Origin of the sequence: Nonomuraea muscovyensis (assembly GCF_014207745.1) — a bacterium.
Classification (GTDB): Bacteria; Actinomycetota; Actinomycetes; order Streptosporangiales; family Streptosporangiaceae; genus Nonomuraea; species Nonomuraea muscovyensis.
This window is the reverse complement of sequence record NZ_JACHJB010000002.1, coordinates 1-904638: the sequence shown is the minus strand read 5'-3', so window position 1 is coordinate 904638 and position 904638 is coordinate 1. Positions and strand designations below refer to the sequence as shown.

867 protein-coding genes, 23 pseudogenes and 1 riboswitch (1 of these 891 only partly in view) are annotated in these 904638 nt (G+C 71.4%); of the genes and pseudogenes, 414 read left to right on the top strand and 476 right to left on the bottom strand.

What is annotated here, in order from left to right; translation table 11 throughout:
- Window positions 1-612 carry the 5' end (the start) of an FAD-dependent monooxygenase gene (locus FHU36_RS20760; RefSeq protein ID WP_185085600.1) on the bottom strand. 1014 nt of this gene lie to the left of the window's left edge, so only the first 612 of its 1626 coding nucleotides appear in the window; the start codon lies at window positions 610-612; the stop codon falls past the left edge of the window.
- A gap of 83 nt (window positions 613-695) precedes the next feature.
- Window positions 696-1304: a TetR/AcrR family transcriptional regulator gene (locus FHU36_RS20755; RefSeq protein WP_185085599.1), complete on the bottom strand. Its 609-nt coding sequence runs from the start codon at window positions 1302-1304 to the stop codon at window positions 696-698.
- Between the two features lie 94 nt (window positions 1305-1398).
- Between FHU36_RS20755 and FHU36_RS20750 the strand changes: the two genes are divergently transcribed.
- On the top strand, window positions 1399-1767 hold the full coding sequence (locus tag FHU36_RS20750) for a DoxX family protein (RefSeq protein WP_185085598.1): 369 nt from the start codon (window positions 1399-1401) through the stop codon (window positions 1765-1767).
- Between the two features lie 223 nt (window positions 1768-1990).
- Here the strand turns inward: FHU36_RS20750 and FHU36_RS20745 are convergent, their stop codons facing one another.
- On the bottom strand, window positions 1991-3100 hold the full coding sequence (locus FHU36_RS20745) for an IS630 family transposase (RefSeq protein WP_185085597.1): 1110 nt from the start codon (window positions 3098-3100) through the stop codon (window positions 1991-1993).
- A 177-nt stretch (window positions 3101-3277) separates the two neighbouring features.
- Here FHU36_RS20745 and FHU36_RS43630 point away from each other — a divergent pair, with 177 nt between their 5' ends.
- Window positions 3278-3925: a recombinase family protein gene (locus FHU36_RS43630; RefSeq protein ID WP_221496479.1), complete on the top strand. Its 648-nt coding sequence runs from the start codon at window positions 3278-3280 to the stop codon at window positions 3923-3925.
- A 1625-nt stretch (window positions 3926-5550) separates the two neighbouring features.
- Here the strand turns inward: FHU36_RS43630 and FHU36_RS46865 are convergent.
- A pseudogene (locus tag FHU36_RS46865) lies at window positions 5551-6058 on the bottom strand (BTAD domain-containing putative transcriptional regulator).
- A gap of 492 nt (window positions 6059-6550) precedes the next feature.
- Here FHU36_RS46865 and FHU36_RS46860 point away from each other — a divergent pair.
- Window positions 6551-7090 (top strand): annotated as a pseudogene (locus tag FHU36_RS46860) (DUF998 domain-containing protein); the annotation flags it as partial.
- A gap of 51 nt (window positions 7091-7141) precedes the next feature.
- On the opposite strand, the gene FHU36_RS43625 reads toward FHU36_RS46860, so the two are convergent.
- The 3 genes from FHU36_RS43625 to FHU36_RS20720 all read right to left on the bottom strand — a co-directional run bounded on the left by FHU36_RS43625 (window position 7142) and on the right by FHU36_RS20720 (window position 14853).
- Window positions 7142-10285 (bottom strand): NACHT domain-containing protein, encoded by a 3144-nt coding sequence (locus FHU36_RS43625; RefSeq protein WP_221496478.1) that lies wholly within the window; start codon window positions 10283-10285, stop codon window positions 7142-7144.
- Between the two features lie 417 nt (window positions 10286-10702).
- A complete protein-coding gene (locus FHU36_RS20725; protein WP_185085595.1) occupies window positions 10703-13477 on the bottom strand; it encodes an ATP-binding protein in 2775 nt (924 codons plus the stop codon).
- A gap of 65 nt (window positions 13478-13542) precedes the next feature.
- On the bottom strand, window positions 13543-14853 hold the full coding sequence (locus FHU36_RS20720; protein ID WP_185085594.1) for an FAD-binding oxidoreductase: 1311 nt from the start codon (window positions 14851-14853) through the stop codon (window positions 13543-13545).
- Window positions 14854-15347: 494 nt separating this feature from the next.
- Between FHU36_RS20720 and FHU36_RS20715 the strand changes: the two genes are divergently transcribed.
- Window positions 15348-15974, top strand: coding sequence for an SDR family NAD(P)-dependent oxidoreductase (locus tag FHU36_RS20715; RefSeq protein ID WP_246502517.1), 627 nt, complete (start codon window positions 15348-15350; stop codon window positions 15972-15974).
- Window positions 15975-16407: 433 nt separating this feature from the next.
- Here FHU36_RS20715 and FHU36_RS20710 read toward each other — a convergent pair whose 3' ends face one another.
- Window positions 16408-16761, bottom strand: a complete 354-nt coding sequence (locus tag FHU36_RS20710; protein ID WP_185085593.1) for a DoxX family protein — start codon at window positions 16759-16761, stop codon at window positions 16408-16410.
- Window positions 16762-16893: 132 nt separating this feature from the next.
- Here FHU36_RS20710 and FHU36_RS20705 point away from each other — a divergent pair, with 132 nt between their 5' ends.
- From FHU36_RS20705 to FHU36_RS20680, 6 genes are all read left to right on the top strand, one after another.
- Window positions 16894-17484, top strand: coding sequence for a TetR/AcrR family transcriptional regulator (locus FHU36_RS20705; protein ID WP_185085592.1), 591 nt, complete (start codon window positions 16894-16896; stop codon window positions 17482-17484).
- Between the two features lie 115 nt (window positions 17485-17599).
- Window positions 17600-17755: a hypothetical protein gene (locus tag FHU36_RS20700; RefSeq protein WP_185085591.1), complete on the top strand. Its 156-nt coding sequence runs from the start codon at window positions 17600-17602 to the stop codon at window positions 17753-17755.
- A gap of 399 nt (window positions 17756-18154) precedes the next feature.
- Window positions 18155-19006 (top strand): SDR family NAD(P)-dependent oxidoreductase, encoded by an 852-nt coding sequence (locus tag FHU36_RS20695; protein ID WP_185085590.1) that lies wholly within the window; start codon window positions 18155-18157, stop codon window positions 19004-19006.
- Window positions 19007-19058: 52 nt separating this feature from the next.
- Window positions 19059-20258 (top strand): NAD(P)/FAD-dependent oxidoreductase, encoded by a 1200-nt coding sequence (locus tag FHU36_RS20690; protein ID WP_185085589.1) that lies wholly within the window; start codon window positions 19059-19061, stop codon window positions 20256-20258.
- Between the two features lie 80 nt (window positions 20259-20338).
- Window positions 20339-20659 carry a sigma factor gene (locus FHU36_RS20685; RefSeq protein WP_312891958.1) on the top strand — a complete coding sequence of 107 codons (321 nt, stop codon included), beginning with the start codon at window positions 20339-20341 and terminating at the stop codon, window positions 20657-20659.
- 282 nt (window positions 20660-20941) lie between these two features.
- Entirely contained in the window at window positions 20942-21469 is a 528-nt protein-coding gene (locus tag FHU36_RS20680; RefSeq protein WP_185085588.1) for a site-specific integrase, read from the top strand.
- 24 nt (window positions 21470-21493) lie between these two features.
- Here the strand turns inward: FHU36_RS20680 and FHU36_RS20675 are convergent, their stop codons facing one another.
- Complete coding sequence (locus FHU36_RS20675) at window positions 21494-22150, bottom strand: hypothetical protein (RefSeq protein ID WP_185085587.1); 657 nt, start codon at window positions 22148-22150, stop codon at window positions 21494-21496.
- Between the two features lie 568 nt (window positions 22151-22718).
- The gene (locus FHU36_RS20670) at window positions 22719-23261 is read right to left on the bottom strand and encodes a Tn3 family transposase (RefSeq protein WP_221496477.1); all 543 of its coding nucleotides are present in this window, start codon (window positions 23259-23261) and stop codon (window positions 22719-22721) included.
- Window positions 23262-23672: 411 nt separating this feature from the next.
- Here FHU36_RS20670 and FHU36_RS20665 point away from each other — a divergent pair, with 411 nt between their 5' ends.
- Window positions 23673-24497, top strand: coding sequence for an alpha/beta fold hydrolase (locus FHU36_RS20665; protein WP_185085586.1), 825 nt, complete (start codon window positions 23673-23675; stop codon window positions 24495-24497).
- 26 nt (window positions 24498-24523) lie between these two features.
- Window positions 24524-24994 (top strand): GbsR/MarR family transcriptional regulator, encoded by a 471-nt coding sequence (locus FHU36_RS20660; RefSeq protein WP_312891719.1) that lies wholly within the window; start codon window positions 24524-24526, stop codon window positions 24992-24994.
- 32 nt (window positions 24995-25026) lie between these two features.
- On the opposite strand, the gene lysA is transcribed toward FHU36_RS20660, so the two are convergent.
- Complete coding sequence (gene lysA / locus FHU36_RS20655) at window positions 25027-26262, bottom strand: diaminopimelate decarboxylase (protein WP_246502516.1); 1236 nt, start codon at window positions 26260-26262, stop codon at window positions 25027-25029.
- A 122-nt stretch (window positions 26263-26384) separates the two neighbouring features.
- On the opposite strand from lysA, the gene FHU36_RS20650 reads away from it, so the two are divergent.
- The 5 genes from FHU36_RS20650 to FHU36_RS20630 are packed head-to-tail and all read left to right on the top strand — an operon-like array spanning window position 26385 to window position 31196.
- Window positions 26385-27251: an ABC transporter substrate-binding protein gene (locus FHU36_RS20650; protein WP_185085583.1), complete on the top strand. Its 867-nt coding sequence runs from the start codon at window positions 26385-26387 to the stop codon at window positions 27249-27251.
- Window positions 27248-28078 carry an amino acid ABC transporter permease gene (locus tag FHU36_RS20645; protein ID WP_185085582.1) on the top strand — a complete coding sequence of 277 codons (831 nt, stop codon included), beginning with the start codon at window positions 27248-27250 and terminating at the stop codon, window positions 28076-28078. Before FHU36_RS20650 ends, FHU36_RS20645 begins: the two co-directional genes overlap by 4 nt.
- 1 nt (window position 28079) lies before the next feature.
- Entirely contained in the window at window positions 28080-28832 is a 753-nt protein-coding gene (locus FHU36_RS20640; protein ID WP_185087483.1) for an amino acid ABC transporter ATP-binding protein, read from the top strand.
- Between the two features lie 34 nt (window positions 28833-28866).
- Entirely contained in the window at window positions 28867-30447 is a 1581-nt protein-coding gene (locus FHU36_RS20635) for an N-acyl-D-amino-acid deacylase family protein (RefSeq protein ID WP_185087482.1), read from the top strand.
- Window positions 30444-31196 (top strand): serine hydrolase, encoded by a 753-nt coding sequence (locus FHU36_RS20630; protein WP_185085581.1) that lies wholly within the window; start codon window positions 30444-30446, stop codon window positions 31194-31196. The genes FHU36_RS20635 and FHU36_RS20630 overlap by 4 nt, the downstream gene beginning before the upstream one ends.
- Here FHU36_RS20630 and FHU36_RS20625 read toward each other — a convergent pair.
- The gene (locus tag FHU36_RS20625) at window positions 31165-32088 is read right to left on the bottom strand and encodes a LysR family transcriptional regulator (protein WP_185085580.1); all 924 of its coding nucleotides are present in this window, start codon (window positions 32086-32088) and stop codon (window positions 31165-31167) included. The two genes, FHU36_RS20630 and FHU36_RS20625, sit on opposite strands and share 32 nt — an antisense overlap.
- 489 nt (window positions 32089-32577) lie before the next feature.
- On the opposite strand from FHU36_RS20625, the gene FHU36_RS20620 reads away from it, so the two are divergent.
- The 7 genes from FHU36_RS20620 to FHU36_RS20590 all read left to right on the top strand — a co-directional run bounded on the left by FHU36_RS20620 (window position 32578) and on the right by FHU36_RS20590 (window position 38290).
- Window positions 32578-33441, top strand: coding sequence for an SDR family oxidoreductase (locus FHU36_RS20620; protein ID WP_185085579.1), 864 nt, complete (start codon window positions 32578-32580; stop codon window positions 33439-33441).
- Between the two features lie 6 nt (window positions 33442-33447).
- A complete protein-coding gene (locus FHU36_RS20615; protein WP_185085578.1) occupies window positions 33448-34134 on the top strand; it encodes a DUF998 domain-containing protein in 687 nt (228 codons plus the stop codon).
- 456 nt (window positions 34135-34590) lie between these two features.
- The gene (locus FHU36_RS20610) at window positions 34591-34719 is read left to right on the top strand and encodes a lasso RiPP family leader peptide-containing protein (protein WP_185085577.1); all 129 of its coding nucleotides are present in this window, start codon (window positions 34591-34593) and stop codon (window positions 34717-34719) included.
- Between the two features lie 66 nt (window positions 34720-34785).
- A complete protein-coding gene (locus tag FHU36_RS20605; RefSeq protein ID WP_185085576.1) occupies window positions 34786-35700 on the top strand; it encodes an IS982 family transposase in 915 nt (304 codons plus the stop codon).
- A gap of 84 nt (window positions 35701-35784) precedes the next feature.
- Entirely contained in the window at window positions 35785-37599 is a 1815-nt protein-coding gene (locus FHU36_RS20600) for an asparagine synthase-related protein (protein WP_185085575.1), read from the top strand.
- Window positions 37596-37871: a lasso peptide biosynthesis PqqD family chaperone gene (locus tag FHU36_RS20595; protein ID WP_185085574.1), complete on the top strand. Its 276-nt coding sequence runs from the start codon at window positions 37596-37598 to the stop codon at window positions 37869-37871. Before FHU36_RS20600 ends, FHU36_RS20595 begins: the two co-directional genes overlap by 4 nt.
- Window positions 37868-38290, top strand: coding sequence for a lasso peptide biosynthesis B2 protein (locus FHU36_RS20590; protein ID WP_185085573.1), 423 nt, complete (start codon window positions 37868-37870; stop codon window positions 38288-38290). The genes FHU36_RS20595 and FHU36_RS20590 overlap by 4 nt, the downstream gene beginning before the upstream one ends.
- 96 nt (window positions 38291-38386) lie before the next feature.
- Here FHU36_RS20590 and FHU36_RS20585 read toward each other — a convergent pair whose 3' ends face one another.
- The 3 genes from FHU36_RS20585 to FHU36_RS20575 all read right to left on the bottom strand — a co-directional run bounded on the left by FHU36_RS20585 (window position 38387) and on the right by FHU36_RS20575 (window position 41009).
- A complete protein-coding gene (locus FHU36_RS20585) occupies window positions 38387-38854 on the bottom strand; it encodes an NAD(P)H-binding protein (protein ID WP_185085572.1) in 468 nt (155 codons plus the stop codon).
- A gap of 386 nt (window positions 38855-39240) precedes the next feature.
- A complete protein-coding gene (locus FHU36_RS20580) occupies window positions 39241-39873 on the bottom strand; it encodes a response regulator (protein ID WP_185085571.1) in 633 nt (210 codons plus the stop codon).
- Window positions 39870-41009, bottom strand: coding sequence for a sensor histidine kinase (locus tag FHU36_RS20575; RefSeq protein ID WP_185085570.1), 1140 nt, complete (start codon window positions 41007-41009; stop codon window positions 39870-39872). The genes FHU36_RS20580 and FHU36_RS20575 overlap by 4 nt, the downstream gene beginning before the upstream one ends.
- Before the next feature lie 112 nt (window positions 41010-41121).
- Between FHU36_RS20575 and lgt the strand changes: the two genes are divergently transcribed.
- Both lgt and FHU36_RS20565 read left to right on the top strand, forming a co-directional pair.
- Window positions 41122-41952 (top strand): prolipoprotein diacylglyceryl transferase, encoded by an 831-nt coding sequence (gene lgt / locus FHU36_RS20570; protein WP_185085569.1) that lies wholly within the window; start codon window positions 41122-41124, stop codon window positions 41950-41952.
- On the top strand, window positions 41945-42559 hold the full coding sequence (locus FHU36_RS20565) for a hypothetical protein (RefSeq protein ID WP_185085568.1): 615 nt from the start codon (window positions 41945-41947) through the stop codon (window positions 42557-42559). Before lgt ends, FHU36_RS20565 begins: the two co-directional genes overlap by 8 nt.
- 179 nt (window positions 42560-42738) lie before the next feature.
- On the opposite strand, the gene FHU36_RS20560 is transcribed toward FHU36_RS20565, so the two are convergent.
- Entirely contained in the window at window positions 42739-45546 is a 2808-nt protein-coding gene (locus FHU36_RS20560; RefSeq protein ID WP_185085567.1) for an ATP-binding protein, read from the bottom strand.
- A gap of 180 nt (window positions 45547-45726) precedes the next feature.
- Between FHU36_RS20560 and FHU36_RS20555 the strand changes: the two genes are divergently transcribed.
- The 3 genes from FHU36_RS20555 (at window position 45727) to FHU36_RS20545 (ending at window position 47376) form a co-directional block, all read left to right on the top strand.
- Entirely contained in the window at window positions 45727-46083 is a 357-nt protein-coding gene (locus FHU36_RS20555) for a VOC family protein (protein ID WP_185085566.1), read from the top strand.
- Between the two features lie 93 nt (window positions 46084-46176).
- Complete coding sequence (locus tag FHU36_RS20550) at window positions 46177-46785, top strand: VOC family protein (RefSeq protein ID WP_185085565.1); 609 nt, start codon at window positions 46177-46179, stop codon at window positions 46783-46785.
- 138 nt (window positions 46786-46923) lie between these two features.
- Window positions 46924-47376 (top strand): iron chaperone, encoded by a 453-nt coding sequence (locus tag FHU36_RS20545; protein ID WP_185085564.1) that lies wholly within the window; start codon window positions 46924-46926, stop codon window positions 47374-47376.
- Here FHU36_RS20545 and FHU36_RS20540 read toward each other — a convergent pair.
- The gene (locus FHU36_RS20540; protein ID WP_185085563.1) at window positions 47357-47833 is read right to left on the bottom strand and encodes a hypothetical protein; all 477 of its coding nucleotides are present in this window, start codon (window positions 47831-47833) and stop codon (window positions 47357-47359) included. The two genes, FHU36_RS20545 and FHU36_RS20540, sit on opposite strands and share 20 nt — an antisense overlap.
- A 198-nt stretch (window positions 47834-48031) precedes the next feature.
- Here FHU36_RS20540 and FHU36_RS20535 point away from each other — a divergent pair, with 198 nt between their 5' ends.
- On the top strand, window positions 48032-48634 hold the full coding sequence (locus FHU36_RS20535) for a TetR/AcrR family transcriptional regulator (RefSeq protein WP_185085562.1): 603 nt from the start codon (window positions 48032-48034) through the stop codon (window positions 48632-48634).
- A 117-nt stretch (window positions 48635-48751) separates the two neighbouring features.
- On the opposite strand, the gene FHU36_RS20530 is transcribed toward FHU36_RS20535, so the two are convergent.
- Complete coding sequence (locus tag FHU36_RS20530; RefSeq protein WP_185085561.1) at window positions 48752-49396, bottom strand: dihydrofolate reductase family protein; 645 nt, start codon at window positions 49394-49396, stop codon at window positions 48752-48754.
- A gap of 184 nt (window positions 49397-49580) precedes the next feature.
- Between FHU36_RS20530 and FHU36_RS20525 the strand changes: the two genes are divergently transcribed.
- The 3 genes from FHU36_RS20525 to FHU36_RS20515 are packed head-to-tail and all read left to right on the top strand — an operon-like array spanning window position 49581 to window position 51537.
- Window positions 49581-49949 carry a YciI family protein gene (locus FHU36_RS20525; RefSeq protein WP_185085560.1) on the top strand — a complete coding sequence of 123 codons (369 nt, stop codon included), beginning with the start codon at window positions 49581-49583 and terminating at the stop codon, window positions 49947-49949.
- An 8-nt stretch (window positions 49950-49957) separates the two neighbouring features.
- On the top strand, window positions 49958-50296 hold the full coding sequence (locus tag FHU36_RS20520) for a YciI family protein (protein ID WP_312891717.1): 339 nt from the start codon (window positions 49958-49960) through the stop codon (window positions 50294-50296).
- A complete protein-coding gene (locus FHU36_RS20515; RefSeq protein WP_185085559.1) occupies window positions 50293-51537 on the top strand; it encodes an RNA polymerase sigma factor in 1245 nt (414 codons plus the stop codon). Before FHU36_RS20520 ends, FHU36_RS20515 begins: the two co-directional genes overlap by 4 nt.
- A gap of 241 nt (window positions 51538-51778) precedes the next feature.
- Here FHU36_RS20515 and FHU36_RS20510 read toward each other — a convergent pair whose 3' ends face one another.
- On the bottom strand, window positions 51779-52480 hold the full coding sequence (locus FHU36_RS20510) for a TetR/AcrR family transcriptional regulator (RefSeq protein ID WP_185085558.1): 702 nt from the start codon (window positions 52478-52480) through the stop codon (window positions 51779-51781).
- A gap of 109 nt (window positions 52481-52589) precedes the next feature.
- Here FHU36_RS20510 and FHU36_RS20505 point away from each other — a divergent pair, with 109 nt between their 5' ends.
- Genes FHU36_RS20505 through FHU36_RS20475 form a run of 7 tightly spaced genes read left to right on the top strand, consistent with a single transcriptional unit; the run spans window position 52590 to window position 60718 of the window.
- On the top strand, window positions 52590-54221 hold the full coding sequence (locus tag FHU36_RS20505; RefSeq protein ID WP_185085557.1) for an amidohydrolase: 1632 nt from the start codon (window positions 52590-52592) through the stop codon (window positions 54219-54221).
- Window positions 54222-54246: 25 nt separating this feature from the next.
- Window positions 54247-55854 (top strand): ABC transporter substrate-binding protein, encoded by a 1608-nt coding sequence (locus tag FHU36_RS20500; protein ID WP_185085556.1) that lies wholly within the window; start codon window positions 54247-54249, stop codon window positions 55852-55854.
- Complete coding sequence (locus tag FHU36_RS20495; RefSeq protein ID WP_312891715.1) at window positions 55824-56798, top strand: ABC transporter permease; 975 nt, start codon at window positions 55824-55826, stop codon at window positions 56796-56798. The genes FHU36_RS20500 and FHU36_RS20495 overlap by 31 nt, the downstream gene beginning before the upstream one ends.
- Window positions 56798-57649, top strand: a complete 852-nt coding sequence (locus FHU36_RS20490; RefSeq protein ID WP_185085555.1) for an ABC transporter permease — start codon at window positions 56798-56800, stop codon at window positions 57647-57649. Before FHU36_RS20495 ends, FHU36_RS20490 begins: the two co-directional genes overlap by 1 nt.
- 2 nt (window positions 57650-57651) lie before the next feature.
- Window positions 57652-58578, top strand: a complete 927-nt coding sequence (locus FHU36_RS20485; RefSeq protein ID WP_185085554.1) for an ABC transporter ATP-binding protein — start codon at window positions 57652-57654, stop codon at window positions 58576-58578.
- Window positions 58575-59318, top strand: coding sequence for an ABC transporter ATP-binding protein (locus tag FHU36_RS20480; RefSeq protein ID WP_185085553.1), 744 nt, complete (start codon window positions 58575-58577; stop codon window positions 59316-59318). Before FHU36_RS20485 ends, FHU36_RS20480 begins: the two co-directional genes overlap by 4 nt.
- A 14-nt stretch (window positions 59319-59332) precedes the next feature.
- Entirely contained in the window at window positions 59333-60718 is a 1386-nt protein-coding gene (locus tag FHU36_RS20475) for an amidase (protein WP_185085552.1), read from the top strand.
- A 126-nt stretch (window positions 60719-60844) separates the two neighbouring features.
- On the opposite strand, the gene FHU36_RS20470 is transcribed toward FHU36_RS20475, so the two are convergent.
- Entirely contained in the window at window positions 60845-61333 is a 489-nt protein-coding gene (locus tag FHU36_RS20470) for a MarR family winged helix-turn-helix transcriptional regulator (RefSeq protein ID WP_185085551.1), read from the bottom strand.
- A gap of 146 nt (window positions 61334-61479) precedes the next feature.
- Here FHU36_RS20470 and FHU36_RS20465 point away from each other — a divergent pair, with 146 nt between their 5' ends.
- Together FHU36_RS20465 and FHU36_RS20460 are read left to right on the top strand one after the other, a co-directional pair.
- Entirely contained in the window at window positions 61480-62409 is a 930-nt protein-coding gene (locus FHU36_RS20465; RefSeq protein WP_185085550.1) for an NADP-dependent oxidoreductase, read from the top strand.
- Window positions 62410-62473: 64 nt separating this feature from the next.
- Complete coding sequence (locus FHU36_RS20460; RefSeq protein ID WP_185085549.1) at window positions 62474-63430, top strand: alpha/beta hydrolase; 957 nt, start codon at window positions 62474-62476, stop codon at window positions 63428-63430.
- 138 nt (window positions 63431-63568) lie between these two features.
- On the opposite strand, the gene FHU36_RS44640 is transcribed toward FHU36_RS20460, so the two are convergent.
- Window positions 63569-63748, bottom strand: a complete 180-nt coding sequence (locus FHU36_RS44640) for a CGNR zinc finger domain-containing protein (RefSeq protein ID WP_246502515.1) — start codon at window positions 63746-63748, stop codon at window positions 63569-63571.
- Here FHU36_RS44640 and FHU36_RS44635 point away from each other — a divergent pair.
- Window positions 63711-64196, top strand: a complete 486-nt coding sequence (locus FHU36_RS44635) for a RidA family protein (protein ID WP_246502514.1) — start codon at window positions 63711-63713, stop codon at window positions 64194-64196. The two genes, FHU36_RS44640 and FHU36_RS44635, sit on opposite strands and share 38 nt — an antisense overlap.
- 40 nt (window positions 64197-64236) lie before the next feature.
- On the opposite strand, the gene FHU36_RS20445 is transcribed toward FHU36_RS44635, so the two are convergent.
- The gene (locus tag FHU36_RS20445; protein ID WP_185085548.1) at window positions 64237-65268 is read right to left on the bottom strand and encodes a hypothetical protein; all 1032 of its coding nucleotides are present in this window, start codon (window positions 65266-65268) and stop codon (window positions 64237-64239) included.
- A 185-nt stretch (window positions 65269-65453) separates the two neighbouring features.
- A complete protein-coding gene (locus tag FHU36_RS20440; RefSeq protein WP_185085547.1) occupies window positions 65454-66302 on the bottom strand; it encodes a hypothetical protein in 849 nt (282 codons plus the stop codon).
- A gap of 205 nt (window positions 66303-66507) precedes the next feature.
- On the opposite strand from FHU36_RS20440, the gene FHU36_RS20435 reads away from it, so the two are divergent.
- Window positions 66508-67005 (top strand): GbsR/MarR family transcriptional regulator, encoded by a 498-nt coding sequence (locus tag FHU36_RS20435; RefSeq protein ID WP_185085546.1) that lies wholly within the window; start codon window positions 66508-66510, stop codon window positions 67003-67005.
- Here the strand turns inward: FHU36_RS20435 and FHU36_RS20430 are convergent, their stop codons facing one another.
- Both FHU36_RS20430 and FHU36_RS20425 read right to left on the bottom strand, forming a co-directional pair.
- Window positions 67006-68595 (bottom strand): ABC transporter permease, encoded by a 1590-nt coding sequence (locus FHU36_RS20430; protein WP_185085545.1) that lies wholly within the window; start codon window positions 68593-68595, stop codon window positions 67006-67008.
- Window positions 68592-69515, bottom strand: coding sequence for an ABC transporter ATP-binding protein (locus tag FHU36_RS20425; protein ID WP_185085544.1), 924 nt, complete (start codon window positions 69513-69515; stop codon window positions 68592-68594). The genes FHU36_RS20430 and FHU36_RS20425 overlap by 4 nt, the downstream gene beginning before the upstream one ends.
- 242 nt (window positions 69516-69757) lie before the next feature.
- Here FHU36_RS20425 and FHU36_RS20420 point away from each other — a divergent pair, with 242 nt between their 5' ends.
- From FHU36_RS20420 to FHU36_RS20405, 4 genes are all read left to right on the top strand, one after another.
- A complete protein-coding gene (locus FHU36_RS20420; RefSeq protein ID WP_185085543.1) occupies window positions 69758-70669 on the top strand; it encodes an alpha/beta fold hydrolase in 912 nt (303 codons plus the stop codon).
- Window positions 70670-70681: 12 nt separating this feature from the next.
- A complete protein-coding gene (locus FHU36_RS20415; protein WP_185085542.1) occupies window positions 70682-71515 on the top strand; it encodes a MerR family transcriptional regulator in 834 nt (277 codons plus the stop codon).
- Between the two features lie 78 nt (window positions 71516-71593).
- Window positions 71594-72121, top strand: a complete 528-nt coding sequence (locus tag FHU36_RS20410) for a SigE family RNA polymerase sigma factor (protein ID WP_185085541.1) — start codon at window positions 71594-71596, stop codon at window positions 72119-72121.
- On the top strand, window positions 72118-73323 hold the full coding sequence (locus FHU36_RS20405; RefSeq protein WP_185085540.1) for a TolB-like translocation protein: 1206 nt from the start codon (window positions 72118-72120) through the stop codon (window positions 73321-73323). The genes FHU36_RS20410 and FHU36_RS20405 overlap by 4 nt, the downstream gene beginning before the upstream one ends.
- Before the next feature lie 13 nt (window positions 73324-73336).
- Here FHU36_RS20405 and FHU36_RS20400 read toward each other — a convergent pair whose 3' ends face one another.
- Window positions 73337-75001: an alpha/beta fold hydrolase gene (locus FHU36_RS20400; RefSeq protein WP_185085539.1), complete on the bottom strand. Its 1665-nt coding sequence runs from the start codon at window positions 74999-75001 to the stop codon at window positions 73337-73339.
- Between the two features lie 86 nt (window positions 75002-75087).
- On the bottom strand, window positions 75088-75645 hold the full coding sequence (locus FHU36_RS20395) for a TetR/AcrR family transcriptional regulator (protein ID WP_185085538.1): 558 nt from the start codon (window positions 75643-75645) through the stop codon (window positions 75088-75090).
- A 202-nt stretch (window positions 75646-75847) separates the two neighbouring features.
- Between FHU36_RS20395 and FHU36_RS20390 the strand changes: the two genes are divergently transcribed.
- Both FHU36_RS20390 and FHU36_RS20385 read left to right on the top strand, forming a co-directional pair.
- Window positions 75848-76837 (top strand): TerC/Alx family metal homeostasis membrane protein, encoded by a 990-nt coding sequence (locus FHU36_RS20390; RefSeq protein ID WP_185085537.1) that lies wholly within the window; start codon window positions 75848-75850, stop codon window positions 76835-76837.
- A 132-nt stretch (window positions 76838-76969) separates the two neighbouring features.
- Window positions 76970-78352 (top strand): pyridoxal phosphate-dependent decarboxylase family protein, encoded by a 1383-nt coding sequence (locus FHU36_RS20385; RefSeq protein ID WP_185085536.1) that lies wholly within the window; start codon window positions 76970-76972, stop codon window positions 78350-78352.
- A 450-nt stretch (window positions 78353-78802) separates the two neighbouring features.
- Here the strand turns inward: FHU36_RS20385 and FHU36_RS20380 are convergent, their stop codons facing one another.
- Together FHU36_RS20380 and FHU36_RS20375 are read right to left on the bottom strand one after the other, a co-directional pair.
- Window positions 78803-79282, bottom strand: a complete 480-nt coding sequence (locus FHU36_RS20380) for a Clp protease N-terminal domain-containing protein (protein ID WP_185085535.1) — start codon at window positions 79280-79282, stop codon at window positions 78803-78805.
- On the bottom strand, window positions 79279-79515 hold the full coding sequence (locus FHU36_RS20375) for a hypothetical protein (RefSeq protein ID WP_185085534.1): 237 nt from the start codon (window positions 79513-79515) through the stop codon (window positions 79279-79281). Before FHU36_RS20375 ends, FHU36_RS20380 begins: the two co-directional genes overlap by 4 nt.
- A 124-nt stretch (window positions 79516-79639) precedes the next feature.
- On the opposite strand from FHU36_RS20375, the gene FHU36_RS20370 reads away from it, so the two are divergent.
- Entirely contained in the window at window positions 79640-80749 is a 1110-nt protein-coding gene (locus FHU36_RS20370) for an NAD(P)/FAD-dependent oxidoreductase (RefSeq protein WP_185085533.1), read from the top strand.
- On the opposite strand, the gene FHU36_RS20365 is transcribed toward FHU36_RS20370, so the two are convergent.
- On the bottom strand, window positions 80681-81202 hold the full coding sequence (locus tag FHU36_RS20365; protein ID WP_185085532.1) for a MarR family winged helix-turn-helix transcriptional regulator: 522 nt from the start codon (window positions 81200-81202) through the stop codon (window positions 80681-80683). The two genes, FHU36_RS20370 and FHU36_RS20365, sit on opposite strands and share 69 nt — an antisense overlap.
- Window positions 81203-81260: 58 nt before the next feature.
- Here FHU36_RS20365 and FHU36_RS20360 point away from each other — a divergent pair, with 58 nt between their 5' ends.
- The gene (locus FHU36_RS20360) at window positions 81261-82175 is read left to right on the top strand and encodes an LLM class flavin-dependent oxidoreductase (RefSeq protein WP_185085531.1); all 915 of its coding nucleotides are present in this window, start codon (window positions 81261-81263) and stop codon (window positions 82173-82175) included.
- Between the two features lie 117 nt (window positions 82176-82292).
- On the opposite strand, the pseudogene FHU36_RS20355 reads toward FHU36_RS20360, so the two are convergent.
- Together FHU36_RS20355 and FHU36_RS20350 are read right to left on the bottom strand one after the other, a co-directional pair.
- Window positions 82293-82568 (bottom strand): annotated as a pseudogene (locus tag FHU36_RS20355) (zinc ribbon domain-containing protein); the annotation flags it as partial.
- 281 nt (window positions 82569-82849) lie between these two features.
- Window positions 82850-84127, bottom strand: coding sequence for a hypothetical protein (locus tag FHU36_RS20350; protein ID WP_185085529.1), 1278 nt, complete (start codon window positions 84125-84127; stop codon window positions 82850-82852).
- A gap of 236 nt (window positions 84128-84363) precedes the next feature.
- On the opposite strand from FHU36_RS20350, the gene FHU36_RS46855 reads away from it, so the two are divergent.
- The 3 genes from FHU36_RS46855 to FHU36_RS20335 all read left to right on the top strand — a co-directional run bounded on the left by FHU36_RS46855 (window position 84364) and on the right by FHU36_RS20335 (window position 88021).
- Window positions 84364-84963 (top strand): recombinase family protein, encoded by a 600-nt coding sequence (locus FHU36_RS46855; RefSeq protein WP_376774171.1) that lies wholly within the window; start codon window positions 84364-84366, stop codon window positions 84961-84963.
- A 62-nt stretch (window positions 84964-85025) separates the two neighbouring features.
- Window positions 85026-87302: a HelD family protein gene (locus FHU36_RS20340; protein ID WP_185085528.1), complete on the top strand. Its 2277-nt coding sequence runs from the start codon at window positions 85026-85028 to the stop codon at window positions 87300-87302.
- A gap of 86 nt (window positions 87303-87388) precedes the next feature.
- On the top strand, window positions 87389-88021 hold the full coding sequence (locus FHU36_RS20335) for a TetR/AcrR family transcriptional regulator (protein WP_185085527.1): 633 nt from the start codon (window positions 87389-87391) through the stop codon (window positions 88019-88021).
- Window positions 88022-88036: 15 nt separating this feature from the next.
- On the opposite strand, the gene FHU36_RS20330 is transcribed toward FHU36_RS20335, so the two are convergent.
- A complete protein-coding gene (locus FHU36_RS20330) occupies window positions 88037-88504 on the bottom strand; it encodes a MarR family winged helix-turn-helix transcriptional regulator (protein WP_185085526.1) in 468 nt (155 codons plus the stop codon).
- Window positions 88505-88602: 98 nt separating this feature from the next.
- Here FHU36_RS20330 and FHU36_RS20325 point away from each other — a divergent pair, with 98 nt between their 5' ends.
- The 6 genes from FHU36_RS20325 (at window position 88603) to FHU36_RS20300 (ending at window position 97462) form a co-directional block, all read left to right on the top strand.
- Window positions 88603-91854 (top strand): efflux RND transporter permease subunit, encoded by a 3252-nt coding sequence (locus FHU36_RS20325; protein WP_185085525.1) that lies wholly within the window; start codon window positions 88603-88605, stop codon window positions 91852-91854.
- Window positions 91855-92557: 703 nt separating this feature from the next.
- Window positions 92558-94087, top strand: coding sequence for an alpha-N-arabinofuranosidase (locus FHU36_RS20320; protein WP_185085524.1), 1530 nt, complete (start codon window positions 92558-92560; stop codon window positions 94085-94087).
- Between the two features lie 192 nt (window positions 94088-94279).
- Window positions 94280-95272, top strand: coding sequence for a LacI family DNA-binding transcriptional regulator (locus FHU36_RS20315; protein ID WP_185085523.1), 993 nt, complete (start codon window positions 94280-94282; stop codon window positions 95270-95272).
- A gap of 221 nt (window positions 95273-95493) precedes the next feature.
- Window positions 95494-95802, top strand: a complete 309-nt coding sequence (locus tag FHU36_RS20310; RefSeq protein WP_221496474.1) for a hypothetical protein — start codon at window positions 95494-95496, stop codon at window positions 95800-95802.
- A 134-nt stretch (window positions 95803-95936) separates the two neighbouring features.
- Window positions 95937-96824 (top strand): glycosyltransferase family 2 protein, encoded by an 888-nt coding sequence (locus FHU36_RS20305; protein WP_185085522.1) that lies wholly within the window; start codon window positions 95937-95939, stop codon window positions 96822-96824.
- Between the two features lie 215 nt (window positions 96825-97039).
- The gene (locus FHU36_RS20300) at window positions 97040-97462 is read left to right on the top strand and encodes a hypothetical protein (protein WP_185085521.1); all 423 of its coding nucleotides are present in this window, start codon (window positions 97040-97042) and stop codon (window positions 97460-97462) included.
- 123 nt (window positions 97463-97585) lie between these two features.
- On the opposite strand, the gene FHU36_RS20295 is transcribed toward FHU36_RS20300, so the two are convergent.
- Window positions 97586-98146, bottom strand: coding sequence for a GNAT family N-acetyltransferase (locus tag FHU36_RS20295; RefSeq protein ID WP_185085520.1), 561 nt, complete (start codon window positions 98144-98146; stop codon window positions 97586-97588).
- A gap of 161 nt (window positions 98147-98307) precedes the next feature.
- On the opposite strand from FHU36_RS20295, the gene FHU36_RS20290 reads away from it, so the two are divergent.
- A complete protein-coding gene (locus tag FHU36_RS20290; RefSeq protein WP_185085519.1) occupies window positions 98308-101196 on the top strand; it encodes an AfsR/SARP family transcriptional regulator in 2889 nt (962 codons plus the stop codon).
- A gap of 3 nt (window positions 101197-101199) precedes the next feature.
- Here FHU36_RS20290 and FHU36_RS20285 read toward each other — a convergent pair whose 3' ends face one another.
- The 3 genes from FHU36_RS20285 to FHU36_RS20275 form a co-directional block, all read right to left on the bottom strand.
- A complete protein-coding gene (locus FHU36_RS20285; protein ID WP_185085518.1) occupies window positions 101200-101946 on the bottom strand; it encodes a PIG-L deacetylase family protein in 747 nt (248 codons plus the stop codon).
- Window positions 101943-103265, bottom strand: coding sequence for an MFS transporter (locus FHU36_RS20280; RefSeq protein ID WP_185085517.1), 1323 nt, complete (start codon window positions 103263-103265; stop codon window positions 101943-101945). Before FHU36_RS20280 ends, FHU36_RS20285 begins: the two co-directional genes overlap by 4 nt.
- 202 nt (window positions 103266-103467) lie before the next feature.
- The gene (locus tag FHU36_RS20275; RefSeq protein WP_185085516.1) at window positions 103468-104265 is read right to left on the bottom strand and encodes a carbon-nitrogen hydrolase family protein; all 798 of its coding nucleotides are present in this window, start codon (window positions 104263-104265) and stop codon (window positions 103468-103470) included.
- A 224-nt stretch (window positions 104266-104489) separates the two neighbouring features.
- On the opposite strand from FHU36_RS20275, the gene FHU36_RS20270 reads away from it, so the two are divergent.
- From FHU36_RS20270 to FHU36_RS43620, 3 genes are all read left to right on the top strand, one after another.
- Window positions 104490-104843, top strand: coding sequence for a MerR family transcriptional regulator (locus FHU36_RS20270; protein ID WP_246502513.1), 354 nt, complete (start codon window positions 104490-104492; stop codon window positions 104841-104843).
- Window positions 104844-104921: 78 nt separating this feature from the next.
- Window positions 104922-106352, top strand: a complete 1431-nt coding sequence (gene purB / locus FHU36_RS20265; protein ID WP_185085515.1) for an adenylosuccinate lyase — start codon at window positions 104922-104924, stop codon at window positions 106350-106352.
- A gap of 54 nt (window positions 106353-106406) precedes the next feature.
- Window positions 106407-107231 carry a GNAT family N-acetyltransferase gene (locus FHU36_RS43620; protein WP_221496471.1) on the top strand — a complete coding sequence of 275 codons (825 nt, stop codon included), beginning with the start codon at window positions 106407-106409 and terminating at the stop codon, window positions 107229-107231.
- Between the two features lie 63 nt (window positions 107232-107294).
- Here the strand turns inward: FHU36_RS43620 and FHU36_RS20255 are convergent, their stop codons facing one another.
- A complete protein-coding gene (locus FHU36_RS20255; RefSeq protein ID WP_246502512.1) occupies window positions 107295-108125 on the bottom strand; it encodes a TetR/AcrR family transcriptional regulator in 831 nt (276 codons plus the stop codon).
- A 159-nt stretch (window positions 108126-108284) separates the two neighbouring features.
- On the opposite strand from FHU36_RS20255, the gene FHU36_RS20250 reads away from it, so the two are divergent.
- Window positions 108285-109121 carry a CPBP family intramembrane glutamic endopeptidase gene (locus FHU36_RS20250; protein ID WP_185085513.1) on the top strand — a complete coding sequence of 279 codons (837 nt, stop codon included), beginning with the start codon at window positions 108285-108287 and terminating at the stop codon, window positions 109119-109121.
- A gap of 40 nt (window positions 109122-109161) precedes the next feature.
- The gene (locus tag FHU36_RS20245) at window positions 109162-110196 is read left to right on the top strand and encodes a DUF4037 domain-containing protein (RefSeq protein ID WP_185085512.1); all 1035 of its coding nucleotides are present in this window, start codon (window positions 109162-109164) and stop codon (window positions 110194-110196) included.
- Between the two features lie 7 nt (window positions 110197-110203).
- Here the strand turns inward: FHU36_RS20245 and FHU36_RS20240 are convergent, their stop codons facing one another.
- The 6 genes from FHU36_RS20240 to FHU36_RS20215 form a co-directional block, all read right to left on the bottom strand.
- The gene (locus FHU36_RS20240; protein ID WP_185085511.1) at window positions 110204-111004 is read right to left on the bottom strand and encodes an SRPBCC family protein; all 801 of its coding nucleotides are present in this window, start codon (window positions 111002-111004) and stop codon (window positions 110204-110206) included.
- Window positions 110997-111416 carry an ArsR/SmtB family transcription factor gene (locus FHU36_RS20235; RefSeq protein WP_185085510.1) on the bottom strand — a complete coding sequence of 140 codons (420 nt, stop codon included), beginning with the start codon at window positions 111414-111416 and terminating at the stop codon, window positions 110997-110999. The genes FHU36_RS20240 and FHU36_RS20235 overlap by 8 nt, the downstream gene beginning before the upstream one ends.
- 107 nt (window positions 111417-111523) lie before the next feature.
- The gene (locus tag FHU36_RS20230) at window positions 111524-113233 is read right to left on the bottom strand and encodes an ABC transporter family substrate-binding protein (RefSeq protein ID WP_185085509.1); all 1710 of its coding nucleotides are present in this window, start codon (window positions 113231-113233) and stop codon (window positions 111524-111526) included.
- Window positions 113230-115299 (bottom strand): ABC transporter ATP-binding protein, encoded by a 2070-nt coding sequence (locus tag FHU36_RS20225; protein ID WP_185085508.1) that lies wholly within the window; start codon window positions 115297-115299, stop codon window positions 113230-113232. Before FHU36_RS20225 ends, FHU36_RS20230 begins: the two co-directional genes overlap by 4 nt.
- Window positions 115296-116135 carry an ABC transporter permease gene (locus tag FHU36_RS20220; RefSeq protein WP_185085507.1) on the bottom strand — a complete coding sequence of 280 codons (840 nt, stop codon included), beginning with the start codon at window positions 116133-116135 and terminating at the stop codon, window positions 115296-115298. Before FHU36_RS20220 ends, FHU36_RS20225 begins: the two co-directional genes overlap by 4 nt.
- A complete protein-coding gene (locus tag FHU36_RS20215; RefSeq protein WP_185085506.1) occupies window positions 116136-117113 on the bottom strand; it encodes an ABC transporter permease in 978 nt (325 codons plus the stop codon).
- Window positions 117114-117544: 431 nt separating this feature from the next.
- Here FHU36_RS20215 and FHU36_RS20210 point away from each other — a divergent pair, with 431 nt between their 5' ends.
- Entirely contained in the window at window positions 117545-117934 is a 390-nt protein-coding gene (locus FHU36_RS20210) for an alpha/beta fold hydrolase (protein WP_185085505.1), read from the top strand.
- 151 nt (window positions 117935-118085) lie between these two features.
- Window positions 118086-121116: pseudogene (locus FHU36_RS20205) on the top strand (Tn3 family transposase).
- Between the two features lie 16 nt (window positions 121117-121132).
- Here FHU36_RS20205 and FHU36_RS20200 read toward each other — a convergent pair.
- Window positions 121133-121501, bottom strand: a complete 369-nt coding sequence (locus FHU36_RS20200) for a hypothetical protein (protein WP_185085504.1) — start codon at window positions 121499-121501, stop codon at window positions 121133-121135.
- Between the two features lie 447 nt (window positions 121502-121948).
- The gene (locus FHU36_RS20195) at window positions 121949-122254 is read right to left on the bottom strand and encodes a DUF1330 domain-containing protein (protein WP_185085503.1); all 306 of its coding nucleotides are present in this window, start codon (window positions 122252-122254) and stop codon (window positions 121949-121951) included.
- A 188-nt stretch (window positions 122255-122442) separates the two neighbouring features.
- On the opposite strand from FHU36_RS20195, the gene FHU36_RS20190 reads away from it, so the two are divergent.
- On the top strand, window positions 122443-123345 hold the full coding sequence (locus tag FHU36_RS20190; protein ID WP_185085502.1) for a LysR family transcriptional regulator: 903 nt from the start codon (window positions 122443-122445) through the stop codon (window positions 123343-123345).
- A gap of 536 nt (window positions 123346-123881) precedes the next feature.
- On the top strand, window positions 123882-124133 hold the full coding sequence (locus FHU36_RS20185) for a hypothetical protein (RefSeq protein ID WP_185085501.1): 252 nt from the start codon (window positions 123882-123884) through the stop codon (window positions 124131-124133).
- Between the two features lie 81 nt (window positions 124134-124214).
- Here the strand turns inward: FHU36_RS20185 and FHU36_RS20180 are convergent, their stop codons facing one another.
- On the bottom strand, window positions 124215-124871 hold the full coding sequence (locus FHU36_RS20180; protein WP_185087476.1) for a recombinase family protein: 657 nt from the start codon (window positions 124869-124871) through the stop codon (window positions 124215-124217).
- A 395-nt stretch (window positions 124872-125266) separates the two neighbouring features.
- The gene (locus FHU36_RS20175) at window positions 125267-125434 is read right to left on the bottom strand and encodes a hypothetical protein (RefSeq protein WP_221496470.1); all 168 of its coding nucleotides are present in this window, start codon (window positions 125432-125434) and stop codon (window positions 125267-125269) included.
- Between the two features lie 73 nt (window positions 125435-125507).
- Here FHU36_RS20175 and FHU36_RS20170 point away from each other — a divergent pair, with 73 nt between their 5' ends.
- Window positions 125508-125768, top strand: coding sequence for a helix-turn-helix domain-containing protein (locus tag FHU36_RS20170; protein WP_185085500.1), 261 nt, complete (start codon window positions 125508-125510; stop codon window positions 125766-125768).
- Entirely contained in the window at window positions 125765-127273 is a 1509-nt protein-coding gene (locus FHU36_RS20165) for a site-specific integrase (protein WP_185085499.1), read from the top strand. Before FHU36_RS20170 ends, FHU36_RS20165 begins: the two co-directional genes overlap by 4 nt.
- 72 nt (window positions 127274-127345) lie before the next feature.
- Here the strand turns inward: FHU36_RS20165 and FHU36_RS20160 are convergent, their stop codons facing one another.
- Window positions 127346-128089: a DUF6461 domain-containing protein gene (locus FHU36_RS20160; protein ID WP_185085498.1), complete on the bottom strand. Its 744-nt coding sequence runs from the start codon at window positions 128087-128089 to the stop codon at window positions 127346-127348.
- 184 nt (window positions 128090-128273) lie between these two features.
- On the opposite strand from FHU36_RS20160, the gene FHU36_RS20155 reads away from it, so the two are divergent.
- Window positions 128274-128984: a tyrosine-type recombinase/integrase gene (locus FHU36_RS20155; protein ID WP_246502510.1), complete on the top strand. Its 711-nt coding sequence runs from the start codon at window positions 128274-128276 to the stop codon at window positions 128982-128984.
- A 63-nt stretch (window positions 128985-129047) separates the two neighbouring features.
- Window positions 129048-129569: an alpha/beta fold hydrolase gene (locus FHU36_RS20150; RefSeq protein WP_185085497.1), complete on the top strand. Its 522-nt coding sequence runs from the start codon at window positions 129048-129050 to the stop codon at window positions 129567-129569.
- Between the two features lie 47 nt (window positions 129570-129616).
- Here FHU36_RS20150 and FHU36_RS20145 read toward each other — a convergent pair whose 3' ends face one another.
- Complete coding sequence (locus tag FHU36_RS20145) at window positions 129617-130378, bottom strand: MerR family transcriptional regulator (RefSeq protein WP_185085496.1); 762 nt, start codon at window positions 130376-130378, stop codon at window positions 129617-129619.
- A gap of 78 nt (window positions 130379-130456) precedes the next feature.
- Here FHU36_RS20145 and FHU36_RS20140 point away from each other — a divergent pair, with 78 nt between their 5' ends.
- Both FHU36_RS20140 and FHU36_RS20135 read left to right on the top strand, forming a co-directional pair.
- Complete coding sequence (locus tag FHU36_RS20140; protein ID WP_185085495.1) at window positions 130457-131278, top strand: MerR family transcriptional regulator; 822 nt, start codon at window positions 130457-130459, stop codon at window positions 131276-131278.
- Window positions 131275-131787, top strand: coding sequence for a hypothetical protein (locus tag FHU36_RS20135; protein ID WP_185085494.1), 513 nt, complete (start codon window positions 131275-131277; stop codon window positions 131785-131787). Before FHU36_RS20140 ends, FHU36_RS20135 begins: the two co-directional genes overlap by 4 nt.
- 394 nt (window positions 131788-132181) lie before the next feature.
- Here the strand turns inward: FHU36_RS20135 and FHU36_RS20125 are convergent, their stop codons facing one another.
- Window positions 132182-132865, bottom strand: a complete 684-nt coding sequence (locus FHU36_RS20125) for a GbsR/MarR family transcriptional regulator (protein WP_185085493.1) — start codon at window positions 132863-132865, stop codon at window positions 132182-132184.
- A gap of 146 nt (window positions 132866-133011) precedes the next feature.
- On the opposite strand from FHU36_RS20125, the gene FHU36_RS20120 reads away from it, so the two are divergent.
- From FHU36_RS20120 to FHU36_RS20090, 7 genes are all read left to right on the top strand, one after another.
- Window positions 133012-134073 (top strand): cytochrome P450, encoded by a 1062-nt coding sequence (locus FHU36_RS20120; RefSeq protein ID WP_185085492.1) that lies wholly within the window; start codon window positions 133012-133014, stop codon window positions 134071-134073.
- A 5-nt stretch (window positions 134074-134078) separates the two neighbouring features.
- Window positions 134079-135023 (top strand): ATP-binding cassette domain-containing protein, encoded by a 945-nt coding sequence (locus FHU36_RS20115; protein WP_185085491.1) that lies wholly within the window; start codon window positions 134079-134081, stop codon window positions 135021-135023.
- A complete protein-coding gene (locus FHU36_RS20110) occupies window positions 135020-135778 on the top strand; it encodes an ABC transporter permease (protein WP_185085490.1) in 759 nt (252 codons plus the stop codon). The genes FHU36_RS20115 and FHU36_RS20110 overlap by 4 nt, the downstream gene beginning before the upstream one ends.
- A complete protein-coding gene (locus FHU36_RS20105; protein ID WP_221496469.1) occupies window positions 135718-136761 on the top strand; it encodes a hypothetical protein in 1044 nt (347 codons plus the stop codon). The genes FHU36_RS20110 and FHU36_RS20105 overlap by 61 nt, the downstream gene beginning before the upstream one ends.
- Window positions 136762-137391: 630 nt before the next feature.
- Window positions 137392-137661, top strand: coding sequence for a helix-turn-helix domain-containing protein (locus tag FHU36_RS20100; RefSeq protein ID WP_185085489.1), 270 nt, complete (start codon window positions 137392-137394; stop codon window positions 137659-137661).
- Between the two features lie 235 nt (window positions 137662-137896).
- Complete coding sequence (locus FHU36_RS20095; RefSeq protein ID WP_185085488.1) at window positions 137897-138472, top strand: TetR/AcrR family transcriptional regulator; 576 nt, start codon at window positions 137897-137899, stop codon at window positions 138470-138472.
- Complete coding sequence (locus tag FHU36_RS20090; protein WP_185085487.1) at window positions 138469-139011, top strand: hypothetical protein; 543 nt, start codon at window positions 138469-138471, stop codon at window positions 139009-139011. Before FHU36_RS20095 ends, FHU36_RS20090 begins: the two co-directional genes overlap by 4 nt.
- A 178-nt stretch (window positions 139012-139189) precedes the next feature.
- Here the strand turns inward: FHU36_RS20090 and FHU36_RS20085 are convergent, their stop codons facing one another.
- A complete protein-coding gene (locus FHU36_RS20085) occupies window positions 139190-139798 on the bottom strand; it encodes a TetR/AcrR family transcriptional regulator (RefSeq protein ID WP_185085486.1) in 609 nt (202 codons plus the stop codon).
- Between the two features lie 79 nt (window positions 139799-139877).
- Here FHU36_RS20085 and FHU36_RS20080 point away from each other — a divergent pair, with 79 nt between their 5' ends.
- The 3 genes from FHU36_RS20080 (at window position 139878) to FHU36_RS20070 (ending at window position 141757) form a co-directional block, all read left to right on the top strand.
- Window positions 139878-140858 (top strand): alpha/beta hydrolase, encoded by a 981-nt coding sequence (locus FHU36_RS20080; RefSeq protein WP_185085485.1) that lies wholly within the window; start codon window positions 139878-139880, stop codon window positions 140856-140858.
- A 125-nt stretch (window positions 140859-140983) separates the two neighbouring features.
- Window positions 140984-141175 carry an NAD(P)-binding domain-containing protein gene (locus FHU36_RS46435; RefSeq protein ID WP_312891710.1) on the top strand — a complete coding sequence of 64 codons (192 nt, stop codon included), beginning with the start codon at window positions 140984-140986 and terminating at the stop codon, window positions 141173-141175.
- A 270-nt stretch (window positions 141176-141445) separates the two neighbouring features.
- A complete protein-coding gene (locus FHU36_RS20070) occupies window positions 141446-141757 on the top strand; it encodes a hypothetical protein (RefSeq protein ID WP_185085484.1) in 312 nt (103 codons plus the stop codon).
- 10 nt (window positions 141758-141767) lie between these two features.
- On the opposite strand, the gene FHU36_RS20065 is transcribed toward FHU36_RS20070, so the two are convergent.
- The 7 genes and pseudogenes from FHU36_RS20065 to FHU36_RS20035 all read right to left on the bottom strand — a co-directional run bounded on the left by FHU36_RS20065 (window position 141768) and on the right by FHU36_RS20035 (window position 149924).
- Window positions 141768-142748 (bottom strand): tyrosine-type recombinase/integrase, encoded by a 981-nt coding sequence (locus FHU36_RS20065; protein WP_221496468.1) that lies wholly within the window; start codon window positions 142746-142748, stop codon window positions 141768-141770.
- A 199-nt stretch (window positions 142749-142947) separates the two neighbouring features.
- Complete coding sequence (locus FHU36_RS20060) at window positions 142948-143604, bottom strand: response regulator (protein ID WP_185085483.1); 657 nt, start codon at window positions 143602-143604, stop codon at window positions 142948-142950.
- Window positions 143601-144674: a sensor histidine kinase gene (locus FHU36_RS20055; protein ID WP_185085482.1), complete on the bottom strand. Its 1074-nt coding sequence runs from the start codon at window positions 144672-144674 to the stop codon at window positions 143601-143603. Before FHU36_RS20055 ends, FHU36_RS20060 begins: the two co-directional genes overlap by 4 nt.
- 1 nt (window position 144675) lies before the next feature.
- Entirely contained in the window at window positions 144676-146091 is a 1416-nt protein-coding gene (locus FHU36_RS20050; protein ID WP_185085481.1) for an alpha/beta fold hydrolase, read from the bottom strand.
- A 283-nt stretch (window positions 146092-146374) separates the two neighbouring features.
- Window positions 146375-147226 carry a Tn3 family transposase gene (locus tag FHU36_RS47085; protein ID WP_246502713.1) on the bottom strand — a complete coding sequence of 284 codons (852 nt, stop codon included), beginning with the start codon at window positions 147224-147226 and terminating at the stop codon, window positions 146375-146377.
- 1290 nt (window positions 147227-148516) lie between these two features.
- Window positions 148517-148952, bottom strand: a pseudogene (locus tag FHU36_RS20040) (DUF4158 domain-containing protein); the annotation flags it as partial.
- Between the two features lie 204 nt (window positions 148953-149156).
- Window positions 149157-149924 (bottom strand): TetR/AcrR family transcriptional regulator, encoded by a 768-nt coding sequence (locus FHU36_RS20035; protein WP_312891709.1) that lies wholly within the window; start codon window positions 149922-149924, stop codon window positions 149157-149159.
- An 85-nt stretch (window positions 149925-150009) separates the two neighbouring features.
- On the opposite strand from FHU36_RS20035, the gene FHU36_RS20030 reads away from it, so the two are divergent.
- Window positions 150010-151515 (top strand): MDR family MFS transporter, encoded by a 1506-nt coding sequence (locus FHU36_RS20030; protein ID WP_312891708.1) that lies wholly within the window; start codon window positions 150010-150012, stop codon window positions 151513-151515.
- A gap of 53 nt (window positions 151516-151568) precedes the next feature.
- Window positions 151569-152921, top strand: coding sequence for an SDR family oxidoreductase (locus FHU36_RS46430; RefSeq protein WP_312891707.1), 1353 nt, complete (start codon window positions 151569-151571; stop codon window positions 152919-152921).
- A 305-nt stretch (window positions 152922-153226) separates the two neighbouring features.
- Here the strand turns inward: FHU36_RS46430 and FHU36_RS20015 are convergent, their stop codons facing one another.
- Window positions 153227-155428, bottom strand: a complete 2202-nt coding sequence (locus FHU36_RS20015; RefSeq protein WP_312891706.1) for an ATP-binding protein — start codon at window positions 155426-155428, stop codon at window positions 153227-153229.
- Window positions 155429-155567: 139 nt separating this feature from the next.
- On the opposite strand from FHU36_RS20015, the gene FHU36_RS20010 reads away from it, so the two are divergent.
- Window positions 155568-156446, top strand: coding sequence for an alpha/beta fold hydrolase (locus FHU36_RS20010; protein WP_185087471.1), 879 nt, complete (start codon window positions 155568-155570; stop codon window positions 156444-156446).
- 64 nt (window positions 156447-156510) lie between these two features.
- Here the strand turns inward: FHU36_RS20010 and FHU36_RS20005 are convergent, their stop codons facing one another.
- From FHU36_RS20005 to FHU36_RS19995, 3 genes are all read right to left on the bottom strand, one after another.
- Window positions 156511-157602, bottom strand: coding sequence for a tyrosine-type recombinase/integrase (locus FHU36_RS20005; protein ID WP_185085478.1), 1092 nt, complete (start codon window positions 157600-157602; stop codon window positions 156511-156513).
- Between the two features lie 88 nt (window positions 157603-157690).
- Window positions 157691-159187, bottom strand: coding sequence for a UDP-N-acetylglucosamine 1-carboxyvinyltransferase (locus FHU36_RS20000; protein ID WP_221496467.1), 1497 nt, complete (start codon window positions 159185-159187; stop codon window positions 157691-157693).
- A 49-nt stretch (window positions 159188-159236) separates the two neighbouring features.
- Window positions 159237-160940, bottom strand: a complete 1704-nt coding sequence (locus FHU36_RS19995) for an enoyl-CoA hydratase-related protein (protein ID WP_185085475.1) — start codon at window positions 160938-160940, stop codon at window positions 159237-159239.
- Between the two features lie 241 nt (window positions 160941-161181).
- Between FHU36_RS19995 and FHU36_RS19990 the strand changes: the two genes are divergently transcribed.
- The 3 genes from FHU36_RS19990 (at window position 161182) to FHU36_RS19980 (ending at window position 162574) form a co-directional block, all read left to right on the top strand.
- Window positions 161182-161751, top strand: a complete 570-nt coding sequence (locus tag FHU36_RS19990) for a hypothetical protein (RefSeq protein WP_185085473.1) — start codon at window positions 161182-161184, stop codon at window positions 161749-161751.
- Between the two features lie 236 nt (window positions 161752-161987).
- Window positions 161988-162329: a DUF6247 family protein gene (locus tag FHU36_RS19985; protein WP_185085472.1), complete on the top strand. Its 342-nt coding sequence runs from the start codon at window positions 161988-161990 to the stop codon at window positions 162327-162329.
- The gene (locus FHU36_RS19980) at window positions 162326-162574 is read left to right on the top strand and encodes a hypothetical protein (RefSeq protein WP_185085470.1); all 249 of its coding nucleotides are present in this window, start codon (window positions 162326-162328) and stop codon (window positions 162572-162574) included. Before FHU36_RS19985 ends, FHU36_RS19980 begins: the two co-directional genes overlap by 4 nt.
- A gap of 58 nt (window positions 162575-162632) precedes the next feature.
- On the opposite strand, the gene FHU36_RS19975 is transcribed toward FHU36_RS19980, so the two are convergent.
- Window positions 162633-163388, bottom strand: coding sequence for a hypothetical protein (locus FHU36_RS19975; RefSeq protein WP_312891705.1), 756 nt, complete (start codon window positions 163386-163388; stop codon window positions 162633-162635).
- A 1608-nt stretch (window positions 163389-164996) separates the two neighbouring features.
- Between FHU36_RS19975 and FHU36_RS43615 the strand changes: the two genes are divergently transcribed.
- From FHU36_RS43615 to FHU36_RS19935, 8 genes are read left to right on the top strand one after another with little or no spacing between them, the layout of a single operon-like run.
- Complete coding sequence (locus tag FHU36_RS43615; protein WP_312891957.1) at window positions 164997-166595, top strand: thioesterase domain-containing protein; 1599 nt, start codon at window positions 164997-164999, stop codon at window positions 166593-166595.
- Window positions 166592-171742 carry a non-ribosomal peptide synthetase gene (locus FHU36_RS45745; RefSeq protein WP_312891704.1) on the top strand — a complete coding sequence of 1717 codons (5151 nt, stop codon included), beginning with the start codon at window positions 166592-166594 and terminating at the stop codon, window positions 171740-171742. The genes FHU36_RS43615 and FHU36_RS45745 overlap by 4 nt, the downstream gene beginning before the upstream one ends.
- Window positions 171739-177381, top strand: a complete 5643-nt coding sequence (locus FHU36_RS19960) for a type I polyketide synthase (protein WP_185085467.1) — start codon at window positions 171739-171741, stop codon at window positions 177379-177381. The genes FHU36_RS45745 and FHU36_RS19960 overlap by 4 nt, the downstream gene beginning before the upstream one ends.
- A 1-nt stretch (window position 177382) precedes the next feature.
- Window positions 177383-177574, top strand: coding sequence for an MbtH family protein (locus FHU36_RS19955; RefSeq protein ID WP_185085465.1), 192 nt, complete (start codon window positions 177383-177385; stop codon window positions 177572-177574).
- Between the two features lie 14 nt (window positions 177575-177588).
- Window positions 177589-180738, top strand: coding sequence for a non-ribosomal peptide synthetase (locus tag FHU36_RS19950; RefSeq protein WP_185085460.1), 3150 nt, complete (start codon window positions 177589-177591; stop codon window positions 180736-180738).
- Window positions 180735-187280: a non-ribosomal peptide synthetase gene (locus tag FHU36_RS19945; RefSeq protein ID WP_185085459.1), complete on the top strand. Its 6546-nt coding sequence runs from the start codon at window positions 180735-180737 to the stop codon at window positions 187278-187280. Before FHU36_RS19950 ends, FHU36_RS19945 begins: the two co-directional genes overlap by 4 nt.
- Entirely contained in the window at window positions 187277-191191 is a 3915-nt protein-coding gene (locus FHU36_RS19940; protein WP_185085458.1) for a non-ribosomal peptide synthetase, read from the top strand. The genes FHU36_RS19945 and FHU36_RS19940 overlap by 4 nt, the downstream gene beginning before the upstream one ends.
- Window positions 191192-191240: 49 nt before the next feature.
- Window positions 191241-192473 carry an MFS transporter gene (locus FHU36_RS19935; protein WP_185085457.1) on the top strand — a complete coding sequence of 411 codons (1233 nt, stop codon included), beginning with the start codon at window positions 191241-191243 and terminating at the stop codon, window positions 192471-192473.
- Between the two features lie 67 nt (window positions 192474-192540).
- Here the strand turns inward: FHU36_RS19935 and FHU36_RS19930 are convergent, their stop codons facing one another.
- Window positions 192541-193581 carry an LLM class flavin-dependent oxidoreductase gene (locus FHU36_RS19930; RefSeq protein WP_185085456.1) on the bottom strand — a complete coding sequence of 347 codons (1041 nt, stop codon included), beginning with the start codon at window positions 193579-193581 and terminating at the stop codon, window positions 192541-192543.
- A 163-nt stretch (window positions 193582-193744) separates the two neighbouring features.
- On the opposite strand from FHU36_RS19930, the gene FHU36_RS19925 reads away from it, so the two are divergent.
- Entirely contained in the window at window positions 193745-195448 is a 1704-nt protein-coding gene (locus FHU36_RS19925) for an asparagine synthase-related protein (protein WP_185085455.1), read from the top strand.
- A 407-nt stretch (window positions 195449-195855) separates the two neighbouring features.
- Here the strand turns inward: FHU36_RS19925 and FHU36_RS19920 are convergent, their stop codons facing one another.
- Complete coding sequence (locus FHU36_RS19920) at window positions 195856-196110, bottom strand: hypothetical protein (RefSeq protein ID WP_185085454.1); 255 nt, start codon at window positions 196108-196110, stop codon at window positions 195856-195858.
- A 395-nt stretch (window positions 196111-196505) separates the two neighbouring features.
- Here FHU36_RS19920 and FHU36_RS19915 point away from each other — a divergent pair, with 395 nt between their 5' ends.
- Window positions 196506-196742: a hypothetical protein gene (locus tag FHU36_RS19915; protein WP_185085453.1), complete on the top strand. Its 237-nt coding sequence runs from the start codon at window positions 196506-196508 to the stop codon at window positions 196740-196742.
- 55 nt (window positions 196743-196797) lie between these two features.
- Here the strand turns inward: FHU36_RS19915 and FHU36_RS19910 are convergent, their stop codons facing one another.
- The 5 genes from FHU36_RS19910 to FHU36_RS19890 all read right to left on the bottom strand — a co-directional run bounded on the left by FHU36_RS19910 (window position 196798) and on the right by FHU36_RS19890 (window position 199062).
- Complete coding sequence (locus tag FHU36_RS19910; RefSeq protein WP_185085452.1) at window positions 196798-197175, bottom strand: nuclear transport factor 2 family protein; 378 nt, start codon at window positions 197173-197175, stop codon at window positions 196798-196800.
- Window positions 197176-197267: 92 nt separating this feature from the next.
- Complete coding sequence (locus FHU36_RS19905; RefSeq protein WP_185085451.1) at window positions 197268-197573, bottom strand: DUF952 domain-containing protein; 306 nt, start codon at window positions 197571-197573, stop codon at window positions 197268-197270.
- Window positions 197570-198124: a GNAT family N-acetyltransferase gene (locus FHU36_RS19900; protein ID WP_185085449.1), complete on the bottom strand. Its 555-nt coding sequence runs from the start codon at window positions 198122-198124 to the stop codon at window positions 197570-197572. The genes FHU36_RS19905 and FHU36_RS19900 overlap by 4 nt, the downstream gene beginning before the upstream one ends.
- 21 nt (window positions 198125-198145) lie before the next feature.
- A complete protein-coding gene (locus FHU36_RS19895) occupies window positions 198146-198742 on the bottom strand; it encodes a TetR/AcrR family transcriptional regulator (RefSeq protein WP_185085448.1) in 597 nt (198 codons plus the stop codon).
- Complete coding sequence (locus FHU36_RS19890) at window positions 198739-199062, bottom strand: DMT family transporter (RefSeq protein WP_185085447.1); 324 nt, start codon at window positions 199060-199062, stop codon at window positions 198739-198741. Before FHU36_RS19890 ends, FHU36_RS19895 begins: the two co-directional genes overlap by 4 nt.
- A gap of 128 nt (window positions 199063-199190) precedes the next feature.
- On the opposite strand from FHU36_RS19890, the gene FHU36_RS19885 reads away from it, so the two are divergent.
- The 4 genes from FHU36_RS19885 (at window position 199191) to FHU36_RS19870 (ending at window position 202411) form a co-directional block, all read left to right on the top strand.
- Entirely contained in the window at window positions 199191-200120 is a 930-nt protein-coding gene (locus tag FHU36_RS19885) for a radical SAM protein (RefSeq protein WP_246502509.1), read from the top strand.
- A gap of 131 nt (window positions 200121-200251) precedes the next feature.
- Window positions 200252-200980 carry a phytanoyl-CoA dioxygenase family protein gene (locus FHU36_RS19880; RefSeq protein ID WP_221496464.1) on the top strand — a complete coding sequence of 243 codons (729 nt, stop codon included), beginning with the start codon at window positions 200252-200254 and terminating at the stop codon, window positions 200978-200980.
- Between the two features lie 110 nt (window positions 200981-201090).
- Window positions 201091-201888, top strand: coding sequence for a class I SAM-dependent methyltransferase (locus tag FHU36_RS45740; protein ID WP_185085446.1), 798 nt, complete (start codon window positions 201091-201093; stop codon window positions 201886-201888).
- A gap of 28 nt (window positions 201889-201916) precedes the next feature.
- Window positions 201917-202411, top strand: coding sequence for a GNAT family N-acetyltransferase (locus FHU36_RS19870; protein ID WP_185087468.1), 495 nt, complete (start codon window positions 201917-201919; stop codon window positions 202409-202411).
- Window positions 202412-202582: 171 nt separating this feature from the next.
- Here the strand turns inward: FHU36_RS19870 and FHU36_RS46850 are convergent.
- Window positions 202583-202729: pseudogene (locus FHU36_RS46850) on the bottom strand (recombinase family protein); the annotation flags it as partial.
- 108 nt (window positions 202730-202837) lie between these two features.
- Between FHU36_RS46850 and FHU36_RS19860 the strand changes: the two are divergent.
- Window positions 202838-203083: a hypothetical protein gene (locus tag FHU36_RS19860; RefSeq protein WP_185085444.1), complete on the top strand. Its 246-nt coding sequence runs from the start codon at window positions 202838-202840 to the stop codon at window positions 203081-203083.
- A gap of 402 nt (window positions 203084-203485) precedes the next feature.
- On the opposite strand, the gene FHU36_RS19855 is transcribed toward FHU36_RS19860, so the two are convergent.
- The 19 genes and pseudogenes from FHU36_RS19855 to recD2 all read right to left on the bottom strand — a co-directional run bounded on the left by FHU36_RS19855 (window position 203486) and on the right by recD2 (window position 222962).
- Window positions 203486-206641, bottom strand: coding sequence for an NACHT and WD40 repeat domain-containing protein (locus FHU36_RS19855; protein ID WP_185085443.1), 3156 nt, complete (start codon window positions 206639-206641; stop codon window positions 203486-203488).
- Between the two features lie 33 nt (window positions 206642-206674).
- Window positions 206675-206881 (bottom strand): hypothetical protein, encoded by a 207-nt coding sequence (locus tag FHU36_RS19850; RefSeq protein ID WP_185085442.1) that lies wholly within the window; start codon window positions 206879-206881, stop codon window positions 206675-206677.
- Window positions 206882-207019: 138 nt separating this feature from the next.
- Window positions 207020-207406: a recombinase family protein gene (locus tag FHU36_RS19845; protein WP_246502508.1), complete on the bottom strand. Its 387-nt coding sequence runs from the start codon at window positions 207404-207406 to the stop codon at window positions 207020-207022.
- Between the two features lie 109 nt (window positions 207407-207515).
- Window positions 207516-208832 (bottom strand): MFS transporter, encoded by a 1317-nt coding sequence (locus FHU36_RS19840; RefSeq protein WP_221496463.1) that lies wholly within the window; start codon window positions 208830-208832, stop codon window positions 207516-207518.
- Window positions 208829-209941 carry a MerR family transcriptional regulator gene (locus tag FHU36_RS19835; RefSeq protein WP_312891703.1) on the bottom strand — a complete coding sequence of 371 codons (1113 nt, stop codon included), beginning with the start codon at window positions 209939-209941 and terminating at the stop codon, window positions 208829-208831. Before FHU36_RS19835 ends, FHU36_RS19840 begins: the two co-directional genes overlap by 4 nt.
- A gap of 128 nt (window positions 209942-210069) precedes the next feature.
- Window positions 210070-210504: a Tn3 family transposase gene (locus tag FHU36_RS19830; protein ID WP_281394314.1), complete on the bottom strand. Its 435-nt coding sequence runs from the start codon at window positions 210502-210504 to the stop codon at window positions 210070-210072.
- 52 nt (window positions 210505-210556) lie between these two features.
- Window positions 210557-210772, bottom strand: a pseudogene (locus tag FHU36_RS46425) (hypothetical protein); the annotation flags it as partial.
- A gap of 336 nt (window positions 210773-211108) precedes the next feature.
- The gene (locus tag FHU36_RS19825; protein WP_185085439.1) at window positions 211109-212353 is read right to left on the bottom strand and encodes an NAD(P)/FAD-dependent oxidoreductase; all 1245 of its coding nucleotides are present in this window, start codon (window positions 212351-212353) and stop codon (window positions 211109-211111) included.
- 135 nt (window positions 212354-212488) lie between these two features.
- The gene (locus FHU36_RS19820) at window positions 212489-213145 is read right to left on the bottom strand and encodes a peroxiredoxin (RefSeq protein WP_185085438.1); all 657 of its coding nucleotides are present in this window, start codon (window positions 213143-213145) and stop codon (window positions 212489-212491) included.
- 22 nt (window positions 213146-213167) lie between these two features.
- Window positions 213168-214550: an MBL fold metallo-hydrolase gene (locus FHU36_RS19815; RefSeq protein WP_185085437.1), complete on the bottom strand. Its 1383-nt coding sequence runs from the start codon at window positions 214548-214550 to the stop codon at window positions 213168-213170.
- 95 nt (window positions 214551-214645) lie between these two features.
- On the bottom strand, window positions 214646-215077 hold the full coding sequence (locus FHU36_RS19810) for an OsmC family protein (RefSeq protein ID WP_185085436.1): 432 nt from the start codon (window positions 215075-215077) through the stop codon (window positions 214646-214648).
- Between the two features lie 116 nt (window positions 215078-215193).
- The gene (gene trxA / locus FHU36_RS19805) at window positions 215194-215559 is read right to left on the bottom strand and encodes a thioredoxin (RefSeq protein WP_221496462.1); all 366 of its coding nucleotides are present in this window, start codon (window positions 215557-215559) and stop codon (window positions 215194-215196) included.
- A 33-nt stretch (window positions 215560-215592) separates the two neighbouring features.
- The gene (locus FHU36_RS19800) at window positions 215593-216483 is read right to left on the bottom strand and encodes a sulfite exporter TauE/SafE family protein (RefSeq protein WP_185085435.1); all 891 of its coding nucleotides are present in this window, start codon (window positions 216481-216483) and stop codon (window positions 215593-215595) included.
- 18 nt (window positions 216484-216501) lie between these two features.
- The gene (locus FHU36_RS19795; RefSeq protein WP_185087465.1) at window positions 216502-217089 is read right to left on the bottom strand and encodes a rhodanese-like domain-containing protein; all 588 of its coding nucleotides are present in this window, start codon (window positions 217087-217089) and stop codon (window positions 216502-216504) included.
- A gap of 529 nt (window positions 217090-217618) precedes the next feature.
- Complete coding sequence (locus tag FHU36_RS19790) at window positions 217619-217882, bottom strand: metal-sensitive transcriptional regulator (RefSeq protein WP_376774148.1); 264 nt, start codon at window positions 217880-217882, stop codon at window positions 217619-217621.
- Window positions 217883-218398: 516 nt separating this feature from the next.
- The gene (locus FHU36_RS19785; protein ID WP_185085433.1) at window positions 218399-218983 is read right to left on the bottom strand and encodes a DinB family protein; all 585 of its coding nucleotides are present in this window, start codon (window positions 218981-218983) and stop codon (window positions 218399-218401) included.
- Between the two features lie 14 nt (window positions 218984-218997).
- Complete coding sequence (locus FHU36_RS19780) at window positions 218998-219171, bottom strand: hypothetical protein (RefSeq protein WP_185085432.1); 174 nt, start codon at window positions 219169-219171, stop codon at window positions 218998-219000.
- Window positions 219172-219399: 228 nt separating this feature from the next.
- The gene (locus FHU36_RS19775; protein WP_246502507.1) at window positions 219400-220590 is read right to left on the bottom strand and encodes a L,D-transpeptidase; all 1191 of its coding nucleotides are present in this window, start codon (window positions 220588-220590) and stop codon (window positions 219400-219402) included.
- Window positions 220591-220748: 158 nt separating this feature from the next.
- The gene (gene recD2 / locus FHU36_RS19770) at window positions 220749-222962 is read right to left on the bottom strand and encodes an SF1B family DNA helicase RecD2 (RefSeq protein ID WP_185085431.1); all 2214 of its coding nucleotides are present in this window, start codon (window positions 222960-222962) and stop codon (window positions 220749-220751) included.
- Window positions 222963-223092: 130 nt separating this feature from the next.
- On the opposite strand from recD2, the gene FHU36_RS19765 reads away from it, so the two are divergent.
- Window positions 223093-224481: a serine hydrolase domain-containing protein gene (locus tag FHU36_RS19765; protein ID WP_185085430.1), complete on the top strand. Its 1389-nt coding sequence runs from the start codon at window positions 223093-223095 to the stop codon at window positions 224479-224481.
- Window positions 224482-224604: 123 nt separating this feature from the next.
- Here FHU36_RS19765 and FHU36_RS19760 read toward each other — a convergent pair whose 3' ends face one another.
- Window positions 224605-225516, bottom strand: a complete 912-nt coding sequence (locus FHU36_RS19760; RefSeq protein WP_185085429.1) for a LysR family transcriptional regulator — start codon at window positions 225514-225516, stop codon at window positions 224605-224607.
- Between the two features lie 71 nt (window positions 225517-225587).
- Here FHU36_RS19760 and FHU36_RS19755 point away from each other — a divergent pair, with 71 nt between their 5' ends.
- A complete protein-coding gene (locus tag FHU36_RS19755; RefSeq protein ID WP_246502506.1) occupies window positions 225588-226307 on the top strand; it encodes a CTP synthase C-terminal region-related (seleno)protein in 720 nt (239 codons plus the stop codon).
- Here FHU36_RS19755 and FHU36_RS19750 read toward each other — a convergent pair.
- Entirely contained in the window at window positions 226294-227310 is a 1017-nt protein-coding gene (locus FHU36_RS19750; RefSeq protein ID WP_185085427.1) for an aldo/keto reductase, read from the bottom strand. The two genes, FHU36_RS19755 and FHU36_RS19750, sit on opposite strands and share 14 nt — an antisense overlap.
- A gap of 228 nt (window positions 227311-227538) precedes the next feature.
- On the opposite strand from FHU36_RS19750, the gene FHU36_RS19745 reads away from it, so the two are divergent.
- The 3 genes from FHU36_RS19745 to FHU36_RS46420 all read left to right on the top strand — a co-directional run bounded on the left by FHU36_RS19745 (window position 227539) and on the right by FHU36_RS46420 (window position 231237).
- On the top strand, window positions 227539-228114 hold the full coding sequence (locus FHU36_RS19745) for a TetR/AcrR family transcriptional regulator (protein ID WP_221496461.1): 576 nt from the start codon (window positions 227539-227541) through the stop codon (window positions 228112-228114).
- 116 nt (window positions 228115-228230) lie between these two features.
- Entirely contained in the window at window positions 228231-228908 is a 678-nt protein-coding gene (locus FHU36_RS19740) for an ABC transporter ATP-binding protein (RefSeq protein ID WP_221496460.1), read from the top strand.
- Window positions 228901-231237: an ABC transporter permease gene (locus FHU36_RS46420; RefSeq protein ID WP_185085425.1), complete on the top strand. Its 2337-nt coding sequence runs from the start codon at window positions 228901-228903 to the stop codon at window positions 231235-231237. The genes FHU36_RS19740 and FHU36_RS46420 overlap by 8 nt, the downstream gene beginning before the upstream one ends.
- Here the strand turns inward: FHU36_RS46420 and FHU36_RS19730 are convergent.
- Window positions 231228-232250, bottom strand: a complete 1023-nt coding sequence (locus FHU36_RS19730; protein WP_185085424.1) for a helix-turn-helix transcriptional regulator — start codon at window positions 232248-232250, stop codon at window positions 231228-231230. The two genes, FHU36_RS46420 and FHU36_RS19730, sit on opposite strands and share 10 nt — an antisense overlap.
- Before the next feature lie 144 nt (window positions 232251-232394).
- Here FHU36_RS19730 and FHU36_RS19725 point away from each other — a divergent pair, with 144 nt between their 5' ends.
- Window positions 232395-233126, top strand: a complete 732-nt coding sequence (locus FHU36_RS19725) for an SDR family oxidoreductase (RefSeq protein WP_185085423.1) — start codon at window positions 232395-232397, stop codon at window positions 233124-233126.
- A gap of 18 nt (window positions 233127-233144) precedes the next feature.
- On the opposite strand, the gene FHU36_RS46415 is transcribed toward FHU36_RS19725, so the two are convergent.
- Window positions 233145-233603, bottom strand: a complete 459-nt coding sequence (locus FHU36_RS46415; RefSeq protein WP_185085422.1) for an Lrp/AsnC family transcriptional regulator — start codon at window positions 233601-233603, stop codon at window positions 233145-233147.
- Between the two features lie 108 nt (window positions 233604-233711).
- Between FHU36_RS46415 and FHU36_RS19715 the strand changes: the two genes are divergently transcribed.
- Window positions 233712-234926, top strand: coding sequence for a M20/M25/M40 family metallo-hydrolase (locus FHU36_RS19715; RefSeq protein ID WP_185085421.1), 1215 nt, complete (start codon window positions 233712-233714; stop codon window positions 234924-234926).
- A 137-nt stretch (window positions 234927-235063) separates the two neighbouring features.
- Window positions 235064-235861 (top strand): class I SAM-dependent methyltransferase, encoded by a 798-nt coding sequence (locus FHU36_RS19710; protein WP_185085420.1) that lies wholly within the window; start codon window positions 235064-235066, stop codon window positions 235859-235861.
- A gap of 27 nt (window positions 235862-235888) precedes the next feature.
- Here the strand turns inward: FHU36_RS19710 and FHU36_RS19705 are convergent, their stop codons facing one another.
- Complete coding sequence (locus tag FHU36_RS19705; protein WP_185085419.1) at window positions 235889-237097, bottom strand: helix-turn-helix domain-containing protein; 1209 nt, start codon at window positions 237095-237097, stop codon at window positions 235889-235891.
- 132 nt (window positions 237098-237229) lie between these two features.
- Here FHU36_RS19705 and clpX point away from each other — a divergent pair, with 132 nt between their 5' ends.
- The gene (gene clpX, locus FHU36_RS19700; protein WP_185085418.1) at window positions 237230-238486 is read left to right on the top strand and encodes an ATP-dependent Clp protease ATP-binding subunit ClpX; all 1257 of its coding nucleotides are present in this window, start codon (window positions 237230-237232) and stop codon (window positions 238484-238486) included.
- Between the two features lie 54 nt (window positions 238487-238540).
- Here the strand turns inward: clpX and FHU36_RS19695 are convergent, their stop codons facing one another.
- Entirely contained in the window at window positions 238541-239221 is a 681-nt protein-coding gene (locus FHU36_RS19695; RefSeq protein WP_312891699.1) for a methyltransferase, read from the bottom strand.
- 164 nt (window positions 239222-239385) lie between these two features.
- Between FHU36_RS19695 and FHU36_RS19690 the strand changes: the two genes are divergently transcribed.
- Genes FHU36_RS19690 through FHU36_RS19680 form a run of 4 tightly spaced genes read left to right on the top strand, consistent with a single transcriptional unit; the run spans window position 239386 to window position 242891 of the window.
- Entirely contained in the window at window positions 239386-240009 is a 624-nt protein-coding gene (locus tag FHU36_RS19690) for a hypothetical protein (protein ID WP_185085417.1), read from the top strand.
- A 37-nt stretch (window positions 240010-240046) separates the two neighbouring features.
- Window positions 240047-240544 (top strand): site-specific integrase, encoded by a 498-nt coding sequence (locus tag FHU36_RS43605; protein ID WP_221496458.1) that lies wholly within the window; start codon window positions 240047-240049, stop codon window positions 240542-240544.
- Window positions 240475-241068, top strand: coding sequence for a tyrosine-type recombinase/integrase (locus FHU36_RS43600; protein WP_221496457.1), 594 nt, complete (start codon window positions 240475-240477; stop codon window positions 241066-241068). Before FHU36_RS43605 ends, FHU36_RS43600 begins: the two co-directional genes overlap by 70 nt.
- Window positions 241068-242891, top strand: coding sequence for a tyrosine-type recombinase/integrase (locus FHU36_RS19680; RefSeq protein ID WP_185085416.1), 1824 nt, complete (start codon window positions 241068-241070; stop codon window positions 242889-242891). Before FHU36_RS43600 ends, FHU36_RS19680 begins: the two co-directional genes overlap by 1 nt.
- A gap of 66 nt (window positions 242892-242957) precedes the next feature.
- Here FHU36_RS19680 and FHU36_RS19675 read toward each other — a convergent pair whose 3' ends face one another.
- Together FHU36_RS19675 and FHU36_RS19670 are read right to left on the bottom strand one after the other, a co-directional pair.
- A complete protein-coding gene (locus FHU36_RS19675; RefSeq protein WP_221496456.1) occupies window positions 242958-243506 on the bottom strand; it encodes a hypothetical protein in 549 nt (182 codons plus the stop codon).
- 13 nt (window positions 243507-243519) lie between these two features.
- Entirely contained in the window at window positions 243520-243816 is a 297-nt protein-coding gene (locus tag FHU36_RS19670; RefSeq protein ID WP_221496455.1) for a hypothetical protein, read from the bottom strand.
- Between the two features lie 90 nt (window positions 243817-243906).
- Between FHU36_RS19670 and FHU36_RS19665 the strand changes: the two genes are divergently transcribed.
- The 3 genes from FHU36_RS19665 (at window position 243907) to FHU36_RS19655 (ending at window position 246374) form a co-directional block, all read left to right on the top strand.
- Complete coding sequence (locus FHU36_RS19665; protein WP_185085414.1) at window positions 243907-244977, top strand: Mu transposase domain-containing protein; 1071 nt, start codon at window positions 243907-243909, stop codon at window positions 244975-244977.
- A gap of 2 nt (window positions 244978-244979) precedes the next feature.
- Complete coding sequence (gene istB, locus FHU36_RS19660) at window positions 244980-245777, top strand: IS21-like element helper ATPase IstB (protein WP_185085413.1); 798 nt, start codon at window positions 244980-244982, stop codon at window positions 245775-245777.
- Window positions 245778-246200: 423 nt separating this feature from the next.
- On the top strand, window positions 246201-246374 hold the full coding sequence (locus FHU36_RS19655) for an endonuclease/exonuclease/phosphatase family protein (RefSeq protein WP_185085412.1): 174 nt from the start codon (window positions 246201-246203) through the stop codon (window positions 246372-246374).
- 50 nt (window positions 246375-246424) lie between these two features.
- Here FHU36_RS19655 and FHU36_RS19650 read toward each other — a convergent pair whose 3' ends face one another.
- From FHU36_RS19650 to FHU36_RS19635, 4 genes are all read right to left on the bottom strand, one after another.
- Entirely contained in the window at window positions 246425-246853 is a 429-nt protein-coding gene (locus FHU36_RS19650; RefSeq protein WP_185085411.1) for a hypothetical protein, read from the bottom strand.
- A 426-nt stretch (window positions 246854-247279) separates the two neighbouring features.
- Window positions 247280-247765 carry a phospholipase A2 gene (locus FHU36_RS19645; RefSeq protein ID WP_185085410.1) on the bottom strand — a complete coding sequence of 162 codons (486 nt, stop codon included), beginning with the start codon at window positions 247763-247765 and terminating at the stop codon, window positions 247280-247282.
- 407 nt (window positions 247766-248172) lie between these two features.
- Window positions 248173-248598 carry a hypothetical protein gene (locus FHU36_RS19640; protein ID WP_246502505.1) on the bottom strand — a complete coding sequence of 142 codons (426 nt, stop codon included), beginning with the start codon at window positions 248596-248598 and terminating at the stop codon, window positions 248173-248175.
- 250 nt (window positions 248599-248848) lie between these two features.
- Entirely contained in the window at window positions 248849-250006 is a 1158-nt protein-coding gene (locus FHU36_RS19635) for a sensor histidine kinase (protein ID WP_185085409.1), read from the bottom strand.
- Window positions 250007-250161: 155 nt separating this feature from the next.
- Here FHU36_RS19635 and FHU36_RS19630 point away from each other — a divergent pair, with 155 nt between their 5' ends.
- Entirely contained in the window at window positions 250162-251085 is a 924-nt protein-coding gene (locus FHU36_RS19630) for a site-specific integrase (protein ID WP_185085408.1), read from the top strand.
- Window positions 251086-251111: 26 nt separating this feature from the next.
- Here the strand turns inward: FHU36_RS19630 and FHU36_RS19625 are convergent, their stop codons facing one another.
- The 3 genes from FHU36_RS19625 to FHU36_RS19615 form a co-directional block, all read right to left on the bottom strand.
- On the bottom strand, window positions 251112-252308 hold the full coding sequence (locus FHU36_RS19625) for a Cmx/CmrA family chloramphenicol efflux MFS transporter (RefSeq protein ID WP_185085407.1): 1197 nt from the start codon (window positions 252306-252308) through the stop codon (window positions 251112-251114).
- A complete protein-coding gene (locus FHU36_RS19620) occupies window positions 252305-252553 on the bottom strand; it encodes a thioredoxin family protein (protein ID WP_185085406.1) in 249 nt (82 codons plus the stop codon). Before FHU36_RS19620 ends, FHU36_RS19625 begins: the two co-directional genes overlap by 4 nt.
- A 98-nt stretch (window positions 252554-252651) precedes the next feature.
- Window positions 252652-253629 carry an NAD(P)/FAD-dependent oxidoreductase gene (locus FHU36_RS19615; RefSeq protein WP_246502504.1) on the bottom strand — a complete coding sequence of 326 codons (978 nt, stop codon included), beginning with the start codon at window positions 253627-253629 and terminating at the stop codon, window positions 252652-252654.
- 93 nt (window positions 253630-253722) lie between these two features.
- Here FHU36_RS19615 and FHU36_RS19610 point away from each other — a divergent pair, with 93 nt between their 5' ends.
- On the top strand, window positions 253723-254352 hold the full coding sequence (locus tag FHU36_RS19610; protein ID WP_185085405.1) for a helix-turn-helix domain-containing protein: 630 nt from the start codon (window positions 253723-253725) through the stop codon (window positions 254350-254352).
- Window positions 254353-254583: 231 nt separating this feature from the next.
- The gene (locus FHU36_RS19605; protein ID WP_185085404.1) at window positions 254584-254841 is read left to right on the top strand and encodes a hypothetical protein; all 258 of its coding nucleotides are present in this window, start codon (window positions 254584-254586) and stop codon (window positions 254839-254841) included.
- Window positions 254842-254848: 7 nt separating this feature from the next.
- Here the strand turns inward: FHU36_RS19605 and FHU36_RS19600 are convergent, their stop codons facing one another.
- Window positions 254849-255934 (bottom strand): winged helix DNA-binding domain-containing protein, encoded by a 1086-nt coding sequence (locus FHU36_RS19600; protein ID WP_312891697.1) that lies wholly within the window; start codon window positions 255932-255934, stop codon window positions 254849-254851.
- A 175-nt stretch (window positions 255935-256109) separates the two neighbouring features.
- On the opposite strand from FHU36_RS19600, the gene FHU36_RS19595 reads away from it, so the two are divergent.
- Window positions 256110-256751, top strand: a complete 642-nt coding sequence (locus FHU36_RS19595) for a LysE family translocator (RefSeq protein WP_185085403.1) — start codon at window positions 256110-256112, stop codon at window positions 256749-256751.
- A gap of 30 nt (window positions 256752-256781) precedes the next feature.
- On the opposite strand, the gene FHU36_RS19590 is transcribed toward FHU36_RS19595, so the two are convergent.
- The 5 genes from FHU36_RS19590 to FHU36_RS19570 form a co-directional block, all read right to left on the bottom strand.
- A complete protein-coding gene (locus tag FHU36_RS19590) occupies window positions 256782-257129 on the bottom strand; it encodes a hypothetical protein (protein ID WP_221496454.1) in 348 nt (115 codons plus the stop codon).
- Between the two features lie 73 nt (window positions 257130-257202).
- Complete coding sequence (locus FHU36_RS19585; protein ID WP_221496705.1) at window positions 257203-257517, bottom strand: dihydrofolate reductase family protein; 315 nt, start codon at window positions 257515-257517, stop codon at window positions 257203-257205.
- Between the two features lie 132 nt (window positions 257518-257649).
- The gene (locus FHU36_RS19580) at window positions 257650-258444 is read right to left on the bottom strand and encodes an AAA family ATPase (protein WP_221496453.1); all 795 of its coding nucleotides are present in this window, start codon (window positions 258442-258444) and stop codon (window positions 257650-257652) included.
- A 278-nt stretch (window positions 258445-258722) separates the two neighbouring features.
- Window positions 258723-260366, bottom strand: coding sequence for a TnsB C-terminal domain-containing protein (locus FHU36_RS19575; RefSeq protein WP_185085402.1), 1644 nt, complete (start codon window positions 260364-260366; stop codon window positions 258723-258725).
- A 123-nt stretch (window positions 260367-260489) separates the two neighbouring features.
- Window positions 260490-261083, bottom strand: coding sequence for a class I SAM-dependent methyltransferase (locus tag FHU36_RS19570; RefSeq protein WP_185085401.1), 594 nt, complete (start codon window positions 261081-261083; stop codon window positions 260490-260492).
- 163 nt (window positions 261084-261246) lie between these two features.
- Between FHU36_RS19570 and FHU36_RS19565 the strand changes: the two genes are divergently transcribed.
- Window positions 261247-261606, top strand: coding sequence for an SdpI family protein (locus FHU36_RS19565; RefSeq protein ID WP_185085400.1), 360 nt, complete (start codon window positions 261247-261249; stop codon window positions 261604-261606).
- Between the two features lie 113 nt (window positions 261607-261719).
- On the opposite strand, the gene FHU36_RS19560 is transcribed toward FHU36_RS19565, so the two are convergent.
- The 5 genes and pseudogenes from FHU36_RS19560 to FHU36_RS19545 form a co-directional block, all read right to left on the bottom strand.
- Window positions 261720-262925 carry a calcium:cation antiporter gene (locus FHU36_RS19560; RefSeq protein WP_221496452.1) on the bottom strand — a complete coding sequence of 402 codons (1206 nt, stop codon included), beginning with the start codon at window positions 262923-262925 and terminating at the stop codon, window positions 261720-261722.
- Between the two features lie 291 nt (window positions 262926-263216).
- Complete coding sequence (locus FHU36_RS19555; protein WP_246502695.1) at window positions 263217-263879, bottom strand: potassium channel family protein; 663 nt, start codon at window positions 263877-263879, stop codon at window positions 263217-263219.
- A 34-nt stretch (window positions 263880-263913) separates the two neighbouring features.
- A pseudogene (locus FHU36_RS47080) lies at window positions 263914-264150 on the bottom strand (cation:proton antiporter regulatory subunit); the annotation flags it as partial.
- A complete protein-coding gene (locus FHU36_RS19550; protein WP_246502503.1) occupies window positions 264057-265763 on the bottom strand; it encodes a potassium/proton antiporter in 1707 nt (568 codons plus the stop codon). The pseudogene FHU36_RS47080 and the gene FHU36_RS19550, both read right to left, overlap by 94 nt.
- A gap of 42 nt (window positions 265764-265805) precedes the next feature.
- Window positions 265806-266426 (bottom strand): SPFH domain-containing protein, encoded by a 621-nt coding sequence (locus FHU36_RS19545; RefSeq protein WP_185085398.1) that lies wholly within the window; start codon window positions 266424-266426, stop codon window positions 265806-265808.
- 248 nt (window positions 266427-266674) lie between these two features.
- Here FHU36_RS19545 and FHU36_RS19540 point away from each other — a divergent pair, with 248 nt between their 5' ends.
- The 5 genes from FHU36_RS19540 (at window position 266675) to FHU36_RS19520 (ending at window position 271334) form a co-directional block, all read left to right on the top strand.
- Window positions 266675-267733, top strand: a complete 1059-nt coding sequence (locus FHU36_RS19540; protein WP_185085397.1) for a HAMP domain-containing sensor histidine kinase — start codon at window positions 266675-266677, stop codon at window positions 267731-267733.
- Window positions 267734-267736: 3 nt separating this feature from the next.
- Window positions 267737-268399: a response regulator gene (locus FHU36_RS19535; protein ID WP_185085396.1), complete on the top strand. Its 663-nt coding sequence runs from the start codon at window positions 267737-267739 to the stop codon at window positions 268397-268399.
- Between the two features lie 85 nt (window positions 268400-268484).
- Window positions 268485-269774 carry an ArsB/NhaD family transporter gene (locus tag FHU36_RS19530; protein ID WP_185085395.1) on the top strand — a complete coding sequence of 430 codons (1290 nt, stop codon included), beginning with the start codon at window positions 268485-268487 and terminating at the stop codon, window positions 269772-269774.
- Window positions 269775-269866: 92 nt separating this feature from the next.
- Window positions 269867-270835, top strand: a complete 969-nt coding sequence (locus tag FHU36_RS19525; RefSeq protein WP_246502502.1) for an alpha/beta fold hydrolase — start codon at window positions 269867-269869, stop codon at window positions 270833-270835.
- Window positions 270836-270965: 130 nt separating this feature from the next.
- The gene (locus FHU36_RS19520; RefSeq protein ID WP_185085394.1) at window positions 270966-271334 is read left to right on the top strand and encodes a hypothetical protein; all 369 of its coding nucleotides are present in this window, start codon (window positions 270966-270968) and stop codon (window positions 271332-271334) included.
- A 97-nt stretch (window positions 271335-271431) separates the two neighbouring features.
- On the opposite strand, the gene FHU36_RS19515 is transcribed toward FHU36_RS19520, so the two are convergent.
- Window positions 271432-272592: a cation:proton antiporter gene (locus tag FHU36_RS19515; RefSeq protein WP_185085393.1), complete on the bottom strand. Its 1161-nt coding sequence runs from the start codon at window positions 272590-272592 to the stop codon at window positions 271432-271434.
- A gap of 7 nt (window positions 272593-272599) precedes the next feature.
- Window positions 272600-273094, bottom strand: a complete 495-nt coding sequence (locus FHU36_RS19510) for a cation:proton antiporter regulatory subunit (protein WP_221496451.1) — start codon at window positions 273092-273094, stop codon at window positions 272600-272602.
- Window positions 273095-273253: 159 nt separating this feature from the next.
- On the opposite strand from FHU36_RS19510, the gene FHU36_RS19505 reads away from it, so the two are divergent.
- A complete protein-coding gene (locus tag FHU36_RS19505) occupies window positions 273254-274276 on the top strand; it encodes a tyrosine-type recombinase/integrase (protein WP_312891696.1) in 1023 nt (340 codons plus the stop codon).
- Between the two features lie 237 nt (window positions 274277-274513).
- On the opposite strand, the gene FHU36_RS19500 is transcribed toward FHU36_RS19505, so the two are convergent.
- From FHU36_RS19500 to FHU36_RS19485, 4 genes are all read right to left on the bottom strand, one after another.
- Window positions 274514-274882, bottom strand: a complete 369-nt coding sequence (locus tag FHU36_RS19500; protein WP_185085392.1) for a dihydrofolate reductase family protein — start codon at window positions 274880-274882, stop codon at window positions 274514-274516.
- Between the two features lie 114 nt (window positions 274883-274996).
- Window positions 274997-275641, bottom strand: a complete 645-nt coding sequence (locus FHU36_RS19495) for a response regulator (protein WP_185085391.1) — start codon at window positions 275639-275641, stop codon at window positions 274997-274999.
- Window positions 275632-276753 (bottom strand): sensor histidine kinase, encoded by a 1122-nt coding sequence (locus FHU36_RS19490; protein WP_185085390.1) that lies wholly within the window; start codon window positions 276751-276753, stop codon window positions 275632-275634. The genes FHU36_RS19495 and FHU36_RS19490 overlap by 10 nt, the downstream gene beginning before the upstream one ends.
- On the bottom strand, window positions 276737-277354 hold the full coding sequence (locus tag FHU36_RS19485) for a DedA family protein (RefSeq protein ID WP_221496450.1): 618 nt from the start codon (window positions 277352-277354) through the stop codon (window positions 276737-276739). The genes FHU36_RS19490 and FHU36_RS19485 overlap by 17 nt, the downstream gene beginning before the upstream one ends.
- A gap of 102 nt (window positions 277355-277456) precedes the next feature.
- Here FHU36_RS19485 and FHU36_RS19480 point away from each other — a divergent pair, with 102 nt between their 5' ends.
- The 7 genes from FHU36_RS19480 (at window position 277457) to FHU36_RS19450 (ending at window position 285040) form a co-directional block, all read left to right on the top strand.
- The gene (locus FHU36_RS19480) at window positions 277457-280201 is read left to right on the top strand and encodes an SCO1167/SCO6262 family helicase (RefSeq protein WP_312891695.1); all 2745 of its coding nucleotides are present in this window, start codon (window positions 277457-277459) and stop codon (window positions 280199-280201) included.
- On the top strand, window positions 280198-281355 hold the full coding sequence (locus tag FHU36_RS19475; protein ID WP_185085389.1) for an SWIM zinc finger family protein: 1158 nt from the start codon (window positions 280198-280200) through the stop codon (window positions 281353-281355). Before FHU36_RS19480 ends, FHU36_RS19475 begins: the two co-directional genes overlap by 4 nt.
- A gap of 38 nt (window positions 281356-281393) precedes the next feature.
- Window positions 281394-281861: a group II truncated hemoglobin gene (locus tag FHU36_RS19470; protein WP_185085388.1), complete on the top strand. Its 468-nt coding sequence runs from the start codon at window positions 281394-281396 to the stop codon at window positions 281859-281861.
- A 40-nt stretch (window positions 281862-281901) separates the two neighbouring features.
- Window positions 281902-283023: a low temperature requirement protein A gene (locus tag FHU36_RS19465; RefSeq protein WP_185085387.1), complete on the top strand. Its 1122-nt coding sequence runs from the start codon at window positions 281902-281904 to the stop codon at window positions 283021-283023.
- Window positions 283020-283352: a nuclear transport factor 2 family protein gene (locus FHU36_RS19460; protein ID WP_185085386.1), complete on the top strand. Its 333-nt coding sequence runs from the start codon at window positions 283020-283022 to the stop codon at window positions 283350-283352. The genes FHU36_RS19465 and FHU36_RS19460 overlap by 4 nt, the downstream gene beginning before the upstream one ends.
- Window positions 283353-283705: 353 nt before the next feature.
- Window positions 283706-284578, top strand: coding sequence for a putative protein N(5)-glutamine methyltransferase (locus tag FHU36_RS19455; RefSeq protein WP_185085385.1), 873 nt, complete (start codon window positions 283706-283708; stop codon window positions 284576-284578).
- Window positions 284579-284704: 126 nt separating this feature from the next.
- Window positions 284705-285040, top strand: a complete 336-nt coding sequence (locus tag FHU36_RS19450) for an ArsR/SmtB family transcription factor (RefSeq protein ID WP_185085384.1) — start codon at window positions 284705-284707, stop codon at window positions 285038-285040.
- A 46-nt stretch (window positions 285041-285086) separates the two neighbouring features.
- Here FHU36_RS19450 and FHU36_RS19445 read toward each other — a convergent pair whose 3' ends face one another.
- The gene (locus FHU36_RS19445) at window positions 285087-286268 is read right to left on the bottom strand and encodes an RNA-guided endonuclease InsQ/TnpB family protein (RefSeq protein ID WP_185085383.1); all 1182 of its coding nucleotides are present in this window, start codon (window positions 286266-286268) and stop codon (window positions 285087-285089) included.
- Between the two features lie 176 nt (window positions 286269-286444).
- Between FHU36_RS19445 and FHU36_RS19440 the strand changes: the two genes are divergently transcribed.
- Window positions 286445-286972 (top strand): GNAT family N-acetyltransferase, encoded by a 528-nt coding sequence (locus tag FHU36_RS19440; RefSeq protein ID WP_185085382.1) that lies wholly within the window; start codon window positions 286445-286447, stop codon window positions 286970-286972.
- Between the two features lie 78 nt (window positions 286973-287050).
- On the opposite strand, the gene FHU36_RS44590 is transcribed toward FHU36_RS19440, so the two are convergent.
- Complete coding sequence (locus FHU36_RS44590) at window positions 287051-287581, bottom strand: aldo/keto reductase (RefSeq protein ID WP_246502501.1); 531 nt, start codon at window positions 287579-287581, stop codon at window positions 287051-287053.
- Between the two features lie 43 nt (window positions 287582-287624).
- Between FHU36_RS44590 and FHU36_RS19430 the strand changes: the two are divergent.
- Window positions 287625-288887: pseudogene (locus tag FHU36_RS19430) on the top strand (acyltransferase family protein); the annotation flags it as partial.
- A 123-nt stretch (window positions 288888-289010) separates the two neighbouring features.
- Here FHU36_RS19430 and FHU36_RS19425 read toward each other — a convergent pair.
- From FHU36_RS19425 to FHU36_RS19390, 7 genes are all read right to left on the bottom strand, one after another.
- Window positions 289011-289631 carry an SRPBCC family protein gene (locus FHU36_RS19425; RefSeq protein ID WP_185085381.1) on the bottom strand — a complete coding sequence of 207 codons (621 nt, stop codon included), beginning with the start codon at window positions 289629-289631 and terminating at the stop codon, window positions 289011-289013.
- 398 nt (window positions 289632-290029) lie between these two features.
- Window positions 290030-291499, bottom strand: coding sequence for an apolipoprotein N-acyltransferase (gene lnt, locus FHU36_RS19415; protein ID WP_185085379.1), 1470 nt, complete (start codon window positions 291497-291499; stop codon window positions 290030-290032).
- A 65-nt stretch (window positions 291500-291564) separates the two neighbouring features.
- Window positions 291565-292302: a TetR/AcrR family transcriptional regulator gene (locus tag FHU36_RS19410; RefSeq protein WP_185085378.1), complete on the bottom strand. Its 738-nt coding sequence runs from the start codon at window positions 292300-292302 to the stop codon at window positions 291565-291567.
- 516 nt (window positions 292303-292818) lie between these two features.
- Window positions 292819-293346 (bottom strand): DinB family protein, encoded by a 528-nt coding sequence (locus FHU36_RS19405; protein WP_185085377.1) that lies wholly within the window; start codon window positions 293344-293346, stop codon window positions 292819-292821.
- A gap of 114 nt (window positions 293347-293460) precedes the next feature.
- The gene (locus tag FHU36_RS19400; protein WP_185085376.1) at window positions 293461-293904 is read right to left on the bottom strand and encodes a DUF6294 family protein; all 444 of its coding nucleotides are present in this window, start codon (window positions 293902-293904) and stop codon (window positions 293461-293463) included.
- Between the two features lie 127 nt (window positions 293905-294031).
- Window positions 294032-294577 (bottom strand): hypothetical protein, encoded by a 546-nt coding sequence (locus FHU36_RS19395; protein ID WP_185085375.1) that lies wholly within the window; start codon window positions 294575-294577, stop codon window positions 294032-294034.
- A 311-nt stretch (window positions 294578-294888) separates the two neighbouring features.
- The gene (locus FHU36_RS19390) at window positions 294889-295515 is read right to left on the bottom strand and encodes a hypothetical protein (RefSeq protein WP_185085374.1); all 627 of its coding nucleotides are present in this window, start codon (window positions 295513-295515) and stop codon (window positions 294889-294891) included.
- Window positions 295516-295818: 303 nt separating this feature from the next.
- Between FHU36_RS19390 and FHU36_RS19385 the strand changes: the two genes are divergently transcribed.
- Window positions 295819-297681 (top strand): sensor histidine kinase, encoded by a 1863-nt coding sequence (locus tag FHU36_RS19385; protein ID WP_221496449.1) that lies wholly within the window; start codon window positions 295819-295821, stop codon window positions 297679-297681.
- Complete coding sequence (locus tag FHU36_RS19380; RefSeq protein ID WP_185085372.1) at window positions 297678-298361, top strand: response regulator; 684 nt, start codon at window positions 297678-297680, stop codon at window positions 298359-298361. The genes FHU36_RS19385 and FHU36_RS19380 overlap by 4 nt, the downstream gene beginning before the upstream one ends.
- Window positions 298362-298582: 221 nt before the next feature.
- Here the strand turns inward: FHU36_RS19380 and FHU36_RS19375 are convergent, their stop codons facing one another.
- Window positions 298583-299497: an IS982 family transposase gene (locus FHU36_RS19375; protein ID WP_185085371.1), complete on the bottom strand. Its 915-nt coding sequence runs from the start codon at window positions 299495-299497 to the stop codon at window positions 298583-298585.
- Between the two features lie 118 nt (window positions 299498-299615).
- On the opposite strand from FHU36_RS19375, the gene FHU36_RS19370 reads away from it, so the two are divergent.
- Window positions 299616-299999: a hypothetical protein gene (locus FHU36_RS19370; RefSeq protein WP_185085370.1), complete on the top strand. Its 384-nt coding sequence runs from the start codon at window positions 299616-299618 to the stop codon at window positions 299997-299999.
- A 254-nt stretch (window positions 300000-300253) separates the two neighbouring features.
- Here the strand turns inward: FHU36_RS19370 and FHU36_RS46410 are convergent.
- A pseudogene (locus FHU36_RS46410) lies at window positions 300254-300687 on the bottom strand (phosphotransferase); the annotation flags it as partial.
- 116 nt (window positions 300688-300803) lie between these two features.
- On the opposite strand from FHU36_RS46410, the gene FHU36_RS19360 reads away from it, so the two are divergent.
- Window positions 300804-301298, top strand: a complete 495-nt coding sequence (locus tag FHU36_RS19360) for a hypothetical protein (protein WP_185085369.1) — start codon at window positions 300804-300806, stop codon at window positions 301296-301298.
- A 176-nt stretch (window positions 301299-301474) separates the two neighbouring features.
- Here the strand turns inward: FHU36_RS19360 and FHU36_RS19355 are convergent, their stop codons facing one another.
- Together FHU36_RS19355 and FHU36_RS46405 are read right to left on the bottom strand one after the other, a co-directional pair.
- On the bottom strand, window positions 301475-301993 hold the full coding sequence (locus FHU36_RS19355) for an RNA-guided endonuclease InsQ/TnpB family protein (RefSeq protein ID WP_312891956.1): 519 nt from the start codon (window positions 301991-301993) through the stop codon (window positions 301475-301477).
- Window positions 301945-302448: a transposase gene (locus FHU36_RS46405; RefSeq protein WP_312891691.1), complete on the bottom strand. Its 504-nt coding sequence runs from the start codon at window positions 302446-302448 to the stop codon at window positions 301945-301947. The genes FHU36_RS19355 and FHU36_RS46405 overlap by 49 nt, the downstream gene beginning before the upstream one ends.
- Window positions 302449-302555: 107 nt before the next feature.
- Here FHU36_RS46405 and FHU36_RS43595 point away from each other — a divergent pair, with 107 nt between their 5' ends.
- On the top strand, window positions 302556-302816 hold the full coding sequence (locus tag FHU36_RS43595) for a P-loop NTPase family protein (protein ID WP_221496448.1): 261 nt from the start codon (window positions 302556-302558) through the stop codon (window positions 302814-302816).
- The gene (locus FHU36_RS43590) at window positions 302813-303202 is read left to right on the top strand and encodes a hypothetical protein (protein WP_221496447.1); all 390 of its coding nucleotides are present in this window, start codon (window positions 302813-302815) and stop codon (window positions 303200-303202) included. The genes FHU36_RS43595 and FHU36_RS43590 overlap by 4 nt, the downstream gene beginning before the upstream one ends.
- A gap of 95 nt (window positions 303203-303297) precedes the next feature.
- Here FHU36_RS43590 and FHU36_RS19345 read toward each other — a convergent pair whose 3' ends face one another.
- Window positions 303298-304137, bottom strand: coding sequence for a hypothetical protein (locus FHU36_RS19345; protein ID WP_185085368.1), 840 nt, complete (start codon window positions 304135-304137; stop codon window positions 303298-303300).
- 717 nt (window positions 304138-304854) lie between these two features.
- On the opposite strand from FHU36_RS19345, the gene FHU36_RS19340 reads away from it, so the two are divergent.
- The gene (locus FHU36_RS19340) at window positions 304855-306294 is read left to right on the top strand and encodes a membrane dipeptidase (RefSeq protein WP_246502500.1); all 1440 of its coding nucleotides are present in this window, start codon (window positions 304855-304857) and stop codon (window positions 306292-306294) included.
- 547 nt (window positions 306295-306841) lie between these two features.
- On the opposite strand, the gene FHU36_RS19335 is transcribed toward FHU36_RS19340, so the two are convergent.
- From FHU36_RS19335 to FHU36_RS19310, 6 genes are read right to left on the bottom strand one after another with little or no spacing between them, the layout of a single operon-like run.
- The gene (locus FHU36_RS19335) at window positions 306842-307504 is read right to left on the bottom strand and encodes a GntR family transcriptional regulator (protein WP_185085366.1); all 663 of its coding nucleotides are present in this window, start codon (window positions 307502-307504) and stop codon (window positions 306842-306844) included.
- Window positions 307505-307537: 33 nt separating this feature from the next.
- On the bottom strand, window positions 307538-308428 hold the full coding sequence (locus FHU36_RS19330) for a polysaccharide deacetylase family protein (RefSeq protein ID WP_185085365.1): 891 nt from the start codon (window positions 308426-308428) through the stop codon (window positions 307538-307540).
- The gene (locus FHU36_RS19325; RefSeq protein ID WP_185085364.1) at window positions 308406-309125 is read right to left on the bottom strand and encodes a fumarylacetoacetate hydrolase family protein; all 720 of its coding nucleotides are present in this window, start codon (window positions 309123-309125) and stop codon (window positions 308406-308408) included. The genes FHU36_RS19330 and FHU36_RS19325 overlap by 23 nt, the downstream gene beginning before the upstream one ends.
- Complete coding sequence (locus FHU36_RS19320) at window positions 309122-310378, bottom strand: MFS transporter (protein WP_185085363.1); 1257 nt, start codon at window positions 310376-310378, stop codon at window positions 309122-309124. The genes FHU36_RS19325 and FHU36_RS19320 overlap by 4 nt, the downstream gene beginning before the upstream one ends.
- The gene (locus FHU36_RS19315) at window positions 310375-311796 is read right to left on the bottom strand and encodes an amidohydrolase family protein (protein ID WP_221496446.1); all 1422 of its coding nucleotides are present in this window, start codon (window positions 311794-311796) and stop codon (window positions 310375-310377) included. Before FHU36_RS19315 ends, FHU36_RS19320 begins: the two co-directional genes overlap by 4 nt.
- 2 nt (window positions 311797-311798) lie before the next feature.
- Window positions 311799-312548 (bottom strand): sulfite exporter TauE/SafE family protein, encoded by a 750-nt coding sequence (locus tag FHU36_RS19310; RefSeq protein ID WP_185085361.1) that lies wholly within the window; start codon window positions 312546-312548, stop codon window positions 311799-311801.
- A gap of 843 nt (window positions 312549-313391) precedes the next feature.
- Between FHU36_RS19310 and FHU36_RS19305 the strand changes: the two genes are divergently transcribed.
- Both FHU36_RS19305 and FHU36_RS19300 read left to right on the top strand, forming a co-directional pair.
- Window positions 313392-314195, top strand: a complete 804-nt coding sequence (locus tag FHU36_RS19305; RefSeq protein WP_246502499.1) for an ArsR/SmtB family transcription factor — start codon at window positions 313392-313394, stop codon at window positions 314193-314195.
- Window positions 314196-314392: 197 nt separating this feature from the next.
- A complete protein-coding gene (locus FHU36_RS19300) occupies window positions 314393-315337 on the top strand; it encodes a GNAT family N-acetyltransferase (protein ID WP_185085360.1) in 945 nt (314 codons plus the stop codon).
- Between the two features lie 101 nt (window positions 315338-315438).
- Here FHU36_RS19300 and FHU36_RS19295 read toward each other — a convergent pair whose 3' ends face one another.
- Window positions 315439-317277: an AMP-binding protein gene (locus tag FHU36_RS19295; RefSeq protein ID WP_185085359.1), complete on the bottom strand. Its 1839-nt coding sequence runs from the start codon at window positions 317275-317277 to the stop codon at window positions 315439-315441.
- Between the two features lie 392 nt (window positions 317278-317669).
- Here FHU36_RS19295 and FHU36_RS19290 point away from each other — a divergent pair, with 392 nt between their 5' ends.
- Genes FHU36_RS19290 through FHU36_RS19275 form a run of 4 tightly spaced genes read left to right on the top strand, consistent with a single transcriptional unit; the run spans window position 317670 to window position 323752 of the window.
- Entirely contained in the window at window positions 317670-319082 is a 1413-nt protein-coding gene (locus FHU36_RS19290; RefSeq protein WP_185085358.1) for an asparagine synthase-related protein, read from the top strand.
- 1 nt (window position 319083) lies between these two features.
- A complete protein-coding gene (locus tag FHU36_RS19285) occupies window positions 319084-320970 on the top strand; it encodes a S9 family peptidase (RefSeq protein ID WP_185085357.1) in 1887 nt (628 codons plus the stop codon).
- A complete protein-coding gene (locus FHU36_RS19280) occupies window positions 320967-322406 on the top strand; it encodes an asparagine synthase-related protein (protein ID WP_185085356.1) in 1440 nt (479 codons plus the stop codon). The genes FHU36_RS19285 and FHU36_RS19280 overlap by 4 nt, the downstream gene beginning before the upstream one ends.
- Before the next feature lie 11 nt (window positions 322407-322417).
- Window positions 322418-323752, top strand: a complete 1335-nt coding sequence (locus FHU36_RS19275) for a hypothetical protein (protein ID WP_185085355.1) — start codon at window positions 322418-322420, stop codon at window positions 323750-323752.
- Here FHU36_RS19275 and FHU36_RS19270 read toward each other — a convergent pair.
- A complete protein-coding gene (locus tag FHU36_RS19270) occupies window positions 323724-325580 on the bottom strand; it encodes a TfuA-like protein (protein WP_185085354.1) in 1857 nt (618 codons plus the stop codon). The two genes, FHU36_RS19275 and FHU36_RS19270, sit on opposite strands and share 29 nt — an antisense overlap.
- A complete protein-coding gene (locus tag FHU36_RS19265; protein ID WP_185085353.1) occupies window positions 325568-326809 on the bottom strand; it encodes a YcaO-like family protein in 1242 nt (413 codons plus the stop codon). The genes FHU36_RS19270 and FHU36_RS19265 overlap by 13 nt, the downstream gene beginning before the upstream one ends.
- A 170-nt stretch (window positions 326810-326979) precedes the next feature.
- Between FHU36_RS19265 and speB the strand changes: the two genes are divergently transcribed.
- Complete coding sequence (speB, locus tag FHU36_RS19260) at window positions 326980-327819, top strand: agmatinase (RefSeq protein ID WP_185085352.1); 840 nt, start codon at window positions 326980-326982, stop codon at window positions 327817-327819.
- On the opposite strand, the gene FHU36_RS46400 is transcribed toward speB, so the two are convergent.
- The 11 genes from FHU36_RS46400 to FHU36_RS19205 all read right to left on the bottom strand — a co-directional run bounded on the left by FHU36_RS46400 (window position 327816) and on the right by FHU36_RS19205 (window position 339239).
- Window positions 327816-329633 carry an ABC transporter ATP-binding protein gene (locus FHU36_RS46400; RefSeq protein ID WP_185085351.1) on the bottom strand — a complete coding sequence of 606 codons (1818 nt, stop codon included), beginning with the start codon at window positions 329631-329633 and terminating at the stop codon, window positions 327816-327818. The genes speB and FHU36_RS46400 overlap by 4 nt on opposite strands.
- On the bottom strand, window positions 329630-330598 hold the full coding sequence (locus FHU36_RS19250; protein WP_185085350.1) for a phytanoyl-CoA dioxygenase family protein: 969 nt from the start codon (window positions 330596-330598) through the stop codon (window positions 329630-329632). Before FHU36_RS19250 ends, FHU36_RS46400 begins: the two co-directional genes overlap by 4 nt.
- 36 nt (window positions 330599-330634) lie before the next feature.
- The gene (locus FHU36_RS19245) at window positions 330635-331156 is read right to left on the bottom strand and encodes a GNAT family N-acetyltransferase (protein ID WP_185085349.1); all 522 of its coding nucleotides are present in this window, start codon (window positions 331154-331156) and stop codon (window positions 330635-330637) included.
- Between the two features lie 47 nt (window positions 331157-331203).
- Window positions 331204-332067 (bottom strand): phytanoyl-CoA dioxygenase family protein, encoded by an 864-nt coding sequence (locus tag FHU36_RS19240; protein ID WP_185085348.1) that lies wholly within the window; start codon window positions 332065-332067, stop codon window positions 331204-331206.
- Window positions 332068-332143: 76 nt separating this feature from the next.
- Window positions 332144-332962, bottom strand: coding sequence for a PIG-L deacetylase family protein (locus tag FHU36_RS19235; protein WP_185085347.1), 819 nt, complete (start codon window positions 332960-332962; stop codon window positions 332144-332146).
- Complete coding sequence (locus FHU36_RS19230) at window positions 332959-334137, bottom strand: glycosyltransferase family 4 protein (protein ID WP_185085346.1); 1179 nt, start codon at window positions 334135-334137, stop codon at window positions 332959-332961. The genes FHU36_RS19235 and FHU36_RS19230 overlap by 4 nt, the downstream gene beginning before the upstream one ends.
- 8 nt (window positions 334138-334145) lie before the next feature.
- Window positions 334146-335384 carry an acyl-CoA dehydrogenase family protein gene (locus FHU36_RS46395; RefSeq protein WP_185085345.1) on the bottom strand — a complete coding sequence of 413 codons (1239 nt, stop codon included), beginning with the start codon at window positions 335382-335384 and terminating at the stop codon, window positions 334146-334148.
- A complete protein-coding gene (locus FHU36_RS19220; protein ID WP_312891955.1) occupies window positions 335381-335671 on the bottom strand; it encodes an acyl carrier protein in 291 nt (96 codons plus the stop codon). The genes FHU36_RS46395 and FHU36_RS19220 overlap by 4 nt, the downstream gene beginning before the upstream one ends.
- A gap of 15 nt (window positions 335672-335686) precedes the next feature.
- On the bottom strand, window positions 335687-336586 hold the full coding sequence (locus FHU36_RS19215; RefSeq protein WP_185085344.1) for a transglutaminase-like domain-containing protein: 900 nt from the start codon (window positions 336584-336586) through the stop codon (window positions 335687-335689).
- Window positions 336583-338280: a condensation domain-containing protein gene (locus tag FHU36_RS19210; RefSeq protein WP_185085343.1), complete on the bottom strand. Its 1698-nt coding sequence runs from the start codon at window positions 338278-338280 to the stop codon at window positions 336583-336585. Before FHU36_RS19210 ends, FHU36_RS19215 begins: the two co-directional genes overlap by 4 nt.
- Complete coding sequence (locus FHU36_RS19205) at window positions 338268-339239, bottom strand: ParB/RepB/Spo0J family partition protein (protein WP_221496444.1); 972 nt, start codon at window positions 339237-339239, stop codon at window positions 338268-338270. The genes FHU36_RS19210 and FHU36_RS19205 overlap by 13 nt, the downstream gene beginning before the upstream one ends.
- A gap of 305 nt (window positions 339240-339544) precedes the next feature.
- On the opposite strand from FHU36_RS19205, the gene FHU36_RS19200 reads away from it, so the two are divergent.
- The 3 genes from FHU36_RS19200 to FHU36_RS19190 all read left to right on the top strand — a co-directional run bounded on the left by FHU36_RS19200 (window position 339545) and on the right by FHU36_RS19190 (window position 344056).
- On the top strand, window positions 339545-341086 hold the full coding sequence (locus FHU36_RS19200; RefSeq protein ID WP_185085341.1) for an FAD-dependent oxidoreductase: 1542 nt from the start codon (window positions 339545-339547) through the stop codon (window positions 341084-341086).
- 75 nt (window positions 341087-341161) lie between these two features.
- Window positions 341162-342427, top strand: coding sequence for an aminotransferase class III-fold pyridoxal phosphate-dependent enzyme (locus FHU36_RS19195; protein ID WP_185085340.1), 1266 nt, complete (start codon window positions 341162-341164; stop codon window positions 342425-342427).
- Between the two features lie 48 nt (window positions 342428-342475).
- Window positions 342476-344056 carry a bis-aminopropyl spermidine synthase family protein gene (locus tag FHU36_RS19190; RefSeq protein ID WP_312891689.1) on the top strand — a complete coding sequence of 527 codons (1581 nt, stop codon included), beginning with the start codon at window positions 342476-342478 and terminating at the stop codon, window positions 344054-344056.
- On the opposite strand, the gene FHU36_RS19185 is transcribed toward FHU36_RS19190, so the two are convergent.
- The 7 genes from FHU36_RS19185 to FHU36_RS19155 form a co-directional block, all read right to left on the bottom strand.
- Window positions 344007-344999, bottom strand: coding sequence for an acyl-CoA desaturase (locus tag FHU36_RS19185; RefSeq protein WP_185085339.1), 993 nt, complete (start codon window positions 344997-344999; stop codon window positions 344007-344009). The genes FHU36_RS19190 and FHU36_RS19185 overlap by 50 nt on opposite strands.
- 4 nt (window positions 345000-345003) lie before the next feature.
- Complete coding sequence (locus FHU36_RS19180) at window positions 345004-345327, bottom strand: STAS domain-containing protein (RefSeq protein WP_185085338.1); 324 nt, start codon at window positions 345325-345327, stop codon at window positions 345004-345006.
- Between the two features lie 154 nt (window positions 345328-345481).
- Window positions 345482-346054 carry a DUF5994 family protein gene (locus FHU36_RS19175; protein ID WP_185085337.1) on the bottom strand — a complete coding sequence of 191 codons (573 nt, stop codon included), beginning with the start codon at window positions 346052-346054 and terminating at the stop codon, window positions 345482-345484.
- A 266-nt stretch (window positions 346055-346320) separates the two neighbouring features.
- On the bottom strand, window positions 346321-346752 hold the full coding sequence (locus FHU36_RS19170) for a tautomerase family protein (protein WP_185085336.1): 432 nt from the start codon (window positions 346750-346752) through the stop codon (window positions 346321-346323).
- Between the two features lie 64 nt (window positions 346753-346816).
- A complete protein-coding gene (locus tag FHU36_RS19165; protein WP_185085335.1) occupies window positions 346817-347629 on the bottom strand; it encodes a class-II aminoacyl-tRNA synthetase family protein in 813 nt (270 codons plus the stop codon).
- Window positions 347626-348288: a class I SAM-dependent methyltransferase gene (locus tag FHU36_RS19160; protein ID WP_185085334.1), complete on the bottom strand. Its 663-nt coding sequence runs from the start codon at window positions 348286-348288 to the stop codon at window positions 347626-347628. The genes FHU36_RS19165 and FHU36_RS19160 overlap by 4 nt, the downstream gene beginning before the upstream one ends.
- Before the next feature lie 111 nt (window positions 348289-348399).
- Window positions 348400-349659, bottom strand: a complete 1260-nt coding sequence (locus FHU36_RS19155) for an NAD(P)/FAD-dependent oxidoreductase (RefSeq protein WP_185085333.1) — start codon at window positions 349657-349659, stop codon at window positions 348400-348402.
- 156 nt (window positions 349660-349815) lie between these two features.
- On the opposite strand from FHU36_RS19155, the gene FHU36_RS19150 reads away from it, so the two are divergent.
- A complete protein-coding gene (locus tag FHU36_RS19150) occupies window positions 349816-349998 on the top strand; it encodes a helix-turn-helix domain-containing protein (protein ID WP_185085332.1) in 183 nt (60 codons plus the stop codon).
- 64 nt (window positions 349999-350062) lie between these two features.
- Here the strand turns inward: FHU36_RS19150 and rox (FHU36_RS19145) are convergent, their stop codons facing one another.
- From rox (FHU36_RS19145) to FHU36_RS19125, 5 genes are all read right to left on the bottom strand, one after another.
- Complete coding sequence (gene rox / locus FHU36_RS19145) at window positions 350063-351487, bottom strand: rifampin monooxygenase (RefSeq protein ID WP_312891954.1); 1425 nt, start codon at window positions 351485-351487, stop codon at window positions 350063-350065.
- A 469-nt stretch (window positions 351488-351956) separates the two neighbouring features.
- The gene (locus tag FHU36_RS19140; RefSeq protein WP_185085330.1) at window positions 351957-352430 is read right to left on the bottom strand and encodes a flavin reductase family protein; all 474 of its coding nucleotides are present in this window, start codon (window positions 352428-352430) and stop codon (window positions 351957-351959) included.
- The gene (locus tag FHU36_RS19135; protein ID WP_185085329.1) at window positions 352427-353650 is read right to left on the bottom strand and encodes a styrene monooxygenase/indole monooxygenase family protein; all 1224 of its coding nucleotides are present in this window, start codon (window positions 353648-353650) and stop codon (window positions 352427-352429) included. Before FHU36_RS19135 ends, FHU36_RS19140 begins: the two co-directional genes overlap by 4 nt.
- A 108-nt stretch (window positions 353651-353758) precedes the next feature.
- Window positions 353759-354733 (bottom strand): AraC family transcriptional regulator, encoded by a 975-nt coding sequence (locus tag FHU36_RS19130; RefSeq protein WP_246502497.1) that lies wholly within the window; start codon window positions 354731-354733, stop codon window positions 353759-353761.
- Between the two features lie 208 nt (window positions 354734-354941).
- Entirely contained in the window at window positions 354942-356543 is a 1602-nt protein-coding gene (locus FHU36_RS19125; protein ID WP_185085327.1) for a PucR family transcriptional regulator, read from the bottom strand.
- A gap of 221 nt (window positions 356544-356764) precedes the next feature.
- Here FHU36_RS19125 and FHU36_RS19120 point away from each other — a divergent pair, with 221 nt between their 5' ends.
- On the top strand, window positions 356765-357526 hold the full coding sequence (locus FHU36_RS19120) for a class I SAM-dependent methyltransferase (protein ID WP_185085326.1): 762 nt from the start codon (window positions 356765-356767) through the stop codon (window positions 357524-357526).
- 79 nt (window positions 357527-357605) lie between these two features.
- Window positions 357606-358286 (top strand): alpha/beta fold hydrolase, encoded by a 681-nt coding sequence (locus tag FHU36_RS19115; protein ID WP_185085325.1) that lies wholly within the window; start codon window positions 357606-357608, stop codon window positions 358284-358286.
- A 22-nt stretch (window positions 358287-358308) separates the two neighbouring features.
- Here the strand turns inward: FHU36_RS19115 and FHU36_RS19110 are convergent, their stop codons facing one another.
- From FHU36_RS19110 to FHU36_RS19095, 4 genes are all read right to left on the bottom strand, one after another.
- Window positions 358309-358746: a hypothetical protein gene (locus tag FHU36_RS19110; protein WP_185085324.1), complete on the bottom strand. Its 438-nt coding sequence runs from the start codon at window positions 358744-358746 to the stop codon at window positions 358309-358311.
- A complete protein-coding gene (locus FHU36_RS43585; protein ID WP_221497040.1) occupies window positions 358743-358994 on the bottom strand; it encodes a cupredoxin domain-containing protein in 252 nt (83 codons plus the stop codon). Before FHU36_RS43585 ends, FHU36_RS19110 begins: the two co-directional genes overlap by 4 nt.
- Before the next feature lie 155 nt (window positions 358995-359149).
- Window positions 359150-359671, bottom strand: coding sequence for a pyridoxamine 5'-phosphate oxidase family protein (locus FHU36_RS19100; RefSeq protein WP_185085323.1), 522 nt, complete (start codon window positions 359669-359671; stop codon window positions 359150-359152).
- Window positions 359668-360345 (bottom strand): DUF899 domain-containing protein, encoded by a 678-nt coding sequence (locus FHU36_RS19095; RefSeq protein ID WP_185085322.1) that lies wholly within the window; start codon window positions 360343-360345, stop codon window positions 359668-359670. Before FHU36_RS19095 ends, FHU36_RS19100 begins: the two co-directional genes overlap by 4 nt.
- 100 nt (window positions 360346-360445) lie before the next feature.
- Here FHU36_RS19095 and FHU36_RS19090 point away from each other — a divergent pair, with 100 nt between their 5' ends.
- Window positions 360446-360904: a winged helix-turn-helix transcriptional regulator gene (locus FHU36_RS19090; protein ID WP_185085321.1), complete on the top strand. Its 459-nt coding sequence runs from the start codon at window positions 360446-360448 to the stop codon at window positions 360902-360904.
- A gap of 52 nt (window positions 360905-360956) precedes the next feature.
- Here the strand turns inward: FHU36_RS19090 and FHU36_RS19085 are convergent, their stop codons facing one another.
- Together FHU36_RS19085 and FHU36_RS19080 are read right to left on the bottom strand one after the other, a co-directional pair.
- Window positions 360957-361904, bottom strand: coding sequence for a VOC family protein (locus tag FHU36_RS19085; protein ID WP_185085320.1), 948 nt, complete (start codon window positions 361902-361904; stop codon window positions 360957-360959).
- On the bottom strand, window positions 361901-362611 hold the full coding sequence (locus FHU36_RS19080; protein ID WP_185085319.1) for a TetR/AcrR family transcriptional regulator: 711 nt from the start codon (window positions 362609-362611) through the stop codon (window positions 361901-361903). The genes FHU36_RS19085 and FHU36_RS19080 overlap by 4 nt, the downstream gene beginning before the upstream one ends.
- 121 nt (window positions 362612-362732) lie before the next feature.
- On the opposite strand from FHU36_RS19080, the gene FHU36_RS19075 reads away from it, so the two are divergent.
- From FHU36_RS19075 to FHU36_RS19055, 5 genes are all read left to right on the top strand, one after another.
- Window positions 362733-363497, top strand: a complete 765-nt coding sequence (locus FHU36_RS19075; protein WP_185085318.1) for a PIG-L family deacetylase — start codon at window positions 362733-362735, stop codon at window positions 363495-363497.
- A 64-nt stretch (window positions 363498-363561) separates the two neighbouring features.
- Complete coding sequence (locus tag FHU36_RS19070; protein WP_185085317.1) at window positions 363562-363831, top strand: metal-sensitive transcriptional regulator; 270 nt, start codon at window positions 363562-363564, stop codon at window positions 363829-363831.
- A gap of 79 nt (window positions 363832-363910) precedes the next feature.
- On the top strand, window positions 363911-365245 hold the full coding sequence (locus FHU36_RS19065; RefSeq protein ID WP_185085316.1) for an MBL fold metallo-hydrolase: 1335 nt from the start codon (window positions 363911-363913) through the stop codon (window positions 365243-365245).
- A 44-nt stretch (window positions 365246-365289) separates the two neighbouring features.
- A complete protein-coding gene (locus FHU36_RS19060) occupies window positions 365290-365868 on the top strand; it encodes a rhodanese-like domain-containing protein (protein WP_185085315.1) in 579 nt (192 codons plus the stop codon).
- A gap of 43 nt (window positions 365869-365911) precedes the next feature.
- A complete protein-coding gene (locus FHU36_RS19055; protein ID WP_185085314.1) occupies window positions 365912-366793 on the top strand; it encodes a sulfite exporter TauE/SafE family protein in 882 nt (293 codons plus the stop codon).
- A gap of 25 nt (window positions 366794-366818) precedes the next feature.
- Here the strand turns inward: FHU36_RS19055 and FHU36_RS19050 are convergent, their stop codons facing one another.
- Window positions 366819-367913 carry a serine hydrolase domain-containing protein gene (locus FHU36_RS19050; RefSeq protein WP_185085313.1) on the bottom strand — a complete coding sequence of 365 codons (1095 nt, stop codon included), beginning with the start codon at window positions 367911-367913 and terminating at the stop codon, window positions 366819-366821.
- 69 nt (window positions 367914-367982) lie between these two features.
- Entirely contained in the window at window positions 367983-368207 is a 225-nt protein-coding gene (locus FHU36_RS19045) for a hypothetical protein (protein WP_221496443.1), read from the bottom strand.
- A gap of 517 nt (window positions 368208-368724) precedes the next feature.
- Here FHU36_RS19045 and FHU36_RS47040 point away from each other — a divergent pair.
- From FHU36_RS47040 to FHU36_RS19020, 5 genes and pseudogenes are all read left to right on the top strand, one after another.
- Window positions 368725-369576 (top strand): annotated as a pseudogene (locus tag FHU36_RS47040) (Tn3 family transposase); the annotation flags it as partial.
- Window positions 369577-369932: 356 nt separating this feature from the next.
- A complete protein-coding gene (locus FHU36_RS19035; RefSeq protein WP_185085312.1) occupies window positions 369933-370994 on the top strand; it encodes a TerC family protein in 1062 nt (353 codons plus the stop codon).
- A 59-nt stretch (window positions 370995-371053) separates the two neighbouring features.
- On the top strand, window positions 371054-371647 hold the full coding sequence (locus FHU36_RS19030; RefSeq protein WP_185085311.1) for a hypothetical protein: 594 nt from the start codon (window positions 371054-371056) through the stop codon (window positions 371645-371647).
- Window positions 371644-372729, top strand: a complete 1086-nt coding sequence (locus FHU36_RS19025) for a baeRF3 domain-containing protein (protein WP_185085310.1) — start codon at window positions 371644-371646, stop codon at window positions 372727-372729. The genes FHU36_RS19030 and FHU36_RS19025 overlap by 4 nt, the downstream gene beginning before the upstream one ends.
- Window positions 372730-372797: 68 nt before the next feature.
- Complete coding sequence (locus FHU36_RS19020) at window positions 372798-373136, top strand: helix-turn-helix transcriptional regulator (RefSeq protein WP_185085309.1); 339 nt, start codon at window positions 372798-372800, stop codon at window positions 373134-373136.
- 435 nt (window positions 373137-373571) lie between these two features.
- Here the strand turns inward: FHU36_RS19020 and FHU36_RS19015 are convergent, their stop codons facing one another.
- Complete coding sequence (locus FHU36_RS19015; protein WP_185085308.1) at window positions 373572-373934, bottom strand: YciI family protein; 363 nt, start codon at window positions 373932-373934, stop codon at window positions 373572-373574.
- Window positions 373935-374028: 94 nt separating this feature from the next.
- Window positions 374029-374778, bottom strand: coding sequence for an SDR family oxidoreductase (locus FHU36_RS19010; RefSeq protein WP_185085307.1), 750 nt, complete (start codon window positions 374776-374778; stop codon window positions 374029-374031).
- A 136-nt stretch (window positions 374779-374914) separates the two neighbouring features.
- Between FHU36_RS19010 and FHU36_RS19005 the strand changes: the two genes are divergently transcribed.
- Window positions 374915-375952 carry a helix-turn-helix domain-containing protein gene (locus FHU36_RS19005; protein ID WP_221496442.1) on the top strand — a complete coding sequence of 346 codons (1038 nt, stop codon included), beginning with the start codon at window positions 374915-374917 and terminating at the stop codon, window positions 375950-375952.
- 863 nt (window positions 375953-376815) lie between these two features.
- Here FHU36_RS19005 and FHU36_RS19000 read toward each other — a convergent pair.
- Together FHU36_RS19000 and FHU36_RS45705 are read right to left on the bottom strand one after the other, a co-directional pair.
- Window positions 376816-377664 (bottom strand): MerR family transcriptional regulator, encoded by an 849-nt coding sequence (locus FHU36_RS19000; RefSeq protein WP_185085305.1) that lies wholly within the window; start codon window positions 377662-377664, stop codon window positions 376816-376818.
- Window positions 377665-377697: 33 nt separating this feature from the next.
- Complete coding sequence (locus FHU36_RS45705; RefSeq protein ID WP_281394311.1) at window positions 377698-379062, bottom strand: aminotransferase-like domain-containing protein; 1365 nt, start codon at window positions 379060-379062, stop codon at window positions 377698-377700.
- A 69-nt stretch (window positions 379063-379131) separates the two neighbouring features.
- Here FHU36_RS45705 and FHU36_RS18990 point away from each other — a divergent pair, with 69 nt between their 5' ends.
- A complete protein-coding gene (locus tag FHU36_RS18990) occupies window positions 379132-380061 on the top strand; it encodes a branched-chain amino acid transaminase (RefSeq protein WP_185085303.1) in 930 nt (309 codons plus the stop codon).
- A gap of 22 nt (window positions 380062-380083) precedes the next feature.
- Here the strand turns inward: FHU36_RS18990 and FHU36_RS18985 are convergent, their stop codons facing one another.
- The gene (locus FHU36_RS18985; RefSeq protein WP_185085302.1) at window positions 380084-381022 is read right to left on the bottom strand and encodes a LysR family transcriptional regulator; all 939 of its coding nucleotides are present in this window, start codon (window positions 381020-381022) and stop codon (window positions 380084-380086) included.
- 88 nt (window positions 381023-381110) lie between these two features.
- Between FHU36_RS18985 and FHU36_RS18980 the strand changes: the two genes are divergently transcribed.
- From FHU36_RS18980 to FHU36_RS18970, 3 genes are read left to right on the top strand one after another with little or no spacing between them, the layout of a single operon-like run.
- On the top strand, window positions 381111-382034 hold the full coding sequence (locus FHU36_RS18980; protein WP_185085301.1) for a zinc-binding dehydrogenase: 924 nt from the start codon (window positions 381111-381113) through the stop codon (window positions 382032-382034).
- Window positions 382031-383023, top strand: coding sequence for an alpha/beta hydrolase family protein (locus FHU36_RS18975; RefSeq protein ID WP_185085300.1), 993 nt, complete (start codon window positions 382031-382033; stop codon window positions 383021-383023). Before FHU36_RS18980 ends, FHU36_RS18975 begins: the two co-directional genes overlap by 4 nt.
- Window positions 383020-383766 (top strand): SDR family NAD(P)-dependent oxidoreductase, encoded by a 747-nt coding sequence (locus tag FHU36_RS18970; RefSeq protein WP_185085299.1) that lies wholly within the window; start codon window positions 383020-383022, stop codon window positions 383764-383766. Before FHU36_RS18975 ends, FHU36_RS18970 begins: the two co-directional genes overlap by 4 nt.
- Window positions 383767-383906: 140 nt before the next feature.
- Here the strand turns inward: FHU36_RS18970 and FHU36_RS18965 are convergent, their stop codons facing one another.
- Window positions 383907-385337 carry an FAD/NAD(P)-binding protein gene (locus tag FHU36_RS18965; protein WP_185085298.1) on the bottom strand — a complete coding sequence of 477 codons (1431 nt, stop codon included), beginning with the start codon at window positions 385335-385337 and terminating at the stop codon, window positions 383907-383909.
- 197 nt (window positions 385338-385534) lie between these two features.
- Between FHU36_RS18965 and FHU36_RS18960 the strand changes: the two genes are divergently transcribed.
- Window positions 385535-386611, top strand: a complete 1077-nt coding sequence (locus FHU36_RS18960) for a helix-turn-helix transcriptional regulator (RefSeq protein ID WP_185085297.1) — start codon at window positions 385535-385537, stop codon at window positions 386609-386611.
- 123 nt (window positions 386612-386734) lie between these two features.
- Here the strand turns inward: FHU36_RS18960 and FHU36_RS18955 are convergent, their stop codons facing one another.
- From FHU36_RS18955 to FHU36_RS18940, 5 genes and pseudogenes are all read right to left on the bottom strand, one after another.
- The gene (locus tag FHU36_RS18955) at window positions 386735-387355 is read right to left on the bottom strand and encodes a shikimate kinase (RefSeq protein WP_221496440.1); all 621 of its coding nucleotides are present in this window, start codon (window positions 387353-387355) and stop codon (window positions 386735-386737) included.
- 254 nt (window positions 387356-387609) lie between these two features.
- A pseudogene (locus FHU36_RS46845) lies at window positions 387610-387741 on the bottom strand (transposase); the annotation flags it as partial.
- A gap of 135 nt (window positions 387742-387876) precedes the next feature.
- A complete protein-coding gene (locus FHU36_RS18950) occupies window positions 387877-389109 on the bottom strand; it encodes an RNA polymerase sigma factor (RefSeq protein WP_185085295.1) in 1233 nt (410 codons plus the stop codon).
- A complete protein-coding gene (locus FHU36_RS18945) occupies window positions 389106-389429 on the bottom strand; it encodes a YciI family protein (protein ID WP_185085294.1) in 324 nt (107 codons plus the stop codon). The genes FHU36_RS18950 and FHU36_RS18945 overlap by 4 nt, the downstream gene beginning before the upstream one ends.
- A gap of 52 nt (window positions 389430-389481) precedes the next feature.
- Window positions 389482-390090, bottom strand: a complete 609-nt coding sequence (locus FHU36_RS18940) for a dihydrofolate reductase family protein (protein WP_185085293.1) — start codon at window positions 390088-390090, stop codon at window positions 389482-389484.
- Here FHU36_RS18940 and FHU36_RS18935 point away from each other — a divergent pair.
- Window positions 390074-390484 (top strand): hypothetical protein, encoded by a 411-nt coding sequence (locus tag FHU36_RS18935; protein ID WP_185085292.1) that lies wholly within the window; start codon window positions 390074-390076, stop codon window positions 390482-390484. The genes FHU36_RS18940 and FHU36_RS18935 overlap by 17 nt on opposite strands.
- 74 nt (window positions 390485-390558) lie before the next feature.
- On the opposite strand, the gene FHU36_RS18930 is transcribed toward FHU36_RS18935, so the two are convergent.
- Window positions 390559-390903 carry a VOC family protein gene (locus FHU36_RS18930; RefSeq protein WP_185085291.1) on the bottom strand — a complete coding sequence of 115 codons (345 nt, stop codon included), beginning with the start codon at window positions 390901-390903 and terminating at the stop codon, window positions 390559-390561.
- Window position 390904: 1 nt separating this feature from the next.
- Window positions 390905-391072: a ribbon-helix-helix domain-containing protein gene (locus FHU36_RS18925; protein ID WP_185085290.1), complete on the bottom strand. Its 168-nt coding sequence runs from the start codon at window positions 391070-391072 to the stop codon at window positions 390905-390907.
- A gap of 77 nt (window positions 391073-391149) precedes the next feature.
- Here FHU36_RS18925 and FHU36_RS18920 point away from each other — a divergent pair, with 77 nt between their 5' ends.
- Window positions 391150-392706 carry an MFS transporter gene (locus FHU36_RS18920; protein ID WP_185085289.1) on the top strand — a complete coding sequence of 519 codons (1557 nt, stop codon included), beginning with the start codon at window positions 391150-391152 and terminating at the stop codon, window positions 392704-392706.
- Between the two features lie 84 nt (window positions 392707-392790).
- On the opposite strand, the gene FHU36_RS18915 is transcribed toward FHU36_RS18920, so the two are convergent.
- On the bottom strand, window positions 392791-394122 hold the full coding sequence (locus FHU36_RS18915; RefSeq protein ID WP_185085288.1) for a coiled-coil domain-containing protein: 1332 nt from the start codon (window positions 394120-394122) through the stop codon (window positions 392791-392793).
- Window positions 394123-394579: 457 nt separating this feature from the next.
- On the opposite strand from FHU36_RS18915, the gene FHU36_RS18910 reads away from it, so the two are divergent.
- Together FHU36_RS18910 and FHU36_RS18905 are read left to right on the top strand one after the other, a co-directional pair.
- Entirely contained in the window at window positions 394580-395326 is a 747-nt protein-coding gene (locus FHU36_RS18910; RefSeq protein WP_221496439.1) for a TnsA-like heteromeric transposase endonuclease subunit, read from the top strand.
- 154 nt (window positions 395327-395480) lie between these two features.
- Window positions 395481-395945 (top strand): hypothetical protein, encoded by a 465-nt coding sequence (locus FHU36_RS18905; protein WP_185085287.1) that lies wholly within the window; start codon window positions 395481-395483, stop codon window positions 395943-395945.
- A gap of 281 nt (window positions 395946-396226) precedes the next feature.
- On the opposite strand, the gene FHU36_RS18900 is transcribed toward FHU36_RS18905, so the two are convergent.
- Genes FHU36_RS18900 through FHU36_RS18890 form a run of 3 tightly spaced genes read right to left on the bottom strand, consistent with a single transcriptional unit; the run spans window position 396227 to window position 398386 of the window.
- Window positions 396227-396532: a hypothetical protein gene (locus FHU36_RS18900; protein WP_221496438.1), complete on the bottom strand. Its 306-nt coding sequence runs from the start codon at window positions 396530-396532 to the stop codon at window positions 396227-396229.
- Complete coding sequence (locus tag FHU36_RS18895; protein ID WP_185085286.1) at window positions 396511-397635, bottom strand: FAD-dependent monooxygenase; 1125 nt, start codon at window positions 397633-397635, stop codon at window positions 396511-396513. Before FHU36_RS18895 ends, FHU36_RS18900 begins: the two co-directional genes overlap by 22 nt.
- Before the next feature lie 19 nt (window positions 397636-397654).
- Entirely contained in the window at window positions 397655-398386 is a 732-nt protein-coding gene (locus tag FHU36_RS18890; protein ID WP_246502495.1) for a siderophore-interacting protein, read from the bottom strand.
- A gap of 218 nt (window positions 398387-398604) precedes the next feature.
- Between FHU36_RS18890 and FHU36_RS18885 the strand changes: the two genes are divergently transcribed.
- Window positions 398605-399324, top strand: coding sequence for a TetR/AcrR family transcriptional regulator (locus FHU36_RS18885; RefSeq protein ID WP_185085284.1), 720 nt, complete (start codon window positions 398605-398607; stop codon window positions 399322-399324).
- Window positions 399325-399628: 304 nt separating this feature from the next.
- Here the strand turns inward: FHU36_RS18885 and FHU36_RS18880 are convergent, their stop codons facing one another.
- The gene (locus FHU36_RS18880) at window positions 399629-400225 is read right to left on the bottom strand and encodes a helix-turn-helix domain-containing protein (RefSeq protein WP_185085283.1); all 597 of its coding nucleotides are present in this window, start codon (window positions 400223-400225) and stop codon (window positions 399629-399631) included.
- 169 nt (window positions 400226-400394) lie between these two features.
- On the opposite strand from FHU36_RS18880, the gene FHU36_RS18875 reads away from it, so the two are divergent.
- Together FHU36_RS18875 and FHU36_RS18870 are read left to right on the top strand one after the other, a co-directional pair.
- Window positions 400395-401030, top strand: a complete 636-nt coding sequence (locus FHU36_RS18875) for a class I SAM-dependent methyltransferase (RefSeq protein ID WP_185085282.1) — start codon at window positions 400395-400397, stop codon at window positions 401028-401030.
- 72 nt (window positions 401031-401102) lie between these two features.
- A complete protein-coding gene (locus FHU36_RS18870; protein WP_185085281.1) occupies window positions 401103-402695 on the top strand; it encodes an MFS transporter in 1593 nt (530 codons plus the stop codon).
- Between the two features lie 437 nt (window positions 402696-403132).
- Here FHU36_RS18870 and FHU36_RS18865 read toward each other — a convergent pair whose 3' ends face one another.
- Together FHU36_RS18865 and FHU36_RS18860 are read right to left on the bottom strand one after the other, a co-directional pair.
- Window positions 403133-404710: a helix-turn-helix domain-containing protein gene (locus tag FHU36_RS18865; protein ID WP_185085280.1), complete on the bottom strand. Its 1578-nt coding sequence runs from the start codon at window positions 404708-404710 to the stop codon at window positions 403133-403135.
- Window positions 404707-405762: an S-methyl thiohydantoin desulfurase family protein gene (locus tag FHU36_RS18860; protein ID WP_185085279.1), complete on the bottom strand. Its 1056-nt coding sequence runs from the start codon at window positions 405760-405762 to the stop codon at window positions 404707-404709. Before FHU36_RS18860 ends, FHU36_RS18865 begins: the two co-directional genes overlap by 4 nt.
- 147 nt (window positions 405763-405909) lie before the next feature.
- Here FHU36_RS18860 and FHU36_RS18855 point away from each other — a divergent pair, with 147 nt between their 5' ends.
- From FHU36_RS18855 to FHU36_RS18830, 6 genes are all read left to right on the top strand, one after another.
- Window positions 405910-407244 carry a purine-cytosine permease family protein gene (locus FHU36_RS18855; RefSeq protein WP_185085278.1) on the top strand — a complete coding sequence of 445 codons (1335 nt, stop codon included), beginning with the start codon at window positions 405910-405912 and terminating at the stop codon, window positions 407242-407244.
- A gap of 10 nt (window positions 407245-407254) precedes the next feature.
- Window positions 407255-408808 (top strand): hydantoinase/oxoprolinase N-terminal domain-containing protein, encoded by a 1554-nt coding sequence (locus FHU36_RS18850; protein WP_185085277.1) that lies wholly within the window; start codon window positions 407255-407257, stop codon window positions 408806-408808.
- Window positions 408809-408810: 2 nt separating this feature from the next.
- A complete protein-coding gene (locus tag FHU36_RS18845; RefSeq protein ID WP_185085276.1) occupies window positions 408811-409884 on the top strand; it encodes an S-methyl thiohydantoin desulfurase family protein in 1074 nt (357 codons plus the stop codon).
- 8 nt (window positions 409885-409892) lie between these two features.
- Entirely contained in the window at window positions 409893-410309 is a 417-nt protein-coding gene (locus FHU36_RS18840; protein WP_185085275.1) for an OsmC family protein, read from the top strand.
- Window positions 410306-411460: a PLP-dependent cysteine synthase family protein gene (locus FHU36_RS18835; RefSeq protein ID WP_185085274.1), complete on the top strand. Its 1155-nt coding sequence runs from the start codon at window positions 410306-410308 to the stop codon at window positions 411458-411460. The genes FHU36_RS18840 and FHU36_RS18835 overlap by 4 nt, the downstream gene beginning before the upstream one ends.
- A gap of 356 nt (window positions 411461-411816) precedes the next feature.
- Window positions 411817-412356, top strand: a complete 540-nt coding sequence (locus tag FHU36_RS18830) for an RDD family protein (RefSeq protein WP_185085273.1) — start codon at window positions 411817-411819, stop codon at window positions 412354-412356.
- Window positions 412357-412637: 281 nt separating this feature from the next.
- Here the strand turns inward: FHU36_RS18830 and FHU36_RS18825 are convergent, their stop codons facing one another.
- On the bottom strand, window positions 412638-413345 hold the full coding sequence (locus FHU36_RS18825; protein WP_185085272.1) for a poly-gamma-glutamate hydrolase family protein: 708 nt from the start codon (window positions 413343-413345) through the stop codon (window positions 412638-412640).
- 219 nt (window positions 413346-413564) lie between these two features.
- On the opposite strand from FHU36_RS18825, the gene FHU36_RS18820 reads away from it, so the two are divergent.
- On the top strand, window positions 413565-413777 hold the full coding sequence (locus FHU36_RS18820) for a hypothetical protein (protein WP_185087766.1): 213 nt from the start codon (window positions 413565-413567) through the stop codon (window positions 413775-413777).
- Between the two features lie 32 nt (window positions 413778-413809).
- On the opposite strand, the gene FHU36_RS18815 is transcribed toward FHU36_RS18820, so the two are convergent.
- The 4 genes from FHU36_RS18815 to FHU36_RS18800 all read right to left on the bottom strand — a co-directional run bounded on the left by FHU36_RS18815 (window position 413810) and on the right by FHU36_RS18800 (window position 416933).
- Window positions 413810-415066 (bottom strand): SMI1/KNR4 family protein, encoded by a 1257-nt coding sequence (locus tag FHU36_RS18815; protein WP_185085271.1) that lies wholly within the window; start codon window positions 415064-415066, stop codon window positions 413810-413812.
- A gap of 117 nt (window positions 415067-415183) precedes the next feature.
- Entirely contained in the window at window positions 415184-415846 is a 663-nt protein-coding gene (locus FHU36_RS46390; RefSeq protein WP_185085270.1) for a CPBP family intramembrane glutamic endopeptidase, read from the bottom strand.
- A complete protein-coding gene (locus FHU36_RS18805) occupies window positions 415843-416550 on the bottom strand; it encodes an RDD family protein (protein ID WP_185085269.1) in 708 nt (235 codons plus the stop codon). The genes FHU36_RS46390 and FHU36_RS18805 overlap by 4 nt, the downstream gene beginning before the upstream one ends.
- Window positions 416547-416933: a PadR family transcriptional regulator gene (locus FHU36_RS18800; protein ID WP_185085268.1), complete on the bottom strand. Its 387-nt coding sequence runs from the start codon at window positions 416931-416933 to the stop codon at window positions 416547-416549. The genes FHU36_RS18805 and FHU36_RS18800 overlap by 4 nt, the downstream gene beginning before the upstream one ends.
- Before the next feature lie 385 nt (window positions 416934-417318).
- Between FHU36_RS18800 and FHU36_RS18795 the strand changes: the two genes are divergently transcribed.
- Window positions 417319-418374: a BUD32 family EKC/KEOPS complex subunit gene (locus FHU36_RS18795; protein ID WP_246502494.1), complete on the top strand. Its 1056-nt coding sequence runs from the start codon at window positions 417319-417321 to the stop codon at window positions 418372-418374.
- A gap of 62 nt (window positions 418375-418436) precedes the next feature.
- On the opposite strand, the gene FHU36_RS44550 is transcribed toward FHU36_RS18795, so the two are convergent.
- The 4 genes from FHU36_RS44550 to FHU36_RS43575 all read right to left on the bottom strand — a co-directional run bounded on the left by FHU36_RS44550 (window position 418437) and on the right by FHU36_RS43575 (window position 420911).
- On the bottom strand, window positions 418437-418850 hold the full coding sequence (locus FHU36_RS44550) for a hypothetical protein (RefSeq protein ID WP_246502493.1): 414 nt from the start codon (window positions 418848-418850) through the stop codon (window positions 418437-418439).
- A 207-nt stretch (window positions 418851-419057) separates the two neighbouring features.
- The gene (locus FHU36_RS18785) at window positions 419058-419744 is read right to left on the bottom strand and encodes a hypothetical protein (RefSeq protein WP_185085266.1); all 687 of its coding nucleotides are present in this window, start codon (window positions 419742-419744) and stop codon (window positions 419058-419060) included.
- Window positions 419744-420253, bottom strand: coding sequence for a SigE family RNA polymerase sigma factor (locus FHU36_RS18780; protein WP_185085265.1), 510 nt, complete (start codon window positions 420251-420253; stop codon window positions 419744-419746). The genes FHU36_RS18785 and FHU36_RS18780 overlap by 1 nt, the downstream gene beginning before the upstream one ends.
- A 310-nt stretch (window positions 420254-420563) precedes the next feature.
- Window positions 420564-420911 carry a WD40 repeat domain-containing protein gene (locus tag FHU36_RS43575; protein WP_221496436.1) on the bottom strand — a complete coding sequence of 116 codons (348 nt, stop codon included), beginning with the start codon at window positions 420909-420911 and terminating at the stop codon, window positions 420564-420566.
- A 122-nt stretch (window positions 420912-421033) separates the two neighbouring features.
- Between FHU36_RS43575 and FHU36_RS43570 the strand changes: the two genes are divergently transcribed.
- The 4 genes and pseudogenes from FHU36_RS43570 (at window position 421034) to FHU36_RS18765 (ending at window position 422764) form a co-directional block, all read left to right on the top strand.
- Window positions 421034-421183 (top strand): lantibiotic dehydratase, encoded by a 150-nt coding sequence (locus tag FHU36_RS43570; protein WP_221496435.1) that lies wholly within the window; start codon window positions 421034-421036, stop codon window positions 421181-421183.
- A pseudogene (locus FHU36_RS46840) lies at window positions 421171-421798 on the top strand (lantibiotic dehydratase); the annotation flags it as partial. The gene FHU36_RS43570 and the pseudogene FHU36_RS46840, both read left to right, overlap by 13 nt.
- 70 nt (window positions 421799-421868) lie before the next feature.
- Window positions 421869-422393: a lantibiotic dehydratase gene (locus tag FHU36_RS45695; RefSeq protein ID WP_281394384.1), complete on the top strand. Its 525-nt coding sequence runs from the start codon at window positions 421869-421871 to the stop codon at window positions 422391-422393.
- A 20-nt stretch (window positions 422394-422413) separates the two neighbouring features.
- Window positions 422414-422764 (top strand): hypothetical protein, encoded by a 351-nt coding sequence (locus tag FHU36_RS18765; protein ID WP_185085263.1) that lies wholly within the window; start codon window positions 422414-422416, stop codon window positions 422762-422764.
- Window positions 422765-422914: 150 nt separating this feature from the next.
- Here the strand turns inward: FHU36_RS18765 and FHU36_RS18760 are convergent, their stop codons facing one another.
- The 7 genes and pseudogenes from FHU36_RS18760 to FHU36_RS18730 all read right to left on the bottom strand — a co-directional run bounded on the left by FHU36_RS18760 (window position 422915) and on the right by FHU36_RS18730 (window position 427211).
- A complete protein-coding gene (locus FHU36_RS18760; protein ID WP_185085262.1) occupies window positions 422915-423262 on the bottom strand; it encodes a hypothetical protein in 348 nt (115 codons plus the stop codon).
- A gap of 88 nt (window positions 423263-423350) precedes the next feature.
- On the bottom strand, window positions 423351-423770 hold the full coding sequence (locus tag FHU36_RS18755; RefSeq protein WP_185085261.1) for a DUF3291 domain-containing protein: 420 nt from the start codon (window positions 423768-423770) through the stop codon (window positions 423351-423353).
- 616 nt (window positions 423771-424386) lie between these two features.
- Window positions 424387-424632, bottom strand: a complete 246-nt coding sequence (locus FHU36_RS18750; RefSeq protein WP_185085260.1) for a hypothetical protein — start codon at window positions 424630-424632, stop codon at window positions 424387-424389.
- 8 nt (window positions 424633-424640) lie between these two features.
- Window positions 424641-424892, bottom strand: a pseudogene (locus tag FHU36_RS18745) (DUF4158 domain-containing protein); the annotation flags it as partial.
- A gap of 1392 nt (window positions 424893-426284) precedes the next feature.
- The gene (locus FHU36_RS18740) at window positions 426285-426479 is read right to left on the bottom strand and encodes a recombinase family protein (protein WP_185085258.1); all 195 of its coding nucleotides are present in this window, start codon (window positions 426477-426479) and stop codon (window positions 426285-426287) included.
- 178 nt (window positions 426480-426657) lie between these two features.
- Window positions 426658-426927: pseudogene (locus FHU36_RS18735) on the bottom strand (Tn3 family transposase); the annotation flags it as partial.
- Window positions 426928-427046: 119 nt separating this feature from the next.
- Window positions 427047-427211, bottom strand: coding sequence for a hypothetical protein (locus FHU36_RS18730; protein WP_185085257.1), 165 nt, complete (start codon window positions 427209-427211; stop codon window positions 427047-427049).
- Window positions 427212-427354: 143 nt separating this feature from the next.
- Here FHU36_RS18730 and FHU36_RS18725 point away from each other — a divergent pair, with 143 nt between their 5' ends.
- The 5 genes from FHU36_RS18725 to FHU36_RS18705 all read left to right on the top strand — a co-directional run bounded on the left by FHU36_RS18725 (window position 427355) and on the right by FHU36_RS18705 (window position 435091).
- Window positions 427355-427606, top strand: a complete 252-nt coding sequence (locus tag FHU36_RS18725; protein WP_185085256.1) for a hypothetical protein — start codon at window positions 427355-427357, stop codon at window positions 427604-427606.
- A gap of 35 nt (window positions 427607-427641) precedes the next feature.
- On the top strand, window positions 427642-428319 hold the full coding sequence (locus FHU36_RS18720; protein ID WP_185085255.1) for a hypothetical protein: 678 nt from the start codon (window positions 427642-427644) through the stop codon (window positions 428317-428319).
- Between the two features lie 406 nt (window positions 428320-428725).
- Window positions 428726-429757, top strand: coding sequence for an Acg family FMN-binding oxidoreductase (locus tag FHU36_RS18715; RefSeq protein ID WP_312891682.1), 1032 nt, complete (start codon window positions 428726-428728; stop codon window positions 429755-429757).
- A 42-nt stretch (window positions 429758-429799) separates the two neighbouring features.
- Window positions 429800-430981, top strand: coding sequence for a TIGR04053 family radical SAM/SPASM domain-containing protein (locus tag FHU36_RS18710; protein ID WP_185085254.1), 1182 nt, complete (start codon window positions 429800-429802; stop codon window positions 430979-430981).
- Window positions 430982-431254: 273 nt separating this feature from the next.
- On the top strand, window positions 431255-435091 hold the full coding sequence (locus tag FHU36_RS18705; RefSeq protein ID WP_246502491.1) for a DUF8744 domain-containing protein: 3837 nt from the start codon (window positions 431255-431257) through the stop codon (window positions 435089-435091).
- 89 nt (window positions 435092-435180) lie between these two features.
- On the opposite strand, the gene FHU36_RS18700 is transcribed toward FHU36_RS18705, so the two are convergent.
- Together FHU36_RS18700 and cysK are read right to left on the bottom strand one after the other, a co-directional pair.
- Window positions 435181-435930: a DUF2249 domain-containing protein gene (locus FHU36_RS18700; RefSeq protein WP_185085253.1), complete on the bottom strand. Its 750-nt coding sequence runs from the start codon at window positions 435928-435930 to the stop codon at window positions 435181-435183.
- A gap of 25 nt (window positions 435931-435955) precedes the next feature.
- Window positions 435956-437401, bottom strand: coding sequence for a cysteine synthase A (gene cysK, locus FHU36_RS45690; protein WP_185085252.1), 1446 nt, complete (start codon window positions 437399-437401; stop codon window positions 435956-435958).
- A 417-nt stretch (window positions 437402-437818) separates the two neighbouring features.
- On the opposite strand from cysK, the gene FHU36_RS18690 reads away from it, so the two are divergent.
- Complete coding sequence (locus FHU36_RS18690; protein ID WP_185085251.1) at window positions 437819-438706, top strand: MBL fold metallo-hydrolase; 888 nt, start codon at window positions 437819-437821, stop codon at window positions 438704-438706.
- A gap of 101 nt (window positions 438707-438807) precedes the next feature.
- On the opposite strand, the gene FHU36_RS18685 is transcribed toward FHU36_RS18690, so the two are convergent.
- From FHU36_RS18685 to FHU36_RS18675, 3 genes are read right to left on the bottom strand one after another with little or no spacing between them, the layout of a single operon-like run.
- Window positions 438808-440523 carry an ABC transporter ATP-binding protein gene (locus FHU36_RS18685; protein ID WP_185085250.1) on the bottom strand — a complete coding sequence of 572 codons (1716 nt, stop codon included), beginning with the start codon at window positions 440521-440523 and terminating at the stop codon, window positions 438808-438810.
- On the bottom strand, window positions 440520-442289 hold the full coding sequence (locus tag FHU36_RS18680; RefSeq protein WP_185085249.1) for an ABC transporter ATP-binding protein: 1770 nt from the start codon (window positions 442287-442289) through the stop codon (window positions 440520-440522). Before FHU36_RS18680 ends, FHU36_RS18685 begins: the two co-directional genes overlap by 4 nt.
- A gap of 26 nt (window positions 442290-442315) precedes the next feature.
- Window positions 442316-443659 (bottom strand): MFS transporter, encoded by a 1344-nt coding sequence (locus FHU36_RS18675; RefSeq protein ID WP_312891680.1) that lies wholly within the window; start codon window positions 443657-443659, stop codon window positions 442316-442318.
- 195 nt (window positions 443660-443854) lie between these two features.
- Here FHU36_RS18675 and FHU36_RS18670 point away from each other — a divergent pair, with 195 nt between their 5' ends.
- On the top strand, window positions 443855-444535 hold the full coding sequence (locus tag FHU36_RS18670; protein WP_185085248.1) for a TetR/AcrR family transcriptional regulator: 681 nt from the start codon (window positions 443855-443857) through the stop codon (window positions 444533-444535).
- A gap of 202 nt (window positions 444536-444737) precedes the next feature.
- Here the strand turns inward: FHU36_RS18670 and FHU36_RS18665 are convergent, their stop codons facing one another.
- The 3 genes from FHU36_RS18665 to FHU36_RS18655 form a co-directional block, all read right to left on the bottom strand.
- Window positions 444738-444896, bottom strand: a complete 159-nt coding sequence (locus FHU36_RS18665; protein ID WP_185085247.1) for a hypothetical protein — start codon at window positions 444894-444896, stop codon at window positions 444738-444740.
- A gap of 33 nt (window positions 444897-444929) precedes the next feature.
- A complete protein-coding gene (locus FHU36_RS18660; RefSeq protein ID WP_185085246.1) occupies window positions 444930-445853 on the bottom strand; it encodes an endonuclease/exonuclease/phosphatase family protein in 924 nt (307 codons plus the stop codon).
- A gap of 246 nt (window positions 445854-446099) precedes the next feature.
- The gene (locus FHU36_RS18655) at window positions 446100-447326 is read right to left on the bottom strand and encodes an MFS transporter (RefSeq protein WP_185085245.1); all 1227 of its coding nucleotides are present in this window, start codon (window positions 447324-447326) and stop codon (window positions 446100-446102) included.
- 72 nt (window positions 447327-447398) lie between these two features.
- Here FHU36_RS18655 and FHU36_RS18650 point away from each other — a divergent pair, with 72 nt between their 5' ends.
- Complete coding sequence (locus FHU36_RS18650) at window positions 447399-448241, top strand: LysR family transcriptional regulator (RefSeq protein ID WP_185085244.1); 843 nt, start codon at window positions 447399-447401, stop codon at window positions 448239-448241.
- Window positions 448242-448325: 84 nt separating this feature from the next.
- Here the strand turns inward: FHU36_RS18650 and FHU36_RS18645 are convergent, their stop codons facing one another.
- Complete coding sequence (locus FHU36_RS18645) at window positions 448326-449306, bottom strand: aldo/keto reductase (protein WP_185085243.1); 981 nt, start codon at window positions 449304-449306, stop codon at window positions 448326-448328.
- The gene (locus tag FHU36_RS18640) at window positions 449294-450220 is read right to left on the bottom strand and encodes an EamA family transporter (RefSeq protein WP_185085242.1); all 927 of its coding nucleotides are present in this window, start codon (window positions 450218-450220) and stop codon (window positions 449294-449296) included. The genes FHU36_RS18645 and FHU36_RS18640 overlap by 13 nt, the downstream gene beginning before the upstream one ends.
- Window positions 450221-450254: 34 nt before the next feature.
- On the opposite strand from FHU36_RS18640, the gene FHU36_RS18635 reads away from it, so the two are divergent.
- On the top strand, window positions 450255-450737 hold the full coding sequence (locus FHU36_RS18635; protein ID WP_185085241.1) for an Lrp/AsnC family transcriptional regulator: 483 nt from the start codon (window positions 450255-450257) through the stop codon (window positions 450735-450737).
- A gap of 143 nt (window positions 450738-450880) precedes the next feature.
- Here the strand turns inward: FHU36_RS18635 and FHU36_RS18630 are convergent, their stop codons facing one another.
- A complete protein-coding gene (locus FHU36_RS18630; RefSeq protein ID WP_185085240.1) occupies window positions 450881-451306 on the bottom strand; it encodes a hypothetical protein in 426 nt (141 codons plus the stop codon).
- A gap of 150 nt (window positions 451307-451456) precedes the next feature.
- Between FHU36_RS18630 and FHU36_RS18625 the strand changes: the two genes are divergently transcribed.
- Genes FHU36_RS18625 through FHU36_RS18615 form a run of 3 tightly spaced genes read left to right on the top strand, consistent with a single transcriptional unit; the run spans window position 451457 to window position 453829 of the window.
- Window positions 451457-452092, top strand: coding sequence for a DUF998 domain-containing protein (locus FHU36_RS18625; protein WP_185085239.1), 636 nt, complete (start codon window positions 451457-451459; stop codon window positions 452090-452092).
- Window positions 452093-452138: 46 nt separating this feature from the next.
- Window positions 452139-452510 (top strand): YciI family protein, encoded by a 372-nt coding sequence (locus FHU36_RS18620; protein WP_185085238.1) that lies wholly within the window; start codon window positions 452139-452141, stop codon window positions 452508-452510.
- Between the two features lie 56 nt (window positions 452511-452566).
- Window positions 452567-453829 (top strand): RNA polymerase sigma factor, encoded by a 1263-nt coding sequence (locus FHU36_RS18615; protein WP_185085237.1) that lies wholly within the window; start codon window positions 452567-452569, stop codon window positions 453827-453829.
- Window positions 453830-453972: 143 nt separating this feature from the next.
- Here FHU36_RS18615 and FHU36_RS18610 read toward each other — a convergent pair whose 3' ends face one another.
- Entirely contained in the window at window positions 453973-454362 is a 390-nt protein-coding gene (locus FHU36_RS18610; RefSeq protein ID WP_185085236.1) for a PPOX class F420-dependent oxidoreductase, read from the bottom strand.
- Between the two features lie 17 nt (window positions 454363-454379).
- Here FHU36_RS18610 and FHU36_RS45685 point away from each other — a divergent pair, with 17 nt between their 5' ends.
- Window positions 454380-454505, top strand: a complete 126-nt coding sequence (locus FHU36_RS45685) for a hypothetical protein (RefSeq protein ID WP_281394306.1) — start codon at window positions 454380-454382, stop codon at window positions 454503-454505.
- 62 nt (window positions 454506-454567) lie between these two features.
- Here the strand turns inward: FHU36_RS45685 and FHU36_RS18605 are convergent, their stop codons facing one another.
- The gene (locus FHU36_RS18605; RefSeq protein WP_185085235.1) at window positions 454568-455149 is read right to left on the bottom strand and encodes a hypothetical protein; all 582 of its coding nucleotides are present in this window, start codon (window positions 455147-455149) and stop codon (window positions 454568-454570) included.
- A gap of 222 nt (window positions 455150-455371) precedes the next feature.
- Between FHU36_RS18605 and FHU36_RS18600 the strand changes: the two genes are divergently transcribed.
- From FHU36_RS18600 to FHU36_RS18585, 4 genes are all read left to right on the top strand, one after another.
- Window positions 455372-456022, top strand: a complete 651-nt coding sequence (locus FHU36_RS18600; RefSeq protein WP_185085234.1) for a TetR/AcrR family transcriptional regulator — start codon at window positions 455372-455374, stop codon at window positions 456020-456022.
- A gap of 392 nt (window positions 456023-456414) precedes the next feature.
- Window positions 456415-456633: a ferredoxin gene (locus FHU36_RS18595; RefSeq protein WP_185085233.1), complete on the top strand. Its 219-nt coding sequence runs from the start codon at window positions 456415-456417 to the stop codon at window positions 456631-456633.
- Entirely contained in the window at window positions 456630-458033 is a 1404-nt protein-coding gene (locus FHU36_RS18590; protein ID WP_185085232.1) for an NAD(P)/FAD-dependent oxidoreductase, read from the top strand. The genes FHU36_RS18595 and FHU36_RS18590 overlap by 4 nt, the downstream gene beginning before the upstream one ends.
- Window positions 458034-458091: 58 nt before the next feature.
- Window positions 458092-459372, top strand: a complete 1281-nt coding sequence (locus tag FHU36_RS18585; RefSeq protein ID WP_185085231.1) for a cytochrome P450 — start codon at window positions 458092-458094, stop codon at window positions 459370-459372.
- Window positions 459373-459578: 206 nt separating this feature from the next.
- On the opposite strand, the gene FHU36_RS18580 is transcribed toward FHU36_RS18585, so the two are convergent.
- Window positions 459579-459941 carry a nuclear transport factor 2 family protein gene (locus tag FHU36_RS18580; protein WP_185087443.1) on the bottom strand — a complete coding sequence of 121 codons (363 nt, stop codon included), beginning with the start codon at window positions 459939-459941 and terminating at the stop codon, window positions 459579-459581.
- 214 nt (window positions 459942-460155) lie between these two features.
- Between FHU36_RS18580 and FHU36_RS18575 the strand changes: the two genes are divergently transcribed.
- Both FHU36_RS18575 and FHU36_RS18570 read left to right on the top strand, forming a co-directional pair.
- Window positions 460156-461766: an ISL3 family transposase gene (locus tag FHU36_RS18575; RefSeq protein ID WP_185085230.1), complete on the top strand. Its 1611-nt coding sequence runs from the start codon at window positions 460156-460158 to the stop codon at window positions 461764-461766.
- Between the two features lie 22 nt (window positions 461767-461788).
- Complete coding sequence (locus FHU36_RS18570) at window positions 461789-462319, top strand: hypothetical protein (RefSeq protein ID WP_221496431.1); 531 nt, start codon at window positions 461789-461791, stop codon at window positions 462317-462319.
- Window positions 462320-462338: 19 nt separating this feature from the next.
- Here FHU36_RS18570 and FHU36_RS18565 read toward each other — a convergent pair.
- The 3 genes and pseudogenes from FHU36_RS18565 to FHU36_RS18555 all read right to left on the bottom strand — a co-directional run bounded on the left by FHU36_RS18565 (window position 462339) and on the right by FHU36_RS18555 (window position 466822).
- Window positions 462339-463351: pseudogene (locus FHU36_RS18565) on the bottom strand (IS5 family transposase).
- A 67-nt stretch (window positions 463352-463418) separates the two neighbouring features.
- Window positions 463419-465740, bottom strand: a complete 2322-nt coding sequence (locus FHU36_RS18560) for a tyrosine-type recombinase/integrase (RefSeq protein WP_221496430.1) — start codon at window positions 465738-465740, stop codon at window positions 463419-463421.
- On the bottom strand, window positions 465737-466822 hold the full coding sequence (locus FHU36_RS18555) for a tyrosine-type recombinase/integrase (RefSeq protein ID WP_221496429.1): 1086 nt from the start codon (window positions 466820-466822) through the stop codon (window positions 465737-465739). Before FHU36_RS18555 ends, FHU36_RS18560 begins: the two co-directional genes overlap by 4 nt.
- Before the next feature lie 682 nt (window positions 466823-467504).
- On the opposite strand from FHU36_RS18555, the gene FHU36_RS18550 reads away from it, so the two are divergent.
- The 4 genes from FHU36_RS18550 to FHU36_RS18535 all read left to right on the top strand — a co-directional run bounded on the left by FHU36_RS18550 (window position 467505) and on the right by FHU36_RS18535 (window position 473886).
- Window positions 467505-470726, top strand: coding sequence for a bifunctional cytochrome P450/NADPH--P450 reductase (locus FHU36_RS18550; protein ID WP_185085228.1), 3222 nt, complete (start codon window positions 467505-467507; stop codon window positions 470724-470726).
- A gap of 89 nt (window positions 470727-470815) precedes the next feature.
- Window positions 470816-471865: a zinc-binding dehydrogenase gene (locus tag FHU36_RS18545; RefSeq protein WP_185085227.1), complete on the top strand. Its 1050-nt coding sequence runs from the start codon at window positions 470816-470818 to the stop codon at window positions 471863-471865.
- An 86-nt stretch (window positions 471866-471951) separates the two neighbouring features.
- Window positions 471952-472908, top strand: coding sequence for a sensor histidine kinase (locus FHU36_RS18540; protein WP_185085226.1), 957 nt, complete (start codon window positions 471952-471954; stop codon window positions 472906-472908).
- 264 nt (window positions 472909-473172) lie between these two features.
- A complete protein-coding gene (locus FHU36_RS18535) occupies window positions 473173-473886 on the top strand; it encodes a site-specific integrase (RefSeq protein WP_185085225.1) in 714 nt (237 codons plus the stop codon).
- Between the two features lie 62 nt (window positions 473887-473948).
- Here the strand turns inward: FHU36_RS18535 and FHU36_RS18530 are convergent, their stop codons facing one another.
- The 3 genes from FHU36_RS18530 to FHU36_RS18520 all read right to left on the bottom strand — a co-directional run bounded on the left by FHU36_RS18530 (window position 473949) and on the right by FHU36_RS18520 (window position 477862).
- Window positions 473949-475040: an IS630 family transposase gene (locus FHU36_RS18530; protein ID WP_312891679.1), complete on the bottom strand. Its 1092-nt coding sequence runs from the start codon at window positions 475038-475040 to the stop codon at window positions 473949-473951.
- Window positions 475041-475323: 283 nt separating this feature from the next.
- Complete coding sequence (locus FHU36_RS18525) at window positions 475324-476298, bottom strand: hypothetical protein (RefSeq protein ID WP_185085224.1); 975 nt, start codon at window positions 476296-476298, stop codon at window positions 475324-475326.
- Window positions 476299-476632: 334 nt separating this feature from the next.
- Window positions 476633-477862, bottom strand: coding sequence for an IS110 family RNA-guided transposase (locus tag FHU36_RS18520; RefSeq protein ID WP_185085223.1), 1230 nt, complete (start codon window positions 477860-477862; stop codon window positions 476633-476635).
- 398 nt (window positions 477863-478260) lie between these two features.
- Here FHU36_RS18520 and FHU36_RS18515 point away from each other — a divergent pair, with 398 nt between their 5' ends.
- On the top strand, window positions 478261-478935 hold the full coding sequence (locus FHU36_RS18515; protein WP_185085222.1) for a hypothetical protein: 675 nt from the start codon (window positions 478261-478263) through the stop codon (window positions 478933-478935).
- 118 nt (window positions 478936-479053) lie between these two features.
- Here FHU36_RS18515 and FHU36_RS18510 read toward each other — a convergent pair whose 3' ends face one another.
- The 3 genes from FHU36_RS18510 to FHU36_RS18500 form a co-directional block, all read right to left on the bottom strand.
- Complete coding sequence (locus tag FHU36_RS18510; RefSeq protein WP_185085221.1) at window positions 479054-479386, bottom strand: hypothetical protein; 333 nt, start codon at window positions 479384-479386, stop codon at window positions 479054-479056.
- Between the two features lie 142 nt (window positions 479387-479528).
- Window positions 479529-479948 (bottom strand): hypothetical protein, encoded by a 420-nt coding sequence (locus FHU36_RS18505; protein WP_185085220.1) that lies wholly within the window; start codon window positions 479946-479948, stop codon window positions 479529-479531.
- 163 nt (window positions 479949-480111) lie between these two features.
- Window positions 480112-480765 carry a hypothetical protein gene (locus FHU36_RS18500; protein ID WP_185085219.1) on the bottom strand — a complete coding sequence of 218 codons (654 nt, stop codon included), beginning with the start codon at window positions 480763-480765 and terminating at the stop codon, window positions 480112-480114.
- 247 nt (window positions 480766-481012) lie between these two features.
- On the opposite strand from FHU36_RS18500, the gene FHU36_RS18495 reads away from it, so the two are divergent.
- From FHU36_RS18495 to FHU36_RS18455, 9 genes are all read left to right on the top strand, one after another.
- Complete coding sequence (locus FHU36_RS18495; RefSeq protein WP_185085218.1) at window positions 481013-481945, top strand: hypothetical protein; 933 nt, start codon at window positions 481013-481015, stop codon at window positions 481943-481945.
- Window positions 481942-482907: a tyrosine-type recombinase/integrase gene (locus FHU36_RS18490; RefSeq protein ID WP_185085217.1), complete on the top strand. Its 966-nt coding sequence runs from the start codon at window positions 481942-481944 to the stop codon at window positions 482905-482907. The genes FHU36_RS18495 and FHU36_RS18490 overlap by 4 nt, the downstream gene beginning before the upstream one ends.
- A 29-nt stretch (window positions 482908-482936) precedes the next feature.
- Window positions 482937-483548, top strand: coding sequence for a hypothetical protein (locus tag FHU36_RS18485; protein WP_185085216.1), 612 nt, complete (start codon window positions 482937-482939; stop codon window positions 483546-483548).
- Between the two features lie 108 nt (window positions 483549-483656).
- Complete coding sequence (locus FHU36_RS18480; protein ID WP_312891678.1) at window positions 483657-485261, top strand: Mu transposase C-terminal domain-containing protein; 1605 nt, start codon at window positions 483657-483659, stop codon at window positions 485259-485261.
- 6 nt (window positions 485262-485267) lie between these two features.
- Complete coding sequence (locus FHU36_RS18475) at window positions 485268-486032, top strand: AAA family ATPase (protein ID WP_185085215.1); 765 nt, start codon at window positions 485268-485270, stop codon at window positions 486030-486032.
- Window positions 486029-487591 (top strand): hypothetical protein, encoded by a 1563-nt coding sequence (locus FHU36_RS18470; RefSeq protein WP_185085214.1) that lies wholly within the window; start codon window positions 486029-486031, stop codon window positions 487589-487591. Before FHU36_RS18475 ends, FHU36_RS18470 begins: the two co-directional genes overlap by 4 nt.
- A complete protein-coding gene (locus tag FHU36_RS18465; RefSeq protein WP_185085213.1) occupies window positions 487569-488339 on the top strand; it encodes a hypothetical protein in 771 nt (256 codons plus the stop codon). The genes FHU36_RS18470 and FHU36_RS18465 overlap by 23 nt, the downstream gene beginning before the upstream one ends.
- Window positions 488336-488758: a hypothetical protein gene (locus FHU36_RS18460; RefSeq protein ID WP_185085212.1), complete on the top strand. Its 423-nt coding sequence runs from the start codon at window positions 488336-488338 to the stop codon at window positions 488756-488758. Before FHU36_RS18465 ends, FHU36_RS18460 begins: the two co-directional genes overlap by 4 nt.
- Complete coding sequence (locus tag FHU36_RS18455; RefSeq protein ID WP_185085211.1) at window positions 488755-489261, top strand: hypothetical protein; 507 nt, start codon at window positions 488755-488757, stop codon at window positions 489259-489261. Before FHU36_RS18460 ends, FHU36_RS18455 begins: the two co-directional genes overlap by 4 nt.
- A gap of 8 nt (window positions 489262-489269) precedes the next feature.
- On the opposite strand, the pseudogene FHU36_RS18450 reads toward FHU36_RS18455, so the two are convergent.
- Window positions 489270-490282: pseudogene (locus FHU36_RS18450) on the bottom strand (IS5 family transposase).
- Between the two features lie 332 nt (window positions 490283-490614).
- Here FHU36_RS18450 and FHU36_RS18445 point away from each other — a divergent pair.
- On the top strand, window positions 490615-491079 hold the full coding sequence (locus FHU36_RS18445) for a hypothetical protein (RefSeq protein ID WP_185085210.1): 465 nt from the start codon (window positions 490615-490617) through the stop codon (window positions 491077-491079).
- A 135-nt stretch (window positions 491080-491214) separates the two neighbouring features.
- Here FHU36_RS18445 and FHU36_RS18440 read toward each other — a convergent pair whose 3' ends face one another.
- The 3 genes from FHU36_RS18440 to FHU36_RS18430 all read right to left on the bottom strand — a co-directional run bounded on the left by FHU36_RS18440 (window position 491215) and on the right by FHU36_RS18430 (window position 494653).
- Entirely contained in the window at window positions 491215-491706 is a 492-nt protein-coding gene (locus tag FHU36_RS18440; protein WP_185085209.1) for a hypothetical protein, read from the bottom strand.
- A 740-nt stretch (window positions 491707-492446) separates the two neighbouring features.
- Entirely contained in the window at window positions 492447-493907 is a 1461-nt protein-coding gene (locus tag FHU36_RS18435) for an FAD-dependent monooxygenase (protein ID WP_221496428.1), read from the bottom strand.
- A 164-nt stretch (window positions 493908-494071) separates the two neighbouring features.
- Window positions 494072-494653, bottom strand: coding sequence for a TetR/AcrR family transcriptional regulator (locus FHU36_RS18430; RefSeq protein ID WP_185085207.1), 582 nt, complete (start codon window positions 494651-494653; stop codon window positions 494072-494074).
- On the opposite strand from FHU36_RS18430, the pseudogene FHU36_RS46835 reads away from it, so the two are divergent.
- The 3 genes and pseudogenes from FHU36_RS46835 to FHU36_RS18420 form a co-directional block, all read left to right on the top strand.
- Window positions 494538-494993 (top strand): annotated as a pseudogene (locus tag FHU36_RS46835) (SDR family NAD(P)-dependent oxidoreductase); the annotation flags it as partial. The gene FHU36_RS18430 and the pseudogene FHU36_RS46835 sit on opposite strands and share 116 nt — an antisense overlap.
- Window positions 494994-495013: 20 nt before the next feature.
- Window positions 495014-495568, top strand: coding sequence for an SDR family NAD(P)-dependent oxidoreductase (locus FHU36_RS44535; RefSeq protein WP_312891952.1), 555 nt, complete (start codon window positions 495014-495016; stop codon window positions 495566-495568).
- Between the two features lie 348 nt (window positions 495569-495916).
- Window positions 495917-496057, top strand: a complete 141-nt coding sequence (locus FHU36_RS18420; protein WP_185085206.1) for a hypothetical protein — start codon at window positions 495917-495919, stop codon at window positions 496055-496057.
- A 43-nt stretch (window positions 496058-496100) separates the two neighbouring features.
- Here FHU36_RS18420 and FHU36_RS18415 read toward each other — a convergent pair whose 3' ends face one another.
- Window positions 496101-497264: a tyrosine-type recombinase/integrase gene (locus FHU36_RS18415; protein WP_185085205.1), complete on the bottom strand. Its 1164-nt coding sequence runs from the start codon at window positions 497262-497264 to the stop codon at window positions 496101-496103.
- 270 nt (window positions 497265-497534) lie between these two features.
- Here FHU36_RS18415 and FHU36_RS18410 point away from each other — a divergent pair, with 270 nt between their 5' ends.
- Entirely contained in the window at window positions 497535-497792 is a 258-nt protein-coding gene (locus FHU36_RS18410) for a hypothetical protein (RefSeq protein ID WP_185085204.1), read from the top strand.
- A complete protein-coding gene (locus tag FHU36_RS18405; RefSeq protein WP_185085203.1) occupies window positions 497789-498100 on the top strand; it encodes a type II toxin-antitoxin system PemK/MazF family toxin in 312 nt (103 codons plus the stop codon). The genes FHU36_RS18410 and FHU36_RS18405 overlap by 4 nt, the downstream gene beginning before the upstream one ends.
- A gap of 731 nt (window positions 498101-498831) precedes the next feature.
- Here FHU36_RS18405 and FHU36_RS18400 read toward each other — a convergent pair.
- The 3 genes from FHU36_RS18400 to FHU36_RS18390 form a co-directional block, all read right to left on the bottom strand.
- Complete coding sequence (locus FHU36_RS18400) at window positions 498832-499098, bottom strand: helix-turn-helix domain-containing protein (RefSeq protein WP_246502662.1); 267 nt, start codon at window positions 499096-499098, stop codon at window positions 498832-498834.
- 661 nt (window positions 499099-499759) lie between these two features.
- Complete coding sequence (locus FHU36_RS18395; protein WP_185085201.1) at window positions 499760-500101, bottom strand: hypothetical protein; 342 nt, start codon at window positions 500099-500101, stop codon at window positions 499760-499762.
- 55 nt (window positions 500102-500156) lie between these two features.
- On the bottom strand, window positions 500157-500450 hold the full coding sequence (locus tag FHU36_RS18390) for a hypothetical protein (protein WP_185085200.1): 294 nt from the start codon (window positions 500448-500450) through the stop codon (window positions 500157-500159).
- Window positions 500451-500815: 365 nt separating this feature from the next.
- Between FHU36_RS18390 and FHU36_RS18385 the strand changes: the two genes are divergently transcribed.
- Window positions 500816-501778 carry a hypothetical protein gene (locus FHU36_RS18385; protein WP_185085199.1) on the top strand — a complete coding sequence of 321 codons (963 nt, stop codon included), beginning with the start codon at window positions 500816-500818 and terminating at the stop codon, window positions 501776-501778.
- Window positions 501779-501963: 185 nt separating this feature from the next.
- Window positions 501964-503169, top strand: a complete 1206-nt coding sequence (locus tag FHU36_RS18380) for an erythromycin esterase family protein (protein WP_185085198.1) — start codon at window positions 501964-501966, stop codon at window positions 503167-503169.
- Between the two features lie 257 nt (window positions 503170-503426).
- Here the strand turns inward: FHU36_RS18380 and FHU36_RS18375 are convergent, their stop codons facing one another.
- The 5 genes from FHU36_RS18375 to FHU36_RS18355 all read right to left on the bottom strand — a co-directional run bounded on the left by FHU36_RS18375 (window position 503427) and on the right by FHU36_RS18355 (window position 509378).
- Window positions 503427-504665, bottom strand: a complete 1239-nt coding sequence (locus tag FHU36_RS18375) for a serine hydrolase domain-containing protein (protein WP_185085197.1) — start codon at window positions 504663-504665, stop codon at window positions 503427-503429.
- A 265-nt stretch (window positions 504666-504930) separates the two neighbouring features.
- The gene (locus FHU36_RS18370; protein WP_185085196.1) at window positions 504931-505278 is read right to left on the bottom strand and encodes a PadR family transcriptional regulator; all 348 of its coding nucleotides are present in this window, start codon (window positions 505276-505278) and stop codon (window positions 504931-504933) included.
- Window positions 505279-505726: 448 nt separating this feature from the next.
- Window positions 505727-507301 (bottom strand): alkaline phosphatase D family protein, encoded by a 1575-nt coding sequence (locus FHU36_RS18365; protein ID WP_185085195.1) that lies wholly within the window; start codon window positions 507299-507301, stop codon window positions 505727-505729.
- 491 nt (window positions 507302-507792) lie between these two features.
- On the bottom strand, window positions 507793-508632 hold the full coding sequence (locus FHU36_RS18360; protein ID WP_185085194.1) for a cytochrome c biogenesis CcdA family protein: 840 nt from the start codon (window positions 508630-508632) through the stop codon (window positions 507793-507795).
- A complete protein-coding gene (locus FHU36_RS18355) occupies window positions 508629-509378 on the bottom strand; it encodes a DsbA family protein (RefSeq protein ID WP_185085193.1) in 750 nt (249 codons plus the stop codon). The genes FHU36_RS18360 and FHU36_RS18355 overlap by 4 nt, the downstream gene beginning before the upstream one ends.
- A gap of 513 nt (window positions 509379-509891) precedes the next feature.
- On the opposite strand from FHU36_RS18355, the gene FHU36_RS18350 reads away from it, so the two are divergent.
- A complete protein-coding gene (locus FHU36_RS18350; protein WP_185085192.1) occupies window positions 509892-510704 on the top strand; it encodes a cytochrome P450 in 813 nt (270 codons plus the stop codon).
- Here FHU36_RS18350 and FHU36_RS18345 read toward each other — a convergent pair.
- Entirely contained in the window at window positions 510686-511231 is a 546-nt protein-coding gene (locus FHU36_RS18345) for a hypothetical protein (protein WP_185085191.1), read from the bottom strand. The two genes, FHU36_RS18350 and FHU36_RS18345, sit on opposite strands and share 19 nt — an antisense overlap.
- Window positions 511232-511447: 216 nt before the next feature.
- Here FHU36_RS18345 and FHU36_RS18340 point away from each other — a divergent pair, with 216 nt between their 5' ends.
- Complete coding sequence (locus FHU36_RS18340; RefSeq protein WP_185085190.1) at window positions 511448-511825, top strand: DUF6578 domain-containing protein; 378 nt, start codon at window positions 511448-511450, stop codon at window positions 511823-511825.
- A 38-nt stretch (window positions 511826-511863) separates the two neighbouring features.
- Here FHU36_RS18340 and FHU36_RS44530 read toward each other — a convergent pair whose 3' ends face one another.
- The 3 genes from FHU36_RS44530 to FHU36_RS18330 are packed head-to-tail and all read right to left on the bottom strand — an operon-like array spanning window position 511864 to window position 513510.
- Entirely contained in the window at window positions 511864-512184 is a 321-nt protein-coding gene (locus FHU36_RS44530) for an MFS transporter (protein WP_312891676.1), read from the bottom strand.
- A gap of 26 nt (window positions 512185-512210) precedes the next feature.
- Window positions 512211-512339, bottom strand: a complete 129-nt coding sequence (locus tag FHU36_RS45680) for a hypothetical protein (RefSeq protein WP_281394303.1) — start codon at window positions 512337-512339, stop codon at window positions 512211-512213.
- Between the two features lie 22 nt (window positions 512340-512361).
- Window positions 512362-513510, bottom strand: coding sequence for a serine hydrolase domain-containing protein (locus FHU36_RS18330; protein WP_221496426.1), 1149 nt, complete (start codon window positions 513508-513510; stop codon window positions 512362-512364).
- Window positions 513511-514305: 795 nt separating this feature from the next.
- Here FHU36_RS18330 and rox (FHU36_RS18325) point away from each other — a divergent pair.
- Window positions 514306-515742 (top strand): rifampin monooxygenase, encoded by a 1437-nt coding sequence (gene rox, locus FHU36_RS18325; protein WP_185085189.1) that lies wholly within the window; start codon window positions 514306-514308, stop codon window positions 515740-515742.
- 187 nt (window positions 515743-515929) lie between these two features.
- Here the strand turns inward: rox (FHU36_RS18325) and FHU36_RS18320 are convergent, their stop codons facing one another.
- The 3 genes from FHU36_RS18320 to groL all read right to left on the bottom strand — a co-directional run bounded on the left by FHU36_RS18320 (window position 515930) and on the right by groL (window position 519499).
- Complete coding sequence (locus tag FHU36_RS18320; protein WP_185085188.1) at window positions 515930-516331, bottom strand: aldo-keto reductase family protein; 402 nt, start codon at window positions 516329-516331, stop codon at window positions 515930-515932.
- A 321-nt stretch (window positions 516332-516652) separates the two neighbouring features.
- Window positions 516653-517705 (bottom strand): glycoside hydrolase family 113 protein, encoded by a 1053-nt coding sequence (locus FHU36_RS18315; protein ID WP_185085187.1) that lies wholly within the window; start codon window positions 517703-517705, stop codon window positions 516653-516655.
- A gap of 171 nt (window positions 517706-517876) precedes the next feature.
- Window positions 517877-519499, bottom strand: coding sequence for a chaperonin GroEL (gene groL, locus FHU36_RS18310; RefSeq protein WP_185085186.1), 1623 nt, complete (start codon window positions 519497-519499; stop codon window positions 517877-517879).
- Between the two features lie 213 nt (window positions 519500-519712).
- Between groL and FHU36_RS18305 the strand changes: the two genes are divergently transcribed.
- Window positions 519713-520327 carry a TetR/AcrR family transcriptional regulator gene (locus FHU36_RS18305; RefSeq protein WP_185085185.1) on the top strand — a complete coding sequence of 205 codons (615 nt, stop codon included), beginning with the start codon at window positions 519713-519715 and terminating at the stop codon, window positions 520325-520327.
- Window positions 520328-520579: 252 nt separating this feature from the next.
- On the opposite strand, the gene FHU36_RS18300 is transcribed toward FHU36_RS18305, so the two are convergent.
- The 4 genes and pseudogenes from FHU36_RS18300 to FHU36_RS46385 all read right to left on the bottom strand — a co-directional run bounded on the left by FHU36_RS18300 (window position 520580) and on the right by FHU36_RS46385 (window position 522868).
- Complete coding sequence (locus FHU36_RS18300; protein WP_221496425.1) at window positions 520580-520945, bottom strand: pyridoxamine 5'-phosphate oxidase family protein; 366 nt, start codon at window positions 520943-520945, stop codon at window positions 520580-520582.
- Window positions 520946-521086: 141 nt separating this feature from the next.
- Window positions 521087-521257, bottom strand: a pseudogene (locus FHU36_RS18295) (SRPBCC domain-containing protein); the annotation flags it as partial.
- Between the two features lie 138 nt (window positions 521258-521395).
- Window positions 521396-522331, bottom strand: a complete 936-nt coding sequence (gene sigJ / locus FHU36_RS18290) for an RNA polymerase sigma factor SigJ (protein ID WP_185085184.1) — start codon at window positions 522329-522331, stop codon at window positions 521396-521398.
- A 69-nt stretch (window positions 522332-522400) separates the two neighbouring features.
- Window positions 522401-522868 carry an SDR family oxidoreductase gene (locus FHU36_RS46385; protein WP_185085183.1) on the bottom strand — a complete coding sequence of 156 codons (468 nt, stop codon included), beginning with the start codon at window positions 522866-522868 and terminating at the stop codon, window positions 522401-522403.
- Between FHU36_RS46385 and FHU36_RS18280 the strand changes: the two genes are divergently transcribed.
- The 6 genes from FHU36_RS18280 (at window position 522774) to FHU36_RS18255 (ending at window position 530894) form a co-directional block, all read left to right on the top strand.
- Window positions 522774-523163, top strand: a complete 390-nt coding sequence (locus FHU36_RS18280; RefSeq protein ID WP_312891675.1) for a substrate-binding domain-containing protein — start codon at window positions 522774-522776, stop codon at window positions 523161-523163. The two genes, FHU36_RS46385 and FHU36_RS18280, sit on opposite strands and share 95 nt — an antisense overlap.
- A 342-nt stretch (window positions 523164-523505) precedes the next feature.
- Complete coding sequence (locus FHU36_RS18275) at window positions 523506-524762, top strand: glycosyltransferase (RefSeq protein WP_221496424.1); 1257 nt, start codon at window positions 523506-523508, stop codon at window positions 524760-524762.
- Between the two features lie 170 nt (window positions 524763-524932).
- Entirely contained in the window at window positions 524933-527080 is a 2148-nt protein-coding gene (helR, locus tag FHU36_RS18270; protein WP_185085180.1) for an RNA polymerase recycling motor ATPase HelR, read from the top strand.
- Between the two features lie 43 nt (window positions 527081-527123).
- Entirely contained in the window at window positions 527124-528464 is a 1341-nt protein-coding gene (locus FHU36_RS18265; RefSeq protein WP_185085179.1) for an FAD-binding oxidoreductase, read from the top strand.
- 274 nt (window positions 528465-528738) lie between these two features.
- Complete coding sequence (locus FHU36_RS18260) at window positions 528739-529914, top strand: NAD(P)/FAD-dependent oxidoreductase (RefSeq protein WP_221496423.1); 1176 nt, start codon at window positions 528739-528741, stop codon at window positions 529912-529914.
- A complete protein-coding gene (locus tag FHU36_RS18255; RefSeq protein WP_221496422.1) occupies window positions 529911-530894 on the top strand; it encodes an RNA polymerase sigma-70 factor in 984 nt (327 codons plus the stop codon). The genes FHU36_RS18260 and FHU36_RS18255 overlap by 4 nt, the downstream gene beginning before the upstream one ends.
- 71 nt (window positions 530895-530965) lie before the next feature.
- On the opposite strand, the gene FHU36_RS18250 is transcribed toward FHU36_RS18255, so the two are convergent.
- On the bottom strand, window positions 530966-531421 hold the full coding sequence (locus tag FHU36_RS18250) for a hypothetical protein (protein WP_185085178.1): 456 nt from the start codon (window positions 531419-531421) through the stop codon (window positions 530966-530968).
- A 160-nt stretch (window positions 531422-531581) separates the two neighbouring features.
- Between FHU36_RS18250 and qcrB the strand changes: the two genes are divergently transcribed.
- Both qcrB and FHU36_RS18240 read left to right on the top strand, forming a co-directional pair.
- Window positions 531582-533189 (top strand): cytochrome bc1 complex cytochrome b subunit, encoded by a 1608-nt coding sequence (qcrB, locus tag FHU36_RS18245; protein WP_185085177.1) that lies wholly within the window; start codon window positions 531582-531584, stop codon window positions 533187-533189.
- A 20-nt stretch (window positions 533190-533209) separates the two neighbouring features.
- On the top strand, window positions 533210-534019 hold the full coding sequence (locus tag FHU36_RS18240; RefSeq protein ID WP_246502490.1) for an SDR family oxidoreductase: 810 nt from the start codon (window positions 533210-533212) through the stop codon (window positions 534017-534019).
- Window positions 534020-534059: 40 nt separating this feature from the next.
- On the opposite strand, the gene FHU36_RS18235 is transcribed toward FHU36_RS18240, so the two are convergent.
- Genes FHU36_RS18235 through FHU36_RS18220 form a run of 4 tightly spaced genes read right to left on the bottom strand, consistent with a single transcriptional unit; the run spans window position 534060 to window position 540347 of the window.
- Window positions 534060-535016: a hypothetical protein gene (locus FHU36_RS18235; protein WP_185085176.1), complete on the bottom strand. Its 957-nt coding sequence runs from the start codon at window positions 535014-535016 to the stop codon at window positions 534060-534062.
- Window positions 535013-537436, bottom strand: a complete 2424-nt coding sequence (locus FHU36_RS18230) for an AAA family ATPase (protein ID WP_185085175.1) — start codon at window positions 537434-537436, stop codon at window positions 535013-535015. Before FHU36_RS18230 ends, FHU36_RS18235 begins: the two co-directional genes overlap by 4 nt.
- The gene (locus tag FHU36_RS18225) at window positions 537436-538575 is read right to left on the bottom strand and encodes an exonuclease SbcCD subunit D (RefSeq protein ID WP_185085174.1); all 1140 of its coding nucleotides are present in this window, start codon (window positions 538573-538575) and stop codon (window positions 537436-537438) included. Before FHU36_RS18225 ends, FHU36_RS18230 begins: the two co-directional genes overlap by 1 nt.
- Before the next feature lie 14 nt (window positions 538576-538589).
- Entirely contained in the window at window positions 538590-540347 is a 1758-nt protein-coding gene (locus FHU36_RS18220) for an ATP-binding protein (RefSeq protein ID WP_312891674.1), read from the bottom strand.
- 372 nt (window positions 540348-540719) lie between these two features.
- On the opposite strand from FHU36_RS18220, the gene FHU36_RS18215 reads away from it, so the two are divergent.
- On the top strand, window positions 540720-540890 hold the full coding sequence (locus FHU36_RS18215; RefSeq protein ID WP_185085173.1) for a hypothetical protein: 171 nt from the start codon (window positions 540720-540722) through the stop codon (window positions 540888-540890).
- Between the two features lie 121 nt (window positions 540891-541011).
- Here FHU36_RS18215 and FHU36_RS18210 read toward each other — a convergent pair whose 3' ends face one another.
- The 12 genes from FHU36_RS18210 to wrbA form a co-directional block, all read right to left on the bottom strand.
- On the bottom strand, window positions 541012-541785 hold the full coding sequence (locus FHU36_RS18210; RefSeq protein WP_312891673.1) for a SigB/SigF/SigG family RNA polymerase sigma factor: 774 nt from the start codon (window positions 541783-541785) through the stop codon (window positions 541012-541014).
- Window positions 541786-542011: 226 nt separating this feature from the next.
- Window positions 542012-545155 carry a BTAD domain-containing putative transcriptional regulator gene (locus tag FHU36_RS18205; protein ID WP_185085171.1) on the bottom strand — a complete coding sequence of 1048 codons (3144 nt, stop codon included), beginning with the start codon at window positions 545153-545155 and terminating at the stop codon, window positions 542012-542014.
- Between the two features lie 473 nt (window positions 545156-545628).
- A complete protein-coding gene (locus FHU36_RS18200; protein WP_185085170.1) occupies window positions 545629-545994 on the bottom strand; it encodes a DUF2809 domain-containing protein in 366 nt (121 codons plus the stop codon).
- An 809-nt stretch (window positions 545995-546803) separates the two neighbouring features.
- A complete protein-coding gene (locus FHU36_RS18195) occupies window positions 546804-547604 on the bottom strand; it encodes an urease accessory protein UreD (RefSeq protein WP_185085169.1) in 801 nt (266 codons plus the stop codon).
- Window positions 547601-548302, bottom strand: coding sequence for an urease accessory protein UreG (gene ureG, locus FHU36_RS18190; protein ID WP_185085168.1), 702 nt, complete (start codon window positions 548300-548302; stop codon window positions 547601-547603). The genes FHU36_RS18195 and ureG overlap by 4 nt, the downstream gene beginning before the upstream one ends.
- 72 nt (window positions 548303-548374) lie before the next feature.
- The gene (locus tag FHU36_RS18185; protein ID WP_185085167.1) at window positions 548375-549049 is read right to left on the bottom strand and encodes an urease accessory protein UreF; all 675 of its coding nucleotides are present in this window, start codon (window positions 549047-549049) and stop codon (window positions 548375-548377) included.
- 64 nt (window positions 549050-549113) lie between these two features.
- A complete protein-coding gene (locus FHU36_RS18180; RefSeq protein WP_185085166.1) occupies window positions 549114-550910 on the bottom strand; it encodes an urease subunit alpha in 1797 nt (598 codons plus the stop codon).
- Window positions 550903-551547 (bottom strand): urease subunit gamma, encoded by a 645-nt coding sequence (locus tag FHU36_RS18175; protein WP_185085165.1) that lies wholly within the window; start codon window positions 551545-551547, stop codon window positions 550903-550905. Before FHU36_RS18175 ends, FHU36_RS18180 begins: the two co-directional genes overlap by 8 nt.
- Window positions 551548-551917: 370 nt before the next feature.
- Complete coding sequence (locus FHU36_RS18170) at window positions 551918-552295, bottom strand: hypothetical protein (protein WP_185085164.1); 378 nt, start codon at window positions 552293-552295, stop codon at window positions 551918-551920.
- The gene (locus FHU36_RS18165; RefSeq protein WP_185085163.1) at window positions 552253-552489 is read right to left on the bottom strand and encodes a hypothetical protein; all 237 of its coding nucleotides are present in this window, start codon (window positions 552487-552489) and stop codon (window positions 552253-552255) included. Before FHU36_RS18165 ends, FHU36_RS18170 begins: the two co-directional genes overlap by 43 nt.
- A 177-nt stretch (window positions 552490-552666) precedes the next feature.
- Window positions 552667-554091, bottom strand: coding sequence for an MFS transporter (locus tag FHU36_RS18160; RefSeq protein ID WP_185085162.1), 1425 nt, complete (start codon window positions 554089-554091; stop codon window positions 552667-552669).
- Window positions 554092-554099: 8 nt separating this feature from the next.
- Window positions 554100-554783 (bottom strand): NAD(P)H:quinone oxidoreductase, encoded by a 684-nt coding sequence (wrbA, locus tag FHU36_RS18155; protein WP_185085161.1) that lies wholly within the window; start codon window positions 554781-554783, stop codon window positions 554100-554102.
- Between the two features lie 77 nt (window positions 554784-554860).
- On the opposite strand from wrbA, the gene FHU36_RS18150 reads away from it, so the two are divergent.
- A complete protein-coding gene (locus FHU36_RS18150; RefSeq protein ID WP_246502489.1) occupies window positions 554861-555382 on the top strand; it encodes a MarR family winged helix-turn-helix transcriptional regulator in 522 nt (173 codons plus the stop codon).
- 488 nt (window positions 555383-555870) lie between these two features.
- On the opposite strand, the gene FHU36_RS47075 is transcribed toward FHU36_RS18150, so the two are convergent.
- The gene (locus tag FHU36_RS47075; protein WP_512699249.1) at window positions 555871-556026 is read right to left on the bottom strand and encodes an alpha-amylase inhibitor; all 156 of its coding nucleotides are present in this window, start codon (window positions 556024-556026) and stop codon (window positions 555871-555873) included.
- On the opposite strand from FHU36_RS47075, the gene FHU36_RS18145 reads away from it, so the two are divergent.
- The 5 genes from FHU36_RS18145 (at window position 555980) to FHU36_RS18125 (ending at window position 559090) form a co-directional block, all read left to right on the top strand.
- The gene (locus FHU36_RS18145) at window positions 555980-556258 is read left to right on the top strand and encodes a hypothetical protein (RefSeq protein ID WP_185085160.1); all 279 of its coding nucleotides are present in this window, start codon (window positions 555980-555982) and stop codon (window positions 556256-556258) included. The genes FHU36_RS47075 and FHU36_RS18145 overlap by 47 nt on opposite strands.
- 243 nt (window positions 556259-556501) lie before the next feature.
- Window positions 556502-557338, top strand: a complete 837-nt coding sequence (locus FHU36_RS18140; RefSeq protein ID WP_185085159.1) for an SDR family oxidoreductase — start codon at window positions 556502-556504, stop codon at window positions 557336-557338.
- A 164-nt stretch (window positions 557339-557502) separates the two neighbouring features.
- Window positions 557503-558192 (top strand): AfsR/SARP family transcriptional regulator, encoded by a 690-nt coding sequence (locus FHU36_RS18135; RefSeq protein WP_185085158.1) that lies wholly within the window; start codon window positions 557503-557505, stop codon window positions 558190-558192.
- A gap of 30 nt (window positions 558193-558222) precedes the next feature.
- Window positions 558223-558648, top strand: coding sequence for an imine reductase family protein (locus tag FHU36_RS18130; protein WP_376774170.1), 426 nt, complete (start codon window positions 558223-558225; stop codon window positions 558646-558648).
- A gap of 325 nt (window positions 558649-558973) precedes the next feature.
- A complete protein-coding gene (locus FHU36_RS18125) occupies window positions 558974-559090 on the top strand; it encodes a sigma factor (RefSeq protein ID WP_221496684.1) in 117 nt (38 codons plus the stop codon).
- Between the two features lie 126 nt (window positions 559091-559216).
- Here FHU36_RS18125 and FHU36_RS18120 read toward each other — a convergent pair whose 3' ends face one another.
- On the bottom strand, window positions 559217-560215 hold the full coding sequence (locus FHU36_RS18120; protein ID WP_185085156.1) for a helix-turn-helix transcriptional regulator: 999 nt from the start codon (window positions 560213-560215) through the stop codon (window positions 559217-559219).
- Window positions 560216-560275: 60 nt separating this feature from the next.
- Here FHU36_RS18120 and FHU36_RS18115 point away from each other — a divergent pair, with 60 nt between their 5' ends.
- From FHU36_RS18115 to FHU36_RS18105, 3 genes are read left to right on the top strand one after another with little or no spacing between them, the layout of a single operon-like run.
- Window positions 560276-560863, top strand: a complete 588-nt coding sequence (locus FHU36_RS18115; protein WP_185085155.1) for a DinB family protein — start codon at window positions 560276-560278, stop codon at window positions 560861-560863.
- A complete protein-coding gene (locus FHU36_RS18110) occupies window positions 560860-561321 on the top strand; it encodes a VOC family protein (protein ID WP_185085154.1) in 462 nt (153 codons plus the stop codon). Before FHU36_RS18115 ends, FHU36_RS18110 begins: the two co-directional genes overlap by 4 nt.
- A 55-nt stretch (window positions 561322-561376) precedes the next feature.
- The gene (locus FHU36_RS18105) at window positions 561377-561685 is read left to right on the top strand and encodes a hypothetical protein (protein ID WP_185085153.1); all 309 of its coding nucleotides are present in this window, start codon (window positions 561377-561379) and stop codon (window positions 561683-561685) included.
- Window positions 561686-561780: 95 nt separating this feature from the next.
- Here FHU36_RS18105 and FHU36_RS18100 read toward each other — a convergent pair whose 3' ends face one another.
- From FHU36_RS18100 to FHU36_RS18075, 6 genes are all read right to left on the bottom strand, one after another.
- Window positions 561781-562236: an SAM-dependent methyltransferase gene (locus FHU36_RS18100; RefSeq protein ID WP_312891671.1), complete on the bottom strand. Its 456-nt coding sequence runs from the start codon at window positions 562234-562236 to the stop codon at window positions 561781-561783.
- 87 nt (window positions 562237-562323) lie between these two features.
- Window positions 562324-562695: a DoxX family protein gene (locus FHU36_RS18095; RefSeq protein ID WP_185085151.1), complete on the bottom strand. Its 372-nt coding sequence runs from the start codon at window positions 562693-562695 to the stop codon at window positions 562324-562326.
- Window positions 562696-562726: 31 nt separating this feature from the next.
- Window positions 562727-563524, bottom strand: a complete 798-nt coding sequence (locus FHU36_RS18090; protein WP_185085150.1) for an ABC transporter permease — start codon at window positions 563522-563524, stop codon at window positions 562727-562729.
- Entirely contained in the window at window positions 563521-564291 is a 771-nt protein-coding gene (locus FHU36_RS18085; RefSeq protein ID WP_185085149.1) for an ABC transporter permease, read from the bottom strand. The genes FHU36_RS18090 and FHU36_RS18085 overlap by 4 nt, the downstream gene beginning before the upstream one ends.
- Entirely contained in the window at window positions 564281-565198 is a 918-nt protein-coding gene (locus FHU36_RS18080; protein ID WP_185085148.1) for an ABC transporter ATP-binding protein, read from the bottom strand. Before FHU36_RS18080 ends, FHU36_RS18085 begins: the two co-directional genes overlap by 11 nt.
- Window positions 565199-565253: 55 nt before the next feature.
- Window positions 565254-565544 carry an antibiotic biosynthesis monooxygenase gene (locus tag FHU36_RS18075; RefSeq protein WP_185085147.1) on the bottom strand — a complete coding sequence of 97 codons (291 nt, stop codon included), beginning with the start codon at window positions 565542-565544 and terminating at the stop codon, window positions 565254-565256.
- Between the two features lie 59 nt (window positions 565545-565603).
- Here FHU36_RS18075 and FHU36_RS18070 point away from each other — a divergent pair, with 59 nt between their 5' ends.
- The 3 genes from FHU36_RS18070 (at window position 565604) to FHU36_RS18060 (ending at window position 567069) form a co-directional block, all read left to right on the top strand.
- On the top strand, window positions 565604-566236 hold the full coding sequence (locus tag FHU36_RS18070) for a TetR/AcrR family transcriptional regulator (protein WP_185085146.1): 633 nt from the start codon (window positions 565604-565606) through the stop codon (window positions 566234-566236).
- 68 nt (window positions 566237-566304) lie between these two features.
- Window positions 566305-566808 (top strand): transposase, encoded by a 504-nt coding sequence (locus tag FHU36_RS18065; RefSeq protein ID WP_281394300.1) that lies wholly within the window; start codon window positions 566305-566307, stop codon window positions 566806-566808.
- A 90-nt stretch (window positions 566809-566898) separates the two neighbouring features.
- Window positions 566899-567069 (top strand): hypothetical protein, encoded by a 171-nt coding sequence (locus FHU36_RS18060; protein ID WP_185085144.1) that lies wholly within the window; start codon window positions 566899-566901, stop codon window positions 567067-567069.
- Window positions 567070-567166: 97 nt separating this feature from the next.
- Here the strand turns inward: FHU36_RS18060 and FHU36_RS18055 are convergent, their stop codons facing one another.
- Window positions 567167-567748 carry a hypothetical protein gene (locus tag FHU36_RS18055; RefSeq protein ID WP_185085143.1) on the bottom strand — a complete coding sequence of 194 codons (582 nt, stop codon included), beginning with the start codon at window positions 567746-567748 and terminating at the stop codon, window positions 567167-567169.
- 349 nt (window positions 567749-568097) lie between these two features.
- On the opposite strand from FHU36_RS18055, the gene FHU36_RS18050 reads away from it, so the two are divergent.
- Together FHU36_RS18050 and FHU36_RS18045 are read left to right on the top strand one after the other, a co-directional pair.
- Window positions 568098-569345, top strand: coding sequence for a sensor histidine kinase (locus FHU36_RS18050; RefSeq protein ID WP_185085142.1), 1248 nt, complete (start codon window positions 568098-568100; stop codon window positions 569343-569345).
- On the top strand, window positions 569342-570040 hold the full coding sequence (locus tag FHU36_RS18045) for a response regulator (protein ID WP_185085141.1): 699 nt from the start codon (window positions 569342-569344) through the stop codon (window positions 570038-570040). Before FHU36_RS18050 ends, FHU36_RS18045 begins: the two co-directional genes overlap by 4 nt.
- Window positions 570041-570085: 45 nt before the next feature.
- Here the strand turns inward: FHU36_RS18045 and FHU36_RS18040 are convergent, their stop codons facing one another.
- Together FHU36_RS18040 and FHU36_RS45675 are read right to left on the bottom strand one after the other, a co-directional pair.
- On the bottom strand, window positions 570086-570409 hold the full coding sequence (locus FHU36_RS18040; RefSeq protein WP_185085140.1) for a hypothetical protein: 324 nt from the start codon (window positions 570407-570409) through the stop codon (window positions 570086-570088).
- 203 nt (window positions 570410-570612) lie between these two features.
- On the bottom strand, window positions 570613-570747 hold the full coding sequence (locus FHU36_RS45675) for a hypothetical protein (protein ID WP_281394299.1): 135 nt from the start codon (window positions 570745-570747) through the stop codon (window positions 570613-570615).
- Window positions 570748-571355: 608 nt separating this feature from the next.
- Here FHU36_RS45675 and FHU36_RS18030 point away from each other — a divergent pair.
- Window positions 571356-572705: an alpha/beta fold hydrolase gene (locus FHU36_RS18030; protein ID WP_246502488.1), complete on the top strand. Its 1350-nt coding sequence runs from the start codon at window positions 571356-571358 to the stop codon at window positions 572703-572705.
- 161 nt (window positions 572706-572866) lie between these two features.
- Here the strand turns inward: FHU36_RS18030 and FHU36_RS18025 are convergent, their stop codons facing one another.
- The 6 genes from FHU36_RS18025 to FHU36_RS18000 all read right to left on the bottom strand — a co-directional run bounded on the left by FHU36_RS18025 (window position 572867) and on the right by FHU36_RS18000 (window position 580875).
- Window positions 572867-573709, bottom strand: a complete 843-nt coding sequence (locus FHU36_RS18025) for a DMT family transporter (protein ID WP_185085138.1) — start codon at window positions 573707-573709, stop codon at window positions 572867-572869.
- 270 nt (window positions 573710-573979) lie between these two features.
- Window positions 573980-574591, bottom strand: coding sequence for a glycerol-3-phosphate responsive antiterminator (locus tag FHU36_RS18020; RefSeq protein WP_221496419.1), 612 nt, complete (start codon window positions 574589-574591; stop codon window positions 573980-573982).
- A gap of 9 nt (window positions 574592-574600) precedes the next feature.
- On the bottom strand, window positions 574601-576154 hold the full coding sequence (locus tag FHU36_RS18015) for an FAD-binding oxidoreductase (protein ID WP_185085137.1): 1554 nt from the start codon (window positions 576152-576154) through the stop codon (window positions 574601-574603).
- A complete protein-coding gene (locus FHU36_RS46380; protein WP_185085136.1) occupies window positions 576151-577824 on the bottom strand; it encodes a glycerol-3-phosphate dehydrogenase/oxidase in 1674 nt (557 codons plus the stop codon). Before FHU36_RS46380 ends, FHU36_RS18015 begins: the two co-directional genes overlap by 4 nt.
- Window positions 577821-579410, bottom strand: coding sequence for an FGGY family carbohydrate kinase (locus FHU36_RS18005; RefSeq protein WP_185085135.1), 1590 nt, complete (start codon window positions 579408-579410; stop codon window positions 577821-577823). The genes FHU36_RS46380 and FHU36_RS18005 overlap by 4 nt, the downstream gene beginning before the upstream one ends.
- A gap of 31 nt (window positions 579411-579441) precedes the next feature.
- Entirely contained in the window at window positions 579442-580875 is a 1434-nt protein-coding gene (locus FHU36_RS18000; protein WP_185085134.1) for an MFS transporter, read from the bottom strand.
- Between the two features lie 361 nt (window positions 580876-581236).
- Here FHU36_RS18000 and FHU36_RS17995 point away from each other — a divergent pair, with 361 nt between their 5' ends.
- Together FHU36_RS17995 and FHU36_RS17990 are read left to right on the top strand one after the other, a co-directional pair.
- A complete protein-coding gene (locus FHU36_RS17995; protein ID WP_185085133.1) occupies window positions 581237-581962 on the top strand; it encodes an SDR family oxidoreductase in 726 nt (241 codons plus the stop codon).
- Window positions 581963-582062: 100 nt separating this feature from the next.
- A complete protein-coding gene (locus FHU36_RS17990; RefSeq protein ID WP_185085132.1) occupies window positions 582063-583001 on the top strand; it encodes an RNA polymerase sigma-70 factor in 939 nt (312 codons plus the stop codon).
- Between the two features lie 122 nt (window positions 583002-583123).
- Here FHU36_RS17990 and FHU36_RS17985 read toward each other — a convergent pair whose 3' ends face one another.
- The 3 genes from FHU36_RS17985 to FHU36_RS17975 form a co-directional block, all read right to left on the bottom strand.
- Window positions 583124-583567: an antitoxin YezG family protein gene (locus FHU36_RS17985; protein ID WP_185085131.1), complete on the bottom strand. Its 444-nt coding sequence runs from the start codon at window positions 583565-583567 to the stop codon at window positions 583124-583126.
- 152 nt (window positions 583568-583719) lie between these two features.
- Window positions 583720-584193: a carboxymuconolactone decarboxylase family protein gene (locus tag FHU36_RS17980; protein WP_185085130.1), complete on the bottom strand. Its 474-nt coding sequence runs from the start codon at window positions 584191-584193 to the stop codon at window positions 583720-583722.
- A gap of 128 nt (window positions 584194-584321) precedes the next feature.
- Window positions 584322-584729 (bottom strand): RidA family protein, encoded by a 408-nt coding sequence (locus FHU36_RS17975; protein ID WP_185085129.1) that lies wholly within the window; start codon window positions 584727-584729, stop codon window positions 584322-584324.
- Between the two features lie 76 nt (window positions 584730-584805).
- Between FHU36_RS17975 and FHU36_RS17970 the strand changes: the two genes are divergently transcribed.
- Window positions 584806-585456, top strand: a complete 651-nt coding sequence (locus tag FHU36_RS17970) for a TetR/AcrR family transcriptional regulator (protein ID WP_185085128.1) — start codon at window positions 584806-584808, stop codon at window positions 585454-585456.
- Window positions 585457-585494: 38 nt separating this feature from the next.
- Here the strand turns inward: FHU36_RS17970 and FHU36_RS17965 are convergent, their stop codons facing one another.
- The 3 genes from FHU36_RS17965 to FHU36_RS17955 all read right to left on the bottom strand — a co-directional run bounded on the left by FHU36_RS17965 (window position 585495) and on the right by FHU36_RS17955 (window position 588494).
- On the bottom strand, window positions 585495-586256 hold the full coding sequence (locus FHU36_RS17965; protein WP_185085127.1) for a hypothetical protein: 762 nt from the start codon (window positions 586254-586256) through the stop codon (window positions 585495-585497).
- Window positions 586257-586364: 108 nt separating this feature from the next.
- Window positions 586365-586979, bottom strand: coding sequence for a histidine phosphatase family protein (locus tag FHU36_RS17960; protein WP_185085126.1), 615 nt, complete (start codon window positions 586977-586979; stop codon window positions 586365-586367).
- A 255-nt stretch (window positions 586980-587234) separates the two neighbouring features.
- On the bottom strand, window positions 587235-588494 hold the full coding sequence (locus FHU36_RS17955) for a PEP/pyruvate-binding domain-containing protein (RefSeq protein WP_185085125.1): 1260 nt from the start codon (window positions 588492-588494) through the stop codon (window positions 587235-587237).
- Between the two features lie 59 nt (window positions 588495-588553).
- Between FHU36_RS17955 and FHU36_RS17950 the strand changes: the two genes are divergently transcribed.
- The 5 genes from FHU36_RS17950 (at window position 588554) to FHU36_RS17930 (ending at window position 592112) form a co-directional block, all read left to right on the top strand.
- Window positions 588554-588949, top strand: a complete 396-nt coding sequence (locus tag FHU36_RS17950) for a DNA-binding protein (RefSeq protein WP_185085124.1) — start codon at window positions 588554-588556, stop codon at window positions 588947-588949.
- A complete protein-coding gene (locus FHU36_RS17945) occupies window positions 588946-589581 on the top strand; it encodes a transcriptional regulator (protein ID WP_185085123.1) in 636 nt (211 codons plus the stop codon). The genes FHU36_RS17950 and FHU36_RS17945 overlap by 4 nt, the downstream gene beginning before the upstream one ends.
- A gap of 373 nt (window positions 589582-589954) precedes the next feature.
- Complete coding sequence (locus tag FHU36_RS17940) at window positions 589955-590536, top strand: RNA polymerase sigma factor (protein WP_312891670.1); 582 nt, start codon at window positions 589955-589957, stop codon at window positions 590534-590536.
- Between the two features lie 49 nt (window positions 590537-590585).
- Complete coding sequence (locus FHU36_RS17935; protein ID WP_185085122.1) at window positions 590586-591053, top strand: peroxiredoxin family protein; 468 nt, start codon at window positions 590586-590588, stop codon at window positions 591051-591053.
- Between the two features lie 321 nt (window positions 591054-591374).
- Window positions 591375-592112, top strand: coding sequence for a phosphotransferase family protein (locus FHU36_RS17930; protein ID WP_185085121.1), 738 nt, complete (start codon window positions 591375-591377; stop codon window positions 592110-592112).
- Between the two features lie 281 nt (window positions 592113-592393).
- Here FHU36_RS17930 and FHU36_RS17925 read toward each other — a convergent pair whose 3' ends face one another.
- Window positions 592394-592897: a F0F1 ATP synthase subunit B gene (locus FHU36_RS17925; protein WP_312891669.1), complete on the bottom strand. Its 504-nt coding sequence runs from the start codon at window positions 592895-592897 to the stop codon at window positions 592394-592396.
- Window positions 592898-593584: 687 nt separating this feature from the next.
- Here FHU36_RS17925 and bla point away from each other — a divergent pair.
- Window positions 593585-594553, top strand: coding sequence for a class A beta-lactamase (bla, locus tag FHU36_RS17920; protein ID WP_185085120.1), 969 nt, complete (start codon window positions 593585-593587; stop codon window positions 594551-594553).
- Window positions 594554-594784: 231 nt separating this feature from the next.
- On the opposite strand, the gene FHU36_RS17915 is transcribed toward bla, so the two are convergent.
- From FHU36_RS17915 to FHU36_RS17885, 7 genes are all read right to left on the bottom strand, one after another.
- Window positions 594785-594958, bottom strand: a complete 174-nt coding sequence (locus tag FHU36_RS17915; protein ID WP_185085119.1) for a hypothetical protein — start codon at window positions 594956-594958, stop codon at window positions 594785-594787.
- Window positions 594959-594992: 34 nt separating this feature from the next.
- Window positions 594993-597833: a S8 family serine peptidase gene (locus FHU36_RS17910; RefSeq protein ID WP_185085118.1), complete on the bottom strand. Its 2841-nt coding sequence runs from the start codon at window positions 597831-597833 to the stop codon at window positions 594993-594995.
- A gap of 87 nt (window positions 597834-597920) precedes the next feature.
- Complete coding sequence (locus tag FHU36_RS17905; RefSeq protein WP_185085117.1) at window positions 597921-598802, bottom strand: hypothetical protein; 882 nt, start codon at window positions 598800-598802, stop codon at window positions 597921-597923.
- Window positions 598803-598899: 97 nt separating this feature from the next.
- Complete coding sequence (locus tag FHU36_RS17900) at window positions 598900-599958, bottom strand: CU044_5270 family protein (RefSeq protein WP_185085116.1); 1059 nt, start codon at window positions 599956-599958, stop codon at window positions 598900-598902.
- On the bottom strand, window positions 599958-600542 hold the full coding sequence (locus FHU36_RS17895; protein ID WP_246502487.1) for an RNA polymerase sigma factor: 585 nt from the start codon (window positions 600540-600542) through the stop codon (window positions 599958-599960). The genes FHU36_RS17900 and FHU36_RS17895 overlap by 1 nt, the downstream gene beginning before the upstream one ends.
- Before the next feature lie 320 nt (window positions 600543-600862).
- Window positions 600863-601168: a hypothetical protein gene (locus tag FHU36_RS17890; RefSeq protein WP_185085115.1), complete on the bottom strand. Its 306-nt coding sequence runs from the start codon at window positions 601166-601168 to the stop codon at window positions 600863-600865.
- Window positions 601169-601533: 365 nt separating this feature from the next.
- The gene (locus tag FHU36_RS17885) at window positions 601534-601902 is read right to left on the bottom strand and encodes a VOC family protein (RefSeq protein WP_185085114.1); all 369 of its coding nucleotides are present in this window, start codon (window positions 601900-601902) and stop codon (window positions 601534-601536) included.
- 96 nt (window positions 601903-601998) lie between these two features.
- Here FHU36_RS17885 and FHU36_RS17880 point away from each other — a divergent pair, with 96 nt between their 5' ends.
- The 6 genes from FHU36_RS17880 (at window position 601999) to FHU36_RS46830 (ending at window position 606550) form a co-directional block, all read left to right on the top strand.
- A complete protein-coding gene (locus tag FHU36_RS17880; protein ID WP_221496416.1) occupies window positions 601999-602463 on the top strand; it encodes a MarR family winged helix-turn-helix transcriptional regulator in 465 nt (154 codons plus the stop codon).
- Between the two features lie 907 nt (window positions 602464-603370).
- The gene (locus FHU36_RS17875; RefSeq protein WP_185085113.1) at window positions 603371-604186 is read left to right on the top strand and encodes an oxidoreductase; all 816 of its coding nucleotides are present in this window, start codon (window positions 603371-603373) and stop codon (window positions 604184-604186) included.
- A 74-nt stretch (window positions 604187-604260) separates the two neighbouring features.
- The gene (locus tag FHU36_RS17870; RefSeq protein ID WP_221496415.1) at window positions 604261-604443 is read left to right on the top strand and encodes a hypothetical protein; all 183 of its coding nucleotides are present in this window, start codon (window positions 604261-604263) and stop codon (window positions 604441-604443) included.
- Window positions 604444-604520: 77 nt separating this feature from the next.
- Window positions 604521-605534 (top strand): NADP-dependent oxidoreductase, encoded by a 1014-nt coding sequence (locus tag FHU36_RS17865; protein WP_185085112.1) that lies wholly within the window; start codon window positions 604521-604523, stop codon window positions 605532-605534.
- 128 nt (window positions 605535-605662) lie between these two features.
- Window positions 605663-606253 (top strand): TetR/AcrR family transcriptional regulator, encoded by a 591-nt coding sequence (locus tag FHU36_RS17860; protein ID WP_185085111.1) that lies wholly within the window; start codon window positions 605663-605665, stop codon window positions 606251-606253.
- Window positions 606254-606409: 156 nt separating this feature from the next.
- The gene (locus FHU36_RS46830; RefSeq protein WP_376774169.1) at window positions 606410-606550 is read left to right on the top strand and encodes a DUF6192 family protein; all 141 of its coding nucleotides are present in this window, start codon (window positions 606410-606412) and stop codon (window positions 606548-606550) included.
- A gap of 410 nt (window positions 606551-606960) precedes the next feature.
- Here the strand turns inward: FHU36_RS46830 and FHU36_RS46375 are convergent, their stop codons facing one another.
- Together FHU36_RS46375 and FHU36_RS17850 are read right to left on the bottom strand one after the other, a co-directional pair.
- Window positions 606961-607149 carry a Tn3 family transposase gene (locus FHU36_RS46375; protein WP_376774168.1) on the bottom strand — a complete coding sequence of 63 codons (189 nt, stop codon included), beginning with the start codon at window positions 607147-607149 and terminating at the stop codon, window positions 606961-606963.
- Window positions 607150-607178: 29 nt separating this feature from the next.
- Entirely contained in the window at window positions 607179-607373 is a 195-nt protein-coding gene (locus FHU36_RS17850; RefSeq protein WP_281394377.1) for a helix-turn-helix domain-containing protein, read from the bottom strand.
- 97 nt (window positions 607374-607470) lie between these two features.
- On the opposite strand from FHU36_RS17850, the gene map reads away from it, so the two are divergent.
- Window positions 607471-608238, top strand: a complete 768-nt coding sequence (gene map / locus FHU36_RS17845) for a type I methionyl aminopeptidase (RefSeq protein WP_185085109.1) — start codon at window positions 607471-607473, stop codon at window positions 608236-608238.
- 420 nt (window positions 608239-608658) lie between these two features.
- Here the strand turns inward: map and FHU36_RS44510 are convergent, their stop codons facing one another.
- The 3 genes and pseudogenes from FHU36_RS44510 to rsgA all read right to left on the bottom strand — a co-directional run bounded on the left by FHU36_RS44510 (window position 608659) and on the right by rsgA (window position 611114).
- A complete protein-coding gene (locus FHU36_RS44510) occupies window positions 608659-609171 on the bottom strand; it encodes a GNAT family N-acetyltransferase (protein WP_246502651.1) in 513 nt (170 codons plus the stop codon).
- Between the two features lie 228 nt (window positions 609172-609399).
- Window positions 609400-610035 (bottom strand): annotated as a pseudogene (locus FHU36_RS44505) (class I SAM-dependent methyltransferase); the annotation flags it as partial.
- Complete coding sequence (gene rsgA, locus FHU36_RS17830; protein WP_185085107.1) at window positions 610032-611114, bottom strand: ribosome small subunit-dependent GTPase A; 1083 nt, start codon at window positions 611112-611114, stop codon at window positions 610032-610034. The gene rsgA and the pseudogene FHU36_RS44505, both read right to left, overlap by 4 nt.
- A 1009-nt stretch (window positions 611115-612123) precedes the next feature.
- On the opposite strand from rsgA, the gene FHU36_RS45665 reads away from it, so the two are divergent.
- Window positions 612124-615402: an AfsR/SARP family transcriptional regulator gene (locus FHU36_RS45665; RefSeq protein ID WP_312891668.1), complete on the top strand. Its 3279-nt coding sequence runs from the start codon at window positions 612124-612126 to the stop codon at window positions 615400-615402.
- Between the two features lie 12 nt (window positions 615403-615414).
- On the opposite strand, the gene FHU36_RS17820 is transcribed toward FHU36_RS45665, so the two are convergent.
- The 3 genes and pseudogenes from FHU36_RS17820 to FHU36_RS17815 all read right to left on the bottom strand — a co-directional run bounded on the left by FHU36_RS17820 (window position 615415) and on the right by FHU36_RS17815 (window position 617494).
- Entirely contained in the window at window positions 615415-615981 is a 567-nt protein-coding gene (locus tag FHU36_RS17820; RefSeq protein ID WP_185085106.1) for a dihydrofolate reductase family protein, read from the bottom strand.
- A 233-nt stretch (window positions 615982-616214) separates the two neighbouring features.
- Window positions 616215-616343, bottom strand: a pseudogene (locus FHU36_RS46825) (hypothetical protein); the annotation flags it as partial.
- Window positions 616344-616651: 308 nt separating this feature from the next.
- Window positions 616652-617494, bottom strand: a complete 843-nt coding sequence (locus FHU36_RS17815) for an NmrA family NAD(P)-binding protein (protein WP_185085105.1) — start codon at window positions 617492-617494, stop codon at window positions 616652-616654.
- 64 nt (window positions 617495-617558) lie between these two features.
- On the opposite strand from FHU36_RS17815, the gene FHU36_RS17810 reads away from it, so the two are divergent.
- Window positions 617559-617894, top strand: a complete 336-nt coding sequence (locus tag FHU36_RS17810; RefSeq protein WP_185085104.1) for a winged helix-turn-helix transcriptional regulator — start codon at window positions 617559-617561, stop codon at window positions 617892-617894.
- A gap of 414 nt (window positions 617895-618308) precedes the next feature.
- On the opposite strand, the gene FHU36_RS17805 is transcribed toward FHU36_RS17810, so the two are convergent.
- Complete coding sequence (locus tag FHU36_RS17805) at window positions 618309-619178, bottom strand: GNAT family N-acetyltransferase (RefSeq protein ID WP_185085103.1); 870 nt, start codon at window positions 619176-619178, stop codon at window positions 618309-618311.
- A 202-nt stretch (window positions 619179-619380) separates the two neighbouring features.
- Window positions 619381-620253: a TetR/AcrR family transcriptional regulator gene (locus FHU36_RS17800; protein WP_185085102.1), complete on the bottom strand. Its 873-nt coding sequence runs from the start codon at window positions 620251-620253 to the stop codon at window positions 619381-619383.
- Between FHU36_RS17800 and FHU36_RS17795 the strand changes: the two genes are divergently transcribed.
- Window positions 620227-620685 carry a hypothetical protein gene (locus FHU36_RS17795; protein ID WP_185085101.1) on the top strand — a complete coding sequence of 153 codons (459 nt, stop codon included), beginning with the start codon at window positions 620227-620229 and terminating at the stop codon, window positions 620683-620685. The two genes, FHU36_RS17800 and FHU36_RS17795, sit on opposite strands and share 27 nt — an antisense overlap.
- A 71-nt stretch (window positions 620686-620756) precedes the next feature.
- On the opposite strand, the gene FHU36_RS17790 is transcribed toward FHU36_RS17795, so the two are convergent.
- The 4 genes from FHU36_RS17790 to FHU36_RS17775 are packed head-to-tail and all read right to left on the bottom strand — an operon-like array spanning window position 620757 to window position 623112.
- Window positions 620757-621197, bottom strand: coding sequence for a PaaI family thioesterase (locus FHU36_RS17790; RefSeq protein WP_185085100.1), 441 nt, complete (start codon window positions 621195-621197; stop codon window positions 620757-620759).
- Window positions 621198-621228: 31 nt separating this feature from the next.
- Window positions 621229-621906 (bottom strand): HXXEE domain-containing protein, encoded by a 678-nt coding sequence (locus FHU36_RS17785; protein WP_185085099.1) that lies wholly within the window; start codon window positions 621904-621906, stop codon window positions 621229-621231.
- Entirely contained in the window at window positions 621903-622559 is a 657-nt protein-coding gene (locus tag FHU36_RS17780) for a TetR/AcrR family transcriptional regulator (protein WP_185085098.1), read from the bottom strand. Before FHU36_RS17780 ends, FHU36_RS17785 begins: the two co-directional genes overlap by 4 nt.
- A 25-nt stretch (window positions 622560-622584) precedes the next feature.
- Window positions 622585-623112: an MmyB family transcriptional regulator gene (locus FHU36_RS17775; RefSeq protein WP_185085097.1), complete on the bottom strand. Its 528-nt coding sequence runs from the start codon at window positions 623110-623112 to the stop codon at window positions 622585-622587.
- A 240-nt stretch (window positions 623113-623352) separates the two neighbouring features.
- Here FHU36_RS17775 and FHU36_RS46370 point away from each other — a divergent pair, with 240 nt between their 5' ends.
- Entirely contained in the window at window positions 623353-624444 is a 1092-nt protein-coding gene (locus FHU36_RS46370; protein ID WP_185085096.1) for a pentapeptide repeat-containing protein, read from the top strand.
- A 306-nt stretch (window positions 624445-624750) separates the two neighbouring features.
- On the opposite strand, the gene FHU36_RS17765 is transcribed toward FHU36_RS46370, so the two are convergent.
- Together FHU36_RS17765 and FHU36_RS17760 are read right to left on the bottom strand one after the other, a co-directional pair.
- On the bottom strand, window positions 624751-624993 hold the full coding sequence (locus FHU36_RS17765) for a hypothetical protein (protein ID WP_185085095.1): 243 nt from the start codon (window positions 624991-624993) through the stop codon (window positions 624751-624753).
- Window positions 624990-625232: a TetR/AcrR family transcriptional regulator gene (locus tag FHU36_RS17760; RefSeq protein WP_221496414.1), complete on the bottom strand. Its 243-nt coding sequence runs from the start codon at window positions 625230-625232 to the stop codon at window positions 624990-624992. The genes FHU36_RS17765 and FHU36_RS17760 overlap by 4 nt, the downstream gene beginning before the upstream one ends.
- Before the next feature lie 305 nt (window positions 625233-625537).
- Here FHU36_RS17760 and FHU36_RS17755 point away from each other — a divergent pair, with 305 nt between their 5' ends.
- Window positions 625538-626221, top strand: coding sequence for a hypothetical protein (locus FHU36_RS17755; protein ID WP_185085094.1), 684 nt, complete (start codon window positions 625538-625540; stop codon window positions 626219-626221).
- Window positions 626218-627024 carry a CPBP family intramembrane glutamic endopeptidase gene (locus FHU36_RS46365; protein ID WP_185085093.1) on the top strand — a complete coding sequence of 269 codons (807 nt, stop codon included), beginning with the start codon at window positions 626218-626220 and terminating at the stop codon, window positions 627022-627024. Before FHU36_RS17755 ends, FHU36_RS46365 begins: the two co-directional genes overlap by 4 nt.
- Window positions 627025-627658: 634 nt before the next feature.
- On the opposite strand, the gene FHU36_RS17745 is transcribed toward FHU36_RS46365, so the two are convergent.
- From FHU36_RS17745 to FHU36_RS46360, 8 genes are all read right to left on the bottom strand, one after another.
- Entirely contained in the window at window positions 627659-628246 is a 588-nt protein-coding gene (locus FHU36_RS17745) for a TetR/AcrR family transcriptional regulator (RefSeq protein ID WP_185085092.1), read from the bottom strand.
- 485 nt (window positions 628247-628731) lie between these two features.
- The gene (locus FHU36_RS17740) at window positions 628732-629976 is read right to left on the bottom strand and encodes an alpha/beta fold hydrolase (RefSeq protein ID WP_185085091.1); all 1245 of its coding nucleotides are present in this window, start codon (window positions 629974-629976) and stop codon (window positions 628732-628734) included.
- A gap of 210 nt (window positions 629977-630186) precedes the next feature.
- Window positions 630187-631374 (bottom strand): FAD-dependent monooxygenase, encoded by a 1188-nt coding sequence (locus FHU36_RS17735; protein WP_185085090.1) that lies wholly within the window; start codon window positions 631372-631374, stop codon window positions 630187-630189.
- 97 nt (window positions 631375-631471) lie between these two features.
- On the bottom strand, window positions 631472-631891 hold the full coding sequence (locus FHU36_RS17730) for a hypothetical protein (RefSeq protein ID WP_185085089.1): 420 nt from the start codon (window positions 631889-631891) through the stop codon (window positions 631472-631474).
- A gap of 128 nt (window positions 631892-632019) precedes the next feature.
- A complete protein-coding gene (locus FHU36_RS17725) occupies window positions 632020-632193 on the bottom strand; it encodes a hypothetical protein (protein ID WP_185085088.1) in 174 nt (57 codons plus the stop codon).
- Window positions 632194-632233: 40 nt separating this feature from the next.
- The gene (locus FHU36_RS17720; RefSeq protein ID WP_185085087.1) at window positions 632234-632431 is read right to left on the bottom strand and encodes a hypothetical protein; all 198 of its coding nucleotides are present in this window, start codon (window positions 632429-632431) and stop codon (window positions 632234-632236) included.
- 141 nt (window positions 632432-632572) lie between these two features.
- A complete protein-coding gene (locus tag FHU36_RS17715) occupies window positions 632573-633466 on the bottom strand; it encodes an NAD(P)-dependent oxidoreductase (RefSeq protein WP_185085086.1) in 894 nt (297 codons plus the stop codon).
- Window positions 633467-633571: 105 nt separating this feature from the next.
- Entirely contained in the window at window positions 633572-633904 is a 333-nt protein-coding gene (locus FHU36_RS46360; protein WP_185085085.1) for a nuclear transport factor 2 family protein, read from the bottom strand.
- Between the two features lie 127 nt (window positions 633905-634031).
- Between FHU36_RS46360 and FHU36_RS17705 the strand changes: the two genes are divergently transcribed.
- Entirely contained in the window at window positions 634032-634742 is a 711-nt protein-coding gene (locus FHU36_RS17705; RefSeq protein WP_312891667.1) for a TetR/AcrR family transcriptional regulator, read from the top strand.
- Between the two features lie 205 nt (window positions 634743-634947).
- Here FHU36_RS17705 and FHU36_RS17700 read toward each other — a convergent pair whose 3' ends face one another.
- The 3 genes from FHU36_RS17700 to FHU36_RS43530 all read right to left on the bottom strand — a co-directional run bounded on the left by FHU36_RS17700 (window position 634948) and on the right by FHU36_RS43530 (window position 637201).
- On the bottom strand, window positions 634948-636108 hold the full coding sequence (locus FHU36_RS17700) for a glycerophosphodiester phosphodiesterase (RefSeq protein WP_312891666.1): 1161 nt from the start codon (window positions 636106-636108) through the stop codon (window positions 634948-634950).
- Between the two features lie 121 nt (window positions 636109-636229).
- On the bottom strand, window positions 636230-636970 hold the full coding sequence (locus tag FHU36_RS43535) for a phospholipase D-like domain-containing protein (protein ID WP_221496413.1): 741 nt from the start codon (window positions 636968-636970) through the stop codon (window positions 636230-636232).
- Window positions 636971-636991: 21 nt separating this feature from the next.
- The gene (locus FHU36_RS43530) at window positions 636992-637201 is read right to left on the bottom strand and encodes a hypothetical protein (RefSeq protein WP_221496412.1); all 210 of its coding nucleotides are present in this window, start codon (window positions 637199-637201) and stop codon (window positions 636992-636994) included.
- A gap of 519 nt (window positions 637202-637720) precedes the next feature.
- On the opposite strand from FHU36_RS43530, the gene FHU36_RS17690 reads away from it, so the two are divergent.
- From FHU36_RS17690 to FHU36_RS17680, 3 genes are read left to right on the top strand one after another with little or no spacing between them, the layout of a single operon-like run.
- Window positions 637721-639652, top strand: coding sequence for a fumarylacetoacetate hydrolase family protein (locus tag FHU36_RS17690; RefSeq protein ID WP_185085084.1), 1932 nt, complete (start codon window positions 637721-637723; stop codon window positions 639650-639652).
- Window positions 639649-640266, top strand: coding sequence for a DUF2867 domain-containing protein (locus FHU36_RS17685; protein ID WP_185085083.1), 618 nt, complete (start codon window positions 639649-639651; stop codon window positions 640264-640266). Before FHU36_RS17690 ends, FHU36_RS17685 begins: the two co-directional genes overlap by 4 nt.
- Window positions 640263-640718 (top strand): hypothetical protein, encoded by a 456-nt coding sequence (locus tag FHU36_RS17680; RefSeq protein ID WP_185085082.1) that lies wholly within the window; start codon window positions 640263-640265, stop codon window positions 640716-640718. Before FHU36_RS17685 ends, FHU36_RS17680 begins: the two co-directional genes overlap by 4 nt.
- A gap of 75 nt (window positions 640719-640793) precedes the next feature.
- Here FHU36_RS17680 and FHU36_RS17675 read toward each other — a convergent pair whose 3' ends face one another.
- Complete coding sequence (locus FHU36_RS17675; RefSeq protein ID WP_185085081.1) at window positions 640794-641207, bottom strand: MarR family winged helix-turn-helix transcriptional regulator; 414 nt, start codon at window positions 641205-641207, stop codon at window positions 640794-640796.
- 65 nt (window positions 641208-641272) lie between these two features.
- Between FHU36_RS17675 and FHU36_RS17670 the strand changes: the two genes are divergently transcribed.
- The 8 genes from FHU36_RS17670 to FHU36_RS17635 all read left to right on the top strand — a co-directional run bounded on the left by FHU36_RS17670 (window position 641273) and on the right by FHU36_RS17635 (window position 649508).
- Window positions 641273-641560 (top strand): DUF1330 domain-containing protein, encoded by a 288-nt coding sequence (locus FHU36_RS17670; RefSeq protein ID WP_185085080.1) that lies wholly within the window; start codon window positions 641273-641275, stop codon window positions 641558-641560.
- Between the two features lie 579 nt (window positions 641561-642139).
- Entirely contained in the window at window positions 642140-643018 is an 879-nt protein-coding gene (locus FHU36_RS17665) for a helix-turn-helix transcriptional regulator (protein WP_185085079.1), read from the top strand.
- Between the two features lie 177 nt (window positions 643019-643195).
- Window positions 643196-644038, top strand: coding sequence for an SDR family NAD(P)-dependent oxidoreductase (locus tag FHU36_RS17660; protein WP_185085078.1), 843 nt, complete (start codon window positions 643196-643198; stop codon window positions 644036-644038).
- 101 nt (window positions 644039-644139) lie between these two features.
- Entirely contained in the window at window positions 644140-644919 is a 780-nt protein-coding gene (locus tag FHU36_RS17655) for an SDR family oxidoreductase (protein WP_185085077.1), read from the top strand.
- A gap of 96 nt (window positions 644920-645015) precedes the next feature.
- Window positions 645016-646392, top strand: a complete 1377-nt coding sequence (locus tag FHU36_RS17650; RefSeq protein ID WP_185085076.1) for an amidohydrolase family protein — start codon at window positions 645016-645018, stop codon at window positions 646390-646392.
- Window positions 646393-646503: 111 nt separating this feature from the next.
- Window positions 646504-646824 (top strand): Atu4866 domain-containing protein, encoded by a 321-nt coding sequence (locus FHU36_RS17645; protein WP_221496411.1) that lies wholly within the window; start codon window positions 646504-646506, stop codon window positions 646822-646824.
- A 71-nt stretch (window positions 646825-646895) separates the two neighbouring features.
- On the top strand, window positions 646896-648545 hold the full coding sequence (locus FHU36_RS17640) for a Na+/H+ antiporter (protein WP_185085075.1): 1650 nt from the start codon (window positions 646896-646898) through the stop codon (window positions 648543-648545).
- 144 nt (window positions 648546-648689) lie between these two features.
- On the top strand, window positions 648690-649508 hold the full coding sequence (locus FHU36_RS17635; protein WP_185085074.1) for a helix-turn-helix domain-containing protein: 819 nt from the start codon (window positions 648690-648692) through the stop codon (window positions 649506-649508).
- A 92-nt stretch (window positions 649509-649600) separates the two neighbouring features.
- Here the strand turns inward: FHU36_RS17635 and FHU36_RS17630 are convergent, their stop codons facing one another.
- Window positions 649601-650359, bottom strand: a complete 759-nt coding sequence (locus tag FHU36_RS17630) for a class I SAM-dependent methyltransferase (protein WP_221496410.1) — start codon at window positions 650357-650359, stop codon at window positions 649601-649603.
- Between the two features lie 115 nt (window positions 650360-650474).
- The gene (locus FHU36_RS17625) at window positions 650475-651092 is read right to left on the bottom strand and encodes a hypothetical protein (RefSeq protein ID WP_185085073.1); all 618 of its coding nucleotides are present in this window, start codon (window positions 651090-651092) and stop codon (window positions 650475-650477) included.
- A 354-nt stretch (window positions 651093-651446) separates the two neighbouring features.
- On the opposite strand from FHU36_RS17625, the gene FHU36_RS17620 reads away from it, so the two are divergent.
- Both FHU36_RS17620 and FHU36_RS17615 read left to right on the top strand, forming a co-directional pair.
- Window positions 651447-652661 carry a hypothetical protein gene (locus tag FHU36_RS17620; RefSeq protein WP_185085072.1) on the top strand — a complete coding sequence of 405 codons (1215 nt, stop codon included), beginning with the start codon at window positions 651447-651449 and terminating at the stop codon, window positions 652659-652661.
- 131 nt (window positions 652662-652792) lie between these two features.
- Window positions 652793-653527: a dienelactone hydrolase family protein gene (locus tag FHU36_RS17615; protein ID WP_185085071.1), complete on the top strand. Its 735-nt coding sequence runs from the start codon at window positions 652793-652795 to the stop codon at window positions 653525-653527.
- A 67-nt stretch (window positions 653528-653594) separates the two neighbouring features.
- On the opposite strand, the gene FHU36_RS17610 is transcribed toward FHU36_RS17615, so the two are convergent.
- From FHU36_RS17610 to FHU36_RS17595, 4 genes are all read right to left on the bottom strand, one after another.
- Window positions 653595-654857, bottom strand: coding sequence for a Gfo/Idh/MocA family protein (locus tag FHU36_RS17610; protein ID WP_185085070.1), 1263 nt, complete (start codon window positions 654855-654857; stop codon window positions 653595-653597).
- An 82-nt stretch (window positions 654858-654939) separates the two neighbouring features.
- The gene (locus tag FHU36_RS17605; RefSeq protein ID WP_185085069.1) at window positions 654940-656268 is read right to left on the bottom strand and encodes an ABC transporter substrate-binding protein; all 1329 of its coding nucleotides are present in this window, start codon (window positions 656266-656268) and stop codon (window positions 654940-654942) included.
- A gap of 3 nt (window positions 656269-656271) precedes the next feature.
- Window positions 656272-657135 (bottom strand): carbohydrate ABC transporter permease, encoded by an 864-nt coding sequence (locus FHU36_RS17600; protein WP_185085068.1) that lies wholly within the window; start codon window positions 657133-657135, stop codon window positions 656272-656274.
- Between the two features lie 10 nt (window positions 657136-657145).
- Complete coding sequence (locus FHU36_RS17595) at window positions 657146-658063, bottom strand: carbohydrate ABC transporter permease (protein WP_185085067.1); 918 nt, start codon at window positions 658061-658063, stop codon at window positions 657146-657148.
- Between the two features lie 212 nt (window positions 658064-658275).
- Between FHU36_RS17595 and FHU36_RS17590 the strand changes: the two genes are divergently transcribed.
- Both FHU36_RS17590 and FHU36_RS17585 read left to right on the top strand, forming a co-directional pair.
- Window positions 658276-659193, top strand: a complete 918-nt coding sequence (locus FHU36_RS17590; protein WP_185085066.1) for a carbohydrate kinase family protein — start codon at window positions 658276-658278, stop codon at window positions 659191-659193.
- Window positions 659190-660494: an alpha-glucosidase/alpha-galactosidase gene (locus tag FHU36_RS17585; RefSeq protein WP_185085065.1), complete on the top strand. Its 1305-nt coding sequence runs from the start codon at window positions 659190-659192 to the stop codon at window positions 660492-660494. Before FHU36_RS17590 ends, FHU36_RS17585 begins: the two co-directional genes overlap by 4 nt.
- 22 nt (window positions 660495-660516) lie before the next feature.
- On the opposite strand, the gene FHU36_RS17580 is transcribed toward FHU36_RS17585, so the two are convergent.
- From FHU36_RS17580 to FHU36_RS17570, 3 genes are all read right to left on the bottom strand, one after another.
- Window positions 660517-661311, bottom strand: coding sequence for a DeoR/GlpR family DNA-binding transcription regulator (locus tag FHU36_RS17580; protein WP_185085064.1), 795 nt, complete (start codon window positions 661309-661311; stop codon window positions 660517-660519).
- Entirely contained in the window at window positions 661308-662606 is a 1299-nt protein-coding gene (gene melA / locus FHU36_RS17575; protein WP_185085063.1) for an alpha-galactosidase, read from the bottom strand. The genes FHU36_RS17580 and melA overlap by 4 nt, the downstream gene beginning before the upstream one ends.
- Window positions 662607-662673: 67 nt before the next feature.
- Window positions 662674-663171, bottom strand: coding sequence for a YcxB family protein (locus FHU36_RS17570; protein ID WP_185085062.1), 498 nt, complete (start codon window positions 663169-663171; stop codon window positions 662674-662676).
- Window positions 663172-663325: 154 nt separating this feature from the next.
- On the opposite strand from FHU36_RS17570, the gene FHU36_RS17565 reads away from it, so the two are divergent.
- Both FHU36_RS17565 and FHU36_RS17560 read left to right on the top strand, forming a co-directional pair.
- Window positions 663326-664264: a hypothetical protein gene (locus FHU36_RS17565; RefSeq protein WP_185085061.1), complete on the top strand. Its 939-nt coding sequence runs from the start codon at window positions 663326-663328 to the stop codon at window positions 664262-664264.
- Window positions 664265-664456: 192 nt separating this feature from the next.
- Window positions 664457-665278 carry an NAD(P)H-binding protein gene (locus FHU36_RS17560; RefSeq protein WP_185085060.1) on the top strand — a complete coding sequence of 274 codons (822 nt, stop codon included), beginning with the start codon at window positions 664457-664459 and terminating at the stop codon, window positions 665276-665278.
- 26 nt (window positions 665279-665304) lie between these two features.
- On the opposite strand, the gene FHU36_RS46355 is transcribed toward FHU36_RS17560, so the two are convergent.
- The 6 genes from FHU36_RS46355 to FHU36_RS17530 form a co-directional block, all read right to left on the bottom strand.
- Window positions 665305-666180, bottom strand: a complete 876-nt coding sequence (locus FHU36_RS46355; protein WP_221496409.1) for a carbohydrate ABC transporter permease — start codon at window positions 666178-666180, stop codon at window positions 665305-665307.
- Complete coding sequence (locus tag FHU36_RS17550; RefSeq protein ID WP_185085059.1) at window positions 666177-667124, bottom strand: carbohydrate ABC transporter permease; 948 nt, start codon at window positions 667122-667124, stop codon at window positions 666177-666179. Before FHU36_RS17550 ends, FHU36_RS46355 begins: the two co-directional genes overlap by 4 nt.
- A 64-nt stretch (window positions 667125-667188) precedes the next feature.
- Complete coding sequence (locus tag FHU36_RS17545; protein ID WP_221496408.1) at window positions 667189-668508, bottom strand: ABC transporter substrate-binding protein; 1320 nt, start codon at window positions 668506-668508, stop codon at window positions 667189-667191.
- A 62-nt stretch (window positions 668509-668570) separates the two neighbouring features.
- On the bottom strand, window positions 668571-670667 hold the full coding sequence (locus FHU36_RS17540; RefSeq protein WP_185085057.1) for an alpha-galactosidase: 2097 nt from the start codon (window positions 670665-670667) through the stop codon (window positions 668571-668573).
- A 136-nt stretch (window positions 670668-670803) separates the two neighbouring features.
- The gene (locus FHU36_RS17535; RefSeq protein WP_221496407.1) at window positions 670804-671841 is read right to left on the bottom strand and encodes a LacI family DNA-binding transcriptional regulator; all 1038 of its coding nucleotides are present in this window, start codon (window positions 671839-671841) and stop codon (window positions 670804-670806) included.
- 78 nt (window positions 671842-671919) lie between these two features.
- The gene (locus FHU36_RS17530) at window positions 671920-672570 is read right to left on the bottom strand and encodes a TetR/AcrR family transcriptional regulator (protein WP_185085056.1); all 651 of its coding nucleotides are present in this window, start codon (window positions 672568-672570) and stop codon (window positions 671920-671922) included.
- A gap of 60 nt (window positions 672571-672630) precedes the next feature.
- Here FHU36_RS17530 and FHU36_RS17525 point away from each other — a divergent pair, with 60 nt between their 5' ends.
- Window positions 672631-673095 carry a VOC family protein gene (locus tag FHU36_RS17525; RefSeq protein ID WP_185085055.1) on the top strand — a complete coding sequence of 155 codons (465 nt, stop codon included), beginning with the start codon at window positions 672631-672633 and terminating at the stop codon, window positions 673093-673095.
- Between the two features lie 121 nt (window positions 673096-673216).
- Window positions 673217-673447 carry an RICIN domain-containing protein gene (locus FHU36_RS17520; protein WP_185085054.1) on the top strand — a complete coding sequence of 77 codons (231 nt, stop codon included), beginning with the start codon at window positions 673217-673219 and terminating at the stop codon, window positions 673445-673447.
- A 73-nt stretch (window positions 673448-673520) separates the two neighbouring features.
- Here FHU36_RS17520 and FHU36_RS17515 read toward each other — a convergent pair whose 3' ends face one another.
- Window positions 673521-674297, bottom strand: coding sequence for an SDR family oxidoreductase (locus FHU36_RS17515; RefSeq protein ID WP_185085053.1), 777 nt, complete (start codon window positions 674295-674297; stop codon window positions 673521-673523).
- Window positions 674298-674499: 202 nt separating this feature from the next.
- On the opposite strand from FHU36_RS17515, the gene FHU36_RS17510 reads away from it, so the two are divergent.
- Entirely contained in the window at window positions 674500-675360 is an 861-nt protein-coding gene (locus FHU36_RS17510; protein ID WP_185085052.1) for a helix-turn-helix domain-containing protein, read from the top strand.
- Between the two features lie 195 nt (window positions 675361-675555).
- Here FHU36_RS17510 and FHU36_RS17505 read toward each other — a convergent pair whose 3' ends face one another.
- From FHU36_RS17505 to FHU36_RS17495, 3 genes are all read right to left on the bottom strand, one after another.
- Window positions 675556-676077: a snapalysin family zinc-dependent metalloprotease gene (locus tag FHU36_RS17505; protein ID WP_185085051.1), complete on the bottom strand. Its 522-nt coding sequence runs from the start codon at window positions 676075-676077 to the stop codon at window positions 675556-675558.
- 117 nt (window positions 676078-676194) lie between these two features.
- Window positions 676195-678936, bottom strand: coding sequence for an ATP-binding protein (locus FHU36_RS46350; protein WP_312891665.1), 2742 nt, complete (start codon window positions 678934-678936; stop codon window positions 676195-676197).
- Window positions 678937-678959: 23 nt separating this feature from the next.
- Window positions 678960-680792 (bottom strand): multicopper oxidase family protein, encoded by a 1833-nt coding sequence (locus tag FHU36_RS17495; protein WP_185085050.1) that lies wholly within the window; start codon window positions 680790-680792, stop codon window positions 678960-678962.
- Window positions 680793-680937: 145 nt separating this feature from the next.
- On the opposite strand from FHU36_RS17495, the gene FHU36_RS17490 reads away from it, so the two are divergent.
- The 6 genes from FHU36_RS17490 to FHU36_RS17465 all read left to right on the top strand — a co-directional run bounded on the left by FHU36_RS17490 (window position 680938) and on the right by FHU36_RS17465 (window position 686587).
- A complete protein-coding gene (locus FHU36_RS17490; protein ID WP_185085049.1) occupies window positions 680938-682284 on the top strand; it encodes an MFS transporter in 1347 nt (448 codons plus the stop codon).
- Window positions 682284-683627 (top strand): carotenoid oxygenase family protein, encoded by a 1344-nt coding sequence (locus FHU36_RS17485; RefSeq protein WP_185085048.1) that lies wholly within the window; start codon window positions 682284-682286, stop codon window positions 683625-683627. The genes FHU36_RS17490 and FHU36_RS17485 overlap by 1 nt, the downstream gene beginning before the upstream one ends.
- Window positions 683627-684100, top strand: coding sequence for an SRPBCC family protein (locus FHU36_RS17480; RefSeq protein WP_185085047.1), 474 nt, complete (start codon window positions 683627-683629; stop codon window positions 684098-684100). Before FHU36_RS17485 ends, FHU36_RS17480 begins: the two co-directional genes overlap by 1 nt.
- A 75-nt stretch (window positions 684101-684175) precedes the next feature.
- Entirely contained in the window at window positions 684176-684355 is a 180-nt protein-coding gene (locus FHU36_RS17475) for a hypothetical protein (protein ID WP_185085046.1), read from the top strand.
- A gap of 197 nt (window positions 684356-684552) precedes the next feature.
- A complete protein-coding gene (locus FHU36_RS17470; protein WP_185085045.1) occupies window positions 684553-685893 on the top strand; it encodes a right-handed parallel beta-helix repeat-containing protein in 1341 nt (446 codons plus the stop codon).
- A 415-nt stretch (window positions 685894-686308) separates the two neighbouring features.
- The gene (locus FHU36_RS17465; RefSeq protein ID WP_185085044.1) at window positions 686309-686587 is read left to right on the top strand and encodes a hypothetical protein; all 279 of its coding nucleotides are present in this window, start codon (window positions 686309-686311) and stop codon (window positions 686585-686587) included.
- A 411-nt stretch (window positions 686588-686998) separates the two neighbouring features.
- Here the strand turns inward: FHU36_RS17465 and FHU36_RS17460 are convergent, their stop codons facing one another.
- Complete coding sequence (locus FHU36_RS17460) at window positions 686999-687715, bottom strand: hypothetical protein (RefSeq protein ID WP_221496406.1); 717 nt, start codon at window positions 687713-687715, stop codon at window positions 686999-687001.
- Between the two features lie 78 nt (window positions 687716-687793).
- Between FHU36_RS17460 and FHU36_RS45640 the strand changes: the two genes are divergently transcribed.
- Window positions 687794-688345, top strand: coding sequence for a histidine kinase dimerization/phospho-acceptor domain-containing protein (locus FHU36_RS45640; RefSeq protein WP_221496405.1), 552 nt, complete (start codon window positions 687794-687796; stop codon window positions 688343-688345).
- Between the two features lie 367 nt (window positions 688346-688712).
- Here the strand turns inward: FHU36_RS45640 and FHU36_RS17450 are convergent, their stop codons facing one another.
- Window positions 688713-689282, bottom strand: coding sequence for a helix-turn-helix domain-containing protein (locus FHU36_RS17450; RefSeq protein WP_185085042.1), 570 nt, complete (start codon window positions 689280-689282; stop codon window positions 688713-688715).
- Between the two features lie 66 nt (window positions 689283-689348).
- Between FHU36_RS17450 and FHU36_RS17445 the strand changes: the two genes are divergently transcribed.
- Window positions 689349-690338, top strand: a complete 990-nt coding sequence (locus FHU36_RS17445; RefSeq protein ID WP_312891951.1) for an alpha/beta fold hydrolase — start codon at window positions 689349-689351, stop codon at window positions 690336-690338.
- Between the two features lie 130 nt (window positions 690339-690468).
- On the opposite strand, the gene FHU36_RS17440 is transcribed toward FHU36_RS17445, so the two are convergent.
- From FHU36_RS17440 to FHU36_RS17400, 9 genes are all read right to left on the bottom strand, one after another.
- The gene (locus tag FHU36_RS17440) at window positions 690469-691119 is read right to left on the bottom strand and encodes a DUF1707 SHOCT-like domain-containing protein (RefSeq protein WP_185085041.1); all 651 of its coding nucleotides are present in this window, start codon (window positions 691117-691119) and stop codon (window positions 690469-690471) included.
- Window positions 691120-691592: 473 nt separating this feature from the next.
- A complete protein-coding gene (locus tag FHU36_RS17435) occupies window positions 691593-693485 on the bottom strand; it encodes a CocE/NonD family hydrolase (RefSeq protein ID WP_221496402.1) in 1893 nt (630 codons plus the stop codon).
- A gap of 245 nt (window positions 693486-693730) precedes the next feature.
- A complete protein-coding gene (locus FHU36_RS17430) occupies window positions 693731-694939 on the bottom strand; it encodes a cytochrome P450 (protein WP_185085039.1) in 1209 nt (402 codons plus the stop codon).
- Between the two features lie 462 nt (window positions 694940-695401).
- Complete coding sequence (locus tag FHU36_RS17425) at window positions 695402-696163, bottom strand: ABC transporter permease (protein ID WP_185085038.1); 762 nt, start codon at window positions 696161-696163, stop codon at window positions 695402-695404.
- The gene (locus tag FHU36_RS17420; RefSeq protein WP_185085037.1) at window positions 696160-696981 is read right to left on the bottom strand and encodes an ABC transporter ATP-binding protein; all 822 of its coding nucleotides are present in this window, start codon (window positions 696979-696981) and stop codon (window positions 696160-696162) included. Before FHU36_RS17420 ends, FHU36_RS17425 begins: the two co-directional genes overlap by 4 nt.
- Complete coding sequence (locus tag FHU36_RS17415; protein ID WP_185085036.1) at window positions 696981-697394, bottom strand: DUF1048 domain-containing protein; 414 nt, start codon at window positions 697392-697394, stop codon at window positions 696981-696983. Before FHU36_RS17415 ends, FHU36_RS17420 begins: the two co-directional genes overlap by 1 nt.
- 2 nt (window positions 697395-697396) lie before the next feature.
- On the bottom strand, window positions 697397-697726 hold the full coding sequence (locus FHU36_RS17410) for a PadR family transcriptional regulator (RefSeq protein WP_185085035.1): 330 nt from the start codon (window positions 697724-697726) through the stop codon (window positions 697397-697399).
- A 217-nt stretch (window positions 697727-697943) separates the two neighbouring features.
- Complete coding sequence (locus FHU36_RS17405) at window positions 697944-698351, bottom strand: hypothetical protein (protein WP_185085034.1); 408 nt, start codon at window positions 698349-698351, stop codon at window positions 697944-697946.
- A 473-nt stretch (window positions 698352-698824) separates the two neighbouring features.
- Window positions 698825-699595 carry a class I SAM-dependent methyltransferase gene (locus tag FHU36_RS17400; protein ID WP_312891664.1) on the bottom strand — a complete coding sequence of 257 codons (771 nt, stop codon included), beginning with the start codon at window positions 699593-699595 and terminating at the stop codon, window positions 698825-698827.
- Between FHU36_RS17400 and FHU36_RS17395 the strand changes: the two genes are divergently transcribed.
- On the top strand, window positions 699533-700072 hold the full coding sequence (locus FHU36_RS17395) for a cupin domain-containing protein (protein WP_312891663.1): 540 nt from the start codon (window positions 699533-699535) through the stop codon (window positions 700070-700072). The two genes, FHU36_RS17400 and FHU36_RS17395, sit on opposite strands and share 63 nt — an antisense overlap.
- Before the next feature lie 94 nt (window positions 700073-700166).
- On the opposite strand, the gene FHU36_RS17390 is transcribed toward FHU36_RS17395, so the two are convergent.
- Window positions 700167-701450, bottom strand: a complete 1284-nt coding sequence (locus tag FHU36_RS17390) for a serine hydrolase domain-containing protein (protein ID WP_246502486.1) — start codon at window positions 701448-701450, stop codon at window positions 700167-700169.
- A 121-nt stretch (window positions 701451-701571) separates the two neighbouring features.
- Here FHU36_RS17390 and FHU36_RS17385 point away from each other — a divergent pair, with 121 nt between their 5' ends.
- Complete coding sequence (locus tag FHU36_RS17385; protein WP_221496401.1) at window positions 701572-702072, top strand: MarR family winged helix-turn-helix transcriptional regulator; 501 nt, start codon at window positions 701572-701574, stop codon at window positions 702070-702072.
- Between the two features lie 60 nt (window positions 702073-702132).
- On the opposite strand, the gene FHU36_RS17380 is transcribed toward FHU36_RS17385, so the two are convergent.
- A complete protein-coding gene (locus tag FHU36_RS17380; RefSeq protein ID WP_185085033.1) occupies window positions 702133-703275 on the bottom strand; it encodes a serine hydrolase domain-containing protein in 1143 nt (380 codons plus the stop codon).
- Window positions 703276-703505: 230 nt separating this feature from the next.
- Between FHU36_RS17380 and FHU36_RS17375 the strand changes: the two genes are divergently transcribed.
- Window positions 703506-704045 carry a PadR family transcriptional regulator gene (locus FHU36_RS17375; RefSeq protein WP_185085032.1) on the top strand — a complete coding sequence of 180 codons (540 nt, stop codon included), beginning with the start codon at window positions 703506-703508 and terminating at the stop codon, window positions 704043-704045.
- Window positions 704046-704376: 331 nt separating this feature from the next.
- On the opposite strand, the gene FHU36_RS17370 is transcribed toward FHU36_RS17375, so the two are convergent.
- From FHU36_RS17370 to FHU36_RS17355, 4 genes are all read right to left on the bottom strand, one after another.
- A complete protein-coding gene (locus tag FHU36_RS17370; protein WP_185085031.1) occupies window positions 704377-706731 on the bottom strand; it encodes an ATP-binding protein in 2355 nt (784 codons plus the stop codon).
- Window positions 706732-707323: 592 nt separating this feature from the next.
- Complete coding sequence (locus FHU36_RS17365) at window positions 707324-708052, bottom strand: MerR family transcriptional regulator (protein ID WP_221496400.1); 729 nt, start codon at window positions 708050-708052, stop codon at window positions 707324-707326.
- 23 nt (window positions 708053-708075) lie between these two features.
- On the bottom strand, window positions 708076-709500 hold the full coding sequence (locus tag FHU36_RS17360) for a serine hydrolase domain-containing protein (RefSeq protein ID WP_221496399.1): 1425 nt from the start codon (window positions 709498-709500) through the stop codon (window positions 708076-708078).
- 1195 nt (window positions 709501-710695) lie between these two features.
- Entirely contained in the window at window positions 710696-711586 is an 891-nt protein-coding gene (locus FHU36_RS17355; protein WP_185085029.1) for a glycoside hydrolase family 16 protein, read from the bottom strand.
- A 504-nt stretch (window positions 711587-712090) separates the two neighbouring features.
- Between FHU36_RS17355 and FHU36_RS17350 the strand changes: the two genes are divergently transcribed.
- The 5 genes from FHU36_RS17350 (at window position 712091) to FHU36_RS17330 (ending at window position 716680) form a co-directional block, all read left to right on the top strand.
- Window positions 712091-712438 (top strand): DoxX family protein, encoded by a 348-nt coding sequence (locus FHU36_RS17350; RefSeq protein ID WP_185085028.1) that lies wholly within the window; start codon window positions 712091-712093, stop codon window positions 712436-712438.
- A 186-nt stretch (window positions 712439-712624) separates the two neighbouring features.
- Window positions 712625-713125 carry a GNAT family N-acetyltransferase gene (locus FHU36_RS17345; RefSeq protein WP_185085027.1) on the top strand — a complete coding sequence of 167 codons (501 nt, stop codon included), beginning with the start codon at window positions 712625-712627 and terminating at the stop codon, window positions 713123-713125.
- 153 nt (window positions 713126-713278) lie between these two features.
- Entirely contained in the window at window positions 713279-713905 is a 627-nt protein-coding gene (locus tag FHU36_RS17340; RefSeq protein ID WP_185085026.1) for a TetR/AcrR family transcriptional regulator, read from the top strand.
- Between the two features lie 71 nt (window positions 713906-713976).
- Window positions 713977-715347 (top strand): phenylacetate--CoA ligase family protein, encoded by a 1371-nt coding sequence (locus FHU36_RS17335; RefSeq protein WP_185085025.1) that lies wholly within the window; start codon window positions 713977-713979, stop codon window positions 715345-715347.
- Between the two features lie 343 nt (window positions 715348-715690).
- On the top strand, window positions 715691-716680 hold the full coding sequence (locus tag FHU36_RS17330) for a BtrH N-terminal domain-containing protein (protein WP_185085024.1): 990 nt from the start codon (window positions 715691-715693) through the stop codon (window positions 716678-716680).
- Between the two features lie 102 nt (window positions 716681-716782).
- Here FHU36_RS17330 and FHU36_RS17325 read toward each other — a convergent pair whose 3' ends face one another.
- From FHU36_RS17325 to FHU36_RS17305, 5 genes are read right to left on the bottom strand one after another with little or no spacing between them, the layout of a single operon-like run.
- The gene (locus tag FHU36_RS17325; RefSeq protein WP_185085023.1) at window positions 716783-717052 is read right to left on the bottom strand and encodes a hypothetical protein; all 270 of its coding nucleotides are present in this window, start codon (window positions 717050-717052) and stop codon (window positions 716783-716785) included.
- 46 nt (window positions 717053-717098) lie between these two features.
- On the bottom strand, window positions 717099-717341 hold the full coding sequence (locus FHU36_RS17320; RefSeq protein ID WP_185085022.1) for a hypothetical protein: 243 nt from the start codon (window positions 717339-717341) through the stop codon (window positions 717099-717101).
- 31 nt (window positions 717342-717372) lie between these two features.
- Window positions 717373-719583: a hypothetical protein gene (locus FHU36_RS17315; protein ID WP_312891661.1), complete on the bottom strand. Its 2211-nt coding sequence runs from the start codon at window positions 719581-719583 to the stop codon at window positions 717373-717375.
- 20 nt (window positions 719584-719603) lie between these two features.
- Window positions 719604-721238 carry a peroxidase family protein gene (locus FHU36_RS17310; RefSeq protein ID WP_185085021.1) on the bottom strand — a complete coding sequence of 545 codons (1635 nt, stop codon included), beginning with the start codon at window positions 721236-721238 and terminating at the stop codon, window positions 719604-719606.
- Window positions 721235-722542 carry a cytochrome P450 gene (locus FHU36_RS17305; protein WP_185085020.1) on the bottom strand — a complete coding sequence of 436 codons (1308 nt, stop codon included), beginning with the start codon at window positions 722540-722542 and terminating at the stop codon, window positions 721235-721237. The genes FHU36_RS17310 and FHU36_RS17305 overlap by 4 nt, the downstream gene beginning before the upstream one ends.
- A gap of 206 nt (window positions 722543-722748) precedes the next feature.
- Between FHU36_RS17305 and FHU36_RS17300 the strand changes: the two genes are divergently transcribed.
- The gene (locus FHU36_RS17300; RefSeq protein ID WP_312891659.1) at window positions 722749-723705 is read left to right on the top strand and encodes an acyl-CoA desaturase; all 957 of its coding nucleotides are present in this window, start codon (window positions 722749-722751) and stop codon (window positions 723703-723705) included.
- Between the two features lie 127 nt (window positions 723706-723832).
- Here the strand turns inward: FHU36_RS17300 and FHU36_RS17295 are convergent, their stop codons facing one another.
- Window positions 723833-724720, bottom strand: a complete 888-nt coding sequence (locus FHU36_RS17295) for a diacylglycerol/lipid kinase family protein (protein ID WP_185085018.1) — start codon at window positions 724718-724720, stop codon at window positions 723833-723835.
- Between the two features lie 340 nt (window positions 724721-725060).
- Window positions 725061-725648, bottom strand: coding sequence for a TetR/AcrR family transcriptional regulator (locus FHU36_RS17290; protein ID WP_185085017.1), 588 nt, complete (start codon window positions 725646-725648; stop codon window positions 725061-725063).
- Window positions 725649-725877: 229 nt separating this feature from the next.
- Here FHU36_RS17290 and FHU36_RS17285 point away from each other — a divergent pair, with 229 nt between their 5' ends.
- A complete protein-coding gene (locus FHU36_RS17285) occupies window positions 725878-726192 on the top strand; it encodes a hypothetical protein (protein WP_185085016.1) in 315 nt (104 codons plus the stop codon).
- Between the two features lie 89 nt (window positions 726193-726281).
- On the opposite strand, the gene FHU36_RS17280 is transcribed toward FHU36_RS17285, so the two are convergent.
- Window positions 726282-728003: a S8 family peptidase gene (locus FHU36_RS17280; protein WP_312891658.1), complete on the bottom strand. Its 1722-nt coding sequence runs from the start codon at window positions 728001-728003 to the stop codon at window positions 726282-726284.
- A 130-nt stretch (window positions 728004-728133) separates the two neighbouring features.
- Here FHU36_RS17280 and rraA point away from each other — a divergent pair, with 130 nt between their 5' ends.
- The gene (gene rraA, locus FHU36_RS17275; protein ID WP_185085015.1) at window positions 728134-728604 is read left to right on the top strand and encodes a ribonuclease E activity regulator RraA; all 471 of its coding nucleotides are present in this window, start codon (window positions 728134-728136) and stop codon (window positions 728602-728604) included.
- Between the two features lie 95 nt (window positions 728605-728699).
- Here the strand turns inward: rraA and FHU36_RS17270 are convergent, their stop codons facing one another.
- On the bottom strand, window positions 728700-729788 hold the full coding sequence (locus tag FHU36_RS17270; protein ID WP_312891656.1) for an acyltransferase family protein: 1089 nt from the start codon (window positions 729786-729788) through the stop codon (window positions 728700-728702).
- Window positions 729785-730108 (bottom strand): TetR family transcriptional regulator, encoded by a 324-nt coding sequence (locus FHU36_RS17265; protein ID WP_185085014.1) that lies wholly within the window; start codon window positions 730106-730108, stop codon window positions 729785-729787. The genes FHU36_RS17270 and FHU36_RS17265 overlap by 4 nt, the downstream gene beginning before the upstream one ends.
- 176 nt (window positions 730109-730284) lie before the next feature.
- On the opposite strand from FHU36_RS17265, the gene FHU36_RS17260 reads away from it, so the two are divergent.
- From FHU36_RS17260 to FHU36_RS17245, 4 genes are all read left to right on the top strand, one after another.
- A complete protein-coding gene (locus FHU36_RS17260) occupies window positions 730285-730755 on the top strand; it encodes a VOC family protein (RefSeq protein ID WP_185085013.1) in 471 nt (156 codons plus the stop codon).
- 77 nt (window positions 730756-730832) lie between these two features.
- Window positions 730833-731174, top strand: coding sequence for a DUF5713 family protein (locus FHU36_RS17255; protein WP_185085012.1), 342 nt, complete (start codon window positions 730833-730835; stop codon window positions 731172-731174).
- Window positions 731175-731235: 61 nt separating this feature from the next.
- Window positions 731236-732213: a phosphotransferase family protein gene (locus FHU36_RS17250; RefSeq protein WP_185085011.1), complete on the top strand. Its 978-nt coding sequence runs from the start codon at window positions 731236-731238 to the stop codon at window positions 732211-732213.
- Between the two features lie 111 nt (window positions 732214-732324).
- Window positions 732325-732906, top strand: a complete 582-nt coding sequence (locus FHU36_RS17245) for a hypothetical protein (protein WP_185085010.1) — start codon at window positions 732325-732327, stop codon at window positions 732904-732906.
- A gap of 67 nt (window positions 732907-732973) precedes the next feature.
- On the opposite strand, the gene FHU36_RS17240 is transcribed toward FHU36_RS17245, so the two are convergent.
- Window positions 732974-733216, bottom strand: a complete 243-nt coding sequence (locus FHU36_RS17240; RefSeq protein ID WP_185085009.1) for a hypothetical protein — start codon at window positions 733214-733216, stop codon at window positions 732974-732976.
- A gap of 115 nt (window positions 733217-733331) precedes the next feature.
- Between FHU36_RS17240 and argG the strand changes: the two genes are divergently transcribed.
- Window positions 733332-734780 carry an argininosuccinate synthase gene (argG, locus tag FHU36_RS17235; RefSeq protein WP_185085008.1) on the top strand — a complete coding sequence of 483 codons (1449 nt, stop codon included), beginning with the start codon at window positions 733332-733334 and terminating at the stop codon, window positions 734778-734780.
- A gap of 111 nt (window positions 734781-734891) precedes the next feature.
- Here the strand turns inward: argG and FHU36_RS17230 are convergent, their stop codons facing one another.
- Together FHU36_RS17230 and FHU36_RS17225 are read right to left on the bottom strand one after the other, a co-directional pair.
- Window positions 734892-735746 (bottom strand): amidohydrolase family protein, encoded by an 855-nt coding sequence (locus FHU36_RS17230; RefSeq protein ID WP_185085007.1) that lies wholly within the window; start codon window positions 735744-735746, stop codon window positions 734892-734894.
- A gap of 209 nt (window positions 735747-735955) precedes the next feature.
- Window positions 735956-737761: an aldehyde ferredoxin oxidoreductase C-terminal domain-containing protein gene (locus FHU36_RS17225; RefSeq protein ID WP_185085006.1), complete on the bottom strand. Its 1806-nt coding sequence runs from the start codon at window positions 737759-737761 to the stop codon at window positions 735956-735958.
- 528 nt (window positions 737762-738289) lie between these two features.
- On the opposite strand from FHU36_RS17225, the gene FHU36_RS17220 reads away from it, so the two are divergent.
- Complete coding sequence (locus FHU36_RS17220) at window positions 738290-738895, top strand: dihydrofolate reductase family protein (RefSeq protein ID WP_185085005.1); 606 nt, start codon at window positions 738290-738292, stop codon at window positions 738893-738895.
- Between the two features lie 106 nt (window positions 738896-739001).
- On the opposite strand, the gene FHU36_RS17215 is transcribed toward FHU36_RS17220, so the two are convergent.
- Both FHU36_RS17215 and FHU36_RS17210 read right to left on the bottom strand, forming a co-directional pair.
- Window positions 739002-739514 carry a hypothetical protein gene (locus FHU36_RS17215; protein ID WP_221496396.1) on the bottom strand — a complete coding sequence of 171 codons (513 nt, stop codon included), beginning with the start codon at window positions 739512-739514 and terminating at the stop codon, window positions 739002-739004.
- A gap of 137 nt (window positions 739515-739651) precedes the next feature.
- Window positions 739652-740140: a hypothetical protein gene (locus FHU36_RS17210; protein WP_185085004.1), complete on the bottom strand. Its 489-nt coding sequence runs from the start codon at window positions 740138-740140 to the stop codon at window positions 739652-739654.
- Window positions 740141-740401: 261 nt separating this feature from the next.
- Here FHU36_RS17210 and FHU36_RS17205 point away from each other — a divergent pair, with 261 nt between their 5' ends.
- On the top strand, window positions 740402-742522 hold the full coding sequence (locus FHU36_RS17205; protein ID WP_312891655.1) for a TerD family protein: 2121 nt from the start codon (window positions 740402-740404) through the stop codon (window positions 742520-742522).
- 200 nt (window positions 742523-742722) lie between these two features.
- Here FHU36_RS17205 and FHU36_RS17200 read toward each other — a convergent pair whose 3' ends face one another.
- From FHU36_RS17200 to FHU36_RS17175, 6 genes are read right to left on the bottom strand one after another with little or no spacing between them, the layout of a single operon-like run.
- The gene (locus tag FHU36_RS17200; RefSeq protein ID WP_312891654.1) at window positions 742723-743700 is read right to left on the bottom strand and encodes a M24 family metallopeptidase; all 978 of its coding nucleotides are present in this window, start codon (window positions 743698-743700) and stop codon (window positions 742723-742725) included.
- Window positions 743697-744602, bottom strand: coding sequence for an oligopeptide/dipeptide ABC transporter ATP-binding protein (locus FHU36_RS17195; RefSeq protein ID WP_185085002.1), 906 nt, complete (start codon window positions 744600-744602; stop codon window positions 743697-743699). The genes FHU36_RS17200 and FHU36_RS17195 overlap by 4 nt, the downstream gene beginning before the upstream one ends.
- The gene (locus FHU36_RS17190) at window positions 744599-745387 is read right to left on the bottom strand and encodes an ABC transporter ATP-binding protein (protein WP_185085001.1); all 789 of its coding nucleotides are present in this window, start codon (window positions 745385-745387) and stop codon (window positions 744599-744601) included. The genes FHU36_RS17195 and FHU36_RS17190 overlap by 4 nt, the downstream gene beginning before the upstream one ends.
- Window positions 745384-746259, bottom strand: a complete 876-nt coding sequence (locus tag FHU36_RS17185) for an ABC transporter permease (protein ID WP_185085000.1) — start codon at window positions 746257-746259, stop codon at window positions 745384-745386. Before FHU36_RS17185 ends, FHU36_RS17190 begins: the two co-directional genes overlap by 4 nt.
- On the bottom strand, window positions 746256-747353 hold the full coding sequence (locus FHU36_RS46345) for an ABC transporter permease (RefSeq protein WP_312891653.1): 1098 nt from the start codon (window positions 747351-747353) through the stop codon (window positions 746256-746258). The genes FHU36_RS17185 and FHU36_RS46345 overlap by 4 nt, the downstream gene beginning before the upstream one ends.
- Window positions 747354-747413: 60 nt before the next feature.
- Window positions 747414-748988 (bottom strand): ABC transporter substrate-binding protein, encoded by a 1575-nt coding sequence (locus tag FHU36_RS17175; protein ID WP_185084999.1) that lies wholly within the window; start codon window positions 748986-748988, stop codon window positions 747414-747416.
- A gap of 108 nt (window positions 748989-749096) precedes the next feature.
- Between FHU36_RS17175 and FHU36_RS17170 the strand changes: the two genes are divergently transcribed.
- Window positions 749097-749732 (top strand): Lrp/AsnC family transcriptional regulator, encoded by a 636-nt coding sequence (locus FHU36_RS17170; RefSeq protein ID WP_185084998.1) that lies wholly within the window; start codon window positions 749097-749099, stop codon window positions 749730-749732.
- A 40-nt stretch (window positions 749733-749772) separates the two neighbouring features.
- Here FHU36_RS17170 and FHU36_RS17165 read toward each other — a convergent pair whose 3' ends face one another.
- From FHU36_RS17165 to nhaA, 3 genes are all read right to left on the bottom strand, one after another.
- Window positions 749773-750111 (bottom strand): avidin-fold protein, encoded by a 339-nt coding sequence (locus FHU36_RS17165; protein ID WP_312891652.1) that lies wholly within the window; start codon window positions 750109-750111, stop codon window positions 749773-749775.
- A gap of 180 nt (window positions 750112-750291) precedes the next feature.
- A complete protein-coding gene (locus FHU36_RS17160) occupies window positions 750292-750855 on the bottom strand; it encodes a dihydrofolate reductase family protein (RefSeq protein ID WP_185084997.1) in 564 nt (187 codons plus the stop codon).
- An 85-nt stretch (window positions 750856-750940) separates the two neighbouring features.
- Complete coding sequence (nhaA, locus tag FHU36_RS17155; protein ID WP_185084996.1) at window positions 750941-752740, bottom strand: Na+/H+ antiporter NhaA; 1800 nt, start codon at window positions 752738-752740, stop codon at window positions 750941-750943.
- Between the two features lie 161 nt (window positions 752741-752901).
- On the opposite strand from nhaA, the gene FHU36_RS17150 reads away from it, so the two are divergent.
- Window positions 752902-753696, top strand: coding sequence for an SDR family NAD(P)-dependent oxidoreductase (locus FHU36_RS17150; RefSeq protein WP_185084995.1), 795 nt, complete (start codon window positions 752902-752904; stop codon window positions 753694-753696).
- Window positions 753697-754099: 403 nt separating this feature from the next.
- On the opposite strand, the gene FHU36_RS17145 is transcribed toward FHU36_RS17150, so the two are convergent.
- The gene (locus FHU36_RS17145; RefSeq protein ID WP_312891651.1) at window positions 754100-754414 is read right to left on the bottom strand and encodes an FAD-dependent oxidoreductase; all 315 of its coding nucleotides are present in this window, start codon (window positions 754412-754414) and stop codon (window positions 754100-754102) included.
- An 83-nt stretch (window positions 754415-754497) separates the two neighbouring features.
- Here FHU36_RS17145 and FHU36_RS17140 point away from each other — a divergent pair, with 83 nt between their 5' ends.
- A complete protein-coding gene (locus tag FHU36_RS17140) occupies window positions 754498-755190 on the top strand; it encodes a TetR/AcrR family transcriptional regulator (RefSeq protein ID WP_185084994.1) in 693 nt (230 codons plus the stop codon).
- A gap of 465 nt (window positions 755191-755655) precedes the next feature.
- Here the strand turns inward: FHU36_RS17140 and FHU36_RS45630 are convergent, their stop codons facing one another.
- Window positions 755656-755778 carry a hypothetical protein gene (locus FHU36_RS45630; protein WP_281394294.1) on the bottom strand — a complete coding sequence of 41 codons (123 nt, stop codon included), beginning with the start codon at window positions 755776-755778 and terminating at the stop codon, window positions 755656-755658.
- A gap of 115 nt (window positions 755779-755893) precedes the next feature.
- Window positions 755894-756427, bottom strand: coding sequence for a nucleotidyltransferase domain-containing protein (locus tag FHU36_RS17135; RefSeq protein WP_185084993.1), 534 nt, complete (start codon window positions 756425-756427; stop codon window positions 755894-755896).
- A 102-nt stretch (window positions 756428-756529) separates the two neighbouring features.
- Between FHU36_RS17135 and FHU36_RS17130 the strand changes: the two genes are divergently transcribed.
- Window positions 756530-756784, top strand: a complete 255-nt coding sequence (locus FHU36_RS17130; protein WP_185084992.1) for a hypothetical protein — start codon at window positions 756530-756532, stop codon at window positions 756782-756784.
- 15 nt (window positions 756785-756799) lie between these two features.
- Here the strand turns inward: FHU36_RS17130 and FHU36_RS17125 are convergent, their stop codons facing one another.
- Entirely contained in the window at window positions 756800-757378 is a 579-nt protein-coding gene (locus FHU36_RS17125; RefSeq protein WP_185084991.1) for a TetR/AcrR family transcriptional regulator, read from the bottom strand.
- An 84-nt stretch (window positions 757379-757462) separates the two neighbouring features.
- Here FHU36_RS17125 and FHU36_RS43520 point away from each other — a divergent pair, with 84 nt between their 5' ends.
- On the top strand, window positions 757463-757696 hold the full coding sequence (locus tag FHU36_RS43520) for a DUF4267 domain-containing protein (RefSeq protein WP_221496394.1): 234 nt from the start codon (window positions 757463-757465) through the stop codon (window positions 757694-757696).
- Complete coding sequence (locus FHU36_RS43515; RefSeq protein ID WP_376774147.1) at window positions 757677-757805, top strand: DUF4267 domain-containing protein; 129 nt, start codon at window positions 757677-757679, stop codon at window positions 757803-757805. The genes FHU36_RS43520 and FHU36_RS43515 overlap by 20 nt, the downstream gene beginning before the upstream one ends.
- Window positions 757806-757994: 189 nt before the next feature.
- On the opposite strand, the gene FHU36_RS17115 is transcribed toward FHU36_RS43515, so the two are convergent.
- A complete protein-coding gene (locus FHU36_RS17115; protein ID WP_185084990.1) occupies window positions 757995-758231 on the bottom strand; it encodes a hypothetical protein in 237 nt (78 codons plus the stop codon).
- A gap of 254 nt (window positions 758232-758485) precedes the next feature.
- Between FHU36_RS17115 and FHU36_RS17110 the strand changes: the two genes are divergently transcribed.
- Entirely contained in the window at window positions 758486-759130 is a 645-nt protein-coding gene (locus FHU36_RS17110) for a class I SAM-dependent methyltransferase (RefSeq protein WP_185084989.1), read from the top strand.
- 14 nt (window positions 759131-759144) lie between these two features.
- Here FHU36_RS17110 and FHU36_RS17105 read toward each other — a convergent pair whose 3' ends face one another.
- The 6 genes from FHU36_RS17105 to FHU36_RS17080 form a co-directional block, all read right to left on the bottom strand.
- On the bottom strand, window positions 759145-759447 hold the full coding sequence (locus FHU36_RS17105; RefSeq protein ID WP_185084988.1) for a DUF6204 family protein: 303 nt from the start codon (window positions 759445-759447) through the stop codon (window positions 759145-759147).
- Complete coding sequence (locus FHU36_RS17100) at window positions 759435-760088, bottom strand: TetR/AcrR family transcriptional regulator (protein WP_185084987.1); 654 nt, start codon at window positions 760086-760088, stop codon at window positions 759435-759437. The genes FHU36_RS17105 and FHU36_RS17100 overlap by 13 nt, the downstream gene beginning before the upstream one ends.
- Window positions 760089-760309: 221 nt before the next feature.
- The gene (locus FHU36_RS17095) at window positions 760310-761782 is read right to left on the bottom strand and encodes an SDR family oxidoreductase (RefSeq protein ID WP_185084986.1); all 1473 of its coding nucleotides are present in this window, start codon (window positions 761780-761782) and stop codon (window positions 760310-760312) included.
- Window positions 761783-761938: 156 nt separating this feature from the next.
- Complete coding sequence (locus FHU36_RS17090; RefSeq protein WP_185084985.1) at window positions 761939-764248, bottom strand: xanthine dehydrogenase family protein molybdopterin-binding subunit; 2310 nt, start codon at window positions 764246-764248, stop codon at window positions 761939-761941.
- A 55-nt stretch (window positions 764249-764303) separates the two neighbouring features.
- Complete coding sequence (locus FHU36_RS17085) at window positions 764304-765299, bottom strand: FAD binding domain-containing protein (RefSeq protein ID WP_185084984.1); 996 nt, start codon at window positions 765297-765299, stop codon at window positions 764304-764306.
- Entirely contained in the window at window positions 765296-765820 is a 525-nt protein-coding gene (locus FHU36_RS17080) for a (2Fe-2S)-binding protein (protein WP_185084983.1), read from the bottom strand. Before FHU36_RS17080 ends, FHU36_RS17085 begins: the two co-directional genes overlap by 4 nt.
- A 140-nt stretch (window positions 765821-765960) precedes the next feature.
- Between FHU36_RS17080 and FHU36_RS17075 the strand changes: the two genes are divergently transcribed.
- A complete protein-coding gene (locus FHU36_RS17075; protein WP_185084982.1) occupies window positions 765961-766626 on the top strand; it encodes a TetR/AcrR family transcriptional regulator in 666 nt (221 codons plus the stop codon).
- 202 nt (window positions 766627-766828) lie between these two features.
- Window positions 766829-767590, top strand: coding sequence for an SDR family NAD(P)-dependent oxidoreductase (locus tag FHU36_RS17070; RefSeq protein ID WP_185084981.1), 762 nt, complete (start codon window positions 766829-766831; stop codon window positions 767588-767590).
- A 22-nt stretch (window positions 767591-767612) separates the two neighbouring features.
- Here the strand turns inward: FHU36_RS17070 and FHU36_RS17065 are convergent, their stop codons facing one another.
- Entirely contained in the window at window positions 767613-768083 is a 471-nt protein-coding gene (locus tag FHU36_RS17065; protein ID WP_185084980.1) for a pyridoxamine 5'-phosphate oxidase family protein, read from the bottom strand.
- 201 nt (window positions 768084-768284) lie between these two features.
- On the opposite strand from FHU36_RS17065, the gene FHU36_RS17060 reads away from it, so the two are divergent.
- Window positions 768285-769169, top strand: a complete 885-nt coding sequence (locus FHU36_RS17060) for a bile acid:sodium symporter family protein (protein WP_185084979.1) — start codon at window positions 768285-768287, stop codon at window positions 769167-769169.
- A 160-nt stretch (window positions 769170-769329) separates the two neighbouring features.
- Here FHU36_RS17060 and FHU36_RS17055 read toward each other — a convergent pair whose 3' ends face one another.
- Together FHU36_RS17055 and FHU36_RS17050 are read right to left on the bottom strand one after the other, a co-directional pair.
- A complete protein-coding gene (locus FHU36_RS17055) occupies window positions 769330-769929 on the bottom strand; it encodes a dihydrofolate reductase family protein (RefSeq protein ID WP_185084978.1) in 600 nt (199 codons plus the stop codon).
- A complete protein-coding gene (locus FHU36_RS17050; RefSeq protein ID WP_185084977.1) occupies window positions 769926-770783 on the bottom strand; it encodes a metalloregulator ArsR/SmtB family transcription factor in 858 nt (285 codons plus the stop codon). Before FHU36_RS17050 ends, FHU36_RS17055 begins: the two co-directional genes overlap by 4 nt.
- A gap of 184 nt (window positions 770784-770967) precedes the next feature.
- Between FHU36_RS17050 and FHU36_RS17045 the strand changes: the two genes are divergently transcribed.
- The gene (locus tag FHU36_RS17045; RefSeq protein WP_185084976.1) at window positions 770968-771798 is read left to right on the top strand and encodes an alpha/beta fold hydrolase; all 831 of its coding nucleotides are present in this window, start codon (window positions 770968-770970) and stop codon (window positions 771796-771798) included.
- 77 nt (window positions 771799-771875) lie between these two features.
- On the opposite strand, the gene FHU36_RS17040 is transcribed toward FHU36_RS17045, so the two are convergent.
- Window positions 771876-772925 carry an aldo/keto reductase gene (locus FHU36_RS17040; protein ID WP_185084975.1) on the bottom strand — a complete coding sequence of 350 codons (1050 nt, stop codon included), beginning with the start codon at window positions 772923-772925 and terminating at the stop codon, window positions 771876-771878.
- Between the two features lie 93 nt (window positions 772926-773018).
- Between FHU36_RS17040 and FHU36_RS17035 the strand changes: the two genes are divergently transcribed.
- A complete protein-coding gene (locus FHU36_RS17035) occupies window positions 773019-773459 on the top strand; it encodes a MerR family transcriptional regulator (RefSeq protein ID WP_185084974.1) in 441 nt (146 codons plus the stop codon).
- A 473-nt stretch (window positions 773460-773932) separates the two neighbouring features.
- Here the strand turns inward: FHU36_RS17035 and FHU36_RS17030 are convergent, their stop codons facing one another.
- Window positions 773933-774211, bottom strand: coding sequence for a hypothetical protein (locus FHU36_RS17030; protein WP_185084973.1), 279 nt, complete (start codon window positions 774209-774211; stop codon window positions 773933-773935).
- A 106-nt stretch (window positions 774212-774317) separates the two neighbouring features.
- A complete protein-coding gene (locus FHU36_RS17025) occupies window positions 774318-774530 on the bottom strand; it encodes a hypothetical protein (RefSeq protein WP_185084972.1) in 213 nt (70 codons plus the stop codon).
- Between the two features lie 122 nt (window positions 774531-774652).
- Here FHU36_RS17025 and FHU36_RS17020 point away from each other — a divergent pair.
- A pseudogene (locus tag FHU36_RS17020) lies at window positions 774653-775665 on the top strand (IS5 family transposase).
- 82 nt (window positions 775666-775747) lie between these two features.
- Here FHU36_RS17020 and FHU36_RS17015 read toward each other — a convergent pair.
- Window positions 775748-776719 (bottom strand): helix-turn-helix transcriptional regulator, encoded by a 972-nt coding sequence (locus FHU36_RS17015; protein WP_185084971.1) that lies wholly within the window; start codon window positions 776717-776719, stop codon window positions 775748-775750.
- A gap of 193 nt (window positions 776720-776912) precedes the next feature.
- Between FHU36_RS17015 and FHU36_RS17010 the strand changes: the two genes are divergently transcribed.
- Window positions 776913-777152: a hypothetical protein gene (locus FHU36_RS17010; protein WP_185084970.1), complete on the top strand. Its 240-nt coding sequence runs from the start codon at window positions 776913-776915 to the stop codon at window positions 777150-777152.
- A gap of 41 nt (window positions 777153-777193) precedes the next feature.
- Here the strand turns inward: FHU36_RS17010 and FHU36_RS17005 are convergent, their stop codons facing one another.
- Window positions 777194-777955: a TSUP family transporter gene (locus tag FHU36_RS17005; protein ID WP_185084969.1), complete on the bottom strand. Its 762-nt coding sequence runs from the start codon at window positions 777953-777955 to the stop codon at window positions 777194-777196.
- Between the two features lie 133 nt (window positions 777956-778088).
- Here FHU36_RS17005 and FHU36_RS17000 point away from each other — a divergent pair, with 133 nt between their 5' ends.
- Entirely contained in the window at window positions 778089-779207 is a 1119-nt protein-coding gene (locus FHU36_RS17000; RefSeq protein ID WP_246502482.1) for an epoxide hydrolase family protein, read from the top strand.
- Between the two features lie 66 nt (window positions 779208-779273).
- Complete coding sequence (locus FHU36_RS16995) at window positions 779274-779852, top strand: TetR-like C-terminal domain-containing protein (protein ID WP_185084967.1); 579 nt, start codon at window positions 779274-779276, stop codon at window positions 779850-779852.
- Between the two features lie 108 nt (window positions 779853-779960).
- Here the strand turns inward: FHU36_RS16995 and FHU36_RS16990 are convergent, their stop codons facing one another.
- The 3 genes from FHU36_RS16990 to FHU36_RS16980 are packed head-to-tail and all read right to left on the bottom strand — an operon-like array spanning window position 779961 to window position 782768.
- Entirely contained in the window at window positions 779961-780716 is a 756-nt protein-coding gene (locus FHU36_RS16990) for an ATP-binding cassette domain-containing protein (RefSeq protein WP_185084966.1), read from the bottom strand.
- The gene (locus FHU36_RS16985) at window positions 780713-781765 is read right to left on the bottom strand and encodes an ABC transporter permease (RefSeq protein WP_312891648.1); all 1053 of its coding nucleotides are present in this window, start codon (window positions 781763-781765) and stop codon (window positions 780713-780715) included. Before FHU36_RS16985 ends, FHU36_RS16990 begins: the two co-directional genes overlap by 4 nt.
- A gap of 19 nt (window positions 781766-781784) precedes the next feature.
- Window positions 781785-782768 (bottom strand): sugar ABC transporter substrate-binding protein, encoded by a 984-nt coding sequence (locus FHU36_RS16980; protein WP_185084965.1) that lies wholly within the window; start codon window positions 782766-782768, stop codon window positions 781785-781787.
- 133 nt (window positions 782769-782901) lie between these two features.
- On the opposite strand from FHU36_RS16980, the gene FHU36_RS16975 reads away from it, so the two are divergent.
- Window positions 782902-783534 (top strand): TetR/AcrR family transcriptional regulator, encoded by a 633-nt coding sequence (locus FHU36_RS16975; protein ID WP_246502481.1) that lies wholly within the window; start codon window positions 782902-782904, stop codon window positions 783532-783534.
- Window positions 783535-783567: 33 nt separating this feature from the next.
- Here the strand turns inward: FHU36_RS16975 and FHU36_RS16970 are convergent, their stop codons facing one another.
- Together FHU36_RS16970 and FHU36_RS16965 are read right to left on the bottom strand one after the other, a co-directional pair.
- A complete protein-coding gene (locus FHU36_RS16970; RefSeq protein ID WP_185084964.1) occupies window positions 783568-784515 on the bottom strand; it encodes an HpcH/HpaI aldolase/citrate lyase family protein in 948 nt (315 codons plus the stop codon).
- Window positions 784512-785699: a CaiB/BaiF CoA transferase family protein gene (locus FHU36_RS16965; RefSeq protein ID WP_185084963.1), complete on the bottom strand. Its 1188-nt coding sequence runs from the start codon at window positions 785697-785699 to the stop codon at window positions 784512-784514. Before FHU36_RS16965 ends, FHU36_RS16970 begins: the two co-directional genes overlap by 4 nt.
- Window positions 785700-785766: 67 nt before the next feature.
- Here FHU36_RS16965 and FHU36_RS16960 point away from each other — a divergent pair, with 67 nt between their 5' ends.
- Window positions 785767-786420 (top strand): GntR family transcriptional regulator, encoded by a 654-nt coding sequence (locus tag FHU36_RS16960; protein WP_246502480.1) that lies wholly within the window; start codon window positions 785767-785769, stop codon window positions 786418-786420.
- A gap of 100 nt (window positions 786421-786520) precedes the next feature.
- On the opposite strand, the gene FHU36_RS16955 is transcribed toward FHU36_RS16960, so the two are convergent.
- A complete protein-coding gene (locus tag FHU36_RS16955; protein WP_246502479.1) occupies window positions 786521-787300 on the bottom strand; it encodes an inositol monophosphatase family protein in 780 nt (259 codons plus the stop codon).
- A gap of 155 nt (window positions 787301-787455) precedes the next feature.
- Here FHU36_RS16955 and FHU36_RS16950 point away from each other — a divergent pair, with 155 nt between their 5' ends.
- Complete coding sequence (locus FHU36_RS16950) at window positions 787456-788196, top strand: GntR family transcriptional regulator (protein ID WP_185084961.1); 741 nt, start codon at window positions 787456-787458, stop codon at window positions 788194-788196.
- 74 nt (window positions 788197-788270) lie between these two features.
- On the opposite strand, the gene menD is transcribed toward FHU36_RS16950, so the two are convergent.
- Window positions 788271-789926, bottom strand: a complete 1656-nt coding sequence (gene menD, locus FHU36_RS16945; protein WP_185084960.1) for a 2-succinyl-5-enolpyruvyl-6-hydroxy-3-cyclohexene-1-carboxylic-acid synthase — start codon at window positions 789924-789926, stop codon at window positions 788271-788273.
- Window positions 789927-790057: 131 nt separating this feature from the next.
- Here menD and FHU36_RS16940 point away from each other — a divergent pair, with 131 nt between their 5' ends.
- The 3 genes from FHU36_RS16940 to FHU36_RS16930 all read left to right on the top strand — a co-directional run bounded on the left by FHU36_RS16940 (window position 790058) and on the right by FHU36_RS16930 (window position 793186).
- On the top strand, window positions 790058-791206 hold the full coding sequence (locus FHU36_RS16940) for an AMP-binding protein (protein WP_185084959.1): 1149 nt from the start codon (window positions 790058-790060) through the stop codon (window positions 791204-791206).
- A gap of 44 nt (window positions 791207-791250) precedes the next feature.
- Window positions 791251-791631 (top strand): hypothetical protein, encoded by a 381-nt coding sequence (locus tag FHU36_RS16935; protein ID WP_185084958.1) that lies wholly within the window; start codon window positions 791251-791253, stop codon window positions 791629-791631.
- A gap of 166 nt (window positions 791632-791797) precedes the next feature.
- On the top strand, window positions 791798-793186 hold the full coding sequence (locus FHU36_RS16930; RefSeq protein WP_246502478.1) for an RNA polymerase sigma factor: 1389 nt from the start codon (window positions 791798-791800) through the stop codon (window positions 793184-793186).
- Between the two features lie 231 nt (window positions 793187-793417).
- Here the strand turns inward: FHU36_RS16930 and FHU36_RS16925 are convergent, their stop codons facing one another.
- Window positions 793418-793816: a hypothetical protein gene (locus tag FHU36_RS16925; RefSeq protein ID WP_185084957.1), complete on the bottom strand. Its 399-nt coding sequence runs from the start codon at window positions 793814-793816 to the stop codon at window positions 793418-793420.
- Window positions 793817-793928: 112 nt separating this feature from the next.
- On the opposite strand from FHU36_RS16925, the gene FHU36_RS16920 reads away from it, so the two are divergent.
- Together FHU36_RS16920 and FHU36_RS16915 are read left to right on the top strand one after the other, a co-directional pair.
- Entirely contained in the window at window positions 793929-794489 is a 561-nt protein-coding gene (locus FHU36_RS16920; protein ID WP_185084956.1) for a TetR/AcrR family transcriptional regulator C-terminal domain-containing protein, read from the top strand.
- Between the two features lie 197 nt (window positions 794490-794686).
- A complete protein-coding gene (locus FHU36_RS16915; protein WP_185084955.1) occupies window positions 794687-794878 on the top strand; it encodes a DUF5999 family protein in 192 nt (63 codons plus the stop codon).
- Between the two features lie 208 nt (window positions 794879-795086).
- Here FHU36_RS16915 and FHU36_RS16910 read toward each other — a convergent pair whose 3' ends face one another.
- Window positions 795087-795683, bottom strand: a complete 597-nt coding sequence (locus tag FHU36_RS16910) for an alpha/beta hydrolase family protein (protein WP_185084954.1) — start codon at window positions 795681-795683, stop codon at window positions 795087-795089.
- 82 nt (window positions 795684-795765) lie between these two features.
- Here FHU36_RS16910 and FHU36_RS16905 point away from each other — a divergent pair, with 82 nt between their 5' ends.
- The gene (locus tag FHU36_RS16905; protein WP_185084953.1) at window positions 795766-796107 is read left to right on the top strand and encodes a hypothetical protein; all 342 of its coding nucleotides are present in this window, start codon (window positions 795766-795768) and stop codon (window positions 796105-796107) included.
- Here FHU36_RS16905 and FHU36_RS16900 read toward each other — a convergent pair.
- The 4 genes from FHU36_RS16900 to FHU36_RS16885 all read right to left on the bottom strand — a co-directional run bounded on the left by FHU36_RS16900 (window position 796067) and on the right by FHU36_RS16885 (window position 797913).
- Window positions 796067-796645, bottom strand: a complete 579-nt coding sequence (locus tag FHU36_RS16900; protein ID WP_185084952.1) for a hypothetical protein — start codon at window positions 796643-796645, stop codon at window positions 796067-796069. The two genes, FHU36_RS16905 and FHU36_RS16900, sit on opposite strands and share 41 nt — an antisense overlap.
- A 35-nt stretch (window positions 796646-796680) precedes the next feature.
- Window positions 796681-797010 (bottom strand): hypothetical protein, encoded by a 330-nt coding sequence (locus tag FHU36_RS16895; RefSeq protein ID WP_185084951.1) that lies wholly within the window; start codon window positions 797008-797010, stop codon window positions 796681-796683.
- Window positions 796908-797192, bottom strand: coding sequence for a helix-turn-helix domain-containing protein (locus tag FHU36_RS46820; protein WP_376774167.1), 285 nt, complete (start codon window positions 797190-797192; stop codon window positions 796908-796910). Before FHU36_RS46820 ends, FHU36_RS16895 begins: the two co-directional genes overlap by 103 nt.
- A gap of 280 nt (window positions 797193-797472) precedes the next feature.
- Window positions 797473-797913 carry a DoxX family protein gene (locus FHU36_RS16885; RefSeq protein WP_185084950.1) on the bottom strand — a complete coding sequence of 147 codons (441 nt, stop codon included), beginning with the start codon at window positions 797911-797913 and terminating at the stop codon, window positions 797473-797475.
- A gap of 689 nt (window positions 797914-798602) precedes the next feature.
- Here FHU36_RS16885 and FHU36_RS16880 point away from each other — a divergent pair.
- A complete protein-coding gene (locus FHU36_RS16880) occupies window positions 798603-798926 on the top strand; it encodes a hypothetical protein (protein ID WP_185084949.1) in 324 nt (107 codons plus the stop codon).
- Between the two features lie 622 nt (window positions 798927-799548).
- Here the strand turns inward: FHU36_RS16880 and FHU36_RS16875 are convergent.
- Window positions 799549-800331, bottom strand: a complete 783-nt coding sequence (locus tag FHU36_RS16875; protein ID WP_185084948.1) for an MBL fold metallo-hydrolase — start codon at window positions 800329-800331, stop codon at window positions 799549-799551.
- Between the two features lie 89 nt (window positions 800332-800420).
- On the opposite strand from FHU36_RS16875, the gene FHU36_RS16870 reads away from it, so the two are divergent.
- Entirely contained in the window at window positions 800421-801023 is a 603-nt protein-coding gene (locus FHU36_RS16870) for a CGNR zinc finger domain-containing protein (protein ID WP_221496392.1), read from the top strand.
- An 18-nt stretch (window positions 801024-801041) separates the two neighbouring features.
- Here FHU36_RS16870 and FHU36_RS16865 read toward each other — a convergent pair whose 3' ends face one another.
- On the bottom strand, window positions 801042-801383 hold the full coding sequence (locus FHU36_RS16865) for a hypothetical protein (protein WP_185084946.1): 342 nt from the start codon (window positions 801381-801383) through the stop codon (window positions 801042-801044).
- 157 nt (window positions 801384-801540) lie between these two features.
- Here FHU36_RS16865 and FHU36_RS16860 point away from each other — a divergent pair, with 157 nt between their 5' ends.
- The 3 genes from FHU36_RS16860 to FHU36_RS16850 are packed head-to-tail and all read left to right on the top strand — an operon-like array spanning window position 801541 to window position 802828.
- A complete protein-coding gene (locus FHU36_RS16860) occupies window positions 801541-801900 on the top strand; it encodes an ArsR/SmtB family transcription factor (RefSeq protein ID WP_185084945.1) in 360 nt (119 codons plus the stop codon).
- On the top strand, window positions 801897-802370 hold the full coding sequence (locus FHU36_RS16855; protein ID WP_185084944.1) for an SRPBCC family protein: 474 nt from the start codon (window positions 801897-801899) through the stop codon (window positions 802368-802370). Before FHU36_RS16860 ends, FHU36_RS16855 begins: the two co-directional genes overlap by 4 nt.
- Window positions 802367-802828, top strand: a complete 462-nt coding sequence (locus FHU36_RS16850; protein WP_185084943.1) for a DUF6069 family protein — start codon at window positions 802367-802369, stop codon at window positions 802826-802828. Before FHU36_RS16855 ends, FHU36_RS16850 begins: the two co-directional genes overlap by 4 nt.
- Window positions 802829-802852: 24 nt before the next feature.
- Here FHU36_RS16850 and FHU36_RS16845 read toward each other — a convergent pair whose 3' ends face one another.
- Window positions 802853-803131, bottom strand: coding sequence for a hypothetical protein (locus FHU36_RS16845; RefSeq protein WP_185084942.1), 279 nt, complete (start codon window positions 803129-803131; stop codon window positions 802853-802855).
- A 256-nt stretch (window positions 803132-803387) separates the two neighbouring features.
- Here FHU36_RS16845 and FHU36_RS16840 point away from each other — a divergent pair, with 256 nt between their 5' ends.
- Window positions 803388-803597 carry a hypothetical protein gene (locus FHU36_RS16840; protein WP_185084941.1) on the top strand — a complete coding sequence of 70 codons (210 nt, stop codon included), beginning with the start codon at window positions 803388-803390 and terminating at the stop codon, window positions 803595-803597.
- A gap of 175 nt (window positions 803598-803772) precedes the next feature.
- Here the strand turns inward: FHU36_RS16840 and FHU36_RS16835 are convergent, their stop codons facing one another.
- Window positions 803773-804582 (bottom strand): tetratricopeptide repeat protein, encoded by an 810-nt coding sequence (locus FHU36_RS16835; protein WP_185084940.1) that lies wholly within the window; start codon window positions 804580-804582, stop codon window positions 803773-803775.
- A 166-nt stretch (window positions 804583-804748) separates the two neighbouring features.
- Here FHU36_RS16835 and FHU36_RS16830 point away from each other — a divergent pair, with 166 nt between their 5' ends.
- Window positions 804749-806203, top strand: coding sequence for a serine hydrolase domain-containing protein (locus FHU36_RS16830; protein WP_185084939.1), 1455 nt, complete (start codon window positions 804749-804751; stop codon window positions 806201-806203).
- 2 nt (window positions 806204-806205) lie between these two features.
- Here FHU36_RS16830 and gcvP read toward each other — a convergent pair whose 3' ends face one another.
- The 12 genes from gcvP to FHU36_RS44455 form a co-directional block, all read right to left on the bottom strand.
- A complete protein-coding gene (gcvP, locus tag FHU36_RS16825) occupies window positions 806206-809088 on the bottom strand; it encodes an aminomethyl-transferring glycine dehydrogenase (RefSeq protein ID WP_185084938.1) in 2883 nt (960 codons plus the stop codon).
- Between the two features lie 154 nt (window positions 809089-809242).
- A riboswitch (glycine riboswitch) is annotated at window positions 809243-809338 on the bottom strand.
- Between the two features lie 23 nt (window positions 809339-809361).
- The gene (locus FHU36_RS16820; RefSeq protein WP_185084937.1) at window positions 809362-809982 is read right to left on the bottom strand and encodes a MerR family transcriptional regulator; all 621 of its coding nucleotides are present in this window, start codon (window positions 809980-809982) and stop codon (window positions 809362-809364) included.
- A 148-nt stretch (window positions 809983-810130) separates the two neighbouring features.
- Complete coding sequence (locus tag FHU36_RS16815; protein ID WP_090771501.1) at window positions 810131-810601, bottom strand: bifunctional nuclease family protein; 471 nt, start codon at window positions 810599-810601, stop codon at window positions 810131-810133.
- A 190-nt stretch (window positions 810602-810791) separates the two neighbouring features.
- Window positions 810792-811427, bottom strand: coding sequence for a transcriptional regulator FtsR (gene ftsR / locus FHU36_RS16810; protein ID WP_246502477.1), 636 nt, complete (start codon window positions 811425-811427; stop codon window positions 810792-810794).
- A gap of 23 nt (window positions 811428-811450) precedes the next feature.
- The gene (locus FHU36_RS16805; RefSeq protein ID WP_185084935.1) at window positions 811451-811963 is read right to left on the bottom strand and encodes a double zinc ribbon and FHA domain-containing protein; all 513 of its coding nucleotides are present in this window, start codon (window positions 811961-811963) and stop codon (window positions 811451-811453) included.
- A 281-nt stretch (window positions 811964-812244) separates the two neighbouring features.
- Window positions 812245-814749: a mannose-1-phosphate guanyltransferase gene (locus tag FHU36_RS16800; protein ID WP_185084934.1), complete on the bottom strand. Its 2505-nt coding sequence runs from the start codon at window positions 814747-814749 to the stop codon at window positions 812245-812247.
- Window positions 814750-814753: 4 nt separating this feature from the next.
- Window positions 814754-815335, bottom strand: a complete 582-nt coding sequence (gene clsA, locus FHU36_RS16795) for a cardiolipin synthase ClsA (RefSeq protein WP_185084933.1) — start codon at window positions 815333-815335, stop codon at window positions 814754-814756.
- 190 nt (window positions 815336-815525) lie between these two features.
- Window positions 815526-816326, bottom strand: coding sequence for a GNAT family N-acetyltransferase (locus FHU36_RS46340; protein WP_185084932.1), 801 nt, complete (start codon window positions 816324-816326; stop codon window positions 815526-815528).
- A complete protein-coding gene (locus tag FHU36_RS16785; RefSeq protein WP_185084931.1) occupies window positions 816316-816909 on the bottom strand; it encodes a phosphoribosylanthranilate isomerase in 594 nt (197 codons plus the stop codon). Before FHU36_RS16785 ends, FHU36_RS46340 begins: the two co-directional genes overlap by 11 nt.
- Before the next feature lie 10 nt (window positions 816910-816919).
- The gene (locus FHU36_RS16780; protein ID WP_246502476.1) at window positions 816920-817414 is read right to left on the bottom strand and encodes a hypothetical protein; all 495 of its coding nucleotides are present in this window, start codon (window positions 817412-817414) and stop codon (window positions 816920-816922) included.
- 144 nt (window positions 817415-817558) lie between these two features.
- Entirely contained in the window at window positions 817559-818245 is a 687-nt protein-coding gene (locus tag FHU36_RS16775; RefSeq protein WP_185084930.1) for a response regulator, read from the bottom strand.
- On the bottom strand, window positions 818242-820203 hold the full coding sequence (locus FHU36_RS44455) for a sensor histidine kinase (RefSeq protein ID WP_246502475.1): 1962 nt from the start codon (window positions 820201-820203) through the stop codon (window positions 818242-818244). The genes FHU36_RS16775 and FHU36_RS44455 overlap by 4 nt, the downstream gene beginning before the upstream one ends.
- A gap of 129 nt (window positions 820204-820332) precedes the next feature.
- Here FHU36_RS44455 and FHU36_RS16765 point away from each other — a divergent pair, with 129 nt between their 5' ends.
- Entirely contained in the window at window positions 820333-820941 is a 609-nt protein-coding gene (locus FHU36_RS16765) for a class I SAM-dependent methyltransferase (protein WP_185084929.1), read from the top strand.
- A gap of 34 nt (window positions 820942-820975) precedes the next feature.
- Here the strand turns inward: FHU36_RS16765 and FHU36_RS16760 are convergent.
- From FHU36_RS16760 to FHU36_RS16750, 3 genes and pseudogenes are all read right to left on the bottom strand, one after another.
- Window positions 820976-822168, bottom strand: a pseudogene (locus FHU36_RS16760) (RNA-guided endonuclease InsQ/TnpB family protein); the annotation flags it as partial.
- Between the two features lie 497 nt (window positions 822169-822665).
- On the bottom strand, window positions 822666-823610 hold the full coding sequence (locus FHU36_RS16755; protein WP_185084928.1) for an alpha/beta hydrolase: 945 nt from the start codon (window positions 823608-823610) through the stop codon (window positions 822666-822668).
- Window positions 823611-823643: 33 nt separating this feature from the next.
- Window positions 823644-824330 carry a gamma-glutamyl-gamma-aminobutyrate hydrolase family protein gene (locus tag FHU36_RS16750; RefSeq protein ID WP_185084927.1) on the bottom strand — a complete coding sequence of 229 codons (687 nt, stop codon included), beginning with the start codon at window positions 824328-824330 and terminating at the stop codon, window positions 823644-823646.
- Window positions 824331-824519: 189 nt separating this feature from the next.
- On the opposite strand from FHU36_RS16750, the gene FHU36_RS16745 reads away from it, so the two are divergent.
- The gene (locus FHU36_RS16745) at window positions 824520-825347 is read left to right on the top strand and encodes a GNAT family N-acetyltransferase (RefSeq protein WP_185084926.1); all 828 of its coding nucleotides are present in this window, start codon (window positions 824520-824522) and stop codon (window positions 825345-825347) included.
- A gap of 314 nt (window positions 825348-825661) precedes the next feature.
- Window positions 825662-826729, top strand: a complete 1068-nt coding sequence (locus tag FHU36_RS16740; protein ID WP_312891647.1) for a globin domain-containing protein — start codon at window positions 825662-825664, stop codon at window positions 826727-826729.
- On the opposite strand, the gene FHU36_RS16735 is transcribed toward FHU36_RS16740, so the two are convergent.
- A complete protein-coding gene (locus tag FHU36_RS16735) occupies window positions 826726-827520 on the bottom strand; it encodes a helix-turn-helix domain-containing protein (RefSeq protein ID WP_185084924.1) in 795 nt (264 codons plus the stop codon). The genes FHU36_RS16740 and FHU36_RS16735 overlap by 4 nt on opposite strands.
- Before the next feature lie 165 nt (window positions 827521-827685).
- Between FHU36_RS16735 and FHU36_RS16730 the strand changes: the two genes are divergently transcribed.
- Entirely contained in the window at window positions 827686-828468 is a 783-nt protein-coding gene (locus tag FHU36_RS16730) for an SDR family NAD(P)-dependent oxidoreductase (RefSeq protein WP_312891646.1), read from the top strand.
- A gap of 146 nt (window positions 828469-828614) precedes the next feature.
- Here FHU36_RS16730 and FHU36_RS16725 read toward each other — a convergent pair whose 3' ends face one another.
- On the bottom strand, window positions 828615-829826 hold the full coding sequence (locus FHU36_RS16725) for a S1 family peptidase (RefSeq protein ID WP_185084922.1): 1212 nt from the start codon (window positions 829824-829826) through the stop codon (window positions 828615-828617).
- 138 nt (window positions 829827-829964) lie between these two features.
- Between FHU36_RS16725 and FHU36_RS16720 the strand changes: the two genes are divergently transcribed.
- The 3 genes from FHU36_RS16720 (at window position 829965) to FHU36_RS16710 (ending at window position 832319) form a co-directional block, all read left to right on the top strand.
- Window positions 829965-830708 (top strand): AfsR/SARP family transcriptional regulator, encoded by a 744-nt coding sequence (locus tag FHU36_RS16720; RefSeq protein WP_185084921.1) that lies wholly within the window; start codon window positions 829965-829967, stop codon window positions 830706-830708.
- Between the two features lie 219 nt (window positions 830709-830927).
- On the top strand, window positions 830928-832007 hold the full coding sequence (locus tag FHU36_RS16715; protein WP_185084920.1) for a WD40/YVTN/BNR-like repeat-containing protein: 1080 nt from the start codon (window positions 830928-830930) through the stop codon (window positions 832005-832007).
- A 3-nt stretch (window positions 832008-832010) separates the two neighbouring features.
- Complete coding sequence (locus FHU36_RS16710; protein ID WP_185084919.1) at window positions 832011-832319, top strand: ubiquitin family protein; 309 nt, start codon at window positions 832011-832013, stop codon at window positions 832317-832319.
- Window positions 832320-832377: 58 nt separating this feature from the next.
- Here FHU36_RS16710 and thyX read toward each other — a convergent pair whose 3' ends face one another.
- The 4 genes from thyX to FHU36_RS16690 form a co-directional block, all read right to left on the bottom strand.
- Window positions 832378-833160: an FAD-dependent thymidylate synthase gene (gene thyX / locus FHU36_RS16705; RefSeq protein WP_185084918.1), complete on the bottom strand. Its 783-nt coding sequence runs from the start codon at window positions 833158-833160 to the stop codon at window positions 832378-832380.
- Between the two features lie 153 nt (window positions 833161-833313).
- Window positions 833314-834459, bottom strand: a complete 1146-nt coding sequence (locus tag FHU36_RS16700) for an amidohydrolase family protein (RefSeq protein ID WP_185084917.1) — start codon at window positions 834457-834459, stop codon at window positions 833314-833316.
- Between the two features lie 144 nt (window positions 834460-834603).
- Window positions 834604-835428: a GDSL-type esterase/lipase family protein gene (locus tag FHU36_RS16695; protein WP_185084916.1), complete on the bottom strand. Its 825-nt coding sequence runs from the start codon at window positions 835426-835428 to the stop codon at window positions 834604-834606.
- A 286-nt stretch (window positions 835429-835714) separates the two neighbouring features.
- Complete coding sequence (locus tag FHU36_RS16690) at window positions 835715-837874, bottom strand: anthranilate synthase component I (RefSeq protein WP_221496391.1); 2160 nt, start codon at window positions 837872-837874, stop codon at window positions 835715-835717.
- A gap of 219 nt (window positions 837875-838093) precedes the next feature.
- On the opposite strand from FHU36_RS16690, the gene FHU36_RS16685 reads away from it, so the two are divergent.
- Entirely contained in the window at window positions 838094-839542 is a 1449-nt protein-coding gene (locus FHU36_RS16685; protein ID WP_185084914.1) for a glycosyltransferase family 39 protein, read from the top strand.
- A gap of 3 nt (window positions 839543-839545) precedes the next feature.
- Here the strand turns inward: FHU36_RS16685 and FHU36_RS16680 are convergent, their stop codons facing one another.
- The gene (locus FHU36_RS16680; RefSeq protein ID WP_221496390.1) at window positions 839546-839788 is read right to left on the bottom strand and encodes a DUF6289 family protein; all 243 of its coding nucleotides are present in this window, start codon (window positions 839786-839788) and stop codon (window positions 839546-839548) included.
- Window positions 839789-839895: 107 nt separating this feature from the next.
- Between FHU36_RS16680 and FHU36_RS16675 the strand changes: the two genes are divergently transcribed.
- The 4 genes from FHU36_RS16675 to mctP all read left to right on the top strand — a co-directional run bounded on the left by FHU36_RS16675 (window position 839896) and on the right by mctP (window position 844374).
- Window positions 839896-841494 carry a CocE/NonD family hydrolase gene (locus FHU36_RS16675; RefSeq protein WP_185084913.1) on the top strand — a complete coding sequence of 533 codons (1599 nt, stop codon included), beginning with the start codon at window positions 839896-839898 and terminating at the stop codon, window positions 841492-841494.
- Entirely contained in the window at window positions 841476-842420 is a 945-nt protein-coding gene (locus FHU36_RS16670) for a helix-turn-helix transcriptional regulator (protein WP_185084912.1), read from the top strand. The genes FHU36_RS16675 and FHU36_RS16670 overlap by 19 nt, the downstream gene beginning before the upstream one ends.
- 137 nt (window positions 842421-842557) lie before the next feature.
- Window positions 842558-842767, top strand: a complete 210-nt coding sequence (locus tag FHU36_RS16665) for a DUF3311 domain-containing protein (RefSeq protein ID WP_185084911.1) — start codon at window positions 842558-842560, stop codon at window positions 842765-842767.
- Window positions 842764-844374, top strand: a complete 1611-nt coding sequence (gene mctP, locus FHU36_RS16660; protein ID WP_185084910.1) for a monocarboxylate uptake permease MctP — start codon at window positions 842764-842766, stop codon at window positions 844372-844374. The genes FHU36_RS16665 and mctP overlap by 4 nt, the downstream gene beginning before the upstream one ends.
- Before the next feature lie 179 nt (window positions 844375-844553).
- On the opposite strand, the gene FHU36_RS16655 is transcribed toward mctP, so the two are convergent.
- A complete protein-coding gene (locus FHU36_RS16655; RefSeq protein ID WP_185084909.1) occupies window positions 844554-845561 on the bottom strand; it encodes a DUF6114 domain-containing protein in 1008 nt (335 codons plus the stop codon).
- Window positions 845562-845686: 125 nt separating this feature from the next.
- Window positions 845687-846304, bottom strand: coding sequence for a DUF6230 family protein (locus FHU36_RS16650; RefSeq protein ID WP_185084908.1), 618 nt, complete (start codon window positions 846302-846304; stop codon window positions 845687-845689).
- Window positions 846305-846627: 323 nt separating this feature from the next.
- Between FHU36_RS16650 and FHU36_RS16645 the strand changes: the two genes are divergently transcribed.
- The 10 genes from FHU36_RS16645 to FHU36_RS16600 all read left to right on the top strand — a co-directional run bounded on the left by FHU36_RS16645 (window position 846628) and on the right by FHU36_RS16600 (window position 864914).
- Window positions 846628-854361, top strand: coding sequence for a type I polyketide synthase (locus FHU36_RS16645; protein WP_185084907.1), 7734 nt, complete (start codon window positions 846628-846630; stop codon window positions 854359-854361).
- A 37-nt stretch (window positions 854362-854398) separates the two neighbouring features.
- On the top strand, window positions 854399-855418 hold the full coding sequence (locus FHU36_RS16640) for a 3-oxoacyl-ACP synthase III family protein (protein ID WP_185084906.1): 1020 nt from the start codon (window positions 854399-854401) through the stop codon (window positions 855416-855418).
- Window positions 855419-855422: 4 nt separating this feature from the next.
- On the top strand, window positions 855423-857222 hold the full coding sequence (locus tag FHU36_RS16635; RefSeq protein ID WP_185084905.1) for an AMP-binding protein: 1800 nt from the start codon (window positions 855423-855425) through the stop codon (window positions 857220-857222).
- Window positions 857219-858262, top strand: a complete 1044-nt coding sequence (locus FHU36_RS16630) for an NAD-dependent epimerase/dehydratase family protein (RefSeq protein WP_185084904.1) — start codon at window positions 857219-857221, stop codon at window positions 858260-858262. Before FHU36_RS16635 ends, FHU36_RS16630 begins: the two co-directional genes overlap by 4 nt.
- Window positions 858259-859257 (top strand): alpha/beta fold hydrolase, encoded by a 999-nt coding sequence (locus FHU36_RS16625; RefSeq protein ID WP_221496389.1) that lies wholly within the window; start codon window positions 858259-858261, stop codon window positions 859255-859257. The genes FHU36_RS16630 and FHU36_RS16625 overlap by 4 nt, the downstream gene beginning before the upstream one ends.
- Window positions 859241-859927, top strand: a complete 687-nt coding sequence (locus FHU36_RS16620) for a class I SAM-dependent methyltransferase (RefSeq protein ID WP_221496388.1) — start codon at window positions 859241-859243, stop codon at window positions 859925-859927. The genes FHU36_RS16625 and FHU36_RS16620 overlap by 17 nt, the downstream gene beginning before the upstream one ends.
- Window positions 859928-859993: 66 nt before the next feature.
- Window positions 859994-860941: a hypothetical protein gene (locus FHU36_RS16615; RefSeq protein WP_246502473.1), complete on the top strand. Its 948-nt coding sequence runs from the start codon at window positions 859994-859996 to the stop codon at window positions 860939-860941.
- Window positions 860938-862038: a hypothetical protein gene (locus FHU36_RS16610; protein WP_185084903.1), complete on the top strand. Its 1101-nt coding sequence runs from the start codon at window positions 860938-860940 to the stop codon at window positions 862036-862038. The genes FHU36_RS16615 and FHU36_RS16610 overlap by 4 nt, the downstream gene beginning before the upstream one ends.
- 96 nt (window positions 862039-862134) lie before the next feature.
- Entirely contained in the window at window positions 862135-863562 is a 1428-nt protein-coding gene (locus FHU36_RS16605) for a hypothetical protein (protein WP_185084902.1), read from the top strand.
- On the top strand, window positions 863559-864914 hold the full coding sequence (locus FHU36_RS16600) for an AAA family ATPase (protein WP_312891645.1): 1356 nt from the start codon (window positions 863559-863561) through the stop codon (window positions 864912-864914). The genes FHU36_RS16605 and FHU36_RS16600 overlap by 4 nt, the downstream gene beginning before the upstream one ends.
- A gap of 98 nt (window positions 864915-865012) precedes the next feature.
- Here the strand turns inward: FHU36_RS16600 and FHU36_RS44450 are convergent, their stop codons facing one another.
- Window positions 865013-865708, bottom strand: coding sequence for a GNAT family N-acetyltransferase (locus FHU36_RS44450; RefSeq protein ID WP_246502472.1), 696 nt, complete (start codon window positions 865706-865708; stop codon window positions 865013-865015).
- Window positions 865709-865780: 72 nt separating this feature from the next.
- On the opposite strand from FHU36_RS44450, the gene FHU36_RS44445 reads away from it, so the two are divergent.
- The 3 genes from FHU36_RS44445 (at window position 865781) to FHU36_RS16580 (ending at window position 867348) form a co-directional block, all read left to right on the top strand.
- Window positions 865781-866101 (top strand): STAS domain-containing protein, encoded by a 321-nt coding sequence (locus tag FHU36_RS44445; protein WP_185084901.1) that lies wholly within the window; start codon window positions 865781-865783, stop codon window positions 866099-866101.
- Window positions 866102-866233: 132 nt separating this feature from the next.
- Complete coding sequence (locus FHU36_RS16585) at window positions 866234-866779, top strand: TetR/AcrR family transcriptional regulator (RefSeq protein WP_185084900.1); 546 nt, start codon at window positions 866234-866236, stop codon at window positions 866777-866779.
- A 65-nt stretch (window positions 866780-866844) separates the two neighbouring features.
- Window positions 866845-867348, top strand: a complete 504-nt coding sequence (locus FHU36_RS16580) for an ATP-binding protein (RefSeq protein WP_185084899.1) — start codon at window positions 866845-866847, stop codon at window positions 867346-867348.
- Here FHU36_RS16580 and FHU36_RS16575 read toward each other — a convergent pair.
- Window positions 867332-867529, bottom strand: coding sequence for a hypothetical protein (locus FHU36_RS16575; RefSeq protein WP_185084898.1), 198 nt, complete (start codon window positions 867527-867529; stop codon window positions 867332-867334). The genes FHU36_RS16580 and FHU36_RS16575 overlap by 17 nt on opposite strands.
- A 57-nt stretch (window positions 867530-867586) precedes the next feature.
- Entirely contained in the window at window positions 867587-868537 is a 951-nt protein-coding gene (locus FHU36_RS16570) for a Ppx/GppA family phosphatase (protein WP_185084897.1), read from the bottom strand.
- Window positions 868538-868689: 152 nt separating this feature from the next.
- Here FHU36_RS16570 and FHU36_RS16565 point away from each other — a divergent pair, with 152 nt between their 5' ends.
- Both FHU36_RS16565 and FHU36_RS16560 read left to right on the top strand, forming a co-directional pair.
- Window positions 868690-869562 carry a formylglycine-generating enzyme family protein gene (locus tag FHU36_RS16565; protein ID WP_512699248.1) on the top strand — a complete coding sequence of 291 codons (873 nt, stop codon included), beginning with the start codon at window positions 868690-868692 and terminating at the stop codon, window positions 869560-869562.
- A gap of 4 nt (window positions 869563-869566) precedes the next feature.
- Complete coding sequence (locus tag FHU36_RS16560; RefSeq protein ID WP_185084895.1) at window positions 869567-870724, top strand: UDP-N-acetylglucosamine--N-acetylmuramyl-(pentapeptide) pyrophosphoryl-undecaprenol N-acetylglucosamine transferase; 1158 nt, start codon at window positions 869567-869569, stop codon at window positions 870722-870724.
- On the opposite strand, the gene FHU36_RS16555 is transcribed toward FHU36_RS16560, so the two are convergent.
- Window positions 870709-871620 carry a hypothetical protein gene (locus tag FHU36_RS16555; protein WP_312891644.1) on the bottom strand — a complete coding sequence of 304 codons (912 nt, stop codon included), beginning with the start codon at window positions 871618-871620 and terminating at the stop codon, window positions 870709-870711. The genes FHU36_RS16560 and FHU36_RS16555 overlap by 16 nt on opposite strands.
- 169 nt (window positions 871621-871789) lie before the next feature.
- Window positions 871790-873223 carry a hypothetical protein gene (locus tag FHU36_RS16550; protein ID WP_246502471.1) on the bottom strand — a complete coding sequence of 478 codons (1434 nt, stop codon included), beginning with the start codon at window positions 873221-873223 and terminating at the stop codon, window positions 871790-871792.
- 151 nt (window positions 873224-873374) lie between these two features.
- Here FHU36_RS16550 and FHU36_RS16545 point away from each other — a divergent pair, with 151 nt between their 5' ends.
- Together FHU36_RS16545 and FHU36_RS16540 are read left to right on the top strand one after the other, a co-directional pair.
- Window positions 873375-874031, top strand: coding sequence for a response regulator transcription factor (locus tag FHU36_RS16545; protein ID WP_185084894.1), 657 nt, complete (start codon window positions 873375-873377; stop codon window positions 874029-874031).
- Entirely contained in the window at window positions 874028-875197 is a 1170-nt protein-coding gene (locus FHU36_RS16540; RefSeq protein ID WP_185084893.1) for a sensor histidine kinase, read from the top strand. Before FHU36_RS16545 ends, FHU36_RS16540 begins: the two co-directional genes overlap by 4 nt.
- Before the next feature lie 42 nt (window positions 875198-875239).
- On the opposite strand, the gene FHU36_RS16535 is transcribed toward FHU36_RS16540, so the two are convergent.
- The 3 genes from FHU36_RS16535 to FHU36_RS16525 form a co-directional block, all read right to left on the bottom strand.
- Window positions 875240-875977: an MBL fold metallo-hydrolase gene (locus FHU36_RS16535; protein ID WP_185084892.1), complete on the bottom strand. Its 738-nt coding sequence runs from the start codon at window positions 875975-875977 to the stop codon at window positions 875240-875242.
- 188 nt (window positions 875978-876165) lie between these two features.
- Window positions 876166-879414, bottom strand: coding sequence for an NACHT domain-containing protein (locus tag FHU36_RS16530; protein ID WP_185084891.1), 3249 nt, complete (start codon window positions 879412-879414; stop codon window positions 876166-876168).
- 34 nt (window positions 879415-879448) lie between these two features.
- Window positions 879449-881305 carry a propionyl-CoA synthetase gene (locus tag FHU36_RS16525; protein WP_185084890.1) on the bottom strand — a complete coding sequence of 619 codons (1857 nt, stop codon included), beginning with the start codon at window positions 881303-881305 and terminating at the stop codon, window positions 879449-879451.
- A gap of 107 nt (window positions 881306-881412) precedes the next feature.
- Here FHU36_RS16525 and FHU36_RS16520 point away from each other — a divergent pair, with 107 nt between their 5' ends.
- Window positions 881413-882048, top strand: coding sequence for a nucleotidyltransferase domain-containing protein (locus tag FHU36_RS16520; RefSeq protein WP_185084889.1), 636 nt, complete (start codon window positions 881413-881415; stop codon window positions 882046-882048).
- Window positions 882049-882142: 94 nt separating this feature from the next.
- Here FHU36_RS16520 and FHU36_RS16515 read toward each other — a convergent pair whose 3' ends face one another.
- The 3 genes from FHU36_RS16515 to FHU36_RS16505 all read right to left on the bottom strand — a co-directional run bounded on the left by FHU36_RS16515 (window position 882143) and on the right by FHU36_RS16505 (window position 885324).
- Window positions 882143-883045 (bottom strand): cytochrome c oxidase assembly protein, encoded by a 903-nt coding sequence (locus FHU36_RS16515; protein WP_185084888.1) that lies wholly within the window; start codon window positions 883043-883045, stop codon window positions 882143-882145.
- Complete coding sequence (locus tag FHU36_RS16510; protein WP_221496386.1) at window positions 883042-883569, bottom strand: DUF2243 domain-containing protein; 528 nt, start codon at window positions 883567-883569, stop codon at window positions 883042-883044. Before FHU36_RS16510 ends, FHU36_RS16515 begins: the two co-directional genes overlap by 4 nt.
- Window positions 883570-883785: 216 nt before the next feature.
- On the bottom strand, window positions 883786-885324 hold the full coding sequence (locus FHU36_RS16505; protein WP_185084887.1) for a hypothetical protein: 1539 nt from the start codon (window positions 885322-885324) through the stop codon (window positions 883786-883788).
- Window positions 885325-885571: 247 nt separating this feature from the next.
- On the opposite strand from FHU36_RS16505, the gene FHU36_RS16500 reads away from it, so the two are divergent.
- Window positions 885572-886726 (top strand): hypothetical protein, encoded by a 1155-nt coding sequence (locus tag FHU36_RS16500; protein ID WP_185084886.1) that lies wholly within the window; start codon window positions 885572-885574, stop codon window positions 886724-886726.
- Between the two features lie 52 nt (window positions 886727-886778).
- Window positions 886779-887312, top strand: a complete 534-nt coding sequence (locus FHU36_RS16495; protein ID WP_185084885.1) for a hypothetical protein — start codon at window positions 886779-886781, stop codon at window positions 887310-887312.
- Between the two features lie 60 nt (window positions 887313-887372).
- On the opposite strand, the gene FHU36_RS16490 is transcribed toward FHU36_RS16495, so the two are convergent.
- Window positions 887373-888167: a class I SAM-dependent methyltransferase gene (locus FHU36_RS16490; RefSeq protein ID WP_185084884.1), complete on the bottom strand. Its 795-nt coding sequence runs from the start codon at window positions 888165-888167 to the stop codon at window positions 887373-887375.
- A gap of 165 nt (window positions 888168-888332) precedes the next feature.
- Here FHU36_RS16490 and FHU36_RS16485 point away from each other — a divergent pair, with 165 nt between their 5' ends.
- Entirely contained in the window at window positions 888333-888797 is a 465-nt protein-coding gene (locus FHU36_RS16485; protein ID WP_246502470.1) for an MmcQ/YjbR family DNA-binding protein, read from the top strand.
- On the opposite strand, the gene FHU36_RS16480 is transcribed toward FHU36_RS16485, so the two are convergent.
- The gene (locus FHU36_RS16480; protein WP_185084883.1) at window positions 888794-889714 is read right to left on the bottom strand and encodes a serine hydrolase; all 921 of its coding nucleotides are present in this window, start codon (window positions 889712-889714) and stop codon (window positions 888794-888796) included. The two genes, FHU36_RS16485 and FHU36_RS16480, sit on opposite strands and share 4 nt — an antisense overlap.
- Before the next feature lie 87 nt (window positions 889715-889801).
- On the opposite strand from FHU36_RS16480, the gene FHU36_RS16475 reads away from it, so the two are divergent.
- From FHU36_RS16475 to FHU36_RS16435, 9 genes are all read left to right on the top strand, one after another.
- Window positions 889802-890563, top strand: a complete 762-nt coding sequence (locus FHU36_RS16475; RefSeq protein ID WP_185084882.1) for a DeoR/GlpR family DNA-binding transcription regulator — start codon at window positions 889802-889804, stop codon at window positions 890561-890563.
- Window positions 890560-891651: a 1-phosphofructokinase gene (gene pfkB, locus FHU36_RS16470; RefSeq protein ID WP_185084881.1), complete on the top strand. Its 1092-nt coding sequence runs from the start codon at window positions 890560-890562 to the stop codon at window positions 891649-891651. Before FHU36_RS16475 ends, pfkB begins: the two co-directional genes overlap by 4 nt.
- A gap of 12 nt (window positions 891652-891663) precedes the next feature.
- On the top strand, window positions 891664-892875 hold the full coding sequence (gene mtlA, locus FHU36_RS16465; RefSeq protein ID WP_185084880.1) for a mannitol-specific PTS transporter subunit IIC: 1212 nt from the start codon (window positions 891664-891666) through the stop codon (window positions 892873-892875).
- Between the two features lie 5 nt (window positions 892876-892880).
- Window positions 892881-893189 carry a PTS sugar transporter subunit IIBC family protein gene (locus tag FHU36_RS16460; RefSeq protein ID WP_185087393.1) on the top strand — a complete coding sequence of 103 codons (309 nt, stop codon included), beginning with the start codon at window positions 892881-892883 and terminating at the stop codon, window positions 893187-893189.
- Complete coding sequence (locus FHU36_RS16455; RefSeq protein WP_312891643.1) at window positions 893182-893637, top strand: PTS mannitol transporter subunit IIA; 456 nt, start codon at window positions 893182-893184, stop codon at window positions 893635-893637. The genes FHU36_RS16460 and FHU36_RS16455 overlap by 8 nt, the downstream gene beginning before the upstream one ends.
- Window positions 893634-894638: a zinc-dependent dehydrogenase gene (locus tag FHU36_RS16450; protein WP_185084879.1), complete on the top strand. Its 1005-nt coding sequence runs from the start codon at window positions 893634-893636 to the stop codon at window positions 894636-894638. The genes FHU36_RS16455 and FHU36_RS16450 overlap by 4 nt, the downstream gene beginning before the upstream one ends.
- Before the next feature lie 12 nt (window positions 894639-894650).
- Window positions 894651-894938 carry an HPr family phosphocarrier protein gene (locus FHU36_RS16445; protein WP_312891642.1) on the top strand — a complete coding sequence of 96 codons (288 nt, stop codon included), beginning with the start codon at window positions 894651-894653 and terminating at the stop codon, window positions 894936-894938.
- Window positions 894931-896538: a phosphoenolpyruvate--protein phosphotransferase gene (gene ptsP, locus FHU36_RS16440; protein WP_185084878.1), complete on the top strand. Its 1608-nt coding sequence runs from the start codon at window positions 894931-894933 to the stop codon at window positions 896536-896538. Before FHU36_RS16445 ends, ptsP begins: the two co-directional genes overlap by 8 nt.
- A gap of 248 nt (window positions 896539-896786) precedes the next feature.
- Window positions 896787-897542: a dienelactone hydrolase family protein gene (locus FHU36_RS16435; protein WP_185084877.1), complete on the top strand. Its 756-nt coding sequence runs from the start codon at window positions 896787-896789 to the stop codon at window positions 897540-897542.
- 2 nt (window positions 897543-897544) lie between these two features.
- On the opposite strand, the gene FHU36_RS16430 is transcribed toward FHU36_RS16435, so the two are convergent.
- Window positions 897545-898480: an NADP-dependent oxidoreductase gene (locus tag FHU36_RS16430; RefSeq protein ID WP_185084876.1), complete on the bottom strand. Its 936-nt coding sequence runs from the start codon at window positions 898478-898480 to the stop codon at window positions 897545-897547.
- 114 nt (window positions 898481-898594) lie between these two features.
- Here FHU36_RS16430 and FHU36_RS16425 point away from each other — a divergent pair, with 114 nt between their 5' ends.
- Window positions 898595-899059 carry a winged helix-turn-helix transcriptional regulator gene (locus tag FHU36_RS16425; RefSeq protein WP_185084875.1) on the top strand — a complete coding sequence of 155 codons (465 nt, stop codon included), beginning with the start codon at window positions 898595-898597 and terminating at the stop codon, window positions 899057-899059.
- Window positions 899060-899179: 120 nt separating this feature from the next.
- Here FHU36_RS16425 and FHU36_RS16420 read toward each other — a convergent pair whose 3' ends face one another.
- Window positions 899180-900217, bottom strand: coding sequence for a hypothetical protein (locus FHU36_RS16420; RefSeq protein WP_185084874.1), 1038 nt, complete (start codon window positions 900215-900217; stop codon window positions 899180-899182).
- Between the two features lie 61 nt (window positions 900218-900278).
- Here FHU36_RS16420 and FHU36_RS16415 point away from each other — a divergent pair, with 61 nt between their 5' ends.
- Window positions 900279-900752, top strand: a complete 474-nt coding sequence (locus FHU36_RS16415; protein WP_221496385.1) for a MarR family winged helix-turn-helix transcriptional regulator — start codon at window positions 900279-900281, stop codon at window positions 900750-900752.
- Window positions 900753-901349: 597 nt separating this feature from the next.
- On the opposite strand, the gene FHU36_RS16410 is transcribed toward FHU36_RS16415, so the two are convergent.
- The 5 genes from FHU36_RS16410 to FHU36_RS16390 all read right to left on the bottom strand — a co-directional run bounded on the left by FHU36_RS16410 (window position 901350) and on the right by FHU36_RS16390 (window position 904503).
- Window positions 901350-901784, bottom strand: a complete 435-nt coding sequence (locus FHU36_RS16410) for an ABC transporter permease (protein ID WP_312891641.1) — start codon at window positions 901782-901784, stop codon at window positions 901350-901352.
- A gap of 97 nt (window positions 901785-901881) precedes the next feature.
- Window positions 901882-902484 carry an ATP-binding cassette domain-containing protein gene (locus FHU36_RS16405; RefSeq protein WP_246502469.1) on the bottom strand — a complete coding sequence of 201 codons (603 nt, stop codon included), beginning with the start codon at window positions 902482-902484 and terminating at the stop codon, window positions 901882-901884.
- Between the two features lie 165 nt (window positions 902485-902649).
- Window positions 902650-903303: a GPP34 family phosphoprotein gene (locus FHU36_RS16400; RefSeq protein WP_185084873.1), complete on the bottom strand. Its 654-nt coding sequence runs from the start codon at window positions 903301-903303 to the stop codon at window positions 902650-902652.
- Entirely contained in the window at window positions 903278-903547 is a 270-nt protein-coding gene (locus FHU36_RS16395) for a type II toxin-antitoxin system antitoxin (RefSeq protein WP_376774146.1), read from the bottom strand. The genes FHU36_RS16400 and FHU36_RS16395 overlap by 26 nt, the downstream gene beginning before the upstream one ends.
- A gap of 5 nt (window positions 903548-903552) precedes the next feature.
- Window positions 903553-904503, bottom strand: a complete 951-nt coding sequence (locus FHU36_RS16390) for an SPFH domain-containing protein (protein ID WP_185084872.1) — start codon at window positions 904501-904503, stop codon at window positions 903553-903555.
- Between the last annotated feature and the right edge of the window lie 135 nt (window positions 904504-904638).

Sequence of the window (904638 nt, the reverse complement as noted above, 5' to 3'; positions counted from 1 at the left end):
GAAGTAGACATGGAAGCGGTCCCGGGTGAGCGGCCAGTCCACGGCGACGTCGCCCAGGATGAACCCCCGCTTCAGGTCGGCTCTCTCCCGGGTGATGCCCGCCGTCTCGCGCACGGTGCTGTGGGCGCCGTCGGCGCCGATCAGCCACCCGGTTTCGCACCGTTGGCTGCGGCCATCCCCGTGCTGGAGTTCCACGGTGACGCCGTGCTCGCCAGCCTGCTGCCCGACCAGGCGGGTGTCCCATTCGATGGTGACTCCGAGCTCCTCGGCGCGCTCGCGCAACAGCGTGACCGTCTGCCACTGCGGGATGCACAGGTCCAGCGGGAACGGGGAGTCCACGGCCGTCACGTCCATCTCGGCCAGTGTTGTGGTGCCTTGGTAGAAGTTCAGCGTGTGCAGCGGGACGCCTCGTTCGATGGCGGCTTGGGCCAGCCCGAGATCGTCCAGCATCTCCAGCGATCTCGCCACGATCGACACCGCTCGACTCTCCCGGTGGTCCGCGCGCCCGGCGTCGATGATCCGTGGGATCACACCCCGCCGTGCCAGGTCGATGGCCAGCACCAGGCCGGTCGGCCCCGCGCCGACGATGAGAACGTCCGCTTTCGTAGTCACAAACCCACCCTCATAGAACGAATGATCGTTCTTTTTAGAAGAGCACGGCTGAGCCCTGACCGTCAAGAGCGAATGTTCGTTCGCTATCGGGCGGCTTGAGCCGGCGCCGACATCAGGGCTCGCATGCCGTTCCTGAAGGCCGCCGAATCCGCGTGGCCGTACACTGCGCGGCGCACCAGGAACCCGTCGACCAGAGCCATCAGGACATCGGCCACGTCCTCGGCAGAGACGTCGGCGGGAAGCAACCCGCGCTGCTGATGCCGCGCCACGAGGCCGCCGACCACGCCGCGGGCCTCCGCCATGACCTCCTTCAGTTTCGTGCGCAGCGACGGCGATCGCAGCGCCTCCGACCAGACCTGCACCAGCAGTTGGGCCGACTCCTGCGATCCGGACAGCGGAGGGCGCTCGACCCCCAGCACGAGATCGACGATGTTGTCCAGATCCGGCGGCCGCGCGCCGTCGTCCGCCTCGAACGCCGACGCGACCTCGGCCAGAGCCTCGGCGGCGGTCGCCGCGATGATGTCGTCCTTGCTCTTGAAGTAGCGGTAGACGGCCCCGGCCGACAGCTCGGCCTCGGTCAGCACGTCCTGCATGGACGTGGCATGGAAGCCGTTGCGGATGAAGCAGTGCCGGGCGGCGTCCAGGATCTGGCGGCGGCGGGCTTCGAGGTGCTCCTTGGGCATGCGTGCCATGGGATCACAACGTAGAACGAACATTCGTACTTGACAAGTTTACTGCCTCCCTCTTAAAAAAGGAATGTTCGTTCTTTCTGCGAAAGGTCGTACCATGGCGTTTGTCGCCAACACACTGAGCACTCTGGTCGCTCTCATCTTCCTGCTCGCCGGCGCCCAGAAGGTCCTGCTGCGGGATCCCGTGACGGCCAACCTGCTCAGGCTCGGCGTCGGCCCGACGATGACCCGCTCGATCGGCGCCCTGGAGGTCGCCGGCGCGCTCGGGCTCGCAGCCGGCATCTGGTTCAAACCGCTCGCCATCACGGCCGCGACCGGTCTCACACTGCTGCTGCTCGGCGCGGTGGGATTCCACCTCCGTGCCCGCGACTTCACGCACCGGCGCCACCGCTCCCACGCTGTAGCGCCCGTGGTGCTGGCCGTGGTCACCGGAACAACCATGGCCTTGTTGCTCGCGACTTCCTGAGCCAAGAGCGCGGTGACAGCACCGGTTCATCGCTTGGGGTCGCATGGAACCACCCGCCGCCGAATCCGCCGACGGCCAACCCGGTCCCTACTGCGACGCCATCGTCTACAAGCCGGCGCGCATCAGCTGGGCGGGCCAGGCGGTGAAGCCGCAGCATGAAGGGCGAGCGCAGGGCCTGTCCGGCAGCGTTTCCCGTGATCAAAGAAGATCCCCGGGCGTTCATCTAGTGTCCTGAGTCGGAAATACGTCGACAGTACGAGGCGAGAGCGTCAAGGATCTCTTCAGCGGTCTTCGTCCAGACGAAGGGCTTGGGATGCTCGTTCCAGGAGGCGATCCAGGCGCGGATGTCCTTTTCCAGCGCGTGCACCGTCTTGTGGACTCCGCGTCGTATCTGCTTGGTCGTCAACTCGGCGAACCAGCGTTCCACCAGGTTCAGCCAGGACGAGCCGGTCGGGGTGAAGTGAAGATGGAAACGCGGGTGCGCCAGCAGCCACTTCTTGATGGCGGCCGTCTTGTGGGTGGCGTAGTTGTCGCAGATCAGGTGGACATCGAGCCCGGCCGGGACCTCCTTGTCCACCTTGATCAGAAACTTCTTGAACTCCACCGCGCGGTGCCTGCGGTGTAAGGATCCGATCACCTTGCCCGAGGCCACATCCAACGCCGCGAACAGCGTGGTGGTCCCGGCCCGGACATAGTCGTGGCTGGCCCGCTCGGGTACGCCCGGCATCATGGGCAGCACGGGCTGGGCGCGATCCAAAGCCTGGATCTGGGACTTCTCGTCCACGCACAGCACCAGCGCCCGCTCCGGCGGATCCAGGTACAGGCCGACCACGTCATGAACCTTGTCGACGAAGAACGGGTCGGTGGACAGCTTGAACGTCTCCGAGCGATGCGGTTGCAGGCCGAAGGCCCGCCAGACCCGGGACACCGTCGACTGCGACAGGCCGACCTGCTGGGCCATCGACCGCGTCGACCAGTGCGTGGCGTTCTTGGGCTTGCTCTCCAGGGTCCGTGCGATCAGCTCCGCCACCTGCTCATCGCCCACCGTACGCGGCCGACCCGGACGCGGCTCGTCCGACAAGCCGCCAAGCCGGTCGGCCAGGAAGCGCCGACGCCACTTCGAGACCGTCTCCCGCGACACCCCGACCTGGTCCGCGACCACCTTGGTGGAGACCGGGAAACCGTCCTCGCCGACAGTCTCACACGCCAGGATTAGCCTGGCCCGCAGCGCCAGGTCCTGGGCACCCTTGCGCCGCCGCACCCACCGCTCAAGCTCGGCCCGCTCCCCAGCGGTCAGATCAAGAGGCTCAAGCTTCGGTCCCGGACGCGTCACAGAAGAACACTAGACGAATTTCCGACTCAGGACACTAGCGACCCGTCTGATGAACACCGGCCGGAGCACGTCCGGACGAGGCCCCACGCCTCGTCAAAAGCGTTCATCTTGCCGTTCATTTTGGCTAGTGGTCAGCTACCTCTCGCGGCCCGTTTGATGAACGGATGGCGCTCCTCGATGGCGCTCATCGGCCTGGTCCGTGTCAGCACCGACAAGCAGAACACCCAACGGCAGCACGACGCCCTCGACCCCATCTGCTGGAAGGTCTTCGAGGAGAAGATCAGCGGCAAGCTCGCCACCGACGACCGGCCCGCGCTGCTGAACGCGCTGTCCAACATCCGCGACGGCGACCTGCTGACCTTCCAGGAGGTCGACCGGCTCGGCCGCAACCTTCTGGAAGGACTGATCGTCCTCAACGACCTGTCCCAGCGAGGCGTCGGCGTCAAGGTCCTGGAGGGCATCGCGGCCGGTGAGCACACCGAACGCTCCCTCATCCTCGATCTCGCGCTCGCCCTGGCCGAAGACCGTCACCCCGACAAGCCCGGGTCGCACGAGCGGGCCGCTCAACGGCCGTCGTGGTCTCCGATGTGCTGGGGCCGCGGGGAAGCGCCGAGGTCGGCCAGCCGTACGGCCAGCGCTTTCCTGGTCGCGGCCGCCATGGGGTCATCCAGGGAGGCGGTGAGCGTCATGGCCCGGCCAAGCGCGCGGACGGCCGCGATGTCCTGCCCCGCGGCACGGCGGGAATCGCACAGGAGGCGGAGGGCGTGGATCTCCTCCATGGGCGCGCGCATCTTCTCCAGCAGGTCAAGCGCCTGCTCGGCGTAGCTCGCGGCGACTCGGTGGTCGGCTGCGGCGAGGGCGAGCCCGGCCAGGGCGAGCAGGATGCGTCCCTGCGCGCGTCGATGCCCGCAGCCTTCCGCCGAGTGCCCTGCCCTTGCGGTAGAGGATCTACGCGCGCAGGCGCCTGGCGCCGTGTCCGACGCTCAGCGCGAGCGACTCCTCCAGCAGCGTGGCGGCGGCGTCGACCTGGCCGCATTCCAGCTTCAGGTGGGCCAACCCCATGAGCACGTACGCGACGTCCACGGGGGTGCCGGTGCGTCGGAGGAGCTCCAGTGCCCGCTCGCCGCACGCGGCCGCATCCGCGTGGCGGCCCTCGAGCCTGTCCAGCAGCGCCAGATCGCGCACGGCCAGGGCCAGGCCGTACTCATGGCCGATCTCCTCGAACAGCGCGCACGCCGCATCCAGCTCGCGGCGCACCTCGCCGTTGGAGTCGGTGCCGAGCAGGAGCTCGGCCGTCGAGACGTGGATGGCCGCGACGCCTCGCTTGTCTCCGGCCCGTCGCGCGACCGCCGGCGCCGTCTCGTGGGTCTCCCTCCAGTCGTCTCTGTAGGCGCGCAGCTTGTAGAAGCTGGCAGCCTTGCGCGCCAGGTCCCAGCAGAGGCTGGTGAGGCCGGCCTCGCCGGTCTGCCGTACGGCGGAGCGGACGGCGGCGCGCTCGCTGTCGAACCAGGCCAGAGGGTCGGCCAGCAGTTGCTCGGTCAGTGGGCCGGGCAGCGGCCTGCTGGGCGTGTCCCCGCGCAGGTGCGGCTGGCCGCCGCCGAACTCCCGGTAGGCGGCCTGTTCCACCAGGTACAGCAGCGAGGCGACCATGCGGGACAGCGCCGTGACCTGGTCCTGGGGGGCGGGCAGCTCGCGGGCGAAGAGCCTGACGAGGTCGTGCAGGCGGTAGCGGGCGAAGAGCCTGACGAGGTCGTGCAGGCGGTAGCGGGCGAAGAGCCTGACGAGGTCGTGCAGGCGGTAGCGGGCGAAGGGCCCGAGGCCCGTCACTTCGACCAGCTGGGCGTCGGCGAGCTCGTCGAACAGGTCCTGGGCCACGGGCTCGCGCACATCGAGCAGCGCAGCGCCGACCCACGTGGGGCAGTCGGGGGAGTCGAGAACCGCCAGCGCGCGGAGCAGCCGCTTGGCGTCCTCACCGAGACCCGCGGGGCTGAGGGAGAGCGGGGCACGCACACCCGCGTCGCCGTGCTGGAGCCAGCCCGGCTCGCCGGGAAGCAGCGGCCGTACCTGGCTCTCGGCGTGGACCTCGTCGAGCACCACCAGCATCCTGCGGCCCGCCAGCAGGGTGCGATAGACCTCGGCGCGCTCGCCCAGGCCGTCGGGGATGGCGGGACCCGGCAGGCCGAGGGCGCGCAGGAAGCGTTCGAGCACCTGGGCGGGGGAGGGGCGGCGGTCGGCGCCGGCGTGCAGGTCGGCGAAGAGCCGCCCGTCGGGGAAGGAGCCGCCGATGCCGTGGGCGACATGGACGGCCAGAGCCGTCTTGCCGATCCCCGCTCTGCCGACGACGGCGACCACGGGCACGGCCGAGCCTGCCCTGCCGTCGCCTGCCAGAGCACGGCCGATCCGTGTCACCTCGTCGAGGCGACCGGTGAAGTCGGAGGTGTCGCCGGGCATCATGTCCGGCACCGGCCTGGCCCGCGGCAGCAGGCCGATTCGCGAGCGCTTGGGGCCCTGCGTGGCCGCGGCCGCCTCGGCATGCGTCGGACCCTGCCCGCGGCGGCTGCTTCCGAGCAGCAGAGATGTGTGCACGGCTGCCAGTTCGGGAGAGGGATCGGCGCCGAGCTCGTCGCCAGCGTCCTGCGTGCCTCCTCGAACGCGGCCAATGCCTCCGCCTGGCGGCCCGCTGCCGACAGCGCGCGCATGAGGTGGACGCGCAGCCACTCGCGCAGCGGATGAAGGGTCCTCGACCGCGCCGAGGCGCGTCTCCTCCAGCCGCGCCGACTGTGCGTAAGCGAACGGCGCGCCGCCCACGTCCGCCAGCGCGGGGCCCCGCCACAACACCAACGCCTCGTCCAGAGTGGCCGCCGCCCGCATGTGCTGTCCTTCACGCAGCAGACGGTGCCCCAGCCTGGCGAGGCACTGGAAGCGGTGGGCGTCGACCTGCTCGGGCGCGGCGGCCATGCGGTACCCGCCCGGGTGAGAGATCACCAGACCGGGGCCGAGCAGGGAACGCAGCCTGGCCACGCGCGACTGCAGGGCGTTGGCGGCTCCGACGGGCACTTCCGTGCCGTACAGGCCGTCGATGAGATGTCCGGCGGGCACCACGGTGCCGGCGTCGAGGAGGAGCAGGGCGGCCAGCGCCCGCACGCCTGGCCCGCCGACGGCCACGACGCGCTCGCCGTCGGCCCAGGCCTGCACGGGACCGAGAATGCCGAACCTCACCTCGAGATTGTGGCCCACGGTGCTGAGCTGTCAGCTTCCCGTGCTGGGACCGTCAGGCGCCCGCGCGAAGCTGCGGGTGATCGACACCTCACAAGGAGGCTTGATGCGTGAGATCGTGACAGGTCGGCGCCTGCCGACAGGCTGTGCCACGGGATCGCCTGGTGCCTGGCCCTTACCCTGTTCCGACGGCGGGCCGGGACGGGTCGCCGGCCACGGGCAGGGGGCGACGTCGTGACGGCCACGAGCGCGAAGGCGCCCGCTGCGGCCGGGGCCACGGCCCTGCTGGCGTGCGGGGTCCTCGCCGGACCGTTGTTCGTCGTCTCGGTGGTGGTGCAGTTCGCGACCCGAGACGGCATCGATCCTCGGCGGCACCCGCTGAGCCTGCTCAGTCTGGGGGATCTGGGCTGGATCCAGATCGCCACGTTCGTGTTCACCGGACTGCTGGTGCTGGCGTCCGCGGCAGGGCTGCGCCGAGTGCTGACGTCGGGTCATGGGCGCGCGTGGGGTCCCATCCTGCTGGGCCTGTACGGGGCGGCACTGGTGTGGGGCGGCGTCTTCGTCGCCGACCCGACCGATGGCTTCCCTCCTGGGACGCCGGAGGGCCAGGCGACCGATCTGACCTGGCACGGGATGCTGCACGCGTTCGCTACGGCGGTGGCGACACCGACCGTGATCGCGGCGTGCCTGGTGTTCGCGCGCCGCTTCGCCGCGTCGGGCAGGCGGGGGTGGGCGCTGGCCGGCGTGGCGATCGTGGTGGCCGACGTGGGGCTGACGGTGACCGCGTTCACGGCGGGCGGCTTCCGGCTCATGTTCGCGGGGGGCTCAGCGGGGGAGGCGGGAAGCGGGCCAGGCGTCGCCGCGGTCGGGCGACTTCGGGCGGGCGCGGTGCGCCATGCGGTTCCAGAAGACGCGCAGCTCCCGGTGGTGGAGCTCCTGCCAGGGTGCGGGCCTTCCGGCCAGGGTGGCCTGCTGGGTGCAGAAGCTCTCGTTGAACTCGGCGTGCCGCAGGATGTCGCCCTGCGGCGGGTACGGACAGAGCCGGAACGGGCAGCCGTCGAGGCAGTTGGAGCCGGGATGGGCGGTCTCGGCAGCACCGATGGTGCGGTCCAGGTCGAGCGGCTCGCGGTCCGTGGTGATGCACGGCGGCAGGTCGGAACGGTCGGAGCGGGCCAGGCGCTCCTCGATCTGCGACTGCTGGTTGCCGCGCTCAGCCAGGTTGAGCAGGAGCAGGACGTCCGCTACCAGTCGCTGGGCGCGCGGGTGCAGGGTGCTCCACCCGACCGACTCCATGATCCACCGGTCCTGCCCGTACTGGCTGGCGCGTGACCTGCTGTATGAGCCGACCTGCGCGGCGACGCCGCTCTCGTCGATCCAGCAGTACTCGGCGGGCCGGCGGGTGGACAGCGCGAGCACGCACAGGTCCGCGGCCTCCTTGACGAAGGGATGGACGCCACTCGGCCCCTGGCGTGGCTGGTCCGCGCGGTGGCTGGCGGCGATTTCGACCCAGTACCGCACGAGTTCCTGCGGATCCGAGCCGCGTCCTCGGTATTCGAGTGGTTCCTCGGGATCGTTCGGGAGCGAGCACAGCGTGAGCGCCTGGATGAGCGTCAGGTGGGTGAACCAGTAGCGTGAGTGCTTCAGCGTCCACTCCGTCTTCTCAATCAGCCGGTCGCGCCCGTAACGCGCGGCCGAGTAGGGGTCCCGTTGGTTGGCCGCGTACTTGAAGCCCTGGGCCAGGGCGATTTCCAGGGAGATCAGCGGCCGGCCGTCGTCGAGGTTCTCGATCACCTGGATCCACCGGTCGAGGTTGGCTTCGGCCCGGTTGATCGTTTCGTCCCCATGACCATCCTCGTCGCCGTCGTAGGTGCTGTCGTCCGACGGTCGCGACGAGCGGTACAGCATGGGGGCGAGCCAGGCGCACATCGCTCGTTCCCGCCTGCTCTGCTCGTCGGGTTCGGCCAGGGCGCCGATCCCGTCGAGCACGTGGGCGAACTCCTTGTCCAGCACGGCGAAGGCTTCCCCGCCGCCCGTACCGATGAGCTGGGCCGCCGTCTGCGTGATCGCGTGGTCGCGTTCCCGCCGCATGCTGTCGTACAGCCACCAGAACACCTCTTGAGGTGCGGAGGCCCCCTTCGCGCCCGGACGGCGGCTGACCGCGATGCGCGTCGCGGTCCGCGCGGCCCTGACGAAGCGGGACTTCGCCTCGGTCACGGCCCGGTCGAACTGGCCGGCGTCCTTCTTCAGCGGGCGCCAGTGCCCGGCGAACCGCCGCATGAGCGCCGCCGGGTCGGGTGATCGCGTGCCGCTGTCGATCTCCAGCGCGGCGCTGAAGATGTCGAGGATGTTCGCCAGGCTCCGGGCGTTGTCCAGGTCCGCCTTCCGCATGAGCAGTTCCACCGTCTCTCGGGCGAATCTCTCGTGCGCCGTGCCGGCGCCCGTGGCGGCGCGCACGGCGCGCGAGTGGAAGACGAGGGCCATCAGGAACTCCCTGCCCGGGTCGTAGTACGCCTCCTGCCGGTACTCCTCGTCCTTGAGCGCGGCGTCGAGGAAACGTGATCCGAGGTAGGCCTGGATGAGGCTGTGCCTGAAACGCACCCGGTCCTCGTGGGCCTCCACGACTCCGAGCTCCGCTCCCAGGGTGGCGGCCATGCCCAGGTTCTCGTGCAGCTCGGAGTGCCCGGCCTGGTCGAGCCGCAGGCACAGTTCCTGCCACAGCGTCTGGTGCGGGGGCACGCCCGGCTGCGGCGTCTTCGAGCCCGCCGAGTCGAACGGGTACGGCGAGGTCGCGCCGGCGAGGTCGCCGAACCTGACCTCCAGCCGGTTCTGCTTCAGCCCGATGCAGGCCAGCGCGGACAGGACGTCGATCGTCGCCGCGCGGCACCGCTCGTCCAGCGCGTAGTCCTCGTGGTCGTATCCCAGGACCAGGGCTTCGCGCCAGCCCTCCATCAGGCGGCGGCGCAGTTCGGCGCGGTCCACGCCCGCGGAGTCCATCCCTCTCCAGCCGCGCCTGATGAGCAGTTCCTCGGGGAACGCCTGCCAGAGGCGGTTCACCCTGGTGAGCCGCTCGATGACCTGCAGGTACAGGGGTGCTTCCACCACGTCGGCGAACTGCACGAGCTGGTACAGCCGTTGCACGTCCTGGGCCGGAAGCCGGCCGTCGCCGCGACCGGGCTCGGGGGAGCACAGGTACTCCAGAGCCGGGCCCTCGCCCAGCGGCTCCAGTTCGACGATGGTCGCCTCCATGCCGCGTAGCGGGTCGTGCGGGCGGGAGGTGATCAGCAGGGGGAGGTCCTCGTCGATGACGCGGCGGATCGCCCGCCGTAGCATGGAGTCGCGGTCGAGCAGGGTCTCCTGCTCCCGCGTGCGGCCGCTGGTCAGCGCCTCCTCCAGCCCGTCGCCCAGCACGACGATCCGGTTCTCGGCGCGCAGCTGCCGCCACACCCGGTCCGCCTCACCGGCGGACTTGATGTCGTTGTCCACCAGTTCCTCGAAGCGTCTGCGTGCCATCGTCTGGATGCTGACGCCGGGGGCGGCGTCGCGCAGGCGCAGGACGACGGGGATCATGCCGCGCTCGGCCAGGATTTCCACGATCTTGACGAGTACGGCCGTCTTGCCGGAGCCGATGGGGCCGATCAGGATCTGGGGGCGCCGGATCCTGCGGGTACGCAGGTTGGCGATCAGCACGTCGCACAGTTGGTCGCGGCCCACCACGTCGCCGAGGATGCTGCCGACCGTCGGGACCAGCAGTCGAGGGTCCGCGCGGGCGCGCTGCCGGTAGACGCGGGTGACCCGTTCGTACGACACCGTGAGGAAGACCGCGTAGAGCAGGGCAGCGTAGAGGATGGTGGTGGCCAGGCCGATCACGGCGGTGCAGTAGATGCTGTAGCCGTCTCCGCAGACCCTGCTCGTGTGAGCGGCCAGCTGGGCGCCGACGTCCGAGAAGCGGGTGAACTTGCTCAGTACCATGAACAGGGAGAATGTGATCCACAGCGTGAGGATCGCTCCGGCGACGCGAACGGCTGTCCGTTTCGACCACAAAGGGCCGTGCGGCCGGTTCCTGCCGAGGGCCGGAAGGCGGATGTGCGACTCCCGGTGCGTGGCGAGGTTGTGACGCCACCGCCGGCCGGCCCACCGTCTGCCACGGTGGTACGTCATCGCGAGATAGCGGCTCGGTCGAGATGTCATGGGCGAACTCCCTTCGCCCGGTGCTCCGCCCCGAGCCCTGCACAGGCTGTCCGGGCCCTCTCTCCGCCTCACCACTTCCCGTGGTCACTGCGGGATAGCGGTGCTGCCGTGATGCATACCGGTTTTTCGGTGCTCCTTTACCTCCGTCTCGGCTCCATCTGCTTTCGGCTGCCTCGGCTTCGGCCGGATGGCCGTGTCTCAGACGTGTGGCGGCGCGTGGTGGCGTGTGGTGGCCACGTCGCGGACGTCGGATCGGGACAAGGAGCGTCCGCGCTCGAACCAGTGGTCGAAGGCATCGGCGGGCAGGGCGGCCCGGACCTGGGCGGCCTGGCGGCGGGCGTCCACGGGGTCCATCTCCTCGGGAGAGAAACCGATCCGGGAGCCGTGTTCGGTGGCGGCGCCCAGGAGCAGGGCTCCTGTGGTGGGATCGCCGGTCAGGGCGAACGCGGCGGCCAGGAAGTGGACGCATACGAGCCAAGAGGTCACGTCGCCCTCGTCGTCCAGGCTGGTCAGCATGGCGACGCCCTGTTTCAGGGTGCGGTGGTGAGCGCCCAGCTCCAGGTCGATCTTCATGATCATCCAGTCCACCGAGGTGCGGACGAACCCGTGACCGCACTCGTGGGCGACCGCGGCGGCTTCGGTGAGCCGCTGCCGTGCCGTGCCGGCCCGGCCCTCCGCGCGCAGCAGCATGCCCAGGACCATGAGCGCCTCGGCCTCCAGCCACCGCGCGCCCGCGCTCCTGGCCCGGGTGAGTGCCGTGCGGGAACGCTCCAAGGTGTCCGGGGCACCGCCGAGCGCGTCGAACAGGGCGCCGTGGATGAGCGCCTGGACCTCCACGTGCGTGTCGCCGGAGGTCGCGCCCGCTTCGGCTGCCCGGCACGCGGCCTCGGTGGCGGCGCCGAAGTCTCCTGCGAGGTAGCACAGTCCGGATCTGGCCAGGTGGACCGGTCCGAGGAGTTCGGCTCCGGCGTCGTGGCCGAGCTCCAGAGCGGCGGCGATCCAGCTCAGCCCTTCGGCGACGACGCCGTGCCGGTACCAGACCCAGTGGAGCAGGCCGATGAGGCGGAGCATGTAGTCACCGTCGCCCTGCTGGGCCGCGGAGGAGAGGGCCAGCCGGTGCTCGGGCTGCTGGGCGTGCAGCCGTGCGAGGTAGCTGCCGGCCCGGTGTCCGCGCAGGTGCGGGGCGGCCGCCTCGGCCTCGGAGAGCACCCAGGCGCGGTGCGCCGCGCCGGCTCGGGCGTCGGCATGGCCGCGCGCGAACAGCTTGATGGTCTCCAGCAGCCGGTAGCGGCGCGGGTCGGTGCCCGCCTCCGCGCTCACCAGCGATTTGCGCACCAGAGCGTTGAGCTCGGCGTAGACCGGCCTGTCGCACACGGCGGCGGCGGCCTGCAGGTCGAAGGAAGAGGCGAACACGCCGAGCCGGTGGAACACCTCTCGCTCGGCCGGGGTGAGCATGGTGTGGCTCCAGGAGACGGTCCGCCAGAGTGTCTGGTGGCGACCCGGGTCGGCGCTGTTGTGAAGGACGGTGAACCGGTCGTCGAGCCCGCTGACGATCTGTTCGAGGGAGAGCACGCGGCACTGGGCGGCGGCGAGCTCGATCGCGAGCGGCAGGCCGTCGAGGTCGTGGCACAGGCGCCGGATCAGCCGGTCCTGCGAAGCGTCCGGAGTCCAGTCCGGGACGTTGGTCGCGGCGCGGGCCAGGAACAGCTCGTGTCCTTGCTCGGCGGGCAGCGGCCGGACCTCGTACACGACCTCGCCGGGCAGGCCCAGCGGCTCGCGGCTGGTGGCGAGGACGCGCACGCCCGGCGTCCTGGCGAGCAGGGTTCGCGCGGCCTCCCTGACGGCCTCCAGCAGGTGCTCTCCGTTGTCCAGAACCAGCAGAACGTCACGGTCGCCGAGGACGTCGGCGACCCGGTCGCAGGTGGCGGCACCCAGGACGCCGAGCACGCCCGCCAGCGCGGCGGGCAGCAACGTGGGGTCTTCGAGCTCGGCCAGCTCGATCAGCCAGGGACCGTCGGCGTGGTTTCGCCGACGGGCGCTCTCCAGCGCCAGACGGGTCTTGCCGACGCCGCCCGGGCCGGTGAGCGTGACGAGGCGGTGCTCGGCCAGCAGCGCGTCGATCCGTGCGGGCTCGCCGGGCCGGCCGACGAAGCGTGACAGGGGGTTGGGCAGGTTGCCGCTGCGCGGCCGGGTGTCCGGGCGGGGTGCGATCTGCTCGTGCTGGGCGAGGATCGCGGTTTCCAACCGGCGCAGCGACGGGCCTGGGTCCAGGCCGAGCTCGCGGCCGAGGGTTTCGCGCACCTGGCGGAGCGCCGCCAACGCGTCGGCCTGTCTACCGCTGCGGTAGAGGGCGAGGGCGAGCAGTTCCCAGGCCCGCTCGCTGAAGGGGTGGGTGCGGGTGTGCTTGTCCAGATCTCCCACCAGGGCGGCGTGGTCGCCGAGCGCGAGCCTGGCCTCGTACAGGTTCTCGGTGGCGGCCTGCCGCAGCGCCTCCATGCGGGCCCGCTCGGCCGACGGGAAGCCCGCGTCCGGGAAGTCCGCGTACGCCTCCCCTCGCCAGAGGGCGAGGGCCTCGGTCAGCAGGCGAGCCGCCACTTCGTGCCTGCGCTCGCGCAGAGCCTGTTCGGCCTGCCTTGCCAGGTCCGTGAAGGTCTCGGCGTCCACCCGCACCCGGTCGGCGCGCAGCCGGTAGCCGTTGCCCTCGGTGATCAGGACCTGGGCCGGCGCTCCGGCGGGCCGTCGGGGTTCCAGGGCCCGGCGGAGCGTCGAGACGTACGCGTGCAATGTCCCAAGTGAGACGTTGGTGTCGTGTTCCCATACGTCGTGCAGGATGCGGTCCGCGGAGACGGCGCTGCCGCGGGCGGCTACCAGCACGGCGAGCACGGCCCGCTGACGGGGGCCGCCCAGCGGCACGGGCCGACCGGCCACCGTCGCGGCCATCGGCCCGAGCACGGCGATGCTGACCTCGGCCATCCCACCCCTGTCCTTGCGGCGCGGTGCGCGCCGCAAGGATGGTAGCCGACGGGCTCGGGAGTTCGTCAGCGCAGGAGCCTGGCGGGGTCCCAGGTCTTCTTGATCTCGGCGAGCCGCGCCGCGGTCTCGGGGGTGGTGGCCACCGGGGCCTCGCCGCGCATGGTGGGCAGTCCGGCCCCGCGCGTCCAGAGTGCCATGGTCGTGAACAGGCGGGACCCGGAAGGGGCGCCCGGCGCGTCGACCACGAACAGGGTGTATGCGGCGTCCCGCACGCTGAGCGCGTTGTCGTGGCGGGGAGTACGGGCGAGCGCGCCGCCCAGCCTGCGCAGTTCCACGAGGATCGGAGCGTCGGCCACCTGGGCGCCGGCGGCTGTCAGCAGGGCGTCGATGGCCTCGTCCGGCAGGGCGGGCAGCAGGTCGCCGCGGTCCCAGGCGGGCATGGGCCCGGCGGGGTCGTTGTGGATCGCGCCGAACTCGGTCAGCGGCAGCTCGCCCACGGTGTCGAGGATGGGGTCGGCGGCTGCGCGCAGGGGCGCCAGCAGCCTGGCTCCCTCGGCCGGGTCGCCCGGGTAGGCGTACCGGAGGGCCACGACGAACCGTCCCCTGAGCGGCTCGGGCAGGTGCGGCAGGTCGGGGAGCCGTTGCAGCGCGAGCGAGCCGCACGCCTCGTCGGGCAGCCGGTCGTCGTTCCAGTCCCGGAAGGCCCGGAGCACATCGGCGGCCTGCTGCCCGGGGAAGAAGACGGTCCCGCCGTACAAGGTGGAGACGGGGAAGAGACCGATCTCCACAGCGGTGACGACGCCGAACCCGCCTCCGCCGCCGCGCAGCGCCCAGAACAGCTCCTTGTGGGTGTCGGCGTCCACCCGCCGGTGGACCCCGTCGGCGGTCACCAGCTCCAGGGCGTGCACATGGTCGGCGGCGAACCCGAAGGCGCGGCCCAGCGGACTGAGCCCGCCGCCGAGCAGGTAGCCCGTGACTCCGACGGACGGCGCCGCCCCGGCCGGCGGCATCAGCGCGAACGGGGCGCATGCCTGCACCACCTCGGCCCACCGGTTGCCCGCGCCGACGCGGACGGTACGCGCCTGAGGATCGACGGAGATCTCCTTGAGGCGGGAGGTGTTGATCACCAGGGCTCCGTCCATGCCGCCGGGGACCGCGCCGTGCCCGGTGGAGGTGACGGCGACGGTGAAGCCCTTCTCGGCGGCGAACCGCACCGCTGCGGCCACATCATGCCGGTCCAGCGCGCCGACGACGAGCGCGGGCCGCGCGTTCACGGTCGTGTTGAACGTGAACGTCTCGGCGTCGAATCCGGGGTCTCCGGGGGCGAGCACCGGGCCCGCGATCAGATCTTGCAGCTGCTCGACTGTCTGACTCATGTGACCATGTGTGACAGAGGGCGCTTGGAATCGGCTTCGAAACAGCTTGGAGAGGCGGCGGGCGCCTGGGCGCAGAGCTCGGTCGGGCAGGTGTGAGGGGACAGGGGTTCCGCAACCCGCGCTTACCCGTACCGGATTCACCACCGACGCCACCGAGACCATACCCGCGGCGCTCGGGATGGACGGGCGGGCCCGCGCCCCGCAGCTCGAGAGGATCCCGAGCAAGGCCCAACAGCGGGACGCGGCGACCGAGCATCTCGTAGGCGACGGTGAACAGCAGGTTGCGATGGACGACGAACACCCCGGTGGCGCGGTCCGTCTGGTCGCGGCCCTTACGCATTGCCGGCCCTCCACGCTGATCTCGACGGTGCCTGCACACAAGACGCCGGTTGGTGACAACCGCCGCTGGTGGCCTACATCACACCTCGGCGGTGTCACAGGAATCGGGTCGGCGCCGTCACATGGCCGGAAGTACAACGACGCCAGGAGAGAACATGACCTCAGTATTGATCACTGGAGCGAACAAGGGCCTGGGCTACGAGACGGCGCGTAGGCTCGGGGAGCTGGGTTGGAGGGTCTTCCTCGGCTCACGCGACGAGAGCCGGGGAAGGGCCGCCGCGCAGAAGCTGGCCGCCGACGGCGCGCACGTCATCATGGTCCCCTTGGACGTGACCTCGGAGGAGTCGGTGGCCGGGGCCGTGCGGCTGGTCCGGGAGCACACCGACCGGATGGACGTGCTGATCAACAACGCCGGCACGCCGGGCGGCGGTGTCAACCCGGCGGACGCGACGGCCAAGGACATCCACGCCGTCTACGACACCAATGTGTACGGGCCGGTCCGGGTCACGCACGCGTTCCTGCCGCTGTTGCAGGCGGCCGATAACCCGCGGGTGGTGATGGTCACCGGCGCCGGGGGGTCTATCGCGGTCGTGACTGACCCCGGGCAAGCCGTCTCGACGATGTACGAACTCGCCTACACCTCGTCGAAGGCGGCACTGAACATGATCACCGTCCGATACGCCCAGGCGCTGCCGGCCATCAAGTTCAACGCCGTGACCCCCGGCGAGGTCGCCAACGGCAGGTTCACCGCCACCGACATGAACATCCACACGGCGAGCTGACGGTCACCGAGGGCAGTGATCCGATCATCGAGCTCGCGACGCTCGCCTCTGACGGGCCGACCGGGATCTTCATCGATCGCCTCGGCCCCATCGCCTGGTAAGACATCCCACAGCGGAGAGACAGATGAGCGAAGACGCTGGCCAAGTCGGACCTGGAGCTGGGCGTGGAGACCTTGGTGGAGGCGCTGGCCCGGCAGGCGAACCCGTTCCCGGACGCGTCGCCGGTGCAGGTCCGCCACCCGCTGACGGCCGAGGAGCGAAACCGGGCAGCGTGGGTCGCGCGAGGTGATTCGGGTGCAGGAGCGCGGCCAGGGCCAGCAGGACGGACTGGCAGTCGGGATGTGGGGTCCGACGACACAGCCGCTGGGAATGTGAGGCGACGCGTCGATCGTCCTGCCGCGGCTGGCCAGGTGAGAGAGCCTGTCTCCACGGATCATGACCAGTGGTAGCCCAGGTTCACGGCTAGTGCGGCCACCGCAGTGGCGAAGAATCCGGCCCAGTTCGCGAGCTTACGAGAACCCACTCGCAGGTGCGCAAGGAGTGCGCCGATGAAGTAGAGCACGAGGCCGGCAGCGGCGAGTGTCCCCAGCATCGGCACGGCGAACCCGCCCAGCAGCCCCAAGGAGCCCGCCGCCAGCAACATGCCCAACACCGGTACCCACGACCGTGGCAGGCCCTTCATGTCCGCCTGAGCCTTGGGAAATTCGTGTCCGATCAGGTAGACGACGGCGGCGCTGCCGTTCAATACCGAGGCGAAGACGGTGATCGTGACATAAGCGGCGAACATGAGCAGCCCTTCTCGATCTCAGCGGTGTTCGTGAGCAAGCCAGCACGGCACGGGCCGTGCCGTTGAGGTCAGCATGGTGGAACGGATTCGCACGTGTCAACACGGCACGTGCCGTTCCAGTAGGGTGACGGCATGACCGACCGCCGCGCCACTCGTACCGATGCCCGGACCGAAACGATCATGCGGACCACGCTGGATCTGGCCCGAGAGGTCGGCTACGCCAAGCTCAGCATCGAGGCGGTCGCGGCCCGGGCCGGCGTCGGCAAACACACTGTCTACCGCCGCTGGCCCTCCCGGGGCCTGCTGTTCCTCGACGCGGTCCTCAGCCTGAACACCGCAGGCCTGGACCACCCCGACACCGGCGACATCGTGGCCGATCTACGCGAGGTGATGACCAGGGCCGCCGACCTGCTAAGCCGGCCACCCTGGGGCCCGCTGTACCAGGACCTCATCGGCGAAGCTCAGCACGATCCCGAGGTCGCCGCCGCACTCAACCGGCGGTTCATCGAGCCACAGACCGCCAACACCCTGGCTCGCCTCAGGGCCGCCAAGGACCAGGGTCAACTCGCTCCCGACTTCGACCTGGACCTGGCGTTCGAGATCCTGTCGGGCCCCTTGTACTACCGGCTGCTGATCACACAGCAGCCGTTGACCCACGCCTACATCGACCGCGTGCTCCATGCACTCTTCGCCGGGCTGAGCCCCAGACCGCAAACGCGATAGCGAACGGTCGACCAACTGGCCCGCACCAGCACACGCCGACGAAATCCCAGATCAGATGCGGTTGGCGGATCATCGTACCCTTTCTTGACGGCACCCCTGATTCGGCAGCAACGGAGTGATCGCCGAAAACGAGCCCGAGGAGCAGGAGAAGGCGATCAAGTTCTCCTCTGCGGGGCGCTCGGATCGGGGACCGTCTCTCGACGCCCCCAGCCTGATCCCGATCTTCCATTCGACCATGACCCCGTACGGCGAGATCCAGACTGCGCCCTGACCACCGCCTGGATCTGACCGACCTGCCGACAAAGGCGACGGTGGGCAGCAGGTTGCGGTGGGCCTCGGTCGCCTCGGTGACGCAGTCCGTCCGGTCACCACCAGCCCTCGGCTCGGCTGTGCCCGTCGTTGCGTCCCTGCGCTCGTTCCTCCCGCCTGTTCACTCTCAACTCCTGCTCCACGCACAAGACGCCGGCCCGCGCCACTGTGTGACACCCCACGCTCGGTGGCGTACATCACATGACCGCACTGTCACAGAACCCGGGTCGCCGGCGCCTCATGGTCGTCAGGACGCCGCGCGAACGATCCGCGCGGTACGCGACTCCACGAGTGATCGCCTTGGCGCCGTCGCATGGCGACCGCCGCGCGACCGCCACCGCGGAAAGAACGGAAGGACATCATGAGCAAGGTCTGGTTCGTCACCGGTTCGTCTCGCGGTCTGGGCCGCAACTTCGTCGAGGCCGCCCTGTCACGCGGCGACAAGGTGGCCGCGACCGCCCGGAACGCCGCGAGCCTTGACGAGCTGGTCGCCGCCTACGGCGAGGCGGTGCTCCCGCTGGAGCTGGACGTGACCGACAGGGCCGCCGTGTTCGAGAGCGTGCAGCGGGCCGGACAGCACTTCGGCCGGCTCGACGTCGTCGTGAACAACGCCGGCTACGCGCAGGTCGGCGCGATCGAGGAGCTGACCGAGCAGCAGTTGCGCGACCAGCTGGAGACCAACGTGTTCGGCGCGGTGTGGGTGATCCAGGCCGCGCTGCCCCGCCTGCGCGAGCAGGGTGCAGGGCACGTCATCCAGCTGTCCTCGGCGGCCGGGCTCATGGCGTTCGCGCTCAGCGGCGCCTACAGCGCCTCCAAGTGGGCCCTGGAAGCCCTGAACGAATCCCTCGCCCAGGAGGTCGCCGGCTTCGGCATCAAGGTGACCGTCATCGAGCCCGGCGGCTTCGCCACCAGGTCCGGTAAGAACCCCGATCCCCTCGACAACGGCCACATGGCCGAGGCCGACCCGATCTACGACGGCCTTCGCCGCCGTCTCGCCGGGTTCGCGGGCAAGCAGCCCGCCGGCGACCCGGCCGCCGCGGCCCAGGCACTCCTCAAGATCGTCGACTCCGACGACCCGCCCCTGCGGGTGCTGTTCGGGCAGGGCTTCTACCCGATGCTCCAGCAGGTCTACGCCGACCGGCTCAAGACCTGGGCCGACTGGCAGGACCTTTCGGCGGAGGCTCACGGCAACCTCGATCAAGAGAATCGGTGACCCAGGGCCGAGTCGGACTCACCGAGAGCAAGCGAACCGACAGGAGCAACACATGAAGCATCGCATCGTCGTCCTCGGCGCCGGCTATGCCGGGGCCTACGTGGCCGGGAACGTGGCCCGCCGGCTGTCCCCGGCGGACACCGAGATCACCGTGGTCAACGCCGAGCCGGACTTCGTCGAGCGGCTGCGGATGCACCAGCTCGCGGCCGGCCAGGAGATCGAGGCTCGAAAGCTGGCTGACGTCTTCGCGGGCACGGGGATACGGCTGCGCCTCGCCCGTGTCACCGCCGTCGACCCCGAGCGCCAGGTCGTCGCCGTGGCCGACGCCGACGGCGGTGGCGAACTCGGCTACGACACGCTTGTCTACGCGCTCGGCAGCCACGTCGCCGACTGCGGCGTCCCCGGCGTGGCCGAGCACGCCTTCCACGTCACCGCCCGGCCCGCGGCGCTGCGCCTGCGCGAGCGCCTGGACAGCCTGGACAGGCGTGGCGAAGGCGGGAGGGTGCTGGTCGTCGGCGACGGGTTGACCGGCATCGAGACCGCCACCGAATTCGCCGAATCCCGGCCCGGCCTGTCGGTCACGCTGGTCGCCCGCGGCGAACTGGGCGCCAGGCTCTCCGCCGGAGCCCGCAGCCACCTGCGCCGGGCCTGCGACCGGCTGGGCATCACCGTCCTGGAGCACACCAGCGTCCAAGCCGTCGAAGCGACGCGGGTGCTGTGCACCGACGGCACCGCCCTAGCGTCCGACGCAACCGTGTGGACGGCCGGGTTCGCGATCAACCCCATCGCCGCCGCCGGCGGGCTGGAGGTCACAGAGAACGGCCAGATCGTCGTCGATGGCACCATGCGCTCGGTCTCGCACCCGAACGTCTACGCCGTCGGCGACAGCGCCTACGCCATCGGCGACAACGGCCGGCCACTGCCGATGTCCTGCGCTTCGGCCGGCTCCACCGGCCGGCAGGCCACAGACGCGATCGTGGGACGCCTGACCGGCCGCAAGATTACCAAGAGCAAGCTGGACTACCCGGGCAACCACATCAGCCTCGGACGGCGGGACGGGATCCTGCAGATGGTCGACGACAGAGCGCAAGCAAAGCCACAGTACGTGGGCGGCCGGAAGGCCGCGCGGATCAAGTCGGGCATCCTCCAGATCTCGCTGTGGGGCATCTCGCACCCGACCTTCGGCATGCCCAGGCGCAAGCACCGCCTGGCCGCCGCGCCGGACGCGACCGCCGAGAAGGCGGTCGCGTAGCCGCCTCATAGGGTGGTCCGCGTGGACGGCACCGCCACTGATCGCTTCGACACCAGCCGGTTCGAGGCCGGCGGAACCGGCTGGCCTCGCTGGCGTACCGGCTGCTGGGCTCCGCCGCCGACGCCGAAGACGCCGTGCAGGACGCGTTCCTGCACGGGCACGCCGCCGACCGGCAGCGGATCAAGGTGCCGGAACCATGGCCGACCAAGATCGTCACCAACCTGTGCCTCGACCGGCTCCGCTCGGCACAAGCCCACCCGCGAACGCACCGTCGGAGCCTGGCTGCCCGAATCGCTCCTCGACGGCGACCCGATGCTCAGCCCCGCCGACACTTTCGAGCAGCGCTGACTCTTATGGAGCGCCTGTCGCCCCTCGATCGGGGCCATGCGAATGCTGCGTGACCACGACGAACCGGTCGACACAGCGGTGGTACGTGATCATCTTGCTACTTTGCACGATGGGTCACGGATAGGAGTCCGGAGCCTAAACGCCGGGGCCTGCCAGCCCCTGTTCCGGAAGGGATCCCTTCGATAGCCGGCTCGCCCTCCTCGTCCAGGCCGCCGAACCTGACCGCGTCCAGCACGCACCACAGGTTCGTCGCCAGGTCCTTGCCCACCGGGGTGGAAAGCCCATGCCGGTCACGGTGGCTGCGCGCACCCATCGACGTGGAGGAGGGGCGACCCATGTCCGTCGTGGCGTCCCCCGCACAGCCCGACCCGACCCCTCTCCCCGGCACGGCCGGCTCGACGACCGCCGCAGCCACCGAGCGCTTCCTGGAGTCCCGCACCGCGGCCACCACCCGCGCCGGCTACGCCGAGACCCTCACCGCGATCACCGGCCCAGACGATCCCGTCGCCGCGCTGACCCCCGAGCAGTACGCCGCGGTGATGGACCGCTGGAAGGCCGCGGCCGCCGCCACCTGGAACCGGCACCTGTCCGCCCCTGGTCTCCTTCACCACCTGGGCCCAACGCCAGGAACTGCTGGCCACCAACCCCGCCCGGCGCTGCGCGAACGAGTCCTGTGGAGGCTCCGGTACGACACCGCCGCCCGTGCCGAGGAAATCCTCACCCTCAACGTCGAGGGCCTCGGCCTGGAGTTCCGCCGCGCCCGAGTCACCAGCAAGGGGGCGCGGAACTGGCGACCTCGCGTAATCAAGTGTCGCGTGTTCACGCGCTCTGGAGCTGTAAAAGTCACATGGCGTAGTGGCTGACAGATGGGCGAGGGCCACTGGACGTCAGGCCGGACGGCGTCTGCTTCCTTCCGGTGTGAACGTGAAGGTGTCTTTGAACGCTCCGCTCCCGGAGCGGACGGCCAAGAGGACGGGTTCGTCGTAGACGGGGTGCCAGGTCGTTTCGGTTGGCCGCGAGGTCCCGTTCCAGAGATGGAAGAAGATGATCGGTTCCGTCGCCCGTGCGGTCAGGTAGGCGAGCGTCTTGCCGTAGAAGGGGTTGGTGCCGCCGAGAAGAACGGAAGGCGGGCCGAACTCCTCACGCACTTCGGTGAGTGTGCGGTCGTGAGCAGCCCAAGCGATAAGCTCCCTGCGCAGGGACCCATGTTCTTCGAGTGTCAGGGTCCTGTCGGCCTGTAGCCACCCGCGATCACGGGCGAGTTCGGTATAGATCGAGGCGACGCCGTCGTCGCGGAGGTCAGGCAGGACGCGGTTGAGCGCTCCGGTCACGCCGAGAGAGTTGAAGGCACCTCGCGATTGCAGGGTCCGCAATGCCTGCCCCCATTCCTTTTCCTGGTGTTCCGCGTAGGCCAGGTGATCGAGCAGGAGGCGCAGGGCGATCTCGCCGCCGAACGAGCCGGGTCGGCGAAGCGCCTGGTTGAGCCGGTCTTTGAGGTAAGCGCGAATCTCGGTCGAAGTGCGGGGCCCGCGAGAGGTCGTCATGATGCACATTCTGTGTCACATGTATCACTTCGCTGTTCCTCCTGTAGGGGATGCATCCTCCGATCTCGCGAAAACTACGACGATCTCGCGGCGGTGGATCAGCCCATGGTGACGCAGGGCAGTTGGGTCAGCGACGGCGGCGTGGTGCTCGAGGCCGCCTTCGCCGACTCGCTTGATGTGGGAGTCGGTGACTCGGTGGGCCTGGGCGGTAGGTCGTTCAAGGTCGTCGGCGTCGCGGTCACCGCCGCCATGCCGCCCTATCCCGGGGCGTCCTGCATCGTCTCCGCCGGCTGCATCAACGGCGCCATCCCCGACGGCCGGGACCTGCCGGCGGGGTTGCTGCACGATCCCGGGCTGGTCTGGCTCACCCAGGCGGATGTGCGGAGCCTCGCCTCGGACCGAGGCCCCCTGTCCTATGTGATGAACCTGAAGCTGGCCGACCCGGACGAAGCGCAGGCATTCGTCGACCGGACCGGCGGCGATCATGGCGGGGCCATGCCGGTGCAGACCTGGCAGAGCATCCTCGCCGACGCCACCGACCTGGCCGAAGACTCCAAGATCCTGCTGCTCATCGGTGCCTGGCTGCTCGGCCTGCTCGCCGTGGAGCCTCCCGCTGGGAGTCCTCGTCCCCACCGGTCGCTTTCGGCATCTCATGAGGGGGATCAGTCCAGGGCGCGGCGAACAACACTCGTGGCTCCAGATCCAACCGGGTGTTGGGGGTGTCGTCCGGCGGGGTGAGGTTGAGGGTCCAGTTCCCGAATCGGCGGACGGTGTGGGTGATGTAGGGGGAAACGGTCGCCAGGTCGTCCAGGTCGACAGGCTGGCCCTCGGCGGCGATCTCGTTGGCGGAGCCGGTGATGTCCAGGGCTGTTGAGTACATGACGCAGTTGGCGAGCAACTCGTTGAACTTGATGACCTTCTCCTGGTGGTCGGGGTCGCTCTGGCCGATGAGCCTGCCGCCGAACATCAGCCAATCGGCGAAACCGTGGAAGGCCTCGTTCCGGTTGGTGACCTGGGTGATCTGCTCTCGCGACTGCGGCTCGGACAGATAGCGCAGCAGCGTAATGGTGCGGATCGCCCGGCCGAGCTCGCTGTGCGCCCTGCGGATCATCGCCACCGGCTCCGACAGGGAGATCCAGCGGTGATCACCAAGGCTGCGCCCTGGCCTGCGGCGTGCCGGGGACGGCGATGACTGCGTGGCCGCGCGTACCTGCCGGTAAGGGACGTCTGTCCCTTGACCGAGATCTCCGTTCGTCGGGGATCGGGTGCGGACGGAGTGGGAGCCGGACGAGCTGATCGACGCTAGGACGCTGGTGGAGGTCGAGCCGGCCCTGTTTGCCAGGTACGCCTGGCGTGGTCGGACGATCGCGGCAGATCATGCACCGGCTCGGGCCGATGCTGTGCCCCCGGCTGGACGAGCTGCCGGCCCAGCCGGGGCTGCTGGCACGGCAGATTGGCACGTTCGCTGTGAAGCAGTTGATCGCTGTCGTGCCGTGGCGCATGTGTTCGCTATATTTAGTACATGGTGAATCTGCCGTCTGTGCTGTCGCTCCAGGGGTGCGACCTACGCTACGCCGACAGCGGCGGCGACGGCGTGCCGCTGGTGTTCTCGCACGGTGCCGGAGCCGATCACGTGATGTTCGACGGCCAGCGCGAGTACTTCCGTGCCCGCGGGTATCGGGTCGTGACGTGGGACATGCGCGGCCATGGCCTGTCCCGCCCGGCCGGTGCCCGGTTCACCGCCGAGCGGGCGATCGCGGACCTGCGCGCGCTGATCGACCACCTTGCGCTGGACCGGCCGGTGCTCGTGGGGCAGTCACTCGGCGGCAACCTCGGCCAGGCGATCGTCCGACGGCACCCGGACCTGGCACGGGCGCTGATCGTCATCGGTGCGACGTGGAACACCCCGCCGTTGTCGTGGAAGGAGCGGCTGCTGCTGAAGGCGGCCGCACCGAGCTTGTCGATGATCCCGGCCAAGGACCTTCCGCGTCTGATGGCCGAGGCCTCCGCGGTGAGCGAGGCCGCGCGGGCCGATGCCCGGCGGGCCTTCTCCCGGCTGTCGAAGAAGGAGTTCGTCCAGGTGTGGCGGGCAACGGTCGAGTTCCTCACGCCGGATCCCGGCTATCGCACGCCGGTGCCGCTGTGCCTGATCCGAGGCGAGCAGGACCGTACCGGCAACATCGCCACCGCCATGCCCGCATGGGCCAAGGCCGAAGGCGTCGAGGAGGTCGTCATCCCCGGTGCCGGACACATCGCCAACCAGGACGACCCCCAGGCGGTGAACGAGGCGATCGAGGAGTTCCTGCGCACGGTCTCGGCCCCGAAGCGGGCACGGCGGTGTGCGTGACCAGGCGGGGCGCCTTCATCACGTCGGTGGGCGACCTGCTGGCCTCATGGAACCTGCCACACGCCACCGGCCGCGTCTACGGGCTGCTCCTGATCCGCGAAGAGCCGGTCTCTCTCGATGCGATCGCGGCCGAACTCGAGCTGAGCAAGGGAGCGGTGAGCACGGCCGTACGGCAGCTGGACTCCTGGGGGCTGGCCCGGGTGATCCCGCAGCCCGGCAGCCGCAGGCTCCTCATCGAAGCCACCGCGGGGATCGAGTCGCTGCTGGAGGCCAGCCATGCGCGGGCCAGAATCCTGATCGCCGCCCTGCGCGACGGCGAAGACCTGGTGAACCCCGGCCCTGCCCAGGACCGGCTGCACGACGTGATCGCCCTTTTCGCCGGCTATGTCGACGTCGGAAGCCAGATGCTCAGCAGCTGCCGCAGGCAGGGTCGCGGGTCCGGTCCGCGCGAGGCCCGGCCCGCAGGCGGAGCCGGCGAGCAGTCGTCGCACCCGTGAGAGCCGGGCGGACACGGCGCACCGGCACCCCCTTACAGGTAGAGCCGCAGCAGGTCCTCCTCGCTCTCGCGGCGGACGATCGCCCGGGCCGCGCCGTCCCGCACCGCCACGACCGGGGGCCGGGGCACGTGGTTGTAGTTGCTGGCCATGGAACGCTGGTAGGCACCCGACACCGGTACGGCGAGCAGGTCGCCAGGCCGGACGTCACCGGGCAGTGGGAGGTCCCTGACCAGCACGTCGCCGCTCTCGCAGTGCTTGCCGACCACGGTGAACGGGCTGGGCGGGGCGTCGGAGGCGCGGTTGGCCAGCGAGGCGGTGTAAGCGGCGCCGTACATGCCGGGGCGGGGGTTGTCGCTCATGCCGCCGTTCACGCTCACGAACCGGCCCTTGATCGTGCCGATCTCGTAGAGCGCCACCGTGGACGGTCCCGCGATGGACCTGCCCGGCTCGACGGCCAGGCGCAGGCCCGCCGTCTCCTTCCTGAGCACCGCGAGCAGCTCGGCCGGGGTCGGCGGGGTGGGGTCGTCCGGCGTGTAGCCGATGCCGAGGCCGCCGCCCAGGTCGAGCCTGGTGACGCCGACGGCCGCGGCGAACTCGGCCGTCCTGGCGGCGGCGGTGCCGAAGGCGTCCAGCTCGAAGATCTGCGAGCCGATGTGGGAGTGCAGGCCGTACAGCTCCAGCGAGGGCTCGGCGGTCACCCGCTCCACCGCGAGCGCGGCGGCGCCGGCGCTGAGCGAGAAGCCGAACTTGGAGTCCTCGCCGCCGGTGGCGATGAAGGCGTGGGTGTGCGGGTCGACGCCCGGTGTCACCCTGATCATCACCCGCTGCCGGACCCCCAGAGAGGCGGCGATCGCGGCGAGCCTGGAGATCTCGGTGAAGGAGTCGACGACCACGCAGCCGATGCCCCACGCCACGGCGCGGCGCAGCTCGGCGGGCGACTTGTTGTTGCCGTGGAAGACGACCCGCTCGGGCGGCATCCCGCCGGCCATGGCCACGGCGAGTTCGCCGCCCGTGCAGACGTCGAGGGACAGGCCGAGCCGGTCGAGCCAGCGCACCACCTCGGGGCAGAGGAAGGCCTTGCCGCCGTAGTGGACGTCGCCGTCGGGAAGCGCGTCCAGCCACGCCCGCGCGCGGGCGGTGAAGTCGGCCTCGTCCAGCACGTAGGCGGGCGTGCCGTACACCCGGGCCAGTTCGACCGCGCCGATACCGCCGAGATGCAGCTCCCCGCCGTGCCATGTGGCGGTCTGGGGCCAGATGTCCAAGCTCATGAGGCGCGAGCGTAAGCAACCTCGACGCCTCACTGAGCCGAGCGTCGATGAATTCGTTGGTGAGGGTCGCATGCCTTCACGAGGCTTGGTGGCGCCTGATCGCCTGGCCACCATGAGGTGCCATGCGAAAACACCTGGTCATCGCCCTGGCGGCGATCTGCGCACTGGGCGCGGGATGTGGGAGGTCCACCTCGGGTACGGCGGCGCCCACGCCGCCCTCCTCGACCGGCAAGAGCGCCAAGGACCTCGTCCCCGAAACCGTACGGAAGTCGGGTGAGCTGCGGATGGCGACCTCGGAGGGCTACCCGCCGATGGAGATGTACAAGCCGGGCACCCAGGAGATGACCGGCGTCGACGCCGACCTGGCCACCGCCATCGGGGCGCGGCTCGGGCTGCGGACCCGCATCATCAACGCCTCCTTCGACGGCCTCATCCCGGGGCTGCAGGGCGGCAGGTGGGACATCGCCATGGCCGCGCTCAGCGACCTGGAGCAGCGCCGCAAGGCCGTCGACTTCGTCGACTACTTCAACGCCGGCGGCTCGATCATGGTCAAGAAGGGCAACCCCGAGGGCATCAAGACCCTCGCCGACCTGTGCGGCAAGAAGGTCGTCCTGGCCAAGGGCAGTTCCAACCTGGAGATCGGCAAGCGCCAGGACGACAGGTGCGCGCAGAAGATGGAGATCATGCAGAGCGAGGACGCGCCGACCGGCCTGCTCACCATCGACTCCGGCCGCACCGTCGCCACGATCGTCGACTCGCCCGTGGCCGCCATGTACGCCAAGGAGACCGGCAAGTACGACGTCCTGCCCGAGCAGTACGACGCCGGACCGTGGGGCATCGCGATCGACAAGAAACAGACCGGCCTGCGCGACGCCGTCGCCAAGGCACTGCAGGAGCTGATCGACAACGGCGAGTACGGCAAGATCCTGGAGAAGTACGGCACGACGGCGAACGCCGTGGCCAAGGTCACGATCAACACCGGCGCATGACGGAGCTCCCGATCGAGGCGGTGAAGCCGCCCAGACCAGGACGGCTCGTCGCGGCGGCGCTCGCGGCGCTGGCCATGGCGTGGCTGGTCTACACCGTCATCGTCAACCCCAACCTGCACTGGGACGTGATAGCCGCGTTCCTGCTGGACGGCCGCATCCTCGGCGGCCTGTGGATCACGATCGCGCTCACCGCGCTGTCCATGGTCATCGGCGTCGGCCTGGGCGTGGTCGCCGCCGTCATGCAGCTGTCGGACAGCCCCGTGCTGCGCGGCGCGGCGGGCCTGTACACCTGGTTCTTCCGCGGCACGCCGCTGCTGGTGCAGCTCATCTTCTGGTTCAACATCGGCCTGGTCTTCCCCGAGATCGGGATCGGCATCCCGTTCGGCGGGCCCATGTTCCTCCAGTTGCCGGCCAACGAGCTGATCACGCCGTTCACGGCGGCGTTGCTGGGGCTGACCATCAACGAGGGCGCCTACATGGCCGAGATCGTCCGCGCCGGCATCCGCTCGGTCGATCCCGGCCAGCGGGAGGCGGCCGAGTCGCTCGGCATGACGCACCGGCGGATCCTGCGCAGGGTCGTGCTGCCCCAGGCGATGCGGGTGATCATCCCTCCGACCGGCAACCAGTTCATCTCGATGCTGAAGACCACCTCGATGGTCTCGGTCATCGCCGGCGCCGAGTTGCTGACCGTCTCCCAGCGCATCTACCTGGACAACTTCGAGGTGATCGCGCTGCTGGTGGTCGCTTCCGCGTGGTACCTGCTGCTCACCAGCGTGGCCACCGTCGGCCAGCGCTTCCTGGAGAGGAGGTTCAGCCGTGGCCACTAGCATGGTGAAGATCGAGTCGGTCAGGAAGCGCTTCGGGCAGCATGAGGTGCTGAAGGGCGTCAGTCTCGACGTGCCGGCCGGCGCGGTGGCCTGCGTGGTGGGTCCCTCCGGCTCCGGCAAGTCGACGCTGCTGCGCTGCGTCAACAGGCTGGAGACGATCGACGCGGGCCGGGTGTGGGTGGACGGCGCGCTCATGGGCTTCACCGAGAAGGGCGGCAGGCTGCACCTGCTGCGGCCCGAGGAGCTGTGCCGTCAGCGCCAGGAGATCGGCATGGTCTTCCAGCGCTTCCACCTGTTCCCGCACATGACCGCGCTGGAGAACGTCATGGAGGGCCCGTGCACGGTCAAGCGCGTCCCGAAGGCGGCGGCCGCCTCGCGGGCGATGGCGCTGCTCGACAGGGTGGGCCTGGCCGACAGGGCCGGGTCCTACCCCCGGCAGTTGTCGGGCGGCCAGCAGCAGCGGGTCGCGATCGCGCGCAGCCTGGCCATGGACCCCAAGCTCATGCTGTTCGACGAGCCGACCAGCGCGCTCGACCCCGAGCTGGTGCAGGAGGTGCTGCAGGTCATGCGCGACCTGGCGGCCAGCGGGATGACGATGATCGTGGTCACCCACGAGATGGGCTTCGCCAGAGAGGCGGGCGACCACCTGGTGTTCATCGACGACGGCGTGATCGTGGAGGAGGGCCCGCCCCGCGAGGTGCTGTCCCAGCCGCGTCACGAGCGCACCCGGGCCTTCCTCGGGCAGGTCCTGTGAACGGCTCGCTCCTCATGAAGGGTTCGGCTCCGTGATGCTCGACGTGCTGATCAGCGGCGGTCTCGTCGCCGACGGAACGGGCGCGCCGCTGCGCCGTGCCGACGTCGGCGTCAGCGGTGGCCGCCTCGTCCTGCTGCCCGGGGGCGGCCCCGCCGACAGCGGGGGAGCGCGGGTGATCGACGCCACCGGGCTGGTGGTCGCCCCCGGTTTCATCGACGTCCACACCCACTCCGACGCGGTCACCCTGCTGGGCGAGGCGGGCAGGGAACTGGCCGCCGCCCCCGTACGCATGGGCGTCACCGTGGAGATCTGCGGCAACTGCGGGTCGAGCCTGTTTCCCGCGCTGCCCGAGCGCGTGCCGGCGCTGCGCCGGTCGAGCAGGGCCGGCTTCGGCGGCGACATCCCGATATTTCTGGACTATGGGGCGTTCGTGGAGGAGCACGAGCGGGCCCCGAGGTCGAACCATCTGACCTCCCTCGTCGGCCACGGCACCCTCAGGGCGGGCGTGCTCGGCTACGAGGACCGCCCGGCCACCCCCGCCGAGCTCGACACCATGTGCGCGCTGCTGGACGACGCGCTGGCCGCCGGGGCGGCCGGGCTGTCCACGGGGCTCATCTACACCCCCGGCACCTACGGCGACACCGCCGAGGTGATCGCGCTGGCCCGCGTCGCGGCGAGGTACGGCAAGCCGTACGTGACGCACCTGAGGGACGAGATGTCCCGCGTCGAGGAGGCGCTGGAGGAGGCCGTCGAGATCGCCCGCGGGAGCGGGGCCGCGCTGCACGTCAGCCACCACAAGACCGCGGGAAGGCACGCCTGGGGCAGGACCCGGCGGACGCTCCCGCGCATCGCCGAGCTGCGGGCCCAGGGCATGGACGTCACCTGCGACGTCTACCCCTACACCGAGGGCAGCACGTCGCTGTCGGCGATGTTCCCCCCGTGGGCCAACGACGGCGGCACCGAGGCGCTGCTCGACCGGCTTCGCGATCCCGGCCGGCGCGACCGGATGCGCAGGGCGATCGAGGAGGGCGTGCCCGGCTGGGAGAACACGGTCGGCAACGGCGGATGGGATCGCATCTCGGTCGCCTGCGCCGCCAACCATCCCGAGGTCGAGGGCCGCACGATCGCCGAGCTGGGCGGTGACCCCGTGGACACGGCCGCCGAGCTGCTCCTCGCCGAAGACGGCGAGGTGACGATCATCAGCCACTCGATGCGTGAGGACGACGTCCAGCGGGTCCTGGCCAGCGAGTTCGCCATGATCGGCTCGGACGGCGTGCCCAAGCCGGGCCATCCACACCCCCGCCTGGCCGGCACCTTCCCCAGGGTGCTCGGCCGATACTCCCGCGACAAGGGCCTGTTCCCGCTGGAGGTCGCCGTCCACAAGATGACCGGCATGGCGGCAGACCGGTTCGGGCTGGCCGGCAGAGGCGTCGTGCGCGACGGCGCGCACGCCGACCTGGTGCTGCTCGACCCCGAGACGGTGGCCGACGGCGCCACCTACGCCGACCCGCTGCTGCCCCCCTCCGGCATCCAGGCCGTCGTCGTGGCGGGACGGCTCGCCGTGGAAGGCGGCACGCTCACCGAAGACAGGCCAGGAAGGATTGTCGGGCGGTGAACGACATCACACTCGCCGTCGCGACGCGGGATCTGGTGACGGGGGAGTTCCACGGCGTCAACGAGGACGCCGCGCTGCCGCTGGCCAGCGTCGGCAAGCTGCTCCTGCTGGCCGAGGTGGCGATGAGCATCGAAGGCGGCATCCTCCACCCCGACACGCGCGTGACGCTGCACGAGGACGACTACTGCGGCGGCTCGGGGCTGCTGCCGTCGCTGTCCGGGCGCAGCTGGACGGTCGGCGACCTGGCCGTGCTGACCGCCGCGATCAGCGACAACACCGCCACGAACGCACTGCTGCGCAGGGTCGGCGTGGACCGGGTCAACGCGGCGGCCGCGGCCCTCGGGCTGTCGAGAACCAGGCTGCTCGACCGCATCAGGGAGCCGCGCGGCCCCGAGGACCCGCCGACGTTCGCGATCGGCACCGCTGCCGAGCTCTGCGGGCTGGCCGCCCTCGTCGCGGGTCCGGGCGGCTGGCAGGTGCTCATGCGCGGCTGGATGCGGCAGAACACCGACCACAGTCTCGTCCCCGCCCTGGTCAGGCACGATCCCGAGGGCGGCTGGCTGGCCAACAAGACCGGCACCGACGAGGGCGTCAGGTCCGACGTCGGCATCATGGACGGGCGGATGGCCTACGCCGTCCTCGCTCACGGCCCCTCGGGCGGCGAGCACGAGCTGGCCTCCGCCGTACGGCAGGCGGGGCTGGACATCGCCGCCCGCCTCAGCGCAGCGAGGGCTCCATCGAGTTCCTGAGCTGGGCCGAGGCCGTGCGCAGGTAGGCCAGGAAGGACCGGGCGGCCGGGTTCGGGTTGGTCGGCCGCCGGGCCACGCCGATCCTGCGGAACAGGTTCGGCGTGGCCAGGCGGCAGGTGTGCAGTCCCGTCGCGCCCTGCAGGCCGAGGCTCGGCACCAGCGCGACGCCGAGTCCGGCTCGCACCAGGCCGATCGTCACCTCGTAGTGGTCGCTGCGGCAGCGGATCCGCGGTGAGAAGCCTTCCAGCGCGCTGGCCCGTTCGAGGATCGACACCGGGTGCTCGGCGCCGAACGTGGTGATCCACGGCTCGTCGGCCAGGTCCGCCAGCCGTACCCTGGGCCGCTGGGCGGCGGGGTGGCCGGTCGGCAGGACCAGGAGTTGTGGTTCGTCGAACAGGTGGACCACCTCCACCCCTTCGGGGCCCTGCCGCGGGTCGAGGGCGTGCTCGAAGATCACCAGCACGTCGAGCGCCCCGCGCTCCAGATCGGGCAGCAGCTCGTACGGCTGGCCCTCCACCAGGTCGAGCGCCACCTTGGGATACCTGGAGGCGAACCGCGACAGCGCCAGCGGCAGCAGCCGGTATCCGGCAGAGGCGAAGAAGCCGATGCGCAGCTCACCGGCGTCCACCCTGGCCTGGGCGAGCAGGTCCTTCTCCGCCGCCTCGATGATGTCGACGACCTCCTGCGCCCGGATGGCGAGGCGGCGTCCCGCCTCGGTCAGCCGCAGGCTCTGCGCGTTGCGCTCGACCAGGCCGACCCCCGCCTCCTGCTCCAGGCGGGACAGCTGGTGGGACACGGCGGACGGCGACAGCTTCAACACCCTTGCCGCACCGGCGATGCTGCCCGTCCTGAACACCTCAAGCAGGACACGCAGCCGGTTACTACTCAACACGTGACCAAGCGTATGAGCCTGATCACCGAACCGCACCATGCGGACACCGTTCGCACCATCGCCTCGGCACCGGCCGGCACAGGTGGGGCGACGGCCACCGCACCAGGCCGAGGAACGCGCCGGGGTCTGCGGGTCTCACTTCCCCGGCCGCCGGCACGAGCGCGATCATGGACGCGCCCGGTGCCGAGGAGGACATCGGTACCGGGGCCGGTGCTCTGGACCGGGCGACATCGTGCCGACACCTCCACCCTGCCGGCCTGCTCCGGGCACCCCTCGGTCGCCTCACTGGCCCGCCATGCCCGAGTCTCCGGCGAAGCACTCGCACCGCCGGCAACCGGGACGTGACCCAGCCCCCCGCAGGCGCTGAGGAACGGCGCGGAAGAGCGATGCCGGATGAAGGCCACCACGCGCAGCGTCGTGCGGTGGTAGCGGCGCCGGCTTCCGGCGGGGCTTGACTTAAACATTGGTTTAAGTCCGAGCATGGTCGACATGACTGATCTGAACGAGCACAAGAAGATCCTGGTGACCGGCGCGACCGGCAACGTGGGCAGACAGCTGGTCGCCATGCTGCTCGAGGCGGGCATCACGCCGCGCGCGCTGGCCAGGGACCCGCATCGAGCCGGCTTGCCGGACAGCGTGGAAGTGGTGCGCGGCGACCTGACCGACCCCGTCTCCCTGGGGGCCGCGCTGGAGGGTGTCGACTCGGTGTTCCTGCTGTGGCCCTTCTTCACGGCGGACGGAGCGCAGCCCGTCGTGGACGCGATCGGCAAGCACGCGCGCCACGTCGTCTACCTTTCCGCCTCCTCCGTGCGCGACGACCGCGAGCCCGCGGACAACGGGGTCTGGGGCGAGGTGGAGCGACTGATCGAAGGCGCCGGAGTGCGATGGACGTTCCTACGGGCCGGAGGCTTCGCCGCCAACACCCTGGGCTGGGCCGGCGAGATCCGCGACACGGGCGTGGTGCGGGCGCCGTACGCGGGCGCGGCCAGGTCGCTGATCCACGAGGCCGACATCGCCGCCGTGGCGGCGCTGGCGCTGACCGAGGACGGACACGACGGCCGGCGGTACGTGCTCACCGGCCCCGACGTGGTCACCCAGGCCGAGCAGGTGCGCATCATCGGCGAGGCGATCGGGCGGAGCCTGCGCTTCGACGAGCAGACGCCCGAGGAGGCCCGCGAGCAGATGATCGCCGCCTGGGGAGACCCCGCCTTCGTGGATCAGGCGCTCGGTCACTGGGCCCGCATCACCGAGGAGCCGGAGCCGGTCACCTCGACCGTGCGGGAGCTGACCGGCAGGCCGGGCCGTCCGTTCCGCGCATGGGCGAGCGACCACGCAGACGACTTCCGGAGCTGACCGGCCATGAGACTGACCACCAAAGTCCTCCTGCTCTGTGGCGCGATCGGCCCGGCGGTCTTCGCCGCCGTGTACGTCATCGCCGGGGCCACCCGTCCCGGCTACAGCACCTGGCACCACACCATCAGCACGCTCAGCCTGGGCGATCAGGGATGGATACAGATCGGCAGCTTCATGCTCTACGGGGTGCTCACGCTGGGCTTCGCGCTAGGCCTCAGGCGCGCTCTGCGGAGCGGTCCCGGATCGGTGTGGGGGCCCATCCTGTTCGTGGTCGTGGGCTTCGGACTCATCGTCATCGGCCCGTTCGTGACGGACCCGGTCCTGGGCTACCCGGCGGCGACGCCTGCCGTACCGAGTCTGGACGGGAACATCCACAACCTCACGAGTCTGATCGTCTTCGTCGCCTTCCCCGTCGCCTGTTTCGTGCTGGCGCGGCGCTTCGCGCACGACAGGTGGCGCGGCTGGTTTCCCTACTCGCTCGTCACCGGGATCCTTGCCATCGCGTTCTTCATGCTCTTCTTCGCCAGCGTCTCGGACGGAGGGAACTCTCCAGCGGGGCTGCTCGAGCGGATACCCACCATCATCCTCGGCATCTGGCAGGCCCTGCTCGCGCTCCGGCTCCTGAACCAGGTCGGCGAAAGAAGCCAGTTCTGGGCGGCCAGGACCGTGTCGGAGGGGAACAGGTCGCTATGAGCACGAGCCAGAGGTAACACGCTCTTGCTCCGGCAGCCCTCGCGCCGGTCGAGGCGTCATCAAGGTGATCAAGACCCACGTGATGTGCGCGTCGGCTTGCTGTTCGAGCCGTTCCTGGTCGCGGACACTACGCCGGGCGGAACCGGTGCGCTTCGCCGCGGCGCCGGCGGCCGGTGTCAGCGCGGCCTCCAGGTTGCTCGACGCCGTCACGGACGCGATCAAGGTCCACGGCGGGCGGCGGCGAGACCCGGCGTGGCCGACCGATCCCGTACGCGCGAAGCGGCTCGTGGGCGTGCTTCCGGACGGGCTCGCCCTGACTGGGCGCCTGGCCTTCCGCCGCGGTGCCGAGCCTGTCCGAGTGCGTCCGAGTGCGTCCCAACCTCTGTTGGACAGCGGGAGCGTGGGTCTTCACTGACGGTGACGCGGCGATCCGCCGCACGGACGAAAGGACCTGTCATGATCGACAACGAGCGCAACGAGCCGTACGAGCCCCCGCAGATGCTCGAGATCGGCGAGTTCGGGCAGCTCACCCGCGGCTACGGCATGCTCAACATGGACCACGCCTACTACTTCAAGCTGTGGTGAGGCCACTAGATGATTGATGCAAAGGCGTAGCTGCGGAGATAGGGCGAGGGTGCCCATCCTCGATGTGTGACGAAAGAGTTAGACACCCTCGCAACCGCACTGTACGTGCAGATCGACGATGCGTTGAAGGCCCAGCCGCACCTGGCACCGTGGCGGCCGAAGATCGGCATCGCGCCCACGCTGAGTGACGCCGAGCTGGTCGCCCTGGCGGTGCTGTCAGCGCTGCTGGGCTTCACCTCCGAACGCCGCTGGCTGCGTCACGCCCGTGCCGAGCTGAGCGGGATGTTCCCGTACATCCCAGGCCAGTCCGGCTACAACCGGCGGCTGCGGCAGGCGTCCGGGCTGGTCACACACATGACCAGGATGCTGGCCTCCGACACCTCACTCTGGAGCGACGATGTCTGGGTTGTCGACTCCACCCCTGTGGAATGCGGCCGCTCCCGCGATACCACCCAGCGTTCCGAGCTTGCCGGATGGGCCGAGTACGGCTACTGCGCCAGTCACTCACGGTACTTCTGGGGGTTACGGCTGCACTTGCTGTGCACCCTGGGCGGGCTGCCCGTACTGTTCGCGCTGAGCGGTGCCAAAGCCGACGAGCGCGAGGTGCTGCTGGGCATGCTGGAGGCCGCCCCTGACGTGGTGGCCGCCCATCCACGGCAGACGCTCATCGCTGACCGGCAGTACTACGGCCGAGCCTTCGAACAAGAACTCACCGAACGTGATCTGCGCCTGCTGCGTCCGGCCCGCCGGGGCGAGCCGGAACGGGCCGGCGCGCACCTGTTCAAGCCGTTACGCCAGACCATCGAGTCGATCAACCAGACCTTCAAGAGCCAGCTCGACCTGGAACGTCACGGAGGACGTACGCCGGCCGGCGTCATCATCCGCGTACTGGCCCGCATCCTCGCGCTGACGACAGCGATCTGGCACAACGACAAGACCGGTCAGCCGATCAAGCGATCCCTGACCGCCTACGACCACTAACCGTAACCAGACCCCTTGGCATCAATCATCTAGCCGGGCCGCAAATGGACCTGATCTACTACTGCTACTGAGACGAGGGATCCGGTGCGCAAGCTGAGCGGCGAGGAGTTCGCGGTGCTGCCCGACAGCGCCGCCGGCGAAGCTCTCGCTGAGGCGCTGCACGGCGCGGTGGTGCTGAGCTACGCGTCCGGCCGTCCCTGTCTGCTGGCCGCCTCGCCCGGCGAGATCGTCCACGCGGAGGCGGGCCACGCGCGGCTGGCGGTGATCGGCACGTGCCCGGTCACCGCCGGCCGACTCCGGCGGATGGCGGCGCGACTCGGGTGCCTGGCGGACGCTGACGCGGTGGCCGCGGCGCTGCCCGGCAGTTTCCATCTGGTCGCCGTCGTGGGCGGGCAGGTCCGGGTGCAGGGCACCGCTTCGGGCATGCGGCGGGTGTACTACGCGCGGGCCGGCGGGGCGGTGGTCGCGTCCGGTCGGGCGGCGGTGCCGGCCGCGCTGACGCGGGCGGCGGTGGACGAGCAGGCTCTGGCGGTGCGGTTGCTGATGATCGTTCCGCCGGCGCTGGCCGAGCCGCTGTGGGAAGGCGTCGCCATGGTGCCGCCCGGTGAGGCGGCCCACATCGACGCGGAAGGGGTGCGGCTGCGCGCCTGGTGGCGGGCACCGGAGCCGGAGGTACCACTGCAGGAGGGCGCTCTCGTGGTGAGGGCGGCCCTTGAGGAGGCCGTGGCCGCCCGGATCGGCGAGGGTGCGGTGGTGGCCAGCGACCTGTCCGGCGGGCTGGATTCCACGCCGGTCAGCTTCCTCGCCGCCGCGGCGGCCGGGGAGCGGTCGGCGAAGCTGATCACGTTCGTGCTGGCCATCGATGATCCCGAGCATGACGACCCGGAGTGGGCGGCCCGGGCGCGGGCGTACCTCCCGGGCGAGCACGGGGTGGCCCGGTCCGGTGACGTGCCCAAGTGGTTCGCCGGTGCGGCCGAGGCCGTTCCCGGGCTGGACGAGCCGACGAGGTGGCTGCGCGCACTGGCCCGCGAGCTGGCGAGTTCGGCGCTGCTGGCTGGGCGAGGAGCGGCCGTGCGCCTAACCGGGCATGGCGGTGACGAGGTCACCCTGCTGCCCGACTGCTACTTGCACGACCTGGCCCATCGCCACCCGGCGGCGCTCTGGCCCCACCTGCGCGAGCAGCGGTCCAGAGCCCGGTGGCCGCTGTGGGCGTGCGCCCGCGCGCTGGCCGACCGGCGTCCCTATGCCGCCTGGCTGGCGGATCAGGCGGAGACGCTCAGCGCGCCGCTGTCCCGCTTCCGGCCGGACTTCGGATGGGAGCAACCGCTACGCATGCCTGACTGGACGACCGAGGCCGCGACGGACGCGGTCCGCCGGCAGCTCGTCACGTGCTCGGCCGAGCCGTACTCCCTCCTGCGCGCCCAGCACCAGAGCCTGTCGAGCGTCCGTTCCATCGCCGCCTCCGTCGACGGCGTGCGGATCCTGACGGGCCGCGTGGGCGCCCCCGTGCACGCCCCCTATCTGGACGACCACGTCGTCGCCGCCTGCCTGGCCGTACGGCTGGACCAGCGGGCGATGCCCGGCGCCTACAAGCCGCTCACCCGGGCCGCGATGCGCCCGGTCATGCCGGCCGAATGTCTGGAACGCACCACCAAGGGCGAATTCTCGGCCGACATCTACCAGGGGCTGCGCCGCCACCGCGACCAGCTCCTGACCCTGCTCGACGGTTCGCTGCTGGTGGAGCGCGGCCTGGCCGACGCCGCCGCCCTGCGCCGGGCCTGCGTGCGCACCCCGGCCGAGGGCGGGCCGGGCGTGCTGGCACTCGACGTCTTCATCGCCGCCGAGAACTGGCTACGAGCCCTTCTCGCCTACCCCGCCCAGGAGGAGTCGTGCGCGTGAGTCTTCGCCCCGGCGTCACTCTCACCCCCATCGACGAGGTTGCCGTGCTCCTGGACGAGCGCACCGGCCGCTACCGCCAGCTGAACGCCACCGCCGCGCTCGTCCTGCGCAGCCTGCTGGCGGGACACGGCCCGGATGAGGCCGCCCGCGACCTCGTCCGGACCCACCCTGGCGCGACGCCCACCGCCGAGGCGGACATCGCCGCGCTCGTCGCGCAGTTGCGCGCTGCGAACCTGATCGTCGAGACCGCCGACCGGGAGCAGCCGCGATGAGCGTGTCCATGGTGCCCGCCGACCGGCCCGGCCTGCCCTGGCGCCGCCGCCTGCCGGCGCTGGCCGCCGTGGCCGCCGCGCACCTGATCGCCCGCCTGCCGCCGGCCCGCATCCGCGCGGTGCTCACGTTCGCCCGCCGCGGCGCCGCGCCCGCCGCCGCCGAGCAGGCCAGAGCGGCACGGGACGCGGTGATCGCGGTCAGCCTGTCGTGCGCGGGGGAAGGCTGCCTGCCCCGCTCCATCGCCGCCGCCCTGCTGTGCCGGTTGCGCGGATCCTGGCCCACCTGGTGCGCGGGCATACGGGTCCACCCGTTCGGTGCCCATGCCTGGATCGAGGCCGACGGCCACCCCGTCGACGAGCCGCCCCACCACTACCAGGTCACGATCGTCATCGCCCCGGACAGAGAGCTTCGAGGATGAGGGTGGATGGTGCGGATGCCTTCCGCCTCGTCGGTGGCCCTACCGGTGTAGAAGGCGTTCATGGGCATCGCGCCCAGGCCGAAAGCCTGTTGTGCTTCATTGGGTATTCCGATCGTTGTGCGTCGAGGCGTGCATGTGGGGGATGGGGAGCGACGGTGCGCTGGCGCACGTGCCCGGACGGCATCGAGGTCGTCGCGCACGCGAGACCCGGGCGATCTGGTCGCGGGCGATGACGCCGGGGGAGCGCCGGGTGTCTGCCTGCAAGAAGACGAGCCGACGCTCATCAGGGCCGTTCATGTCGAACCAGCCCGGAGCCGGCGGTGACGGCGGTCCGTGAGTCAGCACGATGGCATCGACACCGGCCACGGCTACGGGCAGCGTGCCGGGCTGCGCGACGTCGGCGACGGCGATCTGCGCCTCTGCGGGGAGCCGGCCTCTGGCCCTCGCGGCGTCACGCACCAGCGCACGGGTGGTATGCCCGCGCGCGATCGACTCGGCCACGACGAGGCGTCGGATGCCGCCCGCCGCACCGACCACCAGCACGGTCCTGAGCGCGGTTGCCATGAATCCTTCGCAAGTCGTGACGGCTTCGCTGGGATCCAGCCTGCGGGAAGGGCGCGCGAGGCGGCAGGCCGCGCTGTGCCGGGGAGCGCCCGTTCGGGGGAGTGACAGGGCCCCAGACGTCTCCCGCGCGGGTCATCGGTGCCGCCACACTAGACGGCATGGCACGTGAGCACGCCGGCGGCGGCACCGAGCCGCGCGTCGGCGATCACCGAGGACACGACGGACGCGCCACCGGGGAGCACGCTGAGTCGACCGGCGGGAAGACCGGCGTCGCAGAGTGCCCTGGCGAGCAGGAGATCGCCGTTGATCCAAGGCTCGGCGTGAGTCGCGCGAGCTCGATCCGGTACGGCTGCGCGGCCGGCTCACGCTGATCTCAGCTGAGGCAGCTAACCACCCAGCCGGATGATGCCGCGGGAAGCGGCGACCGTCACCGCGGCGGTGCGGTCGTCCACGCCGAGCTTGGCGAAGATGTGCAGCAGGTGGGTCTTGACCGTGGCCTCGCTGATGCACAGGTGGGCGGCGATGGCCTTGTTGCTCATCCCCTGGGCGACCGCGCCGAGGACCTCGATCTCCCGACCGCTGAGGGCATCAGGAGCATCGGCACGCGCCCACGACAACACTCGGGTCGCGATCACCGGCGACAGGGCGCTCTCCCCTCGCGCCGCCGCCCGGATCGCGTCGAACAACTGCTCACGGCCGGCGTCCTTGAGCAAGTAGCCGATGGCTCCCGCGTCGATGGCACGTGAGATGTCGCCATCGGTGTCGTAGGTGGTCAAGACGATCACCTTGGCGGCCGGGTCATGTTCGCGGATCCGGCTGATCGCCGTCGCGCCGTCGATCTCGGGCAGCTGCAGGTCCATCAGGGTGACGTCGGGCCGCAAGTCGCGCGCCAGCCGCACCGCATCCGCGCCGGAGACCGCTTCGCCGACCACCTCCAGGTCGTCCTGGGTGCCGAGCATCGCCCGTATGCCGTCGCGGACCACCGGGTGGTCGTCGGCGATCAGGACCCGGACGGTCATCGCGCCCCGCTCAAAGCCGCCGCTGGGAGGCTGGCCACCACGGTGGCGCCCGCACCCGGGGCACTTTCCAGCAGCAGCGTGCCGCCGAGCTGCTCCATCCTCTCCCGCATGATCGAAAGGCCGTGTCCGAAGGCGGCCCGCCCGGGATCGAAACCGTCGCCATCGTCGTGGACATCGAGCACGAGCAGGTCCTCCATATACGACAGGGTCAGCGTTACCCGCTTGGCGCGGGCATGGCGGCGAACGTTGGCGACCGCCTCCTGCGCCACGCGCAGCAGCTCTGCCTGGGCCTGAGCTTCGAGCGGCCGGAGCTTGCCGGTGATCACGGTGTGCGCGTCGATGCCGGTCTCATCCGACAGCCGGCCGGACAGCCGCCGCAGGGCCTCCGGCAGGCCGCACTCGTCGAGTTGGCCGGGTCGCAGCGCTCTCACCACCCGGCGGCTTTCGGCCAAATTCTCCCGTGCCGCCCGCAGCGCCTGAGTCAGGTGCTTGTTGTCCGGCAGGGTCGCCTGGGCCGCCTCCAGCAACATCACCACGCTGGCGAACCCCTGGGTCAGGCTGTCGTGGATGTCGCGGGCCAGCCGCTGCCGCTCGGCCGCCACGCCCGCCTGCCGTTCGGCCGCCGCCCGCGCCTCCTGCGCGGCCTGCAGCCGGTCGAGGAGCCGCTTGCGCTCGGCGCTCTGCCGGGACACCGAGCTGATGTATCCGACCGCGGTCGCCCCACTGATCGCGATCAGCGGGGCGACGACGATCTCGGCCCAGGTGATTGACCCGGTCGCGTGGAAACGATGCCACAGCCAGCCCCCGGCGCACGACACCACCGCGACCAGTCCGACCCGCACGGCGTCCATGCAGTACGGCACGAGCACGCTCAGCGCGACCACCAGGAAGGAGGAGTCGATGGCGAACAGCCCCAGCCAGAGCAACCCGCCGCCGAGCACGTATGGCGCGGGCACGTCATCCGGGGGCGGCGTGCGCAGCACGAACCACACCGCATACCAAGCGGCCAGCCCGGCCACCAGCACCACCGGGAGCACCTGGCCCGCCTCCGTCAGAGGTCCGGCCGAGGTCAGCACGAGCCATGAGGCGAAGAAGGCGTGCTGCCACCGGCGCCGCGACCGCTCCCAGGACTCCACACCGCCGACGATAATCAACCACCCGTCCGTTCGGCATCAACCAGTCGACTGATCACGCAATCGGCATTCCGCTCGATGCGGGCGCCGCCGTACCGGAACCAGACTCGACGGGGTGACCGCCATCCCCAGCCCGACCCAAGCCGTCTGGCACCTCGGCCCACTCCCGATCCGCGCCTACTCCCTGCTGATGTTGCTCGCCGTCCTCGTCGGCATCTGGGTGACCCGGCACCGCTGGGTCGCTCGCGGCGGCGAGCCCGGCGCGGTCGGGGACATCGCCACCTGGGCCGTGCCGTTCGGCCTGGTCGGTGCCCGGCTCTACCACGTGGCCACCGACTGGCAGCAGTACTTCGGCCCCGGCAAGGACCCGCTGCGCGCGTTCGCGATCTGGGAGGGCGGGATCAGCGTCTGGGGCGCCGTCGCGGGCGGCGCGGTGGGCGCGTGGCTGGCCTGCCGCCGGCGCGGCATCGCGCTGCGCGACTTCGCCGACGCCGTCGCGCCCGGGATCGCGCTCGGACAGGCGATCGCCCGCTGGGGCAACTGGTTCAATCAGGAGCTGTACGGCAGGCCGACAACCCTGCCCTGGGCGCTGGAGATCGACCCCGCCCATCGGCCACCCGGCATGGAATCCACTGCCACCTACCATCCGGCTTTCCTCTACGAGTCGCTGTGGAACCTGGGCGTGGCGGGGTTCGTCGTCTGGGCCGAGCGGCGGTTCCGGCTCGACCGTGGCCGGACATTCGCGCTCTATGCCGCCGCCTACACCGCCGGTCGCGCCTGGATCGAGTGGCTCCGCATCGACCCCACCCACCACATCCTCGGTCTGCGCCTCAACGACTGGACCGCACTGCTCACCTTCACGGCTGCGGTCACATACCTGACCGCCACGCGAAAGGCCGCTCCAGCGGATCGGCCAGGCGGCGGGCTTCCTCATGGACATGCGTGACGGGACGAAGCGTCACATGGGGGTGGTCAGCCAGCCCGCCGGCTGTCGTCTCCAGGGGGGAGAAGAACGGCTGGTGGCGCAGATGTCGGCGTCGATCCCCATCCGGGGCCAGAGTGAGGTTTGCGTCGTGGTCGAGAGAAGCAACCACGGCAGTGATCGGGTCGAGTCGCTCGATGGCGTCAAGGGTGACGACGCCGCCGAAGCAGCAGGCGGCGCTCCTGCGCCCGGTCGAAGAGGGAGGCGCGACCTCGAGGGTGCTGCCTTCCCTCGTTCTGCCCTGCTCGTCAAGGTCGAGCTGGAAGCACGCCAGTTCTTCTGCGGCGAACCCGCATGGGCGCGGCAGATCTTCGCTGAGCAGGTTGATGGGCTGACCCGGCGGCATGCCCGTCGCACCATCGCGCAGCGCAGCCTGCTCACCTCGATCGCGATCGCACTGGCCGGCGAGCCGGTGCTCGCCTGTCCGCCCTGGTTGGTATTCCGGTTGAAGCGGCAGATGTTCGGCTGCTGCTCGTCACCCAGCGCGGCCGGCGCCACAGGCAGAGATCACGATCAAGAAGGACCGGCTGTTCCACCCCGGTTTGATCCACTGGCAACCACTACGCGATGAACCCGCAAGATAGCTCACCGCTACCTTGCGGCTCGCCTAAGCCATGGGAGTCCCTGGCCAGTAGCCGGGTCGAACAGGGCGTCATGTGCGTTGAGGGGAGGGGTGGACCACAGCACTTCGGTACGGCTCTCCCGCTGGCCGCCCTGGTCGAGTTTGATCTGGCGGATCCTCCTTGGCGACTATCGCTCTGAAGTCCTCGGGGCAGGTGCCATCGGGGCGAGGCCGAGGCCGGCGAGCGCTGCCATGCCGCGCACGGCATGGTCGCCGCCGGCGAGCACCATGGTCCGTGCGGACTGGTAGCGGCAGCCGGCGGCGTCGAACGCATCTGCCGTGGCGAGCAGCGCCTCCTGGTCGCCGGCGAGCAGTGCTCCGGCACGCTCCACGATGGCACCGGCGACCGGGTTGCCGGCCACGATGGTCCGGGCCTCGGCCAGCCGGTCGCGAGCGTCGGGGCTCCCGGCGAGCACGGTGGCTTCCGCGCGTAGCGCCACGTACCAGTGGAGCCAGATCCAGGTGACCCATTTCCACACCTCGCCGGGCTCGGAAGCCATCCGCTCCAGCGCTTCCGCTGCCTGCCCGTGGTGGAGCAGAAGCATCGCGTCGAAGACCGCCCCGTAGCCGTAGGTATGTTCCGGTGGAGTGCCGAACTGGCCCAGGACCGTCCCCCATTCGCGCCGGGCGTCGTGATCGTCGCGGAGACTGTGGATCATCAACACTGCCGCCACCGCCGGGCCGAGGGCTGACCTGGCAGGGCTGCCGGCCCGCCGCCACGCGTCGAGGAACCGGACGCTGCCGGTGAGCACCTGGTCGACGTCGCCCGCCAACGCGTCGGCGACCAGCAGCCAGCTCATCGCGCGGTGGCCGACCTCGGCCAGCAACGGATGATCTGCGAGTTGCCGTGCCCACCGGCGGGCCCCTGGTAGATCGCCGGTGCCGAGGCTGGCCTCGGCGGCCTCACCGAGCGCCTCGATCAGCTCGTGGGTAGCGGCGGGCGTATTCGGTGTGGACGACAGCAGCATGATCCGGCGCCGGGCCGTGGCGGCGGCGGCGAACGTGTCACCCGCCCAGCTCAGGGCGCCGGTCAGCACATCGAGCGCGGCGGATTCGGCGAGTGGATCACCCGCACGATGGGTCAGTTCGACAGCCCGTTCGGCGCGCGCGATCGTCTCTGCTACAGAGTTGTCGGGTTGGCCCTGGACGGCACCGACCGCGTCGTTGAGCGCCCGCCCGGCCTCGGCCAACGCCACCGTGGCCTGTGCTGCCGGATCCTCGCCAGCCAGTTCCCGCGCCTGGGCGATGAGCGCGACCGTCTCCTCCGATGGCAGCTTACGCGCGAACTTGCCCAGGAACCGGTACGCGTTGGTGGCGATGGTCGCCAAGTCACAGGCGGCGCCGGCGGTGTCCCCGGCACGGTGGGCGGCTTCCGCGGCCGCGCGGTGGAGGCGGTACATGTCATCACCGTGCATCCGGCAGCCGGCCACGGCCGCAGCATGCCGGAGCATCGACGCGGCGGTGGCGGGATCGTCGGCGAGCGCGGCGGCCTGCTCGAAACGCCCCTGGGACTCGCCGACCAGGTGACGGGTGAAAGTCAGCTCCGCCAGGCACCGGGCGAGGCGGCAGGCATCCGCGCGCTGCTCCGCCTTGTCGGCCGCCCAGGCCAGGGCGGCGCGGAGGTCGTCCGCGACCGCGTCGAACCGGGCCCGCCAGTCCGCTCCCACCACCGCCAGGTCGGCGGCCTTGGCCAGGCACCAGCGAAGGTGCCGGGATCGGGTCTCGACCAGCTCATCTGCCTCGGCGAGCCGCTCCGTCCCGTACTGGCGGATGGTCTCCAGCGCCCGGTACTTCGTACCGCCCGGGGATGCCGTCACCACCAGCAGGCTCTGTTCGGCGAGCCGGGCCAGGCCGTCGGCGACCATGCCTTCCTCGCCCCCGGCCACCTCCGCCGCCGCAGCAGCGGTGAACGGCGCCACGAACACCGACACCCGGCGCAGCAGCGCCCGGTCGGCCGGCTCCAGCAGGGCGTGGCTCCAGTCCAGCGCCGCCCGCACCGAACGGTGCCGATCTTCGGCACGGGAGCCGCCGGTGAGCATCCGGAGCGGGTGGGACAGGGCGGCGGTGATGCCATCGAGCCCCAGGGTGGGATACCGGGCGGCGGCCAGCTCGATCGCCAGCGCCATTCCATCCAGCCGCTCACAGATCGAGGCGATCTGGTCGCGCAGCGGAGGATCCAGCGGCCAGCCGACCGCCGCCGCCCGTTCCATGAACAACGCGACAGCGTCCGCCTCACCGTCGACGGCCAGTGACAGCGGCGGGACCGGATACACCCGCTCGAACGGCACCATCAGCCGGGCCCGGCTGGTCGCCAGCACCGTCACTCGAGGGCACGCCGCGAGCAGCCGCTCGAGAAACAGCGCCACCCCGTCCACCACTTGCTCGCAGTTGTCCAGCACCAGCAAGGCATGACGGTCGGCCAGCGCGGCGACCACCGACTCGGTCATGCCACGCCCCGGCTGCTCACCGAGGCCGAGCGCACCGGCGACCGCGGCCGCGACCATACGCGGGTCGGTAACCGGCACCAGATCGACGAACCATACCCCGTCGGCGTACGCATCGGCCGCGTCCGCGGCCACCATCAACGCGAGCCGGGTCTTGCCCACTCCACCGGGGCCGACCGCGGTCACCTGCCTGTGAGCCTTGATCATCTCGGTCAGCTCGGCCCGCTCGCTCACCCGGCCGATGAACGAGGTCAGCGGGGCCGGCAGAACCGGTGCCGGGTGAGACGGACCGGCGCCGGCCGGCTCGGGCGCACGCTGGGCGAGCGCCCGCCGATCCGGCACCTCCAGCTTGCGCAGCAGCGAGGAGACGTGACTCTCCACGGTACGCACCGAGATGAACAACCGCGCGCCGATCTCGGCATTGCTGAGATGCTGCCCGACCAGCTCCAGCACCTCGGCCTCCCGAGGCGAAATATCCACTGTCGCTACCACTGTCCCAGTCTCCCGCAAAGCGCTCCGTGCCCCATCCGCAGTGGCCACCGTGCGGCCATCCGTGTCATCGATCCGTGTTCTCGATCCGTGGTCGCCACGGATGTGGACCGGCCGGGCCGGAAGCGAAGCTGTGACTACACACACGGCGGGTCGATGTGACCCACGACTGCAGGAGTGACCATGACCGGCTCTGCCACCCGGGGGATCAAGACCGTGCTGCACCCCGTGTCCGACCTGGCGAAGGCCAAGGCGGTGTACGCCGCCCTGCTCGGTATCCCGCCGCAGACCGACTCGCCCTACTACGTCGGCTTCGAGGCCGAGGGCCAGAACATCGGGCTGGTGCCGGGCGGTGGGCCGCAGGGCATGACCTCGCCGGTGGCCTACTGGCACGTGACGGACATCGAGGCGAAGCTGGCCGAGTTGACCGCCGCGGGGGCCACCGTGAAGGAGGCCGCGCACGAGGTCGGCGGCGGACGCGTGGTGGCCACCGTCACCGATCCCGACGGCAACGTCCTGGGGCTCCTGCAGGACCGGTGAGCGCGCCGACCTGACCCGCCACATTCCCCGCCCTATCCGCCGTGTGGCGGCCGCCGACAAGACGACAGACCCCCCTCGCTCAAAGGACTTGCCATGACCTCCTTCGCATCCGTCATTCTGGAAGTTCCCGACCCCGCGGCCGCGGACGCCTTCTACCAGGCCTTCGGCCTTGGAGCCGTCGTGAACGTGCGCGCCTCTGATGCGCCGGCGACCGGCTTTCGCGGGTTCGCGCTGTCGCTCGTGGTGTCCCAGCCGGGCAACGTCGACGCCTTCGTCGACGCCGCCCTGGACGCCGGCGCCACGACGCTGAAGCCGGCCACGAAGGGGTTCTGGGGCTACGGCGGCGTCGTACGCACCCCGGACGGGACGATCTGCAAGATCGCGACCTCGAACAAGAAGGACACCGGCCCGGCCGCCCGGCATCTGGACCAGGTCGCGCTCCTGCTGGGAGTGGCGGACGTCAAGGCGAGCAGGCGGTTCTACGCCGACCGCGGCCTGGCCGTGGCCAAGAGCTTCGGCGGCAAGTACGTCGAGTTCGAGACGTCGTCGGCCGTCACGCTGGCGCTCTACCCGCGCCGCGCCCTCGCCAAGGACACCGGCGTCTCCCAGGAGGGCGCCGGATCACACCGGATCGTCCTCGGCGGTGGGGCCGGATCCTTCACCGACCTCGACGGGTTCGTCTGGGAGGCCGCGTCCGTCTGAAGCGCGGCGGCCGCTGGCCGGTCTCGACGCCTCGGCCAGACACACCCTCCTGGGCAGGATCCGGAGGCTTCGCCGTCCGGTGACACGGACCCGAGCAAGACACCCGTACATCAACATCCGCTAGGGGAGAACTCTGCCATGAGCAGCACCGAAAGCAGCACGTACGAGGGATTCACGGCCGAGGAGCGGGCCGCGATGAAGGAGCACGCCCAGGACCAGAAGAAGGCGGCGCGCCGCGGCTCACGCGCGGACAAGGCGGCGGAGGCGGCGCGGGACGTGCTCGCGAAGATCGCCGAGATGCGGGACTCGGACCGGATCATGGCCGAGCGCGTCCATGCCGTCATCACGGCCACCGCTCCGGCCCTGGCGCCCAGGCTCTGGTACGGGATGCCTGCCTACACGCTGGACGGCAAGATCGTCTGCCACTTCCAGAGCGCGGCGAAGTTCAAGACACGCTACGCGACGCTCGGGTTCAGCGATCAGGCGAATCTGGACGAGGGCGCGATGTGGCCGGCCGCGTTCGCGCTGACCGAGGTGACGCCCGAGGTGGAGGCGCGGATCAGCGCGCTGGTCAAGCAGGCGGTGAGCTGAGGCACGCCCGGTCCGCCCTTCTCCACAGCGCGACAGCGGCGAGACCGGGAATACACGGAAGGACCTGCAGCCAGCCCAGCAGCGGCGCGAGGCCGACATCACCTGAGGTGTCCTGGACGGTCAGTCCGGCGATCGCGATGCAGATCGCGATCGCGAGCAGTCCGGTCGCCAGCCAGGGAGCCCCGCGCATACCGGCTCGGACCGCCCAGATCGTGCCGAGCCAGCCGAGGAGTCCCAGCACCCCGACCGTGGACAGAATCGCCAGATACGCAGCGACAGCGGCGTCGATCGCACCGGGCTCGTAGGCCGGATAGCTCGCTTTGATGTGGTCTGCCAGGACGGTCGTAGTGGATTGGTCGATGAACGGAAAGAGGCCAACGATCGCGGTGAGCCCCGCCCCGATGTACATCATCGCCAGCGGGGTCCGGTTGCGCGATCTCTGCTTCAACGTCGTCATGCGCATGAGTCCTTCCACGTGAGGGGGTCGGCGACAGCTGCGACGGTGCGTGCCCGGGCGGGTCGAGCTCGTCCACATGCCGCACCCATTGAGACAGTCACTGTCTCTAGGAAGCGACTCTAATATTCTGATTTCAGACAGTCAATGTCATGTGACAGTCACAGGCTTCAGCGTTCGACTTCCTGCTACCCTGATCGCATGAGCGGGCTTCGCGAGCGCCGGCGGCTCAAGGCCATGCGCGCCATCCAGGAACACGCCCTCGATCTGTTCGACGAGAGAGGGTTCGCCGCGGTCACGATCGAGGAGATCGCGGCCGCGGCCGAGGTGTCGCCGTCGTCGGTGTACCGCTACTTCGGCACGAAGGAAGGGATCGTGGTCGCCGACGAGTTCGACAGGATGAGCCCGGAGGCACTCAAGGACTTCCTGGACCCCGGCGATCCCATCGGCAGCCTGCTCAGAGCCGTCCGCGCCTACGAATCCGCACCGGAGGACACATCCGGTTCCGAGAAGAGCCCGTGGCGCAGGGTCCGCTACTTCTTCGCCGAGCCATCGGTCCGCGTGGCCGTCTGCGCCAATCTCGACCGCGCAAGCGGGCGGATCGCACCGCTGATCGCGGCGACCGGCGAGCTGACCGAAACGCAGGCTCGCGTGATCGCGAACGCCCTCGTCTTCGGCTACTTCGCCGCACTTGAGCAGTGGTATCTCGACGGCGGCAACCGCCCTATCGCCGACTACGTCGAGGAGGGCATGCGTCCACTCCGCAGCATCTGGCCGTCCTCCGACCACGAACCTCCCGCATAACAGCCGCACGGGCTCAGGCATCGCGCCCGACTCCCACAGATGACCTGCCCGTGCCGGGGTCGGCGGGCAGGTACGCGCTCACCGCGACAGGGGCGTGCGATCGTGCGGGGTCGGTGGTCATCGTCTCCAGAACAGCAGGTGGGTGACTCCGCTGGGGCTCGGTACTGTCTCAAGGTGGAAGCGGTCGAGCAGGTCGGTGTGGCTCTCCCACAACCGTTCGCCTCGCCCGAGGTCGACGGGCGCGACGGCGATGTGCATCGTGTCGACCAGGTCGGCCTCGATGAACGCGCGGACCGTGGCGACTCCGCCGCCGAGGCGCACGTCCCGGCCGCCGGCGGCCTGCTTCGCGCGTGCCAGCGCCTCGGCCGGTGTCGCGTCGAGGAAGTGGAAGGTGGTGTCGGCCAGGGTGAAGGACGGGCGTTCGTGGTGGGTGAGCACGAAGACCGGTGTGTGGAACGGCGGGGTGTCTCCCCACCATCCCTGCCACTCGTGGTTCTCCCAAGGGCCACGCTGGGGGCCGAACTTGTTACGCCCCATGATCTCCGCTCCTATGTTGCGGGTGTGGTCGCGGGTCAGGTAGTCGTCCAGGCCGCGAGTGCCGCCGGAGTCGGTGCGGTTCACCCAGCTGGCGGTGGCGCCCGCCCAGGACCACAAGGGGGTGGGGTCTGCGTGGCCGAAGGGCCGGTCCAGGCTCTGCCCCTCACCGGCACCGAACCCGTCCTGCGACACGTTGAAACAGTGCACCCTCAACAGCTGCGACATGCATCCTCCTCCGGGAGCTGACAGGCGACTTCTGGCGGAACGCCCAGGCCGGGCGCCCCTTCGGGGAGGTAGTCGGAACTATGGGGAGATTCTTGCGGTCCGGACCGCAAGAAGGCGGCCTCGGCGTCGACTCCATGGTGAGCGGCGCCCCGGAAGGGCCGCCCCGACCGTCGAAGGAGACGACATGAAATTCTTGTTGATCATGCACACCAACCCGCGGATCTGGGATGCGCTGACCGAGGAGGAGCGCAACGAGGTGATGCAGGGCCACGGCGCGTTCATGGAGACCATCAAGAAGTCCGGGGAGACGATCAGCACCACCGCGCTGGCCGACCCGTCGCAGCGCGCTGTGGTCAAGGTCCGGGGCGGCGTCCCGGCGGTGACGGACGGGCCCTACCTTGAGGCCAAGGAGTACCTCGGCGGCTACTACCTGGTGGAGTGCGACAGCAGGGAGCGTGCCCTGGAGCTGGCCGCGCTCATTCCGGACGCCGGCGTCGAGGGCCTGGGCATCGAGGTGCGGCCGGTGGTCTACGCAGGCACGGCGGACGACTGAGCAACGCGGTGAGGTTCCTGCTGAATCTCTACCTGAACGTGGCGGACCTACCGGGGGAGGGGCTCGACCATGAGGAGTTCCTGGCCGCGGCCGGGCAGGCAGGGGAACTGATCAGTGCCCACGCGTTCGCCGATCCTTCCATCAGCGCCGTCATCAGGGTCAGGGGCGGCATGGTGACGGTGACCGAGGGCCCGTACCTGCGGACCTCGGAACATGTCGCCGGCCAGTACGTGGTCGACTGCGAGAGCCGGGAGCGCGCCGTGGAACTGGCCGGCCTGATACCGAGCGGTCAGGCCGGCGGCGTGGAGGTGCGGCCGCTGATGGACTCGGCCGGGATGGAGATGTGAGCGCGTCCGAACGCCTCGGGGACCTGCTGCGCGAACTGGCGCCGCAGGTCCTCGGCGTGCTCCTGCACCGGTACGGTGGGTTCGAGGAGTGCGAGGACGCGGTGCAGGAGGCGTTGCTCGCGGCCGCGATGCAGTGGCCCACCCAGGGCGTCCCGGAAAGCCCGCGGTCCTGGCTGGTGACCGTCGCCTCCCGCCGCCTGATCGACCAGGTACGCAGCGAGCAGGCCCGCCGCCGCCGGGAGGCCACCGCGGCGGTGCGGGCGGCGCCGGACGCCGGCTTCGCGCCGGCCCCCGGCGACGAAAGCCCGGGCGACCACGACGACACCCTCACGCTGCTGTTCCTGTGCTGCCACCCGGCGCTGACGCCCGCCTCTCAGGTGGCGCTCACGCTGCGCGCCGTCGCCGGCCTCACCACCGCCGAGGTGGCGCGGGCATTCCTCATGCCGGAGGCCACCATGGCGCCGCGGATCAGCCGCGCCAAGCAACGGATCAAAGCCGTCGGCGCCTCGTTCGAGATGCCGAGGGCCCAGGAGTGGGCCAGACGGCTGGACGCCGTCCTGCACGTGCTCTACCTGATCTTCAACGAGGGCTACACCGCCAGCTCCGGACCCGACCTGCACCGCGGCGAGCTCACCACAGAGGCGATCCGGCTCACCCGCATGGTGCACCGGTCCCTGGCGGATGACGGTGAAGTCGCCGGGCTGTTGTCGCTGATGCTGCTGACCGACGCCCGCCGCGCGGCCCGTACCGGCCCGGACGGCGCCCTGGTGCCACTGGCCGAGCAGGACCGGAACCGGTGGGACGCCGCCATGATCGAAGAGGGCACCGCGCTGGTCACCGACGCCATGTCCGCCTCACCCCTCGGTCCTTACCAGCTCCAGGCGGCAATCGCCGCGCTGCACGTCCAGGCGCCACGAGCCGGGGACACCGACTGGGAACAGATCCGCATCCTGTACGGAATCCTCACACGGATCGCGCCGAACCCGATGGTCACGCTCAATCACGCCGTCGCGGTCGCGATGACCCGCGGGCCCCGGGCCGGGCTCGAACTGCTGGAAAGCCTGGACGGCGACCCCCGGATCGCCCGTCACCACCGCCTCTACGCCGTGCGCGCCCACCTGCAGGAGCTGGCCGGCGAGTACGCTGCCGCGCGAGAGAACTACCGGCTGGCGGCCCGGCGCACCACGAGCCTTCCCGAGCAGCGCTACCTGCGGGAAAGGGCAGGCAAGCTGGACCGATGACAGCCGGAGAGGGCGCACGGCAGGAGCCCACACTCTGTACGGCCTGGTCCCGTACATACCCTGCTCCTACTCCTGCCCCGCCACCGTGAAGTTCGCCGACCGCCTCCACGAGGTCATCCGCACCGAAAGATCCGCTGTGGGACCTGCTCCGCGAGGGCGATCGCTGCACCGTCGACGGCAACATCATCCACGTCGGCCGCGCGGATGCCGGCGACCACCCAAACACGATCAACTCGGCGGGTCAGTTCTCTGCCGGCCCCACGTCGGCGCGCGCCGCGGCCCGGGCTTCGATCGCGGCGATGAGCGCCTCCACCTGGACGGCGTAGACGGGCGCCGGGCTCACGTCGGCGAGCTCCGTGCTGAGGCGGGTGATCCGGGGAAAGCGCTCGGGGTCGACCGTGCGGTACTCCCGCCGCCATGACGACTCGTCGCCCGCCCTGACGTCGGGGGCGAACAGCACATAGGCGGCGGCCTGGCCGACGTGCGCCAGGAGGGCGTCGGCGACGGCCCGGTAGTACAGCGCCGCGTCGGCGCCGTCGAGCCCCGCCTCGGTGACCGCGCCCAGGATGAGCTCGACCAGCCTGAACTCGTTGATCCGCCTGGTCGTGCGGCTGGCGGTGATGGAGGCGACGGCCGGATACTTGAGCCCGACCCGCAGCGACCCGTCGGCCAGCGCCCGCAGCCGGTCCTTCCAGCCGAGCCCGTCGGGAACGCTCTCGAGGACCTCACCGTAGACCCGGTCGGCCACCGACAGCAGCAGCTCGTCCTTGTCGCGGAAGTGCCGGTAGATGGCCGTGGGGTCGGCGCCCAGCTCCTCTCCGAGGCGGCGCACGGTGAACGCGTCGCCGCTGCCCCTGGCGGCGATCCGCAGGCTGGCCTCGATGATGGCCTCGCGGCTGAGCTGGCTGCCCGAGCGTCTGGTCCTCACAGGTGTCTTCGCCATGATCGCACCAGTGTATCGGTTGGGTCTCCGGATAGCGCAACGGTGTTGACATCTATGTTGCGCTCGCGTTCACTCCTCCCCAACACTGCGTGAGCGGAAGGTGCGGGGCATGATGGAAACGATCTTCGTGGGGCGGGTCTTCACCGGCACGACCGCCGCCCCGATCGAGGCGGCGGTCGCGGTCGGTGGCGGGCGCGTGCTGCGGGTGGGCGACCGGGCGGAGGTCCTGGCCGCGGCCGGCTCCGGCACCGACGTGGTGGACCTCGCCGGCGGGCTGCTCATGGCGGGCTTCCAGGATGCCCACGTGCACCCCGCTTTCGGCGGCGGCCAGATGCTCCGCTGCGACCTGTCGGCCGAGCACGATGTCGAGGGCTACCTGCGGGTGATCGCCGCCTACGCCGCGGCGCACCCGGACAAGGCGTGGATCCACGGTGGCGGCTGGTCGATGGAGGTGTTCCCCGGCGGCACGCCGACCAGGCAGCTGCTCGACACGGTGGTGCCCGACCGGCCCGTGCTGCTGACCAACCGCGACGGCCACGGCGCCTGGGCCAACAGCCTGGCCCTGCGCGTGGCCGGTCTCGACAGGGACACGCCCGACCCCGTGGACGGCCGGATCGAGCGCGAGCCGGACGGCACCCCGCAGGGCACCCTCCACGAGGGTGCCATGACCCTGGTCAGCGAGCACGTGCCGGTGGCGACCGCCGAGGAGGCCTACGCCGGTCTGCTGGCGGGCCAGTCCCACCTGTTCTCGATGGGCGTGACGGCATGGCAGGACGCCATGATCGGCGCCTTTCCCGGCCATCCCGACAACTACCAGGTGTACCTGCGCGCCGCCCGCGAGGAAACGCTGCGGGCCCGCGTCGTCGGCGCGCTGTGGTGGGACCGCGAGCGCGGCCTGGAGCAGATCCCCGAGCTGGTGGAGCGGCGCGAGAACGGGCGGGTCGGCCGCTTCGACGCCACCAGCGTCAAGATCATGCAGGACGGCGTCGCGGAGAACTTCACCGCCGCGATGCTGGAGCCCTACCTCGACGGCTGCGGCTGCGCGACCACCAACAGCGGCATCAGCTTCGTCGACCCCGGCCTGCTGCGCGAGGCGGTCCGCAAGCTGGACGCGCTCGGCTTCCAGATCCACTTCCACGCCCTCGGCGACCGCGCGGTCAGGGAGGCGCTCGACGCCCTCGCCGAAGCACGCGCGGCCAACGGCGCCAACGACAACCGTCACCATCTCGCGCACCTGCAGGTCGTCCACCCCACCGACATCCCCAGGTTCGCCGAGCTCGGCGCCGCCGCGAACATCCAGCCGCTCTGGGCGGCCCACGAACCCCAGATGGACGAGCTCACCATCCCGTTCCTCGGAGCCGCGCGAGCGGCCCTGCAGTACCCCTTCGGCGACCTGCTGCGCGCCGGAGCCCGGCTGGTCGCCGGCAGCGACTGGTCGGTGAGCAGCCCGAACCCGCTGTGGGGGGTGCACGTCGCGGTGAACAGGACCGTGCCCGAGGGCGAACCCGACGAGCCGTTCCTGCCCGAGCAGGCGCTCACCCTGGCGCAAGCGCTCACCGCCTACACGGCGGGCAGCGCCTGGATCAACCATCTCGACGACGTCACCGGCACGGTCGAGGCAGGCAAAGACGCAGACCTGGTGGTGCTGGACCGCGATCCCTTCGCCGGGCCGCCCGAGGAGATCGGCGCCACCCGTGTCGTCAGGACCTACGTCCAAGGCCGGCTCGTCCACCAGACCTGACACCCCCCCGCGAAAGGCGTGACTCATGAGCAGACGACGCTGGGCGGCACTGACCGTCCTCACCCTCACCGTGACGGCAGCCGCGTGCGGCGGAGGAGGCGGGAACGCGGCCCCCTCTCCCGGCAGGACCCTCAGCTCCGGCACCCCCTTGCCCAAGGGCGACATCGACGCCTTCACCTGGGTGTCCTATGCCGAGCCCCCGACCCTGGACTACGTCCACGCCTTCGACTATCCGCAGAACATGGTGCTGTCCAACGTCTGCGAGAGCCTCATGCGCTGGACGCCGGAGCTGAAGGAGGAGCCAGGCCTGGCGGAGAAGTACGAGCAGCGCGACCCCAAGACGCTCGTCTACACCATCCGCAAGGGTGTGAAGTTCCACAGCGGCGCCGAGATGACCGCCGACGACGTCGTGGCCAGCCTCAACCGGCACCTGGACGAGAAGGTCGGCTCCTACTGGATCTCCACCTTCCGCAACGTCGAGTCGATCACCAAGACCGGACCGATGGAGGTGACGGTCACGTTCAAGCAGCCCGACGCGCTGTTCAACCTGGAGATGGGCGCCTCTCCCGGTACGGTGGCCAGCGCCGCCTCGCTCCAGGCCAAGGGCAAGGCGTTCGGCACCGCCGACGGCGGCCTCGACTGCACGGGCCCGTTCAAGCTCGGCACCTGGACCAAGGGGCAGTCGATCCGACTGGACCGTTTCGACGGCTACTGGGGTGACCGGGCCAGGTCCGGCAAGGTCACCTTCACCTTCGTGCCCGACGCGGCGGCCAGGACCAACGCCCTGGTGACCGGCGAGGCCGACGGGAGCTGGATGGTCCCGGCCGCCTCCGTCGCCCGGCTGCGGTCCTCGGGTGCCGGCACCGTCCACGGCGGCCCCAACCTGACCACCGCGAACCTGATCGTCTCCGACCTCAAGAACGGGACGCTCGCCGATGTCAGGGTACGGCGGGCACTGTCGCTGGCCATCGACCGGCAGGGCCTGGCCAAAGCGGCCTTCGGCGACTACAGCAGCCCCTCGCTCGTACCGGGGCCGACCGAGTCCTGGCGCAACGTCGGGGCGGCCAAGCCGCCCGCGCCGGCCGTCACGCGTGACGTGGAAGCGGCCAAGAAGCTCGTCGCCGAGGCCGGGGCGCAGGGCAAGAAGATCGTGATCGCCACCACCAACACGGGACCCGAGATGTCGGTGATCTCCAACGCCGTGCAGGCGGCGGCCCAGGAGATCGGCCTGGCCGCCGAGGTGCGCACCATCGCCCCCGACGCCTACACCGCGCTGTTCTCCGACCCCGAGGCGCGCAAGGGCATCGACCTGTTCCCCACGTTCTGGTACCTGTCGGCGACCGACCCGCTGGAGCTGTACGGGCTGTTCCAGACCGGGCAGTTCGAGAACTACGGCGGATTCTCCGACCCCGCCTACGACAAGCTCGTCGCGGCGGCCGAAGTGGAGTTCGACCGGGTCAAGCGAGCTCAGCTGACGGCCGAGCTCCAGGCGACCGTGGCCACGCAGCTGCCCTGGATCCCGCTGGCGGACCTCGACAACGTGATGTTCATCGGCAAGCGCGTCACGGGCGCGCCCACCAGCATCTCCTACCTCTACTACCCGTGGGCCGCGGACATCGGCGCGGCTGGATGATGGCGCGCTTCCTGCTGCGCCGCCTGGGGGGGATGGTCGCGATCCTGGGAGCGGCCTCCTTCCTGGTGTTCGGCGCCCTCCAGCTCGCCCCGGGCGACCCGGCCAGCTTCCTGCTCAGCGGCCGCTCGGCCACACCGGAGGCCATCGCCGCCGTCCGCGCGCAGTACCGGTTCGACGACCCGGCCCCGGTGCAGTACCTGCACTGGATCGGCGGCGTGCTCACCGGCGATTTCGGCCGCTCGGTGCAGTTCCGCACCGACGTCGGAGGGCTGATCGCCGCCCGCGTGCCCGTCACGCTGACCCTCATCGGCATGGCCTTCGTGCTCACGATGGTGCTCGGCCTGGCGTTCGGCGTGTGGAGCGCGACCAGGCCCGGCGTGGTCGACAAGGCCGTGCTCGTGGGCAGCTCGGTCGCGGTCGCCACCCCGTCGTTCGTGCTGGGGTTCGTGCTCATCGCGGTGTTCTCGGTGAACCTCGGCTGGTTCCCGTCCATCGGCGCGGGCCAGGGCCTGGCCGACCGCCTGCACCATCTCACCCTGCCCGCCGTCGCGCTGGCCCTCACCTTCGCGGGGGTGCTGGCCCGGGTGTCGCGCTCGGCGATGCTGGAACAGCTGGGCCAGGAGTACGTCACGGTCGCCCGCGGGCGCGGCGTGCCCGAGCGGACGATCGTGCGCCGGCACGTGCTGCGCGGCGCCATGACCGTGACCCTCACCTACGGCGGCCTGCTGGTGCCCGGCCTGCTGGTCTCGACTGTGCTGGTGGAGACCACCTTCGGGGTCAACGGCCTGGGCCAGCTGCTGCAGTACTCGGTGACGGTCAAGGACTTCCCCGTCGTGCAGGCGCTGACCCTGCTGACCGTGGCGGTGTTCGTGGTCGCCAACCTCGCGGTGGACCTGCTGGCACCGCTGGCCGACCCCCGCGTGCGTCTGGGAGCGAGGGACTGATGGAACAACTCGTCATCAGACCGGGCCTGCGCGGCCGTACCGGCCGGCTCAAAGGCGGCGGCCTGCGGACGGCGGCGCTGGTGGTGATCGCGCTGCTGGTCCTGGCCGCCGTGTTCGCGCCGCTGGTGGCCCCCGCCGACCCCGACGCGGTGGACCTGTCGGCGGTGCTGGCCGGACCGAGCGCCGACCACCTGCTCGGGGCCGACGCCTCCGGCCGTGACCTGCTCTCCAGGATGATCTACGGGGCCAGGACCGGCCTGCTCGGCCCGCTCGGCGTCGTGGCCCTGTCCACGGTTCTCGGTGTCGTGATCGGGCTGGCCGCCGCCTGGCACGGCGGCTGGGTGGACACCGCGCTGTCGCGCTCGATGGAGCTGGTCTTCGCCTTCCCCGGCCTGCTGCTGGCCATGCTGGTCGTCGCGATGTACGGCCCCGGCCAGGTGGGGCCGGTCATCACCCTGGCCGTCGCCTACACCCCGTTCGTGGGCCGCATGGTGCGCGGAATGGCGCGAGGGGAGATGGGCCGGCCGTACATCGCCGCCTACCGGGCACTGGGATTCGGCGGTCTGACCATCTGCCTGCGTCACCTGCTGCCGAACATCGCCCCGGTGATCCTCGCGCAGTCCACGGTCAACTTCGGCTACGCGCTGCTCGACCTGGCCGGGCTCGCCTTCCTCGGCCTGGGCGTGCAGCCGCCGGCCGCCGACTGGGGAGCCATGATCAACGAGGGGCAGTCGGCGGTCCTGCAGGGCGCGCTCGGCCCGATCCTCGTCCCCGGCCTGGCCATCGTGCTGAGCGTGATCGCCTTCAACATCGTCGGCGAGAGCCTCGCCGACCGCGTCTCCAGGAGGTGACCATGCTGGAGATCGACGATCTTTCGGTACGGCTGCCGCGCACCGCCCGCCCGGCGATCGACGGCCTCTCGCTCACCGTGGCGGAGAACGAGACCGTCGGCCTGGTCGGCGAGTCGGGATCCGGCAAGTCCCTGACCGCGCGGGCCGTCCTCGGCCTGCTGCCGAAGGGCGCGCTGACCTCGGGCGAGATCCGCATGGACGGCGCCGACGTGCTCGCCCTGTCTCCGGCAGAGCTGCGCCGGCACCGGACCCACGCGGCCGCGATGATCTACCAGGACCCGCGCGCGGCGATCAGCCCGTTCCGGCGGATCGGCGACTTCCTCGCCGAGATCCTCCGGGAGGAGACCGGCGCCAGGGCGGCCCGCGCCCGAGCCGTCGAACTGCTCGGCCTGGTCGGCCTGCCGGACCCCGAACGGCACGTGCGCCAGCATCCGCACGAGCTGTCCGGGGGCATGCTCCAGCGGGTGGTGATCGCGGCGGCCCTGGCGGGAGAGCCCCGGCTGCTGCTGGCCGACGAGCCGACCACCGCCCTGGACGTGACCACCCAGGCCGAGATCATCAGGTTGCTGCGCGACCTGCGCGCCAGGACGCGGACCGGGATGCTGTTCATCACCCACGACCTCGAACTGGCCGCGATGATCTGCGACCGCGTCTACGTCATGTACGCGGGCCGGGTCATGGAGACCGGGCCGACGCGGCGGCTGTTCGCCGGGCCGCGTCACCCCTACACCACGGGCCTGCTGGCCGCCACCCCGCGGGTCGGCGACCTGGGCACGCTGCCGCCGCCGATCCCGGGACGCCCGCCCGACCTGCTGTCGGCCGTGCCGGGCTGCCCGTTCGCCCCGCGCTGCCCGCACGCCATGGACTCCTGTACGGCTGCCGCCCCGCTCCTGGTGGACGGGGTGGCCTGTGTGAAGGCGGAAGCGTGAGCATCGACCTTGAGGTGCGCGGCCTGCGCAAACGGTACGGCGCGTGGACCGCGGTGGACGACGTCGGCTTCGACCTGGCGGCGGGCGGCTCGCTCGGCCTGGTGGGCGAGTCCGGCTCGGGCAAGACCACGACGGCCAGGCTGCTGCTCGGCCTGGAGCGGCCCGACGCGGGCAGCGTGCTGGTGGCGGGCAGGCCGCTGGCGACGCTCGGTCGCAAGGACAGGGCCAGGCTGATCCAGATCGTCTTCCAGGATCCGCTCGGCTCGCTCGACCCGCGCCTTGCCGTACAGGAGTCGCTGGCGGAGGTGCTGCGACTGCACTTTCCCGGCGAGCCGACCGCGGCGCGCGTGGCCGAGTTGCTCGACCAGGTCGGTCTCGGCCCGCGCGAGGCGCGAGCGCTGCCCAGGGAGCTGTCGGGCGGGCAGCGGCAGCGCGTCGCCATCGCCAGAGCGCTGGCCGTGCGGCCCAGGGTGCTGGTGCTCGACGAGGCCGCGGCCGCGCTGGACGTCTCGGTCCAGGCGCAGATCCTCGGCCTGCTGGCCGAGATCCGCGCGGCCGGCGGCGTCTCCTACCTGTTCATCACCCACGACCTGGCCGTGGTCGGCTGTGTCACCGACCACGTGGCCGTCATGCGGCGCGGCCGGATCGTCGAGTCGGGGCCGACGACGCGGGTGCTGACCGCGCCCGAGCACGAGTACACGCGGCTCCTGCTGAGTTCCGTCCCGCGGCCCGCTTTCTAAGGAGATGCGCACAGATGCTGTGTTACCTGTCGGCCACCGAGGCCCACGCCCTCATGTCCAGGCGCGAGCTGTCGCCCGTGGAACTGCTGACCGCCGTCATCGACCGGGCGGAGGTGACGGAACCGCGGATCAACGCCTTCACCGAGCGCCTGTACGAGTCGGCCATGGAGCAGGCCAAGGCCGCCGAGGCCGCCTACCTGAACGGCACCGCCAGGCCGCTGGAGGGGATCCCGGTGGCGATCAAGGAGGAACAACCCATCGAGGGCCGCACCCATGAGGAGGGTTCGCTCCTGCTGCAGGGCGTGATCGCCGAGGTGACCCACCCGGTGGTCACCCGGATCACGCAGGCGGGCGGCATCGTCCACGCCCGCACGACGACGCCCGAGTTCAGCTGCGCCGGGTTCACCCACAGCAGGTTGTGGGGCGTCACGCGTAACCCGTGGAACCTCGACTACTCGCCCGGAGGCTCGTCGGGCGGCTCCGGCGCCTCGCTGGCCGCGGGCACCTCGCTGCTGGCCACCGGTTCCGACATCGGCGGTTCCATCCGCATCCCGGCCTCGTTCTGCGGAGTGGTCGGGTTCAAGCCGCCCTTCGGGCGGGTGCCCGCGCTGCCGCCGTTCAACCTCGACCAGTACTGCCACGACGGGCCCATGGCCCGCACCGTCGCCGACGTCGCCCTGCTGCAGAACGTGATCGCCGGTCCGCACCCCTGGGACGTGGCCTCCATCCGGCCGAAGCTGGAGCTGCCGCCCCTCACCGGCGACGTGCGCGGCATGCGGATCGCGCTGTCCATGACACTGGGCGACTATCTGGTGGAGCCGGATGTGGTGGCGGGCACGCTGGCGGCCGCCGAGGCGCTGCGGGCGGCAGGGGCGATCGTGGAGGAGGTCGAGCTGCCCTGGACCAGGGCGCAGATCATGGCCGCCGCCGACGCCCACTTCGCGGGCATCTTCGGCGCCGGGATCCGCGAGCTGGCCATCGAGCACGCGGACCTGCTGTCGGACTACACGCGGCGGTTCGCCGACACCGAGCCCGAGCTCAGCTTCTACCAGGGCATGGAGCTGGAGGGCCTGATCTACCGGCCGCTCGGTGAGCTGCTGGAACGCTTCGACGCGCTGCTCTGCCCGACCACGGCGGTGCCGGCCTTTCCGGCCGAGCACGACGGCGGCCCGCTGCCGATCAAGGGCGAGCCCGGCGACTACATGCTCGGGGTGATGACGATCCCCTTCAACATCGCCAGCCGCTGTCCGGTCCTGTCCGTCCCCTCGGGGCTGGCCGCCGGCGGCGTGCCCACCGGCGTGCAGATCGTCGGCCGCACCTACGACGACGTGACGGTCTTCCAGGTCGCCGCGTGCCTGGAAGCGGCTCTTCCCGGGATCGGACGGCCCGCCGTCCCGTGAGGCCCGGTGCCCGGCTCAGCCGGTGGTGGGCACGAACTCGGGCTGGCCGAGCACACGCAGCCGGCTGCCGCCGGGCCGGCGCCTGGCGACCGCGCAGGTCCTCGACGTTCTTTGGGCCGGTGGGACTCACTTGCGGGGTTTGCGGGGGGCGGCGGAGCGGGGCGGCTCGGCGCGCATGTGGTCGCGCACGCGGGTCATGATGTCGCCGAGGTCGTGCAGGTCCTCGTCAGTGAGGGGGTTGAACAGCAGGCGGCGCACGACCTCGATGTGGCCGGGCAGGACCCGCCCGACGAGGGCGAGGCCGCCCTCGGTGATGGTCACCAGTGTGGCGCGCTCGTCATCGGGGCTGGGGCCGCGCGTGACGAGGCCGGCCTTCTCCAGCAGGCCGGCCTGGTAGGTCAGGCCGCTGCGGCTGTAGACGACGCCGTCGGCCAGCTCGGTCATGGTCAGCTGCCTGGCGTCGGCGAGGTGGGCCAGGAGCTGGAACTGCACGTAACTCAGGTCGCCTTCCGCCCGCAACTGCTGCTCGACGGCGTGCTGGAGCAGGCTGACGGCCTCCATGAGCGCGAAGTAGGTGCCGAGCTGCGCGGGATGGAGGGCGTCGGCGTCAGACATCCGGTCATTCTATCTGTTTCAAATTCAAAACACGCCTCGACAGCATGGTGATGGATGTCACACCCTTCCCGGGATTGCTTTGAACTCGAAGCAGGTTATGGTCGTCAAATCGCTTCGAATTCGGAGCAACGACGCCAGGAGAGATCATGAAGGCAGTGCGATACCACCGCTACGGCGACAGCGACGTCCTGACCTACGAGGAGGCCGACCGACCCGTCCCCGGCGCGGGGCAGGTGCTGGTGAGGGTGGCCGGCACCTCGTTCAACCCGGTCGACGCGGCGATCCGCGCCGGGTACCTGCAGCAGGTGTTCCCGCTGGTCCTCCCGCACGTGCCCGGCATCGACGTCGCCGGCACCGTCACCGAGCTCGGCCCGGACGTCTCCGGCTGGAACACCGGAGACGCGGTCGTGGCCTTCCTGCCGATCCACGCGCCCGGCGCCGCCGCCGAATTCGTGCTCGCCCCGTCCGAGGCGCTGGCCGCCGCTCCGCGGACGGTCGATCTGGCCGATGCCGCCGCCCTCCCCGCGACCGCCCTGACGGCTTGGCAGGCGCTGTTCGAGCACGCCGAGCTCGAAGCCGGGCAGACCATCCTGATCAACGGCGCCGGCGGCGCGGTCGGCGGGTACGCCGTCCAGCTCGCCAAGCGGGCCGGAGCCGCCGTCACCGCGACCGCGAGCGCGCGCAGCGCCGACCGGGTCCGCGCGTACGGGGCCGACCGGATCATCGACTACACCGTCACCCCCGTCACCCAGGCCGCCGGCGGCCGGTTCGACGTCGTGCTCAACCTGGTGACCACCTCGGCGGACGAGACCGCCGCCCTGGTCGGCCTCGTCAGCGACGGCGGGGTCCTGGTCAGCACCACCACCCCCGCTAGCGAGGACACCGCGCGCGGTGTCCGGACGGAGCGGGTGTTCACCCGCAGCGACGCCGCCCAGCTCGCCGAGCTCGTCGCCCGCGTCGACGCCGGCGAACTGCGGATCGACGTCGCCGACCGGCGCCCCCTGACCGACCTCGCCGACGTTCACGACCTGGCCGTCACCGGTCGGCTCGCCGGAAAGACCGTCATCACCGTCTGACCCGCCCTCACCCTGACCTCGGGACCTCCGCTCACCCCCGACACCTCCACGAAGGAGCATCGTCATGACCATCTCTCTTGATCCGCAGGTTGCCGAGGCGCTCGCCCCGATCGCCGCGGCGATGGCCGGCAGCACGCCCCCGCCGGTCGGGGACGTCGCCGGCCGCCGCGCCGCGCTCGAAGGGCTCATCGCCCATGCCGACGCCGCCCAGCCGAGGCCTGCCGACGTCACGATCACCGACCACCACCTGCTCACCTCCGACGGCTCGAAGATCCTGCTGCGCTGGTACACCAAGCAGGGCGCGCCCAGCGATCCCGGACCGGCGGCCGTCTACTTCCACGGCGGCGGCATGATCCTCGGCCACGTCGGCCTGTTCGACGGCTCGATCTCCCGTTATGTCTCCGCCAGCGGCACCCCGATCCTCTCGGTGGACTACCGGCTCGCTCCCGAGCACCCCCACCCGACCCCGGTCGAGGACGCCTACGCCGGCCTCGTATGGCTGCACGAACACGCCGCCGCCCTCGGCGTCGACCCGGCCCGCATCGCCGTCCTCGGCGACAGCGCCGGCGGTGGGATCGCCGCGGCGGTCTCGATCCTGGCGCGAGACCGGCAAGGCCCCGCGATCGCCCAGCAGATCCTGATCATGCCGATGCTCGACGACCGCACCCTCACCCCCGACCCGCACCTGGCGCCGTACGCGCTGTGGTCCTGGGACGACAACCGCACCGGCTGGGGCGCGCTGCTCGGCGACGCCATCGCCGGCCCCGACGTGCCGGCCCACGCCGCACCCGCTCGGGTGGCCGATCCGGCCGGACTGCCCCCGGCCTACATCGAGGTCGGCCAACTGGACATCTTCCGCGACGAGGACCTCACCTACGCCCTGCGGCTCGGCCAGGCCGGTGTCCCGGTCGAGTTCCACCTTCACCCGGGCGTGCCGCACGAGTTCGAGGGCATCGCTTTCACCTCCGACGTGGCCAAGCGTGTCATGGCCGACCGGATCCGGGTCCTCTCCTCGCTCTGACGGCATGCGCCGGTGCCGACGGCACGCCGCAATACTGCTGTCGGACTTCGCCGGCATCGCCCTGCGCCGCATGGCGCGGGTCGCCGCCGAGGCCCCGTCGCATGGGATATGCCAGAGTTCGCCGTGCTTGAGGCTGCGTCACGGGTCTGTGGCCTGCCGGGCGCGGAGAGCCCGCAGCCTGTGACGGTTGCCACACCTCTCCATCGCGCACCAGCGCCGGGCGCCGGGGCGGGACGTGTCGACGGACACCAGCGGGCAGTCGTCGCTCGCGCACTCGCGGATGCGCGCGGCGAGCGGCCCGGACAGCAGCTCGATCATCTCCCGCGTCAGCGTCGACAGCGCCTGCGTTGCCCGCACCGGCGGCGCCCACCCCGCGCTCGTGGCGTCGGCGGCCAGCTCGGGGATCAGCCCACTCGGCCAGGTCGGCAGGGTCGTGGAGGGTCTCGAATACCGCATATTGGCCCTCGCCGCCCGTGTGGGCGAAGTCGAGGCAGACGGCGCCGGCGGAAAGGTCGTCGGTCCCACGGTCGGGGAGCAGGCCAGGCAGGCGTTCCGCGATCTCACGACCATCCTGGTGAGCGAGGGTGCGAGCCTGGCGAACATCGTGCACTGGCGCATCGCCGTGGTGGACGGCCACACCTTCGACGAGGGTGTGGCCGCCTTCCAGGAGGTGTGGAACCGGGCCGGCCCGCCGCCGGCCATCACGGTCCACGTCGTGGCCGGCTTGAGCCCCGGGTTCCTCGTCGAGATTGACGCCGTCGTGTGACGACCCGGGCCGACACCTTGGGGATACGGGTGCGGATCGGTCAGCGGAAGTCGGAGATGCGCAGCACCGCCAGCATGTCCGTCGCCCGGGAGCCGGTGGAGAAGGATGCCTCCGCGCCGACCCAGCCGCGGAAGGCTCCCGTGTCGTCGATGATCTGCATGAGCGGTTTGACGTGGGAGTTGCCGGTGTAGCAGAACTCACCGCGCTCCATCGCCAGGCAGGTGCACCAGTGCCAGAGGGTGTCGCGGCGGTCGGACTTGGAGATCATCGTGAGGTAGTACTGGATGGAGCTGATGTCGGGGCGCGTTCCGCCGCCGTACTTGGGGCAGCCGCCCGACTTCTGGCACGCGCCCCGCGAGGACGGCTGCAGGTAGGTCAGGCACGAGGTGGTGGCGGCGCAGGCACGGAAGGCGGAGTGGCCGAACGGCTGATTGCCGGAGGTGACGAGCTTGCCGCTCGCCCAGCTCGTCAGATCCTGCCTGAGCGAGCCGGGGAACGCCTTCACCGAGCTCATCGCGCGCCGGGTGCTGATCGCGGCGTTGCTGCCGTAGCCGTACCCGTGCGTGGCCAGCGTGCTGTGCTTGAGGTCCAGGCGGGCCAGCCTGCCGTCAGGCGAGGGCCGCACGTACCACTGCTCCGTCCACGTCTGGGCGATCTTCCACCGGATGGTGAGCACGTCGCCCGCGAGGGTGTACGTCCCGGCGCGGCTCTCCTCGGGGGCGCCGGTGAAGCCCCCGGCGGTGAGCACCTCGCAGGCGCGGGGCCTCGATGCGGCACCGCCCGCCTTGGTGGTGCAGCTCGGGTCGGGGACGGTGCCGGTGCGCTGCCTGGCCTTGGGATGACGCTGCCACCACAGGTACAGGGCGGCTCTCACCGTGCCGTCCGCGGCGAAGCGGTAGCTGCCCAGGCGTACCCAGTTCTGCTGGGAGGCGGCCTTCAGATGACCCTGTGAGATGACATAGGTGGTCTTGCCGCCCGGCAGCGACGCGGCGGAGGCCGCGGCGGTGGCAGGCCGGGCGGGCAGGATGGCGATGGCGAGCAGGAAGGAGAGGATTGCGGCTGCAGTACGCAAGAAGAGACTCCGGAAGGCTTGCAGGCTTGGCCGATCGTCAATGGGCCACCGTATTCGCTCCGGACCGGACATGTCTCCGGAACCGCAGCCATGTGCAGGCGGACTCGACACCTGTTCGCGAATTCCCGCCTGGGCAGGCCGGCTCCTCGAACCATGACAGACCTCCAGGCGGGGCGAAGGGCGCACTACGAGCCCACCGGCTTGAGGAATCCGTCGAGGACCACCAGGCCCTTCCCGTAGGTCGCGTCGACCTCGCGCTGGAGCTCCGGCGTGACCACCCAGACCCCGATGTCGACCCGCCCCGCCTGCACGTCCACCGAGGCCGAGTGGACGCCCTTGATCTCCTTGGAGGCCCTCTCCTGGACCGCTCGGAGCTCCGCCTCGGTGTGCCGGGCTCGGCTCAGGCACAGCGCGCCGCCCCAGACCTCGCGGATCGCGGCCTCGTGGGCGGTCGCGTCGCCGGTGAACCGCAGGTTCAGCACGAGCCGCTCCGGGTCGTTGGCGTATCGCTCGACCGATCGGGGGTCGTCGGGGTCGTAGCCCTCGATCTCGTCGAGGTAGCTCTGGTCCAGCCAACTGCCCGCGTACCCGGGAAGCCGCTCGGCTCTGCCGATCGCGGCCTCCATCGCCTCATGGGTGGCCTTCGCCGGAGCGACCGGGCGCCAGCCGCCGGGGGGCGCCGGGCACGGAGTGGCGAAGTCGGATCGGCCGACCGGGGCGTCGCGCCGCTCGGCGGGGCGCGGCGGCTCGGTGAGCGTCAGCCTCGCCCCGTCCCAGGTGCCCACGACGTGGTACTCGCCCCAGCGCACGCCGTTCCGGGCGGAGTGCTTGACCGTGTTCCAGTCCCACCCGACGATGTCCGGGCCGCCGCACTGGGGCGGCAGGGAGGTGGCGACGTTGGCGCAGAGCTGGGGGCCGTGCCGCGAGTCGGACAGTACGGTCCCGTCGGCCTCGTACCGAGTCGGGGGAGCGGGCGGGGACGTCCCGCAGGCGGCGAGCGTCACGAGCACGGTGGTGAGCCAGATGACTCTCATGCACCTGAAACGGATGGGGGCTGCGAGGGGTTCACGGTCCGGCTTCCGGATGAGCATCGGAGGCGGCCGTCACGCGCGGCTCGCGGTTGGCATGCGGATACGTGCCGGGTCGCGCAGCGGCCTTTTCTTGATTCACGAAATTTCCCAACTATCGGGACTGGGTAAACTCACTCCGACCGGGCGGAGGCGACGCGGAGAGGCGTGGATGGCGGAGACACCCGACACCGGCGGCGATCGGGAGACCGCGGCCGCGCAGTTCCTGGAGCGCTTCGCCATGATCATGTCCGAGTCCGGCTATCCCCGGATGGCGGCCCGCGTGTTCGCTGCGGTCCTGGTCTCCGAGGAGGGCAGGCGCACCGCCGCCGAGCTCGCCGGACAACTGCGGGTCGGCCCTCCGGCGATCTCCGGGGCGGTGAAGTACCTGATGCGCGTCGGGATGATCACCCGCGAGCGGGATCCGGGTCAGCGCCGCGACCACTACCGCGTCGACCAGTCCGCCTGGTACAAGGCGGCCCTGTCGAGCGATGAGGTGTACCGCCGCTTCGAGGAAGGCGCGCACGACGGGCTGGCGGTGTTCAGCCCCGACACGCCGGCCGGCGCGCGGCTGGCGGAGATCGAGCGCTTCTTCGCCTTCCTGCGCAGCGAGGTTCCGAAGCTGATGCACAAGTGGCAGGAGCTGAACGCGGTGTCGGAGGACGGCTGATCACGTCAGGTCGCGCCGGCGCAGGCCGACGATGCCGAGCGCGGTCAGAGCGGCCGCCACGGCGGTCAGCACCGCCAGCGGAGCCGTCGACGTCTGCCCGAGCACGACCCAGGGCACGTGCACGAACGGGATGATGGTCAGCAGCGTCTCGTCGACCTGGCCGAGCGTGCCGAACACGTCGAGCAGGATGAACGCCGTCCAGACTCCCCAACTGGCCGACGCGAGGCGGGGCAGCAGGCCGGCCAGGGCCGCCGCGATCCCGGTCATCGCCCACACCGCCGGCAGGTAGGCCAGGGCTGCCCCGAGCACCTGCGGGAGCCTGCCGAGGTCGCCGGCGCTCAGGCCGTACCCGAGTCCGGTGGCCGCGCCGAGCGCGGCCAGGACGACCGCGGGACCCGCGGCGGCGATGACCAGGTGGCTGAGCGCCCAGCGGGCGCGGCTCACGGGGGTCACGAGCACGAGGTCCGCGCGCCCGGCCGACTCCTCCGACCGCAGCCGCAGCGCCGACACGATGCCGTACGCCGCGACGATCCAGGCCAGCATGGACAGCAGGTAGTTGAGGAAGAAGTCGGCGGGCCCGGCGTGCTCGCCGCCCACCTTGGCGATCATGTCCATGATCTGGGGAGCATCGATCTGGCCTTCCAGGCCGCCGGAGACCGCGCCGCCGAGGGCGAGGCCGCCCACGGCGAAGCCCGCGGACCACGCCACGAGCTGGCCGCGGTGCAGCCGCCAGGCCAGGGCGAGCGGGCTGCGCAGGCCGGGCCCCGCCGTGGCGGGGCCGAGCCGTGGCGGCAGCAGGCCGGCGGCGAGGTCGCGGCGGGCCGACAGCAGGTGGGCAGCGGTGGCCAGCAGGGCGACGAGGGCGAGCAGCGGCGCCAGCACCCACCAGCGTTCGCCCGCGAAGGGCCGCAGGTGCAGCGTCCAGCCCAGCGGCGACAGCCATGACAGCCCATGCGCCCCGCCCGCGTCGCCGACCGCGCGGACCAGGAAGCAGACGACGAAGACGGCCAGGCCGAGCCCTCTGGCGGCGACGGCGCTCTCGGTCACCTGCGCGACCACGGCGCCGACCGCGGCGAACGTCCAGCCCGCGGCGGCCAGCGAGAGACCGAGGGCGATCGAACCCGTCGCGGGCAGCCCGCCGCTCATCAGCGCCGCCGACATCAGGAGGGCGATCAGCAGGTCGGCGGCGAGCACCACCCCCAGCGCCGCGGCCAGAGGCGCGTGCCTGCCGACCACACCGGCGCCGAGGAGTTCGCGGCGGCCCGACTCCTCCTCCACGCGGGTGTGCCGGATGACGAGCAGCATGCTCACCAAGCCCAGCAGCATCGCGCCGGAGGAGCCCACGGTCCACGCGGTCAGCCCGCCGACGCTCGCGTCGAAGACGGGGCCGCGGGTGGCCAGCTGCGTGGGATTGTCCATCGCCCCCCGGGCCACCGACCGCAGGGACTCGGCGGTCGGGTACAGCGCGGCGGTGCTGCCGGCGATGCTCATCGGGAAGACGGCGGCCGCCAGACCCCAGACGGGCAGGATCAGCCGGTCGCGGCGGACGATGAGGCGGGCGATCGTGCCCGCTCCGGTCAGCGCGCTCATCGGGCCTCCTCGCTCTGCCGCTCGTGCCGGTCCGGCCGCGCCGTGCGGTAGTGGCGCATGAAGAGGTCCTCGAGCGTGGGAGGGGCGGCGGTCACGTTGCGCAGACCCATGGCGGCCAGGGCGCCGAAAAATTCGTCGAGGTGCGCGGGCTCGACCTGGCAGCTCACCCGATTGCCCTCGACGCGCAGGTCGTGGATGCCGGGCAGGCCGGTGAGGCCGTCCGGCTCGTGGGCCAGTTCGGCTGTGACCGAGGTGCGGGTGAGGTGGCGGAGCTCGACCAGGGTGCCGGTCTCGACGACCCTGCCGCCGCGGATGATGCTCACCCGGTCGCACAGGGCCTCCACCTCGGACAGGATGTGGCTCGACAGCAGCACGGTGCGGCCGCGCGCCTTCTCCTCGGCCACGCTGTCCCTGAACACCGCCTCCATCAGCGGGTCCAGACCGGAGGTCGGCTCGTCGAGGATGAGCAGCTCCACATCCGAGGCGAGCGCCGCGACCAGGGCGACCTTCTGCCGGTTGCCCTTGGAGTAGGCGCGGCCCTTCTTGCGAGGATCGAGCTCGAACCGTTCGAGCAGGCTCGACCTGCGCTGCGCGTCGATCCCGCCGCGAAGCCGTCCCAGCAGGTCGATCACCTCGCCGCCGGACAGGTCGGGCCACAGGGTCACGTCGCCGGGCACGTAGGCCAGGCGGCGGTGCAGGTCGGTGGCGTCGGTCCAGGGGTCGCCGCCCAGGAGGCTCGCCGTGCCGGAGTCGGCGCGGATCAGGCCGAGCAGGATGCGGATGGTCGTGGACTTCCCGGCGCCGTTCGGGCCCAGGAAGCCGTGCACCTCTCCGGTGCCGACGGTTAAGTCGAGACCGTCGAGCGCACGTGTCCGGCCGAACGTCTTGACCAGGCCGGACACGGAGATCGCGTTCGTCATGAGCCTCAAACTACACTGATTTCACGAAATTCATGAAGTATCAGAATCTCATGCCCAGGAGGGGCGGCAGGAATGCGGGACCAAGGGGCCGTATTCCGGATCGCGTCCAGGTACTCGGCGGGCTCGTACGACGGTCGAAGCGGGCGGTGCGGAGGCAGGGGGTCGGTGGCCGCGGGTCTGCGGAGGTCATGTCGCCGCGACGGTTTGACCTGACGCAGGGGCAACCTCTCAGCATGGAGGACATGACCACGAAATCCCGTGCGATCGAGGACGCCGGACCGCGCGAGCCGTACGGCGACCACGACGGCGACAGGCAGCGGGCCGAGAGAGGCGACAGGACGATGCGGCACTTCACCATCCACCACGACGGTGTCACGATCCCGGTCTCTCGCGGCGGCCGGGGACGACCGCTGGTCCTGTGCCCCGGGCTGAACTCGACACAGGCCGGCCTGCGCGAGCTGACCGAGCTGCTGCGGCGCGACCACGACGTGGTGACCTTCGACCTCAGGGGCCACGGCCTCGCCTCGGCCGCCGACCGGTACTCCTTCGAGGCGTTCCTCAGCGATCTCGTCGCCGTGCTGGCGGAGCTGGGACGCCTCGACCTGCCCGCGGCGCCCGTGCTGGTGGGCTACTCGCTGGGCGCGGACCTGGCCGTGCACTATGCCTCCGAGCATCCTGACACCGTCGCCGAGCTCGTTCTCATCGACGGGGCGAACCCGGTGCCCGAACCGTTCATCACCGCGGCCGACCTGCCGGAGTTCCGCGCGATGTGGGAGGAGCTGGCGACGCGGAACGAGGCCGAGCGGGGCACCGCGCGTCAGGTGTTGCTGACCGCCCAGGAGATTCTCGATCTGAACCTCGAGATCGATGTGGTTCGGTCCGGAATCCTCGACCGGTACAGGAAGATCGACCGGCCCATCATCATGATCATGTCGACCTCGATGGCCGGTGACAGCGGCGAAGGGCGTGCGCCCGGACGCAATCAGAACTGGCGTGCCGGCGTCGAGCGGCTCGTCCGCGAGCAGCCACGCGTCTCCACGTCCTGGCTCGACACCGACCACCGGCTGGTCTTCACCCACGCCCCGGAAATCGCTCAGATCATCCGGGGCGCACACGGCCCAGCCGACCAGGCCGACCACTTGAACACACCCTAGGAGACCGGTTCGATGCTGACCATCGGCGAGCTGGCGTCGTACGCGGGAGTGACGGTGCGCGCGGTGAGGCACTATCACGCCAAGGGACTGCTGCCGGAGCCGGAGCGGGACCACTGCGGCTACCGGAGATACGACGCCGGCGCCGTGGTCGAGCTGATCAGGATCCGAACCCTCGCCGAGGCCGGGGTCCCGCTGGCGCGGGTGGGAGAGCTGCTCCAGGCCGGCGAGGAGGAGTTCGCCGCGGCGGTCGCGGACATCGACAGGCGGCTGCGGGCGGAGATCCGGGAGCGGCAGCGGCACCGGGAGCGGATCGCCCGGCTCGCCTCCGGCGACAACCTGGCTCTGCCCCCGGAGGTGGCCGAGCTGCTCGACCGGCTTCGGGCGCTCGGGGTCGACCAGCGGATCGTCGAGGTCGAACGCGACGGCTGGATCCTGGTGGCCGCGCACGCACCTGAGCGAGTCCCGGAGTGGACGGCGCGCAAGGGCGAGCAGCTCGCCGACGCGGCGCTCATCGACTTCTATCTCACCCTGAGCCAGGCTCTCGGCTGGACCGCCGACGACCCACGGCTGGTCGAGCTGGCCGACAGGATGGCCGCCTACATCACGCGCACGGCCGACGAACGGGGCGAGGACTACCTCGACGACGCCGACATCGAGCCACCGTTCGTCACGCTGATGGACACACTGGCGTTCGACACCGCGCCGCCGGCCCGCCGGCTGATCGAACTGCTGAAGGAGCGAGGCTGGACCGGCTGGACCAGGCTCGAGCGCGTGGACCCGACACGGGATACGGCCGCAACACGGCAGGACGACACGGCGGCGCAGCGTTCCCGGCGTCGGCGGTGACGGCGGGTGGGGTTCTCCTGGGCTCCGCCCAACCTTTCGGCTCCTCGCCGGCGTCGGTAACGGGCGAGAGGAGTCACGTTGGATCGCAATGAAAGCTTCCGCGAGTTCGTCGCCGCGCATCAACAGTCGCTGATGCGCACGGCGTACCTGCTCGCGGGGGACGCGCACCGTGCCGAGGACCTGCTGCAGGCCGTCCTGCTCAAGGTGCTCGGCCGCTGGAGCAGGCTCTCGCGCATCGACAACCCGGAGGCGTACGCGCGCAAGGCGTTGCTGAACCAGCACATCTCGTGGCGGCGGCGGCTGCGGGGCGGCGCCGAGCTGCCGAGCGCCGCACCGCCCGAGCGGAGCTACTCGAGCGAGGACGCCACGGTGGTACGGCTCGTCATGCGCCAGGCGCTCATGCGGCTGCCGCCGCGGCAGCGGGCGGTGATCGTGTTGCGTTTCTACGAGGACCGCACCGAACGCGAGACCGCCGAGCTGCTCAACTGCTCGATCGGGACGGTGAAGAGCCAGGCCCATCACGCGCTGGCCCGCTTACGGGTCCTCGCGCCCGAGCTGGCGCCGAGGTTCACCGCACTGGACGACATTCAGGAGGCACACCGATGACGTGGCTGAAGGAGACGTTGCACGAGGTGGCCGACGACGCCCCTCGCGTGGACCTGGCCGAGCGCACCATCGTGATCCACGAGCGCAGGCGGCGGACGGTCGTCTCGCTCGCCGCGGCTGCCCTGGTGGTCGTCACCGGGCTCGGCGCGACGGCCGCCGTACGATTGCTGCCGGCCGAGCCGGACCCCGCCACCGCCCCCGGGACGGTCACCGATCTCCCGGCTCGCGGGGTGGGCCCGCTGAGCCACGCCTACCGGACGTTCTGCCGGCCGGACAAGGGCGAGGCCCCGGAGGGCTGCAGGGAGGGCGGCTGGCGGGTGGTCACCCGGTCCGGCCGGACGTACCACGTGGCGCAGGCGCTACCCAGCCTGAACGCCTACCGGGGTACGGGTCTGCGGGACAGCCCCCTGGCCATCAGCCAGGACGGTCGCAAGATCGCCTACTACGGCGCCCGGGAGAGCACGTTCGTGGTCCACGACCTGGCCTCAGGCAAACGGCGGGCGGCGCCGAACAAGATCCCGCAGGCGTGGCTGGGCAGCGTCTCCCACCTGCTGCTGTCCGCGGACGGCCGTTTCCTGGCCTTCACCAAGAACCCGGAGCTGAAGGACCCGGCCATGCTCGTCGACATGCGCGAGCGCATGGTCCGCTCGCTGCCGAACGGCTGGAACCCCATCGGCCTCTCGCCCGACGGCGAGACGATCACGCTGGCGCGGTACGCGCCCAGCGCGCGGCTGCGGACGATGTCGAGACTGTGGACGGCCTCCACGGCGGGCAACGCCACCAGCGTGAAGCTGCCCCGGAACTACCTGTTCAGCCCGCTCGCCCCCGACGGGGAGAGCGTCGTGGCGGTGCCGGTCGAGGAAGCCTGCACCCGCGGGGGTGATCTCGTCCGCCTCGACGCGCGGACCGGCAAGGTACTGCGGAAGATCGCGGTACGCGGTCTGCCCGGGGCCGGCCACCACATCTCGTTGCGCACCTGGCGCACCGCCGACGAGGTGACGGCCCTGGTCATGCCCGCCACCTGCCCGCCGGTGCCCGCACGGGTGGACGCGCCGGGGCCCGAGGAGCGGAACGACCCGCCGTACCGGACGATGACGGCCTACGCCGTCGATGTCAGGACCGGCCAGGCACGCAAGGTCGCCACCTACACCGCGCAGGACTTCTTCGGGATCGTCCTCCCCGGCCCTCCCGGGGCGTTCTGATCCGGCGGCGGCGTCATCCGCTGATCAGGTGGGCGACCTCGGCCGGATGGGTGAGCTGCGGGTGGTGCCCGGCCCCGGCGATCTCCGCCACCGGGTGGCCGACGTCCACCACCAGGGGGTCGGCCGAGCCGGTGATGATCTCGACGGGGACCTGCACCCGGTCCAGCAGCGCCCGCGACCGCCCGCGGTCGGCGAACGCCGCGCGCAACGCCGTGATCACCCGGCCGGCCACCCCGGGACGGCGCAGGTCGGCTGCGGCGCTCGCCACCTCCGGCCCCTCCGGAAGGTGCAGCGTCCCGGCCAGGCGGGCGGCGGACATGCGGCGCAGCATCGGTACGGCCAGGCGCGAGCGGTTCAGCCACGGACCCGGGGCCTGCAGGAACGCCGGGGAGACGAGGACCAGCCGGCTGACGCGTTCCGGATGCTCGACGGCGAAGCGGAGGGCGGGCCCGCAGGCCAGCGAGTGCGCGACCAGCACCGGGCGGGTCCGCACGGGGCCCAGCAGGTCGGCCAGCCAGGCGTCCACCGGCCGGTCGGTGGCGGCCGAGCGGCCCAGGCCGGGCAGGTCGGGGGCCAGGACCGGACCGGGGAGGTGCGGGGTGACAGGCGCCCACAGGTCGGCGTTCATGGGCAGCCCGTGCAGCAGGACGTGGGCCGGGTGGTGCCGTTCTCCGGCCACCCAGGTCCGGCTGCCCGCCACGGCGCGGAAGCCGTACGGTCGCAGCCAGGCTGACGCGGCGCCGAACCGGGAGGCCACCAGGTCGTCGGCCCAGGCGCGCAGGGCGTCGACGGCCGGGGGCATCTCCAGTCCGGCGGTCGCGGCGAAGGCGCGGGCGGCCTCCGTCGGGTAGCGGTCGGCCGACAGGAACGACAGCGTCTCGGGGTCCGCGCCGGTGATCCTGCGGGGCAGGCGCCGGACCAGGCCGACGGGAACGGTACGGCGGGGCGCCCGCACGCCCAGGTGCGCGGCGATCGTGCCGATCAGCTCGGGCAGGAGGGGAGTGGTGTCGTCGAGCACCCAGTAGTGCTCGCCCTCGGGCGAGGCGGGGATCTCGGCGAGGAAGCGGGCGACGTAGTCGAGCGTGACGATCGGCAGGAAGACGTCGGGGCCGCCGGGGAGAGCGGGCAGCCGCCCGTTCCACAGGTCGTCGACCATGGCGGCCAGGCCGATGTACTGGCCCGGCCCGATCACGGTGCTGGGGTTGGCGACGGTCAGCGGGACCTCCAGTTCGCGGGCCCGGGCCCGCACCGCCTGGTCGCCCTCGATCTTCGACGCCTCGTAGGCTCCCAGCGCGGCGTAGTCGGGCTCGGAGCCGGCCCCGCTCACCCGGTAGCCGCTGATGTGCACGAGCCGCCGCAGCCGGGGCAGCGTGGCGGCCCATTCGAGCACGTGGAGCGCCCCTGTCACGTTCGTCGCCCGCGCCTCCGGCACGCCGAGGCCGAACGCGAAGCGGGCGGCGGTGTTGTAGACGTCGCGCGCCTCGGGCAGTCCCGAGAGGGGGCGGGTGATGTCGGCGGTGACGACGGTCAGGCCGCCGGTGTCGACGCCCTCGGAGGTCAGCCAGGGGGTGAGTGTGTCGTTGCGTACGGCCGCCGCGACCCGCTGCCCGCGGGCGAGCAGCTCGGCGACCAGGGAACGGCCGATGAAACCGGTCGCGCCGAAGACGATCGCGTCCATGAGGCTCCTAAAATAGATCGGTCTACATATTTTCTGGTGCGCAAAAGGCCCGCCGGTTGCGGCGGGCCCGTGTTCCGTGTCCCGGGTCAGCGCAGCAGGGCCGCGATCTGGCGGGCCACCCTGTTCAGCGGCTCCCTGCTGCGGTGCGTCCTGGCCAGCAGGAGGGCGCCCTCGACGAGGGCGAGGATCGTCATCGCGAGGTCGTCGGCATCCGGCCGGTCCGCCAGTCGCGTGCGCAGGGCCGCCTCCCACCCGGTGTAGACCTCCGAGCAGGCCTTCTGCAGCGGATCGCTGGTGGCGGCCATCTCCAGCGCCACCGTGGCCACCGGACAGCCCTTGCGCCAGCCCGACTCCTCCAGCCGGTCGCCCAGGTGGCGCAGCACGCCCTCGACGAACTCCGTCGTGGACCCGCCGGAGCCGGCCAGGTCCTCCATGGCGGCCCCGATCGCCTGGCCGGCCCGCCGTACGGACTCGCCGACCAGCTGGTCCTTGCCGTCGGGGAAGTGGAAGTAGAGCGAGCCGCGCGGCGCGCCGCTGGCGGCGATCACCTGGTTGAGCCCGGCGCCGAGGTAGCCTCCGGTCTCGATCAGCTCCTGCGTCGCGTCGAGCAGCCGGTCCCGCGTCTCGGTGCCTTTCTGTCCCATGGCTCACAAAGTAGACCGATCTACATATTCTTTCAAGCCGGGTGGAGTATCCGTCCGGTTTCGCCTACCCTGGGGCGAGCGAGGGGAGTACTTCCCAAGTGCCGATCCGGTCAGTACGGGCGCACCGATGCGCCCCCGGGCGGCCGCCCATGACCCCGGGCGAAGGAGACCTCGAACGGCTGCGTACGTTCGAGGAGGTTTCATGCCCCTGGGGACAGTTCTGGCTGCGTCCGGTCCGGACACCGTCGCATCGACCGGTCTGTGGACGGTCACCGTCGCCGCCCTGCTCCTGCTGCTGGCGATCGACATCGTGCTGACCCGGCGCCCGCACGAGGTGCACATGCGCGAGGCCGTGGCCTGGTCGGTGTTCTACCTGGTGCTGCCGCTCGCGTTCGGCGCCTACCTGTGGAGCGCGTTCGGCACCACCGTGGCGGTGGAGTTCTTCACCGGATACGTGGTGGAGAAGTCGCTGTCGGTGGACAACCTGTTCGTGTTCATGCTGCTGCTGACGGCGTTCGCGGTGCCGGCCGAGCTGGCACAGCGGGTCCTGCTGTACGGGATCATCGGGGCGCTCGTGCTCCGGGTGGTGTTCATCGCGCTGGGGGCGGCGGCGCTGCAGAGCGGGACGTGGGCGTTCCTGCTGTTCGGTGCCATCCTCGTCGTGACCGCGGCCAAGGTGCTCAGGGAGGCGGTCAAGGGCGGCGAGCAGGAGGTCGACATCGACTCCATGCGCAGCGTCCGGCTGCTGCGCCGCTTCGTCCCGGTGACCGGCGACTACCGCGGCTTCCGGGTGGTGGTGCGAGAGGGCGGCCGCCTGGCCGTCACGCCGCTGGCGCCGGCCGTCGTGGCGGTGTTCGCCACCGACATCGTCTTCGCCGTCGACTCGGTGCCCGCCGTGTACGGGGTGACCGAGGACCCGTTCCTCGTCTTCGCCACCAACGCCTTCGCGCTGCTGGGCCTGCGCGCGCTGTACTTCGTGCTGAAGGGCGCACTGACCAAGCTGCGGCACCTCAACCACGGGCTGGCCGTCATCCTGGCGTTCATCGGGGTCAAGCTGATCCTGCACTGGGCGCACGGCCTGTGGGCGTGGGTGCCGGAGATCCCCACGCTCGCCTCGCTCGGCGTCATCGTCGCGGTCCTGGCCACCGTCACGCTCACCAGCCTGCGGCCCGAGCGCCGGGCGGTGCGGTGAGTTCCGTGCGGTGAGTTCCGGCCGCTCGTGCCGCCGGAGCGGGTGCCCCCGCCCGCCGGAGCGGGCGCGGGCGTCCCGGCGTACTGTCGTGCCCATCCGCGCCGCACGTGCCGGAGGAGAACGGAGAACGCCGTGTTCAGGGGACTTGCCGCCGACCGTGACGAGTTGCCCGGCCTGCTGGAGCACGTCCAGGCGCACGCCGCGGCCCTGCTCAAGGCCGTCGGCGAGCGCGAGGTCGTCCCGCCGCCGCCGTCCCCGCTCCCCGCGCCCGCCGCGCTGCCTGCAGGCGGAGCGGGGGCGCGCGCGGCGCTGGAGGAGTTCGCCCGGCGCTGGGAACCCCGGCTGTCGAGCAGCGCGGGCCCCCGCTACCTCGGGTTCGTGACGGGCGGCGTGACCCCGGCGGCGCTGGTCGGCGACTGGCTGACCGGCGCCTGGGACCAGAACTCCAACTCCTCCCTCGACGGCGCGGGACAGGAGCTCGAACGCGAGACGCTCGGCTGGCTGCGCGAGCTGTTCGGGCTGTCCGTCGAGCACCACGGGACGTTCGTCAGCGGCGCGACCATGTCCAACACAGTCGGCCTGGCCGTCGCCCGCGAATGGCTGGGGGAGCGGCTCGGCGTCTCACCGGCCGAGGACGGGACGGGCCCGCTGGGGCGGGTGCGGGTGCTGTCCGGCAGCCCGCACTCCAGCGTGGCCAAGGCGCTGTCCATGCTCGGGCTCGGCCGGCGGGCACTGGTGAGGGTGCCGCTGCTGCCCGGCCGGGAGGCGGTGGACCCGGCCGCGCTGGAGGCGGCGCTGCGGGAGGCGGACGGGCCGTGCGTCGTGGTGGCCAACGCCGGCACCGTGAACACCGTCGACTTCGACGACCTGAAGGCCATCGCCGCGCTGCGCGAACGGTACGGCTTCTGGCTGCACGTGGACGCGGCGTTCGGCGCCTTCGCCGCCCTGTCGCCGGAGCACGCCCACCTGGTCGCCGGGCTCGACCTGGCCGACTCCCTCTGCGTCGACCTGCACAAGTGGCTGAACGTGCCCTACGACAGCGCCGTGCAGTTCACCCGCCGCCGTGACCTGCAGGCGGCCGTCTTCCAGAACTCGGCCGCCTACCTCGGCCCACTCGGCGACACTCCCGACACGGTCCATCTCACTCCGGAGAACTCCCACCGCCTGCGCGCCCTCGCCGCCTGGTTCACGCTGTACGCGTACGGGCGTGACGGCCACCGCGAGATCGTCGAACGCTGCGTCGCCTGCGCCCGCGCGCTCGGCGAGGCCATCGAGGAGCTGCCCGGCCTGCGCCTGCTCGCGCCGGTGCGGCTGAACGTCGTCTGCTTCACCCTCGCCGGCGACCCCACGGCCGACCGTCTCGCGGAGCTGGCCGGCCGGCTGTCACGCGAGGTGTTCGTCACGCCCACCGTGTACGACGGGGTGCCCGCGCTGCGCGCGGCGTTCAGCAACTGGCGCACGACCGACGCCGACGTGCGCAGGATCGTCACGGCCCTGCGTGACGCGCCGCGCTGAGGCGCCGGGCGACGGTGGGGCGACGGCCGTGTGCCGCCCGGCCCACCGCGACAGCCGGTCAGCCGATCCGGGTCATCAGCGAGTCGTAGCCGCCACCGGTGCCGCCCGCTCACCGTCCGGTGCCCACCAGCCGGTCCAGTGCCTTGAGCCGCTCGTCGGGGTACGCGGTGTTGTGCCCGTATGACGGCGGCGCGCCGGGAAAGGAACCGGTCGTCGCGGACTTTTCTCTCAGGCGTGGACCCAGGCGGGTGTCCAGGCCCCTCGCTGCCGGCGACGATACCGGGCATCCAGACGCGCCGGCCCCGCCAGGTCCGGCAGCCGGAACGCGTCCCGGACGGCTCGACGGCGCGGGTGCTGACGGCGTGGACGGTCACGACGCGGACGGTCACTACGCGGACGGTGGCCGCCGCGGCCACCGTCGTCTGGGACCTGCCCGGCCGGGCCGTCCGGTCACGCGCCTTCGGAGGCGATGAGGTGCCGTACGCGCACGGTCAGGTCGCCGCGGTCGACGCCGGCCAGGGCGAGCGCCCGCGGCACGGTGCCGGCCTCGGCCTGCAGGATGCCGAGCAGGAGGTGCGCCGGCCGCAGGTCCTTCTTGCGGAACGCCCTCGCCATCCGCTCCAGCGCCAGCTTGGACGACGCCGCGAGCTGGGTCGGGGGCTTGGCGGCCGGGCTCGGGCGGGGCAGGTCGAAGGCGCCGGCGGACACCCCGGCCGCGCTCAGGCTGTGCTCGAACTCCCGGTCCAGCGCCGCGCGGACCGCCTGCCGGTCGAGCCCGGCAGAGGAGAGGAGCTCTCCGGTGGCGGGCTCGACCTCGGCGGCGATCGCCAGCAGCAGATGGTGCGCTTCGATCGCCGCCGACCCGTCCTCGTGAGCCTCGCGGGACCCCCGATCGATGATCCTTTGAAGGTATCTGTCGAAGCTGGTCATTCGTCGCGTCTCCTCAGCTTGACCCCTGCGGCGATGAGCCGCTTGGCGTGTTTCTTGTGGACTGCCTGGCGGGTGACTCCGAGCGCCTCGGCGACCTGGGGCCAGGTCCAGCCGTCGCGCATCGCCTGCTCGACGGCGGCGTCCTCGATCTGGTCGGCCAGGCGTCGCAACGCCGCCACGGCCGCGAGCGCGTCAGCGGGATCTTGGGGAGCGGAAATATCAACACCGGCCATACAAGCAACCTTAGTTGACTACTTGGGGCCCAGTCAACCTCGGTTGCTCAAGGGCGCCCGGGTTGCAGTTCGGGATGCGAACTAATATGGTTCGTATCCCGAACAAGTTTGGAGAGTGAGCATCATGGGTCCCACGGTCGCGATCATCGGTGGCGGGTACGGCGGCGCCGCCGCCGCCAAGGCGCTGGACCAGGACACGGACGTCGTTCTCGTCGAGCCCAAGGACGCCTTCGTACAGAACGCCGTGTCGCTGCGCGCGCTGGCCCGGCCGGACTGGGCGGACAATCTGTTCTTCCCCTACGACCGGCTGCTCGAGCGCGGCCGGGTCGTCCGCGAGCGCGCGGTATCGGTCGACTCGGCCGGCGTCGTCCTGGCCTCCGGCGAACGGGTCGAGGCCGACTATCTCGTGCTGGCCACCGGATCCGGTTACCCCTTCCCGTTCAAGTTCGACACCGACCTGTCGAGCGAGGCGCGGGACCGGCTGCTGGCCACACACCTCGAACTGGCGGGCGCCGCCCGGGTGCTGATCGTCGGCGCGGGGCCGGTCGGCCTGGAGCTGTCCGGCGAGATCAAAGCGGTCTGGCCGGGCAAGCACGTCACCGTGGTGGACCCGGTCGCGGAGCTGCTGCCCGGCTTCCAGCCCGAGCTGCGCGAAGATCTGCGCCGCCAGCTCGACGCGCTCGGCGTGGACGTGCGGCTCGGCACCACGCTCGGGGCGCGGCCGCCGACCGAGCCCGGCCGGGCCGGGTCGTTCACCGTTCCGGCCACCGGCGGGGAGATCTCCGCCGACATCTGGTTCCGCGCCCACGGCGTCAGCGTCGACACCGGTTACCTCGATGCCGACCTGGCCTCCGCGCGCACGCCGGAAGGGCGTATCCGGGTCTCCGAGACGCTCAACGTCGAGGGCCACCTTCACATCTACGCGATCGGCGACATCACCGACGTCGCGGAGGCCAAAATGGCCGGGAACGCCATGCAGCACGCCGAGATCGTGGCCGCGAACATCATCGCCCACGCGCGCGGCGAGCAGCCCACCGCCGTCTACCGGCCGTCGGCCGTGCCCTTCGTGCTGCTCCCGCTCGGGCCCGAGGGCGGGGTGGGCCAGCTCCCGTCCCCGGACGGACCCATCGTCCTGCCCCCGCAGGCGGTGGCGGAGTACAAGGGCTCAGACCTGTTCACCAGCCGGTTCGCCGCACTCTTCGGCGTCGCCGGCGGCGTGCCCGTGGACGCCTGACCCGGCCGAGTCCAGGAAGATCATCGGTACGGTGTTGTCCCGCACCACCCGGCTGAGCAACTCGGCGAGCGCGGCGCGGTCGGCGCCGTCGAGACCTGACGGAAGCTCGTCGATCCGCTCGCAGGTCCCGGTGTAGAACACCTCGGCCAGCTCGGCGCCCCGTTCGGTGAGCGTGACCCGCACCGCGCGCCCGTCCGTCGGGTCCGGCTCGCGTCGTACCAGGCCGCGCTGGGCGGTACGGTCCACCAGCTCGGTGAGGCTGGACTTGGCCAGCCGCAGCATCTCGCCGAGCTCGCGCATCCGGTACGGCCGCCCCATCAGCACGCAGAGCAGCTGCCCCTGCTGGGGAGTCAGCCCGTACTCGCGGGCCGCCTCGGCGTAGACGGCGTTGACCAGGAAGGATGACCGCACCAGCGCGGTCACGATCCCCAGGTGCTCCTCGGTCTTGCCCATCCGACCAGCCTACCAGGCATGGTTCGCCGTACGAACTACTCAGGAAACGGAGAGCGACATGACAATGCCGGAACGGAAGACCTGGTTCGGCGCCGGGCTCTCGACCGCGGTCGGCGCGGCGCGGGAGACCCTTCGCCACGCGGCCCAGGCGGACCGCGACGGGCTGGACCTGTTCACGGTCTCCGACCATCCCTACGTCGGCGGCCGGTTGGACGCCTACTCCATCGTGGGGACGGCGCTCGGTGGCACCGCGCGGATCGCGGGGCTGGTGAACGTCACCAACCTCCCGAGCCGTCCCGCGCCGATGCTGGCGCGGACGATCACCTCGTTGTCGGCCCTGTCGGGCGGCCGCGTCGTGCTGGGGCTCGGCGCGGGCGGCCTGTGGGACGAGATCGCCAGGCTGGGCGTGCCCCGCCTCGGGCCGGGCGCGGCGGTCCGGGCACTGGGCGAGGCCATCACCCTGGTGCGGGCGCTGTGCGGCGGCGGTGACCCCGTGACCTTCGACGGCGAGTTCTACCAGGTCACCGGCCTTGAACCGGCGCCCATCCCGGCCCCGCCCGTGTGGACCGGCTCGGTCGGGCCGAAGTCGCTGGAGGTCACCGGCAGGCTGGCCGACGGCTGGATCCCCGGCCACGCCGCCGACTGGCTGAGCCCCCGCTACCGGACCTCGCGCCCCGTCATCGACCAGGCGGCCGCCGACGCCGGCCGCGACCCCCGGGAGATCGCCACGATCTACAACCTGCCCGGCGTCATCACCTCCGCCCCGCTCGCCGCGCCCCGCGACCGCGACGGCCGCTGGATCGGTGGCTCCGTCGAGCAGTGGGCCGAGGAGCTGACGGCCGCGGTGCTCGACCACGGCGCGTCCGGCTTCGTCCACTTCCCGGCCGACGACGCGACCGCCGACATCGCGATCGGACGCTGGGCGCGGGAGATCGTCCCCGCGGTCCGCGAGGCCGTCGCGGACCGGTCTTGACCTCCTCCCCCCTTGACGGGAGGGGATTCCCACCGTCGCCGGTTGGCTTCATGCTTCACCGCGGTCGCCCGCCCAAGAGGACTCTCGTTGAGGTCTCACACCAGCTCCACAGGCGTTTCAGCTCTCCGCCAGCCCGGCGGCGAGCACGTTGCGTGCCGCGTTGACGTCCCGGTCGTGCACCTGGCCGCAGTCGCAGGTCCATGCGCGGACGTTCAGCGGCATCTCGGCTCGCATGGTTCCGCAGGCCGAGCACAGCTTGGAGGAGGGGAACCAGCGGTCCACCGCCACCAGCGTGCGGCCGTACCAGGCCGCCTTGTACTCCAGCATCGAGTGGAACTCCCGCCAGGCCGTACCCGAGACGGCGCGGGCCAGCGAACGGTTCTTGACCCGGTTGTGCATGTCGACGCCCAGGACCACCTCTTGCCGACTCTGGGAGGGGTGAACAAGCGCGCTGAGGTGGGGGCATGCTGGTCATCGTGTTCCGGCTCCTGCTCGGTGTGGGGCTCGTCGGCCGTCGCCGGCGCGGCAGGAGCGGTCAGATCGCCGGGTAGCCCCGGTGCGTTACTGCACCGGGGCCCCTCGGAACCGTGCGTGCCACTCGTCGCGGCACATCTCTGGGTGGTCGCCGCGGCCGTCGGTGAGCAGGCTGTAGCAAGCACAGATGCCCAGCTGGTTCACCCGCCCTGGTTATTGTTGGAGCCGCGGGAGAACGGGTTGAGGGCGGTCATGTCCCGGGCGGCGGACAGGTGTGTGGAGAAGTTCGGGTCCAGCCAGCCCAGGACCAGGATGATTGCCCACGCCGAGGCGACGATCGAGGCGCCGGCGTCGTAGGGCGCTGGCAGGGTCAGGCCCAGCCGGTGGGTGATGAACAGCGCGGTTAACGGCAAGGCCGCGATGACCAGGGTCCGGGTGCCGTCCAGGACACGAGCGTGCCAGGCCCTGCGTACGGTCTCCGGAGTGGTCTCCCGGACCGGGAGCTTGTCGTATTCGCCGGTCAGGACCGTGCGGAGTAGGTCACAGATCCGGGCCCGGAAGTCCTCATGGCTGGTCGTGGACGGCAGGGCGATCCACAACTGGAGATCGGTGATCGCGTGGGACGCCTCGACCGCGCGGGCGCGGACGACCGCTCGTGTCAGTTGGGTGCCGCCGAGCGCTGCCGCGGGCATCCCAGTGCGAAGCACGGACGCCGTCTTGCCCAACGCGGCCAGGATCTCCCGCCGCGCCTCGGGGGCCAGCTGCCCCCGCCGGCCGGGCTCAAGATGGGTGAGGATCATGGTCAGCTGCTCGAACAGCACCTCGGTCGGAGGAGTGCGCCCCCCACGGTCGGCCAGCCAGTTCACCGCCATCACCGGCAGCGTCGCGATCAGGATCGTCACGGCGAACGTGCCGATGCCCTGGACCGCGGACATCCACCATTCCTGCTTCAGATCCACGACCCACGCCGGGCCATCGGCGTACCGGACATACAGCGCCGCCGGGAAGCAGCCAACGGCCACGGCGGTGATCAGTGCGTCAGTCAGGCCGCCAAGGAACCGGCCACCGTCGCGTCTTTTCTCCCCCCACACCACGACCGGGATGAACAACCCGATGGCGACGACCATCCTGACGAGGTCCCACCAGTCAGTCCAGAAGAGCCCTATCAAGACAGCGAGACCACCGAAGCACATCGCCAGCAACCCCACCCCTGCCAGGACAGCCTCAATGTTCCCTCGGTGCACCGACCGGCGAGCAGCACAGACCGCCACCATCCGGTACCGGCTCCGCAACCACGCCGTCTCGACTGCCGGATCCAGCCCCCGCGCGAACAGCGGCCACGTACCGTTCAAACGCTTGGCCTTGGCGAACACCGCCACCAAATTGACGTCCGGCTCAGCCACCTGCCCGGCCGGCTGCTCCTCCTCGGCTGCGGGCACGATGGCCTCGCTAACGGTCATCTCGGCTTCCCCGGACATGGAGACCACACCCTCACAGATGCACGATCACAGCGGATAGGCTCCCCGAACTGGGCCCTGGTCCTCGGCAGAGCCGCGCACACCTCGACGGTACAAATCAGAACCCCGCCAGCACATGGTCGAGACCGGATCGTGTCGGCCTTCCGCTCCGAACGTGCCTCCAGCCGCCGGGTACGTCCGGTCCAGTGGCCGCACCGCCGGAGTGTCGGGATTAGACGGTTTCCCGACAGGCTCCTATCGATAGAACGGGGCTCCCCACCGTTCGCGCCCTGTACCGCCCCGCATTCGGCAAGATCGCCGCCAAGGCCCACCCTGGCGACACCCTCACCGTGTCGGAGCTGTTCCGGCTCTGCCGCGACCTGGTCGACATCCACTCCGTCCGCAACTGGTGCCAGGCCCGCGGCGTCGTCCTGCGCGTCCTGTCCGGCCCGCTGTCCAACTTCCACGACCCGGCCGCCGCCCGCGACATGCCAGAGGATCAGGTCCGTGCCGAGCTTTGTCATCGTGACGTTCTCGGCCCGAAGCAGGCGGCTGATCTCCTGCACCAGATCCATCCCATGAAGCGCTGTCGGTACGCGTTTGACGCGGCCGTCCTCCACGAGCAGCAGTCCGTTCGTTCCGGTGCGGCCCGGAGTCGTCTGGGTGGGGGAGGACCAGCTGTACGGCGCCGGCGCGTTGCTCGGGCTGGCCACCTCCGGCGGCATCGGCTGGCTGGTACGCGGGCACGGCGTGACCATCGACCGCCTGCGCGCGGTCGAGATGGTGCTGGCCGACGGGACGCGAGAAAGGAGGCAAAGGGCGCGGAGCGTCTTGCTCGGAACACGCCGACGGGATAAGATCATCAGCTCGACATGCGAAGTCAGCTACTACAACTCTCCCGTTAGGAGTATAGCAGCCGATGGCAAATCGTCAAGACGTACGCGCCGAGGCCCTTGACAGCGAGCAGCGTACTGTCTCAGCGCTGTACGCCAGGCTCGACCTCGCCCGGGCACGCGCCGAGGCCGCCCTGCGCGCCGCGCACGGGAGCGGCGGCGAGCTGGGCACCCGGCAGGCCCGGGTCGAACGCGAGGTGACCGCGGCCGAGCAGGCCCGCCGGCTGGCCCGGCTGCACGCCGTCGAACGCGGCCTGTGCTTCGGCCGCACCGACGACACGAGCGGCCGCACCACCTACGTCGGCCGGATCGGGCTGCGTGACGACGAGCACGAGTCGGTGCTCGTCGACTGGCGCGCCCCCGCCGCGCGCCCCTTCTACGTGGCCACGGCCGGCGCGCCCGATGGGCTGCTGCGCCGCCGCCACCTGCACCTGAAGGAGCGCAGGGTCATCGCGCTGGACGACGAGGTGTTCGATCTGGACCGGATGGACGAGGGCGACCGCCGTACCCTCGTCGGGGAGGCGGCGCTGCTGGCCGCGCTGCGGCGCGGCCGCACCGGGCGGATGGGCGACGTGGTGGCCACCATCCAGACCGAGCAGGACCGGGTGATCCGTTCCTCGCTGCAGGGGGCGCTGGTCGTACAGGGCGGGCCGGGCACCGGCAAGACGGTCGCCGCGCTGCACCGCGCCGCCTTCCTCCTCTACACCCACCGCGACACCCTGGAACGGCGTGGCGTGCTCGTGATCGGGCCGAACGCGATGTTCCTGCGCTACATCGGTCACGTGCTGCCGGCGCTGGGGGAGACCCAGGTGGTGATGGCGACGCTCGGGGAGCTGTTCCCGGGCGTGCGCGCCACGGCGGTGGACGGGCCGCGCGCCGCGCAGGTGAAGGGCGACGCCCGGATGGCCGACGTCGTCGCCGCCGCGGTGCGCGAACGGCAGCGGCTGCCCGAGGGCGACCTGCTCGTGGCGGCCGACGGTCTGACGATGCGGGTGCCACACGAGGTGTGCGCGCGGCTGCGCGAGCGGGCACGGGCCGTACGGCTGCCGCACAACATGGCGCGCAAACTGTTCGTGACCGAGTTGCTGAAGGACCTGGCGCGGGCCGAGGCGCGCGCCGTCGAGGAGTCGCTGCGCCTGGCCGAGCTCGAACTCGAGGACCCGGAGCTGGCCGGGCCCCTCGACCTGGAGGACGACCTCGACGAGGTGGACCTCGAACTGGCGAGCCGGCGGCTGTGGTCGCTGGAGCCGGTCCGGCGTGCCGTCGACGAGCTGTGGCCGGAGCTGACCCCCCAGCGGCTCGTCGGTGAGCTGCTGTCGTCCCCCGCCACGCTGCGCGCGGTCGCTCCCGACGGGCTCGACTGGGCCGCACTGGTCCGCCCGGCGGGCGCGCCGTGGACGGTGGGCGACGTCCCGCTGCTGGACGAGGCGGCCGAGCTGCTCGGCGAGGACGACTCCGCCCGGCGCGCCGCGGCCCGCGAGAGCGAGGCGGAGGAGGAGCAGGAGCGCTACGCGCGGGAGGTGCTGGTGACGACCGGCCTGCAGGAGGAGGGCGTCTTCCAGCGGGCCGACGTGCTGGCCGAGCGGCACGCCGACCCCGGCGACGGGCTGAGCACCGCGGAACGCGCGGCGGCCGACCGCACGTGGGCCTACGGGCACGTGATCGTGGACGAGGCGCAGGAACTGTCGGCGATGGCCTGGCGGATGGTCATGCGCCGGGTCCCGGCCAAGTCGCTGACGGTGGTGGGCGACATCGCGCAGACCGGCTCGGCGGCGGGCGCCCGGTCGTGGGCGCAGGTGCTGGACCCCCACCTGGCGGGCCGCTGGCGGGAGGAACGGCTGCTGGTCAACTACCGCACGCCGGCGGAGATCATGCGGGTGGCGGCCGACGTGCTGCGCGCGGTCGCCCCCGGCCAGGAGCCGCCGGAGTCCGTACGCGAGGAGGGCACGCCGCCGCGGGCCGTGCGCGGCGGCGTCGAGCGGCTGCCCGACCTGGTGGCGGAGGAGTCGGCAGCCGTCGCAGACGGCCGGGTGGGGGTGATCGCCTCCGGTGCGCGGCACCGGCAGGTGGCGGCGCTGTTCCCGGCCGACGACCTGGAGGCGCCGGTGGTGGCGCTGACGGTGACGCAGGCCAAGGGGCTGGAGTTCGACGCGGTGGTGGTGGTGGACCCGGCGGGCATCCTGGCCGGCTCGCCGATGGGCGGGCAGGACCTGTATGTGGCGATCACGCGGGCGACCAGGCGGCTGGCCGTGCTGCACGATGGCGACCTGCCGCAGGTCCTGTCGGCGCTCGCCCGGGAGTAGCATGCCTGTCTCCCGGGTGCTCCAGGGCGCAGGGGTCCCCGGGTCTCTCCCGGGGTCTTGAGGGGTCTTCAGGGTGAGGGGGCGGCATGGCGCGGGCGGGGCTGACGGCGGGCCGGCTGACGCGGGCGGCGGCGGATCTGGCCGACGAGGTCGGCTTCGAGAACGTGACGGTGTCGGCGCTGGCGCGCCGGTTCGGGGTCAAGGACGCGAGCCTGTACTCCCACGTCAAGAACCTCAACGAGCTGCGCACCAGGGTCGCGCTGCAGGCCGCGCGCGAGTTCGCCGACCGCACCGGCCCGGTGCTCGCCGGGCGGGCGGGCAAGGAGGCGCTGGTCGCCTTCGCCCGTGCCTACCGCGCCTTCGCCCGCGAGCACCCGGGCCGCTACGCCGCCACCCAGATCCAGCTCGACCCGGACGTGGTGGCGGCCCTGTGCGCCGATCCCCGCGACCCGGCTCCGGCCGACGACCTGCGCAGGGGCCGGGAGATGATCGAGCTGACGTACGCGATGCTGAGCGGCTACCGCCTGGAGGAGCCGGACCTGACCGACGCGGTGCGGCTGCTGCGCGGCACCTTCCACGGCTACGCCAGCCTGGAGGCCATCGGCGGGTTCGGCCACCCCCGCGACGTCGGCGCGTCCTGGGAACGGGCGATCGACGCCCTGCACGTCGCGCTGGAACACTGGCCCGCCGCGCCGGACCGTACCGAATCTACTTTGTAAAGGCGCTCGGCCGGGTCACGTGTGGGAGGCGTCGGGGGAGTGGAGCTCCTCGGCGACCTCGCGCAGGCGGCGGGTGACGTGGTCGAGGGCGCGCAGGGTGTCGAGGTCGAGGTGCTCCATGATCCGGCGGAAGTGCTGGAGGCCCGCGTCGTTGATCTCCTCGATGAGCCGGGTGCCGGCGGGGGTCAGCTCGACGCGGCGGACGCGGCGGTCGTTGGGGTCCTCGTGCCGGCTGACCAGGCCGTGCGAGACGAGGCGGTCGACGATGCCGGTGACCGTGCCCAGGCCGACGCCGAGGTCGTGGGCGAGGTCCTGGCCCGACACGGACCCCTTGAGCGACAGCAGCAGGACCACCTTGAGCTGCCGCATCGTCAGGTTGGAGGTGAACAGCGGTGACCGCAGATGGGCGAAGGCCCGCCCCAGTCCGCGCTGGGCCTCGGTCACTCGTCGGATCAGGTCTTCGCGCTCGTCGATCACACTCACCTCTCGTCGCCTGAGAATCTTATCAGGAAGGTCGGGTTGTCCTAAATATTCGTTAAAGGCGAAGTGTTAGGCTGAGGCGAATTCTCGGAGGGGACCTCATGACCGCATTAGCCCGGTTGAGCCTTGCCAACCGCAGTCTTGTCATCCTGGTGGCGCTCGTGCTCAGCGCGTTCGGCGCGTTCACGATCCCGCAGCTGAAACAGCAGTTGCTGCCCTCGCTGGCCTTCCCCGGCGCGTTCGTCGTGGCCTCCTACCCGGGCGCCTCCCCGGAGATCGTGGAGGACCAGGTCACCAAGCCGCTGGAGGACGCGTTCCAGGGGCTCGCCGGCATGGAGGGGATGACGTCCACCTCGAAGGAGGGCCTGGCGCAGATCCAGGTCGCCTTCGCGTTCGGCACGGACGTCGAGTCGTCGCTGAACAAGATGCAGCAGGCGCTGACCCGCGTCCCGCTGCCCGACGGCGTGGAGCCGCAGGTCGCCGCGGGCAACACCGACGACATCCCCGTGATGGTGCTGGCCGTCGGCGACGGCGGCGACCCGCGGGCGATGGCCGACAAGCTGCGCCAGATCATGCTGCCGGAGTTGCAGGGCGTCGAGGGCGTGCGCGAGGCGACGGTCACGGGCACCCGCGACGAGGTCGTGACGATCACGCCGGACCTCGGGAAGATGGTCAAGGCGGGTGTGTCGCCCACGCAGATCCCCGACGTGCTGCGGGCCAACGGCACGCCGGTGCCGGCGGGCGCGCTGACCGACGACGGCAAGTCGCTGACCGTGCAGGTCGGCACGCGCGTCGACACGGTCGCCAAGCTGAAGGACCTCTACCTGACGCCCGCCCAGCCCCAGGCCCAGCCTCAGGCCCAGGGCCAGCCGCAGGGACGGCAGCAGCCGCCCGGCCAGGCGCAGGGCGGCCAGCCGCCGACCGGTCAGGCGCCGGCCACCGCGCCGAAGCCCGTCCAGCTCGGTGACGTCGCCACGGTCGAGCGCGGCCTGGCCGAGGCCACGTCCATCACCCGTACCGACGGCAAGACCAGCCTCGGCGTGTCGGTGACGATGGAGCCCGACGGCAACGCCGTGACGATCTCGCACGCCGTGCGCGAGAAGCTGCCCGACCTGACCAGAGCGCTCGGCGACTCCTCCGACACGGCGATCGAGGTCGTCTTCGACCAGGCCCCGTACGTGGAGGAGTCGATCGAGAACCTCACCACCGAGGGCCTGCTGGGGCTGGCGTTCGCGGTGCTGGTCATCCTGGTGTTCCTGCTGTCGGTGCGCTCGACCATCGTGACCGCCGTGTCGATCCCGCTGTCGGTCGTCATCGCGCTGATCGCGCTGTGGGCGGGCGACTACTCGCTGAACATGCTGACCCTCGGCGCCATGACGATCGCCGTCGGCCGGGTGGTCGACGACTCGATCGTGGTGCTGGAGAACATCAAACGCCACCTCGGCTACGGCGAGGCCAAGCTGACGGCGATCCTGTCGGCCGTGCGCGAGGTGTCGGGCGCCGTGACGGCCTCGACGTTGACGACCGTGGCGGTGTTCGCGCCGATCGCCGTGGTCGGCGGCATGGTGGGCGAGCTGTTCGGGCCCTTCGCCATCACGGTGGCGGTGGCCCTGCTGGCGTCGCTGGTGGTGTCGCTGACCGTGGTGCCGGTGCTGGCGTACTGGTTCCTGAAGGCGCCGGACCTTACGCCGGAGCAGGCGCGCGCCCAGCGCGAGCAGGCCGAGGCCAAGGAGCTGCGCAGCCCCCTGCAGCGCGCCTACCTGCCGGTGCTGCGCTTCGCCACCCGCTTCAAGGTGGTCACGCTGGTGATCGGCCTGGTGGTGTTCGCCGGGACGATGGGCCTGGCCGGCCGCCTGGAGACGAACTTCCTCGACTCCTCCGGCCAGGACACGGTCTCGGTCAACCAGCGCATGCCGGCCGGCACCGACCTGGCCACGACCGACGCGGCGGCCAAGAAGGTCGAGGACGTGCTGGCCGGCATGGACGACGTCGAGTCCTACCAGGTGACCGTCGGCGGCGGCAACGCGCTGCAGGGCGGTTTCGGTGGCGGCGGCGGCGCGGACCGGGCCTCCTACTCGGTGACGATCAAGGAGGGTGCCGACACGCCGCGGGTGGAGCAGGCGCTGCGCGAGCGGCTGGACGGCCTGTCCGGCGTCGGCGAGGTACGCGTCGGCGCGGCCGGCGGCGGAGGCGGGTTCTCCTCCGACTCCGTCGAGGTGGTCGTGCAGGCCCCCGACGCCACGTCGCTGCAGGCTGCCGCCGACGCGGTCAAGGGCGAGATGGGCCAGGTGTCCGGGCTGCGCGACGTGACCTCCAACCTGGAGGCGAGCGCGCCCCGTATCGAGGTGCGCGTCGACCGGGAGAAGGCGGCGGCCAAGGGCCTGACCGAGGCGCAGGTCGGCCAGTCGGTGGCGCAGGCCTTCCGCGGCGCGCCGCTCGGCCAGCTCACCCTGGACGGGCGCGCCAGCGACCTGGTGATGCGGATCGGCGACGCGCCTGCGGACGTGGAGGAGATCGAGGACCTGCGGCTGCAGACCGCGACGGGCCTGGTGAAGCTGTCGTCGGTGGCCGACGTCGACGAGGTGGCGGGGCCGACGCAGGTGACGCGCGTCGACGGCGCCCGCTCCGCCACGGTGACGGCCAAGGTCACCGCCAGCGACCTGGGCAGCGTCACCCAGACGCTGACGCAGCGCCTCGACGGGCTGGAGCTGTCGGCAGGCGCCAGCTACACGATCGGCGGCGCGTCGGCCGACCAGCAGGAGGCGTTCGCCGACCTGGGCCTGGCCATGCTGGCGGCCATCGCCATCGTCTTCATGATCATGGTGGCGACGTTCCGCAGCTTCGTGCAGCCGCTGATCCTGCTGGTGTCGATCCCGTTCGCGGCCACGGGCGCGGTCGGGCTGCTGCTGGCGACGGGCACGGCCATGGGCGTGCCGGCGCTGATCGGCATGCTGATGCTCATCGGCATCGTGGTGACCAACGCGATCGTGCTGATCGACCTCATCAACCAGTACCGCGACCAGGGCATGGGCATCGTGGAGGCGGTGATCGAGGGGGGCCGGCGCAGGCTGCGGCCCATCCTGATGACCGCGATCGCCACGATCTGCGCTCTGACACCGATGGCGCTGGGCGTGACGGGGTCGGGCGGGTTCATCTCGCAGCCGCTGGCCATCGTGGTCATCGGCGGCCTGATCACCTCGACCCTGCTGACCCTGGTCCTGGTCCCGACGCTTTACACGATGGTGGAGCGGGCCAAGGAACGCCTGCGCGGCCGCCCCGACGCCGGCGCCCAGCCCCGCCAGGACGCCGACGCGGCGGCGGGGAAGGACAAGCTCGCCGGTCAGCCGGCGTGACGGAAGGAGAAGCCCTGGCGGTCCGCCAGGGCTTCTCCCCCTGGGCCATGCCCTTGGAGTGTCTCTCTGATGAGCAGATCGCCCGCTCTGGCCGCCTCCCGGAGGTCCTCGCCGAACCCGAGTGGGCCGCTCTGCTCAACCCGGTCGACCGGCGCGGCCTGACCTCCCTGTTCTGGCTGCACGTCCGTCCCTACGGTTCGTGTGGTCCCCGCGCCCGTCCAGCCGGAGCGCAGCGCCGAGGAGCTCGTCGATCCTTACCGGGTCCCTATGCCGTCGGGCAGCCCGGCTGAGCACGCCGGCCTCACCAGGCCGACCGGCCCCGGCCCCCGCAGAGATCGGCCCGGGTGCGGAGGCCACGGGCGAGCCGGTGAGGGGTTGACAGGCTCTGATGTATCGATAAAGTTGCCTCACTTTATCGGTGCGTGTACCGATAAAGTGAGATAAGTCACTCCTCCCTGGTTGCCACCAAGCCCCAGCAGCCGGTCACCTTCCAGTCCATGGCAGAAGTTCGCAGGAGGCGCAGCGCTCCTTCATCGGTTCCCTGGGTCTGAAGGGACAGATCTGTGCGACGGCGACTGGAAAGCCGGCTCCTCGCCGCCGCCGACCCGGCGCGTGCGCGCTCGGGGCTCTGCTCCGCCACGACGTCGTCGGCTGCCTGCTGTCCGTCGTAAGAGTCATTTCATCAAGAGCAAGGTATTCGCAGATGAACCACATCGTCGTGCCCGCCATCATCAACCTCGATGTCAAGGGCCCGGTGATCAGCCGGCACGTCTACGGTCATTTCGCCGAGCATCTGGGCCGATGCATCTACGGCGGGTTCTATGTGGGCGAGGACAGCGACCTGCCGAACGCCGGTGGGATCCGGCTGGACGTGGTGGACGCGCTGCGCGCCCTGAACATCCCGAACCTGCGCTGGCCGGGCGGCTGCTTCGCCGACGAGTACCACTGGAAGGACGGCATCGGTCCGAAGGACCAGCGTCCCGTCATGGTCAACACGCACTGGGGCAACGTCGAGGAGAACAACCACTTCGGCACCCACGAGTTCATGGCCCTGTGCGAGTTGCTCGGCGCCGAGCCCTACATCAGCGGCAACGTCGGTTCGGGCACGGTCCAGGAGATGAGCGACTGGGTCGAGTACCTCACCCGCGAGGGCGACTCGCCGATGGTGCGCCTGCGCAAGGCCAACGGGCGCGACGAGCCCTGGCGGGTGCGTTTTTGGGGGCTGGGCAACGAGGCGTGGGGCTGTGGCGGCCACATGACCGCCCAGCAGTACGCCGCCGAGGCGCGCCGGTACGGCACGTACTGCCGCGACCACGGCGGCAACCGGCTGTACCGCGTCGCCGCCGGGGCGAACTCCGACGACTACGCCTGGACCGAGACGCTCATGAAGACGCTGGGCGACCTGGGATGCGCGTACCGGCCTCAGCCGTTCTACCAGGCGCTCTCGCTGCACTACTACACGATCCCGGGCACCTGGGACGACAAGGGCGACGCCACGGTGTTCGACACCGACGACTACTACCGCACGATGGTCCAGGCCGCGCGCGTCGACGAACTGCTCACCGGCCACTCCACCGTCATGGACTGCTACGACCCGGGCAGGAACGTGGGCCTGGTGCTGGACGAGTGGGGCACCTGGTGGAACGTCGAGCCGGGCACGAACCCCGGCTTCCTCTACCAGCAGAACACCCTCCGCGACGCGCTGGTGGCCGGCCTGCACTTCGACATCTTCCACCGCCACGCCGGCCGCCTGGTGATGGCCAACATCGCCCAGACGGTGAACGTGCTCCAGGCCATGATCCTCACCGACCCCGACTCCGGCGCACTCGTGCTCACGCCCACCTACCACGTGTTCGAGATGAACAAGGCACACCAGGACGCGGCCTCGCTGCGGGTCGACATCCCCTCGGGCGTCCCCGGCCGCGAGGTCGGGACGGCGACGCTCAGGACCGTGTCGGTGTCGGCGAGCCGTAAGGACGGCCGTGTGCTCGTGTCGATGTCCAACCTGGACGCGGGCGAAGCTGTCGACGTCGAGCTGGACCTGCGCGGCGGCGCCGTGACCGACGTCCACGCCCGGATCCTCACCGCCGACAGGCCGCAGGCCCACAACACCCCCGAGACGCCGGACGCGGTCGCCCCGCGCACCCATCAGCAGGTCACGGCCACGGCCGCGGGGCTGCGGGTGCACCTGCCCGCCCACTCCTTCGTCACCGTGCAAGGACGCCTCGCATGACGTCGCACGAGCACATCACCATGGACGTCGGTCCCCACGGCGGTGTCGATCTCGACGCTCCGTCCTGGCCGCTCGTCACGGCAGTGATCGCCACCGATGAGCCGCGATAGGCTTGACGCGGACGGCGGCCCAGGTCAGGCGCGGTCACGCGGATCCAACCTGACGACAGAACGTGGGGCGCGCATGGTGACCATGAGCGACGTCGCCCGGCTGGCCGGGGTGTCGAAGATGACGGTCTCCAACGTGATCAACAACCGTCCCGGGGTCAGCGACCAGGTACGCCACCGCGTGCTGGAGGCCATCCGGCAGTCCGGCTACCGCGTCAACGTCTCCGCCCGGACCCTCAAGTCCGGGCGCACCGGAGTCATCGGTCTGGCCGTGCCCGAGATCGACCGCCCCTACTTCGGCCAGCTCGCCGCCCACGTGATCGACCAGGCGAGGCAGCGCGGCTTCCACGTCGCGATCGAGCAGACCGGCGCGGCGGCGGCCGGAGAGATCGACGCGATCGCCCATTCGCGCACGCTGCACTTCGACGGTTTGATCCTCAGTGCGGTCGAGCTCGACCGCACTGAGGATCAGCGGCTTCCCGACGCCGACTATCCCATCGTGATGCTCGGCGAGCAGGACTTCGGCGGCCGCTTCGACCACGTCGCCATGCCCAACGAAGAAGGCACGAAAGCGGCGACCGCCCACCTGATCGACCGGGGCTGCCGCCGAATCGCGATCATCACCGGTAACTCCCTCGACGGCGTCAACGTGGTGACGCGCCGCTATCGGGGCTATCTCGCCGCGCTCACCGAACGGGGACTCGACGCTGATCCGGCGCTGCTGTTCACCCTCGACGCGATGACCCTCGACGAGGGGCGTGCCGCGGCCCACCGCCTGGCCGATTCCGGCCGCGAGGTCGACGGCGTGGTCGCGGTGACCGACACCGTCGCCCAGGGGGTCCTCCGCGGTCTGGCCGACCGCGGCCTCCGCGTTCCCGACGACATCCGCCTCGTCGGCTTCGATGACATTCCGGAGTCGAAGTTCATGGTGCCCTCGCTGTCCACGGTGGCACCGGACCACCGATGGATGGCCGCGAAGGCCGTCGAGCTGGTGACCAGACGCGTTCGAGCTCCCCTGCGTCAGCCCGGCGAGTACACCGCCCCCTTCGAACTCCTGCTACGTGAGTCGACTCGCTGATCCGTGTCCTCGGTCCCCATCGGCCGGCACACTACTGATCTACTTTGTAAAGGCACTGGCCGTCTTCGCGCGGCTTCTTCGCTGTGACGACGGTGTCGCAAAGTCCGGGCATCGACGCGGCGGTGGATGGCCTAGGGTGGCGTTCCTCGATGGCGAGACGTCCGACTGCTGGAGTGACCTTGCGCGACACGGGCAGAACGCAGCGCCTGAAATGGGCCCTCGTGGTCACCGTGAATCTCGTGCTGGGCTTCTTCGCCGTCATCCCGCTGTGGGCGCTGTGGTTCTTCGCCGCCAACTTCCCCCTCGCCGCGATGGGGCTCACCCGGAGAGAACCGACGGAGAACGACGGAGTGTTCCCCTGGCTGGTGATCCTCGTGCCGCTGGTGGGCGGGTTCCTGGCCGCCTGGTCGCTGACCAACCTGCTGGTGTGGCGCAGGACCGGCCAGGCCGCACGCCCCTACTGGGCTGCCAGTTCGGCGGTGGTCCTGCTGCCCACGATCGCATCCATGGTCGCCGTGTCAGTCCGGTGAGCACCCGCGCCGGCAGGGGGCCTTTCCGGCGCGTTCGGGGCGACGTTCGGCTGGTGCGACGCTAGGTTGGGCCGGTTGCGAGCAGGGAAACAGCGCGCGACCACGCCGCGTCGAGCTTCACACGTCCAGGAGACATGATGCCCAGCCCGAAGGCCACCGTCGATGTGGTGGTCCTGACCATGAACGATCGGCCCGACGCGTTCCCGCGGGCGATGGACTCCCTCCTGGACCAGCAGGACGTCGACCTGCGGGTGGTCATCGTCGGCAACGGGGTCGAGCCCGACCATGTGCCCCTCGGCGTGCGCGCCGTGACGTTGCCGGTCAACGTGGGCATCCCGCAGGGCCGTAACACCGGCGCCGACGCGCTGGCCGGCCAGGACGCGGGCGAGTTCGTCTTCTTCTTCGACAACGACGCCGTCCTGCCCGAGCGGGACACGCTCGCCCGGCTCGTCGCCGAGGCCCGCCGCCGTCCCGAGGCGGCCTACATCCAGCCGCGCATCGCCGACCCGGACACCGGCGTGACACTGCGCCGCTGGGTTCCCCGCCTGCGCGCGGGCGACGCCGGCCGGCCCGGCACGATCACCGTCATGGCGGAGGGCGTGGTCCTCGTGCGCCGCGCCGACTACGAGCGGGCCGGCGGCTGGCCCGGCCACTTCTTCCTCTTCCATGAGGGCATCGACCTGAGCTGGAGGCTGTGGGACCTGGGGCGCACCGGCTGGTACGCGCCCGGCATCGTCATCCACCACCCCGCGACCGACCCCGCCCGGCACGCCGGTTTCTACCGGCTCGTCGCCCGCAACCGCGTCTGGCTCGCCTACCGCCGCCTGCCCGCCCCGCTGATCCCCTTCTACCTGGTGGCCTGGGCGCTGCTCAGCGTCGTCCGGATCCGGTCGCGCGCCAACCTCTCCGTCTGGTTCGCCGGGCTGTGGGAGGGGCTCAAGGGCGGGCACGGGCAGCGGCGGCCGATGTCCTGGAGCACCGTGGCGCGGCTCACGCGCGCCGGCCGCCCGCCGATCGTCTGAACGCCGGCCGCCCGGCAGAGGAATGTCCACGGGCCGGGAAACCCTTCGGCAATCGCGACGGTCCACCGATCCGCGGAAGCCCGGTCGCTGGGAGCATGGCGGCCATGACGCCCTTCTCCGGACAGCCCTTCTCCGGACAGCCCTTCCCCGGACCGCCCGTCCACGGACCGCCCGTCCACGGTGAGCCGTCCGCCCGCCCGGTACGTAGAGGAGACATGAGAATCTGGTTGAGCGTGATCCTCCCCGTGCTGTTGCTGGGGTCGAGCGCCGTCCTCGCGCCGCCGGCCCAGGCCGTCGCCTCCGAGACGAAGACGCTGATCACCCTGCACCGGGAGGGCGGGTTCGCGGGCTTCGACGACCGCGTGATCGTCCACACCGACGGGTGCGTGCGGCTGAGCCGCCGTTCGGGGCCGGCCGTCGACAAGTGCCTGACCGAGCAGGAGACCGGGACGCTGCGCCGGCACCTGCGGCGACTGCGTCTCGGGCGTTCGGAGGCGCAGCCGCAGGGCGCCGACTTCATCAAATACACGATCGCCTACCGCGGGCGCCGCGTCAGCCGCTACACGCTGCCCGCCTCCTGGAGCCCGGTGGTCCGCCACCTGGAGCAGATCCTCGAGAAGTACTGGGCGCCCGACTGAGCCCGTGCTGACGGGTCGGGCCGGGTCGCGCGGCCCGCGCGCCTCGGCGTCGCCCGGCTCGGCGTCGCCCGGCTCGGCGTCGCCCGGCTCGGCGTCGCCCGGCTCGGCGTCGCCGCGTCGAGGTCAGGGGGCCTGCCGGCTCGCCCGCCACTCGGGCGCGAGCACCGACCAGACCTCCATGTCGTGCCGCGTCCCCCGGTGCACGTAGCTCTGCCGCAGCACGCCGTCCCTCGTCATTCCGAGCCGCCGGGCCACGGCGACGCTGGCGGCGTTCGCCGACGAGGCGTGCCACTCCACGCGGTGGATGCCCCGCTCCTCGACCGCCCAGTCGATGATCACCCGGGTGGCCCTGGTGACCAGCCCTCGGCCGGCGGCCGAGGGCTCCAGCCAGCAGCCCGCCTCGGCGACGCCCTGCCCGACGTCCATGGTCCGGAACAGGACCCCTCCGACCAGCTTGTCGTCCGTCCATATGCCGTAGATCCGCCCGGTGTCGGCCGCGGCCTTCGCGGCGTACGACTGGAGGAACGAGCGGCTCGACGCCAGGTCGGTGACCACGTCGGCCAGCCCGACGTACCGCCCGATGAACTCCCGCCCCCGGTCCATGTGGGCCAGGAACTCCTCGTCCCGCCACGGTTCGAGGGGCCGGAGCTCCGCGCCGTCATCGCCCAGGGATACCGCGAACATCTTTCCCCCACGGTGGTGATCAGTACATGTCGCGACGAATCGTCTCATGGGGTGGCGTTGCCCGCCGGAGGAGCCGCTGTCCATGGCTCCGGCACGGGCTATCGTCGTGCTGACGGGGCGCGCTCCTCCTGGTCACGGGCATGCTGGAGAGGGGAGGGGGCATGGCAGCCAACCGACCGCCGCCGGTCCGGGTCGAGGTGCTCGGGCCGCTGCGGCTGTCCGTCGACGGCACGCCGGTGGACGTACCAGGTCCGAAGCGGCGTGCGGTCCTCGCGCTGCTCGCGCTCGCCGAGGGCCGGATCGTGACGGTGGACCGGCTCGTGGACGCGCTGTGGCCGTCGGAGGTGCCGGAGTCGGGGCGTCAGGCCCTGCACAACCACGTGTCACGGCTGCGCGGGCACCTCGGACCGGCGGCGGACCGGCTGGCGCGGCGGCCCGACGGCTACCGGCTAGACCTGGGACGCGACGAGCTCGACGTGGCGCGGGCGCGGGCGTTGCTCGCCACGGCGCGCACGACGGCGCGGCGGGACCCGGCCGGCGCGTTCGCCCTGCTGGAGGAGGCGCACGGGCTGTGGCGGGGGCCGGTGCTGGCGGGCCTCACCGAGGTCGAGCCGATCGCCGCCGCGGTGGAGGAGTACGCGCAGTTGCACCGGGAGGTGACCGACGCGCTGGTGGCGGCCGCCGTCGACGCGGGACAGGCCGAGCGGGTGCTGAGCTGCGCGGCCGCGTCGGCGGCCGCCGATCCGCTGCGGGAGCCCGCGGTCCTGCTGCTCATGCGGGCGCTGGCGGCCACCGGGCAGGCGCCCGAGGCGCTGCGCGTCGCCCGCGGGTACCGGCGGCGGCTGGTGGACGAGACCGGCCTCGACCCGTCACCCGCCCTGGGAGAGCTCGAACACGAGATCCTCGACGGAACCGCCGCGCCGCAGCCCACCCCATCCCGAGAGCCCACCTCCCGAGAGCCCACGTCCCGAGCGCGTGCCGGGCCCGAAGCGCGCGGGGGGCCGGCGACGCGGCTGATCGGGCGCGAACAGGAGGTCGCGGACCTGCACCGGCTGCTGGCCACCGAACGGCTGGTCACGCTCGCCGGGCCGGGCGGCGTCGGCAAGACCCGGGTCGCCCTGGAGGTCGCCCGGCAGAGCGGCGCGGCGGTGCTGCCGCTCGCGCCGGTCACCGACCCCGCCGCCATCCCCCACGCGCTGGCCGCGGCCCTGAACCTGAGGGTCACGCACGGCGACGTCCTGTCCGCCTGCGTCGCCCTGCTGGGCGACCAGCCCGGCCTGCTGGTGATCGACAACTGCGAGCACCTGCTCGACGGCGTCCGCGACCTGGCAGGGGTGATCCTCTCCTGCTGCCCCCGCATCTCCGTGCTGGCCACCAGCCGCGAACCTCTGGGCCTCGCGGCCGAACACGTCTCACGGCTGGCCCCGCTCCCGCTGCCGCACTCCGGCGAGGACCCCACGCGGGTCCCGTCCGTGGCGCTCTTCCTCGACCGGGCCCGCCGGGTACGCCCCGGCCCGCCCCCGACACCGGCCGAGCTGCGCACGGTCGCCGACATCGTGCGCCGTCTCGACGGGATGCCGCTGGCCATCGAGCTCGCCGCCGGCCGGCTGTCCACGTTCTCGCTGACGGACCTGTGCGGCCGCCTCGACCGCTCGCTCGACCTGCTCGGCGGCGGCACGCCGAGCGCCGACACCCGGCACCGGACGCTGCGCGCGACGATCGAGTGGTCGTACCGGCTGCTCGACGAGGACGAACGGCGGCTGTTCCGGCACCTGTCGGTCTTCCCCGACGGCGTCGACCTCGACACCGCCGAACGGCTCGCGGCCGGCCTGGGCCTGCGGAGCGACCCCGGCAGCGCGCTGGCCCGGCTCGTCGACACCTCCATGATCGACGCCCGGTTCGAGGGCGGCACCCGCTACCGCATGCTGGAGACGCTGCGGGCGTTCGGGCTGGACCGGCTGGCGGCGGCGGGCGAGGACGAGGCCGCGGCCGAGTGCGTGCTGCGGTGGGCCGTCGAGCTGGCCGGCTGGATCAACGCCGCCATGGCCACCGAACGGGAGCCGGAGGCCGACGCCGTGCTGCGCCGCGAGCTGCCGAACCTGCGAGCCGCCTGGCGCCTGGCCCGCCGCAGGGAGGAGCCGGACGACGCCGTGGCGATGGTCGTGGCGCTGTACGAGGCGATCGCCTACCGCGACCTGGTGGAGCTCCGCGACTGGGCCGAGGAACTGGCCGGCGACCCGGCGCTGGCCGCCCACCCGGGCGCGCCCGCCGTGCTCGGAGCGGCGGCGGAGGCCGTCTACCACCGCGGCGACTACCGCCGCGCCGACCGGCTCGCCCGCGCCGGGCTGGCCAAGGCGGCCGGCGGGCCCGGTTCGTGGCACTGCCTGTCGGTGCTGTCGGTGGCCGACCTGGCCCGCGGCGCCTACGGCGACGTCGTCGAGCACTCCCTGGCCGCGGCCGACCTGGCCGGCCCGCACCGGGAGAACCTCGGCATCGCGGCCCTCGCGACGGCGTACGCGGGCGACTTCGGCCAGGCGCGCAGGCTGAACGACCGGGGACTGGCCGCCGCTGTGTCGCCCACGATGCGCTCGTGGGGCGCCTACGTCGCCGGGGAGATCGAGAACGCCGCCGGCCACAGCGAACCCGCCGAGCGGCACTACCTGCGCGCCATCGACCTGGCCCGCGTCTCGGGCGCGACCTTCCTCGTCGGCGTCGCGACCGTCGGCCTGCTCACGGTGCGCGCCACCGCCGGCCGCGTCCCCGAGGCGCTCGGCGGCTACCGCGACGTCATCGACTACTTCGCCCGCAACGGCAACTGGACCCACCTGTGGGTCACCCTGCGCAACCTCGCCGGCCTGCTGCGCCGGCTCGGCGACGACGGACCGGCGGCGCTGATCGACGCCGCGGCCGGTCAGGCTCCCGACGCTCCCGCGGTGAACCCCGCCCACGACGTCGCGCCGCGCCCGCACCCGGCGACGCCCGTTCCCGGCCGGGCCGCCGTCCTCGACGTCGCCCGGCAGGCGATCGAGCGGAACCTGTCCGGCTCATGACGGTCACCGGCGTGGATCGGGTACGGGCACCGGCCGTTCGGCGAACGACTCGTCGCCGACCCACGCCGTGAACCGGCCGACGCCCATGACCGCGATGAGCTCGCGCGTCTGGGTCTCCTGCGCCGCCAGGGCACGCACCTTGCGCGCCGCGGTACGGGCGTCCAGCACGAGGTCGACCGCCAGCCGGTGGCCTGGCGTCATGATCGGGTATCCCGGCGGGAAGATGCCGAGGCTGTCGTTGAGCGCTCCCCAGGACGAGGTCCGCCGTTCCGCGAAGGTCGCGTACAGCAGCCGTGCCCCGGGCGGGGCGGAACTTTCGAACGCCGCGGTCGTCCAGGCCGAGACGGCCTGATGGTCCGGGTGGCCGGTGATGCCGTCCGGGCCGAAGGTCAGCACGGTGTCCGGGCGGACCCGTTCGATGACGTCGCACAGCCGCGCGACCGCGGCGGGCGCCGGCGCGGCCGCGCACCCGCCGTCCCGGTAGCCGAGCCAGTGATGCTCGTCCACCCCGAGGATCTCCAGGCAGCGCGCCAGCTCCCCGGCGCGTGCGGCGGCCAGCCGGTCCGGCGGCCACTCCTCGGGGTGGGGTGTGCCGAGCTCGCCGCGGGTCGCGGTCACGCACACCACCCGCGACCCGTGGTCGCGGGCCATCGCCATCAGCCCGCCGGACAGGTACGCCTCGTCGTCCGGGTGGGCCCAGACGCCCAGGATGGTGCCCAGCTCGGCGACGTCGGACTCGGACTCGGTCATCTCTCCCGGCCCTCCTGTTCGTGTCCGGCCTGCTCGTGTCCGGCCTGCTCGTGTCCGGCCTGTTCGTGTCCGGCCTGTTCGTGTCCCGGTCTGTTCGTGTCTCGGGCGAGGAACGCGTGTACGGCCAGCCCGGCGCCGCAGCACGCGACGGCGAGCGGCCACAGCCGGCCGGCTCCGGCGGTGTCGACCACGACCCCGCCGGACAGCGCGCCGGCCGCCGCCCCGAGCTGGACCGCGGAGCTGTTCAGGGCCAGCGGCAACGGGCCCGGCTCCGCGGCCAGCGCGAGCAGCCGGTGCTGCTGCGCGGGCACGAACGCCCAGGCCGCCACGCCCCACCCGGCCATGACCGCGAGCGCCCCGGCCACCGTCGTCGCCAGGTGCGGGAGCGCCACGAAACCGGCGCCCAGCAGGCCCACCGCCGCCACGACCCCACCGCGCCCACCGGGTCCTCCGCGCTCGCCGGTCCGGCCTCCACCGCGGTCGGCCGCGGCCCCGCCCCACCAGGAGCCCACCAGGCCCCCGGCCCCGAACGCCCCGACGAACAGGCCGATCCCGGCCGGTCCGGTTGCGGGCAGGAGCAGCGGCAGATAGGTGTACATGCCGAACGAGGCGGTCATCACCAGGAACGTCACACCGAGCGCCCCGGCGAAGGCGGGGGAGCGCAGCGGGCGCAGCCGCTCGCCCACCGTCGCGCGCGCGAGCGGCCCGGCCCCGGCCCGGGTACGGAGCAGCCCGGCGACGGTGACCGCCGCGAGCACGCCGACCAGCCCGAACGCGGCACGCCACGACAGCGCCGAGGCCAGCAGCACCCCCAGCGGAGCGCCCGCCACCATGGCGGCCGACGTACCCGCCAGGACCACGCCCAGTGCCCGCCCGCGACGGCCGGCGGGCACGGCGGCGACGGCGGCCGCGCCGGCCGCGGGCACGTACACCGACGCGGCGAGCGCACCCAGCACCCGGGCGGCCAGCAGGGCGGGCAGCGCCGGGGCGGCGGCCGACAGCACGGCCAGCAGCCCGAACAGCGCCGCCGAGCCGACCAGCACCCGCCGCGGCGGCCACGACCCGAGCAGCGCGCCGAGCAGCACCGTGCCGATCGCGTACGCCAGCGCGAACACCGTCACCACCACCCCGGCGGCGCCGGTCGTGACCCCGAGGTCGGCCGCGATGTCGCCGAGTATCCCGGCGACGACGAACATGTCGGTGCCGATCGCGAACGTGCCCATCGCCAGCGCCGCCACCGGCGCCCACCCGCACCGCTCCCGTTCCGGCGCGCGGGCGGTCGGCTCCCGGACCGCCGTGCCGGCCCTGTCATCGCGCATCTCGTCCTCCGCGTTCACGCACAAGGCGATCCTCGGCGGACGGAGTCGCACGGCGCTTTCACGGCGCTGTCGCGCTGCCGCACCCCGGCCTCGCCGGGAAAGCGGGACGGCCGGACGACGACGGCGGGCGGGCGTGGCTCGGGCTCCGGCGCGGGGAGGTCCTGGTGAAGACGGGGCCCCCGGCCTCCTGCCCTTCGACGCCTTACGGTGGCCGGTCGTGGGTGAAGCCGCGCCGGGTCCGGTCGGCGCGGAAGGCGTCGAGCCGGTCGAAGTCGAGGTCGCGCACCCACAGCGGCGCCTGGGGGCCGGCGGTGAAGTAGTCGCCCGGCACGCTGGGGCAGGGGTCGGCGACGCCGGTGACACCGGCGCAGCGCTGCCCGTCGTAGGCGGCCTCGTGGTGCCAGTCGCTCACCGCCACGTACATCATGAACTCGTACGCCCGCGCGACGCTCATGTGCCGCCACAGCAGGCGAGCCGGGTCCGGGGCGGGCCACTGGGTGACCGAGAAGGCGGGCACGAGCAGCACGTCGATGGGCGCCGCCCGCCGCCGGACCAGGTCGGCGGAGTACCACAGGTCGGCGCAGATCAGCACGTGTAACCGCCGGCCGCCCAGCTCGAAGCCGTCCCCCGCGCTTCCGGGCCGCACGCCGGCGCGGTGCTCGACGCCGTACGGATGCCGCTTGCCGTACTCGGCCAGTAGCGTGCCGGCCGGGTCGACCACCGCGCCCCGGTTGACCGTCGCCGCCCCGGTCTCGTCGTAGTGGGATCCGCCGACCACGGTCGAGCCCGTGCCGGCGGCCAGAGCGCGGAGCCTGGCCAGGTAGTCGGGACGCGACAGCCGCCCGCCCACGAGTTCGGGCAGCAGGACGACGTCGTCGCGCCCGGTGCGCGGGGGCCGCGCCGCGCAGGCCGCCTCGACGGCGTCGAAGTTGGCGTGCCCGTCGGGGGACCAGTGAGAGGGGCGTACCAGCAGGATCCGCACCGCGCGTCCTTCCGTCACGTTCCCGGCTCCTGCAGGCTGCCACACGCGCCGCCGGATCGGCGCGCCGGGGTCCCGCGGCGGGGGTTTGACTTCAAGCGCTTGAGGTGACCGACAGTGGAAGGCATGACGTCACCTGGCACCGAGTCCGTCGTGAGGCGGCTGACGATCCAAGAGGTCGCGCGCCGGACCGGCCTCAGCGAGCCGACCCTGCGCGACTACGAGCAGATGGGCCGATCGCCCGGGTGGAGCGTGATCCGGGCAGCGGCCATCGCCGCTACGACGGGCAGGGAGTGGACAGGCCGGAGGCGCTGGCGTGCCTGCGTTCGGCCGGCATGCGGATCGAGGACATGCGCCGGTACCTGGAGCTACTCGGCCGCGGGCGGGAGGGGGCCGCCGAGCAGCGCGACCTGTTCCGCCGGCACGCCGAGCGGCTGTCCGGGGAGATCGAACGGAGCAACGAGCGGGCCAGGACGGTCCTCGGCCGGCGGCCCCGCCCGGCGGCCGAGACCGTCGTCGCCACGGCCGAGAGCCTCATCGCGCGGGGGCTGGTGGCCTGGTCGCGATCAGCACGGACGCCGGGCGAGGCCGACAGCTAGAAATCTACAATGTAAAGGCGCTTAGCTGGTTCGGGCTGATGCAAGATCGGCACGACCGGGTGCATAGACTTGTCCGACGTGACATCCAAGCCGCGTATCCCCGATGTTCTGGCCGCCCGTTACGCCTCCCCTGAGCTGGCCCGATTGTGGTCGCCGGAGTACAAGGTGATCGCCGAGCGGCGCCTGTGGCTGGCGGTGCTGCGGGCACAGGCCGAGCTGGGCGTGGCGGTGCCCGAGGGGGCGCCGGCCGACTACGAGAAGGTGGTCGAGCAGGTCGACCTGGAGTCGATCGCGGCCCGCGAGCGGGTCACCCGCCACGACGTGAAGGCGCGGATCGAGGAGTTCAACGCGCTGGCCGGCCACGAGCAGGTCCACAAGGGCATGACCTCGCGCGACCTGACCGAGAACGTCGAGCAACTCCAGGTGCGCGACAGCCTGCTCCTGGTGCGCGACCGGGTGGTGGCCCTGCTGGCCCGGCTCGCGGCGCTGGCCGAGGAGCACGAGGCGACGGTGGTCGCGGGCCGTTCGCACAACGTGGCGGCGCAGGCCACGACGCTGGGCAAGCGGTTCGCCACGGCGGCCGACGAGCTGCTGGTGGCATACCGGCGGCTGGAGGAGCTCATCGCCCGCTACCCGCTGCGCGGCATCAAGGGCCCGGTGGGCACCGCGCAGGACATGCTCGACCTGCTCGGCGGCGACCAGGCCAAGCTGGCCGAGCTGGAGGGCCGGGTCGCGGCGCATCTGGGGTTCGAGCGGCGGCTGACGAGCGTGGGCCAGGTCTACCCGCGCTCGCTCGACCACGAGGTGGTCTCCGCGCTGGTGCAGCTGGCGGCCGCGCCGTCGTCGCTGGCCAAGACGATCCGGCTGATGGCCGGGCACGAGCTGGTGACCGAGGGCTTCAAGGAGGGCCAGGTCGGCTCGTCGGCGATGCCGCACAAGATGAACACCCGCTCCTGCGAACGGGTCAACGGCCTGACGGTCGTGCTGCGCGGCTACGCCTCGATGGTGGGCGAGCTGGCCGGCGACCAGTGGAACGAGGGCGACGTGTCGTGCTCGGTGGTGCGCCGGGTGGCGCTGCCGGACGCGTTCTTCGCCTTCGACGGGCTGGTGGAGACGATGCTGACGGTGCTGGACGAGTTCGGCGCGTTCCCCGCGGTCATCGCGGCCGAGCTGGGGCGCTACCTGCCGTTCCTGGCGACGACCAAGATGCTCATGGCGGCCGTGCGGGCGGGCGTGGGCCGCGAGCAGGCACACGAGCTGATCAAGGAGCACGCGGTCGCGTCGGCGCTGGAGATGCGCTCGCGCGGCGCGTCGAACGAGCTGCTCGACCGGCTGGCGGCCGACGAGCGGTTCCCGCTGGACCGGGCCGCGCTGGAGGCGCTGCTGGCCGATCGGGTGTCGTTCACCGGGGCGGCGGCCGACCAGGTGCGCGCGGTGTCGGAGCAGGTCGGCGAGGTCGTGGCGGCCCATCCGGAGGCGGCAGCCTACCGGCCGGGCGCCATCCTGTGAGCGTGACCGGCGCACCGGCGGCTGGTGCGGGGGTGGTCCGGCCGGTGGTCGTCCGTGCTGCGTGAGCTGCGGTCGCCACAGGAGGTGCGGGCCGCCTGCGGCGACGACGACCTGCCCGTGTGGACGGCCCAGGGGTTGCGGGGCGGCGCGCGGGCGTGGGCGCTGGGCGACGCGGTGGTGGCCGCCGCCCGCGAGGTGTCGCGCCGCGACCGGCTGGCGGTCTGGGGCGGCCCGGCCTGCGCGGTGGAGCTGGTACGGCACGCGCTGGGCGAGGTCGGGCCGTCGTTCCGGCCGTTCGGTGAGGCGGGGTTGCTGGCCGAGGTGACGGCGAAGATCGATGGACTGGAGGTGGTGGGCGGCTTCTCCTGGATGAGCCTGCCCGCCCCGGCGAACGGCCCGACGGCGAGCGCCGCGGATGAACGAGCAGGCGACCGAGCGGATGATCGAGCAGGCGACCGGGTGGACGGGTCGGCGGGGAGGCCGGAGGGCGGCGTCGGGTGGCTGGGGCCGCACGACGAGGCGGAGGTCCGGGCGCTGCTGGCCGAGCACGCGCCCGCCTCCTACGCGGTGCCCGGCGCGCCCGGGGTGAGGCGGTGGGCGGGCCTGCGGGCGGGCGGCCGGCTCGCCGCGGTGGCGGCCGACGCGTGGAGCGCGCCGTCGGTGGGGTTCCTGGCAGGTGTCGCGACGGCCGCGCCGCTGCGCGGGCGGGGCCTGGCCGAGCGGGTGTGCCGGTGGGTGTCGTACGAGCTGGTCGCGCGGCACGGGCGGGCGGCGCTGATGGTGGACGACGACAACCCGGCCGCGATCGGGGTGTACGAGCGGCTCGGCTACCGGCGTCGCCGCGTGCTGGCGACCCACCTCGTCTCCGGCGCGGCGTAGCAGACCGCGAGCGTGTCCCGGCGGGCGCGCCGAGCTCGTGGGGGAGGTGGCCGGTCAGGATGGTCACCGGTCCGGTTCGGCGGTGGCGTGGCCGGTCGCATCCTGGCCGAGCAGGGCGCGCAGGGCCGTCACGCGCTCGCCGTCCCATACGACGTCTGGGTCGGGTTCGAGGAAGGTGCCGGCGATGCCGGCCGCTGCCAGGCCGATCAGCGGCCAGTCGGCGGCGGCGCCGGCCGCGGTGGGGTTGGCGGGCACCCGTCGCGTCAGCAGTTCGGGATCCGACAGCGCCATCAGGACCAGTCCGCGCATCGTCGCGCCGGCCAAGGTCGCGATGAGGGGGAAGCTGCCGCCGGAGTCCGGCCGCAGCCGGTAGCCCATGGCCGTGGCGATCTGTTCCCAGCCGCGCGCCACCCGGTCGACGAACCTTGCTTCGGAACGGGCCAGCGCGGCTTGGACGTCGTCGCGCAGGTGGCCGTCGGGCAGGCTCATGAACGTCGCCTGCAGCGCCAGATAGGTGCGCCACTCGGCGGAGTCGTGGATGGCCTCGAAATCGCTGCTCGCGCTCACCCGCAGCATCTCGGTGACGAGATCGTGCCTGCCTTGCGGCGAGGCCAGTTCCGCCGCCCGCCCGGCCAGCACCGAGCCGAGCAGGCGCATGGTGGCCTCCTCGGCGACCGCGGCGGCCGGAGCGGCTCCTTGTGCCAGCTCCCGCAGCAGGTCGCTGAAGAACAGGTCCTTGTACGGCCAGCGGCGGTAGACCGCCGTGCGTGACACGCCGGCCTGGTGGATGACGTCCTCGAAGCTGATGTGATCGAGGCCGACGGTCAGCCCGTTCTGGTGCACCATGGCCAGCGCGGCGTCGAGCATGCGCCGCTGCGTCTCCTGATCGCTCAACCGGGGCCGCCGCCGGCTCGGGCCGCTGGGCACAGGGGGCTCACTCGGCATGGACATCTCGCTCCCGGTTGGGTACCTTCCGACTATGAGACATGGTATCCCAAGTTCCTTTCTGGGTGTCGCTCCGGGCCGTCCTGCTCGCTCATGAGACCGTCGTGGGTGAGGGGCGCCGGAACGTCCCCTCGAAGGTCGCCGCTCGCCTTCTTCCTGCTGGTCTTTGCCCTCACCGCCCCCTTCCTGGCACTCGACGCCCTGGGCGGCTCGCAGATCCTGCCCGGCATTCCCCTGTCGGGGCTGGCCTTCGTCTGCCCGGCCATCGCCGCCGTCGTGCTGCGGTACCGAGAGAGCGGGCTCGCGGGCGTGCGAGCGCTTCTCGCGCGATCGTTCGATGGCCACCGGGTCGGGGTGAAGGCCTGGTACGTCCCCACCCTGCTGCTGTATCCCGCCGTGGTGACGGCGTCGTTCTTCCTGCTCCGCCTGACGGGGGCCGCCCTACCGGATCCGCGGTTCTCCCTGCTACTGACGCTGCTGCTCCTCCTCGGGTTCTTCGTCGGTGCCCTGTGTGAGGAGCTCGGCTGGTCCGGTTATGCCACCCAACCCTTGCAAGAACGGTGGGGAGCCCTCAAAGCCGGCCTCATCCTGGGAGCGGTCTGGGCCGTGTGGCACTGGGTGCCGCTGCTGCAGGTGCAGCGTTCCGTGTCCTGGATCGCCTGGTGGTCACTCGGCACCGTCGCCGCACGGGTGATCATGGTCTGGCTGTTCAACCACATGGGCCGCAGCGTGTTGGCGATGACGCTCTTCCACATGATGCTCAACGTCTCATGGCAGCTGTTTCCCGTGAACGGATCGCATTTCGACGTGCCGCTGGTCGCGACCCTCATGGCCGCGGTCGCCGTGGTCATCGTCTCGGCCGGAGCATTGACGTCGCCGCGGCGCGACCCGCTGCCTCGGCGTGGCCCCGCGCGGGCCGCCCGGTGGCGGGGGTGCGGAAATTGAGGTGAGCGGCGGCGGGGCGTGGTGCACAGTTGGCAGAGTGATGTCCGATTTTGTGCCTGGTATCGAGTTGTCCCGAGCTTTCTACGCCGACGCGGTGGCGCCCCTGCTGGCCGGTGTCGCGCACAGTGCCGCGTTGATCGGCCCGGGGTCTGAGGTGTTGGAGTTCGACACGGCCCGCTCCGCCGACCACGACTGGGGGCCGCGGGTGCTGGTGTTCGTGGAGCCGGGCCGGGTGGCTGCGGTGGAGGATCGGGTGGCCGCCGGGCTGCCCGTGAGGTTCGGCGGTTTCCCCACGGTGTTCGACTACCACGGCGCGGTGCGTTCCGGGGTGGTGGTGGCCGAGCTGGGGGCGTGGCTGCGCGGGCGGCTCGGCTTCGACCCGTGCCGGGGGGTGTCGTTGCTGGACTGGCTGTCGGTGCCGTGGCAGGGGTTGGCCGAGGTGACGCGGGGGGAGGTCTTCCACGACGGGCTCGGCACGCTGGAGGCGGCCCGGGCGGCGCTGCGCTGGTATCCGGACGACGTGTGGCGTTACGTGCTGGCCTGTCAGTGGCGGCGCATCGCCCAGGAGGAGCCGTTCCCCGGCCGGTGTGGCGAGGTGGGCGACGAGCTGGGATCGGCGGTGGTGGGGGCGAGGCTGGTGCGTGAGGTGATGCGGCTGGCGCTGCTGCTGCGCCGCCGCTACCCGCCGTACGCCAAGTGGCTGGGCAGCGCCCTGGCCCGGCTGCCGGGGTCGGCGGAGCTGGGGGAGTCGCTGGGCAGGGCGGTGGCGGCCCGGTCGTGGCGGGAACGTGAGGAGGCGCTGGCCGCGGCGTACGGGCGGCTGGCGGCGTTGCACAACCGGGTCGCGCTGGCCGAGCCGCTGGACGCGCGGGTGCGCGGCTTCCACGACCGGCCGTTCCGGGTGATCGGCGGTGACCGGTTCGCCGAGGCGCTGCTGGGGGCGGTGTCGGATCCGCTGGTGAAGGGGCTGCCGCTGGTGGGCTGCGTGGACCAGGTGTCGGACAGCGTGGATCTGCTGGTGGAGCCGCGGCGAGCCAGGGCGGTCACCGCGGCGGCACTGGGCCTGGACGCCTGACTTTCGATCAGGCGCCGGGCCGGGCGAGGGCGGCGAGGGCAGCGGCGAGGTCCTCGACGTGGGCGCGCCAGGCGGGCAGGGCGGCCGGGTCGCCGGTGTGGGTGACGACGAGGCGGGCGCCGTGGCCGGTGCCCTCGGCGAGCTCCCAGCGGACCGTGCCGGCGCCGGCCGCGCACTCCAGGAGCTTGCCGGGCTCGACGCGGATGACCGGGCCGGCCTCGACGCCGGACGCGGCGAACGGGGCGGGCGGGGGAGTGCCGATCGTGGCCTGGTCGCCGTGCAGGGCCTGCCACACCTCGGGGGCGGGCCGGGTGAGCTGGCGTTCGAGACGGACGGTGTCGCCGCGGACGGCGCCGCTGGACAGGCCGAGGATGGCGACGTAGTGCTCGTGCAGGGCGGCGGTGTCGCCGGGCGCGGGCGGGCGCGCACCGTCGAGCAGCCGGACCAGGGCGGTGAAGCAGGTGTGCCAGCCGGAGGCGAAGCTGGCGGCGCCGTGACGGTCGGCGAAGGTGTGGGTGAAGTCGAGCAGGGTGCCGCCGGTGGTGTCGGGGCTGAGCTTCCAGCGCAGCTGGTCCTCGCCCCAGGTGAAGGCGAACAGGTGGGGCGGGTCGTGTGCGATCACGGTGCCGTCGGGGCCGAACCCGAAGCGGACGCGGTCGCCCTCGATGCGCACCTCGGTGGGGAACCACCGGGCGAGGTGCTCGGGCTCGGTCAGGGCGCGCCAGACCTTGGCCGGCGGGTGGGTCAGGCGGCGCTGCATGTGCAGGACGTTGCGGCCGTCGGGCGTGGTGAGCAGGCGCTCATTCATGCGGGTCCTCCGTGGTGGCGGGCGTCGTTGCGGGCAGGGCGTCCGGCAGGGCGTCCGGCAGGGCGTCCGGCGGGGTGGCGGGCAGGGTGGCGGGCAGGGTGGCGGGCGGGGCGTCCGGCATGGTGTCGAGGTGCCGTTCGAGGCGGTCCAGGCCGGCGGACCACAACCGCCGGTAGGGGGCGAGCCAGGCGTCGATCTCGGCGAGCGGCTGGGGGCGCAGCTCGTACCAGCGGCGCTGGGCGTCCTTGCGCACGGTGACGAGGCCGGCCTCGCGCAGCACGCGCAGGTGCTTGGAGGTGCCCGGCTGGGTGAGACCGAGCCGTTCGGTCAGCTCGCCGACCGGGCGGGGGCGTTCGAGCAGCAGGTCGAGGATCTGCCGGCGGGCGGGTTCTGCTAGCACGTCGAAGCGCATGCCCGCAAATATACCGGACTGGTTATATGAACAAAGCCGGATGTATGGAGAAAGGGAGAACCCCCGGCCGGAGGACCGGCCGGGGGTTCGACGCGCTGGCGGGAGGGTCAGCCGGTGAAGCCGACCTGCGTCCAGTCAGGAGCCTTGTAGCCCCACGGGCCGAGGTTGGCGAGGTTCTTCTTCGTCGCCTGGATGTCGGGACGCTGGTACAGCGGGATGGTGTGCACCAGGTCCCAGATGAGCTTGTCGGCCGCGTTGGCCTTCTCGATGGCCTTGGCCGGGTCCATCTCGCCCACCGTCTCGTCGATCGCCGCGTCCAGGGCCGGGTCGCTGCCCTTGGGGAAGTTGCTCTCCGAGCCGGTCTTGTAGATCTGCGGCAGCGCGCTGATCGGCAGCGGCGTGCCGATCCAGGAGAACGGCACCAGGTCGAAGTCGCCCTTGATGATGAAGTCGGTGAAGAACTTGTCATCGGGGACCGGGCGGATGGTCAGCTTGATGCCGACCTCCTTGAGCATCGCCTGGGTGAGCTCGCCCTCGGTCTTGGCGTAGGGGACGCCGGCCGGGACGACGAAGCTCAGCGCGAACTCCTTGCCGTCCTTCTTGCGGTACTCGCCCTCCTGCTTCCAGCCGGCCGCGTCGAGGAGCTGCTTGGCCTTCTCGGGGTTGTACTTGCCGAGGTCGCCGGAGTTGTCGACGTAGCCCTTGTGGTTGTTCATGAAGACGTGGTTGCCCAGCGTCTGCAGCGGCCAGTCCATGTCCTTCAGGTCGGACTGGGTGATCACGTCACGGTTGATCGCGTAGGCGACGGCGTGCCGGACCGACTTGTCCTTGAGGAACTCGGCCTGGTTGTTGACGGTGATGTGCCGCCAGTTCGGGCTGAGCGCCTTGCGGATGTCGACGTTCGGCACCTCCTTGGCCCGCTTGAGGTCGGCGGGGCTGCCCGGCGGGATCTCCACGGCGTCGAGCTCGCCGTTGGCGAAGGCGTTCACCGACGCGGCGGGCGTCTCGATCGTCCGGAAAATGATCTTGTCGAGCTTGGCCTTCTTGCCCCACCACTTGTCGTCACGCACGACGGTGAGCGTCTTGGTCGCCTCGTCGATCTTCTCGACCTTGAACGGGCCGGCGGTGACGGGGATCTTCTGCAGGTAGTCCTTCTCGTACTTCTCCGGGTCGCCGTTGGTGGCGGCCGGGATGAGCTGCGGCGAGCGGGACAGCAGGCCCTGCCAGTCGGGGTAGTTCTTGGCGAAGGTCATGACGGCGACCTTGTCGGAGTCGCCCTTGGTGACCGACTCGATCCGGTCCCAGCCGTCGGTGGAGGCCGGCTTGTACTTCTTGTTCTTGCCGCTGTTGGCCGTCCACATGGCCTCGACGTCCTTCCACGTGATCGGCGTGCCGTCCGACCACGTGGCCTTGTCGTTGATCGTCCAGGTGACGACCTGCTTGCCCGAGGAGGTGTCCACCTTCGCGTCGGTCAGGAAGTCCGGGTTCGGGGTGAACGTGGCGTTCTCGTCGGCCACCATCATCTGCGGCAGGACCGTGTCGAGCATGACGGCGGTGTCGCGCTGGTTGCCGTCGACGTGGTTGGGGTTCCACTGGCTGGGCCACTGCCCGACCGCCAGCGTCAGCGTGCCGCCGTCCTTGACCTGGTCGTAGGGCACCGGGTTGATGCTGATGGCCGGGGTCTCCGCCATCTGCTGCTGCGCCTGCTGCGACTGCTCTGCGCTGGGCTTCTTGGCGTCGCCGCCGCCGCCACCGCAGGCCGCGACGGCCATGGCGAGGACCGCGATCCCCGCCGCCGCCCGGTATCCAACCTTCACTTTTCCTCCTGGTCTCCCGAGGCCGTGATGACCTCGATCTCCTCCGCGTAGTGGCAGGCGGCGCCATGATCGGCGGCGCTCGCGAGCCTGACAACTGAGGGCTCTTCGTCCACACAGCGCCGCCGCTCGGCCTCGCCCAGCCGGGCGAACTTGGGGCAGCGGGTGCGGAACCGGCATCCCGATGGCGGGTCGGCCGGGCTGGGCAGGTCCCCTTCGAGCAGGATCCGCCTGCGGGTGCGTTCCATCTCCGGGTCGGGGAGCGGGATCGCCGACAGCAGCGCCTGCGTGTAGGGGTGCGCGGGGCGGTCGTAGACGTTCGCCACCGCGCCGATCTCGGCGATCTTGCCGAGGTACATGACGGCGACCCGGTCGGCCAGGTGTCTGACCACGGCCAGGTCGTGCGCCACGAACAGGTAGGACAGCCCCAGCGTGTTCTTCAGCTTCTCCAGCAGGTTGATCACGCCAGCCTGGATGGACACGTCCAGCGCCGAGACCGGCTCGTCCAGGACGAGCAGCTTCGGGTCCAGGGCCAGCGCCCGGGCGATGCCGATGCGCTGGCGCTGCCCGCCGGAGAAGCGCTGGGGGTAGCGTTCGGCGTGCTCGGGCGCCAGCCCGACCAGCGTGAGCAGCTCGGTCACGCGCGCTGCCACGTCCTTGTGGCCGTGGGCGCGCAGCGGCTCGGCGATGATGTCGCCGACCGGCATGCGCGGGTCCAGCGCCGCCATCGGGTCCTGGAAGACGATCTGCAGGTCGCCGCGCAGCGACTTCCTCGCCGCCCGGTCCAGGCGGGAGCTGTCCTTGCCGAGCACGACGACGCGGCCGCTCTGCGGCGGTTCCAGCCGCATGATCTGCTGCAGCGTGGTCGTCTTGCCGCAGCCGGACTCGCCGACCAGGGCGAGGGTCTCGCCCTCGGCGATGTCGAAGCTGATGCCGTCGACCGCGTGCACGGTGCCGACGCGCCGCTTGAACACCGCGCCCTTCATCAGCGGGTAGTGCCGCACCAGGCCGTCCAGCTCCAGCACGGTGGGGCGCTGCTCGCGCGGCACCCGCACGATGTCGCTGGGCGGGATGACCGGCACGGGGAAGACGTCGGCGCCGGTCAGGCCCTTGTGCTCGATCTCGCGCGAGCGGATGCAGGCCACGTGGCGGCCGCCGCCGATCGGGGTCAGCGGTGGCTCCTCCTCGTCGCAGGAGTCGATGTGCATCGGGCAGCGCGGCGCGAACGGGCAGCCGGGCGGCAGCGCCGCCGGGGAGGGCGGGTTGCCCTCGATGGGCACCAGCGGCCCCTCCTCGCCGTCGATCCGCGGGATCGAGGCCAGCAACCCCATCGTGTACGGCATGCGCGGCCGGTAGTACAGCTCGTCCACCGGGCCCTGCTCGACCGGCCGGCCCGCGTACATGACGAGCACCCGGTCGGCCATCCCGGCGATCACTCCGAGGTCGTGGGTGATCATCACGATGCCGGCGCCGGTCTCGCGCTGCGCCGTCTTGAGCACCTCCAGCACCTGCGCCTGGATGGTGACGTCCAGGGCGGTGGTCGGCTCGTCGCAGATGAGCAGGTCGGGGTCGTTGGCGATGGCCATCGCGATCATGGCGCGCTGGCGCATGCCGCCGGAGAACTCGTGCGGGAAGGCCTTGGCCCGCACGTCCGGGTGCGGGATGCCGACCAGGTCGAGCAGCTCGACGGCCCGCCGGGCGGCCTTGTCCTTGGCCACCTTCTGGTGGACGCGGACGGCCTCGGCGACCTGGTCGCCGATGGTGTAGACGGGGGTGAACGCCGACAGCGGGTCCTGGAAGATCATGCTGATCGACTTGCCGCGGACCTTGGTGAGCTCGTCCTCCTCGACGCCGATGAGCTCGCGGCCGTGCAGCCTGACCGAGCCGCTCACCTGGGCGTCGCGTGGGAGCAGCCCCATGATGGCCAGCGAGGTGACCGACTTGCCGGAGCCGGACTCGCCGACGATGCCGAGCACCTCGCCGCGGGAGACGTCGTAGCTGACGCCCCGCACGGCCTGGATGTCGCCGGGGAAGGTGACGGTGAGGTCGCGGACCTCCAGGATGCTCATGAGTTGCTCCCCGGGTCGAGGGCGTCGCGCAGGCCGTCGCCGATGAGGTTGATGCTGAGCACGAGCAGCACGAGCAGCCCGGCGGGGAAGGCGAACAGCCACGGGTAGCCGGTGGCGTTGCGCGAGCCCTCGGCGATGAGCGTGCCGAGGGACACGTCGGGCGGCTGGATGCCGAAGCCGAAGAACGACAGCGCGGCCTCGCCGATGACGGCGGCGCTGACGTTCAGCGTCGCGTCGATGATCAGCAGGGACGACAGGTTGGGCACGATGTGCCGGAAGATGATCTTCCAGCGGGGGATGCCCATGTAGACGGCGGCCAGCACGTACTCCCGCTCGCGCAGCGACAGCGTCATGCTGCGCACCACCCGCGAGGTGATCATCCAGGTGAACGCGGCCAGCAGCACCACGAACCACAGCCACGAGGCGCCGCGCAGCCGCGGCGAGACGATCGCGATGATGAGGAAGCTGGGCAGCACGAGCAGCAGGTCCACGCCCCACATGAGGGCCTTGTCGACCCAGCCGCCGAAATATCCGGCGAACGCGCCCACCACGGCGGCCAGGCCGGTGGCGATGACCGCCACGAGCAGGCCGATGACGATGGACTTCTGCATGCCGCGCAGCGTGACCGCGTACATGTCCTGGCCGATGGTGGTGGTGCCCCACCAGTGGTCGCCCGACGGCGGCGACAGGAAGGCCAGGAAGTCCTTGTCGGTCCACTCGTAGGGGCCGAGGAAGGGGCCGATGTAGGCCAGCGCCACCAGCAGGATCAGGGCGATGGAGCCATAGCGGGCCTGCCTGTTGCGGAACAGGCGCCCGATGACGACTTTGGAGCGCATCTAGCTCACCCGCACACGAGGATCGAGGGCCGCCACCAGCATGTCGGACAGGAAGGCGGCGGTCAGGACGCAGATGGCGGTGAAGAAGGTCACCGCGGCGACGGAGTTGACGTCGTTCTGGTGGATCGCGTCGACCAGCCAGGCGCCCATGCCGTGCCAGGCGAAGATCTTCTCGGTGAAGATGGCTCCGGTGAACATCGTGCCGAAGGCGAAGGCGAAGTAGGTGGCCGAGGGGATCAGGGCCGTGCGCAGCGCGTGCTTGATCAGGGCGGTCCGGCGCCGCAGGCCCTTGGCCATCGCGGTGCGGACGAAGTCCTGGCCGAGCACGTCGAGCATCATGTTGCGCTGGATGCGGCTGTAGAACGCGACCGAGCCGAGCGTGAGCGAGATGGTCGGCAGGATCAGGTGGTTGATCCGGTTGAGGAACTGGTCCCAGCCGCTGAGGCGCGGGTTGTACTCGCCGGTGTACTCGATCAGCGTGAAACCCAGGCTGCGGTTGACGTTGTACGTCGCGATCGCGAGCAGGGTGGCCAGCAGGAACACCGGGATCGCCATGATGACGAACGAGCTGACCCCGATGAAGCGGTCGGTGAACCTGTATTGCTTGATCGCCGACAGCGCGCCCAGCCCCACCCCGATGACGAAGCCCAGGATCGTGCCGATGAACAGCAGTCGCAGGCTGACCCAGATGCGCCGGGCCATCTCGTCGTTGACCGAGCCGCCGTTCCAGGTCTTGCCGAAGTCCCCGGTGACGACGCCCGAGGCCCAGGTGGCATACCGCTGGAAGACGGGCGTCTTGTCGTTGAGGTTGTAGGCGTCGAGCGTGGCGTCGATGACGTGCTCGGCGACCGGGGGCTGGCGGCCCTCGTAGGCGGCCCGGGGGTTCATGGTGGTGGCGGCGAGCATGTAAGCCAGGCTTGCTGCGATGGCGACCAGCACCACGTTGATCGCCAACCTGCGTAGCAGGTACTTGCCCATTACCCTCCGTTCGCGTTGACGGGGGTCGGTTGTGCCGGTCGGATGGAGTGCCCCCGCAACGTAAAGGCCGTCTTACGTGCTGAAGAACACTTGACGTGAGTTGACGACCACGCCGCAGAATATCCGGCAAATCGCTACACCCAGCAATACGCGTGACATAACAGTAAGATCACCGCGTGGTAGATCATTGAGGTCATCCGTGATCTTGCCGGGTCCTCCGACCTGCGGGAACACCCTTGTCTGCGAGGCTGACCCGATCGTGGCGGAGGCGTCAATGTCACAGGATCCGCACACAATCGACGCGGGTTCGCCGCATACCTGACAGAACCCCCAGCAGGGGAGTGCCGCCCCTGTTCGCCCAGGTGGGGCGGGCGTGGTGCGCCGACGGCGAACGGGCCGCGCGGTCCCCAGGACTGCCTTACGGTCCGGCCATGACGATGATCGAGTCTCGCGGGATCGCCTACGACGAAGCCGGTCGCGCGACGGGAGCCTGCGCCGACGCGGTGGTGCTGGTGCACGCCGGTGTGGCCGACCGGCGCATGTGGGAGCACCAGTTCCGGACCCTGGCGCGTGAGCACCGGGTGATCCGCTACGACTGGCGCGGCCACGGCGAGTCGCGCGACCCCGGCCCCGAGGTGTGCCACCACGAGGATCTGCTGGCCGTGCTGGACGCGCTCCACGTCCGCCGCGCGGTGCTGGTGGGCTGCTCGATGGGCGGCGGCTACGGCGTCGAGGCGGCGCTGGCCGCCCCGGGCCGGGTGGCGGGCCTGGCGCTGATCGGGTTGCCGGTAAGACTCGTGCAACCAGGTACACCCGTTTGAGTCCTCCCAGGTCAGTGCTGGTGTTCACGGACCGTAAAGGGATCCTTCTTTGATTGTCGGACGTACGTGGTCGTGCACGGCCAGTATTGATTCGGATTCGTGGGGTTTGCGGCGGCGTGGCCGACCGCTTCGCGAGAGAGCCGGATGCCGCGTGGCGCGTGTGCTGGACGAGGACGAGCTCGTTGGGAACTGGACGCTGGTCGGGGACGAGCTGGATCAGTTGTCGGGCCGGCGTGGCGCGACGAAACTCGGGTTCGCGCTCCTGCTGCGGTTCTATGCGCTGAACGGCCGGTTCCCGACGGGCCGCGCCGAGCTTCCCGATCAGGCCGTCGGCTACGTTGCCCGGCTGGTCGACGTGCCCCGCCTCAGAGCTGGGGCTGTATGAGTGGGACGGCCGGACGATCAAGGATCACCGCAAGGACATCCGGAAGTACTTCGGGTTCCGGGAGTGCTCTCTCGCTGATTCCGACAAGGCCGCGGACTGGCTGGCGGCCGAGGTCTGTCCGAAGGAGCGGCAGGTCGACCGTGTCCGCGCCGAGTTGCTGGCGCATCTGCGCCAGGAGCGGATCGAGCCGCCGGCGCGGGACCGGATCCGCCGGATCATCGGGACGGCGCTGAGGCAGGCCGAGCAGACGCAGACCTCCCGGATCTCCAGCCGGATCCCTGCAGCGGCCATCCCGCGGTTGCTTGCCCTGATCGCCAAGAGCGCCGATCCCGGTGACGAACCCGAGGACCAGGGCGAGGACGACGGCGCGTTGTTCGGCGCCGCCGAGGCCGCTGCGGTGGACGTGTTCGCGGTGATCCGCGAGGAGCCGGGCAACGTGAGCGTGAAGACGATCGAGCGGGAGGTGTTCAAGCTGACCGCGATCGGCAAGGTCGGCTTGCCCGACGACCTGTTCGCCGACATCGCGCCGAAGGTGCTGGCGGCCAGGCGGGCCCGGGTGGCGGCCGAGGCCCCGTCGAACCTGCGCTCGCACCCGCACGACATCAAGGTGACGTTGCTGGCGGCCTACCTGTACTGCCGGTCCCGTGAGATCACCGACACCCTGGTCGACCTGCTGATCGCGACGGTGCATCGGATCAACGCCCGCGCCGACACGAAGGTCATCGGTGACTTCGTGGCGGAGCTGAAGCGGGTGTCGGGCAAGGAGAAAATCCTGTTCAAGATGGCCGCGGCCGCCCTGGAGTCGCCGGAGTCGCAAGTAGAGGACGTCATCTACCCGGCGGTGCCGGGCGGCTATAGGACGCTGGTCCAGTTGCTGCACGAGTACAGAGCGAGGGGCACCTCTTACCGACAGCACAAGCAGCGGGTGTTCAAGGCCTCCTACACCAACCACTACCGGACCGGCCTGATCCAGATCCTGGAGGTGCTGGAGTTCGGGTCGACGAACACTGTGCACACGCCGATGATGCAGGCCCTGACTTTGATCAAGCGGTACAAGGCTGAGCAGTCCAACCGGATCAAGTGCTACGCCCTCGGCGAGCACGTCCCCGTCGACGGGATCGTCCCGTCCGAGCTGGTAGAGCTGATGTACCGGGCCGACAGCACCAAGCGGCAGCGGATCCTGCGCACCGTGTACGAGTGCGGTGTCTTCCAGACACTGCGGGAGAAGCTGCGCTGCAAGGAGATCTGGGTCCACGGGGCGGACCGGTGGCGCAACCCCGATGACGACCTGCCCAAGGACTTCGAGGACAGGCGCGCGGAAAACTACTCCAAGCTCCGCAAGCCGCTGGACCCGCAGGTGTTCGTCGACCAGCTGCGCGAGGAGATGGACGCCGAGCTGTCGGCGCTGAACGACGCCCTGGGCGGCAAGGGCCTTACCTGGTTGAAGATCGCCGAACGGCGCAACGCCGGGGCGATCCACCTGACCCCGCTGGACGCCGCCCCGGAGCCGCGCAACCTGCGTCGGCTGAAGGCGGCGATCCGGGAGCGATGGGGCGTCGTCCCGCTGATGGACATGCTCACCGAAACCGCCCTGCGGACGGGATGCCTGAACGTCTTCACCTCCTCCGGAACCCAGAACCACCTCGACGCCCAGGTGCTGTTCGAACGGCTTCTGCTGCTGATCTACGCCTACGGGACGGGGACCGGGATCCGCGCGGTCGCCGCTGGCGACCATCCCCACACCGAGGACGACCTTCGGTACGCGCGCCGCCGTTTCCTGACCGTCGAGGCCTGCCGCGAGGTCGCCCGGGTGATCGCGAACGCGACCTTCGCCGTCCGGCAGGCCGCCCTGTGGGGCGAGGGCACGACCGCGGTCGCCTCGGACTCCACCCACTTCTCGGCCTTCGACCAGAACATCTTCACCGAGTGGCACTCCCGCTACCGGCGCGCCAAGCGCGGCGTGCTGATCTACTGGACGGTCGAGGTAGGTGGGTCGATGGCCGTACACAGCCAGCTCATCAGCTGTTCAGCCTCCGAGGTCCACGCGATGGTCGAGGGCGCGATGCGGCACGGCACCGACATGGAGGTCGAGCAGAACTTCGTCGACTCCCACGGCGCCAGCTTCGTCGGGTTCGGGATCACCAGGCTGCTGGACTTCGACCTGGTCGCCCGGTTCAAGCAGATCAACAAGATGAAGCTGTATGTGCCCGGCCGGGGCGAGGACTTCTCCTACCCGCTGCTCGCGCCCGCGCTGACCAGGCCGATCCGGTGGGACATCATCACCCAGAACTACGACATCATGATGAAGTACGCCACCGCGATCCGGCTGCGGACTGCCTCTACCGAGGCTCTGCTACGCCGGTTCACCTCCGAGACCACCCACCCGGCCTACGCCGCGATGCTGGAGGTCGGCCGCGCCCAGCGCACGATCTTCCTCGCCCGCTGGCTCCGCGACCGCGATCTCCAGCGGGCGACCGAATCCGGATTGAACGTGGTGGAGAGCTACAACGGCGTCAACGACTACATCAAGTTCGGCAAGCGCGGCGAACTCGCCTCCAACCGGCGCGAAGAGCAGGAGCTGGGGATGCTGTGCCTGCACATCCTCCAGTCGGCCCTCGGCCTGATCAACACCCTGATGATCCAGGACACCCTCGCGCTACCCGAGTGGGAAGACGTCCTCACCGACGCCGACCGGCGCGGCCTCACCCCGCTGTTCCACACCAACATGACGTCCTACGGCGAGATCCAGCTGCGCACGGACCGGCGCCTCGACCTCACCGACCTGCCGACCGCGTAGCGGGCCGGACCCGGAGTCAGGACCCTCTGCTCGCCCTGCACGAGCCGGTCTGATGGACGTGGTGGGCGTGGTATCCGTAGTCCCCGAGGGGGATGGTCGAATGGGGCTCTCCGCACGTCCGCAGCGCGCCGATGTCTTCCTCGTCGTCAAAGAAGTCGGCGTCATAGAAGCCTTCCTCCTCACGGTTGGCCAGGCATTCGGCGAGGATGTCGCGGGAGCCCTTCGAGGCCAGCTCGCCGATCAGGGCGTCCTTGCCCTGGCCGTCGTTCTCGAAGGAGTCGTTGAACTGGATGGTGGGCTCTACCACCCCATGCAGATTCTTGTAGGGGCCGATCCACACCCGCACCCTGGGCAGGTCGGCGCGGGTGCTGGCCCACCGCACCACGCCGTCGCCGGCTCCAGTGCGCCATCCTGGCGCAGCCAGGCGCGCCCCTGGGCTACTTCAACAACAGAAGAACCGCAGATCGAAACCCCTCGAAAGAGGTCTTGACCTGCGGTTCTTCAAACTCTGAGTAGCCCCGACGGGGCACACGGCAGATGGATGCGGGATGCGCCCCTGGCCATCGAAGCCTTGTGTTCGCTGGACCGATCTGTCGTGTGAGAAGCGGTTCGCTTCGGGCGAGGGTGAGTTTCGTCGACGAGGTCAGCGAGACAGTCCAGCTGGCCCGGACGTCGCGTCGCTTCTTCGATCCGCCCGACAGGGATCAGGCCGTCGAGGACGTCGACGACAAACTGGGACGCGGGGCATGGCTTCGAACTCGTCTCGTGAGTCGTCGTTCAGCACCGTGTGCGTATCAGGTGACGGATGCTCAGCGATGGCTGGGCTCGCCGGTCAGTCGATGCCTTCGATGATGCGGAAGTCGCGCTCGAAGCCGTCGGGGAGGGCCACCAGCGCCTTCTGGTATGCCTCGCTCTCGTATGCCGCGACGGCCTGTTCAAAGCTGTCGAACTCGATCAGAACGACGCGTTGCGTGATTCCGGCCTCGTGGGCGACGACTCGACCGCCACGGGACGGGAGGAGGGCCAGGTTGCGCCCGCCCCCAGCCTGGACAGCTAGACCGGCCAGCTTGTCGTAGGCAGTCAGCCTCTCAGGGTCGGAAATGGCGGGGTAGACACTGACCCAGTAGCCCTTAGCCATGGAAACCTCCTGCGTTCGGCCGGACACGTCCGACTTCGAATCGACACTCAGATCGATCGATCCCGGCAACGGGTACTGCGATCAGTTGAATCGTCATATGCGCAGGTTAGAGCGTGATGTGCGGTCGAGGGAAAGACCGGTACGGGATAGACTCAGAACGGATCGTTATCAATCGGCAGGGAGAGCATGTGGCGCCGGATACGGTGAGCCTGCGGTACTTCCTGGTGCTGGCGCAGGAGTTGAACTTCACCCGCGCGGCCGCACGGATCGGTATCGCACAGCCCGCACTCAGCGCCCGGATGCGCCGATTGGAGGCGGAACTCGGTACGGCCCTGCTGATCCGCAACACGCGTAGCGTCGTATTGACCACGGCCGGTGCGGCTTTGGCGGAGTCCGCGCCGCCCGCGCTGGCGGCGCTGGAGCGGGCATGGGACACCGCCCGGCGCGCGGCGGCCGGTGAACTGGGCACGCTGCGCATGGGATACAGCCTCACCGTCGGGGCCGAGACGGCACCGGCCCTGGTGGACAGGCTGATTCGCGACAACAGCGGGCTCGAGGTCGGCGCGGTCCCGATGGCGACACCGGAGATCTGCCCCGCGGTCGCCGACGGCCGCATCGATGCCGGGATCACCCGCGGTGAACAGCCGGGCCGTGGCGTGCGCCGGTTCCTGCTGCGGCGTGAGCGCGTCGGGGTCCTGCTGGCGCAGCACCATCCGCTGGCCGAACACCCGGAGATCGAGATCGCCGACGCGGCCGCGTATCCGCTGCGACTCCCGGACCGTGCGGCCAACCCCGTGATCTACGATCAGCTGTCCGCACTGTTCCGAGACACCCGGCCACACCCTCGATTCCACACGCCCGCAGTCTCTGTCGACATGTCTCTGCGCGACCTGCGCGACGGGGTCACCCTCGCCCCGGCCGGAGAAGCCGCGGTCACGGCATCACCGGCCGGTCTCACCTGGCGACCGCTGCGGGGCGCGCCCAGCCTGACGATCCACCTGGTCCTCCCACGCGAGCCGTCGCCGCTTCACCGCCGCATCCGTGCCGTCGCCAAAACCCTGGCGCGCGAGCTGCACTGGCTGCCGGACTGACGCGCAAGAGGTCAAGCGAGACGGACGCCTGCGGTGGCGAGGCCGAAGACCTTGCGCCTGGCGGACTTCGCGGTGATGACGACGGCGGTCTTGCTGAATGTCCGACACGACCTTGCTACGCTGGCGGATCAGCATCCGATGATGGCCCCGGGTCCGGTCCGAGTCGTAACCGCGGCGACGTCCTCGCCCAGCCCGAGATCTCGGCGGATACCGCGCCTTCGCCGACGCCGAACCGGACAAGCACGGGTAACCGGCGGGAACGCCCGCCGTCAACGGCGTCCATGACGTCGGTCAATGCGCAACGCCAACCACTGTTCCATTGCTCCCCGAGGCCGGCGTAGGGGTTGTGCTCCCTGATCATGCGAAGCATTCGCACCGCTGAAGACTCCATCACGATCTCCGCTCGGGGGTCGGGTCGGCTTCATGCTTCTGATATTGCTCAATATCAGAAGCCATAGAACAGAGCCAGCTTCTGATATCGCGGCACTGGGCTACGCTTAGCCCAGCGAAACCACTTCTGATATTGCGAGGGCCATGTGGGGCGGCAGCACCAAGCGGTACCCGAGGCGTTCACCACGATCCACGCCGCCTATGCCGCGGCACTCGAACGCGCCCCGCTGGATGGCGACACCCGACGCGCCTACGACTCCCGGGTGCGAACCTTCCTCGCCTGGCTCGACGCGAGCGGTCTGGACGGCGGCCCTCTCACCGACGCCCACGACCGCGACTTCGCCGTCCGCGACTACAAGACCGGGGCTGAGGAACAGCGGTACAGCCATTATCGGTGAGATTGATCTTGGTAGTCGTGGCGGCAGTCAAGGGTGACGTCGACCAGGCCTGATGGGCTTATGCGCTGCGGCCAGGACGACTTACGGGGCCTGGGCATCGATCGCCTTCGTGCCGGCTGCGCGTAGTTCGTTCAGGTCGGGGATGTGGTTGTAGAGGGTCCCCACTGATACGCCCAGGAGCTTGGCGATCGAGGTGACGGAGCGTCCAGGATCCGGCAGCAGGTCACGGGCGGCTTTGAGGAGTTCGGCGGTGACGACGGTGGGACGTCCCCCGGTACGACCTCGCGCTTTCGCAGCGGCCAGGCCCTCATGGGTGCCGGCGACGATGAGTTCGCGGATGAACTCGGCCAGGGCGGCGAAGACGTGGAAGACGAGGCGGCCGCCGGGGGTGGTGGTGTCGAGGCTCTCATGCAGGCTGGTGAAGCCGATGTCGCGTTTGCGGAGATCGCCGACCATGGTGATGAGGTCATGCAGGCTGCGACCGTAGCGGGCGAGCTCGGGCACCACGAGGGTGTCGCCAGCCGTCAAGAACGCGTGGCAGGCCTGCAGCTCCGGCCGGAGCGCGTTCTTGCCCGACTTCTTGTCGGCGAAGATCTTGCGGCAGCCAGCCGCCTGCAGGGCGTCGATCTGACGATCGAGGCTCTGGCCCCGGGTGGAAACGCGGGCGTATCCGATGCGGACCTCGGACCGGGTTGCGGGGAAGGCGGCGAGGATGTCGTCGGGCAGACCCGGGGGCATGGTCGTCACCACCAAATTCTCTCAACAAACGGTCTCGGGAGTTATTGAAGGCGGGCGGTTTTTGAAGCGAGTTTTTGAAGATCCCGTCTCAGGTCGGCGCCGAGGCAATGATCGCCCTCATAAAACGAACGTTTTTTGAAGGCCCTGGAGCGTGATCGGCAACAGTCGCTACTCCCTGGCCGGATCGCGAACTCTGGCCAGTCAGGCTGATGGCCAGCAGATCCATGCCCAGGTGCTGGTAAAGGCCGTCTAACCATCCGAAGGTAGCGCTGAGATACGCGGCGCTGGCGACAATTTCGCCAGCAGATTCAGTTGCCGGGAGCGCCCGCTGTCTGTGGGCATGTCGGGATCGGTCGACCAGGTCATCAACTGCTGCGCGCTACCCAGTCCCGTCTCTAGACACCTCCGATGCGGCTCTGCGCCGCTGGCACCACTCTGCCGATCGTAGTGGCGAGCGTGGCTCCGAGGACGCTGACGCCGACCAGGGTCAGCCAGATCGCGGCTGCCCCGGTGGACAACAACCCGGAGAGCGCGGCCGGAGCGACCGCTCCTGCGACAGTCACGGCGAGCTGGTTGAGGGCCAAGTACCGACCGCGGAGAGCGTCTGGGGCGCTCTCCGCGGCGACAGTCGACGTGATGGGGCCGCTCCTGCGCGAGCGCGGCATCGACCTGTCAGCCTCCCAGGTCCACCGCCTGGTCTCCGGCACCCCCGAACGGCTGTCCCTGCAGGTGATGTCCGCGCTCTGCGACATCCTCTCCTGCACCCCGACCGACCTGGTCACCACCACCGCCGAAAACGCTGGCGTCCGCAAGACCGCCACCGGCGACCTGCCCACGCCGCCCACCGGAGCCGAGAAGTTCCGGCCACGCCCGGCCCGCATCCTCCCTGACGCATGACCCGCACCTACGCCACCGACGAGCAATACGAACGGTGGTTCATAGCCGAGTGCTGCCGCTGCGGCCGCCGCCGCCACAAGGCAGGGCATTGGCCGGACGGATACATCTGCCGAACCTGCGCCGACCGCGCGATCCGCGTCCGGGGCACCTGTCCCGGATGCGATCAAGACCGTGCACTTCCCGGACGACGAAGCAGCGACGGTGCGGCGATCTGCACCACCTGCGCCGGCTTCTCTCAGACGTTCGCCTGCTCACGCTGCGGGTTCGAAGGCAAGCTCCTCGGCGGGCGACTCTGTGAACGCTGCACCCTCAACGACCGGCTCACCGCAGTGCTGGACGCCGGAACCGGCCGCATCCGCCCGGAGCTGAGACCTCTGTTCGACCTGCTCGCGGCGATGGAGCAGCCCGGCCGCGGGCTGGCCTGGCTGGCGATGCACAGCAACCATCCCGGGAACGCGGCGGCGCTATTGCAGCGACTCGCTCTCGGACAGATCCCGCTCACCCACGACGCTCTCCATGAGCTCCAGCCCTGGAGAACGGCCGCTCACCTCGAAGAACTCCTGATGGCCGGTGGCCCCCTGCCCGCCGTCGACAAATACATCTGCTCCTTCCAGCGCTGGCTACCTGGTCACCTGGCCAGCGTCGACAACGCCGTGCGCGTCAAGACGATCCGGCTGTTCGCGACCTGGCACGTCCTTCCCGCTCTTCGGGCCCGCGCTGAACGCAGCAACATCACGCCGAGCGTTCGCCGCAACGCGGCCGAGCAGATCACACACGCGACCACGTTCCTCACCTGGCTCCACAAGCGCGGCCGCACGCTCGGCTCCTGCCGCCAGAGCGACATCGACGCCTGGTATGCCGAGAACACCGAACATGCCCGCACCCGGCTCCGGGTCTTCCTCACCTGGGCCATGCAGAGCCGTCAGTGCCCACGATCACTATCGCTGCCCGCGATGAAGATCTCCCGCCGAGCCCCTCTGACCGAGGACGAGCGCCTGGCCGCCCTCCGGCGTCTGCTTATCGACACGCACATTCCCCAGCGCCTGCGAGCCGCTGGCATCATCGTGCTCCTCTACGCACAACCCCTTACCCGGGTCATCCAACTCACCATCGATGACCTGTTCCGCGACGGAGAAGACGTGTTCCTGCGCCTCGGGGAACCGCCCTCGCCCGTCCCCGGGTCGGTCGCGTCCTTGCTGCTGGACTACATAGCGGCTCGCGACAATATGAACACCGCCACCAACCGCGCCTCTCGCTGGCTGTTCCCCGGCCGCCGAGCGGGCCAGCCCTGCCGCCCCGACCATCTATCCGCCCTTCTCAACGAGATCGGCATTCCAGCAGCCGCCGCCCGCGGCGCTGCCATCCGGCAACAACTCCTGGAGATGCCTGCCCCGGTCGTCGCCGACGCGCTCAGCTACCACGACAAGACCACCGCCCGCCTCCTTCGAGAAGGTGGCGGAGGGTGGAACCGCTACGCCGCCGGGGAACACGGAACGTCACCATAAGCCTTACAGGAACGACAACTTACGACAGCTGAATGGGCGAGCCCACCAGTCAGTACCGGAGGCCCATGGGGGTTAAGCGGCGCCGTGATCAGGCTCAGGGCCGCTTACCGCTTTCAGCTGCTCGAGTAAAACGCCGAGGCTGGTCCCGCGCTGAGGCTCTTGTGACGGTGGCAAGTCGGCGATCGCGCCCACCAGGAGTGGTCCGTCCAGCAGGTCGGCGGTGAACGTCACGCCGGTGAGGCGCGCCGCCATCGCGAACATCCGCGCGAGGCCGTGTCCGGACAGGTCGTCGTAGCGTTGGTCCCAATCCTCATCTGAGCTCTCCTCGAGAGGCAGGCCGAACTCGCGCATGAGGCTGGCAAGCCGGTCGGTGTCGGCACCGGAGCGATGCTCGGGAGAAGTCGGGTCGAAAGCCGTGAGCACCATGCCGTCCGCGGCGTAATGAAAGTAGTCGCAGGCGTAGTCATGCCGTAGGACGGACACCACGTCGGTGCCGGCCGACAGCCGCGCCAGCGTCGGGTTGTTCGTCCCCGACCAGCCGCACGGTTCCACCGCCGCGCACCCATCGCCGGTTGCGACCACTCCGACATAACCCCCTCCGTCACCACCCTCGGTCACCGTCGTGAAGTCGGAGACCGCCAGCTCCAGGTCGGCGAAGCTCATCTGCGTGCTCGTGCGGGCGCCGAACCGGCGCAGTACCTCGGCCGGGTCGAGCCCGCGCAGCAAGGTCACGCAGTAGATCTCGCCGAGCAGGTTGCCCCGATCGCCGTACGGCGGTTGCAGCCAGCGGTACGGCGCCAGCGCATCGATTGTCATGTCGCGATCTTGGCAGGCCCTACCGACATAGTTAGGCCCCCTTCGCCCTTCCGCGCGCACCTGCTGCCCGCGAGTCCGGCTTCTTGCCGCCGACATCACGGAAAGTCACTACCACGGCCCTTGGCATCGAGAACTCGCGATAGTCGAATAGGTGATTCCACCAGTATCAGCCCCGAAGACCCACATGAAGACCGTCCTGCATCGGGCGTCGAACACCGTGAACGCCCACCTCACCGCGCTGGACCACTTCTTCTCTCAGCTCGGGCTCGGCCCCGCGATCGTCCGCCGTGACGACGCGCCCAAACTCGCGCCCCGCGCCCTGGACGCCCGCCAGCAGAAGCGGCACTTGCGCGCCGTCGAACGCCGCCCCCTCGCCCGCGACCGCGCGATCGGCCGGCTGCTGTTCTACTCCGGCGTCCGAATCGCCGAGCTCGTCGCCCTGGACGACAACGACATCCCGCTCTCGGCCCGCAAGGGCAAGGTCATCGTCCGCTCTGGCAAGGGTGAGACCTCCCGCGAGATCCCGCTGCTGGACGGCACCGCCCGCGCCTCGGTCACCGAGTGGCGCACCGAGCGCGCGTCCTGGCCCGGCGCGGCCGACAACCCCGCCCTGCTCCTCAACCGCCGCGGCGGACGCCTGTCGACCCGGGCCGTCGACCAGCTCGTCGACGAACTCGCCACCGACGCCGACATCCTCGACGACGCCGACGCCCTCGCCCTATCCGCCCACATCCTCCGGCACACCCTCGCCACCAACCTGCTGCGCGCGGGCGTCGACATCGTCGTCGTCGCCGAACTACTCGGCCACGCCCGCCTCGACACCACCCGCCGGTACACCCTGCCCACCCACGCCGACCTCGAAGACGCCGTCGGACGCCTCCCCACCGATCAATAGGGCACCGCGGATCTGGGCGAACTCAAACGGGTGTACCTGGTTGCACGACTCTTACCGATACCCATGATCGGCTCGGGCCTGCCCGGCCACCCGTGGCCCGACGAGATGCTGGCCCAGGCCCGCGAACGCGTCCACAGCTCCGTGCCGGCCGATCGGCTGGCACGCTACCGCGACGGCACCGCCCGGCACGTCGACCCCGCCGACGTGCTGGCCATGGCCCGCGCGCACACTCTGTGGCAGGTGGCGGGCCCCGACCGGGGCCGCGCCGACCTGGCCGACGAGGTGTGGGAGGCGGCGGTGGAGATGTGCCGGCTGGTGTTCCATCGCATGTGGACCGGCCCGCGCGCGACCGAACGCCATCTCGACCCGCCCGCTGCGCGGCGCCTGTCCGAGATCGCCGTGCCGGCGCTGGTGGTCAACGGGCGCTCGGACGTGCCGGGCATCCAGGCGGTCTCGGGGCTGCTGGCCGAGGGCATCGCGGGGGCGCGCCGCCTGGACCTGCCGCGCACCGGACATCTCGCGCCGCTGGAACGCCCGTCCGAGGTGACCGGGGCGCTGACCACCTTCTTGAAATCTACAATGTAAAGCCGTGGGCTCGGTGTAAAAATGATCATCACCCAACCCGAAAGGCCTCAGCGGCCGGGGGAGTCCGCGTTGGCGTCGATGGCCACCCGGAAGTAGGCCGCCAGGCCGGGCACGACCGCGTCGAAGGTGGCGGTGAAGCGCGGGTCCGTCACGTACAGCTCGCCCAGACACCGGTGGATGTCGTACGAGCAGGTGTAGAACCAGCGGCTGATGTGGCCGCGGTGCCGCTCGGCGAGGTTCATCGCCTGCTCGCCGTCGGCGGGCAGGCCCGCCTTGAACGCCGCCGCCAGCTCTTCCGTGATCGCCGCGGCCTCGGCCTTGAGCTGCAGCCAGTCGGCCTTGGTGTAGGAGGCGACGCGGCGGCGGCTCTCGGCGTACTCCCGGGTGTCGCCCCAGCGGCGTTCGACCTCGGCGTCGTGGTCCTCGGGCCGGAAGTCGCCGAACACCTCGAAGCGCTCTTCGGGGGTCAGCTCGATGTTCATGGTGCGGGCCTCCATGGCGCGTTCGACGGCGGCGATCATGTCGCGGAGCCGTTCGGACTTGATCAGGAGCAGTTCGTGCTGGCGGCGCAGGTGGGTCAGCTCGTCGCTGCGCGGCTCGTCGAGGATGACGGCGATCTCCTCCAGCGGGAAGCCGAGCTCGCGGTAGAGCAGGACCTGCTGCAGCCGCAGCAGGTCGTCGTCGGTGTAGCGGCGGTAGCCGGCCCGGGTGCGCTCGCTGGGGCTGAGCAGGCCGATCTCGTCATAGTGGTGCAGGGTGCGGACGGTGATGCCGGCCAGGCGGGACACCTGTCCCACGGAGAAGCTCATGCTGCCAGCCTGCACCCTCACGCGGCGTGAGGGTCAACGGTTGGACTCTCCCACGGGGGGAGACCCCATGCTGGAGGCATGGAGGAGGATCTGCTGCCGATCGGGCAGTTCGCCCGGCTGAGCCGGTTGAGCGTCAAGCAGTTGCGCTACTACGACGAGCTGGGGCTGTTGGTGCCGGCTTACGTGGACGCCGATTCGGGCTACCGCTACTACCGGGCCTCGCAGGCTCGGGCGGCGTTGTCGATCGGGTTGCTGCGGTCGCTGGACGTGCCGTTGGGCGTGGTCGGCGAGGTGTTGTCGGGTTCGGCCGGGGCGCTGGAGTCGGTGCGTGACGATCTGGAGGCCGAGCTGGCCAGGCGCCGCCGTACGTTGGCGTCGCTGGAGCGGGTGATGTCCCAGGGGTTGCCGTCGGCGCCGGTGCGGCTGGTGACGGAGCCGGCGCGCCCGGTGCTCGTGGTGCGCGAACGGGCGGCGGGTCCTGATGACGTCGCTCGTGCCACCTCGGCCGGGGTGGCGCGGTTGACGGCTTTGGCGTTCGGGGGCGGTGGCGGGATCGCCGCGCCGGGTCAGGGGGCGGCGGTGCAGTTCGTGGGGTTGTTCCCCACTGACCTGGACGACTCGGTGGAGGTGGCGGTCGCGTTGGTGCTCGCTCCGGGGTCGGTGCGTGGTGTGTCCGGGGACGCTTCGGTGGAGGTGTTGCCGGGGGGTGTGTTCGCGTCGGCGACGCATGTCGGCCCGTACGACCAGATCTCCCTGACCGCGCACGCGGTGCTGGCGTGGTGCGCTGAGCGGCGTCACGAGCCGCGCGGTCCGATTCGTGAGGTGTACGTGTCGGATCCGGCCGTCACCTCGCCTGACCAGCTTGTCACTCATCTCATGATCTGTCTGGAGGAACGATGACCCCTCAACTGACCACGTACGGCCCGGTGACCTGTCTGAACGTCACGGGGATGGGTGCGCCGGGCGGTGCCGAGCACGTGTCGGCGATCCGGGCGCTCTACACGGTCGCGGGTGCGATGGGTGGTCCGGCGGGGCCGATGGAAGGGCTGTGGTGGGTCGAGGACGATCGGCCGGGGCTGGAGGTGCCGCGGGAGTTGTGGCGGTGGCATCTGCTGTTGCCGCTGCCGGCGGTTCCGGAGCCGGGGGTGCTGGAGCGGGCGCGGGAGGCGACACGGCCGTCGGGGGCGGCGGTGGATCGGGTGGTGGTGCGGACGGTCACGGAGGGGGAGTGCGTGGAGGTGCTGCACGCGGGGCCGTTCAGTGAGGAGCATGTGTCGTTGAAGGTGATGGAGGAGTTCATGGCCGAGCGGGGGTTGGTGGTGAACGGGCCACATCACGAGGTGTATCTGACGGCGCTGGACGACCCGGAGCCGCGGACGTTGCTGCGCCAGCCGGTGCGGGGGGCGTAGCGACGCCTGGGTGGCCCGGTGTGGCGGGCCAACTGGTGAACGAGGGTCGGCCGCTATCGCGTGGACCGGCGCGTGGCTGGTTGCCGGCCAGCCCACGTGCCTGTCGGGGTAGGCCGTCCGGCTGATCGGTTCGCAGGACGGGGGTTCGTTCGTTCGCGTTACCCGATCCGCTGCAGGGGCTTGGCCACGCTGGAACCGGACTCCCGGCGCGCCATCCGGCGCAGGACGATCGGCGCGAGGAGCAGGCCGAGCATGGCCCAGGCCCCGAGCACCTCGATGGTTTCCAGCTGGCGCCAGGACTCGCCGATCTCGACGGGTCGAACAGGGCCTCGTGGGCGTTGAGGGGCGATTGGACGACAGCGGTGATGGCCGGGGCACAATCCCTGCGGTCTGATCACGGTGGGAGGTCGCGCCAGCGTTCGGCCGACGCCAGAGCGTCCAGGCTGATCCGCTCCAGGAACGCACCGCCCCTGGCCAGGCGGCGTCCCACGGGCGTGTCGAGCCCGAGCGTCCGCCCCGCCGCCTTCGTGATCTCCGCCGCCGCGAGCGTCTGCCGCGCGCTGATCACCGTCGAGTGGTACCAGGCGTCGTCGTCGACCACGTAGATGTCGCGCCGCCGCTGCGGATCACGCTCGCGCCTGATCAACCCCTGCTGGGTCAGGTAGCCCACCGCCATGGAGATCGAGGCAGGACTGACTTTCAGCCCGCGCGACAGCTCGGCCGCAGTGAGCCTGCCGTCCTCGCTCAGCCACAGGCCGATGAGCACGCGCGCCACCATCTTCGGCAGGCCCATCCCGACCGCCAGCTCGACGGCTCCCTCTTCCACCTCGAAGACCTTGCGGTCCTGGGGTTCGGCCTCGGGCGAACGGGCCGGGGTGCCGCGCCGTGCCCGCCGCGCCGCCGCCTGGTGCGCCCGCTCGGGGCGGTAGTCGCCGGGGCCGCCGTTGCGGCCGACCTCACGGCTGATCGTCGAGGTCGGCCGGTCCAGCCGCCTGGCGATCTCGGCGTAGGAGCGGCCTTCGGCGAGGCCGGTCGCGATGCGCTGGCGGTCCTGCCGGGTCAACCTTCCTTCTGGCATGACACCACTATTGCGTTCGGCGCCACGCAATGCAATGTTTCATTGCATTCAGCTCCAGCGTCAACGCATCAGTATTTCGGCTTTGACCTGTGCTTATGTGGATCGATTGATTGACAGAATTTCTGAAAGCAACGTAGCTTTCAATCGTGTCGAATGCGTACTATCGTGATGAGCCGGTCGCTCCGTCCCTCGACCGCGCACCCGCCTGTCCCTTCGATCCCGCCCCCTCGCTCACCGCCCTGCGCGCTGAGCAGCCGATCGCCCGCCTGGCCGCGCCCGAGGGCGCCCCCGGCGTCTGGATGATCACCGGATACGACCTGGTCCGCCAGATCCTCGCCGACCCGCGGTTCAGCTCCCGCTACGAAACCCACTACCACCCCCTGGCGGGCGGCCACCTGCCGCCCGCCCCCGTCGGCGATCTGACCGGCATGGACGCACCCCGGCACACCCGCTTCCGCAAGCTGCTGGCGGGCGCGTTCACCGTCCGCAGGATGAACCTGCTCACCGAGCGGGTCACCGAGATCACCCGTGAGCGGCTTGACGCGATGGAGCGGCAGGGGCCGCCCGCCGACCTCGTCGACGTCTTCACGCAGCCGGTTCCGGCGCTGATGATCTGTGAGCTGCTCGGCGTGCCGTACGAGGACCGCGACCGGTTCCAGGGCTCCACCCGGGCCCTGCCGGACGCCGGGACCGCTGAGGCGCAGTACGCCGCCTTCGTCGAGCTCGGCACCTACCTGCGCGAGCTCGCGCTCGCCAAGCGGGCCAAGCCGACCGACGACCTGCTCAGCGACCTGGCCACCGGCGGCGACCTGACCGACGAGGAGGAGCTGCTGCGTTACCTGTCCGTCGCCGCCACCGGTATGCGCGGCGTGCTGGAGGACGTGGAGCTCGGCGGCAGGCAGCTCAAGGCGGGCGACACGGTCGTCATCGCGATCAACGCCGCCAACAGGGACCCGGCCAGGTTCGCAGGCCCCGACGTGCTCGATCTGCGCCGCTCGGCCGCCGGGTATCTGGCCTTCGGCCACGGCGTCCATCAGTGCCTCGGTCAGCAGCTCGCCCGCATCGAGATGCGGGTCGCGTTTCCCGCGCTGCTCAGCCGCTTCCCGACGCTGCGGCTCGCCGTACCGGCTGAAGAGCTGTCGCTGCGCACCGACCCCTCGCAGGTGTACGGCGTGCACAGCCTGCCCGTCACCTGGGGTCAGGGGTGAACGCGATGCGAACCTTCGTCTCGGTGACGGGGCTGCGTAAGTCCTACGGCGCCCACCGCGTCCTGGACGGTATCGACCTCACCATCCCGCGGGGCGCCGTCTTCTCGCTGCTCGGCCCGAACGGCGCGGGCAAGACCACCGCAGTGCAGATCCTGTCCACCCTGATCAAGGCCGACGCGGGCGAGATCTGGGTCGCCGGGCACGACCTGGCCGAGGAACCCGACGAGGTGCGTGCCGCGATCGGCGTCACCGGCCAGTTCTCCGCGGTCGACAGCTTCCTCACCGGCGAGGAGAACCTGCGGCTCATGGCCGACCTGCTCCACCTCGGCCGCGCCAAGGGCCGCACACGCGTCCGCGAACTGCTGGAGCGCTTCGACCTCACCGACGCCGCGCGCAAGCCCGCGGTCACCTACTCGGGCGGCATGCGCCGCCGGCTCGACCTCGCCATGACCATGGTCGGCACGCCCAAGCTCATCTTCCTCGACGAACCGACCGCGGGCCTGGATCCGCGCAGCCGCCGCACCATGTGGCAGATCGTCAGGGACCTCGTTCAGCAGGACGGCGTGACCATCTTCCTGACCACCCAATACCTGGAGGAGGCCGACGAACTCGCCGACCGCATCGCGCTGCTCAGCCAGGGCCGGCTGGTGGCCGAGGGCACCCCTGAGGAGCTCAAGCGAATGGTCCCCGGCGGTCACATCGTCGTGCGCTTCGCCGACCCCGACGGGTACCGCAGGGCGGCCGGCCACGTCGGCGCCACCTCCAGCAACGACGCGGCGCTCACCGTCCAGATCCCCGACGCCGGCGGAGTCGGGACGCTGAGGAAGCTCCTGGAGTGGCTGGACACGCATGCCATCGACGTCGCCGAGCTGTCGGTGCACACCCCCGACCTGGACGACGTCTTCCTCACCCTGACCCAGGAGCCCTCGACCAAGGAGCCCTCCCGATGAGAGCGATCACCGACTCGGCGACGATGCTGCGGCGCCAGGTCAAACACATCTGGCGCTACCCCACGCTGATCCTCACGTTCGCGTCCGTGCCCGTGGTGTTCCTGTTGCTGTTCGTCTACGTCTTCGGCGGCACCATGGGTGCGGGCATCGGCGCCGACCGCGCCGCCTACGTCGGTTACCTCACCCCCGGCATCATGATCACGACGATCGTCGGGGCCGCGCAGGGGACCGCGATCTCGGTGGCGACCGACATGACCGAGGGCATCATCGCCAGGTTCAAGACCATGGCCATCGCCCGCGTCTCGGTGCTCACCGGGCACGTACTCGGGGCGATGGTGCAGACGTTCCTCGCGATCGCCGTGGTGACCGTGGTGGCGTTGCTGATCGGGTTCCGCCCGTCCGCCTCGGTGCTGGACTGGCTCGGTGTGGTCGGTGCGCTGGCCATGTTCACCTTCGCCATCACCTGGCTGTCGGTCGCGCTCGCCATGGTCACCAAGAACGTGGCCACGGCCAGCAACCTGCCGATGCCGCTGATGCTGCTGCCGTTCCTCGGCAGCGGTTTCGTCCCGACCGAGTCGATGCCGTCCGGTTTGCGCTGGTTCGCCGAGCACCAGCCGGCCACGCCTGTCATCGAGACGCTGCGCGCGCTGCTGGCCGGGCGTCCGGCCGGGTCCAGCTTCCTGGAGGCGGCTGCATGGAGCGCGGGCATCGCCCTGGTCGGCTATCTGTCGGCACGCAGGCTCTACAACCGGTGAGGGTAGACGTGTTCAAACGCATTCTTCCGGCGCTTGGCCTGCTGGTTCTCGCGCCGCTGGTCGGCGAGTATCTGCTGGGCAACATCGCCATCAACGCCCTACCGATGATCATCGGGCTGATTCCGCTCTATGGCGGTGGCGCGCTGCTGATCCGTGAGGTCGCCCGCCGGTGGCGGCTGGGGTGGCCGGGGATCATCCTGCTCGGGCTCGCCTATGCCGTGATCGAGGAGGGCCTGCTCACCCGTTCGCTGTTCGATCCCGACTATGTCGGGTTGCGGTTGCTCGACTATGGGTTCATTCCGGCACTGGGCATCGGCGCCTACTGGACCGTGTTCGTTCTGGCCATCCATGGGGTGTGGAGCATCGCGGTGCCGATCTCGATGGTGGAGGCGGGCTCACGCCGTCCGGACACGCCCTGGCTCGGCAAGGTCGGTCTCACCGTGTCAGCCGTCCTGTTCCTGCTGGGCGGCGCGGTGCCGATCGCCCTGGCAGGTCCGGCCGGCTACCCGTTGTCGGCCGCTCAGGTCACCTGGACGCTGATCACGGCCGTCGCCCTGATCATCGCCGCGTTCCTGTCCGTTCGATTCCGCCGCCCCCTCCTTCCGGCCACACCGGCCGGCCCGTGGACCGTCTTCGCGATCACCATCGCGGCCGGGCTGGCGTTCTGGCTCCCCACCATGGCGGGCAAGCTGCAGTCCATCGTGCCCGCGTGGATCACGGTCGGCTTCTACCTCGCGCTCTACGCCACGATGACGCTGCTCATCCTGCGCTGGTCCCGGCGCATGGGCTGGGGGCCCAGGCACAGGTTCGCCCTGGGCGCTGCCGGCCTGGTCACCTACGCCTGGCGCGGCTTCCCTCAGCCGCCGAGTTTCCCAGCGCCCGCCAATGTGGATCTCATCGGCAACGCGGTCTTCGCGCTGGCCGCCCTCGGGTTGCTCGCCTTTGTGGTGGTACGGCTCCGCGGCAGATCGTGGCGCGGCTGACGCCGAGCCTGCCGCGCTTCGGCAGGCTCGAACCCGCCCGGCTTCAGCGAGGTGTGAAGCTGCCCCAGGAACGTCTTACCCCAATCCGGGTCTCGACCTGGAATGCTGTTGGTTGGAGAACACGCGTTCCCACGCGTGCATCAGGAACGCCGGGTCATAGACGAGGGTGAACAGGTCACCGAACCGCGATCAGGGTCTTCGACCGCCCACCGGTGCAACTTGATCTGCATCCTCCGTACCTCAAGACAGGCCGAATCAGCATCCGGCCACCTCGCGGCGCCGGCATTCACCGGCGTGTCTTCGTGGATTGCACCGTTGTCCTTGACCGACACGCTGCCGCCCTTCCCCAGCCGGGCTTTCCCCCGGCTCCGAGTTTGGAGCCGGCAAGAATTCAAGAGGCGTGAGACACCGGTTCCTCGCGTATACCTTCCCGAGTCTCCTCGGGGCCGGATTCGCGGCGTGCGCGCCGGCCGTCTGGGCGACCGGCAGGCGACTACCCCTCGATCGCGCGGATCTCCGGTCCGAGGACGATGCGGCCCGCTGCGGGTGGCGTCGATTTCGCCGGGTGTCGTGAGTTCGCCCATGGCGATAGCTATACCGGTATTTCTATTGTGTCTATAGACTGAGCGCATGGTACGACCCCCGCTGACCCCCGAAGAGCGCCTGCGCGGCGAACAGCTCGGCCGGGTCCTGCGCGAGGCCCGGGGTGGGCGCAGCATCGTCGAGGTCGCCGCGGCCGCGGGCATGTCCGCCGAGACCCTCCGCAAGATCGAGACGGGCCGCATCGCGACGCCCGCCTTCTTCACCATCGCGGCCCTGTCCGACGTGCTCGGCGTCTCCCTCGACCGCCTCGCCGTCCGCACCGTCCCGGAGGTCTCCGCCCGCACGGTGCCCACCTGACTGACCGCCGGCGGAACCCCGCCGGCCCGTGCCGGGCGGATGGGCCGTTCTCTTTGCTGCTTTCCGCCGATGTGGGAGTGGGCCGGAGCCCGATGTCCGATGAAGCACCGGAAGTCGTGGGGTGGCCGGCCATGCTCCTCGCGTGCCTCGGGCGGTGAAGAGCCATCGTGTTGCTCGGTGATCGTCCCATCCCTGTTTTAGAGAGATGTCTCTAAAAAGTGGTATCGTGGCCGTCATGGGACGACCATCTCGCCACGACGCCGACCACCTGCTCGACGTCGCCGTCGCACTGGCCGCCGCGGGCGGACCCGGTGCCGTCACGGCGGTGGCGGTCGCCAGGGAGGCGGGAGCGCCGAGCGGCTCGGTCTACCACCGCTTCCCCGGCCGCTCCGCGCTGCTCGCCGCACTCTGGCTGCGCACGGTCGAGCGCTTCCAGGAAGGCTTCCTGGCCGCGCTGGAGACCATGCCCGCCACCGAGGCCGCCCCGACGGCGGCCCGGCACGTCGTCGCCTGGAGCCGGGCCCACCCGCGGGAGTGCGGTGTCCTGCTGTACGGCGCGGCGGATTTCGGCGAGCGGCACTGGCCGGCGGAGGCGCAGGAGCGGCTGGAGCGGGCCAACGGCCGCGTCGCCGGCGCCCTGCGCGCTCTGGCGGGGCGGTTGGGCCGGGACGATGTGGAGCGGATCGTCATCGCGACCGTCGACCTGCCCTACGCCGTGGTCCGCAGGCACCTGGTTTCCGGCCGCGCGATACCGGAGTCGGCCGAGAGCACGGTCGCCGACTGCGCCGTGGCCCTGCTGGAGGCGTCGTGACCCTGCCCCGCAACTGGGGTGCGAGCCCGGCTGAGGTCGCCGCGCCCTACCCTTGTGACAGGTTCGTCGGCGGGCCGTCGGAAGACTGGTTCCGCGCCGTCACGGTCGAGGCCGGCGCGGACGTCGTCTTCGCCTGGCTGTGCCAGCTCAAGGTGGCCCCGTACAGCTATGACCTGCTCGACAACGGTGGCCGTCGCAGTCCGCGCACCCGCACGGCGGGGCTCGACCGGCTGGAGCTCGGCCAGACGTTCATGACCATCTTCGACCTGGTGGACTTCACTCCTGGCCGCCAGGTGACGCTGCGGATGGCCGAGCCCCGTTTCGCCTGGCTGTTCGGCGCGCTCGTGGTCAGTTACACGGTCCGCGACCGGGAGCCGGGGACCTCGCGGCTGGTGGTCAAGATGAGGGTGCCGGTGGAGTCCGGACCGGTGCGGGTGGGAGTGATCCGTGCTCTGCTGGGGTGGGGCGACCTGTTGATGATGCGGCGTCAGCTGCGCACCCTGGGCCGGCTCGCGGCCCGTGACGCGGCCCTCGGTTAGCGTGCGGGGGGTCAGCCCGCAACAAGCCCGAACCGGCCGGTGCCTCGATCGCTCAGGTTGCTGCCCTGCTTGTCACCGTGTCGCTCGCGGCGGCGGCGAAGCCGGGGTGTGGCGGCGACCCATGCCGGCCACTGCGAGCAGGCGGTGTGATCGTCGCTCCATCGCCTGGCGTTCCCCGCTATGAATGATCGTCAGCAGGGCTGGCATGGCCTGGGGCGGCACCGGCGTCGTCGGCGAAGTGTGGCAGAACCATCTCGATCAGTGCGGCGACGTCGGCGTCGGCCATCGGCTCGCCGGTCATGCCCATCCGGTGGAGCAGGGTTCCGACGACGACGTCGATGAAGAACAGGACCCGGTTCTCCGGCTCGCCGAGCGCGTCCTGGAGTGCGAGCCGGTAGGGGTCCTGTAGCCGCGTGGACAGGATCTCGCGCAGGGCCGGGTCGCTGACGGCGTCACTGAACACGCCGGCGAACGCGTCGCCCACGCCGGGCTCGGCGATCTTCGCAGCGATCCAGTGGATGGCCGAGGACATGAGCTCGCCTCGATTGGCGCCCTCCAGCGGCACCGGGCCGAACGCGTCCAGGAGGCAGTCCACGATCAGCGCGCCCTTCGACGGCCAGCGCCGGTAGATCGTCGTCTTGGCGACGCCGGCCGCGGCGGCGATGCGCTCGACGGTGGCCCGCGCGTAGCCGAGCTCGACGACCGTGCTGAGCGTGGCGGCGAAGACCGCAGCGTTGACGCCGGTGCGCGGGCGGCCGGGTGGTCTGGCGGATGTGGTCGATGTCATGCCCCACACGATACCCGGTTGCGCTACTGTAGGTATCGAAACCTCTGGTAGCGAAACGGGTTTGAACCGAGGAGAAGGCATGAGTGAGGTCACTGCCGCGAAGCGGCCGCCGGAGCCGGACTGGCTGGCGATGACGGCCGAGGAACTGGTCGCCTATCGCGAGGCGGAGAACCGCTTTCGGGCGTCCAGCGCGGTGCGGGCGGTCACCGGGGATCCGGATCCCGGCGCCGCGATCGGTTGGCAGGAGGTGGCGCTGCCCGGCCGCGAGCTCCCGGTCCGGGTGTACCGGCCCTGTCCCGGGCGCGACGGAAGGGGCGCCGACCGGGCCGGCCTGCCGCTCGTGCTCCACGTGCACGGAGGCGGCTTCGTGGGCACGGCGGTGCAGAGCGACTGGGTCAACAGCCACCTCGCCGCCCAGCTGCCCGCGGTCGTCGTCTCGGTCGAGCACCGCCTCCTCGATGCGCGAACCCCGCTGTCGGCGGCCGTCGACGACGGCTGGGACGTGCTCCAGCACGTGGTGCGGCACGCCGCGCAGTGGGGCATCGACCCGACGCGGACCGCCGTCTTCGGCGAGAGCTGCGGCGCGTTGATCAACGCCCTGGCAGCGATCCGGGCCAGGGACGTCAGCCTGCGCCTGCGGGCGCAGGTGCTGGTCAACCCCGCTGTCGATGTGACCGGGACGATGCTTGAGCACGCCTCGGTCACCCAGCACGCCCACAGCCCGACCCTCGCCGTGCCGGTGTTGCAACTGTTCCAGCGGCTCGCCGTTCCACCGGGAACCGACCCTCGCGCGCTCTCGCCGCTGTATGCCGACAACCTGAACGGGCTGGCCCCGGCGCTCGTGGTGGTGCCGACCCACGACCCGGTGGCCGACCACGGCCGCCGTTACGCCGAACGGCTGCGAGCGGCCGGGACACCCGCGCGGCTCACCGAATACCCCGGAGCGGGGCACGCGTTCCTCAGCATGCCGGGCGTGGCACAGCAGGCCGAGGCCGCGCGGGCGGAGATCCTCGACTTCCTCCGAGGCTCCCTCGCCGCCTCGGCGCAAGCATCGGGCTGACCGGGCTGCTCACCAGGGACACCTCCGGCGACACCGGCCGGAGCCACGGCCCCGCTCCGAGACGCGCGGCGGGCTTCGGGGCGGGCTTCGGGGCGGGGCGAGGGTGCCGCGACACGTCGCCAGAGGTGTTCCTCTCCCCTCGGGGGGCGCGCACGGCCGCTGAGCTGTCCGTGCGCTACGAGGGTGTACAGGTGTGCGCCGACAACCAGGAGGTGGTGGACCGTTCCGAGGTGGTGATCATCGCCGTACGCCGCCAGGACCGGCACGAGGCGCTCGCCGGCTTGAGGGGGAGGGCGACAAGCTGGTGGTCAACGTGATGGCCGGCGTCGGCATCGACGACCTGCGCCAGACGCCGGCCACCACGCCCCGCTGGTACGGGCCATCCCCTGCCCGCCGTGCGCGAACGCCGCTCCGTCACGGTGACGGGCCCGTCGCACCCGGTGGTGGACTCGCTCTTCGAGCACCTGGGCGGGTCGCACCCGGTGGGGTCCCGGTAGTAATGGAGAAATATCCAACGAAGTTGCCTCTGACCTGCGATTATCCTGGGCCCTTATGACTAAAGTCTCGATTCGCTTACGGTGTGGACCATGAGCGACGACGACCCTCAATTCGGCTGCGGCGCGGGCGGACGGCCGTTGTGGACGGTGCGGGATCGGGACGCGGAGGTCATCCGCACGGTGCTGCGCAAGGCGGGCAGTCGGGAGTTCAGCGAGCGCCACGGCGGGTTCGTCGTCGAGGGTGGGCAGGACGGCGCGCCGTTCGCCATCGCCTGCGCCGACGACGCTGACATCGCGGTGCGGGAGCTGGCCCGTTACGAGGAGGCGCTGCGCAAGGCCGGCTACCGACTCCAGCGTGATCCCGATGATGATCAGACGCTGCTGGCGTGGCCGACCGGGTGACCTTATGAGGTCATCGTGATGGGGGCTTGAGTTCAGCGAATGCGGCGGCGCCGGGCGGGGTCTGCTTCGGCGGTGATGCGGGCGGAGGTCTCTTCGCCCAGGCGTACGTAGCGGCCGAGGCTGGCCAGGTGCTGGTGGCGGCTCTTGGCCTGCAGTTCGGGCACGGTGCGGCCGGCGCGAGGTGCTGCAGCGCCGAGTGGCGGAGCTGGTGCAGGGTCCACCCCTGGTGGTGCGGGTCGAGCTTGGCCGAGGCGGTCTTGAACAGGTATTCGGCGCGCGGGTAGGACAGTCGGCCGCGTTTGGTGACCGGGTCGATGTCGTCGGCCGCTGGCGCGCGGCGGCCGGAGGCGGGGGCGCGCCGGTCGGCCAGGAACACCGGCCCCGTGGTGCGGCCACCCAGCAGGCGGGGCAGCAGCCGGGCGGTGGGGGTGGCCCAGTGCACGTACTCGATGGCGCCGCCCTTGGAGACGACGCGAGCGCGGCGGAACTCCAGATCGAGGTCCTCGACGTTGAGGGTGAGGATTTCCTCGGCGCGGGCGGCCGTGTCGTACAGGAGCCGCCACAGGACCCGCTCGCGCAGAGCGTGCGTGGGGTCGGTGAAGAGCGCGTCCAGCCGGGTGCGCGGGATGGCGCGGTCGCCGCGGCGGGCGCTCTTGCGGCGCTCCAGCCGACGGGCGGGATTAGCGGCCAGGAGCTCCTGGCGCTGGGCCCAGGCGGTGAAGGAGCACAAGGCGGACAGGTGCCGGTTCCAGGTCGCGGCGGCTGCGGTGTGCCAGCGGTTCATGACCGCGGCGTAGTGCTCGGGGGCCAGCGCGGCGACGAGATGCTGCGGGCCGACCACGGCGGTCAGCCGGGTGAGGGTCTGGGCGTAGCCGGCGCGGGTGGTGGCCGCGGTGATGGAGTCGAGAAAGCGCTCGACGGCGGCCGCGGTCGTCGAGCCGGTGGCCGGGTCGGGCTGGCTCGGCTGGCCGGGGAAGGCCACGACGGACATGGGGCCGTCCTCCTCCGAGGCGATGTGACACATAATGTTGCCGAGTCGCGGTCGCGGCGTTGGATGCCGAGCTGGGCTGACGCGACCTGCCGGCTGTCAGTGTGACAGATAATTTGAGTCTGTGTCATACATAGCGATGAGGCATGCCCTCATCGTCGATGTTCGTCTCACGGGACAGGGGCCCGAGACCGGCGGACGGTCAAGGTGTATCGCGGGTGACGATGCCGTGTTCGTATGCGTAGATCGCTGCGTGCACGCGGGTCCGGAGGCCGAGTTTGGTGAGAATCCGGTTGACGTGGGTTTTGACCGTGCCTTCCTCGATGGTGCACGCGGCGGCGATCTCGCCATTGCTCAGTCCTCGGGCCAGGAGGCGTAGCACGTGGTGTTCGCGCGGGGTCAGTAAGTCGAGTTCGGGGGTGGCGGGGCGCGGGGACAGTTCGGCGAAGCGGCTGATCAGGCGGCCGGTGACCTGCGGGTCGATCAACCCCCTGCCCTGGTGCAGCTCATGGACCGCCGCGATGAGCACGTCGGGGTCGCTGTCCTTGAGCAGGAAGCCGGCCGCTCCTGCGCGCAGCGCGCCGAACAGGTACTCGTCGAGGTCGAACGTGGTGAGGGCGAGCACGCGGGGGGCGGATTCGGCGCCGGTGAGGCGGTCGATGGCGGCTATGCCGTCCATGCCCGGCATCCGCAGGTCCATCACCACCACGTCCGGCCGTCGCCACAGCGCCTGGTGCACCGCTTCGGCGCCGTCGGCGGCCGTCGCGATCACGTCGATGTCGGGTTCGCCGTCGAGGATGAGCTGCAGCGCCTCCCGCGCCGCGTCCTGATCGTCGGCGACCAGCACCCGGATCGTCACCACGCGTTCCCTTCCCTGGGCAGGTCGGCGCGGACCCGCCAGCCGCCCGTTTCGACCGGTCCCACCGACAGTGTGCCGTGGAGCAGGTGCACCCGTTCCCGCATGCCGCGGATGCCCTGGCCCTCTGCCTGGGACGCCGGCGCCGGGGCGCCGTTGTCGAGGACCTCAACGCGCAGGCCGTGGTCGTCCTGTCGTAGGTGGACGGTGACCTCAGTCGCGTCCGAATGGCGCACGACGTTCGTCAGTGCCTCCTGGACCACCCGGTAGGCGGTGTGGTCGACGGCCGGCGGCAGAACACCTCCCCTCCCCGAGCGGCGCAGGGTGATCGTGCGGCCGGCGGAGGTGAGCTGCCCGGCCAGCCGCTCCAGGTCGGCGGTGCCGGGCTGAAGGGCAGCCGGGTGCTCGCTGAGCGTCCGGAGTAGGTCGCGTACCTCCGTCAGGGCCGACAGCGACAGGTCCGAGATCGCTTCCAGGGCCCGGGTCGCGGAGGTGTCACCGCGTGTTCGCCGGGCCGCCGCGGCCTGCAGCCGGATCGCCGTCAGGTGGTGGCCCACGCTGTCGTGCACGTTCCTGGCCAGCCAGTTGCGCTCCTCGGCCAGGACGCGCTCCGCCTCGGCACGCTGCACGCGCAGCGTCTGGTCGGCCCGGTCCCGGTGCAGCCGCAGCGCGTAGCCGGTGGCCACGGGGGCGATAGTCATGATCACCATGTTGGTGAGCGCCAGTACCCCCGCGTTGATCACCATGCCGATGCCCGCCATCCAGCATGTGGAGACCGCCAGCACCAGAGCGGGACGCCGCGACCGGTAGTAGACAGCCGTACAGAACACGGCCATCGGGACCAGCATCCCCTCCCAGCGATGCAGCTGCGCCATTCCGGCCAGCGCGATCACCGCGGACGCCACCGCGGCGGTCAACGGGAGCACCCGCCGGATGAGCAGAGGGAGACTGATGCCGGTGCTGAAGACGATCAGAAGGGGGATGTCGGCCGGGACCGGCCCTTGCAGCGCCGTCAGCAGCGCCGCGGTGGTCGCGGCGCCGGCGACGAGCAGAACCTCCCTCAGCCAGTGCATGTCACGATGATGCCGGACCGCAGGTCGTGCCCGTGGGCGGGAGTTGCCCGGTGGTCAGGTAGCGGTGCACGTGGTCGCGGACGCAGGGGTTGCCGCTCCAGTAGAGCGCGTGACCGCCCTTGGCCGCGAGGTAACGGGCGCCGTCGAGTTGCGCGGCGATCCGGCGTCCGTACGCGGGCGCCGCCGTGTCGTCGTACGCGCCGTTGGCGATCAGGATCGGCGGCAGGCCGCGTGGGCGAATCGGATGGGGCGGGTAGGAGGTCTTCTTCGGGAGTCCGGTGCAGAGGTCGGCCATCGGCCAGGCCATGGTCCAGCCGATGCGCGGCGCGGTCTTTCTCAGCCGTGCCTCCATGGCTTTGACCTCACGGTATGCGGTCGGGAACGGGAAGTCGGCGCACATCGTGATCCTGCTGAGGTCCGGGTCGGGCGCCCCGGCGAACGGCTTGGCGAACCGGGTGGCGTCGCCCGCGTCCGCCTCGGTCAGGGACTTGGCCAACTCGGGCCACGTCGCGTCGAACGAGACAGTCGCGCGGGAGGCGATGAGGGCAGCGCTGGCCGTGGCGCCCGCTCCGGCACCGGGCGCGGGGATCGGCCGCTTGGTGGCGCGGGCCATGACCTCGTCCCACACCTTGAGCACGTCGCGGCCGTGGAGCGCGCAACTCCGGTCGGTGGCGCACCACTCGGCGAAGCGGTGCAGGTTGTCTTCCTTGACCTTCGCTCTGGCCAGGACCCATTCGTCCCACGACCGGTTGGTGTGGTCGATCGGACTGTCCAGATACATGCGGCCGACGCGGGACGGGAAGTACTCGGCGTAGGCCACACCGAGGACGCCGCCGTAGGAGTTGCCGAAGTAGTTCAGCTTCCGCTCGCCCAGCGCCACCCGGACCGCCTCCAGGTCGCGGGCCCCTTGCCAGGTGTTCAGGTTGCCCGCGAGCGGGCCGGCGGCTTCGGCGCATCCCAAGCCGAAGCGGTGGTTCTGCTTTGTGTACTGGGCGAAGGCGGCGCGGTTGGTGAACACCCACTCCCCGTTGGTGGGATTCGGCGCCGGGTTGGGGCAGCGCACCTCGGTGCTCGCCTCGAACCCGCGCGGGTCGAAGAGCACCACGTCGAACCATTGGGTCAGGTCGGCGAAGGTGCCCTTTATCTGGCGCAGGATCGAGATCTGCTGGGCGGGACCGCCCATGTTGAGGACAATCGTGCCCATCCTGGTGGCCGGGTCACGCGCGGGAAGCTTGGCGAGCCCCAGCGTGATCTGCTTCCCATTGGGGGCGGCCCAGTCGGCGGGCACGGTGATCCGGTCGCATTGCAGGCCGTCTCCGCAGTCCTGCCAGGACAGCTCGGTATCCGCCACCGCGGGCGTCGCCGCTGCTACGGGGAGCAGCATTGTGCCGAGCACGGCAATGATCGTCTTCTTCATGACCCTCAGCCTTGCCGAGAGGCATCCCGCCGGTCGTCCACCTTTCGATAGATCCTCACGCCCGCGAACCGGCGATCACCATCGAAAGGGATGGTTCACCGCCTGCGCGGCGTCGGTCAGGCGATCCGGCTTCATGCCGACGCTCCGCCACTGGAGGTTCCCTGCCCGCTCCAGGTCGAGGTCGACCGGCATCAGCCGCGCTCGGCGGACCTGGCCGCTTCATGCCCGGCGTCACCAGGAACGAGCGCACCGTCATGTTCGACGCCGAGACCATGACGGCCGCCTACGGCACGCTCCAACTCATCGTCGCGCTCACCCCAGAACGGGCCGTAAGCACGAGGGGGTGGCCCGCGCCCGGGCGCGGGCCACCCCTAGAGCCTGCGCCATCTCCCTTCATAGAGCGCGGCGCAGGGCGTGTCAGGGCGTCAGCCTCAGCTCGCGCAGTTGCGCGGGCTGGGTAGCGCTTGGCGATCTCGGTCGGGGTGTCGTCACGGACCAGGGTGACCCGGGTCAGGTCCCGCATCCTCGGGGTGAGGGCCTTGCCGACCAGGTCGAACAGCGCAAAGTTGATCAAGGTCGCGCCGTGAGTGTCGGTCGCGTGCTCGGCGATCGGAAGGTCGGTCGCGTTGCCCAGGAAGTCGTCCAGGACGAAGTGCGCCTCCCGCGCCGTCGGCACGATGATCTTCGTGCGGTAGGTCGACCACTGATCCGAGACGTGGGTGTAGGTCGACAGCACCTGACCGCCGTGGATGACCATGTTCCGGCCGGTCAGAGTCTTACCCCGGACCGGGAAACGCTGGCCGTCCGACGAGCTCATGGTGCCGCCGCCGAACACCTTGGCCAGCTCCAACTGATAGTGGCGATCGACGATGACCGTGTTGGCCTCGCGTAGCGTCTCCTCCCGCACGTACCACTCCATCGTCCAGGCCAGCACGTCATACGACACCCCACAGGCATCCGACATCCGGGCCAGGCCCAGATTCGTGGCCATCGCGATCAGCACAGCGAGGATGTTGCGCTTGGTCTCCGCCGACTTGGCCAGCTTGCGCCCGCCGGCGTGGGTGAAGCAGTCCAGAAAGCCGGTGCGGGCGTCCAGCTCGATCAGCAGCGAGGCGATCGGCGCGAACGGCAGCATCGCGGCCAGCTCGTCCCTCAGCTCCTTGGCCTCCGCTGGCACGTCCTCGGCCGACAGCGGCGGTACCACCAGATGCGCCTCCTCATCCAGCCGGACCGTGCCGGCGTCGTCCGATGAGGCGCCGGCCAGCGTCTGCTCCAGCTCCGCCAGGGCGGCGTGCAACTCCTGCTTGCCCTGCTCCAGCGCGTCGCTCGCGTTGGCGGGTTTGCCCACCAGGCGGCAGTACTCGGCTTGTTTGGGCGTCCACTGCTCGGGGGTGTACAGGTAGGTGGCCGGGTCGGCGTAGCGGCGCGAGCCGGGCACGAACACATCCCCGCTGCGCAGCCCGTCGCGCAGGCACAAGATCACGCAGAGCTCCCAGTAATGCCGGTACGCGGTGTCCTGACCGGACTTGCGGGCCTTGTCGAGGTAGTCGGCGTACTTGGCGGGCACGAAGCCGGTCGGCGCACCTGCAGGCACCTTGCGACCACTGGTCCGGTTCAGCTCCTTCAACAGGGCCACCGCCTCCATCAGCTCGCCCGTGCCCGGCCCGCCCTGGAAGTCGATCGCGGCCAGCACGATCGGGGTGAACTGACGCAGGTAGGTGTAGGAGGACTCCAGCTCCGACAGCCGGCCGTGATCCCTGGGCAGCGGCTTCCACGCATCGGAGGTGATCTCCCGCAGTCGCTGCATGCCGATCCGCTCGCGCAGCATCCCGCCCACCTCATCGTCGGGGATCGACGGGTCGGCCAGCGTGGGCAGGATCATGTCCATCAGCAGCTGCCGTGTCTCGCCCTTCTTGGCCCGCTCGATTAGCGCCTCGTCGGTCTTGGACTTCGCCCGTGACTCCCGCGCCGAGACGGCCTGGTCGAACAGGGCCACCACCTCATCGAGCTGGTCGATGACGGCTTGGGCCACGAACGCCAGCAGGATCGGGAACTTGCGCTCCTTGCGCCGCTCCAGGCCCTGGTTGGTCGAGCGGCGTGCGACCTGGGCCAGGAACCGGCGGCGCTCGTTCGGCAGCACCGACACATCCATCTGGTGGGCGTCGATCGCGCGCAGCCAGGTCAGCTTGTCGATCGCGGCCTTCACCGATGTCGCCGAGGCGTCCCTGGCCGGGGTGACCAGCCACTCCAGCCGGGTCATCCCCAGCCCCGCATCCACCAGCAGCATCCGCTCCAGGTCGGCGCGGACCTCAGCGGCCAGCAGGTGCCCCACCAGCTGCGAGGTCAGATCGGCGGCGCCCTTGCGGGCCGTGCCGACCATCTTGGCCAGAACCAGCGCGCCAGGCCGGATCACCTTGGCCGCCATCAGATACTCGCGCGCCAGGTTGAACAGCAACGTCGGCGAGTCATGCTCCATCGCCCGATCCAGCAGGAACTGTTCCAGCTCGACTGCCCGCCGGGGCGGTCTGCCACTCCAGATACTTGGCGACCTGGCCCAGATGGTCCGAGCGGGTCTGCGCTCGGTGCCCGTACAACGACAACGCCGCCGGCGACACGCCCAGCCGCTCGGCGACCCGGGCCACCGCCGCCGGCGGCGCCGAGGCCACATCGTCGGGCACGAACCCGAGCCACGGCAGCGTACAGAGCTGAACCAGCATGCCCAACTGGTCCACTGAGCGCCGCCCACGACCTGGATCGACGAACGCCACGTCAGCCGACGTCGGCGTGAAGTACCGGATCAACTCATCTGCGCTGATCTCCGGGAACGAGCGCAGCTGCTCCAACTGCTCCTCGGAGAACATCTTCTCTGACAACGCAACGCACCACCCCACGTGCCGTACCGGACAAACCGGAACGAACGTAGCGGCAGTGATCACCAACCCGCCACAGGCGATGAACCCCTCCGTCGCCGCAGGTCAGAGGCTACTTCGTTGGAAATTTCTTCATTACTACCGGGACCCCATCAGGTGCCCGAAGCCTCCGGCCCCAACCAGAGACGTCGCAGGTCAGGAGCTCGCGGCCGGAGTCTGCCGGATTCCGGTGGCGCCGGTGATGAGCGCGGCGATGGCGTCGAGGATGCGGTCGAGCCCGTGCTGGAAGCGCTTGTCGGGGGCGAGGTGGGCGGTGCGGGAGTTCAGGACCGTTCGGTTGAACAGCGGGAAGGTGCCGGATGCGACGACTTGGCGCACGTACGGCCCGATGTAGTCCCGTTTCCAGCGTTCGGGGTCCAGGCCGGTGCGGCGGGCCTCCTCCAGCCAGCCGATCTCGCGGCGGATCGCGCTGTGGATGTAGTCGTTGAGCATGTCGGCAAAGCCGGTGATGTCGTCGATGTCGAGTCCGATCCCGTCGAACGCGCCGAGCGTGAACTCGTGCACGCGCAGCAGGTTGGGGCCCAGGGTCGGCCGGCCGGCGAGCAGTGCGATGAGCCAGGGGTGGCGTAGGCCCGCGGCGCGGGTCTGCCGGGCCAGCAGCGTCAGGTCGGATCGCCAGTCACCGGAAGGGCTGTCGGGGAGCTCGATCTCCCCCATTGCCAGGTCGATCATGAGGTCGAACAGGTCGTGGCGCCGGGGGACGTAGCGGTAGAGGGACATGGCGCCGGTGCCCAGTTCGCACGCGATCCGCCGCATGGTCGTGGCCTCCACCCCCTCGGCGTCGGCGATCCGGATGGCCGTTCGGGTGATCTGCTCGCGGCTGTAGCCGGGGCGCCGTCCCGGCCCGGAGCGTTCTTGCCGCTCCGGCTGCATCCAGATGCTGGTCGGTTCCTCGTCGGCCACCTGTGCCCCTCTCCCTATTTGCGTACATGGTACCTGAATGGTTATGGTCCATTTCGAGTACGTGGTACGCGAAATGGAGGAATGCGTGGATCGATCACTTCGAACGGGCGTGATCGGCGTGATGCTGGGCATGATCACAGCCCCGCTCGACGGCATGATGCTCGGGCCCGCGCTGCCGACGATCGTGCGGGATCTCGGCGGCCTGGAGTACTTCTCCTGGGTGGCGACGGCCTACCTGATCTGCATGGCCGCCTCGACACCGATCTGGGGGAAACTCGGCGACCTGTACGGCCGCAAGGCGGTCTACATGGCCTCGATCGTGGTCTTCCTGCTGGGATCCGGGCTGTCGGGGATGGCGGCCGACATGACCCAGCTCGTCGGCTTCCGGATGGTGCAGGGGCTGGGCGCGGGAGGCCTGATGACCGGGGCTCTGGCGCTGATCGGCGAGCTGGTGCCGCCCCGGCACAGCGGCAGGCTCATGGGGCTGTTCGGGACGATGATGCCGATCGCCTTCATCGCCGGGCCGCTGCTCGGTGGCCTGTTCGCCGAGCGACTGGGCTGGCGGTGGGCGTTCTTCGTCAATCTCCCCGTCGGCGCGCTCGCCCTGCTGCTCATCGGCGCCGCCGTACGGCTGGAGCCGCGCCGGATCAGGGCGCGGATCGACTACCTGGGGGCGCTGCTGCTGACGGTGGCGCTGGTGGCGCTGAGCCTGGTCGCCAGCTGGGGCGGCACCCGGCACGCCTGGGCTTCGACCCCGATCCTCGCTCTGATCCTGATCGGGTCGGCGGCGCTGGTCGCCCTGGTGTTCGCGGAGCGGCGCGCGGCCGAACCGATCGTCCCGCTGCGGCTGTTCGCCGACCGCAACTTCACCCTCGCCCAGGTCATCCGCTTCCTGGGCGGCGTCGGCATGGTGGTCGCGGCCACCTTCCTGCCGCAGTACATGCAGCTGGTGCAGGGCGCCTCACCGACCGCCAGCGGCCTGCTGATCCTGCCCTCGATGCTGGGCATGGTCGCCGTGCTGATCGGCACCGGCCGGCTCATCAGCCGCACCGGCCGCTACCGGATCTACCCGATCCTCGGCGGCGCCACCGTGGCCGCCGGCATGCTCGTGCTGCTCTTCCTGCGGCCCGGCGCCAACCTGGCACTCGCCTGCGCTCTGACGCTGATCGGCGGCATCGGCGTGGGCCTGCTGATGCAGTCCACCACGATCATCACCCTCAACAGCGCCGAGCCGCGCGACATGGGGGCGGCCAGCGGCTCGGTCACCCTCTGGCACACCATGGGCGCCTCGCTGGGCGTGGCCGCCCTCGGCGCCCTGTACACCGCCCGGCTGCAGGACACGCTCGTCGAGCGCCTCGGCGCGGAGACCGGCACCCGGATCGCCTCCAGCCAGCTGACCCCCGACGCGCTCGCCCACCTCCCGGTCTCCGCACAGGAGGCGGTTCACCTCGCCGTCTCCAGCGGCATCCACGCCATGGCCCTCGGCGCGGCGGGGCTGGGCGTCCTCGCCTTCGCGCTGGCCTGGTTCATCCGCGAGGTCCCGTTGCGCGAGCGGGCCCCGTCCGCCGAACCCGCCGCCGCGGCCGCATGAGGCGGGCACGCCTGCCACGCAGCGTGAGAGCCCAGATCGTCAGGAGAACACCAGTGATCGACAGTCCGCAACGGCTGGCCGTCATCGTCGGCAGCGTCCGCGACGGCCGCCTCGGCCCTACCGTGGCCACCTGGTTCGCCGGCCAGGCCGCAGCCCGCCCAGACCTCGACGTCGACGTGATCGATCTGGCCGACGTGCCGATCGGGGCGGCGGCGCCGTCGATGTCCGCGCCGGAGCCGGTGCTGCGAGCCCTCGGCGAGCTGACCGCGCGGCTGGCGGCCGCCGACGCGTTCGTGGTGGTGACCCCCGAGTACAACCACAGCTATCCGGCCGCCCTGAAGAACGCCATCGACTGGCACAACCAGCAGTTCCACGCCAAGCCGGTGGCGTTCGTCTCCTACGGCGGCATCTCCGGAGGGCTGCGCGCGGTGGAGCACCTGCGTGCCGTCTTCGCCGAGCTGCACGCCGTCACCACCCGCGACACCGTCAGCTTCCACGGCGTCTGGGAGTGCTTCGACGGCAGCGGGCAGCCGAAGGACCCCGTCGGCCCGGCCGCGGCCGCCAAGACCCTCCTGGACCAGGTGACGTGGTGGGCGCGGATCCTGCGCGAGGCCAGAGCCACCACCCCTACACCGCATGAAGAGAAAGGCGTGATCATGATGGGATTGACCGGAAAGACGGCGTTGGTGACCGGCGCGAGCCGGGGCATCGGCCGCGCGATCGCCACCCGGCTGGCCCGCGAAGGCGCCCGGGTCGCCGTGCACTACGGCAGCGACCACGCGGCCGCCAAGGACACCGTCGCCACGATCGAAGCGGCCGGCGGAGTGGCCTTTTCCGTTCAGGCGAAGCTGGGCGCGCCCGGCGACGCCGAGGCCCTGTGGGCCGGCTTCGACGCCCACGCCGATGGGCTGGACATCCTGGTCAACAACGCGGGAATCCTCGGCGACCAGACCGAGATCGACGGCGTCACCCGGGAGGGTTTCGAGCACCTGTTCGCGGTCAACACCACCGCCCCGTTCTTCATCACCCAGCAAGCCGTGCCACGGCTGCGCGACAGCGGGCGGATCATCACGGTGGGCACCATGCTGACCCGGGGAGCGGCCATGCCCAGGGCGATCGACTACGCCATGTCCAAGGCCGCACTCGACGTTCTGACCACCGCCCTGGCCAAACAGCTCGGGCCGCGCGGCATCACGGTCAACATCGTGGCCCCCGGCGTCATCGACACCGACATGCACCAGGGACGCCTGGTGGGCGACGCCCTGGCCTGGCTGTCGTCGCAGACGCCCCTCGGGCGGCTGGGCACGCCGCAGGACGTGGCCGGCACCGTCGCCTTCCTGGCCTGCGACGACAGCCGCTACATCACCGGACACCGCCTCGACGTCTCAGGCGGGACGACCATTTGACGCGCTCTTCGGCGTAGACGCCGAAGATTCTGGCCTGTGCCGCTCGCACGACACTTCCGTGGCTTCCTGCTTCACCGACCTGCGCCACCGAGGTGGTCTTACCGGGTCTCCACAGGCTTTCGGACCTCTCGATCCCGTTCCCGCCCGTCCGGCGGTACCTGACGCGATCAGCGTACCGGACGCCGATCCGCCTCGGGGCGAATCGGCTTGTCCTGCCCCGCTACGCGGGCTGGTCCGCTTCACCACCGGCGTGGCTGTCGGGCCCGTCTCGCTCGCTCGCCCGCCGGACGAGCGCGATCGGCGAGTCAGCCCCTCGACGCCCTGGCCCGGTGCTCCGCGGACTGCCGCGTGCGGCCCAGAGCCGCGGCCAGGTCCGCCAGGTGGCAGGCCACCGGGCCCAGCGTCAGCACGCCACTACCCGCGCCGGCCAGCTCCCCTTCGGGGGGCAGCAGCCCGGCGTGGACGCGTTCCGCCGTCTCCCGGTCGCCGACCGCCACCGCCGCCCGGCCGACCAGGCACCACAACGCCTCCAGCAGCAGGTCACGTGGCGGGTCGGGCACCTCGCGCAGCGCCGCGGCGGCCTGGCTCCGGCGCTCCTGCGACAGCAGCGCCAGCGGCCGGACCCACGGCTCGTAGGGACCCCAGTCGACCTCTTCGCCACCGATCCACCCGCCCGACGCCCCCTCGATGCGCGCCCCCTCGACCCGCGCCCCGCACGGCCCGCAACGCTCTCCGTGCGGTTCGCCGGTCGGCTGTCGGTGCCCTTGCCCGGACCGCGGGCCCGTCCGCGCACCGGGTCGTCGATCGCGCCGCTCGTCGTCGCGGGTCCACGCCGAGGTTCGCGTCCACGCTGAGGTTCGCGGCGCGTACCGCAGTCGCAGGCACAGCAGTGCCAGCGGCGGCAGGCCCCGTTCCAGCCCCGGCATCCCGGCGCCGTCCAGCACCGTCGCGGCCTCGCGGCAGGCCGCCTCCACCTCGCTCAGCGGCGCCCGCCCGGACTCCGCCAGGCGCACCACTCGGTACCAGCGGGTGAAGACGCCCGCCAGCGGCAGCTCGTGCCGTCCCGCCAGCGCGTCCACGGCCGCCGCGTGAGCGTCGGCGGTCGCGAAGTCGGCGAGTGCGGCGCGGGCCTGCAGCCGTATCAGGTGGCCCAGCACCTCGTAGGTGATCAGGTCGTGCCGGGCCGACACGCTGACCAGTTCGGCGCCGAGGTCGTCGCGGCGGCGGGCCAGGCCCGCCCGGTCGAAGCTCTGCATGAACACGCCGTTCAGGGCGAAGGCCAGCAGGGCGGGGTCGTTCAGGTCGCGGGCGAGGGTTTGTGCCTGCCGGGCGGCCGATCGGCCGCGTGCCGTGCCGGTGCCGCGTGACTCCAGGGCGATCGTCGCCAGCAGTCGCGCCCGCGCCGCCTGGTGTCCGCCGGCCGGCAGGGCGGCCAGCGTGCGCTCGGCCGCCGCGACGACGCGTGCCGCCTGGTGGGGGTCGTCGGAGCGGGTCCAGATGGCGGGGACGTCGTAGGCGCCGATCACGCGGGCGGTCAGTTCGGCGTCGCCGAGTTCCTCGGCCGCGGTGACGGCGGCGATGCGGTGCTCGCGTGCCGCCTGCAGGCCGCCTGGGCCGGTCACCGCGAGGTTGCGCAGCAGCCCGACCGTGGATTCCAGGCGGGCGCGGGCTCCCGGCGTCACGGTGCGGTCGTAGAGGGCGGCGGCCTGCCCCCACACCCGGTTGGCCGTCTCGTCCGGGCCGGCGGCGGGGGTGAGGTGGTCGGCCTGGTGCAGGATGTCGGTCTCCAGGCGGCGCAGGTCGGGGCCCGGGTCCACCCCGAGCTGGTCGGCCAGCAGCGTGCGCGCCCGGCGGAGCACGGCCAGCGCGTCCGCCTGCCGGCCCGTCCGGTACAGGGCGAGCGCCAGCAGCCGCCAGCCTTCTTCGCGCCAGGGATGCTCGGCCACGTGCGCGTCGAGGTCGGGCACCGCTTCGGCGGCCAGGCCGAGGGTCAGCAGGGTGGCGGCGTGCCGTTCGACGGCGTGCAGCCGTAGCTCCGCCAGGCGGGAGCGCTCCGCGCGTGCCCAGCCCGCCTCGGCAAACTCGGCGTAGGCGGGTCCGCGCCACCACCGGAGTGCCTCCCGCAGCCGCGCGGCGGCATCGGCTGGGGGCAGGCTCGCGGCGGTGGTGATCGCGCGTTCGAAGCGCCAGGCGTCCACGTCGCCGGTGTCGGCGCGCAGCGCGTAGCCGGGTCCTTCGGTGACCAGCAGCCGGGCGGGGGTGCGGGGCGGGCGTGCGGGTTCGAGGGCGCGGCGCAGCGCCGCGACGAATGTCCGCAGGGCGCCGACGGCGCCCGGCGGGGGGTCGTCCCACAGGTCGTCGACCAGGCGGGAGACCGGCACGACGCGGCGGCGGGCGACGATGAGCCGGGCCAGCACGGCGCGGTGCCGTGGTCCCTTCAGCGCGAGCGGGTCGCCGGCGCCGTCCCAGGCGGTCACCGCTCCGAGCACCCCGAACGCGACTCCCACGCCGACCTCCTCGCCCTAGCTGACGTGCCGTCCACCGCGCTGTGGCTCCTTGCGGTCACGGTAGCGCGCTGACCGGATGCTCATTCACGCCCGCCAGGGTGGAGACGTTCGCCCACCCGAGGAGAAAGGCGTGGCATCCATGCCTGTTGCCATCACCGGTTTCGACTACCGGCGTGTCCCGGTCGCCGACGGCGTGTCGCTGAACGCGGCCGTCGCCGGTTCCGGCACCCCGATCGTGTTGCTGCACGGTTTCCCGCAGACGCACCTGATGTGGCGGCACGTCGCCGCCGACCTGGCGGCCGACCACACCGTCATCTGTCCTGACCTGCGCGGTTACGGCGCCAGCGACAAGCCCGCCGTCACCGGCGCCGGTACCTATGCCAAGCGGACGATGGCGGCCGACGTCGTCCGCCTGGCCCGTGCCCTGGGGCATGAGCGGTTCGCGCTGGCCGGGCACGACCGGGGAGCCCTGGTCGCCTTCCGTGCCGGGCTCGACCACCCCGGCGCGATCACTCATCTGGCCTGTCTGGACGTGCTGCCCACGCTGGACATGTGGGAGGTGATGCACGGCGTCGGCGCGGCGGTCGGCTTCCACCTGTTTCTGATGGCCCAGCCGCCGGGTCTGCCCGAGCAGTTGATCGCCGGGAACGCGGAGGCGTTCTTCGGTCATTTCCTCGACATCTGGACCCGTGATCGCGGGGCGATCCCCGCCGATGTGCGTGCCGCCTACCTGGACGCCTGCCGGGGGGCGGTGCCGTCGATCGTGGCCGACTACCGCGCCTCGGCGGGCGTCGACGTCGAGCACGACCGGGCGGACCTGGAGGCGGGCAACCGGCTGCGCATGCCGGTGACGGTGTTGCAGCAGGACTGGGGGGCCGTCCTGGGGTTCGACGCGGCAGCGCTGTGGGGGGCGTGGGCGCCGGACCTGCGGCACGCCACCGTCACCTGCGGCCACTTCATGGCCGAGGAGGCGCCGGCCGAGGTCGCCCGGGCCCTGCGGGAACTGCTCACCCGTTGAGCGGCCCGGCAGCCGGTTGGTGGCGTCGGGCCGATCCTCCCTCTGGAGCCGGTGTTGTGACCGGTCAGGGGGGCGGGGTGGGGTCACCTGCGGGGGATGCGGGAGGGGCGGTGCGCAGCAGGGGGTGGACGCGCATGGCGACCTCCAGCTCGCCCGGTAGCTCGTCGCGGTAGCGGCCCAGGGTCGACAGGTCGCTGTGGCCGAGGACGCGGCGCACGGCGTCCATGTCGACCGCGTCGGCCAGCAGGTGGGTGGCCGTGGTGTGCCGTAATCCGTGGGGAGTGACCGTGCGGCGTTGCGCGGGGTCGACGCGGGCCTGGACCCGGTCGATGACGCCCTGGACGTCGCCCCGGGCCAGCCGCCGCCCCCGCCACGACAGCAGCAGCGCCTTGTCGGGCACGGCGGCGCGGCCGCGCTCCAGGTAGGCGTCGAGCGTCTCGGCGACGGCGGCGGGCAGGGGCACGTCGCGGGTGCGGCCGCCCTTGCCGAAGATGCGCCAGTAGCGGACGCCGTCGTTGGTGAAGAAGTCTTCGACGTTGGCGCGCACCAGCTCCGAGACGCGGGGGCCGAGGGTGGTCAGCAGGAGCACGATGAGCGCGTCGCGTAGGTGCATCTGCTGGTCGCGGCGGCCCTCGGCGGGGGTGCGCTGCAGGGAGCGGGCGGCGCCGAGCAGGCCCTGGGCCTGCTCGCGGGTGAGCGCGCGCCGCTCGGGGCGCAGCCCGCCGCGTTGTCTGGCGGTGATGGTGGAGGCCGCCATGGGGTCGATCTGGACCCAGCCGGCCAGGACGGCGTGTTTGAACAGGGTGGAGATGGAGCGGCGAAAGCGTGCCTGGGACGACGGCGACTGCGTGGAGCGCGACTGCCCCGCGGGGCCGCCGGCCGGCGTTTCGGGCAGCGGGCCGGCGGGCGGGGCGGCGGGGCGGCGGCCGTCGGGTTTGCGGGCGAAGGCGAGCAGCACCGCGTCGACGTCCTCGCCCGTCAGGTCGTCGAGCACGTTTTCGGCCCCGGCCAGGGTCACGAACGTCGCCACGTCGCGCGCGTAGACCTCCGCCGTGGCCGGTGACAGCGCGCCGGTGAGCGTCTTGGCGCGCACCAGCTCCACGTAGCGGTCAGCTGCCTCCGCCACCGTCACCCGGTCGAGCTCCGCAGGCCGCACCGTCCCCCCTCGTCTCGTGACAGGAATCCGTACAAGATCCGGTGAAGACGGTAGCGGCCGGCACCGACAGAAACGCCGAGGCGCCCGGTCAGATGTCGCGGAAGGTCTCGATCCTGGCTCCGAGGGCGTTGAGCCGTTCGGCCAGGTCCTCGTAGCCGCGGTTGATGACGTACACGTTGCGCAGCACGGAGGTGCCTTCGGCGGCCATCATCGCCAGCAGCACGACCACGGCCGGGCGCAGGGCCGGCGGGCACATCATCTCGGCGCTGCGCCAGCGGGTCGGGCCCTCGACCAGCACCCGGTGCGGGTCGAGGAGCTTCACCGACGCGCCGAGCCGGGTCAGTTCGGTGAGGTAGATGGCCCGGTTGTCGTAGACCCAGTCGTGGATGAGGGTCGAGCCCTGGGCCGCCGCGGCGATGGCGGCGAAGAACGGCACGTTGTCGATGTTCAGCCCGGGGAACGGCATCGGGTGGATCTTGTCGATGGGTGAGATGAGCTTGGACGGACGCACGGTGAGGTCGACCAGCCGGGTGCGGCCGTTGGCGGCCGCGTACTCGCCGCCCCTGTCGTGGTCGAGGCCCATCTCCTCCAGGACGGCGAGCTCGATCTCCAGGAACTCGACCGGCACCCGGCAGATCGTCAGCTCCGAGGAGGTGACGACGGCGGCCGCCAGGAGGCTCATCGCCTCGACGGGGTCCTCGGAGGGGGAGTAGTCGACGTCGCAGTCGATGTCGGGGACTCCGTGCACGGTCAGCGTGGTGGTGCCGATGCCCTCGACCTTGACGCCGAGCTGTTCCAGGAAGAAGCACAGGTCCTGGACCATGTAGTTGGAGGAGGCGTTGCGGATCACCGTGACGCCGTCGTGCCGGGCGGCGGCCAGCAGGGCGTTCTCGGTCACGGTGTCGCCGCGTTCGGTCAGGACGATCGCCCGTGACGGTGACACGGCCGGGTCGACGCGGGCGTGGTAGAAGCCGCCGGTGGCGGTGATGTCGAGGCCGAAGTGCTTCAGGGCCGACATGTGCGGCTGGACGGTGCGGGTGCCGAGGTCGCAGCCGCCCGCGTAGGGGATGCGGAACTGGTCGGTGCGGTGCATCAGCGGCCCGAGGAACATGATGACGCTTCGGGTGCGGCGGGCGGCGTCGGTGTCCATCGACTCGAGTTCGAGGCGGGCCGGGGGGATGATCTCCAGGTCGTTGCCCTCGTTGATCCAGCGGGCGCGTACCCCGACGGAGGCCAGGACCTCCAGGATGCGGTACACCTCCTCGATCCTGGCCACCTTGCGCAGGATCGTCCGGCCGGAGTTGAGCAGCGACGCGCACAGCAGGGCCACGCACGCGTTCTTGGAGGTCTTGACGTCGATGCTGCCCGACAGCCGGCGGCCGCCGACGACCCGCAGGTGCATGGGGCCGGCGTAGCCGAGGGAGACGATCTCGCTGTCGAGTGCCTCACCGATGCGGGCGATCATCTCAAGACTGATGTTCTGGTTGCCGCGCTCGATGCGGTTGACCGCGCTCTGGCTGGTGGCGAGGGCGTCGGCCAGCTGGAGCTGTGTCCACCCGCGATGCTGCCGGGCGTCCCGGATCAACCGGCCGATCCTCACAAGGTAATCATCCGTCACAAGACCCGACCATATCTCACATATGAGATGCAGCGGTGATGGGCGTCCCCGACCCGCCGAGGAGTTCCCGATGAGCCGCCAGATGCTCCGGCGTGGCCTCGGGCTTGCGCTTGTGCACGAAGCCCTCCCTGGCCGCCCGGAAGGAGTGCCGGTCGTCGAACATGTCGCGGCTCATCTCCGCCAGTTCCTCCACCCGGTAGGCGTCCAGCGGTTTGCGCCGCTCGTCCTGTTCGCGTGCCGTCCGCTTGTCCGCGAGCATCCGCTCGTAGCCTGGGTCCTGGGCCAGCCGCTCGGCCTCGGCGAGCACGGCCCGTTCGAACTCCAGTCGCGGCCCGGCCAGCGCCTCGTCCGCGAGTCCGAGCATGACGGCCTCCGGCGCGCCGATCGGCAGCGCGTCGCGGGTCAGCCGCCGCGCCGCCGAGGCGCCGACCCGCCGTGGCAGCACGTACGTCCACAGTTCGGATCCGAACAGCCCCATCGTGCGGTAGTGCGGGTTGAGCACGACCCCCTCGCGGATCAGCACCCGGTCGGCGCCGAGCCCCATCATGACCCCGCCCGCTCCGGCGTTGCCGCCCAGTGACGTCACCACCAGCTGGCCGGTGCACTTGATGATCTCGCGGCACACCTGGTTGATGGCGTTGATGTTCATCCAGGCCTCCATCTCCGGGTGCCGGGCCGCCTCGATCACGTTGAGGTGGATGCCGTTGGAGAACACCTCGCCGCCGCGCACCACGAGCACCCGGGTGTCCTGCGCGGCCGCGTAGCGCAGGGCGGCGGACAGGCGCCGGCACTGGTCGGTGGACATGGCGCCGTTGTAGAAGTCGAAGCTCACCACGCCGACCCGTTCGCCCCGGTCGTAGGTGATCTCGCTGTATCCGGACACCTCGCCGGCGGCCGAGAGGTGTTCGCCGAGGACGGTGGCGGCGGGCAGCTTGAGTGCGCCGGGTTCGTCGCGCCGCAGGTGGCCCACCCACACGGTGCCGTCGCCGGTGTGCACGAGGACGGCGCCCTCGCGGCGTCCGGCCACGGTTCCGGGGGGTCCGGACAGGGCGGGGCCGCGGTAGACGTCGAACACGCGCACGGGCAGGTCGCACAGGGTGGCGCGGCCGCCGGGGGAGCCGTCGGCGGCGCGGACGCGGCGCAGCACCGCGTCGGTCGGCTCGCTCCAGGAGAACTGCCGGTCGGCGTGCCGCATGGCCGGCCGTAGCCGCCCGCGCACCTCCGGCCGGTTGTAGTCGAGCGGTGCGGGGACGAAGGAGGGGTCGGTCGCCTTGGCGGCCACTTCCAGCACCAGTTCGACGGCGGCGTCGGCGACGGGCCCGTTGTAGAGGGCGGACTTGCGGGGCGGTTCGGCCGGCATGGGGAAGGTGCGGTAGCCCCAGATGGGGCCGGCGTCCATCTCCTCGACCGCCTGCAGCGCGGTGACGCCCCATTCGGGTTCGCCGTCGAGGATGGCCCAGTCGAGGGAGGAGGGGCCGCGGTCGCCGGGCGGGCCGGGGTGGATGATGATCGTCCGCTGGGTGCGCCACAGCCGCGAGGGGACCTTCTCCTTCAGGAAGGGGCAGATCACCAGGTCGGGTTTGGCCAGTTGGGCCGCCTCCAGCATCACCTGCTCCGACAGTGCCAGCTCGATGCTGACGTCGTGTCCGGCCCGGCGCAGCTCCAGCCAGGCGCGCTGGGTGAGGCCGTTGAACGAGGAGCAGAGCAGCAAGATACGCAAGGGGGGAACTTCCTTCGGACGATCGTTCGAGCGGGGCGGGGGAGAGCCGCCGAGGTGGGACGGGGTCGCGGGTGGTCAGTCCGGTGTGGCCGGTGGGGGCTCGTCCCACCGGTCCCGGAGCATTTCGACTGTCCCATATGACCCGTACATGTCTTGATGCTGACATGTCCCGGCAATCGGTGTTGACACATCCCCGCAAAAAGTCGCCCACTACGGTGTTACTTGTCCGGTTTTGCGAGGGTTGGGGGGAAGAAAACCCTGCCCGGTCGCACGAGACCGGCCCGCGCGGCCGGCCGCTCACGCGACCGAAAACCGCCACCGACCGTACGGGCCCGCCCCCTCAGCGCGACGGGCGACAGCGCCGCGCTGCCAGGGCCACGGCGATGCCGCCTGGGCCGCCGCCGCCCTGCTGCCCCTTTCGGCCGTCTCCGCCCCGCCCACCACCTGGGGGCCCCACCACGCGCCGGGCGGCAAGGCCACCGCCGCAGGCCGCCTCCAGGCGGGCGCCCTCGACACCTCCTCCATCCCGCCCGTCGTCATCATCCGCGTCACCGGCACCCTGCGCGACCGCACCCGCGGCCCCTCGTGCGCGCTCGCCGTCTTCCGCCTCACCTACCGGGCCGGCGACGGGTCGCTGCCCTTCACGCGCAAGACCGTCCGCACCTGCTCCTCGCGCGCCGCCAAGAACTTCGCCTTCACCCGCGCCCGCGTCTTCCTCGTCGAGCTGAAGGTCTGCGCCGAGACCGGCCGCACGCCCTCGGACACCTGCCTGTACGCCGGCACCTGGAAGCAGTTGTACGCCTCCTCCTGACCTTCCTGACCGAAAAGCCCCCATGAGACCGCCCCCGGGCCGCCCGTCCGTGCCCGTCCCCGTCCCCGGCCGTGTGATCCGCACCGGCCGTCACCGAGACCCGTGCCCCCACGCCGGCGCGCCGGCGACGAACGGCGGCCCACCGCCGGGGGAGAGCCGGCGACGGCCCTTCCCCCCGGCACGGCAGGCAGTACGCTGAAACCACACCCCGCAGGCGATCGGCAGGAGGCCCCCCCGTGTCAGCTCAGCCCGCCGAGCCCCACGGCGCCGGCCACGACCCTGACGACATCCACCGCCGACTGCCCGAACACCACCGCGAGCGCTTCCTCACCGACTACCGCGCCGCCATGGTCGCGGCCGCGCACGAGACCTGGCGCTACCGCGAACTCCAGCAGGTGCTCAAACTCTGGCACCTGCGCGCCGCCCTCTACTCCCGCCCGGGCCACGACCAGCGCGCCGAGGACGCCCGCGACGGCACCGGAGGCCCGTGGCTGCCCGCCGACCGGCTGGCCACCCCCTACGCCGAGGTGACCCTCGCCGACGCCCTGGCCCGCCACGCCGGAGGTCGGCCCGGGTGAACCATCGCGTGACCTTCCACGCGAGCGGCTCGGCCCAGATCCCCGGACTGCCCGAAGCGGCCTTCGTCGCCCTCGTCGAAGCCCTCACCAAGGTGGGCGAGGACCCGTTCGGACACTCCATCGCCGGCCGGCGGGACGACCCCCACTACCGCGAGGTGACGTTCGGCGAGTACGGCCTCGCCGCCTTCTACGTCGACCGTCCCCGCCGCACCGTGGCCGTCTACGACATCATCTGGGCAGGATAGACCGGCCGGGCGTCCCCCGGACACCCGGCCGGAACCCGTCAGGATCGACAGGAAAAGGTCACCCGGGCGGGAACTGGCCGTTCTTGGCCACCGGCACGCCGAGCTGCACCGCGCCCGTGAGCGTGGCCCGCTCCGGCGGCAGCCCGCCGAGCACCGGGTTGAGATGCCGCAGGCTCAGCGTCACCGGCGCCATCGCCGGGCCGGTCACGTCGAACTTCTCCAGGTCCACCCAGCGCACCACCCGCACGACCTCCGGCGGAATGGTGTCACCGCCCTTGTGCATCGGCACGCACAACTGGCGCGCGGCCGTCACCCGCACCGTCGCGGGCGGGATCTGGTCCGTCAGCACCGGGTTGAGCTGCCTGAGGTTCAGCGCCCGGTTCATGGGCGCGTTCGGAGTGATCCCGTAGCACAGCAGGTCGATGTGCCGCACCAGCGACAGGACCTCAGCGGGCGGGGCCACGCCGTTCTTGGCCACCGGCACGCACAACTGCTCCGCCCGGCCCAGCGTGACCTCCGTACGGGGCAGGTCCTGCAGCACCGGGTTGAGGTGACTCAGCACGAGCGCCTTGCCGGACGCCGGCGTGATGACCCGGTAGCACGCCAGGTCGACGAACCTGACGAAGTCCAGCACGCCCGGCGGCGGGATCACGTTGTTCTTGGCGACCGGGACGCACAGCTGCTCCCGCGCGCCGAGGGTGACCTGCTCGGTCGGCAGGGTGCCGAGCACGGGGTTGAGGTGCCGCAGGACCAGACCGACGGCCGGCGGCTGGTACGGGTCGGTCTTGAAGCATTCGAGATCGAGGTATGACACGAATTCCTTCGGCGTGGGCGGCGCCAGAGCCGTGGCGGGCGGCGCGGCGACAAACGCCACCGCGAGAATTCCCAAAGCCATGGACAACACGCGCCGGATCACCGGCCTGACGCGCCGGGGCGCGCTGACGGGTCGGTCCATCATTCCTCCCTCGGTCGTGGATCCCCCCTGGTCACCCCCACTTTCTGCGCGTGCCGAGGCCCTGACAAGCTTAGTGTCCGCCTTTCTTCTATTTCTCGGACGGCGGCGGGCTATTCGTTCCGGCCATAATTGCGCGGCGGGGCTCCATGGTGATTTGCGCGCATTCCTGTGAGGAATACGGGCCGTGCTGTAAAGACGCCTCGGCCGCTGCCGGACACGGGGAGGCCTTCGCCGCGGCGGCCGCGGAGCCCGTCGCGAAGGAGGCGGGCCGTCGCGAGAGCCCGGCCTCGACCCGCTGGGCCGACGGGTTGCCGCCACGCCGGTGCCGAAGCGCTCACCCCGCCCGCCCGAGCCCCGCGCCCGGCCCGTCGCCAGCCCCTCGCCGGGGGTCGCGGCCCTCGCCGGACAGCGCCCTCTCGACGAAGCCGCGCCGCCGCCGTACCCGGCTCCGCCGAGTGCGGCCGGCCGGGCGAGCTCCGGGCCGGCAGGCGCCGCCATCCGGGACGGCGGCCGGTCCCGGCGTCCGCGCCGGGCCCGCTTGCGCCACCTCCACGGCCCGATCCCGCTGGGGACCGTCGTCGCGCTCCGCCCCCATGAGCCCGGTATCCGGCGAGCGGCACACCCCTGTTTTCGGGATCGAGCTCTTACCCCATGATGCGATTTTCCGCGTGCCATTCCACGGCGACGCGAACCCGAGGGCTGACACGCAATTGTCGAGGAAACGCGGAATTGTGTTATGTCGCTGCCCGGGCGGTGGCCTCCCGCGTGCCGGACCGGGCTGGACAGGCCCACCGTGCCGGGCTGTCAACAGGCCCGGAAACCTTCCCATTGCTTCTTGACTGGAACGCATTCGCATGCGTCGGGCGCCGCGTAGGCGCCCGCGGGCCGGGGCCGGCTTTGGCCGAGCGGGCGCAGTGGTCCGGATCCGCCGCCGGGCGTCCCGGAAATCGCGTGACGAGGGAACACCTGGTTGAATTCGCCGCCTCCTGTCGCATAAATCGCGGTCCACCGGCCACGCCGGCCGGCCGCCGCAGGAGCCTCATACCACCATCAACGCCCTAAACGACCATAAACCACGTATTGGACACCAAACCTCGTATCGGTCCGACCGAATCGCAGATTTAGCGCTTGCAGGGGAATGTGGCCCACTATCACCTTGACCGGAGTGAGGCAAGATCGCGTGAGCGATTGATCGCTGTCAGGGGGAAGGTTGCGGACCGCGTAAACACGTCGTTGACGCCGCCCGTAAGTAGTAGATATAAGAGACATGCCGTGCTTGACGTCACATCACATCAAATGTGATAGTCGTCCGGTCGAAATCCCATTAAGCGTTTTTAAGACATTTGTCGAGGAGCGCCGTAACATGGCGATTGAACACCTCAACAATCAGCAGCGACGAACACCCCGACCGACGACTGCCACCCCCACGCCCCGCACCGCCGACTCCCCTCGGGGAGGTGCTGGGCGATCACCGGCCAGCTGACCGCGGCGCCGCGGGGCACCCACCCCACCGCCCCGAACCGGCCCCGCACGATCTTCTGCCTGCCCTACGCCGGAGGAGGCGCCAGCGCCTACACCGGACTCCTGCGCGAGCTCGCCACCGACGCCGCGGTGACGCCGCTGCAGCTCCCCGGGCGCGAGAACCGCATCACCGAACCGCCCGCCTTCACCATCGGCGGCATCACCGACGAGATCGCCCCCGCCACCGGCGAGCCGTACGCCCTGTACGGCCACAGCATGGGCGCCCGCATCGCCTTCGAGGTCACCCGCGAACTGCGCCGCCGCGGCCTGCCGCCACCCGCGCGGCTCTACGTCGGCGGCGCCCACCCGCCGCACCGCAAGGTGCCGCTGGCGGCCACCGCCGACCTGCCCGACGAGGCGTTCATCGACCAGCTCGTCCGCCGCGCCGGCGCGCTCGTCGAGCTCAAGCACGAACCGGAGCTGCGCGAACTGCTGCTGCCCGTGCTGCGCGCCGACTTCACCTGGATCAACGACTACCGCTACGTCCCCGAGCCCCCGCTGGACGTCCCGATCGTCGCCTTCACCGGCCTGGACGACGGCGAGGTGAGCGCGGCCGACATGCTCGGCTGGGCCAGGCACACCACGGCCGGATTCGGGCTGCGCACGCTGCGCGGCGGCCACTTCTTCGTCAAGGACGTCCCGGCCGACCTGGCCCGCCTGATCGCCGCCGACCTGGCCGGACGGAGCGCCCCGCCGGACCCCGACGAGGTCCACCTGCTGGTGCGCCAGCCGCGGGCCGACGCGATCGGCGGCCAGGCGCCCGGCACGCGACAGGCCGAACCGGGGACCGACCTACAGGCCGACCTACAAGCCGACGTGCATCGCCGGACGGACGCCGCCGGCAACCGCCGGGCGGGCCTGGACGGCTGGGCCGGCATGGACGCAGTCCGACCGGGCCTGGACGGCTGGGCGAGCGTGAGCCGGGCCGGCGACCTGTCGCTGGCCGCGGCGTGCGACGCGCCGGCCGGTGTCGCCATCGCCCTGCTGGGGCCGCCCCCCAGCCCTCCGGCCGGCCCCTGGCACCCCCCACAGGGGCCCGGCACTCAGCCCGCCTCACGCCCCCACGGCTCCGGCTCCGCACCCGCCGACGGCCGCCGCGCGGGGCACATGGATCCCGCACACCCGCCCGCAGACCTGCTGGGTCCCGCCGAGCTGCTGAGCGACGCCGAGCGCGAGCAGATCGAGGACGCGGCCGAAGAGGACCGGCACTGGCTCGAACTGCGGGCGGTCACCGCCAAACGCGCCCTCGTGGCCGCGGCCGGCCGGGACGCCGCCCGGGCCTCCTTCCCCGACCTGGCCGACCCCGGCCCCTGGCACGCCCAGGACGGGCCCGGCCCGCCCCCCTCCACCCGCTGGCAGGTCCTCCACCTGCCCCTGCACACCACACGGGGAGAAGCGTTGGCAGCAGTCGCGGTGCCGTACGACACGGTACGGCTGAGACTCGACACGCAGACCGAAGACACCCACGCCCCAGACACCCAGGCCCCAGACACCAGCGCCCCAGACACCCAGGCCGAAAACGCGCCCACCGAACAGGCCGGGTGACCACGGTGACCGCGGCGACCACCGGGCCGCTCCTGCACGACCTGATCATCGCCCAGGCGCACCGCACCCCGGACGCCACGGCGGTACGGCAGTGGGAGCACACCCTCACCTACCGCGAGCTGACCACCGCCGCCGGCGCACTCGCCCACCGCCTGCGCCAGGCCGGCGCCGCCCCCGAGACGCGCATCGGCGTGTGCGCCCGCCGCACCCCCGACCTGATCGTCTCCGTGCTCGGCATCCTGATGTCCGGCGCCGCGTACGTCCCCCTGGACCCCTCCCACCCACGCGGCCGGCTGGCCACCATCATCGACGACGCCCGCATCACCACCGTCGTCACCGACACCACCGGCGACGACCTGCTCGCCGGCCTGCCCGTCCGGTCGCTCCCCCCACGCCCGCCCGCACAGGACGGCCGGAGCGACGACCCGCCGCCGCCCACCCGCCCGGGCAACGCCGCCTACACCCTCTACACCTCCGGCTCGACCGGCCGCCCCAAGGGCGTCACCGTCAGCCACGCCGCCGTCGTCGCGTTCGTCACCATGGCCGGCGAGGTGTTCGACCTGGACGCAGGCTGCCGCTCCATCGGCTTCGCCGCGCTCGGGTTCGACGTGTCCGTGCTCGACATCTTCGCCCCGCTGGCCCGAGGCGGCTCCGTCGCGTTCATCGGCGACGACGACCGCGTCGACCCCGCCCGGCTGCAGGACTTCCTCGAACACCACCACGTCACCTGGGGCACCATCCCGCCCGCGCTGCTGCCGCTGCTCGACCCCGCCCGGCTGCCCACCCTGCGCGACCTGCTCACCGCCGGCGAACCCGCCGGCCCCGAACAGGTCGCCCGCTGGACCCGCCCCGGACCACGCCGCTTCCACAACTGGTACGGCCCCACCGAGACCACCGTGTGCGTCGTCGGCACCGAACTCGACGGCACCTGGGACAGGCCGCTGCCCATCGGCCACGCCCTGCCCGGCTGCACCGCCCGCATCCTCGACGAGGACCTGCGGCCCTGCCCGCCCGGCACGCCCGGCGAGCTGTGCATCGGCGGCCCCCAACTGGCCCGCGGCTACCTCGACCGGCCCGGCCTGACCGCCGAACGGTTCGTCCCCGACCCGTGCGGAGAGCCCGGCGCGCGCCTCTACCGCACCGGCGACCAGGTCGTGCTCGACGCCGACGGCCGGATCGGCTTCCTCGGCCGGCTCGACCGGCAGGTCAAGATCCAGGGCCAGCGAGTCGAGATCGGCGAGGTCGAAGCGGTGCTGCGCACCCACCCCGCGATCCGCCAGGCCGTCGCCGACGTCGCCACCGGCCCCTCCGGGCTGAAGGAGCTGACCGCCTACCTCACCCCCGAGGACGCGCCCGTCCTGGACGGGATCCGCGACCACTGCCGCGACAACCTCCCCCCGTACATGATCCCGACCCGCGTCGTGCGGCTGCCCGTGCTGCCCATGACCGTCGCCGGAAAGGTGGACCTGGCGGCGCTGCGCCGCCAGGCGCCCCCCACCCCGCCCGGCCCGCCCGCCGGCGGGGAACCGGCGGGCGGGCCGCCGCGGACCCCCACCGAACGCGCCGTCGCCGCCGCGTGGGCCCGCGCCTTCGCCACCGCCGAACCCGGCCGCGACGACGACTTCTTCGCCGCCGGCGGCCACTCCCTGCTCGCCATGCGGCTCACCGCCCTGCTCGGCGCCGCGCTGCGCCGCCGCGTCGCCGTCGAGGACGTGCTCACCGGCCGCACGGTCGCCGGCATCGCCCGCCGCGCCGCCGACCGGCCGGCCGTGCACGACGAGCCGCCCGCCGTCGCACCCGCCGCGCTGTCGCCCATCCAGCGGCGCATGTGGTTCGTCGAACGGCTCGCGCCCGGCACCCCGGCCCACAACATCGCCATGGCGCAGCGACTCACCGGGCCGCTCGACCTGCCCGCCCTGCGCGCCGCGCTGAGCGCCGTCGCCGAACGCCACGAGGCGCTGCGCTGGCGCGTCCCCCAGGACGGCGGCGTGCCCGCCGTCACCGTCGCCCCACCCGCCGACGTCCCGCTGCCCGTCGAGGACATCACCGCCGCGCAACTCGCCGACCGGCTGCACCAGGAGGCCCGCCTGCCGGTCGACCTGGCCGGCGGGCCGCTGTGGCGGGCCCGCCTGCTGCGCCTGGCCGACGACGAGCACGTCCTGGCCGTCACCGCCCACCACATCGTCTTCGACGGCTGGTCCCAGAACGTGCTGTACCGCGACATCAGCGCCGCCTACCGTCGCGAGCGGCTGCAGGCGCTGCCCGCCTCCGCCGGTGGCTACACCGCCTGGCTCGCCGGCCGCGAGACCTCCGCCGACCTCGACTGGTGGGCCGCCGGCCTGAAGGACGCCCCCACCGTGCTCGACCTGCCGCGCGACCACCCCCGCCCGCCGGTGCAGACCTTCGACGGCGCCGCCGTCACCGCCGAGGCCGACGCCGCGCTCAGCGACGCCGTCAAACGCCTCGCCGCCCGGCTGGGCGCCACCCCGTACACGGTGATGCTCACCGCGTTCGCGCAGGTCCTGGCCCGCCTGACCGGCCGGCGTGACCTCATCGTCGGCACCCCCGTGGCCGACCGCCGCCATCCCGCGCTCGAACCGCTGGCGGGCTGCCTCGTCCACGTCCTGCCCGTACGGCTGCGCGTCGAGGACGACGCGGGGTTCGACGCGCACGTCGCCCGCTGCCAGGACACCCTGTCGGGCGCGCTCGCGCACCTCGACGTGCGGCTCGAACGGCTCGTTGACCGGCTCGCCCTCGGCCGTGACCTGTCGCGCAACCCGCTGGTGCAGGTCCTGTTCAACATGTACGACTTCGCCGAGCCGCGTCTGGACCTGCCCGGTGTGAGCGCCGAGCCGCTGCCGCCCGGGCTGCCCGGGTCGCTGTTCGACCTGACCCTGTACGTCGCCGAGCGGGACGGCCGCTACCTGCTGCAGGCCGTGTACAACCCGCGCCTGTACCGCCGGGAGCGCGTCGAGGCGCTGCTGGCCGGATACCTGCACCTGCTGTCCGGCCTGGTCACGGCTCCCGGCCTGCCGGTCGGCCAGGCGAGCCTGCGCCCACCCGCCGCCGACACCGCCGCCGACGCCACCGAAGACACCACCGTCGATGACACGGCCGGGGGTGCGGTGCTGCCCGGCGGGGACGGTCCCGGCCTCGTCGAGAGCTTCCTGCGGCGCACGGCCGCCCACCCGGACCGGCTCGCCGTCACGGGGCAGGGCGGCGACCTCAGCTACGCCGGCCTGGCCGCCCTGGCGACGGCCACGTGTGCGACCGTGACCGCCGCCCTGCGGCGCATCTGCGGCCCGGGAGGGCAGGCCGAGCCAGGAGGCAGCCCTGCCGGCGGCACCCCGGCGGGGGAGGAGACCGCGGGGCGCACCCCGCGCCAGACCGCGGAACGAACCCCGCAACCGGACCCGCAGCAGGATCCACAATCGGCCCCGCAACCGGACCCGCGGCAGGCGACGGTGGCGGTGCTGGCGGCCCGGCAGAGCGAGCTGCCCGCCCTGCTCCTCGGCGTCCTCGCCTCCGGCGCCCGCTGGGCGGTGCTCGACGCCGCGCACCCACCCGCCCGCCTGGCCGCCCAGGCCCGCGCCGCCCAGGCCCGCGCCCTCATCACCTGCCCCGGCCTCACCCCACCCCCCGAACTGGACTGGCTCCCGCAGCTACCCATCACCGCCGAAACCGCCGACACGCCCTTCCCCGCAGCGCCACCCGAACAGCGCGGCTACCTGGCCTTCACCTCCGGCACCACCGGCGACCCCAAACCCGTCCTCGCCGCCGAACACCCCCTGGCGCGCTTCCTGCACTGGTACCCCCACGCCCACCACCTGACCGGCGACGACCGGTTCGCGCTGCTGGCCGGCCTGGCCCACGACCCGCTGCTGCGCGACGCCTTCACCCCGCTGACCCTCGGCGCCCTGCTGTGCGTACCCGACCAGGACACCGTCCGCGACCCCGCCCGGCTGGCCGGCTGGCTACGGCGGCAACGCATCACCGTCGCCCACCTCACCCCCCAACTGGCCACCCTCATCGCCGCCGCCGGCCAGACACTGCCCGACCTGCGGCTCGTCCTGTTCGGCGGCGACCGGCTCACCCACGCCGACGCCGCCGCCTTCGGCCGCATCGCGCCGGGCGCCCGCCTCGTCAACACCTACGGCACCACCGAAACCCCCCAGGTGCAGGCCGCCCACCCCATCACCGCACCCGACCCCGGCAGCGGCGACCCCCTCCCGGCCGGAGCCGGCGTCGACGGCGCCGAACTGCTCATCCTCACCCCCGCCGGCCACCTCGCCGCCGTCGGCGAACTCGGCGAGATCGTCATCCGCAGCCGCCGCCTGGCCCGCGGCTACCTCGACCAGCACCTCACCCGGCAACGCTTCACCACCGAAACCGACGGCACCGGCCGCTACCGCACCGGAGACCTCGGCCGCTACGACCCCGACGGCCACACCGTCCTGGCCGGCCGCACCGACACCCAGGTCAAGATCCGCGGCTACCGCGTCGAACTCGGCGAGATCGAACACGCCCTGCTCGCCCACCCCGGCGTGCGGGCCGCCGCCGCCATCACCGCCGGCCCCGCCACCAGCTCCACCGCAGGTGGGGCCGGCGGGCCGATCATCCGCGCCTACGCCGTCCCCTCAGGCCCCGCCGTACAACCAGGAGAACTGCACCGCCACCTGCGCGCCACCCTGCCCGACCACGCCCAGCCCACCGACCTCATCCTGCTGCCCGCCCTGCCCCTGACCCCCAACGGCAAGATCGACCGCGCCGCCCTGCCCACCCCGCCGCCCCGCACCGCCACCGGCGGCGGCGACCACGAACCCGCCACCGGCACCGAACGGCTCCTGGCCGGCATCTGGCGCGAGATCCTCGGCCTGCCCAGGATCTCCGCCACCGCCAACTTCTTCGAGATCGGCGGCCACTCCCTGGCCACCGCCCAGGTCCAGGCCCGCCTGGCCACCACGCTCGGCCACGACGTACCGATCGTGGACCTGTTCCGCTTCCCGACCATCCGCACCCTGGCCGCACACCTCGACGGCGAACGCCGCCCGGCCGGGTCCGAACGCGCCGCCCGCCGGATCGCGGCGCGCAGGGCGCGCCCCACCACGCATCGGCCGAACCAGGCCAGACGGGAGAGTAAGGAATGACCGCTGCCACGCCCCACGAGGACCACCACGAACACGACGCCCCCGGGGTGGAGCCGATCGCGGTCGTCGGGCTGGCCTGCCGTCTGCCCGGCGCCCCCGACGTGCCCACCTACTGGCGCAACCTCCTCGACGGCGTCGAATCCGTCACCTTCTACACCCGCGAACAGCAAGAAGCGCTCGGCGTCCCCGACTACCTCCTCGACGACCCCACCTTCGTCCCCGCCGCGTCCATCGCCGCCGACTACGGCTCCCTCGACGCCGCCTTCTTCGGCATGTCACCCCGCGAGGCCGAACTGCGCGACCCCCAGCAGCGCATGTTCCTCGAACTGGCCAACACCGCGCTGGAGGACGCCGGCTACGACCCCTCCCGCTACGGCGGCGAGGTCGGCGTGTACGGCACCATCGGCTCCGACGAATACCAGTGGATGTACATCCGCCCCAACAAGAAGGTGTTCTCCTCCGTCGGCAACCTCGCCGTCTACACCGGCAACCACCCCGACTACCTGGCCACCCTCGTCTCCTACAAGCTCGACCTGCGCGGCCCCAGCCTCACCACCCACACCGCCTGCTCCTCCTCCCTGGTCGCCCTGCACCTGGCCGTCGAGGCGCTGCGCGCCGGCGAGTGCGACATGGCGCTGACCGGCGGCGTGTCCCTGGAGATGCCCGCCGAATGGGGCTACCAGTACCACCAGGACGGCATCTACGCCGCCGACGGGCACTGCCGCGCCTTCGACGCCGCCGCCCAGGGCACCATCTGGGGCGGAGGCGGCGGCATCGCCGTCCTCAAACGCCTGTCCGACGCCGTCGCCGACGGCGACCACATCCGCGCCGTCGTCATCGGCAACGCCATCAACAACGACGGCGCCACCAAGGTCGGCTTCTCCGCGCCCAGCTCCGAAGGACAGGCCGCCGCCGTCGCCCAGGCGCTCGGCGTCGCCCAGATCGACCCGCGCACCGTCACCTACGTCGAAGCGCACGGCACCGGCACCTCCCTCGGCGACCCCATCGAGGTGGCCGCCCTGTCCAGCGTGTTCGGCGCCGGCACCGACGAGGCCGGCTGGTGCGGCATCGGCTCGGTCAAGACGAACATCGGCCACCTCGGCCCGGCCGCCGGCATCGCCGGCTTCATCAAGACCGTCCTGGCGCTCGAACACGGCCTCCTGCCGCCCAGCCTCAACTACTCCGCGCCCAACCCGCGCATCGACTTCGGCACCAACCCCTTCCACGTCGTGTCCGGCCTCACCAAATGGGAGACCGACGGCTTCCCCCGCCGCGCCGGCGTCAGCAGCTTCGGCATCGGCGGCACCAACGCCCACGTCGTCGTCGAGCAGGCGCCGCCCACGCCGCGGCCGCCCACCGGGCCACGCCCCGCCCACCTGCTGCAGCTGTCGGCCCGCACCCCCGCCGCGCTGGAGGCCGCCGCGCGGCGGCTGGCCGACCACCTCACCGACCGCCAGATCGACGGGGAGATCGACAGCGGGATCGACGCCGGGATCAACCTCGCCGACGTCGCCCACACCCTGCGCACCGGCCGGCGGGTCTTCCCGCACCGCGCCGCCGTCGTCGCCACCGACCCCGCCGACGCCGTCGCCGCCCTCACCGACCCGCGCCGCCTGCTCACCGGCAAAGCCGGCACCCCCCGGGTGGCGTGGCTGTTCTCCGGCCAGGGCGCCCAGTACGCGGGCATGGGCGCCGGCCTGTACCGCACCGAACCGGTCTTCGCCGCCGCCGTGGACGAATGCGCCGCCCTGCTGCGCGACGAACTCGACGGCCTGGACCTGCGCACCCTGTTCTTCCCCGACGACGACGCCCGCCAAGACGCCGACGAACGGCTGCGCCAGACCGCGCTCACCCAGCCCGCCCTGTTCACCATCGAATGGGCGCTCGCCCGGCTGTGGCGCTCATGGGGCGTCGAACCGGCCGCCATGATCGGCCACAGCATCGGCGAGTACGTCGCCGCCACCGTCGCCGGCGTCTACGACCTGCCCGACGCGCTGCGCCTGGTCGCCGCCCGCGGCCGCCTCATGCAGTCGATCCCGCCCGGCTCCATGCTCGCCGTCCGGCAGGACGCCGACGAGGTGCGCGACCAGCTGCCCGACGGGCTGTCCATCGCCACCATCAACGGCCCCGGCACCTGCGTCGTGGCCGGCCCCACCGGCGTGGTGCAGGAGTACGCCACCCGGCTCACCGGCGAAGGCGTCCAGCACACCATGCTGCGCACCTCGCACGCCTTCCACTCGGCGATGATGGACCCGATCCTCGCCGAGTTCCACGACACCGTCGCCCGAGCCGCCCGCCACGCGCCCGCCCTGCCGTTCCTGTCGAACGTCACCGGCACCTGGATCACCGCCGAACAGGCGACCGACCCCGCCTACTGGACGCGGCACCTGCGCGAGACGGTCCGCTTCGGCGACTGCGTGGCCACGCTCGCCGCCGAGGGGGAGTGGCGGCTCGTCGAATGCGGGCCCGGCCGCCAGCTCGCCGGCCTGGCCCGCACCCAACTGCCCCGCACCGGCCCCGCCCCGCTGCCCAGCCTGCCCGGCCCCACCGAAGGCAGGTCGGACCTGCAGGTGCTGTACGCCGCGGCGGGCGCCCTGTGGACCGCCGGCGTCCCGCTCGACGCCGACGCGCTCGCCGAGCCGGCCCGCCGCGTGCCGCTGCCGCACTACCCGTACGAGCGGACCCGCCACTGGGTGGACACCGTCCTGGACCCGGAACTGGTCTACCCCCGCGCGCCCCGCACCGGAGCGCTGCCGCTGCCCGAGTGGTTCTCCGTCCCCGCCTGGCGTCAGGAGCCCGCCTGCGTCCCGGCGGGCGCCGCCGCCGGCCTCGCGGCCCGGCTGTCGGGGACGCGCTGCCTGCTGTTCGCCGGCCCCGCCGCCGAACCGCTGGCCGACGCCCTGCGCACGGCCGGCGCCGACGTGGTGCGCGTCGTGCCCGGCGACCACTACACCACCACCGGCACACCAACCACCGGCCCCGCTGACACGTCCCGCACCGTCACCATCCGGCCGGGGGAGCGCGACGACTACGACCGGCTCATCGCCGACACCGGCGTCCCCCAGCGCATCATCCACGCCTGGACCCTCGACGGCGCCCCCGCCACCGGCATCGGACAGACCCGCGCCGCCCAGGACCTCGGCTTCTTCAGCCTCCTCACCCTCGTCCAAGCCCTCGCCCAGGCCGAACCCGGCACCGGCGTCCACCTCGACATCCTCACCGCCGGCACCCAGCAGGTCACCGGCGCCGACCTGCACCGGCCCGAACACGCCACCGTCGCCGGCATCGCCAAGGTCGTCCCCCTGGAAGCCCGCTGGCTCACCGCCCGCCACATCGACCTCGACCCCGACCCCACCACCGACACCCTCGACGCCATCCTGGCCGAACTGGCCGCCGACCCCGCCGAACCCCCGCCCGGCGAACCCCCCTCCCCGGTCGCGCTGCGCGGCCACACCCGCTGGCTGCGCGGCTACCGCCCGCTCACCCTGCCCGCCCAGCCGGACGACGCCGGCCACCCGCCCGCCCGGCTCCGCCACCAGGGCGTCTACCTCATCACCGGCGGCCTGGGCGGCATCGGCCTCACCCTCGCCGAAGACCTCGCCCACCGCCTGCAAGCCCGGCTCGTCCTGCTCGGCCGCGCCGGACTGCCGCCCCGCGCCGACTGGGACGCCCTCGACGGCACCCCCGGCCGGCAGGGCCGCGCCGTGGCCGCCATCCGCCGCATGGAACAGGCCGGCGCCGACGTCCTGGTCCTGGCCGCCGACGTCACCGACCCCGACGCGCTGCGCCACGTCCGCGAACAAGCCCTCGACCGGTTCGGCCGCCTCGACGGCATCGTGCACGCCGCGGGACTGCCCGGCGGCGGCATGGCCGAGGTCAAGGAACGCCCCGCCGCCGAACAGGTCATGGCCCCCAAGATCGCCGGCACGCTGGCGCTGCGCGAGACGTTCGGCGACCTGCCGCTCGACTTCGTCATGCTCTGCTCCTCCGTCACCGCCGTCGCCGGCGGGTTCGGCCAGGTCGACTACTGCGCCGCCAACAACTACCTCGACGCCTACGCCCCCACCTGGCCCGGCAACGTCCTGTCCGTCAACTGGGGAGCCTGGCTCGAAGTCGGCATGGCCGCCGAGATCGCCGCCCCCGCCGCGTTCCGCGCCCTGCAACGCGGCGACCGCATCGTCCAGGTCGACCACCCCGTCCTGACCCACCGACACGAGACCACCGGACGCCACCCCTGGTACACCGGCGCCCTGTCCGCGGCCACCCACTGGCTGCTGGCCGAGCACCGCGTCGCCGGCGTCCCCGTCATGCCCGGCACCGGCTACCTGGAAAGCGCCCGCGCCGCGTTCGAGGCCGCCGTGCCCAGCCCCGGCCCCGGCCACGTGGTCGAACTGCGCGACGTCGCCTTCGTCGCCCCAATGCCCGTCCCCGACGACGCCACCGCCGAACTGCGCGTGCTGCTCACCCCCGCCGGCGACGGCATGGACTTCGAGATCGTCAGCGTCGCGGCCGGCCACACCACCCAGCACGCCAGGGGAGCCGCCGCCTGGACCGCCGCCGACCAGCACACAGACCAGCACGCAGACGCCCTCACCGACATCCGCGCCCGCTGCACCTACACCGCCGACGCCGACGACGCGAGCAGCCCGTTCGCCTCGGCGTCCGGACTCGTCACCTTCGGCCCCCGCTGGAGCAGCCTGCGCGCCGTCCACCACGGCGCCGGCGAACAACTCGCCCGCCTCGAAGCCGGCCCCGACGTCACCGCCGAACTCGACCGGCTGCCCCTGCACCCCGCACTGCTCGACGAGGCCACCGCCTACATCGCCGTCACCGGCGAGCACAGCTACCTACCGCTCGGCTACGGCCGCCTCACCCTGCACGCCCCCCTGCCGGCCCGGCTGTGGAGCCACGCCCGCCCCCGCGACACCGGAGGCGACGAGATCCTCGCCACCGACCTGACCCTCTACGACGACGCCGGCCATCGCGTCGTCACCATCTCCGACTTCGTGCTGCGCCGCATCGACAAGCAGGCCGTCACCCACACCGTCGGCGAAGCCGCCCGGCACACCGCCGCCGAACCGGCCGTCAACGAGGAGTCCGCCGCCGCCGGCAACGCCCTCGACATCGACGGCACCCGGCGCGGCATCCACCCGGCAGGCGGCGCCGACGCCTTCCGGCGGCTGCTGGCCACCCGCCTCGGCCCGCAGGTCGTCGTCAACGCCACCCCCCTGGAGGAGTTCGTCGCAGGCGTCCGCGACCTCACCCACGACACCGTCGCCGCCGAACTCGACGCCACCGCCACCGGCGACGGCGGCCCCGGCACCGGCGACGACCACGTCGCCCCCCGCAACGACCTGGAAGCCGTGCTCGCCCAGCTGTGGGGCGAGGTCCTCGGCGCCCGCCAGGTCAGCGTCGAACAGGACTTCTTCGAACTCGGCGGCAACTCACTGGTCGCCGTGCAGCTCATCGCGCTCATCCGCAAGAAGGTCGGCGTCCGGCTGCCCATGCGCAGCCTGTTCCAGGTGCCGACCGTCGCCGGCATGGCCGCACTCGTCGAAGAACTCCGCACCAGCACCGACACCACCCCCGCCAACGGCACCGCCACCATCACCCGGCTGCCCCGCACCGAAAGGGCCTGACATGCGCGACGGCCACTACAAGGTCGTGGTCAACGACGAAGACCAATACTCCATCTGGTTCGCCGACCGGCCCCTGCCACAGGGCTGGCACGACACCGGCGTCCACGGACCCAAGCAAACCTGCCTCGACCACATCGAACACGTCTGGACCGACATGCGCCCGCGCAGCCTGCGCGAGGCCATGGGGGAATAGGAGGGCAACCCCGGGTGACCGGCACATACGTCTTCCCCGCGTCGTACGCGCAGCAACGGCTGTGGTTCCTCACCCAGCTCGACCCCGACGCGCCCGCCCACCACGTCAACGCCGTGATCGACCTGCCCGACACCGATCACGAGCGCTGCACGCACGCCCTGTGGGAGATCGTCCGCCGCCATGAGACCCTGCGGACCGCCCTGACCACCGAAGACGGCACCCTCGTCCAGGTCGTCCACGCGCACCTGCCGGTCACCCTCCACCACACCGACCTCACCCACCTGCCCCCCGACCAGGCCGAACACCACTTCCACACGCTCGCCCGCGCCGACGCCCGCACCCCCTTCACCCTCGATGAGGCCCCGCTGTGGCGCGCCCGCCTCGTCCGCCTGCCGGGCCCCGCGCCGGACCGGCAGCGGCCCGTGCACCGGCTCGTCCTCATCGTCCACCACGCCGTCTTCGACGCCCGATCCGCCACGAACTTCGTCACCGAACTGCACGAACTCCACGACGCCCACACCCACGGCCGCCCGCCCCGCCTGCCCGACCTGCCCGTCCAGTACGCCGACTACGCCGACTGGCAGCGCCGCCACCTCGCCGACGGCGTCCTGGACCGGCAACTCACCTACTGGCGCGACCGCCTGAGCGGCCTGCCCGCCGACACCGGACTGCCGACCGACCGGCCCCGCCCGCCCGTACGCGGCCACGACGGCGCCGAACACCACCTCCACCTGCCCGCCGACCTCGTCGACGCCCTGGACAACCTCGCCCGCGGCCACGGCGCCACCCTGTTCATGGTGCTGCTCGCCGCGCTCAAAGCCCTCATCGCCCGCCACGCCCGCACCCACGACATCGCCGTCGGCACCCCCGTCGCCGGCCGCGACCTGCCCGAGGTCCAGCCCCTCATCGGCATGTTCATCAACACCCTCGTGCTGCGCACCGACCTGTCGGGCGACCCCGCATTCACCGACCTGCTCGCCCGGGTCCGCACCACCGTCCTGGACGCCCTCGACCACGCCGACCTCCCCTTCGACCGGCTCGTCGAGGCCCTGCAACCCGAACGCGACCCCAGCCGCACCCCGCTGCACCAGATCGGCTTCAACCTGCTGCCCATGAGCGGACGCGGCCAGTTCGCCAACGGCACCACCCAGCTCGACCTCAGCTTCGACGTCATCAGGACCGCCGACGGCGCCGGCGTCTGGATCGCCTACAGCACCGACCTGTACGACCCCGCCACCGTCGAACGCCTCGCCACCGCCTACCGGCTCATCCTCACCGCCGTCGCCGCCGACCCCGCCTCGCCCCTGTCCCGCCTGCCGCTGCTGACCCCCGAACAGCGCGACCAGCTCCTGACCACCTGGAACGACACCGCCGCCCCCTACCCCGACCGCTGCCTGCACGACCTCGTCACCGACCAGGCCGCCCGCACCCCCGACGCCGTGGCCGTCCGCACCCCCGACGGCGCCCACCTCACCTACGCCGACCTCGACACGCGCGCCCACACCCTGGCCCGCCACCTGCGCCGCCTCGGCGTACGCCCCGAATCACGCGTCGCGCTCTGCCTGCCCCGCACCCCCGACCTGATCGTCGCCCTGCTCGCCGTGCTCAAGGCCGGCGGCTGCTACGTGCCGCTCGACGCCGCCTACCCGCCCGACCGGCTCGCCTACCTGCTCGCCGACTCCGGCACCGACCTGCTCCTGACCACCTCACACCTGCTCGACCGGCTGCCGGCCGCCCGCCCACCCGAACTCCTCATCGACCACCTCGACCACGCCGCCCACCCGCCCACCACCGCAGCCGAGGGGCCGCTGCCCGAGGTCACGCCCGCCCACCTGGCCTACCTCATCTACACCTCCGGCTCCACCGGCCGCCCCAAAGGCGTCGAGGTGCCCCACTGCGGCGTCGTCAACCTCATCACCGACGTCACCCGCCGCCTCGGCGCCACCAGCGCCCTGCTGGCGACCTCCCTGTCGTTCGACATCGCCGCCCTGGAGATCTTCACCCCGCTGCTGTCCGGCGGCACCCTCCACCTCGCCCCCGACGACGCCGCCCGCACCCCCAAGGAACTGCGCCGCGCCGCCGAACACGCCGACCTGGTCCAGCTCACCCCCTCCGTCGCCGGCCTCGTCCACGCCGACCTGCCCCACGGCATCCCGCACCTCATCCTCGGCGGCGAACCCCTGCCCACCGACCTGGCCACCCGGCTGCACGAGCTCACCGCGGACCTGTGGAACTTCTACGGCCCCACCGAGACCACCATCTGGTCCACCGCCTGGCAGGTCCCACCCGCCCCGCCCACCATGCTCATCGGCACGCCGCTGGCCAACACCACCGCCCACATCGTCGACGACCACCTGCAGCCCGTCCCCGTCGGCGTGCCGGGGGAGCTGCTGCTCGGCGGCGCCGGAGTGACCCGCGGCTACCACGGCCGCCCCGCCCTGACCGCCGAACGGTTCGTCCCCGACCCGTTCGGCCCGCCCGGCGCCCGCCTCTACCGCACCGGCGACCTGGCCCGCCGCCGCACCGACGGCACCATCGAATGCCTCGGCCGCCTCGACCACCAGGTCAAGATCCGCGGTGTGCGCATCGAACCCGACGAGATCGCCGCCGTCCTGAGCGAACACCCCGCCATCCGCCACGCCGCCGTCACCGTACGTGACGACGCGCCCGGCGGCCGCGGCCTCGTCGCCTACGTCACCACCCACAACGCCGGCGGCGGCTCCGACGCGGCGGGGGAGTGGCGCGCCCACCTGCGCGCCCGCCTCCCCGAAGCGATGATCCCGGCCGCGTTCGTCCACCTCGACACCCTGCCCGTCCTGCCCAGCGGCAAGCTCGACCGCGCCGCCCTCCCCCCACCCGCCCCCGACACCGGGCACGGCGCCGGCCACATCCCGCCACGCACCCCCATCGAGGAAACCCTCGCCGCGATCTGGGCCGACCTGCTCGGCCGCCCCCGCGTCGGAGCCACCGACGACTTCTTCGCCCTCGGCGGCCACTCCCTGCTCGCCGTCCGCCTCGTCGAGCGCGTCAACGACGAACTCGGCGTCGACCTCCCGCTGCGCCTGATCTTCGACGCCACCACCGTCGAGGAGCAGGCCCTGGCCGTACTCCACCGCCAACTGACCGACGCAGACCTGCTGGACCTGCTAGAGGAGGACCGGTGACCGACGTGGACCGCGCGCGTGAACGCCTGGCCCGGCTCACCCCCGAACAGCGCGCCGCCCTCGAGGCCCGCCTCGCAGCCACCCGGCGGCAACACACCGGCCCCCAGCCCGCCCCGGCACACCCCCCTCAGAACGGAGGCCGGCACGGCCCGCCCATCCCGCGCCGCGCCGACCCCACCGCAGCCGCGCCCCTGTCGCACGCCCAGCGCCGCCTGTGGATCGTCGACCAGCTCGACCCCGGCAACCCCGCCTACACCCTGTCCTGGGCGTACGACATCGACGGCCCCCTCGACACCACCGCCCTGACCGCCGCGTTCGACACCCTGCTCGACCGCCACCCCATCCTCGGCCACATCATCACCGTCCACGACGGCGAACCCCGCCAGGAGCCCGGCCCCGTCCGCCCCGCCCTGCACCTCGACACCATGACCGCCGCCCAGGCCGACGACACCGCCGCCAACGAAGCCCGCCACCGCTTCGACCTGGCCACCGGCCCCCTCACCCGCGCCCGGCTCATCCGCCTGGCCCCCGACCGGCACCGGCTCCTGCTCACCCTCCACCACATCCTCGCCGACCGCTGGTCCATCACCCTCCTGCTCGGCGAGCTCCTCGACCTGTACGCCGGCACGCACCCGCCCCAGCCACCCGCCGACCACCGTGACTACGGCGACTACGCGGCCTGGAGCCTCCAACAGCCCCACGGCGACGACCTCGCCTACTGGCGCGACACCCTCGCCGGCCTGCCCGACGCCCTGGACCTGCCCGCCGACCGGCCCCGCCCCGCCGCCCGCACCCACCAGGGCCGCCGCCTGCTGTTCGACCTGGACGCCCCGCTCGCGAACGGGCTGCGCGACCTCGCCCGCGCCGAACGCGCCACCCCCTTCATGGCCCTGGCCGCCGCCGTACAGGCCCTCCTGGCCCGCTACACCGGCCAGACCGACATCCCCCTCGGCACCCCCATGTCGGCCCGTCCCCACGCCGGCCTCGACCGCACCGTCGGCCTGTTCCTCAACACCGTCGTCCTGCGCGGCGACCTGTCCGGCGACCCCACCTTCGCCGAACTGCTGCGCCGTACCCGCGAACGCGCCCTCGACGCCTTCGACCACGCCCGCCTGCCCTTCGAGACGCTCGTCGAGGACCTGGCGGCCGGCCGGGACCTGTCACGCAACCCGCTGTTCCAGGTCATGCTCGCCTACCAGAACACCCCGCCGCTGCCCACCGGCGCGCCCGGCCTCACCCTGCGCCGCCTGGACGTCCACCCCGGCACCGCCATGTTCGACCTGGACCTCATCGTCGAGGAACGAGCGGACGGATCGCTGCTGTGCGTCGTCGACTACGCCACCGACCTGTTCGACCACGACCGCGTCGAACGGCTCGCCGGCCACCTGCGCACCCTCCTGGCCGCCGCCGTCGCCACTCCCACCCTGCGGCTGTCCGACCTGCCGCTCATGGACCCCCGCGAACGGGACGCCACCCTCCGCCTCAGCGGCCCGCCGCCGACCGCCCACCCGGACCGCGGCGTCCACGAGCTCGTCACCGACCAGGCCGCCCGCACCCCCGACGCCCTCGCCGTCCAGTCCGCCGTCCAGTCCGGCGGCCGGCCCGGCGCACCGCGCACGGCCGGCACCGGGCTCACCTACGCCCAACTCGACGCACACGCCGACCACCTGGCCGCGCGGCTACGACGGCTCGGCGTACGCCGGGAAACCCGCGTGGGCGTCTGCCTGCCCCGCACGCCCGACCTGATCGTCGCCCTGCTCGCCGTACTCAAGGCCGGCGGCTGCTACGTGCCACTCGACCCCGACTACCCGGCCGACCGGCTCGACCACATCCTCACCGACTCCGGCGCCACCCTCGCCATCACCGTCGAAACCCTGCAGAACCGCCTCCCCACCGCCCTGCCCCGCACCCTCCTCGACGCCGCCCCAGACCCCGACACCACCCACACCGGCGACCAGACCGGCTCCACCCCGCCCCCCACCCACCCCGACCAAGCCGCCTACCTCATCTACACCTCCGGCTCCACCGGCCGCCCCAAAGGCGTCGTCGTGCCCCACCGCGGCCTGGTCAACCTGCTGTCCGACCTGCGCGACCACCCCGGCCTCACCCCCGGCGACCGCCACCTGTTCCTCACCTCCCTGTCGTTCGACATCGCCATGGCCGAGATCTTCGGCCCCCTCACCACCGGCGGCACCGTCGTCGTCGCCTCCACCGCCGACATCGCCACCGTCCACGACCTCATCCGCACCGGCGACCTGCACACCGTCCAGGCCACCCCCTCCGTCCTGGAAACGCTGCTGCCCGCCCTCGCCCACCGGGTCCCGCGCGTCATCAGCACCGGAGAAGCCCTCCCCGCCCCGCTCGCCGCCAAGCTCCTGACCACCACCGACGACCTGTGGGACCTGTACGGCCCCACCGAGACCACCATCTGGTCCACCAGGAACCACGTCACCGGCCACACCGGCGGATCCATCGGCACCCCCGTCGCCAACACCACCGCCCACGTCGTCGACCCGGCCACCCTGCAGCCCGTCCCCGTCGGCGTGCCGGGGGAGCTGCTGCTCGGCGGCGCCGGAGTGACCCGCGGCTACCACGGCCGCCCCGCCCTGACCGCCGAACGGTTCGTCCCCGACCCGTTCGGCCCGCCCGGCGCCCGCCTCTACCGCACCGGCGACCTGGCCCGCCGCCGCACCGACGGGTCGCTGGAGTACCTCGGCCGCGCCGACGACCAGGTGAAGGTACGCGGGGTGCGCATCGAACCGGGGGAGGTGGCGGCCGCCCTCGCCGAACACCCCCGCGTGCGCCGCGCCGTCGTCACCGTGCGCGACGACGCACCCGGCGGCCGCGGCCTGGTCGCCTACGTCGAGACGACCGCCTCCGACAGCCACGACGGCGACCCACCGGCGGCACTGGCGGGGGAGTGGCGGGCCCACCTGCGCGCCCGCCTCCCCGAAGCGATGATCCCGGCCGCGTTCGTGCCCGTCGCCGCCCTCCCGGTGCTGCCCAGCGGCAAACTCGACCGCGCCGCCCTGCCGCCGCCCCCGCACTCCGCCACCGCCACCCCCCACCACCGGCCGCCCCGAACCCCCGCCGAACACGCCCTCCACACCATCTGGACCGAACTCCTCGAACGCGACGACATCGGCACCGACGACGACTTCTTCACCCTCGGCGGCCACTCCCTGCTCGCCCTGCGGCTCATCACCCGCCTCAAGGACGCCTACGACGTCGCCGTGCCGCTGCGCCGCTGCTTCGAAACCCCCACCATCGCCGGCCTGGCCCCCCTCATCCCCGCCGACCCGCCCGCCGCCGCCTCGGCCATCCCGCGCATCCCCGACGGCCCCACCACCCCCACCCCCGCCCAGACCCGCCTGTGGTTCCTCGACCAGCTCGACCCCGGCAACCCCGCCTACAACATCGCCTGGGCCGAACGCCTGACCGGCCCCCTCGACACCGCCGCCCTCACCGCCGCCTTCGACGACCTCGTGGACCGGCACGACGCGCTCCGCCTCGTCATCACCGGCCACGACGGCGAACCACACCTCCAGGAAGGCCCCCACCGGCCCCGCCTCACCGTGACAGACCTCACCACCGACCCGGAAGCCGCCGCATCAGCGGGCCGCGCCGAAGCCCGGCACCGCTTCGACCTCGCCCGAGGACCGCTCGCCCGCGCCCTCCTCGTCGCCCGCGCCCCCGGCGAACACGACCTCTTCCTCACCCTCCACCACGTCATCGCCGACCGATGGACCCTGTCCATCCTCCTGCGCGACCTCATGACCCTCTACCAGGCCCGCACCACCCGCCGGCCCGCACCACCCGAGCCGCCCGTCCGCTACCGCGACTTCGCCGCCTGGCAGCACACCACCACCCACGGCCACACCGCCTCCCTCGCCTACTGGAAGGACACCCTCGCCGACCTGCCCGCCACCCTCGACCTGCCCGCCGACCGCCACCGGACCGGCCTGCCCGACCACGCCGGGCACCGCCTCACCTTCACCATCGACGCCCCCACCGTCGCCGCCGTCCACGCCTGCGCCCGCCACCACCACACCACCCCCTTCACCGTGCTGCTCGCCGCCCTCCACGCCCTCCTCGCCCGCTACACCGGCCACACCGACATCCCCATCGGCATCCCCGTCTCCGGCCGCACCCACCCCGCCGTCGAGAACGTGGCCGGCCTGTTCCTCAACACCCTCGTCCTGCGCGGCGACCTGTCCGGCGACCCCACCCTCACCGAACTGCTCCACCGCACCCACGACCGCGTCCTGGACGCCCACGACCACGCCGACCTGCCGTTCGAACTGCTCGTCCAGGAACTCGCCGAACAGCGCGACCTCACCCGCAACCCGCTCTTCCAGGTCATGTTCGCCTACCAGAACGTGCCCCCCGCGCCACCCCAGGCCGCCGGCATCCGGCTCGACACCCTCGACATCGACCCCGGCGTCACCCAGGCCGACCTGCACCTGATCATCGAAGAGGCCGGCGACCGGCTCACCGCCGTCCTGCACTACGCCACCGACCTGTTCGACCACGACCGCATGCGGCGCCTGGCCGACCACTACCGCGCCTTCCTCACCCACGCCCTCGCCGACCCCGACCGGCCCGTCACCGACGTCCCGATCCTCACCACCGCCGAACTGCGCACCATCGCCGCCGCCAACGACACCACCCGCCCCGACGACCGGCCGGCCACCCTGCCCGCCCTGCTCGCCGCGCAGGCCCGCCACACCCCCCACGCCGCCGCCCTCGGCCACGACACCCCCGACCGGCCCGGCCACCGCACCTGGCTCACCTACGCCGAACTCGCCGCCAGGACCAACCGCCTCGCCCGCCGCCTGCGCGCCCTCGGCGCCGGCCCCGGCCAGGTCGTCGGCCTCTGCCTCGACCGCGGCCCCGACCTCGTCGTCGCCGTCCACGCCGTCGTCACCGCCGGAGCCGCCTACCTCCCACTCGAACCCGACCACCCACGCGACCGGCTCGCCGCCATGACCGGTGACGCCAACGCCCGCCTCGTCATCACCACCGGCGAACTCGCCGCACACCTGCCCGCCGACCTCACCCCACTGCTGCTGGACCGCGACGCGGCCGCCATCGCCGCCGAGGACCCCGCCCCCCTCGACCCCGCCGTCCACCCCGACGACCTCGCCTACGTCATCTTCACCTCAGGCTCCACCGGCCGCCCCAAAGGCGTCGCCGTCTCCCACCGCGCCATCACCAACCGCCTGCACTGGATGCAGGACACCTTCCACCTCACCCCCCACGACCGCGTCCTGCACAAGACACCCTTCTCCTTCGACGTGTCCGTCTGGGAACTCTTCTGGCCACTGACCACCGGAGCCCAGCTCACCGTGGCCCGCCCGCACGGCCACACCGACCCCGCCTACCTCGCCGACCTCCTGCACAGCGAAGCCGTCACCACCGTCCACTTCGTCCCCTCACTCCTGGACGCCTTCCTGCACGAACCCGGCCTCACCCAGCGCCTCACCCACCTGCGCACCGCCATCTGCTCCGGCGAAGCGCTCACCCCCGACCTCGCCGACCGGTTCGCCGCCACCCTCCCGCACGCCCGCCTGCACAACCTCTACGGCCCCACCGAAGCCGCCGTCGACGTCACCTGGCACCCCTGCACCCCCGGCCAGACCACCCTCCCCATCGGGCACGCCATCACCAACACCCGCCTCGAAATCCTCGACCACCGCATGAACCGCACCCCCATCGGCACCCCCGGCACCCTGTGGATCGGCGGCGTCCAACTCGCCCGCGGCTACATCGGCCGCCCCGACCTCACCGCCGAACGCTTCACCCCCGACCCCTACGGCCCACCCGGCAGCCGCCTGTACGACACCGGCGACCTCGCCCGCCGCCGGCCCGACGGCGCCATCGAATACCTCGGCCGCACCGACCACCAAGTCAAGATCCGCGGCATCCGCGTCGAACTCGGCGACATCGAAACCGCCCTCACCACCCTGCCCGGCGTCCGCGCCGCCGCCGTCCACACCACCGCCGACAGCGCCGGCCTGCGCCTGACCGGCTACGTCGTCCCCGACCCCGGCGCCACCACCGACCCCGCCGACTGGGCGCGGCTCCTGCGCGACCGGCTGCCCGCCCACATGATCCCCACCAGCTGGGTCCACCTCGACGCGCTCCCGCTCAACCGCAGCGGCAAACTCGACCGCAACGCCCTACCCCGCCCGCACACCCCCGCCACCGCCACCCCCGCGAGCCCGCCCGGCACCCCCGCCGAACACGCCGTGGCCGACGCCTGGCGCGACATCCTCGGCCTGGCCCACATCTCCGTCCACGACAACTTCTTCGCCGTCGGCGGCGACTCCATCCGCAGCCTCAAAGTCGTCGCCCGCCTGCGCGACGCCGGCTACGCCGTACGACTCGAACAGCTCTTCCTGCACCAGACCATCGCCGAACTCGCCCAGCGGCTCACCCCCGCCGCCGACACCACCCCACCACCCACCGCCGAGCCCACACCCTTCGCCCTGCTCAACCCCGACGACCTGGCCCGAATGCTGGAAGGCGGCGCGCGATGACCCTCACCACCCCGACCGCGCACGACCTGGAAGACGCCTACCCTCTGGCAGCGCTCCAGGCAGGGATGCTCTACCACAGCGCCTACGAACCCGACGCACCCACCTACCACGACCTGACCACCATCACCCTGCGCGGCCACCTCGACCACGCCGCCCTCACCACCGCCCTCGCCGAGGTCACCGCCCGCCACCCCGTGCTGCGCACCTCCTTCGACCTGACCGGCTTCAGCGAACCCCTCCAACTCGTCCACCGCGCCGCCGCCATCCCCCTGGACGTCACCGACCTCACCACCGACCCCGACCCCCGCGACCGGCTGCACGCCTGGGCCGAACAGGAAAAGCGCCGCCCCTTCGACTGGGCGGCACCGCCCCTGGCCCGCGCCCACGTCCACCTGCTGCCCGACGACCACCACGCCTTCAGCCTGAGCTTCCACCACGCCATCCTCGACGGCTGGAGCGTCGCCGCCCTCATCACCGAACTCTTCAGCCGCTACCACGCGCACCTGCGGCACACCCCGCTGCCCACCACCCCGCCGCCGGCCGCCTTCCGCGACCTCGTCGCCGCCGAACGCGCCGCCGTCGCCTCACCCGACGCCCAGCGCTTCTGGCACGCCCAGGTCGCCGACGCCCCCGACACCCGCCTTCCCCGCCCGGCCACCCCCGACAGGCCGGGGGAGGAGCGCACCGTCGAAGTCCTGCGCCGCCCTGTCGACCCCGCGCTCCTCGAACGGCTCCAGCACACCGCCCGCCGGCTCAACGTGCCGCTGCGGACCGTCCTGCTGGCCGCCCACCTGCGCGTCCTGGCCCTCATCACCGGCGACACCGAGGTCATGACCGGCCTGGTCACCCACAGCCGCCCCGAAAGCGACGCCGGCGCGGACGTCCTCGGCCTGTTCCTCAACACCGTGCCGCTGCGCATCGACACCGGCGCGCCCACCTGGGACACCCTCATCCGCCGCGTCTTCGACGCCGAGGTCGCCCTCCTGCCGCACCGCCAGTACCCGCTGTTCGACATCCAGCGCGCCGCCGGCCGCTCACCCCTGCTCGACGTGCTGTTCGACTACCGCGACTTCCACGTCTACCAGGGCATGCCCGGCATCGACATCGTCGACCAGGACTTCTTCGAACAGACCGACCTGCCCCTCACCACCAGCTTCACCCGCTCACGCCACCACGGCGGCTTCGACCTCACCCTCACCTACGACAGCACCCAGTTCGCCGCCGCCGACCTGCGGCACGTCGAAGACCACTACCTCACCGCGCTGGGCCAGGCCGCCACCCCCGGCACCGACCCGCGCCCCACCACCGCCTACCTCACCCGCGACAGCGCCGCCATCGACCGGTGGAACGACACCGCCCGCCCCTACCCGCCCGCCACCCTCCACCAGCTCATCACCGCCCAGGCCACCCGCACGCCCGACGCGCCCGCCGTCTGCTACGACGGCACCTGGCTCACCTACGGGCAACTCGCCGAACGCGCCCACGCCCTCACCACCCGGCTGCGCGCCACCGGAACCCGAACCGGCGACGTCGTCGGCCTCTGCCTCGACCGCGGACCCGACCTGCTGCCCGCCCTGCTCGGCATCCTCGGCGCGGGCGCCGCCTACCTGCCGCTCGAACCCACCCTGCCGCCGGAACGCCTCACCTACATGCTCGACACGGCACAGGCCCGCACCGCGGTCGCCGACCCCGCCACCGCCCGCCTCCTGCCGGCCGGCACCACCGTCCACCTCACCACCGGCACCACCCAGCAGCCCGGCGGCAGCCGCGACGACGACCCACCCAGCGTCCACCCCGACGACCTCGCCTACGTCATCTTCACCTCAGGCTCCACCGGCCGCCCCAAAGGCGTCGCCGTCTCCCACCGCGCCATCACCAACCGCCTGCACTGGATGCAGGACACCTTCCACCTCACCCCCCACGACCGCGTCCTGCACAAGACACCCCTGTCCTTCGACGTGTCCGTCTGGGAACTCTTCTGGCCGCTCACCACCGGAGCCCAACTCGTCGTCGCCCCGCCCGACAGCCACAAGGACAGCGCCCACCTCGCCGCCCTCGTCGCCGACCACCACATCAGCACCCTGCACTTCGTCCCCTCGATGCTCGACCTCTTCCTGGACGAGCCCCACCTGCCCACCACCGCCCGCCGCGTCATCTGCTCCGGCGAGGCGCTGCCCCCCGACCTCGCCCGCCGCTTCCACGACCGCCTCCCCACCACCGAACTCCACAACCTCTACGGCCCCACCGAAGCCGCCGTCGACGTCACCTGGCACCCCTGCACCCCCGGCGAGACGACCATCCCCATCGGGCACGCCGTCGCCAACACCCGCCTGGAAATCCTCGACGCGGCCGGCCACCGCGTGCCCGTCGGCACGCCCGGCGAACTCTGCCTCGGCGGCGTCCAACTCGCCCGCGGCTACATCGGCCGGCCCGACCTCACCGCCGAACGCTTCGTCCCCGACCCCTACGGCCCACCCGGCGCCCGCCTCTACCGCACCGGCGACCTCGCCCGCCGCCGGCCCGACGGCGCCGTCGAATACCTCGGCCGATCAGACTTCCAGGTCAAGATCCGCGGCCAGCGCGTCGAACTCGGCGAGATCGAGACCCACCTGCTCACCCACCCCGACATCCGCGCCGCCGTCGTCACCCTGCACGACCAGCGCCTGGCCGCCTACCTCGTCCCCACCGGCGCTCAGGCACCCGACACCGCCGCCCTCACCGCCCACCTGCGCACCCACCTGCCCGACCACATGATCCCCACCGCCTGGATCACCCTCGACAACCTCCCCGTCACCCCCAACGGCAAGCTCGACCGCGCCGCCCTGCCCGCACCCGACACCGCCACCGGCCGCGCCCCCTACATCCCGCCCCGCGACCCCTTCGAAGCCCGCCTGGCCACCCTCTGGGAAGACACCCTCGGCATCGACGCCGTCGGCGTCCACGACGACTTCTTCGCCCTCGGCGGCCACTCCCTGCTCGCCCTGCGCCTCACCATGCGCCTGCGCAAAGAACTCGGCCGCACCGTCCCCCTCTCCACCGTCCTGACCGCCCCCACCATCGCCCAACTCGCCGCGGAACTCCGCCGCCCCCACGACAACGACGCCCCACCCCAACGCATCGTCCCCCTCAACCCCCGCGGCGACCGCCCCCCGCTCTTCCTCTTCCACGCCCTCGGCGGCCAGGTCTTCCGCTACCTCCCCCTCACCCGCCACCTCGGCCCCGACCAGCCCGTCTACGCCGTCCAGGCCGCCGGACTCGCCCCCGGCGAAAAACCCCACGCCACGCTCGCCGAAATGATCGACGACTACACCACCCACCTCCTCGCCACCCGCCCCCAGGGCCCCTACGTCCTCGGCGGCTACTGCATCGGCGGCAACATCGCCCTCGAAGTCGCCCGCCGCCTGCGCCACCTCGGCCACCACGTCCCCCTCGTCGTCCTGTTCTACTCCGACGCCGACGAACCCGTCCTGCGCGCCTCACTCGAAGACGACGCCGTCCTGCTCACCCACGCCCTCGCAGGCGGACGCGTCCAGGTCGACCTCGACGACCTGCACCGCATGGACCCCGAACAACGCCTCCTGGCCGTCATCGACGCCGCCGCCCGCACCGACACCCTCCAACCCGACACCGCCGACCTCAACCAGGCCCGCCGCTTCGTCGACGTCTTCCGCGCCAACGCCCACGCCGTCGGCCACTACCGCCACGCCCCCTACGACGGCGACCTCCTGCTGTTCTCACCCACCGCCGAAGACACCCCGCCCGACGACATGGGCTGGCGCACCGTCGCCACCGCAAACCTGCACATCTCGCCCATCCACGGCGAACGCTTCACCGTCATGTACGAACCCCGCGTCGCCCACGCCGCCGCCGAGCTGAGGAAGCACACCGACCATGGCCTCACCCAGCACTGAACCCAGCACCGGCCCCAGCGCCGAGCCCACACCCCGGCCCGACACCCTGATGAGGAACCACGACTTCCTCAAACTCTGGGCCGGACAGAGCCTGTCACTCGTCGGCTCCCAAGTGACCGTGCTGGCCATGCCCATCGTCGCCTTCCTCCTGCTCAACGCCTCCGTCGCCGAAATGGGCATCCTCGGCGCCCTCGCCCGCCTGCCCATGGTGCTCTTCCTCGTCGTCGGCGTCTGGGTCGACCGCATGCGCCGCCGCCCCGTCCTCATCGTCAGCGACAGCGTCCGCGCCCTCATGCTCGCCACCGTCCCCCTGTTCTTCCTCCTGGACGTCCTCACCCTGGAGTGGCTCTACGTCGTCGTCTTCGTCATGGGCGTCTTCGGCGTCCTGTTCGAGATCGCCTACCGCTCCTACCTGCCGACCCTCATCGCCCCCGAACACCTCGGCCAAGGCAACAGCCACCTCCAGCTCAGCGACTCCATCTCCAAAGCCGCCGGCCCCAGCCTCGCCGGCCTGCTCATCGCCGCCCGCTCAGCCCCCCTCGTCATCATCATCGACGTCGCCACCTACGTCGCCTCCGCGCTCGCCCTCCTCACCATCCGCAAACGCGAAGAGCCCCCCGCCCCCGACCACGGCGCCAGCATGCTCACTGCCATCCGCCACGGCCTCGCCTGGGTCATGAGCCAGCCGCTCATCCGCCCCCTGGCCATCGCCAGCGCCGTCTACTCCTTCTTCGACATCGGCATCCTGCAGACCCTCTACATCCCCTACCTCGTCGACGGCGTCGACATCCCCGCCGCCTGGGTCGGAGGAGTGCTCGCCGTCGGCGGCGTCGGCGCCGTCATCGGCGCCTGGCTGTCCATCCGCGCCATGAAACGCTTCGGCCCCGGCCCCACCATGCTGTGGTCCACCGTCGTCGGCAACGGCGCCCTCATCCTCGTCCCCCTCGCCGGCGGACCCTTCTGGCTCGCCATCACCATGCTCGTCATCTCCCAGCTCCTCGTCGGCCTGTGCACCCAGGTGTTCGTCGTCAACAACATCACCGTCCTGCAGACCGCCACCCCCCGCGAACTCACCGGCCGCGTCATCGCCACCATCTGGGCCATGGGCCTCGTCCCCGCCCCCCTCGGCGCCCTCGCCGCCGGCCTCCTCGGCGAAGCACTCGGCATGCGCCCCGTCGTCCTCGTCGCCGCCCTCATCGGCGCCCTCGTCCCCATCGCCGTCCTCGCCCTGTCACCCATCCCCAAGATGCGCACCATCCCCGAAGCCCCCCTCACCACCTGAGAACGCCAGTGGGCCCGGCCCGCGCCTCACCGCGCCGACCGGGCCCACCCACCCCGACCCCGGGGGATCAGTCCCCGTTCAACTCAGCCAACCACCCCAACTGCTCCAGCCGATCCTCCACCGTCGGCGCGTTCAACCCCACGATCAGCCGCGTCGCCCCCACCTTCCGATACGCGGCCAGCCGCTCCCGCACCCGCCCCGGCTCCCCGCACAGACACAAAGCGTCCACCAGCTCATCCGGCAACTCCTCCATCGCCGCCCCCAGCCCACCCTCGAAGTACGCCGCCTGCGCCCGCGCCGCCGCCGCGCCGAACCCCAACCTGCCGGCCAGCCGGTTGTAGAAGTTCACCCCCCGGCTGCCCATCCCACCCACATACAGGGCCAGCATCGGCCGCACCATGTCACGCGCGTAGTCGGCGTCGTCATCCACCATCGCCATCACCATCGGCGACACCTCCACCGCCGCCACCGGCCGCCCCGCCCGCGCCGCACCCGCGGCCAGCCGCACCGACATCTCCGCCACATGATCCGGCGGGAAGTGGATCGGCAGCCACCCGTCGGCCACCTCACCGGCCAACTCCACCGCCTTCGGCCCCATCGCCGCCAGGTGCACCGGCAGCGGCCGCCGCACCGGACCGACCGTCATCGTCAGCGCCTTGCCCTCACCACCCGGCAACGGCAGCACGATCTCCGGACCGTCATGCGCCACCGGCCGCCCCTCCAGCGCCGTCCGCACCACCGCCACGTAGTCCCGCAGATGCGCCAGCGGACGCTCGTACCGCCGCCCGTGCCACCCCTCGGCCACCTGCGGCCCCGACGCCCCCAACCCCAGCAGGAACCGGCCGCCCGACAACCGGTCGATCGTCGCGGCCGACATCGCCGCCGCGACCGCCGCCCGGGCCGACACCTGCAGCACCCCGCTGCCCAGCCCGATCCGCTCCGTACCCGCCGCCAGCCACGCCAGCGTCGCCGCCGGATCCACCCCGTACCCCTCCGACGCCCACACCGAGTCGAACCCCAGCCGCTCGGCCTCACGTACCAGCCGCAACTGCGCCTCGTACCCGGCCGCCACCGGCCCCAACGTCCCGATGCTGAACCCCAGCCGCACGCCAGCCTCCTCGACGCCCCGAAACAACGGATCTTGACCGACACTGTCCCGCAGAATCCACCCCCGCACCAGACCCGCCATCCGGGTCGGCCTCAGCCCCCCCGTGAAAGCAAGTCGCCCACACGACGGATACCAACCAGAGCGACAACACCTCGGGGGCGCAATGAGAGTTCTTCTGGCCGTGGCGGGCAAACCGCACCAGCGTGAGGCCGTACGGCAGGCCGTCCAGCGGGCCAAGGACTCGATCGAAGCGGCCTTCCCCGTCGCACCCGAGCGCATCCGCGCCGCCGAATGGCGAGCCTCGCACGGCGGCGTCCACCTGCTGGCCTGGACCAACGAGCCGGAATGGGAACCGCTGGTCACCCCCGGCGGCATCACCGCCGTAGCCGGGCACCGTCCAGGACAGGCACGCGAGCTGATCGGCCGAGCGGCCGCAGAGCCGGGTTGCTTCGCCGCCTTCCAGTCCGACGAGCACGGCATCAGCGCCTCGACCTCACTCGCACCCGCCGACCCCGTCTACTACGCGCAGACGGGAGAGCTCTGCGTGATCGGCAACCGCGCCCTGCTGGTACGGCTGGCGGCCTTCGGCGCAATCCGCTACGACGTGGCGGCACTGCAGTCGATCGCCCGACAGGGGTATTTCCTGTCGGAGGAAACCCCCTACGCGGGCGTCCGTTCGCTGCCGCCCGCCTCCCGGTTGGTCGCGGGGGAGCGGCTGACCATCACCACCGACCCGCTGCCCGAAGGCGAGAGCCGCACCGGATCGAAACAGGTCGCCGAAGGGATGCTGGCGGCGGTGGAGCCGCTGCTCCAAACCCCGGATCCGGTACGGCTGACGCTCACCGGCGGCAGGGACAGCCGACTGGTGGCGGCACTGCTGCATGCTTCGGGAATCCCGTTCCACGCGGTCACCTCGGGCTTCGACGACCACCCCGACGTGGTCGTGGCCCGCCAGGTGGCCGCGACGCTCGGCGTGGAGCACGAGGTGCACGCTCCACCCCAGACGCCGGACAACGAGCTGCTGGTGGCGCATCCGGCCGATCGCGTCCAGAACGTGCTGCGGGTGTGCGAGGGCATGCTGTCCGCCTACGAGAACATCACCGGCGAAGCCGCCTACAGCAGGCGCCCCTCGCTGGGCGGGCACAACGGGGAGATCCTGCGCGGCGGCTTCCTGTCCGGGATGGAGGAGGCCACGCCCGCCGCGGTGCGGCGCAGGACCCAGTCACTGTTCCTCGCGCACCACGCCCTGTTCACCGACGCGGCCAACGCTCGCGCGGAGGAGCTGGCATGGCGCTCGGACACGCCGCACGTACCGGACCACCTGTACCTGCGCTTCCGGGTGGGCCGCTGGCACGCCGCCTCGCGTGCCGCCATGCTCCGCAGGGGGACGCCCGTCCAGCCGTTCCTGGACAACCGGGTGATCGCGGCCGCGCTCGAGCTGGACCCCGAATACCGGCACTCCGAGCGCCTGGTCCACAAGCTGATCAAGATGTTCGCGCCGGCGCTGGCCGGGGTGCCGCTGGAGGGCGGGCAGTGGCGGTTCAAGTCCGAGGGTCGCTTCGCCCTGCTGAGGAGCAGGGCGCAGCGGCCGGCAGCCAAGCAGGTCAAGCCGTGGAACTGGCGTGTCGAGCCGGGGGAGGAGATCGTCAAGGAGCTGGAGCGCACCATCCTGTCCTCGGCCGGGCTCGGTGAGATCGTGCGGCTGGACAAGGTGCCCGCGCTGTTCGACGGCGGCAGGCTCACCAAGGCGCCGCTGGTCTGGCACCTGTACACGGTGGCCAGCCTGCTGGCCACCGATCTCACCGCGCCGGCCACGCGCGCACGCGAGCGGCTGCGCGTGCGAACGCAGCGTTCCCGGAGAGGGTGAAGGCGGTGGGGCGCCCGGGGGCAGGGGAGCGATGTGCCGGCTCGACGTGGGCTTGGGGTGCCGCCTGAACCTTGCCGGGCATGGTGGGGATGTGGTGCTCTTCCTCGAAGACGATCTGTTCGAGATCGTGCCGGGGGCGCCCGCCAGGATCGCGCAGACGAAGCAGGGCCCGCCCTTCGCTCGCCGGACGTAGGCCGCAAGGCCGAAGTGGTCCTTCCGAGGTGGGCCGATCCTCATCGGAGAAGTGCAGGCTCATGATCATCACCATGGGCGCCGCCAAGACTCGGCTGGGTCGGGAACCGAAGCCACCGTCGGGCCGGGCCGACGGATCCACTCTCGATACCGGACAGAATCCACCTTCTGTCCGGTATCGGATTCTCTGTCCGATATCGGGTTGTTTGTGGTGGTTAGAGGCGGTTGACGAAGCGGGTGGCGGCGCGGTGGCTCATGCCGGTTTCTCCGCGTACGAGGAAGACGGCCTCCTGGAGTTGACCCATGGCCTTGAGCTCGCGGGCCTGCTCGACCAGGTCGGCGCTGGGGGCGGGGCGGTTGCGGGGGTGCTGGGTGAGGCGGACGGCCAGGATGATCAGGTAGATGATCGCGGCCGTCACGACGGCGGTGAGCGCGATGAGGCCCGGGGTGGAGATCGCCAGGCTGTGCATGCACTGATCGTAGCCCCGCCTTGACGCGAATGTCAGAGGACGCCTGACGACCCGGTGGGCGTCAGGCGTCCTGTGCCTGGTGGTGTGCGGGTGTCCGGTCGTTCGTGGTGGGGCCGGTGAGTGCTGGTGAGCGTGGCGTGACGAGAATCACGCTGACGGTGATCGCCGGTGCCGGCGACGGCGACACGTGGTCGGGACGGCCGGTGATCGGCGTGTTCGTCCTAGCCAGGGCCACTATTCGTGATTGCTCGATAATGAACATTATGTCAAGTAACGCCGATTGTGACGCTCCGTGAGCATGACCATTCGCATGACCTTGAGTTGATTCGCTGTCCCCCGGCGCGGTCGCGGTTTAGTGTGGGAATCTGCTATCCGCGCCGCGAGAGGAGCAGCACGTGGGGACTCAATCGGTCTTGTGCTCGGTGTGCCAGGGGGTTCTGCCCGCCACGGGCCGTGAGTCGTACACGGCGCTGCGGGGGCGGCTGATCGTGACCAACGGTTACTGCGCCGGCGGGTGTGCCGAGCGGCTGGCCGAGGCCGAGCGGGCGCGTGAGATGGCGCGGCCGATGGCCCCGCAGGCGCAGGGTCCGGCTCCGGTGGCCCCGGCGCGGATGGCTCCCGTCCGCATCTGATCTCTCCGTGTGACCGCTTTTCTCCGGTAGGGCCGCTCCCCCGTGTGACGCGGGGTCAGAGGTGGCCCTCGGTGGTGTGCCAGTAGTCGCGCGTCCGCACGGCGAGGCCGTCGGCGTCGAACTGGGCGAACACGCACCCGGCGAGCGTGACGGGGGTGCCGCGCTCGTCGAGGGCGTGGACTCGGAACTCGATGGCGGCCCGGTCGCCGTCCACGAGGGGCTGCGCGAAGGTGACCCGCTGGACGGTCTCCCCCTCGAAGGACCAGCGGATGTAGTCGGCGATGGCCGCTCTCCCCCGGTGTGGCGGGCGGAACGGCATCGAGGTGTGCTCGGCGTCGGCTGTGTACAGGGTGACGATGGCGTCGGCGTCGTGGTGGGTCCAGCCGTGTTGCCAGGTGTCGGCGAAGCGTCGCGCCGCGGTCGCGGGGTCCATGGTGATCATTATGGTGGCCCCTCCCCTCCCCCGTGCCGGCCCGTACCCGCCCGTACCGGCTGGTATGGGGGTACGGGCGGTGGCGGCGGGTGTCAGCCGGCGGCGGGTTCGTAGGGGTGGACGGCGGTGACCGCCTCCAGCGGGATGGGCCCGTAGACGTGCGGGAAGCCCCCTTCGACGCGCACGTCGAGGCCGGCCGGGTCGATCTGGAGCACCAGCAGCGGCGCGGTGACGTGACCGTAGTGGGCGGCGTGGACGTCGCGTAGCTGGTCGTGGTCGCGGCTGCAGTGGATGAAGCCTTCCTGGTCCAGCGTGCGGCCGAGCGTGGAGACGCGGTAGTCGCCCGTGGCGCGGGCCGCGGCCCAGTCGTCGGCGAGGGCCAGGTGCAGGATGGTCATGGCTTCCACTCGGTTTCGAGTATGGCGTAGATGATCTCGTCGGTCCATTCGCCCTTGACGCGTTCGTTCTGGACGAGGTGGGCCTCGCGGCGCATGCCGAGTTTCTCCAGGACGCGGGCGGAGGCGGTGTTGCGGGCGTCGAGCCGGCCGACGACGCGGTGCAGGCCGAGCTCGTCGAAGCCGAGGCGCAGGAGTGTGCGGCCGGCTTCGGCGGCGTAGCCGTGGCCGTGGTGGTCGGGGTGCAGGACGTAGCCGATCTCGCCCTGGCGGTGTTCTTTGCTGGTCCAGATGAGCAGGCCGTTGCCGATCACCTGGCCGGTGTCGCGCAGGGTGATGGCGAGGTCGAGGGCGTCGCCTTCGTCGTGGAGCGCGGTGCGGGTGACCTTCTTGTCGAGGAAGGTGCGTACGGCGTCGATGTCGCGGGGTTCCCAGTAGAGGTAGCGGGCGACGTCGGGGCGTGATTCGTAGGCGTGGACGGCCGGCAGGTCGTCGGGGGTGAAGGGGCGCAGCAGCAGCCGGTCGGTGTGGAGCGGGTAGGCGGGTTTGAGCACGTGGGCAGTGTAGGGAACCCGTCATCGGGTGGGCGAGATGTTTTCCAGGGCGAGGTTGAGGAGGGTGCGGGCCTCGGCGGTGGGGCGTCGTTCGACGACGAGTTCGAGCCAGAGGGTGGACAGGGTGGTGTAGAGCAGGCGTGGGCGGGGGTCGGTGGCGGGGAGGTCGAGGGTTTCGGCGAGGAGGGTGACGCAGCCGTCGGTCCAGTGGCGGGCGATCCGGCGCAGGGCGGGGTCGCGGCCCGCGTGGACGTACAGCTCCCACAGGCCGAGCTGGCGGGTGTGGTCGGCGGCGGTGATGTGGTCGGGCAGGGTGGTGAGGCCGTGGGTGGTGATCCACGTGCGCAGGGTGGCGAGTTCGGTGTCGACGAGCTGGGCGAAGGCTTCGGCCAGGAGTTGGTCGCGTGAGGTGAAGTAGTAGGTGGTGGCGGCCAGGGGCAGGCTTGCGCGGTGGGCGACGGCGCGGTGGGTGACGGCGGCGAAACCGCCTTCGGTGAGGAGTTCGACGGCGGCGCTCAGGAGTGTGGCGCGGCGTCGTCGGCCGCGTTCCTGGGTGGGGCGGGGTGGCTCGGGTGGTGGCCCGTGGGGTTGCTCTGGGGGCGGCTGGTGGGTGGTCAATGGGTGCCTGCGAGGTTGAGGACGATGACGCCGCCGATGATGAGCAGGATGCCGCCGATCTTGAGCGGGGTGAGGGATTCGCCCATGAAGGCGGCGCCGATGAGGGCGATGGCGGCGGTGCCGGCGCCGGACCAGACGGCGTAGGCGGTGCCCATTTCCATCTGGAGTTTGAGTGCCTGGGCGAGCAGGGCGAAGGAGGTGAGGTAGCCGATGGCGACGACGGTGGTCCAGCCGAGGTGGGTGAAGCCGTTGCTGAGTTTGAGTGCGGTGGTGGCCAGGACCTCCGCGGTGATGGCGAGGGCGAGCAGTAGCCAGGCCATGGATGGCCTCCTCCGATAACTGGTACGTGCGTACCAGTTTAGTGCGGGTGGTGATGTGGGGGAAGCGCTTGAAAGGGAGTCGAATGCGTGTTCCACTGGGTGGTGTGGGTTGGGACGCGCTTTCGCTCGTGGACGCAGTAGACGACCGTCCCCTGATCGAGCGGCGGGCGGTGTGGCGCGACGGGTTCTACGAGACCCAGGCCCGCACGATGATCGAGCGGGTGCCGCGGGAGGCGGGCATCACCCAGCGGTGGGCCGTCTCCCCCTATCGCGGCTGTGCCCATGCCTGCCTGGGGTGCGGTGCCCGCGCCGGGCACCGCAAGCTGGGTCTGGACACGGGTCGTGATTTCGACACCCGGGTGGTGGTCAAGGCCAACGCGGTGGAGCGGTTGCGGGCCGAACTGGGGCGTTGGGCGGGTGAGCCGCTGGCGGTGGGGGTCACCGGTGACTGCTACCAGCGGGCCGAGGAGGTCTACCGGTTGATGCCGGGGATCATCGGCGCCCTGGGTGAGGCGGCCGTGCCGTTCACCGTCTACACCAAGAGTCCACTGGTGTTACGTGACGCCGCGCTGCTGGCGCAGGCGGGGGCGCAGGTGGCGGTGTCGATCGCGTTCGTCGACGAGCGGATCCGCCGGGCGGTGGAGCCGGGCGCGGTCGGTGCGCAGGCGCGGCTGGAGCTGGTGTCGGCGTTGGTGGAGGCGGGGGTGGCGTGCCGGGTGCTGATGTCGCCGGTGCTGCCGCTGCTGAGTGACGCCGCCGATCAGCTGGCGGCGACGGTGCGGCGGATCGCGGCCACGGGTGCGGTGGGGGTGGAGCCGGTGGTGTTGCGGTTGCCGCCGGCGACGCGGGCCTGGTATCTGGCGTGGCTGGGTGCGGCGCATCCGCCGCTGGTGGCGCGTTATGAGGAGCTCTACGACCGGGCGGGGTCGCCGTCGGCCGATTACGAGGGTCGCATCACGGGGCAGATCGAGCAGTTGTGCCGGCTGTACGGGTTGCGGTGCGGGCCGCCGGAGCCGGTGGCGCGGCGGCCGCGTTTTCCGCAGCTCGCGCTGGTCTGAGCGCAGCTCGCTGGTGTTACCGCGGGTCGCTGGTCTGAGCGCGGGTCGCGGTGGTCTGGCGTGGTTCGCGCTGGTCCGGTTGGGGTCGCGGGCCGGAAAAACGGGTGGACGGCGCTGTTAGCGTGGCGGGCGTGCAGATCATCGATGTGGATCGGTTCGTGGCCGACGGTTTCGTGAAGCTGGAGTCGGTGGTGCCGCGGGAGGTGGCCGACGAGGGCCGGGCGTTGCTGTGGAAGCGCATCGGCCTGTCCCCCGACGATCCGTCGGGGTGGCGGGAGCCGGTGGTGTGGACGGCGGACCTGACGGGTGAGGGGCCGTTCGGGCTGATGGTGCGCAGTGCGCGGCTGCGTGGTGCGCTGGACCTGGTGGCCGGTGTGGGCGGCTGGCTGCCGCGTGGTGCTATCGGCAACATCCCGGTGCGTTTTCCGCGGGTGCCGCCGGCTGATGACTGCGGGTGGCATGTCGATGCCAACACTCCCCTGCCGGGTGGCGCGTGGGGGGTGAGCGGGCGGCCGGAGACGATGCTGGTGCTGTTGCTGCTGTCGGAGGTGGGGGTGGATGACGCGCCCACCCGCATCCGGGTGGGGTCGCAGCGTGATGTGGCGGCGGCGCTGCCGGCGGGGCAGGTGCTGGATCCGTTCGTGGCGGGTCCGATCGTGGACGAGGTGAGCCGGGGGCGGTCGCTTGCGTATGCGACGGGGGTGCCGGGGGACGCTTATCTGGTGCATCCGTTCACGGTGCACGCGGCGCAGCGTCATGCGGGGTCGCGGCCGCGGTTCATGGCGCAGTTCCCGGTCTCGCTGGCGGCTGCGCTCGATGGGGGTGGGCAGACGGCGCTGGCGCGTGCGGTGCGTGGCTGAGCTGCGGGTTTCCGTGTTGTCGCAGGTGGGAAGGGCGTGCTTGGGTGGCGCTCTGCTGCGGCTCGTGGTCGCTGCGGGGGTGTGCCGGCGACTGCGGGAGGTGCGGGGGCATGGCTTTCGAGGAGTTGAAGAAGCGGCAGAGCGTGGTGTGGGGGGCGGGCCCCTACGAGCGGCTGCCTGAGCACTACCAGCCGTTGCTCGATCATCTGGCGCGGGCGGCCGAGGTGCGGCCCGGGGAGCGGGTGCTGGATGTGGGGACCGGCACGGGTGCGCTGGCGGTGCGGCTGGCGCGGGCGGGTGCCGAGGTGACGGGGGTCGATCTGGCTCCGGCGCTGGTGGACACGGCGCGGCGGCTGGCCGGTGAGGAGGGGCTGGCGGTCGGCTACGAGGTGGGTGACGCGGAGGCGTTGCCGTTCGGGGATGCGAGTTTCGACGTGGTGACGTCGAGTGTGGGGTCGATCTTCGCGCCGGATCATGAGGCGGTGGCGCGTGAGCTGGCGCGGGTGTGCCGGCCTGGTGGCCGGGTGGTGCTGGGTCACTGGAGCAGTGAGCGGGGGGTGGTGGACATGTTCCGGGTGATGGCGCCGTTCATGCCGACGCCGCCGCCTGGTGCCGGGTCTCCGTTCCGGTGGGGTGATCGGGCGTATGTGGCCGAGCGTCTTGGGGAGGCGTTCGTGTTGCGTTTCGAGGAGGGTGACGCGCCGCAGGTGTCGGAGTCGGGTGAGGAGGTGTGGGAGTTGTTCTCGACCGTGTACGGGCCGACGCGGGTGCTGGCGGAGGGGTTGGAGCCGGAGCGGCGGGCGGAGTTGCGCCGGGCGTTCGTCGACTTCTTCGAGGGTTTTCGGGGTGCGGGTGGGGTGCGTCAGTCTCGGCCGTATCTGGTGGTGGTGGGGACCCGGCGGGGGTGAGTGCGTGGGGGTTTAGCCTGGGTCGGTGATGATCCGGCAGGGTGGTGTGGGTGATGTGGGCGCGGTGCTGTCGATGTTCGACGGTGCGGTGGAGTTCCTGGTGAGTCGTGGGCGGACGGGTCAGTGGGGTGATCGGCCGTTCACGGGTGATGCGCGGCGTACGGAGCAGGTGCGGGGGTGGGCCGAGGGCGGTGGGATGCGCATCGCGGAGGTCGGGGGCGAGGCCGCGGGGTGTGTGGTGGTGGGTCCTGCGCACGCGTATGTGCCGCCGGCGGTGGAGCCTGAGCTGTATGTGCAGGCTTTGGTGATCGATCGGCGGTTCGCGGGGCGTGGGGTGGGGCGGGCGCTGCTGGACTGGGCGGCGGAGGAGGCCGGGCGGCGCGGGGTGGGGTTGGTGCGGGTGGACTGCTATGCCGGTGGTGATGGGCGGCTGGTGGGTTACTACGAGCAGTGTGGGTTCACGCGGGTGGGGCCGTTCTCGGTGGGCGAGTGGCCGGGGATGGTGTTGGAGCGGCGGCTGTAGGGGCCGCGGTGATCTCCTGGCGGCCCCTACAGGGGGGCAGACCAAGTACGGGAGAAGGGACAGTGGGCTGATGAACGGCTGGTCAGAGGGGTGTTCCTCGGATGCCGTGACCCTCCGCTTGGGTTTTATGTTCGCCGCGAGGTCGAAGTTCGACAATGGTCCGGACAGGACGTGCAGGGCGATGCCGCGGGCCTGGCACCAGTCGCGGACGGCATGGATGTCGATCAGGTCCCGGCACAGCCGGAACAGCTCCGAGACTGTCAGGACGTCTCCGGGGTGCGCGGCGGCGGCGACCTTCGCGAACGCGGGCCGCTCCAGCGTGGGGATCTTCGAAGAGGTCGCCGCTATGAACGCGTGGGCAGTGTGCTGCCTAGACTGCGGGCCGTGTCAGGTCGTCGTGGTGCGTGCACCTTGGTGGGAATGTCGGTGGGCGCAGTCCTTGGTGTGGTCGAGCTGGTATTCCTCTGCGTGGCCGGCGCGGTCCGCCTGATCCCGGCGATGCGGCCCACCTGCGACCGGATCGCGGAGCGGCTGCTGGCTCTCGAACGGGCACGGCTCGCCACGTGGCTGGGCATCGGACGGCTCCGGCCGGCGGCGGGTACGGCTTTCTCGTCGTGCGCGCCGCCGTGGGATTGGTGCCGGGTGCGGCATGGCCGCCGGACTGTTCTTTAGCGGCCTGCTCTTGTTCGGAGGGTTGTGGGACCTGCTCACCGGCGAAAGCGAGTCCGTGCCGACGACCTTCCCGGTGTGAAGGTGATCAGCTACATAGGTCACGTCAGGGGACGTGAGGCTCGTCGTCTGTCGCCGTCCTCGTAGCGGGATAGCCGATCGAGGCTACCGCCCTCGGGGTGGTGATGATGGCCGGCCTGCTTGGCCTTCCTGGCGGTGACGCCGATCGCCGGGTAGCGGCCGATCGGCTACCCCGGCTGACGGTCATGATTGTGTGCCAGGTCGTCTGCGGTGTAAGCCAAGGACTTCGATCGTTCTGGTCTCTCTGGTCGGCTGCGTCCAGCACAAACCTGCGGCTCAGGGAGTAGGACTGATGCCGAAATAAGTGGCACAAGGTCGGACAGGTCAATCCGACAGCTCCCACAACTGGATGATCTTGTTTTCTGTGACGGTGGCGAACAGGGACCCGTCGGGACTGAAAGCCGCCGCGGTGGACCACTGGCCGTGCGGGACCCGCAGGATCTCCCATACCGCCGTGCCGTCCCCGACGTCCCAGAGCCGGACGTCGGAGCCGTAACCGGCGGCGGCCAGCAGGGTGCCATCAGGGCTGAACGCAACGCGCCGGGCCTCCTCGGTCAGCGTGACGAGGGCCGCGCCGGATCCGGCGTCCCAGATGCAGGTGACGTGGGAGCCCGTGGTGGCGAGCAGGGTGCCGTCAGGGCTGAACGCCACGTCACGCGTCCCCGAAAACCGTTCGGTATCCGATGCGTGCAGCCGCAGAAGCGCTACGCCGGTCACCGAGTCCCAGATCTCCGCCTCCCACGTCCGGTCGCGTCCCCAGAAGCTGGAGGAGGCGGTGGCCAGGCGGGTTCCGTCGGGACTGAAGGCGAGGCCGGGAGGGCCGGCGAGATGCGCGATGCGCAGGAGTTCGGTGCCGTCCGTCACGTCCCAAATCCGAGTGGTGGGGGCCTCGGTGTCGCTGACGGCCAGGCGGGCGCTGTCAGGGCTGAAGGCCATCGCCTGTACGCCGCCATCGTTGCTGAGCTCCACGAGCTCGGCGCCGGTGGCGAGGTCGGCGATCCAGATCTTGCCGGTGACGGCGTCGAAGTCCCTGAGGTTCAGGCGTTCCCCGGTGAAGGCGATCAGCCGGCCGTCGGGACTGATCGCCGCCATCGGTCCTGTGTCCAGCAGGCGGGCGATCAGGCGGCTGCTGTGTCGAAAGACGCGCTCGGGGCTGCCGGTCAGGTCCGTCAGCGTGGTCGTGCCCTCGCCGGTCCAGGCCAGGCGGGTGCCGTCCGGGCCGAACGCGAGGCTGCGGACCTTCTGAGGGGTCACGATCGTACGCAACGGCACAGGGGTGACTACCCGACCGGCGCGACGGGGCACGGGCGGCCGGGGCGCGATGGCCTGCCGGGCGGCGGTAACCGGCGTCACACGCCCTGCGAGATGGTCATGGAACTCGGCGTGCCGGAACTGGTAGAGCGGCCCGACCGCGCGCAACAACCCGAGGCGGTGCGCGTCGTCCAGGAACGCCATCAACCGCCGCGGCAACCGCCCCCGCCGTGCCAGGCGGAAGGCAGCCAGCTCGTAGACCGGCCAGGCGTGGTGCTGCCCTGACACGAGCCCGTACGTCATGCCGGCCATGGCCGCGACCAGGGCCGCGACTGCTGTCTCGCCCGCGGATCCGCCCGTCGCCCAGATCAGGATCCCACCGATGATCGCGCCGAGCACCCCTCCGGCGAGCAGCCGTACGAGGTTGAGCCTGCGATCCGCGCGCCAGCTCGTGAGCGGCGTGCTGGCCTGCCCGTCCATTACCGGAATCTCGGCCCACTCGGCCACCGCGTCCGTCATGAAGACGAGCAGCATCCCCGGTCCGAACACCATCGGCCCGACGAATACCCACACCAGCGCGTCTGTGAGCGTGTCGCCCGTGACGAGATTGACCACCGCCTGCACGACGCCGCCCAGCAGCCCGGACCCGAGCGCTATCCCGCTCGCGACCGAAAAGCTGGACAGCAGCTTGTTGAGCAGTGAGAAGATCCGCCGCCCGATCCGCAGGTCGGCGTAGCCGGGCCGGTCACGCACCCAATACGTGTTGCCGGACCTTTCCCGATACATGGTGATGATTCCTAGGCCGCCGAGCAGGAACCACCAGGAGAAGGCGTCCAACGCCAGTGTGGCGAGTACCCCTCCCCATGCAACGCTCGCCACCAGCACCAAGATCATGACCTCCGGCCCCGGGGGCGGCCGGCGCATGGTCAAGGCCGCGAGCCGCCACCAGGCGAAGTCCCTGACCCCAATGCTCTTGCCGCCCAGAGATACGGCCTCGGCCTCGACGGGGGTGCGGTCGAGCAACGTGGCCAGGTAGCTGAGCCATTGGGTGACCTGTTCGTGCCGGTAGAGGCGGCTGGGCCGGAACAGGTCGGCCTCGTCTTTCTGTGCGGGAGGCCGGGCCTCGATGAGCGCCGGGACGAGCCGGTCGAACAGGTGGGCGCGCACCTCGGCCGCGGTGGCGAAACGGGCAGGGTCGAGCAGCCGGGACGGATCGACGGCCGGCCCGTAGACGGTGCGCAGCAGCCACAGCCCCAAGGGACTGGACACGGTCTCGGAGAGCGGCGTCGGCTCGTCGTCGCGCAGCCGGCCGAGCAGACGTTCCCAGCCGGGATGCGGACGAGTCCGTACGAGGATGCCGTCCAGGTAGTCGGCGGCGGCAGCGGCCGACATGGGCTCCGCCTCGACCACGGCGGCCCGGCCCAGCGCCTGCGCGGCGGCGGTGTACTCGGCGGTGCGGCTGGTGAGGACGAGCTGGGTTTCCGCGGGTAGCGCCTGGTTCAGCTCGGCCAGCGCCCCAGGTAACGAGGCGGCCGGCATCTCGTCCAGCCCGTCGAGGACCGGCACGATCTTGCCGTCGCGGAAGAGCCGTCGCGCCATGTCGGTGCCGTACGCGGGCAGCGCCGGATAGGTCTGCTCCAGCCGGTCGACCAGCCAATCCTCGAAGTACGGATACTCCTTGACATCCCAGCCGTTTATCGTCAGCAGCACCGGCACCGAGCCGTCCGGGCTCTTCAGCAACTCGCGGACGAGCTGGATCGCCAGCGTCGTCTTGCCGGCGCCGGGGCCGCCCAGCACGACCAGGCGGCGGCCTGACGTGCGGAACCGGTCGGCCAGCCCCTCGATCTGGTCACCCGATCCCGACCAGGTGATCTTCCCTCCGATGCGCGGGCCGTCGATGAAGCGCGCCTCGTCGCGCAGGTTCCACCGTACGGGCATCGGGTCCAGCCCCAGCCCCAGCACCCGGGTGGCCTCGTTGCGCCATTGGTCGTTCACCATCTGTCTGAGCTTGGCGAGCGCGGGCTCCACCGGCGTGACCTGGGCGACCTTCCTCGCGCCAAGTGCGCCGGTCACGACGACCAGGCCGAACAGGCCGGTCAGGCCCCAGGTGAGCGGCTCCCACCACCACGCGTCCACTTTGACGGTGCCGGTTGCCATGTTGCCCACCAGGCTCAGCGCGACGCCTGCAGCCGCCAGCGTGACCGGCGAAACCGTCCCACGACGCCCCATGTGCACAAGCATCGGGGCAGGAGCCCCTCTGGATCAACAGAGTCGGTAGACCCGGTTGGCCGTCGCGCCGAAGACGTCCGCGATCTCCTCGGCCGATCGGCCGGCGGGCACGTTCTGCCAAGTGGAGAGCAGCGTACGCAGGTCGGTCCAGAGCTTCTCGATCGGGAAGTTGTTGCCCCACATGCAGCGCCGGGACCCCGAACAGCGGGTGCGCGGCGTGATGCTACCGAACGCCGGCATCGAGTCCGTCGCCCGGCACCCGGAGGGCGCCGTGCTGCTGCATCACGCGTGCTTCCATGGGTCCTGCCCCTCGTCCGCGAAGACGGCCCGGAACTCCTATAGCTACGGCGAGGGGCAGAGTAGGCAGTGATCCCGCTTCTACCCGGGGTTTTCTGAGGCTCCATGGATGATGTGGTGGATGGTGGAGCGTCCGACGCTGTACTCAGTGGCCAGGTCGGCGAGGGAGACCTCGCCTTCGGCGTAGCGGCGGCGGATAGAACGGCGGGCGGGTTCGGGCAGTTTGGACTGCTTGCCCTTGAGCTTGCCGTTCTTCTTCGCGAGGGCCATCCCTTCGCGGGTGCGCTGGTGCCCGATGTTCGCTTCGAACTCGGCGACCATCGCGAGGCTCTGGAGGAACAGACGGCCGAACGGGTCGTTCCAGACGTCTTGTTCGTCGGTGGAGCAGCGCGCGTAGCCGACCCGGGCCCCATTCACGCGCTCAAGTGTTCCGGAGAGGGGGCTTCGCCGGAACGGTTCGCGGAACATCTATACGGAACACCCTGATCTGCAGGTCCGTGTCGGCTGGATGGTGTTTCGTTAGGGGGTCCCATAAGAACACCGATGGCGTTCCAAGCTGGAGCGAGGTCAACGCGGATCACGCTGAGCGGTCTGGTTCACGACGTGGTTCGGGGCTGGACATCGTGTAGGAACACAGCTCGGGAACTCGCCATGCGATCGCGGCGACGGCCATGGTAGTCAGTAGACCTCCGATGCAAATCACTGTTCGGGGCCCGAGGAGCGACGCAGTGGTCCCGTGCAGCAAGTTCGCGAGCTGCGGTCCACCGATGAGGACAACGGTGAGCGATCCTTGGATCCGGCCGCGCATGGCGTCGTCGGTAAGAGCTTGGGAGATGGCGTTGCGGAAGGTGCTGAGCACGAAGTTCGCGGCTCCGCCGAGGACGAGTGCGATCAGCGCGATCCACAACTGTGCCGCCAAGCCGAGTACGACCACAGTGATGCCCCATGCGGCAGCGGCTGCCGCCATGAGAGCGCCATGGCGGCGGGCGCGGGTGAAGGTGCCCGATAGGAGACCGACCGCGAACACCCCGGCCGGGTAGGCGGCGTAGAGCAGTCCCAGTGCCGGACCGCCGCCAGCCGGGCCACCGTAGGTGCGCTGGGCCACTTCGGGGTAAAGTGCGATCGGCATGCCGAAGACCATCGCCGAGAGGTCGACCGCCAGCACTGCCACGAGCAGTCGGCTGGCGGCCAGGTACCGGAACCCAGCCAAGATCTGAGCGATCGTCCGATGATCCCCGCGGTGCGGTTCGGCCGGAACGTTCGATGCTCGGGCCGACTCCAAGCGGGGCAACTCGGCGACAGCCCACACGACGGCCAGCAGCGCGAGCGCGTCGAACAGGTACAGGGTGCCGAGCCCGACGAGCGGGATCAGAAGGCCGGCGAGCACGGGGCCCACAATCGACCCGGCGTAGCGGACCAGCGAGCTGAGGCTGTTGGCCGCTGGGAGCAGTTCGACCGGGACGAGGCGAGGCACCACGGCACCCATCGTCGTCATGATCGATCCGAAGGTCAGTCCCTGGCAAGCCACCAGCATCATCAGGATCGGGACGGATCGGGCGTCCAGCACAGACTGAGTCCACAGGGCCGCGTAGGTCAACGCTAGGCCGCAGTGCGCGGCCAGGAGTATCGTTCGCCGGTCTCTGACGTCAGCGAGAGCGCCTGCCCACAGAGCCGACACCATCAGCGCGACGAACGACACGACGGCCGAGGCACCCACGGCCGCCGATGAACCGGTCATGGTGAACAACTGCGTCGGGATCGCGGCCAGGCTGAACGACCCGCCCACCGCGCACACCACTGACGCCACCCACAACCGCCGGAATGCATCGACCCCCAGTGGCCGACGATCGATGATGAAGCCGCGCCCTGCCTTGAGCCTAGAGGTGCGCATCATCGGCTGGAAACATTCCGGACGGCATACGCGGCGTCCAGCGGTACGACGTCGGCGACGACACAGGCGATGTTGTCGGGAGCACCTGCGGCGTACGCTTGCGCGATCAATTCGTCGAGTGCCTGCTGCGGGCCGTCCTCCTCGGTCAGCACCTGCTGCAGGGACGCGGCCGAGACGACGGCCGACAACCCGTCGGAGCACAAGAGGTAGCGGTCACCGGCAGCGGCCTGGTGAAGTGACAGGTCCGGATGCGTCCCGCCTGTGCCGGTCAGTGCTCGCACCAGCAGTGAGCGCTGCGGGTGTGAGGCCGCTTCATCGGGGGTCAGTCGTCCTTCGTCGATCAGGGACTGGACGAAGGTGTGGTCAAGGGTGATCTGGGAGAGCTCACCGTCTCGCAGGCGGTAGGCGCGGGTGTCGCCGATGTGCACTAGCGCCAGATGGGAGCCGGCCCACAGCATAGCGGTCAGGGTGGTGACGGCCTCGCCATCCGATGATGCTGCGGCGATCGTCCCGATCTCCGCGTCGGCATCGTCGACCGCGTCAGCCAGCGCGCCGAGGAGATCTTCGGCGGGCATGGCGAGAGCCTGCAGCGGTTTGAGCGCCTCGATGGCGCTCGCGCTCGCGAGGTCTCCGGCTTCACCACGGATGCCGTCGGCCACCGCCAGCAAGCGGGGGCCCGCATAGGCGGTGTCCTCGTTGCTCGTCCGCACCAGTCCTGACTCCGAGCGGGCGACGTAACGGATCCCGAGCATGGTCGCGGAATCGTCCACAGAGCTGCCTCTTCCCGTCAGGTAGTCGACGAGGAAGGTTGCCAACCGGCCGCGAGCGGCGGTCTCGGCCAGGCACTGCTCCCAGTAGCCGGCGATCTCCTCGGCCGCTGTCTCCGCAGGTAGATCACACACATGCCGGATACGGGTCAAGGGCATGCCTAAACGACGCAGCCAGGCGATCAACCGGGCTCGCTCCAACTGCTCCGGATCGTAGAACCGGTATCCCGAATCGCCATCCACGGCGGCCGGCAGCAGGAGCCCAAGTTCGTCGTAGAGCCGAAGGGCCTTCGGCGACAGCCGAGCTGCCCGAGCGAACGCTCCGATCGTCAGCAGCTCCCGCACCACTCCTCCTCGTCCCGGCCACGACGACCGGTGTCAACGATGCTGGGGCTTCACCCAAGGGGAAGGTCAACAACATCACCACCCTTCCACGCGCCTTGGCAGGACCGCTCCGAGCTCCCTGGCAATCGTTACGCGCTGACCCCGAGGTCGAGACGGCTGTCCAGGTCGAGGCGGAACCGGCCGTAGGGGTTGACGTGGGCCCAGAACAGCGGCGATAGGGCGCGCCGGTCTTCGTCGGTGAGCTTGGCCACCCAGGCCGAATCTCGTAGGACGGCTTGTAGGAGCTGGGTGTTGATGAACACCAGCGAGGACTGGAGCAGGTGGAGGGCGAGCATCGTGACTTCCGCGTGTTCGCGGTCGGCTCCGGCGATGGCTCCTTCGCGCCCGCAGAAGATCTTGTCATTGGCGCCGTTCCAGTTCTCGACGACCTGCAGGTCGCTGTTGATCTCTCGGTGGAGGCTTTCGTCGGCGAGGTAGTCGCAGGCGAAGATGGTGCGCACGACGCGGCCGAGTTCTTCCAGGGCGAGGTAGACGGGCTGCTTGGGGCCGCCGCTGCCCTTCAATAAATCGGCGCAGCAACTGTTCGGTTTCGTTGGTGCGTAGCCGGAGTGCGGTCGCGTATTTGATCATTTGATCGTAGTTGCGGGCGATGAGGTCCCAGTCGATGGCGCGTTTCTTCAGGACCTTCTCCAGCTTGGGCCAGGGTGCCTGGTTGGCTGAGGGCGCGAAGTCACCGCTAATGCCGTCAACGGGCCATCTTGCAACACATGGCCCATATCCCCGCTCGCGACCAGTACCGCAGCATCGGGTGTCGGGACTTTCCCAGTCCACCCACGTGGAAACCCTGACCGCCCAGGAATCCGAGTATGACGTTGACCGACTTATCCAGGCGCTTGCCTCGTGTTCGGCTGCCGTGACGATGCACAGCCGGCATCAGCGCCAGCTCCGTTCAGATTGGCAGTCGACTCATCACCCATCCAGCCAACCCCCAGGCCGGATTTCCGGACGGCACTCATCAGGCGACGCCCGCACCGCCAAGCGGCCGCTGCTCACTTCGGTGGTCGAGGGCGACTCGGTGTGAGGCGGGCCGCGGTCCGCCTCATCTGCGGCGTAAACGAACCAAGGGTTCAAGAGCCCGTTGAAGCAGACGATTTCTCACCTGCGGCGTCACATCCGGCCCTTGAGCATGCCGTGCCAGTAGAGCGCAGGCAGACCATAGCGTTTGAGCAGCCACATGTCCCACCGCTCCTTGAGCGTGTCGATCACAGGGACGGTGGGAGTGGGCCGCAGGTCGTAGTCGAATTCGGCGAGCAGCATCCGATCCCGGGCGGTGACGAGCGGACAGGAGGTGTACCCGTCGTAGGCGCTCACGGGAGGCCGTCCGTCCATCGCGGCCAGGAGGTTCGCCACGAGAACGGCCGCCTGTTTGCGGATCGCGGCGCCGGTCTTGGACGTCGGCAGGTTGGCCGCGTCCCCGAGAGCGAAGACGTTGGGATGACGCGGGTGGATGAGGGTGCGCCTGTCGGCCTCCACATATCCGAACGGGCTGGCGGGATCGGCGAGCGGGGAGGCCTTGACCCAGTCAGGGGCGCTCTGGGGAGGCACGGTGTGCAGCAGGTCGTACGAGAGGACCTGCTTCTCACCAGCCGCGTTGTCCTGGATGGTCAGCTGCCGCCGCGCGCCGTCGATCGCGGTCATCTCCGACTGCAGGAGCACCTCGATGCCGTACCGGCCGGCCACGCGTTCCAGCAGGGGCACCCAGGTCGGCGCCTTGAAGATCGCCGGGTCGGGGATCACGAGGACGATGCGGATGTCGCTGAGCCGGCCCTGCCTCCGCCAGTGGTCGGCGGCCAGGTAGGCGATCTTCTGAGGTGCTCCACCACACTTGAACGGCCCGGTCGGCTGGGTGAAGACCGCAGTGCCCGACCGCAGCTCCCGGATGAGGTCCCAGGTATGGGGGGCGTGCTCCGGGGCGTAGTTGCTGGACACCCCGTCACGGCCGACCGTCTCGGCCATCCCGGGTACGCCCTGCCAGTTCAGCTGGATCCCGGGTGCCATCACGAGAAAGTCGTAGCCGATCTCCCGCCCGGCGGCGGTGATGACGGTCCGCGTGCCGGGATCGACGCCGATGGCGGCGTCGCGGACCCAGTTCACTCCCTCCGGCATGACACGCGCCTCCGGCCGCCGGGTGCTCTCGAGCCGTGCCCGGCCACCACCGACCAGGGTCCACAGAGGCTGGTACCAGTGGGTGGCGGAGGGCTCCAGCACCGTCACCTGAGTGACGCCGGCACGGCGCAGGCGAGCGGCTACGGTGATGCCGGCGGTGCCGCCGCCGACGATGAGCACCCTCCTGCCGGTGCTTCCCCGTTCGGCGCTTCCGGGCGGGTGGGAGAAGGGTAGCGGAGATGACATGGAGGGAGTCTCCTTGCGGTGGGTAGGGTTCAGGGTCGGCCGCCGTCAGGGGCGAGAGATCGGGGCACCGCGCCACGGCACGCCGCGGCCGCAGCGTGATGCCCCGTTGCGTCACCCGGTGCGTCACCCGGTGCGTCACACCGCGCGGCCGGGGAGGCTGGCGAGATACCAGTCGGTCAGTTTGACCGTGCCGTCGGCCAGTCTGTTCTCCAACTCGGCCTGGGTGCGCGGCGCTCCCAGCAGCACGTCATCGCCGGGCCGCCAGTTGGCGGGACAGGAGACGCCGTCGCGGTCGGAGGTCTGCAGCGCGTCCACGAGCCGGAGGATTTCGGGGATCATCCGGCCGGCGTTCATCGGGTAGTAGAGGATCGCGCGGACGATCGACGCGGGGTCGATGACGAAGACCGCGCGGACGGCGGCCGTCGCCGAGGTGTTGGGGTGGAGCATGCCGTACGCGCGCGACACCCGCGTATCGAGGTCGGCGATGATCGGAAACGGGATCGTCACCCCGAGCTTGTCCTCGATCGCCCGGGTCCAGGCCAGGTGGCTGTGCACGGAGTCGACCGAGTTTCCGAGCAGGGCGACGTCCCGGGCGGCGAACTCGTGGGCGAGCTCGGCGAAGGCGACGAACTCGGTGGTGCAGACCGGTGTGAAATCGGCCGGATGGCTGAACAGCAGCAGCCACCGCCCGGCGTAGTCGGCGAGCCGGACCGGCCCGTGCGTGCTGTCGGCCACGAACTCCGGAGCCCGGTCGCCGATCAGCGGCAGCCTGGTCGTCTCTTCCGATGTCATCGGACTCCTCCTTTCCTGTCTCTCATGCCTGTGCGGGGGTGAAGGCGGTCCGCCAGGCGGCGTATCCACCGATGAGGTCGCTCACCTGATCGCATCCCTTGTGCTCCAGCAGGCTGACCGCGATGGCGGAACGGGCGCCGCCGGCGCAGTAGACGACGAGACCGCCATCCGGGATCTCGGCCAGCCGCGCCGGGAGCTGGGCGAGGGGAATGTTGACCGCGCCCTCGACGGCGCCGTCCGCGACCTCGCTCGCGTTGCGGACATCGAGCAGGAACGGGGGCCGCTGGGATCGGAGCGCCTCGTGCAACTCGGCGGTGGTCAGGCGGGTGGAGTGGGCGATCTCGTCGGGCGTGGCGAGGAAGGCGACCTCCGGTTCGCGCAGGTAGCCGGTGACCGTGTCGAAGCCGATCCGGGCAAGCCGGGTGACGACCTCGATTTCACGGTCCTGCGGGGCGATGACGACGATCTCGCTGCCGGGTTCGACGACCGTTCCGGACCGTTCCGCGAAGCGACCGTCCGCGGGCACGCTGATGGAGCCGCGCAGGTGGGCCAGGGCGAACTCCTGGGGGTCGCGGGCATCGAGCACCACCGCGCCGGCGGCTCGCCGGGCGAGGAACTCCTCGACCGTCAGCGGCCGGGCATGCGCGGCCACATCCAGCAGCTCGTGGTTCTTGCGGTTCAGCACGGCGTCGAAGGCGAAGTAGCCGGGCGCGGCCGGCTGTCCCTCGGTCACGATGGACAGGAACTCCTCCTCGCTCATCGGCCGGCACGCATAGTTGGTCAGCCGCTGCATGCCGATCGTCGAGGCCCGTTCGGTGGACAGGTTCTTGCCGCAGGCGGAGCCGGCGCCGTGGGCGGGGAACACCCGCACCTCGTCCGGCAGGCCCATGAGCTTGTGCTGCACGCTGTCGTACAGCATCCGCCCGAGCTGTTCGGAGGTCATGCCGAGTGAGGCGAGCAGGTCGGGCCGGCCCACGTCGCCGATGAACAGCGCGTCGCCGGTCAGCACGCCGTAGGGCACCGCGTCGCCGGCGTGTTCGTAGACCAGGACGCTGATCGACTCCGGTGTGTGGCCGGGTGTCTCCATGATCTCCAGCACGACGTCGCCAAGTTCGACCCGTTCGCCGTCGGCGAGCCTGCGGATGGGGTACTCGGCCTCGGCGACGGGGCCGTAGCCGATCCACGCGCCGGTGCGCGCGGCCAGCTCCAGGTGACCGGCGAGGAAATCGGCGTGGAAGTGGGTGTTGATCACCCCGTCGATCCGCAGCCCGTGTGCTTCGGCGTCGGCGAGGTATTCGGTCACGTCGCGTCGGGGGTCCACCACCACCGCCCGGCCTGTCGACCGATCTCCGATCATGTATGACGCCTGCGAGAGGCAGTCCAGGTAGTACTGCGCGAAGAACATGTGCTTCCTTCCCATTCGGTATACCCCACGGGGTATGTAGAGGGCGTGGTTGGGCTCGTAGGGCGGCGGCACTCCGGGTGGAGTAGCGACCGGGATCAGGCGATCTCGACCTCGACCGCCGGCGGCCGGCGCAGGGAGTTGTGCACGGTGCAGTGCTCGACGACTGCCCGCAGCGCGGCCCGGCGTGCCTCCGGCAGCGCTTCGGGCACAGCCACGCGCAGGCGTACGGCGGCGACCCTGGCGGGCCGGTCGGTCGCCATGTCGAACTCTGCGGTGACGCGCAGCTCTCGGCGCGGCACGGCGTGCCGCTCCAGGAACCGCCCGGCGTAGAACGCGACGCAGGAGGCCAGCGAGGCGACGAACAGTTCCGTCGGGGTGGCTCCCCGGTCGGTGCCGCCGCTGCCACTGGGCTGGTCGGTGAGGAGGGCGTGCCCGCGCACCTCCACGGTGTAGGCGTCCCCTCCGGCGTGCCGAACCTCGATGCGATCGCCGGTGCCTGGTTGTACCTGCTGCTCGTGAAGTGTCATCACTACCTCCTGTTCCTGAGGTATCTCGGCGACGGCCGGCGCGGCCAGGGCCGAAAGCCCCGCCGGTCGGATCCGTCCGTCTCGGATCTCGACCGTCTCGGATCCGTCCGTCTCGTTCAGCGCCGTGCGGGCTGTGCCTGCACATGGCGGCGGATCTCCGCCATGTCGAGCGTCCTGACCTGGCCGAGGAGGTCCTCCAGCGCGGCTTCGGGCAGCGCCCCTGGCTGGGAGAAGACGATGACCCCGTCACGGATCGCCATCAGGGTGGGGACAGAGGTGATGCGGAACGCCGCCGCGAGCTCCGGCTGGGCCTGCGTGTCGACCTTGCCGAAGACGATGTCGGGATTGCGGGCGGACACCCTCTCGAAGACTGGGGCGAACCGGCGACACGGACCGCACCAGGCCGCCCAGAAGTCCACGACGACGATGCCCTCAGAGGTGACCGTCTCGCTCCAGTTCTCCTTGGTCAGTTCGCTCAGCATGGCTATTCCTTTCTCGGCTCTCGGCCGATGCCGTCAGGTGCGGTTCAGTTGATCGGTGCGCGAGGCCGTTGCGCTCCGGCTGTGTCGCCTGCGCACGAGCAGGTAGGTGACCCCCGCCAAGGAAGCCAGACCACCGGCGACCAGCGCGGCCACGCCCTCCGTGGTGGGCAACAGCGAAGGCGGGACCTGCTGGATGAGCACGAAGCCGCCCATCACGAGGACGAACCAGCCGAAGCCCTTGCGGAGGCGGTCGGCGTCGATGTGCCCGGCGAGCCACCCGCCGGCCAGACCGCCGACGACCGCCGCGGCCGTGACGGACAGGGCGATCGACCAGTCGACCGGGATGGTCTGCAGGTAGCCGGCCAGCCCGGCGAACGACTTCATCGCGATCACCACCAGCGAGGTGGCGACGGCCGTGCTCATCGGCATGCCGCCGAGCAGCACCAGCGCGGGGACGACCAGGAAGCCTCCACCGGCGCCGACCAGTCCCGTGACCAGGCCGACGATGACGCCTTCACCGATGACGTGGAGGATCGGCAGGTCCTTGTGGACCGGCGCGTGCTCGGGAGTCCGTCGACCGCGGATCATCGCCACGGCGGTGGCCAGCATCATCAGCGCGAACCCCGTCAGCAGCACCGCCGTGGGCAGGTGCGGCCCGATCAGGCCGCCGCCGTAGGCTCCGGACATTCCGGCCAGGCCGAAGACCAGGCCGGTCTTCCACCTGATACGACCGGCGCGCGCGTGGCCGACGGCACTGACCATGCTGGTCACGCCGACGACGAACAGTGACATGGCGATCGCGGACTTGGCGGGGACGTCCGCGAGGTAGACGAGCAGGGGGACGGTGAGGATCGATCCTCCGCCACCGAACAGGCCCAGGGTCAGGCCGACAGCGACGGCGGCGGCCAGGGTGAGAGCGCTCATGTCGTCGTCTCGACTCCGTCAGGCCGCATTGCGTCCGGGGCGGCGGATGCAGGCGAGCGCGGCGTCCACGTCGGCGCCCGCGCCGCGGTTGTACGGCAGGCGGGCGAGCAACATGCCCATCGCGCAGGTGTCGGTCAGCCCGGCGAAGACCAAACCAGCTCCGACGAATGCGCCGACAAAGCGCGCTCCGGGAAGCCACAGATCGGCGACGATGGACGCCAGCACGATCCCGCCGGCGACCACGCGGACCTGACGCTCCAGGCTCCACCGCTGCCTGCCGCGCACCACCGGGGCACCGGAGGCGATCCAGGCGTTCATCCCGCCGGCGAGGATGACCGCGTCGGGCAGTCCCGCGTCGCAGAGCTTCTTGTGCGCCTGCGTGGCCCGGCCGCCGGACTGGCAGATCAGCAGCATCCGCCCGCCGGCGTCGGTGACGATCTGCCGCAGGTGGGTGTCGACCTGGTCGAGCGGCAGGTTGATCGCCCCGCTGATGTGCGCGGTCTCGAACTCGGCGGGGGTCCGGACATCGACGACCAGCGCGTCCGGATTGGAGGCGATCAGCGCTCGGGCCGTGGCGGTGTCGATGGTGCGGGAGTCGGTGTTCATGGCCTTCTTCTCGTTTCGCTGGGTGGAATCTCGGTCGAGCTCGGTGGGGATGCCTTCGGTCAGCAGGCCAGGGTGCGGGCCCGGGCCATGCCGAGCAGGTCGGGCCGGCTCGGCCGCCGCCCGCAGGAACCGGTGGATGTCACGCTGCGGGTCGACGAGCACCCCCTTGCCCTGGTGGATCAGCCGGTAGATCTGGTCATCGAGCTCCAAGAGAACACCTCTTCCTTATACCCCCGGGGGTATCGTCGGAGCAAAAAAGGGGACGGGAACCGTTCGCCACCTGACCACGCCTCCAAGCATGAGGCCCCGCCGACCATCGGGTACACCGCGGCGACGGCGCGGCACACAATCGCCGCACAGGTCCGACTGTGGTTCCCGACGTGCAGGCATACGCGTGACGAAACGGTCTCGCGGCACCTCACCGATGCGCCCCACCAGGCAGTCGAGCGGAGTCGAGCACCCCGACACATATATACCCCCCGGGGTATGTGCAAGGTCTGCGAAGGCGGCCCCTTCCCGGAAAGTCCGCCTAAGCGAGGGCCAGGAACAGCTTCTCCAGCTCCGCCACGCTCATCGGAGCCTCCTCATCCCGCTCTTGCGCGGCGTTACAGTGCCGTAGACCGCTGGCGACCAGCTTGAACCCGGCCCGATCGATCGCCTTGGAGACCGCGGCCAGCTGGGTCAGCACCTTGGTGCAGTCCTCGCCCGCCTCGATCATCGCGATCACGCCGGCGAGCTGACCGCGAGCCTGGCGCAGGCGCGTCACCGCGTCGCCGACCATCGCTTCACTCATCTGCATGCCACTTTATACCCCCGGGGGTACCAGAAAGCAAACGGTGGGGGCACCGTCTGCGGCCGAGGAACATCCGGATGAGTAAGGATGGCGTCGTCATCCTGTCGAGCGAGATGGAGCCGGACGAAATCCTTGATCTGCCGGATAGGAGCCTGTTGCCGAGCGCCGGCCCGGGGTGCCCGGCTCGAGCAGGGCGGGGCCGCCGAGCCGGCATCGGCCGGTGGCCGGGGCGTCGCGCCGCGCTGGCCGCCCTCGATGACTCCGCCGACCTCAGCGCCGCGGCGACCAGCGGGCGCATCTGCTCAGGCAGCACCCGCAGGTCTGGGTCGCTCGTGGCGTTACCTGCTCCCTCACGAATGAAGACTCCGGCTACGGACGGGGTTGTCAGGGAGCGGAGTCCGTCCAGCCGTGGCGTCGCAGCGCTTCGACCTTCGGTGTTGAAGTGATCTTGCTGGTGGGGGGCGGAGGTGAACCGTGGCTCCGCCCTTGGTGGGGGCCACGGTGGCGCGATTGTGGTTAGGCCTTGATGGGTGCGGCCGCCCTGGCGGCCAGTTCGATCTTCGCGCAGTAGGCTGCACGGGCTTCCTCGTCGATCTGCTTCTCGTATTCGGGGCGTACCCCGGTCCGGCCGTCGAGGCCCTCGCGCAGGATATCGGCGTGCCCGGCATGCCGGTTGGACTCGCCGAGGACATGGACCATGACGGCGAACAGGTTCGTGTTGGGATAAGGCTCCGGCCACCACGGCACGTGGCCGGGGGTGTCGAGGGGAAGCTCGCTGATCGTCGCGTCCGAGTGTTCCCACGTGCGCCGATAGAACCCGATGATCTGATCGCGGGTCTCGTCCTCGGTCGCCCACAGATCGCTGCCGTCGGAGTCCTGCCACCGGGGCAGCGGTTCCGGGGAAGGGCGGTCGAAGACCTCGCCGAAGTACCTGGCCTCGACGCTGGCCACGTGTTTGACCAGGCCGAGGAGGTTGGTCCCGGTCGCTGTCAAAGGTCGGCGGGCGTCGTATTCGGACAAGCCGTCGAGTTTCCAGAGCAGCGCCTTGCGGTCCCGCCGCAGTCTCCCGTGCAGGTTGTCTTTCGCGAAATCGTCGATCATGGGTCACGATTCTGTCAGGCTGCGCCGGTGGGCTCAGCGACGTAGGTCGCGGCTTCGACGGTCTTCCACTCCTCGTGAAGTTGCCGCCGGGTTATCCCGTGGTACCGCTCCAGCTCTTGGTGGATCCGGCGGGTCTGGCACAGCAGGTCCTCGTAGGTCACTGCGGCCGAATCCGGTGTCTCCTTCATGGCTCCCCACGGTGCCACCCCCTGTTCCACCACGCCGGTCAGATCTCGTCGTCGTCCTCGGCGGCATTCGGGTCGCGCAGGTCGCGGATGGCGCCGGGCGCGAGGTCGGGCATGGCGAAGGTGTAGGCGCCGTGGACGCCGAGGTGGGCGTGGACGACTGTCGCTTTCTCCCGTACTTGGTCTGCCCCCCTACAGGTGGGGGGGCGCGCCAGGAGGGGTGGGGCCGGTTCACGGCTCCTTGACGGCGCTGCCCTTCTTCCACTGGGTGAAGGACATCTGCCAGAAGCCCCAGCCGTTGTTCCATTCGAGTTCGCGGTTGGTGCCGGTGATGTCGACGACGTCGCCGCGCTGCATGGTGTCGTGGAACCATTTGGCCTGGTCGGGGCGGGCGTTGACGCAGCCGTGGCTGACGTTGCGTACGCCTTGGGCCCAGACGTTGTCCTTGGCGTGGACGTATTCGCCGGAGTTGGAGATGCGGACGGCGTGGTTGATCATCACGTCGTAGTAGCCGGGGTCGCCCTTTTTGCGGCCTGGGGAGATCATGCGGACGGGGTTGCCGCGTTCCATGGTGAGGTGGACGCCGGAGGTGGTGGTGTATTCGCGGGTGGTGGCCATGCCGGCGCTGATGCGCATGGTCTGGACGCGCTTGCCGTCCTTGTAGACCCACATCATCTTCTTGTTGACGTCGACCTTGCTGATGACCTTGGCGCCGATGGTGAGGGTGGTGTCGTAGTCCTCGACGCCGTAGGTGCCCTTGCCGGCTTTGACGCCGGCGAGGTCGGCGGTGAGCTTGACCTTCTGGTGGGCGGGCCAGTACTTGGCGGTGCGGTAGATGATGACGGTGTCGTTGATCCAGCGCCAGGCGCCTTGGACGGGCTTTTCGGCTTCGACCTGGAGGGTGCGTTCGACGGCGGCCTTTTCGGTGACGGGCTGGTTGAAGGTGACGATGATGGGGGCGCCGACGCCGATCTTCTCGCCCTTGATGTTGGGGGTGACGTCGGCGACCTTGAGTTCGCGTTCGGGTTTGAGGGTGGTGAACTCGCCTGCGGTGGTGGTGACGCCGGACTTGGCGGTGACCTTGTAGGCGGTGGAGGGTTTGAGGGTGCCCTTTGAGATCCATCGGGTCTTGTCGGCGTTGTAGGTGCCGGTGACCTCTTCGTCGCCGCCGTCGACGGTGACTTCGTCGAGGGTGCCTCCGGAGGCGGTGACGACGATCTTCTTGTCGGGGCTGACCTTGGTGCTGCCCTCGGCGGGGGTGATGGCGATGGTGGGTGCCTGTGGGGTGGCGGAGGTGGTGGCGTCGGGCGTGCCGGAGCCGCCCGTGACGGGGTTGCCGCCCGAGCAGGCGGCCGTGAGGGTGGCCGCGGCCAGCAGCGCGATTCCCGCTGTGGGTTTGCTCCAACGTGACGCGATGTTCAAGACAGTCCTCTCCCCCGGGGCAGCAAAGTGCTCCCAAAAAACCTTAATGCTCCTACATGTATGACGCGGATTCATTTGGGAGAGTTCGGTCACGTTTACATCACTTATCGCGGTCAATCGCAGGTCAAGTGACGTCAAGGGGTGGTAAAGGGGGCTGGTCAGCGTGGGGACAGGCGGTGGGTGAGGCCGGTGTGGCGGCGGCCGGCTCCCTTGGTGCGTACGGCCTGGGCGAGGGCGCGGCGGGAGCCGACGATGACGACGAGTCGTTTGGCGCGGGTGATGGCGGTGTAGAGGAGGTTGCGCTGCAGCATCATCCAGGCGCTGGTGGCCAGGGGGACGACGACGGCGGGGTATTCGCTGCCCTGGGAGCGGTGGATGGAGACGGCGTAGGCGTGGGCCAGCTCGTCGAGTTCGTCGAAGGCGTAGTCGACGTGTTCGTCCTCGTCGGTCAGGACGGTGAGCTTGTGTTCGTCGGGGCGGATGTCGGTGACGATGCCGACGGTGCCGTTGAACACTCCGGCGGCGCCCTTGTCGTAGTTGTTGCGCAGTTGGGTGACTTTGTCGCCGATGCGGAAGACGCGGCCGCCGTAGCGGCGTTCGGGCATTCCGTCGCGGGCGGGGGTGAGCGCTTCCTGCAGGGCGGTGTTGAGGGCGCCGGCGCCGGCGGCGCCGCGGTGCATGGGGGCCAGCACCTGGACGTCGCGGCGCGGGTCGAGGCCGAACTTTCGGGGGATGCGGCGGGCGACCACGTCGACGGTGAGGCGGGCGATGTCCTCGGGTTCCTCGCAGGGGAACAGGAAGAAGTCGTTCATGCCCTCGAAGGCGGGATGGCGGCCGGTGTTGACGCGGTGGGCGTTGACCACGACGCCGGATTCCTGTGCCTGGCGGAAGATCTGGGTCAGCCGTACGCGGGGGATGTCGTCGGCGGCGAGCAGGTCCTTGAGCACTTCACCGGCGCCGACGGAGGGAAGCTGGTCGACGTCGCCGACGAACAGCAGGTGGGCGCCGGGGGCTACGGCTTTGACGAGTTTGTTGGCCAGGAGCAGGTCGAGCATGGAGGCTTCGTCGACGACGACGAGGTCGGCGTCGAGGGGGTTGTCGCGGTCGTAGGTGGCCTCGCCGCCGGGTCGTAGCTGGAGCAGGCGGTGGACGGTGGTGGCTTCGTGGCCGGTGAGTTCGGCCAGGCGTTTGGCGGCGCGGCCGGTGGGTGCGGCGAGGGTGACGCGGGCGCGTTTGGCGCGGGCGAGGGTGACGATGGAGCGGACGGTGAAGCTCTTGCCGCAGCCGGGGCCGCCGGTGAGGACGGCGACCTTCTGGGTGAGGGCGAGGCGGACGGCCTGGCGTTGTTCGGGGGCGAGGTCGGCGCCGGTCTGGCCGCGCAGCCAGGTCTCGGCGCGTTCCCAGTCGACGTCGGCGAAGGTCTTGAGCCGGTCGTGGCCGTTGCGCAGCAGCGTCAGCAGGCCGGCGGCCAGGGAGAGTTCGGCGCGGTGGAAGGGCAGCAGGTAGACGGCGGGGACGGTGTTGTCGCCGGCCGGGATGTCCTCGCGGACGACGCCTTCTTCGGCGATGAGGTCTTCCAGGCAGGTGGCGACGAGTTCGGCGGGCACGTCGAGGATCTTGACGGCGTCGCCGACGAGGTTGGGGGCGGGCAGGTAGCAGTGGCCGTCGTCGGCGGCCTGGGACAGGGTGTAGCGCAGGCCCGCCTTGACGCGTTCGGGGCTGTCGTGGGGGATGCCGACGGCCTGGGCGATGGTGTCGGCGGTCTTGAAACCGATGCCCCACACGTCGTCGGCGAGCTTGTAGGGGGTGGTGCGGACGACGGAGACGGACGCCTCGCCGTACTGCTTGAAGATGCGCACGGCGATGGAGGTGGACACGCCGACGCCCTGCAGGAAGATCATCACCTCTTTGATGATCTTCTGTTCGTCCCAGGCGGCGGCGATCATCCTGGTCCGTTTGGGGCCGAGCCCGGGCACCTCGGCCAGCCGTTCGGGGGCCTTCTCGATCACCTCGAGGGTGTCGGTGCCGAAGTGGTCGACGATCCGCTCGGCCATCTTGGGGCCGATGCCCTTGATGAGGCCGGAGCCGAGGTAGCGGCGGATGCCCTGCACGGTGGCGGGCAGCACGGTGGTGTAGGACCACACCTCGAACTGGCGGCCGTAGCGGGGGTGGGAGGTCCAGCGGCCGGTCAGCCGCAGCGACTCGCCGACCTGGGCGCCGAGCAGCGGCCCGACCACGGTCAGCAGGTCGGAGCCGGTGCGTTCGGTGGCCACCCGGGCGATCGTGTAGCCGGTCTCCTCGTTGGCGTAGGTGATGCGCTCCAGTACGGCGTCGAGCGCCACGCCGGGGGGCTGGTCCGCGCCTTCCTTCACCGCACCGCTCACCGTCCGCCCGTCCCTTACGCCCGTCCCGGCCGCCTGTCCCGGGCCAGATTAGAGCACCGGCCGGCGAGGGCGGATCAGCGCTGATCACGGGGGTGGTCGTGACGTTAGGCTTTCGGCCATGAACACGGTCAACGGTGAGGTGGGCGGCACGCTGCAGGCGGCGCAGGGCCGGGTGGGCGAGGCGACCGGGCGGGCGCTGCTGCGCCGGCTGGCGCTCGACCAGGCGCAGGGCCGGGTGCCCTCGATCGTCGCCGCCGTCGTGCGTGACGGCCGTGTCGCCTGGTTCGGTGCGCGGGGCCTGGTGGAGGGTGAGCCGCCGAGCGCGAGGACCCAGTACCGGCTGGGCTCGATCACCAAGTCGCTGGTGGCGGCCGTGGTGATGCGGCTGCGTGACGAGGGCCGCCTGAACCTGACCGACCCGATCGGCAGGCACCTGCCGGAGGCGCCGGCGGGTGAGGTGACCGTCGCCCAGGTGTTGTCGCACACCGGCGGGCTGACCGCCGAGCCGCCGACCGGGTGGTGGGAGCGCACGCCGGGCGTGCCGGTGGCGGAGTTGATGGCGCGGCTGGACGGCGGTCACGTCAAGCACCGGCCGGGCCGCCGCTACCACTACAGCAACGTCGGCTACGCGTTGCTGGGCGAGCTGGTCGCGCGGCTGCGCGGGGTGCCGTGGTTGCAGGCGGTGCGGGAGGAGATCCTCGACCCGCTCGGCATGCGTGACACGACCGAGCGGCCGCGCGTGCCGCACGCGACGGGTTACGCGGTGCATCCGTACGCCGATGTGCTGTTGCCGGAGCCGGAGCATGACGCGGGGGCGATGGCGCCGGCCGGGCAGTTGTGGTCGAGTGCGGCCGACCTGGCGCGGTGGGCGGCGTTCTGCGCGGGCGACACCGGGGGTGTGCTGGCGGCGGAGACGGTCGCCGAGATGCGGGAGCCGGCCACGGTGGACGACGGTGACGTCTGGAGCGGTGGTTACGGGCTGGGGCTGCAGTTGCTGCGGCATGCCGGGCGTCGCCTGGCCGGGCACACCGGTTCGATGCCGGGGTTCCTGGCGACCGTGTGGGCTGATCCGGCCGAGCGGGTGGGGGTGCTGTATCTGGCGAACACCACGGCGGGGGTGAGCCGGTCGCTGCTGGTGGATCTGCTGGACATCGTGCAGGAGTACGAGCCGCGGCTGCCCGAGGAGTGGCGGCCGTCCGCAGTCGATCCTGGGTTGCTGGCCATGACGGGGTTGTGGCACTGGGGGCCGACCCCTTACACGTTGCGGCTGCTGCCCGGGGGGTGGTTGTCGCTGGCTCCGGTGGGCGGGGGTGGGCGGGCCTCACGGTTCGTGCCGCGTGATGACGGCACGTGGCTGGGGCTGGACGGTTATTACGCCGGTGAGACGTTGCGGCTGGCGGCCGACCATCTGGATCTCAACACCTTCATCTTCACGCGGGCTCCGTATGACGCTGACGCGCCGGTGCCGGGGGGCGTGGCGGGCTGGCGGACGTCCGGCGAGGGCTGAGGGATCGCGGGGCTCCTCCCCCGCGCCGACCGGACGCGCCGACCGGAACGGGCCGACCGGACGGACGGGGCGGCGAGGCAGGGTGGCCGTCCGGGCAGGTCGGTGGGAGTGGCCGTGGGGTGGTCAACCTGACAGGTCGGCCGCCAGGCGGGCGGCCGGGCCGTCAGGCAGGGCGCCGTGCAGCAGTTCCACCCGGTGCACCAGCCGCGGCGCCGACAGCGGCACTCCCCGTCCGGCCGATGCGGGAAACGCCGACGTGACCGCCGATGCGGACACCGACGAGGGGGGCAGCACCGAGGCGGGCAGCAGGGTCAGGCCGTGGCCGGCGGCCACCAGGTTGAGCACGGTGTGCACGTCGTCGCCGGTGTAGTCGAGCGCCACCCGGAACCCGTCGCCCGCCAGGTCGCGCAGCCGTCGCACCGGGCACAGGGTGGTCTGCAGCCAGCGGGCGTCGACGAGGTCGGCCAGCCGGAGCCCCACCCGGCCCGCCAGCGGGTGGTCGGCGGGCAGGGCGACGAGGAGTTCCTCCTCTGACACGCCGGTGGTGGTGATCGGGCCGGCGTCGGGCAGCCGCAACGGGTCGCTGGGGGCGGCGATGCCGTCGGCCAGCCCGATCTCGGCCTCCCCCACGGCCACCTGCCCGCTCACCTCGTCCCTGGAGCAGGTCCGCACCGTCACCTCCAGTCGCGGCTGCGCGGCGCGGGCGCGGGCCAGCCGGTGGGCGAGGCGGGTGTTGAGCGCCAGCGGCGAGGCGGCGAGGGTGAGCCGGTGGGCGGGCAGCGCGGCGGTGCGCAGCACGTCGGCGCGCGCCGCGCGCAGGCGCAGCAGCAGCGGTTCGGCGTGTTCCAGCAGCCGCGTGCCGGCCTCGGTGGGGGTGACCGGGCGGCGGTGGAGCAGGGGCAGGCCGAGGTCGGTCTCCAGGGCGGCGATCTGCTGGGAGATGGCCGACTGGGTGTAGCCGAGGTGCGCGGCGGCCGCGGAGAAGGAGCCGGTGCGGGCGACGGTGACGAAGGTGCGGAGCAGATGCGGGTCCATCAGGAATGCTTATAGCAGATGCAGGCATCATCGTTGGCGCTGAAGCGGGGGTGGGGGTGACGATGGGCGGCATGAGAATCGCTCTGGTCGGTGACCGCTCCCCCGGTGTCCGTTCGCATGTCCGTGTCCCGTCGCTGCTGGAGGCGTTGCGTGAGCGCGACGGCATCGCGCTCGACCCGTACTGGATCCCCACGCCGGAGGCGGACGGGCTGGAGCGCTTCGACGGGATCTGGATGCTGCCGGGCAGCCCGTACCTGAGCGAGGAGGGGGCGGTGGCCGCGGCGCGGACGGCGCGTGAGCACGGGATCCCGTTCCTGGGCACGTGCGGCGGGTTCCAGCACATGCTGCTGGAGTACGCGCGCGACGTGTGCGGGCTGCGGGTGGCGCACGCGGAGAACGAGCCGCAGGCGGAGGAGTTCCTGCTGACGCCGCTTGCGTGCTCGCTGGCCGGGCACGAGGGGCTGGTGCGGCTCGCGGCCGGTTCGCTGATCGGGCGGATCGTGGGGGCGGCCACGACGGTGGAGGCCTACAACTGCTCCTACGGGCTGAATCCGGCGCACAAGCGGACGTTGGAGGAGCACGGGCTGGTGTTCTCCGGGCACGCCGACGATGGGAGCGTGCGGGTGGCGGAGCTGCCGTCGCATCCGTTCTTCCTGGCCACGCTGTTCCAGCCGGAGCTGGCCGGTGACGGGCGTCGCCCGCACCCGGTGATCGCCGCGTTCGCCGCGGCCGTCGCCGAGCGGGCCGCCCGGCCGGCTGTCGGGCGGCGGGGGACGGTCAGCGGCGGGTGACGGGTGGGGCGGTGTCGCCGGGCGGCCACAGGTCGGCCTCGGCGGCGGCGATGAAGTCGCTGAGGAAGCCGGGTTCGAAGGGTGCCGCCGCCTCCAGGCGGCGCGTCGCCTCCTCGGGAAGGGTGAGGGCGGTGGCGCCCAGGTTGTCGGTGAGCTGTGCGACGTCGCGGGCGCCGACGATGGGGTGCACGGCGGTGGAGCGGGTGCGGGTCCAGGCGAGCGCGACCTGGGCGGGGGTGGCGCCCAGGTCGTCCGCCACCTCCCGTACGGTGCGGGCGACGGCGTGGTCGCGCGCGGTGAGGGAGGCCGGGTCGACGCGGGTGCGGCCGGCGGGCGGGGCGGGGTGGCCGGTGAACTTGCCGGACAGCACGCCGCGGGCCAGGGGTGCCCAGGCGGCCACGGTCATGCCGAACGCCTCGGCCATGGGCAGCAGTTCGCGTTCGATGTCGCGCTGGAGCAGGTTGTAGGGCACCTGCAGGGCGGCGAACGGTGTCCAGTCGCGCCATTCGGCCAGGGTGTTGGCGCGGGCGACCAGCCAGGCGGGGGCGTCGGAGATGCCCACGTAGAGGATCTTCCCGGCGCGGACGGCGTCGTCCAGGGCGCGCATCGTCTCCTCGATGGGGGTGTGGCGGTCCCAGATGTGCACCCAGTAGAGGTCGAGGTGGTCGGTGCGCAGGCGGCGCAGGCTGCGTTCGAGCGTCAGGGTGAGGTTCTTGCGGTGGTTGCCGGCGGCGTTCGGGTCGCGGCGGTCGCGGGAGAGGGTGTACTTGCTGGCGAGGACGAAGCGGTCGCGGTGGCCGTCGAGGAGTTCGCCGAGGATCTCCTCGCTGTCGCCGTAGGCCGAGGCGGTGTCGATGACGTTGCCTCCGGCGTCGGCGTAGGTGTCGAGCAGGGCGCGGTACTCGCGCAGGGCGCCGGGGCCGCCTCGTTCGTAGAAGGTCATGGCGCCGAAGAACAGTTCGGACACGCGCAGGCCGGTGCGGCCCAGCAGGCGGTAACGCAACAGGGCGGTCCCTTCTGGGCGGGGGTGGGTGGGGGCTCACAGCCTGCCGGGTGGTGTCGCTCGTGGGGAGACCGGGGTGAGGCTGGCCCTGGCGGGGCCAGTCTTGGCCGGCTGTGCGTGGCCGGGTGGTGGGCGGGGCGACGTCTTGGGGTGGCTGTGCGGACCAGGCCTGCGGTTGTGAACACGGCGTATGGTGCCGGATACAGTGTTCGGAATCTGGAGGGCTCGATGCCGATGGCCGCCACGGATCGCAGGGTGCGGCGCACCAGGGAGCTGCTCCGCCGCGCGTTGGTGGAGCTGATCCTGGAGAAGGGTTACGACCGGATCACCGTGCAGGACATCATCGACCGCGCGGACGTCGGCCGCTCGACCTTCTATGCGCACTACACCGACAAGGACGACCTGCTGCTCAGCAACCTGGAGGAGCTGGCGGCGACGTTCGAGGAGCACATGGAGCGCCACTTCGCCAGCCGTGCCGAGCCGAATCCGGTGCTGGCCGCGTTCCAGCACGCCGACCGGCAACGCGACCTGTACAAGGCGCTGGCCGGCAGGCGGGGCGCGGAGGTGATGAGGGCCGGGCTGCGCCGGCGGATCACGGAGGTCCTGACGCGGCGGATGCCGGAGTTCCTGCCGCACCGGGACGGCGCGGTGCCGATGGATGTGACCATGGAGTTCCTGCTGGCCTCGTTGCTCGGCCTGCTGGTGTGGTGGCTGGACAACGACGTGCCCTACACGGCCGAGGAGATGGCCGAGATGTACATGCGTCTCATCGTGCCCGGCGTGCGTGCCGTCTACGGAATGTGAACACTTCAGCCGATGTGTTCGCTACCGCACTGAACTGCGGTTTTGTCGATTGACCCGGCTGCTCCCTACCGAACATCTTGTTCTGTAACTGACTCGATGTTCCGATAGGAGGTTCGGTGCCCGTCATCGACGTACGCGAGGTCACCAAGACCTACGACACCCCGCAGGGACCGTTCACCGCGCTGCGTGGCGTGTCGCTGCGGACCGGCCCCGGCGAGTTCCTGGCCGTGGTCGGCCGGTCCGGCAGCGGCAAGTCCACCCTGATCAACATGATCACCGGGATCGACCGGCCGACCAGCGGCGAGGTGCACGTCGCCGGAGCGGCCGTGCACGAGCTGGACCAGCGGGCGCTGGCCGTCTGGCGCGGCCGCAACGTCGGGGTGGTGTTCCAGTTCTTCCAGTTGCTGCCCACGCTGACCGTGGCCGAGAACGTCATGCTGCCCATGGACTTCTGCGACACCTACCCGCGCGGCGAGCGCCGCTCCAGGGCGCTGGAACTGCTGGAGCGGGTCGGCATCGCCGAGCAGGCCGACAAGCTGCCCGCCGCGCTGTCCGGCGGCCAGCAGCAGCGCGCCGCCATCGCCCGCGCGCTGTCCAACGACCCGCCGCTGCTGGTGGCCGACGAGCCGACCGGCAACCTGGACTCGGCGACCGCGATCGCGGTGCTGGAGCTGTTCGCCGCGATCGCGGCCGGCGGCACCACCGTGGTCATGGTCACGCACGGCAGCGAGGTGGCCCCGTACATCACCTCGACCGTGGAGCTGGCCGATGGGGCGGTGCGGGCGCGTGTCTAGGCCGCTGCCGGGAAGGCTGTCTCGGCCGCGCTGGCGCAAGCTGCGGCGCGACGTGGCGCTGGCCTGGGGACGCACGGTCATGATGGTCGTGGCCATCGCGGCCGGAGTGACCGGGATCGGCGCTGTGCTCAGCGCGAACGCGATCGTCTCCCGGGAGATCGCCCGCAACTACCTCGACACCGCGCCCGCCGCGGCCACCCTGGAGCTGGACCGGGTCGACGCCGCGCTGGCCGAGCGGGTGGGCGGCCGCCCCGGCATCGCCGACGCACAAGCCAGGGCGAGTGTCACCGCCCGGATGCGGATCGGGCCGGATGCGTGGCGGACGCTGCTGCTGTTCGTGGTGCCCGACTTCGGCGACCTGCGCATCGCCGCCTTCGCCCGCGAATCCGGTGCCTGGCCGCCGCCCCCCGGCACCATGCTGATCGAACGATCCGCCCGGGACATGGTGCCGTCCGGGCCCGTCGAGGTCCGCCTGCCCGGCGGCGAGAGCCGCACCGTCGCCGTCTCCGGCACCGTGCACGACCCCGCGCTCGCGCCCGCCTGGCAGGAACGCGCCGGTTACGGCTACATCACCCCGCACACGCTCGCCGGGCTCGGCGGCAGCGCGACCATGGACGAGCTCAAGATCCGCACGACGGCCACCACCCGGGAAGGCATCGAACGGACCAGCCGCGACCTGGCGGCCTGGCTGCGCGCCCAGGGACACCAGGTGCACGAGATCCAGGTGCCGCCGCCGGGCAGGCATCCGCACGAGTCGCAGATGCAGGCGCTGATGCTGATGCTGGTCATCTTCGCCGTGCTCGGGCTCGTCCTGGCCGCGATCCTGGTGGCCACCGTGATCGGCGGCATGCTGGTGCAGCAGATCCGCCAGATCGGCGTGATGAAGGCCATCGGCGCCCGCACCGGCCAGATCGCGGGCCTGTACGCCGTTCAGGTGCTGGCGCTCGGCCTGGCCGCCGCCGCGGTCGGCATCCCGGCCGGCACGCTGGCCGGCCGCGGCTACGCCGGTGTCGTCGCCGGCCTGCTCAACCTGAACCTGCACAGCGTGGCCGTCCCGCTGTGGGTGTACGTCGTGCAGTTCGCGGCGGCCGTGCTGGTGCCGCTTCTGGTGGCGGCCGTGCCGATTCGCTGGGCCGCCCGGCTCACCGTCCGTGAGGCGATCAGCGACTACGGCGTGCGCCCGGAGACGGTCTCGGCCCGGCTGAGCGGGCTCAGCCGTACCCTGCTGATGGCCCTGCGCAACGCCTTTCGCCGCCGGGCGCGGCTCGCGCTCACTGTCGGCCTGCTGTCGGCGGGGGGCGCGCTGTTCCTGTCCGGCCTGAACGTGGCCGCCGCCTGGCAACGCACCGTCGAGGACGGCATGGCCGCCCGCCACCACGACATGGAGGTACGGCTGGCCGCCGCCGACCCCGCCCTGGTCGAGCGCATCCGCGCCACCCCCGGCGTCACCCGTGTGGAGACGTGGGGAGGCGCCCCCACCACCGCTGGGGATGTGGTCTCGACATACCCCGACGGCGGGCACGGCAGCTTCGCTTTGCGTGGGGTGCCGGGTGATTCCCGCCTGCTCGATCTGCCCGTCACCTCGGGCAGGTGGCTGCGGCCCGGCGAGGCGAACGCGGTCGTGCTGAACTCGATGGCCGCCGTCCCACTCCCGGACGCGAAACCCGGCGACACGATCACTCTCAGGCTTGACGGCCGCGCCACCACGTGGCGTGTCGTCGGCACGGTACGCGAGATCGGCTCGCCGGCCGCCGCCTACGTCACCAGGACCGCCTTCGAGCGGCATGCCGGACCCGCCCGCGACCTGCGCATCGTCACCTCCGACACCGCGGCGGTGCAGCGCGCGATCCGCGACGCGCGCATCGAGGGCGCGACCCTGACCGCCGCCGAGATGCGCGAGGCCGTCGACGGTCACATCTTCGTCCTGATCGGCGCGCTGATCGCCCTGGCCGTGCTGATGGCGATCGTCGGCGTGCTCGGCCTGGCCGCCGCCACCGGTGCCGGCGTGGTGGAGCGCACCCGCGAGTTCGCCGTCATGCGGGCCATCGGTGCCACCCCGCGCACCGTGCTGGGCATCGTGCTCGGCGAGAGCGTCTTCGTCGGTCTGCTCAGCTGGATCGCCGCCACGCTGCTCGCGTTCCTGCTGAGCTGGGCGATCGGCGATCTGCTCGGGGAGCTGGCCTTCCGCGCCCCGCTGCCGCTCACCGTCTCGCCCCTGGCCCTGGCTCTGTGGGCCCTGGCCGCGATCGCCGGCTCGGCTTTGGCTGGAGTGGTTCCCGCCGGTCGAGCCGCTCGGCTCACCATCGGCCAGGCCCTGGCCTACGTCTGAGGAGCGCCGTCGGATGAGGACGACGCGGCGGCGCCGAGCGGGCCGGCGTCGGCCGAGGCGCAGCGTGCGGCGACCTCCGCCAGCCGGCGCAGCAGTTCGGGTGGGCCTTCGACGGTGAAGTCGAGTCCGAGGGCGGCCAGGTAGGCGGCGAGCAGCAGTGGCGTGCTCGCGCCGATGTGCAGCCGGCACGTGGCGGCGTCGACGTGCTCGACGCGGGCGACCGGCGGGATGCGTTCGGCGACGACTTCGGCGGGGGCCCGTACCGTCGCGACCGTGCGGCACGGTCCCAGGACGGACGCGACGCCTTTGGTGACGTAGGAGATCGCGTCGCCGTCCGGGAGCGGCCGGGCGGTGAACACAGGGCCGGGCGGGGTGCGTGGGGTGAGCCGGTCCACGCGGAAGCTGCGCCAGCCGGTCCGGCCGACGTCCCAGGCGAGGAGGTACCAGCGGCGTCCGGTGGAGACCAGGCGGTGCGGCTCGGTGTCGCGCACGGTGAGGTTGCCGTCGTGGTCGCGGTAGTCGAAGCGCAGCCGCCGCCGGTCGCGGCAGGCTCCGGCCAGCGTGGCCAGCACGTCCGCCTCGACGGCGGGTCCGCCGCCGGGCGCCGGCAGGGTGTAGGCGGCCAGCGCCGCGAGGCGGGGGCGCAGCCGGGCGGGCAGGACCTGTTCGAGCTTGGCCAGGGCGCGCAGCGAGGTCTCCTCGATGCCTTCGACGGTGCCCGCTCCGGTGGCGGCCGTGCGCAGTCCGACGGCGACCGCGACGGCCTCGTCGTCGTCGAGCAGCAGCGGGGGCAGCCGGGCGCCGGGTCCGAGCCGGTAGCCGCCGGTCGTGCCCGTGGTGGCCGTGACCGGGTAGCCGAGGTCGCGCAGCCGTTCGATGTCGGTGCGGATCGTGCGCGTGCTGACTTTGAGGCGTTCGGCCAGTTCGGGGCCCGGCCAGTCGGTGCGTGACTGCAGCAGCGACAGCAGGCGGAGGAGCCGGCCCGCCGCGTCGCGCGTCCCTCGTGTGCTCATGGCGGCATTTTCGCGCGCGTTGCGGAAGTCCGTCTTCCGCAACGGGTGTCAGGGTGCGGTCGTACCGGAAGACGGCGGAAGAAGGGAAGCGGTGCTGTGACGACGACGGCGGGAACGACAGGTGCGGCAGCGGCGGGTTCGGGGATGAGGGCTGCGGTGGTGACGGGCGGCTCGCGCGGGATCGGGCGGGCCGTGGTGGAGCGGCTGGTGGGCGACGGTGCGACGGTCGTGTTCAGCTACACGGCCGATGAGCGGGCGGCCGAGGAGGTGGTCGCGTCCCTGGGCGGGCGGGCGACGGCCGTGCGGGCGGACGCGGCGGACGTGGAGCAGGTGGAGCGTCTGTTCGCCAGGGCTGATGAGGTGTTCGCCGCGGCGGGCGCCGGGCCGTTGTCGGCGCTGGTGAACAACGCGGGCGTCATCGCGCACGCGCCGATCGAGGAGGTGACGCCGCAGGTGTACGACCGGGTGATGGCCGTCAACGCCCGTGGCGCCTACTTCGCGCTGCGGGCCGCCGCGCGGCGGATGGCCGACGGCGGGCGGATCGTGAACATCTCGACCACGGGCACCGCCTGGCCCAGCCCGGGTGAGTCGGTGTACGCCGCGAGCAAGGCGGCGCTGGAGCAGCTCACCCGGGTCGCCTCGCGGGAGCTCGGGCGGCGTGGGATCACCGTCAACTGCGTCTCCCCCGGCGCGACCGACACCGACCTGCTGCGGGCGGGGGCGTCGCCGGAGGTGCTCGCGACCGTCGCCCACATGACGGCGCTGGGCCGGGTGGGGACGCCGGCCGACATCGCGGCGGTCGTGGCCCTGCTGCTGGGCCCGGACGCGGGCTGGTTGACGGGTCAGAACCTGTGTGCCGACGGGGGGCTCGTCTGAGGGGGCGGGCATCACTGTTCAGTCGAGCACCTTGATCTTCTTCATGGTCGGCTGGGAGATGACCCGGGCGACGCCCGGAATGCCGATGATCTTTCCGGTCTGGAACGCCTCGTAGGCGGCGTAGTCGGCGACGAGGACGCGCAGGTGGTAGTCGGGCGTGGCGAACAGGCGGCGGAACTCGACGACCTCGTCATAGGCGGCGATGGTCTTCTCCAGCTCCTCCAGGGTCTTCAGGTCGCTCACGCTGACCTCGATGGAGACGATGACCTCCAGGCCGCCGCCGAGCAGCTCGTGGTTGACGGTGGCCCGGTAGCCGCTGATGACGCCGGCCTCCTCCAGGCGCTTGACCCGGCGCAGGCACGGCGGCGGCGTGAGCCCCACGCGCCTCGCGAGCTCGACGTTGGTCAGCCGCCCATCCTGCTGGAGCTGGAACAAAATTTCTCTGTCGATCGCGTCAAGTGTGTATTCATTGCTCACTGGACGATTTTAGCGCCAGAATCGGAAACCATATGAGGAGGAAATCGACCTAGAATTTTACCAAGGTTGTTTCCGCTGCTCACGCGCGGTGCCAGAAGGGTGCAGATCTTGACGAATCGTGTCGCAGAGGTTGAGGCCTGGCTGGACGAGCGGGCCGAGGACATGGCCTGGCTGCTGGAACGTCTCGTGGCCGTCGACTCGGAGAACCCGCCCGGCCGCGCGCTCGGCCGCTGCGCCCGCGTGCTGCGCGAGGAGATGGACCGCCTCGGCCTGTCCCCCGAGATCATCGACGTCACCGGCGATCCCGGAGAGCTGGAGGAGCCGTGCGTCGTCCGGGGCAGCGCCGGCCGCGGCGACAAGCTCGTCTACTTCCACGGTCACTTCGACGTGGTGCCCGCCCAGGACCGCGCGCAGTTCACCGCCGAACGCCGCGGCGGCAGGATCATCGGCCGCGGCACGGCCGACATGAAGGGCGGCATCGTCAGCATGCTCTACGGCGCCGCGGCCGCCCGGGAACTGGGCCTGCTCGGCGACGGGCGCATCGTCGTGCACCTGGTGTGCGACGAGGAGACCGGCAGCGTCGTGGGCGCCGGGCACCTGCGCGCCGCCGGCCTGATCGACCCCGCCGCGCTGGCCATGCTCACCGCGGAGCCCAGCGGCGGCGGCATCTGGAACGCCGCCCGCGGCGCGATCTCGCTGCGCGTCGACGTCCAGGGGCGCGAGGCCCACGTCGGCCAGGCGAACCTGGGCGTCAACGCCTTCCAGCACATGCTGCACCTCGCCCGCCCCGTCGAGCGGTACGCCGCCGAGATGGCCGGTCGCCACACCGGCTTGCCGATGAGCCCCGGCGACGCTCCCGGCACCATGATCGTGGTGGGCGGCCTGTCCGGCGCCGGCTCCAACTTCAACGTCGTCCCCGGCTCGGCCTACTTCACCGTCGACGGCCGCTACAACCCCGAAGAGGACCTCGACGGCGAGCTCAAGCGCCTGGTCGGCCTCGTCGAGGACGCCGCCCGCCAGGTCGGCGCCGAGGTGTCGGTGCGCACCACCCAGGTGCAGCCCTCGGCCGGCACCGACCCCGGCCATCCCGCCGCGGCCGCGCTCGCCCGCGTCGTCGGCGAGGTCCGGGGTGGCCCGGCCCGGTTCGAGCTGTGTGCGGGCATCCTGGAGATCCGCTGGTACGCCCAGCTCGGCATCCCCGCGTTCGGTTACGGCCCCGGCCGCCTGGAGGTCTCCCACGGACCCGAGGAGTACGTCGAGGAGGCCGAGCTGCGCCGCTGCGCCGCCGTGTACGCCCTCTACGCGGGCGACATGCTGTCCTGACGCAGGGTGGTGGACGCGGCCCGGGAATCCCACGCTCGTGACACCGTGGTGCCGCTCCGAGCGTCTGGACCCCGGGCTTGCGATCCGAGCGGGATACGCAGGTGACAGCGGTGTTGCCGCACCGTCAGGATCGGATCATGTCACGCGATCTTCGGCTGCGCGCAACCTTCGACAAAGCGGCTGCCCTCTATCAAGACGCACGCCCCGACTACCCAGCCGAGCTGTATTCCGATCTGCTCGCGATCACGGGGCTCACGCCACCCGCGCGCCTGCTCGAAGTCGGCTGCGGTCCGGGGAAGGCCACGCTGCCCCTGGCGCGGACGGGCTTCCGGATCACCGCGATCGAACTCGGCACCGCCCTGGCGGCGCAGGCACGGCACCGCCTCACCGCATTCCCCGACGTTTCCGTGATCACGTCTGCATTCGAAGAGTGGAAGCCGCCGGCAGGTGCCCGCTTCGATCTCGTCTACGCGGCCACGGCCTGGAGGTGGGTGGACCCGGAGGTCAAGTACGCCAAAGCGGCGAAGCTGCTCCCCCAGGGCGGCCACTTGGCCGTGTGGAACGCCGACCACGCGTTTCCGGCGGACTTCGACCCGTTCTTCACCGACCTCCAAAAGGTCCTCGAGGAGATGGGCGAAGGCGGTGGCGGCCCGTGGCCACCGCCACCGCCCGAGGACCGGCCCGACCCCATCGCCGCCGAGTTCGATGCCTCTGGGCACTTCACGGTGGTCGGGACACGACGCTACGTGTGGGCTCTGCGCTACACGGCAGACGAATACATCGCTCTGCTCAGTACGTTCTCCGGCCACATCGCCATGAAGCCGGCCAAGAACGAACACCTCTTCCGGGAGATACGCCGCCGCCTCGCCGCGCGCCCCGACGGGCGGCTCACCCGCCACTGGTCGGTCATCCTCACGATCGGCCGACGCCTGTGAGGTGGGGAGCACACCGAAAACGCGGAGTCATTCCGGACCGATAGCGCTTCCGTCGTTCGCAACCACCTGACATTCGGCACGTCCGGCGTCGATCCCGGTGGCCGTCGCGGCGGCGTGGCAGGCGCCGAGGCCGTCGGCGCGGGCGACGATCCGGCCGCCCGCGACGCGGACGGCCACCTCCGTGCCGTCGCTGACGGCCGGCACGCCTGCGGCCGCCGCCAGGACGCCCGAGGGGTCGTGCACCACCTGCAGGCGCGGCCAGGCCGCCGGGGGGACGGCCTGGCGCAGGCAGTGGCGCAGGCCCGCGACCGCCAGCCGGGCCAGCGGCGCCAGCTCGTCCGCCTGCCCGGTGACCAGGACGGCGGTGACACGCGTGCCGGGCGGCGTCGCGCGTACGGCTTCCTCGGCGGCGGCGAGGCGGTGCAGCCCGAGGACCGCCACCACGCCGTCACCGGTGAGCAGCGCGGGCGCGCCGCGCGCCGCGTCCAGCGCGGGGGGCGGGTCCCACGCCTCGTCGGCGGGCAGGGCGGGGGTGACGGCGGTGGGTGCGTGCCAGGCGTCGTCCAGGTCGAGGTCGGCGAGCCGGCCGCAGGCGGTGACGACGTCGAACGGCTCGGCGAAGCCGGGCGCGGCGGCGGCCAACCGGCTCGCGCCGTGCAGCATGGTGAGCGCCGCCTGCGCGACCCGCACCATCCGCCCCCCTGCCGCCACGTCTCCGGGCCCGTACGAGGCGGCGGGCCCGTGCGGGGCGAGGTTTTCCAGGGCGAGGGCGAGCAGCAGCGCGTCGAGCCGGACGAGCTGGGCGAACGGGCGCCGGGTCAGTTCGTCGGAGACGATGACGGGCATCAGGTCCCTGCCGAGCCGGGCGTCGTCGTGGCGGTCGTCGGTGGCCAGCGGCAGCCGGGCGACCCAGGCGCGGGCGAACGCGGCCAGCGCGTCGCGCACGGTGCGGCCCGCCCCCGTGAACGCCTCGTCGAAACGCCCGCCGGAGGGGCTGCCGAAGGAGTCGCCGAGGAGGCCGCCGGAGGCGTCGGCGAGTTCGGCCAGGACGGCGAAGTAGAGGGCGCGCTTGCCGGGGAAGTTCGAGTAGACGGCGCCGCGGGTCAGCTCGGCGCGCTCGGCGATGCCGTCGACCCGGGCCGCGTCGAAGCCGTGCTCGGCGAACTCCTCGCGGGCGGCGGCCAGCACCCGGGCCCTGGTGCGCTGCTGCTGCTCCGCCCTGGTGAGCCGGCCCATGGTCCCCCCTCTGCGGCGTTTGCGGCGCCTGACGATCCAGGATACCGTGACAATCCAGATGTTGAGATCATCTGGCCTGGTCATCCGGTGGCGGGTGCGGGCTCGTACCGACCGTTGAGGAGACGCATCCGAGTGGCACGCACAGGCGGCGGCGACCTGCTGAGGTGCAGGTTCTGCGGCAAGGACCAGCAGCAGGTCCGCAAGCTCATCGCCGGGCCGGGCCGGATCTGCATCTGCGACGAGTGCGTGGGGCTGTGCAACGAGCTGATCGCCGAGGAGCTCGCGGCCGCCGAGCCCGCCCCGCGGCCGGTGCCCACGCCGCGCGAGATCCACGCCTTCCTCGACCAGTACGTCATCGGCCAGGACCACGCCAAGAAGGCCCTGTCGGTCGCGGTCTACAACCACTACAAGCGCATCGCCGCACCGCGCGAGGCCGGCGCGGTCGAGCTGGGCAAGTCCAACATCCTGCTGGCCGGCCCCACCGGCTCCGGCAAGACCTACCTGGCGCGGACGCTCGCCCGGCTGCTCGACGTGCCGTTCGCGATCGCCGACGCCACCGCCCTGACCGAGGCCGGCTATGTCGGCGAGGACGTCGAGAACATCCTGCTCAAGCTCATCCAGGCCGCCGACGGCGACATAGGCAAGGCCGAGACCGGCATCGTCTACATCGACGAGATCGACAAGATCGCCCGCAAGGGCGACAACCCGTCGATCACCCGTGACGTCTCCGGCGAGGGCGTCCAGCAGGCGCTGCTGAAGATCTTGGAGGGCACGGTGGCGCACGTGCCGCCGCAGGGTGGCCGCAAGCACCCCCAGCAGGACCTCCTGCAGATCGACACCACCGGCGTCCTGTTCATCGTCGGCGGCGCGTTCGCCGGTCTGGAACGGATCGTCGAGCAGCGCACCGCCCGCCGGGGCGCCGGGTTCGGCGCGACGCCGCGCACCCCGCGGGACGACGCGCTGGACGGGGTCATGCCGGGCGACCTGCTGGCCTACGGGCTCATCCCGGAGCTCGTCGGCCGCCTGCCTGTCGTGACGGCGCTCCAGCCGCTGGACCGGGCGGCGTTGGTGCGCATCCTCACCGAGCCGCGCAACGCCCTGACCAGGCAGTACCAGCGGTTGCTGGAGCTCGACGGGGTGGAGCTGGAGTTCGCCGAGGACGCCGTCGGCGCGATCGCCGACCAGGCGCTGCTGCGCCGCACCGGCGCCCGCGCCGCCCGCGCGATCCTCGAGGAGGTGCTGCTCAACGTCATGTACGAGGTGCCGAGCCGCGACGACGTGGCCCGTGTCGTGATCACCCGCGACACCGTGCTCGACAACGTCAACCCCACCCTGGTGCCACGCGGCCGGCCCGGCGACGAGCCGCACCATCGGGAGAAGACCGCATGAAGCGCCGCAGAGCGATGAGCCCCCAAAGGGTCGCCGGAGCTGCCTGAAGGGCGGTCACGTGCTGGTCAGCCGCCACAGCGACGTGACTTCCGCGGCGCGGGCCGTGTGGAGGACATCCCCGGTGTCCGTGGCCCGTGGGTGTCGCGGCCCGGTGTCGATCTTGCCCACCACACGAAGGCCCGCTGTCTCGATCAGGGTCAGCAACTGGTGGCGCGGCCTGAGTCCGAGGTGCTCGGCCAGGTCGGACAGAATGAGCCATCCTTCGCCACCTGGTCGAAGGTGAGCGGCGAGCCCGTTCAGGAAGCCGTGAAGCATGGTGCTGTCCGGATCGTAGACGCCGTGTTCGAGGGCTGAGGTCGGCCGGGCGGGAATCCAGGGTGGGTTGCAGACGATGAGGTCGGCGCGACCTTCGGGGAAGAGGCAGGGGCCCGTGACCTCGATTCGGGCAGCGAGGCCCAGCTGACGGACGTTGTCGCGGGCGCAGTCCAGCGCGCGTGGGCTGATGTCGGTGGCGGTGATGCGATCGACCCCTCGATGAGCCAGGACGGCGGCGAGTACTCCGGTCCCCGTGCCGAGGTCGAACGCGGTGCGGCCGCTGCGACGAAGTGGAGCATGGGCGACCAGGTCGATGTACTCCCCTCTGACAGGGGAGAAGACGCCGTAGTGGGGATGCACGCGAGCGTCGAGGAAGGGTATTTCAACGCCGTTGAGGCACCACTGGTGTGCCCCGATCACGCCCAGCAGCTCGTTGAGTGGCTATGTAGGTGAGGGCGGGTACCAGATGTCGGTCAGGTGAGGCTCCACCCATCTGAGCCGGAAAATGGTGTCGGTGAGTTTTGGTACCACGAATGTCCGGCTGCTGAGACGATCGGGGTGCTCCGCATAGCGAGGGGGCACCGATGGCCAACAAGGGGAAGGCCGAACTGTTCGCGGCGATCCGTCGGGACGCCCGGCTGGAAGGCATGTCGGCGCGGGCGCTGGCCCGCAAGTACGGCGTGCATCGGCGGACGGTGGCTCAGGCGCTGGCCTCGCCCTGGCCGCCGGAGCGGAAGAAGCCGCCACCGCGCCGGTCGCGGCTGGATCCCTACAAGCCGGTCATCGATGCGATGCTGCGGGCTGATCTGGACGCGCCGCGCAAGCAGCGGCACACCGTGGTCCGCATCTGGAACCGGCTGGTGGAGGAGCACCAGGCAGTGGAGGTCTCCTACCCGATGGTCCGCGATTACGTGCGGCAGCGGCGGGCGGAGATCCGGATGGAGGAAGGCCGCGGACCGGTGCCCGGCTTCATCGAGCAGTCCCACCGCCCAGGCGCCGAGGCCGAGGTGGATTTCGGCGACGTGTGGATCCGGCTGGCCGGCACGCTGACCCGCTGCTACCTGTTCTCCTTCCGCCTGTCGTGGTCGGGCAAGGCCGTTCATCGGATGTTCCTGACCTGCTCGCAGGAGGCGTTCTTTGAGGGCCACGTCCACGCTCTCACCCTGCTGGGCGGTTATGTGGGTGACATCACCTCCACGATCTCGTGAGTCAGGTCAAGATGGTCGTTCCCGTCGAGGAGCGGCCATGGTCTGGCAACCACAGCTGGTTCGGCGTGTCGACGCCGCCGGGAACCTTGAGCTGTCGCTGGGGCACGCCCTGGTGGACGGCTACTTGGCGTTCGTGGCGGCGCGCTGCCGCCCCAACACCGTGCTGGCCACCGCCTATGACCTGAAGGTCTTCTTCTCGGCGATCTCTAAGGAACCGGCTGACGTCGTAACGGCGGACATCTTCGCGTTCATCACCGCGCAGAAGGCACCGCGCCGCGGACCGAAGGTGGTCCGCCTGGAAGACGGCGAAGCGGGCTTGTCGGCGCGCACCATCAAGCGTCGGCTGTCCAGCGTCTCTGGGCTATTCGATACTTGGCGACCCGTGATGACCTGGCGATCCAGCGCAACCCGGTGCCGACTGGCCTGGCCAACCGGCGTCGTGGACAGCGGCGCGGATCGCCGCTGTTGCGCACGCCGCGCACCCTGCCGCGTGTCCTGGGGCCTGCCGAGGTCGAAGCGGTCCTTGACGCACTGAATACCAGGCGAGACCGGGCCATGGTGTTGGCCATGCTGCTCGGTGGTCTGCGCCGCTGTGAGGTCCTGGGTCTGCGGCTGGGTGACCTGTCACCGGGAGAGCGCCAGGTGTTCATCAGCGAGGGCAAGGGCGGGCACCAGCGGCTGATCCCCATCTCAGCGACGTTCTTCACCGCTGTTGGTGACTACCTGGATCAGGAGCGGCCTATCGTTGACCACGACCACCTGTTCGTCGTGCTGCGCGGCCCGACGCGTGGCCGGCCGCTGTCGGCCGACGGGTTGGATGAGATCCTCGACGGCGTCCGCAGGCGCACCGGGCTGCCCCGGCTCACCTGCCATCAGCTTCGCCATACCTGCCTGACCCGGCTGCGGGAGGCCGGGATGGCCCTGGAAGCGGTGCAGGCCCAGGCTGGACGCCGCTCGATCGAGTCCACCCGGATCTATCTCCACCTGGCCAACGCGTGGTTGGTGAAGCAGTACCTGGACGCCAGCGCCGCCATCGACGCCGACAGGACCAACCTCTGATGCCCCGGGCCACGGCCTTGCCGATCATCCGCCCCGACCTGGTGAAGTACTACCTTGCTCACCGGGCCGCGCAGGGCATGAACAACGATCACAAGGTTCGCTGGGGAGCACGCGCCCTGCTCGCCGCCGTCCCCGACCTGACGGCGTTTGACCGTCTGCCGCTGGAGCGACAGCTGGCCTTTCACCACGAGAGCCACAGGTTCGTCAGCTGGCTGGCCGTCACCGGGCACCTGCAGCCCGGAGCGGACTACCTGGTGGCCCGGCGGCCACGGCTGGGCATCGTGCTGGCCCGCACCAACCCGGAGTTGCACCTGCGGTTCATGGAGACCGCTCGCCTTCTCGGCTTTCGCGAGCCGCTGGCGATGGCCCAGTTCAATCTGCTCGCCCACCTGGTGGCCCTGGCCGGCAAGCCAGCTGATCAGCTCCGGCAGGCCGACTGGGACGAAGGACGGCGGCTGTTGCTGGAAGCCGCGCGCCGCATCCCCAACCGCGGGGTGAAGGCGCTGTCGACGTCGTTGTTCAACCTGGAGGCCACGCTCTTCCACTGCGGGCTGACCGACGACCTGCCACGTCGGCGCTCACCCAACCGTGGCGATGTCCGGGCTCGGCAATGGTCGACCGTCCCGGCCACGATGGCAGCGACGATGCACCGCTACGTGGAGCAGATCAGCGGGACCTTGCGATCGAGCACCGTGAAGAACGCCGAGCTGACTCTGCGCGAGTTCGCGCTGCTCATCACGGCCGAGGATCCAACGGTGAGCTGCGTGGCCGAGCTGCAGCGTCGACACGTCGAACGCTACAAGGGCTGGCTGCTGGAGCGACCGGCCGCGCGCGGCGGTCCGCTGCACCGGCACACGGTCCGCGATCGGCTGGGCACGCTGCGGACCTTCCTGCGGCGCCTGGATGAGTGGGATGCCGACGATCGCCCCGCTCGACAGCTGGTCTTCGACAGCGACATGCCCATCGCCGATGAGCCACTCCCGCGGTTCCTCGACGACGCCGCAGCCGCCAAGCTCCTGGCCGCCGCCAGGCAAGATCCCGACCCATTCGCGCGGCTGGCGATTGAGATCCTGGCCCGCACCGGGATGCGCCGCAGCGAGATGCTCGGTCTCACCATTGACGCCGTGGTCCAGATCGGCTCGGCCTACTGGCTACGGGTTCCGGTGGGCAAGATGCACACCGACCGCTACGTTCCCCTGCATCCCCAGCTCAAGGCGCTGCTGGACGACTGGCTGCAGCACCGGCCCGAAGGGTTGCGCTCGGACCTGCTGTTCACCGACCACGGCAGCCCAGTCAATGCCTCCCGCATCGAGGCAGCTGTCCGCAACGCCGCCGACCGCGCAGGCCTGGGCCGAGTCACCCCGCACCAGCTCCGGCACACGCTCGCCACCCAGGCGATCAACCGGGGCATGTCGCTAGAGGCCATCGCCGCGCTACTTGGGCACCGTTCTCTGTCCATGACTCGCGTCTATGCCCGCATCGCCGATCGGGCCGTCGCCGACGAGTACTTCGCGGTCACCGAGAAGGTCGAGGCCCTCTACGACGCCCCGCGCCAGCTCCCCGCCGACGCCGAGGGCAGCGAGATGGCCAAGCTCCGCCGGGAGATGCACCGCCGGATGCTCGGCAACGGCTACTGCGCCCGTCCAGTCGAGATGGACTGCCACTTCGAGTCCATCTGCGAGTCCTGCACCTTCTTCGTCACCACCATCGAGTTTCGGCCCACCCTCGAACGTCAACGCGACGACGCCGCGGCCAAGGGGCAAGTCGCCCGCGAACAGATCTTCAATGGCCTGCTCAATCGACTCGACGGACAGGCGTCGTGACCGAACGCACAGTCTGCCGGATGCTGACCGCATCATCTAATGATCAAAAGGCGGCAGGGGCCGCGACTACCGAGCGTGTTCCCTCTTTGCGCGCAGCCACGCTTCCTCGAACTCATCTCGGCTGATCTCCATCTCCACCAGCTCAGGATCGAAGCGATCCACGACAGGCGGGTTGAAGGGCCAATCGTTTGGATCGCTCTTGATCGCGGTGCCGTCGTCGACCTGTTCCACCTGACGGAGCCGGCGACCATCAGATCCGATCTCCATCAGATAGGTCGCCGGGTCCACGCCGTCGTCGCCATCCCAACGGCGCCGCAGATAGAGAACAGACCTGTCCACGAACACGCCGAAGCCGGGCAGAGCACGCTGAGCGTCACGCTTTGCCCGCAGGTCATCCAAGCCTCCGGGCATCGTGGGAGAGTCGATATCGACCTCGGCCAGATCCCATCCCTCAGCCTGGTCAACAGCCTGCGGACTGTCGATGACCTCCACTTCCGCGAACGTCTCCAAAACCTCCCGGGCCGATCTCGCATGGACCCACCACCACACCCCGCCCATGCCATAGTCATGCAGGACAAGGAAACGCTTCTTGGGCTCAGCCTCAGCATCGGTCACAGCCAACCAGCTCCTACTCCTCGGCGAACGGTTCGTCGCTCCAACGGAACCACGCCTCACCGTCCTGAACGTGGAGCAGGAACTCTGCCACTGGCCCATGAGGCGCTACCAGGCGCACCGCCCGCGTGATCTTGCCATAGATCGTTTCCCACCGCTCATAGTCCTCGTCAAGGGTGTCGAGCAGCACCATCTCCTGCTGGAACAGCGGTTCCAAATCAGGGAACGCAGGCCCGGCAACGAACCGACCGCTGAGCCACGGCCCATCCGCGTCCTCGATTGTGATTTCACCGACCAACTCGTCCTGACGCATCAAACGCCACACCTCGCCACGCGAGCTCACCGCCGCTCCCGCCCTTCCCCTGCTGCGAAGTCTTGACAACAAGACCCGCATATTAGAGGCGTGCCGGCCGGCAAGGTGCGCTATGACAACCTGCGGCCCGCGGTGGCCAAGGTGCTCGGCTTCAACCGCTCGCGGGTGGAGAACGAACGCTGGGTCATCTTCCGCTCCTTCTACGGGATCGAGCCTTTCTACTGCCGCCGAGGCAAGGAGGGCGCGCACGAAAAGGGCGGCGTGGAGGGTCAGATTGGCTACTTCCGTCGCAACCATTTGGTGCCCGTCCCTGATGTGGCCACCATCGATGAGCTCAACGCCATGATCGACCGGTGGGACGTGGAGGACGAGGTGCGGCGGATCCGCTCCCGGCCCCAGAGCATCGGTGAGCGGTTCGCGATCGAAGCCCCGTTGCTGCGGCCGCTGCCGACCGAACGGTTCGAGACGGGACGGCTGTTCACCCCGCGGGTGGACCGCTACAGCGTGATCGTGGTGCGCACCAACCGCTACTCGGTGCCCGCCCGGCTGATCGGGCAAGCGGTGCGGGTGATGCTGCACGTTTCACACCTGGTGGTCTACCACAAGGGGCAGGAGGTGGCCCGGCACGAACGGCTGATCGCCAAGGGCGGCTCGCGGCTGGAGCTGGACCACTACCTGGAGATCCTGCTGAAGAAGCCCGGCGCCCTGCCCGGCTCCACCGCGTTGGAGCAGGCGCGCCGCTCGGGCAAGTTCACCCGTGAGCACGAGGCGTGGTGGGCCGCTGCCCGCCGGGCGCACGGCGAGGCCGAGGGCACCCGCGCGCTGATCGAGGTGCTGCTGTTGCACCGCCACATGGCTCACGAGCATGTGGCGGCGGGGATCGCCGCGGCGCTGCGGGTGGGCGCGTGGACCGCGGACGCCGTCGCTTTGGAGGCCCGTAAAGTCGCCCAGCTCGACTCCGAGCCCGGCTCGCCGCCGCCCGCACGCTCGCCGGCGCTGGCCTGGCTGGATGAACCGGGGGTGGTGTCGTTGACCGAACGCCGCATGTCCGCGCTGCCACCCGACACCCGGCCGCTGCCCTCGGTGGCCATCTACGACCAGCTGCTGCGCCGACCCGCGGCAGGCAGCCCTTCGCCCTCCGGTGAGGAAGGAAGGCCCTGACCATGACTGTTCCCCGTCATCGTGGTCTGACCGAGCAGGCCGCCGACGCCGCCGTGGACCAGGCCTGCAAGATGCTGCGCCTGCCCACCATCCGACAGAGCTACGCCGAGACCGCCCAGCGGGCCACCCGCGAGCAGATGTCCTACCTGGGTTTCCTGGCCGACCTGCTGCTGGCCGAATGCGACGACCGCGCCCGCCGTCGCTCCGAACGCCGCATCAAGGCCGCGGGCTTTCCGAGGCAGAAATCGCTGCGCGAGTTCGACTTCGAGGCCAACCCCAATATCGACCCCGCGATGATCCATAGCCTGGCCACCAGCGACTGGGTCCGCAAGGGCATTCCGCTGTGTCTGATCGGCGACTCGGGCACCGGCAAGTCGCACCTGCTCATCGCGCTGGGCACCGAAGCGGCCATGGCCGGGCACCGGGTCAAGTACACCCTGGCCGCCAAACTGGTCAACGAGCTGGTCGAGGCCGCCGACGAGAAGATGCTCACCAAGACCATCGCCCGCTACAGCCGCGTCGAGCTGCTCTGCCTTGACGAACTGGGCTACATGGAGCTAGACCGGCGGGGTGCCGAACTGCTCTTCCAAGTGATCACCGAACGGGACGAGCGGGCTTCCATCGCGATCGCCTCAAATGAGTCGTTTTCGGGATGTACCAAGACATTTAGCGACCCGCGGTTGTGCGCGGCGATCGTCGATCGGCTCACCTACGGCGGCAACATCATCGAGACCGGAACCGTGTCCTACCGCTATACCCAGACCCAGGCCGTCAAGTCTGCCCAGCAGGCTCCCAGCTGACCTCCGGCGTGCTCTTCCCGATAGCCGCCAAATCCGTCGGCCGCAGGAGCAGGTCAAGGTGGAGCGCCCGCAGCGCAGCGAGGACGACCGACCTTGACCTGCGACGAGGACCGACCATCATTCCGGCGGCGGGAAGCACACGGCCAAAGGCCCCGAGCTCCGGGGCTATCTGCCGGGATCTCCAGCGCTGTATGGCCGTGGGACGGCCGTGTTGATCGGCTCGGATTGTCAGGCTGAATCCAAGGGCCCAGCAGACATACGTCAAGAAACTCGGATGCGGACTCTATTCTGACGCTATTCGCCTGCGGCGTTGGATGCGGGTTGGGGTCTACCCTTGCCGGACAGGCCACGAGCGAGGGGCATTTGCAGGGCGGCGGCCGATGACGCTGTCTGGGCTGGCGGGGGCTGCTTGACGCCTGGGACGTGGCCGGTGCGGGCGACGGCTTCCCCTACAGCGTGAGCAGGCCGTACCAGCGCATCGACTACGTCATGACCTCTCGCGACATCAAAACGACCTCGGTGGCCGTCATCGGCACCGAGGCCTCCGACCACTTCCCCATCGCGGCCAACCTCGAACTCCCCCACCCCTCGCCCTGACCGCTCGGCGCCCGCCGTCTCTCGCGACAGCGGGCGCCGAGCGGTCCGGATCAGATGACGCCGCTCTGCCCGACGCAGCTCGTGACACCCTTCCTACCGGCCAACTTCACGAAGACCCGATGCGCCATAGGCCGCGTCGCCGGGATGTCCTTGTGGCCGGTATTGCCGGTGATCACGACCGACTTGAACGCGACGTCCGGAAGGCCGCCCCGGTCCTGGACGAGGCTGACCTTGACGTTGGTGGGGCCGCCGGAGGCCGTCCAGAAGACCTTGCGGAAGCGGTGCGCACCCAACCCGTTGACATAGGTGACGGTCACCTTCAGCTTGTAGGACCCCTTCGAACAGGTCGCGACGAGGGCCAAGTCTGCCGACGTGGTCACCGACGCCGCCGGCGCGGACGCCGAGGCCGACGCAGGCGCGCCCATCATGGCCACGGCCCCCATGGCCCCGACGACGACCGCGTTACGCATGATCTTCATATGGTTCCCTCCGTTGATTTCCCGTCGAGGTGAGACCATACGGAGACGCGGTATAGCGGAGGTATGTCCCAATCAGACCACTCGGAGCGCGCTAGTGGGACGCTAGGTTTTCCACGACCAAGCAGCCGACGACCAAAGTCCGCACGGCTGCTGGCCGAACCGCACTGTGTCCAAGGGATCTGTCGCCCTGACTCAACCCTTGATCCATGCTCCTTCTCGGCGTGCACCAGAACCCGCCCGACAGAAGGAGCATCATGAAGAAGCTGCTCAAGACCGCGGTGCGATCATGTGGGCGATGGAGATCGCCTCGTCACCGGTGTTTACCTGGCCGATGTGCTCGTTGATGATCTTGCCGCCCGGGCACCGGGATGCGGGTCGGGGCCTCAATCTTTCTCACCACGGAGCTCAGTCCGCCATGTGGCCCTCCTACGTGGCTGCCCTGACCGCGCCGTAGAACGCCGCCGCGGCCACCCGGCAGGACGCCTTCTTCGTGCCGGAGAACTTCACACACACGTTGCCCATGTCGAAGAGGAACGCGTCGTCGACGGGCTTCTTGTAGGTGTTACGCCACTTGCTGGAGCTCACCAGCGCCTTGACGTTGCGGTAGCCGAAGTCGTGGCGATCGCAGGGAATCTTGAAGACGCCCTTCCAGTATTCAGAGTTTCCGATCTTCTTGGGCACCGAGCAGCCGTCGGTGTTCCAGTTGAACTTGTACTCCTTGACCTGCGGGGTGTCCTTGTTGATTTTGAACCGGGCCCACGCGTTGTAGCTGGCCTTGGTGTTCTTCGTCAGGGTCAGCGCCATCGCCAGGCGCTGCGCCTTGGTCTTGTCGAGCGCGGTCGCCTGTGCGGGAGCGGCCAGCATGGCACCCGCCGCCAGGACGGCGGCGGACAGGGCCAGTGCCTTTTTCATGGTGACTCTTTTCTCTGGGGAGGAACAGCGGGAAAAGAGTCGCAGCACCGCGTCGGGGGCGCACCAAAACATAGCGCCGCGGACCCGGGAACATACCCCGGGCATACCCGGGGCGTGTCACATCGGGCGGGTCTGGCCCGTCCACCTTGTCCCCCGCTTCGTACGGCGGGGACGTGAACGGTCTTGAACGCACCGTCTCCCTGCGCGCCACCGCAGATCGCAGTCATGGACCCGTTGACCAGCTCAGGGGGGAGATTCGTTCCTGTCCGACAACCCTGCTGCTGCTCGCGCCAGCACGAACCCGGCCAACCAGACTGGTACCAAAACTCGCCTTCAGATCATGGGCGGTCGATCACCAAGTGGAGCCAAAAGAGGCCGACGCTTGGTCCCCGAACTCACCGACGAAATCAGTTGAGGGAGACCGCCGTCGGCTCGTGGGGGGGGCCGTAGGCCTCGGTGCATGCTTGACGCACATCCGGAGCTCGGCGCAGGCCCAGGGCGTGGGTGTCATCCAGCAGGACGACCAGCCTGCCGAGGACACGTGCACGGTCGCCGCGGGCACGGCGGTGAAGACGGAAGGTCTCTTGAGCGTTGTTTCCTGATGGGAGAGGTTTGCGGTCCATGCGGCGACTCATCGCCCGCAGGAGTTGCCGTGCGTTGTGGAAGTCGCCCCGCCACAGCAACGCCGTGCCCTCGCAGGCGAGGCGGTAGGCGGTGTAGGCCTTCATGCGGTCGTCCGCGACGGTGATCCGCCTGGGCGGCGGGGAAGCGTTCTCGGAATGCCAGCGGGCGGATCGGACGGTGTGGGCTTCGGTCCAGTGGATCGTGGACACCACGTACTCCTCGTGGTCGAACGTGCAGATGACACGAAGAGCACTTCGACGAGGAACGCGGAAACTCGCCCGTGCTGCCGCACGGAAGTCAAAGAGCAGGAAGGGCTACCGCTCCCGCGTCGAAGCGCGAGAGGAGGTGTCGCCGAGAACCATGCCGAGCGTCACGATCAGCCCTTTCGAGGAGACGGCCTATGAGGGTTGCACAGCGCTCTGGAACAGGCAAACGCGGCGTCCACGTACGCCCTCGCCATCAGCCCGGCGGGGTGAGGCGGGCACTCAGCTCGAAGCCGCCCTGCGGCAGCGGCCCCGCCTCGACATGGCCGCCCGCCCGGGCCAGGCGTTCGGCCAGCCCGCGCAGCCCGCTCCCGCCGCCCGCCGGGGTCCGCGTCCCGGGGCGCGCCGTGTCGCCGCGGCCGTCGCCCGCCGGGCCCGGCTGGTGGGCCTGCGTCCGGCCGTCGTCGCGGACGGTCACCGAGTCCGGGCCGATCTCGATCTCCACGCGGGTGGCGCCGCTGTGCCGGATCACGTTCGTGACGCCCTCGCGCACCACCCAGCCCAGCAGCACCTCCCCCTCCCCTTCCGGCGCCGGGCCCGCCTGCCGCATGACGGCCTCGATGCCGGCGGTCGCCAGCGCGTCGCGGGCGCGGGCCAGCTCGCCGGCCAGATCGGCGCGGCGGTAGCCGGTGACCGCTTCGCGGACCTCGCTCAGCGCCTGCCGGCCCACCGTCTCGATGTCGCCGGCCTGGCGTTCGGCCTGCGCGGGGTCGCGCCGGGCCAGCCGCCGCACCGCCTCGGCCTTGACCACGATGACCGAGAGGGTGTGGCCCAGCAGGTCGTGCAGGTCACGGGCGAAGCGCAACCGTTCCTCGGCGACCGCCGCCTCGGCCAGCAGCCGGCGCGTCCGGCGCAGCTCGCCGATGACGGCGTACAGGTGCAGCATGCCGGCCACGACCAGGCCCATGCTGAACGTCCCCCACGAGAACGCCATGACCAGCTCGACGGAGGCGCCGCGCGCCCACACCGTCGCGGCCGTCACCACGGTCAGCGCCGCCAGGACGATCCGCACGGCCCTGCCGTACAGGGCGATCCCGCACGCCACGCCCGTCAGCGGGAACAGGTAGCGCCAGCTCCCACCGTACGAGGCCGCCATGGCCGTCACCACCACGGCCAGCGCCGCGAGCATCACCCAGGCCGGGCGGGGGCGGTGGCGGAAGGTCAGCAGGACCACGCCGGCGTACAGGGCGCAGACCACGGCCAGGCCGGCCCACGACAACCAGGCGGGCCGCATGGTGCCGTCGGCTGTCTCGGCCACGACTCCGATGCCGAGCAGGGCGAAGAGCATGAACCCGGTGGTGCCGGGCGGCCGGGGCGGCTTGCCGTCGAGCGGCGTCAGATGAGCGGGCAACACCTCCCCCACGTTAGGCCCGGCCCCGCCGCGCTGGGGCCGGTGGGAGGGGTGGGCGGGGCGGACTTGGCGGGCGGGGACGAGCGCGCCCCCGCTCCGTGAGAAGATCAACCATTATGACCGGTCTCCCAGGCGCAGGCCGCCGTGGTCTTCCAGAGGTGCGGGCGACGAGCGACCCCCTGGTCAGGGTCACCGGCATCGGGCAGGTCGCCGGGCTGCGGCCGCGCCGCCGGCCCGGCGACGGCGGCGAGGTGAGCGGCGCCGACGTCGACGTGGTCGACGCGCTGGACCCGCTCGGGCGGCGCACGGTGACCGGATGGCTGCTCGACACCCCCTCCCCCACCATGCGGCGGGGCCGCCTGCGGGTGCTGGCCTCGTTCGTGCGCTGGCTGCGCGCCGCCGAGCCGGGCCGGGCCCTGCTGGCCGTCACCGGGGCGCAGGTGGAGCGCTACTGTGCCGCGGCGCTCGGCGGTGAGCTGCCCGGTGGTCCGGGCGTGTCCGGCAAGCCGCTGGCCAACGTCACGGTGGCCAGGAGACGTGCCGCTCTGGAGGCGTTCTACGGGTACGCCTGGCGGCACGGCGCGCTGCTGGCAAGCTGCGACGCGCCGGAGGGCGTGGGGGCGCTCACCCGGGACGAGCGGCGGCTGTTGCGGCGGGGCGTGGCGTGCCTGGCCGCCGACGGCCGGGCGGCGGAGGCGGCGGCGGTCGCCCTGCTGGAGGCGACGGGGGCGTGCGTGGACGCGCTGGCGGGCCTGACCGCGCGTGACCTGTGCACGGTCGCCGACGGCGCCGGCGGCGGCAGCGCCGTCGTCGTCCTGCAGACCGGCCGTGACGACATCGCCGCCTTCCCCGTGCCCGCCCCGGCCCGCGCGCTGCTGCGGACGCTGTGCCAGGAGCGCGACGCCGACGAGCCGCTGCTTCGCCGTGACGACGGCGGGCCGGTGGACCTCGCCTGGGTCGGCGCCGCGCTCATCCGGGCCGCCCTGTCGGGAGGCGTGCCCGAGGAGCGGGCGAGCCGGTTGCATCCGCGCTTGCTGCGCGCCGCCACCCTGCGGCGCTCCGGCGACGACCCGGGCTCCTGAGCGGTTCGCGGGCTTGCGCCACGCTCTCAGGCCCGCCGACGCGACAACCTCCGATCGAGCAGGACGGGCACGGTCGTGATCGCGGCCAGACCCGCACCGAGCCACGGGATGGCGGTGATCCCCGCTCCGGCATCGAGCGCGGCGGCCGCTGCCACGGGAACGAGGCTGATGCCGAGTTGGAAGGCGGAGACGGTGGTGGCCCCGGCGAGCGTGGGCGCCTGGGACGCGATGGCGAACACGCGCCCGTAGATGGCCGGGTTCAGCACGAATCCGGCGACGCCGAGAAGCAGGACCAGAGGGACGACGGCCAGCGCGTGCCGGGCGAGTACAGCGAGCAGGGCGGAACAGGCCGCGATCCCGAGCGCCCCGGCCAGGAGCGCGTGGGTGGGCAGTTTGTCGGCGATTCTGCCCCCGATGGACAGGCCGATGAAGGCCCCGACGCCGAACAGGGTCAGGATCGCCGGAACCCAGATCTCGGGTATCCGGGTGACGCCGGTCAGGAACGGCGCCAGGTAGTTGAACGAGATCATGTAGGCGGCGGTGCTCAGCAGGGTGACGGCGTAGACCACCCACACCTGGGGCCGCCTCATCGTGCGAAGCTCGCCGCGCACGCTCGGCTGGCCGCGCACGCTCGTGGCGGGCAGCGCCACGAGCGTCAAGACGGCGCCGGCGACGGTGAGGACGGCCACGGCCCAGAAGCCACCACGCCACCCGGTGAAGTAGCTGAGCAGCGCGCCGGCCGGGCCACCGGCGATCATCGCGAGGCTGAGCCCGCTGACGACGACGCCGGAGGCGCGGGCGGTACGGTCGGGCGGGACCAGGCTGATCGCGGTGACCGCCGCGACCGCCCAGAACCCCGCGTAGGCCAGACCGCAGAGGAAGCGCGTGGCCAGGAGCACCGCGTAGCTGTCCGTGAGGATGCCGATCGCCACGCAGGCGGCGAAGGCCGCCTGGGTGGCGACGAGCGTCGTCCGCCGTGGCCAGCGCAGGGTCATGATGGCCAGGGGCGGCCCGCCGACGACGACGCCGGCGGCGAACGCCGAGATCAGCGCTCCGGCGGAGGACAGCGTGATGCGCAGGTCCTCGGCGACGGCCGGCAGGACCCCGGCGAGCAGGAACTCCGCGCTGCCCATCGCGAACAGGCTGAAGGACAGCAGGTAGACCCCCAGAGGCAGTCTGCCGCGGGTGGCCGGTGCCTTTCGGATCGTGGCCTCGGCGCTCACCGGTCCACACCGCCGTCACGCAGGATCGTGGTGTGCTTGTGGTCCAGCACGTGCTGGGGAGCCGCGCCCGGCCACGAGCCGGAGCGGTCGGCGGCCAGGCTCTCCCCGATCGGGGTGACCATCGGGCACGGACGGCACCGGGTGGCCCGGAACTGGATCAGGACGGGCCGTCTCGCCTGGTTGACGCGCTTGGCGAAGGTCTGCTCGGTGGCGCTGTCCACCGAGCCTGGAGCGTGCGCGGGCATGGGTGAGTCTCCTTTGCGGGGTGAGAGGGTGTGGTGGCGGGCCGGTGCCCGCGCGGAATCCGGCGGCGGGGGATCGCCCGCCGCCCGGTGCCGGCCGGCTACCCGCTCGCGGCGGCCGGGGCGCGGTGCTGCTCGACGGCGTGGCGGACGTCCTCGTCCACCAGGTCGGCGTTGATGGCGAAAGCGGCCGCCGCACCCATCCCGGCGGCGGTGACGACCTGGGCGCGCGGGTCGATGACGTTCCCGGCCGCCCAGACCCCCGAAACGCCGGTACGGCCCGTGCGGTCGGTGGCGATCCAGCCGGTGTCGTCCCTGGCGCAACCGAGGCGGGTCAGCAGCTCGTCGTGCGGCACCATGCGCGGGAAGAGGAAGGCGGCGGCGCGCGGGAGCACGCGACCGTCGACGAGCTCGATGCCGCGCAGCCGGCCGCTCTCGACGACGAGGTGGTCGATCTCTCCTTCGACGATGCGCAGGCCGCGCGCCTCCAGGCGCTCGCAGTCGTGCGCGCTGAGGTCGAGGGTGTGCGTGAGGAAGACCACGTCGTCGCTCCACTGGCGCAGGAGCAGGGCCTGGTGCACCGCCCCTGTATGCGTGCCGAGCACGGCGAGCGGCTGGTCGCCGACCTCGTAGCCGTGGCAGTAGGGGCAGTGCAGCACGTCCCTGCCCCACCGCTCGCGCACCCCGGGGATGTCGGGCAGCTCGTCGCGCAGGCCGGTGGCGACCAGGACACGGCGGGCGGCGAGCACCGGGCCGCCCTCCAGCCGGACGGAGAAGCCGTGCTCGATCTCCTCCACGCGGCCCCGGACGAGGCGCACGCCGTACCGGGCGATCTCGGCCCGGCCGAGCTCCAGCAGGGTGGCCGGTGGCAGGCCGTCGCGGGACAGGAATCCGTGCATGTGCGCGGCCGGGGCGTTGCGCGGCTCCCCCGCGTCGATCACGGCCACCTCGCGCCGCGCGCGCCCCAGGAGCAGGGCGGCGTTCAGTCCGGCCGCTCCGGCGCCGACCACCACCACGTCGTATCTCCCGTCGACCGCGGGCCGCGCGTCGGCGTCATGGCTGTTCATCGCCTTGATCATGACGATCACCTCCGGCCCCGATGGTGCGTCCTGCCGGGAGCCGGTGACAACTTATGTTGCCATTTCTGGAACAGCGGAGGTGGAATGGGACCCATGGAACAGCGATCCTCGATAAGCGCCACGCTGGCTCAGGTCGGCGCCCGCCTGCGGCGCGTACGCACCCAGCGCGGCGTGACCCTGGCGGCCCTGGCCGAGGCCACCGGCATTTCCAAGAGCACGCTCTCGCGGCTGGAGTCAGGCCAGCGCCGCCCCAGCCTGGAACTCCTGTTGCCGATCGCGCAGGCGCACCAGGTGCCGCTGGACGAGCTGGTCGGCGCGCCGGAGGTCGGCGACCCGCGCATCCGTTGCAAGCCCCTCGTCCGCAACGGGCGGACCGTACTCCCCCTGACCACCCAGCCGGGCCCCCTGCAGGCGTGGAAGTCGATCATCCCTGCCGAGCAGAACCGGCCGCAGCCGATCACGCACGAAGGCTACGAGTGGATGTACGTCCTGTCCGGACGCGTGCGACTCATCGTGGCCGACCACGACCTGATCATGGGACCGGGCGAGGCCGCCGAGTTCGACACCCGCCTGCCGCACTGGTTCGGGCCCGCGGGCGACACTCCCGTGGAGGTCCTCAACCTGTTCGGCCGCCAGGGCGAACGCATGCACGTGCGGACCAAGCCCCGCGCCCGGCAGGAACCGGCCTCCTCGACCACCACGGCGACCGGGCGCCAGGAATGATCAATAGTTTGCCTTCCGTGTCCCGCGGGAGATCGGACGCTCGCGCCCGGCGCTCCGGTCCGAGCGCCCCGGGCGCCGTCGCTACGCGGCGAGCCGGGCCAGGCGGCGCAGTGACAGGCGGGCCAGCGCGCCCGCGAGCGGGCGGGCCAGGGGCCACAGCGCCCGCCCGAGCGGCCCGAAGGGCAGCTCCAGTGCCTCGGCCCAGACGACGCGGCTGCCCCCGTCGCACGCTTGACGCGGAAGGCGCCCTCGCCCCGCACCAGCCGGCCCGTGTGCCGGACGCGCACCAGCCGGGGCGGCTCCCACCGGGTGATCGTCATCGTGTCGAGGAACCCGAACGGCCCGATCCCGGTGAAGGCCTCCACCCGGCCCTCGCCGGCGTTCCAGGCGCTGGTCAGCACCATCCACTCCCGGTGCCGCGGCCAGTCGGTGAGCAGGGCGAACACCCGCTCCGGCGGCGCGGCCACCCGCACGGCGGCTCCCATGTAGGCGCGGCTCACCCGTCGATCCCCCTGACCTCGTGGACGGCGGACTTGCCCGGCTCGGCGAACGCCAGCAGGGCGAGAGCCTCCGCGCGGACCTCCTCCACCTGCCCCGGAGTGAGCGGTGCGAACGGCTCCACGCTCACCACGTGCTTGTCGCGCCGCCACACGCCGCGCACGAAGCCGTCGACCAGCACGGTGCCGAGCACCTGCCCGTTGACGGTGATGACGCGCGCGCGGTGCTCGTCGGAGATGACGCGGGTGCGGTCGGCGTGGCTCAGCAGCAGGTTGTCGAACGGCGCCACCAGCCGCACCGGCGCCGGCACGTCTGCTCCGGGCCGGGGCGCGTCCGGCAGGTCGAACAGCTCCTTGCCGTTGTCGCCCTCCAGGCGGACCAGCTCGGGGCGGAGCCGTTCGACGATCTCGCGCAGCCCGGTCAGGCCCGACCACGCCTGCACGTCGGCCACCGTGGCCGGCCCGAACGCGGCCAGGTAGCGCAGCACCATCCGTTCGAGCGACGGCTCCGGGTGCGGCTCGCGGCCCAGCCACGTCTCGATGGTGGCGTACGCGGTCTGCCCGGCCCTGCCCCACACGGCCCGTGGCGTCACCTGCACCAGCGGCACCAGGCAGCGCATCACCTGCGCCAGGGTGTCGGCGCCGACCGTGGGGTAGCGCTCGGCCAGCGCGGCGCCCAGCTTCGCCGCGGTCAGCGGCCCGGCCTGCTCCAGCGTCTCGCGGCCCACCTTGACGATCTCGTCGACGTCGACCTCGCGAAGGCGCGGCCCGTGCGCGGCGGTGAGGAACTTGGTGAGCATCGGCTGCGCGAGGGGTCGCAGCGCCAGGCCGTCGGCGGCGCTGACCAGGTGGACGGTGCCGCGCATGAGCACGAGCCTGACCACGTCGCGTTCCATGAGCAGGCGGGCGAGCTCCTGCGGCTGGAAGCCGTCCAGGCGTGACCACAGCCCGAAGTACGGGGGGAAGGGCGCCTGCGCCTGCAGGCCCACGAGATGCTCGACCGCCTGCAGGGCCGGCATGGCGTGGCGGCGCAGGAGGAGCTGGCGGGCGAGCGTGGCACGGTTGAGTGCCCGGCGGCTGATCACGCCCTCACCCTAGTGGACGGCGGTGCCGCCGCCCCGCGCCCGCGTGTGGCGCTCGGCGGGCTCGGGGAGGCCCGAGGGCGCCGGGGTGACCGGGCCCGCGGCTCGGGGTCGCGGCCCCGGGTCGTGTCCTCGAAATCGCTTTGCCGCGCCGGAGAGCGGCGGTCCATGATGGGCCATGGACATCATCTCCTCGTTGCCCGCGTTCGTGGTGGCCGTCGTGCTGATCTCCGCTTCCCCGGGGCCGGCGATGGCGTTGATCCTGCGCAGGGCCGCGTTGCGCGGGTTCTCCGGTGCGGTGCCCACGGTGCTGGGGCTGGAGGCGGGCCTGTATGTGTGGGCGCTGTTCGCGGCGGCCGGGCTGGCAGCGCTGGTGGCCGCCTCCGAGGTCGCCTTCCTGGTGCTGCGCGTCGTGGGTGCGGGCTTCCTGCTCTACCTGGGGGTGCGGGCCTGGCGCTCGGCGTGGCGCGGCCACGGCGTGGAGGCGGTGCCGGTCGTCGAGGAGCCGGTGTCGGCGCGGGGCTGGTGGAAGGCGTTCGGTGAGGGGGCCGTGGTGATGCTGGCCAACCCGAAGGCCGCCGCTTTCATGATCGCGTTCTATCCGCAGTTCGTGCCGGCCGACCGGCCGTTGTTCGCCACGACGGCGGTGCTGGCCCTGCTGCAGGTGGCCATCGAGATCGTCCTGTACCTGGCACTCGCGGCGGCGGTGGGCCGTGCGGGCGCGTGGTTCCGCCGGCCGGTGATCAGGCGCAGGCTCGACGCGGTCAGTGGCACCGTCCTGGTCGCCCTCGGCCTGCGGGTGGCCGCCGAGAGCCGCTGAGCACGGCCGGGCCGTCGAACGTCATCCGGGTCAGGTGGAGCGGCCGCCCGTGAAGGGGGGCTCGCCTTCCTTGAGGGGACGGAAGCGCAGGGCCGACCAGACGTCGTCCACCGCCACCTGCCCGTTGGGGCGCAGGCCGTACTCGCCGACGATCGGCCAGAGGGTGTCGCGATTGATGTCGGACGTGTTGCCCTTGGGATAGGCCACCCAGAGCGTGCCCGGCCGGGTGAGGCCGTCGCGGTGCTCGTCGAGGAGGCTGCGGGCGGAGGCGGCGTCGGCGGCGAACAGCACGGCGACGGTCGCCTGGTCGAGGTCGTCGGTGTGCCGGGCGCCTTCGGGCAGCGGGCCGACGCGGTCGCGGTGGTCGGGGCCGGACACCCACAGTGTGCCGCCGGGCTTGACGAGGAGCTTGGCGGCGGTGGTCTTGCCGGCGGTGGTCGTGGTGGCGATGTCAGGCCCTCCCGTAGGTGGCGTAGACGATTCCGGTCGTGAGGGTGCGGCCGGCGAGCAGGGTCAGCGGGATGTGCCCGGTGCCGTCCTCGAACAGCCGCTTGCCGCCGCCCACGACGACGGGGTGGATGGTCAGGTGCAGCTCGTCCAGCAGCCCGTCGCGCAGCAGGGAGCGCACCAGGGTGGGGCTGCCGGTGATGGAGATGTTCTTGCCCGGCTGCTGCTTGAGCTCCGCCAGGCGGGCGTTGACGTCGCTGTGACGTGCCGCGGTCGCTGTCGCTGTTTCTGCCGCGCTCTTGTCGTGCTGGCTCGGCAGCTGGTTGATGGACTGGTGGGCGTTATGAAGGCCGTTGCCCGGCCCCCGAGTTCTCGGGGCCGGGCAACGGCCTTCGCGTGATGTCGTGTGGTGGCCCGCGATTTCTGGGTGGCTGTGCTTGGCGTGGGGTGGTCACATCGAGCCGATGACGAGGTTCTTGCGGGCGGTTTCGACGACTTCTTTGGTGACGGTGGACATGTTATTGATTTTCAGGACGCGTTCGATCTGGCCGACGAGGCGGACGGTGAGGCGGAAGTTGCCGCTGGTGATGCGGGTGATGGCGGCGAGGGCTTCGGTGGTGGCGTAGTCGTCGTTGTCGCCGAGGCTGAGATGGGGCCAGGATCTGGCCAGGACGAAGGCTTGTTCGTCGGCGGACATGGGCTTGTAGTGGTGGACGAACCCGACGCGGGAGTAGAGCTGGGGGTAGCGGGCGAGGCGCTTTTCGATGCCGGGCATGCCGATCAGGATGAGTCCGATGCCGGTGCGGTCGTGGTGGTCGCGCAGTTGTTCCAGTGCCCCGACTTTCAGTCTGTCGGCTTCGTCCACGATGAGAAGTTCGGCGTGGGTGCTGGTGTTGAGCCTGCCGTGTTCGTCGATGCCGCGGCCGGGGTTGAGCATGAGTTCGACGTTCCAGCCGAGCCGATCGCACAGGAAGGAGATCTCTTTGTCGAGGTTGTGCGGGGTGTTGTGGACTTTGGGGGTGTACATGACGGCGCGGGCGGCCAGGATCTGCCCGGCCGATGCCTCGCCGTTTGTGCCGACGGGGCGGGTGCCGTCGAGGTGGCCGGCGAGCTGGTCCCATTGGGAGTAGTAGCGGGCTGACTGGGTCTTGCCCACGCCCGGGGCGCCGAAGCAGAGGCCGACGTAGCGTTCGCGCCGTACGGCGTCGGCGAATTCGATGAAGAGCCGGTGCTCTTTGGTGATCACGATGGGGGTGGCGACGGGCCTGTGCCCGTTGCCGCCCGCCGGCTGGCCGGGCGGAGAGCCAGGTCCGGGAGTGGGTGCGGGCCGGTCGGTAACGTCGGGGCGATCGTGGAGGCGGCCTTGGCTGCCGTGATCGTCAGGGCGGGCCTCGGCGATCGGGCCACCCGCGGGATCGGGGGTGTCGTCGCTCGGGGCGTCGGAGGGCGTTGCTGGCTCGAGGGCTGGCTCGGGGGTGTCGTCTGCTTTCGCCACGCCGGGTGTCTATCCGGGGCTCGGGCGGCTCACTCATTCCAGTAGCGTTTGAGTGGTGGACTGTCACTGTGGGTAGTGGCGGTGCTCGTGCCGGTCAGCGGCTCGGTGTTGGGGGCGGGGCTGTCCTGGGTGATGGCGCCGTCACCATCGCCGTCACCGTTGGGTCGGGTGAGGGTTGCCCAGGTGGCCAGATCGGGGCTGGCCAGGGAGGCGGGCAGGGGTTCGCTGTGGGCGGCCAGGAGCCGGTCGACGATGGCGTCGCGGCTGGTCAGGTGGCCGCGGAGTTGTTTGCGGCGGGCGTTGCGGGCGGTGGTGATCTCTTTGAGGCTGATGGTGGTGCCTGACAGTTCGGGGCAGATCGCCCGGCACAGGAATTCTTCGGTGCCGTCGGGGAGGCGGAGGTAGACACGGATCTCGGTGATGTCGCGGGGGTCGTAGCGGATGGTGGCCTGCTCGCGAATGTAGAAGGCCAGGACGGGGTCGAGGTAGCGCAGGTTCAGGAAGTGGATTCCGTCGGTGTGGATGACGCGGGGTTTGGCGACGGTGAGCAGCAGCAGGTCGAGTTGTTCGAGCGAGTCGGGCATGCGCGGGATGAACCCGCCGGCCTCCCACCGGGCCTGTGGGGGCGTCTTGGTCTCGCTGTGGGTGCGTAGGTTGTAGACCTCGCGGATGAACCTGCCGATCGCGGCATCGAGTTCGGCCAGGGTCAGCTTGGCCTGGCTGGCGCGCTCAGGGGTGCCGCGGGGCGCGTAGCCGGGCAGGTGGGCCAGGCACATCTGGTTGATCGTCTCGATCAGCCGCTCGATTTTCCCGTGGCCGTGCGGCTGGCCCTTGAGCGAGAAGACGGGCTGGACCCTCAGATCTGCCATGACCTGTTCCAGATGGGCGGAGGTGAAGTCGGAGCCGTGGTCGAGGTGGAAGACCGACGGGATGCCGCACACGTGCCAGTCCGGTTCGACTTTGCGCCAGATCGCGTGCCGGAAGGCCAGCGCGGTGGTCAACGCCGAGGGGGCCTCGAGGTTGACGGCGTATCCGGCGATGGCGCGGGAGTGGTCGTCCTCGATGGCGGTCAGCCACGGCCGGGCCGGTTTCCCTTTGTCGTCGAGCACCCAGATGTCCAGCTCGGTGTGGTCGGCCTGCCAGATCTCGTTGGGAGCCTTGGCTTCGCGCCGGTAGACCAGGTCGTAGGTCTCGCGGTACTTCTTGGTGCCCTCAAGGCCGAGGGTGACCAGCGCGGGGTCCAGGTCGGCGACGATGCGGGCCACGGTCCGGTAGGCGGGTGACGGCCAGCCGCGCGCCTTGGCGATGCTTTCGGCCTGCCGGTGGATGGTGGCCGCGCTGGGGCGGGGCTTGCGCAACGCGAGCCCCTCGATGAACGCCACGAGCTCGTCGGGGAACCGGTGCAGCCCCTTGTCGCGGCGGCGCGGCCGGGTCAAGGCGTCCAGACCGCCTTGCCGGTAGTCGGCCAGCCACCGCTGCAACGTCCGGTAGGAGACGCCGCCCTCGTCCTGGGCGGCGGCCAGCTGCGCCAGCGGTGCTCCCTCGTGCAGGTGCGGCGCGAGCATCTCGTACCGGCTCATGGCCAGGGCACGCCCGGCAGCGTGGCCGGGCGCGCCGCCGGAGCTCCCGCTGCCCAGCTGGGCTTGTGCGTGTTGTTCGCTGGCAGTACTCACCCTGTCATCGTCCGTCCCCACAATGGGCGCCCACCACACCGGTGAAGGCCACGCTCACGCCAACCTCCGCGTGGTAGGTGGTGGAGTCGAACCGGCAAGGGCTCGAGCCGAGTCAGAGCCATGTCAGGAACGGCACGTCACCAGCAGGCGGCACGGCAACAGGGGTCCGCAGCCGGCAATCGGCCGGTCTTCGATCACCTGTAGGCCCGTCGTCTGGCCCAGAAGATGCCGGCCGCCGCGCTCAGAGCGCCGCCACCAGCGACGCCGAGGCGCCGGTGGGTGTACGTCGGCGTAGACGAACAGCCCGTCCGCGGTCAGGACACGGGTGATCTCTGCCAGGCCGGCGCGGACTCCGCGCCAGTGGCGGCAGGTCAGGGTCGCGGTGATGAGATCGAGGCTGGCGTCGGGGAACGGCAACTGCTCGGCACGGGCCCGCACCATTGCCGGACTCCCTTCGGATGGGGTGGTGCGGCGGGCGACGGTGAGCATGGCGTGGGCGGCGTCCATCCCGATCAGGCGCGCCGTGGGGAAGCGGTCGGCCGCCTTGTGGAGCAGGCGCCCCGTGCCGCAGCCGAGGTCGAGCAGGTGGCGGGGGCGGGGCAGGTGATGATGAGCGGCGGTCAGGACTGCGGCATGCACCGGATCGGCCAGGGTGGCGATCAGACTCTGGTCGTAGGTGGCCGCCCATCGCTCGAACAGCTGCGCCGAAGCCGCCATGACCCATGGTCGGCTGGGGCAGGTCGCGGGCGGGGGCGTGTTTCGGTATCGGTTCGGGTGCACCAGTCCGGCGGCCGGGTGGTGCCGGGCCGGGCTTCTTGCGGACGGGGAGCTCATTCCGCTCGCCCTTCATGGCCGGTACCTCACGGCCTACGATCACCACATGGACGTCCTGCCGCCCCTACTCGTGTTCGCAGGGCTCGCCGCGGGGATCGTCGGGTGCCTTGGCTTGGCCGGGCGGCTGCCACGCAACAACATCGCCGGGGTGCGCACTCCCACCACGATGCGCAGCGACACGGCGTTCCGAGCCAACAAGGCGGCGGGCGTGCCCCCGCTGACCGGCGGCGGTGTCGCGTTGACCGGAGCGGTGGCGGCGTGGCTCCTGCCGACCGACGAGGGCGTGCTCACGGTGGTCATCGTGGCCGCGATCGGCATGCTGGCGCTGACGATCCTTGGCGGTGTGACGGGCGTCCGTGCCGCCAAGGCCGTACCCGACCAGGAGCCGGATCCGCCCACTGGGTGAGGACTGGCGGTATGGCTACACTCCCGGGGGTGCGCTGATCCTCGCCAGTGGCGACGGCTGCGGGGCGTATTCGTTCCGGTGAACGCTTGTGGTCACCGCACAACCAAAAGGATCTAGGGGTTGGCGGCGAGGAAGAGGTAGCCGGCGCACAGGGCGAGGTGCACGCCGGCTTGCAGGAGGGTGGCGCGGCCGGGCATGACGGTGAGGATGCCGACGCCGGCGGTGAGGGCCAGGAACATGATGTGGGCGGGGCCGAGGCCGAGGAGCAGCGGTCCGTCGAGCCAGATCGAGGCGACGGCGATGGCGGGGATCGTCAGGCCGATGCTGGCCATGGCGGAGCCGAGGGCGAGGTTGAGGCTGATCTGGGTGCGGTTGCGGCGGGCGTGGCGGGCGGCGGCGAGCGTTTCGGGAAGCAGGACGAGCAGGGCGATGACGACGCCGACGAGGGAGTGCGGGAGTCCGGCGGCGGTGATGGTCTGCTCGATGGTGGTGGATTCGACTTTGGCCAGGCCGACGACGGCGACCAGGGCGGCCGTGAGCAGGATGAGGCTGGTCAGGGCGGTGCGGGTGGGCGGGGTGGCCGCGTAGGTTTCGGTGTCCGCGGCGTCGTCGGGGTCATTGTCGGTGTGGATTGCGTCGCTGATGTGGTTGCCGGTGGGGTGAGCGGGCTGGCGGGCCGGCGCCGAGCCTGGGAGCGGGGTTGGGGCTGGGGCGGTGAGGAAGTAGTCGCGGTGGCGGACGTTCTGGACAAAGACGAACAGCATGTACAGGGTCAGGGAGGCCACGGCGGCGAAGGCCAGTTGCGGGCCGGAGAATTCCGGGCCGGGGGCGCTGGTGGTGAAGGCGGGCAGGACCAGGCTGAGGGTGGCCAGGGTGATCACGGTGGCCAGGGCGGCGCCGGTGCCTTCGGGGTTGAACCGGGCGGTGCGGGTGCGCAGGGCGGTGAGCAGGAGTGACAGCCCGACGATGCCGTTACAGGTGATCATCACAGCGGCGAAGACGGTGTCGCGGGCCAGGGAGGCGGTGCTGGGTCCGCCGGAGGTCATCAAGGTGATGATGAGGCCGACCTCGATGACGGTGACGGCGACGGCGAGGATCAGTGAGCCGAAGGGTTCGCCGACGCGGTGGGCGACGACTTCGGCGTGGTGTACCGCGGCCAGCACGCAGGCGGCCAGCAGCGCCACGACCACGACCTCGGTGATGGCTGGCAGGTCGCGTTCCCACACCCCGATGAGGACCAGGACGGCCGCGATGGGGACGATCCTGGCCGCCAGGACCAGCGGGGAGCCCTTGGTCGGGGCGGCTGGCGGGGTGCTCAACAAGGGCCTCCATGGTGATGTCGGTCGCGCGTGTGAACGTATGAACGTAGTGCACCGCCGGGTGGAGCCGTACGGCCGGGCCCGTACGGGGGACCCGTTGGGTGACTTGGATCGCTTGATGACGCGATCTTGAGATCGGCCCCTCCCAGACGTGGCCGGACCGGGCGGATGGGACGTTTGGACCGAGGCGCCATCTCCAACACTCACCGATAATGATCTTGATAAGAGTTGCCGTGCCTCAGGAAGCCCAGGCCGCCGCCAGACCGCCGCGGGGCCTGGCCGGCTCGCGGGTCAGGGCAGTTCGGCGAACCGTTCAACCTGATCGGGTCGGCCGGAGACGATGATGATGTCGCCGTAGGCGAGTTCGGTGTCGGCGGTGGCGTAGGTGAACTCCTCGCCCGAGGGTTTGACCGCCACGATGGTGACGCCGTGCTTGCGGCGTAGGCCGGAGCGGCCGAGCGCGATACCGACGTAGTCCTTGGGCGGGTGGATCTTGGCCATCGCGAAGTGTTCGTCGACTTCCATGTAGTCGAGCAGTCGGCCGCTGACCAGGTGGGCGACGCGCTCGCCCATGTCGTGTTCGGGAAAGACGACGTGCTGGACGCCGATGCGTTCGAGGATCTGGCCGTGCTGCCTGCTGATCGCTTTCGCCCAGATGTCGTCGATCTCCAGCTCGACCAGGAGCGAGGAGGTGAGGATGCTGGCCTCCAGGTCGCTGCCGATGGCGCACACCACGCGGTGGAAGTCGGCTACGCCGAGCTGGCGCAGCGCGTCGAGGTCGGTGGAGTCGGCGGCGGCGACCTGGGTGATGCGCCCGGTCAGGCTCCGCACCGCCGCGGTCCGATGGTCGATGGCCAGGACCTCGGTGCCGCGCCGGGTGAGCTCCAGCGCGAGCGAGCTTCCGAACCGGCCCAGCCCGATCACCGCGACCGCGCCGCTGTTCTTGTCTACCAACGGTGACACGCTCCTCAGGTACGTCATAGCCAGGTCATAGCGGCGGCCGCGCTCGTTCGGCGCGCGGCACCTGATCGGTGAGTTCGGCCAGGCGTCGTTCCACGGCGGCGAGCCGGTCGGCCAGAGGCCGGCTGTGCAGCAGTTCGGCCAGGTGGTCGGCTTCATCTTCGTCGAGCTCTACCGTGTGCGCCGGAGTGTCGGGGTCGGCTCGGTCGTAGAACAGCAGGGTGCGCCGGCCGGTGTCGGTGACGATAACGCCGAGGTGGTCTCCCTGCCGGGTGTCGCCGTGGTGGACGGTTCCGGTGCCGGGGATGGTGGTGTGCGTGATGTCCACGGCCGGGTGTCTCCCTTCGCGCTGCTGGTGTGGCTGATGTGGCTGGTGTGCGGGTCGGGGTCGCCGTGCTCGCCGTACCAGTGGGCCAGGCGGCCTCGCCGGCCGACGGCGCGCAGGCGTCGTTCGACGCGCGTGCGGGTGGCGGAGGTGGTGACGATGAGCACGTCGTCGCCTTCCTGAAGCCGGGTGCCGGGTTCGGGGACGAGGGTGTCGCCGTCACGGACGATGAGGGTGACGATCGAGGGTGCCGGGAGCCGCAGTTCGAAGATCTCCACTCCGTGCAGGCGGGAGCCCGGTGGGATGGTGAGGGTGAGCAGGTCTGCGTTCAGGACGTCCAGCGGGGCCGATTCGATGTCCACGTCCCGGGCCTGACCGGGTTGGGTGACGCGCAGCAGCCGGGCGAAAGCCGGCAAGGTCGGTCCTTGGATGAGGGTGAAGAGGACGACCAGGACGAAGACGATGTTCAGCAGCTGCCGGCTGCCGGGCACGGCGGCCACGATGGGAAAGGTGGCCAAGACGATCGGCACGGCGCCGCGCAGGCCGGCCCAGGAGATGAACGCCTGTTCGCGCCAGCCGGTGCGGAAGCCGATCAGGCAGGCGGCTACCGAGGCGGGCCGGGCCAGCAGCAGCAGGACCAGGCCGACGATGGTGGCGGGCAGCAGCGCGGCGGGCAGTTCGCTGGGGCTGACGAGCAGGCCGAGCATGACGAACAGGCCGATCTGGGCCAGCCAGCCGATGCCTTCGGCAAACGAGCGGGTGGCCGCGCGGTGCGGCAGCACGGCGTTGCCGAGCACGATGCCGGCCAGGTAAGCGGCCAGGAAGCCGGAGGCGTTCGCGGCTCCGGCGGCGGCGAAGGCGATGACGCCCAGGCCGACGGTGGCCAGCGGGTACAGGCCGGTGGCGGGCAGGGCGACGTAGCGCAGCGCGAGGGTGCCGGCCCAGCCGATCAGCAGCCCGATCACGGCCCCGGCCACGAGCTGGTAGGTGATCTGCCCGGCGATGACGGCAGGGTCGGGCAGATCGGCGGCGGCGGTGCTGAACACCAGCACCAAGATGACGGTGGGGGCGTCGTTGAAGCCGGACTCGGCCTCCACCATGCCCGCGATGCGACGGGGCAGCGGCAGCGCGCGCAGGACGGAGAAGACAGCAGCGGCGTCGGTGGAGGAGACGATCGCGCCCAGCAGCAGGGCCAGCTGCCAGTTCATGCCCAGCAGCAGATGAGCGCCCGCGGCGGTGAGCAGGACGCTGACCGCGACGCCGACGGTGGCCAGCAGGGAGGAGGGCAGCAGGAGCCGGCGGATGTCGGCCCATCGGGTGCTCAGGCCGCCCTCGATGAGGATGACGGCCAGCGCTGAGGTGCCCAGCGTCTGCGCCAGCTGGGCGTCGTCGAAGTCGATGCCGAGGACGTCTTCGCCGAGCAGCACGCCGAGGGCGAGGAACAGCAGCAGGCCGGGCAGGCCGAGCCGGCTGGCGGTGCGCGCCGCGGCGATGCCGGCCAGCAGGACTATGCTGCCGGTCAGCAGTACCGCATACAGCTGCTGCAGGCTCATCGCGACACCTCGATGACCTCGATGACTCGGTGAACACGTCTCCTATCCACGGGGATGCTTCTCCGCCTGCCTGCCTGCCTGGGCTTGGGCCCAGGCGAGCAGCTCGCCCCTGAGCGGGACCTGGATGTCGGTGATGTCGAGGAGGGTGACCTGGACTCCCCACCGGCCGGTCATATCGCTGATCCGATCCGCCATCTCGGCGCAGCCGTGAGTGATCATGGTGGGGAGGTCGGCCAGATCTCGCTCGGCGATCTGGCGGCGCAGCACGCCCTCGGCCACGAGCACGGTGGCCGTCAGCGGCTCGTCCGTCGTCATCGCGAAGCGGACGGGATCGGTCGCGGCGGCCACCGCGGTGGCCTTGAAGCGCACACTCACCCCATCGCGGGTGACCACCTCAGGGCAGAACAGGTCCAGGCACACCAGCCGCAGCGACACCCGCACCTCCCGTTCCAAACCGGGCCACAGGAGGACAAGCCCAGGACCGCGCACCCTGACCACGCGGCCCAATCTGCACACGACCAGCCGCTCATCCTCACCGACGACCCGCACCGCCCGCGAGATGATCACGAGAAGGGGCAGGGCGCCCAGCAGTATCCATACCGCCGGCTCCACCACGGCGGGCGCCTGGAGGGCAGAGGTTGTGTGAGCGCCCAGTGCGAGCATGGGTCCTGCCTCTCTCCCCTGTCGCCTTTTGCCCGTCCCCGTGCAAGCCTCCTCATCGCCCCGGACGGGCGTCCGGCTCCCCGTGGGGCCAGTCTGGTTGGCCGACCCGCGCGGCGCCATCGGTGGCAACACCCATTCCTGGGGGTGGACACCATGTAGATTGCCGCAGCTCAGACCACCACCGTGGGGAATGTGATGGGGTGCGCCACCGATGGACAGACGGTCGTCGCGGTGGGGAGGCTGGAGGCATGACCGTGCTAGCCGGTAAGCATCCCCAGGGATCACCACGCGGATCACCACGCGCGCGCCGGGGGGCTCGTTCCCCGGCTTCGGCGCTGTTCTGGCGGCTTTTCCTGATCAACGGACTGGTCTTCGCCGCGGGGCTGACCGTGCTGGCGCTCTCGCCGGCCACGGTGTCCTCGCCGGTCCTGCTGACGGAGCTGCCGATCCTGGCGGTGGGGCTCGCGGTGATGCTCGGCGCGAACGCGGTGCTGCTGCGTACCAGCCTGGCCCCGCTCGGCGCGCTGACCGCGCTCATGGAGCGGGTCGACCTGCTGCGTTCCCGCGATCGCATCGCGCACAGCGGCAGCGGCGACCTGGGGACGCTGATCGCGACGTTCAACGCCATGCTGGACCGATTGGAGGCCGAGCGCAGCGCCAGCGCCGCTCACGCCCTGGCCGCTCAGGAGGCCGAGCGGCAGCGCATCGCGCGGGAGTTGCACGACGAGATCGGCCAAAGCCTCACCGTGGTCCTGCTCGCGCTCAAACGCACCGTGGATCGTGCGCCGCACGACCTGCGCGCGGAGCTGCACACGGTTGCCGAGACCGTCCGCGCCAGTCTGGATGAGGTCCGGCAGGTCGCCCGCCGGCTGCGGCCCGGCGTGCTGGAGGACCTGGGCCTCATCAGCGCCATGAACGCTCTGGCCAGCGACTTCTCCGGCAGCAGCGGCGTGCCGGTGACCCGGCTGCTGGATGCGCGGCTGCCGCAATTGAGCGGCGACACCGAGCTGGTGATCTACCGCATCGCGCAGGAAAGCCTGACCAACATCGCCCGGCACGCCCGCGCCTCGCACGTGGAGCTGTCGCTGCGCGCCGAGCCCGACACCGAGCCCGACACGGTGGTGCTGCGCGTCACCGACGACGGACGCGGCGGCCCGATCCACGACGGCGCCGGCATCCGCGGCATGCGCGAGCGCGCCATGCTCATTGGCGCCGACCTCACCATCGACAGGGCCCCTTCCCAGGGCACCGAGGTACGCCTGAGCGTACCCCTCGTACCCGCACCGATCGCCGAGCGACGGGAGTGACGTATGGACCAGCAGCCGACCCGGATCCTGCTCGCCGACGACCACGCGCTGGTCCGTCACGGGCTGCGGCTCATCCTGGATGCCGAACCCGACCTGAGTGTCGTGGCCGAGGCGGGCGACGGCGCTGAGGCCGTCGACCTGGCCACCCGCGCCGACACCGCCGTCGATCTGGCCATCTTGGACATTGCCATGCCACGGATGACCGGCATCCAGGCCGCCCGGGAAATCTCCCGCCGCGCGCCCGGCATCCGCCTGCTGATGCTGTCGATGTACGACAACGAGCAGTACCTGTTCGAATCGCTCAAGGCCGGCGCCTGCGGGTATGTGCTGAAGTCGGTGGCCGACCGGGACCTGCTGGAGGCCTGCCGCGCGGCCATGCGCGGGGAGCCGTTCCTCTACCCGGGAGCGATCACCGCGCTCATCCGCGACCACCTGCAACGCCACCAGCAGGGTGAGCCGGTGCCCGACACCCTTCTCACCCCACGCGAAGAGGAGATCGTCAAACTCATCGCCGAGGGCCACTCCTCCAAAGACATCGCCGACATGCTCATCATCAGCGTCAAGACCGTGGAACGGCACCGCGCCAACATCCTGGCCAAACTCGGCCTGCGCGACCGGCTGGAGCTGACCCGGCACGCCATCCGAGCGGGCCTGATCGAACCATGACCCCACCCCACGGCGACCAGGCCCCGGCAGCCAGGCCAAGACGGCCGGTACTGGCCGCGGCCCCGGCCGGCGGGGTGCAACGGTCATGACGCTCACCGCGGCCTTGGCGGTGGCGGTGTTCCTCGGCGCCTACACGCTGATCGCCACCGAGAAGATCCACCGGACGGCCGCCGCGCTCGGCGGAGCCGCCATCATGCTGGCGATCCACGCCACCGACGCCGAGGCGGCGTTCTTCTCCGAGCATTCGGGCATCGACTGGAACGTCGTCTTCCTCCTGCTCGGCATGATGATCATCGTTGGGGTGCTCAAGCAGACCGGCGTCTTCGAATACCTGGCGATCTGGGCGGCCAAACGCGCCCGCGGCCGCCCGTACCGGCTCATGGTGCTGCTGGTGTTGATCACCGCGGGTGCGTCGGCGCTGCTGGACAACGTCACCACCGTGCTGCTGATCGCGCCGGTGACGTTCCTGGTGTGCGAACGGCTCGCCCTGCCGGTCGTGCCCTACCTGATCGCCGAGGCGATGGCCTCCAACATCGGCGGTACCGCCACCCTCATCGGCGACCCGCCCAACATCATCATCGCCAGCCGCGGGGGGTTGACCTTCAACGACTTCCTCCTCCACCTGGCCCCGCTCGTGGTGGTGCTGATGGCTGTCTTCGTCGGATTGTGCCGCATCCTGTTCCGCGCTGCGTTCCGCTACGACCCCGAGCGGGCGGCGGAAATTATGGAGTTGGACGAGCGGGAGGCGATCGCCGATCGGCGGCTGCTGTGGCAGAGCCTGGCCGTGCTCACGCTGGTGATGGCCGCATTCGTGCTGCACCCGGTGCTGCACTACGAGCCGTCTGTGGTCGCGCTGCTGGGAGCCGGGGTGCTGGTCGCCGCCACCAGGGTGCGCACCCAGGACGCCATCGGCGAGGTCGAGTGGCCGACCTTGGTGTTCTTCGCCGGGCTGTTCGTCATGGTCGGCGCGCTGGTCGAGACCGGCGTCATCGGGCAGATCTCTCGCGCCGCCACCGACGCCACCCAGGGCAGGCTCGCCCTGACCAGCATGGTGCTGCTGTGGGGTTCAGCCGCGACCTCGGCCATCGTCGACAACATCCCCTACGTGGCCACCATGAGCCCCATCGTCGCCGACCTCGTCCAGGCCGGCGGCGGCCAGCAGGCACAGGTGCTGTGGTGGGCGCTGGCCCTCGGCGCCGACCTCGGCGGCAACGCCACTGCCATCGGCGCCGCGGCCAATGTCGTCGTCCTCGGCATCGCCGCCCGCAACGGCACCCCGATCAGCTTCTGGACCTTCACCCGGTACGGGCTGATCGTCACCCTCGTCACCATCGCCGTGGCCACCCCCTACCTGTGGCTGCGCTATCTCATGTGAGGCGCTTGTGGTCCGGCAGAGGGATCCGGCAGCGCAGAGAGGGGAGCGGAGTCGAGGCTGTCGGCGCTTAAGGTTTCATGTAATTCCTGATCATGGAGGACGCACCTGATGAGCACGGTGATCCAGGCATCGGAAGCGACAGACCGGGAGGACGCCGCTGGCGATGCCCGTTTGAACGCCAGGAGGCGAGCAGAATCGATCTCGCCGGCGTCAGGTCGGCCGAGTCTGAAGGGCACGTCCGCCATGGAGGAGAAATGGTGAATCTGTCGTCTGTGCTTCCGCTGCATGGTTGTGACCTGCACTACAGGGTCAGCGGCGGTGACGGCGTGCCGGTGGTGTTCTCGCACGGCGCTGGGGCTGACCATGTGATGTTCGACGCCCAAAGGGACTACCTGCGCGCCCGAGGGTGCCGGGTCGTCACCTGGGACATGCGCGGCCACGGCCGCTCTCGCCCGGCAGGTGTCCGGTTCACCGCCGAGCAGGCGATCGCGGACCTGTACGCGCTCATCCAGTACCTGGCGCTGGACCGGCCGGTCCTGGTGGGGCAGTCCCTCGGCGGCAACCTCAGCCAGGCGCTCATCCGGCGGCATCCAGACCTTGCCCGAGCGCTGATCGTCATCGGCTCGGCGTGGGACACCGCACCGCTGTCGTGGAAGGAGCGTCTGCTGGTCAAGGCGGCCACGCCCAGCCTGTCGATGATCCCCGCCAGAAGCCTTGCCAGCGTGTTGGCAGAGGCCTGCGCGCACACGCCAGACGCGCGGGCGGATGCGCGACGCGCCTTCTCCCAGCTGTCGAAGAAGGAGTTCGTGCACGTGTGGCAGGCCACCGCCGACCTGCTGGACCCCGCCCCGCACTATCGCACGCCGGTGCCGCTGTGCCTGATCCGGGGAGAGCGAGACCGCACCGGCAACATCGCCTCGGCCATGCCCCGGTGGGCCCAGGCCGAAGGCGTCGAGGAGGTCGTCATCCCCGACGCCGGCCACATCGCCAACCAAGACGCCCCGCACGCGGTCAACGCAGCGATAGACGCGTTCCTGCTGACCCTCCCGACCTCGATATAGGCACAGCGGTGAGCACGAAACCACGCAGGCGCAACAGACAGCTGCAGGCGCTAATAGGCAGAGCGAGGCCGGATCGCGGACAAGCCCCGGCAAGCGGAAGATCGTATTATCGGCTGGGTTAAGGAGCGCAATGACATTGGATCGTCCTCGGCGCGATCCCGGCAACACCGCGGTCAACGCCGACGCGATGGCGGAGCTGCATGCGCTCCTGGACGCGCTTGAGCGCATCATCGATGTGGCCACCGCCTCGGGCGAGATCCATCGCCACCACGAGGGCATGACGACCGCGGCCAGATTGCGTGCGCTTCGCCGCAACTTCTTCCCGGCCGACCAGCAGGCGCAGGCGGCTTTGGCGGCCGCCTGGTACTACCGCCTGGCCTTGGCGATCGGCGACCCCGGAAATCTCTCCCAGGCCGCCCTCGATGCGCGCCTCGACGACCTCGAACAAACCATCGCCACGTTGGCCAAACGTCGTCGACCCTGGTGGCGGATCCGGTGACCGCATGCCACGGCAGGGACTCCCCCGGTTCCTCCACGCCATCGAACTGCAGGCAGGCGAGGGGCGATGCCCTGCCCAGTGGCGACGATGTCGGTGTTCAGGCGCGTTTGGCGATCGCGGTGATCATCGGCTGGACCAAGCGGGCGGCCAGCGGCCCGAACGCGGCCAGGATCAGCACGTAAGCGGCGGCCAGCGGCCCGAGATCGGGGTGGGCACCGGCACCCACCGCCAGCCCCGCGATGACGATGTTGAACTCACCGCGCGGGATCAGCGCGATGCCCGCCCGGGCCCGGCCCGCCTGCGCGATCCCGGCCCGGCGCGCGGCGTAATAGCCGGTCAGCAGCTTGGTGACCATGCTGACCAGCGCCAGCAGCACGGCCAGCCCGGCCACCGGACCGATCTTCGTGGGGTCGGTCTGCAGGCCGAAGAAGACGAAGAACACCGCCGCGAAGAGGTCACGCAGCGGAGCCAGCAGGGCCTGAGCATCCTCCGCCAGTTCACCCGACAGGGCGATGCCGACCAGGAACGCTCCCACCGCCGCCGACACCTGCAACTGCTGTGCCACCCCGGCCACCAGCAGCGCCAGTCCGACCACCTTCAACAACAGCACTTCATTGTTGGGGCTGCGCACGAACGCCTCGATGACGCGGCCGAACCGCAGCGCCACCAGCAGCACCACACTCACGGTGGCCAGCGCGATGGCCACCGTGATCGCGCCCCCGGCGAAGCTCAACCCGGCCAGCAGCGCGGTGAGCAGCGGCAGGTAGATCGCCATTGTCAGGTCCTCGAAGACCAGCAGCGACAGCACCACCGGCGTCTCCCGGTTACCGATCCACCCCAGATCGGAGAGCACCTTGGCAGTGATGCCGGAGGAGGTGGCGTAGGTGACCCCGGCCATCGCCACCGCCGCCACCGGGCCCCAGCCCAAGAGCAGCGCGCAGATGGCGCCGGGCGCGGCGTTCAGCACCAGGTCGACGAGCCCGGCCCGGGCGTTGCTTTTCAGGCTGGTCGCCAGCTCATCGGCGTTGTATTCCAGGCCCAGGGTGAGGAGCAATAAGACGACGCCGATCTCGGCGCCGACCGCGACGAACTCCTCGCTGGTGGCCAACGGCACGATGCCGCCGGTGCCGAACGCCAGCCCGGCGATCAGATACAGCGGGATCGGCGAGATGCCCACCCGCAGCGCCAGGGCGCCGAGCAGGCCCAGACCGAGGATGATCGCGCCGAATTCCATGAACAGCAGTGCCGTGTGGTGCACCCGCGACCTACCCGCGGGCCAGGATGTCGGCGACGGCGTTGACACCCTCCGCGCTGCCCACCACGACCACCAGGTCACCGGCGGCCAGCGCGAAGTCCGGGGCCGGGCTGGTGTACACCTGCCCGGCGCGGACGATGGCCACGATCGAGGCGCCGGTGCGGGTGCGCACCCGAGCGTCGCCCATCGGCCGGCCCGCGTACGGCGAGTCGTCGCCGATCGGCAGCTTCTCGCTGACCAGCCCCGCCACCTCGCGGTGCAGATCATTCAGGCGCTGCACCACCCGCGGCGCGCCGAGCAGTTCGGCCAGCGCGTCGGCCTCCTCATCGTTGAGCTTGACCGTCTCACACGCGCGATCGGGGTCGTCCCGATCGTAGATCACCAGATCGCGGCGGCCGCTGCGGTGGGAGATCAGCCCGATGCGCCGCCCCGATCGCGTGGTGAACTCATGCCGCAACCCAATGCCGGGCAACGCCGTCTGCTCGATCTCCACCATCAGCCCCATCTACTCCAAACCAGGCAAGCCGCCTGTACCGTACCAATTCGAGCGTCGCCTGCCGATCGCGGCCCGTTCGCCCCGGCGTCGTACGCCTCGGGCTCGGCGCCATCGCCGGCATCACCGAAACTTCCGAGAACACCGTATTCCCCGAAGTACACTCCAGACGTGACTTCCGAGAATCCGGTCCACGGCGGATCACAACCCCCGGAAACAACTTCCGAGAACACGAACCAGACCGCGCCCGGGAGCCCGCCGCCACGGCGAGGCGCCCGCCCGACCGCTCTGCCGGCCGAGTTCGAGGAGCACCTCGTCACCTACGCCGCCGCCCTGGCCGAGGTACCGCTCGCCGCCGACACCAAGCGCACCTACGCCTCCCGGGTCCGCATGTACCTAGCCTGGCTGGCCGATCCCGAAGCCGGCAGACGCTTTACCGGCGATCCACTCACCGACCGCCGCGCCCGCGACTGGGCCGTGCGCGACTATCGCCACTACCTGCTGCGCGAGGCCGACCCCAAGCGCAGCGTCCGCTACAGCAACAACGCCCTGTCGGCCCTCGATGACTTCTACGTCCGCCTCGGCCTGGGCAAAGCGGACATCAACCGCGACGACCTGCCCAAGACCGCACCCAAGGCCCTCGACACGCACGCCCAGGTGCGCTGGCTGCGCGCCATCGAAGACTGGCCCCGCGCCCGCGACCGGCTGCTCGCCCTGCTGCCTTTCTACGCCGGGCTGCGCATCGGCGACGCCATCGCCCTCGACGTCGGGGACATCCGCATGTCAGCCCGCAAGGGCGTGCTGACCGTGTACGGCAAGGGCGGCAAGGTCCGCGAGGTCCCCATCCACCCCCAACTACGTAAGCCGATCATCGACTGGCTGGACGAACGCCAGTCCTGGAAGAACGCCACCACCAGCAAGGCGCTGTTCCTCAACCGTCGCGGCGGCCGACTGTCGGCCCGGGCCGCCTCCGCCGTCTTCACCGCCATCGGCGCCGCCGCCGGCCTGGAAGACGGCATCACCGCCCACATCGGCCGCCACACCTTCGTCACCCAGCTCATCCGCGGCGGCGAAGACCTCGTCACCGTCGCCGAACTCGCCGGCCACGCCCGGCTCGACACGCTGCGCGTCTACAGCCAGCCCACCGACGACGACAAGCAAGCCGCCCTGCGCCACCTCATCGTCGACCGATGACACGCTGGCGCAGATGACCACCCATTCACCAACCCCGCATCGGCCAGCGACTCCAGGCAACCCCCGCTGAGCATTATCAAAGACCAGGACGGTGCCATGCACACCGTGCCTCTACGGCCCGACGCATGGCAAGACTGACTCGGACGATTCCCTATGGCCAGCGCCTCAATCCAGCATCTACTTCTGGAGCGGAGGACTCGGGCCCGGGCAACGGCCTTCATAACGCCCACCAGTCCATCAACCAGCTGCGGAGCCAGCACGACAAGAGCGCGGCAGAAACAGCGACATTAACCGTGGCACGTCACAGACGTCGCCCTTGACGAGCGTGGAGTTCTGCCAGGTCGCGCTGTCGAGGGTGGTGGTGACGACGTACTTGGGAGTCTCGTTCATGTAGGGGGCCATGTCCTGGGCCTGCGGCTCGGGGTTCGGCCAGTACGCGGCGAACTCCTCGTAGGTGTGCCGGCCGAGCAGCATGGCGTCGGAGTCGGCCATCTGCGCGCCGACGATCTCGCCGAGCTCGTCGTTGTAGTAGGGGAAGTGCCACTTCTCGGGCGACTCGACGACGCCGTCCAGCGAGATGAACAGCCCTGCGACGATCTTGCGCATCGGTCTCTCCGTTCCTCCGGGGTGCTCTTTCGGATGGCTCCACCGTCCCACCGACAAAAAAATTTGTCAAGGCCGCCGTGCGGCAACCGGGCCGGGAACTCGAGGAACGGCCGCTCAGGACTCCAGGTAACGCAGGACGGCCAGCACGCGACGGCTGTATCCGGCCGTGTGCGACAGCTCCAGCTTGTCGAACAGCGCGTTGACGTGCTTCTCCACGGCGCTCTGCGACACGTGCAGCGCCTGCGCGATCGAGGCGTTGGTCAACCCCTGCGCCATCCGCTCCAGCACCTCGCGCTCGCGCGGGGTCAGCCGGGCCAGCGGGTCGGCGTGCGAGGTGCGGGCCAGGAGCTGGCGCACCACCTCGGGGTCGAACGCCGCTCCCCCGGCGCCCACCCGCTCCAGGGCGTCCAGGAAGTCCGCCACCTGCGCCACCCGGTCCTTCAGCAGGTAGCCGACGCCCTCGACGTCGCCGCTCATCAGTTCGGTGGCATACCTCCTCTCCACGTACTGCGACAGCACCAGCACCCGGATCGCCGGCCGGCGGCGCCGGATCTCCAGCGCCGCGCGCAACCCCTCGTCGGTGTGGGTGGGCGGCATCCGCACGTCCACCACCACGATGTCGGGCTCGTGCGCCGCCACCGCGTCCAGCAGCGCGGCGGCGTCGCCCACGGCGGCCGGGACCTCGTGGCCCTCCTCCAGCAGCAGCCGCACCAGGCCCTCGCGCAGCAGCGTGGAGTCCTCGGCCAGGATCACCCGCACGGCAGCTCCGCCACGATCGTCGTCGGCCCGCCCACGGGGCTGTCCACCTCGAACCCGCCGTCCAGCGCGGCCACCCGGCGCGCCAGCCCCGACAGGCCGCCACCGGAGGCGTTCGCGCCGCCGGCGCCGTCGTCACGCACTCTCACGACGACCATGGTGCCGCACCGGCGGACGTCGACCGTGATCAGGCCGGCCCCGGAGTGCTTGGCGGCGTTGGTGACCGCCTCGCACACCACGAAGTACGCGGCCGTCTCCACCGCCATCGGCGGCCGCTCGGGCAGCTCACAGGTGACCTGGACCGGCACGCCTGAGCGTTCGGCGACACCGGCCAGCGCCTCGCCCAGCCCCAGGGAGTCCAGGCCGCTCGGGTAGACCCGCCAGGCCACCTCGCGCAGCTCGGCCAGCGCGTGCTGCGCCTCCTCGTGGGCCGCCTCCAGCAGCTCGGGACGGCCGCGCCGCGAGCGGCCGATCAGCATCGACAGGGCGACCAGGCGCTGCTGGAGGCCGTCGTGCAGGTCGCGCTCGATCCGGCGCCGCTCGGCGTCGACCGCCGTCACGATGCCGGCCCGGCTCTCGGCCAGCTCGGCGATGCGGCGGTGCAACGCCTCGGTGGGGTCGGGGGCCAGCAGCCGGCGGGCCAGGCGCCGCTCCAGGGCGTACACGCCGGCCACGCCCGACAGGACGAGGAAGAGGGCCACGACGCCCGCCAGGACGAAGTAGGAGACGAGCGGCACCGTCGGCGTCATGCCGTCGAACGCGCCTCCGGTCAGCCACGCCCGGCCCAGCAGCGCCGCCATGCCCACGCCGTACACCAGCAGGGTCAGCACGAGCCCGCCGAGCACGCCGACGGGGACGCGCGCGGCGAGGTAGCGCAGCGCCCGCCCGCCGTCCGGCCCGTCCCCCTCCTCCAGGTCAGGGGCGAGGCGCAGCAGGGCCGGGTCGAGGTGGAGTCTGCGGGCCTCCAGCGCCGCCAGCCGCACGGCGCCCGCCGCAACGTTCGGGTTGCCGAGGAACGGCAGCGCCAGGAGCAGGTACGCCGCCTCCAGCAGGGCGGTGACCGTGCCCAGCGTCACCGCCGCCCCGACGCGGGCCCCGTCAGCGACGTGACGCATGCCGCCCCTTGCGCCGCTCGGCGAGCCGCACCCCGACGAAGACGGCGACCGCCAGCGCGACCAGGCCGAGCACCACCTTGGAGCCGACGCTCACGTAGACCTCCACGACCTCCCACTGCTCGCCCAGGGCGTAGCCGGCGAGCACGAAGGCGGTGTTCCAGATCGCGCTGCCCGCCGTCGTCAGCGCGAGGAAGGTGGCGAGGGGCATGCGCTCCACGCCGGCCGGGATCGAGATGAGGCTGCGGAACAGGGGGATCATCCGCCCGAAGAAGATGGTCATGCGGCCGTGCTTGAGGAACCACTCCTCCGTCTTCTCGATGTCGGACGGCTTGACCAGCGGCATCTTGGCGGCGATGGCCAGCACCCGGTCACGGCCGAGCAGCGCGCCGACCCAGTAGAGCGCGAGCGCGCCCACCACCGAGCCCAGCGTGGTGAACACCAGGGCCTCGACCAGGTCCATGTCGCCCCTGCTGGCGGTGAAGCCGGCGAGCGGCAGCACCACCTCGCTCGGCAGCGGGGGGAACAGGTTCTCCAGGGCGATCGCGATGCCCGCGCCCGGTGCGCCGAGGTGCTCCATGAGCCAAACCAGCCAGTCAGTCATGGCGTCAAGGCTATGGAGGATCTCGTATGCCGGTAATGAGGAGGGCATCCGGGGTCGTGCTGTGGTAAACCACACCCCCTATGTACCGTACACTGTACGGCCGTGAGCTCCGCAACGAATCTGGTCCGGCAGGCGGTCGTCTTCGAACCGGGCGATCCGCCCAGGGCCGGCCGGATGGCCTACCCCGACCCCGAGGGCGCCGGCGTTCTCTCCGTGGTCGAACAGCACGACGGCGGGCTGCGCGCCCACGAGGTGACCGCCACCCGGATCCCCGTCGCCGAGGCCGTGGCGGGCCTGGTGCGGGCGCGCCGCGACGACCAGGCCCACCCGGCTGCCCGCTTCTGGGGGGCGGTGGCGCTGGCGGCGCTGCAGCTCGTCACCCGGGGCCGCGTGGTGCCCGCGGTGACGGCCGAGGGGCACGACGCGTGGCGGGCGGGCCCGTTCGACGCGGCCGACGTGCGCCGCATCAAGGAGCTGGCCGACGCGATGCCCGCCACCGCCCGCGCCGTACCCCTCCCGGACGGCGCGGGAACGGGCGGGCCGGTGCTGGCCGACGCCGAGGGGCAGGTGCGGGCGTTCCTCGACGCGGTGGCCGACGCGATGCCGCGCTCCCCCGGCGCGGTTCGCGCCACCGGCACGACCGCGTTCGCCGCCGTCGAACCGGTGAAGGTGCCCCACCTGCGCGGCTGGGCCGACGACGTGGCCGCCGGGCTCGACTCGGAGGTCCGGCTGTCGCTGCGGTTGGAGGCCGACGACCCGGCCGCGCCGGAGTTCCGGGCCGTCGTGCAGGTGCACAGCCTGGCCGACCCGTCGCTCGTGGCGGACGCCGGTGAGCTGTGGGAGGGCGGCGAGCAGGGGTTCGGGCCGCGGGCGCGGATCGAGGTGACCATGGCCGTGCGCCGGGCCGCCCGCTCCTGGCCGGCGCTGGAACGGCTGCTCGACAGCGCGGTGCCCGACGAGCTGACGCTGTCCGACGGCGAGGTCGGGCAGCTGCTGGCCGGCGGGGCCGAGCGGCTGGCCGCGGCCGGGGTGGAGGTGCACTGGCCCCGCTCGCTGGTGCGCGGCCTGAGCGCCCGCGCGGCCGTCGGCGAGCGGGACGCCGCGCCCTCCGACCTGCCGTCGTTCTTCGGCGGACACCACCTGACGAGCTTCGACTGGCAGCTCGCCCTCGGCGGCGAGCCGCTGACCCAGGCCGAGATGGACCGGCTGGCCGAGGCGCACCGCCCCGTCGTGCGACTGCGCGACCAGTGGGTGCTCGTCGACCCCGAACTGGCGCGCAAGGCCCGCCAGCGTGACCTCAAGCCGCTGACCGGACTGCAGGCGCTCGGCGCCGCGCTCACCGGCGCCGTGGAGGTCGACGGCGAGCAGGTGCCGGTGGAGCCGAGTGCCTGGCTGCGCGAGCTGCGCGAACGGCTCACCGAGCCCGAGGACGTCCAGGCCCCCGAGGGGCTGGCCGCGACGCTGCGCGACTACCAGCTTCAGGGGCTGCGCTGGCTGGCCAGGATGACGTCGCTGGGACTCGGCGGCTGCCTGGCCGACGACATGGGCCTGGGCAAGACGATCACGCTGATCGCGCTGCACCTGCACCGCGCCGGCCAGGGTGCCGGCCAGGGTGCCGGCCCGACCCTGGTCGTCTGCCCGGCGTCGCTGCTGGGCAACTGGGAGCGGGAGATCACCAGGTTCGCGCCCGGCGTGCCGGTGCGCCGCTACCACGGCAGCGCCCGCACGCTCGCCGACGAGGGGTTCGTGCTGACGACCTACGGCACCATGCGGCTGGACGCCGCCCGGCTGGCCGAGCACCCGTGGGGACTGGTGGTCGCCGACGAGGCCCAGCACGTCAAGAACCCCACCTCCGGTACGGCCAGGGCGCTGCGCGAGATCCCGGCGGCCGCCCGCGTCGCGCTGACCGGCACCCCGGTCGAGAACAACCTGTCGGAGCTGTGGGCCGTCCTCGACTGGACGACGCCCGGGCTGCTCGGCTCGCTGGGCAGGTTCCGGACGCGGTGGGCCAAGCCGGTCGAGTCGGGCGACGGCCAGGCGGCCGAGCGGCTCGCCCGGCTGGTGGGCCCGTTCCTGCTGCGCCGCCGCAAGTCCGATCCCGGCATCGCGCCCGAGCTGCCGCCGAAGACCGAGACCGACCGGCCGGTGCCGCTGACCACCGAGCAGGCCGGCCTGTACGAGGCCGTGGTCCGCGAGATCATGACCCAGATCGAGGGCGCGCACGGCATGGCCAGGCGCGGCCTGGTCGTCAAGCTGCTGACCGGGCTCAAGCAGATCTGCAACCATCCGGCGCAGTACCTGCACGAGGCCCAGCCGCGGCTGACCGGCCGTTCGGGCAAGCTGGAGCTGCTGGACGAGCTGGTAGACACCATCGTCGCCGAGGACGGCGCGGTGCTGGTGTTCACCCAGTACGTCGCCATGGCGCGGCTGCTGGAACGGCACCTGACCGGGCGGGGCGTGGCCACGCAGCTCCTGCACGGCGGCACGCCGGTGGCCCGCCGCGAGGAGATGGTCCGGCGCTTCCAGGACGGCGGCGCTCCGGTGTTCCTGTTGTCGCTGAAGGCGGCCGGCACGGGGCTGAACCTCACCCGCGCCGACCACGTCATCCACTACGACCGCTGGTGGAACCCGGCGGTCGAGGACCAGGCCACCGACCGTGCCTACCGCATCGGGCAGACCAGGCCCGTGCAGGTGCACCGGCTGATCGCCGAGGGCACCATCGAGGACCGCATCGCCGGGATGCTCGCCGCCAAGCGCTCCCTGGCCGAGGCCGTGCTCGCCTCCGGCGAGGCGGCACTGACCGAACTGACCGACGCCGAGCTGGCCACCCTCGTGGAGCTGCGATGAAACCCGACGTGAGTGCCGCGCGGGGGTTCCCCGCCTTTCCCCGGCAGCGGGCCGGAGCACGGTTCGCCACCTCCTGGTGGGGCCGCGCCTGGATCAAGGCCATGGAGGACACCTCGCTCGACCATGTGCTGCTGCGCAAGGGCCGCGCCTACGCCAAGACCGGCCAGGTCGGCCCCATCACGGTCAGCCCCGGCCGGCTGGCCGCGGTCTCCGAGACCGGGTACGACGCCGAGTACCACACCGTGGTCCGCGTCGAGCAGCTGGGCGACGCCGACTGGGAACGCTTCCTCGACCAGGTGGCCGCCAAGGCCGGGCACATCGCCGCGCTGCTGGACGGCGACATGCCGCACGACCTGGTGCGGGCGGCGGCCGACGCGGGCGTGCCGCTGCTGCCCACGGTCGGCGACCTGGAGCCCGAGTGCTCCTGCCCCGACTGGGGTCACCCGTGCAAGCACGCGGCCGCCCTGTGCTACCAGGCGTCGTGGCTGCTCGACGACGACCCGTTCGTGCTGCTGTTGCTGCGCGGGCGCGGCCGGCCGGAGCTCGTCGAGGCGCTGCAGGGCCGGTCGCTGCCCACCTCCCCGGCCGCAGCGGCAGGGGCGGCGGGGGCACGGCAGGGCACTCCTGCCGCCGAGGCGTTCTCGCTGGGTGTGCCGCCGCTGCCGGAGCCGCCGGCGGTGGACGTGGCGTTCACGCCGCTGGAGCTCGATCCGGCGCCGGGCGTGGAGGTGGCCGCGCTGCGGGTGCTGGCCGCCTCGGCGTCCGCGCGGGCGCGCGAGCTGCTGGTCTCGGGCCGGTCGGCCGCGCTGAGCGAGTACCAGGACCGGGTCCGGCTGGCCGCCGACCACGATCTGGACCTGGGGCTGGAGGCGGCCGTACGGGCCTGGAGGTACGGTGGCGCGACGGGGCTCGACGTGCTGGAGTCGGCCTGGACGCCGCCCCGGCAGGAGCTGGCCCGCTCCCGGGCGCTGCTGGAGGCCGGCTGGGAGGGCGAGCGGCCCCCGGCGCCGGAGGCGTGGCGCAACCGCTGGACCATGGGCGAGACCCAGCTGCGCTACGGCAGGGACGGCCGGTGGTACCCGTTCGAGCGGCGCGACGGCCGGTGGTGGCCGGCGGGGCCGCCCGAGCGCGATCCCTCGGTCCTGCTGGCGTGACCTTGCGCGGCACTCCACCTAGGTGATTACATGATTACATGACCGATGAACCGGGACCCACCCTGTACGAGTGGGCGGGTGGCGCGCAGGCGCTGGAGCGTCTCACCGAGGCCTTCTACGCCCATGTGGTGAAGGACGAGCTGATCGGGCCGCTGTTCGCCCACATGGACCCGGGTCACCCCCGCTACGTCGCCATGTGGCTGAGCGAGGTGTTCGGCGGCCCCGACCGCTATACCAAGGAGCGCGGCGGCTACCCGCACATGCTGCGCCAGCATCTCGGCAGGGGCATCACCGAGCCGCAGCGGCGCCGGTGGGTCAACCTGCTCATGGACGCCGCCGACGAGGTGGGGCTGCCCGACGACCCCGAGTTCCGGGCGGCGTTCGCCGGCTACGTCGAATGGGGCACCCGGCTGGCCGTGCACAACTCCCAGCCCGGGGCCACGCCGCCGACCGAGGCGCCCGTGCCGCACTGGGGATGGGGCGTCGCCCCGCCGTACCAGCCCTGATCTGGCCTCCGAGACGACACGCGAACGAAAGTAGGGGGCGATGGCGGGCATCAGGCGGTGGCAGCCGCCGCGGTTACGGCTGTTCGAGGACGCGCACCGGCGGGTCACCTGGTTGGAGCTGGTCTACGACCTGGTGTTCGTGGTGGCCGTGGCCGAGCTGGCGGGCGTGCTGGCCGGGGGCGGGGTGACGGCGTTCATGGCGCTGTTCGTGCCGGTGTGGTGGGCGTGGGCCGGCTACGTGTTCTACGCCAACCGCTTCGACACCGACGACGTCGGTCACCGGCTGCTCGTCCTGCCGCAGCTGCTCGGCGTGGCGGTGATGGCCGCCAGTGTGGGCGCGATCGGCGAGCGGTCGGCGCTGTTCGCGCTGTCGTACGTGGTGGTGCGGCTGGTGCTGGTGGCGGCCTACCTGCGGGCGGGCCGGCACGTCCCCGAGGCGCGCGCGCTCACCTCCCGCTACGCGGCCGGGTTCGCCCTGGCCGCGCTGATCTGGCTGGCGTCCCTGGCCGTCGAGCCGCCCCAGCGCTACGCCCTGTGGGCCGTCGCGATGGCGATCGACCTGGCCACGCCGTTCCTGTCGCGCCGGCACCAGAGCGCCCTGCCGCCGCAGAGCGAGCACCTGCCCGAGCGCTTCGGCCTGTTCGTCGTCATCGTGCTCGGCGAGGTCGTCGCCGCCGTGGTCGTCGGCCTGAAGGGGCACGCGGTCACCCCGGCCGCGCTGCTCGTCGCGCTGGCGGGCATCGCCGCGGCGCTGGCCTACTGGTGGCTGTACTTCGGCCACCTCGACGAGTCGGTCGTCCTGCGCACCCGGCTGGCCGGCCAGGTGTGGGTCTACGCGCACCTGCCGCTCTCGGTGGGCCTGGTCGCCTTCGGCGTCGGCGTCGAGCACGCCATCGCCCACGCGACCGCGCCGGGCTGGGCGATCGGCGTCCCGGCCGCGGTGGTGTTCGCCGTGCTCGGCGTGCAGCACCTGTGCTCGCGCGACCGGCGGGCGGGCGCCGTCCGCCTCGTGGCCGCCGCGCTCACGCTCCTCGTCTCCGCGCTGCCCGCCTTCGTGACCCTCCTCGCCGTGCTCGTGTACGGCGCGGCACAGGTCGCCTTCGCCCTGCGCCCCGAGGTCCCCCAAGACGACCCTCAGCACGTCCCCCAGGGAGAGGCATGACCGCCGACCTGTTCGAGCGGCAGCTCGCCGCGATCGCCGGACGCGACCTCGACGCGCTGCTGGCTCAGTACCACGACGACGCCGAGGTCGTCCGCTTCGACCGCGTCGCCCGGGGCCCGGCCGAGATCAAGGACCTGTTCGCGGCCTACCTGGCCGCCGAACCGCACGTCGAGGAGATCACGTCCCTGCGGACGACCGGCGACGTCATCCTGTACAACGCCCGCATGACGGTGGCCGGCAACCGGGTCACCGCGTTCGGCACCCTGGTCGTCAGGGACGGCAGGATCTGGCGCCAGACGTCGGCGGCCCTCCCCCTCGCCGGCGCGTGAGGCCGGCCCGCACCGTCGTCCCGCCTGAGACGTCCAGGCGGTGCCCGGTCCCTCACCGAGTCCCGCGCCGCGCGCCGTCCCGTCGGCGAACGCTTCCAGGACGGGCCGGACCGCGTGCGCGACGGGACGGGCGCGCAGGTCAGGGGCGGGCACGCGGACCGGCGGCGGTGGTCCCGGGGCGCTTTGCGCCGCTCGGACCGGCTCCGATAGGGTGACGGTCCCCAGGTGGACACGACCGAGGAGGTGAGCCCCATTACCGCCATGTCAGGCCGGGTGCTCTCCTGTCGTGACCATGCCGTCGCCACGGTGTAGGCGACAGGGAGAGCGCCCGTGGGCATTCCGAAAGGCGCTCCATGTCATCCCCGACGTCATCCCCTACGCCGTCCTCTTCTCTTGACCTCGCCACCATCGTGACGAGACTCCGTGCCGCCGGCTGCGTGTTCGCCGAGGACGAGGCACGGCTGCTGCTGTCCACCGCCCGTGACCCGGGTGACCTCGACGCCATGGTCGAGCGGCGGGTCGCCGGCCTGCCGCTCGAACACGTCCTCGGCTGGGCCGAGTTCCACGACCTGCGCATCGCCGTGGACACGGGCGTCTTCGTGCCGCGCCGCCGCAGCGAGTTCCTCGCCGACCAGGCCACCGCCCTCGCCCGCGCCGCCCTCGGCGCTCGCGGGGCGGCGGGCGACGGCGCGCGGCGTCCGGTGGTGCTGGTCGACCTGTGCTGCGGCACCGGCGCGCTGGCCGCGGTGCTGGCCGCCGCCGTCGGCCGGTGCGAACTGCACGCCGTCGACATCGACCCGGCCGCGGTGCGCTGCGCCCGCCGCAACCTCGCCGCCGCCGGCGGCCACGTCCACGAGGGCGACCTGTACGAGCCGCTGCCCGATGCCTTGCGGGGCCGCGTCGACGTCCTGATCGCCAGCCCGCCGTACGTGCCCACCGAGGCGATCGGCCTGCTGCCGCCGGAGGCCCGCGAACACGAGCCGCTGGTGGCGCTCGACGGGGGCGCCGACGGGCTCGACGTCGTCCGCCGGGTCGTCGCACAGGCACCGCGCTGGCTCGCCCCCGGCGGCCACCTGCTGGTCGAGACCAGCGAACGGCAGGCGCGGCCGGCGGGCGAGGCGATCGCCCGCGCCGGGCTGACCCCCCGGATCGCCACCTCCCGCGACCTGCACGCCACGGCCGTCATCGGCACCGCCCCCACCCCGCCCGAGCCCTCCGGCGACTGACCGCGGCCCGAGCACAGGAGGGTGGGCGCGGGCGCGGTGGTCCGCGCCCACCCTTGTTCATCCCCCCGCTCGGGTGGGGTCGTGAGGCTTCCCTTTCCCATCTTCATCGTCTATCGTCGATTAACGATGAATGAAGAAGTGGGCCCTCTGCCACGGGCGGAGGCGGAAGAGTACGCGAGCTGGTTCAGGGCGCTGGCGGACGCGACGCGGATCCAGATCGTGTCGTTGCTGGCGCGGCGGCGCGAGCCGATGAGCGTGGGCGAGATCGTGGCCCTGTCCGGGGTGGGCCAGTCGACGGTCTCGCACCACCTGAAGATCCTGGCCGAGGTGCGTTTCGTGCTGATCGAGCGGCAGGGCACCTCCAACCTGTACCGGATCAACGAGGCATGTGTGAGCTGCTTCCCGACCGCTGCCGACGTGGTGATGGGCAACCCGGCGCCCGCCTCGCCGGTCTGCGAGTGAGGAGGACGTGGTGACTCCTCCGCTCCCTGAAGGGAGCGGCTTCTCGCTAAGCCGCCTGCGCAGCGTCGCGAAGGGCAAGCCCTGCCCTGAGGATGTTCTTGGCCGCGTTGACGTCGGCGTGCGCGGCATGACCGCACGCCGCGCACCGGAACGCGGCCTGGGTGACGCGGTTCTCCTTCGCGCAGTGCCCGCATCGCGAGCAGGTGCGGGAGGTGTTGCGGGGATCGACTGCGACCAGCTCTCGACCGGCGCTTTCAGCCTTGTGCGACAGGATCGTCAGGAACACCCCCCAACCCGCGTCCAGGATGCTGCGGTTGAGCCCGGCTTTCTGAGCGACGTTGCGGCCGGGGAACTCGATCGTGCCGGACGCCGCGCGGGTCATGTTGGTGATCCGCAGGTCTTCGTGCACGATCACGCCGTAGGCGCGGACCAGCGCGAGCGCGGCCTTGTGCGCGCTGTCGAGGCGTTGCCGTCGTACCTTGGCGTGCAGCGCGGCCACCCGCGCGACGGCCTCACGACGCCGCTTGGACCCGCGTTTCCTGCGGGCGAGGTCGCGTTGAGCCGCCGCGAGCCGGTCGGCGGACGCGGCCAGGCGGCGCCGGTTGTCGATGTGCTCGCCGTCGCTGGTGGTGGCCAGCGACGCAACACCCATGTCGATCCCGGCCACAGCGCCCGTCGCGGGCAGCGGCTCGGCGGGCACGTCGTCGCACGACAGCACGACGAACCAGCGGGCGCCTTCCCGCTTCACACTGATCGTCTTGACAGTGCCGGACACGCGGCGGTGCTGGTGGACCCGCACATGCCCGATGCCGAGCAGGTAGAGCCGCGTCACCGGATCATGCGGTCGGGAGTCCCACCTCGCGCCGTTCTTGACGGCAGGCCACTGCACGGTGTCGAACCAGCCCCGGCCCTTGAAACGCGGGTATCCGGCTTTCTGCCTGGCCTTCGCTCTGCGGAAGAACGCGGCGAATGCCTTGTCGAGACGGCGAAGGGTCTGCTGCTGGGAGCCTGCCGACCAGCGGCCCTGCCCGTCGGGGTCCTCCTTGCGGATCTCCTTCAGCTCCGCCGACTGGTCGCCGTAGCGGATCGTGACACCGGCCTTGCCGTAGGAGGTGCGGCGGTGCTCCAGCGCGGCGTTGTACAACTGCCGGTGGTCCTCCAGGCACTGCGTGAGCGCGGCGGACTGCTTGGCGGTGGGGCGCAGCAGGAACTTGAACGACCTGCGCATACCCACCTCCCACGTTCTGTAACGAGACGACCACGATATCGGCTGGCACTGACAAAACCGGGAAGGACATCTGTGATGCGCGGACGTGGCAGGCCAGGAGACGCTCGGGCCTTGGCGGCCCTCCCGCTCCCGGTTCCCCCGACGGCTGAAGCCGCCGGTCCTCTCGGGAGGTTCTGATGGCGAACGACGAGCCCGTGGTCGGGGCCGGCCTGGTGATCCGGCCGATGCGCGAGGCGGACGCCGCGCAGGTGCTGGCCATCTACCAGGCGGGCCTGGACACCGGTCAGGCGAGTTTCGAGACCGTCGCGCCGAGCTGGGAGGTCTTCATCGCGGGCAAGCTGCCGCACCTGCGGTACGTGGCCGCCGACGCCGGGACCGGCGAGGTCGTCGGATGGGTGGCCGCCTCGGCCGTGTCGCCCCGGCCGGTGTACGCGGGCGTCGTGGAGCACAGCGTGTACGTCCACCCGGGCTGCCAGGCGCACGGCATCGGCCGGGCCCTGATGTCGGCGTTCATCACCGCCGGCGAGGACGCCGGCGTCTGGACCATCCAGTCGGGCATCTTCCCCGAGAACACCGCCAGCCTGGCACTGCACGAGGCGCTCGGCTTCCGGATCGTCGGCACCCGCGAGCGCCTCGGCCGCCATCACGGCCGCTGGCGCGACGTGCTCATAATGGAACGCCGCAGCGCGGCGACGGGCCACTGACGCCGGCCGGTACCGACGGCGCGGCCCGGTGCTTCTTGGTGCGGCACCACCTCGGCCAGGAGACGACCGCGGCGCGGGTTACGGTTCCACGTCGCCGGCGAGCTCGCGCCCCACAACTCGGCGAGCGCGGCACCGATCCTTCGGAAAGCCGCCGAAGCCGAGGATCGGCATCTCGACGCCGTCGGGCAGGGTGACGGTTCGCATGGGACGCCCTTTGTTGGCCGGGCTGCTGTCGAGACGCCCCGGGCCGCCGCTCGCGTGCGAGATCATCCCGAACTTGGTCGGCACGACGAACTCGTTGCGGCGGCCCTTCAGGGCCTTGCCGACGAGTTCCTCGTTGGCGTACGGGCCGTAGACCTCGGCGGTGTCGAGGAAGGTGACGCCCAGCTCCAGCCCCCGGTGGATGGTGCGGACGGACTCGGCGTCGTCGCTGCCCGCGCCGGTGTAGCCGAAGGACATGCCCATCGTGCCGAGGCCGATGCGGGAGACGTCCAGGTCTGCCAGGGCGGTGTGCTTCATGATCACCTCTCGGGGATGAGTTCGATGGTGGGCGCGGGAGCCGGGATTGACGACGCCGCCGACGATGTCGGCGTGCGTCTTGCCTCGCATACGCGCCGGTCGGCTGGCGGCGGAGGGTGGGTAGGTTGATCGGATGCCGACGTCCCGGAACCCCGCCTTACCCCGTGACCCCGCGCCCACGGCCCACGCGAACCCCCGAAACGCCGCCGGTCCCGACGCCGCGCAGCCCGTCCGGCCCGGCGGTCAGTCCGACAGAAGGCCCGACGACCAAGACAGCGACCGGTGCGACGGCCGGGACGACGGCCCGAACGGCGACCGGGACGGCGGCCGGGGCGGGGCTCGGCTCGGCTGGCTGGACGCGCTGCGCGGCGTCGGGGCGCTCGCCGTGGTCGCCGAGCACCTGCCGTGGGTGCTGCCGCCGCTGCGGCCGTACTGGTTCAGCCTCGGCGTCTACGGGGTGATGGTGTTCTTCCTGGTAAGTGGCTACATCATTCCCGTGTCGCTGGAGCGGCGGGGCGACCTGCGCGCCTTCTGGATCAGCCGGGTGTTCCGGCTCTACCCCCTCTACCTGGTCGTCGCCGCGCTGGTCGTCGGCCTGTCGTGGTGGGTGCCGCTGCGGGAGGCGGTGCCGCGCGACGGCTCCTCGGTCGTGGCGCACCTGACGATGCTGCTGGACGTGGTGAACGTGGGCGGCGTCGCCGACACCATGTGGACGCTGTCCTACGAGATGGTGTTCTACCTGCTGGTCACCGCGCTGTTCGTGGGCGGGCTGCACCGGCACAGCGGGGCGGTGGCCGTGCTGTTCGGCGGGGCGTCGGTGGCGGCGGGGGTGACGCTGGCGGCGGCCCCGCTGTCCGGGACGTGGCTCGCCTACGCCTCCGCGGTGGTGTTCGCCGCGGGGCTGGCCGGGGTCGTCTCGGGCCGGTGGCGGGCGGTGGCCGCGTGCGCGCTGGGGCTGATGGCGCTGACCCTGCCCGTGCTGGGCGGCCGGATCCCGTGGCTCGGGCTGACGATCCTGGCGGTGATGTTCGCCGGCACGGCCGTTCAGCGGTGGGAGCGCGGCACGGGGACGCTCTGGCCGGTGGCGCTCACCGGCGCGCTGGTGGCGCTGGCGCCGGTGTGGGCGGTGCAGGCGGGGTGGTGGTGGGCCGAGCCCGGTGTGTGGGTCACCACGGTGGGGGCGGCCGGTCTGACGTTCGCGGGCGCGCGGGCGTTGCGCCGGCGGCGCGTGCCGAGGGCGCTGGCCTGGCTCGGGCTGATCAGCTACTCGCTCTACCTGGTGCACCACCCGCTGTTCGGTTACCTGCACGAGGCGGTGGGCGGCCTCGGCGGCAGGCCGTACGTCGTGCAGGTCGCCGTGGCGACGGCCGCCGTGGCCGCCGCCGTGCTGGTGAGCGCGGCGACGTACCGCTTCGTGGAACGGCCGGCGCGGTCGCTCGGCCGCCGCCTGGCCGGCGCGGAGGGTGCGCGGCCGGGGCGGGTCCACCTACGCGCGGGCGGGGGGGCAGGCGAGGCGCGGTCACCCCCGCGGCGGGACGTAGAAGGCGATCGTGTTCGCGACCATGGCCTTGACCTGCTCCGGCGGCGCGCCGGCCGCCTCGTGGGCGACGCCCCACGCCTCACCGCTCGCGGTCATGAACTGGCGCGCCTCCTCGCTGTGCTCCCAGGTGTGGTGGTCGACGGCCACGCCGCTCGCCAGGTACAGGCCGAGGCCGAGCACGGTCAGGTCCCAGCCGACGCCGACGGCGCCGGGACCGAACCGCGACCAGAACTCCGGCGGCACCTCGGCGGTGTGCCGCAGCTCGAAGTCGGTGGTCTCGCCCTCTCCGGGCGTGAGCCGCACTTCGACCTCCGACCTGCCGGGGCTCTCGCCCATGATCCAGGTGATCTTGAGCAGGCGGGGCGGCTCGCAGTGCAGGATCTCGCCGCCCGCGTTGTCCTGGAGCTGGTAGTGGCCGCCCGGGCGAAGGTCGCCGGTGACCGGCAGGAACCAGCGGCTGATCCGCTCGGGGTCGGTGCAGGCGTCCCACACGTCTTCCACGGCCGCGTCGTAGGTGCGGGTGATGGTGACCGTCTTGGTCTCGCCGTCCTCGCCGACCTGCCGGCCGGCGCGCTTGATGGCGTCGATGATGTCGATCATGGGTGCTCGTCTCTCTCGGGTGGTTCGGAAGGCATCGTCGTGCGGCGGCTGCGCTTGCCGCGTGCCAGCTCGGTGGCCAGCGCGTCCAGGCGTTGTTCCCAGAAGCCGCGGAAGTGGTCCAGCCAGGCGTCGATCTCGCGCAGCGGGGCCGGGTTCACGACGTACAGGCGGCGGGTGCCGTCGGCTCGTACGGTGGCGAAGCCGTTGTCGCGCAGCACCTTCAGGTGCTGGGACACGGCCGGCTGGGAGATGCCGAATTCGGCCCGGATGACGGCCGCGACCTCGCCGGAGCTGAGCTCTCCGCCGGCCAGCAGCTCGAGGATCCGGCGCCGGACCGGGTCGCCCAGGACGTCGAACGCGTGCATGGCCGCCAGTGTTTCAATATACGCTTATATAAGTCAATCTTGATTCTTGTGGCGGAGCCGCCGGACCGCGCAGGAGAGGCCCGCAGCGGCCACGACACCGGCCGCCAGGGCCGGCACCCAGTCGCCGAGCCGCACATACGGGGTGGTCTCCCGCGACAGCGGCACCTCGACCACGAACGCGCCGCGATGGTCGTGCGGCACCCAGGCCAGCCGCCTGCCGCGCGCGTCGAACGCCGCCGACGTGCCGTCGAGCTCGACCAGCACCGCCGGGCGGCCGGACTCGACCGCCCGCAGCGCCTCGAAGCTCGCCTGTTGCGCGTGCGCCCAGCTCCCGTGGAACGTGGTGAGCGAGCCCTGCGTGATCGTGACGTCCACCTCCAGCCGGGCCAGCTCGCGCCGCAGGTCGGGAAAGGTGGACTCGTAGGAGATGAGCGGGCCGACCCGGCGGCCGGCCACCTCGAACACCGCGGGGCCGTCGCCGGTGACCCGGTCCCGCTCGGCAGCCTCAGTGGCGCCCGCGACCCAGCCGAGCAGCGGGCGCAGCGGGATGTACTCGCCGAACGGGGCCAGGCGCCGCTTGACGTAGGTGTTCACGACACCACCGGCGGTGTACTGGTAGGCCGACTTCGCGATCCGGCCGGAGGGGTCGGCGGCGTCCACGTTGACCAGCAGGTCACTGCCCGCCTCCGCGGCGGCGGCGCGCAACCGGCGGTCCACGTCGGGCCGCCGGGCCGGGTCGAGCCCGACGCTGCTCTGGCCCCAGACGATGACGTCGGGTTCACGTCCGGCGAGCTCACGGGTCAGCCGCAGGTGTTCGGCGATGCGCCGTTCGGGACCGGGGACGATGCCCGGCTGCACGCCGGCCACCCGCATGACGCCCGTCACGGCCGGCTCGGGCCGCAGCGCTCCGTACCCGGCCGCGAGGACCGCCAGCGCGACGGCGGCTCCCCCGCCGGCCAGCCTGGCGCGCCGCCCGATGCCGGGCAGGACCGCGACGGCGAGTCCGGTGTTGACGGCGACCAGCACGAAACTCAGCAGCCACACCCCGCCCAGCGCGGCCAGCTGCAGCACGGCGGGCGCCCGCCACTGGGCGGCGCCGAGCAGCCCCCACGCGCCGCCCAGGTGCTTCCAGGAGCGCAGCGCCTCGGTCACCACCCACACCGAGGGCAGCACCAGCAGCGCCGTCAGCACACGCGCGAGCGTGACCCGGCGCAGCAGAGCGTGGGCGGCCAGCCCGAACGGCACCCACACCCACCCGATCACGAGGACCGCCAGCGGCGCGAAGACGCCCAGGAACGGCAGCACCCAGTGGTGCAGCGTCGTGAAGAACCCGGCGCAGGCACACCAGCTCAGCCAGGTCGCCTGGCGCCAGGAGCCGGCCCGGGCCAGCAGCACCAGCAGCGGGACGAGGCCCGCCCACGCCCACCACCAGGCATCGGCCGCCGGGAAGGCCAGTGCCAGGCAGGCCCCGATCGCCACGGCGAGCAGACGCGAGCGCCACACCGTGCCCCGCTACCCCGCCGGGCCACCTTCAAGCCGGACCGTGCGGGACAGGCTCCCGAGCCGGGTCAGCCGAGCCGGGTCTGGAAGCCGTCGAGGAGGCACTGCAGGCCGTAGTCGAAGTCCTCGTCGCGGCCCTCGGCCGGATCCTGGGCCGAGTCCTTGGCCGGGGCGGCGGAGTAGAAGGCCCGCAGGTGGGGGTAGTCCTGCACGGCCTGCTCGGCGGCCGGCATCAGGCTGCGGAGCAGCTCGCCCTCGTCCTGGCCGCTCTGGGCGAGCAGGTTGAGCCACGCGGCCTCGCTCGTCGCCATCCCGAGCACGTACGCGACCAGCGCCTTCACGGCCCGGTCGGCCTCGGCGACGCCGAGCCCGGCCGCCCCCAGGATGCCCAGCACCCGGTCGGACATCCGCATCATGTTGGGCCCCAGGTAGGCCAGCCCCACCTGGCCCACCACGGAGGCGAACCACGGATGGCGCAGCACCATCGAGCGCAGGCTCTGGCCGCACGCGGTCAGCGCCGGACGCCAGCCGCCGGGACCGGCCGCCTCGGGCACCTCCAGCTCGCCGAAGACCTCGTCCACGGCCAGCTCGATCAGCTCGTCCTTGCTGGCCACGTGCCGGTAGAGGGAGGTGGCGCCGGCGCCCAGGCGGGTGCCGAGGCTGCGCATGCTCAGGGCGTCGATGCCTTCGGCGTCGAGCAGGCGGACGGCCTCGGCGACGATCCGTTCGCGGCTCAGCGCGGGCTGCTCGCGCTCCTTGCGCGGGCGCGCCCAGACGGAGGGTACGGCGGGTGGCTTGGCCGGCATGGGAGTCTCCTTCGGTTCGCCAACACCCTTCACTGTAGCGCACACTGTACGCATTGCGGGAACGTGTTGTTCGAGCAGTGCCCGGAGAGCTCGGCCGTCATCCGGAGGAATGAGAGGGCGACGAGGGAATCGGGAGGGACGCCAAGGCCCGAGTGTGCGGTGACTGGATTCATCTGGGGTTGTCCGACAAACTTGCCGGTCAGCCGCATGGAGGTCGTTAAGGCACGTCAGGCAAGTAGACGCCAGCATGCCGAGCATGGCTGGACCGGCGCGACGGTTCCTCTGGCGCGATGGCTCCCTCGGCGGAGCCTGAGCAACGTGGCGAGCGTCAGATGCAGGCGCAGCGCCTGACCGCCCTGGACATCTGCAGCAGCGGCGATGAGTTCCTGTGGCGGGCCGAACCGGCTTGACCCTACGAGCTCGCACAGATCCGGCGAACCCCCAACGGAGGATCAAGCTCTTGGCCCGGAAAGTGCAACTGCTCTCGTCGAGATCCTTGGGCCCGAATCGCTCACCTCACTCCGAAGCGGCCCGCAACAGCCGAAGCTGACCAATCTCAGTGACGTTCTTCATCAGCTCGGAATTCACCCAGGCGACCATATGGGCGACGGTGTGCTCGGAGTCCCTTGGCCACGGGAAGGGCGGGGCTGGGGCGTCCAAGTCGGCGTCGGTGAGGCGATCCAGCACCGCCAACCAGTCCTCACGGAGGCCGCGCAACCACTCGATGGCTGTCCTTCCATCACCTGGCCAAGCGATCTCGGCCCGCTCCCGCGGTGTCCGGCCCTGAGCGTGATCGATAGTCACGCTCCACCACCAGCCGATATGCCAGCTCACCCAACCGATCGTGGGAACCGGGACGGGGTCGGGCTCGATCTCCGCCCAGTCAGGCACCCAGGTCCCCTCGTCGTCCGGACGTACAGTCCAGCAGCGGGAAGCGGGCTCCCACAGGAAGTCCGCAGGCTCCAGCCGCTCCAGGTGGTAATCGAACAGCGACCAGGTCAGGTCGAACTGCCAGCGCAGCAGCTCGCATCGGGATACATGCATTGATTGATCATGACAGAAACTGCAGCCTATTGCAAAAATGCAGTCAGCTTAAGTTTTGCAGTGGACTCCTCTCATGTAGGAAGGAGCTACGCCTTGTGAAGGAGTGTGGTGGGGTCAGCAGTGCTTGCTCAGCTGCATGCGCTTGATGAGGGGGTACAGGTTGGGGTTGAAGCGGCCGGAGGCGAACCACCGGTAGCGCTGGGTACGGCTGGGCAGGTTCTTGACGAACTTGGCTCGGTCGGTGGGGTCCTGGATGCGCGAGTTGGACAGCGCGCCGATCACCGCGCCGTTGGCGTCCTTGAGCCGCGCCCACATCAGCCACGCGTCGCCGTCGTCGCCGCTGGTGACGACCGCGTCGAAGTAGGCGGTCCCGTCGGGGTGCAGAGTCCAGGTCGCGCCCTCGAACATGGTGCAGTCCCCCGCCCGCTGCGGGTTGTTCCAGTAGAAGGTTTTCGGAGCGGCCCCGGTCTGCGCGTGCGCGCCCGCTGGGGTGGAGATGGCCAGCCCGGCGGTCAGGAGCGCCGCGGCCGCGGCGGCCATTTTGCGGTTGGTGTTCATGAGATGCCCTTCATCAAAGCGCGCTTGCGCGGTTACGGGTTGGTGGGTGGCTCAGGTCCTGGCTTCCGCCATGCCGGTAGTTCCGGAGCCGGCGGAATCCGGATGGCCCCGGATACCGGCCGGGACCTCAGAGGTTGTTGCATTTGTGGTAGGAGATGGGGACGCGAGGCGACCAGGGGTCGTCGTTCTCGCGGACCTGGACGTAGGCGTTGTACGGCTGGGCGAAGGTGCCGCCCTGGCACAGCAGGTTGCCGGTGTCGAGGTCGTAGTTGCCGCCCGGTCCCTTGCCTCCAGCGCGGGCGGTGGCGTGGCCGGACCACAGCTTCTGCTGGGTGTCGGCCTTCATGATCTGTACGGTGACCTGCGCCCCCGGGGTCAGGTAGTAACCGCGGACGCCGGCGGTGTAGTAGTCGCTCTGGTTGGTGGAGCAGCCGACGCCGTCCTGGCAGTTGGTCGGCGGGGCGTCGTGGTGCCACCGGGTCATGATGATCCAGGCCAACCGGTAGGGCGCATTGGCGTTGTCGACCCGGTTGGCGCTGCGCGAGCCGGGGACCACACACCGGTAGTGGCCGGAGTAGGCCTCGCGCCAGACGAATCCCTGGGTGCAGGCGTGCCAGACGCCGGTGGCGTTCTCCCGAGCGGTGCGGTCCCGGTCAGCCGGGGTGACACACACGTGATCGCTGGAGCGGGCGCCGCGCCAGACGTACCCACTGCGGCAGGTATCGGGCGCATAAGCCGCGCCTGCCGCCTGCATGCCGGAGGGCGCGGATTGGGCTGAGGCAGTGGTACCGCTCAGCGCTGCGAAGCCCGCAGCGGCTACGACGCATGCTCGGGCGAGCGTCCGCCCAGACAGCCCTGGCATGGTCATGCCGGGGATGGGTGCTTTCATCGCATATTTCCTTTCGTTTGGTGGATCGTTTGTGTCGGCTCACGCTCGTCTACCGCTGCACAGCACCCGGACAGGGCCACGCTCAATTGCGGCTGTTAGGAGCGCGGCTCGTACTCGTCGTCGCTCATCCGGGCGAGGGTGAGCGACCCGGCTGCGAAGCCCAGGGCGGTCAGCGCCCAGGCGGCACCGTCAAGGATCTTGGGCCCGCCGGTGACCACGATGGCCAGATGCAGCGGCTGGGAGACCACCAGCGCGGCGCCGGCCCAACCTGAGACCGCGCCCGCCCGCCACAGTGCTGCGCCGAGCAGCACGGTGCCCAAAACGTGGCCCACCACGAAGAGGATGACCGAGGCCGTCAAGGCCGGTTGTGCCGCCAGCTCGCCCAGTAGCGCGACGCTGTCCGCCGGGCTCAGCCCAGCGGTGACGGCGGCTAGGGCTGCGGCGTCCGAGACTGTGAGCGCGGCGATGCCCAGGTAGCCGGGCAGGGCCAGGATGATGGCCGCCAAGGCCAGCGCCGGAGCGCGGCACATCGCCAGGCGGGTGAGCGCGAACAACGCGGGGACCAGAGCCAGCACCGCGGCCGTGGAGAGCCAGAGCACAGTGCTCTGCGCCGCCTGGTCGGCGGCGACCGCAGCGAGCAGCGCCTGCGGGTCGTCGTTCGTACCGTACGGCAGGACGAGCCGCAGGACGGCCACGCACAGCGGCCCGATCGGCAACAGCACGGCAAGGGCATTGCGGCGCAAAACGCGGGTGTCTCGCACCTTCGGGTGGACGGAGCTTTCAGGCATGGCCAGCCTTCCAGGGGTGTCGGTGACGTACTCATGCTCCGACCAGGGCTGCTACGAGAACACGGCGTGCGCACCCCTGCGGCCGGGCAATGTTCCCGGGTGTCCTGGGGGCCTGCCCCTGTGCGCGCAATGGGGTGACCGATCATCATGGACGCCATGAAGGTGCTGGCCTGGGGCCTATGCGCAACGGCCACTGCCGAAGTGGCCGTCGGAGTGGCCGGGGCCGTTGTTGCGGACATGGGCTTTCAGGCCGCCGTCGACACGTTCATCGTGACCAACGGAGCGATCGGGCTCTCACTCGCCTTCGCAGGCGTGCTCCTCGCCTGGAAGCGCCCGCGCAACCTCGTCGGCTGGCTGATGCTGGCCGCGGCCGTCACCCAGGCGGGCACCGCGGCAGGCGCCGGCCTGTGGGCCGTCGGCATGGCATACGGCTGGCCCGAAGGTGTCCTGCGCACCCTCATCACCTTCGCCCTGTACTCCTGGCCGTGGTCGATCTCGCTGTGCCTGCCGCTGATCCTGCTGTTCTTCCCCGACGGCAGACCGCCGAGCCCGCGCTGGGCCTGGCTCGTCTACGTGACGGTCCTGACGGCCCCCCTGTTCGTGATCGAGATGGGAGCCTCGCCGAGCGGCCTGGCGCCAGGGCCGGCCGGAACCGGATACCTGACCCTGCCGTTTCATGACGATCTCCAAGTTCTGTGGACTGTGACGGAGATCCGCGGGGTCGCATTGATCCTGGCGGCTCTGGCAGGGCTCGTGGTGCGCTACCGGCGCGGCGGAGAGCAGGAGCGCCGCCAGCTCCTGTGGCTGCTGCTGGCGGTGCTGCTGGTCGCGGCGGTCATGCTGGTCTGGGGGGTCTTGGAGACGGGACCCGCGCTGATCCTTCTGGCCATCCCGCTGATCCCGATCGCGGTGGCCGTGGCGATCCTGCGCCACGGGCTGCTGGACATCCGCCTGGTCATCTCCCGCACCGTGCTCTACGGCCTGCTCACCGCGGGCGTCGTCGGCGCCTACGCACTCCTGGTCGCAGTGCTCGGAAGCGCGGGACTGGGCGACTCGGTGATTGCCACGGTGCTGATCGCCGTCGCGTTCAATCCGGTCAGGGTGTGGTTGCAACGCATCGTCGATCGGCTGCTGTACGGCGATCGGGCCGATCCGGCTCGGGCACTGTCGCGCATCGGCAACCGCCTGACCGACCCAGCCCCGGGCCTGGCCGGGGTGGTCGCGGCGCTGTGCGAGGTGTTACGCCTGCCGTTCGCCGCGCTACGGTCGGGCGAGGTGGAGCGTGCCGCCCACGGCACCGCTCCGGAACTGCTGCACACCGTGCCACTGATCTACGAGGGAGGCCGCGTGGGCGAACTGATCATCGGCCTGCGTCCCGGCGAGAACGCCGTGGCCCCGGCCGACGCACGAATTCTGGAACTGCTCGCCGTACCGCTCGCCGTAGCTGTGCACGCTACCAGCCTGTCGGCCGAACTACAGCACAACCGCGAGCGCATCGTCGTCGCCCGCGAGGACGAGCGGCGGAGGCTGCGCCGCGACCTGCACGACGGGCTCGGGCCCACCCTCACCGGCGTGGTCTACCGAGCCGACGCCGCCGGCAACGTGATCGCCGAGGACCCGGTCCGGGCAAAGGAACTGATCCTCATGCTGCGCTCGGAGCTGACGGCCGCCATCGCCGACATCAGGCGCCTGGTGTACGGCTTGCGCCCGCCGTCGCTGGACGAACTCGGGCTGGTGGGCGCACTGCGGCAGCAGGCCGAACAGATGTCGCTCACCGTCAGCATCCGCGCCTCCGAAGACCTGTCGGCCCTGCCCGCCGCGGTCGAGGTGGCCGCGTACCGCATCGTGACCGAGGCGCTCACCAACGTAGCCCGCCACGCCGGCGCCTCCAGTGCCCAGGTCGATCTCACCGTACGTGACCGTCTTCGCATAGAGGTGCGCGACAATGGCGGCAACGGTGACGGCGGTGGCTGGCGGCCCGGTGTGGGACTGCGCTCCATGCGTGAGCGGGCCGAAGAACTGGGCGGCACCTGCCGGATCGGGCCCGGGCCCAACGGCGGGTGCGTGGTGGCGCTGATCCCGCTGGCGGTGACACCATGAAAGTACGCGTCGTCCTCGCCGACGACCATCCGATCGTCCGCGACGGGCTGGCGGCGCTGCTGTCCACCCTGCCCGACATCGAAGTCGCCGGCGTCGCGGCCACCGGCAGACAGGCCGTCCGAGCGGCCGTCACGCTCGCGCCGGACGTTCTGGTGCTCGACATTCAGATGCCGGACATGACCGGCATAGAGGCGGCCGGGGAAGTAGCCGTGGCCGCCCCAGGTGTGGCGATCTTGATGCTCACCATGTTCGACGACGACGAGTCGGTGTTCTCCGCCATGCGGGCCGGAGCGAAGGGGTACGTGCTCAAGGGCGCTGACCAAGGTGAGATCGTCAGGGCGATCAACGCCGTGGCGGCCGGTGAGGTCATCTTCGGACCCGGAGTGGCGCGGCGCGTCCTCGGCTATCTTAACGCGCCACCCAAAGGTGAGCCGTTCCCCGAGCTCACGCCGCGCGAACGCGACGTGCTCGACCTGATCGCCGCTGGGCGCTCCAACGCGGCGATCGGCACGCAGCTCGCGCTCGCGCCGAAGACTATCGGCAACCACATCTCCAGCATCTTCGCCAAACTCCAGGTCGCCTCCCGGGCAGAGGCGATCGTCCTGGCGAGAGACGCAGGTTTGGGGCAGGGCACCCAGCCCCCGCCGGAGCCAGAGGCATCCGCGTTCCGGCGTCCTTAGCCAGATGGGCGCTCGACCAGCCGAGGCGATGATGTATGCGCCGCTTGCCCGTGCATCCGTCAAGTGGTGGTGGCGGCAGGTGTTCCGTTAGAGGATCCCTCAGCGGAACACCGCGCAACCAGAACAGGCCCCCAGGTCAGGGTGTTCCGTATAGGCCCTCCGCTCCCGAACGTGTCCCCAGCCGCCAACTAGATGATTGATGCCAAGGGGTCTGGTTACGGTTAGTGGTCGTAGGCGGTCAGGGATCGCTTGATCGGCTGACCGGTCTTGTCGTTGTGCCAGATCGCTGTCGTCAGCGCGAGGATGCGGGCCAGTACGCGGATGATGACGCCGGCCGGCGTACGTCCTCCGTGACGTTCCAGGTCGAGCTGGCTCTTGAAGGTCTGGTTGATCGACTCGATGGTCTGGCGTAACGGCTTGAACAGGTGCGCGCCGGCCCGTTCCGGCTCGCCCCGGCGGGCCGGACGCAGCAGGCGCAGATCACGTTCGGTGAGTTCTTGTTCGAAGGCTCGGCCGTAGTACTGCCGGTCAGCGATGAGCGTCTGCCGTGGATGGGCGGCCACCACGTCAGGGGCGGCCTCCAGCATGCCCAGCAGCACCTCGCGCTCGTCGGCTTTGGCGCCGCTCAGCGCGAACAGTACGGGCAGCCCGCCCAGGGTGCACAGCAAGTGCAGCCGTAACCCCCAGAAGTACCGTGAGTGACTGGCGCAGTAGCCGTACTCGGCCCATCCGGCAAGCTCGGAACGCTGGGCGGTATCGCGGGAGCGGCCGCATTCCACAGGGGTGGAGTCGACAACCCAGACATCGTCGCTCCAGAGTGAGGTGTCGGAGGCCAGCATCCTGGTCATGTGTGTGACCAGCCCGGACGCCTGCCGCAGCCGCCGGTTGTAGCCGGACTGGCCTGGGATGTACGGGAACATCCCGCTCAGCTCGGCACGGGCGTGACGCAGCCGGCGGCGTTCGGAGGTGAAGCCCAGCAGCGCTGACAGCACCGCCAGGGCGACCAGCTCGGCGTCACTCAGCGTGGGCGCGATGCCGATCTTCGGCCGCCACGGTGCCAGGTGCGGCTGGGCCTTCAACGCATCGTCGATCTGCACGTACAGTGCGGTTGCGAGGGTGTCTAACTCTTTCGTCACACATCGAGGATGGGCACCCTCGCCCTATCTCCGCAGCTACGCCTTTGCATCAATCATCTAGCCGCCGACCACTCAGAACCTCGATACCGCACCGAAATGGGGGTCGCACGAATATCGGTTGTACTGGCCGGGCAACTCATGGTTCAGGGGCAGCGGCGCCTCGGCCACCGTCGAGGTGGGCCTGTACCAGCCGGTGCTCACGGTGACCGGCCCGGCCACCGGCGTCGTCGGCGAGCGACTCGAATTCAACGGAACGTTCGCCGCCGACGGCATCACCTTCCCGCTCACCATTGTCACCGTCGTACGTAACGTCTCCAACCCCGATGGCACTACCTCGAAAGTCCTGGCCAAGATGACTGCCGCTGCCGACGGGTCGTTCAGTTTCGCTGACACTCCGCCGACGGCCGGCAAGCACACGTACGTCATCCAGCTGGTGGGGAACTCGACAATCGAGCCGGCGAAGACCACCCACGTGGTCGTCGTCTCCCAGCCCCCCGCGTAACCTCCCGACGGGGTGACGGCGATCCGAATCGCCGTCACCCATGTCGTCGGGCACGCCGAACCACGGAACTCAGCCCGCTTGAGTCTTCCCGCCACGACGTGCACTTCGTAGTAGTCGCCGGGCGCGTGCTCCGGTCGGATGGTCAGTTCCCGGGGCTCGTTGGGGACGGCCCGTCAGTCGGACACCGCGACGCCGGCCCTTTCGAGGGCGTCGGCCCTGGACGCCTTCTCAGAGCGCGGCGGCGCGGGCCAGGGTGCCGGCGGCGCCTGTTCGGGGGCCGGTTGGTGCAGAGCGGTCAGGAAGGCGGCCAGGGTGTCGGCAGCCTCCGCGGCGCGCGTGACGGGGGCGCGGTCGGCAGGCTCGCCCGGCACCCAGGTGGTGACGATCCAGGGTCGTGGAAACAGGGCGGAGGGCTCGCCGAGGCGTTGCGGGACGGGAACCGGCAGCGAAGGCGCGGGGCGAGGGAGGGCACCCAGGTGTGCTCCTTGCGCAGCGTCACGTCCGCGGACGGCGTCGCCCAGGGCAAACGGACGGCGAGGTCGTCGCCGAGCCGCCAGAGCTGGTTGGCCCAGCCCCGCGCGCCGAGCCTCACAGGGTAATCGGCCAGGTCGGGGCGCTGGTCGCGCAGCAGATCCCGCACCAACTCCGCGCTGATCTCGATCTCGGTATGCGCGTGATGACCGGCTATTCGTCACAGCAGTGTATTCGCGGCCGTGCCCCCCGACATAGGCCCGACATACTCAGAACATACCCACGATCTCTATCGTTTCTTCCGTCTGCATCACGCGTAGGAGGGAAGAGCGAATGTCGAAGCCAACCGCTTTACAGGGTGCGGCCAAGAGGCTGGGCATTGGCCTGGCGTTTTCCATGATCGCCACCGGCGTAGTAGCGGCCACACCACAATCGGCTGCGGCATCGCCTCCGTACTACCTCTTCGCGGTGTGGAAGAACCAGACCTGCACAAAGGGCTCCAAGATGCGGAAGTATAACGTCAACCTTTCTCCTCGACGTAAATACGACACGGTATTCGTCAAGAATGTAAAGCCGACGCCCGACAGAATGGTCAGCTACTCGCGAGAGCGATCCTTCGGCATCGCGTACGTCGAGGAACCCTGCGGCAGGCGATACCAGACTGGTAAGAACCAGTATTACTGGCAAAGCATCCACTACGGCGCCGAATCTGGAAAGGTAAGCCGTCTAATCAAGAGCACTGCGCTGTGCTACGCCGGCGGCTGCTATCCGCCAGGCCCCAAGACTTACGGAACGTGGCGGGCGGGCTGGACCCACTTCAAAATGTGACGTGTGGCGTCCTGGCGGTGGACATGACCAGGCCCGACACCCGCCCGCCCGATTCCGGCACCTGGCTCCTGGACCGGCCGGATGCCTGCGAACAGGCCTTGATCTGCCAATTGAAGCGCTCCCCACGACTGAAGTCGGGGGATTCCAGCCAGCTCGGGCTCCGTCTGCGCGGTGGCCTAGGCTACTGCCGCTTGGCGGTTCGCCTTCCGGCCCACGCGGCTGCGTGGTTTGCGCGCCCCAGCCCGCACAGCCGGTCTGGCCTGTGCGTGCTCCGCCCTCCCGGCGGTGAGGATGTTCTTGGCCGCGTTCACATCAGCATGCTCGGCATGTCCGCAAGAAGTGCACCGGAAGACCGCTTGGCTCTCGCGGGACGTCCAATCCACCACCTTGCACACGTTGCACGTCTGACTCGTGTACGCCGGGTTGACAGTAACCACGCAACTACCCGTGTAGCGGGCCTTACTGCGGGTGGCCACCTCGATGCGGTGCCAGCCCTTGTCCAGGATGGACCGGTTCAGGCCGGACTTCGCCGCCGCTCCGTTGGGCAGGAACGCCCCGGGCCGGTCGGGGTCTGGCACGGGTTTGGCTGTGGCGGTCATGTTCTTCGTCTTCAACGCCTCGAACACGATCAGATCATGGTCGCGGGTCAAGGCGTCAGCGGTTTGGGCAGCGAAGTCCTCACGACGCCTGCGGATCTCACGGTGAACGCCCCCACCCGCCTGGCGGCGCGCTTGCGCCGGTTGCTGCCCTTGGTCGTGCGGGCCAGGTCCCGCTGCAGCTTGGCGGCGTGCTCGACCTCCCGTCCGCGGGCGAACACCTGGTGGTGGAACCTGCCCTCGCTGGTGGTCACGATCTTCGCGACGCCGCGGTCCACACCGATCCAGGTGCCGGGCTTGGCGTGCCGGGCGGGTGGCTGCTCGCCGTCACCGACAAGGAAGCTGATATACCAGTGGCGGCCCTCCCGCATCACGGTGGCGTTCTTGACTGCCCCACCCAGCCGGCGGCTCCAGCGGAAACGGACCCAGCCCAACTTGGGCAGTTTCGCCCGCGCCCAGCGCCGGTTCAGCCGCTCCACAACGATCTTGCCGCCCTCGGGGAACCGGAACGCGGGGCGGCTGCGGTCCTTGGACTTCCAGCCGGAGCGAGGCATTGAGGGGTATGTCTATGGCCCTCTTCTAGCCCAGCCCCGCCGCGTCGTTTCAACGCGAGGGACGGTTCCCCTACCGGTCACAACGGTCCCGGTTATCGTGGAGCATCATGCAGATGAAGCGGGTCGCCGTCGTCGGCTCCGGCGGCAGCGGCAAGTCGCACGTGGCGGGCGAACTTGGCCGCATCCTGGCTGCGCCGGTCACCCATCTGGACGCGGTGTACTACGACGACGAGTGGAACCCGCTGCCGCAGGAGAAGTTCGAGGCCGTCCAGCGGGAACTGGTCGCCGAGCCGCGATGGATCATTGACGGCAACTACAACTCCACGCTGCAAGTGCGACTGCAGGCGCGTGCGACACCGTGGTCATGACGGACGTCCCCACCCCCGTCGCCCTGTGGGGCGTCCTGTCCCGCCAGGCCCGACACGGCGCCGGCCAGCACACCTCAGGTGTCTACAACCGCATCAACTGGCCAGTACTCCGCTACGTGGCCACCTACCGGCGGCGGATGCGCCCCCACGTACTGGTGAAGATCGCCCAGCCACGCGCGTTCCACCGCCGCGGCGCTCATACCGCCGCCGACGCTGCCTTCCTCGTCCTCGTCCTCGTCATCGTCCGGGCCGAACGCCTCGAACTCGGCGCTGTCGTCGGCCGGTCTCGTCTTGGCCTGTGTCGTTGGAAGTCATCCTCATCACGGGCTGAGGTTTTCAGTCCGCGCGCTGCCTGCTGCTGGCGCTCACGATTGACCTCATCATGACGGCCGCCCGCACGCCCGAGCCTTCGTCGGCCGGCCATCTGCCCCTGGTGGTTCCCCGTGGCAGCTGTTCTCCCTTCTGGGAGGCGAGAGCGGAGCTACCTGTAGATCTTGGTCCGCCTGGAGTCCCCGGGATAGACGACGACGAGGAACTGCTGTCGAGCGTCTCCGTCGTCGGCCAGAGCCGCTTTCGCCCCCCGCATGTGGACCCGCACCCGGTAGCGGCCGGCGCCGCGGATGGCCAGATCGGGTAGTTCGTCGACCTCGATCATGTTCCCCTCCTCGTCCTCGCCGGTGAACACCATCTCTCCGGCGGTGCTCCGATATCCGACCTCGACGACCTTCTCCCAGCCTTCGACCTCCACGGGAGGGCGTCTGGCGTACGCCTCGACGGCGACGCAAACATGCTTGTCGGTGTCAGCGGTGAGAATGGTGAGATCACCGGGTGTGGCTCCGACCACCTTGTTGGCGGACGCCTTGGCCAGAGATGACGGGTAGACGTCGTCCTGCGATCCTTCCTCCCAGATGACGAGCATGCCCAGCTCCGCCACCCACAACATCTCCCTGTCCCGCAGTACGGGGCGGGTCCGCGGCCGGTGCTCCGGGGCAGAGGCGCACCGCCGCTCGGCGGTCGTGATGACGTCGTGTTGCTGCTGCCGCAGCGCCTCATCCTTCGCCCACTGGCGCCGGTTGAGTGCCGGGCACAGATAGCCAAGCGCCTTGGTGTTCTCCTCCGTGTTGACCACGAAACCCCACGTCTCCATGACGGTGTGCATCTCCCGCGAGTCGTCACGCAGCGAGACCTGGCACAGGCGCCGGCCGATCTTGAGCAGCCTTGCGTCGGGGACGTGGGCGTAGTGGCCGTTGAAGACCAGGCGCTGCCTGTTCGCGCAGATGAACGCGGCCTCCCGCTCCCCGGGCGCGGGCTGCTTGTTCATGTACACAGACATCTTCCAGGGAGCGCACTCCTTCGACGCGGCGGAAGTGACCTTCTCCGGCCCCTGGTCGTTGGCAGTCGTGACGAGGAGGAGTATCGCGACCGCGACCGCCGTCACCGCGCGGACGGCGCGGTGCGTCCGGGCCCCGAAAGCCGGGGCGGGAGCGGCTTCCGGGCGTGGCAGCGATGACCTAGGTGATGGGAACACGCGGGATTCCGATCGGAGGGAGGAAGGAGTGCTGGTCCTCTCTATATGATCTTGTGCGCCGGTGTCCAGGGAAACGCCGTCAGCTGGCGGCGCCCGCGCGGCGCCCGAGTGCGTGCTGGAGACGGGCGGACGGCGGTATCCGATGCCCACGGTGCCACCGGAGCATCCACGGGAACCGGCTCTGGCAGACGTACGGGCCCATCTCCGGCGGCGGATACGCCGGCTGATGCGCCTCTTGGCGGCCAGGCGCCCCTGGCGGCGAGATTCGAGTCGGGCTTACGTCTTGACGGGCGAGTAACGAAGGCGGACGCTGAATCAACCGATTCGTGAGGTGCGCTCATGTTACGCGACATCACCAGGATCGTCGGGGTGGCCTTGCTGGCCACCCTGACTCTGGCGGGGCCCACCGCCACCGCTCAGACCGCCCCAGAATCTGAGGTCGGGGCGGTCGGGCAACCAGCGGGATCCGCGAACCCGGTCCGCGGCTTCGTCGACGCCCACAGCCATCTCATGGCAAACGAGGCATTCGGCGGCAGCCTCATCTGTGGCAAGCCGTTCGACCCCGACGGCATCGAGCACGCCTTGGTCGACTGCCCCGACCACCAGCCCGACGGATCGCTCGCCTGGTTCGAGAACTTCACCCGGCACGGCACCCCTGTGGGCAAGCACGACCCGGTCGGCTGGCCGACGTTCAAGGACTGGCCGGCCCACGACTCCCTCACGCACCAGCAGGGCTACTACAAGTGGCTCGAACGGGCCTGGCGTGGCGGGCTCCGGATCTTCGTCAACGACCTGGTCGCCAACCGGCAGCTCTGCGAGATCTACCCGCTCAAGCGCAACACCTGCGACGAGATGGCCACGCTCAAGCTGGAGGCGCAGCGCACCTTCGAACTCCAGGACCACATCGACGCCCAGAGCGGCGGTCCGGGCCGGGGCTGGTTCCGGGTGGTGAAGTCCACCGCCGAGGCCAGGCAGGTGATCGCGACCGGCAAGCTCGCCGTGGTCCTGGGCATCGAGACCTCCGAGCCGTTCGGCTGCCGCCAGACCTGGGGTGTCCCGCACTGCACCAAGGCGCAGATCGACCGCGGCCTGGACGAGATGTACGAGATCGGTGTCCGCAGCATGTTCGTCTGCCACAAGTACGACAACGCCCTGTGCGGCGTCCGGTTCGACTCCGGGACCACCGGAGTGATCGTCAACATCGGCAACCTCCTGGCGAGCGGCTCCTTCTGGAACGCCAAGTCGTGCACGGGACCCGAGCACGACAACACGATCGACCCGGCCGGAGTGCTGCCGCCCGAGGTGGCCAAGTGGCTGCCGCCCGGCGTCGGCCTGCCGGTCTATCCTCCGGCGCCGCACTGCAACACCAGAGGCCTGACCTCGCTGGGCGCCTACATGGTCCAGGGGATGATGAGACGCGGCATGCTCGTCGAGCTCGACCACATGAGCGTCAAGGCCGCCGCCCAGACACTCGACCTGCTGGAGAGCGTCAAGTATCCGGGCGTCATCTCCTCACACAGCTGGGCGGACCCCAGCTACTTCCGCCGTATCTACCGGCTCGGCGGCATGGTGACCGCGTACGGCTCGCCCGCCGACTCCTTCACCGCCGGCTGGCGCGCGACGAAGCCGCTGCGTGACGAGTTCGGTCACCCCGGCTACGGCTACGGCCTCGACACCAACGGCATGGGCCCGCTCCCGGGATCGCGCCAAGGCGGCGCGGTCACCTATCCGTTCACGTCGCTCGACGGTGCGGTCACGCTCGACCGTCTGCGCACCGGTGACCGGGTCTGGGACGTCAACACCGACGGCGTGGCCCACTACGGCCTGGTCCCTGACTGGATGGAGGACATGCGCGAGTACGCCGGTGACGAGTTCGCCCAGGACATGCTGGCCGGAGCCGAGGCGTATCTGAAGACGTGGGGAGGAGCCGAGGCCCGCAGGCAGACCTGACGCCTCGAGTCAGCCGTGCCGGTGCTTGTCATGACTTCCCTCCTTGCCGACCCGTCGTTCACGCGGTCTGGGAGGTTGTTCCGGCCATGGTCGTGCGGGGATTCCCGTCGTCCGCGGCGGCGTCGGTGACGCGGTCGTCCCGCAGCAGCCGGATCGTGATCTCGGCCAGGCGCCGTCCCTGGTACCTGGCCGCTTCCAGCGCCGCGGCGTCCGGGCCGTCTCCGCTCGGGCCGGTCGCGAACGATGTGCCGCAGGGGTTGCCGCCTGCGGCGTACCCGGCCGGGTCGGTGAATCCAGGCGGGACGATGAGCGCCCCCAGTGGTAGAAGACGTCGCCCAGCGACAAGAGCGTGGCCTCGCCGCCGCCGTGCCGGTTGAACGCCGAGGTGAATGCCGTCACCGGCTTGTCGGCCAGGCTCCCTGCCCGCCACAGCCCGCCGGCCTGGTCGATCGCCGCAGGGGCGTCGGCGTGCCGACGCCCCTGCGGGTTCTGGTCGATCGCGCTGTCGGGGGCCGGCGGCGAAATCGTGGGGCGGCCTGGCGACTCGTCAGGCGAGCGGTCTGTAGGCGCTCCAGGCTGCCTCGATGTGGGCCTTCGCGGTGCGCCGGGCGGCTGCCGGATCGCCCGCCCGGATCGCCGAGACGATGGCCCGGTGTTGCTCGGTGATCGCGCCGGCCCAGTGGGGATCGTCCAGATTGGCTACGGTCGTGACAGCGATCCTATCCCAGACGCGGTGCAGGGCCTCCTCCAGGAACGGATTGCCCGCCGCCGCGCCGATGGCGCGGTGCAGGGCCAGGTTGGCCTGGGCGGATGCGCGCGGATCGTGAGCTTTCACCGCGGACTCCACCTGGTCCACGGCTCGATCGAGGGCGTTGACCTCGGCGGGGGCGAGGCGGCCCTGCGCCTGCCGGCCGGCGGCGAGCTCCGCCGCCAGGGCTTCCAGGTCGGCGCGCAGCACGAACAGGTGCTCCGCCTCGCCCGGGGTGAGCGCCGCGACGGCGACGCCCCGGGCGGCGGGGACGACCAACCCGTCGGTCAGCAGCCGGCCGATGGCCTCGCGGATCGGTGTCCGGCTGACTCCGAGGTCCGCCGCCAGGACCGTTTCGGTGAGCCGCTGGCCGGGCGCGTACACACCGTCGGAGAACCTGCGACGCAGGGCCGCGTAGACCGCCTGGGCGCTGCCGGGCTGGGAGTCGGGAGTGCTCGCCATGCGATCAGTATACGTTGCATGCAAGCACCTTGATCATGGACTGCCGACGAGCGTGGCGGCCGTGGCGTGGCGGTACCAGTCGAGGATCTGCCCGCCGGTCCAGAACTCCACGTCGTGGTGGGCCCGGATGTGCGCCAGCGCCTGGTCGAAGTACTTCAGGCGATGCGGCGCACCCATGATGTACGGGTGCACGACCAGCGCCATCACCCGTGCCGACCCGGCGGAGTCGAGGTGGAGCTGATCGAACTGGTCGGTCGCGCGCTGGAGGTACTCGCGGGCCGGATGGTGCTGGATCAACATCATCGCCACGTCGTTGCACTCTTGCGTGTACGGGATGTTCACGATGGGCGACGTCCGGGTGGCCAGCTCGACGGGCTGGTCGTCGAGCACCCAGTCGCAGACGTACTCGTAGCCCTCCTCGACGAGGATGTCGGGCGTCTCCCAGGTCTCTGTCAGGCCGGGACCGAGCCAGCCGCGCGGCCGGGCGCCGGTGGCCGCCTCGATGACGCGGGTGGTGGCGCGGATGTCGGCTCGCTCGTCCTCGACCTTCTGCATGTTCTTCTGCGTGAACCCGTGGCCGACGAACTCCCAGCCGCGGTCGAGCGCCGCCCGGGTGATCTGCGGATAGTGCTCGACGGCCTGGCCGTTGACGGCCAGCGCCGCCCGCACCCCGTGGCGATCCAGCACCCGTAGCATGCGCCAGAACCCGACGCGGTTGCCGTACTCGTGCCAGGCCCAGTTGGGCACGTCGGGGGCTGGGATGCCACCCGCCGGCGGGGTGAGAACGGTCCGCGGCATGGGATCGGTGTCGGACCAGGTCTCCACGTTGACGATGACCCACACCACCATCCGGTTGCCGCCGGGCAGGGTGAGCGCGGGACGGCCCTCGATGGGGTCGTACTCAAGCCGTTCGCTGGGACGCATGGGTGTCTCCTTCGGTGATGGTCACGGTGAGGGTAGGCAGGCCGGTGATCTCGACGTGGATCCGGTCGCCGGGCCGGACGGGGGCGACACCCGCCGGTGTGCCGGTGTAGATGAGGTCGCCGGGCATCAGCCGGTACGAGCGGGACAGGTGGCTGATGATCTCGGGGACGTCCCAGATCATCAGCTTCAGCCCGGTGTGCTGCCGGAGGTCGCCGTTGACGCTCAGCCGCAGCTCACCGGACAGGGTCCAGGCGGCCTCCTCGACGGGCTGGATGAGGCCGCAGGGTGCGGAGTGGTCGAACGACTTGCCGGCCTCCCAGGGGTGGGCCATCTCACGGCAGCGGCGCTGCAGGTCCCGGCGGGTCAGGTCGATGCCCGCGGCGAACCCGAAGACGTGCCCGAGCGCGTCCTGCGGGGCGATGTCCGAACCGGGCGTGCCGATGGCGACGACAAGCTCGCCCTCGAACTGCAGGTCGGTGGTCTGGGGAGGGTAGGGAACGACCGCGCCGTCCGGCACCACCGCGTCGGCGGGCTTCTGGAAGAAGAAGGGGTCGTCGCGCTCGTCGCCCTCGCGCATCTCGCGGATGTGGTCGAGGTAGTTGCGCCCGACGCAGTAGACGCGACGGACGGGGAACCCCTCGCTCCGTCCGGCGACGGGCAGGGCGACCTGGGCTGGCGGCCAGAGCAATGTGGTCATGAGTGATCCCGTGCTGGTGTGGTGGTGGTGCTGAACAGATCAGGGCGCAGGGCGAGGGCCAGGGCGGCGCCGACGGCCGAGAAGCCGACGATCTGCACCATGGCCGCGACGGTCCAGCCGGCCGTGGCGACCAGACTGCTGAACAACAGCCCGGCGACACTCGCGGCGACGTAGACGCAGGTGACGAACATGCCGGCCGCACGGCTGACGTTCGCCGCGTCGACGGACTTGACGAGGTAGCCCGCCGCGGCGACGTACACGCCGCTGCTGGCGAACAGCCCGAACAGGAACGAGAACGTCCCCTGCCAGCCGGCCGAGCCGGGCCCCAGGAACAGCGCGCACCCGCACGCCGCGACGGCGACGTTCAGGGCCGCGAGCACGACCCTGGGGCTGAACCGGTCCACCAAGTGGCCGCCCAGCGGGGAGGCGAAAGCCGCCAGCCCGGACAGCCCGACGACGAACCCGGCGCTTCCGGAGCCGAAGCCCAGTTCCTCACGCAGGTAGCTGGCGTACAGGCCGATGAAGGCGAAGTCGGCCAGCCCGAAGAGGGTGATGACGGCGGCGAGCACGAGGGGGTTGCGTGACAGCAGCGAGGCGGCGCCGCCGATGTGCGCGGCGGCCGCCGCGGACGGCTCCGCCTCGGTGAGCAGGGGCGAGACGAGCAGCACGACGGCCACGGCGAGGATGACGCCGATGGCTCCGTAGGCCAGCATCGGCGCCCGCCAGGTGCCGTAGTCCTCCAGCAGGCTCGCACCGAACGCCGGGCCGATGACCGATCCGGCGGCGAAGGCCATGTTGACGCTGCCGATCGCCACTCCGCGGCGGGCGGGGAAGGCGCTGGAGGCCACCGTGATGATCGCGGCGAGCTGGAGCGCCTCCCCCGCGCCGGACAGCACGCGCCACAGCAGCATGTCGGCGAATCCGGCCGACGCGGCCGTCAGGGCGGTCGCGACCGAGAAGACCACGGTGCCGGCTACGATCGTCCGCTTGCGGCCGAGCAGGCGTTGCAGCCGTCCGGCGGGCAACCCGGCCAGGCCCATGCCGAGGGCGAAGACGGTGGCCTGCAGCCCCGCCGCCTCGAGGCTGAAGCCGTACTCGGCGCGGACCTCGACGAGCAGGACGGGGAAGACCATGCGATCCATGGCGTTGACGGCGTAGGCGACCAGGAGCAGGCCGAACATGGCCACGGCGGCGCGGGGGGCCAGGGTTTCGCTGCGCTGGATCGGGGGCCGGGAGGCGGGGGTGGCACTCATGGGCGGCTTCTTTCCTGTGCGATGGTCGCCGGCCCCTGGCCGGCGGGGGTGTCGGCGGCGACGGGCGGCAGGTGCCAGTCGCCGGCCGCCGCGGCCCTGCGCAGCAGCGCGTCGCGGCGGGCGATCGCCACGGTGACGGGGTCCTGCTCGCCGTCGGCGAGGGTGCGCCGTCCATGCCGTTTGAGGATGCGGCCGTCGGCGATGACCGTGTCGATGTTGTCGATCTGGCCGGTGTAGACGAGGGCCTCCACGGGGTCGCCGGAGGGCGTCAGGTTGATGTCGGTGGAGCGCAGGATCACCATGTCGGCTCGTTTGCCGGGTGTGATGGAGCCGGTGACGTCCTGCAGCCCGAGGTCATGGGCGCCGTCGAGGGTCGCGAGCCGGAGCAGCCTGCGGGGTGTCACCGTGGCCGAGCCGGTGCGGGCGGCCTCGACCGAGACGATGGCGCGCAGGTGGCCGAGGATGTCGGCGCTGGTGGGCATGGCGAGGGTGTCCAGGGACAGCGACACGCGCACACCGGCGTCGAGCAGTTCGGTCAGCAGCGGGAAGCCCATCGTCCGCATCTCGGTCATGGGGCTCAGCGACACCCGGGTGCGGGTGCGGGCGAGCGCCTGGATGTCCTGCTCGCCGGCGTGCACCGCGTGGATGATCTGCACGTCCTCTCCGAGCAGGCCGAGCTCTTCGAGTCGGGTCAGGCCGCAGCTCCGGCAGCCCTCTTCTCGCAGGCACCTGTCGCAGTGCATGGTGATCGGCAGGCCGAGGGCGCGCGCCGTCTCCCACTCCCGCTCGTAGACCTGGGGAGGGGTGCGGTACGGTCCGCGCACCGCGACGCCGAAGTCCAGGCGCCCGTCGAGCCGGGAGTCCGGCCAGCGGGTACGCAGCGCCGCCAGGTCGTCCAGGTCGTTGGTGGCGTCCGGTGGGGCGGAGTCAGGCGGGCCGTAGGAGAAGCGGCCACGCAGGCCGGAGTCGAGATGCGCCCGGATGTTGGCGTCGGCGTCCTCGGGGTCGCGGACGTTGTGGTCGAAGTTGTGCACCGAGGTGATGCCGCCGTTGACCGCCTCGGCCAGCCCCAGCCGGGCCGCCCAGTAGAAGTCCTCGACTTCGAAGTGCGGCGCGAGTGCCCGCTTGACCGTGAAGTAGTCCGTTCCCGGTCGGTCGCCGACCGTGCCGCGCAGCAGCGAGTTCCACAGGTGCCAGTGGGTGTCCACGAAGCCGGGCAGGGTGACCGTGCCGGTCCCGTCGATCACCGGTATGCCCGCGGACCCGGAGTCACGAGGCCCGCCGGGCGCGTGCGGGCGTACGCCGGCGATCCGGCCGTCACGGACGAGCACGTCGGCGCGCGGCAGGTCGCCGACGCCCGGATCCATCGATATCAGATACGTGCCCGAGACGAGCAGGTCGGTGCGTTCGGGAAGCATGGTCACCTCAGGAAGAGCGCGACGGACAGGATGAGGCCGACGACGATGATGAGCTGGCGGAGGGCGCCTGGGGACACCCTCCGGGCGAGCACCACGCCGCCGCGGCCGCCGGCGAGACCGGCGAGCGACATGACGGCGACCGGCAGCCACTGCACGGGACCGAAGGCGGCGAAGCACAGTGCGGAGACAGAGCCGACGACCAGCGACAGCGCTCCCTTGAGCGCGTTGAGTCGGTGCAGGTCCTCGGCGAGGAACGCGCCGAGGACGGCGAGCATCATGACGCCGAGCCCGGCGGCGAAGTAGCCCCCGTACACCGAGACCGCGAACTGGGCGGCGAGGAGGCCGAATCCGCCGCCCGCCGCCCTGGCCCGGGCGAGCCGTCGCGCCACCATGCCCTGTGCCGCCAGCGCCACCACGGACACCAGCACGAGGAACGGGACGACGGACGCGAAGTGCTCCGCGGGCGCGATCAGCAGGACAGCGGAGCCGCAGGCCGCGCCCCCGACGCTGGCTGCGGCCAGGCGAGGGACGCGGCCACGTACCTGGGCCAGCTCGGCACGGTAGCCGGCCAGCCCACCCGCGTAGCCCGGCAGGGTGGACAGCGCACTGGTGACGTTGGCCGTCAGGGGCGGATAGCCGAGAGCCAGCAGGGCGGGAAACGAGATCAGCGAGCCGCCGCCGGCCACCCCGTTCACCGCGCCGGCCAGGAAGCCGGCCCCGGCGAGGACGGCTAGATGCAGCAGCTCCGGCACGGTCCCTCCCTCTCTCGCCTCAGCGACATGGGAGGTAACGTATGCATTGCATGCAATGCATGTCAACAGTGCGCCGCCAACGGCTGTGAACTGCCGGCGGAGGAGCTCGCCCGCCATCCGGCGTGACAGGCTCCAGCAGCGTGCGGGCGCGCTCGCGAAACGCGAGTCGGCGTACCGGGTGGTGGAAGGACTCCCACAGGGACGCAGCCGCGGGCATGAAAGCGCCGCGGACGTCGACCGGGTCGCGCTACGCGCGACCTCGGGAGGTTCCTGACCGCGTTGCGGGAGGTCCCCGCGCGGCAGAGGCCGGCCGCCGGGCGGCATTCCTGGTATCGGGGCTGCCATCCGAGCGTGTACGGCGACCAGGTAGAGGACGTCCTTGCCCAGATAGAGGACGTCATCGACGTGGCCGACCTGCCGGGCCGTCTGGGCGGACCGCCGTGAAGCGTCCTCCCACCGATCACGCTGCGGATCCTGATGGTCGGGGGCACGCGTCCGGCCAAGCTCTCGTCGGGCGGCGTAGACGCCGTCCGCTTGTCGCTCTTGGTGAGCAGCCGGTAGAACGGGTCACCGTCCTCCTCTCTCAACAAGGTCCGCAGCTGGAAGTGCAGAAACGAGGCGCGGTCGCGGCCGAAGCGCGCGGCCTGCTCGAACACGGCCGGCGGGCGGTCCACCTCGCCGCCCAGGCTCGCCAGCCGGGCGTCCTCGACCTTGGCATCCCACTCACGCCGGGTCTCGCATGGAGGGCGGTCGAGGGCGTGGAATCCGGCGTAGAAGTCGTACATCTTCTCGTAGAACGAGTCGTGCCGACTGGGCTAGCCTAAAAAGCAGCCAAATGGCTGCATGTTGGGGGATGTGATGGACGACGTGTTCAAGGCGCTGGCCGACGCCGGTCGCAGACGCCTGCTCGACAGTCTCAACACCCGCGACGGCCAGACCCTGCGCGAGCTGTGCGGCGAGCTGGCCATGGCCCGCCAGTCGGTCAGCAAGCACCTGGCCGTCCTGGAGGCCGCCAACCTGGTCACCACGGTGAAACGGGGCCGGGAGAAGCTCCACTACCTCAACGCCGAGCCGATCAACGCCATCGCCGATCGCTGGATCCGCCGCTACGACCGCGAACGGGTCCGCGCGCTGGCCGACCTGAAGACCGCACTGGAGGAGACACCGATGGGCGAGCCCTCGTTCGTGTACACGACCTACATCAGCACCACTCCCGAACGGCTGTGGCAGGCGCTGACCGACCCCGCCTTCACCCGCCGCTACTGGGGGGCCATCTTCGCCACCGACTGGAAGCCCGGCTCGCCGATGAGCTGGGAGGTGGACGGGCTCAGGCTCGACGATCCCGCGCAGACGGTGGTGGAGGCCGAGCCGTACCGGCGGCTGTCCTACACCTGGCACGTCTTCACCCCCGCGTTCGGCGAGAAGTTCGGCCTCGACGCCGAGTGGATCGCGCGGGCGGACGCCGAGCGCCGCTCCACCGTCACCTTCGAGATCGAGGAGGCCGGCTCCTTGGTGAAGCTGACGGTCGTCCACGACGGCTTCGACCCGGGCAGCCTCGTGCTGGAGGCCGTCAGCGGCGGCTGGCCGCACATCCTGTCCAGCCTCAAGACGCTGCTCGAGACCAGTGAGCCGCTGCCGCAGCCATAGGGGGCCACCGGAAAAAGGGTTTGCGGACCAGGGTGGGGTCGGATAGACATGAGCGCCGCCCCCGAGCGAGGGGGCCCGAACGGTGGAAGGAGGGATAAGCCGATGACGTCCTCGATCACCGCGCTTGTGTCCTCCCGGGACGCCGACCACGGCTGACCCCGGAGCGGACGGGCGCCTTCACCGGAGAGTGCCTTACCGTGCGACAGAACGACCTGACCCTGCGTCCCATCACCGGACGCGACGAACTCGACCTCTTCTCCGCACTGCCGTACGTCCTCAACGACGAACTGGCGGGCGACCTCGACGCCGGCCGGCGACGGCCGGCCTGGATGTGGGTCGCCCTGCGCGGCGACCGCCTGCTGGCCAGGGCCGCCTGGTGGAGCAGGGCGGGCAGCGACACCCCGTTCCTGCTCGACGTCCTCGACCTCGACGACGGCCTTCCCGGCGCCGAGCGCGTGGACATCGGGGAGCGGCTGGTGCGTGCCGCGATGGCCGCCGTCGTCCCGGACGGCTCGCCTCCCCCCGAGTACACCCGGTACGTCCCGCCCGGCTGGCGGGAGAACGCGGTGACCCGCACGGTCGTGGAGGACCGCATGACGGTCCTGGAGCGGACCGGCGCCAAACTGCTCGTCGAACGGCTCCGCCTGGAATGGCGACCGGAGTCCCCGGTCCCCCAACCGAGCGGACGCCTGACGTTTCGGCCCGTCCACGACACCGGCGAACTCGTGTCCCTGATGACCACGGTCATGGACGGCACCCTGGACGCGCACGGGCGCGACGAGCTGACGCGCATGTCCGCCCACGAGGCCGCCACCCGCCACTACGAGGACGAGCTGGCCCGATACCGGACCCCGCGTGACTGGTGGCGGATCGCGACACTGCCCGGCGGTGAGCCGGTCGGGTTCGTCATCCCGGCCCACAACGGCTACAACCCGATCATCGCCTACATCGCCGTCCTGCCCGCCCACCGCGGCCGCGGCTACATCGACGACATCCTCGCCGAGGGCACCCGGGTCCTCGCCGAGCAGGGCGTCCCCCGCATCAGAGCCGCCACCGACGTCGGCAACACCCCGATGGCAGGGGCCTTCGCACGGGCGGGCTACGTCAACTACGGACGCGAGCTCAACATGACCTGGTCCTGACCGGGCACCGGGCGCCGCGGGGCTTCTCCCCCGCGCCGCCCGGTCGTCGGCGCCCCGACTCCTCGGGCGTGGAGACGGGCAGCGCTGATCAGGCGGGCTGATCAGGCGGGCGGCGTCTCGGCGAGGGCGTCGGACAGGTCACCGGCGGACGGGAAGCGCAGGATCCACGCGGGCGCCACCGGCCGCCCGATGCGCCGTTCCAGCTCGCCGGCCAGTTGGACCGCCAGCAGGGAGTGGCCGCCCAGTCGGAAGAAGTTGCTGTCCCGCCGGACCGGCTCGACGCCGAGGACCTCGCGGAAGGCGGCGAGCACCGCCTCCTCCACCGCGTGCGCGGTGCCGGGCCCCGGCGGCGGCCCGACGGGCGCGGCCCCGGCTGGTGCCGGGACCGGATCGGGCTTCCCGGCCTCGGCGGGCTTCCCGGGTTCGGCGGGCTCGTGCGCGCCGGTCGGGTGCGTGCCCGCGTACCGTTCGGCCAGGAGCCGTTTGCGTACCTTTCCGTTCGGCGTGAGGGGCAGTTCGGCGACGATGACGACGTCGGCCGGCACGTGGTCGCGCGGCAGCCGCCCCGCGCAGTGGTCGCGCAGCTCGGCCGGTGAGGCGGGTGCGGACAGGACGACCGCGGCGACGAGGACCCGGCCGAGCGCCGCGTGCGGAGCCCCGAACACCGCCACCTCCGCGACCGCCCGGTGCACCCGCAGCGCCGCCTCCACCGTGGCCGAGGCGATGTTCAGACCGCCCGAGACGACCACGTCGTCGGCGCGCTCCACGAAGTACACCAGCCCGTCCGCGTCCCGCCGGCACAGGTCACCGGTCGCGATCCAGCCGTCCGCCAGGTAGCGCGTCCCCGACCCGGAGCCACCCGCGGCCGGGGCGGGCGCCAGGTAGCCCAGCGCGGGACCGGTGTGCCGCAGCCACAACTCGCCCGACTCGCCGGGACCCACGTCCCGGCCCGCGCCGTCCACCAGCCGCGCCTCGGGCCCGAGCGTGCCCAGCGCCGGCGGCCGGTCCGGCGAGCATCGGTGCTGCAGCCCGGCGCCGCCCTCGGCCACCGTGTACACGTTGAAGATCTCCGCCGCCGGGAAGACCTCCGCGAGCCCCGCGACGGTCGGCTGGTCGAGCGGCGCCGACGACGACACCACGGACCGCACCCGCCCGGCCGCGCACCCCTGCCGGCGCAGCGCGGCCACCGCGAGCCGCGCCGTGGTCGGCACCAGGCTCAGCGCCGTCACCCGGTGCTCCTCGATCAGGGCGGCCAGCCGTTCGGGCGCGAACGGCTGGGTGAGCACCACGTGCACGCCGTTGACCAGGCAGCCTTTCAGCACCGACAGCGCCGCGTTCGTGCCGACGGCGACGGACGTGAGCAGCGCGTTGACCTGCGGCGGCGGCACGTCGTCGCCCCCTGGCCAGTCGTCGGTCAGCGAGGCGTGGGTGCTGAGCACGGCCTTGGCGGCGCCGGTGGTGCCCGAGGTGAGGATCACCGCGGCCGGGTCCGCACCACCGCGCGGCACCACGACGGGCGCGGGCGTGAGGGCCCCGGGCGGGGAGGCGGGCCCGGCCTCCGTCAGCTCGCCCGCACCGGACTGCCATCCGCCGAATCCCGCCACCGGCGGCCCGCCTCCCGTGACCAGTCCGGCCGCGTCCACCCCGGCGGCGGTGGAGAGCAGATGGGACGGTGGGACGGGGGCGCGCACCGGAACGGCCACGCCGCCGGCCGCCAGCACGCCCAGGAAGCAGGAGGCGAACGTCAGCCAGTCGCCGTCCTCGAACGCGAGCACCACCCGCTCGCCCGGCCGCAACCCGCGAGCGGCCAGTCCGGCCGCGATGCGCCCGGTCTCCCGGTGCCAGGTCAGGTAGTCGAGCGTGCCCGCCCCGTCGACGGTGAAGGCCGGCGCCGCCGGATGCCCGGCCGCCCGGCGGGCGAGAATGTCAGGCAACGACACCAGCGATGACACTGGCGATGACACCGGCAACGGCGGTCCCTCCCCGCGAACGGCGACCAGCGGCAGGCGAACGGCACGCCTTTCCCACCATACGCACCGCCGGCCCTCATGATCAGAGTGCTCAATGCGGAAAATGTTCATCGTTGACGCCATTACCGGCATTACTAAGACTCGTGCCGAATTCGCACCCGATTGGAGGTACGAGATGGGGCACAGCGACTTACCTCGTGACAGTTGTGGCGGTGTGCGTCGGTGCGGGGGCAATCTCCTCGTCGCCAACGCCACCCAGCCGAGCGAGTCGGCCGTCCGCCGCAACACACGGGCCGTCTCCGAGTTCTGGGCCACGTTCCGGGCGTCCCGGAAGATGCTGAACAAGAAGCGGTAATCACTCCTTGCGATCAGAACTCGGCACCTCTGGAGGGGTTTCGGACGTCCTGTCCGAGCCCCTCTACTCGCGTACGGAGGACGGCGCGCTCGACGGCGACCCGCTGCGCCTGGCCGCGCCCGCCAAGAGGTTCTCCCTGGAGCGGCTGGCCCTGCTGCTGGACGGGCTGCCGTTCGAGGCGGAGTTCCCGCCCGAGTGCCCCTGGGAGGGCGTGGTACGGCACCGCCCGCCGCTCGACCTGCCCCCGCTCGGCACCTCCGACGAGTCGGCGCTGCGCGAGGAGTTCGCCGCGGCCGTCTCGCGCAGCCTCGGCGACGCCGAGTCCGCCGTCGTCCTGCTGTCCGGCGGCATGGACTCGTGGGCCGTCTTCGTCCAGGCCTGGGAGCAGACCCGGCGCGAGGGACGGCGGCTCGGCGCGGTGGTGTGGAACCTGCGCGACCAGTTCGGCAAGGCCACCGCGAGCCTCGTCCACCGGCAGCTCCGCGCCGTCGGCATCTCCTGCGACCTGCACGTCCTGCCCGCCGAGTGGCGGGCGCTGCCCGAGCCGCGCTGGTCGCCGCTCGGCCCCCGGCACGACTACTACACGCGGCTGCACCAGGCCACCGTGGACCACGCCCACGACATCGGCGCGACTGTCGTGCTCAGCGGGCAGGGCGGCGACGAGGTGCTGGGCGCCTGGAACCACCTGTCCGCCTCCCTGGCGCGCGGGCGCCGCTGGCGGGACCTGCGCCACTACCTGGCGGCGTTCGGCCGCGGCGACTCCGTGGTGGAGGTGGCCGGTGAGGCGGCCGCGCTCGCGGCGCGGCGGCTGCCCCCGCAGACGTCCTTCCAGTTGTACGTGGCCACCGCGCTGCGCGACGTGGTCAACAGCGGACGCCCCTCGGTGCTCACCGACGTCTACCGGGACTCGGTCGCGGGCTGGGTGGAGGACTGGCTGGCGGCCAGGTTCGCGTCGTTCCAGGAGGCGGGCTGCGACTGGGCGACGGCCAGCCTGCGCGACTCCATCTTCCCGTGGGCCTACGACGCGCACCCGCTCGGCGCCCCCATCCGGCAGCGCTCGCCGTTCGTGGACGACCGGTTCGTCAGGTACGCCTTCGGGCTGCCGCCGGCCGCCCGGTTCCGCGCCGAGGGGCCGCACCCGTACCCGTGGTACAAGGCGCTGCACCTGCGGCTGCTGCCGCCCGCGCTGCGGCCGCTGCTGCCGGAGTACAAGCAGAGCTATTCCGACGCCTTCCGCCGCTACGTGCTGGACGTGCTGCCCGAGGGGCCGCTCCTGGTCGAGGAGCTGGGGCTGATCAAGCCCATGGACCGGCTCGACCTGGAACGGGTCCACCCGAGGCTGCCCATCGTGGTGCGCAACGTGGAGCGGTGGGTGGCGGGCGCGCTCGAAGCCGGCGCCGAGCCGGTGGCCGCCCGCTAACATGCGAGCCGCGGCACGCCGGTGGTTCGGCGCCGAGCCGGCCGTCCACCTCGCCCTGGCCCCCGACGGCGGGGCGGTGAGCTGGCAGAGCGAGCGCGAGCCCGGGCTGTTCGTCTGGCGGCCCGGCGAGGGCGTGCGCAGGCTTCCGCTCGGCCGCGTCCCGGTCGTGGACCACGCCTGGTGGCCGGCGGGCGGTGCCGTCCTGGCCGTCCTGGGAGGCCACCGCCCGCGGGTGGTCGTGCACGACGAGGCCACCGGCCGGACGGTGGACGTCACGCCCGAGGGGGCCGGCGACGTCCACGTCGTGGACCGCGACCAGCCGCGCCTGGGCAGCCTGCTGCTGGCCGGCGGAGGCGCGGACGGCCGCCGCGTCTGGCACCTGCTGTCCACGCGGACCGGCCCCGCGCGTCGCGTGCCCGGCCCCGGCGGGATGAGCCGCCTGTTCAGCGATCCGGACGACCGGCCGCGCGCCGCCACAGCCCGCGACGCCGACGGCACGCTCGTCGTGTACGCGGCGGACGCGCGCTCCGGGGCGGATCGGGCGGAGGGCGGGGACGCGGGCGGCTGGCGTGAGGTGTGGCGGTCACGGCCGCCCGGAGCGCTGGTCACCCATCCGATCGACGTCACGGCGGACGGGCACGGCCTCTACCTGTCCGCCCCCTGCCGTGGCGGGTTCCTCGGCGTACGGCTGCTGGACCTGCGAGACGGCACCGTGCGCACCGTGCTCGACGACGGGGAGCACGACCTCGACGTGGTCCTGCACCCGGTGACGCGCGTGCCGCAGCTCGCGCTGGTGTCCGGGGCGCGCCAGAGCCATCGCGCGCCGGACCCGGAGCTCGCCGCCGACCTGGCCGCCCTGACCGCCCGGCACCCTGGCGAGCTGCAGCTCGCCGGCCTCACCCGCGACAACGCGACCTGGCTGGTCCGGCTCGACGACGGCCGGACGCCGCCCCGGCACCTGCTGTGGGACCGCCGCACCGCAGCCGCCCACCACGTCCCGGCCGACCGGCGCGAGCACGGCCCGGCCCGCCTCGCCGCCACGGCGGGCCGGCTCCTCCAGGCGACCCTGCGGCGGCCGGACGCACGCCCCCACCTCACTCCCACGGCCACGGTGACGATCCCCGCGCGCGACGGCCTGCCGCTCGACGGCTACCTGGTGACCCCGTCCCGTGCCGTCGCCCCGCCGTACCCGACCGTGCTGCTCGTGCACGGCGGGCCGTGGTCGCGCGACACGTGGGGCCTGTCCCCCGAGGCGCAGTGGCTGGCCGAGTGCGGCTACGCGTCCCTGCGCGTCAACTTCCGCGGCTCGGAGGGGTACGGCACCCGCTTCCTGGACCTGGGCCGCGCGGACTGGGGCGGCGGGATGCACGACGACCTGGAGGACGCGCTGCGGTGGGCTGTCGCCGAAGGGCACACCGACCCCGCCCGGGTGGCCGTCATGGGCCAGTCGTACGGCGGGTACGCCGCGCTCATGGCCGCCACCGCCCGCCCGAAGGCGTTCGCGCTGGCCGTGGCCGTCTGCGCGCCGACCGACCTGGTGGCGTTCCTGCGGCACGTGAAGGAGTCGGCGCACCACGAGCGGGCCCACTTCCTGGACCGGGTCGGCGACCCGGACCGCGACGCCGACCGGCTGCGGGAGCGCTCGCCACTCGCCCACGCGGCCCGCTGCCACACGCCGGTGCTGCTGGCGCACGGCCGCGACGACCCGCTGGTCCCCTGGACGCACGCCACCACGATGGCCGCCGCGCTGGCCGAACACGGTCACCCGCACCACTGCCTCGTCCTGTCCGGCGAGGGTCACGGCATCACGCGCCCGGCCAACCGGATCAGGCTCGCCCGCGTGGTGAGCCGCCAGCTCGCGTTCCACCTCGCAGAGAGGCGCACATGACCACCCCGCAGCGCACGACCACCCCGCAGCACGCGACCGCGGGGCCCGCTCCCGCCCACGGGCCCGCCCCGTCCTTCCGCTACACCGCCGCGCCGGACCGGCTCGCGCCGTTCGTCACCAGGCCCGCCTACCAGGAGACGGGCTCCGGTCGTGCGGCGACCCCGCCCTCCACCGGCGGCACGTACTCCCTGGCCGCGCTGGGCACCTGGTTCACCTGGCCGGGGCTGAGCACCGACCTGTTCCCCGCCGCGCCGTGGGCCGGGCTCGAACGCGTCAGGCACGCCCCGCCCCGGCCGCGCGGGCACGCCCGCCCGGCCGAGCTGCGCGAGCGGCTCGAAGCCGCGGTCGAGCGGGCGATCGGCGACCGGGAACACGTCGCTGTCGCCACCTCCGGCGGTCTCGACTCCGCCGCCCTGCTCGCCGTCACCGCCCGGGTCTGCCGCCGAACCGGCCGGCGGCTGCTCGCCGTCACCATGGACATCCCCGACGACCGGGGCCGCCGCCCGAAGGTGGTGGTGGACCGGCTGCTGGAGTTCCTCGGCCTGAGCATCCCCCACCTGCGCGTGGCCGCCGCCCCCCGGCGCTGGCCGGAACCGGACTGGTGCACGCACGGCCCCCGCTTCGACGGCTTCCCCCGCTTGCACCGCGGGATGGCCGAGCTGGCCGCCGGGGCGGGCGCGCAGATCCTGCTGCACGGCAGCGGCGCCGACCAACTGCTGGAGGCGCCCGGCTACCTGGCCGCGCGGCTGCTCGGCTCGGGCTCCTTCGGCGACCTGGCCGCCTACCTGCGCGACGCCTCCGCGGGCGGCGGACCGCCCGCGCGTGAGCTGCTGGCGGCGCTGGCCGGCCGGCTCGACCGCCGGGCCTCCTCCGGGCTCTACTGGTCGACCGCCTGGCCGCGCCGGTTGCGGGAGCACGGCTCGGCCCTGCTGGCCGACGGCGTCCACGAGCGGGCGTGCGAGTGGGAGGACGACTACCGGGCCGAGGCGGCCCGGGTCGCCGCCGAGGCCGGGGCGTCGTGGGCGGAGGCGCTGATGATCCACCGCACGTTCCCGTACGACGTCGTGGTGCCGGCCACGGAGCTGCCCGAGGTGGCGCCGTTCTACGACCCGGTCTTCGCCGAGTACGCCTTCCATCTGCCGCTGACGGTCCGGTACTCGGGGGCGTACGACAACGAGTACCTGCGCAGGAAACGGCTCGTCGCCGACCTGCTGCCGGACGGCGTCGGGGCGGTGCTGCCACCGTACCGGCAGCGCGGGTCGCAGTCGTACGCCCGCTACTGGCGGCTGGCGCGGGTGGAGCCGGTCCTGGCCGTCGAGCGGGGGCTGCTGCGGCCGGACTGGCGCTCGCGGTGCCGGGACACGTTCGAGGTGGCGACGGCCAGCGCGGTGGAGCTGTGGCTGCGCGGAGCCGAGGAACGGGGGGCGACGGCGTGAGGGGCGACAGCGTGACCGGGCGCCGGCCGGCCCGAGGTGAGGGGTCCGGTGGGCTCGCGCGGGGGATCGACGTGGACGCGGTCGCGCTGTACCTGTCGCGGCCGTCGCTGGCACTCGGGGTGTACCCGGCCTCGCCCTGGGCGGACGGCACGGCGGCCGGACCGCCCGGCGGCTTCGGGGCGGACACCCCGCGCGACCCCGGCGTGGCCGATCCGCGTGATCTGGGCGAACGGCTCCAGGACGCCGTGGGCCGGGCCATCGGGGCGCACCGGACGGTGGCCGTCCTGCACGACGGGAGTGTGGGCGCGTCGGCGCTGCTGGCGGCGGCGACCGCAGCGGGCCGCGCGCTCGGTGCCGAGGTGACCGTCGTCGCCGCCGACCACCCCGGCCCCACCGGCGCGAGCGTCGCCGTGGCCACCCAGCAGGTCATCGCGGCCCTCGGCGAACGTCACCGCTTCCTGCTCGCCGAGACCACCCGCCTGCCCGGAGGTGCCGGCGGCGCCTGGAATCCGGTGGCGCCCGACCTGGCGGGTACACCGCTGGTGCGGGCGGCCGAGGCCAGGGCGGCGCGGCTGGGGGCGACGCTGCTGCTCACCGCCGAGGGCTGCGACGAGGTCCTCCAGGCCGGACCGCTGCCCGCGCCGTCCCGCCTGCGCGGTCCGCGGTCCGCCGGCAGGCAGCTCGCGGACCGGTGGCGGACCGAGGGCGCCGCGGCCGTGCTCGCGGACGCGACGTCCGTGCTGGGGCGGGGCGCGCGGGCCCGGCGGCTCCGGGCCGGCATGCAGGTGGCCCTCGCGCCGTTCGCCGCGGCCCTGGGAGACACGCCGCGCGTGCTGCCACCGCAACGCCTGGCGCACGTGGAGTCGTGGACGGCGGACTGGATCCGGCGGCTGGTGGAGTGCCTGGCGGGGTACCGGGACCCGGTCCGCGCGTACGTGCTGGCGCGCACGGCCCGCTTCGCCGGGCCGCTCCCGGCCGCCGTGGCCGCCGCCGCGGCCGTGCCGCGCAGGTCGCCGTTCCTCGACCCGGCCTTCACCGCGTGGGCCCTGCGGCTGCCGGCCGGCTCCCGGTACGACCCGCGCCTGCCCGCACCGCACCTGCGGCGCAGCGGGCTGCTGGTCGCGCTCGTCCCCCACGCCGCCCGCCACGCGCTCCCCACGACCAGCATCCCCACGGCGAGCCCCACAGCCGCCGCGGTGGCGGATCACCCGCTGTGCCGCGCCCTGGGCGTGCTGGACGGCGCCCCCGGGCCGGTGGAAGCGGTGGTGGCGGCGAGGCTGGCGGTCCTTGAGGAGTGGCTGGCCGGAGCCGGCGAGGTCAGCCGCCCAGCCCGAACCGCCGGCTGAAGGCCTCGCTCACCGGGCTGACGAGGCGGCGCCGCACGGCCCCGCCCGCGGCCGCCCGCAGCCGCATCGCCGGCGGCCACCAGGTCCGCCCGGCGGTGGGCCGCCAGAAGAACGTCACCGACGACGTGGTGCCCGGCCCCTCCACCAGGTGCCCCCAGTAAAGGGGGATGTAAAGCGCCTCGCCGGCCCGTACCGTGACCCGCAACGGCGTGGTGTGCCGCAACGGCGAATTCGGCCCGGCCGGCACGGCGGAGAAATCAATGCGGCTGAAATTGAACCGGTACGAATACCACGGATGATGATTCAGGTACCTGTGGTCCGAGGGCGGGAACAGCAGCACGTCCTTGGCCCCGCTCACCTGGCACAGCAGGGCCTGCTCGTTGCTGTGGTAGTGCAGGGCGGTCACCGTGTCCCGGCCGACGAACAACGCCAGCCCCAACTCCGGCGCCCCGGCCAGGCAGCCGGGCACCGACAGGTCCTCGGCCAGCTCCGGCAGCAGGTCGAGCAGCGGCACCTGGGCGAGATAGCAGCGCTCGGCCTCACCCTGCGAGGTGAGGATGTCGAGGTAGCGGTCCATGCGCAGCGGCGCCTGCACCCAGCTGCCGTAGTAGGAGCCGGAGGGGTAGAACTCGACGGGCACCCGTGTCCGGCCGACCTTCTCGCGGAGATAGCCGGGGTTCCAGCGCTCCAGGGCGGGCCAGCGGTCCAGCGCCCCCTCGACGAGCACCGGCCGGCGGGCCCGCTCCAGCTCACGGACGCCGCCGATGTCGTCGGCGTGCCGCCGGGGCACCTCGCCGGCCCGCAGGGCCCGCCACCCGGCCGTGCCTCCATCCGTGTCTGCGGGCGCGCCGTCAGCCGTGTCCGCAGCCGTGTCCGCAGCTATGTCCTCAGGCGTGTCCTCAGGCGGGCGCGGCGCGCTCGTCCCGGACCTGTTCCGGATCCCCGGCCTGCCGTCACCGTTCACTGCCCCGGACTCCTCTCGCCCGCGGCCGCCTCGCGCGGACCGCCCGTCGACCACTCCCCCGCCGCCCGTGCCGGGCAGGGCGTCACCGGTGGGGGCCGCCGCCGCGGCGTCGCCCACGACCAGTTGCTGCCAGTTCTCCGTCTGCTCGAACGGGAACGTCACCGGCGGCGGCCCGCCGCCCGACTCGATCCAGCGCCCCATCTCGGCCAGCAGCCGCTCGGCGTCCAGCCGCTTCTGGTCCACCGCGCCCGCCGGCAGCCACGCGCGCAGCCGGGCGAGCTGCGCGGCCGCCGCCGCGGGGTCGTCCTCGCCGGCACGCTCGAGCAGCGCCCCCCACTCCCGGTCGGGATAGAACATGCCCTTGGCCCGGGCCGCCAGCGCCGCGGCGACCTCCTCGCCGATCACCGCCTCGCGGACGGCGGCCGCCAGCGTGGCCCTGATGTTGACCATGGGCTCCGACAGCGGCCGGTAGCCGCCCTGGGTGGGGGCGTGCAGCACCGCCACCTCGTCGTCGTCGGTCAGCACGCCGAGCCGGTACTGCTCGGCCACCTCGCCCACCGGGATCATGCCGAACTCGGCCAGCTCGGCCGCGCGCAGCGCCCCCATGCTCGCCGCCCCGTACACCCTGACGCCGAGCGAGAGCGCGTACAGGATCTCCTTGTGCCAGACGGCCGGGACGCGCTCGAAGTAGCCGTCCACGATGCCGATGGCCGCCGGCCGCTCGCGGGCGGCGCGATAGACGCTGCCGAGTTCGGCGGGCGGGCGGTAGTCGGCGGCCAGGATGCGCGCGGCCTCGGCGACCGGCAGGGTGGGCCCGAGGAACACCACCGGCGGGCGCCGGGCGTCCGGGTTCACTCCTCCCATGGCCGCCACCGCAGTCCCGGCACGACCGCCTTGACGACCGGCACGCCCAGCTCCGCGATCGTCAGGTCGACGACCACGGCCGAGCCGATCCCGGCGGCCGTGAGCCGGGTGAGCAGCCAGTCGAGGTCCTCGTTGACCGTGCGGTGGTCGATGTCGGGTGCCTGCCCGTAGTCGCGCCGCGGCCGGTCCCGTACGGCGTCGCCGACGGCGCGCCGCTGTTCGGGGTCGAAGTACCAGCTCTGCCGGTCGCGGCCGATGTCGTCGCGGGAGCCCACGATCACGGTGGCCCTGGCCTGCGCGGCCTCGGTCAGCGCGCGCGACAGCGCGATGGCGCGGCGGGGGTGGCAGCCGGAGCCCTGCGTCTGCGGCAGCGGGTGGTACCAGGGCGTGTCGGTCTCCACGGCCAGGCAGTTGAAGACGGGCACCCCGATCTGCGAGGTGAGGTCCCACACCAGCACGTCGACCCCGGCGTGCCGGAAGCGCCCGAGCAGGTCGCGGCAGGAGTCGTCGGCGATCGTCTCGGGCCGCACCATCCGCGGCGCGGCGAGCAGGTCGCCGGCGTCCTGCGCGGCGACGATGGCGTCACGCTCGACGAGCTCGCACAGGGCGTGCACCGTCGCCTCCAGGAGGCTGTTGCCGGACGCCAGGCCGTTGGAGCCGTTCTGGACGGCGTGGTCGCCGGGCGCGACGGGCACCCGCCAGTCGCAGTGCACGGCCTCGTACGGCACCCAGGCCGGCCGGCCGCCGATGAGGTCCCAGCCGCGCGCCCAGCGCATGGGGCGGTCGGCCGCGTACTCGCTGCACGGGCAGCGGACCAGCGTCATCGGGTCGAGGACGGTCTCGCCGCGGGCCGCGAGCGCGCGGTGGGTGTCGTAGCGGAGGGGCAGGTGGTGGGTCTCGGCGTGCCACAGTTCGAGCGCCTCCATGACGGCCGACGCCTTGGCCGCGTCGCCGGTGACGCCCTTGCCCTGCGAGACGGTCAGGCTGCGGGAGGCGGGGCGGACGGCGCACCAGACGGGGATGCCGATCCGGTCCATGCCGGTGACGTTCGCGACGCGGGTGATGCCGGCGGCGGCCATGGCGGGCGACACCCGGGCGAGCGTCGTGGCGGGGCTCACCGCGCGGTCCGTGCCGTCGCGGTACGCCTTGCCGATCGGCTGTGCCCGTGCGGCGGCCCAGCGGCCGGATATTTCCTCGGTAGCAGAACCGGAGATGGGATTTTCCTCCATAGGGCCACTTTCCGCCGGACGGTGTTGTGCGGGTGATCTTTGATCTATGCTGCCGACCGAAAACCAAAGAGACAAGTGTGCGATTGGGGATATGAGTGCCCACGCGGACGTTTCATGACATTCCACCGTCAAGTGACGGCCGGTTCCAGGGGCGTCCGAGCGACGTGGTCGTGCTGGGCGTCCCGATCGACTCGGGTACGGGCGGGCGGCCCGGCGCGCGCTTCGGTCCCGCCGCCATCCGGGAGGCCTCCGCCCTCATCGCCGGCAACCTCTACCACGTCGGGCTGGAGACCGAGGTCTTCGAGCACCTGCGCATCGTCGACGTCGGCGACGTGCCCGTCACGCCCGGCCAGCACGACCGCAACCTCGACGCCGCCGAGAAGTGGATGCGCGAGCTCATGACCGTCACCGACCGCGTCGTCGTGCTCGGCGGCGACCACTCCGTGCTGCTGCCGGTGCTGCGCGCCGTGGCGGACAAGCACGGGCCGGTGAGCTTCGTGCACTGGGACGCCCACGCCGACACCTGGGACGGCGGTCCGGAACGCCTGCTCACCCACGCCACGGCGGTCCGCCGGGTCATCGAAGAGGGGCTCACCAACCAGGTGTTCCAGATCGGGCTGCGCGGCTACGGCCCCTCCCGCGAGACCTTCGCCTGGGCCGGCGAGAACGGCGTCGAGCACTGGACCATGATGGACGTGGACGAGACCGGCCTGACCGACATCGTCCAGCAGGTCATCTCCACCGTGACGGGCAAGGTCTACATCTCCATCGACATCGACGTGCTCGACCCCTCCTACGCGCCCGGCACCGGCACCCCCGAGCCCGGCGGGCTGACCAGCAGGGAACTGCTGGCCGGCATCCGCGACCTGGTCCGCAACACCGACGTCGTCGGCCTGGACGTCGTGGAGGTGGCGCCGCCCTACGACCACGCCGACGTCACCGCGCTGGTGGCCAACCGGTGCGTGCTGGAGTTCCTGTCGGCCACGGCCCAGCGCAAGACCACCGGCTAGGCCCCCTGGCGGGCGGCGTACTCGGCGCACAGCCGGGCGTAGCTGCCGCCGCGCGCGACCAGTTCGTCGTGGGAGCCGTGCTCGACCAGCACCCCGTCGTCCAGCACGAGCACGCGGTCGGCCGCCTGCGCGGTCTCCAGCCGGTGGGTGATGAGCAGCACCGTCCGCCTGCCGCGCTCCGCGCGCAACCGCTGGATCAGCGCCGCCTCCGCCTGCACGTCCAGCGCCGCCGTCGGCTCGTCCAGCACCCACACCGGCGCGTCGCGATAGAGCACCCGGGCCAGGGCCAGCCGCTGCCACTGGCCGCCGGACAGCTCGCGGGCCCCCGGGAACATCCGGCCCACCGGGTTGTCGGCGCCGCGCGGCAACTGCTCGACCACCCGGCTCAGCCCGCTGGCCCCCAGCGCGAAGTCGAGCCGGTCGCGGTCCAGCGGCCGGTCCGCCCGGCCGAGCCGGACCGACTCGGCCACGGTGAACTCGTAGCGGCCGTACTCCTGGTAGAGGACGCCGATCAGGTCACGCAGCCGGGCCGGGTCGAGCCCCGCCAGGTCGGCGCCGTCCACGAGGATCCGCCCGCGGGCCGGGGCCAGCAGCCCCAGCAGCAGCTTGACCAGCGTGGACTTGCCCGCCCCGTTCCGCCCCACGAGCACGGCGAACTCGCCCGGCAGCAGCGTGAACGACGCCTCCCGCAGCACCGGCGGCCCACCGGTGTAGGCGTAGCCGACGCCCTGGAACTCCACCCGCGGCGGCCCGCCCACGCCCCCGAGCCGGCTCTGCGGCCCGCCGCGCGGCTCGCCGGAGGGGCGCGGCTCGGCGGGCGGCGGCGCGCCGTAGGCCAGCGCGACGAAGTCGGTCAGGTACGCGGCGTGCTCCTCGATGTCGACCACGATGGTGAACAGGTCCACCGTGCTGCTCATCAGCGTGCTGAACGCGGTGAAGACGAGGAACAGCTCGGCCGCCGTCAACGCGCCGGAAGACGCCTGGTCCGCGGCGAGGAAGTACGCCACAACCAGGCACACGGCGCTCAGCACCCCGGCGACCAGCCCGCGGGCCACGCTGTGGCGGCTCGCCGCGATGACGGCGCGCAGCGCCCGCCGGCTGACCGCGTCGTGCATGTCCACGAACGGCGCCGCGAGTCCGTAGCTGCGCACGTCCTTGGCCAGGTCGTAGCGGACGAGCAGCTCGGTCAGATAGTCGCGGCGGCGCTCCAGCTCGGTGGTGCCCCGGCGGGCCAGGTAGATGGCCCTGGCCTCCATCCGCCGCTGCACCAGCAGCGGCACCCCCGCGAGCAGGGCCAGGCCGATGAGCCGCACGTCCAGGATGGCCAGCACGCCCACCATGCTGACCAGCGAGACGATCTGGCCGCCGAACTCGATGAGGATGCCGGCGATGGCGGCCGGCCGCCAGGTCACGCCGTCGTGCGCCCGCGCGACCGCGTCGTACCAGGAGGGGTCGTCGAAGCGCTCCAGCGGCGCGAACCCGGTGACCCGCAGCAGCCGCTGCTCGGAGGTGATGCCGACCAGCTCGGTCAGCTCCTCGCGGCGCACGGACAGCATCGCGCCCAGCGCGACGCGCAGCGCGGTCAGCACGCCCAGCACGAGGATCCACGTGGTCGCGCGGCCGTCCTGCGCGCGCGAGAACGCCTCGACGATCTCGCGCACGATCAGCAGGAGCGCCGCCGGCAGCGTGGACACGGCCGTGGACAGGAGCAGGACGAGGACCAGCAGCCGGGGCGACGCCTCGAAGCACAGCCGGATCGCCACCCTGGCCGCGCCCGCCGGGCCTCCCGCTCCGGTGCGGCCGGACGGTGTCACGTTCGGCCGGGCTCCACGTCGACGAGCCGCGACACCGGGCGCGGCAGGAGCTCGTGCCAGCTCTCCTGCCGCTCGGGCAGCAGGAAGTCCACCTGCCGCACCCGCAGCGGCACCCGCAGCCAGCGCCGGTCGTTCCAGCCGGCCGCCAGCACCTCCCAGCCGGGCACCCGCGGGTAGTGGTGCGGGCGCAGCGAGGCCAGGCAGACCGGCTCGCGCGACGACTGGTAGCGGTACTCGACGGCGCCGCGCAGGAACGGCGAGACGTTCTCGTCCACCGCCCGCGTGGCCAGCGCGTGCATCACGACCACGTCGCCCGGCCCCAGGTCCGGGGCCCGCCACCAGTCGCCCTCCCCCGGCTCGACCACGGCCTCGACGCCGCCCGAGTCGTGCACGGTCAGCGGGCGCACCCCGGGCACGGCCCGTTCCCGCAGCACGCGCAGGGTGCCGCCGTCGGCCGGGAAGGCGGTGAACGGCACCCACGCGGTGAGCACGTCCGGCGTGCCCTGGACGTAGGTGTGCTCCTGGTGCGGCGGGATCCAGAAGCCGGGATGCATCAGGCTGACCTGGCGCCGGGTGTGGTTCAGCAGCGGCTTGCCGAGTATGGCCGTCATCAGCCGGACGAGCTGCGGCGCGTGCGCCAGCTCGTGCATCAGCTCGACGCTCTGCAGGTCCTCGTACATGCGCCACCAGCGCGGGCTGCCGTCGCGGCGGTTGGCGGCCGGACGCAGGCCGCCGCCGTCACCGTCGGTGGCGGAGTCAGGAGTGGCGTCGGCGAGCCAGTCGTGGCGGCGCAGCACCGCCGCGAAGCGGGCGCGCAGCTCGGCCGGGCGCGCCTCGGGCAGCAGCCCGCGGAACAGGAGCATGCCCTGCTCGCGGAGCCGCCGCCGCAGCGCGGCCGGGTCGCCGGCGATCGGCGTGGAGTCCTCGGCGACCACTGTGACGCCGTCGTTCTGCAGGCTCATCATGCTCCCAGGCGTGTCGCGAATGGATGGCTGACCGGCTCACTCGTAGTGGTTGAACACCACCGCGTCCTGCAGCCACGCGCCGCGCGACTGCCAGAACGCCATGCCGTCCTTCCAGTCGGGGTTCACCTCAGCGCGGAACATCCGCGCCCGCCTGCTGCGGAACTCCGCGATGGCGGCCTCGACCAGGGCGGAGCCGAGGCCGTGCCGCCGCGCCTCCGGGCGGACGTACAGCTCGCGGATGGAGCCGATCCGGAAGTCGTTGACGCTCTGGGTGTGGATCTCCCCGGTCAGGAACCCGTCCAGCCCGTGCCCGGTGTCGACCACCAGGCAGAACGACAGCTCGTCGGTGAGCGCCGCGCGCAGCAGGTCCCTGGTGCCGTCGAGCGGGTCGCGGGTGAACGCCTCCACCTCCGTCACCTCGGGCCGGGCCGGCACCGCCACACCAGGTCCCCACCGGTCGTAGGAGAGCAGCGGGACGTGCTCGCCCGCGTTCAGCCCCCACAGCACGAGCACCTCTTCGATGTCCTGATCGGTGATCAGGCGGACTTCGGACGGCAAGCGACCTCCCTGGGCGGACGGACCGGGACGAGAACGGCGGGCGGTGGTCACTCCGCCTCGCCGCCGGACAGGGCGCCGACCGGGTGGCGGGCGTACTCGGCGGCCACCTCGACGGGCAGCGCCTCGACCTCGCCGCGCACCCCGGCCTCCAGCAGCACGGACGGCTCGGCGCGCAGCCACGGCGCGGCCAGCAGCAGCCACAGCATCGGGCGGGCCCTGCCGCTCGTGTTGCGGGTGCCCCGGTGCCACAGGCGCACGTCGCGGACCAGAACGTCACCCGGCCGCATCGCGACCCGCTCGGGCGGACGCGCCGCCCGGCGCTCCTCCAGGAGCTCCTCGCGGACGCACAGCGAACCGTGCCGGTAGACCTCCCGGGAGGCCAGCTCGTGGGTGCCCGGCCAGACCTCGATGCTGCCGTTGTGCTCGCCGGTGTCCACCAGCGCGATGTTGACCGCCAGCATGAACGGCGGGTGCGCGAGGCCCGGCTGCGGCCACAGCGGCTCCCAGTCGGCGTGGACCGGCTGCGGCGAGGAGCCGGGCAGGACGGTGTGCCCGTGGTAGCTGATCACGCGCGGCGCCTCCAGCGGCGCGGAGCACAGGGCGAGCACGGCCGGGTGACCGAGGAACGCCGCCACGTGCCCGTCGCTCCCGCCAGGAGGGCGGTGGCGCATGTGGCCGTCGTCGTAGGCCCTCAGCGCGTCGTGGTGCTCCACCAGCACGGGCACCTCGGCCAGCATCCGCGCGCCGACGTCGCGGGCGCGGGCGGCCAGGCCGGTGCCGGTGAGCAGCACCGCGCCGTCGGCGGCGAGCGCCCGGGACGCGGCGGGCAGCCAGGTGGCGGGGTCGGCCGAGACGTCGACGGCCGCGACGGAGGGGGCGGGCGTGTGCGGGTCGTGCGGGGCGACGTCCATGTGACCTCCGGCTACGGGCCTCCCATCAGCACCGGCTGAGACGGGCAGGATGCTATCAACGGGCTTCGCGGGCATGTCAATGATCTCCATTCGAGCCCGGGGCGGCCGCCCAGTGCCGTTCGACCGGCGTTCCGCCGCCGGCCTCGCGGGCGTGGGCGAGCAGCCGGTCGGGCCAGTCGTCGTCCCAGAGCATGGGGTGCTGCGACCGGTACGCCGCGGCGGCCGCCACCTTGCGCCGCCAGTCGCCGCCGGTCAGGGGCGAGGCCGCCGCCGGGCCCAGGCCGGCCGCCGGCACACCCGGCTCGGGGGGTTCCATGGCGTACGGCAGGTCCTCGTACCAGCGGCCCGGCGGCCCGTCGCGCAGCGCGGACGCGCAGGCGCGGGCCGTCAGCACGTGGTCCAGGTGCCCCCCGACGGCGGCGGGCGCGTGCACCTCCCCGGGCGCCAGCTCGGCGATCCAGCCACCCAGCGCGTCGGCGACGGCCCGCTGAAGCGCGAGGTCGTCCGGGTCGGGCGCCGAGAACAGGTCGTCCCCGGCGGCGCAGCGGGGCGACCCGTCGGCCCGGCGCCGGTACAGCGCCTCGGTGAAGTCGAGGTGCACGAGTTCGGCGGCGAGCGCGGCGCACGCCCGCGCGTCCTCCGCCCGGCGCAGCCGCATCCCCTCGGCGGCCGTGGCGGCCACCGCGGCGGCCACCGTGCCCGAGGCCCTCCACCAGGAGTGGTACTGCTCGGCGTACGGCGGCAGCGGGTCGCCCCCGCACCCGGCGAACACGGTCAGCACCACGACCCTGACGCCCCGCCGGGTCAGGGCGGCGATCGTCCCGCCCCACGACAGCACGGCGTCGTCCAGGTGCGCGGACACGACCAGCACCGGCGTCACGTCCACCGGGCTCACCGGGACGGCTCCGCGAGCCGTGACCACAGCAGCCGGTAGCGGCTCTCCCAGGTCAGCTCGCGCCCGCGGCGCACCGCCCGCCGTCCCAGCTCGGCCCGCAGCGGCGCCTCGCCGACGAGGCGGCCGAGCTGCCGGGCGAGGTCGCCGGGCCGCCGGTAGTCGAAGTACCGCACCGCGTCCCGCCCCACCTCGGGCACTCCGCCGCGCGCGCTGGCCAGGCACGCCAGGCCGCTGGCCAGGCCCTCGGTCAGGACGAGCGGGCTGGCGTCCTCACACAGCGACGGCACGCACAGCACGTCGGCCTGCCGGTACACCTCGCCGATGGCGTCGCGGTCCACGAACGGCGAGAACTCCACCCGGTCGCCCAGCAGCGACGCCCGGTGCTGGACCTGCCGCTCGAACCGGTCGGGAGCCGACGACGCGGACAGCTCGGCGTTGCCCACCACCCTCAGCCGGAAGCCGACGCCGGCCCGAGCCAGCTCCAAACAAGCGTTGACCAGCGCCATCGGCCCCTTCTCGGGGGCGAGCCGGCCGGTGAAGAGCACGACGGGCACGCGGCCAGCCGGCCGGCGGGCGGGGTGGAACCGGTCCGGGTCGTGCCCGTTGTGCACCACCGCGACCGCCGGGAGCGGCAGACCGGTGCCGTCGAGGAACCGCTCGGCCACGAACCGGCTCACGCACACCACCAGGTCCGCGTCGGCCACCACGCGCGCCCGCTCGGCCGGCGGGAACGACCGGAACATGTCGGCGTGCAGGTAGAGGCAGATCCGCGCCCGCGGTCGCAGCCGCCGCAGCTCCGGCACGGCGGCGACCGCGTTGTGGAGCACGACCGGACCGGCGAACCCGGCCGGCAGCGCCTCCAGCGCCGGCCGGACGAACCCGGCATAGTGGGCGCGGCGCTCGCCGCGGGCGGCGGCCGCGTCGTCCTCCCGCCGCTCCCGCTCGCCCAGCGTCTCGCCGGGGCTGTCGTAGGGCACCAGCCGCACCCCTGACGGCACGTGCTCCGGGCCACGCTCGGCGACGATCACGGTGGCGCCGCCGTGCCGGGCGTGCTCGCGGGTCAGCTCGGCGGCGACCGTGCCGAGCGAGCCGCCGCTGGCGGGCGAGAACACCTCCCCCGGCGGGAGCACGTGCACCCACGCCGGGTTCGCCGCCGCTGTCACCGGCTTCGTCACCGGGCCCATCACCGGTCCCGGGCCATCAGGGCGAGTTGCGACCCGATGGCCACCAGCCGCTCGTTGCCGATCATCAGGGGCGCCGACAACAGGTCACGCACCAGGCGGGCGACCGAGTACGGGCCGTCCTCGGAGTAACCGGCCATGCCGCACACCCGCAGGGCGGCCAGCGCGACGTCCACGGCGACCTCGGACACGGCCAGCTTGAGCGAGTTGATCCGCAGCGCGAACGCGACGGTCGGCTGGGCGGCGCCGTTCAGCACTGCCTGTGCCTCGCGGGCCGTCTCGGCGAGCTGCGCCTCCATCGCGGCCAGCCGCCAGCGCATCTCGGCCAGGTTCCCGCTCGGCCGCTGCCCGGCCTGGCCGGCCTGCCCGCTTGCCCGCTTCCTGGCGTACCGGACGGCCCGGTCGGCGGCCTCGGCGGCCAGGCCGTACCACACGGCCGACCACAGCACGTGCGACAGCGGCGTCATCACCCGCTCGACGAGGTCGCCGAACGGCAGCGGCAGGATCCGCCAGTCCTCGAACGCGGCGCGGATGCGCAGGGCGGGGCTGCACGTGCCGCGCATGCCGAGCGGGTTCCAGCCGCCCAGGACCTCCAGCCGCGTCCGCGGAGCGTCGAGGAGCACGGCGACCTGGTCGCCCGGCGGCGAGCCGGGCCCACGGCGGGCGCTGACCAGCAGGGCGTCGGCCTCGACGCCGTAGGAGACGGTGGTGGCGCTCTTGTCGAGGCGGGCGGCGGGGCCGGCCCCGGCACCCTCTGCGGCGTCATCCGCGGCACGCTCCGTGGGGCCGTCTGCGGCACCGTCTGCGGGGCCGTCGCGTTCGACCGCGCACACGCTGGTGCGCAGCGAGCCGCCGACGCCGGCCTCGCTGGTGGCCGAGGCGACGAGCAGCTGGTCGCGGACGATCCGGTCGACGGCAGCGCGCAGCTCGGGGCCCTCGTCACAGGTCAGCAGGCAGGCGAGCTGCACCTGGTGCATCGCCCACACCATGGCGCTCGCGCCGCAGCCGCGTGCCAGGTCCGCGGCCATGCGGGTGAGCGCGGGCACGTCCGCACCGAGGCCGCCGCGCTCCGCCGGGGCCGCCGCGGCGAGCAGGCCGTGCGCGCGCAGGGCGGTCAGCGCCTCCTTGGGGAAGCGGGCGTCCGTGTCGACCTCGGCCGCGTGCTCGGCCAGCACGCCCCGGGCGAGCTCCCGGCAGCTCTCGGCGGCCCGCTCCACGCGGCCGTCCCCGGCCTCGGTCACGAACGGCCCTCCCCCGACGTGAGTGACAGGAGCGCGTCCGTGATGGCCGCCAACGACCGGAACGTCTCACGGGTGAGCAGCTCGTCGGGGAACTCGACGCCGAACTCGTCCTCCACGGCCACCATGACGCCCACCATGGCCAGGGACTCCATCCCCAGCGCCCACAGGTCAGCCCCGGCGTCGGCCGACTCGATGACCCCGGGCAGCACCGACCTGCCGGCCAGCAGGAGCCGCACCCTGCGCTCCACCTGGATCCGCTCGTCACCGTGTAAGGCTCTCGCGGGCACTGTGCTCAACTGCGCTCATCCTCTCGTTCCGGTCGTCACGGTGGTGGCGAAGGAGACGCCCGCCGGGCGCCCGGCGTCCAGCCCCACCGGCCCCATCTCGCCCGAGATCCGGGCGAGGATCGCGCCGGTCGAGCGCAGCGCGGTCCACCCGGTGGGATCGAGCAGGCCCCAGCGGAGCATCGCCCCCACGATCAGCGGGTCGTGCGGCACCCACACCCCGTCGGTCTCGATCTCCGCCCAGTAGTGCAGGACGGAGAACGGCGGCGACAGGATGACGCCCTGCGCCAGCCGGACCGGCAGGCCGCGGCGGCGGCCCTCCCGCACCAGGCGGAGCGAGCCGCCCGTGCAGTCGGCGATGCCGGTCCGCCCGACGAAGTCGGGGTCGAGCCCGACCGTCATGGGCAGGCGGACGAACCTGACCCGGCCGAACTCCTCCAGCAACTCGGCGGCGCCCGGCCCCGGCGGCGGCCAGGAGGCGGGCAGCTCGAAGCGGGCCACGGCCGAGCCGCCGGGGCAGGCGGCCCATCCGTCGGGCAGCAGGACCCGCAAGTCGCACGGGCCGCCCTCGTCCGGTTCGTGCGCGCACTCGGGCACGAACTCGACCTCGGCGCGCACGACGGTCCCGGCGGGCGCGCGCAGCCCCTTCGCCCAGGACGCCGGCCCGAACGTCCACAGTGACCGCGCGCCCAGGTCCAGCGCGACGTTGAGCAGGTCGAAGTGGTCGAACCCGGACGGGCGGCCGAGCCCTTCGGCGAGCATCGCCCGAAGCACGTCAGGGCTGAGGCCGTAGTCACGTCCGGCCGAGTCCCACGGCACGTCGAAGCCGCGGGCGCCGTCCGGGACGAGCCGCAGGGCGCGCAGGGTGTCGTCCGGCACCGGGCCGTCCAGCGTGGTGTCCCTCGCCGTGTCTCTCATCCCGGCTCCCCCGTCGCGGGGTGGATGACGTACCGGTGGGGCGCCACCGCGGTCTGCCGGCCGGGCAGGGCCGCCATGCAGGCGGCGTGCGCGTCGTCGGCGGTGAGGCGCTCACGGGCCGGCCAGAGGTGGGCGGCGATCCGCGGCTTCCCGTCCTCGCCGGACTCGGTCTCCACCCGCGCGGCCCGGACGTCCAGGACCTCGCCGAGCATCCGTTCCACGGCGTCCAGGTCGGTCCAGCAGCCCTCGTGCCAGAGCCACCGGCCCTCGCGCGGGGGCGCGGCCAGACCGGTCAGCGCGCCGACCTCCTCCGGCCGGACCTCGCCGAACGCCGACTCGACGAGCAGCCGCTCGATGCCGAACAGCACGGCGCGCACCGCGTCGGGGTCCAGGTGGCGCGCGTCGGCGTGCAGGGTCAGCCGCAGCGTCTCGGGCGTGTCCTCGGCGTACAGGGCGAACGTCTCCTGCTCGACCGCCGGCTCCGGCCGGAACACGCTGTCGCGCATCGCCGCCCGCACCGCCGCCTCGTCGGCGGCCTGCGGGCGGGTGGTCCGGTGAGCGGCCAGCCGGTGGTCCGGCCGCGTCTCCTCGCGCATGTCGTTGAACACGCACGACAGGTCGAGCCGCACGCCGCGCCGCTGCTCGGCCGCCCGGGTGATCCGGCGCACCTCGCGCCTGTCGTACAGGCCGTGGCGGTAGGCGCGGACGGAGGCCGGCCAGGCCCGCGCGACGACGTCGCCGAAACCGGTCCCGCCGAGGCCGAGCGAGACGAGCACGCCCTGGATCATGCAGGCGACCGCCCGCCGTTCCGGCTCGCTGGTGCGGTTGGCGCAGATGAGCCGGACCGCGCAGGCCGGCATCCCGGTGTACGCGCCGAGCACCAGCCCCGTGGCCGCGAGCAGCACGGCGGTGCCGCTGACGTCGTACCGCAGGGCCTGGAGGTTCAGGGCGAGGTCCGCGGCGCGGGAGTGGAGCACGGCGGCGTGGTAGGCGGGCGGGCCCGGCTTCGGGGCGGTGGGGAACATGGTGCGCGGCACCGTCGCCAGGCTGGTTTCCCAGAAGTTCAGCGCGCCCGCGAGCCGCCGGCGGCCTTCGGCGGACGCCTCGTAGCGGGCCTGTTCCAGCGGCTGGCGGGCCGGAGGCGGCGGTGGCCGGTCCAGCCCCTTGGCGCGGGCCTGCGCCATCGCGGCCAGGTCCGCGACGAGGTTGCGCACGCCGCCGCCGTCGGCCGCCGTGTGCGCCACGCTCAGCAGCACGGCCAGCGGCTCCCCCGAACCGTGGAAGATCGTCGGGCGGATCGGGAGCTCGGCGGACAGGTCGAACGGCAGCCGTTCCACGACCTTCCGGCGCTCGGCGAGCTCCTCCCACAGCGACTCCGGGGCGTCCCCGAGGTCGATCAGGCACACGGGGAACTCGCCCGAGCCGGTCACCGTCTGGCTCAGCCCGCCCCCGGCGTCCTCGGCCAGGAACGTGCGCAGCGACTCGTGCCGGCCGACCAGCGCGCCCAGCTCGGCCAGCAGGTCGTCGACGGTCAGCCCCGCCGGCGCCTCCACCTCGCCGGAGGGGTTGAAGAACGCCTCGCGCGGGTCCTTGTCGGTGATGTCGAGCCACATGGACGCCTGCCCGCAGGTGGCGGGGCCGGACCCGGTGCTCTGCCCGGCGAACCGGACCGGCCGGTAGGTCACCCGTTCCACGTCCGCCCCCCGGTCTGCGTGCGCTCCGACTGCTCCCGCATCCGCTCCTGGACGTCGTGTGCGAAGTCGTTCCAGATCTCGGCGCACTGCAACGCCATGTCGGCCACGATCGGGGCCAGGTGCGTGGGCACCGCGTCCACCAGGTCCGCCCGCATGTCCTGGGCGATCATGTGGCCGTGGATCCAGCGGAGCAGGTGCCTGCCGGCCTCCGAGAGCCGCAGCGAGGGGTCGCGCTGCAGGGACCGCAGTCGCAGCAGCACGTCGGCCTCCTGGCCGGCGCGCCGGCGTCGCGCCTCGGCCGTGGCCTCCGCCGCGGTGGCCGGAGCGGCGCCGCCGATCCGTTCCGTGGTCCGGGGCGCCATGGGGTCCTCGCCGCGCCGGATCCGCTGGCGTACGGCGTGGGCGGTGCCGACCGAGACGGCGGCGTCCTGGGCGATCTTCCGCAGCGAGGCGTCCGGGTTGGCGGCGATGACGCGGGCGGCGCGCAGCCGGCCCTCCTCGGCGTTGAGCGGGCGGCGCCGGCCGTCCTTGCCGATGCGGGCGTTCAACTGGGGAGAATCCGCGGTCGAACACCGGCGCAGGCCGGCCACCGTCTTCGCCGACAGGCCCGTGACCTCGGCGATCGCCCGGTCGGACATGCCGGGACGGGATTCGAGGATGCGTAGGGCCGCCACGCGCCGGTCCTGCAGGGACAGCGGCATGCCGTGCGCGGTGTTGGCCCGGACGGCGACCAGGAAGGCCGCTTCCTCGCTGCCTTCGAAGAAGCACACGTCGATCGTCTGGCGGCCGTTGAGTATCGCCGCGCCCAGGCGGTGCATCCCGTCGATCACCCGCATGGTCTCGCGGTGGACCAGGATGGGCGGCAGCTCGGTCTCGACCTCGGCCAGCCGGCGGACGTGGTCGGCGTCGACCCCCAAGACGCGGGGGGAATCTCCCCTTTTCAGCAGCTTGATGTGCACCGCGTACACCTGACGCGGCTCATCGCTTTCGCGGTCTGACTGAACTCCCACATTACCCCCGGTATGTGAGACGGTCACCGGTGCGAGCGCGCGTCGGCGCGGACAGGGACATATGAGAGCACACAAGATCCGGATAGTCCATAACGCAGCTTTTGCCCTGTGTTGCCGATACACCATTCAATTACGTGCTATCTGTCACGCAATAGTGACAACTAGTTATGTTCCGAAGTTGACGTGATCGCCGGGTTCGTTGCTAGCCTGTGGCCATCGCCAAGAACGCTGCACCCCACGAGCGGGTGGACTCCGTGCGGAACACCTCGGCCCTTTATCGGTCGGCCGATGTGTGCGTCATCGGCAGCGGCCCCGGCGGGGCCGTCACCGCTCACCTGCTGGCCCGCAGCGGTCTGCGGGTGCTGCTGCTGGAGGAGGGCGACCGGATCGGCCCCGGCGCGACACTGGAGGCCCTCGAACCCGCCTGGGAGCCAGCCCTCGTGCGTGCCGGGCCGCACCGGCTCGTCCCGACCGGGCGCCCGTGGTCGGCGCGCGGCCTGGGCGGCGGGATGGGGCTGTTCGCCGGCATCGGCTTCCGTCTCAGGCACGTCGACTTCGACGCCCGCAAGCACGTCGCCGACGACGCCCTCGACCCCCGCTGGCCCCTCGCCTACGAGGACCTGCGCGAGCACTACGACGAGGTCGAGCACCTGATGGGCGTGGCCCGCGAGGCGGGCGCCGACCCGCTCGAACCCCGGGGCGCCCGCCCTCCGTTACCCCCGCACGCCTACAGCGTCCACGGCCGCCTGCTCGCCGCCGCCGGTCGCGACCTGGGCCTGCGGCCCTTCCCCACCCCGCTGCTCATCAACTCCGCCCCCTACCGCGGCCGGCCCGCCTGTCACGCCTGCGGCCCGTGCAACGAGCACGCCTGCCCCACCGGAGCCAAGCCGGACCTCGCCACCACGCTGCTGGACCCGGCCCGGGAGGAGGGCTCGCTCGTGGTGGCGACCGGGTGCCGGGCGCTGCGCGTGCGCGCCGCCTCCGGCGACCGGGCCGGCGCGGTCGAGTGGCTCGACCTGCGCGCGAAGGTGCGGCACGCCACCCGGGCCAGGTGCGTCGTGCTGGCCGCGAACGCCGTGCAGTCCTCCGCCCTGCTGCTGCGCTCCCCCTCCCGCTGGTCGCCGTCCGGACTGGGCAACCGCCACGGCGTCGTCGGGCGCGGCCTGTGCTTCAAGGTCAGCGGCTACGTGAGCGGCACGGTGGCCGCGCCCGGCGGCGAGGTCCACCGGACCGGCGGGCCGTTCTCGACCGTGGCCTTCTCCGACCACTACCTCGCCGACGCCTGTCCCGGCGGTCTCGGCGGCATCCTGTACGAGGCCAGCCCGGCCGAGCGGGCCTCGCGCGACGGGAGAATGCCGCTGCGCGTGCACTTTCTGGCCGCCGACCAGCCGATGTGGCGCAACCGGGTCCGCCTGTCCAAACAGAGAAACGGACTCGGCGCCAGAAAGCTAATAATGGAGTACGAAACTCACCCATTAGATAGCGCACGGCTGAATTACCTCGCAGAACAGGCCACCAAACTTCTCATTTCCGCTGAGGCCGCACAAATCACTCGCGAGGCGTCCGGATACGAACGCGGCAGCCGCCATCTGCACGGCGGCTGCCGCGCCGGAGACGATCCGCGGACCTCCGTGGTCGACGCGCACGGCCGGGTCCACGACCAGGAGAACGTCTATGTGGTGGACGGCGGGTTCTTCCCCTATCCGGGCGGGGTGAACCCGACGCTCACCATCCTCGCCAACGCCTCCCGGATCGCCCGGCGGATCGCCCGGGACCTCGCCACGGCCACCACCTGACCCGCCGCCCCACCTCGCCGCCCGACCTGTTTCCTGCCGACCCGCTTCGACCCGCTTCGACCCGAGGGAGAGCCCATGCCCCGTACAGCGCCCACCTCCACCGCCCGGCCGGCCTCCCTGGCACGGCCCGGCACCGGGCCGGCGTTCGACCGGGCGTCGGGCGCGCGGGTGTGGGACACCCAGGGACGCTGCCACGTGGACCTGTCGTCCTGCAGCGGAGCCGCGCCGCTCGGCGCCGGGTACCGGCCCGTGGTGGACGCGGTGGTCGCCGAGTTGCACCGTGGCGGCGGCATCCTGCCGGAGGCCACCTCGCCGCTGCGGCAGGAGGTGGCCGACCGGCTCGTCGAGATCTTCCCGGCGGCGCAGGCGGTCGAGTTCTTCCGGACCGGGTCGTGCGCCACGACCGCCGCCGTGCGCCTGGCCCGGGTGCACACCGGCGCCCGGACGGTGCTCACCGCCGGCTACCACGGGTGGCACGACTGGCAGGTCCAGTACCGGCCGGGCATGGGCCTGGCGGACCGTGACCCCGACACCGCCGACTTCGGCTACGACCTCACGCTGCTCGACCGGCTGGCGCGGCGGCGCGGCGACCTGGCCGCGGTGATCGTGACCCCCGAGGTGAACGCCTTCCCCGAGGAGTTCGTCCGCGAGGCTGAGCGCCTCACCCGCGCCCACGGCGGCCTGTTCATCCTCGACGAGGTCATGACCGGCTTCCGCTACGCCTGGGGCGGCTACCACGCCGCCGCCGGGGTGACCCCGGACCTGATCACGCTGAGCAAGGGCCTGGCCAACGGCGTGGCCCTGTCGGCCGTCGCCGGGAGCGCCGCGGTCATGGAGGCGGCACGCCGCACCCACCTCAGCAACACCTACCAGCGGGAGGTCACCCCGTTCGCGGCGGCCGCGGCCACCCTCGACGCGAGCGCCGGCGGGGCCGCGGTCGAGGCGATGCGGGCGGCGGGCGGGCGGCTCATGGCCGGGCTGGACGGCCTGTTCGCGCGGGCGTCCGCGGCGGCCTGGGCGCGGTCCTGGCCGACCATGTTCGACGTCGTCTTCGCCGACCCGGAGCAGGGGCGGCGCTTCTTCGCGCTGTTGCGGGAGAGCGGCTACCCGATGGAGTACGGACAGCGGTTCATGCCGTCGGCCGCGCTCACGGACGAGGACGTCGACGGTTTCCTGGAGGCGGCCGCCCGCGCCCTCCCCGCCGCGGCGGCGGGCGGCGGCCCGGGCGCAGGTCCCCGGGGCGACGGCACCGAGGCGGGCGTGCGGTACGCCGCCGACCATTTCGCCGCCACCCGCGACACCGTCGAGCGCTGGTGGGGCGCCGCCGCGTCCCCGGCATGATCGCGTAGACGTCCCCCGCCGCTCCCCCGGCCCGTTAGGGTTCTCGCTGTGGAACAGGAGCAGCAGAACGTACGCACCCTGTCGGCGACCGCCGGCCTGGACCCCAGGCGCGCCTACGAGGTGCTGTCCGCGCTGGGCGACGGCTCGTGGTGGACGCTCGCCGACCTGGTGCGGCGGACGGCCACGTCCAGGCGTTCGGTCGAGGCCGTCCTGCGCGAGCTGGGCGCGGAGCGCTCCGGCGACCGCTTCCGGGTGCGCCCCGAGGCGGTGCGCGACCTCCTGGCCGCCGGACACCGGCCGGTCGGCCCGGCCGGTCCCGTCGACCATGTGCTGCCCGGCCACGCCGAGACGGTGGAGCGGATGGCCAAGCTGATCGCGGGCGCCCCGCGCAGCAGGCACGCGCTCGACCACGTCTCCGCCACCCCCGAGACCGTCGTGCGGCGGGCGCTGCTGCTCGGTGCGCGGTTCTGGCCGTCCGGGGGGCGCGTGCTGTGCGTCGGCGACCACGATCTGACCTCGCTCGCCATCGCCTCCGTCTACCCCGGCGCCGAGGTCGCGGTGGCCGACATCGACGAGCGCATCCTCGCCTACATCGACGAGTGCGCGGCCGAGCTGGGCCTGTCCGTCCACACCCGCTGGTCCGACCTGCGCCTGGGCCTGCCGCCGTCGCTCCACGGCTACGCCGACGTGGCCGTGACCGACCCGCCCTACACCCCGGAGGGCATCGGCCTGTTCGTCGCCCGGTGCGTGGAGGGGCTCCAGGATCCCGAGCAGGGCCGGGTGCTGCTCGCGTACGGGGCCAGCGAGCGCACGCCGATGCTCGCCCTGAAGGTGCAGACCTCCCTGCACGACCTCAACATGGCCTACGAGGCCATGTATCCCGACTTCAACCGCTATTTCGGGGCGGAAGCCATCGGTTCGGCAGCCGACCTCTACGTCCTGCGCCCCACCACCAAGTCCAAGCCCGCCGTGGCCGCCCGGGTGGAGCGCTTCAGCGCCGCCATCTACACCCAGGGCCCGCAGTCGGTGGAGAGCCAGGCCGGCTCCGACGACGCGCGGCTGCGAGCCGAGGCCACCGACTTCGCCCCCGACCTGCTGGTGGGCGAGTGGCCGGCCGGCTTCCTGCCGCGCACCCCCCGGGTGCGCCTGGCCACCTGGCTCGCCAAGCCGTACGCCGCCTCGCCCGGGCGGGTGGCGATCGCCGTGCCGCCCGGCCTGGACGCGGCGCTGCCCCGCCTGCTGCTGGCGGCCCGCGCCGCCCATGTCCGCGCCTTCCCCGCCGAGCCGCCGACCGACGTGACGGGTCTCGCCGGGCTGCTGTCGCCCGTCTACGAGCTCGCCGTCCACGGTGCGGCGATCGACGCCGTACGCCGTCCGCCCGCCACGGACCCCGGACCGGCCCTGCTGCGCCGGCTCCTGGACCGGGCGCACGGCAAGCTGGTCAACACCTGGCGGGAGGCGCTGATCGCCGCCCACCCCGGGCTCACCAAGCGCCAGGCGCGCGACATCGTCCTGCGGGTTGCCCCCTGGGCGGACGGCGTCACCGCCCTCGAACTGCCGGCCCACCGCCTCACCGCGCTCACCGAGGCCGTCCCCGCCACCCTGCGCCTGGCGGCCTCGGAAGCCTGACCCGCCGCGACGGCGCATCGGTAGGCCAGTGCACGTCGGTGGCCCAGCGCAGGCGCTCGAGCATACGGATGACCGCGGCCGAGGCGTCGATCTGGCAGGGGCCGCGGCCGTGCCTGGCGCAGCCGGGTTGGCTGTGGTGGCCGTTGTGCCAGCTCTCTCCGAAGGACAGCAGGGCCAGCGGCCAGAGATCGGTGGACCGGTCGTGCCTACGGGTGGCGTGGGGCCTGTCGCCGATCATGTGGCACAGCGAGTTGACGCTCCAGGTGACGTGCTGGAGCAGGGCGACGCGGACCAGGCCGGCCCACAGGAACGCGGTCAGCCCGCCGTACAGGCTGCCGCTGAGCGCCCACCCCGCCGTGAACGGCAGGAGCAGCGAGGCGGCGCACAGGGCGGGGAAGGCGCGCGCGATGCGGACCATCGCCGGGTCGTTGAGCAGGTCGGGGGCGTAGCGGGACGCTTGGGTGGGCTGGTCGACGAACAGCCAGCCCAGGTGGGCGTGGACCAGGCCGCGCAGTTGCCCGCCGAGGTGGGTGCCGTAGCGGTAGGGCGAGTGCGGGTCGCCGGGCCGGTCGGTGAAGGCGTGGTGGCGGCGGTGGACGGCGACCCAGTCGACGACGTTGCCCTGGAAGCTCATCGATCCGGCGACGGCCAGGGCGGCGCGCAGCCACGGGCGGGCGGTGAAGGAGCGGTGGGTGAGCAGGCGGTGGAAGCCGACCGTCACCCCGAGTCCGGTCGCGACGTAGAACAGCGTCGCGAGCAGCAGGTCGGTGAGGGTGATCCCGGTCCCCCACGCCAGCCACACGCCTGCTGCCAGCGCGACGAACGGCGCGACCACGATCGTGGCCGTCAGGGCCGCCTGCCCGGCGGGGAAGGCCGGCGGCCGGGTCGCGGACGGGAACGGCGAACGTCCGTCGTAGGCCTGATCGGGCACCTGGGCGCGCATCCGGTCAGCCCACCACGGGCAGGCTGCGGTCCAGGCCGGTGATATGCAGGAGCCGGGACATGTTCGGGCGGGGCGCGGTCAGCGCGAGGAGAATGCCTTGCGCTTGGGCGCGCTGCTGGATGCCGACCAGGACGCGCAGGCCGCCGGCGTCGCAGAACGTCACCTCGGACAGGTCGACGATGAGCAGGCTCGTGCAGTGCTCCAGCGCGCTCAGCAGTTGCCCGTGCAGTTCCGGGCTGCTGAAGACGTCGATGTCGCCGGACAGGTGGACGGTGGTGGGACCCGATCGACCGGCCTCGCTGAGTGGGGAGGTGTCGATGACGGCCATGAGGTTCTCCGATCGGAGAAGCGTGGAAGAGAGACGTGCGGAAGAGACTGGATGAGGCGCCTGCCGGCCGGAGACCGGCCGGCCGTCGGGAGGGCGGCGTCAGGGCCGCTCGATCCAGCCGGCAGGCAGCGCATGGGCACACCGGCCCGGCCGGCTAGTCGCGGGGGCGAGCGCCCGCGCGATCAGCCCCGGGCCCGCCGTCGTTCTCCCATCTGGCCGAGTTGTCGGCTTCCGCCGGGCGGGCCGCAGGGGACGCCGGGAGGTGTGCGAGGGCGAGGATGTCGGCCGGGCGCAGACCGGTCGTGTCCTGGGCGGCGAGCGTGAAGGTGGCCTCGGCGGGACCGCTTGCGGTGCCCGGCTCGATGACCAGCAGGACGATCGGTTCGCCGGCCGCGGGGATCAAGGTGATCACGTGAGGGTCGGTGCTGCGGAACCAGCCCACCCTGATCTGGCGGCCCCGCGCGTGGATACGGCGCGGGATGTGGTCCCAGGCGTCGAGGTACACGCCGACTCGCAGCGTGGTCCAGCCGAGCCGCTGATCGACGGCGGCGATGAGGCCGGGCAGTTCGGCGGCGGCGTCACGGGAACGGGGCCACCACGCCCCGTCCACGGTGCCTCGCCGGTCCAGCACGCGACCGAGCCTGAGCCGGACCGGGGATTCGGCCACGGGAACCGCCTGGGCGATGACGCTCAGCGGCTTGATATGGGACAGGAGTGTCGCAGTCATGGCTGCCTGGCCTGACCGGGCCCGCGTAGGGTCCTTGAACGGTCTATCGCCGTGGGCGACGCCGACCTGAATGCCAACGCTCGAAGAGTCCTCGGTACTACTACTTTACCTCGCGATTTCCGGAAACGCGGCGCCGCGTTCCGAACCCTCCCGTTGGGCAGGCGCAGGAGCGTGGACACGAGTCCCGGCCGCAGCCCAGCGTGCCCGGCCCCCCTGAGCGTCCTCGGCCCGGTTCACGCTCCCGGCATGAACCGATCAGCGCGTGATCATCCGTGATCGGGACCGCTGAGGGATGGCGGGCCGGCCACGTCGGGGGAAGGGGCGTACTGGGCCACCCCCTCGCCGAGTGACCAGTCGATCGACTCGTTCTCGGTGAGGGTGACGAAGACGTTGCGCGGCTCGGTGCCCGCGTAGTCGTGGGCCAGTTCGGCGATCCGCCGGTACAGGGCCTGCTTCTGCGCGGGTGTGCGTCCGCGGCGCATCGTGATCGCGACGTAGACGATGCCGCTGTCACGGTGGACGCCGAGATAGTCGTCGTAGCGCAGCGTGCTGCGGGTGCCGTCGTGACCGGTCAGGACCTGGAAGCGGTCGTCGGGCGGGATGCCGATGGTCTCCACAAGGGCGTCGTGCACGGCACGGCCGAGCGCGTCGAGGCGATCGCTGTCGGCGCCCAACGCGTCGACGCGGACGAAGGGCATGTCGGCGCTCCCCACGCAGTCCACGGGCGCGCCCGACGGCCACCCCTCGGAGCCAGTGTACATACTAGTTGGTACAGGATCGGGTCAGCCCCAGGGCGTCGCGCACGTGGGTGGGCCAGCGCTCCTGGGTGGGGCCGTGGGCGTGGTGCAGGGCCAGCAGCAGGCGTTCGAGGCCGACTCCCAGGCAGGCGGTGTGCGCGGGCTCCCCGTCGGCCGTCCGGATGCCGAACGCGGCGCCGAAGTGCTCCTTGTGGTGGTTCACGGACACCACGGCCTGCCGGACCCCGTCGGCGACGTCGGCCGACAGCTCCCACTTGAGCCGGTCCGCCCGCTGGGCCGAGGCGAGCAGCCGGCCCGGCCGGCCCCAGAACGGGTCGTTCGCCGGTCGCCGCTCGGCGGGCAGTCCCAGGGCCTCCATCCAGTGTCCGAGCCGGTCGAGCCGGTCGTCCCGCCAGGCGAGGCAGTCCTCGGCCCCGCCCAGCCGGACCGTCTCGAACATGCGGAACGACCGCAGGCGTCCCCGCTCCGTCGTGGCCTCCTGGCGATGGCAGTCGGCCAGCACGCTGACCTCGGCGGGCGCGGCGAGGACGCGCCCCTCGAACAGGGGGTAGACGTGGTAGCAGGCCGCGGGCGTCAGCACCAGGTCGGTGGCCGCCCCGCCCCGGCTCACGGCGCCGAGCAGGTGGGGGAAGGAGGTGCTGTAGCCGGCCCGGTCCGCCACCGAGGCGTCGAGCACGGGCGGCGCCCGCAGGTGCAGCTCGGCCCCTCCGGCGCACAGCCGGCGCAGCGCGACGACGACGGCCGCCAGCACCTCCTCCTCAGCCGCCCCGGTGACGAGCACGCCGGGTGCGGAGGCGGCCGCCGGGTCCGGGGTCATGGGCCGCTCCGTGCCGTGCCGCAGACGACGACGGGGAACTCCGCGCCGCCCGCCTCCCCCCGGTCCAGTTCACCGGCCTCCTCGGCCGCCAGCCCGTAGAGGAACGCGGTGGCGGCGTGTAACCCGCCGTACCCGCGGCAGCGCACCGACTCGGGCCCGAACACCTCGGCGAGGAGGTCGCGCAGGCCCGCCGGGGTGAACCGCCACCGGTCGGCCATGAGGGTGTCGTCCACGGGGTCGGTCCTGCTGATGCCGGGCACCGTCACCAGCAACGTTCCGGCGGGGGCCAGGCTGCGCCGGACGTTCTCCAGCGCCGCGCGCGGGTCCCGTACGTACTGGAGGGTCTGGATCAGCAGGACGCAGCGGTAGCGCGCCGCCGGGAGCGAGCCCGGCTCGGACAGGTCGGCGACCAGCGTCGCGTCGGTGTTGCCCGGGTCGATGTCCACGACGTCGACCTCGGCGTCGTCGCCCGCGAACCGCCGCGCGTAGTCGTCGTCGCCGACCTCCAGCAGCGGCGGCCGGACCAGGTGGGCGCAGGCCGTGAGGAAGGCGTCGATGTGGCGCCGGTCCACGGGGGTCCCCCGGTCGTAGCCGAAGCAGTCGCTGAACGGCGCGGCCCTGCCCAGCACCCCCCACGAAGCCGGCTGGAGGTCGTCCATCCCGTGCTCTCCTCGCTCAAGATCCAGCAGGCGTGCGAGGAGCAGCATCGCATCCTCGGTCGGGATGCGCGACGGCTCACGGGCCGGCTGTCGGCGCGGCAGGTCGAACGGTCAGCGCAGCGGGTCGAACGCGCGCAGGGCGGCGGACTGCTTGCCGGTGGTGATCTGCTCGGCCAGCAGCCGTCCGGTGGCCGGGCCGTGGGCGAGGCCCCACATGCCGTGCCCGCCCGCCACGTAGATCCCGGGCGCCCTGGTCGCGCCGATCAGCGGGCTCCCGTCGGGGGTGACCGGCCGTGGGCCGACCCAGACGTCGGTGCGCTCCTCCCAGCGCACCCCGTCCAGCAGGGGCCGGGCGGAGCCGATGATCGCCTCCAGCCGGGCCGGGACGCGCGGGGCGTCGGGGTCGCGGAACTCCATGGTGCCCGCCACGCGCAGCGCCCCCTGGTACGGCGTGCAGGCCACGCGCACGTCCGGCAGGTAGATCGGGCCGGGAACGGGGCGGTCCACCGGCACGGTGAAGGAGTAGCCGCGGCCGGCCCGCACCGGCACGCGCACTCCCCACCGGGCGGCCAGCCGCGGCAGCCACGCGCCGGTGGCCAGCACCACCGCGTCGGCGGACAGCGGCGTGCCGTTGCGGGAGAGCACGATGACCTTCCGGTCGTCGGTGCGCACGTCGGCGACGTCCATCGCGTAGACGGTGGCGCCGCGGGCCATGACCGCCCGGCCCAGGGCGTGCACGAAGCCGCCCGGGTCGACATACCGCTGCCCGTCGATCCGCACCCCCGCCTGCAGCCGGTCGGAGGCGAGCGGGACGTATTCCGACACCTGCTCGCCGCGCAGGGTGACGTGGTCGACCCGCTGCCCGGCCCTGGCCAGCCGGCGCAGCTCGCGCAGCAGCCCCTCGGCCTGCTTGGGCGTGCGGAAGGCCGCGGTGATCGGCGCCCGGACGGTGGGCGCGTCCACGCCGTTGGCGGTGAGCACGTCGTACGCTTCGACGCTCTCGTCATTCAGGGGCAGGTTGTCCCGTACCGCGCGTGTCCACGACGACCACCGGCAGTTGGCGGCGAACCGGGCCAGGAAGGCCCACAGGCCGGGATCGACGGTGGCCGGGATGTGCAGCGGAGCGGCCGGGTTCAGCAGCGACCGCAGCCCGTAGCGCAGCACCGAGGGCTCGTTGAGCGGGATGGCCAGGCCCGGCGCGATCCACCCGGCGTTGCCCCAGGACGCGCCCGCCGCCACGCCGCCCCGGTCGATCACGTCGACCTGCACGCCGCGATCCTGCAGGAACCACGCGGTCGACAGGCCCACGATGCCCGCGCCCACCACGATCACCGATCGCGGCCAGTTGCCGATGCGCTCGGCGCCGACCATGACCAACCTCCATACGGGACGAATGCCGTTGTCGAGCTCAGCATGTCCCGGGGGCCGTCGCGCAGCGTTGTACGCGGGCGACAATCCTGCCGCCGATCTTGTGGGTCCGCTACAACGTTGCGGGCTCGCCTGTGGCGTTCGCCTCGGCCGCCCGCCATGACACCCGAGCAGGTCCGGCACGCACGCGCCCTACTCACCCAACCCGACGTGACCGTGTCCTCGATCGCCCGGCTCCTGGGCATCAGCCGCTCCACCACCTACAAGTACGTCCCCGAACTGAAGGCCGGCGGCCACTCCCTCCACATGGACCCGGCCGCCGAACTCGAAACCCTCAGCTGAACGACCGGGTCAACGGCTACTTCGCCCCTCGGCGTGTGTACGGATGACCACTGCTCAGGCGAAATCAGTCGGCGGGCTTGCCGAACCAGCGGGAGAGGTGGTCGTCCAGGTCCTGCTGATCGTCGCCGATCCAGGCGACGTGGCCGTCGGGGCGCAGCAGGACGCACGGAACATCCAGTACCGCAGTGGGATCCGCGAGGTAGTCGACCCGGTCTGACCAGCCGCCGACGGTCAGGCGTTCGGTGCGGTCCAGCAGCAGGCCGCGGCCGCGATGCAGCAGACCGTAGAGGTGGCCCTGTTTCACGTCGATGTCGCGCAGGCGGCGACCGAGCAGGTCGGGGCCTGCGCCGAAGTCGTAGCGGATGCCGATCGCGGTGATCTTCTCGATCAGATGGCGGTTCACCTCGTCGAAGTCCATGAGTTCGGTGAGCAGCCTGCGCACGGCCCGCGGGCCCGGTTCGGTGGACAGCAGTTCCATCTGGGCGCGGGTGTTGTCCAGCACGTCCTCGGCGACCGGATGACGTTCGGCCTGGTAGGTGTCCAGCAGTGTTTCCGGCGCCCAGCCGCGGATCTGTGCGGCCAGTTTCCAGCCGAGGTTGAATGCGTCCTGAACGCCCAGGTTGAGGCCCTGTCCGCCGATGGGTGGATGGATGTGCGCCGCATCGCCGGCCAGCAGCACCCGCCCGACCCGATATCGTTCGGCCAGCCGGGTGGCATCCCCGAAGCGGGACAACCAGCGCGGGGAGTGCACGCCGAAATCGGTTCCGGCGATGGTGCGCAGCCGTTGTTTGAAATCTTCGAGGGTGGGCGGCTCCGCGCGGTCGCTGACTCCCGCGGCGGGGACCACGACGCTGTAGACGCCTTCGCCGAAGGGCCGGAGCCAGAATGGCTGATGGGTCTCGTGGATCTCGGTCACCTTGGCGGTGATCTCCTCCTGCGGTACACCCACTTCCATCTCGCCCATCAGCGTCTCGGTCCGCGAGGGCTCGCCGGGGAAGCCGACGCCGAGCAGTTTGCGCACCGTACTGCGCCCGCCGTCACAGCCGATGAGATAGCGCGAACGCAGCTGTTCCCCGCCGGCCAGCTCGACGGTCACGCCCTCGTCGTCCTGCTCGAATCCGGCGACCGCACAACCGCGCCGGACCTGCGCGCCCAGTTCGATCGCATGCTCTTCGAGCAGATGCTCGATGACCGGTTGCGGGATGCCCAGCAGATAGGCGTGCGCGGAATCCAGGCCCTTGGGCGCGGGTTTGGGGATGGCGGCGAAGAAACCGCCGGCCGGACGCTGTCTTCCGTGTTCGAGAATGCGATCCAGCAGTCCGCGCATGGCCATCAGCTCGAGACTGCGAATATGCAGACCGACTATGCGGACGAACGACTTGGGCTCGGTTTCCTTCTCCAGAACGAGTACCCGCACGTCGTGCAGGCGCAGTTCGGCGGCCAGCATCGCGCCGGTCGGCCCGCACCCGGCGATGATCACGTCGAACACGAGGGGCGCGCGATCGGCGCCGGAGGCCGGCGACCGGAGCCCGGGGACGTCGCCCGCGGTGAAGTCGTGCTCGACCCCATCGTTCGACGGCGGCTCGGCGGGGAACTGCGGAGAGTGCATAGGTGTTGCCTTTCGGGAGTGCCTTGTCATCGAGGCGCTCCCGGCGACACCTACGTCAATCGCCCGACCGTGACGGGGAGGAGGAGCACCCACATCGATACAGCGTTCATGGGTCTCACCTCCTCAGGCGGTGTCACAGTCAACTGCAAGCTACAAGCCCGAGCAGCACACCGTCCAATGCTTTCCCAGCCACGTGACCACGACTCCGAACGGGCCCGTGCGGCTGCCGGGCGACTCCGTCCACCTGCTGGTCAACCCGCGGCGCGGCACGGTGCTCCAGGTCCTGGAGCACCGGCGGCACGCCTGAGGGCGGGCACGCGCAGCAGCATCCCGGACGGGGCGGGGCGGGTCATCCCGGCGACGAGGCGAACTCGCGGTAGCGGCCGGAGTGAAAGACCAGCGGTTCCCCTCCTGAGCGCTGGTAGTGCTCCACCCCGCCGACGAAGATGTGGTGGTCGCCGCCGTCGTGGACGGTCACCGTACGGCAGGTGAAGGTGGCCACGGTCCCGGCGAGGATGGGCAGCCCGGAGGGGGTCGCGAGCACGTCTATCCCGGCGAACTTGTCCCGCGCCGGCGTCGCGAACCGCCGCGACAGCTCGTCCTGGCCGGCGGCCAGGACGTTGACCGCGAAACGCCCCGCCCGCAGGAAGACCGGCGCGCTCGGAGCGCGGTCCGACAGGCACCACAGAACCAGCGGCGGATCGAGCGAGACCGAGCTGAAGGAGTTCACCGTCACTCCTGCCCGCTCCCCGCCCGGGGTCATGGTGGTGACCACGGCGACCCCGGTGGCGAACTGCCCGAGCGCCTCACGTAGCGATCTCATGCCGCGACCCGGTCGAGGTAGGCCCGCGCCTTGTCGGCGTCCAGGAACCACTCGGCGAAGTCGGTGGGGTCGTCGAAGCCGTTGACGAAGCGGGAGGCGATCTCCGGCACCTGACCGGCGGTGCCCAGGATCGCCAGGTGGTGCGGTTCGGCCGGGGTGAGCAGCGCGTTGGTCCAGCGGGTGACGTGCTGGGCCTGCGCCCAGAAGCGGTCGAAGGCCCGCCGCATCCAGGTCGCGTCGAACGGCTGCCCGCCGCGCTCCAGAATGGCCTGGAGATAGACGGCGGCGCACTTGGCGGCGTTGTTGCTGCCCTGCCCGGTGATCGGGTCGTTGAGCACCACCACATCGGCGACGCCCAGCACCGGTGCGCCTGACGGCAGGACGGCGACCGGGCGACGCACCGTGGGGCTGAAGCGCCCGGTCAGCACCCCGTTGGCGTCGGTCAGCTCGATGCCGGAGCAGCGCTCCGCCTCCCAGGGGAAGAAGGTCTCCAGGATTCGGCGGCTGCGCGCCAGGTGCTCGGCGGGGCCGTTCACCTCGCCCCAGCAGTCCATCGGCCCGCCCGGCACCCCCTCGAACACCATGATCTCGCACGGGCCGGTGTGTGTGAGAGCGGGGAAGACGAAGTACTCGCCGACCCCGGGCAGCAGGTTGAAGCAGACCGCCGGGTACTCGGGCCGGGGGGTGAGGCCGTTGACGTAGGTGACCGCCAGCGCCCGCTGCGGGGTGCTGAACATCGAGCGTGCCCCGTCCCGCTCGAACAGTGAGGCGATCTCCCCCTTCCCGGCGGCGACCAGGACCAGGTCGTACTGGGCTGCGTAGGTCTCCAGGTCCTCAGGAGTGGCGTCGTGGATGACGAGCTTGCCGCCGAGCCGTTCGACCTCGTCCAGCCAGGCCGGCACCTTCATCCGCTGGTCGACCGAGACGGCGGGAGTCGTCAGCCGGGCCGCCCAGCCGAGCGCCTTGCCGCCGGCGGGGCTCGGGACGGACAGTTCGATGCCCTCGATGGGTGGGCAGACGTCCGCCCACCGGTCCAGGCCGAGGGCGCGCTCGTGCGCCTGGGCGGTGCCGAACATGCACTGGCCTGACATCACCCGGCCGTCGCGAATCGATTCCGGGGTGCGGTTGGAGACCACGGTGACGTCGTAGCCGTTCTGCAGCAGGCCGATGGCCAGGTGCAGACCGGCCTGACCGGCGCCGACGACGAGGATTCTGCGCATGGTGTTCCTTCCGTCATGAGTGAGGTTTCAACAAAAAAATTACGGCCGACGCGGCCAGGTGATCCATCCGCTGAGCGCGGATCCCGTCCATCTGGCGCGGGATCCGCCTCAGCCCCGCCGCAGGGTCTCCGACGGGTGCCGGCCGTACTTCTGGCGATACAGCGCGGCGAAGCGGCCCTGGTGAAGAAAGCCCCAGCGAGCGGCCACGCTTGTGACGGTGCAGCGGGCCGGGTCCCCGGCGGCGAGCTCCTCATGCGCCTTGGCCAGCCGAACGTCCCTGAGCTTGGCCATCGGCGTGCGACCCACGTGGGCGCGGAACCCCTCCTGGAGCGAGCGGCCGCTGACCGCCACGGCCCGCGCGATGTCATCGGTGGTGATCGGGAGGTGCGCGTGCTGGTCGATGAACTCCAGCGCGCGGCACACCACCTTGGGAAGCGCGGGCGTCCGGGGCGCGGCCAGCCGTTCCCGGTAGTTGGAGGGCTGCATCGTGAGCAGGGAGGCGAGCAGCCCATTCTCCAGATGGGCGATGGCCAGCGGCTGCGCGGCCAGCCCGTCGTCGTACTCGGCCTCGCGGACGATCAGGTCGGCCATCCCCCGCCAGGCGCGCGCCCATCCCGCTGTCAGATCCACGCCCAGGTCGAAGACGACCGGCCGGTTGAGCGGTTCGCCCAGCAGCTGCTCCAGCGAGTGTTCGACCGCCGTGCGCTCGAACTTGACGATCAGTTGGGGGTTGCCCGCCGCCCACCGCATGTCGAGATGCCGCGTCGGAGAGGGCAGAGCGGCCGTCGCCGGGGTCGAGACGATCTCCTGGTTCCCGCACCGGACCAGGCTGCGCCCGGCCAGCGGGATCATCACCAGGAAGAAGGTATCCAGGTCACCCGGCTCGATGCGGACGTCGGCCCCGTAGTCGAGGTAACTGATCCGGACCGAGCCGAGCCGGACGGAGTTGAACCGGGCCGACAGCAAGGACGCCTCGCCGGTCAGGTCCAGCCGGTGCGGGCAGAAGACCCGGGCCACCTCGTCACGGACCTCGTCGAGGTCACTGCTGGCGAAGACGGGCCTGTTTCCGAGCAGCACTTCCATCCGACTCCCCCCACTCCGACGACCTGTCACCGGGATCATCGTGGGCGGCTGCTCGGCGATCCACGTAAAAGGACGCCCTCCGCGGGTCAGCCCGCGGTGGCTGACCCCGCGCCCGACATCCAGTCCTGGCGTTGCCGGGCGAACAGGTCATCGCCGGGTTCGGACCCCCCTTACGGGTGATCAGGTCGTCGATGCGGGGCTCACCGCGTCACTCCGCCTTCCTGCCCTGCGACGGTCCCGGGTTCTCCGGACGGACCGCCGAGTTGGAGCGGCTCGGCTCGTCGTCTCCGGCGGCGGCCAGCGTGATGATCATGGCGAGGCGCTTGCGGGCGTCGTCCAGGTCCAGTGGGGTGACCTCGCTCATCCTGCGCATCCGGTTGCGGACGGTGTTGGGGTGGACGCCCAGCCGTTCGGCGGCCACGGTGAGATCGCCCTGCGCCTCCAGCCACGCCCGCAGCGTCGCCACGTAGTGGGTGGCGTGGGCGGCGTCGTACCGGCGCAGCGCGCTCACCGGCCCGCGCGCGGGGGTCCGGCCCGTCCGTGCCGCGGCCCGCAGCCGCTGCAGCAGGATGTCGTCCCAGGATTCGTCGTAGGTGGGCGGTGCGGCGGGCGGGGCGCCCGTCTCGTGCAGCGCCAGGCACTCGTCCGCCTCCTGCCGGCTGGCCGGCAGCTCCGCCGCGTGGGCCGCCGCGCCGATCCCGGCCGCGATCCGCACCTGCGACGGCAACGCGGCCTGCAACGCGGCCACCCACTCGCGCGCCGCGGCGGCCGGCTCGCCCGGCAGGACCGTGTAGAGGGTGTTGCCCAGCAGGGTGCTGCGACCCGGCCGGGACCAGCCGAACCCGGTGGTGGCCTGCTCGACGGCCAGCAGCAGCGCGGCGTGCAGCTCGGCGCCGATGTGCGCGCGGACCGCGATGACCCGCATCGCCTTGTGGGGCAGCCCGAGCTGGCTCACCACCGTCGCGGCGTCGGCGCTGCCCTCCAGCAGCCGGATCACCAGGTCGGACTCCACCTGTCGTTCCAGGTCCGCGCTCGCCCGGGAGCGCAGCAGATGCAGCGCCACCGTGCGCGCGCCGTCCGCCAGGGCGCGGTGGCGCGCCCCGGTCAGCGGGGTGCCACAGGTCACCCACACCGACCCGAGCAGTTCGCGGCCCGCCCGCACCGCCACGGCCATCCGCCCGCTGAGGCCGTGGCGCGGGTCCGGTTCGACGAACACCGGCTCGTCCGTCGCGGCCAGCCGGGCGAACACCCCCCGGGCCTGGAACACCTCGCGCAGCCGGTCCGGAACCTGCCGCGCGAGGATGGTCTCCAGCCGCGCCGGATCGCCGGCCTGCTGGGAACGCGAGTACGCCAGCACCCGCGAGAGCCGGTCCTCGATGGTCACCGCACCGGCGACCACGTCCGCCAGGGTGTCGGCCAGCGCGAACAGATCGGTCGGGCCGCGCCCCGACTCGGTCTCCCGCCCCTCCAGCACCAGCCCGTAGACCACCCCGGCGAGCTGGCTCCACGAGACCTCGGGGTCGACCAGCAGCACGGCCACGCCGTGGCTCGCACCGGCGACGGACGCCTCCCGCTCGGCCTCGGCCCCGGCACGCACCAGGACCGCCGTGGCCCGGGCCGAGACCGCCCACCGCACCGCCTCGGTCACCGAGGCGGCTCCCACGGCCAGGAGCACGTCGCCGCAGACCCGGCTGTCGGCGGCGTCCGGCATCGCCACGCTGCGCAGCTGCGCCGAACGCGTGTCGGTCCGGCTGCACAGCCGCACCCCGTACCCGCCCAGCACGTTGACCAAGCGGTCCAACCTGACCACCGACGACCACCTCCGCTGAGAGCTAGCCGACCATAGCGCGCTCGCCGCCGCTCGACCGGGCCCACACCGCCGGAACAGAAGCGCACTAAAGCGGATAAAGAAGGCGACCTCCTGTCACCTGTCGGCCATCTTTGCCTTCCTCATACGCGGGGGTGATGGAGGGCTGGCACAGCGCTGCCTAGATTCCGAATCCCCGTAGGAATCACGTCAGGTGGCCACCGTTGAAGCACAACCGTTCGAGCCTCGCGCACCAAGCCCGCTACGCGCTGCGCAACCCCCAGAAGATCGGGCCACACCTGCGCAGGCTGGCCCGCGACACCTGGCTGCGGCTGAGCACCCGCGACCATGTCTCGTACTACCGGGCCGTCATGAAGTCCGACACCGCCCGCAGCCCGGAGGGCGCGGTCGGCTCCCACACCCACGAGCGCTGGCTGGCACTCGGGCGGATGCAGTTCGACTACCTGCGCGAGCACGGGCTGAAGCCGGAGTTCAGGATGCTGGAGATCGGCTGCGGCAACCTGCGCGCCGGGCGCCTGTTCATCGACTATCTGGACACGGGCAACTTCTACGGCCTCGACATCTCGCCGGACATCCTCGTCGCCGCGCAGGAGACGCTCGTCCAGCACGGCCTGCGCGACAAGCTGCCGCATCTGACGCCGGTGCGCGACCTGCGGTTCGCGTTCCTGCCGGACGAGCATTTCGACGTGGTGCACGCCCACAGCGTCTTCTCGCACTCGCCGCTGTCCGTCATCGAGGAGTGCTTCGCCCACGTCGGCCGGGTCATGCGGCCGGACGGGTGGTTCGACTTCACTTTCGACCGCACCGAGGGCAAGGAGCACCACGTGCTGCGGGAGGACTTCTACTACCGCACCGAGACGCTCGTGGCGCTGGCGGACCGGTACGGCCTCGACGCGAGGTTCATGGACGACTGGGAGAAGCTCCCGCACAAGCAGTCGAAGATCCGCGTCACCAGGAGAGGCTGAGCCCCCCCACATGGTACCGATCGGTTCGATGTCCTGTTAGGGTCTGTTGAACCGACCTGTTCCCTCTTGGAGGCTGACAATGGCGACCTATGTCCTCGTTCCTGGCATGTGGTTCGGCGGGTGGTGCTTCGCGGAGCTCACCGAGGCGCTGCGCGACCAGGGGCACCGGGTGTTCCCTCTGACACTGACCGGGCTGAGCGAACGCGCCCACCTGCTGAACGGCGGCGTGAACCTCGACACCCACGTCCAGGACGTGACCGGGGTGCTGGCCGCCGAGGACATCCGCGACGCGGTGCTGGTCGGCCACAGCTACGGCGGCATGGTGATCACGGGAGTCGCCGACCGGATGCCCGAACGGGCCGGCTCGCTGGTGTACCTGGACGCCGTGGTGCCGGAGGACGGCGACTCCTGCTGGAACCTCGTCACCGACGCGCAACGGCGGTGGTACCTGGACGTGGTCGACAGCGGCTACGCGGCGCGCCCCCTGCCCTTCTTCGACCCGCGCGCCACGCCTCACCCGATCGCCTCGCTGCTCCAGCCGCTCCGGCTGACGGGCGGCCTGTCGCAGGTCCGGCGCAGGGTCTACGTGTACGCAGCGGGATGGGACGGCGAGTCGCCGTTCACCGAGGTGTACCACCGGCTGCGCGAGGACCCCACCTGGACGGCCCACGCGCTGGACGGCGGCCACAACCTCATGCGCGACGCGCCGCAGGCCCTGCTGAAGATCCTGCTGGACGCCGCCGGGCCGGACCGGCCCTAGCGCCGGTCCTCAGGCGCCGATCTTAGGTGGCGGGCAGGGCGGTGGCCAGCAGGACGACGCCGAGCGAGCCGACGAGCGAGGCCACGGCCAGCGCCCGCGCGGTGCCCGCCCGGCCGGTGCCGCTGGCCCATCCGTGCAGGCCGGCCGCCAGCATCACCGCGCAGAACAGCAGCAGCTTGGCGGCCAGGACGCGCCCGTAGCCGGGCTCCAGCAGCGAGGCCCAGGTGACGCCCTTGCGCACGGCGATCGCCACGCCGGTGCCGAGCTGCACCGGCAGGAACACGGCCGCGGTGAACAGCCCGAACCTCCGCCCCACCGCGCGCAGCACCGTGGCCCGGCGTTCACCGTCGAGCAGCCGCCGGGCCAGCGGCAGCACGATGAGCGAGACCGTGAGCTGCCCGCCGACCCACAGGGCGGCGCCGAGGACGTGCAGGAAGCGGACGACCGACCACCACGTCACGGCGCCGTCACCTCGAAGATCCCGTGCGCGTCCGCCTGGGCGCGCGTCATGGCGTGGTCGACGAACGGGTAGTGCCCGGGCTCGGGGAAGACCCACTCGGTGCAGCCGCCCTGCGCGGGTGCCAGGTCGAGCACCTGGGCCCCGCCCGGCTGGTCCTCGCGCAACAGGTACAGGTTGACCTCGGCATGGGCCGCGTGCAGCCGCTCGTGCGCCACACCGCGCCCGCCCTGCCCGGTGTACGGTGGCATGCCGGCTTCCTCCCTCTGCGAGCCGGGAGCAGGCGACCCCGGTCGTGCCGCCGGTCGTCCTCGACCGGGTCATGAGCACGCTACGCTACGCCGCGCCGCCCGGGGCCGAGGGGGCGTAAGGTCCACGATCGGCGGGACCAAAGTCCCTCGTGCCGTCAGGAGAAGCGCCAGCGGGTCGCCGTCAGGCCGTCGGCGCCGTAGCCGTAGGCGCGCACGGGCGTCACCCGGTAGAAGGCGTACTCGGGCGAGCCGGGCAGCCCGTCGTCGAAGACGGCACCGTCGCGGATCTCGAACCGCCACCCGTACTTCGCCAGGAAGGCGCCGGCCACCTCCCGCAGCGGGCCCGGGTCCCGGAGCCGGGTGGCGATGCCTTCGAGCGCGAGGTCGAGGTCCGCGCCGGAGACGGCGAGGACGGTGTGCGGGTTGCCGGCGAGGTTCCTGCCCTTGCGTGAGGCCGGCCGGGTGGCGAGGCACGGCGCCCCGTCCGCCCAGACCGGCATCACCGGCATGGTGTGCGGCCTTCCGTCGGGGCGCATCGTCGACAGCCAGGCCTTCGGCGCCGCGTCCAGGCAGGCGCGCGCCTGGCTCCACGGCTTCACCGTCGTGGCGTCGGTGCTCATCGGTGTCGCGTCCGCCTCGCCGAACAGCAGCTCGGCGAGGGGTGTGGGGCCGGTCATGCCAGGTGCTCCCCTTCGTGGGAGGCCCCGTACTCGTCGTGCAGCCGCCACCAGACATAGGGGCGGGACTGCGGCCATCCCTCAGGGGAGTCCTCCCAGGTCTCCTGCCGGCCGTACGGCGCCAGGTCCAGGAAGGTCCAGCCGCTGCCGAGCCGTTCGACGCCCCGCCCCGAGGTGGTGTACGTGCGGTAGACGTCGTCGCCGTCGCGCAGGAAGACGTTGAGCGCGAAGCCGTCGCCCGCTCCCATGTCGGCGTTGAAGTCCTCGTCCAGCGCCGAGTACCACGGGACGCTCCAGCCCATGCGCCGCCGGAACGGCGTGATCTCGACCTGCGGTCCGCGGGAGACCAGCGCGAGCGAGACGTCACGGGCGTGCAGGTGGGCGAGATGCCCGATGTTGTCGGTGAACATCGAGCACCCCGAGCAGAACTCCCGGGCGCCATGCCACATGAAGGAGTACACGATGAGCTGACGGCGCCCGTCGAAGAGGTCGGGCAGACGAGCCGTCCCGTCCGGGCCGGCGAAGCGGTAGTCCCTGGCGACGCGGACCATCGGCATCCGGCGCCGTTCGGCGGCCAGGGCGTCCTGCGCGCGGGTCAGTTCCTTCTCCTTGGCCAGCAGTGCGTGGCGCGCGGCGTGCCACTCCTGCTCGGAGACGACCTGGGGTAGGGACATGCGGTTTCTCCGTCCTGAAGCTTCCCTGAGGGAAGTGACTGGTGCCCGCACCCTAACGGAATAACTTCCCTGAGGGAAGGGAGTCCGTTAGGGTGGCCCCATGCAGCGCACCCGGTTCGGCGACATGGCCTGCTCCATCGCCCGCACTCTGGACGTCATCGGCGAGCCGTGGTCACCTCTGATCCTGCGCGACGTCTACGCCGGCATCACCCGCTTCGACCAGCTCCAGCAGGACCTGGGCATCTCCAGCAAGGTGCTCACCGAACGGCTGAGATGGCTGGTCGGCAACGGCGTCCTGGAACGCCGGCAGTACTCCTCCCGGCCGCCGCGGCACGAGTACGCGCTCACCGACAAGGGCCGCGAACTGTGCGACCTGCTGCTCGTGATGGTGCGCTGGGGCGACCGGTGGACGGCCGGCGAGTCGGGGCCGCCCGTGCTCTACCGGCATCACGCCTGCGGCCGGGTCGGCCACGTCGAGCTGCACTGCTCGGAGTGCGGCGGCCCGATGCGCGCCACGGACGTCGACCTGCTGCCCGGCCCCGGGGCCACGCCGCCCTGAGACCCGCCGAGGATCAGCTCCGCCGCCGGGAGACAAGCTGCCGGAAGACGAGCTAGCGGGAGACGAGCTGCCGGAAGACGATCGCCACGCCGAGTGCGGCGGCGGCCGGCACGAAGAGGTCGCCGGCCGGGCTCTCCCACACCGGCACGTCCGCGTCGCGCAGGAGGCGCCCGGCCGCGGCCAGGTCGCGCACCGCCACCGCGTACGCGGCGAACGCCGGCAGCGCGGGCGGCCGCTCCCCCGGCAGCAGATCGGCCAGCCCGGCCGGAGTGATGAGGGTGACCTGCGCGGCGGCGAGGTCGAACGTCCGCCGCTCCCCGTCCCGGCGCGCCGGACGGCCCAGGTAGCGCTCGTAGCGCCGCTCCGCGGCGGGCAGGTCGTGCGCCGCCACGCACAGCACGCTCTCCACCAGGTCCACCGCGCCGTTGGGGTGGGCGACGCCGGCCCCGTCCCCGGCGTTCTGCGCGTAGCCGACCCGGCCCTCCGGGACGCCCGTGCCGTCGAGCTCCAGGAAGCGGACGGGCGACGTCCGTGTCCCGCCGGCGGTCTCGACCGAGCGCTGCGCGGTGTGCACGCCGCCGTGGGCGACGCCGTCGGCCCGCAGCCGTGCGGCGGTGGCGTCGATGTCGTCCGGGGTGAGCATGAGGATGTGCGCGCCCTCGAAACGGGCCAGCGCGGCGGCCAGGTCGGCGGTGGTCGCCTCGACGGCCGACCTGAACGCCGGCAGCCTGTCCGCCGGGACCTGAAGGGGCGTCACCCGGGTGTCGCCGGGGAGGCGGGTGGCGGCGCCCTCGCCGACGACGGTCAGCAGCTCGACGAAGGCGCCGGGAAAGTGGGCGTGGGTGTTCGCCGCGCCGAGCGGCTCGGGCGGCAGGCCGTCGGCCGGTGGGAGCGCCGGGCACGTCGGGGGCGGCAGTGAGAAGCCGAGCCGGGCGTACAGGTCCATCGCCGCGCCGAGGTCGCGGACGACGTGGCCGACGTGGTGCAGGGCAGTGATCATGAGGTCTCTCCGTAGGCGGCGGCGCGGAACGTGCGGGCGAGATCCTCGAAGACCTCGATCACCTGCGGGGCGGCCGCGGCGAGCCGGTCGGCGGGCGGGGGTGTGGCGGGGCCGAAGGAGCGGCGCAGCACGTCGGCGAGTCGGGCGGCCTTGTCCTCCAGCGTGAGGTCGAGATGCGGGGGCAGCAGCGGTTCGACGCCGAAGAAGCCGAACGCGATCGTCGGCAGCGGGTAGTCGAGGTCCTCGGGGCGCAGGCCGTCGCGCAGCAGGCCGTGTTCGGCCAGCACGCCGAGGTAGGCCCGCGAGGCGAGCAGCTTGCCGCTCTCCAGCGGCTCGCGCGCCGGGCTGGACAGGAACTTGCCGAGGGTCTCGGCGTCCCTGGTGAACAGGGCGCGCAGCACCGGCCGCCGCATCGCCTCCAGGAAGAACCGCGACAGGTACGCGTCGAGCGCGATCTCGGCCGGGTCGGCCCGCATCGCGGTCACCACGGCGTCGATCATCGCCGTCGCCTCCCGGGCCCCGACCGCGAAGAACACCTGCTCGCGGGTGCGCCAGTGCAGGTAGACGGTGCCCTTGCCGACCCCCGCCCGCTGGGCGATCTCGTCGATGGTGGCCCGCCGGTAACCCCAGCGCAGCAGCAGGTCCTCGGCGACGTCGAGGATGCGGTCGGCGCGCGCCTCCCGCTCGCTCGTCCGTACGTCCGCCACGGGCACTCCTTTCGTGATGACTGGTGACCGATGACCAAAGTAGCATTCTGGTCAAACGGCGTCGAGGGGCGGGCGCCTGGCTAGCATGAGCGGCCGATGATCGTTTGACGGGAGGAGCAGGATGGACTTCGGCCTGCTGGCTGTGCACGCCCATCCGGACGACGAGGCCATCTGGACGGGGGGCACCCTGGCCCGGTACGCCGACGAGGGCGCCAGGACCGCGGTGGTGACCTGCACGTGGGCGCAGGGCACCACCCGCGCCGCCGAGTTGGAGGGCTCGCTCAGCATCCTCGGCGCGGGCAGGCCGCGGCTGCTCGGCTACGCCGACGCGCGCAAGGCCGAGTCGGCCCCCGGTGCCCCGCGTTTCGTGGACGTGCCGCTCGACGAGGCGGTGGGGCGGCTGGTCGAGCACATCAGGCAGTTCCGGCCGGACGTCGTGCTCACCTACGACGGCTTCGGCTCGTACGGCCATCCCGACCACGTCCACGCCCACCGGGTGACCCTGGCCGCGGTCGAGGCGGCCGGCTACGACCAGCTCTACCCCGGCACCGGCGAACCCTGGCGGCCGCGCGCCGTCTACCTGAGTACCATCCCGCGCTCGGTCGTGACGTCGCACTGGAAGGCGGTCTTCGGGTCGCCGCCGGCCCCGGACCAGACCCTGCCGGGCGTGCCCGACGAGCAGGTCACCACCCACCTGGACGTCGGTCGGTGGGCCGAGCGCAAGTGGGCGGCCATGCTCGCCCACGAGTCGGAGGTCGAGCGGGGCGCGTCGATGACGCTGCTGACCGCGCTGCCCGAGCAGGCCCGCGCCCAGATGCTGGCGAACGAGTGGTACCGCCGCGTCGCCTACACCGGCGCCCCCACCACCACGCTCGACACCAGGTGATGGTCCACGTCCCGCGCGGATCTCGACTTGCCTTCAGGGGTACCCCCTGGGGTATCCTGGGGGCATGGAGCTGAACGAGAACATGGTGGGCGACGCGCTGACCCGGCTGAAGCGGGCCCACGGCCAGCTGGCCGGGGTGATCGCGATGATCGAGGCGGGCGAGGACTGCACGAAGGTGCTCACCCAGCTCGCCGCCGTCTCCAAGGCGCTCGACCGTGCCGGCTTCAAAATCGTCGCGACCGGGCTGCGGCACTGCCAGGACGCCCAGAATCGCGGGGACCAGCCCCCCATGAGTGCGGCAGAGCTGGAGAAGCTCTTCCTGGCGCTCGCCTGAGACCCGCGGCCACGGGCATCCGTGGCCGCAGATTTTTGACCCATTGATACCCCCCGGGGTATAGATAGGAGCAGACGGCATGGACGTCATCTCGTTCCGGACGCCCGGCCTGGGCGACCAGACCTACCTGCTGACCCACGAGGGCAAGGGGGTCCTCGTCGATCCCCAGCGCGACCTCGACCGCTTCCTGCGCGCCGCCGCGGAGCGCGACGTCGAACTGCGGTTCGTGCTGGAGACCCACCTGCACAACGACTACGTCTCCGGCGCCGAGCAGGCCGCGCTGCGCACCGGCGCCGAGCTGGTGCTGCCCGCCGCGGCGGCGGCCGCCTACCGGCACACGCCCGCCTTCCACCTGGAGGACATCGACGGCGGCGCCGGTCTGACGCTGCGGCCCGTCCACACGCCCGGCCACACCCCCGAGCACACCAGCTACCTGGTGCTCATCGACGGCGAGCCGGCCGCGCTGTTCTCCGGCGGCAGCCTGCTGGTCGCCTCGGCCGGACGGCCCGACCTGCTCGGCCCCGAGCGGGCCCGCTCCCTGGCCCGCCTCCAGCACATCTCGCTGCGCCGCCTGGCCGGGCTGCCGCCCGGTCTCGGCCTGTACCCGACCCACGGCGAGGGCTCGTTCTGCACCGCCACCGGCGCGGGCAGGCTGACCTCCACCATCGGGGCCGAATGCGCCGACAACCCGATGCTGGCCATCGACGACCCGGAGAAGTTCGCCGACACGCTGCTGGCGGCGCCCATGCCCATCCCCGCCTTCTACAGGTACATGGGTCCGGCCAACACCTTGGGCGTGCCGCCCATGCCGCCCGTTCAGGTGCCGGAACTCGACCACGCCCCGGAAGGCACGCACGTCGTCGACATCCGCCCGCGCCAGGCCCAGTCCCGCGGCATGCTGCCCGGCTCGATCGGCATCGAGCTGGACGACGACTTCGGCAGCTGGACGGGCTGGCTGCTGCCGTACGCCGAGCCGTTGACGCTGGTCGCCGAGCCCGGCCAGGACGTCGCCGAAGCCGTCACCCAGCTCGCCCAGATCGGTGTCGACACCGTCCAGGGCGTCGTCCGCGACCTCGGAGCCGACGCCACGCAACGGTACGAGCTGCTGGAACTGGACGCCTTCGTCGAGCGGCTCGCCCAGCCGGACGCCCAGCTCCTGGACGTGCGGATGCCCAATGAGCGGGAGCAGGGGCGGGTGGCGGGCGCGATCGAACGCTTCCTGGCCGACCTGTTCACCCAGGGCGTCCCCGTCGAGCTCGACCCGGAGCGGCCCGTGCTCGTCGCCTGCGGCTCCGGCCGCCGCGCGAGCATCGCCGCCGGCCTCCTCGCCCGCGAGGGCTACCGGCCGATCGTGCTCACCGGCGCCGGCGTCCCCGAGGCCGCCGCCGAGCTCCGCGCGCGCGACGCCGCCTGACCTCCCCGTTCACCACCATCAAGCCAGACCAGGAGAGAACCTTCGTGTCCCGTATCGACGCCGCCTCCGCCCGCTCGCTGATCGCGGCCAACCCCGACGTCCTCGTCGTGGACGTACGCACCTCCGCCGAGTTCGAGTCCGCCCACATCGAGGGCGCCATCAACCTGCCCCTCGACCAGGTCGACGCCCACCTGCAACGCATCGTCACCGGCGCCGGCGGCCGCATGCTGCTCATCTGCCAGTCCGGCAACCGGGCCGAACGCGCCAGGACGGCACTCGGCGACGCCGGGCTGTCCGACGTCGTGGTCCTGGACGGCGGCATGAACAGCTGGATCGCCTCCGGAGCGCCGGTCAACCGCGGCCGGGCGCGCTGGTCGCTGGAGCGACAAGTCCGGCTCGTCGCCGGCAGCATCGTGCTCACCGCAGCGGTGGCGAGCCTCTGGGCCCCGCCCGCCGTGTTCGTCGCCGGGTTCGTCGGCGCGGGCCTGACGTTCGCGGCCCTCACCGACACCTGCGCCATGGGCATGATGCTGGCCAAGCTGCCCTACAACCGAGCCGGTGGCGTGGACGTGGAGGCCGCCATCGCCCGTCTGCGCCAGGGTTCCTCGCGGGCGGGCGCGTGAACCGCGGCTGTCGTATGACTGCTACATACCCCCGGGAGTATCGATGATCGCTTTGACCCTCGCCGCCGCCGTCGTGGTCGGCATGACGCTCGGCCTGTTCGGCGGCGGAGGGTCCATCCTTACCGTGCCGGTGCTGGTCTACCTCGCCGGCGTGCCGACCAAGGCGGCCATCGCCATGTCGCTGTTCGTCGTGGCCGTCACCAGCGCGGTCAGCGCCGTCGGCCACGCCAGGGCCGGACGCATCCGCTGGCGAACCGGACTGATCTTCGGCGCGGCCGGCATGGCGGGCGCCTACGGGGGCGGGCTGATCGGCCCGTACCTGCCCGAGGCGCTGCTCATGGCGGCCTTCGCGGGCATGATGCTCGCCACCGCGGTCGCCATGATCCGCGACCGCACCACTCCGCGCGCCAGGCCCGCCCATCGCGACCTGCCCGTCCTGCACGTGATCGCCGAAGGCGTCGTCGTCGGCCTGGTGACCGGGCTCGTCGGCGCGGGCGGCGGCTTCCTGGTGGTGCCCGCGCTGGTTCTGCTCGGCGGCCTGCCCATGGGTGTCGCGGTGGGGACCTCTCTGGTCGTCATCGCCATGAAGTCCCTGGCCGGCCTGGCCGGATACCTGCACAGCGTCACGATCGACTGGTCGCTCGCGCTCCCCGTGACGGCGGCCGCCGTCGTCGGCGGGCTCATCGGCGGCGGCTTCGCCGGGCGGATCAACGCCGATCGGCTGCGCAAGGCGTTCGGCTGGTTCGTCCTGGCCATGGGCGCCTTCGTCCTCGTCCAGCAGGCACCGCCCGCGCTGCTGCACAGCGCCTGGACCGTCGCCGGGGCGGCGCTGGCGGCCGCCGTCGCTCTCGTGCTGTGGCGACGCCGGTCGATCGCCGGGAAACACCCGCTGCACGAGGACCGGTCGTCATGGTCGAAGCCGTGACCTCGGGCTCGCCGTGGCCGCACCCCTACGACACCGCCTCCAGGATGAGCGCGCGCAGGTCCTCCATCGGGTCGTCGTCGCCGGCGGTGAGGAGGTTCTTGGTGGCGGCGACCGACAGGCCCAGGGCGGGGGCGGCTCCGGCCAGGCTGCCCCCGCTGCCGCTCGCGCCGAACATGGCGCCACCCGCCTCGAGCGCGTAGCCGAGGGTGCGCGGGGCGTCGGCGCCGAACACCCAGTCCGGCCCTTGGACCGCCACCGCCGTCATCTCCGCCAGGCGTTCGGGAGAGACGAGGCGGACGCCGTCGACCTCGCCGATGAGCGCGGCGTACATCCTCGCCGCCGCGCGGGCGGTCATCGTGCCGACCGCGGGCACGTCGGCGCGCAGGACGTCGGGCCGGGAGCCCAGCACGGCGTCCGGTCGCACGCCGGGCGGCGCGACGAGGTCGAGGCGGGGAACTGCGGAGCTGATGTGCTCCAGCACCGCCGACCAGTTGCCGTCGCGCAGGACCGCGAGCCGGGGCTGCTGGTCGTCGGGCACGCCGAAGAACAGCTCCCCGGGCACCTTCAGCGGCTCGGCGACGTCCTCGGCGAGGACCTGCGCGAGGGTGCGCCCGGTGGCGCGGCGCACGGTCTCGCCGACCAGCCACCCGTACGTCCACGCGTGGTAGCCGTGGGCCGTGCCCGGCTCCCACAGCGGTTCGCTGCCGGCCACGACGGCGCACATGCGCTGCCAGTCGGTGAAGTCCTCGGCGGTGATGCCGGCGGGCAGCACGGGCACGCCGGCGGAGTGGGTCAGCGCGTGCCGCAGCGTGGTGCCGCCCTTGCCGTGCCGGGCGTACTCCGGCCACACGTCGGCGATGCGCAGGTCGTAGTCGAGCTCCCCCCGCTCGGCCAGGACGTGGACGGCGGTGGCCGTCATGCCCTTGCCGGAGGAGAAGCTGAAGAACGGCGTGTCGGGCGTGACCGGCCGGCCGGTGCCGGGGTCGGCGACGCCGGCGCAGGCGTCGACGACGAGCTCGCCGTGCAGGTAGGCGGCCACCTGCACGCCCAGCTCGCGGCCGGAGGCGACCAACTCGTCGACGGCCCGCTGCACGCGCTCCTGCAACGTGTTCGCTGTCATTAATGCTCCTAGGTAGAGTCCTAATACTCCTAGGTTAGCGTAGGCGGGCAGCGCGACCGTACAGCCCCGTCAGCGAGGTCGTGCGCCGGGCGGCGTCGAGGACGGCGTCGCGGGCCCCGCATCGCGACCACCCGGGTTGTCGGTGATGCCCATCAGCACCTCGTACAGGGCGGTGATCTGCGGCCAGTCGGTCTCCCCCGCGCTCGGCGCCTCGTCGTGGAGGGCGGGGATCGCCGCCTGGAGCTGGTACGGCCCCGGCATCCCCCGGGGCAGCGTCTCCGCGACCAGCGCCACCCCTCGGCGATGGCGCGGCGTCCCACAGGCCGCGGTCCGGTGCGGCCCGGTGCAGGCGCGGCCCCGAGGTGCTCGCGTACTCTTCGTTGAAGATCAGATAGGGGGCAACCAAGCACGGGGGAAAGGGGCAGTGGGTGCTGAGGTACTGGTCAGAGGCCGTATTTGTCGGATGATGTGTCCGGACGCTTGAGCTTGGTTGCGGTTTGGTGAACAAGGGCGTTCTGGGTGGTTGATCGCCGCTACGGTTTCGGCGTCTGGAGGCCGGGAGCGAGGCGAGGGACGCCTGGGATGACGTGGATCGAGCGCACTGCCGTCGGCGCTCGTGGTGCAGACCCACAGCGTGCAGGCGGTGCGGGCGGCGGTGGAGCAGGCGGGGCGGGTTCGCCGCCCAGCCGGCCGACATCGAGGAGGTGGCCGCCTTCCACGGGGATGCGCACGAACTGCTGGTGTACCGGTTCTTCAAGAAGGACCGACCGGCGCTGTTCGAGCTGGCGGCCAGGCTGCGGCTGAAGGCCCACCTCCAGCGATGGCCAAGCACATCGCCGGCGTCACCGCCCGGGAGCTGTCCATGGTGCGCAACCGGCACATCAGCCTGAAGAAGCTGAACGCCGCGATCGCGGACGTGGTCAACGCCTTCGCTGAGCTGGATGGTCAAGGCCTGGGGGATGGCAGCGCGGTGGACACCCACATCGATAATCTCCTGGCCGAGACCAGCATCCGGTACGGAGGATTCGGCGGGATCGCCTACCACTACATCTCCGATACCTGCGAATGCCTCCGACATCCAGCCCTCCGCCGTGCACGCCGACACCCAGGGCCAGAACTTCCCGGTCTTCGCCCTGGCGACGCTGTTCGGGTTCGACCTGGCCGCCTGTCCTCGGCCTCGCTGATGCGGCGGCTGCGGTCCAACTCCCGCAAGAACCGCGTCTACAAAGCCTTCCGGGAGGTCGGCCGCAGCGTACGTACCGTCGCCCTGCTGCGGTATCTGGTCGACCCGGCGCTCCGTGCGCGGGTCACTGCGGCGACCAACAAGGTCGAGTCCTACAACGGGTTCTCCAAGTGGCTCGGCTTCGGCGGCGTGCTGGCCGACAACGACCCCGAAGAGCAGGAGAAACTGATCAAGTTCAACACCCTGCTGGCCAACCTGGTCATCTTCCACAACGCCCTGAACATCTCCGACATCGTGCGGCAGCTCGTCGCCGAAGGCTGGCGGATCACCACCGACCAGCTCGGCCAGATCGCCCCCTACCTGCGCGCCCACATCAGCCGCTTCGGCGCCTACGCCACCGATGATCTACGCCGTCAGCCAGATCCATTCGACCCCCTCCTGAAAGAGGTCGACTTCACCGACGTCGATCTGGCCGCGTGATCGCGAGTGCCGTTGGCTGGCGGCCGTCGCCTGGTCGCCTGTGCCGTGACGGCACTCGCCCGTCGCTCTCCACCTGCCCGCCCAGAGCGTACGGTCGCAGGCGGGTGTCACTGCCAGGGTGAGCCCTCTCGATCCCGGCATACCCGACACTTGACACACGAAATGTATATCGTGAATACTGGATCGTAGTTGAGGGGGAGTACCCGACTCGTCATCGCACCGCCGTCAGTACGGGCCCAGCCCATCCGGGCCCCGGCGGTGCAGTCACCGCCTTCGCCGGTGGCCCGGGGAGACCGTCGACCGCACAGGGCGCCGCCGCGCAGCGCGCGGCGGCCGGGTCGAGGAGGTCTTCTCCGTTGTCTGTCACCTGGTGGGCCTGGGCCGCGGTGCTGCTGGCGGTGGCCGTCATGCTGGCCATCGACCTGCTGCTGCACCGCGACAACCACGTCATCGGCTTCCGTGAGGCGGTCATCTGGTCGGGCGTGTGGATCGCCGCCGGCCTGGCCTTCGGCGCGATCTTGTGGGCGTGGCAGGGCGGGCAGGTAGCCGGCACCTACTTCGCCGGCTACCTCATCGAAAAGGCGTTGTCGGTCGACAACGTGTTCGTCTTCGCGTTGATCTTCACCGCCTTCGCTGTCCCCGCCGCACTCCAGCACAAGGTGCTGTTCTGGGGGGTCATCGGCGCGCTGGCCTTCCGGCTGGTGTTCATCTTCGTCGGCGCCGAGCTGCTCGAGACGTTCTTCTGGACCGCCTACCTGTTCGGCGCGTTCCTCATCTACACCGGCTACAAGATGGCCTTCCGGCACGACCAGCAACCCCCGCTGGACCGCAACCCGGTGGTACGGCTGGTCCGCCGCGTCGTACCGACCGACCCCCGCTACCACGGCGCCCGGTTCTTCACCCGCATCGACGGCAAGCGGGTGGCCACGCTGCTGTTCGTGGTGCTGATCGCGGTGGAGGCCACCGACCTGATCTTCGCCATCGACTCGGTCGCCGCGATCCTCGCGATCACCACCAGCACCTTCATCGTCTGGACCGCCAACGCATTCGCGATCCTCGGGCTGCGCAGTCTGTACTTCTGCCTGGCCGGCCTGCTGCGCCGGTTCGTGCACCTGCACTACGGCCTGGCGCTGCTGCTGGCCTTCGCCGGCCTCAAGCTGATCCTGTCCGAGACCCCGGTCGGCAAGCTGCCCATCCCGGTCACCCTCGGGGTCATCGTCGTCACCATCGGCGTCTCCATCGGCTGGAGCCTGCTGGCCACCCGCGCCACCGCTGGAAACGGCAGCGGCGGAAACGGTAGCGGCGGTGGCACTGCCGCCACACACCCGCCTGCAGCCTCCGGCACGGACGGGCCGCAAGCCGGTGCGGACAACGCAGCGGCCGCCGACCGCGCCACCGTCGTCAACGACCCGTCCTGAACATCCGCCCACGAAACGCCCCGGGCCGAGCGCCCAGGGGCCGGAAGGAGCGCACCACGATGCGCAACCCACCCGCCACCGCCCAGCCCACCGCCGGCCTCGGTGCCCCTGTCAGCGTGTACTGCCATCAGGTCACCGGCCGCCTCCCGGGCGCCGGGCCGGTCCTGGCCGTTCTCACGGGCGGCCCCGCCGACCTGGCCGTGGCCCAGGCCGCTGCCGCCTGGGCGGCCGGCACGGGCAGCCCGGTCATCGCGGCCACCGTGGTCACCGGCACCGGCTTCAGCCTCAACCCGCTGCTGCACCAGGTCCGGGCCCGCCGCCAGGACGCCGACAGCCTGGCCGTGATCGACCGCCTCACCCCGATCCTGACCGCGGCCGGGGTGGCGTGGCTGCGCACCATCGTGGCCGTGCCCACCCGCGCCGGCCCGGCCCCGACCCCGTCGCTGGTCACGATCCGGCGCCTGGTCGACCGCTTCGCCGCAGTCGCCGTCGTCACCGCCGCGCCGCTGCACGACCCGGCCGGCCGCCTGGCACCGCTCCCCCCGCAGGCGGCCGCCATGGCAATCACCGCGGCCAGCACAGCGGCGCTCGGCACACACCGGCCGCGGCCCTCAGCCACCACCGACTGTCCAGGCACCGAGGAAGAGGCATGACCATGACCACCACCGGCATCGGCACGATCCCCGCGTCCGCCCAGATCACCGCCCTGCAACAGGTCCGCGAGTACCCCGCGATCTCCCTGCTGCTGAGCACCACCCCGGCCGCCGCGCTCACCGGCGCCGACGCGCTCTGGCTGGACGCGCTGGCCGCCGAGGCGGTGCAGCGGCTGCGCAGCGAGCTGCAGCCCGCCGCGGCCGCACCGGCGATCGGCCGCCTGCAGACGCTGATCGACCAAGCCCACCGCGGCCCCGCAGGCCATGGGCTGGCCGTGTATGCCAGCGCCGGCAGCCAGGCGCTGATCCGGCTGCCGATGGGCGTCCGCGACCGCGCCGTCGTCGGCCCCACCTTCGCCACCCGCGACCTGATCCGCGCGTTGCACCGCACCCCGCGCCACCTGGTGCTGACCCTCAACGCCGGGCACGCCCGGCTGCTGGAGGCCGCCGCCGACACCTTGCTGCCCGCCGCCACCTCGGCCTTCCCGATGTCAGCGGGCCGCCGCACCGCCACCGGCCGCGCCGACCGGCCAACCCGCGAGGCCCCCGCCGTGGATTTCTACCGCCAGGTCGACGCCGCCCTCGGCGCCTACCTGCGCCTGCACCCCGCCTCGCTGGTGCTTCTCGGCGACGAGCGCGCCACCGCCGCCTTCCGCCGTCTATCGGCCAACTGCCAGCGGCTGGCCGGCACCGTCACCGGCAACCTGGCCACCACCCTGCCGGCCGAGCTGACCGCCCGCATCCGCGCGGTGCTCGATGCCTACCTGCATCGCCGCCAAGACGACGCTCTCGCCCTGCTTCAGCAGCGCACCACGGCCGGCCGCGTCGCCTCCGGCATGCCCGCCGCCTGGCGAGCCGCCCGCACCCGGCGGCCCGAGATGCTCGCCGTCGACGACTCGTTCTACTACCCCGCCCGGTTGTCCGACGACGGCGACATCCTCACCCCCGCCGCCGACATCGCACATCCCGACGTCATCGACGAGCTCATCGAGCTCGTGCTCGCCCGGGGCGGCCGGATCGCTTTCACCACCCCGGGAGCCCTGGCCGGCCACCAGGGCGTCGCCCTCGTCACCCGCCGCTGATCACCACCGTCATGCATGTCATGTCTTCTGGTTCGCGTTACGACAGTCGTGCTTCTACCATGGAGGACATGCCGGACTGGACCTTCCTGACCAACCACGCCCACGTGCTGCTGTGCATCGCCCGCGACCCCGGTACGCGCATCCGCGACGTGGCCACCCGGGTCGGCATCACCGAACGGGCCGCGCAACGCATCCTGGCCGAGCTCACCACCGCCGGATACCTCACCGCCATCCGCGAGGGGCGGCGCAACCGCTACCAGCTCAACCCGTCCCTGCCCCTGCGCCACCCGCTGGAACGCGACCACCAGATCGGAGAGATCCTCGCGGTCTTCCACGCCACCGAAGCACCCACGCCCAACGCCAGGCCCGAAACACTGACCGCACCTACGGCGGATGCACACCGGTAATCTGCCCACGGCGGCATGTCTGCGTGGCAGCCCCCGCCCAAACTGCAGCCTCACGGACGAGGGCCGCCCTACGAATCGCGGCCCCCAGCCCCCTCCAGCCTGGTGACCGCCCCACCGCCCTGACAGCACATAACGTGACGGCGCAATCGCTGCACGTGATTTGACTTGATGTCGAGCGCCTCGTCGATCAGCAGGCAGGCCCGTGGCGGTGCACAGCATGCCCAGCCCTGTGGCACAGAAGATGGCCGAACGGCACGCCGCTCCCCCTGATGCGCCGCTTGGCCCGGGTGCGACATGCGTGTAGCGCCGGACGAGCGCGCCGAGGACCTGCGGCGCCGGCCCGCGCAGCAGGTTCTCGGACCCGGCCGTCATGACGCGCTCCCTTCCCGTCACCGGAGACGCCGGAACCGCCGCCGTTCCCCGGACACGTGCCCGCTAGGCCAGGTGGTCCGCGGGGTCGCCCTGGAAGGGACGCACCTCGACGGGCAGCGTGGTCGCCCGGGCGAGCTTTCGGCCCCACTCCAGGGCGGCGTCGAGGTCGGCCGCCCGGATGATCGACAGGCCGCCGACGTGCTCCTTGCCCTCGGTGTACGGGCCGTCGGTGACGAGCGGCTCGCCGTGGTCGTAGCGCACCACGGTGGCCGTGTCCGGCAGGTGCAGCCCTCCGCCGAACACCCACGCTCCGGCCTCCCGCAGCTCCTGGTTGAACGCCGCGACGTCCCGCATGATCGGCTCGATGACCTCGGGCGCGGGCGGGCCTCCGTCGGGCTGCTGAATGCTGAGCAGGTAGTGCTTCAACTGGATGCGCCTCCTCGGCGAACGCGGTGTGGTGCCTCTTCCCTCTCTATACGAACGACGGGCCGCCGGATCGACACCGCGCCAGGCGGCGGTCTCAGGTCTGCTTGACCGGCATCACGACCACCTCCGGCAGCCCGACGTGGGGCGGGCGGCCGACGGCGAACACGACGACCTCCGCCACGTCCTCGGCGGCGAGCGGGTCGATGCGGGTCTTCATGTCCTCGGCCCAGGCGGTGCCGAGCTCCGACCCCGACAGCAGGTCGGTGACGACCATGCCCGGCTGGACGTCGGTGACCCGGACGCCGCCGGGGGCGAGCTCCAGCCTGAGGTTCCTGGACAGGTGGCTGACGGCCGCCTTGGTCGCCGCGTACACACCCGCCCCGAACTCCGCCCTGCTCGCCGCGACCGACGAGATGTTGACCAGGTCGGCGGGCCCGCCGGCCGACGCCGCCTCGGTGAGGAACGGCAGGAACGCCCGGGTGACCCGGAGCAGGCCGGTGAGGTTCACCTCGACCTGGCGCTCCCACTCGTCGATCCGGCCGTCCGCCGCCAGGCCCGGCGTCAGGATGCCGGCCGCGTTGACCAGCAGGTCCACGCCGCCCAGCTCGTGTGCGACCGCCGCGCCGTCGATCTGACCGGCGGTGACGTCGAGGGGGACGGCCACGGCCGACCCGCCCGCGTTCTCGATCTCCTTGCGCACGGTGTCCAGCCGGTCCAGGCGGCGGGCCACCAGCGCCACCCGCGCCCCCTGCGCGGCGAGCAACCGGGCCGTGGCCGCGCCGATGCCCGACGAGGCCCCGGTCACGACGGCGCGCCGGCCGGTGAGAGGTGAGACAACAGTCATAGCGTGCTCCAGTGCTCGAAATCCGATGTGCCGGACTCGATGCTGCGCGGAGCCGTACGGGGGCAGCCAGCACCCCCGCGAAGGTGGTACCGGCAGGGTCAGGCCCGCCACGGCGGGATGTCCGATACTGGACGGCATGGACACAGGCCGCGAACTGGGCGACTTCCTGCGATCGCGCCGGGCGCGCCTGCGCCCCGAGGACGCCGGGCTGCCGACGTACGGCGAGCGGCGCCGCGTCGCCGGGCTGCGGCGCGAGGAAGTGGCGCTGCTCGCCGGCGTGAGCGTGCCGTACTACGTGCGCCTGGAGCAGGGACGGGCAGCCAACGCCTCCGACGAGATCCTCGACGCGATCGCCCGCGCGCTGGTGCTGGACGCGACCGAGCGCGCTCACCTGCGCAACCTCGCCCGCCCCCGACCGGCGGCGCGCGGGCCGGCCCCACGGGTGCGGCCGACCATCCAGCGCATGCTCGACACGGCCGGCACGCCCGCCTTCGTCCTCGGCCGCCGCGCCGAGCTGCTCGCCGCCAACCGCCTGGCCGCCGTGCTGTTCTTCGGCGGCACGGACGCCGAGCCGGACCTGCCCGCCGAAGGCCTCAACTGCGCGCGCCTGGTGTTCCTGGACCCGTCCTTCCGGGCCCTCTACCGCAACTGGGAGGACAAGGCCCGGGAGACGGTCGCGTTCGTCCGGCTCGACGCCGGCCGCCATCCGGACGACCGGCAGCTCGCCACCCTGATCGGCGAGCTGTCGATGAAGAGCCCCGACTTCCGGCGCATGTGGGCCGAGCACGACGTCAGGGAACGCTCGACCGGCAAGGTCCACCTCGACCACCCGCTGGCCGGCGAGCTGCTGCTCGACTACGAGACGCTCAGGGTCGGCGACGACCCCGACCAGGCCCTCGTCACCTACCTGGCCGAGCCGGGCTCGGCCGCCGAGCAGGCGCTGCGCTTCCTGGCGAGCTGGGCCGCCGGCAGCGCCGCCGCGGAGGGGTCAGTCCCAGGCGACGGGCAGCGCCGCGGGGCCGGAGTCCGCCCCGGCGCTCGTCCACGCGATCTCGCCCGCCGGCGTGCCGAGCCGCAGGCCGGGCAGGTGCCGGGCGAGGGCGGTGAACGCGGCGCCGGCCAGCTCCACGTCCTCCTGGGCGAAACGGGGGAACGGCTCGCCGGTCCGCCCTGACTGCGTGCGCAGCACCTCCTCCACGACGGCCGCGACCTGCTCGGAAGTGGCCGACGCCAGGGCCGCGAGCCGCCCTTCGGCCAGCAGCCGCAGCGTTCCGGCGCAGACGGCGTTGGACGCCGACAGATAGCCGGCCGACACGATCGTGGCGGCCATCGCGACCAGCTCGGCGTCGCTGAGCCGTCCGTCGTCCGCGTCGCGCACCGCGATGAGCCTGCTGAGCAGGTCGTCCGCCGGTTCCGTGCGCTTGGCGGCGACCAGGGCGGCGGCGAAGGCGCCGAGCTCCTCGTACGCCCGCGCGGCGGCGGCCAGGTCGTCCGGCGTGCCGAAGAAGAAGTCGGCGCCGCTCGCCGCGTCCACGAGGCGGCGGAAGCGATCGCGCTCGCCGATCGCCACGCCGAGGAGCTCGCCGATCACCGTGATCGACAGCGGGGCGGCGAACTCCGCTACCAGGTCGGCGGACTTCGCACCACGGGCGAGGCCGGCGGCCAGTCCGGTCGCCAGCTCCTCGACGCGCGGGCGCAGGGCGGCCAGGCTCCGGGGGCTGAACGCCCCGGACACCAGGCGGCGCAGCCGTGCGTGGGCCTCGCCGTCCTGGAACAGCGTGTCGTGACCCGGTACGGCCTCGCCGGGCGGCGTCAACCCGAACCGGCGGTCGGCCAGCACGGCCGCCACCGCGTCGTAGGAGGTGACGAGCCAGGCCGGCCGCCCGTTCGGGGTCCGCACGCGGGCGACGGGGCCGTGCTCACGAAGCCGCGCGTAGAGCGGCGGCGGCCCGAACGGGCCGGGCCGATCGAACGGCAAGTCCGGCATCTCGGGGAGAGCGGATCGGCCGGAGGGCGTGCTCGGTGAGGCAGGCGTGGTCACGAGGCGGGCGCCTTTCTGCTCGCGGTCGCCGGGCCGGGCTCCGGCCGGGAACGGGGCGCCTGGTCACGGTCCGCCCCGGTGGCGGACACGTGCTCGGAGATGCGGCGGACCGCCTGGCGGACGACCTCGGCCTGGGCCGGGGCCAGCTCGCCGAGGAACGGCTCGACGGCCGTCACGTCCCAGCCGGACGAACCCGGGAACGCGTCGCTCAGGAGGTGCTCGACGGTGAAGCCGGCGAGCGCGTCGGCCAGGGCCGCGACCCGGGGGTCGGCCGGGTCGGCGTCGGCCAGCTCGTCCAGCCGCTGGTAGAAATCGTTCCCGCGCGCCGCCAGCGCCGAGTCGGCGGTCAGTGCCGCGAACGTCGCCCACGGGGACTCCCCCGTGTGCGAGCCGCCCATGCTGTCGACCAGCACCAGCAGGTCCCGGTCCCACGCCGCCGCCCCGGACCCCGGCGCCTCCACCTGCTGGAGGTAGGCCGCCAGCTCGGCCGACACCGTGTCGTCGGGCCCGAGCGCGCCCGTCTCGGCCTTGCCGATCAGCTCGGCGAGCCGAGCCCGTTTGACGCGGATCTCCCGCTCCTGCCGGGCCAGGTCGGCGTCGATCTCGGCCAGGATCTCCGGCAGTTCCCTGCCCTGGTCGTCGGCGATGGCGTCACGGGCCTCGCCCAGGCTGAGGCCGAGCTGCACGAGCCGCCGCACGCGGGCCAGCGCGATCGCGTCGCGCATGCCGTACTCGCGGTAGCCGTTGGCCCGGCGGGCGGGCTCGGGCAGGACGCCTTGGTGGTGGTAGTGGCGCACCGTCCGGGTCGAGACTCCGAGCAGCGCGGCCAGCTCTCCTATCCGCATGGCCCCAGTTAAGACATTGACGTCGCGTCAAGGTCAAGGCATCCGGGCCCAGGCCCGCGCGAGCGCCGCCACGGCCTGGTCCGCCACGGGCGGCGGCGGGGCGAAGCTGAGGCGCAGGTGGTCGCGGTGGCGGCCGTCGGGCGAGAACAGGGAGCCGGGCGCCACCGCCACTCCCTCCTCGCGGGCCAGCGCCGCGAACCGGTCGCCGTCGGCGCCCGGCAACCGTACCCACACCGACAGGCCGCCCGCGGGCACGGCCCACGACCAGTCGGGCAGCCGGGCCGCCAGGGCGGCGGTGAAGCGGTCGCGGCGGCGCGCCAGCTCGGCCACCCACGGGCCGGCGGGGTTGTGCTCCAGCAGCTCGGCGGCCAGCCGCTGCGCGACGGCACTGGTGGCCAGGTCGGAGTCGAGCTTGACCTCGGTGATCCGGGCCAGCAGCGCCTCCGGGGCGGCCAGCCAGCCGACCCGGAGGCCGCCCCACAGGACCTTGGACAGCGAGCCCACCGTCACCGTGCCGTGGGGGTGCACCAGGGACAGCGGCTCGGGCGGCGCGGCCCCGTCGTAGACGAGGGACGCCAGGGCGCGGTCCTCGACCAGCGGCACCCCGGCGCTCCGGGCCAGCTCGGCGACGTGGCGCAGGCGGGGTACGGCGCCGGTCGGGTTGTCGACGCTGACCACGTAGACGGCGGCGGGGCGGTGGCGGGCGAATGCGGCCTCGACCGCACCGGGGTCGGCCAGGTCCACCGGCACGCTGTGCGCGCCGGCCCGGCGGAACGCCGCGAGCGCCCCGACGTACGTGGGGTCGCCGACCAGGACCCGCTCTCCCGCCCGCAGCAGCGTGCGTGCGGCCAGGTCGATGCCCTGCTGCGCCCCTCCGGTGACCAGCACGGGCCCGCCCACCGCGCCGTGGCCACCGCCGCCACCGCTGCCGTCGCCACTGTCGCCGTCGCCGTCGCCGTCGCCGTCGCCGAGCAGGGCGCGCAGGCGCGGGTCGCCCATGGCGTCGTAGCCGTGGCCGCTGGGACTGCGCAGCAGCGCCGCGGGGTCGATCGGCGGCATCGCCAGATGGGAGGCATCGGGCACGACGGAGGCCGACAGGTCGGCGGGCAGGACGGCGCCGGTGAGCAGGCCCGCCATGGACCGCGTCCGCGTCACGTAGGTCCCGCTGCCGTGGCGGCGCTCGCACAGCCCTTCCTCGCACAGCACGTTGAACGCGGTCGCCACCGTGCCCCGGCTCATGCCGACGGCCTGGGCCAGCTCACGCTCCGACGGCAGCCGGTCGCCGGGGGCGAGGGCGCCGGTCTGGGCGAGGTCGGCCAGCGCCCCTGCCAGGCGGCGGCTCGGCGGCCCCTGGTGCAGCCGGAGCCGGTCGCGGAGCAGCGTGACGAGCGCATCCATGAGGCTCATCTTAGCTTGCCACTTGGTCATCCAGTGGCATAACGTGCTGAGCCACTTGAGGAGGCGGCGATGGAGACAGGCCAGGAGACGGGCCACATCTGGATGGACGGGACGCTGGTCCCGTGGGCCGAGGCCCGCGTGCACGTGCTCTCGCACGCCCTGCACTACGGCACCGGTGTGCTGGAGGGGACGCGGGCGTTCGACACCGGCGAGGGTCCGGCGGTCTTCCGGCTGCGCGAGCATCTCGAACGCCTCCACCGCAGCGCCCGCGTCGTGGGGATGCGCGTGCCGTACGACGTGGACGAGCTGGCGGCGGCCACGCTGGAGACCGTCGCGGCCAACGGCCCCCGCGCCTGCTACATCCGCCACCTGGTGCACCGCGGCTACGGCGAGCTGGGGCTGGCCGCGCGCGCCAACCCGGTGGTGGTGTCGATCGCGACGTGGGAGTGGGAGACGCCGGCCGCGGGCGTTCGGTTGATGACCAGCTCGTGGCGGCGCAACGACCAGGCGGTCGTGCCGACGGCGGCCAAGGCCACGGGTCCCTACCTCAACTCGGTGCTGGCCAAGGCGGAGGCCGTCGAGGCCGGCTACGACGAGGCGGTGCTGCTGAACGCGGCCGGGCACGTCAGCGAGTGCACCGCCGCCAACCTCTTCGTGGTGCGCGAGGGGCGGGTCGTCACGCCCCCGGCGAGTGCCGGGGCGCTGGAGGGGATCACCCAGGACACCGTCGAGCGCCTGGCCGCCGACCTGGGGATGCCGGTGGCCAGGCACGACGTGATGCGCTCGGACCTGTACACCGCCGACGAGGTGTTCCTGTGCGGCACCGCCGCCGGGGTGGTGCCGGTGCGCTCGGTCGACGGGCGCGAGCTGACCGCGCCGGGCCCGGTGACGAGCGCGCTGGCCGCCGCCTACGAGGCGGCCGCCCACGGCCGCGACCCCCGCTACCGGCACTGGCTGACCCCGGTACGACCTCGCCTGGCAGCCGGCCTGCGCCCCTGATCCGCTGCTCAAGGAGGCCGGGTCATGGCGTGGCCGATGGGGCGGGGTGGCGCTCGGGCAGCCAATCGCGGACGGGATCGTATTCCAGCCAGCGGTTGCGCTCAGCCTCTGCCACGAACGCGCTCACCAAGGCGTCCAGCAGCGGATGACCGCCGTTGCCGCGCCAGAGCAGTGACCAGGCGTACAGGGGCGTGGGGCCGACCAGCGGGACCGAGCGGATCGCCGGGCGGGGCGGGAGGGGCACGTCCGCGGGCAGCAGACCGAAGCGCCGCGTGTCGACCGCCAGGTCGGCCAGGAAGTGGTCCAGTCCCAGGTTCGAGCCCTCGGCGCGCTCGCGGACGCCGAAGGACTCGGCGAAGCGGCGCAGGAAGTCCAGCCGGTGCAGCGCCCCTGGGGCCCACAGCACGCCGTCACGCAACTGCGCCGGCCGGATCGCCGGGGCGTTCGCCAGCGGATGATCCGCGCTGAGGATCGCATCCACCGGTTCCAGCCGTACCAGGCGATGCGTCAGCCCGCCGGGCAGCGGGGCGTGGACGCGGCCGAAGGCGGCGTCGATGTCGCCGTGCAGCAGCGCGGCGATCACCGAGGACAGGTCACGGCCGTGCCCCAGCTCCAGCCGCGGCTCGCCGGTCGCCACCTGCGCCAGCGTGCGCATGGGCGCGTACAGGTGGCCCCACACGTCGATCCGCAGCGGACGGTGCGCGTTCAGCACCGCCGCCACGGCCAGGTCCGCGGCGGCCAACGTCTGCCGGGCAGGCTCCAGGAAACGCTGCCCGGCCTCGGTGAGCCGCACCCCCTGGCCGCCGCGGTCGAGCAAGCGCCTGCCGAGCGTGGACTCCAGGCGGGCGATCCGCTTGGAAAGCGCCTGCTGCGAGATCGACAGCTCCTCGGCCGCGTGGCCGAAGTGCAGTTCTTCGGCGGCCAGCACGAACGCGCGCACCTGCGCCAGGTCGAGGTCCACGCCTGTCACCTTAGGCGACAACCGATGGTTGTCGGCCTGTCGCTCGGGTTGTTGGATGCCGCGACCCGGATGCCGGTTGCATGGCCGTATGCGTAGATTGATCCCTACGGGAGATGCCACGCGGCCGGTGGAGTTCGCCCAGGACGCCCAGCCCGTGCCCGCCCCGGGCGAGGTGCTGGTCAAGGTCGAGGCGTTCTCGCCGAATCGCGGAGAGACGTTCCTGCTGGAAACTCCGGAACCCGGACTGATGCCGGGGAAGGACGTCGCGGGCCTGGTCGTGCAGGCCGCCGCCGACGGCTCGGGACCGCCGGCCGGCACCCGGGTGGTGGGCCATCCGCCGATGGGCGGCTGGGCCGAGTACACCGCCGTGCCCACCCACTCCATCGCCGTCCTGCCCGACGAGATCAACGCCGTCCAGGCCGCTGCCCTGCCGTTGGCCGGGATCACAGCGGTCCGGCTGCTCCGCACGGCCGGCGCCGTGACGGGCAGGCGCGTGCTGCTGACCGGCGCCTCTGGCGGGGTGGGGCACTACCTGACCGAGATGGCCGCCGCGGCGGGGGCGGAGGTGACCGCGGTGACCGCGACGGCGGAGCGCGGTGCGCGCCTGCTCGAGCTGGGAGCCACGGCGATCGTGCACGACGTGGCCGACGCGGACGGGCCGTTCGACGTGGTGCTGGAGTCCACCGGTGGCAGCGCGCTCGCGGCCACGCTGGCCAGGCTGGTCCCCGGCGGCACGCTGGTCTGGTTCGGCCAGGCCAGCCGTACTCCCGCGACCGTGAACTTCTTCGACCTGCTCGCCGGGCCGGAGAACGCCGTGATCCGGCACTTCCACTACGCCGGCGCGCCGTATGGTCCCGACCTGGCCACTTTGTTACGCCTGGTGGCCGGCGGGCGGCTGCACACGGAGATCGGCCGCACCGCTGACTGGAGCCAGACCGCCGAGGTCCTGATCGAGCTGCGGGAACGCCGCATCCGCGGCAAGGCCGTGCTGACGATCGGAGCATCACGATGAGCGCCACGACGAACGCCGCGGACTTCGCCGCCGCCAACCTGTCGCGCGCGACCGGAGCCGGGCTGGACCCGCACGAGTACCAGCGTGTCACCGCCGAGCTCGCCGACCTGGACCAGTGGGGCGAGGCCTTCATGCGCACCGCGCGCGGGCACCTGGCGCGCGCCGGGCGGGCGGCCACGGCGATCTCGACAGCCGAGCACCTCCAGGTCGCGGCGCGCTGGTTCCACTTCGCCACCCTGGGGCCGAACCGTGAACGTGCGCTCGCGGCCGCCGAGGCGGACACCGCCATGGGCCGCGCGCTGGACCTGCTGGAGCCGGGGGCGCGCCGGATCGAGGGAGCGGGCTTCACCGGTTGGCTGCGCGGCCCGGCCGATGCCGCGGCCACCGTGGTCGTGGTCCCCGGGCTGGACTCCGGCAAGGAGGAATTCCACGATGTGATCGACGCCCTGCTGCGCCGGGGCCTGACCGTGTTCGCCATGGACGGGCCGGGACAGGGCGTGCTCGCAGCCACCACCACCGTCCGCGCCGACTACCACCATGTGATCGGTCAGGTCATCGACGCACTCGGCACCGAGAGCGTGGGACTCGTCGGGCTCAGCCTCGGCGGCTACTACGTCGCGGAAAGCGCCGCCCGTGAAACCCGCGTCGCGGCCGCCGTCACCGTCAGCGGTCCCTTCCGGCTGGACTGGGACGTCCTGCCGCCTCCCGTACGGGAGATCCTCATCCAACGCTCCGGCGGAGAAGAATCGGCCCGCCGCTTCGCCCGCCAGGTGGACCTGTCCGCCCTCGCCCCGCGGATCACCTGCCCGCTGCTGGTGGTGGACGGCGGCCAGGACGTCATCCCCGGCGTGACCAACGGCGAGCCGCTGGCCCGCCTGGCAGCACGCGGACAGTACCTGCACCTGCCCCACGGCGACCACCTGCTCGGCAACGCCCGCCCCGACTGGCTGGCAGCGGTTGCCGACCGGCTTTCCGGAGCACTCACATGACACGTTTCGTCGACCGGACCGCGCTGATCACCGGCGGCACCAGCGGCATGGGACTGGCCACAGCACACCGCCTCATCAGCGAAGGCGCCCACGTGATCGTCTCCGGCCGCACCCGGCAGCGCGTGGACCGGGCCGCTGCCGTGCTCGGCCCGCGCGCCCTCGGCGTGGTGGCGGACACGGCCGACCTCAACGGTCTGGACGCCCTGATGGACACGATCAAGACGCGGTACGGCAGGCTCGACATCGTCTTCGCCAACGCCGGAGTGGGCACCTTCGTACCCTTCGCCGAGATCACCGAAACCGACTTCGACCACACCGTCGACGTGAACTTCAAGGGTGTGTTCTTCACGATTCAGAAGGCGCTGCCGCTGATCGCCGACGAAGGCTCCATCGTCATCAACGCCTCCTGGACCCTGCATCGCGGCAACGGCGTCCTCACGCTGTACTCGGCCACCAAGGCGGCCGCGCACAACCTGGCCCGCACCCTGGCGGCGGAACTCGCGCCCCGGGGTATCCGCGTCAACTCCATCAGCCCCGGGTACATCGACACACCGATGTACCCGGCCGCGGCGTTGAGCGAGGCGGAGGCGGCGGCCATCACCAGCCGCGTCGTGGCGGGCCGGTTCGGCCGGCCGGAGGAGATCGCCGCAGCGGTGGCGTTCCTCGCCTCCCCCGAGGCGTCCTACATCAACGGCCAGGACCTGGTGATCGACGGCGGCCTGGTGAACGCGATCCCCGCCTGATCGTCACCCACCCCGTGGACGACGTGGGAGCGGCACCCCGGCCGACGCACTCCCCCTGCCAGGACCGGCGACGGCTGCCGGCGCACACCGGTCACGAGCAGCACCGCGCCGGACAGCACGAAGGCCACCACCCGGGCCGGTCAACCGACCCGGGTGGCGAGCACCTCCTGGGCCGTCCGGGCGGCTCGGGCGGCGACGCCGGGGATGCCGGAGGTGATGAACGGACCTCCGCCGGCGAGGTCGCCCACCACGTGCAGCCGCGGGTCGGCGGGGACCAGCCCACCGGCGGGATGGAGGGCGGCCAGCCCACCGGCGAGGAGGGAGGTGACCAGCGGCTCCGCCGCCCGGGGCACGGCCTGAGGCGGCGGGTTCACGGCGTTGACCACGACGTCCGCGTGCAGGTCGCCGCTGTCGCCCCGCACCCGGAACCCCCCGTCCACCGCCTCGATCTTGCGCACGCCGGCGGCCACGGTGAGCTGCCCCGAGTCGAACAGCCGCAGCAGGACGGCCGCGTTCACCGGCACCATGGGCGAGGCCACGCTGGTGGCCAGGCGGAAGTGCCGCCGCAGCCGGTCGCGGTCGGACTCGGGCAGCAGCCGCCACGCGTACGGGCCGACGGTGTGCGCCGTCTCCTGCAGCACGCGCCGCCCGATCCGCGGGTCGCCGGCGGCGGCCAGTTGCCGCCGCAGCCGCCGTACGGGCTCCTCGGACGCGGCCCCCATCAGCTCCGCCGCGAAGTCCGCGAAGTCCTCGCCCTCCTCCGCCAGCTCGGCACGGAGCAGCCCGGCGAGGTCGTCGAGGGTGACGCAACCGTGGGCGCGGTGCAGCGCCTCCACCCGTTCGACGGTCACGTGCCGCGGCCGGTGACCGAGGGGGCGCTGCCAGACGTGGGGCAGCAGGCCGCTGCGCGACACCAGCGCGATCCGGCCGCCATGGCCACGGGCGGCGAGCGACACGACGACGTCCACCGCGGTCAGCCCGCTGCCGATCACCGCGACGTCGCTCCCGGCCGGGACCTGGTCGAGCGTGTGCGCCAAGGGGTACGGATCGCCGACGAACCCGGGGGCGCCGCCCAGGCCGTAGTGGTCCTGGGGCGTCCCCCCGCCCACGCACAGGACCACCTGGTCGGCCGGGTGGTGGTGCCCGTCCTCGGTGAGCAGCTCCGGCCGGAGGCCGGCGCCGGTGACGGCGACGACCCGGGCGGGGACGACGCGCACCCGCCAGCCCCGCGCGCACAGCCCGGTCACGGCGGCCTCGGCGGTGTCCGCCAGGTACGCGCCGTAGAGCGCGCGGGGAACCAGCGGCTGTCCCAGCAGGTCGTCCAGATGGGCGGCGGCGCGCTCCGCGCCCAGCCAGGAGGCGTAGTGCCCGGAGTCCGCCCGGCGGATCGACATGATGGCGGGTGGCGCGTTGACCAGCACGCTGTCCAGATCCGGCCCGTACGGCCGGCCCCGCCACAGGTGCGGGGACGGCTCGAGAACGGTGACCTCGCCCGCCCCTTCCACGCTGCCGGCCAGAGCGTCCAGCAGGCCGACAGCCGCGGCGCCGGCTCCCACGATCGCGATGTGCACGATGTTCTCCCTCGTTCGGTCCAGCAGGTCCTTCCGAGACTCGCGGGCGGCGGGACCGCGCTCCATCCCCCGGTTTCGGGTGATCGGTGAGGAATGACCCCCTCAAACGAGGGGTTGGCGAGGGAGAGCGTGACGGGCAGGCTGGCCTACTCGGCCGGTTTCGTGAGGGGACGCGGATGGTTTCGGGTGAAGAGTCGATGACGCGGGCACGCCGCCACGGCGAGGTGCTGTCGGCTGTCGAACGGGCCGCCGACGCGCTGGACCTCTTCGGCCGAGCCTCGGCCGGGCTGCGGCGGCTGATGCCGTTCGACGCGGCCGTGTGGACGGCCACCGACCCGGAGACCGGCCTGGTCACCGCGCCCATGCTGGTCGAGAACATGGGCGCCGGCGAGGGCTGCGCAACCTACTGGGAGAGCGAGCTCCTGGAGGAGAACGTCGTCCCGTTCCGCGACCTCGCCCGCGCGGCCGTCCCGGTGGCAGGGCTGCGCGCGGCCACCGGCGACCTGCCCGCGCGCAGCGCCCGCTTCCGCCGCCTGCTCGGCGGCCAGGGCGTGGACGACGAGCTGCGGGCCGTGCTGCGGGCCGGCGACCGGCCGTGGGGCGTGGTGAGCCTGTTCCGCATGCGGGGGCGCACGGCGTTCGGCCCGGACGAGATCGCGTTGCTCGCCACCCTGTCCGGGCCGCTCGCCGGCCGGCTGCGCCGGTTCGCCCGCCCGTCCGGCGCGGAGCCCGAAGCAGGCGCGTCGGCCCCCGGCCTCCTGCTCTTCGACGAGCACGGCGAGGCCACGTCGATCAACGAGGAGGCGCGGCGGTATCTCGCGCTGCTGCCGGACGGGCCGGCCATGCCGTCGGCGCTGGGGCTGAGGCTGCCCATCTGGCTGATCGGCACGGCTTTGCAGGCGCGAGCCATCGCCCGGGGCCGCGACCGCGGCAGCGCCCAGGTCCGGATCCGGACGCGGGACGGCCGGTGGCTGACCTGTCGCGCCTCATGCCTGACCGGCGCCGGTGGCCGTCCGGGTCCGGTGGCCCTCGTCATCGAGCCCGCGGCCGCCGCCGACCTGGCGGTCATCGTCGCCCAGGCGTACGGACTGACGCCGCGGGAGTTCGAGATCGCCCGGCTCGTGGCACGCGGCCTGCCCACCGGCGAGATCGCCGCGGCGCTGGTCATCTCCCCGCACACCGTCCGCGGCCACCTCAAGGCCGTCTTCGGCAAGACGGGCATCTCCAGCCGTGGCGAGCTCGTCGCGCGGTTGTTCGCCGAACACCATCGATGACACCGGTGGCTCTCGCAGCGGCCCGCCGAGGCACCCACGTCGTCCACGGGACCACACCACATCACCATGACGGGCCTTCCGGCTCCCGGAGATGCCCGATGGGCCGCGGCCGCTGATGACCACCTATTCCGCAAGACCGAACACCGCGGAGACTCGCCGTGCGAGATCCTCCTCGGTGTCCCCGGAAGCCACCCTGAGCCCGTAGAGGCCCAGATGCCGGGTCTGCTCGGTGAGCCGGTCGGTGAACAGTGCGTCGCGCTGGAGCAGGTTCCGCAGCGCCCGCTGCGGGTCACCGGTCTTGGCGAGGAATCCCCATGCCGGTCCGCCGCGGCTGTCGAACACCGCCTGGCGGAACTGGGGAGTCGGCAGCAGCCACACGGCATGGCCCACTTCGGCGAGCAAGGGTTGGACGAGGCCGGGCAGCAGCCGGAATCCCTCGGCGACCACCGGCCGGTCGGCGGGGAGGGCGAGAAGGTCATCGATGATCAGCTTGAATCCTTCGCCGTGGAACCAGTGGAAGGTATCGAGCATCTCGCGCGGACTTCTGGCCACCCAGCGTTCGTCCATGTCCATGGCAGCGAACTTGCCCAGGTAAGGAGCTTGCTCCACGGACATGCGGCGGGCGTGGTCGGGCATGACCGCGTCGGTATCGTACACACGCATCCCATACCGGTCGGCGATGCGTCGGGCGATGGTGGATTTTCCGGACCCGCTGCCGCCGCCGATCCAGTAGACGTGGCGCAAGCGTTCCCTCCAAACGCTGGGGGAAGCCCGTTGGTGGTGCGGTGCGGAGTGCATTCGTCAGCTCCTGTCGAGTGCCTGCCCGGTGGGCCTTGAGGACGAACACCCCGGTACACAACCGGGGCAGGGCTTTCGGGGTGCAACCGCCGACTCGCGCCCGCGAGCCGGTGGCCGCGGCATCGCGCAGTCCGTGCAACGTCCGCGGGGCCACGGGCGAGCGTTCGTCCCGTGGCCCGCGGACCAGGATGCCGGTTCACCCAGCTACCCAGGGTGCTGGCGTTGATCCCGAACTCCCGCGCCACCGACGCGACCGTCCGCTCGCCCTCCAGCACCATCCGGACGGCTTCTTCCTTGAACTCCGGCGAGAACTGCCTACGACGCCTCGTCACGTACTTACCTCTTCCAGACTTCTGTCAGCTTATGTAGCTGACTGTCCGGAATCTGCTGGGCACCTCGATGTCAATAGTGCAGCGTTCCGTGTCGCCTTTCATCGCTGTATCAAGTGCGATCTTCAAGCGCGGGCGCTACTGCAGTTGGTCGCGGCGGCGGGTGAGGTAGGCGGTCTCGCCGGTGTTGCCGGCCAGCTCGATGGCCCGCTCGTAGGCTGCGCGTGACTGCTGACTTCGACCCAGCCGGCGCAGCAGGTCGGCGCGGGTGGCGTGGTAGGCGTGATAGCCGGCCAGCGCCTCGGCGAGGCGGTCAATGATGGCCAGTGCCACCTCCGGCCCGTCGAGCTCGGCCACGGCGATGGCCCGGTTGAGGGCGATGATCGGCGAGGGGTCGAGGCGGACGAGCTGGTCGTAGAGGGCGAGGACCTGCGACCAGTCGGTGTCACGGATGTCGCGGGCAGAGGTGTGCACGGCGTTGATCGCGGCGAGGATCTGGTAGCGACCCGGAGCCACCCCGGCAGCGGCAGCGGCCAGGCGCTCGCGCACCAGCCGATGACCTTCGGCGATCAGTTCCGCGTCCCAGGCCCCGCGGTCCTGCTCGTCGAGCGCGACCAGTTCGCCGTTCGCCGAGATCCGGGCGGTGCGGCGGGCCTCGGTGAGCAGCATCAACGCCAGCAGCCCGGCCACTTCTCCGTCCCGCGGCAGGAGCGCGCGGATCAGGCGGGTGAGCCGGATCGCCTCGGTGGTCAGGTCGTGTCGTACGGGGTCGGTGTCGGGGCCGCTGGCCAGGTAGCCCTCGTTGAAGACGAGGAACAGGACGGCCAGGACGCCGGAGACACGAGTCGGCAGATCGTCGGCGGACGGCATCCGATAGGGGATGCGAGCCGCCTTGATCTTGGCCTTCGCGCGGGTGATGCGCTGCTCCATGGTGGTCCCCTGCACCAGGAAGGCACGGGCGATCTCGGGCACGGTCAGACCGCCGACCATGCGCAGCGTCAACGCCACGCGGGCTTCCGTCGCCAGCGCCGGGTGACAGCAGATGAAGATCAGCCGGAGCCGGTCGTCATCGATGACGCCAACAGGCTCGGGCGGGTCGTCGTACGTCATCTGAGCCTCCCTGTGCTTGTCGTCGCGCTTGTTCTCACGCCGGATCCGGTCGATGGCCTTGCGGCTGGCGGTTGTGGTCAGCCAGGCGCCGGGATTGGGCGGCACGCCGTTGGCGGGCCACCGCTCCACGGCGGTCGCGAACGCCTCGGCAGCCGCCTCCTCGGCGATGTCGAGGTCACCGAAACGCCTGGTCAGGGCGGCCACCACCCGCGCCCACTCGTCGTGGTGGGCCCGGGTGATCGCCTCCTCGACGTCGCTCACAGGAACGGCCGCACCTCGACCTTCCGATCGCAGACCTTCGACGCCTCGGTGGCGAGCTTGAGCGCCACATCCAGATCGGGGGCCTCCCACACCCAGACGCCGGCGAGGTACTCCTTCGACTCCACGAAAGGCCCGTCGCTGAACACCGCCTGCTCGCCCCGGTTGTCGATGACCGTGGCCGCGTCGGTGTCCGCGAGTCCGCCCGCGAAAACCCAGTAGCCCTCGGCGATCAGTCGTTCGTTGAACGCGCTGATGGCAGGCCGCCTGTCCGTGCTGCCGGGATTGCTCTTGTCATCGATCACGGAAACCAGGTACCGCATCTGGAGATCATCTCCTGTGGTGGCAAGACAGCGTGGTTTGGAGGTGGAGACTTCAGGCCGTTGCATACCGCGGGCGCCCGGCCGGCCGGTAGACCTGGATCGTCACACCCTTCGAGTCGACCCGCGACTCGACCAGGTCGAGCGCAAGATCCGGACCGGTCTCCGGGAACAGTCTCGCGCCCTGGCCGAGGATCACCGGGATCACGATCAGAATCATCTCGTCGACCAGGTCGTTCTCCAGCAGCCACTGAGTCAGGATGCCACTGCCGTGCACCTGCAGCTCACCTCCGGGCTTGGCCTTCAGCTCACTGATGGCCGCCGAGAGGTCACCGCGGAGAACGGTCGTGTCGTCCCAGCGCGGCGTGGTGAGCGTGGTCGAGGCAACGTACTTGGGGGCCTCGTTCAAGGCCACGCCGATGGGATGTGCGCGCATCCGGTCGATTGATCCCCAGGAGCCGGCGAACAGTTCGTAGGTGCGCCGGCCGAACAGGAACGCCTCTGCGCGCTGGTAGGTCTGCGTGATGAACGTCCTGGTCTCGTCGTCGCCCTTCCCCCGGGCCCATCCGCCGCGCTCGAATCCGTTCCTGCGGTCATCCGACGCGGCGCCGTTTCCCTGCATCACTCCATCGATGGTGACCTGAGTCATGGTCGCCAGCTTCATGATCGCGGTTCCTTCGCCTTGGCGCCGCCCCTTGCGGGCGGCCTCACCCCTGCTACGAACACCACCGCGCCGATCCGACACCGCCTCCCGAACTTCTTCGAAGATTCCTGGTGCGTTCCCCGATGGCGCGGTGCGCGAGCAACACTTCACACTGGACGATGACGGCGAACGTTCCGTACAACCACTGTGCGGAATGACCTGTCTCGGTTATGTCTCCACCGACTCCGGTCAGGGCCGCGCCCAGGGTCGTGATGGATCCCTGCGTGGTCTCACCGACGGTCATGGCGGCGGCGCTCAGGTGCGGCCACGCAATGCCTACTCCGCTGCCCGCGACGAACAGCAGCACCGGCCGAAGAAGGACCGTCACGAGCGAGGCCGACGGCCGGCACTGTGACGACACCTGACAAACCGCGCTGCCGGCGACACTTCAGTCCGCAGCTACGTGGAGCACTCGGCGACAGCCACGCGTCATTTCTTGATCGGTGCCTGCAGGCTCCAGACACGCCCGTCGGGGTCACGCACCTTCATCTCCTGCGTTCCGTAGTGGGTCTCCTCGAACGGCGTGACCACTTCGAGGGACTCCTCGGCGCTGAACGCGCCCGCGTCCGCTACGCGCAACACGACCTGGACCTCTGGCTTCCGGTCCTCGGGAATCTCAGCGAGCAGGAGGTAGGGACCGTCGCCGTTGCGGAGCATCCCCGAGCCGTCTTCGGTCGCGAACTCGACGTTGTAGCCCAACGCCTGCAAGAACTTGGCCGCCTTTCCCCAGTTGTGGGTCTCGACGTAAACGCCTTCGATGCCCTCGGTGGTCATGTCAGCCTTCCTTTCGAGCTTCCTTCTCGTGAACCGCGAGATACGCGCGCAACGCCTCGGCCACCAGGGCCGAGAGCGACAGCTCGTTCTCGATGGCATGGTGCTTGACCTGCCGGATGAGGTCCACCGGCAAGTAGACGTTGAACTGCTTGACTTCCGCGCCACCCATGTTAGCAAGCTAGCATGCTAGCATCGCCGGACCAAGCCGGAGTTCGAAGAGCTGCCCGTCAAGGAAGGGGCCGAACGATGAGACGCCAATGGTGGACGCTGCTGGTGGTGTGCGCCGCGACGTTCATGTTGCTGCTCGATGTCACGATCGTCGCGGTCGCGCTGCCCGACATCCAGCGCTCACTGCACGCGAGCTTCAGCAGCCTGCAATGGACGACCGACGCTTACGCGTTGAGCCTGGCGGCACTCCTGCTCATCTCAGGCTCCCTGGCCGATCAGTACGGCAGGCGGCTGCTGTCCGTCATCGGACTGGCGATCTTCACGATGGGATCGCTGATGTGCGGCATCGCCCAGGAACAGGTGATGCTGATCGTCTCCCGCGGGGTGCAGGGAGTCGGCGGCGCGATCCTCTTCGCCACCTCCCTGGCGCTGCTCGCCGGCACGTTCCAGGGCAAACAGCGCGGCATGGCCTTCGGCGTCTGGGGTTCCGTCGCGGGTGTCGCCACCGCGCTCGGCCCGGTGCTCGGCGGTGTGATCACCAGCGGGATCAGCTGGCGCGGCATCTTTCTGGTGAACCTGCCGATCGGCATCGCCGCGATCGTCATCACGCTTCGGCTGGTGGACGAGTCCCGTCCGCCGCGCGCCTCGCGGATCGACTGGCTGGGCGTCGTGACGCTCACCGCCGGACTGTTCAGCCTGGTGTACGCCTTGATCAGGGCGAGCGACATGGGATGGGGCGAGCAGGGCGTCCTGCTCTGCTTCGGCCTCGCGGTACTGCTCCTCGCGGCGTTCGTGGTGGTCGAGTCGCGAGTGCCGGAGCCGATGTTCGACCTCTCGCTGCTGCGGACCCCGACGTTCGTCGGCGGCTCGATCGCAGCGTTCGCGATGAACGCCTCGTTGTTCGCGATGTACATCTACCTCGTGCTGTACCTGCAGAACGGTCTCGGTCACAGCGCGATGGGCACCGGTGCCCGGCTGCTGGTCAGCTCCGGCTGCACACTCGTCGCCGCCATGGCGGCAGGCCGGTTGCTGAACCGGGTGCCGACCCGGTGGCTGATCGGTCCCGGCCTGGTCACGGTGGGCATCGGCCTGTTGCTCATGACGGGCGTGACCGCAGATTCGGACTGGACCCACCTCATCCCGGGCCTCGTCGTCACCGGCATCGGCGCCGGAATGGTCAACCCACCGCTGGCGTCGACCGCGATAGGGGTCGTGCCGGTATACCGGGCCGGCATGGCCTCCGGTGTGAACCAGACCCTCCGCCAGGTCGGCATCGCCGTCGGCATCGCCCTCTACGGCTCGATCTTCACCGCATCACTGCACGATGCGCTACGGGAACGGCTCGCGAACATCCCCGCGCTCCAAGGACAGGCCGGTCAGATCGCGGACGCCATCGGCAAGGGCGCTGCCGGGCAGGCGGCTGCCGCCGCCCCACCGGAGCTTCGTGGCCAGCTGAATAGTGCGGTCCACGCCAGTTTCGCGACGTCACTGAACGACCTGCTGGCCGCCAGCGGCATCTTGGCACTCATAGGGGGCGCCTTGGCTTTCGCCCTCATCCGCAGCAAAGACTTCGTAGCAGCCCAGGCCCCTGGCCGACCAGCCCAATCCGCACCACAGAGAACCCAGGCGCCGTAATCACGGTGACCCCGCAGCGTTTCGTCGAGGGTTGCCAGGTGACCGGAGTTGCCGTGGGGGCGGCCGCAGCCCCCGTGGCATGGCTCAACGGGATCGCAGTTCCGCCGCCACCGCCCGCTCCCGCAGCTCGGCCGCCTCGGCCCGCGCCGCGTCGAGCTGGGCTCGCATGTCGTCCAGGCGGGCCCGTTCCAGCCGCAACTCCACGCGCAGTTCGTCGCACTGGCCCGCCAGCGCGTCGGCATGGGCCCGCTCGACGGCCACGGCCTCCGCCGCCTGGGCCGCCTCGCGTGAACCGGCCTCGGTGGCCTGCCGTTCGAGGACCTCCACGCGTTCGGCCAGTGCGGCGGTCTCGTGGGCCGCCCTCTCCTGCTCCTGCCTGGCCTGCGCGACCTCCGCCTCGGCGCCCTCGCGTACCTGCGCGACCTCCGCCTCGGCCGCCTCGCGCGCCTGCCGGACCTGCGCGGCGGCGTTCTCGCGGGCCTGCACGGCCTCGTTGAGCGCTACGGCCCGGTCTCGTTCGGCTTCCGCCGCCGTCCGCGCGGCGCTCTCGGCGCGGGCGACCGCCCGGTCGCGTTCCTGGGCGGCGGCCTCGGCCCTGGCCTGTGCTGCCGCCACGTCACGCTCGGCCTCCTGCCTGGCCCGGACGGCCCCCACCACCTCCTCGCGCGCCCGGTCACGCTCGCCCAGCGCCTGTTCGGCCTCCTCAACGGCCTGTACGGCCCGCTCCTCCGCCTCCCGGGTACGGGCCTCGGCCTCCTCCACTCTCGCGACGAGTTCCCGAGCCACCTGGTCCCTGGCCGCCTCCGCCTGTTCGGCCCGCCGGGCCGCGTCGTCCGCCCGGCGCTCGGCCAGCTCGGCCCGGCGCGCCGCCTCCTCGGCGTTCTGCAACGCCTGCCGCTCGGTGCTTGCGGCCTCACGCAAGGCGGCCAACGCCTGCTCGCGCGCCCGTTCGGCGTCGCTCAGCGCGTCGTCGCGCTCCGTCTGCGCCTCCTCGACCCGCGCCCGCATCTCCGCGGCCTCCCTGCGCGCGTGCTCGGCGGCCTCACGAGCCAGCCGCACCTGCTCGAACGCCTGCTCCCGCTCGGTACGCGCGATCGCCACCCTCGTGTGCGCCTCGGCCTGGACCGCGCTCAGCTTCGCCTCCACCCCGGCGGGACTCAGCTCCTCGGCCAGCGCCCGGGCGAGCGGCTCGATGGCCGCGGCCAGCCCGCTCTCCATCCGCTCGTACAACTGTTCGGCCCTGGCCAGCGCCCCTTCCAGGCCGGGGGTGGCCCGGCGCAGCTCGCGCTCCCGCTTGGCGGCCGCCTGACAGTCGCCCTCAGGGCAGTACGCCTTGGGCCGCCCTCTCCCCCGCCGCTGCTCGATCGGCGCCCCGCAGTGCTTACAGGGCGTCACCACAGCCGTCTCTTCCGTCACACCACCACGATAGCATTTCTTATTTTCCAGAAAATCAAAAACAGAAAAGACGATCCGTTGCGCCTTGACCGTCGTAGGGTAACTTGCGAGAAGGCTGAATTCCCGCAAGTTTTGGCGAAGTCCCCTGCGGCGCTCGTCATGGCGCGTAGTGACTGTTGTCCCGTCTCACAAGAGCTGGCGTGCTGTCCTGTCTCACCGAAGTTGGCGCGCGTCTCACTGAACTCGGCGCGTCTTGCCCACCTGTCTCATCAAGGTGGCGCACAGCCCACTGGTCGCGGGCTGGGTGTCTCATCGAACCTGGCGCGTGGGCGGGTTCGTCTCACTGGAGTTGGAGTGAGAAGCAGTTCGTCTCGGTAAGAGTGGCGGAATCGACGAAACTACCCTCATTCTTCGTGTTCGTTCGGTTACATTCCGTCCGAGTGTGTCGGTGTTGGGGCGATCCTGGGTGGAGGCGCCGATGACCGAGGTGCACAGTGTGCTGTCCGATGGACAGGGTTTTGAGGTGGCGTTCCTCGACGAGGACGGCGTGGACGTCACGGCCCGCTACGCTCGGCGTGGAATACGCGTTTTGAGCGTTCTCCGGCTGTCCGGACCTTCCCCTCCTATAGGGGGCCAGAAGAACTTCCCTGGCCTGTGGTGGTTTGCCACCACAGGCCAGCACGTGGGTTATGAGTCGTGGACGGAACGCGATGTCGTGATGATGCTCGACTTCGACCCACGCGTCGTTGTAGCCTCCCAGCCTTTCTGGCTGATCTGGCGGGCCGGGACGGGCAGGTTGAGGCGACATGTCCCCGACTACTTCGCCCGCACCGTTGATGGGCAAGGCGTGGTGGTGGATGTCCGCCCTGATGACCGGGTGGATGCGCCAGCTGCGGAGGCGTTCGCGACGATGGCGCAGGCGTGTCGGGAGGTGGGCTGGGAGTTCCGGCGGACTGCGTGCCCAGTGCCGACCTTACGAGCCAATGTCAGGTGGCTGGCAGGCTACCGCCACCGCCGCTGCTTCGCGGAGGACATCGCAGGCGTGCTGATGGAGGCTTTCACCGAACCGGCCCCGCTCCTGGCAACCGCACAGCGGGTGGGCGATCAGCTGGCCGTCGTTCCCGTGCTCTATCACCTGCTCTGGCGAGGCCTGTTACTGACGGATCTGGCCTCGGCGCCGCTGGCTGCCTGCAGCATCGTGTGGGCGTCCGAGGAGGAGGGATGAGTACGGCACGGCCACCGGCGTTGCAGGTCGGAGAGCGGATCCGATTCGCGGGCGTGATGCAAACCGTGGTCGGGTTGTCGGGCACGCTAGCCCAGTCACGATCATCTGGGCAAACCGCGCCGCCGATGAGCCGGCACGTCTTTGGGGTGATGGCGTGACGTCGGCCGGCCGGTTTACGATCACGGGAAACTCTGTCCACGACGATCATTTGGGGGCCGCAATGCCAGTCGGCGTTTCGCGTTCGGGGATTTTAGCGTTCCTCGGCGTTCTCGCCCTCGCGGGCGCCGTGCTAGTGGCGATCGTGGCCTTCCGCGGCACCGACGACCAGCGGTTCATCCGCTCAGCCGCAGAGACGGAGGCGTTCGCCCGCACAATGAGGGACGGCGACCGGCTCGGCCCCCGCACCGTCGGCGGGATGGACTTCGAGGAGGTCCGCCGCGAGCGCGGGGTGGTCGTTTTCCAACAGGGCGAGACTTTGCATAGCCCCTACGGCTACGCCTGGAGCCCACAGGGCGATCCAGCCCGACTCCTTGAGGACATGGAGTGGTCAGAGGATCACGTCGATCACTATTTCGAGCACCTGCAGGGCGCCTTCTACTCCTGGGATGGAAGGCGCTGACGCGCGGCTGAGCTTCGGCCACGGCCGCAATCAAAGTTCTCCGTCAGCGACACCACCGTGATGCCGCGGCCGCGCAGCTCGTTGACCGTAATCAGCACGTGTCCCGCTGGGCGGCCCTACCGGTCGGACTCGTAGAACTTCAGTGTCGCCCGCCTGAGGTAGGGCCAAGATGGTCTCCCATGCCGGTCGCGGGACGCCGCGCTTGCCCGATTCCTTTTTTCATGACCAGTTCGTCGTAGCCGCTGGCCGCCAGGGCGTCGAGTTGGAGCTGTGGGTTCTGGTCACGCGTCGAGACGCGTGCGTACGCCCAGACGGCATCTGCCACCCTCCCGGCGGTGTCCAGAAACGTAGACGGTGGCGGCGTACAGCAGCGGGTTCCGGCTCCGCCGTAGCGCGAGGGCCAGGCCGGTGAGGCCGAGGAGCACGGCCATCACCATGTATTGGGCGTCGTGGAATTTGGCCTGGGGTGGCCAGGCCGGGTTGAAGGCGTGCTGTGCCGCCGGGTCGGGGATGACCAGGTCGGCGAGCACGGCGCTGACCGCCGTGATCGCTGTGACGGCAATGATCAGGATTCGTGGGGTGGACATGAGATCGTCCAGGTGTAGGCGGGGGTGAGTGAGCGGTCGAAGAGCACGTTCGGGAGGAGAGGAAGGACCGCGTCCCGCAGAGTGGTCATCGGCGTGGAGGTCCAGTGCGCGGCGGCTCCGGCCTGGCGGGAACGGCGGACGATCAGCTGGGTGCGTGGCCTGCGGGCGCGGTCGTACGCCTGAAGCCCCGCGCGCACGCCGAGGGTGTCCACCGCGTGCGCGAGCGTGACCGCGTCCTCGAGCGCCTGGCAGGCGCCCTGCCCCAGGTTGGGGGTCATGGCGTGGGCCGCGTCACCGAGAACGGCGACGTTTCCCGAGACGTACGCGGGCAGCGTCGGCAGCTCATAGGTGTCGTGTTGCAGCATCGCCTCCTCTTGCGCGGAGTCGAGCAGCGCGGGGATGGGCTGGTGCCAGCGTGCGAAGCGTTCGCGCAGCTCATCCAGGCCGACGTCGGAGCCGGCCGGGGCGTTGGCCATCACGTAGCAGTAGATGCGGCCGTCGGGCATCGGCACGTGCCCGAACCGTTCGCCCCTGCCCCACGATTCCACGCTCCCCTCGATGGGCTGAGGTGGAGCGATGAGACGCCAGGTGGTGTAGCCGACGTAGCGCGGCCCGGGAAGGTCGGGCCAGAGGGAGCGCCGGGTCACGCTGTGCACGCCGTCGGCGCCCACCACGAGATCCGCGGTGGAGACGCCGCCGCTGTGGCGGACCGTGCCGTCGGACTGCACGTGCCGTACGTCGACGCCGGTCCGTAGCGCCTCGGGCGGCACGGCCGAGCGCAGCAGGTCGAGCAGGGCCGCCCGGTGCACGATCACCCACGGGCCGAAGCGGCGCTTGAGGTCGTCGACGTCGTTGCGGATCAGCCAGTCCCCCTGGCTGCTGCGGATGCCCGCGGGCGGGTCGGCCAGTCCACCGGCACGCAGACGGTCGCCCATGCCGAGGGCGTCCAGCGCGCGCAGGCCGTTGGGCTGGATGCTCAGCCCGGCGCCCACCTCGGTGAACTCGGCAGCGCGTTCGAGGACCTCCACCTGTAGCCCACGCTGGTGAAACGCGACGGCCGTAGCGAGCCCGCCGATGCCGCCCCCCACAATGATCACTTTCATGTGCATGTCTCCTTGACGGCTAGTGCAGGCCCCGCTTGCCGGGGGCCCAGAGCGGCTTGGTCTTGATCGAGGCCCGTGGCCAGTTGCGCTCGCGCACCAGCAGGTCGCGCACCAACTGGCAGGTTCTGGCCTCACCGGCTATGTAGGCGGCACCGGTGTTGCCGGGCAGATCGAGCTCGGCCACAGCCGCGAGCAGCGCCCGGGAAGCGCTGGCGGGGGCGCCGTGGCGATGAACGCGGCGCAGCACCGTCGCCCCGGGCATGAGCAGATCGTGCTCGGGGGTCTCGCTCTCCAGGACGCCGAACACCTCGGCCGAGGCTCCTAACACTCTGATCATCGGCCCGAAGGCGACGCTGGCGGTCTCCTCCCCGATGAATAAGTGAAAGGCCGTCTCGCGGGTGAAGAAGTCGCCCTGCGGCCACCAGAAGGTCACCCGGTCCCCGGGCCGGGCCGCCCGCGCCCACCTCAGGCCGATGCCGTCGCCCCCATACAGGTGGACGCGCAGTTCGATCGCCTTCTTGCCGGGGTCGAGGTCCCAGATCGTGTAGGTGCGCAGCGTCTCGGCCGGGCGCAGGATGCCCGACACCGACAGCGGGTCCTTCAGCTGGATCCTGATGTGCTGTCCGGGGGTGTAGGGGAAGGCGACGGGCTGGTCGGTTTCCAGCCGGATCCGGCGCATGGCGGGGGTGACCTGTTCGGCGACAGTGACGGTCGACTCCATGGCGTACTTGCCGAACAAGCGGTCGCGCATCGTGCGGACCATGTCAGGAGTCCTTACGCCGCCGGACGTGGGCGGATCTGGACATTCGCCACCACATAGCCGCAACCAGCACCATCACCGCGAAAACGATCGACCACAGACACTCCATGCGACGCTCCTTACGGGTAATAGATTTCTTAGAGCCATTAAGGAAACATAGATACCCTAAGATGTCAACGGTGATCGAGGGAACGACAAGAGGGGTGACGATGTCCTCACACACGGGCAGCCGGCGAGAGAGGCTGCGCCAGGCGACCCTGGAGGAGATCCACGCGGCCGCGCGTAAGCTGCTGGTCGAGCAGGGGTCGGCCGCGGTAACCATCAACGCGGTCGCCCGGCAGGTCGGCATGAGCGGCCCGGCCCTTTACCACTACTACGCCGGCCACGACGACCTGGTCGGCGCCGTGACCGCCGACTTCTTCCGTGAACTGGCCGCCGCGATGGAACAGGCCCGCGACGCCCACGCCGACGCGCCAACCGGCGAGCGCATACTGGCTGTCTGCCGGGCCATGCGCGCCTGGGCCATCGTCCACCCCGCCGAGTTCGGCTGGATCTTCGCCAGCCCCATCGCCCCGCCGAACCGGCGGCCGGACTCGGTGCGCCACCAGGCCGCCCTGCGTTTCGAACAGGTCCTGCTCGACCTGACCATCGAGCTGTGGCAGACGCGGCCGTTCCCGGTGCCCGACCTGGCCGGCCTGCCCGCGTCACTGCGCGAGCAACTGACCGGCTACTCTGCCACCATCGACGGACGGCTGCCGCCCGAAGCCGCCCACGTCTTCCTGACCTGCTGGATCAGGCTGTACGGGCTGCTGTGCATGGAAGTCCTGCACCAACTGGACTTCGCCTACACCGACATGGAGCCCGTCTTCGAAGAATGCCTGCGCGACCTGGCCGTCGCCCTCGGCCTGGACGACTACACGGCGGCATGACACCGACACCGGCGGACGGCCTCACTCCCGTCATGGGGCAAAACAGGGACGCGGGATTCGAGGTCGAGACGCGTGGTGGGCGCGGCGGCCGGCGGGTTGAGGTTGAGGATCCGGACTGCGGATCGTGGCGCGGCACGGGCGAGGTACTGAAGGGCGCAGCGGCGGAGCTGGTGCAGCGGTCCGACTGGCTGCGCGGGCCGAGCTTGGCTGAGGCGCTCTGGTTTGCGGAGGTTGGTGTAACCGTGGCCTCCGAACGTGACCCCAGCCTCAGAGTAAGAAGGCCCTTATCGCGTCTCTGAGCTTCCTACTCGGCCGGGCCTTGTCTCGGTGCTGCCCGGACGTGCGCGCGTTCGCCTTGTCTTCCGATGAGACTCAGGTACTCGACGGGACCGGCGCTGGTGGCCCCGAACCAGTGGGGGGTGCGCGTGTCGAACTCCGCGGCCTCCCCGGGCTTGAGGATGAGGTCGTGTTCGCCGAGCACAAGGCGGAGGGTTCCGTTGAGGACATAGACCCAGTCGTAGCCCTCGTGGGTGCGCAGGTCGGGTTCGGCGTCGTCGCTTCCGGCCGGGAGGACGAACTTGTAGGCCTGGATTCCTCCGGGCCTACGGGTCAGCGGCAGGATGAGCGAGCCGTCGCTGCAGGGGATGGGACGCAGATTGATGCGGGGGTCGCCGGTCGGCGGCGCGTCGACGAGCTCGTCGAGTGTTACCCCGTAGGCGCGGGCGAGCGGAAGCAGCTGCTCGAGCGTGGGACGCCGCAGGCCCGCCTCTAGCCGGGACAAGGTGCTGGTGGAGATGCCGGTCTCCGCCGCGAGGTCGGCGAGCGTGACGTCGCGATGCAGCCGCAGGTGTTTCAACCTCGGTCCGACAGCGTCAAGGGTGCGGTCAATGGCATCGTCCACCCCTCCATTTTGCCATTCGGCAACAACGTTTGCACGCCGGTCTTCTCCATCCGCACCATGAGAACGACCGAGGAACGCACCCGCGTGCACGATCTGTCGGCGCGGTGAGCCTGACGGAGCTGTCGGCGCGTGGCCGCGACGCGATCATCGCGAACGAGAGGGACGACCTGTGACGCACGGATTCGACAAGGACTTCTGGGAGCGGCAGTGGCAACAGGGGCGAGCTGGGGGCCCCGGATCCATGGGCGGCAACCCGCCGAACCCGTACCTCGCTCGTGAGACCAACGGCCTGACACCGGGCACGGCACTGGACGCGGGGTGCGGCGGCGGCGCCGAGGCGATCTGGCTCGCCTCCCACGGCTGGCACGTCACCGCAGCCGACATCTCGTCCGAGGCCCTTGCCCGCGCCGCCGAGCGCGCGGCGACGAGCGGGGCCCCCGAACGCTTGCGGTGGGTTGAGGCGGACCTGAGTGTCTGGAGCCCGGGCGCGCAGTTCGACCTGGTCATGACCCACTACGCCCACCCGGCGACGCCCCAACTGGAGTTCTACGACCGCATCGCCGGATGGGTGGCCCCCGGCGGCACGCTGCTCATTGTGGGACACCTGCACACCTCGGGCTCCACCGGCCACGGGCACCACCCTCCTGCCGAAGCGTCGGCCACCTCCGCGGCCATCACCGCGCGCATGGACGGCAGGGAGTGGGAGATCGTCACCGCCGAAGAGCATCTGCGCACGCTCGCCGGCCACGGGGGCCGAGCGGTCCCCCTCCACGACGTCGTCGTGCGCGCCACCCGACGCCGGTAATCACACCGTCCGACAGCGCCAGGGCCGAGCTGCTCCGGCGCCGATCCCCCTTGCCTTCCTGAAAGGAATCCCATGAGTACGAACCGGTCCTCAGACGCGGGAGCCACCGACCCGACCATCCAAGACCCACGACAACGACGTACGATCCTGGTCGGAGTCTGCATCGCGCTCATGGCGGTCATCGCCTCGGTGTCCGGGTTGAACGTCGCCCAGCCGCAGCTCGCCGTAGCGTTCGACGCCTCGCAAACCAAAGTCTTGTGGTTCATCAACATCTACACCATCACTCTGGCCGCGTTGCTCCTGCCGCTCGGCGCGATGGGCGACCGGTGGGGCCGCAGGCCGGTGCTGCTCGCAGGCCTGCTCGTCTTCGGGATAGCGAGTGCGGCGGCCGGCCTTGCCACGTCGTCCGAGATCATGCTCGCTGCGCGATTCCTGAGCGGCGTGGGCGCAGCGATGATCATGCCGGTCACCCTCGCCGTCATCACCTCGACCTTCCCGGACGAGGAGCGCTCCAAGGCGATCGGCGTGTGGACCGGCGTCGCCGGCGGTGGAGGCATCCTGGGGATGTACCTGTCGGCCGTCCTGGTCGACCTGGCGAGCTGGCGGTGGCTCTTCGTCCTGCCCGTCGTGCTCGTCGTCGTCGCCATGGTCATGGCGCTGCGATCCATCCCGAACTCGCGAGAGGCGTCAGGGCACGGGTTCGACGTCGTCGGTTCGCTGTCGTCCGTGGTCGCGGTGGTCGGGCTCGTCTTCTTCCTCCACGAGGGCCCCGAACGAGGCTGGACCGCGCCCGCGACGCTCCTGAGCCTTCTCGTCGGTCTCATCGCCGCTGTCGGATTCGTGGCATGGGAGCTGCGCCGGCAGGCTCCGCTCCTCGACGTCCGCCTGTTCCGCGAGCGAGGTCTCGCGAGCGGTTCCGTGTCGCTCGTGACGGTCTTCGGCGTGCAGGCAGGGATCTTCGTGGTCCTCTTCCCGTACTTTCAGGCGGTGCTCGGCTGGTCCGGCCTTCGCTCCACCCTGGCGCTCATGCCGATGGCGCTGCTGATGATGTTCGCCTCCGGTCTCGCCCCGCGGGTGACCGCGCGTATCGGCAGCCGCTCGACGATGGCCTCAGGGATCTTCCTGGGTGGCGCAGGGCTGGTTCTCATGGCCACTTTCGTCTCCGTCGACGGCGGCTACCTTTCGATTCTCCCCGGCATGCTCGCCATGGGACTCGGGATGGGTTTGACGATGACGCCCTCCACCGAGGCCATCACCACCGCCTTGCCGCGTGAGCGTCAAGGTGTCGCGTCCGCGCTCAACGACGTCACCCGGGAGTTCGGCACCGCGCTCGGCGTCGCGCTGCTCGGAGCGGTCCTGGCCGCCGGCTATCGCGGCGCCATCGCCTCCCGGCTCGGCGGAGTGCCTGACGACGCCGCCGACACCGCCCGTGAGGGCGTCACCAACGCCCTCACGGTCGCCGACGGGGTCGGCCCCCAGGCGCAGGCGCTGATCCGAGCAGCCCAAGAGTCCTTCGTCGACGGCTGGCAGCAGGCCATGTGGGCAGGCGCAGTAGTCATGGCGGTCCTGTTCGTCTACGTTCTCGCGCGAGGTCCGCAGCAACGGCCGCAGGGTTCCGATAGCAACAGCCGTGAAGTCCACGATGCGGTCACCGACCTGCACTGAGACGCCGAGGGGAGCGAACGCCAGCCGTTGGATGGGCGCTCCATCCAAGCCAAGGCCATCCGTTCCAGCACCCTCACCCGCATCTGCCGCGTCTTGAGCTGCCGGCCCGGCGGCCCAATCACCGTCGACCCGCCAGGTGAAGCCCGTTCCTGACGCGCCGCGCGCCGCCCTGCCCAGCTCCTCGTCGTCCTCGGCCGCGTCCGGGTCGCGCAAGCCCGCTCCCCGTCGATCTCGCGCGGATCGCCGGGGATGGCGCGCCGTAGGTCTCATCCGAGGCCTGGCGATCCCGCTGGATCTTGTGGGTCAGCTCGGGGTCGCGCCGGGCTCGGGCCGACGGGCCGCGCCGCAGGCGAGTTGCCCAGGTGTAGTAGCCCTGGCGCGACATGCCCAGCACCCGGGCCAGCAGGAGACCTCGTGATGGTCCTTCTCCGCGAGAATCAGTGTTTGAGATCGCTGGTTCGCAGCGCACGCAGCGCGAGCTGTACGGCGAGCCGGGTGTCGGCCTGGCTCAGCGAAAGGCCGAGAAGCTTCTCCACCCTGGCCATCCGCTGGGAAACGGTGTTCCGGTGGATCCCCAGCACCCGGCCGGTCTGCATCGCCGAGCAGGAGCGGTCCAGGTACGCTTCCAGCGTCGTGATCAGGTCCTTGTCCCTGTTGTCCAGCAGCGGGCGCAGGAGCTGGCCGGCGTAGTCACGAAAGGCGCTGGAGGAGTACCAGCCGAGCAGCAGCCGTGACGCGCCGAGGTCCTGCACCACCCGCACCGCCATGCTGTCGCCGGACGAGGCGGCGATGACGGCGGCCTGGCGTGCTTCGGCCAGGGTCGTGGCGATCCCACTGGCGTCCCGCTGCGGCGATCCCACTCCGGCGGCCACTGTCACGCCGCTTCTGCGGTCGCGGAAGGCTCTCAACGCCCGGGTCAGTTTCCTGGCCACCTTGTGGGCGTGATCGGCGGGTACTTCCTGCGGGCTGGTGATCCAGGTGGACCATCCGTCGGCCCGTTCGACGAGCGGGCCGGGGTAGAGCTGCGCGGCGGCCAGCTCGCGGGCCAGGGTGTCGACCGTGAAGGTGGACAGGCCCGCGCTGTGGCCCAGGCGGAAGTGCAGTCCGACGTGCCAGCCGGCGAGTTGCCAACCGGCCATGGCGGCCTGCTCGGCGACGGCGCTCGTGACGGCGCCCCCGTGTTCGAGGATCTCTGCCAGCAGAGTGCCCCGTAGCCGGGCATCGCGCTCCGCCGTGAGTTGCTCGCGTGCCAGCCAGGCGAGCAGCGGTCCGTGCGCCACCGACAGGCACAGCTCTGCTGTACCTCGCCAAAGGGCGCCGGCGTCGGCGCGTTCGACGGCGACCCACAGGGCCGCCGAGCCCGCCAGTCCGGCAACCGGGAGGACCGCGATGCTCGTGTCATCGGTCCTGAACGAGCACAGCGTGCGACTGGAGACGATGTCCGGTACGGCGGTGGCGGGCTCGTCCCCGCTCAGGATGGTCCCCTGAGCGGTGCATGCCGTCGCCGCGGCATCGAGGGTCGTGGCCAGGCAGGTCATGATGTGGTGGAGGTCTTCGCCGTGGGCGCGCAGCCGGGATGTCAGCGCGTGCAGGATGCGGCTCTGCTCCACCTGGGGCTCGTGCACGACGGTCCGCAGGTGCACCGTGAGGGGCAGGGCCGGCAGCCGGTCGGGTGCCACCAGGGTGGGGATGGCGAACTTGTCGGCCAGCCGGCGGGTCGCCGTGGCGATCTCGCTGTGGTGTCCCGTGACGACGATCGCGCACACCTTGGCGAGGTGCGCGCGGCGGAGCATGAGATCGAGCAGGTGCTCCTGATGGATGGGGCCGTCGGCGTTCCCGAACGGCAGGACGATCAGCGCGGCGGGCCGCAGGTCGGCGGTCATGACCGCCTCCGGCTCGACGATCTCGACCTCGCGGACGATGACGTCCATGCCCGCGCCGCCGCCGACGAGTCGCGCGCTGTTGAGCGCGGGGAGCGCCTGCAGGTCTCGGAACCGTACGGCATCGTCTCTCATGACCGGGTCTCCGTCTGGACCTCAGCCATGCCGTACCCGCGCAGGCCGAGGTCCAGGCGACCCGGATGGGTGCGCCGCAGCGCCTCTGGTGCGGCCAGGTGGATGACCCGGACACGCTGCTGTACGGCGAGTCGCTCCACCGAGACGGGTTCCCAGGTGCGGGCGTCGAGCACGCAGGTGATGTCGGGCGCGGTGGACACCGGCACGCCGTCGTCGAAGGCGGCGACGTACTCGTTGGCGAAGTCGATCCGCATGGAACGGTCCTCCTCGGAGGCATGGCCGAGGGAGATGACGCCGCTGATCTCGGTCGCGGACCGGGTCCTCCTGATCTCCAGCACGGTTCCGGTGAAGACCAGACGCGCCTGCGCGGCGGCCAGGAAATCGGCCCCGTCCTCCCGCCGCCGACCGGTCCACGCCCTTCCCAACGTGAGAGCACGACTGACGGAGGCGGGCACGGCGTGGCGCGCGTACTGCCCGGCCGTGCCGGCGTGCAGGCAGACCGCGGCCCAGGCGCCCATGGCCGGCAGCACCGCCCGGACGAGCCGCTCGACGGAGCGGTCCCCGGCGCTGTCCACGAGCAACACGTCCCCGCCCGCATCGGCCAGCGCCAGAGGGGAGGCCGGGACGGCGCCCATCAGCACGGTGTGGTCCAGCCGGGGATAGGCCCGGCCCATGGCGTCGCCATCGATCACCGGCAGGCCGAGCCAGCTCGCCGCGACCAGGCCGAGCAGCCCGTTGACGCCACCGATCTCCAGCGGCTGCAAGGCCTGGAACCGCACCCCCGCATGCCTTTCCAGCGCCCGTACGGCCGCCGCCAGTTCGACCCCGCTGGGTAGCCGCTCCAGCATGACGGTGGAGGAACCCACGGCGCCGACGCAGGCGACGCTCGCATCCGGCTCCAGCGCGGTCGCGGAGACGACCGGCAGCCTCCCCTTGACCTCGAGGGTGTGCCGCAGGAGCGGAGCGGCCGCCGCAACGGACCCTCCACCACCGGAGCCGAGGAACGTGCAGCCTAGTGCCAGAACTTCGACATCGGCCGCATCAAGGTGCATAGCCCTCAGCATAGGCGCAGCACAATGCACCGGCCATGGCCCGCTTCCTGGCACTTTGCCCATTGTTGTCGCCTGACCTGTGTTCTTACTGTGGGGCGACAACCACCGGGCGGTGACGCCCGTCACACCCCTCACGCGGGAGGTCTCATGACCCGCCAAGCCCCACCGGCCGCAAGCGCCGGCGACCACGACGACTACGCCCTGGAACGCGTGCCCACCGACCGTCGCTACTCGTGGTTCTCCGTCGCCACACAGCGGTTCGGCCAACTGTCAGCCCTTGCACAGTTCCTGCTCGGCGCCACGCTCGGTCTGGGCATGAGCTTCTGGGACGCCGTCCTGGCCATCACGGTCGGATCAGTCCTCCTGGAGATCGTGACGGTCTTCGTCGGGATCGCCGGGATGCGCGAAGGGCTCTCGACGTCCGTCCTGGCCCGCTGGTGCGGCTTCGGCCGCAAGGGCTCGGCCATCATCGGTCTGCTCATCACGCTCAGCCTCATCGGCTGGTTCGGCGTGCAGAACGCCGTCTTCGCGTCCGGGCTTCACTCGCTCGTCGGCACCCTGCCCGTGTGGGCGTGGGCGCTGCTCGGCGGCGCCGCCGTCACGGCCATCGTGGTCTACGGGTTCGGCTCGATGGCCTGGACGGCCTACCTGACCGTCCCCGCCTTCCTCGCGGTGGCCGCGTTCTCCATCGGATCGCAGCTCATGGAGCACGACCTCGGGGCCCTGATCTCCGCGCCGCCGCCGGGCCAACCGCTGACACTGGCGCAGGGCGCGACCATCGTCGCTGGCGGCTTCATCGTCGGGGCCGTGATGACCCCGGACATGACCCGCTACAACCGATCGGTCGCCGACGTCGTCAAGCAGACCGTCGTCGGCGTCACCCTCGGCGAGTACGTGGTCGGCCTGATCGGCGTCCTGCTCGCGCACGCCGCCCGCAGCAGCGACATCGTCATGATCATCACAACGTCCAGCGGGCTGATCGGCACCGTGGTCCTGGTCGCGTCGATCCTGAAGATCAACGACTGGAACCTGTACTCGTCGTCCCTCGGCCTCGTCAACGCCGTCGACGTGCTCTTCGGCAAGAGGCTCAGCCGAGCCGGCGTCACCCTGGCCATCGGCGCCGTCGGCTCCATCCTGTCGGCCGTCGGCATCCTGACCCACTTCGTGCCGCTCCTGACGTTCATCGGCATCCTCACCCCGCCCGTCGCCGGGATCATGATCGCTGAGTACTTCGTCGTCCGCACCTGGCGCAAGCCGCTCGCCGAGTCCGCCGCCCGCGGCGCGCTGCCCGACTCCGCACCCGACTGGGTGCCCGTCAGCCTGCTGGCCTGGGCGCTCGCGGCGCTGGTCGGCTACACCATCGAGGCCGGCATCCCGGCCGTCAACTCGCTGGCGACCGCATTCGTGGTGTACGCGGTGCTCGGCAAGGTCATCGCCACCCGCTCGAAGGCCGCGGTCGCCGCCCCCGCCCATCAGGATTGAGGTATCAGCCATGCACATCGGCATCGACGTCGGAGGAACCAACACCGACGCGGTCCTCGTGGACCGCACGCACGTCCTGGAAGCCGTCAAGAACCCGACCACGAGTGACGTGACCTCGGGCATCATCGGGGCGCTGGACGACCTCGCCGCCGGTCGGCCGTTCGACCCGCAGGACATCGACGCCGTCGCGATCGGCACCACCCACTTCACCAACGCCGTGGTTCAGGCCCGCGGGCTGGCCTCCACCGCCGCGATCCGCCTGGGGCTGCCGGCTGCGGCCGGCGTCCCGCCACTGACGGCCTGGCCGCGCAGGCTTCGCCTGGCCCTCGGCGACCACGTCTACCTCTGCAGCGGCGGCCACGAGTTCGACGGCAGGGAGATCTCTCCGCTGGACGAGGACGAGCTCAGGCGTGTGGCCGCCGACCTGGCCGCCAAGGGGGTCCGTTCCGCTGCCATCACCTCGATCTTCTCGCCGGTGAACGCCGAGGTGGAGCTTCGTGCGGCCGAGATCCTGCGTGCCGAACTGCCCGAGCTGCGCGTGTCGCTCTCCCACGAGATCGGCCGGGTGGGGCTGCTCGAACGTGAGAACGCCACCGTCATCAACGCCTCCCTGCTCCCCGTGGCCGAGCAGATCACCAACGCCTTCCTCAAGGCGCTGGACAAGGCCGGCATCGACGCGCCGCTCTACCTGTCGCAGAACGACGGGACGCTGATGGACGTCGACTACGTGCGCCGTTATCCCGTCGCGACGTTCGCAGCCGGTCCCACCAACTCCATGCGCGGCGCCGCGGTGTTGTCCGGGCTGTCCGACTGCATCGTGGTCGACGTCGGGGGCACGACGACCGACGTGGGCGCCGTGGTCGGCGGCTTCCCACGGCCGGCCACGACGGAAGTCGACATCGGCGGCGTGCGCACCAACTTCCGCATGCCGGACGTGGTGTCCATCGGCATCGGCGGGGGCAGTCGCGTGACCCTCGGCGACACGCCCGTCATCGGCCCGGAGAGCGTCGGGTTCCTCATCCACCAGGAGGCCATGGTGTTCGGCGGCTCCACGCTGACCGCCACCGACATCGCCGTCGCGGGCGGCCGTCTGCGGCTGGGAGACCCCTCCCTGGTGGCCCATCTGGACCGCGCGGACGTCAGGCGGTGCCAGCAGGCGATCGCCGAGCGGGTAGCCGTGCTCGCCGATTCCATGCGTACGTCCGCCGAGCCCATCCCCATGGTGCTCGTGGGCGGTGGCAGCGTGCTGCTGCCCGAGGAGATGCCGGGTTTCGACGCCGTGGTGCGCCCGGAGCACTTCGCCGTCGCCAACGCCATCGGCGCGGCCATCGCCCAGGTCGGTGGCGAGGTGGACAAGGTGTACTCCGGCCAGGACCTCGACCGGGAGGACATCCTGGCCGAGGCGAAGGCCGAAGCGCGCCAGAAGGCGCTGCTGGCGGGCGCTACGGCCGACAGCATCCGCATCGTCGAAGTCGACGAGCTCCCCATGGCCTACCTGCCGGGCAACGCGGTCCGCGTGCGCGTCAAGGCCGTCGGCGACCTGATCTTCGGAGGATCCCGGTGAACATGATCGAGAGCAAGGACGTGCAGGACATCGCCCGCGGGGCGGCGATCCTCGGCGCCGGCGGCGGCGGGGATCCGCACCTCGGCAGGCTGCTGGCCGAGAACATGATCGACCGCTACGGCCCCGTCACCACGGTGGCGTTGGAAGAGGTGCCCGACGACGCGTTCGTCGTCCCGGTCGCCATGATGGGGGCACCCACGGTCATCGTGGAGAAGCCGCCCTCGGGCGACGAACTCGCCAGGGCCCTGTACGCGGTCGAGGCGGTGGCGGGGCGTAAGGTCACCCACGTCGCATGCCTGGAGGCGGGGGGCCTCAACTCCATGACCCCCATCATCGCCGCGGCGACGTCGGGACTGCCGCTCATCGACGGCGACGGCATGGGCCGCGCCTTCCCCGAACTGCAGATGGTGCTCGCCACCCTCGACGGCATCGCCGCCACCCCCATGGCGATGGTGGACGAGAAGGGCAACACGGTTTCCCTGGAGACCATCGACAACCCGTGGGCCGAGCGCCTGGCTCGCTCCGCCACCGTCGACATGGGTTGTTCGGCTTCCATCGCGCTGTATCCCATGACGGGCCCGCAGGCGAGACGCGCGCTCGTCCCGAACACCCTCAGCCAGGCGCTCTGGATCGGCGGCACCATCACCAGGTGCCGCGAGGAGCACCGCGACGTCGCCCGGACACTGGCCGCGGAGCTGGACGGAGTCGTGCTGTTCACCGGCAAGGTCGCCGACGTCGTCCGGCAGACGAGCGGCGGATTCGCCCGCGGCTCGGCCCGCCTCGACGGCATCGGCGCCGACAGCAGCTCCCGGATGGTCCTGTCCTTCCAGAACGAGCATCTTGTGGCGGACATGGACGGCGAGGTGGTGGCCTCGGTGCCCGATCTCATCTGCGTCCTGGACGCGGACACCGGCGAGCCGGTCACCACCGAAGCCATGCGCTACGGCTTCCGCGTCGTCGTGCTCGCCCTGCCCTGCCATCCGCGCTGGCGCACGGCCGAGGGCCTGGCCCTCGTCGGCCCCGCCTACTTCGGTTACGACCACCCTTACGTCCCCGTCGTCCCGTCCGAAAGGTGACTGTCATCATGTCCGACTATCTTGTCCAGGTCCGCCACGCCGACGGTCTCTCGCTGAACATCACCAACGGTCGAACCAACCTGACCACCGCCTGGAACCCCGAAGACGGCTCCTGGCTGGCCACGGAGCTCTTCCTGGCCGGGCTCGGCGCCTGCATGCTGGCCACGTTGATGAGCTACGCGCAGACCAACCAGATCGACGTCACCGGCGCCGGCGTGCGGGTGACGGCAGAGAGCGCCGCCCGCCCGATGCGCATGAGCCGCATCGACATCACCTACGAGCTGCCCGGACATCTGACCGAGGCGCAGGTCCAGTCGCTCGTCCGGGCCGGCGACCGGTGCAAGGTGCACAACACCATGGAGCAGCACCCCGAGCTCGTGGTGCGAGCCGAGACCAGCACCACCCCGGCCGGCGGGAAGCCGTGACCACGACCGTCGACGTCCCGCGGGACACTGATCGCCACAGCCCCACCGGCCGCCGGTGGGCGGGCTGGGCCGTGGCCACGCTCGAAGCCGAAAGCGGCCGCACCGCCGACACCCACCTGCACCAGGTCCCGTTGCCCCCCGGCTGGGACGTCCTGCTGTACCTGAAGGACGAGTCCAGCCACCCGACCGGCAGCCTCAAGCACAGGCTGGCCCGTTCCCTGTTCCTGTACGCCGTCTGCAACGGTTGGCTCGACGAGGACACCCCGGTCATCGAGTCCTCCAGCGGCTCGACCGCGATCAGCGAGGCCTACTTCGCCCGGCTGCTCGGCCTGCCCTTCATCGCGGTCGTCCCACGCAACACCAGCGCGGAGAAGATCGCCCTCATCCAACGGCACGGCGGCACCTGCCACCTGGTCGACGACCCCACCATGGCGGACGGCGAGTCACGCCGCCTGGCCGAGCGGCTGGGCGGCCACTACATGGACCAGTTCACCTACGCGGAACGCGCCACCGACTGGCGCGGCAACAACAACATCGCCGAGTCCATCTTCACCCAGCTCCGCCACGAGCCGTACCCGGAGCCCCGCTGGATCATCGTCGGGGCCGGGACCGGCGGCACGAGCGCCACCATCGGCCGATACCTCCGCTACCGCCGCCACCCCACCCGGCTCTGCGTCGTCGACCCGGAGAACAGCGCCTACTTCCCCTCGTGGGACACGCAGGACCCGGGGTACCGGACCGGACGAGGGTCTCGTATCGAGGGCATCGGCCGGCCCGGCGTCGAGCCGAGTTTCCTGCCCAGCGTGATCGACCGGATGATCCAAGTGCCGGACGCCGCCTCGATCGCCGCGGCCGAGGTGTTCCACCGGCTCACCGGCTTCTTCGCCGGCCCGTCCACCGGCACGAACCTCTACGGTGCGCTGCGCACCGTGTGCGAGATGCGGGCGGCCGGAGAGAGCGGCAGCGTGGTCACCCTCTGGTGTGACCAGGGCGAACGCTACACCAGCTCCTGTTTCGCCCCGGCCTGGCAACGTGCCCAAGGGCTCGACGTCGCGACGTACGCCTCTCTCGTGGAAAAGGCCATGACCGAGGGCGTCTGGCCGGACGACCTACCCGCTACCCCGTCCCCACATGACCTTGGGGTGAAATGAGCGGCCAGCACGTCGGAGGCCTTCCAGAGCGTGGACGAGGGCCCTCCTCGTTGATTCACCGGACGGTGTGCACACGCTTGCCCAGCGGACCAGTTCTCCTTGGGCTGCCGGGACTTCGTCGAGGACGAGCGCTCTGAACCGCATGCGTTTCAGGTGTCCCTCCACGACGAGCGTCAGCAGGTCGCCACAGTAGGCCGAAAGGGTGTCTTGTGAGGTTCTGAGGCTCTGAGTGCGCGTGATTTGCGCGGGATTTCGGTAGCCGAGTTCACAGTCGGCGCCGGGGCGTTGTATTGCCCGCTATGGACGTGCATCGACAGAGTTATGCGGAATCAACGTGCTGGTCGAGGAGGCAACGCATGCTGAACAACTTGGGGAAGACGCAGGTCGGCCGGGCGGCGTTACGCCCCAGACTGGTGTCGGCCGGCTGGGACTATCTTGTGATCGTCGTCTGGCTGGCCCTGCTGGCTGCGGTGTTCGTCCCGTTGTATCTCGCGGGAGTACGGGTGTTCGATGGGCTCGGCATGGTGAGCAGCGATCTGCTGATCACCGTGCTGACCGTGCTGCCTACCGGAGCGTATCTGACCATCGGTGAAGCAGGGCGGCGCCAGGCTACGTGGGGCAAGCGACGAGCTGGACTTGCTGTGGTCACCGCCAGCGGGAAACGGCCCGGCGCGTTACGGATCGTGATGCGCAATGTCGTGAAGTTGCTCCCGTGGCAGTGCGGTCACATGGCGGTGTCTCGGCTGGCAGGCAACCACGAAGTAAGCGCCGCCATACTCCTTCTGGTTGCCGCGTACGCCTTGGCCGGGGCCTCTATCGCGCTGTTGCTGGTGCGCCGCGATCGGGCCGCTCTACACGACCTTGTGGTGGCCACTCGAGTCGTACCGTCGCCGTAGTCCTCCGCGCCATGTGCCATGGTGGTGACTTCACGCGCGATGAGCGGACCCTCCCAGGAAGTCCTGACAGGCCGGCCGGCCAGACGCCCTCGGTCATGGCCCTTTCCACGAGAGGGGCGTACGTCGCGACGTCGAGCCCTTGGGCACGTTGCCAGGCCGGGGCGAAACAGGAGCTGGTGTAGCGTTCGCCCTGGTCACACCAGAGGGTGACCACGCTGCCGCTCTCTCCGGCCGCCCGCATCTCGCACACGGTGCGCAGCGCGCCGTTGCGTCACCGCATGTCAGCGCAGCGCGCGAGTGACGGCTGCGACGTACCGGTAGAAGGCTCTCGTACGGTTGGCGGGATTCCCGATGCTCGCGCTGGTCAACTTCCCACCGACAACGAACTGCTCACGCTGACCCCGGCTCAGTTCGAGCTGCACGCCCATGCCTCTGCGGTTCTTGTTGGCGATGTTGCGCGGGCTGTCGCCCCTCAACGCTTCGGGCACTGTGGCCGCAACGGTGAAACCCGCCGCACGCAGCTCGGCTTTCACCTTGCCAATCAGCCGCTCGTCACGTCCGCCGACGTAGGTGGTCGGCTTCGTGCCCGATGCCCCGTGCCAAGAGACGGTGTAGTCGACCCCCTTGACGACCGCGAGCGCCCTGGGTTCGTCGAACCGGGTCGCGGTGATGTGCAGGGAGCTGTTTCCGGACCTCTTGACACCTTCGAACGAGTAGAAAGCGTTCCGGGCACCTGCGGCGTGGTCGGCCAGCTGCGTGGTGGGTGCCTCGATCGCCCCGCCGTGAATGGCGATGTGCGCCACCCTTGCCCGGCGCGGGACACGCTGGACGCGGCGGTAGGACACGCCCTCCTGTTCATGGGCTGCGAGATCGGCGTAGCTCGCGTAGACGTCACTCGCGGCGGCCGTCCCCGCCGCGACGGCATGCCCGGAAGGCACACAAGCGAACATCGCCACGCTCATGGTGATTAAGGGAATCGCCTTGTTCATGTGGGCCTTTCAACTGTCCTGTGGCCATCCTGTCAACGTCCGGCAAGTCTAATGATCACTACGCGTACCACGTCCCCGAAAGGCCGGTCTCACGGTGTGCCGCCACGATGGCCCTGTTCTGTGGAGCGCCCACACCGCGAACGCCACCGAAAAGGGCGTCGGCTGCCCCAACGGCATGGATCTCTCCGACACGGTGAAGCTGTGGGACCCGGAGCCAGGATGACTGAACACGGCCAGCTAGGAGATACCGCCGAGGCCAGCAGGCTCTGCACGGGCCTGGACCAGCGCCTCGATGGGGCGAAAACTGATCCGCTCTTCGTGGAGGTGGTGGGGCCGTATCACGACCCGCCGGAACGCGCGGTGGTGTTGTGTGTGGATGAGAAGTCGCAGATCCAGGCGCTGTCTATGACGATTTCCTGTCCAGCGGGCTGAGCGGGTCCCTCGGGCCCCGCCCAGGCACCGCGTCAGGCTGTTGGCGAAGGCGGCTCGCCGTCGGTGGTGACCCAGGCAGTCCTGACCGGCCAGTCGCGTTCGGGGCGGTGGGGGTGGACGCCGACGACGGCCAGCGGCGGCAGGTCGTCGAGTTCCGACAGCTCCCGCCATTGGTCCTGGGTCACCTCCAGGTACCGCAGTCCCTTCAGCTCGGTCACCGTGGCGAGGTCGGCGACGGGTGCCGCCGCGATGTCCAGCGCCCACAGGTTGGGCACCATACGGAGCGGAGCCAGCTCGACGGGACGCGCGCAGGCGATCGACAGCGACCGCAGCTCCCGGTTCCGGGCCGGCGTCGTCAGGTCGGCCGACTCCACATTAAGCTCCAGATACTCCACCGGACGGCCGCCGAGCGGGGTCAGGTCGGGCGAACCCGTGCTCGACAGCGCCAGCGAGCGCACTTCGGGCATCGCGTCGAGAAACGCGCAATCCTCCACCTCGGTCACCCGGACGTCCTGCACGAGCGGACCGGCCTGCCCGGCCCGCTCGCGGGAAGGCGGGCCGTCGTAGTACATGGTGTGCTCGGACAGCTGCGGTTGGTCCGCCTCGATCCACAGGCTCTCGTCGTGACGGACGTAGTCACCGCGTTCCAGCGCTTCCACCAGGCGGCGCAGGAATGTGGTCACCGAGTCGGCGACGTACGCCGGCCCCCGCGTGTAGTCGACTCCTATCGCGATGACCTGCCCGGGACGGCCGTTCGGCCCAGGATCGGTGTCCACGGCGAGCCAGTTGCCGCCGGTGTCGATCGCGAACCGGATCCAGCCCGGACGCAGCGACGACCTCCGGACCGTGTTCGGCGGCGTGGCATCGAACACCAGCTGGCGCCAGGGCTCGTAGTGCCACTCCCGCGCGATGTCGAGCCACTCGTCATCCTGGTCGCAGATCTCGGCGAGGGAGAGCCACGGGTGCCGGTCGAACAGTTGGTTCACGATGTCGCCGTCACCGTCGGCGATGCCGTACAGCGCGCGCAGGTCCGCGGGCAGCGCGACGCCGAGCTCCTCCTCCACGGCCGCGAGGTCCTCCTCGCTCGCGGGCCCGGGGAGCTCCTCCTCGTACCCGAGGATCTGCGCCATCAGCCGCCGGTAGCGGTGGAAGAGCCGCACCGCCTCGTCCGGATCACCGGCGGGAACCGCGGACTCCGGACCTTCCTGCTCGTCACCCCGATCGGGCGGTACGAACTCCTCATCTATCACGTGAAGGATCGGCGGCTTCTGCCGGGAGGATGTCGTCATGCCGCCGCAACCTAGCATCGGCCTCCGACGATACCGACATGCTGATCATCTCTGCACGTGTGCTTCCCCTTTGGCAGACTTGTCGGGACACCAACGCGCGTGTGGGCGGTCCAAGGTTCAGGCGAGGGCGTTGGCCAGGAGGGGAAGGTTGCCGATGGCATGCGCGCCGACACACAACAGCAGGTTGCGGCGGACCCAATAGAGGCCGACGAAGAGCAGCGATCCCACGGCGACCATGGTCAGCGCGGTGGCCCCGCCCGAGCCGGGCACGTGCGAACCGACGAACACCACATAGGACACGAGCGCGGCCAGCCAGGGCCGCCGGGTGAGGTCGATGACCCGCTCCATGAGGAAGCCGCGGAAGAAGAGCTCCTCGACGACGGCCGCGTTGACGATCAGGTGAATGCTCTCGGCGACCGACAGGCTCGCCACGATCCGCCCCGACGGCGACTGCTGGTCGGGGCCCGTCCCCGCGACAAGCCCGTACAAGGTGACACTGACCACCAGCGCCAGGACGGCCAGCCCGACGGTGATCAGGACGTCCCGCCCACGAGGGGCGTGCAGGCCCACCGATGACAGCGGCCGCCGCTCCACGGCCAGGACGAAGCCCAGCAGCAGCGCGGCGGCGATCCAGCGCGACACCAGGACGAGGTCGAAGTCCACCGCGCGATCGTCATCGCCCAATAACCAGGCCGCGCGCTGCACGAGCGTGGGGACGAACCACAGTGCCGCACCGACGGCCAGCGCCACGAGGGGCGGAACGCGGACGGCGGTCTTCACTTCGCCTCCCGGGCGCTCACGACCTTGATCTCGGTCAGGCGGTCGAGCACCCGCCGCCGGTCGCCCCACACGACCGGCGCCCAGTCCAGCCAGGCGAAGGGTCCCACCAGCAGGCTGAGCCGCCGCACGACACCGGCGACCGGGTGGATGCGCAGCCCGGCCTCGGTCACGACGCGTAGTTTCATGAGGCGCTTGCCCGGAGTCGTACCGGTCCGTGCCTCCAGCAGCCCCAGTCCGACGATCGACCAGAGCAGAGCGAGCGGGACACCCAGGCTGTAGAGCAGCCCGGCGTGGTCGTAGCCGGTGCCGCACTGCACTGGCGCGAGGGACACGCAGCCGTCACCGATCTTGATGTGCACGAAGGGCGGGAACGCCAGCGCGAAGCCGCTCCCCACCTCCAAGGTCCGGACGATCCCCTGAACGAGCAGCGCGATCGTGACCCCGACGAGCGGTAGGTTGTCGATCACGACCGCGGTGAGCCGCGCATCCATGGGAGCCGGCGGTGCGGACCGTAGTTCGGCGAAGGTGGCCGCCGCCTCTTCCGGGGCGCCGAGGCGGCTCAGGACCTGGGCTAACTCTCCCATCTCCGCGGCGTCGGACAAGTGCTCGCTGAGCTCCGCCTTCGCCCTGTCCCGGGCCGGGCCCGTCAGATGACGCCCGACCCTTCCCGTGTAATCGTCGATGATCTGCCGCTCGTCGGTCATTCCTGCACCTCACCAAGGGTGTCGAGTAGTTGTCGCATCCCGTCGACCAGGCCGCTCCACCCGGTACGCAGCATGGCGAGGTACGCGCGACCGTCTGGGGTGATGACGTAGTACTTGCGCGGCCTGGCACGCCCTTCCGCCTCCCAAGTCGCGAGGATGTGGCCGGAATCCTCCAGCCGGTGCAACAGCGGATAGAGCGTGCCCTCCTTGACCTCCAGGACCCCCTCGCCCGTCTGCCGCAGCACTTTCAGCAGCTCGTAGCCATATCGGCGGCGGACACTGAGGACGGACAGCACGGCCAGCTCGGTCGTGCCACGTGCGAGCTCGCGACGCAGACGGGCGATGGTCGCCGATTCCGGCGTCGCCTCGGTGTCCTCAGTCATGAGAGCATGGTATGACCCGATACCTTGCACGGCAAGGTATCGGGTCATACCAGTCTTCCCAGGTCGTGGCGATTGAAGGCATCTGGACCTGCTGAAACGCGCCCGCTCGACATTGAAGGAAGGCTGCTCGGGGCCATACGCTCCTGACCGGCGCATGGATGTGATCAGGGGTTCCATCCGCACTCGACCAGGGTCCCTCGATGGTGGTGAGCCGATCGGAGACTGGGGCGTCGGGAAGGGCGTGGCCGAGATCGCGGTCGCGGACCTCGCCGATCCAGCGGTCGTGCCGGTACTCCTGATTGATGATCGCCATGAGCAGGGTCGGTGCGACGATCTTGAGCTGGGTGGGGGCGCCGAGATACCGTCATCAGCCGGTAAGATGATCATGATGACGGACACGCGGCTGACCACCCACTGTGACGTTTCCACGGCCATGGCCCGCTACGACGACCGGGAGTTGGCCGAGCTGCTGGAGCGCGAGGCCGTGCCCCTCGGCACCGGCATCGGCGGGGCGTCCGCGCGGCTCGAGGTCGGCGGCACCTCGGTCTTCGTCAAACGCGTGCCCCTCACCGAGCCCGAACTGCGCCACCCGCACTCGACGGCCGACCTGTTCGGGCTGCCGCCCTTCTGCCAGTACGGCATCGGCTCGCCCGGCTTCGGCGCCTGGCGCGAGCTGGCCGCGCACACGATGACCACCGAGTGGGTGCTGACCGGCCGGTTCCCCGGCTTCCCGCTGCTGTATCACTGGCGGGTGCTGCCCAACGCCGAGCCCGCCCCGCTGTACGGAGAGCTGGCCGACATCGATCGGGCGGTCACGTTCTGGGAGGGCGCGCCCGGCGTGCGCCGCCGCCTTGAGGCGCTGGCAGGGGCTCCGGCGAGCCTGACGCTCTTCCTGGAGTACATTCCCCACAACCTGCACCAGTGGCTGGACGAGCGGGTACGCGCGGGCGACGCCGACCGCGCCTGCGCCCTGGCGGACCAGGGGCTGCGTGAGGCCGTGTCCTTCATGAACGCGGGCGGTCTTCTGCACTTCGACGCGCATTTCGAGAACATCCTCACCGACGGGCGCCGCTTCTACCTGACCGACTTCGGGCAGGCCGTGTCGACCCGGTTCGACCTGTCAGAGGAGGAACAGGCCTTTTATCGCCGGCACCTGACCTTTGACCGCACCTACACGCTGACGTACCTGGTGAACTGGCTGGCCGGCGCCTTCCACGGCGCCGACTGGCCGGGGCGTCGCGAACTGGTGCGGGAATGGGCGGCGGGAGAGCGGCCGACCGGCGTGCCCGGCGGGGTCGCGGCCCTGCTGTCGCGGCACAGCCCGCTGGCCACCGTGCTGAACGACTTCTACCATGAGCTGCAGAGTGAGAGCAGGAAGACGCCGTACCCGCTGGAGGAGATCCGCCAGGTGGCCGGACGGCACGCCCTGCCGCTCGATTGAAGGTCACCTACTGCTTGAGCGAGGCGCACGCCGATCGGGAAGAAGCTCTCCTCGGGTGAGACTCACTGGCCGCGACGGTCCTCCCCGACCTCCAGGCCATTGACCTGGACAACCGGCGCGCTCCCATCCTGGCCGAGGGCGGTGCCGACTCCCACCTCGGCCCGCGGCATCGAGCCTGACGGTGGCATTGCGACTTCGGCGACGCGTCCGGCCTGGCCGCAACCGAGCTCCCTGAGGAGGAGTTTCCACAGGTGACCAACGTGCCTGACAACCCTGGACAACGCGCCAGGCACGTTCGTGGGGGCCCACTTGTGGGCGGCCGGGCGCAACACGTGGGCTGCCCTCAGCCCGAACTTCGCCAGCAGGGTCCGCACCTCACCGGGCACCGTCTCGGGGACGTGCTCGGCGAAGGCGCCGAGCAGCGGCTCCCCGCCCTCGAACAGCGCCCTGGCCTGGTCCACCTCGCCGACCACCACGCCGGAACCCAGGGCGGCGTGCCCTCGTCCGGCCCGATCCGGCCAGGCAGCGCGCGCCCAGCAGCGTCGACTTGCCCGAACCCGTGATCGCTATCCGCTCGGCCCAGCCGATCTCCGAGGTTCGCCGGGCCGAGCGTGAAAGCGCCCCGCCGGACCACCGCGCCGCGCAGCGTGGCCACCGGGCCAACCCCAGGACCGTCAGGCTCGTCACCCGGATGGGATCCTCTGCAGGGTCTCCCCCCTCGCGCCGGTGACGACGAGCCTCCGCACGTCGACCCCCGAGGGATACTCCACGGCCCACAGCCCGAGCCCCGCTCCGACACTTCGTGTGAGGTTCCCTGGAAGCTTCCTCCCGTCCTTGGTGACAGCCGTCACCCCGTGAACGTCGTCCTTGGCCACACCGAACCAGACGTCCATACCGCGAAGCTTGCCCTGCGTGCGAGCGAACTCGTTGGCGGCGAGTGGAGGAAATCCGGAGCAGGAGCTACCGTTCGGCCCGCTCTCGCACAGGAGGAGCTCGTTCTTGCGGGGGGCGTTGCTCAGCCACATGACAAGCGGTGGCAGGGAGGCGATCTTTCCCCTGGGGGGATACTTCTTCTTCAGTTCCGCGAATCCCTTGTAGGCGGGTCGAGGCGTGGCTGTGACGGGCGGCTTGGCCGTGGCGGACGGCGCAGCGGGTACAGCCACGGCTACGCCGTCCCGCTGCCCCGGCCACGGGCCAACCGTCCAGGCCGCAATGACGGCCGCGACTGTCACCGCCGCCGTGATCCCGGCGACGGCCGCATGATGACGTCTGCGCATGGCGCGTCCTGCCGCAATGGCACGGTTCACGTCCACCGCGGTAGGTGGCTGCTCCTCGCGCGCCAGCGAGTCGAACACCTGCTTGACATCCATCAGCATTCCTCCGCACGTGCTAGACGGGATTCCGGTTCGCCGAGCATCGCGCGCAGAGTGGCGAGGCCGCGGGCGGTCTGGCTCTTGACGGTTCCGGTGGAGCAGCCCAGCGCGTGGGCGGTCTGCTCCACGCTCAGATCGCAATGAAAGCGCAGTACGAGGGTGGCGCGCTGGCGCGGAGGGACGGCGATGAGGGCCCGGCGGATGTCCATGGCCATGTCCTGGTCGCCGCTTTCGAGCGGCTGGTGGGATATCGCGGACGTCAGCCGTACCCGCGAAAACCAGCCCCTTCGCTGTTCGGCAAGGAAGACCCGGATCAGCATCACCCGCACGTAGGAGTCGAGGTCGTCGGCCGCCCGCGCCTGGCGCCATTTGACGTATAACCGCGTTATCGCTGTCTGTACCAGGTCGTCCGCGCGGTGCCAGTCCTGGCACAACGAGTAAGCGATCTTCCGCAACCAGGACAACCGGCCCCTCACGTAGGCGGTGTACTCCTCATCAAGGCTCATGGGACTCCCAGATAGATGGCTTCACACCAGAGGAGATGCCGCCGGCCCGGCCGCGGGTTGCATGGAACGGGCCGGCTACGGACTTTCGTCTCCGGATGCCGTTCCATCAAGATCGGCATCGAAGGCTGAGAACATTTCCGAGGACTTCGGTCACCAGACCGCACGGCCCTCGGCAACCAAGTCGTCAAACCCCGCAGTGCCGATCACACGGTTGAGCCAGTAGAGAGCACCGGGGCCTCATCCTGCGTCAACTTGATCATGAACGCTCTACCCGCCGCCCTGCCGGCAGACCCTCTGATCCGCCGGCGGCCTACTCGCACGTGTCGAAGTACTCGACCTCGTCGATGTACCCTTTCCACTCTTCGGGGCTCAACGGTCCGCGTGCCCGGCCGCAGACCGCCGTGGCGGCTGGCCAGGCATCGAGGAGACGCGCGCGCACCACGCCGTCCGGCGTGGCGCTGAACAGGGTCCGGCCATCCGCGCTGAACGCCAGGGTCGCGTTGAGCTCGAAGCCCACATCGGCATGGCCGTCGAAGATCGTCCCCAGCGGTTGCCGCGTGTCCGCGTCCCACAGCTGGATTCTGTCGCCGGTTGCGTACGTGGCGATGGTGCGTCCGTCCGGAGACCATACGAGGCTGTAGATCCCACCCCCGCCCACGGCCGGAGACCGGAAGCCGCTGGTGCCGCCGCAGTGCGGCTGCCAGAAGCCGTGCTCACGGAGGCGGAGACGGCCACCACGGTCTTGACCTGGCTCGCCACGCGTCCGGCGGGAACGCCAGCATGGCGAAGTTCACCAACCGCTACGGCGCCGAGGTACCGCTGGAACTCGTCATCGACCCCGACAAGGGGCTGGGCCTGCCTGAAGGACTTGGCCAACTGGCCGAGCCTCCCCGCCCGATGGCCCTGCGGGACCGCTCCTGCTGGAGATAGCCGGCACCGCAGCCGTCGAGCGCTGCCGGTCCGTAGCCCTGTCCGAGGAGATGATCGAACGCCTGGAAGCTTGGGGGCAATCTGCGGTCACCCCCCATATCGAACTGTGCGCGCAACTCCAAGCGGCCTCAACCCGGTGCCTGGACCGCGCAGACTTCCGTCTGCGGGTGGTCACCGTCTCCCGCGCTGCCGGTTCGATGACGGGCCGGTTCTGGCTGGCACCTGTTCCCCCACACCTGCGCCGCGTACACCAGCCTGCCCACGGTCGAGCCCGGCGCCGAGCTGGCGCAGTTGTCCTTCCACGCCGGCCGCGTCCACGCCGACCTGCTCACCCGCGCCCCACAAGTGCTGCCCCGGCTGGTCAGCGTCGGCGAGTTCCGACACCCAGACAAGAGCGTGCTGGTCGCGTCCGATCTGGCTGTCGGAGTCCGCGACGGCCGTCCCTATCTGGCCGAGGCAGCCACGGGGAAGCGTCTGGAGCTGCTCGCGCCGACCGCGCTCAACCTCGTGTGGAACAACTACACGCCGCCCCTGGCCAGGTTCCTGGCCGAGATCAGCCGCGCCCACACCGCCCAGGTGACATGGTTCGACTGGGGCGCCGCCTGGATCCTCCCGTTCCTTCCCACGCTGACCTACCGGCGGTCGATCCTGACCACCGCACGTTGGAAGGCCCCGAGCCCGGGAGCTGCCCGGCCGCGCCGCCACGTTGGACGAGTGGGCCGACCGGCCGCACGCCTGGATGAGCCGGTTCAGGGTGCCGGACCGTGTGCTCCTGGCCGAGGACGACCAGCACCTGCCGCTCGACCTACGCCAGGACATGCACCTGGATCTCCTGCGCGCCCACCTCGACGCCAGCCGTACCGGTGTCGCGGTCCTTCACGACGCGCCACCGCCGGACGCTGACGGCTGGATCGGCGGACGGGCCCACAGCCTCGTCATCCCGCTGACCGACCCGGCATGTCTCGACCGGATCACCGACGCCACGCTGTGCCACGGCTGGGCCGGTCTGCTGGCCGTCGCCCGCGCCGTAGCCGGTGACAGCCCCGCACCGGACCGGTTCGCGCCGGTCATCGACGACCTCACCGGACGGCTAGCCGCCGACCTGGATCGGCTGCCGAAGCCCGGATTCATAGAAGCCCGCGTCGGCGCGCATCTGGCGTTGGACGGCACGAACACGACCGGCTGGACCAGAGCCCTCCTGGTCACCTAACCCACGACAAGGAACCCGACGTGGACGACGAGCGCCTCCCGATCACCACCGACACGAACTGGTGGCACGCCACCGTCTCATTCCCCGACGCCGGGATAACGCCGGACGCAGCGCGGGCGCTGTCGGCCGCGCTGTCCGACCACCGCTACCACTTCCTCCGCAAGGACAGCGGCCTGCGCCTGCGCACCGAGCGGCCCGCGGCCGACCTTCTCGACCAGCTCACCGACGACCACATCGTGGCCGGACTAGAGCAGCTCGACGCCAGGCCCGGCCACAATGTCCTGGAAGCCGGAGCCGCCACCGGATGGCTGAACGGCGGTTCGGCTGGGAGCACCTGCCCGACAGCGTCCGCGACGCCGTCCGCCACCTGACCGGTTGAATCTCCCGGCGCGGAGGGAGGCGAGGACCTGACCGCCGGGTGAGGGGCTCACCCGTTCCTCCGGTAGCGAGGTGGGCCGCTCCTGAGCCCGGGGCCGCGTGCCGCTCGCGGTCCCGGGCTCCTTCATGCTCACCCCTGGGGGTCACCCCGCCTGGAGGTAGGTGCCCGCCACCACGGCGTGGACGAGCTGGCCCACCCCGAGACGGGCGGCTGCTCGGTCACCCTGGCCGTGCGCGCCATCACCGACGACTTCGGCCTGCCGCCCGACACCCCCGCCAAGCTCATGGCCGCCACCACCCGCCACCTCGCCCAGCACACCAACCCCGCCGACGCGGTCATGGCCGCAGCCCACGAACTGGGCATCGAACCGGCCGCCGCCCTCGAAACTCGCCGCCCTGGCCGGATAGGCCGCCCATGCCCCACAACGCTCGGCGCTTCCCTCATCGAGGCGGGTGGCGGCGCGGGTCACCCGGACCGGCTCGGCGAGCATCGGCCGGCGGGCGGCATGAGCGCCGCCCCGAAGATCGCACTGCGGGGCGGGCTGTGGTCGAAGGTCGTCACCCGGCGGGTGGTGAGACTCAGCTGCTCGCGGGGCCGGCCCCTCGATCCGGGTCGCGTTCCTGCGAGATGCGGCGCTGCACCTCGTCCCAGGCAAGGGGCAACTGGTCGGCGGGCACCTCCCAGAAGAGGAATGTGGAATCCCGCATCACGGCACGTTTGCGACGCATGGTCGTCTTATGCGGCTCGGTGGCGGCGTAGGCGTACACGGCGGCTTTGTCGGTCCAGGCGGATACGGTCCAGAAGGTGCGCTTGAGCAGCTCGGCCTTCAAGGAGACGCCCAGAGCACCTGGCGCTCGACAGGCCTGGCGCAGCAACCTCATGGAGGCCATCAGGAATCCTGGCACCTGGCGCAGCGATCTGACCTCCAAACGGGAGGCCATGATCAGCGCTTCAGGCGCGACAGGGGTGTCGACTTCGATCCAGGGCACGGTGGGCATGGGTGTCCTCTCAAGGGTGAGGTATGGCGAGATAACGGGGGGCAGACGTAGGCGTCCGCCCCCCGTCGGGGTGGGTCCGTGATGGTCCAGGCGGCCCTGGCTTGGCGGTGAGGGTGGCTGCGGCCCACGTTAGGGAGATCGGAAGGCCTGCGGGATGGCCCCCAGTCTTCGCCGCATGTCCCAGCGTCTCGCTCTGCGGCGTTCTCAGGTCAGCGAGCGGCTCGGCCAGCCCGGCAGGTAAGGAGGCACGTCATGGCCTCAGGCCTTCGCGGAACCCGGTCCAGCGCAGCGGCCAGGCGGCCGTGGTCGCGCGGCAACGGCTTCCAGTTGATCGCCGAGACCTCGCGGAGCTTGTCCATCCCGATGTGCTCTCGCAGGATCCCGCCTACCTGCTCATCCGAGATCCCCGGGTCGACCAGGACCGGGAGGATCACATCCATCAGCAGTTGGCGAGCTTCGCCCTTCTTGGCCCGCTCCGCCAGGGCCTCATCCCGTCTTGGCCTTGGCGTGCGACTCGCGTGCCGACACCGCCTGGTCGAACAGCGCGATGACCTCGTCCAGCTGATCGACAGCGGACTGAGCGACCAGCGCGAGCAGGATCGGGTAGCGGCGCTCCTCACGCTGTTCCAGCCCCCTGGACCGTCGAGCGGCGGCCCACCATGGCCAGGAACCGGCGCCGCTCCCGCGGCAGTATCGACAGATCCAGATGGTGTGCGTCCACCGCCCGCAGATACAGCAGCTTCTCAATTGAGACGCCGATCGCCGATGCCGTTGCCTCCACCGCCGGCGTCGTCAACCATCGCAGCCGCGGCATCCCGATCTCCGGATCATGCACCAGCAGCCGGTCCAGATCCGCTCGCATCGGCCGCGTCAGCAGGGTGCTCGACCTTCTGAGTGGTCAACGCCCCCGCGGCACGTCAGGTACTTCATCACCAGCTTCAGGTGATCACTGCGGGTCTGCGGGCGCTTCGTCGTGGCCCGCGCGTACTGCTCCAACATCCCCGGGAACACCGCCATCTGACCCGCCAACCGCACCGATGCAGCCTGCGGAACCTTCTGCAGGTCGTCGGGGATGTACCCGAGCCACGGCAACGTGCACAGTTGCACGGCCAGCCCCAAGCGCGCTTCCGGCCCCGACCCGGCGCATCCAAGAACGCGTGCTCACGCGACGTCAACGTGAAGTACTTGATCAACTCCTCGCGCCCGATGTCTAGGAACGACCGAAGACGCTCCCTGCTCATCCGACAAAAACCTCGTCGACATCAACCACCCCACGCGCCACAGATCACCCAGACTCGCGACGAACCGTAACGGAGATGATCAACAAGAACCGTGGAACGCGAGAAACCACAGGTCAGGCGTACATCCGTTGGATTTCCGCCGTTTGCGGACCTCCTCACCCCGCCCGAACCCCCCTCCTGGCCGAAGCCCGCACGAAGCACCGGCCCCGGACCCGGCCGGCCGGCCTGCGGCGTGTGATGCTGGCGGGCGGCCTGGTCGCGGCGATGGCCGCAGGAGTGATCGCCGTCCAGACGTTCAACTCCTCCGCGCCCGCAAGCGCCGCCGGGTCCTGAGGCTGGCGGCCGACGCCGCGACCGCCACCCCGTGGCCGCAACCCCGTGACGACCAGTACCTCCGCTACGAGCGGATCGCAGAGACACGCAGCGAAAACGGGGTTCCCAACGTCGGTCCGCGCCACATCACGGGCGAGGTCTGGCAGTCTGTCGACGGCTCCCGCCCAGGACTCCTCTGGCACAAGCCGTCGAAATCCAGGCCACAAGACCGCGAGTACAAGGAACTCCTGACCCGGTGCCCCCGAACGTGGCGCGGGGCGCCCTGCCTACGCCGACCTCCGAGAGTGGCCGACCGACCAGGAGCAACTCCGGCACAAGCTGGCCGAACGCGGTAACGAAATGGTCCCCAACAAGGACACAGCGACCCAGCCCTGGAACGGCGTCCTCAACATCCTCGGCAGCCCGGTCCCGCCCAAGTAGCAGGCAGCCATCATCAAGATCGCCGCGACCCTGCCGGGTATCGAGACGGAAGAGCTCAAGGACGCCACCGGCAAATCGGGCATCGCCGTGACCCGGGTGGACAGCCGAGGCCCCGGGGGCGCCATCTCCCGCGAATCGCTCATCTTCGACAAGACCTCCTACGTCCTCCTGGGCGGCCAGGAACTCGTGCCGGGGCAAGGGCGTGAACTCTGGTCCATCACCCGTCCGCAGATCAGCGCGTACTCCCGGCCTGGTCCAAGTCCTTGAAGCGGAGAGGCTGCGTCTGAGCCTGCGTCCACCGGACGACGGGCGGGCCGCGCCGGCCGCCCGCCTGCCATGATCCAGCGGCCGGGCGGCCGGCGCCGCCCCCAGCACCACCCCCGAGCGAACGCCTCGTGCGAGATCAGCGACGGGGTCGGCACCATGTCCTTGTGTTCGATGCATCATCCACGGGCCAGAGACCTCCAGTTGAGGCGATCAGGCACCGAAGCCGGACGTCACGCTTCGCTCAAGATCATTCTCAGCGCCAATGACTGTTCCCGGGTTCCTCAACCCCGAGCTTGCCGCTGATCTTCTCCTCGAACACCTTCAGGCAGATCGGGTCGAGGGCGTCGTGCTGCCGTTGGGTGTTCCGCTCGTCGGTGCTGACCCAGACCAGGCCGATAACATCAACGACGGCCCTCAAGGCCGCCGGGCGAATCGGGCGGCCCGTCAAGCGGATCCACGGGCCCCGAGAAAGAAGCCCTGGGCGTCCTGGCCATCGAAATCGTCACCCGCCCACGATCTGGACCAACATCTACCTGCGGGAACTCCTCAGATGGCGGCTGGAGGTAGCCCCCTTACCGACAGAGCTACGCCGAGCGCGGCCCACGCGGGCGTTCATCAAACGTTCGCTAGCTGAACACGCGAACGACCGTCCGTCGGTTCAACAGCCAGGGGCAGGCGGCCAGGCCCGGGGTGGTGAAGTCGACCTCTTTGAGCACCGGGTTGAAGGCTGCGGGGATGCGCGCGAGCTCGTCGGTGGCGTAGGCGCCGAACCGGGTGATGTGCGAGCGCAGGTAGGGCGAGAGGGCGGCGAGCTCGTCGGCGGTGATGGTCCAACCTTCGGCGACCAGTTGCCGGACGGCGTCCATGATGTCCAGGGCGTTGTGGAAGATGACCAGTTCTCTGAACTAGAAACCACACGGTACGCGGAGGGGAAACACGAGAACAGTTCTCAACGAAGCGGCCCGCACCGGAGAGACGCAGACCGCTCGGCTTGACCGTGTAGGATCCGCTGAAATCAGCGACGACTCGAATTCTGGTTCTCCCGGATGACCAGAACAAGGGTGACCACCGAGGTCGGTAACAGAATGAGCAGCCCTCCATTGAGCAGCAACTGGCCCGCGGCAGTGGAATTGGTGCCAGTGGATATCCAGACGGCGATGGAAGTGACCGTCATGGCCAAGCCGACGATATTGAGTGCTAAGAGCGCAAACTTTAGCTTTCGGTTTTGTCTCACGTAAGACCCTCTGCTGATGGACGATTGTAGCCGAATGGTATCTCGTTCGGGTAAGCGAAGACGTCAGCGTCCGTTCGAGCATGGTTATTATGACAGGGCTCCTGGCCGAGCGTCGGAAGGGGAGCGGCGCGGTCGGCGATGCCGGAGAAGGCGGGCATGCCGAGGTTGATGGTGGTAGCGCGGCGAGCTCGTTCGTCGAGCTGAGCGAGCTTGTCTTCGGCGCCAGCCAGGCTGACGCGAAGTCCTTCGATCTCGCCGAGCGAGCCTTCGCGTTCAGCCTCGGCGATGCGGGCTTCGAGGTTGTCGCGGATCTCGGCGATGCGGTCGCGTTGCTCGGGTGAGGCCAGTGGAGTGGGCCGCGTAGGCAACTGTGCTCATGTATGCATGGGGTGCCGAAGGCGCGTCCGCAGGTGCCGGTGGCGACCTTTCTCATCTCGAAGTGTCCGAGGAATTCTTGCCATTCCTCGTCGGTGGGGGCGCGGTATTCGTCGGTGGGGCGCAGGGCGCGGCGGCGGGAGAGGAAGGCCAGGTGGGCCTGGATGACCTCGTCGGGATAGGCGGCCTTGTAGTTCAGCGTGACGTTGATGTCCTTGTGTCCAGCGATGACCTGGGCGATGTGTGGAGGCAGCCCGATGAGAATGGCATCGGTCAAGAACAAGCGGCGAAAGTCATGCGGGGTGAAGAGCAACGGCCCGCCTGTTGCGTCGATGAGTCCGGTCTTGGCCAGGCCTGTGTTGAGCATTCTGCGGGCGACCCACTCGCCGATGGCGCGCTGCTCGCGGACGATGCTGCTGATCTCACCGGGCGCGCCGAGATTCGGTCCGAGCACGGAGCCGAGGGTGCCCACCCAGACCACCAGGGCCGGCGAGCGGGCCTTGTGGTGCGGCCGCGCGAGGTCCCGAGCAACTCGCTGGCCCCGTTTCGACAGATTGTCTGCCTGGCGGCACCTGAACAGCGACAGAATTATCTGGCCGCGCACCCCGTACCGTCAGGTCCCGACCCCGACCCCCGCGGTAGCGTCTCTGCGGCTGTCGGCGACAGCACAGCGTGGTGACTGTTGACTATCTCGGCGTGACTATCTCGGCGGCGAGCAACTCGTCGTTGGTCCCGTTCTCTACGGTCCGGTCCGCCCACCGCAGGTGGAGAACTGGTGGCGATCCGAGCCACCGTGGGTCGCCGCCCAGCCTGTGGACCGGCCGAACCGAACTCAGCGAGAGCTGGGCCTGGTGAGCCCGTGGCGCGTATGCTCCGCCTACTTCCCCGCCCCATCCCCGGCGACCGGCGGTGCCGTTGTTGACGGCCTGGAAGTGCTTTCCGGCGACGGGCATTCCGAACGGAGTTCCGGCCGGGAAACGGTCCAACAGAGGCGATCCAAGGGACTATGGTCCCTGCCGTCGCCATGGCCAGGTGCGGGACGTTCGTTACATGTCCGCTCTTACCCCTGTGCCGGGGATGTCCCGGTGACCGATACCGGCGTGATCCCGGTTCCCCCCGACCCCGGATCGCCCGCCGCCCGCACGCTTCCGTTCGCGACGCCCGGCGGCGTGAGCAGAATGGTGAACGCCGCCGCCGCGGCGCCGTCGGTGCACAACACCCAGCCGTGGCGCTTCCGCCGTGTCGATGACGCGACCATGGAACTGTACGCCGACCTCGACCGGCTGCTGGCCGTCACCGATCCGATGGGGCGCGGGCTCGGCATCAGCTGCGGGGCCGCACTGTTCAACCTGCGGCTCGCGGTCCGGATGACCGGGCACGACGCCCGCGTCACGGCGCTGCCCGACCCGGCCGCCCACCCGGACCTGCTGGCCACCGTGCACGCCACCCCGGGTGACCTGCCCGACCAGGACGAGCGGCTGATGTACGACATGATCCCGCACCGACGGACCAACCGCTTCCCGTTCGACGACCGCCGGCTCCCCGGGGACGTCTTCGCCGACCTGGTCCGGGCTGCGCACGCCGAGGGCGCCACGCTCGTCCTTATCAGGGGGCGGACGGCGCGGCGTGTGCTCGACATGATCGGTACGGCCGACGCCACGCTGGCCGCCGCGGAGTCCTACCGCGCCGAGTTGGCCTGCTGGACGGATCCGAGCCGGCGCTTCGACGGCGTGCCCGAGCACGCCTTCGGCCCTCGCCCGCGCGACGGGAGGTTGCCCCTGCGGGACTTCGGCCTGGCCGGCGTGCGGTCAAGCGCTGACTTCGAGGCGGATCCGCAGATCGCGGCCCTGTTCACGAGGGGTGACGGGCCGCTCGACTGGCTGCGTGCCGGGCAGGCGCTGCAACGGGTGCTCCTCGCTGCGACCGTGCACGGCGTGGCGGCGTCGATGTTCAGCCAGCCCCTCGACCTGCGCCCGGTGCGGCATCGCGACAACCAGGCCGGGCCGCTCGGGCACGTGCAGATGCTGGCCAGGTTCGGGTACGGCCCACCGGTCCCCCGCGTGCCCCGCCGTTCCGTGCTCGAGGTACTCGACCCGGTGGAGGTCCCACATGTATGAGGTCGCCGACGTGGTGGCCCACATCCTGCCGGGAGCCCGCGGATGACGGAGCGACCGTTGCGGCGGGTCCGGCGGGATGCCGCCCACAGCCCTTTCATCGTCATCTGGGAGGCCACCCGAGCCTGCCCGCTGGCCTGCCTGCACTGCCGCGCCGAGGCGGTGCCCGACCGGCACCCCGAGGAGCTGTCCACTGACGAGGCCGCCGAGCTGATGCGGCAGGTGGCGGGCTTCGGCCGGCCCGCACCGCTGTTCGTGATCACAGGTGGCGACCCGTTCGAGCGGCCCGACCTTTTCGAGCTGATACGGCAGGCCCGCGAGCTCGGCCTCTCCCCCGCCGTTTCGCCCTCGGGCACCCCGGCGCTCACCCCCGGCAGCCTCGCCCGGCTGCGCGAGGCGGGCGCCGCCGCGATCTCGCTCAGCCTCGACGGGGCGACAGCCGCCGGGCACGACGCCTTCCGCGGGTACGACGGCGTGTTCGCCCGCACCATGGCGGCCTGGCAGGCCGCCCGCGAGGCGGGACTCAAAGTACAGATCAACACAACAGTGACGCGCCGTAACCTCACCCGGCTGCCGGACATCGCCCGCCTCGTACGCGACCAGGGGGCACAGTTGTGGAGCGTCTTCTTCCTGGTGCCCACCGGCCGGGGCCGCGCCCTGTCCGCGCTGAGCCCCGAGGAGGCCGAGGACGTGCTGCACTTCCTGTACGACCTCGGCACCACCATCCCGGTGAAGGCCACCGAGGCCCACCATTTCCGGCGAGTGGCCATACAGCGCCTCATCCTGGCCGAGCGCGGCGCCGACCACGCCGAGACGCTGGGGCCGCTCTACCAGGACCTGCATCGGCAGGCGCAGCGCGCCGGGCTGATCGGCCAGAGCCGGGTGCGCCGCCCGCCCATCGACGTGAGCGCCGGGCGCGGCTTCGTGTTCGTCTCCCACACCGGCACCGTGCACCCCTCAGGGTTCCTGCCGTTGGGCGCCGGCAACGTACGGGATCAGCCGCTGACCGACATCTACCGGTCCGCTCCCTTGTTCGTCGCCCTGCGCGATCCTGACCGGCTGGGCGGGCGGTGCGGGGCCTGCGAGTTCCGCACCGTGTGCGGCGGCTCGCGATCGCGCGCGTACGCCTGCACCGGCGACGTGCTCGCCGAGGAGCCCTGGTGCGGCTACGAGCCGGGCAGTTTCCCCTACCAGCGCGACCTCGCCCGGCATCTCCATGTGTCCTGAGCCCCCGGTCGAGGCCACGGCGGGCCGCTGGTGATGGGCTTCCTGTCGTCGGCCATGACCGCCGGGGATACCCCGGGAAAACGGTCTCTCAGACCTGCGCAAAGGGACTTTGGGCCCTGCCGAGGGGACGGTGGGGCACGACAGCGTGGATCCATGTCCGCTGTCGCCCTGCCAGGAACGCCCCTCGTCGCGATGATCAGAACCGGCGCGAGCCCCGAGAACGGGGTGCACGGCACGACACCGTCCGCCACCGCAGCGGTGGCGTGACAGGCCATGGTGACACCGCGAATCCCCCGCGCGCCGCGACCGGATCCCTCGGCACGGCCGGAGTCGCCGCGGCGGCCGCAGCGACCAGGGCCGCCGGCGGCCTGGCGGCGGCTGCCGCTGCTGGCCGGGGCCGCCGTTGCGCTGGTCGCCGGGATCATCGGCGGGCTCGCGTTGCTGGTCGCCGAGATGCCGGCGCCCGCGTCGTTCACCGAGCAGCACGGGCCGCTGATGGTGCTCGGCTTCCTCGGCACTCTGATCGCGCTGGAACGCGCGGTGGCGCTGCGCCGCCCGTGGGGATACGCGGCGCCGGTGCTGGCCGCGGCGGGTGCCGTGGCGCTTGCCGCCGGTGCCGAGCAGACGGGGCGTTTGGCGCTGACCGCCGCCGGCGGCTGGCTGGTGGGCATCTACCTGGCGTTGCTCGGCCGCCGTCGCTCCCGTGAGACGTTTCTGCAGCTGGGCGGGGCGCTGGCGTGGCCGATAGCGGGGCTGCTGTGGCTGGCCGGCCGGCCGGTACCGGAACTGATCGTGTGGTTCGCCGCCTTCCTCCTGCTGACCATCGCCGCTGAGCGGCTCGAACTGGCCCACGTCGTGTTCCTGCGGCCTGCCGCCTGGGCAGGCCTGCTGGTCGCCGCCGCGGTGGTCAGCGCCGGAGCCGTCGTGTCGCTCCTCGCCCCGGTCGCCGGCGCGCGCGCAGCCGGGGCCGGGATGGTGGCGGTGGCCGGGTGGCTGGCCTTCCACGACGTGGCACGGCGGACCGTGCGCGGGTCCGGGCTGCCCCGGTACGCGGCGGTGTGCCTGCTGGCCGGGTATGGCTGGCTGGCGGTGGCCGGGGTGCTGTGGTCGATCACCGGGCTGGCGTCCGGGCGCTACCTGTACGACGCCGCGTTGCACGCGCTCTTCCTCGGCTTCGTCATGTCCATGGTCTTCGGCCACGCCCCGGTGATCCTGCCCGCGGTGCTGCGGGTCCGGCTGCCCTACCGGCCCGTCCTGTACGCGCCGCTGGCGGCGCTGCACGCGGCGGTGGGGCTGCGCGTGGCCGGGGATCTGGCCGCCGCCGTGATGGTGCGCACACTGGGTGGCGTGCTGGCGGCGGTCGCTCTGCTGATGTTCGCCGGATGCGCGATCACGTTGACGCGCTCCGGTCGTGCCAGAAAGGTGCCAAGAGTGGGTCCGATCGATATTCGCATGGAAGAACCCAGGGCGCCGCTCGGCGTACCACAGCCGCCGCAACGTCCACGCGCGTCGTGGCACCTGCGGGCGAACACGATCGTGGTCGGCTGGCTGGCCCTGACCGTCGCGACAGCGCTGGCGGGCGAGGTGCTGCCGGCGCCGCGCTGGCTGCTCGTCCACGTGTTCCTGCTGGGCGCGGTCAGTACCGCGATCCTCATCTGGAGCGAGCACTTCACCGTGGCGCTGCTGCGCGTCCGCACCCCGTCGCAGACCGGCAGCCTGACCAGGCTCGCCCTGCTGAACACGGGAACTCTGGCAGTGCTGCTCGGAGTCTCGGCAGGACCGTGGCAGGTGGCCGCCACCGGCGCGGCGCTGATCGTCGGGGTGGTGCTGTGGCACGCGCTCGTCCTGGTCACGCTCGTCCGGCAGGCGCTGCCCGGCCGCTTCGGCCATGTCATCGGCTGGTACGTATCCGCCGCCGGAGCCCTTGCCGTCGGCGGTGTCCTGGGTGGGCTGCTGACCACGCACGTGTGGCACGGAGCCGCGCACGAGCGGCTGCATGCCGCGCACGCCGAGGTGAACCTGTTCGGCTGGGTCGGCCTGACCGTGCTCGGCACGCTGTTCACCCTGTGGCCGACGGTTCTGCGGACTCGTATGTCAGAGGAGACTCGGCGGGCGTCGCGTGTGGGATTGCGGCTGGCCGCGCCGGGGTTGGCGGTGGCCGTGGCCGGACTGCTGGCGGGCTGGCAGTGGGTGGCGCTGGCCGGGCTGGCGGCGTACGCGGCCGGAGGGCTGGCGGCACTCGCGCCGCTGGCCGACGCGCTGCGCCGCAAACGGCCGCACACCGGCGCGGCGTGGATGCTGGGGGCGGCGATCGTCTGGTTCGAGGTGGCGTTGGCTGCCGGCCTGGTGGCGTTGGCCACCAGGCCGCCCGCCGAGGTCGCCGCCTCGCTGGATGCGCTGCTGCCGCTGGTGCTGGTCGGGTTCGTCGCCCAGGTGCTGCTGGGCTCGCTGCTGCACCTGCTGCCCGCGGTGCTCGGCGGCGGCCCCGCCCGGTTCAAGGAGAACGCGGCGCTGCTGGAACGCGGGTGGCCGGTGCGGCTGGCGGCGCTCAACCTGGGCGTGCCGCTGCTGGTCCTGCCGGTGCCGCAGCCGGTGACGTCGCTGGGCTGGGCGCTGGTTCTGGGCTCCGCCCTGGCCTTCGTGGCCCTGGCCGTCACTGCCCTGCTCCGGTCGCGCCCCGCCCACGGCCGGTCATCGGACACGGCGAGCGCGACGGCGGGTGATGGGGGTCCGGTGGCCGGCGGCGGTACGGGGCGGCGCCAGTCACTGCCCGCCGTGGCCGGGGTGGTCGTCGGCTGCCTGCTGACGGCCGCTGCGGTCGCCGTCGCCACGACCGGTGCCTCCGAACCGCCGGCGGTGACCGCGACCGGTTCCCGTACCGTCGATGTGACGCTGTCCGGGATGAGCATCCGTCCTGCCGTGATCGAGGCGCCCGTGGGCACCGTACTGACGTTGCGTGTCACCAACGCCGACGCCCAACGTCACGACCTGCGCCTGGCGACCGGCGAGCGCACCCCGATGCTCACCTCCGGGCAGAGCGCCACACTGAAGCTCAAGCCGCTGGGCGAGGCAGTGGACGGGTGGTGCACGGTGGCCGGACACCGCGCAGCGGGCATGACCATGCGCATCGCCCCGACCGGCTCGACCGCGGCGACCCGAGCCGGGTCGAGCACCGGCCACAACGGGCACGGCACACCGGCCGACGCGCAGGCAGGCGGGGGCACCCGGCTGGATCTGGCCGCTCCCATGTCACCGGGCTGGACCCCGTACGACGCGACCCTGAAGCCCGCCCCCGGCGGCACGGAGCACCACGTCGAGATCCGCGCGGACGACACCCTCGTCCAGGAGGTCGCGCCCGGAGTGCGGCAACGCGTCTGGACGTTCAACGGGACCATGCCGGGGCCGGTTCTGCGCGGCAAGGTCGGCGACGTGTTCACGGTGACGTTCGTCAACGGCGGCACGATGGGACACGGCATCGACTTCCACGCCGGAGCGAACGCGCCGGACGGCCCGATGCGCACCATCCAGCCGGGCGAACGGCTGACCTACCGCTTCCGCGCGGACTTCGCCGGGGCGTGGCTGTATCACTGCTCGACCATGCCGATGACCCAGCACATCGCCAACGGCATGTACGGGGCCGTCATCATCGACCCGCCCGACCTGCCCGAGGTCGACCGCGAATACCTCCTCATCCAGGGCGAGCTGTACCTGGGCGAGCCCGGCAGCGAGGCGCAGGTCGCCAAGATCCTGCAGGGCGACCCGGACGGCTGGATGTTCAACGGCACCGCCGCCGGCTACGACCACGCCCCCCTGGCGGCCACGGCCGGAGAGCGGGTCCGCATCTGGGCCGTGGCGGCGGGCCCCAGCTCGGGCACCGCCCTGCACGTCGTGGGCGCGCCGTTCGACACGGTCTACCAGGAAGGCGCCTACCGGCTGCGCACTCAGGACCCGGGCGGGGCGCAGGTGCTCGACCTGGCCCCCGCGCAGGGCGGCTTCGCCGAACTCGTCTTTCCGGAGCCGGGCACCTACCCGGTGGTGGACCACACCATGCGTCAGGCCGAGGCGGGCGCACACGGCCTGTTCAAGGTGAGCCCTTCGCAGGACGACTGACCGCGTACAGGCAAGTGGCCCGCCCCGTTCTCTCCGACGGGGCGGGCCACGCTCATGTGCGCGTCCCTTGCGCGCGACGTCACGGACGATCAGGGACGGCCGATGCGGACCTTCCAGACCGCCGGCCCCGCCTCGACGTAGTCCCAGGTGAACTCGCCGGGGTGCTCAGCGGCGAACTGGTAGTAGAGGGGCTTGGGATCGTGGTCGTTGACCAGTACGAACGCCGTCCCGGCAGCCAGTTCCCCGTACACGGCGAAGATCTGCTCGTGGCGCCGGGCCGGGATCAGGCGGCGGACGTCGAGTTCGACGTCGTCCCCGTCCGTGTCCCCCGTGCAGGCGCACCCGCCGCAGCAGGCGTCGCCGACCGGCTCGCCGAGGATCTCGTGCGCATCGCCCAGCAGGGACGCCAGGTCGACGCCGTGGGCGGCGAGAGCGGGCAGCAGGACGTCGTTCTCCTTCTTCAGGTGCGATTGGAACAGGGCGTTCAGCGCGGACGACGTGCTCACGATCTCGCCGGGGGTGGTCGCCGTGGCCAGGTCGGCGGCCAGCGCCCGCAGGGCGGCGTGCTCGTCCCGCATCGCGCGGACAAGGAGCTCGGTGGCGGGCAGGTCGGCCGCGGCGGCGTACAGGGTCTCCTCCTCGGCCGCGGCGTGCGGCAGCACCTCGTCGGCGCAGAACCCCGCCAGCACCGCCTGCCGGGCCGCCGGGGACATCAGCCGGTCGATCGAGCGGGCGATGGTCACGGCGTGGTCGGACATCGTCCGGCCGAGCTTGTCGTGATGGGCGCGGATTCTCGCCAGCACGGCGTTCTGGGCGCCGGGCTCCGTCTGGGTGGTCATGGAAGCGAATCTCCTCTTGTGGTTCCTACGGGGTGAACAGGGGGGTGCTGAGGTAGCGTTCGCCGGTGTCGGGGAGGACGACCACGACGAGCCGGCCCGCGTTGTCCGGGCGGGCGGCGAGGGTGGAGGCGGCGTGCAGGGCCGCGCCCGCGGAGACGCCCGCGAGAATGCCCTCGGTGCGGGCCAGCCGCCGCGCCGCCTCCCGCGCCTGCTCCACGTCCACCCGTACGACCTCGTCGTAGATTCCGGTGTCCAGGACCTCGGGCACGAAGCCGGCGCCGATGCCCTGGATCCCGTGCGGCCCCGGAGCCCTGCCCGACAGCACCGCCGACTCGGCCGGCTCCACGGCGACCACGCGCACCTGGGGCTTCCTCTCGCGCAGGAACCGGCCGACGCCGGTGATCGTGCCGCCGGTGCCGACGCCGCAGACCAGCAGGTCGATCTCGCCGCCGGTGTCCTGCCAGATCTCCTGTGCGGTGGTGCGCAGGTGGATGTCGGGGTTGGCGGGGTTGGCGAACTGCTGGGGCATGAACCAGCCGTGCTCGGCGGCCAGCCGCTCCGCCTCCGCGATCGCGCCCTTCATGCCGAGCGCGGCAGGGGTGAGGATCAGCTCGGCGCCGTAGGCGGCCAGCAGCGCCCGCCGCTCGGCACTCATGCTCTCCGGCATGGTGAGCGTGAGCCGGTACCCCTTCGAGGCCGCCACCATGGCCAGCCCGATGCCGGTGTTGCCACTGGTGGGCTCGACGATGCAGGAGCCAGGGCGCAGCAGGCCGCCATCCTCGGCGGCCTCGATCATGGCGCGGGCGATGCGGTCCTTGACGCTGCCGCCGGGGTTGGCGGACTCCAGCTTGGCGACCAGCCGTGCGGGCAGTCCGGCGCCGAAGCGGGACAGGCTCACGGCTGGGGTCGCGCCGATGAGGGACAGAACATTGGGATGGATGCCGGGCACGGGTTCTCTCCTGATGACGGTGGGAGCGACGGGGGCGTGCACGCGGGTGCCCGCGTGCACGTCGGCCAGGACGAGGGCGTGGGCGCCGATCGAGGCGTCGCCGCCGACGTGGACGCGACCGAGGATGGAGGCGCCGACGCCGACGGTGACCCGATCGCCGACGACGGGGTGGCGGGGCGCGCCTTTGGCGTCGGACCGGTGGCCGCGGCCGCCCAGCGTGACGTGGTGGTACAGCGTGACGTCGTCGCCGATGACGGCGGTCTCACCGATGACGACGCCCGCTCCGTGGTCGATGAACAGCCGCCGTCCGATGCGGGCGCCCGGGTGGATCTCGATCCCGGTGACGGTGCGGGCCAGCTGGGAGATCAGGCGGGGAACGAAGGGCACGCGGCGTTCGTGCAGCCGGTGGGCCAGGCGGTGGATCCACACCGCCCATACGCCGGGGTAGAGGAGCGCCTCCGGCTTGCGGTGACCGTGGAGGGCGGGGTCGCGGCGCACGGCCGCGCGAAGCTCTTCGAGCATGGGGGTGATGTCCGTCCGGGTCCGCAACGAGATCGGCCCCTCGGAAAAGATGGGCCATGGGGTGAGAGCGCGGTCAGGTCCCCGGACAGCGCTCGTCGAAGACACGCCGGATGTGGAAGCCGGTCATGGGGGTCGCGAAGCCGGCGACCGGCTGAGGGCCGGACGGGCGGTGAGTCCGGGGATGGGCTTTCACAACGACTCGCCGCCCGCCAGGGTGCAGGCCCGTCATGGACGCCACGGGCCGCGTGCCGGGCAGGCGGCGGATCGGGTGGCGTTCATCGGGCATGACGCCAACGGTAGGTCCGGGGCCCGATCGGCCGACACCGCCACAGGTCACCCTCACCGTGGGACTTTGGACCTTAAGCCGCCGATCGGCAGAGTCACCACCTGCGGGCAAGGCATGGCAGGATCGCGGCCATGTCCCTCAGCATTCCCCGCCTCCGGATCGGCTCGACCGAGATCATCGCCCTCGCCGATGGCGAGGGCCCGTTCTTCTCCCCCCGCGCCGAGGCCTTCCCCGAGGCCACGGCCGCTCAGTGGGCCGAGGCCGACCGCTACGACCCGGGCGCGGTCGACGCCGAGGGCCGCTGGCGGCTCCAGTTCCGCGCGTACGCGATCCGCAGCGACAAGGGCCTCACCATCGTGGACGCCGGGATCGGTCCGGCGGACAGCCCTGCCGGCTCGTGGGCGCCCGTGCCCGGTGTGCTCCCCGAGTCGCTCGCCGCCGCGGGCATCGACCCGGCCGAGGTCGACACCGTGGTGCTCACGCATCTGCACACCGACCACGTCGGATGGGCGGTCGTGACCGAGGCGGCCGTCCCCTCAGCGGGCGCCGCGGTGGACGGCAACGCTTCGACCAGCAGCGCCGTGGGCGGCGCCCCTGCGACCAGCGACCGCCGCCCCTACTTCCCGAACGCCGAATACCTGCTCCAGCGGGCCGAGTTCGAGGCCCTGGACGCGCTCAACCCGCAGCTTCGCGAGACCCTCACCGACCCGCTCGAGGCGGCCGGCCGGCTCCGGCTCCTCGACGGGGACACGCCGCTGCGCGCCGGGCGCACGGTCGCCACGCCCGGTCACACGCCCGGGCACCAGAGCGTGCTGGTCGCCGACGGGCGCGAGCTGGCGCTCGTCACCGGTGACCTCCTGGTGCACGCCCTCCAGCTGCTCCACCCCGAGCTCGCCTACTCGCACGAGATCGACCCTGAGGCGGCCAGGCACTCAAGGAAGCGCATGCTCGGCCGCGAAACCGCCACCACGCTGCACCTGGCGACACCGCATCTGACGGAGCCGTTCATCTCGGCTTGATCGCGTTCGTTCCGCCGCGCCCTGGCCCCCGCCTCTACGAGCTGATGCTCGGCGACCGGGGGCTGCGTACGGCGCTGCCGTCACCCGAGCGCACCACCGCCTCATTGACTGACGGCCGGTGTCAGGGACATGTTCCAGAAGTCGGCGTAGCGGCCTCCACGGTGCAGCAGCTCGTCGTGGGTGCCTGCCTCGACGACTCGGCCGTCGTCGAGGAAGACGATGTGGTCGGCGCGTTGGACGGTCCGGAGCCGGTGGGCGACCATCACGACCGTCCGGCCCGCCATCAGGCGTTCGATGCCCTCGTGGACGGCGGCCTCGTTGACCGGGTCCAGGGCGGAGGTCACCTCGTCCAGCAGCACGATGGGTGCGTTCTTCAGCAGTGCTCGGGCGATCGAGACGCGTTGGCGTTCACCGCCGGACAGCAGTGCGCCGCCCTCGCCGACATTGGCCGCCCATCCCCCGGGCAGTCGCTCGATCACCTCGTCCAACCGGGCGGCGGTCGCCGCGGCCCGTACCTCGGCAACGTCCGCGTCCGGCCGGCCGAGCCGTACGTTGTCCTCGATGGTGCCGTCGAAGAGGTAGACGTCCTGGAAGACGATGGCGATCTGCGCCATCAGCGCTTCGGTGGTGATGGCGCGCACGTCCACGCCGCCTATGCGCACCGCGCCCGCGGAGACGTCGTGGAAGCGGGCGAGCAATTGGAGCAGGGTGGTCTTGCCGGAACCCGATGGTCCGACAATGGCGAGTCGCCGTCCTGCGGGCACGGACAGCGTCAGGTTGTCGATCACGGTGCGGTCGTCCGGCTGGAAGGTGACGGACTCGAATCCCAGGCCGTGGTGGGCCGGTTGGAGGGGTTGACGGGGTTCGGGCAGCGGCTCGGTGCGCAGGAGCGTGTCGAGCCTGGCCAGTTCGGAACGTGCACCGCGGAGCTTTCCGCCGATCTCGGCCAGCGAGAGCAGCGGATCGGCGCAGCGGGCGGCCAGCACCAGGATCGCCAGGACCTCTGCCGCCCCGATGGCCCCGCCGAGAGCGAGGTAGGCGCCCAGGACCAGCACCCCGGTGAACATCGCCTGCACGGTGAGCGTCAGGCCCACCGTGCCAGGCAGCGCCGACAACACGGTACGGCGGCCGGCGCGCTGGAGCCCGGAAAGCGCGTCATCCAGCAGACCGAAGCGTTCGACGGTCCGGCCGCCGGCGCGCAACACCGGCTGGGCCTGGAGATACTCGATGACCCGTCCGGCGGCCTGGTGGTCGCGTTCGTGCCGCTCGGCATCCGCTGCGGCCATCGAGCGTCCGGTCCAGACCTGGATCGCCGCCACGATCGGCACGGCGACCACGGCGGCCAGCCCCATCTGCACATTGAAGGCGAGCATCACGACAACGATGGTCAGGGGTGTCACGCTGGCGGAGATGAACGGTGCCAGCAGGTGAGCGATCACGCTCATCGCTTGCAGGAGGCCGCGGCTGGCCAGGACAGACACCTCTCCGGTACGGCCTGCGCCGTACCAACCGAGGGGCAGCCGTGCGAGATGGTCGCCGAGCCGGTGATACATGCCGCGCAGGAGCGTGGTCCCGACGCGGAAGCCGGACAGATCGCTGCAGTAGCGGAGCACCGCGTAGCCGGCGATCGCGGTCCCGAAGGCGATCAGCCAGGGCCACGCGGCTGCGGGCGTGCTTCCGAACAGGGCCTGCAACACAGGGACCAGCAGGGCATAGGACAGGCCCTCGGCCACAGCCGTCACCGTCATCAGCGTCACGGTGCGGCGCACCGACCGGGCGTACTGCTGTCCCAGCACGTGCAGCAACATGCGAATCATCGGGACTCCATTCGGTGGGATTGCCAGAACGCGGCGAACTTTCCGTTGCGGGCCAGCAGGTCGGCGGGCTTGCCGCGCTCGACGATCGACCCGTTGTCCAGCATCACGACGGTGTCGGCGTCGGCGACTGTCTCCAGGCGATGGGCGATGACCAGGATCGTCCGATCACCTGCCAGCGTCGTCAGGGCGCCACGTATCGCCTGTTCGGTGTGCGGGTCGGCGAAGGCGGTGGCCTCATCCAGCACCAGCACGGGCGCGTCGGCGAGCAGCGCGCGGGCGAGCGAGATCCGCTGCGCCTCGCCACCCGACAGAGCGGCGTCCTCGCCGATCACCGACTCGTATCCGCGCGGCAGCTCGAGAATTCGATCATGAATGTTGGCCAGCCGGGCGGCGCGGATCACGTCGTCAAGGTCCGCATGCGGTACGGCCAGCGCGATGTTGTCGGCGACCGTGGTCCGGAGCAGGCGAACGTCCTGGAAGACGAAGGAGACCGTCCGGTACAACTCTTCGCTGCCGAGATCGCGAAGGTCGACGCCGCCCAGAAGGACCGAGCCATGGGTTGGGTCGAAGAAGCGCGGCAGCAGCTGGACCAGCGTGGACTTTCCGCTTCCCGACGGCCCGACGACTGCGGTGACCGTCCCCGGTTCGAGCACCAGGTCGATCCCGCGCAGCACCTCGTGATCGGTGTCGTAGCCGAATCGAACCTCCCGCAGTTCGACCCGGTGCCCCTGTGGTGCGATCGGGTGCGCGGGCTCCGGTAGCGGCCGCACGTCGAGCACGTCGCGGATTCGGCCGATGGCGCGCCGGGCGGCCTGCAGGTCGTCGAAGCCGTGGCCGAGGGCCGCCACCGGAGCGGTCAGGCCCAGCCCGAGAAGCACAAAGGGCAGCAGGTCGGTGGCGGCCAGGCCGCCGGTCGTGATCAGAGCGGTGCCGCCGATCAGCACGACCAGCAGCACGAACGGCGGCGACAGGACCAGTTGCATCCCCGCGGCGATCGGGGACAGCCCGCGCGCCCAGCGCAGAAAGGTGTCGGCGAATTCGTCGGTGGCCGTACGGAATCGTCGGTGGGCGCGCCCGCCTCCGCCGTACGCCTTGACCACCGCGATCCCCTGGACGAACTCGATGGCGGAACTCGCGATCCGTCCCATTCCCGCGTCGAAGTCCTCCTGCTCGCGCAGCCGGGTCGGGGTCATCATCAGGGGAACCAGCGCCACGGCCAGCACCACCGGGATGAGGGTGATCAGCGTGAGCCGCCAGTCGATGGTGAACAGGTAGATCAGCGACACCAGCGGCACCACGAACGCCGCGACGAGCTCGCCGGGGGCGTGGGCGATGAACGGGTGCACGGCGCTGACGTCCTCCCCCACCACCTTGGCCAGCTCGCCGGTCCGGCGCCGGGAGAACCAGCCGATCGGCACCCGCCCCAGCCGCGCGGCCAACTGCCGGCGAAACCCCAGTTGCACCCGGCCGTCGAGAAGATGTCCGACTCCGGACGACGCGGCGGTGAACACCAACCGGACGAACAGCCCGACCGAACCCGCGATCACGACGCCCCAGACATGACCGTGATCGATCGGGCCGGACGACAACAGGGCACGCCCCAACTCGACGACCGCCAGCAGCGGCGCCAGACCCGCGACAGCGCCGATCACCTGCAGGATCACCACGGCCGTGAAAGCCCCGACATGAGGGCGCAACAGCCCGGCCATGCTCGCCGGTGGTGGTGTGGACTGCTCCCCCGCCTCGGCGAGTTCGGTGACAGTCATTGCGAAACCACCTTCCTGTGGATCTTTCATCTGGTACGGCGGAGCACGGTGAGCGCGATGAGGACGGCGGCCGCCAGGAGGGCGGCGCCGAGCGTCAGGCCGAGGGCGTACCCGTCGTTGAGCGCCTGGGGGGTGACAGCCTGGCCGGTGCGGTTCTGCGCAGCGGTGCCGAGAACGGCCAGCCCGAGCGAGGCGCCGATCTGGCGGGAGCTGTTGAGCAGGCCGGATGCGGTGCCGGTTTCGTGGGGGGCGACGCCGGCGGTGGCGGTGGAGACGACCGGTCCGAGGCAGAGCCCGAAGCCGATGCTGGCGACAAGGGAGGGTCCCAGGACGTCGGTGACGAAAGCACCATCCGCGCTGATCATGCCGAACCACGCGAACCCGGCCGCGGTCAGCAGACCGCCGATGATCAGGAGGGTGCGGGGAGCCACGCGGTAGCCGAACTTGATGGCGAGCACGGAGCCGACGACGACGCCGAGGGCCAGCGGCAGGAACATGATCCCGGTCAGCGCCGGCCCGGTCCCGAGGACCTGCTGCAGATAGAGGGAGATGAAGTAGAAGGCCGACGCCATGGCCGCACCGATCAGGAGGCTGTAGGCGTTCGCGCCGGCGACCGAGCGGTTGGCGAACAGGCCGAGCCGGAGCAGCGGTTCACGAGAGGTGGTTCGCTCCACGTGGATGAACGCGGCCAGCAGCGCGACAGCGATCGCCAGGGTCGTCAGGGTGACCGGTGAGGTCCACGCATACTGATCGGTGCGGACGACGCCGAACACCAGCAGGGTCATGCCCGCCGTGGCCAGCACGGCGCCGAGCAGGTCAGGACGGCCGCCACGAGCGGTCGGCGGACCGGCGGCGACACCCCGCCAGGCGATGGCCAGCGCGATAGCGGCCATCGGCACGTTCACGAACATCACCCAGCGCCAACTGGCGTACTCGGTGAGCACTCCGCCGACAAGCACGCCGAGCGCACCCCCGGCGGCGTTCATCGCGCTCCACACACCGAAGGCCTTCACCCGAGCCTTGCCCTCGGGGAACGTCGCGACCAGCAGTGCCAGCGCGGCCGGAGCCAGCGCGGCGGCCCCGATGCCCTGCCCGGCACGGGCGGCGACAAGCTGGCCAGGGTCCTGCGCGAAGCCGCCAAGCAGCGAGGCGAGGCCGAACAGGCCGAGCCCGAGCAGCAGGACCCGCTTGCGGCCATACCGGTCGGCCGCCTTGCCACCCAGCAGGAGCAGCCCGCCGAAGGTGAGCGCGTAGGCGTGGATCACCCAGGTCAGGCCCACCTCGCTGAAACCGAGACCCGCCGCGATCTGTGGGAGCCCGACGTTCACCACCGACAGGTCCAGCGACACCATGAACTGCACCACGGCCACCGCCGCCAGAGTCAGCCCGGGCCGAACACCCGAACCGGTGGCCGGCCTTCCACCTGTCCATTCCTTGACGGTCAACCCAGCTCACTCCTCTGTGTTGCCAGTAGAGTTTCGGAACATGTTCCTAAAGTACATCGCCAAGCTGGTCCCTGGTCAACACGTCGCGCAGCGGGGTGATGGGACGGCATGATGAGACCGATGTCTCGACCAGATGCACCCAGCGGCCGTACCGGTCGCCCCCCGGTCACCTCCCGCGCGCAGATCCTGGCGGCGGCCCGCCAGATCATCGAGCGAGACGGCTGGGAGAAGCTGACCGTTCGCCGGCTGGCGACAGAGCTCGGCATCGGGACAACAACCCTGTATCACCACATACGCGACAGGGAGGACCTGCTAGTCCAACTGATCAACGAACTCGCCGAACGGACCTTGCACCTCGAACTACCCAGCGAGCCACGCGACCGCATCATCGCGGCGGCCACCGCGATACACGATTCCCTCGCCGGCGTACCATGGGCCGCAGAGATCCTCACCACAGACGGTTTTCTCGGCCGCCTCGGCCAACCGGCCCTGCGGATGGTCGAAGCCATCGTGGCCGGAGCCATCGCCCACGGATGCACGCCCGCACAAGCCGTCGACGTCTTCCGCAGCATCTGGTACTACACCGTCGGCGAGATCCTCGTACGCATCCACTCCGCCCGCCGGCGGCCTGCCGACGAGCGCGATCCCTTTTTCAGCAGCAGCCTCGACACCTCCCAGCTCCCACGTTTGGCCGCCCTCGGTGACCAATGGCCGGAGCTGGCCGCGCGAGACACCTACCCCCAGGCGATCGAGGCCTTCGTCGACGGGCTGCTCGCGCAAGCGACGTCCGCAACTCCCTGATCCCCGCCCGCGTGCCTTCGATGGGAGTCGCAGGCAACCAAGATCCTTCTCAACGCCAACGGCTGTCCGCCGGTTTCCTCACCTTCGGACTTCGCGCGCAAGCGGACGGTCGTACTCCGCGACCACCAACCCTTGATGTAGGCGAGCAGCGCATCCTCAGTAGCCTCGGAGGCGGTCTTCCCGGTGTCCTGCACGTAGGCCGTCAGCCGTTGGCGCGGCGGGTGAGCCAGCGGCAGTTCGCGGGTTCGCAGTCTCGGTCGGAATCCGCCCGGTCGATGGTCAGGCTGGACTCGTAGCCGTTGGCGAGCGCCCAGGCGACGAAGGCGGGGAAGTTGTCACGGGGCTTCGACGAGAAGACCACGCATTCCAGCGGAACATCCTCTGATGGCGGCCGTCACGGGAGCCTGACCTCGGCGAAGATCGGCCGGTGATCGGTGTGCCGCAACTCCAGCACGCGGAAGTCCCGCACCGCCATCCGCGAGTCCGCGAGCACGTGGTCGATCGTCACCCCGGGCAGTCGCCACGTTCGGCCCAGCGCCTGCGGCCAGGTCGCCGTGAATCCGCGTCCCATGACGTCGGCCGCGTCCCGATACCCCGATGCCAGCAGCTCACGCATCGGCAGGTGGTCGAGTGTGGCGTTGAAGTCCCCCGCCAGCAGCCGCAGCTGCCCCCCGCCTCGCGGCAACGCGTGGAGGCCGCCCAGCCAGCACGGTTGCCGGCCGACGCGTTTGGGCGCGCACGGGTGCACGGAGACGATCTCCACACGGTCCCCGCCGGGATGCGCCAGCCACGCCCTGGCCTGCCCGAACGCACCCACCTTGATCATCTCCCCGGCCGTCAGCGGATACCTCGCGTACACGGCGGACCCGCCGACCCCCGGCAACGGCCGCGTGACGGCGTGCGGCAACCTCTCACGCACACCCGCCTCCTCCAGCCGCCGCATGGCCTCCGGGGTGAGTTCCTGCAGCGTCAGCACGTCCGGCCGTATCTGGCCGACCAGGGCCATCAGCTGGTCCGTGTCCGCCTGGCCCACCATCAGGTTGGCCGCCAGCACCCGCAACACCGGCCCGTTCACGGCCGGATTGCCGTCGGCGAAGGCCCGGGGAACGACGGCGCTCCCCAATGCCATCACGGTCGCGATCCCCACCACCCCCGCCGCCCGCCGTCTCAGCACCCACGCCAGCGCCACGCCGACCACCGCCCCGGCCGCCGCGTACGGCGTGTACGCCACCACCGGCACCCACGGCCAGTCCGGCTCGAACCCGCTCAGCCGCACCAGCGCCCACCCGGCGAACGGGACAACGGCGATCCAGCTCATCCATGTACGCATGCCTCTGTATCGCCACGAAGCCCGATAGGCGTTCACGACCGATGCGCAGCGCTCGTAGGACGCCGAAATGACAGGCGGTGATCACCACACAGCCACCGGGACCCAGCGGCCCCTGCCGGTGGCCGCCGGCACGGCTCCCGGAGCGGGGCCGGCATGGTCGACGGCCGAAGACGTTCGACGAACGGCCCTGGCTCGTCACCGGCGCCGTTCGCCCATAGCCGTACCGGGCTGACGTCAGGGGGCCGGCGCGACGGCGTCGCAGGGCTCGAGTGCCTGCGATGAGGACGACGGAGACGGTGCGACGGCGGGTGACCGGCGCGAGAGCAGGTATCCCGTCAGTGCGGCGAGAATGCCGGCCAGGCCGGCCGCCGCGAAGCCGCCCGCCGGCACGGAGGCGTCGATCGCCACTCCCACGAGCGGGGAGCCGAGCGCGAACCCCGCGCTCAGCGCCGAGGACTGCAGGCCGGTCGCCTCGCCTCGCACACTGGCCGGCGTCAGGCGGCTCACCGCGTCGGAGACTGTGGAGAGGGTCGGTGCGGTGAGCAGACCGGCACCGATGACGGCCACACACAGCCAAGGCCAGTCATGGGCAAGTCCGGCCGGAATCGTCACCAGCCCGAGCAGACCGAGCAGCAGCCAGGTGGGCATCGGCCGGGGCAGCGTTCCGTACACCAGACCGCCCGCGACGGACGTCACCCCGAACACGGCGACGACCAAGGCCCCCCACGAGATCTGACCGGCTTCTTCGAGAGTGGCGACGATGGCCAGGTCGACGCCGGCGAGCAGCATCGTGGCGCCGAACCCCATCGTCAGAACAGCGACCATGCGCGCTCCCAGCCACTCCCGGCGCCGGGGCCGGCCCGCTGCGTCGCCGGCCGCCTCGTCCTCGGCCCGCAGCGGCGGGTTGAGCAGGGCGATCCCTGCCCCGCCGGCGACGATCGCGGCGCCCACGCCCCATGCCACCACGTCGGGGGACACCTTCGCCGCGCACAGGATCACCACCGCCGGGCCCACCATGTACGACAGCTCGCCCGCCACCGACTCCAGCGCGAACGCCGCCCGCCGCTGCCCTGCCGTCGTCATCGCGGCTATCGCCTGCCTGGTAACGGATTGGACCGGCACCATCAGCAGACCGGCGGCGAAGGAGGCGCCCAGCAAGATCACGTACGGCAGCACAGGCACGGTCAGCCAGAACACGATCTGCGGCACAACCGTGGCCAGCAGCACGGTGCGCAGGCCCCGCCGATCGATCATCCGGCCCAGCAGCGGCCCGCCCAGCGCCACACCGGCGGTGAGCGCCGCCGCCACGGCTCCCGCGGCTGCGTAGCTCATGTCGAGGGCAAGCACGACGTACATCGTCAGCGCCATCACGTCGGCCGTGATCGCGGCACGAGCGAGCAGCGAAGTGCCCAGCAGTGGCGTCATCCCCGGCACCGCGAGCACCTGTCGAAATCTGGTCACCGCTTTGACGCTAGATCGTCAGTAATGCCATAGGAAGTCGCCAATTCGTTGGACCAGGCATAATGAACGCTTATGGCACGTGATCTCGAGACCGCACTGCTGCGGTCGTTCGTCACCGCCGTGCGAGCGGGCAGCATCAGCCGTGCGGCGGCGGCGCTCGGCCACACCCAGCCCGCGCTCAGCCAGCAGTTGCGCAAGCTCGAAAGGGCCGTCGGCAGGCCGCTGCTGCACCGGGCGCCGTCCGGCGTCACGCCGACCCGGGCGGGCGAGGAGCTGCTGCCCTACGCCGAGCGCATTCTCGCGCTGTCGGCACAGGCACTCACCGAAACGGGACGCGCGCTCACCGGGCATTGCGGCGTGGGGCTCCTCGAAGATCTCGCCGTCTCCCGCCTTCCTCAGGCACTCGCCGACCTCGCGCGGCTGCACCCCGACGCCACGCTGGAGGTGCTCAGTCTTTCCAACGCGGCGATGCGGGAGGCCTACGACACGGGCCGTGTCCAGCTCGTGCTCGACGAGGTCCCAGATCTTCCCTGGCCGCCGCGCTGGACGGTGCGTCTGCCGCTGGTCTGGGCGGTCGGGCAGGGTGTCGCCGCCGACGCCGATCCGCTGCCGGTGGTGCTGTTCTCGAACACGTGCGCCTGGCGAACGTCGGTGCTGGAAACGCTGGAAGGCGCCGGGCGCCGCTGGCGGGTGGCGTTCGAGAGCAACAGTCTCGCCGGAGTGCTCGCCGCGCTCCGGGCCGGGCTCGGGGTCGCGGCGCTCCTGCCCGCCAACCTCGAGCCGGCCATGGCCTGCCACGACGCGGCCGCGTTGCCTGCTCTGCCGGACGTCGAACTCGGCCTTGCCCGCCACCCCGGCACCGAAGGTGATGCGCTCATCGACGCCGTGGAGACCGCCCTGCGGCGGATGATCTGAGCCGCACGCGGCGACCCCCGGTTTCGCGACCCCGCGGCACGCGCCGAACTCGCCGCCGGAGACTGAGCCACACCATCGCCCCGTTCAGGAGTGCCCGATGATCCGGTGTGGCCGGTAGGGGGCCTCCAGCCGGGCCGTCTCCTCTTCGCTCAGGGACACATCCACCGCCGCGATCGCGTCGTTCAGATGACCCACCTTGCTCGCCCCGACGATCGGCGCGTTCACCCCAGGCCGTCCGAGTAGCCACGCGAGCGCGAGCTGCGCCGGTGGCAGGCCTCGTTCGCCGGCGACCGCACGCACCACGTCGACGACGTCGAAATCCGCGTCCTCGTACATGCTGTCGGCCAGCCGGTCGCTGCCGGATCGGACCGTGCGCGGCCGGCTGTCGCGGTGGCGGCTCCCGGTGAGCAGTCCGCGCGCCAGCGGGCTCCACGGGATGACGCCCACCCCCTGGTCCAGGCAGAGCGGGATCATCTCTCGCTCCTCCTCTCGGTAGACCAGGTTGTAGTGGTTCTGCATCGAGACGAACCTGGTCCAGCCGGCTGTCTGAGCGGTGTGCTGCGCTTTGGCGAACTGCCAGGCGTACATGCTGGAGGCCCCGATGTAGCGTGCCTTGCCGGCCCGCACCACGTCGTGCAGAGCCTCCATGGTCTCCTCGATCGGCGTCTCGTCGTCCCAGCGGTGGATCTGGTACAGATCGACGTAGTCGGTTCCCAGCCTGGTCAGCGAGGCGTCGATGGCGGCCAGCACGTGTTTGCGTGACAGCCCTCGGTCGTTCGGGCCCGGCCCCATCGGGAAGTAGACCTTCGTGGCGAGAACGTAGTCGTCGCGGCGCGCGAAGAGCTTGCTGAGCAGCCGCCCGGTGATCTCCTCGCTCACGCCGTCGGAGTACATGTCGGCGGTGTCGAAGAACGTCACACCGGCCTCGACCGCGCGCCGTACGATCGGCTCGGCCGCGTCCTCTCGCAGCAGCCACTCCCAGGAACCTGGATCGCCGTACGTCATCATGCCCAGGCAGATCCGGGAGACCTGCAGTCCCGACGAGCCCAGCTTCATGTATCGCATTTCGTCTTACCTTCCTGCGAGAGCGTGATCTCCACCGCGGCGGGAGAAGGCCGAAGTTCTCGATGGAGCGCGACTGAGAGCACCACGAGCCCGACTCCGGCGAGCTCGGCGGGTGAGGGGAGTTGCCGGAGCGCCAGGATGCCGATCACCGTGGCCACGGCCGGAAGCAGCGCCACCAGCAACGCGTACGTGGAGCGGGCCATGCGGGCCATCGCGAGTTGATCGCACACGTACGGGATCACCGACGAACAGATCCCCACCCCGATCCCGGCGGCGAGCGTGACCGGGTCGAGCACGGCGGGAGCGGCCTGCCCAACGCCCATCGGTGTGACGAACACACAGGCGATGAGCATGGCGGCAGCCAGCCCGTCGATGCCGCTGACGCCGCGCAGACGCCGAGCCGTACGGTGGGCCAGCACGATGTAGGCGGCGAACAGCATCGCGTTGGCGAAGGCGAAGGCCAACCCCAGTGGTTCCCCGGCCAGCCGGATGTCGGTCAGCACGTAGACACCGCCGACGGCTGCCACGAGTGCCGCGAGGTTACGTGCCGTACGGGCACCGAGCGCGGCCAGCACGATGACCGGCAGAAACTCGATCGCTGCGACGGTGCCCAGGGGCACGCGGGCGATCGCCAGATAGAAACAGGCGTTCATGGCCGCGAGCACCGCGCCCGAGGCGATGACCGTACGACGCCCCTCGGCGTCGAGCCGGGCGAGAGTGCACCAGGGGCGGCGCCAGAGCGCGAAGACGAGTGCGGCGCTCCAGATCCTCAGCGCCGCGACCCCGAGCGGGGCGAGCCTGGCGAACAGGAGCACGGCGAAAGCCGGGCCGAGGTAGTGGAAGACGGCGCTTCCGATGAAGTAGGTCCATGGAGGCGCCGTGGAGAGGACGGCGCGAGGGCCGGTGGGCGGCATGTCCCCATCGTTGGCCAACCCGTAATTTAGGAGAATGGCGAATCGAAAGATCAGACCCGAGCAGGCATACGAATCCAAGGGAATGGACGCCCTCGACCTTCGTATTCTCGCCGAGCTGCAGGTCGACGCCAGAGTGAGCTTCGCCGAACTGGGCCGCCGGGTCGCCCTGTCGGCCCCAGCGGTGGCCGACAGGGTGCAGCGGCTGGAGGAGACCGGAGTGATCACCGGCTATCGCGCCGAGGTCGACCCTCGGGCCCTGGGCTTTCCGGTCACCGTGATGGTCCGGATCCGTCCGGCGATCCGGGAACTCCAACGCATCTCCAAGATCGCCCAGGAAGTTCCCCAGATCGTCGAATGCTACCGAATGACCGGTGACGACTGCTTCTACTTCACGATGCACCTGCGGGCGGTCGACGAACTCGAACCGATCCTCGACCTGTTCACCCCGTACGGTCACACGACCACGTCTCTCATCCACACTGCGCCCGTGCCACGCCGTCCCCTGCCTCTGGAGTGAGACACGGGCCCGCTGACGGACTTCGGCGCGGTCCCCCGGCGTGCCGACGGGCGGACCGGCTCCAGGGGTGCGACCGGGCAAGCGCGCGTCCACGGCGACGCCACCCCTGGGCGAGCTCACCGCTGCCCGGCCGCTCGGGAGTGTCAGATGCGGGTCATGGTGGAGGGGTAGCCGCCCCCGCCGGGGTAGACCCATTCGCCGGTGACGGTGGTGTCGTCGGCGCTGAACCTGCCCTGGTAGTACGCCGGGCTGCCCTTCGCGCCGCCCCAGATGGTCAGCGTGTCGCCGGTCAGTTCGTAGACGTAGTCGAGGGTGTCGCCGCCTGATCCGTAGAACCGCGACACCACGTCCGCGCCGGTCGGCTCGCCGAAGGGGCGCAGGTTTCCGATCACTTCCAGGCCGGTCACCGGCTGGCCGAACTGGGTGAGCTCGATGTGCTGGAGCAGGAAGAAGCGGCCGGGCATCCACTCGTAGCGCACGGTTCCCTCGGCGCCGCCGGTAACCGCCCACCTGCCGACCAGGCGGTCCAGGGATTGCAGCTCGGTGCTCGGCTGGTTGGTCTCAGACATCTCGTCCTCCTTGGTGAGTGCTTGCCGGTACCTCGAAGGCGACCTCCGGTCCTCGACACCTGTGACATGTGACTTAGTTCACAGTGCTGCCATGTCGAGATCCCCGGTCCGGCCCCGAGGTTCCGGCAGACACGCACCAAGGAGGAACTCATGGCCACCGTCGCCGTCCCCGCCGTCCGCCGCTCGTCCGACCACCTGCTGCTCGCCGGTGCCCTCGCCGGGCCGGTCTTCTTCGCCTCGGCCATCGTCCAGATGCTCACCCGCGACGGCTTCGACATCACCCGCCACCCGATCAGCCAGCTCGCCACCGGCAGCCTCGGCTGGATCCAGATCACGACGTTCGTGCTGGCGGGGCTCGGCGGTGTGGCGCTGGCCGCGGGCACCAAGCGCACGCTCACCGAGGGAGTCGGCCGGCGGGTGCTGCCGATCTTCGTCGGGATCTTCGGCGTCGGCCTGATCACCGCCGGGCTGTTCACCATGGACCCGGAGAACGGCTTCCCGGTCGGCACCCCGGACGGGCCGGTCGCCCAGATGTCCTGGCACAGCGTCGCGCATTCGGCCGCGGCCGCCGTCGCCTTCACCGCGCTGGCCGTCGCCGCCATCGTGCTGGCCGTCCGGTGCGCACGCCGGCGGGCCGTGCTGCCTGCCGTGCTGAGCGGCACCGCCGCGCTCGTCCTGCTGCTGCCCATGTCGCCGGGTCACATGAGCATCCAGATCGCCGTCAACGGGCTGGTCGCCTTCACCTGGACAACCGTCCTGGCTCTGTTCCTGCGCCGTTCCGCCTGACCCCGGGTACCGTTTGCCCAGGCACGATCGAGAACAGGATCCACCCGTGAAGTATCTGCTGCTCAGCTACACGCCGACGGCCGCCTGGGATGCCGCGACCGCTGACACCCCGTCCGAGGAGGCGATGGCCGCGTTCGCCGCGTACCAGAAGTTCGAGCGTGAACTGATCGAGACGGGTGAGTTCGTCGGCAGCGAGGGGCTCGGCCACCCGGCGGTCAGCACCACGGTCCGCCGGACGCCGGACGGCGTGGTGGCGATCGACGGGCCGTTCGCGGAGCTCAAGGAGGTCCTGGCCAGCTTCGCCGTGATCGACGTGGCCAGCCACGAGCGAGCCGTCGAGATCGTCTCACGGATCGTCGAGGTGCTGGGTGAGCCGATCGAGATCCGGCCGATCATGGGCGAGGACTTCACGGCATGACCGACCGCACCGCGCGGTGCCCGCGAGCGGAGGGCTCGCGAAAGGTGGATCCGGGTATGACCGCAGAGGTCGAGCACCTGCTGCGCGTGGAGGCGCCGCAGGTGCTCGGCGCGTTGGTGCGACGCTTCGGCCAGTTCGACATCGCCGAGGACGCGGTGCAGGAGGCGCTGCTCGCCGCGAGCCGGGCGTGGCCGGTCGACGGCGTGCCGGCGAACCCGCGTAGCTGGCTGATCCGGATCGGCTACCGGCGGATGGTCGACCTGCTCCGCTCCGATCAGGCCCGCCGAAGGCGTGAGCAGGAAGCAGGGATAGCCGAGCTGACCATGCGGGAACCGGCCCGCCAGGCGCGCCCCGCACAGGAGACCGACGACACCCTCACCCTGCTGCTGCTCTGCTGCCACCCCGCGCTGAGCGCCACCTCCCAGGTGGCGCTCACGCTACGCGCCGTGGGCGGCCTGACGACCGGTGAGATCGCGCACGCCTACGGGACGACCGAGAACACCATGGGTACGCGGATCAGCCGGGCCAAACAGCAACTGGCTCGCGCCGGCGCCCGCTTCACCCCGCCGACCGACGCCGACCGGGACAGCCGGACGGCCGCCGTGATGCAGGCGCTCTACCTGATCTTCAACGAGGGTTACACGGCCTCTGCTGGCGACCACCTCGCCCGGGTCGATCTGACCCGCGAAGCGATCCGGCTGACCCGCATGCTCCGCGAGTCCCTGCCCGGCGACGCCGAAGTGACCGGCCTGCTCGCACTGATGCTGCTCACCGAGTCACGGCGCCCCGCCCGCATCGGGGGAGACGACGAGCTGGTGCCGCTGGACGAGCAGGACCGGACGCAGTGGGATCCCGACTTGATCCGGGAGGGCACCGAGCTGATCGACAGCGTCTGGAGCGGGCACGAGGTGGGCCCGTACCAGTTGCAGGCGGCCATCGCGGCCGTGCACGCTGCGGCGCCGTCGCCGGAGCAGACGGACTGGCCGCAGATCGCGGTGCTGTACCTGTGGCTCGAACGGCTCAACCCGACCGCGCCGGTGCGGCTCAGCCGGGTGGTGGCGATCGCCAAGGCCTACGGACCGGCCCGCGGGCTGGCACTGCTCGACGACCTCAACCGGCGCCACCGGCTGGATCAGGAATCACTGACCCGGCAGCGCGAACGCGCGGTGCGCGCCCACCTTCTCCAGTTGACCGGCGACGCGGCCGGTGCGGCGACGCTGTACCGCGAGGCAGCGGCCCTGACGGACAACCAGGTCGAGCAGCGATACCTCGTCAGCAGGGCCGATCGCCTGACGGCCCGACCCGATCATGATGGGTAGTCAGGCGACGTGTTCCGGCACGGCGACGCCCGACGACCTCGGCCCACCGGACCTGGCCCGGTTACAGCATCAGCGCCGGACCCGCTACACCCCGCAATCGGACCCCCGGGAACGCGGGTCTTCAGTGAGGGGCCCACGAGCTTTCACACCGTGCGGCTCGTCCGAGCCCCGTCCCACCCCCAAGAGATGATCTTGCTGGGCGTGATCGTGATGATTTCCCGCGAGAAGTACGGCACCGGCGGCTCGTGGTCCGTCAGAGCCACCGCCGAGCCCCGGATCTCGATGCCGCGCACCACCCACGGGTCCACCGAGGCCAGGTCGTCCACGACGAACGATACGGTGCTGCCCCGCTGGATATTCCTGAACTTCTTGGACGCACCCAGCGCGTGCCCGCCGATGGTGATCGTGCCCGAGGCGGCGTCCACGAAGAACCCCACGGGGTTGTTCTGAACCTGACCGGCGGGAGAAACGGTGGCCAGACGCCCGAGGCGCTGCCCGGCCAGATAGTCGAGTTCTGCCTGCGTGAAGCTCATGCGGCCAGTATGCAACCTTGACACCGGCGTCAATCAAACGCCGGCGGCTGCTGTCGTGCCTGTTCGCGCTCGGTACGCCCATGGGCATCCGGCAGGTGGCCGCCACCGGCGGGCAAGGTGAGGGCGGGGCCGCGGCGTCGTGATCGACTGGCACGGCGACAAAGGTCGGGCCCGCATCCGCTCCCGGTTCGAGACGGTCACGCGATCATGTCCGCTGTTCGGGACCGGCTACGTCCGCGTAGCGGATGATCTGGGTCGCCAGGACCAGCACTGCGGCCAGCGCGGCGGCCGAGCCGATCAGGACCGTTGGAGCGTGTGGGCCCAGCAGCCAGAGCAGGGTGAGGGCGGTCAGCGAGGGCGCGCAGAACGCAGCCAGGTCCACCGCCAGTTGCAGCCGCTTGCGAGAGGGGCGGAGTGGATCTTCGCGGTGGTATTTCTCCCACCTGAACATGTCGATGTCGCTGGAGCCGTCGTCGACGAGGCCGACCAGGCGCGGTCCCAGCCGGCCGCGGACGTACCGCCCGATGGCGGTGATCTTGTGATCGTTGGTGACGTAGGCCCAGCCCAGCACCGTGGCGGCCAGCGGCAGCAGCAACAGCAACTCCAACTGGCCCACGGTCGTGGTGACAGTGCTGATTCCGGCGACCGCGGTGAGCGTGGCGTACAGCAACTGGCCGCGCGCCCCGATCCGCTGCCGCTCCTCCGCCTTCAGCGCGTCGTACTCGCTCAGCAGCGCCTTGACCGCGTGCTCGGGACCTCCTGCGGTCGTGTCGGTGATTGCGGGCATGGGGATCCGCCTCCCTGATCTGTCGGACTGGAGGACGCGGGGCGCGATCCCCACAGGGCTGCGCCCATAGATGATGATTCGTTCCAGTACTGACGTTATTGTCATTTATGGACAGTATCGTCAGTCATGTAATGACTTGCCAAAGCAGTAGTGAGGATTCCGTCACTCTTGACGGATCCCGCTACAGTGGAACGCGCACCACAGCCGACAGGAGAGAGACAGATGGCCGACGCCGCACCGAGCCGCCTGGACCGGCGCAAGGCGCGCACCCGCGCCGCGCTCATCCACGCGGCCCAGACCTTCATCGCCGACGGCAGGACCAACGCGGCGATCCTTGACCTCACCCAGGCCGCCGACGTCGGCATGGGCTCCTTCTACAACCATTTCTCCAGCAAGGACGAGCTCTTCCGAGCCGCCGTGGAAGACGCCCTCGACCGGCACGGCGCAGGGCTGGACGAGCTGACCCGCGACATGAACGACCCCGCCGAAGTCTTCGCCTACAGCTTCCGGCTCACCGGACGCCTGCACCGCCGCCACCCCCAGCTCAGCAAGGTCCTGCTCAACACCGGCCTCACCATCGCCACCTCCGAGCACGGCATCGCCCCACGCGTCCGACGCGACATCCAGGCCGGCATCCAGGCCGGCCGCTTCACCATCAACGACCCCGAACTCGCCTTCGTGATCGCCACAGGCACCGCCCTGTGCCTCGGCCAACTCCTGCACACCCAACCCGACCGCGACGACGCCCAGGCCACCGACCAGATCACCGAAGACCTCCTGCGCACCTTCGGCATCCCCGCCGACGAGGCCCACGAAATCTGCCAACGCCCCCTGCCCGACCTCGACCGGCTTCTCCTCAGCACCACCGTGTAGCCAGTGCCCGTCGATGGCATCAACCGGTCATGAGCGACGACACGTCGACGACCTGAACGCGCCACTGGGGGACGTGGAGGTCACCCTCGATCTCGGCGGGGAGACCGAGGCGGGCACGCCGCCCGGGTCGGCCAGAACGCTCGGCACGGAGCATGTTTTCCCTGGTCGTGGTTGTGGTGATGAAAGCCGGGGGCGAAAATCGTCCTGTGGCGGGTCGGCCGGGGCACACCTCGGCGCCGACGCCATCTGCGTGGATCGGGGTCCCCGCGACGTGACGCTCACCGGCAATGATGGGGGGCTGTCCAGCTGGGTCACCCGGCGGAAGGCCGGGTGACCGCGTAGCCGAATGACCGCTTCGATGGTCGGGCAAGCAGGACGGAGGGGGTCGGCCCATGCGTATCGTCGTGGATCTGAACCGGTGCCAGGGATACGCACAGTGCGTGTATCTGGCCCACGAGATCTTCAAGTTGAACGGTGCGGAGGCGCTTACCTACGAGCCCAACCCCGACGACGCGCGGCGCCTGCAGGTCGAGCGAGCCGCCGCGGCCTGCCCGGTCCAAGCGATCATGATCGACCGCTTGGACGGCGCGGAGCGGGGTGCGCCGTCATGACCATGTCGGCAACGCTCGCCGAGTTGGTGCGCGACTTCAAGGCCAACGGCCGGATCGTCATCGTCGGCGCCTCCCTGGCAGGCCTGCGGGCCGCCGAAGCCTTGCGTGAGGAGGGCTTCAGCGGGTCTTTGACCATCATCGGGGACGAGCCGTACGAGCCCTACGACCGTCCCCCGCTGTCCAAACAGGTGCTCAAGGGTTGGGTGCCGGCTGACCACACTCTGCTGCCCCGCTTTCGAGAACTGGACGCGCAGTGGCGGCTCGGCGTGGCCGCCACCGGGTTGGACAGGGCCACCAGGCAGGTGCGCCTGGCCGACGGCGAGCAGGTCCCGTACCACCGGTTGCTGATCGCCACGGGGACCCGCGCGCGGCAGTGGCCCAACCCGACCGAGGCCGCCCTGGAGGGGGTGTTCTCGCTGCGCTCGCGTGATGACGCCGCCCGGCTGCAACGGGCGCTGGCCGAGCGGCCATCGCGGGTGCTGGTCATCGGCGGCGGGTTCATCGGCTCGGAGGTGGCCTCCGTCTGCCGGGAACTCGACATCCCGGTGACCGTCGCCGAGCGGGGCTCCGCTCCCCTGGTGGGCGCGCTGGGCGGGGTGATCGGCGAGATCGCCGCGGAGATGCAGCGCGACCACGGCGTGGACCTGCGCTGCGGGGTCGGCGTGTCGTCGCTGGAGGGCGACACGCGCGGACATGTACGGCGTGCTCGGCTCTCGGACGGGACCACCGTCGAGGCCGACGTGGTGCTGGCCGCGCTGGGGTCGATCCGTAACGTGGAATGGTTGGAGGGCTCCGGGCTGGCAGCCGGCTTCTGGGGTGTCGGCTGCGACGCCGGGGGTCGCGCCTTCGACATCAACGGCGTGGTGACCGACACCGTCTACGTTGCGGGGGACGTGGCGCGCGCGCCCCACGTGCTGTACGAGTACCAGTTTCTCGCGATGGAGCACTGGGACAATGCCGTCTTCGGTGCCGAGGTGGCGGCCCACAACATGGTGAGCCTCGAGCCCGACTACCGCCCGCATCTGTTGCTGCCCGGCTTCTGGTCCGGTCAGTTCGGCGTCAACATCAAGTCCGTCGGCGTACCACCGTTCGGCGACGAGATCGTCTTCACACAGGGCTCCGTGAAGGAGCGCCGCTTCGTCGCAGCCTACGGTCGCCGGGGCCGCATCGTCGCCGCCGTCAGCTTCGATCACGGCAAGTGGCTGGAGTACTACGCGCGGCTGATCGAGCAATCAGCTCCGTTCCCGCCCCCGCCGCCGGGCTGGGATCGGCCGGACGTCATGAAGCCGGTCCCGGCGGAGTTCCCGGCACCGGGTGTCCCGACGGCGATACCCGACGTTGTCCTGACCGGCCACGACCCGAGCGGGCGGAGCGCCGAGTTCCGACCCCGAGGTCGCTGACGCGCCTTGCCGGATCGGCGGGCAACCCGGCCGGCACCGCAGGAAGGAGAGGAACAGCATGGGCGAGGAAACACCCTGGCAGCAGGCGCTCCGCTACGCCAACCGTGCCAATCCGTACCCCTTCTACGCCGAGCTCCGCAAGACCCCGGTGGCGCGGCAGCCGGACGGCACCTATGTCGTCAGCACCTACCGAGAGATCGTCGCGCTGCTCCACGACCCCCGGGTCAGCTCGGATGTCAGGAAGATCTCCGCGCCCGCCCCCGCCCATGCCCCAGCCGCGGGCGCGGCGGAACCGGGGGCCGAGCCGATCTCGGATGCCGTCATCAATCTGGAGCCGAACATCATCACCTGCGACCCGCCCGAACACGATCGGGATCGCCACATGATGACGCGACACTTCTTCGGCCCGCCCCACTCCCCTCGCCTGATCTCTGACCTGGAACCCGATATCCGCCACATCGTCACCGACCTCCTGGACAGGATGCGGGGCAAGACCCGGATCGACGTCGTGGACGAGTTCGCCTATCCCCTGCCGGTGACCCTGATCTGCAAGATCCTCGGCGTACCGCTGGAAGACGAACAGCGCTTCCACTCCTGGATCGAGGCGGCCCTGGACGCTTTGGATTTCGGCCCGGAGGCGGCCTCCGAGGAGACCCGGCGCCGGCGGGAGGGCGGGCGCGGGAGCGTGCAGGAGCTCGAGCGATTCATGGCCGGGCTGATCGGCCAGTACGCCGACCAGCCCGGCCCGGGCATGCTCTCGGCGATGGTGCACGACGACGGCCCGGAAGGGCGCATGTCCGAGGGCGTGCTCACCAGCAATGCCGTGCTCCTGCTCTTCGCCGGGCATGAGACCACGGTCAATCTGATCGCCCACAGCGTGCTCACCCTGCTGAGGCACCCCGAGGCGCTCGAGAAGCTACGCCGCCGGCCCGACCTGATCGTGCCCGGGGTTGAGGAGTTGCTGCGCTTCGAGTCGTCGGTCCAGTTCTGGCACACCCGCTCCGCCACCGAGGACATCGAGATCGCGGGCACCACCATCCCGAAGGGCGCGCCGATCTTCCTGGCGTACGGCTCGGCGAACCGCGACCCGGAGCGGTTCGCCAACCCTGACCAACTCGATCTCGAACGCCCCGACAACCAGCACCTTGGCTTCAGCCAGGGCATCCACTTCTGCTTCGGCGCTCCACTCGCCCGGCTCGAGGTCCAGGTCGCCGTCGGGGAGTTCGTCCGCCGCGTGGAGAATCCACGGCTCGTCGTCGACCCGCCGCCGTACCGCCACAACCAGATCTTCCGCGGACCGCGCCACGTCCTGGTCGACATCGACGGGATCCACGACTGACAGTGATGATGGAGAAGAGCGCTTCCCGCGCTCACTGGACGCGGCGTTGTGACTTCACGGGAACCGAGGAGCTCCCCGCCACCCCCGCCGGATACGCCGCCCCGCTGGGCCGAATGCGCGGCTTCGGGCAGCTCACTGTTGCTGCCATTGAAGATGTGCATGTGGCGGGCATGAGAACGCTCAGATGTTGATCGTGCCGATGGTCGTCAATCAGTCAACGTGCCCTGATGGAAGTACACACGCCAGCCCGTCTCCGTCAGTCGCCACAAGGAGCTCCGCCATGCCCGGCGCCCCTGACGGTCGGCGAAGTAGGTCAGGTGAACAATCCCCGGCGCCAGCACGACCCCGGACATCTCGCTGACCTTGACCGGCGACTCCGAAGCCACGGTTTCCGCACTCATCATCGTGAGAATCGACTCCACGTCCCACCAGCGTCCAGAGGCTCCGATCTCGGTGAACTCCGGATCCAGAAGCTCCCGAACAAGGGCTGGAGAAGCACGCACCTCCGGATCCAGAAGCCGCAATTCGCCATCTATAGCCGCTTGTACTGCCCGCTCATCCCCGTCCATCACGCAGTGGATCCTACGAACACGCATCAGTCGCGCCCAGCGAATATCCAGCCCGGGGTGATCACCAATGGTCAGGTCCGCCGCTCCTCGCCCTCGCTGTCGACGACACGTGAAAACTGGATCAGGCACACTTTCCGTGATCGGACCCGTTGAGTAGATCACGGTCCGGGTGTTCCGGCCGGTAGCCGGGCCTCTGATCACGAGCATCTGCAGTGTGTTGATCAAGGAACTGGTCGCCGTCTTGTTCCCGCACTTGGCCGGCGTGCGCGTCGACGAGGTGTTCCGGTCGGGCGCCACGGTGCGGATCCGGGCCAGGACTGACACCGTGGAGGCTGCCTGCCCGGCCTGTGACACGCTGTCGCAGCGAGTACACAGCCGCTATGAACGACGGCTGTCCGATACTGCGGTCGCGGGCCAGGAGGTGCTCATCCACCTGCGGGTTCACCGGTTCTTCTGCCGCAATTCCACGTGTGCGAAGGCGACGTTCGCCGAGCAGATCCCGGGACTGACCGTCCGATACGGCCGCCGCAGCGTTCGGGCGGCAAGGGCGTTGCAGGCCATCGCGCTGGCGCTGGGCGGTCGGGCCGGGGCTCGGCTGGCGGGTCAACTGGCGGCCTCGGTGAGCCGGATGACGCTGATCAGGCTGATTCGTGCCTTGCCCGACCCGGCACTCCAAGTCGGTCCCCGGGTGCTCGGCGTAGACGACTTCGCCCTGAGGCGGGGCCACTCCTACGGAACCATCCTGATCGATATCTCCACCAGCACCGTGGTGGACGTGCTGGCCGACCGGACAGCCGATACCCTGGCGGCCTGGCTGCGCGTGCATCCCGGAGTCGAGATCGTCTGCCGCGACCGAGCCGGCGCCTATGCCGACGGCATCGCCCGAGGCGCACCACACGCGACCCAGGTCGCCGACAGGTGGCACATCTGGCGGAACCTCGGCGAGGCCGTCGAACGCACCGTCACCCGCCACCGCCACCACCTCCAAGCCCTGATCGCCACGCCCAGCACGCGCGCTGGCACCTCGCCACTCGCGGCGTCGGCCGCCTCGCCCTGCTTACCCGCCGGCCGTCAGGACCGCATCGCCATGCGAACTCGCGAGCGGCATGCCGCCGTCCACGCCCTGCTGGAGCAAGGCCAAGGGCTGCGGGAGATCGGCCGCCTGCTGTCCCTGGGCCGCAACACCGTGCGGCGCTTCGCCCGCGCCGCCCATCCCGAAGACCTGCTCGTTCACGACGGAACGGGCCGGCGGCCCAAAAACCTGGAAGCCTACGACTCCTACCTGCGCACGCGCTGGGCCGAGGGATGCACCAACGCCGAACTCCTCTACCGGGAACTGCAGGCTCGGGGCTATCGCGGCAGCGGCACCACCGTCCGCCAGTACGTCCGCCCCTGGCGAGCGGCAACGCCTCCCGCAGCGATGCCATTGCGGCCGGTCACGGTCCGGCAAACCACCGGCTGGTTCCTGCGCAACCCTGCCAATCTCGATCTCGACGAACACCGCCAGCTTCAGACGCTCACTACCGCCTGCCCTCAGCTGGCGGCGCTTCGGCTGCGCGTGCGCGAGTTCGCCGAGATGATGATGCACCGCCACGGCCGGAACTTGGAGACCTGGATGAACACGGTCCTGGGCGACGACCTGCCCGAGCTGCACTCCTTCGTCACCGGACTACGTAGGGACCAAGACGCCGTCACCGCCGGGCTCACCCTGCCCTACAGCTCCGGGCCCGTCGAAGGCCACGTCAACCGCACCATTATGTGGAATCTGATCTGTCAAGCGGGGCCATGCGGCTTGGCGGTAGCTATCGGCTGGCCGGTCCCGTGAAGAACCTGGACAATCGGCAATCGTGATGGGGATCTCCGGCTTCGAGCCGACCTTTCTCGTCGGGCTTGAAGCCGTCCGCGAGGAACACGGACCGAACCTGGCCGCGCTTGGTGGCCGGCGTCTGACGGGGTTCGCGATCGTGCGTTTTGTCGAGGACGAGGACTGGTTCGCTGACTGTCCCGTCGTCTTGGACTTCGACGGTGTCCAGATAGAGATCTGCCACTGGAAGCTCGATGAGCTGTCGATCAGCTGGAACAGCATCGACACGACGACTGCGATCAGTGACTGGGAGTGGTTCGAGCTGACTCCGGCGTGGTCCAGCGCCGACGAACGGCTTGAACCGTTCGTCGGCCAGGAACTGCGCGAAGTTGCTCTCCTCGAGTGGCGTCCTTCGAGCTATGACCTGGCGGACGGCACCATCGCAGTGGAGTTCGTCTTCGATGCAGGCCGTTTCCACATCGCCAACGCTCTTGATGAGAACAGCATCGATCTCGGCGACGCTCATCCAGAATTCGTGCGGCACCCACTGGGCTGTGGCGCGCCGCCTGACTAGGAGCTGTTTAGAGTTCGGATCATGTGGTTGAGGTGAGGAGTCTTAACCACAGGATCAAGCCCCGGAGGTAGAGCCCGGCCTCGTAGCTTTCCGGGGCCTTGTCGTAGCGGGTCGCCAGGCCACGCCAGGCCTTGATCTTCTGGAAGCAGCGTTCGATGGTGTTGCGCTGCCGGTAGCGCTCGGGATTGAAGGCGGCAGGCCGCCCACCGGCTGAGCCCTTCTTCTTCCGGTTGGCCTGCTGGTCGCTCTTCTCCGGGATGACCGCGCCGATCCTGCGGCGGCGCAGATAGGCACGGTTAGCCTTGGAGGAATAGGCCTTGTCCGCGGCCACCGCCGTCGGGCGGGTCCGTGGCCGGCCCACCGGTCCGGCCACGCGGATCTTGTCCAGGACAGTGGTGAATCGCGGGCAGTCGCCGGCTTGGCCGGGCGTGAGCACGAAGACCAGCGGCAGCCCGGCGGCATCGACCGCGGCATGGATCTTGCTGCTCAGCCCGCCCCGGGATCGGCCGAGCGCGGCAGCCTTCGCCCGCGCCTTGCGGCGTCGCCGAACGGCGGCGCGCTCGTGCGGCGGCGACGCGCCGGCCTCGGGTGTGGCCTCGGGCGCATCACCCGCAGCACCGGCGGCTGCTCCGGCAGCGGAGCCCCCTTTTCCTCGGTCAGCGCCTGCTCCAACGCATCCAGGGTCTCCCCGGCGACCGCCAGCCCGGCCGACTCCTGATGCGCCCGCACGATCGTAGAGTCCACGCTGACCAGCTCCAGCCCGACCTGTCCACGCGATGCGGCCTCGGCGATCAATGCGTCCATCAGCCCTTGGAACACCCCGGCCTTGGCCCAGCCGTTGAAGCGGGAGTAGACCGTGGACCACGGCCCGTACCGTTCCGGCACGTCACGCCAGCCGGATCCGGTGCGAAACCGCCACAAGATCCCATTGAACTGATCACGCACCCGCCGCGGCAGCGGCCCGGTAGCCGCTACCGGCAGATGCGGCTCGATCAAAGCCCACTCGGCATCGGTCACATCGAAGCGCGCCACATCCGAGTTCTACCAGTCACGACCAGCCCAGCACCGACCCCACCAAGATCCGAATCCCAAACAGCTCCTAGGTCGGCCTCCGGTTGATCTCGATGACCGGCAGCAGGGTCGCCTGGGCCGGAGTGCTGATCTGCCGGGGCGTGGGTCCGGCGGGGGTGGGGATGTCGGCGAGCTGGCCGAGCAGCCGGTCCAAGGCAGCCTTGCCGTCGTCGACCGCGGCGCGTTCGTCGTCGGTGAGCGGGACGGCGGCGAGCATGCGCTGCAGGTTGTCCTTAGCCTCCAGCAGCAGAGCCTTGGAGGAGTCCTTCGGGGTGTAGAAGTCACACTTGGCGCAGGCCATCCAGTGTGGACACTGCTCGAAGAAGGTGTAGTTGCAGAACCCGTGGCCCAGGTCGTAGTACTGCCACGGCTCACCGGCGGCCGCGGCCCCGCTCTCGACGGCGTCCCGGTCGACCAGCACCTCGATGGTGCGGACGTTGCGTTCGAAGTATCCGGCGTCGGTGTAGGCCCGCGTCAGCGTCGTTGGGGTGATCTTGGCGTAGTACTGGGTGGACTGCGGGGAGCGGTGCCCGAGCCAGGCTTGCAGCTCGAACAGCGTCATCGGCTCCTTGGCGTTGTAGAGCTGGCTGGCGATGGTGGAGCGGGCCCGGTGGCTGGTGATGTTCCCGCGGACGTCGGCAGCCGGGACGCCGGCCTTGCGGCAGAGCATGGGGATGACGGTGTTGTTGATGTAGGAGGAGGAGATGCGGCGGGCACGGAAGGCGAACAGCAGGTTCACCTGCTCGCCGGTGCGGCGGTCGACGAAGACTGGCTGGTCGGGGCGGACGGTTTGCCAGGCATCGATGGCCTGGCCGAGGATGGGATCGACGGGCTTGGTGAATGCGGTTCCGGTCTTGTGCGGAGGAACGTCCAGGAGGCAGACCGCGTCGCGGGCCAGAACCTGGTCGGAGTCGCCAGGAATCGGGGCGTCCTGGTGCTGCCAGCGGATGCACCCGAGGCGCAGCCGGGCGATCTCGTCACTGCGCAGCCCGCTGAACAGCCACGTCACGGTGATCGCGCGGACGAGCTCGATCGGATAGAAGTGCCCTGATTTAGTCTGCGGCAGGTCGCCCTGGTGGAGGTTCAGGCCCGCCCACAACAGCTTGGCCCAGATCTCGTCAGCGATCACACGGGGGTTCGGGCCGAGCAGCGCGGTGATGCTGCGCGGGGTCGCCAGCACGCGTTGCGGGTCGAAACCGCGGGGCAGCCACTCCCATTCCTGGCAGTCGGTGAAGAACCTGCGCAGCGCGGCGAGCTGCCCCTCCTTGCTGCTGGCTGCCAGCGGCTTGCCGACACGGTCCTTCAGGCCGACGGTGCGCTGGACGTAGTCACCGACCTTCATCCGGTCGAGCGCGGCGACCCAGGCCGCGCAGGTCTGCCGGGTCCAGTCGGCCGGGTCGGCGGCGTCGGGGCGCTCGGCCTGGAGCCAGCGGCCGACTTTGAGCAGGTTGGAGCGGACGCCGCTGCGGGTGCGGGGCGTCAACGTCGAGGTGGCATGCCAGCGGTCGACCCACCGCTCCCACTCTGGTGCGCCGCCGATGGCCCGGGCCGAGTGACGGCCGGTGCCCTGCCGGGGCGGATCGCAGAACCCCAGCGCGCTCACCGCCCGCTGCAGGGCGTGCAAGGTGTTCATCTGCGAGCCTGGCAGCAGACGGTCGCGCCGCACCCGATCGAACAACTCGGTGCTCAGCTGGTCGACATGAGGGCTGCGGTTGAGCAGGAACAGCCGGCAGGCCACCATCGGCAGCAACGTGTCGTCGTCGCGGCCGAGCCGGTAACCCCACTCGTCCAGGACGGCTCGAGCCTGAGCGAGCTCGTTACTCAGACGGTCGCGTCCGAAGATCTGCCGAGCCAGGGTGAGGCGTTGGAAGCTGCCGAGGCGGTCGAAGCCGGTGAACGAGCCCAGCAGATAGGCGTGCGCCGCCAGGTAGGGGCGGACCTCGTCACCGGCCCAAGCGGGCGCGTGGCGATGAAACTCGGCCTGGTCACGGCCGAGCAGGTGGACCCATCCTTCCTCGGTCCAACCCCAGAAGGTCCGGCCCTCCTCGGCGCAGCGCAGCAGCAGGAGCGCGACGACATCCCGCATGGCGCGTCGCCGATGCTGCGTGACCGGGCCGTCCAGGCCGGCGTTGACGACCTCCAGCGGACGCAGCAGCCGTCCGATCATGATCCAGCCGGGCGCGGACCGGTCGTAATATTGCAGCCGCCGCAGGTTACGAACACCGAGTTCGGCGATGCCCTGTATCTCGTCGGCGCGAACCTCAACCGTCGTGTCGAAGCGGTGACCAGCAAGGGGTGAGCACCAGCGGGGCGCGGGAGCCTCGGCGGCCCCGGGCAGCGCGGCGGTCATCGCGACGTTCCCGTCGTCGTCGCGATCGCCGCAGGGGTGTCGAGGCCGGTGAGCATCGCGATGCGCCACGCATGGATGTGCTCCATGCCGCGGCTGAGCTTGTCGGCCAAGTCCCGGCCGGACAGGTGGATGTACTGCAGCGTGGAGTCGGTATGGCGATGCCCGGCGAACGTCGCGATCGCGTGCAACTCCCAGCCCATCCGGGCCAGGTCCGTCAGGCACAGATGCCGGGTCGTGTGAGTGGAGAACTGCGGAGCCTCGGCGGCCAGCGCGATGCGGCGTACGACCTTCGACCAGGTCCACAAACTCAACGGCTGAGCGTGATTGCGCCGCGATTCCGACAGGAACAACGGCCCGCGCGCCCTGCTGATCCTCATCCGGTGCGCCAGATACCTCGACAACAGCACACCGGTCGCCGCCGAGTACGGCACCACACGCTCCAGCCGGTTCTTCGTGGTCTCCGCCCTGATCCGCAGGGTGCGGTGCGCAGGGTCGAGGTCGTCGGTGCGCAGCAAGCACAGCTCTTCGCGCCGCAACGCGGCGTCGTAGGCCAGGGTGAGCATGACTCGGTTGCGGATGGGTTCCTCGGCCGCGACCGCCAGGACGTTCCTCCACTGCTGCTCGGTGGGGATCCACGGCAGCTTCGTCAACCGGGGCACCAGACCACGCTGATGCCCGCCCAGAGACCCGCCCCAGCGCCGGCCCGGCGTGTACCGTCCCCGGCCGACCGGGTTGGAATCCCGCAGGCCCTCCTCCATGAGGTGGTCGTAGAACAGCCTGACCGGCACGATCCGCTGCTGGATGGTGGCGTTCGACAAGCCGGAGCCCGAATCGAGCGCGACGACGTTCGCGCCCCGACGGCTGCGACGCTCGGTCAACGCCCGCACGAACACGCCGATGTGCGCCCGGCTGGCCGTCACCGGGTCGACGCCCTCGCGCTCGCACACCTGCAGGTACTCGGCCAATCCGCGCGCGTAGGCATCGATCGTCCGCGGCGCCCTTCCCAGGTCCACCCAGATCCGCAGCCACTCGGCCGCCCGCGCATGCCGGCCCAGCACCGGCCACTTCTCCTCCAGCACCACCGTGCCGCTCAAACCATCTCCCCAGTTCCGTGGTCAGGACCGAGGAGACATGATCACCTCCACGGCCAGATTCCACGTAACTTTTAAGCTGCTGAAACGCCAGATGTACGGCCGCGCCAACCCCGATCTCCTGCGCAAACGCATCCTGCTGACCGACTGACCAGGGTCCGATCACGGAAAGTGTGCCTGATCCAGAATTCGAGTGTCGTTGACACTCGCCAGAGGGCCTACCACTGACACAGGCACTCATCACTCCGCTGTCACCTCGTTGACCGTTCGGGGATGGAGATGCGCTGGTCGAGGGCGGCGCGCCAGGCACGGCAACCGCTACCTGGCCCGGGGTCCGGGGAGAGCGCTCAGCTTGAGGCCCTCGGCTACAACGTCGCGGTCGAACCCGCCGCCCGACCCGGCTCCCGCCTGCCCTGCTGGGCCTGTTGCCGTGGGCGATGAAGGTCTGGGCCGCGCTGGATGAGCGCGGCGCGGGTGCGCGCCTGTCGGCTGTGGTGCGCGTTCCGCTGTAGTGGGATCCGTCAAGAGTGACGGAATCCTCACTACTGCTTTGGCAAGTCATTGCATGAATGACGATACTGTCCATAAGTGACGAAATCATCAGATACAGCGAGCTGAGAGCGCGGGTCCGCACCGGAGCAACCACCTGCCGCAACGTGCGAAGGAGAAATTCATGACCACCACGCAGTCCGTCACCGGCCTTCGTCCCATTCGGTCCCCGCGCGGGATCCCGATCCTCGGCCACACACCCCAGATCCCCGACATCAACCCGGTCGCATACTTCGGTGAGCTGGCCGGGCAGTTCCCCGAGGGCATCTTCAGCTTGGACATCGCCGGCCAGGAGAACGTCTTCGTCTACGACCCTGGCCTGGTGACGGAGGTCTGCGACGAGACCCGGTTCGGCAAGCCGATCCTCCCGCCGCTGAGCCATGTCCGGGACTACGCCGGCGCGGGCCTGTTCACCGCCCACGACGACGAGGAGGCCTGGGGCATGGCGCACCGGATCCTCATGCCGGCCTTCAGCCAGCGGGCGATGAAGAGCTACTTCGGGCAGATGCTGGAGATCGCCCAGAACCTGGCGGGCAAGTGGGAGCGCCGACAGGGGCAGCTGGTCAAGGTGACCGACGACTACACCCGGCTGACACTGGACACCATCGCCCTGTCGGGGTTCGGTCACCGGTTCGACTCCTTCCGCGACGAGGAGCTGCACCCCTTCCTCACGGCGCTGCTGCAGGCGCTGGTGGAGTCGATGCGGCGCTCGCAGGAGCTGCCGATGATGACCAAGCTCCGCAAAGCCGACGACAGGGCGTACCGCGAGAACATCCAGCTGATGCGCGAGCTGGTCGAGACCGTGATCAAGGAGCGCCGTCAGGGGAAGAGCAGCGCCGAGGACGACCTGCTGGGCCTGATGCTGGAGGCCGTCGACCCCGAGGCCGGCAGGCCGCTGGGCGACGACAACGTCCGGGACCAGGTGCTGACGTTCCTGATCGCCGGTCATGAGACCACCAGCGGTCTGCTGTCATTCGCCACGTACTCGCTGCTGCGCAACCCGCAGGTGCTGGCCCAGGCCTACGCCGAGGTGGACCGGATGCTGCCGGGCGACACGGCCCCCGACCACGACACGATCATGAAGCTGGATGTCATCCCGCGCGTCCTGGAGGAGACCCTGCGCCTGTGGGCTCCCATCCCACAGATCATGAAGGCGCCGCTGGAGGACACGGTCATCGGCGGCCGCTACCACCTGAAGCAGGGCACGAAGACGAACCTGCTGATGTTCCCGCTGCACACCCATCCCAAGGCGTGGGAACGGCCGCTGGAGTTCGACATCGACCGGTGGCTGCCGGAGAACCGGGCCAAGCAGCACCCGCACGCCTACAAGCCGTTCGGCAACGGCCGGCGTGCCTGCATCGGCCGGCAGTTCGCGCTCACCGAGGCCCGCCTGGCTCTCGCGCTGGTGCTGCAGAAGTTCAAGTTCTCCGACATCAACGACTACAAGATGGACGTGCGGGAGGCGCTGACGCGCAAGCCGGGCGACTTCGAGGTCGTCGTCCGTCCCCGGCAGGAGCGCGAGCGAGCGGTCTTCGGCGTCTCGGACCCGCGGAGTGACCAGGCTCAGCAGGCGGCCGCGGTCAGCGGCGTCGGGGTGAACCTCACGGTCGCCTACGGCTCCAGCCTGGGCAGTTGCGAGGACCTGGCGCGCACGATCGCCGACCGCGGCGAGCGGTCCGGGTTCGGGACCACGTTGCTGAGCCTGGACGACCTGGCCGAGAACCTGCCCACCGAGGGCCTGCTCGTGGTCGTGGCCGCGAGCTACAACGGCAAGGCACCCGACAATGCCCAGCGCTTCGACGACCTGATCGCCGGCGGGCTCCCCGAGGGCTCGCTGTCGGGCGTGCGCTTCGCGTTGCTGGGCGCCGGCAACACCCAGTGGGTGGCGAGCTACCAGGCGTTCCCCAAGCGGATCGAGGCCGCCCTGCTGGCCGCCGGCGCGACTCCGGTGGTCGAGCGCGGTGCGGCGGACGCCGCCGGTGACTTCGACGGCATGGCCACCCGCTGGACGGACACCCTGTGGGCCACCCTGGCCGAGGAGTACGCCGCGAACACCTCCGACGACGGCGCGCCACGCTACCGGGTGCGACTGCTGACCGAGGCGGACGTGCGTCCCGCGATCGTCTCCGAGCAGGCCTATCCGCTGACCGTGGTCGCCAACGAGGAACTCGTCAGCGACGCGACCGGGCTGTGGGACTTCAGCATCGAGCCGCCGCGCCCCTCGGCGAAGTCCATCATCATCGAGCTGCCCGAGGGCGCCACCTACGAGACCGGCAACCACCTGGCCGTCTTCGCCAAGAACGAGCCGGCGCTCGTCGACCGCGCGCTGGCGCGGCTCGGTGTCGACCGCGACCAGGTGTTCCGGCTCGACCAGCCCGGCGGCGGCAGGACGCACCTGCCGGTGGGCACGCCCGTCACCGCGGGCCTGCTGTTCACCGAGTTCCTGGAGCTGCAGGATGTGGCCACTCGCACCCAGGTGCGCGCCCTGGCCGAGCACACCCGGTGTCCCTGGACCAAGCCGCAGCTGCAGGCCTGCACGGCCGACACCGAGGAGGCCGACGAGCGGTATCAGGAGGAGATCCTCGGTAAGCGGGTCTCGGTGCTCGACCTTCTTGAGCGCTTCCCCGCCGTCGAACTGCCGCTGGCGGCGTTCCTGGAGATGACGGGGCCCATCCGCCCCCGCTTCTACTCCATCTCCTCCTCTCCGCTGGCCAACCCGCGCCAGGTCCGGCTGACCGTCGGCCTCGTCGAAGGCACCGCGCTGTCGGGCAACGGCACGTACCGCGGCCTGTGCTCGCAGTACCTGGGACGGCTCAAGCCGGGAGACGTCTTCTACGGTTACGTGCGCGTGCCCTCCCCTCCCTTCGCGCCGCCCGCCGACCCCGCCGCGCCGCTCATCCTCATCGGCCCCGGCACCGGCGTCGCGCCGCTGCGCGGCTTCCTGGAGGAGCGCGCCTGGCAGCGGGAGAACGGCACGAAGGTGGGCCCGTCCCAGGTCTTCGTCGGCTGCCGCCACCCGGAGCACGACTGGTTCTACCGGGAGGAGATGCACGCCTGGGAGCAGGCCGGGATCGCGAAGGTGCACGCCGCCTTCTCCGCGGTGGTCGACCATCCGGCCCGGTACGTCCAGGACGCCGTCATCGCCGAGTCCGACACGGTGTGGCGGGCTCTGCAGGACGGCGCGTACGTCTACGTCTGCGGCGACGGCCGCCGCATGGCTCCCGCCGTACGGGAAGCGCTCACCGCCATCCACCGCAGCCGCACCGGCAGCGACGACGAAACCGCCCGGCAGTGGGTCGACCAGCTCGAGGCGGACGGCCGCTACCAGCAGGACGTCTTCGCCTGATCTCCGTCCAACGCGACCCGAGCCAGGTCGAACAGTCTCGGGTGCGCGGCACCAACCGCCCAACCCTTCCAAGAAAAAGTGAGATCACGATGGACACCATGCTCGCCGGACGCTTCCACCTGGACAGCGGCAAGTTCCTCGTCGAGGAGGTCGCCGTTCCCGTGCCCGGCCCGGGCGAGGTACTCATCGAGGTGAAGGCCGCCGGCGTGTGCCTGTCGGACCTCCACCTGATCGACGGAACCCTCGTCCTCCTGTACCCCAACGCCTCCGGCGCCGTCACCGTCGGCCACGAGGTCTCCGGTGTGATCCACGCCCTTGGCCCCGGCCTCAGGCGGGGCCTGCCCGTGGGCACCCGCGTCACCCTGGAGGCGGGACAGAGCTGCGACCGGTGCGCGGACTGCGCACGCCGGCGCCCCTGCACCCAGGTCCGCACCCGAGGCATCGACTACGACGGCGGCTGGGCCCAGTACGCCATAGCCCGCGAGGACACCCTCGTCCCCATCCCCGACGAGCTGCCGTTCGACCAGGCCGCGATCATCCCTGACGCTGTCTCCACCTCCTACGCCGCCGTCGTGGCCACCGCCGGGGTGCGCCCCGCGCAGGCCGTGGGCGTGTGGGGTGTGGGCGGAGTGGGGGCGCACAGCCTCCGCGTCGCCCGTCTGGTCGGAGCCGCCCCGATCATCGCCGTCGACCCGCTGCCCGGTGCCCGGGACCGCGCTCTGGCCTTCGGAGCGGACATCGCTCTCGACCCGGCCGCCGACGACTTCGCCGAGCAGGTACGTGTCGCCACGGCTGGTCGGGGCCTGGACTTCGCCTTCGACTGTGCGGGCGTGCCGGCGGTCCGCGAGCAGGCCGCCGCTGTGCTCGGCCGGCACGGCACCCTGGTCCTGGTGGGCATCACGCCCGACCCGCTCACCATCAGCGAGGGCCTGACCTTCAACTACATGGGCAAGCAGGTACGCGGCCACTACGGCGGCTTCCCCGAGTCCGTCCCCGAGCTGGTGCGCCTGGCTTCCAACGGCCGGCTCGACCTGGCTCCCTCCATCACCGACCACATCCCGCTCGCCGACGCCGCCGAGGCGATCCGCCGGCTGGAGCACAAGATCGGCGATCCGATCCGCCTCATCCTCGTTCCCTGACGGCCGAGGACGACTGGCCAAGGCCACAGAAAACACCCTGTGCGAGCCCTGACCTTTGCCGCATTCCGAAGAGAAACGAGAGCGACATGTCTCACCTCGATCTTCCCAGCGCCCGCCGGGACTCGCGCCTGGACATAACCGACCTGTACGTCTTCCGGGGAGAGCGCAGCCCCGATTCCGCCGAATCCGATCGAAAGAAGGGATCGTCTGCGATGACGCGTCTGACCGCCCGGTACGCCTGCGAGGAACCCCACTCGCTCTGTGAGGGTCGAGCCGCGGCGTCGTTCCCGATCGTCCCTGACCTGCTGAGAGAGCTGGAGCAGGAGCTTCACAAGAACCGGCAGTTCGCCTCCGACGCCTCCCACGAGATGCGTACGGCCTTCGCGGGACTGCGCGCGGAGCTGGAGGAGGCCCGCCTGTATCCCGACCAGACCGATCTCCACGACCTGCTCGCAAGGGCGCTGAGAGGCGTCGACCGGTTGGATGCGATTCTCACCGACCTGCGAGTCCTCGGCGAAATGGAGGCAGGTCCGGCCGTGGAGCCGCAGCAGGTCGACCTCGCGGAACTGGTCCGGGACGAGATCTCCCGCCGGGTCGATCGCCTCCCGGTCCAGCTCTGGCTTCAACGGGGCGTGACTGTCCAGGCAGTCCCGATCCGGATTGCCCGACTGCTCACCAACCTGCTCGACAACGCCCAACGGCACGCCCAGCGGATGATCGAGGTCCGGCTGAGCCGTGTGGGCGACAGCGCCGAGATGACGGTGGCCGACGACGGAGACGGGATCGCGGAGTCCGAGCGGGAACGGATCTTCCAACGCTTCACCCGCCTGGGCGCCGCACACCGCCTCGACCACAGAGGCACGGGCCTCGGTCTGGCGATCGCCCGCGACATTGCCCAAGCCCACATGGGCACCCTCGACGCCGGGGAGTCCGCGACCGGAGGCGCTTGCTTCGTGCTGCGGCTTCCCCTCAGCGCGACGGTCCACCTTGCGACCGCGGCAGATACCGGACTGTCTGCGGTGGCCGCCCACGCCATGCCATAAGAAACTTAATCAAGATCAAGACCGATCTCGGCTACGCCCGAGAGCGGCCATACTCTGGCGGACCACGAGTTCGGTTCCCAGCTCCACGCCCAGCTCGACCGGCTGCGCGGCCGAGGGCGCAGCATCAAGCGGACCGCTGAGGTCCTCACCGAGCTCGGCCTGCTCGACGGCCCGCCTCCCAAAGCGATCCTGGCCTGGATTGACCGGCGCACCAGCACGCTGCCCGCAGGGTTCCAGGCCGACGTCCGCGACTGGCTCACCTGGTTGCACACCGGGGATGCCCGCATCCGCCCGCGCTCGGACACCACCTTGTACGTCTACTTGGGAGCCGTCCAGCCGATCTTGGAGAGCTGGGCGACGACCCGCAAACGCCTCCGTGAGATCACGCGCAAGGACGTCCACGCCGCCGTCGAGGCGCTGCGCGGGCGCCGCCTCAGCAACACCGTCACCGCACTGAAGTCGTTGTTCCGCTTCGCCACCAAGCGTCGGCGGATCTTCACCAACCCCACGACCCAGCTTCATCCAGGAGCGCACCCCTACCCCGAGCGGCTGCCGCTGGATGAGGTGACGCTCAAGACCACCGCGAGTGCCGCCGTCACGCCGGTGCTGCGCTTGATCGTCGCCCTGGCCGCTATCCACGCCGCACGCCCTCAGGCGATCCGCCAGCTCACCCTCGACGACATTGATCTGCCCAACCGCCGGATCATCCTCGACGGCCTCGCCCGTCCCCTCGACGAATTGACCCACGACGCCCTGCGCGACTACCTCACCGAGCGCCGCCAGCGCTGGCCGCACACCGCCAACCCGCACGTCCTGCTCTCCCGACTCACCGCGGGCGGAGTCGAGCCCGTCAGCACCTACTACCTCAAACAACACCTACTTGTCCGGCACTACGTCCGGCTCGACGATCTACGCGCCGACCGTGTCCTGGAGGAGGCCCTCAGCCGCGGCCCGGACCCACTTCATCTAGTGCTGTGACCGGAAACGATCATCGGGTTGGGTAACAGGCTTCAGGCTGCGGAAGCCAGAGGCCGACCTCCCTAGCGGATGCCCTTCTCGCTTCGGATGCGGGCGCGTTCGCGGCGTTGAGCGGCCAGCACGTCGGGGTGACGGGCGTGGGCGTTGCGCCAGCGCAGGTAGGCGTGTAGGGCCCGGGTCTGGACGGTGTGATTCGGGTGGTTGGAGTTGGCCAAGGTGAACTGGCGCAGCGGTCCAAAATGAGCCTCGATCGGGTTGGCCCAGGACGCATACGTCGGGGTGAACAGCAGCCTGACCTTGTGCTTGTCCGCCCAGGCGCGGATGCGCCGGTTCTTGTGCGCCGACAGGTTGTCCATGATCACGTAGATCGGGGCGCCGTCCGGGCGGGCGGCGCGGATGGACTTCAAGGCTGACCAGGTGGGTTCGCTGCCCTTGCGCCGGTGGTTGATGCCCCACAGCAGGTCATCGCCGACGGAGTAGCAGCCGTGGAAGTACCTCACGCCGTGAGTGCGGTGATAGGTGGCCGGCAATCGGTCCGGCGCGCCGGCAGGTGCCCAGCCCGTCCCGGCGGTGGGGCGGATGCCGAGCGGGCCGAACTCGTCGAAGGCGAAGGTCCGTTCGGGCCGGCGGGTGAGGGCGTACTCGATCTGGTCGAGTTTGGTCTCGAAGTCCGGGTCGGGTGAGTCTTTCCAGGTCTTGGTGCGCTGGAAGGTGATGCCGTGGCGAATCAGCAGGGTGCGTAAGGTTTCGCGGCCGATGGTGATGGCGCGGCCGGGCAGGCGGCGCAGGTAGTCGTGGAGTTTGCGGATGGACCAGCGGGTGAAGGGCTGGCCGAGTTTGGCAGGTCGGGTGGTGGCCGTCGCCGTGACGAAGTCTTCGTCGTCAGGACTCAGTAGGCGGGGACGGCCTCCCGCCCACTGAGGGTCCAGGCAGGCCAGGCCGATCTCGTTGAAGCGGTGGATCACATCGCGCACGGTGTCCTCATCGGCCTGTACCAGCCGAGCGATGACCGGGACGGTGTTGCCGCCGGCCGAGGCCAGCAGGATCATCGCCCGCCGATAGCGCACCGTGCTCATCGTGCCGCGCCGTACGATGCGCTGCAGCTTCTGCCCTTCCGGGTCCGTGAGTCTGCGGACCTTGACCGGTTGCGTCACCTGGCCTCCCGAGCGCCGATTGAACGTGATCAGCACCCATCCAACCCGCAGGGACGCTCTACACGCCAACCCGGTGATCGTTTCCGGTCACAGCACTAGCCGTGGTCTTCGGCATTGAGGAGAGCACCGCCATCCGGTACGCCGAACAGGCACGCCGACTGTCCCTTCCAGGTGAAGTTGGCGGAAGGGACACGTGCTGACCTGTGGCACGACATCCTGGCCTGGACGGTTTCGAGTGAAGTTGTTCAGGTCTTTTTGCCAATGATGGGCTCGAACGCCCAAATTAGTTGGATCCGCCTACCGGGGCCGAGAGGCTCTGCGTGCTCGTCGCGGAACGCCTCAGCACGTACAGGTAGGAGACCATGGCGCCGCCGGCGAGCGCGGTGAGCAAGGGGACGTGCCAGAAGGGCCGGATCTCGGCCGCCACCCCCGGGTACGGCCCGATCGGCCCCAGCGGCCCCGCAACTGCGAGAACCGTCAGTCCCAGCATGTTGAACGGGGTCACCATCGCCGTAAGCACCCGCAACCGAGCGCTGCCACGGCGCGCCGCCACGCCCATGGCAACAATCGCAGCGCTCATGACCGCCATGGTGATCGCGACAGCGGGGAGTATGCTCCACGCGTCCCGTACCAGGCCCTCTGGCATGCCGCCCCAGGCCACTTCGTCCGGAGTCGCGGGACGTGTCGTGACCGAGGTGAACCAGATATCGAACGAGCACACCGCGAGGTAGGCGGCATACCAAACCGGCTGCAGGAACAGCAGGCGGGCCACGTACGGCGAGGGCGTGACCTCCAGACCGCGGGCCAGTCGCAGCACGCCCCAGATCTGTGCGATCGCCGCCGCTGCCAGGACCGCGGTGAGCGTGGGAGGGCTCCAGCCGAGGTTGAACTCCTCGGGACCGACCTCACGGCCTGTGTAGGCATCGGGTTCGAGCCACATCAGGTGGTGCGCCGGATTGGCGTCGCCCACGAGATACAGGCCGAGCAGGTAGGGCGGCGTCAGCAGGCCCGCCACGAGCAGCACGCGGGCGGTGGGCCGGGCCGCGGCCAGACGCCAGAAGGCGAGCGCCGCTAGCGTGAAGAACACGCAGGCGAACGCGATAGGTCCCGCCACCATCTCCGTGACGAGGTTCAGGAACTCGGTGTCGTCCTCGCCCGGGAGGAACACGGTCGGAACAGTGACGAACCGCATCTGCCCGTAGCCGATCAGGTAGATGCCGACGACAGCGGCTCCGAAGACTGGAGTGAGCCTGAGCAACCTATTTCCCGCCATCGCCCCATGATCGACCACCCCTCGTGAAGCAGCCATAAGGGCGGCGGGAACCGGCAGCCGAAGGCGAAATCCGACATCTCGATCCGAACACCGACACGAGCACCGACAACACGCGGACACCGACAGCTTCGTCTGCAACCGATACGTTCTCATCAACGAAGATCACGATGAGAACGACAAGAAGATCAATTGATTGATCTGAACTCTAGGAGAAACCACATCAGGAACCAACGAGTACCCGACAGTTCAATTGAAGCACCTTCAGAAGAATTGAACTTCCGAACGGCAGAGTGCTAAGACATCCGATCTGCCCAAGGCGTCAAGCTGCGGACTCCAGACGATGCGGGAAAGCTGCGAGTTCGTCGTAGTGCTTTCGCTTCTGGAGGCAGTGGTGCAGGCAGCCGAGCATTCGGTTAAAGGTGTTGCGCAGGGCGCTGGAGTGCCTGTCGCCATCGGCCCGTCGGCGGTCGTAGTGCGCCCGGGGTCCAGGTGCTCGCAGGGAGGCGAAGGCCCAGACATAGCCGGCGGCGGCCAGGCGCTGGTTCTTCACCTTGCGGTGGTGAACGACCAGGCTCTTGCCCGAGGCGCGGGTGATCGGCGCCGATCCGGCGTAGGCCTTCAGGGATCGGGCGTCGGCGAAGCGGGTGCGGTCGTCGCCGAGTTCGGCGAGTACGCGGGCGCCGGTGAGGTCGGCCAGGCCCGGGAAGCTGGTGATGATGGCGGCGTCCGGGTGCTGGCCGAAGGCCTCGCTGGTGGCCTCTGCGAGCTCGTCGGCGGCGCGGCAGGCTGCGTCCAGTTGCAGCAGGATCGCCCGGGCTTGGCGGCCGAGGGCTTCCTCGACGGCCGGGAGCTGGCGAAGGTGTTGTTCACGGAAGTGGGCCTGGAGGTTGTCGGCCCACGTCTCGATGTTGCGCTGGCGGCCGGCGGCGCGCAGGAGCGCGTGCAGGCGGCGGCTGGTGAGTTTGGCGGCTGCGGCCGGGGTGGGCGCCGCGGCGAGGACGGCGCGGGCCTCGCGCGAGGTCAGGCCGATGTTCTTGACCTGGAAGGCCTTCAGCGCGGCGGGGAAGTACTCGCGCAGCAGGGAGCGCAGCTGGTTGGCCAGCTGCTGGCGGTTCCAGACCGCGTCCTGTTGGGCACGGGCCAGCACGGCGATCGCCTGCACCAGCTCAGAGTCGTCGGGCAGCGGCCGGTGGTGTTCGGCGTCGACGCGCAGGATGTTGGCCAGGGTGAAGGCATCGGCGTGGTCGGACTTGGACCGGGCGACGGTATGAAGTTCGCGGTATCGGGCGACTGCCAGCGGGTTGATCGCGTAGACCGTGCGGCCGGTGGCGCGCAGGCACGACACCAGCAGGCCGCGGCTTGTCTCGATCGCGACCGGGATGCGGGCCTCGGAGCGATCGCCGTGCTCAGCCAGCAGTTCGATCAGCGTCCGCCATCCGTCGACGTCGTCGCCGATGCGACGCTTGGCCACCAGCTTGCCCGTCTCGTCGACCAGGGCGATGTCGTGGTGCTTCTCCGCCCAGTCGATCCCGCACGTGATCATCAACATGTCTCCTTCGTCGTGCCTTGCCCAGGTGAGCCATGCAGGGGCACGCCACGCCCTAATGAGAGAGCTCCACGGCTCGACATCCGATCAGCAGTTCGTGGCCCCAGCCGGCCACAGGCCCGCGCACTGCGTAAGGGCTCGGCGGCCCCGGTATGAGTGGGCGGTGGCTCCTGTGGCTGGCTCACGGCACGATCTTGGCGAAGCGTGTGGTGGTCGGTGGTGGCGGGTTCGGACCGAGGACACGACCCGAACCTTGCCACGTCCGGACTTACCATGCCTCCGACCGCTTGGTGTCCGGATTAACCCTGCATCTGGAGAGATGAGGAGGGACATCATGTGACGAACGGTCACCTTGCCCTCTTCTCGGGAACCGCGCCTTGCTCCTGAACATCAAATGGACCATGACCAAGCGTCTACTCCTTGTCATGCTGATGTCTATCGGGTCGATCGCCCTCGCAGCCTGTTCCTCGGCGGAAGGCCCGCCCCTGATCTCACCCTCGGACCCAGAGGTGGGGAAGCTGCGGATCACGGCCAGGCAGGCGCTGAACGGCCGTCTCGATCAGACGGTCAAAACCGCGGGCCTAACCAAGGACATCAGCCACAGCGAGCTCGATCGGTGCAGGAAGGGCAATGACGATGCCAAGAACGATGAGGACTTCTCATCCAAGTGCACGCTCAGCCTCTATCGCGCCTACGCCTGGAACGGAGACATCGAAGCCCTCCTGGACCGGTTACCCGACTGCCCAGGAACAGCCGAGCTCAGGGACTACTGGCGCGAGTTCGGAGGCAAACCAGATCCGCAGGACAGCCCGCGCATCTACGATGTCGGCGACCTGCCCGACCTCGACTGCGCTGGCTTGACGATGACCTTCACCACTCCGACTCACAGCAAGGACCCGGGGCTCGACGTCATGCCGGGTGCCAAAGTGTGGGATCCGGACGGCGGCATGTATGACCCCTACTACTGGGCGCCAGAAGGGAAACCGTGGCTCGACACCTGGCTGCGGAACCAGAAGAGATACCGATTCCTGGTCGCCATGGAGGCGTCCAAGGACTACGCACTCATCAAATCGTAATCATCACGAGATGCGGGCCTGCTCCGTGAAACCCAAGAGAGCACCGTGCGCCGAAGATGCAGAGTTATTCCGGACAGATGTGGCGTCCATCGTTCGGAACTATCTGACGTCTTGCACGTTAGACACTAGCCACTACGACGATTTCGCCCGAACGAGACAACTGCACACTCCGTACGGCGCGGTGCCGGCCGGGGATCGCCGCATTCATCGGCGCGGGCTTCTCGGCCACGCCTCGTGCGCGTTCGGCGCGGTCATCGGCGTCCTGGGCGACGTAGCGGCCCCGCTCGTCACCGAAGGCATCGACCAACTGGTGAAGCAGTTGAGCCCGGTCCTCCAGGTAGGCCAATTGCTCATCCACCGACACGAACGCGTAGCACTCTGCGTTGTTCAGGAGGCGGACCACCTCCTCGATGCAGATGTACAAGCGCGTGGTGTTCGTGGTGTCGGTCATGACTGCTGGCCCTCCTTGGCCGCCCTGTTTCGACCCGCCGGGCGAAGGGTCTGGCGGTGTTCCCCTGCCTGGAACTCGCCAGCCTTCCCCTGTTGTACGACAGGATCGTGACAGCGCTTCGCGACAAGAAGTGTCAGTAACGCTATGTGACGGGTAATCCGGTGACGGGGTCGAGTAGCTCCAACCGCTGCACGATGGTCTCGCGCACCCCTTGATCAAGCTGCGCCGCTACCCGGTGTTGCCCGTCACCGTAGAGCCACGCGCTGCCGGGCTCACTGAGCTGGATGCCGGCGTCGAGGCCGACGAGCAGGACGATCGCGGTCCGTTCCCTGTCATCGAGGTCCCCGTGTTCGTCATGGACGCGTTCCATGACGAAGTCCCCGATGTCCTCACCCGCGATGCCAGCCGCGTGGGCCTGGCGGACGAGGTGAACCGCGATCGCGGCGGCCTGCCGCCAGTTCACCTTGTGATGCCAGCAACAGTCGCGAGGGCGTTGGCGGCGTACGAGCCCGGGGGCCAGGCAGCGGATCCGGCGCACCAGCCAGACCTTCGAGCCGATCATGCACTCGGGGTCGCGGAGCTCCCTGGGAATGGGCAGCCTGGTGACCGGCACCACCTCATACACCCAGCGCCCGATCCACTCAACGGGTCTTTGCACAGGGCACCATCTCCTCTGCTGTTGAGGGGTGGACGCAGGCTGATGAAAACCCGGAGTCGGGTTGTGCTCAGTGCTGCGCTTCGCCGCCTTGATCGTCATCTGGGCCGATACCGGGGAAGTGAGGAAGCGGCCCCGCCAGATTCTGGCGTTCCGTGCTGAGGTCGATGACGGCGAGCCAGTCGTGCGCGATCCACTTCTCCAGATCGTCTGCGAGGGCGTCGAGGTCGACTGCGGCTATGCGCTGTACTCCGGGATCCGTCAGGAGGTCGTCGGACCTGATGCCTTGTGGCTCCCTGCGGAGAGCCTTCGCGTACCTGCGCAACGTGGCGATGTGGAGGCCGATCCCGCTGCGGCTGGCCCGTGCGATGGGTAGCAGGTTGTCGGTGTGCGCGGCTGCTTCGGCATCGGCTTGCAGGTCGGCCTGCCAAGACTGGCGAATCTCCGCCGCGTCCGGGCAGAGGTCGTCAGCGACCAGGCGATCCATGAAGAGCCAGGTCAGCGGCCGGTCGGCAGCGGAGCGGGTCCAGTTGGACAAGTCGGTCTCGGTGATGATGTAACCGGCCGCCTCGTACGTCCCCATGTCCAGTACGCAGATGAGTGCCTTGTCCTGGGGCACATCGTCAAGGCCGTGCGGCGGGTCGGGCAAGACGATGCTGCCCGGTAAAGCGCTGAGGTACTCCACCTGGCGAGTGTTCTGCGGCAGGTTCAGATACAGCGTCATGAGGGCTCTCCAACGCTCGTGGCACGGGGGGTGGGTGGGGCATCGGGCTATCAAGGATGCCGCACGCGGCGCGGACTCCGAGTCCACTGCCGGGCATAGCGACGACGGGCTCATGTACGCGATAACAGCCTATTATCACGTACATGAACGACCATGGCATCGCGCTGAGCAGGGGAACCCTCTTCAGCGGAAGCGCACGACTCGCGCACGTTATCCGGTACATCGATGCCGCCCGCGCGGGGTCGGCATGAGCCGGCGTTTTCATGGCGACGCTGTCACCGGCGTGAGCGACCAGGAAGCGGCCTCAGTGCTGCTGTCTGCGGCGCTGATCGAGATCCGCTACCTTTCCAGGCGTGCCCGGCGCGAGAACGAAGGGGCCTCACCGGCCGATGACCTGCAGCGCATCTGGTTCTTGTCCGACCTCTGCCACAACCTGCCAGGCGTCACCCGGCCGCCAGTCTGGCAGCCCTCCCGCAAGAACGCCCCGCTGAGCAGCCGGGAACGGGCGATGCAGGAACGGCCGATGAGCTGGACCTGGAACACCGCCGGGCCGGAGGGACGCGCCTGGATCATCGAGCAACTCGATGGCGCCGACTGCCCGTGGACCCCTCCACCTCCGCTCCCTAACGCGTCCAAAGGGCCACCCGAACTGTCGTTGCGGAAGCGGCTCGGGTTTCCCTTGCGCTGGCCCGTCCAGGCCCCCGAGGGGCGACAGCCTCTGCCAGCCGAAGCGCGCGTCCTGAAAGCCGTGGACACCGAAACCGTGTGCGCCTTGTTTGAAGAGGCCCGCCGCCTTCGATCCGTCGCCGGCAAGGACGGTTCCTGGCTGTATGCCCACCTGGACCAGCACGGCACTCACTATCTGGTCCCGGATCCACCCGGCTACTACTGGCCCGGCAACTCCAACGGCCGTGGCGGCACGATCGACTGGTGGCAATGCGCTGCCCTGCTATGCATGCAGGACGGCGAGCAGGTAGCCGGTAGCATCCGGGTACTCCCGCAGACCTTCACCCCACTGCCGTCCACCCTTTCCCGGAGCCGACAACGCCGGCTGATCCACCTCGCCCGAGCCACCGAACGCGACACCCGGGCATGGCGCCTGGACCACGAGAGCGACTGCGGCCCCCACTCCTGCGGATTCCTGCCTGAACGACCCCTGCAGGAAAGGCCTACCTCATGACGTCCTCAGCCGCCGATCGAAAGATCACCGCACTGCGCGGTGACGGCATCGCCCTCGCCGAGGCGGCCGATGAGTTCTTGTCGACTCACCGAGTCGCCAACCCCAACACCCACCGCGCCTATGCTTCGGCGATCGACCGCACCATCGCCGCGATCGGCGGCCGCGACCGGCTTCTGGCCGACGTCACCGACGCCGAGATCAGCAAGGCGCTCACCGCGCTGTGGGGCGGGTGTGCGCCGGCGACCTGGAACCGCAACCGGGCCGCGGTCGCCTCCTGGCTGTCGTGGTGCTCGAGTAAGAAGCGGTGGGCGGCGCCGTCGGTCCCGGCTGAGGCCGAACGCCGTCGGGAGAACGTTGACCACACCAAAGCGGTGGCCAGGACCAAGCTGGAGCGGCTGCTGTCGCGCCGCGACATCCCGCTGCGGGACAAGACGCTCTATCGGATGTTGTACGAGACCGCCGCCCGCGCCGCCGAGATCCTCTCCCTCGACGTCGAGGATCTCGACCTGGACAACCGCAAGGCGCCGGTGCGCTCCAAAGGCGGCGATGTCGAATGGGTCTACTGGGACGCAGGCACCGCGCGCCTGCTGCCCCGGCTGCTGCGCCTGCCCGACGGTCACTGCGATGGGGTCGTGCGTACACGGGGGCCGTTGTTCCTGGCCAACCGCAAGCCCGTCCCCGCCCGCCGTCCCGGGCCCGAGCACATCTGCCCGCACACCGGGCGGCCGCGCTTGGGGTATGACCGGGTGCGCGTCCTGATGGAGGCGCACCTCGGCCTGGACCCGCACCAGTTGCGCCATTCGGCCGCCACCCATCTGGGCGAGGCCAAGGTGCCGCTGCAGCTCATCATGGCCAAGACCCGGCACAAGAACCCGCGCACCGCGATGCGTTACACCCGGCCGGGCGGCGAAGCCGTCGCCGAGATCACCGCCGTTCTCGCTCCGCCCCGTCGCACTCACTGACCCGCAGGCACGACCGACCGGAGGTCTCCGTGGACGGCAAATGGCTCGTCAACTACTTCAGCACCCCGGCCCGCTACCCCCACAACACCGTGCGCGGGGATCAGGAGCTCGACCCGGTGCACACCAGTGACCTGATGGACGTCTGCGAGATGGTGAGCCGCCTGGTCGACCGGTTGCGCGTCGAGGAGTTCGCGCTGCGGACCGAGAACCGGACCGGCCTGGTCGTGGTGTACGGCATGGACGAACCCGAGCCGCGCCACCGGCTGCGCGCGGCGCTGGAGCAGGACGGGTTCACGATCACGGTGCGCCGCAACGAGTACGGCACCTCCCTCGAAGTACATCCGCGCGAATCTGATCTGATCATGACCAGGCTCGACCTGATCATCGACACCATCGCCGCGGTGCTGCCGGAGGCCAGGGACATCGGCGAGCTCCAGTCCGGCGTCGAGCAGCGCCTGGGCCACCCGGTGCCGCCCGGCCTGTTCCACACCACTATCACGATCTTCAACAACTCCCTGCGGGCGCATCGGCAAGGCCAGCCGTTCGGCGCGAAAGTCCCCGAAGGCATGCGGCGTCTGGTGGCCACCGCCGCGAACACTGGCGTGATCCCGCCGTTGTGCGCCGGGTCGCTCTCTGCATAGCGGGTGAGGAAGAAGACGTTCCCGAGATACACCAAACGCCGCGACTGATCGTGTTTGCCTTGCTACGTTGCGCTTAACGGCTTCCGTCTCGGCGTGTGGGAGGGCAGCGTGGCCCGGGCCGATCGCGAACAGGAGCGGGCCGCAATCGCCCGGCTGATGGCCTTGAAGAACGCTGGGCAGCTGACGACTGAGCATGTGCGGCTGGCCGCCCACGGGGTGGGACTCAGCGAGCGGACCGTGTGGCGGCGGCTGGACAAGGGGCTGTCAACGCCGTCGGAGTACCAGCTCAGCGAGACCGATCGAGAGGCCTTCGCCTGCTACGGCGGCAACATCGCCGCCGTTCATCGTGCTCGTTCCGCTTCGGTGAGCGGCGAAAGCGAAAGTCAGGTGGCGGGCGCGGCGGTGCCGGAGTTCCTCGCGTCCGGCTGGGCCGGTAGCGCGCAGGTATCGCTACGGACGCTGCAGCGCGCGTTCCGCCGCGAGCTGACTCCGGCGCAACTGGCGGCCTGGCGACACGGAGAGGCTGGCCGCCGGGCGGCTGGCGTCTATCTCACGCGCGGACCCTCGCGGCGCAACGAGGTGTGGGAGATGGACCACAAGCAGCTGCCCGTCCTGGTGCTTCCGCCGCGCGGCCCGGCGGTGTGCCCGTGGCTGACCACGGTGCTCGACGACGGCACCCGCTCGCTGATCGGCTGGGCGATCGCGTTGACCCCGCACACCGGCACCGTGCTGACCGCGATCCGGATGGCGCTGGTCTACGATGTGGCCCGCGGCCCGTACGGGGCCGTGCCGGCCGCCTACCGGATCGATCGCGGGCTGGAGTTCACCGCCACCGCGGTCCGCGACGTGTTCGCCGCCCTGTGCGTCGCCGGTCACCGGCTGCCCGCCTTTCAGCCCCACCGCAAGGGCAAGGTGGAACGCCTGCACCGCACGATCGACCAGACGCTGCTCGGCGGGCTTCCCGGCTACACCAAAGGGCCACGCGAGGCCGGCGGCCGGTTGTACGGACCGCTGGACGACCGGGCCGCCGCACGTGCCCGAGCTGCCGACGCGCAGGTCGCGCCGATGCGGATCGAACGGTTCGCCGCTCGCTTCGCCCAATGGGTGTCCTGGTACAACACCGAGCGCCCGCACCGCATGCTGGCCGGCCGCACCCCGCTGCAGGCCTGGCACGACGACCCCAGCGCGCTACAGCGGATCGACGCGGCCAGCCTGCGCCACCTGCTGCTGGCCTCCACTGAGCGCACCATCGGCAAGGCCGGGGTGCAGTTCAACAACTTCGCCTACGTCGCCCCTGAACTGCGAGGCCGCGGCGGACAGCACGTGATCGTGCGCTACATGCCGCACGACGACCGCTCGGTGGAGATCTACCTTGACGGCGCGCACCTATGCACCGCCTACCCGGCCGACCAGCTCACCGCCGAACAGCAAGAGGCCTTCCGCGCCCACGCTCGCGACGAAGCCAGGGAACTCGGCCGCCAGCGCCGCCGGGCCACCGCCCGGGCGCGCGTCGAACTGGCTCCGCTCACCGGCGCCGAACCTGCCGAGCAGTCCCGGCTGCAGCCCACGACCGCGCCGCCACGCACGCAGCGCCGCCGCGACGAAGCGCTGGCGCGCAAGGCGCGTTCCGATCTTCTTGGCCTGCCCAGCGGCCGCACCCGCACATCACCGGTCTCCGCGCCCGAACCTGACGATCCCGAGACCAGGGAGTAGGCGACGATGCCGCAGCACTTCACCAACCTCACCGAAGCCAAGACGCTGGAGACCGACCAGCTCGCTCTCACCCGCCGCATCATCGGCGACCTGGCCGACAAACTGGCCTGCGGCGTCATCCACGGCAGCGCGGGCACCGGCAAGACCTTCGCGGTCGAGACAGCGCTGGAGGATCTGCGGGCCGGGCACGGCGGACGCGACCCGATGCGGACGCACACGCTCGTCTTCACCAGCAAGCCCACCATGCGGCAGCTGGCCGAGGAACTGGTCAAGACGCTCACCGGCGCCAAGCCGCGTAGCGGCAACCGCTTCTACCTCATCACCGCCCTGATCGAGTTGCTGAGCGGACCGCCCCGGCTGCTGGTGATCGATGAGGCGCAGCGTATGAACGGCGACTGCCTCGAGCAACTGCGTCATCTGCACGACCACGGCGACACCCGCTTCGCGCTGCTGTACGTCGGCGGGGACGGCTGCTGGGAGGTGCTCTCGCGCGAGCCGATGCTGCGCTCGCGCGTCTTCCGCCGTCTGCCGTTCCAGCCGATCGAGCGCGCCGAGATTCCCGCGCTGATGCGCGAATACCACCCCGTCTACGCCGGTGTCGATGACGGCCTGCTGCTGGACATCGACGACACCTACGCCCACGGCACGCTGCGCGACTGGGCCGCCTTCACCCACACCGCCGCCGACCTGTGCCACGAAGCCGGCCGCGAGCGCGTCGACGCCGACATCGCCGCCAACGCCTACACCCTGCTCGGCGGCGGCGCGCGATGACCTCGTCCGCCGCCAGACCCTCCCACGGGATCGCCGAACGGCCTGCTCCGCCACACCTGTGGTTGCCGCCAGGCGGCCGCTTCGTGCTGGTCGACAACGCCTGCGACGACGTCGCGGTCAGCCATCACCTCAACACCTTGGACGGGCCCGGCCACAGCCAGGTGGTCGTGCGTCCCACCCCCGGCACCGCCAGCGTGCACAGCCTGGGCCTGGACCTGCTGGTCGCGCTCGGCAAGAACCCGTACGCCGCCCGCACCGAACGCCTCGCCGCGAGCACCTGGCCGGCCGCGGCCGCCTGGCTACGCGGCCAAGCCGTCACCGACCTCATCATCGACCGCGCCCACCGCCTCACCGCCGGCCAACTGGAGGTCCTGGCCCACACTGCGGTGACGGCGGATGCCACCTTGTGGCTGATCTGGGCCGCACCCCACCACGAGGCGATCGCCCGTCTGCACGCCCTGCTGGATCGGCCCGTCGACGTGATCGGCCTCGACGACTTCCGCCGGCTCCTGCCAAGCCCCGCACATCCCCGCACCCGCGAGCCCGATCAGCAGCCCGCCTTGCCGGCAGCCGACTTCACCACCTTCCTGGCCACCTGCCGACGGCACTTGCCCGGCGACGACTTCGCCGCTGTGAAGCAGGACTTCCATGCCACCGCCGCGGCCACCGACGCCTGGCTGGCGCGCCTCGACCTCGCCTCGGCCACGCCGCACCGGTTGAACGGCGCCGTCACCGGCTGGCTACGCGACGACACCGTCGGCCGTGCGGCTACCGACCGCAGCGCGCTGATCCGGCTGCGCGCCGTCCAGGCCGCGCTGTTCCTGGCCGGTATCCGTCTCAACTGGCGGCCCGAGACCCTCGGCCCCGACCCCGAGTGGCGTCTGCCCGGCGATCTCACCGCACTCGTCAGCGCCCGGCTGCACGCCGTGGGCCGTACCGACACCGCGGCGGCGACCGCGCTGGCGCTCCATCTCAACCACGCCAGCACCCACTTCGGATTCCTGCTCGTCGGCGACATCGCCGCCGACGGCTCCGCCGTCCACACCCCTGGCCAGCCCGGGCCCGACACCATCCACCGCATCAGCTACCCCGGCACCGGCACCCGGCGCTCGCTGCCGCATGAACTGCACGTGCGCGATAGCGCCTGGCACGAGTTCGCCGGGCCCGAACCTCTCTGCATCCCACCCCACGCCCGCGCCCTGTTCATCGCCCACCTGGCGCATCGCCGCCGCCAAGACGCCGCCGACCGCGACCCCTACTTCGTCCACCTCCACGCCGCCCATCGCGATCCTCAGATGCTGTTGCTCGGCGCCATCCGCCGCACCTGCCAGCAGATCGGCCTGGATCCGCCCTGGCTACACGGCGAGGACTGCCCGCACGGCTCCGACGTCGGGCAGAGCGCGCGCGCGCACCCAGCTGGCTCACCGAACGCGGCCTGCAGGTCGCGCGCATCGGCACCGACCCGAAGCTGGTCATCCCCCGCCCCGCCCCACCGTGCCGGCCGCCGGGCAGCGGCACACATCGTGAAGGAACGCGATGAACGAGACGCTCTTCCGTGAACGGCTGCAAGCCGCAGGCCTGTCGCGCTGGGAGCTGGGCGACCTGCTCGGCATCCACCCCCATCACCTGCACGACCCTCACCTGAACCAGCTGAGCAGGCGCCCCATATGGGCCATCATCGAGCTCGCCCGCCACTTGGACCTGCATCCCGCCGACCTTGTCCCCGAACTGCGGGCCGTCCTGGACATCCATCCAGCGCCGGGCCGCGTGCCCGCCGACGACCCATCCCGCAGCGACGCCGACGCCGCGATCGTGGTCAACGCGCTGGCCCACGCCGCCCCGAAGGCATTGAGCGCCGAGCACCTCGCCGGCGCCCTCAGCTGGAGCCTGGCGCGCACCCATGACGCCCTTACCTACGCGCTGGCCCATCCGCAAGTTGGCGGACCGATGGCTGTGCGCCGTGTCCCGCCCCACCGCTTCACTCTCGCCCCGCGCACCGACGTGCTCAGCGCTGACCAGCACCGCGCGGTCCGCGCCACCGGCCAGGCGCAGGCCGGTCTCACCGGCCACCAAGCCGTCGTCCTGCTCACCGCGCTGGCCTGCGGCCACACTCCCACCTACGCCGAATACCGCGATCAGCCAGGCTGGCGCGAGGCTGAATCCGCGCTGAAGTGCGCCGGCCTGCTCAGCAGCGACCTCGACCCCAGCCGCGTCGACGTCGCCGACGACGTCCTGTACAGCCTGCGCTACCACCACGACGATGACCTGCCCGCCCGCACCCCGCCTGGTACCCGGGACTCGACATGACGCTCCCCGTCGACCAAGCCCAGGCTCCAGAGCCAGCCCCTGTTCCGCCCGCGCCCCGACGCCGTCGGCGACGCGCCGCCCGCGCCCGCTCGCACCGCCTGGGCCCGCTCAAGCTGTCAGCCGGCGAGCTCGCCGACATCCGGGCCGCGGCCGCCCGCGCCGGGATGTCGCCCGGCGCCTACGCCGCCCACACCGTCACCACCACCGCCCGCCACGCCCTGGTGCTGCTCCCGGCCACCGACCGCGAACGCATCGCCGAACTCCTGCACGCCCGCATCGAGTTGGCCCGCATCGCCGCCCTGCTCCCCACCGCCGATGCTCACACGGTGTTGCCCGAGCTGACCCGGGCTGCCCGCCGCATCGAGCAAGCCGCCGACGCCCTGACCCGCCACGCCAGCCGGAAGACGACTTCGACGTGATCGCCATGGTGCATCCCGGTCCTGGCTCACGCACACGCGAGTTGCTGCGCGAGCTGTATGGGCCAAGCACCAGCCGCTACGAACACCAGCGCGACCCCCACCTCATCGCCGCCTGGGACCCCTTCGAGCCCGACCCCGCCACTGGCGAGGCCACTCTCGACGATCTCGCCGCCCACCTGAACCGGCCGGTCGACGTCTCCCCCTACCCGCTGCGCCGCCACGTCTGGCACTGCACCGTCCTGACCGCCCGCCACGACCGCGTCCTCACCGACACCACCTGGGCGCAGATCGCCGCCCGCCTACTGGACGCCGCGGGCATCGCTCCCTTCGGCGACCTATTCGCCTGCCGGTGGATCGCTCTTCGGCACGCCCGCGACCACATCCACCTCATCGCCACCCTCGCCCGCCAAGACGGACGACGCCCGAACCTGCACGGCAACTGGTACCGGATGCGCGACACCTGCGACCTGATCGAAGCTCAACTCGGACTAGGAGCTGTTTAGAGTTCGGATCATGTGGTTGAGGTGAGGAGTCTTAACCACAGGATCAAGCCCCGGAGGTAGAGCCCGGCCTCGTAGCTTTCCGGGGCCTTGTCGTAGCGGGTCGCCAGGCCACGCCAGGCCTTGATCTTCTGGAAGCAGCGTTCGATGGTGTTGCGCTGCCGGTAGCGCTCGGGATTGAAGGCGGCAGGCCGCCCACCGGCTGAGCCCTTCTTCTTCCGGTTGGCCTGCTGGTCGCTCTTCTCCGGGATGACCGCGCCGATCCTGCGGCGGCGCAGATAGGCACGGTTAGCCTTGGAGGAATAGGCCTTGTCCGCGGCCACCGCCGTCGGGCGGGTCCGTGGCCGGCCCACCGGTCCGGCCACGCGGATCTTGTCCAGGACAGTGGTGAATCGCGGGCAGTCGCCGGCTTGGCCGGGCGTGAGCACGAAGACCAGCGGCAGCCCGGCGGCATCGACCGCGGCATGGATCTTGCTGCTCAGCCCGCCCCGGGATCGGCCGAGCGCGGCAGCCTTCGCCCGCGCCTTGCGGCGTCGCCGAACGGCGGCGCGCTCGTGCGGCGGCGACGCGCCGGCCTCGGGTGTGGCCTCGGGCGCATCACCCGCAGCACCGGCGGCTGCTCCGGCAGCGGAGCCCCCTTTTCCTCGGTCAGCGCCTGCTCCAACGCATCCAGGGTCTCCCCGGCGACCGCCAGCCCGGCCGACTCCTGATGCGCCCGCACGATCGTAGAGTCCACGCTGACCAGCTCCAGCCCGACCTGTCCACGCGATGCGGCCTCGGCGATCAATGCGTCCATCAGCCCTTGGAACACCCCGGCCTTGGCCCAGCCGTTGAAGCGGGAGTAGACCGTGGACCACGGCCCGTACCGTTCCGGCACGTCACGCCAGCCGGATCCGGTGCGAAACCGCCACAAGATCCCATTGAACTGATCACGCACCCGCCGCGGCAGCGGCCCGGTAGCCGCTACCGGCAGATGCGGCTCGATCAAAGCCCACTCGGCATCGGTCACATCGAAGCGCGCCACATCCGAGTTCTACCAGTCACGACCAGCCCAGCACCGACCCCACCAAGATCCGAATCCCAAACAGCTCCTAGCCCCTGCGCGGTGGTCAGCCGCAGCGCCCCAAGCAGCATCACGCACTGTGATGCCTTCCACTGACACTTCATGACGCATGGACTGTCATCTGCTGTCGTTTCCCACTGACATCTCGTGACGCCCAACATTCCTGCGGGCCTGGCCGCGCCCATGACATCGCCGCACTGGCATCGCCGGATCCGCCGCTCTTGCGGAGCAAGTTAGTACGAAACTCCGAGAAGACGTTCCGTCCGGGACGCAAGCCCGCTGGGATAGATCACATGGACCCCGACGGCGAGAGCACCCTCACCACCCGCGTACAGCAGCGCCTGCAGAGCCGCACCTGCGGCTGGTGCGGGACCCTCATCCCCTACACCGGGCGCGGCCGGCCCCCGGCCTACTGCAGCAAGGCGCACCGCAACCGCGCGTGGGAAGTACGCACCGCCGAGCGCCGCCTGCAACGCGACATCGCCACCACGGCCGCCACCGCCGAACCGGTGCGCGAGGTCATCACCGAGACCGTCACCCACACCCAGACGCGCGTCCAAACCCGCCTCGACCGGCGCCCGCCGGACACCGCCCGCGCGTGGATCGAGCACCTCGCCGAGCTCGCCCGCCAGCTCCGTGAAGACGAGCTCGGCGACCAGCACTGGACCCACGCCAAGCTGTATCGCGCCCTGGCCGACGTCATGAACGCGCTCGACCGCGCCCATCCCGGAGGCCTCAACCGGCTCCTGGGCCGCTGACCGAGTGCGCCCCCGGCCGCGCAGAACAGCCGCAGCAAGATAGGCGCTAAGTGCTCCCCAACTCGGTCGGCACCGGCGGTGAATGCAACTTTTCTCTACGACCATCAAGGGGCGCCGGCGGCGCCCGGGCGTGGCCTACAGCGGCAGTGAGCGGCGGCCGGTCTTGATCGGACGGGCGTTGTTGTAGTCGGTGATGAAGCCAGTTACGCCCTGCCAATGCGAGGACCAGGGGTGCTCCTTGACGCCCTGCACGAACCGCTTGAGCACCTCGACCTCCCCGTCCCTCCGGTCGAGACTGTCGCCGGTCAGCAGCAGCACCCGCTCATCGCGTCGGTGAATCTGGCAGAACAGCGTCTCGTGGGCGGCCCGGTAGACGCCGTAGGCGTGGCAGTCCAGCGACATCCGCGCAGCCCGGCCGAAGGCAATCGCCGGCTCAAGCGCGCCGAAGAAGAACCACTGACCGAACTCGACACCGTAGCCTCGGCGAACGATGTGGTCGTCGCGGAACAGCTCCCGAGGTAGGTCCTCGCACGCGGCAGTGGCGAGGTAGTCACCGGCCTCGAGTTCGTTGCGCCGGGCTGATGCGCCCCGCTCGTACCGCTCGCACAGCATCCGACGGCGTGCCACCGTTCACCCTCCCCGAGTTGCCGAAAGTTCAGCGAGGCCAGTTCACGCGCGCGACCAACGACCGGGCACGAAGCCCCTCAGGCGCCTGGCGAAAGACGTACTGCCGAATTGCTCTTGTAGGAATCAAGATCATTTCGGTTAAGACCAACTCGCCGCCCTAGGCCCGGTCGTGAACGCCGTGCGGTGGGATTCAACGTACCTGTCGGCGATCGTTGACCACCTGCGTGCCCAGGGCTGGAAGTCCACCTCCAGAGCCTCGATCAGAGAGGAGCACGTGGCCCGGCTGTCCTCGCTCGGCCACACCCACCTCAACCGCTTGGGCCGCTATGCCATCACGCCCTCCGGTCCAACCAGGGCTGCGGCCGTTGCGCTCACCCGCCGGCGGCCAGGACGAGGAAGTAGACCGGCCGGCCCAGACGGGGCAACGAGGGGTGGCGGTTTCGGCCGGTCAGGTGGTGGCTAAGGAGCGCCGAGTGGTCCGGCTTAACGGGAAGTCCCGGCCAGCTGCGGGTAGAGCGCCGCGACGCCCGCGGCCAGCCCGGACTGCACCTGGCGGCTGAGGTCGTCCGCGACGATCTCGTGGGTGTCGGCGGCGATGCCGTCGACGGCGATTCGGGCGAAGTTGGCGGGTCGGCCTTGGGCTCGGTGAGTCCCCGGGGCATGTCGGTGGCCATGAGGCCGACGTGGAGTCCGGTCACCACGATCCAGCGCTACCTCACCGCGCCCGAGCCCTGACACCTTCAGGCCGATGTGGTGGCGGTGCCTGCCCAGGTAGCCAGGGCGGTGTGGAGGCCCTGCTCGTCGGGGCGGTCGGTTGCCCAGGCGTAGTAGCCGTCGGGACGGATGAGGGCCGTGGTGCGTCGGTCGTCGGTCCAGTGTGCGTGGACGACGTGGCCGGGCACGTCCGCGTCCTGACCGGCCGGTGTGATCAGCACGAACCTGCCGCCGCGCTGGAGCTCGTTCAGGCGTCCCTCGGCCAGTTCCACGTCGGGGGCGCGCCGTCCGGTCAGCTTGTGCGCGCCGCGCGGAGCCTTGTAGGCGATGCCGATTCCGGTGACCATGGACGCCGCCTTGTCGGCCAGCGGACGGAAGTTGCTGACGACCGTTCCGGCCGCGCGGCGCAGCAGCCGGGCGGCGAACCCGTGCAGCAGGGCGGCTCGCACCAGTGTCCCGCTCATCCGCAGCACCATCTTGCCGACGGCGTGCCGTTCGGCCTGGTAGGTGTCCAGCAACCGGTCGTCGGCCCCGTCGCGCAGCACGGCCACCAGCTTCCAGCTCAGGTTGGCGGCGTCCTGGAGGCCGGTGTTCATGCCCATGGCGCCCGCCGGGGAGTGCACGTGCGCGGCGTCACCGGCGAGGAACGCCCGCCCGACGCGGTAGGCCGGGGCCTGCCGCTCGTCGCTGTGGAACCGGGACATCCAAGGGATCTCGGTGATGCCGTAGTCGGTCCCGAAGTTCATCTGGAGCAGTTCCTTGACCTCATCAGCCTCCAGCGGCGCGTCGTCGGGAAGCTGGTGGCGCCGGTTCCAGCCGGTCACCCGGTACAGGCCGTCGCCCATCTCGGTGAGCAGCGCGAACCCGTCCGGGACGGCGTTCACGACGAAGGGCCGGTCCGGTGCCTTGCCGAGCCTGACGTCGGCCAGGATCAGCGAGCTGAGGATCGTGTCACCGGGGAAAGGCTGGCCGATCGCGGGCCGGATCGAGCTGTGCACTCCGTCGGCGCCGACCAGGTAGGACGCGCGGAACGTGGTGCCCGGCTGCCCGTCGGTGTCCTGCGTGTGGGCCGTGACGCCGTCCGCGTCCTGCGCCACCGCGACGACCTTGGTCTCGTATACGAAGGTGACCCCGGCCTCGCGGGCCCGGCGCTCCAGCACCTTCTCCACCTTGTACTGCGGGGTGAACAGGACGAACGGGTAGCGGGTGGGCAGCCGCGAGGGGTTGAGCCGGGCCGCCTCAAACAGCGCCAGCCGGTTGATGGGGTGCCCGCCCGCCACGACCTCGTCGGCGATGCCGCGGGCGTCGAACTGCTCCAGCACCCGGGCGTGCACGACCAGCGCCCGGGACAGGTTGCTGACCTTGTACGGGCGGCGCTCGACGAGCACGACCGACAGGCCCGCCTCGGCCAGATCACCGGCCAGCAGCAGCCCGGTCGGTCCCGCGCCCACGACCAGGACGTCGGCATTGGTGACGGTGGGTGACATGGTGCCCTCCCAAGAGTTTGTCAACACCTGTTGGTCAACGCTTGTGGGCATACCGTAGGACGCCGCGCCCACTGATGTCAACAACTGTTGGCCTGCGTGCCCGCCAGCCATGGCGCGACCGGCCACGCCCGGGGCTGGACCGGTGTGCGGGCGGCGGGCTCGACCTAGAGCGGGCCGTTCGCCGGGTCGCTGCCGGTCAGATAGCGCTGGATGACCGGGCCGAGCCAGGCGACGATGTCGTCGTCCGACATGGTGACCGCCGGCGGGAAGCGCAGGATGTAGCGGCACAGGGCCATCCCGAGCATCTGGGAGGCCACCAGCACGGCCCGGGTCGCCGCCCGGCCGTCCCCGCCGGTCGGGTCGCCCGCCAAGGCGGTGATCAGTGGTGCGAGCTGGGTGGCGAAGATGGCGCGGGTGCGCTCGGCCGCGGCCTGGTTGGTCACCCCGGTGCGCAGCAGGACCTGAAGGGCGTCGTCGGCCTCCCAGCGGTCCAGGAAGTGCCGGACCAGGGTCGCGCCCACCCGATCGCGCGGGAGCGCCCCCAGGTCGGGCAGGCGCAGGTCGAACTCGGCTGCGGCGGCGAACAGCCTGTCCTTGCTGCCGAAGTAGCGCATCACCATCGACGGGTCGATGCGGGCGTCGGCGGCGATCGCCCTGATCGTCGCCTTCTCGTACCCGTCGGCGGCGAAGCGCTCGCGGGCCGCGGCCAGGATGACCGCCTTGGTCTCCACTGCAGATCTCCTCATGCCAACTAGTGTAGGCCAACAACTGTTGACATCGCGGCACGCAAGGGGTAACACTATGCCAACAGTTGTTGGCAAACCCGGGAATGAGGACCAGAAGATGTCGAAGACAGTGCTGGTGACCGGCGCCTCCACCGGAATCGGCCGGGCCACCGCCCTGCTACTGGCCCGCGAGGGGTTCACCGTCTACGGCGGGGTTCGCAAGGACGCCGACGGCGAGGCACTCGGGCCCACCGTCACCCCGATCAAGCTGGACGTCACCGACACCGACCGGATCGCCGACGCCGCCGCACGGATCGGCCACCTGGACGCGCTGGTCAACAACGCCGGGATCGGTGTCACCGGCCCGGTGGAGTTCGTCCCCTGGACGCGCTGCGCCGGCAGTACGAGGTCAACGTGTTCGGCCAGATCGCCGTCACCCAGGCGATGCTGCCCCTGCTACGCGCCTCGCGCGGACGGGTCATCACCGTCGGCTCGGTGGGAAGCTGGATCACCCTGCCCTTCGGCGGACCGCTGTGCTCCTCCAAACACGCGATCCGCTCGCTCAACGACGCCCTGCGCATGGAGGTCAAGCCCTGGGGCATCGAGGCGATCCTCATCGAGCCCGGCTCGATCCACACCGACGCCGTCGACAAGCTCGAAGACGAAGTCGAGTCCCGGCTGGCCTCGCTCGGTGAACAGGGCAGGCAACTTTACGGCGACGCCTACCGCACCATGACCACCGCCGGCCTCAAACAGGAACGCAACGGCTCGCCCCCCGACGTGGTCGCCCGCGCCATCCTGCACGCCTTGACCGCACGCCGTCCCCGCGTCCGCTACCCCGTCGGCAAAGGCTCCCGCCTGATGAGCACTCTCGGCCGCTGGCTCCCCCAACGCACCCTCGACACCCTGCGCCGCCGCGCCCTCGGCCTGTCCTGACCATCGAGAGCGGTCCCGCGCTCGACCGGGCGTTGGTCGGAGAGCGGACCGAGCTGTGGACCGGCGTGACTGTCGCTGGCGGGGAGCCGTTCGACTCGATGCACCTGCGAATCGCTTCCCTCGATGACAGGTTCGGCATGATCTGGGGAGACCCTGACCGGGGCGGCGACCTCGGTCGACCTGGCGACGCTCTGGTACTGCCCGGTTCTTATCACCCCGGATAGCTTCGCCTACCTCACCGTCCGCGAAGATTCTCCCAACGGCGAGGCCGAGAAGCGCCGGTGGGAATTCGGCGTCTACGGACACGGCCGCGAGGGCGGCGAACTCGCCCGACAACTCCATGACCACGTGCAGACCTGGGACCGCGAATGGCGCGACCACCCCGGCCCGGACTTCACCCTCTACTCCGGCGAGGTCACGGTGCCGGCCCCAGCCGTTGGCCGGATCTTCCGCAAGCGGCACACCCAACTCGTCGTGACCTGGGCGTGATCGCCGTGCCGCCCCCCGCTCTGTGGAACCGAGTGGAGTGCCCTCACGTAGCGTTTCCCCTTCTTCGCCCGACTCCGGGCAGCGGTGTCGCCTCCGGCGTGCGCAGCTTGTCCACGGCCGCACGGCGGGCCCGCTCCGGCCGCCGGTCATACCGCGCCGTGGTGGCGGGGGAGGCATGCCCGAGCAGGGCCTGCGCGGTGGCCAGGTCCACCCCGGCGTCGAGGAGTTCGCCGGTGAACGTGCGACGGAAGTCGTGAGCATCCGGGGCTTCGGCGAGCCCAGCTTGTTCGGCGCGGTTGGCGATCACGTCGCCAACCGTCTGGCCGCTCATGTGCGCCACAGTGCCCGCCCGGGTGCGGCGGACGTGGCCGCCACGCGGGGTGAACGGCGCGAACAGGCCGCCCGGGTCGGAGCCGCGGACGGTCAGCCACGCCTCGATCCGGCTGACCGCGCTGGAGGTGAGGTAGACGTACCGTTCCTTGTTCCGCTTGCCGTGGCGGATGCGCAGGGACCGGTCGGCCGGGTCGTAGTCGGCCAGCGCCACCCCGGCCAGCTCGGACCGGCGGGCGCCGGTCGAGTACAGGGCTGCCAGCAGGGCCGCGTCCCGCAACGCCGTACGGCGCAGCCTCTCGCGGTGCGCGTCGTCCTCGACGTCCTCGGGGTCGGCGTCGCAGGCCGCGAACAGCGCCCCCACGCGCTCGACGGGCAGGTGCTTGCCCTTGGGGAGGCGCGTCCCTGCGAACTGGTCGACGCGCTGGGCGCGGTCCCGTTCGTCGGCGTTCATGAGGCCGAGCAGCCACGCCCGGTCGAGGACCTGGCGCAGGGCGACGATGTGCTTGTTCCGGTAGGCGGTCGACCACGGCTCGGGATCGGCGTCCTTCTTACGGGTGGTCGCTGCGGCGATCAGGGCGCGGATGTGCTGGGTGTGCTCGGCCCGCAGCAGGTGCCAGTGAACCGTCTCGCCGGTGATGGCGAGCGCGGCCGGGTCCGGCTTGCCCGTGACACGGTCGACGCCGGCGGGATCCGCGCCGGCGATGAGCCGGGCGATCCGGTCGAGGCAGCCCTTCATGGTGCGGCGGGATTCGGCGTTGTCGAGACTGTCGAGGTAGGTCCAGTACGGGTTCTTGTTCGGGTCGGCGGCCGCCACTACGGCCGGCAGCGCTTCCACGCCCACCGCAGCGACCACCTCGGGCAGGGTCTCGCTCATCGGGCCCACTCGGCGTGCGTGTCGAGGGCGATGAGAGCCGTACGGTCGGTGTCGGGAGGTACGAACCGTAGATCCCGTATGGGCACGTTCGAGTCCTTCCTGTGTTTTTTGGGGTGTTCGCACCAACTCGTCCGAACCCCTTCCCGCGAGGCGAGCAGCAAGATCATAGCGGCTTTATCGGCGGGAACGAACATTCCCGGTAACAAAAATCGAGGGAGGTATGCCGCCGTCTTCCTACCCCGGGTAATACCCGGCGGGTACACTCCGGGTATGGCAATGGAGAAGACTTCCGTCAGCATCGAAGCGTGGATCTTGAAGGCTGTCCGCAAGCACGCGGAGGAGAACGGGCTCAGCGTCTCGGCCGTCCTGGCGCGCGGCGCCCTACGCGAGATCGCCGCCAGCCACACCCCGGCCGCCCGCGCCGCGGTGTATGGGGCCGGCGCCGTCGCCGCTCAGGAGGCCGACGAGCGCATCACCGCCGAGGACATCACCCGGGCCGCTGACGAGCACCGCGGCGAAGCCGCGTGAGCCACCGATTCGGCGAGCTGTGGACCGTCCAGTTCGGCGACCGCGACGAGGTGCGCCTGGTCGTGTCCGGCGACTTCTACCACACGCTCTACGGCGACAACGTGCTCACCGCGCACGTCGAGGCCGCCGACATGGCGCACGCCCTCACTGCGTTCGTGGTCGACGTCGGTGAGGGCCGCGCCGCCATGGTGGACCGCATCAGCACCGTGGCGGCCGTCCGCCTCAAGTCTAAGGTCGGCGATCTGCCGGACGAGCAGCTCGCCGCCGTGCGTGGCATGATCGCGACCATCTTCGGCACCGGCGGCTGACCGCGAGCAGAGGACACGGCGTCCGGAGCGTCCGCCGTGTCCCGGGGCCCGACCATCGAAGATCCCAGCTGGAGGACGAAGGACAGCGGACGGCTGCGCCGGTCGGCGGAGACTCACCTTGCTGGTCAGCCCGCCTCGCGAACGGCCCAGCCTGGCCGCCGTCAGCCGGATCCCTCGCCGGCAGGGGCGTCATGCCCTCGACCTGACCGTCAGGCAAGCCCTTGGAGAGCCCGTCTCGGAACCCGGTATGCGGTTCGTGGAGGAGCCGCGTCGGTGCCTGAGCTGCGGCCGTCGGCTGCGACGGCGAGCCCGCGGCGACGCCCCCTGTTGTTCAGGCTCCTGCCGAGCTCGGCTTTGGCGGGTGGGTACGGCGAACCCGCGACCGCGTTGCCGTCCCTCGCGATGACTCACCTGCTGGACCGGCTGGTGCTCGTCGTCGTGCCGCAGGCCCTCCCCGCCGTGGTCGCTCATCTGAAGACCGACCCGCCCGTCCACGCGCGCCTCATGCTGATGCCCGACGCGGCGCAAGCGGCTCGGGCGTGCAGGTCATCACCAGCGGGCGGAACGCGATCTCATGGCCGCCCGACTGGACCAGGCCGGCCGCCTACCTGGACAAGACCGTGACTGCGGATGTCGGGATCGCGTCGACGATGTGGCGGCGGTGATGCGTCTCGGGCTGGGCCTGGTCAGCGCGGTCGGAGACCAGGCCGCAGGGCAACGAAGCCGCCGTGTCAGTCTCCGGCCGTGCGCTCGCGTTCGTATTCGGCGTTGATGCGCAGCGCTTCGGCGAGCTGGTCTTCCAAGATGATGATCCGGCAGGCGGCTTCCACGGGGGTGCCCTGGTCGACGAGTTCCCGTGCGCGCGCGGCCAGGCGCAGTTGGTAGCGGGAGTAGCGGCGGTGCCCACCGCTGGAGCGTCTCGGCTCGATCAGGTGGGCGGCGCCCAGAGCCCGCAGGAACGTGGGGGTGACGCCGAGCATCTCGGCGGCCGTGCCCATGCTGTAGGCGGGGTAGTCCTCATCGTCGAACCGGTCTTCGGCCGTATCGGTAATCCTGCCGTGAGCGAGCGTGTCACCCTCGGCAGCCGAGCGACGTTGATCCATACATTCCTTTCCGTACGCGCACAGGGGGCCCCGGCGCCTGTTGCGCCGAGGCCCCGAAGAGTTCAACACCATCTACCGGCCTTCGGCCGGCTTACTGTTTCCGCATTCGCCGTACCGAGTGGCGATGATGCGCGGATCGCGGATGCGTGACCGTAGACCACCTTCCAATCTGTGGAACTGCGGTACCCGAGCGGCGAGACTCAGCCGGCAACGGGCGATCCCGATGGCGTCAACACTCCCTTCATCTCTCTTCCGGACCAGTTGTCCAACTTCACCTTCGGCAGCGCGTCCACGCTCTGGGCCCCTTACCACTGCGCTGGCCCGTCACGTCCGACCTTCTGCCGTCAATCTTTGGCTTCACCCTGCTCCGGGCAGTTCGTCGTGATGCCGGTAACTACTTCTGCTGCCCGGTGGATCCGTTCCTTGCGATGTCAGAAACCATAGTACCCACAGCAGCGAATGTCTACTACGGCGACAGCAGATTTTCGGTACGGGGTGCGGCAGTTCTCCGGGCGAGCCGGGCGCGTTCGGCGGCGATCGTCGCCGAACGGTGGACTCACGGGTGATCGGGCCCCTGGGTGTTCCAGGACCGGACGCGGTAGTGGGGTTTCTGGCAGAACACCTCCGACACGCTGGTGGCGCCGACCATGGGCCCATGCTCGGTGGGTTCGGCGATGAATCTGCAGCGGACGTGCACCTGATGCCAGTGCATCCACGTGCCGGGTGGGCAGATCGAGCGAGCCCCCTGCCGCTCGCCGACGTTGATGTCCACCACATAGCAAGGACCGTCGGTCCTCACGGCGCCGGCCTCCCCGGTCGCCGGCCCGGACAGCGTGAGTCCCAGGATGGGCGCGGAGAGGGCGGCCAGGAATGCCTTTCGGCCGAATGTGCGGTTCATGCGTACTCCTTCGTGTGGCCCGGCGCCCACCGGCGGCGGACGCCGGGCGGGTGGGCTAGCCCTGACCGTTGTTGATGCAGCTGGCCCAGCCGTTGCCGACCTTTTCGCCGGTGTCCCGCCAGGTGCTGCGGTAGAAGTTGTGGATGTTGTTGTCCGTGTGGTCGTAGGTGAAGTCGATCCGGCCCTGGCGCCATCCCCAGCGCATGTGCTTGCTGTAGTTCTTCTTGTCGCAGTCGTTGGGGAAGGGCCAGTCGGGGTCGGCGTGCGCCGGCTGGCCGAGTAGCAGCAACGCGCCGGCAGCCACAACGGTGGCGGCGAGCATCCCGGCGAGTCCGCGACGTGCGTGCATGGGGGCCTCCTGTGTTCGGGCCGGTCGAAGGGCCGACGTCTTCTCGGGTTCCGGCAGTGACCTGACGTGCTCGCCCGATCACTACCGGCACACGACAGCGAAACAACCCCCGACGGGTGTCCAACAGGTCCACGGCCGAACTCGGCCGAACTCGGCAGGCTCCGGACGCTCCGCCACCGGATTCGGACACGCTGAGCAATCACTCGTACACTGTCTGCCGCAGCAGGTGAGGCCGAAGGGCCCGGTCAGGAGAAAGCAGGATCTGGGAAAAGATGAGCAAGGCCCCTCAAGGCGACCATGACCCTCGGCCTACAGGAGAGGCGACCGGGGGTGGGCTGGAGTCGGTGACCTGTCACGAGGACCTGGTGAAACTGCTGGCCGAGCAGTTCGTGCGAGCCGACGTGTCACTTCGAGAGCTTCAGACACGGGCGGACAGGGCGGGCGGAACGCGACTGCCACGCACTACCTGCGCCGACATGCTGGCCGGTCGGCGCTTCCCCAAGAAGGCGGTGATGGTGGCGTTCCTTCGGGGATGCCGCGTCCCCGAGCATCAACTCCCGGCGTGGGAACGGGCGTGGGAGCGGGTGCGTGTCAATCAGATGCCCGCCGGGTCCAGGGAGAATCACGGTGTCGAGTCCTCCCCTGGCACGCCGCTCGCTGCCCAGGTCTTGGCCACACCTGACGACACGGGGACGGCACGTGCCGCCGGCCGACGTTGGCGCCAAGCCGCCCTGCTCACAGCGGTGGCCGTGCCGACGGCGGTCATCCTGAGCGTCGTCGTCATCGCCCAGGGGGCGACGCCACAACGCGGCGCCTCCGAAGAGGTGCCTGACCACATCGTGAATCCCGCCCACATCGTCAGTGACGATGGTCGTGCGTTCCCTCGTGGCGGGTCGAGCCGGTTCACCGTGACCGTCAACCCGGCCAATACGGGCGTACGGCTGATCCGCCGGCTGGATGTGGGCGTCGGTCTGCAACATGCCACCATCACCGTTGACGGCACTCCGGCCGCGCAATGGCGACCGCTGCCTGAGGACGGCATCTACAAGTGGAGAGACCAGGTCGTCACCATCCCGCCGAATCTGACGACGGGGCGACGCTCGCTCACCATCGTCAACACGTGCGTGTCCTCCTCGGGCTTCAACGAGTTTCTCTACACCGTGGAGCACAAGGTCAACGGCGTCTGGTCGACCGCCGACACGGTCGACATCGGCCGCGACCACACCGCTAGCGAAGCCGCGCACGACTACCGCGTCGTCGGAGAGGACTGGGCCGATACCCAGACCTTCGCCTATCCGCCGCGAAAGGAGGCCTGGAGCGTCCAGTGAGCTCCAACGGCCGACATCCCGCGGGCAGGCGGCAACGTGCCTCACTCCTGCAACGGCACCTGTGTGACGGGATGGCCGCGCACCGGATCGATGGCCCCGCAACCGTATTTTGAAGGTATGCTCTCATCAACAGCCGTAAATGCCGTCAAAGTTTACACCGTGGGTTCAACGATACGGTCGAAGGTATGACGGTCTCGATCCGGGACGCTGCACGTCCCTTCACCGGCGGTGCCCTCACCGCGCTCCTGTCCCCCGCCACCCGGCTGCTCGGCCTCGGCGAGCCCACCCACGGCGTCGAGGCCTTCCTCGAACTGCGCAACGAGCTCTTCCGCCACCTCGTCGAATACGAGGGCTACCGCTCGATCATCTTGGAGAGCGACTGCTTGTCGGCCCTGGCCGCCGACGCGTACATCACCGACGGCATCGGGACCCTCGACGACGCGATGAGCCTTGGCTTCGGCCACCACCTCGGCGCCTCACCCGCCAACCGCGAGCTCCTGCGCTGGATGCGCGCCTACAACGAGCAGCGTCCGCCGCGCGAGCGACTCCACTTCTACGGCTTCGACGGCCCCCTGGAAATGACCGGCCCCGCCGGCCCCCGCCCAGCTTTGACCGCACTGCACGACTACCTCGCCGCCCACCTCGATCTGGCCTGGAGCCGCGAGACCCTCGACGCGCTGCTCGGCCCCGACCAGCGCTGGACCAACCCGGCCGCCACGACGGATCCCACCCAGTCCGTCGGCCGCACCCCCGAGGCCCGCGAACTGCGCCTGATCGCCGACGACCTGCGCGCGCTGCTCACCGCACACACCCCCCACCTGACGGCCGCCACCTCCCCCGACGACCGGTGGCGCGCCGACCTGTACGCCCGCACCGCCGCCGGACTCCTGCGCTACCACGCCGGCATGGCCGACACCGCGGCCACCCGCGTCGGCACGCTGATGTGCCTGCGCGATGCGATGATGGCCGACAACCTCGACGCCATCATCGACCGCGAGGCCCGTCGCGGCCCCACCCTCGCCTTCGCCCACAACCGCCACCTGCAAAAAGACAAGAGCCGGTGGCTGCTGCCGGAAGGCTGGGGCCCCCTGGCAGGCCGGACGCTGGAGTGGTGGAGCGCGGGGGCGATCGTCGGCACACGCCTCGGCGACCAGTACGCCTTCGCCGCGACCACCTTCGGCACCCGCGGCTCCGACGTCCCCCAGCCCGACACCCTCGAAGGGCTGCTGTCGGCCCTCCCTGACGCCCGCGCGGTCATCGATCCCGTCCGCCTCACCGCAGTCCTCGACCGGAAGCCAACGCCCCGCGTCCCGGCCGACCACACCTACCTCCCCCTCGACCCGGCCACCACCGGCCAGACCGACGCCATCGTCTTCGTCAAGGAAATCTGAGCCACCCCACGGCCAGGGGTGGAGGGCGGCCGCTGCGCCCCACGCCGGTGAACGAGTCAGGCACCACCTTCCTGATCAACCCGCGATGGACGCCTGAGGAATCTCAGCCAGGTTGGGCCAGGGCCATCACCCCGACGACCGACCTCGGCGGCGACGGTCTTGAGCCGGTCATGCAGCTGATCGCAGGACGTGGTGACGTCGCAGGCCGGAGCCTGGTCGAGGTCTTCTGCCGGACCGACCTCGACCAGACAGGCGAGTCAGTCGTCGATTGCCTGGTAGAGGGTGGTCCAGAAGTCGTGGATGGCCCGCGCCGAGTCCGGGGTGGACATCCCGGTCTGGGTGAGCAGGATGCCGACGAGCTGGTTGTCCGGGTCGGCGTATGTCGTGGTGCCGGCTCCGCCGTCCCAGCCGAACTGGCCGATGGGGGCGTAGTCGCCGCGGTAGGTGCGCACCGCCATCCCGAAGCCCCAGCCGCCGTGCTGTCCCTGGCCGTGTGAAAGATGGACGACGCTGCGGGCCCAGGCCTGTAGGGCGGCTGTCTGCTCGGGCGTGAGGCGGTTGGTGGTCATCAGCTCGACGGCGGGCCGGGACAGGATCCGCTGGTTCCCGTGCATCCCGCCGTTCAGCAGCATCCGGAAGTAGGCGTGATAGTCGTCGACGGTGGAGTCCAGTCCGCCGCCGCCCGACTGGAACGCCGGAGGCCGGCTGTGGTGTCCCCCTTCGACCTCGTCCCCCACGAGGAACTCTCCGGTCTGCGGGTCGGGGGCGTACAAGGGCGGCAGCCGGTCGATCTTGTCGGCGGGCACGTGGAAACCGGTGTCCTTCATCCCCAGCGGATCGAAGATGCGCTCACGCAGGAACGTCTCGAACGACTGGCCGGTGACCCTGGCCACCAGCACACCGAGCACGTCGTCGCTGACGTTGTACAGCCATCGCTCTCCGGGCTGGTACATCAGCGGGAGCGCGCCCAGACGGCGCATCCACTCATCCGGTCCCGGTTCGGGCAACAGCCATCCGTCCTCCTGGCCGTAAACCCCCTGCTCGAAGAACGCGCCCATCATCGGAGCGGTCCGCGCCGTCATATCCAGTCCGAGCCCGAACGTGGAGGTCAGCAGGTCCCGCACGGTGATCGGCCGCCGCGCCGGCACGGTGTCGTCCAGCGGGCCGTCGGCCCGCTTGAGCACCCGCCGGTCGGCGAGCTCGGGCAGCCACGGATCAACCGGGTCGTCGAGCCGCAGTCTGCACTCGTCCAGCAGGACCATCGTCGCCGACACGGCGACCGGCTTGGTCGTCGAGGCCATCCGGAAGATGGTGTCGCGGCGCATCGGCGCGCCACCGTCATGGCGCATCGTCCCGATCGCTTCGACGTGCGTCTCCTCGCCCCGGCTGACCAGGGCGACCAGACCGGGGATCTTCCCGGACTCGACATGCCGTGTCAACAACTCGCGCAGCCTGCGCAGCCCTGCTTCGGAGAAGCCGCTGTTGCCTTTTCCCATCGTGAATCTCCTTACCTACAGTTTTCGATCTTGCAAGACCCGTCCCGGCGTGGCGCTCATGGGCTTTGCACGAGCGACGCACGGGGGTCGGGGTGAGCTCGGCGTGGCCCAGTTCGCAGCCTCGAGGGCACAACTGCTGAACCGTTCATGGCATCCGCCATCGCCGGCCGCTCTGATACTGGCTGTCGCCGTCGTGACACCGCCGCTGACATGCGGCGAGAAGTAGTCGGCCGGGCATGACCCCGTGGCCGCATGGTGCAGACTTTCAATGAAAGCGGTGCTCGGCCCCGGGCACTTTGTGGAGCTGTTCGAGCCGTTCCGCGAGGAAGCTCCAGGTCCTCCAGAACTCTTTGAGATACTCCCGTCCCTGAGCGTTGAGGGAGAACACCTTGCGCGGCGGCCCCTTCTCCGACGGGACCTTCTCCACGTCGACGAGGCCGCGCTGCTCGATCCTGACCAGCACCGCGTGGATCGTGCCCTCGGCGATGTCGGAGAAGCCCTGGTCCCGCAGCCACGCCGTGATCTCGTAGCCGTACGCGGGCCGGCCGGACAAGATCGCCAGGACGATACCCTCCAGCGTTCCCTTGAGCATCTCCGTCACCTGCTTGCCCAACGAAACACTCCCCCCCCTTCAGCTACTCGGTGGTGCTAACTACCAGTAGAAAGTAACACTGACTACCGGTACCTTGCAACACCGAATAGCTGAGGCGCAAGCCGAGACCGCAAGCGTGTAGATGCGGCCGGCCTGACCACTACTTGCGAGCGAGTCCGCCAAGCTGCGAGCCCAGGCGCGCGCCTGACGCGGTGACCTCGGCACGGATCAGGGCCAGCTCCCGCCGGAAGGTGCCGTGGATCGCCTTGAGCACCTCGCCTTCGGGCGCCGACCGAGGAAGGGCCCCATCACCGCGTTTGCGATGCGGTGGGCGACAGCGCAAGAGCACCACGGCGCGACGCCCGGAGAGCCCGCCGAGCACCACCGCGGAGACTCGTCGCCCGGCACATGAGAAAGTCTGCTTTCCTGATTGTGGAAGTGCCGGCCAGGCGTTCCGAACTCGGTCCGGTCACGATTGTCGCCGCAGCTCAGCGGCCGAAGAGTCCGGATGGCGGGGCGACGGCGTCGTGCCGGCCACGGGGATCAGGCCCCTAATCCGGTCGTGCAGGGCGAATGTGCCTGCTGTCACCACGGGCGCGCCCGGCGTGCTGACGTAGGGGACGATCTTGAAATCGGCGGTCAGGGTGCTCGGAGTGATCTGGATCATGAGGTAGCCGCGGCGCCGGAGATGCAGCCTCAGGTGTGGGTTGCCGGCCAGCAGCGGGTCCGTGGCCGGGTCGATGTCGTGGCCGTCGCCGCCGCTGGAGATGGAGGTGACGGCGAATTCGGCACCGATCGGGCGGGAGTCGGGGTCGTCGTAGTCGAGGACGAGGTTGCCGGCCCAGTGCGCGTGCACGTCCCCGGTGAGCACGACGGCATTGCGCACGCCGGCCTCGATCCAACCCTCGCTGAGGCGCAGGCGGGCGGCGGTGTAGCCGTCCCAGGCGTCCTGCCGGACCACCCGGTCCAGACCCGGGTCGCGGTCGCGCTGACCGAAGAAGACCTGCTGGCCGATGAGCTCCCAGCGCGCGCCGAAGCGTCGCAGGCCGTCCAGGAGCCACTGCTCCTGATCCAGCCCGAGCATGCTGCGGCTGGGGTCCGCCGGGAGCGGGCAGCTGCTGTAGCCGGGGGCGCATTGGTGCGCATCGCGGTACTGGCGGGTGTCCAGCACGTGCAGGGCGGCCAGGTTTCCCCAGTGCAGCCGCCGGTAGAGCTGGATGGCGGGGCCGCCTGGCCGGGCGCTCGGCCGGAGCGGCATGTGCTCGTAGTAGGCGCGGAAGGCCGCCCCGCGCCGCTCGGCCGGGATCAGGTTGGTCCAGTTGTTGACCACCTCGTGGTCGTCCATGACGGCCACCCACGGGGCGGCGGCATGGGCCGCCTGCAGGTCGGGGTCGGTCTTGTACAGGGCATGCCGGCGCCGGTAGTCCGCCAGGGTCACTGCCTCCGCGCCTTCATGGTCACGGACGTTGCCGCCGAGCGTGAGCAGGTGGTCGCTGCCCTGCTCGTAGATGTAGTCGCCCAGGTTCAGGACGAGATCGGGCCGCTCCTGGGCCATTCTCGCGTAGGCGGTGAAGTAGCCGTGCTGGTAATTGGCGCACGAGCAGACCGCGATGCGCAGCGATCGGGGCACCGAGCCGGGAGCCGGGGCGGTCAGCGCGCGCCCGATCGGTGACAGATAGGGGCCTGCCTTGAAGCGATACCAGTACTCCCTGCCCGGCAGCAGCCCGGTGACCTCGACGTGAACACTGTGCGCCCAATCGCGCACCGCCTCTCCCACGCCGCGCCGGACCACGTCCTTGCCTGCGGGATCGGTCGTGACCTGCCAGTGCACGGGCACGGGCGCCTCGGGCATGCCGCCGAGCCCGTCTTCGGCCAAGGGCATCGGGGCCAGGCGGGTCCACAGCACGAACCCGCCTGGGTCTGGATCGCCACAGGCCACACCCAAGGTGAACGGTTCGCCGAAGGCGGCCGACGGCACCAGAGACGGCAGTCCCGAGGCGAGCCCCGCTGCCAGAAACGACCTCCTGCTGATCACAGCAAGCATGATTGCCACGACCGGCGCGTTCCGCAGCGAGGACACGCCAGCCGGCGAGGAAAGGCCGGGATCGGGCACAGCCGTCTCTTCTGGGTGGTCCTGCTCAGCGCCGGCCGGCAGCTCCGGGAGGCGGGGAACTCGGTCGGCGGCGAAGAGGTTGCCCTGCGGCCGGGCGCTCGGACCTCTCGCGGATGTCTGCGACGTCGGCGACGTCTTCATCCCCACCTCGAGCACGATGTCCAGCACGTAGCCGGCGCGTGCAGCCCGCTCTCAGGAACGCCTCGATCTCGGCGTCGTCCACCAGCCACACTCGGCGACCCTCGCCTGGGTCAGCCGGCGCGCGGCCTCCAGCGCCGCAACGTCCAACGGCTTGCCCGCCCGCAGCGCGGCCACCACCTCCCCTGGAACCCGGGCGCAAGGCGAGCGTGGAATGCGCCGCGACGCATGGGCGGCACCGGAGGCGAGGACGGTGCCGACGTGCCAGGCGTGCACCGGCGTCGTCACTCGATGCTGTCGCCGACGTCGCGTGGCTGTCGAGGGCGCGCCAGCCGCCACAGGCTGACCACGACGACAATGAGCGAGGCGATTGCCACCACCAGCAGGTCGGGCAGTTGCAGGCCGGCGGCGAACTCCTGCAGCCCTGCCTCCCAGCTGTGCGGGATCGGCACGGTCAGCCCGCGGGTGCCGTCGAAGACGAGGAAGACGATGCCGAGACCGATGAAGATCAGTCCGGAGGCCAGCGTGGTGGTGTGCACGTGCAGCGGGCCAAGCCGGAGGCCCCGGCCGCGCAGCCAGCCTCGGCGGCCCAGGTCAAAGCGCTGCCACAGCATGGCCATCACCAGCAACGGTGCGGCCATGCCGGCCGCGTAGATCGCCAACAGCACGGCTCCACGCAGCGTGTTGCCTGAGGCGGCGGCGATGGTGAGCACGGCGCCGAGCACCGGCCCGGCGCAGAACCCGGCCAACCCAGAAACGGCACCCAGCGCCAGCACCGCGCCGGACGAGTCGCCGCGGATGCGGCCCCGCAGCCGCTCCAGCGGCCCGATCGCCCAGCCCTGCCCGGCCAGTTGGAGGACTCCCAGCGCGATCAGCAGCACCCCCGCCCCGGTGATCAGCAGTTCCTGGTGACCGTAGAAGAGGCGGCTGACGTGCGCCGAGCCCATGCCGAGCGGCACCAGCACGGCGCACAGGCCGACATAGAACAGCACGGTGCGGCCGATCAGAGCGCTGCGGCCGGGGAAGGCGTAGGCGAAGAACGCCGGAAGCAGCAGCGCGCTGCACGGGCTGAGGAGCGCGAACAGCCCGCCCAAGAAGGCGGCGGCGTAGCCGATGTCACTCATCGCCGCGTGCGGGCCTTCTCGATCGCGGCCACGAACTTCGCCAGTGGCTGGGCACCGAAGAAGACCTCGCCGTTGATCAGGAAGGCCGGGGTACCGGGAACCCCGAGCTGCGCGCCGAAGGCGAAGTCCTGCTCCACCGCTCGGCGCAGCGCCGGGTCCCGCCGGTCGGCGTCGAACCGGGCCACATCCAGGCCGACCCGGCCGGCGAGCGAACGCAGGCGCTCGTCGGTGAAGCTGGACTGGTCGGCGTACAGCGCGTCGTGGAAGGGCCAGAACATGTCCTGTTCGGCCGCGGCCCGGGCGGCGATCGCGGCCCGTGTGGACTCGCGGCCCTGGGCGGGAAAGTCCCGCCAGAACAGCCGGACGACGCCGGTGTCGATGTAGCGGCGGCGCAGGGCCGGTTCCACGGTACGGGCGAACTGCCCGCAACTGGCGCATGTGAAGTCGCCGAACTCGACGATCGTCACCGGCGCCGATTGCGCGCCCTGGGCCAGTTTCATGTCGATCGGCGGGACCGCGGGGCCTTCCCAGGTCGGGGTCGGCTGGGCGGTTGGCGTCGCCGGCCCGGCGGCCTGGCTGTCACCGGCCTGTTCAGGCTCGCTGACCGCCACCGTGCCGCCGGGGTCGACTGGTTGATCCAGCGCGGCGACGGTAAGGACCCCCAGCAGAACCGCCGCCGCTGCTGCCGCGGCCACCACACGCACGCGTGGGCCGACAACGGCCTTCCTGACAGGCTCCAGCCCCATGTGCTCCACCTTTCTCCCTGGCAGAACAGGATCTCGCAGCCGGGATCGGGCGCGGGAGGCAATGTCAGCACGACAACAGTCCCCGTGACCTGCTTGGTACCAGGGGTTCGGAGGTCGTGCGGCTCCTGGAGGAACGGTCAGCGGTTTCGGAGACCGGCAGGCCGCCGCCGAAGCGCCGCACCGCGGGCAGGCGAGCATCTGCCCGCCGGCACCCGGCCCCGGCCGCCAGGGCGCGCGGTCCGCTGTCCACCGCATCGCGTCGGCCTGGTGCGTCATCGGCACCGCTCAATGCCGAACCTCCACCGCGCCGCCGGGCAGCGGCGGCATCTCGCCTTCGAGCAGCCGGCCCGGCAGCGGCGGCTCCCTTTCGGCAGCGACGGCGCCGTGGCATGGGTGCTCGGTGCGACTGGGACGGGCGCGGGAACGTGGCCGTCTGACGGCCTGCCGTGCTCCGGGAGCGCGCCCGGCATCCTTCGGCACTGGTCGAAGGAATCCGCGCCTAGCGTGGAGCACATGATCATCACACGTCACGTCGAGGCCCGGGCAGTGCTCGCGGACACCCGGTACGTCCCGCCGCCCGTGCGCCAGGACGCGCCGCCGTACACGCTGGGGTGGCTCAGGGCGCGGGTCTCGCGGTTCAGCAGCGGTGAGGCGCACGCGGAGCGGCGCCGGGCGCTGGAAGAGCGGCTGGCAGAGCTCGATCCGGCCACGCTGCGTCGGCGGGCCCGGGCGGCGACGCTGGAGCGCGACGGCGACTGGAGGGGCGTGCCCACGCAGGTGCTGGCCGCCGCCCTCGGAGTCCCGGCCCCAGTACCGCTGGTGGAGGCGGTCGCCGCCGGCTACCTGTCCGGAGAGGAGACCCCCGGGACGGACGCGGCGGTGGCCGAGCTGTTCCGGCTGCCGGGCGACGGGCCGTCCGTGATCACAGATCTGACGCTGCTGCTCCAGGCCCACGCCGCCACCGAGGGACTCATCGCGAACGCCCTCACCCATGAGGGTGGTGCCGGGGTGAAGGGGCTGCTGCGCGAGACCTTGCGCCACGATCCGCCGCTGAAGGTGACCCGCCGGGTGGACCGGGCCACCGGTGAGGAGGTCGTCATCGACCTCGTCGCCGCCAACCGCGACCCCGCCGTGTTCGCCGACCCGGAGCGGTTCGACGCCTCCAGGGGCGAGTGCCCGCACCTGACGTTCGGCCACGGCGTGCGGCCCTGCCCGGCCTCGGCCCACGCGCTCGCGCTCGCAGCGGGCGTCCTCGACGCGCTCCGCGCCGCGCCTCGTCAGCTCACATCGGAGAGGCCCGTGTCGGATCAGCGGGAGGATTCCTGAGTTTCCGCGTCCTGCACCCCAGGCGACCCATCCTCGCCACGCAACACCTCCGTGATCATCATCCGAATGGTGTTGCGCTGATGGGTTGAGTCCGCCGCGGCCTTCTTCGCGGTGGAAAGTCGATGACGCTCGCCAAGTACGAGCTGATCGATGCGGCAGAGGCCCACCATAAGATCGCCAAGATGTGTGCCTGGCTGGGGTATCTGCCACGAGTGGCGCCAGCGGCCGGCCTCGGCCACCGCGCAACGCCGCGCGTTGCCGGCCCGGCTGGTCGCCGAGATCTTCCACGACGTACACAAGACCCACAGGTATCGGCGGGTGCATGTGGCGCCGCTGCGGCGCGACGCGAGTTCTGCTCGGTCGAGCTGGTGGGGGCGCTGGTGCGCGAGCAAGGCCTGGACCCGGCCCGGCCCGGTGGGGCGTCCGGCGCGGTCGCGCCGCCACGACGCCATGTCCAGGGCGTCCAGCACCAGGCCGGCGCGCTTGGACACCGACGCCGCCCAGCCGACGATCGCCCGGGAGTACACGCCTGGTCTTCGGTGAAACCAACAGCGTCCGCTCCCGGCCGGACCACGTCGGTCTGGCCATCGACAACTCCGAAGGGGTCAACGCACCGGAGCGGTCGTGAGCGTCGACAAGATCGACCGAAGCAGCTCCGTCGGGGGCGGTGGACCCCGATCACCACGACACCGCCGCACCCTCTGGAGCTGGCGTGGACCGGCCAGCCTGGCAAGACTGGCGGGATGAGATGGAACATCTGGGTCAGCGATTGGCAGATGCAATGCTGCGGCGATCCCTTCCGCATCGGCTCAACGGTCTCCTGGACCCTCTGCCCGGCCGACCGCGATTGGCTGACCCGAGTCCTGGGCGAGGAGACCGCCGCCACGATCGACTGGAGCGAGGACCACCACAGCGACCCGTCCGCTGACCAACTCCGCGTCGAAGCCCAGGTCACCCATATCTCCGCAGTCCATGCTCATCTGGAACGCCTTCCCGACGAGAACGCATATCACCCGGTCAGGGGAGTCCTTTCTCCACAGACCTCCGCCGACGGGTGGAATCCAGATCAGGGCGACCTACAGTTCATCGGGTACCTCGTGACCCTAGCGGTTGACCAGTAGATCCAGTCGACACGTCGCAGGCTGGAAGCGATCACTCGCTACCTGTTCTCGTTCCGACTGGTTGAAGCAGACCTGCTCATCGCTCCGTAGACGCCCAGCGCCTTGTTGCGTTCCGGTCCGGCGGGGAAGGTGTCGGCGAGCAGGGCGAGCGCGGCCGGGGCGACGATCGCGGCGCCGATGCCCTGCAGGACGCGGGCGGCGATCAGCACGCTTCCGTCGCCGGCCAGGCCGCCCAGCAGTGAGGCGGCCAGGAAGACCGTCAGGCCGATGCGCAACAGCCGGCGGCGGCCGAACAGGTCGCCGGCGCGGCCGCCGGCCAGCAGCAGGCCGCCGAAGGCCAGGGCGTAAGAGGTGAGCACCCAGTCCAGGTCGGCCTCGGCGATCTTCAGCCCGTTCCGATGACGGGCAGGCCCACGGTCACGATGGTGCCGTCCATCACCATCAGGAGCTGCGCGGCCGCGATCACCAGCAGCGCCGAACCGCTTCTTCGGCGGATCTCGGTGTGCGAAGTCATGTGAAGTCCTCGGCAGGTCGGTTCAGGAGGCGGTGGTGGCACGGTGGACCGCGGCGGCGAGCCGGTCGTGTTCGGGGTAGGACCAGCCGAAGCCGAAGCGGCGCCGGGTGTAGCCGAAGGCGATGCCGCTGCGGGGATCGGCGAAGGCTTCCGAGCCCGCCGAGCCGTCGTGGCCGAAGGCGTTCGCGCTGAGGAACGGGTAGCGCAGGCCCTTGGCCTGGAACCCGAGCGCGTAGTTGCCCTGATCGCCGCGGACCAGATCGCCACCGGTGGAGTGCAGCTGGGCGAACTCCGCGACGGTGTCCGGCTTGAGCAGCGGAGGCTGCCCGTCGATGCCCCAGACGGCCGCCGCGTACAGCCCTGCCAGGCCGCGCGCGCTGCCCACGCCGCCGGCCGACGCCGGGCCGTTCGCGCGAACGGCGCGGTCGTTGACGAATGCCACCTGATCCAGCGGCGGCGTGCTGTTGAGCCCGTATCCGATCCCCATGACGCTGTGCGGTCCGGGCACGTTCGCCCAGAACGCGGCCTCCTGCTCCGGCGTGGCCAGCCACCACCGGATCGGCTGGAACCGGCCCTCCTCGGCCTCGGGCAGTCCCAGGTACAGGTCCAGCCCGTACGGGGCCCGGATGCGCTCTTCGTAGACCTGCTGCAGCGACTGGCCGCTCACGCGCCGGACCACCTCGTTCACCACGGCGAACGTGACGAACCCGCCGTAGCCGTAGGCCGAACCGGGCTTCCAGTACGGCCGCTGCACGGCCAGGCGAGCGGCGATCACCTGGTCATCGGCGAGTTCGGCCGCGGTCAACCCGCCGTCGACGCCGATGACGCCGGAGCGGTGCGTGAGCACGTCCCGCAGTGTGATCGCGTCCTTGCCGGCGGCGGCGAACTGCGGCCAATGCCGGGCCACGGCCTGGTCGAGGTCGAGAATCCCCTCCTGCACCAGCAACGCCACGACCAACGTCGCTGCGCCCTTGGTGGAGGAGTAGACCCCGGTCAGCGTGTCACCGCTCACCTCCTGCCCTGCCCACAGATCGACCACCTGGCGGCCGTGCGCCCAGACGGCCAGCTGCGAACCTGCCTGGCCGTCCTGCTCGGCCACCACCGCGGCGAACTCCCTGCGAACCTCCTCAAATCCGTCCGCGGCCGTTCCATGGACATCCGTCCTCATCATGATCAGCAACCTTTCGTGTGGATGGTTGCCGTCATGACGGTTCGCGAGCGGCAAAGGTGACCGGCCATCGCCCCCAGCTGAAGGGGGTCACCTGCCGCATGCTCGGCTCACTGGCGGAGGCCGGCCACGGTCTCGAACAACGGAACAGCCGTCAGCGCCAAGGGTTGATCTTGGTCGCCTCGCACAGTGATCCGCTCCCCCGCCGGCATTCGACGGAAGATCGTACGAGCGGCGTGTCCGCCGGGTGCCGGTGGAACTTCTGACTGGGTGAGAACGGCGGCGGGCGGACGGTTGGCGGAGGAGCCGACACGACCGGAGCTGGAGCGGTTCTTCTCCCTTGATGACGTGGCACGGGAGCCGATCCGGAAAACGCCGCGGGGACCACGATCGTCCGGAGGTTCGCGCTCCAGCCGTGCACGGTCCGCTACCTGGGGCTGCCGTGGCATTTCCGGGACGCCTTCGTGAGGACGAGCCCGTCCGTCCGCAACGGACGACAAAAAGCAAAAGGCAAGGAGTTATGCACTCCCTGCCACTCTCAACGTATAGCGCACCGGGGGGCTTGCGGCAAGACCCGGGTCGTGCTGCAGAATCATCGGCCGAGGCCAGAACCTGCGGAGATCAGGGATTCGCGAAGGACGTGTTCTTGTCTCGACGTGTGGGTCACGCGGGACGTCGATAACCGCCGGTGGGACTCACGGTGCGGTTGCGGGCACTCGGCGCGGAGGTGCGGGTGTGCGCGCCGTCGGACTGCGCGGAGCAAGCGGCCGAAAAGCAGCCTTGTCGAATGGGGGGTTCATGATTGACGTGATCGTGGTCGGCGGCGGACCGACCGGCCTGATGCTGGCCGGCGAGTTGCGGCTGCACGACGTGCACACGGTCGTGCTGGAGAAGTTGTCCGAGCCGACCGAGCAGTCCCGCGGACGCGGCCTGCACGCGCGCAGCGTCGAGATGATGGACCAGCGCGGCCTGCTCGACCGGTTCCTCGCGGTCAGCGAGAAGTTCCAGGTCGGCGGTCTCTTCGGCGGCATCGTCAAGCCGTGGCCGGACCGGTTGGACACGGCGCACCCGTACGGTCTCGCCACTCCGCAGCCGGTCACCGAACGGCTGCTCAACGAGCATGCCCTCGAACTCGGTGCCGAGATCCGGCGCGGCTGCGAAGTGGTCGGGCTGAGCCAGGACGAAGACGGGGTGACCGTCGAACTGGCGGACGGCACGCACCTGCGCTCGCGCTACCTCGTCGGGTGCGACGGCGCCCGTAGTGCGGTCCGCAAGCGGCTCGGCGTCGGTTTCCCCGGCGAGCCCGCCAAGGTCGAGACGCTGCTTGGTGACATGGAGGTGACCGAGGACCCGGCGACGATTGCCGCCATCGTCGCCGAAGTCCACAAGACCCACCTGCGGTTCGGCGCCGTCCGCATCGGGGACGAGAACGAGAGGGTGTACCGCATCGTCGTGCCCGCCGACGGCGTGGCCGAGGACCGCACGACCGCGCCGACCCTTGAGGAGTTCAAGCAGCAGCTGCGGGCCTTCGCGGGCACCGACTTCGGCGTGCACTCGCCGCGCTGGCTGTCCCGGTTCGGCGACGCCACCCGGCAGGCCGAGCGCTACCGGGTCGGCCGGGTGCTGTTGGCCGGCGACGCGGCGCACATCCACCCGCCGACCGGCGGGCAGGGGCTCAACCTCGGCGTGCAGGACGCGTTCAACCTCGGCTGGAAACTGGCCGCCGCGGTCAACGGCTGGGCGCCGGAGGGACTGCTGGACAGCTACCACGCCGAACGGCACCCGGTGGGCGCCCGCGTGCTGGAGAACACCCGCGCGCAGATCACGCTGATCGGAACCGATCCTGGTGCGGCCGCGCTGCGGGAGCTGTTCTCGAAGCTGATGGACTTCGAGGAGGTGAACCGGTACATCACCGAGATCATCACCGCGGTCGGGGTCCGCTACGACTTCGGCGAGGGGCATGAACTGCTCGGCCGGCGGATGCGGGACGTCGAGCTGAAGCGGGGTCGCCTCTACGAGCTGATGCGCGGCGGCCGCGGACTGCTGCTCGACCAGACCGGCGGGCTCTCGGTGACAGGCTGGGCAGACCGGGTCGAGCACGTCGTCGACGTCAGCGAGGAACTGGACGTGCCCGCGGTGCTGCTGCGGCCGGACGGCCATGTGGCGTGGGTCGGTGAAGATCAGCAGGATCTGCTCAGCCGGCTGCCCACGTGGTTCGGCGCCGCCGTCAGCTGAGCGCGCAGTTGCGGCTCGGAAAGCGGGACCTCGCTCCGGCCGGGTGCGGCGCGGGCCGGTGCCGTACCCCGCCAGCTCGAAGCCCCCGCGAAGTGCCAGCAAGATCAACCTCAGCGTGATGTCCTGATCCGAAGTCAAGGACGTTCCGAGGGAGCGGGTGCTTCCCGGGACCCGCATTCGCGTCCGTCTACCCCGGCAACGCCTCGCAGAAGGCTCTCCAACTCCTGGAGATCGTCGGGCCCCGCCGCTCTGTCCCGCCCGCACGGTCGGCCGGCGAACAGGGCCCGAACGCGGGTTGAGTCGCAGCGAAGCTGTCGTTCACGGATGCCGCGCTCGACATGAGCCTCCTACCCGCGCCGAGGCGGTCCCGCAGCGCGTCGTACACGTCCGTCGGGAGCGGGCCCTTCTGGGCGGCTGCGACATTGGCCTGCACGTGCGCGACCTGAGCCGAGCCGACGATCATCGAGTGAAGATCTTGGTGGCTGAGGATGAAGCGGAGCAGGAATTCCATCGTCGAGGCGCCGTCTGCCAGATCGTCCAGGCCGGCGGCGGCGAGCCGCGCGTGGTGGTCGGCGAGTGGCCGGCGCATCGGATCGCGCCTTCCTCCTGGAGGGTCGGCAGCTCGATGGTGTCCTCGGCCTGCATCTGCGACGCTCGGGCTCATGTGCACCATCAAGATGTCAAGGTGGTGGGTGCGCATCCGGCGCAGGCTCTGCTCGACGCACGCGCGGACGTTCGCCTTCGTGTAGACGTGCGGCGGAGCCCGAGTCGAGGATCGTGTTCAACGCCGTGCGGGCCTGGTCGTCGCCTATCGGCTTGCCCCACGCCCGCGGCCCGCGCATCTCCACCGATCCGTAGCCGAGGCGGCTCGCCCGCAGTCCGGTCCTTCCGAGCTCCGCGGTTGGCAGCGTCACGCCGGCGTCCTCGCTTCGGTCTCGGCCCTCCTGGCGCGTCCGTATGCGGCCAGGGCGTGGAAGGCGGCCTTGGGTTCCCACGGCAGCCCCGGATAGGCAGTGCCCGTGCGGCCGTGCTCCAGGATCTTGACGATGCCGAAGCTTGCGGTGTCGAAGTCCCGTTCGGGCTCCGAGGACGTCGGCAGATCCCGGCGGGCGAACGTGTTGACGAACGCCGTGTCCGTGCCCTCCTCGTCATAGATGTCGAGGAGCTCGCGCACGTATTGGGCTTGTTCCGCTTCGTCCCGCGTGACGGCCGTGGTCAGGCGGACGGCGCGGGCGCGATCGTCCCACTCGACGATGGAGTCGCCGCGTCCGCCCAGCTCGGCGGCGCCGCGGTGGGTGGTGCAGCCGAACTCGGTGACGGCGAACGGCTTGCCCTGCGAGGTCTGCGCGCGCAGACCCGCACGGAAACCGGGCGCGGTGGTCGCGTCGCGGTAGCCGGCGTCGGTGGCGATCATGTCGAACGGGGTCCAGTCCACGCCTTCGAAGGGCAGGCAGGCGTAGCTGACCTGGCCGTCGAACCGTTCGCGCACCGCGGCGACGGCCCGGGTGAGGAAGGCGTTGACGCGGGCGCGCAGTTCGGGGAGCGCGGCGCGCACCCGTGCGGGCTCGGCTATCACGCCAAGCCGCTCCTCCAGGCTGTCACCGGGCAGAAAGCCGCTGGTGAACAAGCTGATCTCGGAGCCGGTGAGGAGGACGACGCGCGCCCCTTCCCGGCGCAGGTGTTCGGCACGTCCGGCGGCGTCGACGATGAACGCCATCAGCTCGTCCTGGGTGAGGCCGTTGGTGAACGGTGAGTACCAGACCTCCAGGCCCGCGCGCGCGGCGTGGCGTGCGGCGGATTCGAGGCGGTCGGGGTCTCCTCCGGTGATGCGGACCGCGTCGCAGGACAGCTCGTCGCGGATGATCTGCATCTCGCGGCGGACCGTGTCCGGGTTGTAGGGCTCGTGGGTGGTGGTTCCGGCAGACAGGAAGCCGGTGTCGTAGGTGACACCGTAGGCACGCATCAGGGATCTCCTCGTGTGGTCGTGCGGGTGGGACATGGGGGCGGGTTCTGTGACCGGGGTTGTCGATGCTGAGCGTTCATGGCACGTAGTCCCGATGCACATCGACGAGCGGGTCCCGAAGACCCACCCGATCGCCGGCCTTCGTCCGTGACGCACTGGTTGAAGATGGAGCTAGAAGTCCATGTCACCGCCGGGCATGGCGGGAGCGGCAGGGGTCTTCTCGGGCTTCTCGGCGATGACGGCCTCGGTGGTGAGGAAGAGCGCCGCGATGGAGGCGGCGTTCTGCAGCGCGGAGCGCGTCACCTTGGCCGGGTCGATGATGCCCGCCTCGAACATGTTGACGTAGTCGCCCGTGGCGGCGTTGAGGCCCTCGCCCGGAGTGAGGTTGCGGACCTTCTCCACCACGACGCCGCCCTCAAGGCCGGCGTTGACGGCGATCTGCTTCAGCGGCTCCTCCAGAGCCTTGCGCACGATCGCGGCACCGGTGGCCTCGTCGCCCGACAGCTCCAGCTTGTCGAACGCCTTGGCGCCGGCCTGCAGCAGCGCCACGCCACCGCCGGGGACGATGCCCTCCTCGACGGCCGCCTTGGCGTTGCGCACGGCGTCCTCGATGCGGTGCTTGCGCTCCTTGAGCTCGACCTCGGTCGCGGCGCCGGCCTTGATGACGGCGACACCACCGGCGAGCTTGGCCAGGCGCTCCTGGAGCTTCTCGCGGTCGTAGTCGGAGTCGGTGCGCTCGATCTCGGCGCGGATCTCGTTGACCCGGCCGGCGATGGCGTCGGGGTCGCCCGCGCCGTCGACGATCGTGGTCTCGTCCTTGGTGACGACGACCTTGCGGGCGCGGCCGAGCTGGTCGAGCGTGGTGCTCTCCAGCTTGAGGCCGAGCTCCTCGGCGATGACCTGGCCACCGGCGAGGATGGCGATGTCGCCGAGCATGGCCTTGCGACGGTCACCGAAGCCCGGGGCCTTGACCGCGACAGACCGGAAGACGCCCTTCATCTTGTTGACCACCAGGGTCGCCAGGGCCTCGCCCTCGACGTCCTCGGCGATGACCAGCAGCGGCCTGCCGGACTGCACGACCTTGTCGAGCAGCGGCAGCACGTCCCTGTTGGCGGAGACCTTGCCGCTCACGATGAGGACGTAGGGATCGTCGAGGTCCGCTTCGAGCCGGTCGGAGTCGGTGATGAAGAGCGGGGCGATGTAACCCTTGTCGAAGCGCATGCCCTCGGTGAGCTCGAGCTCCAGACCGAAGGTGTTGCTCTCCTCGACGGTGATGACGCCTTCCTTGCCGACCTTGTCCATCGCCTCGGCGATGAGCGAGCCGATCTCGGGGTCGGCGGCGGAGATGGAGGCGGTGGAGGCGATCTGCTCCTTGGTCTCCACGTCCTTGGCCAGCTTGGACAGCTCCTCGCTGACGCGCTCGACCGCGGCCTCGATGCCCTTCTTCAGGGCCATCGGGTTGGCGCCGGCGGCAACGTTGCGCAGCCCCTCGCGCACCAGCGCCTGGGCGAGCACGGTGGCGGTGGTGGTGCCGTCACCCGCGACGTCGTCCGTCTTCTTGGCGACTTCCTTGACCAGCTCGGCCCCGATCTTCTCCCACGGGTCCTCGAGCTCGATCTCCTTGGCGATGGACACACCGTCGTTGGTGATCGTGGGAGCGCCCCACTTCTTCTCCAGCACGACGTTGCGGCCCTTCGGCCCCAGGGTCACCTTGACGGCGTCGGCGAGCTGGTTCATACCGCGCTCGAGACCGCGCCGGGCGTCCTCGTCAAACGCAATCATCTTCGATGTCATTACTGCTCCTGCTCTTGATGGGGTGCTCCGGGACGGCGCCCGCGACGGACGTCCGCCGGCAGGTGGACGACCCGCAGGCGGACCTCGCCGTCCCGGCTCACCTTGTGGTCGGCGCGCTCCAGGCGGGAGTGCCGGGCGTCCGATGGCACTCTACCCACAACTTGCGTGTCACGCACATAGTGCGCGGCACGCAATGTCGGATATAGTTGAGCCATGAACGACGACGCCATGGATCTCCGGGCGCGCAACCGGCAGGGCACCCGGGAGGCGATCAGCCACGCCGCACTGCGCCTGGCCATCGAGCAGGGCCCCAACGGGCTGGCCCTGGTCCGCGTCCACGACATCGCCGCGGCCGCGGGAGTCTCCCCCCGCACCTACAACAACTACTTCTCCAGCAGGGCGGAGGCGATCTGCGCCTTCCAGGCCGACCAGGCCGGGCGCGCGGGGCAGACACTGCGCTCCCGGCCCGCCGACGAGCCGCTCGGCGAGGCCGTCATCGCGGCCATGATCGACCTCTACACCGACCCCGAGCCCGACCGGGCCGGCCTGCGCATGATCACGTCGACGCCCGAGTTGGAGGGCGAGGCGCTCAAGGCGTTCACCATGGCGGAGGGCCCGCTCGCCGAGGCGATCGCGGCACGCACCGGCACCGACCCGACACGCGACCTGTTCCCCACGGTCACGGCCGCTGCGGTCGCCGGCGCCATCCGCGTCGCGGGGCGACACTGGCTCGCGCCCGGCAACACCGACTCCTTCGCCACCATCCTGCGCCGCGCCCTGTCCTACGTCGTTCCCGTCACACCGCCCGATGGCCCGCAGGATCAGTGACCCGCACGCGCGGCCGAGATGACCGGCGGGTCATCCGCCAGCCGTGCACCAGAGCCGCTCTCACATGGCCACGGACAACCCGCAGCCGGTGAGCTCTCGTAGCGGCCTTCGATCGGGAACGCGGTGGACCTGGAACGTGCTCGATCACGTTGCCGCGCCGGCGAGGTGCCGCGCGCGAACCCGGCCGGCGTGATCGCACCGGCCGGGTTCATCCTTTCGGATCAGGATCGCGGTGTCGGCTCGGGGGCCGGGTCATTGTCCTCGCTGAGCGAACTCAGCGGGGGTCGTGCCACTGGGGAAGCGGGTGACGAAGTCGAGGACGCCGACCCATGCCGGCCGGACGGCGATGCGGACCATCGTGGTGCCGGGCCGGTCGACCGCGGCGATGTTGGCCGCGCCCTGTTCCTCGCCGGCGTAGCGTCGCCGGGCGGCGGCGTATTCTTCGACGATGCCGTCGACGTCGGTGATCTCGGCCCTACCCCGGATGAGGAGTACGGCGGGCGGAGTGGTGGCGGCGTCGATCGTGATGGCGATGTCGGGACGGGCACGCAGGGCGTTGACCTTGAGGCCGCCGAATGTGGAGAGCACCACCTCGCTGCCGGTCCAGTGGAACAGCATGGGGAACACTCGTGGTGTGCCGTCCTGGGCGACGTAGGCGATGCGGGCGAGTTCGGTGGAGTGGAAGCAGCCGTTGGGCCACGTCGGTCTCCAGGAGGCGCGGGTCGCCCTGGGGCAAGGTCGTCGGGTTGTCGAGGCGCGTCATGGGGCGATGACCTGGTCGAGGTTGTCCAGGCACAGGCCCCAGCCCTCGCGGAGCTCGGCCGCCGCGTGCTGGTCGGGCAGGCCGCTGTGGTTGAGTATCACGCTGGTGACGCCGTCACGCTCGCTGATCTCCAGGTCGCAGCGTGACCCGGCGCCCGACTCGCCGTCCTCGCCGTGCCATGATCAGGCCGTCCCGCGCCGGAACCGCGGTCCAGGCGAGGTGCGCGGCGACGGCGTTGCCGACGACCTGTTGCCGCCCGCAGGCATCGACAGACGGCAGCGGAGCCGATGGTGCGCAGGCGCGTGTCAGCCCGTCGTCCAAGGCCGGAGCTTGTCGGGGTTGAGAATTGCCCAGATGTGCTTGATCCGACCTCCTGCGACGTCGAACGCCAGCACCGACACGGTGCCGCCGTCCACCTGGGCCACCAGGCCGGGCTGACCGTTGACCGTACACTCCAGGATCGTCACGTCGGGTGTCGTCCTGGCCCGGTCGGTGAAGAAGCGCGCGATCTGTTCGGCGCCTTCGACCGGGCGGAGCTCGGCTGTGACGAGTCCGCCGCCGTCGCCGATGGCCGTGGCGTCGGGGTCGAGGAGGCCGATGAGGGCGTCGATGTCCCTGGCTCCCCAGGCCTGTTTGAAGGCTCTGACAGTGTCGGCGCGCTGGGCTGCCGGGGTCGTGGGAGCCTGCGCGGCGCGGATGCGGCGGCGGGCCGAGGAGGCGAGCTGGCGGCAGGCCGCCGGCGTACGGCCGACGATCTCGGCCACTTCGGTGAAGGAGTAGCGGAAGACGTCGTGCAGGATGAACGCGACGCGCTCGGCCGGGGTCATCGATTCGAGTACGACGAGGAAGGCCATGTTGACCGACTCGTCCAGGGTGACCCGGTCGGCCGGGTCGGCCATGGCGTCGCCCGGCCGCCCGCTGATCCACTCGGTACGGTCGGGCAGCGGCTCGGGGATCCATTCGCCCACATAGCGCTCCCGCCGGGCGCGTGCCGAGCCGAGCAGGTCGAGGCAGATACGACTGGCGACGGTCGTCAGCCAGCCGCCGGGGGATGCGATGGCCTCCTGCTGCTGTCGGGACATGGCGTACCAGCGGGCGTAGGTCTCCTGTACGACGTCCTCGGCATCGGCCAGGGAGCCCAGCAGCCGGTACGCGAGATTGATCAGCTGACGCCGCTCGCTCATGATCGCGCTCAGGCTCGGATCGGGCCGGCTGTGTCCTGGCCCGGATGGGTTGTTCATGGTGTCGCCGACTCCCTTGGTCGCTCCGCCCTCACCCGGTTCGACGAGACATCACATCGAAGTGTGAGGTCAGCGCTTCGCCTCACGTTGCGTGGGGCTGTGTCGTCGTACCGGCAGAACTCGCGGGGGACGGAAGCCGATCACGGAACCCGTGAACGTCGCGATCGTTACCACAGTGCCACAGGCACCGTGCACGCCTTGGCACAAGCCGCCACCGAGGCCGGCCACGACGACCTGGAAGAGTTCCACACCCGCGCCCTGGCCACCCCGGGCGTCACCGACCCCGACGAGCCGGAACCACTCGGAGGATGAACCCTCCACCAACTCCGCGGCGACCGCATACGCAGCGGGCGAGCGGTCCGGTTCCGTCGACGTGACCTCCAATGGCTCGGGATCGTGCGCGAGCACCGACCGTCCGCCGCCGACCGGCACGGTCGCGCCGGTGACGAAGCCGGCGTCGTCCGAAAGCAGACAGGCGATCGCGGCCGCGACCTCCTGGGACCACGCCACCCGGCCCAGCGGGTTCAACAACGCCATCTCCCGCTCGATGCGGGCGGCGGCCGCGAGCCTCTGGGAGCCGAGGAACTCCGCGTGGCGCCCGTCGGCCGTCTTCGCCGCCGGCGACACCCTCGCGGCGGGAACGCCGAGAGCCGCCCGCGACCTCGGCCTCGCCGTACCCGATGGCCTGGCGGTAGCCGGCTTCGACGACAGCGACCTGGCCGAGGCCCTTGACCTCACCACCGTGCGCCAGCCCCCGGAGGTGCCGCGATGGAACTTCTCCTGCACCGGCTCGACCAGCCCGGGACCACCCGCGAAGCGGCGCTGCGGCTGATCCCACGTGGCACAAGCTGGCCTCAGGAACTGCGAAGAGGCTCCGCCCCTCAGGTTTCCTCACGGTCATCAGGGGCGTCGGGGCGCGAGAAGCGCGGCGGCCGCCGCGCAGATCCGGAAGCCGAAACGGCGGGCGCGCGGACGGTACCGGTGTGGATGGAGGCGCCGGCCACCGTACGCGGCGCGCCGCCGCTTGGCGAAGGGCTTGTCCGTCCACGACGGACGGTGAAGGAAAGGGGAGCACCCACTCCTTTCCACTCCTAACGTATAGCGCACCGGGGGACTTGCGGCAAGACCCGGGTCGTGCCGCAGAATCATCGGCCGAGGCCAGAAACGTACGTAAATGGGGGGATGCGAAGTGCGGGTGTTGTTGTCGACCTATGGGTCGCGCGGGGATGTCGAGCCGTTGGTGGGACTCGCGGTGCGGTTGCGCGAACTCGGCGCGGAGGTGCGGGTGTGCGCGCCGCCGGACGAGGAGTTCGCGCAGCGGTTGGCCGGTGTCGGCGTGCCGATGGTGCCCTTCGGCCGGTCGGCGCGCGCGCTGACGACGGCCGTGCCGCGGCCGTCGTCAGCGGACCTGCCCCGGCACGCGGCCGAGTTGATCGCCAGCCAGTTCGACGCGCTCACCGTGGCGGCCGAGGGATGTGACGCGCTGGTGGCGACCGGAGTGATGCCTGCCGCGGCCGGCGCGCGGTCGGTGGCCGAGAAACTGGGCATCCACTGCGTGCACGCGACCTTCCAGCAGCTCACCCTGCCGTCGCCGCACCACCCGCCGCTGGCGTATGCGGGCCGGCCGTTCCCGCCGGACGTGACCGACCGCCGGGTGCTGTGGGACCTGGACGCCCAGAGCATCGATGCGCTGTTCGGTGCGGCGCTCAACACCAACCGGGCGTCGATCGGCCTGCCTCCGGTGGACAACGTCCGCGACTACGTCATCGGCGAGCGGCCGTGGCTGGCGACGGACCCGGCCCTGGACCCGTGGCAGGAGACGCCGGACTTCGACGTCGTGCAGACCGGCGCGTGGGTCCTGCCCGACGTTCGCCCGCTCCCGGCCGAGTTGGTGGCGTTCCTGGAAGCCGGCGCACCACCGGTGTACGTGGGTTTCGGCAGCATGCCCATGCGCGCGTCGACGGACGCCGCCCAGGTGGCCATCGAGGCGATCCGGGCGCAGGGCCACCGCGCGCTCGTCGCCCGCGGCTGGGCCGGCCTTGCCCTGATCGACGAGCGGGACGACTGCTTCGTCGTCGGCGAGGTCAACCAGCAGGCACTGTTCGGCCGGGTGGCCGCCGTCGTGCACCACGGCGGCGCGGGCACCACGACGACGGCCGCCAGGGCAGGCGCGCCCCAGGTGGTGGTACCCCAGGTGGCGGACCAGCCGTACTGGGCCGGCCGGGTGGCCGGGTTGGGCATCGGCGCGGCGCACGACGGTCCGACTCCGACCACCGAGTCCCTGTCAGCCGCGCTCAGAACGGCACTGACCCCCGAGACCCGCGCACGAGCGACCGCCGTGGCCGGCACGATCCGCACCGACGGGGCGACCATGGCCGCGAAGCTGCTGGTCGAGGCGGTCAGCCGGGAAAGGCCGCCCGTGTCCGCGTGAACCGCGCGGGATCATCGAGCGAGAACCCAGAACACGAAAACCTGCACAACCTGGCGACCTGAACCGACAACGGCCACGGTGTCCATGCTCGTCATGGACACCCGGTCACGCCGGTCCAGATGCCTTGTGGCGCGCGATAGTGCACGCGCCACCAGATCGGAGCTGATTACGTGAACCCGCTGACCACCAGCGCGTTTGACCTTCCCGAGCACCTGTCCCCCAAGGCCGAACCGACGCTGATCGCCGGCGATGAGCAGCACTTCGCGGCCATCGCGGAGAGCCTCGAGCAGTCGATCGCGGACCTGTCCGACCGCCTCGATGCCGAGCGCAAGGCGCCCGGCGGCAAGGGCCGGCAGGCGATGGACCGGGACATGGAGATCCACCGGCTGACCGCTCGCCTGCGCGCGCTGCGTCGCTTCGGCTTGGACCTGTGCCTCGGACACATGGTCAGCGCGGACAACCCCGAGCCCGTGTACGTCGGACGACTCGGCCTTACCGACAGCGCGGGTCGCCGGCTGCTGCTCGACTGGCGCTCCCCCGCGGCTGAGCCGTTCTTCGGAGCGACCCACGCCAACCCGATGGGCCTGGCAAGTCGCCGCAGGTATCGCTGGACCCGCGGCCGGATCAGCGACTACTGGGACGAGGTGTTCACCTCGGACGGGTTCGAAGGGCACGCCGCGCTCGACGACCAGTCCGCCTTCATCGCCAGCCTGGGCAGCAACCGGTCGGCCCGGATGCGAGATGTGCTCGGCACCATCCAGGCCGACCAGGACGCCATCATCCGCGCGGGATCGCGCGGCGCCCTCGTCGTCGACGGCGGTCCGGGTACGGGGAAGACCGTCGTCGCTCTGCACCGCTCCGCCTACCTCCTCTACTCCGACCCTCGCCTCGGTCACCGCCGGGGCGGCGTGCTGTTCGTCGGTCCGCACCAGCCCTACCTGGCCTACGTCGCCGACGTCCTCCCCAGCCTCGGAGAGGAGGGCGTGCAGACCTGCACCCTGCGGGACCTCGTCGCCGAGGGAGCCGCGGCAGCGATCGAGACCGACCCGGACGTGGCCCTGCTGAAGTCGTCCGCGAACCTGGTGAAGGCGATCGAGCCGGCCGTCAGGTTCTACGAGAACCCGCCCACCAAGGGGATGACCGTCACGACCCACTGGTCCGACATCTGGCTGAGCGCCGACGATTGGGCCGAGGCGTTCGAAGCACCGGAACCCGGTACCCCGCACAACGATGCGCGTGACCAGATCTGGGAGGAACTGCTCACGATCCTGGCGGACAAGCACGACGGCGACGCCCCGGCCGACCTGCTCCGCAAATCGCTGCTGCGGAACAGGGAGCTGCTCACGACCTTCAACCGCGCCTGGCCGCTGCTCGAAGCGGCTGACCTCGTCGGAGACCTGTGGTCGGTGCCCGCCTACCTGCGGTTGTGCGCTCCCTGGCTGAGCCCCGACGAGGTTCGGAAGCTGCAGCGCGAGGACGCCCACGCCTGGACGGTGTCCGACCTGCCGCTCCTGGACGCGGCACGGCAGCGGCTCGGCGACCCGGAGGCGTCACGACGTAGGCGCCGCCATGAAGCCTCCGTCGCCGCCGAACGCAGCCGCATGGCCACGGTCGTCGACGCCCTGCTCCAGGCCGATGACGACGGTGAAGGTGTGGTGACGATGCTGCACGGCCAGGACCTACGGGACGCCCTGGTCGACGAGACCGCCTCGCCCAGCGCCGAGCCGGACCGGCTCGCCGGGCCGTTCGCGCACATCGTCGTGGACGAGGCTCAGGAGCTGACCGACGCGGAGTGGCAGATGTTGCTGCTCCGCTGCCCGTCCCGGAGCTTCACCATCGTCGGGGACCGCGCCCAGGCCAGGCACGGGTTCACGGAGTCGTGGCAGGAACGGCTGAAGCGGGTCGGGCTCGACCGGATCAACCTGGCCTCCCTGAGCATCAACTACCGGACGCCGGGAGAGATCATGGCGGAGGCCGAGCCGGTCATCCGGGCCGTGCTCCCGGACGCCAACGTGCCGACCTCCATCCGCAGCAGCGGCGTCCCCGTCGTACACGGATCCGCTGCGGATCTGGGCTCGATCCTCGACACCTGGCTCGCCACGCATGCCGACGGGATCGCCTGCGTCATCGGCGACCCCACGTTCCGGGCGACGTCCCGCGTCCGGTCACTGACCCCGGAGCTGTCGAAGGGGCTCGAGTTCGACCTGGTCGTCCTCATCGACCCAGAGGCGTTCGGCAAGGGCATTGAAGGAGCGGTCGACCGCTATGTCACGATGACCCGAGCGACCCAGCAACTCGTCATCCTCACGAGCTCCTGACGGCCAGTTCGGATGACGAGGATTCTCCTGTGGAAGGAACGTCATGAGATCAGCGCTTGAAACCCTTCGCCGTGACTTCGGCGGCGACATCATCGAACCGGGAGCGGCGGAGTACGCATCGGCCAGTCGCTCGCTGTTGGCTTCGGGTAGTCCGGTCTGTGTCCTGCGGCCCAAGAGCGTCGGCGACGTGCAAGCAGGTGTCAGATTCGCCGCGAGCGCAGGGCTTGTGCTGTCCGTGCGAGGCGGCGGCCACGGCTTTCCGGGCTTCGGCACCAACGACGACGGCATCGTGATCGACCTCAGCATGCTCGCGAACGTGCAGATCATCGACAAGGAACGTCACCTCGTGCGGATCGGCGGCGGCGCCACCTGGGGCCAGGTCGCGGCCGCCCTGGCCCCGCACGGCCTGGCGATCTCCTCAGGCGACACCAAGAGCGTCGGTGTCGGTGGGCTGACGTTGACCGGTGGCATCGGCTGGAAGGTCAGGAAGCACGGCCTGGCCCTGGACAACGTGGTCGCCGCCGAGGTGGTCACGGCCAACGGAGAAGTCGTGCAGGCCAGCGCGCAGGAGAACCCGGAGCTGTTCTGGGCGATTCGCGGTGGCGGCGGCAACTTCGGGATCGTGACCGCCTTCGAGTTCGCGGCGCACCCGACGACAGACGTCTTCTACGGCAAGATCGCCTTCCCGGGATCGGAGACGGCCGGCGTGCTCCAGGGCTGGGCGGACTACCTCCGCACCGCCCCCGAAGAGCTCACCTCCATCGCGATCTTCGCCAATCCCCTCGCCGGCGGACCCGAAGCGCCGATCGAGATCTATGTCGCCTTCGACGGCGATGACCCGGGGCTCGCCGCGAAGGCCATCGACCCGATCCGCCGGCTCGGCACGGTGATCGACGACGATGTCGCGCTGAAGCCCTATGCGGACACGCTCGTGGATGGCCTGACGCCGCCGCCCGGCATCCAGGTTGTCGCCCGAAGCGCGTTCGTCGACAGGGAATCGGTGCCCGCGGTCCTTCAGATCCTTGCCGAGGTCGGGGCATCGGAGCGGTCGCCGTTCATCGCCGTTCGCAGCGTCGGCGGTGCGGTGTCCCGAGTCGCCGACGACGCCACCGCCTATGCGCATCGCCGAGCGGAGTTGATGTTCGTGACCACCACCGCGGGTCCGGAGCCGGTCGTCGAGGCCGCTCGTCCTGCTCTGGAAGCGATCTGGCAAAGGCTCGCACCTCACGTCAGCGGCGCCTACGCGAACTTCCTCGCCTCTGCCACCGAGGAGGACGTCGCCGCGATCTATCCGACGCAGACCTACAAGCGGCTCGCGGCCGTCAAGCGTCAGTACGACCCCGGCAACCTGTTCGCCCGCAACCACAACGTGCGGCCTCAGTAGGCCTGGCCGACAAGCACCGCCCCGAGCGCGGGTCGCGTCCTCGGAGCGGTGTGGCGCGGCGCGGGTCCCGCAGGGTGCGCAGGCCCTTGGGGGCCATGGTGAGGCCGACCCCGCCACGGTGGCGGGGTCGGTGTCGGCTGTGACCTTCGCGGAGGTCTGTTCGCCGAGGCTCGCGCGGGCCGCCGCATGTCACACCCGAGCGGACTGCCTCGTCTTCATAGAGATGGTGATGCGAAGAACGCCACCGGCTTCAGAACCGAAGGGGTGACTGACGATGCGGACCAATGTGGTGGTGCTCGGTGGAGGATACGCCGGCGTCATGGCGGCGAACCGTCTCAGGCAGCGCACGGATGTGGCGGTGACGTTGATCAACTCGCGTCCCGTGTTCGTCGATCGCATCCGACTGCACCAGCTCGTGGGCGGTTCGGACGACGCAGTCGTCGACTACGCCGACGTTCTGGCCGACGGCGTACGTCTCGTCGTCGACACGGCGATCCGGATCGAAGCCGCCGGCCGCAGCGTGCTCCTGTCCTCCGCGAACACCATCGGGTACGACTATCTGATCTACGCGGTGGGCAGTGCCAGCGCCGACCCGGGGGTACCTGGGGCTGCCGAGTTCGCTCACCCTGTCGCGGGCCTGGAGGAGGCGCAGCGACTGCGGTCGGCCGTCGACGCCGCTCCGGCTTCGGCTGCGATCACTGTGGTCGGTGGTGGCCCGACCGGCATCGAGACGGCTGCCGAGCTCGCCGAGGGGGGACGGGACGTGACCCTGATCTGCGGCGGGGTCCTCGGCCCCTACCTCCACCCGAATGCTCGGCGCTCGGTCGCCAAACGGCTGGCCAAGCTGGGGATCACGGTGCTGCAGGGTGCCGAGGCCAAGGCGGTGGCGGTGACGGCCGATGCCGTCGAACTCATCGACGGCCGCCGGTTGTCCAGCGACGTGACCATCTGGACGGCAGGTTTCGCCGTTCCCGAACTGGCCCGTAGCAGCGGGCTCACCACGGACGCGTCGGGGCGGCTGCTGACCGACGAGACGCTCACCAGCGTCGACGACGGCCGTATCGTCGGCGCCGGTGACGCGGTGTCGCCCTCCGGCCGGCCCTTGCGGATGAGCGGCCAGGCCGCGTTCCCGCTGGGCGCACAGGCTGCCGACACAGTGCTCAGCCGGATCGCCGGGAGCGTCCCGAAGCCCATCGACTCCGGGTTCGCCGGCCAGTGCCTGAGCCTGGGGCGCCGGGCCGGCGTTTTCCAGTTCGCCCACCGGGACGACACCGCGAAGAGCTACTACGTCAGCGGCCGGCTGGGGGCGGCGCTGAAGGAGATCGCCTGCAAGGCCGGTTTCCGCCATCTCACGACCGAGGCTCGGACGCCCGGGGGATACACCTGGTTCACGGACGGCAGCCGCCCGGCCCGCCTTTCACAGCATCCTCGAACGGAGCACCGACGATGACCGACAGGACCGGTATCGACAGTGAGGATCTGGGGGCGGCCTCCCCTGGGGCGGGCATCAACCGGGCCCACGACTTCGAGCGCTTGCGGCCACTGCTGTTCTCGATCGCCTACCGGATCCTCGGGAGCGTGGACGACGCCGAGGACGCAGTCCAGGAGACCTGGCTGCGTTACGTGATCTCCGAGACGGAGCCTGACTCGGCCCAGGCGTATCTGTCGACGGTCGTCACCCGGGTCGCGATAGACGTGCTCCGCTCGGCCCGGGTGAAGCGGGAGACCTACATCGGGGAGTGGTTCCCTGAACCGCTGCTCGAGGATCCCTACGATGATCCGGAACGTTCGGCGGAACTGGCCGACTCGGTCTCGATGACGGCGCTCCTGATGCTCGAGCGGCTGAGCCCGCTCGAAAGAGCGGTATTCGTGCTCCGCGACGTGTTCGCCTTCGAGTTCGCGGAGGTCGCCGCCGCCGTGGGGCGATCGGAGGCGGCGTGTCGCCAGCTTGCGGTGCGAGCCCGTCGGCACATGAACGAGGGCCGTCCCCGGTTCGAGGCGGACCGGCGAGAGCGTGCGGAACTCGCCGAACGCTTCTTCGGCGCGATACGAGAAGGTGACGTCGCCGCGCTGCGGAACGTGCTCGCGGCCGACGTACAGGCGGTCGGTGACGGCGGCGGCAAGGCCCCGGTCTTCCCGCGCGTCATCGCCGGCGCCGGCAATGTCGCTCGGCTGTTCGGCTCCCTGGTTCCCGCGCTCATCGGGATCGGCGGCACGATCGAGGCTCGCGAGGTGAACGGACAGCCCGGGGCCATCTTCCGTGACCGAGACGGGAAGGTCATCAACACGTTGTCGCTCGACATCTACGACGGGCGCATCCAGACGATCCGGTCGGTGGTCAATCCGGACAAGCTCCGGCACGTGGGTCCGGTGGCGGATGTGTGGAGGGTCGACCAGGACATACGCAGGGCGCGCCGAGCCACCGGCTGAATCCCTCGAAAACGAGTGGCCGCACGCGTGCGGACCGGTGGGCCCCGATGACGCGACCGCGCGGGCCGGCGCTAGCCAGGGGACCTGTCCGTCGGGCGGATCTCGCTGAACAGCCTGAGCGTCACCGGCCGCGGCGGAAACCAGACGGGCAGGCGCAGACTTCCCGAGGAGAACACCGTCTCCAGGACGATCTTCACGTAGGGGCGCTCGCCGGGGATCTCGGCGCACACGACCGAGACGGGTGAGCGCACCGCCTGGCGGCCGAATCGCAGCCACGCGTGTGCGTCGCGGTCGAGTTCTGCCGACTCCCAGTGCAACACCGGTGGCTCGGCGCGGTGCGACGGCAGGGGGAGCTGCAGGGCGAATCCCGCCAGGGCGGCGTTGGGCCGCAGGTAGAAGGCGCCGTCGAGGCGTGGCGGCGCGTACAGGAGCCGAGGGCCCTTCCGCCTGCTCGTCGTCAGCCTCGCTTCGGTCGCCTCCAGGACGATCCGCCATGAGCCGGGGCCGATATGTGAGGACGTCGCCATGGATCACCTCGCCGTGGTTCGAACGTGCGCCAGTCACTCCTTAAGACGCAAGGCACCCCGCGAATGTGACATCCCACCGCCGTGGAGGGCTTTCCGGGGTTGTCACAATCCCCCGCCCTCGGACGTCTTAGTCATGACGCGGACAGACAGGGAGTCGCCCATGCGAACCGGACCGAAGGCGGTCCCGGGCACCATCGCCCGGACATCATCGTTCCTTGACGACCGCCTGGGAGCGGCCCGCTTCCTGAACCGCAACCTGCGCAAGATCTTCCCCGATCACTGGTCCTTCCTGCTGGGCGAGATCGCGCTCTACGCGTTCGTCATCCTGTTGCTCACCGGCACGTTCCTGACGTTCTGGTTCAAGCCGAGCATGGGCCACGTGGTCTACGACGGCGGCTATGCGCCGTTGCGGGGCGTGGAGATGTCGCAGGCGTACGCCTCCACGCTGGAGATCACCTTCGAGGTGCGCGGCGGGCTGCTCATCAGGCAGGTCCACCACTGGTCGGCGCTGCTGTTCATCGGCGGCATGATGGTCCACGCGCTGCGGGTGTTCTTCACCGGCGCCTACCGCAAGCCGCGCGAGCTCACCTGGGTCATCGGCGTCACGATGCTCGCGCTGGCCCTGCTGGAGGGGTTGACGGGCTACTCACTGCCGGATGATCTGCTGTCGGGTGCCGGCCTGCGGGTCACCGAGGGCGTGCTCATGTCGCTGCCACTGGTCGGTACCTACCTGACCTTCTTCTTGTTCGGCGGGGAGTATCCGGGTGAGGACGTCGTCTCCCGGTTCTACGCGCTGCACATCCTGCTGATTCCGGGGGCGCTGCTGGTGCTGATGTCGGCGCATCTGGTGCTGATGTGGGTGCAGAAACACACCCAGATGCCGGGCAGGGGCCGCACCCGCACGAACGTGGTAGGCGCTCCGCTGTATCCGTCGTTCGCGGCCAAGACCAGTGCGTTCTTCCTGTTCACCCTGGCCGCGGTGGCCGGGCTGGGCACCTTCGCCCAGATCAACCCCGTGTGGCTGTACGGCCCCTACAGCCCGGCCGACATCTCGGCCGGCTCCCAGCCCGACTTCTACCTGGGCTTCCTGGAGGGCGCGCTGCGCCTGATGCCCGCCTGGGAGGTCAACCTCCTCGGCACCGCCCAAGCGGGCACGGTGCCGTTGAGCGTGGTCATCCCGGCGCTGGTGCCGCTGGGCGTCGTCCTCACCGGGATGCTGCTCTACCCGTTCATCGAACAGTGGATCACCGGCGACAAGCGGGAGCACCACATCCTGGAGCGCCCCCGCAACAACCCGCACCGCACCTCGATCGGCATGACCGCCGTCGTCTTCTACGGCGTGCTGTGGCTGCTGGGGTCCAACGACGAGCTCGCGTCCACCTTCCACATCAGCCTGAACGCCACCACCTACGCCGGACGCGTCCTGGTGATCGCCGGACCCGTGCTCGCCTACCTCATCACCTACCGGATCTGCCTCGGCCTGCAACGCTCCGACGCCGAACTCGTCGGACACGGTGTGCCCACCGGCGTGATCAGGCGCCTGCCCGGCGGCACGTTCACCGAAACGCACACACCGCTGGCCGAGGACATCGAGGCACACCTGCGCGCCAAGGAAGCCGTGCCGGTGCTCGGCGCCCACCACGCTTCCGGCATCCCGCCTGCACGCGTGCGCAGCCCTCTCGGCAGACTACGGGCCCTGATGTCCGCTGCGTACGGCGGGCAGAAGGTCGCCCTGGACGAGGAGCCCGACCGGTCCCTGACCCACTGAACCTCACGGGGCGAGCGGCGATGCTCCCCGTGGTGAGGCCGCTCACACCGTGTCACAGCCAGGCGGGGCACATCGTCTTAAAGGGCATGACAAACTCGCAACAGACCACGGTGTTGATCACCGGCGGCAACAAGGGACTCGGTTTCGAGGCGGCCCGGCGGCTCGGTGCACAGGGTTGGACGATCTTCCTCGGCTCGCGGGACGAAGGTCGAGGACGGGCAGCCGCCGACAAGCTGGCCGACGGTGGCGCGACCGTGGTCATGGTCCCGCTGGACGTGACCTCGGACGAGTCGGTGACCGACGCCGTACGGCTCGTCCGGGAGCACACCGACCGGCTGGATGTGCTGATCAACAACGCCGGCACGCCAGGAAAGGTCATGACGCCGGCAGACGCGACGGTCGAGGAGATTCATTCCGTCTACGACACCAACGTGTACGGACCGATCAGGGTCACGCACGCGTTCCTGCCCCTGCTGCGGGCGGCGGACCATCCGCGGGTGGTGATGGTGTCCAGCGGTGGCGGTTCCTTCGCCGTCGTGACCGATCCAGAACAGCCCGTCTCGAAAATGCACGAGCTCGCCTACAGCTCGTCGAAAGCGGCGCTGAACATGATCACCGTCCGGTACGCCCAGGCGCTCCCGGAGATCAAATTCAACATCGCCACTCCCGGAGAAGTCGCAAACCACACATTCGCCGCCACCGACATGAACAATCACACCGGTCAGCTGACGGTCACCGAGGGCACCGACTCGATCCTGCGACTCGCGATGATCGACGCCGACGGGCCGACCGGGATCTTCGTCGATCGCCTCGGCCCCGTCGCCTGGTAACCACCGCGCGACCAACCTGCTCCTCGGAAGGTCCGAACCCTCAACGGGGCCGATCACCCGCTGCGGCCGTGCGGAGCGCGCGGTAGAGCAGGCGGGCATCGCCCAGGTGGTGGCGCAGGAGCTTCTCCAGACCGCCGATGGGGATCAGGTTCTGCGGGGCGCGCGGGTCCTTGTAGGCCACGCCGGCCAGCGGAGGCAGGGCGAGCGTGACCGCGTCGGCGATCCGTACCGCCTCTGCCGGGTCCAGTTCCGCGCTGGCCTCGCAGCGCGCCACGCCCGCCCACGGCGCGGACGACTGGACGGGGAGCCGCACGTACCAGGCATGCCGCCGCCAGCTCGTGCCCATCAGGAACACGGGCGTGCGCTGGCGGGGCATGAGCGCGGCGACCACCGCGGACTGCGGTGGCGGCAGGTAGGCGGTGTGGTGCGTCTTGATGTAGCCGACCGTGCGCGGCAGGTGCGTACGCCCCCGCAACGGCCCGTCCACCAGCAGCAGGTCGTCGCTTCGCGACCGGTGTCGCACCGCCAGGTCCACCTCCAGCTGGGTGACCTGCCGCTGCAGCGCCAGCGACAGCTCCTCGAAGCTCGCGTCGGCGGCCTTGCTGGGCTGGTAGGTGGCATGCGTGGTCTTCACCTCGGGCGTGTGCGGCGAGGCGGAGATCAGCGTCCGGTTGACCTCGATCGCCGCCAGGTCGGCGCCGGCCGGGCCGCACCGGACGATCCCGGCCGCGTAGGAGGCCGCGATGCCGGGCACGGGCATGGGCGTGTCGGGGTCGTGCACCCAGACGCGGGCGTCGATCCTGCGCACCCCGTCGGCGACGAGCAGCGTTTCGGGGGCGGAGGCGCCGGCGCCGGGCGTGACGGGCTTCCAGTCGGCGGGCGGCCGCTCGACGTCGAGAACCAGCTCGGCGCTGGTGGCGCCCAGCTCGGAGAGGTTCTCGACGGCGAGGGCGGCAGCGTAGCCGGGGTCCCAGGGGTCAACGGTGAAGCCTGTCACTGGATCCCGGCCTTCCGGACGTGGGAGCCCTTTGCGTCGCGCCTGACCTCGAAGCGCACCGGCACCCGCTCGGCCAGCGCGGGAACGTGGGTGACGAGGCCGATCATACGTTCCTGGCCGGCGGCGAGGCGTTCGAGCGTCGTGGCGACGGTGTCGAGCGTGGCCGGGTCGAGCGTGCCGAACCCCTCGTCCAGGAAGATCGAATCCAGGCGCCTGGCGACCGCGCCGGACAGCGCCAACGCCAGGGCGAGGGCCGCCTGGAAGGTCTCGCCGCCGGACAGCGTGCGGGCGCTGCGCCGCATGCCCGCCTCGCCGTGGTCGATGACCTCGATGTCACCGGTCTTGTCGGCGAGCGCCAGCTCGTACTGGCCGTCGGACAGCTCGCGCAGCGTGTCGGAGGCGGAGGCGACGAGCACCGCGAGGGCCTCGGCGCACAGCCAGCGCTCGAAGGCGTTGGCGCGCAGGCGCAGCGCCAGCTCGTGGGCGACCTTGGCCTCATGCTCCTTCATGGTGATCCGGTTCTCCAGGTCGGCGGCGCGCCTGCGCTCCTCCTTGAGGCGGTCGAGCGCGCTGTCGGCACGGGCGACCGCCGTGGCGACGGCCGCGCCGAGCTGGTCGGGCGTAGCGTCTGGCGGGGCGGCGACGCCATGCTCGGCCAGGCGCTCGGCCAGTCCCCGGCGGTCGGCGGCGAGCCGGGCGCGGGCCCGGGTGAGCTGCTCCTCACGCTCGGCCAGCGCGGCACGGGCGGACTGCGCGGCCCGGTCGCGCCAGCCGAGCAGCTCGGTCCAGGCCCGGTGCAGATCCTCGCGGACGAGGGGCGGTGGCGGATCGTCCTGGGCGCCGGAGACGAGCAGCCGGTCGCGGGCGGCCTCCAGCGTGCGCCAGGCGGACTCGGCCTGGCGCACGACCCGCTCGGCCTCGACCCGGGCCCGGTCCAGCTCGCCCCGGGCGGCGCGGACGGCGGTGCGTACCTGGGCGGCCAACTCGTCGGCCTTGGCGACGGCGGCCAGCCGCGCTTCGAGCTCGGCCCGGTCACCGGGGGCGGGCAGCGCGGCGAGCTCGGACTCCAGCCGGGTCGCCTGCGTGGCCAGCATCGACGCCGACGTCTCCGCCTTGGCATGGGCGGCTCTGGCGCGCTGGGCCCGTTCGCGGGCGTTCGCCAGGGCGCGGTCGGCGGCGCGGATGTCGGCGGGCGGCTCGTGGCGGGGCAGTTCGGAGATCGGGTGGCGGCAGACCGGACAGGGCCGGCCCACTTCCAGCCGGTTGGCCAGGTGGGTGGCGGCGTGGGCGTCACGCAGGCGTTCGCGCTGGTCCTCGGCTGTGGCAAGCGCCTGTTCGGCTGCGGCCTGCTCGGTGGCCGCACCTTCGAGGAACGCGACGGCCGACGTGGCCGCGGCGCGGGCCCGCGTGGCCTCGGCCTCCAGGCGTTCGCGGGCGTCCAGCGCGGCCAGCGCCGCCCGGGAAGCGCCGCGGTCGCCGAGCGCGGCCAGCGCCTCGTACGCCTCGTGCTCGTCGGCCTCCAGCCGGGCCACGTCGGCGGCCAGCGTCTCGACGGACTCCGCGGCGGCGCGCCTGGCCGAGGCCAGGGTCGGGACCGCTGCGGGCATGCGGAGCCCGGACAGGACCGACTGGCGTTCGGCCACGGCGGCCCGCTCCTGCTCGGCCAGGCGGATGTCGGCCTCCCCGGCCCGCAGCAGGTCGAGATCGGCGCCCATGGTCCCGGCCAGCCGCCGCAGCGCCGCCAGCCGCGCCGTCAGCTCCCGCTCGGCCTCGTCCGTCGCCCCGGAGAGCTTGGCAAGCTGGTCGCGGGCGAAGGAGGCGTCCTGCTTGGCGGTCTCCTCCTCGCGGGCGGCGCGCTGCCTGATCCGCTCGTAGACGTCGGCGTCGAGCAACTGCACCAGCAGGTCCTGCCGCTCGCGGGGCGCGGCGTGCAGGAACTCGGCGAAGCGGCCCTGCGGCAGGACCACACACTGGGTGAAGAACCGGTACTCCAGCCCGGTCACCTGCTGCGCCTCGGGGGTGACGTTCTCGCCCTCGGCGAGCGGCCTGACCACCGCCTCGAACGCCCCCGAGAGCGGTGCGGCTGGGTCCAGCTCGTCGAGCCTGGCCTCCTTGGTACGCACCGCGCCCTTGGCGTCGCGCACCATCGCGCGGACCACGCCGTAACGCCGCCCGTCGCTGTCGAACACCATCGCCACCTTGCCGGCGGTGACGGAGGGTGCCAGGGCGTGGGCGACGGCGCCTTCCCTGCCCCAGCGCGGCACGGTGCCGTACAGAGCGAAGCAGATCGCGTCGATGATCGTGCTCTTGCCCGCGCCGGTCGGGCCCACGAGCGCGAAGTACTCGGTGTCGGAGAAGTCCACGCTCACCGGCTCGCGGAAGCTGCCGAAGTGGTCCAGGTGCAGCAGCAGGGGACGCATCAGCCGGTCACCTCGTCGTAGAGCCGATCGAACAACGTGGCCACCTGCTCGTCCTGGCGGCCGGTGGCGGCGAGGTAGTCGCGGAACAGCTCGCGCGGGCTCCGGCCGGCCGAGCTCGCCCGCCGCGTGGCGGGCACCGGCCTGAACCGCTCGTCCAGCATGACGTCGACGGCCCCCGACAGCAGCTCGCGCACGTCGTCGGCCAGGCCGACGCGGGGTTTCTCCTCGACGATGACCTTGAGCCAGTCGTCGCCGGGTTCGACGGCCTCAAGCTGCTCCAGCGTGCCGCGTACGGTACGCAGCCTGCGGGCCGCGGCGAACGTCAGCTCCCGCACCACGGCGGGCCGCCCCGGCGAGACCTCCACCAGCAGCGCGCCGGGGGTGTTGCCCTCCTCGCCGAAGTCGACGGCGAGGGGCGAGCCGCTGTACCAGATCGGGCAGGGGCCGGGGATCTGCTGGCGGCGGTGCAGGTGGCCGAGGGCGGCGTACTGGGTGACGGGCGGGAAGGCGGTCGGCTCGAAGTAGTAGGAGAAGATCGACTGCGCCTCCCGCTCGCCGCCGCCGAACGCCCCGCCCGGCAGAGTGCCGTGGGTGGTGACCAGGTTGACGGTGTCACCGTGGAAACCCGCGGTGAGAGCGCCGATCAGCTCGCCGATGCGGGCGGCGTAGTCGCGGTTGTGCTCGGCGGCCGTCCCGCTGAGGACCTCGGCGGCGCGTACGACGTACCGGTGCGACAGGAACGGCAGCACGGCCAGCCGCACCGGCTCGCCCGACCGCGCGGTGAAGGCCAGCGTGCCGCCCTGCTCGGGACGGCGGAAAGAGCCGATCACATGCAGGCCGAGCTTGCCCAGCACCGGCCGGTAGACCTCCAGCAACTGCGGGTTGTCGTGGTTGCCCGCCAGCACCACCACGTCCCGACCGTCGCCGCTCAACGCCATGAGCGCGTTGAGCACCAGCGACTGCGCCTCGGGGGTGGGCGCGGAGGTGTCGAAGAGGTCGCCCGCCACGATGACGGCGTCCACGTCGTGGGCGCGGGCGGCGGCGACCAGCTCGCGCAGCACCTCTCGATGCTCGTCGAGGCGGGAGCGGCCCTTGAGCACCTTGCCCACGTGCCAGTCCGCGGTGTGCAGGATCTTCACGAAACCACCTGTGGTCAGAAGGGCGGAATGTCGTCTTCGACGCCGGGCAGGCCCTGGAACGGATCGGCCGAAGCCTTCGTCGGCGGGGCCGCGGCCTCGGCGGGCCGGGTGGCCCAGGCGGGGAAGGGGAAGACGACGGCCAGCGGCACGGGGATCTCCGGCTGGGCGACGAACATGGTGCCCGGCTTGGCGATCGTGGCGCGTTCCCTGACGGCCGGGGGCAGCCAGCCGTATTCGGACCGGGCGGACTCGGCCGGGTCCAGGCGGCCCGCGACGCGTACGGCGCTGTTGGAGACGATGCGCCGCTCCACCTCCGAGGCGGTCTGCTGGGCGCCGATGAGGATGACGCCGAGCGAGCGGCCTCGCTCGGCCACGTCCAGCAGGATCTCCTTGATCGGGGAGTCGCCCTCGCGCGGGGCGTACTTGTTGAGCTCGTCCAGCACCACGAACAGCAGCGGCCGGGCCGTGCCGGACGACTCCTTGCGATGGAACTCCCCGCGCAACACCACCCCCACCACGAACCGTTGCGCCCGCTCCGGCAGGTTGTGCAGGTCCACGATGGAGACCTGCGCGTCGGAGGTGCGGATCACGTGGTTGCGGTAGAACGGCAGGTCGCCCCGGACGATCGGTGACAGCGGGCGCACGGCGCTGCGGAGCCGGCGCAGAAAGGCGTTGACGGTGCCGAGCGGGGTCTGCGCGCCGGTCCAGTCCGTACGGCTGGCCTCGTCCTGCAACTGGTCGGACAGCATCTCGACGAGGTCGGCGAACGTGCGGCAGGACGTGCCCCGCACCATGATCGCGCCGCCCTCCCCCACCGGCGCGGCCCACGCCTTCAGCCGGGCCGCGACCTGCCCCACCAGCAGCGAGTATCCGGCCCGCTCGTCGTCGGCGTCGGCGAAGACGAACCGCAGTAGTTCCTCCTCGCAGAACTCGACCAGCGTCCAGTAGAAGGCGCTCACCCCATGGGTGCGGGTGGAGACGTGCGGAACGCCGTTGGCGTCGCCGGGGCGCGGCGGGGCGAAGACGTGGACGCTGCCGAACGGCTGGGCGGGCAGCCCCAGCCGAGCGTAGACGCTCCTGGCGCGCTCATCGAGCCGGACGTTGTCGTGGTCGAGGAAAAGCAGGTCCTCGCCCTTGACGGAGAAGATCAGCGCCTTGGTGTTGGCCGCCTCACCCTCCAGGACGCCCGAATTGAAGATCGAGTAGAGGAGGAAGGTGGCGAACGACGTCTTGGTGGCCACGCCGGAGACGCCGGAGATCGACACGTGGGCGCCCCGGGTGCCGTCGAGGAAGTCGAAGTTGACGTACAGCGGCCGGCCGTCACGGCCCATCCCCAGAGGGATCCGCCGCTCCATCACGTCGAAGTAGAGCGCCTGGTCACGGTCGTCCGCGCCGGCCAGGAAGACCTTGGAGCCCGGCAGCGGCGGCACGAACACCTCCGGCTCCACCCTCGTCACCCGCACCTCGGCCACCTCGACCACGGCGGCCGGCAGCGCGCCGTCGGCGATCAGGAAGACATCGGAGTCGTACGCCGCGCCCTCGTGCCTGGCCTCCACGGTCGTCACCACGCCCGCCACCAGCACGGGACCGTAGCCCGGCACCTCCCGTCTGGTCACCACCACGTCGTCAAGCTGGACGATCTTGCCTGGCTCCAGACCGATCCAGAACGACAGCGGTGAAGCCGCCTGGGTGCCGAGCACCCGTCCGACGGCCTCGCCGGCCGCAGGCATCCCTGTCGACGCCTCCTGGTTGACCGCCCCGTTGACCGTCACTCATCCCTCCACCCCGCGCATGCCGTTCCAAGGGAGCGTAGTGGGCTCGAGGTGGTGCGTCCGGCTCATTTCGCTCCGCCCCGCTCGCCCGGGCGTACCAGGCGCCCCACCCGCCGGCTGCCGTGGGAAAACTGTCGGTGGCGTCCGGCATGGTGAGCGCATGACCTGTATGCCGCTCCGCCATGCCTTTGCGCGGTGTGCCGCGGGCGACATCGCCCGCGGCGACGCCGCGCAAGACGGGCGAGGCGTGTGACGGTCGTCCCGGATGAACAAATCGCGGTTCGCAGCACCTCGCCACCACTGCGCGCGCAAGGATATGAAGGGTCTTTCATGACAGCCGATCAGCCACTCATCTGCCCGAGGTGCCAGGGCGTGACCGTCGCCGCGCAGGCCACCGCCTACACACCCGCCCGCGGACGGCTGATCGTCGCCAACGGTTACTGCCGGGGAGACTGCTCCGACGCCGAGCCCGACCCCGGCCACGACGCACCTGCTGACAGCGCGACGGTCCCTCCCCGGTCGACGCCTGCGGCTGCCTCCTGACCAGGCCAGGTCGACGTGCCGCACCCGCAGCTCGACGGCACGCTCCACCCGCCCCCGCTGCTCGAACCACTTGACGACGTGCAGGCACCGCCGTCGTCGGGCTCGGCGGACCGGGCCCGGGTCAGTCCGTCAGGGCGGCGCGCAGCTTGGTCAGCACGGCACGCAGGATGCGCGAGACGTGCATCTGCGAGATGCCGAACTCCTTGGCGATCTCCGACTGGGTCATGTTGCCGTAGAAGCGCATCAGCAGGATGTTCTTCTCCCGGGCCGGCAGGGCGTCGATGAGGGGCTTGATCGCGTGCCTGTCGAGCAGGGTCTCGAGCGACTGGTCCTGCGCGGGCAGGAAGTCGCTCAGCTCGGCCGCGTCCTCGTCACCACCGCCCACCGGCGCGTCCAGCGACAGCGCGGAGTAGGCGGTGGAGGCCTCCAGGGCGAGCAGCACGTCCTCCTCGGAGATGCCCAGCTTGGCGGCCAGCTCGGCCACAGTCGGCGAGTGGCCGAGGACCTGGGTCAGCTCGGCAGTGGCCTTGTTGATCTCAATGCGGCGTTCCTGGTAGACGCGCGGCACTCGGATGGCCCACGTGCGGTCGCGGAAGTGACGCTTGACCTCGCCCAGCACGGTGACCATGGCGTATCCCCTGAACTCGTGCCCGAGCGTGGGATCGTAGCCGTTGATGGCCTTCATCAGGCCCACGTAGGCGGCCTGGCGCAGGTCGTCCATGGGCTCGCCGCGGTAGCGGTAGCGGCGGGTGACCTCGCTCACCAATCCTTCGTGCATCTCCACCAGGCGCTCGCGGATGCGCGCGACGTCCAGATCGGAGATGTGCGGGTCGGCCAGGCCGGCCAGGAGTTCCTCGGCGGTCAGGTGCTGGAGTGCAATGGTCAGGACAGGCACGTGCTGCTCCCAGATGTGCCGGCGGCCCCGTCCATGGAAAAAGCCCATGCAGAGGCACGCCTTGGTTCGCGTGAGAGGAAGCCCTCTGCTGGACTTCGAGATCCACTCTCCCCGCTGAACGGCCGCCATCACCTTCTTTTGGTAACGAATCGATAACTGATATGTGCCCCCGGTGCGGCCGCCGCGCCAGGCCGGTTGATCGGCTACCTGTGGGCGCGCACGACGTTCACGAAGCGAGCGTGATCTCGGCCAGCTCACGCCAATCCCGCCGCCGACCGGCATGGGTCGCCTCGGTGAACACGGTTTCGCCGAGGCGATTCCGGGTGTCCGCGGCGATCCTGGAAACGTCCGGCTGCGAACGATCCGGCGTACCGCGCACGCCGTCGCTTGCCGCGAGCAATCGCGCGGCCTGCTCGTACTGTCCCTGGCGCAGCGCGAGATCCGCGATCCCGATCAACACCTCGGCGATCACCGGTGGATACGTCGTCTCCACAGCCGCGCGGAACGCCTCGCTCCGATGCGCGCGGGCCATCTCGAGGTCCTCGGTGAGGTAGCCGTACAGGTCCATGACCCTGGCGCGGACCATGTCGTTCAGTTCGTCATTGCCCAGCACCGCCCGCACCGCGGCCAGGTGCCGGTGTGCCGAGTCCGGCTCGCCGCGCCAGCGCGCCAGCCGTGCCTTCGACAGCTCCAGCTCGGCAAGCGTGTCCGGCCAGGCGATGTCGCCCGCGTACCGCTGAGCTTCGGAAATGGCGGACGCGCTGGAGCGCTCATCGCCGAGCAGCCAGTACAGCTGAGCCTGCCGCGCCCGCAGGTCGACCACGTCCTCGGTCGCCCCAACCTCGGTCAGCGCCACAGCGGCCTCTTCGTAGTGCTCACACGCGCGTGCCAACTCCCCGCGCATGGCGAGCCGATCGGCCAGGAAGGTCAGCGCCCACGAGATCCCCCACCGGTCACCCAGCGTGCGGAACTCGGCAAGGGCGATCTCGGCGTCGATGTCCACATCGGTCGCGTCGCCGCCGAGCGTGAGCCGCAATCGGCCACGAGTGAGCCTGGCCTGCGCCCGCACCCATGGATCGTCGTCGGCGATGAGCGGCTCGAACGCGGGCAGGAACTCCGCCGGCCCCTGCAGCATCCGCTCCAGCGGCCGGACGAACCCGAGTATCGGGTGGCGATACCCGCTGCGCTGGGTGAGCTGGTGCGCCCGGTGGATCCACTCCCGGGCCTGATACTGATCGCGGCCGGGCCCGGAGGTCTCGAACACGGTCACGATGGCGTACGCCATCGCCCGCACCTCATCGGGCACCTCACCGTGCAGCGAGGCCGCCGCGATGCTCAACTCGGTGCCCTCGGCCCGGTGCCCGCTGAGGAACCAGTACCAGCCCACGGCCGCGACCAGCCGCATCGCCTCGTGGGCCCAGCCCTCGGCGATCGCCCCGCGCAGGGCCGCACTGATGTTGTCGTGCTCGGTCTCGAGCGTGGACAGCCATTCCAGCTGCTCGGCCCGGCGCAGGTGCGGCTCGGCCGTCTCGGCCAGCTCGGTGAAGTAGGCAAGGTGCGCCCGGCACGCCGACTCGGTCTCCCCGGCCTCGGCGAGCCGGTGCGCCGCGTATTCCCTGATGGTGTTGAGCATCCGGTAGCGCGGCGTGCCCTCGCCGTCGGCGAGCAGCAGCGACTTCTCGATCAACGCGGTCAGCACGTCGAACACCTGCTCCCCGGCGAACGCCTCGTCCCCGCACACCCGCTCGGCCGCCTCCAGGCTCGCCCCGCCGGAGAACACCGAGAAGCGCTGCAGCACGCCGCGTTCGGCCTCGGTCAGCAGATCCCAGCTCCAGTCCACGACCGCGCGCAGCGTCCTGTGCCGGGGAAGCGCCGTACGGCTGCCGCTGGTCAACAGACGGAATCGGTCATCGAGCCGATGTGCCAGCTGATCGATGGGCATGGTGCGCAGCCGGGCCGCGGCCAGTTCGATCGCCAGCGGTATCCCGTCGAGCGCCCGGCAGATCCGCGCCATGGCCGACAAGGTGTGCGCGTCGGAGCCGATGTCCTTGCGCACCAGATCCGCGCGGTCCCGCAGCAGCCGCACCGCGGGCGAGGACCCGACCTCGGAGGGGTCCGCTCCCTTCGCGGGCAGCGCGAGGGGCTCGACCTGCCACAGCACCTCCCCGGTGATACCGAGTGGTTCCCTGCTCGTGGCCAGAATCCGCAGCCTCCGGCACTCCCCCAGAAGCCGATCCGCGAAAGCCGCGGCCGCCTCGATCACGTGCTCGCAGTTGTCCAGAATCAGCAAGATCGCGCGCTCCCGGACCGCGGCGATGAGCCGATCCATCGGCTCCCCACCCCGCGCCCCACCGAGCAACCCCTGGTCACGCAGGCCGATCGCGGTAAGGGCGGCCTGCGCCAGGTCACCGCCCGCCCGCACCGAGGCCAGTTCGACCAGCCACGCCCCATCCGGCAGCTCGACGAGCATCGTCCGCGCGGTCTCCGTGGCCAGCCTCGTCTTGCCGGAGCCGCCCGCCCCCGTCAAGGTGACCAGCCGGTGCTTGACGGCCAGACCGGCGACCGCGAAGAGGTCCTCGTCCTTGCCGACGAAACTCGTCAGTTCGGCGCGCAGGTTGGTCCTGCGGTTCTCTGCCCGCTCGCCCAGCTCGCCCCGCAGCAACGCGGTGTGCAGCGCGGACAGCTCGGCCGATGGGTCGGCGCCCAGCTCCTCAGCGAGCCGCTCGCGCGTCCGCTGGTACACGGTCAACGCCTCATTGCCACGCCCCGCCTCGGCGAGCGCACGCATCAAGGCCGCCACGAACCCCTCCCGCAGCGGATACGCGGCAACCAGCTCGGTCAGCTCGGAGACCAACTCCGAGCCACGGCCGAGGCGGATATCCGCATCCACCCGATCCCCGAGCGCGGCGACGTAGAGTTCGTCCAGACGCGCGACCGCGGCGTCGAACACATCGCTGTCTCGCAGCGCGATGTCCGCCATGGCCCTGCCACGCCACAATGCCAGGGCCGAGCGCAGCAGATCGGCCCGCGCCGCAGGCTCGGCGGCACGCGCCTGACCGACCAGGTGCTCGAACCGGCACACGTCCACGGCATCAGGAGCCACGGCCAGCCGGTACCCGCCGGAATCCGCCTCGATCACACCGTCGGGCAACACCCTGCGCAGCCTGGACACCAATGCCTGCAAGGCATTCACCTCGTCCGCGGGCTGCTGTTGCCCCCAGATCCAGTCCACCAGCCTCGCACGCGTGACGATCCGGCCAGGTTCGAGGGCGAGTGCGGCCAGCAGCGCGCGCAGCCGAATCCCAGGAACCTCCACCACGGCCCCATCGGGGTTGCGGACCTCGAACGGTCCGAGCAGTTCAACTCGCACATCAGTCATTGTGCCGAACCGCGGCGACGTCCCGAGCCGGTTGCTGGGCTGGTTGGCGCACGCAGCACGGTCGTGGCGGCCGTTCCCGAGATGCCGGCCAGGCCCGCGACGTCGCACGAGATCACCCCACCGTCATGGAGGTGTTGTGCACCTTCGTCCGTGAATGGCCCAACCGAGGTCTGGTTTGTACGATTCTGGAGTGCAGTTGTGGGTCGGGCCTGGCGGGATCGAGGTGGAGCCCAAGGTCCTTCGAGGGGTCCGGCCCACATAAGCCCAAAACCCCCACTCGATCTTGCTGGGCTGCTGATGTACCGGATAACGCGCCCGAGTCGCGCGGCGACCGTTCCGGTGAACCCGCAGGTCGCCGATACATGGGCCGGACCTCGTCCTGCTTTGCGACGGCTGGCCACTGTGCAGGACGAACCCGATGACCTCGCCGCTGTGGGGCATCCGTACCGTCAGTGTGCCGAGAGTCAGCCGGTCCGATCACCGGATCGGACCAATCGGCGTTCCCAGGCCAGGGCCGCGACCACACCGATGGCATAGGCGACCATGTCCCATGGGTCAGGGAACGCGCCGACCAGGACACCGCCGATGCCCGGCGGGGTCATGCCGACTATTTGGTAGAACTCGACGGCGGCGGCGATCGCGGCCGTGGCCAGGGTGCGGCGTGCGGCGGTGGTGCGCCACAGCAGCCCCAAGAACGCGTAGACCAGCATGGTGGCGCCGACGTCGCTCACGTAACCGCGGATGAACGGTTGTCCCGGACCCCGGTAGAAGAGGGCGAATGCGCCGACGGCGAGGGCGACCCCACCCAGAAGGACCATGGCACGGCGCATGTGATTGACATCTTCTCCGAATCTTAACGATCAGGACGAACCTGATCATAGAGCTCGTCCCTTATGGCGGCGTGCTGATTGCGGCAGGTCAGCGACCGCGGTGGAGTGCCATGGCGACGGCATGCCAGCACGCTGGAACGTAGTGACGATCCAGCCTGACCAGCGAGAAGTTTCGTGGGGAGCGGTGGTCCGCCAGGGTTGGAGTTCGTGGAGTGCGGTCACTGCCGTCCGCTTCGTCACGCTGTTCTCCGACGACGCCTTCACCAGGAGTTGACCAGCGCGCTGTCGCCGATCCCGCACCTGCCGGCGGCCGGGTACGCACGACAGCGCGCCGCGAGGTCGCGGCAAGGACCCGGCGATCGCGGTGCCGGCCACATTCTCCACCGCCTTCCTGATCGTCGCGGCAGGGCTGGAACTCCTGCTGCGACCCTGCATCATCTACGCCCCGGGGATCATCTTGTTCGTCCTGACCCGGTGAGAACGCGGCATGCGCGAGCTGATCCTGTTCGTCGTCGTCAGGCAGGTTCCCAGTGCGACGCCAGTTGAACGTCGCCATGTGAACGACGGGCACCTCGCAACACCCGATCTGGGCCTGGCCGCCTGAGACCGCCTACCCGGCGGGGCCAGAGGTGATCAGGAGGCGGCCGCCTGCTCGGCGCCGTGGCGCCGGCTTCGGCCAGGGTCCGACAGAGCGACGCGGCCGGCGGGCGCCCGCCCGCCTACTTGGCGGGACGAAGAACGAGGAGGACGGCTCCTGGCAGACCCACCCGGGCCTCGTTTCTCCTTCTGCCGGCGATTCCGCGACGCGTTCACGCGAGGGGATGAGCCATGTCGAGGAGTCGGCGCAGGCGCAGCACATCGGGGGCGAGGGCCGTTACCAGGATGGCGGGTCCGGTGAGCGGCGTCAGCACGGCCTGTCCTTGTGCCGGGTCTTCGCCGAGCAGCCGGACGCCGCTCGGCTCCTGCTCGAAGGCCGGGTCGACGATGAGGATCTGGCCGGCGGCGCGGTGGCCGGCGAGGACGGCGGGGCCGTCCCAGGCGGGTGCGTCCGGGCCGTACCTGGTCTGCTGGTCCAGGAGCAGGTGTCCGTCATGCCGGACGGTGAGGCGGGTGGTCAGCCGGCCCGGTAGCTCGTTGGCGCGTCCGAGGACCTGCTCTTCGCGTAGGACGAGTCGGGCGGTGGGGGCCAGGTCGATGGTGCAGGTCTGGTGGAGGTTGCTGCGTGCGGTGGAGATCAGCGGCTGGGGAAGCCAATGCAGGCGCGCCTGCTCTGCCACCGTCAGCCGCACGTCGTAGGTGGCGTGCTCGGGTGTGGGGCCGCGCAGCGCGATGGTGGCGGCGGCCGAGGTGATGTGCAGGTGGGCGCCCTGCTCGGCGGTGGCTTCGATGCGCAGGCGGTCGCCGCCCAGAGGGGCGCTCATGGCACCGAGGATGCACACCCGCGCCTGCTTTCCGTGTGAGCGACTGCGGCGCAGGTCGAAGGGGCCGTCACTGTCGAGGACGGGGAGGTCGGTGGTGTCCCCCGAGGTGACTGCCCTGATCCGGGCGGTGGCGTGCACGCCCGGGGCGGTGTGCTTGGTGTCGGTGGTCCGGGGCGCCGTGACGGTCATGCGGGGCTCGCGGTCCAGTCGGCGAGGCGCTCGCGGACCCAGTCCGACACGGGTGTGATGCCGCCTTCGGCCTTCAGGGCGGTGAAGGCGACGGGCAGGTCGCCGCGCTGGGCTTTGGCGTCGCGGGCCATGCCCTCCAGGTCGACGCCGACGTAGGGGGCGAGGTCGGTCTTGTTGATGACGAGGAGGTCGGCGGTGGTGATGCCGGGGCCGCCCTTACGGGGGATGTCGTCGCCCCCCGCGACGTCGATGACGAAGATCTGGGCATCGACGAGGCCCTTGGAGAAGGTCGCGGTGAGGTTGTCGCCGCCTGACTCCACGAGGATCAGGTTGAGCGGGCCGAGCTGCTCCTCCAGTTCCTCGATGGCTTCGAGGTTGGCGGAGATGTCGTCGCGGATGGCGGTGTGCGGGCAAGCCCCGGTCTCGACCGCCGCGATGCGCTCGGCGGGCAGCACGGCCTCGCGGAGCAGGAATTCGGCGTCCTCGCGGGTGTAGATGTCGTTGGTGACGACGGCGATGGACACCTCGTCGCGCAACGCGCGGCACAGGGCGGCGACGGTGGCGGTCTTGCCGGTGCCGACCGGCCCGCCCAGCCCGATGCGCAGGGCGCGGCGGCGGCCGTCGGGGCGCTCGGAGGAGGAGCCGCCGGGGCCGTGGGCGTGGCCCTCGGGGAAGGCGTCGCTGTGGTGGAGATGCATCGCTGCTCCGGGTGGTCGAACGAGTGGTGCGGTGGTCAGGAGGCGGCCTTCGGATCACCGGCGAGGTCGGGATCAGGAGGCGAACAGGCGTGCCGGGCGGGTGGCGTGCTGTTCGGCGGTGATGTCGAGCAGCGGCGCCGAGTCGGCGGGCAGCGCGTCGAGGCCGTCAGCGTGGACGCGCTGCGCGGCGTCGGCTGCCTGCGCGGCCACGTGATCGATGTCGGCGGCGAGGCGGGCGAGGATGGTGATGGCGTCGAAGGGGTCCAGCCTGAGCAGGCGGACGGTCGCGGTGGCCGGGCCGCTGACGCTCTCGTACGCGGCCGCGTACGCGACGTCCAGCGGGGTCAGTCCCGCGGAGCGGCCGGTGAGTCCGAGGACGACGGGCTGGTGAGCGCCGCGCGGCCGCGCCGCGGCCAGGGCGTCGAGCTCGGCCGAGGGCCAGGTGGCTCGGGCGGCCCGCAGCATTTGCCGCCCGAGCCTGCGCGCGCTCTGCCGCAGGGCGGGGGCGGGCATGCGGGCGTCGGCGGCCTCGTCCAGCAGGAGCGGGTCGATTCCGGCGGCGGCCGCGGCGGCGAGACCCGCCGCGACCAGACCGCTGGTGTGCAGCCGGCCGCGGCAGAACTCCGCCAGGCTCGCGACGTCGCGGACGCGTCCCGCGGTGACAGCGGGCTCGGCCCCGCCGGAGTGGGCGTGCCCTCCGGCGGGGAAACGGCCGTCGGCCAGGACGAGCAGTGCGGCACGGCTCATCGTGCGTGGCTCACCTTTCCTTCATGGTGCGGGCGTTCACGGTGCGGGTTTCACGGTGCGATGGTCAGAAGAGGAAGTAGCGCTGAGCCATGGGCAGTTCGGTGGCGTAGTCTCGCTCGACGAGTCGGTCGTCGATCTCCGCCTTCACGTCCTTGGCCTTTGCGCCGCCGATCTCCACCTCGAACGTGTCGGGATCGATGCGGATGTCGGGGCGGGCGTTGTTCTCCCGCATGTTCTCCTTGAAGACCTTGCGGGTGTTGCGGATGGGCCTGAACTCCTTGCTCACCTTCAGATCGTTGAGCAGGCCGGCCTTGATGGCGTCTGCGGTGACGAAGTTGACCGAGTTGGCGGCAGGTGCCTGGCCGGTCGCGCCGAACACGGCGCGAGGCAGGACCGGCTGCGGGGTGGTGATGGAGGCGTTGGCGTCGCCCACCTGCGCATAGGCGATCTGGCCGCCCTTGATGACCCGATGCGTCTTGACGCCGAAGAACTTCGGCTCCCACAGCACCAGGTCGGCGAGCTTGCCTACCTCGACCGAGCCGACCTCGTGGTCGATGCCGTGCGCGATCGCCGGGTTGATGGTGTATTTGGCGACGTAGCGGCGGGCGCGATGGTTGTCGGCTCCGTCGTCGCCGTCCAGGGAGCCGCGCCGGGCCTTCATCACGTGCGCGGTCTGCCACGTCCGCACGATCATCTCGCCGATGCGGCCCATGGCCTGGGCGTCCGACGACATGATCGAAATGGCGCCGAGGTCGTGCAGGATGTCCTCGGCGGCCATCGTGGACGGCCGGATCCGCGACTCGGCGAAGGCCCTGTCCTCCGGCAGCTCCGGGTTCAGGTGATGGCAGACCATCACCATGTCGATGTGCTCCTTGACCGTGTTGACGGTGAACGGCCGGGTGGGGTTGGTGGAGGCGGGCAGCACGTTCCGCAGGCTCACCATGGTGATCATGTCCGGGGCGTGGCCGCCGCCGGCGCCCTCGACGTGGAAGACGTGGATCGGGTGGTCGCCGATGGCCTTGATGGTGTCGGCGACCGCGCCGGCCTCGTTCAGCGAGTCGGCGTGCAGGGCGAGCTGGGCACCGGTCTCCTTGCACACCTCCAGGCACCTGCGCAGCACGGCGGGAGTGGCGCCCCAGTCCTCGTGAATCTTGAAGCCGAGGACGCCCGCCTTCACCTGGTTGCGGAGGGATTCTGTGGACATGGTGCTGCCCTTGCCGAGCAGCCCGATGTTGACCGGGAAAGCGTCCAGCGCCTCAAACGCCCTGGCGATGTGCCAGGAACCGGGCGTGACGGTGGTCGCGGTGCTGCCCTCCGCGGGGCCCGTGCCGCCACCGATCAGGGTGGTGACGCCGGCGGCGAGCGCCTCGCGGATCTGCTCGGGGCAGATGAAGTGGACGTGGGTGTCGACTCCTCCCGCGGTGAGAATCTTGCCGTTGCCCGCGATGACCTCGGTCTCAGGACCGATGAGGAAGTCCGTGGCCGTCCCGTGGCCGTCGTGGAGCGGGTCCATGGTCTCGTCGTTGTAGGCCTTGCCGAGCGCGACGATCCGGCCGTCGCGGATGGCGACGTCGGCCTTGACGACACCCCAGTGGTCCAGGACGACGGCGCCGGTGATGACGGTGTCGGGGGGCTGCGGGGCGCCGGGCTCCGCGGAGTCGCGCGGCGCGCAGGACTGGCCCATCGATTCGCGGATCACCTTGCCGCCGCCGAAGACGACCTCGTTGCCGCTGCGTCCAGGACCGCCGGACCAGTCCTCGGTGACCTCGATCCGCAGGTTGGTGTCGGCCAGGCGGATGCGGTCACCAACCGTGGGGCCGAACCGGTCGGCGTACTCGACGCGGGTCAGGGGCTCAGGCATCGAGGGGACCTCCGACCTCGCCGCGCAGGCCCGCGACGATGCGCTTGCCCTCGATGGGCACGAGCTCCACTTCCCGCGGGCACCGGGGTTCGAAACGGATGGAGCTGCCGGCGGCGATGTTCAGCCGCTTGCCGTAGGCGTCGGCGCGGGGCTCGAATTCGAGACAGGGGTTGGCCTCGTAGAAATGGTAGTGGGATCCGACCTGGACGGGACGGTCGTCGGTGTTGGTGACGATCAGGGTCGTGACGTCACGGCCGACGTTGAAGGCCACGGGCTCGGCGTCCTCGGGATGGTCGATCTTCCCGGGATGAACCGGCACCTCCTTGCCCGCCTGCGGGAAGGGGTCGCGGATGGTGACCAGCTTGGTGCCGTCGGGGAAGGTGGCCTCGATCTGGATGTCGGAGATCATCTCCGGGACGCCCTCCATGACGTCATCGCGGTTGAGCACCTTCGGGTCCGGGGAGCGCATGAGCTCGTCGACGGATTTGCCGTCCCGGGCTCCTTCGAGAACGTACGCGGTCAAAAGCGCGACCGCCTCCGGGTAGTTGAGCAGAACCCCCCGTTTCTTACGCTTCCAGGCCACGTCCGCAGCCACATGAATCATCAGACGTTCCTGCTCGTGCGGAGTCAGATGCATCCCGCCCCCTCGCCTTCGCTCTGCCCCGGGCCCTGTCCCGGGGGGCAACAATGGTGCGGACACCGACGCGACCGGCCTTCAGCCATGCGGCGGCCGTCCGCTCACTCCAGGCGGGAGCCGACGCCCTCACCAACCCCTGCGCCCACAGGAGCGCCAGTGCAGCCTGGTGACCCGCGTAGCGGCCCAGAGCCCTGGCAGATCAACACCTCGGGCGCATTGAGTAACTCAATGACTACTCACAGTGACATAGCGTGATGGCGGCGTCCATTACCCGTGATACAGAGTCGGAGGCGATCGGCCGCCTCCGCCCCGTCGGACGGTGTCCGGCCTGGTCGCTATGACGTCCGGAAACGGGCACGTTGCCGGACGTTCAGAGCCTTCGGGAGCGTGCCATGCCACACCTCATCGCGAACGCCCGCATCTCAGCACGCGATCGAAAACTGGCGTGTTCGACGCCCACGGCCACGGCGTCATCCTCCACGAGAAGATCTCCGGCGGCCGGGATGACCGACCCGAGTCCAGGCAGGCCTGCCTGGCAGACGCGCTTCGCGCCGAAGAACGCCCGCACGTCCGCCACCAGCAGGTCGGGCACCTCCAGCGCCAGGTAGGCGCCACCGCGATCCGGTCCAGCGCTGTCGGCGTCCCGCTCGGCGGAACGCCGGATCGTGACGTCGTCCTTGGCCAGCAGCACGGCCGTGGGCACCGTCACCCGCGGCTTGGGCGCGTACGCCGTCGGGTCGTGGCCCATCTCGCCACGGGCGAGTCGGCCAGCCCGTAGGTGAGCGACCGGGTCGACATGATCTGGTCGAATCCCAGCCCGTCCTGCATGAAGTTCTGCATGATGCCCCGGCGTCGTTGCTCGTCGGCGGCGAAGGCGGTCTCGTCCGGCGAGGGGACGGCGACCCAGGCGTTGACGTGCACGCCGACCAGCCGCTCTGGCACCTGGCGGGCCAGTTCAAGGCCGAGGTGGGCGCCTCCGCCGCCGCCCTGCGTGCCGGGGCAGGAGCAGCAGCGGCCGGGCGGCGTCGGAGCTTGACCTGATGGGGAAGAAGTGGATGTTCTGCCCGTCGATCTCGGTGACGAACCGGGGGTGCTTCCTCGGTGGCGCGTAGCCGGCGGTCAGCCGCGCCGGTGACGCGGCAGCAGCAGGCTGACCACCGCGATGGCCAGGCCGAGCCCGGCCGCCAGGAGGAAGACCAGGTCGTAGCCGGCGGCGAGAGCAGCTGGGGAGCTCCCGCCGGCCTCCGTCGTGGCTGTGGCGCCGGCGGCTGTCGCGAGCACGGCCAGGCCGACCGAGCTGCCTACCTGGCCGGCGGTCTGGGCCAGGCCGCCGATGATCCCCGCGTCGCCCTGGGGAACCTCGGCGGTCGTCGCGGCCATGAGGGTGGGGAAGGTCAGCCCGATGCCGACCGCGATGAGCAGCGTCGGCCCGAGCACGCCGGTGACGTAGCCGCTGTCGGCTCCGGCTTGGGCGAGCCAGCCGAACCCGGCCAGGAAACAGCCGCTGCCGGCCACCAGCAGAGGGCGTACACCGGTGCGCGGCAGCAGGGCGGCGGCCCATCGCGCGATCACCAGGAAGGTCACAGCCGCAGGTGTCTGCCCGAGCCCGGCTTGAAGCGCGCTGAAGCCGAGCACGTTCTGCAGGAACAGCGAGGTGAAGTACCACATCGCGATGGCGATCCCACCGAACAGCAGCAGCATGCCGCTGCCGACGGCCACCCCCCGGATTCTGAACAGCCGCAGGGGCATCATCGGCCGGGTGGCGAACCGTGCCTCCACCACGGTGAAGGTGACGAGCAGGAGCAGGCCAGCCACCACCGGCCCGACGACCGGCATGGACGACCAGGCGTGATCGGCACTGCGCATGACGCCGTAGATCAGCGCGGCCAGGCCCGCCGTCCCGGTGAGCGCGCCCGTGAGGTCGAGCGATTCCCGCCGGCCGCCTCGCGTGCCGTACAGCGACATCAGGGCCACGACGATCAGCACCGCGCCGATCGGCACGTTCATGAGGAAGACCCACCGCCACGACAGGCCGGTGGTGATGGCACCGCCGGCGAGCGCGCCGGCCAGCCCGCCCACACCGCCCGAGGCGGACCATGCGCCGAACGCCTTGGCACGCGCGTTCGGCTCGGTGAAGCCGGTGTTGATCACGGCCAGCGTCGCCGGGGCCATCATGGCGGCTCCGACGCCCTGCGCGACGCGGGCCGCGACCAGGACCCCCGGAGCGGTCGCCAGGCCGGCGGCCAGGCTCGAGGCGGAGAACAGCAGCAGCCCGGCGACCAGCGTCCGGCGAGGGCCGAACAGGTCGGCAGCGCGGCCTCCCAGCAGCATGAAGCCGCCGAAGGTGAGCAGGTAGCCGTTCACCACCCAGGCCAGGCCGGTGGGTGTGAAGCCGAGGTCGCCATGGATCGAGGGCAGGGCGACGTTGACGATGGACGAGTCCAGGATCACCATGAACTGGCCGGCACACACCAGCGCCAGGACCGCCCAGGCGGGGCCGGCGTGCGGCCTGGCCCGCTGAGCTGCAGTACCAGTGCTTGTCATGACCTTCCTCACGCGGTCTGGGAGGTTGTTCCGGCCAGGGTTTCGCGGCCGTTGCCGTCGCCCGCGGCGGCATCGGTGAGGCGGCTGCCCTCCAGCAGCCGGATCGTGATCCGGGCCAACCGCTGTCCCTGGTACCTGGCCGCTTCCAGCGCCGCGGCATCAGGGCCGTCTCCGGTCGACAGGCTGGTCACCGACGAGGTGCCGTAGGGGTTGCCGCCGGCGGCGTATACGGCTGGATCGGTGAATCCGGGCGGGACGATCAGCGCCCCCCAGTGATAGAAGACGTTGCCCAGCGACAGGATCGTGGCCTCGCTGCCGCCGTGCCGGTTGTATGCCGAGGTGAAGGCCGTCACCGGTTTGTTCGCCAGCTTGCCTTCCTGCCACAACCCGCCGGCCTGGTCGATGAACTGCTTGAGCTGCGCGGCCGGCGTGCCGAACCGGGTCGGCGTTCCGAACGCGAAGGCGTCGGCCCACGCCAGGTCCTCGATCGAGGCCTGGGCGATCGCCGTAGCGGCATCGGCGTGCCGCCGCCACAGCGGGTTCGCGTCGATCGCGCTGTCGGGTGCCAGCTCGGCGACCCTCCGCAGCCGCACCTCGGCTCCGGCCAAGACGGCGCCGTCGGCGACGGCCTGCGCGAGTGCGTGCACATTGCCGGTCGAGCTGTAGTAGATGACGGCGACCTTCACGGTCATGCCAGCTCCCTCGATGTCACGTAGAATTAGTTATGCGGATAATGTTATGCGCATAACTAATCTGTCAAGGAGAGCCCATGGACTTCGAGCACGCCGACGCCCTCAACCAGGCCATCCGCCTCCTGAGCCTGCGCCACCGGGCCCGGGCCGCGGCACTGCTGGCCCCGCTCGGCCTGCACCCCGGGCAGGAGGCGCTCCTGCTCGAGCTCGCCAGGACCGGCCCGATGATCCAGTCCCAGCTCAGTGAGGCACTCGGCTGTGAGCCGCCCAGCGTCACCCTCATGGCCCGCAAGCTCGAAGCCAGCGGCCACATCCGCCGCAACCCCGCCCCCTCCGACAAACGCGCCAGCGTCGTCGAGCTCACCGACAGCGGCAAAGCCCTGGCCGACCAGATCAAGCAGCTATGGTGCGCCCTGGCGGAGGAGACCGTGACCGGCCTGCCCGCCGAAACGGTGGCGGGGCTACCCGGCATTCTCGGCACGTTGAGCGGCAACGTGGACACCAGACGTTCCCGTCACCGGCGCGAACCAGTCGCGCGAACGGGACAGAGCGGCGACGAACCGGGCGCGTCAGCGTCGGCTCCAACGGTCAGCTCGTAGAGGTCGAGGCGTCGCACGCGTTCGAGGTCTGTCCCAGGCATGGCGACGACCCGATCGCAGGCGACTTCGCCGACCCTGACGCCTCGACCGTCAGGGCCGTCACCCGCCGCCTGGGCCTGCCCGCCGAGTCTCTCGAACAAGAGCGAGGAGATTGCGGACGACGGCCGGGAGCTGCAGTTCAGCCCCTCCTCGGACGTGCGGCTCGCACCGGCCACCGGCTTCAGAATGCCTCCCCGCCCCGCGGTCCCGGCTCTCGCGCCGGGCCGCACGACCGAATCCCGCCCGCCGCCTTCATGGCCGCTCGAGACGGTCGCCCGTCAGCCGGATGCGGCCGGAACCCCCTCCGTTGATCTCGAAGCCGCCGACCTGGGCGAAGGACTTCCGAGATTACGGGCGTGATCGGCGGCGAGCCGCCAGACATGGGGCATTCCCTGGATGCGTGCCGTCGCAGCCTTCAAAGGACGCCGCGGGGTTGGCGGGATCCCGGGTCAGCACAGTCGCAGCTGGTCGACGCGTCCGCTCCACCCGTAGTAGTCACGGCGCTGACCAGACTTGTAGGTCCAGCACGAGCTGTCCGGCCCGAAAGCAATGATGATCTTGACGCGGTACCTCCTTCTGCATGTGTTCCGCACTTCGATCCGCATCTTCCACTGGTTGTTCTTCCACTTGACGCACGCCGGCGCGGACCTGAGCGCGGTGGCGGCCGTAGCGTGGGCCGGAACCGACAAAGCCGGCGAGGCGACCAGTCCGGCAGTCAAAAGGGCAGAACTCAGCATCCGGCGTGTGACGCTCGGCATGGTGATCCTCTCTACAGGTTGTCAGGGGCGCTCGAACGGTGCCACAGCGAGCCTGACGACAACCTTGAAAGAACCTTGAGCCGGAGGGCCCGCCCTTTTAGGCAAGTGGTTTGCCACGATTGCTGAGACTGTGACGTCATGAGCGACGAGATCAGCACCTTCGCGTCGACGTCCCGCAGGCGCCCTGCACGAGCTGTGCCGGGCCTGCCGTGCCTTCTCAGGGGTCGGCTTCGGCGAGAGTCTCGCGGCGGCTGCGACGGGATCCCTCACTCATGACACCTGGCGCTCTCGCGGGCGCCGCCGTACCGACGAAAGAGCAGAAATGATTCTGGTAACGGGAGCCACCGGCAATGTGGGCCGCAATGTCGTCGAGCAGCTTCTGGACGCCGGCCATGAGGTCCGCGCGCTCACCCGCGACCCCGAGCAGGCGAAGCTGCCGGACGGTGTCGAGGTAGCCTGCGGCGACCTGGGCGAGCCGGGCACGCTGCGGCCCGTGCTGACCGGCGTGTCGGCCGTGTTCCTGTTCGCCGCCCCCGGTTCGGGGCCCGGATTCGTCCAGGCCGCCACGGCGGCGGGCGTGCGCAAAGTCGTGTTCCTGTCATCCAGCGCCGTGGACGACGACGTGGACGAGCAAACCAACCCGATCGCCGCCTATCACGCCGAGATCGAGCGGTCACTGCGCGCGTCAGACCTGGAGTGGACGTTCCTGCGGTCGGGGCACATGGCCACCAACGCCCTGCCGTGGGCCGGGCAGACAAGGGCAGGCGACGTAGTGCGGGCGCCCTACGCCGAGTCGACCAGCGCGCCGGTGCACGAGGCCGACCTCGCCGCGGTGGCGGTGCGGGCGCTGACGGAGCCCGGCCACGCCGGCGCGACAGACGACCTCACCGGCCCCGAGTCGCTGACCGCCCGCGAGCAGGTGGCGCTCATCGGTGAGGCGATCGGACGGCCGCTGCGCTACGAGGAGCTGACGCCGGAGGCCGCGCGGGAGGCGATGAGCAGATTCATGCCGCGGTTCATCCTGGACACGCTTTTCGAGCAGTGGGCCGACTCGGTCGGCAAGCCGGCCCGGGTGAGCGGGGACGTGGAGAAGATCATCGGCCGACCCGCCCGGACCTTCGCCCGGTGGGCCACCGACCACGCCGCCGACTTCCGGTAGGCGATCCGGCGCCGAGGAGACGGCGGCGAAACCCAGCGGCGGGCAGCCTCGGCCTCAGGAACCACCGGCCACGACCGTGCCTCCGCCCCCTTGGCCTTGGATGATCACCAGCTTGCCCGTGGCAGTGCCATGAACGCCCGTATCGCCCGGCACGAAGGGTATCCATGCAATTTCGGCTTCTGGGTCCGGTCGAGGCCACCGTCGAGGGACGGGTGCTTGATCTTGGGCATGCCAAGCAGCGTTGCGTGCTGGCGGTGCTTCTCAGCGAGGCGGGCCAGATGGTCTCGATCGAGCACCTGGTCGATCGGCTATGGGACCAGAACCCTCCCTCCGAGGCACGCAACACCCTCTACACCTACATCACCCGTTTGCGGCGCGTCCTACGCTCGGTCCACGCGGCCTCGTACGGCATCGAGCTCATACGCCGTAGCAGCGGCTATGCGCTGGAGGTGCCCGGCGATGCGGTCGATCTGCACCGATTCCGCCGACTGGTCGGCCAGGCTCACGCCAGCACCGGCGAGCAGGAGATGGGCGCCCTCCTGGGCGATGCGCTCCATCTGTGGAAGCAGCAGGCTCTGGCCGGGCTGTCCGGCGCCTGGGTGGTCGGGATGCGAGCCCGGCCGGATCAGGAACGGGTCAACGCGGCGCTGGCGTATCACGACGTCCAGATGCGCCTGGGGCGAGCCGAGCAGATCCTTCCCGGGCTGCGGGAGACCGTAGCCGCCGAGCCGTTGAACGAGCCCCTCACCGCGCAGCTGATGACAGCGCTGTCCCAGTGCGGCCGTCGGCCCGAGGCCCTCCAACTGTACGAAAGCGCCAGACAACGCCTGGCCGAGAGACTCCTCTACAGCTGATCGGCCGAGGTCTTCGATCAGTACAAGCCACTGCTCGACCTGTGGGGATCCAGTACCTACTTCGGTGAGGATGCTGGGCTGGCGTCCCTGTACGACCTCGCCCTACTCGCGGGCATGTACGTCATGTGGGCCGGATTCATGCACGGCGCCGCCATGGTCGCGCCGGCCGGCGTGACGGCGGGCGAGTTCGCTGCCATGGCCACACCTTGGCTGACCGCCATGACCGGCGCCTTCCAAGGGTTCGCCGCGGTCGTCGATGGCGGGGATTACACCGTCGAAGGGCAACAGAGCCTCCAGTTCTCCAACCTCAGTGACCTGCTGGCCGCCAGTTCCGACCAGGGCATCAGCACCGAGGTGGTCGCCATGGCCCAGCGGCTCATCCAGCGTCAGATCGATGCAGGCCATGGAGAGGAAGGCTTCGCCCGAATCATCGAGAGCATCAGGCAACCGGGCTAGGGTTCGTCTTCATGGGCGGGGCGCCGCCGGTTGGCGGGCGGTGCCAGGAGCCGGCGCAGGCGGCGGGGATTGGCGTCAGTGGGGGCGGTTATCGGCTCGGGCCTATGGTGATCATCCACGAATGAGCGTATCGCCATGACTGATCTCTCCACCGTCTCCATCGACTCCGTCGACCTTCCGCGGACGGGTACATCTCATCAATCCAGGCGTTCGGCAGGTCCCGGACGAGGCCATGTTTCCGGTGGCTGACCACCTACCGTTCCAGCCCGGTCCGGGGCGTACCCCTGTGGAGTGAGGTCGCGACACCGGAGGACGAAGCTCAGCCCTGGGAGTCGAGAGAATCGAGCCCTACCGGCGTGAGCTGCACCTGCACTGTTACCGGACCGTCGGCTCGCTCGCCGACGCCGACGACCTGGTGCAGGACACCATGCTCGCGGCATAGATGCTGGACAGCACGCCGACCACGGGGTTCCGGGACACCAGCGTCTTCCCCCATTTCGGCCTGCCCCGATCCCTGTGATCATTCGTGCGTTCCCACCCCGCACACCGCTCCCCCAGCGGTCGCGGCTCAGGGCTCCTCCGCATCCGGCACCGGTGGAATCGCCGCGCCGGCCGACAGCAGTCTGTCCGCCAGCACGCGACAGCGCCTCCCAAGCTCCGGAGGGTCGAGCACCTCGAAGTCGTGCCCCAGCAGGAGCACGTGCATGAGCACGAAGTCGAGGCTGGCGGCGCCACTGAGCACCTCGCAGAGCTCGCTCCCTCGCCGTCGTACGACGGCCGCCGAGGCCGGAATCTGCGCGCGCACCGTGTCGGCCGACGCGTGTACGAGGAAGCGCGCCCGGTGCGGGTAGACCCGACTGGCCACGCCCTCCTGCACGTACCTCGCCGCGTCGGGCGCCGCGCGCGGGCGAAAGCGCCAGGTCCGTGCGGACACGCCGGTCATCCGGTCGACGCGGAAGCTGCGCCAGCCGTCGCGATCGAGGTCGTAGGCGAACAGATACCAGCGCCGGTCGGAGGCGACGAGGCGGTAGGGCTCGACCCGCCGCCGTCGCACCTCGCTCCCGGACGGGTAGTCGAAGCCGGCTTCGACCTCGTCGCGGCAGGCTCTGGCCAGCGTCATGAGCACCTCGGGGTCGACCGGCGCGCGGCCTCCGCCGAAGGACTCCACCGAGCCGGAGAGCGCGCGCACCTCGTGCCGCAACCGGGTGGGCAGCACCTGGTCGAGCTTGGTCAGCGCCCGGAGCGCGGCCTCGCCGGCGCCGGCGACCGCGCCATCCGCGCCGGCGAGCAGGGAGACCGCGGTGGCGATCGCCTCCTCGTCGTCGAGAAGCAGCGGCGGCAGGTCCTGCCCCGGGCCGAGCCGGTAGCCGCCGCCGACACCCTGGCTGGCATGCACCGGATAGCCGAGGGTGCGCAGCCGCTCGACATCACGCCGTACCGTGCGCGCAGTGACCCCGAGCCGGTCGGCGAGCTCGGGGCCGGTCCAGACCTGGCGCTGCTGCAGCAGCCCGAGCAGGGTGAGCACCCGCTCCGTCGTACCCCGCTCGTCACCGCCAGCCACGTCCATGTCGCCCCCCTGCCACAATAGCGGACCGATTCTGTCCGCTTGGGGTGTCAGGGTGGCTCCATGGACGCAGACGAACTCGACTGGAACCGGACGCTGCGCGAGCAGTGGGAGTTCCACTGGAAGCATCAGCTGCGAGCCCGGCTCGACGGCCTCACCGACGACGAGTACTTCTGGTCACCGGTGCCGGACGCGTGGAGTGTGCGGCCGCGCGGCAGCTCGACGGCACCCGTGCAGGTCGGTGCCGGGGACTTCACGATGGACTACGCCTTCCCCGAGCCGGTCCCCGCGGCCTTCACCACGATCGCCTGGCGACTCGGTCACGTCATCGTCGGCGTGCTCGCCGCGCGCAACGCGGCGCACTTCGGCGCGCCGGCGGCGTCGTACGAGACCTGGGAGTACGCCGGCGGCGCGGCCGCCGCGCTCGACCAGCTCGAGGCCCAGCTCGACGTCTGGCTGGACGGGGTGCGCGGCCTCGGCGAGGCCGGGCTCCGGGTCCCGCTCGGCGCGAAGGAGCCCTTCCCCGAGGCGCCCATGGCCGATCTGGTGCTGCACATCCACCGCGAGCTGATCCACCACCTGTCCGAGGTCTGCCTGCTGCGCGACCTCTACCTGCACACGAGACCCGCCACGAACGGAGCAGCCCGATGAGCCGCCACGTCCAGGTCACCTTCGACGCCCGCGACCCTCGGGCGCTGTCGTCCTTCTGGCGTGACGTGCTGGGCTACGTCCACCCCGGCCCGCCCGGAGTGGACCTGCCCGAGGACGCCGACCCGCTGGCCGCGTGGGACGACTTCCTCGCACGGGCCGGCGTGCCGGAGGAGCAGCGCAACACGAGATCGGCCATCGAGGACCCGGCCGGGCACGGTCCACGGCTGTTCTTCCAGCGGGTGCCTGAGGACAAGGTCGCCAAGAACCGCGTCCACCTCGACGTCCGTGCGGCTCCGGGGCTGCGGGGAGAGGAGCGGATGGCGGCGCTGGAGGTCGAGTGCGGACGGCTCGTCGCGCTGGGAGCCAGGCGGGTGCGTCGCGACGAGCCCGCTCCCCCGATGAGTGCCGGCTTCATCGTGATGACCGACCCGGAGGGCAACGAGTTCTGCCTGGACTGACGCAAAGCAGACGAATCCCAACAAGGTTGCGCGGGCGTATATATGATCGCCGATCATGAACAGGAAGATCTTCACTGCTCTCGCGTCCGCTGCCGCCTTCGCGGTCGTCTCGCTCACCCCGCTCGCCGCGCAGGCCGAGCCCCTGCCGACCGACTGCCACCACGGGTACGGCTGGCAGACGGACTACACGTGGGCCCGATGCGACAAGGGCGCGGGTTCCGTGCGGGCCATCGCCACGTGCTCCAACGGCAGGACCAAGAAGACCGTCTACGGGCCCTGGAAGGGGATTCGGGTGCAGTCCTCTGCCCACTGCCCCGACACGTACCCCAAGGCGGTGTCTCACTCCTACGACATCAAGCGCTGACGCACCGGAGGCCCAGGGCCGCGTGGTGGAGCGGCCTTGCCGCCGGTGGAGCGGCCTTGCCGCCGGTGCCGGCGGCAAGGCGTCGGACAGGAGCCTCAGTAATAGGGGCTCATGAGTCTGGTGGCCCACCTCGGCTGGGTGACCGGATGGCGGGGGGCGAACTCGACCAGGTACGGCTTGACATCCAGGACGGGCGAGCCGGCAAGTGCGTCCAGGTCGGCGACGTGCAGGTTCAGGCCGTCCACGGCGAGGAGCCGGCAGCGGGAGAGGCCGAGGCGGTTGGGTCGGTACGGCCCGCGGTGGGCGAAGACCCCCACGGGCGCCGCGCTCGGGTTCCCCCGTGGCGGACGGGGTCGGCTGTGCACGGTGGCCGGGTCGATCCGGTCGAAGAGGAAGACGACCTCCAGGTGGGAGAAGTCCTCCAGGCCGAGCACCGCCGAGGTGGTGAAGGACTCGGGGTCCAGCCGGATCACGGCTCGAACGTCGTGCCAGTCGTCCTCGAACATCTCGCTGCGACCGCCCACGACCTGGCCGACTGGTCGCAGGGTCACGCAATCCGTTGTCATGATGGTCTCCAGGCTTCCCGTAGCGGCTGACGTCCCGCCCGAGGCGTCACGCACTCGAGCGGGACGAAGGGGTCAGAAGGCGTGCGGGCCGAAGCGGCCCCAGGCGATGACGGCGGCGATCGCGAGCAGTGCCACGTTGACGGCCACGGCCGACGGCTCTCTGCGTCGGACGTGGGTGGCGGCGGCGCCGAGCATGGTGATGGCCAGGCCGGTGGCGGCCAGCGGGGTGAGGACCGGGGCGATGCCGGTGACGGCGGGCAGGATCAGACCGAGGGCGCCGAGCAGTTCGACCACGCCGATCAGTCGGAGCTGACCGGGGCTGAAGTCCTCCACCCAGGGCAGCATGGGCCGCAGCTTCTCCTTGGGCTGGGTGACATGCATGACCCCGGCCAGGCCGAAGACGGCGGCCAGGGCCGCCTGCAGTACCCACAGGATAACGTTCACGTCAGTTGCTCTCTTTTCGTTCAGGTGCCGGCTAGTAGCGGCCGAGGGTGCCGCGGTGCCGGGCGAGGTGTTCGAGCCGGTTGAACGCGACCGCCCCGGCGGCCGTGAGGAGAAGCGGCTGCACCAGCAGCCAGCCGAGACCCCAGCCGGACGGGAGAGCGGCCAGGGAGTGCCCGCCGAGCAGGATGTCCCGCATCGCCTCGATGCCGGGCGCGATGGGGACGACCAGCCGGCTGATGAACGCGACCGGGTCGGGCATGGCGGCCAGAGGGACCAGGGTGCCGCCCGCGATGGCGTAGACGGCCACCGACAGCTGGGTGATGATCTCGATGCGTTTGAACACCAGGGTCAACCCGCACAGGATCAGCGCCAGCCCGCAGGTGCCCAGGACGATCGCGGCCAGTGGCACGATCACCTGCACGTCGACGGGCAGTTGCCCGCCCTGGACGGTGATGGCGGTGGCGCCGGTGGCCAGCACGGCCAGCGCGGTCGGCAGGGCGGAGATCGCGGCGGCGACCTGGCGGCCGAGGATGAGCGCGGCCGAGGGCAGCGGCGTCAGGTAGGTCTGTTCCAGCACGCCGGACTGGATGTCGCCCAGATATCCCCAGAACACCCGGTTGACCTGCTCGTGGATGAACGTCAGCGCCACCATGCCGAGCAGCACCGGCAGCAGCAGTTCGGCACGCAGCTGCCCGCGCCCCATGAACAGCACGATGAGCAGGTAGAACAGCGGAAATGTGATCATTTGGATGAGGACCTCGCGCCATCCGGCGGCGAGGTTGAGCAAGCCCTTGCGGACTTCCGCGGCGAATCCGCGGGCGAAGGTCATGACGGCTCCTGCAGGGCTCGGCGGTGGTTGCGGACGAACAGCAGGCCGGCGACGACGCTGAGGGCGAGGGTGTGGGCGAGCAGCCAGGGCAGGGTGCCGCCGCTCCAGAGCTCGGCCAGGCTCCGGCCCTCGAACAGGGTCTGGGTGGTCGCCTCGATGCCCAGCGTGGTGGGCAGGATTCTCGCCAGGGCGGCCAGCCAGTCCGGGTAGAAGGCCAGCGGCAGGAACGAGCCGTTGAGCAGCAGCACCAGCGAGGTGAACAGCGACTGCAGGGCGCCGATCATCGGCGAGCCCAGCGCGAGGGCCGCCAGCAGGAACGTGAAGGCCAGCGCGTCGGCCCCCATGAGCACGACGGGCAGGATCGCCGCCCAGCGCAGCGGGATCGCGATCCCGGCCACCAGCAGCGGGACGAGGGTGGCCACGGCGGCCACCGCCAGGCCGAACACCGAGGCGGTGAGCAGCCGGCCGAGCATCGGCAGCCACGGCGGCGCCGGGGTCATCTGGGCCTGGACGAAGGTGCCGGCGCGTTTCTCCTCGATGAGGTCGGCCACCATCACCAGGCCGGCGTACTGCAGGAACCAGTAGCCGCCGATCGCGACCAGGGTCCGCGGCAGCAGATCCTGGCGCAGTTCGCCCTGGCCCAGGACGAACTGCAGGCCGAGGTACATCATGGCGCTGATCAGCAGGGTGATGACGTGGCCGACCGGGTGGGCCAGTTGGACACGCAGGCCCTTGCCGATCTCCGCGCCCAGGACCTTAAGCAGCATGGGGCGGCTCGTTCACCAGGGCGAGGAACACATCCTCCAGGTCGGGCTGCACCTGGGTCAGCGACTCGATGACGGCCCCGTGGACACGCAGGCGCTCGACCAGGTCGTACACCTCGATCGGGTTGCTCACCTGCACGCTGATCGTGGTGACGCCCTCGCCGATGACGGCGTCGAAGCCGGGTGGCGCCGCTCCTTCGATGCGGATCTCGTACCTGTCGCGTTCGCGGAAACCGGCCAGCAGCTCCCGCGTGGGCAGGTCGGCCACGAGCCGGCCCTGGCGTATGACGGCCACCCGGTCACACAGCTCCTGAGCCACATCGAGCTGGTGGGTGGTGAGCAGGATGGTGGTGCCGAGCTCGCGCGCCTGCTCGGCGATCCAGTTCTTGACGGTGCGGGTGGCCTCGACGTCCAGGCCGAGCGTCGGCTCGTCCAGCAGGACGATCGGCGGGTCGGCGATCAGCGCGGCGGCGATCGCGACCTTCTGCTGCATGCCGCGCGAGAAGCCGCCGACCTTGTCGTCGCGCCGCTTCCACAGGCCCAGATCGGTCAGCAGGTCCTGGGCGCGCTCGGCGACCTGTGCCTTGCGCAGGCCCTTGAGCCGGCCGAAGTACATCAGGTTCTGCCAGGCCGACAGGCTCCAGTAGACGTTGCGCGAGCCTTCGAGCACCGCGCCGAACTGCGCCATCGCGGCCGAACGCTGCCGGGCCACGTCGAAGCCGCCCAGCCGGGCCTGGCCCGAGGTGGGGGTGAGCAGGCCGGCCAGCATCTTGATGGTGGTGGTCTTGCCGGCGCCGTTGGGTCCCAGGAAGCCGAAGATCGATCCGGCGGGGATGTGCAGGGACACCTCGTCGACGGCCGGGACCTGCGCCGAGCCGTACACCTTGGTCAACGCGTCGATCTCGATCATGTCATCTCCTCGATCGGGAAGCCGGCCCCCGGGGTGAGGGGCCGGGAGGGTGCGGTCAGTGCTCGTCCAGGACCTCGATGTCCTCCACCGCGGCGTCGCGGGTCAGGGAGAAGGCCGCGGCGGCCTCGGCGTTGCCGGGCACGGCCTGGCGGGCGGCCCGCAGGCTCGCGGCCGAGTCCCAGCGCCAGATGCCCACCCACGTCTCCTCGTCGAGCCGGCCAAGGCGCGCCTCGGTGAGCCCGGGAAAGGCCGCCCGGAAGGCGGAGACGAGGGCGGTGTGCCGGGCCCGGAGCTGCTCGGCGTCGGCGGGGGCGACCTGGAAGCGCGTGACGGTGATGACCGACATACTGAACCTGCTCTCTAGAGTCGACTTCTAGTTACTGAATCTAGAGATAGACTCTAGCCATGAGTGATGTCAAGCGGATGAGCAAGCGGGCGCAGAAGGCGCAGGAGACGCGTCGGCGCATCCTGCGGGCGGCACTGGAGCTGTTCGTGCGCGACGGCTACGGCGCGACGAACCTGCAGGACGTCGCCGCCCAGGCCGGGGTCGCCGTACAGACGATCTACTTCGTGTTCGGCAACAAACGCGCCCTGCTGAAGGAACTGGTCGACGTCACGATCGCAGGCGACGACGAGCCCGTCGCCACGATGGACCGGCCGTGGTACACCGCCGCGCTGGCCGCCGCCACCGCCCAGGACATGCTGCGCGCCTACGTCACCGGCACGACCTCGGTCCTGGAGCGTGTCGCGCCGATCGGCAAGGTGCTGGACGGGGCGTGCGCGAGCGACCCCGAGGTCGCCGCCCTGTGGCCGCACGACGTCGACCCCCGGTATGTCGTCCAGCAGGAGGCGGCCCGGGCACTCGTCGCCAAACCCGGGGCGCGGGCCGAGATGCCGGTGGAGGAAGCCGCCGACCTGCTGTACGGCCTGCTCAGCCCTGAGCTGTACCTGCTGTTCGTGCAGGAGCGGGGCTGGCCGCGTGAGCGCTGGGAGCGCTGGGCCCGCCGGACGCTGCGCGCCCAGCTCTGCTCGGACTAGGGCCTGTATGGAGTTGAGATCAGTGGGATCGCCTGCGCCGTGGTTTCCGGTCCTGATAGGCCATCGCTATGGCGCGTGGAGACCTCACCGATGACGAGTGGTCCTTGATCGAGCCTCACCTGCCGCTGGGTGAGCGAGGTCCGATCCCCGACCTGCGGCAGCAGTTCGACGCCGTGATGTGGCGGTTTCGGACCGGCAGCCCGTGGCGGGATCTTCCCGCGGAGTACAGGCCGTGGTCGACGGTCTACGACAGGTTCCGGTCGTGGGCGACGACGGGCGTCTTCGAGCAGTTGATGCAGACCGTGATCGCTGAGGCCGCGGCTCGTGGTCAGGTCGACCTCGACCTGGTCAGCGTGGACTCCACCACGGCCCGCGCCCATCACCACGCCGCGGGGATGGTGGTGGACGGTGAGCTGATGACGGCGCTGGAGAAGGCCGCCGACGAGGAAAGGGGGCTGCACCTAAGGGGCAAATCCCCCAGGACGGCGAGCCCGGCGACGGCGACGGCGACGGCGACGGCGGGGAGCGTGCCGGACGCCGGCGGTTACGACTGCGGCGCAGGATCCGGCTGACAGCGGCCAAGCTGGGCCGCTCGCGAGGCCACCCCCGGCACCCGCTGGCACGGACTGCTGGTCTGCGCGATCGACGGCACCGTCATGAGCGTGGCCGACACCGCCGCCAACCTGAGCGTCTATCCCAAGCAACGGGGCAACCACGGCGGCGCCGGCTATCCAGCGCTGCGCCTGCTCACCCTGCCCGCGAGGGGCACCATCGACCGCACCAGCTACAAAGCCACGATCGGCATCGAGATCCGCGCCGGCTCAGAGCCTTGACCAAGCGACCACGGCCCTCAACTACACGGCATTGCGGACTAGCTCTTGAACTTCCCCGTGCACTCATGGTCACCGGGCCGCCCGCTGAGCCGCACCGTCAGGCGGCCTCGTTCACGACGGCGGTCCGGCGCGGCAGGACCGGCAGCGCGAGCCAGATCAGCGACGCGCCCGCCACCACGTGCACGGCGCTGGTGAGTGGGGTGTCGGGCAGTGGGGCGAGCACCGCCAGCAGCGGCAGCGCGACACCGTACCCGTACACGGCGGGCCGGGGGAAGATCCGCGAGCGCGCCATCGAGACGGCGAACAGCACCGTGCCGGCCACGAACACCGCGGTCGCGGCGAGGAACGCCCCCCTGGTCGGCCCCTGGAGCAACCGCTCCACGATCGCGGGCTCCAGGTAGAACAGCACGATGTTCAGGGTGAACGCGACGCCGGCGAACAGGCTGAGCCCGACGACGTTCACCGCGTACGCGACCAGCCCGAAGCGCCCACCGGCGGCGGCCTGGTGAAGGTAGAGGACCGTCAGGGCCGGTGTTCCCAGCGCGGCCCCGATTCCGAGGACGAAGCTCGTCACGGCGGTCTCGCCGGTGAACGCCTCGACCAGTCCCGGGCCGCCGATCGACAGGCCCAACAGGATCGCGCAGATCGCGCCGAAGCGCGGCAGCCAGGTGGAAGTCATCGGGAAGCGGCTCCTTGCGGTCGGTAACAGACGTGACGACCGTAGGAGGCCCGGGGCCGGCGGGTGCAGATGCCGGTCGTCCCGGCTCGCGGCCGAAGGTCACGGCGCGTACGCCGGGCGGAGCCGCCGGATCCGGAGCGGACCGTGCCGGACGGCACGTGCTGTCCGGGCAGAACCCGCCCGCGGCGATCGCCCCCCGGTGCAAGCGGGGCGTAGCCTGACGGCGGGCGCTCCGGCCGGACGGGTGGGGGGACCCGCCGCCGTGCGGGATCGGCTCCGGTCGCCCTCGCGAGCGGGGCACGGCTGTGCGGGACGTGCTGCCCATTAGGACCGGTAGGGAGGGTTTGGGATGACTTCGTCACCGACCGCGCTCGCCCCGGGCGGCGAACCCCCGTCACACGTGTCCGGGCGTCCGGTGCCCTGGGTCGCGCCGCTGCTCTACGCCGCGGTGCTGGCGGGCGGGCTGTACTACGACGCCGTCGGCGCCGTCTCTCCGCCGCCGTCCGGAGTGGCCGTCTTCGTCGCCGGTCTGGCGACGCTGGCCGGCCTCGACGTGCTGGAGCGGCGGCGCTACCGCGTGCGGACACCCAAGGGCCCCGCCGCCGCCCTGGCGGGGGCCCGGCTGATCCTGTTCGTCGTGGTCACGGCCGCCGACCCGGCCGGTCTGTCCCGGGCGCTGTTCGTCCTGCTCCCGTTCACCGCGTACTTCGCCTTCGGCCGCCGGGTCGCGGTCGCGCTGGCCGCCGTCTGCCTGGGCCTGCTGGTCGCGTGGTTCTCGATCGCCGCCCCGGGCTGGTACGTGAACGCGGCCTACGTCTCCGACCTGCTCATGTTCGTCCTGGGCCTGGTCCTCGCCGTCTCCATGGCCGCCGTGGCCGTCGGTGAGCAGGAGTCGCGTACGCGACTGGAGCACGCGCTGGACGAGGTGGAGGAGTCCCACACGCGGCTCAGCAGGTACGCCGAGCGGGTCGCCGAGCTCACGGCGGCCGAGGAGCGCAACCGGGTGGCGCGCGAGATCCACGACAGTCTGGGGCATCACCTCACCGCCGCCGCGGTGCAGATGGAGAAGGCGGAGGCGTTCCTCGACCGCGACAGGCCCACCGCCGAGCGCGCGCTGGCCGACGCGCGGACGTCGGCCGCGCGGGCCCTGGAGGAGGTCCGTCACTCGGTGCGCGCGCTGCGGGGGGAGGCGGGGCCGTTCCGCCTGTCGGAGGCGCTCGCCGAGCTCGTACGGCGCCTGGACGGCGCCCGTTCACACGTGACCCTGGAGACGGCCGGCGACGAGTCGGGCTACGACGCCGCGGCGCTGCGGGCGCTGTACCGCGCCGCGCAGGAGGCGCTGACCAACGCCCTCAGGCATGCCGCCGCCGGGCGGGTCACGGTCTCGGCGACCTGCGGGGACGTGGAGGCGCGGCTCGTCGTGACGGACGACGGCACGGGCCTTCCCCCCGGCCCCTGGGAGGAGCGGGGGGTCGGCCTGCGCGGGATGCGGGAGCGGGTGCGTCTCGCCGGCGGAGCCGTCGCCGTCACGAGCGAGGCGGGGCGCGGCACCACCGTCACCGTGACCGTGCCGCGCCGGTCGGCGGCAGGACGATGACGCTCTCCCCCACGGATCCCACCGGCCCGGCCCAGCCCGGCGAGCAGCGCGTGCGGGTGCTGGTCGTCGACGACCAGGAACTGGTCCGCGAGGGCATCGCCTCCCTGCTCGGCATCCAGCCCGGCATCGTCGTCGTGGGCACGGCCGCGGACGGCCAGGAGGCCGTCGAGGCCGCGCTCTCGCTGGAGCCGGACGTGGTCCTCATGGATGTCCGCATGCCGCGGATGAGCGGTGTCGAGGCGGTGTCGGTCCTGCGCCGCCGGGCCCCCGCCTGCCGTGTGGTGATGCTGACGACCTTCGACAACGACGAGTACGTCGTCGAGGCGCTGCGGGCGGGCGCGGCCGGCTACCTGCTGAAGAACCTGCCCGCCGCCCGGCTCGCCGAGGCGGTGCGGCTGGCGTCCGCCGGCGTCGCCCAGCTCGACTCCTCGGTCACCCTGCGCCTGGCCGCCGCCCTGCCGTCCGAGCCGGAGCCCGGCCGCGACGCCGGGCCGTCACCGGCCTCGGTCCTGACGCCCCGCGAGATCGAGGTCCTGCGGCTCATCGCGACCGGATCGACCAACAGGGAGATCGCGGCGCGCATGTACCTCAGCGAGGGCACGGTGAAGAACCACATCTCGCGGATCCTCGGCCGGCTGGGCCTGCGCGACCGGACCCAGGCCGCCGTCTACGCCAGAGATCACCGGCTCCTGTGAGCGTCCGGGCGTTCACCTCCCGCCGGATGATCCCAGCACCCTGACTCAGCGCGCCTTCGCGCTCGCACCAGCCGGTACGGGTGCGTCCGGGACGGACGTTGCTCTGGGGCGGTGCCTTCGGGCGACTGCCGCGGCGCCGGTGCCGCCGGCGACGAACAGCGCGGCCAGCGCGAGCCAGCCCACGGTTTCGTGTTCGATGGCGATGGCGGTGACAAGCACCGGTGAGACCATGGCGGAGATGGCGTAGCCGGTCTGGCTGAGGCCCTGGTAGGCGCCGGCGTTGCGCTGGGCCCTGGCGCGACATACCCAGCAGCCCGGCTGATGCGCGCCGCCGGGCTGGCCGGGGTGAACAGGCGCAAGGGGTGCCACACCACCATGACCGATAAGCGGGCCGCATCCGCGTCCGACCTGGTCCAGCGGCAGTTCACAAGCGGCCATAGCGGGCGATCTGCTCATCAGAGCCCGCCGCCGCCAGATCGGCCAGACGGCGCCGATCCCTGCCATGCCTCCGGTCCGACACGATTCCGCAGGTAGGACACGCTGTGGCTCAGAACCGCCTCTCATGGCCGCCGTCACTGGAAGTCATAGATCGCGAGGCCAAGCCGCCCGGCAAGGTCCTCAACGAGCCGGATGGCCGGATCGCTCTTCGCCGAGAAGGACATGTTCATGATGACGTGGTCGATGCCGACGTTCAGCGGCGCGGACATCCACGCGACTCCTCGCCCTGCTCTCCGTGATCGGGAAAAGCAGCGCGGAGCTCGTCATAGAAGTCCACGATCCGCTGATCAAGCTCCCCCTCGGGATGGACCCTACCCCGACAGCGCTCCAGCATCGCCTGGGCCGCCTCCGCGGTCTCACCTGGCACCAGAGCAAGAACAGCAAGATCGAAGCTCACACAAGATGCTCTGACAGTGCCCAGGTCGGGAGCACCTCTCGCTGTCATCTTCGATGCTTCCAGACAGTCGTTGTCCGGACCCATCGAACCTGACGGTTTGGCGTGGATCTTGAGAGTCTGCGTAGGGCGGGCGACCATCCTCACAGAAACGGTAAGGAAACAACCGCTGCTCTACTACTGATCCGCATGACGTACCGAACTTCACTGACCGCACTGGGCCTGGCGCTGGCGGGGTTGGCGGCGCATCCTTCCGCGGCGGGTGCCACCGCTACCGTCGCCGTGAGCGCGAGCGCCACCGCGAACCCCAGCTCGAGCTCCGGTGTGTCGTCCGTGCAGTGGAAATCCTGCCCGGCCTACTCCGATGAGGTGATTCGCAGCCTGGGGGTAGCGGAGGACAAGGTTGCGGCGTTCCGCTCCTTGATGAAGCGCTTGGAGTGCGGCACGGTCAGCGTCCCGCTGAACCATCGTGACCCCGGCGGGCGGAAGATCGACATCGCGGTGACCCGGCTGGCCGCCACGGACGAGGCCCACCGGCTCGGCGCCGTTGCCGTCCTGCCGGGCGGGCCGGGCAACAGCGGATATCTGGACCCGGTCCTGCGGGCCGCGCTCAGGAACGAGGAGATGGCGGGGCTCAACGAGCGATACGACATCATTGGCTTCGACCCGCGCGGGGTCGGGTACAGCACCAAGGTCGCCTGCACCTCCTCGCCAAACGGCCCGCAGGAGCCCGGCACGCTGATCAAGGAGGCGGCCAGGAAGATATACGACGCCCAGGTCGCCGCCAACCAGAAGTGCGGACGCTCTGACCCCGCTTTCCTCGGACAGCTCACCACCGAGAACGTGGCCAAGGACCTGGATCTGGTACGGACCGCGCTGGGTGAGAGCAAACTCAACCTGCTCGGCTTCTCCTGGGGCACCTATCTGGGCATGGTGTACCGCAGCCTGTTCCCCGGGCACACCGGACGGGCCTTCCTGGACAGCGTGGCGCCGCCGTGGACCCGTATTGACGAGCACGCCAAGGACAGCGCGGAGGCGGCCGAGCGTAACTTCGGGCGCATGGCCGCCTGGCTGGCCCGCCGCGACGGGACCTACGGTCTGGGTGCCACCGCACGGACGGTGCGCGAGGAGGTGGCGAAGCTGGTCAGTACGTACGACAAGAGCCCCAAGATCTACACCGACCTGCAGCGGCCCATCGACGGCTCGGCCGTCGCCGACCTGGCCAGGCGTAACTCGACCGAGTGGGTGCGCGCGGGCAAGGCGCTGGCCGAACTGCGGACGGCGACGGGCACCACCGCCCCGCCCACCGTCAAGGAACTGCTCGGCGCGCCGATGATGGGGACGCCCGTGCCCGGCGCGCCCGAAACACTGAACAGGACCATGAACCTGGCCGTCGCTTGCAACGAGGACAGCAGCCGGGCCGGTTTCGACACCGCCTGGCGTGACTACCAGCAGCTCGTGAAGCGCCACCCGGCGACCGGCCGGTCCTGGGGACTGCCCGTCATGTGTCCCGGCTGGCCGCTGCCGGTGCAGCAGGCCACGTTGAAGCGGGGCAGCGGGTCACTGGTGCTGGCGGGGCACCTGCACGAGTTCATGTCCGTCTACGACTGGACGCTGCAGACGCGGCGCGCCATCGGCGGCACCGTCTACACGGTCGCCGACGATGTGCACGTGTCGACCACCCGGGTGCCCAAGTGCGCGGCCGACGTGGTGCGGTACTTCGAGACGGGCCAGATCGGCGATGGTTGCGAGGGCAGCGCAATCCCGAGCTGACCACCGGTTACCGGCCCGGCGACCCGCCACGGGTCGCCGGGCCCGATGCCCTCGCAGCGGTGTCGGGGGCCTACGGCTACCAGGCAGCCCGCCCCCGCCGCGGCGGATGGCCGAGCTGTGGCCCCGAAGAGCCGCCGGCCGTTTCCGGCCCCCGGACCAGGTCACCGGAGCCGGGGCCGGTGGTTGGCGAGCAGGACACCGGCGCCGCCGAGCGCGAGCCCGGCGACGGCGAGCGGATGCAGAGACTGCCCGGCCAGCAGCCAGGCCAGCACCGCCGTCACCGCCGGCGTCAGGAAGAACACGGTGCTGACCCGGCTGGCGGACGAGCGCGCCAGCATGGTGTTGAGCAGGATGAACGCCGCGATGGAGTTGACCAGCACCATCCAGGCCACCGACCCGCCGAACGCCGTCCAGTCCGACACCCGCGGCGTCTCGACGGCCAGGCAGACCAGGCCGACCGCCGGGGCACTGGCGAGAAGCTGGGTGGCGGTGCCGGTGCGGACGTCCATGGCGGGGACGAAGCGCTTCTGGTAGAGGGTGCCGGCGCTGAGCCCGGCCAACCCGACCAGGCACAGCACCACTCCCCAGGCCGACAGGCTCACCCGGTCGGCCACCGCGAGCAGCACACCGGACGCCCCGAGCGCGAACCCGAGCCACTGCCGCCCGGTGACCGGCTCGCCGAGGAACCGGGCGGCCAGCGCGACCACGATCGGGCTGAGCCCCTGGACGAGCGAGATGACGGCGGCCGGGAACCCCATGCCGAGCACGGTGTAGAAGCTGCCGAACTGGACGGCCTGCATGAGGAGCCCGGAGACGGCGATGTGCGCCAGTGCCCGGCCGCGCGGCCAGGGGGCGCGGGTGATCAGGGCGTATCCGGCCAGCAGCGTCCCGGCCACCGCGAAGCGGGCGAACATCAGCAGGAGCGGCGGCGCGGCCGCGACCCCGGGGATGCCCGCGATGAAGGCGCTGCTCCAGAGCACGACGAAGAGCGGCGGAGCCAGCACCGCCGAGCGGGCACCTGCCCACCTGCGAGCCCTGCCCGCCGTACGCGCCCCGCTACGGGGCTTGGCCGCCGCACGCGGCTGCCTTCCCGTGCGGGGTCCGCCATCGGTGTGGGCCTCGCCACCCCTGGGCGGCCGCGGTCCGGGGGGCGGAGCTGACAGGTCCGGCCTGGCCGGCGTCATACGGTGGTCCTTCCGAGGTACGGGCACGGCTGACGGCGGCTCGGCGGGCCGTGAACCGCCGAGCCGCCTGGGCGCAATGCCCGAGGATGATCAGGACGCGCGCAGGGCCGAGCGGCGCAACCCCCACAGCTTCTCGTCCGAGGTGCAGACCCCCACCGCGCCGTGCTGGAGCGCCTCCACCACGTCCGCCTCGCCCTGGACGAACCCGGCCGCCAGGTAGGGCACGCCGAGATCCCTGGCCTGCTGCTCCATGTAGCGCAGCACGACGGCGGGCATGAGCTGCACGAGGTCGGGGCGCGAGCGCGCGATGGCCTGCAGGCTCCGGTTGAGGTTGGACCGGTCGGTCACGAACACCTTCTGCATGGACAGCAGGCCGAGCCCGGCAGCCCGCTCCACGATCGCCGCCCGGGTGGAGCAGATGCCCACCGCCCCGATGTCCCGCAGGTAGGACAGGGCGCCGGGATCGTGCCCCAGACCGGGCGTCGAGTCCATGTTGACGAACACGATCTTGCCCGCGTCGACCGTCCGCCGCACCGTGGCCGCCAGGTCGCCGAGCGGGACCGAGGCGAGGATGCCCAGCGGGGTCGAGGTGGCGGTGAACGTGTCCGCCATCGCCACGCTGACCAGCGAGGCCATGACGGGATAGTCCGCCAGCGCGGCCAGCAGGCGCCGATCAATCGGACGTTTCGGGCGTGAGCTCACCGGAACACCTTAATCACGCACCGCACCGAAGGGGCTGGGCAGCCCCAGCTTGCCCGGGTTCATGATGCCGGCCGGGTCCAGGGCCTGCTTGACGGCCACCAGCGTGCCGAAGCCGCTGCCCAGGGCCGGCTCGACGTACGGCGAGCGCAGCAGCCCCACGCCGTGGTGGTGGCTGATCGCGGCGCCGTGCCGGATGAGCACCTCGTTGGCCGCGTCCCAGGCGGCCCGGTACCACTCCCGGCGGCGGGGCCGGTCCACCTCACCGCGCAGCGAGAAGTACAGGCAGGCGCCGTCGGTGTAGGCGTGCGACTGGTGCGCGGAGACGCGCAGCGTCCCCGGGACGGCCTCGACCGCCGCGACCACCTCGTCGTAGATCGCCTGCAGTGCCGACCACGGCGCGGCGATCTCGCAGGTGTCGGCGACGAAACCGGGCCCCTTGGCGAACCCGTCGCCGGACTTGCCGACGATCATGCGCTCGTCCAGCCAGCGGGCCAGGACCGCCGCACCGTCCAGCTTCGTCGTCGCCCGCCCGCCGCAGACCTCCTCGACGACCGCCATGGTGGCCTCCACCAGCGCGGGGTCGCCCTCGTCGGCGATGAGCAGCAGATTCGTGCCGGGCTCGGCGAAGTGCGTGCCGCTCTCGTGCCCGTCGTACAGGCGCAGCACGGCGGGGGTCGCGCCGCGCTGGAGGATCTCCCGGCAGGCGTCGAGACCGGCGGCGAACGTGCCGAACCCGTAGGCCAGGCCGCGCGCGTACTCCGGCAACCGGTGCGTCCGCAGCCGCAACCGGGTGATCACGCCGAGGGTCCCCTCCGAGCCGATGAACAGCTGGCGCAGGTCGGGACCCACGGCGGCCCGCGGGTAGGTGCCGTAGCTCGCGGTGGTGCCGTCCGGCAGGACCACGTCGAGGCCGACGACCATGTCCTCGATCTTCCCGTACCGGGTGGACAGCTGGCCCGCTCCCCGGCAGGCGGCCCAGCCGCCGACGGTGGAGATGGCGAACGCCGACGGCCAGTGCCCGGTGGTGACGCCGTGCTCCTCCTGGAGCTCCTTCTCGAACAGGTCGCCGAACATCCCCGCCTGCACCTCGACGATCATCGACTCGGCGTCGAAGGAGACGATCCGGTTGAGCCGGCACACGTCCAGCACGACCCCGCCGAACACCGGCAGGGCGGCCCCCAGCACATTGCTGCGGCCGGCCGAGACCGTCAGCGGGAGGCCGTGCGCCCGGCAGATCCGCACCACGGCGGCGACCTGCTCCTCGTCGGCCACCTCGACGATCACGGCGTCGGGGGTGGCCGGCTCGCCGTCCGTCTCGCCGATGGACGTGCCCGCCCACCAGTCGCGGGTACGGCGGATCACCTCGTCGCGGTCGGTGTGCACGGCCGCCGCGACCGAGCGCAGTTCCGTCAGAACCCCGGCCGCAACCTCCACCACGGCGGCCTGCAGGCTCGCCGGGCCCGTGCCGGGCGGGCAGGCGGCCGCCCACCGGGGCGGCGTGGGCGCGCCGACCACGTAGTCGCCCCGGTTGAACGGGTGGGTGACGGTCTGCCTGCTGATCATGAGAGTCCTTCCATCAGTACGGTCTTCTCCCGCTCGACGCCGGAGACGTAGTCGTCGACCTGGCGGGCGACCTCCTCGTCGGACAGGCCCAGCTCCCGCTGGAGCAGCCGGCCGACCTCCGGGGCCGCCTTCACCGACAGGTCACGGGCGAACAGCCGCATCCGGGTGCGGCGTGACAGCACGTCGTCGACGGTCCGCGCCAGCTCGCACCGGGCCGCGTAGACCACCTCGGCGCGCAGGTGGCCGGCGCCCTCGATGATCGGCTCGATGAGGGACGGGTCCTCGGCGAAGAGGTCGGCCACGAAACGCGCTTCTGTTCCGTACCGCTCGCCAAGGTGGGCGCCCACTCCCCCGGTGGCCGAGGTGGCCTCCGCGTCGTAGCCGGCGCCGCCGAGCAGAGGCAGCCGCGCCGTCCGGCAGCGGGCCCGGCGGCCGAGCACCTTCAGCGCCTCGTCGACCACCAGCTCGCCCATGTGACGGCTGGTGGTGAGCTTGCCGCCGGTGACGGTGACCAACCCGTGCGCGTCCGTCGAGACGCGGTGGTCGCGGCTCATGTCGAGGGTGGCGCCCTCCTTGCCGCCGACCAGGGGCCGCAGCCCCGCCATCGAGCCGATCACGTCGGCCGGGCCGAGGTCGGCGTCGAAGGCGGTGTTGGCGCCGTCGAGGAGGTAGTCCATCTCCTCGCGGGTGCACAGCACCTCGTCCAGGCAACCCCCGTAGTCGGTGTCGGTCGTGCCGACCACGACCACGTCGCCCCACCGGGTGCAGGTGGCGCGGCGGGCCCGGCCGGGGATGGGCACGGTCACGGTGCCGTCCACCGGCAGCCGGGTCCACGGCACCATGATGTGCACGCCCTTCGCGGGGCGGACGCGGGGCCGGTGGCCGGGGTCCGACAGCCCGTCGAGGGTGTCCGACCAGACCCCGGTCGCGTTGATCACCACCCCGGCGCGTACGTCCACCTCCCGGCCGTCGACCTCGACGGTGGCGCCGCGCACCCGGCCGCCCTCGCGGATGAGCGCGCGGCAGTCGGCGCCGTTCAGCACGGTCGCCCCGAAGTGCGCGGCGGTCCGCGCGATGGTCAGGGTCAGACGCGCGTCGTCGGTGCGGCTGTCGTAGTAGAGCAGGCCGCCCTTGAGCCGGTCGGCGCGCAGGCGCGGGGCGCGGACGAGGACTTCCGGCACGGTGAGCCGCCTGTGCAGCCGTCCGATCCGCCACCCTCCGGCCAGATCGTAGGTCCACAGCAGGCCCTCGAAGGCCTTGGCGATGCGCGCGTCGAAGACGCCGTCCTGGGTGAGCACGGGAAAGACGAACGGCAGCCGCTGCACCAGGTGCGGCGCGTTGCGGCGGAACCGCTGGCGTTCGAGCAGCGAGCGCCGGACCAGCGGCAGGTTGCCCTGCTCGATGTAGCGCAGGCCGCCGTGCACCATCTTCGACGACTTGGACGAGGTGCCGGAGGCGAAGTCGTCCCGTTCGACCAGCGCGACGGACAGGCCGCGGGTGGCGGCGTCCAGCGCGGTGTAGCAGCCGGTGACGCCGCCGCCGACGACGAGGACGTCGACGGGCCGGCAGGCGAGCCGGTCGAGCTGCTCGCGGCGGTCGAGCCGTAGCGGGGTGCGGCGGATGGCGTTCTTCGTCTCCGATCTCGCCTTGCGTTCGGGAAGCCGGATCACGACGTTGATTCCTCCGGTGAGTCGGGTCGGGGGCCGCCGGGGCCGGGCGGCGGCGTGGACGGCCGGCGGGGGGCGGGCGGCGGGACCGGGATGTGGCGGGCCAGCAGGTCACGCCAGGCGGCGCGGCTCTCCTGGCGTTCGGGGTCGGGCAGGGACGGTTCGAAGGCGGGCGCGGCCGGGAGCGCGGCGACCGCCGCCGGGACGCTCGGCCACAGCCCCGCGCGCACGCCACCGAGATAGGCGGCGCCGCGCAGGCTGGCGCTCTCGTGGTCGTGGGCGCGCCGCACCGACCGGCCGAGCAGGCCGGCCTGGCTGGACATCAGGACGTCGCTGGAAGCGAGCCCGCCGCCGCAGAACAGCTCGGTGACCGGCTGCCCCATCGCCTCCTCCACGCCCTCCAGCAGGTCGCACACGGAGTGCGCGATGCCGTCGAGGACGCCGCGGGCCAGCTCCGCCCGGGTGGTGGACAGGCTGAGGCCGGCCAGCAGCCCGGTCGCCTCGGGCGCCCACACGGGGGTGCGCAGCCCGGCGAGGGCCGGCAGGAAGGTCACCCGGGAGGGCCCGGGGTGCTCGCGGGCCAGCCTGGCCAGCTCGCGTGGCGACTCGAACAGGCCGATCTCGTCGCACAGCCAGCGCAGCGCGGAGCCGGTCGTCGCGGCGAACCCCTCCACGCTGAACACCGCGACACCGCGCGAGCGCCAGCCGACCAGGGTGAGCACCCCGGGCACCGGGCGGCGCTGGGTCGGCGGCCGCTCACCCGCGACGGCGTCGAGGAACGTTCCCGTCCCGTGGACGCACATGGCCTGACCGGGCCGGTGCGCGCCGAGCGCGAGCATCGCCGCGTGCTGGTCGCCCATGACGGACAGGATGGGCAGCCGCACGCCGAGAACCGCCGGGTCGGTCGCGCCGAAGTCGCCGTCCTCGTCGAGGATCCGGGGCAGCACGTCCGGTGGGCAGCCGAGGAACGTGACCCAGGGCTCGTGCCAGTCACCGGTGCGCAGATCGTAGGCGCCCGCGGCGACGGCGTTCGTGGCGGACATGACGTGGCGCGCACCTCCGGTGAGCTTCCACACCAGCCAGGTGTCGATCGAGCCGAACGCCAGCCTGCCCGCCGCGTGCGCCCGGCGGACGACCTCGTCGCGGGCGATCTCCTCCGCCGCCCACAGCAGCGGCGCGCGTGAGCCGACCGGCCGGCCGGTGTGCTCGGCGAGGTGGGCGTCCCACTCGGGTTCCCACTCCCGCAGCCGCGCGGCGTACCTGCGGTCCTGCCAGACCACGGCCCGGCTGAGCGGCCGGCCCGTCACGGTGTCCCACAGCAGGACCGTCGCGCGCTGGGTGGAGATCGAGACTCCGGTGATCTCCACCTGGTGGGCGGCGGCCCAGGCCAGGGCCTCGCGGCAGACCTGGACGGTGCGCTCCCAGATCTCCGCGCCGTCCTGCTCGACACGCAGGTGGTCGGGCGAGCTGACCGAGATGGGCAGGTATGCGGGCGGGGCCGCGCCGCCGTCGTCCAGGACGACGGCCGCGCGGGTGCCCGTGGTGCCCTCATCGATGCCGAGCACGCCGCGGCGGCGTTCCCTGGTCATCTGCGAAGGTCCTTTCGTCGTGCGGGCGGGATCAGGCCGACACCGGCTGGCGCTGCTGGAGGTGGATCGGCTCCTGCTCCAGGTTGACCGCCGCACGTGTCGGGTCCCACTTGATCGCCAGGCAGGTGAGCAGGCCGGCCAGCGGCACCACGGACAGCACCATCAGGCTGTTGCCGACTCCGATGCCGGACTGCAGTTGCGGGAACAGGTACAGGCCGGCGACCGAGCCGAAGCTGCCGAGCATGCCGGTCACGCCGGTGCCCAGCGTGCGGATGTCACTGCGGTAGGACAGCGCCGCGATCGACTTGCCGTTCGGGCCGGGCCCCGCGGAGTGGAAGAAGATGAACAGCACGGGCAGCAGCGCCGCCAGGGCGACGGGAAGCTGCTTGAACGTGGCCCCCATGACCAGCAGCGCGACGAACACCACGGCGTATCCCGCCATCGAGCTGACCCGCAGCCCGATCCGGCGGCCGAAGTAGGCCGACAGGCAACCGCCGACGATGCCGACCGCGTTGAACGCCATGGCGCCCGCGGTCGCCTTCTCGAACTCCCTGCCGAACAGCTCAAGGCTGATCACCGGCAGGTACCAGCCCACGGCGAAGTACTGCATGGCCTGGGTGAGGGAGATCGCCGTGGACAGCATGGTCCGGGGCAGGTAGGGGCGGCGGAACAGGACGCCCGCGTCGCGGAGCCCGACCTGGTGCCGGGCCTCCTCCGCCTGGCCGGACGCCATCGGTCCCTCCTGGGCGGCGAAGCCGTACATGCGGCGCAGGTTGGCCACGGACTCCCGCAGCCTGCCCTTGGAGGCCAGCCAGGTGGGGCTCTCCACCAGGAAGAGGAGTTGCAGCACGAACAGGACCAGGGCGAAGACGGCCGAGGAGCTGACGGACCAGCGCCAGATGTCGGCGCCCACGTCGAACTTGTAGAACAGCAGTGTGAGGAGCAGGTTGGTGGTCGTCGCGGTGTACCAGACGCCCTGCCAGAAGTTGAGCCTGCCCTTGAGCGAGGCCGGGGTGTACTCGGCGAGCAGCGCCATGGCCACCGCGAAGTCGATGCCGTAGGCGATGCCCACCAGGGTGCGCCCGGCGAAGACCGTCTGGAAGTCCGAGCCTGCGGCGGTGAGCAGGGCGCCGGCGGCGAAGACCACCTTCGTCATCAGCAGCGGCTTGATCCGGCCGATGCGGGCGGCGAGCCAGCCGCCGAACGGGTTGGAGACGATCGCGATCGCCGGGGCCATCGCCGTGAGCAGCCCGACCTGCGTGGGAGACAGGCCGAGTTGCTTGACCATGGGGGCCAGACCGGCTCCGAGCGCGGCGTTGGAGTAGGCGTCCAGGAACAGGCCCGCCAGAGCCAGGAACCAGATGCCGTTGGCCCGGCCGCTCAGGGTCTTGAGGGTGTCGATGAGGTCGGCCGCGTCTCCTGCGCTGCTGATGACCGTGGTTCTCGTGCTCGCCGGGTCGTGCATGCCCGCCGCCTTTCGGGTGGTCGAAACCCTGGCCAGCGGTCCGGGAACGACAAAGGCACAGACGAAGACCGCTGACAGGGTGTCTTCGTCTGTGCCTGTCGATTGGGGTGAGGCTAGGCGCGCCGCATCCGGTATGTCAAGAGTCACACCTGGCTGTGGCAACCTGCCCCGTTCGCCCGATATCACATCTCGACGACCTCCGCGGTGGGCGGACGACGGGCCCGGACGGCCCCGGGGAGGGATTGTCCGGCAGGGAGACGCACGTCACATCCGTCCATCTCACGTCTGGCCGAGCTGTCTCGTCTCAGGGTTGGGAGACCGTCTCAGGTCTCCACCATGGGCGACGACAGAGGAGTTCATCATGACCGAGTCCATGATCGCGCTGATCACGGGCGCGAACAAAGGAATCGGACGGGAGATCGTCAGGTCGCTGGCCGAGCGCGGGATGACGGTACTGCTCGGTGCGAGGGACCCGGAGCGGCGCGAGAAGGCGGCGGCGGCGTTGCGCGCCGACGGCCTCGACGTGCATCCGATCGCGCTCGACGTCACCGATCCGGCCACGATCGGGGCCGCCGCAGCGCACGTCGACGAGCGTTTCGGACGTCTCGATGTCCTGGTCAACAACGCCGGTACGGCGGGGGGAGTCCACCATCCGCCCAGCGAGGCCGACCTCGACGTCGTGCGCGAGGTCTTCGACACCAACGTGTTCGGCGTGATCAGGGTCACCAACGCCATGCTGCCCCTGCTCGGACGATCCGCGACGGGCCGCATCATCAACGTCTCCAGCGATTGGGGGTCGATGACGCGGACGGCCGAGCTCGCTCTGCCGGCGCATGTCGACTATCCGACGTCCAAGGCGGCGCTGAACGCCCTCACCGTGCAGTACGCGATAGAGCTCCGGGAGCACGGCATCGCGGTCAACGCGGTCGCCCCGGGACTGTGCGCCACGGACTTCAGCAATCAACTCGGTTTCCCCATCCCCCGGACCGCGGCACAGGGCGCGGCGATCGCCGTGCGGCTGGCGACCCTCGAAGGTGACGGGCCTACCGGCCGCTTCTTCGACGACGACGGCGAGGTGCCCTGGTAGTCATGGACGCACCTCGACCCGAAGACCGGGCGCACACCTGTGCGCCCGGCCGGGAGATGCGTTGCCCGTCGTGGCGGCGGGGTTTCGAGGAGGAGCCGGCGTGAGGCGAGTCGAGGAGTCCCGGGCGGAGGAGTTCCAGGAGTTGCGGCCGCTGCTGTTCGCGATCGCCTACCGGATCCTGGGCGGCGTGGGCGAGGCCGAGGACGCGGTCCAGGAGACCTGGCTGCGCTACGAGACCTCCCCGACCGAGCCCAGGTCGGCCAAGGCGTTCCTGTCGGCCACGGTGAGCCGGATCTCGATCGATGTGCTGCGCTCGGCCCGCGTCCGGCGCGAGGAGTACGTCGGGCCGTGGTTCCCCGAGCCGCTGCTGACCGACCCCTACTCCGACCCCGAGCGCTCGGCGGAACTGGCCGACTCGGTGTCGATGGCGGCCCTGCTGCTGCTGGAGCGGCTCAGTCCGCTGGAGCGCGCGGTGTTCGTGCTGCGGGAGGTGTTCGGGTTCAGCTTCCGGGAGATCGCCTCGGCGGTGGAAAGATCGGAGGCCGCGTGCCGCCAGCTCGCGATGCAGGCCCGCCGCCACATGGACGCCGGCCGGCCCCGGTTCGCAGCCGACCGCAAAGAACGCGAACAACTGGCCGGACGATTCTTCGACGCCTTCAAAGAAGGCGACGTCGACGGGCTGACCGAGCTGCTGGCCGCCGACGTCACCCTGGTCGGCGACGGCGGCGGCAAGACCCCGCAATGGACCACCAGCGTCATCGGCCCCGAGGACGTGGCCCGGGTCCTCGCCTGGCTCGCCTCGCAGTTCGCCCGGATCGGTGGCGTGGTGGAGCCGCAGCAGGTGAACGGCCAGCCGGGTGCGATCTTCCGCGACCGGGACGGCAAGGTGCTCAACGCCCTGGCGCTCGACATCCTCGACGGGCGTATCCAGGCGATCCGCACAGTGATCAATCCCGACAAACTCGGGCATATTGGTGCCGTGGCGGACGTCTGGGCGGCCCTCCGCGAGGCCAACCAGGCCCACCGACCCGCGAACTGACCGCAGGAGCCGGCCGCGGGCCCCGGACCGGACCGACAAGGCCCTGCGACATCCGAGCCCACAGCGGTGCGCGAATCAGCGGATCAGGAGGCCGGACAACCTCCTGATCCGCGAAACACCGCCTATGCGAGGTGGGCGAAGACGAGGTCCAGATCATGCTTGATCTCGTCCTTGACGCCCGCGTCGTTGATCTGATCGTTCTTGTAGTGCGCCTTGCCGTTCTTCTGCTTCCCGTCGAAGTCGAGCAGCGTTTGAGTGACCCACGCGTCTCCGGCGTCGTCCACTTCGTAGAAGACGTGGTCTTTTCCCTTTCTGTCGACAGTGAGGTGACAGGAGGTCCAGGATGCTCCGGCGGGGCTCCTGGTCGGCTTCTTCGTGACCGTGAGGTGCCCGGTATAGGTGTCGCCGCCGAGCGTGACCGTGAATCCCTCCAGGTAGAGCCACGTACCGGGCTCGCCCTTGGTCGAGTGGTCATACGCGGGGGCGGTGCATGGGATGACGTTCAGCGGCAGAGCCGCGTTGTGGATGTTCTGCCGGCGCTGAATCGTCTGGTGGACGTCCGGCATGTGACGCTCCGTCCACTCGAGACCCTGATCCCCTGAACGTCATCCTCATGCCGGGAAATAGCCCTCTGATTACGGCAGATTGCAGGGTATTTCGCCGGTTCCCGCGGTTTCAGGCGATGGTTCCCTGGGTGCCCGCCCGACCCGGATCGGGGTTATCCCCACTGGCCGGGCTGGTAGTCGCCGGCAGGCTGCTGGATGATGACGTTCATCCGGTTGTAGGCGTTGATGAGGGCGATGAGGGACACCAGGGCGGCGAGCTGGTCCTCGTCGTAGTGCTTGGCGGCGTTCGCCCAGACCTCGTCGCTGACACCGCCGGCGGCGTCGGCGATGCGGGTGCCCTGCTCGGTGAGCTCCAGGGCGGCACGCTCGGCGTCGGTGAAGACCGTCGTCTCCCGCCAGGCCGCGACCAGGTTGAGCCGCACCGAGGTCTCCCCGGCGTGCGCGGCGTCCTTGGTGTGCATGTCGGTGCAGTAGGCGCAGCCGTTGATCTGGCTGGCACGGATCTTCACCAGCTCCTGCGTCGCGGCCGGCAGGGACGAGTCAGACACGACCTTGCCCGCCGAGTTGATGTACTTCGCGAACTTCGCCGCGACGGTGTTGCCGTAGTAGTGGAAACGGGCGTCCATGGTGATCTCCTCGCCGTTCGTACGGTTACACCCCACTGACGGATCGGCCCAGCAGAACGTGACCGCCGGCCCATGTGATCTGCGTCTCTGCGCGGTAGGCACGGACCGGCCGCCTCGTCGCCGTGTGTTCAGTCGATGACCGCCGTGGCCTCGACCTCGACCAGGAGGTCAGGCTCCGCCAGTGCGGCGACGCCCACCCCGGTGAGCGGCGCGACCGGGGTGCGGCCCAGCTTCGCGGCGGCCCGGGCGACCCCCTCCGCGAACAGCGGCATCTTGTCGGGGGTCCAGTCGACGAGGTAGACGGTCAGTTTCACCACGTCGTCGAAGGAGCCGCCGACCTCGGCCAGGGCGGTGCCGATGTTGAGATAGCACTGCTCGACCTGGGCCGCGAGGTCGCCTTCGCCGACTCTGCCGCCGTCGGCATCGCGGGCGACCTGGCCGGCGATGAACACCTGCCTCGATCCGGTGGCGACCGACACCTGCCGGTAGAGGTCGACCTTCGGCAGTCCTTCGGGGTTCACCAGGGTGATGGCCATGCTGACTCCTTGTCGTGAGAGCCCGTGGGCTCGGGGTCCCATACTATAGCAGTGCAATGCTATGTATTCTGGTGGCATGGCGAGGACGAAGGATCCCGCGGTCCGCACCCTGCTCATCGAGCGGGCCGCACACATGCTCCGCACCCGCGAGCCCATCACCCTGCGTTCGCTGGTGGCCGGGACCAGTGTGTCGACGATGGCCGTCTACACCTACTTCGGCGGCATGGACGGCGTGTGGAAGGCCCTGCGGCAGGAGGGCTTCACCCGGCTGGCGGCCAGGTTCGCGACGGTGACGATGTCCGCGGACCCGGTGCGGGACCTGACCGCCCTGGTCACCGCCTACCTCGGCAACGCCCTGGACCACCCCGACCTGTACCGGGTCATGTTCGACGCCACCTTCGAGCTCGAAGACCTCAAGGCCGCTGACGCGACCCTGGAGTATCTGGTCCAAGCCGCCGAGCGGGGCAGGAAGGCCGACCGCTTCCGCGCCGACATCGACCCGCTGGAACTGGCGACCCAGAGCTGGGCCATCGGCCACGGACTGGTTTCCCTGGTCGCAGGCGGCCCCCTGCCGCGCCGGACGCTCGATTACGGCGCCCCCATGCTGACCGCGCTGTTCATCAGCGCCGGTGACCAGCCCGACAGCTGTCACACCTCGGTCCAGCACGGCTGGATGCAACCGATCCCGTCCGGCGAGGAACGGGGGCGAGAAGGGACATGCGGCTGATCATGAGCCGGCGAGCTCCGGACCGAACCGATCTCGGGCTACTTCTTGACCGAGTGGACCTGGCCGGCGGGCGGGGGCGTGATCGTGTAGCGGCCGCCCCAGCCCTTGCAGTCGGTCTTGTTGCTGACCTCGTCGCCCTCCGTGACCCTTCCGAGCCAATGTCCCTGCGCCAGGTAGGTCGTCACCAACTGCCTGGGCAGATTGTCGGAGCCCAGAGTGAGCGTGTAGCGGATGCGCTCGTCGTCCTGCTTGCCCAGCAGGCTCACCCGAGCCCACGGTGAGATCTTCCAGAGCTGCCTGAAGGTGATGGTCCCCGCGTAGGTCCGGCCCGACCGCTCCCCCGCGGAGATCAGCGCCTTGAGCGTCTGCGGCTCGGCGGCGTTGACGGGCTGGCTGAGCATACCGCTCACCCCGACCGGTCTCGGCTTGCCGGACCTGACCCAGCGCTTGCCCTTGGGCAGGACCTCGGCGAACAGGCCGCCCCTGGTGTAGGAGACCTTTCCGATGGTGATGACGCGCTCGTCGGCGAGGACGGTGCGCACCACGTCCTGGTCGCTGACCTTGACCGAGACGTCGGAGGCGGCGATCCCCGACTTGCCGAACTGGAGCGTTCCCCGGCGGCTCAGGACCTTGGTCTTGCCCGAGAGCTCCACGTAGGAGGTGGCGTCGATGAACGTCACACCCTTACCGGCCGCGATCCGGCTCTTCAGCGCGGAGACCGGGTCGGAAGGGGCCACGGCGGTCTGGGCGGGGGTGGCGATGAAGACGCCGGCCAGGAACGCGGCGACGACCTGCTTCATGTGAGGAAATCCTTCGATCGGCGGCAGTGCCGGTCGATTCTGCCGAGCAGTGATCACGATGGCGTCTCGGCCGGCACGTCGCCGATTCGACGGTGCGCGCGAGCCACCTCACGGCCTCACGCCTCCGGGGAACCCGGTCCAGCGCAGGTCGGCCGGGAGGTGGCTCATGTCGTTGAACATCACGATCGTGGGCGGCAGAGCGGTACGGTACTCGATGACCGTCAGCGCGGTGTTGGCGCTGTTCAGCCCGAGCCACCGGGACGGCGGCGCATCCAGCGCGTGCCGCACCAGCCACGCGATGGGGTAGGCGTGCGTCACCAGGACCTCGTGTGTGTCGGGCCGGGCCCCTTCCGGGGTCGGGTCGGGGACCTTCGCGAACCGGGCGACCAGGGCCTCGGCGAGCCTTCGGCCCGAGGCTGCCTCGGTGTCGTCGTAGCCGTCGAAGAAGCCGGCCCAGGACGGGGGCGTTTCGACCGCGCTGGGGACGTAGGGCACGTGGTCGACAAGTTCGGCGGCCTCGGCCACGGGCACGTCCGGCAGATGCCGGGCGAGTTCGTGCGCGCTTGCTGCGGCGCGTGGTAGCGGAGAGTGCCACACGGCGTCGACCGGTACGCCGGCGAGCCGTTCGCCCAGCAGGCCCGCCTGCCGGCGCCCGATGCCGGTGAGCTCCCCGAACGCGTCGGCCGCGCCGTGGCGCGCCAGGTAGAGGTGTCGCGTTGTCATCAGCAGGTGGGGGCGCCGTGCCCCTGCGGGCCCGCTACCCCTTCTCCTTTCGCTCCGTAGGTGTGGTTCGGCGGCGCGACGCCCGGGATAGGGTCGGCCGCTGGTCTGGCAGAGGCAGAGGAGGCCGGGCGCGGCCGGGCGGCGCGCCCGTTGCCGGCGGATGGGGCGGAGGCCGCTGCGACTGCCGGCATTCTCGCTACGTCGGCGGTGTGCGCCCGTGGGAAATGACTCCCGGCCAGGGACGGAAGTGATCGGTCACGCGTCAGTCGCCTCAGCCGCCGTAACGGTGCCGGCGGTGCCGTCGACGGTGATGAGGGTGTCGTCGTGGAGCCTGCGTGTCGCGTTCGCGATGCCGAGGACGGCGGGGATGGCGTGCTCGCGGGCGACGATCGCGGCGTGGGACAGCACGCCTCCGGTTTCGGTGACGACGCCGGCGGCGATGCGCAGCAGCGGCGTCCAGGCGGGGTCGGTGAAGGGGCAGACGAGGATGTCGCCCGGGTGCACGCGCGCGAAGTCGCCGGGGCCGCGGACGATCCTCGCGGGGCCGGTCACGCTCCCGTGGCTGCCCGGTGTTCCGGTGAGTGTGGCGGCCGGGACAGCTGAGGCGCCGGAGGGCAACGGCCGCCGTGGGAGTGCGGCGGTGATCGGCCGTGCTTGCAGAACCCAGGTCCGGCCGCCGACGATCGCCCACTCGATGTCCTGCGGCCCGCCCAGGACGGTAGCGATCTGCTTGCCCAGCTCGGCGAGCTGCGTGGCGGTCGCGTCGTCGATCGCCGGCCGGCGCCGGCCGCCGGTGGGCACGTCGCGAACGACGAGCTGCGCGCCACGCCGGTCAAGGCGGGTCCGTTTGTCGGCGATGGTACGGGTGAGCGTCCCGTCCTCGGCGACGCGGTAGGCGTCAGGGGTGACCGTGCCGCCGACGACGCTGGGGCCCAGGCCCCAGGACGCCTCGATCTCGGTCGCGTTGTCCGGGCCTGCGGGTGTGAACATGACCCCGGATACCTCGGCATCCAGATGGCGTTGGACGATGACGGCCATCACCAGATCGGCGGACGGCTGGTCGTCTCGCCCGGAGGCACCCCGGTAGGCGATGGCACGCGGCGACAGCAGCGAGGCCCAGCAGGCACGTACGGCTTCGGCGACCTCGCTGACTCCGCGCACGGCCAGGAAGCTCTCGTGCTGACCGGCCGCCGATGCCTGACCGGTGTCCTCGTTCGCTGCCGATGATCTCACCGCCACCGGCGGATCGCCGAGCTCGTCGAGCGCGCGTCCCAGCGCGTCGATCACGGTGGCGTCCAGCGGGCGGGCCGCGATCGCCTGCCGTGCCGCAGCAAGATCGTCGTCTGGCTCTCCGGCGAACCGTCCGAGGTCCAGGTCGCGGACGGCGGCGAGGTAGGCGGCGTACGAGACGACGAAGCCGTCAGGAACCGGCAGCCCCGCGCGCAGCAACGCGCCGAGCGTGCCGGCCTTGCCTCCGCAGGTGTCGGCGGCAGCCTCCGTGAGGGGTATGATCATCCACTCTCGCTTTCAACAAATAGTTGACAATATTTCGTTGATTATGCATCGTGAGTCACATGGCACGCAAGCAGGACATCGCTCACAGCGCGCACACCGACCACGTCCAGGCCCAACGTGAGCAGGACGCGCGCGAGCGTCTACTGAGCCTGGGCGCGGACGCGCTCGACGCCCGGCCGTGGCGCCCCCCGCCCGCCCCGCCCTCGGCGATCGACCTCGTGCAGTTCGCCGTCTGGCGCAACACCGACCTGAACCCGGAGGACATCCGCAGCGCGCTCACCCTCCTGCCCGCCGCACGCGCCGAGGTCGAAGGACTCGAATCCGCCCTGCTGTTCATGGCCCGAAGCGCAGGACTGACCTGGGCACAGATGGCACACACGATGGGATTCAACTCCCCGCAGGCGTGCCAGCAGCACTACACCCGCCTGACAGCACGACAGGACGCCGACTCGTGACGACAGACTCTCCGCCCGCCCTCCTGGTCCTGCACGCCGTGCGCATCACCGGGTTCGCAGACACCCCGGTGATCGCACACCGGTACGGCCTCGACGCGGCCGAGACGAAGGAGGCGCTACTCGACGCCGAGGCGCGCGGCTGGGTCGAGCACACCGCCTTCGCCGGCGCCGGAGGCTGGTCGCTGACCGAACGGGGCCGAGCCGAGAACGAGCGCCAGCTCGCGGCCGAGCTCGCGCGCGTCGGCGGCGCCGACGAGGTCCGTGACGTCTACCGCGAGTTCCTCCCGCTGAACGCCCGCCTGCTACGAGCCTGCACCGACTGGCAGCTCCGGCCCACCGCCGGCGATCGGCTCGCCGTCAACGACCACTCCGATCCCGCGTGGGACGCCAGAATCCTCCACGAGCTCGCCGACATCGACCGCGCGCTCCGGCTGTCGGCAGACCGGCTCGGGAGCGTCCTGACACGGTTTCGCGGATACGACACACGATTCACCACAGCCCTTGCGCGCGCCCGGGCCGGGGAGGGCGGCTGGGTCGACCGCACCGACGTCGACTCCTGCCATCGTGTCTGGTTCGAACTCCACGAAGACCTCATCGCCACGCTCGGCCTCGACCGGCACGCCGAACCCTGACCCCACGCCCCTCTGGTACGGCAAGCGGTGGGCGGCCCAGCAGCCACGACGCCCAGCCGTACAAGGAACGCAGCGCCGTGGAACGGCACATCGGCACGACCAGGCGGATCATGCGTCAGATGAACGGCAGCGCCGGCTTCGCGCTGCTCCGTCATCGCATCCCACGGGCCCAACTCTCTGTCGCTACCGGAACAGCGACAGAGACGGTGTGCGCTCGGCAAGGTTGGCTGTGATGACGGTGAATCCTTTTGCGGTGTGCTGGCCTCTTATGGGGTGATGGCCACACTGGCAAGGAGATGGGTATGGGTGATCATGATGCCGGCTGTGCGGCGAGCACTTTTCGCGACCTCGTTCCGACGGCGAGGGCGTGGGCGTGGGCGTGACTGACCGCTCCTGGGCGAGCGCGCAGCTCATCGAGGCCGCGCAGGCCGGTGATCGCGAGTCGATCACCGCCGTGATCCACGGTGCTCATTCTCACGTGCGGCGCTTCTCGATGCATCTTTGCGCGTCCCCACAGGACGCCGAAGACGCCGCACAGGAAGCGTTGATCATCCTCTACCGGAAGATCGGCTCACTCCGCGCCACCGGGGCACTGGCATCGTGGATGTTCCGCATCGTCCGGAATGAGTGCCTGCGCCGCGCGCGGCTGCTGTTCGATCACGACGAAGAGGGCGGCGCCACCGTGGTGACCTCGGCCGAGGACGAGGTCATCCGGCGTCTGGACGCCGAACTCGTCGCGCAGGCGATCAGGGAGTTGCCAGATGTCCAGCGCAGAGTACTGATCATGCGGGATGTACTGGGCTACCCAGGTCGAAGGGTTGCCGAGGCACTTGGCCTGAGTAACGCCGCGATGAAGTCCCAGCTGCACCGGGCCCGCAACAGGCTCCGGCTCAGCCTGGGCGGCATGACCGGCCCTACCGGGGGTCCGTACGACCCCGGAACCACCAGTGCCTGACCTGAGCCGACCGCATTCCACAACCCGAGTCCGAAGAGGAAGTTCCGCCATGCTCACAACCGGATCGCCCGCCCCCGACGTAGTGCTGGAGGACACCGACGGCCTGACCGTCCGCCTGTCCGACTACCGGGGCAGTCATGCCGTGCTGATCTATTTCATGCGGTCGACGTCGTGCCCGGTCTGCAACAGACACGTCCAAGATCTCATTCGTCGCCGCGACGAGTTCGCGGCTGACGACGTCCGGGTGTTCGTCGCCGTTCCTGAGGAGCGTCAAGAAGCGGCCGCGTGGAAGGCCAAGCGCCAGGTGCCCTTCCCTGTCCTCATAGGGCGCCGCGGCACCCCGCACGAGATGATCGGCCTGAGCAGAAAGGTCTTCGGCTCGTTGCAGCAGTCAGGCGACATCCTCATTGATTCCCAGGGCATCATCCGCCATGCTCACGGCGCCACCATGCCCACCAGCGGCTATGACAAGAAAGGGATCATCGCCGCTGTCCGGGGTCTCCGCGCTCACGCATGACCTTGTACTCCGGTGACACTTTGCGATCATGGCTGGGATCTGCGCTGGTAGTGGCAGCGTCGAGCGGTGGCTCGATGGCTGCGGTGCCACCGTGACCAGTGCAGGACCTGGTCTGTGGTGCGGGGACGGGCAGCCTCGGACCTGGTAGTGGTCGAGAATCGGGGCGTGACCTGCGTCTTCAGGTGAGAAATTCCTCACTGCTCGATCCGTCAACGGCCGGTGGCGCCCACGAGACCGCTGGGCAGCGGGACGCGGTCAGCCGCACAGTCGCACGCGATAAACCCGGCGACATCGGTGGTCATCCCCGCGATAATGGCCGACGTGGAGGAGGTCGAGGTCGTCGTCGCCCATAACGAGCGCGCGACCCTGCGCGTCGGCGACGTGTTCCTGAAGATCGACGCTGATCAGACGCGCACCGACGTCGAGGTCGAGGCGATGGCCATGGCGCCGATCCCGACTCCGGAGGTCCTGTGGCGGAAGCCGCCCGTGCTCGCGCTCGCCGCCCTCCCCGGCACGGCACTCGGCCGTCTCGGCGAGCCGTCGACCGCGTCGTCGGCGGCGTGGGCCGCGGCGGGTGCCGCCGCACGGATGCTGCACGACGCGCCACTGCCGCCATGGCCCGGTCGGAGCATCGACGAGATCGCCTCGCACCTCGACGGCGAATGCGAGTGGCTCGTCACGAACGGCGTTCTTCCCACCGACCTGGTCACGCGCAACCGCCGGGTTGCCGAGGCTGCGCTCCGGCCGTGGACACCGGTGTTCACGCACGGCGACCTGCAGATCACCCACGTGTTCGTCGACGGTGACGAGATCACCGGCGTGATCGACTGGTCCGAGGCGAGCCAGGGCGATGCCCTGTTCGACCTCGCCACCTTGACGCTCGGACATGAGGAGCACCTTGGCGACGTCGTCGCCGGCTACGGCACCGACGTCGACCTCGACGTGATCCGCGCGTGGTGGTCGCTGCGAAGCCTGCTGGTGGTCCGCTGGCTGATCGAGCACGGCTTCGACCCGTCCTCGCCAGGCTGCGAGGTCGACGTGCTGAGATCCCGGATGTGAGGCTGCACGAGCCCGACGGCCACGAGTGCCGTTCTTGCCGCATCAGCGGGCCACCTCCTGAAGCGCGTCGTCTTCCGGACCGACGAGGTCATGGTCCTCGAAGACCCGGGCAGCCGGTCTGCGACATCGGAAGCCGAAGCACGACTCGAGTCCAAGATGCGCCTCAGCTGAGGACCAGCAAACTGCCTCGAACAGACCCAGGATGAAAAAAGCCTCACCGGAGCATCAGGGGTGGTAAGACCATTCATGCCAACATCCTGGCCAACGGTCGGCCTGTTACCTCACGAGACCGTTCGGTTCTCCAGCTCGTCCAGGAATCGCTCCACGATGCCGGTATGCCGTACGTCCTCCAATGACTCCCCGATGATGCGGCCCGCCAGGTCGGTCGACAGACGGCCGATCTCCGTGCGGACTTGGGCGAACGCCGCCTTTCTGTCGGCCTCGATCTGGGCGTGCGCCGTCCCGATGAGGTGGCGAGCCTCGGCCTGTGCCTGCGCGCGGAGCTCAGCCCTGATCCGCGCGCCCTGCTCGCGGGCCTCCTCCCGTAGCAGCGCCGCGTCGCGCCGGGCCTCTTCCAGCTGCTTGTGGTATTGCCGCTCCAGATTCCGGGCCTCGGCTCGAGCCTTCTCTGCCCTCATGATTCCGCCGTCAATCGCGTCGGCCCGCTCGGCCAGCGTCTTCTGTAAGCGCGGTACGAGCACTTTGCCGATGACGAACAGAGTGATGAGGAACACGACGAGTCCGATAACGGGCTCGTAGTAGTTGTCCGGGAAGAGGGGGTTCACGAATGAACCTTTCGTCAGCGTGGTTGTCAGTAGGCCTCACGCGCAGCGAATTGCCGACGTACGTCGAGGTCAGCACCAGAAGAGCACATGTAAAACTAAATTAACATCTCGAAGGTGTTGAAGATGGCGTTACGATCACTCCACAGCCATGCTGGAGCCACCGGTATCCTCACTGCCCGCTTACAGCGAGAATCAATCCAAGAGACAGCGAGCGAAGTGACCGACCCGGGGGCCGCCCAATATTTGGCAGTAATCCGTCGGAGGTTGGCGGGTTCAACCTTTCGCGGCCGGAGGTCACAGCGCCGGCGCGGGGCGCGCGGCCTCGGGGGCGCTGCGGACGCGTGACCGGCAGGGCCGCCGATCCGCTTCCGGCTGCTCAACCAGCCCGAGCTCGACGACCGGCAGAAAGACCTGGTCGGCACGGAACTTCGCCCTCCCCTGCGCGCAGCCGCCCGAGGGGATCGCCGAGTCGACGTGACGCAGCCGCACCTGGCACGCGGGACACATCGGTCCTGCCACGGGCTCCCCGTCGCCACAGTCGACTGCCCTGCGGGTATGGGCAGGTCGAACGGCACACCCACCGGCGCCATCTGCGCTTGAGACGACTCCTGATATCCATATCGCTATTACGAGTTGCTACATATCGATATTGGACATCCCTGGATAGTTTCTGATCTTCTCTTCGGCATGACACAACGTTTCCGGCCGCGACTGGGGGTCGCGACATTGACCGCTTCTGCGCTGCTGTGCGGCCCCGCCCAGGTGGCGGGTGCCGTCACCGGCGAGACGAGTGCCTCCAGCGTCGCCGCCCGGACAGGGAGCAACGCCCCTTCCGGCTTCGACCTGAACAATGCGCTGCGGGAACTGGAGAAGTCCTACGACGGGCGTATCGGCGCGGTGGGCATCGACCTGGGGACCGGTAGAACGGTCGGCTACCGGGCCGGCGAGCGTTTCCCGTTCAACTCCATGTTCAAGGTGTTCGCGTGCTCGGCAGTGTTGCACAAAGCGCGCACCAGCGACCCCGGACTGATGGACAAAGTGGTTCGCTGGGAGCCTGCCGAGATGGCCGGGCTGACCGCGAACTCCCCAGAGACCACCGAATACACCGACACCGGCATGACACCTGCACAGCTGTGCCGCGCCGGGATCACCAAATCCGACGGCTTCGCGGGCAACACGCTGCTGAAGCAGATCGGCGGGCCGCGCGGGCTGACCGAGTTCTTCCGCGCCACCGGTGATCGGACGAGTCGTCTGGACCGACCGGAGCCCACGCTGACGGAGTGGAAGCCCGGTGAACTGCGCGACACCACCACCCCCGCGGCGGCCGCACAGACCTTCACCAAGCTCACCACCAGTAAGACCCTCCACCCTCGCGACCGAGCGCGACTGGTGGGCTGGCTGAAGGCCAGCCTCACCGGCGCCAACCGGATCCGGGCGGGACTCCCCAAGGACTGGACGGTCGGCGACAAGACCGGCACCGGCGGCGCGAGCAACTACGGCACCGCCAACGACCTGGCGATCGTCTGGGCGCCAGGGTCTGACGCGGCGATGATCCTGTCGGTGTTCACCAACCGCAACACCGACAACACCCCGCATGACGACAAGGTGATCGCCTCCACCGCGACCGCGCTGGCCAAAGCCCTCGGCAGGCTCTGACCGGCCACGACGGCGCCTTCGCCAGCCTGCCCCTGGTCGGTGTGCCGGCACTGCTGGTCGCGGTGCTACTGCTGCTGCCCGGCTGCTGGCCGCGGCCCGCGAATCCCAGGCTGAAGCGGTCCGCCGCGCCCGCACGCGAGAACCTCCACCGGCCCAGCCTGCCGCCCGCCCCGCCCGCACACCACCTGCGCACGCGACCAGCACGCGACCTTCGACGGGTGTCGCACGGCCTCAGGAGCCGACCGCCCAGGCACGCATGATCGTCTGGACGACGCCGGCCCCCGAGCCGTCGCCGGCCGTCGCGCGGAGCGAGACGTGGCCCGCGCGCGGGTTGGCCACCAGCGCGATCCATTCCTCGCCGGTGCGTACGACGGGCACCGCGCGCCACGTGATGCCGTCGTCCACGGAGACCTCCATCGCGAGTTTGTCCACGGCAGGCTCAGGCGCGCCCGGATTGTGCTCCACCCGGATCGGCACCCTGGTGACCGAGTTCGCTTCGCGCCCGGTTGGCCTCGTCGAGCCCGGCGGGCGCGAAGCGAACCGCCATCAGCGCAAGCGCCTGCGGCTCGTCCGTGTGCCGCGAGCGGAACGACCACACCGACTTCACCGCGGTGGATAGCGCGCCGGGCCGCTTGACGACGGCGGTCAGCGTGTAGGCCGTGGGTTCGGGCGGCAGCATCGCGGTGAGCGTGCACCCTTCGTCCAGCGTGCATCCGGCGAGCGGCGCCCGCGTCACGACCGTCTCCTCACGGGCCAGCGTCAGCTCACCGGTGGCGGCGGCGTCCATGCCGGTGCGCCCTGCCCCGCCGTCGGCGAACAGCCGCGCCGCGTCGAACCACAACTCGTCCCCCGTACGGCCGGCGCCGGACGTGGCGAACGACGGACCGGCCACCGCGCCGTTCCACACCTCCCGGGCGACCTGGGGCGCGACCCCGGAGACGGCCTGCCAGGAGCCGTTCTCGACGAGGGACATCCACCGCAGCCCCGGGGTGCGGTGATGGGTCAGTGTGCCGGGCAGCGACACGCCGACGGGTACCTCCGCCCATGGCTGGGCGCCCTCGAACGCCTGCACGCCCACGAGGACCTCCGCGTTCTGCGCCGTCCCCGCCGCCCGGTAGGTCGAGACGGTCCGGGTCAGTTCCTTGACCCTCCCCGCATATCTGGGGTCCTCGGGCAGGCCGCCCTCGCGGCGGTCGACGAGGTCGTAGCGGTGGCCCGGCCTGGACCACACGCTCCTGCTCATGTATGACAGGCCCGCCTGCCGGACGGGAAGGAGCTGGTAGCGCGTACCGGGAGACTCGAAGGGCAGCATGGTGATGGACCAGGTGCCGTTCGACAGCTGCTGCTCCAGGCTGTCCGCCTGCACGGCCGCGGGATCGTCGAGCGTGAAGCGGATCTCCTTGCCCTCGCGGGCGTCCAGGGTGAGTTCGACGTCGTCGGTCAGGCTCACCGGGCGGTGCGCGAGGGTGTCCAGGCCGGGTTCGCTCAGGCTCGCGTAGACATTCCACTCGCCCTTGGTCAGATGTAGCGGCCCGCTGCTCCCGTCGATGTCCAGCCAGCGTTCCTCGCCGGTCGCCAGGTTGTAGATCACGCCGAAGCCGCTGGTCGATGCCCCGTCCGAGCCCACGGTCTCGATGGACAGGTCGTACGACTCCGGCTCGAACCAGGCGTTCACGAGCGTGCGCACGGTCTGCCCGCCGCCCGTGGCGGTGACGACGCCCGGATGGTCGCCCGGCGCCTTCCCGGTGGCGTCGAGCGTCAGCGTGAGCTCGGCCTGCCCGTGCGCCGGTACCGCGAGCTTGTCCACCGGCAGCTTCAGCACCTCGCCTCCGGCCTTGAGGTCCAGCGTGACCAGGCTGTCGGAGTCGTTGCGGTAGGTGACCTTTCGCGTGATCACCCGGCTGGCAGCGCCCCACAGGTGGGCGGAGGACACGCTGACGGGCTCGGCCGTGACCGTGCGCTCGGTGGCGTTCACCAGGTCGACGCGCCCGCCGCCCTCGTCGAAGAGGCCGCCGCTGCCGGGTGTGGCCGATTCGACCAGCGCCGCCTTGATCCGCTCGCCGTTCCAGTCGGGGTGTTGCTGGGCGATGATGGCGGCGGCCCCCGCGACGTGCGGTGCCGCCATGGAGGTCCCGCTGTGCGCGATGTGACCGCCGCCGACGTTGGCGGCCATGATGTCGGTTCCCGGCGCGGTGATGTCCGGTTTGACCGCATGGTCGAACGAGCGCGGGCCGCGGCTGGAGAAGTCGGCCGGCCGGCCTTCGCGGTCCACCGCCCCCACGGTGAGCGCCGCGTCCGCACTGCCCGGCGAGTTCACGGTGCCGGAACCGCCGCCGTTGCCCGAAGCGATCACGAAGAGCGTGCCCGTGGTGGCCGACAACCTGTTCACGGCCAGCTCGACCGGGTCGAGGCCGGGAGTGTCAGCAGCGCCGATGCTGAGATTGACCACCTTGGCCCCGGCCTCGCCCGCGGCCCACTCCATCCCGACGATGATCGCCGAGAACGTGGCTCCGGACCGGTTGCCGACCTTCCCGAAGGCGAGCTCGGCCCCGGGCGCCACTCCGCGGTACTTCTCCCCGGCCCCGGCGACGATCGAGGCCACATGGGTGCCGTGGCCGACCTCGTCGCCGTCGGGGTCGCCGGTGAAGTTCCGGTACTTGGTCACCACGTCCTTCAGGTCGGGGTGGGTGGCGTCGTAGCCGGAGTCGAGCACCGCCACCGTGACGCCCTTGCCGGTCAGCCCTTTCTGCCAGACCTGGGGCGCGCCGATCTGCTTGACGCTCTGGTCCAGCGCGTACGGCACGAGCGCGTCCAGCCAGATCTTGCCCGGCAGCGCGCGGGCCGAGGTCAGCTGCTTCCAGGTCTGGGCGGCGAGGTCCTTGCGGATGCCGCCCGCCGTCAGGCCCAGATCGGCGAAGCCGCGCGCCTGCCTGGCGCCCGCGGGCAGGCTCGACTGGGTGATGATCGGGATGTCGGGGCGGTCAGCGTCACCGTACCTGGAGGCGAGCAGCCCGGTCACGTCGAAGAGCCGCTCGTCGAGGACGCCGCGGGCGATCAGCGGGGCGGCGTCGGACGGGACGACGATCAGGTGACCGTCACGTTCGCGTGCCGTGAAGCGCACCCGCCGCCCCTGCGCGGGCTCGACGCGATGGCCGGAGCCGCTCACCACGACCTTGTCGCCGGTCAGCAGCGTCACCGTTCCCGCGGCCTGGGCACCAGATCCCCCGGCGGCAACCGGGGGGACGCCTAAGAGCGCCAGCGAGAGCAGAACTCTGATCATGCTCATGCCTTTCCGAGCTCGTCACTCGTCACTCGTCACGAGGGGTGCCGCTCGCGCGTCGCGAGCGGCACCCCCGGGAGCGCTGCGTCAGACGAGCTTGTGGTAGATCCGGGACGGGATCGCCTGGGCCGCGCCCTCCCGGCCGAACTCCTGGTAGACCCGCGACGTGATCTCCATGGCCTTGGAGGAGTAGGCGGGGTAGAAGTCCTTACCGCACTCCAGGTCCTTCAGCGCCGCCTGGATCTCCTTGTCCAGGTACGGCCTGGCCTCCGCGGGCTTCAGGTTCGGCCGGAAGATGACGCTCTTGCCCTTGGGCGCCTTGGGCAGCTCGCCCTTCCACGCCTTCTTGGCGACGTCCGAAGCCTGCCGCACGATCTTCGTGTGGCTCAGACCGTCCAGCGCCGTCGGCTCGGTCCGGCTGACGCCCAGGCACGCGGCGAACTGCTTGCCCAGCTGGACGAGCTGCCTGTCCTGGTCGAGGACGCTCAACGACTTCCGCACCGCCGCTTCGAGCTGGTCGTAGTAGTCCTCCTGGGAGGTGACGGTCTTGCCCAGCACCTCCTTGACCGCCTGGGAGAAGCAGGACTGGTCGGCGGCGCGCCACTTCTTCAGCCGGCCGGCCGAGAGCGACATCAGCATCTTGTTGTTCGGGTTCTCGTGCTGGACGGGGTTGACGACCTTGTCCTTCGGATAGACGTTCGGGGACCAGACGCCGAAGCCGTACCTGGCCCGGTACGCCCGCAGCGCCTCCAGGTCACCCGCGAGCCGCTCCTGCTCCCCGGGCTGCCACGTGTACCGAGGCTCCGGCGAGGCCACATAGTCCAGGCCCCGCTCCGTCATGCAGGCGACGCGCTTGGCCTCCAGCTGCGTCTGCTTCTCGTACGCGGCGGCGTCCCCCGACGGCGGCGAGGTGAGAGCGCCGAACGAGCCGGCGAGCAGGGTGACCGTGACCACCTTGGCGATGAACATGGATGTTCTCCTTCTTCCTTCGGGGCATGCCGGATCTCGATCTGAGGGCATGCGAAACAGAACTCACGGCCGGAAAGGCCGGATCAGGGGGAAAGTCTCAGCAGGGGATCTTCATGCGGGACGCCTTCGGCGACACCTCGGGCAAGCTGGGCGCGAGATCGACGGCGAGCACGGCGGTGCCGGTCGCCGTGCCCTTCTTCGCGGTGTACTCGCCGCCGGAGGACACCTTCACCTTGCGGTCCCTGGTGTTCACCGTGCGCTCGCCCAGATAGCGGTAGGTCTTCCGATCGAAGATCAGCTCGGACCGGGTGCCGTCGCCCTCGTCCATGGCGACGGCCAGGCCGGGGCGGCCGGCGGCGTCCACGGCGTCACCGATGAGCTCCATGCCGTCCAGCCCAGCGGCGACCTGGTACAGCGCGGCGCCCAGGCTGGGCCGTACCACGGACTCGCGGACCAGGTTCTGGAGGGAGCGCCAGATGCGCAGCGGTTCCTCCCCCGTGTCGGCCACGATCTTCGCGCGTACCCGGGCGGGGTCCGTCGGCCAGGCGCCCAGCCGCGCGTACGCCGGCTGTCCGGGACAGGCTCCCGGCTCGGACACGATGTCCTCGACGCCGCGGTCCCAGTACTTCCGGGGCGCCGGTCCCGTGGCCGACAGGTTCTGGCTGCGGCTCAGCCAGGGCTTGCCCACGTCGGCGGCCTCCCAGCGCTCCTCGCTGACCAGCACCTTGGTGTAGAGCGTCCGGCCCGACTCGTCCTTGGTGTACAGGCTGTGCTGGGCCAGCATCCTGGTGTGGACGTACTGGCCGCGGGCCGGCACCGGGTCGGGTCGGCCCGCGGCGGCCCGCGCGGCCAGGGTGAGCAGCGCCTGAGCGTCGGCCGGAGGGGCAGCGATCAGGTATCCGGGGGTACGCGGATCGGAGCCACCCAGGCTCACCTGGGTGACGACGATTCCGCCGGTGAGCATCACCGCCATGACGCCGACCAGGGCGACGCGCCGGATCGGCGGCGCGGCCGGCCACCTGCGGCGCGGACGGTGCGACCGTGACGCCTGTGCCCCGCGGGCCAAGCGCAGGAGGCGCTCACGCCCCTTCGCCGCCGCCTCCCGCGTGGGCTCGGGCTCCGCGAACACGGCCTCGATCAGCTTCAGCTCGTCCATCACCATTCCCCGATCGGGTTGACGTCGCCCAGTGTCTTGCGCAGCTTCTTGCGTGCCCTGTTGATCCGGGACGCGACGGTACCCGCCGGTATGTCCAAGGCGGTGGCGATCTCCTCGTAGCCCAGCCCGCCGAACACGAGCAGGAACACCACGTCGCGATCGCCCTTCGCCAGGCCCTTCAGCCCCCGTACGAGCTCCGGCCGGCTGGCCTGCGCCGCGAGCTGCGAGGTCACCCGGTCCTCGTGCCCGTCGGCGGAGTCCTCAGCCGCGATCTTGCTGAGCGCGTTCAGGCGGCGGCCCTCCCTGCGGCGGTGCCGGGCCACGACATTCGTGGCGATGCCGAATAACCACGACCGCACGGTGCCCCGCTGCGGGTCGAAGCCGCGCCTGCCGTCGAACGCGAGCAGGAAGGCGTCCGCGACCAGGTCCTCGGCCTGCTCGCTGCCGAGCCGGGCGGCCAGATATCGGTAGACCTCCTTGAAGTACCGGTCGTACAGGAGGGCGAAAAGCTCGGGATTGTCCAGCGACTGCTCGACCACTGTGACGTCTTCCATCACATCGTTGGCGTCAGGTGGTGCAGTCATGGCGTCCTTCCGAAGGCAACTGTCGCCCAGTGTTCGCCGCTCGGCAGGTTTTCTTCACGCCAATTTCCGGCACGCCTTCGCAACGACCTGGCGAGAACGCGCCCTCAACGCGGAGGACGCGCTGAAGGCCGCCCACACCGAAATGAGATGTGGCAGCCACAGACCATGATCGGGCAACCCTCGTCCGCGTCGACGCACGTGCGATGCACCAGGCCGTAAAGGCGGGGCATCGAAGAGACCAGCAACCCGAACAAGCTCATCCGGCTACGCGGCCCAATCCACGCCGGCGCCACATGGCCCGCACCCCGCCCCGGCGTCAGTCAGGCCCCCGGCGTCACATTCGCCTGCGCGGCGATCCGCACATGCAGCGGCTCCGTAGTCCCGAGCCCGGACGGCACCTTGACCCCGAACTGCACCCAGCCCCCTGCAGTCGAACGGCACCAGGCAGGAGCCATCCCCACCGGCAGCCCTTCCCCGATCGGATCCTCATCCAGCCACCCCACGGCAGCCACCACCGTCTCCTTGGTCCCCCCAGACCACGTGACGCTGACGGTGCTGTCCTTGAGGTTGTCCCCGCGAACCTCCACCCCGTCCTGGATGTCGCGCGGCCGCCGGATGGCGTCCACGGCGATCGGCCGCTGCCAGCCCTCGCCGATCTCGTCCTCAAGCGACGGATCCCCACAGGGGCAGCAGGCCAGCTCGCCGCGTCACGCCAGTGGTGGAACCGGGGTGCCGCCCACGATCAGCACCGTGTCTTGCGCCTCAGCCCCACCCGCGAAATCCGCTGGATGGCGCGATGCCTTCCGACCACGCGCCGGTGCCGCCCAGGGCGTCCACCTGATCCAGCCACGCCACCTGATCCCTGAACCGCGACCAGATGGCCCGCCGGGCGGGCTTCTTGCACCGGTTGAACGTCGATTGCCCGTTCGACCCGACGACGAGCGAGCCCGTAGCAGGTGGCAGCCTGAGGGGGTGGTTGGGCCGCGCGGGGTCAGCCGCCGTGCACGGTGAGGGCGTAGCCCTCGGGGCCGGAGAAGGTGAACATCCGGCCGAAGGGCCCGTCCTGCGGTGCGCTGAGGATGGGGATGCCCGCGGCGGCGATGCGGTCGTGCACGGCCTGGGCGTCGTCGGCGGCGAGCCAGAGAGCGACGCCGAGGCCGGGCCGTCCGCTGTCGAGGTCGACGCCGGGCAGCGGCTCACGGACGGCGAACGGGATCGGCTGGGTGGCGAACACCACGGCGTGCGGAGGCGCGACCGGCGCCCGGGTCAGGCCGAGGTGCTGCTCGAAGAAGGCGGCGGCCGCTTCGACGTCGCGCACCTGCAGGGCGAGGAAGTCGGGACCGGTGATCGTGGCGGTCATGCAGTGCTCCCAGGTGGACTGGAACCGAGTCCTGATGTCAGGACTTTGACATATCTGACGGTATGCGCAACCCGCCGCCTATGTCAAAATACTGACATGAGAGAGAGGGAAAGGCCCGTCCCACCACACGAGGTCGCAGGCATCACCGAGCACGTGGGGTACCGGCTCAAGCGGGCCGCCGCGGCGCTGCGCGGCGCGATGGACCAGACACTGCGCGAGCACGGCCTGACCGTGCCCCAGTACTCATGCCTGGAACTACTCGACGAGCGACCCGGGATCTCCGGCTCGGAACTCGCCCGAGGGACCTTCGTCACCCGCCAGTCCTCCAGCGTGGTGCTGCGGGGCCTGCAGGAGGGCGGCCTGGTCACCAGGCCCGCCGCCGCCGACCACGGCCGAGTCCTGCCGGTGCACCTCACAAAGGAAGGACTGCGCCGCCTGGAGGCTGCGCGCACGGCGGTCTACGCGGTCGAGCGGCGCATGCTCGAAGCGATCCCCGCCCACCGCCTGGACGCCCTGCTCACCGACCTCGACCACATGGCGGCCGCCCTCGGCGAGGAATGAACGGCCCGGCTGCGACCGGCACCCGCGAGCAGGAATCGGAGTCCTTGATCCCGAGATTGGCGTAGACGACGGGGTTGCCGACCGCGACCCGCGAAGGCACACGGGGTGGAGGCGTTGGCGCCGTCTTCGGCAGCGTGCTCGAACAGCACGGCGACACGGGGGGTACCTGCAGGCCGCCGTCACTTTCGGCGACGACGACCCGCCGCTCGCCGCACACACGGGACCGCATACGCGCAGACGAGGCCGGGGCCCGAGGAACATCTGTGCCAGATCGTGCGCAAAGCGCGCCAAAGGGGCAATAAGTTGATCTTGAAGCCGTGAGGGGTATCGCCGAGGTGGGCCCAAGAGGGACCACGGGATGATCTTGCTCCATGATTGATCAGCAGAATTCTGGTGTGCGCGGTGGCTGGCTGGCCCGCTTCCTTGAGCGTCGGCGGGACGCTCGTCGCAAGCGGGGACCGCGGCGGTTGTCGTGGGCTGAGGCAGCGGAGCGGGCCGCTGAAGATCTGAGCGGCGTGGACTGGCGAGACCGGCCGCCAGCCCGTCAGAGTCGGAGGCTGCCCCGCGAGGAGGCCGCCGAACGCGCCGCCGACTACTTGGAAGGCCGGTAGGCCAAGCCCCTGTCCTCCTCGCCGCGGTCGCTACGGGAGACCGGCCCCCACAGCAGGTCACGGTTCTGCCGGTAGGGGTGGCTGCCGAGGAACACCTCGCGGGGCACGGCTGTCGGCGGGCGCCGCTGCTGGCTTGCATCGGTGGCCTGCCGCCTTCAACGCCCCCTTTCCCCTCCCGCACCAAGCCGCAGGTTCCCGGCGATCACCGAAGCCGCTCCTTGCCATCCGCGCCGTCCCGCTATAACCTGACGATCGTAAGCTGAACGATCGTAATTCAATGACACAGGGAGTCTGTGATGGCGACACATCGGCCGGTAGCACTCGTAACGGGGGCGTCATCGGGGATCGGTAACGCAACCGCTCGCGCCTTCGTCACAGCCGGGTTCGAGGTGATCGGAACCGGACGGAACACCTCGGGACTCACCCCGCCCGCCGGTGTGACCTTCCTCGACCTCGACGTGACCAGTGACGAATCCGTCACCGCCGCCGTCCAGGAAGTGATCGAACGGTTCGGACGGATCGACGTCCTCGTCAACAACGCCGGTCTCGGCTCGGCCGGCGCCGCCGAGGAGAACTCCGTCGCCCAGGCCCAGAGCCTCTTCAACCTCAACTTCTTCGGTCACGTCCGCATGACGAAGGCCGTCCTGCCGCACATGCGCGCCCAGGGTCGTGGACGCATCGTCAACCTCTCGTCCGTCCTCGGCGTCATCCCACAGCCCTACATGGCCCTCTACGTCGCCGCGAAGCACGCCATCGAGGGCTACTCAGAGTCCCTGGACCACGAGGTCCGCGAGCACGGCGTCCGCGTCCTGCTCGTCGAGCCCGGCTACACCCGGACCGCCTTCGATGCCAATGCCGCGCAGCCCGACACCCCGCTGCCGCTGTATGCGGAGCGGCGACGTGTCTTCGACGAAGTGGTCGCTGCGGCGATGAAGACCGGCGACGACCCCGCCGTCGTCGCCAAGGAGATCGTCACGGCAGCCACCGCCCCGAAGCCGAGGCTGCGCTACACCGCCGGACCGCTCGCCTCACGCATCACCACCGCGCGACGCCTCGTCCCCGCCGGGATCTTCGACAAGCAGATCCGCAGATTCAACCGGATGCCCGGCTGACGTCGCACCCGGCCCATCGACCTGCAGTGCGCGCGAGAAGGGCGTTCAGCTCTGACCTGACGAGGAGTATCACCATGGGAATCAGCTCGGAAGCACAGCAGTTCGCGCAGTTCCTCGAAAGCGTGCCCGCGAAGGCGTCGACACCGGGACTCGATCTGGCCGTCGCCCGCGACATCGTCGACACACATGCTTCAGCATCGACCGAGCCGGAAGGCGTCACCTACGCCGACGTGGACGCTTCGCCGGCACCTCGGTAGCTGATGTGGAAGCTGCCTGGACATGCGCATCGTCCGCCGAAAGGCAACCGAGAAGATCACTCAAAGGGATGGCTGATATGAAGGCATTCGTCGTCGAGAAGTACGGCAAGGACGGCCTACGCGCCGCAGACGTTCCCGAGCCCACCGTCGGGGACGGCGACGTCCTGGTCCGAGTGAGCGCCACCAGCATCAACCCGCTGGACAAAATGGTCCGCAACGGGGAGTTCAAACGACTCCTGAAGTACAAGCTTCCGTTCGTGCTCGGCCACGACGTCGCCGGCATCGTGACGCAGGTCGGGTCGGCCGTGCGCGACTTGACAGTCGGCGACGAGGTCTACGCACGTCCCCGCGACCTGCGGATCGGAGGCTTCGCCGAGTACATTGCGATTGACCAGGACGACGTCTCGCCCAAGCCGGAGTCACTCACCCTCCGCGAGGCGGCCGCGGTGCCGCTGGTGGCCTTGACCGCCTGGCAGATCCTCGTCGACCGCGCCCACGTGATGCCGGGTCAGAAGGTGCTCATCCACGCCGGTGCCGGTGGCCTCGGATCGACGGTCATCCAGCTCGCCAAGCACCTCGGTGCCACGGTGGCGACGACCACGAACTCCCGCACCGAGAAGTTGGTCAGGAGCCTCGGCGCCGACATCGTCGTCGACTACGCCAAGGAGGATTTCTCGCAGGTGCTGTCCGGCTACGACCTGGTGCTGGACTCCCTCGGCGGGGCGAACCTCGAGAAGTCGCTGACTGTGCTGAAGCCGGGCGGCCTGGCCATCGGTGTCGTCGGCCCGCCGGACGTCGGGTTCGCCAGGCAACTCGACGCCCCGTCGTTCATGGGCGTGGTCATGACCGCGCTCAGCCGCAAGGTGCGCAAGCAGGCCAAGGCCCTGGGTGTGCGCTATCAGTTCTCTTTCATGCAGGCCAGCGGCGCCCAGCTCCGTGAACTCGGCACCCTGTACGACAACGGACAGCTCCGCCCGGTCATCGACCGAACGTTCCCCTTCGACCAGACGCTCAAGGCGATGGCGTACGTCGAGCAGGGCCGTACCACGGCCGGAAAGGTCGTGATCTCGATGGCGCCCGACAACGACTGAATCGGGCCGGCTGCAGAGAAGGCGTGTCGGTACTCCAAGACACCGTCAGCACACCATTGGAGTACGTTCACAATCCAATACGATGGCGAAGCGCAGGCGACCCTTCCGGCGCACAAAGGAGCGAGCGCGTGGCGCGTTACGGGAAAGAGCACAAGCAGGCGACGAGGCAGCGGATCATCGAGACCGCCGGCCGCCGGTTCAAGCGGGACGGTATCGACGGCTCGGGCATCTCGACGCTGATGGCGGACGCCGGACTGACCAACGGCGCCTTCTACACCCATTTCGCATCCAAGGACGACCTCGTGGCCACCGCAGTCGCGGACCAGTTGCGCGCCCAGTACGCGAACGTCATCGAGCAGGCGGCCCCCGGCATCGCCGGAGTCGAGCAGATCGTACGGCGGTATCTGTCGCCCCAGCACCGCGACAGTCCCGACGACGGCTGCCCCTCCGCGGCACTCCTCGATGAGATCGGGCGCTGCGCGGACGAGACCAAGCAGGCGTACACCGACGGCGTGCTCGCCGTCATCGACGGTATCGCCGCTCGCCTGGCGCCCGCCGATCCGCGCTCGGTGCACACGAGGATCCTCAGCGTCTACGCCATGATGGTCGGGACGCTGCAGCTCTCCCGCGCCCTGGCCGACCGGCGACTCTCCGACGAACTCCTCGAAGAGGGCATCCACAACGCCCTCACTCTGCTCAGCGCACAGGAGTCCCGCTGAGAACCTGAATCGGAAGGCTCGTACACGCATGCTCAGGCGTGGAGTGGGCCGGGGCTTGTCGCCGGCGGGAGGAGAGCTGGCGCCCCGCGCCGCAGGGGGTGGCCTGATGCCCACAGGCACGAAGGTCGGGAGTGTCTCACGCACGCGTACGAGGAGATCGAGCGCATCCTGAACCCACCCAGGCATCCGCGGACGGGGAAGTTCGAGTGGACGGGGGACGCGGCGAAACGGCTGGTGGGCTGGCGGGTGGAGACTCCTCGGTCGGTTCAGGAGAAGGTGGAGGCGGTCTACGACTGAGCAGGTGGCCGCGCGGGTGGCGACAGACTTCCTGCGCCGGCCCCGATCCTCGTCTTTCAGGCGGCCTGGCCAAGGCCGGCAGCGGTCAGGTCGTGCTCGCGCAGCGGGGTGAAATCCACGTCCAACTTCGGGTCGTACGCCTCCGGCTGGATGCCGAGTTCATGCGTGCTGTACTCGCCGAACCGGTTGATGTGCTCGGTCAGGTACGGCGAGATGTGGGCAACTCTTCCGGCTCAATCGTCCAGCCCTCTGCCGGCAGCTGGCGGACGATCTCGGCGATGTCCAGGGCGTTGTGAAAAATGACCGCGTTCGTGAGCAGAGCGTCGCCGCGGTCACCCAACGGCGCAGCGGGGCATCCGACTCCCTGACGGAGATGGCCACCCGCATCAGGTGCCAGAACTGGGACTCGATCAGGTCCCAGTCGATGACGTTCTTGCTCGGCTCGCCGAACAGCGCATCGATGTGCACGTACTCGGTCTCCTTCGACGGCCGATAGAAGGTCGGCCCTTCCAGTTCCTGATCCTGGGCATCAGGTCGAAGCCCAGCAGGTGCGCGAGCGCGAACACCGGCTGGGACTGGCCCTGGGCGTCGGCGTGCACGGTGGTCAGCCTCACCTCGGAGGTGTTCTTCAGCAGGCCCTCGATTTGTGCGCGCACGCGGCCGCCGACCCATCCAGAGACTCGCGCAACGCCGAGGCCAGGGCTGCGATGGTGAACAAGGCAGGGGTCGGGACCCTGCCGGTTTCGATCTTGCGCAGCGTCTCGGCGGAAACTCCTGCCGCGGCGGCCTCCGCCATGCTCCGGCTGCCGCATACCTGCCGCAGCAGCGAGCCGAACCGCTCGCCGCGTTCCCGTTCCCCACCATGACCGTGATACTAATACCGGTATAAGTATTGGACCCGATTGAGACGGAGACAGCACATGGTGGAGATCAAGACCGATGCCGCGATGGACGCGATGCGAGAAGCCGGACGCGTGGTGGCCCACGCCCTGGCCGCAGTCCAAAAAGCAGCCGGCGTCGGAGTGTCCCTGCAGGAACTCGACGAGGCGGCCCGCGAGGTTCTGGCCGAGGCGGGGGCCGGTTCCCCATTCCTCGGGTACCGGCCGTCCTTCGCCCCGGTCCCCTTCCCCGCCGTGATCTGCACCTCCGTCAACGACGCCGTGTCGCACGGCATCCCCACCAGCTACCGACTGCGCGACGGCGACCTGGTGAGCATCGACTGCGGCGCCCAGCTCGACGGCTGGGCCGGCGACGCGGCCATCACCTTCACCGTCGGAACTCCACGCCCCAAGGACCTCCACCTGATCGACGCCACCCAACAGGCCCTCGACGCCGGCATCGCTGCCGCTCAGGTCGGCAGCCGCATCGGCGACATCTCCCACGCCATCGACACCGTCGCCCGCAAAGCGGGCTGCGGCATGCCCGCCGACTTCGGCGGCCACGGCATCGGCCGCCGCATGCACGAAGACCCCCACGTCCCCAACCGCGGACGCCCCGGCCGCGGCTTCCCCCTCCGCCACGGCCTGGTCCTCGCCATCGAACCCATGCTCATGGCCGGCGGGCAGAACACCTACCGCACCGGCACCGACGGCTGGACCCTGCACACCACCGACGGCAGCCGGGCCGCCCACATCGAGCACACCGTCGCCATCACCGACCAGGGCCCCCGCATTCTGACCCTGCCTTGACCTTCGCGCCGCCCATCCGGCACGAATGACGTCGTAGGCGCGGACGGCTCCGGTGTGGATGGAGCCGATGACCCGCAGGATGTCCTCCCAAGACCGCTCGATCCGCGCGAGGTCCATTTCAGGGAAGCCGGCACGGCGGGCCTCACCTGCTCCCACACCTCGCCGCCCAGCAGCTTCTTTCCGCCGCTCAATCCCCCAGGTCAAAGCGCCAAACAGCCCACCGAACCCTCAGCACACGATCTGACACGGATGTTCCTCAGCCCCAGGCCGCCCGCCCCGTCAGGACGGAGCGGGCGGCGTGCTTTCGGAGCGCTGTCAGCGAAGGTTGAACGCGCGGAGCGTGGCGGCCTGCAAACGACATGCCTCCATCGCCCGCAGACCGCCCACCTCAGGCGTCGTCTCCTTGTCCAGCGACGGAGATCAGACGCCGAACGCCGCCGGATAGCGGATGGTACCGGTCGGCACGGACACGTTCGGGTCGAAGACAAGCGCCATCATGTACTTGTCCTCCACCTCGAAAGGCGGCCGGATGGCGTAGCCGGAGGCCGGGGTGAAACCGAAACGCGGATAGTACTCGGCGTGACCGAGCACGAGCACGAGGTTCTCCCCCTGCTCACGCGCCGCCTGCAGCCCCGCGCGGATGGCGGCCGAACCGGCACCCGACCGCTGGTACTCAGGCCTGACGGCGCACGGGCCCAGGGTGAGCGCCGCAGAGCCGTCGACGTGACAGCGCGTGAACAGCGCGAATCCGGCAATGGAGCCGTCAGGGGCCTCGGTGACCCAGGACAGGCCGGGAATCCACGCCTGCGAGTCGGCGCGCAGGGCCTCGACCAGGTCGGCCTCGTGAGAGGTGGGGAAGGCGGCGAGGTTGACCTCGCGGATCTGGGCGAGGTCGGCGGCGGTCTCGGGACGAGTGATCCAGGAGGTGGTCATGGGAGTGCTCAAATCCGTTTCTGTGCTCGCCTGCGGGCGCAGGACGTAACCGGTGTACTGGTAGTCCGCGCCATGTTCACGACGCAGGATGATCTCTTGCAGGGTGGCCGCGACCGCCTCACGCATCCCGGGCACGGTCAAGTCGGCCGCGCCGGCTCGTTCGGAAAGCGGCGTGTAGTACTCCCCGAACCAGTCGCTGTCGGGAAGCGGGTACGACGCGACGACGTCATATCCGGCATCGCGCGCTGCGGCCGCGTTCCGGGCCTGGGTGCGCAGCCGGTAGTGCCGCTCCCAGAACACCTGTGCCTCGACGGACGGGGAATCGGCGGTCCACTCGCATTCGGTGACGACCAGCGTGCCACCAGGGGCGAGCAGCCGCCGCCAGGAGTGCAGCGCGGTGTCGAAACCGATGTTGTAGACGGATCCTTCGGCCCAGATCAGGTCGAAGCTCCCATCAGGAAAGGGCAGATCCGCCATCGACGCCTCGACCGTGCGAATGGCGTGGCCGACGCCCCGGGCAGCGGCGGCGCGCGTCAGCTCGTCCAGGAACGGCCGATGCACGTCGACCGCGGTGACCTCGGCGGCGACCTCCTGTGCCAGCAGCAGCGAGGCCCGGCCCGGCCCGCAGCCGATGTCCAGCACACGCGGACGCGGCGGAAGCGGCCCGGCCATGGCCAGCAGGCGACGGGTGGTCGCGTCGGAGCCGGGACCCTGGCGGGGCAGGCCATGGTGCAGGGCGAAGAACGCCGCCACGCCGGGGTCGGTGATCGGATCGGGCGAGGCGCCGCGAACGTCGGATGCCGTTCCTTGCGGCACACGGGCAGGCGCGGAGCCGCGCCCGCCCGGCGGGACGCGGTCGGTCATGACTGCTGGTCCCTGAACTTGTAGGTCGCGCGCAGATGGGTGGTGATGGCCTTCTGCCGGTTGGTCCGCTCGCCGCGCAGCCGGGCATCGGTGCGCGAGGCCGCCCACGCGTTCTCGCGCAACAGCTTGCGATAACTGTTGAGACGGCGTTCGGTCAACTCACCCGCCCGGATGGCGGCCTGGACGGCGCAACCCGGTTCGGTGTCGTGGCCGCAGTCACCGAAGCGGCAGTCCTCGCTGAGGCGTTCGATCTCGGCGAAGACCTGTTCCAGACCGTCGGCGGCGTCGTAGAGGCTGATCCCGCGCAGGCCGGGCGTGTCGATGAGGACACCGCCACCGGGAAGGGGAACCAGCTCGCGGCGGACGGTGGTGTGGCGACCCTTTCCGTCCTGCGCCCGCACCTCGCCGGTGGCCAGCACCTCGTCACCGAGCAACGCGTTGCCGAGACTGGACTTGCCCGCGCCCGAAGGGCCGAGCAGGACCGTGGTGCCGTTCAGCAAGGCGGTCAGCACATCGATGTTCTGACCGGTGGTCACGCTGGTGACCAGGATGTCCACGCCCGGTGCCAGCGCACTCGCCTCAGCGTGCACGGCGGCGGCGTCGGCGGCCAGATCCGCCTTGGTCAACACGATCAGCGGCCGGGCGCCGCTGTCCCACGCCAGCGCCAGCAGCCGCTCCAGCCGGGCCGCGTCCAGCGCGACGGTGAGAGAGACGGCGATGACGACGGTATCGACGTTGGCCGCGAGAAGCTGCCCGTGGGAGGACCGGGAGGCGGACGAACGCACGATCGTGCTACTACGCGGCAGCAGGGCCACCAGTTCCGGAGCGGGCCCCGGGCGCAGCGCCGCCCAGTCGCCGGTGCAGGGCGCCAGGAGCGGATCGGGCGAGTACAGCGCCGTGAGCCCGGCACGCACCGGGCCGGACTCGGTGACCGCGTCGCACAGGCCGCGGTCCACACGCGCGATCCGCGCCGGCACCAGGCCGGCCTCGCGGTGTTCGGCGAAGTCGTTGTCGAGTGTTTCGGTCCATCCGTACCGGGACAGGCCGAGGTTGGATGGATCCCTGAAGAGGTTTTGCAACGTGAGACACCTTGCGGGAAGGGGCCCCGACGAGACGCAGACACCACCCTGCCGGGTGAGCCGAACGACTCACGGCAAGGGGAAGAAGTGGGTCAGACCGGGGCCCGGGACGTGAGGAATGTCCGGGCGCTGCGCACGGCAGCGGTCTTCACCGCGGTCATTAAACCTCACCCCCCTTCTCATCCAGGAATCCGACACCAAACGATCAGAACCCTAGCACGCCACCAGCGCGCCTGTGACGGTAGCCGTCCATGACGTGCGTCCCGGCGGAACTCGTACGCCTTCGCGAGGTATCCCACTGCCGGTCCGCGGACCAGATGCTCGTAGGTGTAGTGGCCGAACAGCTGGTCATGTCGATGCAGACGCGGGTGTGGCCGGTGCGCTGGGCGGTCGTCGCGAGGTTGTGTTGATTATGGAGCCGGGGACATCGTAACCCCCGTCCTTTACAAAGTAGATTTATTGATGTGACCAGACGTCTCAACCCCTCGGCCCCGGGTGCGCCGACGTCAGGTCACACGTCAGCGGCGGTGGCTCGCGGGACCCTCGCCGTCGCGGCTCTCCTGTGGTTCTGGGGGTCCGGCTGCGCTCTCGGCTCCCGTCCGGCCACAGCGCCGGAGCCAGCGGTCCGGCAGGACGGTTCCCGACCGCCTCCCGTCGAGGGGCGGGGAGGCCATGCGCTCGGAGATGAACACGAACTCACGGCCTGGACGATCAGGGGCTTCCCGCACGTCCAGCACTCGGTGGCCATGGGCGAGCAGATCAGATTCCACCTCGTCGCGGCTGCGGAACCGGAGGGTCGAGTCGGAGGTGACGACCGCGCCGTCCGACAGGAACCGGTAGGTGCAGCGGAACGAGACGAACGGGAGGCTGACGTCGGTGACCTCACGACGCTGCTCGACCGGCCCGCTCCCCGGGACGTCGAGGATGACCCGAGAACGGCACCTCGGTGCGGGAGGCCCGGAGCGATCGCGCTTCCGGGCGCCGGGATGGAGTTCCGTAGCCTTGGGTGGTGCGATTCGAGGTGCTGGGGCCGCTGGCCGTGTGGACCGACCGGGGCGAGCCGGTCACGATCCGCGGGCGCATGGTGCGGGTTCTGCTCGCCGACCTGCTGGTTCACGAAAGGCGGGCGGTGTCGGTGGACCGGCTGGTCGACGACCTGTGGGGTGAGAAACCCCCGGTCGACCCCATGGCGGCGCTGCACGTGCGGGTCTCGCAGTTGCGCCGCGCCCTGGCCGCCGTCGAGCCGGGCGGCCGGGAGTTGGTGGTGTCCCAGGCGCCGGGGTACGCGCTTCGGGCCGCGCCCGGTGCCGTGGACGCGGAGAGGTTCGAGACCCTGACCGGGCAGGCTCGGGCGGCAGGCGACCCGCGGGCCAGGACCGGGCTGCTCGCCGACGCGCTCGCCCTGTGGCGGGGCCCGGCCCTGGCCGACTTCGCCGACGAGGGGTTCGCCCGGACGACCGTGGCCAGGTGGGAGGAGCAGCGGCTGGCCGCCACCGAGGCGTACGCCGAGGCCCGGCTGGAGCTCGGCGGCCATCAGGAGCTGGTCGGCGAGCTGGGCGAGCTCGTCGCGAGGCATCCCTACCGCGAGCGGCTGCGCGCGGCCCACATGCGGGCCCTCTACCGGGCCGGCCGGGCGAGTGAGGCGCTCGAAAGCTTTCGGGAGCTGCGGTGCCGGCTGGCCGAGGAACTGGGCCTGGACCCGGGCCCGGAGCTGGCCGCGCTGCACCGGGCCATCCTGGCCGGCGACCCGTCCGAGGACGCGCCGTCTGCGCGGCCGGTCCGGCCCACCGGCAACCTGCCGGCGCCGGTGACCGAGCTGATCGGGCGGGAGCATGCCGTCCAGCGGGTGCGCGAACTGCTGGCGACCGGCCGGCTGGTCACCGTCACAGGGCCGGGCGGGGTGGGCAAGACCAGCGTGGCCCTGGCGGTGGCCCGCACCCTGGCGAACGCCCACGCGGACGGCGCGTGGCTGGTCGACCTGACAGCCTGGGACGGGTCCGGCGACCTCGCCGAGCTGGTCCTGTCCGTGCTGTCCATCCCGGATCCGCCGGGCGACGCCAGGCCCGCGACCGAGCGGCTGGCCGCCGTGCTGCGCGAGCGGCGAACCCTGCTGGTGCTGGACAACTGCGAACACGTGGTGGAGCCGGCGGCCGCGCTGGCCGGGGCGCTGCTGCCGGCGGCGTCCGGCCTGCGGGTCCTGGCCACCAGCCGTGAGCCGCTGCGGCTGCGCGGCGAGGCCCGCTGGGAGCTGCCGCCGCTGGACGTCCCCGACACCGACGACCCGGTCCGGCTGGCCGGCTCCCCCGCCGTCCGGCTGTTCCTGACCCGCGCCGGGCTGGAGCCGGCGCCGGAGACCGCCGCCAGGGTCGCCGAGGTGTGCCGGCGGCTGGACGGCCTCCCGTTGGCGCTGGAGCTGGCCGCCACCCGGGTGCCCGCGCTGGGGGTGTCCGAGCTGGCGGCCCGGCTGCGGGTGCCCCGCGACCGGTTCGGGCTTCTGGGCTCTGGCCCGCGGGACGCGCCCGTCCGGCAGCGCACGCTCGCCGCGGTGATCGACTGGAGCTGGCAGCTACTGGACGCGGCGGAGCGGGCGGTGTTGTGCCGGCTGGCCGTACACGCCGGCGGCTGCACCCTCGACTCGGTCGAGGCGCTGTGCGGCGACCTTTTCGAGGGGCGCTTCGAGGGCGATGCCGGGGCCGCGCACACCGGCTACGCGGCCGAGGACGTGCGTGCCCGCCGCGAGGACGGGGCGGGGGTCGCCAGGCGGGGGGACGACGCCGTGGAGGTGCTGGCCGGGCTGGTGGACCGTTCGCTGGTGATGCGCGGTGACGGATCCCGGTTCCGGCTGCTGGAGTCGGTCTCCGCGTACTGCCTGGACCGGCTGCGCCACACCGGAGAGGAGGCGGCGCTGCGGCGCCGGCACGCCGACCACTACCTGGCCCTGGCCGAACGGGGCGAGCGGCTGCTGCGCGGTCCCGGCCAGCGGGAATGGCTGCGCCGGCTGGACGCCGAGGCCGCGAACCTGCGTACGGCCCTGGACACGTTCCGGCGTGAGGGCGCGGCCGAGCAGGCACTGCGGCTCACCGGGGCGCTGGCGTGGTACTGGCTGATGCGCGGCCGGCTCGCCGAGGCCCGGCGGGCCCTGTCGGCGGCACTGGCGGTGCCGGGCGAGGCGCCCGCCGCGGTCCGTGCCGCGGCCGAGGCCTGGTGCGCCGCCCTGGAGATCCGGCAGGGGCAGGCCGGCCCCGAGCGGGCGGCGTCGGCGCTGCACGGGTTCGAGAAGGCGGCGGACCCGCTCGGGCGGGCCCGAGCCGCCTGGGTCCTGGCCACGGCGGTCATCGACTTCGGCGACGAGAAGGTCACCGGCGCGCTGCTGGAGCCCGCGCTCGACACGTTCCGGGCCGCGGGCGACCGGTGGGGCGAGGCGGCGGTGTTGAGCACCCGCGCCATGCTCGCGCACATCCGGCACGACCTGGCCGCCCTGGAGCGTGACGCGCGGCGCAGCGCCGAGCTGTTCGATGAGCTGGGTGACGACTGGGGCGTGCTCCAGGCCACCGACTGGCTGATCGCCCTCGCCGACCTGACCGGCGACCAGGCGGAGGCGGCCAGGCTCAGCAAGGACGGGCTGCGGATCGCCGAGGACCTGGGACTGTGGCCCGACGTGGCCGGCCGACTGGCCTGGCTGGCGTGGATCTGCGTGCAGGACGGCGACTACGCGAGCGCGATGGAGCACGCCGAGCGGGCCCGGCGGCTGTCCGCCGAGCAGGGACAGCGTGTCGGGGAGGTGTTCGCGGCCATCAGCCTGGCGTTCGCGGCCCGCCGGTCCGGCCGGTCGGAGGCGGCCGAGGAGCACCTGCGGTGGCTGCTGGCGTCGGCCCGCGAGCAGCAGAGCGGCGGCGGCCACCCGCCGTACCTGCCGATGATCCTGGTCGAGCTCGGACTGCTGGCCGGGCAGCGGGGCGACCCGGCCACGGCGCTGGCCCGGCACCGGGAGGGTTTCGACGTGTCCCGGGAGCTGGGCTCGCCGCCCGGCGTGGCCTGGGCGCTGGCGGGCATGGCCGACGCGCTGGTGCGGGGCGGGCGGCCCGCGCTGGCCGCCGAACTGCTCGGCGCGGCCGCCGGCGCCCGGCGCCGGGCCGGTCAGGCACTGTCCGCTTCGGACCGCGCCGAGCTGGAGCGGATCACGGCCGCCGTGGAGGGCGCCGCTCCCGGCTGTGCCGCGCTGTTGGCGCGGGGCGCCGAGCTGACGCCCGAGCAGGCTCGGTCCCTGGTGGACGGTGACCCCGGCTGACGCGCTCGCGGCCTACTTGGGCACGTAGACGTGGACGACGATCCCGGAGCCGAAGCGTTCGACGTCGGCCAGCTTCAGGTGGGTGGTGTCGAACCCGGCGCCCTCGAACAGGTGCTTGCCCGCCCCGACGATGACCGGGAAGTACCAGAAGTGGAACTCGTCGACCAGGCCGTGTTCCACCAGGGTGCGGTCCAGCTCTCCGGTGCCCCACTTCAGGATGTCCGGGCCCGGCTGCTCCTTCAACTTCGCGACCTCCTCGGCCACGTCACCCCGCAGGATGGTGGCGTTCCAGGTGGCCTCGGTCAGGGTCCGCGACGCGACGTACTTGGGGAGGCTGTTCATGCGGTCGGCGTCAGGTCCGGTCCGCTCCGACCAGGACTGCGCGAACCCCTCGTACGTCACCCGCCCCAACAGCATGGCGCCGGCCGAGCTCATCAGCTTCCCGGCGTAGGCGGCGTGGTCCTCGTCCCAGTACGGCTGGCCCCAGCGGTGCGGCTCCGCCCGGGGCGCCGTGGACGGGCGGGTGTCGTCGATGACGCCGTCCAATGACACGAATGTCGACTCGATGAGCTTGCGCATCGTCCTGCTCCTTTGATCTGTGTGTTTCCCGATGACCACAAGCCTGCCGGTCGCCCCTTACCGTCTCCTTACCGTCCGCTCCCCCGGATCTCCGTGGGACGGACGAGGGCGGCCGTTTCAGGGTGCGCAGGCGGGCCGGTAGGGCTCGCCGGGCGCGTAGCGCTCCCAGTCCTGGATGGACAGCGGCGGCGCCGCGTCGCCACGTCCCACAGCGGCGCGGTCCCGTCGTGGCCGCCCGTGGCCAGTATCCGCCCGTCCGGGCTGAACGCCACGTTCGGCGGGGTGTCGCTGGGCTGTCCCGGCAGAGGGGCCCCAGGGCCTTGCGGCCGGCTCCTTTCGGGGTGCTCCCAGATCGTCAGCATGGTCTGGGAGACCAGCGTGAGCACTCCGGCGCCGTAGCGGTGCGCCGCGGAGTCCGGCTCGGCTCAGTTGCTCGGCGGTGGCGGCCTGGTCCACGAGTCGGTAGGTACGGGAGCGGCCGATCCCGAACTCCGTTCGCGCGTAGGCCTCCAGCTGGGCTCCCTGTCGAGTTCAGCGTGTTGAAGTGGGGCGTGCGGGCCTTGGTGCCGGGCGGTCGGCGGTTCTCGAGGACCTGGCAGGCCGCCCACGGAGTACGGCGGTCTGCCAGGTCCTGCCTGCCCAACTCGGCCGAAGCCGACAGTGGTTGCGGTCAGAGGCCGATGTCGCTCAGCCACTGCCCGGTGGTGCGGGGGGTGACGCCGAGCAGCTTCTGGGCGGAGTTCTCGGGCGCGATCGAGCGGTCCGGGAGCGTGCTCATGGCCGCGTAGGCCCCGGCCACGTCGGCGGCGGGGCCTTCGCCGATCACGGGCGCCACGGAGGTGCGGAACTGCTCGGGGGTGATCTGCTCGAAGACCACGTTCTTGCCGAAGTGGGCGCCGAACGCCTCGGCCAGGTCCGGTCCGGTGATCGCCGGGTACTGGCCGACGGAGACCACGCCGGTGACGTCCGTGCGGTCGAACAGGGCGACGACGGCGTCGGCGATGTCCAGGTGCGACGCCCACGAGACGGGGAGGTCGGCGCGGATCGGGTAGGGCAGCACGCCCCGTTCGCGGACCGTGTCGATGACGTACGGCATGAGCAGGTTCTCCAGGTACAGCTCGGGCGCGATCACCGCGTGGGACACCCCGCTGTCCGCCAGGCCTCTGACCAGCGACGAGACCGCGTCGTCGCCGGCGGGGTCGATCGGGTAACCGCTGGTGGAGAACACCACGCGGGCCTGGCGGGCCGCGCGGACGGCGGCGACGATGTTGCGCGCGTAGGTCTGGCGGTCTTCTTCGGAGACCACCGGCAGATGGACGAACACCCCGTCGGCGCTCCGGTACGCCTCGGTCAGTTCCTCCGTGGAGGAGTATCCGGCGGCCAGCACTCGCGCGCCGTCCACGACGGCGTCCGGGTTGCGGGTCAGAGCGGTCACGGACTTGCCCGCGGCGGCGAGAGCGGCGACGACGGGGGCACCCTGGGCGCCGGTGGCGCCGTGAATCACGTAGGTCATGACCTCATTAGTGCATACGATGCACCAGTTACATTAACTGCACTAATGGGGTACGGTCAAAAGTGTGACCGATCCCTGTCTTCCCGAGTGCGGTGTCGCCCGATTCCTCACCCTGCTCAACGGCCCGTGGGCCACCCTGATCGTGCGCGAACTGCTGCATGGCCCCCACCGCTTCACCGAACTGCGCGACGCACTGCCCGGCATCAGCCCCCACACCCTGACCAGCAGGCTGCGCCAGTTCGAGCGGCACGGCATCGTGACGCGCACCACCTACGCGGAGATCCCGCCCCGCGTCGAATACGAACTCACCCCTCTCGGCGAGGGGCTGCGCGACGTCCTGGAGGCCATGGGGACCTGGGCCATGGCGGTGCCGAATCCCGAGGCCGACGCCACCGTCTGACGTACACCCCCGCCCGGCGGTGCGGACGCGGTCACGCCGAGGACGCCGGCCTCTGCCGCAGGGCGTCGTCGCCTGGCTTGTCATCACCAGCGAGGGCGAGCAGGTCGCCCATTGCCGTCATCTTGCCGCGTCCGCTGACCGGCTCGCGGCGGCTCAGCGAGAACTGTCTCACCAGAAACACGGCTCCCACCAAGCCGGTCGCCCGTGTCGCGGCCCTGCACGCGAAGGTGCGCAGGCAGCGCCACCGGCACCATGCTGCCCGGCCAAAGGAGGACCGGCCGGCCGCCTGGCGAGCCCGGGCAGCGGTGGAGGCACCTTTCCACCGGCACATCGAGCGAGGGTCCATGGTCGTGCACCCCGGACCCGAGACCGGCCTCGCGATCACCGGCCACACCCGGCCTCACACCGAAAGCCTCAGGAAGCGTCGCGATACAGGTCTCGTCTCTCAGCCAACTGCTCGAGGCCGGCCGACCGGTAGGTGGCGACGGCGCCGACGTTGGAGCTCGGGCAGCACACGACCACGCTGGACGAACCCAACTCCTGGAGTGTGCGCGCCGCGGCGACCGTGATCGCTCGGCCGTAACCGTGACCACGGTGTGCCCGGTGCACCCCCATCGGCTCGATCAGCCCCAGCTTGCCCTCACCCGCCGACCACACCGTCACGGCCGCGACCGCCTCGCCCTGCTCACTGCGAACGACCAGGCACCGCGCGTCGACATACGGCGCACCTGCCGCCATCGCGTGCCAGCGCTCGTCGGTGAACGTCGACCCGTCGAACGACGCCCGCAGGACCGCGGCCCACTCGTGCACCTGTGGCGGCCCGATCATCTCGACGCGAACGCCGGGATCCGGCACAGGCGCGCCGAGGTCACGCCGAAGTGGTGTCCACCGCTCGCCACTCTCCCAGCCGTCCTCGAACAACAGGTCCTGGACCAGCGCGCCCATCGGCGCCTCGACGTGCACCTTGCCCTCGAGCAGCACACCACGCTCAGGCGCCGACACGTCCTCGACCACCTGCCGCGCGAGCTCCTCGTCCCGCAACGCCTCCGGCGCGAACGCCAACCGCAGCAACTCCGCACCGTCCAGCAGCCCGACCGCCAGAACCTCCCCAGCCCGACTCCAGGTCCGCGTAGCCTCCGCCGTCCGCTCCGCACCGAACCGCCAGAACCACCCCACATCCCCCGGGTGCAGCTGCACGGGCCATCCGTCGTGCTGCCACTCCCCCAGCACCCGCACCACGTCACCGAGCCCGTCGGCCCCCGGCCTACCCATCTCGATCGCCATCCCTCGATCACACACCACCCCCCGACCCTCCGCACCCGAATTTCCCTCCGGCAGTCAGGGATCGGCGTCGTCGTGATCATGTACGCACCCGGCCACTGACCTGCCCGAACACGCTCGTCTGCGGCTGGTGACACGCCAAGACCGCTGTCCATGACGGCGATGACCACTGATGAGGCGCGCCGGATCTGCACGAGCCGGGGGCTCAGCCCACTTCTCGTGAACCCGGCCGGCCGGTGAACGTCACCGCGCCGGCGATCTGCGTCGTCAGGGAGGTCAGGGATCGCGGCGTGGCACCCAGGATCCGCTCGAGGGCTTCGAGGTAGGCCTGGACGAGGACTTCACGGCGGTCCTCGGAGGAGCTGTCCACCGGTCCGGTGAAGGCGTCGATCAAGGCGTCTCCGAGGTGCAGCCCCATCCCGGCGATGATCGTGGCCGCCTCCTCCGGGTACGTCGCGTCGAACACCCCTTCCGCTCTGCCCTGGCGGATGATCACGGCGATCAACGGGGCCAGAGTCCGCACCGACACGTCGCTGATCCGCTGCTTGAGCACCGTGTTGTTCTCGTGCCGCCAGATCCGCGCGATCGCCGCCAGTTCCATGTCGTGAGCGGCCTTCCAGGCGACCGCGGAGGCGAGGTAGGTCCGCAGTTTGGTCACCGCATCGAGCGACGGATCCGACACGACACCCTGGATCACGCCGAACGCATCGGCCGTCATCATCTCCACGATGCCGTCGAGCAGCGCCCGCTTCGAGTCGAAGTAGTGATAGAAGGCGCCCTTGGAGATGCCGAGCGCGGTCAGCACATCGGAGATCGTCATCTCCTGATAGCCCTTGTCCTGGATCAGCTCAAAGACGGCAGCAAGGATTTGGGCCCGCCGGGCGGCGTACTCCTCCGGGTTGACTCGTCGCGCCATCGCTCCCCTTTCGCAGGGTCCCAGCCAACCATCCTGGGCCACTACTCGCGATCTGGAGGTCGGTTGACGCTCCTGGGAGAGAAGCGTACCGTTTTCATAAACCGACCAGCGGTTTATGAATCGAGGAGTGTATCCATGTCCGAGATCGGCATCGACCCCCACCTGCGCACTCGAGCGTTCGCGCGGGTGCTCGGGCCCTACATAGCGATCTTCACCACGGTCCTCGCGATCCGGCTGCCCGACATGACCGCACTGATCGGCGACCTGTTCGCCGATGCGGCCAACGTGTGGATCCTCGGCGCCGTGATGCTCGCCGGAGGGTTGGTCATCATCGGCGGGCACCGGAACTGGCGTGGGCCCGCCGCGGTCACGGTGTCCCTGTTCGGCTGGTTCGTGGCGCTGCGCGGTCTGGGACTGATCGCCACCACGTCAGTGGTGCAGGACACCGTCGATGCCGTGACTCTGGAGTCGGGCCCGCTCGCCGCGGCCAGAGGCTTCTTCGGGCTGTTGGCGCTGGTGGGCCTGTGGCTCACCTATGTCGGATGGTTCAGCAGGTCGCGTCCCCGGAGCGGCGGAACACGCCCGAGCAAGTAGGTGGAGCGGGCCGCGCGGATCAAGGCCGCCGGGCAGGTGGAGCTGACGCCGCCCGGCGGCCTCGGCGGTGTTCAGAGCTGAGGGGCGGGCTGCCTGGTCAGGACGGTGCCCTGGGCGACCGCGCACAGCGTGCCCGCCGCATCCTCGCCGGTGTCCTGGTCGCCGATCGTGAGCACGTCGCACCGGCAGACGGCCTGGCGGCGCCCGCTGTGGATGACGAAGGCCCGCGCCAGCAGCGTCCGGCCCCGCGCGGGCCGCAGGTAGTCGATTGACAGGCCACTGGTGAGCACGGCCGGACCGAGGACGCTGCCGGCGGCGAAGGTGATCGCGTTGTCCGCCGCGTAACAGAGCACGCCGCCGTGCACGAAGCCGTCGTGCTGGAGCAGCTCGTCGCGAACGGGGATCTCCAGGGTGGCCGTGCCGGTCTCGAACACGGCCAGGCGCGCGCCGATCACACGGCTGTACGGCTGGGCGGCCAGCACGCTCTCGGCCAGGGGAAAGTCGATGATCATGGGCTTCTCGCAGGGTGTCGTCGGGATGATGTCAGCCGGACAGGCGGGCGGGGTCGGCGAAGACCACGAGCAGGGGGATCATGACGGCCGCGAACGCGACGGTCAGCCCGATGACCAGGCGCCAGTGCCGCCCGCCGGTGAGCGTGTTCAGCGCCCAGGGGCCGGCGATCCAGAACAGCTGGGCGGTGTAGAGGCCGGGGAAGTACGCGCCGAGCATGATCGACCAGGTGGTGTGCGCGATCGCGTTGCCGATGCAGCCGTACATGAGGAAGAACAGCGCGGGCGTCAGCAGGAAGCCCAGCCGCTTGGTGAACGCGATCGCGGCGGCGGCGGGGAAGATCGCATAGGCACTCAGGTTGAAGGCGACGAACAGGTTCACGTCGTAGGGCCGACCGCCGTACAGGAGCGCGAAGTCGGTCGGGAACCCGGTGATGAACTCCTCCGCGAAGTGCACGAACTGCACCGACAGCGCCAGCACATAGACCGGGAGGAACGTCGCCGTGCCCGGCATCTCGTAGCGGCCGCGGTAGAACTGGATCAGGATCAGCCAGGCGAACAAGGCGCCGGGCAGGAACGTGACGAGCAGGGAGGCGCCCGAGCTGAGCCAGGTGAAGGTGGCTGCCAGGACAACGGCCAGCACAGTGGCGATGGCGACGTCGTGGCGGTTGAGCTTCCAGGGGGTAAGGGGTGGGACGGCGGCGAGGGTCATGTCCGGGGCCTTTCCGGGGTGGTGCAGGTGAGGTAGAACGCCACGTGGTCGTCCGCCCAGCGGCGGCAGGTGGCGAGTTCGGCGTCGGTGGCGTCGGCGTGCAGGAACAGGAAGCGGGGCACCTGCAGCGGGCCGAACAGCTCCCACACGAGCTGGCGCGGGGTGACGTCGGTGCGGATGAGGCCACGCTCCTGCCAGTGGGCGAACAGGCCGGCGACGTGCCCGAGCGTGGCCTCGATGCCGTCGTAGACGCGGCCCATCCCGTTGGGGCCGGCTCCCTCACGCAGGAGGAAGCTGCCGAACAGCCTCGCCCGGGGGGTGGACCACTGCTGCAGTGCCCGGTGGACCAGCTCGGGCACGACCTCGGCCGGGCTCCGCTCGGCGACCTCACGGGGGTCGAGGCCGAGTTGCTGCCAGGACGGCGGGCCCCCTTCGGCGAACAGGGCGTCGTAGATCGCCTGCTTGCTGGGGAAGTGGGCGTAGATGGCCGTGTCGCGGACGCCGACTTCGGCGGCGATCTGCCGCACGGTGGTGGCCGCGAACCCTTGCCGGGCGAAGAGCGCGAGCGCGGCGTTGAGCAGGGCCTCCCTGGTGTCGCGGCCTTCACTGCCGGGTGGCCGCCCGCGCCGTCGAGGAGCTGATGGTGATGCCATGCCACCAATAATAAATGAGCGCTAATTAAGTTTTTGAAGCGACCCCTCCCGAAGGGCCCTGCTGCCGGGTTGACGTCTCGGCGGACCAGGAGGTGAGGATGCGCAGCGCGTCACGGGCCGGGGTGCCGGCCGGGGCGGTGGGCAACCAGGAGCCGGTCGGGGGCGTCGCCGGGCCGCATCGCCTGCCAGTCCAGCTCCAGATCTCGGACAGCTCGCCGACGAGCGCGGCCAGGCGCCGATCGTCGGGCGAGTGCACGGCGTCCATCCACAGCCGGGCCACCGCCTCCGCGGCCACGACCGGCCAGTCGGGGTAGAGCGCGCACGCGCGGGTCGAGGAGCGTGATCCTGAGGCCGACGACGAGGATTGAGGGGGGTTGAGAACCTCCCGGGCTCGCGCGGCCCACCGTCCTTGAAACCAGGCCCGGCGAGTGTGGGGCGTTTTGGGCGTCACCCCTTCCTGCTCCTTCTTCCTGGTCAGCCTGTCTCGATGTGGAGGAAGGGGCGCCGCTGGCTGTAGAGATAAGCCCGGTGCTCGGATCCGTACCAGGCTCATCGGGCCTGCGGTAACGATTGAGGTACCGCGGCCCCGCCCGTACGCAGGAAGAGATCCAATTGGGAGATGAGAGCCAGGCAACCGCGACTACCGACCCGGCAGGTCATTGCGGTGGCGACCACAGCCAGGGCACGTCGCATGGCCAGAGCCGCAGAAGCGGCTCCTCCACCTGCCCCGCCCCCGCCGGGGCACTGGGCGCAGCGGTGGGTACGCCGATTACTGTGGCTCATCCCCCTGCTGGTGGGAATCGCCGGGGCCACTGTCGCGGCGACCGACGAGAGCATCCCCGACTGGGGACGCTGGACGCTGGCCGGTACCGCCTTGGCCGGTGCCGCCGTCCTCGGCATCGCCGTACTCGTCGGCCCGGCCGCGCGCCGCCTGGCAGGCGAACGCCACCCGCTCACCCAGGCCGAGCTCGGGCAGATGACCGCCGCTGAACGCGTGGAGGCCGTCAACGCCGCCCGCCACACCCTGATCCAGGCCGCGACGGGGCTGGTCGTCATCGGCGGTGTCGTCTTCACGGCGCAGGGCTTGTGGTACACGGCGCAGTCCCTCGACGCCTCCCGGCAGGCCCAGCGGACCTCTGAGCAGGGGCAGATCGCCGACCGGTACACCAAGGCCGTGGAACAACTCGGCGCCACGAAAATGAACGTCCGTCTGGGCGGCATATACGCCTTGGAACGGCTCGCGCAAGATTCCCCGCGCGATCATCAAACCGTTTACGACGTGCTGGCCGCGTTCGTTCGCGAGCACGATCGGAAACCCATTGACGAAAAAACGCAATCGTCCTTTGATCCCGCCGCTGACGCGCAAGCCGCATTGACCGTCATCGGCCGTCGAAACGGCACCCGAGATGTGAGTGCACTCGACCTGTCCCGTAGCCTCCTTCATGGCGCGGAACTGGACCGCGCGAACCTTCGCGGCGTAAACCTGTTCAACGCGGACCTGGGCAGCGCGGACCTGAACGGCGCGGACCTGACCAACGCGAACGTGAACGGCACGAACCTGGAGGGTGCGTTCCTGGTCGGCGCGAACTTGACCCGCGCAATGCTGCACGGGAACCTGAAGGGCACACACCTGGACGAAGCGAACCTGACCAAAGCGGACCTGACGTCGGTCTACATGCCCGAAGCATACCTGACCGGCGCAAACCTGACCGGCGCGAACCTGATGGACGCTAACCTGACCGACACGGACCTGACCGGCGCGAATCTGACCGACGCGAACCTGACCGGCACGAACCTGTACGGCGCGAATCTGAGGTCCGTACGGGGAATCACAGAAAGCGAAATCAGGAAAGTGGCCCACGTTGATACGACCACGAAATTCTGATCGCATCTGGGCACCCAAGGCTTGATCGACATGCCAGCGATGCAGCATCGTACGTGGATCTCCTAGTCGGTCGGCCGGTCCTTCAAGCCCCCACTCAGGTCCGTGCCTCCAGCCCCAAAGCAACTCTCAGCAATCACGTTGACGGAATGAGCCTTTTTCATCCTGAGTAGCGGCCTTCTTCCATGAGTTGCAGCACAAGGATCGCCTGCACGCGCTGAGTGCCCGGTAGTCGAGCGTCTTGCCCGCCAGGGTGAGCCAGAGCGTGTTCTCCGGGGGCGCGAGGTTGGGCAGGGTGACGCCCTCATGTCAGTCCTTTTCCTGTGGCGAGTTGTCCAGCGCGGCCCTGGCTGCCTTCAGCGCGGCGTCGCCGGCGTACAGCCCGTGGGTGTAGCGCTCCAGCGTGGGCAGCGCGAGGCGGCACAGCACGTCGGAGCCGAACCGCTCGTGGCCCAGCGCCCGCGCCAGGGCTGGCGGCATGGTCAGCGTGGCCACGCTGTTGAGCACGCTCAGCACCGCCAGCGCCCGCACGTCCGAGGGCGGGCGCATCATGCCGTCAGCCTCCGGGTTGGAGAGCGGGCGTCGTTGGCCCGCTGAACCAAGATGCGCAGGACGTGGTCGTCGCAGACGCTTCGGAGTTGGTCCTTGCTGCCGAAGTGGTGGATGACCAGGCCGGCGCTCACTCCCGCGGTCGCTGCGATGGCGCGCAGGTTGGTCTTCTGGAAGCCGTCCCGGGCGAAGTGCGCGATGGCCGCGTTGCGGATCTTGGCCTGGGCCGTCGAGTCCGACAACGCCGAACAGTCGCAAGGAACGGATGTTGCCGTGGCCTTGATCACAGTCTTGACTCAACCGACCGTCACCCTCTATGGATGTAGAGTGTGTGCCTGCTACAAATGTAGAGGAGTTTGAGATGGGCAGCATGGAACGCGGCACCAGCATGAGCCCGCGCACCACGATCGTGGTGGGGGCGGTATCGGCGGCATGGCCGCCGACATCTGGCGCAACTGGACCTTCAAGGCACCCGTCATTGCAGTTCTTGATCACCTACGACCACTGATCAATTCGGAATCACTCGTCAGGAGAGAGGAAGGCTGGAATGGACTGGTCGCTGAACGCACTTGTGCCGGTCTTCGACCGCCGTACGCAGTGCAGTCGCAAGGTCGCCGCCACCCCTGCCGCGGTCTGGAAGGCCACCATGACTGCCACCACCCAGGACCTGGTGATCTTCAAGCCGCTGATGACCCTGAGACACGGCAGGAACCCCGGGATGTCGGGCCGCCTGCTGGACGGTGCGGTGCCCATCCCCTTGCTGGCTGTGGTGGACGGCCAGGAGGTCGTGTTCGGCGTGATCGGCAAGTTTTGGAGGCGCAACTCGCCCGATGCCCTTCCGGGCAGGCCGGACCCGCGGAGGTTTCTGAACTTCGACGAACCGGACTGGGTGAAAGCCGCGATGTCCATCCGGATCGCCGCGGAGGGCGCGGGCACCCGGTTGTCCACCGAGACCCGGGTGTATGCCACCAGCGCAAAAGCACGACGGCTGTTCATGATCTATTGGCCGATGGTGTTCCTTGGCAGCAGGCTGATCCGCCTCGATGTGCTGCGGGCCATCGCCCGGCGCGCCGAGCGCGGCGGTGCGGGAGCACGCCGACCGGCACGGAACGGGCGACCGCCCTCTGTCGCGCCACCTCATGGATCCGCGGCACGCGCGGCCTTGTCACTACACGAGGTGCAGACCAGCGCAGATCGCTCGCCCCAGAAGAAGATCGGAGACAGCACGTGACCGACACCGCCAGCCAGGCGACAACTCCCCCGGCCGAGGCGGAGCACAGACCGCTTGTGCCGTTCTTCGTGCTGGTTTCGGTGTCGGCCATTCCGTTCTGGGTGGCCGCCGCGATGGTGGACATCACCGACCGCACACCGATCGGGCTCCCGCTCAGCGCGCTGATGTTCGCCTGCCCGGTCATCGCCGCCGGAATCCTGACCTACCGCCACGGGGGACGCCCCGAACTCGTCCGGCTACTGAAGCGGGCGGTCGACTATTCAAGCGAGCGCAGAGGCTCGTACGTGTTCGCCATGGTCGCGACGCCCACGATCGCACTGATGTCGTACGGGGTCGCCTGGCTGATGGGCCTTGTCCACTTCTCGGGATGGCCCACGCCGCTCGCGGCGGTCCCGGTTCTCCTTCTGGCGTTCCTGCTGGCTGCTGCGTTCGAGGAACTGGGCTGGACCGGATACGCCACCGACCCGCTGCGGCGCCGGTTCGGAGCGCTGGGCGCAGGCCTCATCCTGGGGGCATTCTGGGGTGCATGGCATCTCCTGCCGCTGATCCAGGCCCACCACGGGCCGCTCTGGATCGTGAGCTGGTTCGTCGGCACCATCGCCTTGCGGACGATCGTGGTGTGGCTGTATTACAAGAGCGGCAAGAGCGTGCTGACGGCTACGTTGATGCACGCCATGGCCAACGTCTGCGCCGCAGCGATACCGGATTACACCATGACCCACAGCCTGCTGATCAGCGGTGTGCTCACCGCGATCGTGGCCTCTGCCGTCACTCTTCGTGCCCAACCGCGCCGCCGCGGATGAACGTCGCAGTTGCGGCACCACCTTCGACCGCATGGTGGGGACTGCCCCCCGGTTCGGTTGGCTCCTGACCTGTGAGGATGCGTTCCTCGCTGGAGGATGCCTGTCATGCCGAAAGCGTTCCCTTCGGAGCGTCGTCGTGATGTGGTCGCGGTCGCCGGCAAGACTGAGGCGCCGACGGCGCACATCGCGAAGGACCTGGTGCAATGCCGCTTCCGGATGAAGGCGTCCCTGGCCGGTGCCGCGCTGCGTAACGCGGCTCCGGCTCCGCTCTCCCGTCAAGACGGTGGTGCACTCGGACCGAGGCGGTTCCGGTTCGGAAGTTCGTCGAAGCGCTGCGCCGCAACGGATTTGGTCGACTCAACGGGCCGAGCCGGCTGGGGCAACGCCGCAGCCGAATCGTTCTTGGCCGCGCTGAAGAACGACATGTACCCCCGGGCAGCCGTTCCCGACCCGGGCGCGGGCCCGATTCGCCGTCGCCGACCACATCGAGGTGTTCTGCGACCCGCAGTGCCTGCACCCGACGCTCGGCTACCGCACCCCCGCCGAGGCCCTGTCCCGGCCACCGACGGCCGCCTCGCGGCGTCGATCAACCCGGAGCACCTGTCCAAGATCCTTGGCACACCCCACGCCGGCGTCAGGACGGCGTGGGCTGCGTCAGGGCGTGCAGGAGGTCGATGAGCGTCTGGCGGAGTTCGCCGGGTGTGAGGGACAGGCCGCCCGTGCCGGCGATATGGCCGAAGATCAGTCCGTCGAGAAGGGCGACGAATACCGGCGCCTGCGCGGCGGGATCGGGCGCACCCGCGGCGACCAGCATCTTCACGGCCAGATCCTGATGGCGTTTCCCCACAGTGACCAGGACGGTCCGCAGCTCAGGCCGCCGGATGGCCTCAAGGGAAAGCTCGTAGCGAGCCAACATGCGTTCGCGCCCGGCGACGATCCATTGCTCGATCAGACCAGCGGCGCTGTCTGCGATCTGAGCGATGTCCGTGGACGCGGTGAGAGCAAGACGTTCGGCATGCTCGAGACCATCGAGTTCGGCCAGTCGCTCGACTGCTGCCTGCAGGAGTGCTTGGCGCGTGCGGAAGTAGTATGAGCACGAGCCCGACGGCACGCCGGCGATCTCGTCAACCGCGCGGTGCGTCAGCCCGCGCATTCCGGCCTGCGCCAGTGTGCTGATCGCCGCGTCGGTCAGTTGCTGCCGTCGAGTCACGGCTTCGGTCACAGTCCCCCCACTCATCGACACTGCCCTCTACAAGTATAGAGTGAGCAGGCACACTGTCCGGGTGTCTCCCTTGATAGTGGCGTCGATGGGCGCGTGGCCATCAGCCGGCGGTCGGCATCGGCGATCACCGCCGGCCGAGGATCGCGGAGATCGCGTCGAACGGCCGGCTCCCGATGTCTACTCCCGCCGGGTGCTCAGTTGGTCGATCGACTCATGGCCCCCCGCGGCGTCGGTCAGCAACGCTCTCGGCATGTCCATCGATCCAACCAGCCCATCTGCTGGTGTCGGCCGGCCGTTCGCTCCGACATGGGGCCGCAGTTCGCCCAGGGGCCTTCACCCCTCGAACCGAGGTGTCAGGCAGCTGTCGACAACGAGGGTTTCGACAACGCGGTGATCGAGGCATTCTGGTTCGGCGACTCAGCCGCGACCTGGACGAGTGTCCAGGTCGCGGCTGGGTCAAGCAGCCTCGCGCGGCACCCCGCAGCCTAGGAGCAGGTGCTGGTGGCCGGCCTTCCGGCTAAGCGGTCGGCGGTCCAGGCGAGGATGTCGGGCATCGCGCCGTCATCGATGCCGGTCACGCCTGGGTAGGTGTCGTGGCCGAGCCCGGGATAGGTCCGATAGTCCACCTGACTGCCGAGTTGGCACAGCGTGGCGGCGACGTGGTCGGTGATCGATCTGGGAATCGCGTGATCGGCGTCGCCCTGCAGCAGCAGCACCGGGCCGCCCACCGGGCGCCGGCCGGTGGTGTTCTCGTCCAGGTACTTGGCGAAGTGCGGCTCGGAGAGGTAGTTCGGGCGGACCAGATCGGTGCCGGACAGGCCACTGTAGACCGACATGACCACCCCCAGGCACCCGGTGCGGGTGAAACTCAGCCGGCTCAGTGCCTTCGGGGAGAGCACCCGGCCCAGATCGATCTGCGGGTCGGTGACTTCGGCACCCTCGGTGATGAGCGGCACGAAGCCACCCATTCCCGGTGTTGCCACAACGGAGGCGACAGCGGCTGGCAGGTCGGCGGCTGGTGAAGTGACTACCGCTCCCAGGTAGCCGGGCTCAGGCGTGTCGGCCTGGCGTTCGGCCACTCCCAGCGCGGCCCCGCCGCCCTGGGAGTGGCCCCACAGCACCCACTGGTCGGACAGGCCCGGGAGTGCCTGACGCGCCGCGCGTGCCGCGTTGATCAGATCGTTGGACTCGGCGGTCTTGTTGAGGAACTCGTCCTGGCCGGTGGTGCCCAATCCTGCGTAGTCGGGCGCGACGACTGCCCAGCCACGTTCCACGAACTGCATCATCTGGTCGCCGTGATACAGGTCGCGCATCAGCGACGGGGCGCAGTTGACGCCGCTGCCGCTGGTGCCGTGGGCGTTGACCACCACCGGCCAGCCACTGGCCGGCGCCGTGCCGGCGGGCACCAACACGACTCCCGAAGCCGCGACGTCCCGCCCAGCGGAGGTGCGCGAGTGGTAGAGGATCCTGGTCGCCGTAACGGGCGCGCCGGCCACCCGGAATTCGCTGGTGTCCTGTTGACGGATCAGCGTGCCGGCCGGCGCCGGTTGCAGGGGGTCGGGCGCATCGTAGAAGTCGGTGCGCGGCAGGGCATTCTGCTGTTGCTGATCCCACTGCCACTGGCACTGCTGGTCGCAGTAGGCCAGGTCGGCCGACGCGGGTGTGGTCGACGCCGCGGCCATCGCTCCCACGGTAAGCAGCACCGCCGCGAGGCGGCTCATGAATTGCATATGCCTACTCCTTGCTTGATGGGTCGGCCACCGAAGCGGCCACGAGCACATCGCTCGGATGTCTTCTGGACGGGGCAGGATTTCGCCGCGTTACCGCTCCCGCGTATGACCTACGCCACGTGCGGGTTCGGGTCGGATGAGCGGCCATTTCGGGGTCCCGGCCGTGATCGGCGTCGGCAGTGACGTTCCGTGGTGGCCGGCGGTTTCAGCTCATGACGCTTCATGCGCCGGGGCAGGCGGCTGCCAGGTCAGCACCGGGCCGAGTGCGTTGAGCATGGATGAGGAGGGAGTGAGGCGGAGCAGCCAGTTGCGCAGGGTGCTGGCGGGGGCCGAACTCCATTGCGCGACGGACCCGATCCGGTGGGAGCGTCCGGCGATCAGCTGGGTACGGGGGCGTCGCTGCTGGTCGTAGGCGGCCAGCGCGGACTCCACGCGGGGTTGGGAAGCCAGCAGCGCGGCCAGGGTGACGGCGTCCTCGAGGGCCTGGATGGCGCCCTGCCCCATGTTGGGCGTCATCGCGTGCGCGGCATCGCCGAGCAGCGCGGTTCTGCCGGCGACGTAAGTGCTGAGCGGCGGCAGTGCGTAGATGTCGTGGCGCATGACCGTGTCCTCGCTGGCGGCCGCCAGGAGGTCGGGGATCGGGGCATGCCAGCTGCTGAAACGCCGCCGCATCTCATCAAGCTCCCGGCCGGGGCTGCGCTGCCCCGGGAGGGTGTTGGCGACGCCGAAGAAGTAGACTCGGCCATCCGGAAGAGGAGCGATTCCCACGCGCTCCCCGCGCCCCCAGGTCTCGCCGCCGGCCGACAGCGGACGGTCCGTGTCGGCGATCAGTCGCCAGGCCGTGTACCCGGCGTAGCGGGGCTCGGCGGCCTGCGGCCACAGTGAGCGCCGCACCGTGCTGTGGATCCCGTCGGCGCCCACCAGCAGATCAGCGCGCGACACCCCGTGGGTGTGCTCGACCTCGACCTGAGATGTGCCACTACCGGCCTGAACAACCTGGGTGACCTCGGTCTCCTTGCGCAGCGAAGCGGCGGGAACGGCTTCGCGAAGGATGTCGAGCAGGTGGGCACGATGGATCATCACGAGCGGACCGTAGCGGCGTCCCAGCTCGTGGGTGTCGGTCTGTGACAGCCAGCGGCCGGACACGTCCCGGATGCCGGTCTTGGTTTCGACCAGGGCATGGGCGCGGACTTGCTCGCCCACGCCCAGCGCGTCCAGCGCGCGCAGGCCGTTGGGCCACAGCGACAGCCCCGCACCCACTTCACCGAACGCGGTGGCGCGTTCCAGTACCTCGACCTGCCAGCCAATCCGGATCAGCGCGACGGCGGCGGCCATGCCGCCGATACCGCCCCCCACCACGATCGCGGTGCGCCGGCTCACGCCGGTGCCGCGTTCCATCCCACCCATCTCAGCCTCCTCTACACTTGTAGCAGACAGCAGACACTCTACATATGTAGTGGGCGATATTCGCGTGAGGGAGTAACTGTGACCGAAATCATGAAGGCCGGCAGCGACTGACGGCCGCGGCGAACAGCCCTCTGCCGCAGCTCATTCCTGCCAGCGATGAGGGCTTCGGCCGAGGCTTGCCGTGTCCGGCGGACGTGGAGCCGCTCGCTGAAGTCCCCGGCGGCACGGGGCCGGCCTGACCCAGTTGCCGCACCACGAGCACATCAACGTGATCGAGGTCGACCGGCCTGACCGCAAGACCCGCCGCTTCCCCGGCGAGTCCGACCCGATCGACGCTGTCCAGGCAGCCGAGACCGCGCTGGCCGGGGACCGGACCGGCACCCCCGAGCAGCGTGACGGCCGGATCGAGGCGCTGCCCCAGCGCGCGCACCGTGGCCAGCTTGCCGATCTCCTCCAACTGCGTTTCCAGCCCCAGCGGGCCCGGGTCGGCCTTCAACTGTGCCGGCAAGCCCCGGCTGACCCAGCAGCTCTTCCATCTGGCCGCACACCATCGACCCGAGCCGGTGCGTGATCCGCACAGCGAAGGCGTCCTCGAACCGGCGCCCCGCCGAGGCGACCACCCGCTCGACCTGGCCGTCACTGAGCGGCTCGATCTTCTCGCTGCGGCAGCGCATCGGCCAGGCGGCCGGAGTCGATCTGCACCGGGCACACCTCGGCGGCCGGCCGGCCCGCCCACCGCTCCTCGTCGTCCTCGCTTGCCGGCCGGGTACCGAAGGGACGGCGAATCTGCGCCCGGTGGTACTCGATCATCCGTGCCAGGCGTACGTGGTGGACGGGGCCGGCTCCACCTTCACCAGCGGGGCGGCATAGCCGACCGCAGCCGGCCGGACCTGTTCGGGGTAGGCGGGAAGCGAGCCTCGATCTCGTAGGACTTCAGCGACGCGAACCCCATCCGGGTCGCGCCGCTCTTGTCGCCTACCAGGTCCCAGTCACCCTCGCCCCGTGTCCAGGCGTCGATCACCTCGTCCGGCTCGCGCCCAGGCCACACCCACGCTTCTTCCCTCGATCGCCGATCCCCGATGAACAGAGATGACGATCAAGACAACGCCGGCCGTGATGGTTACGCACTGACGTTGATATCTCCCGCTGGGCTACTTTGCGGCTCGCCGTAGCGTCGGAAGCACTGGCCTCAGATGGAGGGCTTGCGGAACTGTTCGATCATCGCTGCGTAACTGTCGTTGGCGTGGCCGTCGGCTGCCGCACGTCTGGCCAGATCCAGGAAGAGATTCGGCAACTCGGTGTTGACGCCGAGCGCCACGGTCTCCTGGACCAGGTGCTCCATCCCGCCCATGTGGATGGCGACAGTGGCGTCGGTGGCCGGATACCTGCCCTCGTCGATCTGCTGTGCAAATGCGGAGACGTAGTCGGTCGTCACGTTGATCGCGGTGTTGGCCAGGGTCGCGAAAGTCGTCGCCTTGACGTTCGCGGTGCCCAGCAGTGCGGCACCCTGCATGAAGCCGTTCAGGACACCCCACATGATGCTCAGGATGGACATGTCGTACAGGGCAGACAGGCCGTGGTCCTCATCGAGGTATACGGTTCCGGTCTCGCCGAGTGCCTGAAGGGCGGCCTGGTGCTCCTCGAAGGCGGCCTTGGGGCCGGAGTACAACAGCGTGGCATCGGCGGTGCCGATGGCCTGGGGAAGGGCGAGGATCGCCCCGTCGAGGTATGCGCTGTCGATCTTGGTCGCCCACTCGGCGGTTTCGCGTGCCTGGGTGGAACTGGCCGTGGTCAGGTTGACGAGGGTACGGCCGGCCAGTGAGGCGCCGACCGGGTCCAGCAACTCGTGCACGGCGTCGTAGTCCGAGACGCAGACGACGACGAGTGGGCTTGCCTCGACCGCGCTCCTGATCGAGTCGGCCAAGGTGGCGCCGTCGGCGACGAGAGCGTCGGCCTTGGCCGCCGAGCGGTTCCAGACGGTGGTCGGGTGACCGTTCGCCAGGAAGGCGGCGGCCAACGCCTGGCCCATCAGTCCCAGGCCGACCACGGTGACCGGCGATTGCGAGGCGGAGAGGGTGGACATGTGTGCTCCTGCGTGGCTCATGCGGCGTCCGCCGCGACGGGTGTCGTTGCCGTGGCCAGGGCTTGGGCGTGGTAGCTCGCCGGTCCGGACCCAGTTGGGGGCGCCTCAGGTGAAGAACCCGACGATGCTGCGGATGCGGTCCCCGGCGAACTCGACGACGTCGTAGCCGGTGGCGACCGTGCCGAGTTTCCAGCTGAACAGCGCGCGGTCGTGGTGGGCGCCGACCACGGTGTCGAGGGTGAACCTCAGGTCGCCGAGATTCTCCCGGGCGCGGCCGATGGACTCCGACAGTTCGGCGTGCCCACGCAGGGCCGCGTGGTCGGGGTCGGCGTAGAGCGAGTCCTCGGTGAGGACGGACTTCATCAGTGTCAGCCGGGCGGCGGCGTCTCGCTCGTTCCAGATGTCGAGGTAGGCGAGGATCACATCGGTGGCGCTCACGTGTCGGCTCCTTTCCAAGGGGACGTTCGCCGTGATTGCAGCGCGTTCCCGATGCCGGGCAGCATCAACTACACGGCGTTCAGATATAACACGGGGTAGATTAGCCAAACCCTGTAGACTGTCAAGTGTGAGCGACCAGACGACGAGCCGCCGGGGCCGGCTCCGAGCCCAGACCAGCGCCGAGATCAAGGCGATCGCCATGAAGCTCATGGCCGACGGCGGCCCGGACGCCATCTCGCTGCGCGCGATCGCCCGCGAGATGGGCATGACGGCCGGCGCGATCTACAGTTACTTCGCCACCCGCGATGACCTGATCACGACGCTCATCGGCGACGTCTACACCTCAGCGGTCGACGCCGCCGAGGCCGCCCGCGACGCGGTCCCGGAAACCGATCCAGGCGGCCGGATCCTGGCCTGGGCCCAAGCCATGCGAGAGTGGGCGTTGGCCAACCCCGAAGGCTTCCGGCTGATCTACGGCGACCCCGTGCCCGGCTACCGTCCGCCCGGCGACGGGCCCGGCAGACAGGCCGAGGCGCGCGCCTGCAGCGGACTGATCGGCCTCGTCGCCGCAGCCTGGCCGGCAGTCCAGGCGCGCCGAACCGAGGACCGTGCCTACGCCTGGGCCGACTTCGACCCGGACTTTGTCGCTCATGTCCGGGAGGACTTTCCGGACCTGCCCCCGGCAGGCATCGCGATGACGCTGAGAGTGTGGGGCCGCATGCACGGGCTCATCGCCCTGGAGATCTACGGCCACCTGAGCATCCTGATCCACGACCCGGCCGCTGTCTATCACGACGAGATGCGCGACCTCATCGCCTCTCTCGGCCTCACATCGTGACCGCAGCCTACGACGCAGCCCCACTCCCCCGGTTCGGCGGGGACCACGTGGGCTCGCGGAAGCGAGCCGGGTCGCGATGCCCGCCCAGTCGGGATCACCCATCCCGCCGGCCAGGCGCGCGGCGCGCTCGCGGCGCCTGACCGTCCGGGCCGGGCCCCGCCCACCGGCGCCGAGCTGGGGCGAGGTCCGGCCGTGTGCGCCTCGCCTACTCCTGGCCCTCTTCCGGCAGGCCGTTGTCGAAGTGCTGCGGCTGCACGTGCTTGTTCGGCTTGGCCCCCTCGGCCCTGGCCAGGGCGGCGGCGTCGGGATAGTCGGTGACGAAGGCGTCCACACCGAGATCCAGGTGCGCCCGATACTCCGACAGCGCGTCACCGTGGTCGATCGGAGCCTGGCCACGGCGCAGTTGCAGGGGCAGATACTGGTTCTCGCTGCGGAAGGTGTACACGCCGATCTTCAGCCCCGCTTTGTGCGCGTCGGACACCAGCGTCGTCGGGGTCCCCCAGCTGCCGTCCGGGTTGATCGGGATCGCCGACGACTTGTCCGGCCCGATCCACTGGGCGTACTCGGCGATCTTCGCCAGCCCCTCGGGCTTCATCATGTCCGCGTAGGTCGTCGGGTCGCCTGCGGCCTTCAGGTCGTACGGCTGACCGGTGGTGCCCAGCGCCTGCCACAGCGGCACGCGCAGTTCCGTGGCCACCCGCTTCAGGCTGGACGGCTCGAACGACTGCACCACCACCGGGCTGTTGGGCCGGTCGAGCCCGTTGCGCTTGACGGTCTTGATCAGCGGCTCCTCCAGCGGCAGCCCGATCGACCTGAAGTACGTCGGATGCTTGGTCTCGGGGAAGACGCCGACCTGCCTGCCGTACTGGCGCGAGAGCCGCTTGGCCAGGCCGAGCACCTCCTGGAACGTGAGGACCTGGTAGGAGCCGTTGTAGACGGTGTTGCGCTGGCGGATCGCGGGCAACCGCTCGACCGCTCGCAGCGTCTTCAGCTCGGCCAGCGTGAAGTCCTCGGTGAACCACCCGGTCACGTTGCGCCCGTCGACGACCTTGGTGGTCTTGCGCGCGGCGAACTCGGGGCGCAGCGACACGTCAGTGGTGCCGGAGATCTCGTTCTCGTGTCTGACGACCAGTACGTGGTCCTTGGTGGGCACCAGATCGGGCTCGATCCAGTCGGCACCCAAGGCCACGGCCAGCTCGTAGCTGCCCTGCGTGTGCTCGGGGCGGTGACCCGCCGCGCCGCGATGGCCGACGACGACGACCTTGGACCGGTCGGATGCGGGCTCGGCAGTGGCCGCGGACGAGGCCGTGCCCGCTCCTGCGAGGGGAACGAGGACGGCCAGGGTGGTTGCTGCGATCTTTCGCACGTGAGACTCCCTGCGGTGTCCAGGCCGGCGACTCTCACCGGTGATCACCGCGGCAATTATGGTACGGACCGAAATTCGATAGTGGCCCAATTGTGGCGGAATTTCCGGTGACAAGCGCGCGTCAGGAGGCCGGCGGGGCCACCTCCCGCATGTGCTCGAAGTTCTTCACGTACTGCTGGTAGATCGCCTTGTTGTTGAGCTTCAGCAACGTCTCGTCGTTGCGGCGCAGCGACGTCTGGTTGTAGTTGTGGCTGCCGGTCAGCACCCAGTGGCCGTTGGAAGGGCCCTCGATCAGCAGGCACTTGGAGTGCAGGCGACCGGGCAGGGCGCCGCCGCCGCCCAGGACGTGCAGGGTGATGCGCGGTTCCGCCTGCAGCAGGCGCCTGACGTCGTCGGCCATGATCCCGTAGACGATCCGCACCGTACAGCCGCGCCCGGCCAGGTCGCGCAGCTTCTCCGCGATCGCCACGCGGTAGGTGTCCCATTCGGACATGCCGACGCGGACCGTGGCGCCTCCCTTGCAGGACACCCTGTCCAGCTCCTCGACGATCGGGTCCCCGTCGGCCTTGGGGAAGAAGGAGGCCCGGACGGCACCGCCGGCGGCGCCGGTCTGGACGACGCGGTAGTAGTCGAGGTTCTTCCGCTCGGCCGCCAGGTCGGCGAAGTAGGCGTCGTACGTCGCGTACAGGCGCCTGTTGCCCGGCAGGACGAGGGCGTTGTTCCAGTAGGTCGAGGAGTTGAGGTCGGTCAGGTTGGCCGAGGACTGCACGACCACGTCGGACGCGCCGCCCGTGCGGGAGAACAGGTAGAACTTGTTGTGCTGACCCTTGTCGCCGATGCACGCGGCGGTGCCGCCGGACATCGGGCCGGTGCACACGTGCAGCTACGACCGGGTCGCCGTGTCGGTGCCGAGCACGTCCGCAAGTCGCCATGCCACGGTCTGGCCACGGCTGTCACCGTCGACGACGACCCGGACGTCCACGCCCCGCCGGTACGCCCTGAGCAGCTCGTCGGCGAACGCGGTGCCGTCCGCGCCGGACATGACGAAGTGGGCGACCTGGATGCTCGCCCCGGCAGGGGTCTGACGGATCATGCCGCAGAGCGTGCGGACGATGGCAGCGGCGTCGCCTCCCACCGGATCGTTGAACACCGCCCTTGGGGGTCACCGCCGTATCGGGCGCGTCCGCGCAGGTGGAGGCGCTCGCAGCAGCCGGAGCGGCGAGCGCCGCAGCGGCCATGACGGCAGCGGCCAGCACGGAGGGCATGTGGAACTCCTTCGCGAGGCGGACGAGTGCCGCCCTTCTCGGGGCCGAGACATCCTCAGGGGAAGGCGACAAGCGGCCCCGCGGCCCGCCCTCACGGCTCCCCGATCGCGGCCGATCATCGCGTTCGCGAGGAACGGCGCCCTGAAGCCCGCGTCAACTTCAGGAGAACGTCGGGATTCACGCCCCGCCGCCAGAGTCCGGCGCCGCTTCCGCCTGCTGCCGGAGTCTGGCGGCGGATCATTCCCACACCAGGCATGGAGACCCTGCGGAACAGGTATGCCGAATATCAGATCGGATGTTGATGGGTATAGCCTGTGTCAGCCAACATAGAAACTGAGGGGGTTCTCATGCGTTGGGTGACCTACGTGACGGACATCGGCGACCGCGTCGGAGTGATCGGCGAGGACCTGATCCACCCCGTCGCGCCGGGCGTCAGCCTCATCGAGCTCATCGGCCGCGGCGCGGCGGAACTGCGGGCGGCCGGGGACGCGGCCTTGGCCTCGGGGGCGGGGCCGGTCCCGCTGGCCGAGGCCAGACTGCGCGCGCCGATTCCGCGCCCACCCTCCGTCCGCGACTGCCTGTGCTTCCTGGACCACCTGCGCAACTGCCAGCAGGCGGCCGGCTCGCCCCGCACGCTCAAGGACGCCTGGTACCAGATCCCCGCCTTCTACTTCGCCTGCCCCTCGACCATCACCGGCCCGTACGACGATGTGACGATCTCGCCCGGCAGCGCCTGGTTCGACTTCGAGCTGGAGATCGCCGCGGTCATCGGACCGGGCGGCCGGGACCTCACGCCGGAGCAGGCCGAGGAGCACATCGTCGGCTACACCGTCTACAACGACTGGTCGGCACGCGACCTGCAACTGCGCGAGGCGCCGTTGGCGATCGGCCAGGCCAAGGGCAAGGACGGCGCGACCACGTTCGGTCCGTTCCTGGTCACCCCCGACGAGCTCGAGCCCTATCGCCGCGACGGCAGGCTCGCTCTGCGGGTCGAGGCCACCGTCAACGGCAGAGCCATCGGCTCCGGCCGTACCGACGCCATGGACTGGAGCTTCGGCGAGGTCATCTCCTACGCCTCGCGCGGCGTGGACCTGCTGCCCGGTGACGTGTTCGGCTCAGGCACGGTGCCCGGCTGCTGCCTCATCGAGCACCTGTCCCTCACCGATCCGGCCGCCTTCCCCGGCTGGCTGCGTGACGGCGACGTCGTCGAGCTGACGGTCGAAGGGCTGGGCCGGACCCGCCAGACCGTCCGCGCGTCCGCCGCGCCGTACCCGCTCACGCCCCGGCACGACCCCGACAGGCGGCCGCCCCGCCCGCGGGTCAACCGCGCCCCGTCGAAGCTGCCCTACACCCGCGGGCTGCACGAGGTCGGCGACGGCGTGTGGGCCTGGCTGCTGCCCGACGGCGGGTACGGCTGGAGCAACGCGGGACTGGTCGCGGGCGAGGGCGCCTCCCTCCTGGTCGACACCCTGTTCGACCTGCCGCTGACGGCCGAGATGCTCGACGCCATGCGCCCGGTCAGCGATCGGCACCCGCTCACCCACGCCGTCCTCACCCACTCCAACGGCGACCACACCCACGGCAACCAGCTGCTGGGCGAGCACGTCCAGATCATCGCCGCGGAGGCCACCTGCGCGGAGATGCGGCACGAGATGCCCCCTGAGATGCTGACCGCCACCCAGGTCCTGGACATCGGCCCGGCCACCCCCTACTTCCGCGAGCGCTTCGCCGCCTTCGACTTCAGCGGCATCCGGCTGCGACTGCCCGACTCGACCTATGACAGGGAGCTCACCCTGGACATCGGCGGCCGCGAGGTGCGCGTGACGAACCTCGGTCCCGCCCACACCGCCGCCGACTCCGTCGTGCACGTGCCCGACGCGGGCGTGCTCTTCGCGGGCGACCTGCTGTTCGTCGGCTGCACCCCGATCGTGTGGAGCGGCCCGATCGCCAACTGGATCGCCGCCTGCGACAAGATGATCGCCACCGGCGCCGGCACGATCGTCCCCGGCCACGGCCCGGTCACCGATCCCGACGGGATCCGCGCGGTGCGCGGCTACCTCACCCACGTGGTCGAGCAGGCGGACGCCGCCCACGCCCGGGGCCTGTCCTTCGTCGAGGCGATCGAGAAGGTGGACCTCGATGTGTACGCCACCTGGCTGGACGCCGAGCGGATCGTGGTCAACCTGCACCGCCGCTACCGCGAGCTCGACCCCACCGCCACACCCGATCTGGACCAGATGACGCTGATGGCCATGATGGCCGGAAGGGGGCTCTCGTGAGCCTGCCGAAGACCGCGTACACCTCCCACCCGTGGCGCATCCACGAGTTCACGAGCGACTTCTCGGTCGAGGATGTGTGGTCGTTCCGCACTCCCGGAGCGGGGCCCGACGACTTCCCGAACATGCTCGCGGCGACGCGGGCTGCCGGCGGACCCGTGAGGCTGCCGCGGCCGGCGAGATTCTTGTTCGCCCTTCGATGGAAGCTCGGCGCACTTCTCGGCTGGGACAAACCATCAGCGGGCGTCGGTGAGCGGGTGGCCTCGCTCCGCGACCGCCTGCCCGGCGACCTCCGCGACGCTCCGCGCGGCGCGGACAACGAGCGCATGCCGCTCAAGGCGGTCTACGAGCTCGACAGGGAGGCCGCCCGCGAGCTGGCGAACAAGACCGTGCACACCGTGATGCATCTCGGCTGGGTCAACGGAGACAACGGCGACTACGAGCTGCGGATGGCCGTCCTCGTCAAGCCCAACGGATGGTTCGGGCGGCTCTACATGGCCGCCATCGCACCTTTCCGGCACCTCATCGTCTACCCCGCACTGACCCGGCAATGGGAACGAGCCTGGCGCGACCGCGACCGGGCAACGACGGAGCCCGAGGAAGGGTCCTCACGATGAACTCCAGGAAACGGCTGCTGCGCTGGGCGAGCGGGATCATGTTCGTGCTGGGGGTCGGGCACCTGTCCCTGCTGGCGCTCATCGCCGGAGAGGCCATCACCGGCTGGGTGGATCGGGGGATGTGGGCAGCCGTCCCGCTCGTACTCGCGGACGGAGGCGCCGCTCCGACGGTGGAGTCCCTGCGGAACACGGTCACCTTCTGGGCCGGTCCGGGAAGCTTCGCCGTGCCCCTGGTTCTCCTGGCGTGCCTGACATGGCACCTCGCCGGACGGGGCGTGGCTGTGCCCGCCGGGGTCGGCTGGGCCCTCGCGGCGTGGTGCGCGTTGGGCGGCGTGCTTCTCGTGCCGTCCCCGTTCTTCGCCGGGGTCGTCTCGGGGGCACTCATCATCGTGGCGGCGCGGAAGAGGGAACGGCCGGCAGCAGCCCGGGGCCAGGGGGCGAACCTGGCGTGACGTGCGGGGGCGATCGCCTGCCGGACCGCATCCGGCAGGCGCGTCACGTCCGGTCGCGACGACCCGAGGGGGCCTTCAGGCAGGTTCGCCGCCGAGCTTGGCGAGCAGTTCGCGCAGGTGCCGGTTTTCCTCTGGCGTCAGTGGCAGCGCCTGGGTGATCCTGTCGGGAATGGTCTCGACCCGTTGCCGCAGCGCCCTGCCTTGCGAGGTCAGGTCAACCTCGACGCTGCGTTCATCGTCGGCACGGCGGCGGCGGACGATGTGGCCGGCCGCTTCGAGGCGTTTGAGCAACGGCGTCAGGGTGCCGTGATCGAGCTGGACCGCGGCCGCGATCTCCTTGATCGTGGCAGGGCTGCGCTCCCATAGCGCCAGCATCACCATGTACTGCGGCTGGGTCAGTCCCGCCTGGTCCAGGAGGGGCCGATACAGCGCCGCCACCGACCGCGACGCGGTCGCCAGGGAGAAGCAGATCTGGTCGTCAAGCCGCATGTTCCGAACCTATCATGCGCACACTTATTTTGTGCACAAGATTCTTGTGCCTTAGACTTCGGGGCATGAGTGCATACATGGTCATCAGCGTCACCCCTGAGGACGAAGAGAAGTTCCGCCAGTACGAAGCCGCCACGCTGGAGGTCGTCGGCCGCCACGGCGGCGTGCCGGTCGCCCGCGATGCGCAGCCGCTCGTCCTGGAGACCGACGCCAAGCCCGCCCTGGCTGTCATCCTGCGGTTTGACGACAAGCAGGCGGTCGAGGCGTTCTACCACTCCGACGACTACGCCCCGCTGAAGGAGTTCCGGCAGACCTTCGCCAAGGCTCATGCCCTGGTCATCGATGGCCTCTGACCTCGCGAGGTCGCGGCCGCCGATCAGGGTGACGCGGCGTCCGGACTGACGGGCCTCGTCGGCGTGGCGGCGCAGGCCGGTCCCGCCGAAGGGCCAGGTGGTCGGCGCGCCCAGCAGGGCCGACGCCCGGGCGGATCGGGAGTCCGGCGCGGCCGGGCGGGCGACGAGCCGCAGTCCGGGCGCGCCGGCGATCGGGAAGATCTCGGTGCGCAGGTGCAGATCTCCGACAGCGGGCGGGAGAAGTGGCCGCCGGGCGCGATGGGCGTCCTCCAGCGGCCGGTCGGGTTCCTCGCTCGCGTGTCGGCCTCCGTGCAGCGCCGGGGCGGCGGCCTCGGCAGAACCTACGTAAACAATGTGGTGATATGTCCTGATAAATGATTCTCGCCGATGCCGGTATCGTCCCCGGTCGGCCAGGCTGTAGCGGAGACCGCCAGGCGCTCATCGACCTCGCCACGCAGCACAACCAGGGGAAGGTGACCATCACCTCCTGACGTCTTCGCCAGGTGAAAGGACGGACATGACAGCCCGCACGAGCACGCTCGGCACGGTCTTCAAGGCCGCGCCGGCAAGGGACACGGCATGAGCGGGACCCCGCTGGGCGACTTCCTGCGCGCCCGCCGCGAAGCGCTCAAGCCCCAGGACGTCGGGTTGCCCGAGTACGGGCGGCGCCGGGTCAAGGGTCTGCGCCGCGAGGAGGTCGCCCTGCTGGCCGGCATGAGCAGCGACTACTACGTGCGGCTGGAGCAGGGCCGCGAGTCCAGCCCCTCCCCGCAGGTCGTGGAGGCGGTCGCCCGGGCGCTGCGCCTGGACGCGGCCGCCAGCGACCATCTGTGGCGGCTGGTCCAGCCGCCGGAGGCGCGAACCCGGCGGCAGGCGCAGGACACCGCGGTCAGCCCGCAACTGTTGCAGCTCATGGACGGCTGGTCCGCCTCGCCCGCCTTCGCGCTCGGCCCCGCGCTGGACATCCTGGCCTGCAACGCCATGGCCGCCGCGCTGCACGAGAGCTTCAGCCCGGCCGACAACCTGGCCCGCATGGTGTTCGTGGATCCGGCCGGGCGTGAGTTCTACCAGGAGTGGGAGCGGGCGGCGCACTCGTGCGTGGCGGAGATCCGCGCCGCCTACGGCCACGACCCGGACAACCCGCGCATCGGCGAGGTGGTGGCGGACCTGTCGGCGCACAGCCCGGAGTTCGCCGACCTGTGGGCCCGCCACGACGTCAAGCCCAAGACCCAGGAGGGCAAGCACCTGCGCCACCCGCACGTGGGTGACCTGCACATCCTGTTCTCCGCGTTCACCGTCAACGGCGCGCCGCACCAGCAGCTCGTCGTCTACCAGGCCGAGCCCGCCACACCGACGGCGCAGGCGTTCGAACGGCTGCGCACGCGAGCCGACGACGCGCTCTCGCGCACCCTGCGGGCCGCCGACGAGGCGTTGTCGGCCGACGAGCGGGCCGGCTGAATCACCCGCGAGATCGAGGAGGCCGGGGCGGTGCCCCGGCCTCCTCGTCCTCGCCGGACCTGCTCCGGCCCGTTCCTAGGTACATCACTCCCAGGAATTTCCCGACCTTCTTCCACCCCGTCGAGCTCGACAGACTCGCTGATGTCAGGCAACCGGAACGGAACGAAGGACACCGCCATGACCACCTGGTTCATCACCGGAGCATCCCGCGGCCTGGGCGCCGAGATCGCCCGCACCGCCCTCGGCAAGGGCGACGACGTCGTCATCGCCGTACGCAACCCGGCCCGCGTCCCGGAGGACCTCAAGAAGTCGGGCCACGTGCTGACTCTCGCCCTGGACGTCACCGACGGCGCGGCCATCCCCGCCGCCGTCCAGGCCGCCGTCGACCGGTTCGGCACCATCGACGTCCTGGTCAACAACGCCGGCCGCGGCCTGCTCGGCGCTCTGGAGGAGATCAGCGACGCCGAGGCCCGCTCCCTGTTCGACCTCAACGTCTTCGGCCTCATCGACATGACCCGCGCCGTCCTGCCCGTCATGCGCCGTCAGGGCGCCGGCAAGCTCGTGCACATCGGATCGCGGTCGGGGTTCGAGGGCGAGCCCGGGGTGAGCATGTACAGCGCCACGAAGTTCGCCGTGGCCGGGATCAGCGAGGCGCTGTCGAAGGAGCTGGCGCCGTTCGGCGTCCAGTCGATGGTGGTGGAGCCGGGCGTGCTGCGCACAGACTTCCTCGACGCCAGCTCGCTGTCGATGCCCGCGGGCCGGATCGCCGCCTACGACGGCACCCCGGCCCACGTGACCCTCGACTGGGCGGGCACCGCCAACCACACCCAGCTCGGCGACCCGGTCAGGGGAGCCGCGCTGATCTATGAGGTCACCTCCCAGGACACCCTGCCCACGCATCTGTACGTGGGGCCCGACACCCTCGACCGGCTGCAGGTCAAGCTGCGCCAGATCGAGCAGGACGTGGCCCCCTGGCGCGAGAAGTCCGCCGCCACCGCCCACGACGACGCCGCGGCCTGACGGCCGGCCTTCGACGCCGGCGCCGCCCCCTCACCATCCGCGCTCCATCCGCCCGCGGCTGATCGCGGGTGCCGCCTTCTCACACTCAAGAGGTCTTTGTCATGACTGCTGCTCTGCTCACCGGAACCCCGCTGGCCGGCCGTGTGGCCGTGGTCTCGGGCGCCTCCAGCGGCATCGGCGCCGCCACCGCCCTGCGGCTGGCCGAACTCGGCGCGAAGGTCGCCGTGCTGGCCCGGCGCAAGGACAAGCTCGACGAACTGGCCGCGTCCATCAGCGCCGCCGGTGGCACCGTGATCGCCATCCCGATCGACGTCACCGGTCGGGAAGCCGTCCGCGACGCCGCCGCCGAGGTCGCCGAGCGGCTCGGCACCGCCGACCTCGTCGTCAACAACGCCGGAGTCCAGCTCATCTCGCCGATCACCGACCTGCGCCAGGACGACTGGCAGCGCCAGATCGACCTGAACATCACCGGCGTCATGAACGTCATCGGCGCCTTCCTGCCGCATCTGACCGCCGCCGGCGAGGCGGGCCGGCCCGCGGACCTGATCACCACCTCCTCCATCGCCGCGACCCGCGTCCTCGAGAAGTTCTCCGTCTACTCCGGCACCAAGGCCTACATCAGCCACCTCACCCGCCTGCTGCGGGTCGAACTCGGCCCCAAGAACATCCGGGTGGCCACCATCGAGCCCGGCATGGTCGACACCGAGCTGCCCAGCCACGTCACCGACCCCGACGCCAGCGCCCTCATGGAGGGCCTGCTGACCGAGATCGACCCGCTGCAGTCGGCCGACGTGGCCGAGACCGTGGCGTTCATCGCCGCCTCACCCCGGCACGTCAACCTCACCGAGATCACCATCCTGCCCACCGCACAGGCCGTCTGAGCCCTCCGGCTCCGCCACGCTGGACCTGCGGCACCGCATGACCAGGTGGCAGTACCCGACCCGCGACCAACCCTTCGACCCGCACAGGGAAGCACCATGAACGCCACCTTGGACGAACTCCGCCGCCGCGCCGCCGGCCCCGGACGCCGCATCCTGCTCACCGGAGCCGCCATCGTCACCATGGACCCCGCCCTCGGCGTCCTGCCCCGCGCCGACCTGCTCATCGAGGCGGACACGATCGCCGCCGTCGGCCCGGACCTCCGAGCGGATGACGCGCTGGTCATCGACGTCACCGGCGCCGTCCTGGCCCCCGGCTTCGTCGACACCCACCGGCACGCCTGGGAGGCCCAGCTCCGCCGGATCATGCCCGACGTCAACGACCTCGGCGAGTACGTCACCGCCACCCTCGCCGGCATCGCCCCCGCCTACCAGCCGCAGGACATGTACGTCGGCACCAGGCTGGCCGCGCTGACCGCCATCGACAGCGGCATCACCACCATGCTGGACTTCTCCCACAACTCCCGCACAGCCGCCCACTCCGACGCCGCCGTCCGGGCGCTGGCCGACACCGGCATCCGCGGCGTGCACGCCTCGATGCGCCCGCACTTCGGCGACTGGGACGGCCAGTGGCCCGCCGACCTGGCCCGGCTCCAGGACACCTACTTCTCCTCCGGCGACGGGCTGCTCACCCTGCGCCTGGCGACCCTCGCCACCGACGAGATCGCCGGCCCCGACCTCGCCTACGGCGAACGCCTCGCCCGCGCCGCCCGCGACCTCGGCATCGGGGTAAGCGTCGACGCCGTCTTCGGCCTGCCCTCCTCCGAGGCGATTCTGGGCTGGGCCAAGCAGGGCCTGCTCGGCCCGGACGTCGCGCTCATCCACTGCACCGGCCTGACCCCACAGGCCTGGCAGGCGATGGCCGACACCGGCGCCGCCGTCTCCCTCGCCCCGACCTCCGACGCCCAGATCGGCCTGGAGAGCGCGATCCCGGCCGTGGACGAGGCGCTCGCCGTCGGCATCCGGCCGGGCTTGAGCATCGACGTCGAGGTCGCACTGGCCAGTGACATGTTCACGCAGATGCGCGCCCTGCACGCCATCCAGCGCATGCGCGCCGTCAACGCCGCCTACGGCACCGGCGAGACGCCCGTCCGGATCGGCGTGGCCGACGTGCTCGACTTCGCCACCCTGCAGGGTGCCAGGAGCATCGGCCTCGGCGACGTCACCGGCTCCCTCACCCCGGGCAAGCAGGCCGACGTGCTCGTCGTCCGCGCCGAGGACCTGAACAACATGCCGCTCAACGACCCGATCGGCACGCTCGTCCTCGGCTCCGACCCGCGCAACATCGACGCCGTCTTCATCGCCGGCCAGGTGCGCAAGTGGGCCGGCACCGTCCTCGACATCGACCTGACGGCGCTGCGCGAAGAGGTGCGCGCCTCACGCGACCGCGTCCTGCACGCCGGCAACCGCCGCTGACCCTCGATGCCGCGTACGGGCCGGCCGGCAGCGCCTCGGCCGGCCCCTCGCACACCTCCGTCCTCGCCCCTCCGCCCGCCCCCTCGGCCTCGTCGCAAAGGATCGCAGCCCATGTTCACAAGCGCCCTTCACCTGCTCGGACTGTTCACCACGCTGCTCGCGTGCGCCGCTCCCAGCGGCGGCCGGTCGACGCCCGCCTCCCATCCCTACGTCGGCATGTGGGTCACCGCGGATGGCCGCATCCGCCAAGACCTCCTGCCCAACGGCCGGTACGAAGAGGAACGCGACGGCCGCAAGCGCGCCTACGCCGGCCGCTACACCGTGACCGGCACCCACATCGACTACTACGACGACCTGGGCTTCACCGCCACCGGTGACGTTCGTGACGGCGTGCTCTACCACGAACACCTGGTGCTCCACCGCGAGAGCTAGCAGCGCCCACCGCCCGGCGACCCCGCCGCCACCACACCCCCGCCCTGCCGACACCCGTACGGAATCCGCCGATGAGTCACCGAAGCATCGAGATCATGGTCGTCGTGGTCGCGGCCGTGCTGTTCCTGACCTGGACCGCCCGACGGCTCAAGGTCAGTGAGCCCATGCTGCTGCTGGCCGGGGGAGCTCTGGTCGGGCTGCTGCCACGCTTCGGCGACATCCCGCTGCCGCCCGACGTCGTGCTGCTCATCCTCCTGCCGGCGCTGCTGTACTACGAGTCGTTGACGACCTCCCTGCGTGAGATCAGGGCCAACGTGCGCTCCATCACCCTGCAGGCCACCGGACTGGTCGTCCTCACCACGGCGGCCGTGGCGGTGCTGGCCCACGCCGCCGGCTTTTCCTGGCCTGCGGCGTTCGTCCTGGGTGCCGTGCTCGGCCCCACCGACGCGGTGGCCGTTGCGGCGGTGGCGCACGGCCTGCCTCGCCGCACGGTCACGATGCTGCGAGCCGAATCCCTCATCAACGACGCCACCGCGCTGGTGCTGCTCGCGGTCGCGCTCGAAGCGGCCGTGGAGGGCACGCCGTTCTCCTGGGGCGGCACCACGCTGCGCGTCACCGTCTCCTACGCCGGCGGCATCGCGGCCGGGCTCGCCGCCGCCGGGGTGATCATCCTCATCCGCCGCCGCTGGCGCGACCCGATGCTCAACAGCGGCTTGAGCGTCCTCACCCCGTACCTCGCCTTCCTGCCCGCCGAACTGCTGCACGCCTCCGGCGTCCTGGCGGTCGTCACCTGCGGCCTGGCCCTGAGCCAGGCCGGGCCCCGGCTCATCTCCCCGACCGCCCGGCTGCAGGCCGTCTCGTTCTGGGAGGTGACCACCTTCCTGGTCAACGGGGCGTTGTTCGTCCTGGTCGGCATGCAGCTCCCGGCTGCGGTACGGGGCCTGTCATCGTTCTCGTTGCCGCGGGCGCTCCTGCTCGCGCTGGGAGTGAGCGTCGCGGTCATCGGCGTACGCACGCTGTGGTTCTACACCGTCCCCTATGTGGTAAGGCTCCTCGACCGGCGACCCAGCCAGCGCGAACGACGCATCAGCGCCCGGCACCGGCTGCCGCTCGCCTGGGCCGGCATGCGCGGCGCCATCTCCCTGGCCGCAGCGCTGTCGGTGCCCACCGTCACCGCGCAAGGATCGCCCGTCCAGGACCGTGACGCCATCGTGTTCATCACCACCGTCGTCATCCTGATCACCCTGGTCCTGCTCGGTCCGCCGCTGCCCGCCGTCATCCGCTGGGCCCGCCTGCCCGCCGACCCCACCCAGGCCGAGGAAGAGCGCCTGGCCGTCCGCGAGATCACGCGCGCGGCCCTGACGGCCCTTCCCGAGCAGGCCGCCCGCCTGAACGTGCCCGCTCACCTCGCCGACGCGCTCGCCCAGGACCTCGGCAGCCCGGACCACCACGGCAGGGCGGAGGCGGCCGAGCACACCCGGCGGCTGAGGTTGGCCCTGCTCCAGGTCAAGCGCGCCACCCTGATCCAGCTTCGCGATCGCCGGCACATCGACGACATCGTCCTGCGCCGCCTGCAAGGACGGCTGGACGCCGAACAACTACGCCTTGACGGAGGTGAGGAAGACACGTGCGGGCTCGAACACGACCACGCCTGGCCAAGTCCGGGAGTGCCCGCCGGGACAGGCGCGCCTGCCGGTCGGCGGGAGCGCAGGATTGTCTGATCCGGCAGGCAGCGCCAGCTGCCTCCGCGGCCTCCGAACCGCCCAGGCATGGCCGCACCGTCTCCCTGCCAACCCCTCCCCCGGCCCAACCTGGGAATGACGCACCCAGGCTGCACGGCCGCGGCGCGCCTAACCTCACATGTCATGGACAGTGAGCGCAACGACCCGCTGGGGCGGTTCCTGCGCGAACGCCGCGCGCTCGTGCGGCCTGAGCAGCTCGGGCTGGCCACGCACGGCCGCCGCCAGGTTCCCGGCCTGCGCCGAGAGGAGGTCGCCCGGCTGGCCGGCCTCAGCCCCGGCTACTACGCCCGGCTGGAGCAGGGCCGCGAGCGCCCCACCCGCCAGACCGTGCAGAGCCTGGCACGGGCGCTGCGCCTGGACGACCAGGCGCTCGTGGAGCTGCACCGGCTGGCCCGCCCGACGGTTCGGCGGCGGCGACCCGGCCGCGTCGAACGGGTCTCCCCTGAGATGCTCGGCCTGCTCAGCGACTGGACGACGGCTCCCGCCTTCATCCTGGGCCCGTCCTGCGACGTGCTGGTGCGCAACTCCCTGGCGACCGTCCTGCACAGCCGGTTCGTCCTCGGCGACAACCTGCTGCGCATGATCTTCCTTGACCCGGCCGGACGGCGGTTCTTCCGCGACTGGGACCTCACCGCCCGCGCGGCCGTCCACGACCTGCGCCAGGTGACCCGCCGCACTCCCGATGATCACAGCCTGCGCGAACTCGTCGGCGAGCTGGCGATCACCAGCCAGGACTTCCGGCGGCTGTGGGCCGCACGCGAGCCACGCGGCAGGCTTGCGTACGGCGGTCACTTCCACCACCCCGACGTCGGTGACCTGCACCTGCGCACCGAGATCTTCCCTATCGCCAGCGCCCCCGGTCAGCGGCTCATCGCCCAGCCGGCCGAGCCGGGGTCCCGCTCAGCCCAGGCCCTGGCCCTCCTGAGCACGCTCACCACCTGATGCGGCGTGCGGAGCGCAGGGACAGCGTGTACCTCGGGCTGGACCTCCAGAAGCTACCTGAGGGTGGGTGACACGGGCCCGCGCGGACGGCCCTAGTCGGCACGCAGGACGAAGAACAGGAAGCTTGGGGTGGTGGCAAGGGAGCGGAATTCGTCGGGAAACAGCTCGCGGGCTTCCGGCACGGGCTGCTGCTCGCTGACGACGGCCAGGCGAAAGCCGGCCGCGGTGAAGGCGTCGGTCATCGCGTGCAGCGGCCGGTGCCAGAAGCTCATCGGGACGGTCCGGCCGCCCATGGTCCACTCTTCGAGCGAGTTCCTGGTTCCGAAATAGCTGACCTTGCGCCCGGCCAGGCGGTGCTGGGCGTAGACCATCATGGGATGGTCTACGGACACGATCAGCCGGCCGCCGGTCCTCAGCACGCGCCGCATTTCGCTCAGCGTCGGCCCCCAGTCTTCCAGGTAGTGCAGCACCAGGGACGCGATGACATCGTCGAACGCACCGTCGGGGAACGGCAGCGGATCACGCAGGTCGGCCACCTGCAGGTCCGCGCCGTCACCGAGCCGCCGCCGGGCCAGCTCCAGCATTCTGGTGCTGTTGTCGATGCCGGACACGGCGGCACCCCGCTCGCGCAGCGCCGCGAACAGCGGGCCCGAGCCGCAGCCGGCGTCGAGGACCCGCCGGCCGGTCACCTCTCCGGCGAGGGCCAGGATGGCGGGCCGCTCGTAGTAGGCGTTCATGATGCCGGTCTCGTTTTCGACCGCGTACGCCTCGGCGAGACTGTCATAGTCGTTGACCCGGGACGGATGCGCGGGCTCAACGTGATCTTCAGGCACAGTGGGCATGCGGGCCATCCTGGCCTACCAGGCTCGGGCCCGCGAACCGCGCGGGCGCTGGGTCGTCGGGACGGAGTCGGCTCTCCTCGGGAAACCGGGCGCGCCCGTGGAGAGCGATCGAGCGGACTGCTGACTATCCGTGCGTGTCGACCAGAGGAAATCGATGGGCACGACCGGGGGTGCGGAACCAGTCCCCGTCGAGGAAGCGGCCTGTCATCCGTCCCACGATGGTCAGAAAGGCGTGCGCCAGCCGTTCGTCGCCCTCATTTGGATCCCCATCCCGGGGAAGCCCCTGGGCATAGGGTTCGAACAGTTGCCCGGGCAGCAGTTCGCCCGACGGCAACGCCGGAACTTCTGCGACCAGGTTTCCGTCTCGGTAATAGGCGAGGTCGGAGAGGCCATCGATCTCTCGGTGCCAATCGACCATGAGCATTCCTCGATTTCCGGAGCTGAGGCACCACCCTCCCGTTTCCGGGCCGCTGGTGCTGATCACAACTGACCAGCCAGGACTGTGGGGTCCGATCCAGAGACTGTCCTTCTCCTCGAGCGGGACGGACCAGTCCGTCATCGTGGCCGCTTCCTCGATCAGGCGCACGTCACGCCCGGATCGCGGATCCAGGCGCAGCAACCCGGCGAGCTCGTCGAGGTCGTCCCGTTCCACCCAGAGCCCGAAGAAGGCTTCATCGAACCCGTGCGCCGCCAGCAGCCCATACTGATCGTGTTCTGGCGATGCGGTTCGGCGATCGGTCATTTCGTCGTCTCCAGTTGCTCGGGTCAGCCGGGTTCGCAGATCAGTGGGGTCCTGGGATCAGTTGACCATCCGGACCCAGCCCGGTTGCGGGTGTAGAGGCTCCCCAGGACCTTTCCACGACTCCCGGGAGCGGTGCTGTCATGGCTCATTGCGACCTCGTTCTTCGGTCCGTGCTCCAGGTGATGACAGCATTGGCCAAATCGATCAAACACCACGCCTGGTCCATCTGGTCCGCCGCGTGCGCCGCAGAGGGGTTGCAAGGTGTCAGATCCGGAGATCGTCGCAGAGGTTGCCGCGCTGGTGTCGTGGGGAGCCGCTGAACGAGATCACCGCCCGTCTCAAGCATCCCGTGCCATGAGTGCCAAGCGCCTGGCCGCGTTGTGCGCGGCTGCCGTCCTGGGCGCGGGGTGCGCCGCCGCGCCGCCGCCGCGAGGTGCGCCCGCGCCGACCGCCACCGCCCCCAGCGTCACCACGGCAACCCCCAGACCCTCTCCAGTCCGTACGGCCCGAGGCCGGGGCTGGCGGCTCGAGCACGTCGGCGACCAGCGCGGAACCCGGTTGAACGCGGTCGCAGCCAGCGGTCCGCGCGACGTGTGGGCGATCGGCAGCCCGAGCGAAGGCACCGGCCGGCTGCTGCTCCTGCACTTCGACGGCCGGCGTTGGCGCGAGCGCCCCGCACCCGAGGTGACGTGGGACTCCAAGGATTACGAGAGGTTTCCCGCGCTGGTGGCGACCGGACCGCGCGACGCGTGGATCTTCGCCACCACCACCGCTCTGGCCGCGCACCACTGGGACGGCGAGCGCTGGAGCCGGGTTCCGCTACCGGACATGGACTACAACCCGGGCGAGCGGGCCGGTGCCACCGCCCTCGCACCCGACGACGTGTGGCTGGTGGTGGGGGATCACGCCGCGCACTGGGACGGCCGGGCCTGGACGGTCATGCGTCTGCCCGCCTGGGCGGCGTCGGTGTCGGCCGCGGCGCCCGACCAGGTGTGGGCGGTCGGCGGCACCGGCCGGCCGCTCGCGCAGGGGAGCTCCAGCTCGCAGGCGGCGACCATGCGCTGGGACGGCCGGTCATGGCAGCTGGTCCCCGCGCCCGAGGATCGCACGCCGAGCAAGGGGATCAACAGCCAGGGCCTGCCGGACGGCAGCATCCCGTCGATCATGCTCACCCAGGTCGTCGCCCACAGTCCCGGCAACGTGTGGGCGATCGGCACCAGCGAGGAGTTCGACTACGAGGACGGCAGGAGCAGAACCACGATCACCCTGCACTGGGACGGCAGCGCCTGGTCGCGGGTGCCGGGCTCGGCCGACGTCAGCGCGTCGGGCTCCGACGGCGCGAACGGGATCATCCTGGTCGACTGGGCCGCCGCCGAGAGCGGCTTGAGCGGGACCATCCGGGTCGCGCCCGACGGCAGCCGGACCGAGCTGCCGCCGATGGCGGGGGCGAACCGCAGGCGCGAGGTCGACGTCTCCGCGGTGAGCGCGGTGCCCGGAACGAGGACGGTCTACGCCGTCGGCCTCGCCTACGGCAGGAACTTCGGGCCCATGATCGCCCGCTACCACTGAGTTCCACCTTGTGACGTGGACACCGTGGGCCCGGCCGATGTGGCGACAGCCCGCGGTCCAGCGGGTGCTGAGCGTCGGCGGCGAACCTGTAACGTGACGTTCCCGTTCGCCCAGATCATTGAGGAGCGCCGATGAGACGAGAGGTGCGCGTTCCGCTGCCGGACGGCGATTCGCTGGCCGCGACCGTGGCCCTGCCGGAGGGGACCGCGCCGGCGACCGGCTGGCCGGGGATCGTGGTCGTGCACGAGATCTACGGTGTCGAACCTGACATGCTGGATGTGGCGGATCTGTTCGCCGACCGTGGCTACGCGGCCGTCCTGCCCGATCTTTACAGCCATGGCACCAGGACCGGGTGCCTGGCGCGGGCCATGCACCAGTTGGCCACCGGCAGGCCGGGCCGGCCCACCTCCGACATCGACGCGACGCGGCGGTGGCTGGCCGGGCGCGAAGACGTCGACGGCGACCGGCTCGGCGTGATCGGATTCTGCATGGGCGGTGGGTTCGCGCTCGCCTACGCGGCGAGTGCGCCCCCTGGGGTGCGGGCCGCGTCGGTGAACTACGGCGCGGTTCCCCGCGACGAAGAGGAGTTGCGCGCGGTGTGCCCGGTCGTGGGCTCCTACGGCGGCCGCGACGCAGGCTTCCGGTCGCACGGCAGGCGGCTGCAGGAGCACATGCGCGCGCTCGGCATCGAGCACGACGTCGAGATCTATCCCGGCGCCGGGCACTCCTTCATGACCGACGGACACCATCCACTAGCGAGACTCGCGCTGTTCCCGTTGCGCCACGGCCTCGTCCGCCCGGCGGCGGAGGACTCCTGGCGGCGCACCTTCGCCTTCTTCGACACGTACGTCGCCGACCACCGTTGACGCGCCTCGTCGCGTGTGCGGGAAGCCGGAGGCGAGCCTGCGGCGCTCGGCCGGCGGTCGAACGGAGTCAGGCCGGCGGCGCGCCGAGCTCGACCACCGAGCCGGTGGTCCTGGCCCGCTCGACGGCCCACACCACGCGATGGCTGGCCAGGCTGGTCAGCGCGTCGGAGGAGATCAGCGTCGGATCGCCGCCGGCCACGGCCGCCAGGAAGGCCTCGGTCAACGCCTCGTCGCCGCCGCCGTGGCCGTCCGCGGCGCTCGGTCCATGGCCGGCGTGGCTGTCGATGATCTCCTCCCGGCCCGTCCTGAAGTCGACCAGGCGCAGGGTGCGACCGTCGCCGTCGAGGTAGCCGTGGGTGCCGAGCAGCCGGGTGCGGCGGTGTTCCATCGGAGTGAAGGCGCTCATCGTGAACGAGCAGGTCGTGCCGTCGGGGAACTCCATCGCCACGACCTGGTGGTCGACGACGTCGTTGTCGCAGGCGTAGACGCAGCGGCCGTAGGGGCCGGTGCGCAGCGCCGCCAGCACGCCCTCGGTGTCGCGCCGCTCCGTGACCGCGCCCAGCGGCCAGAACTCCCGCTGCGGATCACCCAGGCACCCGAGGTAGAGCCGCTTGGCGGAGTAGGGGCAGGAGGGCTCCAGGGGACAGTCCACGCACCGGTCGGCCGCGCCGGGGGGCCGCTCCTCGGGACGGAAGTGGGTGAGGGTGCCGAAGGAGCTGACCCGGGCGGGCGCCTGCCCGGCCAGGTGGATCAGCCAGTCGATGTCGTGGCAGGCCTTGGTCAGCAGCATGGGCGCGGAGGTGTCCTGCCGCCGCCAGTGGCCGCGCACGAAGGAGTGGGCGTGGTGCCACCAGCCCACGGGCTCCAGATGCTGCAGGTTGACCAGCCGGCCGATCCGGCCCTCGCCGAGCAGCCGCTTCAGCACGCGCGTGTAGGGGGTGTAGCGCAGAACGTGGCAGACGGCCAGCATGATGTCGTTGCGCTCGGCTGCTTCGGCGATCCGTGCCGCCTCGTCCGCGCTGGTGGCCATCGGCTTCTCCAGGAGAAGGTGATAGCCGAGGTCGGCCAGCCGCACGGCCGGGGCCGTGTGCATGCGGTCCTGCGTGGCGACGATCGCCGCGTCGGCCAGCCGGCCCGCCGCCGCGAGGTCGGCCCAGTCCGTGTACACCCGCTCGGGCGCGACGTCGAACTCCGCGGCGACAGCCCGGCGGCGTTCCGGGTCCGGCTCGGCGATCGCGATCACGCGCCCCTTGCCGGTCGAGACCGCGTGGCGGGCGTAGGACTGCCCGCGCAGTCCTGCGCCGACGAGAGCTAGCGTCACATCGGACATGTGGCTCCTTCCTGGGCCGATCACTCGTTCCGGGCAACCGCCCGGCCGCCGTCGGCGGCGGCCGGGCGGGGCCGGCGGGGGTTCAGTTGGCGGTGAAGAGCGCGTTGACCTGCTGGTTGGCGGCGGTCAACGCGGTCTGGGCGTCCTTGCGGCCCAGCCAGACCTCCTCCAGAGCGCTGGACACGATCTGGTTGATCTCGTCACCATGGTCGCTGACCGGCAGCAGGAACGTGCCGTCCGCCGCTTCCGCCTCCTCGACGAAGACCCGAACGTCCCAGCCCTTGGCCCGGTACGCCTCCAGCGAGCGTTCGGAGGAGGAGGCCACAGCGGGGAAGACCACCGCGTTGCGGGCCACGATGTCCTGGCACGCCGGCGAGCCGAGGAACTTCACCCACTTCCAGGCGGCCTCCGGGTGCGGGGTACCGGAGTAGATGACGTCGGCCAGGCCGTTGAAGGCGGACTTGCGGCCCTGCGGCCCGGTCGGCAGCGGCGCGAAGGCGAACTTCTGCTCCGTGGACTCCATGTACGTCCTGATCATCCAGGAGCCGGTGATGCCGAGCGCGCCCTTGCCGGAGTTCAGCACCGCGTCGATGCCGAGCGAGCTGGTCTTGTCGTACGGCGCGGCGTAGCCCTTGTCGATGAGCCGCCGGAACCAGGTGACGGTCTCGGCCAGCTTGGGGCTGTCGTAGAAGTAGCGGGTGCCGAACGGGTTCTTGTCGATGTAGCCGAAACCGTTGGAGACGGCGAGGTTGCCCCAGCTGTTCTGGCCCTGCGAGCCGTCGTTCAGCTCCGGCACGATGCCGTGCACGGCGACCTTGGTCTTGTCGAAGCCGGGCTCGTCGCCGCGCTTGCCGTTCTGGTCGACGGTGAGCCTGGCGATGGCCTTCTCGAAGGTGCCGCCGTCGGCGGGGTTCCAGGTCAGCTCGGACAGGTCCACGCCGGCCTGCTCGGCGAGCTTGGTGTTGTAGATGACGGCCATGGTGTCCCAGTCCTTGGGCAGGCCGTACCGCCTGCCGTCCTTGACCCACGGCTCGGCCAGACCGGGCCGGTAGCGGGTGAGGTCCACCTTGTCGGCCTTGACCATGGGGTCGATGTCGAGGAGCTGGCCGTTCTTGACGAACTGCGGGTAGTAGGAGGCCTGCATGGTGATGACGTCGGGGGCTTGGCCGGAGACCATCTGGGTGGTGAGGTTCTGCCAGTACTGGTCCCAGGCGTTCTGCGTGATCTTGATGGTCACGCCGGGGTCGGCCTGCTGGAAGGCGTCGGCGCACTGCTGGTAGGCGCCCTGCTGGACGTCGTCCCACAGCGCGTAGGTGAGCGTGACCTTGCCGTCCTCCGGCCCGTCGCCACCGCCGCTGCCGCACGCCGCCGCCAGCAGCAGCAGAGCCGCGGCCGCACAACCTCTTCTCATGACTTATCCCTTCATGCCGGAGAACTGGATGGAGTCCACGAGACGGCGGCCGAAGAAGACCACCAGCAGCAGGACCGGGAGGACCGACAGGGCGGAGCCGGCCATCAGCCCGGTCCAGTCGGGCGCGGTGTTGGGCGACTGCTTGAGGAAGATGCCGAGCGCCGCGGTCAGCACCCGGGTCTCCTCACCCGGGGCCACCAGCAGCGGCCACAGGTAGTCGTTCCACGTCCACACCGCGGTGGTCAGGGCGAGCGTCAGCAGGGGCCCCTTGGTCATGGGCAGCACCACGCGCCAGAAGATGATCCCCCTGCCGGCGCCGTCGATGAGCGCGGCCTGTTCCACCTCGCGCGGCACGCCGAGGAAGAACTGCCTCAGGAAGAAGACCGCGAACGGCGACATGAGCAGGCTGGGGGCGACCAGGCCCTGGAAGGTGTTGAGCCAGCCGAGTTCCTTGACCAGGACGAAGTTGGGCAGCAGCGTGAAGATCGGCGGCACCATCAACGCGGCGACGAACAGCCCGAACAGCAGGTCGCGGCCGGGAAAGCGCAGGCGGGCGAAGGCGTAGCCGGCCATCGCGCAGCAGAGCGTCTGCACGGACGTGACGAGCCCGGTGTAGATGATCGAGTTGCCCAGGTAGCGGAAGAAGTCGAGGTCGGCTCCCGACCCGCCGGCCGCCCGCGACTCCTCGCGGGTGGCCAGGCCGAGGACCCGCTCGAAGTTGACCAGGGTCGGGTGCGCGGGCAGCAGTCCGGCGCTGTCGCCGACCAGTTCGCGGCCGGGGGTGATGGCCGTGCGCAGCATCCAGTAGAGCGGGAACAGGGAGATCAGCACGGCCAGGATCAGGCCGGCCCAGGCGAGTCTTCTCATGCGCGTCCCCTCACGCGAGGTCCGAGGTCGAGGCGCGCAGCAGGCGCATCTGGACGAAGGTCAGCACGCCGAGGATGAGCAGCAGGCTCAGCGCCAGCGCCGAGGCGTAGCCCATCTTGAAGTGGGTGAACGCCTGCTCGTAGATGTAGAAGTAGACGACCCGGGTGGCGTTGGCCGGACGGCCCATGGTGGTGACGGCGACGGTGTCGAAGAGCTGGAACGAGCCGATCAGCGAGACCACCAGCACGAACGCCAGGATGGGCCGCATCAGCGGCAGCGTGATCCGGAAGAACGTGCGGACCTCGCCGGAGCCGTCGAGCGCCGCCGCCTCGTAGACCTGCGGCGGCACCAGCAGCATCCCCGCGTACAGCAGCAACGCCGTGTAGCCGGTGCCGCTCCAGGAGGTGATCATCGCCACGCTGGGCAGCGCCAGGTCCGGCGAGGTCAGGAACCCCTGGTTGTCCAGGCCGAGGGCGACCAGCAGGTGGTTGACGAAGCCCAGGTTGGCGTCCAGCAGCCACATCCACAGCAGGCCGGTGGTCACGCTGGGCACCAGCCAGGGCACCACGAGCAGCGAGCGGACCAGCAGCGATCGGGTCAGCCGGTGCAGCAGCGCCGCGAGGCCGAGTCCGGCGATCATCTGGATGCCGATGTTCATGACCACGTACCCGCCGGTGACCTTGAGCGAGTTCCAGAACAGCGGGTCGCGGGCGAGCTTGGCGTAGTTGTCCAGGCCGACGAACCGCGGCTGCGACAGCAGGTTCCAGTCGGTCAGCGAGTACCACGCGCCGCGCAGCGCCGGATACAGGTAGAACAGGGCGAAGCCGAGCAGCACGGGGGCGAGGAAGGCCAGCGCGATCGCGCCGTCTCCGCGCGGCCTGGTCCTGACCCGGCGGCGGACCGCTGGTTCGGTGAGCGTCGTCGTCATGGGCCGATCCGTTCGGCTGGTCGCAGCATCGCCGGACCTCCTGGGCCACTGGTGCGGAATGTTGGAGCCCATCATGGCCACTTACGAAATCTTGTCAATACCTTCGAGAGGATTAGCGTCCTGGCCTGGTATTTCGGCAACACACCTTGGCGACATGGGGAGATAATCGAAAGTATTGACAAGATATCGAAGGTCCTGGGACCGTCCTCCTCATGGCCTTCTCAGACCTCGACCTGCTCGTCGTGGGCGACGCCAACCCCGACGTGATCGTGTCCGGGGCGCCTCGGGCGCCCGCCTTCGGCCAGCGCGAGCACCTCGTGGACGCGGGGCACCTGGTGCTCGGCGGCTCGGGGGCGATCACCGCGCACGGAGCGGCCCGGCTCGGGCTGCGCACCGCCTTCGTCGGGCGGGTGGGCGACGACCCGGCCGGGACCTTCGTGCTCGACGCGCTCGCCCGCGCCGGCGTGGACGTGTCCGCCTGCGTCGTGGACCCCGGCGCGCCGACCGCGCTCACCGTCGTCCTGGCGGACGGAGCCGACCGGGCGATCCTGACCGCGCCCGGCTGCCTGGACCGGCTCGACGCCGCCGACGTCCCCCCGGAGCTGCTCCGGCGCACGCGGCACGTCCACGTCTCGTCGTACTTCCTGCAGCCGCTGCTCGCCGCGGGACTGCCCGGCCTGTACGCGGCGGCGCGGGCCGCCGGGGCGACCACGTCGCTGGACACCAACGACGACCCGTCGGACCGATGGCAGGGCCTGGACGAGGTGCTGCCGCTGACCGACGTCCTGCTGCCCAACGAACGCGAGGCGCTCGCCCTGGCCGGGACGGACCACCTCGACGCCGCGGTACGCGCCCTGGCCGCGCGCGGCACCACTCCGGTGGTGAAGTGCGGCGGCGACGGCGCGCTCACCGTGGACGGCGGCGAACCGCTCCGCGTCCCGGCCGTCACCGCCCGCGTGACCGACACGGTCGGCGCGGGCGACAGCTTCAACGCCGGCCTGCTGGCGGCCCGCCTGCGCGGGCTGCCGGTACGGCGCGCCCTGGAGGTCGCCGTGGCCTGCGGCACCCTCTCCACCCGAGCCGCAGGGGGCACAGCGGCGCAGCCGACCTGGGAGGAAGTCACCTCATGAAGAAGCCGAAGATCGTTTTCGTCGGCGCGGGGAGCGTCGTGTTCACCCAGGGCCTCCTGGCCGACCTGCTGGCCTACCCCGAACTGGACGCGGTCCGCGTCGCGCTGCACGACATCGACCCCGAGCGGCTGGAGGTGGCCGAGGCGGCCGCCCACCAGATCGCGACCGCCCGCGGCGCCCGGCCCGAGATCACCGCCACCCTCGACCGCAGAGCCGCCCTGGACGGCGCCGACTTCGTCATCAACATGATCCAGGTCGGCGGGCACGACGCCACCGTCACCGACTTCGACATCCCCGCCCGCTACGGGCTGCGCCAGACCATCGCCGACACCATCGGCGTCGGCGGCGTCTTCCGGGCGCTGCGCACCTTCCCCGTGCTGGACGCGCTGGCCGCCGACATGGCCGCCGTCTGCCCGGACGCGGTGCTGCTGAACTACACCAACCCGATGGCCATGAACGTCTGGTACCTGGCCGGGAAGGTCCGCAACGTGGTGGGGCTGTGCCACTCGGTCTACTGGACCATGCGCGGGCTGGCCGACCTGGTGGCGGTGCCGTACGAGGAGATCACCTACCTGGCCGCCGGAGTCAACCACCAGGCGTGGGTGCTGCGGTTCGAGCGCGACGGCGAGAACCTCTACGACCGGCTCGACACGGCCATCGCCCGCGACCCGGAGCTGCGGCGCCGCGTCCGGGTGGAGATGTACCGGCGGCTGGGCAGCTACCCGACCGAGACCAGCGAGCACTCGGCCGAATACCTGCCCTGGCTGATGCGTCACGACGCCGAGATCGACCGGCTGCGCATCCCGGTCGGCGCGTACGTGCGCATCAGCGCGGACAACGTGCACGAGTACGAGCGCACCCGGCAGGCTGTCCGCGACGACGCCGAGCTGGCGATCGCCGGCACCGACGAGTACGCGCCGCAGATCATCCACAGCATGGTCACCGGCACGCCCCGCGTGGTCTACGGCAACGTGGTCAACGACGGACTGATCGCCAACCTGCCCGCCGGATGCGTGGTCGAGGTGCCCTGCGCGGTGGACTCCTCAGGAGTCCGGCCCACCCGCGTGGGGGCGCTGCCACCGCAGCTCGCCGGGCTCAACCGGGCCTACGTCAACGTGAACGAACTGGTCGTGCGCGCCGCCGTCGAGGGACGGCCCGACCACGTGCGGCACGCGCTCATGGTCGACCCCAACACCTCGGCCACGCTGTCGCTGGAGGCCATCTGGCGGCTGTGCGACGACCTGGTCCGCGCGCACGGGGCGCTGCTGCCCGAACCGCTTCGCGCCACGCTGGCGGACTGACGCCGTGGGGGCTGCCCACCGGCTACCTGCCGGCGATCTCCACCTTCAGCCCCCGCTCCCGCAGCGACTCGACCGTCTCCGGGTCGGCCGGCTCTCCCGTGATGAGGAGGTCCACCTCCGACAGCGCGCAGACCGGCGCCATCTCGACCCGGCCGAGCTTGGAGGAGTCGGCCACCACGATCCGCCGGGCGGCGGCACGCAGCATGCGCTGCTTCATCTCGGCGTCGGGCAGGTTGACGTTCGTGACGCCCGCCTCGGGATGGACGCCCCCGCACCCGACGAACACCGTGTGGGCGCGGATGCCCTCCAAGATCTTGCCCCCCAGCGGATCGACCAGCGAGTGCTGCTGGCGGCGCAGGCTGCCCCCGGTCACCACCACGGCGAACCTCGGCAGCGCCGGCTCCAGCTCCAGCGCCGTGCGCAGGCCGTTGGTGAACACCGTCACCTCCGTCAGGTCCGGGCGGGCCACGAGTTCCCTGGCCACGTACGCGGTCGTCGTGCCCGCCCCCATCAGCACGCTCTCCCCGGAGCCGACCAGCCGGGCCGCGGCCCGGGCGATGAGCGCCTTCTCCACCGCCGCCGCGCCCAGGGACAGCTCGAACGACGGCTCCCCCCGCGGCGGCGGGCTCGCCGCCACCGCGCCGCCTCGCACCCGGCGGACCTTGCCCTGCTCCTCCAGCGCGTCCAGGTCGGCCCGGACCGTCACCGTCGAGACGCCGAACACCTCGGCCAGCTCCGCCACCCGGGCGAACTCCTGCTCCACGAGAAGGCCGAGCATCCGCTCCCGCCGCACCTCGGTCGGCATGGACTCGCTCATCGGCGGATCGCCTCCGGCAGCAGACCGCCGTGCGCCTCGATCAACTCGTCGCAGAGCGCCTCGATGGCGGGCAGCGGCAGGGTCGCCGCCGTGTTGGGGTCGAGCATCGCCGCGTGGTGGACGTGCCTGCGGTCACCGTCGAGCACCGCCCGCACGGTCAGCTCGACGACGTTGAGGAACGTACGGTTCAGCGCCGCGAGCTGAGTCGGCAGCTCGCCCACCGGCCGCGGATGGATCCCCGTGGCATCGACGAGGGCCGGGACCTCCACGCAGCAGTCGGCCGGCAGGTTGCCGATCAGGCCCCCGTTGCGGACGTTGACGTAGACCTCCTTCTCCTGTCCGGTCAGCACGGCCAGGATCGCCGCCGCCGCCGGCTCCTGGTGCTGCCAGCGCACCAGCAGCGACCGCCCGGCCGACAGCGCCCGGCGGGTCTCCTCGTACTGGTGCATGCTCTGGCCGACCCGCCGCAGGTACTCCTCCACCGGCACGCCCAGGCGCGTGGTCTCCTCGGCGTGCGGCAGGAACCACGGGACGTACTCCGCGGCGTGCTCGCTCGACTGGGTCGGGAAGTAGCCGAACCGGCGGTACATCTCGACGCGCACGTGCCTCGCCAGCTCCGCGTCGGCCGCGAGGAGCGCGTCCAGCTCCGGGTACAGGGGGCGCCCCTCGGCCTCGAACCGCAGCACGAACGACTGGTGATTGACCCCGGCGCTGAGGAAGCTGATCTCGTCCACCCCCCGCCCGACCAGGTCGGCGAGGTAGGTGTGCGTGTCGCACACGGCGTGGCACACCCCGGCGAACCGGTCGAACCCGGTGGCCTCCTGCACGGCCCATCCCGTCATCGCCATGGGGTCGCTGCAGTTGAGCAGCCAGGCTTGCGGGCACAGCTCGGCCAGCTCGCGGCCCAGCTCGACGAAGAACGGGATGGTGCGCAGGCCGCGGAAGATGCCGCCGATGCCGATCGTGTCGCCGATCGTCTGGCGCAGGCCGTACCGGTGCGGGATCTCGAAGTCGCGCAGGGTGGCCTCGAACCCGCCCACGTCCACGTGGCTGACCACGAAGTCGGCGCCGTCGAGCGCGCGCCGCCGATCGAGGGACACGATGATCGTCGCCGCGGAGCCCGCCTCGGCGTCGAGCGACCGCACCAGGGCCTCGGCCGTGGCGAGCACGGCCGGATCGGTGTCGTGCAGCACGATCTCCAGCTCGCCGTGGAGCCCGGATTCGAGCAGCAGGTCGGACACCACCCTGCGCGTCAGGTCGACGTTGCCCGCACCGATGAAGACGATCCGCGACATCCCACCTCCCGCCTGGTCCGCGCACGAAGCGCGCGGGCATCATAACCCTTCACCCGCGCGAGAGCGGCTACGGCCGGCCGGCGAAGAAGCGGTCGAGGGCGTCCTGCTGCTCGCCGTCGAAGGCGCGCCTGGGGAGGAAGCCCGTCCACTGCCTGCCGATGAAGAACAGCCAGAACTCGGGAGTGCCGACGATCCGCGCGAACATGGACCACCGCACCGTGGTGGTGGATTGGTCCGTCGCGCACTCGTAGCCGTCGTCGGTCACCCGGAGCGTCGTGGGCACGCAGAGGTAGGCGAGCTGTCGCCTGGCCATCCTGCGCGCCGACCACATGAGCGCGAACGGGAACACCACCGCCCCGGCCAGCAGGCCCGCGCCGAGGCCGGTGGCACCGGCCAGCAGGCAGCCGGCCCCCGACACGGTGAAGGCCGCCGGCAGGGCCACGAAGAGCGTCCGCAGCTGCCGGTTGAGACCCTGCTGGAGCGCCCGCGCCACCTCGTCGGGAGAGAGCTCGTACCTGACCGTGATGTCCACTGTGCCGCCTTCGTCGGATGCGACGATCATCATTCACTGCAGGGGACGGCTTCGCAACGCGACCTGGGCATGGCCACCCTCCTCCACGCCGCGTACGGCAAGACCGCGTCGGCACAGGCGTGGACCGTCCGACCGGCCCGGGCCGGTCGGACGGAACATCCGGGACGTCTCGTTCGTCCTCCGAGGTGTGACGAGCTCACCGGATCTCGACGAGCGGCTGCGCGACGCGGCAGCCCGCATGCACCGGGCCGACCACCTGCGGCGGCTGGGCAAGGCCACCGCGGAGCAGATCCAGCAGGCCCGCCGCACCCTGGCCGACCTGGAACTGGAGGCGTCTCTGGAGGAGGACGACGTTGCCCGCCTGGAAGGCGGGCTGTCCGCCGTCCTGGCCCGCCTGCTGGGCAACCGCGAGCAACGGCTGGAACGCGAGCGTGCCGAGGCGGCCGCCGCCAGGCAGCGGGCCGAGGGCCACCGGGCCCGCCTGGCCGCGCTGGAGGCTGATGCGCGGGCGACCGCGGCCGAGCTGGCCGAGCTGGCGAGCGCCCCGGAGGAGTACACGGAGTTGCTGGCCGCGAAGGAGCGCCGGCTCGTCAGGAGCGGTGACGCCCGCGCCCGAGAGCTGGTCGAGCTCGGCGCCGCCCTGGACCGGGTGACGGCCGACCTGCGTGAGCACGCGGAGGCCCACCGGGCCGGAGCGGCCGCACACGACGCGCTCGGCCGGGTGCTGCGCCCGCTGAAGGCGGCCAGGGGCGCCTCCACGTGGGACCTGTTCGGCGGCGGGCTGATCGCCGACTCCATCGAGCACGACCGGCTGCGCGCCGCCGACGAGGCCGCCTGGCACGCCCAGCGGGCCCTGGACGTCTTCTCCCGCGAGCTGGCCGACGTCGGTGTCCCCACCCCTCCCCACCTGCCCAAGGTGGACACGCGGTGGTTCGTCGACACGTTCTTCGACAACATCGTCACCGACGTGATCAAGCACCAGCGCATCGAGAACACCCTCGGCGAGGTCGAGAAGACGGCCCGATGGGTCCGCGACACGGGTGAGCGCCTGAAGGCCCGCCACGCCGAACTGTCCGCCGAGCGTGCCCGGCTGCTGGCCAGGCGGGAGAACCTGCTGCACGGTTGAGGCCGCGCGGTCCCGGGGGTTCGGCCGGAGGGCCGGAAGGCCACATCCGCGGAGACGCGAAGACGATCGCGTATGAACGGAGCACACATACACATAGGAGATCTTCCCCCGCCTTCCTACGATTGATCACGGGACGAGGCGACCGGTCCCGCGGCCACGAGGCAGCGGGACCATGAGGACGAGGAGCCACTGATGAAGGTCTTGGTCACGGGCGCGACCGGCACGGTGGGCCGGCAGGTCGCGGCCCACCTGGGTGGCACAGGAGCCGAGGTCCGGGCGCTGGCCCGTGATCCCCGCGCGCTGGAGCAGCAGGGCATCGAGGTCGTGCGCGGCGACCTGGCCGATCCGCACACCCTGCACGCCCCACTGGCCGGGGTCGACGCGGTGTTCCTGGTATGGCCGTTCGCCACCGCCGAAGGGATGGCCGAGATCCTGGACGTGATCGCCGAGCACGCCCGCCGGGTGGTCTACCTGTCGTCGGCGGCGGTCCGCGACAACGAACAGCGGGCCGAGCGGTTGATCGAACGGACCGGGCTCGCGTGGACCTTCCTGCGGCCGCACGTCTTCGCGGCCAACGCGTTGCGGTGGGCGACGCAGATCCGCGCCGAAGGCGCGGTGCGCGGCCCGTACGGGGCGGCCACCATGGCCCCCATCCACGAGCACGACATCGCCGCCGTCGCGGTCCGCGCGCTCACCGGCGACGGACACGATGGCGCGAGCTACGAGCTGACCGGGCCCGAGAGCCTGGCTCAGACGGAGCAGGTACGCGTCATCGGCGAGGTGATCGGCCGCCCGGTGCGATGGATCGAGACGTCTCCGGCGACCGCGCGGCGGGAGATGCTCGACCGTGGCTGGCCGGACGCCGCCGTCGACGGCGTTCTCCAGGCCCAGGCCGCGCTGGTGACCGAGCCCGGCCCCGTCACCTCCACGGTGGAGAAGGTCACCGGGGCGGCCGCCCGTACGTTCCGCGAGTGGGTCCACGACCACTCGAGCGCGTTCCTGCAGGGCCGCTGACCCGGGCCCGCGGGCCGGCCGGTGCCCTACTTGACGGCCCCGCCGGTGATGCCGGAGATGATCTTCCGTTGGGCGACGGCGAAGATGATCAGCAGCGGCAGGCTCATGAGGATGATGTAGGCGAAGATCAGGTGCCAGTTGTCGAGGTAGAGGCCGGCGTTGGCGACCTGGAACAGGTTGAGCGGCAGGGTGTCGAGCCGCCCGCCGACGACGAAGAACGCGTAGAAGACGTCGTTCCACACGTACAGGCAGATGAGGATGGTGGCGGTGGCCAGCACCGGGCGCAGCAGGGGCAGGATGACCGAGACGAACACCCGCACCGGCCCGGCGCCGTCCATGCGGGCGGCCTCCTCGATCGACACGGGCACGGTGCGGACGAAGCCGGTGACGAAGAAGATGACGGTGGACATGTAGATGCCGGCGTAGACGCCGACCATGCCGACGACGCTGCCGGCCAGGCCGAGCTGACGCAGCAGCAGCACGATGGTGACGACGGCGGGCGGCAGCACGATGCCGCTGATGGCCAGCGCGTACAGCACGGCGTTCAGCCGCCCGGCGCGGCGGGCGAGGATCCACGACGCCATGGAACCGAGCGTGAGCACGAGCGCGACCGACGGCACGACGACGAGCAGGCTGCCGAGGAACGCCGCCGGCACCTCGCCCTGCTGCCAGACCTGGCCGAGGTTCTCCCACAGCTGCCAGCGCGACGGCAGCGACAGGTCCGGCGACAGCGCCTCGCCCTGCGACTTGGCGGCGGTGACGACGACCAGCCACAGCGGCACGCCCATGACGAGCACCACGAGCGCGACGACGGCGGCGGGGCGCAGCCGGGCGGCGAGCCCACGCGGCCGGGGCGGCGGGACCCGGCGGCGGGCTGGGGCGCCGTAGGCGGGGGCGGTCACAGGATCTCCTCCCTCTTGCGCAGGACGCGGATGACGGGGAAGGCCAGCAGCGCGACCATGAGGAACAGCACCAGGCTCATGGTCGTGGCCTGCGCGAACAGCCCCTGGCCGAAGGTGCGGTAGATGAAGATGTTGAGGATCTCGGTGCTGCGGGCGGGCCCGCCGCCGGTGAGCGCCTGGACGATGTCGAAGCCGTTCATGGAGCCGAGCAGCGCGGTGGCGACGTTGAAGGTGATCGCGGGGGCCAGCAGCGGGAAGCGGACCGACCAGAACGCCTGCCCGCTGGAGGCGCCGTCGATGCGGGCGGCCTCGGTGACGTCCTGCGGGATGGTCTTCAGCCCGGCCAGGTAGATGAGCATCGACAGGCCCATCCATTTCCAGGCGTGGATGACCGCGGCCAGCACGAGCGTCCAGGTGGTGCTGCCCAGCCAGGCGACGTCCACCGGCTGCCCGGTCACGGCGGAGAGCAGGTCGTTCAGACTGCCGTCCGGCTTGAGCAGGGCCTGGAACAGGTAGCCGACCGCCAGGGCCGACATGAGCACCGGGATGAGGAAGACCAGGCGGGCGGTCCGGTTGAGCCAGGTGTCCTTCTCCAGCAGGACGGCTAGCCCGAAGCCGAACAGGTTCTGGAACAGCGCCACGAGCACGGCGTAGCTGACGGTGATGCGCAGCGCGCTGAACAGGGTGCCGTCCGACAGCAGGTAGCTGAAGTTCTCGAAGCCCACGGGCCGGATGTCGCTCTTGAAGCTGGACCAGTCGGTGAAGGCGTAGACGAAGTTGAACACGGTTGGCAGGAAGAAGAAGACGAACAGGATGGCGAAGGCCGGGGCGAGGAACCATATCGGGTGGGTGCGGTTTCGCGCGATCGTCGCGGCCGGTCGCGGTCCTGCGGGCTTACGGCGTCCGGTGGGCGGGCGGGTGAGCGTCTCCTGACCGGTCGGCATGATCGGCTCCTCGGGAGGGGCGGGGCGGGAGACTCGGGCCGGCCTCCCGCCGGGAGGGGGTGGGTCAGAAGCCGGAGGCGCCGGCCGCCTTGGCGAGCTGGGCGAACTGCTTCTGCGTGGCGGCCGCCACCTGCTCGGGGGTCAGGCTGCCGGTGATCATGTCGGCCAGGTTCAGGTACAGGTCGGGGTTGGCCACCGCGAGCGCCTGCATGGAGCCGACCGACCGGCCGAGCGAGGCGTGCACGTCCAGCAGCGCCTGCGGCACCCCGTCGGGGGTGTCCACGTCCGAACGCAGCGAGACGGTCTTGCGGTCGGCGACGAAGCCGGCGTAGCCGGGGCCCATCCAGTACGCCAGCAGCTGCCGGGCGGCCGCCTCGCGCCTGGCGTCGCCGGTGCGGAAGGCCACCAGCGCGTTGGACTGGTCGGGGATGAAGGTGCCGACGTTCCCGGACGGCGAGATCGGGAAGAACCCGATCCTCTTGTCCAGCTCCGCGGTGTCGGCCTTGGCCTGGAGCTGGCCGAAGAACGAGTTGACCTGCACGGCCATGGCGGCCTTGCCGGACAGCAGCGCCTCGCCCTGGTCCTCGAACGTGGCCGTCTTGACGTCGGCGTTGAACAGGCCCTCGTCGATGAGCCCCTTGTACCTCTTGATCGCGTCCAGGACGGTCTTGTCCTCGAAGGTCTCCTTGCCGGCGTTGATCCGGTCCCACAGCCCGTCGCGGGCGGCGTCGGCGAGCTGGACCTGCACCCACCACTGGGTGGCCCACTTGTCGCCGGCCATCTCGAAGAACGGGGTGACGCCCTTGCCCTTCAGCGTGCGCGCGACCTCGACCAGCTCGTCGAAGTCCTTCGGCGTCTGCTTGACGCCGTTCGCGGCGAGGACCTCCTTGTTGTAGTAGACGCCCTCGACCGCGGGACTGGTGACGAGCGCGGCGTAACGCGTCTTGTCCAGCAGTCCCGTGATGTCGCGCAGCTCGGGTGACAGGGAGGAGAGCCAGGGGGCGCCGTCGAGCGGCTGCAGGTTGGCGGGGGCGTTCAGCGCGGTGAGCATGGACGCGGTCGGCTGCCAGAACGCCAGGTCCGGCTTGTCGCCGGTGGCGACCTTGGTCTGCACGCCCTGCTCGTACGGGTCGGGGATGGTGACGACCTCGACCTTGGCGCCGGTGGCCTGGGTGAAGGCGTCGGTCACGGCCTTGGGCACGGTGTTGCTGTTCTGGGCCGCCCAGATCGTCAACGTGACCCCGTCCAGGCGGTCGGTGGGTGCGGGCCAGGCCGCCGGCGAGGCGCCGGCGGCGGGCGTGGCGGGCCCGGAGGCGGGGTCGCTGCAGGCCGCGACGGCCAGGACGAGGGCCGCCGCGGCGGCGAGAGGCTGTGCGAGCTTCACGGTGCAGATCCTTTTATCCATGTTCCGCCACTTATGGTGGCGCAACATCTTGTATGGGGGGGTTAGAGGGGACGCAGGCGCAGGACGCGGGCGGTGGGTGCGGGCAGGGTGGTGGTGACGGTCAGCTCGGCGGTGCGCGGGTTCCACGCGTGCGTCCAGCCGCCGGCCGCCGAGGGATAGGCGATCCGCACGTCCAGGTCACGCCCGGTCAGGTGTGGAAGCGGGAGGACGGCGGTGTCCGCGGCGCCGGGCCTGCGCCAGATCCCCAGGTGGGTGCCCTCCCCGGCGCGCAGGCCGAGGGCGAGCCACGGGTCCTCCCAGCCGGGCAGGCCCAGCGGCCAGCACGGCGTGGCACGCAGCAGGTCGGGGCGGAGGCTCTGGTGGAGCCGGACACCCTCCCGGACCAGGGCGAGCTGGTCCGGCGTCATCCGGTGCAGGTTGCCGGACAGGTAGAGGCGGCCGAGGATGCCGGTGCACAGGGTGAAGGCGATCTCCTCCTCGGTCATGCCGGGCTGGGGGTAGGCCCAGTTGGCGGCCTGCTCGGGCAGCGTCGACAGCGGGGCGGCGACCGCGATCGGCGGGTAGCGCAGGAAGTCCTGCTGGTCGCTGGTGGACTGCAGTTGCAGGCGCGACAGCATGGCGTAGTCCATGCGCATCGCACCCGAGCCACAGTTCTCCAGCACCAGGTGCGGATGCCGGTCCAGCACGCCCTCCAGCCAGGCCAGGTGGGCCCGGTTGTGCGCGAGCAGCCCGGCGCCGACGCTGGTGGCGTCCCGGTCGGTGCCCGCGCCGGGATCGATGTTGTAGTCGAGCTTGAAGTAGCCGACGCCCAGGTCCTCCACCAGCCGGTCCACGACCTGGTCCAGGTGCGCGACGGCGGCGGGGTGGCGCAGGTCCAGGTGGTAACGGCCGTGCTCGGCGACCCGGACGCCGCCGCGCTGCAGGAACGCCTCGGCGGGCAGCTTGTCGGCCATGGGGCTGCGCACGCCGATCACCTCGGGCTCCAGCCACAGACCGGGTGTCATGCCGTGCCCGGCGATGCGGGCCAGCACCTCCTCCAGCCCGCGCGGGAACCGCGTCTGGGACGGCAGCCACTCGCCCACGCTGTCCCACCAGTCGCCGCCGTCGTCGTACCAGCCCGCGTCCACGCAGAACACCTCGGCCCCCGCGGACGCCGCGGCGTCGATCAGCGGCAGCAGCTTGTCCGTCGTCGGGTCCCCCATCAGGGTGTTCATGTAGTCGTTGAACACCACCGGCAGCCGGGGGCGGTCGGGGTGCGGGCGCAGCAGCGCACGCCGGTGCGCGGTCAGGGCCGCCGCCGCGCCCTCGACTCCGTGGGCGGAGACGGCGACCGAGACCGGCACCGTGCCGAACGACTCGCCGGGCGCGAGCAGTTCGTTCCACTGGTGGTCGACGTCGGTGGGGCCGGACAGGGCGACGTAGGCGCCCTCCATCCGGTCGCCGACCTCCCACCGCCACGGGCCGTTGTGCTCGATCTGCCACAGCCACGTCTGGCCGGTGTTCCGGTCGGTCAGTCCGCCCATCGGCACGTACCGGCCGCTGGACCAGGTGCCCGAGCTGGTCAGCGCGAACACGCCCTTGCCGTGCTGGCCGTGCCCGGCCAGCCCGCGGTCGGCCACGTGCTCGGCGAGCGGCCGGCTCGTCCAGCGGTTCTCGCCCAGCCAGTCGCTGTCGGCGCGCAGCACGTCCAGCTCGTCCACCGGCCGGCCGAGGAAGCCCGCGGCGAAGGAGGTGACGGCCAGCAGCAGCACCGGCTCCTCTCCCCCGTTGGTCACCCGGGCCGACGCCTGGACGGCGGCCACCCCCTCGCGGGAGCGCAGGGTCAGCTCGGCGCTCAGCCCGGAGGTCTCGTCGCGCAGGTGGAGGCGCAGCTCGTGCCATCCGCCCCGCGCCGACTGCTCCGCCCCCGCGTAGCGCAGCCGGCAGCCCACGGCCGTCTCCGACAGCCGCTGCGACGCCCGGGCCCGGCCCTCGCCGGCCACCAGCACCTCCACGAGCGGCTGCGACACCCGCGCCGTCATGGCGGGTGGCCCGGCGGCCAGCTCGCGCAGCGCCACCGGGCCGTCCGGGCCGATCTCCACGACCGCGGCGAGGCCGGAGTGCCCCCAGCGCAGATGTTCAACGACGTCAGCAGGCATCAAGAGCTCTCTTTCCGGGTGAGGCGGTCGCATCGCCCCCGAGGCGATGTGACCGGTCACATGTGTCTGAGCGCCAGTGTGAGCGGTCACACGATGCGGAGGGAAGGCCTCTTTGCGGGATCGTTACGTTCGGGTTTCAGCCACGGGACGGAGGCGCGGTGGACTCGCGCACCACCAGGCTCGGCGGCACGAGGTCCGCCCGGGGCTGCGCCTCGCCGGTCAGTTCGGCCACGGCCGCGCGGAAACAGGCCCGCCCGAGCCCGACGAAGTCCATCCGCACGGTGGTCAGCGCGGGCGTCCAGTACGCCGAGCCCGGAATGTCGTCGAAGCCGACGATGCTCACGTCGCCGGGCACGTCCTTGCCCGCGTCGTACAGCGCCCGACGCACCCCCTGGGCGATGTCGTCGTTGCCGCAGAGGATGGCGGTCACGTCGTCACGCGCGGCCAGCCGCTGCCCGGCCGCGTAGGCGGAGGAGATGTCCCAGCCGCACCCCAGCACGTCGGGGATCTGCGCACCGGCCCGTTGCAGCGCGTCGCGCCACCCCGCCAGCCGCCCCCCGGCGCCGCCCTCCGACGGGATCGCCACGTGGTGCACGGTGCGATGGCCCAGCGCCAGCAGGTGCCGCGTGGCATCGGTCGCGGCACGCCGCTCGTCCAGCGTGATCGCCACCCGCCCCCGGTCGGGCGCGGCCGGCTCCGCGGCGGCGACGGCGGGCACGTGCTCCGGCAGCGCCTCCAGCACCGCGACGCCCGGCGGATCGAAGGCGATCACCACCACGCCGCCCGCACTGCCGTCGCTCACATAGTCGACGGTCTGCTTGACCTCGGCGGGCTCGGCCGACTCCACCACTCTCACGCCCACGGCCATGCCCTCGGCGCGGGCGGCCTCCTCGACTCCCTGCAGCGTGGCGGCATAGCCGTACAGCACGGTGTTGGAGGTCACCACGGTGATGGCGCGGGCCCGGCCCAGGCTCAGCGCGCGAGCGGTCCGGCTGGGCCGGAACCCCAGCCGCTCGATGGCCGCCAGCACCGCGGTGCGCGTCTCGGGACGCACGCGCGGCGACTCGTTCAGCACGCGGGAGACGGTCTGGTAAGACACCCCCGCGGCGGCGGCGACGTCGCGGATGCTGGGCGGGGCCGCACCGCGAGGCGCACGTCGAGGGCTCGTACTCACGATCACATAGTAGGACGGCCCGGCAGCCGGGCTCCGATCCGCTGCGCCTGCGCGGCGGATCGCCTCAGGCCGCGGGAGTCACCCGGCCGGATCCAGCAGCTCGCGCACCAGCGCGTCCTGCAGCCACGCACGGTAGCGCTCCAGGGGCCAGCCACGGTGCCGGCACAGGAGCTGGTGCATGTGCGGGGAGGCCAGGGCGTACACGATGTCGGCGGCGGCCGCGGCGTCGAAGCCCGGCCGCAGGGCGCCGCGCTGGTGCAGGGACCGGGTGAGCGCCAGGTACACCTCATAGGTCGCTCGCGCCCCGGCGTCGGCGGCCGCCCGCATGTCCGGGTCGGCGCCGGCCGCCTCGACGCTGACCATGATGAGGTCGCCGGCACGGTCCAGCAGGTCGGTGGCGTAGGAGACGGTCCGCGCGATCGCTTCCTCGACGTCGGGTTCGGCCTGCGCCGAGAGCACCTCGGACCGCTCGGCCACGCGCACCGGCGCCTCGTCTCCGACGGTCGCCACCCCGAGGGTGTGTCCGAACAGTGCGGCCTTGGTCGGGAACGCGTCGTACAGGGTGCGCTCACCCACCCCCGCCGACGTCGCGACCTCTCGCATCGTCGTGGCGACGTAGCCCTGCTCGACGAAGAGCCGGGCGGCCGCCTCCCGGATGCGGGCGCGGGTGGCGGCCGCGGCGGCGGCGCGCTTCGCCGATCGGTATTGCCTCTTGACGGGTTCGGCCATGGGGAGCATTCTAGGCTCAATTAGCCGCAGTGATACTGCGCCCAATTTAGGGAGGCCTCCATGCCCCGCCCCCAGCTCGCCGGAATCCATCACGTGAAGATCCCGGTCACCGACCTCCCCCGCTCGCGGAGCTGGTACGAACGCGTCTTCGGCCTCACGGTGACCATGGAGTTCCCCGATGGCGACGGCGTCGTGCGCGGCGTGGCGGGCGAGATCGCCGGCCTCGGTGACGTCCTCGTCGCGCTCCGCGAGAACCCGGGGGCCGCGGCGGGCTGCCGGGGCTTCGACCCGATCGGCTTCGCGATCCAGGACCACGCCGACGTCCAGGCGTGGGCCGGCCACCTCGACGAGCTCGGCATCGCGCACTCGCCGGTCATCGAGGCCTCCATCGGCTGGCTGCTGGTGTTCAACGACCCCGACGACCTCGAACTGCACCTCTACACCTGGGCGGCGCACGGCGTCGACCACTCGGCACGGCCCGGCTACGGGCGTCCGGCCACCCGGCCGCCGGCCCCCGTCCGGTGACCGCCGGGCCCTCGGCGGCCCGCACCCTCCTCGCCGGCGTCCCGGCGGCCGCCCAGGCCGCCACGGCGACGACCGTGCCGCACCCAGATCCGCCCGGCAGGAAGGAAATCTTGTGCACGCCATGAACCGTGGCCTCCTCGTGTTGGCCGCCGCATCCACTCTGGTGACGACGATGGCCGCTCCATCCCCGGCCGTGGCCGAGCCCGTCTACCACGAGATCGTCGTCGAGCACAGCGGCAAGTGCCTCGACGTCCAGGACTCCGGCCACGCCCACGGCGCCAACGTCCTGCAGGCCAACTGCGTGAACGGACCCAACCAGCGCTGGCGCCTGCGAATGCCCGAGTTCGACTGAGCTCCTGGGGAGGGCCTTCCACGACAACGCCTTCGCCCCGCGCGGGGCGAAGGCACGCCGCGAGGGGGGACGGTCAGCTGGGCTGGCCGGTGGGCATGACGGTGATCTGCTGCATGTTCACCCTCGGCGGGAGAGTCGCGACGAACCCGACCGTCTGCGCGACGTCCTGGGGCGTGAGCCACTCCATCGCCTGCTTGGAGCCCTCCAGCCACGCCAGCGCGCCCTCGTCGGTGACGTGGCTCTGCAACTCGGTCCCGACGATGCCCGGCTCGATCGCGCAGACCCGCACGTTCTTCGCACCCAGCTCGGCCCGCAGATGGCGGGACAGATGGGTGACGTACGCCTTGGTCGCCGAGTACACGGCGAAGTTCGGGAAGATGTTCTGCGCCGCGATCGACGAGGTGTTGATGAGGTCGGCCACCCCGCGCTCACCCGCAGCCTCGACGAGCTGGGGCGTGAACGCGCCGACGACGTTCATCAGTCCGGTGACGTTGAGGTCGATCTGACGCTGCCACTGGTCGGTGGCCAGCTCCTCGACCGGGGCCGGGAGCATCACCCCCGCGTTGTTGAACAGCAGGTCGGCGCCGCCCAGCTCGGCCACGACACGGTCGGCGGCCGCTCGCACCGCCGCCACGTCGGTCACGTCGAGCGCCAGCGCACGGGCGCTGCCGCCGTTCTTCTCGATCCTGGCGACCAGATCGTCCAGCCGGTCCGCACGCCGCGCCAGGACGACGACACGTGCGCCCAGCTCGGCCAGATGCTCGGCCGAGGCCTCGCCGATTCCGCTGGAGGCGCCGGTGACGACCGCCACGCGGCCGGCGAGGGGACGGGCAGAGGTCTGTGTGGTCATGGTGCGCGCCTTTCCGGGTGGGCGAGATGAGAGGTACGGGGTCGCGGCCGGTCGCCGCGTTCCCCTTCACCAGCACACCAGCCGGCACGACTCCGCGGAGCGCCCGAACATGCCCTGGCCAGGCAGGTCTCCGTGAGGCAGGTACCGGTGGGGCCACCCCACCGAAGGCATGGCACCCCCTGGTTGGCCCACACTGAGGGGTATGGACCGTAGTCGCGAGCTCGCCGACTTCCTGCGCTCACGCCGTGCCCGGATCACCTCCGACCAGGCGGGGCTGCCCGCCGACGGCCGCGCCCGCCGCGTGCCCGGCCTGCGCCGGGACGAGGTCGCCCGGCTGGCCGGGGTGAGCACCGAGTACTACACCCGCCTGGAACAGGGCCGCGCCGGCAACCCCTCCCCGGAAGTGGTCGAGGCCCTCGCGCGTGCCCTCCAGCTCGACCTCGCCGAACGTGAACACCTCACCGACCTGCTGGCACGCCCCGTCCGCCGGGCCCCCGCGAGTCCGCAGCGGGTCCGGCCCGGGCTCCACCTGATGCTGCGGACCCTCGACCACGTGCCCGCCTTCATCCTCGGCCGCCGCACGGACGTCCTGGCCGCCAACCGCCTCGCCCGCGAGGTCCTGACCGACTTCGACGCCCTGCCCGTACCGCAGCGCAATCTCGCCCGCTACTATCTGCTGGATCCCGAGGCCCGCCAACGCGTCGGCGACTGGGAACGGATCGCCGCCGAAACCGTCGCCGTCCTCCGCCTCGAAGCCGGCCGCCACCCCCACGACCGCCAGCTCGCCGACCTCGTCGGCGAACTCACCCTGCGCTCGCCCGAGTTCAGCTCGTGGTGGAACGACCACCGCGTGCTGCGCCGCACGTATGGCACCAAGCACTACCGCCACCCCCTCGTCGGGGATCTGCACTTCTCCTACGAGTCCCTCCAGCCTCCCGGCGACGCCGACCAGACCCTGTGCGTCTACAACGTCGAACCGGGCTCCGAAACCGCCCAGGCCATCCAGCTCCTCGCCAACTGGACGGCGCCCCGGCACGACGCGCGCCCTCGGTCGGGCGCCTGACGATCCGGCGGCGCGGCCCTGGGTTTCGCCCACACACCCGCCGCCGTGCGCCGCTTCCGCCCGGACGGATCCGCCCGGCTCGAGCCGGGCGGATCCCGAGGGATGAGGTCCTGCGCCGGGAACGGTGGTGAGCTGTGCCGGCGGCCCGCATCCCCGAGGGGTGCGGGCCGCGTTCGTGGCCGGGTGCGCCCGGGTTCAGCGGTCCACGTGCAGCCGGCCGAACTCGACCAGCGGGGTGCTACCGGTGAAGTTGCGCTCCACCTCGGCCCGCTCGGCCGCGCTCGGGTTGGCGTTCGCGCAGCTCACCGGAGCGCTGGAGCCGGACATCAGGTCGGAGCAGAGGCCGGTGCGCCGGTCGGGCAGTCCTAAGATGTGGCCGATCTCGTGGGCGGCGATGCGCACCGGGTGGTAGCCCTGCGAGGTGGCTTGCCTGCCCATCCAGATGGTGCCCCGGCCCAGGCTGGTGGGCAGTGCGCGGGGCCAGCCGTTGTCGGCGACGACGACGAAGTGGGCGGGGGTGCCGGCCACGAGGCGGACATTCGTGACGCTGGAGTTCCAGATCTGCGCGGCCTGGTCCACCGCGCCGCGGAACTCCGCCGCCCGGCTGGCGTCGTACCGCAGGACCCTGACCAGGGACGCGGCCTGCGCGGGCGAGGTGGCCAGCAGGAACGCGAGAGTGAGGACGACAGAGAGCGCGAGACGGAGGGGGTTGGGCATCGTGTCTCCTCGGACAGTGGGGGTGCTGTCACGGTAGGCGCCACGGCGCCGCCCGGGGACAAGTCATCTTGCACCTATCGCGGTGGTATGGACCGATGCCGAGCTGAGGGGCGGCCGCTACAGATCGATGTCGCGGAGCTGCCTGCGCGAGGTGATGTCGAGCTTCCTGAAGATGTTGCGCAGGTGGGCGTCGACCGTGCGCGGGCTGAGGAACAGCCGGGCGGCGACCTCCTTGGACGTCGCGCCGCCCGCCACCAGGCGGGCGATGTGGACCTCCTGCATGGTGAGCCGGTCGCCGGCCGGATGGGCCCGGTTGCGAGCCCGCTCGCCGGTCGCGCGGAGTTCCCCCGCGGCGCGGGCGGCGAACGCCTCCATCCCGATGTCCGAGAACAGGCAGTGCGCGTGGCGCAGCCGTTCGCGTGCCTCACGCCGCCGCCCCTGGCGGCGCAGCCACTCGCCGTACAGCAGGTGCGCCCGGGCCTGGTAGACGACCGCCCTGGTGCCGTCGAGACGGTCGATCGCCTCCTGGAACGAGGGCTCGTCGCCGGTGACCAGCGCCCGGGTGTACGCCTGCACGCCGAGCCCCCAGGCGCCGCCCGCCCGGGTCCGCTCGGTCAGCGCGCGCAGCGCCGACGCGGCCGGTTCGTGCTCGCCGCACCGGAGCGCCGCCTCGATCAGCTCGGGCAGGGCGAGTCCGGCGGTGGCCAGGTCACCGGAGGCGACGGCCTGCCGGGCCGCGGCGAACGCGGCGGGATAGTCGGCGAGGCCGTTGTTCAGCACGGCCGTCCCCCAGTGGACGCTGATCGACATGAGCGGGCCGGCCGCGAGCACGGCGTCGAACAGCTCCACGGCCTCGCGCCTGCGCCCGCGGAGCGCGGCCAGGTGGATCCGAGGATAGAACAGCGGCGAGGCGCCGGTGGCCTCGGCGATCGCGGCCCCTTCGGAGATCATCTCGACGGCCGCGCCGAAGTCGCCGGCGTGGACGTTCGCGGTGGCGGCCATGGCCAGCCCGATGGGCAGCGTGAAGAACGAGCCCGACCGGCGGCCCAGCTCCACGATGCGGTGGCCGATGCCCAGGTAGGCGTCGAAGTCCCAGACCTCCACGGCGAGCAGCGAGGCGAGCGACGGCCGCCGCGTCCATTCCTCGTGGCCGGTGTCGGAGACGAGCGGGCGGAGCGCGGGGACCGCCTCCCGGGGCCCGTCGGTGACCAGGCTGACCAGGGCCTCCAGCAGGGCGACCGAACCGGCGGGGCCGGCGGCGGGGGCGGCTGCGGCCTCCCGCACGACGGCGTCGAGGCCGCCGGTCAGGATGCCCATCTCGATCGCGTCCAGATAGCAGGCACGCGACCACGCCGGGTCCACCTGCGTCAGGCGGCGCGCCGCGCCGAGCAGGCAGGCGATGGCGTCGGCTCCACGGTGCCGGACGAACGACAGCCGGCCCCGCAGGAGGTCGGCCTGGGCGAGCTGCCGCGCCGTGCCGGTCATGGCGGTGCCGGTCGTCGCGGTGGCGGTCATGGCGGTGCCGGTCATGGCGGTGGCGGTCGTCGCGGCGGCCAGCAGCTCGGCGGTCCGGTCGAAGTCGCCGACGGCCAGCTTGGCCTGGGCCGCGGCGAGGAGCCGATCGACGCGGCGGGCCGGGTCTGCGGACAGCGCCGCCGCCCGTTCGAGGAAGGCCGCGGTGGCGGCCACGCCGCCACGGGACTGGGCGCGGGCCGCGGAGGCGTCGAGTTCGGCCGCGATCTCCTCGTCGGGCCCGGTGCCGGCCTGGGCGTGATGCCAGGCCACCCGGTCGGGGTCGGCCGCCGGGTCGGTGGCCGACGCCAGCGCCTGATGGGCCAGCCGCCGCTCCTCCGGCTCCGCGGACCTGTAGGCCACCGACCGGGCGAGCGGGTGGCAGAAGCGGATCCGGATGCCGAACTCGATCAGCCCCGAGGCCGCCGCCGCCTCCGCGCCCTCGGCGCCGATCCCGAGCGAGCCGGCCGCACGCCACAACAGGCCCGGGTCACCGACCGGGTCGGCGGCCGCGACGGTCAGCAGCAGCCGCGCGCCGGCGGGCAGGCGTTCCAGCCTGTCCTGGAAGCTGCGTTCGATCCTGCCGGCGGGCGGCGAGGTCACCGGGAGCGCGAAGCCACCGGCCAGCCCGCCAGGGCCGGCGCCGCGCGGCAGTTCGAGCAGGGCGAGCGGGTTGCCCCGCGCCTCGGCCAGGATCCGGTCGCGGACCTGCTCGTCCAGGGGCGCGTGCAGCTCGGCTCCCAGCAGGGCGCGCGCGTCCGGCTCGGGCAGCCCTTCGACGGTCAGGGCCGGCAGCTCATCCAGTTCGGGCGACCGGGCCGGCTCGGGCGACGGGTCCCGTACGGCGAACACCACGGCCACCGGCTCGGCGGCGACCCGGCGGGCGAGGAACGCCAGGGCCTTGGCCGAGGCGTGGTCGAGCCACTGCGCGTCGTCCACCACGCACAGCAGCGGCTGTTCCGCGGCCGTCTCGGCGAGCAGCCCCAGCGTGGCGATGCCGACCAGCAGCGGGTCCGGCGTGCCCGTGTCGAGGCCGAAGGCGATCTCCAGAGCCTTGCGATGCGGCGCCGGCAGGCCGGCGCGATGTCCGAGTACCGGCGCGCAGAGCTGGTGCAGGGCCGCGAACGGCAACTCCATCTCGAACTCGGCGCCGGACGCCTGCATGACCCGGAACCCGGACGCCGCCCGCCGCGTGTGGTCCAGCAGCGCGCTCTTGCCGATGCCGGGCTCGCCGCGCAGCACGAGGGCTCCCCCCTCCCCCTGCCCGGCCGCGCTGATCAGGGCGTCGAGCCGGAACGTCTCCCGCCGCCGGCCCACGAGGGAGATGTCGGCATGTGTCGGGGGCACCCGCCCATGCTAGAGGGACGTCGTCATTCCGGGATCGGGCCCGTGTTGTGGGGTGTGGCGTGGGGCGTGGTGACGCCCGCGTAGCCCAGGTGCATGACCATGCCCTCGGACGCGTGCGTGAAGTTGTGGCAGTGGTCCATCCAGATGCCCGGATTGTCGGCCGTGAAGTCGATCTCGTAGATCTCGCCCGGGGCCACGTTGAGCGTGTCGGTCCACCAGGTGCTCCCCGTGGCCGGGACGCCGTTGCGCGACAGGACCCGGACCCGGTGGCCGTGCAGGTGCATCGGATGGTCGATGAGGCTGCGGTTGACGATGCGCATCCTGACCCGGTCGCCCTCGTCCACCGTCAGCATGGGCACCGCCGGCCACAGCCGGCCGTTGACGGAGCTGCTCACGTAGTTCAGCCGGCCCATGGCGAAACCGAAGCCGTCGTCCAGCGCCAGGTCGAAGGTCTTGTCGTACGCCTCCCCCACGGCGGTGGCGGTGGCCTCGCCGTACGAGAGGGGGTCGAAGCGGGCGACGGTGCTCGCGGGCGCGGGCGCGGCGTCGCCGCCGGGACTGAGGACCAGAGCGGCGGAGTCGGGGATCTCGTCGACGTCGCCGGACAGCGTGACCGGGCCGTCCGGCATGGTGAAGGCGACGTCGAAGCGCCCGCCCGCGGCCAGCAACAGGTCGGTGCCGGGCCTGAGCACGGCCGGGCCCCGGACGGCGTTCCCGTCGATGGCGGTGACGGTGTACGGCGTGCCGCCGAGGCGCAGCAGGTGCGGCTCCTCGGAGCTGTTGACCACGCGCAGCAGCACCGGCTCGCCGGCGGCGACGGCCTCCCCCTCGGGCCGGTCGGCGGTGTCGAACGCGGCGACGGGTTCGTCGGCTCCGGGCCACAGGTGGGTGAAGACCGTCCGCTCCGTTCCGGCGGTCGCCTTCTCCTCCTCCACGATCAGGGCGCCGAACAGGCCGCGCCGCACGGTCTGGGCGGAGCCGCGGTGGGTGTGGTACCAGAACGTGCCCGGCCGGTCGGGGACGAACCGGTAGACGTGCCTGCCGCCGGGCTCGACCGCCTCCTGGGTGACGCCAGGCACGCCGTCCTCGGCGTTGGGGACGTCCACGCCATGCCAGTGGAGTGTCACCCCCTCCTCGACGTCGGTGTTGACGAGGGTCACCTCGACCAGCCGGCCGGCCTTGACCCGCAGCTCCGGGCCGGGCGAGCGGCCGTTGAAGGTGAGCGCGTCGATCTCGCGGCCCGAGCTCAGCCGGACCCTGCCGTGCGCGGCGGTCAGGGTGAAGCGGGCGTCGGGCGTCTCGTCGCGCGGCCCGGTGAGCTGCTCGACGCTACGGCCGCCGGCCGCGGCGTGATGGTGGCGCTCGGCCGCCGACACGTTGTCCTGGTAGGCCACGCCCAGCACGACCGCGGGCGCCAGCAGGGCGGGGAGTGCGAGCCAGGGCGCCCGAGCCAGGCGCGGCCCGCCCGACGGGAGCGGGCCGGAGTCGCGCCACCGGGCCACGAGTACGGCCAGGCCGACGGCCACGGCCGAGACGGCCAGCTCAAGCAGCGCATCGAACGGGACGAACAGCCACAGCCCCGACAGTCCGGCGCCGACCTTGGCCGCGGCGACGGACGCCGCGCTCCGGGTGGCCAGCGCCCAGCCGACCGGCAGCACGGCCAGCGGCACCTGCAGGAGCAGCCGCGGCTCGGCCAGCGCGAATCCGCCGGTGAGCAGCACGCCCGCGACGACCAGCCGGGCCCCGACCAGGGACGCCAGGCCGTACAGCGCCCACCGCCCGGCGGCACCGGCGACCGCCGCGACGACGACCGCGATGGCCAGCAGCATGTCGGTGACGAAGAGGGGTTCGGACATCGGATTCTCCTTGCTCGGGGTCACCACGGTGACGGCGGGCCGGCGGATCTCGCGTCGGTGACGACCGCCTACTCCGCGGCGCCGCGCCCGGATAGGCGATTCCTGCCGACGCGAACCACGCCGCCCCGCTGCGAGCGTGGTCGCCATGAGCAGCACCCCGACCACCCGGGCCGCCGCCTGGCTTCCCCTGACGGCCCTGGCCACCGCCCAGTTCCTCGTCGTGCTGAGCACCTCGATCGTGAACGTCGCGCTCCCGCAGATCCGGGCCGGCCTCGGCCTGTCCGCCGCCGGGTTGGCGTGGGTGGTCAACGCCTACGTCCTGGTGTTCGGCGCGCTCCTGCTGCTCGGCGGCCGGTCCGGCGACGTGTTCGGGCTGCGCCGCGTCTTCCTGGCCGGCGCCGGGCTGTTCGGGCTGGCCTCGCTCGGCGCCGCGCTGGCTCCCGGGGCCGCCACGCTGATCGCGGCCAGGGCCGCCCAAGGAGTCGGCGCGGCGCTGCTGGCGCCGACAGCGCTGGCGCTGGTGCTGACCCTGTTCCCCGGCGGGAGGGGCCGCGGCGCCGCCCTGGGCGTGTGGGGCGCGGTCTCCGGCGCGGGCGGCGCGGCCGGCGTGCTGCTGGGCGGCCTGCTCAGCGACGTGTTCGGCTGGCGGGCGGTGTTCGCCGTCCTGGTCCCCTGCACGCTCGCCGTGATGGCGGCCACCGGGCTGCTCGTCACCGCCGACCGGCCCCGCGGCGGCCGGCTCGACGTGCCGGGGGCGGTCACGGTCACGGCCGGCCTGGTCGCCCTCACCCATGGCCTGTCCGGATCCTGGCCCGCGCTGGGGGCCGGGCTGCTGCTCCTCGGGCTGTTCGTGGCCCGCCAGCGGCGCTCCGCCGACCCGCTCGTACCGGGACGGATCTTCACCGGCGGCCCGGTGGCGGCGGCCAACGCGCTCATGGCGCTGCTCGGCGCGGTCTGGCTCGGCCTGTTCTTCTTCCTGCCGCTCTACCAGCAGCGCGTCCTCGGCTACACGCCCCTGGAGGCGGGCCTGACCCAGCTCCCGCTCGCCCTGACGATCACCCTGTCCTCCTGGGTCACGCCCCGGCTGACCAGGCGGCTCCCCGGCCCGGCCGTACTCGCCGGCGGGCTGCTGCTCCTGGCCGGCGGGCTGGCCTGGCTGTCGCCCGCCCCCGCCGACGGCACCTTCGCCCGCGACCTGCTCGGCCCCTCGCTGCTGGTCGGCGCGGGCCTCGGGGTGGCCTTCGTCCAGCTCACCGCCCTGTCCTCGGCCGGGGTACGCGCCGAGGACAGCGGGCTGGCCGGCGGCCTCGTCAACGCCACCCGCCAGATCGGCGGCGCGATCGGGCTGGCCGTCCTGACCGTCGTCTCCGCCTCCCAGGGATACGGCGGCGCCTTCCTGTCCGCCGCCGCCGTCACCCTGCTCACCGCCCTGCTCTCCCTCGTCGTCGTCCGCGACCGAGTCGTCATGCCCAACCGAAAGGACCGGCTCTGATGAGCGAACTGCCCGTGCCGTACGTCACCGGCCACTTCACCCCCGTCACCGACGAGATCACCGCGAGCGAGCTGACCGTCCACGGGACGCTGCCGCCGGAGCTGAACGGCCGCTACTTCCGCAACGGCCACAACCCCAAGCCCGGCATCACCCCGAGCCACTGGTTCCGCGGCGAAGGCATGATCCACGGCGTGCGCCTTCGGGACGGCCGCGCGGAGTGGTACCGCAACCGCTGGGTGCGCACCCCGTTCCTGGACGGCGTGCCCTTCACCGGCACCGAGCTGGAGGTCAGCGCCGCCGCGACCAACATCATCTTCCACGGCGGGCGCTACCTGGCGCTGCAGGAGGCCAACCTGCCGTGGGAGGTCGGCCCCGAGCTCGACACCATCGGCGTCCACGACTTCGGCGGCAGGCTGACCAGCGCGATGACCGCCCATCCGAAGGAGGACCCGGTCACCGGCGAGCTGCACTTCTTCGGCTACAGCCCGTTCCCGCCCTACCTGACCTACTACGTCGCCGACGCGTCCGGCGAGATCGTCCGTACCGAAGCCGTCGAGGGGGCCGGGCCGTCGCTCATGCACGACTTCGCCATCACCGACCGGCACGTGGTCTTCCTCAACCCGCCCGTGGTGTTCGACCACGCCGAGCACTCCGGCATCCCGTACCGCTGGCACGACGACGTGCCGTTCCGGATCGGCGTGCTGCCGCGCACCGGCCCCGGCGAGGTCACCTGGTTCGAGGTGGAGCAGGCGGCGATCCTGCACGTCACCAACGCCTACGCCGACCGGCACGGGCGGGTTGTGCTCGAAGGGCCGCGCTTCGACCGCGCCTCCTGGGAGAGCTCGTGGAAGTGGTGGATCGGCGCGCCGGGGTACGGCACCAGCCCCGCCGCCGGATCGACCTTCCACCGCTGGATCCTCGACCCGGCCACCGGCAAGGCCGTCGAGGAGCCGCTCGACGACCTGGTCACCGAGTTCCCGTCGATCAACGACGCCCGCACGGGACTGGTCAACCGCTACAGCTACGCCATCGCCTTCCCCGGGGCCGGCCTGCCGGGGTACTCCACGGTCAAGTTCGACACCGTCACCGGGCAGCAGCAGCTGCTCCGGCACGGGCCGGACCGCATGCCCGGCGAGGCCGTCTTCGTCCCGGCCGCCGGCGCGACCGGTGAGGACGACGGCTACCTGCTCACCGTCGTCAGCGACCTCAGGGCCGACGCCTCCCAGCTGCTCGTCCTGGACGCCGCCGACATCCGCCGCGACCCCGTCGCGGTCGTCGAACTGCCCCGCCGGGTGCCCGCCGGCATCCACGGCGACTGGATCCCCGATGTGGAGGAGAACTGATGATCACCGGAATCGACACCGCCGCCCCCGTCGTCGTACGGCGCGCCATCACGATCGACGCGGCCCTGTCGCGGGTCTGGGCCCTGCACACCGACGTGCCGTCCTGGCCGTCGTGGCAGCCGGACATCACCGCCGCCCGCTCCGGCGGGCCGCTCGCGCCGGGATCGGTGTTCCACTGGAGCACCGCCGGGCTCGACATCGCCTCCACCGTGTACGCGGTCGAGGCCCCGTTCCGCATCCTGTGGGGCGGCCCCGCGCACGGCATCACCGGTGTCCACCAGTGGACGTTCCGCACGGTGGACAGCGCGGTGGACGGCACGGTGGACGGCTCAGCGGACGGCATGGTCCGCGTCGAAACCGAGGAGTCGTGGGACGGCGACCCGGTCCGCACCGACGTCGAGGCGATGCGTGCCGCCCTCGACGGCTCGCTGGCGGCCTGGCTCGACCACCTGAAGAGGGCCGCCGAGCGGTAGGGCCCGTGCGGAGGCGCCGGTGCGCCCCTCACGGCCGGGGACGCGCCTGGCGCAGGCCGACTAGGCTCACCGCACGTGAACGGAGCCTCCCTCGCCATCCGGCAGCGCTCCCTGGGCGACCCGTCGATCGGCTTCCCGCTGTGGCCGCCGCTCGTCGACGGCTGCTTGGCCACCTCCAGCGGCTTCAAGGACCTCGGGGTGGGCCAGGAAGGGGTCGAGGTACGCTCCGGCGCCACGGTGGACGACCTGCTGTGACCCCGTGCCGGCCCCACCTGCGGGCGCCCGGGCCGGGCCCCGGCTACTGACCGCCGCCCCCTGACAGACGGCCCCGTTCGCACCAAAGATCACGAAAGCCGGGAAAGCGCGATCCCGACCGCCTAGGGTGTCACCGCAGTGATCTTCGTCCGGGCGGGCGCGGAGCCCGCCGACCGCTGGATCGAGAGGTCGAACACATGTCAGGCAGGAACATCAGAGCGTGCACGGCCGGCGCCGCCGCGCTGGCGCTGGCGATCACCGGGATCGGCGCGGCCACCGGACCGGCGTCGGCGTCGGCGGCCGCCGTCTACTACCTCGACAGCGTCAACGGCGACGACGCCGCCGCGGGCACCTCGGCCGCCACGGCCTGGCGGACCCTGGCCAAGGCCTCGGCCGCGCCGCTCGCCCCCGGCTCCAGGCTCCTGCTCCGACGCGGCGGCTCCTGGACCGGCCGGCTGTCGGTGACCCGCTCGGGCACCGCGGCGGCCCCCATCGTCGTCGACGTCTACGGCAGCGGCGCCCGCCCCGTGGTCAAGGGCGACACCGAGAGCTGTGTCCACCTGGCCGGAAACCACATCGAGCTGTACAACCTGCAGATCGGCGTCAACCAGGACGCGGGCCGCTGCTCCTGGGCCGCGGTCAAGGTGACCGGCGACGACAACGTCGTGGAGAAGAACCACATCACCGGCGCGGCGGCGGGCGTGTTCATCGAGCCGGCCGCACGCTACACCGCGGTGACGAACAACGACTTCGTCGACAACAACCACATGAGCACGCTCACCCCGACCGACGTCAACGACAACGACGACTCGGGCGCGTTCGCGGTGCTCGTCCAGGGCGACGACTCCAACATCGGCTGGAACCGGATCAGCGGCTCCATCGCCTTCAGCTACGACTACGAGTGGGACGGCGCGGCCGTCGAGATCTTCCTCGGCTCGCGCAACCACATCCACCACAACATCGCCGTGGACAACGACACCTTCACCGAACTCGGCACCTCGACCAACGCCGACGGCACCACCAACGACCCGGACGGCACCTCCGGCAATGTCTTCGAGTACAACGCGGTGTACGGTCCCAAGACCCGGGCCGGGCTGATCACCCGCGGCCCGCGGGACGACGGCGGACCCGTGGACCCGAACGGCCCCGTGCTCGGCACCGTCTTCCGCAACAACTCGGTCCACCTGACCCACCCCGACGCCGAGGGCGTCGTCTGCTACGCCGGCTGCGCCAACGCCCACCTGTCGATGGCGCAGAACGTCGTCTCGGCCGCCAAGAAGAGCGGGTACGCCGACCCCGGCTTCACCGACAACCACCACAACGTGTTCTGGGGCGGGCTGTTCCAGATGCCGGCCGGCCGCGACAACGTGCACCGGGACCCGTTGTTCGACCCCGCCCGGCCGCTGCGGCTGCGCGCCGGCAGCCCCGCGATCGGGCTGGGCGTCACCGGGTACGCCGAGACGGACCTGGACGGGGTGAGCGTGGGGAGCGACGGCGGCATCGAGGCCGGCGCCTACGAGTACGTCCCCGCGGGCTGACCCCACGGGCTGACCCCGCGGGCTGACCATGCCGGCTGACCATGCGAAGGCCCCGCGGGGCCTCGCACCCGGCCCCGCGGGGCCTTCAGGTGGGCGCGCCGCCCGGGGCACGCCCACCTGAAGGTAGGCCGGGCGGCGACGGCCCGGCCTCCTCCCGAACGTGCGAGACTCCATCCCGCCGGCCGAATCCGAACCGCGGAGATCCCCCATGCCCGTCCGCCCTCTCACCCTCGTCTGCGTCGCGCTACTGCTCACCACGCCGAGTGCCTGCGCGAACCCCATGGGACGACGGACCGCTCCCCCGGCCCCCGCCGCCTCGGAGCCCGTGTCGCCCGCGTCGCCCGCGTCCACGCCCGCGCCGACCCCACCGGCTGCGACCCCACCGGCTCCCACCACACCGGCACCGTCGGAGCCCGTGCTGTCCGGACCCCGCACGGTCTGCGGCGAGCTCCAGCCGCCCAACGACGGCCCCATGGCCGCCATCGCGGTGCACACGGGTCGCGCCGACTGCCGCGAGGTCATGCGGGTCTTCCGCGCCTACTACCGCCCGGACACCCCGAAACAGGGCAGCGCCGGCGTCGCCACCGTCGCCGGGTGGCTCTGCGCGAGCAACTCGGCCGCGCAGGCCATGACCGGCCGGCTCTCCTCCTGCCGGAAGGGCCGCGTGCGCGTCGTGGCCGACGTCATCCCCTGACCGGCCGCCAGCCGCCCTGCGACAGACCCCCGCTCGTCTCCGAGTGGAGGCGTCCAGCGCGCCCCCGGCGAACAGCGACGGCTGGGTGACGGGTGAGCCGTCGAAGCCGGCGAGGTCCTCCCTGTCCCGGTCCATGTTCCGGTGGCGGCCGGGCGCCCCGCGCGGGCCGGTCCGCTCGAACTCGGCGGCGCAGACGTCCAGGTCCTCCGCGCTGAGCCGGCCGGGCAGCCGGCCCGTGGAAAGCGGTCACGCAGCCTCGCGGCCCGGGACACGCAGTGCGGGTCGGGGCGCCGGCGGACGGCATCGTGTCGCGGGACGGGGCCGCGTAGAAACCGGCGAGGCCGGCCGGTTCGATCTCGGCCTCGGCCCGACCGGGCTCCCTGACGCGCCAAGCGGGTTCTGTGAGCGGACCTAACGTGGCACTTTCCTGCGGTGTACGGCTATCGCCGCCCCGAGGGCGAGGGCGGCATACCCGCAGGTCACGGTCAAGCCTGCCCATGGCGGGAGCGGGTAGTAGCCCCCGAGCAGTGACTGGTCCACGTCCACATGCGCGAACGTGGGGACGCTCTGCGTGATCGCGAACCCGGCGGCTGGGATGATCATCAGCAGCCATGGCGCCAGGCCCGCGGTCGCCAGCAGGTAAGGCACGACGACCAGCGCGAGGGCCGGCCCGATGGCGACGATGCCCCACTTGACCAGCGCGGCCAGGCCCAGAGCCAGCACGGCGGCGGCCGCGGTCAGCGCCGCGTAGCCAACGATCACCCGCAGCTCGGCACCCAGGGTGATCGGCTGGACCAGGTTCTGATTGGCACGCAACATCGCCAGGCCGACAGGGACCACGACCGCCGAGGTCACCAACCCCGTCACGAACGCGACCGCGCCGACCGTCATGGCCTTGGCCGCCAGCAGCCACGCTGGATGCGGCTCGGCCGGCAGGCCGGTCCCGATCAGCCCCCGCCGGTGTTCCGCGGTGAAGAACATGACCGCCACCACGAGCACCAGGATCAGCCCCACAGCCCCGCCGATCAGCACGAGGTCGGCGCGCACACCGCCCTCCACCGTGGCGGGCCCGATGTCACCGACCCCGGTCACGAGGGGCTTGTCGCCGTCCCGCTCGCCAGCATCCACGCGGCCATCCCCCAAGGCCACCCCTCATCGAGCGCGATCATCGAATCCGGGCCCGGGATCAGCCTGCCCCAGCTCCTCATGGGATCCACCGTCGCTCTGGTCCTTCTGATTCCCGTCGCCCTGGCTCTGGGCTGGTTCGTCGCCGGCCGGTTCCTGCGCCCGCTGCGCGCCATCACCGCCACCGCCACAATCATCTCCGCCGGAGACCTCCACCGGCGACTTGCTCTCGGCGAGCCCACGGACGAGCTGACCGAGCTCGGCCACACGCCCGACGACCTGTTCGCCCGCCTGCAGGCCTCCTTCGACGCCCAACGCCACTTCGTCGCCGACGCCTCCCACGAGCTGCGCACCCCTCTCGCCGGCCTGCGCACCCTGCTGGAGGTCGCCCTCGCCGACCCCGATGCCGGCACCGACACCCTGCGCTCGGCCTGTCAGGAGGCCCTCGCTCTCTGGGCGGACGCCAGGAGCGGCTCGTCCAAGCACTGCTCGCTCTGGCCACCAGCGAGCGCGGCGTCACCCGCTGGGACACCCTCGACCTCGCCCACGTCGCCGAAGGAGTGCTCGCCTCCCGCCGCGACCAAGCAACGGAGACAGGCATTGACCTCGTCGAACACCTCACGCCCGCAGTGACGGCCGGAGACCCGAGACTGATCGAAAGCCTCGTCGCCAACCCCATCGACAACGCCATCCGCCACAACCACGCAAACGGGCACGTAAAGGTCACCACTCAGACCTCCGGCTACGGCCTCGGCCTCGCCATCGTCAATGCCGTCACGCAGGGCTCACCACGCCATCCTCACCACCAGCGCACGCCCCGAAGGGGGCTTGTCCATCACCGTGCGGTTCGCGCACGGATCTCGTCCGGACCTTCCCTGACGTCAGGGGACGACTACGCAGCGAGGCAGGAACGTACGGCACGGTGCTCCTACCAGCCCGGCACCCTGACCACTCGGCACGGTCTGGAGCACTGGCGAGAACGAGCGGCCGGCGCACGGACTCAGGGGTGGTCGTCGGCCTGCCCGCCGGCCCTGTGTCGCGGTGGTTCCCCCGTCGGGAACAGGATCATGCTCAGGAGGTGAGGGCTGCGGTCAGGCGCGGGTTCGTTGCCCGCCCTGGAGGCCAGGACGTCGCGCAGCTCGTCGATCATCTCGGCGAGCTCGCCCGGGCTGAGCCAGACGGTGCCCTGCCGGTAGCCCACGGAGTCGGCGGTCGGGTCGGCTCCGTCCCGGTCGAGGTAGGCGTTGAACTCGGCGTGCAGGGCGGCCATGGCTGCGGCGAACCCGTGACGGTGCTCGTCCAGGGACATCGACGCGGCCATATCAGCGTCGATCCCCGCCTGCTCGCGGCGTAGCCGGTAATGGCGTTCGACGGCGCCGTGCACGCGCTGTTCGTCGACGACTTCCAGCACTCCCGCCTCGGCCAGCAGGCCGACGTGCCGGTACACCGTGGTCTTGGGCACGTCGGGCAGGCCGGCGCACAGGTCGGACGTGGTGCGGGTGTGAGCGCCGGACATGGCGTGCACGATGCGCAGCCGGACCGGGTGCAGGAGCAGATCAAGGGTGTCCACGGCCCTACGATCCCACATCTGGTACCGTTCCTGAAATTGGGAAAGCACACGCTCGGTGGCGTGGCGATGGGTGGCAGCCCCGAAAGGCGCACGCTCGTCTCCGCCCAGCCGGCGCCGACAGTGAGAGAGTCAGCGATGCAACGTCGAACGGCCGAGGCGACGCCGCCAGTGGGACGGTACTACCAGGTCAGGGATCGGAGACTGTTCCTCCACCGATCGGGCAGCGGGGGCCCGGCGGTGGTGTTCCTACCCGGGGCCGGCTCATCCGGGATGGACGGCTTCATCGTTCAGCAGCGGGCCGCCGAACTCACCACGAGCGTGCTCTACGACCGGGCCGGAACGGGGTGGAGTGACCGGGTCGAGCTGCCGCGCACCTCCACCCAGGTCACCGATGAGCTGCGCGAGCTGCTGCGGGTCGCCGGCGTGCCCGCTCCCTACCTGCTGGTCGGTCATTCTCTCGGCGGCCTCTACGCCCGCCACTATGCGCAGCGTTTCCCCGACGAGGTGGCGGGGTCGGTCCTGGTGGAGCCCGAACACGAGGACTATGACGCCTACATGCCCAAGGAACTGAACGAGCTGTATCAGGCATGGGACCCCGACGAGGCGGTGCCTGACGAGTTGCCCGACGAAATCATCCAGTTCTACCGCACCCTGTTCGCGCGGGAACTGGCCGACTGGCCGGAAGAGATCCGCGAGCCGCTGATCGAACGTCACGTCAGCCCGGAATGGCTGAAGATCGGTGGCCAGGAGGCGGCCAACCGTTACCGACTCCATGACGAGGTACGCAACGCGGGACCGATGCCCGACGTCCCGCTGATCGTGCTCACCGCCACGGCGATCGACCCCTTCAAAGAAGCGGTCACCCAGGGCATACCCACATCGCTCCTCCGCGAGGAGGCAGAAGCCAAGACGCGGCTCTACACCGCGCTGGCCACATCGGTTACGCACGGCGAGAACCGCGTTGTCGACGACGCCGGACACCTCTCCGTCATATTCCGCCGTCCCGACGCCGTTCTCCAGGCGATCCAGGACGTACTCGGCAGACTCGGCAGCTGATCAGGGCAGCGGCTCCACGGCGGCGTCAGGCCCCGGACCGACGCTGCCTGAAGAGACCTTCCTGACCTTCGGCACCGGGGTCAGGGGTTGAGCAGGACGGGCAGGCCTGCGGTATCCGGGCCCTGCCGCCTCACCGGCGCGGCGCCTGCCACCGGGCGTCGAGCCGGCCGTGCCGCATTCGGCCTACCAAGCGGACGCGCAGCGTCTCCGGCGTGTTGTCGCCCGCGTCCCTGCTGATCGCCACCATGCTGTGCCGCACCGACAGCTCGTTGGCGTCCACCACCATGCCCGGCGCGAGGACCAACTCCACGTTGCCGCCGCGCACCCGCAGCTCGATGACCAGCTCGGGCGCGCTACGCACCGCGCTGGTCATGTCCAGCAGCACATCGCACCACGCGGTGCGCAGCGCCAGCCGGTACGGCAGCGTCCACCGGCCGTCACGGCGCACCGAGCCGTGCCGCTCATTGATGGTGAGCAGTTCGGCGGCCGGCTCAGCCGGCGTCTCAGCGAACGGCAGCGCGAGTGCGCCGTCGCCGCCTGCAACCGCGATCAGGTCGGTGATGAGCGGGGTCAGCGCGTCGATGGTGCGGGTGGCCAGCGCCGCGTCCAGCCGCTCGTCGAACTCGACCGGGTCGAGCCGGCCGTCGGCTACGGCGGCGCGCAGCAGTTCGACGACCCGGTCGCGGTCCGCGTCGGACGCGCGCAGCGCGGGTGAGCCAGGCGGATCGGAGCCCTCGGTGACGGCCTTGTGGGGCTTGCCGGTGGCATCGGCGGCGGCCATCAGCGTGACGGCGCCGTAGGCGGCGTGCGCGGGGTGAGCTTGTCCTGGTCGGTAGGGGTGACGGACATGGTCGTGTGCTCCTTCGAAGCTGTTTTGCTGACCGTGGGGTGCCGTGGATTCCAGCGGACGTACCGGACGTGGGCCCGGTGTCAGTCGTCGATGGCCTGGTAGAGCGTGGTCCAGAAGTCGTGGATGAGCCGCATCGGGTTCGGGATGGACCTGCCGACCTGGGTGAGCGGGAGTCCGGTGAGCTGGTGGTGCGGGTCGGCGTAGGTGGAGGTGCCGGTTCCGCCGTCCCAGCCGAACCGGCCGATGGGGGGCGTAGTCGCCGCGGTAGGTGCGCACCGCCATCCCGAAGCCCCAGCCGCCGTGCAGCCCTTGGCCGTGCGAGACGCAGGTCGGCGCCCGAGACGTCATGCCTACGGTCGCGGTCATCGCCGGCCACGACCGCAGGCGAAGGGTCGATCTTGCTGCTACTCGGTGGACGTACCGGTGACCAGCGGCAGCGACACCGACGTGCCGGCCAGGTCGACGGTGACCTTGGCCCCGGTGCCGGGTTCGACGTCGGTCCCGGAGCCGTTGCCGGACTCGTCGAGGTTGAAGTCGTCGTTGGCTCCGGTCAGCACCAGGCCCAGTCGGTGCCCGGCCTTGAACTCGTAGTCCTGCGGCAGCATCTTCCAGGTGATCTGGTAGGACTTGCCCGGCTTCAGCGGTGTCGAGCGGCTGAGCGACTTGTGGTTCTGCGCGTCCAGGATGCCGCGGGTGACCACGCTGAAGCCGGAGGTCGCCGTGTTGTCGCCGGCCTTGAAGTAGCAGCCGTCGTCATCGACCGTGCTCTCGCCGACGCAGTCCTCGCCGCCGAGGATCTTGAGGCCTTCCGCGGTCGTCGCGGTGCGTTCGCGGTAGTTGATGCGGGTGTCGGTGCCGTAGTCGACGAGCAGGACGCCCAGGTTGGCGGTCGGCTTGTCCAGCTTGAGGCGCAGGCTCACCGACGGCGTTCCGGACAGCCGCATAGCGGTCTTCAGCGGCGGGGTCAGGAAGGCCAGCCGGTTGGGGTTGGCAGTGGTGGGGTCGGCGGCCATCGCGATCTCGGTCTGGGCGATGTCGAGGTAGCTCCCGGTGCCCGTCGACGGCTTGCGGCCCAGGGAGCCGTCCCGCTGCGGCCGCAGGGGCGTCGTCCGCGCCGGTGCCGGCCAGTCGGCCTGGGTGATCCAGCGGTCCGGGCCGAGCTGCACGTCGATGCGCGGCCGGCGCATGATGTCGTTGGAGACGCCCGTCAGTTCGTGGTCGAACCACTGGTGCAGGGTGTCGAGCCACACGTCGCGGCGGGCCCAGAACGGGTCGAGGTGCCCGTACTGCGTCACCCACGCCTTGCGCTGCACGGTGCGGGGCAGCAGGGCCCACCACTCAGAGAACTGGCTGCCGACCACGTTCCGGTCCTGCATGCCCATCACCGCGAAGACGCTGGCGCGGACGTTGCGCGCCTTCGAGATCGGTCCGGTCCGGTAGTTGCGTTCGTGCCAGTAGGCGTTGTAGTTGCCGGTGGCGTCGTCGGAGTCTTCGAGCAGCTTCTGGCGCACCGCCGCGCATTTCTCGTCCGGATCCTTGTCGACCCGCTTGGACTGCCAGGCCGCCGCGCCCTTGAACCAGGTGATGACGCCGTTGTTGCGCGAGTTCTCGTATCCGCTGGTGTACCCCGCGAGCGGCACGATCGTCTCCAGCCCCGGCACCCCGGTGCCGGCGACGCCGATGGCGAGCGCTCCTTCGTAGGAGTGGCCGATCATCCCGGTGCGTCCGGTGGTCCAGGTGGCCTTGACCGGCTTGCCCTTGTCGTCGTAGGCGTTCGCCCGGCCGTTCAGCCAGTCGACGACCGCCTTGCCGCCGAGCACGTCGGAGGCGCCGTAGGAGGTCGGACAGCCCTCCGACAACCTGGTGCCGATCATGTCGACGGACACGAACGCGTACCCGCGCGGTACGAAGTAGTTGTCGTAATACATCGGGAACTTCGTCACGTTCCCGTTCGCGTCGTACTTCTTCTTTTCAATCTCGTAGCCGACGCCCGGGTCGTCGTAATACGGGCTTTCCTGCATGATCACCGGGACCTTGAGCCCGGAATCGGACTCCTTCGGCCGGATGATGTCCACTCGGACCAGGTCCTTCTTGCCGTCACCGTCACTGTCGACCGGAGACTCCACCCGGACGTGCTCACGGATGGCGTCCTTGTAGGAGAAGACGGGCTGCGTGAGCCCGCCGGAGACTTTGATCTCCGGCTTCGCCGTCGCGGAGGCGGCGGGAGCGCCGGCGACCACGAACGCGGTCGCGAGTGTGACTGCGGCGAGGAACCCTCGCCGTCGCGAGTTCGACATGTGCATCCCTTCCAGGGTCGGCTGCTGCGGTGGGTGACGCCGCTTTGGCGTCACTCAGGGCGCCATCACGAGATCGTGGTGGCGCCGAGCTGTGTTTTCGCGGCTGTGCGGGCCAGACAAGCAAGATCAGTGGCGGCCGGCGGAGCACGGAGGTGCCGGCGGCAAGCTCGTCGCGGGGTGGGCCAACGGTCAGGGTGCGACCGGCTCCGGCGACCGAGGCGTCCTCGCCCGTCGCCGGCTCGCGGTCAGGCGTCCCAGGTGACCGGGAGGCTCTTGACCCCGTAGATGTCCGCGGTCTCCGGGCGCAGGGCGACCTCATCGGCGGGCACGGCCAGGCGTAGCGTGGGGAAGCGGTTGAGCAGCGCGGGGAGCGCGACGCGCATCTCGACGCGGGCCAGCTGCTGTCCCAGGCACTGGTGGATGCCGTGGCCGAAGGCCAGGTGCCCGCCGTCCTGGCGCTGGAGGTCGAGGGTGTGGGGGTCGGCGAAGCGCTCGGGGTCGCGGTTGGCGGTGGCATAGGACAGGATGACCGTCGTACCGGCCTTGATGGTCTGGCCGCCCAGCTCGACGTCCTCCAGCGCCGTCCTCATGAACGTCTTGGCGACGCTCAGATACCGCAGCAGCTCCTCCACGGCCTTGTCGGTGAGCGCGGGATCGGCGCGCAGCGCGGCCAGCTGCTCCGGGTTCCGCAGCAGCGCGAAGGTGCCCAGCGCCAGCATGTTCGCGGTGGTGTCGAACCCGGCCGACAGCAGGATCAGGGCGACACCCCTCAGCTCCTCATCGGTCAGATCGCTGTCGGTGAGCTCGCTGAGCACGTCGTCGGTGGGGTTCGCGCGCTTGGCGACCACCAGCTCCGCGAGGTACTGCTGGGTCGCGGTGTAGGCCGCGATCAGTTCCTCGTCGCCGACCTCCCCGCCGAGGAACGTGTCGATGTGCTCCTGGAAGAAGCCCCGGTCCTCGTACGGCACGCCCAGCAGCTCACAGATGATGATGGAGGGGATGGGCTTGGCAAACGCGGTCACCAGGTCCGCCGACGGCCCGGCCTTCTCCATCGCGTCCAGGTGCTCGGCGGTGACCTGCTCGACGCGCTCGGTGAGCAGCCGCATCCGCCGGACGGTGAACCTGCCCACCAGCGGCTTCCGGTAGCGGCTGTGCTGCGGCTCGTCCATCAGCAGAAACTCGCCGGGCGGCGCCGGGGGGACCTCGATCTCGCCGAGGTCGACCAGCGGGTGGTGGCGCATGAGCTCCTTGCGTGAGCTGAACCGCGAGTCGGCCAGGACCGACCGGACCAGGTCGTAGCCGGTGACCAGCCGGCCCTCGTGTCCGTCGGGGAAAGGGAAGCGGCTGATCGGGCCGTGCTCGCGGGCCTGGATCAGCTCCTTGGGCGGGTCGAAGGGGCAGCCGGGCTGACGCTCCGTCGGCATCGTCGTGACGGTGTGAAGGGACTCACCCATGACTTGCTCCTCATCTCGCGATAGTACGTGTTTGACAAAGCTCAACGTTGCATTCATCGCTTGCCGGAAGGTGTCCCACGTGTGTATGGCGGCGCTGCGCGGACCGTCCGGTCCACGACATCGGGGCGCTCGCAGCAGAGCTGGGTGTGGCCGACGTCGGAGACGATCCGGTGTTCCCCTCGACCGAGCCGGCTTGGCCCTGTCGATGCCGGTCCAGACATCCAGGCCGATGCCGGGCCGGGCCGCTGGATGACGGGTTCGAGAATCGGGCTGCGGTGTGGGGGCTGTGCGTGCGGCGCCGTGCCGAGGCGAGACCGGTTGCGGGTGTGCGAGCGGCTACGGCGGGAGTCGGCGCTACTACGACGGTGTGTGGGTTGGGTGCTCAAACCCGTCTTCGACGTCGGGGGTGCCCCGCGGACGGGCGTCGAGCACGATCTGGTCTGCGTCTGCCTTGCGCAGGCCCTACGAGATCTTGCGTCGGTAGGTGTTCATGGCGAAGGCGTACGCGACGATGAGGACGCCGACACACCAGGCCAGGGCGATCCAGATGTCGTTGCCGACCGGCTGCTGGGTGAACAGGTCGCGGATGGCGTTGACGATGGAGGTCACCGGCTGGTGCTCGGCGAAGACGCGCACCGGGCCGGGCATGGTGTCGGTGGGTACGAAGGCCGAGCTGAGGAAGGGCAGGAAGATGAGCGGGTAGGAGAACGCGCTCGCGCCCTCCACGGACTTCGCGGTCAGACCGGGGATGATGGCGATCCACGTCAACGCCAGGGTGAACAGGATCAGGATGCCGGCGACCGAGAGCCACGCCGACACTCCCGCCGCCGAGCGGAAGCCCATGAGGAGGGCGACGAGCACGACGACCACGAGCGAGAGCAGATTGGCGACCAGCGAGGTCAGCACGTGTGCCCACAGCACGGACGAGCGCGCGGTCGGCATGGACTGGAATCGCTCGAAGATGCCGCTCCGCATGTCGGCGAAGAGCCGGAATGCGGTGTAGGCGATGCCCGAGGCAACCGTGATGAGCAGGATGCCGGGCAGCAGGTAGTTCACATACGACTCCGCCCCTGTTCTGATCGCGCCGCCGAACACGTAGACGAACATCAGCATCATGGCGATCGGCATGATCGTGGTGGTGATGATGGTGTCCGCGCTGCGCGTGATGTGGCGCAGGGATCGCCCCAGCAGGACGATGGTGTCACCGAAGAAATGCTTGCTCATCGTTGTTCCTTACGCGTCCGTGCCGGCGTTGCGGTCATGGCCGGGGTTCCGTTCTTGCCGTCGGTACCGACGAGCGTGAGGAAGACGTCCTCCAGGGTCGGCTGCTTCTCGACGTATTCGACCTTGGCGGCCGGGAGCAGTTGCTTGAGCTCGGCCAGGGTGCCGTTCACGATGATCCGGCCCTCGTGCAGGATCGCGATCCGGTCGGCGAGTTGTTCGGCCTCCTCCAGATACTGCGTCGTGAGCAGCACCGTCGTACCCCGCTCGGCGAGTTCCTCGACGGCCTGCCACACCTCGATGCGCGCCTGGGGGTCGAGCCCGGTCGTCGGCTCGTCGAGGAAGATGACCGGCGGATCGCCGATGAGGCTCATCGCGATGTCCAGGCGGCGGCGCATGCCACCCGAATACGTCGACACCTTCCGCGCGGCCGCGTCGGTCAGCGAGAAACGCGCGAGCAGGTCATCGGCGATCTTGCCCGGATTCTTGAGGTGCCGTAACCGGGCGACCAGCACGAGGTTCTCCCGCCCGCTGAGGATTTCGTCGACGGCGGCGAACTGTCCGGTGAGGCTGATGGACTCCCGCACGTCCGCAGCCTGCGTGGCGACGTCGAAGCCGTTGACGCCGGCGGTCCCCGCGTCGGCCTTGAGCAGCGTGGACAGGATTTTCACGACCGTGGTCTTGCCCGCCCCGTTCGAGCCGAGCAGGGCGAAGATGCTGCCCCGTGCCACGGCGAAGTCCACGCCGCGCAGCACCTTCAGCTCCTTGTACGATTTCTCCAGGCCCTGCACGTGGATGGCCTGGGCTTGCTGTGTCGTCATCAGACTGTCCTGTCCATTCTTCCGGTGTCTTCGCCGGCGGCGCGCTCGATGGCGCTGGTGAATCGTTCGCGCTCCCGGCTGATGTAGCGGCCCACCGAGTAGCTACGAACGAACGCCTCGACGAACTCCATGGGGTCCTCCCCGAAGATGTCGCGGATCGGGGTTCCGTCCGCCGCGCTCTGCTCGAACAGATCGGCAAGATCCTCGAACATCGAAGCCGCGTCGGTGCCGTCCCCCGGCCCGAAGTGCATCAGGTACCGCTCCAGCGCTTCGGCTGCCGTGCGATAGTTCTCGGGAAGCGCTCTGATGCGCGCCTTGTACTGCCGCCAGCGCCTCTTGTCCGCGAGCGGCCCCGTGACCGCCTCCAGGTACTGCCGGTAGCGGCTCTTCGGCTCGTTCGGCTCTGTGTCCATGTCTACTTACCTCCTTCGCGGAGCTGTTCGAGCCGTTCCGTGAGGAAGCTCCAGGTCCTCCAGAACTCTTCGAGATAGTCCCGTCCCTGAGCGTTCAGGGAATACACCTTGCGCGGCGGCCCCTTCTCCGACGGGACCTTCTCCACGTCGACCAGGCCGCGCCGTTCGATCCTGACGAGCAGCGCGTAGATCGTGCCCTCGGCGATGTCGGAGAAGCCCTGGTCCCGCAGCCACGCCGTGATCTCGTAGCCGTACGCGGGCCGGCCGGACAGGATCGCCAGGACGATGCCCTCCAGCGTTCCCTTGAGCATCTCCGTCACCTGCTTGCCCATGGAAACACCCTCCTTGAGCTACTTGGCGTTGCTGACTACCAGTACACGGTAACACTGACTACTGGTACATAGCAACACCGAATAGCTGAGGTGCAAGCCGGGACCGCAAGCGTGCGGGTACAGCCGACCCGATCACCGCCGAGACCTCCGCCGGCCTGGCGCGCCGCCGTGTCACGGGGTTTGGACAGGACCCCGTGACAAGCAGGTCGGCATCCCGTCAAGCGGCGTCGAGGGCTGCGGTGATCTTGCGGATCATGTCGGCCAGCGTGGGAGTGGGCCGGCCCTGGTGGGTGCGGGCGGCTGCTTCGATGGCGACGATGACGGTGCTGCGGAAGTTGTCGGCCTCTACCGGAGCCTGCTGCTTGAGCAGGCTCGTGGCTGCCGTCAGAGCCGGCAGCACCTGATCGGCGAGTTCGGCCACGGACTTGCCCTTCAGATTCACACCCTTGGGCCACTCGGCGAGCACGTGCCCGACCAGGCCGGTCGCGGAGCCCAGGGCGATGGAGCCGTCGGTGGCGGCCCGGTGGGGCTTGCCGGTGGCGTCAGCGGCGGCCATCAGCGAGACGGCGCCCCACGCGGCGGTGCGCAGGGTGATCTTGTCCTGGTCGGTAAGGGTGATGGACATGATGGTCTGCTCCTTGGAATCTGTGCTGAAAGCCGATGGACGGACGGCCGGTGGAATGCGGTCCTGGGGGTGCCGGGGTCTGGATGGCTCAGGTCAGGTCGCCCGAGGGGATCTCGCCCAGCCTCGGGGCGGCAATCGCGGAACCGTTCATGACATCCACCATCGCCGACCGCTCTGATAGCGGGCCGTTGCCGTGCTGACATCACCGCTGACACGACTCCGCAGCAGCCCTGATCGCCGCCGGGACCTCCGCCGGCCTGGCGTGCCGCCCGACGCGGCCTACATCATCGGCTCCGCGATGGCGCCGCCGGCGGCCGGCCATGTATGTGACAACAGCCTGTCATCACTCACATGAGCCGTCATGTGAGTGCGCCGAGCAGGGAGATCCGCGCCGATGACCCGCGCGGTCGCCAGGGCCACGATCCACCGGCTGCTGTCGCGCCGCGACCTCCCGCCGCGCGAGGCCTCCCGGCTCAGCGGCGACGCGCCGCCCAGGCGGTCCGGCTGCCACGTACCGCCAGGTCGCGGCGGCGCACGAGCGCGTCGGGGCCGTCGTCCGCCAGCAGGCGGTCGAGCGTGTGGAGATCGTCGGCGGCGAGCTGCCCGCCGAGTGCGGAGCGGATGCGGCTCAGGTAGGCGTGCGCGTAGCGACCGGCGACCGGCGGCGCCGGGTCCACCTCGATGGTGAAGACGCGCTGCGCGGCGATCTCGAATCCGGCCCGCTCCAGGTGGGGCCGCCAGTCCGGGTGCGTGTTCCAGCCCGCCCGCGCGACCGCCTCGTGGCAGCGCGACTCCAGGCCGGGCCGGCCCAGCCCGATGTCGCCGGGCAGGAAGCGCGGCAGGTCGTCCATCTCGACGACCACCAGCAGACCGCCGGGGTTCAGCGCGGCGTGGAGGTCGCGGAGCAGCCGCCGCGGGACGGCGACCTCGTGCAACAACGAGGCCGCCCACGCGACGTCCACCGCACCGATCCGGGGCCAGGCGTCGTCCAGGTCGGCCCGCACGACGCGCAGCCGATCGGCCAGCCCCTGCCCGTGCGCCGCGGCCCGCACCCGGTCGAGCATGAGCGCCGACCTGTCGATCGCGACCACCTCGGCCGCCGGGAAGCGGCGCGCGAGCGCCAGGCTGCCGGTGCCGGTACCGGCGCCCACGTCGGCGACCGTCCGCGGGGCGTCCGGGGCGTGCCGCCCGCACCAGCCGATCACCTCGTCCAGGTACGGGCCGAGCACTTCCGCCAGTGCCACCTCAGCCCGTCCACCCTGAGCCGCATCGAGACCGGGCACCGCAGGATCGCCCTCGACCAGTTGGTCCCCATCGCCCGCGCCCTCGACACCACGCTCGACCAGCTCGTCGAGTCCGCCGATGACGACGACGTGGTGATCCGGCCGCAGCCCTGTCACACGCCCGGGCTGACGAGCTGGCTCCTGTCGCGCGAACGCGCCCTGCACGGCGTGACCGTGGCGAAGATGCGCATCACCCCCGACCGGCCGGCCGGGGCGGACGACCTGAAGGTGCACCCCGGCCGCGATTGGTTCACCGTGCTGTCCGGCACGGCCCGCCTGCACCTGGGCGAGCGGACCATCATGGTCCAGGCGGGCGACTCGGCCGAGTTCTCGACCATGGTCCCGCACTCCATCGGCGCCCAGGACGGGCCCGTGGAGATCCTCACCATCCTCGACCACGACGGCGAACGCGCCCACCTGCACGCCCCGCACTCCTGACGCAGGGCACCCGTACAGGCAGGCACGACACACCTCACCACCGAGGCGATGGGGAGGGCACGCCGCAGCCGATGCCCGGCCGCGGGGCCTGGGATCAGACTGTGGCCTGGTAGGCCGTCGTCCAGAAGTCCTTGATGAGCCCCGGCGTGTCCGGGGAGTCCTGCGCGGTCTGGGTGAGCAGGATGCCGACGAGGTCCTCGGCCGGGTCGGCGTACGCGCTCGTGCCCAGGCCGCCGTCCCAGCCGAACTGCCCCGGGGAGGCCAGGTCGCGACGGTGGGTGCGGACGGCCATGCCGAAGCCGTAGCCGCCGTGCCGGCCGAAGTGGTCGCCGAAGGCGTCCTTCTCCGTCTTCTGCCCGGGTGTGAGCTGGTCGGTCGTCATCAGCTCCACCGAGGCCCGTGACAGGACGCGCTCGCCGCCGAGGGTGCCCTTGTTCAGCAGCATCCGGTAGAAGGCGTGGTAGTCGTCGGCGGTCGAGACCAGGCCGTCGCCGCCGGCCGCGAACACCGGCGGCCGGCTGTACTTGCCGCCGGCGGCCTCGTCCCACACCGTCAGCTCGCCGGTCGCGGGGTCGTGGGCGTAGCTGACGGGCAGCCGGTGGATCCGGTCCTCGGGCACGTGGAAGCCGGTGTCCTTCATGCCGAGCGGTTCGAAGATCCGCTCGCGCAGGAACGCCTCGAACGACTGCCCCGCCACCCGGGCGATGAGCACGCCGAGCACGTCGGAGCCGGTGTGGTACTGCCACAGCTCGCCGGGCTGGCGCATCAGCGGCAGCTCGCCGAGCCGCCTGATCCACTCGTCGGGCCCGAACTCCGGCGCTGTGGTGTCGAGCCCCAGCTCGCGGATGGCGACCTGGATGGGGTACGCGTCCGGCGGGGCGAGCACGGCCCCGAAGCCGAAGGTGAAGGTCAGCAGGTCGCGCAGGGTGATCGGCCGGTGCGCCGGCACGGTCTCCTCCAGTGGGGCGTCGATGCGCGCCAGCACCTTGCGGTCGGCCAGTTCGGGCAGCCACGGGTCGACCGGGTCGTCCAGCCGCAGCCGGCACTCCTCGACGAGGATCATCGCGGCGGCGGCCGTGACGGGCTTGGTGGCGGAAGCCATGCGGAAGAGGGTGTCCCTGCGCACGGGCTCGCCGCCGCCGGCGCGCAGGGTGCCCATGACCTCGACATGCGTGTCCGCGCCGCGGCCGACGAGGGCGACCAGGCCGGGGACCGCACCGGACTCGACGGACCGGGCCAGCACGTGGCGCATCCTGTCCAGCCCGGCGGAGGCGAGGCCGCGGGGGGCCGCGCCGTGCTCGTCGCATCTCCCCTGGGTGGCCCAGCCCCCCTTGGCGTCCCAACTGCCCTGCATGTCCCAGGTGGTGCTCTTCGACATGGTGCTCATTCCTCATTTCGTCCGATGCGCACAATGTACGCGACAGCGAATCATGTGCGCAACTTGGGCCGAGGCGTCCCAAACTCAACAGTCTTTATATAAGTGGTGTTACGATTTGCGCGTGGCCCACCCTCACGCACCCGATCCCACCCGGCAGAGCCTCTGGCACCCCCTGCGCGTCCTCCAGGCGTCCATGGACGCCGACATCGCCCGGATCTACTCCGACGCCCAGATCGACGGGCTCAAGCCCAGCTTCGTGCTGGAACTGCTCCACCTCCACGCCTGCGGACCCATGACCATCACCGAGCTCGCCGAGTCGGTCAACCGCACGCACTCGGCACTCAGCCAGAAGGTCGCCGCGATGCGCACCGCCGGCTGGGTGCAGACCGTCACGGGCGAAGACGCGCGCACCAAGAAGGTGACCCTCACCGACGACGCCCGCCGCGTCATCGGCCGCCTCGCGGCGGAATGGCGCGCCACCGAGGCCGCCATCGCCGACCTGGAGGCCGAGATCCCCTACCCGCTCTCCCGCGTCGTCACCGACATCGAACAGGCCCTGGAACGCAAGAGCTTCCACGACCGCATCGCCGACAAACTGGCGGCCGACCCCGCATGGGACTGAAGCCCGCGGCGGGCGGGCATGGCACGCACATCGCGGGTGGAGTACGGCTTCTTCTCGCCCTCACGTTCGCCAGTAGCCCAGGAGACGCGCCATGAACCGGAAGGGGATGGCCTGCCCCTTGGTCTGGTCAACGGTGCCGACCACGTGCAGGTCGAGCTCCGGACAGTGGAAGAGCCACGTCCCGGTGGCTCCCGAGTGGCCGACGAGCGTGACGGGACGGCGCCCCGGCGCCATGAGCCGACCGACCTTGAAGAACATGGTGCCCAGTCCGTACCGCAGGATGGGGATGTTGCGCAGCCGGTTACGCCGCTCGGTGAGCAGTTCGAGTGAGCGGGCGTCACTGAAGAGTTCGCCGCCAAGCAGCGCCCGCTGAAAGGTGAGGAGATCGCCGGTGGTGCTGAACAGGTCGTTACTGGACTCGATCATCGAGGTCAGCTCCACGCGGCGCTGTCTCGCGTAGAGCGGTGAGGGCGCCGCGGTCGCCGGATCCGGCGGGCGATGTCCCGGGAGCCAGGTGTGCGTCAGGCCGAGCGGACCGAGGATCCGTTCGGTCAGCAGATCGGCGAACGACCGATCGGTCACCGTCTCCACGATGCGGATGAGCAGTTGGAAGCCGGTGTCGGAGTAGCGGGCCTTCTGCCGGGCGGCGGTGAGGTCCTGCGGCTCGAAGTGCGGGCGCTGCTGCTCACGCGTGGTCCGCATCGTGTCCTCGAAGGTCCAGGCCAGATCCTGACCGGCGGCGAGGCGCTCGAACCCGCCGGGGCCTTCACGACGCTTCTCGAAGTGGTCGGGCAGACCGGACGTGTGACTCGCGAGGTGGCGCACCGTGATGGCGGACGTCCGGTCGATCCCCCCGAGGACATGGAGTCCAGTGATCACCTCCGCCGGCAGATAGCTGTTGATCGGCGCGGCCAGTTCGAGCTCGCCGCGCTCGTGCGCCTGCAGCACCAGCGTGATGATGAAACGCTTGGTGATGCTCGCGATGAAGAACGGGGTGTCGGGACGCAGTGGGTGATCGTCGGCTCCGGCAGGGCCGGAGGCGGCGGACCAGCGCAGTTTCCCGTCGCCACTTGTGACGGCGAGGTTGGCGTGGTGTATGCCGCGTTTCGCGACGAGATTTTCCAGCAGGCCCGTCAGCCGCGCGTCGACGACGTCGGAAGCGTGATTGTCGTGAGCAGGGATCGTGGCGAGCGGCGATGTCACGTGAGTGCTCCTTGTCTGTGTTCCCTCGATACGACCCGTCGCCGCGCCGTGCACCGGCCGAGGCAGTCAACCGGCATGTGTGACAGCCGTCGGGACCATGAGCATCGGCCCTCAGCCTGTGTTGTCGTGAGACGTCGGCGGGTTCTCCGGTGTCGAGGGACGGGCGAGGGGTCAGACGTCCATGTATCTACTAGACATATCTATGAGAGTCAATGGTCTAGACTCGACCGATGGCCCATGTGATCCTCGGTCTGCTCCTGATCGCCCCGCAGAGCTTCTACGACCTCATCAAAGGATTCGAGGCTGGCGTCGCACTCTTCTACAGCGCCAGCTCCGGCAGCATCAAACGCGCGCTGGACACCCTGCTCGCGCGGGGGCTCATCGAGGTCGCCAGCATCGAAGCCGGAGGCCGGGGGCGGAAGGTGTACCGCCTGACCGACGCCGGTCGTGAGGAGTTCCGCGCGTGGATGACAGGGGAACTGGCCGGGCCCGATCTGGAGACCGCGGCGCTGTCCAGGCTCTACTTCCTCGGCCTGCTGGAGCCGGTCGAGCGCGCGCCGGTGCTCCGCCGCATCACGGCGCGCATCGAGACCGACCTCGCCGCGCTCGCGGCCCTCGACAGGCACCTCGATACCGTGGACATCCCCGACGAGCACCGCGACCTCGCCACCTTTCAGCGCGCGACGCTCGACTACGGCATCGCCTCACACCGCTTCGCGCTCGACTGGTTCCGCGATCACATCGACCGGCACGAGACGCCGAACCACTGACACCGCACCGGCCCCCACCCGTCGCCACGCCTGCGTACTGATCGACACCACGACGCCGCGCCGGCCGTCCGCCCTCACACCCGTCCTGGTCTCGTACCCGTGGTCGTCACCGCCGTGCTGCCGGTGGACGCCACCGCACGACAACGGACGCGACCCGATCCCGAACCAATACCGGGCGCCCGGCCAGAACACCTCGTGCCCCTGAGGTCCGGACCGTCCCCTTCATCATCGCCATGCAGTCCCGCGCCACCGCCGAGGCGCTCGGCTCGAACAACCGGGGCGCCGGATGCCCGGCCGGCGGGTCTCTGACGCATCGACGTCCTACCTGGCATCACCCCTCCGGAGACGGGGTGAACCGGTTGACGTACCAGGCGGCGATCTGGGCGCGTGAAGTGAATCCGAGCTTGTCCAGGATGTGCTTCACATGGCCCTCGGCCGTGCGCTGGGAGATGACCAGTCGGGCCGCGATGTCCCTGTTGCGCATGCCTTCAGCGACGAGAGCGGCCACCTGGACTTCCCGCGGGGTCAGCACCGGCTGCGACAGCGCGGGCGCCGGTGCGGCGAGGGGCGCCGACCCGGGCTCGGGTGGCTCCTGCAAGGCATAACCGATGGCCTCGTTGAAGTCCAGGCTCGCGCCCTCGTCGACAGCCTTGCGGTAATCCTTCTCGCCGAGACGGGCGCGTAGCAACGACTCTGTGGCACGGTGGGCGTCGTCGTAAGGGCGAAAGCCTGCCAGCGACACCTCAAGCAGGCGTCGCATCATGTCGGCGGCGCCGATCAGGCGCGCGGCGGGCACGTCGCGCCCCTGCGCGGCGGCGACCCAGGCAAGCGTCTCCACGAACCACGCCGGGCTGTAGCGGTAGCCTGCCGACCGTTCGAGACGCAGGCTGGACCGGAACAAGGAGGCGGCCTGGGTCAGGTCTCCGGCGGCCCAGCACCCGATGCCCGCAGCCCACGTCGCCAGCGCGATCTCGCCGGGCGAGCCCGCCGCTTCGGCGATCTCGCGGCAGCGCGCCACCCAGGACCCGGCGCGAGGATCGCCGGCGAAGATCGCGGACAGGGCCAGGTAGAACGCCGGGAGGAACGCATCACGCAGGACCCCGTCCTCAGTGATCTCGCCCGTGTTGTGCTCGTACCAGTCCAGGGCCCGTTCGAGCAGGCCGACCGCGTCCTGGTAATCACCCTCCATCAGAGTCAGCCGTCCGGACAGAAACCTCGTTATCGCCTTCGGCCCCTGGCGATCGCAGCCGTCGGCCAGCAGCCGGCACTCCTCGAGCAGCGGCCGCGCGGTGTCGATCCTGCCCTGCATGAGAGCGAAGAACGTGCCCACGGTCAGCACGCTGAAGCGTTCCTGCCCGGTTATCTGCCGGCATTGGAGTAGCCGGTCGATCCAATGGCGGGCTTCGGATGGACCGCCGAAGAAGCTCCAGTACCCCTCCAGCGACGTGAAGATCCGTATCGCCTCCTCGGTGCGGAGGTCCTCACCCAGGCAGTGATCCAGCGCGGCCCGCAGGTTGGGCATCTCGGGGACGACCGTGGTGAAGCACTCCACCTGGTTCGAGCCGAACCAGCCGGCCCTGTTGCGTTCGGCCAGGCCCTGGTAGTACTCGGCGTGCCGGCGTTGTGTCGCCGGTGTCGCCTCGCTCTTGTTCAGCCGGTCCTGACCGTACTGTCGCAGGGTCTCCAGGATCCGGTAGCGGGGGCGGGTGCCGCAGGTCTCCCTGGTCACGATCGACTTCTCGGTCAGCGCGGCCAGCAGAGGCAAGACGTCCTCGCGCGTGAGCGGCGCGGCCGAGCAGACCTCCTCCGCCGCTGGCAGGTCGAAGCCGCCGGCGAACACCGACAGGCGTTCCCACATGATCTGTTCCTGGGCAGAGCACAGTTCGAAGCTCCACTCGACCGCCGCGCGCAGCGTCTGGTGGCGCGGCAGGGCGGTGCGGTAGCCCCGTGTCAGGAAGTGCAGGCGGTGGCCGAGCCTGTTGATGATCTGATCCAGCGACAGGACTCGCAACCACACCGCTGCAAGCTCGATCGCCAGCGGAATGCCGTCGAGCAGACGGCACAACCGCGCCGCCGCCACAGGCTGCGAGGTGATATCGACCTCCGGCGCGATGTTCTTCGCGCGCTCCGCCAGCAGCGCCAGGGCGTCGTAACGCAGGACGTCGCTCCTGGTGACCTGGTCGTCAGGGCCGGGGAAGGACAGCGGCGGCACGATGAAGGGCGTCTCGTCCGGCACTCCCAGCGCCTCGCGGCTGGTGGCCAGCAGGCGCACCTTGGGTGCCGCACTGAGCAGGGTGGAGGCCAGCAGAGCGCAGGCGTCCACCAGATGTTCGCAGTTGTCCAGCACCAGGAGCATCTGCTTGGTCCGCAGGTAGTCGATCATGCTCTCGGTCGACGGCTGGGGCATCTCCTCCTGCAGCCCCAGGGCCTCCGCGACGGCCACCGCGAGCAACTGCTCGTCCTGCAGAGAGGCCAGCTCGACCAGCCACACCCCGTCGGGGAAGTCCCGCTGCACGTGGGCTGCCACATGAGTCGCCAGGCGCGTCTTGCCCACGCCGGCCGGGCCCGTCAGGGTCAGCAACCGGGTGGTGGACAGGAGGCTCTTGATCGCGCCGATCTCACGCTTGCGACCGATGATCTCGCCTGTCTCGGCAGGCAGGTTAGGAGTGAGCTGCTCGGCTACCAATCGACCCATGAAGGCGACTATGTGCCCTTGGCGTCCCCGGCCATAACCGGCACACGGTCGAGGTGTGGCATAGGTATCACCATGGAACGGCCGGATCTCCTCCAGCTCCGCTGGACCCGTTCGACGTGGAAGGCCGTCCGCTGCTCTCCACGAAAACGCCCTGTGGTGGCCGCACTGGAGGCTCCTCCGTCAGCGGAAGCGAGCACCGCCGCGTGCCTGCCCGGTGACATGCCCAGGATTCTGGTCATGAGGCCGGGGCACCCTGTAGCCGTCGTCACGGCGACGCACCCGCCGCCATCCGGATGGCTGGTGATCAAGCGCTTGCTGTCGGAGGCGAAGGAGAGGCCGGTCACGACGACGTTGTCGATGGTGGACCTGATCTGCTCACCGGTCCGGACGTTCCAGACTGTGAGCGACGATGCGGCCCGTCGCCCGCTCGCCCACCACCGTGGAGGACCTGGCGGCGTTGGAGACCGACGTGCCGGCCGGGTTGAAGATCCTTCCCGCCGAACCAGCACGCTCGGCCGGTCAGACCGAGATCAGATCCACCGGAGATCAGCCACTCCCATCCGAGCAGCACACACAATCGAGGCTAGCCTGTCATGAGTTGGGCCAGGCGGTCCCAAGCTGGGGATGAGGCTCCGGGCTGGGACTGCGCGGCCAACCGGGCGATGGCCGGGTTGTGGACGGGGCGGGTCTCGGAGCGGCTGGGGTGATGGGTGAACCAGTTCCGGGTACGGTCCGCGAGTCCGAGGAGGCGGGGATCGTCCGGCGACCAGTCGTAAGCGGCGTCATGGTCAAGGTAGAGGGCGCGGAACTCGGGATCGGTCATGAACTCGCGTTTCTCGGCGATCCACAGGGAGGCGTCCTCGGGTGAGGCTGTCTGCATGAGGATCCAGCCGTCACGTTCCACCTGGATCGCGCGCTCGCTGACGCCGAGGTCGCGCAGGTCGTCGAGATGGTCGGCGACCTCGAGGGAGACGAAGAGCCGGTCGCCGCCGCGCAGTTGGGCGAGCTGGTCGCGGGTTCGGCTCAGCTGCGCGATGCGGTCCTCAAGGTCGTGATCGATCTCGGCGATGGCCGCCGAGAGCGTCACCGGGTCGGCGTCGAGAAGGTCCCTGATGCGGGCCAGCGGCACGCCCGCATCGGCCAGGGTCCTGATCTTGACGAGGGTGATGGCGTCTTCGGCGGTGTAACGCCGGTAGCCGGAGGAGTCGCGGTCGGGTTCGGTGAGCAGTCCGCGCTCGTGATAGTGGCGGATGGCCTTGATGGTCACTCCGGCGTAGTCCGCGAGCCGGCCGATCGTGAGCATGCTGGACATCCTTCCACCTCGGCGTGGAGCGGTCAGGCCCGGCGGGTCAGGCGGCCGCCGCCGTTGCGGAAGCGCGCCTGGCCGTCACGGACGTCGTGGAAGGAGACGAGCAGCAGCCGCAGGTATCCGTCGAACGTCTCCAGCGGGTAGCCGGCGGGCGCGAAGAGGCCCGGCCGGATCGGCACATAGCGCTGCGGCGGGGCGGAGGTCATGCCGCCGGCGAACTCGGTGAAGATGCGCTCCTGCGATTCGTCCGCCGGTTCGTAGGTCGTCCGCTCCTCGAGCTGGCCGTCGACGACGCTGACGTCGATGCGGAGCTGGTGGGAACGGTAGGTGCCCACGTAGGGGGCGAGGTCGACGTCCTGCTCCATTTCGGTGACCAGCCTGGGGATCTGGACGCCGAGGTGCTCGCTCAGGAGCCACTGCAGGATCTGGTCCTGCAGCATGATCGCCCCGGGGTTGTTGCCGTAGGCGGCGAAGACCAGGTCGTGCTCGGGGAGCACGCACAGGAGCGAGACCCCGCCGGGCGAGGCGCCCGACATGGCCAGCACGGTCGTGTCGCCGAACGGGTACAGCACCCAGCCCAGGCCGATCGGTGGGGTGTTGGGGCTCTCCATGTCGTAGGAGACCTGCTGCATCAGGGCGGTCGACTCGGCCGACAGGACGCGCGTGCCGGAAGGGGACACACCTCCCGCGAGGTGGGTGCGCCCGAAGGCGAGCAGGTCGGCGATGGTGCCGATCGGCGTGCCGCCGGCCGGGCCCCAGGTGTCGGGGAGCGTGAACAGGTTCGTGGACTTGGGCGCCATGGTCTCGGGGTCCAGGAAGTGGCCGACCGCCGTGCTGCGCAGGATGGCCTGCTCGGCGGAGGTGCCGGAGTCCGGCATACCGACCGGGGCGTAGATCTCGCGCGCCAGCAGGTCGTGGAAGGGCAGGCCGGTCACCACCTCCAGCAGGCGGCCCGCGACGATCATGCCGCCGTTGGAGTAGCTGAGCTGCTCGCCGGGCTCGAACAGGGTGCCGCAGTTGCTCGCCAGGCCCTTGACGTAGGCCACCAGGGCGTCGCGGCCCTTGTCGTCGGGGAAGTACAGGTCCGCGTCGATGCCGTTGGTGTGCCCGATCAGGTGCCGGACCAGGATCTTGTCCGCGGCGCCCGGCACGACCAGCGCGAAGTCGGGAAGGTACTTCACGACCGGCGAGTCGAGGTCCAGCAGCCCGCGGTCGACCTGCTGGAGGACCAGGGTGGTGGTCAGGACCTTGGTGACGGAACCGAAGAGGAATCCGGTGTCGTGCCGCATCGGGGCGCTGGTGGCGACGTTCGAGGTCCCGTGGGCAACGATGATCTGCTCGCCGGCGTGGTGGACGCCGACGACGAACCCGGGGACGTTGTTGGACTCGCAGTAGGCGGCGGCCTGCTCACGGATCTGTACTTCGACGGTGTGCAGTGCGTTGTCGTTCATGCAGAGCATCCTCGAACCTTGACCTTGGGGCAAGGTCAAGGCGGGAGACGGAATATCGGTGAGCTTGTCTGCCCGTGGCAGAACGGGCGCCCTGGAACCGCTGCGTACCGAGTCGCCCCCGACGATGATCAGGTACTGCTCGTGCGGGACGGCTCGTGACCCTGTGGTCCACCGGCCGGCGTCGGAAGTCAGCGAGCGCGGCGACGCTGGGCGGGGTATCCGGCCTTGCCAGATCGACCTGACATCGCGTGAGCTCCTGCGCGGAGCATTCAGCGTCGTCGTCGGTCGCGGCGCCGGAGCAGGCCGACGGCCTCGTGGACGGGGTGGTGGACCTCGGCAAGGCCGTCCTGGACATCGCCTGACGGGCCCCGCGCTCGGCGTCACCTGACGGCAGGCGCCACGGCACCCTCGCCGGACGTCCGGCGAGGGTGCCACGCGACCGCTCAATGACGGCGCGCGCGGCTACGTCTCGTCGAGGACCCGGAGCCGGCGCCTCGCGGGCTTCGTGGATACGGCTCGGGCTCGCGGAGCGCAAAAGGCAAGTAGCGCGTGATAGACATAGCGTCCCCCAGTGATGATTCATGATGTGTCGGTCGATGCGCACCGGCATCATCGTGGCCTTTCACCGGTCTCCAACCAGGAGCACTCCCCGGGGCTTCCGCAAAATGTGCGGCTTTGAGGGCATTTCGACGTGGGTTGGCCGTGGGTGGACGTGGTCTGGACATCCCGGGAGGCTGTGGGGCCGCAGGGCACCGGGATTTCACCGGGACCATGACCCCTGATGAACGGCGACCGACTCGCCACCGTCCCCGCCCCGTCCACCGGCGATCCGGGCCCAGCGCAGACTTTGCCCGGGACGGCCCGCCGCGTGGCACTACTGAGCGTGCCTGAGGGATGATCAGTCAGGCAGGGCCCCTGACAGGCGCGATCCCGTGCCCGTCATGCGGCCCTCCCAGGCCCGGGCCGCGAACTCGGTCCGGTTGCGTACGCCGAGTCTGGCCCGGATGCCGGACACGTGTCCCTTGACCGTGCTCAGCGAGATGAACAGTCCGTCCGGGGCGGCAGCCCTCTCCAGGGGGCGACAGTCCGAAGCCCCGGGCCGCGGGGCCCGGGGCGATGGCGCGGATTCACCCGGCCGACCCGGCGGGAGCGGCAGAGGTCAGGGCTGACGCCGTGCGCTACAGGGCCGACGCATTCACCAGGCCCGGGTACGACCGACCCACACGTTACGAGCGCGGAAATAGGTGTTGCCGCTCGGGCCCACCTGCTGGTCCCAGTCGCTGTCGCCGGGCTCGCCGGAGGCGTAGGAGCCCATCTGCAGATTGATGATGAGCCGCTGCGGGACGCCCGCCCAGCCGACCCCCCGATGGGTCGCCTTCCAGACCCCGTCGAAGTAGTAGTCGAGCATGACGTCGTCGCCGTCCTTGTACATCCAGACGCGGTACTTGTGCCAGGCGTCGGGGTTCTCGACCTCGACCGGCTCACGCTCGACGACCTCACCGCCGTCGGCGTCCTTGTTCCAGGTGTTGAACAGGTTCGTGGAATTCCCCACGTACTCCAGGATGTCGGTCTCCGGCGGCCAGGCCGGCCAGGTGCCGGTGGTCCAGAAGGCCGGCCAGATGCCCCGGCCGGTCTGGGTGCGGAACTCACCCTCGATGTCGTACTCGGGGAACTGGTCGTTGACGAGGATCTGCTCCTTGGCGTGGACGGCGCCGGAGCGGTACCACAGCGGAGCGTTCGGCGCGTGCGGGCTGTTTCCGTCCGGCGCGGCCAGCCGGGTCGCCGTGAGGGTCAGCACGCCCTGGCTGACGGAGACCTGGCTGGAGTGCATCCTGGCGGCGCCGTTGTGGGTGTCGGAGTTGCCGTCCCAGGGATAGAGATAGTTCCATTCCTGGTTGAAGGCCGAGAGGCTGTCGAAGGAGGACTTGTCGATGATGTTCTCCCACGTGGCTCCGGCGCGACGGGCGCGGTCGGCCGGTGGGGCGGCGTGCGCCGCGGTGGGGACGAGCGAAAGCCCTAACGACAGACCGCCGACAGCCGCGGCCGAGGCCAGCAGCTGACGCCGGTTGATTCCCTGTTCGGACATGTTCGTTCCTTTCCTCGATCCCTGAGCCTGAGCTGCGGCAGCCGGTGCGCTGGCGTGTGCCGGTTTGCCACCATTGGTCCTCGTTCGGGGGAATGATCATGGTTGGGCGGGATCAGTATGACACCGGCCCCGGGAGGATCGCAGGCAAGATCGTCAACTCTGCGCTCGGGTGCACCGCGTGATCCCCGGCGAGCTCAGGCGGGCCGCCCGAAGGCAGGACTGACGGTTCTGACGTGATCCGTGAGGGTGCAGGGGCAGGACGGGCCGCGGCTCCACCTCGGCGCCCGGGGGGATCAGGCGTTCCGGACTGGTCTCGGCGCATGCGGGCGGTCACCGGGCCCCGAGCCGGTGCCCCTCCCCAGCGGGCCTGGGACCGAGGGCCGGAAAGAAGTCCGCTCCTCCTGTCACATTCGCGTGCCGCCCGGTGTCGAGGCAGTGACGGACCCGAAGCACCCCGCCGGAGCAGTCTCGCCGCCGGCGAACACCTGATGAGGAGCATCCCTGATGTCCACCGCCTACATCGTCGTCACCCTCCTGGCCGCCGCCTGGGTCGGTTTCTCGGCCTGGTCCGTCTTCGCCCGCGCCACGTGGGTCGTGGAGCCGCTGGCGGAGTACAGGGTGCCCCGCTCGTGGTGGCCCTGGCTCGGCACGGCCAAGGCCGCCGGGGCGCTGGGCATGGTGGCCGGCCTGTTCGTGCCGGTCATCGGGGTCCTCGCCGGGATCGGTCTGGTGCTGTACTTCGCGGGCGCGGTCGTCACCGTGCTCCGGGCCCGCGCGTACGGGCACCTCCCGTTCCCGCTGCTGTACATGGCTCCGGTCGTCGCCGCCATGGCGCTGGGGTTCGCGGCCTGAGCAGGTTCCCGGTTGCCCGACAATGGAGATCTTGCTAGCGTTCGCGATTGCGTGAGAGACACGTGATCGCCGGATGTAAGGAGGCTGATGAATATGGCTGCCAGCAGCCCTCTTCAGCGTGCCTTTCTCCGGCCCGCGCGACGCTAGAGCGCGGTCCGGTCGTTACCTACGACCAGGAGTTCTCTCATGTCCTCATCCTTCTCGGCGACCGATTCCGAGCTGACCACCGACCGCCTCCTCCTGCGGACGTGGTCGGCCGACGAAGCCACCGCCGTCCTCGGCGACGCTCGGTCCGCGCAGTGGGCCGACGACTTCCCCGCCGAAGGCGACCGCTTCATCGCCGGCTTCATCGCCGAACACCCCGGCAACACGCTGGGCGCGTTCGGCCAGCGTCTGATCATCGAACGCACGACCGGCCTGGTGGTCGGCTCGATCGGCCTGTTCTGGCCGCCCAGTGACGGCGTCCTCGACATCGGATACGGCGTCGTGGACTCCCGCCGCGGCCGTGGCTACGCGACCGAGGCCACTCGCGCGATGGTCGCTTTCGCACTTTCGGCACCGGAGGTCCACACCGTGTCCGCCGGCGCCGAACTGACCAATCCCGCGTCCGTCCGCGTGCTGGAGAAGTGCGGCTTCCAGCGCGTGACCGTGGAGGACGGGATAGCGCGGTTCCACATCCAGCTCTGATCGACAGCCGCCGGCTGTCACGGCGCCGGCCTGCTACGCCAGCAGGCCGGCGCCTTTCTCGTCGTCCCCCCATGCCGGCCGGTCACACAGGGACGCCAGCTCGTAGAAAATTCCATTGACTACCAAAGTTCCATGCACTGTATTATTCGAGCCATGCAGGAGTCGCGGCGCGACCGCAAGAAGCGACTGACCAGGCAGCGAATCGTCACAGCGGCCATGAAGCTGTTCGTCGAGCAGGGGTACGAGCAGACCACGGTGGCGCAGATCGCCGTGGCGGCGGACGTCGATCCCAAGACGTTCTTCAACTACTTCCGCAGCAAGGACGAGGTGGTCTTCGCCGACACGGAGCACATCTTCGACCTGCTGCTCGGGTTGCTCGCGAAACGGCGGCCGCGGGAGGGCCCGGGCGAACTCCTGGCGAGGGCGGTCCAGGAGTACGCCGCCCGCCGCCGGCCCGCCGTGCCCCCCAAGGAGCCCGAGGAGCTGTCGGCGGCGACCCGCCTGATGCTGACGACCCCGGCGCTTCAGGCCAAGGGGCTGTACCTGATGGTGGATCTGCAGCGGCGGATCGCCGGCGAGCTGCTGAAGGCGTTCCCCGAGCTGGATCCGATCACCGCTGCGGCGATGACCGGCTCCCTGATCGGCGCCGTCCAGCAGGCGAGCCTGGCGAGCGTCGAGCTCGGCCGGTCGCAGGACGAGCTCTGGGAGGCCGCCCGGCGCGGCCTCGACGTCGCCGTGCACGGCCTGCTCTCGGTGCGGCCCGACACCAGCGGTCGGTGACACGCCCTCCCACGGCCGCGGGGCTCGGCCCGACGCGACCGGCGTCCGCTCATCGGAGGAAGGAACTGCCCATGACCGAAAGCGTGCGGTCGCTCGTCCGCGACGCGCGACGCGCTCTGCGACAGGGTCCCGCGGCGATCGCACGGCGGCGACGCGCCCGGCTGGCCGAGATCGTGGCCCACGCTCGCGCCCGTTCCCCGTATTTCCGCGAGCTGTACCGGGAACTGCCGGAAGACGTCGACGACCCGGCACTGCTCCCGGTCACCGACAAGACGACGCTGATGGCCCACTTCGACGACTGGGTCACCGACCGGGAGGTGACGCTCGACAAGGCCCGGACGTTCGTGGCCGACCCCGCCCTCGTGGGCGAGCGGTTCCAGGGCCGATACCTCGTGGCCACCACGTCCGGCACCAGCGGCCTGCGCGGCATCTTCCTTCAGGACGAGCGGACCGTGGCCGTGGGCACCGCCGTAGGACAACGCATCCGCGCCGGGCTGGGGCTCGGCGACGTCATGCGCCTCCTGCGCGGCGCCGGCCGTACCGCGATCGTGTCCGCACCCGGCGGCCACTTCTCCACCGTCGCCGGAGCGGCGCGGTTCCGCCGGGACCACCCACGGCTCAGCTGGATGCTGCGGGAGTTCTCGATTCACCAGCCGCTGCCCGACCTGGCCGGCGAGCTCAACCGGTACAACCCCAGCTCCCTCACCGGCTTCTCCAGCATGCTCGGGCTGCTGGCCGGCGAGCAGGAGTCAGGCCGCCTGCGCATCCACCCAGGGTTGATCATCGCCGGCGGTGAGGCGCTGACGGCTGAGAACCACGCCAGGATCGCGAGCGCGTTCCGCGCCCAGGTCCGCTCCGCCTACGCCGCCACCGAGTGCGGCTTCCTCGCGTACGGCTGCGCGCACAACTGGCTGCACGTCAACAGCGACTGGGCCGTGCTGGAACCGGTCGACGCCGCCCATCGGCCTGTCAGCCCGGGTCAGCCCTCGCACACGGTCCTGCTGAGCAACCTCGCCAACCGGGTCCAGCCGATCCTACGCTACGACCTGGGCGACAACGTCCTGCTGCGGCCCGACGCCTGCCCGTGCGGCAGCCCCCTGCCGGCCGTCCAGGTGCGGGGCCGCGCGGCGGAGATGCTCGCCTTCCCCGGCGGCCGGAGCGAGCGCGTCGGCATCTCCCCCATGGCCTTCGGCACCCTGCTGGACCGTGTTCCCGGCATCGAGCAGTTCCAGCTCGTCCAGACCACGCCCACCACCCTGCGCGTGCGCCTGAAGCCCGCGACCGGCGCCGACCCCGACCAGGTGTGGCGGAGGGTCCACGACGAGATCACCCACCTCCTGACCGAGCACCGTGCCGGTCACGTGACGGTCGAACGCGCGCAGGAGCCGCCCGAGCGGTCGGCCGGCGGCAAGTTCCGCAGGATCATCCCCCTGGCCACATGAGCGGCCGATCGGGGAGGCCGCCGACTGGCGCTCGCCTTCCCGGGCGCCGAGTGAGGGCGGGAGCTTCGCCCTCTGCACGCGAAGATGGAGGCCGTCGCCCGCGCGCTGAAGGACGGTGACGGTCTCGGGCAGACGACGTTGGTCGCCGTACCGAATCGGCCACGGCCTCCCGCCGTTCGTCAGGCACCACATGCGGGTCCGTCTGATCAACGTTCTTCCTTCAGCCCCGCAGCTGGACTCTCCCCCTGGGGGAGAGTCCAAGCTGTTTCCCTCAAGGTGCTGGACAGCGGACGTTACCGTCGACTCCGCACACGTTGATCGCCCGTTTGGGAGGGAAGCGACCATGACCATCGTGAAGGACATCCAGGCTCGCGGCATGCAACACTGCGAGACGACGGCGCTAGGGGTGCTTCTGCGGCATGAGGGGCTCGATCTGTCCGAGCCCATGCTGTTCGGGCTCGGCTCGGGCCTGTCCTTCGTCTACTGGGACAGCAAGGCCATGCCCTTCCCCTTCCTCGGAGGCCGGGTCAAGCCCTTCGACCTCACCAGGAATCTGGCTGCCAGGCTGGGGCTGACTCTGCGTGTCGAGGAGACCACCTCGCCCGGCAAGGCTTGGCAGAACGTGTCCGCCCCCATCGATGCCGGACGACCTGTCGGCCTCCAGCTTGACTGCTACCACCTGGACTACTTTCGCTCCAAAATCCACTTCGGCGGCCATGTCGTCGCCATGTACGGCTACGACGACCACAACGCCTACCTGGTGGACACCGAGCAGCAGGGAGGAGCGGTGCGAACCGCTCGGACCAGTCTCGCCCTGGCGAGGGCCGAACGCGGCCCGATGACGGCCAGGAACCGATCGTTCACCATCACCTCGCCCGCGCACCCGCCCCGCTGGACGGAGCAGATCATCCCCGCCATCAGGGCATGCGCCGACGCCTTCCTCACCGCTCCCATCGCGAACCTGGGCCATCGCGGCATCGCGAAAGCCGCCGACCGGGTGCCCAAGTGGCTGCTCCGCACGGACGATCCCCAACGGGACCTGCTGCAGGCCGCACTGCTCATGGAGAAGGGAGGCACCGGCGGTTCCCTGTTCCGCGCCCTCTACCGCGACTTCCTCGGGGAGTGCGCCGAGCTGATCGAGGACGGCGACCTCCGCACCGGTCATCGCCTGTACGGCGAGGCCGCCGCGCTGTGGACGGACACGGCCACCTTGATCACGAAGGCCGGGGAGAGCGGCGACGCGGCCTACCTTGAGCAGGCCGGTGCCCTCCTCCACGACCTTTCGCGCATCGAGCGGGAGGCCATGCAGGTGCTGCGCGGATTGCGGCTCTGATCAGCTGGAGTCGGGGCTCGACGCGGCCCGCGCCGTCCACGAGGCGGCCTGAGCGCCGGTAAGGGGGCGGCCGACCGCGGCGGCCGACCGCCCCCACCGGTGCTACTTCCGGCAGCCGGACCAGTTGTGGTGGTGCAACGGGTCACCGGGCACGGGCGGCTGACCACCCCAGGTGATCTTGTACCAGTAGGTGCCGTTGTCGATGTGGGAGAAGGTGGCCATCGTGTGGGAGGGGGCGTCGAAGTACCACGGATCCCCGCACCGGCCGTTGAAGGGGAAGTTGTAGGCGCCGGCTGGCCCGGCGGTCGCGACCACGAAGGCCGCGCTCGTGGCCAGGGCGGCGGTCGCGGCAAGAATCCGCTTGTGGAACATGGTTTCCTTCCTTACCGAGGTGACTCAGAGTGGGCCCGCGTCCAGGTCAGGGGCGGGCGTGGGCGGCATAGCGGCGTAACCGGGCCGCGGCCGTGGTGAGGTCGGCGGCGGCGGTCGCGCAGGCGGCGAGGTGGGCGTTCACCGCCTCGCGCAGCCAGTGCGGCGCCTCACCGCCGCTCTCCAGGCTCGCTCCGATCGCCTGGAGGCGTTCGGCGCAGTCGGCGAGCGCACGGGCATCGGACTGCAGGACCACGGCGTGGGCGGCGATCACCGCGGGGTCGGGTGGCATCGGCTCTCCGGGCTAGGGATGGGTCGGCGGGTCAGGGGATCGGCAGGGGCACGGCGGCGTCCTGGCGGGTCTGGCGGGCGGGGACCGAAAGGCACAGCAATGGGCGGGCGCCGTCGAGGCCCAGCTCGCGGAGCCGGTGGGCCAGAGGGTGAGCCGACCGTGACGCGACGGTCAGCCGTGCCCGGGGCGCGGGATGCAGGCGGCCCCGCCCCCGTGTCCGTACGCAGGAGCGCAGCGTCCCCTCGCCCGCTCCCCGCGCGTAGCCGACCAGGTCGCGGTCGCTCGCGGGCAGGCCGGGACCGAGGAACCCCCGCAGGGTGAGCAGCCGGTCGCCGGGAGCCCCGGCGGCGATGCGTACGGACCTGTCGGTGAGCTCGAACGCGAGGGGCGCCAGGTACGGCTCGTCACCCCACAGCCGCGGCGACACGGCATGGACGCCGGCGGCGTCGACCACCGAACCGGCCAGGAAGCCGCCGGAGCGCCGCCGGTCGGCCCCGCGCAGCAGGTCGGCCCAGACGCCCGGCGACCGGGGCCGCCACGGATCGGGTACGACGATCCCGAGGTGGATCTCCCGGTAGCCGCCCACGCTGGTGCGCCGGTTCCAGGCGGCGTGCAGGGCGACGAGGGCGCGCCCGGCCACCCGCACGGCGGGGCCGAGGCCGGTCCCCGCCAGCACGCGTGCCGCCGCCACCGGATCCGCGGCGAACCAGGCCGTGAGGGCGCCGCCCTCATGGCACCTGATCGGCAGTTCGACCGGCCCGCCCGGCCCGTCCACGGCGTGGGTGGGCACGGTGAGGAACGGGAAGCCGTCAGGATGTGGAGCGCGGTCGAACAGCTGGTACGCCTGCGAGCGCACGACCGGTCCCCGGTACGGCGCGAGCCGCTCGTCGATCTGGTCGCGGGCCCGTGGCAGGTCCTCGGCGATGTTGGCGATGTAGTGGTCGATGCTGTGGCAGAGCGGGAACAGGTGCCTGGAGTCGAAGTAGTCGACCACGTACCAGTGGGGATGCAGGTCGAAGCAACTGCCCGCGCCCTGCCCGTCGAGGGTGGGGACGATGTCGTGCTGGTTGGTGACGCTGGCGACCCAGGTGCGCGGGTCGGCGGGTCGTTTGAAGTCGATGGGTGAGCCGACGGCGACGACATGGGTGACGGTGTGGCGGGCGCAGAAGCCGGAGTCCTGGGCGAGGTTCATGACGGCCGCGCCGCCGGCGCTGTGGCCGATGAGGGCCACCTCGGCGCCCGGGGGCAGGCCGTAGTCGTGGACGGCCCCGGCCAGCGCGCGGCTGTAGGGGCTGCTGTCCAGCACGGCGCTGCTGAAGGCGCCGAGCAGGTCCTGGGGCGAGTCGTGGTCGGGCCGGCCCGCGCGCATGCCGGGCGCCTGGACGACGTGGCGGACGACCCCGTCGGGGCCCCGGACGCTCTGGATGAGCATCCGGCCCGTCGTGCCGACCACGCTGATGTTGCGCAGGAAGCCGAGCAGCGACCCCTCGGGGCTCAGCCGCGCGGATTCGGCGGCGGTCAGGCCGGTCCGGCGCGCGCCGCCCGGGCCGGTGTCGAGGGCGGCGACGGCCCGGTTGCTCATACCGGTGAGCGGGTCGGCGGTGGCGAAGCCCCTGCCCGTCGCGATCAGCCAGGCGGTGTCGTCGTTCAGCGGGTTCTCGTCCAGGAGCGCGCGCAGGGCGAGGACCTCGCCGAACACCGGGGCGAGCTCGCTGAGCGCGCGCACCGCGCCGCGGTCCTTGACCAGGGCGCGCAGCGCGCGGACGGCTTCCAGATCACGGTCGGCGGCGGCCGCCTCGACGAGCCGGACGATCAGGGGATCTCGGGTCAGCTCGGGATGGTCGACGGCGACGGCGGCGATCCGCAGCCGCAGCGAGGTGGCCAGCACGCGGACGGCCAGGCTCTCCTGGCCCGCCAGGGCGCCCAGCCCGGCCGCCGCGGTGCCCAGCCGGCCGCCGGCGGGGGCGTATCCGAGACCCCTGCCGTCGGTGACCGCGCGCAGGAGCGCGTGGAGGGCCCGGCAGCCCGCCGAAGGGGCGTACGGCAGGGCGCCGAGGAGGGCGCCGTCGGTGAGTGCGGCCGTGGTGTGGGATCCCGCCTGCCTGATGACGATCCCGATGTCGACCAGCTCGCGGGCCGCGGCACGCAGCCGCCCGGCGGTCGTTCCGGCCCCACCGCTCACCGGCTCCCCCACCGAGCCGTGCCCCCGGCCGTTCGCCGACGCGCCGGCCGCCCCGCTCACCGGGCCGTCTCCCCGACCGCTCACCGCCGCGCCCGCCGGGTCGCTCCCCCGGGCCTCTCCCGGGTCATGCTGACGAAGCGGGGGCGCGGATCCTCCGGGACGTTGCGGTGCAGCACGTCCGACAGGGTCCTCGTCGTCGCGATGATCCGCATGCCCTCCCGGGAGAAGGTCGCGGCGTTGAAGATCCTCGGGGCCAGCAGGGGGTTGGTCAGCGCCTGGGAGAACGCGTCGATGGCGATGATCTTCGTGAGGAGCGGCGGCAGGATGGCATCGGGAGAGCCGGCTTCCTCGGCGAACAGGCCGACGTACAGGTCGAGGTCGTCGACGCCGCGGTAGAGCTCCCGTAGCGCGCCGGCGACCCGCGGGTCGCCGGAGACCTGCTCGAAGCGCCGCACCCGGGGGAAGCGGCAGTGCTCCCGGTAGCTGTTGTAGGGCGCCAGGCCGAGGACACGCGAGTCGGCGATGCTGGCCGCGTCGACCTCCCTCAGCAGGGGGTCGGTGTTGAACAGGCCGATGCGCCCGGCGCGCTGGCGGGAGGCGTCCTCGAAGAGCCGGCCGAGGCCGGGCTCGGGGATCAGCGCGCCGCCGACCAGGGTCTGCGCCATCGGCAGGTCGTGACCGCCCACCGACAGCCGGGAGGGGATCAGGCTGTGCCAGCGGTAGACGAGGTTGAACTCGACCGAGGCCCAGTTCTCGCGGTGCCAGGTCGCGCGGGCCAGCAACGCCGGCAGCCGCGGATCCAGGGTGAAGCGGAAGTGGTAGGGCGTGATGTGGTTGATGTACTCCTCGACCACCAGCTTGATCAGCAGCACGATGAGGATGTTGCGCGCCGTCTGGAACAGGCGCTCGTCGTCCCAGCGGGGGTGGTGCTCGGCGAGCAGTCGGGCCACCCTGTTGTGTTCGCGCAGGAACAGCACCGTGAGCATGGTGAAGCCGACCTGGATGTTGCCCCGGTCGCTCCCGGTCGCGAACAGGGTGTCGCGCTGCGCGTCGGTGAGCTCGTCGAAGCGGATGACGCTCAGCGGGGCGAACTCCGGTTTGATCTTGCCGTTCTCGCACAGGTGGGGCGGGAACTCCCCGCCGTTGATGACCTGGCTCTTGAGCAGCCCGCCGTCGAACGTGCGCAGCGCGGCCGTCGCCGTCTCGTCGAGGCCGTAGACCTGGTTGAGGTCGATGTGGTGGTTGGAGGTGTTCTTGCGGGGGTCACGTGGGACGTTGGTGTCGCCGCGCAGGAACCCGTCCGTGAACCACTGGGCGAAGTAGGCGAACAGCACCGTCGAGCGCGGACAGGGGATCATGGTCTCGCCGCGGGTGAACAGGGCGGCGGCCCGCTCCGGGGTGGGCCGGCCGTCCTCGGCCACGGTGAGCGGGGGCAGGTGCCTGCCGCTGTAGGTGCGGTCGGTCAGCGAGGCCCACGACGTGTAGTCGGCCATCGTGCTCAGCGGCTCCGGCCGCGGGGGCATCTCGCGGATCGCGTGATCGATCAGCGAGGCGTTGAGGTGACGCCGGACGGACGGGATGGTCTGTAGGAGGTCCCAGAACGGCCTGCCGCTGGTCAGCGCCAGGAACCTGAGCCGGTTGACCGCCCCGTCGGTGGCGATGGACCGCGCCGTCGCCCTGCTCCGTGCCGTCGTGCTGCCCTGTGCCGTCGTCACGCCGCCCGCCCTTCGGGGCCGAGCCCGAGGACGAACCGTTCGGGGAAGATCCCGCCGGAGCGGACGAGTCCGCCTTCCGGCGGCGGCAGCAGTCGTACGCCTGGGCGCAGCAGCAGGCGGCGTACGACCTCGCAGACGACGACCTTGGCAGGGTGCACGCCGAGGCAGGCGTGCTGGCCGTGGCCGAAGAACAACCGGTGGTGATCCGGCCGGTCGGGGCGGAACTCGTCGGGTTCCGGCACCACGTCCGGGTCGAACATGGCCGAGGCCGGCGCGGCGAGCACGAACGTGCCCTCGGGGATCATCGTGGCGCGGGGGGTGCCGGCGGCCAGGACGTGGTCCTGCTCGCACACCCGGGGAAGCAGCTTGAAGAACGGATTGAACCGCAGCGCCTCCCAGACGTGACGGTCGAAGTGGGCGGGATCGGGGTCCGCGGCGGCCGCGACGGCCTGCGCCAGCGCCTCCGGGCGCAGGAGAAGCTGCTCGACCGCCTCGGCCATGGCCCCCGGCCCGCTCTCCACGAACCCGAGGGGCAGGCCGGCCATGTTGATCGCGACCCGCTCGTCACCGAGGCCCAGCCCGGGAGGCAGACTCGTGCGGACGAGCCGGGTGAAGACGTCGTCGGGCAGGTCGAGGCCGGCCCGCAACGCGGACCGGAGGCCGGCGAGCCGGTCGCGCAGGTAGGCCGTCATCTCCGCGCCCGCGCGGACCGACTCCGCCTGGATCGCCGGGTCACCCGTGTAGTTGGCGAAGCCGTCGGTGACGATGGCCCGCGTCCACCGCGACAGGGTCTGCGGGTCGGGGCCGGGAAGGCCGAAGTATTCGGCGCACACGCCCAGGGCGACGTGCCGGAACAGCTCGTGGACCGCTTCGATGCGGCCGTGCGGCTGGGCGGCGTCGAGCGCCTCGTCGGCGATGCGCCCCGCCAGCTCGCGCACGCGGGCGGCGTCGCGCGGGTCGAGCATGACCTGCATCAGGCCCCGCTCCCGCCAGTTCATCGGAGTGGCGTCCCAGCCCAGCATGTACGGCCCGCCGAGCGCGGCGTCGAGGCGCGGGCCGAAGGCACGGACGGAGAAGACCGACTCGCGGGAGAGCACCTCGGTCACGTCGGCGAAGCGGGTCACCACCGTGAAGGCGGGCGTGACGAAGACGGGCCGGCGCTCGCGGAGCTCGGCGAACAGGGCACGCCAGTCGCTGCGCATCCACTCCCGCACGAGCGCGAAGGCGGCCATCGGGTCGCGGGCCAGCGCCTCGTCGTATCTCTCCAGATGGCCGTCCGCCGTCGTCTGATCGACAGCACCCATGCCGTGGTCCACCTTCCGCCGAAGCCGGAACGAACAGAGATCGTCACTTTGTGCAGCCACAATCTAGAGCGTTCACCGATGGCTACCGTACGGAGTCTTTTGATTCCCGTGAGTGACGGCTTCGTCACCGTCAGGTGAGTGCCGGGGGCCGGGGCCAGGGCCGTTCAATGAGGAGCCGCACCCTCGTCACCGATCATGGAGGCCGCGTGAGCTCGTCACCCATCCCGCAGGCGGGCTCGGGCACGGCGGAGACGGTGACGGTGACCACGGGCCGCCGGGCCGCCTACCTGGTCGTCCTCGTGGTGCTCCCCGTGCTGCTCCTGGTCCTCGCCGTGCCCGCCGCATGGGGATGGGGCATCGGCCCGCGCGACGTGGTCATCGCGGTCGCGATGTACCTGGTCAGCATCTTCGGGATCGCCGTCGGCTACCACAGGCTCTTCACCCACCGTTCCTTCAGGTGCCGCCGGCCGCTGCGCGTCGCGCTCATGCTGGCTGGCGGGATGGCGGTCGAGGGTCCCGTCACCCTGTGGACGGCCGAGCATCGCCGGCACCACAAGTACGCCGACCGGGAGGGCGATCCGCACTCGCCGTGGCGCTACGGCGACGACGGCCTGGCCCTGCTGCGCGGCATGGCGCACGCGCACGTGGGCTGGTTCTGCACCGCGCGCCGGCGTTCCAGCCTGCGCCACTGGGTGCCGGACCTGCTCGCGGATCCGGACGTCCGGCGGTTCGACGCCGCCTATCCGGCCGTCGTGGCGCTGTCGTTCGCGCTGCCCGCCGCGGTGGGCGGGCTGTGGTCGATGTCGTGGGCGGGCGCGTGGTCGGCGTTCTTCTGGGGCGGTCTGGTCCGCTACGCCGTGGTGCACCACGTGACGTGGTCGGTGAACTCCATCGCCCACACGTTCGGCGAGCGCCCGTTCCAGACCCGGGACCGCTCGTCAAACGTGTGGTGGGTGGCGATGCTGACGCTGGGCGAGGGCTGGCACAACTGGCATCACGTCGAACCCACCTGCGCCCGGCACGGGGTGCTCAAGGGCCAACTCGACGCGAGCGCCCGGCTGATCCGCTGGTTCGAGCGCGCGGGCTGGGCGTACGGGGTGCACTGGCCGGACCCCGCCCGCCTGGCCGCGCGACTCGCCGCCCGCCGCACCCCGCCCGCCTGACGGCCCCGCCGCACCCCACCCGGCACGGTTCCCCCGCCCGGCAGGGTTCCACCCGCCCGGCACGGTTCCCCCGCCCGGCAGGGTCCGGGGACACGGCTGACGGTCGGCTCCGGGTGTGCCGTCGGGGTCAGTCGCGCGGGAGGGTCAGCTGCCAGGCGTGCGGGACGACCGTCCAGGTGCGGGTGGTGTACGGGCCGCTGAGCTCGCCGTCGGCGTTGACGTGCACCGGCGGGCCGCAGACGCGGATGCGGGAGCCGCGGGCGGTCACGACGTCCGGTCGGCGGGTGTGCCGGCCGAGCCGCAGCATCACGCCGTACCCCAGGCGGCGCAGCGGACCGGTCGCGAAGGACACGACCACGTCGGCGAGCCGGTCGGCGGGGCTGGCGTCGGGTGTGATCGGCGTGCCGCCGCCGATGGTGCGGCCGTTGCCGACGCCCACCATCAGCACCCGGCGGCGGCCGTCCGCGACCACCTCGCCGTCCACCTCCACCCGCAGCGGCACACCCTTGGTGCGCACGCCGGCGATCACGCTGCCGGCCGCGTAGGCGAAGCGGCGCAGGACCGGCTTGAGCGGCTGGGCCGTCTGGGCGGCCTCGACGCCCACTCCGGCGTGCACCGCGTTGACCACGATCCCGCCGTCGTCGTCGCGCAGCAGGTCGAGCGGTCGCGGCTCGCCGGTCGCCGCCACCCGGGCCGCCGCCACCGGGTCGAGCGGCACCCCCAGGGCGCGGGCGAGGTCGTTGCCGGTGCCCAGGGGGACGAGCCCGACCGTCCGGGAGTCGAGCTCCCCCCGCTCGGCCAGCGCCGTCACCAGGCAGTGCAGTGAGCCGTCGCCGCCGAGGACGACCGGGTCACGCCCGGGATGTTCGGCCAGCAGGCCCTTCAGCTCGGCCGGGTCGCCGATCTGGACGTTGACGGTGTCGGCGTGCTCGGCCAGCTCGGCGAGCGCCCGCGACAGCGCCTCGTCGTCCGCGCTCCCCGCGGAGGAGTTCGCGATGGCCACCAGTCGGCGCACGGATGTCTCCTTCTTCTCGCTGGCCGCCGTATACCCCGATCGGTGCCCGTGATTCCCCGCGGGGCGCCTCCCCGCGGTCGGCGCGCGACGCGGCCACGACGTCGGCGAGCCCGGCGTCGGACGTCGTCCGATCGTGGACGCCGTCCTCGGGCGAAGGCGCTCGACCAGGACGAACCGGAGTTTGTCACCGCCGTGTCCTAGTGTCCCGGGCAGTTGATCAAGCCCGAGTGGAAGAGCACACCCTTGACCTCCTCCCCTCCCTGAAGGGAAGGGAGTCCAACCGTCGCCGGTTGGCCTTCCTGCTTCACCACCGGTCGCCGCCGCCCGGTGGGCGGCCTGTTCAGTCGCCGACCGGGCGCACCGCCCTCGTCACCAGCGTGCGCAGCGCGGCCAGGGCCTGGTCGGGGGCGACCCGGTCGGGCGCGAGGAGCCACTGCTGGTGGATGCCGATGCAGGCGCCGACGATCGTGACGGCCAGCGCCTCGGCGGGCAACCCGGGCGGCAGCGGCAGCCGCTCCAGCCACCTCCTGCAGTGCTCGCGCAGCGTGTCGTGGATTTCGAGGTAGCGGCCGTGGATGGGTGAGCCCGGCTCCAGCGCCTCCACCAAGAGCGTGACGAAGAGCCTGGTGGTGGGCAGTGCCACCAGGGCTCGGGCGCCCTCCGCCAGGCGGTCGAACCCCGCCTCCACGTCCTCCGGCTGTTCGGTGAGGCCGAGGCGGATCAGGTGCAGCGAGCGTTCGAGCACGGCCAGCAGCAGCCCCTCCTTGCTGCCGAAGTGCCAGGGGATCGAGCCCCTGCTGATCCCGGACCGGTCCGCCACGTCGGCGAACGTGGTCTGCCGGTATCCCTTCTCGGCGAACAGCTCCGCCGCCGCCACGAGGATCAGCTCACGGCTCTCCTGGCTCGTCTGCTCTCGTCGTGTTGTCACGCCACCTCCCGTTGTGCCAACAACCATATTCTATGCTGATCAGCACAGGAGGTCGGCGCGCTGGTGGGGGCGAACGGGCCCGGAGGCTGCGTCGTACGCCGTGCCGCGGGCGCCGGGAGCGGGACCCGTCCGTGACGAGCGCGGAGCACGCCCTCGCGAGATACTCCGGCTCGTGGCGTCCTGACGAGCCTGCCACGTTCGCGGAAGACACTCGCCAGAGGAGACGAGGATGACCGGACCCGCTCGGGAGACCACCTCGACGGAGGAGGTCCGCCTGGCCGTCTACACCGGCTTCGCCCGTACCGGCCGCGCCCCCGGCGTGCCGGAGCCGGCCGCCCGCACCGGGCTCACCCCCGCCCAGGTGGGCCGGGAGCTGCGGCGCCTGCACGCGCTGTGGCGACTCGCCCGAGGCTGGTACGCCGGACGTATGGAGCGCGGGTACATCCGCCGCGAGCCCGCCACCGCCGCCGCCTACTTCGCGGAAGTCGGACTGCGCGGCCTCTTCTGGGGACTGCCCTCCGCCTGGGGACTGCCCTCCGCCTGAGGACGGCCGGGGCCCGAGGGAGGCGCCCCGGCCGTCCTGGTCACGGCGGCACTGTCACGGCCGCACTGGTCACGGCCGGTCGGCGACGGTCAGCGGACGGCGCGCAGCGCGTCGACGATGCCGGAGCCGTAGAAGCCGTTGCGGAGCGTGCCGCCCTCGCAGACGTGCGTGGCGGTCACGGTGGTGCCGTTGGGCAGGTGCCGGGTGTAGGTGAAGGCGGGCGGGTTGGGGCAGGCGGTCCTGGTGGCGCTCGCCTTGAGCGCCGTCTCCACGATCGCCGGGGCGAGCGTCTTGCCGCCGTGGCGCCGGTCGTGGTGCCCGAACCTGCTGACGATCAGCGCGGCCACACCGGCGGCGCGCGGGGACGCCATCGAGGTTCCCTGCAGGTACTGGTAGTACCCGCAGACCGCGCCGGCGCAGTCGCGGACCACGTGGTCGACGTTGGGGGTGCCGTCGGCGTTCAGCTCCCCGCGCGCCCTGGCCAGCGACTCCGGGTAGGCCGAGAGCGTCGCCCTGGTCACGTCGCGGGTGTTGTCCGCGGTGTCGTACACGTCGCCGCCGGGTGCGGAGACGTCGACGTAGCGGTTGCCGAAGCTGGAGAAGTACGACTTGCGCTTGCTGACGCCCAGCGACGAGACGCTGATCACGTGCTGGCCCTCGGCCGGCATGGAGACGCAGCTCGGCGGGACCGTCCGCTCGCGCGGGGTCTCGCCCGGCTCGCTGGCGAAGTTGGGGCTGGCGGTGTCGGTGTAGTCCTTGGTGTAGTCGGCCGCCTGGTTGCCGGCCGCGGCCACCAGCGTCACGCCGCGCCGGTGGGCGTAGTCGAGGGCACGCTGGGCGGCCTTGACGATCGTGGCCTGCTCGGCCCGGTCGGCGGCGGAGTCGGCCGGGTTGTCGGTGCAGTTGAACAGCCACGGGTCGATGTAGTAGCTCATGTTCACCACGTCGATGCCGTGGTCGCCGGCGTAGGTCAGCGCGTCCACGCTCGGCTGGAGGAAGAAGTAGCCGGAGTCCTGGCCGACGCGCAGGTTCACGATGGAGACCTTGGGGGCGACGCCCGCGATGCCGAGCCGGTTGATCGGGGCGGCGATCGACGAGGCCACGTGGGTGCCGTGGTCGTTCTCGTCGACGTCGGCGGGGTCGTCGCACGAACGGTCGGGCTCGGCCTCACACGGCCCGTCGACCTCGTTGCCGTCGGCGTCGACCGGGATGTCGACGGTGAAGTTGCGGCTGAGCGCGGCGTTGAAGTTCGGCGCGATGTCGGGGTGCGAGCCGTCCACGCCCGTGTCGAGGACGCCGACGAGGACCTCCTTGCTGCCCTGCTGGTGGCGGTGGGCGCCGTCGGCGGTCGCGTGGATCTGCTTCATGTCCCACTGCAGCTCGGCGAGCGGCTCGGCGCCGGGGGCCGGGCGGCCGCGGCCGGTGGTCGCGGCGGCGCCGTGACCCTCCTTCTCGACCGCCCTGGCCTCGATGGCCCTGCGGACGCCCGCGGAGGCGCGGGCGGACTCGGGCACGCTGCCGATGGGGCGGTTGTGCACCACTCCCTCGATCTCGGCGCTGTCCCGGGCCGCGGCCGCGAAACCGGCGTTGGTGGTGGTGACCGTGGCCAGCCCGACGGCGGTGTTCTCCTTGACGACCGTTCCGCCCGCGGCCTCGACGGCCTGCCGCGCGTGGGTGGCGCCCTCCTTGTAGAGGACGACGTACTCTGTCTTGGTTTCCGAAGCCAGGTCCAGTTGCCGGGCCTGGGTGGGGGTGACCAGGGTGGCCGCGACCAGGGTGGTGGCGGCGGCGACGACGGCGACGCGTTTCACGCATACCTCCGTGTGAGGACAGATTCGCCGTCACTGTGAAGGGGAATCCGCGTCCGGCCTAGAGCCTCGGCGATTTGTGGCCAAGGCGTGATCCTTACCCGGCGCCTTCCTCGCGTGGCAGAGTTCCATCATGACCATCGTCACCGCAGACCTGTACGACGAGCGAGGCGACCGGCTCGACTCCTGTGACCTGCAGCTCCGCCAGTACGGCGGCCGGAGCGCCTTCGCCGGCGCCGTCGCCACCGTCCGCTGCCACGAGGACAACGCCCTGCTCAAGTCGATCCTGTCCGAGCCCGGCGAGGGCCGCGTCCTGGTGGTGGACGGCGGCGGCTCGCTGCACGCCGCCCTCATCGGCGACGTCATCGCCGGCCTGGCCCTCGCCAACGGCTGGGCCGGTGTGGTCGTCAACGGCGCGGTACGCGACGTCGCCGCCCTGCGCGAGCTGGACCTGGGCGTCAAGGCCCTCGGTTCCAACCCCCGCAAGGGCGGCAAGCAGGGCACCGGCGAGCGCGACGTCCCCGTCACCTTCGGCGGCGCCACGTTCCGCCCCGGCGCCGAGCTGTTCAGCGACGACGACGGCATCCTGGTGACGCGCGGCTGACACTCCTCGCGGCCGGAGCCGGCACCGGTACGGCCGCCGTGCCGGCGGTCCTCCTCGACGGGGCGATCTCGGCACGGCGCGACCCGTCATCCGGGTCACACGATCCGCTTGGCGCCGGGCAGCGAGCGCACCAGGTAGGCGAGTCCCCAGCACAGCGGCAGCGCGATCACCACCGCGACGGCGAACTTGACGACCGCGACCGCGTGCAGCCCGCGCAGCGCGTACCCCACCGCCACCAGCACCAGCGGGTGGACGACGTACACGGTGTAGGCCTGCTCGGACAGGAACCGGCCACGTGGCCCCTGGCGGTCGAACCGGTCACGGAACCACACCACCAGCGCGATGATCAGGCTGACCGCGAACGTGGACTCCCAGGTGGCCATCAGCGCCTGCGACACCGGCCCGCCGGTCAGGGACAACGGCAGCAGCGTCACGCTCACCGCACCGGCCGTCAGGAAGCCGAGGCGCGCCGCCTGCCGCGGCAGCGTCTCCAACCAGCCGCGCCGGAAGGCGACCAGGCCGGCGGCGAACATCGCGACGTACTGCGGCAGGCACTGCGGTGAGGGCAGCCCGAGCACCGGCACGTAGGTGCCGGTCGGCACCGCGAACCGCCACAGGAACGTGACCAGCGACAACCCGAGCGCGAACAGCACGATCCAGCGGGGCCGCGGCACGGACACCCGCGCCTCCACCGGCCTGCCGGCACGCCGCCAGAGCGCGTAGCCGAGGACGAAGACGATCAGCACCTCCACGAACCACATCGGGCCCGGGTCCCACGAGGTGAGGTAGAACATCCAGTACGGCATGCCGTCGTGCTCGGCGTACGCGCTCCAGGTGAGCAGGGGCCGCAGCAGGACCGTGAAGGCCAGCAGCGGGACGCCCAGCCGCAGCAGCCGGTCCCGCACGAACCCTCGCGCGCCCTTGCGGTCGTAGGAGCCCGGCGTGAAGAAGCCGGAGATCAGGAAGAAGAACCCCATGAAGAACGCCTGGTCGATCACGACGACCAGGTCGAGCAGCCGCCCTGACGGGTCGCGCGCCGGCTCGACGTAGTACCAGAGCGGGATGTTGCCGTACGTCACCGCGACGTGGTGGATCACCACCATCACGGTGAGCACGATCCGCAGGTTGTCGATCGCCAGGAGCCGGGTCGCGGCCCGGGGCGCCGGCATCGTCTGCGCGCTCACGTGCGCACCGCCCGTTCGAAGAGGTCGGCCGGCTCGGCGGCGTGCGCATCGAGGTCGTGCTCGGGGTGGGCGTCGCGGAGGTTGATCTCGCCCAGCGCGCGGAGCCGGGTGCGGTGGGCGCGCATGTGCTCGGCGACGGCGACGTGGTGGGAGATGACGCCCTTGCTGACGCCGGTGTGCTGGGCGATGCGCGCCGGCGACGCCTGGGCGAACCCGAGGTCGGCGAACACTTCCACCGCCGAGGCGATGGTCTGCGCCCGCCGGCCCTCTTCGATGAACGACCCGGCTTTCTGGCCGCTTAACTCCTTTTTTGACCGCATGGCCAAAATTTAGCACGTACGGACAGGTAGTGGCGCGCCGGCCGGGCGAGACGGGTCCGACCTGAAGCCCACGCCGGCCGGGTACGCCCCGAGAAGATCTCTGACGCCGGTGTCGAAATCGCGCTCCGCGGCTTCGACCTACCGGTGACAGGCAAGGCCGACCGAAGGAGCGCACGATGCAGAAGATCACCACGTACCTGTGGTTCGACGACCAGGCCGAAGAGGCCGCCGAGTTCTACACCTCGCTCTTCGCCGACTCGCGCATCGTCTCGGTCCAGCGGTACGGCGACGCCGGGCCGGGGCCGGCGGGCCAGGCCATGATGGTGACGTTCGAGCTGGCCGGCCAGCGGTTCCTCGCGCTGAACGGTGGCCCGCAGTTCACCTTCACCGAGGCGATCTCGCTGTACGTCGACTGCGAGACGCAGGAGGAGGTCGACGCGCTGTGGACCAGGCTCACCGAAGGCGGCGAGGAGACGCGGTGCGGCTGGCTGAAGGACAGGTGGGGCCTGTCCTGGCAGATCATCCCCCGGGCGCTGCCCGAGCTGCTGAGCGACCCCGACCCGGTGAAGGCCCAACAGGTCATGAAGGCCATGCTCGGCATGCAGAAGATCGACATCAGCGCGCTCGAAGCAGCCGCCGGCCGCTGACCGGCGGCAGGTGAGCATTGTCGGTGGCGTGGGGCACCATCGGACTTCCGAGCTCTGAACACGAACGGGAGACCGCGGTGCCCCCCACGAACCAGCAGGTGATCGACCACGCGTTCCTCCAGGCCCTGTACGACGACGACTACTACCCCGACCAGGTCGTCGACCAGGGCAGGGCCATCCTCCTGAGGTTGTGCGAGCGGATCGAGGCCGACCGCCCGGCGGACCTGGCGGCGCTCTACGCCCTCACGGAGGCCGCGACGGAGGAGTTCAACGACCTGGAGGCGGCCTTCGAGGCGGCCGGCAGCGAGATCGAGACGGTCGCCCGGGAGGTGATCGCCGACGACTTCCGGTTCGTGGCGTCCGCCTACGGGTTCGCCGAGGCCGACGCGGAAGAACTGATCGCCGCCCGCGAATGGTGACACCATGGTGAGCCGCCCCCGGCCCAGGCAGCGTGGCCGGTCGGCCCGACGAGAGGCGATCATGACACGTGCGTACCTCCGGCCGGACGATGTGCGCGACCTGGTGGCGGAGCAGTTCGGCACCGGCCGGCGGCTCACCGCGCTGGACCGGCTGACCGGCGGCAGCAAGAAGGGGGTCTACCGGCTCCGTCTGGACGACGAGACGACCGCGATCCTCTACGTGTGGGCGGCCGGCGAGAACTACTGGCCGCCGTCGCCGACCGTCCCGGACGACCCGTTCACCGACGCGTCGGGCGCCGAGCTGTTCGCCGCCAACCACGCGGCCCTCGCCGCCGCGGGTGTCCGGACCCCACGGCTGCTGACACTCGACCGCAGCGGCCGCCACCTCGACGCCGACGTCGCGCTGGTCGAGGACGTCGGTGCGGTGAAGCTCGAAGCGTTGATGCGACACGACCCGGCCGCGGCCGCCGCGCCGCTGGCCACGCTCGGTGACGCCCTGCGCCGCATGCACACCACGCTCGGCCCGCACTACGGCAAGCTCGCCGCCATCGCCCGCGGCGAGGCGTCCCAGATTCGGCGCGCCGAGGACGTCATCGTGGACCGGGCGCTCGGCCACCTCGACGCCTCGGCCACCCGCGACGCCCGGCTGGCCGAGGCGCATGACCGGATCGCCGGGCATGTGCGTCACCTCCGCGGCGCGGTCGCGGCACGCCAGACGTACGGGCTGGTGCACGGCGAGCTCGGGCCGGACCACGTCCTCGTCACGCCCGCCGGCGAACCCGTCGTGATCGATTTCGAGGGTCTGACGTACTTCGACGTCGAGTGGGAGCACGCCTGGCTGCAGATGCGCTTCGGCGCGGCCTACCGGGCTCTGCGTCCGGTCGATCTCGACCCCCACAGGCTGGAGCTCTACCGGTACGCGCAGGTGCTGTCGCTGATCGAGGGGCCGCTGCGGATCGCGGACACCGACTTCCCCGACCGGCGATGGATGCTGGACCTGGCCGAATGGAACATCACCAAGGCGCTCGCCGTCGTCTGACGCCACGCCCTCGCGCCGGGCGCCGTTCCCGGGAACTCACGTGCCTGACAGCCCCACGAACGCCTTGACCACCCGGCCTTGAGGCTGCCCGTGGATCTCTATGCTCTCAGCATGGACACGGCGGAGACCGTCCCCGACACCTGGCGGCCTGGGCGGGTGGTGGTGATCGTGCCGACGGTCGTCGCGGCCCTGGCGACCGTGTGGGCGACGAGCGTTCCAGGTTGGTACCTGATATGGCTGGCGTTGATCGCCAATGTCTGGGTCTTCATCGGTCTCGTTTGGCTGCTCACGTTGGGCCGCATGCTCTTCAGGCGTGAGCCTTTGGCGCGGTTGCGTCGCGACTGGCCGGTGTGGTCACTGCCGCCCCTGGTCGTTCTGCTGGTGTGCGGATTGGTATACGTGGGTGCGCCGCTGGAGGCGCGCTTCGCCCTGTCACGCCCTGCCCTCGACGACCGCGCCCAGGCCATCTCACACGGCACTCCGCTGCCCGCAGACGACGAATGGATAGGGCTGTTCCCGGTCGAACGGGCCGAGAGGATCCCTGGCGGAGTGCGTTTCGCCATCGACGGCACCGGGTTTCTCGGTACCGCCGGATTCGCCTGGAGCCCTGAGGGGGAACCACCGGAGCACGACGGCGAGGATCTCTACGAACACTGGCACGGCCCCTGGTACCTCTGGAGTGAGTCCGGCTAGGGAGCCTTCCACCCGGGTGGCGATCGCCCCAGTCATCTGGCTTCGCACCTGATCCCAGAAACAGTCCTCAGTCGCCCCCGCCCCCGCCCCCGCCTCCACCTCCGCCGTCGCCGCCTGAGAAGTCGCCGCCGTCGGAGCCGCTGCCGGAGTCGCCGTCGTCACGCGGCCACCCCCGGCCGGAGGCGGGCCGGGGGTGGCCGGACGGCTTCCGCGAGGTGGTGCTGCCGGTCGTCAGCGACAGCACCAGCATGCCGACGAGGAGCAGGACCACGGCCGGAATGCCGATCGCCACCACCGTCGAGACCGACATCTGACCATCTCCTCCGGGTCAAGGGAGGTTCATCGTAGCGATCGCGTACTCCCCCGAGCACTGTCCCGCGCGTCACGTTGCATGGGCATGCACTCCTGTGTATATACTTCTACTCGTGTCCAAGGTACTCACCTCCCTGCCTGTCGGCGAACGTGTCGGCATCGCCTTCTCCGGCGGCCTCGACACCTCTGTTGCGGTCGCGTGGATGCGCGAGAAAGGTGCAGTGCCGTGCACCTACACCGCCGACATCGGCCAGTACGACGAGCCCGACATCGCCTCGGTGCCGGGCCGTGCCACCGCGTACGGCGCGGAGGTCGCCCGGCTGGTCGACTGCCGCGCGGCTCTCGTCGAAGAAGGCCTCGCCGCCCTGGCCTGCGGCGCTTTCCACATCCGCTCCGGTGGCCGCACCTACTTCAACACCACCCCGCTCGGCCGGGCCGTGACGGGCACCCTGCTGGTGCGCGCCATGCTCGAGGACGACGTGCAGATCTGGGGTGACGGCTCCACCTTCAAGGGCAACGACATCGAGCGGTTCTACCGCTACGGCCTGCTCGCCAACCCCTCCCTGCGGATCTACAAGCCGTGGCTGGACGCCGACTTCGTCAGCGAGCTCGGCGGCCGCCGCGAGATGTCCGAGTGGCTGCTCGCCCGCGACCTGCCCTACCGCGACAGCACCGAGAAGGCCTACTCCACCGACGCCAACATCTGGGGCGCGACCCACGAGGCGAAGTCGCTCGAACACCTCGACACGGGCATCGAGATCGTCGAGCCGATCATGGGCGTCCGCTTCTGGGACCCCTCCGTCGAGATCGCCCCCGAGGACGTCACGATCGGCTTCGAGCAGGGCCGCCCGGTGACCATCAACGGCAAGGAGTTCGCCTCCGCCGTGGACCTGGTGCTGGAGGCCAACGCCATCGGCGGCCGGCACGGCATCGGCATGTCCGACCAGATCGAGAACCGCATCATCGAGGCCAAGAGCCGGGGCATCTACGAGGCGCCGGGCATGGCCCTGCTGCACGCCGCGTACGAGCGGCTGGTCAACGCGATCCACAACGAGGACACCCTCGCCAGCTATTACGCCGAGGGGCGCAAGCTGGGCAGGCTGCTGTACGAGGGCCGCTGGCTCGACCCGCAGGCGCTGATGGTGCGCGAGTCGCTGCAGCGCTGGGTCGGCACCGCCGTCACCGGCGAGGTGACCCTGCGCCTGCGCCGCGGCGAGGACTACTCCATCCTCGACACGTCCGGGCCGGCGTTCAGCTACCACCCGGACAAGCTCTCCATGGAGCGGACCGAGGACTCCGCCTTCGGACCGGTCGACCGCATCGGCCAGCTCACCATGCGCAACCTCGACATCGCCGACACCCGCGCCAAGCTGGAGCAGTACGCGGGCATCGGCATGGTCGGCAGCTCGCACCAGACGCTCATCGGCGCCGCTCCGGCGGCCCCGACCAAGCTGATCGGCGCGATGCCCGAGGGCGGCGCCGAGGCGATCGCCTCCAGCGGCGAGGCCCCCGCCGACGACGAGCTGCTCGATCACGCGGCGATGGAGTCCGGCACCGACTGAGCCGTCACGACCTCTCGACCCCGCCGAGCACCGGCATCGGCCGCTCGGCGGGGTTTTCGCTGTCCGGGAGCCTCCGGCTGCCCGGGCCCACCGCCTTTACGTTGTAGATTCTCAAGCGTCCGGAGTCTCGGGCAGGTCGTAGAAGCGGGTGGCGGTGCCGCCGAGCACGGCGGCGCGCTCGGCCTCGGACAGGCCCGACAGCAGCACGCCCGTCTCCCGCCACACCTGGGCGTAGTCGCCGGCGAGCAGGGCCACCGGCCAGTCGCTGCCGAACATCAGCCGGTCGGGGCCGAACACCTCCAGCGCGTGCTCCACGTACGGCCGCAGGTCGGCGGCGCTCCACGTCAGCGGGTCGGCCGCCGTGTTCAGCCCCGACACCTTGGCGTGGACCTGCGGGTACTCGGCCGCCCTGGCGATCAGCGACGCCCACGGCTCCCAGCCCTTCTCCCTGATCGGCGGCTTGGCCAGGTGGTCGATCACCATGCGCAGGCCGGGCACCCGCTCGGCCAGCACCGGGATGTGCTCCAGGTGCCGGGGCAGCACCGCCACCACGTCGAAGGGCAGGCCCGCCTCGGCGAGCAGGCCGAGGCCCTCGATCACGGTGTCCTGGAGCAGCCAGTCGGGGTCGGGCTCGTCGTGGATGAGGTGCCGGATCCCGGCGAACTTCGGGTGCGCGCGGTGGCGCGCGAGTGCTTCGGCGGCCTCCTCGGGGCGGTGCAGCGGCACCCAGCCGACCACCGCGCCGACGAAGTCGTGGGCGTCGGCCTGCGCCAGCATCGCGTCGGTGTCGGCGTAGGAGTCCATCGACTGCACCAGGACCGTGCGGTCCACCCCCGCCGCCGCGAGCTGCGGGATCAGCTCGTCGGGCTCGAACGTGCGGTGGATGGGGCCGTGTTCCGGCGTCAGCCAGGGATAGGTGCCCGTCTCCAGGTTCCAGAAATGCTGGTGGGCGTCGACGACGGACATCCCGTCTCCTCACACGATCAGACGATTGAGCGTGCACAACGTAGAGCCGTCCGGCGAAGGGCGTCAAAGCCGGTCGGCGGGCGGTTGCCCCAGCTCCAGTGTGATGTCGTCGGGGCCGGATGAGGTAGCAGGCCGCCCTGGTCCACGCGCTCGGGCGCAGGCGGGCCGGGTCAGGGGGCCGGGTCAGGAGGTCGGGTCAGGGGGTCGGGTCAGGGGGTCGGGTCAGGGGGCTGCGGAGTGTCGGGGGTGGGCCAGCCGAGTTCGGCGTGGAAGGCGGCGCGGGCCTCGGCGAAGGCGGTCCGGTCGAGGACGGCGCCCGCGTGCGGTCCCGCTGTGACGGGCTCGTCGTACAGGCGGTCCGGGAGCTCGCCGGGGCCGCCGCCCTCCCGCTCGGCGTAGGCGCGCAGTTCGTCGAGCCGCCGCTGCCCCGCCTCCAGCAGGTCGTCCAGCGTGAACTCCGCCCCCAGGACGGCGGTCACCAGCGCGGTGAGGTGGTCGATCGTGAGCGGCCGGGCCGGCGAGGAGGCGAAGACGCAGAGGTTGAGCGCGTCGAGCCCGCTCCACAGCCGCAGCAGGCGGGCGCTGCGGACGCCGCGTTCCTTGTCCAGCCGGCCCGCCGGCGCGGGCTCGGCGCCGACGCGCGCGGCCTCCGCGAAGCTGTACGTGAGCCCGAGGTCGGGGTCGAAGACCAGGTCGTGCTCCAGCGCGTCGTACCGGGGCCCTCCGGGCGCGACGGCGTACCCGAGGCCGAGCCCCGGCTGGACACGCGGGTCGAAGCAGGGCAGCTCGGCGCCCCTGACCGTCATCGCGTACGGCACCGTCGCCGGTCCGAGCCACCGGGCGGCCCGCACGGAGCCCTCGGCGAGCAGGTCGCCCAGGGGCCTGCCGCGCTGCGCGACGTCCCGGACCAGGCGCGGCAGCGCGGCCGCGTCACCGAACGCGGGCCCGCCGGGCAGCAGCCCGCGTCCGGCGCACTCCATGGCGAAGGCCAGCGTGCCGCCGAGGGACACGGGATCGAGGCCGAGGTCGTCGCAGAGGGCGTTGGCGGCGAGGACGGCGTCGAGGTCGTCGATGCCCAGGTTCCAGCCGAGAGACAGGAACGCCTCCTGCCCGAGGCCGCCGGTCCTGCGTTCGGGCAGGTCAGGCGGGGCGTACACCTTGAGGCAGTCGTTCGGGCAGCCGGGACAGCCGCCGGAGGTGGCGACCGCGCGGCCGTCGTAGCCGGCGGCGGCGGGGACTCGCAGGCCGTGCTCGCCGGGCACGGAGAAGTTCCGGACGGAGGCGTACCCGGGGGCGGGCGGTTCGCCGCTCCACCCGGCGAACCCGGGCTCGCCGTGCTGGAGCGCCGCGAGCGGGTTCGAGGCGAGGCGGTCGCGGTAGTGGGCGGCCAGCGCCTCGACGGCGGCCGGGTCGGCGACCTCGGCCGGGGCGTCGCCGACGCATACGACGGCCTTGAGGTTCTTCGACCCGAAGACCGCGCCGAGCCCGTATCGGGCGGCGGGGAAGGCCAGGTCGGTCACCACGCTCGCGTACCTGACCAGCCTCTCCCCCGCCGGGCCGATGGCCGCGACGTGCGCCCGCTCGCCGTGGCGGGCCCGCAGCGCGTCGGTCGCGGCGGCCACGCCGTACCCGCGCAGGTCCTCGGCGTCGTGGACGGTCACCTCGCCGCCCTGGACGAGCAGGTACGACAGCCGCTCGGCCCGTCCCACGACGGCCAGCGCCTGGGCCCCGGCTCCGCGCATCCCGGCCGCGAACGGCCCGAGGGCGTGCGCTTCACCCGCCACGCCGGTGAGCGGCGACTTGGCCAGGAACACGGCCTTGGCCAGGCCGGGCGCGGCCGTGCCGCCGAGCGCTCCGGCCGCGACGAAGAGCAGCGCCCGGTCGTCGTACGGGTCCAGCCCGGCGGGGGTGCGCTCGGCCATCAGGCGCAGGCCGAGGATCGTCCCGCCGAAGTGCCCGGCTGAGCGGTACTCGCGTTCCACGGTCCCGCTGGTCAGATCGACGATGAACGTCACGGAAGCTCTCCTCGGGCAGGGGTGGTGCGGGGGACGGGACGGCGCGGCGCCCGGATCGCCGCGCGCGTGGGGGGCGCGGGGGGCTCGGCCGTACGTTCCCAGAAGCGGCACGACATCACATAACCCCCAAATGTCGCAACTCATCTCAGCCACCCGAGCGCGGTTCACGGCCCTCCCGTCCCCTGCCGGGCGGAGGCCGTCCGCCGCGATGCCCGAGGGTCGGGGCCGCGACCTCACAGGCCGCTTTCGAGCAGGTCGATCAGCAGGCGGATGGCCTCGCCGGCCTGGGGGTCCAGCAGCGCGCCGCCGCCGGGGTGCTGGTCGCCCTGGCCTACCCGACACTCCCTCGCCGCGGCCGCGCTCCGGCTCCGGCACGCGTGATCATGCCCCTCCAGACGGGACGGGTCGCCGGGCGCGGCCGTCCGGCCGGAGGCGGGGCCGTAAGAAATCCTTAAGCGGGTACCGCCAGGCTGGAGGCACACGAAGGCGGCGGGCCGGTCAGGCCTCGCCGAGACGAAGGAGTCACAGATGGCAAGCAGGCTGGTCGTTTCGACGTTCGTGTCGCTGGACGGTGTCATGCAGGCCCCGGGCGGGCCCGGCGAGGACGACGCGAACGGCTTCCCGCACAGCGGATGGCTGCCCCCGTACGTGGACGAGGGGTTCGGCCGGATCATGGGCGACCAACTCGAACGCGCCGACGGCATGCTACTGGGCCGCAGGTCGTACGACATCCTCGCGGCGCACTGGCCCGGCGTGCCCGACGAGGAAGGCGGCGCCAAGATCAACAGCATGCCGAAGTACGTCACCACGCGGACGCCGATGGACGCCGGGTGGCGCAACACGCGGGTCCTGGTGGGCGATGCCGCGCAGACCGTCGCCGACCTGAAGCGGAGCACCGACGGCGAGATCCTCGTGCAGGGCAGCAGCGACCTGCTCCGCACGCTGCAGCGGGCCGAGTTGGTCGACGAGTACCGCCTGCTGGTCTTCCCCGTCATCCTCGGCGAGGGCAAGCGGCTGTTCGCCGAGGGGACCGCGCCGGCCGGGCTGCGGCTCACCGGGTCCACCGCGACGGACGCCGGCGTCGTCTACGTGACCTACGAGTGGGCGGGCAAGCCGTCCTACGGGTCGGTCTAGCCGGGAGACGGCTCGTCGAGAGTCGCCGGGCCTCGCGCCGCTGCAGGCCGAGGGCCCGCCGTACGGGGTCCGCGACCCGAGGTCAGGGCGCGGACGGGAGCCCGGCTCAGCGACGTGACCGGCGACCTGCCGCGGTCCCCGACGAGCTGAGCGCGGCCGTTCCCGGCCGGTTCGTGGCGCGTCTCGTCGCCGCCACGTAGGAGCGGATCGTCTCCAGGAACAGTGCGATCACGATGAGCCCGAGCATCCCGTGGTACCACTGCCAGCCCACGCCGATGCCGACGAACCCGTCCAGGACCATCGTCCCCGCCCCGCCGCCGACGGCCAGCAGCATCACGCCCAGCACCGGCAGCATCAGCGGCCGCGGCACCCTGCGCCCCACCGGCGTGACGGTGGCGACCACGACGCACGCGCCCAGCAGGCCGGACGCGACCGCGAGCCACTGCGCCACGCTCACGTTCATGAAGTACGCCTCGTGCTCGGCGGCAGACACGGCGGGGCCGCCGGGAAACCCGAGCCGGGCCTCCAGGGCGACGACGGCCTTGCCGGCGGCGTACCCGAGGAACAGCACCGCCAGCGCGTACGCCGGCCAGCGTCGTGGACGATCAGAAGCAACCATGACCGTAACCGTAGGGTCGGCGCACCGGCCGCCCCTCCCGCGAGCGGGGGAATCCCCTCCCCCGTACGAGGGAACGGCGAAACGGCGGGCCGGGGACGCTCCCGTCCCCGGCCCGCCGTCGCTCGCGCCCGCCGCCGTCAGAACGGCTGGTTGTCCACCGAGTTGACCTTGATGGCGGTGATCTTGATGTGCTGCATCCGCACCGTCGGGCTTCCCGCGGGCTTGGTGCAGGCGAAGCTCAGTTGCCCGGTGCTCGGGAAGTGGTGCACGACGTTGAGGGAGAGGCTCTGGGTCGCGTGCGGGGCGAGCGTGACGGGCGCCTGGTCGGTGGCCGCCCCGCCTGCCGCGCTGATCGTGCAGGTGTAGGCGATCGCCGAGGCGCCCTGGTTGGCCGCCGAGAGCTTGGCGGTGATCGTGTACGCCCCGGCACCCAGGAACGTGCTGAAGCCGGGGCTGATGGAGTTGGAGTGGACCAGCTCGTTGTTCCAGCGGCTGATCACCTCCGGCGGCGCCGCCTCGGCGCGGGTGGCGTTGCCGGCCACCAGGGCCGCCGCGGACACCGCCACCACCAGCGCGGACATGCGCAGGAGGCGTGACCTCGGCGTCACCGTTGGGGATGTGGACATGTGTGCTCCTGAAGAGGAAGGAAGGTCTCCCGCGCGGGCTGCGCGGGGGCGGCACGTCCGCGACGGTCGAGGCGGCTGACTCGCCACAGCGCGTGCACTCCCCAGTGGACCCCGCCGGCGCCCGCCCCACCGCGCACAAGTGCACAAAGCCGGCCGGGCACTTCGCCGTTGCGGAATCGTGCCACCTGACGTACGCGGCCGTCCTCCCGTACGACCGAAAACCCCCAGCGTGCGGGCGCAATGCGGCGATATGGTGCGTTCGTGGACAGTCTGGAGAGCCTCGTCATCACCCGCCGGTTACGCGTGCCCCTGGAACCCGTCGAGGCCCCCGCCGGGGCGAGTCCGGAGTGGGGCGGGGTGGCCGCCCGCCAGCTCGACGCCGCGCTGCTGAGCGTCGGCTTCACCTGCTCGCCGGCGCTGCTCGAACGGTTGACGAGACTGCCCGGGCAGGCCGTGATGGACCTCGGCGTACGCGTCCTGGCCACGGTGCGCGGCCTGGTCGGCGACCACGTCCGGCACAACGCCTACTTCGTCGACTTCCCCCGCAACGTCCCGGACACCCTGGAGTTCTGGGCCGGCCTGCTGCGTGAGGCCCTGCTCGACCCGGTCGCGGCCGAGCGACTCCGGCCGGGGACGCTCGACCTGCTGACCCTGCCGCGCTACGGCCGTTACCAGCACGCCTACGCCGACCTGCTGGCCGCGCACGCCGAGCTGATCCCGCTGGCCGGGGACCGGGTGACCGTGCTGGAGGCGGGCGGGAGCCTCGCCGCGGAGGCGCGTGACCTCTACTTCTCGCTGGCGGGGTCCGAGGCGCCGCCGGCCGCCGAGGACCTGGCGGCGCTGCGCCTGCTGGCCGCGTTCTGCGCGGAGGAGCCCGACCGCATCCCCGTGCGCGAGAACCGCGCCGTCGTCAACGAGGCGCGGCTGGCCGCCGGCCGGCCGTTGCTCGTCGACACGGTGACCGACGTACTCCGGCTCGCCTGCGCCTGCTCCGGCGGCGACGTCACGCTGGCCGTGCCCACCAGGTTCCGGTCGTTCCGCCGCGCCGAGCGGCGGGCCCTCCTGCGGGCGCTGGACACCGTCGCGTCCCCGGCCAAGCTCGGCGACGTGCCGCGCCACCGGGAGCCGTGGAAGCGGCTGGGCGAGCGGCTGCACCCCCACGAGCATCCGCGGTTCCCCCGCGCCGCCCAGGTCTTCGAGGTGGCCAGGGGCGTCCGCGCCGCCGCCGGTCTCGACAGCCGGGTCGAGGCCGCCCTCGCGGCGGGCCGGACGGCCGACGCCGTCACGTTGCTGGCGAGCACGCCCGGCGCGCTGCTGCGCCGCCTGGACCACCTGCTGCGGACCGCGGCGTCCGAGGCGGACGTGCTGGGCGCCGCGGAGCGAGCCCTGCCGGGCGCCTCCGGCCGCGTCCTGCTGTCGCTGCGCGAGCACCTGCAGAACCGGCTCGCCCCCGCCGCCGGCCGCCTGTTCACCAACCGGTACGGCCGGGCGTGGACGGCCACCGACTCCCGCCCGCCGCTGGCGGAGAAGATCCTGACGCGCGCCCTGGCCATGCTCGACGAGGAGATCACCGGCCGCCTCCCCGAGCTCGGCGAGCTGGTCGTCGATCCCGACCTGCTCGACGTCGCCCTGCCGCTGTCCGGCAAGTCCGTCGTCCCCGGGCTCGGCATGCTGCCCCGCGGCTCGGTCACGGCGGTGGACGGCGAGTTGCTCAGGTTCTTCGTCCACTGGCGCCAGGCCGCGCGGCGTACCGACTACGACCTGTCGGCGCTCATGCTCGACGCCTCCTACGGCGACGCTGAGCACATCTCGTGGACGAACCACGCCAACGGCTTCGCCGAGTACTCGGGCGACCTGACCGACGCCACCGACGGCGCGTCGGAGTTCGTCAACATCCGGCTCGCCGAGGCGACCCGGCCGATCATCATCCCCCAGGTGCACGTCTACGCCGGGGAGCGGTTCGACGAGGCGGCCGAGGCGTTCTTCGGGTACATGACCAGGGACGCCGCGCAGGAGGGCCGGCCGTTCGAGCCGCGCACCGTGCGGATGAAGTCCGACCTGCGGGGCTCCGGTCAGGTCGCCCTGCCGCTGGTGTTCCTGCGCGGCGACGACGGCGCGTGGCGGGTGAAGTGGCTGCACCTCTACCTGAAGGGATACCCCGGCTTCAACCAGGTGGAGGGCAACCAGGCGGTCGCCTCGCGGCTGGTTCGCACGATCGTGGAACGCGACCACCTGCGCGTGCGCCACCTGGCCGAGCTGATGCGCGCGAAGAGCTCCCCGGGCGGGCCGGTCACCTTCATCGGGCTGCAGGCTCCGGCGGACCTCCCGCCGGGGTCACGGGTGTACACGCCCGCGACGCTGCACGAGCTGATCCCCGCCTGATACGGTGGGGCCCGCGAGGCCATGGGAGGGCTTCCTTCTCAAAACCCATTGATCTCAGTCTTCCCGCCTTCCTCGCGTCCCGGTCGTGAGGCCATTCGGGGGCTTCCTTCTCACCTGGTTCGAATCCAGGTAGGCCCGAACGGGCCTACTGGCACTCCAGCTCCCGAGCCTTCCTCACGACCGGTCCCGCGCCGGGCCCGTCAGCGGTCCAGGACGTGCAGGGCCGGCGGGCCACCGCTCAGCGCCACCGGGCCCGTCCCGGTGCAGACCACCACGTCGGCCACCCGCGCGCCGAACAGGTCCGGCACGTAGATGGCCGGCTCCAGGCAGAGCGTCATCCCGGCGGCCAGCGCCGCGTCCTCCCCCGGCCACAGCCGCGGCCCCTCCTCGTGGCCGAGACCCACGCCCCGGCCGGCGCCCGCGGCGGCGAACCGGCCGTACCCGCTGCCGTCGATCACGTTGCGCACCGTGGCGGCCACGCCGGCGGCCGTGGCCCCCTCGCGCATCGAGGCGAGGGCCGCGGCGTGCGCGGCCAGCACCACCGAGTACATGGCCTCGAAGTCGTCCGGCGGCTCCGCGACGGCGAACACCCGCGCCACCTCCGCGCAGTAGCCGTCCCACCGGCCGCAGACCGACACCAGCAGCGCGTCACCGGGATTGATCACGCGCTCGCCCGGCCGGTGCGCGGGCCGGGCGGTGTGCTCGCCCGCGGCCACCCGCAGCGACAGCACCGCCTCGCAGCCCGACTCCAGCAGCAGCCCGCGCAGCCTGGCCGCCATCGCCCGCTCGGTCACGCCGAACCAGGCCAGCTCCCGCACCTGGGCGAGCACCGCCTCGGCAGCCGCGGCGGCCCGCCCGATCGCCTCGACCTCGGCCGGCTCCTTGCGCAGCCGCAGCGGCGCCAGCACGGCCGTGGCGGGCACCACCTCGGCCTCGATCGACAGCCCGAACAGCTCGTGGACCCGCATCTCCGGGTCCACGCCCACCCGCCGCGCCCGCGGCGGGACGAGCCGCGCCGGGTCGGCCGTCTCGGCCACGGCCGCGGCCGTGACCACGAGGAAGTCCTCGCCCGTACCACCGAGGAACCGGAAGTCCGGCGACGGGCGCAGCACCAGCGCGTCGATCTCGCCGTCGGCCATGGCCGCCCGCACGGCCGCCAGCCTGCCGTCGGGTGTCACGCGGGCTCGTGCAGCCAGCAGGCGACGGGACCGAAGGCGGGCTCCTTCTCCCGGCAGACGTCCATGGCGAGCGGGCAGCGCGGGTGGAAGCGGCAGCCCGCCGGCGGGTTCGCCGGGTCGGGCACGTCGCCGGGCAGTTCGGCCGGCAGCACCCCCATCCCGTCGGGCTTGGGGATGGCCTGCAGCAGCGCCCGCGTGTACGGGTGGCGGGGGTCGGCCCACACCTCGGCCGTGTCGCCCACTTCGACGATCTTCCCGAGGTACATGACGGCGATCCGGTCGGCGATCAGCCGCACCACCGACAGGTCGTGGCTGATGAACAGCAGGCCCGCGCCGGAGTCCACCGCCAGGTCCCGCATCAGGGTGGCGACCTGCGCCTGGGCCGAGGCGTCCAGCGCCGAGATCGGCTCGTCGCCGATCAGCAGCCGGGGCCCGGCCGCCAGCGCCCGCGCGATGGCGATCCGCTGCCGCTGCCCGCCGGAGAACTCGTGCGGGTGCCGCGCCGCGAACTCCCGCGGCAGGCCCACCCGTTCCAGCAGGTCGGCGGGCGCCGTCGTGCGGTCGCCGGCGGTGCGCAGCCCGTCGGCGATCTGCTCGCCGACGCGGCGACGCGGGTTCAGCGACGCGTACGGGTCCTGGAACACCATCTGGACGGCGGTCAGCGTCCGGCGGCGCAGCCCGAGAGGGGTGACCGGCCGGCCCTCGAACGTGATCGAGCCCGCCGTGACCGGGTTCAGCCCGCAGACGGCCCGGGCCAGCGTCGACTTACCGCAGCCCGACTCGCCGACCAGGCCCACGACCTCGCCCGGCTGGACGGTGAGGCTCGCCCCCGCCACGGCCCTGACGACCGGGCGGCCCGGGGACCGGTGCTCGACGACCAGGTCCTCGATGTGCAGCGTCATGCGTTCCCCCCTGGCTGTCCCGGCTCCCCGGGCAGTGCCTCCAGCAGCGAGCGGGTGTAGGCGTGCGCGGGCTCGCGCAGCACCCGGCCCCGCGGGCCGGTCTCGACGACCAGGCCGTCCTTCATCACGCTCACCTCGTCGGCGATGGCCGACATGACGCCCAGGTCGTGGGTGACGAGCAGCACGGCCAGGCCGAGCTCGTCGCACAGGCCGCGCAGCAGCCGCAGCACGCCCGCCTGCACCGTCACGTCGAGCGCGGTGGTCGGCTCGTCGGCGATGAGCACCTTGGGCGAGCAGGCCAGCGCGATGGCGATGGCGATGCGCTGCCGCATCCCGCCGGAGAACTGGTGCGGGAAGCGTCCGTACGCCTCCTCGGCGCCCGGGATGCGCACCTTGCCGAGCAGTTCGACGGCCCGGGCCCGCGCCTCCGCCCTGCCCAGGCCGAGGTGGTGGCGCATGTGCTCGGTGAGCTGTCTGCCGACCGTCAGCATGGGGTGCAGGCTGGTGGCCGGGTCCTGGAAGACCATGGCCACCTCGCCGCCGCGCACCTTGTTGAGCTCCTTGGGCGGCAGCGTCAGCAGGTCGCGCCCGCCGAGCGCGATCCGGCCGGTGGCCCGCGCGCCGTGCGGCAGCAGGCCGAGCACGGCCAGCCCGGTCATGGTCTTGCCCGACCCGCTCTCCCCGGCCAGGCCGTGCACCCGGCCCTCCGCCAGGCTCAGGTCGACGCCGCGCAGGATGTCCCGGCCGCCGAGCGACACCTTCAGGTCCGTGATCTCCAGCGTCACAGGGCACGCTCCTTGATGGCACGGGCCGTCCGGGGGTCGAGGGCGTCGCGCAGGGTGTCGCCGAGGAAGTTGAACGCCAGCACCACGGTGAGGATGGCCAGGCCCGGGAAGGTCGCCACCCACCAGCTGTCGAACACCTCGACGCCCCCGGCCACCATCGCGCCCCACTCCGGGGACGGCGGCTTGGCGCCCAGGCCGAGGAACGACAGGCCCGACAGCAGCAGCAGCGCGGTGCCGATGTCCAGCGTCGCCAGCACCAGGATCGGGCCGGTCACGTTCGGCAGCACGTCCACGCGCAGGGAGCGCCAGGCCGAGAAGCCCAGCAGCCGCCCGCTCAGCACGAACTCGCGCTCCCTCACCCCCAGCACCAGGCCCCGGGTGACACGGGCGTAGGCGGGCCAGGCCACCACCAGCACGGCCAGCACCGCGTTGGTCAGGCTGGCCCCGAGCGCCGCCGCGACGACCATGGCCAGGATGACCGTGGGGAAGGCGAACACCAGGTCGGCCACCCGCATGATCGTCTCGTCGACCCACCGGCCGAAGTAGCCGGCGCAGGCGCCCAGCAGGCCGCCGACCAGTACCGAGAGCGCGACCAGCAGCATCGTCAGCGGGATCGACACCCGCGCGCCGTAGATGACCCTGCTCAGGATGTCGCGGCCGAGCTGGTCGGTGCCGAACCAGTGCCCGGGACCGGGCGCGGCCAGCCGAGGCAGCTCCTGGGCGAGCGGGTCGTACGGGGCCAGCAGGGGCGCCGCCAGCGCGATGACGAGCCAGGCGAGCGCCACCGCGGCGCCGACGACGGCGAGCGGCCGCCGCCAGGCCTCGGGGAGCCGCCGCGTCAGCCCTTTGCGGCTCAGGGGATCCCGTTTCACTGCAGCCTCACTCGGGGATCGATGACGCCGTACAGCACGTCCACGATCAGGTTGATGACCAGGTACACCACGCCCACGACCAGGCCGACGCCCATGACGGCGGGCAGGTCGAGGGTGGTGGCGCTCTTGTAGGCGTACTGGCCGATGCCCGGCCAGGCGAAGATCGCCTCGACCAGCACGGTGCCCGACAGCAGGCTGCCGAAGGCGAGACCCGCCACCGTGATGATCGGCACCAGCGCCGAGCGCAGCACGTAGCGGAACAGGATCACCCGGCCCGGCAGCCCCTTGGCCCGAGCGGCCCGTACGTAGTCCTGCCCCAGCACCTCCAGCACGGCCGACCGGGTGAAGCGGGTCAGCAGGCCGATGGTGTAGAGGGCGAGCACGAGCGCCGGGGTGACCAGGTGACCGGCCGCCGAGGCGAAGATGTCCCACCGGCCGGCCAGCAGCGCGTCGATCGTCTGCAGCCCGGTCACTGGCGGCGCGCCGCCGAGCGCCGGGTCCACCCGGCCGCTGCCCGGGGTGATCTGCAGCCGGTAGAAGAAGACGTAGAACGCCACGAGTGCCAGCCAGAACGTCGGCACCGAGATGCCGATGAGGCTCAGCACCCGGAGCAGGTGGTCCGACAGCCGGTCGCGGCGCAGCGCGGCCACCACCCCGAACCCGACGCCCAGCACCAGGGACACCAGGATCGCCGCGCCGGCCAGCTCCAGGGTCGCGGGCACGAACTCGGCCAGGTCCTGGCTGACCGGGCGGTGACTCTGCTGGCTGGTGCCGAAGTCGCCCTGCAGCAGGCCCCGCAGGTGCAGCGCGTACTGTTCCCAGAGCGGCTTGTCCAGCCCGTGCTCGGCCCGCCACTGGGCGACGATGGCGGGGTCGCCGAGCGCCCGCTGGCCGAGGTTGGCGGCCACGGGGTCGCCCGGCACCATGTTCGTCAGCACGAAGGTCACCAGCGTGATGCCCCATGCCAGCAGGACGGCGGTGAGGAGCCGGCGGACGAGGAACCGGGCGAGCGGGTGGGAGCCCCGCCGCCGGGCGCGTGCCGGTTCCGGCACGCGGTCCGGCTGGAGGGTCTTGCCCGAGGCTGTGTTCGACACCTTGTTCGACACCTTGTCGGATATCTTGTTGGATACCTGGTCGGATACCGCTCGCGGACTCTACTTCACGCCGAGGTCGGCGACGTCCACGGTCCACACCGGGTGGTACTCGAGGCCCGTCACCGAGGCGGCGGTGACGATGTTCTGGCTGGGCTGGATGAGCGGGATGAACGGGCCGGAGGCGTTGAGCTTCGTCTGCATGTCGGCGTAGGCCTGCTTGCGCAGGTCGTCACCCACGGCGACCGCCGCCTTCTCGCCCGACTCCTCGACCGTCTTGTCCGAGCCGGCCTTCCACCCGGCCCGCTCGCCGACCGTCTTGCCGGGCAGGAACACGAGGTAGTCGCTGGGGTCCGGGTAGTCCGGGCCCCAGTACCACAGGCCCATCTCCTCCTTGCCGTTGCGGTAGTTGTCCAGCGCCGTGGTGACCGGCGCGGGGTTCAGGTCCACCGTGATGCCGACCTCCTTGAGGTTGGCCTGGATGCGCTCGGCCAGCGGCTGGAAGGACAGGCCGTTCACGGTCAGCTCGCTCGGGTACTCCAGCTTGACCGTCGGGTTCGACAGGCCGCTGGCGGCCAGGGCGGCCTTGGCGCCCTCCAGGTCACGCTTGGCCGCCTGGTCCGCGCCGAGCGCGCCGAGGATCTGCGACGGGATGACGCCCGGCGCCTGCGTGGCGCCCTCGCCGGCCAGTTCCAGCAGGCCCGCGTAGTCGACGCCCTTGCGCACCGCCTCGACGAACTTGGCGTTCGGCGTGGTCTTGCTGATCTCCTGGTTCTGGTTGGCGAACAGGAAGATGACGTTGGCCGAGGAGGTCTTGTCGACCTGCAGGTTCGCCGGCATGCCGGCGACCTGGTCGCCGGAGAGGTTGAGCGCCACCTGGCTGTCGCCGCGCTGGACGTTCAGCTTCTGCGTGGCGGCCTCGACGTTGCGGATGACGACCTTGTCGTAGGCGGGCTTGGTGCCGTAGTACTTCGGGTTCGCCTTGAGCACGACCTGGCTGCTCACGTTGAACGACTCGATCAGGTACGGGCCCGAGCCCGCGGACGTCGAGTTCAGGTACTGCTCGGCCTTGTCCTGCGGGTCGGTGGTGGCGCCGTTCTGCTTGGCGAGCTTGCTGTTGATGATGCCGAGCGCGGGGTTGGGCAGGATGTACGGCAGGGCGGGGTTGGCCTGCTTGGAGGTCAGCGTGATGGTCGAGTCGTCGGCCTTGGCCACCTCGACGCCGTCCAGCAGGAACGACGGGGTACCCTTCATGTCGCGCACCCGGGTGAGCGAGAAGACCACGTCATCAGCCGTGATGGGCGAGCCGTCGGCGAACGTCGCGCCCTGCTTGAGCTTGAGGGTGACGACCTTGCCGTCCTCCGACAGCTCGTACGACTCGGCCAGCGCGGGCACCGGCTTGGTCACGTCGCCGCCGTCGAAGGTGAGCAGCGTCTCGTAGGTGGCCTTGCCGACGATCAGGCCCGTCGGCTCGTACGTCCGGCCGGGGTCGGCCGTCTTGAGGTCGAAGGACGTGTCGATGACGAGTGTCTTCGCGCCACTCTGGGCGGCCGGGGCCTGGGCGCCGCCGCTTCCGCAGGCGGCGAGGGCGAGAGCACCGGCGAGCAGCACAGCCGCCGTCTGGGAACGGGTCGCCATGGTTGTCCTCCAGATGGACGATTAGCCGAAAGATGTCGAGGATTGTCCGGCAGAACGTCCAGGCGTTGTGTAGTTACTGAGACGTATATATCGAGGGAAGGGGTAACAGTGAGTGATATTTCCAGCAATGGGGGCAGTGGTGGTGGTCCATCTGGACGGATCGGTATCGGCCTCGACCTGGACGCCACCCACCTGAAGATCCTCGAGGTCCTGCGGGAGAACGGCCGGATCTCGGTGTCGGCGCTCGCCGACCGGGTGGGCATCTCCCGGGCCAACGCCTACACCCGGTTCGAGGCGCTGCGCGCGGACGGCGCCATCAAGCGCTTCACCGCCGAGATCGACCACGTGCGGACCGGCCTCGGCATCACCGCGCTGATCTTCGTGACCGTGCGGCAGCAGATGTGGCGGCAGTTCAGGGCCGAACTGGCCAGGATGCCCGAGGTCGAGTACTGCGCGATCACCACCGGCCAGCACGACGCGATGATCCAGGTGCGGATGGCGGACGTCGCCGAGGTGCACGCCATGGTGACCGACCGGCTGGCCAACATCCCCGCCGTGAAGGCGACGGAGACGGTGTTCATCCTGGACGAGGTGCTCAGGCGGCCCTACGTGCTGCCGAGCGACCGCGAGAAGACCCGCGCCCCGCGCCGGACCGTCCAGGAGGAGCGGGGAGACGTGCCGCTCGGCAAGATGCGCTTCGTCGGGGCGGCGGAGGGCCGCGCCGCCCTGCGCAAGGACGACTGAACGTCCCGGGCCGGGCGGCCCGCGGCCGGCACGGCCACCGTCAGGCGACCTCGGTGCACACGCTCACGTGGCGGGTGTCGTCACCGTCGAACTGGAACTCCTCCACCAGGCGCAGCCGCCCGTCCGGCTCGGTCTCGATCCGGCTGCTGCTCCGGCCGACCGCCCTGCCCCCGCTCTTCAGCGCATGCGCGTAGGTGATCGTGATCGTGTCGCCGTCCCGGGTGCCGACGAACCGGCCGATGGTGACGGTGTCGCCGGTGTAGTCGCCCCATACCACCCCGTCGGACTCCCAGTACCTGAACGCGGTGGGCTGCTCCGGGTCCACCACACTCGCCGTCGAGCTCACCATCACGAATCTGCGGTCGTTTAGAACGTTCACAACCCCCCATGATTCTGGGCCTGCTCTGACAAGGAGCCGCGAGTTGGACGAATGGCACAGTCAGCGCCGCCCTCCCGGCGATCCGTCCAGCGCGCCCGTCTCCCCCTCCCCGCGGCGGCGCGAACCTTCTCCCGCGTGGTCCACGGGGCCCCGGACTCGACGTGACGTCGTGGGCCGTGTTCAGGAGCGCCGGGGCTCGAAGTGCAGCGCGGTGATGCCGCAGTCGAACGGGCGCGCGGTGACCAGGCGAAGCCGCTGGTGGGCGCCGGTGTCGGCGAACACCGGCCGGCCGGCGCCGATCGCGGTCGGGTTGACGAACAGGTGGAGCTCGTCGAGCAGCCCCCTGGCGATGAGTTCGGCCGCCAGCGTGGCGCCTCCGTAGGTGATGATGTCGCCACCCGGCTGGGCCTTGAGCCGGTTCACGGTCTCGGTGAGGTCGCCGCCCGCGACGGTGGCGTTCTCCCACGGCGACTCGGTCAGGGAGTCGGAGATGACGACCTTGGGCGTGTCGTTCATCCAGTCGATGGACTCCTGGTCCTCCCCCTCGGGCCCGGCCGCCCAGGTGGGGATGAAACCCTCGGCGAGCCTGCGGCCCAGCACGATGCAGTCGACCGGCTTGGTGAGGGCGTCGATGTAGGCGCTGATGTCGTCGGTCCACGGGAACGTCATCCAGTCCATCTCGCCGTTCGGGCCGGCCATGTAGCCGTCGACGGTGGTCTGGACCTGGAGCTTGAACGTGCGCATGAGGGGTTCCTCTCGGGTTTTCGCCGGTGCGTCCTGCGATGGCTCCACACTGGCGGAGACCGCTTAAGGTTTCCTTCCCCCGGGCTTACGGCTGCTCCGCTTCCTTCACCGCCCGGTCGATCGACGCCCGATCCAGCGCGCCCTGGTAGCGGACGCCGTTGATGAAGAGCGTGGGCGTGCCGCGCACCCCACTCGCCTGCCCCGACTCCTCGTCGCGGGCCACCCTCGCGAGCTGGCCGGGCAGGTCGGGCCACGGCTCCACGTCCAGCTCGGCGGCGTACCGGCGAAGGTCGGCATCGGTCAGGAAACGCTGGTTGGAGAAGAGCGTGTCGTGCATCTCCCAGAACCTGCCCCCGCGGGCGGCGCCCTCCGCCGCCAGCGCCGCCGGCACCGCCCGCGGATGGATCGTGCGCAGCGGGAAGTGCCGGAACACGATCCGGACCTCCGGTCGCCTGGCGCGCAACTCCTCCAGGACCGGGTGGAGCCGGCCGCAGTACGGGCACTCGAAGTCGCCGTACTCCACGATCGTGACCTTGGCCTTCGCCGGCCCGCGCACGTGGTCGTCCGGGCCCACCGGCACCGACAGCACCTCCGGCAGCGTCTCGGGCGGCTCGGCCGCCGCTTCGGGCGGCGCGCACACACCGCCCCGGTCCCAGGCGAGCCGGAAGATGATCCAGCCGGACAGCGCCGACAGCGCCGACCCGGCCAGAATGCCGATCTTGGCCTGGTTCTGGATGGCCTGGTCGTCGAAGGCCAGGTCCACGATGAACAGCGACACCGTGAACCCGATGCCCGACACGGCCGCCCCGCCCAGGAGCTGACCCCACACCAGGTTGCCCGGCAGCACGCCCCAGCCCAGCCGGAGCGGCAGCCAGGTGCCGAACGCGATCCCGGCGAACTTGCCCAGCAGCAGCCCCGCCGCCACCCCGATCGCGATGGGCGAGGTGACCGCCTGGCGCAGCGTCTCCCCGTCCAGGCGGACCCCGGCGTTGGCCAGCGCGAAGATCGGCACGATCTCGTAGCTGCTCCACGGGTGGAGCTGGAACTGCAGCCGCTCGTTCACCGACACCGCGGCCCGCACCCGGCGCGCCGCCTCCCGGGCCGCGCGCGCGTTCGGCTCGTTGGTGAGCTCCTGTACGGCCTCGCCCGCCGAGAGGAGCTTGTACTCGCTGGGGACGTACACGAACACGAGGATCCCCAGCCCGATGCCGACGAGCGTCGGATGGACGCCGCTCTCCAGCGTCGCCACCCACAGCCCGAAGCCGAGCACGATGTAGGCGGGCGCCCGCCAGATCTTCAGCCGCCGCAGCGTCAGGATCGCCACCAGCAGCACCACCGCCGACAGCAGCGCCGGGACGGACAGCTCCTCGGTGTAGAAGACGGCGATGATGATGATGGCCAGCACGTCGTCGACGATCGCCAGTGTCAGCAGGAACGCCCGCAGCGGCTCGGGGCAGCGGGCGCCCACCATGGCGAGCAGCCCGAGCACGAACGCCGTGTCGGTCGCGATCGGCACGCCCCAGCCGCCCGCCCCCGGCCCTCCGGCGTTCAGCGCCAGGTAGACGGCGGCGGGCACCAGCATGCCGCCGAGCGCGGCGACGGCCGGCACCGCGAGCAGCCGCCGGTCGCGCAGTTGCCCGAGCCGCACCTCGTAGGAGACCTCGAGGCCGATGAGGAAGAAGAACACCGCCATCAGCCCGTCGTTGACCCAGTGGCGCAGGTCGAGCGAGAAGACGGCCTCGCCGAAGGTGAGGCCCATCCGGGTGTGCCAGAAGGCCTCGTAGGTGTCGCCCCAGGGCGAATTGGCCCACAGGAGGGCGAGCAGCGTGGCGCCGAGCAGGACGCTCGTGCTGCCCGCCTCGGTCCTGAAGAACCTCCGCACCATCAGGGTCACGATGATAGACGGCGCCGCGGGCACCGCCGGCGGGCGGCCGGTGGTGCCCGCGGCCGGGCGAAGGTCGAGGTCACGCCACGGCGACATTCACCGTCCGTCTGTGGGAACGCTGTCCAGCAGGGGCCCGCCCGGGGCCGGGAAAGGACGAACCGATGAACATCGATCTGTCGGGCCGCCGGGCTCTGGTGTCCGGATCCAGCCAGGGCATCGGCCTGGCCATCGCCACCGAACTCGCCCGCGCCGGCGCCGCCGGAATCGTGAACGGGCGTGGCAAGGAGCGGACCGAGCAGGCCGCCGCCACCATCTCCGACCGGCTGCCGGGGGCGGACGTGACCGCCGTGGCCGCCGACCTGGCCACGGCGGAGGGTGCGGCGCAGCTCCGCGATCGGGTGCCCGACCTGGACATCCTCGTCAACAACCTCGGCATCTTCGGCGCCAGGCCGGTGCTGGAGATCGACGACGACGAGTGGCGCCGCTACTTCGAGGTCAACGTCCTGTCGGCCGTCCGCCTGACGCGCACGTACCTGCCCGGCATGATGGACCGCGGCTGGGGCCGGGTGCTCAACATCGCGAGCGACTCCGCGGTGGCCATACCTGTCGAGATGGTGCACTACGGCATGACCAAGACCGCGCTGCTGGCGGTCACGCGAGGTTTCGCCAAAGCCGCCGCCGGGAGCGGCGTCACCGTCAACTCGGTCATCGTCGGCCCCACGCACACGCCGGGCGTCGAGATGTTCGTCGAGGAGCTCGTCGGCGACGACCTGTCGTGGGAGGAGGCCCAGCGGCGCTTCATGCGCGAGCACCGGCCGAACTCCCTGATCCAGCGGCTGATCGAGCCGGCCGAGATCGGCAACATGGTCGTCTACCTCAGCTCCGACCAGGCCTCCGTCACGACCGGCGGCGCCCTCCGCGCCGACGGTGGCTACGTCGACTCGATCCTGCCGTGACCGCTGCTCGCCGGCCAGGTCACGTCGACGTTCGGCATCGGGCCCCACGCGCTGCTGCCCGGCGCCGCGTAACTGAAGAAGGACCCGGCGGACACGAACTCGGCGCCGCCCTGGCGGCCCGGCGCACCGGCGCCTGAGCGTTCACCGCCACAGGTAGTCGTGGCGGGGCACGGCCTGGCCGACGACGACGTCCCCGTCCCGCACCTGCCATTCGAACTGGCCGGCTCCCTCGTGGAAGACCAGGAGGAGGCCGCACACCCGATCGCCGTCCGCGTCCGCCGCCGGGAGCGCGGCGATCTCGCGGATCTGCGCCAGGACGTCGCCGACGGCGGACTCCCGGACGGCTCGCGTTTGACGCGCTCTCCGGGCTGAAGCCCGGAGATTCTGGCCTGTGCCGTCCCGTTCACGCGGCGGCACTTCCCCGGCTTCCTGTTTCGCTGATCTGTGCCCGGACGGATCCGGGTCTTACCTGATCTCCACAGGCGTCTTCCGCGTCCAGGATGCGCATGGCCTGCCCCTCGGGACGGGACAGCGCCTGGAACTCCGCCAGCAGCCCCGCCTTGCCCAGCGCGAGCTGGCCCATCCCTTCGTGCAGGTCGAGCATGCCGCCCGGGGGACGGGCGTCGGGGGCGGGATCGCGTTCGAGGATGGTGACGGGGTGATCGTGGCGGTGCAGGACGCGGGCGAAGGTGAGGCCGGCCGGGCCGCCTCCGACCACAGCGATACGCTGTATCGTACGGTGTATCATAGCGACTCACGTACTTGCCGATTGCGACATATCGCAACAGTACGATGGAGCCCATGACTGTATGGGACCGGCCGGAGCCGCAGTTTCGCGCCGCGCCGCTCGGCCGGGAGCGGATCATCGCCGCCGCCATCGCTCTGGCCGACGAGGGCGGGCTGGAGGCCGTGTCGTTGCGCAAGGTCGCCGCCCGGCTGGACGCCCGTCCGATGCGACTGTACGGATACATCTCCACCAAGGAGGAGCTGTTCGACCTCATGGTGGACGAGGTCCACGCCGAGGTCCTCCCCGAGGAGCAGCCCGGGGACTGGCGGGAGGTGCTGCGCATCCTCGCCCACCGCACCAGGCAGGCCACCCTCCGTCACGAATGGCTGGCCGACCTGCTCGGCGGCCGTCCGGCCCTCGGCCCGAACGCCCTCGCCGTGACTGAGGCCAAGCTGTCCGCCTTCGACGGCCTCGCCGACCTCGAGACCGTCATGCGCGCCGTGGAGACCGTCAGCGCCTACATCACTGGCGCGATCAGGCGCGAGATCGCGAACCTGCGGGCCGAGCGCGCCACGGGCCTGTCCAAGCGCGACTGGCAGCGCGCCTCCGGCCCGCATGTGATGAGGATGCTGGCCACGGGCCGCTTCCCGGCGCTGGCCAAGGTCGTGCACGACGGCACGGAGGTGGACGCCGAGGCGTCCTTCGCGACCGGCCTCGACTGGGTCCTCGACGCCGTGGCCGCCAAACTCGCCCGTCCGCAGGCGTGACGCTCAGGATTCCGTGACACCGCATGACGCCGCCAGACTGCGCACCCACCCTGATTGACTGGTTATAGAACAAGCTCAGGAACGGCGTGTGGGGCCCAGCGGAACCGTGGTCGTCTGGGCTGATCTTCCGCATGTGCTGAAGCTCCTGACGAGCGCCGGCAAGACTCACCTGGAGCCCCTCGGCCTCGGACTTCTCCTGCAACGGGGTTCCAACCGCGGCAACACGAGCTTCGGCACGGTCCGGGTCAAGGACGCCGCCCTGCTGAAGGGGATCTGGAAGAACCCGAAGAACTGGTACGCCACCTGCACACGGCGCAGTTCCCCGACGGCGCTGTCCGCGGCCAGCTCCACAAGGGCGGCCGCTGGTAGCCGTCCCCGGGCACGCGGTCCTCAGGCGTGTTCAGGCCGCGCTCGCGAGACGGTCGTAGGGGGAGCCGGTGGAGCGGGATCCCCGGCTCGTACCGCTCATCGGGTCAGCCACCAGACCGCGAGCACGGCCGCCCCGGCGAGCAGGGCGACGCCGTACGCCAGGAGCGCACGCCCGACGCGGCGACGGACGTAACCGGGACGGTGGCGATCGGCGGTCATCCGAGCATCGTACGGCCCTCACCGTAGGAACGATCCTTTCCCGGCAGGTCCCCGGCCTGCTGACCGACGACCCCCGTCCGACGGCTCCCGGCGAGGTGTCCGCGCAGGCGTGCGGTCACCTCGCCTGGAACCGCCGGTAGTCGTCGGGTACGGGGATGCCGAACCGTTCGCACAGCGCCGAGACGTCGGCCCAGTCGTCGGCGTCGACGGCATAACCCGTGTGGAACCTCACCAGCCATTCCGGGCTGACGCACGCCACCTCTCGATCATCGACCCGCCCGGTCCCGGCCAGGGCGGGCGCCGGATAGCTCTCGCCGTTCTCGGGCGGCCCGTAGCGGCCGTGGCCGTCGGAGTCGAGAACGATGACGTGGAAGTCGACCTGGCGTCCCGCGGCGTCGCCCAGGACGAAGTTCCAGGCGCAGGTGTCGTCACGGGGAACCGGCCGGTATCCACGCTCCCGGAGGGCGGCGGTGGCCGCCGGGAGGTGGTGCTCCTGCACGACGATGTCCAGGTCGGCGTGTGGCCGGGTCTGCCCGCCCAGGCAGGCGTCCACCGCCCAGCCGCCGTCCAGCCAGACGCGGACGCCCACCTCGTCCATCAGGTCCAGGAACTCCCTGACGTCGCCCGCGGTCATCTCTGATCTTGTCACGCCGGCCAGTGTGCCCGACCGGCGCGTGTCACGCGCACGGGTGCACTCCCCCTTGTCATGGGTACCGTCCCGGCGACCGGCCAGCCGGAGACGCTCCAGCCGATGGATTCCCGAGACAGCCCGGTCGCGGGCCAGGCCACGGGGATGCCTGGTGGGCGTGCGGCGTCGACCGGGCTGGTGGCGGGCGGGTGCCCGACGACGAGCGATCAGGCGACGGCGGGGGAAGAGGCGGTCGCGGGTCAGGCCGAGGGCCGTGAGGACGACGCCTTGGAGGACCGCCGCGCTCCGGCCGCCCGAGCGGGCCGCCGGCACGGCCTGGAGGTCGCGTCCCAGGTCGCCGCCGGGTGGAACGACTGACCGTACGTGGCGGGGTCAGCGGGTGGGGGCGCTGAGCTGGTCGAGCAGCAGCGTCAGGCGGGCCTCGCGGCCTGAGGCGGGGAGTCGGCCGCCGCGGGCCAGGACGATCAGCCCGTGCAGGGCGCTCCAGGCGACCTCCGTCAGGATCGCCGGGTCGCGGCTGTCGGCGAACTGCGCGACCCCGGACAAAAGCGCCTGGAAGCCGTCGCGGAGCGGCTCCGGGGTGTCGTCCTGGCCGAACGGCAGGTCCACGGCCATCGTGAACATGGCTTCGTACAGCGCGGGGTTCTCCTCGGCGAACGCCATGTAGGCCCTGGCCAGCCCCTCCAGCGCGGCGCGCGGCTCGCCCGTCCGTGTCGCGGCGCGCAGGCGTACGGCCAGTTCGGTGAAGCCCTCCAGCGCCACCGCCGCGACGATGGCGTCCTTGCCGGCGAAGTGGCTGTACAGGACCGGCTGGCTGTACTCGATCTCGTCGGCCAGGCGGCGGGTGGTCACGGCGTCCCAGCCCTCGGACTCGGCCAGCTTGCGGGCGGTCTTGACGATCAGGTCGTGGCGCTGGGCGCGTTCGCGTTCTCTGCGCTGCTGTGTAGACACCCTCCAGATGCTAGCACCGCTAGCCAGATGAGCGCCGTTAGGCTAGCGTAGCTGACACTTCTAGTAATGATTGAAGGGGACGACATGCTCGCCGGACTGATCGCCATCGGGATCATCCTCATCGGCATCCGCCTCCTGCTGCAGCCGGTCGCGTCGGCGGCGGGCTACGGGGTTCCCGTGTCCATGAACGCGTACCTGGCCGTCAAGGGCGTCCGGGACATCACGGCCGGGCTCGTCGTTGCTCCCGGCCCTCGTGACGGGAAACCAGCACATGCTCGGTTGGCTGATTCTCGCCAGCGTGTTCGCCCCGCTGGGTGACATGGTCGTCGTGCTCAGGAACGAGGGTCCGCGGGCGGTGGCGTTCGGCGTCCACGGCCTCACCGCCGCGGTGATGGTGGTGGTCGCGGCCATTCTCATCCTGGTGTGAGGCGTGCTTTCCGGAGGGACGTTCCAGTGCCGGCACGGTCCGCTCCCCTTCCCCGTGTACGCCCACACGATCGGGCGGGACGCGGACCGCCAACTCCAGGCATGCTCCTGATCACAAGGCGTGACGATCCCTGGCGAACAAGGTCTTCTCCGCCTCGACGAAGATCGTTAAGAGCTCGAAGTCACCCTCTCAGGGACGGGCCAGGGCCCACACCATGGTGCCGCCGATCTTGAGCGCGGTGCAGTAGTACTCGGGCCCGGCGGCGTTGGCGGCGGCGTTGCACGACTGCGCGCCCGCGGACGTGTACGGGTACCACCGGACGATGACCTGAGCGTTGGCCGGGCCCGGCACGACGGCGGCGGCCAGCGCGGTGGTGACGACGGCGGCGGCCATGCCCGTGGACAGACGCTTCAGGGCTGCCTTCATAGGTATTTCCTTCCGAGAACGCCGAAATAGCATGATGCGGGGGCTTGAGCACCCGCATGGCCGATGGTGGCGAAACGCACGGACCGCAACAAGGTCATTGGCAGAAAGCTGACGCGTAGGGAAACTTGCTGTCAGCCACTCCGTTGATCGCGTTTGCCATAACCGCAAAGAAAGTTGCTGCCTCACCGGACGGCGGGCGATGCTGCGTCGTCACCACCGCGACGCGCGGATGACCGTACCGATGAGGAGCACAGATGACCGACCCACGCTTCACCGCCGAGTTCTGGGACCAGCGCTACGCCTCGGCCGCCCGGGTGTGGAGCGGAAACCCCAACGCCGCCCTGGTCGAGCAGGCGGCGGCGCTCCCGCCGGGCACGGCGCTCGACGCCGGCTGCGGCGAGGGCGCCGACGCGCTCTGGCTCGCCGGGCGGGGGTGGCGGGTGACCGCCATCGACGTGTCGGCCACGGCCCTGCGCCGCGCCGCGGCCCACGCGGGCCCGGAGCTCGCCGGTCGCCTCACCTGGCGCCGGGCCGACCTGATGAGCGAGCCTCCCGAGGTCCCGGACGCCGAGGACGGCCGGCCCGGCTACGACCTGGTGGTCGCGGCGTTCATGCACTTCCCCTCCGAACCGCGCCGGCGGGCGTACGCCGCCCTCGCCTCCGCGGTCGCCCCGGGTGGGAGCCTGCTCATCATCGGCCACCACCTCAGCGACCTGGACGTCGTCCCGCGCCCGTTCGAGCCCGACCTGTTCTTCACCCCGGACGAACTGGCCGGCGACCTGGAGCCGGAGGCGTGGACCGTCCACACCTGCGCCACCAGGCCGCGCGCGGGCACCGATCCCGACGGCCGTCCCGTCACCCTGCATGACACGGTCCTGCGCGCCCGGCGACGCGACTGACCGCCGCCGCCCGGTCACCTCGCGGAGGCGCGCCCCTTCCGCCGGATCCTGATCTCCCGCATGTCCGTCACGGCGAGCCGCAGGATCTCGTGCGGATGCCCGTGCGCCTCCAGCACCGCCATCGCCCCCAGTGCCGCCTCGTCCTCGCCGTCGTCGGGGCCCGCGGGCACCTCGCACCGGAAGGTGAACGCCGTCACGCTCTGATCGTGGGTGAACGTCCCGGCCTCGGTGAAGGCGGTGCCGCCCGCCGCCAGCACGGCGGCCCGGCCGGCCTCGTCCAGGCCCGTGAACTTGCCCCTGATCGTCACTCTGAACATGGTCGGTCCTCTCGTACGGCGTAGGCGAGGACGTGCTCGCCGAGCACGTCCCGCGCGGTGTCGATCAGCTCCAGCACGGTCACGGCGATCTCGTCGGGCCGCTCCCCCGCCGTGGTGCGGCGGCCGATCTCGGCCAGCACCAGCGCGTGCAGGCAGCCGATGTGCCAGGCCATCACGCGCGGCAGCGGGTCGTCCCGCGCCGCGCCGGTCTCCTCGGCGAGCAGGGCGGCCAGCTCGTCGGTCATCCGGTGGCCCAGACCCTCCAGGCGGGCGGTCAGCGTGGGGGCGGCCCGCATCATCTCCAGGACCCGCCCGAACCCCTCGCTCAGGCCCACCCGCCGCTCGCGCCCGCGCACCTCCTCGCGCAGCCGCGTCAGCACGGCCCCGGCCGCCGACTCCCCCTGCCGCCGCTCGCGCACGATGTCGGCGAGCCGCTGCGGGGAGGCCTCCTCGGGCGGCAGGACGAGATCCTCCTTGGCGGAGAAGTAGTTGTAGACGGTGTTCACCGACACCTCGGCGGCGGCGGCGACCTCGGCGATCGTGACGTTGTCGAAGCCCCGCTCCACGAACAGGCCGAGGGCCACGTCGGAGATGCGCTGACGGGTCTGCCGCTTCTTCCGCTCTCGCAGTCCCTCTATCATATATGGAGCCTACTGCATTTTTGGAGTCCGCTGCAGTTTTATCGGCGACGGCCGTCCCACGGAGCGAGAGCCCACCCGCCCGGAGGGGCGGATGGGCTCTTCGCGTGGAGGAGTCGCCGGCTTCACGATGACCGGCGAGGTTCCCTACGGGATTGGATGCACCGCGCGGGCGGGAGGTTCGCACGGTGCCGGAAATCGTGGTCGCGCAGCGGGCGGGCGGACTACGCGGGCGGCCGGGATTCGTACCGGGCGGCGGCCGCCGCCACGTTGACGGGTATCCGCCCGAAGATCAGCCTGTGGAACGGCGAGATCGCCCACCAGTAGAGGTGACCGAGCAGGCCGCGCGGGTGGAAGATCGCCCGCTGGGTGTAGACGGTGCGGCCTCCGGAGCGGTCGACGCCCAGTTCGAGCCATGCCAGCCCGGGCAGCCGCATCTCGGCGCGCAGCCGCAGCAGCCGCCCGGGCCGCACCTCCTCCACGCGCCAGAAGTCGATCGAGTCGCCCACCCGCAGCCGGGCGGCGTCACGCCGGCCCCGCCGCAGCCCGACCCCGCCGACGAGCCGGTCCAGCAGCCCCCGGAGCTGCCAGGCGACGGGGAGGGAGTACCAGCCGTTGCGGCCGCCGATGCTCTCGATGACCTGCCACAGCGCCTGCGGGCCCGCGGCCACGTCGCGGCGGCGCTCGTCGACGTAGAGGCTGCCGCCCGCCCAGTCCGGGTCGGTCGGCAGCGGGTCGCTCGGGGCGCCGGGAGTGGAGGCCGACGACCAGCGGGTGGCGACGTCGGCTCCCTTGATCTTCGCAAGGGTCAGCTCCACGGCCCGGCGGAAGCCGATCAGCCCGTCCGGCGGGTCGGGCACGTACCGGGCGATGTCGTGCTCGCCGCAGACGGCCTCGTTGCGCAGCGACTCCACCAGAGGCCGCGCGATGCCCGGCGGGACCGGCGTGACCAGGCCGACCCAGAGGCTCGACAGCCGCGGGCTGAGCAGCGGCACAGGAATGATCACCCGGCGGGGCAGGCCGGCGACGGACGCGTAGCCGTGCATCATGCCGGCGTAGGTCAGCACGTCGGGGCCGCCGATGTCGAACCCCCGGTTGACCGTGCCGGGCACGCCGGCCCAGGCGGTGAGGTAGCGCAGCACGTCGCGTACGGCGATGGGCTGCGTGCGGCTGCGCACCCAGCGCGGCGTCGTCATGACGGGCAGCCGCTCGGTCAGGTGGCGCAGCATCTCGAACGACGCCGAACCCGAACCGATGATCACCGCGGCGCGCAGCACCACGGCCGGGACGTCCCCACGCAGGAAGATCTCGCCGACCTCGGCCCGGGAGCTCAGGTGCGGGGAGAGCCGCTCGTCGGGGACGAGCCCGCCGAGGTAGACGATGCGCCTCACCCCGGCCCGCGCCGCCGCCTCGGCGAACGTCCGCGCGGCAAGGCGGTCGCGCTCGGCGAACCGGCCGGGCGCGCCCATGGTGTGGATCAGGTAGTACGCCACCTCGATGCCGTCGAGGGCCTCCCGGGAGCGCTCGGGATCAGTGGCGTCCGCCTCGACCACCTCGGTCCGGCCGGCCCACGGCAGGTCGCGCAGCCGCTCGGGGGAGCGCGCCATGCAGCGGACCTCGTGGCCCGCGGCGAGCAGCTCGGGAACCAGCCGGCCGCCGATGTACCCGGTCGCCCCGGTGACCAGACAACGTGCCACGGCACCCCCTTCGCTGACGGCGACTCCCCAGATGAGTTCCGTCCGAGCCGCCCGTCAATCCGGTCCGACGGTAAAAACGGACTTTGCCGGTACGGCGGCGAGGGCCCGTGGGCGCGCAGCATCGTCAGGCCGCGCGCCCCGAAGCCCTCCACCCGGTCACAGCAACCGGTCCAGGGTGATCGGCAGCTCGGTCAGCCGTCGCCCCGTCGCGTGCCGCACCGCGTTCGCGATCGCGGCCGCCACGCCGGTGATGCCCACCTCGCCGGCCCCCACCACGCCGAGCGGCATCGTCGGGTCGGGGTCGTCCAGGACGTGCACGTCGATCCGTGGGACGTCCGCGTGGACCGGAATGTGGTATTCCGCGAGGCTCGGGTTCATGATCCGGCCGGTGCGCGGATCGACCAGCGTCTCCTCGCCCAGCGCCATGCCCAGGCCCATGACGATCCCGCCGCGCAGCTGGCTGCCGGCCAGCTTGGGGTTGACCACCGTGCCGATGTCGAACACCCCCGTCCACCGCGAGACCCGCACCTCCCCCGTGTCGGAGTCGACGCGCACCTCGCAGAACTGCGCCCCGGTCGCGGCCCGGCCGAAACTCCGCAGGCCGCGCAGTGCCCGGCCGAACGAGCGCGCCTGCCCCGCGACCCCGGCCAGCCGTGAGCCCGTCCCGACGGCCGCCTCCACCTCGCCGCGGCCCGCCCGGCCGAGGATCTCCGCGTACGTCTCCCCCTCGCCCGGCCGGCCCACCCGGAACAGCCCGCCGTCGCGCGCCTCGACGTCGCCGGGCGCGCACCCGCGCAGCGGCGAGTCCGGCGACCGCCCGGCCAGGCCGAGCACCGACCGCCTGACCTTCTCGCAGGCGGCCAGCAGGTCGGCCGCGACGCTCGCCGTCTGCATCGAACCGCCTCCCATCGGACCCGTCGGCTGGTCGGACGAGCCGTACTCGACCGTCACGGCCTCGACCGGCACGCCCAGCGCCTGCGCGGCGATCTGGGTCTGCGCCGTCGCGGCGCCGTTGCCGAACTCGTGGAAACCGCACCGCACCAGCACCGAGCCGCCGGCCGACAGCCGCACCGTCACCTGCGCGCCCATCATGAGCGCCGGATGGTAGGCGGTGGCCACCCCCGTGCCCACCAGCCACCTGCCGTCCCGCATCGAGCCCGGCCGCGGGTCCCGCTCCGCCCAGCCGAACCGCTCGGCGCCGAGCGCGTACGCCTCCCGCACCCTGCGGTGGGAGAACTTCTTGCCGTCCACCGGGCCCACGTCGGGCTCGTTGCGCAGCCGCACCTCGATCGGGTCCAGGTCCAGCCGTACGGCCAGCTCGTCGACGGCCGACTCCAGCGCGAACGTGCCGATCGACTCGCCGGGCGCGCGCATGGTGGCGTTCGGCAGGACGTCGAGCCGCACCCGCTTCTGCTCCGCCAGGATGTTGTCACAGGCGTACTGGTGTCGTGACACGCCCGTCACCGGCTCGTTGTCGCCGCCCGAGCGTCCCGTCCGCGTGACCGCCGTGTGCACGATCGCGGTGAGCCTGCCGTCCGGCCGGGCGCCCAGCGCCACCCGCTGCACCGACGGCGTGCGGCCGCCCACCGTGCGGTAGACCTCCTCCCGCGACAGCATCAGCCGCACCGGCCGGCCCACCGCCCGCGCCGCCAGCACCGCGAGGATGGTGCCCGCCCAGACCCGGAACCTGCCGCCGAACGCGCCCCCGACGTACGTCGAGACCACCCGCACCCCGTCCGCCGGCACGCCGAACCGGTTCGCCAGGTGCCTGCGCAGCCAGCCGATGTTCTGGGTGCCCTCGTGCACGGTCAGCCGGTCGCCGTCCCACACCGCGGTGGTGGAGTGCGGCTCCAGCGCGTTGTGGTTGTACGGGGGCGTGCGGAAGCTCAGGTCCACCGAGACCGCCGCGGCTGCGAGTGCCGCCGGCGCGTCGCCCTTGGCCGTCCGGCCCGGCTGCACGGGGTTGCCCTTGTCCGGTTCGGCGTGGTCCAGTTCGGCCGTGAAGTCCACGGCGGCCGGCGCCTCTTCGTAGCCGACGCGCACCAGCCGGGCGGCGTGCCTCGCCGTCTCCAGGCTCTCGGCGACCACCACCGCCACCGGCTGGCCGTCCCAGTGCACCTCGTCGGTGTTGAGGTAGTCGACCGGCGTCCCGGCCACCGCGCCGCTCAGGTCGAACGGCGTCGGCCGCCGTACCGGCTTCAGCCGCGGCGCGTTCAGGTGGGTCAGCACCGCCAGCACGCCCGGGACGGCGGAGGCCCGCGTCGTGTCGATCCGCGTGATGCGGCCCCGCGTGATCGTGGCGGGCACGAGCACGGCGTGCACGAGGTCCGGGTAGGGGTACTCGGCCGAGTAGCGGGCCGCTCCCGTCGTCTTCTCCCGGCCGTCGACCCGATCGACCGGCGCGCCCACGACGCGGCCCTTCGTCGCGCCGCCGGGCGGGGCCGGGGCCTCGGTCACCGTGGTCATGCCGCGCTCCTCTCCCAGCCCGTACGTACCGAACTCCCGCGAGCGGGGCGGGCGATCACGCCGCGCCTCCCTCGGTCAGCAGCCGCCGCAGCGTCGCCACGACGGTCCGCCGCGCCAGCTCGATCTTGAACGCGTTGTCCGGCCGGCCGGTCGCCGCCTCGAGCTCCGCGCCGGCCGCCCGCCGGAACGCCTCCTCCGTGGCCGGCCCGCCGAGCAGCACCCGCTCGGCCTCGTGCGCCCGCCACGGCTTCGCCGCCACACCGCCCAGGGCCAGCCGCACCGCGCTCACCTCGCCGTCCCGCACCTCCAGCGCGGCGGCCACCGACACCAGCGCGAAGGCGTACGACGCCCGGTCGCGTACCTTGCGATAGCGGGACCGGGCCGCGACGGGCAGCCCGGGCAGCTCCACCGCGGTCACCAGTTCGCCGGGCTCCAGCGTCGTCTCCACGTGCGGCGTGCCGCCGGGCAGGCGGTGGAAGTCGCCCAGCGCGATACGGCGCGTGCCGCCCGTGCCCTCCACCTCCACGACCGCGTCCAGGGCGGCCAGCGCGACGGCCATGTCGGACGGATGCGTGGCGATGCAGCTCTCGCTCGTGCCGAGCACCGCGTGGTAGCGGTTGAACCCGCCGATCGCGTCGCAGCCGCTGCCCGGCTCCCGCTTGTTGCAGGCCGCGGCGCCGTCGTAGAAGTACAGGCAGCGGGTGCGCTGCAGCAGGTTGCCGCCGACCGTCGCCATGTTGCGCAGCTGCGCGGAGGCGCCGGTGAGCAGGGCCTGCGCCAGCACCGGATAGCGCTCGCGCACCAGCCGGTGCGCCGCCAGGTGGCTGTTGCGAACCAGCGCGCCGATCCGCAGGCCGCCGTCCGGCAGCTCGGTCACCTCGGCCAGGGGCAGCCGGGTGATGTCGATGAGGGTGCTCGGCCGTTCGATGTCCTCGCGCATCAGGTCGACGAGGTTCGTCCCGCCGCCGAGGAACTTCGCGCCCGGCCGCGCCCCGGCCTCGCGCACCGCCTCGGCGACGTCTCCGGCTCGCACGTACGTGAACGGCCTCACCCGGCCACCCCCTCGCCCGTGGCGGCGACCTCGCGGATGGCGGCCACGATCCCGTTGTAGGCGCCGCAGCGGCACAGGTTGCCGCTCATCCGCTCGCGGATCTCGGCTTCCGACAGCTCGGCGGCGGGCGCGGCCAGCCGCTCCGTCACCGCGCTCGGCGTTCCCGCCCGGTGCTCGGCCAGCATCCCGACCGCCGAGCAGAGCTGGCCCGGGGTGCAGTATCCGCACTGGAGGCCGTCGTGGGCGACGAACGCCTCCTGCAGCGGGTGCAGCCGCTCGCCGTCGGCGAGGCCCTCGACGGTGGTGATCTCCCGCCCTTCGTACTGCACCGCGAGCGCGAGACACGAGACGATCCGCTCGCCGTCGGCGAGCACCGTGCACGCGCCGCACGCGCCCTGCGCGCAGCCCTTCTTCGCGCCGGTCAGGCCGAGGTGCTCGCGCAGCGCGTCCAGCAGGCTGACCTGGGGCTCGATGTCGAGCGTCGCGGTGGCGCCGTTGACCCGCATCCGCACTTCGACCATGTGGTCTCTCCGATCGCGTCCGTCGCCGTCGGCAGGCCCGGCCAGGAGGTGGCGGCCGGCTCGGCCGAACCCTAACAGAACACTGTTCCCTTAACAATAGACTGCCGTTCTGTTAAACGCCCGCGTATGCTGGGTCGGCTATGACCCGACCCACGTTCGTGCGGGCCAGACGGCCGGAGCACAAGCAGCAGCGACGCGAGGCGATCCTCGACGCCGCCCGCCGGCTCGCCCTGGAATCCGGCGTCCGCAACGTCACCCTCGGCGGCGTCGCGGCGGACGTCGGCCTGGCCAAGTCGAACGTGGTGCGCTACTTCGGCACCCGCGAGGAGATCTACCTCGAACTGCTGACCGAGGCCGGCCGCGACTGGCACGACGCCGTCGTCGGACGGCTGCGCCAGACCACCCGGCCCGGCGACGTCGTCACCGTGCTCGCCGAGACCCTGGCCGACCGGCCGCTCTTCTGCGACCTGCTCGGCCAGCTCTCCCAGCACCTCGAACACAACGTCTCCCTCACCGCGGCCCGCGCCTTCAAGGAGACCGCGCTCCAGCTCGCCGGCGGACTCGGCCAGGCGATCGCCCAGGCGCATCCGGGCCTCACCGACGACGAGGCCGTCGAGCTCACCCACCTCGCCGCCTGGCTCGCCGGCTGCCTCTACGCGGCCTCCCGGCCCTCGCCCGCCGTCGCCGAGCTCTACCAGCAGGAGCCACGCCTCGCGGCGCTGTGCCCGCCGTTCCTGCCCACCCTGCACCGCGCCCTCGCCGCCCTCACCGCCGGCCTGCCCACGCTCCGCGACCGATCGGCGTAGCGCTCGCGAACAGAGTCCAGACCTACCCGCCACGGACCCGGAGCATGCCCACCGGCCGGGAAGGCCCGGCCGCCCGGGGCAGGGAACGCCCGGAGCGACGCGGACCGGGCATCCCCCGGCGAGCCGCCCCGCTCCGCGGCCCCGGCCTGCGCGTTCACCCCACGGGAGGACACCCGGCCGCCGGGTGCTAGCTTGATCGCCCATGTCCGACTACCTGCGTGAGCTCTTCTCCCTCGACGGCCGCCGCGCCCTGGTGACAGGCGGCAGCTCCGGCATCGGGTACGCGATGGCGGAGGCCATCGGCCGCGCCGGAGCCGAGGTGGTCATCGTGGCCCGGCGGCAGGCGGCGCTCGACCAGTCCCTGGAGGCGCTCCGGCGGCACGGCGTCACCGCCTCGGCCATCAGCGCCGACCTCGGCGACCGCGAGGCCGTCCGGCGGGTCTGCGACGAGGCGGGCCCCATCGACATCCTCGTCAACGACGCCGCCAACAACATCCGCAAGCCCATGGCCGAGCTGACCCCCGACGACTACGAGCAGACGATCGCGGTCAACCTGACCGCCCCCTACCTGCTCGGACAGCACTTCGGCCCGCGCATGGCCGAGCGCGGCTGGGGCCGCATCATCAACGTCGGCTCCCAGCAGACCATCAGCGCCTTCGGCGACAGCGGCGTCTACGGCGCCGCCAAGGCCGCCCTCGCCGGGCTGACCCGATCGCAGGCCGAGGCATGGTCCCGGCACGGGGTCAGCGTCAACACGGTCATCCCCGGCTTCGTGCTGACCCCCCTGACGGCGCCGGCCCAGGCCATCCCCGGCCGCACCGAGCAGCTGGCCGCCCGCCACATGGTCGGCCGCAACGGGGTGCCCGCGGACTTCGCCGGCGCGGCGGTGTTTCTCGCGAGCGACGCCTGCGCCTTCGTCACCGGCCAGTCGCTCTTCGTCGACGGCGGCTTCGCCGTCCACTGACCGCCCGCCTTTACGTTGTAGATTACTTACGGCGGAGGCGGCGGACTCCCACTCCCTCGCGCCAGGAGTCGATCACCAGGTCGTCGCCCTCGACCCGGGTCCACACCACCTCGGTCAGCTCCACCCGGAACAGGTGCGAGCCGGTGCCCGGGAGCTCGAACGAGGCGATCACCTCCTCGTCGGTGACCTCCACCGCCCGGCCCGCCAGCTTGGCGTCGCCCTCCCAGCTCGACGGGTCGGACGGATCGGGCGAGGCGGAGGTCACGTGCAACGCCATGCGCGGATCACGCCGCAGGTCCAGCGCCTTGACCGCGCCCCGCATGGACCCCAGCCACAGCTCACCGTGCCGGAAGTCGGCCTCGGTGCCGCTGACCCGGGGCGAGCCGTCCTTGCGCAGCGTGGCCAGCACCTTGTGCTGGTAGGTGTCCATCAACGCCCGGATGACCGTCGCCAGCTCCGGTGCCTGGCGCTCGAACTCCTGCCATGAAGCCATGCCCCCATCATGGCCGCCGCCACCGACAGAACCACGCCCGGCAGAACCACCACGCGTCGGGCAACGCCTTCGGCACGTCGCCTCGTGTTCGTGATGACTTTGCCGCTTCACCCCTCTTCCGCAGCCGCCCGGCGATCCGTGATCGTGGGGTCTACACCGCCTCGACAGGCACCTCGACAGGCACGGAGAGGACCGCCCCCCATGGCCCTTGCCAGCGTCTTCCTGCCCCTCGCCCTGGCGATCATCATGCTGGGCCTCGGCCTGAGCCTGACGATCGCCGACTTCCGCCGCGTGCTCGCCTACCCCAAGGCCACCGTCGTGGCGCTGACCTGCCAGATCCTCGTCCTGCCCGCCGTCTGCCTGGGCCTCGTGCTCGCCTTCGGCCTGCCGCCCGCGCTCGCCGTCGGCATGATGCTCCTGGCCGCCTCGCCGGGCGGCACGACCGCGAATCTCTACAGCCACCTGTTCGGCGGCGACGTCGCGCTGAACGTGACGCTCACGGCGATCAACTCGGTGCTGGCCGTCTTCACCCTGCCCCTGGTCACCAACCTGTCGCTGAGCTACTTCGGCGACGGGGGCACGCTGGGGCTGCAGTTCGACAAGACGCTGCAGGTGATCGCGATCGTGCTGGTCCCGGTGGCGGCCGGCATGGCGGTCCGGGCGCTGGCCCCGCGGTTCGCCGAGCGCATGGGCGGGCCCGTGAAGATCGCGTCGGCGGTCATCCTGGTCGCGGTCATCCTCGGCGCGCTGCTGCAGGAGCTGGACAACCTCGGGACGTACATCGCCTCCGTGGGCCTGATCACGCTCCTGTTCAGCGTGATCAGTCTGGCGGTCGGATACGGGGCGCCCCGGCTGGCGGGAGTGGGCCGCCGCCAGGCCGTCGCCTCCTGCATGGAGATCGGCATCCACAACGCCACTCTCGCGATCACGGTCGCCCTCAGCCCCGCCCTGCTGAACGACACCCGGATGGCCGTTCCGGCGGCGACGTACGGGGTCCTGATGTTCTTCACCGCGGCCGCCGCCGGCTTCCTGCTGCGATCCCGCCAGGCGACCCCGGCCCCCGAGGCGACCACCGAGCGCACCTGAACCACCCGGCTCGCGGCCGGCTCGACCGACAGCCGCCCCGCGCCATGTACGGCGGTTCCACCACCACCGGGTCGGCGGGGGCGGCTTGGCGTGGATGGTCGTTGCGGCGCGCGCCACCGACCGGGCGGCGATCACCGCCGAGCCGCGCCGATCGGGCGGCTCAGCGGACTCGGTCGTAGACCATGGCGAGCTCGCCCAGCTCGCCGGTCTCCTGGTGTGCGAGCGTCCACTTCGACGCCGGCAGGCCGTCGTCGAACAGTCGCCGCCCACCCCCGGCGATCTCGGGGCAGATCATGAGATACAGCCGGTCGAGCAGGTCTGCCGAGAGGAGCGCCTTGATGACGCTCGCGCTGCTGTTGACGAGGATGTCGCCCGCACCGGCGGCCTTGAGTTCGGCGACGACGTCGGCGGCCGGGGCGTTCACCACGCGGGTGCGTTCCCACGGCGCCTCGGTCAAGGTGGTCGACAAGACCACCTTTTCCGTGTCGACCAGCCACTTCGCGTATCCGCGATCACGCGGATCGGCGTCGGCGTCTTCGGCGACCGACGGCCAGTACGCCATGAATCCCTCGGCGTTGAGCCGGCCGAGCAGCGCCGTCGTCGCGCCCTCCCAGATGCGGGTCAGGTGGTCTCGCGCGACCTCGGTGGTCACATACGGGGCGAACGCCCCGAAATCGCTGGGCCCGCCGGGACCGTTGTAACGCCCGTCGAGGGTGAGGCACAGGTTCGCGGTCACCCTGCGGCCGGTCGAGGTGGTCATTTCGTGCTCCTTGTATCGGTGTCGTGGTCGCTGTCGTGCGCGTCCGCGGCAAGGGTCGCCGCGAGCTTGTCGAGGCTCTGGCCGAAGCCGATCTCGATGCCGGCGACGAAGTCCGCGGAGTCGACTGCGCTGTCGGTGATCCGGAAGTGGACGTCGAGGTCCGTGCCGGTGCCGGTGGGCCGGAGGCCGAGGTCGAGGTGGGCGGTGAAGGCGAGGCCGCCGTCGGGAAGCAGCGGGGAGAGCCGGTAGGCGAGGCGCTCACCGGGGCGCACGTCGTCGACGACTCCCTCCGCGCGTCCGGCGACCAGGTCGGAGCCGTCGGCGTCCTCGCGGTCGCGGTACTCGTGGACGATCCGCCCACCAGGTCGCGCCTCGAAGACGAGCTCGGAGACGCGCAGGTCGTCGGGCGTCCACCATCGGGCGAGCAGGGAGGTCTCGGTCAGGTGGCGCCAGACCAGCTCGGGGCGTCCCGTCAGCGACCGGAGGAATCTGAACGAGCGGCCGTCGGCCCACCCCGGCTCCGCGGCGGCGAGCCGCTCCGCGTGGAGGCTGAGCCCGTAGCGGTCGAAGGTCTCGCGCGGGCCACCGGCCTGGTCCGCGGTGTCGGCGAGCCGGCCGAGCGAGGCCGCCAGGTCCCGCAGCGGAGCGGACCGGAGTGCGTAGATGCGGCGCTGGCCGGTGCGCTGGGAGATGACGACACCGGCGCGCTCAAGGGTCTGCAGGTGCTTGGTCGTCTGCGGCTGGCGCGCCCCGGCGAGCTGGGCGAGGACACCGACCGGCCGGGGCCGCTCGGCCAGCAGGCCCACGAGCCGCCAGCGGGCCGGGTCGGCCAGTGCGGCGAGGAGTTCGTCCATGGAGGAAAGTATTCACCATGAAGAATATTCGCGTCAAGGAATAAGCTCGACACCCGCGAAGACCGACAGCTCGAGGCGACCTCGGCTACGTCCCTCGACACGGCACCTCCGAGACCGCGATCCGAGCGTGCCGGCGATCACGGAACTCTTGACAAAATTTTTTGTCGGTGAGAGAGTCTGAGGCATGGCAGAGAACAAGACACTCAAGGTCCCCGGCGCGACGCTCTACTACCAGGTGCGGGGCAGCGGCCCCGTGCTGCTGATGATCCCCGGCGGTCCCACCGACGCCGCGATCTTCGCCGGGGTCGTGCCGCACCTGACCGACCGCTACACGGTCGTGGCCTACGACCCGCGCGGCAACTCCCGCAGCGTCCTGGACGGGCCCGCAGAGGACGTGCACGCCGACGTGCACGGCGACGACGCGCACCGTCTCCTCGCCGAGCTCGGCGACGAGCCCGCCTACGTGTTCGGCTCCAGCGGCGGCGCCGTGATCGGCCTCAACCTGGCCGCCCGCTACCCCGGCCAGGTGCGGACCCTGGTCGCCCACGAGCCGCCCTGCGGTCGGATCCTGCCCGACGCCGAGGAGTACCTCGCCGGCACCGAGGAGGTCTACCAGGCCTACCGCACCGGAGGCGTCGAGGCGGGCATGAAGCGGTTCGAGGAGTTCGTCGGGCTCAGCGGCGAGGAGCAGGAGCAGCCGCAGACCCCGCCCAGCCCCGAGATGATGGAAGGCTGGGGGCGGATCGGCGGCAACCTCGACTTCTTCCTCGGCCACGTGCTGCGGCCGGTCAGCGGCCACCTGCCCGACGTGGCCGCCCTGCGGCAGGGCCCGGCCAGGATCGTGGTCGGTGTCGGGGACGCCTCGACGGACCGGCAGTACGCCTACCGCAGCGCCGTCGCGCTGGCCGAGGCGCTGGGCCGGCCGCCCGCGGTGTTCCCCGGCGACCACGGCGGCTTCGTCGCCCGCGCGGAGGAGTTCGCCGTGACCCTGGACAAGGTCCTCAACGCCACGTGACGGACGGTGCCGCCGAGTGCCGCCCGGCGGATGCGCACCCGCCGGGCAGGGATGGGGGTCCCTGCCCGTAGGAGGTGCTACGCCGCGGCGCGGTCGGCGAGGGGGCGGCGGCGCCGGGACGGGTCGGAGAGTGACTGCGGACGCCAGGCGCCGTCGGGCTGGTACAGGTTCGTGCCCGGCGGGACGATCGCGTCGATCCGGTCGAGCGTCGCGTCGTCCAGCGTGAGCGAGGCCCCCTTCAGCAGCGCGTCCAGTTGCTCCATGGTCCGCGGCCCGACGATCACCGAGGTGACGGCGGGGTGCGCGGCGGCGAAGGCCACGGCCAGTTCGGGCAGCGTGCAGCCGAGGTCCGACGCGACCTCCACCAGCCGCTCGACGACCTCCAGTTTGGTGACGTTCTCGGGCAGCGCCGGGTCGAAGCGGGCGGGGGTGAGTGCCGCCCGGCCGGAGGTCAGGTCGATGGGGCCGCCCTTGCGGTACCTGCCCGTCAGGAAGCCGGAGGCCAGCGGGCTCCACGTCAGCACGCCCATCCCGTACCTGGCGCAGACCGGCAGGACGGACGCCTCCACTCCGCGGGCGAGCAGCGAGTACGGGGGCTGCTCGGTGCGGAAGCGGCCCAGCCCGCGTCGCTCGGCCACGACGTGCGCCTCGACGATCTCCTCGGCGGGGAAGGTGGAACAGCCGAACGCGCGGATCTTGCCCTGGCGGACGAGGTCGCTCAGCACCGACAGCGTCTCCTCGACGTCGGTGGTGTGGTCGGGCCGGTGCACCTGGTACAGGTCGATCCAGTCGGTGCCCAGCCGCCTGAGGCTGTCCTCGACCGCCCGCAGGATCCAGCGCCGCGAGTTGCCGCCGCGGTTGGGCCCCTCCCCCATCGGGAAGTGCACCTTGGTGGCGAGGACGACGTCGTCGCGGCGTCCTTTCAGCGCCTTGCCGACGATCTGCTCCGACTCGCCCGCCGAGTACATGTCGGCGGTGTCGACGAAGTTGACGCCCTGGTCGAGGGCGGCGTGGACGATGCGGGCGCAGTCGTCGTGGTCGGGGTTGCCGACGGCGCCGAACATCATGGCGCCCAGACAGTGAACGCTCACCTCGATGCCGGTGCCGCCGAGGGTGCGGTAGCGCATGGTCGTGCTCCTCATGATCTCCGTACGCGGATCTTCGAGGCCACAAACTAGGAGCTAGAGGCGACTCTAGGTCAAGGCCGTATGCTGGCCGGCATGTCGAACGACGCCGACGGGCTGAGCATCGGGCAGGTGGCCGAGCGCACCGGCCTGAGCGTGCACGCGCTGCGCTTCTACGAGCGCGAGGGCATCCTGACGCGGCCGGTGCGCCGCGCGGCCGGTGGCCGGCGCGTCTACACCGAGCAGGACGTCGAGTGGCTACTCGTGTGTGTCATCCTGCGCGCTTCGGGCATGCCGCTGCCCGCCATCCGTGAGTACGCCCGGATGATGGCCGCGGGCCCGGGCAACGAGGCGAGCCGCCTGGAGCTGCTGCGCCGGCACCGGCAGGAGGTCACCACTCAGCTCGAACTGCTCGGCCGGAGCCTCGACCTGATCGAGTACAAGGTCAGGGTGTACGAGGACATCCTCGAGCACGATCACGGGTGCGCGCCGCTCGCCGAGCCGACCTGTCAGGGGCCATCCGCGGTGGCCGGCTGAGGGCCGGAGCCGCCGGGCAGACGGCGACGTGAACGGCGACGTCAACGAGGTGGACGCGACGCCGGCCGCCCTCGCCGACCCGACCCGGCGCAAGGTGATCGACCTGCTGCGCGAGGGCCCCGGCCGGCGAGCCGGCGCAGGCCGTCCAGATGAGCGCGCCCGCGCTGAGCGGCACCTGCGGGTGCTGCGCGCATCGGCCTGGCCGCAGGCGCTTGGAGGGCCGAGCCGGGCGGCGACGACGCCCGGTTGCGGCTCTGCACCCTGCGGCAGGAGCCGTTCCTGGCGCTGCGCGGCGTGGCTGGACCAGGTGCAGGCGTTCTGGGCCGAACAGCTCGGCTCGGTCAAGGACCACGTGGAGCGCGGCAGGTGGGCGAGGCGGCGGACGGGCACGTCGACACCGGCCGGGGGCTGGCGTGGGAGCCGTCGCGCCGTCTGCCCGAGGTGCGGCGCCGGGCGACGAGGTTGTTCCAGCCTCAGCCGGGGAGGACCGGGGTCTCCTGACCGAAGGTGATCACGATGTACCGGCCGTTGGCGTAGCTGACCACCGGCCGCTGGAGCATGTCGCCCGCCCTGCGGGCGACCGCCTGGAACAGCTCCACCGTCTCCGGGCTGTCGGCGGACACCCTGAACCGCCCGTGGGCGAGGAGATTCTCGGCCACGAGCGTGGAGAAGACGGCCTCGGCCCGGACCCGCTCCTCCGCGTCGAGCGGGGTGCGCCGGCGGGCGGGCTGCGTGTCGGCGGGGTGGGTCATCGCTGATCTCCTTCGTGGTCGTCGTCCGTGCAGCATGCCATCCGCGACCGCGAGGAGCCGGGTGCTTCGGTGAAGTCTCCGGTCACGAGATCACCGGACTGCGGGGCTAGCGGCGGCCGTACTTCTTGTGCACGGCCTGCTTGCTGACGCCGATCGCGTCGGCGATCTGCGACCAGGGCAGCCCCGCCACCCGGGCCCGGCGCACCTGCACCGCCTCCATGCGTTCGAGCTCGTGGCGCAACGCCGTGGTGGCCTGCAGCGCACGCAACGGGTCGTCGTCCTGCGCCTGCCGCATGAGGCTCGCCAGGTCGTTCGTCATGCGTCCACGGTAGACCAGGCCACGGCAGACCAGGCCACAGTGGACCAGGCCCTAGGAGCTGTTTGGGATTCGGATCTTGGTGGGGTCGGTGCTGGGCTGGTCGTGACTGGTAGAACTCGGATGTGGCGCGCTTCGATGTGACCGATGCCGAGTGGGCTTTGATCGAGCCGCATCTGCCGGTAGCGGCTACCGGGCCGCTGCCGCGGCGGGTGCGTGATCAGTTCAATGGGATCTTGTGGCGGTTTCGCACCGGATCCGGCTGGCGTGACGTGCCGGAACGGTACGGGCCGTGGTCCACGGTCTACTCCCGCTTCAACGGCTGGGCCAAGGCCGGGGTGTTCCAAGGGCTGATGGACGCATTGATCGCCGAGGCCGCATCGCGTGGACAGGTCGGGCTGGAGCTGGTCAGCGTGGACTCTACGATCGTGCGGGCGCATCAGGAGTCGGCCGGGCTGGCGGTCGCCGGGGAGACCCTGGATGCGCTGGAGCAGGCGCTGACCGAGGAAAAGGGGGCTCCGCTGCCGGAGCAGCCGCCGGTGCTGCGGGTGATGCGCCCGAGGCCACACCCGAGGCCGGCGCGTCGCCGCCGCACGAGCGCGCCGCCGTTCGGCGACGCCGCAAGGCGCGGGCGAAGGCTGCCGAGCTCGGCCGATCCCGGGGCGGGCTGAGCAGCAAGATCCATGCCGCGGTCGATGCCGCCGGGCTGCCGCTGGTCTTCGTGCTCACGCCCGGCCAAGCCGGCGACTGCCCGCGATTCACCACTGTCCTGGACAAGATCCGCGTGGCCGGACCGGTGGGCCGGCCACGGACCCGCCCGACGGCTGTGGCCGCGGACAAGGCCTATTCCTCCAAGGCTAACCGTGCCTATCTGCGCCGCCGCAGGATCGGCGCGGTCATCCCGGAGAAGAGCGACCAGCAGGCCAACCGGAAGAAGAAGGGCTCAGCCGGTGGGCGGCCCGCCGCCTTCAATCCCGAGCGCTACCGGCAGCACAACACCATCGAACGCTGCTTCCAGAAGATCAAGGCCTGGCGTGGCCTGGCGACCCGCTACGACAAGGCCCCGGAAAGCTACGAGGCCGGGCTCTACCTCCGGGGCTCGATCCTGTGGTTAAGACTCCTCACCTCAACCACATGATCCGAACTCTAAACAGCTCCTAGCAGACCGGCCCACGGCAGACCGGCCCGGCCCGGGTGGACGGCGTCCGCGGGAGAGCGGGTCAGCCGTAGAGCCTGGACAGGTCGGCGACCGCCTCGGCCATCATCGCGCGCAGCTCGGGCGGGTCCAGCACCTCCACGCCGGCGCCCATGCGCAGCAGCAGCCAGCGGGCGTGCGTGAGCGACTCGACCGGCACGGTGAGGGTGCGCCGGCCGTCGGCGTCGGGCTCGCCCGCCGCGGCGAGCGCTGACGCCACCACGTCGCCGCCCATCGTGTACGCGAGCAGCCCGTCCATGCCGGGGTCCACCCGGATGACGGCCTCGGCGGTGTACATGCGCTCGCGGAACTCGCGGGCGTAGGCCTGCCAGAACGCGCCCAGGTCGAACCCGGCGGGCCGGTCGAACCGGCCGGGCAGCGTCCGGACCGTCAGGACGCGCGAGACGCGGTAGGTGCGCGGGGGCTCCCCCGGCGGCGCGGCGACCATGTACCAGGAGCCGCCCTTGAGCACCAGCCCGTACGGGTGGACGAGCCGTTCGACCTCCTGGCTGCCCCACCGCCGGTAGGTCATCTCCAGCGGCCGCAGCTCCCACACGGCGTCGGCCACCTCGCTCAGGTGCGGGACGTCGTCGGCCGTGCGGTACCAGCCGGGCACGTCGAGCAGGAACCTCTCGCGCATCCGCGAGGCGTGCGAGCGCGGCTCGGGCGGCAGCGCGGCCAGCAGCTTCAGCTCGGCGTTGGCCGCCACCTCGGCCAGCCCCAGCTCCGCGGCCGGGCCGGGCAGCCCGGCGAGGAACAGCGAGGACGCCTCCTCCGCCGTCAGCCCGGTCAGCCGCGTGCGGTAGCCGTCGAGGAGCCGGTAGCCGCCGGCCGGGCCGCGGTCGGCGTAGACCGGCACCCCGGCGGACGCCAGCGCCTCCACGTCGCGGTAGACGGTGCGGACCGACACCTCCAGCTCCTCGGCCAGCTCGGGAGCGGTCATCCGGCCGCGCGTCTGCAGCAGCAGGAGGAGGGAGAGCAGGCGGCTGGCGCGCATGCCGGCCATTCTACGGACGGGGCCGGACGGGGCCGGGCCGGTCCGCGGGTGTCCGCGGGGGGCGTGGACCCCGGACGGTCGCGGCGAAACGCTACTTTGGTCGGTGGCGTGACGGCCGAAGATCGTCCTTGGATCCATGGGGGCGAGCCGGATGGCCGATCCTCGGCCATCCGGCTCTCACTAGCGTGGGTCCATGCGCAACGCCATCCGCTTCCTGGGGATCCTTATGATCCTCGAAGGGGTCAGCGGCACCATCGACCAGATCGCCGTGCAGCCGTTCATGGGGATCGTCCTGAACGCCTTCAACCGCTTCGTGGTGAACCGGGTGGCGTTGTTCGAGGGGTACGAGGTCTTCGCGAACCTGGCACTGGCCATCCTGGGCGTCGCCGTGGTGATCGCGGCCGGCCGGGCGGAGGGCTCCCGCGCCGGGTGACGTCTCCCGCGTCTCGAGCGGCCGGGCGCACTCGTCCCGGTTCAGGCGAACTGCTGCCACCCGAGCCGGATCACCATCGCCACCACGACGCACAGCAGGACGATCCGGACGAAGGCCGTGCCCCGCCGGAGCGCCATCCGGGCGCCCACCTGGGCTCCCAGGATGTTGCAGGCGGCCATGCCGAGTCCCAGGGTCCACAGCACATGCCCCTGCCAGCCGAACACGACGAGCGCGCCCAGGTTCGTCCCGGTGTTGAGGATCTTGGCGGAGGCCGACGCGGACACGAAGTCCCAGCCCAGGATCGTGGTGAACGCGATGATCAGGAACGTGCCGGTGCCCGGCCCCATGATCCCGTCGTAGAAGGCGATGCCGACGCCCCCGACCGCGACGGCGACCACGGCCCTGCGGCGGGTGCGCAGGTGCGGCTGCGGCACGGACCCCATCGCGGGCCGCAACGTCACGAACGCCGCCACGGCCAGCAGCACCGCCATCACGGCCGGCCGCAGCACCTCCACCGAGATCGCGGCCGCGGCCGAGGCCCCCAGTCCGGCGCTCAGCACCGCGAGGACGGCTCCGGGCACCGCCACCTGCCGGTCCACCTTGGTCGTGCGCGCGTACGTCACGGCGGCCGAGGCCGTGCCGAAGACGGAGGAGAACTTGTTGGTGGCCAGCGCCTGCACCGGTGACACGCCGGCCACCATGAGCGCGGGAAGCTGCAGCAGCCCGCCACCGCCCACGACGGCGTCCACCCAGCCCGCTCCGGCCGCGGCCACCAGCAGCAACAGCACCTGTTCCAGTGGCACGCGACTCCCCCGGTCTCTCCCGCGACAAACCCCACGAGCGTACAGAACCGGCGACAGAGGCATATCGGGCGGGTTGCGCCCTCCAACCGTATGCTGTACGGTACAGCGTACCGAACAAGACTGGAGGCATGACTTGACCCACGACGACATCCGGCCCTTCCGCTTCGAGGTGCCCACGAGCGCACTCGACGACCTTCACGAGCGGCTCGACCGGGTGCGGTGGCCGGACGAGGTGCCCGGCCACGAATGGCGGCTGGGCGTCCCGCTCGCCCACCTGAAGGAGCTGGTCCACCACTGGCGGACCGGCTACGACTGGGAGCGCGCGCTGGGCGAGCTGGCGCGCCACGACCAGTTCTCCACGGAGATCGACGGGCAGCACATCCACTTCCTGCACGTCCGCTCCGCCCGCGAGGACGCGCTGCCGCTGCTCGTCACCCACGGCTGGCCGAGTTCCCCCGTCGAGTACCTCGACGTGATCGAGCCGCTCAGCCGCGACTTCCACCTCGTCATCCCGTCCCTGCCGGGTTACGGCCTGTCCGGCCCCACCCGCGAGATGGGCTGGGGCTCCACCCGCGTCGCCAAGGCGTGGCTGGAGCTGATGACCCGGCTCGGCTACGAGCGCTTCGGCGTGCAGGGCGGCGACTGGGGCACCTGGATCTCCCGCGAGACCGGCGTGCTCGCCCCCGAGCGGGTCGTCGGCATGCACGGCAACGGCATCATCTGCTTCCCCATCGGCGCCCCCGGCGAACTGGACGGCCTCACCGAGGTGGAGCAGGAGCGCATGGCGTTCCGCGAGCGCTATCTGAGCGAGCAGTACGGCTACAAGCTCATCCAGTCGGCCAGGCCGCAGACGTTCGCCTACGGCATGGCCGACTCGCCGGTGGCGCTGCTGGCCTGGTTCGCCGGCGTCTACCAGGAGTGGAGCGACGGCGGCGTCGACACCGACCGGCTGCTCACCACCGTCATGCTCTACTGGCTGACCAACACCGCCGGCTCGGCGGCCCGCTCGTTCGTGGAGACGCCCGACACCGAACAGGACACCAGCGTCGCGTGGGAGCTGAAGCCCGCGACGGTGCCCACGTCCGTCTCGGTCTTCCCCAAGGACATCCTGCGGCCGATCCGCCGCTTCGCCGAGCGGGACAACAACATCGTCGGCTGGGTCGAGCACGACCGGGGCGGCACCTTCGCCGCCCTCGAACAGCCGCAGGCGTTCGTCCGCGACGTCCGGGACTTCTTCACCGGCCTGCGCTGACCCCGGCCCCCGCCGGCCGGCGCAGGACCTTACAGTCCGGCAGCGCTGACGTTTACGCTAGAGGTCATGTCCGTGACGCCCCTGCGAGGAGGCGCCGCGCGGGAGGCCGAGCTGCTCGGCGCGGCGCTGGAGGTGCTGGCCGAGAGCGGTTACGAGCGGCTGAGCGCCGACGCCGTCGCGGCGCGGGCCCGGGCCGGCAGGCAGACCGTGCACCGGCGCTGGCCCACCAAGGCCGAGCTGGCCGCGGCCGCGTTCGCCGCCGCGGCCTGCGCCGTACCCGAGCCGCCCGACACGGGCGGGTTACGCGCCGACCTGCTGGCCTTCATGGAGTTCCTGGTCGAGGACCTGTACCGGCTCGGCGACGCGCTCGCGGGCCTCGTCGGCGAGATGCGCCACAACCCGCAGCTCGCCGCCGCGGTGGACGCCCACTACGTCGAGCGTCGCCGGCGCCTGGCGATGGAGATCTTCCAGCGGGCGTGGGCCCGGGGCGAGCTGGACGCCGCCGCCGACACCGAGCTGCTGTGGCAGGTCGGCCCGGCGACGCTGGTCTTCCGCGGTCTGGTGAGCGGCGAGCCGGTGGACGGCGAGCTGGCCCGCCGCCTGGTCGACCACGTCATGCTGCCCCTCGCCACCGGCCGCAGGTAGCCGGAGGCGGCGGGCGGCCGCCCGCGGTCCGGCCCCGCGGCGGCCACGCGCGCCGGCCCCGCACGGCAGTCACGCACGGCAGCCACGCAGGACAGCCCCGCGCGGCGGCTATTCGCGGCGCAGTTCGTGCTCCAGTTCGGCCAGCTCCGCGCCCCCGGCCATCAGCGCCGTCAGCTCCTCACGGGTGATGTCGCCCTTGGCGTACTCGCCGAGGCTCGTCCCCCGGTTCAGCAGCAGGAAGCGGTCGCCCACCGGGTAGGCGTGGTGCGGGTTGTGCGTGATGAACACCACGCCGAGCCCGCGGTCGCGCGCCCTGGCGATGTAGCGCAGCACCACACCGGCCTGCTTGACGCCGAGCGCCGAGGTGGGCTCGTCGAGGATGAGCACCCGGGCGCCGAAGTGGACCGCCCTGGCGATCGCCACCGACTGCCGCTCGCCGCCCGACAGGGTGCCGACCGGCTGGTCGACGTCGCGGATGTCGATGCCCATGGCCAGCAGTTCCTCGCGGGCGACCCGCCTGGCCCGGGCGACGTCGAACGCCAGTCCCTTGCGCGGCTCGGAGCCGAGGAAGAAGTTGCGCCACACCGACATGAGCGGGATCATCGCCAGGTCCTGGTAGACCGTCGCGATCCCCCGGTCGAGCGCCTCCCGCGGGCTGGCGAGGCGCACCTCCTCGCCGTCCACCAGCAGCGTGCCCGTGTCGTGCCGGTGCACCCCGGACAGGATCTTGATGAGGGTCGATTTGCCGGCGCCGTTGTCGCCGAGCACGCACGTCACCCGGCCGGCCTCGACGCCCATGGAGACGTCGCGCAGCGCCAGCACCGAGCCGAACGTCTTGCCGATCCCGCGCGTTTCCAGGATCACCGCCGCACCTCCTCGGCGTACCGCCTGACCAGGCGGTTGGCGAGCGTGGCGAGCAGCAGCATGCCGCCCAGGAAGAACGTGAACCAGTCGGCGTCCCAGCCCAGGAAGACGATCCCCTTGTCGGCCATCCCGAAGATCACCGCACCGATCGACGCGCCGATCGCGGAGCCGTACCCGCCGGTCAGCAGGCAGCCGCCGATGACGGCCGCGATGATGTAGATGAACTCCTGCCCGATGCCGATGTTGGCCTGCACGGAGGTGTAGCGCAGCGCGAGGATCGAGCCGACCAGCCAGGCGGCGAACGCCGTCGTCATGAACAGCGCGATCTTCATGCGGGCGGCCGGCACGCCGACCGCGCGGGCGGCCTGCTCGTTGCCGCCCACCGCGAAGATCCAGTTGCCCGCCCGGGTGCGCATCAGCACCCAGGTGGCCACGGCGGTGACGAGCAGCCACCACAGGATGGCCACCCGGAAGGAGGTGCCGCCGATCTGGATCGTGCCCGCGAAGACGGTCCGGGCCTCCTCGAAGCCGGCGGCCCGGCGCAGGCCGCTCACCTGCACGGTGCCGGTCAGCGCCTTGGTGACGCCGAGGTTGACGCCCTGCAGCATGAGGAACGTGCCGAGCGTGACGATGAAGCTGGGCAGCCTGGTCCGGGTCACGACCATGCCGTTGAAGAATCCGACGGCCAGCGCCACGACCAGCGCGACGAGCATCGCCGACCACACGTCGAGCCCGTAGCGGGTGGCCAGCGTGACGACGATCAGCCCGGTGGTGCCGGTCAGCACGCCGGCCGACAGGTCGAACTCGCCGCCGATCATCAGCAGCGCGATGGCGACCGCCATGATGCCGAGCGTGGCGGCCGGGTCGAGCCAGTTGGCGATGCCCGCAGGCGAGCGGAACACCGCCGACTGGCTCGCGAAGAACGCGAACACCACGATCATCCCGACGACCGCGCCCAACTCGGGCCGGATGAGCAGCCGCCGCAGCAGGCCGCCGCCGGCGACCCGCTCGTCGGCCCGTTCGCCGGCGCGTCCGGCCACTGACGTCACACCGCCCCCTCTCGACCGCTCATCGGGTGCCCGCCTCGGCGAGCTTGGCGACCTGTTCGGCGTTGTCCTTGGTGACGAAGCCGGGCCCGGTGTTGACGGGCAGGCCGCCGCCGACGGTGTTGAGGTTGTCCTTGTACAGGGTCAGGAACGTGATCGGCAGGTAGCCCTGCAGGTACTGCTGCTGGTCCACGGCGAACATGATCTCCCCGTCCTTGATCGCGGCGACCACGTCGGCGGACAGGTCGAACGTCGCCAGCTTGGCCTTCGACCCGGCGTCGGCGACGGCGTCGCGGGCGGCGACGGCCACGGCCGGGTTGAGCGCGAGGATCCCGTTGACCTGCTGGTCCGACTGGAGCTTGGCGGTGACCTTGGAGGTGACGTCCGCGAGGTTGCTCACGTCGACCTGCAGCCGTTCGACGGTGCCGCCCAGGGTCTCCTCGGCGCCCTTGCACCGCTGGTCCAGGCCGACGTTGCCGGCCTCGTGGATGACGCACAGGAGCTTGGTCACGCCCGCGGCCTTGAGCTGCTCCCCGGCTCCCCGCCCGGCCACGTCCTCCGACTGCCCGACGTGCGTGATGGCGCCGAACTCCTTGGACGAGTCGCTCCCGGAGTTGATCGTCACCACGGGGATCCTCGCGGCGACGGCCTTGCCGATGGCTTCCTTGAGCGCGTCCGGGTTGGCCATGGACACCACGATGCCGTCGACCTCCTTCGACACCGCCTGGTCGATGAGCTGCGACTGTTTGGCCGGGTCGCCGTCGCCCTGGTAGGTGACGGTGGCGCCGTACCGTCTGCCGGCCGCCTCGGCGCCGTTCTTGACCACGTCCCAGAACGCGTCTCCTGGGGCGCCATGGGTGATGACGGCGAAGTTTCCGTCGCCGCCCGCCGCCGGGGCGGAGGACCCGGCCGCGGGGGCGCCTTGGGCTCCGGGCTCCGCGGGGGTGGAACAGCCGCTCAAGGTCAGGGCTCCGAACAGGGCCAGCACGATCGGGGTTCGTCTCATGGGACACCTCCAAGGACCAACGGGCTAGCCCTGGTTCTACCCCAATGCCCCCTGTTTGTATAGACATACGGACTAATGAACGCGGCATGACGAAACGATAGAACGGAATCATTCGTTCCCGTATGCTGGTGGCATGACAACTGCACCGATGAGCGGCCGTAAGGCGCAGGCCGCGCGCAACGACGAGCTGATCCTCGAGGCGGCGCGGGCGGTCTTCACCGCCGATCCCGGCGCGCCCATCGCGGCCGTCGCCGAGCGGGCGGGCGTCGGCATCAGCGCGCTCTACCGCCGCTACCCCAGCAAGGAGGCGCTGCTGCAGAAGCTCTGCGGCGACGGGCTCAAGCTGTACATCGAGGTCACGGAGCGGGCGATCGGGGAGGGCGGCGACCCGTGGGACGAGTTCGCCTCCTACATGCGGGGCATCGTCGACGCCGACACCAACTCCCTCACCATCAAGCTGGCCGGGACGTTCCAGCCCACGGAGGAGCTGTTCCGCGACGCCGTCCGGGCCTCCGAGCTGGCGATCGAGGTGCACGGGCGGGCCGTCGAGGCGGGGGTGCTGCGGCCGGACGTGACGCCCGCGGACATCGCGCTCCTGTTCGAGCAGCTCGCCTCGCTCAAGCTGGGCGACGAGGAGCGCACCTCGCAGCTCCGGCACCGCTTCCTGGCGCTGATGCTCGACTCGCTGCGTCAGCCGCCCGCCCACCGCCCCCTGCCGGGTCCGGCACCCGACGACACCGAGCTGTCGTCCCGCTGGAACCCCTGACCCGCCACGGGCGGACCGCGCCCGGCGTGGCGGTCAGGGTACGACTGGACGCGGCTGAGCGGAGTCCGGGCGGGCCGCGTCCGGGCGAGCCGGGTCCGGACGGGCCGGGGTGAGGTGGTCAGGGGCGAGGCGGGCGGCGAGGGACAGGGTGCGGCGGGCCCGGGCCACGACCGGCGCGTCCACGAAGCGCCCGTCGGGAAGGGCCACCGCCCCCGCCCCCTCCAGCTCGGCGCGCTCCGCCGCGTCGAGGATCTCCGCGGCGCGGGCCGTCTCCTGCGGCGTGGGGGTGAACGCCCGCCTGATCGCCGGAAGCTGGCGGGGATGGATGGCCGCCCGGCCGAGCAGGCCCAGGGCCCGGCCCGCGGCGCACGAGGCGAGCAGGCCCGGCTCGTCCCGTACGTTCGGATAGACCGACATGGGCACGGGCGGCAGCCCGGCGGCGGCGGCGGCGAGCACGACCTGGAGCCGCAGGTGGTTCAGGGCGCTCTCGTCGCTGATCGACAGCTCGGCGGCCAGATCCTGCTCACCGAGTGCCACGCCCGCCACCCGCGGGTGGGCCGCGATGGCGGCGGCCGCCAGGATGCCCGCCGCCGACTCCAGCAGCGCGTACGCCGGCACCGGGAAGTGGTCGAGCAGATCGAGGGTGCGCGGCGACTCGATCTTCGGCAGGCGGACGGCGTCGAGCCCCGGCAGGTCCAGCAGCGCGCTCAGGTCGTCCAGGCCCCGCTGGGTGGTGAGGTCGTTGAGCCGCACGTGCACCTCGACCCCGTCCGGGCGCGAGCCCTCGTCAGCGGCACCGCGCAGGTAGGCGACCGCGTCGGCGCGGGCCTCGTCCTTGCGGGCGGGCGCCACCGCGTCCTCAAGGTCGATGATGACCACGTCGGCCCCCGACGCGACCGCCTTGGCGAACCGCTCCGGCCGGTCCCCCGGCACGTACAGCCAGGTGACCTTGGCGGAGGCGGGCTGCTCGGCGGCGGTCACGCGATCACCCCCGCCTCGCGCAGCACCGCGATCTCCTCCGGGCCGTAGTCGAGCTCCCCGAGCACCTCGTCGGTGTCGCGGCCGAGCCGCCGCCCGGCCCAGCGCACCTCGCCGGGCGTGTCCGACAGGCGGAACAGCACGTTCTGCATGGTCACCGTGCCCAGCTCCTCGTCGGGCACGTCGAGGAAGGTGCCGAGCGCCGCGTACTGCGGGTCCTCGGCGATGTCGGTGACGTCGTAGATGGGCGCGACGGCGGCCTGCGCCTCCTCGAACCGGGCGATGACCTCGTCGGCGTCCCGTTCGGCGATCCACGCGGCGACGGCCTCGTCCAGCTCGTCCACGTGCCGCACCCGCCCGCTGCCGGTGGCGAACCACGGCTGCGCCACCAGGTCGGGCCGGCCGACGAGGGTGACGACACGTTCGGCGATGGGCTGGGCGCTGGTGGAGACGGCCAGCCAGCGGCCGTCGCGGGTGCGGTAGGTGTTGCGCGGCGCGTTGCTGCTGGACCGGTTGCCGGTGCGCGGGGGGACCACGCCGAGCGCCCGGTAGGCGGTCATCTGCGGGCCCAGCAGGCCGAGGATCGGCTCGATGATCGCCATGTCGATGACCTGGCCGCGCCCGGTGCGCTCGCGGGCGTGCAGCGCCACCATGACGGCGTACGACATGGCGAGCCCGGCGATGCCGTCGGCGAGGGCGAGCGGCGGCAGCGTGGGCGGCCCGTCCGGCTCCCCCGTCATCGCCGCGAACCCGCTCATGGCCTCGGCCAGCGTGCCGAACCCCGGTCGCCCGGCCATCGGCCCGACCTGCCCGAACCCGGTCATGCGGGCCACGATCAGGCGCGGGTTCAGCTCCAGCAGGTCGGCGGGGGCCAGGTCCCAGCGTTCCAGCGTGCCGGGGCGGAAGTTCTCGACCAGGACGTCGGAGCGTTCGGCCAGGCGGCGCAGGACGCGCTGCCCCTCGGGGCGTGACAGGTCCACCGCGGCGGCGCGTTTGTTGCGCGAGAGCGTCTTCCACCACAGGCCCACGCCGTCCACCGAGGCGCCGTGCCCGCGCGAGGGGTCGCCGCGCCGGGGGTGCTCGATCTTGACGACGTCGGCGCCGAAGTCGCCCAGCATCATCGCGGCGGAGGGTCCGGCGAACAGTGTCGCGGCGTCGATGACCCGCAGACCGGCGAGACTTGTCATGAACATATAACGTATAAGAAATACGAAATCACGCAACCTTTGCCGACATTGCAGGACACTTGGGGACATGCCGACCAGCGAGCCGCGACCACCGATGAGCAAGGCCGACTACGTCTACAGCGTGCTGCTCGACGAGATCCGCTCCGCCCGGATCCCCGGCGGGACGGCGCTGCGCGCGGGTGCGGTCGCCCGGCGGCTCGGGGTCTCGGTGACGCCGGTCCGCGAGGCGCTGCGCAGGCTGGAGAACGACCGGCTGATCAGCTACGAGGCGCACCACGGCGCGACCGTGGTGGACCTGGGCGAGGACGCGCTGGAGGAGTTCTACGGGCTGCGCGCGGTCGTCGAGGGGCTCGGCGCGCGGCTGGCCGCGGGCCGGATCACCGACGAGGAGCTCGGCGGGCTGCGCGAGGTGCACGCCGCGATGGTCCGCGACGCCGGGCGGGGCAGGAACGACCTGCTCGGCGAGCAGAGCAGGCTCTTCCACCTGGGCATCGCCGACATCGGCGGGCCGGCGTTCCTCGGCCGGCACGCGCGGGCGGTGCGCAACAGCTTCCCGGTGCCCGCCACGGCGTCCCTCTGGCTGGACGACGCCCAGGTCGGCCCGCAATTGGAGGCGCACGAGCGGATCCTGGACGCCCTGGCCCGCGCCGACGGCACGGCCGCCGAACGCCTCATGATCGACCACGTGCGGCAGGCCGGCGAGTATCGCCGGCGACGCTGACCACGCTGACCACCGAGCCGCGGCCCGTCACCTCATGTGGGGTCGTAGAAGAGGTTGGGCTACCGCCACGTGGTCGCCGGGCGAGGCCAGGCCGCGCGGCTCAGGGCCTCACCTCGGCCAGCGCCGACGAGCCCAGGTCGAAGCCGCCCACGTGCGCCAGATAGTCGCCCGTCGCCAGCGGGTCCCCCAGGTACACGCCGCCCGCCCGGCGCACCAGCAGGGCGCCGGCCGCCACGTCCCAGGGGCTGGCACCCGTGCCGTAGGCGGCGTCGGACCAGCCGGCGGCCACGTGTGCCAGCTTCAACGCGGCGCTGCCGGGCCGCCGCACGGCCGCGAACGACGCCAGGAACCGGCCGTAGCGGCCCAGCGCCTCCTCCCGGCCGGACTCCATGTCGCGGGGCGTGGGGTAGCTCGACAGCAGCATCGCCTCCCGGTCGCGCGAGGCGCCCACGCTGCGGATCGGCGTGCCGTTGCACCAGGCGCCCGCCGTCGAGGCGGTGAACTCGTCCTCGCGCACCGGGTCGTACACGACACCCGCCACCAGTTCCCCGTCCACGGCGGCCGCGATGGAGACGCAGAAGAACGGCAGCCCGGCGGCGAAGTTGGCGGTGCCGTCGATCGGGTCCACGTACCAGCACAGGTCGCCCGAGCCGGTCTGGCCGCCCTCCTCGCCCACGATCGCGCTGTCCGGCCGGCGGCCGACGAGCACGGCGCGGATCGTCTCCTCGGCCGCCCTGTCATGCTCGGTCACGGGGTCGTGGAAGTCACGCTTGGTACTCACCGCCGGCCGGGACCGGAACGCCTTGCGCAAGCGGGGACCCACCGCCCTGGCCGCCTCGACGGCCGTCTCCAGCAACTCCGCGTCGGGGTATCGCGTCATGTCCATGTCTCCTCCGGGTCTCCTGCGGCGATCCGTACGGGTCCCCCAGCAACCTCTCATGCCCAGAACGGGACGATCAGCGCACAACGGAGGCAGCCCGGCATGCCCTTGCCGTCAGATTGTCAGGACATTCTGACCTCGGTACCCTGATCGGCATGACCGCTAATCTGGCGATCGACCTGGATCGATCCAGTCCCGTGCCGCTCTATTTCCAGGTGGCCGAGCAGATCGCCGAAGCGATCCGGCGGGGCGACCTGGCCCCCGGCTCCCGGCTCGACAACGAGATCCTGCTGGCCGACAAGCTCGGCCTGTCGAGGCCCACCATCCGCCAGGCCATCCAGTATCTCGTGGACAAGGGCCTGCTGGTGCGCAAGCGCGGCGTCGGCACCCAGGTGGTGCACGGGCAGGTCAAACGCTCGGTCGAGCTGACCAGCCTCTACGACGACCTGCGCCGCGCCGGCCAGGAGCCCGCCACGCAGGTGCTGACGCTGGAGCCGCGCCCGGTGGACGAGCACATCGCCCCCATCCTCGGCCTGGAGCCGGGCACCGAGATCCTCTACGTCGAGCGGCTGCGGTTCGCGGCCGGCGAGCCGCTGGCCGTGCTGCACAACTGGCTGCCGCTGGGGCTCGCCCCGCTCGGCGCCGCCGCGCTGGAGGACCGCGGCCTGTACGAGCTGCTGCGCGGGGCGGGCGTGCGGATGCGGGTCGCCAACCAGCGCATCGGCGCCCGCGCGGCCAGCCAGGCCGAGGCCCGGCTGCTGCACGAGCGGCGCGGCGCCCCGCTGCTGACCATGGTCCGCACCACCTACGACGACCAGGGCCGGGCGGTCGAGCACGGCTCGCACATCTACCGCGCCTCGCACTACTCCCTCGAGGTCACCCTCATCGAACGCTGACCGAGCGACGGTCAGGGCGCCACACTCCTCGCCCCCTCGCCGCCCGGCCTGCCCGAGGCGGCGGCCGGGCCGGGTCAGCCGGCGGCCCGGACGGCCGCCTGGGCGGCCTCCCGCAGGCGGGCGTGCACCGTGACGTTCGCCTCGCGGTCGGTGCGGACCTCCACCACCCGCGGCCCGTGCCCCCGCAGCGCCTTGGGCAGGTCGCCGATGTCCTCGACCAGCGTGTACGGCGTGCCCGTCGACGCGGCCACGTACCCGAGGTCAACGCCGTGCGGCGTGCCGAAGACCCGCTCGAACGCGTCACGGATCGCCGCCTGCGGCAGCAGCGAGAAGATCCCGCCCCCGTCGTTGTTGACCACGACGAGGCACAGGTCGGGCCGGGGCTCGCGCGGCCCGAGGACCAGGCCGTTCTGGTCGTGCAGGAACGACAGGTCGCCCATCAGCGCGTACGACGGCCCGTTGTGCGCCAGCGCCGCGCCCATCGCCGTCGAGACCGCCCCGTCGATGCCGGAGGCGCCCCGGTTGGCCAACAGCCGCAGCCCGCGCCGCGGCCGCATCGCCTGGTCGAGGTCGCGCACCGGCATCGACGACCCGCAGAACAGCAGCGCCCCGTTGGGCAGCGCCTCCACCAGGTCGCGTGCCACCCGCGGCTCGCTCATCCCGGAGGCGTCGAGCACCTCGTCCACGGCCTCCCGCGCCGCGAGGTCGGCCTGCCGCCAGGCGTGCAGCCAGCTGTCGTCGCCCGAGGCGACGGGGATCTCCACCGCCTGCGCCACCTGGGTCGCGGACCGGGTCGGGTCTGGCCAGCGCTCCAGCCCCGAGGAGACCACGATGTGCTCGGGGGCGCGCTTCAGCCACGACAGCAGCGGCCGCGACAGGCCCGGCCGGCCCAGGGTCACCACCACCTCCGGCACGTGGGCGTCGGCGAACTCGGGGGTGGACAGCAGGTAGTGGTAGGCGGAGACGGCGTGGTCGCCGTAGCGGGCGCCGCCGTTGGGCTCCGACAGCACGGGCCAGCCGGCCATGCCCGCCGCGGCGACGTAGCGGCGCACGTTCGTCGCGCCGTCGCCGACCACCAGGACGCCGCGCCGGGTCGGCGGCAGGTGCAGGGCGATGGGCGGGGGCGCGACGCGGGCGCGCACCCATGGCCCTGCCTCGGCGCCGTCGAGCGGCTCGCACCAGGCGGTGTCGCCGTCGGGGATGAGCGGATCGCGGAAGGCGAGGTTGAGGTGGACCGGGCCGGGGTCGGCGGGGCCGGCGGCCCGTTGGTGGGCGCGGCAGGCCAGCGAACGCCAGTAGGCCACCTGGCCGGGCCGCTCCTCGGGCACCCCGACCTCGGCGAAGAAGCGGGTCGCCGAGCCGTACAGCTTGATCTGGTCGATCGTCTGGTTGGCGCCGGTGCCGCGCAGCTCGGGCGGGCGGTCGGCGGTGAGCACGAGCAGCGGCACCCCCGACTCGCTCGCCTCGATGACGGCGGGGTGGAAGTTGGCGGCGGCCGTGCCGGAGGAGCAGACCAGCGCGACGGGCCGCTCGGACCGTCTGGCCAGGCCGAGCGCCAGGAACGACGCCGACCGCTCGTCCACCCGCACGTGCATCCGCACCCGTGACTCGCCGTGGAAGGCCAGCGCGAGCGGCGCCGAACGCGAGCCGGGCGCCACCACGACGTCGGTCAGGCCGCAGCGCACCAACTCGTCGACGAGCACCGTGGCCAGCGCGGTAGCGGGGTTCACTGGGCGGCCTCCTGGATCCGGCGAAGCCACGAGGGAGATCGGATCTCGAATGCGGGCAGGGACGTGTGGTGTGCACCCCGGGCCGGCGGCTGGCGCCGTCCGCACCGTTGTGCGCCACTAACCTTACGAGCATGCCGAGCACGTCGCCGCATCCGGATCGTCCGTTGCACGCCCTGGTGGGCCCTTCGGGCCCCGAGCTGTTCGCGGCGGTCCGTGACGCCCTGTCCGGTGATGGGCCCGCCGTCCTGCCGCTGTCCCCCGACCGGTCCGGCGCCGTGATCGCCGCCCTGCGCCCGACCCACGCCGACGGCGTACGCCATGACGCGGGCGAGGGGGTGCCCGGCGACGTGGCCGTGGTGATCGCCACCAGCGGCAGCACGGGCGTGCCCAAGGGCGTGATGTTGTCGGCGCGCGCCCTGCGGGCCTCGGCGGCGGCCTCGCTGCGGCGCGTCGGGGCGTCCCCGGGGCAGCGGTGGCTGTGCTGCCTGCCCACGTCGCACGTGTCGGGGTTGCAGGTGCTGGTCCGCGCGTTGCTCAACGAGACCGAGCCGATCGTCCACCCGCGCTTCGACCCCCGGCTCGTGCTGGAGTCCGGCGCCGACCACGTGTCGCTCGTGCCGACCCAGCTCCACCGGCTGGTCGAGCTGGGGGCCGACCTGTCGGGGTTCCGGACGATCCTGCTGGGCGGCGCCGCGCCCCGGCCGGGGCTGGTGGCCGCGGCCCGCGCGCTCGGCGCCCGCGTGGTGACGACGTACGGCATGAGCGAGACGTGCGGCGGCTGCGTGTACGACGGCCGGCCCCTTGACAACGTGGATCTCAAGATCGGCGACGACGGGCTGATCCGCGTCGCGGGGCCGGTGCTGCTGTCCGGCTACCGGTCGGGCGAGCCCGTGCCCCGTGACGGCCCCTGGTTCGTCACCTCCGACCTGGGCGAGATGTCCGCGGGCAGGCTGCGGGTCCTCGGCCGGGCCGACGACGTCGTCAACACCGGTGGCGAGAAGGTGGTGGCGGGCGCGGTCGCCGAGGTGCTGGCCGGCCATCCGGAGGTGGCCGACGTGGCCGTCGTCGGCCGCCCCGATCCCGAGTGGGGTGAGGTCGTGGTCGCCGTCGTGGTGCCCGCCGACCCCGACGCGCCGCCCGCGCTCGCCCAGTTGCGCGCCTTCTGCGGCGACCGGCTGCCCGCCTACGCCGCCCCCCGTGACCTGCGGATCGTGCCGAGTCTGCCGCTGCTGCCGAACGGCAAGCCCGATCTCGTCCGGTTGCGCTCCGGAACCCGGTGACCTTCGGATGCGTCATAGTGAGGACAGGCAAGGAGGGAGCCTTCATGGACCAGACCCGCAAGATGTGGGCATCCGCGGCGGTCGTCGGCGTGATCGTCGTCGGCGGCGTCTCCATCGCGGCGGCCGCCTCCGCGGGCAGGCTCGACCAGGTCGCCAAGGAGACCAGAGCAGTGGTGGAGAAGGCGTCACCGTCCGAGCTGCCGACCGTGCCCGGCTCCGGCGCGACCCAGCCGTCCGAGCAGGCGCCGCAGCCGGTCGACCAGCTCACCGAGGCGACCCGCGCGCCCGAGGACATCGTGGTGTCCAAGGAGGTCAACCCCGACCCGGGCGAGGTGCTCCAATACTGGTCCGACGACCGGCTCGAGGAGGCCCAGCCCATGCCGATGCCTGAGGTGAAGCCGGGCGACGTCGTCGTCGGGGAGTAGATCCCCTGGTGGGATGGGTCACTTTTAGGGCGGTCCGCCCCTTTTTTCAGCCATGCGGGAACAATCTGCGGCGAATGGCGTTATTGATACTGGTGCGCCGAGCGGCTGGAGCCGCCCCACCACAACCTGCCTGATCGCTTCAACTCCGTATGGAGGAGGTGTCCTCATGCCCCGAACCGCCGTGGCGACCCCACCCGCGACCCTCGACCAGTTGCTTGACCGAGGGCGAGTACAGGGTCACCTTTCTCTCTCGGAGCTGCGTGACGCGTTCGCGGACGCGGGAATCAGCCCCGCGCAGGGCCGGTCGATCCTGCGCGAGCTCACGGAGGCCGGCGTCAGCCTTGCCGCGGAGGACGAGCCGTCCCTCGGCAAGCCCGCCGCCAAGAGGACCACGCGCAAGACCGCCCAGTCCGGCGCCCGGACCACGAAGAAGGCGACCGCCGCCAGGCACACCGAGGCCGCGCTGACCCGTGCCGACCTGCCCCAGGCCGAGCCGGTCAGGCGCGAGCCCGTCCAGGCCGCCCCCGCGCCCGCCGCCGGGCGTCCCGACGCGCCCTCCGACGGCGAGCCCGACGGTCCCACCCTCGTCACCGAGGACGCCGACCTGGACAACGACGAGGTCCTCGACCTCGACGACAACCAGTCCGTCATGGGCGACTCGGTGCACACCTACCTCAAGTCGATCGGCCGGCGCACCCTGCTGACCGCCGCGCAGGAGGTCGAGCTGGCCCGGCGCATCGAGGCCGGCCTGTACGCCGAGTACAAGCTGGAGACCGACACCTCCCTGTCCCCCGCCGCCCGCGAGGACCTGGAGATGGTCGTCCGCGACGGCAAGGAGGCCAAGGACCACATGCTGGAGGCCAACCTCCGGCTGGTCGTCTCGGTCGCCAAGAAGTACACCGACCGCGGCATGTCGCTGCTCGACGTGGTCCAGGAGGGCAACCTGGGCCTGATCAGGGCGGTCGAGAAGTTCGACTACACCAAGGGCTTCAAGTTCTCCACGTACGCGATGTGGTGGATCCGGCAGGCCATCCAGCGTGGCTTCGCCGACTCGGCGCGCACCATCCGGCTGCCCGTCCACGTGCTGGAGATGCTGTCGAAGCTGTCGCGCATCGAGCGCGACATGCACCAGAGGCTGGGCCGCGAGCCCACGCCCGAGGAGCTGGCGTTCGAGCTGGACAAGACCCCCGACCAGATCGAGGAGCTGCTGCGCACCAGCCGCCAGCCCATCTCGCTGAACGCCACGATCGGCGAGGACGGCGAGACCACGATCGGCGACCTCATCGAGGACGTCGACTCGCCGGAGGCGTCGGAGATCGTCGACCGTCAGCTGCTGGGCGACCAGCTGCGCGGCGTGCTCGAGAACCTCTCCCCGCGCGAGTCGAAGATCATGGCGCTGCGTTTCGGCCTGGTGGACGGCAAGCCGCACACGCTCGACGAGATCGGCAAGCACCTGGGGCTGACCCGGGAGCGCATCCGCCAGCTCGAGAAGGAGTCGCTGTCCAAGCTGCGCCATCCGAGCAACACCCGCCCGCTGCTCGACTGGGCCAGCTGACCCCTGGCGCGCCGCCCACCGGCGCGCCACCCCCAACCGGCGCCCCTGCCCTGCCGGGGTGGCCCGCCCTCTGCGACGCACGAAAGCCCCGGCCGGTCGGCCGGGGCTTCGTCATGTGCGACGCCCTGCTGTCGACGCCGGGCAGGCCCGACGTCCGATGCCGGACAACGGGTCCCGCGGCCGACGCCGGACGGCGGATCCTGTGCCCGGCGCGGCGCCGGATCCCCGTTCCTAGCGCTGGGCCGGAACGGGCCGCGGCAGGCGCGGGATGCCCCACAGCCGGTTGTCCTCGCGCAGTGTGCGCAGCCGCTCGACCTCGGCGGTCCACATGGCCCCGGCCGGAGTGGCCTTCGCCTTGCGGCGCGCGATGCGGTCGTCGTAGGCCCGCACGCCGAACGTGGCCCGCTGCCCCGCCTCGGCCGCCCGCAGCGCCTCGGTGAGCGCCTTGTCGAACGCCAGCCCGGCGCCCAGCAGCTCGACCTCGTCCGCATCGACGGCCTGCAGCTCGCGCAGCGTCCGCTCGGCCTTCCTGGCCGTGCCCAGCAGCTCCGGGAAGCTCTTGGAGATCTCCAGATCCGCGTGGTAGCGGACCTCGGCCTCCCGGCTCACCCGCGGACGGAAAAACGCCATCGACTCTGCCCTTTCGCGCACCCACTTCTTACCAGCGACCAGGGTACGCCGTTTCGCGCCACGCCCCGTCATCGGACCGGCTCCAGGCCCTTTACATAGTAAGATGATCTCCATGCCAGCCAAGAGGCCGCCCGTACCGCTCTCCCGGGAGCGCATCATCGAGGCCGCACTGCACATCGCCGACACCCAGGGCCTGCGCCGGTTGACCATGCGCCGCCTCGGCGACGCCCTGCAGGTGGAGGCGATGGCCATCTACCACCACCTGCCGCGCGGCAAGGAGGCGCTGATGGACGCGCTGGCCGAGCACGTCACGGCGGTCCACGTCGAGCCCGGCGGGAGCTGGCAGGACACCGCCAGGGCGTGGTGCCGGGCCAGCCGCGAGCTGCTGCGCGACCATCCCGGGGTCCTCGCGCTCGCCCTGACCAAACCGCCCAAAGGCGGCACCTCCATCGCCATCAGGGAGCAGACCGAGCAGCTCGCCGAGGCCGGCCTGACCGGCGCGGCCGAGGCCGTGCGCGCCCTGCGGGCCTTCGTCTTCGGCAGCGTGGCGGTGGAGGTCCAGCAGTCGGGCTGGGCCGACCCGGAGGTGGACGAGTGGATCCGCCGCGACGAGCGGGCCGACGTCGACTTCGAACGGGGACTGGAGGCGTTGCTCAAAGGCCTCGAAAGGTAGTGGCGTGTCGAGCTTGGACCGTTATCCTGCTTAAGGCACGCTGTGTCGAGGGTCACACCTCTCCGGCATCCTCCTCCAACCGTCCTAACGGACTATGTCGGATGGTGTGACATACGTCGCACACTTGCTACAACGACGAACCCGAGCCGCTCCCGCCCTGCGCGCGGGGGCTTTGATGAGATATCGGAGGCACGCCGATGTGCCCGCACGACCCGGTCTGTCCGTCCGCCGAGGCGCCCGACCGCGAGGCCGCACGTACCATCGCCTGCCACCCCGAGCAGGGGTGGAGCCTGCTGTGCAACGGCGTGGTCCTGTTCGAGGACACCGGAGAGCTCCTGCCGGGCGGCACCGCCATCGCCCCGCACCGCCCCAGAGTCGGAGCCGCCTGATCCCACACCGCCCGGTGCCGCGACCGCCTGATCACGCACCTTTCCGAGGCCGCGACCACCTGATCACGCACCTTTCCGAGGCCGCGACCACCTGCCCCGTGGCGAGACAGCCGGGCTCGCCCGGCACCACCCCGACCGGACCCGGACTTCCGTCCGCGAGCTGACGCCTCGGCGGCGCGTGCAGGCGGTCCCGGGCCGCAGCCGACGCCTAGGCGGGCACCAGGGAGGTGATCCACTCCGCGACCACCTGGCCCACCCGGGCGGGGTCCTTCTTCAGGTCGTGCCCCTCCCCCGGCAGCACCACCAGGCGCGTCGCATCGGCCGCGTCGGGCACACCGAACGGGTCGCGGTCGCCGTTCACCACGAGCACGTCCACGCCCGCGCCGCGCAGCTCGTCCGCACGCGAACGTTCGGGCCTGCCCGGCGGGTGGAGCGGGAACGCGAGCGCCACGACCGCCGTCGCGCCGACGTCCTCGGCGGTGCGGCAGGCCACCCTGGCCCCGTTGCTGCGGCCCCCCTGCACCAGCGGCAGGCCGGGCCACCGGGCGCGCAGCTCGCCCAGCACCACGCCCCACGCCTCGTCCTGCCGGGCCGCCGAGCCCGGGGCCCGCGCCCCCGCCATCCTGAACGGCTGCGTCACCCGGGCGACGCTCGCGCCCACGCCGAGCGCCGCGTCGCGCACCGCCAGCAGGTCGGGCGCGTCGACTCCCCCGGCCGACCCGTGGGTCAGCACGAGCAGCATCCGGGGCCGCTCCGCCTCGTCGACGTCGACCCGAGCCGGGCCTCGCGGCGTCATGACCTCCATGGCGCAACCGTACCTTCGGACGATCCGGGCCTAGCCCTTAGGGCTGATGACGGCGGGTCGTCCGGCCGGGAGACTGGGCCGCATGCAGGACACACGCCTCATCCGCGAGGACCTCCAGGCCACGCTGGACGCCCACCGCGACCTCGGCCCCGCCTACGAGGCGGCGCTGGTCGAGTCGTTCGTGGCGCGGCTCGACGCCACGATCGCCGCCCGGGTCCAGGCCGAGCTCGACGCCCGCCCCGGCCCGGCGCGCAAGCCCAAGGGCAACGGCATGGTGCCGATCGCGCTGGGGTCGCTGGCCCTCGGCATCCCGCTGACCGGCATCGCGGCCTCCCACGCGGGGCCGGCGGGCCTGGTCATCGCCTGGCTCGCCATCATCGCGGTCAACGTCGCGGCCGCGGCCACCATGCTCCAGCGCCGCTGACCGCCGGACCCGGCCAGGAACCCGGCCAGGAACCCGGCCAGGAATCCGGGAGGCGCCCGCCAGGGCCGCGAGGTCCCGTCGGGCCCGCCGTGGCGTTCAGCGTGGCCGGTCCGCTCCGACGGCACCGTCCAGCCGATGGGCGAGCACCGCCTCCAGCAGCCCGAGCACGTGCCGTTCGGCGTCGGTGCGCTGCTCGGTGTCCCCCCGCCGCGGCCGAGATCGCCTCCAGGTCGCCCGCGCCGAGCGAGGCCGCGGGGCGCAGCACGCGCGCCAGCGGGTGGTGGAAGTCGTGGACGGCGAGGACCAGGTCGTGCGTCCGGCCCGGCGTGCCGAGGCGGAGGAACCCGGCCACGGCGGCGAACCGGCCGTCGGCCGAGCCGGTGACGGCGTGGACGTACGTGGGCTCGTGGCGGGAGTCGGTGATCGGCCGGGGCGGGTCGCACGGCTCCAGGGTGACCGGGTCGAAGTAGCGGTACGCGACAGCGTGGTGCTCCAGCGCCCCGTGGTAGACGTCGTGCCAGGCGCCGTCCCGGAGCATCGCGATCCGGGTCGTCCTGGACTCCTCGTACGACGTCAGCGTGAGAACGGCGTCGCCGGAACCGAACGACAGCCATCCGGAGAGCCGACGGCGCGCGGGTGGAAGGTGCACGAGTCGCGGGCAGCGGTGGCGACCACCTCGGCGACGAGCCGCTCGTCGGCGGCGGCCAGCCGGTCGAGCAGCGCGCGGTCGGCGGGCGGGGCGCCGGGTAGGCGGTGCCGTGCGGCCAGCCGGACCCCGTCGGCGAGCGGCACGGAGAGGATCAACCGCCGTAACACCTCCCCGTGGCTGCCCCGCTGAAGCCGGGCGGCCTGCCGGTCGAGTCCGGCGGCGTCCTTCCAGGCGATCCGCTCCGTCGTCGCCATGGTGCCCTCTTTCCGGCCGGGTCCCCGAGCAGCACGTACACGGCGCCCGCCGTGGCGTACCCGTTCTGGCCGCGCTCCAGCCGCGACAACGTCGCGGAGGTGACGCCGGTCCGCTCTGCGACCAGATGCCCGGTCAGGCCGGCCTGCTCGCGCGCAGGCGTTGCAGGATCTGGCCCCGGCAGCAGGAGCAGGCTGATCCGCTCGGGCGCTGACGTGTCGGGCCATGGCGGGATCGTCGCCGGGCGTGCTGTGCTCGGCGGAGCCGATGACCGACACGTGATCCTTCCTCATTCGGACGCGGTCCGCCCCGCCGCCTGGGGGCCCGGCATCGTCGCGATCACGAATTGGCCGCGCTCCGGCCGCGGCGTCGCCGGGGCGGACGAGCCAGGTTTCGTAGGCGATGATGACGAGTTGGGCGTGGTCGAGGAACTCCGTCGGATTCGGCTGCCCGTGGGCATGTTGTTACTCCGTCGGACGTGGCGCTCCGACTGCGGGCGGGGCGGCGACCCGCAGGAGGTCTCGCCAGTCGGCGGGCCAGTTGGCCAGCGCAAGGGCGCCGGCGATGAGAAGGTGTGTCGGCGCGGCCCAGCTTTCACTCAACCCGTCGTGGTTGATGATGTGCGTGGTGACCGCTCCGGTGAGCACGAAGGCCAGCGTGGTGGCGCCCAGGAAGCGTGCTCGTCTGCTGGGGATCACGAGCAGGATGGCGGCGAATCCCTCCAGACCGCCGATGACGAAGCGCATCCAGGACGGGTAACCCCACTCGATGAACTGCATCGAGTAGGGCGGGCCGAAGAACGTTTCGCCGGGCCAGTACTTGGTGATGGCACCCAACGCGAATTGGAGGGCCCAGAACCAGTACAAGCCGGTCGTCAAACGCCGCGGCCAAACTCGGGCGGTCATATGTCTGTCCTTTTCTAGAATGATTGGCGACTGTCGATGGTGACCAGGATTACGCGCACGTACTCGCGCCTTCCGCTTCAAGCCGCACGTGGTACCCGCCCCACTGGGCGGGGGCCGCGAGGATCCCTCGCCCAGGCTGAACGAGACGAAACCGTGAGTGCCGTTGTCGATCTTGCAGCCCAGACCTTCGGCACAGCACCTGCAGTGACACGGTTCTCTCCTGATGATTTCGGTGTATGTGCTGCCTGAACTGGAGTCCGGATGTGTTCGCCGGTCAATTGGTATGACAGGCCGTGCCGGAGGAATGTGACAGCCGGTCGAGCAGGAGAGAGTGGTTCGCCGAGCACCCGGGCCGCTTGCACGCGGTGGCCTGGCTCGACTCATCCGGTGAGGCCGAGGATGCGGTGCAGGAGGCGTGGCTGTGGGGCCGCCGCGCCGACACCGGGCAGGTGGAGAATCCGGCCGCGCCGCATGCGACACCCCTACGCGGGTGCGCGACCTCCCCCTCAACCAGAGGACCTGGTGCCAGCGGTAGGACGCGCGACCGCGCCGGTGCACATCCCTGGATGCCGACGGGCCCGCCGGAAGCGACCTGCTGCAGCCGGGCGGCCACCACTGTGGGTGATCCCGTTCCGGCGGAGTCGATCTTCACGGTGTGCGGCACCCCGAAGCGCGGAGCCTGGCAGGGCTTGTGGACAGCCATCACCGCCGGCGACCCGGCCCTGGCCACGGACGCGGTGCCGGCCCTCGACGAGGCCGGGCGCCGTGAGGCGGCTCGCGAACTGCCCGGCCCCATCAGCCTCGTCAGGAAGGCGATCGCGGAACGCGACCGGCGCCGGGGTGTCTGGACCGGCGGCGAGGAATGGAGCGAGCCCATGCGGGTCGCCGGCGCGGGCGTGCTCAGCGGGGCGGCGGCCGTCACGGCCTGGCTCCCCCGGCGCGACTTCACCCGACTTCACCCGACTTCACCCGCTGGCAGCCGCCGCTCGCCCTCGGGCCACTGCTGCGGATGATCGCCGCACGGGCGCCGGAGTGGCAGCCCCGACCTCGCCGCACGACCACCGAAGTGGCAGCCCGACCTCGCCGCACGACCACCGAAGTGGCAGCCCGACCTCGCCGCACGACCACCGAAGTGGCAGCCCGACCTCGCCGCACGACCACCGAAGTGGCAGCCCGACCTCGCCGTACGGCTGGCCCTGAGGCTGTGCGGCAGCCGGGCCCAGGCCCGGGACGACAGCGCGCCGACGGCCAGGGAGGCGGCGTCGGCGCTGCTGTTCCGCCCCGAGGACACGCTCCCGTCGCGGCCGGCCCTGCGGCCAGTACGCCGCGTGGGGAGAACCGGTCAAGCGGGAACGCTCCCGCCCAGCGCGAGGCCGGCGCCGTGAATCCGAACACCGCCAACGCGACCGCGGCAGGGTCCGGCCCGGCCGGCACCGCCAGGAACGACAACGCGGCCCGGTACTCCCGGAGCTACGCATCGGTAGATATCAACTTCAGCGCAACCGTCACGGGGTGTCGCACACCGGTCGGTGCCGGACCCCTGTCCCTTGGTCGGCGAAGAGGCGCCGGCACCCGACCTCGGTCAGCGCGTCGAGAGGGCTGACGGCCTGGGGGCGGGTACCGGTCGGCGTCCGTTCAGGCCAGTTGCAGGCGGTCGGCCAGCCCGGCGGCGGTGAAGGCAGCCACCAGGTCCTCTCGGCCCTCGGTGAAGTGCGCCCAGCTGTCGTAGTGGACGGGCACCACTCGGCGGGCACCGAGGATCTCGGCGGCCTCGGCAGCCTGGGCGCTGTCGAGGACCAGCGGCGCACCATCGAAGATGACGGGGAAGCGGGGAGCCCCGGCGAAGAGGATGGCGGTGTCCACCGGGCCGAAGCGCTCGGCTATCTCCTTGACCAGGTCGAGCGAGGCGTTGTCGCCGCTGACGTAGACCGTGGGCAGTCCTTCCCCGGTCAGGACGAATCCGACGACCTGGCCGGTGATCGGTTCGACCTCCTCTCGCGCGCCGGGCCCATGGATGGCGGGCACGCCCGTCACGGTGATCTTGCCGCCTCCGGGACGGTCCAGCTCGATCGACTCCCAGTCGGCCAGCCCCTCGGCCCCGCCTCCCAGTCGTTGCCCGCCACCGGGCGTGGTGAGGGTGAGCGGGACGTCGGCGAGCAGGGCCCGGCCGGAGTCGTCGAGGTTGTCGGCGTGTTCGTCGTGGGAAAGCAGGACCACGTCGATGCGGCCGAGGTCGGCGGGGCTGCCGGAGGGGGGCGCGGTCTTGGTCAGGAGCCGGCCATTGGGTCTCGGGTAGTCGCCGGGCGCGTCGAAGGTCGGGTCGGTGAGGAACCTCAGCCCACCGTACTCGAAGAGGGCGGTCGGGCCGCCGAAGACGCGGACGGGGAACTGCTCATTGGTCGTGTCGGCAGAAGCCATGGAAGGGCACCTCACGGATGATAAGCGATTTATCCGTGAGTGACGGTAGTGGTTTCTCACGGATGATTGCAAGTCGTACCATGAGGGCCATGAAGGAGACCGCTCCCGCCACGCCCGTCCCGCCGTCCGCGCCGGGGGCGGAGCAGTACCCCGCCCTCGACTTCGCCAACAGCGCCATTGCCCTGCCCGGTGGCCAGTTCATCGACCTTCTGGGCACCTCGGCGGCCACCAACCAGTGGCTCATCGAACACGGCCTCGCTCCCGCCGGCACCGACGCCGGCCTGCGAGAGATGTGCGCGGCACAGCTGCGCACCCTGCGCGAGCAGATCCGCGCGCTGCTCGCCTCCCAGGTCGACGGGCACCCCGCCCCCACCAGCGCACTCAACGCCGTCAACGACGCACTGACCCGCGCCCCCTCGTCCTGCCTGTTGCACTGGGACCCCACCCGCGGCCTGTACCGCGCCGCCCCCCACCCCACCACCCAGATCGTCGACCACGCCCTGGCGACCCTCGCCGCCAGCGCCGCCGACCTGCTCACCGGGCCCGACACCGAACGCCTCACCGCCTGCGGTTCCGCTCCCTGCAACCGCTACCTGCTGCGGCACGGCCGCCGCCACTGGTGCTCGGTCCGCTGCGGCGACCGCGCCCGCGCCGCCCGCGCCTACGCCCGCCGAACCCGAACAACCCCATGACCCCGTCCGACCTGCCCCCTACTTCGCGCCTCGCCGCAGCTTGGGGAGTACTGGCCGACGCGCAAGAGCGCGGCGAGGATCCGCACTCTCCGCCTCGCGGCAGAAGAGCCCGCCGCTGTCCCCGGAGCAGCATGTTGCCCCTGAAGCGGAGATGCCGGCGGCGAACCGCCCACTGACGTCGCCGACGGCGTGGTTGAGCTTGGTCACGGTGCCACGCTCTCGTCCGGACGCCTGATCCGGAATGCCCGACCTGGCCGCCGGCAGCGCGACGTCCTGCAGCGAGTAGCCGGGGTCGTACTTCCAGCCGACGCCCGGCGACCGGCGGAACCGCTCCCACTCGGCCGGGTCGGAGACACGCAACGCGGCGTTGGTTGCGCAGGGCCTCGTTCGCCGCCGCGCGGGCGGCGGTGTCGCGGTCCTTCATCGCCTGCGCGACCTTGCGGCCCGTGCGAGGCCCTTTCTGCGTGCCGGCGCGCGCTTATTGCACCAATCGGTTCAGTGTTCTATGGTGAACCACATGGTTCAGCAAGAGGTTCTCGATCGCACGTTCGCCGCCCTCGCGGACGGGACCCGGCGGCAGATACTCATCCGGCTCGGCCAGGGTCCCGCCTCGATCGGCGAACTGGCCGAACCCTTCGGCATGTCGCTCACCGGCATGAAGAAGCACGTGCATGTCCTGGAGAACGCCGGGCTGGTCACGACCGAGAAGGTCGGCCGATCGCGGCGGTGCCGGCTGGGAGCCGAGCGCCTGGAGGACGTCATGTCGTGGATCAGGTTCTACCAGCGCCTGTGGGAGCGCCGGCTCGACGGCCTCGACGCCTACTTCACCCTCAAGAACGCCCCTGAGACAGACACCGAGAAGGAGACCGAGCGATGACGCGGAACGACACCGAGACCATCCAGTTGCGCACGACCCGCGTGCTGCCCGCGACCCCCGAGGAGGTCTTCGACGCCTACACCGACGCCGAGAAGCAGAAGATCTGGTTCAGCATCCTCGACGAGGAGCCCGGCATCGTCGAGATTGAGGTCGACCTGCGCGTCGGAGGCCGGCAGACCGCGGCCTGGGGACCTGACGCCGACAACCTGTTCCGTGAGACGCAGACCTTTGTGGAGATCGACCGCCCGCACCGTCTGGTCACCGAGTCCACCGGCAGCGCTCCGGACGGCATGAGCATGACCACCACCGTCGAGGTCACCTTCGAGGAGCACGAGGGCGGCACCCTGCTCACGGTGGTGCAGAGCGGCTTCCCTGCGCCCGAGGTCCGCGACTTCTTCGTCAAGGAGGTCTGGCCGGGAGCCCTCGACCGGATCGAGGCGTACCTGCGCCGCGCGGGGCAGCCGTCATGACACCAGGCGCCACCCCGCGCGCCCCCGCGCGACTCCCTCGCGGCCGGGCCCCCATCATCGTCGCCGCCACCGTGGCCGTCGCGCTGGTCCTCAACCTCGCCGTCTACGCGGTGGGGCGCGCCCTCGGCGGCGACTTCCGCTTCACCGCCGAGGGCAGGCCCGCCGAGGTGGACGCGACCACCCTCGGCGGCTTCACCGCCGTGCCGCTGCTCATCGGGATGACTCTGGTGGCGCTGCTGTCGCGCGTCTGGCGCTGGGTGATCCTCGCGGCGATGGTCGTGGCCCCGGCGCTCGCACTCGTGACGGTCCCGATCATGACCATCCCCGCCGACCTCGACGACACCAGCACCGTCACGCTGGCGCTGTGCCACGTCGCCCTGGTCCCCGTGACGCTCGCCGGCCTCCTGGCACTACGCGCCTACCGCAGCAGCGGGGCACTCGCACCGGCGCCAGAGTAGGGGCGAAGGGTTCGGCGTGCCCCGTCAGGGGTGACCTCCGGACGGGGCACGGACCACTCGGCCGACGCGCACATGTGCGGCTCGGTCGTCCTGCTGCTCGCCCTGGTCGCTTGCCCTCCGGTTCCTCGCTGTCCTGCGAGTCGGCCGCCTCGTCGTCATGGTCATCGTCCGGTGCTCGGGCAGGCAGTTGAGGAGGTTGACGATCTCGGAGTCGGCGCCGCCCTTACGGCCGGTGTCGTTCGACCGCCAGGTGAGGGAGCTCCGCAGCGCGATGACGGTCGTACCGGGGAGGTCGTCGAGCATCGGTGTTCCCTCGCGGGTAAGACGAAGCCCCGCCCGTGGGCGGGGCTTCCGTCTGGCATCGGTGCCGCTGACGACATTGGCCAAGCGGCGAGATGGCCGAGCAGCGCCGCGCTCTGCTCGTCGGTGAGCTCGTCGAGCGCGGCCACGTCGTAGGGCTGCCGCACCCACCATCCGTGACTCGCTGCGACAACTCAGCGACTCTGTGCTATGAAGGCTGCGGTACGGTCCGCTCGCCAACCGACAGCAAAGGAATGCCATGACCAGACTCATCCTCCGCAGCGCCTTGACCACCGCCCTTGTCGTGGCCGGCGCGATTCTCCCCTTCGGCGTGGCCGCTGCTGACGCCTGGGACGACATCGAGATCGTGAGCGGCCCGGCCGAACCACTCAATGGATACATCGATCAGACGTCCGTCATGCTGCAGCACATGGTCGACTTGCTGGGTCGCGGGGTCCCCGGCCCGTAGGGCGATCCCTTCGACGAGCAACGCCTCTGACCCAAGGGCCATCAGGCTCCCCGCCACCTCCGCTTGGAGCGGCAACCTCCGCCTCCTGCTCCAAGCGGCGACGCTCCATCTCGCCCCGCGCCGCCCGATAAGCCGCGTTCGGACCGCACCTGTTTCACAGGTGCCGGTGCCCGGGTCAGGTGTCGCGGCCCAGGCGCAGGCGCACCTCGGCGGCTAGGGTCTCGTCCTCGTGGTCCAGCCCGTACGCCCACACCTGGCCGGCGTCCTCGTCGCGGCCACGCAGGGGCAGCGTGCGGGCCAGCAGCTCGATGGCGAGCGCGCCGGTGCCGGCGTCGGCGCCGTCCTCGACGGCGCCCGCGAACTCCGCGCACGCCAGCTCCAGGTGCGCGATCCCGAGCTGGACCCGCAGCCGCGGCACCGACTCGGCCGGGGCGACGGTGAGCGCGTCGAGGAGCAGGTCGGCCGCCTCCCCCGCCTGCCCGCGCTCCAGGAGCAGGTCGGCGAGCTGCTGGGCGGCGTGCGCGGCCAGCTCGGAGTCGCCGGCGGTGTCGCCGGTCGCGAGCGCCTGACGCAGCGCCTGCTCGGCCTCGCCGTCGTTGCCGGCCTGTATGGCGAGCCGCGCCAGCGCCAGGTGGGCCAGCGGCAGGTAGGCGGGCGTGCCCACCCCGAGCACCGCCTGCCAGGCGCCCCGCGCCTGCTCGGCCCGTCCTTCGCGCTCGAAACCCTGGGCGAGGTGGCAGGCCGCCTGGGCGGCGAACTCGGGATGCCCGGTGGCGAGCGCGGCCCGGGCGGCGGCGCGGGCGCCCTCGACGTCGCCCCGCTCCTCCAGGACGACGGCGAGGCCGACGGCGGCCTGCGCCCGGTCGGGCCCGTGGGGGTCGGCGGCGAGCTCGGTGAGGATGGCCGCCGCGCCGTCGAGATCGCCCTGCTCGGCCAGGCGGCGGGCGGTGTCCAGAGGCGGGGTCTCCAGCTCTGAAGATGTCACGAAAGGCTCCCCTTCGGCGGCGATCGCCCCGAGCCTAACGAGTTCTGACGATCATGTCTGCCTGCTTGCCGGGGAAGGTCTGGGACATCCGTTTGCGAACATCATCCTACGCTGCGTACAGTGTTCGCACAGCGAGCGCACCGTGCGCTCCAGCGGAGGAGTGATCATGAACGACGTGACCCACGACCATGACGGCACCGGGCAGGCGGCCGGTGACCGGGGCGCGAGCGGCTCGGGCGGCGAGCACTTCCCCGTGGCCCGCTGGCAGGCACGGCTCGACGAGCTGCGCGCCGCCCACCACGTCCCCGGAGCGACGCTGGCCGTCCTGACCGGCGGCCGGATCCACGAGTTGGCCAGCGGCGTCCTGCACCGCGGCACCGGAGTGGAGGTGAGGCCCGGCTCGATCTTCCAGTCGGGCTCGATCGCCAAGGTCTACACCGCCACCCTGGTGATGCGGCTCGTCGACGAAGGGCTGCTGCGCCTGGACCAGCCGGTCGCGGAGGTGCTGCCCGAGTTCGGCACCCCCGACGAGGAGGCGACCAGGACGATCACCATCCGCCGGCTCCTCAGCCACACCGGCGGGCTGACCAACGACTTCACCCACGACTCCGGCCGCGGCGACGACTGCCTGGCCAGGTACGTCGAGGCCGCCCGCGGGGTGCCCCTGGACTGCCCGCCCGGCACCGCGCTGTCCTACGGCAGCCTCGGCTACGTCGTGCTGGGCCGGGTCGTCGAGGTGCTGACCGGCCTGACCTGGGACCAGGCGCTCAAGGAGCGGCTGTTCGCCCCGCTCGGGCTGGAGCACTCCATGACGCTGCCCGAGGAGGCGCTGCGCTTCCGCGTGGCCATGAGCCACCTCGGCGAGGCCGGCCGGGACCCCGACCCGGCCCCGGCCTGGGACCTGATGCCCCGCTCGGCCGGCCCGTACGGCAGGGTGCTCATCAGTGCGGGCGACGTCGCCCGCTTCGCCCGGATGCACCTCGACGGCGGCACCGCCCCCGACGGCACCCGTGTCCTGTCGGCCGAGGCGGTCGCGGCCATGCAGCGCCGCGAGGCCGACGTCCCCGACAAGTGGACGGTCAGCGCCGACGGCTGGGGCCTCGGCTGGACCCTGTACGACTGGGACGGCGTCACCGGCTACGGCCACGACGGCGCCGCCATCGGCCAGTACGCCTACCTGCGCGTCGTCCCTGGGGCGGGCGTCGCCGTGGTGCTGCTGACCAACGGCGGCGCCGCCCGCCGGCTGTACGCCGACCTGTTCGGCGAGCTGCTCGCCGAACTGGCCGGCGTCACCATGCCGCCCCCGTTCGGGCCGCCCGCGCAGCCGCCCGCCGTGGACCTCACCCCGCACCTCGGCACCTACCGGCGCGAAGGCGTCGTCATCACCGTCAGCCGGGGGGACGACGGCGCCGCCCGGCTGAGGTACGAGTTCGTCGACGGCATGAAGGACTTCTCGCCACCCCTGGAGGCGGACCTGACGCCGGTGTCGGAGGCGGTGTTCGCCGCCTCCGGAGCCGGCTCGCCCTTCGGCGAGGACCACATGCCCGTCGTCTTCGCCGCCCTGTCGGACGGCACGCCCTGCGTCTACGTCGGGATGCGCGCCACCCCCAAGGTGGCCTGAGGTCAGTCCTCGTACGCCTCCAGCGGCGGGCAGGAGCACACCAGGTTGCGGTCGCCGTAGGCCTGATCGATGCGGCGCACCGGCACCCAGTACTTCCCGTCGCGCAGCGCGGGCACCGGGTAGGCCGCCTCGGTCCGGGTGTAGGGGTGGGGCCACTCGTCGGCCGCGACGGCCTCGGCGGTGTGCGGGGCGTTGCGCAGCGGGTTGTCGGAGCGGTCGTACTCGCCCGACGCGACCTTCGCGATCTCGCCGCGGATGGCGATCATCGCGTCGGCGAACCGGTCGAGCTCGGCGAGGTCCTCGCTCTCGGTCGGCTCGATCATCAGCGTGCCGGCCACGGGGAACGACATGGTCGGCGCGTGGAAGCCGTAGTCGATGAGCCGCTTGGCCACGTCGTCGACCGTGACGCCGGTCTCCTTGGTGATCGGCCGCAGGTCGACGATGCACTCGTGGGCCACCAGCCCGCCACGCCCGGTGTAGAGCACCGGGTAGTGGGGGGCGAGCCGCCGGGCGAGGTAGTTGGCCGACAGGATGGCCTGCTGGGTGGCGGCGGTGAGGCCGTCGGAGCCCATCATGCGGATGTAGGCCCACGAGATCGGCAGGATGCCCGCCGAGCCGTAGGGGGCCGCCGAGACCGGGCCGACGCGGTCGGACGTCGCCGGGTCCGCGGAGCCGTCGCGCAGCGGGTGGCCGGGCAGGTAGCCGGCCAGGTGGGCGCGGACCGCGACCGGGCCGACGCCGGGCCCGCCGCCGCCGTGCGGGATGCAGAACGTCTTGTGCAGGTTGAGGTGGGACACATCGGCGCCGAACTCGCCCGGCTTGGCCAGTCCGACCAGCGCGTTGAGGTTGGCCCCGTCGACGTACACCTGGCCGCCCGCCTCGTGCACCTTGGCGCAGATCTCGGTGATGGTCTCCTCGTACACGCCGTGCGTGGACGGATAGGTCACCATGATCGCGGCCAGGGCGTCGCGGTGCTTGGCGATCTTGGCGTCGAGGTCGGCCAGGTCGACGTTGCCGTCGGAGTCGCAGGCCACGACGACGACGCGCATGCCGGCCATGACGGCGCTGGCGGCGTTGGTGCCGTGGGCGGACGACGGGATGAGGCACACCTCGCGGGCCGCGTCGCCGTTGGCGCGGTGGTAGGCGCGGATGGCCAGCAGCCCGGCCAGCTCGCCCTGGGAGCCGGCGTTGGGCTGCAGGGACACCGCGTCGTAGCCGGTGACCTCGGCCAGCCAGTCCTCGAGAGTGCTGATCAGCTCCAGGTAGCCGGCCGCCTGCTCCTCGGGCGCGTACGGATGGATGGCCGCGAACTCCGGCCAGGTGATGGGCTCCATCTCGGTGCTGGCGTTGAGCTTCATCGTGCAGGAGCCGAGCGGGATCATCGACCGGTCGAGCGCGATGTCCTTGTCCTGCAGCCGGCGCAGGTAGCGCAGGATCGAGGTCTCGGAGTGGTGGCTGTGGAAGACCGGGTGGGTCAGGTAGGCCGACTCGCGGGCCAGCGCCGCGGGCAGCCGGTCGAGCCCGTCGTCGGCGAGCAGCCCGGCCAGCTCGTCACCGGCGACGGCCGGCCGGTCGAGGGCCTCGCCGAACGCGGCCAGCACCCGCTCCAGGTGGGCGGGGGTGGTCGTCTCGTCACAGGCGATCGAGACGTGGTCGTCGTCGGCCCGCCACAGGTTGACGCGCCGCCCGGCCGCCAGGCGGACCACCTCGGCGGCCTTGCCGGGCACCCGGGCCAGCACGGTGTCGAAGAACTCGCCGTGCACGACCTCGACCCCGCCGCGGCGCAGCGCCTCGGCGAGCGCGGCGGCGTGCCGGTGGGTGCGGGCGGCGATCCGGCGCAGGCCCTCGGGCCCGTGGTAGACGGCGTACATGCCCGCGATGACGGCGAGCAGCACCTGGGCGGTGCAGATGTTGCTGGTGGCCTTCTCGCGGCGGATGTGCTGCTCGCGGGTCTGCAGCGCGAGCCGGTAGGCGGGGTCGCCGTCGGCGTCCACGGACACGCCGACCAGGCGGCCGGGAAGCTGCCGCTGCAGGCCCTCGCGCACCGACATGTAGGCGGCGTGCGGGCCGCCGAAGCCGAACGGCACGCCGAAGCGCTGCGACGAGCCGATCGCGATGTCGGCGCCCAGCTCGCCCGGCGCCGTGAGGAGGGTGAGCGCCAGCAGGTCGGCGGCGGCCACCACCAGCGCCCCGGCGTCGTGCGCGGCCTCGGCGACGGCGCGGAAGTCGCGCAGCCGGCCGGAGGCGCCCGGGTACTGCACGAGCACGCCGAAGCACTCGGGCAGGTCTCCGTCGAGGGAGTGCTCCACCAGCGTGATGCCGAGCGGCTCGGCGCGGGTGGCGAGCACCGCCTTGGTCTGCGGCAGCGCGTCGGCGTCGACCACGAACACGTCGCTCTTGGACTTGCCGGCCCGGCGCGCCAGCGTCATCGCCTCGGCGGCGGCGGTGCCCTCGTCGAGCAGGGACGCGCCGGCCACGTCGAGGCCGGTCAGGTCGGCGACGACGGTCTGGAAGTTGAGCAGCGCCTCCAGGCGGCCCTGCGAGATCTCGGGCTGGTACGGCGTGTAGGCGGTGTACCAGCCGGGGTTCTCCAGCAGGTTGCGGCGGATCACGGCGGGCGTGACGGTGTCGTGGTAGCCCAGGCCGATCATGGAGGTGAAGACCTCGTTGCGCCCGGCCAGGTCGCGCAGCTCGGCGATCACCTCGGTCTCGCTCGCGGCGGCGGGCAGCTTGAGCCGGTCCTTGGCCCTGATGGCCTCCGGGACGGCCACGGCCACCAGGTCGGCCACGGACTCGAAGCCCACGGCCTCGAGCATGCGCTGCCGCTCGGGCTCGGACGGGCCGATGTGCCGGGTCGAGAACGGCGGGGCTGACAGGTCGGTCATGGAAGATGCCTCCCGAGGCTGTGGAGACCGGCGCCAGGGCGCGGGCGTGTGCCGGATCTCCCCCTCTGTCATCTCGACCTGAGAGCTTCACCCGCAGAGGGCTTGCACCGTCGGTGAGACGCGCCTGGCGGGCGCGGCTGCTTTCCAGAGTCGCCTCACCCGAGCGGTACAGGTGCCTGAGAGATTCCGGGGAGGGTTGCTCCTTCGGCGCCCCCTGGGACGTGCCCGGGGACTCTCCCGCACGGGGTCGTCAGCCTTGCGCTCTCCAGGTTACTACCCCAGGCGGCGCGCCCGTCGCCGCTGGGCCAGCTCGTCAGCGGGGTGGTCGGCCGGGACGCTGTCCGCGACCGCCGCTCGTTCCCCCGGCAGCTCCGCGAGGCTGCCCTCGACCTCCCGCCAGACCCGGCCGAGCGCGATGCCGAACACGCCCTGACCGCCCTGGAGCAGGTCTATCACCTCGTCGGCCGAGGTGCACTCGTAGACGCTGACGCCGTCGCTCATGAGCGTGATCTGCGCGAGGTCGGCCACCCCGCGATCACGCAGATGCTGCACGGCGGTGCGGATCTGCTGCAGGGACACCCCGGTGTCGAGCAGGCGCTTGACGACCTTGAGCACCAGGATGTCGCGGAAGCTGTAGAGCCGCTGGGAACCCGAGCCCTGGGCGGCTCTTATCGTGGGCTCCACCAGAGCGGTGCGCGCCCAGTAGTCGAGCTGCCTGTAGGTGATGCCGGCAGCCGCGCAGGCCGTCGGGCCACGGTATCCGATGTCCGCCGGCAACGCCGTCGGCTGCTCGTCGAAGAGCAGGCCCTGCTCCCCGGCACGCTGCCGGGCGCTCTCGCGCCGCACCGAATCTTCCTGGCCGGCTGTCTTTCCCTCGCCGCTGCTGACCGCCACGCGGACCTCCGGCTTTCTCTCATCCCGTGGCCTGATCTGGGGGTTCGTAAAAGGGCGACCACGGGTTTCACTTGCACCGTAGGACCGTGACCATGCTCAGTCAACGATCCGGCTCGGCGCGTCGTGAAGCGTAAATGCACTGAAATACCTACCCCGCCCTGCCGAAGTCTTCGGGCGTGATCGTGTCAAGGAACTCCCTGAACTTCTCCACCTCGTCCTCCTGGTCGTCGGGGATGATCACTCCGGCCTCCTGGACGACCTCCTCGCTGGCGAAGATGCGCGCCCCGGTGCGCAGGGCGAGCGCGATCGAGTCGGACGGCCGCGCGCTCACCTCCACCCCGTTGGAGAACACCAGGTCGGCGAAGAAGATGCCGTCGCGCAGGGCGACGATGTTGACGGCACGCAGACCGACACCCAGGGCGCTCAGCACGTCCCTGAACAGGTCGTGCGTCAGCGGCCGCGGCGGCGGCTCCTCGGCCTGGGCCAGCGCGATGGCCGTGGCCTCGGTCATGCCGATCCAGATGGGCAGGAACCGCTCCCCGTGTGCCTCCTTGAGCAAGACGATCGGCTGGTTTGTGGGCATTTCAACGCGTACGCCCACGACCTCCATCTGCAACACGGGCTGCTCCGTATTCGACTGGCCGGTGGCCCGGCACAGGTCATTGGTGGTCCGCTTCTGCAATTCAACGTAACACCCGGCAGGCCCCGAATGTCCCGCCGGAGGGGCCCGGTCCGGCTCGGCCGTCCGGCACCCCCGGAGGCTCGGCCGCGCGGCACAGCGGCGGCGCGGCCGCCCCCGGCCGGGCGGCTCATCCTCCCAGGACGGTGCGCACGCCGATGCGCACCAGCGCGGCGTGCAGGTCGAGCAGCAGCGTGGAGGCCTCCCGGGCCACCTCGTCCGCCTCGCCGATCGCGCCGGGCGCGCGCCGTTTGAGTATCGGCGCGACGGTCTGCTCGACCAGCCCCGCCTCACGCTCGGCCGCCGCCTTGACGGCGCGCAGGTGACGGGCGTGCAGGCCGAAGCGGGCCAGCGCGCCGACGGTGCGCGCCACCTCCAGCGCGTCCTGGTCGTAGCGCCTGGCGCGGGCGGCGAGCAGGCCGTAGTCCTCCAGCTCGGTGAGCGTCCCGTCGTCGATCCCGGCCGCCTCCAGCAGCTCGGCACGGCTCAGCCGCACCTCCTGCGTCTCCTGCGCGCCGGGGACGGCGCGGGGGCGGCCGAGCTCCTCGGCCATCCGATCCTTGATCACCCGCAGCGGGAGGTAGTGGTCGCGCTGCTCGGTGAGGATGTAGCGCAACTGCTCCACGTGCAGGTGGGTGAACTTGCGAAAGCCCGACGGGCTGCGCTCGGGCTCGATGAGCCCCTCACCCTCCAGGAAGCGGATCTTGGAGATCGTGACGTCGGGGAACTCGCCCTGCAGGAGGGCGAGGACCTCCCCGATGCTCATGTGCGAGCGTGCCGCCTGCGAACTCATGCGCCGCCGGCGCTCCGCATGAGGAACAGGAGACGGAACTTGCCGATCTGCACCTCGTCGCCGGAGTGCAGCGGCACCTCCTCGATGCGCTCGCGGTTGACGTAGGTGCCGTTGAGGCTGCCCACGTCGCGCACGGAGAACTGGCCGCCCCGGTGACGGTAGAACTCGACGTGGCGGCGCGAGACCGTGATGTCGTCGAGGAAGATGTCGCTCTCGGGATGGCGCCCGGTGGTGGTGAGGTCCTTGTCGAGGCGGAACCGGCTGCCCTGGTTGGGGCCCCTGGTCACCGTGAGCAACGCCGTGCCCGGCGGCAGCTGTTCGACCAGCGCCTGCTCGGCCAGCAACATGTTGCCGGTCTCAGCCTCGTACGCCTCGATTCCCGCGACGGAGATCGTCGATGTCGTGTCGGCGCTGACCTCGGGCCTGGTCAGCGGAGACCCACAACGGGAACAGAAACGGGCATCCTCGGGGTTGGCGTGCCCGCACTGCGTGCAGTAGACGCTCGGCATCGATCGGCTCGGCCTCCTACCGCGAAGACGCGGCGACGGTGCTCGGGGCGCGCCTCGCTTCGCTCTTCAAGTTTGCGAATGCCGCAACTTACGCTGCTGAACGGCAAAGGTCAAGGCGGGGCGCTGGACGACGGGTTCGGACGGTGACAAAGTTACCGCCGCCCGAGCCCGCAGGTCCATGCCGCCGCGCCTTTACACGATACGATCTTGCACGGCTCTATGCGAACCCCTGCACCCCGTTACGGAGGGTGACATTCCTCTCAGAGGCTCGTCCGGGGAGCTCAGCCGGCCGCCTGTTCGACGACGCGGGCCCAGCGTTCGAGGAGCGCCTGGGCGGTGTCGACGTCCTGAGCCTCGGCCCACAGGTCGGTGACGGGCTCGGTGGCGGCGGGCAGGATGAGCACCCAGCTTCCGTCGTCGCCGGTCACCCGCACCCCGTCGGTCGTGTCGATCCGGTGCCGCCCGGGTCCCGCCTCGACGGACTCGATGACCGAGCGCATGACGGCTCCCTTGGCCGCCCACCGCGTCGGCACGGTGCGCTTCAGCAGCCGCGCCAGGGGGATGCGGGCGTCGATCTGGCTGAGCGAGAGCCGGGTGCGGGCGACGAGGCCGAGCAGCCGCATGAACGCTGCCAGCCCGTCGACGGCGGGCGAGAACTCCGGCACCACGAAGCCGCCCCTGCCGTCGCCCGCGAAGATCATGTCGTGGTCGGCGGCGGCCGAGGTGAGCGCGTCGAGCGTGGTCGGGGTCCACCGCACCTGGACGCCGTGGAAGCGGCAGACCTGCTCGGCGACCCTGGTCGTGGTGACGGGCAGCGCCACCCGGCCGCCCCGGCGTTCGGCGGCCACCAGGTCGAGCACCACGAGCAGGGCGCGTTCCTCGCCGATGAGCTGGCCCATCTCGTCCACGAGGGCGATGCGCTCGCCCACGGGGTCGAAGCGGACGCCGAAGGCGGCCCGGGAGGAGCTGACGAGCTCCGACAGGCGTTGCAGGTCGCGGCGGCGCTCGGCGAGCGTCTCGGTGGGCGAGGTGTCGTCGAGGCGGGCGTTGACGGTGAGCACGTCCACGCCGACCCGGCCGAGCAGGGTCGGCAGGACGAGCGAGGAGGTGCCGCCGGCGCAGTCGACGACGACCTTCATGCCGTCGATGCCGGTCATGTCGATGCGGCGCAGCAGCTCGTGGGTGTAGTCCTCCACGACGCGGGCGGGGTAGTTGAGCTCGGCGATCTCGCCGGGGAAGGCACGGCGGAACTCCTGCCGGGAGAAGACCCGCTCCAGCTTGCGCTGGGCGGCGGCGGGCAGGTCGGCACCCCGGTCGTCCATGATCACGATGTCGGCGCTCTGCGGGTCGCCGGCGGTGGTGCGCAGCGCGATGCCGCCGGCGACGGACTCGCGGGCGGTGTGGAAGCGGGCCACCGGCAGCGGGGCGGCCTCCAGGTCCAGCACGTTGATGGCGCTGGCGGTGAGCGCGCTGATGACGGCCCGCTTGAGCGCCCTGGCGGCCAGGGAGGAGTCGCGGGAGGTGACGACCTGGGCGCCCTTCTTCAGGGTGGTGGCGTACGCGCTGGCCAGCCTTACGCACAGCTCGGGGGTGATCTCGACGTTGACCAGGCCGCTGACGCCGCGCGGGCCGAACAGGCTGCGCTGGCCGCGCGACTCCCAGATGACGCTGGTGTTGACGACCGCGCCGGCCTCGATGGTCTTGAACGGGTAGACCCTGACGCCGCTGGAGATGTACGCCTCGGACTCGATGACGCACTCGTCGCCGATGACGGCGTCCTCCTCGATGCGGGCGCCGGACATCACGTCGGTGCTCTTGCCGATGACGCAGCCGCGCAGGTGGGCGCCGGGGCCGAGGTAGACGTTGTCGTGCACGACGGCCCGGTGCAGGAAGGCCCCCTCGCGCACGACCGCGTTGTTGCCCAGCACGGTGAACTCCCGCAGCTCGGCGCCCGCCTCGACCTTGGCGTAGTCGCCGATGAGCAGCGGCCCCTTGAGCACCGCGTCGGGGTCGACGGAGGCCGACTCGGCGACCCAGACGCCGGGCGAGAGCTCGAAACCGCCGAGGTCCAGCCTGACCCGCCCGGACAGGGCGTCGGCATGGGCCTTGAGGTAGCTCTCGTGGGTGCCGACGTCCTCCCAGTAGCCGTCGGCCACATAGCCGTAGATGGGGGCGCCGGCATCGAGCAGCCGGGGGAAGACGTCGGCCGACCAGTCGACGGGCTCGCCGCCGGCGACGTGGTCGAGGACCTCGGGCTCCATGACGTACACGCCGGTGTTGACCGTGTCGGAGAAGACCTGGCCCCAGGTGGGCTTCTCCAGGAAGCGCTGCACCCGTCCGGTCTCGTCGACGATGATGATGCCGAACTCGAGGGGGTTGGGGACGCGTTTGAGCCCGATGGTGACCAGGGCCGAGGTCTCGCGGTGGAAGCGGACCATGTCGGTCAGGTCGATGTCGGTCAGCGCGTCGCCGGAGATGACGAGGAACCTGCCGTCGCGCAGCCGGTCGGCGGCGTTCTTGACGCTGCCGGCCGTGCCGAGCGGGATGTCCTCGGTGGCGTACTGCAGGTTCATGCCGAGCTCGTCGCCGTCGCCGAAGTAGTTGCGCACGAGCGCGGCGAGGAACTGCAGGGTGACGACCGTCTCGGTGACGCGGTGCCGCTTGAGCAGGCGCAGCACGTGTTCCATGATCGGGCGGTTGGCTACGGGGAGCAGGGGTTTGGGCTGGTTGGCCGTCATCGGCCGCAGCCGGGTGCCCTCGCCTCCCGCCATGACGACCGCCTTCACACGATCACTCCTTTGTGGTCGCAGTCACGAGCCGGCGCACTTGTACCACATACAGTGCCCCTGCCCACCAGTACAGACCTGTTCCCCACAGAGCGAAGGCCCATCCCGTGATTCGCGCCAGGTCGGCGTACCAGCCGGTGTGGGAGGCGAGGAAGAGCAGCGGGAAGGCGTACATGAGGTTGAACATGGCGGCCTTGCCGAGGAAATGCACCTGGAGTGCCCGGTAGCCGTGCCGGCGGAGGACGGGGATGAAACAGGCGACGAACAGTTCGCGGCCGAGGATGACGGCCACCAGCCACCAGGGGATGACGTCGCGGATGAGCAGCGCCAGGATCGTGGCGAAGACGTAGAGCTTGTCGGCGGCCGGGTCGATGATCCGGCCCAGCTTGCTGGTCTGGTCGAACGCGCGGGCGATCTTGCCGTCGAGCCAGTCGGTGAACCCGGCGACCGCGAGCACGGCGACCGCCCAGCCGTCGGCCTTCGGCCCGAGGACGAGCCAGAGGAAGACGGGCACGCCGAGAAGTCGCAGGAAGCTCAGCAGGTTGGGAACCGTCCAGATCCGGTCCTCGGCGGAAGTTTCGCTCACGCAGCAGACCCTACTGCGTCACCTGTGGCTCCAGGCGGCCCCGGCCGGGCCGTCTCCCAGGCCGTCTCCCGCGCTGTCCCCGGCGCCGTCTCCCGGCGCCCCTTCCCGCCTCCCCGAAGGTCCCCACCGGCCTCCCGGGGGCGGGCGGGGGCTGGTGGGTGAACGGGCGCGGGTGATCGACGACCGCGGGTCAGGCGCGCAGGAAGGAGTGGGTGCGGGCCAGCGGCTCGAAGCCGAGGCGCCGGTAGAAGTCCTTGGGCCAGTCGGCGTCGTCGGCCACCAGGAAGACCAGGTCGTTGCCGGCCGCCTCCGCCAGCAGGGCCGTCATGAGCGTGCGCGCGTGCCCGCGGCCGCGGTGGCGGGTGCCGGTGTGCACGCTCTCGATCTGGGCCACCCCGTCGTGCACGTACAGGTCGGCCCTGGCGGCGATCCGACCGTCGGCGTCGCGTACGCCCCGGAACTGCACCACGTCGGCGCCGCGCAGCCGTTCGCCGACGCGCAGCGCGAGCCCTTCGACGACGGTCTCGCCGGCGTCGGGCAGCAGCTCGCGCCAGTCGTGGCGCAGCACGGGCAGCAGTTCCTCCAGGGTGAGGTGCTCGGCCGGCGGCGGGTCCTGCGGCGGCCGGCCGCGGAACACCATGATCAGGTTGGTGTCGTGGGCGTAGCCGGCGGCGGCGAAGGCGGGCGCGTAGGCGGCGCCGAGCACGTCGTCGTCCACGCACACGTACCGGTGGGCCCGGCCGGCCAGCACCTCGTCCGCCATCCGCAGCACCTCGCCGGCCGCCGGCGCCTCCCCCGCGCCCGGCGACGTCTCGCCGCCGATGGCCGGAGCGGTGCCCGGCGGGCGGATGATCAGCCTGTTGTCGTCGTACGAGCCGGGGTAGCGGTCGTTGAGCACGGCGAAGCCGCCACGCTGCTCGACGACCCGGCCGGCCCTGCGGCGGGCGAACCCGTGCTCGAACGCGATGATCCGGGCCAGCTCAGCCCGCACGGCGCGCCTGTGCCACGAAGGAGCGGATGAGGGCGGAGTCCTTCACCCCCGGCGCCACCTCGACGCCGCTCGACACGTCCACCCCCCACGGGTCTGCGGCGGCGACGGCCTCGGCCACGTTCGCGGGGCTGAGGCCGCCCGCGAGCATCCAGCGGCCGGTGGGCCGGCCGCGCACGGCCGCCCAGTCCCACGGCAGGCCGGAGCCGGGGCGGGGCGCGTCGACGATGAGCAGGTCCTCGTCGAAGGCGCCGCAGCGCAGGTCGGCGGTGGAGTCGACCGCCCTGACCAGGGTGGCGCCCAGGTCCTTGAGCGCCGTGAAGTCGGCGTGCGGGTGGCGGCCGTGCAACTGGACGGCGCCCACCTGCGCGGCCAGGGCCGCCGCGCGGACGGTCGCCGGGTCCTCGCCGCGGAACACCCCCACGGTCAGCACGTGGCCGGGCACCAGGCGGGCGAGTGCGGCGGCCCGCTCGGGTGCGACCCGGCGAGGGCTCTCGGTCAGCACGAACCCGATGGCGTCGGCGCCCGCCTCGACGGCGGCGGTCACGTGCTCGGGCTCGCTCAGCCCGCAGATCTTGACGTACACACGGTCGAGGTTAGCGGCGGCGGGCGGCTCCCGGGGACCAGGCCCAGACGAGGATGGCGGTGGTCAGCCCGAACATGACGACCCCGTTCGGCAGGTGGGCGCCCAGCATGGCCCAGGTGAAGTGCTGGCCCATCTCGGCGATCAGCAGCACGACGCCGGCGAGCGCGGGCCAGCCGGCTCCGCGCCCGGGCCGCCAGACGAGCACGGCGAGGACGACCTGGGCGATCGCCACCAGGTGGGAGAGCATCCCGGCCATGACGTGGCTCTCGGCCATGGCGCCGCCGCCCGCCTGCACCGCCTGGCCGGCCAGCGAGGCGGCCACGACCAGGGCGGCGGCGTGCGCGACGACCGCGATGCGCAGCCCGTACAGCAGCCCGGCGGGCACCGCCCCGGACCGGACCGGTGCGGCGTCGCCCCGCAGAGCGGCCCCGTGCGCGCCCGCCCCCTGGAGGGCGGCTTCCTGGAGAGCGGCGTTGTGCGAGGTGTCCTGGCCGGGGTCGCGCATGGTGAGGTCCTTCCTGAGGAAACGGAGGACCACATGGTCGTCGCCGGGGACGGGCCCGGTCGTCAGCCCGGCGGATTATTCGCGGGTCCCCCGTGGGGATGACGCCGGGCCGGGCGACCGGCCGGCGACCGGCCGGTCGCCCGGCTAGGACCGCAGGCGCCGCGGGTGCGGGCGCACCGGCCGGAAGGAGGCGTCCACCAGGCCGCTGCGGTGCGCGACGACGGCGGCCTGGATGCGGTTGCGCAGACCCAGCTTGTCCATCGCGGCGGCGACGTGGGTCTTGACCGTGGTGACCCCGACGTGCAGTTCCTCGGCGATCTCGGCGTTGGACAGGCCGGTGCCCACCAGGGCGAGGACCTCCAGCTCCCGTTCGGTCAGCCCGGCGGGCGCGGGTGCGGCGGCGCGCTCACCGGCGGCGAGGAACCCCTCCACGACGCGGCGCAGCACCGACGGGGCCAGCAGCTGCTCCCCCGCCGAGGCGCGGCGCACGGCGTCGACCATGCGTTCCGGCTCGTCGTCCTTGACCAGGAAACCGACCGCGCCGGCGCGCAGGGCCGCGTGCACGTTGGCGTCCTCGGCGAACGTGGTCAGCACGACGATCCGGCTGGCCGGCCGGGCGGCGAGGACGCGCCTGATCGCCTCGAGACCGTCGACGCGGGGCATGCGCAGGTCCATGAGGATCACGTCGGGCAGGTGCCGTTCGGCGAGCCGGACCGCCTCGGCGCCGTCCTCGGCCTCGGCGACGACCTCCATGTCGCCGGCCGCCTGCAGCAGCATCCGCACGCCGGCGCGGACGAGCGCCTGGTCGTCGGCCACGAGGACGCGGATCATCCGGCGTCCCCGGGCCGGGCCCCCGCGGACGCCCTGCTCCCGGCCCCGCCTTCGGTCCACTCCCCGGCCCCGTCTTCGGCCCCGCCGCCCGGGTCCAGGGCATGGCTCCGGGGGGCGCTCAGGGCCATGGCGCTCCCGGGTGTGGTGCTCCGGGCCGTGGGCAGGAAGGCCGCCAGCCGCCAGCCGCCGTCCCCGTCCGGCCCGGCCGCGAGGGTGCCGCCGAGCGCCCGGATCCGCTCACGCATGCCCGCCAGGCCGCGGCCGGAGGAGGGCAGGCGTTCCACGTGACCGGGCGGGCGGCCGTTGTGGATCTCGATGGACAGGCCCCTGCCCGTGGTGGCGAGGGCGACGCGGACCTCGGTGCCGGGGCCGGCGTGTTTGAGCACGTTGGTGAGGCCTTCCTGGATGATGCGGGCGGCGGAGGCGCGGGCGACGAGCGGGGACCGGTCGGCGGCCGGGTCGAGGACGAGATCGACGACGAGCCCGGCGGCGGCCACCCGTTCGGCGGACTCGCGCACGACGTCGGCGGGGTCGGCGAGCATGCCGGTGCGGCGGGCGAAGCCCGCGCCACCGGGAACCGGGAGCCGGTCCTGGGCCGCGACCGCGACGGACGAGCCGCCCGGCGGGCGGTGGGTGGCGGGTCCACCGTCCGGGCCGAGGTACGCGCCGAGCCCGCCGCCCCCGCCGAGGTGGGCGGCGGGCTCGGCCTCCAGGGCGCGGTACGGGGCGGGCGGGCCGGTGTGGGGGTCGGGCGGGTCGTCGGCGGAGGGGGGCGCGTACTCGGGGGCGCACAGCACGTCGAGCAGGCCGCGCAGGTCCTCCAGCACCTGGTGGCCGGTGTCGCGGATGTCGCCGAGGGCGTCGGCGACAGGCCCCTCGGGGGCCGCGTAACGGGCGGCGCCCGCCCGCAGCACCATGGCGCCCACATGGTGGGCCACGATGTCGTGCACGTCGCGGGCGATCCGCTCGCGTTCGGCGAGCTGGTCGGCGCGGACCTGCGCCACCGCCAGCCGCGCCGACTCGCGGGCGCGCAGCCGCTCGGCGCGGGCCGCGGCCTGGCGGACGCCGAGGTAGCGGCCGATCGCGATGGGCGTGATCACCAGCGCCATCAGCACGACCACCCGGAACGGCGTGATGTCGGTCCCGGGCACGACGACGGCGGCGCCGGCCAGCAGGCAGCCCACCAGGTACGCGATCACGGTCCACACCCAGGAGCTGACCCGCAGGGCGAACACCGCAAGAGCGATCATGGTGAGGATCAGGCAGGTGTTGACCGCTTCCTGCAGGTAGGTGTCGGCGGCCAGCAGCAGCGCGCCCTGCAGCACGATCACCATGCCGGGCAGCCTGCGCGCCACGCCGAGGGACAGCCCGCCGGCGACGGCGAACAGCCCCACCACCCAGACCGGCATGGAGCCGCTGTCCCAGTCGGTCCACGTGCCCAGCACGGCGCTCGCCACGCCCGCGCCGGCCAGCAGCAGGTCGGGGGTGAGGTCGTCGTTGTCCAGGCGCCCGGCGGGGCCGCGCAGGGAGACGCCGACGAGAACCGGGAGGAGGGGCACGACCACGGAGAAGGTCCAGGTGTTGACGGTGATCAGGACGCCGGGGTCGAGCAGGTTGACGACGGTGGCCGGCACCGCGGCCAGCAGGGCCACGACGACGGCCCACCGGTCGTACTGGTGCGCCACGACGCCGACCGCCACGCACAGCAGCATCTGCGCCGTGTTGCAGGTGAACGACTCCACCAGGTCGGCGAAGACCAGTATCACCGCCAGGTAGAGGCTCACCGGGAGCGGCCACCGCCGCAGGAACGCGAGGGGCGCGCCCACCAGCAACGCCATCGGGACCGTCATGAACTCGGGCAGGTGTGCCCCGCCGCCCGCCTTGCCCGACAGCAGCAGATCCAGCCCGGTCCCCGAGACGGCCAGGAGGACGTCGAGCGGCATACCTCGCCAACGCATACCGGCACGTTATCCGGACAAAGCGGCTTTCCCGATCCTCCGTGCGGATGACCCGGCCTCCTCCAAGTGGCCGGACCCCTGGCCGGTCGGCTGATCACCCGCCCGCCGGGAGGTCCCTACGGTGGCGGCATGCCCCATGACACCGCGTTGTTCTTCGGCCAGTTCCTGCGCGCTCCCGCGACGGTGGGGGCGTTCGCGCCCAGCTCGCGCCGCCTTGCCGCATCGGTCTGCGCGCCCGTGCCGGAGCGCGGGGAGCCCACCGTGGTCGAGCTGGGGCCGGGCACCGGGCCGTTCACCGAGGAGATCCAGCGGCGGCTGGACGGACGCGGCAACCACCTGGCCGTGGAGCTCAACGAGCCCATGGCGGCCCTGCTCGCGCGGCGGTTCCCCCTGGTGGACGTGATCAACGGCGACGCCGCCGACCTGACGCGGCTGCTCACCGAGCGCGGCCTCGGCCGGGCCGACGTGGTGGTCAGCGGGCTGCCGTGGGCCGCCTTCCCGGCCGCCTCACAGCGCCGCCTGCTCGACGCGGTGTGCTCGGCGATGAGCCCGGGCGGCGCGTTCACCACGTTCTCGTACGTGCACGCCATCCCGCTGGGCTCGGCGCGGCGCTTCCGCGCGTTGCTGGCCGAGCGGTTCGAGGAGGTGGTGCCGAGCCGTACGGTGTGGCGCAACGTGCCTCCGGCGTTCGTCTTCCACGCCCGTCGCCCCCGTCCGGACGACTCGGCTCAGAGTTGACATCCTCCCCCTCGTAAACGAGGGGGATTCCAACCGTCGCCGGTTGGTCTTCCTGCTTCACCGCCGGTCGCCCGCACGAGAGGACTCTCGTTGAGGTCTTACACCAGCTCCACAGGCGTTTCAGCTCTCCGCAAGCCCTGCGGCGAGCACGTTCTCGGCCGCGTTCACATCCCGGTCGTGGACCGCGCCACAAGGGCACTCCCACTCCCGGACATTCAACGGCATCTTCTCCCGCAGCGCGCCGCACGCCGAGCACAGCTTGCTGGAGGGGAACCAGCGGTCCACCGCCACCAGCGTGCGGCCGTACCACTGGGCTTTGTACTCCAGCATGGAGCGCAGTTCCCCCCACGACGCGTCGGAGATGGCGCGGGCCAGGGAGTGGTTCTTGACCATGTTGCGGACGGTCAGGTCTTCCACGGCGATCACTTGGTTCTCGCGGACAAGCCGTGTGGTGACCTTGTGCAGGTGGTCCCTTCTGCGGTCGGTGATCCGGGCGTACACCTTGGCCACCCGCAGCCGGGCCTTGGCCCGGTTGTTCGACCCCTTCTCCTTGCGGGCGAGCGCCCCCTGGGCCTTGGCCAGCTTGCGCCGGTCGCGGCGCTCGTGGCCAGGGTTGACGATCTTCTCCCCGGTGGAGAGCGTGGCCAGCGCGGTGATGCCCGCGTCCACGCCCACCGACTGCTCTACCGGAGCGAGCGGGCTGATCTTCTCCTCGACCAGGAGGGACACGAACCAGCGCCCGGCCGCGTCCCGGCTCACGGTCACCGTGGACGGCTCCGCACCCTCCGGCAGCGGGCGCGACCACACGATGTCCAGCGGCGTGTCCATCTTCGCCAGCGTCAACCGGCCGTCCCGCCAGCGGAACGCCGATCGGGTGTACTCCGCGCTCGCCTTGGACTTCTTCTTGCTCTTGAACGTCGGGTACTTGGCCCGCTTGGCGAAGAAGTTGGCGAACCCGGCTTGAAGATGCCGCAGCGCCTGCTGGAGCGGCACGGACGACACCTCGGACAGGAAGTCGAACTCGCCGCTGCGCTTCCACGCCGTGAGCATCGCCGACGACTCCACGTAGGAGACGCGCTTGCCTTCCAGGGTGTAGGCGCGGGTGCGTTCCTCCAGCGCCTTGTTGTACACGAAGCGGACGCAGCCGAACGTCCGGGCAAGCTCGGAAGCTTGCTCAGAGGTCGGGTAGAAGCGGTACTTGTAGGCCCGCTTCACGATCTGCGCTATGCCTCACATGAATCAGCTAAGGATCGTGTGTGTGTTCGAGACGCCGGTTCGCCTGACGGCGAATCGGCTACCCCTGTCCTGCTCCGCAGGGGTCCGATTCCTCCCCCCGCCTGAAGGCGGGGGTCTCCTCGGAGGTATCTGATGAGATGAAGGGCGCACCCGGGGTGGACGAGCTAGGTCTCAACTCCCCCGCCTGCCGGGTGCCCGGGGCCCCGTGGTCGGCGCCCTTCACCCCCGCCTGCCCGGAACCTGTGGATCACGTGCCGCGTCCGGTCCGTGATCGCCACTGACGGACCCGGGCAGCAGGCCCTCCCTGGCGACGGCGATGCCGTGGCGCCGGGGCCCGGGGCGGGCCGGGGCCTGGGCGGCGGGGCGGCGTTCTCGGCCTCGCCGGCCGGGCCCGTCAGCTGCTCGCACCGGTGCGGCGACGGGTCCGCGACATCCTTTTCTGCCATGGACCTGCGCCTACCCCCGGTGGCGGGGCTATCACCTGATCGTCACGACGCCTCCCGGTCAGAGGCGTCGAGCCCCAGGTCGGCCCGCAACCGGCGGGCCAGGAAAGCGCGGGCCTGCCCGGCCTGGTCGAACAGGCCGGGCAGGCCGAAGAAGCTGTGGACCGCGCCGTCGAACCTGCGCACCTCGACCGGCACCCCCGCCGCCGCCAGGCGCGCCCCGTACCGCTCGCCCTCGTCGCGCAGCACGTCGCAGCCGGCGGTCACGATGGTGGCGGGCGGCAGCCCCTCGACGGACGGCAGGCGCAGGGGCGACAGGCGCGGGTCGGCGGGGTCGGCGTGCGGCGCGTACTGCGCGGCGAACCACGCCATCTCCCTGGCGTCGAGCCCGAACCCGGTGGCGAACTCGGCGTAGCTGGGGGTGTCCATCGCCACGTCGAGCACCGGGTAGACGAGTGCCTGGTGGGCCAGGGCGAGGCCGGCGTCGCGGGCCCGCCAGGCGGCCACGGCCGCCAGGTTGCCGCCGGCGCTGTCGCCGATCACCGCGACCGAGCCGTCGCACTGGTAGAACGCGGGCCGGGCGAACACGTCGCGGACGACGGTCCAGGCGTCGTCGGCCGCGGCCGGGAAGGGATGCTCGGGCGCCAGCCGGTAGCCGACGGACACCACGACGGCGCCGGTGCGGACGGCCAGGTCACGGCCGACGGCGTCGCTGCGCCGGACGCTGCCGAACACCCAGCCGCCGCCGTGGAAGTAGACCAGGACCGGCAGCGGCCCGTCACCCCGGTCGGCGCGGTAGACGCGGATCGGCACGCCCTCGGCGTTCTCGTCGCGGACGGACGGCAGGCGGACGAGCGGGCCCCGGTGGACGGCCAGCCCGTCGGTGACCCGCATCTCGCGGATGCGCTCCAGGTCGAGCGTGGCCGGGTCGATGCCGAGGTCCGAGGGGTAGCGGGCGACGTGGTCGCGCGCCTGGGGATGCAGCGGCATGGCTGGAGCCTAGCGGTGGGGGCGGTGGGAGGGTCAGCGGGCGGCTTCGACGAGGGCGTCGAAGAGGGCGGCGCCGGTGCCGCGTTCGGGGTGCCACTGCACGCCCACCGCGAACCGGTGCCCCTGCAGCTCGACGCCCTCGACGATCTGGTCGTCGGCCCAGGCGACGGCGAGCAGCCCGCCGCCCAGCCGCCGCACCGACTGGACGTGCGGCGCGACCACCTCGACCCGGTCGCCCACGGCCTTGCCCAGCTTGCTCGACACGCTGACCTGGATGACGTGCTCGGTTCCGGGCTTGCCGTGCCGCTCGTGGCCGAGCGAGCCGGGCAGCCACGGGATGAGCGTGCCGCCCTGGGCGACGTTGAGCACGTGCATGCCGCGGGCGATGGCCAGGATCGGCACGCCGGCCTCGACGGCCGCGCGGGCCAGGGCCAGCTCGAAGCTGTCGCGGTGGTCCTGCGCGGCGGGCACCCGCTCGTCCTGCTCGCCGCCGTAGGCGGCGGCGCCCACCTCGACGCCGCCGGCCAGCACCAGGCCCCGCAGGCCGCGCACGTAGTCGGCGGCGGCGTGCGGGTCGAGCGGCGGCAGCACCACGGGCGCGCCACCGGCCTTGCCGACCGCCTTGGCGTAGGCGGGAGGGGACAGCACCGCCTCGCGCACCCAGTCGCTCCAGCGGGCGGCCTCGAAGTAGGCGGTGATGCCGATCAGCGGTCGGGACATGCGGCCTCCACAGGCGTGCGGGCGTCGCGCGCCGCCCGCGAGGCGGGGCGGCGGCCACTGGCCCCCATCATGGCGCACACCTTTCGGCTCGTGGCACCCCTCCGGAGGATCCCCTGCCGTCACCCGCGCGCCGGGACGCCCCGGGAAAACCGGTTGCCCGGCCGGGCGGGGCGGTGCTGGGCTGGCGGGGTGGAACACGACGAGGTGCTGGCGGCGTACGACCGGCAGATGCGACGCGACGTCCGTCCCGACGCGCCCGGGGTTCGGGTGGAGCGGGCCGGCGCGGTGGTACGGCAGACGGCACCGGCCACCGGCTGGAACGGCGTGCTGTGGTCAGATTTGCCGGAGACGGGCGCGGGAGAGGTGGAGGCGGCCATCGCTCGGCAGGTGCGGCACTACGCGGCGCTGGGGCTGGCGTTCGAGTGGAAGCTGTACGCCCACGACCGGCCGCGCGACCTCGGGCGGCGGCTGATCGCGGCCGGTTTCACGCCGGAGCCCGCCGAGACGCTCATGGTGGCAGAGACGGCGGCGGTCGTGCGGGCCACCGACCGGGCGGCCGCACCCGCGGAGGGCTCGGCGGGCGAGGGGTGTCTGCCCGGTGGTGTGCGGCTGGTGCCGGTGACCGACGCGGCCGGGGTGGAGCTGATGGCGGAGGTGCACGAGCAGGCGTTCGGCACGGGCCGCGACGCGATCCGGCACCGGTTGCTCGCGCTGCTGGCCCAGGAGCCGGGCACCGTGGCGGCCGTGGTGGCGCTGGCGGGCGGGCGCCCGGTCAGCGCGGCGCGGATGGAGCTGCCGCCGGGCACCGACTTCGCGGGCCTGTGGGGCGGCGGCACGGTGCCGGGCCACCGGGGGCGGGGCCTCTACCGCGCCCTGGTCGGCTTCCGCGCGCGGCTCGCCGCCGAGCGCGGCTACCGCTACCTCCACGTGGACGCCTCGGAGCAGAGCCGCCCGATCCTGCTCCGGCTCGGATTCGCGCCGTTGAGCACCACGACCCCGTACCTCTTCACCCCATAAACGCGAATAGAAGATTCATTCATCTTTTAGGACCATAAATCAGCACCCGCCGTAGCGGCGCATAACATTACTGTCACGCATAGTTCGGGTAAGCCCCCTAGTGGGGTGAATCGGTTGTGACGCCCAGGTAGCGGTGTAAGACTCGATTTCGAGCGTTCGGATGTGCCGGGGCCCGCCGTCCGCTCAAGACCCGGAGCCGTCAGGGAGGTGGAACTACGCGACCGGAATACCATTCCGGTCAACAGGGTGAGGTTGATGAGGCAATGCCGTTGAATCCGCGCCTGGTAAAAGAGAGTTTCTCCGTCATCGAACCCGTGGCCGACAAGGCGGCCGCCTATTTCTACGGCCGGTTGTTCGCCGCGAACCCGCATCTGCGCGGCATGTTCCCGCCGGCCATGGACGGGCAGCGCGACCGGCTGTTCCGCGCCCTGACCCGTATCGTCTGGAGCCTGGACAGCCCCGACAGCCTGGCGGCCTTCCTGGGCCAGCTCGGCCGCGACCACCGCAAGTACGGCGTCACCGCCGACCACTACGACGCGATCGGCGCCGCGCTGCTGGCCACCGTCCGCAAGTTCGCCGCCGACGTCTGGGACGAGGAGATCGAGGCCGCCTGGGTCTCGGCCTACCGGACCGCCGCCGACACGATGATCGAGGCCGCCGGCTCGGCCGCCGAGGTCATGCCCGCGTGGTGGCTCGCCGACGTCATCGACCACGAACGACGCGCCCAGGACATCGCCGTCATCACGCTCCGGCCGACGCAGCGCCTGCCGTACACGGCAGGCCAGTACGTGACCGTGCAGACGGCGCGCTGGCCCCGCGTGTGGCGGACCTTCTCCATCGCCAACGCGCCGCGCCCCGACAACACGATCCGCCTGCACGTGCGCTCCGTCCCGGGCGGGTGGGTCTCGACCGCGCTGACCCGCGACACCCGCATCGGTGACACGATCATGATCGGCCCGCCGATGGGCACCCTGGCCCCGCCGGACGACGCCTCCCGCGACGTGCTGTGCGTGGCGGGCGGCACCGGCCTGGCGCCGCTGAAGGCCGTCATCGAGCAGATCATCGCCTCGGGCCGGCGCTCCCACGTCCACCTGCTGTACGGGGCGCGCACCTCGGCCGAGCTGTACGACCTGCCCGACCTGTTCCGGATGGCCGCGTCGTTCCCGTGGCTGCGGGTGGTGCCGGTGGTGTCGCACGAGCCCGCCTACGACGGGATGCGCGGCCGCCTGCCGGAGGTCACGCAGCGCTTCCACTCCTGGGCCGAGCACGAGGTGTACGTGTGCGGGCCGTCCGCCATGGTGCACGAGACGGTGCGGCGGCTGCAGATCGACGGCGTGCCCCTATCGCGCATCCACCGCGACGTCGTCCACGACGAGCGTTAGCGGGCGAAGGCCGCCGCGGTCTCCTCGTCGTTCGGCCAGAACGTCTCGATGGCCAGCTCCGACACCGTCACGTCCACGGGCGTGCCGAACGTGGCGATCGTGGTGAACATCGACAGCACCCGGTCACCGTGCCTGATCCGCAGCGGGATCAGGATGTCGGCCGGGCCCGGCACGTGCGCCACGTTGAGGTCGACCCCGGGGTAGGTGTAGGCGGCCAGCTCGTCGTGCAGCTCGGCCAGCGCCCCGTGGGCCGACGCCTCGGCCTGCCTGCGCAACTGGTGCAGCAGGTGGGCGCGCACCTCGGCCAGGTTGATCAGCCTGCCGCCCATGGCGTCGGGGTGCAGCGACAGCCGCATCGCGTTGATCGGCTCCTTCAGCAGCTCGGCCGGGACGCCGTCCATGAACATGGCGGCCGCCGAGTTGGCCGCGACCAGGTTCCACGCCGCGTCCACGACCAGCGCCGGGTACGGCTCGTGGCCGGCCAGGATCTTGTCCAGGGCCTGCCGCACCACCCCCATCTCGGGCGCGCGCACCTCCCGCTCGGGGAAGACCGGCGCGAACCCGGCCGCCACCAGCAGCCTGTTGCGGTGCCGCAGCGGCACCTCCAGTTCCTCGGCCAGTCTCATCACCATCTCTCGGCTCGGCCGGGCCCGCCCGGTCTCCAGGAAGCTGACGTGGCGGGCCGACACGTCAGCCTCGATCGCCAGGTCGAGCTGGCTCACCCGCCGCCGCTGCCGCCAGGACCGCAACAGGTCGCCGAAGGACTCCTCTGTCAATGCGAGTGCTCCCATGCCCGGCACATTACGGGACGGCGGGGAAGCGGCACGATTACCTCTGAGGTAGCGGACCCGCCCGCACGCCGATAACCGTCGGTTATGACAGCGGGTATTGGACGGCCCCGAACACCCCCGCCCAGGATGGACCTCCACCACCGAGGCTGTGAGGGGATCTCCATCGTGACCGATCTGACGGGGAGGACGGCTCTGGTGACCGGTGCCTCGCGGGGCATCGGTCGCGCCGTCGCGCGGCGGCTGGCCGCCGACGGCGCGCTCGTCGCCGTGCACTACGGCACCGGCCGGGCGGCGGCCGAGGAGACGGTGGCGGCGATCCTTGCGGCGGGCGGTCAGGCGTTCGCGGTGCGGGCCGACTTCGGCGTGGCCGGCGACGCGGAAGGCGAGCTGGACGCCCTGTTCGCCGGGCTCGAACAGGGGCTGGCCGGGCGCTCGCTGGACATCCTGGTCAACAACGCCGCCGTGATCGACTACAGCGCCACCATCGACGGGGCGACCCCGGAGAGCTACGACCGGATGTTCGCGATCAACGTACGGGCGCCGTTGTTCGTCACGCAGCGGGCGCTGCCGCTGATGCGCGACGGGGGCCGCGTCGTCAACGTCTCGTCCGGCGTCACCTGGTTCGCCACCCCGGAGATCGTGTACGCGATGACGAAGGGCGCGCTCAACGCCTTCGGCCGCTCGCTGGCCCACACCCTGGGCGAGCGCGGCATCACGGTCAACACCGTGTCGCCGGGCATCACCGAGACCGACATGAACGGCTGGCTGAGCGAGGACCCCGAGGCCGCGCGGCACGTCGCCGGCCTGATCTCGCTGGGCCGCCACGGGCAGCCGGCGGACGTCGGCGACGCCGTGGCGTTCTTCGCCTCCGACGACGCCCGCTGGATCACCGGGCAGACCCTGGAGGTGAACGGCGGCCTGCTCCTCGGTCCGCCGCGGCCCCGCTGACGGTCCCGCTGACCGTCCCGCTGACGGTCAAGCTGACGGTCGCGCTGACGTCCTCGTCACGGCAGCGGTCCCGGCCTCGTCACGGCCGCGTCGACGGCCGTCCGGGCAGGTGGCACCGCCTGCCCGGACGGCCCGCTCACCGGGCCTCAGCGCTCGAAGACGGAGATGTCGAGCGCCTGCGGCAGGTACCTCACCTCGCTGAAGGTGGACCGCTTCTTCCCGCCGAGCACCACGTAGCCCGAGTGGATGCCGTAGGCGGTGTTGCCGCGGTACCAGGGGCCGCCGCTGTCGCCGCCGGCGGTGTAGTGCTTGTCCATCGCGACCATGTCGCAGAAGTCGCCGTAGCACACGTTGATCCGGTGCACCTTGGGGCTGCCCTTGTAGCCGGTGGTCCGGCCGAAGTTGGAGATCGCCACCCCCTGCACCGCCCAGCGGGTGTCGTCCACGTACCTGGTCTTGCCGCGGTTGTAGTAGAAGGTCCGGGCGGCCGTGTAGCCGCCGGTGGTGAACCAGCCCACGTCGCCGTGGCCGCCCGAGTGGCGGCGCTTGCGGGAGATGGTGGTGTAGCTGGACGTGCCGTGGTTGAGGTAGCGCAGCTTGGACTCCCCGCAGTGGGCCGCGGTGGCGACGCCGCGGGCGTTGCCCTGCTTGACGGTGAACGCCGTGGTGCACCAGGTCGCGCCGTTCGTCTTGTCGAGGTAGCCGCCGCCGCGGATGTACGCCTCGGTGCCCATCTCGACCTTGTCGGCGACCTTCACCTCGACCTTGACGGCGGCGTTGGCGGCCCGCACGGGCTGGAGCCGGGCGCGGAAGCGTTCCTTGGCCTCCGGATCGGTCAGCGGCTCGGCCGGCTCCACCTCCACGGTGACCACGCCGGTCTCGATGTCGTACTCGCCGGCGCTGTTGGCGACGCCGGGCTGTTCGAGCATGCCGAAATGGGTCGTCCTGAGCGTCTGCCTCAGCTCCTCCTCGGAGTAGCCGCGGTCGGCGACGACCTTGACGGGGACGGGGACCGCCGCGGTCAGCTCGGCCGCCGTGGCCGGGGCCTCGCCCTTGAAGGCGATCCAGCCGCTGGTGCCGTCCTCGGCGACCACCGCTCCGGCGTACGTGTCCGGGTGGGCGTCCCGGAGCCGGTTGGCGACGGCGACGAAGTCGTCCTGCCAGCCGTACCGGGCGACGGCCTCGTCCAGGGTGATGCCCTCCTCCGTGGCGAGCTGCCGGAGGTCCTCCAGCTCGGCCTGGGCGGCGTCGGTGACGGTGGGGACGTCCTCCACCGGGTCCGTGTCGCCGTACGCGGCGGGGGCGGCGGAGATCGCGACGGTGGCCGCGACGGCGACCCCGAGTAACTTCCTGAGCACGTGCCGGTCCTTTCCCGAAGCGGATGAACGCGGCATGATCATCACAGGCCGCGGTTCACAATCGGTTCACCCCGCACGGTCAGCGATCATCACTTATCGTCCTCTTCCGTGAGATCATCATTTCGGTGCGGAGCCTGAATGGAGATCCGGCTTCTGGGCCCGCTGGACGTCGTCGGCGCCGACGGTCACGCCGTCGCGGTGACGAGGCGCAAGCACCGTCAGCTTCTCGCCCTGCTCTGCCTGGCCCCGGCCTCGGGCGTCTCCGCCGACCGGCTGATCCGCGGCCTGTGGAACGGGCGGGAGCCGCGCTCGGCGCGCGGCAACCTCAAGACGTACGTCTGCGACCTGCGCGGGCTGCTCGCCCCGGAGGTGACGATCGACGCGGTGCCCTACGGATACCGGGTCTCGGCCGCCGACGTGGACGCCGTCCGCTTCACCGCCCTGGCCGAGGCCGGCAGGCGGGCGCTGGAGGCGGCCCGGCACGAGGAGGCGACCCGCGACCTGGCGCGGGCGCTCGGGCTGTGGACCGGGCCCGCGCTGGACGGCCTCCACGACGGCTCCGACCCGCTCGGCCTGGCCGCCGCCGAGCTGACCGACCGGCGCCTGACCGCCGTGCACGATCACGTGGAGGCGCTGCTGGCGCTGCGGCGGCTGGACGAGGCCGTCGTCCTCCTGCGGGCGGCCCTCGCCGACGACCCGCTGCGCGAACGGCTCTGGGCGCAGCTCATGCTCGCCCTGTACCGCGACGGCCGGCGGGCGGCGGCGCTGGACGCCTACCGGGAGGCGTGGGCGGTCATCGCCGAGCTCCGGGGGCTGGATCCCGGCAGGGCGCTGACGGACCTGCAGACGCGGATGCTCAACGACGACACGCGGCTCGGCTGAGGATCACGGCGTCCCCGGCCCTCAGGAGGAGGCCGGGTCCACGCCGTCGTACGGCGGGACGGCGGGACGGCGGGACGGCGGGACGGCGGGACGGCGGGACGGTGCCAAATCTTGGCAAAACGGCCGCTCACCGGCGGGGAATCGGCCAGTCCCGGGCGGGCGGCCCATCGGCGTGGCACGATGGCCGCAACACGCACCCGAACCGATGGGAGCTTGGGCATGACTGACGCGCTGCTCGCGATCGGCACCCGCAAGGGCCTGTTCCTCGCCCGCTCGGCGGGCGGCGGCCCGTTCGAGGTGGAGCCGGTCCGGTTCGCCACGATCGGGGTGCCGTCCGTGGCGATCGACACCCGCGGCGACACTCCGCGCCTCCTCGCCGGCATCGAGTACGGCCATTTCGGGCCGTCCGTGATGTACTCCGACGATTTGGGCGCGTCCTGGCAGGAGGCGTCCCGCCCGCCGGTGGCGTTCCCCGACAAGACGGGGGCGACGCTGGAGCGGGTGTGGCAGATCCAGCCGTCACCGGCGGAGCCCGGCGTGGTGTGGGCCGGGGCCGAGCCAGCCGCCCTGTTCAGATCGGAGGACGGCGGCGTCACCTACTCCCTCGTCGAGGGGCTGTGGGAGCACCCGCACCGCGAACGGTGGCAGCCGGGCGGCGGCGGCCTGTGCCTGCACACGATCGTCCCGCACCCGTCCGACCCGCGGATCATGGGCGTCGCGGTGTCGGCGGCCGGCTTCTACCGCACGGCCGACGGCGGCCTGTCGTGGGAGGCGGCCAACCGCGGCATCCGCGCGCCGTTCCTGCCGGAGGGGCAGCAGTTCCCCGAGTTCGGGCAGTGCGTGCACAAGGTGAGCCTGCACCCCTCCCGGCCCGACCGGCTCTACCTGCAGCACCACTTCGGCGTCTACCGCAGCGACGACTTCGGCGGCACCTGGACCGACATCGGCTCGTCGCTGCCGTCCGACTTCGGCTTCCCGGTCGCGGTGCACCCCTCCCGGCCCGACACCGTCTACGTGCTGCCGCTGCAGGCCGACCTCGACCGCACCCCGGTCGGCCACCACCTGCGCGTCTACCGCAGCGACGACGGCGGCGGCACCTGGCGGCCCTTCGACCGGGGCCTGCCTGAGCCGCCGGTGTACGTGGGGGTGCTGCGCGACGCGATGACCGCCTCCGAGGCGGGGGTGTTCTTCGGCACCCGCGACGGCGAGGTCCACGTCTCGCGCGACGACGGCGAGAGCTGGACCCTGGTCGCCCGGCACCTGCCCGACGTGCTGACCGTGCGCGCGGCGGTGCTGTAGGCCATGGCCAAGCCCGTGACGATGGTCGTGTTCGTGCTCCCCGGCTCGCTGCGGCGCTGGGTGAGCGGGCTGAGCGAGGTGAAGGTGTTCGCCGTCGGGGCCGACACCGACACCCCGCCCACGCTGGGCGCCGCGCTCGACAAACTACGCCGTACGCACCCGCTGCTGGAGGAGCGGCTGCGCGATGAGTACGGGCGGATCCGCCGCCACATCAGCATGATCGTCTCCGGGGAGAACGCGCGGGGCCTCGGCAGCCTCGACTTCGCGCTGCCTCCGGGCGCCGAGGTCTACGTCCTGCCGACGCTGGCCTAGCCGGGCCGGCCCCGGGTGGGCCGGCCCCAGTCGGGCCGGTCGCGGGCGGGGCGGTCGCTCAGACCTTGCGCCAGCCCGGGATCCACGCTCCGTCCTCGACGGTGTAGTCGCCGAACAGGGCGGGGGCCTCCTTGACCATGAGCTCGCCGATGCGGTGGAACAGCAGGCGGATCTCCTCCTCCGCGCCGGCGGCCGTGCGGGACTCGATGGTGTGGCGCAGCGTGCGGACGTTGGCGCTCCACACCAGGCCGGTGGCGACGCCCTCGGGGGCGAAGCGGCGCATGAACGAGGTGCGGTGCTTCTTCTCCGAGAACGGCACACCCTCCTCGTCGAGGCCGAAGTGCTCGGCCATCCAGAGCTGGAACGTCTCCAGCTCGCGCAGCACGGCCGTGGCCCGCTCCATCAGCTCGCCGTCCTCCTTGGCCCACTCGGGGAACCAGAAGGGCAGCTCGTCCAGCCGGACGAAGCGCAGCGACTCCTGGGAGATGGCGACGCCGGGCCGGTGGCGGACCAGCTCGTGGGTGAGCACGCGGCTGACGTTGTGCAGCACGAAGCTGAAGCTGACGTGTTCGAGCACGGAGCCGTGGGCGCTGGCCAGGATGTTGCGCAGGTACTCGTCCTGCTGGCCGCGGATGCGCACGACGTTGGGGTTGAGGCCCGGCTCGAACGAGCGGTAGCACAGGCGGCCGGCGAACTCGGCGAGGTTCTGCGCGTCGAGGTCGCCCCGGTCGAGCCGCTCCAGCCAGCTCTCGCCGCCGACCTCGTGCAGGTAGCGGGCGAGCTCGTCGTAGTCGAGCTGCGGACGGGCGACGAGGAAGACCTCGGGTTCGACGGTGCGCATGGCGAGCCCCCGCTCGGTTAGGCGATGTGACGGGCCCAAGCAAACCAGGTCGCGCCCCCGGACGCGACTTCGGGGTGGCGACGGAGTGTCACCCGCCGATCCACTACGTCGGCGGCGTGAGGGCGCCGATCGGAGGAGCGATGATCGGCGCGGTCAGAGGCGGTAGATGCGGCGCGCGTTGCCGGAGCCCACCATGTGCGCCACGCGCGCGGCGTCGGCCGCCGTCCACTCGCCGGCGTCGACGCGTGGCTTGAGCGCCACGCCGAGCGACCGGCGGAAGTACACGGCGCCGAGGTGGCAGCTCTCGGCCACGCCGGAGCAGTCGGAGCTGAACAACTGCTTGTGGAACGGCGCCAGCTCCAGCACCTCGTCCATGATCCGCCACGCCCCGGCGGCGGTGCGGGCCAGCGCCTGGCCGACGTCCACGTACACGTGCGGGAACAGGGCGGCCAGATGGGCGGCCTGACGGTGGAACGGGTAGCAGTGCAGCAGGACGACCGGCACCCCGATCGGCTGCAGCGCCTTGATGAAACCCGTCATCCGGGCCGGGTCGGCGCGGTGCGGCTCGACGTCGGCGTCGCCGGCCCCGGTGTGGAACTGCAGCGGCAGGCCCCGCTCGCGCGCCACGTCGACCGCGGTCCACAGCAGGTGACGCAGCAGGACCGGGTCCGTCAGGCGCTCCTTGGGGTCCGACAGCCGCCGGTTGGCCGCGGCGATCACCGAGCCGCGGCTGGGCCGCGACGGGTCGAAGTCGAGGCCGCACCGGTGGGCGATGACCGTGTTCATGCCGACGGCGCGTGCCGCCCTGGCGACCAGTTCCTCGGCGAGGCTGTCCAGGTAGTCGACGGCGATGCGCGCCATCTCGGCCACGTCGTGCTCGATCTGCTCGATGCGGACGATCTCGTCGGCCGCCGCGTCGGCGTGGCGGCCCATCTCGGCGGCCGACAGCAACTCGCCGCTCTCCGGCCCGGTGTCCACGAGGAACGCCGCCACCCCGGCGGCCCGCAGCAGCCGCCGGTTGACCTCGCCGGCGCCGAGTTCGGCGCGCCGGGACAGGTAGACGGACGGGGTCACGTGCGGGGCGAGGCCGAGCACCGGGGCGCACCAGCGGCGCACGGCCGCGCCGAACGGCGTGTCGAAGTGGGTGGTGCCGGGGGGCGCCGGACCGCCGCCGTCGCCGATCAGCAGCTCGAACTGGGACCGTGACAGCTCGTCGCGGCGCACCCCGTTGCAGTGGTGGTCGACCAGCGGGGCGAGCAGGGCCTCACGCACCGTGTCGGGAAGGTCTACGGGGAGCATGCGGGGAACTCTAGGGGCTCCCGCATCCTCCCGCCCGCGTTTTGACCAGCCCGGGGCCGGGCGCGGGACGGGCCCCGGGCCGGGCGCGAGGAGGCGCCCGGCCCGGGGTCGGGGTCTGGGGCCGGGACCGCCCGGCCCCCGGCGTCACAGGTCGAAGGCGGCGGTGTAGGTGATCTCGGCGAGCAGCCGCTGGCCGGAGGTGTTGGGGTGGAAGTAGTCCCAGGTGCTCAGGTGCGACAGCGCGAACGGGTGGGAGAAGACGGCGCCGCCGTCGTACCGGCACCTGGCCTGCTCCGCGCAGACCCTGGCCAGCACCGCGTTGTAGTCGGAGACCCGCTGGCGCACCCGGTCGCGCCGCTCGGCGTCGGCCGGGTCGGTGGAGCGGGGGTCGGCCAGCATCGACTGGCAGATGGAGAACGCGGACCAGGCGGCACGAGCCGAGGAGCTGTTCCTGCCGACCTCCCACAGCCGTTTGACGTCGGGGATGCTCGAGACGAAGACCGACGCCTCGGGCAGGCCGGTGGTGAGGCGCCCCATCGCCGTGCGGAACCTGGACTCGAAGTCGGCGACCGTGGTCATGCCCGCCTCCGACGAGGTGCAGGCGTCGTTGGCCCCGATCAGGATCGTGACGTGGTCCACCCCCTGGGAGACGGCCCGGTCGGCCTGGCCCGGCAGGTCGGCGACCTTGGCGCCGGACCGGGCGTCGTTGTGGGCGACGGCGGACGGGTTCGCCTCCCGCAGGCGCAGGTAATGGCTGTTCACCGTCGCGTACGACCCGGTGGACCAGGACCTGGACGTGCAGTCGACGAAGAAGCCGCACGCGTTGAAGCCACGGGTGATGGAGTCGCCCAGGGAGGCCATCGCGTCGGGGACCTGGGCGGCGTCCGCCGCGGCCGGCGACCCGACGGCCGGGGCGAGGACGAGGGTGACCGCTGCGAGCAGGGTGAGGGTGCGGCGGGGGGTGGGCAAGCGGGCCTCCTGAGGTCGTCCCCCGATCGGCGCTGTCGCTCAGAATGTCGGCCCGTCACGTCGCCTTGACAAGACCCAATTACGGTTTCTGACTCGCGGGTGACATGCCCGGACGCGGGACGGCGACCGGGTGTGCCGCCACCGCCCCTCGGGACCCGCGGGTCGCACGGGGCCATGGGTCGGTACTGGGCCCATGGGTCGGTGCGGGGCCCATGGGTCGTGCGGGCCCCGCGGGCCGACCGTGCGGGCCCGCGGGGTCGTGCGGGAGCGGTGGCCGGGTGGGTGGTCAGCGGCGGGCCAGGCGCAGGACGTTGGCGATGATCTTGGCGCCCGCGCCGCCCTCCGCCGTGAGGATCGACTCGGGGTGGAACTGCACGGCGAAACGCCGGCTGGCGGTGTCCTCGATCGCCATGACGTTGCCGTCGGGTGTGACGGCGGTGGCGGCGAAGCCGACGACCCCGGGCCGCTTGGCGTGCAGCGAGTGGTAGCGGGCCGCGGTGAACTCGCCCGGCAGCCCGTCGAGCAGCGCGCTGTCGCCGAGGCGGGTGACCTGGCCGCGCTTGCCGTGCTCGGGGTAGTCGAGCAGTTCCAGCGAGCCGCCCGCGTGCTCGACCATGGCCTGCAGGCCGAGGCAGACGCCGAAGACCGGCAGTCCCCGCGTGTACACCTCGTCGATCAGGGCGGACATCCCGAAGTCGGACGGCCAGCCGGGGCCGGGCGACAGGACGACCAGGTCGGGGCCGATCGAGTCGATCATCTCGGCGGGGAAGCCGTGGCGCAGCGTCACCACGTCGGCCCCCTCCTGCCGGAAGTAGTCGGCGAGCGTGTTGACGAAGGAGTCCTCGTGGTCCACGAGCAGCACCTTCATGCCGAGGCCGGGCTGGTCGCGGGCCGGGGTGACGGCTACGGCGGCCGGCTCGTTGACGGTGGCGAGCGCGCCGAGCAGCGCGCTGGCCTTCAGCTCGGTCTCGCGCTCCTCGGCGGCCGGGTCGGAGTCGAACAGCAGCGTCGCCCCCGCCCGGACCGTCGCCACGCCGTCCTTGATCTGGGCGGTGCGCAGGGTCAGGCCGGTGTTCATGGAGCCGTCGAAGCCGATGAAGCCGATGGCTCCGCCGTACCAGCGGCGGGTGGTGGCCTCGTGGTCCTCGATGAACTGCATCGCCCAGGTCTTGGGCGCGCCGGTGACGGTGACGGCCCACATGTGGGTGAGGAAGGCGTCCAGTGCGTCGAACTCGCGGCGCAGGCGGCCCTCGATGTGGTCGACGGTGTGGATCAGCCGGGAGTACAGCTCGATCTGGCGGCGGCCGATGACCTGCACGGAGCCGGGCACACAGATGCGCGACTTGTCGTTGCGGTCGACGTCGGTGCACATGGTCAGCTCCGACTCCTCCTTCACGCTGGACAGGAGGGTGCGGATGGCCTCGGCGTCCTCGACCGGGTTGCTGCCGCGGGCGATCGTGCCGGAGATGGGGCAGGTCTCGACGCGGTCGCCGGTGACGCGGACGTACATCTCGGGCGAGGCGCCGACGAGGTGCTCGCCCTCGCCGAGGCTGATGATGAACTCGTAGGGCGCCGGGTTGCTGTGGCGCAGGCCGCGGTAGAAGGCGGCGGGGTCGGTGCAGACGGCGTGGAAGACCTGGCCGGGGACGACCTCGAACAGGTCGCCGCGCTTGAACTTCTCCTTGGCCGCCGCGACAACCTTCGCGTACTCCCCCTTCTCCGGATTTTTCGGGATCTGGGTGGGGGTGACGATGGGGGTGGCGGTGCCGGTGCGCTCCAGGCCGCGGGTGGTGGCCCCGTCGACGGTGAACTCGTAGCGGTGCTCGACGCAGGTCTCGCGCTGCCGGTCGATGACGACGAGCCGGTCGGGCAGGTGCAGCACGAGGTCGCGCTGGTCGTCGGGGCGGAGCAGCTCCTGCCGGATCGGCTCGAACTGGAAGGCCAGGTCGTAGCCGAAGGCGCCGTAGAGCCCCAGGTGCGGGTCGTCACCCCGGAAGGCGGCGATCACCTCGCGGATCGCGGTGAACACGGTGGGCCGGCGGCTGCGCATCTCCTCCGGGAGCAGATCCTCCGAGTCGGGCACGTACACCTCGACCCGGCCGGCCGTCGGCTCGGTGACCGGCTTGCCGGCGGCCAGCAGGCAGGAGGCGACGGCGGGCAGCACGACCCGGCCGCGCTCGTTGAGCGCGGTGGCGGAGATGGTGCGGCCCTTGGCGACCAGTTCCAGGCAGGGGTCGACGTAGCCGAACGCCCATCGGCTGTAGCGGCCGGGATAGTCCATCCCGGACGAGAACGCGCCGCCGCGCCGCTCGCCGAGGGATGTCACGATCTCCTCGAGGGCCGCCTCCGACGTCTCGCGCGTCTCACGCTCGACCCCGATGCCCCCGGCCGTGACATAACCGCTGGTATATCCGCTCGTCTCCACCTGTGCCCCTTTGCCGACCATCGCCGTAACCTGATGCGCCCCGGGGGCGGACACGAGAAAGGCCGCCATCCGGGGCGGCCGTTTGTCGAGAGATGCGAAACCCGCGCCGCCTAGAAGCGGCGCCACCACTGAAGCTCGACGCGATTTCGCATGGCGACAGGGTAACCGCCGCATGCAAGATCTCGCAACGTGGCGCGCGGGGGACGGACGACCGGCGGCGCAGCGGCTAGCTTGGCCCTCATGGACATCCGCCCTCCCTTAGCGTGGCGGCCGGTGGCCGCCGTCTCGGGCGCGCTCGTCGCGCTGCTGCTGCTCACCTCCGGAGGTTACGGCCACCACCGTGACGAGCTGTACTTCCGGGCGCTGTCGGAGCATCCCGCGTGGGGGTACGTGGACCAGCCGCCGCTCACGCCGCTGCTGGCGGGCCTGTCGCGGGCGGTGTTCGGCGACACTCTCACGGGGCTGCGGGTGCTTCCCGCGCTGGCGGCGGGGCTCCTGGTCGTGCTGGTGGCGCTGGTCGCGCGGGAGCTGGGGGGCCGCGGCGCGGCACAGACGCTGGCGGCGTTCGGGACGGCCGGCGGGGTGTACACGCTGATCGGCGGCCACACGTTGCTGACGGTGAGCTTCGATCTGCCGTTCTGGCTGGCGGCGATCCTGTTCACGGTGCGGGCGCTGCTGCGCGAGCAGCCGCGGTGGTGGCTCGCGGTGGGGGCCGTCGCCGGGCTCGCGACCTACAACAAGCTCCTGATCGCGCTGCTGTTCGCCGCGCTGGCCGCGGGGCTGCTGGCCGTGGGGCCGCGCCGGGTCCTGGCGAGTCCGTGGCTGTGGGCCGGCGCGCTGGTCGCGGCGGTGCTGGCCGCGCCCAACCTGCTCTACCAGGTGACGAACGACTGGCCACAGCTCGCGATGGCCGAGGCGCTCAGCGCCGACGAGGGCGACGAGATGCGGGTGCTGTTCGTGCCGATGCAGGTGCTGCTGTACGGCCCGGTCGTGGCGGTGATCGGCGCGTTCGGCTGGTGGCGGCTGTGGCGGGACCGCCGGCTGCGCGCGGCGGCCGTGGCCTACCCGGTGGCCGCCGTGGCGACGCTGGTGAGCGGCGGCCGGTTCGACTACACGGGCGGGCTGATCCTGCTGCTGTTCGCGGCGGGCTGCGTGGCCGCCGAGGCGGCCGGCGCCGACCGGCCGCGCTCGGCGGGCATCGCGCTGGGCTGCAACGCCGTGGGCGGGGTGCTGCTGGCGCTGCCGCTGGTCCCGCTGACCGTGCTGGGGTCCACGCCCATCCCGGCGATCAACGAGGTGGCGCGGGAGTCGGTCGGCTGGCCGCAGTTCACCGCGGCCGTGCGGGGCGTGCTGGACACGCTGCCGCCCGAGGAGCGCGCCCGCGCGATCGTGCTGACCGGCTCGTACGGCGAGCACGGCGAGCTGGTCAGGGCCGGCGTCCCGCGCGTCTACAGCGGCCACAACCAGCTCCACGCCTACGGCCCGCCCCCCGAGACGGGCACGGTGGCGGTCACCGTGAACATCGGCCGGCGCGGCATGGACCTCCAGTACGCCACCTGCGAGGAGCGGGCCAGGATCGACAACGGGGTGGGGATAGACAACGAGTTGCAGGGCATGACCGTCCACCTGTGCCGGGGGCTCAAGCAGCCGTGGAGCACCGCCTGGCCCCGTTACCGGCACCTGAGCTGACCGTCAGCAGGGCACCTCGGTGAAGGTGAGGTACCCGGTGCGGCGGCCCCAGGTCTGGACGGTGCCGTCGCAGTCCTCGCGCTTGCCGCCGACGGCGGTGGTGTGGGCGGAGTCGGAGTAGTAGGTGGTGTCGCAGAAGTGGTCGATCTTGCAGGCCCGGGCCTGGGCGGGAGCGCTCGCCACGGTGACGGTGGCGAGCGTGAGCGCGGCGCTCAGCGTGGTGGCGAGGAGCGTGCGGCGCAGCATGGCGGTCCTTCCGTCGGAAAGGGGGAACGATCGGATCATCGGTCCGCGCCGCCCGGAACTCAAGGGGCGGCTACCGCGTGCCCGGCGTCATCTGTTACTGGTAGGTAATGCGACGTGTCCGGCTGCAGCGTGACCTTCCGGTGCCGATGCCCGACGGTGTGACCCTCCTGGCCGACCACTACGCGCCCGTGGGGGTGGCCAGGTCGCCGGTCATCCTCATCCGCTCCCCGTACGGCAGGCGCGGTCTGTTCGGCCTCCTGTACGGGCGGGGGTTCGCCCGCCACGGGTTCCAGGTGGTGATCCAGAGCTGCCGGGGCGGGTTCGGGTCCGGGGGGACGGCGGACCCGCTGGCCGACGAGCGCGACGACGGGCTCGCCACCGTGTCGTGGCTGCGCGGGCGGCCCTGGTACGGCGGGTCGTTCGGCATGTTCGGCCCCTCCTACCTGGGCTACACGCAGTGGGCCGTCGCCGCCGAGGCCGGGCCGGAGCTGAAGGCGATGGCCACGCAGATCACCGCGTCGCAGTTCAGGGACGCCGCCTACGTGGGGGGCGCGTTCGCGCTGGAGTCGGCGCTGAGCTGGACCACGCTGACCGACCACATGTCCCGCCGCTTCGGCTCGACCGCGGCGCTGACCGCACCGCGGCTGACCCGGCGGGCCGTGCTGTCGGGCCTGTCGGGGCGGCCGGTGGGTGAGCTGGACCTGGTGTCGGCGGGCCGCCCGCTGCGCTTCTACCGCGACCTGCTGGCCCACCACGCCGACCCGGCGGCGCCGTACTGGGCCAGGCGCGACTTCTCGCCCCGGGTGGCCGAGGTGGAGGCGGCCGTCACGATGCTGGGCGGCTGGTACGACGTGTTCCTGCCGTGGCAGCTCGAGGACTACCGGGCGATGCGGGCGGCGGGGCGGCGGCCGTACCTGACGATCGGGCCGTGGTACCACGTGGACGCCCGGCACGGCCGGCCGTCGCTGGCCGAGGGGCTGGCCTGGTTCCGGGCCCACCTGCTGGGCGACGTCTCGGCGCTGCGGCCCTCGCCCGTGCGGCTGTACGTGACGGGGGCCGAGGAGTGGCGCGACCACCCCGACTGGCCGGTGCCCGGCATGCGGCCGCGCCGCTGGCACCTGCAGCCGGGTTTCGCCCTGGGCGAGGAGGCGCCGCGGGAGTCGCCGCCGGACCGCTTCCGCTACCACCCCGATCATCCGACGCCGGTCATCGGCGGGCCGGTGCTGCTCGCCGACTCCCGGCCGCGCGACCAGCGGCGCCTGGAGGCGCGGCGCGACGTGCTCGTCTACACCACGCCGCCGCTGCGCTCGGACGTGGAGATGATCGGTCCCGTCTCCGCCGAGATCTTCGTGCGGTCCAGCACGCCGTACGTGGACGTGGTCGTGCGGGTGTGCGACGTGCACCCCGGCGGCCGGTCGTACGCCCTGAGCCAGGGAGTGCGGCGGCTGGGGCCGGGCACCCCCGGTGAGGTGCGCCGGGCGACGGTGGACCTGTGGCCGATCGGGCACCGGTTCCGGCGCGGCCACCGCGTCCGGGTGCACGTGGCCGCGGGCGCCTACCCGACGATCGCCCGCAACCCCGGGACCGGCGGTCCGCTGGCGCGGGAGGACCCGTGCGGCCCGATGACACCCTGTGACGTCGAGGTGTTCCACTCCCCCGCTCATCCGTCCGCGGTGGTGATGCCGCTGTGCGCGCATCACGGCTGATGTCGCTGCTCCTGCTGCTGCAGAACCGCGGCGGGATGACGGCGGCCGAGCTGGCCAGTGAGCTGGAGGTGTCGGAGCGGACGGTGCACCGCGACGTGCTCGCCCTGTCGGAGTCGGGCATCCCCGTCTACGCCGACCGGGGGCGGCGCGGCGGCTACCGGTTGCTCGACGGCTACCGGACGCGGCTGACCGGCCTGGACCGGGCCGAGGCGCAGGCGCTGTTCCTGTCCGGCGTGCCGGGGGCGCTGCGCGAGATGGGGTTGCAGGAGGTGGCGGCGACGGCCCGGCTGAAGGCGGCGGCCGCGCTCTCCCCGGGCGTGCGTGACGCGCCCGCGACCGCGGCGCAGCGCTTCCACCTGGACGCGCCGGGCTGGTTCGCCCCCGGCGACCCGCCGCCGCCCGCGCTCGCGCCGCTGGCCCGCGCCGTGTGGAGCGACCGCGTGGTGACCGCCTCGTACAAGGAGCGGGAGCGGACGCTGGAGCCGTACGGGCTGGTGTTGAAGGCGGGCGCCTGGTACCTCGCCGCCCGCGCCCGCTCGCGGTTCCTCATCTTCCGGGTGGACAGGTTCGCCGGCGTGCGCCAGGAGGAGGCGACGTTCGACCGCGACCCCGGCTTCGACCTGGCGGCCTTCTGGGCCGAGCACGCGGCGGCGTTCAGCCGCTCGCTGCTGCGCACCACGGTGACGCTGCGGCTGAGCGAGCGGGGCGTGCGGATGCTGCGCCACGTCGCCGACCCGGCCGCGATGGAGGACGCGCTCGCCTCGCTGCGGCCCGACGGCACCGTGGAGCTGGCCGTGGAGTCGATCGAGGTGGCCTACAGCCAGGTGCTGCGGTTCGGCCCGGAGGCGGAGGTGCTGGACCCGCCCGAGCTGCGCGCCCTGGTGGCCGGCGCCGCCGCCCGCATGGCCGAAATGTACGGACGATGACCGTTCGGCGCGGCGGAACTACCGCTCGGCGATCTGGACGTGGGGTTTGATACCACCCTAAAGATAATCTCCCCGTCGTTGACGACGCGTCAGGAGCCGGTCACCGGCCGGCTCCTGGTCTGTTTACGGAGGGTCGAATGTCTACCCCGGACCCCGGGCGGCCGCGCACCGACCGCAGCCCATGGAACTGGCTGCTGGTCGTGCCCATCGCACTGCCCCTGCTGACGTTCCTTTACAACTCCGACGAGCCCCGCCTGCTGGGCTTCCCGACGTTCTACTGGTTGCAGCTCGCCTTCATCGTCGTCGGCGTGGTCTGCACGACGATCGTCTACAGGATGACGCGATGAGCGGGCACATGACCGAGCTGGTCATCTTCACCGTGCTGTTCCTGGTGGTCAGCGGCATGGGCTTCGTGGCGGCCAGGTGGCGGCGGCCCGAGAGCATCGAGAGCCTGCACGAGTGGGGCCTCGGCGGGCGCAACTTCGGTTCGTGGATCACGTGGTTCCTGGTGGGCGGCGACCTCTACACCGCCTACACGTTCGTGGCCGTGCCCGCGCTGGTGTTCGGGGCGGGGGCCATGGGCTTCTTCGCGCTGCCGTACACCGTGGTGGTCTACCCGTTGGTGTTCCTCGTGCTGGCCCGGATGTGGTCGGTCTCGCACGTCCACGGGTTCGTCACCCCGGCTGACTTCGTCCGGGCCCGGTTCGGCTCGCCGACGCTGGCGCTGGCGGTCGCGATCACCGGGCTGGTGGCGACGATGCCGTACATCGCGCTGCAGCTCGTCGGCATCGAGGCGGTGCTCAAGGCGATGGGCATCACCGGGCACCTGCCGATCGTCATCGCGTTCGCCATTCTGGCGGCCTACACCTACCAGTCGGGGCTGCGGGCCCCGGCGCTCATCGCGTTCGTCAAGGACACGCTGATCTACATCGTGATCCTGGCCGCGGTCATCTACATCCCGGCGCGGCTGGGCGGCTTGGACTCGATCTTCGACGCGGCCAAGGCCAAGTTCGACGCGAGCCCGGCCAAGGGTGACGGGCTCCTGCTGACCGGGGCCAACCAGCTGCAGTACATCACGCTGGCCTTCGGCTCGGCGCTGGCCCTGTTCCTGTACCCGCACAGCCTCACCGGCGTGCTGGCGGCGCGCAACCGCGGCGTCATCAAGCGGAACATGGCCGCGCTCCCCGCCTACAGCTTCCTGCTGGGCCTGATCGCGCTGCTCGGGTTCATGGCCATCGCCGCGGGCACCAAGCCGGTCGTCGGGGCCAACGGTAAGCCCGACGCCAACACGATCGTGCCGGTGCTGTTCGACCAGATGTTCCCCGACTGGTTCACCGGCGTCGCGTACGCGGCCGTGGGCATCGGCGCGCTGGTGCCGGCGGCGATCATGTCGATCGCGGCGGCCAACCTGTTCACCCGCAACATCTACCGCGAGTACCTCAACAAGAACGCCACCGACGCCCAGGAGGCGAAGGTTTCCAAGATCGTCTCGCTGGTGGTGAAGGTCGGCGCGGTGCTGTGCATCCTGGTGCTCGACCCGCAGTTCTCGATCGACCTGCAGCTCATCGGCGGCGTGATCATCCTGCAGACACTGCCGTCGGTGGCGCTGGGCCTCTACACCCGCTGGTTCCACAAGGGCGGCCTGCTCGCGGGCTGGGCGCTCGGCCTGGCGGCGGGCATGTGGATGCTCTACCTCGTCCCGAACCCCGCCACCGGCAAGGCGCACTTCGGCGGCTCAGCGTTCGGCCTGTCCAACCTCGGCTTCGACACCACGATGACGATCTACGCGGGCTTCCTCGCGCTGGCCGTCAACCTGGCGGTGGCGGCGCTCGGCACGCTGGTGTTCCGGGCGATGAAGGTGGCCGACGGGCAGGACGCGACGTCGCGCGAGGACTACTTCGCCGACCAGGGCGACCCCAAGGTCAAGGAGCTGGACCTGTCGGCTCCGCACTAGGAACCGGCGGCGCTTCGGGCCGCCCGCCCGCGAACAGGCTTCGCGGGCGGGCGGCCTTGGAGTTGCGGGCCCTGCTCCACCAGCACCCACCGCCGCGAAGCGCGGGTCCTCCGCCACGGTGAGCGGCGCGAACGGCGTCAGGTGCGCGCGTCCTGAGCCCGTGAGCGGCGCGAACGGCGTCAGGTGTGCGCGCCCTGCGCCAGGCGGCCGGCAGCGGCCCGGGAGGCCACCACCAGAGGCCGTCCGGCTTCGAGGTCGCTCACCGTCATGGCCGATGGCACCAGGGGCGGCGGTGCGTCGGGCGTGAAGGTGACCCCGACACCGGCCACGCGCATGCGCAGCCGGGTGACGTACATGACGACACCGCCCGACAGTCGCAACTCCGCGAACCGCTGGCGCACGGTCGTGCCGCGCCGGCGGAACCAGTGCTCGCCGCCGATGATCGCGACCGTGTCCATGGACAGCTTGAGGTGGGGGCGCGGCCCGTACGGGGTGGGCCGGTCGGCGACGCCGTGAAACCGGGCCCCGGTCATGGTCAGCGCGGCGGCGCTGAGCCCCGACTCGCCCTCCGCGCCCCTGGCAGTGGGGTCGGGGGCAGGGGGGCCGACGAGCCGGTGGCGGAGTTGGGCCGGGGTCACGACGGTCGCGGACGGCTCGGGTGGGGCCGGTCCGGGCACTCCCCCGAGCGGCCCTACGGCGGCCTGGCCGTGGAGAAGCAGGGGGAGGGCGGCGCAGAGCGCCGTCAGGCCCCGCCATCTGTCCGCAGACCCTTCGCTGTCGGCGGGTGAAGCACCGTCGCCACCCGGAGGCGGAGTCCCATCAGCAGCACCCACGGCCGGAGCGTCCTCGCGAGCGGTGGGGTGCCAGGCGACGAGGAGGGCGCCTCCGATGACGCCGAGCGCCATCCCGATGCCGAACCCGCCGAAGTTGGACGTGACGAACGACGCCAGCGACAGCCCCGTGGCGACGACGCCGAGGAAGCCCCGCTCCCCGCGGCGCCACCAGCTCAGCGCGCCCGCGGTCACGAGCAGGCCGCCCACGAGATAGCCGGAGACTCCGGCGACCCCCTGGTGGACGATGAGCGGGAGCGCCGCGAGGGGCGCGAGCAGGACGGCGAGCCCGCCGAGCGTCACCCACAGGCCGCCCCAGAACGGCCGGCTGCGGCGCCACCGCCGGAACCGGGCCACGGAACCCCGCCGCGCCAGGCCGGGGCGTGCCGTGCCCCGCCGCGCCAGGCCTGGCCGTGCCGGACCCCTCCATGCCAGGCCGGGGCGTGCCGGGCCCGAGCCCCGCCGTGACCTCGCCATCGCGGTCAGAAACACTCGTGGTCACCCCTCCTGAGGCTCAGCCGGAGCCCGTCGAGCCGGAAGGTGCCCGCGTTGACCGCGTACGCCGTCTGCCGCAGGCCGGTGATCCGGACGGTGCGGGCCTGCTGGCCGACGTCGCCGGGCCGGCCCGTGAGCCCGGCCGGGACGTCGAGGGTGGAGGCGTCGCGGCCGATCTCGATGTCCTCGAACGTGGCGTCGCCGGAGAGCTGCTGAAGGTCGATCACCAGGTCGGTCGCCACCACCGGGCGCTCGCCGTCGCCGGCCTCGACGAGGAACGTGACCTCGCCGGCGGGCGTGGGCATGAGCACCGACTGGCACAGGCCGGTGATCGTGGCCCGGCGGATCACCGACAGCAGGACCGGGTGTCGCGCTCCCCCGGCGGTGTGGGCCACGGCGCCGTGCTGTGCGAACCCCTCCCCCTCCAGCAGGTCGGCGGAGACCTTGAAACGCTGCCCGGAGACCGCGAAGGAGGCGGCGACCCCGCCCTGCCCGGTCACACCCACCAGGACCGCGGCGGCGATCAGCGCGGGCAGCAGGGCGAGCGCGAACCTGTGCCATCTCGTGCCGCCGCACGCGGGCTCGACGGCCGTGTCGGTGGGCATGCGCGCCTCCCTTCGCCGGTAGGTGTGGCGGCCCGGAACCGCCGACGGCGACAGCTCGGAGCCGCCGGCAGGTGACCCCGGAAGGAGGTGGGCCGCGCCAAGTATAGACACTCTTTGCACACGATTGACTACGCAATGCGTCCCCTCGCGGGCCGGGGGCGTCGCCCGCATCGCACCCGCACACCATCCCTAAACGGGAGGCATCATGCTTACCACGGAGAAACACGAACAGTCGCTATCAGGTCACTCCCCGCTGTGATGCCATGAATGCGGCCCGGCCGAGGTGCGGGGCCGCCGAGGGACCCCGAGCGAGAGGCGACCACATGAGCGCAGGCGGTGCGGCGAACGGGCGGGCGTGGCCACGGGAGGCGGTGGCGGTGGTGGGCGTCGGATGCCGCCTGCCCGGCGGCATCGACGACCTGGACGCGCTGTGGCGGGCGCTGCTGCGCGGCGAGGACCTGGTCGGGAACGTTCCACCGGACCGCTTCGAGGCCGACCGGTACGTGGACGAGAGCGCGCCGAGGGCCGACCGGAGCTACACGCGGGCCGGCGGCTTCCTCGACGACGTCGCGGGCTTCGACGCCGCGTACTTCGGGATCTCCCCCAAGGAGGCGGCGGCCATGGACCCGCAGCAGCGGTTGCTGCTGGAGATGGCGGCCGAGGCGTTCGACGACGCGGGCATCGACCCCGCGACGCTGGCCGGGTCGGACACCGGGGTGTTCGTCGGGATCTCCGACCCCTCGTACGGGGTGCTCCAGGGGCTGGAGCCGGGCGCCATGGGGCCGTACACGATGTCCGGCGCGGCGCTGTCGATCGCGGCTAACCGGCTCTCGCACGCCTTCGACCTGCGCGGGCCGAGCATGAGCATCGACACCGCCTGCTCGTCGTCGTTGCAGGCGGTGGAGCGGGCGTGCCGGGCGCTGGCCGAGGAGTCGAGCCGGGTGGTGCTGGCCGGCGGCGTCAACGTGCTGCTCAGCCCCAGTGGGTTCGTCGGTTTCAGCCAGGCCTCGATGCTGTCGCCCACGGGCCGGTGCCGGGCCTTCTCGGCGGACGCCGACGGGTTCGTCCGGGCCGAGGGCGGCGGGGTGGTGGTGCTCAAGCGGCTGGCCGACGCGCTCGCCGACGGCGACCGCGTGCACGGCGTCATCATGGGGGCCGCGGCCAACAACGACGGCCGCACCATGGGGCTGGCCCTGCCGAACAGCGAGGCGCAGGAGGCGCTGCTGCGGCAGGTCTACCGGACGGCCGGGATCGCGCTCGACGAGGTCGCGTACGTGGAGGCGCACGGCACGGGCACCCAGGCGGGCGACCCGGCGGAGTGCCGGGCGCTGGGACGGGTGCTCGGCGGGGCGCGGGCCGGTGGGCCGCTGCCGATCGGGTCGGTCAAGACGAACCTGGGGCACCTGGAGCCGGCCTCCGGCATGCCGGGGCTGTTCAAGGCGCTGCTGGTGCTCAAGCATCGGATGATCCCGGCGTCGTTGCACGCGGAGGTGCCGAACCCGGCGATCGACTTCGACGGGCTCGGGCTGAGCGTGGTGACCCGGGCGCGGCCGCTGGACGAGGCGGGCGGGCGGGCGGTGGTGGGGGTCAACTCGTTCGGGTTCGGTGGCGCGAACGTGCACGTCGCCCTGGCCGCCGCTCCCCCGGTGCTCCCGCCGCCCGCGCCGGTGCCCGACGGCCCGGTGCCCGACGGTGCGGTGCCGTTCGTGGTGTCGGCGCGGAGCCCGGCGGCGCTGGCCGACGCCGTCGAACGGGCCGCCGGGCGGCTCGCCTCGGCCCACCCGCGCGACTTCTACGACCTGGCCTACACCGCGGCCCGGCGGCGTGCCCGACACCGGCACCGCGCCGTGGTCCTGGCAGGCTCGCCGGCGGAGGCGGCCGGCGCGCTGCGGTCCCTGCGCGCCACGGGCGGCGAGGCCGACGGCGCGCACGAGCCGGCGGTCGGCGAGGCGGCGGTCGGCGAGGCGGGGCCGTGCGCCGCGCGCGGCGAGGCCGTGGGGCACGGGCGGGTCGCGCTGGTGTTCTGCGGCAACGGGTCGCAGTGGGCCGGAATGGGCGCCGACCTGCTGGCCGAGCCGGCCTTCCGGCGGGCGGTGGAGGCGGTGAACGCCGAGCTGGCGCCCAGGCTGGGCTGGTCGGTGCTGGAGGAGCTGGCGCTGCCTCCCGGCCGGTGGCGGCTGTCGGCGACCGAGGTCGCGCAGCCGTTGCTGTTCGCCGTGCAGGCCGGGCTGGTGGAGACGCTCAGGGCGGCGGGCGTGCGGCCGGGCGCGGTGGTCGGGCACAGCGTGGGCGAGGTGTCCGCCGCGTACGCCGCCGGAGCGCTCTCCCTGGCGCAGGCGGCACGCGTGATCGCCGAACGCGGGCTGGCGCAGGCGGTCACGCGCGGGCAGGGCGGCATGGCCGCCGTGGGCCTGTCCGAGACGGCGGCCAGGCAGATCCTCGCGGACTACCCGCAGGTCGAGGTGGCCGCCGTGAACTCCGACCGGGACGTGACGGTCGCCGGGCCGCAGGGGTCGCTGAAGTCACTGGGCGAGGACCTGACGGCGCGCGAGGTGTTCTTCCGCGAGCTGGACGTGGACTACCCGTTCCACAGCAGCGCGATGGACCCGATCCGCGAGCGGCTGGGCGAGGCGCTCGCGGAGTTGCGGCCGTCGCCGACACGCATACCGATGATCTCCACGGTGACCGGCGAGGCCGTGACCGGCGACGAACTGGACGCCGGCTACTGGTGGCACAACGCGCGCCGGCCGGTGCGGTTCGCCGCGGCGGTGGAACGGCTGCTCGCGGACGGCTTCGACGTGCTGCTGGAGGTGGGCCCGCACCCGGTCCTGGGCTCCTACCTGCGCCGCGTCTCGGCCGCCGCCCGTGTCCGGACCGCCGTCGTGCCGACGCTGCGGCGCGGCGAACCCGGTCCGGCCCAGGTCCGCTCCGCGGTCGCCGGGCTGCTCGCCGCGGGAGCGGAGATCGACTGGGAACGCCACTTCCCCCGCCCCGGGGTGGTCCGGACGCTGCCCGCCTACCCGTGGCAACGGCAGCGGCACTGGACGGGCGATCCGACGTCCTGGGCGCACACGGTGGGCGACCCGGCGATCACGCATCCTCTGCTCGGCCAGCGGCTCCCGACGCTGGACCCCGCCTGGTTCGGCGAGCTCGACCCGGCACGGGTGCCCTGGGTCACCGACCACCGGGCCGGCGGCGCCGCCGTGATGCCCGCCACCGGCTACGTGGAGATGGCCCTCGCCGCGGGGCGGCAGGCGCTGCCGGAGGCGGCCGAGGCGGTCGAGGTGGACCGGGCCGCCATCAACCGGGCGCTGGTCGTGCCCGGTCCGGGCGTCGAGCAGTTGTGGGTGCAGACCTCGCTGTCCGCCGAGACGGGCGTGGTGACGGTGTCCAGCAGCACGCTGCGCGGCCGGCACGCTCGCGAGCACTTCCGGGCCCGGGTCCGGCCGCTGCTGTGCCCGGCGCCACCGCCGCTGGACGTCGGAGCGCTGCGGGACCGCGTCGCCACACCGGTGGACGTGGCCGACTACTACGCGCGGGCGGCCGAGGGCGGCATGGTGTGGGGTCCGGCGTTCCGGGTGCTGACCGGGCTGTGGACGGGCGAGGGCGAGGTGCTGGGCTCGTACTCCTGCCCGGACCAGCGCGACGGGCGCTACCAGGCGCATCCGGTGGTGCTCGACAGCGCGCTGCAGGCCGGGGTGCTGTGGCTGGTCGACGAGCTGCTGTCGGGCCAGGGGTACATGCCGTCGGCGATCGGCGCGATCCGGTTGTGGCGCACGCCGGACCCGGAGGGGCTGGTGTTCGTCCGGCAACGTTCGCGAACCTCCGACGAGGTGTGCTGGGACATCACGGTCGCCGGCCCGGACGGCCGGGTCGCGGCCGAGATGGAGGGCTGCCGGCTGCGCCGGATGCCGGGCCGGCACGGCACGCCGGTCCGCCGCTATCACATGGAGCTGCGGGCGGCGCCCCGCCCCGGCGAGCCGGCCGCGCCGTGGCCGGCGTCCTCCCCGGCGGAGCTCCTGGCCGGCGCGGGCGAGCGTCTGGCGCGCGTCCGGTCGGCGTGGCGGGAGCTGGGCTATCCGGCGTACGCCGCCCGGTCGGCGAAGACCTTCGCCCACGCGCTGGCGGCCGCGCTCGCGGAGCTGACCGGCCCGGCGGACGGGACCGGACGGAATGGAGAGGCCGGCCCGGCCGGAGGGGATGGGGGCTGGTTCGGCACGGACGAGCTGCCGGGCGCCTGCCGGGAGGGGCGGCTGCGGCGGATGGTCGAGGCGGCGCTGCCGCTGCTCGAACGGCACGGCCTGGTGGAGCGCCGCGGCGAGCGGGAGCTGCGGCTGGCGGTGCCGTCCCCGGCCGACCCGGCCGGTCTGCTGCGCGAGCTGGTCACCGAGGGGGCGTCCTTCGCGGCCCAGACGGCGCTGACGGTGCGGGGCTGCCTGCACCTGCCGGAGCTGCTGCGGTGCGAGCGCGCGGTGTCCGACGTGCTGCACTCGGGGGGCGGTGGCGAGCTCATGGACCAGTTCCATGACATCGGGCCGGTCAGCCTGTGCGGCCACCGGATGGCTCGGGCGCTCGTGGCGCGGATCGTCGAGGAGTGGCCGGCGGACCGGCCGCTGCGGATCCTGGAGGTGGGCGCCGGGACGGGCGGGGCCACCGCCGCGCTGCTGCCGGTCCTGCCCGCCGACCGGGCCCGCTACACGGTCACGGACGCGGACGGGACGGCGCCGGCCCGGCTGCGGCAGCGCTTCTCCGGCTTCGACTTCGTCGAGTACGGCGTCCTCGACCTGGACCCGGCGCACGCGGGGCCGGCGAACGGGAATGCGGGCCCGGCGCACGCGGAATCGGCGGACCTGGAGAGCACGGAGGGCGCGGAGAGCAGGGAGGGCACGGAGGCGGGCCCGGTCGGGACGGGACCGGAGGTGGGTGGGTTCGACCTGGTGGTGGCGGTGGGCTGCCTGCACCGGGCCCGCGATCTGGCCGCCGCGTTGCGCCGCGTGTCACGGCTGCTGGCGCCCGGCGGCAAGCTGCTCGCGGTCGAGCCGCACCGGGTGGAGCCGCTGTTGCCGTTCCTGGGGCTGACGGAGGAGTTCTGGGACGTCGCCGACCGGGAGCTGCGTCCGCTCTCGCCGCTCCTGGCGGCGGACAGGTGGCCGGGGTTGCTGGCCGCGAACGGCTTCACCGAGGTCGTGCGGACCGGGCCGGAGCACGAGGGCGGCGGGGGCGACTTCTCCGTCCTGCTGGCCACGGCCGCCGGGGTTCACGCGGAGCCGCGGCCGGTGCCGGAGTCGGGGTCCGGTGGCGTGTGGATCGTCGCCGGCGAGGACGACGGCGAGCCGCTGGCGGCGGCGGTGGGATCGGCGCTCGCCGCGCGCGGCGGGCGGGTGAGCCGGTCGCCGTTCAGCGACGATCCCGGCGACTGGACCGGCCGGGTGCCCGGCGAGGCGGACGCGGTGACGTTCACGCTCGTCCTCGGCGGGAGGGACACCTCGGGTGACATGGACGACGGCGGAGACGCCGGGCCCGACGCGGAACCGCGGGAGGCGGCCGGGCGGGAGGCGGTGGAGCGGATCACGCGGCGGGCGGCGGTGTTGCGGGCTGTGGCGCTGGCCTGCGAGCAGCTCCCGCAGGACGTCCGCGTCTCGCTGTGGGTGGTGACGCGCCCGTGCGGCGCGCTGCCGGAGCCCGAGGCCGCCGGCGCGCCGCTCCATCCCGAGGACGCGGCCACCTGGGGGACGGCCCGCTCCCTGGGCAACGAGCTGCCCCGGCTCACCGTACGGCGCGTGTGCCTGCACCGCGGTGGTCCCACCACACGCGACGCGGAACGGCTGGTGGCCGAGTTGGTGGAGCCCGGGGAGGAGGACGAGATCCTGCTGACCCGCCGGGGGCGGTTCGTGCCGCGGCTGGTGGAGACCGGGGAGCAGGCCGGGCCCGTGCCCGCGGGCGGCGCCTACCGGCTCGCGGTGTGCGATCCCGGCCTGTCGCACGGCCTGGCTTGGGAGCGGGCGGACGTGCCGGAGCCGGGACCGGGCCAGGCGGTGATCGAGGTTCGGGCGATCGGGCTGAACTACCGCGACGTGATGCGCGCGGTCAACCTGCTGCCCTCCGAGGCGGTCGAGGCGGTCTTCGGCGGGCACGAGCTGGGCCTGGAGTGCGCCGGGACCGTCGCCGCCGTGGGCCCCGGCGTCACGAGGATGCGGCCGGGCGACCGCGTCGCCGCCGCCGGGCCGGTCGGGTTCGGCAGCCACGCGGTGATCGAGGAGTGGGCGGCCATCGCCGTGCCCGCGGAGATGACGTTCGCCGAGGCGGCCACCCTGCCGATGGCGTTCTCGACCGTGTACCACTCACTGCACCACTGCGCGCGCCTCAAGGCGGGCGAGACGGTCCTGGTGCACGGCGGGGCGGGCGGGGTCGGCATGGCCGCGCTCGGCTACGCGCGGCTCGCCGGCGCCCGGGTGATCGCGACGGCCGGGACGGCGGCCAAGCGCGACCTGCTGCGCGTGATGGGGGCCGACCACGTCCTCGACTCGCGCGGCCTGCGCTTCGCCGAGCAGGTCAGGGAGCTGACCGGCGGCCGGGGAGTCGACGTCGTGCTGAACTCCCTGGCGGGCGAGGCGATCACCCGCGGCCTGGAGTGCCTGGGGCACGGCGGCCGGTTCGTGGAGCTCGGCAAGCGCGACATCTTCGACAGCAGGCACCTGACGCTGCGGCCGTTCGGCGACAACATCTCCTTCCACGGGGTGGACATCGGCACGCTGATGTGGCGCGACCCGGGCCTGGTGGCCGACCACATGACGGTCCTGAGCCGCCTCGACCGCCGCGCGGTGCTGCCGCACACGGTCTACCCCGCCGACCGGGTCGCCGACGCCTTCGCCCAGATGCGCCACTCCCGGCACATCGGCAAGATCATCATCTCGCTGGACCCGCGCGACGAGCCCGTCACGGTACGAGCCCGGCCACGAACGCCCCGGCCGGACGCCGGGGGCACGTACCTGGTCACCGGCGGGCTGGGCGGGTTCGGCGCGGCCACGGCACGCCACCTGGCCGGCGCGGGCGCCCGTCACCTGGCGCTGGTCGGGCGCCGCGGCGCGGACACACCGGAGGCGGCCGCGCTGCTCGAGGAGCTGGCGGGCCTGGGCGCCGGGGTCAGCGTCCACGCCGCCGACGCGGGCGACCTCGACGCGATGCGCCGCGTGTTCGCGGAGGCGGCCGCGGCGGGCCGCCCGGTGCGCGGCGTCGTCCACGCGGCCATGCACCTGGACGACGGCCCGCTGGCCGACCTGGACGACGACCGCGTCCGCGCCGTCCTGCACCCGAAGGTCGCCGGCGCGCTGGTCCTGGACGAGCTGTCCCGTGACCTGCCGCTGGAGAGGTTCGTCCTGTACTCCTCGCTCACCACCATCGGCAACATCGGCCAGACCTCGTACGTGGCGGCCAACCTCCACCTGGAGGCGCTCGCCCGCAGGCGTCGCGAGCAGGGCCGTCCCGCGCTCGCGGTGGGGCTGGGCGCGCTCGCCGGCACCGGCGTGCTGAGCCGGGGCACGCAGGCGGAGTCGCTGGCCAGGCTCGGCATCGAGTCGATCACTGCCGGTCAGGCCCTCGCGGCCGTGGACGACATGCTCGCAGAGGGAGCCGGCGTGGCGATGGTGGGGCGGTGCGACTGGGCCCGGCTGCGGCAGGTCCTGCCAGGACTGCGGCGGCCGTGGCTGTCCGCGGTGCTCCCGCCCGGGGCCGAGCAGGGCTCCGGAACGACCGACCTGCCGGCCCTGCTGGCGGCCATGACAGGCGAACAGGCGCACGCCCTCGTCCTGGAACAGATCACCGGCCTGCTGTCCACGGTGCTGCTCGTCCCGGCCGACCAGCTCGACCCCGACCGGCGGCTGGACGAGTACGGGATGGACTCGCTCATGGCGACCGAGCTGCTGCTGTCCCTGCGGCACCGGTTCGGCGTGGACATCCCGCCCATGGAGCTGATCCGCGGCGCGGGGACGGTCGCCGACATCGCCCGGACGGTGCTGCTCCGCCTCGGCCTCCAGACCACCCGTGCGAGCGCCGGATGACCGGGTGCCGCCGGCCGTACGGACGAAGGAGACGCCCGTGACCACGGTCCACACCCGCATCACCGCGGTGGCCGCCCACCTGCCGGAGACCACGATGACCACGGCGGAGCTGGAGGACCGGCTGGCCGCCCGCAATCCCGGCCTCGACCTGCCCCGCGGGGTCATCCACAACGGCAGCGGGGTCCGGCGCCGCCACCTCGCCGCGCCCGACGAGAAGCCGTCGGACCTGGCCGCGCACGCCGCCCGCCGGACGCTGGCGGAGACCGGGCTCCAGCCGCACGACCTCGACCTGATCGTCTACGCGGGCGTGACGATTGACCTGGTCGAGCCCGCCACCGCGCACGTCGTGGCGGCCAAGCTCGGCGCCGGCTGTCCCGTCTTCGACGTGCGCAACGCCTGCAACGGCACGCTGAACGCGATCCAGGTGGCCGACGCGCTCATCCGCACCGGCCGCCACCGCCGGGTGCTGGTCTGCTGCGGCGAGCTGGCCAGCGCGTTCATGCCGTGGACGCTGACCGGCGCGGAGGAGTTCTTCGCCGTCGCGGCCGCCTACACCGTCTCCGACGCCGGCGCCGCGCTGCTGCTGGAGCCGGGGACGGAGCCGGGCGTGCTCGGCCACCGGTTCGCCGCCCACTCCGCCGGCTGGCAGGCGGCGACCGTGGACCTGGCCAACCTGACCAGCGACCCCGCGTCCGCCTGGCCGCAGCTCCGGCCGCTCACCGTGGACGCGGTCGGCCTGGTGCACGGCATGCAGCGCATCGACCTCACCGTGTTCCACAAGCTGCTCAGCGATCTCGGCCTGACCTGGGACGACTTCGCGGCGATCTGCGTGCACCAGGCGTCGCTGCCGGGGCTGTGGAAGTTCTGCGAGCAGGCCGGGATACCGCCGGGCAAGGTCGTCGTCACCATCGCCCGGCACGGCAACCTCGTCGCCGCCACGCTGCCGGCGCAGCTCGCCCACGCGGTGGGCGCGGGCCGGGTGCGGCGCGGCGACCTGGTGGCCATGGTGGGGCTGGCCAGCGGGTTCAGCGCCGGTGTCGTGGTCGTGCGGTGGTGAGCCGATGACGCCCGACATCCCCGCCGAGACCGTTCCGTACGAGCCGGTGAGCGAGGTGGTCCTGCGGGCCGAGCGCTGGGCGCGCGAGCAGCCCGGCGTGCTCGCCTGCCAGGTGGGCGGGCGCGCGCCGGAGGCGGTCACCTACCTGGAGATGGCGCGGTCGGTGGAGCACACGACCGCGGCGCTGGCGCGGGCCGGCGTGCGGCCGGGCATGCGGGCCGTGCTGCTCGTGTACCCCGGCGTCGAGCTCGGAGTGCTGGCGCTGTCGCTGCTGCGGATGGGCGCGGTGCCGGTGATGGTCGATCCGGGGCTGCCGTGGGCCGCGATCAGGCGATGCCTGGACCGGGCCGGCGCGGAGGCGTTCATCGGCGTCCCGCTCGCCCAGGCGGCCAGGCTGGTGCTGGGGTGGGCCCGGCGCGGCAACCGGGTGAGCATCACGGTCGGCCCGCGGCGGCTGTGGCCGGGGCCGACCCTCGCGAGCCTGCGCGCCGCCGTGTCACGGGCGGAGGCGGAGGCGGGGGCAGGGGCGGGGGCAGGGGCGGGGGCGGGGGCGCGGATGCCGTCGCCCGACGACCTGGCGCTGATCGCCTACACCTCCGGCTCCACCGGCCCGCCCAAGGGCGTGCCGCTGCGGCACCGCCACCTCGCCGCGCAGCTCGACCTGCTCGCCACGCTCGACGTCTTCCAGCCGGGCACGCCCATGCTGTCCACGTTCGTGCCGTTCGCGCTGGGGGCGGCGGCGCTCGGGGCGACCGCGGTGCTGCCCGACCTGGACCCGCGGCGGCCGGTCCGCGCCGATCCGGCCTCCCTGGCCGCCGACATCCAGCGGTACGGCGTGGCGGGCGTGTTCGCCGCCCCGGCCCTGCTGGACCGGCTGGCCCGCCACTGCGTGGCCCGGGGCCTGGTCCTTTCGTCCGTGCGGGACGTGGCCGTGTCCGGGGCGCCGCTGCCGCTGCCGACTCTGCGCCGGGTGCGCGCCTGCCTGCCCGCCGGGGCGCGGGTGCTGTCGGTGTACGGCGCCACGGAGTGCCTGCCGGTGGCCGCGATCACGGGCAGGGACCTGGCCGCCGCCCTCTCCGGCCGGGCGCCGACCGGGCTCGGGCCCCAGATGCCCGCCGGGCTCGGACCTCCGGTGTCCGCCGGGCTCAGGTCTCCGGGGTCCGCCGGGCTCGGGTACCCGGCGGCGGACGCCCGGGGGACGTGTCTGGGGGTTCCGCTGCCGGGCACGCTGGTGCGAGTGATCACGGTGACCGACGGTCCCGTCGAGCGGTGGAGCGACGAGCTGTCCGTGCCGGCCGGCACCGTGGGCGAGATCGTCGTCGCCTCCCCGGCGGTCAGCGACCCGTACCTGGACGACCCCGCCGCGACCGCCCTGGCGCGGATCCACGACGGTCGGCGGGTCTGGCACCGGATGGGCGACCTCGGCCACCTCGACGAGCAGGGCCGCCTGTGGTTCGCCGGCCGCAAGTCCGAACGGGTCCGCACGGCCGGCGGCGACCTGTACACCGACCACGTCGAGACCCTGTTCGCCGCGGTGCCCGGCGTCCGGCGCACCGCCCTCGTCGGCGTCGGGCCGCCGGGCGCCCAGCGCCCGGTCCTCGTGGTGGAGCCGGAGCCGCGCGCCGAACGCGACCGCGTGCGGGCCGCGGTCCTGGAGACGGCGGCCCGGCACCCGCACGCCGCCGGCCTGCGTGAGGTGCTGTTCCATTCCGGGTTCCCGGTGGACGCCCGGCACAACAGCAAGATCCGCAGGGGTGTGCTGGCCGGGTGGGCGGCCCGCCGGCTGCGGGTGGGTCCGCGGTGAACGTCCTGGTGACGGGAGGCGGCGGGTTCCTGGGCCGGGCGGTGTGCCGGCGGCTGGTCGCCCGGGGCGACACCGTCCACACCCTGCACCGCCGCCGCCACCCCGGCCTCGACGCGCTCGGCGTGATCCAGCACCTCGCCGACCTCCGCGACGCCGCGGCGGTGCGGGCCGCGGTGGGCCGCTGCGAGGCCGTGGTGCACTGCGCCGCCAAGGCGGGCGCGTACGGGCCGGACCGCGAGTACCGGGAGATCAACGTGGACGGCACCCGCAACGTGCTGGACGCCTGCGCCCGCGCCGGCGCGCGGCTGGTCCACACCTCCTCCCCCAGCGTCGTGCACGACGGGCGCGACCTGGAGGGCGTGGACGAGTCGGCGCCCTACGCCCGCCGCTTCACCGCCGCCTATCCCCGGTCCAAGGCCGCGGCCGAACGGCTCGTGCTGTCCGCCGCCGGCACGGTGCCCGTCGTCGCGCTGCGCCCGCACCTCATCTGGGGGCCCGGTGATCCGCACTTCCTGCCGGGCCTGGTGGCCAACCGCCGCCGGCTGTGGCTGCTGGGCCTGGCCGACAGGACGGTCGACACGGTCTACATCGACAACGCCGCCGACGCCCACGTGCTGGCGCTCGACCGGCTGCGCCCGGGTTCGCCGCTGTGTGGCCGGGCGTACTTCATCACCCAGGGTGAGCCCGGCGGCTTCGGCGCGTGGGTCAACGCGTTGCTCGCCGCCGCCGGCGTGGCACCGGTGCGGCGACGGCTGCCCGCCCCTCCGGCACTGCTGGCGGCGGCGCTGCTGGAGGGCGGCTGGCGGCTCGCCGGGAGGCTGGGGCTGGACTGCGGCGAGCCGCCGCTGACGCGCTTCCTGGTGGAGCAGGCTTCCACGGCGCACTGGTTCGACATCTCGGCCGCCCGCCGCGACCTCGGCTACGAGCCCCGGGTCGGCACCGCCGAGGGCCTGGCCCGCCTGACCGCCCACCTTGCCAGCCACCCTGCCAGCCACCCTGCCACCCACCCTGCCGCCCACCCGCCGGAGGCCGCCCGGTGACCGTGTACCCCGGCTACCCGTTCACCTCCCGCTGGTTCGCCCCGCCGGCACGTGGCGGGCTGCGCCAGCACTACCTCGACGAGGGGTCGGGCGCGCCGCTGCTGTTCGTGCACGGCAACCCGTCGTGGAGCTACCTGTGGCGGCGGCCGATCCTGGCGCTGCGGGACGCGTTCCGCTGCGTCGCGCCCGACCACATCGGCATGGGCCTGTCCGACAAGCCCGCCCCGGACCGCTACCCGCACACCCTCGCCTCCCGGGTGGCGGACCTGGAGGCGCTGGTCGGCCACCTGGTCGGGGCGCACGCCGCGCCGGAGCGCGGCTGGACGCTGGTCGTGCACGACTGGGGCGGTCCGATCGGCCTGGCCTGGGCGGCCCGCCACCCCGGGCGGGTGGCCCGCCTGGTGATCCTCAACACCGCCGCCTTCCCCAACCCGCACGGCGAGCGGGTGCGCCCGCCCCTGCGGCTGCCGCTCTGGCTGCTGCGCGAGACGGCGCTGGGCGGCTGGCTGTTCCGCCGCAACGCCTTCGCCCGCGGCGCCACCTGGCGGCCGCTCGGGGTGCGCCGCCGGATGCCGGCCGAGGTGCGGGCGGCGTTCCTCGCCCCGTACGACCGGCCCGCGCACCGCGTGGCCGTCCAGCGCTTCGTCCACGACATCCCGCTGCGGCCCGGCGATGCCGCGTGGCCGGTGCTGCGGGCCACGGGCGAGGCTCTGGAGGGGTTCGCCGGCCTGCCGGCGCTCATCGCGTGGGGGCTGCGCGACCCGGTCTTCGACCCGGGGATCCTCGACGAGTGGCGGCGGCGCCTGCCCGCCGCCCGCACGGTCCTGTACCCGCACGCCGGCCACTACGTGCTGGAGGACGCTCACGAGCAGCTCGTGCCCGCCCTGCGCGCCTTCCTGCTGGACACCGGGGCGGCCGGCGAACCGGGGCCGGGTTGGGTCTCGCCGGGGACGGCTCCGTCGTCTAGCGTCGAGAAACATGACGATCATGCCTGACAGCGGCACCGGCACCGGGCCCATCACGCGCGACGGCTCGCCGGTGGAGTTCTACCTGCTCATGAAGGCCGGCGACGAGCCCGACGTGGTGGCCGGGGTGACGCCACCCGGCGGTTCGGTCCTGGAGCTCGGCTGCGGGGTGGGCCGGGTGACGCACCCGCTGGTCGAGCGGGGCTTCGAGGTGGTCGCCGTCGACGAGTCGGCCGAGATGCTGGCGCACGTGCGCGGCGCCCGCACGGTCCGGTCGGGCATCCAGGACCTGCGGCTGGAGCGGCGCTTCGACCTGGTCATGCTGGCCTCGCACCTCGTGCAGACGGCCGAGGAGGAGGGCCGGCGACTGCTGCTGGACACCTGCGCGCGGCACGTGGCGCCGGACGGCCGCGTGCTCATCCAGTGGACGCCGCCGGAACGGCACGACGACCGGCGGCCCGGCCAGGGCAGGACGGTGGACGGGCTGACCATCGAGGTGGCCGCGGTCGAGGAGGTCTCCCCCGGCCTGGTCCACTCGACCATGCGCTACACCCACGGCGGCAAGGAGTGGACGCAGTCGTTCCGGTCGTGGCGCCTGACGGACGAGCGGCTCGCGGCCGAGCTTGCGCGGGCCGGCCTGCGGCTGGAGAGGTTCGTGACGGACGACCGTACGTGGGTGCTCGCCGCGCCGGCGGAGTGACGGCCTTTACATCGTAGATTCAACGAATTACTGGTAAATACTGGAACTCCTGTTACGCTTCCCGCCATGAGTGACCGGCTGGACGAGCTCGAAAGGCGGATCGACGGGCTCCGGGCCGGTGTGCGCACGGCCATGCGCGCCAAGGACACGGCGACGGCCCGCACCCTGCGCGCCGAGCTGCGCGCCGCCGAACGCGCGTGGGACGCGCTGGTCACGGGCGACCTGCCCGGCGCAGCCCCGGACGAGTCGCCGGACGGATCTCCGGACGGGCCGCCAGGCGCGCGGGCGGCCGGGGCGTCGCCAGGCAGGGCGTCGGAGGGCGGGGCGCCACGGGGCGGGGCGCTGGTCACCGTGCGCGAGCAGGTGCACCAGGCGCTGACCCTGCTGGCCGCCCCGGCCCAGCCGAGGCTGGTCGCGGCCGTGAGCGAGGCGCTCCTCGGCGGGACGTTGCGCGGCAGCCGGCTCACCAGCCTGCGCCGTGACGAGGAGCGCTCGTTCGCCTCCTCCCCGTACGGCAGGCCCTACTACCTGTGCGCCGCGCTGACCGACCGGCTCTCCCCCGCCCGCGGCCTGCTCACGGTGAGCACCTGGCCGCTGGAGCGGCGCGTGGTGGGCCCGCTCAGCCCCCGGGTCGACTTCCTGACCTGCGCCATGGCCGTGGCCCGGCAGCTCGGCGCCGACCCGCTCGCCGCCCTCGACCCGCGCGCCCTGCGGCTGCTGGCCCGCATGGCCCGCAACATCCCCGGCGCCGCCGCCGACGCCGACACCGCCGACCTCGGCCCGCCCGACCCCGCGCGCGTGGCCGAGGCCGCCGCCCGCGAGCTGGCCGTGCACGCCGGCCGCGACACGCGGGACCGCGCGGAGCTGGCCGGACGCGCGACATCCCAGCTCGATGACCGGTCCCGGCTGTTCGGCGCCACTACTCTGATCACCGTCGCCCGCGACGCCGTCGTGGGCGACACCGTCACCACCTCCGGCCCGGCCGGAGACACAGCCACGAGAGGCCGCCGATGAACCGGCTCGACGCGCTGCGGGGCACGACCCCGCAGAAGCCGCACGACGCGCGCGCCATCGCCGCGCTCGCCGCCAACCCGGGCTGCACCCGCCGGGCGCTGCTGGACGGCGCGGGCATCGACAAGGACGCAGCGGCCCGCCACCTGGGGTTCCCGGCGCCGTTCGGCCAGTCACCGTTCGCGATCACCCGCGGCAACGCGTTCGAGGCTCTGGTGAAGGCCGACGGCTGCGCCGAGCTGCTGCGGATGCTGCGCGAACTGCTCGGCCTGCCGATCGCCGAGGTGGCCTACCACGACGTCGAGAACGTCGGCGCGCACCTGCGCCACGCCCACACGCGCGCGCTGTTCGACCGGGCGGCCCGCGACGGCGACGACGCCGGCACGGTCTACGACCACCCGCTGCTCAGCGTGGGGATCGCCGGCCACACCGCCTACCTGGAGCCGGACGTGGTGGCCTTCCAGCTCGGCGGCCGGTTCCACATCGTGGAGATCAAGTCGTTCGCGGTGATCGACGGGCAGGCCGACCCGTCGGCGGTGGCGGCGGCGGCCCGGCAGGCGGCCGTCTACGTGCTCGCGCTGCGCCGGATGCTCGCCGAGCTGGGTCACGACCCGCTGCGGGTGGCGCACGACGTGGTGCTCGTCTGCCCGGAGAACTTCGCCAACCGGCCCGTCGCGACCCTGGTCGACGTGCGCCGGCAGCTCGGCGTGCTCGAACGCCAGCTCGCCCGGATGACCGCGCTCGACCGGCTGCTGGACGGCCTGCCCGAGGAGCTGACGTTCGACCTGCTACCGGGCGAGGACGGGCTGCCCACCCGCCCGGCCGCCGAACTGGCCGACGCGCTGCGCCGGGCGACCGCCCGATACGCGCCCGACTGCCTGGCGACGTGCGACCTGTGCTTCTTCTGCCGCGACGAGGCCCGCCAGGAGGGCGCCACCGATCTGCTGGGCCGCCACGTCCGCGACGAGCTCGGCGGCGTGGGCTCCGTCGGCGAGGCACTCGGCCTGGCGGACGGCGCCCGCGCCCCCGCCGAGGGCCAGGAGGAGATCGCCCGCCTGCTCCGCAACGCCGAACGCCTGCGCCGGGAGTGCCTCGCGTGAGGCCCGCGCCGCACCGCCGGGAGCCGGCCGCATGACACCCGCGCCCGCCCGCCCGTCGCCCGCACCCGACCGTCCCGAGCTCCGGGAGCGTCCGTCGTGAGCCTGCTGACCTCCCTCGCCCGGCTGCGGGCGCTCGACGAGGGTGTCGCCCAGCCCATCGCGACGGTCCGGCACTGCCACCTGTCGGCGCGGCCGATGGTGTTCGTCCCGCTCAAGCTCTCCGGCGAGGCCGCCGCGCCGCTGGCCGCCATGCTGGGCACCGACCGCGACCGGCCGCACCTGCTCGTGGTGGCCCAGCCGCGCAACCGTGACCTGCGTTTCGCCTGGGCGGCCGACCTGGCCGGGGTGCTCCTGCCGTACGTCGAGGGGTTCCTGTCAGGCACCGAGACGGTGGAGCGCAGGAACGCCGACCCGTACGAGCGGGTGCTGGACGCGCCGCAGCTCGTCGTGCCGAACACGGCCGGGGTCGCCTTCACCCGGCTGCTCGGCCGTTCCACGCGCTTCCGGCGGACCGACGGGCCCTACCCCGTGCCGGAGGCGGTGCCGCTGCTCGGCCGCTGGCTCACCTACTTCGGCGAGCGGGCCGCGTTCCCCGGCTCGTCGCTCATGCTGGCCGCCACCGAGGAGCTGGGCCGGCACTGGGCGACCGGGCAGAGCGGGCTGGAGGACGCCAACCTGGCCGCGCTGCTCGGCTGGATCACCGACGGGCCGAGCGACGACGCGGAGGACCCGTTGATCTGGCCGCCGGCGGGACCGGCGACCGATCCGGGGTTCGACGCCGAGGTGCTGGCGCCCGCCATCGACAGCGGTTCGGCCGAACGGATCACCGAGGCGCTGCGCACCCAGCTCGAACCCACCTGGCGCCTCATGTGGCAGGCCATCGACCTGCTGGCCGGGCTGCCCGAGGGGGCCGGCGTGGCGCAGCGGTGGGAGCAGGACCGCGGGTCGTTCTCCGGCATGGCGGCGCAGATCGCCGAGGGCGCGCCGCCGCAGGCGCGACGCGACGGCGCGATCGCCGCGGCCTCCCGGCTGGCGCGCATGGAACGCGCCCAGGCGGCCTACGACGTGCAGCGCGCCTACGACGACCCCCTCGTCATGGCCGAGTACCGGCTCACCGGAGAGGCGTTCGCCGGCGAAGTGGTCGAGACCGATCCCGAGCACGCCGAGGGCGAGGGCCGCTCGCGCAAGCTCCGCCCGCTCGTGGTGATCAAGACCGACGATCCGGTACGGCTGGCGCCCGGCACGGCGCTCGGCACGCCGCAGCGACGCGGCCAGGGCGCCCAGCTCGTGTCCGCGGGCGACGGCCTGGCTACCATCAAGATCACCAAAGGGATGGGGCGGGGCAGGACACCCACCCCCGGCGCGGTGCCCGAGGTGGGCGAGCGGGTCTGCTACACGTCGCTGACGGACGACTTCCAGGGCTCGCCCGCGCTGCCCGAGGCCGAGGCCACGCCGTGGACGCACGGCGGGCCGCCCCACGCGTACGTGCCCACCGACGAGGACGCCCAGGAGGAGTGGTCGTGACAGAGCAGGCCGTCGGGCGGCTCGCCGGGCGGGCCGTCGGCGACGCCGGGCCGGACGCCGCGCCCGCGCCCGAGCCCGCCGCGAGCCCCGAACAGGTCATCCGGAACGTGCTCGCCGACCTGCCGCGCCACCGCGGCGTGGTCGTCGACTCGCCGCCGGGGGCGGGCAAGTCCACCCTCGTCGTACGGGCGGCGGCGCACATCGCCGAGACCGGCGAGCCGCTGATGATCGTCGCCCAGACGAACGAGCAGGTCGACGACCTGGTCTCGCGCCTGTGCGAGCGGCACCCGCAGCTGACCGTGGGCCGGCTGTCGGCGAGCGGGTACGTGGCGCCGCGGCGGATGCTGGAGCTGCCCGGCGTCACCGTCGGCACCCGGGTGCAGGACCTCGGCGACCCGGACATCGTCATCGCAACCGCCGACAAGTGGGCGTGGATCGCCGGACGGACGTGGCCGTGGGCGATCGTGGACGAGGCCTACCAGATGCGCTCCGACAAGCTGCTGCGCATCGCCGCGCTGTTCGACCGGGCGCTGTTCGTGGGCGATCCGGGGCAGCTCGACCCGTTCTCGATCGTGGACGGCGACCGCTGGTCGGGGCTGTCGTGGGACCCGCTGCAGAGCGCGGTGTCGGTGCTGCTGCGGCACAACCCCGACCTGCCGGTGCACCGGCTGCCGGTGTCGTGGCGGCTGCCCGCGTCGGCGGCTCCCGTGGTGTCGCGGGCGTTCTACCCGTTCACCGGGTTCCGCTCGGGCACGGGGCCGGGCGAGCGGCGGCTGGAGCTCGCGACGGGCGGCATGGGCACCGTGCACGACCGGGCGCTGGAGGAGGCCGCCCGGTCGGGGTGGGCGCTGCTGGAGCTGCCGAACCGGCACTCCGTGCGCACCGACGGCGAGGCCGTTCAGGCCGTGGCGCTGCTGGCGGAGCGGCTGCTGCAGCGCGGCGCGGTGGCGGGCTCGGAGCAGGGCGAGCGGCCCGTGACGGCCGACCGGATCGCGGTGGGCGCCGCGCACCGCGACCAGGTGGCGGCGATCAGGAACGCCGGGCTGCCGCCGGAGATCACGGTGGACACGGCCAACCGGCTGCAGGGGCGGGAGTACGACGTGACGATCGTGCTGCACCCGTTGTCGGGGCGGCGCGACGCGACCGCCTTCCACCTGGAGTCGGGGCGGCTGTGCGTGCTCGCCTCGCGGCACCGGCACGCGTGCGTGGTGGTGGCCCGGGCGGGCATCGCCGAACTCCTGGACGCCCATCCGTCGGCGGAGCCGGTGCAGCTCGGGGTGCCGGTCAAGTTTCCGGACGGCTGGGAGGCCAACCAGTCGGTCCTCGACCACCTGGCGGCCCACCGCGTCTGACCGGTCCCGCTCCCGCGGTGCCCGCCGCGGGGCCGCACGGCGGTCACAGACGGCGGCGCAGGACGTCGATCGAGGATGCCGGGCGCGGACCCCTGGCTTCAGCCATGGGGGTAAGCCCGGCGCGGGAGTGCCCGCCAGGGGGTGAGCGTGCGTTGACGGAACGGACTGCGGCAGCGCGCCCGGCACCGGTATGGTGGGCCGTGGTCGAACACGTGAGTGATACCAAGCTCGCGGGGGAGGCCGAGGCAGTTTCTATTCACCGCCGGGAGGGCGGAGTTCGCGCAGCCCGGACCGGGTGTGCGGGCTGGGGCGTGGAAACCCGTGCGAGCGGGGCCGGAAGGTGAATCGCCAAGCGACAGCGTCGCGACCATGCGCGTAGCCGGACGGTTGGGACGGCTGGAATCCCCCGGATTCATCCGTGGGGAGCGCTTCAAGACCATGACCGTGCGCATGCCCGCCGACAGGTAGAGCTCGAGCGCGGGTGTGGTGTCGGCCGAGCCGACGTGCAGGATCGTGCCCTTGCGGCCGCGGGCGGCGTCGGCGGCGAAGGTGTGCAGCAGCAGGAACCTGCCGAGGCCCCTGCCCCAGAACTCTGGCAGGACGGCCAGCGTGGCGACGTAGCCGCAGCCCTCGTCGGCGACGAACTGGTCGTTGCCGATGACGACGCCCGCCGGCCGGCCGTCGATGTCGCCGAGGGTCGAGTCGACCTTGCCGAGGACGGCCAGGTCGCAGGCGGCCACCAGCTCGTGGATGGCGGCGGCGTCCTCGGCCCGCGGCCGGCTGAGTGCGCTCATGGTGGGGATTGTGCACGGACCGCCCGGGGCGGCGCCTCTCATTTTCCCTCCCCCGGTGGCTAGGCTGGGAACGTGCTCGACAAGACGCCGCTGAGCATCGGCGTCGAGACACCCGAGCCGGAGGTCGTCCGGCTCGTGCTCGACGGCGACCTCGACTACGAGACCGTTTCGGAGCTGACGGGCCTGACCCTGCCCGACGGCTACCGGCGGCTCGACGCCGACCTGTCGGGCGTGACGTTCCTCGACTCCTCGGGGCTGGCCGCGCTGATCCGCCTGCACCGCAGGGCCGAGCAGGACGGCGCCGCCATGCGGGTGGTGGCGCTGACGCCCTACCTGCGCGACGTGCTGCGGATGACGGCGATGGACCGCCTTTTCGCGCTTCCGCCCGACTGACGGCGGACCGCCTCTCCCTGCTCGCGCCCCGGGGCCGCCACTTACTTGCCGACCGGCAAGCCTGCCTGGATACTTACGTGCCGGCCGTCAAGCTGATCCGGCCGGAAACAGGCGCTCGGAAACAGGTGCACAGTGCGGGAAGACACCCGGACCCGTATCCAGGACATCGCGCTCAGGCTCTTCACGGAGCAGGGGTACGAGGCGACGTCCCTGCGGGAGATCGCCGAGGAGCTCGGCGTGACCAAGGCGGCGCTCTACTACCACTTCAAGACCAAGGACGACATCGTCGCGAGCCTCGTCGACGAGCGCGTACAGCAGCTCGAAGACCTGCTGACCTGGGTCAGGTCACAGCCGAGGACTCCGCGGACGCGGCGCGAGCTGGTGGTGCGCTATGCCCGGATCCTGCGCGAGCGCCGCTACGCGCAGATCACGCGATTCCTGGAGCGCAACCAGACGGCGCTGCGCGACAACCCCCGCTTCGCCCGGATCCGCGAGGCGCTGCTCGACCTCACCACGGAGCTGAGCGAGCCGGACGACCCGCCGGCCGTCCGGCTGAGCCGGTCGATGTCGCTGTTCACGCTGCACGCGGGCGCGTGGGTGATGCGCGACCCGAAGGTGCCGGAGGAGGAGATGGGCGAGGCCGCCCTGGAGGTGGCGCTCAGGCTTCTGGAACCCTAGCGGCGATTGGGACGATCGATCGCGGGCATGGGGGCTGTCACGCATCCGGACGGGAGGAGAAACAGGTGGAGGCGACGATAGCGCTCCGGCTGCCCAGGGATGCGGCGAGCGTCCCGCTGATCAGGCAGATCCTTCAGGCGACCCTCGACACCCTCGGCGTCGAGGAGCAGATCCGCGACGACATCGAACTCATGCTCAGCGAGGCGTGCTCCAACGTGATCAGGCACGCCGGCCCCAGCGACGAGTACACGGTGAGCGCGGGGGTGCACGACGACCTGTGCGTGATCAGGGTGGTCGACACGGGCAACGGCTTCGACCCCCGGCTGGTCAGCGAGGCGCCGCCGCCCGGCGCCGAGCACGGCCGGGGCATCCAGATCATGCGGGCACTCGCCGACGACATCCGATTCACCAACAGGGCCGAACACGGGGCGGTGGTGTGCCTGGAGAAGCGGCTGCGGTTCACGCCCGGGGCGGCGGCCTCGCCGTTCATGGGGCCGTTCATGGGGAACGACGGGGCCGCCGCGACACCGGGCCGGCGCCCGGGTGAGGCCCCTACGAGGCCCCTCTGAGCACCGCCCGGAGGGCCGTCCGGCCGAACGGCGTGCGGCTGTGACCGTGCGCGTGCCGCGAGGTGGCCCCCGCCAGGCACGCGAGCACGAGCAGGAAGACCACCGCGATGAGCACCGTGGCCAGGAACACCAGAGAGAAGGCGATCGCCAGGGAGGCGAGCGCGCCGAGAGCTTCCACCATCCGGCCGACGTTCCCGCCGGGCCGCGGCCTATGCCTTGAGCCGGCGATAGATCAGGCTCACCGGGAGGGAAGATCCCCCGGACCGGGAAGCAGGTCCAGCCGGCGCAGGATGACCCCCTCGCGCAGCGCCCACGGGCAGACCTCGAGCCGGTCCACCTCGTACAGGTCCATCACCGCGTCGGCGACGAGCGCGCCGGCCGCGAGCTGCTCCGCGCGCCCCGGCGACACCCCCGGCAGCACGGCGCGGGTGGCGGAGTCCATGGTGGTGAGCTTGACGGCCCAGTCGGCCATGTCGTGCCGCGACAGCGAGCGCGGCACGTGCGGCCCATCGCTCGACGGCGCGGCCCCGGCGATCCGGGCGAGCTGCTTGAACGTCTTGGAGGTGGCGACCGCGCGGGTCGCCTCGCCGTAGCGGACGATGCTGCCGACCGTGCGGGCGATCTCGGCGCGTACGTGCCTGCGCAGCGCGCGCAGCTCGCCGGCGGGGGGCGGGTCGGCGGTGAACCAGCCGCGGGTGAGCCGTCCCGCGCCGAGCGGCAGCGACACGGCCACGTCGGGCTCCTCGTCCACCCCAGCGGCGATCTCCAGGGAGCCGCCGCCGATGTCGAAAGCGAGCAGCCGGCCCGCCGACCAGCCGAACCATCGCCGCACCGCCAGGAACGTCAGCCTGGCCTCGTCCGGCCCGGACAGCACCTCGATGTCCACGCCGCAGCGCTCGTCGATCTGGGCGATCACCTGCTCGCCGTTGGCGGCGCCGCGCACGGCCGAGGTGGCGAACGCGAGGAACTCCTCGACCCCCTTGTCCTCCGCCAGCCGCAGCGCCTCCTCCACGAACGCGCCCAGCAGTTCGATGCCCTCGGCGGACAGCTCGTTGGCGGCGTCGAGGTGCTCGGTGAGCCGCAGCTCCTCCTTGTGGGAGTAGGCCGGGATGGGGCAGGCACCCCGGTGGGCGTCGACCACCAGTAAATGCACGGTGTTCGAGCCGATGTCCAGCACGCCGAGTCGCATGGGAACGACGCTACAGGCCCTCGTCCGGCACCGCGAAAGCGGGACCTGACCGGCGGAGCGGGCGACCCGGGCCATTACCCTTCCAGATGTCGTGAACCGGGAGGAGAGCGTTGAGCGCGTGCTGTGGACCGAGCCGCGGGGAGGCCGCTCGCTTGCCGGCACCGCCGGCACCCGTTCCGCCACCGGTGCGGCGGGAGCCGCCGCGCGGGATGGTGCGCGTGCCCGGCGGCACGTTCCGCATGGGCGGCGACGATCCCGACGGGCACCCCGCCGACGGGGAGGGCCCGGTGCGGGAGGTGCGGCTGCGGCCGTTCCTCATCGATCCGGCGTGCGTGACGAACGCCCAGTTCGCCAGGTTCGTGAAGGAGAGCGGGTACGTCACGCAGGCCGAGCGGCTCGGCTGGTCGTTCGTGTTCCGGCCGTTCGCCACCGGCGGCGTCATGGACGCGGGCGTGCCGGGGGCGCCGTGGTGGGCCGGGGTGCAGGGGGCGACGTGGCGCTCCCCCGAGGGTCCCGGCTCGTCGATCGGCGACCGGCAGAACCATCCGGTGGTGCACGTGTCGTGGCACGACGCCGCCGCCTACGCGGCGTGGGCGGGCAAGCGGCTGCCGACCGAGGCGGAGTGGGAGAAGGCGGCCCGCGGCGGCCTGGACGGGGCGCGCTACCCGTGGGGTGACGAGCTGGCCCCGAAGGGGCGGCGGCGGTGCAACATCTGGCAGGGGTCCTTCCCCACCGCTCCGAGCAGGGGGACGATGCCGGTCAAGTCGTTCCAGCCCAACGGGTACGGCCTGTACGACGTCGTGGGCAACGTGTGGGAGTGGACGGCCGACTGGTGGGGCACCGCGTGGGAGGCGTACGCCGAGGACCCGGCGGGGCCGGCGGAGGGCGCCGCGAAGGTGATGCGGGGCGGCTCCTACCTGTGCCATGACTCCTACTGCAACCGCTACCGGGTGGCGGCGCGCACCTCCAACACCCCCGACTCCTCGACCGGGCACACGGGTTTCCGCTGCGCGGCCATACCCTGATCGCATGTCTCGTACCCTGCGACTGTTGATCACCGGCGGCGGCACCGGCGGTCACACCTATCCCGCCCTGACGACTTTGCAGGCCGTCCAGCGACGTCAGGTGCCGCACGACGTGCTCTGGGTGGGCACCGCCAACGGCCTGGAGGCCCGGATCACGGCCGAGCACGGCATCCCGTTCAAGGCGATCACGACGGGCAAGCTGCGCCGCCGGCCCAACCTGCGCGAGCTGGGCACCAATCTGGCCGACCTGTTCCGCATCCCGGTGGGGGTGGCGCAGGCTGTGGTGCACGCCGCCCGCTACCTGCCCGACGTGGTGCTGTCGACCGGGGGCTACGTGGCGGTGCCGATCGGGGTGGCGGCCAAGCTGATCAGGCGGCCGCTGGTCATGCACGAGCAGACGACCGTGGTGGGGCTGGCCAACCGCATCCTGGCCAGGCTCGCGACGCGGATCGCGCTGTCGCACGAGTCGTCGCTGGAGCACCTGCCCCCCTCGGCGCGGGCCAGGGCCGTGGTGACCGGCAACCCGATCAGGCCGGAGCTGCTGCGGGGCGACCGGGCCGCGGCCTACGACCTGTTCGGGCTGACGTTCGAGGTGCCGCTCATCTACGTGACGGGCGGCGCGCAGGGCAGCAAGCAGATCAACACCCTGATCGCGGAGATCCTGCCCCGGCTGCTGCCGCACGCCCAGGTGGTGCACCAGTGCGGTCCGGCCTGGATCGACCAGATGCGGGCCGTGGAGCTGCCGCCGGCGCTGGCCGAGCGCTACCACCCGGTGCCGTACGTGGGGCCGGAGCTGGCCGACCTGTTCGCGGCGGCCGACGTGGTGATCTCGCGGAGCGGGGCGGGCACGGTCTCGGAGCTGACGGCCATCGGCAAGCCGTCGGTGCTCGTGCCGCTGATCCCGACGGGCGGTGACGAGCAGCGCAAGAACGCCTCCTACCTGGTGTCGGCGGGGGCGGCCAGGGCGCTGCTGGAGCCGCATCCGGTGGCCGACCAGCTCCTGGCGGAGCTGATGCCGCTGCTGGCCGACCCGGGGCTGCGCGGGGTCATGGCGGAGGCGGCGCGCAAGCTGGGCCGCCTCGACGCGGCCGACGTGCTGTGCGACCTGCTGCTGGAGACGGCGGCGCTGCCCCCTCTGACGGGCGGTCAGCCCTCGAGATAGCGGAACGCCTCGTGCGCCGAGCTGACGCTGCGTCTGAGCAGCCGTTCGAGCTGGTCGGCGTCCTGGGCGAGGCGTTCGACCTCCGGCACGGACAGCGAGTCGGCGCCCGACTCGGCCAGCAGTTCCTCATAGCGCGGCAGCCGGGCGCGCAGCTCCTCGATCTGGCTGCGCGCGTGGTAGGCCCGTTCGGCCGCGGCGACGTGGGCGGCGTAGCGTTCCAGCGCCTCGACGCGCGCGACGACCGCCGCCTCGCTGGCGGCCAGGGCCCGTTCGAGTGGCTCGACCACGGCGGCGACCTCGGGGGCGACGCCGCGGGCCAGCAGCGCGCGGTGCTCGGCGCGCAGGGCCGACAGCTTGGCGAGCAGGCGGGCGATCTCCCACTCCTGCTCGGGCAGCAGCACCGCGTTGCGGGCCCCGTCGAGCAGGCCCTCGGCGTTGACGTGGGAGCGCAGCACGGTGCCGATGGCGCGCTGCGCCCGGCCGAGGACGGCCGCCGCCTCCTCGTCGAAGTCCTCGGGCAGCAGGTAGCGGCCGTCGTACAGGCGGGCCTGCTCGTACACGCCGCGGGCGTGGGGTCGTTCCCGTAAGGGGGTCTCGCTCATGGATGTGATCTTGAGAAGGACGACGAAGACGAACCCGCCCAGCAGGACGAAGCCGAGCGGCGCCGCCGGGGAGTCGAGCAGCACGGCCATCAGGGCGAGCACCACGGGCGTGGCGGCGAGCAGCGCCACGCTGGACGGGCCGCGCCGCGAGGGCTCCGGCGGCTCCGGCGGCACGGCGGGCGGCACCCAGCCGGACCTGATCCGGACGAGCAGGGGGGCGTTGGCGCGCAGCAACCCGGCGGTCTCCGGTGGCACTCCCGGAGCGACGACCACACCGACGCTCTGCTCTGGCACCCTGGCGCCCCCAACGCTCGTGATGTCCGGATACTACGGAAGATTTCCCGTTACTGTCAGCCTCGCGAAAGACAGTCCCACCAACCCCCGGCACCTCCGTCCACCACAGCCGTGGGGTGCCGTCAGGGCTCCGGCCGGCCGAAACGCACCAGGCTGCTCTCGTACGCGATCACGACGAGCCGGGCCCGGCCGTACGCACCGTGATCTCCTCCCGCCGCACCGGACGGCACCGCGGGCGCGGTGTCCCGGCTACCGCGAGGGCGGCGGCGAGGCAGGCGAGCGGGATGGCGGGCAGCACGTAGCGGTGGTCGAAGTCGAGGGCGGCGACCGGCGCGACCAGCAGGAACATCGCGAACGCCCACGGCAGCAGCGCCGGCCGGCGGCGGCCGATCGAGCCGATCCCGCCGGCGAGCAGCAGCACGCCGAACAGGGTGCCGTGCAGGAACCAGGGGTAGGGGTAGGCGGCCAACAGGGAGCCGAACGGCTCGACGGAGCGCATGCCGCGGATGTCGGGGTCGTAGGCGCGGCGAACCTCGCCGATCAGGGCGTGCTGCTCGGGCAGCGGCCAGGAGCCGTGCGGGAAGGACGTGGTGGGGTTCATCCGCCTGGGGTGCGGCACCGGCTCCCACGTGAAGGCGAGGGAGGTGTCCTTGACGACCTCGGCCAGGTAGTCGAGCGGCTGGCTGGTGATCACGCGCACGGCGAAGGACCGGGCCAGGTCGTTGTGGGCGAACCGGCCGCCGGGCAGCAGGTTGAGCGAGGCGGTGGGCGCCCAGACGTACTCGGAGGCGGCGTCGGCGACGGTGCCGTTCGGGCAGAGCCGCGCCTCCTCCGGCGGCGGCTGGACGAGCGAGCAGTCGGCGAAGGTCATGGTGCGCGCCCACAGCGCGACCCCGTCGGAGCCGCTGAGCGCGAATCTGCCGTGGTGCTGGGCGTACCAGCCCGCGTAGGCGAGCAGCGGCAGCGTCGCGGCCAGGGCCATGGCCAGGAACGGCCGCCGGCCGGCGCGCCGGATGAGCAGGTGGAGCAGCGCCAGGCCGATCAGCGGGACGGCGGCGGTGCGGGTCAGCCCGGCGAGCGCGAGCAGCAGCCCGGCCGCCGCCGCGAGGCGCACCGGCACCCGCTCGTGCCACATCATCAGGAGCAGCGCGCCCACGACCAGGGCGATGACCTGCATGTCCGACAGGATCGCGTGTTCCAGCCGGACGAACGCCGGGTCGAACAGCACCGGCACGGCCGCGAGCGTGGCCCCCCAGCCGGGCAGCGACCGGCGGCGCAGCAGCGAGTAGATCATCACACCGACGCCCAGGCCGATCACGTGCTGCACCCCGGCGACCAGTTCCACGCTGTGGAAGGGCCGCATCAGCCACAGGAACCAGGAGTAGCCCGCCGGGTGGAAGGCGCCGTTCGGCCGCAGGTTGACCGCCGTGTCCAGGTAGGTGAACGAGTCGTACCAGTAGAGCTGGGCGGTGTCGTAGCCGAGCATGACGAGGACGCGCAGCGCCGCGGCGAGCGCCAGGACGGCCGCGAACAGCCGGTGCCCGCGCGCGACCGCCTGCACGACCGTGGCGGGCGGAAGGACCGCCACCAGGCTGGACGTCATGGATCGCTCCCCCGTGACCGGGCCGGGCGGGACCGGCCGTAGGGGAGGCAGTTCAGCGATCACCCGCTAACGTGAGGATCACCGAATCTGGTTATGCGGGCGTTATGCCGATACGCCCACACTGGCGGCATTTACGATCTTTGGGGGCAGGGTGCGGGTTCTGGTCGCCGAGGACGAGCGGATGCTCGCCGACTCGATCGCCGAGGGGCTGCGCGGCGAGGCGCTGGCGGTCGACGTGGCCTACGACGGCGACGCCGCGCTGGAACGGCTCGGGGTGCACGACTACGACGTGCTGATCCTCGACCGGGACCTGCCGCTGGTGCACGGCGACGACGTGTGCGCGCGGGTGGTCGGCGAGGGCCGGTTGGTGCGGGTCCTCATGCTGACCGCCGCGGGCGACGTGCGCTCGCGGGTGGCGGGGCTGTCGCTGGGGGCGGACGACTACCTGCCCAAGCCGTTCGCGTTCGAGGAACTGGTCGCGCGGGTGCACGCGCTGGGGCGCCGGTCCCGGCCGGCGGATCCGCCGATGCTGGAGCGGGCGGGGGTGCGGCTGGACTGGGCGCACCGGCAGGTGTTCCGGGACGGCAGGTACGTGCCGCTGGCCCGCAAGGAGTTCGGCGTGCTGGCCGAGCTGCTGCGCGCCCGGGGAGCGGTGGTGTCGGCCGAGGACCTGCTGGAGAAGGTGTGGGACGAGCACATCGACCCGTTCACCAACACGGTCCGCACCACGATGACGAAGCTGCGCAAGAAGCTGGGCGAGCCGCAGGTCATCGAGACGATCCCCGGCTCGGGGTACCGCATCCCATGAGCATCCGCCTGCGCTTCGCCCTGGCCTGCGCCGGGGTCATCTTCGTCCTGTCCGCGCTCGCGGTGACGGTGCTCTACCTGGTGGTGCAGCAGAGCCTGGCCTACCGCACCGGGCTCGTCACCCCCGACTACATCGACGTGCAGCACGCCGGGCGGTTCTACGGGCGGCTTCCCCGGTACGACGAGAGCTACGAGATCGTCCGCGACCGGGTGCTGCACGTGCTGTCCGTCTACCAGCGCGACGTGCTGGCGAACGTGCGCCTCATGGGCGCGCTGACGGTGGCGGCCGTCACCGCCGCTGCGTTCGGGCTGGGCTGGCGGGCGGCCGGATGGGTGCTGCGCCCGCTCACCGCCGTCACGATGACCGCGCGGCGGGTCGCCCAGTCCCACGATCTGGCCAAGCGCATCGGCCACGAGGGACCGGCCGACGAGCTGAAGGAGCTGGCCGACCTCGTCGACACCATGCTCGGCCGGCTGGCCCGCTCGTTCGACGGGCAGCGCAGGTTCGTGGCCAACGCCTCGCACGAGCTGCGCACCCCGCTGACCATCAACCGGACGTTGGTGGACGTGGCCGTGCGGCGGCCGGACGCGACCGACGACGTCAAGCGGCTCGGCGAGTCGCTGCTGCTGGTCAACGCCCGGCACGAGCGGCTCATCGACGGCCTGCTGGCGCTCACGGAAGGCGAGCAGGCGGTGCTCGACCGGCAGCCGTTCGACCTGAGCGACGTGGCCGAGCACGTGCTGGACCAGGCGGCCGTCGAGGCGGCCGAGCGGGAGGTGACGATCCACCGGCTGCTGGACGCCGCACCCACGACGGGCGAGGCGGTGCTGGTGGAGCGGCTGGTGCAGAACCTCGTGGAGAACGCCGTCCGGCACAACCACTCCAAGGGCGAGGTGTGGGTGACGACCCGGCACCGGGGCGAGCGGGTCGAGCTCGTCGTGGCCAACACCGGGCTGCAGGTGCCGCCGTACGAGATCGAGACGATCTTCCAGCCGTTCCGGCGGCTGCACGGCGACCGGCTGCGCTCCGACCGGGGCAGCGGCCTGGGCCTGTCGATCGTGCGGGTCATCACCGAGGCGCACCAGGGCACGGTCACCGCCCGGCCGCGCGAGGAGGGCGGGCTGACGATCACGATCGAGCTGCCCGCCTCCGACGCCCGCGACTGAGAAGCGGCAGGATGCCGCGCTTGAGCCCCCGGCCTCGCACGCTCACAAGCACACGGTGGTGCCCCAGGAGGCGACGGCCAGGTCACCGGAGTAGGACTTCGCCGCCGCGGCCAGCGCAGGCTCGGGCGGGGTGCCGGGCCACAGGTGCGTGAGCAGCAGTCGGGCCACTCCGGCCGTCGCCGCGGTCCGCCCCGCCTGGAGGGCGGTGGAAAGGTAGGGCGCGTCCTCCTCGGGGACCTCTTCCGGGTAGGTCGCCTCGGCCAGCAGCAGGTCGGCGTCCCTGGCGAGATCCACCAGCGTGTCGGCCGGACCGGTGTCGCCGGTGTAGGCGATCACCTTGCCGCCGCCGCTCAGCCGCAGCCCGGCGTTCGGCACGTGATGCGGCAGCGCCCAGGTGTCCAGCCGGAACGGCCCGACCTCCAGCGCGCGGGAAGGCAGCAGGTCGTGCAGGACGAAGCTGCGGGCCAGCATGCGTTCGTCCAGCCGTAGCACGGCGTCGAGTGCGCCCCTCGGCGCGTACACCGGCAGCGCGGACGGGCGCGCGTCCCCCAGACTCCGGGCGCGCAGGAGAGGGTTCAGGTCGGCGCAGTGGTCGGGGTGGCCGTGGGTCACCAGCACCGCATCGATCTCCTCGGCCCCGGTGAGCTCCAGCAACCTGGGCACCGTGGCGTACCCCGGATCGATCAGGGCCTTGAACCCGTCGCACTCGACCAGATATCCACTGCACGCCTGACCGGCCCCCGGCCACGCCCCACATCCGCCGAGCACGGTGAGCCTCATGACGATCCTCGGATCGCGCGGTGTGTCCCGGCCTCGCGCCGCAGGTCACCGCGGACGAGCCGGCCGAAGAAGTGCATGCCCGCAAGGTAGTGGCGCACCGGACTGGTCGCCCACATCCACTCTGAGGTGGTTCCAGGAGACCACTCGTGCGGTCCGAGGGCGATCCGCTCACCACCTGTCCCGCCGGCCTAGGAGGGGTGCGCCTCGCGCAGGAGCTCCTCGGGGACGCCCGCGCCGGTGAGCAGCGTGAGGCTGTCGGTCCGTTCGAACAGCATCGACTCCAGCAGCGGCCGCAGGACGTCGCGCTCGACGCCCGCCCTCAGCAGCTCGGCGACGATCCGGGCGCGGTCCTCGAACGGCAGGTCGCGGCCCTCCAGGGCGAGCGCGCGCAGCAGCAGGTCCAGCTTGCGCCGCCCCCGCGAGGCGGGCAGCGCGGTGAGGGCGGCGATGGCGTCCAGGTAGAGGGCGACGCGTTCGCGGACCGGCAGGGAGCCGCTCATGAGCAACTCCTCGACCAGGCGGGTGAGGGTGACGACCCGGCCCGACGTGCGGGCCACCACGACGACGCCGTCGCGGGCGGGCAGCGAGTCCGTCAGCAGGTCGAGGTCGCGGTTGAGCAGGTACGGGCGCTCGTCCAGGGCCCGGGTGGCGAACCAGACGACCTGCTCGGCGGAGCCCGGGGCACGGCCCTCGGCCTCCGGCGCGCGGCCGGCGGGGTCGGTGAACCACCAGCCGGCGGCGTCGAAGTCCCACGGCTCGGCGGCGCCGCCCAGCAGCACGTCGCCGGGCACCCGGCAGGCCGGCAGCCCGCGGATCAGGCCGGCCCACCCCTCGCGGCCGAGCTGGCTCTTCCACAGGTGCGCGTGCGAGCTCCACCGCTCGAAGCCCGGGGTGTCGCGCAGCAGCGTCGAGACGCTGACCGGCTCCTCCGACACGCCCCGGATCAGCAGCACGAGGTTGGCGGAGTAGGCGGCCAGGCGGCGGGTGAGCGGGTGCCGTACGGGGGCGAAGCCCGTGAAGGAGCGCCGCGGTCGCTCGTGCAGGGCGCCGCGCAGCAGCTCGGCCAGCAGGTTCGCCGCGCGGACGCGCACCTCCTGCGGCAGCCTGCGCAGCAGCTCCATGGAGAAGCCGACGATGGGGCCCCGCTCGGCCAGGCAGGAGAACGACGTGACGGCGTACAGCAGGTCGTCGTCGGCGTCCTGGGGGGAGACGGCGATCAGCTCGTCCTCGGCCAGGTGCTGCCGCCGGACCAGGTCGCGCACCGCGTACACGGCCAGCCAGGCGACGAGGAAGTCGCCGAACGTGGCGTGCAGGAAAGCGTGGCCGCCCGGCTCGCCCCGGTCGACGAAGAGGAACCCTCCGGTGGCCTGCCCGGTCCACTCCTCCCCCGCCTCGCTCCCGCACAGCGCGGACACGTCGCGGCGCAGGGCGTCGCCGGTGACGGCGGGCCGGCCGCGGACGAACATCGACAGCGCCACCGAACCGAGCCGGACCAGCTCCCGTTCGACCAGCCTGCGCCGCCTGGCCTCCGACAGGGCGCGCACGGCGGGGTCCCTGTCCAGTTCCCTGGCGGCGAAGTCCTGGATCAGCGACTCGTAGAGCTGCGCCCGGCCCAGCTCGGAACCGTCGCGCTGGAGCGCGTTGCCGGCCGCGTCGTACAGGGCGAGCAGCAGCAGGAGCAGGGGCTGCCTGGCCGGCTCCCCCTGGGCGAGGGCGACGTCGGCGGGCAGCGGCCGGCGGCCGTGGCGGGCGAGCGGGGCGCGGTTGGCCTGGGCCCAGACGTCCAGCCAGGCGCGCACCTGGTCGTCGTCGAACGGCCTGAGCTGGACCGCCAGGACGCCGTGCGGGAACCGCACCCGGTCGGCCACCACCGTCCGGCAGGTCACGATGACGGCGACGGGCCGGCCCAGCCCGGCCTGGCGGCGCTGGAACGCGCGCACCTGCTCCACGTAGTCGTAGCGGTCGGACTCGGCCGCCTGGACCAGCTCGTCCAGACCGTCGAGCAGGACGACGGGCAGCGCGCCCTCGGCCGCCTCCACCACCTCGTGGAACGTCGTCCGCTCGCCGAGCAGGGCGGTGAGCGCCTGCTCGATCTGCGCCGTGACGGACGAGCCCGCGGCGACGTCGCCCAGTTCGACGCGGATCGGCAGGAACTCCGAGCTGGCCAGCCGCGCCGCGAGCACCTCGGTGAGCTTGGACTTGCCGGCGCCGGGCTCGCCGAGCACGACCAGCGGCGCGCGGGTGGCGTGCGGCGAGGTGAGGTGGCCGACGAGGAACTCCTCGGCGTCCGGCAGCGCGGTCTGCTCCTCCCACCAGCTCTTCACGGCCGGGGTGGCCTCGCGGGTCATCTCGGCCACCCGCAGTCTGGGGTTGATGTACCCCTCGCCGAGCAGCGGCAGCGTCACGCCGCCGGGCACGGAGCCGGCGGCGATGAGCGGCCGGTCGAGGGCGCTGGCGGCGAGCCTGACCCGGTGGACGGCGGGATGGTCGCCGACGCGGGGCGGGGCCAGCTCGGCCAGCAGCCGCGCCACCCGCGACAGCCCGACGCCGGCCGCCCGGGTGTCGGCCCTGGCGTGTCCCCTGCCCGCCCTCCCCCTGTCGGCCCCGCCCCTGTCGATCCCGCTTCTGTCGATCCCGCCCCTGTCCGTCCCGCCTCTGTCGATTCCGCCTCTGTCGGCCCCGCCGTTGCCGGGCCTGCCGTTGCCGGGCCTGCCTGTGCCGGGCCCGGCCTGTCCGGTGGCGCCCTCGCCGGCGGACGGGCCGAGGCTCCACACGGCCAGCTCGGGGCCGGCCGCCGCCAGCAGCCGGTAGTCCTCGTCGTAGATCCGCAGCGCCCTGGCCGGCGGCCCCTCGGCGAGCAGCGCGGGCAGGCGCACCTGGTCGTCGGGCGAGAGCCCCTCCCACACGGCGGTGCCGCGCACGTACCGGGCCAGAGCCTGCGACATCTCACGGTGGACGGCGGCGACGGCCTGCCTGGTCTCCGCGTACGGGCGGTGCGGGGCGGGGGCGGGCAGCCGCCGGGCCAGCAGCGCCTCGGCGAGCCGGGCGAACCCGCCGGCGGCAGGCCCGCCGAGGGCGAGCGCGGCCTGCTCACCGCGGTCCAGGCCGAGCAGGCTCAGCGCGAACGGCAGCTTCGCCTCGTCCAGGGCCTCAAGATAGGCCGACACCACGACCACGGCGTGCGCCGCGGCCAGCCGCTGGGTGCGGGTGTGCCGGTTGACGTCGCCCTTCCAGCCGGGGGCGCGGCGCAGGACGTGCTCGCCGTACCTGACGGCGTCGTCCCTGAGGTCGGCGAGGGTGAACGCCATCCGCGCGCCCCCGGCGAGCGCCCAGCCGGTGCGCGTGGCGTTGGCGGCGAACTCGGCGGCCTTGACGAGCCGGTTCTCGTTGCAGCCGAGGATCTTCAGCGCGTCGGCGTAGCTCAGGGTCTCCGTCATGAGGGGTCTCCGGACCGGTCGCAGGGGGCGGGGGTCAGAGCGCTTCGGCGATCTCCTCCAGCGCCGCCGGGTCCTCGATCGTGGACGGCGTGCGGTAGTCGCGCCCGGCCGCGATGTCGCGCATCGTGGCGCGCAGGATCTTGCCGGACCGGGTCTTCGGCAGCCGGCCGACCACCACGGCCCGGCGGAAGGCGGCGACCGGGCCGATGCGTTCGCGCACCATCGCCGTCAGCTCCCGCTCGATCTCGGCGGGGTCGCGGCCGGCGCCCGCCTTGAGCACCACGAACCCGACGGGCAGCTCGCCCTTGAGCTCGTCGGCGACGCCGATGACCGCGCACTCGGCCACGTCGGGATGGGCGGCGATGACCTCCTCCATCTGCCCGGTGGACAGGCGGTGCCCGGCGACGTTGATGACGTCGTCGATGCGGCCCATGACGTACAGGTAGCCGTCGTCGTCGAGGTGGCCGCCGTCGCCGGTCAGGTAGTGGCCGGGGTAGCGCGACAGGTAGGACGCGGTGAAGCGGGCGTCGTCGCGGTAGAGGGTGGTCAGCGTGCCGGGCGGCAGCGGGAGCCTGATGGTGACGGCGCCCTCCACGCCGGGCGGGCAGTCGGCGCCGTCGGGGTCGAGGATGTGCACGTCGTAGCCGGGGACGGGCTTGGTGGGCGAGCCCGGCTTGATGGGCAGCGCGCCGAGGCCGACGCAGTTGGCGGCGACGGGCCAGCCGGTCTCGGTCTGCCACCAGTGGTCGATGACGGGCACCCCGAGCAGTTCGGTGGCCCACCGGTAGGTGTCGGGGTCGAGCCGCTCGCCCGCCAGAAACAGGTGCCGCAAGCTGGACAGGTCCCACTTTTTGGCGAAAGCTCCGGATGGGTCTTCCTTCTTGATGGCGCGGATCGCGGTCGGCGCGGCGAACAGGGTCCGCACGCCGTGCATCGCCACCACCCGCCAGAACGACCCGGGATCGGGGGTGCCGACCGGTTTGCCCTCGTACAGCACGGTCGTGCAGCCGGCCAGCAGCGGCCCGTACACGATGTAGGAGTGGCCCACCACCCAGCCGACGTCGGAGGCGGCCCAGAAGACCTCGCCGGGGGCGGCGCCGTACACGTGGGACATGCTCCACTGCAGCGCGACGGCGTGACCGCCGTTGTCACGCACGACGCCCTTGGGAGCGCCGGTCGTGCCGGAGGTGTAGAGGACGTAGAGCGGGTCGGTGGCGGCGACGGCGACACAGCCGGCGGGGGCGGCGGCGCGGACGGCCGGCTCCCAGTCGAGATCGCGCCCCTCGACCAGCGGCGCGGGGTGCTGGGGCCGTTGCAGGATCACACAGTGGGCGGGCCGGTGCGCGGCCTGTTCCAGGGCGGCGTCGAGCAGCGGCTTGTACTCCACCAGCCGGGACGGCTCGATGCCGCACGACGCCGACAGCACCACCACCGGCCGGGCGTGGTCGATGCGCACGGCCAGCTCGGCCGCCGCGAACCCGCCGAAGACGACCGAGTGCACGGCGCCGATGCGGGCGCAGGCCAGCATCGCGACCACCGCCTCGGGCACCATCGGCATGTAGATCACCACGGTGTCGCCGGTGCGCACGCCGAGGTCGCGCAGCATCCCGGCGGTGCGGGCGACCTGGTCGAGCAGCTCGGCGTAGGTGAAGGCACGGATGGTGCCGGTGACGGGACTGTCGTAGATTAGGGCCGTGCGGTCGCCGTGTCCGGCGGCGACGTGCCGGTCGAGCGCGTTGTGGCAGGTGTTGAGCCGCCCGTCGGGGAACCACCGCCCCTCGCGCAGGACGGTCTCGGGCGCCGCCTCCCAGTCGACGGCGCGGGCCGCCTGCGCCCAGAACTCTTCGGGTCGCTCGATGCTGTGCCGGTGGACGTCCTCGTAACCGCTCACTCTGTCGATCACATCAGCGCCCCGACGTCCGCGCAAGCCCCTCCCCCGCGCGCCGCCAGGCGATCTTGCCGGGGTACGGTGTCCGGACCTGGCACGAGGAGGCGGCGATGGACGACCTGATCCTGTCGGTCGTGGTGGGGTCGCGGGCGTACGGGCTGGACGTGGACGACTCCGACACCGACCGGCGCGGCGTGTTCGTGGCGCCGACGGAGGACTTCTGGCGGCTGACCAAGCCGGTGACGCACCGCGACGGGCCGCTGCCGGAGCAGTTCTCGTGGGAGGTGGAGCGGTTCTGCCGGCTGGCCCTCGACGCGAACCCGACCGTGCTGGAGTGCTTGTGGTCGCCGATCGTGGAGGTGGTCACGCCGTTCGGGGCGCGACTGCTCGGGCTGCGCGGGGCGTTCCTGTCGCGGCGGGCGCACGAGACGTTCGCGGGGTACGCCGACGCCCAGTTCCGCAGGCTGGACCCGGAGGCGCCGAAGTGGAAGCAGGCCATGCACATGATCCGGCTGCTGATGAGCGGGCTGCAGCTGGTCCGCACGGGTGAGCCGATGGTGCGGGTGGGCGGCCACCGTGACCGGCTGCTCGCGGTGCGGCGCGGCGAGGTGCCGTGGGCCGAGGTGACCGCCTGGCAGGCGGCGCTGAGCACCGAGCTGGCCGCGGCCGGCAGCGTCCTGCCGGAGGCGCCGGACCGGGGGCGGGTGGAGGAGTTCCTCATCGACGTGCGCCGGGCGCACCTGTGACCACCGAAGGCGCGCCCGACACACCTGTGTCGGTGAGAGGTACGCCGGGCACACCCGTGACGGTGCAGAGGTGCGCCCGGCGGACCGGTGACGGTCAGGCGGGCACCGGGGACGGGCGGCGGTGGCCCGCGCGGCGGTACCAGGCGGCGAACAGGGCGACGGCGAGCAGCAGTTCGGCGACGTCACCGCCGTAGTACATGACCTGGGCCGCCTCCTGGAAGCCGGGCACGGTCGCGTACAGATGCTTGGCCAGCCAGCCGTGCGCGGCGGCCGCCCCGATGAGGACGGCGACCCGCGTGGCGACGCCGGGGCGGTGCGGCGCCGGGTCGGGCCCGGCGACGGCCCAGGTGAACAGGCAGCCCGAGGCCAGGTAGAGGTGGTCCACGAGGTGGTGAAGCCTCGGGTTCGCCAGGCTCGCGGCGGACAACGGGGTGAGCGTCACCACGTACAGGCCGCCGACGTAGACCAGGGCCGCGGTGACGGGGTGGGTGAGGACGTGCACGACGCGGGTGCGCAGCAACCGCGTCAGGCGGCGACCGAGCCGCCGCGGGGCGACCCGGAGCAGCAGGGTGACGGGCGCGGCCATGATCAGCCCGAGCGGCGCGAACATGCCGAGGAGCAGGTGCCGGACCATGAGGCCCACGTCGCCGTGCGGGACGAGCGGCGACAGCGCCAGGCCGAGCACCGCGCATCCGGCGAGCCACGACGCGATCCGCCAGGGGCTCCACCGGCGGGCCCGGGCCGTCGGCCTGCCGTTCACGGCCCCGGCTCCAGTCCCGTTCAGGGCCCCGGCCCCGGCCCCGTTCACGGCCCGGTTCACGGCCCCGGCTCCAGTCCCGTTCAGGGCCCCGGCCCCGTTCCCGTTCCCGTTCCCGTTCCCAGCATCGCTCCCGCCCCCGGTCCACAGGGCGGCCAGCACGTAGGGCACGGCGAGGAAGAGCGTCGCGAGCAGCGCGGGCAGCCAGGCCGCCAGGCCGGCGTGCTGGCCGGGCGTCACGACCGCTCCCCCGCCCGCGGCGCGCCGACCGGGCGCGCGCCGCCCCCGGCCGGCCGGCGCGGGGCCGCCTGCCGCCGGGCCCGCACGGCGAGGGCGACGCCGCAGGCCAGCAGCGCCAGCCCGGCCGCGGTCCAGGCCAGGTCGTACGGCAGCGGATCGATCCCGGACCGGATCCGGTGCACCCGCAGCACCTTGTGGTCGACGACCCCGACGAACACCTGGAAGCCCCCGGCCCCGGCCAGGAACCCGCCCCAGGCCGCCGGCACCACCAGGGTGGCCCGGCGCCGCAGGTCGGCCAGCCAGAAGAACCCGGCCACGACGGCCACCAGCTCGGCGGCGTGCAGCAGCCCGTCCGACAGCAGCCCGACGCGCGGCGTGGCCCGGTCGTAGAAGTGGTGCCAGGCCAGCGCCTGGTGCATGACCAGCTCGTCCACGGCGGCCATGACTCCGATCCCGATGAGCACCGCCGACAGCAGCGACGCCCGCAGCGACTCTCCGGCCGGCTCCCCCGGCCGCGCGGCCACGGCGCTCACCCCCCGGCCGATCGGGACGCCGGGCCCGCATGGCCGTGTCGGCCGGACGGGACCCGGGCCGGCAGGTGACGACGGTGCCGCTGCTCGATCTTGTCCACGGTGGTCATGACGGCTGCTCCGGCGAGGCCCGGCAACAGGCCCTGCCCTGGTGCGTGCTTCAGCATGTCGCTCCTTTCGCCCTACCCGGGCCGGGATCGCGTGCTGCTCTCAGGGGGCGAATCGGGCCTTCCAGGGGCCGGGCAGGTCGAGCGGGCGCCACGCGCGCGCGTACGGCGGCAGCGGCGCCCGGGTGTGGACGATGACGACCTGGGCGCCCCGGTCGATGGCCGCGCGGACGCGGTCGGGCTGCCGCCGGGAGAACCGCCGGGTGACACCCTGGGACTCGCAGCCGATCAGGTAGCCGATCTGCACGCCCGACTGGCCGTGGACCAGGCAGGGCGGGCGCACGCCGGCCTCGCGCAGCGCGTGCGCGGCCAGCTCCATCCGTTCCCGGTCGCGGTACGTGCCGGCCGCCATCCGGTACGCGTACGTGCCCTGGAGCGCCAGGTGGGCCAGCACTCCGACGGCCAGCAGCGCGCCGGCGGGCGCCCGCCACCGCCCGGCCGGCCGGAGCCCCGTGACGGCCCGCGCGACGGGCAGCGACAGCAGCGCGTACGCCGGCATCAGGAAGCGCGGAGCGGCGTAGCCGACGTAGAAGAAGTAGGGCAGGGCGCTCACGGTTCCGGCGGCGGTGGCCAGCAGGAGCGGGCCGAGCCCGCCGGCGCGGCGGGCGGTCCACAGGCCGAGCAGGGTCATCAGCGGGATGGCCAGCCACCACACGAGCGCCACCGGTGAGACGTCGCCGCACCTCACGCCGAACCTGCACAGCGACGGCCCGTCCAGTGCCCTGGCGTGTTCCAGGAGCGAGACGGTCCAGCCGGTCAGGTTGGTCTGTCCTGCGCCGCGCATCCGCGCCGCGACACCGCCGTACGCCAGCTCGGCCTCGACGAGCCACTGCCCCCAGCCGACGGCCAGTCCGGCCGCGACGGCGGCGAGCGGCACGAGCGCGCGCCGCCGCAGCAGGACGAGCGCGGCGACGGCGAGCGGGACCGCCAGGACGAGCGCGTCCGAGGGCCGCATGAGCGACACGACGGCCAGCGCGGCGCCCAGCCCGGCCGCCGGCCCCCACAGCCGGCGGGCGGCTCCGCCCGGCGCCCCCCATGCCTGCCGCGCCCCCGGGTCCCAGCCCCGCCCCGTCTCGGTGGCGGACCTCCGCACCGCGCGGACGACCAGCACCAGGAAGCCGGTGGCGGCGACGCCGCCGAGCGCGACGTACAGGTTGGGCATGGCCTCGTTGCCGTAGAACAGCGACAGCCAGCAGCCGGCGAACAGCAACGCGGCGAGCGGCACGGACCGGTCGGCGCGCACCCGCGCCCAGACGAGGAACGCCCCGAACAGGGCCAGCGACGACACCACCGTCAGGTACAGGCGCAGCACGAGCACCGAGTCGGTCATGGCCACCACGGGCGCGACCAGCAACGGAACTCCCCGGGCGCGCGGGGCGCTGAAGGGGGCGGGCGGGGCGTGGGCGGCGTACTGGCCGGCGTAGACGGCCTCGTCCCAGCCGATGCCCATCCGCGGCGAGATCAGCACGAGCTGGGCGACCGCGTACAGGAGGCCGACCAGGGCGAGCAGCGCGACCGGCTGCGACGGCGACGGCCACCGTGAGCGCACGGCCTCGGGCACGTGCGGGCGGGTGACCGTCATGGCTGGCTCCCCAAGGTAGGCGACGAGCATTCGTGTACCCGGCGCCATCACACGACACGCTGCCCCAATCACCCCATTTGCCCCAACTTGTCACGATTCGTCCACGCCGCTGACTAGGGGATTTGTCCCGCTTTGCCCCGATATCGGGCTGGACATCTCCGCGGTCCAGGCTCGCCGTCGCCGGTCCGGCGTACGACGACACGGGAGCTTTAGTGTGATGTGACGATTGTTCCGACAGGATGGGGGCGTGGGCACCTACGACGACGACACGCTCCCGCTCCAGCCGCCGATCCGCCTGCCCTCGCGGGCCGACCTGGCGGCCGCCGTGCGGGCCACGCCCCTGGCGGCGCTTCTCCTGGACCCGCGGCACGCCCCCGCGGCCGGCGAGACCGGGGCGGAGCCGGAGGCTGAGGCAGACCGGCCCCAGGCCGGGTCGACGGCGGAGGCGGACCAGGCCCGGCCCGAGCCCGACGAGCCCCGGTCGCAGGAGGAGCCCGTGCCGGGGATCGGGGCCGGCGCCCTGGCGGGTCTGCGGAGCGGTCCCGCCGGGCCGGAGGCGGCCGAGGTGCTGCGCGACGGCCCCGCCGAGGAGGTGCTACGGGTGTGGACGGATGTGCGCCGCCACCTGTTCGGTCGCGATCAGCTCGTCTTCCTGCAGGTGGTACGCATGTTCCTCGGCCGGGAGCCGGTGGGCGAGGTGCCGGCCGCGCTGTCCTCGCTCGGCCTGGCGCGGGAGGCGGACGACGGTTCGGCCGGCTCGTACGCGCTGACCCCGCTCGGGCGCTGGACGGCCAGGGAGATGATCGCCGAGGCCACCGGGCAGGACATCCCGGTCATGGGCTCGTTCGCCGGCCGGGACGCCGCGGCCCTGCTGCACGGCCTGCGCTCCTACCGCGAGGCGGAGCGGATCGAGGAGCTGACCGGCTGGCTGGCCGGCCGCGACCGGGTCAAGGCGGCCGAGGAGATGGGCGCCGCGCTGGCCGAGGTGAGCCCGCTGGCCCGGGCGATCGGCGTCGAGCTGCTCGCCCTGGACCTCGGCGACGACGGCAGGCGGGTGCTCGACCGGCTGCTCGGCGTACGCAAGCTGGGCGCGGTCGTCGCCGCCCGGATGGGGCGTGACGAGCAGCGGCCGTCGCCCGAGGAGATCGCCTGGGTGTTCGTGGACATGGCCGCGGCGCTGCTGGAGTTCGGCGGGGAGACCGACGAGGTCATCCAGTCGATGACCATGGGGATGGAGCCGGACCAGCAGGCGAGCACCATCGCGCTGCTGGCGCTCGGCGACCACCCGTGGACCGAGCGGGTGCTGCACGTGATCATCGACCGGCACCCGGACGAGCAGGTCGCGGGCGCCGCCCGCAAGGCCCTGCGCCGCCTGCGCAGCCTGGCCTCCCTGCGGGGGTAGGGGATGCGGACGCGAGGCGCGGCGGGGTGCCGCCGGAGGTAGAGTCGGCCCGATGACGAAGCACACGATCACCCCGCCGGTCGCCCCCATCCTGGGCGACACCCACACCTGTGACTGTGGCGCCCGGCTCGACGGCCGCATGGCGGCCGAACTGCACGCCGCCGAGACCGGGCAGTGCACGGTGTGCCTGGGCTCGGCGGAGGAGGAGGTGGCGCCGGGCCTCGATCGCGGCTGCACGGCGTGCGCGGCCACCGGGCGGCGCCGCGAGCAGATCACCTGGCAGCTCGCCCACGCCGAGGCGGAGCAGGTCATCACGATGAGCGTGGTCCGGGGAGTGGTGGCGGAGTTCGACGGGCCGTTCCACCTGTCGGAGATCGCCGACGCGGTGCGCGACGGGCTCGGCCTGCCGGCGGGCCGCCTCCCCGTGGGGCCGCGGGTGCGTGACCTGCTGCTGCGCATGCAGGCCGCCGGCGAGATCACCATGCTGTCGGCGCCCGACGAACTGCTGGACGGGGCCGACGTGGTGCTCTACCGCGACCCGCAGTGGCAGCGCGCCGGCACCCTGGGCTCCGGCGCCGACCTCTGACCCGCCCCCGTGGCCGTCCGTGGCCGACCCCGCCCCTGACAGGTCGGCGTCCCCGAGCGATCAGGTGCGGCAGAGGATCTCGCCGTGCGTGATCGACAGCCAGCCGTCCCCCGCCGCCGCCCACTCCCGCCACTCCTCGGACATCCGCCGCAGACCCTCCTCCGTGGCGGCGCCGCGATCGAGCGCCTGCCGGGCCATCTCCGAGTGCAGGACGCGTTCGGCCCACATGCCGCCCCACCAGGCCCGGTCCTCGGGCGTGGCGAAGCACCAGACCGACGCGGTGGGCGTCACGTCGTCGAAGCCGGCGGCGCGGGCCCAGGACAGCAGCCGTCGCCCGGCGTCGGGCTCGCCGCCGTTGCCGCGGGCCACCCGCTGGTAGAGCTCCATCCAGTCGTCCAGCGCGGGCAGCCGCGGATACCAGGCGAAGGCCGCGTAGTCGCTGTCGCGGGCCGCGACGATCCCGCCGGGCCTGGTGACCCGTCTCATCTCGCGCAGTGCCGCGACCGGGTCGCCCACGTGCTGCAGCACCTGGTGGGCGTGCACGACGCAGAAGGTGTCGTCGGCGAAGTCCAGGGCCTGCACGTCGGCGACCGCGAAGTCCACGTTGGCCGACCCTCTGGCGGCCACCTCGGCCCGCGCCAGCTCCAGCGCCTCGGCGCTCACCTCCGAGGCGGTCACGTGCCGGACGACGGTCGCCAGGTCGGCGGTGATGGTGCCGGGGCCGCTGCCCACGTCCAGCAGGGTCATGTGCGGCCGGAGGTGCGGCAGCAGGTAGGCGGCCGAGTTGCCGGCCGTACGCCACCGGTGCGAGCGCAGCACCGACTCGTGGTGGCCATGGGTGTAGACGGCGTCCATCGCAACTCCTTCGTCCTCGTCCGTACCACCCGGACCCTACCGACCATCTCATAATGAGAGAAGATTCGTCTCATCATATGGACAGAGCGCATGTCCGTCCGCGCCGTGAACGGGCGGGACGGGAAGGGGTGGGACGGGGCGGGAAACGGCGGCTAGGGTGGCGGCATGGTCACAGTGGAGGACGTGCGGCGGCTCGCGGCCACGCTGCCGCGCTCGTCGGAGCACCTCATCAGGGACCGGGTCAAGTTCCGGGTGGGCTCGATCGTGTACGTCGCGTTCTCACGCGACGAGACCGTGATGGGCTTCGCCTTCCCCAAGGAGGAGCGGGCCGCGCTGGTGGCCGCCGAACCGGCCACGTTCCTGCTGCCGCCGGAGGGGGACCTGCGCTTCAACTGGGTGTGCGCCCGGACGGCCGCTCTCGACCTCGACGAGGCGCACGAACTGGTGCTGGAGGCGTGGCGGATGGTGGTGCCGAAGAAGGTGTATGCCGACCACCTGGCCGCACACCCGGACACGGTGGCACGTCCCGTGCCGGGGAGCGCGAGCATGCCACGAGCGGCCACACCTGATCGCGCAACGGACCACGAGGACCCCGAGCCGAGCCGCGCTCGCCCGAAGCAGGCTCTCTAGGACAGTCCCCGGTAGAGGTCCGCGGTGAGCCGGTTGACGCGCCGCACGGAGTCGTTCCACGTTCCGCCGGCCGGGTGCGCGGTCAGCACGGCCATGACGTACCGCTCACCCTTGCCGGCCAGACCCGTGGAGTGCAGCACGGGACGCCCGTAGTCGGGCACACCGGACCCGGCCGCGCGGCGGGCCACCGCGGAGACCGACCCTCCCGTGGTGCCGCCCGCCGCCGTGCCGCCGGCCGCCGAGGCGGCGCAGCGCGTGGGCGGCACCGCGCCGAACCCCGACCAGCCCTGCTTGACCGCCCACGGCCGGGGCACCCCGCTCGGGATGCCGAAGTACTGGTGGAAGCCGTCGTTGCCGCACGGTGTCGCCCGGCGCAGGTGGCCCAGGATCGTCTCGCGCACCCGCGGTTCGGCCGTGTCCAGCAGGTAGCGGTACGTGCGCACGATGTCGTACGCGCTGAGCGAGGTGTAGCCCCAGAAGCCGGGATGGGAGGCGGGCGGCGGGGTGGTGTCGGCCAGGCCGAGCCGGCGGGCCGTCCGCGTGACGATCGCGCCCCGGCCCGAGCGGGTCCACAGCGTGGTGGCCGCGGCGTCGTCGCTGGAGCGCAGCATCTCCTGGAGCAGCCGCGCGTCGCCCGCGGGGACGGTGCCGCGCCGTTCCAGGTAGTCGATGGCGATGAGGATCTTCACCACGGAGGCGGAGCGGAACTTGCGGTGCGCGTTCCGCATCGCGACGATCTTGCCTGCCGCGCCGGCCCGCCGGTCGAACACCACCCACGCCGCCGTGGTCCCGGCCGGCACGCGCGGCGGCTCGGCGGCGTGAGCCCGGGCCGGTAAGGCGGCGGCCGCAGAGCCGTAGAGGCATCCGGCGGCGAGGGGGACGGCTGCGGCGACGGCGGCCCACGGCTTCTTTTGCATCCGCCATACCTACCAGACCTTGACGTACCCACATAGACGGATATAAACACAGATGAAACCAAACGGAAACGGCGGTGAACCAACATCATGTACGCCGAGGAGCGGCAGCAGGAGATCCTCCGCAGGGCGCGGGTGGCTGGCCGGGTCGACGTGGTGACGCTGGCCGACGATCTCGATGTGACCACCGAGACGATCCGCCGCGACCTCACCACCCTGGAGCGGGCCGGCGTGCTGCGCCGGGTGCACGGCGGGGCCATCCCCGTGGAACGGCTGGGCTTCGAGCCGGCGCTGTCCACCCGCGACGAGGTGATGACCGGGGAGAAGGAGCGCATCGCCAAGGCCGCGCTCGCCGAACTGCCCCAGGACGGCTCGGTGATCATCGACGCGGGCACCACCACGGGCCGTCTCGTGCAGGTGCTGCCCGCCGACCGCGAGCTGACCGTCGTCGTCAACTCGCCGCCGCTGGCCATCGCGCTCGCCTCCCGGGCCAACCTCAACGTGATCCTGCTCGGCGGCCGGCTGCGCGGGCGCACGCTGGCCACCGTGGACGACTGGGCGCTGCAGCCCCTGTCCCAGTTGCACGTGGACGTGGCGTTCATGGCCACGAACGGCTGCTCGGTCGCCAAGGGCCTGACCACCCCCGATCCGGCCGAGGCGGCCATCAAACGGGCCATGGTGCGGGCCGCGCAGCGCAGCGTGCTGCTGGCCGACCACACGAAGTTCACCAACACCTACCTGGCGAGGTTCGCCGAGCTGCGCGAGATCGACGTGGTGATCACCGACTCGGGTGTGGACCCGGCCCTGGCCGCCGACCTGGCGGCGGCGGGCCCCGAGGTGGTGCGGGCATGATCCTCACCCTCACGCTGAACCCGAGCCTCGACCGCACGATCGAGATCGCCGCGCTGGCCAGGGGCGCGGTGATCCGGGCCGCTGCCGCGCACCTCGACCCGGGCGGCAAGGGCGTGAACGTCTCACGCGCCCTGCTGGCCAACGACGTCGCCTCGCGGGCCGTCGTACCGTTCGGCGGCGACGAGGGCAGGCAGCTCGTCCGCCTGCTCGCCGGCGAGGGGCTCGACATGGTCACCGTGCCCGTCTCCGGGGCGACCAGGTCGAACGTCACGCTGGCCGAGCCCGACGGCACCGTCACCAAGATCAACGAACCGGGCACGGCGCTGTCGGCCGGCGAGCTCGACACGATCGCCGACGCGGTGCTGGCCGCCGCGCACGAGGCCGACTGGGTCGTGGCCTCGGGCAGCCTGCCGCCCGAGGTGCCCTCCGACGTCTACGCCCGGCTGTGCCGCCGCTTCGCCGGGGCGGGCATCCACGTCGCCGTCGACACCAGCGGCCCCGCCCTGGTCGCCGCCCTGCCGGCGGGGCCGGCCCTGGTCAAGCCGAACGCCGAGGAGCTGGCCGCCGCCACCGGCCTGCCGATCCGCACCGTCGGCGACGCGGTCGAGGCCGCGCTCAAGCTGCGTGCGGCGGGCGCCCGCACCGTGCTGGCCAGCCTCGGCGCCGACGGCGCCGTCCTCGTCGAGGACGGCGCCGTCTGGTACGGCGAGGCGGCGGTCGCGGAGCGGCGCAGCTCGGTCGGCGCGGGCGACGCCATGCTGGCCGGGTTCCTCGCGGGCGGCGCGAGCGGCGAGGCGGCCCTCGTCGAGGCGCTGGCCTGGGGAGCGGCGGCGGTCGGGCTGCCCGGCAGCCGCATGCCCGGCCCGGCCGACATCCACCGCGACGGCGTCCGCACCGGCCCGCCCGACCTCTCCCGCCCCCTCACCTCCGTCCCCGCCGAACCCCGCTCACCCAAGCACGTCTCCGGTGCCCCGGCCCCCACCGACGGCCGGTCCGCCGCCCCCTCCGAGCCCGGTCACCCCTCCACGGCTCCCTCCGGCACCACCCCCCTGCCCGAACCACCCACTCCGGAGCCCGCGCATCCCTGAAGGAGCACGTCCATGGCCGACACGTACACACCCCCGGTCTACGGAACCGGGGTCAAGGCCACCATCCAGCGGCTCGGCGGCCACCTGGCCGGCATGATCATGCCGAACATCGGCGCCTTCATCGCCTGGGGCCTGATCACCGCCCTGTTCATCCCGACCGGCTGGCTGCCGAACGAGCAGCTCGCCAAGATGGTCGGCCCCATCATCACGACCCTGCTCCCGGTCCTGATCGCCTACACCGGCGGCCGGATGGTCCACGGCCAGCGCGGCGCGGTGGTGGGCGCGGTGGCCGTGATGGGCGTCATCGTGGGGTCGGACATCCCCATGTTCCTGGGCGCCATGGTCATCGGCCCGCTGACGGCCCTGATCCTGAAATATGTGGACAAGTTCACGGAGCAGCGGACCAAGGCCGGCTTCGAGATGCTCGTGGACAACTTCACGGCCGGCATCGTCGGCGGTGCGATGGCCGTGGCCGGCATGTGGGGCATCGGCCCCGTCGTCAGGGCGATCACCGACACCGCGGGCGACGCCGTCGGATGGCTGATCACCCACAGCCTGCTGCCCCTCGCGTCGGTGCTCATCGAGCCCGCCAAGGTGCTGTTCCTCAACAACGCCATCAACCACGGCGTCCTCGGGCCGCTGGGTGTGGCCGAGGCGCTCAAGGACGGCAAGTCGATCCTGTTCATGCTGGAGTCGAACCCCGGGCCCGGACTGGGCCTGCTCCTGGCGTACATGATGTTCGGGCCGCGCCAGCTCCGTCCCAGCACCCCGCCCGCGATGATCATCCACTTCTTCGGCGGCATCCACGAGATCTACTTCCCGTACGTGCTGATGAAGCCCCGGCTCATCCTGGCCGTCATCGCGGGTGGCGCGGCCGGCGTGTTCACCTTCATGGTCACCGGCGCCGGGCTGGTGGCGACGCCGTCGCCGGGCAGCATCTTCGCCTACCTGGCGGTGACCCCGAAGGGCGGCTGGTTCGGCGTGATCCTCGGGATCCTCGTCGCGACGGCCGTGACGTTCGCCGTGGCCGCCGTCCTGCTCGGCTTCGGCCGCGGCGAGAAGGAGGAGCCCGCCGTCGATCCGGCGCCGTCCGCGGAGTCCGCGCAGGTCACCGAGGCCGGCACCCCCGTGCAGGACGCCCCCGTGCGGGACGCTTCCGCACAGCACGACCACGAGCAGGACGGCCGCGAGACGCGGGCCCGATCCGTACCCAAGGAGGCTTGACCCAGATGGCCGGCATCGACAGCAAGGACATCCGCAAGATCATCGTGGCCTGCGACGCGGGCATGGGCAGCAGCGTGATGCTGGCCAGCCAGTTGCGCAAGCAGCTCAGGGACACCGGCGTCACCGTGGAGCACACCCCGGTGAACTCCATCCCGGCCGACGCCGACGTGGTGCTCTGCCACGCCGGCCTGGCCGCCCGCGCCCGGGCCGCGGCCCCGGACAAGGTGCTGGTGCCGTTCCAGATCTTCCTGGGCGACCCGGCCGTGACACGGCTCGTCGACGCGATCAAGAAGGGCGGCACCGTGCATGCCTGACCAGCCGGCCGACGCGGCGGCCATGCGCCCCGACCTGCTCGACCCGCGCGCCGTGCTGCTGCACGAGAGCGCCGCCGACCGCGCCGAGGCGATCCGCCGCTGCGGGCGCGTCCTGGTGGACGTGGGCGCGGTCGCCGAGTCGTACATCGACGCCATGATGGAGCGCGAGCGGTCGATCTCCACGTACGTCGGCGAGGGGGTGGCCATCCCGCACGGGACGGCCGCCGCCAAGGAGGTCGTCCGGCGCGACGCGATCTGCGTCGTGCGCTTCCCCGGCGGCGTCGACTGGGGCGGCGAGCGGGTGACGCTGTGCGTCGGCATCGCCGCCAAGGGCGACGGGCACGTGCCGCTGCTCGCGGCCCTCGCCGACATCCTGCTCGACCCCGAACGTGCCAGGACCCTGCGCGAGGCGACAGAGGTCCACCAAGTGATCAAGGAGCTGACGTGAAGGTCGCCCGATTCCACGCCCCCGGCGACATCCGCGTGGAGGACGCGCCGGAGCCGGTGGCCGGCCCAGGCGAGCTGAAGATCCGGGTCCGCAACTGCTCGACGTGCGGCACCGACGCGAAGATCTTCAAGTTCGGCCACCACCACATCCGCCCGCCGCGGGTGATGGGCCACGAGATCGCCGGCGAGGTGGTCGAGACCGGCGAACGCGTCCAGGTGATCGCCGCCATCCCGTGCGGCACCTGCGAGGAGTGCCGGCGCGGCCGGCTGACCGTCTGCCCGAACCAGGAGTCGATGGGCTACCACTACGACGGCGGCTTCGCCGAGTACATGATCGTCCCGGCCAAGGTGCTCGCCGTCGACGGCGTCAACGCCATCCCGGACGGCGTCGGGTTCGCCGAGGCGTCGGTGGCCGAGCCGCTCGCGTGCGTGCTGAACGGGCAGTCGCTGGCGGGCGTCGGCCCGGGCGACGACGTGGTGGTCATGGGCGCCGGCCCGATCGGCTGCCTGCACGTGCGGCTGGCGCGGGCGCGCGGCGCCGCCCGGGTGTTCCTGGTGGATGTCAACGCCGAACGGCTGACGATGGCGGCCGAGTTGGTCACGCCGGACGCCGTGATCGACTCCGACCCGGTGGAGCAGGTGCTCAAGCTCACCGGCGGCCGCGGCGCCGACGTGGTGATCACCGCGGCGGCCTCGGGCGCCGCGCAGGAGCAGGCCGTACGGATGGCGGCCCGGCAGGGGCGGATCAGCTTCTTCGGCGGGCTGCCCAAGGACGACCCGATCATCCGGCTGGACTCCAACCTGGTGCACTACCGCGAGCTGACGATCGTCGGCGCGAACGGCTCCAGCCCGGCGCACAACGCCGAGGCCCTCCGCCTGATCGCGGACGGCCGGGTGCCGGTGGCGGATCTCATCACCCACCGGCTGCCGCTCACCCAGGTGCTCGACGGGATCGACCTCGTCAGTCGGGGCGCGGCCATCAAGGTCACGATCGAGCCCTGAGGAGGCTTCGTCATGGGTCTGGTACACCGAACGGTGATCGTGGCCTCGGCCAGCGGCCTGCACGCCCGTCCCGCCAAACTGTTCGTGCAGGAGGCCGTGCGGCTGGGCGTGCCGGTGCGGATCCGCGCCGGCGAGCGGACCGTCCCGGCCACCAGCATGCTCGGGGTGCTGTCGCTGGGCGCCTCCCGGGGTACGGAGGTGACACTGGAGTCGGACGCGCCCGGCGCGGAGGAGGCGCTGGACGCGCTGGCCGCACTGCTCGCACGCGACCTCGACGCGGAGGAGACCCTTGATGCCTGACCCGGCCCGCCCGCCCCGGCAGCGTCTGAGCGGTCTGGGCGTCAGCCCGGGCCGCTCGGCCGGCCCGCTCGTCCGCATGGCCGGCCCGCCCGCGCTGCCCGCGGCCCGGCCGGTCACCGACCCGGCCGCGGAGGTGGCGACGATCGCCAAGGCGCTGGAGGCGGTGGCGGCCGACCTGCGGCGCCGCGCCGAGGGGACCTCCGACACCACCGCGGCGGAGGTGCTCGACGCGCTGGCCATGATGGCCGAGGACCCGATGCTGCGCGAGGACGCCGAACGGCACGCCCAGGACGGCCTCGACGCCCCCCACGCCCTGGACGCGGCGTTCGGCGCCCACCGCGAGACGCTCGCGGCGCTCGGCGGCTACCTGGCCGAACGGGCCGCCGACCTGGACGATCTGAAGTACCGGGCGGTGGCCGCCGCCCTGGGCCTGCCCATGCCGGGCATCCCCTCCCCCGGCCACCCGTACGTGCTCGTCGCCGAGGACCTGTCCCCCGCCGACACGGCGGGACTCGGCGCGGAGGTGCTGGCGCTGGTGACGGAGCGGGGCGGCCCGACCAGCCACACCGCGATCCTGGCGCGCAGCCGGGGGCTGCCCGCGGTGGTCGCCTGCCGCGGCGTCCTCGACGTGCCGGACGGCACCGTCGTCGCCGTTGACGGCCGCACCGGCGACGTCACCGTCGGCCTGACCCCGCAGGACGCTGCGGACGTCGTCGAACGCGACCGCCGCGAACGCGACCGGCTCGCGGGCAGCAAGGGGCCCGGCCGGACCGCGGACGGCCACCCAGTCAAGCTGCTGCTCAACATCGGCTCGGCCGCCGACCTCGGGCCGGACGCCGCCGACGCCGAGGGGGTGGGGCTGTTCCGCACCGAGTTCCTGTACCTGAACCGCAGGCAGCCGCCGTCCTTCGAGGAGCAGGTGGCGGCCTATGCGGAGGTGTTCGCCCGGACGCCCCTGGTGGTGGTGCGGACGCTCGACGCGGGCACGGACAAGCCCCTCCCCTTCCTGGGTCTCCCGCCGGAGCCGAACCCCGCTCTCGGCATCCGCGGCCTGCGCGTGGACCGGGTGCTGCCCGGCGTCCTGGACACGCAGCTCGACGCCATCGCCGAGGCGGCCCGCACCACGGGCGGCACGCCGTGGGTGATGGCCCCCATGGTGACCACCGTCGCCGAGGCCGCCGACTTCGCCCGTCGCGCCCGCTCCCGCGGACTCACCCAGGTCGGCGCCATGATCGAGGTGCCGGCCGCCGCCCTGCAGGCCGAGGAGCTGCTGGCGGAGCTCGACTTCCTCAGCATCGGCACCAACGACCTCAGCCAGTACACCTTCGCCGCCGACCGCCAGCACCCGGGCCTCGCCGACCTCCTGGACCCGCGCCAGCCGGCGCTGCTGAAGCTCATCGCCCTGTGCACGGAGGCCGGCCACGCGGCGGGCAAGCCGGTCGGCGTGTGCGGCGAGGCGGCCGGCGACCCGCTGCTGGCCCCGCTGCTGGTGGGCTTGGGCGTGACGAGCCTGTCCATGGCCCCGGTCTGCGTACCGGCCGTACGGGACGAGCTGTCCCGCCACACCCTGGAGGAGTGTCGCCGCCTGGCCTCACCGTGAAGCCGCCTCGCGCGCAGCGCCGACGACCCCCGTACATCACGGCCTGCGCGCGAGCACGAGGTAGTCGAGCCTGCGGTGCCGGAGCAGCCGGACCGGCAAGGCGTGTGTGATATCTTCGGCGACGCCGTGCAGCACTACGACTGGAGGAGGTGAGACCGATCAACGCTGTGATGACAGATCGGGGCTCCCTCCCGTGCATGGTCTAGGGAGCGCCCGCACAAGGCACCCCCGAAAGGCTTCGAAACGCCATGCGCTTCAGCTTGACCTCCCAGACGTCGACCGACGGCGTCACCGAACAGTCCTTCACCCTCGGCGAGATCACCGGCGTGCTGTTCACGCCGCAAGGCGCCACCGGTCCCCGCCCGCTGATCCTGATGGGACACGGCGGCGGTCAGCACAAGAAGGCCCCCGCCGTCCTCGCCGGCGCGCACCGGTTCGCCGCCGAGGGGGGTTTCGCCGTCGCCGCGATCGATGCCCCCAACCACGGCGACCGGCCGAAAGATGAGCAGTTCCTCCAGTTCGCGGGCGCCATGCGGGCCCGCATGGCCGCCGGAGAGGATCCGGCCGGGCTGGTCGCGGCCATGCACGACCTGCTGGCCGGGCAGGCCGTCGCCGACTGGCAGGCCGTCCTGACCGCGGTGCAGGAACTCGGCCACGTGGGCGCCGGCCCGGTCGGCTATTGGGGGGTGTCGATGGGCTGCGGGCTCGGTGTGCCGCTGCTCGCCGCCGAACCCCGGATCCGCGCCGCGGTGCTGGGCCTGCTCGGCGTGCACACGCTGGCCGCACCCGCCGCCCGGGTCACCGTGCCGGTGCAGTTCCTGCTCCAGTGGGACGATACGCGGGTGCCCAGGGACCAGGCCTTGGCGCTGTTCGACGCCCTGGGCTCGACCGACAAGACGCTGCACGCCAACCCCGGCGACCACGGGGGAATCCCCGCGTTCGAGACCGACAACGCGCTGCGGTTCTTCGCCCGGCACCTCGGCCGGAAACTCCTGAAAGAGTGATCTCAAGGAGTGAGGACGAGGCGACCGCGGAGGCCGCCTCCGGCGAGGCGCCGGTGGGCGGTGGCGACCTGGTCGATGGGCATGGTCCCGGCTACGCGTAGGGTGAGGGAGCCTGCTTCGACCAGGGCGGCGAGCCTGGAGAGGAGGGCGCCGTCGGCGCGGATCCAGTGGTTGAAGACCCGGATGCCGCGCAGCGGAATCGGCGCTCCTCCCGCCACCAGCGCGGCGAAGGCGCCCCCCGACCGCACCGCGTCGAGGGCGGCCGCTCCGACCACGGCAGCGTCCAGTGCCGCGTGCACACCGCCCGGAACGAGGGAACGGACCGCCTCGCCCAGCCGTGCCGTGCGTGGCACGAACAGTTCGGCGCCGAGCCCGCGGACGAGCGGTTCGTCATCGGCTCCGGCGACCGCGACCACCCGGAGCCCGCGCGCGACGGCCAGTTGGATCGCGAAGCCGCCGACGGCACCGGCCGCCCCGGTCACCAGCAGCGTCTGCCCGGGGTTCAGGTCGAGTCCGTCGAGCGCTTGCGCGGCGGTGAGACCGTTCAGGGGCAGCGTGGCGGCTGGTGCGGGTGAGACGCCCGCAGGCGCGGCTGTGACCGCATCCGCGTCGAGCACGACATGTTCGGCCTGGGTGCCGATCGGCACGTCCAGCCGGTCGGACAGGCCGATCACCTGGTCCCCGCGCTTGATGCCGGTGACCCCTGGGCCCGTCTGTTCGACGGTTCCCGCGACATCCCACCCGATGCCGATCACGTCCCGCGCCGGCAGCAAGCCCGCCTCGGTGAGCGCACCGGACCGAGTGGCCAGATCGACCGGGTTTACCGTCGCTGCCTCCACCCGGATGCGGACCTGCCCTTGTGCCGCAACCGGCATCGGCACGTCCGCGATCTGCAGAACCTCGGGTCCGCCGAAAGCACGGACGACAACTGCGCGCATGAGATCTCCTCGTCGTTCCGCAAGGATTCAGAACTTGAGGAACAACCGTATGGAGAGCTACTCTCTCACGGGAAGTACGCACTTCAAGGTGCCTATCGTACGGACAGGAGCGCGATGACGACCCGCACCACCGCTCAGCAGCGCGAGCAGGCGCGCATCGCCTACGACGCCTACCTCGCGACCTGCCCGGCCCGGCAACTCCTCGACCGGATCAGCGACAAATGGGTGAGTCTCCTGCTCACCGCGCTCGCCGACGGCCCGCAGCGCTACAGCGGTCTGTCCCGTACCATCGCCGGTGTCAGTCAGAAGATGCTCACCCAGACCCTGCGCACCTTGGAACGCGACGGCCTGATATCCCGCTCCGTCACGCCTTCGGTCCCGGTTCGGGTCGATTACTCCCTCACCTCGCTGGGCGTCAGCCTGCTGCCCGTGATGCAGGCCATCAAGGACTGGGCCGAGACCCACATCGAACAGGTCGCCGCCGCCCGCGACACCTACGACAGCCGCTCCACCTCCCCGGACGCTGTTGCTCAGAGCACCGAACGCAACGAGGCGAGTCGACAGATCAGGCGCGCCTGACCTGATGCGGGAAGAGTCCACTACAGCGCGGGAGAACTCGAGGGCGTCGGCGGCGGCAGCCCACCTGGCAGGACCGCGCGCAGGCGCTGCCAACAGTCTTGCGAGGGACTTCGGGATCCGTCAGGGCACCGGCAGACCGCGCTCCCGTGTCCGCCGCCCGCGAACGCGTGCCACGGCCGACAGGAGCAGCCAGACCAGCAAGGCCAGCACCCCGACCAGGGCGTACTCGATCAGGGGGATCCTGACCACCTCACCGAGGGCGGCCCCCACCTCGCCGCGCAGCGCGTACACGACCACCACCGCGCCCACGTAGGCGGCGGCGAGCATCCACCGCACCCCGGCGGACAGCCCCAGCCCGTGCATCTGGGTGAGGACGAAGACCCCGAGGAAGCCGAACAGGAACATCGGCCACGCCCCGTCCGGCCCCGACGTCATCACCGCCACCAGCGTGCCGTGCACCGCGACCGTCAACTCCAGGCTGACCGTCCACCAGCGCGCGGTGTGCGCCCTGGTCAGGAACAGGCTGCCCTGCAGCAGCAGGAGGAACATGTAGAAGAAGCCGATGAGGTGGCCACTGGTCGCCTCCATCGGGTGGTACCAGAAGGTGTAGACCGCGGCCCAGCTGAAGAGGTAGCCGTGGTAGCGCCGGGCGGCGTCGACCACCTGCCGGCCGAGCGGCAGCGGCTTGCCGGCGAACATCCCGCGCCGCCGGTTCTCCATCAGCAGCACGACGACCAGCAGCAGCACCACCGAGCCCTGCGAGCTGAAGATCGACACGTCCTGGGCGAGCCCGTCGTAGAACAGGTGCGTCTGCACCGTGTGCAGCGCGATGAACCCGGCGTTGACCGCCAGCGCGACGACGTTGACCGGGTGCAGCCCGGTGGCGTAGCGGCGGACCCGGGTCTGCGCGTAGTAGATCAGCCCCCAGAACGCCACCTGGTGCGCCGCGTACCCCGCCCAGGCCGTCAGCCGGGTCCACAACGTCGGCTCGGGCAGCTTCCAGTAGTACCAGGAGGCGCCCTGGTCGGGCAGCAACTCGATGCCCGCCAGCCGCCGGCCGAGCAGCCACACCATCCCGGTCAGCAGGGCACTGGCGGCCACGCCGAGGGCGAGCGTCCGCGCCGGGGTCAGCGTCCGCGTCCACGCAAGTCTTTCCATGATGGAACATTTCTAGCATGGAACAATAGACCTGCTCACCCGCGCCGGGACGAGGAGGAACGTGACGCAGGACGCCCCGCCCCCGACCGCCTACGAGCTGATGGTCGCGATACGCCGGCTCAACATGGAGAGCGACCGGTTCATCGAACGGTTCGCCGTCCTGCACGGCCTGCACCGCACCGACCTGAACGCCCTGGTGGTCATCCTCGACGCCGCCAACGCCGGCCGCCACCCCACCCCCGGCGAGCTGGGCGCCGCACTCAACCTCAGCCCACCGGCCACCAGCGCCCTCGTCAACCGGCTCGAACAGGCCGGCCACGTCGAACGCCGCCGCAGCACCACGGACCGCCGCAAGATCGAGATCGCCGTGAACGAGCCCGCCGTCCGCCTGGCCGGCCGCTTCTTCGCCCCCCTCGGCCGCCACCTGACGGCCGCCATCGACGAGTTCACCCCGGACGAACGCGAGATCATCGCCCGCTTCCTGACCCGCGCCATCACCGCCACCACCACCGCCGTCCAGGAAACGACCACCTGACAGCCGACGACACCACGGTGCCGGCCGCACCCTTGCCCCCTGCGGGCACAGCGGGGTATCTGCTGCGCGAGGTTCAGTCCCGTACCTCTACCTCTCCGAAGATCCGGCTGGAGGGTGCGGACCGTAAGAAGAACGGGGTCTGTCGCGGATTCGGTGGTGACGGATTCCGCGGCCTCGACCAGGACCGCGACGCCGTCCGCGCGGCCGTCACCGTGCCCCTCCACAACAGCGGCACAGAAGGCGTGAACACCAGGAGCAAGCGGATCATGCGCCAGATGCCCGGCCGGGCCGGCTTCGCGCTGCTCCACCGCATTCATCGGGTAAGGCGGCCTGGGTGACTGCGAGGAAGGTCAGGGCGAGCGTGATCCTCGAAATCGAGCCCGACCGGGCCGAGCAGATCCGCGCCATCCTCGACCGTCCTGACGGGGTGGGCGGTCCATCACCTCCTCGGTGAGCCGCCAGCCGAGCCGGGTGAGGGCGGCCGCGGTGATCAACTCGGGCACGAGGCGTGCACGGAAGCATTCCCTCGCCGACCGCGATCACGCTTCCTACCGCGATGAGCAACCACAACACGCCGAAGCCGATGATCAGCATCTTTCAGGTGAGGCGCCGCGCCCGCTTGAGATCGTCCATTTGCCGCACGCGCACCACGTCGCCGAGCTTGACCCGGGCGCCCGTCCGCAGCACCGCCCGCTGGTACACCTTGGCGCCGAAGGCCAGCGCCGCGAGCACCGCCGCCACCATCGCCGCGATCGAGAGCCCCGCCTGCCACAGCGGCACCTCGGTCGCGGCCACCCGTACCGCCATGACCATCGAGGAGAACGGCGGCACGTACGACATGACCGTGGCCAGCGTGCCGGTGGGCTCGTCAGTGGCGCAGAAGGCCACGAAGCACGTGACCAAGACGGTCATGACCGGTGGCGTCAGCACGGTGTCCACCTCCTCCTGGCGCGAGACCAGCGAGGCGAACGAGGCCGAAAGGGTGGCGAAGAAGGCGTACCCGAGGACGAACCAGACCAGCACCCCGGCCACCAGGCCAGGAACGCCGGGCGGGAATGCGGGCCGACGACGAACGCCTTCGTGCGGATCTGCGTCACGATCTCGCGACGGGCGACCAGCATCAATCCGTTCACGCCACGGCCTCCTTGAAGATCTCGGTGAGTGTCGGCTGCTCGTGGCCGAAGTGCTCGACATGCACCGCTCCTGCAGAGCGGCGGCCAGCGCGTCCACCGCGATCGGGTCGAGCCCGGAGAACGGCTCGTCCAGCACCAGCACCTCGGGGTCGTGCACCAGCTGCACGCGCTGCCGGTTGCCCAGCGAGAGCGCCTGCACCGGGTCGTTCCTGCGCTCGGCCACACCCAGCCGCTTCATAAGGTCCTCGGTGGCCTTCTTGGCGGCCGCGGCGCTCATCCCGTGCAGGCGGCCCGAAGTATTCGATCTGCTCGGCGACCCACATCTTCTGGTAGAGGCCACGTTCTTCCGGCATGTAGCCGAAGCGGCGCCGGTCGTCGTAGCCGAGCTGGCGGCCCTGCCGGCTCACCGAGCCGGAATCGGCCTGGAGCACACCCATCACGATGCGCATGGTCGTCGTCTTGCCCGCGCCGTTCGCGCCGACGAACCCGAACATCTCCCCCGGCCGTACGAAGAAACTGATCCCATCCAGGGCGAGCTTGCCGTCGGGAGCGTCGGGGCCGCCCGCGAAGCGCTTGCGGAGCTCGCTGATCTCGATCATCAGGTCCTCTCCTTCGCTATGGGTCAATCGTGGCTTCCGAGCCGTTCGCCCTGGTAGTCATGGAAATCATGTGCTCGATGGTGCGGGGCCGGGCCGTGCTTCGATCGACGTGGTCAAGTGATCTCCTCCGAGAGCCGGCGGTGAGAGCCGCCGGGATCCGTCGTGTCAGCCGACTTCGCTCGCCGCCGACCTGGCAGCCTCGACGCTCTTGCGCAATGCGGTCGCGATCGGCTCGACGGGCACGGACAGCTGCTGGATCCGGTCCCGGCGCAGACGCCTCTCCCGCCAGGAGGGAACCACCGTCTTGAGCCGGGCCGCCGTGGCCAGCGCCGCCAGGACGCGGACGTCCTCGTCCAGGCGCCCGACCGGCTGGCCGCCGCGGATGGCCCGGCCGACACGCTCGGCCAGCCTGCGCGACAGGTACGCCTTGCGCGGCGTGATCCGCTCGAGTGGGAACAGCAGGATCCGGCGCCGCTCCACGCTGATCATCCGGGCGGCCTCCAGCTCGTCGCGTACCACGCGGACCGCCTTGCCGTGGTCCTTCTGCACCCACCGCCGCCACGAGCGGGGCGGCGAGTTCGAGATCTGCTCCCAGACCACGGCCCGCAGGGAACCCGGCTCGGCGGCCGGGGCGGTGAGAGCTCGCGCCTTGCCCGACTCGTCCGCCAGGTTGCCCGCCAGCAGCAGCTCGGCGAGGGTGGCCGCGCGCAGCAGGTAGCCCAGCTCCCCCCGCTGGGTCAGCTTCTCCTTCCGCAGGTCGAAGGCCAGCAGGAAGGCCGATCGGGTCAGTGACTCACCCTGCTTCACTTGCGTCTCCATCCGCCCGCTCCTCTTCTTCGTCCTGATCTGTGTCGTCCCCTGTGCCGTCCTGCGGCGCCTTCCTCGGCCGTCCGCGTGGGCGCATCCGCCCAACCCCGTCGGGCAGGCGTCCGGCCTCGGACAGGGCCCTGCGCAGCAGGAACTCGATCTGGGAGTTCGTGCTGCGCAGCTCGTCGGACGCCCACCTGGCCAGCGCGTCGTGAACCACCGGGTCAAGCCGCAGCAGGATCTTCTTCCGCTCCACGGTGATTACTGGTAGAGCGTGCCCGTGTTGACCACGGGCTGGGTGTCGCGGTCACCGACCAGCACCACGAGCAGGTTGCTCACCATGGCCGCCTTGCGCTCCTCGTCCAGCTCGACCACGTCGTGCTCGGCGAGCCTGGCCAGGGCCATCTCCACCATGCCGACCGCCCCCTCGACGATCCGCTGCCGCGCCGCCACCACCGCGCCCGCCTGCTGGCGGCGCAGCATGGCGTGGGCGATCTCGGGCGCGTACGCCAGGTGGATGATGCGGGACTCGATGACCTTCACCCCGGCGGACGACACCCTGGCCGCGATCTCCGTGGACAGCCGCTCGTTGATCTCGTCGGCGTTGTCCCGCAGGGACAGCCTGGGCTCGCCGTGCGCGTCATACGGATAGCTGCCCGCGATGTGCCGCACGGCCGTCTCCGCCTGGATGGCCACGAACTCCACGAAGTCGTCCACCTCGAAGACCGCCTGCGCGGTGTCCTGCACCTGCCAGACCACCACGGTCGCGATCTGGATCGGGTTGCCGTCCGCGTCGTTGACCTTCGTCACGTCCGTCTCGTGGTTGCGGATCCTCGTGGACACCCGCCGGCGCACCGTGATCGGGTTGACCCACTGGAAGCCGGGGGTGCGCAGGGTGCCGACGTACCGGCCGAGCAACTGCACCACCCTGGCCTCGCCCGGCGCCACCGCGGTGAGGCCGAAGTACATGAAGGACCCGAGCAGGATCATCAGGCCGCTCACGATGACCACCCACATGCCGCCCTGCCCGGCTCCCGAGGCGAGGCTGACGATTCCCACGACGAGCAGCGCGATCCCGGCCAGGTCCAGCGCCGTCGCCACCCCCAGCATCACGAACCCGTTGGCCGCCCGCACCGGATGCTCGCCCGTGTGCGGTGCGGGCATGTCCACGACGGCGGCCTCAAGTGCGGCCTCGCCCGATGTGTTCGCCATCGTCCGTCCCTTCTCCGTGACTTCGCCTTGATAGCAAAGTGATATCACTTTTTCAGTGACTGTGGAAGGCGGGTTCACCGGGCCCTCCGCTCGGGTCGGTGCGATGAGCCACAAAGTAGGCGTGTTGCCGCAGGC

Bases quoted from the DNA above. Each gene is read 5' to 3' on its own strand.
- FHU36_RS20755 (WP_185085599.1), bottom strand. From the start codon at position 1,304: ATGGCACGCATGCCCAAGGAGCACCTCGAAGCCCGCCGCCGCCAGATC.
- FHU36_RS20750 (WP_185085598.1), top strand. From the start codon at position 1,399: ATGGCGTTTGTCGCCAACACACTGAGCACTCTGGTCGCTCTCATCTTC.
- FHU36_RS43630 (WP_221496479.1), top strand. From the start codon at position 3,278: ATGGCGCTCATCGGCCTGGTCCGTGTCAGCACCGACAAGCAGAACACC.
- FHU36_RS43625 (WP_221496478.1), bottom strand. From the start codon at position 10,285: ATGGTACTGAGCAAGTTCACCCGCTTCTCGGACGTCGGCGCCCAGCTG.
- FHU36_RS20725 (WP_185085595.1), bottom strand. From the start codon at position 13,477: ATGGCCGAGGTCAGCATCGCCGTGCTCGGGCCGATGGCCGCGACGGTG.
- FHU36_RS20720 (WP_185085594.1), bottom strand. From the start codon at position 14,853: ATGAGTCAGACAGTCGAGCAGCTGCAAGATCTGATCGCGGGCCCGGTG.
- FHU36_RS20715 (WP_246502517.1), top strand. From the start codon at position 15,348: ATGACCTCAGTATTGATCACTGGAGCGAACAAGGGCCTGGGCTACGAG.
- FHU36_RS20710 (WP_185085593.1), bottom strand. From the start codon at position 16,761: ATGTTCGCCGCTTATGTCACGATCACCGTCTTCGCCTCGGTATTGAAC.
- FHU36_RS20705 (WP_185085592.1), top strand. From the start codon at position 16,894: ATGACCGACCGCCGCGCCACTCGTACCGATGCCCGGACCGAAACGATC.
- FHU36_RS20695 (WP_185085590.1), top strand. From the start codon at position 18,155: ATGAGCAAGGTCTGGTTCGTCACCGGTTCGTCTCGCGGTCTGGGCCGC.
- FHU36_RS20690 (WP_185085589.1), top strand. From the start codon at position 19,059: ATGAAGCATCGCATCGTCGTCCTCGGCGCCGGCTATGCCGGGGCCTAC.
- FHU36_RS20680 (WP_185085588.1), top strand. From the start codon at position 20,942: ATGTCCGTCGTGGCGTCCCCCGCACAGCCCGACCCGACCCCTCTCCCC.
- FHU36_RS20675 (WP_185085587.1), bottom strand. From the start codon at position 22,150: ATGACGACCTCTCGCGGGCCCCGCACTTCGACCGAGATTCGCGCTTAC.
- FHU36_RS20670 (WP_221496477.1), bottom strand. From the start codon at position 23,261: ATGATCCGCAGGGCGCACAGCGAGCTCGGCCGGGCGATCCGCACCATT.
- FHU36_RS20665 (WP_185085586.1), top strand. From the start codon at position 23,673: ATGGTGAATCTGCCGTCTGTGCTGTCGCTCCAGGGGTGCGACCTACGC.
- lysA (WP_246502516.1), bottom strand. From the start codon at position 26,262: ATGAGCTTGGACATCTGGCCCCAGACCGCCACATGGCACGGCGGGGAG.
- FHU36_RS20650 (WP_185085583.1), top strand. From the start codon at position 26,385: ATGCGAAAACACCTGGTCATCGCCCTGGCGGCGATCTGCGCACTGGGC.
- FHU36_RS20645 (WP_185085582.1), top strand. From the start codon at position 27,248: ATGACGGAGCTCCCGATCGAGGCGGTGAAGCCGCCCAGACCAGGACGG.
- FHU36_RS20640 (WP_185087483.1), top strand. From the start codon at position 28,080: ATGGTGAAGATCGAGTCGGTCAGGAAGCGCTTCGGGCAGCATGAGGTG.
- FHU36_RS20635 (WP_185087482.1), top strand. From the start codon at position 28,867: ATGCTCGACGTGCTGATCAGCGGCGGTCTCGTCGCCGACGGAACGGGC.
- FHU36_RS20620 (WP_185085579.1), top strand. From the start codon at position 32,578: ATGACTGATCTGAACGAGCACAAGAAGATCCTGGTGACCGGCGCGACC.
- FHU36_RS20615 (WP_185085578.1), top strand. From the start codon at position 33,448: ATGAGACTGACCACCAAAGTCCTCCTGCTCTGTGGCGCGATCGGCCCG.
- FHU36_RS20610 (WP_185085577.1), top strand. From the start codon at position 34,591: ATGATCGACAACGAGCGCAACGAGCCGTACGAGCCCCCGCAGATGCTC.
- FHU36_RS20590 (WP_185085573.1), top strand. From the start codon at position 37,868: ATGAGCGTGTCCATGGTGCCCGCCGACCGGCCCGGCCTGCCCTGGCGC.
- FHU36_RS20585 (WP_185085572.1), bottom strand. From the start codon at position 38,854: ATGGCAACCGCGCTCAGGACCGTGCTGGTGGTCGGTGCGGCGGGCGGC.
- FHU36_RS20580 (WP_185085571.1), bottom strand. From the start codon at position 39,873: ATGACCGTCCGGGTCCTGATCGCCGACGACCACCCGGTGGTCCGCGAC.
- FHU36_RS20565 (WP_185085568.1), top strand. From the start codon at position 41,945: ATGCGTGACGGGACGAAGCGTCACATGGGGGTGGTCAGCCAGCCCGCC.
- FHU36_RS20555 (WP_185085566.1), top strand. From the start codon at position 45,727: ATGACCGGCTCTGCCACCCGGGGGATCAAGACCGTGCTGCACCCCGTG.
- FHU36_RS20550 (WP_185085565.1), top strand. From the start codon at position 46,177: ATGACCTCCTTCGCATCCGTCATTCTGGAAGTTCCCGACCCCGCGGCC.
- FHU36_RS20545 (WP_185085564.1), top strand. From the start codon at position 46,924: ATGAGCAGCACCGAAAGCAGCACGTACGAGGGATTCACGGCCGAGGAG.
- FHU36_RS20540 (WP_185085563.1), bottom strand. From the start codon at position 47,833: ATGACGACGTTGAAGCAGAGATCGCGCAACCGGACCCCGCTGGCGATG.
- FHU36_RS20535 (WP_185085562.1), top strand. From the start codon at position 48,032: ATGAGCGGGCTTCGCGAGCGCCGGCGGCTCAAGGCCATGCGCGCCATC.
- FHU36_RS20530 (WP_185085561.1), bottom strand. From the start codon at position 49,396: ATGTCGCAGCTGTTGAGGGTGCACTGTTTCAACGTGTCGCAGGACGGG.
- FHU36_RS20525 (WP_185085560.1), top strand. From the start codon at position 49,581: ATGAAATTCTTGTTGATCATGCACACCAACCCGCGGATCTGGGATGCG.
- FHU36_RS20510 (WP_185085558.1), bottom strand. From the start codon at position 52,480: ATGGCGAAGACACCTGTGAGGACCAGACGCTCGGGCAGCCAGCTCAGC.
- FHU36_RS20505 (WP_185085557.1), top strand. From the start codon at position 52,590: ATGATGGAAACGATCTTCGTGGGGCGGGTCTTCACCGGCACGACCGCC.
- FHU36_RS20500 (WP_185085556.1), top strand. From the start codon at position 54,247: ATGAGCAGACGACGCTGGGCGGCACTGACCGTCCTCACCCTCACCGTG.
- FHU36_RS20490 (WP_185085555.1), top strand. From the start codon at position 56,798: ATGGAACAACTCGTCATCAGACCGGGCCTGCGCGGCCGTACCGGCCGG.
- FHU36_RS20485 (WP_185085554.1), top strand. From the start codon at position 57,652: ATGCTGGAGATCGACGATCTTTCGGTACGGCTGCCGCGCACCGCCCGC.
- FHU36_RS20475 (WP_185085552.1), top strand. From the start codon at position 59,333: ATGCTGTGTTACCTGTCGGCCACCGAGGCCCACGCCCTCATGTCCAGG.
- FHU36_RS20470 (WP_185085551.1), bottom strand. From the start codon at position 61,333: ATGTCTGACGCCGACGCCCTCCATCCCGCGCAGCTCGGCACCTACTTC.
- FHU36_RS20465 (WP_185085550.1), top strand. From the start codon at position 61,480: ATGAAGGCAGTGCGATACCACCGCTACGGCGACAGCGACGTCCTGACC.
- FHU36_RS20460 (WP_185085549.1), top strand. From the start codon at position 62,474: ATGACCATCTCTCTTGATCCGCAGGTTGCCGAGGCGCTCGCCCCGATC.
- FHU36_RS44635 (WP_246502514.1), top strand. From the start codon at position 63,711: ATGCGCGCGGCGAGCGGCCCGGACAGCAGCTCGATCATCTCCCGCGTC.
- FHU36_RS44640 (WP_246502515.1), bottom strand. From the start codon at position 63,748: ATGATCGAGCTGCTGTCCGGGCCGCTCGCCGCGCGCATCCGCGAGTGC.
- FHU36_RS20440 (WP_185085547.1), bottom strand. From the start codon at position 66,302: ATGAGAGTCATCTGGCTCACCACCGTGCTCGTGACGCTCGCCGCCTGC.
- FHU36_RS20435 (WP_185085546.1), top strand. From the start codon at position 66,508: ATGGCGGAGACACCCGACACCGGCGGCGATCGGGAGACCGCGGCCGCG.
- FHU36_RS20430 (WP_185085545.1), bottom strand. From the start codon at position 68,595: ATGAGCGCGCTGACCGGAGCGGGCACGATCGCCCGCCTCATCGTCCGC.
- FHU36_RS20425 (WP_185085544.1), bottom strand. From the start codon at position 69,515: ATGACGAACGCGATCTCCGTGTCCGGCCTGGTCAAGACGTTCGGCCGG.
- FHU36_RS20420 (WP_185085543.1), top strand. From the start codon at position 69,758: ATGACCACGAAATCCCGTGCGATCGAGGACGCCGGACCGCGCGAGCCG.
- FHU36_RS20415 (WP_185085542.1), top strand. From the start codon at position 70,682: ATGCTGACCATCGGCGAGCTGGCGTCGTACGCGGGAGTGACGGTGCGC.
- FHU36_RS20405 (WP_185085540.1), top strand. From the start codon at position 72,118: ATGACGTGGCTGAAGGAGACGTTGCACGAGGTGGCCGACGACGCCCCT.
- FHU36_RS20400 (WP_185085539.1), bottom strand. From the start codon at position 75,001: ATGGACGCGATCGTCTTCGGCGCGACCGGTTTCATCGGCCGTTCCCTG.
- FHU36_RS20395 (WP_185085538.1), bottom strand. From the start codon at position 75,645: ATGGGACAGAAAGGCACCGAGACGCGGGACCGGCTGCTCGACGCGACG.
- FHU36_RS20390 (WP_185085537.1), top strand. From the start codon at position 75,848: ATGCCCCTGGGGACAGTTCTGGCTGCGTCCGGTCCGGACACCGTCGCA.
- FHU36_RS20380 (WP_185085535.1), bottom strand. From the start codon at position 79,282: ATGACCAGCTTCGACAGATACCTTCAAAGGATCATCGATCGGGGGTCC.
- FHU36_RS20375 (WP_185085534.1), bottom strand. From the start codon at position 79,515: ATGGCCGGTGTTGATATTTCCGCTCCCCAAGATCCCGCTGACGCGCTC.
- FHU36_RS20370 (WP_185085533.1), top strand. From the start codon at position 79,640: ATGGGTCCCACGGTCGCGATCATCGGTGGCGGGTACGGCGGCGCCGCC.
- FHU36_RS20365 (WP_185085532.1), bottom strand. From the start codon at position 81,202: ATGGGCAAGACCGAGGAGCACCTGGGGATCGTGACCGCGCTGGTGCGG.
- FHU36_RS20360 (WP_185085531.1), top strand. From the start codon at position 81,261: ATGACAATGCCGGAACGGAAGACCTGGTTCGGCGCCGGGCTCTCGACC.
- FHU36_RS20350 (WP_185085529.1), bottom strand. From the start codon at position 84,127: ATGTCCGGGGAAGCCGAGATGACCGTTAGCGAGGCCATCGTGCCCGCA.
- FHU36_RS20340 (WP_185085528.1), top strand. From the start codon at position 85,026: ATGGCAAATCGTCAAGACGTACGCGCCGAGGCCCTTGACAGCGAGCAG.
- FHU36_RS20335 (WP_185085527.1), top strand. From the start codon at position 87,389: ATGGCGCGGGCGGGGCTGACGGCGGGCCGGCTGACGCGGGCGGCGGCG.
- FHU36_RS20325 (WP_185085525.1), top strand. From the start codon at position 88,603: ATGACCGCATTAGCCCGGTTGAGCCTTGCCAACCGCAGTCTTGTCATC.
- FHU36_RS20320 (WP_185085524.1), top strand. From the start codon at position 92,558: ATGAACCACATCGTCGTGCCCGCCATCATCAACCTCGATGTCAAGGGC.
- FHU36_RS20315 (WP_185085523.1), top strand. From the start codon at position 94,280: ATGAGCGACGTCGCCCGGCTGGCCGGGGTGTCGAAGATGACGGTCTCC.
- FHU36_RS20305 (WP_185085522.1), top strand. From the start codon at position 95,937: ATGATGCCCAGCCCGAAGGCCACCGTCGATGTGGTGGTCCTGACCATG.
- FHU36_RS20300 (WP_185085521.1), top strand. From the start codon at position 97,040: ATGAGAATCTGGTTGAGCGTGATCCTCCCCGTGCTGTTGCTGGGGTCG.
- FHU36_RS20295 (WP_185085520.1), bottom strand. From the start codon at position 98,146: ATGTTCGCGGTATCCCTGGGCGATGACGGCGCGGAGCTCCGGCCCCTC.
- FHU36_RS20290 (WP_185085519.1), top strand. From the start codon at position 98,308: ATGGCAGCCAACCGACCGCCGCCGGTCCGGGTCGAGGTGCTCGGGCCG.
- FHU36_RS20285 (WP_185085518.1), bottom strand. From the start codon at position 101,946: ATGACCGAGTCCGAGTCCGACGTCGCCGAGCTGGGCACCATCCTGGGC.
- FHU36_RS20280 (WP_185085517.1), bottom strand. From the start codon at position 103,265: ATGCGCGATGACAGGGCCGGCACGGCGGTCCGGGAGCCGACCGCCCGC.
- FHU36_RS20245 (WP_185085512.1), top strand. From the start codon at position 109,162: ATGTCCGATTTTGTGCCTGGTATCGAGTTGTCCCGAGCTTTCTACGCC.
- FHU36_RS20240 (WP_185085511.1), bottom strand. From the start codon at position 111,004: ATGAATGAGCGCCTGCTCACCACGCCCGACGGCCGCAACGTCCTGCAC.
- FHU36_RS20235 (WP_185085510.1), bottom strand. From the start codon at position 111,416: ATGCGCTTCGACGTGCTAGCAGAACCCGCCCGCCGGCAGATCCTCGAC.
- FHU36_RS20225 (WP_185085508.1), bottom strand. From the start codon at position 115,299: ATGAGCATCCTGGAGGTCCGCGACCTCACCGTCACCTTCCCCGGCGAC.
- FHU36_RS20220 (WP_185085507.1), bottom strand. From the start codon at position 116,135: ATGCGCTCCAAAGTCGTCATCGGGCGCCTGTTCCGCAACAGGCAGGCC.
- FHU36_RS20215 (WP_185085506.1), bottom strand. From the start codon at position 117,113: ATGGGCAAGTACCTGCTACGCAGGTTGGCGATCAACGTGGTGCTGGTC.
- FHU36_RS20210 (WP_185085505.1), top strand. From the start codon at position 117,545: ATGACGATGATCGAGTCTCGCGGGATCGCCTACGACGAAGCCGGTCGC.
- FHU36_RS20195 (WP_185085503.1), bottom strand. From the start codon at position 122,254: ATGGCTAAGGGCTACTGGGTCAGTGTCTACCCCGCCATTTCCGACCCT.
- FHU36_RS20180 (WP_185087476.1), bottom strand. From the start codon at position 124,871: ATGCCCCCGGGTCTGCCCGACGACATCCTCGCCGCCTTCCCCGCAACC.
- FHU36_RS20170 (WP_185085500.1), top strand. From the start codon at position 125,508: ATGGGGCCGCTCCTGCGCGAGCGCGGCATCGACCTGTCAGCCTCCCAG.
- FHU36_RS20165 (WP_185085499.1), top strand. From the start codon at position 125,765: ATGACCCGCACCTACGCCACCGACGAGCAATACGAACGGTGGTTCATA.
- FHU36_RS20160 (WP_185085498.1), bottom strand. From the start codon at position 128,089: ATGACAATCGATGCGCTGGCGCCGTACCGCTGGCTGCAACCGCCGTAC.
- FHU36_RS20155 (WP_246502510.1), top strand. From the start codon at position 128,274: ATGAAGACCGTCCTGCATCGGGCGTCGAACACCGTGAACGCCCACCTC.
- FHU36_RS20150 (WP_185085497.1), top strand. From the start codon at position 129,048: ATGATCGGCTCGGGCCTGCCCGGCCACCCGTGGCCCGACGAGATGCTG.
- FHU36_RS20145 (WP_185085496.1), bottom strand. From the start codon at position 130,378: ATGAGCTTCTCCGTGGGACAGGTGTCCCGCCTGGCCGGCATCACCGTC.
- FHU36_RS20140 (WP_185085495.1), top strand. From the start codon at position 130,457: ATGGAGGAGGATCTGCTGCCGATCGGGCAGTTCGCCCGGCTGAGCCGG.
- FHU36_RS20135 (WP_185085494.1), top strand. From the start codon at position 131,275: ATGACCCCTCAACTGACCACGTACGGCCCGGTGACCTGTCTGAACGTC.
- FHU36_RS20125 (WP_185085493.1), bottom strand. From the start codon at position 132,865: ATGCCAGAAGGAAGGTTGACCCGGCAGGACCGCCAGCGCATCGCGACC.
- FHU36_RS20115 (WP_185085491.1), top strand. From the start codon at position 134,079: ATGCGAACCTTCGTCTCGGTGACGGGGCTGCGTAAGTCCTACGGCGCC.
- FHU36_RS20110 (WP_185085490.1), top strand. From the start codon at position 135,020: ATGAGAGCGATCACCGACTCGGCGACGATGCTGCGGCGCCAGGTCAAA.
- FHU36_RS20105 (WP_221496469.1), top strand. From the start codon at position 135,718: ATGGAGCGCGGGCATCGCCCTGGTCGGCTATCTGTCGGCACGCAGGCT.
- FHU36_RS20100 (WP_185085489.1), top strand. From the start codon at position 137,392: ATGGTACGACCCCCGCTGACCCCCGAAGAGCGCCTGCGCGGCGAACAG.
- FHU36_RS20095 (WP_185085488.1), top strand. From the start codon at position 137,897: ATGGGACGACCATCTCGCCACGACGCCGACCACCTGCTCGACGTCGCC.
- FHU36_RS20085 (WP_185085486.1), bottom strand. From the start codon at position 139,798: ATGACATCGACCACATCCGCCAGACCACCCGGCCGCCCGCGCACCGGC.
- FHU36_RS20080 (WP_185085485.1), top strand. From the start codon at position 139,878: ATGAGTGAGGTCACTGCCGCGAAGCGGCCGCCGGAGCCGGACTGGCTG.
- FHU36_RS20070 (WP_185085484.1), top strand. From the start codon at position 141,446: ATGAGCGACGACGACCCTCAATTCGGCTGCGGCGCGGGCGGACGGCCG.
- FHU36_RS20065 (WP_221496468.1), bottom strand. From the start codon at position 142,748: ATGTCCGTCGTGGCCTTCCCCGGCCAGCCGAGCCAGCCCGACCCGGCC.
- FHU36_RS20055 (WP_185085482.1), bottom strand. From the start codon at position 144,674: ATGCACTGGCTGAGGGAGGTTCTGCTCGTCGCCGGCGCCGCGACCACC.
- FHU36_RS20050 (WP_185085481.1), bottom strand. From the start codon at position 146,091: ATGAAGAAGACGATCATTGCCGTGCTCGGCACAATGCTGCTCCCCGTA.
- FHU36_RS47085 (WP_246502713.1), bottom strand. From the start codon at position 147,226: ATGCTGCCGTTCGCGCCGATCGCCTCGCTGCTGATCGAGCTGGACGCC.
- FHU36_RS20010 (WP_185087471.1), top strand. From the start codon at position 155,568: ATGCCTGTTGCCATCACCGGTTTCGACTACCGGCGTGTCCCGGTCGCC.
- FHU36_RS19960 (WP_185085467.1), top strand. From the start codon at position 171,739: ATGACCGCTGCCACGCCCCACGAGGACCACCACGAACACGACGCCCCC.
- FHU36_RS19955 (WP_185085465.1), top strand. From the start codon at position 177,383: ATGCGCGACGGCCACTACAAGGTCGTGGTCAACGACGAAGACCAATAC.
- FHU36_RS19940 (WP_185085458.1), top strand. From the start codon at position 187,277: ATGACCCTCACCACCCCGACCGCGCACGACCTGGAAGACGCCTACCCT.
- FHU36_RS19935 (WP_185085457.1), top strand. From the start codon at position 191,241: ATGAGGAACCACGACTTCCTCAAACTCTGGGCCGGACAGAGCCTGTCA.
- FHU36_RS19925 (WP_185085455.1), top strand. From the start codon at position 193,745: ATGAGAGTTCTTCTGGCCGTGGCGGGCAAACCGCACCAGCGTGAGGCC.
- FHU36_RS19920 (WP_185085454.1), bottom strand. From the start codon at position 196,110: ATGCACAGCCTGGCGATCTCCACCCCGGGCCTCATCGCGCTCACCGCC.
- FHU36_RS19910 (WP_185085452.1), bottom strand. From the start codon at position 197,175: ATGGACCCCGCGACCGCGGCGCGACGCTTCGCCGACACCTGGCAACAC.
- FHU36_RS19905 (WP_185085451.1), bottom strand. From the start codon at position 197,573: ATGACCATCCTGCACCTGGCCCTCGCCGACGACTGGGCCGCGGCCCGC.
- FHU36_RS19890 (WP_185085447.1), bottom strand. From the start codon at position 199,062: ATGGCCTGGCTACTGCTCGCCCTCGCCATCACCGCGGAGGTCCTGGCC.
- FHU36_RS45740 (WP_185085446.1), top strand. From the start codon at position 201,091: ATGGCTTTCGAGGAGTTGAAGAAGCGGCAGAGCGTGGTGTGGGGGGCG.
- FHU36_RS19870 (WP_185087468.1), top strand. From the start codon at position 201,917: ATGATCCGGCAGGGTGGTGTGGGTGATGTGGGCGCGGTGCTGTCGATG.
- FHU36_RS19855 (WP_185085443.1), bottom strand. From the start codon at position 206,641: ATGGGGCGTCGTGGGACGGTTTCGCCGGTCACGCTGGCGGCTGCAGGC.
- FHU36_RS19850 (WP_185085442.1), bottom strand. From the start codon at position 206,881: ATGCCGGCGTTCGGTAGCATCACGCCGCGCACCCGCTGTTCGGGGTCC.
- FHU36_RS19845 (WP_246502508.1), bottom strand. From the start codon at position 207,406: ATGTTCCGCGAACCGTTCCGGCGAAGCCCCCTCTCCGGAACACTTGAG.
- FHU36_RS19840 (WP_221496463.1), bottom strand. From the start codon at position 208,832: ATGATGCGCACCTCTAGGCTCAAGGCAGGGCGCGGCTTCATCATCGAT.
- FHU36_RS19825 (WP_185085439.1), bottom strand. From the start codon at position 212,353: ATGTCATCTCCGCTACCCTTCTCCCACCCGCCCGGAAGCGCCGAACGG.
- FHU36_RS19820 (WP_185085438.1), bottom strand. From the start codon at position 213,145: ATGACATCGGAAGAGACGACCAGGCTGCCGCTGATCGGCGACCGGGCT.
- FHU36_RS19815 (WP_185085437.1), bottom strand. From the start codon at position 214,550: ATGTTCTTCGCGCAGTACTACCTGGACTGCCTCTCGCAGGCGTCATAC.
- FHU36_RS19810 (WP_185085436.1), bottom strand. From the start codon at position 215,077: ATGACACTTCACGAGCAGCAGGTACAACCAGGCACCGGCGATCGCATC.
- trxA (WP_221496462.1), bottom strand. From the start codon at position 215,559: ATGCTGAGCGAACTGACCAAGGAGAACTGGAGCGAGACGGTCACCTCT.
- FHU36_RS19800 (WP_185085435.1), bottom strand. From the start codon at position 216,483: ATGAGCGCTCTCACCCTGGCCGCCGCCGTCGCTGTCGGCCTGACCCTG.
- FHU36_RS19795 (WP_185087465.1), bottom strand. From the start codon at position 217,089: ATGAACACCGACTCCCGCACCATCGACACCGCCACGGCCCGAGCGCTG.
- FHU36_RS19790 (WP_376774148.1), bottom strand. From the start codon at position 217,882: ATGAGTGAAGCGATGGTCGGCGACGCGGTGACGCGCCTGCGCCAGGCT.
- FHU36_RS19785 (WP_185085433.1), bottom strand. From the start codon at position 218,983: ATGATCGACGATTTCGCGAAAGACAACCTGCACGGGAGACTGCGGCGG.
- FHU36_RS19780 (WP_185085432.1), bottom strand. From the start codon at position 219,171: ATGAAGGAGACACCGGATTCGGCCGCAGTGACCTACGAGGACCTGCTG.
- FHU36_RS19765 (WP_185085430.1), top strand. From the start codon at position 223,093: ATGAACACGGTCAACGGTGAGGTGGGCGGCACGCTGCAGGCGGCGCAG.
- FHU36_RS19760 (WP_185085429.1), bottom strand. From the start codon at position 225,516: ATGGACCCGCATCTGCTCCGCACCTTCGTCACCGTCGCCCGCACCGGC.
- FHU36_RS19755 (WP_246502506.1), top strand. From the start codon at position 225,588: ATGAGAATCGCTCTGGTCGGTGACCGCTCCCCCGGTGTCCGTTCGCAT.
- FHU36_RS19745 (WP_221496461.1), top strand. From the start codon at position 227,539: ATGCCGATGGCCGCCACGGATCGCAGGGTGCGGCGCACCAGGGAGCTG.
- FHU36_RS19730 (WP_185085424.1), bottom strand. From the start codon at position 232,250: ATGAGCACACGAGGGACGCGCGACGCGGCGGGCCGGCTCCTCCGCCTG.
- FHU36_RS19725 (WP_185085423.1), top strand. From the start codon at position 232,395: ATGAGGGCTGCGGTGGTGACGGGCGGCTCGCGCGGGATCGGGCGGGCC.
- FHU36_RS19710 (WP_185085420.1), top strand. From the start codon at position 235,064: ATGTCACGCGATCTTCGGCTGCGCGCAACCTTCGACAAAGCGGCTGCC.
- FHU36_RS19705 (WP_185085419.1), bottom strand. From the start codon at position 237,097: ATGGGCCGGCTCACCAGGGCGGAGCAGCAGCAGCGCACCAGGGCCCGG.
- FHU36_RS19690 (WP_185085417.1), top strand. From the start codon at position 239,386: ATGGCCAACAAGGGGAAGGCCGAACTGTTCGCGGCGATCCGTCGGGAC.
- FHU36_RS43605 (WP_221496458.1), top strand. From the start codon at position 240,047: ATGGTCTGGCAACCACAGCTGGTTCGGCGTGTCGACGCCGCCGGGAAC.
- FHU36_RS19680 (WP_185085416.1), top strand. From the start codon at position 241,068: ATGCCCCGGGCCACGGCCTTGCCGATCATCCGCCCCGACCTGGTGAAG.
- FHU36_RS19670 (WP_221496455.1), bottom strand. From the start codon at position 243,816: ATGCGTCAGGACGAGTTGGTCGGTGAAATCACAATCGAGGACGCGGAT.
- istB (WP_185085413.1), top strand. From the start codon at position 244,980: ATGACTGTTCCCCGTCATCGTGGTCTGACCGAGCAGGCCGCCGACGCC.
- FHU36_RS19650 (WP_185085411.1), bottom strand. From the start codon at position 246,853: ATGAAGATCATGCGTAACGCGGTCGTCGTCGGGGCCATGGGGGCCGTG.
- FHU36_RS19645 (WP_185085410.1), bottom strand. From the start codon at position 247,765: ATGAAAAAGGCACTGGCCCTGTCCGCCGCCGTCCTGGCGGCGGGTGCC.
- FHU36_RS19620 (WP_185085406.1), bottom strand. From the start codon at position 252,553: ATGCCCGCGCACGCTCCAGGCTCGGTGGACAGCGCCACCGAGCAGACC.
- FHU36_RS19615 (WP_246502504.1), bottom strand. From the start codon at position 253,629: ATGATCAAGGCGATGAACAGCCATGACGCCGACGCGCGGCCCGCGGTC.
- FHU36_RS19610 (WP_185085405.1), top strand. From the start codon at position 253,723: ATGGAACAGCGATCCTCGATAAGCGCCACGCTGGCTCAGGTCGGCGCC.
- FHU36_RS19595 (WP_185085403.1), top strand. From the start codon at position 256,110: ATGGACATCATCTCCTCGTTGCCCGCGTTCGTGGTGGCCGTCGTGCTG.
- FHU36_RS19570 (WP_185085401.1), bottom strand. From the start codon at position 261,083: ATGGCGGCTTCGGCGCAGCTGTTCGAGCGATGGGCGGCCACCTACGAC.
- FHU36_RS19565 (WP_185085400.1), top strand. From the start codon at position 261,247: ATGGACGTCCTGCCGCCCCTACTCGTGTTCGCAGGGCTCGCCGCGGGG.
- FHU36_RS19550 (WP_246502503.1), bottom strand. From the start codon at position 265,763: ATGAGCCTGCAGCAGCTGTATGCGGTACTGCTGACCGGCAGCATAGTC.
- FHU36_RS19545 (WP_185085398.1), bottom strand. From the start codon at position 266,426: ATGCTCGCACTGGGCGCTCACACAACCTCTGCCCTCCAGGCGCCCGCC.
- FHU36_RS19540 (WP_185085397.1), top strand. From the start codon at position 266,675: ATGACCGTGCTAGCCGGTAAGCATCCCCAGGGATCACCACGCGGATCA.
- FHU36_RS19535 (WP_185085396.1), top strand. From the start codon at position 267,737: ATGGACCAGCAGCCGACCCGGATCCTGCTCGCCGACGACCACGCGCTG.
- FHU36_RS19530 (WP_185085395.1), top strand. From the start codon at position 268,485: ATGACGCTCACCGCGGCCTTGGCGGTGGCGGTGTTCCTCGGCGCCTAC.
- FHU36_RS19525 (WP_246502502.1), top strand. From the start codon at position 269,867: ATGGAGGACGCACCTGATGAGCACGGTGATCCAGGCATCGGAAGCGAC.
- FHU36_RS19520 (WP_185085394.1), top strand. From the start codon at position 270,966: ATGACATTGGATCGTCCTCGGCGCGATCCCGGCAACACCGCGGTCAAC.
- FHU36_RS19510 (WP_221496451.1), bottom strand. From the start codon at position 273,094: ATGGGGCTGATGGTGGAGATCGAGCAGACGGCGTTGCCCGGCATTGGG.
- FHU36_RS19500 (WP_185085392.1), bottom strand. From the start codon at position 274,882: ATGCGCAAGATCGTCGCAGGGCTGTTCATCTCGCTGGACGGCGTCGTC.
- FHU36_RS19490 (WP_185085390.1), bottom strand. From the start codon at position 276,753: ATGCGTCACGTCGCTGACGGGGCCCGCGTCGGGGCGGCGGTGACGCTG.
- FHU36_RS19485 (WP_221496450.1), bottom strand. From the start codon at position 277,354: ATGACTGACTGGCTGGTTTGGCTCATGGAGCACCTCGGCGCACCGGGC.
- FHU36_RS19475 (WP_185085389.1), top strand. From the start codon at position 280,198: ATGAAACCCGACGTGAGTGCCGCGCGGGGGTTCCCCGCCTTTCCCCGG.
- FHU36_RS19470 (WP_185085388.1), top strand. From the start codon at position 281,394: ATGACCGATGAACCGGGACCCACCCTGTACGAGTGGGCGGGTGGCGCG.
- FHU36_RS19465 (WP_185085387.1), top strand. From the start codon at position 281,902: ATGGCGGGCATCAGGCGGTGGCAGCCGCCGCGGTTACGGCTGTTCGAG.
- FHU36_RS19460 (WP_185085386.1), top strand. From the start codon at position 283,020: ATGACCGCCGACCTGTTCGAGCGGCAGCTCGCCGCGATCGCCGGACGC.
- FHU36_RS19455 (WP_185085385.1), top strand. From the start codon at position 283,706: ATGTCATCCCCGACGTCATCCCCTACGCCGTCCTCTTCTCTTGACCTC.
- FHU36_RS19450 (WP_185085384.1), top strand. From the start codon at position 284,705: ATGAATGAAGAAGTGGGCCCTCTGCCACGGGCGGAGGCGGAAGAGTAC.
- FHU36_RS19445 (WP_185085383.1), bottom strand. From the start codon at position 286,268: ATGCGCAGGTCGTTCAAGTTCCTGCTGCGCCCCACCGCCAAGCAGTCC.
- FHU36_RS19440 (WP_185085382.1), top strand. From the start codon at position 286,445: ATGGCGAACGACGAGCCCGTGGTCGGGGCCGGCCTGGTGATCCGGCCG.
- FHU36_RS44590 (WP_246502501.1), bottom strand. From the start codon at position 287,581: ATGCGAGGCAAGACGCACGCCGACATCGTCGGCGGCGTCGTCAATCCC.
- FHU36_RS19425 (WP_185085381.1), bottom strand. From the start codon at position 289,631: ATGATCGACATCATCGACGCCATCAAGCGCGCCGGCCGGCAGGTCGGC.
- FHU36_RS19410 (WP_185085378.1), bottom strand. From the start codon at position 292,302: ATGCCGGCCAAGCCACCCGCCGTACCCTCCGTCTGGGCGCGCCCGCGC.
- FHU36_RS19405 (WP_185085377.1), bottom strand. From the start codon at position 293,346: ATGCATGTATCCCGATGCGAGCTGCTGCGCTGGCAGTTCGACCTGACC.
- FHU36_RS19400 (WP_185085376.1), bottom strand. From the start codon at position 293,904: ATGAACACCAACCGCAAAATGGCCGCCGCGGCCGCGGCGCTCCTGACC.
- FHU36_RS19385 (WP_221496449.1), top strand. From the start codon at position 295,819: ATGGGCTTTCAGGCCGCCGTCGACACGTTCATCGTGACCAACGGAGCG.
- FHU36_RS19380 (WP_185085372.1), top strand. From the start codon at position 297,678: ATGAAAGTACGCGTCGTCCTCGCCGACGACCATCCGATCGTCCGCGAC.
- FHU36_RS19360 (WP_185085369.1), top strand. From the start codon at position 300,804: ATGTCGAAGCCAACCGCTTTACAGGGTGCGGCCAAGAGGCTGGGCATT.
- FHU36_RS46405 (WP_312891691.1), bottom strand. From the start codon at position 302,448: ATGCCTCGCTCCGGCTGGAAGTCCAAGGACCGCAGCCGCCCCGCGTTC.
- FHU36_RS43595 (WP_221496448.1), top strand. From the start codon at position 302,556: ATGCAGATGAAGCGGGTCGCCGTCGTCGGCTCCGGCGGCAGCGGCAAG.
- FHU36_RS43590 (WP_221496447.1), top strand. From the start codon at position 302,813: ATGACGGACGTCCCCACCCCCGTCGCCCTGTGGGGCGTCCTGTCCCGC.
- FHU36_RS19345 (WP_185085368.1), bottom strand. From the start codon at position 304,137: ATGAACAAGCAGCCCGCGCCCGGGGAGCGGGAGGCCGCGTTCATCTGC.
- FHU36_RS19340 (WP_246502500.1), top strand. From the start codon at position 304,855: ATGGCAAACGAGGCATTCGGCGGCAGCCTCATCTGTGGCAAGCCGTTC.
- FHU36_RS19335 (WP_185085366.1), bottom strand. From the start codon at position 307,504: ATGGCGAGCACTCCCGACTCCCAGCCCGGCAGCGCCCAGGCGGTCTAC.
- FHU36_RS19330 (WP_185085365.1), bottom strand. From the start codon at position 308,428: ATGCGTCCCAGCGAACGGCTTGAGTACGACCCCATCGAGGGCCGTCCC.
- FHU36_RS19325 (WP_185085364.1), bottom strand. From the start codon at position 309,125: ATGACCACATTGCTCTGGCCGCCAGCCCAGGTCGCCCTGCCCGTCGCC.
- FHU36_RS19320 (WP_185085363.1), bottom strand. From the start codon at position 310,378: ATGAGTGCCACCCCCGCCTCCCGGCCCCCGATCCAGCGCAGCGAAACC.
- FHU36_RS19315 (WP_221496446.1), bottom strand. From the start codon at position 311,796: ATGCTTCCCGAACGCACCGACCTGCTCGTCTCGGGCACGTATCTGATA.
- FHU36_RS19305 (WP_246502499.1), top strand. From the start codon at position 313,392: ATGTTGGGGGATGTGATGGACGACGTGTTCAAGGCGCTGGCCGACGCC.
- FHU36_RS19285 (WP_185085357.1), top strand. From the start codon at position 319,084: ATGCGAGCCGCGGCACGCCGGTGGTTCGGCGCCGAGCCGGCCGTCCAC.
- FHU36_RS19280 (WP_185085356.1), top strand. From the start codon at position 320,967: ATGACCACCCCGCAGCGCACGACCACCCCGCAGCACGCGACCGCGGGG.
- FHU36_RS19270 (WP_185085354.1), bottom strand. From the start codon at position 325,580: ATGGGAGGAGTGAACCCGGACGCCCGGCGCCCGCCGGTGGTGTTCCTC.
- FHU36_RS19265 (WP_185085353.1), bottom strand. From the start codon at position 326,809: ATGGAGGAAAATCCCATCTCCGGTTCTGCTACCGAGGAAATATCCGGC.
- FHU36_RS19250 (WP_185085350.1), bottom strand. From the start codon at position 330,598: ATGATGAGCCTGCAGAACGACGGCGTCACAGTGGTCGCCGAGGACTCC.
- FHU36_RS19240 (WP_185085348.1), bottom strand. From the start codon at position 332,067: ATGGACGTCGCCCCGCACGACCCGCACACGCCCGCCCCCTCCGTCGCG.
- FHU36_RS19215 (WP_185085344.1), bottom strand. From the start codon at position 336,586: ATGAGAGACACGGCGAGGGACACCACGCTGGACGGCCCGGTGCCGGAC.
- FHU36_RS19195 (WP_185085340.1), top strand. From the start codon at position 341,162: ATGCCCCGTACAGCGCCCACCTCCACCGCCCGGCCGGCCTCCCTGGCA.
- FHU36_RS19185 (WP_185085339.1), bottom strand. From the start codon at position 344,999: ATGCGCGCCCAGGTGCCCGATCAGGCCTACGACGGACGTTCGCCGTTC.
- FHU36_RS19180 (WP_185085338.1), bottom strand. From the start codon at position 345,327: ATGGCCGTCATCGACACCTCCCCACTCAGCGAGGCCGGTCGATCGGGT.
- FHU36_RS19175 (WP_185085337.1), bottom strand. From the start codon at position 346,054: ATGACTGCGACACTCCTGTCCCATATCAAGCCGCTGAGCGTCATCGCC.
- FHU36_RS19170 (WP_185085336.1), bottom strand. From the start codon at position 346,752: ATGCCCTTCGTCCGCGTCGACGCGTTGGGCGCCGACAGCGATCGCCTC.
- FHU36_RS19165 (WP_185085335.1), bottom strand. From the start codon at position 347,629: ATGACCCCGGACCCGGCGGCCGCCTCCGCACCCGGCGTGCTCGTCACC.
- FHU36_RS19160 (WP_185085334.1), bottom strand. From the start codon at position 348,288: ATGGACGACCTCCAGCCGGCTTCGTGGGGGGTGCTGGGCAGGGCCGCG.
- FHU36_RS19155 (WP_185085333.1), bottom strand. From the start codon at position 349,659: ATGGTCGGCGCCGAGCGCATCGGCAACTGGCCGCGATCGGTGATCGTG.
- FHU36_RS19150 (WP_185085332.1), top strand. From the start codon at position 349,816: ATGACACCCGAGCAGGTCCGGCACGCACGCGCCCTACTCACCCAACCC.
- FHU36_RS19140 (WP_185085330.1), bottom strand. From the start codon at position 352,430: ATGAGATCGCTACGTGAGGCGCTCGGGCAGTTCGCCACCGGGGTCGCC.
- FHU36_RS19135 (WP_185085329.1), bottom strand. From the start codon at position 353,650: ATGCGCAGAATCCTCGTCGTCGGCGCCGGTCAGGCCGGTCTGCACCTG.
- FHU36_RS19130 (WP_246502497.1), bottom strand. From the start codon at position 354,733: ATGGAAGTGCTGCTCGGAAACAGGCCCGTCTTCGCCAGCAGTGACCTC.
- FHU36_RS19115 (WP_185085325.1), top strand. From the start codon at position 357,606: ATGGCGACCTATGTCCTCGTTCCTGGCATGTGGTTCGGCGGGTGGTGC.
- FHU36_RS43585 (WP_221497040.1), bottom strand. From the start codon at position 358,994: ATGCCACCGTACACCGGGCAGGGCGGGCGCGGTGTGGCGCACGAGCGG.
- FHU36_RS19100 (WP_185085323.1), bottom strand. From the start codon at position 359,671: ATGACCGGCCCCACACCCCTCGCCGAGCTGCTGTTCGGCGAGGCGGAC.
- FHU36_RS19095 (WP_185085322.1), bottom strand. From the start codon at position 360,345: ATGTCCCTACCCCAGGTCGTCTCCGAGCAGGAGTGGCACGCCGCGCGC.
- FHU36_RS19090 (WP_185085321.1), top strand. From the start codon at position 360,446: ATGCAGCGCACCCGGTTCGGCGACATGGCCTGCTCCATCGCCCGCACT.
- FHU36_RS19085 (WP_185085320.1), bottom strand. From the start codon at position 361,904: ATGATCACTGCCCTGCACCACGTCGGCCACGTCGTCCGCGACCTCGGC.
- FHU36_RS19075 (WP_185085318.1), top strand. From the start codon at position 362,733: ATGGACTTCGGCCTGCTGGCTGTGCACGCCCATCCGGACGACGAGGCC.
- FHU36_RS19070 (WP_185085317.1), top strand. From the start codon at position 363,562: ATGGAGCTGAACGAGAACATGGTGGGCGACGCGCTGACCCGGCTGAAG.
- FHU36_RS19065 (WP_185085316.1), top strand. From the start codon at position 363,911: ATGGACGTCATCTCGTTCCGGACGCCCGGCCTGGGCGACCAGACCTAC.
- FHU36_RS19055 (WP_185085314.1), top strand. From the start codon at position 365,912: ATGATCGCTTTGACCCTCGCCGCCGCCGTCGTGGTCGGCATGACGCTC.
- FHU36_RS19050 (WP_185085313.1), bottom strand. From the start codon at position 367,913: ATGACAGCGAACACGTTGCAGGAGCGCGTGCAGCGGGCCGTCGACGAG.
- FHU36_RS19030 (WP_185085311.1), top strand. From the start codon at position 371,054: ATGCGCAACCCACCCGCCACCGCCCAGCCCACCGCCGGCCTCGGTGCC.
- FHU36_RS19025 (WP_185085310.1), top strand. From the start codon at position 371,644: ATGACCATGACCACCACCGGCATCGGCACGATCCCCGCGTCCGCCCAG.
- FHU36_RS19020 (WP_185085309.1), top strand. From the start codon at position 372,798: ATGCCGGACTGGACCTTCCTGACCAACCACGCCCACGTGCTGCTGTGC.
- FHU36_RS19010 (WP_185085307.1), bottom strand. From the start codon at position 374,778: ATGACTGTTGTCTCACCTCTCACCGGCCGGCGCGCCGTCGTGACCGGG.
- FHU36_RS19005 (WP_221496442.1), top strand. From the start codon at position 374,915: ATGGACACAGGCCGCGAACTGGGCGACTTCCTGCGATCGCGCCGGGCG.
- FHU36_RS19000 (WP_185085305.1), bottom strand. From the start codon at position 377,664: ATGCGGATAGGAGAGCTGGCCGCGCTGCTCGGAGTCTCGACCCGGACG.
- FHU36_RS45705 (WP_281394311.1), bottom strand. From the start codon at position 379,062: ATGGATGCGCTCGTCACGCTGCTCCGCGACCGGCTCCGGCTGCACCAG.
- FHU36_RS18990 (WP_185085303.1), top strand. From the start codon at position 379,132: ATGGAGACAGGCCAGGAGACGGGCCACATCTGGATGGACGGGACGCTG.
- FHU36_RS18980 (WP_185085301.1), top strand. From the start codon at position 381,111: ATGCGTAGATTGATCCCTACGGGAGATGCCACGCGGCCGGTGGAGTTC.
- FHU36_RS18975 (WP_185085300.1), top strand. From the start codon at position 382,031: ATGAGCGCCACGACGAACGCCGCGGACTTCGCCGCCGCCAACCTGTCG.
- FHU36_RS18970 (WP_185085299.1), top strand. From the start codon at position 383,020: ATGACACGTTTCGTCGACCGGACCGCGCTGATCACCGGCGGCACCAGC.
- FHU36_RS18960 (WP_185085297.1), top strand. From the start codon at position 385,535: ATGACGCGGGCACGCCGCCACGGCGAGGTGCTGTCGGCTGTCGAACGG.
- FHU36_RS18945 (WP_185085294.1), bottom strand. From the start codon at position 389,429: ATGCGGTACCTGGTTTCCGTGATCGATGACAAGAGCAATCCCGGCAGC.
- FHU36_RS18935 (WP_185085292.1), top strand. From the start codon at position 390,074: ATGGTCGCCAGCTTCATGATCGCGGTTCCTTCGCCTTGGCGCCGCCCC.
- FHU36_RS18940 (WP_185085293.1), bottom strand. From the start codon at position 390,090: ATGAAGCTGGCGACCATGACTCAGGTCACCATCGATGGAGTGATGCAG.
- FHU36_RS18930 (WP_185085291.1), bottom strand. From the start codon at position 390,903: ATGACCACCGAGGGCATCGAAGGCGTTTACGTCGAGACCCACAACTGG.
- FHU36_RS18925 (WP_185085290.1), bottom strand. From the start codon at position 391,072: ATGGGTGGCGCGGAAGTCAAGCAGTTCAACGTCTACTTGCCGGTGGAC.
- FHU36_RS18920 (WP_185085289.1), top strand. From the start codon at position 391,150: ATGAGACGCCAATGGTGGACGCTGCTGGTGGTGTGCGCCGCGACGTTC.
- FHU36_RS18910 (WP_221496439.1), top strand. From the start codon at position 394,580: ATGACCGAGGTGCACAGTGTGCTGTCCGATGGACAGGGTTTTGAGGTG.
- FHU36_RS18900 (WP_221496438.1), bottom strand. From the start codon at position 396,532: ATGTCCACCCCACGAATCCTGATCATTGCCGTCACAGCGATCACGGCG.
- FHU36_RS18895 (WP_185085286.1), bottom strand. From the start codon at position 397,635: ATGAAAGTGATCATTGTGGGGGGCGGCATCGGCGGGCTCGCTACGGCC.
- FHU36_RS18890 (WP_246502495.1), bottom strand. From the start codon at position 398,386: ATGCGCGACCGCTTGTTCGGCAAGTACGCCATGGAGTCGACCGTCACT.
- FHU36_RS18885 (WP_185085284.1), top strand. From the start codon at position 398,605: ATGTCCTCACACACGGGCAGCCGGCGAGAGAGGCTGCGCCAGGCGACC.
- FHU36_RS18870 (WP_185085281.1), top strand. From the start codon at position 401,103: ATGAGTACGAACCGGTCCTCAGACGCGGGAGCCACCGACCCGACCATC.
- FHU36_RS18865 (WP_185085280.1), bottom strand. From the start codon at position 404,710: ATGAGAGACGATGCCGTACGGTTCCGAGACCTGCAGGCGCTCCCCGCG.
- FHU36_RS18860 (WP_185085279.1), bottom strand. From the start codon at position 405,762: ATGCACCTTGATGCGGCCGATGTCGAAGTTCTGGCACTAGGCTGCACG.
- FHU36_RS18855 (WP_185085278.1), top strand. From the start codon at position 405,910: ATGACCCGCCAAGCCCCACCGGCCGCAAGCGCCGGCGACCACGACGAC.
- FHU36_RS18850 (WP_185085277.1), top strand. From the start codon at position 407,255: ATGCACATCGGCATCGACGTCGGAGGAACCAACACCGACGCGGTCCTC.
- FHU36_RS18845 (WP_185085276.1), top strand. From the start codon at position 408,811: ATGATCGAGAGCAAGGACGTGCAGGACATCGCCCGCGGGGCGGCGATC.
- FHU36_RS18840 (WP_185085275.1), top strand. From the start codon at position 409,893: ATGTCCGACTATCTTGTCCAGGTCCGCCACGCCGACGGTCTCTCGCTG.
- FHU36_RS18830 (WP_185085273.1), top strand. From the start codon at position 411,817: ATGCTGAACAACTTGGGGAAGACGCAGGTCGGCCGGGCGGCGTTACGC.
- FHU36_RS18825 (WP_185085272.1), bottom strand. From the start codon at position 413,345: ATGAACAAGGCGATTCCCTTAATCACCATGAGCGTGGCGATGTTCGCT.
- FHU36_RS18820 (WP_185087766.1), top strand. From the start codon at position 413,565: ATGACTGAACACGGCCAGCTAGGAGATACCGCCGAGGCCAGCAGGCTC.
- FHU36_RS18815 (WP_185085271.1), bottom strand. From the start codon at position 415,066: ATGACGACATCCTCCCGGCAGAAGCCGCCGATCCTTCACGTGATAGAT.
- FHU36_RS18805 (WP_185085269.1), bottom strand. From the start codon at position 416,550: ATGACCGACGAGCGGCAGATCATCGACGATTACACGGGAAGGGTCGGG.
- FHU36_RS18800 (WP_185085268.1), bottom strand. From the start codon at position 416,933: ATGACTGAGGACACCGAGGCGACGCCGGAATCGGCGACCATCGCCCGT.
- FHU36_RS18795 (WP_246502494.1), top strand. From the start codon at position 417,319: ATGATGACGGACACGCGGCTGACCACCCACTGTGACGTTTCCACGGCC.
- FHU36_RS18785 (WP_185085266.1), bottom strand. From the start codon at position 419,744: ATGGATGTCAAGCAGGTGTTCGACTCGCTGGCGCGCGAGGAGCAGCCA.
- FHU36_RS18780 (WP_185085265.1), bottom strand. From the start codon at position 420,253: ATGAGCCTTGATGAGGAGTACACCGCCTACGTGAGGGGCCGGTTGTCC.
- FHU36_RS43570 (WP_221496435.1), top strand. From the start codon at position 421,034: ATGGCGAAGTTCACCAACCGCTACGGCGCCGAGGTACCGCTGGAACTC.
- FHU36_RS18760 (WP_185085262.1), bottom strand. From the start codon at position 423,262: ATGCTCGCCGAGCCGGTCCGGGTGACCCGCGCCGCCACCCGCCTCGAT.
- FHU36_RS18755 (WP_185085261.1), bottom strand. From the start codon at position 423,770: ATGCCCACCGTGCCCTGGATCGAAGTCGACACCCCTGTCGCGCCTGAA.
- FHU36_RS18750 (WP_185085260.1), bottom strand. From the start codon at position 424,632: ATGCGAGCGGATCTGGACCGGCTGCTGGTGCATGATCCGGAGATCGGG.
- FHU36_RS18725 (WP_185085256.1), top strand. From the start codon at position 427,355: ATGACAGGGCTCCTGGCCGAGCGTCGGAAGGGGAGCGGCGCGGTCGGC.
- FHU36_RS18720 (WP_185085255.1), top strand. From the start codon at position 427,642: ATGTATGCATGGGGTGCCGAAGGCGCGTCCGCAGGTGCCGGTGGCGAC.
- FHU36_RS18710 (WP_185085254.1), top strand. From the start codon at position 429,800: ATGACGGAGCGACCGTTGCGGCGGGTCCGGCGGGATGCCGCCCACAGC.
- FHU36_RS18705 (WP_246502491.1), top strand. From the start codon at position 431,255: ATGGTGACACCGCGAATCCCCCGCGCGCCGCGACCGGATCCCTCGGCA.
- FHU36_RS18700 (WP_185085253.1), bottom strand. From the start codon at position 435,930: ATGACCACCCAGACGGAGCCCGGCGCCCAGAACGCCGTGCTGGCGAGA.
- cysK (WP_185085252.1), bottom strand. From the start codon at position 437,401: ATGCTCGAAGAGCTTCGCGCGGCCGTGCGCCGCGACCCCGCCCTCCAC.
- FHU36_RS18690 (WP_185085251.1), top strand. From the start codon at position 437,819: ATGTCCCTCAGCATTCCCCGCCTCCGGATCGGCTCGACCGAGATCATC.
- FHU36_RS18685 (WP_185085250.1), bottom strand. From the start codon at position 440,523: ATGATTCGCATGTTGCTGCACGTGCTGGGACAGCAGTACGCCCGGTCG.
- FHU36_RS18680 (WP_185085249.1), bottom strand. From the start codon at position 442,289: ATGACTGTCACCGAACTCGCCGAGGCGGGGGAGCAGTCCACACCACCA.
- FHU36_RS18670 (WP_185085248.1), top strand. From the start codon at position 443,855: ATGTCTCGACCAGATGCACCCAGCGGCCGTACCGGTCGCCCCCCGGTC.
- FHU36_RS18660 (WP_185085246.1), bottom strand. From the start codon at position 445,853: ATGAGCTGGATCGCCGTTGTCCCGTTCGCCGGGTGGGCGCTGGTGCGG.
- FHU36_RS18650 (WP_185085244.1), top strand. From the start codon at position 447,399: ATGGCACGTGATCTCGAGACCGCACTGCTGCGGTCGTTCGTCACCGCC.
- FHU36_RS18645 (WP_185085243.1), bottom strand. From the start codon at position 449,306: ATGCGATACATGAAGCTGGGCTCGTCGGGACTGCAGGTCTCCCGGATC.
- FHU36_RS18640 (WP_185085242.1), bottom strand. From the start codon at position 450,220: ATGCCGCCCACCGGCCCTCGCGCCGTCCTCTCCACGGCGCCTCCATGG.
- FHU36_RS18635 (WP_185085241.1), top strand. From the start codon at position 450,255: ATGGCGAATCGAAAGATCAGACCCGAGCAGGCATACGAATCCAAGGGA.
- FHU36_RS18630 (WP_185085240.1), bottom strand. From the start codon at position 451,306: ATGTCTGAGACCAACCAGCCGAGCACCGAGCTGCAATCCCTGGACCGC.
- FHU36_RS18625 (WP_185085239.1), top strand. From the start codon at position 451,457: ATGGCCACCGTCGCCGTCCCCGCCGTCCGCCGCTCGTCCGACCACCTG.
- FHU36_RS18615 (WP_185085237.1), top strand. From the start codon at position 452,567: ATGACCGCAGAGGTCGAGCACCTGCTGCGCGTGGAGGCGCCGCAGGTG.
- FHU36_RS18610 (WP_185085236.1), bottom strand. From the start codon at position 454,362: ATGAGCTTCACGCAGGCAGAACTCGACTATCTGGCCGGGCAGCGCCTC.
- FHU36_RS18605 (WP_185085235.1), bottom strand. From the start codon at position 455,149: ATGCCCGCAATCACCGACACGACCGCAGGAGGTCCCGAGCACGCGGTC.
- FHU36_RS18600 (WP_185085234.1), top strand. From the start codon at position 455,372: ATGGCCGACGCCGCACCGAGCCGCCTGGACCGGCGCAAGGCGCGCACC.
- FHU36_RS18595 (WP_185085233.1), top strand. From the start codon at position 456,415: ATGCGTATCGTCGTGGATCTGAACCGGTGCCAGGGATACGCACAGTGC.
- FHU36_RS18590 (WP_185085232.1), top strand. From the start codon at position 456,630: ATGACCATGTCGGCAACGCTCGCCGAGTTGGTGCGCGACTTCAAGGCC.
- FHU36_RS18585 (WP_185085231.1), top strand. From the start codon at position 458,092: ATGGGCGAGGAAACACCCTGGCAGCAGGCGCTCCGCTACGCCAACCGT.
- FHU36_RS18580 (WP_185087443.1), bottom strand. From the start codon at position 459,941: ATGGACGGGGATGAGCGGGCAGTACAAGCGGCTATAGATGGCGAATTG.
- FHU36_RS18560 (WP_221496430.1), bottom strand. From the start codon at position 465,740: ATGACCGCCGCGCTGCCCGGGGCCGCCGAGGCTCCCGCGCCCCGCTGG.
- FHU36_RS18550 (WP_185085228.1), top strand. From the start codon at position 467,505: ATGACCACCACGCAGTCCGTCACCGGCCTTCGTCCCATTCGGTCCCCG.
- FHU36_RS18545 (WP_185085227.1), top strand. From the start codon at position 470,816: ATGGACACCATGCTCGCCGGACGCTTCCACCTGGACAGCGGCAAGTTC.
- FHU36_RS18540 (WP_185085226.1), top strand. From the start codon at position 471,952: ATGTCTCACCTCGATCTTCCCAGCGCCCGCCGGGACTCGCGCCTGGAC.
- FHU36_RS18520 (WP_185085223.1), bottom strand. From the start codon at position 477,862: ATGTTGATGATCACGTGCGGGATCGACTGGGCGGAGAAGCACCACGAC.
- FHU36_RS18515 (WP_185085222.1), top strand. From the start codon at position 478,261: ATGACCAAGCGTCTACTCCTTGTCATGCTGATGTCTATCGGGTCGATC.
- FHU36_RS18510 (WP_185085221.1), bottom strand. From the start codon at position 479,386: ATGACCGACACCACGAACACCACGCGCTTGTACATCTGCATCGAGGAG.
- FHU36_RS18505 (WP_185085220.1), bottom strand. From the start codon at position 479,948: ATGATCGGCTCGAAGGTCTGGCTGGTGCGCCGGATCCGCTGCCTGGCC.
- FHU36_RS18500 (WP_185085219.1), bottom strand. From the start codon at position 480,765: ATGACGCTGTATCTGAACCTGCCGCAGAACACTCGCCAGGTGGAGTAC.
- FHU36_RS18495 (WP_185085218.1), top strand. From the start codon at position 481,013: ATGAGCCGGCGTTTTCATGGCGACGCTGTCACCGGCGTGAGCGACCAG.
- FHU36_RS18490 (WP_185085217.1), top strand. From the start codon at position 481,942: ATGACGTCCTCAGCCGCCGATCGAAAGATCACCGCACTGCGCGGTGAC.
- FHU36_RS18475 (WP_185085215.1), top strand. From the start codon at position 485,268: ATGCCGCAGCACTTCACCAACCTCACCGAAGCCAAGACGCTGGAGACC.
- FHU36_RS18470 (WP_185085214.1), top strand. From the start codon at position 486,029: ATGACCTCGTCCGCCGCCAGACCCTCCCACGGGATCGCCGAACGGCCT.
- FHU36_RS18465 (WP_185085213.1), top strand. From the start codon at position 487,569: ATGAACGAGACGCTCTTCCGTGAACGGCTGCAAGCCGCAGGCCTGTCG.
- FHU36_RS18460 (WP_185085212.1), top strand. From the start codon at position 488,336: ATGACGCTCCCCGTCGACCAAGCCCAGGCTCCAGAGCCAGCCCCTGTT.
- FHU36_RS18445 (WP_185085210.1), top strand. From the start codon at position 490,615: ATGGACCCCGACGGCGAGAGCACCCTCACCACCCGCGTACAGCAGCGC.
- FHU36_RS18435 (WP_221496428.1), bottom strand. From the start codon at position 493,907: ATGTCACCCACCGTCACCAATGCCGACGTCCTGGTCGTGGGCGCGGGA.
- FHU36_RS18430 (WP_185085207.1), bottom strand. From the start codon at position 494,653: ATGAGGAGATCTGCAGTGGAGACCAAGGCGGTCATCCTGGCCGCGGCC.
- FHU36_RS18415 (WP_185085205.1), bottom strand. From the start codon at position 497,264: ATGAGCGAGACCCTGCCCGAGGTGGTCGCTGCGGTGGGCGTGGAAGCG.
- FHU36_RS18410 (WP_185085204.1), top strand. From the start codon at position 497,535: ATGGCAATGGAGAAGACTTCCGTCAGCATCGAAGCGTGGATCTTGAAG.
- FHU36_RS18400 (WP_246502662.1), bottom strand. From the start codon at position 499,098: ATGGGCACGGCCGCCGAGATGCTCGGCGTCACCCCCACGTTCCTGCGG.
- FHU36_RS18395 (WP_185085201.1), bottom strand. From the start codon at position 500,101: ATGAACCGCACATTCGGCCGAAAGGCATTCCTGGCCGCCCTCTCCGCG.
- FHU36_RS18390 (WP_185085200.1), bottom strand. From the start codon at position 500,450: ATGCACGCACGTCGCGGACTCGCCGGGATGCTCGCCGCCACCGTTGTG.
- FHU36_RS18380 (WP_185085198.1), top strand. From the start codon at position 501,964: ATGACGGTCTCGATCCGGGACGCTGCACGTCCCTTCACCGGCGGTGCC.
- FHU36_RS18375 (WP_185085197.1), bottom strand. From the start codon at position 504,665: ATGGGAAAAGGCAACAGCGGCTTCTCCGAAGCAGGGCTGCGCAGGCTG.
- FHU36_RS18365 (WP_185085195.1), bottom strand. From the start codon at position 507,301: ATGCTTGCTGTGATCAGCAGGAGGTCGTTTCTGGCAGCGGGGCTCGCC.
- FHU36_RS18360 (WP_185085194.1), bottom strand. From the start codon at position 508,632: ATGAGTGACATCGGCTACGCCGCCGCCTTCTTGGGCGGGCTGTTCGCG.
- FHU36_RS18355 (WP_185085193.1), bottom strand. From the start codon at position 509,378: ATGGGGCTGGAGCCTGTCAGGAAGGCCGTTGTCGGCCCACGCGTGCGT.
- FHU36_RS18350 (WP_185085192.1), top strand. From the start codon at position 509,892: ATGATCATCACACGTCACGTCGAGGCCCGGGCAGTGCTCGCGGACACC.
- FHU36_RS18340 (WP_185085190.1), top strand. From the start codon at position 511,448: ATGAGATGGAACATCTGGGTCAGCGATTGGCAGATGCAATGCTGCGGC.
- FHU36_RS45680 (WP_281394303.1), bottom strand. From the start codon at position 512,339: ATGACTTCGCACACCGAGATCCGCCGAAGAAGCGGTTCGGCGCTGCTG.
- FHU36_RS18330 (WP_221496426.1), bottom strand. From the start codon at position 513,510: ATGATGAGGACGGATGTCCATGGAACGGCCGCGGACGGATTTGAGGAG.
- rox (WP_185085189.1), top strand. From the start codon at position 514,306: ATGATTGACGTGATCGTGGTCGGCGGCGGACCGACCGGCCTGATGCTG.
- FHU36_RS18320 (WP_185085188.1), bottom strand. From the start codon at position 516,331: ATGCGCCGGCCACTCGCCGACCACCACGCGCGGCTCGCCGCCGCCGGC.
- FHU36_RS18315 (WP_185085187.1), bottom strand. From the start codon at position 517,705: ATGCGTGCCTACGGTGTCACCTACGACACCGGCTTCCTGTCTGCCGGA.
- groL (WP_185085186.1), bottom strand. From the start codon at position 519,499: ATGACATCGAAGATGATTGCGTTTGACGAGGACGCCCGGCGCGGTCTC.
- FHU36_RS18305 (WP_185085185.1), top strand. From the start codon at position 519,713: ATGAACGACGACGCCATGGATCTCCGGGCGCGCAACCGGCAGGGCACC.
- FHU36_RS18300 (WP_221496425.1), bottom strand. From the start codon at position 520,945: ATGCTGTTCCACTGGACCGGCAGCGAGGTGGTGCTCTCCACATTCGGC.
- sigJ (WP_185085184.1), bottom strand. From the start codon at position 522,331: ATGAACAACCCATCCGGGCCAGGACACAGCCGGCCCGATCCGAGCCTG.
- FHU36_RS46385 (WP_185085183.1), bottom strand. From the start codon at position 522,868: ATGGCGTTGTTGAACCCGCTGGGCCGGGTGGCGTGGTCCCAGGAGGTC.
- FHU36_RS18275 (WP_221496424.1), top strand. From the start codon at position 523,506: ATGGGGGGATGCGAAGTGCGGGTGTTGTTGTCGACCTATGGGTCGCGC.
- FHU36_RS18265 (WP_185085179.1), top strand. From the start codon at position 527,124: ATGAGATCAGCGCTTGAAACCCTTCGCCGTGACTTCGGCGGCGACATC.
- FHU36_RS18260 (WP_221496423.1), top strand. From the start codon at position 528,739: ATGCGGACCAATGTGGTGGTGCTCGGTGGAGGATACGCCGGCGTCATG.
- FHU36_RS18255 (WP_221496422.1), top strand. From the start codon at position 529,911: ATGACCGACAGGACCGGTATCGACAGTGAGGATCTGGGGGCGGCCTCC.
- FHU36_RS18250 (WP_185085178.1), bottom strand. From the start codon at position 531,421: ATGGCGACGTCCTCACATATCGGCCCCGGCTCATGGCGGATCGTCCTG.
- qcrB (WP_185085177.1), top strand. From the start codon at position 531,582: ATGCGAACCGGACCGAAGGCGGTCCCGGGCACCATCGCCCGGACATCA.
- FHU36_RS18240 (WP_246502490.1), top strand. From the start codon at position 533,210: ATGCTCCCCGTGGTGAGGCCGCTCACACCGTGTCACAGCCAGGCGGGG.
- FHU36_RS18230 (WP_185085175.1), bottom strand. From the start codon at position 537,436: ATGCGTCCCCTGCTGCTGCACCTGGACCACTTCGGCAGCTTCCGCGAG.
- FHU36_RS18200 (WP_185085170.1), bottom strand. From the start codon at position 545,994: ATGCGCCGTGCCATGGTCCTTCTGGGTGGGGTCGCCCTCGCCGTCGGC.
- FHU36_RS18195 (WP_185085169.1), bottom strand. From the start codon at position 547,604: ATGACCGTCACGGCGCCCCGGACCACCGACACCAAGCACACCGCCCCG.
- ureG (WP_185085168.1), bottom strand. From the start codon at position 548,302: ATGCATCTCCACCACAGCGACGCCTTCCCCGAGGGCCACGCCCACGGC.
- FHU36_RS18185 (WP_185085167.1), bottom strand. From the start codon at position 549,049: ATGAGCCGTGCCGCACTGCTCGTCCTGGCCGACGGCCGTTTCCCCGCC.
- FHU36_RS18180 (WP_185085166.1), bottom strand. From the start codon at position 550,910: ATGCCTGAGCCCCTGACCCGCGTCGAGTACGCCGACCGGTTCGGCCCC.
- FHU36_RS18175 (WP_185085165.1), bottom strand. From the start codon at position 551,547: ATGCATCTGACTCCGCACGAGCAGGAACGTCTGATGATTCATGTGGCT.
- FHU36_RS18170 (WP_185085164.1), bottom strand. From the start codon at position 552,295: ATGGGCCACGACCCGACGGCGTACGCGCCCAAGCCGCGGGTGACGGTG.
- FHU36_RS18160 (WP_185085162.1), bottom strand. From the start codon at position 554,091: ATGACAAGCACTGGTACTGCAGCTCAGCGGGCCAGGCCGCACGCCGGC.
- wrbA (WP_185085161.1), bottom strand. From the start codon at position 554,783: ATGACCGTGAAGGTCGCCGTCATCTACTACAGCTCGACCGGCAATGTG.
- FHU36_RS18150 (WP_246502489.1), top strand. From the start codon at position 554,861: ATGGACTTCGAGCACGCCGACGCCCTCAACCAGGCCATCCGCCTCCTG.
- FHU36_RS47075 (WP_512699249.1), bottom strand. From the start codon at position 556,026: ATGCGGATCGAAGTGCGGAACACATGCAGAAGGAGGTACCGCGTCAAG.
- FHU36_RS18140 (WP_185085159.1), top strand. From the start codon at position 556,502: ATGATTCTGGTAACGGGAGCCACCGGCAATGTGGGCCGCAATGTCGTC.
- FHU36_RS18135 (WP_185085158.1), top strand. From the start codon at position 557,503: ATGCAATTTCGGCTTCTGGGTCCGGTCGAGGCCACCGTCGAGGGACGG.
- FHU36_RS18120 (WP_185085156.1), bottom strand. From the start codon at position 560,215: ATGGACGTGGCTGGCGGTGACGAGCGGGGTACGACGGAGCGGGTGCTC.
- FHU36_RS18115 (WP_185085155.1), top strand. From the start codon at position 560,276: ATGGACGCAGACGAACTCGACTGGAACCGGACGCTGCGCGAGCAGTGG.
- FHU36_RS18110 (WP_185085154.1), top strand. From the start codon at position 560,860: ATGAGCCGCCACGTCCAGGTCACCTTCGACGCCCGCGACCCTCGGGCG.
- FHU36_RS18105 (WP_185085153.1), top strand. From the start codon at position 561,377: ATGAACAGGAAGATCTTCACTGCTCTCGCGTCCGCTGCCGCCTTCGCG.
- FHU36_RS18090 (WP_185085150.1), bottom strand. From the start codon at position 563,524: ATGACCTTCGCCCGCGGATTCGCCGCGGAAGTCCGCAAGGGCTTGCTC.
- FHU36_RS18085 (WP_185085149.1), bottom strand. From the start codon at position 564,291: ATGCTGCTTAAGGTCCTGGGCGCGGAGATCGGCAAGGGCCTGCGTGTC.
- FHU36_RS18080 (WP_185085148.1), bottom strand. From the start codon at position 565,198: ATGATCGAGATCGACGCGTTGACCAAGGTGTACGGCTCGGCGCAGGTC.
- FHU36_RS18075 (WP_185085147.1), bottom strand. From the start codon at position 565,544: ATGTCGGTCATCACCGTCACGCGCTTCCAGGTCGCCCCCGCCGACGCC.
- FHU36_RS18070 (WP_185085146.1), top strand. From the start codon at position 565,604: ATGAGTGATGTCAAGCGGATGAGCAAGCGGGCGCAGAAGGCGCAGGAG.
- FHU36_RS18065 (WP_281394300.1), top strand. From the start codon at position 566,305: ATGGCGCGTGGAGACCTCACCGATGACGAGTGGTCCTTGATCGAGCCT.
- FHU36_RS18055 (WP_185085143.1), bottom strand. From the start codon at position 567,748: ATGACTTCCACCTGGCTGCCGCGCTTCGGCGCGATCTGCGCGATCCTG.
- FHU36_RS18050 (WP_185085142.1), top strand. From the start codon at position 568,098: ATGACTTCGTCACCGACCGCGCTCGCCCCGGGCGGCGAACCCCCGTCA.
- FHU36_RS18045 (WP_185085141.1), top strand. From the start codon at position 569,342: ATGACGCTCTCCCCCACGGATCCCACCGGCCCGGCCCAGCCCGGCGAG.
- FHU36_RS45675 (WP_281394299.1), bottom strand. From the start codon at position 570,747: ATGTCCGCGCCGCTGAACGTCGGCATCGACCACGTCATCATGAACATG.
- FHU36_RS18030 (WP_246502488.1), top strand. From the start codon at position 571,356: ATGAAGCGCTTGGAGTGCGGCACGGTCAGCGTCCCGCTGAACCATCGT.
- FHU36_RS18015 (WP_185085137.1), bottom strand. From the start codon at position 576,154: ATGATCAGCAGGCAGACCGTCACCCACCCGTTCAACCGGGGCGACTAC.
- FHU36_RS18005 (WP_185085135.1), bottom strand. From the start codon at position 579,410: ATGACCAGGGAACGCCGCCGCGGCGTGCTCGGCATCGATGAGGGCACC.
- FHU36_RS18000 (WP_185085134.1), bottom strand. From the start codon at position 580,875: ATGCACGACCCGGCGAGCACGAGAACCACGGTCATCAGCAGCGCAGGA.
- FHU36_RS17995 (WP_185085133.1), top strand. From the start codon at position 581,237: ATGACCGAGTCCATGATCGCGCTGATCACGGGCGCGAACAAAGGAATC.
- FHU36_RS17985 (WP_185085131.1), bottom strand. From the start codon at position 583,567: ATGCCGGACGTCCACCAGACGATTCAGCGCCGGCAGAACATCCACAAC.
- FHU36_RS17980 (WP_185085130.1), bottom strand. From the start codon at position 584,193: ATGGACGCCCGTTTCCACTACTACGGCAACACCGTCGCGGCGAAGTTC.
- FHU36_RS17975 (WP_185085129.1), bottom strand. From the start codon at position 584,729: ATGGCCATCACCCTGGTGAACCCCGAAGGACTGCCGAAGGTCGACCTC.
- FHU36_RS17970 (WP_185085128.1), top strand. From the start codon at position 584,806: ATGGCGAGGACGAAGGATCCCGCGGTCCGCACCCTGCTCATCGAGCGG.
- FHU36_RS17965 (WP_185085127.1), bottom strand. From the start codon at position 586,256: ATGAAGCAGGTCGTCGCCGCGTTCCTGGCCGGCGTCTTCATCGCCACC.
- FHU36_RS17960 (WP_185085126.1), bottom strand. From the start codon at position 586,979: ATGACAACGCGACACCTCTACCTGGCGCGCCACGGCGCGGCCGACGCG.
- FHU36_RS17955 (WP_185085125.1), bottom strand. From the start codon at position 588,494: ATGATCATACCCCTCACGGAGGCTGCCGCCGACACCTGCGGAGGCAAG.
- FHU36_RS17950 (WP_185085124.1), top strand. From the start codon at position 588,554: ATGGCACGCAAGCAGGACATCGCTCACAGCGCGCACACCGACCACGTC.
- FHU36_RS17935 (WP_185085122.1), top strand. From the start codon at position 590,586: ATGCTCACAACCGGATCGCCCGCCCCCGACGTAGTGCTGGAGGACACC.
- bla (WP_185085120.1), top strand. From the start codon at position 593,585: ATGACACAACGTTTCCGGCCGCGACTGGGGGTCGCGACATTGACCGCT.
- FHU36_RS17910 (WP_185085118.1), bottom strand. From the start codon at position 597,833: ATGATCAGAGTTCTGCTCTCGCTGGCGCTCTTAGGCGTCCCCCCGGTT.
- FHU36_RS17905 (WP_185085117.1), bottom strand. From the start codon at position 598,802: ATGTTCATCGCCAAGGTGGTCACGGTCACCCTGCTCGCCGGCTCGTTC.
- FHU36_RS17900 (WP_185085116.1), bottom strand. From the start codon at position 599,958: ATGGACGAGCTGAAGCTGATCGAGGCCGTGTTCGCGGAGCCCGAGCCC.
- FHU36_RS17895 (WP_246502487.1), bottom strand. From the start codon at position 600,542: ATGACTGCACCACCTGACGCCAACGATGTGATGGAAGACGTCACAGTG.
- FHU36_RS17885 (WP_185085114.1), bottom strand. From the start codon at position 601,902: ATGACCGCCACGATCACCGGTCCCGACTTCCTCGCCCTGCAGGTGCGC.
- FHU36_RS17880 (WP_221496416.1), top strand. From the start codon at position 601,999: ATGAGAGAGAGGGAAAGGCCCGTCCCACCACACGAGGTCGCAGGCATC.
- FHU36_RS17875 (WP_185085113.1), top strand. From the start codon at position 603,371: ATGGCGACACATCGGCCGGTAGCACTCGTAACGGGGGCGTCATCGGGG.
- FHU36_RS17870 (WP_221496415.1), top strand. From the start codon at position 604,261: ATGGGAATCAGCTCGGAAGCACAGCAGTTCGCGCAGTTCCTCGAAAGC.
- FHU36_RS17865 (WP_185085112.1), top strand. From the start codon at position 604,521: ATGAAGGCATTCGTCGTCGAGAAGTACGGCAAGGACGGCCTACGCGCC.
- map (WP_185085109.1), top strand. From the start codon at position 607,471: ATGGTGGAGATCAAGACCGATGCCGCGATGGACGCGATGCGAGAAGCC.
- FHU36_RS44510 (WP_246502651.1), bottom strand. From the start codon at position 609,171: ATGACCACCTCCTGGATCACTCGTCCCGAGACCGCCGCCGACCTCGCC.
- FHU36_RS17820 (WP_185085106.1), bottom strand. From the start codon at position 615,981: ATGCGCAAGCTCATCGAGTCGACATTCGTGTCATTGGACGGCGTCATC.
- FHU36_RS17815 (WP_185085105.1), bottom strand. From the start codon at position 617,494: ATGACCTACGTGATTCACGGCGCCACCGGCGCCCAGGGTGCCCCCGTC.
- FHU36_RS17805 (WP_185085103.1), bottom strand. From the start codon at position 619,178: ATGGCGATCGAGATGGGTAGGCCGGGGGCCGACGGGCTCGGTGACGTG.
- FHU36_RS17795 (WP_185085101.1), top strand. From the start codon at position 620,227: ATGTCCGAGATCGGCATCGACCCCCACCTGCGCACTCGAGCGTTCGCG.
- FHU36_RS17790 (WP_185085100.1), bottom strand. From the start codon at position 621,197: ATGATCATCGACTTTCCCCTGGCCGAGAGCGTGCTGGCCGCCCAGCCG.
- FHU36_RS17785 (WP_185085099.1), bottom strand. From the start codon at position 621,906: ATGACCCTCGCCGCCGTCCCACCCCTTACCCCCTGGAAGCTCAACCGC.
- FHU36_RS17780 (WP_185085098.1), bottom strand. From the start codon at position 622,559: ATGGCATCACCATCAGCTCCTCGACGGCGCGGGCGGCCACCCGGCAGT.
- FHU36_RS17775 (WP_185085097.1), bottom strand. From the start codon at position 623,112: ATGAGCCTGGTACGGATCCGAGCACCGGGCTTATCTCTACAGCCAGCG.
- FHU36_RS17765 (WP_185085095.1), bottom strand. From the start codon at position 624,993: ATGATGCGCCCGCCCTCGGACGTGCGGGCGCTGGCGGTGCTGAGCGTG.
- FHU36_RS17755 (WP_185085094.1), top strand. From the start codon at position 625,538: ATGGACTGGTCGCTGAACGCACTTGTGCCGGTCTTCGACCGCCGTACG.
- FHU36_RS17740 (WP_185085091.1), bottom strand. From the start codon at position 629,976: ATGCAATTCATGAGCCGCCTCGCGGCGGTGCTGCTTACCGTGGGAGCG.
- FHU36_RS17735 (WP_185085090.1), bottom strand. From the start codon at position 631,374: ATGGAACGCGGCACCGGCGTGAGCCGGCGCACCGCGATCGTGGTGGGG.
- FHU36_RS17725 (WP_185085088.1), bottom strand. From the start codon at position 632,193: ATGATCGAGTACCACCGGGCGCAGATTCGCCGTCCCTTCGGTACCCGG.
- FHU36_RS17715 (WP_185085086.1), bottom strand. From the start codon at position 633,466: ATGTCCACCCTCTCCGCCTCGCAATCGCCGGTCACCGTGGTCGGCCTG.
- FHU36_RS43535 (WP_221496413.1), bottom strand. From the start codon at position 636,970: ATGTCCGGCGGCACCGCCGCGTGCATCGGCGACAAGGGTCAGCACAAC.
- FHU36_RS43530 (WP_221496412.1), bottom strand. From the start codon at position 637,201: ATGATCCGTCAGACCCCTGCCGGGGCGAGCATCCAGGTCGCCCACTTC.
- FHU36_RS17690 (WP_185085084.1), top strand. From the start codon at position 637,721: ATGCGTTGGGTGACCTACGTGACGGACATCGGCGACCGCGTCGGAGTG.
- FHU36_RS17680 (WP_185085082.1), top strand. From the start codon at position 640,263: ATGAACTCCAGGAAACGGCTGCTGCGCTGGGCGAGCGGGATCATGTTC.
- FHU36_RS17675 (WP_185085081.1), bottom strand. From the start codon at position 641,207: ATGCGGCTTGACGACCAGATCTGCTTCTCCCTGGCGACCGCGTCGCGG.
- FHU36_RS17670 (WP_185085080.1), top strand. From the start codon at position 641,273: ATGAGTGCATACATGGTCATCAGCGTCACCCCTGAGGACGAAGAGAAG.
- FHU36_RS17665 (WP_185085079.1), top strand. From the start codon at position 642,140: ATGAGCGGGACCCCGCTGGGCGACTTCCTGCGCGCCCGCCGCGAAGCG.
- FHU36_RS17660 (WP_185085078.1), top strand. From the start codon at position 643,196: ATGACCACCTGGTTCATCACCGGAGCATCCCGCGGCCTGGGCGCCGAG.
- FHU36_RS17655 (WP_185085077.1), top strand. From the start codon at position 644,140: ATGACTGCTGCTCTGCTCACCGGAACCCCGCTGGCCGGCCGTGTGGCC.
- FHU36_RS17650 (WP_185085076.1), top strand. From the start codon at position 645,016: ATGAACGCCACCTTGGACGAACTCCGCCGCCGCGCCGCCGGCCCCGGA.
- FHU36_RS17645 (WP_221496411.1), top strand. From the start codon at position 646,504: ATGTTCACAAGCGCCCTTCACCTGCTCGGACTGTTCACCACGCTGCTC.
- FHU36_RS17640 (WP_185085075.1), top strand. From the start codon at position 646,896: ATGAGTCACCGAAGCATCGAGATCATGGTCGTCGTGGTCGCGGCCGTG.
- FHU36_RS17635 (WP_185085074.1), top strand. From the start codon at position 648,690: ATGGACAGTGAGCGCAACGACCCGCTGGGGCGGTTCCTGCGCGAACGC.
- FHU36_RS17630 (WP_221496410.1), bottom strand. From the start codon at position 650,359: ATGGCCCGCATGCCCACTGTGCCTGAAGATCACGTTGAGCCCGCGCAT.
- FHU36_RS17625 (WP_185085073.1), bottom strand. From the start codon at position 651,092: ATGACCGATCGCCGAACCGCATCGCCAGAACACGATCAGTATGGGCTG.
- FHU36_RS17620 (WP_185085072.1), top strand. From the start codon at position 651,447: ATGAGTGCCAAGCGCCTGGCCGCGTTGTGCGCGGCTGCCGTCCTGGGC.
- FHU36_RS17615 (WP_185085071.1), top strand. From the start codon at position 652,793: ATGAGACGAGAGGTGCGCGTTCCGCTGCCGGACGGCGATTCGCTGGCC.
- FHU36_RS17610 (WP_185085070.1), bottom strand. From the start codon at position 654,857: ATGTCCGATGTGACGCTAGCTCTCGTCGGCGCAGGACTGCGCGGGCAG.
- FHU36_RS17605 (WP_185085069.1), bottom strand. From the start codon at position 656,268: ATGAGAAGAGGTTGTGCGGCCGCGGCTCTGCTGCTGCTGGCGGCGGCG.
- FHU36_RS17600 (WP_185085068.1), bottom strand. From the start codon at position 657,135: ATGAGAAGACTCGCCTGGGCCGGCCTGATCCTGGCCGTGCTGATCTCC.
- FHU36_RS17595 (WP_185085067.1), bottom strand. From the start codon at position 658,063: ATGACGACGACGCTCACCGAACCAGCGGTCCGCCGCCGGGTCAGGACC.
- FHU36_RS17590 (WP_185085066.1), top strand. From the start codon at position 658,276: ATGGCCTTCTCAGACCTCGACCTGCTCGTCGTGGGCGACGCCAACCCC.
- FHU36_RS17585 (WP_185085065.1), top strand. From the start codon at position 659,190: ATGAAGAAGCCGAAGATCGTTTTCGTCGGCGCGGGGAGCGTCGTGTTC.
- FHU36_RS17580 (WP_185085064.1), bottom strand. From the start codon at position 661,311: ATGAGCGAGTCCATGCCGACCGAGGTGCGGCGGGAGCGGATGCTCGGC.
- melA (WP_185085063.1), bottom strand. From the start codon at position 662,606: ATGTCGCGGATCGTCTTCATCGGTGCGGGCAACGTCGACCTGACGCGC.
- FHU36_RS17570 (WP_185085062.1), bottom strand. From the start codon at position 663,171: ATGATGATCGTCGCATCCGACGAAGGCGGCACAGTGGACATCACGGTC.
- FHU36_RS17560 (WP_185085060.1), top strand. From the start codon at position 664,457: ATGAAGGTCTTGGTCACGGGCGCGACCGGCACGGTGGGCCGGCAGGTC.
- FHU36_RS17550 (WP_185085059.1), bottom strand. From the start codon at position 667,124: ATGCCGACCGGTCAGGAGACGCTCACCCGCCCGCCCACCGGACGCCGT.
- FHU36_RS17540 (WP_185085057.1), bottom strand. From the start codon at position 670,667: ATGCCTGCTGACGTCGTTGAACATCTGCGCTGGGGGCACTCCGGCCTC.
- FHU36_RS17530 (WP_185085056.1), bottom strand. From the start codon at position 672,570: ATGGCCGAACCCGTCAAGAGGCAATACCGATCGGCGAAGCGCGCCGCC.
- FHU36_RS17525 (WP_185085055.1), top strand. From the start codon at position 672,631: ATGCCCCGCCCCCAGCTCGCCGGAATCCATCACGTGAAGATCCCGGTC.
- FHU36_RS17520 (WP_185085054.1), top strand. From the start codon at position 673,217: ATGAACCGTGGCCTCCTCGTGTTGGCCGCCGCATCCACTCTGGTGACG.
- FHU36_RS17515 (WP_185085053.1), bottom strand. From the start codon at position 674,297: ATGACCACACAGACCTCTGCCCGTCCCCTCGCCGGCCGCGTGGCGGTC.
- FHU36_RS17510 (WP_185085052.1), top strand. From the start codon at position 674,500: ATGGACCGTAGTCGCGAGCTCGCCGACTTCCTGCGCTCACGCCGTGCC.
- FHU36_RS17505 (WP_185085051.1), bottom strand. From the start codon at position 676,077: ATGCCCAACCCCCTCCGTCTCGCGCTCTCTGTCGTCCTCACTCTCGCG.
- FHU36_RS17495 (WP_185085050.1), bottom strand. From the start codon at position 680,792: ATGTCCGAACCCCTCTTCGTCACCGACATGCTGCTGGCCATCGCGGTC.
- FHU36_RS17490 (WP_185085049.1), top strand. From the start codon at position 680,938: ATGAGCAGCACCCCGACCACCCGGGCCGCCGCCTGGCTTCCCCTGACG.
- FHU36_RS17485 (WP_185085048.1), top strand. From the start codon at position 682,284: ATGAGCGAACTGCCCGTGCCGTACGTCACCGGCCACTTCACCCCCGTC.
- FHU36_RS17480 (WP_185085047.1), top strand. From the start codon at position 683,627: ATGATCACCGGAATCGACACCGCCGCCCCCGTCGTCGTACGGCGCGCC.
- FHU36_RS17470 (WP_185085045.1), top strand. From the start codon at position 684,553: ATGTCAGGCAGGAACATCAGAGCGTGCACGGCCGGCGCCGCCGCGCTG.
- FHU36_RS45640 (WP_221496405.1), top strand. From the start codon at position 687,794: ATGGGATCCACCGTCGCTCTGGTCCTTCTGATTCCCGTCGCCCTGGCT.
- FHU36_RS17445 (WP_312891951.1), top strand. From the start codon at position 689,349: ATGGGTGGCAGCCCCGAAAGGCGCACGCTCGTCTCCGCCCAGCCGGCG.
- FHU36_RS17440 (WP_185085041.1), bottom strand. From the start codon at position 691,119: ATGGCCGCCGCCGATGCCACCGGCAAGCCCCACAAGGCCGTCACCGAG.
- FHU36_RS17435 (WP_221496402.1), bottom strand. From the start codon at position 693,485: ATGTCGAACTCGCGACGGCGAGGGTTCCTCGCCGCAGTCACACTCGCG.
- FHU36_RS17430 (WP_185085039.1), bottom strand. From the start codon at position 694,939: ATGGGTGAGTCCCTTCACACCGTCACGACGATGCCGACGGAGCGTCAG.
- FHU36_RS17425 (WP_185085038.1), bottom strand. From the start codon at position 696,163: ATGAGCAAGCATTTCTTCGGTGACACCATCGTCCTGCTGGGGCGATCC.
- FHU36_RS17420 (WP_185085037.1), bottom strand. From the start codon at position 696,981: ATGACGACACAGCAAGCCCAGGCCATCCACGTGCAGGGCCTGGAGAAA.
- FHU36_RS17415 (WP_185085036.1), bottom strand. From the start codon at position 697,394: ATGGACACAGAGCCGAACGAGCCGAAGAGCCGCTACCGGCAGTACCTG.
- FHU36_RS17410 (WP_185085035.1), bottom strand. From the start codon at position 697,726: ATGGGCAAGCAGGTGACGGAGATGCTCAAGGGAACGCTGGAGGGCATC.
- FHU36_RS17405 (WP_185085034.1), bottom strand. From the start codon at position 698,351: ATGTCCATCACCCTTACCGACCAGGACAAGATCACCCTGCGCACCGCC.
- FHU36_RS17390 (WP_246502486.1), bottom strand. From the start codon at position 701,450: ATGTCGAAGAGCACCACCTGGGACATGCAGGGCAGTTGGGACGCCAAG.
- FHU36_RS17375 (WP_185085032.1), top strand. From the start codon at position 703,506: ATGGCCCATGTGATCCTCGGTCTGCTCCTGATCGCCCCGCAGAGCTTC.
- FHU36_RS17365 (WP_221496400.1), bottom strand. From the start codon at position 708,052: ATGTCCAGCATGCTCACGATCGGCCGGCTCGCGGACTACGCCGGAGTG.
- FHU36_RS17360 (WP_221496399.1), bottom strand. From the start codon at position 709,500: ATGAACGACAACGCACTGCACACCGTCGAAGTACAGATCCGTGAGCAG.
- FHU36_RS17355 (WP_185085029.1), bottom strand. From the start codon at position 711,586: ATGTCCGAACAGGGAATCAACCGGCGTCAGCTGCTGGCCTCGGCCGCG.
- FHU36_RS17350 (WP_185085028.1), top strand. From the start codon at position 712,091: ATGTCCACCGCCTACATCGTCGTCACCCTCCTGGCCGCCGCCTGGGTC.
- FHU36_RS17345 (WP_185085027.1), top strand. From the start codon at position 712,625: ATGTCCTCATCCTTCTCGGCGACCGATTCCGAGCTGACCACCGACCGC.
- FHU36_RS17340 (WP_185085026.1), top strand. From the start codon at position 713,279: ATGCAGGAGTCGCGGCGCGACCGCAAGAAGCGACTGACCAGGCAGCGA.
- FHU36_RS17335 (WP_185085025.1), top strand. From the start codon at position 713,977: ATGACCGAAAGCGTGCGGTCGCTCGTCCGCGACGCGCGACGCGCTCTG.
- FHU36_RS17330 (WP_185085024.1), top strand. From the start codon at position 715,691: ATGACCATCGTGAAGGACATCCAGGCTCGCGGCATGCAACACTGCGAG.
- FHU36_RS17325 (WP_185085023.1), bottom strand. From the start codon at position 717,052: ATGTTCCACAAGCGGATTCTTGCCGCGACCGCCGCCCTGGCCACGAGC.
- FHU36_RS17320 (WP_185085022.1), bottom strand. From the start codon at position 717,341: ATGCCACCCGACCCCGCGGTGATCGCCGCCCACGCCGTGGTCCTGCAG.
- FHU36_RS17305 (WP_185085020.1), bottom strand. From the start codon at position 722,542: ATGGGTGCTGTCGATCAGACGACGGCGGACGGCCATCTGGAGAGATAC.
- FHU36_RS17285 (WP_185085016.1), top strand. From the start codon at position 725,878: ATGACCGGACCCGCTCGGGAGACCACCTCGACGGAGGAGGTCCGCCTG.
- rraA (WP_185085015.1), top strand. From the start codon at position 728,134: ATGACCATCGTCACCGCAGACCTGTACGACGAGCGAGGCGACCGGCTC.
- FHU36_RS17265 (WP_185085014.1), bottom strand. From the start codon at position 730,108: ATGCGGTCAAAAAAGGAGTTAAGCGGCCAGAAAGCCGGGTCGTTCATC.
- FHU36_RS17260 (WP_185085013.1), top strand. From the start codon at position 730,285: ATGCAGAAGATCACCACGTACCTGTGGTTCGACGACCAGGCCGAAGAG.
- FHU36_RS17250 (WP_185085011.1), top strand. From the start codon at position 731,236: ATGACACGTGCGTACCTCCGGCCGGACGATGTGCGCGACCTGGTGGCG.
- FHU36_RS17245 (WP_185085010.1), top strand. From the start codon at position 732,325: ATGGACACGGCGGAGACCGTCCCCGACACCTGGCGGCCTGGGCGGGTG.
- FHU36_RS17240 (WP_185085009.1), bottom strand. From the start codon at position 733,216: ATGTCGGTCTCGACGGTGGTGGCGATCGGCATTCCGGCCGTGGTCCTG.
- FHU36_RS17230 (WP_185085007.1), bottom strand. From the start codon at position 735,746: ATGTCCGTCGTCGACGCCCACCAGCATTTCTGGAACCTGGAGACGGGC.
- FHU36_RS17220 (WP_185085005.1), top strand. From the start codon at position 738,290: ATGGCAAGCAGGCTGGTCGTTTCGACGTTCGTGTCGCTGGACGGTGTC.
- FHU36_RS17215 (WP_221496396.1), bottom strand. From the start codon at position 739,514: ATGGTTGCTTCTGATCGTCCACGACGCTGGCCGGCGTACGCGCTGGCG.
- FHU36_RS17210 (WP_185085004.1), bottom strand. From the start codon at position 740,140: ATGTCCACATCCCCAACGGTGACGCCGAGGTCACGCCTCCTGCGCATG.
- FHU36_RS17195 (WP_185085002.1), bottom strand. From the start codon at position 744,602: ATGACGCTGCACATCGAGGACCTGGTCGTCGAGCACCGGTCCCCGGGC.
- FHU36_RS17175 (WP_185084999.1), bottom strand. From the start codon at position 748,988: ATGGCGACCCGTTCCCAGACGGCGGCTGTGCTGCTCGCCGGTGCTCTC.
- FHU36_RS17160 (WP_185084997.1), bottom strand. From the start codon at position 750,855: ATGCGCACGTTCAAGCTCCAGGTCCAGACCACCGTCGACGGCTACATG.
- nhaA (WP_185084996.1), bottom strand. From the start codon at position 752,740: ATGGTGCGGAGGTTCTTCAGGACCGAGGCGGGCAGCACGAGCGTCCTG.
- FHU36_RS17150 (WP_185084995.1), top strand. From the start codon at position 752,902: ATGAACATCGATCTGTCGGGCCGCCGGGCTCTGGTGTCCGGATCCAGC.
- FHU36_RS17140 (WP_185084994.1), top strand. From the start codon at position 754,498: ATGACTGTATGGGACCGGCCGGAGCCGCAGTTTCGCGCCGCGCCGCTC.
- FHU36_RS45630 (WP_281394294.1), bottom strand. From the start codon at position 755,778: ATGACCGCCGATCGCCACCGTCCCGGTTACGTCCGTCGCCGCGTCGGG.
- FHU36_RS17130 (WP_185084992.1), top strand. From the start codon at position 756,530: ATGGATTCCCGAGACAGCCCGGTCGCGGGCCAGGCCACGGGGATGCCT.
- FHU36_RS43520 (WP_221496394.1), top strand. From the start codon at position 757,463: ATGCTCGCCGGACTGATCGCCATCGGGATCATCCTCATCGGCATCCGC.
- FHU36_RS17115 (WP_185084990.1), bottom strand. From the start codon at position 758,231: ATGAAGGCAGCCCTGAAGCGTCTGTCCACGGGCATGGCCGCCGCCGTC.
- FHU36_RS17110 (WP_185084989.1), top strand. From the start codon at position 758,486: ATGACCGACCCACGCTTCACCGCCGAGTTCTGGGACCAGCGCTACGCC.
- FHU36_RS17105 (WP_185084988.1), bottom strand. From the start codon at position 759,447: ATGTTCAGAGTGACGATCAGGGGCAAGTTCACGGGCCTGGACGAGGCC.
- FHU36_RS17100 (WP_185084987.1), bottom strand. From the start codon at position 760,088: ATGATAGAGGGACTGCGAGAGCGGAAGAAGCGGCAGACCCGTCAGCGC.
- FHU36_RS17090 (WP_185084985.1), bottom strand. From the start codon at position 764,248: ATGACCACGGTGACCGAGGCCCCGGCCCCGCCCGGCGGCGCGACGAAG.
- FHU36_RS17080 (WP_185084983.1), bottom strand. From the start codon at position 765,820: ATGGTCGAAGTGCGGATGCGGGTCAACGGCGCCACCGCGACGCTCGAC.
- FHU36_RS17075 (WP_185084982.1), top strand. From the start codon at position 765,961: ATGACCCGACCCACGTTCGTGCGGGCCAGACGGCCGGAGCACAAGCAG.
- FHU36_RS17070 (WP_185084981.1), top strand. From the start codon at position 766,829: ATGTCCGACTACCTGCGTGAGCTCTTCTCCCTCGACGGCCGCCGCGCC.
- FHU36_RS17065 (WP_185084980.1), bottom strand. From the start codon at position 768,083: ATGGCTTCATGGCAGGAGTTCGAGCGCCAGGCACCGGAGCTGGCGACG.
- FHU36_RS17060 (WP_185084979.1), top strand. From the start codon at position 768,285: ATGGCCCTTGCCAGCGTCTTCCTGCCCCTCGCCCTGGCGATCATCATG.
- FHU36_RS17055 (WP_185084978.1), bottom strand. From the start codon at position 769,929: ATGACCACCTCGACCGGCCGCAGGGTGACCGCGAACCTGTGCCTCACC.
- FHU36_RS17050 (WP_185084977.1), bottom strand. From the start codon at position 770,783: ATGGACGAACTCCTCGCCGCACTGGCCGACCCGGCCCGCTGGCGGCTC.
- FHU36_RS17045 (WP_185084976.1), top strand. From the start codon at position 770,968: ATGGCAGAGAACAAGACACTCAAGGTCCCCGGCGCGACGCTCTACTAC.
- FHU36_RS17040 (WP_185084975.1), bottom strand. From the start codon at position 772,925: ATGCGCTACCGCACCCTCGGCGGCACCGGCATCGAGGTGAGCGTTCAC.
- FHU36_RS17035 (WP_185084974.1), top strand. From the start codon at position 773,019: ATGTCGAACGACGCCGACGGGCTGAGCATCGGGCAGGTGGCCGAGCGC.
- FHU36_RS17030 (WP_185084973.1), bottom strand. From the start codon at position 774,211: ATGACCCACCCCGCCGACACGCAGCCCGCCCGCCGGCGCACCCCGCTC.
- FHU36_RS17025 (WP_185084972.1), bottom strand. From the start codon at position 774,530: ATGACGAACGACCTGGCGAGCCTCATGCGGCAGGCGCAGGACGACGAC.
- FHU36_RS17015 (WP_185084971.1), bottom strand. From the start codon at position 776,719: ATGCGCGCCAGCCGCCTGCTCTCCCTCCTCCTGCTGCTGCAGACGCGC.
- FHU36_RS17010 (WP_185084970.1), top strand. From the start codon at position 776,913: ATGCGCAACGCCATCCGCTTCCTGGGGATCCTTATGATCCTCGAAGGG.
- FHU36_RS16995 (WP_185084967.1), top strand. From the start codon at position 779,274: ATGTCCGTGACGCCCCTGCGAGGAGGCGCCGCGCGGGAGGCCGAGCTG.
- FHU36_RS16980 (WP_185084965.1), bottom strand. From the start codon at position 782,768: ATGAGACGAACCCCGATCGTGCTGGCCCTGTTCGGAGCCCTGACCTTG.
- FHU36_RS16975 (WP_246502481.1), top strand. From the start codon at position 782,902: ATGACAACTGCACCGATGAGCGGCCGTAAGGCGCAGGCCGCGCGCAAC.
- FHU36_RS16965 (WP_185084963.1), bottom strand. From the start codon at position 785,699: ATGACAAGTCTCGCCGGTCTGCGGGTCATCGACGCCGCGACACTGTTC.
- FHU36_RS16960 (WP_246502480.1), top strand. From the start codon at position 785,767: ATGCCGACCAGCGAGCCGCGACCACCGATGAGCAAGGCCGACTACGTC.
- FHU36_RS16955 (WP_246502479.1), bottom strand. From the start codon at position 787,300: ATGACGCGATACCCCGACGCGGAGTTGCTGGAGACGGCCGTCGAGGCG.
- FHU36_RS16950 (WP_185084961.1), top strand. From the start codon at position 787,456: ATGACCGCTAATCTGGCGATCGACCTGGATCGATCCAGTCCCGTGCCG.
- FHU36_RS16940 (WP_185084959.1), top strand. From the start codon at position 790,058: ATGCCGAGCACGTCGCCGCATCCGGATCGTCCGTTGCACGCCCTGGTG.
- FHU36_RS16935 (WP_185084958.1), top strand. From the start codon at position 791,251: ATGGACCAGACCCGCAAGATGTGGGCATCCGCGGCGGTCGTCGGCGTG.
- FHU36_RS16930 (WP_246502478.1), top strand. From the start codon at position 791,798: ATGCCCCGAACCGCCGTGGCGACCCCACCCGCGACCCTCGACCAGTTG.
- FHU36_RS16925 (WP_185084957.1), bottom strand. From the start codon at position 793,816: ATGGCGTTTTTCCGTCCGCGGGTGAGCCGGGAGGCCGAGGTCCGCTAC.
- FHU36_RS16920 (WP_185084956.1), top strand. From the start codon at position 793,929: ATGCCAGCCAAGAGGCCGCCCGTACCGCTCTCCCGGGAGCGCATCATC.
- FHU36_RS16915 (WP_185084955.1), top strand. From the start codon at position 794,687: ATGTGCCCGCACGACCCGGTCTGTCCGTCCGCCGAGGCGCCCGACCGC.
- FHU36_RS16910 (WP_185084954.1), bottom strand. From the start codon at position 795,683: ATGGAGGTCATGACGCCGCGAGGCCCGGCTCGGGTCGACGTCGACGAG.
- FHU36_RS16905 (WP_185084953.1), top strand. From the start codon at position 795,766: ATGCAGGACACACGCCTCATCCGCGAGGACCTCCAGGCCACGCTGGAC.
- FHU36_RS16900 (WP_185084952.1), bottom strand. From the start codon at position 796,645: ATGCTCCGGGACGGCGCCTGGCACGACGTCTACCACGGGGCGCTGGAG.
- FHU36_RS16895 (WP_185084951.1), bottom strand. From the start codon at position 797,010: ATGGCGACGACGGAGCGGATCGCCTGGAAGGACGCCGCCGGACTCGAC.
- FHU36_RS16885 (WP_185084950.1), bottom strand. From the start codon at position 797,913: ATGACCGCCCGAGTTTGGCCGCGGCGTTTGACGACCGGCTTGTACTGG.
- FHU36_RS16875 (WP_185084948.1), bottom strand. From the start codon at position 800,331: ATGGCTTCTGCCGACACGACCAATGAGCAGTTCCCCGTCCGCGTCTTC.
- FHU36_RS16870 (WP_221496392.1), top strand. From the start codon at position 800,421: ATGAAGGAGACCGCTCCCGCCACGCCCGTCCCGCCGTCCGCGCCGGGG.
- FHU36_RS16860 (WP_185084945.1), top strand. From the start codon at position 801,541: ATGGTTCAGCAAGAGGTTCTCGATCGCACGTTCGCCGCCCTCGCGGAC.
- FHU36_RS16855 (WP_185084944.1), top strand. From the start codon at position 801,897: ATGACGCGGAACGACACCGAGACCATCCAGTTGCGCACGACCCGCGTG.
- FHU36_RS16850 (WP_185084943.1), top strand. From the start codon at position 802,367: ATGACACCAGGCGCCACCCCGCGCGCCCCCGCGCGACTCCCTCGCGGC.
- FHU36_RS16845 (WP_185084942.1), bottom strand. From the start codon at position 803,131: ATGCTCGACGACCTCCCCGGTACGACCGTCATCGCGCTGCGGAGCTCC.
- FHU36_RS16840 (WP_185084941.1), top strand. From the start codon at position 803,388: ATGACCAGACTCATCCTCCGCAGCGCCTTGACCACCGCCCTTGTCGTG.
- FHU36_RS16830 (WP_185084939.1), top strand. From the start codon at position 804,749: ATGAACGACGTGACCCACGACCATGACGGCACCGGGCAGGCGGCCGGT.
- gcvP (WP_185084938.1), bottom strand. From the start codon at position 809,088: ATGACCGACCTGTCAGCCCCGCCGTTCTCGACCCGGCACATCGGCCCG.
- ftsR (WP_246502477.1), bottom strand. From the start codon at position 811,427: ATGAGCATCGGGGAGGTCCTCGCCCTCCTGCAGGGCGAGTTCCCCGAC.
- FHU36_RS16805 (WP_185084935.1), bottom strand. From the start codon at position 811,963: ATGCCGAGCGTCTACTGCACGCAGTGCGGGCACGCCAACCCCGAGGAT.
- FHU36_RS16780 (WP_246502476.1), bottom strand. From the start codon at position 817,414: ATGCGCGACCCCGGCCAGGACACCTCGCACAACGCCGCTCTCCAGGAA.
- FHU36_RS16775 (WP_185084930.1), bottom strand. From the start codon at position 818,245: ATGATCCGCGTCCTCGTGGCCGACGACCAGGCGCTCGTCCGCGCCGGC.
- FHU36_RS44455 (WP_246502475.1), bottom strand. From the start codon at position 820,203: ATGCGTTGGCGAGGTATGCCGCTCGACGTCCTCCTGGCCGTCTCGGGG.
- FHU36_RS16765 (WP_185084929.1), top strand. From the start codon at position 820,333: ATGCCCCATGACACCGCGTTGTTCTTCGGCCAGTTCCTGCGCGCTCCC.
- FHU36_RS16755 (WP_185084928.1), bottom strand. From the start codon at position 823,610: ATGCCGCTGCATCCCCAGGCGCGCGACCACGTCGCCCGCTACCCCTCG.
- FHU36_RS16750 (WP_185084927.1), bottom strand. From the start codon at position 824,330: ATGTCCCGACCGCTGATCGGCATCACCGCCTACTTCGAGGCCGCCCGC.
- FHU36_RS16735 (WP_185084924.1), bottom strand. From the start codon at position 827,520: ATGGGAGCACTCGCATTGACAGAGGAGTCCTTCGGCGACCTGTTGCGG.
- FHU36_RS16720 (WP_185084921.1), top strand. From the start codon at position 829,965: ATGGAGATCCGGCTTCTGGGCCCGCTGGACGTCGTCGGCGCCGACGGT.
- FHU36_RS16715 (WP_185084920.1), top strand. From the start codon at position 830,928: ATGACTGACGCGCTGCTCGCGATCGGCACCCGCAAGGGCCTGTTCCTC.
- FHU36_RS16710 (WP_185084919.1), top strand. From the start codon at position 832,011: ATGGCCAAGCCCGTGACGATGGTCGTGTTCGTGCTCCCCGGCTCGCTG.
- thyX (WP_185084918.1), bottom strand. From the start codon at position 833,160: ATGCGCACCGTCGAACCCGAGGTCTTCCTCGTCGCCCGTCCGCAGCTC.
- FHU36_RS16700 (WP_185084917.1), bottom strand. From the start codon at position 834,459: ATGCTCCCCGTAGACCTTCCCGACACGGTGCGTGAGGCCCTGCTCGCC.
- FHU36_RS16690 (WP_221496391.1), bottom strand. From the start codon at position 837,874: ATGGTCGGCAAAGGGGCACAGGTGGAGACGAGCGGATATACCAGCGGT.
- FHU36_RS16685 (WP_185084914.1), top strand. From the start codon at position 838,094: ATGGACATCCGCCCTCCCTTAGCGTGGCGGCCGGTGGCCGCCGTCTCG.
- FHU36_RS16680 (WP_221496390.1), bottom strand. From the start codon at position 839,788: ATGCTGCGCCGCACGCTCCTCGCCACCACGCTGAGCGCCGCGCTCACG.
- FHU36_RS16675 (WP_185084913.1), top strand. From the start codon at position 839,896: ATGCGACGTGTCCGGCTGCAGCGTGACCTTCCGGTGCCGATGCCCGAC.
- FHU36_RS16665 (WP_185084911.1), top strand. From the start codon at position 842,558: ATGTCTACCCCGGACCCCGGGCGGCCGCGCACCGACCGCAGCCCATGG.
- mctP (WP_185084910.1), top strand. From the start codon at position 842,764: ATGAGCGGGCACATGACCGAGCTGGTCATCTTCACCGTGCTGTTCCTG.
- FHU36_RS16650 (WP_185084908.1), bottom strand. From the start codon at position 846,304: ATGCCCACCGACACGGCCGTCGAGCCCGCGTGCGGCGGCACGAGATGG.
- FHU36_RS16645 (WP_185084907.1), top strand. From the start codon at position 846,628: ATGAGCGCAGGCGGTGCGGCGAACGGGCGGGCGTGGCCACGGGAGGCG.
- FHU36_RS16635 (WP_185084905.1), top strand. From the start codon at position 855,423: ATGACGCCCGACATCCCCGCCGAGACCGTTCCGTACGAGCCGGTGAGC.
- FHU36_RS16620 (WP_221496388.1), top strand. From the start codon at position 859,241: ATGACGATCATGCCTGACAGCGGCACCGGCACCGGGCCCATCACGCGC.
- FHU36_RS16615 (WP_246502473.1), top strand. From the start codon at position 859,994: ATGAGTGACCGGCTGGACGAGCTCGAAAGGCGGATCGACGGGCTCCGG.
- FHU36_RS16610 (WP_185084903.1), top strand. From the start codon at position 860,938: ATGAACCGGCTCGACGCGCTGCGGGGCACGACCCCGCAGAAGCCGCAC.
- FHU36_RS44450 (WP_246502472.1), bottom strand. From the start codon at position 865,708: ATGAGCGCACTCAGCCGGCCGCGGGCCGAGGACGCCGCCGCCATCCAC.
- FHU36_RS16575 (WP_185084898.1), bottom strand. From the start codon at position 867,529: ATGGTGGAAGCTCTCGGCGCGCTCGCCTCCCTGGCGATCGCCTTCTCT.
- FHU36_RS16570 (WP_185084897.1), bottom strand. From the start codon at position 868,537: ATGCGACTCGGCGTGCTGGACATCGGCTCGAACACCGTGCATTTACTG.
- FHU36_RS16560 (WP_185084895.1), top strand. From the start codon at position 869,567: ATGTCTCGTACCCTGCGACTGTTGATCACCGGCGGCGGCACCGGCGGT.
- FHU36_RS16550 (WP_246502471.1), bottom strand. From the start codon at position 873,223: ATGACGTCCAGCCTGGTGGCGGTCCTTCCGCCCGCCACGGTCGTGCAG.
- FHU36_RS16540 (WP_185084893.1), top strand. From the start codon at position 874,028: ATGAGCATCCGCCTGCGCTTCGCCCTGGCCTGCGCCGGGGTCATCTTC.
- FHU36_RS16535 (WP_185084892.1), bottom strand. From the start codon at position 875,977: ATGAGGCTCACCGTGCTCGGCGGATGTGGGGCGTGGCCGGGGGCCGGT.
- FHU36_RS16530 (WP_185084891.1), bottom strand. From the start codon at position 879,414: ATGACGGAGACCCTGAGCTACGCCGACGCGCTGAAGATCCTCGGCTGC.
- FHU36_RS16520 (WP_185084889.1), top strand. From the start codon at position 881,413: ATGGACGACCTGATCCTGTCGGTCGTGGTGGGGTCGCGGGCGTACGGG.
- FHU36_RS16505 (WP_185084887.1), bottom strand. From the start codon at position 885,324: ATGACGGTCACCCGCCCGCACGTGCCCGAGGCCGTGCGCTCACGGTGG.
- FHU36_RS16495 (WP_185084885.1), top strand. From the start codon at position 886,779: ATGACGAAGCACACGATCACCCCGCCGGTCGCCCCCATCCTGGGCGAC.
- FHU36_RS16490 (WP_185084884.1), bottom strand. From the start codon at position 888,167: ATGGACGCCGTCTACACCCATGGCCACCACGAGTCGGTGCTGCGCTCG.
- FHU36_RS16485 (WP_246502470.1), top strand. From the start codon at position 888,333: ATGGTCACAGTGGAGGACGTGCGGCGGCTCGCGGCCACGCTGCCGCGC.
- FHU36_RS16480 (WP_185084883.1), bottom strand. From the start codon at position 889,714: ATGCAAAAGAAGCCGTGGGCCGCCGTCGCCGCAGCCGTCCCCCTCGCC.
- FHU36_RS16475 (WP_185084882.1), top strand. From the start codon at position 889,802: ATGTACGCCGAGGAGCGGCAGCAGGAGATCCTCCGCAGGGCGCGGGTG.
- pfkB (WP_185084881.1), top strand. From the start codon at position 890,560: ATGATCCTCACCCTCACGCTGAACCCGAGCCTCGACCGCACGATCGAG.
- mtlA (WP_185084880.1), top strand. From the start codon at position 891,664: ATGGCCGACACGTACACACCCCCGGTCTACGGAACCGGGGTCAAGGCC.
- FHU36_RS16460 (WP_185087393.1), top strand. From the start codon at position 892,881: ATGGCCGGCATCGACAGCAAGGACATCCGCAAGATCATCGTGGCCTGC.
- FHU36_RS16455 (WP_312891643.1), top strand. From the start codon at position 893,182: ATGCCTGACCAGCCGGCCGACGCGGCGGCCATGCGCCCCGACCTGCTC.
- FHU36_RS16445 (WP_312891642.1), top strand. From the start codon at position 894,651: ATGGGTCTGGTACACCGAACGGTGATCGTGGCCTCGGCCAGCGGCCTG.
- ptsP (WP_185084878.1), top strand. From the start codon at position 894,931: ATGCCTGACCCGGCCCGCCCGCCCCGGCAGCGTCTGAGCGGTCTGGGC.
- FHU36_RS16435 (WP_185084877.1), top strand. From the start codon at position 896,787: ATGCGCTTCAGCTTGACCTCCCAGACGTCGACCGACGGCGTCACCGAA.
- FHU36_RS16430 (WP_185084876.1), bottom strand. From the start codon at position 898,480: ATGCGCGCAGTTGTCGTCCGTGCTTTCGGCGGACCCGAGGTTCTGCAG.
- FHU36_RS16425 (WP_185084875.1), top strand. From the start codon at position 898,595: ATGACGACCCGCACCACCGCTCAGCAGCGCGAGCAGGCGCGCATCGCC.
- FHU36_RS16420 (WP_185084874.1), bottom strand. From the start codon at position 900,217: ATGGAAAGACTTGCGTGGACGCGGACGCTGACCCCGGCGCGGACGCTC.
- FHU36_RS16405 (WP_246502469.1), bottom strand. From the start codon at position 902,484: ATGATCGAGATCAGCGAGCTCCGCAAGCGCTTCGCGGGCGGCCCCGAC.
- FHU36_RS16400 (WP_185084873.1), bottom strand. From the start codon at position 903,303: ATGGAGACGCAAGTGAAGCAGGGTGAGTCACTGACCCGATCGGCCTTC.
- FHU36_RS16390 (WP_185084872.1), bottom strand. From the start codon at position 904,503: ATGGCGAACACATCGGGCGAGGCCGCACTTGAGGCCGCCGTCGTGGAC.